909 protein-coding genes, 32 tRNA genes, 9 rRNA genes, 1 other RNA gene and 5 pseudogenes (1 of these 956 only partly in view) are annotated in these 922,746 nt (G+C 34.4%); 363 read left to right on the top strand and 593 right to left on the bottom strand.

Translation table 11 applies throughout. From position 1 onward, the window contains the following. On the bottom strand, nucleotides 1-79 hold the 5' portion of the coding sequence (locus tag SUDEN_RS04685; RefSeq protein ID WP_011372522.1) for a class I SAM-dependent methyltransferase. It extends 566 nt beyond the left edge of the window; the window shows 79 of its 645 coding nt (coding positions 1-79); it begins with the start codon at nucleotides 77-79; the stop codon falls past the left edge of the window. 78 nt (nucleotides 80-157) lie between these two features. Here SUDEN_RS04685 and SUDEN_RS04680 point away from each other — a divergent pair, with 78 nt between their 5' ends. Next, nucleotides 158-1,273: a hybrid sensor histidine kinase/response regulator gene (locus SUDEN_RS04680; RefSeq protein ID WP_011372521.1), complete on the top strand. Its 1,116-nt coding sequence runs from the start codon at nucleotides 158-160 to the stop codon at nucleotides 1,271-1,273. Nucleotides 1,274-1,276: 3 nt separating this feature from the next. On the opposite strand, the gene SUDEN_RS04675 is transcribed toward SUDEN_RS04680, so the two are convergent. The 4 genes from SUDEN_RS04675 to SUDEN_RS04660 are packed head-to-tail and all read right to left on the bottom strand — an operon-like array spanning nucleotide 1,277 to nucleotide 3,517. Continuing rightward, nucleotides 1,277-1,960 (bottom strand): class I SAM-dependent DNA methyltransferase, encoded by a 684-nt coding sequence (locus tag SUDEN_RS04675; RefSeq protein WP_011372520.1) that lies wholly within the window; start codon nucleotides 1,958-1,960, stop codon nucleotides 1,277-1,279. Beyond that, on the bottom strand, nucleotides 1,957-2,586 hold the full coding sequence (gene hisG, locus SUDEN_RS04670) for an ATP phosphoribosyltransferase (protein WP_011372519.1): 630 nt from the start codon (nucleotides 2,584-2,586) through the stop codon (nucleotides 1,957-1,959). Before hisG ends, SUDEN_RS04675 begins: the two co-directional genes overlap by 4 nt. Beyond that, complete coding sequence (locus SUDEN_RS04665) at nucleotides 2,580-3,212, bottom strand: type III pantothenate kinase (protein WP_238374826.1); 633 nt, start codon at nucleotides 3,210-3,212, stop codon at nucleotides 2,580-2,582. The genes hisG and SUDEN_RS04665 overlap by 7 nt, the downstream gene beginning before the upstream one ends. Beyond that, a complete protein-coding gene (locus SUDEN_RS04660) occupies nucleotides 3,197-3,517 on the bottom strand; it encodes a hypothetical protein (protein WP_011372517.1) in 321 nt (106 codons plus the stop codon). The genes SUDEN_RS04665 and SUDEN_RS04660 overlap by 16 nt, the downstream gene beginning before the upstream one ends. Nucleotides 3,518-3,605: 88 nt before the next feature. On the opposite strand from SUDEN_RS04660, the gene SUDEN_RS04655 reads away from it, so the two are divergent. Continuing rightward, nucleotides 3,606-4,577 (top strand): HD-GYP domain-containing protein, encoded by a 972-nt coding sequence (locus SUDEN_RS04655; RefSeq protein ID WP_011372516.1) that lies wholly within the window; start codon nucleotides 3,606-3,608, stop codon nucleotides 4,575-4,577. A gap of 35 nt (nucleotides 4,578-4,612) precedes the next feature. Here SUDEN_RS04655 and SUDEN_RS04650 read toward each other — a convergent pair whose 3' ends face one another. From SUDEN_RS04650 to SUDEN_RS04625, 6 genes are all read right to left on the bottom strand, one after another. Next, complete coding sequence (locus SUDEN_RS04650; RefSeq protein WP_011372515.1) at nucleotides 4,613-5,608, bottom strand: sensor histidine kinase; 996 nt, start codon at nucleotides 5,606-5,608, stop codon at nucleotides 4,613-4,615. A gap of 127 nt (nucleotides 5,609-5,735) precedes the next feature. Continuing rightward, a complete protein-coding gene (locus tag SUDEN_RS04645; RefSeq protein WP_011372514.1) occupies nucleotides 5,736-6,392 on the bottom strand; it encodes a response regulator transcription factor in 657 nt (218 codons plus the stop codon). Nucleotides 6,393-6,404: 12 nt separating this feature from the next. After that, a complete protein-coding gene (locus SUDEN_RS04640) occupies nucleotides 6,405-9,452 on the bottom strand; it encodes an efflux RND transporter permease subunit (RefSeq protein WP_011372513.1) in 3,048 nt (1,015 codons plus the stop codon). Nucleotides 9,453-9,456: 4 nt separating this feature from the next. Further along, nucleotides 9,457-10,419 carry an efflux RND transporter periplasmic adaptor subunit gene (locus SUDEN_RS04635; protein ID WP_011372512.1) on the bottom strand — a complete coding sequence of 321 codons (963 nt, stop codon included), beginning with the start codon at nucleotides 10,417-10,419 and terminating at the stop codon, nucleotides 9,457-9,459. Further along, nucleotides 10,416-11,594: a TolC family protein gene (locus SUDEN_RS04630; protein ID WP_011372511.1), complete on the bottom strand. Its 1,179-nt coding sequence runs from the start codon at nucleotides 11,592-11,594 to the stop codon at nucleotides 10,416-10,418. The genes SUDEN_RS04635 and SUDEN_RS04630 overlap by 4 nt, the downstream gene beginning before the upstream one ends. Before the next feature lie 9 nt (nucleotides 11,595-11,603). Further along, on the bottom strand, nucleotides 11,604-12,017 hold the full coding sequence (locus SUDEN_RS04625; protein ID WP_011372510.1) for a FixH family protein: 414 nt from the start codon (nucleotides 12,015-12,017) through the stop codon (nucleotides 11,604-11,606). A gap of 229 nt (nucleotides 12,018-12,246) precedes the next feature. On the opposite strand from SUDEN_RS04625, the gene SUDEN_RS04620 reads away from it, so the two are divergent. Genes SUDEN_RS04620 through SUDEN_RS11545 form a run of 4 tightly spaced genes read left to right on the top strand, consistent with a single transcriptional unit; the run spans nucleotide 12,247 to nucleotide 17,725 of the window. Continuing rightward, nucleotides 12,247-13,656, top strand: a complete 1,410-nt coding sequence (locus SUDEN_RS04620; protein WP_041672215.1) for a TolC family protein — start codon at nucleotides 12,247-12,249, stop codon at nucleotides 13,654-13,656. Beyond that, complete coding sequence (locus SUDEN_RS04615; protein WP_011372508.1) at nucleotides 13,653-14,444, top strand: efflux RND transporter periplasmic adaptor subunit; 792 nt, start codon at nucleotides 13,653-13,655, stop codon at nucleotides 14,442-14,444. The genes SUDEN_RS04620 and SUDEN_RS04615 overlap by 4 nt, the downstream gene beginning before the upstream one ends. A gap of 6 nt (nucleotides 14,445-14,450) precedes the next feature. Further along, complete coding sequence (locus SUDEN_RS11550) at nucleotides 14,451-16,037, top strand: efflux RND transporter permease subunit (protein ID WP_011372507.1); 1,587 nt, start codon at nucleotides 14,451-14,453, stop codon at nucleotides 16,035-16,037. Continuing rightward, nucleotides 16,037-17,725 (top strand): efflux RND transporter permease subunit, encoded by a 1,689-nt coding sequence (locus tag SUDEN_RS11545; protein ID WP_011372506.1) that lies wholly within the window; start codon nucleotides 16,037-16,039, stop codon nucleotides 17,723-17,725. The genes SUDEN_RS11550 and SUDEN_RS11545 overlap by 1 nt, the downstream gene beginning before the upstream one ends. Before the next feature lie 89 nt (nucleotides 17,726-17,814). Here SUDEN_RS11545 and serA read toward each other — a convergent pair whose 3' ends face one another. The 7 genes from serA to pheS all read right to left on the bottom strand — a co-directional run bounded on the left by serA (nucleotide 17,815) and on the right by pheS (nucleotide 27,135). Next, nucleotides 17,815-19,404, bottom strand: a complete 1,590-nt coding sequence (serA, locus tag SUDEN_RS04600; protein ID WP_011372505.1) for a phosphoglycerate dehydrogenase — start codon at nucleotides 19,402-19,404, stop codon at nucleotides 17,815-17,817. Then, the gene (locus tag SUDEN_RS04595; RefSeq protein WP_011372504.1) at nucleotides 19,404-19,883 is read right to left on the bottom strand and encodes a hypothetical protein; all 480 of its coding nucleotides are present in this window, start codon (nucleotides 19,881-19,883) and stop codon (nucleotides 19,404-19,406) included. The genes serA and SUDEN_RS04595 overlap by 1 nt, the downstream gene beginning before the upstream one ends. 5 nt (nucleotides 19,884-19,888) lie before the next feature. Further along, nucleotides 19,889-21,544 carry a 30S ribosomal protein S1 gene (locus SUDEN_RS04590; protein WP_011372503.1) on the bottom strand — a complete coding sequence of 552 codons (1,656 nt, stop codon included), beginning with the start codon at nucleotides 21,542-21,544 and terminating at the stop codon, nucleotides 19,889-19,891. 139 nt (nucleotides 21,545-21,683) lie between these two features. Continuing rightward, nucleotides 21,684-22,511: a 4-hydroxy-3-methylbut-2-enyl diphosphate reductase gene (locus SUDEN_RS04585; RefSeq protein WP_011372502.1), complete on the bottom strand. Its 828-nt coding sequence runs from the start codon at nucleotides 22,509-22,511 to the stop codon at nucleotides 21,684-21,686. Nucleotides 22,512-22,526: 15 nt separating this feature from the next. Next, complete coding sequence (aroA, locus tag SUDEN_RS04580) at nucleotides 22,527-23,813, bottom strand: 3-phosphoshikimate 1-carboxyvinyltransferase (RefSeq protein ID WP_011372501.1); 1,287 nt, start codon at nucleotides 23,811-23,813, stop codon at nucleotides 22,527-22,529. Next, complete coding sequence (gene pheT, locus SUDEN_RS04575; protein WP_011372500.1) at nucleotides 23,810-26,146, bottom strand: phenylalanine--tRNA ligase subunit beta; 2,337 nt, start codon at nucleotides 26,144-26,146, stop codon at nucleotides 23,810-23,812. The genes aroA and pheT overlap by 4 nt, the downstream gene beginning before the upstream one ends. Next, nucleotides 26,143-27,135 carry a phenylalanine--tRNA ligase subunit alpha gene (gene pheS, locus SUDEN_RS04570; protein ID WP_011372499.1) on the bottom strand — a complete coding sequence of 331 codons (993 nt, stop codon included), beginning with the start codon at nucleotides 27,133-27,135 and terminating at the stop codon, nucleotides 26,143-26,145. The genes pheT and pheS overlap by 4 nt, the downstream gene beginning before the upstream one ends. A 122-nt stretch (nucleotides 27,136-27,257) precedes the next feature. On the opposite strand from pheS, the gene SUDEN_RS04565 reads away from it, so the two are divergent. Further along, entirely contained in the window at nucleotides 27,258-27,656 is a 399-nt protein-coding gene (locus SUDEN_RS04565) for a histidine triad nucleotide-binding protein (protein ID WP_011372498.1), read from the top strand. A gap of 7 nt (nucleotides 27,657-27,663) precedes the next feature. On the opposite strand, the gene SUDEN_RS04560 is transcribed toward SUDEN_RS04565, so the two are convergent. From SUDEN_RS04560 to SUDEN_RS04505, 12 genes are all read right to left on the bottom strand, one after another. After that, nucleotides 27,664-28,128: an OsmC family protein gene (locus SUDEN_RS04560; RefSeq protein ID WP_011372497.1), complete on the bottom strand. Its 465-nt coding sequence runs from the start codon at nucleotides 28,126-28,128 to the stop codon at nucleotides 27,664-27,666. Continuing rightward, nucleotides 28,129-29,511, bottom strand: coding sequence for an argininosuccinate lyase (gene argH / locus SUDEN_RS04555; protein ID WP_011372496.1), 1,383 nt, complete (start codon nucleotides 29,509-29,511; stop codon nucleotides 28,129-28,131). A gap of 108 nt (nucleotides 29,512-29,619) precedes the next feature. After that, entirely contained in the window at nucleotides 29,620-29,961 is a 342-nt protein-coding gene (locus tag SUDEN_RS04550) for a hypothetical protein (RefSeq protein WP_011372495.1), read from the bottom strand. A gap of 82 nt (nucleotides 29,962-30,043) precedes the next feature. Next, nucleotides 30,044-31,861, bottom strand: coding sequence for a menaquinone biosynthesis decarboxylase (locus tag SUDEN_RS04545; RefSeq protein ID WP_011372494.1), 1,818 nt, complete (start codon nucleotides 31,859-31,861; stop codon nucleotides 30,044-30,046). A gap of 2 nt (nucleotides 31,862-31,863) precedes the next feature. Beyond that, the gene (gene hemC / locus SUDEN_RS04540) at nucleotides 31,864-32,805 is read right to left on the bottom strand and encodes a hydroxymethylbilane synthase (protein ID WP_011372493.1); all 942 of its coding nucleotides are present in this window, start codon (nucleotides 32,803-32,805) and stop codon (nucleotides 31,864-31,866) included. Next, nucleotides 32,806-33,627: a DsbA family protein gene (locus SUDEN_RS04535; protein ID WP_238374825.1), complete on the bottom strand. Its 822-nt coding sequence runs from the start codon at nucleotides 33,625-33,627 to the stop codon at nucleotides 32,806-32,808. It lies immediately after the preceding gene. Then, on the bottom strand, nucleotides 33,590-34,015 hold the full coding sequence (locus tag SUDEN_RS04530) for an FxsA family protein (protein WP_011372491.1): 426 nt from the start codon (nucleotides 34,013-34,015) through the stop codon (nucleotides 33,590-33,592). The genes SUDEN_RS04535 and SUDEN_RS04530 overlap by 38 nt, the downstream gene beginning before the upstream one ends. Next, a complete protein-coding gene (gene proS, locus SUDEN_RS04525; protein WP_011372490.1) occupies nucleotides 34,015-35,322 on the bottom strand; it encodes a proline--tRNA ligase in 1,308 nt (435 codons plus the stop codon). Before proS ends, SUDEN_RS04530 begins: the two co-directional genes overlap by 1 nt. Next, a complete protein-coding gene (gene hemA / locus SUDEN_RS04520; RefSeq protein ID WP_011372489.1) occupies nucleotides 35,323-36,621 on the bottom strand; it encodes a glutamyl-tRNA reductase in 1,299 nt (432 codons plus the stop codon). Then, a complete protein-coding gene (locus tag SUDEN_RS04515; protein WP_011372488.1) occupies nucleotides 36,621-37,508 on the bottom strand; it encodes a polyprenyl synthetase family protein in 888 nt (295 codons plus the stop codon). The genes hemA and SUDEN_RS04515 overlap by 1 nt, the downstream gene beginning before the upstream one ends. Before the next feature lie 14 nt (nucleotides 37,509-37,522). After that, nucleotides 37,523-37,936 (bottom strand): hypothetical protein, encoded by a 414-nt coding sequence (locus tag SUDEN_RS04510; RefSeq protein WP_011372487.1) that lies wholly within the window; start codon nucleotides 37,934-37,936, stop codon nucleotides 37,523-37,525. Next, complete coding sequence (locus SUDEN_RS04505) at nucleotides 37,937-38,239, bottom strand: DUF2018 family protein (RefSeq protein WP_011372486.1); 303 nt, start codon at nucleotides 38,237-38,239, stop codon at nucleotides 37,937-37,939. A 98-nt stretch (nucleotides 38,240-38,337) separates the two neighbouring features. Between SUDEN_RS04505 and SUDEN_RS04500 the strand changes: the two genes are divergently transcribed. After that, nucleotides 38,338-39,495 (top strand): FAD-dependent oxidoreductase, encoded by a 1,158-nt coding sequence (locus tag SUDEN_RS04500; RefSeq protein ID WP_011372485.1) that lies wholly within the window; start codon nucleotides 38,338-38,340, stop codon nucleotides 39,493-39,495. On the opposite strand, the gene argB is transcribed toward SUDEN_RS04500, so the two are convergent. The 4 genes from argB to SUDEN_RS04480 are packed head-to-tail and all read right to left on the bottom strand — an operon-like array spanning nucleotide 39,480 to nucleotide 43,146. Continuing rightward, nucleotides 39,480-40,331 (bottom strand): acetylglutamate kinase, encoded by an 852-nt coding sequence (gene argB, locus SUDEN_RS04495; protein ID WP_011372484.1) that lies wholly within the window; start codon nucleotides 40,329-40,331, stop codon nucleotides 39,480-39,482. The genes SUDEN_RS04500 and argB overlap by 16 nt on opposite strands. Next, nucleotides 40,332-41,237, bottom strand: a complete 906-nt coding sequence (locus SUDEN_RS04490) for a tetraacyldisaccharide 4'-kinase (protein ID WP_041672210.1) — start codon at nucleotides 41,235-41,237, stop codon at nucleotides 40,332-40,334. A gap of 4 nt (nucleotides 41,238-41,241) precedes the next feature. Next, nucleotides 41,242-42,363, bottom strand: a complete 1,122-nt coding sequence (locus SUDEN_RS04485; protein ID WP_011372482.1) for a DegT/DnrJ/EryC1/StrS family aminotransferase — start codon at nucleotides 42,361-42,363, stop codon at nucleotides 41,242-41,244. 9 nt (nucleotides 42,364-42,372) lie between these two features. Continuing rightward, nucleotides 42,373-43,146 carry an NAD+ synthase gene (locus SUDEN_RS04480; RefSeq protein ID WP_011372481.1) on the bottom strand — a complete coding sequence of 258 codons (774 nt, stop codon included), beginning with the start codon at nucleotides 43,144-43,146 and terminating at the stop codon, nucleotides 42,373-42,375. A gap of 130 nt (nucleotides 43,147-43,276) precedes the next feature. Here SUDEN_RS04480 and SUDEN_RS04475 point away from each other — a divergent pair, with 130 nt between their 5' ends. Next, nucleotides 43,277-43,870 carry an MBL fold metallo-hydrolase gene (locus SUDEN_RS04475; RefSeq protein WP_011372480.1) on the top strand — a complete coding sequence of 198 codons (594 nt, stop codon included), beginning with the start codon at nucleotides 43,277-43,279 and terminating at the stop codon, nucleotides 43,868-43,870. An 8-nt stretch (nucleotides 43,871-43,878) separates the two neighbouring features. Here the strand turns inward: SUDEN_RS04475 and SUDEN_RS04470 are convergent, their stop codons facing one another. Next, entirely contained in the window at nucleotides 43,879-44,373 is a 495-nt protein-coding gene (locus SUDEN_RS04470; RefSeq protein WP_011372479.1) for a hotdog domain-containing protein, read from the bottom strand. After that, nucleotides 44,370-45,260, bottom strand: a complete 891-nt coding sequence (cmoB, locus tag SUDEN_RS04465; protein WP_011372478.1) for a tRNA 5-methoxyuridine(34)/uridine 5-oxyacetic acid(34) synthase CmoB — start codon at nucleotides 45,258-45,260, stop codon at nucleotides 44,370-44,372. The genes SUDEN_RS04470 and cmoB overlap by 4 nt, the downstream gene beginning before the upstream one ends. Nucleotides 45,261-45,320: 60 nt before the next feature. Here cmoB and SUDEN_RS04460 point away from each other — a divergent pair, with 60 nt between their 5' ends. Beyond that, nucleotides 45,321-46,214: a cation diffusion facilitator family transporter gene (locus tag SUDEN_RS04460; RefSeq protein ID WP_011372477.1), complete on the top strand. Its 894-nt coding sequence runs from the start codon at nucleotides 45,321-45,323 to the stop codon at nucleotides 46,212-46,214. 2 nt (nucleotides 46,215-46,216) lie between these two features. On the opposite strand, the gene rny is transcribed toward SUDEN_RS04460, so the two are convergent. Together rny and SUDEN_RS04450 are read right to left on the bottom strand one after the other, a co-directional pair. Then, complete coding sequence (rny, locus tag SUDEN_RS04455; RefSeq protein ID WP_011372476.1) at nucleotides 46,217-47,785, bottom strand: ribonuclease Y; 1,569 nt, start codon at nucleotides 47,783-47,785, stop codon at nucleotides 46,217-46,219. 1 nt (nucleotide 47,786) lies between these two features. Further along, nucleotides 47,787-48,359, bottom strand: a complete 573-nt coding sequence (locus SUDEN_RS04450) for a 5-formyltetrahydrofolate cyclo-ligase (RefSeq protein ID WP_011372475.1) — start codon at nucleotides 48,357-48,359, stop codon at nucleotides 47,787-47,789. 64 nt (nucleotides 48,360-48,423) lie between these two features. On the opposite strand from SUDEN_RS04450, the gene SUDEN_RS04445 reads away from it, so the two are divergent. The 6 genes from SUDEN_RS04445 (at nucleotide 48,424) to acpS (ending at nucleotide 52,645) form a co-directional block, all read left to right on the top strand. Beyond that, the gene (locus SUDEN_RS04445) at nucleotides 48,424-48,981 is read left to right on the top strand and encodes a TlpA family protein disulfide reductase (protein ID WP_011372474.1); all 558 of its coding nucleotides are present in this window, start codon (nucleotides 48,424-48,426) and stop codon (nucleotides 48,979-48,981) included. Between the two features lie 2 nt (nucleotides 48,982-48,983). Continuing rightward, complete coding sequence (gene ftsY, locus SUDEN_RS04440) at nucleotides 48,984-49,862, top strand: signal recognition particle-docking protein FtsY (RefSeq protein WP_011372473.1); 879 nt, start codon at nucleotides 48,984-48,986, stop codon at nucleotides 49,860-49,862. Between the two features lie 104 nt (nucleotides 49,863-49,966). Further along, the gene (radA, locus tag SUDEN_RS04435) at nucleotides 49,967-51,313 is read left to right on the top strand and encodes a DNA repair protein RadA (protein WP_011372472.1); all 1,347 of its coding nucleotides are present in this window, start codon (nucleotides 49,967-49,969) and stop codon (nucleotides 51,311-51,313) included. A 79-nt stretch (nucleotides 51,314-51,392) separates the two neighbouring features. After that, a complete protein-coding gene (locus tag SUDEN_RS04430; RefSeq protein ID WP_011372471.1) occupies nucleotides 51,393-51,650 on the top strand; it encodes a hypothetical protein in 258 nt (85 codons plus the stop codon). Nucleotides 51,651-51,715: 65 nt separating this feature from the next. Further along, the gene (fliL, locus tag SUDEN_RS04425) at nucleotides 51,716-52,279 is read left to right on the top strand and encodes a flagellar basal body-associated protein FliL (protein WP_011372470.1); all 564 of its coding nucleotides are present in this window, start codon (nucleotides 51,716-51,718) and stop codon (nucleotides 52,277-52,279) included. Beyond that, complete coding sequence (acpS, locus tag SUDEN_RS04420) at nucleotides 52,280-52,645, top strand: holo-ACP synthase (RefSeq protein ID WP_011372469.1); 366 nt, start codon at nucleotides 52,280-52,282, stop codon at nucleotides 52,643-52,645. Here acpS and thiS read toward each other — a convergent pair. Then, on the bottom strand, nucleotides 52,622-52,822 hold the full coding sequence (gene thiS / locus SUDEN_RS04415) for a sulfur carrier protein ThiS (protein ID WP_041672207.1): 201 nt from the start codon (nucleotides 52,820-52,822) through the stop codon (nucleotides 52,622-52,624). The genes acpS and thiS overlap by 24 nt on opposite strands. A 99-nt stretch (nucleotides 52,823-52,921) precedes the next feature. Here thiS and SUDEN_RS04410 point away from each other — a divergent pair, with 99 nt between their 5' ends. Both SUDEN_RS04410 and SUDEN_RS11020 read left to right on the top strand, forming a co-directional pair. Further along, nucleotides 52,922-53,668 carry a response regulator transcription factor gene (locus SUDEN_RS04410; RefSeq protein ID WP_041672475.1) on the top strand — a complete coding sequence of 249 codons (747 nt, stop codon included), beginning with the start codon at nucleotides 52,922-52,924 and terminating at the stop codon, nucleotides 53,666-53,668. Between the two features lie 26 nt (nucleotides 53,669-53,694). Further along, on the top strand, nucleotides 53,695-55,158 hold the full coding sequence (locus tag SUDEN_RS11020; protein ID WP_011372466.1) for a sensor domain-containing diguanylate cyclase: 1,464 nt from the start codon (nucleotides 53,695-53,697) through the stop codon (nucleotides 55,156-55,158). Nucleotides 55,159-55,258: 100 nt separating this feature from the next. Here SUDEN_RS11020 and SUDEN_RS11310 read toward each other — a convergent pair whose 3' ends face one another. The 4 genes from SUDEN_RS11310 to SUDEN_RS04395 form a co-directional block, all read right to left on the bottom strand. Further along, the gene (locus SUDEN_RS11310; RefSeq protein WP_158301038.1) at nucleotides 55,259-55,423 is read right to left on the bottom strand and encodes a hypothetical protein; all 165 of its coding nucleotides are present in this window, start codon (nucleotides 55,421-55,423) and stop codon (nucleotides 55,259-55,261) included. Then, the gene (locus SUDEN_RS04400) at nucleotides 55,420-55,725 is read right to left on the bottom strand and encodes a hypothetical protein (RefSeq protein WP_011372465.1); all 306 of its coding nucleotides are present in this window, start codon (nucleotides 55,723-55,725) and stop codon (nucleotides 55,420-55,422) included. The genes SUDEN_RS11310 and SUDEN_RS04400 overlap by 4 nt, the downstream gene beginning before the upstream one ends. Before the next feature lie 55 nt (nucleotides 55,726-55,780). Further along, nucleotides 55,781-55,927, bottom strand: a complete 147-nt coding sequence (locus SUDEN_RS11260; protein WP_148153531.1) for a lmo0937 family membrane protein — start codon at nucleotides 55,925-55,927, stop codon at nucleotides 55,781-55,783. Between the two features lie 99 nt (nucleotides 55,928-56,026). After that, on the bottom strand, nucleotides 56,027-56,242 hold the full coding sequence (locus tag SUDEN_RS04395) for a DUF3185 family protein (protein WP_011372464.1): 216 nt from the start codon (nucleotides 56,240-56,242) through the stop codon (nucleotides 56,027-56,029). Nucleotides 56,243-56,498: 256 nt separating this feature from the next. Between SUDEN_RS04395 and SUDEN_RS11450 the strand changes: the two are divergent. Both SUDEN_RS11450 and SUDEN_RS04390 read left to right on the top strand, forming a co-directional pair. Further along, nucleotides 56,499-56,638 (top strand): annotated as a pseudogene (locus SUDEN_RS11450) (cysteine synthase A); the annotation flags it as partial. Between the two features lie 20 nt (nucleotides 56,639-56,658). Beyond that, nucleotides 56,659-57,126 (top strand): annotated as a pseudogene (locus SUDEN_RS04390) (PLP-dependent transferase); the annotation flags it as partial. Between the two features lie 68 nt (nucleotides 57,127-57,194). On the opposite strand, the gene selB reads toward SUDEN_RS04390, so the two are convergent. Together selB and selA are read right to left on the bottom strand one after the other, a co-directional pair. Beyond that, nucleotides 57,195-59,030, bottom strand: a complete 1,836-nt coding sequence (gene selB / locus SUDEN_RS04385; RefSeq protein WP_011372463.1) for a selenocysteine-specific translation elongation factor — start codon at nucleotides 59,028-59,030, stop codon at nucleotides 57,195-57,197. Continuing rightward, nucleotides 59,023-60,372: an L-seryl-tRNA(Sec) selenium transferase gene (selA, locus tag SUDEN_RS04380; RefSeq protein WP_011372462.1), complete on the bottom strand. Its 1,350-nt coding sequence runs from the start codon at nucleotides 60,370-60,372 to the stop codon at nucleotides 59,023-59,025. Before selA ends, selB begins: the two co-directional genes overlap by 8 nt. A 61-nt stretch (nucleotides 60,373-60,433) precedes the next feature. Between selA and SUDEN_RS11250 the strand changes: the two genes are divergently transcribed. After that, nucleotides 60,434-60,532 (top strand) — tRNA-Sec (locus SUDEN_RS11250). 3 nt (nucleotides 60,533-60,535) lie between these two features. Here SUDEN_RS11250 and selD read toward each other — a convergent pair. Then, nucleotides 60,536-61,570: a selenide, water dikinase SelD gene (gene selD / locus SUDEN_RS04375; RefSeq protein WP_148153529.1), complete on the bottom strand. Its 1,035-nt coding sequence runs from the start codon at nucleotides 61,568-61,570 to the stop codon at nucleotides 60,536-60,538. 288 nt (nucleotides 61,571-61,858) lie between these two features. Here selD and yedE point away from each other — a divergent pair, with 288 nt between their 5' ends. Both yedE and yedF read left to right on the top strand, forming a co-directional pair. Then, nucleotides 61,859-63,079 (top strand): selenium metabolism membrane protein YedE/FdhT, encoded by a 1,221-nt coding sequence (yedE, locus tag SUDEN_RS04370; RefSeq protein ID WP_011372460.1) that lies wholly within the window; start codon nucleotides 61,859-61,861, stop codon nucleotides 63,077-63,079. Further along, nucleotides 63,069-63,314 carry a sulfurtransferase-like selenium metabolism protein YedF gene (gene yedF / locus SUDEN_RS04365; RefSeq protein WP_011372459.1) on the top strand — a complete coding sequence of 82 codons (246 nt, stop codon included), beginning with the start codon at nucleotides 63,069-63,071 and terminating at the stop codon, nucleotides 63,312-63,314. Before yedE ends, yedF begins: the two co-directional genes overlap by 11 nt. A gap of 70 nt (nucleotides 63,315-63,384) precedes the next feature. Here yedF and SUDEN_RS04360 read toward each other — a convergent pair whose 3' ends face one another. From SUDEN_RS04360 to SUDEN_RS04350, 3 genes are read right to left on the bottom strand one after another with little or no spacing between them, the layout of a single operon-like run. Then, nucleotides 63,385-64,050, bottom strand: a complete 666-nt coding sequence (locus SUDEN_RS04360; protein WP_011372458.1) for a response regulator — start codon at nucleotides 64,048-64,050, stop codon at nucleotides 63,385-63,387. Further along, complete coding sequence (locus tag SUDEN_RS04355) at nucleotides 64,040-65,629, bottom strand: sensor histidine kinase (protein WP_011372457.1); 1,590 nt, start codon at nucleotides 65,627-65,629, stop codon at nucleotides 64,040-64,042. Before SUDEN_RS04355 ends, SUDEN_RS04360 begins: the two co-directional genes overlap by 11 nt. After that, a complete protein-coding gene (locus SUDEN_RS04350; RefSeq protein ID WP_011372456.1) occupies nucleotides 65,619-66,761 on the bottom strand; it encodes an ABC transporter substrate-binding protein in 1,143 nt (380 codons plus the stop codon). The genes SUDEN_RS04355 and SUDEN_RS04350 overlap by 11 nt, the downstream gene beginning before the upstream one ends. A 151-nt stretch (nucleotides 66,762-66,912) precedes the next feature. Between SUDEN_RS04350 and SUDEN_RS04345 the strand changes: the two genes are divergently transcribed. From SUDEN_RS04345 to SUDEN_RS04305, 8 genes are all read left to right on the top strand, one after another. Further along, on the top strand, nucleotides 66,913-68,586 hold the full coding sequence (locus SUDEN_RS04345) for a 4Fe-4S binding protein (RefSeq protein ID WP_011372455.1): 1,674 nt from the start codon (nucleotides 66,913-66,915) through the stop codon (nucleotides 68,584-68,586). Then, entirely contained in the window at nucleotides 68,579-69,193 is a 615-nt protein-coding gene (locus SUDEN_RS04340; protein WP_011372454.1) for a TorD/DmsD family molecular chaperone, read from the top strand. Before SUDEN_RS04345 ends, SUDEN_RS04340 begins: the two co-directional genes overlap by 8 nt. Before the next feature lie 75 nt (nucleotides 69,194-69,268). Next, entirely contained in the window at nucleotides 69,269-69,493 is a 225-nt protein-coding gene (locus SUDEN_RS04335; RefSeq protein WP_011372453.1) for a twin-arginine translocation signal domain-containing protein, read from the top strand. A gap of 150 nt (nucleotides 69,494-69,643) precedes the next feature. Next, nucleotides 69,644-72,442 carry a molybdopterin-dependent oxidoreductase gene (locus tag SUDEN_RS04325; RefSeq protein WP_011372452.1) on the top strand — a complete coding sequence of 933 codons (2,799 nt, stop codon included), beginning with the start codon at nucleotides 69,644-69,646 and terminating at the stop codon, nucleotides 72,440-72,442. 9 nt (nucleotides 72,443-72,451) lie between these two features. Further along, nucleotides 72,452-73,042 (top strand): formate dehydrogenase FDH3 subunit beta, encoded by a 591-nt coding sequence (gene fdh3B / locus SUDEN_RS04320; protein WP_011372451.1) that lies wholly within the window; start codon nucleotides 72,452-72,454, stop codon nucleotides 73,040-73,042. 9 nt (nucleotides 73,043-73,051) lie between these two features. Continuing rightward, nucleotides 73,052-73,999 carry a cytochrome b/b6 domain-containing protein gene (locus tag SUDEN_RS04315; RefSeq protein ID WP_011372450.1) on the top strand — a complete coding sequence of 316 codons (948 nt, stop codon included), beginning with the start codon at nucleotides 73,052-73,054 and terminating at the stop codon, nucleotides 73,997-73,999. 6 nt (nucleotides 74,000-74,005) lie between these two features. Continuing rightward, the gene (gene fdhD / locus SUDEN_RS04310; RefSeq protein ID WP_011372449.1) at nucleotides 74,006-74,836 is read left to right on the top strand and encodes a formate dehydrogenase accessory sulfurtransferase FdhD; all 831 of its coding nucleotides are present in this window, start codon (nucleotides 74,006-74,008) and stop codon (nucleotides 74,834-74,836) included. Between the two features lie 19 nt (nucleotides 74,837-74,855). Continuing rightward, nucleotides 74,856-75,836 carry a cysteine desulfurase gene (locus tag SUDEN_RS04305; protein ID WP_011372448.1) on the top strand — a complete coding sequence of 327 codons (981 nt, stop codon included), beginning with the start codon at nucleotides 74,856-74,858 and terminating at the stop codon, nucleotides 75,834-75,836. A gap of 257 nt (nucleotides 75,837-76,093) precedes the next feature. Here the strand turns inward: SUDEN_RS04305 and SUDEN_RS04300 are convergent, their stop codons facing one another. Next, nucleotides 76,094-76,366, bottom strand: a complete 273-nt coding sequence (locus SUDEN_RS04300) for a type II toxin-antitoxin system RelE/ParE family toxin (protein ID WP_011372447.1) — start codon at nucleotides 76,364-76,366, stop codon at nucleotides 76,094-76,096. Continuing rightward, nucleotides 76,366-76,611 carry a hypothetical protein gene (locus SUDEN_RS04295; RefSeq protein WP_011372446.1) on the bottom strand — a complete coding sequence of 82 codons (246 nt, stop codon included), beginning with the start codon at nucleotides 76,609-76,611 and terminating at the stop codon, nucleotides 76,366-76,368. Before SUDEN_RS04295 ends, SUDEN_RS04300 begins: the two co-directional genes overlap by 1 nt. A 521-nt stretch (nucleotides 76,612-77,132) precedes the next feature. Between SUDEN_RS04295 and SUDEN_RS04290 the strand changes: the two genes are divergently transcribed. Together SUDEN_RS04290 and SUDEN_RS04285 are read left to right on the top strand one after the other, a co-directional pair. Then, the gene (locus tag SUDEN_RS04290) at nucleotides 77,133-77,348 is read left to right on the top strand and encodes a ribbon-helix-helix domain-containing protein (protein WP_011372445.1); all 216 of its coding nucleotides are present in this window, start codon (nucleotides 77,133-77,135) and stop codon (nucleotides 77,346-77,348) included. Then, the gene (locus SUDEN_RS04285) at nucleotides 77,338-77,592 is read left to right on the top strand and encodes a type II toxin-antitoxin system RelE family toxin (RefSeq protein WP_011372444.1); all 255 of its coding nucleotides are present in this window, start codon (nucleotides 77,338-77,340) and stop codon (nucleotides 77,590-77,592) included. The genes SUDEN_RS04290 and SUDEN_RS04285 overlap by 11 nt, the downstream gene beginning before the upstream one ends. A 56-nt stretch (nucleotides 77,593-77,648) precedes the next feature. Here SUDEN_RS04285 and SUDEN_RS04280 read toward each other — a convergent pair whose 3' ends face one another. Next, on the bottom strand, nucleotides 77,649-77,900 hold the full coding sequence (locus SUDEN_RS04280) for a type II toxin-antitoxin system HicB family antitoxin (RefSeq protein ID WP_041672203.1): 252 nt from the start codon (nucleotides 77,898-77,900) through the stop codon (nucleotides 77,649-77,651). A gap of 53 nt (nucleotides 77,901-77,953) precedes the next feature. Then, a complete protein-coding gene (locus SUDEN_RS04275; protein ID WP_011372442.1) occupies nucleotides 77,954-78,256 on the bottom strand; it encodes a hypothetical protein in 303 nt (100 codons plus the stop codon). 127 nt (nucleotides 78,257-78,383) lie between these two features. On the opposite strand from SUDEN_RS04275, the gene SUDEN_RS04270 reads away from it, so the two are divergent. From SUDEN_RS04270 to SUDEN_RS04240, 7 genes are all read left to right on the top strand, one after another. Next, a complete protein-coding gene (locus tag SUDEN_RS04270; protein ID WP_011372441.1) occupies nucleotides 78,384-79,013 on the top strand; it encodes a hypothetical protein in 630 nt (209 codons plus the stop codon). A 296-nt stretch (nucleotides 79,014-79,309) separates the two neighbouring features. Then, on the top strand, nucleotides 79,310-79,747 hold the full coding sequence (locus SUDEN_RS04265; RefSeq protein ID WP_011372440.1) for a CopG family transcriptional regulator: 438 nt from the start codon (nucleotides 79,310-79,312) through the stop codon (nucleotides 79,745-79,747). Between the two features lies 1 nt (nucleotide 79,748). Then, on the top strand, nucleotides 79,749-80,234 hold the full coding sequence (locus tag SUDEN_RS04260; RefSeq protein ID WP_011372439.1) for a hypothetical protein: 486 nt from the start codon (nucleotides 79,749-79,751) through the stop codon (nucleotides 80,232-80,234). Between the two features lie 9 nt (nucleotides 80,235-80,243). Then, on the top strand, nucleotides 80,244-83,591 hold the full coding sequence (locus tag SUDEN_RS04255; protein WP_011372438.1) for a hypothetical protein: 3,348 nt from the start codon (nucleotides 80,244-80,246) through the stop codon (nucleotides 83,589-83,591). A gap of 29 nt (nucleotides 83,592-83,620) precedes the next feature. After that, on the top strand, nucleotides 83,621-86,902 hold the full coding sequence (locus SUDEN_RS04250) for a conjugal transfer protein TraG N-terminal domain-containing protein (protein WP_011372437.1): 3,282 nt from the start codon (nucleotides 83,621-83,623) through the stop codon (nucleotides 86,900-86,902). 331 nt (nucleotides 86,903-87,233) lie between these two features. Then, nucleotides 87,234-87,470, top strand: a complete 237-nt coding sequence (locus tag SUDEN_RS04245; protein ID WP_041672201.1) for a hypothetical protein — start codon at nucleotides 87,234-87,236, stop codon at nucleotides 87,468-87,470. Nucleotides 87,471-87,513: 43 nt separating this feature from the next. Further along, a complete protein-coding gene (locus SUDEN_RS04240; protein ID WP_041672199.1) occupies nucleotides 87,514-87,702 on the top strand; it encodes a helix-turn-helix domain-containing protein in 189 nt (62 codons plus the stop codon). A 19-nt stretch (nucleotides 87,703-87,721) separates the two neighbouring features. Here the strand turns inward: SUDEN_RS04240 and SUDEN_RS11015 are convergent, their stop codons facing one another. Beyond that, complete coding sequence (locus SUDEN_RS11015; protein ID WP_011372436.1) at nucleotides 87,722-88,432, bottom strand: helix-turn-helix domain-containing protein; 711 nt, start codon at nucleotides 88,430-88,432, stop codon at nucleotides 87,722-87,724. Between the two features lie 117 nt (nucleotides 88,433-88,549). On the opposite strand from SUDEN_RS11015, the gene SUDEN_RS04230 reads away from it, so the two are divergent. From SUDEN_RS04230 to SUDEN_RS04215, 4 genes are read left to right on the top strand one after another with little or no spacing between them, the layout of a single operon-like run. Continuing rightward, entirely contained in the window at nucleotides 88,550-89,170 is a 621-nt protein-coding gene (locus SUDEN_RS04230) for a hypothetical protein (RefSeq protein ID WP_011372435.1), read from the top strand. Further along, entirely contained in the window at nucleotides 89,167-90,840 is a 1,674-nt protein-coding gene (locus tag SUDEN_RS04225) for a DnaB-like helicase N-terminal domain-containing protein (RefSeq protein ID WP_011372434.1), read from the top strand. The genes SUDEN_RS04230 and SUDEN_RS04225 overlap by 4 nt, the downstream gene beginning before the upstream one ends. Nucleotides 90,841-90,849: 9 nt before the next feature. After that, the gene (locus tag SUDEN_RS04220; protein WP_148153527.1) at nucleotides 90,850-91,077 is read left to right on the top strand and encodes a hypothetical protein; all 228 of its coding nucleotides are present in this window, start codon (nucleotides 90,850-90,852) and stop codon (nucleotides 91,075-91,077) included. A 57-nt stretch (nucleotides 91,078-91,134) separates the two neighbouring features. Then, nucleotides 91,135-92,244 (top strand): tyrosine-type recombinase/integrase, encoded by a 1,110-nt coding sequence (locus SUDEN_RS04215; protein WP_011372432.1) that lies wholly within the window; start codon nucleotides 91,135-91,137, stop codon nucleotides 92,242-92,244. Between the two features lie 25 nt (nucleotides 92,245-92,269). Here the strand turns inward: SUDEN_RS04215 and SUDEN_RS04210 are convergent. The 4 genes from SUDEN_RS04210 to rsmH all read right to left on the bottom strand — a co-directional run bounded on the left by SUDEN_RS04210 (nucleotide 92,270) and on the right by rsmH (nucleotide 96,733). Continuing rightward, nucleotides 92,270-92,346, bottom strand: a tRNA-Ile gene (locus tag SUDEN_RS04210). A gap of 44 nt (nucleotides 92,347-92,390) precedes the next feature. Further along, the gene (locus tag SUDEN_RS04205; protein WP_011372431.1) at nucleotides 92,391-95,525 is read right to left on the bottom strand and encodes an efflux RND transporter permease subunit; all 3,135 of its coding nucleotides are present in this window, start codon (nucleotides 95,523-95,525) and stop codon (nucleotides 92,391-92,393) included. A gap of 9 nt (nucleotides 95,526-95,534) precedes the next feature. After that, nucleotides 95,535-95,813, bottom strand: a complete 279-nt coding sequence (locus SUDEN_RS04200; RefSeq protein ID WP_011372430.1) for a hypothetical protein — start codon at nucleotides 95,811-95,813, stop codon at nucleotides 95,535-95,537. Next, a complete protein-coding gene (rsmH, locus tag SUDEN_RS04195; protein WP_011372429.1) occupies nucleotides 95,810-96,733 on the bottom strand; it encodes a 16S rRNA (cytosine(1402)-N(4))-methyltransferase RsmH in 924 nt (307 codons plus the stop codon). The genes SUDEN_RS04200 and rsmH overlap by 4 nt, the downstream gene beginning before the upstream one ends. Before the next feature lie 103 nt (nucleotides 96,734-96,836). Here rsmH and SUDEN_RS04190 point away from each other — a divergent pair, with 103 nt between their 5' ends. Next, a complete protein-coding gene (locus SUDEN_RS04190) occupies nucleotides 96,837-97,823 on the top strand; it encodes a response regulator (protein ID WP_011372428.1) in 987 nt (328 codons plus the stop codon). Here the strand turns inward: SUDEN_RS04190 and SUDEN_RS04185 are convergent. The 4 genes from SUDEN_RS04185 to SUDEN_RS04170 form a co-directional block, all read right to left on the bottom strand. Then, nucleotides 97,820-98,122: a metal-sulfur cluster assembly factor gene (locus SUDEN_RS04185; RefSeq protein WP_011372427.1), complete on the bottom strand. Its 303-nt coding sequence runs from the start codon at nucleotides 98,120-98,122 to the stop codon at nucleotides 97,820-97,822. The genes SUDEN_RS04190 and SUDEN_RS04185 overlap by 4 nt on opposite strands. A gap of 9 nt (nucleotides 98,123-98,131) precedes the next feature. Further along, nucleotides 98,132-99,367 (bottom strand): hypothetical protein, encoded by a 1,236-nt coding sequence (locus tag SUDEN_RS04180; RefSeq protein ID WP_011372426.1) that lies wholly within the window; start codon nucleotides 99,365-99,367, stop codon nucleotides 98,132-98,134. Between the two features lie 9 nt (nucleotides 99,368-99,376). Beyond that, the gene (locus tag SUDEN_RS04175; RefSeq protein ID WP_011372425.1) at nucleotides 99,377-99,718 is read right to left on the bottom strand and encodes a hypothetical protein; all 342 of its coding nucleotides are present in this window, start codon (nucleotides 99,716-99,718) and stop codon (nucleotides 99,377-99,379) included. A 100-nt stretch (nucleotides 99,719-99,818) separates the two neighbouring features. Beyond that, entirely contained in the window at nucleotides 99,819-101,051 is a 1,233-nt protein-coding gene (locus tag SUDEN_RS04170) for a glutamate-5-semialdehyde dehydrogenase (protein WP_011372424.1), read from the bottom strand. Between the two features lie 76 nt (nucleotides 101,052-101,127). On the opposite strand from SUDEN_RS04170, the gene SUDEN_RS04165 reads away from it, so the two are divergent. Further along, nucleotides 101,128-101,886 carry a pyrroline-5-carboxylate reductase gene (locus SUDEN_RS04165; protein WP_011372423.1) on the top strand — a complete coding sequence of 253 codons (759 nt, stop codon included), beginning with the start codon at nucleotides 101,128-101,130 and terminating at the stop codon, nucleotides 101,884-101,886. A 99-nt stretch (nucleotides 101,887-101,985) separates the two neighbouring features. On the opposite strand, the gene SUDEN_RS04160 is transcribed toward SUDEN_RS04165, so the two are convergent. From SUDEN_RS04160 to SUDEN_RS04125, 8 genes are all read right to left on the bottom strand, one after another. Beyond that, a complete protein-coding gene (locus tag SUDEN_RS04160; RefSeq protein WP_011372422.1) occupies nucleotides 101,986-102,624 on the bottom strand; it encodes a GNAT family N-acetyltransferase in 639 nt (212 codons plus the stop codon). Between the two features lie 34 nt (nucleotides 102,625-102,658). Then, nucleotides 102,659-104,131, bottom strand: coding sequence for a threonine synthase (gene thrC / locus SUDEN_RS04155; RefSeq protein WP_011372421.1), 1,473 nt, complete (start codon nucleotides 104,129-104,131; stop codon nucleotides 102,659-102,661). Nucleotides 104,132-104,198: 67 nt separating this feature from the next. Next, nucleotides 104,199-105,425, bottom strand: coding sequence for a murein hydrolase activator EnvC family protein (locus SUDEN_RS04150; RefSeq protein ID WP_011372420.1), 1,227 nt, complete (start codon nucleotides 105,423-105,425; stop codon nucleotides 104,199-104,201). Then, nucleotides 105,422-106,234: a cell division protein FtsX gene (locus SUDEN_RS04145; protein WP_011372419.1), complete on the bottom strand. Its 813-nt coding sequence runs from the start codon at nucleotides 106,232-106,234 to the stop codon at nucleotides 105,422-105,424. The genes SUDEN_RS04150 and SUDEN_RS04145 overlap by 4 nt, the downstream gene beginning before the upstream one ends. Further along, complete coding sequence (locus tag SUDEN_RS04140) at nucleotides 106,221-106,892, bottom strand: cell division ATP-binding protein FtsE (RefSeq protein WP_011372418.1); 672 nt, start codon at nucleotides 106,890-106,892, stop codon at nucleotides 106,221-106,223. Before SUDEN_RS04140 ends, SUDEN_RS04145 begins: the two co-directional genes overlap by 14 nt. Beyond that, nucleotides 106,885-108,057, bottom strand: coding sequence for a tRNA (guanosine(46)-N7)-methyltransferase TrmB (gene trmB, locus SUDEN_RS04135; RefSeq protein WP_011372417.1), 1,173 nt, complete (start codon nucleotides 108,055-108,057; stop codon nucleotides 106,885-106,887). The genes SUDEN_RS04140 and trmB overlap by 8 nt, the downstream gene beginning before the upstream one ends. Before the next feature lie 11 nt (nucleotides 108,058-108,068). Continuing rightward, a complete protein-coding gene (locus tag SUDEN_RS04130) occupies nucleotides 108,069-109,478 on the bottom strand; it encodes a fibronectin type III domain-containing protein (protein WP_148153525.1) in 1,410 nt (469 codons plus the stop codon). Further along, nucleotides 109,426-110,397 (bottom strand): RluA family pseudouridine synthase, encoded by a 972-nt coding sequence (locus SUDEN_RS04125; RefSeq protein WP_011372415.1) that lies wholly within the window; start codon nucleotides 110,395-110,397, stop codon nucleotides 109,426-109,428. Before SUDEN_RS04125 ends, SUDEN_RS04130 begins: the two co-directional genes overlap by 53 nt. A gap of 49 nt (nucleotides 110,398-110,446) precedes the next feature. On the opposite strand from SUDEN_RS04125, the gene SUDEN_RS04120 reads away from it, so the two are divergent. After that, the gene (locus tag SUDEN_RS04120; RefSeq protein ID WP_041672197.1) at nucleotides 110,447-111,559 is read left to right on the top strand and encodes an FtsW/RodA/SpoVE family cell cycle protein; all 1,113 of its coding nucleotides are present in this window, start codon (nucleotides 110,447-110,449) and stop codon (nucleotides 111,557-111,559) included. Between the two features lie 97 nt (nucleotides 111,560-111,656). Here the strand turns inward: SUDEN_RS04120 and SUDEN_RS04115 are convergent. The 7 genes from SUDEN_RS04115 to SUDEN_RS04085 all read right to left on the bottom strand — a co-directional run bounded on the left by SUDEN_RS04115 (nucleotide 111,657) and on the right by SUDEN_RS04085 (nucleotide 113,484). After that, nucleotides 111,657-111,733, bottom strand: a tRNA-Asp gene (locus SUDEN_RS04115). Between the two features lie 121 nt (nucleotides 111,734-111,854). Further along, a tRNA-Val gene (locus SUDEN_RS04110) sits at nucleotides 111,855-111,930 on the bottom strand. A gap of 31 nt (nucleotides 111,931-111,961) precedes the next feature. Continuing rightward, nucleotides 111,962-112,037, bottom strand: a tRNA-Glu gene (locus SUDEN_RS04105). Nucleotides 112,038-112,063: 26 nt separating this feature from the next. Further along, nucleotides 112,064-112,139: transfer RNA gene (locus SUDEN_RS04100), tRNA-Val, on the bottom strand. Between the two features lie 17 nt (nucleotides 112,140-112,156). Further along, a tRNA-Asp gene (locus tag SUDEN_RS04095) sits at nucleotides 112,157-112,233 on the bottom strand. Between the two features lie 13 nt (nucleotides 112,234-112,246). Next, nucleotides 112,247-112,322 (bottom strand) — tRNA-Lys (locus tag SUDEN_RS04090). Nucleotides 112,323-112,395: 73 nt separating this feature from the next. After that, nucleotides 112,396-113,484 (bottom strand): CinA family protein, encoded by a 1,089-nt coding sequence (locus tag SUDEN_RS04085; protein ID WP_011372413.1) that lies wholly within the window; start codon nucleotides 113,482-113,484, stop codon nucleotides 112,396-112,398. 121 nt (nucleotides 113,485-113,605) lie between these two features. On the opposite strand from SUDEN_RS04085, the gene ileS reads away from it, so the two are divergent. Next, a complete protein-coding gene (ileS, locus tag SUDEN_RS04080; RefSeq protein WP_011372412.1) occupies nucleotides 113,606-116,365 on the top strand; it encodes an isoleucine--tRNA ligase in 2,760 nt (919 codons plus the stop codon). Continuing rightward, nucleotides 116,358-116,489, top strand: coding sequence for a hypothetical protein (locus SUDEN_RS11540; RefSeq protein ID WP_274378251.1), 132 nt, complete (start codon nucleotides 116,358-116,360; stop codon nucleotides 116,487-116,489). Before ileS ends, SUDEN_RS11540 begins: the two co-directional genes overlap by 8 nt. On the opposite strand, the gene SUDEN_RS04075 is transcribed toward SUDEN_RS11540, so the two are convergent. Then, nucleotides 116,467-117,429: an integron integrase gene (locus SUDEN_RS04075; protein ID WP_011372411.1), complete on the bottom strand. Its 963-nt coding sequence runs from the start codon at nucleotides 117,427-117,429 to the stop codon at nucleotides 116,467-116,469. The genes SUDEN_RS11540 and SUDEN_RS04075 overlap by 23 nt on opposite strands. A gap of 290 nt (nucleotides 117,430-117,719) precedes the next feature. Between SUDEN_RS04075 and SUDEN_RS04070 the strand changes: the two genes are divergently transcribed. From SUDEN_RS04070 to SUDEN_RS04035, 8 genes are all read left to right on the top strand, one after another. Then, nucleotides 117,720-117,974, top strand: a complete 255-nt coding sequence (locus SUDEN_RS04070) for a hypothetical protein (RefSeq protein WP_011372410.1) — start codon at nucleotides 117,720-117,722, stop codon at nucleotides 117,972-117,974. 2 nt (nucleotides 117,975-117,976) lie between these two features. After that, nucleotides 117,977-118,753: a hypothetical protein gene (locus SUDEN_RS04065; protein WP_011372409.1), complete on the top strand. Its 777-nt coding sequence runs from the start codon at nucleotides 117,977-117,979 to the stop codon at nucleotides 118,751-118,753. 76 nt (nucleotides 118,754-118,829) lie between these two features. Next, nucleotides 118,830-119,021: a hypothetical protein gene (locus SUDEN_RS04060; RefSeq protein WP_041672196.1), complete on the top strand. Its 192-nt coding sequence runs from the start codon at nucleotides 118,830-118,832 to the stop codon at nucleotides 119,019-119,021. A gap of 123 nt (nucleotides 119,022-119,144) precedes the next feature. Further along, nucleotides 119,145-120,107, top strand: a complete 963-nt coding sequence (locus SUDEN_RS04055) for a hypothetical protein (RefSeq protein ID WP_011372408.1) — start codon at nucleotides 119,145-119,147, stop codon at nucleotides 120,105-120,107. A gap of 17 nt (nucleotides 120,108-120,124) precedes the next feature. Then, entirely contained in the window at nucleotides 120,125-121,807 is a 1,683-nt protein-coding gene (locus SUDEN_RS11010; protein WP_011372407.1) for a hypothetical protein, read from the top strand. Between the two features lies 1 nt (nucleotide 121,808). Then, entirely contained in the window at nucleotides 121,809-122,495 is a 687-nt protein-coding gene (locus SUDEN_RS04045; RefSeq protein WP_011372406.1) for a Fic family protein, read from the top strand. Between the two features lie 149 nt (nucleotides 122,496-122,644). Then, nucleotides 122,645-123,988: an Asp-tRNA(Asn)/Glu-tRNA(Gln) amidotransferase subunit GatA gene (gene gatA / locus SUDEN_RS04040; protein ID WP_011372405.1), complete on the top strand. Its 1,344-nt coding sequence runs from the start codon at nucleotides 122,645-122,647 to the stop codon at nucleotides 123,986-123,988. 24 nt (nucleotides 123,989-124,012) lie between these two features. Further along, nucleotides 124,013-124,297, top strand: coding sequence for a heavy-metal-associated domain-containing protein (locus tag SUDEN_RS04035; protein ID WP_011372404.1), 285 nt, complete (start codon nucleotides 124,013-124,015; stop codon nucleotides 124,295-124,297). Between the two features lie 18 nt (nucleotides 124,298-124,315). Here the strand turns inward: SUDEN_RS04035 and SUDEN_RS04030 are convergent, their stop codons facing one another. Continuing rightward, on the bottom strand, nucleotides 124,316-125,116 hold the full coding sequence (locus SUDEN_RS04030) for an RMD1 family protein (protein ID WP_011372403.1): 801 nt from the start codon (nucleotides 125,114-125,116) through the stop codon (nucleotides 124,316-124,318). A gap of 175 nt (nucleotides 125,117-125,291) precedes the next feature. Between SUDEN_RS04030 and guaB the strand changes: the two genes are divergently transcribed. Together guaB and SUDEN_RS04020 are read left to right on the top strand one after the other, a co-directional pair. After that, the gene (guaB, locus tag SUDEN_RS04025; protein WP_011372402.1) at nucleotides 125,292-126,737 is read left to right on the top strand and encodes an IMP dehydrogenase; all 1,446 of its coding nucleotides are present in this window, start codon (nucleotides 125,292-125,294) and stop codon (nucleotides 126,735-126,737) included. Nucleotides 126,738-126,741: 4 nt separating this feature from the next. Then, on the top strand, nucleotides 126,742-127,233 hold the full coding sequence (locus SUDEN_RS04020) for an RDD family protein (RefSeq protein ID WP_011372401.1): 492 nt from the start codon (nucleotides 126,742-126,744) through the stop codon (nucleotides 127,231-127,233). An 11-nt stretch (nucleotides 127,234-127,244) separates the two neighbouring features. Here the strand turns inward: SUDEN_RS04020 and SUDEN_RS04015 are convergent, their stop codons facing one another. After that, nucleotides 127,245-128,285, bottom strand: a complete 1,041-nt coding sequence (locus SUDEN_RS04015; protein WP_011372400.1) for a hypothetical protein — start codon at nucleotides 128,283-128,285, stop codon at nucleotides 127,245-127,247. A 155-nt stretch (nucleotides 128,286-128,440) separates the two neighbouring features. On the opposite strand from SUDEN_RS04015, the gene SUDEN_RS04010 reads away from it, so the two are divergent. The 14 genes from SUDEN_RS04010 to SUDEN_RS03945 all read left to right on the top strand — a co-directional run bounded on the left by SUDEN_RS04010 (nucleotide 128,441) and on the right by SUDEN_RS03945 (nucleotide 141,303). Further along, nucleotides 128,441-129,403: an SLAC1 anion channel family protein gene (locus SUDEN_RS04010; protein ID WP_011372399.1), complete on the top strand. Its 963-nt coding sequence runs from the start codon at nucleotides 128,441-128,443 to the stop codon at nucleotides 129,401-129,403. A 20-nt stretch (nucleotides 129,404-129,423) separates the two neighbouring features. Further along, nucleotides 129,424-129,810 carry a DUF6858 family protein gene (locus tag SUDEN_RS04005; protein WP_011372398.1) on the top strand — a complete coding sequence of 129 codons (387 nt, stop codon included), beginning with the start codon at nucleotides 129,424-129,426 and terminating at the stop codon, nucleotides 129,808-129,810. Between the two features lie 76 nt (nucleotides 129,811-129,886). Then, nucleotides 129,887-131,152 (top strand): O-acetylhomoserine aminocarboxypropyltransferase/cysteine synthase family protein, encoded by a 1,266-nt coding sequence (locus tag SUDEN_RS04000; protein ID WP_011372397.1) that lies wholly within the window; start codon nucleotides 129,887-129,889, stop codon nucleotides 131,150-131,152. Nucleotides 131,153-131,155: 3 nt separating this feature from the next. Further along, nucleotides 131,156-132,265, top strand: coding sequence for a homoserine O-acetyltransferase MetX (gene metX / locus SUDEN_RS03995; protein WP_011372396.1), 1,110 nt, complete (start codon nucleotides 131,156-131,158; stop codon nucleotides 132,263-132,265). A 25-nt stretch (nucleotides 132,266-132,290) separates the two neighbouring features. Continuing rightward, nucleotides 132,291-132,560: an exodeoxyribonuclease VII small subunit gene (xseB, locus tag SUDEN_RS03990; RefSeq protein WP_011372395.1), complete on the top strand. Its 270-nt coding sequence runs from the start codon at nucleotides 132,291-132,293 to the stop codon at nucleotides 132,558-132,560. Next, nucleotides 132,560-133,357 (top strand): carbon-nitrogen hydrolase family protein, encoded by a 798-nt coding sequence (locus SUDEN_RS03985; RefSeq protein WP_011372394.1) that lies wholly within the window; start codon nucleotides 132,560-132,562, stop codon nucleotides 133,355-133,357. Before xseB ends, SUDEN_RS03985 begins: the two co-directional genes overlap by 1 nt. Continuing rightward, on the top strand, nucleotides 133,354-134,031 hold the full coding sequence (locus SUDEN_RS03980) for a HesA/MoeB/ThiF family protein (protein ID WP_011372393.1): 678 nt from the start codon (nucleotides 133,354-133,356) through the stop codon (nucleotides 134,029-134,031). The genes SUDEN_RS03985 and SUDEN_RS03980 overlap by 4 nt, the downstream gene beginning before the upstream one ends. Further along, nucleotides 134,028-134,552 carry a hypothetical protein gene (locus tag SUDEN_RS03975; RefSeq protein WP_011372392.1) on the top strand — a complete coding sequence of 175 codons (525 nt, stop codon included), beginning with the start codon at nucleotides 134,028-134,030 and terminating at the stop codon, nucleotides 134,550-134,552. Before SUDEN_RS03980 ends, SUDEN_RS03975 begins: the two co-directional genes overlap by 4 nt. Before the next feature lie 61 nt (nucleotides 134,553-134,613). After that, on the top strand, nucleotides 134,614-135,750 hold the full coding sequence (locus tag SUDEN_RS03970; protein ID WP_011372391.1) for a succinyldiaminopimelate transaminase: 1,137 nt from the start codon (nucleotides 134,614-134,616) through the stop codon (nucleotides 135,748-135,750). Further along, nucleotides 135,747-136,253 (top strand): hypothetical protein, encoded by a 507-nt coding sequence (locus SUDEN_RS03965; protein WP_011372390.1) that lies wholly within the window; start codon nucleotides 135,747-135,749, stop codon nucleotides 136,251-136,253. The genes SUDEN_RS03970 and SUDEN_RS03965 overlap by 4 nt, the downstream gene beginning before the upstream one ends. A gap of 4 nt (nucleotides 136,254-136,257) precedes the next feature. Further along, complete coding sequence (gene murC / locus SUDEN_RS03960; RefSeq protein ID WP_011372389.1) at nucleotides 136,258-137,571, top strand: UDP-N-acetylmuramate--L-alanine ligase; 1,314 nt, start codon at nucleotides 136,258-136,260, stop codon at nucleotides 137,569-137,571. Next, on the top strand, nucleotides 137,571-137,900 hold the full coding sequence (locus SUDEN_RS03955) for a hypothetical protein (protein ID WP_011372388.1): 330 nt from the start codon (nucleotides 137,571-137,573) through the stop codon (nucleotides 137,898-137,900). Before murC ends, SUDEN_RS03955 begins: the two co-directional genes overlap by 1 nt. Beyond that, nucleotides 137,891-140,113: an endonuclease MutS2 gene (locus SUDEN_RS03950; protein WP_011372387.1), complete on the top strand. Its 2,223-nt coding sequence runs from the start codon at nucleotides 137,891-137,893 to the stop codon at nucleotides 140,111-140,113. The genes SUDEN_RS03955 and SUDEN_RS03950 overlap by 10 nt, the downstream gene beginning before the upstream one ends. Then, a complete protein-coding gene (locus SUDEN_RS03945) occupies nucleotides 140,113-141,303 on the top strand; it encodes an NAD(P)/FAD-dependent oxidoreductase (RefSeq protein ID WP_011372386.1) in 1,191 nt (396 codons plus the stop codon). Before SUDEN_RS03950 ends, SUDEN_RS03945 begins: the two co-directional genes overlap by 1 nt. Here SUDEN_RS03945 and pgaD read toward each other — a convergent pair. The 5 genes from pgaD to SUDEN_RS03920 form a co-directional block, all read right to left on the bottom strand. Continuing rightward, complete coding sequence (gene pgaD / locus SUDEN_RS11200) at nucleotides 141,300-141,737, bottom strand: poly-beta-1,6-N-acetyl-D-glucosamine biosynthesis protein PgaD (RefSeq protein ID WP_011372385.1); 438 nt, start codon at nucleotides 141,735-141,737, stop codon at nucleotides 141,300-141,302. The two genes, SUDEN_RS03945 and pgaD, sit on opposite strands and share 4 nt — an antisense overlap. 2 nt (nucleotides 141,738-141,739) lie before the next feature. Continuing rightward, nucleotides 141,740-143,041, bottom strand: a complete 1,302-nt coding sequence (gene pgaC, locus SUDEN_RS03935) for a poly-beta-1,6-N-acetyl-D-glucosamine synthase (RefSeq protein ID WP_011372384.1) — start codon at nucleotides 143,039-143,041, stop codon at nucleotides 141,740-141,742. Between the two features lie 9 nt (nucleotides 143,042-143,050). Further along, nucleotides 143,051-145,060 (bottom strand): poly-beta-1,6-N-acetyl-D-glucosamine N-deacetylase PgaB, encoded by a 2,010-nt coding sequence (gene pgaB / locus SUDEN_RS03930; protein ID WP_238374824.1) that lies wholly within the window; start codon nucleotides 145,058-145,060, stop codon nucleotides 143,051-143,053. A gap of 163 nt (nucleotides 145,061-145,223) precedes the next feature. Next, the gene (locus SUDEN_RS03925) at nucleotides 145,224-147,074 is read right to left on the bottom strand and encodes a sensor histidine kinase (RefSeq protein ID WP_011372382.1); all 1,851 of its coding nucleotides are present in this window, start codon (nucleotides 147,072-147,074) and stop codon (nucleotides 145,224-145,226) included. A 1-nt stretch (nucleotide 147,075) separates the two neighbouring features. Next, entirely contained in the window at nucleotides 147,076-147,753 is a 678-nt protein-coding gene (locus SUDEN_RS03920) for a response regulator transcription factor (protein WP_041672464.1), read from the bottom strand. 148 nt (nucleotides 147,754-147,901) lie between these two features. Between SUDEN_RS03920 and SUDEN_RS03915 the strand changes: the two genes are divergently transcribed. The 3 genes from SUDEN_RS03915 to SUDEN_RS03905 all read left to right on the top strand — a co-directional run bounded on the left by SUDEN_RS03915 (nucleotide 147,902) and on the right by SUDEN_RS03905 (nucleotide 152,429). Then, nucleotides 147,902-149,074 (top strand): filamentous hemagglutinin N-terminal domain-containing protein, encoded by a 1,173-nt coding sequence (locus SUDEN_RS03915; RefSeq protein ID WP_011372380.1) that lies wholly within the window; start codon nucleotides 147,902-147,904, stop codon nucleotides 149,072-149,074. 275 nt (nucleotides 149,075-149,349) lie between these two features. Next, nucleotides 149,350-150,714 (top strand): GLUG motif-containing protein, encoded by a 1,365-nt coding sequence (locus SUDEN_RS03910; RefSeq protein WP_011372379.1) that lies wholly within the window; start codon nucleotides 149,350-149,352, stop codon nucleotides 150,712-150,714. A gap of 11 nt (nucleotides 150,715-150,725) precedes the next feature. Then, on the top strand, nucleotides 150,726-152,429 hold the full coding sequence (locus tag SUDEN_RS03905) for a ShlB/FhaC/HecB family hemolysin secretion/activation protein (RefSeq protein ID WP_011371647.1): 1,704 nt from the start codon (nucleotides 150,726-150,728) through the stop codon (nucleotides 152,427-152,429). 187 nt (nucleotides 152,430-152,616) lie between these two features. Here SUDEN_RS03905 and SUDEN_RS03900 read toward each other — a convergent pair whose 3' ends face one another. Further along, nucleotides 152,617-153,954 (bottom strand): deoxyguanosinetriphosphate triphosphohydrolase, encoded by a 1,338-nt coding sequence (locus SUDEN_RS03900; RefSeq protein ID WP_011372378.1) that lies wholly within the window; start codon nucleotides 153,952-153,954, stop codon nucleotides 152,617-152,619. Nucleotides 153,955-154,120: 166 nt separating this feature from the next. Between SUDEN_RS03900 and SUDEN_RS03895 the strand changes: the two genes are divergently transcribed. Then, on the top strand, nucleotides 154,121-154,903 hold the full coding sequence (locus SUDEN_RS03895; RefSeq protein WP_011372377.1) for an EI24 domain-containing protein: 783 nt from the start codon (nucleotides 154,121-154,123) through the stop codon (nucleotides 154,901-154,903). Here the strand turns inward: SUDEN_RS03895 and SUDEN_RS03890 are convergent. Further along, nucleotides 154,897-155,319, bottom strand: a complete 423-nt coding sequence (locus SUDEN_RS03890) for a hypothetical protein (protein WP_011372376.1) — start codon at nucleotides 155,317-155,319, stop codon at nucleotides 154,897-154,899. The two genes, SUDEN_RS03895 and SUDEN_RS03890, sit on opposite strands and share 7 nt — an antisense overlap. Before the next feature lie 108 nt (nucleotides 155,320-155,427). On the opposite strand from SUDEN_RS03890, the gene trpB reads away from it, so the two are divergent. Then, entirely contained in the window at nucleotides 155,428-156,639 is a 1,212-nt protein-coding gene (trpB, locus tag SUDEN_RS03885; RefSeq protein ID WP_011372375.1) for a tryptophan synthase subunit beta, read from the top strand. A gap of 6 nt (nucleotides 156,640-156,645) precedes the next feature. Here the strand turns inward: trpB and SUDEN_RS11245 are convergent, their stop codons facing one another. From SUDEN_RS11245 to SUDEN_RS03870, 3 genes are all read right to left on the bottom strand, one after another. Then, a complete protein-coding gene (locus SUDEN_RS11245) occupies nucleotides 156,646-157,185 on the bottom strand; it encodes a c-type cytochrome (protein WP_011372374.1) in 540 nt (179 codons plus the stop codon). A 40-nt stretch (nucleotides 157,186-157,225) separates the two neighbouring features. Continuing rightward, nucleotides 157,226-159,304, bottom strand: a complete 2,079-nt coding sequence (locus SUDEN_RS03875) for an ATP-dependent helicase (RefSeq protein ID WP_011372373.1) — start codon at nucleotides 159,302-159,304, stop codon at nucleotides 157,226-157,228. A gap of 95 nt (nucleotides 159,305-159,399) precedes the next feature. Further along, complete coding sequence (locus tag SUDEN_RS03870) at nucleotides 159,400-159,897, bottom strand: rubrerythrin family protein (protein WP_011372372.1); 498 nt, start codon at nucleotides 159,895-159,897, stop codon at nucleotides 159,400-159,402. Between the two features lie 126 nt (nucleotides 159,898-160,023). On the opposite strand from SUDEN_RS03870, the gene SUDEN_RS03865 reads away from it, so the two are divergent. The 3 genes from SUDEN_RS03865 (at nucleotide 160,024) to SUDEN_RS03855 (ending at nucleotide 165,268) form a co-directional block, all read left to right on the top strand. Then, nucleotides 160,024-160,848, top strand: coding sequence for a GGDEF domain-containing protein (locus SUDEN_RS03865; protein ID WP_011372371.1), 825 nt, complete (start codon nucleotides 160,024-160,026; stop codon nucleotides 160,846-160,848). A 148-nt stretch (nucleotides 160,849-160,996) separates the two neighbouring features. Continuing rightward, on the top strand, nucleotides 160,997-163,624 hold the full coding sequence (locus SUDEN_RS03860) for a valine--tRNA ligase (RefSeq protein ID WP_011372370.1): 2,628 nt from the start codon (nucleotides 160,997-160,999) through the stop codon (nucleotides 163,622-163,624). A 6-nt stretch (nucleotides 163,625-163,630) separates the two neighbouring features. Continuing rightward, complete coding sequence (locus tag SUDEN_RS03855) at nucleotides 163,631-165,268, top strand: SulP family inorganic anion transporter (RefSeq protein WP_011372369.1); 1,638 nt, start codon at nucleotides 163,631-163,633, stop codon at nucleotides 165,266-165,268. On the opposite strand, the gene SUDEN_RS03850 is transcribed toward SUDEN_RS03855, so the two are convergent. From SUDEN_RS03850 to flgH, 3 genes are read right to left on the bottom strand one after another with little or no spacing between them, the layout of a single operon-like run. Next, the gene (locus SUDEN_RS03850) at nucleotides 165,252-166,463 is read right to left on the bottom strand and encodes an EAL domain-containing protein (RefSeq protein ID WP_011372368.1); all 1,212 of its coding nucleotides are present in this window, start codon (nucleotides 166,461-166,463) and stop codon (nucleotides 165,252-165,254) included. The genes SUDEN_RS03855 and SUDEN_RS03850 overlap by 17 nt on opposite strands. 3 nt (nucleotides 166,464-166,466) lie before the next feature. Next, complete coding sequence (locus SUDEN_RS03845) at nucleotides 166,467-167,951, bottom strand: hypothetical protein (protein ID WP_238374823.1); 1,485 nt, start codon at nucleotides 167,949-167,951, stop codon at nucleotides 166,467-166,469. Beyond that, complete coding sequence (gene flgH, locus SUDEN_RS03840; RefSeq protein WP_011372366.1) at nucleotides 167,887-168,609, bottom strand: flagellar basal body L-ring protein FlgH; 723 nt, start codon at nucleotides 168,607-168,609, stop codon at nucleotides 167,887-167,889. The genes SUDEN_RS03845 and flgH overlap by 65 nt, the downstream gene beginning before the upstream one ends. Nucleotides 168,610-168,686: 77 nt before the next feature. Here flgH and SUDEN_RS03835 point away from each other — a divergent pair, with 77 nt between their 5' ends. After that, complete coding sequence (locus SUDEN_RS03835; RefSeq protein WP_011372365.1) at nucleotides 168,687-169,130, top strand: GatB/YqeY domain-containing protein; 444 nt, start codon at nucleotides 168,687-168,689, stop codon at nucleotides 169,128-169,130. Nucleotides 169,131-169,150: 20 nt separating this feature from the next. On the opposite strand, the gene trpC is transcribed toward SUDEN_RS03835, so the two are convergent. From trpC to SUDEN_RS03815, 4 genes are read right to left on the bottom strand one after another with little or no spacing between them, the layout of a single operon-like run. Next, on the bottom strand, nucleotides 169,151-169,942 hold the full coding sequence (trpC, locus tag SUDEN_RS03830) for an indole-3-glycerol phosphate synthase TrpC (RefSeq protein ID WP_011372364.1): 792 nt from the start codon (nucleotides 169,940-169,942) through the stop codon (nucleotides 169,151-169,153). Beyond that, nucleotides 169,939-171,222, bottom strand: a complete 1,284-nt coding sequence (locus tag SUDEN_RS03825; protein WP_011372363.1) for a tetratricopeptide repeat protein — start codon at nucleotides 171,220-171,222, stop codon at nucleotides 169,939-169,941. The genes trpC and SUDEN_RS03825 overlap by 4 nt, the downstream gene beginning before the upstream one ends. Continuing rightward, on the bottom strand, nucleotides 171,212-171,595 hold the full coding sequence (locus tag SUDEN_RS03820; RefSeq protein WP_011372362.1) for a YkgJ family cysteine cluster protein: 384 nt from the start codon (nucleotides 171,593-171,595) through the stop codon (nucleotides 171,212-171,214). Before SUDEN_RS03820 ends, SUDEN_RS03825 begins: the two co-directional genes overlap by 11 nt. Beyond that, nucleotides 171,583-172,278 carry a tRNA1(Val) (adenine(37)-N6)-methyltransferase gene (locus SUDEN_RS03815; protein ID WP_011372361.1) on the bottom strand — a complete coding sequence of 232 codons (696 nt, stop codon included), beginning with the start codon at nucleotides 172,276-172,278 and terminating at the stop codon, nucleotides 171,583-171,585. The genes SUDEN_RS03820 and SUDEN_RS03815 overlap by 13 nt, the downstream gene beginning before the upstream one ends. Before the next feature lie 64 nt (nucleotides 172,279-172,342). Here SUDEN_RS03815 and kdsB point away from each other — a divergent pair, with 64 nt between their 5' ends. Further along, nucleotides 172,343-173,059, top strand: coding sequence for a 3-deoxy-manno-octulosonate cytidylyltransferase (kdsB, locus tag SUDEN_RS03810; RefSeq protein ID WP_011372360.1), 717 nt, complete (start codon nucleotides 172,343-172,345; stop codon nucleotides 173,057-173,059). A gap of 162 nt (nucleotides 173,060-173,221) precedes the next feature. Here kdsB and rpsO read toward each other — a convergent pair whose 3' ends face one another. Then, nucleotides 173,222-173,497 (bottom strand): 30S ribosomal protein S15, encoded by a 276-nt coding sequence (gene rpsO, locus SUDEN_RS03805; RefSeq protein ID WP_011372359.1) that lies wholly within the window; start codon nucleotides 173,495-173,497, stop codon nucleotides 173,222-173,224. Nucleotides 173,498-173,633: 136 nt separating this feature from the next. On the opposite strand from rpsO, the gene SUDEN_RS03800 reads away from it, so the two are divergent. The 3 genes from SUDEN_RS03800 to SUDEN_RS03790 are packed head-to-tail and all read left to right on the top strand — an operon-like array spanning nucleotide 173,634 to nucleotide 177,305. Then, nucleotides 173,634-174,035, top strand: coding sequence for an RrF2 family transcriptional regulator (locus tag SUDEN_RS03800; RefSeq protein WP_011372358.1), 402 nt, complete (start codon nucleotides 173,634-173,636; stop codon nucleotides 174,033-174,035). A 4-nt stretch (nucleotides 174,036-174,039) separates the two neighbouring features. Then, entirely contained in the window at nucleotides 174,040-176,211 is a 2,172-nt protein-coding gene (flhA, locus tag SUDEN_RS03795; RefSeq protein ID WP_011372357.1) for a flagellar biosynthesis protein FlhA, read from the top strand. Between the two features lie 14 nt (nucleotides 176,212-176,225). Beyond that, nucleotides 176,226-177,305, top strand: coding sequence for a DHH family phosphoesterase (locus SUDEN_RS03790; RefSeq protein ID WP_011372356.1), 1,080 nt, complete (start codon nucleotides 176,226-176,228; stop codon nucleotides 177,303-177,305). 16 nt (nucleotides 177,306-177,321) lie between these two features. Here the strand turns inward: SUDEN_RS03790 and SUDEN_RS03785 are convergent, their stop codons facing one another. The 8 genes from SUDEN_RS03785 to SUDEN_RS11000 form a co-directional block, all read right to left on the bottom strand. Then, nucleotides 177,322-178,731 carry an N-acetylmuramoyl-L-alanine amidase gene (locus SUDEN_RS03785; RefSeq protein ID WP_011372355.1) on the bottom strand — a complete coding sequence of 470 codons (1,410 nt, stop codon included), beginning with the start codon at nucleotides 178,729-178,731 and terminating at the stop codon, nucleotides 177,322-177,324. Between the two features lie 8 nt (nucleotides 178,732-178,739). Then, nucleotides 178,740-179,831 (bottom strand): nitronate monooxygenase, encoded by a 1,092-nt coding sequence (locus SUDEN_RS03780; protein WP_011372354.1) that lies wholly within the window; start codon nucleotides 179,829-179,831, stop codon nucleotides 178,740-178,742. Continuing rightward, a complete protein-coding gene (gene tyrS / locus SUDEN_RS03775; RefSeq protein WP_011372353.1) occupies nucleotides 179,831-181,030 on the bottom strand; it encodes a tyrosine--tRNA ligase in 1,200 nt (399 codons plus the stop codon). The genes SUDEN_RS03780 and tyrS overlap by 1 nt, the downstream gene beginning before the upstream one ends. Before the next feature lie 51 nt (nucleotides 181,031-181,081). Next, complete coding sequence (locus SUDEN_RS03770) at nucleotides 181,082-183,229, bottom strand: RelA/SpoT family protein (protein WP_011372352.1); 2,148 nt, start codon at nucleotides 183,227-183,229, stop codon at nucleotides 181,082-181,084. Between the two features lie 10 nt (nucleotides 183,230-183,239). Next, the gene (locus SUDEN_RS03765; protein ID WP_011372351.1) at nucleotides 183,240-183,458 is read right to left on the bottom strand and encodes a DNA-directed RNA polymerase subunit omega; all 219 of its coding nucleotides are present in this window, start codon (nucleotides 183,456-183,458) and stop codon (nucleotides 183,240-183,242) included. Nucleotides 183,459-183,489: 31 nt separating this feature from the next. Further along, on the bottom strand, nucleotides 183,490-184,203 hold the full coding sequence (pyrH, locus tag SUDEN_RS03760; RefSeq protein WP_011372350.1) for a UMP kinase: 714 nt from the start codon (nucleotides 184,201-184,203) through the stop codon (nucleotides 183,490-183,492). A 174-nt stretch (nucleotides 184,204-184,377) separates the two neighbouring features. Further along, nucleotides 184,378-185,190 (bottom strand): formate/nitrite transporter family protein, encoded by an 813-nt coding sequence (locus SUDEN_RS03755; protein WP_011372349.1) that lies wholly within the window; start codon nucleotides 185,188-185,190, stop codon nucleotides 184,378-184,380. 64 nt (nucleotides 185,191-185,254) lie between these two features. Next, nucleotides 185,255-186,805 carry a GGDEF domain-containing protein gene (locus tag SUDEN_RS11000; protein WP_011372348.1) on the bottom strand — a complete coding sequence of 517 codons (1,551 nt, stop codon included), beginning with the start codon at nucleotides 186,803-186,805 and terminating at the stop codon, nucleotides 185,255-185,257. 178 nt (nucleotides 186,806-186,983) lie between these two features. On the opposite strand from SUDEN_RS11000, the gene SUDEN_RS03745 reads away from it, so the two are divergent. Genes SUDEN_RS03745 through SUDEN_RS03730 form a run of 4 tightly spaced genes read left to right on the top strand, consistent with a single transcriptional unit; the run spans nucleotide 186,984 to nucleotide 192,345 of the window. Then, nucleotides 186,984-188,297, top strand: coding sequence for a hypothetical protein (locus SUDEN_RS03745; RefSeq protein WP_011372347.1), 1,314 nt, complete (start codon nucleotides 186,984-186,986; stop codon nucleotides 188,295-188,297). A 2-nt stretch (nucleotides 188,298-188,299) separates the two neighbouring features. Further along, nucleotides 188,300-189,388: a trypsin-like peptidase domain-containing protein gene (locus SUDEN_RS03740; RefSeq protein ID WP_011372346.1), complete on the top strand. Its 1,089-nt coding sequence runs from the start codon at nucleotides 188,300-188,302 to the stop codon at nucleotides 189,386-189,388. A 3-nt stretch (nucleotides 189,389-189,391) separates the two neighbouring features. Next, nucleotides 189,392-191,341 carry a M3 family metallopeptidase gene (locus tag SUDEN_RS03735; RefSeq protein ID WP_011372345.1) on the top strand — a complete coding sequence of 650 codons (1,950 nt, stop codon included), beginning with the start codon at nucleotides 189,392-189,394 and terminating at the stop codon, nucleotides 191,339-191,341. Next, nucleotides 191,341-192,345 (top strand): endonuclease/exonuclease/phosphatase family protein, encoded by a 1,005-nt coding sequence (locus SUDEN_RS03730; RefSeq protein WP_011372344.1) that lies wholly within the window; start codon nucleotides 191,341-191,343, stop codon nucleotides 192,343-192,345. The genes SUDEN_RS03735 and SUDEN_RS03730 overlap by 1 nt, the downstream gene beginning before the upstream one ends. Before the next feature lie 147 nt (nucleotides 192,346-192,492). Here the strand turns inward: SUDEN_RS03730 and rrf (SUDEN_RS03725) are convergent. The 12 genes from rrf (SUDEN_RS03725) to flhF all read right to left on the bottom strand — a co-directional run bounded on the left by rrf (SUDEN_RS03725) (nucleotide 192,493) and on the right by flhF (nucleotide 204,864). Continuing rightward, nucleotides 192,493-192,608: ribosomal RNA gene (gene rrf / locus SUDEN_RS03725) — 5S ribosomal RNA — on the bottom strand. Nucleotides 192,609-192,788: 180 nt separating this feature from the next. After that, nucleotides 192,789-195,678, bottom strand: a 23S ribosomal RNA gene (locus tag SUDEN_RS03720). 294 nt (nucleotides 195,679-195,972) lie between these two features. Next, nucleotides 195,973-196,048 (bottom strand) — tRNA-Ala (locus tag SUDEN_RS03715). 121 nt (nucleotides 196,049-196,169) lie between these two features. Next, nucleotides 196,170-197,691 (bottom strand): 16S ribosomal RNA (locus SUDEN_RS03710). The 16S, 23S and 5S rRNA genes sit together here with 1 tRNA gene alongside, the layout of an rRNA operon. Nucleotides 197,692-198,084: 393 nt before the next feature. Beyond that, entirely contained in the window at nucleotides 198,085-199,110 is a 1,026-nt protein-coding gene (gene mnmA / locus SUDEN_RS03705) for a tRNA 2-thiouridine(34) synthase MnmA (protein WP_011372343.1), read from the bottom strand. Further along, nucleotides 199,103-199,882 carry a TIGR00730 family Rossman fold protein gene (locus SUDEN_RS03700; RefSeq protein WP_011372342.1) on the bottom strand — a complete coding sequence of 260 codons (780 nt, stop codon included), beginning with the start codon at nucleotides 199,880-199,882 and terminating at the stop codon, nucleotides 199,103-199,105. Before SUDEN_RS03700 ends, mnmA begins: the two co-directional genes overlap by 8 nt. Nucleotides 199,883-199,896: 14 nt before the next feature. Then, a complete protein-coding gene (gene fliY, locus SUDEN_RS03695) occupies nucleotides 199,897-200,748 on the bottom strand; it encodes a flagellar motor switch protein FliY (protein ID WP_011372341.1) in 852 nt (283 codons plus the stop codon). A 3-nt stretch (nucleotides 200,749-200,751) separates the two neighbouring features. Then, a complete protein-coding gene (gene fliM / locus SUDEN_RS03690) occupies nucleotides 200,752-201,870 on the bottom strand; it encodes a flagellar motor switch protein FliM (protein ID WP_011372340.1) in 1,119 nt (372 codons plus the stop codon). A gap of 1 nt (nucleotide 201,871) precedes the next feature. Beyond that, nucleotides 201,872-202,555 (bottom strand): RNA polymerase sigma factor FliA, encoded by a 684-nt coding sequence (locus tag SUDEN_RS03685; RefSeq protein ID WP_011372339.1) that lies wholly within the window; start codon nucleotides 202,553-202,555, stop codon nucleotides 201,872-201,874. Further along, on the bottom strand, nucleotides 202,552-202,884 hold the full coding sequence (locus SUDEN_RS03680; RefSeq protein WP_011372338.1) for a hypothetical protein: 333 nt from the start codon (nucleotides 202,882-202,884) through the stop codon (nucleotides 202,552-202,554). Before SUDEN_RS03680 ends, SUDEN_RS03685 begins: the two co-directional genes overlap by 4 nt. 19 nt (nucleotides 202,885-202,903) lie before the next feature. Continuing rightward, entirely contained in the window at nucleotides 202,904-203,779 is an 876-nt protein-coding gene (locus SUDEN_RS03675) for a P-loop NTPase (protein WP_011372337.1), read from the bottom strand. Beyond that, nucleotides 203,776-204,864 (bottom strand): flagellar biosynthesis protein FlhF, encoded by a 1,089-nt coding sequence (gene flhF / locus SUDEN_RS03670; RefSeq protein WP_011372336.1) that lies wholly within the window; start codon nucleotides 204,862-204,864, stop codon nucleotides 203,776-203,778. Before flhF ends, SUDEN_RS03675 begins: the two co-directional genes overlap by 4 nt. Between flhF and SUDEN_RS03665 the strand changes: the two genes are divergently transcribed. Continuing rightward, nucleotides 204,773-206,449, top strand: a complete 1,677-nt coding sequence (locus tag SUDEN_RS03665) for a hypothetical protein (RefSeq protein WP_011373217.1) — start codon at nucleotides 204,773-204,775, stop codon at nucleotides 206,447-206,449. The genes flhF and SUDEN_RS03665 overlap by 92 nt on opposite strands. Here SUDEN_RS03665 and SUDEN_RS03660 read toward each other — a convergent pair. From SUDEN_RS03660 to SUDEN_RS03645, 5 genes are all read right to left on the bottom strand, one after another. Continuing rightward, a complete protein-coding gene (locus SUDEN_RS03660) occupies nucleotides 206,439-208,649 on the bottom strand; it encodes a hypothetical protein (protein ID WP_011372334.1) in 2,211 nt (736 codons plus the stop codon). The genes SUDEN_RS03665 and SUDEN_RS03660 overlap by 11 nt on opposite strands. Further along, nucleotides 208,633-210,777, bottom strand: coding sequence for an AAA family ATPase (locus tag SUDEN_RS03655; protein ID WP_011372333.1), 2,145 nt, complete (start codon nucleotides 210,775-210,777; stop codon nucleotides 208,633-208,635). Before SUDEN_RS03655 ends, SUDEN_RS03660 begins: the two co-directional genes overlap by 17 nt. Before the next feature lie 2 nt (nucleotides 210,778-210,779). Further along, nucleotides 210,780-211,739 carry a hypothetical protein gene (locus tag SUDEN_RS10995; RefSeq protein WP_049752194.1) on the bottom strand — a complete coding sequence of 320 codons (960 nt, stop codon included), beginning with the start codon at nucleotides 211,737-211,739 and terminating at the stop codon, nucleotides 210,780-210,782. 86 nt (nucleotides 211,740-211,825) lie between these two features. Then, nucleotides 211,826-212,209, bottom strand: coding sequence for a hypothetical protein (locus SUDEN_RS10990; RefSeq protein ID WP_011372331.1), 384 nt, complete (start codon nucleotides 212,207-212,209; stop codon nucleotides 211,826-211,828). Further along, complete coding sequence (locus tag SUDEN_RS03645) at nucleotides 212,210-213,802, bottom strand: HsdM family class I SAM-dependent methyltransferase (RefSeq protein ID WP_011372330.1); 1,593 nt, start codon at nucleotides 213,800-213,802, stop codon at nucleotides 212,210-212,212. Between the two features lie 173 nt (nucleotides 213,803-213,975). Between SUDEN_RS03645 and tnpA the strand changes: the two genes are divergently transcribed. Next, a complete protein-coding gene (gene tnpA / locus SUDEN_RS03640) occupies nucleotides 213,976-214,332 on the top strand; it encodes an IS200/IS605 family transposase (RefSeq protein ID WP_011372329.1) in 357 nt (118 codons plus the stop codon). Between the two features lie 10 nt (nucleotides 214,333-214,342). On the opposite strand, the gene SUDEN_RS03635 is transcribed toward tnpA, so the two are convergent. Genes SUDEN_RS03635 through SUDEN_RS10985 form a run of 4 tightly spaced genes read right to left on the bottom strand, consistent with a single transcriptional unit; the run spans nucleotide 214,343 to nucleotide 218,917 of the window. Continuing rightward, on the bottom strand, nucleotides 214,343-215,479 hold the full coding sequence (locus tag SUDEN_RS03635; protein WP_011372328.1) for a TniQ family protein: 1,137 nt from the start codon (nucleotides 215,477-215,479) through the stop codon (nucleotides 214,343-214,345). Further along, a complete protein-coding gene (locus SUDEN_RS03630; protein WP_011372327.1) occupies nucleotides 215,476-216,417 on the bottom strand; it encodes a TniB family NTP-binding protein in 942 nt (313 codons plus the stop codon). Before SUDEN_RS03630 ends, SUDEN_RS03635 begins: the two co-directional genes overlap by 4 nt. A gap of 3 nt (nucleotides 216,418-216,420) precedes the next feature. Further along, on the bottom strand, nucleotides 216,421-218,277 hold the full coding sequence (locus SUDEN_RS03625) for a Mu transposase C-terminal domain-containing protein (protein ID WP_011372326.1): 1,857 nt from the start codon (nucleotides 218,275-218,277) through the stop codon (nucleotides 216,421-216,423). Further along, complete coding sequence (locus SUDEN_RS10985; RefSeq protein WP_011372325.1) at nucleotides 218,270-218,917, bottom strand: heteromeric transposase endonuclease subunit TnsA; 648 nt, start codon at nucleotides 218,915-218,917, stop codon at nucleotides 218,270-218,272. The genes SUDEN_RS03625 and SUDEN_RS10985 overlap by 8 nt, the downstream gene beginning before the upstream one ends. A 292-nt stretch (nucleotides 218,918-219,209) precedes the next feature. On the opposite strand from SUDEN_RS10985, the gene SUDEN_RS03615 reads away from it, so the two are divergent. Together SUDEN_RS03615 and SUDEN_RS03610 are read left to right on the top strand one after the other, a co-directional pair. Next, entirely contained in the window at nucleotides 219,210-220,607 is a 1,398-nt protein-coding gene (locus SUDEN_RS03615) for a DUF262 domain-containing protein (protein WP_011372324.1), read from the top strand. After that, entirely contained in the window at nucleotides 220,604-222,256 is a 1,653-nt protein-coding gene (locus tag SUDEN_RS03610; RefSeq protein WP_011372323.1) for a hypothetical protein, read from the top strand. Before SUDEN_RS03615 ends, SUDEN_RS03610 begins: the two co-directional genes overlap by 4 nt. A gap of 45 nt (nucleotides 222,257-222,301) precedes the next feature. On the opposite strand, the gene SUDEN_RS03605 is transcribed toward SUDEN_RS03610, so the two are convergent. From SUDEN_RS03605 to aroQ, 3 genes are read right to left on the bottom strand one after another with little or no spacing between them, the layout of a single operon-like run. Continuing rightward, nucleotides 222,302-222,685: a hypothetical protein gene (locus tag SUDEN_RS03605; protein WP_011372322.1), complete on the bottom strand. Its 384-nt coding sequence runs from the start codon at nucleotides 222,683-222,685 to the stop codon at nucleotides 222,302-222,304. Beyond that, nucleotides 222,682-223,167, bottom strand: a complete 486-nt coding sequence (folK, locus tag SUDEN_RS03600; RefSeq protein ID WP_011372321.1) for a 2-amino-4-hydroxy-6-hydroxymethyldihydropteridine diphosphokinase — start codon at nucleotides 223,165-223,167, stop codon at nucleotides 222,682-222,684. The genes SUDEN_RS03605 and folK overlap by 4 nt, the downstream gene beginning before the upstream one ends. Nucleotides 223,168-223,170: 3 nt before the next feature. Further along, nucleotides 223,171-223,653, bottom strand: a complete 483-nt coding sequence (aroQ, locus tag SUDEN_RS03595) for a type II 3-dehydroquinate dehydratase (protein ID WP_011372320.1) — start codon at nucleotides 223,651-223,653, stop codon at nucleotides 223,171-223,173. 92 nt (nucleotides 223,654-223,745) lie between these two features. Here aroQ and mqnF point away from each other — a divergent pair, with 92 nt between their 5' ends. Both mqnF and sppA read left to right on the top strand, forming a co-directional pair. After that, a complete protein-coding gene (mqnF, locus tag SUDEN_RS03590) occupies nucleotides 223,746-224,972 on the top strand; it encodes an aminofutalosine deaminase family hydrolase (protein ID WP_011372319.1) in 1,227 nt (408 codons plus the stop codon). Then, a complete protein-coding gene (gene sppA / locus SUDEN_RS03585) occupies nucleotides 224,972-225,841 on the top strand; it encodes a signal peptide peptidase SppA (protein WP_011372318.1) in 870 nt (289 codons plus the stop codon). The genes mqnF and sppA overlap by 1 nt, the downstream gene beginning before the upstream one ends. Nucleotides 225,842-225,843: 2 nt before the next feature. Here the strand turns inward: sppA and SUDEN_RS03580 are convergent, their stop codons facing one another. Genes SUDEN_RS03580 through nadA form a run of 18 tightly spaced genes read right to left on the bottom strand, consistent with a single transcriptional unit; the run spans nucleotide 225,844 to nucleotide 241,524 of the window. Then, nucleotides 225,844-226,311, bottom strand: a complete 468-nt coding sequence (locus SUDEN_RS03580; RefSeq protein WP_011372317.1) for a methylated-DNA--[protein]-cysteine S-methyltransferase — start codon at nucleotides 226,309-226,311, stop codon at nucleotides 225,844-225,846. A 4-nt stretch (nucleotides 226,312-226,315) separates the two neighbouring features. Next, nucleotides 226,316-226,726: a hypothetical protein gene (locus SUDEN_RS03575; protein ID WP_011372316.1), complete on the bottom strand. Its 411-nt coding sequence runs from the start codon at nucleotides 226,724-226,726 to the stop codon at nucleotides 226,316-226,318. 60 nt (nucleotides 226,727-226,786) lie between these two features. Continuing rightward, on the bottom strand, nucleotides 226,787-227,383 hold the full coding sequence (locus tag SUDEN_RS03570; RefSeq protein WP_011372315.1) for an FmdE family protein: 597 nt from the start codon (nucleotides 227,381-227,383) through the stop codon (nucleotides 226,787-226,789). Nucleotides 227,384-227,391: 8 nt separating this feature from the next. Next, on the bottom strand, nucleotides 227,392-228,642 hold the full coding sequence (gene xseA / locus SUDEN_RS03565; RefSeq protein WP_011372314.1) for an exodeoxyribonuclease VII large subunit: 1,251 nt from the start codon (nucleotides 228,640-228,642) through the stop codon (nucleotides 227,392-227,394). A 9-nt stretch (nucleotides 228,643-228,651) separates the two neighbouring features. After that, nucleotides 228,652-229,371, bottom strand: a complete 720-nt coding sequence (gene ubiE / locus SUDEN_RS03560; RefSeq protein WP_011372313.1) for a bifunctional demethylmenaquinone methyltransferase/2-methoxy-6-polyprenyl-1,4-benzoquinol methylase UbiE — start codon at nucleotides 229,369-229,371, stop codon at nucleotides 228,652-228,654. 3 nt (nucleotides 229,372-229,374) lie between these two features. Next, nucleotides 229,375-230,385: a bifunctional diaminohydroxyphosphoribosylaminopyrimidine deaminase/5-amino-6-(5-phosphoribosylamino)uracil reductase RibD gene (ribD, locus tag SUDEN_RS03555; RefSeq protein WP_011372312.1), complete on the bottom strand. Its 1,011-nt coding sequence runs from the start codon at nucleotides 230,383-230,385 to the stop codon at nucleotides 229,375-229,377. After that, on the bottom strand, nucleotides 230,379-230,828 hold the full coding sequence (locus tag SUDEN_RS03550; protein WP_011372311.1) for a ribosome maturation factor: 450 nt from the start codon (nucleotides 230,826-230,828) through the stop codon (nucleotides 230,379-230,381). The genes ribD and SUDEN_RS03550 overlap by 7 nt, the downstream gene beginning before the upstream one ends. Nucleotides 230,829-230,840: 12 nt before the next feature. Next, nucleotides 230,841-231,191, bottom strand: a complete 351-nt coding sequence (gene rbfA, locus SUDEN_RS03545) for a 30S ribosome-binding factor RbfA (protein WP_011372310.1) — start codon at nucleotides 231,189-231,191, stop codon at nucleotides 230,841-230,843. Further along, entirely contained in the window at nucleotides 231,188-233,812 is a 2,625-nt protein-coding gene (infB, locus tag SUDEN_RS03540) for a translation initiation factor IF-2 (protein WP_011372309.1), read from the bottom strand. The genes rbfA and infB overlap by 4 nt, the downstream gene beginning before the upstream one ends. Continuing rightward, nucleotides 233,796-234,059, bottom strand: coding sequence for a hypothetical protein (locus SUDEN_RS11445; protein ID WP_011372308.1), 264 nt, complete (start codon nucleotides 234,057-234,059; stop codon nucleotides 233,796-233,798). Before SUDEN_RS11445 ends, infB begins: the two co-directional genes overlap by 17 nt. Before the next feature lie 43 nt (nucleotides 234,060-234,102). After that, nucleotides 234,103-234,984 (bottom strand): homoserine kinase, encoded by an 882-nt coding sequence (thrB, locus tag SUDEN_RS03530; RefSeq protein ID WP_011372307.1) that lies wholly within the window; start codon nucleotides 234,982-234,984, stop codon nucleotides 234,103-234,105. Between the two features lie 7 nt (nucleotides 234,985-234,991). Further along, nucleotides 234,992-235,453: a hypothetical protein gene (locus tag SUDEN_RS03525; protein WP_011372306.1), complete on the bottom strand. Its 462-nt coding sequence runs from the start codon at nucleotides 235,451-235,453 to the stop codon at nucleotides 234,992-234,994. Next, on the bottom strand, nucleotides 235,446-236,330 hold the full coding sequence (lpxC, locus tag SUDEN_RS03520) for a UDP-3-O-acyl-N-acetylglucosamine deacetylase (protein WP_011372305.1): 885 nt from the start codon (nucleotides 236,328-236,330) through the stop codon (nucleotides 235,446-235,448). Before lpxC ends, SUDEN_RS03525 begins: the two co-directional genes overlap by 8 nt. 32 nt (nucleotides 236,331-236,362) lie before the next feature. Beyond that, complete coding sequence (locus SUDEN_RS03515) at nucleotides 236,363-237,733, bottom strand: M23 family metallopeptidase (RefSeq protein WP_041672192.1); 1,371 nt, start codon at nucleotides 237,731-237,733, stop codon at nucleotides 236,363-236,365. After that, nucleotides 237,734-238,615 (bottom strand): DHH family phosphoesterase, encoded by an 882-nt coding sequence (locus tag SUDEN_RS03510; RefSeq protein WP_011372303.1) that lies wholly within the window; start codon nucleotides 238,613-238,615, stop codon nucleotides 237,734-237,736. A gap of 37 nt (nucleotides 238,616-238,652) precedes the next feature. After that, entirely contained in the window at nucleotides 238,653-239,705 is a 1,053-nt protein-coding gene (flhB, locus tag SUDEN_RS03505; protein ID WP_011372302.1) for a flagellar biosynthesis protein FlhB, read from the bottom strand. Nucleotides 239,706-239,713: 8 nt separating this feature from the next. Further along, complete coding sequence (nadC, locus tag SUDEN_RS03500) at nucleotides 239,714-240,529, bottom strand: carboxylating nicotinate-nucleotide diphosphorylase (protein ID WP_011372301.1); 816 nt, start codon at nucleotides 240,527-240,529, stop codon at nucleotides 239,714-239,716. Beyond that, nucleotides 240,526-241,524, bottom strand: coding sequence for a quinolinate synthase NadA (nadA, locus tag SUDEN_RS03495; protein WP_011372300.1), 999 nt, complete (start codon nucleotides 241,522-241,524; stop codon nucleotides 240,526-240,528). Before nadA ends, nadC begins: the two co-directional genes overlap by 4 nt. Nucleotides 241,525-241,640: 116 nt before the next feature. Between nadA and plsY the strand changes: the two genes are divergently transcribed. From plsY to SUDEN_RS03465, 6 genes are all read left to right on the top strand, one after another. Further along, entirely contained in the window at nucleotides 241,641-242,255 is a 615-nt protein-coding gene (gene plsY, locus SUDEN_RS03490) for a glycerol-3-phosphate 1-O-acyltransferase PlsY (RefSeq protein ID WP_011372299.1), read from the top strand. Further along, entirely contained in the window at nucleotides 242,252-242,581 is a 330-nt protein-coding gene (locus SUDEN_RS03485; RefSeq protein WP_011372298.1) for a dihydroneopterin aldolase, read from the top strand. The genes plsY and SUDEN_RS03485 overlap by 4 nt, the downstream gene beginning before the upstream one ends. 102 nt (nucleotides 242,582-242,683) lie before the next feature. Next, nucleotides 242,684-243,358, top strand: a complete 675-nt coding sequence (hsrA, locus tag SUDEN_RS03480; protein ID WP_041672191.1) for a homeostatic response regulator transcription factor HsrA — start codon at nucleotides 242,684-242,686, stop codon at nucleotides 243,356-243,358. Between the two features lie 177 nt (nucleotides 243,359-243,535). Then, nucleotides 243,536-244,834: a sensor histidine kinase gene (locus tag SUDEN_RS03475; RefSeq protein WP_011372296.1), complete on the top strand. Its 1,299-nt coding sequence runs from the start codon at nucleotides 243,536-243,538 to the stop codon at nucleotides 244,832-244,834. A gap of 112 nt (nucleotides 244,835-244,946) precedes the next feature. After that, entirely contained in the window at nucleotides 244,947-245,201 is a 255-nt protein-coding gene (locus SUDEN_RS03470; RefSeq protein ID WP_011372295.1) for a YfhL family 4Fe-4S dicluster ferredoxin, read from the top strand. Between the two features lie 8 nt (nucleotides 245,202-245,209). Beyond that, nucleotides 245,210-246,679, top strand: coding sequence for a Ppx/GppA phosphatase family protein (locus tag SUDEN_RS03465; protein WP_011372294.1), 1,470 nt, complete (start codon nucleotides 245,210-245,212; stop codon nucleotides 246,677-246,679). A 98-nt stretch (nucleotides 246,680-246,777) separates the two neighbouring features. On the opposite strand, the gene bamA is transcribed toward SUDEN_RS03465, so the two are convergent. After that, nucleotides 246,778-249,045: an outer membrane protein assembly factor BamA gene (gene bamA, locus SUDEN_RS03460; protein WP_011372293.1), complete on the bottom strand. Its 2,268-nt coding sequence runs from the start codon at nucleotides 249,043-249,045 to the stop codon at nucleotides 246,778-246,780. Between the two features lie 99 nt (nucleotides 249,046-249,144). Between bamA and SUDEN_RS03455 the strand changes: the two genes are divergently transcribed. Then, complete coding sequence (locus SUDEN_RS03455) at nucleotides 249,145-249,975, top strand: prephenate dehydrogenase (protein ID WP_011372292.1); 831 nt, start codon at nucleotides 249,145-249,147, stop codon at nucleotides 249,973-249,975. Here the strand turns inward: SUDEN_RS03455 and SUDEN_RS03450 are convergent. The 12 genes from SUDEN_RS03450 to SUDEN_RS03395 all read right to left on the bottom strand — a co-directional run bounded on the left by SUDEN_RS03450 (nucleotide 249,972) and on the right by SUDEN_RS03395 (nucleotide 262,810). Continuing rightward, a complete protein-coding gene (locus SUDEN_RS03450; protein WP_041672190.1) occupies nucleotides 249,972-251,393 on the bottom strand; it encodes a BatD family protein in 1,422 nt (473 codons plus the stop codon). The two genes, SUDEN_RS03455 and SUDEN_RS03450, sit on opposite strands and share 4 nt — an antisense overlap. Nucleotides 251,394-251,415: 22 nt before the next feature. After that, the gene (locus tag SUDEN_RS03445) at nucleotides 251,416-253,203 is read right to left on the bottom strand and encodes a vWA domain-containing protein (RefSeq protein ID WP_011372290.1); all 1,788 of its coding nucleotides are present in this window, start codon (nucleotides 253,201-253,203) and stop codon (nucleotides 251,416-251,418) included. After that, nucleotides 253,200-254,129, bottom strand: a complete 930-nt coding sequence (locus tag SUDEN_RS03440; protein ID WP_011372289.1) for a VWA domain-containing protein — start codon at nucleotides 254,127-254,129, stop codon at nucleotides 253,200-253,202. Before SUDEN_RS03440 ends, SUDEN_RS03445 begins: the two co-directional genes overlap by 4 nt. Next, nucleotides 254,122-254,529, bottom strand: coding sequence for a hypothetical protein (locus tag SUDEN_RS03435; protein ID WP_011372288.1), 408 nt, complete (start codon nucleotides 254,527-254,529; stop codon nucleotides 254,122-254,124). The genes SUDEN_RS03440 and SUDEN_RS03435 overlap by 8 nt, the downstream gene beginning before the upstream one ends. Next, nucleotides 254,529-255,359, bottom strand: coding sequence for a DUF58 domain-containing protein (locus SUDEN_RS03430; RefSeq protein WP_011372287.1), 831 nt, complete (start codon nucleotides 255,357-255,359; stop codon nucleotides 254,529-254,531). The genes SUDEN_RS03435 and SUDEN_RS03430 overlap by 1 nt, the downstream gene beginning before the upstream one ends. Before the next feature lie 7 nt (nucleotides 255,360-255,366). After that, on the bottom strand, nucleotides 255,367-256,314 hold the full coding sequence (locus SUDEN_RS03425) for an AAA family ATPase (RefSeq protein WP_011372286.1): 948 nt from the start codon (nucleotides 256,312-256,314) through the stop codon (nucleotides 255,367-255,369). Between the two features lie 161 nt (nucleotides 256,315-256,475). Further along, nucleotides 256,476-257,474 (bottom strand): LPP20 family lipoprotein, encoded by a 999-nt coding sequence (locus tag SUDEN_RS03420; RefSeq protein ID WP_011372285.1) that lies wholly within the window; start codon nucleotides 257,472-257,474, stop codon nucleotides 256,476-256,478. Next, a complete protein-coding gene (locus tag SUDEN_RS03415) occupies nucleotides 257,474-258,478 on the bottom strand; it encodes a CsgG/HfaB family protein (protein ID WP_011372284.1) in 1,005 nt (334 codons plus the stop codon). Before SUDEN_RS03415 ends, SUDEN_RS03420 begins: the two co-directional genes overlap by 1 nt. A 46-nt stretch (nucleotides 258,479-258,524) precedes the next feature. Continuing rightward, the gene (locus tag SUDEN_RS03410) at nucleotides 258,525-259,640 is read right to left on the bottom strand and encodes a BatD family protein (RefSeq protein ID WP_011372283.1); all 1,116 of its coding nucleotides are present in this window, start codon (nucleotides 259,638-259,640) and stop codon (nucleotides 258,525-258,527) included. Then, nucleotides 259,621-261,036 (bottom strand): vWA domain-containing protein, encoded by a 1,416-nt coding sequence (locus tag SUDEN_RS03405; protein ID WP_011372282.1) that lies wholly within the window; start codon nucleotides 261,034-261,036, stop codon nucleotides 259,621-259,623. The genes SUDEN_RS03410 and SUDEN_RS03405 overlap by 20 nt, the downstream gene beginning before the upstream one ends. Then, nucleotides 261,033-261,956 carry a VWA domain-containing protein gene (locus SUDEN_RS03400; protein ID WP_011372281.1) on the bottom strand — a complete coding sequence of 308 codons (924 nt, stop codon included), beginning with the start codon at nucleotides 261,954-261,956 and terminating at the stop codon, nucleotides 261,033-261,035. The genes SUDEN_RS03405 and SUDEN_RS03400 overlap by 4 nt, the downstream gene beginning before the upstream one ends. Before the next feature lie 95 nt (nucleotides 261,957-262,051). Beyond that, complete coding sequence (locus SUDEN_RS03395) at nucleotides 262,052-262,810, bottom strand: complement resistance protein TraT (protein ID WP_011372280.1); 759 nt, start codon at nucleotides 262,808-262,810, stop codon at nucleotides 262,052-262,054. A 246-nt stretch (nucleotides 262,811-263,056) separates the two neighbouring features. Between SUDEN_RS03395 and SUDEN_RS03390 the strand changes: the two genes are divergently transcribed. Together SUDEN_RS03390 and SUDEN_RS03385 are read left to right on the top strand one after the other, a co-directional pair. Beyond that, nucleotides 263,057-263,132: transfer RNA gene (locus SUDEN_RS03390), tRNA-Lys, on the top strand. Between the two features lie 22 nt (nucleotides 263,133-263,154). Beyond that, nucleotides 263,155-263,229 (top strand) — tRNA-Glu (locus SUDEN_RS03385). 89 nt (nucleotides 263,230-263,318) lie between these two features. Here the strand turns inward: SUDEN_RS03385 and cysQ are convergent. From cysQ to SUDEN_RS03355, 6 genes are all read right to left on the bottom strand, one after another. Then, a complete protein-coding gene (cysQ, locus tag SUDEN_RS03380) occupies nucleotides 263,319-264,074 on the bottom strand; it encodes a 3'(2'),5'-bisphosphate nucleotidase CysQ (protein ID WP_011372279.1) in 756 nt (251 codons plus the stop codon). A gap of 16 nt (nucleotides 264,075-264,090) precedes the next feature. Then, nucleotides 264,091-266,070 (bottom strand): GGDEF domain-containing protein, encoded by a 1,980-nt coding sequence (locus tag SUDEN_RS03375; protein ID WP_011372278.1) that lies wholly within the window; start codon nucleotides 266,068-266,070, stop codon nucleotides 264,091-264,093. 88 nt (nucleotides 266,071-266,158) lie between these two features. Further along, complete coding sequence (locus SUDEN_RS03370) at nucleotides 266,159-266,860, bottom strand: energy transducer TonB (RefSeq protein WP_011372277.1); 702 nt, start codon at nucleotides 266,858-266,860, stop codon at nucleotides 266,159-266,161. 42 nt (nucleotides 266,861-266,902) lie between these two features. Further along, nucleotides 266,903-268,078, bottom strand: a complete 1,176-nt coding sequence (locus tag SUDEN_RS03365; protein ID WP_011372276.1) for an ammonium transporter — start codon at nucleotides 268,076-268,078, stop codon at nucleotides 266,903-266,905. Nucleotides 268,079-268,163: 85 nt separating this feature from the next. Then, a complete protein-coding gene (locus SUDEN_RS03360) occupies nucleotides 268,164-268,502 on the bottom strand; it encodes a P-II family nitrogen regulator (protein WP_011372275.1) in 339 nt (112 codons plus the stop codon). 128 nt (nucleotides 268,503-268,630) lie between these two features. After that, a complete protein-coding gene (locus SUDEN_RS03355; RefSeq protein WP_011372274.1) occupies nucleotides 268,631-269,881 on the bottom strand; it encodes an ammonium transporter in 1,251 nt (416 codons plus the stop codon). Nucleotides 269,882-270,103: 222 nt separating this feature from the next. Here SUDEN_RS03355 and gyrA point away from each other — a divergent pair, with 222 nt between their 5' ends. From gyrA to SUDEN_RS03310, 9 genes are all read left to right on the top strand, one after another. Next, the gene (gene gyrA, locus SUDEN_RS03350) at nucleotides 270,104-272,587 is read left to right on the top strand and encodes a DNA gyrase subunit A (protein WP_011372273.1); all 2,484 of its coding nucleotides are present in this window, start codon (nucleotides 270,104-270,106) and stop codon (nucleotides 272,585-272,587) included. Nucleotides 272,588-272,632: 45 nt separating this feature from the next. Then, nucleotides 272,633-273,211, top strand: a complete 579-nt coding sequence (locus SUDEN_RS03345; RefSeq protein ID WP_011372272.1) for an LPP20 family lipoprotein — start codon at nucleotides 272,633-272,635, stop codon at nucleotides 273,209-273,211. Beyond that, entirely contained in the window at nucleotides 273,157-273,579 is a 423-nt protein-coding gene (locus tag SUDEN_RS03340; RefSeq protein ID WP_011372271.1) for a hypothetical protein, read from the top strand. The genes SUDEN_RS03345 and SUDEN_RS03340 overlap by 55 nt, the downstream gene beginning before the upstream one ends. After that, nucleotides 273,579-274,733, top strand: coding sequence for a sigma-54-dependent transcriptional regulator (locus tag SUDEN_RS03335; RefSeq protein WP_011372270.1), 1,155 nt, complete (start codon nucleotides 273,579-273,581; stop codon nucleotides 274,731-274,733). The genes SUDEN_RS03340 and SUDEN_RS03335 overlap by 1 nt, the downstream gene beginning before the upstream one ends. A gap of 27 nt (nucleotides 274,734-274,760) precedes the next feature. Then, nucleotides 274,761-275,795, top strand: coding sequence for an aspartate-semialdehyde dehydrogenase (locus SUDEN_RS03330; protein ID WP_011372269.1), 1,035 nt, complete (start codon nucleotides 274,761-274,763; stop codon nucleotides 275,793-275,795). Between the two features lie 3 nt (nucleotides 275,796-275,798). Beyond that, the gene (locus SUDEN_RS03325; protein ID WP_011372268.1) at nucleotides 275,799-276,317 is read left to right on the top strand and encodes a YqhA family protein; all 519 of its coding nucleotides are present in this window, start codon (nucleotides 275,799-275,801) and stop codon (nucleotides 276,315-276,317) included. Nucleotides 276,318-276,337: 20 nt separating this feature from the next. Then, nucleotides 276,338-277,369 carry a uroporphyrinogen decarboxylase gene (gene hemE / locus SUDEN_RS03320; protein WP_011372267.1) on the top strand — a complete coding sequence of 344 codons (1,032 nt, stop codon included), beginning with the start codon at nucleotides 276,338-276,340 and terminating at the stop codon, nucleotides 277,367-277,369. Then, on the top strand, nucleotides 277,370-278,302 hold the full coding sequence (locus SUDEN_RS03315; protein ID WP_011372266.1) for a radical SAM protein: 933 nt from the start codon (nucleotides 277,370-277,372) through the stop codon (nucleotides 278,300-278,302). A gap of 56 nt (nucleotides 278,303-278,358) precedes the next feature. After that, a tRNA-Asn gene (locus SUDEN_RS03310) sits at nucleotides 278,359-278,433 on the top strand. A gap of 249 nt (nucleotides 278,434-278,682) precedes the next feature. Here the strand turns inward: SUDEN_RS03310 and SUDEN_RS03305 are convergent. Next, nucleotides 278,683-278,757 (bottom strand) — tRNA-Asn (locus SUDEN_RS03305). Nucleotides 278,758-278,771: 14 nt separating this feature from the next. After that, a tRNA-Met gene (locus SUDEN_RS03300) sits at nucleotides 278,772-278,848 on the bottom strand. Between the two features lie 234 nt (nucleotides 278,849-279,082). Here SUDEN_RS03300 and groES point away from each other — a divergent pair. Together groES and groL are read left to right on the top strand one after the other, a co-directional pair. Beyond that, nucleotides 279,083-279,343 carry a co-chaperone GroES gene (gene groES / locus SUDEN_RS03295; protein ID WP_011372265.1) on the top strand — a complete coding sequence of 87 codons (261 nt, stop codon included), beginning with the start codon at nucleotides 279,083-279,085 and terminating at the stop codon, nucleotides 279,341-279,343. Nucleotides 279,344-279,376: 33 nt separating this feature from the next. After that, nucleotides 279,377-281,005 carry a chaperonin GroEL gene (groL, locus tag SUDEN_RS03290; protein WP_011372264.1) on the top strand — a complete coding sequence of 543 codons (1,629 nt, stop codon included), beginning with the start codon at nucleotides 279,377-279,379 and terminating at the stop codon, nucleotides 281,003-281,005. Nucleotides 281,006-281,055: 50 nt separating this feature from the next. On the opposite strand, the gene tpx (SUDEN_RS03285) is transcribed toward groL, so the two are convergent. Continuing rightward, the gene (gene tpx, locus SUDEN_RS03285; protein WP_011372263.1) at nucleotides 281,056-281,565 is read right to left on the bottom strand and encodes a thiol peroxidase; all 510 of its coding nucleotides are present in this window, start codon (nucleotides 281,563-281,565) and stop codon (nucleotides 281,056-281,058) included. A 111-nt stretch (nucleotides 281,566-281,676) separates the two neighbouring features. Between tpx (SUDEN_RS03285) and SUDEN_RS03280 the strand changes: the two genes are divergently transcribed. Continuing rightward, entirely contained in the window at nucleotides 281,677-281,916 is a 240-nt protein-coding gene (locus SUDEN_RS03280) for a hypothetical protein (RefSeq protein WP_011372262.1), read from the top strand. Here SUDEN_RS03280 and exbD read toward each other — a convergent pair whose 3' ends face one another. From exbD to SUDEN_RS03245, 7 genes are all read right to left on the bottom strand, one after another. After that, on the bottom strand, nucleotides 281,917-282,309 hold the full coding sequence (gene exbD, locus SUDEN_RS03275) for a TonB system transport protein ExbD (protein WP_011372261.1): 393 nt from the start codon (nucleotides 282,307-282,309) through the stop codon (nucleotides 281,917-281,919). It abuts the gene before it with no gap. 6 nt (nucleotides 282,310-282,315) lie between these two features. Continuing rightward, nucleotides 282,316-282,765 carry a TonB-system energizer ExbB gene (exbB, locus tag SUDEN_RS03270; RefSeq protein WP_011372260.1) on the bottom strand — a complete coding sequence of 150 codons (450 nt, stop codon included), beginning with the start codon at nucleotides 282,763-282,765 and terminating at the stop codon, nucleotides 282,316-282,318. Beyond that, nucleotides 282,765-283,595 carry a sensor histidine kinase gene (locus tag SUDEN_RS03265; protein ID WP_041672189.1) on the bottom strand — a complete coding sequence of 277 codons (831 nt, stop codon included), beginning with the start codon at nucleotides 283,593-283,595 and terminating at the stop codon, nucleotides 282,765-282,767. The genes exbB (SUDEN_RS03270) and SUDEN_RS03265 overlap by 1 nt, the downstream gene beginning before the upstream one ends. Further along, complete coding sequence (locus tag SUDEN_RS03260) at nucleotides 283,585-284,238, bottom strand: response regulator transcription factor (RefSeq protein WP_011372258.1); 654 nt, start codon at nucleotides 284,236-284,238, stop codon at nucleotides 283,585-283,587. The genes SUDEN_RS03265 and SUDEN_RS03260 overlap by 11 nt, the downstream gene beginning before the upstream one ends. After that, the gene (gene pyrC / locus SUDEN_RS03255) at nucleotides 284,231-285,238 is read right to left on the bottom strand and encodes a dihydroorotase (protein ID WP_011372257.1); all 1,008 of its coding nucleotides are present in this window, start codon (nucleotides 285,236-285,238) and stop codon (nucleotides 284,231-284,233) included. The genes SUDEN_RS03260 and pyrC overlap by 8 nt, the downstream gene beginning before the upstream one ends. A 61-nt stretch (nucleotides 285,239-285,299) precedes the next feature. Further along, entirely contained in the window at nucleotides 285,300-286,658 is a 1,359-nt protein-coding gene (locus SUDEN_RS03250) for a phosphomannomutase/phosphoglucomutase (protein WP_011372256.1), read from the bottom strand. A gap of 79 nt (nucleotides 286,659-286,737) precedes the next feature. After that, entirely contained in the window at nucleotides 286,738-288,189 is a 1,452-nt protein-coding gene (locus SUDEN_RS03245) for an acetyl-CoA carboxylase biotin carboxylase subunit (protein WP_041672188.1), read from the bottom strand. A 151-nt stretch (nucleotides 288,190-288,340) separates the two neighbouring features. On the opposite strand from SUDEN_RS03245, the gene SUDEN_RS03240 reads away from it, so the two are divergent. From SUDEN_RS03240 to SUDEN_RS03220, 6 genes are all read left to right on the top strand, one after another. Beyond that, on the top strand, nucleotides 288,341-289,216 hold the full coding sequence (locus tag SUDEN_RS03240; RefSeq protein ID WP_011372254.1) for an AraC family transcriptional regulator: 876 nt from the start codon (nucleotides 288,341-288,343) through the stop codon (nucleotides 289,214-289,216). Between the two features lie 48 nt (nucleotides 289,217-289,264). Next, complete coding sequence (gene pepN / locus SUDEN_RS03235) at nucleotides 289,265-291,823, top strand: aminopeptidase N (RefSeq protein WP_011372253.1); 2,559 nt, start codon at nucleotides 289,265-289,267, stop codon at nucleotides 291,821-291,823. Nucleotides 291,824-291,939: 116 nt separating this feature from the next. Further along, nucleotides 291,940-293,409, top strand: coding sequence for an NAD(P)/FAD-dependent oxidoreductase (locus SUDEN_RS03230; RefSeq protein WP_011372252.1), 1,470 nt, complete (start codon nucleotides 291,940-291,942; stop codon nucleotides 293,407-293,409). A gap of 27 nt (nucleotides 293,410-293,436) precedes the next feature. Beyond that, a complete protein-coding gene (locus SUDEN_RS11365) occupies nucleotides 293,437-293,601 on the top strand; it encodes a hypothetical protein (protein ID WP_169302052.1) in 165 nt (54 codons plus the stop codon). A gap of 6 nt (nucleotides 293,602-293,607) precedes the next feature. Beyond that, nucleotides 293,608-294,459 carry a peptide deformylase gene (locus SUDEN_RS03225; RefSeq protein ID WP_011372251.1) on the top strand — a complete coding sequence of 284 codons (852 nt, stop codon included), beginning with the start codon at nucleotides 293,608-293,610 and terminating at the stop codon, nucleotides 294,457-294,459. Nucleotides 294,460-294,474: 15 nt separating this feature from the next. Next, nucleotides 294,475-297,129 carry a hybrid sensor histidine kinase/response regulator gene (locus SUDEN_RS03220; protein ID WP_011372250.1) on the top strand — a complete coding sequence of 885 codons (2,655 nt, stop codon included), beginning with the start codon at nucleotides 294,475-294,477 and terminating at the stop codon, nucleotides 297,127-297,129. A gap of 11 nt (nucleotides 297,130-297,140) precedes the next feature. Here the strand turns inward: SUDEN_RS03220 and SUDEN_RS03215 are convergent, their stop codons facing one another. Further along, a complete protein-coding gene (locus SUDEN_RS03215) occupies nucleotides 297,141-297,890 on the bottom strand; it encodes a response regulator transcription factor (protein ID WP_011372249.1) in 750 nt (249 codons plus the stop codon). A 225-nt stretch (nucleotides 297,891-298,115) separates the two neighbouring features. On the opposite strand from SUDEN_RS03215, the gene SUDEN_RS03210 reads away from it, so the two are divergent. After that, complete coding sequence (locus SUDEN_RS03210; protein WP_041672187.1) at nucleotides 298,116-299,663, top strand: carbon-nitrogen hydrolase family protein; 1,548 nt, start codon at nucleotides 298,116-298,118, stop codon at nucleotides 299,661-299,663. Nucleotides 299,664-299,731: 68 nt separating this feature from the next. Further along, a complete protein-coding gene (locus SUDEN_RS03205) occupies nucleotides 299,732-300,187 on the top strand; it encodes a hypothetical protein (protein ID WP_011372247.1) in 456 nt (151 codons plus the stop codon). Nucleotides 300,188-300,520: 333 nt separating this feature from the next. On the opposite strand, the gene SUDEN_RS03200 is transcribed toward SUDEN_RS03205, so the two are convergent. Genes SUDEN_RS03200 through SUDEN_RS03185 form a run of 4 tightly spaced genes read right to left on the bottom strand, consistent with a single transcriptional unit; the run spans nucleotide 300,521 to nucleotide 304,910 of the window. Further along, nucleotides 300,521-302,356 carry a sensor domain-containing diguanylate cyclase gene (locus SUDEN_RS03200; RefSeq protein ID WP_011372246.1) on the bottom strand — a complete coding sequence of 612 codons (1,836 nt, stop codon included), beginning with the start codon at nucleotides 302,354-302,356 and terminating at the stop codon, nucleotides 300,521-300,523. Between the two features lie 29 nt (nucleotides 302,357-302,385). Next, the gene (locus SUDEN_RS03195) at nucleotides 302,386-302,829 is read right to left on the bottom strand and encodes a membrane protein (protein WP_011372245.1); all 444 of its coding nucleotides are present in this window, start codon (nucleotides 302,827-302,829) and stop codon (nucleotides 302,386-302,388) included. Nucleotides 302,830-302,879: 50 nt separating this feature from the next. After that, on the bottom strand, nucleotides 302,880-303,605 hold the full coding sequence (truC, locus tag SUDEN_RS03190; RefSeq protein WP_011372244.1) for a tRNA pseudouridine(65) synthase TruC: 726 nt from the start codon (nucleotides 303,603-303,605) through the stop codon (nucleotides 302,880-302,882). A 6-nt stretch (nucleotides 303,606-303,611) separates the two neighbouring features. After that, nucleotides 303,612-304,910, bottom strand: a complete 1,299-nt coding sequence (locus SUDEN_RS03185) for a DEAD/DEAH box helicase (protein ID WP_011372243.1) — start codon at nucleotides 304,908-304,910, stop codon at nucleotides 303,612-303,614. A 95-nt stretch (nucleotides 304,911-305,005) separates the two neighbouring features. Between SUDEN_RS03185 and SUDEN_RS03180 the strand changes: the two genes are divergently transcribed. Continuing rightward, nucleotides 305,006-305,497 (top strand): DUF2062 domain-containing protein, encoded by a 492-nt coding sequence (locus tag SUDEN_RS03180; RefSeq protein WP_011372242.1) that lies wholly within the window; start codon nucleotides 305,006-305,008, stop codon nucleotides 305,495-305,497. Here the strand turns inward: SUDEN_RS03180 and lgt are convergent. The 18 genes from lgt to SUDEN_RS03090 form a co-directional block, all read right to left on the bottom strand. Beyond that, nucleotides 305,494-306,318 carry a prolipoprotein diacylglyceryl transferase gene (lgt, locus tag SUDEN_RS03175; protein WP_011372241.1) on the bottom strand — a complete coding sequence of 275 codons (825 nt, stop codon included), beginning with the start codon at nucleotides 306,316-306,318 and terminating at the stop codon, nucleotides 305,494-305,496. The two genes, SUDEN_RS03180 and lgt, sit on opposite strands and share 4 nt — an antisense overlap. 6 nt (nucleotides 306,319-306,324) lie before the next feature. Continuing rightward, entirely contained in the window at nucleotides 306,325-307,608 is a 1,284-nt protein-coding gene (locus SUDEN_RS03170; RefSeq protein ID WP_011372240.1) for a (Fe-S)-binding protein, read from the bottom strand. Between the two features lie 2 nt (nucleotides 307,609-307,610). Further along, nucleotides 307,611-308,978 (bottom strand): oxygen-independent coproporphyrinogen III oxidase, encoded by a 1,368-nt coding sequence (gene hemN, locus SUDEN_RS03165; RefSeq protein WP_011372239.1) that lies wholly within the window; start codon nucleotides 308,976-308,978, stop codon nucleotides 307,611-307,613. Between the two features lie 77 nt (nucleotides 308,979-309,055). Continuing rightward, nucleotides 309,056-310,060, bottom strand: a complete 1,005-nt coding sequence (locus SUDEN_RS03160) for a hypothetical protein (RefSeq protein WP_011372238.1) — start codon at nucleotides 310,058-310,060, stop codon at nucleotides 309,056-309,058. Nucleotides 310,061-310,082: 22 nt separating this feature from the next. Then, nucleotides 310,083-311,054 (bottom strand): hypothetical protein, encoded by a 972-nt coding sequence (locus tag SUDEN_RS03155; RefSeq protein WP_011372237.1) that lies wholly within the window; start codon nucleotides 311,052-311,054, stop codon nucleotides 310,083-310,085. 59 nt (nucleotides 311,055-311,113) lie between these two features. Beyond that, nucleotides 311,114-311,884 carry an oxidoreductase gene (locus SUDEN_RS03150; RefSeq protein ID WP_011372236.1) on the bottom strand — a complete coding sequence of 257 codons (771 nt, stop codon included), beginning with the start codon at nucleotides 311,882-311,884 and terminating at the stop codon, nucleotides 311,114-311,116. After that, nucleotides 311,884-312,666, bottom strand: coding sequence for a carbon-nitrogen family hydrolase (locus tag SUDEN_RS03145; RefSeq protein WP_011372235.1), 783 nt, complete (start codon nucleotides 312,664-312,666; stop codon nucleotides 311,884-311,886). The genes SUDEN_RS03150 and SUDEN_RS03145 overlap by 1 nt, the downstream gene beginning before the upstream one ends. Beyond that, nucleotides 312,666-313,958: a glutamate-1-semialdehyde 2,1-aminomutase gene (locus tag SUDEN_RS03140; RefSeq protein ID WP_011372234.1), complete on the bottom strand. Its 1,293-nt coding sequence runs from the start codon at nucleotides 313,956-313,958 to the stop codon at nucleotides 312,666-312,668. Before SUDEN_RS03140 ends, SUDEN_RS03145 begins: the two co-directional genes overlap by 1 nt. After that, a complete protein-coding gene (locus SUDEN_RS03135; RefSeq protein WP_011372233.1) occupies nucleotides 313,942-314,964 on the bottom strand; it encodes a Gfo/Idh/MocA family protein in 1,023 nt (340 codons plus the stop codon). Before SUDEN_RS03135 ends, SUDEN_RS03140 begins: the two co-directional genes overlap by 17 nt. Then, complete coding sequence (locus SUDEN_RS03130; RefSeq protein ID WP_011372232.1) at nucleotides 314,964-315,680, bottom strand: acylneuraminate cytidylyltransferase family protein; 717 nt, start codon at nucleotides 315,678-315,680, stop codon at nucleotides 314,964-314,966. The genes SUDEN_RS03135 and SUDEN_RS03130 overlap by 1 nt, the downstream gene beginning before the upstream one ends. After that, a complete protein-coding gene (locus SUDEN_RS03125; protein ID WP_011372231.1) occupies nucleotides 315,680-316,726 on the bottom strand; it encodes a nucleotidyltransferase family protein in 1,047 nt (348 codons plus the stop codon). Before SUDEN_RS03125 ends, SUDEN_RS03130 begins: the two co-directional genes overlap by 1 nt. Nucleotides 316,727-316,728: 2 nt before the next feature. Further along, nucleotides 316,729-317,892, bottom strand: a complete 1,164-nt coding sequence (neuC, locus tag SUDEN_RS03120) for a UDP-N-acetylglucosamine 2-epimerase (RefSeq protein ID WP_011372230.1) — start codon at nucleotides 317,890-317,892, stop codon at nucleotides 316,729-316,731. Continuing rightward, nucleotides 317,889-318,770, bottom strand: coding sequence for an ORF6N domain-containing protein (locus tag SUDEN_RS03115; RefSeq protein WP_011372229.1), 882 nt, complete (start codon nucleotides 318,768-318,770; stop codon nucleotides 317,889-317,891). The genes neuC and SUDEN_RS03115 overlap by 4 nt, the downstream gene beginning before the upstream one ends. Next, nucleotides 318,767-319,768, bottom strand: a complete 1,002-nt coding sequence (gene neuB / locus SUDEN_RS03110; protein ID WP_011372228.1) for an N-acetylneuraminate synthase — start codon at nucleotides 319,766-319,768, stop codon at nucleotides 318,767-318,769. The genes SUDEN_RS03115 and neuB overlap by 4 nt, the downstream gene beginning before the upstream one ends. Further along, a complete protein-coding gene (locus SUDEN_RS03105) occupies nucleotides 319,765-320,340 on the bottom strand; it encodes a NeuD/PglB/VioB family sugar acetyltransferase (RefSeq protein WP_011372227.1) in 576 nt (191 codons plus the stop codon). The genes neuB and SUDEN_RS03105 overlap by 4 nt, the downstream gene beginning before the upstream one ends. After that, nucleotides 320,340-321,476 carry a LegC family aminotransferase gene (locus tag SUDEN_RS03100; RefSeq protein WP_041672186.1) on the bottom strand — a complete coding sequence of 379 codons (1,137 nt, stop codon included), beginning with the start codon at nucleotides 321,474-321,476 and terminating at the stop codon, nucleotides 320,340-320,342. The genes SUDEN_RS03105 and SUDEN_RS03100 overlap by 1 nt, the downstream gene beginning before the upstream one ends. A 1-nt stretch (nucleotide 321,477) precedes the next feature. Further along, the gene (locus SUDEN_RS03095) at nucleotides 321,478-322,683 is read right to left on the bottom strand and encodes a UDP-N-acetylglucosamine 4,6-dehydratase (RefSeq protein WP_011372225.1); all 1,206 of its coding nucleotides are present in this window, start codon (nucleotides 322,681-322,683) and stop codon (nucleotides 321,478-321,480) included. 19 nt (nucleotides 322,684-322,702) lie between these two features. After that, a complete protein-coding gene (locus tag SUDEN_RS03090; RefSeq protein WP_011372224.1) occupies nucleotides 322,703-324,403 on the bottom strand; it encodes an ABC transporter ATP-binding protein in 1,701 nt (566 codons plus the stop codon). A gap of 152 nt (nucleotides 324,404-324,555) precedes the next feature. Here SUDEN_RS03090 and SUDEN_RS03085 point away from each other — a divergent pair, with 152 nt between their 5' ends. Genes SUDEN_RS03085 through SUDEN_RS03065 form a run of 5 tightly spaced genes read left to right on the top strand, consistent with a single transcriptional unit; the run spans nucleotide 324,556 to nucleotide 328,779 of the window. Further along, on the top strand, nucleotides 324,556-325,236 hold the full coding sequence (locus SUDEN_RS03085; RefSeq protein WP_041672184.1) for an acyltransferase: 681 nt from the start codon (nucleotides 324,556-324,558) through the stop codon (nucleotides 325,234-325,236). Beyond that, entirely contained in the window at nucleotides 325,236-326,216 is a 981-nt protein-coding gene (gene waaC / locus SUDEN_RS03080) for a lipopolysaccharide heptosyltransferase I (protein ID WP_011372222.1), read from the top strand. The genes SUDEN_RS03085 and waaC overlap by 1 nt, the downstream gene beginning before the upstream one ends. After that, nucleotides 326,213-327,316, top strand: coding sequence for a glycosyltransferase family 4 protein (locus SUDEN_RS03075; RefSeq protein WP_011372221.1), 1,104 nt, complete (start codon nucleotides 326,213-326,215; stop codon nucleotides 327,314-327,316). Before waaC ends, SUDEN_RS03075 begins: the two co-directional genes overlap by 4 nt. Next, nucleotides 327,306-328,040, top strand: a complete 735-nt coding sequence (locus tag SUDEN_RS03070; protein ID WP_011372220.1) for a hypothetical protein — start codon at nucleotides 327,306-327,308, stop codon at nucleotides 328,038-328,040. Before SUDEN_RS03075 ends, SUDEN_RS03070 begins: the two co-directional genes overlap by 11 nt. Further along, nucleotides 328,030-328,779, top strand: coding sequence for a glycosyltransferase family 2 protein (locus tag SUDEN_RS03065; RefSeq protein WP_011372219.1), 750 nt, complete (start codon nucleotides 328,030-328,032; stop codon nucleotides 328,777-328,779). Before SUDEN_RS03070 ends, SUDEN_RS03065 begins: the two co-directional genes overlap by 11 nt. On the opposite strand, the gene SUDEN_RS03060 is transcribed toward SUDEN_RS03065, so the two are convergent. Together SUDEN_RS03060 and SUDEN_RS03055 are read right to left on the bottom strand one after the other, a co-directional pair. Beyond that, on the bottom strand, nucleotides 328,780-329,748 hold the full coding sequence (locus SUDEN_RS03060; RefSeq protein WP_011372218.1) for a glycosyltransferase family 9 protein: 969 nt from the start codon (nucleotides 329,746-329,748) through the stop codon (nucleotides 328,780-328,782). It lies immediately after the preceding gene. After that, nucleotides 329,748-330,566 (bottom strand): DNA ligase, encoded by an 819-nt coding sequence (locus SUDEN_RS03055; protein WP_011372217.1) that lies wholly within the window; start codon nucleotides 330,564-330,566, stop codon nucleotides 329,748-329,750. Before SUDEN_RS03055 ends, SUDEN_RS03060 begins: the two co-directional genes overlap by 1 nt. A gap of 112 nt (nucleotides 330,567-330,678) precedes the next feature. On the opposite strand from SUDEN_RS03055, the gene SUDEN_RS03050 reads away from it, so the two are divergent. Beyond that, nucleotides 330,679-331,869, top strand: coding sequence for a glycosyl hydrolase (locus tag SUDEN_RS03050; RefSeq protein ID WP_238374821.1), 1,191 nt, complete (start codon nucleotides 330,679-330,681; stop codon nucleotides 331,867-331,869). After that, nucleotides 331,866-332,843, top strand: coding sequence for a lipopolysaccharide heptosyltransferase II (waaF, locus tag SUDEN_RS03045; protein ID WP_011372215.1), 978 nt, complete (start codon nucleotides 331,866-331,868; stop codon nucleotides 332,841-332,843). The genes SUDEN_RS03050 and waaF overlap by 4 nt, the downstream gene beginning before the upstream one ends. Nucleotides 332,844-332,853: 10 nt before the next feature. Here the strand turns inward: waaF and SUDEN_RS03040 are convergent, their stop codons facing one another. The 3 genes from SUDEN_RS03040 to rfaD are packed head-to-tail and all read right to left on the bottom strand — an operon-like array spanning nucleotide 332,854 to nucleotide 335,859. Continuing rightward, on the bottom strand, nucleotides 332,854-333,426 hold the full coding sequence (locus SUDEN_RS03040) for a YfaZ family outer membrane protein (protein WP_011372214.1): 573 nt from the start codon (nucleotides 333,424-333,426) through the stop codon (nucleotides 332,854-332,856). Then, nucleotides 333,419-334,852, bottom strand: coding sequence for a D-glycero-beta-D-manno-heptose-7-phosphate kinase (gene rfaE1, locus SUDEN_RS03035; RefSeq protein ID WP_011372213.1), 1,434 nt, complete (start codon nucleotides 334,850-334,852; stop codon nucleotides 333,419-333,421). Before rfaE1 ends, SUDEN_RS03040 begins: the two co-directional genes overlap by 8 nt. Continuing rightward, nucleotides 334,849-335,859, bottom strand: coding sequence for an ADP-glyceromanno-heptose 6-epimerase (rfaD, locus tag SUDEN_RS03030; protein ID WP_011372212.1), 1,011 nt, complete (start codon nucleotides 335,857-335,859; stop codon nucleotides 334,849-334,851). Before rfaD ends, rfaE1 begins: the two co-directional genes overlap by 4 nt. Nucleotides 335,860-335,972: 113 nt before the next feature. Here rfaD and SUDEN_RS03025 point away from each other — a divergent pair, with 113 nt between their 5' ends. Continuing rightward, nucleotides 335,973-336,257: a c-type cytochrome gene (locus SUDEN_RS03025; protein ID WP_011372211.1), complete on the top strand. Its 285-nt coding sequence runs from the start codon at nucleotides 335,973-335,975 to the stop codon at nucleotides 336,255-336,257. Between the two features lie 35 nt (nucleotides 336,258-336,292). Here the strand turns inward: SUDEN_RS03025 and ccoS are convergent, their stop codons facing one another. The 25 genes from ccoS to SUDEN_RS02900 form a co-directional block, all read right to left on the bottom strand. Further along, a complete protein-coding gene (gene ccoS / locus SUDEN_RS03020; protein ID WP_011372210.1) occupies nucleotides 336,293-336,508 on the bottom strand; it encodes a cbb3-type cytochrome oxidase assembly protein CcoS in 216 nt (71 codons plus the stop codon). 2 nt (nucleotides 336,509-336,510) lie between these two features. After that, nucleotides 336,511-338,964 (bottom strand): heavy metal translocating P-type ATPase, encoded by a 2,454-nt coding sequence (locus SUDEN_RS03015; RefSeq protein ID WP_011372209.1) that lies wholly within the window; start codon nucleotides 338,962-338,964, stop codon nucleotides 336,511-336,513. Then, nucleotides 338,939-339,424, bottom strand: a complete 486-nt coding sequence (locus SUDEN_RS03010; protein ID WP_011372208.1) for an asparaginase domain-containing protein — start codon at nucleotides 339,422-339,424, stop codon at nucleotides 338,939-338,941. Before SUDEN_RS03010 ends, SUDEN_RS03015 begins: the two co-directional genes overlap by 26 nt. Nucleotides 339,425-339,426: 2 nt before the next feature. Then, nucleotides 339,427-339,933 carry a D-glycero-beta-D-manno-heptose 1,7-bisphosphate 7-phosphatase gene (gene gmhB, locus SUDEN_RS03005; RefSeq protein WP_011372207.1) on the bottom strand — a complete coding sequence of 169 codons (507 nt, stop codon included), beginning with the start codon at nucleotides 339,931-339,933 and terminating at the stop codon, nucleotides 339,427-339,429. Between the two features lie 6 nt (nucleotides 339,934-339,939). After that, entirely contained in the window at nucleotides 339,940-340,527 is a 588-nt protein-coding gene (locus SUDEN_RS03000) for a D-sedoheptulose-7-phosphate isomerase (protein WP_011372206.1), read from the bottom strand. 449 nt (nucleotides 340,528-340,976) lie between these two features. Next, a 5S ribosomal RNA gene (rrf, locus tag SUDEN_RS02995) occupies nucleotides 340,977-341,092 on the bottom strand. 144 nt (nucleotides 341,093-341,236) lie between these two features. Then, nucleotides 341,237-344,126, bottom strand: a 23S ribosomal RNA gene (locus tag SUDEN_RS02990). Between the two features lie 294 nt (nucleotides 344,127-344,420). After that, nucleotides 344,421-344,496 (bottom strand) — tRNA-Ala (locus SUDEN_RS02985). A gap of 121 nt (nucleotides 344,497-344,617) precedes the next feature. Beyond that, nucleotides 344,618-346,139: ribosomal RNA gene (locus tag SUDEN_RS02980) — 16S ribosomal RNA — on the bottom strand. A 394-nt stretch (nucleotides 346,140-346,533) separates the two neighbouring features. Next, nucleotides 346,534-347,184, bottom strand: coding sequence for a hypothetical protein (locus SUDEN_RS02975; RefSeq protein WP_011372205.1), 651 nt, complete (start codon nucleotides 347,182-347,184; stop codon nucleotides 346,534-346,536). A gap of 142 nt (nucleotides 347,185-347,326) precedes the next feature. Continuing rightward, the gene (locus tag SUDEN_RS02970) at nucleotides 347,327-349,141 is read right to left on the bottom strand and encodes a citrate/2-methylcitrate synthase (RefSeq protein ID WP_011372204.1); all 1,815 of its coding nucleotides are present in this window, start codon (nucleotides 349,139-349,141) and stop codon (nucleotides 347,327-347,329) included. A gap of 9 nt (nucleotides 349,142-349,150) precedes the next feature. Further along, on the bottom strand, nucleotides 349,151-350,485 hold the full coding sequence (locus tag SUDEN_RS02965; RefSeq protein ID WP_011372203.1) for an ATP citrate lyase citrate-binding domain-containing protein: 1,335 nt from the start codon (nucleotides 350,483-350,485) through the stop codon (nucleotides 349,151-349,153). Nucleotides 350,486-350,572: 87 nt separating this feature from the next. Beyond that, nucleotides 350,573-351,766: a membrane protein gene (locus SUDEN_RS02960; protein WP_011372202.1), complete on the bottom strand. Its 1,194-nt coding sequence runs from the start codon at nucleotides 351,764-351,766 to the stop codon at nucleotides 350,573-350,575. Further along, nucleotides 351,763-352,332 carry an anthranilate synthase component II gene (locus SUDEN_RS02955; protein ID WP_011372201.1) on the bottom strand — a complete coding sequence of 190 codons (570 nt, stop codon included), beginning with the start codon at nucleotides 352,330-352,332 and terminating at the stop codon, nucleotides 351,763-351,765. Before SUDEN_RS02955 ends, SUDEN_RS02960 begins: the two co-directional genes overlap by 4 nt. A gap of 83 nt (nucleotides 352,333-352,415) precedes the next feature. Then, entirely contained in the window at nucleotides 352,416-353,210 is a 795-nt protein-coding gene (locus SUDEN_RS02950) for an ABC transporter permease (RefSeq protein ID WP_011372200.1), read from the bottom strand. A 7-nt stretch (nucleotides 353,211-353,217) separates the two neighbouring features. Continuing rightward, entirely contained in the window at nucleotides 353,218-355,104 is a 1,887-nt protein-coding gene (flgK, locus tag SUDEN_RS02945) for a flagellar hook-associated protein FlgK (RefSeq protein WP_011372199.1), read from the bottom strand. Nucleotide 355,105: 1 nt separating this feature from the next. After that, a complete protein-coding gene (locus SUDEN_RS02940; RefSeq protein ID WP_011372198.1) occupies nucleotides 355,106-355,534 on the bottom strand; it encodes a hypothetical protein in 429 nt (142 codons plus the stop codon). Between the two features lie 30 nt (nucleotides 355,535-355,564). Beyond that, a complete protein-coding gene (locus SUDEN_RS02935) occupies nucleotides 355,565-355,774 on the bottom strand; it encodes a flagellar biosynthesis anti-sigma factor FlgM (RefSeq protein ID WP_011372197.1) in 210 nt (69 codons plus the stop codon). 93 nt (nucleotides 355,775-355,867) lie between these two features. After that, nucleotides 355,868-356,170, bottom strand: coding sequence for a rod-binding protein (locus SUDEN_RS02930; protein WP_011372196.1), 303 nt, complete (start codon nucleotides 356,168-356,170; stop codon nucleotides 355,868-355,870). Further along, nucleotides 356,170-357,225 carry a flagellar basal body P-ring protein FlgI gene (locus tag SUDEN_RS02925; RefSeq protein WP_011372195.1) on the bottom strand — a complete coding sequence of 352 codons (1,056 nt, stop codon included), beginning with the start codon at nucleotides 357,223-357,225 and terminating at the stop codon, nucleotides 356,170-356,172. The genes SUDEN_RS02930 and SUDEN_RS02925 overlap by 1 nt, the downstream gene beginning before the upstream one ends. A 45-nt stretch (nucleotides 357,226-357,270) precedes the next feature. Then, nucleotides 357,271-357,861 carry a 16S rRNA (guanine(966)-N(2))-methyltransferase RsmD gene (gene rsmD, locus SUDEN_RS02920; RefSeq protein WP_011372194.1) on the bottom strand — a complete coding sequence of 197 codons (591 nt, stop codon included), beginning with the start codon at nucleotides 357,859-357,861 and terminating at the stop codon, nucleotides 357,271-357,273. Beyond that, complete coding sequence (locus tag SUDEN_RS02915) at nucleotides 357,851-358,240, bottom strand: hypothetical protein (protein WP_011372193.1); 390 nt, start codon at nucleotides 358,238-358,240, stop codon at nucleotides 357,851-357,853. Before SUDEN_RS02915 ends, rsmD begins: the two co-directional genes overlap by 11 nt. A gap of 55 nt (nucleotides 358,241-358,295) precedes the next feature. Beyond that, nucleotides 358,296-359,000: a 3'-5' exonuclease gene (locus SUDEN_RS02910; protein ID WP_011372192.1), complete on the bottom strand. Its 705-nt coding sequence runs from the start codon at nucleotides 358,998-359,000 to the stop codon at nucleotides 358,296-358,298. Next, entirely contained in the window at nucleotides 358,994-359,488 is a 495-nt protein-coding gene (locus SUDEN_RS02905) for a hypothetical protein (protein WP_238374820.1), read from the bottom strand. Before SUDEN_RS02905 ends, SUDEN_RS02910 begins: the two co-directional genes overlap by 7 nt. Nucleotides 359,489-359,525: 37 nt before the next feature. Further along, nucleotides 359,526-359,954, bottom strand: a complete 429-nt coding sequence (locus SUDEN_RS02900) for a hypothetical protein (RefSeq protein ID WP_011372190.1) — start codon at nucleotides 359,952-359,954, stop codon at nucleotides 359,526-359,528. A gap of 87 nt (nucleotides 359,955-360,041) precedes the next feature. Here SUDEN_RS02900 and murA point away from each other — a divergent pair, with 87 nt between their 5' ends. Beyond that, nucleotides 360,042-361,310, top strand: coding sequence for a UDP-N-acetylglucosamine 1-carboxyvinyltransferase (gene murA / locus SUDEN_RS02895; protein ID WP_011372189.1), 1,269 nt, complete (start codon nucleotides 360,042-360,044; stop codon nucleotides 361,308-361,310). A gap of 150 nt (nucleotides 361,311-361,460) precedes the next feature. Here murA and SUDEN_RS02890 read toward each other — a convergent pair whose 3' ends face one another. Both SUDEN_RS02890 and SUDEN_RS02885 read right to left on the bottom strand, forming a co-directional pair. Continuing rightward, nucleotides 361,461-361,838, bottom strand: a complete 378-nt coding sequence (locus SUDEN_RS02890; protein ID WP_011372188.1) for a heat shock protein transcriptional repressor HspR — start codon at nucleotides 361,836-361,838, stop codon at nucleotides 361,461-361,463. A gap of 3 nt (nucleotides 361,839-361,841) precedes the next feature. Further along, a complete protein-coding gene (locus SUDEN_RS02885) occupies nucleotides 361,842-362,714 on the bottom strand; it encodes a DnaJ family protein (protein ID WP_011372187.1) in 873 nt (290 codons plus the stop codon). A 116-nt stretch (nucleotides 362,715-362,830) separates the two neighbouring features. Between SUDEN_RS02885 and SUDEN_RS02880 the strand changes: the two genes are divergently transcribed. Further along, nucleotides 362,831-363,952, top strand: coding sequence for a metallophosphoesterase (locus SUDEN_RS02880; protein ID WP_011372186.1), 1,122 nt, complete (start codon nucleotides 362,831-362,833; stop codon nucleotides 363,950-363,952). A gap of 54 nt (nucleotides 363,953-364,006) precedes the next feature. On the opposite strand, the gene SUDEN_RS02875 is transcribed toward SUDEN_RS02880, so the two are convergent. Further along, nucleotides 364,007-364,861, bottom strand: coding sequence for a hypothetical protein (locus SUDEN_RS02875; RefSeq protein ID WP_011372185.1), 855 nt, complete (start codon nucleotides 364,859-364,861; stop codon nucleotides 364,007-364,009). 169 nt (nucleotides 364,862-365,030) lie between these two features. Here SUDEN_RS02875 and SUDEN_RS02870 point away from each other — a divergent pair, with 169 nt between their 5' ends. After that, on the top strand, nucleotides 365,031-367,058 hold the full coding sequence (locus tag SUDEN_RS02870) for a hypothetical protein (protein ID WP_011372184.1): 2,028 nt from the start codon (nucleotides 365,031-365,033) through the stop codon (nucleotides 367,056-367,058). Between the two features lie 355 nt (nucleotides 367,059-367,413). On the opposite strand, the gene purH is transcribed toward SUDEN_RS02870, so the two are convergent. Then, entirely contained in the window at nucleotides 367,414-368,949 is a 1,536-nt protein-coding gene (gene purH / locus SUDEN_RS02865) for a bifunctional phosphoribosylaminoimidazolecarboxamide formyltransferase/IMP cyclohydrolase (protein ID WP_011372183.1), read from the bottom strand. Between the two features lie 87 nt (nucleotides 368,950-369,036). Here purH and SUDEN_RS02860 point away from each other — a divergent pair, with 87 nt between their 5' ends. Continuing rightward, nucleotides 369,037-369,996 (top strand): 6-phosphofructokinase, encoded by a 960-nt coding sequence (locus tag SUDEN_RS02860; RefSeq protein ID WP_011372182.1) that lies wholly within the window; start codon nucleotides 369,037-369,039, stop codon nucleotides 369,994-369,996. Nucleotides 369,997-370,078: 82 nt separating this feature from the next. Then, nucleotides 370,079-370,771, top strand: a complete 693-nt coding sequence (locus tag SUDEN_RS02855) for an MOSC domain-containing protein (protein WP_011372181.1) — start codon at nucleotides 370,079-370,081, stop codon at nucleotides 370,769-370,771. Here SUDEN_RS02855 and purL read toward each other — a convergent pair. The 3 genes from purL to SUDEN_RS02840 all read right to left on the bottom strand — a co-directional run bounded on the left by purL (nucleotide 370,768) and on the right by SUDEN_RS02840 (nucleotide 373,914). Continuing rightward, the gene (purL, locus tag SUDEN_RS02850) at nucleotides 370,768-372,981 is read right to left on the bottom strand and encodes a phosphoribosylformylglycinamidine synthase subunit PurL (protein WP_011372180.1); all 2,214 of its coding nucleotides are present in this window, start codon (nucleotides 372,979-372,981) and stop codon (nucleotides 370,768-370,770) included. The genes SUDEN_RS02855 and purL overlap by 4 nt on opposite strands. Nucleotides 372,982-373,052: 71 nt before the next feature. Then, nucleotides 373,053-373,577 carry a GreA/GreB family elongation factor gene (locus SUDEN_RS02845; RefSeq protein ID WP_011372179.1) on the bottom strand — a complete coding sequence of 175 codons (525 nt, stop codon included), beginning with the start codon at nucleotides 373,575-373,577 and terminating at the stop codon, nucleotides 373,053-373,055. Between the two features lie 10 nt (nucleotides 373,578-373,587). Next, nucleotides 373,588-373,914 (bottom strand): hypothetical protein, encoded by a 327-nt coding sequence (locus tag SUDEN_RS02840; protein ID WP_011372178.1) that lies wholly within the window; start codon nucleotides 373,912-373,914, stop codon nucleotides 373,588-373,590. Nucleotides 373,915-374,040: 126 nt separating this feature from the next. On the opposite strand from SUDEN_RS02840, the gene SUDEN_RS02835 reads away from it, so the two are divergent. Genes SUDEN_RS02835 through holA form a run of 3 tightly spaced genes read left to right on the top strand, consistent with a single transcriptional unit; the run spans nucleotide 374,041 to nucleotide 377,757 of the window. Beyond that, nucleotides 374,041-374,838: an HDOD domain-containing protein gene (locus SUDEN_RS02835; RefSeq protein WP_011372177.1), complete on the top strand. Its 798-nt coding sequence runs from the start codon at nucleotides 374,041-374,043 to the stop codon at nucleotides 374,836-374,838. Between the two features lie 4 nt (nucleotides 374,839-374,842). Further along, nucleotides 374,843-376,792: an RNB domain-containing ribonuclease gene (locus tag SUDEN_RS02830; RefSeq protein ID WP_011372176.1), complete on the top strand. Its 1,950-nt coding sequence runs from the start codon at nucleotides 374,843-374,845 to the stop codon at nucleotides 376,790-376,792. A 2-nt stretch (nucleotides 376,793-376,794) separates the two neighbouring features. Then, nucleotides 376,795-377,757, top strand: a complete 963-nt coding sequence (holA, locus tag SUDEN_RS02825) for a DNA polymerase III subunit delta (protein ID WP_011372175.1) — start codon at nucleotides 376,795-376,797, stop codon at nucleotides 377,755-377,757. 143 nt (nucleotides 377,758-377,900) lie between these two features. Here holA and ilvC read toward each other — a convergent pair whose 3' ends face one another. Beyond that, nucleotides 377,901-378,923, bottom strand: coding sequence for a ketol-acid reductoisomerase (ilvC, locus tag SUDEN_RS02820; RefSeq protein ID WP_011372174.1), 1,023 nt, complete (start codon nucleotides 378,921-378,923; stop codon nucleotides 377,901-377,903). Nucleotides 378,924-379,030: 107 nt separating this feature from the next. Here ilvC and SUDEN_RS02815 point away from each other — a divergent pair, with 107 nt between their 5' ends. Further along, nucleotides 379,031-379,651: a hypothetical protein gene (locus SUDEN_RS02815; RefSeq protein ID WP_011372173.1), complete on the top strand. Its 621-nt coding sequence runs from the start codon at nucleotides 379,031-379,033 to the stop codon at nucleotides 379,649-379,651. On the opposite strand, the gene SUDEN_RS11535 is transcribed toward SUDEN_RS02815, so the two are convergent. The 7 genes from SUDEN_RS11535 to SUDEN_RS02785 all read right to left on the bottom strand — a co-directional run bounded on the left by SUDEN_RS11535 (nucleotide 379,619) and on the right by SUDEN_RS02785 (nucleotide 389,621). Further along, nucleotides 379,619-379,753: a hypothetical protein gene (locus SUDEN_RS11535; protein ID WP_274378250.1), complete on the bottom strand. Its 135-nt coding sequence runs from the start codon at nucleotides 379,751-379,753 to the stop codon at nucleotides 379,619-379,621. The genes SUDEN_RS02815 and SUDEN_RS11535 overlap by 33 nt on opposite strands. Further along, the gene (locus tag SUDEN_RS02810; protein ID WP_011372172.1) at nucleotides 379,746-380,825 is read right to left on the bottom strand and encodes a PDDEXK nuclease domain-containing protein; all 1,080 of its coding nucleotides are present in this window, start codon (nucleotides 380,823-380,825) and stop codon (nucleotides 379,746-379,748) included. The genes SUDEN_RS11535 and SUDEN_RS02810 overlap by 8 nt, the downstream gene beginning before the upstream one ends. Nucleotides 380,826-380,837: 12 nt before the next feature. After that, nucleotides 380,838-381,914 (bottom strand): restriction endonuclease subunit S, encoded by a 1,077-nt coding sequence (locus SUDEN_RS02805; protein ID WP_202964928.1) that lies wholly within the window; start codon nucleotides 381,912-381,914, stop codon nucleotides 380,838-380,840. A gap of 53 nt (nucleotides 381,915-381,967) precedes the next feature. Continuing rightward, on the bottom strand, nucleotides 381,968-383,977 hold the full coding sequence (locus SUDEN_RS02800) for an HsdM family class I SAM-dependent methyltransferase (protein ID WP_011372170.1): 2,010 nt from the start codon (nucleotides 383,975-383,977) through the stop codon (nucleotides 381,968-381,970). A 204-nt stretch (nucleotides 383,978-384,181) separates the two neighbouring features. Further along, the gene (locus SUDEN_RS02795; RefSeq protein WP_011372169.1) at nucleotides 384,182-387,286 is read right to left on the bottom strand and encodes an efflux RND transporter permease subunit; all 3,105 of its coding nucleotides are present in this window, start codon (nucleotides 387,284-387,286) and stop codon (nucleotides 384,182-384,184) included. 1 nt (nucleotide 387,287) lies between these two features. Further along, nucleotides 387,288-388,388: an efflux RND transporter periplasmic adaptor subunit gene (locus SUDEN_RS02790; protein WP_011372168.1), complete on the bottom strand. Its 1,101-nt coding sequence runs from the start codon at nucleotides 388,386-388,388 to the stop codon at nucleotides 387,288-387,290. Beyond that, complete coding sequence (locus SUDEN_RS02785; protein ID WP_011372167.1) at nucleotides 388,389-389,621, bottom strand: TolC family protein; 1,233 nt, start codon at nucleotides 389,619-389,621, stop codon at nucleotides 388,389-388,391. A gap of 94 nt (nucleotides 389,622-389,715) precedes the next feature. Between SUDEN_RS02785 and SUDEN_RS02780 the strand changes: the two genes are divergently transcribed. From SUDEN_RS02780 to SUDEN_RS02755, 7 genes are all read left to right on the top strand, one after another. Further along, complete coding sequence (locus tag SUDEN_RS02780; RefSeq protein WP_011372166.1) at nucleotides 389,716-390,213, top strand: MarR family winged helix-turn-helix transcriptional regulator; 498 nt, start codon at nucleotides 389,716-389,718, stop codon at nucleotides 390,211-390,213. A gap of 271 nt (nucleotides 390,214-390,484) precedes the next feature. Next, the gene (locus SUDEN_RS02775; RefSeq protein WP_011372165.1) at nucleotides 390,485-391,198 is read left to right on the top strand and encodes a sensor histidine kinase; all 714 of its coding nucleotides are present in this window, start codon (nucleotides 390,485-390,487) and stop codon (nucleotides 391,196-391,198) included. Continuing rightward, the gene (locus tag SUDEN_RS02770) at nucleotides 391,195-391,884 is read left to right on the top strand and encodes a response regulator (protein WP_011372164.1); all 690 of its coding nucleotides are present in this window, start codon (nucleotides 391,195-391,197) and stop codon (nucleotides 391,882-391,884) included. The genes SUDEN_RS02775 and SUDEN_RS02770 overlap by 4 nt, the downstream gene beginning before the upstream one ends. A gap of 11 nt (nucleotides 391,885-391,895) precedes the next feature. Beyond that, nucleotides 391,896-392,081: a hypothetical protein gene (locus SUDEN_RS02765; RefSeq protein WP_041672183.1), complete on the top strand. Its 186-nt coding sequence runs from the start codon at nucleotides 391,896-391,898 to the stop codon at nucleotides 392,079-392,081. Further along, complete coding sequence (locus SUDEN_RS11195) at nucleotides 392,053-392,325, top strand: potassium transporter TrkG (RefSeq protein WP_083756753.1); 273 nt, start codon at nucleotides 392,053-392,055, stop codon at nucleotides 392,323-392,325. Before SUDEN_RS02765 ends, SUDEN_RS11195 begins: the two co-directional genes overlap by 29 nt. After that, the gene (locus SUDEN_RS02760) at nucleotides 392,322-392,975 is read left to right on the top strand and encodes a potassium channel family protein (protein ID WP_011372163.1); all 654 of its coding nucleotides are present in this window, start codon (nucleotides 392,322-392,324) and stop codon (nucleotides 392,973-392,975) included. The genes SUDEN_RS11195 and SUDEN_RS02760 overlap by 4 nt, the downstream gene beginning before the upstream one ends. An 88-nt stretch (nucleotides 392,976-393,063) precedes the next feature. Continuing rightward, nucleotides 393,064-395,187 carry a bifunctional diguanylate cyclase/phosphodiesterase gene (locus tag SUDEN_RS02755; protein WP_011372162.1) on the top strand — a complete coding sequence of 708 codons (2,124 nt, stop codon included), beginning with the start codon at nucleotides 393,064-393,066 and terminating at the stop codon, nucleotides 395,185-395,187. Here SUDEN_RS02755 and ruvX read toward each other — a convergent pair. The 8 genes from ruvX to SUDEN_RS02715 all read right to left on the bottom strand — a co-directional run bounded on the left by ruvX (nucleotide 395,170) and on the right by SUDEN_RS02715 (nucleotide 403,004). Then, nucleotides 395,170-395,562: a Holliday junction resolvase RuvX gene (gene ruvX, locus SUDEN_RS02750; RefSeq protein ID WP_011372161.1), complete on the bottom strand. Its 393-nt coding sequence runs from the start codon at nucleotides 395,560-395,562 to the stop codon at nucleotides 395,170-395,172. The genes SUDEN_RS02755 and ruvX overlap by 18 nt on opposite strands. Continuing rightward, nucleotides 395,562-396,902, bottom strand: coding sequence for a tRNA uridine-5-carboxymethylaminomethyl(34) synthesis GTPase MnmE (mnmE, locus tag SUDEN_RS02745; protein ID WP_011372160.1), 1,341 nt, complete (start codon nucleotides 396,900-396,902; stop codon nucleotides 395,562-395,564). Before mnmE ends, ruvX begins: the two co-directional genes overlap by 1 nt. A 3-nt stretch (nucleotides 396,903-396,905) precedes the next feature. Then, nucleotides 396,906-397,910: a Jag N-terminal domain-containing protein gene (locus SUDEN_RS02740; RefSeq protein WP_011372159.1), complete on the bottom strand. Its 1,005-nt coding sequence runs from the start codon at nucleotides 397,908-397,910 to the stop codon at nucleotides 396,906-396,908. Further along, nucleotides 397,903-399,501 (bottom strand): membrane protein insertase YidC, encoded by a 1,599-nt coding sequence (yidC, locus tag SUDEN_RS02735; protein ID WP_041672182.1) that lies wholly within the window; start codon nucleotides 399,499-399,501, stop codon nucleotides 397,903-397,905. The genes SUDEN_RS02740 and yidC overlap by 8 nt, the downstream gene beginning before the upstream one ends. Then, entirely contained in the window at nucleotides 399,498-399,842 is a 345-nt protein-coding gene (gene yidD / locus SUDEN_RS02730) for a membrane protein insertion efficiency factor YidD (RefSeq protein WP_011372157.1), read from the bottom strand. Before yidD ends, yidC begins: the two co-directional genes overlap by 4 nt. Then, nucleotides 399,820-400,188, bottom strand: coding sequence for a ribonuclease P protein component (gene rnpA / locus SUDEN_RS02725; RefSeq protein WP_049752187.1), 369 nt, complete (start codon nucleotides 400,186-400,188; stop codon nucleotides 399,820-399,822). The genes yidD and rnpA overlap by 23 nt, the downstream gene beginning before the upstream one ends. Beyond that, nucleotides 400,176-400,310 (bottom strand): 50S ribosomal protein L34, encoded by a 135-nt coding sequence (rpmH, locus tag SUDEN_RS02720; protein ID WP_011372155.1) that lies wholly within the window; start codon nucleotides 400,308-400,310, stop codon nucleotides 400,176-400,178. Before rpmH ends, rnpA begins: the two co-directional genes overlap by 13 nt. A 117-nt stretch (nucleotides 400,311-400,427) precedes the next feature. After that, a complete protein-coding gene (locus tag SUDEN_RS02715) occupies nucleotides 400,428-403,004 on the bottom strand; it encodes an ATP-dependent Clp protease ATP-binding subunit (RefSeq protein WP_011372154.1) in 2,577 nt (858 codons plus the stop codon). A 144-nt stretch (nucleotides 403,005-403,148) separates the two neighbouring features. Here SUDEN_RS02715 and SUDEN_RS02710 point away from each other — a divergent pair, with 144 nt between their 5' ends. Beyond that, on the top strand, nucleotides 403,149-403,826 hold the full coding sequence (locus tag SUDEN_RS02710; RefSeq protein WP_011372153.1) for a nitroreductase: 678 nt from the start codon (nucleotides 403,149-403,151) through the stop codon (nucleotides 403,824-403,826). Here SUDEN_RS02710 and SUDEN_RS02705 read toward each other — a convergent pair. Together SUDEN_RS02705 and SUDEN_RS02700 are read right to left on the bottom strand one after the other, a co-directional pair. After that, on the bottom strand, nucleotides 403,819-404,670 hold the full coding sequence (locus tag SUDEN_RS02705; RefSeq protein WP_011372152.1) for a pyridoxal-phosphate dependent enzyme: 852 nt from the start codon (nucleotides 404,668-404,670) through the stop codon (nucleotides 403,819-403,821). The genes SUDEN_RS02710 and SUDEN_RS02705 overlap by 8 nt on opposite strands. Before the next feature lie 3 nt (nucleotides 404,671-404,673). Next, nucleotides 404,674-405,507, bottom strand: coding sequence for a peptidylprolyl isomerase (locus SUDEN_RS02700; protein ID WP_011372151.1), 834 nt, complete (start codon nucleotides 405,505-405,507; stop codon nucleotides 404,674-404,676). A gap of 84 nt (nucleotides 405,508-405,591) precedes the next feature. Between SUDEN_RS02700 and nth the strand changes: the two genes are divergently transcribed. Together nth and SUDEN_RS02690 are read left to right on the top strand one after the other, a co-directional pair. After that, on the top strand, nucleotides 405,592-406,233 hold the full coding sequence (gene nth / locus SUDEN_RS02695) for an endonuclease III (protein ID WP_041672431.1): 642 nt from the start codon (nucleotides 405,592-405,594) through the stop codon (nucleotides 406,231-406,233). 37 nt (nucleotides 406,234-406,270) lie between these two features. Further along, nucleotides 406,271-406,513, top strand: a complete 243-nt coding sequence (locus tag SUDEN_RS02690; protein WP_238374819.1) for a hypothetical protein — start codon at nucleotides 406,271-406,273, stop codon at nucleotides 406,511-406,513. Between the two features lie 45 nt (nucleotides 406,514-406,558). Here SUDEN_RS02690 and SUDEN_RS02685 read toward each other — a convergent pair whose 3' ends face one another. The 4 genes from SUDEN_RS02685 to cmoA form a co-directional block, all read right to left on the bottom strand. Then, nucleotides 406,559-406,984 carry an Hsp20/alpha crystallin family protein gene (locus SUDEN_RS02685; RefSeq protein WP_011372148.1) on the bottom strand — a complete coding sequence of 142 codons (426 nt, stop codon included), beginning with the start codon at nucleotides 406,982-406,984 and terminating at the stop codon, nucleotides 406,559-406,561. A 10-nt stretch (nucleotides 406,985-406,994) separates the two neighbouring features. Next, the gene (locus SUDEN_RS02680; protein ID WP_011372147.1) at nucleotides 406,995-407,438 is read right to left on the bottom strand and encodes an Hsp20/alpha crystallin family protein; all 444 of its coding nucleotides are present in this window, start codon (nucleotides 407,436-407,438) and stop codon (nucleotides 406,995-406,997) included. 85 nt (nucleotides 407,439-407,523) lie between these two features. Then, nucleotides 407,524-408,207 (bottom strand): Crp/Fnr family transcriptional regulator, encoded by a 684-nt coding sequence (locus tag SUDEN_RS02675; protein ID WP_011372146.1) that lies wholly within the window; start codon nucleotides 408,205-408,207, stop codon nucleotides 407,524-407,526. Nucleotides 408,208-408,284: 77 nt separating this feature from the next. Then, nucleotides 408,285-408,992: a carboxy-S-adenosyl-L-methionine synthase CmoA gene (cmoA, locus tag SUDEN_RS02670; protein ID WP_011372145.1), complete on the bottom strand. Its 708-nt coding sequence runs from the start codon at nucleotides 408,990-408,992 to the stop codon at nucleotides 408,285-408,287. Nucleotides 408,993-409,076: 84 nt separating this feature from the next. Between cmoA and SUDEN_RS02665 the strand changes: the two genes are divergently transcribed. Beyond that, entirely contained in the window at nucleotides 409,077-409,379 is a 303-nt protein-coding gene (locus SUDEN_RS02665) for a hypothetical protein (protein WP_011372144.1), read from the top strand. A gap of 5 nt (nucleotides 409,380-409,384) precedes the next feature. Here the strand turns inward: SUDEN_RS02665 and fbaA are convergent, their stop codons facing one another. Further along, nucleotides 409,385-410,458 carry a class II fructose-bisphosphate aldolase gene (gene fbaA / locus SUDEN_RS02660; protein ID WP_011372143.1) on the bottom strand — a complete coding sequence of 358 codons (1,074 nt, stop codon included), beginning with the start codon at nucleotides 410,456-410,458 and terminating at the stop codon, nucleotides 409,385-409,387. Between the two features lie 115 nt (nucleotides 410,459-410,573). On the opposite strand from fbaA, the gene SUDEN_RS02655 reads away from it, so the two are divergent. From SUDEN_RS02655 to SUDEN_RS02625, 7 genes are all read left to right on the top strand, one after another. After that, nucleotides 410,574-411,260 (top strand): hypothetical protein, encoded by a 687-nt coding sequence (locus SUDEN_RS02655; RefSeq protein ID WP_011372142.1) that lies wholly within the window; start codon nucleotides 410,574-410,576, stop codon nucleotides 411,258-411,260. Next, complete coding sequence (locus tag SUDEN_RS02650) at nucleotides 411,241-412,911, top strand: flagellar assembly protein A (RefSeq protein ID WP_041672429.1); 1,671 nt, start codon at nucleotides 411,241-411,243, stop codon at nucleotides 412,909-412,911. The genes SUDEN_RS02655 and SUDEN_RS02650 overlap by 20 nt, the downstream gene beginning before the upstream one ends. A 226-nt stretch (nucleotides 412,912-413,137) precedes the next feature. Next, on the top strand, nucleotides 413,138-413,377 hold the full coding sequence (locus SUDEN_RS02645) for a hypothetical protein (RefSeq protein ID WP_011372140.1): 240 nt from the start codon (nucleotides 413,138-413,140) through the stop codon (nucleotides 413,375-413,377). Between the two features lie 4 nt (nucleotides 413,378-413,381). Further along, nucleotides 413,382-413,615 carry a hypothetical protein gene (locus SUDEN_RS02640; protein WP_041672180.1) on the top strand — a complete coding sequence of 78 codons (234 nt, stop codon included), beginning with the start codon at nucleotides 413,382-413,384 and terminating at the stop codon, nucleotides 413,613-413,615. A 96-nt stretch (nucleotides 413,616-413,711) separates the two neighbouring features. Further along, complete coding sequence (locus SUDEN_RS02635) at nucleotides 413,712-413,996, top strand: HU family DNA-binding protein (RefSeq protein ID WP_011372139.1); 285 nt, start codon at nucleotides 413,712-413,714, stop codon at nucleotides 413,994-413,996. A 138-nt stretch (nucleotides 413,997-414,134) separates the two neighbouring features. Beyond that, nucleotides 414,135-414,680, top strand: a complete 546-nt coding sequence (locus tag SUDEN_RS02630; RefSeq protein WP_011372138.1) for a peptidylprolyl isomerase — start codon at nucleotides 414,135-414,137, stop codon at nucleotides 414,678-414,680. 72 nt (nucleotides 414,681-414,752) lie between these two features. Continuing rightward, nucleotides 414,753-416,402: an inorganic phosphate transporter gene (locus SUDEN_RS02625; protein WP_011372137.1), complete on the top strand. Its 1,650-nt coding sequence runs from the start codon at nucleotides 414,753-414,755 to the stop codon at nucleotides 416,400-416,402. A 20-nt stretch (nucleotides 416,403-416,422) separates the two neighbouring features. Here SUDEN_RS02625 and SUDEN_RS02620 read toward each other — a convergent pair whose 3' ends face one another. Further along, nucleotides 416,423-416,923 (bottom strand): nitrous oxide reductase accessory protein NosL, encoded by a 501-nt coding sequence (locus SUDEN_RS02620; protein ID WP_041672179.1) that lies wholly within the window; start codon nucleotides 416,921-416,923, stop codon nucleotides 416,423-416,425. 76 nt (nucleotides 416,924-416,999) lie between these two features. On the opposite strand from SUDEN_RS02620, the gene SUDEN_RS02615 reads away from it, so the two are divergent. Then, entirely contained in the window at nucleotides 417,000-417,494 is a 495-nt protein-coding gene (locus SUDEN_RS02615) for a protein disulfide oxidoreductase (RefSeq protein ID WP_011372135.1), read from the top strand. Nucleotides 417,495-417,541: 47 nt separating this feature from the next. On the opposite strand, the gene SUDEN_RS02610 is transcribed toward SUDEN_RS02615, so the two are convergent. The 8 genes from SUDEN_RS02610 to SUDEN_RS02575 form a co-directional block, all read right to left on the bottom strand. Further along, nucleotides 417,542-420,925, bottom strand: coding sequence for a molybdopterin-dependent oxidoreductase (locus SUDEN_RS02610; RefSeq protein WP_011372134.1), 3,384 nt, complete (start codon nucleotides 420,923-420,925; stop codon nucleotides 417,542-417,544). Nucleotides 420,926-420,937: 12 nt separating this feature from the next. Next, nucleotides 420,938-421,837 (bottom strand): NrfD/PsrC family molybdoenzyme membrane anchor subunit, encoded by a 900-nt coding sequence (gene nrfD / locus SUDEN_RS02605; RefSeq protein ID WP_011372133.1) that lies wholly within the window; start codon nucleotides 421,835-421,837, stop codon nucleotides 420,938-420,940. Continuing rightward, nucleotides 421,837-422,475 carry a 4Fe-4S dicluster domain-containing protein gene (locus SUDEN_RS02600; RefSeq protein WP_011372132.1) on the bottom strand — a complete coding sequence of 213 codons (639 nt, stop codon included), beginning with the start codon at nucleotides 422,473-422,475 and terminating at the stop codon, nucleotides 421,837-421,839. Before SUDEN_RS02600 ends, nrfD begins: the two co-directional genes overlap by 1 nt. A 191-nt stretch (nucleotides 422,476-422,666) precedes the next feature. After that, entirely contained in the window at nucleotides 422,667-423,959 is a 1,293-nt protein-coding gene (hisD, locus tag SUDEN_RS02595; protein WP_011372131.1) for a histidinol dehydrogenase, read from the bottom strand. A gap of 3 nt (nucleotides 423,960-423,962) precedes the next feature. After that, entirely contained in the window at nucleotides 423,963-424,379 is a 417-nt protein-coding gene (locus tag SUDEN_RS02590; protein WP_011372130.1) for a thioredoxin family protein, read from the bottom strand. Next, complete coding sequence (locus SUDEN_RS02585; RefSeq protein WP_011372129.1) at nucleotides 424,372-424,887, bottom strand: shikimate kinase; 516 nt, start codon at nucleotides 424,885-424,887, stop codon at nucleotides 424,372-424,374. The genes SUDEN_RS02590 and SUDEN_RS02585 overlap by 8 nt, the downstream gene beginning before the upstream one ends. Nucleotides 424,888-424,889: 2 nt before the next feature. Continuing rightward, nucleotides 424,890-426,188: a hypothetical protein gene (locus tag SUDEN_RS02580; protein ID WP_011372128.1), complete on the bottom strand. Its 1,299-nt coding sequence runs from the start codon at nucleotides 426,186-426,188 to the stop codon at nucleotides 424,890-424,892. Between the two features lie 12 nt (nucleotides 426,189-426,200). Then, nucleotides 426,201-426,641: a hemerythrin domain-containing protein gene (locus SUDEN_RS02575; protein ID WP_011372127.1), complete on the bottom strand. Its 441-nt coding sequence runs from the start codon at nucleotides 426,639-426,641 to the stop codon at nucleotides 426,201-426,203. Between the two features lie 141 nt (nucleotides 426,642-426,782). Between SUDEN_RS02575 and SUDEN_RS02570 the strand changes: the two genes are divergently transcribed. The 7 genes from SUDEN_RS02570 to crcB are packed head-to-tail and all read left to right on the top strand — an operon-like array spanning nucleotide 426,783 to nucleotide 431,938. Then, on the top strand, nucleotides 426,783-428,102 hold the full coding sequence (locus tag SUDEN_RS02570) for a S41 family peptidase (protein ID WP_011372126.1): 1,320 nt from the start codon (nucleotides 426,783-426,785) through the stop codon (nucleotides 428,100-428,102). A gap of 1 nt (nucleotide 428,103) precedes the next feature. Further along, on the top strand, nucleotides 428,104-428,817 hold the full coding sequence (purC, locus tag SUDEN_RS02565) for a phosphoribosylaminoimidazolesuccinocarboxamide synthase (protein ID WP_011372125.1): 714 nt from the start codon (nucleotides 428,104-428,106) through the stop codon (nucleotides 428,815-428,817). Between the two features lie 31 nt (nucleotides 428,818-428,848). Beyond that, on the top strand, nucleotides 428,849-429,091 hold the full coding sequence (gene purS / locus SUDEN_RS02560) for a phosphoribosylformylglycinamidine synthase subunit PurS (RefSeq protein WP_011372124.1): 243 nt from the start codon (nucleotides 428,849-428,851) through the stop codon (nucleotides 429,089-429,091). Next, nucleotides 429,088-429,762 (top strand): phosphoribosylformylglycinamidine synthase subunit PurQ, encoded by a 675-nt coding sequence (purQ, locus tag SUDEN_RS02555; protein WP_011372123.1) that lies wholly within the window; start codon nucleotides 429,088-429,090, stop codon nucleotides 429,760-429,762. The genes purS and purQ overlap by 4 nt, the downstream gene beginning before the upstream one ends. Further along, complete coding sequence (locus SUDEN_RS02550; protein ID WP_011372122.1) at nucleotides 429,759-430,904, top strand: hypothetical protein; 1,146 nt, start codon at nucleotides 429,759-429,761, stop codon at nucleotides 430,902-430,904. Before purQ ends, SUDEN_RS02550 begins: the two co-directional genes overlap by 4 nt. Next, nucleotides 430,882-431,580 carry a lysophospholipid acyltransferase family protein gene (locus SUDEN_RS02545; RefSeq protein ID WP_011372121.1) on the top strand — a complete coding sequence of 233 codons (699 nt, stop codon included), beginning with the start codon at nucleotides 430,882-430,884 and terminating at the stop codon, nucleotides 431,578-431,580. Before SUDEN_RS02550 ends, SUDEN_RS02545 begins: the two co-directional genes overlap by 23 nt. Next, nucleotides 431,549-431,938, top strand: a complete 390-nt coding sequence (crcB, locus tag SUDEN_RS02540) for a fluoride efflux transporter CrcB (RefSeq protein WP_041672425.1) — start codon at nucleotides 431,549-431,551, stop codon at nucleotides 431,936-431,938. The genes SUDEN_RS02545 and crcB overlap by 32 nt, the downstream gene beginning before the upstream one ends. Here the strand turns inward: crcB and SUDEN_RS02535 are convergent. Together SUDEN_RS02535 and SUDEN_RS02530 are read right to left on the bottom strand one after the other, a co-directional pair. Then, a complete protein-coding gene (locus SUDEN_RS02535; RefSeq protein WP_011372119.1) occupies nucleotides 431,928-432,497 on the bottom strand; it encodes an ABC transporter ATP-binding protein in 570 nt (189 codons plus the stop codon). The genes crcB and SUDEN_RS02535 overlap by 11 nt on opposite strands. 1 nt (nucleotide 432,498) lies before the next feature. Beyond that, nucleotides 432,499-433,191: a dUTP diphosphatase gene (locus tag SUDEN_RS02530; RefSeq protein ID WP_011372118.1), complete on the bottom strand. Its 693-nt coding sequence runs from the start codon at nucleotides 433,189-433,191 to the stop codon at nucleotides 432,499-432,501. Between the two features lie 94 nt (nucleotides 433,192-433,285). Here SUDEN_RS02530 and SUDEN_RS11190 point away from each other — a divergent pair, with 94 nt between their 5' ends. Continuing rightward, nucleotides 433,286-433,474, top strand: a complete 189-nt coding sequence (locus SUDEN_RS11190) for a uracil-DNA glycosylase (protein WP_083756752.1) — start codon at nucleotides 433,286-433,288, stop codon at nucleotides 433,472-433,474. On the opposite strand, the gene SUDEN_RS02525 is transcribed toward SUDEN_RS11190, so the two are convergent. The 7 genes from SUDEN_RS02525 to ovoA all read right to left on the bottom strand — a co-directional run bounded on the left by SUDEN_RS02525 (nucleotide 433,446) and on the right by ovoA (nucleotide 441,801). After that, nucleotides 433,446-433,874, bottom strand: a complete 429-nt coding sequence (locus SUDEN_RS02525) for a pyridoxamine 5'-phosphate oxidase family protein (protein WP_011372117.1) — start codon at nucleotides 433,872-433,874, stop codon at nucleotides 433,446-433,448. The two genes, SUDEN_RS11190 and SUDEN_RS02525, sit on opposite strands and share 29 nt — an antisense overlap. Then, entirely contained in the window at nucleotides 433,864-434,100 is a 237-nt protein-coding gene (locus SUDEN_RS02520; protein WP_011372116.1) for a hypothetical protein, read from the bottom strand. Before SUDEN_RS02520 ends, SUDEN_RS02525 begins: the two co-directional genes overlap by 11 nt. Nucleotides 434,101-434,142: 42 nt before the next feature. Then, entirely contained in the window at nucleotides 434,143-435,327 is a 1,185-nt protein-coding gene (locus SUDEN_RS02515) for a PatB family C-S lyase (RefSeq protein WP_011372115.1), read from the bottom strand. Nucleotides 435,328-435,418: 91 nt separating this feature from the next. After that, nucleotides 435,419-436,234 (bottom strand): KilA-N domain-containing protein, encoded by an 816-nt coding sequence (locus SUDEN_RS02510; RefSeq protein ID WP_011372114.1) that lies wholly within the window; start codon nucleotides 436,232-436,234, stop codon nucleotides 435,419-435,421. A gap of 429 nt (nucleotides 436,235-436,663) precedes the next feature. Beyond that, nucleotides 436,664-436,816, bottom strand: coding sequence for a hypothetical protein (locus SUDEN_RS11305; RefSeq protein WP_158301037.1), 153 nt, complete (start codon nucleotides 436,814-436,816; stop codon nucleotides 436,664-436,666). 65 nt (nucleotides 436,817-436,881) lie between these two features. Further along, nucleotides 436,882-439,608: a class I SAM-dependent DNA methyltransferase gene (locus SUDEN_RS02505; protein ID WP_011372113.1), complete on the bottom strand. Its 2,727-nt coding sequence runs from the start codon at nucleotides 439,606-439,608 to the stop codon at nucleotides 436,882-436,884. An 87-nt stretch (nucleotides 439,609-439,695) separates the two neighbouring features. Further along, nucleotides 439,696-441,801 carry a 5-histidylcysteine sulfoxide synthase gene (ovoA, locus tag SUDEN_RS02500; protein ID WP_011372112.1) on the bottom strand — a complete coding sequence of 702 codons (2,106 nt, stop codon included), beginning with the start codon at nucleotides 441,799-441,801 and terminating at the stop codon, nucleotides 439,696-439,698. 28 nt (nucleotides 441,802-441,829) lie between these two features. Here ovoA and pgeF point away from each other — a divergent pair, with 28 nt between their 5' ends. Further along, nucleotides 441,830-442,552, top strand: coding sequence for a peptidoglycan editing factor PgeF (pgeF, locus tag SUDEN_RS02495; RefSeq protein ID WP_011372111.1), 723 nt, complete (start codon nucleotides 441,830-441,832; stop codon nucleotides 442,550-442,552). Here pgeF and dxs read toward each other — a convergent pair. From dxs to bioD, 16 genes are all read right to left on the bottom strand, one after another. After that, nucleotides 442,544-444,364, bottom strand: coding sequence for a 1-deoxy-D-xylulose-5-phosphate synthase (gene dxs, locus SUDEN_RS02490; protein ID WP_011372110.1), 1,821 nt, complete (start codon nucleotides 444,362-444,364; stop codon nucleotides 442,544-442,546). The two genes, pgeF and dxs, sit on opposite strands and share 9 nt — an antisense overlap. Nucleotides 444,365-444,373: 9 nt before the next feature. Continuing rightward, the gene (gene fliH / locus SUDEN_RS02485) at nucleotides 444,374-445,168 is read right to left on the bottom strand and encodes a flagellar assembly protein FliH (protein ID WP_011372109.1); all 795 of its coding nucleotides are present in this window, start codon (nucleotides 445,166-445,168) and stop codon (nucleotides 444,374-444,376) included. A gap of 1 nt (nucleotide 445,169) precedes the next feature. Beyond that, complete coding sequence (gene fliG, locus SUDEN_RS02480) at nucleotides 445,170-446,198, bottom strand: flagellar motor switch protein FliG (RefSeq protein ID WP_011372108.1); 1,029 nt, start codon at nucleotides 446,196-446,198, stop codon at nucleotides 445,170-445,172. Nucleotides 446,199-446,216: 18 nt separating this feature from the next. Further along, nucleotides 446,217-447,917: a flagellar basal-body MS-ring/collar protein FliF gene (gene fliF / locus SUDEN_RS02475; protein WP_011372107.1), complete on the bottom strand. Its 1,701-nt coding sequence runs from the start codon at nucleotides 447,915-447,917 to the stop codon at nucleotides 446,217-446,219. 18 nt (nucleotides 447,918-447,935) lie between these two features. Further along, complete coding sequence (gene hisC / locus SUDEN_RS02470) at nucleotides 447,936-449,030, bottom strand: histidinol-phosphate transaminase (RefSeq protein ID WP_011372106.1); 1,095 nt, start codon at nucleotides 449,028-449,030, stop codon at nucleotides 447,936-447,938. Continuing rightward, complete coding sequence (pheA, locus tag SUDEN_RS02465; protein WP_011372105.1) at nucleotides 449,020-450,111, bottom strand: prephenate dehydratase; 1,092 nt, start codon at nucleotides 450,109-450,111, stop codon at nucleotides 449,020-449,022. Before pheA ends, hisC begins: the two co-directional genes overlap by 11 nt. Then, nucleotides 450,108-450,884 carry an HAD-IIA family hydrolase gene (locus tag SUDEN_RS02460; RefSeq protein ID WP_011372104.1) on the bottom strand — a complete coding sequence of 259 codons (777 nt, stop codon included), beginning with the start codon at nucleotides 450,882-450,884 and terminating at the stop codon, nucleotides 450,108-450,110. The genes pheA and SUDEN_RS02460 overlap by 4 nt, the downstream gene beginning before the upstream one ends. Before the next feature lies 1 nt (nucleotide 450,885). Continuing rightward, nucleotides 450,886-452,097, bottom strand: coding sequence for a diaminopimelate decarboxylase (lysA, locus tag SUDEN_RS02455; protein WP_011372103.1), 1,212 nt, complete (start codon nucleotides 452,095-452,097; stop codon nucleotides 450,886-450,888). Nucleotides 452,098-452,188: 91 nt separating this feature from the next. Beyond that, nucleotides 452,189-453,268, bottom strand: coding sequence for an LptF/LptG family permease (locus SUDEN_RS02450; protein WP_011372102.1), 1,080 nt, complete (start codon nucleotides 453,266-453,268; stop codon nucleotides 452,189-452,191). Nucleotides 453,269-453,298: 30 nt separating this feature from the next. Continuing rightward, the gene (pth, locus tag SUDEN_RS02445) at nucleotides 453,299-453,853 is read right to left on the bottom strand and encodes an aminoacyl-tRNA hydrolase (protein WP_011372101.1); all 555 of its coding nucleotides are present in this window, start codon (nucleotides 453,851-453,853) and stop codon (nucleotides 453,299-453,301) included. Nucleotides 453,854-453,856: 3 nt separating this feature from the next. Then, nucleotides 453,857-454,393: a 50S ribosomal protein L25/general stress protein Ctc gene (locus SUDEN_RS02440; RefSeq protein WP_011372100.1), complete on the bottom strand. Its 537-nt coding sequence runs from the start codon at nucleotides 454,391-454,393 to the stop codon at nucleotides 453,857-453,859. 132 nt (nucleotides 454,394-454,525) lie between these two features. After that, entirely contained in the window at nucleotides 454,526-455,506 is a 981-nt protein-coding gene (locus SUDEN_RS02435; protein WP_011372099.1) for a transaldolase, read from the bottom strand. Between the two features lie 52 nt (nucleotides 455,507-455,558). Then, on the bottom strand, nucleotides 455,559-456,956 hold the full coding sequence (locus tag SUDEN_RS02430; RefSeq protein ID WP_011372098.1) for a sensor histidine kinase: 1,398 nt from the start codon (nucleotides 456,954-456,956) through the stop codon (nucleotides 455,559-455,561). Between the two features lie 15 nt (nucleotides 456,957-456,971). After that, a complete protein-coding gene (locus tag SUDEN_RS02425) occupies nucleotides 456,972-457,910 on the bottom strand; it encodes an aminodeoxychorismate synthase component I (protein WP_011372097.1) in 939 nt (312 codons plus the stop codon). Beyond that, a complete protein-coding gene (locus SUDEN_RS02420; protein WP_011372096.1) occupies nucleotides 457,900-458,775 on the bottom strand; it encodes an aspartate carbamoyltransferase catalytic subunit in 876 nt (291 codons plus the stop codon). Before SUDEN_RS02420 ends, SUDEN_RS02425 begins: the two co-directional genes overlap by 11 nt. A gap of 107 nt (nucleotides 458,776-458,882) precedes the next feature. After that, nucleotides 458,883-459,545, bottom strand: a complete 663-nt coding sequence (bioD, locus tag SUDEN_RS02415; protein WP_011372095.1) for a dethiobiotin synthase — start codon at nucleotides 459,543-459,545, stop codon at nucleotides 458,883-458,885. A 95-nt stretch (nucleotides 459,546-459,640) separates the two neighbouring features. On the opposite strand from bioD, the gene SUDEN_RS02410 reads away from it, so the two are divergent. The 4 genes from SUDEN_RS02410 (at nucleotide 459,641) to aat (ending at nucleotide 464,264) form a co-directional block, all read left to right on the top strand. Continuing rightward, complete coding sequence (locus tag SUDEN_RS02410) at nucleotides 459,641-460,876, top strand: aminotransferase class I/II-fold pyridoxal phosphate-dependent enzyme (RefSeq protein ID WP_011372094.1); 1,236 nt, start codon at nucleotides 459,641-459,643, stop codon at nucleotides 460,874-460,876. Nucleotides 460,877-461,104: 228 nt separating this feature from the next. Further along, nucleotides 461,105-461,404, top strand: a complete 300-nt coding sequence (clpS, locus tag SUDEN_RS02405; protein ID WP_011372093.1) for an ATP-dependent Clp protease adapter ClpS — start codon at nucleotides 461,105-461,107, stop codon at nucleotides 461,402-461,404. Continuing rightward, nucleotides 461,404-463,581, top strand: a complete 2,178-nt coding sequence (clpA, locus tag SUDEN_RS02400) for an ATP-dependent Clp protease ATP-binding subunit ClpA (protein ID WP_011372092.1) — start codon at nucleotides 461,404-461,406, stop codon at nucleotides 463,579-463,581. Before clpS ends, clpA begins: the two co-directional genes overlap by 1 nt. Next, entirely contained in the window at nucleotides 463,578-464,264 is a 687-nt protein-coding gene (gene aat / locus SUDEN_RS02395; protein ID WP_011372091.1) for a leucyl/phenylalanyl-tRNA--protein transferase, read from the top strand. The genes clpA and aat overlap by 4 nt, the downstream gene beginning before the upstream one ends. Before the next feature lie 187 nt (nucleotides 464,265-464,451). Here aat and rrf (SUDEN_RS02390) read toward each other — a convergent pair. The 23 genes from rrf (SUDEN_RS02390) to SUDEN_RS02280 form a co-directional block, all read right to left on the bottom strand. Then, nucleotides 464,452-464,567, bottom strand: a 5S ribosomal RNA gene (gene rrf / locus SUDEN_RS02390). A gap of 180 nt (nucleotides 464,568-464,747) precedes the next feature. After that, nucleotides 464,748-467,637, bottom strand: a 23S ribosomal RNA gene (locus SUDEN_RS02385). A gap of 294 nt (nucleotides 467,638-467,931) precedes the next feature. Beyond that, nucleotides 467,932-468,007, bottom strand: a tRNA-Ala gene (locus SUDEN_RS02380). 121 nt (nucleotides 468,008-468,128) lie between these two features. Then, a 16S ribosomal RNA gene (locus tag SUDEN_RS02375) occupies nucleotides 468,129-469,650 on the bottom strand. A 716-nt stretch (nucleotides 469,651-470,366) separates the two neighbouring features. Next, nucleotides 470,367-470,726 (bottom strand): 50S ribosomal protein L19, encoded by a 360-nt coding sequence (gene rplS / locus SUDEN_RS02370; RefSeq protein ID WP_011372090.1) that lies wholly within the window; start codon nucleotides 470,724-470,726, stop codon nucleotides 470,367-470,369. Between the two features lie 122 nt (nucleotides 470,727-470,848). Continuing rightward, the gene (trmD, locus tag SUDEN_RS02365; RefSeq protein ID WP_011372089.1) at nucleotides 470,849-471,544 is read right to left on the bottom strand and encodes a tRNA (guanosine(37)-N1)-methyltransferase TrmD; all 696 of its coding nucleotides are present in this window, start codon (nucleotides 471,542-471,544) and stop codon (nucleotides 470,849-470,851) included. After that, nucleotides 471,544-472,083, bottom strand: coding sequence for a ribosome maturation factor RimM (gene rimM / locus SUDEN_RS02360; protein WP_011372088.1), 540 nt, complete (start codon nucleotides 472,081-472,083; stop codon nucleotides 471,544-471,546). Before rimM ends, trmD begins: the two co-directional genes overlap by 1 nt. Beyond that, nucleotides 472,064-472,303, bottom strand: a complete 240-nt coding sequence (locus SUDEN_RS02355; protein WP_011372087.1) for a KH domain-containing protein — start codon at nucleotides 472,301-472,303, stop codon at nucleotides 472,064-472,066. Before SUDEN_RS02355 ends, rimM begins: the two co-directional genes overlap by 20 nt. Nucleotides 472,304-472,305: 2 nt before the next feature. Then, nucleotides 472,306-472,536, bottom strand: a complete 231-nt coding sequence (gene rpsP / locus SUDEN_RS02350) for a 30S ribosomal protein S16 (protein WP_011372086.1) — start codon at nucleotides 472,534-472,536, stop codon at nucleotides 472,306-472,308. 121 nt (nucleotides 472,537-472,657) lie between these two features. Then, nucleotides 472,658-474,001, bottom strand: a complete 1,344-nt coding sequence (gene ffh / locus SUDEN_RS02345; protein ID WP_011372085.1) for a signal recognition particle protein — start codon at nucleotides 473,999-474,001, stop codon at nucleotides 472,658-472,660. 80 nt (nucleotides 474,002-474,081) lie between these two features. Beyond that, on the bottom strand, nucleotides 474,082-474,537 hold the full coding sequence (locus SUDEN_RS02340) for a YaiI/YqxD family protein (protein WP_011372084.1): 456 nt from the start codon (nucleotides 474,535-474,537) through the stop codon (nucleotides 474,082-474,084). Beyond that, on the bottom strand, nucleotides 474,522-474,761 hold the full coding sequence (locus tag SUDEN_RS02335) for a GIY-YIG nuclease family protein (RefSeq protein WP_011372083.1): 240 nt from the start codon (nucleotides 474,759-474,761) through the stop codon (nucleotides 474,522-474,524). Before SUDEN_RS02335 ends, SUDEN_RS02340 begins: the two co-directional genes overlap by 16 nt. Nucleotides 474,762-474,786: 25 nt before the next feature. Next, a complete protein-coding gene (locus SUDEN_RS02330; RefSeq protein ID WP_011372082.1) occupies nucleotides 474,787-475,521 on the bottom strand; it encodes a pseudouridine synthase family protein in 735 nt (244 codons plus the stop codon). 11 nt (nucleotides 475,522-475,532) lie between these two features. Further along, nucleotides 475,533-476,699 (bottom strand): lipid IV(A) 3-deoxy-D-manno-octulosonic acid transferase, encoded by a 1,167-nt coding sequence (waaA, locus tag SUDEN_RS02325; RefSeq protein WP_041672178.1) that lies wholly within the window; start codon nucleotides 476,697-476,699, stop codon nucleotides 475,533-475,535. A gap of 2 nt (nucleotides 476,700-476,701) precedes the next feature. Continuing rightward, nucleotides 476,702-477,415: a zinc ribbon domain-containing protein gene (locus SUDEN_RS02320; RefSeq protein ID WP_011372080.1), complete on the bottom strand. Its 714-nt coding sequence runs from the start codon at nucleotides 477,413-477,415 to the stop codon at nucleotides 476,702-476,704. A gap of 37 nt (nucleotides 477,416-477,452) precedes the next feature. Continuing rightward, nucleotides 477,453-478,175: a Nif3-like dinuclear metal center hexameric protein gene (locus SUDEN_RS02315; RefSeq protein WP_011372079.1), complete on the bottom strand. Its 723-nt coding sequence runs from the start codon at nucleotides 478,173-478,175 to the stop codon at nucleotides 477,453-477,455. Continuing rightward, a complete protein-coding gene (locus SUDEN_RS02310) occupies nucleotides 478,172-478,753 on the bottom strand; it encodes a tetratricopeptide repeat protein (protein ID WP_011372078.1) in 582 nt (193 codons plus the stop codon). The genes SUDEN_RS02315 and SUDEN_RS02310 overlap by 4 nt, the downstream gene beginning before the upstream one ends. A gap of 12 nt (nucleotides 478,754-478,765) precedes the next feature. Beyond that, nucleotides 478,766-479,623, bottom strand: coding sequence for a M23 family metallopeptidase (locus tag SUDEN_RS02305; RefSeq protein WP_011372077.1), 858 nt, complete (start codon nucleotides 479,621-479,623; stop codon nucleotides 478,766-478,768). Then, entirely contained in the window at nucleotides 479,623-480,075 is a 453-nt protein-coding gene (gene smpB / locus SUDEN_RS02300; RefSeq protein WP_011372076.1) for an SsrA-binding protein SmpB, read from the bottom strand. The genes SUDEN_RS02305 and smpB overlap by 1 nt, the downstream gene beginning before the upstream one ends. Beyond that, nucleotides 480,075-480,875 (bottom strand): 4-(cytidine 5'-diphospho)-2-C-methyl-D-erythritol kinase, encoded by an 801-nt coding sequence (locus SUDEN_RS02295; RefSeq protein ID WP_011372075.1) that lies wholly within the window; start codon nucleotides 480,873-480,875, stop codon nucleotides 480,075-480,077. The genes smpB and SUDEN_RS02295 overlap by 1 nt, the downstream gene beginning before the upstream one ends. A 6-nt stretch (nucleotides 480,876-480,881) precedes the next feature. Then, nucleotides 480,882-481,112, bottom strand: coding sequence for a carbon storage regulator CsrA (gene csrA / locus SUDEN_RS02290; protein ID WP_011372074.1), 231 nt, complete (start codon nucleotides 481,110-481,112; stop codon nucleotides 480,882-480,884). Then, entirely contained in the window at nucleotides 481,106-481,927 is an 822-nt protein-coding gene (truB, locus tag SUDEN_RS02285) for a tRNA pseudouridine(55) synthase TruB (RefSeq protein ID WP_011372073.1), read from the bottom strand. The genes csrA and truB overlap by 7 nt, the downstream gene beginning before the upstream one ends. Further along, complete coding sequence (locus tag SUDEN_RS02280) at nucleotides 481,924-483,972, bottom strand: ATP-dependent helicase (RefSeq protein WP_011372072.1); 2,049 nt, start codon at nucleotides 483,970-483,972, stop codon at nucleotides 481,924-481,926. Before SUDEN_RS02280 ends, truB begins: the two co-directional genes overlap by 4 nt. Before the next feature lie 128 nt (nucleotides 483,973-484,100). Here SUDEN_RS02280 and SUDEN_RS02275 point away from each other — a divergent pair, with 128 nt between their 5' ends. Further along, nucleotides 484,101-485,003, top strand: coding sequence for a LysR family transcriptional regulator (locus SUDEN_RS02275; protein WP_011372071.1), 903 nt, complete (start codon nucleotides 484,101-484,103; stop codon nucleotides 485,001-485,003). A 3-nt stretch (nucleotides 485,004-485,006) separates the two neighbouring features. Here SUDEN_RS02275 and SUDEN_RS02270 read toward each other — a convergent pair whose 3' ends face one another. From SUDEN_RS02270 to cysK (SUDEN_RS02260), 3 genes are read right to left on the bottom strand one after another with little or no spacing between them, the layout of a single operon-like run. Further along, the gene (locus SUDEN_RS02270) at nucleotides 485,007-485,465 is read right to left on the bottom strand and encodes a hypothetical protein (protein ID WP_011372070.1); all 459 of its coding nucleotides are present in this window, start codon (nucleotides 485,463-485,465) and stop codon (nucleotides 485,007-485,009) included. Next, nucleotides 485,459-486,058: an aminotransferase class IV family protein gene (locus SUDEN_RS02265; RefSeq protein WP_011372069.1), complete on the bottom strand. Its 600-nt coding sequence runs from the start codon at nucleotides 486,056-486,058 to the stop codon at nucleotides 485,459-485,461. The genes SUDEN_RS02270 and SUDEN_RS02265 overlap by 7 nt, the downstream gene beginning before the upstream one ends. Next, entirely contained in the window at nucleotides 486,051-486,974 is a 924-nt protein-coding gene (cysK, locus tag SUDEN_RS02260; RefSeq protein ID WP_011372068.1) for a cysteine synthase A, read from the bottom strand. The genes SUDEN_RS02265 and cysK (SUDEN_RS02260) overlap by 8 nt, the downstream gene beginning before the upstream one ends. 59 nt (nucleotides 486,975-487,033) lie before the next feature. Here cysK (SUDEN_RS02260) and SUDEN_RS02255 point away from each other — a divergent pair, with 59 nt between their 5' ends. After that, on the top strand, nucleotides 487,034-487,387 hold the full coding sequence (locus tag SUDEN_RS02255) for a cupin domain-containing protein (protein ID WP_011372067.1): 354 nt from the start codon (nucleotides 487,034-487,036) through the stop codon (nucleotides 487,385-487,387). A gap of 10 nt (nucleotides 487,388-487,397) precedes the next feature. Then, nucleotides 487,398-488,882, top strand: a complete 1,485-nt coding sequence (locus SUDEN_RS02250; RefSeq protein WP_011372066.1) for a SulP family inorganic anion transporter — start codon at nucleotides 487,398-487,400, stop codon at nucleotides 488,880-488,882. Nucleotides 488,883-488,994: 112 nt separating this feature from the next. On the opposite strand, the gene SUDEN_RS02245 is transcribed toward SUDEN_RS02250, so the two are convergent. The 13 genes from SUDEN_RS02245 to SUDEN_RS11355 form a co-directional block, all read right to left on the bottom strand. Beyond that, entirely contained in the window at nucleotides 488,995-490,095 is a 1,101-nt protein-coding gene (locus tag SUDEN_RS02245; protein WP_011372065.1) for a DUF808 family protein, read from the bottom strand. A gap of 204 nt (nucleotides 490,096-490,299) precedes the next feature. Beyond that, a tRNA-Leu gene (locus SUDEN_RS02240) sits at nucleotides 490,300-490,383 on the bottom strand. Nucleotides 490,384-490,433: 50 nt separating this feature from the next. Continuing rightward, complete coding sequence (locus tag SUDEN_RS02235) at nucleotides 490,434-490,748, bottom strand: F0F1 ATP synthase subunit C (protein ID WP_011372064.1); 315 nt, start codon at nucleotides 490,746-490,748, stop codon at nucleotides 490,434-490,436. 173 nt (nucleotides 490,749-490,921) lie between these two features. Next, on the bottom strand, nucleotides 490,922-493,087 hold the full coding sequence (locus SUDEN_RS02230; protein ID WP_011372063.1) for a polyribonucleotide nucleotidyltransferase: 2,166 nt from the start codon (nucleotides 493,085-493,087) through the stop codon (nucleotides 490,922-490,924). Next, entirely contained in the window at nucleotides 493,077-493,739 is a 663-nt protein-coding gene (locus SUDEN_RS02225) for a phosphoribosyltransferase (RefSeq protein ID WP_011372062.1), read from the bottom strand. Before SUDEN_RS02225 ends, SUDEN_RS02230 begins: the two co-directional genes overlap by 11 nt. 3 nt (nucleotides 493,740-493,742) lie before the next feature. Then, nucleotides 493,743-495,959 carry an LPS-assembly protein LptD gene (locus tag SUDEN_RS02220; protein WP_011372061.1) on the bottom strand — a complete coding sequence of 739 codons (2,217 nt, stop codon included), beginning with the start codon at nucleotides 495,957-495,959 and terminating at the stop codon, nucleotides 493,743-493,745. Further along, nucleotides 495,952-496,401, bottom strand: a complete 450-nt coding sequence (locus SUDEN_RS02215) for an RDD family protein (RefSeq protein ID WP_011372060.1) — start codon at nucleotides 496,399-496,401, stop codon at nucleotides 495,952-495,954. The genes SUDEN_RS02220 and SUDEN_RS02215 overlap by 8 nt, the downstream gene beginning before the upstream one ends. Beyond that, nucleotides 496,398-497,678 carry a phosphoribosylamine--glycine ligase gene (gene purD / locus SUDEN_RS02210; protein ID WP_011372059.1) on the bottom strand — a complete coding sequence of 427 codons (1,281 nt, stop codon included), beginning with the start codon at nucleotides 497,676-497,678 and terminating at the stop codon, nucleotides 496,398-496,400. Before purD ends, SUDEN_RS02215 begins: the two co-directional genes overlap by 4 nt. 315 nt (nucleotides 497,679-497,993) lie before the next feature. Beyond that, nucleotides 497,994-498,632 (bottom strand): uroporphyrinogen-III synthase, encoded by a 639-nt coding sequence (locus SUDEN_RS02205; RefSeq protein ID WP_011372058.1) that lies wholly within the window; start codon nucleotides 498,630-498,632, stop codon nucleotides 497,994-497,996. Nucleotides 498,633-498,642: 10 nt separating this feature from the next. Beyond that, on the bottom strand, nucleotides 498,643-500,193 hold the full coding sequence (guaA, locus tag SUDEN_RS02200; RefSeq protein WP_011372057.1) for a glutamine-hydrolyzing GMP synthase: 1,551 nt from the start codon (nucleotides 500,191-500,193) through the stop codon (nucleotides 498,643-498,645). Between the two features lie 98 nt (nucleotides 500,194-500,291). Next, entirely contained in the window at nucleotides 500,292-501,671 is a 1,380-nt protein-coding gene (gene nhaD / locus SUDEN_RS02195) for a sodium:proton antiporter NhaD (protein ID WP_083756751.1), read from the bottom strand. Next, nucleotides 501,658-503,109, bottom strand: coding sequence for an L-aspartate oxidase (gene nadB, locus SUDEN_RS02190; RefSeq protein ID WP_011372055.1), 1,452 nt, complete (start codon nucleotides 503,107-503,109; stop codon nucleotides 501,658-501,660). The genes nhaD and nadB overlap by 14 nt, the downstream gene beginning before the upstream one ends. Continuing rightward, nucleotides 503,106-503,300 carry a hypothetical protein gene (locus SUDEN_RS11355; RefSeq protein WP_162465561.1) on the bottom strand — a complete coding sequence of 65 codons (195 nt, stop codon included), beginning with the start codon at nucleotides 503,298-503,300 and terminating at the stop codon, nucleotides 503,106-503,108. Before SUDEN_RS11355 ends, nadB begins: the two co-directional genes overlap by 4 nt. Nucleotides 503,301-503,498: 198 nt before the next feature. Between SUDEN_RS11355 and SUDEN_RS11440 the strand changes: the two genes are divergently transcribed. The 5 genes from SUDEN_RS11440 to SUDEN_RS02165 all read left to right on the top strand — a co-directional run bounded on the left by SUDEN_RS11440 (nucleotide 503,499) and on the right by SUDEN_RS02165 (nucleotide 509,211). Further along, on the top strand, nucleotides 503,499-503,723 hold the full coding sequence (locus SUDEN_RS11440; RefSeq protein ID WP_238374817.1) for a hypothetical protein: 225 nt from the start codon (nucleotides 503,499-503,501) through the stop codon (nucleotides 503,721-503,723). After that, nucleotides 503,713-505,515, top strand: coding sequence for an excinuclease ABC subunit UvrC (gene uvrC, locus SUDEN_RS02180; protein ID WP_011372053.1), 1,803 nt, complete (start codon nucleotides 503,713-503,715; stop codon nucleotides 505,513-505,515). Before SUDEN_RS11440 ends, uvrC begins: the two co-directional genes overlap by 11 nt. A gap of 67 nt (nucleotides 505,516-505,582) precedes the next feature. Continuing rightward, nucleotides 505,583-505,966, top strand: coding sequence for a PAS domain-containing protein (locus tag SUDEN_RS02175; protein WP_011372052.1), 384 nt, complete (start codon nucleotides 505,583-505,585; stop codon nucleotides 505,964-505,966). Nucleotides 505,967-505,971: 5 nt separating this feature from the next. Beyond that, nucleotides 505,972-508,728: an ATP-binding protein gene (locus SUDEN_RS02170; RefSeq protein ID WP_083756750.1), complete on the top strand. Its 2,757-nt coding sequence runs from the start codon at nucleotides 505,972-505,974 to the stop codon at nucleotides 508,726-508,728. Between the two features lie 108 nt (nucleotides 508,729-508,836). After that, complete coding sequence (locus tag SUDEN_RS02165; protein ID WP_011372050.1) at nucleotides 508,837-509,211, top strand: response regulator; 375 nt, start codon at nucleotides 508,837-508,839, stop codon at nucleotides 509,209-509,211. Here SUDEN_RS02165 and lon read toward each other — a convergent pair. Together lon and bamD are read right to left on the bottom strand one after the other, a co-directional pair. Next, a complete protein-coding gene (lon, locus tag SUDEN_RS02160) occupies nucleotides 509,208-511,619 on the bottom strand; it encodes an endopeptidase La (protein ID WP_011372049.1) in 2,412 nt (803 codons plus the stop codon). The two genes, SUDEN_RS02165 and lon, sit on opposite strands and share 4 nt — an antisense overlap. Then, on the bottom strand, nucleotides 511,609-512,469 hold the full coding sequence (bamD, locus tag SUDEN_RS02155; protein WP_011372048.1) for an outer membrane protein assembly factor BamD: 861 nt from the start codon (nucleotides 512,467-512,469) through the stop codon (nucleotides 511,609-511,611). The genes lon and bamD overlap by 11 nt, the downstream gene beginning before the upstream one ends. 120 nt (nucleotides 512,470-512,589) lie before the next feature. On the opposite strand from bamD, the gene fliW reads away from it, so the two are divergent. From fliW to hpf (SUDEN_RS02125), 6 genes are all read left to right on the top strand, one after another. Beyond that, nucleotides 512,590-512,970, top strand: coding sequence for a flagellar assembly protein FliW (gene fliW, locus SUDEN_RS02150; protein ID WP_011372047.1), 381 nt, complete (start codon nucleotides 512,590-512,592; stop codon nucleotides 512,968-512,970). 99 nt (nucleotides 512,971-513,069) lie between these two features. Then, nucleotides 513,070-515,043, top strand: coding sequence for a hypothetical protein (locus tag SUDEN_RS02145; RefSeq protein WP_011372046.1), 1,974 nt, complete (start codon nucleotides 513,070-513,072; stop codon nucleotides 515,041-515,043). After that, nucleotides 515,037-515,663 carry a hypothetical protein gene (locus SUDEN_RS02140; RefSeq protein WP_011372045.1) on the top strand — a complete coding sequence of 209 codons (627 nt, stop codon included), beginning with the start codon at nucleotides 515,037-515,039 and terminating at the stop codon, nucleotides 515,661-515,663. The genes SUDEN_RS02145 and SUDEN_RS02140 overlap by 7 nt, the downstream gene beginning before the upstream one ends. Further along, entirely contained in the window at nucleotides 515,663-516,565 is a 903-nt protein-coding gene (locus SUDEN_RS02135; protein WP_011372044.1) for a type II secretion system protein, read from the top strand. Before SUDEN_RS02140 ends, SUDEN_RS02135 begins: the two co-directional genes overlap by 1 nt. Continuing rightward, entirely contained in the window at nucleotides 516,541-517,011 is a 471-nt protein-coding gene (locus tag SUDEN_RS02130; protein WP_041672175.1) for a hypothetical protein, read from the top strand. Before SUDEN_RS02135 ends, SUDEN_RS02130 begins: the two co-directional genes overlap by 25 nt. Before the next feature lie 65 nt (nucleotides 517,012-517,076). Next, nucleotides 517,077-517,619, top strand: coding sequence for a ribosome hibernation-promoting factor, HPF/YfiA family (hpf, locus tag SUDEN_RS02125; protein ID WP_011372042.1), 543 nt, complete (start codon nucleotides 517,077-517,079; stop codon nucleotides 517,617-517,619). A 54-nt stretch (nucleotides 517,620-517,673) separates the two neighbouring features. Here hpf (SUDEN_RS02125) and recG read toward each other — a convergent pair whose 3' ends face one another. From recG to SUDEN_RS02090, 7 genes are all read right to left on the bottom strand, one after another. Then, the gene (gene recG / locus SUDEN_RS02120) at nucleotides 517,674-519,488 is read right to left on the bottom strand and encodes an ATP-dependent DNA helicase RecG (RefSeq protein WP_011372041.1); all 1,815 of its coding nucleotides are present in this window, start codon (nucleotides 519,486-519,488) and stop codon (nucleotides 517,674-517,676) included. A 91-nt stretch (nucleotides 519,489-519,579) separates the two neighbouring features. Further along, nucleotides 519,580-520,818: a M16 family metallopeptidase gene (locus SUDEN_RS02115; RefSeq protein ID WP_041672174.1), complete on the bottom strand. Its 1,239-nt coding sequence runs from the start codon at nucleotides 520,816-520,818 to the stop codon at nucleotides 519,580-519,582. A 45-nt stretch (nucleotides 520,819-520,863) separates the two neighbouring features. Next, nucleotides 520,864-521,913, bottom strand: coding sequence for a dehypoxanthine futalosine cyclase (locus SUDEN_RS02110; protein WP_011372039.1), 1,050 nt, complete (start codon nucleotides 521,911-521,913; stop codon nucleotides 520,864-520,866). 2 nt (nucleotides 521,914-521,915) lie between these two features. After that, complete coding sequence (gene nusB / locus SUDEN_RS02105; RefSeq protein WP_011372038.1) at nucleotides 521,916-522,314, bottom strand: transcription antitermination factor NusB; 399 nt, start codon at nucleotides 522,312-522,314, stop codon at nucleotides 521,916-521,918. A 2-nt stretch (nucleotides 522,315-522,316) separates the two neighbouring features. Continuing rightward, complete coding sequence (gene ribH, locus SUDEN_RS02100; protein ID WP_011372037.1) at nucleotides 522,317-522,781, bottom strand: 6,7-dimethyl-8-ribityllumazine synthase; 465 nt, start codon at nucleotides 522,779-522,781, stop codon at nucleotides 522,317-522,319. 3 nt (nucleotides 522,782-522,784) lie between these two features. Next, the gene (kdsA, locus tag SUDEN_RS02095) at nucleotides 522,785-523,606 is read right to left on the bottom strand and encodes a 3-deoxy-8-phosphooctulonate synthase (protein ID WP_277059308.1); all 822 of its coding nucleotides are present in this window, start codon (nucleotides 523,604-523,606) and stop codon (nucleotides 522,785-522,787) included. 26 nt (nucleotides 523,607-523,632) lie between these two features. Further along, complete coding sequence (locus SUDEN_RS02090; protein WP_011372035.1) at nucleotides 523,633-524,520, bottom strand: DMT family transporter; 888 nt, start codon at nucleotides 524,518-524,520, stop codon at nucleotides 523,633-523,635. Nucleotides 524,521-524,583: 63 nt separating this feature from the next. On the opposite strand from SUDEN_RS02090, the gene SUDEN_RS02085 reads away from it, so the two are divergent. From SUDEN_RS02085 to SUDEN_RS02070, 4 genes are all read left to right on the top strand, one after another. Then, complete coding sequence (locus SUDEN_RS02085) at nucleotides 524,584-525,570, top strand: hypothetical protein (RefSeq protein WP_011372034.1); 987 nt, start codon at nucleotides 524,584-524,586, stop codon at nucleotides 525,568-525,570. Nucleotides 525,571-525,586: 16 nt separating this feature from the next. Next, a complete protein-coding gene (locus tag SUDEN_RS02080) occupies nucleotides 525,587-526,378 on the top strand; it encodes a DUF3108 domain-containing protein (RefSeq protein ID WP_011372033.1) in 792 nt (263 codons plus the stop codon). A 75-nt stretch (nucleotides 526,379-526,453) separates the two neighbouring features. Next, nucleotides 526,454-527,206 carry a TerB family tellurite resistance protein gene (locus SUDEN_RS02075; protein WP_011372032.1) on the top strand — a complete coding sequence of 251 codons (753 nt, stop codon included), beginning with the start codon at nucleotides 526,454-526,456 and terminating at the stop codon, nucleotides 527,204-527,206. Nucleotides 527,207-527,209: 3 nt separating this feature from the next. Further along, nucleotides 527,210-527,572, top strand: a complete 363-nt coding sequence (locus tag SUDEN_RS02070; RefSeq protein WP_238374816.1) for a cytochrome C — start codon at nucleotides 527,210-527,212, stop codon at nucleotides 527,570-527,572. On the opposite strand, the gene SUDEN_RS02065 is transcribed toward SUDEN_RS02070, so the two are convergent. Beyond that, the gene (locus tag SUDEN_RS02065; RefSeq protein ID WP_011372030.1) at nucleotides 527,562-528,020 is read right to left on the bottom strand and encodes a phosphoribosyltransferase; all 459 of its coding nucleotides are present in this window, start codon (nucleotides 528,018-528,020) and stop codon (nucleotides 527,562-527,564) included. The two genes, SUDEN_RS02070 and SUDEN_RS02065, sit on opposite strands and share 11 nt — an antisense overlap. A 139-nt stretch (nucleotides 528,021-528,159) precedes the next feature. On the opposite strand from SUDEN_RS02065, the gene SUDEN_RS02060 reads away from it, so the two are divergent. The 3 genes from SUDEN_RS02060 to der are packed head-to-tail and all read left to right on the top strand — an operon-like array spanning nucleotide 528,160 to nucleotide 530,969. Further along, nucleotides 528,160-528,738, top strand: coding sequence for an LPP20 family lipoprotein (locus SUDEN_RS02060; RefSeq protein ID WP_011372029.1), 579 nt, complete (start codon nucleotides 528,160-528,162; stop codon nucleotides 528,736-528,738). Next, nucleotides 528,735-529,424, top strand: a complete 690-nt coding sequence (locus SUDEN_RS10980; RefSeq protein WP_011372028.1) for a CHAP domain-containing protein — start codon at nucleotides 528,735-528,737, stop codon at nucleotides 529,422-529,424. The genes SUDEN_RS02060 and SUDEN_RS10980 overlap by 4 nt, the downstream gene beginning before the upstream one ends. A 60-nt stretch (nucleotides 529,425-529,484) precedes the next feature. Further along, the gene (gene der, locus SUDEN_RS02050; RefSeq protein WP_011372027.1) at nucleotides 529,485-530,969 is read left to right on the top strand and encodes a ribosome biogenesis GTPase Der; all 1,485 of its coding nucleotides are present in this window, start codon (nucleotides 529,485-529,487) and stop codon (nucleotides 530,967-530,969) included. Between the two features lie 74 nt (nucleotides 530,970-531,043). Here the strand turns inward: der and hemJ are convergent, their stop codons facing one another. Together hemJ and hpf (SUDEN_RS02040) are read right to left on the bottom strand one after the other, a co-directional pair. Next, the gene (hemJ, locus tag SUDEN_RS02045) at nucleotides 531,044-531,466 is read right to left on the bottom strand and encodes a protoporphyrinogen oxidase HemJ (protein ID WP_011372026.1); all 423 of its coding nucleotides are present in this window, start codon (nucleotides 531,464-531,466) and stop codon (nucleotides 531,044-531,046) included. A gap of 1 nt (nucleotide 531,467) precedes the next feature. Further along, the gene (gene hpf / locus SUDEN_RS02040) at nucleotides 531,468-531,797 is read right to left on the bottom strand and encodes a ribosome hibernation-promoting factor, HPF/YfiA family (RefSeq protein ID WP_011372025.1); all 330 of its coding nucleotides are present in this window, start codon (nucleotides 531,795-531,797) and stop codon (nucleotides 531,468-531,470) included. Nucleotides 531,798-531,939: 142 nt separating this feature from the next. On the opposite strand from hpf (SUDEN_RS02040), the gene trpS reads away from it, so the two are divergent. The 4 genes from trpS (at nucleotide 531,940) to SUDEN_RS02020 (ending at nucleotide 534,437) form a co-directional block, all read left to right on the top strand. After that, complete coding sequence (gene trpS / locus SUDEN_RS02035; protein ID WP_011372024.1) at nucleotides 531,940-532,899, top strand: tryptophan--tRNA ligase; 960 nt, start codon at nucleotides 531,940-531,942, stop codon at nucleotides 532,897-532,899. Nucleotides 532,900-532,954: 55 nt separating this feature from the next. Next, nucleotides 532,955-533,584, top strand: coding sequence for a hypothetical protein (locus SUDEN_RS02030; protein WP_011372023.1), 630 nt, complete (start codon nucleotides 532,955-532,957; stop codon nucleotides 533,582-533,584). 378 nt (nucleotides 533,585-533,962) lie between these two features. Further along, nucleotides 533,963-534,193, top strand: coding sequence for a ribbon-helix-helix protein, CopG family (locus SUDEN_RS02025; RefSeq protein ID WP_041672173.1), 231 nt, complete (start codon nucleotides 533,963-533,965; stop codon nucleotides 534,191-534,193). Continuing rightward, entirely contained in the window at nucleotides 534,186-534,437 is a 252-nt protein-coding gene (locus SUDEN_RS02020) for a type II toxin-antitoxin system RelE family toxin (protein ID WP_188085135.1), read from the top strand. Before SUDEN_RS02025 ends, SUDEN_RS02020 begins: the two co-directional genes overlap by 8 nt. Before the next feature lie 29 nt (nucleotides 534,438-534,466). Here the strand turns inward: SUDEN_RS02020 and argF are convergent, their stop codons facing one another. Together argF and hemB are read right to left on the bottom strand one after the other, a co-directional pair. Next, complete coding sequence (gene argF / locus SUDEN_RS02015; RefSeq protein ID WP_041672415.1) at nucleotides 534,467-535,393, bottom strand: ornithine carbamoyltransferase; 927 nt, start codon at nucleotides 535,391-535,393, stop codon at nucleotides 534,467-534,469. Between the two features lie 100 nt (nucleotides 535,394-535,493). Then, nucleotides 535,494-536,465, bottom strand: coding sequence for a porphobilinogen synthase (gene hemB, locus SUDEN_RS02010; RefSeq protein WP_011372020.1), 972 nt, complete (start codon nucleotides 536,463-536,465; stop codon nucleotides 535,494-535,496). A 73-nt stretch (nucleotides 536,466-536,538) separates the two neighbouring features. Here hemB and ribA point away from each other — a divergent pair, with 73 nt between their 5' ends. From ribA to SUDEN_RS01985, 5 genes are all read left to right on the top strand, one after another. Next, nucleotides 536,539-537,102, top strand: coding sequence for a GTP cyclohydrolase II (gene ribA / locus SUDEN_RS02005; RefSeq protein WP_011372019.1), 564 nt, complete (start codon nucleotides 536,539-536,541; stop codon nucleotides 537,100-537,102). Nucleotides 537,103-537,135: 33 nt separating this feature from the next. Next, nucleotides 537,136-537,717, top strand: coding sequence for a 16S rRNA (guanine(527)-N(7))-methyltransferase RsmG (rsmG, locus tag SUDEN_RS02000; protein ID WP_011372018.1), 582 nt, complete (start codon nucleotides 537,136-537,138; stop codon nucleotides 537,715-537,717). Next, nucleotides 537,714-537,938 carry a PP0621 family protein gene (locus SUDEN_RS01995; RefSeq protein WP_011372017.1) on the top strand — a complete coding sequence of 75 codons (225 nt, stop codon included), beginning with the start codon at nucleotides 537,714-537,716 and terminating at the stop codon, nucleotides 537,936-537,938. Before rsmG ends, SUDEN_RS01995 begins: the two co-directional genes overlap by 4 nt. Continuing rightward, nucleotides 537,935-538,327, top strand: a complete 393-nt coding sequence (locus tag SUDEN_RS01990; RefSeq protein ID WP_011372016.1) for a hypothetical protein — start codon at nucleotides 537,935-537,937, stop codon at nucleotides 538,325-538,327. Before SUDEN_RS01995 ends, SUDEN_RS01990 begins: the two co-directional genes overlap by 4 nt. Before the next feature lie 79 nt (nucleotides 538,328-538,406). Next, nucleotides 538,407-540,377, top strand: a complete 1,971-nt coding sequence (locus SUDEN_RS01985) for an EAL domain-containing protein (RefSeq protein ID WP_011372015.1) — start codon at nucleotides 538,407-538,409, stop codon at nucleotides 540,375-540,377. Here SUDEN_RS01985 and SUDEN_RS01980 read toward each other — a convergent pair. Then, the gene (locus SUDEN_RS01980; RefSeq protein ID WP_011372014.1) at nucleotides 540,374-541,390 is read right to left on the bottom strand and encodes an alanine racemase; all 1,017 of its coding nucleotides are present in this window, start codon (nucleotides 541,388-541,390) and stop codon (nucleotides 540,374-540,376) included. The two genes, SUDEN_RS01985 and SUDEN_RS01980, sit on opposite strands and share 4 nt — an antisense overlap. Nucleotides 541,391-541,406: 16 nt before the next feature. Between SUDEN_RS01980 and SUDEN_RS01975 the strand changes: the two genes are divergently transcribed. Further along, nucleotides 541,407-542,402 carry an agmatine deiminase family protein gene (locus SUDEN_RS01975; RefSeq protein WP_011372013.1) on the top strand — a complete coding sequence of 332 codons (996 nt, stop codon included), beginning with the start codon at nucleotides 541,407-541,409 and terminating at the stop codon, nucleotides 542,400-542,402. Here SUDEN_RS01975 and SUDEN_RS11530 read toward each other — a convergent pair. Then, nucleotides 542,395-542,517 carry a hypothetical protein gene (locus SUDEN_RS11530; protein WP_274378249.1) on the bottom strand — a complete coding sequence of 41 codons (123 nt, stop codon included), beginning with the start codon at nucleotides 542,515-542,517 and terminating at the stop codon, nucleotides 542,395-542,397. The genes SUDEN_RS01975 and SUDEN_RS11530 overlap by 8 nt on opposite strands. A gap of 105 nt (nucleotides 542,518-542,622) precedes the next feature. On the opposite strand from SUDEN_RS11530, the gene SUDEN_RS01970 reads away from it, so the two are divergent. The 4 genes from SUDEN_RS01970 to SUDEN_RS01955 all read left to right on the top strand — a co-directional run bounded on the left by SUDEN_RS01970 (nucleotide 542,623) and on the right by SUDEN_RS01955 (nucleotide 548,544). Beyond that, nucleotides 542,623-544,608 (top strand): TonB-dependent receptor, encoded by a 1,986-nt coding sequence (locus SUDEN_RS01970; protein WP_011372012.1) that lies wholly within the window; start codon nucleotides 542,623-542,625, stop codon nucleotides 544,606-544,608. Nucleotides 544,609-544,769: 161 nt separating this feature from the next. Further along, the gene (gene ispG, locus SUDEN_RS01965; protein ID WP_011372011.1) at nucleotides 544,770-545,828 is read left to right on the top strand and encodes a flavodoxin-dependent (E)-4-hydroxy-3-methylbut-2-enyl-diphosphate synthase; all 1,059 of its coding nucleotides are present in this window, start codon (nucleotides 544,770-544,772) and stop codon (nucleotides 545,826-545,828) included. Next, on the top strand, nucleotides 545,828-547,279 hold the full coding sequence (locus SUDEN_RS01960) for a replicative DNA helicase (RefSeq protein WP_011372010.1): 1,452 nt from the start codon (nucleotides 545,828-545,830) through the stop codon (nucleotides 547,277-547,279). The genes ispG and SUDEN_RS01960 overlap by 1 nt, the downstream gene beginning before the upstream one ends. 2 nt (nucleotides 547,280-547,281) lie before the next feature. Further along, nucleotides 547,282-548,544 carry a ComEC/Rec2 family competence protein gene (locus SUDEN_RS01955; RefSeq protein ID WP_011372009.1) on the top strand — a complete coding sequence of 421 codons (1,263 nt, stop codon included), beginning with the start codon at nucleotides 547,282-547,284 and terminating at the stop codon, nucleotides 548,542-548,544. On the opposite strand, the gene SUDEN_RS01950 is transcribed toward SUDEN_RS01955, so the two are convergent. Genes SUDEN_RS01950 through SUDEN_RS01940 form a run of 3 tightly spaced genes read right to left on the bottom strand, consistent with a single transcriptional unit; the run spans nucleotide 548,491 to nucleotide 551,526 of the window. Beyond that, nucleotides 548,491-549,324: a YihY family inner membrane protein gene (locus tag SUDEN_RS01950; protein ID WP_011372008.1), complete on the bottom strand. Its 834-nt coding sequence runs from the start codon at nucleotides 549,322-549,324 to the stop codon at nucleotides 548,491-548,493. The genes SUDEN_RS01955 and SUDEN_RS01950 overlap by 54 nt on opposite strands. Before the next feature lie 6 nt (nucleotides 549,325-549,330). Further along, nucleotides 549,331-550,716 carry an FAD-linked oxidase C-terminal domain-containing protein gene (locus SUDEN_RS01945; protein ID WP_011372007.1) on the bottom strand — a complete coding sequence of 462 codons (1,386 nt, stop codon included), beginning with the start codon at nucleotides 550,714-550,716 and terminating at the stop codon, nucleotides 549,331-549,333. A 3-nt stretch (nucleotides 550,717-550,719) separates the two neighbouring features. Further along, entirely contained in the window at nucleotides 550,720-551,526 is an 807-nt protein-coding gene (locus SUDEN_RS01940; protein ID WP_011372006.1) for a plasminogen-binding N-terminal domain-containing protein, read from the bottom strand. Between the two features lie 113 nt (nucleotides 551,527-551,639). On the opposite strand from SUDEN_RS01940, the gene SUDEN_RS01935 reads away from it, so the two are divergent. Then, complete coding sequence (locus SUDEN_RS01935; RefSeq protein WP_011372005.1) at nucleotides 551,640-552,848, top strand: peptidoglycan DD-metalloendopeptidase family protein; 1,209 nt, start codon at nucleotides 551,640-551,642, stop codon at nucleotides 552,846-552,848. After that, the gene (locus SUDEN_RS01930; RefSeq protein ID WP_011372004.1) at nucleotides 552,817-553,386 is read left to right on the top strand and encodes an NUDIX domain-containing protein; all 570 of its coding nucleotides are present in this window, start codon (nucleotides 552,817-552,819) and stop codon (nucleotides 553,384-553,386) included. Before SUDEN_RS01935 ends, SUDEN_RS01930 begins: the two co-directional genes overlap by 32 nt. Here the strand turns inward: SUDEN_RS01930 and SUDEN_RS01925 are convergent. The 3 genes from SUDEN_RS01925 to SUDEN_RS11430 all read right to left on the bottom strand — a co-directional run bounded on the left by SUDEN_RS01925 (nucleotide 553,370) and on the right by SUDEN_RS11430 (nucleotide 556,189). Next, on the bottom strand, nucleotides 553,370-555,214 hold the full coding sequence (locus SUDEN_RS01925) for a primosomal protein N' (protein WP_011372003.1): 1,845 nt from the start codon (nucleotides 555,212-555,214) through the stop codon (nucleotides 553,370-553,372). The two genes, SUDEN_RS01930 and SUDEN_RS01925, sit on opposite strands and share 17 nt — an antisense overlap. Nucleotides 555,215-555,245: 31 nt before the next feature. After that, complete coding sequence (locus SUDEN_RS11525) at nucleotides 555,246-555,683, bottom strand: type II secretion system protein (RefSeq protein WP_011372002.1); 438 nt, start codon at nucleotides 555,681-555,683, stop codon at nucleotides 555,246-555,248. A 107-nt stretch (nucleotides 555,684-555,790) separates the two neighbouring features. Further along, nucleotides 555,791-556,189 (bottom strand): type II secretion system protein, encoded by a 399-nt coding sequence (locus SUDEN_RS11430; RefSeq protein WP_011372001.1) that lies wholly within the window; start codon nucleotides 556,187-556,189, stop codon nucleotides 555,791-555,793. 152 nt (nucleotides 556,190-556,341) lie between these two features. Here SUDEN_RS11430 and flgB point away from each other — a divergent pair, with 152 nt between their 5' ends. The 4 genes from flgB to SUDEN_RS01895 are packed head-to-tail and all read left to right on the top strand — an operon-like array spanning nucleotide 556,342 to nucleotide 559,412. Continuing rightward, nucleotides 556,342-556,773: a flagellar basal body rod protein FlgB gene (flgB, locus tag SUDEN_RS01910; RefSeq protein ID WP_011372000.1), complete on the top strand. Its 432-nt coding sequence runs from the start codon at nucleotides 556,342-556,344 to the stop codon at nucleotides 556,771-556,773. A gap of 10 nt (nucleotides 556,774-556,783) precedes the next feature. Next, nucleotides 556,784-557,278: a flagellar basal body rod protein FlgC gene (gene flgC, locus SUDEN_RS01905; protein WP_011371999.1), complete on the top strand. Its 495-nt coding sequence runs from the start codon at nucleotides 556,784-556,786 to the stop codon at nucleotides 557,276-557,278. Nucleotides 557,279-557,293: 15 nt separating this feature from the next. Then, nucleotides 557,294-557,593, top strand: coding sequence for a flagellar hook-basal body complex protein FliE (fliE, locus tag SUDEN_RS01900; RefSeq protein WP_011371998.1), 300 nt, complete (start codon nucleotides 557,294-557,296; stop codon nucleotides 557,591-557,593). Between the two features lie 31 nt (nucleotides 557,594-557,624). Then, nucleotides 557,625-559,412, top strand: a complete 1,788-nt coding sequence (locus SUDEN_RS01895) for a peptidoglycan D,D-transpeptidase FtsI family protein (protein WP_011371997.1) — start codon at nucleotides 557,625-557,627, stop codon at nucleotides 559,410-559,412. Here SUDEN_RS01895 and panC read toward each other — a convergent pair. Then, nucleotides 559,359-560,180, bottom strand: coding sequence for a pantoate--beta-alanine ligase (gene panC / locus SUDEN_RS01890; RefSeq protein ID WP_011371996.1), 822 nt, complete (start codon nucleotides 560,178-560,180; stop codon nucleotides 559,359-559,361). The two genes, SUDEN_RS01895 and panC, sit on opposite strands and share 54 nt — an antisense overlap. A gap of 53 nt (nucleotides 560,181-560,233) precedes the next feature. Here panC and prfB point away from each other — a divergent pair, with 53 nt between their 5' ends. Next, on the top strand, nucleotides 560,234-561,331 hold the full coding sequence (prfB, locus tag SUDEN_RS01885) for a peptide chain release factor 2 (RefSeq protein WP_011371995.1): 1,098 nt from the start codon (nucleotides 560,234-560,236) through the stop codon (nucleotides 561,329-561,331). Here the strand turns inward: prfB and SUDEN_RS01880 are convergent. Further along, nucleotides 561,309-561,653 carry a hypothetical protein gene (locus SUDEN_RS01880; RefSeq protein WP_011371994.1) on the bottom strand — a complete coding sequence of 115 codons (345 nt, stop codon included), beginning with the start codon at nucleotides 561,651-561,653 and terminating at the stop codon, nucleotides 561,309-561,311. The two genes, prfB and SUDEN_RS01880, sit on opposite strands and share 23 nt — an antisense overlap. A gap of 41 nt (nucleotides 561,654-561,694) precedes the next feature. Here SUDEN_RS01880 and SUDEN_RS01875 point away from each other — a divergent pair, with 41 nt between their 5' ends. Then, complete coding sequence (locus SUDEN_RS01875) at nucleotides 561,695-562,408, top strand: arginyltransferase (RefSeq protein WP_011371993.1); 714 nt, start codon at nucleotides 561,695-561,697, stop codon at nucleotides 562,406-562,408. A 348-nt stretch (nucleotides 562,409-562,756) separates the two neighbouring features. Here SUDEN_RS01875 and fusA read toward each other — a convergent pair whose 3' ends face one another. The 18 genes from fusA to SUDEN_RS01785 form a co-directional block, all read right to left on the bottom strand. Beyond that, on the bottom strand, nucleotides 562,757-564,847 hold the full coding sequence (gene fusA, locus SUDEN_RS01870; RefSeq protein ID WP_011371992.1) for an elongation factor G: 2,091 nt from the start codon (nucleotides 564,845-564,847) through the stop codon (nucleotides 562,757-562,759). Nucleotides 564,848-564,859: 12 nt separating this feature from the next. Beyond that, entirely contained in the window at nucleotides 564,860-565,327 is a 468-nt protein-coding gene (rpsG, locus tag SUDEN_RS01865; RefSeq protein ID WP_011371991.1) for a 30S ribosomal protein S7, read from the bottom strand. A 101-nt stretch (nucleotides 565,328-565,428) separates the two neighbouring features. After that, a complete protein-coding gene (rpsL, locus tag SUDEN_RS01860; RefSeq protein WP_011371990.1) occupies nucleotides 565,429-565,809 on the bottom strand; it encodes a 30S ribosomal protein S12 in 381 nt (126 codons plus the stop codon). A 198-nt stretch (nucleotides 565,810-566,007) separates the two neighbouring features. Beyond that, nucleotides 566,008-570,519 (bottom strand): DNA-directed RNA polymerase subunit beta', encoded by a 4,512-nt coding sequence (rpoC, locus tag SUDEN_RS01855; RefSeq protein ID WP_011371989.1) that lies wholly within the window; start codon nucleotides 570,517-570,519, stop codon nucleotides 566,008-566,010. Further along, the gene (gene rpoB / locus SUDEN_RS01850) at nucleotides 570,512-574,657 is read right to left on the bottom strand and encodes a DNA-directed RNA polymerase subunit beta (protein ID WP_011371988.1); all 4,146 of its coding nucleotides are present in this window, start codon (nucleotides 574,655-574,657) and stop codon (nucleotides 570,512-570,514) included. The genes rpoC and rpoB overlap by 8 nt, the downstream gene beginning before the upstream one ends. 227 nt (nucleotides 574,658-574,884) lie before the next feature. Beyond that, the gene (gene rplL / locus SUDEN_RS01845; protein ID WP_011371987.1) at nucleotides 574,885-575,253 is read right to left on the bottom strand and encodes a 50S ribosomal protein L7/L12; all 369 of its coding nucleotides are present in this window, start codon (nucleotides 575,251-575,253) and stop codon (nucleotides 574,885-574,887) included. 59 nt (nucleotides 575,254-575,312) lie between these two features. After that, nucleotides 575,313-575,792, bottom strand: coding sequence for a 50S ribosomal protein L10 (gene rplJ, locus SUDEN_RS01840; protein WP_011371986.1), 480 nt, complete (start codon nucleotides 575,790-575,792; stop codon nucleotides 575,313-575,315). 152 nt (nucleotides 575,793-575,944) lie between these two features. Continuing rightward, nucleotides 575,945-576,637, bottom strand: a complete 693-nt coding sequence (gene rplA / locus SUDEN_RS01835; RefSeq protein ID WP_011371985.1) for a 50S ribosomal protein L1 — start codon at nucleotides 576,635-576,637, stop codon at nucleotides 575,945-575,947. A 70-nt stretch (nucleotides 576,638-576,707) separates the two neighbouring features. After that, the gene (gene rplK / locus SUDEN_RS01830) at nucleotides 576,708-577,133 is read right to left on the bottom strand and encodes a 50S ribosomal protein L11 (RefSeq protein WP_011371984.1); all 426 of its coding nucleotides are present in this window, start codon (nucleotides 577,131-577,133) and stop codon (nucleotides 576,708-576,710) included. A 164-nt stretch (nucleotides 577,134-577,297) separates the two neighbouring features. Next, complete coding sequence (gene nusG, locus SUDEN_RS01825; RefSeq protein ID WP_011371983.1) at nucleotides 577,298-577,837, bottom strand: transcription termination/antitermination protein NusG; 540 nt, start codon at nucleotides 577,835-577,837, stop codon at nucleotides 577,298-577,300. A 9-nt stretch (nucleotides 577,838-577,846) separates the two neighbouring features. Further along, nucleotides 577,847-578,026: a preprotein translocase subunit SecE gene (secE, locus tag SUDEN_RS01820; protein WP_011371982.1), complete on the bottom strand. Its 180-nt coding sequence runs from the start codon at nucleotides 578,024-578,026 to the stop codon at nucleotides 577,847-577,849. A 63-nt stretch (nucleotides 578,027-578,089) separates the two neighbouring features. Beyond that, nucleotides 578,090-578,166 (bottom strand) — tRNA-Trp (locus SUDEN_RS01815). 55 nt (nucleotides 578,167-578,221) lie between these two features. Then, on the bottom strand, nucleotides 578,222-578,374 hold the full coding sequence (gene rpmG / locus SUDEN_RS01810; RefSeq protein ID WP_011371981.1) for a 50S ribosomal protein L33: 153 nt from the start codon (nucleotides 578,372-578,374) through the stop codon (nucleotides 578,222-578,224). Between the two features lie 43 nt (nucleotides 578,375-578,417). Then, nucleotides 578,418-579,617 carry an elongation factor Tu gene (gene tuf / locus SUDEN_RS01805; RefSeq protein WP_011371980.1) on the bottom strand — a complete coding sequence of 400 codons (1,200 nt, stop codon included), beginning with the start codon at nucleotides 579,615-579,617 and terminating at the stop codon, nucleotides 578,418-578,420. A gap of 90 nt (nucleotides 579,618-579,707) precedes the next feature. Further along, nucleotides 579,708-579,782, bottom strand: a tRNA-Thr gene (locus SUDEN_RS01800). 155 nt (nucleotides 579,783-579,937) lie between these two features. Beyond that, a tRNA-Gly gene (locus SUDEN_RS01795) sits at nucleotides 579,938-580,014 on the bottom strand. A gap of 13 nt (nucleotides 580,015-580,027) precedes the next feature. Continuing rightward, a tRNA-Tyr gene (locus SUDEN_RS01790) sits at nucleotides 580,028-580,112 on the bottom strand. 54 nt (nucleotides 580,113-580,166) lie between these two features. After that, nucleotides 580,167-580,243, bottom strand: a tRNA-Thr gene (locus tag SUDEN_RS01785). 137 nt (nucleotides 580,244-580,380) lie between these two features. Here SUDEN_RS01785 and SUDEN_RS01780 point away from each other — a divergent pair. Together SUDEN_RS01780 and rlmB are read left to right on the top strand one after the other, a co-directional pair. Beyond that, nucleotides 580,381-581,106 (top strand): YaaA family protein, encoded by a 726-nt coding sequence (locus SUDEN_RS01780; protein WP_011371979.1) that lies wholly within the window; start codon nucleotides 580,381-580,383, stop codon nucleotides 581,104-581,106. Between the two features lie 49 nt (nucleotides 581,107-581,155). Continuing rightward, on the top strand, nucleotides 581,156-581,905 hold the full coding sequence (gene rlmB / locus SUDEN_RS01775) for a 23S rRNA (guanosine(2251)-2'-O)-methyltransferase RlmB (protein ID WP_011371978.1): 750 nt from the start codon (nucleotides 581,156-581,158) through the stop codon (nucleotides 581,903-581,905). 3 nt (nucleotides 581,906-581,908) lie between these two features. Here rlmB and SUDEN_RS01770 read toward each other — a convergent pair whose 3' ends face one another. After that, complete coding sequence (locus SUDEN_RS01770) at nucleotides 581,909-582,229, bottom strand: thioredoxin family protein (protein WP_011371977.1); 321 nt, start codon at nucleotides 582,227-582,229, stop codon at nucleotides 581,909-581,911. A gap of 52 nt (nucleotides 582,230-582,281) precedes the next feature. Between SUDEN_RS01770 and SUDEN_RS01765 the strand changes: the two genes are divergently transcribed. Both SUDEN_RS01765 and SUDEN_RS01760 read left to right on the top strand, forming a co-directional pair. Continuing rightward, nucleotides 582,282-583,190, top strand: coding sequence for an AEC family transporter (locus SUDEN_RS01765; protein ID WP_011371976.1), 909 nt, complete (start codon nucleotides 582,282-582,284; stop codon nucleotides 583,188-583,190). Continuing rightward, nucleotides 583,187-583,861, top strand: a complete 675-nt coding sequence (locus SUDEN_RS01760; RefSeq protein ID WP_011371975.1) for an endonuclease III domain-containing protein — start codon at nucleotides 583,187-583,189, stop codon at nucleotides 583,859-583,861. The genes SUDEN_RS01765 and SUDEN_RS01760 overlap by 4 nt, the downstream gene beginning before the upstream one ends. A gap of 52 nt (nucleotides 583,862-583,913) precedes the next feature. Here SUDEN_RS01760 and SUDEN_RS01755 read toward each other — a convergent pair whose 3' ends face one another. The 20 genes from SUDEN_RS01755 to SUDEN_RS01660 form a co-directional block, all read right to left on the bottom strand. Next, the gene (locus SUDEN_RS01755; protein WP_011371974.1) at nucleotides 583,914-584,165 is read right to left on the bottom strand and encodes a ComEA family DNA-binding protein; all 252 of its coding nucleotides are present in this window, start codon (nucleotides 584,163-584,165) and stop codon (nucleotides 583,914-583,916) included. Between the two features lie 190 nt (nucleotides 584,166-584,355). Further along, on the bottom strand, nucleotides 584,356-586,275 hold the full coding sequence (gene tkt / locus SUDEN_RS01750; RefSeq protein ID WP_011371973.1) for a transketolase: 1,920 nt from the start codon (nucleotides 586,273-586,275) through the stop codon (nucleotides 584,356-584,358). A 17-nt stretch (nucleotides 586,276-586,292) separates the two neighbouring features. Continuing rightward, a complete protein-coding gene (locus tag SUDEN_RS01745) occupies nucleotides 586,293-587,141 on the bottom strand; it encodes a polyprenyl synthetase family protein (protein WP_011371972.1) in 849 nt (282 codons plus the stop codon). A 12-nt stretch (nucleotides 587,142-587,153) separates the two neighbouring features. Continuing rightward, a complete protein-coding gene (locus SUDEN_RS01740) occupies nucleotides 587,154-588,134 on the bottom strand; it encodes a DUF7488 domain-containing protein (protein ID WP_011371971.1) in 981 nt (326 codons plus the stop codon). Between the two features lies 1 nt (nucleotide 588,135). Next, nucleotides 588,136-588,444: a YbaB/EbfC family nucleoid-associated protein gene (locus SUDEN_RS01735; protein ID WP_011371970.1), complete on the bottom strand. Its 309-nt coding sequence runs from the start codon at nucleotides 588,442-588,444 to the stop codon at nucleotides 588,136-588,138. A gap of 4 nt (nucleotides 588,445-588,448) precedes the next feature. After that, nucleotides 588,449-588,814, bottom strand: coding sequence for an aspartate 1-decarboxylase (gene panD, locus SUDEN_RS01730; RefSeq protein WP_011371969.1), 366 nt, complete (start codon nucleotides 588,812-588,814; stop codon nucleotides 588,449-588,451). 1 nt (nucleotide 588,815) lies between these two features. After that, nucleotides 588,816-589,190, bottom strand: a complete 375-nt coding sequence (locus SUDEN_RS01725; protein ID WP_011371968.1) for a (2Fe-2S) ferredoxin domain-containing protein — start codon at nucleotides 589,188-589,190, stop codon at nucleotides 588,816-588,818. Nucleotides 589,191-589,281: 91 nt separating this feature from the next. Beyond that, nucleotides 589,282-590,583: a UDP-N-acetylmuramoyl-L-alanyl-D-glutamate--2,6-diaminopimelate ligase gene (locus SUDEN_RS01720; RefSeq protein WP_011371967.1), complete on the bottom strand. Its 1,302-nt coding sequence runs from the start codon at nucleotides 590,581-590,583 to the stop codon at nucleotides 589,282-589,284. Next, complete coding sequence (locus SUDEN_RS01715) at nucleotides 590,573-591,163, bottom strand: hypothetical protein (protein WP_011371966.1); 591 nt, start codon at nucleotides 591,161-591,163, stop codon at nucleotides 590,573-590,575. Before SUDEN_RS01715 ends, SUDEN_RS01720 begins: the two co-directional genes overlap by 11 nt. A 16-nt stretch (nucleotides 591,164-591,179) precedes the next feature. Then, nucleotides 591,180-591,455: a NifU family protein gene (locus SUDEN_RS01710; protein WP_011371965.1), complete on the bottom strand. Its 276-nt coding sequence runs from the start codon at nucleotides 591,453-591,455 to the stop codon at nucleotides 591,180-591,182. An 83-nt stretch (nucleotides 591,456-591,538) separates the two neighbouring features. Continuing rightward, nucleotides 591,539-592,771, bottom strand: coding sequence for an aldo/keto reductase (locus tag SUDEN_RS01705; protein ID WP_011371964.1), 1,233 nt, complete (start codon nucleotides 592,769-592,771; stop codon nucleotides 591,539-591,541). A 131-nt stretch (nucleotides 592,772-592,902) separates the two neighbouring features. Beyond that, nucleotides 592,903-593,253: a 50S ribosomal protein L17 gene (gene rplQ, locus SUDEN_RS01700; RefSeq protein ID WP_011371963.1), complete on the bottom strand. Its 351-nt coding sequence runs from the start codon at nucleotides 593,251-593,253 to the stop codon at nucleotides 592,903-592,905. A 20-nt stretch (nucleotides 593,254-593,273) separates the two neighbouring features. Next, on the bottom strand, nucleotides 593,274-594,266 hold the full coding sequence (locus tag SUDEN_RS01695) for a DNA-directed RNA polymerase subunit alpha (protein WP_011371962.1): 993 nt from the start codon (nucleotides 594,264-594,266) through the stop codon (nucleotides 593,274-593,276). 28 nt (nucleotides 594,267-594,294) lie between these two features. Then, entirely contained in the window at nucleotides 594,295-594,921 is a 627-nt protein-coding gene (gene rpsD, locus SUDEN_RS01690; protein WP_011371961.1) for a 30S ribosomal protein S4, read from the bottom strand. Between the two features lie 11 nt (nucleotides 594,922-594,932). Beyond that, nucleotides 594,933-595,325, bottom strand: a complete 393-nt coding sequence (rpsK, locus tag SUDEN_RS01685) for a 30S ribosomal protein S11 (RefSeq protein ID WP_011371960.1) — start codon at nucleotides 595,323-595,325, stop codon at nucleotides 594,933-594,935. A 10-nt stretch (nucleotides 595,326-595,335) separates the two neighbouring features. Continuing rightward, nucleotides 595,336-595,698: a 30S ribosomal protein S13 gene (rpsM, locus tag SUDEN_RS01680; RefSeq protein ID WP_011371959.1), complete on the bottom strand. Its 363-nt coding sequence runs from the start codon at nucleotides 595,696-595,698 to the stop codon at nucleotides 595,336-595,338. A gap of 2 nt (nucleotides 595,699-595,700) precedes the next feature. After that, nucleotides 595,701-595,814 (bottom strand): 50S ribosomal protein L36, encoded by a 114-nt coding sequence (rpmJ, locus tag SUDEN_RS01675; RefSeq protein ID WP_011371958.1) that lies wholly within the window; start codon nucleotides 595,812-595,814, stop codon nucleotides 595,701-595,703. Nucleotides 595,815-596,089: 275 nt separating this feature from the next. Beyond that, a complete protein-coding gene (locus SUDEN_RS01670; RefSeq protein ID WP_011371957.1) occupies nucleotides 596,090-596,434 on the bottom strand; it encodes a hypothetical protein in 345 nt (114 codons plus the stop codon). Between the two features lie 55 nt (nucleotides 596,435-596,489). Then, entirely contained in the window at nucleotides 596,490-597,170 is a 681-nt protein-coding gene (locus SUDEN_RS01665) for a phosphatase PAP2 family protein (RefSeq protein ID WP_011371956.1), read from the bottom strand. After that, nucleotides 597,160-599,082 (bottom strand): LTA synthase family protein, encoded by a 1,923-nt coding sequence (locus SUDEN_RS01660; protein WP_011371955.1) that lies wholly within the window; start codon nucleotides 599,080-599,082, stop codon nucleotides 597,160-597,162. Before SUDEN_RS01660 ends, SUDEN_RS01665 begins: the two co-directional genes overlap by 11 nt. A gap of 169 nt (nucleotides 599,083-599,251) precedes the next feature. On the opposite strand from SUDEN_RS01660, the gene SUDEN_RS01655 reads away from it, so the two are divergent. From SUDEN_RS01655 to SUDEN_RS01600, 12 genes are all read left to right on the top strand, one after another. Beyond that, nucleotides 599,252-601,192 (top strand): LTA synthase family protein, encoded by a 1,941-nt coding sequence (locus SUDEN_RS01655; protein ID WP_011371954.1) that lies wholly within the window; start codon nucleotides 599,252-599,254, stop codon nucleotides 601,190-601,192. After that, nucleotides 601,189-601,548 carry a diacylglycerol kinase gene (locus tag SUDEN_RS01650; protein WP_011371953.1) on the top strand — a complete coding sequence of 120 codons (360 nt, stop codon included), beginning with the start codon at nucleotides 601,189-601,191 and terminating at the stop codon, nucleotides 601,546-601,548. The genes SUDEN_RS01655 and SUDEN_RS01650 overlap by 4 nt, the downstream gene beginning before the upstream one ends. A 3-nt stretch (nucleotides 601,549-601,551) precedes the next feature. Continuing rightward, nucleotides 601,552-602,226 carry a response regulator gene (locus tag SUDEN_RS01645; protein WP_011371952.1) on the top strand — a complete coding sequence of 225 codons (675 nt, stop codon included), beginning with the start codon at nucleotides 601,552-601,554 and terminating at the stop codon, nucleotides 602,224-602,226. After that, a complete protein-coding gene (locus SUDEN_RS01640; protein ID WP_011371951.1) occupies nucleotides 602,219-603,628 on the top strand; it encodes an ATP-binding protein in 1,410 nt (469 codons plus the stop codon). The genes SUDEN_RS01645 and SUDEN_RS01640 overlap by 8 nt, the downstream gene beginning before the upstream one ends. A 139-nt stretch (nucleotides 603,629-603,767) precedes the next feature. Further along, on the top strand, nucleotides 603,768-604,079 hold the full coding sequence (locus tag SUDEN_RS01635; RefSeq protein ID WP_011371950.1) for an ArsR/SmtB family transcription factor: 312 nt from the start codon (nucleotides 603,768-603,770) through the stop codon (nucleotides 604,077-604,079). Continuing rightward, nucleotides 604,072-604,470, top strand: coding sequence for an arsenate reductase ArsC (locus SUDEN_RS01630; RefSeq protein ID WP_011371949.1), 399 nt, complete (start codon nucleotides 604,072-604,074; stop codon nucleotides 604,468-604,470). Before SUDEN_RS01635 ends, SUDEN_RS01630 begins: the two co-directional genes overlap by 8 nt. Continuing rightward, nucleotides 604,470-605,723 carry an arsenic transporter gene (locus tag SUDEN_RS01625; RefSeq protein ID WP_011371948.1) on the top strand — a complete coding sequence of 418 codons (1,254 nt, stop codon included), beginning with the start codon at nucleotides 604,470-604,472 and terminating at the stop codon, nucleotides 605,721-605,723. Before SUDEN_RS01630 ends, SUDEN_RS01625 begins: the two co-directional genes overlap by 1 nt. A 67-nt stretch (nucleotides 605,724-605,790) precedes the next feature. Further along, nucleotides 605,791-606,639 (top strand): CvfB family protein, encoded by an 849-nt coding sequence (locus SUDEN_RS01620; protein ID WP_011371947.1) that lies wholly within the window; start codon nucleotides 605,791-605,793, stop codon nucleotides 606,637-606,639. 1 nt (nucleotide 606,640) lies between these two features. Further along, nucleotides 606,641-606,847 carry a hypothetical protein gene (locus SUDEN_RS01615; protein ID WP_011371946.1) on the top strand — a complete coding sequence of 69 codons (207 nt, stop codon included), beginning with the start codon at nucleotides 606,641-606,643 and terminating at the stop codon, nucleotides 606,845-606,847. Nucleotides 606,848-606,856: 9 nt separating this feature from the next. Further along, the gene (locus tag SUDEN_RS01610; RefSeq protein ID WP_011371945.1) at nucleotides 606,857-607,543 is read left to right on the top strand and encodes a lysophospholipid acyltransferase family protein; all 687 of its coding nucleotides are present in this window, start codon (nucleotides 606,857-606,859) and stop codon (nucleotides 607,541-607,543) included. Between the two features lie 53 nt (nucleotides 607,544-607,596). After that, complete coding sequence (locus SUDEN_RS01605) at nucleotides 607,597-607,899, top strand: chorismate mutase (RefSeq protein WP_011371944.1); 303 nt, start codon at nucleotides 607,597-607,599, stop codon at nucleotides 607,897-607,899. A gap of 7 nt (nucleotides 607,900-607,906) precedes the next feature. Next, on the top strand, nucleotides 607,907-608,644 hold the full coding sequence (locus SUDEN_RS01600) for a sulfurtransferase (protein WP_011371943.1): 738 nt from the start codon (nucleotides 607,907-607,909) through the stop codon (nucleotides 608,642-608,644). Between the two features lie 33 nt (nucleotides 608,645-608,677). On the opposite strand, the gene infA is transcribed toward SUDEN_RS01600, so the two are convergent. The 23 genes from infA to rpsJ all read right to left on the bottom strand — a co-directional run bounded on the left by infA (nucleotide 608,678) and on the right by rpsJ (nucleotide 619,357). Then, nucleotides 608,678-608,896, bottom strand: coding sequence for a translation initiation factor IF-1 (gene infA / locus SUDEN_RS01595; protein ID WP_008338996.1), 219 nt, complete (start codon nucleotides 608,894-608,896; stop codon nucleotides 608,678-608,680). A 16-nt stretch (nucleotides 608,897-608,912) separates the two neighbouring features. Further along, nucleotides 608,913-609,671 carry a type I methionyl aminopeptidase gene (gene map, locus SUDEN_RS01590; RefSeq protein ID WP_011371942.1) on the bottom strand — a complete coding sequence of 253 codons (759 nt, stop codon included), beginning with the start codon at nucleotides 609,669-609,671 and terminating at the stop codon, nucleotides 608,913-608,915. 3 nt (nucleotides 609,672-609,674) lie between these two features. After that, the gene (gene secY / locus SUDEN_RS01585; protein WP_011371941.1) at nucleotides 609,675-610,937 is read right to left on the bottom strand and encodes a preprotein translocase subunit SecY; all 1,263 of its coding nucleotides are present in this window, start codon (nucleotides 610,935-610,937) and stop codon (nucleotides 609,675-609,677) included. 2 nt (nucleotides 610,938-610,939) lie between these two features. After that, nucleotides 610,940-611,338 (bottom strand): 50S ribosomal protein L15, encoded by a 399-nt coding sequence (gene rplO / locus SUDEN_RS01580; RefSeq protein WP_011371940.1) that lies wholly within the window; start codon nucleotides 611,336-611,338, stop codon nucleotides 610,940-610,942. Nucleotides 611,339-611,341: 3 nt separating this feature from the next. Next, nucleotides 611,342-611,782: a 30S ribosomal protein S5 gene (gene rpsE, locus SUDEN_RS01575; RefSeq protein ID WP_011371939.1), complete on the bottom strand. Its 441-nt coding sequence runs from the start codon at nucleotides 611,780-611,782 to the stop codon at nucleotides 611,342-611,344. An 8-nt stretch (nucleotides 611,783-611,790) separates the two neighbouring features. Beyond that, nucleotides 611,791-612,147, bottom strand: a complete 357-nt coding sequence (gene rplR, locus SUDEN_RS01570; protein WP_011371938.1) for a 50S ribosomal protein L18 — start codon at nucleotides 612,145-612,147, stop codon at nucleotides 611,791-611,793. Nucleotides 612,148-612,160: 13 nt separating this feature from the next. Continuing rightward, complete coding sequence (rplF, locus tag SUDEN_RS01565; RefSeq protein ID WP_011371937.1) at nucleotides 612,161-612,697, bottom strand: 50S ribosomal protein L6; 537 nt, start codon at nucleotides 612,695-612,697, stop codon at nucleotides 612,161-612,163. Nucleotides 612,698-612,706: 9 nt separating this feature from the next. Then, nucleotides 612,707-613,102 (bottom strand): 30S ribosomal protein S8, encoded by a 396-nt coding sequence (gene rpsH, locus SUDEN_RS01560; RefSeq protein WP_011371936.1) that lies wholly within the window; start codon nucleotides 613,100-613,102, stop codon nucleotides 612,707-612,709. A gap of 105 nt (nucleotides 613,103-613,207) precedes the next feature. Next, nucleotides 613,208-613,393, bottom strand: coding sequence for a type Z 30S ribosomal protein S14 (locus SUDEN_RS01555; RefSeq protein ID WP_011371935.1), 186 nt, complete (start codon nucleotides 613,391-613,393; stop codon nucleotides 613,208-613,210). Continuing rightward, the gene (gene rplE / locus SUDEN_RS01550; protein WP_011371934.1) at nucleotides 613,393-613,938 is read right to left on the bottom strand and encodes a 50S ribosomal protein L5; all 546 of its coding nucleotides are present in this window, start codon (nucleotides 613,936-613,938) and stop codon (nucleotides 613,393-613,395) included. Before rplE ends, SUDEN_RS01555 begins: the two co-directional genes overlap by 1 nt. 2 nt (nucleotides 613,939-613,940) lie before the next feature. Beyond that, on the bottom strand, nucleotides 613,941-614,171 hold the full coding sequence (rplX, locus tag SUDEN_RS01545) for a 50S ribosomal protein L24 (protein ID WP_011371933.1): 231 nt from the start codon (nucleotides 614,169-614,171) through the stop codon (nucleotides 613,941-613,943). Then, a complete protein-coding gene (gene rplN / locus SUDEN_RS01540; RefSeq protein ID WP_011371932.1) occupies nucleotides 614,171-614,539 on the bottom strand; it encodes a 50S ribosomal protein L14 in 369 nt (122 codons plus the stop codon). The genes rplX and rplN overlap by 1 nt, the downstream gene beginning before the upstream one ends. Beyond that, on the bottom strand, nucleotides 614,539-614,787 hold the full coding sequence (gene rpsQ, locus SUDEN_RS01535) for a 30S ribosomal protein S17 (RefSeq protein WP_011371931.1): 249 nt from the start codon (nucleotides 614,785-614,787) through the stop codon (nucleotides 614,539-614,541). Before rpsQ ends, rplN begins: the two co-directional genes overlap by 1 nt. Before the next feature lie 9 nt (nucleotides 614,788-614,796). After that, nucleotides 614,797-614,982, bottom strand: a complete 186-nt coding sequence (rpmC, locus tag SUDEN_RS01530; RefSeq protein WP_011371930.1) for a 50S ribosomal protein L29 — start codon at nucleotides 614,980-614,982, stop codon at nucleotides 614,797-614,799. Further along, a complete protein-coding gene (gene rplP, locus SUDEN_RS01525; protein WP_011371929.1) occupies nucleotides 614,969-615,394 on the bottom strand; it encodes a 50S ribosomal protein L16 in 426 nt (141 codons plus the stop codon). Before rplP ends, rpmC begins: the two co-directional genes overlap by 14 nt. Before the next feature lie 2 nt (nucleotides 615,395-615,396). Further along, nucleotides 615,397-616,122, bottom strand: a complete 726-nt coding sequence (gene rpsC / locus SUDEN_RS01520; protein WP_011371928.1) for a 30S ribosomal protein S3 — start codon at nucleotides 616,120-616,122, stop codon at nucleotides 615,397-615,399. Between the two features lies 1 nt (nucleotide 616,123). After that, nucleotides 616,124-616,441: a 50S ribosomal protein L22 gene (rplV, locus tag SUDEN_RS01515; protein WP_011371927.1), complete on the bottom strand. Its 318-nt coding sequence runs from the start codon at nucleotides 616,439-616,441 to the stop codon at nucleotides 616,124-616,126. A gap of 2 nt (nucleotides 616,442-616,443) precedes the next feature. Next, nucleotides 616,444-616,719: a 30S ribosomal protein S19 gene (rpsS, locus tag SUDEN_RS01510; RefSeq protein WP_011371926.1), complete on the bottom strand. Its 276-nt coding sequence runs from the start codon at nucleotides 616,717-616,719 to the stop codon at nucleotides 616,444-616,446. A 4-nt stretch (nucleotides 616,720-616,723) separates the two neighbouring features. Then, a complete protein-coding gene (rplB, locus tag SUDEN_RS01505) occupies nucleotides 616,724-617,563 on the bottom strand; it encodes a 50S ribosomal protein L2 (protein WP_011371925.1) in 840 nt (279 codons plus the stop codon). A 1-nt stretch (nucleotide 617,564) separates the two neighbouring features. After that, the gene (locus SUDEN_RS01500; protein ID WP_011371924.1) at nucleotides 617,565-617,846 is read right to left on the bottom strand and encodes a 50S ribosomal protein L23; all 282 of its coding nucleotides are present in this window, start codon (nucleotides 617,844-617,846) and stop codon (nucleotides 617,565-617,567) included. Next, nucleotides 617,847-618,461: a 50S ribosomal protein L4 gene (rplD, locus tag SUDEN_RS01495; protein WP_011371923.1), complete on the bottom strand. Its 615-nt coding sequence runs from the start codon at nucleotides 618,459-618,461 to the stop codon at nucleotides 617,847-617,849. After that, nucleotides 618,461-619,036: a 50S ribosomal protein L3 gene (gene rplC, locus SUDEN_RS01490; protein WP_011371922.1), complete on the bottom strand. Its 576-nt coding sequence runs from the start codon at nucleotides 619,034-619,036 to the stop codon at nucleotides 618,461-618,463. The genes rplD and rplC overlap by 1 nt, the downstream gene beginning before the upstream one ends. Before the next feature lie 9 nt (nucleotides 619,037-619,045). Then, a complete protein-coding gene (gene rpsJ, locus SUDEN_RS01485) occupies nucleotides 619,046-619,357 on the bottom strand; it encodes a 30S ribosomal protein S10 (RefSeq protein WP_011371921.1) in 312 nt (103 codons plus the stop codon). A gap of 155 nt (nucleotides 619,358-619,512) precedes the next feature. On the opposite strand from rpsJ, the gene SUDEN_RS01480 reads away from it, so the two are divergent. The 15 genes from SUDEN_RS01480 to SUDEN_RS01405 all read left to right on the top strand — a co-directional run bounded on the left by SUDEN_RS01480 (nucleotide 619,513) and on the right by SUDEN_RS01405 (nucleotide 638,066). Continuing rightward, the gene (locus SUDEN_RS01480; RefSeq protein WP_011371920.1) at nucleotides 619,513-620,577 is read left to right on the top strand and encodes an ATP-binding protein; all 1,065 of its coding nucleotides are present in this window, start codon (nucleotides 619,513-619,515) and stop codon (nucleotides 620,575-620,577) included. A gap of 83 nt (nucleotides 620,578-620,660) precedes the next feature. After that, nucleotides 620,661-621,989 carry a methyl-accepting chemotaxis protein gene (locus tag SUDEN_RS01475; RefSeq protein WP_011371919.1) on the top strand — a complete coding sequence of 443 codons (1,329 nt, stop codon included), beginning with the start codon at nucleotides 620,661-620,663 and terminating at the stop codon, nucleotides 621,987-621,989. Continuing rightward, a complete protein-coding gene (locus SUDEN_RS01470) occupies nucleotides 621,986-622,351 on the top strand; it encodes a response regulator (protein ID WP_011371918.1) in 366 nt (121 codons plus the stop codon). Before SUDEN_RS01475 ends, SUDEN_RS01470 begins: the two co-directional genes overlap by 4 nt. Beyond that, complete coding sequence (locus SUDEN_RS10975) at nucleotides 622,351-623,931, top strand: ATP-binding response regulator (RefSeq protein WP_011371917.1); 1,581 nt, start codon at nucleotides 622,351-622,353, stop codon at nucleotides 623,929-623,931. Before SUDEN_RS01470 ends, SUDEN_RS10975 begins: the two co-directional genes overlap by 1 nt. Continuing rightward, nucleotides 623,921-624,487, top strand: a complete 567-nt coding sequence (locus tag SUDEN_RS01460; RefSeq protein WP_011371916.1) for a ribonuclease HII — start codon at nucleotides 623,921-623,923, stop codon at nucleotides 624,485-624,487. Before SUDEN_RS10975 ends, SUDEN_RS01460 begins: the two co-directional genes overlap by 11 nt. A gap of 152 nt (nucleotides 624,488-624,639) precedes the next feature. Beyond that, entirely contained in the window at nucleotides 624,640-626,832 is a 2,193-nt protein-coding gene (locus SUDEN_RS01455; RefSeq protein ID WP_011371915.1) for a TonB-dependent receptor, read from the top strand. A 20-nt stretch (nucleotides 626,833-626,852) separates the two neighbouring features. Continuing rightward, nucleotides 626,853-627,305 (top strand): TonB-system energizer ExbB, encoded by a 453-nt coding sequence (gene exbB, locus SUDEN_RS01450; RefSeq protein WP_011371914.1) that lies wholly within the window; start codon nucleotides 626,853-626,855, stop codon nucleotides 627,303-627,305. Next, nucleotides 627,286-627,669: an ExbD/TolR family protein gene (locus SUDEN_RS01445; protein WP_011371913.1), complete on the top strand. Its 384-nt coding sequence runs from the start codon at nucleotides 627,286-627,288 to the stop codon at nucleotides 627,667-627,669. Before exbB (SUDEN_RS01450) ends, SUDEN_RS01445 begins: the two co-directional genes overlap by 20 nt. Nucleotides 627,670-627,683: 14 nt before the next feature. After that, nucleotides 627,684-628,343, top strand: a complete 660-nt coding sequence (locus SUDEN_RS01440) for a sulfite exporter TauE/SafE family protein (protein ID WP_041672171.1) — start codon at nucleotides 627,684-627,686, stop codon at nucleotides 628,341-628,343. A 12-nt stretch (nucleotides 628,344-628,355) separates the two neighbouring features. After that, a complete protein-coding gene (locus SUDEN_RS11185) occupies nucleotides 628,356-631,112 on the top strand; it encodes a nitrous oxide reductase accessory protein NosL (RefSeq protein ID WP_011371911.1) in 2,757 nt (918 codons plus the stop codon). Beyond that, the gene (locus SUDEN_RS01425) at nucleotides 631,099-632,079 is read left to right on the top strand and encodes a 4Fe-4S binding protein (protein WP_011371910.1); all 981 of its coding nucleotides are present in this window, start codon (nucleotides 631,099-631,101) and stop codon (nucleotides 632,077-632,079) included. Before SUDEN_RS11185 ends, SUDEN_RS01425 begins: the two co-directional genes overlap by 14 nt. After that, nucleotides 632,072-633,340: a 2-hydroxyacyl-CoA dehydratase family protein gene (locus tag SUDEN_RS01420; RefSeq protein WP_011371909.1), complete on the top strand. Its 1,269-nt coding sequence runs from the start codon at nucleotides 632,072-632,074 to the stop codon at nucleotides 633,338-633,340. Before SUDEN_RS01425 ends, SUDEN_RS01420 begins: the two co-directional genes overlap by 8 nt. Beyond that, nucleotides 633,337-634,143 carry an acyl-CoA dehydratase activase gene (locus tag SUDEN_RS01415; RefSeq protein WP_011371908.1) on the top strand — a complete coding sequence of 269 codons (807 nt, stop codon included), beginning with the start codon at nucleotides 633,337-633,339 and terminating at the stop codon, nucleotides 634,141-634,143. The genes SUDEN_RS01420 and SUDEN_RS01415 overlap by 4 nt, the downstream gene beginning before the upstream one ends. A gap of 1 nt (nucleotide 634,144) precedes the next feature. Next, entirely contained in the window at nucleotides 634,145-634,846 is a 702-nt protein-coding gene (locus SUDEN_RS01410; protein WP_011371907.1) for an energy transducer TonB, read from the top strand. 100 nt (nucleotides 634,847-634,946) lie between these two features. Next, a complete protein-coding gene (locus tag SUDEN_RS01405; protein WP_011371906.1) occupies nucleotides 634,947-638,066 on the top strand; it encodes an efflux RND transporter permease subunit in 3,120 nt (1,039 codons plus the stop codon). A 70-nt stretch (nucleotides 638,067-638,136) separates the two neighbouring features. Here the strand turns inward: SUDEN_RS01405 and SUDEN_RS10970 are convergent, their stop codons facing one another. The 17 genes from SUDEN_RS10970 to SUDEN_RS01320 form a co-directional block, all read right to left on the bottom strand. Continuing rightward, nucleotides 638,137-640,128 carry a methyl-accepting chemotaxis protein gene (locus SUDEN_RS10970; RefSeq protein ID WP_011371905.1) on the bottom strand — a complete coding sequence of 664 codons (1,992 nt, stop codon included), beginning with the start codon at nucleotides 640,126-640,128 and terminating at the stop codon, nucleotides 638,137-638,139. A gap of 62 nt (nucleotides 640,129-640,190) precedes the next feature. Beyond that, nucleotides 640,191-641,096, bottom strand: coding sequence for a hypothetical protein (locus SUDEN_RS01395; RefSeq protein WP_011371904.1), 906 nt, complete (start codon nucleotides 641,094-641,096; stop codon nucleotides 640,191-640,193). Nucleotides 641,097-641,117: 21 nt separating this feature from the next. After that, nucleotides 641,118-641,552 (bottom strand): DsrE family protein, encoded by a 435-nt coding sequence (locus SUDEN_RS01390; protein ID WP_011371903.1) that lies wholly within the window; start codon nucleotides 641,550-641,552, stop codon nucleotides 641,118-641,120. Nucleotide 641,553: 1 nt separating this feature from the next. Next, entirely contained in the window at nucleotides 641,554-641,931 is a 378-nt protein-coding gene (locus tag SUDEN_RS01385) for a thioredoxin family protein (RefSeq protein ID WP_011371902.1), read from the bottom strand. A gap of 85 nt (nucleotides 641,932-642,016) precedes the next feature. Next, nucleotides 642,017-643,498: an OprD family outer membrane porin gene (locus SUDEN_RS01380; RefSeq protein ID WP_011371901.1), complete on the bottom strand. Its 1,482-nt coding sequence runs from the start codon at nucleotides 643,496-643,498 to the stop codon at nucleotides 642,017-642,019. Nucleotides 643,499-643,528: 30 nt separating this feature from the next. After that, complete coding sequence (soxB, locus tag SUDEN_RS01375) at nucleotides 643,529-645,292, bottom strand: thiosulfohydrolase SoxB (protein WP_011371900.1); 1,764 nt, start codon at nucleotides 645,290-645,292, stop codon at nucleotides 643,529-643,531. Nucleotides 645,293-645,302: 10 nt separating this feature from the next. Then, nucleotides 645,303-646,073: a sulfur oxidation c-type cytochrome SoxA gene (soxA, locus tag SUDEN_RS01370; RefSeq protein ID WP_011371899.1), complete on the bottom strand. Its 771-nt coding sequence runs from the start codon at nucleotides 646,071-646,073 to the stop codon at nucleotides 645,303-645,305. A 3-nt stretch (nucleotides 646,074-646,076) separates the two neighbouring features. Then, nucleotides 646,077-646,412, bottom strand: coding sequence for a thiosulfate oxidation carrier complex protein SoxZ (soxZ, locus tag SUDEN_RS01365; RefSeq protein WP_011371898.1), 336 nt, complete (start codon nucleotides 646,410-646,412; stop codon nucleotides 646,077-646,079). A 52-nt stretch (nucleotides 646,413-646,464) separates the two neighbouring features. Beyond that, nucleotides 646,465-646,932, bottom strand: coding sequence for a thiosulfate oxidation carrier protein SoxY (gene soxY / locus SUDEN_RS01360; protein WP_011371897.1), 468 nt, complete (start codon nucleotides 646,930-646,932; stop codon nucleotides 646,465-646,467). Nucleotides 646,933-646,948: 16 nt separating this feature from the next. After that, on the bottom strand, nucleotides 646,949-647,473 hold the full coding sequence (gene soxX, locus SUDEN_RS01355; RefSeq protein ID WP_011371896.1) for a sulfur oxidation c-type cytochrome SoxX: 525 nt from the start codon (nucleotides 647,471-647,473) through the stop codon (nucleotides 646,949-646,951). Between the two features lie 90 nt (nucleotides 647,474-647,563). Beyond that, a complete protein-coding gene (locus SUDEN_RS01350) occupies nucleotides 647,564-648,733 on the bottom strand; it encodes a sensor histidine kinase (protein ID WP_011371895.1) in 1,170 nt (389 codons plus the stop codon). Next, complete coding sequence (locus SUDEN_RS01345) at nucleotides 648,723-649,376, bottom strand: response regulator transcription factor (protein WP_011371894.1); 654 nt, start codon at nucleotides 649,374-649,376, stop codon at nucleotides 648,723-648,725. The genes SUDEN_RS01350 and SUDEN_RS01345 overlap by 11 nt, the downstream gene beginning before the upstream one ends. Continuing rightward, nucleotides 649,373-650,467, bottom strand: coding sequence for a cache domain-containing protein (locus SUDEN_RS01340; protein ID WP_011371893.1), 1,095 nt, complete (start codon nucleotides 650,465-650,467; stop codon nucleotides 649,373-649,375). The genes SUDEN_RS01345 and SUDEN_RS01340 overlap by 4 nt, the downstream gene beginning before the upstream one ends. An 18-nt stretch (nucleotides 650,468-650,485) precedes the next feature. Further along, entirely contained in the window at nucleotides 650,486-650,950 is a 465-nt protein-coding gene (locus tag SUDEN_RS01335) for a DsrE family protein (RefSeq protein WP_011371892.1), read from the bottom strand. A 66-nt stretch (nucleotides 650,951-651,016) separates the two neighbouring features. Beyond that, the gene (locus SUDEN_RS01330) at nucleotides 651,017-652,228 is read right to left on the bottom strand and encodes a molybdopterin molybdotransferase MoeA (RefSeq protein ID WP_011371891.1); all 1,212 of its coding nucleotides are present in this window, start codon (nucleotides 652,226-652,228) and stop codon (nucleotides 651,017-651,019) included. After that, on the bottom strand, nucleotides 652,225-652,662 hold the full coding sequence (locus SUDEN_RS01325) for a molybdopterin synthase catalytic subunit (RefSeq protein WP_011371890.1): 438 nt from the start codon (nucleotides 652,660-652,662) through the stop codon (nucleotides 652,225-652,227). Before SUDEN_RS01325 ends, SUDEN_RS01330 begins: the two co-directional genes overlap by 4 nt. A gap of 3 nt (nucleotides 652,663-652,665) precedes the next feature. Then, nucleotides 652,666-652,887: a MoaD/ThiS family protein gene (locus SUDEN_RS01320; RefSeq protein WP_011371889.1), complete on the bottom strand. Its 222-nt coding sequence runs from the start codon at nucleotides 652,885-652,887 to the stop codon at nucleotides 652,666-652,668. A gap of 105 nt (nucleotides 652,888-652,992) precedes the next feature. On the opposite strand from SUDEN_RS01320, the gene SUDEN_RS01315 reads away from it, so the two are divergent. From SUDEN_RS01315 to SUDEN_RS10965, 5 genes are all read left to right on the top strand, one after another. After that, nucleotides 652,993-653,643 carry an MqnA/MqnD/SBP family protein gene (locus SUDEN_RS01315; protein WP_011371888.1) on the top strand — a complete coding sequence of 217 codons (651 nt, stop codon included), beginning with the start codon at nucleotides 652,993-652,995 and terminating at the stop codon, nucleotides 653,641-653,643. After that, the gene (locus SUDEN_RS01310; protein ID WP_011371887.1) at nucleotides 653,637-654,101 is read left to right on the top strand and encodes a YhcH/YjgK/YiaL family protein; all 465 of its coding nucleotides are present in this window, start codon (nucleotides 653,637-653,639) and stop codon (nucleotides 654,099-654,101) included. Before SUDEN_RS01315 ends, SUDEN_RS01310 begins: the two co-directional genes overlap by 7 nt. Nucleotides 654,102-654,278: 177 nt before the next feature. Next, nucleotides 654,279-655,079, top strand: coding sequence for a hypothetical protein (locus SUDEN_RS01305; RefSeq protein WP_011371886.1), 801 nt, complete (start codon nucleotides 654,279-654,281; stop codon nucleotides 655,077-655,079). Continuing rightward, on the top strand, nucleotides 655,076-656,092 hold the full coding sequence (locus tag SUDEN_RS01300) for a hypothetical protein (protein WP_041672169.1): 1,017 nt from the start codon (nucleotides 655,076-655,078) through the stop codon (nucleotides 656,090-656,092). The genes SUDEN_RS01305 and SUDEN_RS01300 overlap by 4 nt, the downstream gene beginning before the upstream one ends. A 251-nt stretch (nucleotides 656,093-656,343) precedes the next feature. After that, nucleotides 656,344-659,541, top strand: a complete 3,198-nt coding sequence (locus SUDEN_RS10965; RefSeq protein WP_011371884.1) for an ABC transporter substrate-binding protein — start codon at nucleotides 656,344-656,346, stop codon at nucleotides 659,539-659,541. On the opposite strand, the gene SUDEN_RS01290 is transcribed toward SUDEN_RS10965, so the two are convergent. Continuing rightward, the gene (locus SUDEN_RS01290; protein WP_011371883.1) at nucleotides 659,515-660,195 is read right to left on the bottom strand and encodes a response regulator transcription factor; all 681 of its coding nucleotides are present in this window, start codon (nucleotides 660,193-660,195) and stop codon (nucleotides 659,515-659,517) included. The two genes, SUDEN_RS10965 and SUDEN_RS01290, sit on opposite strands and share 27 nt — an antisense overlap. A gap of 148 nt (nucleotides 660,196-660,343) precedes the next feature. On the opposite strand from SUDEN_RS01290, the gene SUDEN_RS01285 reads away from it, so the two are divergent. From SUDEN_RS01285 to SUDEN_RS01260, 6 genes are all read left to right on the top strand, one after another. Beyond that, nucleotides 660,344-661,624, top strand: coding sequence for a DUF4347 domain-containing protein (locus SUDEN_RS01285; protein ID WP_011371882.1), 1,281 nt, complete (start codon nucleotides 660,344-660,346; stop codon nucleotides 661,622-661,624). A gap of 6 nt (nucleotides 661,625-661,630) precedes the next feature. Further along, nucleotides 661,631-662,593 carry a putative Ig domain-containing protein gene (locus SUDEN_RS01280; protein ID WP_011371881.1) on the top strand — a complete coding sequence of 321 codons (963 nt, stop codon included), beginning with the start codon at nucleotides 661,631-661,633 and terminating at the stop codon, nucleotides 662,591-662,593. Further along, nucleotides 662,514-663,209, top strand: coding sequence for an Ig-like domain-containing protein (locus tag SUDEN_RS01275; protein WP_083756747.1), 696 nt, complete (start codon nucleotides 662,514-662,516; stop codon nucleotides 663,207-663,209). The genes SUDEN_RS01280 and SUDEN_RS01275 overlap by 80 nt, the downstream gene beginning before the upstream one ends. A gap of 51 nt (nucleotides 663,210-663,260) precedes the next feature. After that, nucleotides 663,261-665,534: a DUF4214 domain-containing protein gene (locus SUDEN_RS01270; protein WP_158301036.1), complete on the top strand. Its 2,274-nt coding sequence runs from the start codon at nucleotides 663,261-663,263 to the stop codon at nucleotides 665,532-665,534. 869 nt (nucleotides 665,535-666,403) lie between these two features. Further along, nucleotides 666,404-667,984 carry a HipA domain-containing protein gene (locus SUDEN_RS01265; protein ID WP_011371878.1) on the top strand — a complete coding sequence of 527 codons (1,581 nt, stop codon included), beginning with the start codon at nucleotides 666,404-666,406 and terminating at the stop codon, nucleotides 667,982-667,984. Between the two features lie 70 nt (nucleotides 667,985-668,054). Continuing rightward, nucleotides 668,055-669,188, top strand: coding sequence for a tyrosine-type recombinase/integrase (locus SUDEN_RS01260; protein ID WP_011371877.1), 1,134 nt, complete (start codon nucleotides 668,055-668,057; stop codon nucleotides 669,186-669,188). 143 nt (nucleotides 669,189-669,331) lie between these two features. On the opposite strand, the gene SUDEN_RS11300 is transcribed toward SUDEN_RS01260, so the two are convergent. The 7 genes from SUDEN_RS11300 to SUDEN_RS01230 form a co-directional block, all read right to left on the bottom strand. After that, nucleotides 669,332-669,475: a hypothetical protein gene (locus tag SUDEN_RS11300; RefSeq protein ID WP_158301035.1), complete on the bottom strand. Its 144-nt coding sequence runs from the start codon at nucleotides 669,473-669,475 to the stop codon at nucleotides 669,332-669,334. 100 nt (nucleotides 669,476-669,575) lie between these two features. Next, on the bottom strand, nucleotides 669,576-674,840 hold the full coding sequence (locus SUDEN_RS01255; protein WP_011371876.1) for a DUF4011 domain-containing protein: 5,265 nt from the start codon (nucleotides 674,838-674,840) through the stop codon (nucleotides 669,576-669,578). A 51-nt stretch (nucleotides 674,841-674,891) separates the two neighbouring features. After that, on the bottom strand, nucleotides 674,892-676,631 hold the full coding sequence (locus tag SUDEN_RS01250) for an ATP-binding protein (protein WP_011371875.1): 1,740 nt from the start codon (nucleotides 676,629-676,631) through the stop codon (nucleotides 674,892-674,894). Between the two features lie 12 nt (nucleotides 676,632-676,643). Next, complete coding sequence (locus tag SUDEN_RS01245) at nucleotides 676,644-677,651, bottom strand: SIR2 family protein (RefSeq protein ID WP_011371874.1); 1,008 nt, start codon at nucleotides 677,649-677,651, stop codon at nucleotides 676,644-676,646. A 111-nt stretch (nucleotides 677,652-677,762) separates the two neighbouring features. Continuing rightward, nucleotides 677,763-679,643: a DNA recombination protein RmuC gene (gene rmuC / locus SUDEN_RS11180; RefSeq protein ID WP_011371873.1), complete on the bottom strand. Its 1,881-nt coding sequence runs from the start codon at nucleotides 679,641-679,643 to the stop codon at nucleotides 677,763-677,765. 422 nt (nucleotides 679,644-680,065) lie between these two features. Next, a complete protein-coding gene (locus SUDEN_RS01235; RefSeq protein ID WP_011371872.1) occupies nucleotides 680,066-681,223 on the bottom strand; it encodes a hypothetical protein in 1,158 nt (385 codons plus the stop codon). A 73-nt stretch (nucleotides 681,224-681,296) separates the two neighbouring features. Further along, nucleotides 681,297-681,656 carry a hypothetical protein gene (locus SUDEN_RS01230; protein ID WP_011371871.1) on the bottom strand — a complete coding sequence of 120 codons (360 nt, stop codon included), beginning with the start codon at nucleotides 681,654-681,656 and terminating at the stop codon, nucleotides 681,297-681,299. 122 nt (nucleotides 681,657-681,778) lie between these two features. Here SUDEN_RS01230 and SUDEN_RS01225 point away from each other — a divergent pair, with 122 nt between their 5' ends. Then, a complete protein-coding gene (locus SUDEN_RS01225) occupies nucleotides 681,779-682,030 on the top strand; it encodes a helix-turn-helix domain-containing protein (RefSeq protein ID WP_011371870.1) in 252 nt (83 codons plus the stop codon). A 61-nt stretch (nucleotides 682,031-682,091) separates the two neighbouring features. Here the strand turns inward: SUDEN_RS01225 and SUDEN_RS01220 are convergent, their stop codons facing one another. The 7 genes from SUDEN_RS01220 to SUDEN_RS01190 form a co-directional block, all read right to left on the bottom strand. Beyond that, entirely contained in the window at nucleotides 682,092-682,337 is a 246-nt protein-coding gene (locus SUDEN_RS01220) for a hypothetical protein (protein ID WP_011371869.1), read from the bottom strand. Between the two features lie 34 nt (nucleotides 682,338-682,371). Then, nucleotides 682,372-682,551: a hypothetical protein gene (locus tag SUDEN_RS01215; RefSeq protein ID WP_011371868.1), complete on the bottom strand. Its 180-nt coding sequence runs from the start codon at nucleotides 682,549-682,551 to the stop codon at nucleotides 682,372-682,374. A gap of 5 nt (nucleotides 682,552-682,556) precedes the next feature. Beyond that, a complete protein-coding gene (locus SUDEN_RS01210; protein ID WP_011371867.1) occupies nucleotides 682,557-682,841 on the bottom strand; it encodes a hypothetical protein in 285 nt (94 codons plus the stop codon). Between the two features lie 16 nt (nucleotides 682,842-682,857). After that, the gene (locus SUDEN_RS11295) at nucleotides 682,858-683,028 is read right to left on the bottom strand and encodes a hypothetical protein (protein WP_158301034.1); all 171 of its coding nucleotides are present in this window, start codon (nucleotides 683,026-683,028) and stop codon (nucleotides 682,858-682,860) included. A 72-nt stretch (nucleotides 683,029-683,100) separates the two neighbouring features. Continuing rightward, nucleotides 683,101-683,523 (bottom strand): hypothetical protein, encoded by a 423-nt coding sequence (locus SUDEN_RS01200; RefSeq protein ID WP_011371866.1) that lies wholly within the window; start codon nucleotides 683,521-683,523, stop codon nucleotides 683,101-683,103. Nucleotides 683,524-683,598: 75 nt separating this feature from the next. After that, on the bottom strand, nucleotides 683,599-684,096 hold the full coding sequence (locus tag SUDEN_RS01195) for an NYN domain-containing protein (RefSeq protein WP_011371865.1): 498 nt from the start codon (nucleotides 684,094-684,096) through the stop codon (nucleotides 683,599-683,601). Nucleotides 684,097-684,103: 7 nt separating this feature from the next. Continuing rightward, nucleotides 684,104-684,463, bottom strand: a complete 360-nt coding sequence (locus SUDEN_RS01190) for a hypothetical protein (protein WP_148153509.1) — start codon at nucleotides 684,461-684,463, stop codon at nucleotides 684,104-684,106. A gap of 174 nt (nucleotides 684,464-684,637) precedes the next feature. Between SUDEN_RS01190 and SUDEN_RS01185 the strand changes: the two genes are divergently transcribed. Continuing rightward, the gene (locus SUDEN_RS01185) at nucleotides 684,638-685,768 is read left to right on the top strand and encodes a Fic family protein (protein WP_011371863.1); all 1,131 of its coding nucleotides are present in this window, start codon (nucleotides 684,638-684,640) and stop codon (nucleotides 685,766-685,768) included. On the opposite strand, the gene SUDEN_RS01180 is transcribed toward SUDEN_RS01185, so the two are convergent. After that, on the bottom strand, nucleotides 685,765-686,001 hold the full coding sequence (locus tag SUDEN_RS01180; RefSeq protein WP_041672167.1) for a hypothetical protein: 237 nt from the start codon (nucleotides 685,999-686,001) through the stop codon (nucleotides 685,765-685,767). The two genes, SUDEN_RS01185 and SUDEN_RS01180, sit on opposite strands and share 4 nt — an antisense overlap. A 266-nt stretch (nucleotides 686,002-686,267) precedes the next feature. Here SUDEN_RS01180 and SUDEN_RS01175 point away from each other — a divergent pair, with 266 nt between their 5' ends. Further along, nucleotides 686,268-686,531 carry an HTH domain-containing protein gene (locus tag SUDEN_RS01175; protein WP_011371861.1) on the top strand — a complete coding sequence of 88 codons (264 nt, stop codon included), beginning with the start codon at nucleotides 686,268-686,270 and terminating at the stop codon, nucleotides 686,529-686,531. Here SUDEN_RS01175 and SUDEN_RS11625 read toward each other — a convergent pair. The 4 genes and pseudogenes from SUDEN_RS11625 to SUDEN_RS01160 form a co-directional block, all read right to left on the bottom strand. After that, nucleotides 686,528-686,704: pseudogene (locus tag SUDEN_RS11625) on the bottom strand (M48 metallopeptidase family protein); the annotation flags it as partial. The gene SUDEN_RS01175 and the pseudogene SUDEN_RS11625 sit on opposite strands and share 4 nt — an antisense overlap. A gap of 17 nt (nucleotides 686,705-686,721) precedes the next feature. Then, nucleotides 686,722-687,591 carry a hypothetical protein gene (locus SUDEN_RS01170; protein ID WP_011371860.1) on the bottom strand — a complete coding sequence of 290 codons (870 nt, stop codon included), beginning with the start codon at nucleotides 687,589-687,591 and terminating at the stop codon, nucleotides 686,722-686,724. Nucleotides 687,592-687,812: 221 nt separating this feature from the next. Then, nucleotides 687,813-688,025, bottom strand: coding sequence for a hypothetical protein (locus SUDEN_RS01165; RefSeq protein WP_041672166.1), 213 nt, complete (start codon nucleotides 688,023-688,025; stop codon nucleotides 687,813-687,815). Beyond that, nucleotides 688,018-688,263, bottom strand: coding sequence for a hypothetical protein (locus tag SUDEN_RS01160; protein WP_148153507.1), 246 nt, complete (start codon nucleotides 688,261-688,263; stop codon nucleotides 688,018-688,020). Before SUDEN_RS01160 ends, SUDEN_RS01165 begins: the two co-directional genes overlap by 8 nt. Nucleotides 688,264-688,475: 212 nt before the next feature. On the opposite strand from SUDEN_RS01160, the gene SUDEN_RS01155 reads away from it, so the two are divergent. Then, on the top strand, nucleotides 688,476-689,630 hold the full coding sequence (locus SUDEN_RS01155; RefSeq protein WP_011371859.1) for a hypothetical protein: 1,155 nt from the start codon (nucleotides 688,476-688,478) through the stop codon (nucleotides 689,628-689,630). 334 nt (nucleotides 689,631-689,964) lie between these two features. Here SUDEN_RS01155 and SUDEN_RS11620 read toward each other — a convergent pair whose 3' ends face one another. The 6 genes from SUDEN_RS11620 to SUDEN_RS01125 all read right to left on the bottom strand — a co-directional run bounded on the left by SUDEN_RS11620 (nucleotide 689,965) and on the right by SUDEN_RS01125 (nucleotide 691,607). Beyond that, nucleotides 689,965-690,081, bottom strand: coding sequence for a hypothetical protein (locus SUDEN_RS11620; protein ID WP_430742001.1), 117 nt, complete (start codon nucleotides 690,079-690,081; stop codon nucleotides 689,965-689,967). Nucleotides 690,082-691,113: 1,032 nt separating this feature from the next. Beyond that, nucleotides 691,114-691,197, bottom strand: a tRNA-Leu gene (locus SUDEN_RS01145). Between the two features lie 21 nt (nucleotides 691,198-691,218). Next, nucleotides 691,219-691,295: transfer RNA gene (locus SUDEN_RS01140), tRNA-Arg, on the bottom strand. Between the two features lie 15 nt (nucleotides 691,296-691,310). Then, a tRNA-Arg gene (locus SUDEN_RS01135) sits at nucleotides 691,311-691,387 on the bottom strand. Between the two features lie 42 nt (nucleotides 691,388-691,429). Next, nucleotides 691,430-691,506 (bottom strand) — tRNA-His (locus tag SUDEN_RS01130). Nucleotides 691,507-691,529: 23 nt separating this feature from the next. Then, nucleotides 691,530-691,607 (bottom strand) — tRNA-Pro (locus SUDEN_RS01125). Between the two features lie 171 nt (nucleotides 691,608-691,778). On the opposite strand from SUDEN_RS01125, the gene SUDEN_RS01120 reads away from it, so the two are divergent. From SUDEN_RS01120 to SUDEN_RS01100, 5 genes are all read left to right on the top strand, one after another. After that, complete coding sequence (locus SUDEN_RS01120; protein WP_011371858.1) at nucleotides 691,779-693,224, top strand: alanine/glycine:cation symporter family protein; 1,446 nt, start codon at nucleotides 691,779-691,781, stop codon at nucleotides 693,222-693,224. Next, nucleotides 693,221-693,496: a hypothetical protein gene (locus tag SUDEN_RS01115; protein ID WP_011371857.1), complete on the top strand. Its 276-nt coding sequence runs from the start codon at nucleotides 693,221-693,223 to the stop codon at nucleotides 693,494-693,496. The genes SUDEN_RS01120 and SUDEN_RS01115 overlap by 4 nt, the downstream gene beginning before the upstream one ends. A gap of 35 nt (nucleotides 693,497-693,531) precedes the next feature. Continuing rightward, on the top strand, nucleotides 693,532-695,151 hold the full coding sequence (locus SUDEN_RS01110) for a diguanylate cyclase (RefSeq protein ID WP_011371856.1): 1,620 nt from the start codon (nucleotides 693,532-693,534) through the stop codon (nucleotides 695,149-695,151). Between the two features lie 176 nt (nucleotides 695,152-695,327). Then, on the top strand, nucleotides 695,328-699,686 hold the full coding sequence (locus SUDEN_RS10960) for a PAS domain S-box protein (protein ID WP_011371855.1): 4,359 nt from the start codon (nucleotides 695,328-695,330) through the stop codon (nucleotides 699,684-699,686). Next, the gene (locus tag SUDEN_RS01100; RefSeq protein ID WP_011371854.1) at nucleotides 699,683-700,597 is read left to right on the top strand and encodes a GGDEF domain-containing response regulator; all 915 of its coding nucleotides are present in this window, start codon (nucleotides 699,683-699,685) and stop codon (nucleotides 700,595-700,597) included. Before SUDEN_RS10960 ends, SUDEN_RS01100 begins: the two co-directional genes overlap by 4 nt. Here the strand turns inward: SUDEN_RS01100 and SUDEN_RS01095 are convergent. The 3 genes from SUDEN_RS01095 to SUDEN_RS01085 are packed head-to-tail and all read right to left on the bottom strand — an operon-like array spanning nucleotide 700,594 to nucleotide 703,520. Further along, nucleotides 700,594-701,373: a thiazole synthase gene (locus SUDEN_RS01095; RefSeq protein WP_011371853.1), complete on the bottom strand. Its 780-nt coding sequence runs from the start codon at nucleotides 701,371-701,373 to the stop codon at nucleotides 700,594-700,596. The genes SUDEN_RS01100 and SUDEN_RS01095 overlap by 4 nt on opposite strands. Before the next feature lie 45 nt (nucleotides 701,374-701,418). Beyond that, nucleotides 701,419-702,783: a bifunctional ADP-dependent NAD(P)H-hydrate dehydratase/NAD(P)H-hydrate epimerase gene (locus tag SUDEN_RS01090; protein ID WP_011371852.1), complete on the bottom strand. Its 1,365-nt coding sequence runs from the start codon at nucleotides 702,781-702,783 to the stop codon at nucleotides 701,419-701,421. 2 nt (nucleotides 702,784-702,785) lie between these two features. Continuing rightward, a complete protein-coding gene (locus SUDEN_RS01085; protein ID WP_011371851.1) occupies nucleotides 702,786-703,520 on the bottom strand; it encodes a hypothetical protein in 735 nt (244 codons plus the stop codon). Between the two features lie 183 nt (nucleotides 703,521-703,703). Here SUDEN_RS01085 and SUDEN_RS01080 point away from each other — a divergent pair, with 183 nt between their 5' ends. The 7 genes from SUDEN_RS01080 to SUDEN_RS01050 all read left to right on the top strand — a co-directional run bounded on the left by SUDEN_RS01080 (nucleotide 703,704) and on the right by SUDEN_RS01050 (nucleotide 711,891). Beyond that, entirely contained in the window at nucleotides 703,704-704,720 is a 1,017-nt protein-coding gene (locus SUDEN_RS01080) for a cytochrome-c peroxidase (RefSeq protein ID WP_011371850.1), read from the top strand. Between the two features lie 46 nt (nucleotides 704,721-704,766). Beyond that, nucleotides 704,767-705,729, top strand: a complete 963-nt coding sequence (locus tag SUDEN_RS01075; RefSeq protein ID WP_011371849.1) for a KpsF/GutQ family sugar-phosphate isomerase — start codon at nucleotides 704,767-704,769, stop codon at nucleotides 705,727-705,729. Continuing rightward, complete coding sequence (locus SUDEN_RS01070) at nucleotides 705,726-706,664, top strand: pseudouridine synthase (protein WP_011371848.1); 939 nt, start codon at nucleotides 705,726-705,728, stop codon at nucleotides 706,662-706,664. The genes SUDEN_RS01075 and SUDEN_RS01070 overlap by 4 nt, the downstream gene beginning before the upstream one ends. Nucleotides 706,665-706,667: 3 nt before the next feature. Further along, on the top strand, nucleotides 706,668-707,849 hold the full coding sequence (locus SUDEN_RS01065; RefSeq protein ID WP_011371847.1) for a replication-associated recombination protein A: 1,182 nt from the start codon (nucleotides 706,668-706,670) through the stop codon (nucleotides 707,847-707,849). Nucleotides 707,850-707,930: 81 nt separating this feature from the next. Continuing rightward, a complete protein-coding gene (locus SUDEN_RS01060) occupies nucleotides 707,931-708,221 on the top strand; it encodes a hypothetical protein (protein WP_011371846.1) in 291 nt (96 codons plus the stop codon). Further along, complete coding sequence (locus tag SUDEN_RS01055; RefSeq protein WP_011371845.1) at nucleotides 708,221-710,197, top strand: methyl-accepting chemotaxis protein; 1,977 nt, start codon at nucleotides 708,221-708,223, stop codon at nucleotides 710,195-710,197. The genes SUDEN_RS01060 and SUDEN_RS01055 overlap by 1 nt, the downstream gene beginning before the upstream one ends. Beyond that, nucleotides 710,197-711,891, top strand: coding sequence for a response regulator (locus tag SUDEN_RS01050; RefSeq protein WP_011371844.1), 1,695 nt, complete (start codon nucleotides 710,197-710,199; stop codon nucleotides 711,889-711,891). Before SUDEN_RS01055 ends, SUDEN_RS01050 begins: the two co-directional genes overlap by 1 nt. 51 nt (nucleotides 711,892-711,942) lie before the next feature. Here the strand turns inward: SUDEN_RS01050 and rplT are convergent, their stop codons facing one another. Beyond that, nucleotides 711,943-712,299: a 50S ribosomal protein L20 gene (gene rplT / locus SUDEN_RS01045; RefSeq protein ID WP_011371843.1), complete on the bottom strand. Its 357-nt coding sequence runs from the start codon at nucleotides 712,297-712,299 to the stop codon at nucleotides 711,943-711,945. A 107-nt stretch (nucleotides 712,300-712,406) separates the two neighbouring features. Then, on the bottom strand, nucleotides 712,407-712,598 hold the full coding sequence (gene rpmI, locus SUDEN_RS01040) for a 50S ribosomal protein L35 (protein ID WP_011371842.1): 192 nt from the start codon (nucleotides 712,596-712,598) through the stop codon (nucleotides 712,407-712,409). A gap of 66 nt (nucleotides 712,599-712,664) precedes the next feature. Here rpmI and SUDEN_RS01035 point away from each other — a divergent pair, with 66 nt between their 5' ends. Then, the gene (locus SUDEN_RS01035; RefSeq protein ID WP_011371841.1) at nucleotides 712,665-712,895 is read left to right on the top strand and encodes a hypothetical protein; all 231 of its coding nucleotides are present in this window, start codon (nucleotides 712,665-712,667) and stop codon (nucleotides 712,893-712,895) included. A gap of 102 nt (nucleotides 712,896-712,997) precedes the next feature. On the opposite strand, the gene ffs is transcribed toward SUDEN_RS01035, so the two are convergent. The 3 genes from ffs to fliS all read right to left on the bottom strand — a co-directional run bounded on the left by ffs (nucleotide 712,998) and on the right by fliS (nucleotide 713,786). Then, an RNA gene (gene ffs / locus SUDEN_RS11170) (signal recognition particle sRNA small type) lies at nucleotides 712,998-713,095 on the bottom strand. A gap of 73 nt (nucleotides 713,096-713,168) precedes the next feature. Then, on the bottom strand, nucleotides 713,169-713,423 hold the full coding sequence (locus tag SUDEN_RS01030) for a hypothetical protein (protein ID WP_011371840.1): 255 nt from the start codon (nucleotides 713,421-713,423) through the stop codon (nucleotides 713,169-713,171). After that, nucleotides 713,424-713,786: a flagellar export chaperone FliS gene (gene fliS, locus SUDEN_RS01025; RefSeq protein ID WP_041672386.1), complete on the bottom strand. Its 363-nt coding sequence runs from the start codon at nucleotides 713,784-713,786 to the stop codon at nucleotides 713,424-713,426. A 173-nt stretch (nucleotides 713,787-713,959) separates the two neighbouring features. Here fliS and fliD point away from each other — a divergent pair, with 173 nt between their 5' ends. From fliD to SUDEN_RS00965, 12 genes are read left to right on the top strand one after another with little or no spacing between them, the layout of a single operon-like run. Beyond that, on the top strand, nucleotides 713,960-715,348 hold the full coding sequence (gene fliD, locus SUDEN_RS01020) for a flagellar filament capping protein FliD (RefSeq protein ID WP_011371838.1): 1,389 nt from the start codon (nucleotides 713,960-713,962) through the stop codon (nucleotides 715,346-715,348). 8 nt (nucleotides 715,349-715,356) lie between these two features. After that, nucleotides 715,357-717,471 (top strand): hypothetical protein, encoded by a 2,115-nt coding sequence (locus SUDEN_RS01015; protein ID WP_011371837.1) that lies wholly within the window; start codon nucleotides 715,357-715,359, stop codon nucleotides 717,469-717,471. Nucleotide 717,472: 1 nt separating this feature from the next. Further along, the gene (gene asnB, locus SUDEN_RS01010) at nucleotides 717,473-719,440 is read left to right on the top strand and encodes an asparagine synthase (glutamine-hydrolyzing) (protein ID WP_011371836.1); all 1,968 of its coding nucleotides are present in this window, start codon (nucleotides 717,473-717,475) and stop codon (nucleotides 719,438-719,440) included. Next, nucleotides 719,433-720,455: a hypothetical protein gene (locus tag SUDEN_RS01005; protein ID WP_011371835.1), complete on the top strand. Its 1,023-nt coding sequence runs from the start codon at nucleotides 719,433-719,435 to the stop codon at nucleotides 720,453-720,455. The genes asnB (SUDEN_RS01010) and SUDEN_RS01005 overlap by 8 nt, the downstream gene beginning before the upstream one ends. A gap of 3 nt (nucleotides 720,456-720,458) precedes the next feature. Then, on the top strand, nucleotides 720,459-721,214 hold the full coding sequence (locus SUDEN_RS01000) for a class I SAM-dependent methyltransferase (protein WP_011371834.1): 756 nt from the start codon (nucleotides 720,459-720,461) through the stop codon (nucleotides 721,212-721,214). After that, complete coding sequence (locus tag SUDEN_RS00995; protein WP_011371833.1) at nucleotides 721,214-722,317, top strand: radical SAM protein; 1,104 nt, start codon at nucleotides 721,214-721,216, stop codon at nucleotides 722,315-722,317. Before SUDEN_RS01000 ends, SUDEN_RS00995 begins: the two co-directional genes overlap by 1 nt. Beyond that, a complete protein-coding gene (locus SUDEN_RS00990) occupies nucleotides 722,318-723,847 on the top strand; it encodes a hypothetical protein (protein ID WP_011371832.1) in 1,530 nt (509 codons plus the stop codon). It begins immediately after the preceding gene. Further along, the gene (locus SUDEN_RS00985) at nucleotides 723,837-724,865 is read left to right on the top strand and encodes a radical SAM protein (RefSeq protein ID WP_011371831.1); all 1,029 of its coding nucleotides are present in this window, start codon (nucleotides 723,837-723,839) and stop codon (nucleotides 724,863-724,865) included. The genes SUDEN_RS00990 and SUDEN_RS00985 overlap by 11 nt, the downstream gene beginning before the upstream one ends. A 2-nt stretch (nucleotides 724,866-724,867) precedes the next feature. Further along, complete coding sequence (locus SUDEN_RS00980; protein WP_011371830.1) at nucleotides 724,868-725,782, top strand: class I SAM-dependent methyltransferase; 915 nt, start codon at nucleotides 724,868-724,870, stop codon at nucleotides 725,780-725,782. Then, the gene (locus SUDEN_RS00975; protein WP_011371829.1) at nucleotides 725,779-726,873 is read left to right on the top strand and encodes a glycosyltransferase; all 1,095 of its coding nucleotides are present in this window, start codon (nucleotides 725,779-725,781) and stop codon (nucleotides 726,871-726,873) included. The genes SUDEN_RS00980 and SUDEN_RS00975 overlap by 4 nt, the downstream gene beginning before the upstream one ends. Next, on the top strand, nucleotides 726,857-727,582 hold the full coding sequence (locus tag SUDEN_RS00970) for a methyltransferase domain-containing protein (protein ID WP_011371828.1): 726 nt from the start codon (nucleotides 726,857-726,859) through the stop codon (nucleotides 727,580-727,582). Before SUDEN_RS00975 ends, SUDEN_RS00970 begins: the two co-directional genes overlap by 17 nt. Continuing rightward, a complete protein-coding gene (locus SUDEN_RS00965) occupies nucleotides 727,583-728,677 on the top strand; it encodes a glycosyltransferase (RefSeq protein WP_011371827.1) in 1,095 nt (364 codons plus the stop codon). On the opposite strand, the gene SUDEN_RS00960 is transcribed toward SUDEN_RS00965, so the two are convergent. From SUDEN_RS00960 to SUDEN_RS00950, 3 genes are read right to left on the bottom strand one after another with little or no spacing between them, the layout of a single operon-like run. After that, entirely contained in the window at nucleotides 728,647-729,828 is a 1,182-nt protein-coding gene (locus SUDEN_RS00960) for a DegT/DnrJ/EryC1/StrS family aminotransferase (protein WP_011371826.1), read from the bottom strand. The genes SUDEN_RS00965 and SUDEN_RS00960 overlap by 31 nt on opposite strands. Further along, nucleotides 729,825-730,652, bottom strand: a complete 828-nt coding sequence (locus tag SUDEN_RS00955; RefSeq protein WP_011371825.1) for a class I SAM-dependent methyltransferase — start codon at nucleotides 730,650-730,652, stop codon at nucleotides 729,825-729,827. The genes SUDEN_RS00960 and SUDEN_RS00955 overlap by 4 nt, the downstream gene beginning before the upstream one ends. 5 nt (nucleotides 730,653-730,657) lie before the next feature. Beyond that, the gene (locus tag SUDEN_RS00950) at nucleotides 730,658-731,497 is read right to left on the bottom strand and encodes a radical SAM protein (protein WP_011371824.1); all 840 of its coding nucleotides are present in this window, start codon (nucleotides 731,495-731,497) and stop codon (nucleotides 730,658-730,660) included. A gap of 178 nt (nucleotides 731,498-731,675) precedes the next feature. On the opposite strand from SUDEN_RS00950, the gene SUDEN_RS00945 reads away from it, so the two are divergent. From SUDEN_RS00945 to SUDEN_RS00935, 3 genes are read left to right on the top strand one after another with little or no spacing between them, the layout of a single operon-like run. Beyond that, nucleotides 731,676-732,806: a glycosyltransferase gene (locus SUDEN_RS00945; protein WP_011371823.1), complete on the top strand. Its 1,131-nt coding sequence runs from the start codon at nucleotides 731,676-731,678 to the stop codon at nucleotides 732,804-732,806. Beyond that, nucleotides 732,794-734,545, top strand: a complete 1,752-nt coding sequence (gene asnB, locus SUDEN_RS00940; RefSeq protein ID WP_011371822.1) for an asparagine synthase (glutamine-hydrolyzing) — start codon at nucleotides 732,794-732,796, stop codon at nucleotides 734,543-734,545. The genes SUDEN_RS00945 and asnB (SUDEN_RS00940) overlap by 13 nt, the downstream gene beginning before the upstream one ends. Continuing rightward, nucleotides 734,546-735,598 carry a DUF354 domain-containing protein gene (locus tag SUDEN_RS00935; protein ID WP_011371821.1) on the top strand — a complete coding sequence of 351 codons (1,053 nt, stop codon included), beginning with the start codon at nucleotides 734,546-734,548 and terminating at the stop codon, nucleotides 735,596-735,598. Here the strand turns inward: SUDEN_RS00935 and SUDEN_RS00930 are convergent. Continuing rightward, a complete protein-coding gene (locus SUDEN_RS00930) occupies nucleotides 735,595-736,149 on the bottom strand; it encodes an SIS domain-containing protein (protein ID WP_011371820.1) in 555 nt (184 codons plus the stop codon). The two genes, SUDEN_RS00935 and SUDEN_RS00930, sit on opposite strands and share 4 nt — an antisense overlap. 64 nt (nucleotides 736,150-736,213) lie before the next feature. Between SUDEN_RS00930 and SUDEN_RS00925 the strand changes: the two genes are divergently transcribed. From SUDEN_RS00925 to SUDEN_RS00880, 10 genes are read left to right on the top strand one after another with little or no spacing between them, the layout of a single operon-like run. After that, nucleotides 736,214-737,629 (top strand): glycosyltransferase family protein, encoded by a 1,416-nt coding sequence (locus SUDEN_RS00925; RefSeq protein WP_011371819.1) that lies wholly within the window; start codon nucleotides 736,214-736,216, stop codon nucleotides 737,627-737,629. Further along, nucleotides 737,622-738,716 carry a radical SAM/SPASM domain-containing protein gene (locus SUDEN_RS00920; RefSeq protein WP_041672163.1) on the top strand — a complete coding sequence of 365 codons (1,095 nt, stop codon included), beginning with the start codon at nucleotides 737,622-737,624 and terminating at the stop codon, nucleotides 738,714-738,716. The genes SUDEN_RS00925 and SUDEN_RS00920 overlap by 8 nt, the downstream gene beginning before the upstream one ends. 11 nt (nucleotides 738,717-738,727) lie before the next feature. Continuing rightward, on the top strand, nucleotides 738,728-739,525 hold the full coding sequence (locus SUDEN_RS00915; RefSeq protein WP_011371817.1) for a transketolase: 798 nt from the start codon (nucleotides 738,728-738,730) through the stop codon (nucleotides 739,523-739,525). Continuing rightward, complete coding sequence (locus SUDEN_RS00910) at nucleotides 739,518-740,006, top strand: transketolase (protein ID WP_011371816.1); 489 nt, start codon at nucleotides 739,518-739,520, stop codon at nucleotides 740,004-740,006. Before SUDEN_RS00915 ends, SUDEN_RS00910 begins: the two co-directional genes overlap by 8 nt. Then, complete coding sequence (locus tag SUDEN_RS00905; RefSeq protein WP_011371815.1) at nucleotides 740,006-740,995, top strand: GDP-mannose 4,6-dehydratase; 990 nt, start codon at nucleotides 740,006-740,008, stop codon at nucleotides 740,993-740,995. The genes SUDEN_RS00910 and SUDEN_RS00905 overlap by 1 nt, the downstream gene beginning before the upstream one ends. Nucleotides 740,996-741,009: 14 nt before the next feature. After that, nucleotides 741,010-741,300: a hypothetical protein gene (locus SUDEN_RS00900; RefSeq protein ID WP_041672161.1), complete on the top strand. Its 291-nt coding sequence runs from the start codon at nucleotides 741,010-741,012 to the stop codon at nucleotides 741,298-741,300. Continuing rightward, nucleotides 741,278-742,396: a radical SAM protein gene (locus tag SUDEN_RS00895; protein ID WP_011371813.1), complete on the top strand. Its 1,119-nt coding sequence runs from the start codon at nucleotides 741,278-741,280 to the stop codon at nucleotides 742,394-742,396. Before SUDEN_RS00900 ends, SUDEN_RS00895 begins: the two co-directional genes overlap by 23 nt. A gap of 8 nt (nucleotides 742,397-742,404) precedes the next feature. Beyond that, nucleotides 742,405-743,814 (top strand): PfkB family carbohydrate kinase, encoded by a 1,410-nt coding sequence (locus tag SUDEN_RS00890; RefSeq protein WP_011371812.1) that lies wholly within the window; start codon nucleotides 742,405-742,407, stop codon nucleotides 743,812-743,814. Then, nucleotides 743,811-744,515, top strand: coding sequence for a nucleotidyltransferase family protein (locus SUDEN_RS00885; RefSeq protein WP_011371811.1), 705 nt, complete (start codon nucleotides 743,811-743,813; stop codon nucleotides 744,513-744,515). Before SUDEN_RS00890 ends, SUDEN_RS00885 begins: the two co-directional genes overlap by 4 nt. 45 nt (nucleotides 744,516-744,560) lie before the next feature. Continuing rightward, nucleotides 744,561-746,549: a 6-hydroxymethylpterin diphosphokinase MptE-like protein gene (locus SUDEN_RS00880; protein WP_011371810.1), complete on the top strand. Its 1,989-nt coding sequence runs from the start codon at nucleotides 744,561-744,563 to the stop codon at nucleotides 746,547-746,549. A 43-nt stretch (nucleotides 746,550-746,592) separates the two neighbouring features. Here the strand turns inward: SUDEN_RS00880 and SUDEN_RS00875 are convergent, their stop codons facing one another. From SUDEN_RS00875 to SUDEN_RS11610, 3 genes and pseudogenes are all read right to left on the bottom strand, one after another. Then, nucleotides 746,593-747,771, bottom strand: a complete 1,179-nt coding sequence (locus tag SUDEN_RS00875) for a flagellin (RefSeq protein ID WP_011371809.1) — start codon at nucleotides 747,769-747,771, stop codon at nucleotides 746,593-746,595. 212 nt (nucleotides 747,772-747,983) lie between these two features. Further along, nucleotides 747,984-748,223, bottom strand: a pseudogene (locus SUDEN_RS11615) (flagellin); the annotation flags it as partial. A gap of 576 nt (nucleotides 748,224-748,799) precedes the next feature. Continuing rightward, nucleotides 748,800-749,129: pseudogene (locus tag SUDEN_RS11610) on the bottom strand (flagellin); the annotation flags it as partial. A 241-nt stretch (nucleotides 749,130-749,370) separates the two neighbouring features. Here SUDEN_RS11610 and topA point away from each other — a divergent pair. Genes topA through SUDEN_RS00840 form a run of 6 tightly spaced genes read left to right on the top strand, consistent with a single transcriptional unit; the run spans nucleotide 749,371 to nucleotide 754,981 of the window. Then, nucleotides 749,371-751,602 (top strand): type I DNA topoisomerase, encoded by a 2,232-nt coding sequence (gene topA, locus SUDEN_RS00865; RefSeq protein ID WP_011371807.1) that lies wholly within the window; start codon nucleotides 749,371-749,373, stop codon nucleotides 751,600-751,602. A gap of 2 nt (nucleotides 751,603-751,604) precedes the next feature. Beyond that, complete coding sequence (locus tag SUDEN_RS00860; RefSeq protein WP_011371806.1) at nucleotides 751,605-752,126, top strand: YfcE family phosphodiesterase; 522 nt, start codon at nucleotides 751,605-751,607, stop codon at nucleotides 752,124-752,126. Further along, nucleotides 752,123-752,968 carry a biotin synthase gene (locus SUDEN_RS00855; RefSeq protein WP_011371805.1) on the top strand — a complete coding sequence of 282 codons (846 nt, stop codon included), beginning with the start codon at nucleotides 752,123-752,125 and terminating at the stop codon, nucleotides 752,966-752,968. Before SUDEN_RS00860 ends, SUDEN_RS00855 begins: the two co-directional genes overlap by 4 nt. Before the next feature lie 3 nt (nucleotides 752,969-752,971). Continuing rightward, a complete protein-coding gene (locus tag SUDEN_RS00850; protein WP_011371804.1) occupies nucleotides 752,972-754,135 on the top strand; it encodes a cation:proton antiporter in 1,164 nt (387 codons plus the stop codon). Next, complete coding sequence (locus tag SUDEN_RS00845) at nucleotides 754,128-754,580, top strand: hypothetical protein (protein WP_011371803.1); 453 nt, start codon at nucleotides 754,128-754,130, stop codon at nucleotides 754,578-754,580. The genes SUDEN_RS00850 and SUDEN_RS00845 overlap by 8 nt, the downstream gene beginning before the upstream one ends. Continuing rightward, nucleotides 754,577-754,981 carry a thioredoxin family protein gene (locus SUDEN_RS00840; protein ID WP_011371802.1) on the top strand — a complete coding sequence of 135 codons (405 nt, stop codon included), beginning with the start codon at nucleotides 754,577-754,579 and terminating at the stop codon, nucleotides 754,979-754,981. The genes SUDEN_RS00845 and SUDEN_RS00840 overlap by 4 nt, the downstream gene beginning before the upstream one ends. Nucleotides 754,982-754,985: 4 nt before the next feature. On the opposite strand, the gene SUDEN_RS00835 is transcribed toward SUDEN_RS00840, so the two are convergent. Then, nucleotides 754,986-755,939 carry an NAD(P)-binding domain-containing protein gene (locus SUDEN_RS00835; protein ID WP_011371801.1) on the bottom strand — a complete coding sequence of 318 codons (954 nt, stop codon included), beginning with the start codon at nucleotides 755,937-755,939 and terminating at the stop codon, nucleotides 754,986-754,988. Nucleotides 755,940-756,065: 126 nt separating this feature from the next. Here SUDEN_RS00835 and SUDEN_RS00830 point away from each other — a divergent pair, with 126 nt between their 5' ends. Then, nucleotides 756,066-756,653, top strand: coding sequence for a class I SAM-dependent methyltransferase (locus tag SUDEN_RS00830; RefSeq protein WP_011371800.1), 588 nt, complete (start codon nucleotides 756,066-756,068; stop codon nucleotides 756,651-756,653). Further along, nucleotides 756,653-758,458: an asparagine synthase (glutamine-hydrolyzing) gene (gene asnB, locus SUDEN_RS00825; RefSeq protein ID WP_011371799.1), complete on the top strand. Its 1,806-nt coding sequence runs from the start codon at nucleotides 756,653-756,655 to the stop codon at nucleotides 758,456-758,458. The genes SUDEN_RS00830 and asnB (SUDEN_RS00825) overlap by 1 nt, the downstream gene beginning before the upstream one ends. Here the strand turns inward: asnB (SUDEN_RS00825) and SUDEN_RS00820 are convergent. The 10 genes from SUDEN_RS00820 to SUDEN_RS00775 form a co-directional block, all read right to left on the bottom strand. Further along, entirely contained in the window at nucleotides 758,453-759,130 is a 678-nt protein-coding gene (locus SUDEN_RS00820; protein WP_011371798.1) for a carbonic anhydrase, read from the bottom strand. The genes asnB (SUDEN_RS00825) and SUDEN_RS00820 overlap by 6 nt on opposite strands. 35 nt (nucleotides 759,131-759,165) lie before the next feature. Then, on the bottom strand, nucleotides 759,166-760,047 hold the full coding sequence (locus SUDEN_RS00815; RefSeq protein WP_011371797.1) for a class I SAM-dependent methyltransferase: 882 nt from the start codon (nucleotides 760,045-760,047) through the stop codon (nucleotides 759,166-759,168). A 98-nt stretch (nucleotides 760,048-760,145) separates the two neighbouring features. Then, on the bottom strand, nucleotides 760,146-761,474 hold the full coding sequence (locus tag SUDEN_RS00810; protein ID WP_011371796.1) for an aminotransferase class V-fold PLP-dependent enzyme: 1,329 nt from the start codon (nucleotides 761,472-761,474) through the stop codon (nucleotides 760,146-760,148). Further along, on the bottom strand, nucleotides 761,467-763,026 hold the full coding sequence (locus tag SUDEN_RS00805; RefSeq protein WP_011371795.1) for a nitrite/sulfite reductase: 1,560 nt from the start codon (nucleotides 763,024-763,026) through the stop codon (nucleotides 761,467-761,469). Before SUDEN_RS00805 ends, SUDEN_RS00810 begins: the two co-directional genes overlap by 8 nt. 9 nt (nucleotides 763,027-763,035) lie before the next feature. Further along, nucleotides 763,036-764,448 carry a sulfate adenylyltransferase subunit CysN gene (gene cysN, locus SUDEN_RS00800; protein WP_011371794.1) on the bottom strand — a complete coding sequence of 471 codons (1,413 nt, stop codon included), beginning with the start codon at nucleotides 764,446-764,448 and terminating at the stop codon, nucleotides 763,036-763,038. A 1-nt stretch (nucleotide 764,449) separates the two neighbouring features. Next, complete coding sequence (cysD, locus tag SUDEN_RS00795; RefSeq protein WP_011371793.1) at nucleotides 764,450-765,361, bottom strand: sulfate adenylyltransferase subunit CysD; 912 nt, start codon at nucleotides 765,359-765,361, stop codon at nucleotides 764,450-764,452. Beyond that, nucleotides 765,355-766,071: a phosphoadenylyl-sulfate reductase gene (locus SUDEN_RS00790; RefSeq protein ID WP_011371792.1), complete on the bottom strand. Its 717-nt coding sequence runs from the start codon at nucleotides 766,069-766,071 to the stop codon at nucleotides 765,355-765,357. Before SUDEN_RS00790 ends, cysD begins: the two co-directional genes overlap by 7 nt. Before the next feature lie 12 nt (nucleotides 766,072-766,083). Next, nucleotides 766,084-766,314, bottom strand: coding sequence for a DUF2061 domain-containing protein (locus SUDEN_RS00785; RefSeq protein ID WP_011371791.1), 231 nt, complete (start codon nucleotides 766,312-766,314; stop codon nucleotides 766,084-766,086). A gap of 5 nt (nucleotides 766,315-766,319) precedes the next feature. Then, entirely contained in the window at nucleotides 766,320-767,243 is a 924-nt protein-coding gene (gene cysK / locus SUDEN_RS00780; RefSeq protein WP_011371790.1) for a cysteine synthase A, read from the bottom strand. Then, nucleotides 767,240-767,686: a DUF4395 domain-containing protein gene (locus tag SUDEN_RS00775; RefSeq protein WP_041672159.1), complete on the bottom strand. Its 447-nt coding sequence runs from the start codon at nucleotides 767,684-767,686 to the stop codon at nucleotides 767,240-767,242. Before SUDEN_RS00775 ends, cysK (SUDEN_RS00780) begins: the two co-directional genes overlap by 4 nt. A gap of 230 nt (nucleotides 767,687-767,916) precedes the next feature. On the opposite strand from SUDEN_RS00775, the gene SUDEN_RS00770 reads away from it, so the two are divergent. Together SUDEN_RS00770 and SUDEN_RS10955 are read left to right on the top strand one after the other, a co-directional pair. Beyond that, nucleotides 767,917-768,321 (top strand): RrF2 family transcriptional regulator, encoded by a 405-nt coding sequence (locus SUDEN_RS00770; protein WP_011371788.1) that lies wholly within the window; start codon nucleotides 767,917-767,919, stop codon nucleotides 768,319-768,321. A 7-nt stretch (nucleotides 768,322-768,328) separates the two neighbouring features. Next, complete coding sequence (locus SUDEN_RS10955; protein WP_011371787.1) at nucleotides 768,329-768,757, top strand: DUF4395 domain-containing protein; 429 nt, start codon at nucleotides 768,329-768,331, stop codon at nucleotides 768,755-768,757. On the opposite strand, the gene SUDEN_RS00760 is transcribed toward SUDEN_RS10955, so the two are convergent. Next, the gene (locus tag SUDEN_RS00760; protein ID WP_011371786.1) at nucleotides 768,754-769,209 is read right to left on the bottom strand and encodes a hypothetical protein; all 456 of its coding nucleotides are present in this window, start codon (nucleotides 769,207-769,209) and stop codon (nucleotides 768,754-768,756) included. The genes SUDEN_RS10955 and SUDEN_RS00760 overlap by 4 nt on opposite strands. Nucleotides 769,210-769,274: 65 nt before the next feature. Between SUDEN_RS00760 and arsC the strand changes: the two genes are divergently transcribed. Next, on the top strand, nucleotides 769,275-769,628 hold the full coding sequence (arsC, locus tag SUDEN_RS00755) for an arsenate reductase (glutaredoxin) (RefSeq protein WP_011371785.1): 354 nt from the start codon (nucleotides 769,275-769,277) through the stop codon (nucleotides 769,626-769,628). Here arsC and SUDEN_RS00750 read toward each other — a convergent pair. From SUDEN_RS00750 to SUDEN_RS00740, 3 genes are read right to left on the bottom strand one after another with little or no spacing between them, the layout of a single operon-like run. Then, a complete protein-coding gene (locus SUDEN_RS00750; RefSeq protein WP_011371784.1) occupies nucleotides 769,625-770,170 on the bottom strand; it encodes an iron-sulfur cluster assembly scaffold protein in 546 nt (181 codons plus the stop codon). The genes arsC and SUDEN_RS00750 overlap by 4 nt on opposite strands. Nucleotides 770,171-770,173: 3 nt before the next feature. Beyond that, on the bottom strand, nucleotides 770,174-770,611 hold the full coding sequence (locus SUDEN_RS00745; RefSeq protein ID WP_011371783.1) for a deoxycytidylate deaminase: 438 nt from the start codon (nucleotides 770,609-770,611) through the stop codon (nucleotides 770,174-770,176). Next, entirely contained in the window at nucleotides 770,612-771,448 is an 837-nt protein-coding gene (locus SUDEN_RS00740; RefSeq protein ID WP_011371782.1) for a peptidylprolyl isomerase, read from the bottom strand. Nucleotides 771,449-771,539: 91 nt separating this feature from the next. Between SUDEN_RS00740 and gltX the strand changes: the two genes are divergently transcribed. Genes gltX through SUDEN_RS00725 form a run of 3 tightly spaced genes read left to right on the top strand, consistent with a single transcriptional unit; the run spans nucleotide 771,540 to nucleotide 775,307 of the window. Next, nucleotides 771,540-772,928 carry a glutamate--tRNA ligase gene (gene gltX / locus SUDEN_RS00735; protein WP_011371781.1) on the top strand — a complete coding sequence of 463 codons (1,389 nt, stop codon included), beginning with the start codon at nucleotides 771,540-771,542 and terminating at the stop codon, nucleotides 772,926-772,928. Then, a complete protein-coding gene (locus SUDEN_RS00730) occupies nucleotides 772,925-773,455 on the top strand; it encodes an RBBP9/YdeN family alpha/beta hydrolase (protein WP_011371780.1) in 531 nt (176 codons plus the stop codon). The genes gltX and SUDEN_RS00730 overlap by 4 nt, the downstream gene beginning before the upstream one ends. Before the next feature lie 16 nt (nucleotides 773,456-773,471). Next, nucleotides 773,472-775,307 carry an ATP-binding cassette domain-containing protein gene (locus tag SUDEN_RS00725; RefSeq protein WP_011371779.1) on the top strand — a complete coding sequence of 612 codons (1,836 nt, stop codon included), beginning with the start codon at nucleotides 773,472-773,474 and terminating at the stop codon, nucleotides 775,305-775,307. A gap of 3 nt (nucleotides 775,308-775,310) precedes the next feature. On the opposite strand, the gene SUDEN_RS00720 is transcribed toward SUDEN_RS00725, so the two are convergent. Both SUDEN_RS00720 and dbpA read right to left on the bottom strand, forming a co-directional pair. Beyond that, a complete protein-coding gene (locus SUDEN_RS00720; protein WP_041672156.1) occupies nucleotides 775,311-775,823 on the bottom strand; it encodes a YgjP-like metallopeptidase domain-containing protein in 513 nt (170 codons plus the stop codon). Then, nucleotides 775,811-777,184, bottom strand: coding sequence for an ATP-dependent RNA helicase DbpA (dbpA, locus tag SUDEN_RS00715; protein WP_011371777.1), 1,374 nt, complete (start codon nucleotides 777,182-777,184; stop codon nucleotides 775,811-775,813). The genes SUDEN_RS00720 and dbpA overlap by 13 nt, the downstream gene beginning before the upstream one ends. A 95-nt stretch (nucleotides 777,185-777,279) precedes the next feature. Here dbpA and SUDEN_RS00710 point away from each other — a divergent pair, with 95 nt between their 5' ends. Together SUDEN_RS00710 and SUDEN_RS00705 are read left to right on the top strand one after the other, a co-directional pair. Then, nucleotides 777,280-778,503, top strand: coding sequence for a DNA recombination protein RmuC (locus tag SUDEN_RS00710; RefSeq protein ID WP_011371776.1), 1,224 nt, complete (start codon nucleotides 777,280-777,282; stop codon nucleotides 778,501-778,503). Between the two features lie 21 nt (nucleotides 778,504-778,524). Continuing rightward, nucleotides 778,525-778,749: a hypothetical protein gene (locus tag SUDEN_RS00705; RefSeq protein WP_011371775.1), complete on the top strand. Its 225-nt coding sequence runs from the start codon at nucleotides 778,525-778,527 to the stop codon at nucleotides 778,747-778,749. A 5-nt stretch (nucleotides 778,750-778,754) separates the two neighbouring features. Here the strand turns inward: SUDEN_RS00705 and SUDEN_RS00700 are convergent, their stop codons facing one another. Continuing rightward, the gene (locus SUDEN_RS00700; protein WP_011371774.1) at nucleotides 778,755-779,006 is read right to left on the bottom strand and encodes an EscU/YscU/HrcU family type III secretion system export apparatus switch protein; all 252 of its coding nucleotides are present in this window, start codon (nucleotides 779,004-779,006) and stop codon (nucleotides 778,755-778,757) included. Next, the gene (locus SUDEN_RS00695) at nucleotides 779,003-780,352 is read right to left on the bottom strand and encodes a flagellar hook-length control protein FliK (protein WP_011371773.1); all 1,350 of its coding nucleotides are present in this window, start codon (nucleotides 780,350-780,352) and stop codon (nucleotides 779,003-779,005) included. Before SUDEN_RS00695 ends, SUDEN_RS00700 begins: the two co-directional genes overlap by 4 nt. A 77-nt stretch (nucleotides 780,353-780,429) precedes the next feature. On the opposite strand from SUDEN_RS00695, the gene SUDEN_RS00690 reads away from it, so the two are divergent. Genes SUDEN_RS00690 through SUDEN_RS00680 form a run of 3 tightly spaced genes read left to right on the top strand, consistent with a single transcriptional unit; the run spans nucleotide 780,430 to nucleotide 783,994 of the window. After that, nucleotides 780,430-781,344: a DUF234 domain-containing protein gene (locus tag SUDEN_RS00690; protein WP_011371772.1), complete on the top strand. Its 915-nt coding sequence runs from the start codon at nucleotides 780,430-780,432 to the stop codon at nucleotides 781,342-781,344. Then, nucleotides 781,340-783,436: a helix-hairpin-helix domain-containing protein gene (locus tag SUDEN_RS00685; RefSeq protein ID WP_041672154.1), complete on the top strand. Its 2,097-nt coding sequence runs from the start codon at nucleotides 781,340-781,342 to the stop codon at nucleotides 783,434-783,436. Before SUDEN_RS00690 ends, SUDEN_RS00685 begins: the two co-directional genes overlap by 5 nt. A gap of 6 nt (nucleotides 783,437-783,442) precedes the next feature. Beyond that, entirely contained in the window at nucleotides 783,443-783,994 is a 552-nt protein-coding gene (locus SUDEN_RS00680; RefSeq protein WP_011371770.1) for a GNAT family N-acetyltransferase, read from the top strand. 6 nt (nucleotides 783,995-784,000) lie between these two features. Here the strand turns inward: SUDEN_RS00680 and SUDEN_RS00675 are convergent, their stop codons facing one another. The 14 genes from SUDEN_RS00675 to SUDEN_RS00610 form a co-directional block, all read right to left on the bottom strand. Continuing rightward, complete coding sequence (locus SUDEN_RS00675) at nucleotides 784,001-784,753, bottom strand: TIGR04219 family outer membrane beta-barrel protein (RefSeq protein ID WP_011371769.1); 753 nt, start codon at nucleotides 784,751-784,753, stop codon at nucleotides 784,001-784,003. A 175-nt stretch (nucleotides 784,754-784,928) separates the two neighbouring features. Next, nucleotides 784,929-785,432, bottom strand: a complete 504-nt coding sequence (gene tpx, locus SUDEN_RS00670) for a thiol peroxidase (protein ID WP_011371768.1) — start codon at nucleotides 785,430-785,432, stop codon at nucleotides 784,929-784,931. 118 nt (nucleotides 785,433-785,550) lie between these two features. Then, on the bottom strand, nucleotides 785,551-786,528 hold the full coding sequence (gene tsaD, locus SUDEN_RS00665; RefSeq protein ID WP_011371767.1) for a tRNA (adenosine(37)-N6)-threonylcarbamoyltransferase complex transferase subunit TsaD: 978 nt from the start codon (nucleotides 786,526-786,528) through the stop codon (nucleotides 785,551-785,553). Then, entirely contained in the window at nucleotides 786,525-787,535 is a 1,011-nt protein-coding gene (locus SUDEN_RS00660; RefSeq protein WP_011371766.1) for a DNA adenine methylase, read from the bottom strand. Before SUDEN_RS00660 ends, tsaD begins: the two co-directional genes overlap by 4 nt. A 1-nt stretch (nucleotide 787,536) precedes the next feature. Continuing rightward, on the bottom strand, nucleotides 787,537-789,138 hold the full coding sequence (locus tag SUDEN_RS00655) for an Eco57I restriction-modification methylase domain-containing protein (RefSeq protein WP_011371765.1): 1,602 nt from the start codon (nucleotides 789,136-789,138) through the stop codon (nucleotides 787,537-787,539). Further along, nucleotides 789,138-790,238 carry an AccI family restriction endonuclease gene (locus SUDEN_RS00650; RefSeq protein WP_011371764.1) on the bottom strand — a complete coding sequence of 367 codons (1,101 nt, stop codon included), beginning with the start codon at nucleotides 790,236-790,238 and terminating at the stop codon, nucleotides 789,138-789,140. The genes SUDEN_RS00655 and SUDEN_RS00650 overlap by 1 nt, the downstream gene beginning before the upstream one ends. 151 nt (nucleotides 790,239-790,389) lie before the next feature. Then, the gene (locus tag SUDEN_RS00645) at nucleotides 790,390-790,584 is read right to left on the bottom strand and encodes a DNA adenine methylase (RefSeq protein ID WP_011371763.1); all 195 of its coding nucleotides are present in this window, start codon (nucleotides 790,582-790,584) and stop codon (nucleotides 790,390-790,392) included. Next, complete coding sequence (gene dxr / locus SUDEN_RS00640; RefSeq protein WP_011371762.1) at nucleotides 790,581-791,642, bottom strand: 1-deoxy-D-xylulose-5-phosphate reductoisomerase; 1,062 nt, start codon at nucleotides 791,640-791,642, stop codon at nucleotides 790,581-790,583. Before dxr ends, SUDEN_RS00645 begins: the two co-directional genes overlap by 4 nt. A gap of 3 nt (nucleotides 791,643-791,645) precedes the next feature. Beyond that, nucleotides 791,646-792,401, bottom strand: a complete 756-nt coding sequence (locus SUDEN_RS00635) for a phosphatidate cytidylyltransferase (RefSeq protein WP_011371761.1) — start codon at nucleotides 792,399-792,401, stop codon at nucleotides 791,646-791,648. Between the two features lie 37 nt (nucleotides 792,402-792,438). Continuing rightward, nucleotides 792,439-792,747 (bottom strand): hypothetical protein, encoded by a 309-nt coding sequence (locus SUDEN_RS00630; RefSeq protein WP_011371760.1) that lies wholly within the window; start codon nucleotides 792,745-792,747, stop codon nucleotides 792,439-792,441. 60 nt (nucleotides 792,748-792,807) lie between these two features. Then, nucleotides 792,808-794,133, bottom strand: a complete 1,326-nt coding sequence (locus SUDEN_RS00625) for an NFACT family protein (protein ID WP_011371759.1) — start codon at nucleotides 794,131-794,133, stop codon at nucleotides 792,808-792,810. Between the two features lie 207 nt (nucleotides 794,134-794,340). Further along, a complete protein-coding gene (locus SUDEN_RS00620) occupies nucleotides 794,341-795,378 on the bottom strand; it encodes a hypothetical protein (RefSeq protein ID WP_011371758.1) in 1,038 nt (345 codons plus the stop codon). Next, nucleotides 795,378-796,565, bottom strand: coding sequence for a DNA cytosine methyltransferase (locus tag SUDEN_RS00615; protein WP_011371757.1), 1,188 nt, complete (start codon nucleotides 796,563-796,565; stop codon nucleotides 795,378-795,380). Before SUDEN_RS00615 ends, SUDEN_RS00620 begins: the two co-directional genes overlap by 1 nt. A 2-nt stretch (nucleotides 796,566-796,567) precedes the next feature. Beyond that, nucleotides 796,568-796,777, bottom strand: coding sequence for a hypothetical protein (locus SUDEN_RS00610; protein ID WP_011371756.1), 210 nt, complete (start codon nucleotides 796,775-796,777; stop codon nucleotides 796,568-796,570). A 346-nt stretch (nucleotides 796,778-797,123) separates the two neighbouring features. Between SUDEN_RS00610 and SUDEN_RS00605 the strand changes: the two genes are divergently transcribed. The 14 genes from SUDEN_RS00605 to SUDEN_RS10950 all read left to right on the top strand — a co-directional run bounded on the left by SUDEN_RS00605 (nucleotide 797,124) and on the right by SUDEN_RS10950 (nucleotide 812,011). Beyond that, nucleotides 797,124-797,465: a hypothetical protein gene (locus tag SUDEN_RS00605; protein WP_011371755.1), complete on the top strand. Its 342-nt coding sequence runs from the start codon at nucleotides 797,124-797,126 to the stop codon at nucleotides 797,463-797,465. Nucleotides 797,466-797,489: 24 nt separating this feature from the next. Further along, nucleotides 797,490-799,391 (top strand): TonB-dependent receptor, encoded by a 1,902-nt coding sequence (locus tag SUDEN_RS00600; protein ID WP_011371754.1) that lies wholly within the window; start codon nucleotides 797,490-797,492, stop codon nucleotides 799,389-799,391. Between the two features lie 9 nt (nucleotides 799,392-799,400). Then, nucleotides 799,401-800,213: an ABC transporter substrate-binding protein gene (locus tag SUDEN_RS00595; RefSeq protein WP_011371753.1), complete on the top strand. Its 813-nt coding sequence runs from the start codon at nucleotides 799,401-799,403 to the stop codon at nucleotides 800,211-800,213. Further along, entirely contained in the window at nucleotides 800,210-800,935 is a 726-nt protein-coding gene (locus SUDEN_RS00590) for an ABC transporter ATP-binding protein (protein ID WP_011371752.1), read from the top strand. Before SUDEN_RS00595 ends, SUDEN_RS00590 begins: the two co-directional genes overlap by 4 nt. Beyond that, a complete protein-coding gene (locus SUDEN_RS00585) occupies nucleotides 800,928-801,890 on the top strand; it encodes a FecCD family ABC transporter permease (RefSeq protein WP_011371751.1) in 963 nt (320 codons plus the stop codon). The genes SUDEN_RS00590 and SUDEN_RS00585 overlap by 8 nt, the downstream gene beginning before the upstream one ends. Then, nucleotides 801,887-803,497 carry a YcaO-like family protein gene (locus SUDEN_RS00580; RefSeq protein WP_011371750.1) on the top strand — a complete coding sequence of 537 codons (1,611 nt, stop codon included), beginning with the start codon at nucleotides 801,887-801,889 and terminating at the stop codon, nucleotides 803,495-803,497. The genes SUDEN_RS00585 and SUDEN_RS00580 overlap by 4 nt, the downstream gene beginning before the upstream one ends. Continuing rightward, the gene (locus SUDEN_RS00575) at nucleotides 803,494-803,922 is read left to right on the top strand and encodes a hypothetical protein (protein ID WP_011371749.1); all 429 of its coding nucleotides are present in this window, start codon (nucleotides 803,494-803,496) and stop codon (nucleotides 803,920-803,922) included. The genes SUDEN_RS00580 and SUDEN_RS00575 overlap by 4 nt, the downstream gene beginning before the upstream one ends. Nucleotides 803,923-803,993: 71 nt before the next feature. Beyond that, complete coding sequence (locus SUDEN_RS00570; RefSeq protein ID WP_011371748.1) at nucleotides 803,994-804,491, top strand: bifunctional adenosylcobinamide kinase/adenosylcobinamide-phosphate guanylyltransferase; 498 nt, start codon at nucleotides 803,994-803,996, stop codon at nucleotides 804,489-804,491. Further along, entirely contained in the window at nucleotides 804,488-805,210 is a 723-nt protein-coding gene (locus SUDEN_RS00565; protein WP_011371747.1) for an adenosylcobinamide-GDP ribazoletransferase, read from the top strand. Before SUDEN_RS00570 ends, SUDEN_RS00565 begins: the two co-directional genes overlap by 4 nt. Continuing rightward, entirely contained in the window at nucleotides 805,207-805,743 is a 537-nt protein-coding gene (gene cobC / locus SUDEN_RS00560) for an alpha-ribazole phosphatase family protein (RefSeq protein WP_011371746.1), read from the top strand. Before SUDEN_RS00565 ends, cobC begins: the two co-directional genes overlap by 4 nt. Nucleotides 805,744-805,779: 36 nt before the next feature. Then, entirely contained in the window at nucleotides 805,780-807,009 is a 1,230-nt protein-coding gene (locus SUDEN_RS00555; protein WP_011371745.1) for a hypothetical protein, read from the top strand. A 14-nt stretch (nucleotides 807,010-807,023) separates the two neighbouring features. Further along, on the top strand, nucleotides 807,024-807,899 hold the full coding sequence (locus SUDEN_RS00550; RefSeq protein ID WP_011371744.1) for a mechanosensitive ion channel family protein: 876 nt from the start codon (nucleotides 807,024-807,026) through the stop codon (nucleotides 807,897-807,899). Nucleotides 807,900-807,930: 31 nt separating this feature from the next. Next, on the top strand, nucleotides 807,931-808,941 hold the full coding sequence (locus SUDEN_RS00545) for a nicotinate-nucleotide--dimethylbenzimidazole phosphoribosyltransferase (RefSeq protein WP_011371743.1): 1,011 nt from the start codon (nucleotides 807,931-807,933) through the stop codon (nucleotides 808,939-808,941). Nucleotides 808,942-809,002: 61 nt separating this feature from the next. Beyond that, complete coding sequence (locus tag SUDEN_RS10950; RefSeq protein WP_011371742.1) at nucleotides 809,003-812,011, top strand: EAL domain-containing protein; 3,009 nt, start codon at nucleotides 809,003-809,005, stop codon at nucleotides 812,009-812,011. Between the two features lie 155 nt (nucleotides 812,012-812,166). Here the strand turns inward: SUDEN_RS10950 and SUDEN_RS00535 are convergent, their stop codons facing one another. The 3 genes from SUDEN_RS00535 to SUDEN_RS00525 are packed head-to-tail and all read right to left on the bottom strand — an operon-like array spanning nucleotide 812,167 to nucleotide 815,006. After that, a complete protein-coding gene (locus SUDEN_RS00535) occupies nucleotides 812,167-812,763 on the bottom strand; it encodes a hypothetical protein (RefSeq protein WP_011371741.1) in 597 nt (198 codons plus the stop codon). Nucleotides 812,764-812,778: 15 nt separating this feature from the next. After that, the gene (locus SUDEN_RS00530) at nucleotides 812,779-814,416 is read right to left on the bottom strand and encodes a cbb3-type cytochrome c oxidase subunit I (RefSeq protein ID WP_011371740.1); all 1,638 of its coding nucleotides are present in this window, start codon (nucleotides 814,414-814,416) and stop codon (nucleotides 812,779-812,781) included. Then, nucleotides 814,413-815,006 (bottom strand): cytochrome c oxidase subunit II, encoded by a 594-nt coding sequence (locus SUDEN_RS00525; protein ID WP_011371739.1) that lies wholly within the window; start codon nucleotides 815,004-815,006, stop codon nucleotides 814,413-814,415. Before SUDEN_RS00525 ends, SUDEN_RS00530 begins: the two co-directional genes overlap by 4 nt. Nucleotides 815,007-815,167: 161 nt before the next feature. Here SUDEN_RS00525 and SUDEN_RS11165 point away from each other — a divergent pair, with 161 nt between their 5' ends. Beyond that, nucleotides 815,168-815,344: a molybdopterin oxidoreductase Fe4S4 region gene (locus tag SUDEN_RS11165; protein ID WP_011371738.1), complete on the top strand. Its 177-nt coding sequence runs from the start codon at nucleotides 815,168-815,170 to the stop codon at nucleotides 815,342-815,344. On the opposite strand, the gene SUDEN_RS11605 is transcribed toward SUDEN_RS11165, so the two are convergent. From SUDEN_RS11605 to SUDEN_RS00385, 29 genes are all read right to left on the bottom strand, one after another. Continuing rightward, the gene (locus SUDEN_RS11605) at nucleotides 815,339-815,671 is read right to left on the bottom strand and encodes a hypothetical protein (RefSeq protein WP_011371737.1); all 333 of its coding nucleotides are present in this window, start codon (nucleotides 815,669-815,671) and stop codon (nucleotides 815,339-815,341) included. The two genes, SUDEN_RS11165 and SUDEN_RS11605, sit on opposite strands and share 6 nt — an antisense overlap. Nucleotides 815,672-815,764: 93 nt before the next feature. Beyond that, complete coding sequence (locus tag SUDEN_RS11600) at nucleotides 815,765-816,088, bottom strand: nitrate transporter (protein WP_011371736.1); 324 nt, start codon at nucleotides 816,086-816,088, stop codon at nucleotides 815,765-815,767. 972 nt (nucleotides 816,089-817,060) lie between these two features. Then, nucleotides 817,061-818,017 carry a thiamine pyrophosphate-dependent enzyme gene (locus SUDEN_RS00515; protein WP_011371735.1) on the bottom strand — a complete coding sequence of 319 codons (957 nt, stop codon included), beginning with the start codon at nucleotides 818,015-818,017 and terminating at the stop codon, nucleotides 817,061-817,063. Between the two features lie 10 nt (nucleotides 818,018-818,027). Beyond that, complete coding sequence (locus SUDEN_RS00510) at nucleotides 818,028-819,251, bottom strand: 2-oxoacid:ferredoxin oxidoreductase subunit alpha (protein WP_011371734.1); 1,224 nt, start codon at nucleotides 819,249-819,251, stop codon at nucleotides 818,028-818,030. After that, nucleotides 819,251-819,646, bottom strand: coding sequence for a 4Fe-4S dicluster-binding protein (locus SUDEN_RS00505; protein WP_011371733.1), 396 nt, complete (start codon nucleotides 819,644-819,646; stop codon nucleotides 819,251-819,253). The genes SUDEN_RS00510 and SUDEN_RS00505 overlap by 1 nt, the downstream gene beginning before the upstream one ends. 10 nt (nucleotides 819,647-819,656) lie before the next feature. Next, nucleotides 819,657-820,214 carry a pyruvate flavodoxin oxidoreductase subunit gamma gene (locus SUDEN_RS00500; RefSeq protein ID WP_011371732.1) on the bottom strand — a complete coding sequence of 186 codons (558 nt, stop codon included), beginning with the start codon at nucleotides 820,212-820,214 and terminating at the stop codon, nucleotides 819,657-819,659. A gap of 127 nt (nucleotides 820,215-820,341) precedes the next feature. After that, nucleotides 820,342-820,980: an HAD family hydrolase gene (locus SUDEN_RS00495; RefSeq protein ID WP_011371731.1), complete on the bottom strand. Its 639-nt coding sequence runs from the start codon at nucleotides 820,978-820,980 to the stop codon at nucleotides 820,342-820,344. A 1-nt stretch (nucleotide 820,981) separates the two neighbouring features. Further along, nucleotides 820,982-822,478: a peptide-binding protein gene (locus tag SUDEN_RS00490; RefSeq protein WP_011371730.1), complete on the bottom strand. Its 1,497-nt coding sequence runs from the start codon at nucleotides 822,476-822,478 to the stop codon at nucleotides 820,982-820,984. Between the two features lie 114 nt (nucleotides 822,479-822,592). Beyond that, nucleotides 822,593-822,982 (bottom strand): 30S ribosomal protein S9, encoded by a 390-nt coding sequence (gene rpsI / locus SUDEN_RS00485; protein WP_011371729.1) that lies wholly within the window; start codon nucleotides 822,980-822,982, stop codon nucleotides 822,593-822,595. A gap of 10 nt (nucleotides 822,983-822,992) precedes the next feature. Further along, complete coding sequence (gene rplM / locus SUDEN_RS00480) at nucleotides 822,993-823,415, bottom strand: 50S ribosomal protein L13 (protein WP_011371728.1); 423 nt, start codon at nucleotides 823,413-823,415, stop codon at nucleotides 822,993-822,995. Nucleotides 823,416-823,534: 119 nt separating this feature from the next. Continuing rightward, nucleotides 823,535-824,047 carry a C40 family peptidase gene (locus tag SUDEN_RS00475; RefSeq protein ID WP_011371727.1) on the bottom strand — a complete coding sequence of 171 codons (513 nt, stop codon included), beginning with the start codon at nucleotides 824,045-824,047 and terminating at the stop codon, nucleotides 823,535-823,537. 51 nt (nucleotides 824,048-824,098) lie between these two features. Further along, complete coding sequence (locus SUDEN_RS00470; RefSeq protein WP_011371726.1) at nucleotides 824,099-826,810, bottom strand: RecB-like helicase; 2,712 nt, start codon at nucleotides 826,808-826,810, stop codon at nucleotides 824,099-824,101. A gap of 1 nt (nucleotide 826,811) precedes the next feature. After that, nucleotides 826,812-827,045 (bottom strand): VF530 family DNA-binding protein, encoded by a 234-nt coding sequence (locus SUDEN_RS00465; RefSeq protein ID WP_011371725.1) that lies wholly within the window; start codon nucleotides 827,043-827,045, stop codon nucleotides 826,812-826,814. Further along, nucleotides 827,046-829,391, bottom strand: a complete 2,346-nt coding sequence (locus SUDEN_RS00460; protein WP_011371724.1) for a PD-(D/E)XK nuclease family protein — start codon at nucleotides 829,389-829,391, stop codon at nucleotides 827,046-827,048. 14 nt (nucleotides 829,392-829,405) lie between these two features. Further along, entirely contained in the window at nucleotides 829,406-829,912 is a 507-nt protein-coding gene (locus SUDEN_RS00455; RefSeq protein ID WP_011371723.1) for a FixH family protein, read from the bottom strand. After that, nucleotides 829,899-830,603, bottom strand: a complete 705-nt coding sequence (locus SUDEN_RS00450) for a hypothetical protein (RefSeq protein WP_011371722.1) — start codon at nucleotides 830,601-830,603, stop codon at nucleotides 829,899-829,901. Before SUDEN_RS00450 ends, SUDEN_RS00455 begins: the two co-directional genes overlap by 14 nt. Before the next feature lie 107 nt (nucleotides 830,604-830,710). Beyond that, nucleotides 830,711-830,920 (bottom strand): DUF4006 family protein, encoded by a 210-nt coding sequence (locus tag SUDEN_RS00445; RefSeq protein ID WP_011371721.1) that lies wholly within the window; start codon nucleotides 830,918-830,920, stop codon nucleotides 830,711-830,713. Between the two features lie 10 nt (nucleotides 830,921-830,930). Further along, entirely contained in the window at nucleotides 830,931-831,854 is a 924-nt protein-coding gene (locus SUDEN_RS00440) for a cbb3-type cytochrome c oxidase N-terminal domain-containing protein (RefSeq protein WP_011371720.1), read from the bottom strand. A gap of 9 nt (nucleotides 831,855-831,863) precedes the next feature. Beyond that, nucleotides 831,864-832,067, bottom strand: coding sequence for a cytochrome c oxidase, cbb3-type, CcoQ subunit (locus SUDEN_RS00435; protein WP_011371719.1), 204 nt, complete (start codon nucleotides 832,065-832,067; stop codon nucleotides 831,864-831,866). A gap of 9 nt (nucleotides 832,068-832,076) precedes the next feature. After that, nucleotides 832,077-832,769: a cytochrome-c oxidase, cbb3-type subunit II gene (gene ccoO / locus SUDEN_RS00430; RefSeq protein WP_011371718.1), complete on the bottom strand. Its 693-nt coding sequence runs from the start codon at nucleotides 832,767-832,769 to the stop codon at nucleotides 832,077-832,079. Nucleotides 832,770-832,784: 15 nt separating this feature from the next. Then, on the bottom strand, nucleotides 832,785-834,278 hold the full coding sequence (ccoN, locus tag SUDEN_RS00425) for a cytochrome-c oxidase, cbb3-type subunit I (RefSeq protein WP_011371717.1): 1,494 nt from the start codon (nucleotides 834,276-834,278) through the stop codon (nucleotides 832,785-832,787). Between the two features lie 224 nt (nucleotides 834,279-834,502). Next, nucleotides 834,503-835,648: a glutamine-hydrolyzing carbamoyl-phosphate synthase small subunit gene (gene carA, locus SUDEN_RS00420; RefSeq protein WP_011371716.1), complete on the bottom strand. Its 1,146-nt coding sequence runs from the start codon at nucleotides 835,646-835,648 to the stop codon at nucleotides 834,503-834,505. Between the two features lies 1 nt (nucleotide 835,649). Beyond that, nucleotides 835,650-836,201, bottom strand: a complete 552-nt coding sequence (locus SUDEN_RS00415; protein WP_011371715.1) for a DUF507 family protein — start codon at nucleotides 836,199-836,201, stop codon at nucleotides 835,650-835,652. A gap of 64 nt (nucleotides 836,202-836,265) precedes the next feature. Further along, nucleotides 836,266-838,137, bottom strand: coding sequence for a putative bifunctional diguanylate cyclase/phosphodiesterase (locus SUDEN_RS00410; protein ID WP_011371714.1), 1,872 nt, complete (start codon nucleotides 838,135-838,137; stop codon nucleotides 836,266-836,268). A gap of 60 nt (nucleotides 838,138-838,197) precedes the next feature. Next, the gene (locus SUDEN_RS00405) at nucleotides 838,198-838,710 is read right to left on the bottom strand and encodes a magnesium transporter MgtE N-terminal domain-containing protein (protein ID WP_011371713.1); all 513 of its coding nucleotides are present in this window, start codon (nucleotides 838,708-838,710) and stop codon (nucleotides 838,198-838,200) included. Beyond that, on the bottom strand, nucleotides 838,707-839,126 hold the full coding sequence (locus SUDEN_RS00400) for a flagellar export protein FliJ (protein ID WP_238374815.1): 420 nt from the start codon (nucleotides 839,124-839,126) through the stop codon (nucleotides 838,707-838,709). Before SUDEN_RS00400 ends, SUDEN_RS00405 begins: the two co-directional genes overlap by 4 nt. Nucleotides 839,127-839,162: 36 nt before the next feature. After that, a complete protein-coding gene (locus SUDEN_RS00395; protein ID WP_011371711.1) occupies nucleotides 839,163-840,422 on the bottom strand; it encodes an adenylosuccinate synthase in 1,260 nt (419 codons plus the stop codon). 46 nt (nucleotides 840,423-840,468) lie between these two features. After that, nucleotides 840,469-841,317: an ATP phosphoribosyltransferase regulatory subunit gene (locus SUDEN_RS00390; RefSeq protein WP_011371710.1), complete on the bottom strand. Its 849-nt coding sequence runs from the start codon at nucleotides 841,315-841,317 to the stop codon at nucleotides 840,469-840,471. Next, complete coding sequence (locus SUDEN_RS00385; RefSeq protein ID WP_011371709.1) at nucleotides 841,318-842,430, bottom strand: pyridoxal-phosphate-dependent aminotransferase family protein; 1,113 nt, start codon at nucleotides 842,428-842,430, stop codon at nucleotides 841,318-841,320. 126 nt (nucleotides 842,431-842,556) lie between these two features. Here SUDEN_RS00385 and SUDEN_RS00380 point away from each other — a divergent pair, with 126 nt between their 5' ends. After that, nucleotides 842,557-843,327, top strand: coding sequence for an undecaprenyl-diphosphate phosphatase (locus SUDEN_RS00380; RefSeq protein WP_011371708.1), 771 nt, complete (start codon nucleotides 842,557-842,559; stop codon nucleotides 843,325-843,327). 131 nt (nucleotides 843,328-843,458) lie between these two features. Here SUDEN_RS00380 and rdgB read toward each other — a convergent pair whose 3' ends face one another. Next, nucleotides 843,459-844,058 carry an RdgB/HAM1 family non-canonical purine NTP pyrophosphatase gene (gene rdgB, locus SUDEN_RS00375; RefSeq protein ID WP_011371707.1) on the bottom strand — a complete coding sequence of 200 codons (600 nt, stop codon included), beginning with the start codon at nucleotides 844,056-844,058 and terminating at the stop codon, nucleotides 843,459-843,461. Between the two features lie 109 nt (nucleotides 844,059-844,167). Between rdgB and SUDEN_RS00370 the strand changes: the two genes are divergently transcribed. Next, nucleotides 844,168-845,484, top strand: a complete 1,317-nt coding sequence (locus tag SUDEN_RS00370; protein ID WP_011371706.1) for an MFS transporter — start codon at nucleotides 844,168-844,170, stop codon at nucleotides 845,482-845,484. Between the two features lie 5 nt (nucleotides 845,485-845,489). Continuing rightward, on the top strand, nucleotides 845,490-847,259 hold the full coding sequence (locus SUDEN_RS00365; protein ID WP_011371705.1) for an ABC transporter ATP-binding protein: 1,770 nt from the start codon (nucleotides 845,490-845,492) through the stop codon (nucleotides 847,257-847,259). Here SUDEN_RS00365 and SUDEN_RS00360 read toward each other — a convergent pair. From SUDEN_RS00360 to ilvD, 4 genes are all read right to left on the bottom strand, one after another. After that, nucleotides 847,240-849,156: a glycosyl hydrolase gene (locus SUDEN_RS00360; RefSeq protein WP_011371704.1), complete on the bottom strand. Its 1,917-nt coding sequence runs from the start codon at nucleotides 849,154-849,156 to the stop codon at nucleotides 847,240-847,242. The two genes, SUDEN_RS00365 and SUDEN_RS00360, sit on opposite strands and share 20 nt — an antisense overlap. A 181-nt stretch (nucleotides 849,157-849,337) precedes the next feature. After that, nucleotides 849,338-849,829, bottom strand: coding sequence for a translation initiation factor IF-3 (gene infC / locus SUDEN_RS00355; RefSeq protein ID WP_041672365.1), 492 nt, complete (start codon nucleotides 849,827-849,829; stop codon nucleotides 849,338-849,340). Between the two features lie 23 nt (nucleotides 849,830-849,852). Further along, on the bottom strand, nucleotides 849,853-851,619 hold the full coding sequence (thrS, locus tag SUDEN_RS00350) for a threonine--tRNA ligase (protein ID WP_238374841.1): 1,767 nt from the start codon (nucleotides 851,617-851,619) through the stop codon (nucleotides 849,853-849,855). A gap of 62 nt (nucleotides 851,620-851,681) precedes the next feature. Further along, entirely contained in the window at nucleotides 851,682-853,367 is a 1,686-nt protein-coding gene (gene ilvD, locus SUDEN_RS00345; protein WP_011371701.1) for a dihydroxy-acid dehydratase, read from the bottom strand. 143 nt (nucleotides 853,368-853,510) lie between these two features. On the opposite strand from ilvD, the gene SUDEN_RS00340 reads away from it, so the two are divergent. From SUDEN_RS00340 to SUDEN_RS00325, 4 genes are all read left to right on the top strand, one after another. Then, nucleotides 853,511-853,585 (top strand) — tRNA-Gly (locus SUDEN_RS00340). Between the two features lie 48 nt (nucleotides 853,586-853,633). After that, nucleotides 853,634-853,720, top strand: a tRNA-Leu gene (locus SUDEN_RS00335). A gap of 25 nt (nucleotides 853,721-853,745) precedes the next feature. Then, nucleotides 853,746-853,819, top strand: a tRNA-Cys gene (locus SUDEN_RS00330). A 29-nt stretch (nucleotides 853,820-853,848) separates the two neighbouring features. Beyond that, nucleotides 853,849-853,937, top strand: a tRNA-Ser gene (locus SUDEN_RS00325). 126 nt (nucleotides 853,938-854,063) lie between these two features. On the opposite strand, the gene SUDEN_RS00320 is transcribed toward SUDEN_RS00325, so the two are convergent. From SUDEN_RS00320 to SUDEN_RS00295, 6 genes are read right to left on the bottom strand one after another with little or no spacing between them, the layout of a single operon-like run. Continuing rightward, nucleotides 854,064-854,846 (bottom strand): energy-coupling factor ABC transporter ATP-binding protein, encoded by a 783-nt coding sequence (locus tag SUDEN_RS00320; protein ID WP_011371700.1) that lies wholly within the window; start codon nucleotides 854,844-854,846, stop codon nucleotides 854,064-854,066. Continuing rightward, complete coding sequence (locus SUDEN_RS00315; protein WP_011371699.1) at nucleotides 854,839-855,384, bottom strand: hypothetical protein; 546 nt, start codon at nucleotides 855,382-855,384, stop codon at nucleotides 854,839-854,841. Before SUDEN_RS00315 ends, SUDEN_RS00320 begins: the two co-directional genes overlap by 8 nt. Further along, nucleotides 855,377-856,018 (bottom strand): energy-coupling factor ABC transporter permease, encoded by a 642-nt coding sequence (locus tag SUDEN_RS00310; protein WP_011371698.1) that lies wholly within the window; start codon nucleotides 856,016-856,018, stop codon nucleotides 855,377-855,379. The genes SUDEN_RS00315 and SUDEN_RS00310 overlap by 8 nt, the downstream gene beginning before the upstream one ends. Nucleotides 856,019-856,027: 9 nt before the next feature. Further along, nucleotides 856,028-856,999 (bottom strand): transporter, encoded by a 972-nt coding sequence (locus SUDEN_RS00305; protein ID WP_011371697.1) that lies wholly within the window; start codon nucleotides 856,997-856,999, stop codon nucleotides 856,028-856,030. Then, entirely contained in the window at nucleotides 856,986-857,411 is a 426-nt protein-coding gene (locus SUDEN_RS00300) for a hypothetical protein (RefSeq protein WP_011371696.1), read from the bottom strand. The genes SUDEN_RS00305 and SUDEN_RS00300 overlap by 14 nt, the downstream gene beginning before the upstream one ends. Then, on the bottom strand, nucleotides 857,408-858,064 hold the full coding sequence (locus tag SUDEN_RS00295) for a DUF4198 domain-containing protein (protein ID WP_011371695.1): 657 nt from the start codon (nucleotides 858,062-858,064) through the stop codon (nucleotides 857,408-857,410). Before SUDEN_RS00295 ends, SUDEN_RS00300 begins: the two co-directional genes overlap by 4 nt. 157 nt (nucleotides 858,065-858,221) lie before the next feature. Between SUDEN_RS00295 and SUDEN_RS00290 the strand changes: the two genes are divergently transcribed. Continuing rightward, complete coding sequence (locus tag SUDEN_RS00290) at nucleotides 858,222-858,809, top strand: transposase (RefSeq protein ID WP_148153499.1); 588 nt, start codon at nucleotides 858,222-858,224, stop codon at nucleotides 858,807-858,809. 169 nt (nucleotides 858,810-858,978) lie between these two features. Then, the gene (locus SUDEN_RS00285; RefSeq protein ID WP_011371693.1) at nucleotides 858,979-859,302 is read left to right on the top strand and encodes a hypothetical protein; all 324 of its coding nucleotides are present in this window, start codon (nucleotides 858,979-858,981) and stop codon (nucleotides 859,300-859,302) included. Here the strand turns inward: SUDEN_RS00285 and SUDEN_RS00280 are convergent. Genes SUDEN_RS00280 through SUDEN_RS00270 form a run of 3 tightly spaced genes read right to left on the bottom strand, consistent with a single transcriptional unit; the run spans nucleotide 859,299 to nucleotide 862,848 of the window. Next, nucleotides 859,299-860,468 carry an acetate/propionate family kinase gene (locus SUDEN_RS00280; RefSeq protein WP_011371692.1) on the bottom strand — a complete coding sequence of 390 codons (1,170 nt, stop codon included), beginning with the start codon at nucleotides 860,466-860,468 and terminating at the stop codon, nucleotides 859,299-859,301. The two genes, SUDEN_RS00285 and SUDEN_RS00280, sit on opposite strands and share 4 nt — an antisense overlap. After that, a complete protein-coding gene (pta, locus tag SUDEN_RS00275) occupies nucleotides 860,465-862,543 on the bottom strand; it encodes a phosphate acetyltransferase (protein ID WP_011371691.1) in 2,079 nt (692 codons plus the stop codon). The genes SUDEN_RS00280 and pta overlap by 4 nt, the downstream gene beginning before the upstream one ends. Before the next feature lie 8 nt (nucleotides 862,544-862,551). Next, entirely contained in the window at nucleotides 862,552-862,848 is a 297-nt protein-coding gene (locus SUDEN_RS00270) for a hypothetical protein (protein ID WP_011371690.1), read from the bottom strand. Between the two features lie 210 nt (nucleotides 862,849-863,058). Between SUDEN_RS00270 and SUDEN_RS00265 the strand changes: the two genes are divergently transcribed. The 8 genes from SUDEN_RS00265 to SUDEN_RS00230 all read left to right on the top strand — a co-directional run bounded on the left by SUDEN_RS00265 (nucleotide 863,059) and on the right by SUDEN_RS00230 (nucleotide 868,716). After that, complete coding sequence (locus SUDEN_RS00265) at nucleotides 863,059-863,325, top strand: hypothetical protein (RefSeq protein WP_011371689.1); 267 nt, start codon at nucleotides 863,059-863,061, stop codon at nucleotides 863,323-863,325. Between the two features lie 60 nt (nucleotides 863,326-863,385). Further along, the gene (locus tag SUDEN_RS00260; protein ID WP_011371688.1) at nucleotides 863,386-864,669 is read left to right on the top strand and encodes a hypothetical protein; all 1,284 of its coding nucleotides are present in this window, start codon (nucleotides 863,386-863,388) and stop codon (nucleotides 864,667-864,669) included. A gap of 120 nt (nucleotides 864,670-864,789) precedes the next feature. Next, a complete protein-coding gene (locus SUDEN_RS00255) occupies nucleotides 864,790-865,668 on the top strand; it encodes a metal ABC transporter substrate-binding protein (RefSeq protein WP_011371687.1) in 879 nt (292 codons plus the stop codon). Beyond that, nucleotides 865,665-866,414 carry a metal ABC transporter permease gene (locus SUDEN_RS00250; RefSeq protein WP_011371686.1) on the top strand — a complete coding sequence of 250 codons (750 nt, stop codon included), beginning with the start codon at nucleotides 865,665-865,667 and terminating at the stop codon, nucleotides 866,412-866,414. The genes SUDEN_RS00255 and SUDEN_RS00250 overlap by 4 nt, the downstream gene beginning before the upstream one ends. Before the next feature lies 1 nt (nucleotide 866,415). After that, on the top strand, nucleotides 866,416-866,727 hold the full coding sequence (locus SUDEN_RS00245) for a hypothetical protein (RefSeq protein WP_011371685.1): 312 nt from the start codon (nucleotides 866,416-866,418) through the stop codon (nucleotides 866,725-866,727). Then, nucleotides 866,720-867,049, top strand: coding sequence for a DUF309 domain-containing protein (locus tag SUDEN_RS00240; RefSeq protein ID WP_011371684.1), 330 nt, complete (start codon nucleotides 866,720-866,722; stop codon nucleotides 867,047-867,049). The genes SUDEN_RS00245 and SUDEN_RS00240 overlap by 8 nt, the downstream gene beginning before the upstream one ends. A gap of 43 nt (nucleotides 867,050-867,092) precedes the next feature. After that, nucleotides 867,093-867,905 (top strand): mechanosensitive ion channel family protein, encoded by an 813-nt coding sequence (locus SUDEN_RS00235; RefSeq protein ID WP_011371683.1) that lies wholly within the window; start codon nucleotides 867,093-867,095, stop codon nucleotides 867,903-867,905. 4 nt (nucleotides 867,906-867,909) lie between these two features. Beyond that, the gene (locus tag SUDEN_RS00230; protein WP_011371682.1) at nucleotides 867,910-868,716 is read left to right on the top strand and encodes a DUF481 domain-containing protein; all 807 of its coding nucleotides are present in this window, start codon (nucleotides 867,910-867,912) and stop codon (nucleotides 868,714-868,716) included. Here SUDEN_RS00230 and SUDEN_RS00225 read toward each other — a convergent pair. After that, the gene (locus SUDEN_RS00225) at nucleotides 868,694-869,815 is read right to left on the bottom strand and encodes an MFS transporter (RefSeq protein ID WP_041672147.1); all 1,122 of its coding nucleotides are present in this window, start codon (nucleotides 869,813-869,815) and stop codon (nucleotides 868,694-868,696) included. The two genes, SUDEN_RS00230 and SUDEN_RS00225, sit on opposite strands and share 23 nt — an antisense overlap. 116 nt (nucleotides 869,816-869,931) lie before the next feature. Here SUDEN_RS00225 and SUDEN_RS00220 point away from each other — a divergent pair, with 116 nt between their 5' ends. From SUDEN_RS00220 to SUDEN_RS00210, 3 genes are all read left to right on the top strand, one after another. Further along, the gene (locus SUDEN_RS00220; protein WP_011371680.1) at nucleotides 869,932-870,420 is read left to right on the top strand and encodes a PAS domain-containing protein; all 489 of its coding nucleotides are present in this window, start codon (nucleotides 869,932-869,934) and stop codon (nucleotides 870,418-870,420) included. Next, nucleotides 870,389-871,714: a methyl-accepting chemotaxis protein gene (locus SUDEN_RS11520; RefSeq protein ID WP_041672146.1), complete on the top strand. Its 1,326-nt coding sequence runs from the start codon at nucleotides 870,389-870,391 to the stop codon at nucleotides 871,712-871,714. The genes SUDEN_RS00220 and SUDEN_RS11520 overlap by 32 nt, the downstream gene beginning before the upstream one ends. 165 nt (nucleotides 871,715-871,879) lie before the next feature. Then, nucleotides 871,880-873,388 carry a B12-binding domain-containing radical SAM protein gene (locus tag SUDEN_RS00210; RefSeq protein WP_011371678.1) on the top strand — a complete coding sequence of 503 codons (1,509 nt, stop codon included), beginning with the start codon at nucleotides 871,880-871,882 and terminating at the stop codon, nucleotides 873,386-873,388. Between the two features lie 2 nt (nucleotides 873,389-873,390). Here SUDEN_RS00210 and SUDEN_RS00205 read toward each other — a convergent pair whose 3' ends face one another. The 14 genes from SUDEN_RS00205 to SUDEN_RS00140 form a co-directional block, all read right to left on the bottom strand. Continuing rightward, the gene (locus SUDEN_RS00205; RefSeq protein WP_011371677.1) at nucleotides 873,391-873,843 is read right to left on the bottom strand and encodes a hypothetical protein; all 453 of its coding nucleotides are present in this window, start codon (nucleotides 873,841-873,843) and stop codon (nucleotides 873,391-873,393) included. A gap of 107 nt (nucleotides 873,844-873,950) precedes the next feature. Next, a tRNA-Ser gene (locus SUDEN_RS00200) sits at nucleotides 873,951-874,039 on the bottom strand. Between the two features lie 53 nt (nucleotides 874,040-874,092). Then, nucleotides 874,093-874,761 (bottom strand): helix-turn-helix domain-containing protein, encoded by a 669-nt coding sequence (locus SUDEN_RS00195; protein ID WP_011371676.1) that lies wholly within the window; start codon nucleotides 874,759-874,761, stop codon nucleotides 874,093-874,095. 11 nt (nucleotides 874,762-874,772) lie between these two features. Next, nucleotides 874,773-875,270, bottom strand: a complete 498-nt coding sequence (locus tag SUDEN_RS00190) for a YajQ family cyclic di-GMP-binding protein (protein WP_011371675.1) — start codon at nucleotides 875,268-875,270, stop codon at nucleotides 874,773-874,775. A gap of 172 nt (nucleotides 875,271-875,442) precedes the next feature. Beyond that, on the bottom strand, nucleotides 875,443-876,147 hold the full coding sequence (locus SUDEN_RS00185; protein WP_011371674.1) for a succinate dehydrogenase/fumarate reductase iron-sulfur subunit: 705 nt from the start codon (nucleotides 876,145-876,147) through the stop codon (nucleotides 875,443-875,445). After that, nucleotides 876,137-877,738 (bottom strand): FAD-dependent oxidoreductase, encoded by a 1,602-nt coding sequence (locus tag SUDEN_RS00180; RefSeq protein ID WP_011371673.1) that lies wholly within the window; start codon nucleotides 877,736-877,738, stop codon nucleotides 876,137-876,139. The genes SUDEN_RS00185 and SUDEN_RS00180 overlap by 11 nt, the downstream gene beginning before the upstream one ends. Further along, a complete protein-coding gene (locus SUDEN_RS00175) occupies nucleotides 877,728-880,298 on the bottom strand; it encodes an ABC transporter substrate-binding protein (RefSeq protein ID WP_011371672.1) in 2,571 nt (856 codons plus the stop codon). The genes SUDEN_RS00180 and SUDEN_RS00175 overlap by 11 nt, the downstream gene beginning before the upstream one ends. 29 nt (nucleotides 880,299-880,327) lie before the next feature. Beyond that, the gene (locus SUDEN_RS00170; protein ID WP_011371671.1) at nucleotides 880,328-880,699 is read right to left on the bottom strand and encodes a YqaA family protein; all 372 of its coding nucleotides are present in this window, start codon (nucleotides 880,697-880,699) and stop codon (nucleotides 880,328-880,330) included. A gap of 29 nt (nucleotides 880,700-880,728) precedes the next feature. After that, nucleotides 880,729-881,664: a D-2-hydroxyacid dehydrogenase gene (locus SUDEN_RS00165; protein ID WP_011371670.1), complete on the bottom strand. Its 936-nt coding sequence runs from the start codon at nucleotides 881,662-881,664 to the stop codon at nucleotides 880,729-880,731. After that, nucleotides 881,665-882,828 carry a formate-dependent phosphoribosylglycinamide formyltransferase gene (gene purT / locus SUDEN_RS00160; protein WP_011371669.1) on the bottom strand — a complete coding sequence of 388 codons (1,164 nt, stop codon included), beginning with the start codon at nucleotides 882,826-882,828 and terminating at the stop codon, nucleotides 881,665-881,667. It abuts the gene before it with no gap. Between the two features lie 129 nt (nucleotides 882,829-882,957). Then, nucleotides 882,958-885,114 (bottom strand): flagellar hook protein FlgE, encoded by a 2,157-nt coding sequence (gene flgE / locus SUDEN_RS00155; protein WP_011371668.1) that lies wholly within the window; start codon nucleotides 885,112-885,114, stop codon nucleotides 882,958-882,960. A gap of 163 nt (nucleotides 885,115-885,277) precedes the next feature. Continuing rightward, nucleotides 885,278-886,570, bottom strand: a complete 1,293-nt coding sequence (locus SUDEN_RS00150; protein WP_011371667.1) for a flagellar hook protein FlgE — start codon at nucleotides 886,568-886,570, stop codon at nucleotides 885,278-885,280. 11 nt (nucleotides 886,571-886,581) lie between these two features. Further along, nucleotides 886,582-887,247, bottom strand: a complete 666-nt coding sequence (locus SUDEN_RS00145) for a FlgD immunoglobulin-like domain containing protein (RefSeq protein ID WP_011371666.1) — start codon at nucleotides 887,245-887,247, stop codon at nucleotides 886,582-886,584. Nucleotides 887,248-887,351: 104 nt separating this feature from the next. After that, on the bottom strand, nucleotides 887,352-888,986 hold the full coding sequence (locus tag SUDEN_RS00140) for a flagellar hook-length control protein FliK (protein WP_011371665.1): 1,635 nt from the start codon (nucleotides 888,984-888,986) through the stop codon (nucleotides 887,352-887,354). A gap of 160 nt (nucleotides 888,987-889,146) precedes the next feature. Between SUDEN_RS00140 and SUDEN_RS00135 the strand changes: the two genes are divergently transcribed. Continuing rightward, nucleotides 889,147-889,305 carry a hypothetical protein gene (locus SUDEN_RS00135; protein WP_238374814.1) on the top strand — a complete coding sequence of 53 codons (159 nt, stop codon included), beginning with the start codon at nucleotides 889,147-889,149 and terminating at the stop codon, nucleotides 889,303-889,305. Here the strand turns inward: SUDEN_RS00135 and SUDEN_RS00130 are convergent. The 3 genes from SUDEN_RS00130 to SUDEN_RS00120 are packed head-to-tail and all read right to left on the bottom strand — an operon-like array spanning nucleotide 889,292 to nucleotide 891,981. After that, on the bottom strand, nucleotides 889,292-889,708 hold the full coding sequence (locus SUDEN_RS00130) for a hypothetical protein (RefSeq protein WP_011371663.1): 417 nt from the start codon (nucleotides 889,706-889,708) through the stop codon (nucleotides 889,292-889,294). The two genes, SUDEN_RS00135 and SUDEN_RS00130, sit on opposite strands and share 14 nt — an antisense overlap. Before the next feature lie 47 nt (nucleotides 889,709-889,755). Then, a complete protein-coding gene (locus tag SUDEN_RS00125) occupies nucleotides 889,756-890,736 on the bottom strand; it encodes an argininosuccinate synthase domain-containing protein (RefSeq protein WP_011371662.1) in 981 nt (326 codons plus the stop codon). A 48-nt stretch (nucleotides 890,737-890,784) separates the two neighbouring features. Continuing rightward, nucleotides 890,785-891,981, bottom strand: coding sequence for a DEAD/DEAH box helicase (locus SUDEN_RS00120; RefSeq protein WP_011371661.1), 1,197 nt, complete (start codon nucleotides 891,979-891,981; stop codon nucleotides 890,785-890,787). A 138-nt stretch (nucleotides 891,982-892,119) separates the two neighbouring features. Between SUDEN_RS00120 and SUDEN_RS00115 the strand changes: the two genes are divergently transcribed. After that, on the top strand, nucleotides 892,120-893,142 hold the full coding sequence (locus tag SUDEN_RS00115; RefSeq protein ID WP_011371660.1) for a hypothetical protein: 1,023 nt from the start codon (nucleotides 892,120-892,122) through the stop codon (nucleotides 893,140-893,142). On the opposite strand, the gene dnaG is transcribed toward SUDEN_RS00115, so the two are convergent. Both dnaG and SUDEN_RS11515 read right to left on the bottom strand, forming a co-directional pair. Further along, nucleotides 893,132-894,784, bottom strand: coding sequence for a DNA primase (gene dnaG / locus SUDEN_RS00110; RefSeq protein ID WP_011371659.1), 1,653 nt, complete (start codon nucleotides 894,782-894,784; stop codon nucleotides 893,132-893,134). The two genes, SUDEN_RS00115 and dnaG, sit on opposite strands and share 11 nt — an antisense overlap. 112 nt (nucleotides 894,785-894,896) lie before the next feature. Beyond that, on the bottom strand, nucleotides 894,897-895,028 hold the full coding sequence (locus SUDEN_RS11515; protein ID WP_274378248.1) for a hypothetical protein: 132 nt from the start codon (nucleotides 895,026-895,028) through the stop codon (nucleotides 894,897-894,899). Nucleotides 895,029-895,221: 193 nt separating this feature from the next. Between SUDEN_RS11515 and rpsU the strand changes: the two genes are divergently transcribed. After that, nucleotides 895,222-895,434, top strand: a complete 213-nt coding sequence (gene rpsU / locus SUDEN_RS11155) for a 30S ribosomal protein S21 (RefSeq protein ID WP_011371658.1) — start codon at nucleotides 895,222-895,224, stop codon at nucleotides 895,432-895,434. Nucleotides 895,435-895,479: 45 nt separating this feature from the next. On the opposite strand, the gene SUDEN_RS00105 is transcribed toward rpsU, so the two are convergent. Genes SUDEN_RS00105 through SUDEN_RS00065 form a run of 9 tightly spaced genes read right to left on the bottom strand, consistent with a single transcriptional unit; the run spans nucleotide 895,480 to nucleotide 902,908 of the window. Further along, on the bottom strand, nucleotides 895,480-896,577 hold the full coding sequence (locus SUDEN_RS00105; RefSeq protein ID WP_011371657.1) for a deoxyguanosinetriphosphate triphosphohydrolase family protein: 1,098 nt from the start codon (nucleotides 896,575-896,577) through the stop codon (nucleotides 895,480-895,482). Between the two features lie 10 nt (nucleotides 896,578-896,587). Continuing rightward, the gene (locus tag SUDEN_RS00100) at nucleotides 896,588-897,751 is read right to left on the bottom strand and encodes a GGDEF domain-containing protein (RefSeq protein WP_011371656.1); all 1,164 of its coding nucleotides are present in this window, start codon (nucleotides 897,749-897,751) and stop codon (nucleotides 896,588-896,590) included. Nucleotides 897,752-897,769: 18 nt separating this feature from the next. Next, on the bottom strand, nucleotides 897,770-898,324 hold the full coding sequence (locus SUDEN_RS00095; RefSeq protein WP_011371655.1) for a PhnA domain-containing protein: 555 nt from the start codon (nucleotides 898,322-898,324) through the stop codon (nucleotides 897,770-897,772). A gap of 11 nt (nucleotides 898,325-898,335) precedes the next feature. Continuing rightward, entirely contained in the window at nucleotides 898,336-898,551 is a 216-nt protein-coding gene (locus tag SUDEN_RS00090) for a hypothetical protein (RefSeq protein WP_011371654.1), read from the bottom strand. Between the two features lie 4 nt (nucleotides 898,552-898,555). Continuing rightward, the gene (locus SUDEN_RS00085; RefSeq protein WP_011371653.1) at nucleotides 898,556-899,389 is read right to left on the bottom strand and encodes an FAD-dependent thymidylate synthase; all 834 of its coding nucleotides are present in this window, start codon (nucleotides 899,387-899,389) and stop codon (nucleotides 898,556-898,558) included. Nucleotides 899,390-899,448: 59 nt separating this feature from the next. Then, nucleotides 899,449-900,528, bottom strand: a complete 1,080-nt coding sequence (locus SUDEN_RS00080) for a phospholipase A (RefSeq protein WP_011371652.1) — start codon at nucleotides 900,526-900,528, stop codon at nucleotides 899,449-899,451. Further along, on the bottom strand, nucleotides 900,525-901,172 hold the full coding sequence (locus SUDEN_RS00075; protein ID WP_011371651.1) for a protein-L-isoaspartate(D-aspartate) O-methyltransferase: 648 nt from the start codon (nucleotides 901,170-901,172) through the stop codon (nucleotides 900,525-900,527). Before SUDEN_RS00075 ends, SUDEN_RS00080 begins: the two co-directional genes overlap by 4 nt. Then, nucleotides 901,156-901,899: a carbon-nitrogen hydrolase family protein gene (locus tag SUDEN_RS00070; protein ID WP_011371650.1), complete on the bottom strand. Its 744-nt coding sequence runs from the start codon at nucleotides 901,897-901,899 to the stop codon at nucleotides 901,156-901,158. Before SUDEN_RS00070 ends, SUDEN_RS00075 begins: the two co-directional genes overlap by 17 nt. Beyond that, nucleotides 901,886-902,908: a ribonucleotide-diphosphate reductase subunit beta gene (locus SUDEN_RS00065; protein WP_011371649.1), complete on the bottom strand. Its 1,023-nt coding sequence runs from the start codon at nucleotides 902,906-902,908 to the stop codon at nucleotides 901,886-901,888. The genes SUDEN_RS00070 and SUDEN_RS00065 overlap by 14 nt, the downstream gene beginning before the upstream one ends. 235 nt (nucleotides 902,909-903,143) lie before the next feature. On the opposite strand from SUDEN_RS00065, the gene SUDEN_RS00060 reads away from it, so the two are divergent. After that, the gene (locus SUDEN_RS00060; RefSeq protein ID WP_041672353.1) at nucleotides 903,144-903,995 is read left to right on the top strand and encodes a bifunctional methionine sulfoxide reductase B/A protein; all 852 of its coding nucleotides are present in this window, start codon (nucleotides 903,144-903,146) and stop codon (nucleotides 903,993-903,995) included. A gap of 59 nt (nucleotides 903,996-904,054) precedes the next feature. On the opposite strand, the gene SUDEN_RS00055 is transcribed toward SUDEN_RS00060, so the two are convergent. Both SUDEN_RS00055 and SUDEN_RS11360 read right to left on the bottom strand, forming a co-directional pair. Then, complete coding sequence (locus SUDEN_RS00055) at nucleotides 904,055-905,758, bottom strand: ShlB/FhaC/HecB family hemolysin secretion/activation protein (protein WP_011371647.1); 1,704 nt, start codon at nucleotides 905,756-905,758, stop codon at nucleotides 904,055-904,057. A gap of 11 nt (nucleotides 905,759-905,769) precedes the next feature. Continuing rightward, the gene (locus tag SUDEN_RS11360) at nucleotides 905,770-909,279 is read right to left on the bottom strand and encodes a filamentous hemagglutinin N-terminal domain-containing protein (protein ID WP_011371646.1); all 3,510 of its coding nucleotides are present in this window, start codon (nucleotides 909,277-909,279) and stop codon (nucleotides 905,770-905,772) included. A gap of 192 nt (nucleotides 909,280-909,471) precedes the next feature. On the opposite strand from SUDEN_RS11360, the gene SUDEN_RS00045 reads away from it, so the two are divergent. Beyond that, the gene (locus SUDEN_RS00045) at nucleotides 909,472-910,146 is read left to right on the top strand and encodes a response regulator (protein ID WP_011371645.1); all 675 of its coding nucleotides are present in this window, start codon (nucleotides 909,472-909,474) and stop codon (nucleotides 910,144-910,146) included. Next, entirely contained in the window at nucleotides 910,143-912,035 is a 1,893-nt protein-coding gene (locus SUDEN_RS00040; protein ID WP_011371644.1) for a 7TM diverse intracellular signaling domain-containing protein, read from the top strand. The genes SUDEN_RS00045 and SUDEN_RS00040 overlap by 4 nt, the downstream gene beginning before the upstream one ends. Nucleotides 912,036-912,073: 38 nt before the next feature. Here the strand turns inward: SUDEN_RS00040 and SUDEN_RS00035 are convergent, their stop codons facing one another. After that, the gene (locus SUDEN_RS00035) at nucleotides 912,074-913,999 is read right to left on the bottom strand and encodes a TonB-dependent receptor (protein ID WP_011371643.1); all 1,926 of its coding nucleotides are present in this window, start codon (nucleotides 913,997-913,999) and stop codon (nucleotides 912,074-912,076) included. A gap of 147 nt (nucleotides 914,000-914,146) precedes the next feature. After that, the gene (gene typA, locus SUDEN_RS00030; RefSeq protein ID WP_011371642.1) at nucleotides 914,147-915,949 is read right to left on the bottom strand and encodes a translational GTPase TypA; all 1,803 of its coding nucleotides are present in this window, start codon (nucleotides 915,947-915,949) and stop codon (nucleotides 914,147-914,149) included. 155 nt (nucleotides 915,950-916,104) lie between these two features. Between typA and SUDEN_RS00025 the strand changes: the two genes are divergently transcribed. Beyond that, entirely contained in the window at nucleotides 916,105-917,340 is a 1,236-nt protein-coding gene (locus tag SUDEN_RS00025) for a CCA tRNA nucleotidyltransferase (protein WP_011371641.1), read from the top strand. Here the strand turns inward: SUDEN_RS00025 and queF are convergent. The 4 genes from queF to dnaA all read right to left on the bottom strand — a co-directional run bounded on the left by queF (nucleotide 917,329) and on the right by dnaA (nucleotide 922,732). Then, complete coding sequence (gene queF / locus SUDEN_RS00020) at nucleotides 917,329-917,706, bottom strand: preQ(1) synthase (RefSeq protein WP_011371640.1); 378 nt, start codon at nucleotides 917,704-917,706, stop codon at nucleotides 917,329-917,331. The genes SUDEN_RS00025 and queF overlap by 12 nt on opposite strands. A gap of 24 nt (nucleotides 917,707-917,730) precedes the next feature. Continuing rightward, on the bottom strand, nucleotides 917,731-920,040 hold the full coding sequence (gene gyrB / locus SUDEN_RS00015) for a DNA topoisomerase (ATP-hydrolyzing) subunit B (protein WP_011371639.1): 2,310 nt from the start codon (nucleotides 920,038-920,040) through the stop codon (nucleotides 917,731-917,733). Between the two features lie 149 nt (nucleotides 920,041-920,189). Beyond that, nucleotides 920,190-921,257: a DNA polymerase III subunit beta gene (gene dnaN, locus SUDEN_RS00010; RefSeq protein ID WP_011371638.1), complete on the bottom strand. Its 1,068-nt coding sequence runs from the start codon at nucleotides 921,255-921,257 to the stop codon at nucleotides 920,190-920,192. Between the two features lie 167 nt (nucleotides 921,258-921,424). Further along, nucleotides 921,425-922,732 carry a chromosomal replication initiator protein DnaA gene (gene dnaA, locus SUDEN_RS00005; RefSeq protein ID WP_011371637.1) on the bottom strand — a complete coding sequence of 436 codons (1,308 nt, stop codon included), beginning with the start codon at nucleotides 922,730-922,732 and terminating at the stop codon, nucleotides 921,425-921,427. Between the last annotated feature and the right edge of the window lie 14 nt (nucleotides 922,733-922,746).

The raw sequence follows: 922,746 nt of genomic DNA, 5'->3' as shown, positions 1-922,746 counted from the left end.
CGCATTTATAATACTCTTTAGAACTTTTTGTATCTACAATTTTAGTAGTTTTGTTACTACAAATTTTACATATTTTCATAGTGCAAATAATACCATCTATTTTTTATGTTTCACAAGATATAATTTAATATTTCAATTAGAGTGTAGGGGTTTTTTTATGGATGAAAAACAGACAATATTAATAGTAGATGACAAAGAAGAAAATATTGGCACTTTGAATAAATTGCTTCAAAAATACAACTTGCTAAGCGCTTCTGATGATAAAGATGCAATTGAGATACTATTTGGTGAAAATGAGATAGATTTAATTCTCTTAAATATCACAATGCTAAAGAGTGATGGTTGTGAAGTTTGCAAAACTTTAAAAAATTCTCCAAAAACATACCATATTCCAATTATTTTTTTAAGTTCTAAACATACACAAGAGGATATTCAAAAAGGGTTTGATGCGGGAGGCGTTGACTATATCAGTAAACCATTTCATCCAGATGAACTTCTCTCAAGAGTTTCTACACATCTTGCATTGAGGGCTTATGAGAAAAATTTAGAGTGCAGAGTTCAAGAAGAGATACAAAAGAACAAATTTAAAGAGCAGATGATGTATCAACAATCTAAACAAGCTGCTCTTGGTGAACTTTTGATGCATATCTCATATCAATGGAAGCAACCTCTTGCATCTCTTTTATCTATAACTAAAAAAAACAGACAAAAAATACTCTCTTTGGACTCTTTTGACAAAGATGACTTTTTAGAGTCGTTAAAAAAGTCAAAAGATATACTAGAGTTTATGTCTGAAACAATAGATACCTTTCAAAATTTCTATAAACCCTCATACGACACAAAAGAGTTCTCTCTCTCCGATACCATATTAGAGATTCTCACAATTGTTGAGGGAACTTTCTACTTTGATGACATAAAAATTTATATTATCTCACATGAGAGAGATACTGTTTTTGGAAATCAAAATGAGTTCTCTCAAGTAGTATTTACTATTTTAAATAATGCAAGAGAGATTTTTAAACTCAGAGATACAATAAACCCAGAGATACATATCTCTGTTAATAATAAGAAAGTATCCATCAGTGATAACGGTGGTGGAATCAGGGGAGAATCTTTTGATAATATATTTTCATACGACAACGATATGAACAATGAGTTGCATTTAGGTCTTTATCTATCAAAAATCTTAGTTGAGAAAAACGGCGGAGTTATAACTGCGGCAAATTCTAAAAATGGTGCTACTTTTACCATAGAGTTTTTAACTTGGATGTAGTAGCTAAGCCTTTTTAAAGATAAGAAGTGTTTTATCTTTTGTATCATATAAAGAGAAAGTCTGCTTATCTATGAGCTTTAAAGATTTCTGCTTTTCAAAGATTTTTAGTTTGTGAAAATATTGTACTATGGTGTCTTGATACCTTTTATATCTCTCATCTTCACACATCTCAAACATGGTAAATTTTGTAAAGAGCTTATCATCTTCAAAAATTGCATCAACTACTAAAAACTCTCTCTCGTTTTCACTGCTCATGCTCCCCTCTGCGACATCCTTAAAGCCATAAAGCGTGTTAATATCTGCGATGAAAACTCCATCATCACTTAGCCTAAGAGAGATTTCATCTAAAAACTTTAACAGTTCCTCTTCGTTTAAAAAATTCAATACATCAAAGATAGCCACGATTGCATCATATTTTGCATCAACTTTTGATATATCAATACACTGAGCATCTAAACCGTTTGCCTTGCACTCTTCAACCATAACTGAGCTAAGATCAACTCCTCTACATGTAACGCCATCGCTTATCATACGCTTCATAAAACCGCCACGACCACATCCAACATCTAAAAGTGTTTTAACGCTGTAACTATCTAGCTCTGAACGGTACAAATCATATAGTGCTTCAGTCGCTTCTTCTATACCTAAGAGATGTTCAGCTTTTGCATAAAGGTCAAGGTTTGTCATTTTATTTTTTGCTCCGCATCAATTACGCTCTTAATCTTCTCATAGATATCAAGAACTTCATCTTTTTTAGCGATGTAGCTGTTTTTATTTGCAATAAGATAAGTTGATGAAGTCATGATATCCTCTACAACTTCAAGTCCATTTTGCTTCATAGTTGAGCCAGTCTCTACAACATCGACAATCATATCAGCAAGACCTATAAGAGGAGCTAGTTCTATTGAGCCATATAGTTTGATGATATCAACTGAGACAGCGCGCTCTTCAAAGTAGCGTTTTGTAATATTTACCATCTTTGAAGCGACTTTTATCTCTGGTTTGTTAAGGTCAAATTTCTCGCCCTTTTTCATTCCAATAGCAACTTTGCAGATACCACGTTTTAAATCAAGCAGACGAATTACATCAAGTCCCTGCTCTTCTAAGGTGTCAAGCCCCACAACTCCGATATCAGCTGCTTGATGAAAAACATAGGTAGCAACATCTTGATTTCTAACAAGCAAAAAGCGAAATTTTGGAGTCTCTAGGATTAATTTTCTATCATCAAACGCAAACCCATCACCAAATAGAGTCTCAAAAATCTCTAAAGTCTCTTGCGCAATGCGCCCTTTTGGAAGTGCAACTGTTAGCATAAATTCGCCTTTTTCATAATATTTTTCATCCCCTTAAAAAGCAGTAACTCATCTACATCTGAGTTTAAAAAAAGTTTACTAAACTGCCCTGCATCTCCGCCTGTAAGATATATTTTCATACCATAAGAGGCAACCTCTTTATAAAGAAGCCCAAGGTATCCATAACTTATGGCATCACGAGAATTTTTCGGCATTTTATCCAAATCAAGCTCAAAGTTAAATGAGTACTCAAGTTGAGCGGAGATATTTTTATAACACTCATTCATGGCTTTAACTCCAGCATATATAAAACCGCCCTCAAAGTTTCCATTTTTTATGATATCTACAGTAATAGCACTGCCCGCATCTACAACCACGCCACTCTCTATCGCTTCACAAGCCATAATTCTATCTATTCCCATTGTTTTATAGTATCTGCTCATATCTACATGTAGCGATAAATCAATCCAATTATCTAGCAAAGATAGGCGCTCTTTTACACTGGAATTTACACATATATAAAAAACTTCTCTCTTTATGGATGATGGATTAAAGAGTTTTGCATCCTCTTTGTATGATGAGTTTTCATCAAAAAAATGATAAGTTGTATTTCCAATATCACAAAGAAGCATTACTGAATTTTCCAACCCAGCTCTTGGAGTGCACTCTTTGCTTTTGAGCAAAGCGGTGCGTCTATAAAAATAGTTTTATGTTTAAAATTATGTGCACAAAAAAGAGTAAGTTTTGTATAAATCTCTTCAAATTTCTCAACATCTTTTATTAGCAGTTTACTCTTTTGAGAGATAACAAAAATCGCCCAGAAATATCCAGTGATATCAGTTGCTTTATATATTTTAATTCTGTTTCTTATTCCTAACTCTTTAGGAAAAATCTCTTGCATTTTTTTATAAATTTTGCCTTTTTTTCTAAGAGAATCTACTATTATCTGCATAATTTTTACCTTTGTTTCAAAAAAATATTTTAGCCAATAATTGTTTAGTACAACTTTTATTTTCAAACATCTCGCTATAATCGCGCTTATGAAAATTATTAAAACTAAACTAGACTACTCACATAGTTATATACAATTTGACATTAATACTATCTCCGTTGATCAGATTGTACCTTTTGATATTTATATTAAAAAAGATAATGATTATGTAATAATTATTGAAGCTGGCACATACATAAGTGAGACTCTTTGGAGTAAACTTAAAAACCATGAGGCATTATATATTTCTACCTCAGATGAAGATAAACAGATACTCTCATGTAAAAGTCTAAGGTACTACATACGTCACAACAGAGAGAATCACCAAAAAAGAGTTGCTCTTCTTTATGATGTAACTTCTAAGCTCTTTAATGTTTTTATCAAGAGCCAAGATAATAAAATAGACCCTGATTGCACTGAATTAATTATAAAATCAATTATTTTTCTAATTAAATATGATGAATATTTTATAAAAAACACTATGACATATTTACGAGATGAAGATCTCTTAGAGTATCACTCATTACATGTTGCCATCTACTCTCTTGCCTTAGGACATGCGCTTAAATATTCAGAGATTCAGCTCATTAAATTGGGTGTTGCAGCACTTCTTCATGATATTGGTCTTAAAAAAATTGATACTAATATTATTACAAAAGAGGCAAAACTTAGCGCTCAAGAGAGTCAAGCAGTGCAAAAACATTGTAACTACAGTGTTGAAATCATAAAGCAGAATAAAATCTTAGATCCATACATAATAGATGCCATTATGCATCATCATGAACGCTATGATGGAACTGGTTATCCAAACCAATTAACAAAAGAAAACATTAGTGATTTTGCTGCCATTATAGGGATTTGTGATGTTTTTGACGCACTTACAAGCCACAGACCACACAGAAAAAGTCTCTCATCTTTTGAGGCTCTTAAGTTAATGATGAAAGATTCTGAGATGATTAATCAGTTCAATCAAAAATATCTTCTCATAAGCCTTAAAATGTTATCAAAAGGGCATACATAAGAGCAAAAATGGATGGGTAAACCCATCCAAATCTCTTAAAACTTTAGTTTTATGGTTGTTTTCGAACTCTCTTTTGAAGAGATCTTTATATCAATACTATATCTACTACAAACTCTTTTGACAATATCGAGCCCTATTCCAAAGCCACCCTCGTAATCATTGGCTCTGTAAAATCTATCAAAAATTTTATCTTGCAGCTCTTTTTTTATCCCTATGCCGCTGTTACTGATAATTAACTCCCCATTTTTAAGCTTTATCTCAATTACTCCGCCGTGCTTATTGTATTTTATTGCATTTGAGAGCAGATTGCTAAACAACCTTTGCGCACTTACCTCATCAATACTAAAAAACAAATCTTCTAACTCTTTTTCTATTGTGAGTGATTTTTTACTCGCCAAATCTTCATAGAGTGTCAGTTCGCTCTCTATCATACTCTTTATATTTAGCTTTTTTGTCTCTTGACTTTTGTTATCCATAAGAAGGTATGTCAAATCTGAGTATATTTTTTGCACTCTTTTTGCACTTATTTGAACACGACTTAAAATTTTCTCATCAATATTTTCTTTCTTTAACCTATCAATGCTCATTAAAATAGCAGTAATTGGAGTGTTTAGCTCATGAGTAGAATCTTTTATAAACTTATCAAATTTTATTCTCTCATTTTGTATAGGTTTTAAAAACATCTTTGTTAAAAAGTAACCAACAACTACAACCAAAATAACAGAAAATATGGCAATAAAGAGAGTGTTTTTTATCAGTTTTAAAATCTGCTCATTTGCATTTTTACTCTTTAGTACTAGATACTTTACGCCATGATGAAGTTGTGGAGTAAGATCTACAAAGTAATCAAACTCTCCATCTTCATAAAAACCCTGTACAAATTTAACACCAGAAAATTCTCCAGCTATTGGCTCCTTATCTATGCTATAAAGAGCTATCTCATATCCATCTACAGCCTCTACATGTAACTCTTCTGAGTGCATGTAAGATGAGATTATTTTAGAAGAGATACTTAGTGCTATATTTTGCATTTTCTCTTTTTTGGCACTTCTTATATTTGAAGCCTCATAGCTATAAAAGCTAAATGCAATGATGATAATTAAAAAGATAGATGAACTTAGGTAAAGTCCTAAAAAGCCATAAAGAGACTTTTTCTCGCTAGATGTTAACTCTATAACCGACTCCTTTTATAGTAGTTATAAAATCTTTTCCAAGATATATTCTGATGTTTTTTATGTAAGTTCTAAGTGTTGAATCTGATGGTGTTTCAGAATCAAGCCAAATATTTGCTGCGAGCTCATCATGTGAGATTATCCTCTCTCTGTGCGATAAAAAATACTCTATGATTTCAAAATCTTTTTTTGATAGTTTTACTCTTTGCTCACCCTTTACAAGTTCATAAGTAAGTTTGTCAAGATAACTTTTAGCGTCTATTACTACATGTAAAGAGTTTAAGTTGTGCACTCTTAAGAGATGATTTATCCTCGCATCAAGTTCTACTAAATCAAAAGGTTTTTTAAGATAATCATCACAACCCAAATCAAACCCTCTTTTTAAATCATGTGCAGAATCTAATGATGTGATAAAAATAGTCGGTATGTTTACATGTTGCTCTCCCAAGAGTCTTAGCAACTCAAATCCATTTAAAAGTGGAACATTTACATCAAAGAGCATAAAGTCAAAACGGCTATTTATAATCTTCTCATAAGCATCCTCGCCATCATAAGCTGATGAGACATCATAACCTTTTTCACTTAAGTGCTCATAGAGTATTTCAGATAAAATAACATCATCTTCTAATAGTAAAATCTTCATATCGCCATTTTACTATCTTTTTCTTATAGAGTATAACAAAGGAATAATAAGAAGCGTCAAAATTGCAGAAGTAACAATTCCTCCAATCATAGGTGCGGCAATACGCTGCATAACTTCACTTCCTACTCCATGAATATACATGATAGGAATAAGTCCACCAAGAATTGCAAAAACTGTCATAAGCTTTGGTCTTAACCGTCCTGCAGAGCCTCTAATTATAGCTTCTTGATGTGTAGATATTTTCTCATTTATAGCCTCTTCAAGATAAATAATCATAACTATAGCTGTCTCAGCAGCAATGCCAAGAAGTGCTAAAAAGCCAACAACTACTGCTATAGAGAGATTGAATCCAAGGTAATCTATATATAAAAGTCCACCAAGAATTGCAAATGGCAGAGTTGAGAAAACAATAAGAGAATTGAGAACATCTTTAAGAGCAAAATATATAAGAACAAATATACTAAGAAGAACTATTGGGATGATAAAAGCCAGTCTCTTTTTAGCCGCTTCTAAATACTCGCTTTGCCCTGCAAACTCATAATAGTACCCTTTTGGAAGTTCTATACTTTGCAGTGCATCTTTAGCTGCACTTTTATACTCATCAGCACTTACATCACTCTTTGGCGTAATATACACAAATGAGACCTTCATCCCTTTTTCGCTCTTTATAACGCTAGGGCTCTCTATGTACTTAATCTCTGCAAACATCTCAATTGGTAAAAAACCAAATTTTGTTTTAACCTTTAACTCTTTTATCTTCTCAATACTCTCTCTTTGATTTGAGTTCACTCTTATAGATATAGGGTGTCTCTTAAGACCATCTATAAAAGTACTTACTCCCAAACCTCCAACACCAAAAGAGATAGTATCTAGTATGTTTTGCTTTGTAAGTCCATATCGTGATAAACTATCTTGTTTGATATCCACATCTAAGAAATATCCGCTATTTGATTTATCGGCAGATATATTTAATGTTGATGGCATAGTTTTTAATTTCTGCTCTATTTGTGAAGATATCTCTTCTAAGATTTTATTATCATCTCCATAAAGCTTAATCCCAAGCGGTGTGCGGATTCCTGTTAAGAGCATATCTATTCTGCCTCTAATTGGATATGTCCATGAGTTAATCAACCCTTTTATTTTTAGCTTCTCCTCCATCTCTTGCATGAGCCTCTCATAAGTCATGCCCTCTCTCCAAACAGATTTATCTTTAAAAGTTATGATTGTCTCTATCATGCCAAGCGGAGCTGGATCAGTTGCACTATTTGCTCTACCTGCTTTACCAAAAACAGTATCAACTTCTGGAAAACTTTTAATAATCCTATCCGTCTCTTGAGTAATCTCTTTTGCCAAATCAATGCTTATGCCATAAGGAGTCACTGGCATATACATAAAATCTTGCTCATTGAGTTGTGGCATAAACTCCCATTTTTGAGCATTGTAAAGAGGGTATATGTAAGCTATACCTATGACGAGAAAAACAAAAACAAGGTATTTTAATTTTAAAAATAGTTTTAACAAAGGAGTATATAAAAAGATAAAAAATCTATTTATATAGTTACTCTCCTCTTTTTTGATATCTCCTTTTATAAAAAGTATCATTAAAACTGGCACTAAAGTGATAGATAAAAGTGCACCTATTAGCATGGCGAATGTTTTTGTATATGCTAAGGGCGAGAAGAGCCTAGCTTCTTGACCCTCAAGTGCAAATATTGGTAAAAATGAGACAACGATAAGGATAAGAGCAAAAAATATTGGGCGACCAACCTGCTTTGAAGAGTCTATGATTATTTCAACTCTGCTCTTAGTACCATCACTTTTACTTAAGTGTTTATGGGCATTCTCTATCATAACAATAGAAGCATCTACCATGGCACCAATGGCTATAGCGATGCCACCCAAACTCATAATATTTGAGCCTATCTCAAATAGACTCATAAGCCAAAAAGTAAGAAGTATGGTCATGGGTAGCACAATGATAACAACCAAAGCACTTCTAAAATGAAATAAGAAAAGAGTTGTAATAATGATTACAATAATAGACTCTTCAAGTAGTGTGTTTTTGAGTGTATCGATAGCTTTATCTATGAGTTTACTTCTATCATAAGTTGTAATTATCTCTACATCCTCACTCTTTAGCGTCTCTATTTTGGCTTTTATTTTTTTTATCACTTCATAAGTATTCTCTTTATATCGCACCAAAACTATACCGCCGACTACTTCTCCCTCACCATTAAAATCAGCAACACCTCGTCTTGATTGTGGAGTTTCTACAACTTCACCTATATCTAAGAGCCTTAGCGGTGTTACACCGTTTACCTTTAGTGTGATGTTTTTCATATCTTCTAAACTCGTTAAATATCCACGAGCTTGAATAATATTTTCATAACCATTCTCTAAAAGTACACCACCACCTTTATCTTGGTTGTTTTTCTTTAGTGCATTGATTATCTCATCAATTCCTATATCATATTTAACCATCTTATCTTGATCAATTAAAAGCTGATAATTCTTTACAAAACCCCCAACAGCAGCCACTTCACTAACACCATCAACACCTAAGAGCCCATACTTTAAGTAGTAATCTTGATAATCTCTTAATTCTGAGAGATTTAGTTTATTTGACTTCAATATATACTGATACGCCCACCCTACTCCCGTAGCGTCTGGTCCCATGCTAACTTTTGCACCCTCAGGAAGTGTTGGAAGTATTGAAGAGAGTTGCTCTAGTATCCTACTTCTAGCTGCATAAATATCAGTGTCATCTTTAAATATTATATATATAAGAGCATTTTGAAAACTACTCATAGCTCTAATCGTCTTAATATTTGGAAGTGACATCAAAGAGCTTATAAGCGGATATGAAACCTGCTCTTCTATGATTTTAGGAGACTGCCCCTCATACGAGACTTGTAGTATAACCTGAGGAGGAGAGAGGTCTGGGAGCGCATCAAGAGAGATGTTTTTAAGACTAAATATACTCACAAAAGTTAAAATAGCTGAGAGTATAAGAACTAAAAATATATTTTTTGAGCTAAAATCTATTACTTTTTCAACCATCTCACTACCACTTTTCGCTCATGTATGAGCCGTTAGTAACTGCATCACTATCAAGCAAGAAGAGAGCATTTTGGGCTACCTCGCTACTCTCATCTACTCCACCTAATATCTGATAAAACCCACCCGCATACCGAACTTCCACCTCTTGTGGCTCATACTCAGTTAGGGATACCTTTTTAAAGACATAAAATTTATCTCCTCTTTTTATAACCGCATCTTTTGGCAGGGAGAGCAAAGAAGTTGTTACATTAGAAAAACTTACCTTTGCAAACATATCAGGTGTTATTTTAGCTTGAGCATTATCCAAATCTACTCTTACATTAAATGTCAAATCATCTTTGTTGATTTTTGGATAAATTTTAGAAACCTTAGCAACTCTTGGCTCGCTAAAACCCTCTATCTCAACACTAGCACTCATACCCTGTTTTATAAATTCAAAGTCTCTCTGATACACTTTTGCAATAATCCACATGTTAGAACTATCAGCGATTTTTAAGAGTGTTGTGCCAGCTTTTGCATAAGAGCCCTCAAGTATGTTTTTTTCTATTATATCTCCATTGAACTTACTATATAGCGGTATAGTTTGGGCTGTAGAGGAGATTGCTTTTTCATCCAATTCATAGAGTTTTAACTTCTCTAAAATAGTTGAGTTAAGAGTCGGAAAATTTTTTGTAGAGGCAAGCTCTTTTTTTAGTGTGTATATCTCTTTTGAATAGATATCAAAAAGTTTGTCTCCTTTTTTAACCTTTTTATAGAGCTCATTTGCTCCTAAATTTTCTATAAAACCATCAAATCTTATACTTACTTCATAAATTTTACTCTCATTGTAAGAGGTTGTAGCGTAGTATGTTTTAGATATTTTTTGAGTCTGTATTTTTGGTTTTATACTCTTTATGTTAAAAGTTTGCTCAATTGTTTTTGACTCACCAAGAGCAAATATCAGCATGATTAAAAATATGATTTTCATTTTACACTCCCACTAGTAATATAAAAAAGCTCCAAAAGGGCACTACTCTTCTCTAGGTTATATTTTAATTTCTCTATTTCTAAATCAAGAAGCAGATTCTCATTTTCTATATTTTTCTCTAAAGTCACACTGTTTGTAATGTTTGATTTATCATATCTGTTTAGCTCTTTGTACTTATATAAAATGTCATCAAGATTTTTTATTCGTTTTTTTAAGTACTCTACTCTTTTGGCATTAGTTTGAAAAACAGTTACTGCAAAGAGCATATAGTTTTGCTCTTTTTGCAAATTCTCAGCACTTAGATGCCTTGTTTTTTGCACTTTAGCTTCTTCTATCCCATAAATAGGAAGTGCAAATGAAGCTGACACAGAGAGATAATCATCATAATTTTGACGATGGTTATAAGTTACACCTACACTTACATTTGAGTATTTTTTTCGCTCTTCAAGCCTGCTGTTAAGGTCTAACTGTTTTGCTTTTATCTCATATATCTTATATTTTGGAGATTTTTTTATATTTTCTTCTAAAAAATAATCTTCTATTTGAGCCTGATTTATAGACGAGAAATCTTGATTACTTAGATATTTGAACTCGTTCTTATATGCCTCTAGTTTCTCTTTAGTTTCTAAAATTTTATCCTCTACTGCAAATATCTTCTTTTGAAGTTCAACACTAACTTTAAAAGCATCTACAATATTTATACTCGCTTCACTATATTTAAGAAGTAATGAAAGATTTGATTTTTTCTCCTCTAAGAACTCTAGTAAGGAAGTAGAAGTTGAAATCTCTTCTACTTTTAGTGCCATTTTTTTATATAAGTCCAATCTCAAATCTTCTAACTCATACTCTAAAATAAGAGTATCAGCTCTAAGTATTGCCTCTTTTAAATCAAGTTTTCCAAAAGTTTCAAACTCTTGAGTTATCCCAATAAATTGTGTTTGCATGGCTTCAGCATCTCTTCTAAAGAAGTTATTATTTAATAACATGTCGTTTAGTCCAATGCTTAAAATAGGGTTTTTATATGTAGCTTCACTCAGAGTATTTTGGCGTGATGCTAAAATGCTCTGCTCTTTTGCCTTTAGTGTTGCAGAGAGCTCAAGTGCTCTATCAAAGGCATCATTAAACTCTAAGCTAAAAGACAATAAAGGTACAAAAAGAAGAGAGAACATTTTCATAGCTAAACCTTAGTGGTGAGAATGCATTGATGAAGATTGACCAAGATTAACACTCCCTTTATATACATAATCTTTGTTATTGTCATCTTTTATAAAAAGCTGATACTGCCAAGTACCGTTCATTGCAAAATTCACGTTGCACTCAAATAAGTTATCAATTTTTTTACAAATCTCTTTTGACTCCATGTATGGCATTCCTGGCATCTCAGGCATAAAAAACTTTATTCGTACATCTTTTGCATCCACAACTGCTCCTCCATGCCCACCTCTATTTAACTCAACTATAATTTTATTACTACCTTGGCTTAAGACTTTTTCACTAGATAACATTGCATGTAAATCATCGCTGTCTTTCATGTCCATAAAACCACCCGCTAAAACAAAACTCGAAACTAAAATCGATCCAATAGCTATTTTTATCATCTCAATACTCCATTTTTAAATTATTTATTTGCGCAGTATAATATTTTCAATGTGTAGTAATCGTGTAGAGTAAATGTTTATCACATCAGTATTTGACATTAGTTTCACGTTTGCTTATTAAAATTTGAAATTTAGTATGATATTATTTTAGGACTAAACCTTGATTTTTTTTATAATAAAATAAAATATGTGTTATAATCAGAACTTAATTTCATCAAGAGAGATGCCTATGAAATATATGTTTAGAGTAGTTATTTTATCCCTTCTTTTTAGCACTTCATATCTCAACGCTTCGGATTCTATGGATTTACATGAAGCATTAGAGTTACTAAAATCACAAAATTTAGAGATAAAAAATGCACAGTACGATATAGAGAGTGCTATACAAGAGAGAAAAGCAGCTTCGGGAAACCATTGGGGCAAACTTGATTTAATTCAAGATTTTGCACGCTCAAATGACGCTGGAAATGTCTTTGGTTTCAAACTAAGTTCAAGAGAAGCAAACTTTGGAGATTTTGGTTTTTCAGAATTTTTAAATCCTCTTGGTCAAGCTATAGGAGGTGCCGCTGGCGGTACTCCACCCTCAGATATGAGTGGTTTGCTATCTGTTGAGCCTCGTGATCTAAACTATCCAGAAACTAGAAACTACTTTCAGAGCAAACTAAAGTATGAGCTTCCTATATTTACTGGCTTTAAGATTTCTAGTTATGAAGATATCATGCAGAGTGTTACAAAGATTAGAACACTGGAAAAAACTCAAATGCTAAATGAAAAAGTGTATGAAACTAGAAAAAGCTTTTATGATATGGCTCTTCTTGAGGACTCTATCTCTAACTTAAATGTTATATTGAAAAATATAGATACATTAGAGGCAATGACAAAAGAGATGATAGATGTTGGTTATGCAAAAAAGGTTGATTTACTTGAAGTTGTGGCTAAAAAGGGAAATGTTGAGCGTCTAATCTCACAAATGGAGTCAAACAAAGAGCTTTTATATCACTACTTAAGTTTTCTTCTAAACCAAAAAGTGACATCTATAAAAACTCCCTCACTTGAGATTATGATGCCAACTGTTACAAATGATGAGATACTGCAAAACAACCTAGATATTCAAAAAGCCAACAGTGGGCTTGCTCTTAAAAAAAGTATGGTTGATGTAGCAGAGTCTTCATATTATCCAATGGTTGGTGCTTTTGCAGAGGTCGCAACTGCTGATGATAAGTTTTTAAATGATGCAAGTGATCATAAATCTTACACGATAGGTGCTAGAGCTACTCTAAATATATTTAATGGCGGTATAGATGGCGCAAATGTTGAAAAATCAAGAGTTGAATATCTAAAAACACAAACGCAAGTTGCTCTTGCAAAAAGTGGCATTGAGCTTCAAACACAAAAAATAAGAACAGAGATACAGAGCCTAAACAAGGATATAGAATCACTTAAAAAAGAGCTTCTTTTAGCTGATGAGATTTATAACAACTATGAGGCAAGATATAGAGAAAAACTCTCTTCCATGAGTGATGTTATCATCAAACAATCTGAGCAGATTCAAAAAATATTGCAACTACAACAGACTCTAAACAAACGAAATGAGAGAATTTTCGCACTTGAAAAATTAGCAAACGGAGAAGAAAAATGAGAAAAATAGTAACACTTTTAGTGATGCTAAGTGCCATATTAGCAGCAGAGGGAATTACTCTCTCTGGCACAGTTATAAGTGACAACAGGAAGATGATAACAAGCCGTTTTATGGGCTTTGTAACAGATGTTAAAGTATCTGAGGGTGACAGCGTAAAAAAAGGAGACCTTCTATATACGATTGACTCAAAAGAGATAGATTCTGCTCTTATTCAAGTAGAACTTGGTATCTCTCAAGCACAACTTAGCCTTCAAATGTATCAAAACCAATATACAAACGTAAAATTGAATTTAGATAGACATAGAAGACTCCTTGAAAAAGATATGGTTTCAAAGTTTGAAGTTGAAAACTTAGCTCTTGCTGAACAAAATCTTGCAAATATGATAATTATTGCTAAAAAACAGGTTATTCAAGCAGAAGCACAATTAGCAGAAGTTAAAAATCAGTATCGCTACTTAAACATAACAGCGCCAAACAATGGTGTAATAGTTAGCAAAAACATAAAAGTTGGAGAGATGGCGATGCCAGGAATGCCAGCTTTAGAGCTATCTGATTTGAGTGATTTAAAAATATCAGCTGAAATATCAGAGGACAACTTAAAACTTATACAAGAGGGGAAAAAAGTAGTCGTAAATATAGCGTCTCAAAACATTCAAACAGTTGGAGTAGTAAGCGCAATAATCCCTAGCTCAAACCCAATGACGCACTCATTTAAGATAAAAATTTCATTTAAAAATGTGTACAACTCTATCTATCCAGGTATGTATGCAACTGTTGTAATTGAGTAGGGTTTAATGATGATTCACTATAAACCAACTGATATAGCAGGTAAATTAGCATCTGGATTTTTACGTAATCCTCTTACTATAGTCCTTGGTGTTTTTTTACTCTTAATTGGGTACTTAGCTCTAAATATAATGCCAAGAGAAGAGAATCCACAAATGGTTGTGAGCGGCTCTACCGTTATAGTTGCTCTTCCTGGAGCTAGTGCTGCTGAAATTGAAAAAGCGATTGTAAAACCTCTTGAGAGAAAGCTAAAAGAGGTAAAAGGTGTAGAGAATATCTCCTCAATGGCTATGGATAATGTAGGAATTGTTAATGCTGCATTTTACATTGGTGAAGAGAAAGAGAACTCAAACCTAAAAATTTATGACAAAATTATGCAAAATTATGACATGTTTCCAAAAGGTGCTATGAATCCAATCATTAAACCACTTGATATTGACGTGGATATCCCAGTTCTCTCTGTCGCTTTTTACTCAAAAGATGCAAATATGAGCAAAACTGAACTTTATGAGAGAGTCAAAGATATACAACACCATATCAATGGACTAAGCAACGTTGCAGTTACAGAGCTAAAGGGTGGAAACAAACATCAGTTTAACGTTGAAGTAGATTTAAATAAACTCTCAGGCTATAACATATCTATGGGACAGATTGTACAAGGTGTTCAATCCTTATCGTACAGTGTTCCAGCTGTAAAAAATAGAACTAAAGATAATGAAATAGTAATGCTTGGTGTAAAAAATGCAATTGAGAGCGCTGATGACATTGGAAATATAATTATTGCACAATATATGGGTTCTCCAATTTATCTAAGACAGATAGCAAAAGTTAGTGCCTCTTATGATATTCAAAACTTCAAATCAGCAACTATTAGTAAAAAAAGTGAAAATGAAGAGTTCTCAGAGCTTCAAAACCAAGTAACTCTAACAGTCTCTAAACTTCAAGGTACGAATGCTGTAGTAATTGCTGATGCAGTCAAGAGTGATTTAGAGAGCTATAAAGAATTTTTAAATAACAACAATATAGGCTATGTAATTACAAGAAATGATGGTGAGAGAGCAAATGAAGCGGTAAATGAGCTTGTATTTCACCTTCTTTTATCAATAGTAATTATTGCGATCTTACTTATTGTTGTACTTGGTTGGAGAGAGTCTTTAATCGTTACATTTACTGTTCCTGCAATCTTAGCAATTACACTTTTTGTAGCGTACCTAACAGGACAAACCATCAATCGTATAACACTCTTTGCCTTCTTGCTCTCTCTTGGGCTTTTAGTTGATGCTGCAATTATCGTAATTGAGAATATTCACCGTCACTATCACTCAAGGGAGTCTGCAAATAAAAGTGTTGATGATATTATGATTGAAGCAACAGATGAGATTGGACCACCGACAAATATTGCAACTTTAGCAATTATCATGACGATGGTTCCTATGGCGTTTGTTGGGCAGATGATGGGTCAGTTTATGAAGCCGATTCCTGCAAACGTTCCAGTTGCTCTTGTTGCATCACTTTTTGTTGCATATATCTTTACTCCTTATTTAGCAGCTAGAATGTTAAAAAAACCAGAGTTTCATAGCGAGGAGAAACATTAATGTTTAAAAAATTTCAAGATACAGTATTTGAGGGTATTCAAAATCCTAAAAAGAGGAACTTTATTCTCATAGCTACATTTATAGCATTTGTCTTATCTGTACTTATGATAGCTCCTAGTAAAATGGTTTTGGCAAAAATGCTCCCTGGAAAGAACAATGATACTTTTACAATCTATGCAACTCTCTCAGAGGGAAGCTCAATTGAGCAGACAAGTAGAGTTAGCGAGTGTGTCGCAAAATACCTAAAAAATGAAAAAGAGATAACTGACTTTGAGATATTTTTAGGAATGGGCGCACCTCTTGATTTTGCAGGACTTATCAAAGGCTCACATTTTAAAAATAGTGAAAATGTCTCAGAAATAGTTGTAAACCTTACAAAAAAACATCATAGAGATGAGCCTTCATACTTTATGGTTCAACGCATTAGACCAGAGATTCAAAATAACTGTACAAAACTATATGAAAAAACAACCATCACTTTTGTAGAACCACCTGCTGGACCTCCTGTGTTAGCAGCAATTGTTGCGGAAGTTTATGGGCAAGATTCAGATGGTGTGCGTCTGCTCTCAAATAGAGTTAAAGAGGTATTTGAAAAAACTAGCGGTTTGGTTGATATAGAAGTTATGCAAGATGAGATTTATGATACGTTTGAAGTAGAAGTTGATAGCACCAAAGTATCTTTATCTGGCGTAAATATCAAACAGTTAAACGATGTGCTTTATCTTGCGTTTGAGGGTATGCAGATAGCTGTTAAAAACTCATCTACGATTAACGATCAGATTCCAATCTACCTCTCACTAAGCAAAGAGTCAAAAAAATTCTCATCAAAAGATATAAATGATATAAAAGCGAAACTCTCATCTTTAAAACTGATGAACCAGATGGGAATGATGACACCTCTTACTGAGTTAGTAACAATTGTACCAAAAAAATCAAACCCGATGATAATGAGTAAAAACCTCCATAAAATGACAAATGTTATGGCTGAGACTGATATGGTTTCACAAGTTTATCCTCTTATGGAAGCAAGAAACACTATCCTAGATACCTTTAATGATAAATACGAGATAGAAAAAATTGGACTTTTCAATTTAAGACTTGTAGATAAAGCATCTAAAGATGTATATGAGTTAATCTGGGATGGAGAGATGGAAGTAACACTAGATACTTTTGTTGAACTCGGAGCTGCATTTATTGCAGCTCTTGTGCTTATCTTTTTATTAATGGTAATTTACTATAAAAGTTACGCTCTTAGCGGTATCATTCTATTAGGTTCATTTTTATCAATCATAGGTGTAATAGTTGGTCACTATATTATGGATATATTTACAGCAGATACATTCTTTTTAACTGCTACCTCCCTTATTGGCTTTATCGCACTCATTGGAATAAGTTCAAGAAACTCTTTGCTACTCATAGACTTTACAGCTTCACTTATGAGAGATAGCAAGATGAAAAAAGCAGAAGCTATTGCATATGCAACAGCAACACGTGCTAAACCTATTTTCTTAACTGCAGCAGCAATCATACTAGCTTCAACACTTCTTGCAGGAGACGCAGTATTTGGCGGACTAGGAGTTGCTCTAATCTTTGGAACAATTGCAGCAGTTATTGCCTCTTTAATTATAGTACCAATACTTCTTTATAAATCTGATTTAAATAGACATTTTAATTTGGATGAAATATAGAGATTTCTTACATGTAGTTCCTACTCACACATCAAGAAAATGTGTGAGTTTCAGGAGATTGAAGTGGGAAAAAAGTAGTAAATAGTAGCCTATAATCTTGCGTATTGAACACTCGAACAAGCGTCAATTCTTAACAACTCTTCTAACGTATCATCACTTATCACATTATCTACTAAAATAACAGCGAGTGCCTGTTTTTTATCATTTCTTGCAAGAGAGAAGTCTGCGATATTTACATTATGCTTTGCTAAGGTTGAACCAATGTTTCCAATAACTCCTGGAACATCTTGGTTTTTAAGAATAATCATATCGCCCTTTAGAGCAACTTCTATATCAAACCCGTCAATTGAGACAATTCTAAATACATTATCATCAAAGATTGTGGCACTAATTGTAGTAGTTCCACCCTCAGCAGTAGTTAGTTTGATAGTGATTAGATTTTTATATACAGTTGAGTCAAGTAGAGCTTCAGTCTCTATTTTGATTCCTTTTTCTTTTGCTACAAAGTCAGCATTTACATAGTTAATAGTATTATCACTGATTTGACTCATTGCGCCAACAGCAACAAAAGTAGCAAGAGAATCAACATACTTTGCAATCTCACCCTGTCCACTAACTTTAATAGTTACAATCTGAGATTGATTTAACTGTGTCTCCAAAAAGCCAATCGTCTGTCCCATCTCTAAGAATGGTTTTACAAATGGTGGTATTTTACTCTCATCTATTGGAAGATTCATAGCATGAGCGTATGAGATTCCTTTTGCAGCAGCTATAGCGTTCTCAGCTGCTTGTACACCTATGTTATATTGAGATTCATAAGTATTAGCACCCAAGTGAGGAGAAACAGTCACATTATCAAGGTCAAGAAGAGGATGATTAGTTGCTGGCTCTTTCATAAACACATCGATACCTGCAAAACGAATTTTACCGCTTGTTAAACCTGCATAAAGCGCCTCTTCATTATAGAGACCACCTCTAGCACAGTTGATTAAAACTACTCCATCTTTCATCTTTGCAATCTCTGCTACATCTATCATGTTCACAGTCTCTTTATTCTTAGGAGTATGGATAGTGATAATATCACATGATAAAATATCTTCAAAATTTTTAGTATAAACCATATCAAGATCAGTTACTTTTGATGGGTTAATATATGGGTCATACGCAATTATATCCATCTCAAAAGCTTGAGCTCTTTTTGCAACACGTGAGCCAATGTTTCCAAAACCAATAACACCTAGTTTTTTACCTTTCAGCTCATAACCGTACCACTTCTCTCTTTTCCAAACTCTATCAAGTTTTAAGTGGTTATGTGAATATGGAAACATTCTCATACATGAGAGCATATGAGCCATAGTAAGTTCTACTGCAGCGATTGTGTTTGCAGTTGGAACATTCATAACTATAATTCCCTCTTTAGAACATCCAGCTATATCAACATTATCAACACCAACACCTGCACGAACAATTGCTTTCATATTTTTAGCATGTGCTATAAACTTAGCATCAACGTCTGTTGAACTTCTTGTAATTGCTACATCAGCACTCTCTATAATCGTTAGAAGTTTCTCTTTGTCCTCATCGGCTGCCATGATAAAATTAATGTTTTTATCATTTTGCAGCATCTCTAATCCTGCTTCATGTATATGGTCACAAACTACTATTGTATATTTTTGCATTATGTATCCTCTTTGTATAGCCCGATATTGGCTGATATTTGATAATTTTTTAACACTTGAACTAGAGAGTTTAACTTATCTCTATCTTTTGAGTAAATGAGCAGCTCTGCGCCATTCTTATCTTTTTTAAGATAATACTCCAATTTATGATGCTTTAGCTCCTCTTTTAAACAAAAGAGTTGATATGGATCTAATTGTAGAGCTAAGAGTCTATATATTGGTTTTTCTGCTATTTTCTCATTTAAATCAACTTTTATTAAAACTTCATTTACTGGATAAAAATATCCTAACTTTTCTGTTTTAGAGAAATGATTTAACCAAGTCTGTTGTGGTTCTTCTACAGCTAAATTGCTTTTATGTTTTAGAGGAGCCAGAGAAACAGAAGTTTTACTTAAGTTGATTGAAATAAGAAAAAAAACAATAAAAACAGCTACCCCAACTGCTATGAGAGGGGTAAACCATCTTAAGATTTTTCGCACTGTTTTTACTTGAATTTATCTTTAATCAAATCACCCAAAGAGTGTGACTCATCATCATTAATCTCATCTAACATTGCTTGGTTTTTTATGTAATCTAATTTTTTTACAGATAGTCGAATACGATCACGGCGTGTATCTATAACAGCGATAGCAGCTTCTATTTGTTGTCCAACTTCTAAATCACTTTTTTGTAAAGGAGATAAATCTTCATCACGTATTAACGCATCAACACCATCTTCTAGTGAAACAAAAACACCAAAGTCTTTAATATCACGAATAGTACCACTTACCACGCTATTCACCTTATGGCTTTTTGAAAATGAATCAATTGGACTCTCTAATAGAGCTTTTCTATTTAGAGATATTTTTTGATCTTCAGGATTTATCTTTGCAATTTTTACTTCAACTTCATCACCAGTTTTTAAAACATCTTTACATCTTACATTTTTATCCCAAGAGATATCTTGATTATGAAGAAGTCCTTCAATGCCATCTATACGAACAAATGCACCAAAATCTGTAAGAGATGTAACAGTTCCAGTAATTACATCACCCTCATTATGTTTTTTCATAAATTCATCAAAAGGTTTAGCAAGAAGTCTTTTTAATGAAACACGTAGTTTATGTGTTTTTGGATTAATCTCAATCACTTCAACATCAATCTCTTGCCCAACAGTTAAATAATCATTTGGGTTTTTAACGTTTTTGTCCCATGAAATTTCTGAGATATGCAAGAAACCTTCAATATCATTTCCTAAGTCAACAAAAACACCGTATGCTTCAATATTTGAAACTGTTACAGTAATTGTATCGCCCTCATCCAACTCACTCTCTACTTCAGCCCATGGGTCAGATTGAACTGCTTTGATTGATAGTGAAAGATGTCTTTTATCTTTATCATAAGAGATGGCTTTTACCGTTACAGCGTCGCCCTCTTTGTAAAGTTTTGAAGGATTAACTGGACCTTTGTAGCTTATCTCATTGTAATGAACTAAACCATCAACACCGCCAACATCAACAAACATACCATAACTAGTGATTTTTTTGATAGTTCCTTCGATAGTTGTATCATCTTCCATCAACTTGTCGATAATCTCTTTTTTCTTTTTGCGTTCATCGTTAAACAGCTTGCGACGGGAGACAACAATTGAATTTTGCTCTGCGTCAATTTTTACAACTTGAGCTTTAATTTTACGACCAAGCACTTCATCGGTGTCTTTAAAAGCCGCAAGTGAGCGAGGCATAAAGAATGTAACATCATCAGCTTCAACAACATATCCGCCGCGATTTTTCTTAGTGATTACACCATCAATAATTATATCTTCAAAGTTCTCTTTGTGTTTATCGATGAAATCGATAGTTTTTTGTTGCTCTAAAACTTTTTTATATGATATTTTTGGACGCTCATTGTAGTATCCAGTAACCATTACTTTTATTTTATCACCAACATTAAACTTTAGTACACCATTTTCGCTGATTTCATCTAAACTAAGAATACCCTCTAGTTTATCGCCAACACCTACTAATGCTCTATTTTCATCCGCTTGAATTTCAACGACTTCGCCTTCTACAATACGACTTGTCTCTTGCTGCTTCTCGCTTGCAGCAAACATCTCCGCAAAATTTTCTTCTTCTTCAAATGATTCGTTATCGAACGCCATTACCTATCCTCTGTTACATAAAAATTTCGTGAGTATATCTAATAATTAATAATACTTTTATTAATAATTTAAAAAGATAGGCTCTAAAATGTGCAAAATATATGAGTTTAAAAGGTGGAAGAGGTATTCAAAACAGTACTTAAATACTATTTTGAATTGCGTTTACTACATTTTGAATAATCCAATCAGGAGTTGAAGCTCCAGCACTAATGCCACAAAATTTCTTCTCTTTAAACCATGAAAAATCTAAATCATTTTCATCTTCTATATGGTAACTATCTGTGCAATTATCCTCTGAAATACTAAAGAGTTGTTTAGTGTTTGATGAGTTTTTCCCACCAATAATTATCATAATATCAGCTTTTTTTGAAATTTTTCTAACAGCTTCTTGGTTCTCAAAAGTTGCATTACAAATAGTGTTAAAAACTCTAACTTCTTTGTATCTTGGGATTAAATAATTTGCAATCTCTAAATAATCTTCGACTTTTCTAGTTGTTTGAGCGACTAGAGCAATTCTATCTTTTAACTTTAAATCTTCCAATTCACTAGGCATCGTAACGACTCTTGCTCCATAAGTTGCATAGCTTTTTACACCTTTTATCTCTGGATGTGCATCATCTCCAAAAATAATAATTTCATACCCTTGTTCACTCATTTCTTGACAAATCTGTTGTGGTTTGGTGACATAAGGACAAGTTGCATCTACTACATCAACATTGTTGGCTTTAAGCTCTGCTAGCTCATTTTTTGGTATTCCATGAGTTCGTATAACTGCTTTATCACCAGAAGCAAAACTTTTATGATCATCTGTCAAACCAACTTTAAAATCTTTCTCAAGCCTCTCTATCTCTTTTGAGTTGTGAATTAGGGGACCATATGTTGAAGAATTTTTATTATCCTCTGCTATTTTTATAGCCCTCTTTACACCAAAACAAAATCCATAACTCTCAGCTAGTTCTATTTTCATTATATCTCTTGCCTCCTATAAAGAAGTGAATTCTACTTTTGTTATTTTCTTAAGTAGTTCAAAGAAGTTTGGAAATGATGTGTTTATACAAGCGATATCATCAACCCTCATTCCACATGTAACTCCTGCTATGATGAAACTCATAGCAATTCTATGATCCCCGTGACTATCTATTTTAGCCTCTTTGAGAACTCCGCCTTTAACGCTATATCCATCATGAACTTCATCTACCTCAATGCCACAAGCTTTAAGCCCATTTACAACTGTTGAGATTCTATCACTCTCTTTTACTCTAAGCTCCTGTGCATTTTTTACAATGCTAACTCCATCTGCACATGCAAAAGCGATAGATAAAGCTGGTAGTTCATCTATCAGCCATGATATATTATCTTCAACTGTTATAGCCTTTAACGGAGCATATTTAACATGTATATTCCCTATTGGCTCATATATGTTCTCTGTCGCCTCATATCTTATATCTGCACCCATTCTCTCTAGCGCTTTAAAAGCCTCTATTCTGGTTGGGTTTAAAGTAACTCCCTCTAAAACAACATTAGAATTAGGAGTGATAGCAGCAGCAACTGCAAAGAAAAATGCACTTGATGGATCTGCAGGAACTCTAATCTTAAGTGGTGAGAGAAGTTTTTTCATAGGCTTTATTTTAGTAATCAAACCTTCTACTTCTATCTCTGCACCCATCCCCTTTAACATTCTCTCTGTGTGATCACGGCTAAGTTCTGGTTCAGAGAAACTACACTCCCCATCAGCTCTTAGAGCCGCTAGTATCATAGCGCTCTTAACTTGTGCAGAAGCTATTTTACTCTCATAATTAAACGCTTTAAGTGATGCACCTCTGATGCTTAGCGGTGCTAAGTCTCCATTCTCTCTTCCATCGAGTTTTGCGCCTATATCTCTAAGTGGGGCGGTAATTCTTTTCATAGGACGGCGGCGAAGATACTCATCTCCACTCAACACAAAATGTCCATCGGCAGAACTTAAAAGCCCGCAAAAAAGTCTCATACCTGTTCCAGAATTTCCACAATCCAAGACTTCACTACTCTCTTTTATGCCATCAGAACTTATTTTAATTGTCTCTCCATCATCATCAATGGTTGCGCCTAGATTTTTTACAATTTTTAAAGAGTTCATCGTATCTTCAGCTCTTAAAAAATTTGTAATCTGGCTTGTTCCATCTGCTAACATAGCAAACATGGCACAACGATGAGATATAGATTTATCTGAAGCTATCTCAGAAGTTCTTAAAGAAAATGCTAATGCTTTATAAACTTTTACACTACTCATCTTATCCCGACTCCAAGTTGATTTTTGAGTGCTTCTAAGATAGTGTTCATTGCATTTGTAATCTCCTCTTCTTCGAGTGTTTTATCAAATGATTGAAGTACAAAACGAATAGATAAACTCATATTTTCACCAAGAGACTTATCACTATATTTATCAACTACATAAAAACGTACAAGCTCTTTTGTTGAAGATGCATCGATTACATTTTTAATTTTTTCATAAGCCATCTCTTGAGGCATAACTATACTTAAATCTCTAAAAGATGCTTGATATTTAGAAGATTGCTTTGCTGTTTTTAAATCATTAGGGAGTTTATTAAAATTTAACTCACACATGTAAGTAACATCTAAGTCATACTTCTGCTCCACATTTGGATGAAGACGAAATATCTCTCCTACACTAACCTCTTTAATAAATATCTCAGCACACTGATACGGATGAGATAGTGTATGTTTAGTTTTATATTCACGAAGCTCAAACTCTCCGATAACATTAGAAACTTTTTGCACAAATAGAGCAAAATCAACTTTTGCAGGTTTTCCAGTATTTGCCAAACTCTCCGCTTCTCTATCTCCACTAAAAATAAGAGCCATTTTTAAAGACTCTTCCCTTTGGGAATTAAAAACAGAACCAACTTCAAAAAGTTTAACAGAAGAGTACCCATTGTTAATGTTATTAGATGTAGCTCTAAGAAGTCCACAAAGAAGTGTTGATCTAAGCGTATCTAATGTGTTTACAATAGGATTTAACAGCTCTTTACTCTCATCTAAAATCTCAAACCCATACTCTTGTAGGACTTTTTTCTCATCAAAAACAAAATGAACAGATTCAAAAAAACCGCTAAATGCCGCTTTATGTCTATATGTCACTCTTTTTTTATAATCATAATAGTCACTGCTAAAGCTATTTGTTTCAGTAAAGGTAAATGGTTTTGATGGGATATTATCTATTCCGACAAGGCGAACAATCTCTTCAACAATATCTTGTTTATTTACAATATCATGTCTAAATTTTGGAACTATAATAACAAAGTTATCCGCTAAAGATTTTGTTGTATCAAAACCTAAATTTTTCAATATTTTAGTAATTTTTGCCTTATCGATATTTGCGCCAACTATCTCATCAATCTCTTTTTTGTTAAGACTAATAATTTTATCCTCATGTGGCTCATCAATCTCAATAGTTCCGCCATATACAGACGATTCAGAGTTATCTTCAATAACGCTAATACAATAATCTAAACCTTGATTTAAATCTGGTTCGCTTCCACGAGATGCCCTATAGTAACTTATTCCAGCAGGAATTTTATTCTCTTGCATTTTTTTAGAGATAACATCTGGTGGAATATATGTAGCTTCAATTAAAACTACTCCGTTGCTGTGAGCAACTTTGAAGAGTTCCTCTTGCATAACCCCAACAATTGAAACTTTTTTATCTTTTGTCATGACTGAGGCAAAGCCATTTTTATCCCTACATAAAGATATTTTTGCCATTGTCTCATCTTTGGCACAAAAAAGAGCATAATCATACGCTCTTAATATAACTCCACTACTATGTGTTGCATAAAGCATTAAAGACTCTACGTCAGACTCTTTTTTATCGTCTAATTGCGATAATCTAAGTCTGACTATAAAAGGGAGTGTAAGATTTTTAAAATCAACAGCTTTGTATCTGATGTTTACACCCAAATTATTTTCATGAGAGAGTGATAAGATGCGCCCAATTCCAACTCTCTTATCCTCATCTTCTTGAATTTTTCTCTCTCTTAGTGGTTTGTCAAAAGCTGCACTTAAGTCTCTTGCCACTCCTCTGATACTTAGACAATCACCTCGATTTGCAGTTAGTTCAACCTCTATAATATCATCACTAAATAGATGATTTTGTGAAACCTCTTCACCTATTTTATATTTTCCAATACTGCTATCTATCTCAATAATTCCACTATTAATATCAGCAAGACCTATCTCTTTAGCAGAACATATCATCCCCTCAGATTCAATACCGCGAAGTGTAACTGGCTTTATAATGGTGCCATCTGGCATAACTGCACCAATTGTTGCAACTACAACATCAAGACCAGCTCTTACATTAGAAGCTCCACAAACTATCTGGCGTGTACTAACTCCAATATCTACCTGACAAATATTCAATTTATCTGCATCTGGATGCTTTTTACACTCTAAAACTCTTCCAAAAACTATTTTCTGAGGCACTTCGTATGAAGATATGCTATCTACTTCTAAGCCAATAGAATTTAAAGTTTTTACTAATTTATCGGTAGATATCGTACTTATATCTATCCACTCATTTAACCAACTTCTTGTAACTATCATCTAAACTGCTCCAGCAACTTTATATCTCCCTCAAAAAGTGAACGAAGATCTCCTATCTGATGGATAAGCATTGCAAACCGCTCAACTCCAAGCCCAAAAGCATATCCACTTACATTTTGATACTTTACAGCTTCAAAAACATTTGGATCTACTATACCGCAGCCTAAAACCTCAAGCCAACCTGTTTTTGAGCATACTCTACAACCGCTTCCTTTACAAAAAACACATGAGATATCAACTTCAGCTGATGGCTCTGTGAAAGGGAAAAAGCTAGGACGAAAACGAACTTCTACATCTCCAAACATGTACTTTAAAAAATCTTCTAAAATAAACTTTAGATTTGCAAAAGATACAGCACCCTCTTTATCTACCAAGAGACCCTCAACCTGATGAAACATAGGTGTGTGAGTAATATCATAATCTCTTCTAAAAACAGCCCCTGGAGCTATCATGCGAATCGGCGGCTTTGAGCTCATCATAGTTCTGATCTGAACAGGGGAAGTATGTGTACGCAGAAGCATCTCATCTTTAAAATAGAATGTATCTTGCATATCACGAGCTGGATGGTACTTAGGTAAGTTCAATGCTTCAAAATTATTAAAGTCATCCTCAACCATTGTGCCAGTTTTAACTGTAAAATTCATAGATGAGAAGTACTCTACAATTCTGTCCATTGTCTGCATCACAGGGTGAAGTGCACCTGATTCAGAAGATGAGCTAAACATAGTTACATCTATCGCCTCACTTTTCATGTGCTCTTGAAGCTCTTGTGTTTGAAGAGTGATTTTTCTCTGCACAAGTTCATTCATAAGAGTAGTTTTATGTATGTTTAACTCTTGTGCAATTTTTGATTTCTCTTCATCCGATGCCTCTTTCATTCTAGCAAACTCTGCTGCTAAAACCCCTTTTTTACCAAATAGAGATATTCGAATTTCTTCAATTTTTTCGACACTTTGTGCCTCTGTTATTAAATCATACCAATGTTTCAATCGACTCACCCATACTAGAGGAAAAACCCTCTTAAATTTTAAAAGGATTATAGTCAAAAATAATTTACATACAGCTTCATTTGCCAATTCGTATGCTACAATAAAGAAAAAAAAGGGTTAAAATGTGCATATTTTGCAAAATAATAAACAATGAAATTCCATCAAATATAGTCTTGGAGAATAAAAAATTTTTAGCGTTTAACGATATTAATCCAAAAGCTCCTACTCATATCTTAGTTATACCAAAACTACATGTAGAGAGCTTTAATGAAGTAACTCCAAAGAGTATGAAGAAGATGACTAAGTTTATGCAAGATGTTGCAAAAGAGGCTGGTGTTGAGCAGAGCGGTTATAGGATAATAACAAATATCGGTGAAGATGGAGGACAAGAGGTCAAGCATCTTCACTTTCATCTCTTAGGTGGAGCAAAACTCGCTTGGCCAGACCTAATTGATAACAATCCAAAAAACGATACAGATAAAAAGAGTACTCCAAACCCAAAAAACAGGGCTAAAAAGTAGGATTAAATTATGAAGGGCAACTCTCTATATTGCCCATATCTATCTTACTTCCACCACCAGAAATCATCTTCTCGTTATCTCTTATCTTCGTGCCATTATGTGTAATTGAGTAGGAGATACTGACACTTTCTCTAATTGTGTTAATAGTTGAGCAGTAAGTTTCAAGTGAAGCCATAACCCATCTAGCAGCCACTATATCATCCGCATCAGAATCAAAACTATAATCAAGATGAAGAGTATTGAATTTTTTAGGAAAATCCTCATTCCTCACTACTTCACCATCTATAACTAAATTTGAGACTGTTTTACCTTGATTTTTTGGCAGCAGTACCATATCTGTTGCGCTACATGAGATAATTCCTGATAAAAAATACTCTATTGGGCTTATCTCTGGACAGTTAATTATAAAACTGCTCTTCTGAGTTTTTGCCTCAAATTTCATCTCATTTAAGTGTGATACGCTAATTTTCATCTACTCTGCCTTTAAGAAATTTTCAAAATATTTTAGTTGTTCTTCAGTTCTTTTTGTAGATGTTCCTCCAGCTGAAGTTCTAGCATTCATCGAATTTTCTATCGATAAAAACGCTAACACATCCTCATTTATTCTATCATCGATCTCTTTTAAATATTTGAGCTCAATATCACTTAAATCAATTTTTAACTCTTCACTCTTAGCAACTGCTTTTCCTGTTATAAAATGAGCTTCTCTAAAAGGAATGTCACATTTTTGAACTAGATAATCGGCTAAATCTGTAGCACTTAAATGCCCTATTTTACAAGCATTTTTCATATAATGTGGCTTTACCTGCATGGTTTTAAGAGCCTCTTTTAAAATCTCTAAGGAGATTTCAGCCGTCTCAACAGCATCAAAAACACCCTCTTTATCCTCTTGTGTATCTTTGTTGTACGCTAAAGGAAGAGCCTTCATAACTGTTAAGAGTCCCATTAAAGAGCCATAAACTCTACCTGTTTTACCACGTAAAAGCTCAGGAACATCTGGATTTTTCTTTTGTGGCATGATTGATGAACCAGTTGAGTACTCATCACTAAGCTCAACAAATCTAAACTCATAACTAGACCACATAACAAGCTCTTCACTAAGGCGAGATATATGCATCATCATAGTAGAGATATTGAATAAAATTTCCAGTGCAAAATCTCTATCACTTACCGTATCTAAACAGTTTATACTAGCACTCTCAAAACCTAAAAGCTCTGCTGTCATATCTCTATCAATTTTATGTGGAGTCCCAGCAAGAGCCGCACAGCCCAATGGAGAGATATTATTTCGTTTATAAGAGCTCTCAAATCTTTCTATATCACGCTTAAACATTGAGAGGTATGCACTTAAATGAAAGGCAAAATTTATTGGTTGTGCATGTTGGAGGTGTGTCATTCCTGGTAAAAGCGTTTGAGTATGCTTTGATGCAATCACTAATATCTCATTCATAAGAAGTTTAAGAGCATCTACTATCTCTAAATTTTTACGAAGAACATAACGGCGAAAATCTACTGCAACTTGATCATTTCTACTTCTTGCAGTATGAAGTTTTTTACCAGCATCACCAATAATAGCGGTGAGACGTTTTTCAATTCCCATATGAAGATCTTCATCAGATATCTTCCACTCAAATACTCCAGACTCTATCTCCTCTTTTACTTGGGAGAGACCTTTTGTTATTTGAGAGAGTTCATCAGTAGTTAATATGCCCTGTTTTGCAAGCATTGTAGCATGCGCAATAGAGCCTTCAATATCTTCACGATAAAGTTTTCTATCAAACATAATAGATGCGTTAAACTGATCTAAAAGGCTTGAAGCGGTTGCAGAAAAACGACCTGACCACATTTTGTCCATAATTTCTCCAATATAAAAAAGTTTGGTATTTTAGCTAAATTAAGTGATTTTACAAAACGATAAGAGGGTTAAGATAGAAATTTTCTATCTTAAAAAATACTATAGCAGCTAATTACAAGCAGGAACATTTCCACTATCACCAGCGTACTCAAATAAAAAATCTCTTAAGTGTTTTAAATTTTTAACAAAAATTTTATTTTGAAAATATTCATGCGAAGGCCCAGCACTTTTCTCTTTGCTTTGCAAATGAATTTCTACTAATTTTTCGCCACTATTTTTCATAATAGCATTCCACTCTTTTTTATTTTTAGTTGCCACAAAAACTTGACCTGTCTTATGACACTCAACACACTCTCTTACAAACTCTCTTTGTCCTTTGTAAACAGCGGCATCAAGAGCAATTGATGTGAAGAGAGAGATAGATAAAATAGAAATAAAAAATTTACTCATACATCAAACCTCTATGATAATTACTTACACTGCGCCATAGTTTATTATATCGACTTTGACTAAAATAAAGAGAGAGAATAAATCATGATAATTGGAACTTTTCATATAATTTTTCACTTAAATCCCATACACCTTTGAGTTTAAGAGATTCTACAACACTCTGCGTACAATCAACATCATCAGGCCATCTTCTCTCAAAACTATCTAATGAGTTTTTGTTTGTTCCATCAATTGCAACCATTAATCCAGATATATATATGTCTCTTAGAGCATCCATATTATTTGTAACTCTCCACACTAACATGTAGGCGTTAAATATATCATTTTTATGAGCATCTATAAAAACTACAACTCTTAAGTGCATACTCAAAGGTATAAGTGCCTCAAAATAATGTTTTGCATTTTTTGTTTTATCAACAGATATAACAGTAATTGGATTTTTTGTTCTTCTCATAAACTGATGCAAATTTACCACATCTGGAATAAGCTCTTTAACTCTTATTAAAAGTTCTTCATCACCTAAAAGATTTGGTGCCTCTACTCTGTTTGCTGCTGTAACATCAATACCTAGCTTTCCACCTATTAGCGCCTCATCAGATGAGTGATCTAGTGCATCTAAAATACCCTCTGTTATAAAGAGAGATTTTGGAGTAAACCTATCTAGTATATAGCTAGTTACCGCATCATAACTATCTAATTTTGGAGCTTTTTCATCTAAGAAAATTGCATGTTTAACAAAACTCATCTGCCCTGCACCCCAAAAAGCATGCATAAACTGTTTTGCATGTCCCTTATAATGAGGCTGCATTTTTGCTAGTATTAGATTATGAAAACCACCATTTTCTGGCATATGATAATCAAGCAAATCAGGAGCTGTTGTCTTTAGCAGAGGAAAAAATATCTTCCCAGTAGCCCATCCCATGTACTTATCCTCAAGAGGCGGTTTTCCTACAACTGTAGCTAAGTATGTTGGTTTTTTCTTTGTAGTAATAGCACTTACTTCCATCACTGGATATGACTCTTCTAAAGTATAATATCCTGTGTGATCTCCAAAAGGACCCTCAATTTTCATCTCATTTGTGTCAACCCAACCCTCTATAACATAATCTACATCATGTGGAATATAGAGTGGATTTGTCAAAGATTTTACTAATTTTGCACTCTCTTTTTTTATAAGTCCATACATTAAAAGTTCATTAACACCATAAGGAAGAGGAGCCGTTGCACACCATGTGTAGAGTGGATCTCCCCCAATTGCTATGGTTACAGGCATTTTTTTACCAGCTTTTTGGTACTGGTCAAAAAAGTGTGAAGAGTCTTTATGAATCTGCCAGTGCATTCCTAAATGATTTTTATCATACACTTGAAGTCTGTACATCCCAACATTTACCATCTCTCCGTCAAAACTTTGAGTGTAAACTTGAGCCATTGTGATAAAAGGACCACCATCTTGTTCCCATGTAGTTAAAACTGGGATTTTATAAAGATCTATCTCATTTTCAAGATATTTTATCTTTTGACACTCACCCTCTCTTGAGAGTTTTTTTGGAAATATATTTTTAAGTGAGAAAAGTTCACTTGCCATTGAAATTTTATTTAAAAAACCACTCGGAGGCTTCATGTGGAGCAGTTTTGTTATCTCATCTGCGACAGATTCTATTGTTCTGCCAAAAAGAAGCTCGCAACGGCTATATGAACCAAAAACGTTCATTAAAATCTCTTCATCAAACTTTTTACCACTCTTCTTATCAATCACATTTGTAAAAAGTAGTGCTAAGCCGCCATCTTTTTTCTTAACCTCTGCATAAGCTAAATGAGGGATTTCAAGATAAATATCAAGTTCTGTATCAACTATTCTTAACTCGCCGTTTTTCTTTAATAACTCAATGGTTTTTTTCATTTTTACTTATTTTCCATCATTGCTTCAGCACGGCTAAGAAGCTCTTTAGCCCCTTTTTCTATAAACTCTGCTGCTATTTCTCTGCCAATGTTTTCATAATCTTTCTTAGATGTTATCTTTGAATCACTTAGCATCTCTTCTCCATTAGGAAGACCAAGCACGGCTCTAATACTAATAGTTCCATCATCTAAAACAGATGCATTAACACCTATTGGAACTTGGCAACCACCCTCCAACTCATCAACAAAAGATCTCTCTATAGTTGTCTCAATTCTACTATACTCATCTTCAAGTCCTGCAACTATTCTTAAAACTTCAGCATCATTTACCGCTTCTATTCCAAGTGCCCCTTGTCCCATAGATGGAACCATCTCTTCAAGTGAAATAGGATATACATGTTTTACAGCATCAAGCAAAGAGAGTCTATTTATTCCAGCAGCAGCTAAAATAATTGCATCAAATTCACCCTCTTTTAGCTTTCTAATTCTTGTATCAACATTGCCTCTTAAATCTTTTATGATTAAATCTGGACGAAGTTTTTGTATCTGCATACGACGGCGAAGAGAAGATGTACCTACCACTGCATTTTTAGGCAGTGCGTCAATATTTGCATATTTTTCTGATAAAAGTGCATCTCTTGAATCTTCTCTCTCTGTGATTGCTGCTAAGATAAGACCATCAGGCATAACTGTTGGAACATCTTTTAGGGAGTGAACTGCAATTTGAGCTTCTCCTTGGAGCATAGCTTCTTCAAGCTCTTTTAAAAACAGCCCTTTTCCGCCTATTTTAGAGAGCGCTTTATCTTGAATACGGTCTCCTGTTGTAACGATAACATTTAACTCAACTTCAAGACCTGGATTTTGCTCTTGTAAAATAGCTTTTATATGATTTGACTGCCAAAGTGCTAGTTGAGATCCTCTTGTTGCTATTACTAATTTTTTCATCTATTTTACCTCTTTATATTTCATTTTTGTTCTATCTAAAACTCCATCAAAGAAAATTGTAGGAGTTCCATTTACCATCATTGAGTCGGCTACTGCTAAATCACTCTTTAGATGTTCACCTACCTCTTTTGAGATAAGATCAAACATTTTTATATTTGAGCCCATTACTCTATTAAACTCAGCTAATATCTTATCATTTGATTTCTCTTTTGGATCTACTTTTACTTTATATAGATTAAGTACTACATCTTTTTTTCCTTGAAGTTCAAGGGCAGTAGCAGCTTTTACTAACTCTACAGCAGCTGGGTGAAGCGATTCAAGTGGAAAATGGTAATAATACACTGCAAAATCATTTGGTCTTTTTTTCATATACTCAAGAGCTTCTGGAACAAAAGTTTTACAAAATGGACAAAGAGGATCTGAGAAGATTGCTACTTTATGTTTTGCATTTTCATTTCCATATATAAGGTTCTCTTTTTTATAGTTTTTATCTTCAAAAGGCAAAGAGACCAACTCATTCATATCTTTGATTTTTTCTATATCAAAAATCTCTTTTGTTATCACTTTTCCATCTGAGAACCAAACCATTTTTTGAACAACTTGACGTTTGTCTTTTACTAAAAGAGCATCTAGTTCAACATAATATGCGTACCAATCATCATGCCCTTGGACTTCTGTTATATTTGTTACTTTTACGTTAAGTGATTTTATACCTTGATTCGATGCAAACATTTTTTTTAAAAAATTCTCTACATCTTCGCCTGTAGCTTCTGCTCGTAAGAGACTACTTAGTACGAGAGTTATCGCTAATAATTTCAACATCAATGACATTTATATCCTTCTCTTTATTGTATTTTTCATAATCTGTTTTGCACTTTGATTTTACATTATAACGATTAACAAGCATAGTTGTAAATACGCTAAATTGCAATAAAATGCCTATAATGTCTGTTAAAAAACCTGGGATAATAAGTAAAATTGCCCCAAATATACTAAAGAGATTAAGGCGCTGAAACTCCTCTAAGTCTATACATTTATATGAGACCGAAATAACATTTTCTCTAAATGTCGAGCGAAAATTCATAAGTATAGTTATGCCAAAAAATGCACTAAAGAGTATCTCAAAAAAAGTCCATAACCCTCCTATAGCAGAGGAAATATTAACAGAGATTAGCACCTCTAAAAAAAGATAGATTAAAAAATATATCATTACTTAATCAATTCCATAATTTTGTCATAGGCACTACTTGACTCAACAGAGATACTCTCTTTTGTTTTTCTATCAAAAATCTGAACTAATCCACCCTCAAGTTCTTTTCCGATTATAAGCGTATATGGAAAACCAATAAGCTCGGCATCTTTCATTTTAAAGCCAAATCTCTCTTTTGTATCATCAAAAATGACATCTACTTTTGCCGCTCTTAGTTTTGCATAAAGATCTTCTCCAAGACTCATTTGAGCCTCATCTTTGACATTTGAAACCATAATATTTACAATATAAGGTGCACTCTCTTTAGTCCAAATACAGCCACTCTCATCATGGTTTTGCTCTATAATCGCAGCAACCAATCTGCTCACTCCTATGCCAAATGTTGCCATCTCAAAGGGTTTGCTTCTGCCGTTTTCATCACTAAAATTCGCTTCTAATGCTGCTGAGTATTTAGTTCCAAGTTGAAAAATATGTCCAACTTCTATACCTTTTTTAAAGTGAAGGTTTGCTCCACAAGAGCATTTTTGATCTATCTTCAACTCTTTTAACTCTTCATAACTCTTCTCGTTTAGTTCATCTATCTTATCTTTAAACTCATCAATAGTCTCAATATTTGCACCATAATTACAAGATTGACACACTATAAGAGTATCTTCTCCGCTATCTGCTAAGACATGGAACTCTTTACTTCCATCTCCGCCAATTGCTCCGCTATCAGCCGCTACAACTCTAAAGTCAAGTCCAAGTCTTGTAAAGATTTTCTTATAAGTCTCTTCCATTAAATCAAACTCACGAATCATATCTTGTGTGCTTGAGTGAAATGAGTAACCATCTTTCATCAAAAATTCTCTACCACGCAAAAGCCCATATCTAGGTCTAGCTTCATCACGAAATTTAGTATTTATCTGATATAAATTTAATGGTAAATCTTTATAGCTTGTTACTCTGTTTTTTACAAGTTCAACCATAGCTTCTTCATTTGTTGGGCTTAGAACAAACTCATTTTGGTGTCTGTCGTTGATTCTAAGCATCTCTTTGCCCATAGCTTCAGAGCGACCACTTCTCTCCCACAAGCCAATTGGAGTCACAAAACTAAGTTGTACTTCATTGCAGCCTGCAAGGTCTAGCTCCTCTTTTACAACAGCTCTAATTTTCTCTAATACTATCTTTCCAAGAGGTAAAAAATTATAAAGTCCAGCACCTTGTTGATTTATAAAACCGCCTCTTACTAAGAACTTATGGCTTGGCAATGTTGCATCGGATGGTGCTTCTTTTGCAGTTGGAATAAACGCTCTGCTTCTTCTCACTTATCTTCCTTCTATGATATTTAATGCGTGTTCGCACTTATATTTATCTGGTATATCTCTTTGGTCTTTTTCTATCAAAAACTGCACTGCACTCGTTAGCATATCTGCTTTTGACTCTTCAGAGACACTTCTCATTTTTGAGCTCATCTGATGTAAAAATCTCTTTAAAACTTGTTGAGACATTTTATGAATCTGATCCTCATACTCTTTTGGAATAAACCCTTTTTTTATAACTCTCTGGCTCTCTATACGTGCTGCTTCAAATGCTTTTTCGTATATCTCTTTTATCATAGGCTCAATGTTTAATGTATTTAACCACTCAAAAAATTCAACTGTGCTTCTTCCTATAATGCCATGTGCTTTTCTAGCGCCATCTTCACGAAAGCTCATATTTTGATCAACAATATTTTTTAAATCATCAACCACATAAAGGTTTATTCTATCGCCTTTGTGATAGTTTATATCACGAGGCACTGCCATATCAAACCAATATCTATCAAAATCACATGGTTTTATTATCTCATCTGTAATAATAGGTTCAGACGAAGATGTAGCAGTAAAGAGAATCTCAAACTCATTTACAGCTTTATGTAAATCTTGCATATCCAAAACTTTTGCACCGCACTCTGAGGCTAGTTTTTCAGCTTTATGTTTTGTTCTGTTTGTTATATAAACATCTGCTCCACTTGAGAGAAGGTGCTTTGCTGTTATCTCAGACATCTCTCCAACGCCGATAACTAAGGCTTTTTTACCCTCAACATTATCAAGAACTGATTTTAGTTTTGAGACTGCAACACTAGCAATTGATACTGGTTTTGATGAGATATCCGTAGCATTTCGCACTTTTGCAGCGCACTTAAAAGCGTGATGCATGGCACGAGCCAATTTTTGAGAACAAAATCCGTTATCATAAGAGAATCTAAAAGCATCCTTTAACTGTCCAGCTATCTGCGTTTCGCCAATAACCATAGAATCAAGTGATGATGCAACACTAAAGAGATGATGAATCGCACTACTGTCATCAAAAATATCTGCTCTGCCCTCAAGTTCATCTATAGAAACCCCAGATCTTGCGGCTAACATCTCAAATATATGTTTTGTCGCACTAGCTATATCACTGCAGCTGCAAAACACTTCCATTCTATTACATGTAGAGATTAAAATAGATTCGTTAATAGACTCGCCAGAGTTTAGCTTACTTAAGCACCCTTTTGTAGCGTAATCATCTTTATAAGAGAGTTTTTCTCTAACATCAAGAGTTGAATTTTTATGTGAGAAACTTATATTTAAGTAGTGCATTAGTAACTTCTTTTTATCATGGTTTGTAAAATTTCTACTAACTCTGTATCATCTTTTATGACACTCATAGCCTCGTTAGATAGTTTTTGTGCAAGAGCAAATGATTTTTCGATGGTTTTATGTTGTTGCATCATCTCTCTTATCCAAATAGACTCATCTCTGCTCAACGCTTTTGCATGTAAAGAGCTTAGTTTTTCTCTATCTTCTTCACCTAAGTGTTGATAAAGATAGATATAAGGCAGGGTACATTTTCCTTCGACAAAATCGTTCATTGCAGGTTTTCCAAGTGTAGCTTCATCTGAAGTTATATCTAAAATATCATCTATTATCTGAAAAGATAATCCTAGATTTTTTCCATAAATAGAGTGAGAGAGTGCATCTTTTTGAGCAAGGAGTGCAGCAGCGTGGGCACAGGCTTCTATTAGAGTCGCCGTTTTAAGATATAACATCTCAAGATATCTCTCTTCATCGCTGTTAAAAGCAGAGGCCATCTTTACATCCATCATCTCGCCTTTGCTGAGTGCTGTAACAGAAGATGAGATAACTTTTGCAATCTCTTTATCAAATGCTACTAATTCGCTAAAAGCTTTTGAGTAGAGTATATCTCCAAGCATTACAGCGGTTTTGCTTCCATCTGTTGCATTAATAGAAGCAACTCCACGCCTAAGAGTTGCCTCATCAATAACATCATCATGTAAAAGACTAGCTGCATGAATTAGCTCAACTATTGCGCCAAGAAGAGGGGCAGTTGTACAAGTTGGAGCTATCTTTAAAATCAATCCTGCTCTAAGTCTCTTTCCGCCTTGAAGCTTATTAAAAAGATTAGTTACTTCATCATAATCAATCTCTTTAATAAGTCTGGTTATTTCACTATCAACTCTTTGCATAAGACTCTCTTTAGCTATTTTTTTAACTCTTCTAACTCTATATATCTTTTATCATCAAATAAAAATATCTCAAAGAGAGCTTCATTTGACGCTTCTTTGAACTCTTTAAATTTTATTAGCATATACGCCATATTGCCATATTTAGCGCCTTTTGGCATTAACTCTACCCTAAAACTCTGACTTTTATCTCTTAAATGGAGTATATTTTGTCCAACAATTCTGTCATAACTTTTAAATATAACAAGTGCGCCATCAGTATAAAGAGTCCATCTAAAGGAGAGAAGCTTTTTTTTATTATCGTATTTTACAAAAATATTCTTTTGCTCATCTTTTTTAAGCAAAATTTCTCTTTTTTCTCTATATCCAGCAGCAGATACAAACGTGTAACTAAATGCTAAAAGAGTAAAGAGAAGAAGTAAATTTTTCAACTATTCACTTTGTGATAAAATTGCGCCCATCATTTCAATATATAAATTTTTTGAAAAACTATCAATTTCATCTCTATTTGTTAAAATATAAGACTTAATCTCTTTTTCTATTTCATCGCCGTTATCGCTAAATTTATCACTACATCGCTCTCTCATCATCATCTCCATTGCAGCTGCTCTGTCAATAAATTTTTCTAACTCATATCTCACTACATCATTGTTTGCATTAAAAATTACATCCATAAGTTTGCTCTTAGGTGAGCCCATAAATATATCATCTTCGTCTTCAAATAGTCCGTACATTTTATATCCTGTTTAATAATATTGAAGCGATTATATCATCACAAAAATAATAGTGCCTTAACACCTGACATTAAGTCATATTTTTCTATAATTCAAGGATGAAAATATATGACTTTTTAATTATTGGTGCAGGCAGTGCTGGGTGCAATAGCGCTGCTTATCTTCAAAAAAGGGGATTAAAAGTTGCCATTGCTGACAAAGAGGGAGTAGCAAGCGGCGGAAGCGGCGCTGCTGGAGCCTTTTTATCGCCTCTTGCTGGGGTTGAGAATAGTTATAACCTCTTTATAAATAGAGCACTAGAATACTCTTTAGATTTTTATGAAACAATGTTTCAAGATGAGATAGTAAAGAGTGGTGTTTTAAGAGTTGCAAATGAGAATTTTGACACTGCAAAGTTACAAACAAATAGCATAAAAAATCGTTATATAAGTACAAAAGAGTTAAAAGAAATTTCACAAAATTTCGCTCAAATAGATGGATATTTTTATGAAAATGCCGCAATTTTAAATCCACATGAAGTTTGTAGAGAACTCATAAAAGAGTGTGATTTTTATAAATTACATGTAGAAGAGTTAAGATATGAAGATGGATTTTATCTATTTGATGATTTTATGGCTAAAGATGTAATTCTAGCTCAGGGTGTAATAAAGCCTATTGTTTCAACTCCATACATAAAAATAGCACCTATTTTTGGAGTTAAAATCGATGTAAAAACAACAACAAAAGTACCATTTAACATACATAAATCTATCTCTGTATCAACAAATAAAAATGATTCTACTATCTCTATAGGTGCGACAAAAGAGAGACATGACACATCACAAATAGAGTGTTTGACCTCATGTGATAAATGCGCCTTTTATACAAATAGCGAACAAGGACAAGTTGAAGAGTTGCTTATGGAAGCGAGTGAATTAATTAAACTTGAAGATTTAGAAGTAACAAAAATTTACAGAGGTGCAAGAGCGACAATTAAGAGCTATTTTCCAGTAATTGGCAAAGTTATAGATTACGAGGAGAGCCTCAAAAAATATCCATCTATAAAAAATGGAACAAAAATTATGCCAGAGCTACTTACATACTTTCCAAATTTATATATCATAAATGCTCTTGGCTCAAGGGGTTTTGTAGTAGCTCCATTACTTGCAAAACTGCTATGTGAAGAGATTTTAGACTCAAAAAAAATACCGCAAGAGCTCTCAAGCGAGAAACTATTTTATAAGATGGCAAGAGCCAAAAATCAGATAGTTATCTGAGTTCCAACTCCAGCTGATGTGAAGAGTTCTAAGAGCATTGAGTGCTCTATTCTTCCATCAATAATATGCGCCTTAGCAACTCCACCTTCTATTGCTTCAAGACAAGCATCCACTTTTGGTACCATTCCGCCATGAATTGTTCCATCTGCTTTTAGAGCCTCAACTTCCGCTTTTGTAAGCGTACTAAATAGCTCTTTGCTGTTGTTTAAAACACCTGCTGTATCTGTTAGGAAGATAATTTTATGTGCTCCTATTGCTTTTGCAACATACGAGGCGCACAAATCTGCATTTATATTAAATCCAGGGTGACCCATCTCACCTCCAGCAGCGATTGGAGCGATAACTGGAATAAATTTTTCAGCTATAAGATTTGAGATAACATCAGCTTTTACGTCTGTAATATTCCCAGTTAAACCCCATCTTGAAAAATCTTTTGCTTTTGCAGATATAAAATGGGCATCTTTTCCGCTGATTCCTATAGCTTTTGCACCATGAGAGTTTAAGAGTGAGACTATCTCCTTGTTTATCTCTCCGCTTAAAACCATCTCAACGATTCTCATAACCTCTTTTGATGTGACCCTTTGCCCTTCAATAAACTTGCTCTCAATCTTTAGTGCATCAAGCATCTCATTTATCTGTCGTCCACCGCCATGAACTATAACTGGCTTGATTCCAACTAGATACATAAGCAAAATGTCCTCTGCAAACTTCTCTTTTAACTGAGGTGTCTCTTGAGCTGAACCACCATATTTTATAACTACTGTTTTACCTCTAAACTCTTTTATAAATGGCAGAGCTTCAAGAAGCGTTTGTACTGTTTCAATCTTTTTTTGCACTTATTTTCCCCTATAATTATCTATAATTTTAAAAATATACTCATCAACTTCTACATGTAAATCAAGCAGAGATAGCGGTAAATCAAACTGCTCTAACTTTACAAAATCTTTATATGTAACTAAAACGCTATCTGAGCCATCTCGTCTTAAAATCTCTAAAACCTCACTCTTACTAAAAGAGTGATGATCCTCAAAGTAGTTTTTACTAACAACTTTTGGCAGGTACTTATCTAGTCTCTGCGGTCTTGCTATTGCACTTAAGAGCGACATTTTATCACTTTTATTTTTAAGTTCAACTACTCTTTTAAAATGAGTGCCCTCTTTTAAAACTATTGCTTCTTTTTCGCTCCAAAGCCTCTCTCTAAATGGTCCAGATGGCAAACAAGATAAATTTTTACTCTCTACATGTATAAGAATGTCTAGCTTTTTTATATCATGTTTAGAGTAAGCATCATCTAAAAAAACTATTTTTGCACCCATCTCTTTAGCTTTTAAAATCCCTTTTTTTCTATCTTCACTAACTATAACTATTGCTTTAGAAACTTTATGTGCATAAATCATAGCCTCATCACCGCTAACTTCTACGTCACATAATATTTCTACTCCATTATTTACAACATAGAGTCCACTGCTTTTTCGTCCATATCCTCTAAGTACAATAGCTGCTCCCTCATATCTTGATGCAAGTGCCGTTACAAGTGGTGTTTTACCACTTCCGCCAACATTTAGATTTCCTACACTTATGATACCAATACCAAAATTTTCTGTGCGTTTACTCTTAAATCTTACATACATGTAAAAACAGTAAACCCAGCTAAGCGGAAGCATAAAAATGGAGAGGATTTTTTGACTGAGGCTTGGGTTGTAGAAGTACTCCTCAACCCAAAAAACTAATTTTTTATGCAAAAATTTATACTCTTGTTAGAGCTACAGCTTTTACTTTATCGATAACGTACTTAACCTCTTTATCGTTCATACTTGCATATATAGGAAGTGACATAACTTGCTGATACGTTGTAAGTGCCACTGGAAAATTATTTACTTTTAAAGAGTACTTATGTTTGTAGTAAGTTAAAAAATGAAGAGGAATATAGTGAAGACCAACCTCAACACCATGTTTCTTTAACTCTAGTGCAAAAGAGTCTCTATTTTTATCTACTTTTATAATGTAAAGAGAGTAAGGGTGCTCTTTGTTAATAGCTTTAGGAATAGCTATATGAGCTACTCCATCAAGAGCTTTATTATACATTTGAGCTATCTCGTTCACTCTTTGGAGATTTTTATCATGTTCTTGAACTTTTGCTCTAATATAAGCAGCATCTAGCTGGCTCATAGAGTAATCAAATCCTATGTCTGTAACATCATAAATATACTCTAGTGACTCTTCATCTCTCCCCATAGCATGTGCGCTAAGAAGTTTTGCACGCTCAACTATCTCTTTTGAGTTTGAAACAAGCATACCGCCATTGCAGACATCTTTTTTAAGATGAGAAGAGAAGTTAAAACATGTAATATCAGCACCCGTTGCTCCGACTCTTTTGCCATTGTATGTGGCTCCGAGTGCTTCACTTGCATCTTCTACGATTTTTACATCATAGATAGTTCCCATTGAGTATAATCTATCCAAATCACTACACTGTCCAGCCACATGTGTAGCAATTACAGCTTTTAGTTTTTTAGCTCTGTTGTCCTCTAAATATGCCTCTAATTTATCAAGATTGATATTAAATGTATCTGGATCAATATCTATAAAAACAGGTTCAGCATCAAAGTGACGAACAACCTCTGGAACTTTTGGATGCGCATTTACAGAGCAAACTACCTTATCTCCACGCTTTAAATCAAGTGCTAACATAGCTAAATGAAGTGCGGAAGTACCGTGTGAAGTAGCTAATGCGTAATCTGCACCGATATATGATTTAAACTCATCTTCAAGCTCTTGTACTTGGTCTATATCTTCACCATCTAAAACATCACTTACATTTGAGTGTGCTTCTCTGCTGCTCTCATATTTACAAAACAAAACTTTCATTATTAATCCTTATAGTCTAATATTTTGACGTAATTTAGCGATAAGTGGCATCTTGCCCTTAAATTGATTGCGAAGATTTCTCTCTATTATCATATCGAGCATCTTAGCATCATATCCCATCTCTAAAATTTTCTCTCTACTTAGCTGCTCTTCAATATAGAGTTTAAGCACCTTATCAAGCTGAGAGTATGTGTAGCCCAAATCAGCTTCATCACTCTGTCCAGCCCACAAATCTGCTGAGGGAGCTTTTTTCATAATGCTATTTGTCACATTCAAATACTCTGCCAACTCATACACTTCACTCTTATAAAGATCTCCAATAGGATTTAATGCACATGCTAAATCACCATAAAGTGTTCCATACCCTAACATTAACTCACTTTTATTGCTTGTTCCTAAAACTAAAGCGTTATGTTTTGCAGATAAATCAAACAAAGTGCTCATTCTAAGACGTGCAGATAGATTGCCTCTTCTTAGATTATCCATATCTGGATTTACCTCTTCATAAGCTTTTAACATCGGCTCAATCGAGCTAGTGATAGAGCGAAGATTAAAAGCTAAAGAGAACTCATCTGCATCATCAAGAGAACTTTGTGATGAGTAGTGAGATGGCATTTTTACACAAAGTAGATTATCTCCAAAAACTCTTGAAGCAAGTAGTGCCACAACAGCTGAATCAATACCGCCACTAAGACCTAAAACAACGTTTTTAATCCCAGTTTTATGAACTTCTTCATATAAAAAATGTTGCAATTGCTCTGCAATAGGTGCATATTTTTCCATTGCTAACCTTTAAAAAACTTTAACAAATAAGATTATATCAAAGTTTTTGTAATGATATGTAAATTATGATAAATGAGACTATCTTTATGCTTTTAAGGTTACAATTTTACAAAAATATAAAGAGTAGTATATGAAAATAAAAGTTCAACCAATGGGTGATTACCAAACTAACTGTTACATAGTACATGTTAATAATATGGATTTTATTATAGACCCTGGAATGGGTGCGACTGAGTGGGTAATACAAAACGTAACAAACCCTGTTGCTATACTCAACACTCATGGGCACTTTGACCACGTATGGAGCAATGCAGAGTTGCAAAAGAGGCTAAAAATTCCTCTATATACTCCTAAAGAAGATCTTATGCTATTAAAAGATAGTTCATGGATGCCCTCTCTTCCACCATCATATGCTGATATTGAAGTAGAAGCAAATCAAGAGTTTGATTTTAACGGTGTTAAAGTTAAGTTTCGTCATTTTCCAGGACACACCCCAGGGTGCTCAACCATAGAGATAGGTGATGCTATGTTTAGCGGGGACTTTATATTTGAACGCTCTATTGGAAGAACAGATTTTCCATACTCTTCACCTACGCAGATGAAAGACTCTTTAGAGAAGTTTAAAAAAATAGCTTACGATAAGACTATATATCCAGGGCATGGCGGAACTACAACTATAAAGCAAGAGCAGTTGTATAGCGATTACTGGATAGCAAATCTTTAAAAGATTTGCTACTCTTCATCACTCTCTTCACCGCTTAATTTAAGTTTTAAAACATGTCTCTCTGTTACGACTGTTTTAAATTCACCATCAAAAACTTTGATATCTAAAACATGCCCAGTTACATGAATATTTCTTTTTCTACCCTCTTTATGACGTACTTTTGCTGTAAAATTTACAATATCGCCAAACTTTACAGGAGATAAAAATTGACAATCACTTGCAACTAAAACGACATTTCTCTCATTTACAGCAGCCATAGCAGCATAATCAGCCGCACTAAAGATAAATCCACCATGTATCAAGCCCATAGAATCAGCAATCATATCATGAGTAGTGACTAGTTTTAATTTTACAAATCCAAGTTCAAGATTTTCTATCTCTCCACACAAATCTTGATTTATTTTTTCATGTGTTTTTAACAAAATATCATCTATCACATACTCGTTTATCTCTAACTCTTCATCATCTTGGAGAGTCTCTTTTTTATCTTTTGATATTTTCACTTTATTCCCTTTTTTAATCTAACATATACACGAGAGGGAGCAGGATACCCCTCAACTGTTTTAGTATTATCATTTTTATCTAAAAAGTCTTCAAGAGACTCCCCTTCAATCCAAGAAGTTTTTCTCTGTTCATCACTAGATGTCAAAGAGGTCTCTAAAACTTCAAAACTACTAAATCCAGCTCTTAGACACCAATTTTTTAGAGCACTAATCGTAGGTACAAAATAGATATTTGGTATCTTTGAGTAGGATGATGCAGGAGAGAGGCATATCTCTTCATCACCCTCGATATAAAAAGTATCAAGAATAACCTCGCCTTCCTTATCTAGCCCTTTATAAAGGGATTTTAACATTGAGACAGGATCACTTCTGTGATACAAAACACCCAAACAAAAGATAGTGTCAAACTTATCTTCATAAAATTCCAGATGCTCAACACCCAAAAGTTCATAAACAATATCACTCTTTACAAAGCGGTTTATAAAATCAAACTGTGTTTTAAATAGTGGCGATGGATCAAAACCGACAAGCAGTTTTGGAGCATCTTCTTGCATTCTAAATAGATAATATCCATTGTTACACCCTATATCGGCAACTCTTCTATCTTTTAAATTAAAATGTTTTCGTAAAAGATTGTATTTGATATTGCTTCTCCATTCAGAGTCAATATATGTGCCAAATACCTCAAATGGACCTTTTCGCCAAGGCATCATAAGCCTTGCAGTATCTTCTATATTTTTTAAAGGCTTGCCTTTAATAGTTACAACATCTCCTAACTCAACACTACATGTAACGTCACCTAGGTGTTCTATAACTTCTCTAAGAGGAGCAATATTTTTCCATTGCATCCATTTTTGTCGCTCTTTTCTTATTTCATTTATATTCATTTTAATCACTATGATATGTTTAATTTACTATAATTGTACCCTAAAAAAAGTGGAGTAAATATGACAATAGAAAAAAAGGCAACCGTCGTATCAACATCAGTAGCTATGATTCTTGTAGTTATAAAGATGAGCATTGGAATACTCAGCGGTTCTATTGCTGTTTTAGCTTCTGCAATTGATTCAATACTTGATTTGACCGTCTCCTTGTTTAACTATTTTGCTCTTAACAACGCAGAAAAAGACCCTGACACTCTCTTTAATTATGGTCGTAACAAAATGGAGCCTCTTGCTGCAGTTATAGAGGGAACAATCATATCATTTTCGGCACTTTTTATACTATATGAAGCTCTTAATAAAATTGCTCGTCCGCAAGAGCTAGAGTTTGTTGGTGTTAGTATTTTAGTGATGTTTATCTCTTTAATAATTACAACTTTTCTTGTTATTTTTCTAAACAGGGTTGCAAAAAAAACAGGAAATATGGTTATAAAAGCCGACGCTCTTCACTATAAGACAGATATATTTTCAAATGGTGCAGTTTTACTTGCTCTTGGTCTTGTCTCTGTTACAGCCGAGCAAATTATAGACCCGCTTCTTGGAATAGCAATTAGCATCTATATGATTTACTCTGCAATACCGATTATAAAAGAGGGAATGCTAATGTTGCTTGATGCAGCTCTTAGTGAAGAGGATATAGGTAAAGTAAAGACTATTATAGAAGAAAATAAAACCGTAACAAATTATCATCATCTAAGAACAAGAGTCTCTGGCTCACATATTTTTGTATCAGTTCATCTTGTCTTTAATGTCAGCATATCACTATATGATGCGCACCTTGTTTCAGATAAATTAGAAGACAAGATAAAAAAACTTTTTTCTGATAAAAAGGTCCATGTATTAATGCACATGGACCCGTATGATGACTCAGAGATTAATGATGTAGAAGATTTATATTAGAGTTATTTTGCAAACTCTACTGCCCTGCTCTCACGAATAACATTTACCTTTATTTCGCCAGGGTATTGAACTCCATGCTCTATTTCACTGGCTATCTCTTTAGCTAAGAGTATAGATTCATCATCATTTATAAGAGAAGCATTTACTATAACTCTTACCTCTCTGCCAGCATTTATGGCATAAGCTTGCTTAACGCCGCTATGTTGAGATGCTATCTCTTCTATAGCAGTAACTCTTTTTAAGAAACTCTCAAGCACCTCACGTCTAGCACCTGGACGAGCAGCAGAGAGAGCATCCGCAGCACAAACAGCGCCACACTCTATGGAGTTAATCTCTTCATGTCCATGATGAGCATATATTGCATTTATTACTACACTGTGTTCATTGTAACGATTACAAACTTGCACACCCAAATCAACATGGCTGCCTTCATGTTCGTGTGTAAGTGCTTTACCTATATCATGTAAAAGTCCCGCTCTTTTTGCAAGTCTTGCATCTCCACCCATTTCAGAAGCCATTATTCCAGCTAAATGTGCAACTTCCAAAGTGTGAGAGAGAGCGTTTTGTCCATAACTAGCACGATAGCGAAGTTTCCCGATTAGTTTTACAAGTTCTGGATGCATAACACCGATATCAAGGTCAATCACTATCTCTTCACCTTCACTTAGTGTATCGGCTTCAAAATCTTCACAAACTTTGTTGTATATCTCTTCTATGCGTGCGGGCTGAATACGTCCATCTTGTATTAAAAGCTCTAATGTTTTTGTAGCAATTGCTCTTCTATAAAGGTTAAAACTACTCACTAAAATCGCATTTGGAGTGTCATCGATGATTATATCAACACCAAGAAGTGTCTCAAGAGTTTTGATATTTCTACCCTCTTTGCCAATAATTCTGCCCTTTAGCTCATCATCATTAAGATGCACTAAATTTGTAAGACGCTCAGCTGCAAACTCTCCTGCAAAGCGGCTTGTAGCTTGTGCTAAAATATAATTTGCTCTTTTTTTAGCTTCTACTTTTGCTTCATTTTCATAGCGCCTAACTACATGTGCAATTTCAGAGCGTGACTTCTCTTCTACTTTTTCCAGAAGTACTCTTGTTGCTTCCTCTTTTGTCATACCAGCACAATGCTCAATCGCATTTAAAGCTTCATCAATCTTATCTTCATATCTTTTTTTTAGTGAGCTTAGAGATTTTTCATTTCTTTTTAAATCAACTTGTCTTGCTTTTAAAGTAGAGACTTCATCTTGCAGACGTCTCTCTTCATTTTGCTTATAACGTTTAAAGGTTTGCTCTTTTCTATTAACATCTTCTTCTCTTAAAGAGAGATCGGCCTTAGCTCTATCTTTTGCATTTTCATACAATTTTGTAGCTTCCTGCTCTATCTCTTGAGACTTAATGTTTGCTTTATATAGAAGCAGTTGCGCTTCATTTTCTATAGCACCTGCTTGAGCTTTTGCTTTTTCGACATATATATCAAAATTAGCATTAGTAATTTTTTTAGAGATGTAAAATCCAACAAGTCCACTAATAACAGCTGCTGAGCTGCCACTTAGTATCTCGTTTAACATTCTATTTCCTCATTTTATCAATATTTCTGTTTTGTACTCTAATATTTGGCGTAATTATCAAATCGCTCGTAATGTCATAATCATCACAAATTAACTCTTTTGTAAAGCAGAATTCTGACTGTATAAAAATTGTGTACGGTCTCTTTTTTAACTTTTCAAAGAAACGATCATACATTCCTTTTCCAAAACCAACTCTTTGTAAATTTCCATCTACACCAACAACTGGTACTATAGCTACATCTATATTTTTAATATCTCTTAAACTATTTCCCGCTTCATAAATACCAAATTTTTTCTTCTTCAGCGGTAGCCTAAATGGTACCATCTTAAAACTTTCGCCTTGCATAAATGGAACAAATATTTTATATTTTTTCCTAATTTGTTTTATTATTTTTGCTGTATCAGCTTCAAATGGCAGAGATATAAAAAATAGTATTTTTTTATTTTTAAATTTTTTAAGCTCTTTAATTAGTTGATTGCTGATTTTTTTATTTTTATATAAACAGTTGTGTTTTGAACTATTTTTAATCTTATTTAGACAATTTTGTCTAAAAATTACTTTTGTAAGAGCCATCTAAAATCTTTATGGATATAATTTCACTCAATTTTACTTAAAAAAAAGAAACCAAGGTAAGCAAATGTTTAAAAAATCGATTCTAACTCTATCTATAATAGCGACTCTTCTTTTTCAAGGCTGTTCTGAAGACAAAACTAAAAAAGAGGTAAATACTATGATCTCCACTAGCGAGTATGTTCTTACAGACCTAAACAACAAACAACATGTAGTTAAAAAAGTTGATAAGGGTTTTATACTTGCTGGAGCTGAAGACAAAATAGTTATTTTTGATATTTTTGCAACTTGGTGTCCACCATGTCGCGGCGCAGCACAACATCTCAGCTCACTTCAAGAAAAATATAAAAATGATTTAATTATTATTGGTATCACGATTGAAGATAATATTCAAAATGAGAAATTAGCAGAGTTTGCAAAGACTTACAATGCTAACTATATTTTAGTAAACTCAGATCAAAATCGCCGTCTTAATAGTGCTATAGTAAAAGAGTTAGAGCTAGGTGATAGATACCCTATTCCAACATTAGCGATGTACAAAAATGCCAAACTGATAAACCATTATATAGGTGCAACAGAAGAGGAATTTATAGATAGTGATATAAGAATTACTTTAGGTAAATAGGGATGTTTGGATTTATAAAAAAATCTCTTCACAAAACTGCTGAGGCATTAAAATTAGTAGTTCCTAAAAAGAAACTATCATTTTCCAAAAATGAGATAGAGGAGATTCTACTTGAGGCTGATGTTGAATATGCTCTTGTTGAGATAATAATCAACGAACTATATCAAAGCAAAATCACGCGTGAGATTCTTCGTCCAAAACTTCTAGCTACTCTAGCATACACTTCATATAAAGAGCCAGAGTTTAACGCTCCTTTTGTTGAACTTATCGTTGGAGTAAACGGAGCAGGAAAAACAACAACTATATCAAAACTAGCCCTAAAATACAAAAATGATGGCAAAAAAATTATGCTTGGAGCAGGAGACACTTTCCGTGCTGCTGCGATAGAGCAACTCTCTCTTTGGGCAAAAAAGTTGAATATTCCAATCGTTGCATCAAAACAGGGACATGATAGCTCTGCTGTCGCATACGATACAATTGAATCTGCCAAATCAAAAGGCTATGACCATGTCATAATAGATACAGCAGGAAGACTACACACGCAAACAAATTTAGCAAATGAGTTAAAGAAAATTCACAGAATCTGCGATAAAGCTCATAGTGGTGCACCTCACAGAACAACTCTCATAATCGATGGAACACAAGGAAACTCTGCAATAGCTCAAGCAAAAGCTTTTAATGAGATGATAGGGGTCGATGGAATCATTATAACAAAGCTTGATGGAACCGCAAAAGGTGGGAGCATTTTTAGTATTGCTTATGCACTAAACCTTCCTATTCTATATGTTGGAACTGGAGAGCAGCCAGAAAATCTAACACCATTTGACAAGTATGAATTTGTCGATGGACTCTTAGATGCTATTTTTGAAGAGGAGAGCTGAAACTCTCTTACTTCCAATATAGAAATATGACAATTTGACATATTTTTATCCCTTTGTCCCACATTTTTATATAATATCTACATAACTATTTAAAGGCTTAAAATATGTCCAAAAAAAAGACTCTTTTTGAGTGTCAACACTGCGGATTAACAACTCCTAGATGGATGGGTAAATGCACAAACTGTGGTGCATGGGACTCATTTGTAGAACTAAACGAACATCAGCAAGATGTTGTAAAACAGACAAAATCAACTACCTCCCCATCATCAAAAGCTCTAAGTATAAATGAGATAAAAGAGGAAGAAATCTTTAGATTTAGCTCAAAAAGTAGGGAATTAGATGGAGTATTAGGCGGAGGAATTGTTCCAGGCTCACTCACTCTAATAGGCGGAAGCCCTGGTGTTGGAAAATCTACACTTCTTCTAAAAGTCGGCGGAGATATAGCTTCTAGTGGGCAAAATGTACTTTATGTTACAGGGGAGGAATCAACTTCACAGATAAAACTACGTGCAAATCGTCTTAATTCAAATCAAGATACACTTTTTTTACTAAGCGAAATAAGACTTGAGCAGGTTTTAGTAGAAGTTGAACATCGAAATTATAGTTTTATAATCATAGACTCTATTCAAACTCTCTACTCTGAGAATATCTCCTCTGCACCAGGATCGGTAACTCAAGTAAGGCAGATTACTTTTGAGTTAATGAGAATAGCAAAAGATAGAAATATAGCTATTTTTATTATTGGACATATTACAAAAGAGGGATCTATTGCTGGACCTAGAGTATTAGAACACATGGTAGATACTGTTTTATATTTTGAGGGTGATTCTTCTCAAGAACTTCGTATTTTAAGAGGTTTTAAAAATCGTTTTGGTCCAACAAGCGAGATAGGCGTTTTTGAGATGAGAAGTGATGGTTTAGTATCTGCAACCGACATAGCTTCACGATTTTTCAATCGTAACTCAGAACAAGCAGGCTCTGCATTAACCGTAATTATGGAGGGATCTCGCCCTATAATATTAGAAGTTCAAGCGCTTGTTTCAGAGTCTCATACAGCTAACTCAAAAAGGCAGGCTACAGGATTTGATACTAACAGATTAAATATGCTCCTAGCCCTACTTGAGCGAAAATTAGAGATTCCGCTCTCTGGTTATGATGTATTTATAAATATTACAGGTGGCATAAAAATAAGTGAAACTTCTGCAGATCTTGCAATACTAGCAGCTATTATTAGTAGTTTTCGTAACCGCGCCATATCAAAACAGACTATATTTATAGGTGAAGTCTCTCTTGTTGGAGATGTTAGAGAAGTTTTTGGAATGGATGCAAGGCTAAAAGAGGCGAGTATGCAAAACATAACAAAAGCTCTTGTTTGCAAAAAACCTCTTGAAAAAAGTAATATAAAAACTTTTATAGTAGATGAAGTAACAAAACTACTTGAATGGTATTGATTTTTGGCATATTAAAATCTACTTTACCCTATTAGTAGTATAATTCCCAAATTTTTATATTTTAAAAGGAAATTATAGTATGGATGCAAAAGTAAGAAGTGAAGAAAAATTTGTTAAATTATCAATAGCATACGAAGGCAAAGAAGAGGGAAAAGCTGTCTGTTCGACAGTTGATAGGATAATTTCAAAATATGATATACAGCCCGAAATGTACACATGTAACTTATCAAATAAAAAAGATGTAGTTGTTATAGAGTATCATGATGATGTTGAGAGAGTAGCTGGTGATATATTTGAAGAGATAGTTAAAGCCTTAAATATTAAAATAGAAGATTAAAATATATAAATTTATTAAAAATGCAAATTTTGATATACTAATAAAATTAAACCAAAGGAACAATCATGCCAAATAAAGAGACAACAGAAGAGACAGTTACAGAGGGCAAAAAATCAAAAAATTTATTGATGATAATTATTATTGTTGTCTTGCTTCTTATTATAATTGGTGGTGCTGCGATTGCATTTCTTTTAATGGGTGGTGATGAAAAAGAACAAGTAGCCCAACAAAATATAGAACAATCTGCAGAAAAAACTCAACAAAAGAGCGCTTCAACAAGATCTAGAGAAGATTCTGATGATACAGACAATAGAAAGTTTAGTCAGATTGGAATACTATATCCACTTGACACCTTCACAGTAAACTTAAAAAGTGATGCAGGTCGTCGTTATCTTAAAACAACTATATCTTTAGAACTAAATGGTAAAGAGTTGAGTATGGAGCTAGACAGTAAAGCACCAGTTATTAGAGATAGAATTATTAGAATTTTAACCTCTAAAACATTAGAAGAAATTTCTTCAAAAAAAGGGAAACAAAAAATATCAGAGCAAATTATGGATACACTAAACTCTATGATTAGTGATGGAAGTATAAAAGGTATCTATTTTACAGAATTTGTTATTCAATAGATGATTGGTATTGATATTATTAAAATATCTCGTATGGGCGCTTTACTTGAGCGTTTTGGAAGCAAAGCCATGGGTAGGTTTTTATCTAAAGATGAGATAGAACTTGTTAAAAACCATAAAACGGCTTCTGGGTTTTGGGCAGCGAAAGAAGCTTGTTCAAAAGCACTTGGTGTTGGTATAGGTGCGGAGTGTGGATTTCATGATATCACTATCTTCAAATCGTCCAATGGTGCGCCAAATATAAGATTATCACAAAAAATAGTTAAAGAATTCAATGTAAAAAGCATAAGTCTCTCCATTACACATGATGGAGAGTATGCGATAGCTGTTGTAACAATTGAATCAACCGCCGCCAACAAAATCTAACAATTCTATCTTGTCCATATCATATAGTTGATGAGAATCCCAGCTATTTTGTTTTACTATCTCCATATTTACAGCAGCTGCCATAACCTGTTCTTTTATATCTAATTTATCTAAAAGCTTCTCTAAAGTTATTTTATCCTCAAACTCTTCTGTTTTACCATTTATTATAAGTTTCATCATGTAACCCTTTTTTTGCAATAGTACCTTATTATATTGAATATAGAATCAATAACAGCTATAATAAAATTTAAAATTGATATAAAAAGTGAGTCATACTTGAGCTCAAAAAAGTTATTAGCTAATACAAAACAACTTTCTATTCTGCTTGTTGAGGACCATGACGATTTACGAGAAAACACAAAAGAGATTTTAAAAAAATTTTTTGATACAGTTGATGGCTCAAAAAATGGTGAAGACGCATTAAAGAAGTACAAAGAGTTTCATAAAAATGAACTTAAATATTACGATATAGTCCTCTCAGACATCCAAATGCCGCGTTTAAATGGTGTTGATCTAGTTGAAAATATTTATGCTATAAATTCAGACCAGATTATAATAATTTTATCTGCTTTTGATAATTCAAAATATTTACTTCCACTTATAAATTTAGGTATCGAGCAATTTATAAAAAAACCTATTGACTATCAAGATTTAATGAAAGTATTATTAAAAACAACAAAAAAGATAATTTTAAAAAATGAACAAAAAAACAGTTTTCAAACTCCTTCTCTTATAAAATTGGCTGGTCTTTGTACGTTTGACAAAGAGACAAATATTTTACTGGTTGATAATGATATGGTTACGCTAACAAAGTATGAGATTATATTTTTACAAATACTTACAGACAATATAGGAAAAATATACTCAAATGACGATATCACAAAACAGTATGATCTACTCAATGAAACGTTAGACATTATAAACATAAGAAAACTTGTCTCAAAACTTAGAAAAAAAATATCTTTTAACTGCATAGAGAGCGTTTATGGAATAGGCTATAGAATAGTTCCACATTTTAACTAAAATTATTTGAGGAATTTAAAACGACTATGCACTATTATTTAAATTTAAAAAATATTTTTCTCCTCTTAGCGCTATCACTTACTTACATAATCCTTGGTGTAATGAGTATTCAATTTGTTACAATGCCCTCAGGTATAGCTATTGCATGGTTTCCAAACTCTCTATTACTAGCACTTTTTTTGATGAAAAATATAAAAGAGTGGAAATATTACATACCATTTTTTATTGTTGCTGAAATTGTTGCTGACTATCAGGTATTTACCCTTATTCAAGCCTTGCAGTTTTCATTTATCAATCTTTTTGAAACAATGTTTGGCGCATATATTATTAAAAAACTATCTTCAAACGATGGTGCAGGATTTACAAATACTAAATATGTATTACTATTTTTTTTAATAGGATTAACTCTGATGCCAGCTATGAGTGCTTTATTTGGCGCTATCGTATATCACACGCAAATAGACACACAAACAACGTTCTTTGAATTTTGGCGCATTTGGTTTTTTGGAGATTCTATAGGTATTTTACTCTTAACTCCAATTATGGTTTTATTAAAGGAAAACTATAAATCATTGAAGAATTATGATTTTAATATACAAAATATATCCATAGCACTCTTGAGTATCTATCTAGCAATAGTACTTTTTTCTTTTACAGATATAAACTTTATGCTACCTACAACACCTCTGCTTTTTGTTTTACTTCTTTTATGGATAGTTTATAAACAAGGAGTGCTCCCAGGTATGATAATGGCTCTACTAATTACATCTATTGCCATCTATTACACGTCAAGTGGCTTAGGACCTTTTTCAATCTTTGGACTAAAGGGAACTACTATATACCTGCAGGAGTTTATAGCAATTCTTGTAATTACAACCCTATTTTTTGGTGTTCTCCATCAAGAGATAAATGAATCTAAGGCAAAGCTAGAGGAGTTAAATAAAAACCTTGAGAATATGGTTAAAGAAAAAACAAAATCATTAATGGAAGCTAATCAAAAATTAAATAATTTAGCCTCTAAAGACTCTTTAACTAACATTTTCAATAGGCGCATAATCGATGAATTTATATCAAAAGAGACTATTAAATCAAAAAGATATAACAATAGTTTAGCCTTAATCATGATTGATATAGACCATTTTAAAGAGGTTAATGATAAATATGGACATCAAGTGGGAGATGAAGTCATATTAAGTCTAGTTGATATTATTTCTAAGAATATTAGAGAATCAGATATCTTTGGAAGATGGGGAGGAGAAGAGTTCATAATTCTGCTTCCTGAGACAAACTTAAATCAAGCTACTATAGTCGCACAGAATATTAGAAAAAAAGTGCAAGAGTATAGATTTGACAAAGTTGGTCAAAAGACAATAAGTTTAGGTGTTTCAGAGTTTAATAGTAACGACGATTCGACTGTTTTTATAAAAAGAGTTGATGACGCTCTATACAAGGCTAAAGCTACTGGAAGAAATAGGGTTGTGTCTCTTTAATTTAGAAAATCAAAGTTTGTCTGTTCATAGGGTGTTTTAATATATATAAGTTGAGTATATTTTACTCAACTTATATATCTAAAACTCACACAACTTAAAATCAATCGGTTTTTTTCTCTATGTACTTAGCACCGTCATTGACCTTGTCTTTGCTCCACTGGGCATTGTCTTTTGTATCTTTTTTTGCACCTTGCCATGTTGAACTACAACCACTTGCCATTAGTACCACGAACAGAAGCACTATGAATATTAGACTCTTTTTCATTTGAGACCTTTTTTTATTTCGTTTATATTATCAGGAATTTTTTTTGTATATGCGCGAAGTGAATTCCAACTGTTTTCAATATCATTTTTGAGATGTTCCCATGCATCTTCACCGACATCAGCTAACTCGCCAAGCTTTGATTTCACTATGGCGTAGTTGCTTTCTATGGTCTCAATCTCTTGGGAATAATTGATTCGCATATCAGCAGTAGCACCTTTGGCTTTTGCTTTTAATGCCGCCAGATTAGCCTTGACTAACTCCAACTCAGCCTCTATTTTTTGTTTATATGCATCTTTATTCATATTTCTTTCCTTTACTTTTCTAGCTTAACTGTTATATAAAACCCATTAGAACCCTTTATAAGCGTCTGCCTTGGATAACACGAACCAAAATAACCACAAGCGCTATGACAAGAAGAATATGGATAAATCCTCCCAAAGTGTACGAACTAACAAGCCCTAAAAGCCACAGAATGATTAGAATTATTGCTATAGTTTCTAGCATATTGTTTCTCCATGTTGTAAATTAGATTTTTAAGAGCAAGGCTCCAAAAAAAATCTAATTTGGTAAAGCTTTAGTATATTTTAAAACTAACTATATGTTTTAGTTTTTGCGTAAGAGATACACACCAACAACAAAACTCACAGCACCAAAAATATAATAAGTCATTACTTTATCTGTATCTGCACCCGTAACAGCTTGTGTCACTTGTGAACCAACAGAGCTGGATAACTGATATCCCCATACTGCAAAACCAATTCCCACGACTGTTAAGATAAGACCGATGATTTTCATTGAGCTTCCTAAACCTTTTTCCATATTAAACTCCTTAATTTAAAAGAGCTGAAATGTTTTAGCATTGCAGATAACAATACTATACAGCAATATTTATTTTTTAAAGCGCCAATTCAAATAGTAAGTGCAGCAAATTAGAAATTCAAGAGGCGGGTAAAAAATGGGATAAGCTGTTACTCGACCACTCCGTTATGAGCCATTAAGAATACCTTTCCTTAAAGTTCTTTTCATCCTCCACAAGCCACCTAAACAGCGGATTTATTTTCTTCTTAATTATTTTAAAGGAATTGGAGCAGGATTTATTCCAGGAGTTTTAAATACAAAAATATTTGATGAAATGATAAAGGTAAAGGAAAAACAATAATAACCATCCTTTGTGATACAGGTGAGAGATATTTAAACACAACTCTTTATTTGTAAGAGTTATAACAAGAGGAAAATATGGGGCAAAGCCATCACCATTTAACTCATGGTCTTTAATACAAAGCTTGGAAACGTTGAGCTTACGAATTGAAAAACATAGTTCAAATGCCCTAAAAATAGCAAAGTTTTTGGAATCACATCCAAAAATCTCAAACCTAAATTATCCTGCTCTAGAGAGTAACAAGTACAATGGCTTATCAAAAAAATATTTTAAAGATGGGTTGTGTAGTGGGCTTTTAAGTTTTGAAGTAGGAGATAAAGAGAGCGCTTGGAAAATACTTGATACTACAAAAATATTTTCAATCGTGGTAAATATCGGTGATTCAAAATCTATTATCACCCATCTATCTTCAACAACACACCAGCAAATACCACTTGATTAACAGGTAAAAATTGGTATCTCGCAAGGTCTTATAAGATTAAGTATCGGGCTTGAAAACGTAGATGATTTGATTGAAGATCTAAAACAAGCACTAAACGCATAGAAAAAAGATAGTATAAGAGGCTAAGGTTATCCTCTTATACTATCAAATTACATGTAGAAGATAACTAGCTATTTGTGTAAAAACACTCTTTTATCACCAATTTTTTTAATCTCTGAGAAATTGTCCAAATAGTCTAAATAAGCTACAAGATACTTTCTACTGAGTGGATAAAGTTCTTTGAAATTTGATATATCAACATATCCATCTTTTTTTATAATACTCTTCATGTCAAAAACAAGCTTACTCAAACTCTTTGAATCTATGAAAAGATTGTGCTGTATTCTTATAATTTGCCCCTTAGAGCAGAGTGATTTTAGTGTGTTATCACCTATAATTCTATCTAAATCCAAATCATCATAGATATTATATGGAGCCGTTGGGGAGATGCCCTCTTCTTCTAAACGCTTTAATACTATCTGCTCTATTGAATTTTTAAAATCATCTTTTATATCTGCATTTTGATATAAATTTCCATCTTTAACTAAAAATCTCTCATCAAGAAGTTCTCTTAAAACTATCTCTATAAAACCCTCACTAGCCCATTTTAGCCTAAGTTTTATAGATGCATTTGAGAGAAGTGCAAATTGATTTTTGGTGTATATATTTTTGATATTGTTATAAATAATCTCTTTTGTTGATATTGGGTAGATAACAAGTTCCCTCTCATCTACAAAGCAACCAACTAACTCTTTTGCATTCGCTAATGCTTCTTGATGAGAAAGTGCGAAGCGTTGTGCGGATGAGATTAGACCTAAACCTTTTTTATGAGCATCTAGTAAAACTCTGTAAGCTTTTGGGATATTTTTTACATGTAACGCTTCAAGCAGTTGTAATTTTTGAGATTTTTTCATAGGATCACTTACTGGATTTAGAACAACTCCTCCTGCAACTGTAGAGTTTGCATCTCTGATGATTATTTTATCACCATAGACGCTAAAGATATTTTCATCAGCTGAGATAGAAGCAAAGCCTTTTGTTAAAGACTCCTCCGAGTTGTAAAGCAAAATTTTTGCATCTATCTTTCTTGAGCCAAGATATATTGAGTAGTCTCTGTTGTGATATAAAAATTTATCTTTGAGCGCACAAAAAGAGATATCAATGGTTTTAAAACCTCTTAGATACCCTTTTTTACTTATGAGAAATCCACGCTTTATATCTTTGGCATCAATACCGCTTAGGTTTATAGCAGTGCGATTTGAGATATTTGCAACTTGTACATCCTCATCGTGGACTTGAAGATTTTTTATCTTTATCTCTTTTTGTATATCACAAATAAAGATTTTTTCATTCTCAGCTATGGATTTGCCAAGAATTGTTCCCGTTACAATCGTTCCAGCACCTTTAATGCTAAAGACTCTATCAACGTAGTATCTAAAAAAATTTTCTTCTTTTTTGCTATTTGCTTCAAGGCTAAAGAGTTTTGCTTTTAAAGCCTCTATTGAAGATTCATCAAAGATGGAGACTCCCATACTAAACTTCAAATCAAAATTATATTTACATGTAAACTCTTCTATTTCCAAGAGTTTACATGCAAGCTCTCTCTCATCTACCAAATCTTTTTTTGTAACAACTAAAACCGCATTTTTAACACCAAGCAGATTCAAAATCTCTAAGTGTTCTATAGTTTGTGGTTTTATCCCATCAATCACACTCACAACAATAAGCACACAGTCAAAAGAGAAAGCTCCAGCTATCATGTTTTTTACAAGTTTCTCATGCCCTGGAACATCTATAAAAGCTATGTTTTTACCATCTTTTGTGATGTTTGAAAAACTCAAATCTATAGTAATTCCTCGCTCTTGCTCCTCTTTTGTAGTGTCACCTTCAAAACCATTCAGTGCTTTAATAAGTGCTGTTTTACCATGATCAATATGTCCACATGTTCCTATAATTAAGTTAGACATTTGCTATCTCTTTTACTACATGTGCAATCTCTTGTATCTCACTTTTTCGTATAGTTCTAAAGTCTAATAAAAATCTATCGTTTTCTATCCGCCCTATAATATTTTTGGCTCTAAAGAGTTTTTCCATCTTGTTTTGTTTATAGTTATCTATTTTTATAGCTAGTGCGATACTTGGAATCATTTTATTTGGAGTAGTTCCACCGCCTATGACTGTTTTTGTCTCTAAAACTTCACAATCACATATATCTTTAATGGCATCTTGCAAAACTAAAGCATTTTCTTTTAGCTCACATGTAGAAGCAAAGAGCATCTTAAGTGTAGGAATTTCATCTAATTTATTAAGTAAAACAGAAATCACACTATCTTCAAGGAGTGCAAGAGTTAGTTTATCTACTCTTAGCATACGAAGAAGCTGATTTTTTTTGAGTTTTGCAATGTACTCTTTTTTTCCTACTATTATTCCTGCTTGTACACTTCCTAAGAGTTTATCGCCTGAGAAGCTAAGAAGCGATGGATTTTCTTGCATATACTTTAAAACTGATGGCTCATGTTGGTCTAACCCATAAGGCAAATTAACAAGATGCCCACTTCCCATGTCATAGTAATCTATAAGATTTTTCTCACGTGCTAGTTTTACTAACTCTTTAAACTCAACCTCGCTAGAAAATCCCTCTATGGAGTAGTTTGACTTATGGACTTTCATAAGCATAGAAGTTTTTTTACTTATAGCATTTTCATAATCATAGAGATGAGTTTTATTTGTAGCTCCAACTTCTACAAGTTTTGCACCGCTTTGTTTCATAACATCTGGAACTCTGAAACTCCCACCGATTTCTACAAGTTCGCCGCGACTAACAACCACCTCTTTTTGCTTTGCAAAAGTATTTAAGATAAGAAAAACTGCACTTGCGTTGTTGTTGACTATAAGCACATCTTCACACCCTAAAAGTCTGCATATAGCGTCTGAAATATGAGAATATCTCTCTCCTCTTTTGCCTTTTTCTAAGTCATATTCAAGATTGTTATAGCTTGTAACTATGCCTTTTACTCTCTCAAATGCATTAGCATCTATGAGACTTCGCCCTAAGTTTGTATGAACTATCACACCCGTTGCATTTATAATTTTTTGTAAAGATGGTTTTGTAATGTCTTTATATTTTTGTAAAACTTTTTTTACTAACTCATCTTCACTAAAAGATTCAATCTCATTTTTTAAAATACGCTCTCTTAAATCTTGAAGCACCTCTGCGGTGATTTGTACAAGAAGTGTTAAAGGCAAAGAAGCAAATTTTTCATTTTTGATGAATTTATCTACTTGAGGAATGGATTTTAGTAAAAACATTTTTACCCTTTTTTATATAGTTTTTATATTTTATAGTGTAAACTTCCACCGTACAAGATTTGGGGGGCATGTGATTCTGGTGAACACCGCAGACTTCAAACCTGATTGGAGGTTTTGCTGACAAAACCTCGGGAGGTTCGATTCCTTCGCTCTCTCACCAAACTTAGTACACTATTATCGCTCTATCTCCTCTTGGAATGATAGAACCAATCACACATGCGTAACCATAAGTCAAATCTTGCACTTTTTTTACATACTCTAACGCATCTTTTTCACTCATAGATATTAAAAGTCCACCCGATGTTTGCGCATCGCTAAACATAAGTGCATACTTAGAAGCGTCTCCTGCAAAGATAACTTTATCTTCTAAATATTTCATATTTCTCTTCGTTCCACCTGGAACTATATTTTTGTCTGCTAAGTCAAATGCATCTGCCATAACAGGGACATTTTTTGCATCTATGCTGATACTCACTCTCTCATTTGTAGATTCAAGCGCATGACCTAAAAGACCAAAACCAGTTATGTCAGTACATGCACTCACCTCATACTCTCTTAGAAGTTTTGATGGCAGGTAATTTAGAGATTGCATAACATTGATGGCTTCAAGAGTAGTCTCTTTGCTTAGCAAATCTCTTTTTATAGCAGTTGTTAAAATCCCCATACCAATAGGCTTAGTTAGAACTATAACATGTCCTATTTTAGGAGTGTTGTTTCTTAGTACTTTTTTGGGATGAATCATCCCAGTAACACTTAGTCCATAGTACATCTCAGGCGATTCAATAGTATGTCCGCCAACCAAAACACCACCGCACTCTTTTATCTTCTCATTGCCACCTCTTAGGATTTCACTAAGAACTTCATAGGTATGGTTTGTTTTATCAAAGCCTACAATGTTTAGAGCAGTTTTTACATCTGCACCCATGGCAAATATATCTGAGAGCGAGTTTGCTGCTGCGATTTTTCCATATATATAGGGATCATCCACAACAGGTGTGATAAAATCCACAGTTTGCACAAGTGCTTCATTTTCATTTATCTGATAAACAGCTGCATCATCACTATTTTCAAATCCTACAAGTACATTTTTATCATCTGAAATAAGTGAGCAAATTGTATGTTTTAGATCTCCCGGACCCATTTTTGCTGCTCAACCAGCTGCTTGAACGAACTTTGTTAATTTTGATTCGTTATTCATTTTTTACCTTAAAATTTATGGGAAGTGTTTACATGTAGTTAAGAAGAAATTACATTTATGTACACCTATCCCATAGGTTAATGTTTGTGTTATTTTACTTCTTATATTGTTAAACCAATATTAAAATGGTAAAATATTTTTTACCATTTTTTATAAAAAATAAAGATTACTTTCTATACAATTCATTTTAGATTTGTGGTACAAATAGACATTTGATTTTTCTTATCTTTTATAAAATTCATTCTTGTCACTTTATATTTTTTAAAAAAAACTTATTATTGGAGAAAAATGAACTTTCTTGAAGATGTAAAGAAATATCTTGTTTCTTTTTGGCAACCAGTTCCCGCAGTTATTGCACTTGGAGTTTTGTCTGTTTACTATTTTGGTATTACAGGTACATATTGGGCAGTTACTGGCGAGTTCACAAGATGGGGTGGACATGCTTTACAACTCTTCGGAGTTGATATAAGCGAGTGGGGTTATTTTAAAATTATGCATATGGATGGTAATATATTTACCCGTGTGGATGGTGTTATGATTATCGGTATGTTTGCAGGAGTCATGGCAGCTGCTCTTTGGGGTAACAATGTAAAATGGAGAATACCTGCAAGTAAGATAAGAATATATCAAGCTCTTATCGGTGGAATCATAGCAGGTTTTGGAGCAAGACTTGGAATGGGATGCAACTTAGCGAGCCTCTTTACGGGCATACCGCAATTTTCAGCTCACGCTTGGTTCTTTACTTTTGCTATGATAGTTGGTGTTTATCTTGGAGTAAAGGTAACACAACTTCCATTTTTTCAATCAAAAGTTAAATTACAAAAACTATCTTGTGGTATTGATGTTCAATCAGATAAGAGTAGAGATGAAGGCAAAGTAAAGAGATTTTTTACTTTTGGAACATTTATATTTTTAGCAATGGTTCTCTGGGCTATGTATCTTATCTTTATTGCTAACTCTCAAAAACTTGGGGCTGCTATGCTTTTTGGTGGCGCTTTTGGACTTATAATTGCCAAAGCTCAAATCTGCTTTACTTCAGCATTTAGGGATCTCTTTACAACAGGAAGAAGCCAAATGGCTAGAGCTATCGTTATAGGAATGGTAGTCTCTTCTATCGGTGTCTTTAGTTACATCTTGCTAGGAACTCCTCCAAAAATCATGTGGGCAGGACCAAATGCTATCATTGGCGGAGTACTATTTGGTTTTGGTATCGTAGTAGCTGGTGCTTGTGAGTGTGGATGGATGTATAGAGCAGCTGAGGGTCAAACTCACTTTTGGATAGTTGGTATCGGAAATGTTATAGGTGCAACTCTTCTTGCTTTTGTGTGGGATGATATTTCAGTGCCTCTTGCAACAAGCTGGCCTAAAATAAATCTCTTAGAATCATTTGGTAATTACGGTGGATTATTCTTTAACTATCTCCTGCTGTTTTTACTATTTTTACTAGTTCTAAAGTTAGAAAAAAATTATCTTAAAAAATTAAAAGGAAATACAAACTATGGAAAATAACACTCAAATTCCAACACCTACACACCGCCTAGATATGCATGGAGAACCATGCCCATATCCTGCTATAAAAACATTAGAAGCATTAAGAAGCATAGGAGACGATGATATACTTGAAATCATCAGTGATTGCCCTCAAAGTATAAACAATATTCCCATAGATGTTAGAAATCACGGTTTTAAAGTTTTACATATAGATACAAGCACACCCTCTGTTAGATATTTTGTAAAAAGATAGAGTTTGGTTATATTTATCAACACTCAAAAGATAAAATTTTTTACCTTTTGAGTTGTTATTGCTAAAAGAATCAGATAACATCCAATGCACTCTCATTAAACTTATAAGTTTTGTGCGCACTCTTCACTAAAATCTTTTTCTCAGAGAGCTCTTTAAAGAGCTTTATTAGGGTTGGTTTAGATATAGAAATCTTTTGCATAATGTCACTATATGAAGCGATAAATTCATTTTGTTCATTTAAATCATCCAATATACACTTAATAACCTCAACTTGTTTAGAGTCTGTTATAGCAGAGATTGTTCTTATGACATTTGAGTTTTTTTGTATCTCTTTTTCTTGGGTGAGTGGTAGAACTATATCATGCAGAGTATTTAACAACTCTTTTAGGTTTATGGGTTTTACTATGTAGTTTTCTACTTTTAGCTTTATAGCATCAAGCAGGTATTTTGTATCTGTATGAGCAGTTGTTAAAATTGTTGGTATATGAATATCTTGATTCTCTTTTAACTCTCTTAAGAAATCAATTCCATTTTCATTTTCTAGTAAAATATCTGAGATAATGACATCTACTCTCTCTTTTTTAATAACCTCAAGAGCCTCTTTTGATGTTTTTACAGCAAAAACATTTTTTACAAAATCACTAAGCATATCTTTTGTTTGATGCAAAAGTGAGTCATCATCTTCTAGGTAGAGTACGTTGTATCCACTCAGTATGTTTAAGTTTCTAGTTATCATTTTCATCCTTAAGCGGTATTGTTATACTAAAGATTGTACATTTTTGAAAGTTTTCATCTTGTATTTTATAGTAAATATTCTTACACTCAATTTTTCCATTCATTTGTTTTTCAACAATTTGCTGTGACATGTAAAGTCCGATACCTGTTCCACTGCTTTTATATTTTGTAGTATAGTAAGGCTCAAAGATGTGTGGTAAAATATCTTCATCTATGCCTCCGCCATTATCTACTATGTTCACTCGTATCTTGTTTTTTGACTTTTTAACCACTACTTCTATTAGTCTTTTATACTCTTTATCACTTAACGCATCTTTAGAATTTGAGATGATATTTAAAAATACATGTGAGAGTTCATTATAAAAGCCATATATCTGTTCATCATCTTTTATATTTAGAAAAAATTCTATTTTCTCTTTTTCTAAAAGATACTTAGAGAGCTCAAATGAGTGCTCTATACACCTCTTTAGGGAAAACATCTCTTTATCTCTACTGGGTTTAAAAAAGTTTTGAAAATCTTCTATAGTTTTTGACATATTTTCTCCCAAAAGAGTGGCATCATCAACCTTTTGTTTTAAAATTTCAGGTGTTAATTTTCCTAACTCCATCTTAGTTTCAAAACCTTGTATTATCATCATAAGTGATGCTAGTGGTTGTCTCCACTGATGAGCAATATTTGCTATCATCTCACCCAAACTTGCAAGTCTAGCTTGTTGAAACATTATAAGATCTTTTTTTCTTGAGTTTGCCACTTCGTTAGCTATGCGCCTCTCAAGCGATTGGTTTAGCTTTAAGAGCTCTTTTGTTTTTTCATTTACCGCATCTTTAAGTCTAAAATGAAGCTTTCTAAAATGTATAATAATCATAACTGACAAAACTATAGAGAAGACAAATACAAAAATTATAGAGATATTTAAAATCATAGAGAGCGTATTAAAGATATTTTGCGTATCTCTCTTCTCACTGATTGCCATATTTAAGTCATAGTTAGTTAGATTTGTAAGGTAGATGGATATAGCATTTACTTCAAAATTTACTTTTTGTATTAGAGTTTTTATATTTTGGCTTTGTGGATTTTTTAACTCAACTAAAATCTCGCTGACTAAAATATCCATCCTTTTTATTTTTTCACTTATATTTGAAATAATGCTTCTTTGTAAAATTTTATTTTGATTTTGATTGCCAATTGTGAAAAGTTTTTTAATAGTTTTTGTTATAAAAGAGACTTCATACTCATCTGAAAAATTTATCTTTAAGTACTTCGCCCAATTATCTTTAATGATTTGCTCACCTAAGATGATAACATCATACGAGTCTTCTAAATCTATATTTTGATTATGAACGTCTAAAATAGACTCTTGTATATTTATGAGATAAGCATCTTTTATGGCTTCAAGTTTTAAGATGGGTTTTGTTCTTTTTTCAAACAAAACATCAAAATCATTTTTTATAGTGTAGATAGAAATTTGTGAGAGAACTATGATGCTTATCATACCACCTATGATTATAAACATCAAAATGGAGGTTTTGTATGAAAAAGATATTTTCTCTATTGCTAGGAGTATTTTTCTAATCTTCATTTTTTACTTCTATAAAGTTTGAATTTTCATATCTATAAAGATAGATTTTGTTGTGCAATTGTCTGTTTTTAAAATCAATCTCTAAACCACCTAAAGAATCACTTTGTAAGTTTTTTATCTCACTTAAAAACTTATCTCTTGTGATACTTCCATCTATATTTTGTAAAGCCGCAACAACTGTTTTTGCAGCAAGAAATGACTCAAAAGATATAAATCCAAGGGCTTGGTTTGGATAGTATTTTTTCATCAACTCTTTATACTCTAAGACAACGCTCAATTCACTGTTTTTGTAGTTTGGTGCAACTTCGCTAAAGAGTAAATTTGTTGTATTTTTGTCTAACTCTTTTATCATCTCATCAGCGTCTCCAAAAGAGATATTGCAAAAGTAAGTATCTTTAAATGTCTCATCCAACTTGGCTGTTTTTATAAAAATAGCATTTGCTTTATGTGCTCCAACCATTAAAACTGCCTCAGGTTTGGCACTTTTTATCTCATAGAGTGCATGTTTTATAGAGAGCGTATTTCTTTTGTAAGTTCCCTCTCCTGAGAGTTCTAAGTCTCTTTTATCTAAAGATTCAAGCAAAGATACAAAACCTTCCTCTCCATAATCATCATTTTGATAAAAAACAGCAAATCTCTTTACTCCTTTTTTCTCATAAAGGTATTTAACAATAGCATCTATCTCTTCTTTATATGAACTTCTAAAGTTTATAAAGTGCTCATATTTTTCATCTCTTAAAAACTCTGCACCGCTAAAAGGAGCAATAAGAGGGATTTTCTCTTCTTGAAGTATAGGTAATATTTTTTTGACTGTAGGAGTTCCAACAAAACCAAAAAAGACAAATATCTTTTCATCTATAAGCTTTTTTATATTTTCAATGGTGAGTTCTGGTTCGTATTTATCATCACAAACTACAAGAAAGATTTTTTTACCACTTAGTAAATTATTTTCATTTACATGTAAGAAATATGAATCAGCTCCACTATAAACCGCACTACCCCATGCCTTCATGATTCCACTACTAGGCACAGATATGCCGAGCTTTAAACTCTCTTGATCAAACTTATCATCTCTTGGAATAAAATAGAAAAAAATCAAAATACCGCTTAATGCTACTATGTACCTTATCACCCATAAGCCTTTTTTTATGATTATTATATCCTAAGATGGATTGTTTTTCTTATCTCTGATATAAGTAAAATATATTTTACTTTTTAAGTATTATGAAAGTTTTATGAGGCTAAACTTTGGTAATATTTTTTTTACCAAAAAGGGGCAATAGATGCAAGAATTTATCTACTACAGCGATAAAGGGCTTGATTTCCCACTTCCTGAACATATATATGTGGCTTCAACTCACAATAAAGATGAAAAAACAAATTTTATAGTCTCAAACTCTGATGAAGTTCATGGAGAAGTCATCGCTGATGAGATTGACTTCTATATATCAAACTCAAAAGACCCAATAGCAAAGAAGATTAAAAATGTTGAAAAACTCTACGAGATAAATGCTATTCGCTTTGATATGGCTCAAGATATAAGCTTTTCTCAAGATGTATCTAGAGAGGTTTTGCTTATCGCTTCAGCGAAGCAAAAAGAGAGTTTTTTAAAAGCTATGGTTCCTGATGAGTTTAACCTTTTTCATGTTTTACCAGACGCTATTAAGTCAATTTCTGGGCACATCGGAGCATTAAAGGCTGTTGTAAACGATACTTTTAAAGATGCAACGCTCAATATCTCTCAAATAGTTTGGTTTAAGCGTGATAAAAGTCAAAAAGAGAGAAGTGGCGTGTTTGATCCGCTAGAGAGTTCTATAGATTCTACTCTTGCAACATTAAGAAAAAATCTTACAAACTATGACTACAAAAAATTTACTCTTTATGATCAAAATATCTGTCAATATCATGAAAGAAGAGTAGAAATTTGCTCTAAATGTGAAGAGGTTTGCCCAAGTGTTGCTATCGTAAAAGATAACACTACAAAACATCTTACATTTTCACAAATAGATTGTCATGGTTGTGGTGGCTGTATCTCTGTTTGTCCTTCTGGTGCACTTGATTATGCACCAACTTCAAGAGAGAGCATCTTCACGATGGCTAAACTTTTTCGCTCTAATATTGTTTTAGTTATCCCAAGAATAATCTCTTTAAAAGGTTTGGAAGTATCTTTAAGAGAGAATATTTTACCTCTAAAGATAGAGGGCGAGAAGTTCTTACATGAGTCAACTTTTTTGACACTTCTTCAAGAATCAGGCTCTCAAGTGATTTTTTATTCTGATTTTTTATCAAAGGGAGTAAAAGATTCTATCTCTATTTTAAATCAAATCTATCAAAAAAAATATAATAAAGATGCAATTTTAGTAGCAGCAAACAAAGAAGAGCTTCAAAAGGCAATAGATAAAGTGGAGCTAATTCCTGAGTCAAAATACTCTTACAACGAGATAGGCTCAAGAAAAAGAGAGGTTTTTTCACTTCGCCTCTCTCACATGATAGGTGAAGAGGATTTGGGAGTAGTTACAACAGGAGAGCATGTTCACTACGCAAAAGTCAAAGTTGACCAAGACAAATGTACGCTTTGTTTAGCTTGTGTTGGAGCTTGTAATGTTGATGCTCTTGTGGCTGATCCTAAAACTTATGAGTTAAGACTAAACGCATCACTATGTACTTCATGTGGATATTGTGAGCCGTCTTGTCCTGAGAAAGATTGTTTAACGCTGAAACGTGACATCATAGAACTAAAACCTTCATGGTTTAAAGAGGTTACTCTTGCAAAAGACACTCTCTTTGCCTGTGTTGAGTGCGGAGTTGAGTTTGCAACTACAAAATCAGTTGAGAAAATAGCTGCCATGATGGGACCAATATTTGCCTCATTTAGCCCAATTAAGCAAAGAACACTCTACTGCTGTGAGAATTGTAAACCAAAAGTAATGATAAAAGGAGGATTGCTAAATGCGTAATAAAGAAATAGATAGAGCAAGACTATTTATATACAACTTACTCTCTTTGCTCTTTGTTGAGTCACATGTAAAGAGCGAAATGTCAAAAATCAAAGAGTCTCTTGAATTACTCTCTATCAACTCTTTTGATGATGATGTAAGTGAAGCGGCAAAGACCATACTACAAAATATAGAGAGTAGTTCGAATGAAGAGCTTTACAATGAGTATCAAGAACTTTTTTTAGTTCCTTTTGGTAAGTTTATCTCTCTTAGTGCGTCATATTATTATGAGCAAAGAGAAGGCGGTGCGATGCTGCTAAGGGTGAGAAATCTCTTAGCTAAGACAAAAATCAGAAAAGATGAAGCTGTATTTAGCGCACCTGAAGATCACTTTGGTTTTATCTTTACCTTTACCTCTTACCTAATAGAACAAGAGCTTCAAGGTGAACTTGATGAAGACTTGCAAAAAGAGCTTTTTGAAGCAGTTATAAATCCGTTTTGCGATGAGATTGTTCACAGGATGATTTCTAGTGGTACAAAACTATATTCACATGTAGGAGCAATACTAGGTAACTTTTGTAACTTTGAGAGAGTTTACTTAGATATAGCAAAAATCAAAGCCGCATAGAGAGTTAAAAGCCACCTTAAGAGTTTGGCTGAACTTTTAGGGTGGCTTTTAACCACAATTATGAGAGGAGTTAGTATGTCTGATGAGATATTAAAAAGAAGAGATTTTCTTAAACGTGCTGGAATTGCCGCTTCAGTTCTTGCCACGTCGGTTGTTGCAGTTGCTGCTACAACGGAGGATAAGCACAGAGGTCATAGTGATAACATGGGCAGTGGTGTTGTAGTTGGAACTTCAAAGAAAAAAGAGATTTTGTACACAAAAACTCAAGCTTGGGAAGAGTTTTACAAAGCAGCAAAATAGGTGCTACAACCCAATAATTCTCGAAAAATAAGTTTTTTCTAAAGAAACTTTGTTTTGTAGCTTTAGGGGGTTGGAAGGGACGGCGAGTCCCTCCTACTAAAACGGATGAGTTCGTTTTAGTATAAAAAAATAAAAATGAAGGAAGATAAAATGCAAACGCTTAAAAGCTTTGGAAGAAGAAGTTTTTTAAAAATGGCTTCTCTTGCAACAGCTACAACAGCAACTTCTGCCTTTGCAAGCAATAACGTCTTAAGAGGTGCAACCAAGGATGAGATTAAAAATCCTTATCCTGGTTCAAAACTCATTAAGACTATTTGTACGCACTGCTCAGTTGGTTGTGGTGTTATAGCTGAAGTTCAAAACAATGTATGGGTTCGTCAAGAAGTCGCTCATGATCACCCAATTAGTCATGGAGGTCACTGCTGTAAAGGTGCTGATATGATTGATAAAGTTAGAGGTACAAACAGACTTAGATATCCAACTGTAAAAGTAGATGGAAAATGGGCAAGACTAGAATGGGATAAGGCTATGAGTCAAGTTTCAAATCAGCTAATTAGCATCAGAGAAAAATACGGTGCAGACGCTGTTCAGTTTTTAGGTTCTGCAAAAGTTAGTAATGAGCAAGCTTACTATATTAGAAAGTTCGCTGCTATGTTTGGAACAAACAACATAGATCACCAAGCTAGAATTTGACATAGTCCAACAGTTGCCGGTGTGGCAAATACATGGGGTTATGGAGCTATGACAAATCATCTAGGTGACATGCAAAACTCAAAAGCTATTATAATTTTTGGAGCTAATCCAGCGTCAAATCATCCGATTGCGATGCAACATATTTTAAAGTCAAAAGAACAAAACGGTGCAAAAATCATCGTAATTGATCCAAGATACTCTAAAACTGCCGCAAAGAGTGATATCTATTGTCGTATTAGAACAGGTACTGATATTGCGTTTATGTACGGAATGATTAGACTTATTCGTGAGAACAAGTGGTATGACAAATCTTTTATTGACAATAGAGTCTATGGAATGGAAGAGATTTTCAAAGAGTGTGAAGAATATACTCCTGAACATGTTGAAGATGTAACTGGATGTTCAAAAGAGCTTCTTATCCAAGCGACAACTGCATTTGCAACAGCAGAGCCAGGATGTCTTATTTGGAATCAAGGATGGACTCAACACACAGTTGGCTCATCAAATACAAGACTAGGCTCAATCCTACAGTTAGTTTTAGGAAACATGGGTAAACCAGGTGGCGGAACAAATATTTTAAGAGGTCATGACAATGTTCAAGGCTCAACAGATATGGGTTGTCTCTCTGATACTCTTCCAGGATATTATGGACTTGCTGAGGGTTCATGGAAGTACTTTGCATCTCAATGGAAAGTAGATTATGATTGGTTAAAAGGTCGTTTTAAATCTAAGGAAATGATGGAGTCAAAGGGCTTTAGTTTAAGTTTATGGATGGAAGGTGTTTTAGATGAAACAACTGCTAAAAATAATGCTGGAACTCCTCTTAAAGCACTTGTATGTATAGGAAATGGTATTTCAACTATTACTCAAACACAAAAAGTAAAAGAAGCACTAGATAAGCTAGACCTTGTTGTATTTATCGACCCTTATGTAAATGATGCGGCAGTAATTACTACAAGAGAGAATAATTTATATTTATTACCAGCGGCATCTCAAGTTGAGACTTCAGGAACAGTTGTAAATACTGGAAGAAGTGCACAGTGGAGAAGTAAAGTTGTAGAGCCTCTATATGAAGCAAGAGCTGACCATGAAATCTTGTTTGACTTTGCAAAGAGAATGGGCTTTTATAATCAATATATTGCTGGAATGGACAAAGGTCCAAACTTTACATGGCCTGAAGATGCAACTGATGAGATAGCAAAAGCGCTAAAGACTATCGGTATGCAAGGTAGAACGGCGGAGCGACTTAAGCGTCATACTGAGAATTGGCATCTATTTGATACTACTTCACTAAAGGGAAGCGGCGCAGTTTCAAAAGAGTACTATGGTCTGCCATGGCCTTGTTGGTCAAAAGATCATCCAGGAAGTCCAGTTCTTTATAACGTAAACTTGCCAGTTGCTCAAGGTGGTTTAGGATTTAGAACTAGATTTGGTACCGAGAGAAATGGAGTATCTTTACTTGCAGCTGATGGTATAGCACCAGTTGGCTCACATGTAAAAGGTGGATACGATGAGATTACTTTTAAAAATATAGAAGCGCTCAGTGGTATCACACTAAGTGAAGAGCAAAAGAAAACTGTTGAGGGTAAAAACTGGAAAAATGATGATAGCGGTATCTTGGTTGCAACCGCTCTTAAAGCAGGTCTTGCTCCTTATGGAAATGCAAGAGCTAGAACGATTGTTTGGGAGTTTACAGATCCGATTCCAAAACATAGAGAGCCGTTGCACTCATTTAGACCAGATTTAATTAAAAAGTATCCAGCTGTTGCTGATAAACCTAATCACTACAGAGCAAATGTTCGTTATGCGTCTGAACAAAATGCTAAAAACTGGGTGGCTGATCATCCTATTAATATAGTCTCTGGACGTGTAGTTGAGCATATGGGAACAGGAACTGAAACTAGAGCGTCTAAATACTTAGCTGAACTCTCAGGTGAGATGTATGGTGAAGTTCATCCAGAGCTTGGTGCAAAACTAGGCATCAGAGATGGAGAGATGATGTGGGTTTATGGTACTGGCGAGGGTAAAATAAAAATTAAATGTAAATACTCTCTAAGAGTAGATACAAACTCAGTATTTTTACCTCAAAACTTCTCAGGAGTTTGGAGTGGTAAGAGTTTAGAGAGTAGATACCCAGCGGGAACTGCTCCATATGCTCTTGGAGAGAACTCTAACCAAGTAACAAGTTATGGTTACGATCAACAAACATCTTGTCCAGAGACTAAGTGCTCTTTGGTAAGACTTGAGAGAGCATAGGAGATTAAAATGAGCAAGCCAGAATATGCAAGAATGAAATTTTATTGTGATGAGGATCTTTGTATCGACTGCAATGGTTGTGTTGTAGCTTGTAAAGAAGCACACGAAGTTCCTGTTGGAATAAATAGAAGAAAAGTTGTAACTATCAATGAGGGTATTGTAGGTAAAGAGATGTCTATGTCTATGGCGTGTATGCATTGTACTGATGCACCATGCCAACAAGTCTGCCCAGTTGACTGTTTTTATATAAGAGCCGATGGTATAGTTCTTCATGACAAAGATAAGTGTATCGGTTGTGGATACTGTCTATTTGCTTGTCCTTTTGGAGCGCCACAGTTCCCTCAAGATGGAGCATTTGGTACAAAAGGAAAAATGGATAAGTGTACTATGTGTGCTGGTGGTCCAGAAGAGACTAACTCACATGAAGAGTTTGAAAAATATGGACAAAATAGAATCTCAGAGGGCAAAGTTCCAATGTGTGCTTCTATGTGTTCAACAAAGGCTCTCTTAGTAGGTGATGCAAACGAAGTAGCAGCTATTAAAACACATAGAGCAGTAGCTCATGGAAAAGGCATATCAACTCAGTCTTATGGTTGGTAGGAGTATATTATGCAAAGTAATACATTTTTTACTAGAAACAGAGCATATATACTAACTCTTCTAGGCTTAGGTGTTGTAGGTTTTATATTTGTAGCATTTATGATGATTATGGATTGGGAATACTTTGTAAAGTTTCCCTTACATGTAATACTGAGCGGAGATACTAGAGGAGTTCTTGTAGAGCCAACCTCAAACTATCAAGCGATGGTAAATGCGGCTTTTGGTCCTAGCTATAACGCTATAGCACCTGAAATTATTCGTGCTAGTAATGAGAGACAAGAGTTTATCTGGTGGGTCTTTGTAGCAGAGATTGCAATATTTTGTTTCATGTATGTAAAATATGGAAGAAAAGTCGCAGTTGTTACAAATCCCAGTGATGAAGTTGAAGTCTTTAATATCTTTCATAGAGCTGTAATTTGGCTAAATATTGTTGTGATAGTTTCTTTAATAATTACAGGTTTTAACATAACTTGGGGTATGCGCTCAGGTGGTGGAGAAGTGGCATTTTTTCTAAGAGGCTCACATGAGATGTTGGGTCTTGTCTGGCTTCCTTTATGGTTTGCCATGAGCGTTATTGCATTTAAAGATGCAAAGATTCTCTTTAACAACTCTATGACAAAGAAGCTCATACTAAAAGGCAGTTACACGCCAATGAAAAGAGTTATCTTTATAGTTTTTATTCTAATGGGAGCAAGTTTACTCTTTAGCGGCATAACAATTTGGTATCTTCATCCTGATGCATATACTCATAGTGAGTTTATCCAGCTTAAGAGATATCTAATCTATGTTCACTTTGGAGCTAGTGTACTTATCATGTTTTTCTTGATGGATTTTGTTTACTCGGTTATGATAGCGGTAAAGGGAAATCTAAAAGGCTTAATAAGTGGAAAATATCCAAGAGAGCATCTTGCGCAGTTAGCACCAGATGTTTTAGCAGATATCCAATCAAAAAGGTAGTCACACATGACTAAGATTATGAGAAGTGAAAACTTCTCTCTTCTTTATTCAAAATTTGATAATCATACTAAAAAAGTAATTATCGAAAAGTTTGATAAAGATGGGATTAGCAATATAGAAGATTATGTTATAAAAGAAGAGAAAGTAAACTTTTATCTAAATAGTCAAAAATTTCTCTCAGTTATGAGCATTGCAAAACATCAAGATGCACATATAGTGGGCTTTTTACTATCAGAAGCGGTTATTAAAAGCTTTGATGATATTAGCTCTCTTGAAGTTAGTGAAGATGGGTTAGATGTACATGTAGAAGCTATTGTCTCAAAAGAGGGTTATGAGAACTTATTTAAAGAGAAGACTTTAACCTCAGGATGTTGCGTAGGCGTTACTGGAAATGCAGAGAAAATATTTAATTGTGCGTTTGTAAGTAGTGATTACTCAAAAGATGCAAACACTATACTCTCTTCTATGAAAGAGTTTTCTCAGCCCTCAGAACTCTTTGACAATACAGGTTGTGTTCATAAAGCTAAACTTGTTTTAGAAGATGGCAGTTTTTTTGTAGCAGAAGATATTGGAAGACATAATGCAATAGACAAAGTTATAGGTCTTGCATCTATGAATAAAAAAGATGTTACAAGATCAATACTCTACGCAAGTGGAAGACTCTCTATGGAGATGGTTGTAAAATGCGTTATGCATAAAATTCCTATAGTTGTATCTAAAGCTGCTGTGACATTTCAAGGTATCAAAGCTGCAAATGAGCATGGCATTACACTTGTAGGATTTGCACGAGATACAAAGATGAATATATATACTCATTCTGGTAGAATAAGTACATAAATTCTCAAAAAGGCATAAGGTGATAAATCTAAATACTTTGCAATACAATAAAATTGAAAAAGTAGATATATCAAACTCTTATTCACTAGGCGCCTTAAGTCAAAGTAGTGATTTTGAGACTTTATGCCAAACATATAAAAAAAAATTTGGATACAAAAAACTAAAAACATTCTCTTTTTCAAAAGAGGGTTTTTTAGGATTACTGCTTGAGTTAAGCGGAAATATATGCATTTGTGAGGGCGAGAGTGAAGCACTTATAGAGTGTGCAAATATATATGAGAAACTTGGCTTTAAAATCAAATGGCTAAACCTAAACAAAGATGGAAAAGTAAATCTATCCAATTTAAAAGATAGCAGTATAGATTTTCTTTTCTTATCTTCTTATGTCATGGATACCTTTGTAAAAAATGATATTCAAAAAATAAAAGAACTCACAAATGCTAAAATAATCTCAAATGGATCTGCACATGTAGATTTAAACAGCGACGCTCTCTATTTTGACAACTACAAACTTACTGGTTTCAATCTCTCAAGCGTACTTCTTTTTAACGATGATATGTTCACACTTCTTCCAATTGGAACTATTGACACAATAGCTGTAAAACTATGCAAAGAAGCCTTAGATGAACAAAGATTTAACCATAAAATAAAAAATATTTTTTTAGAGAAACTAATGGAAATTTTTGAAGATAATATCTACTTTTTTGTCCAGCCCCAGACAACACTGGATTACTCACTACATTTTGGTTTAAAAAATATAAAAGCCAGAGAACTCATAAGAACATTAGCATTAAATAAAGTATTTATAACAAATGGAGAAGGATGTTCACTAGGCCTCTCAAAACCCTCAAGAATAGTTCAAGCTATGGGTTACGATGAAGAGATAAGTAGAAATAGCATACAACTATCTTTTAGAGATGATGTAACCATAGATAAGGTAGATTATGTTGTAAATTTACTACATGTAAAGTATAAACAGCTTATTTCTTTTAATTTGTAAAATTATTTTTTAAGTGATTTTTATTTTGAAAGTCCGTTGTGGAGGGAGTTATACAGTGGTGGGTTCTGAGTGACTCGAACACTCGACCACTCCGTTATGAGGAGAGCTTATTGCACCCATAAATACGCATTTATAAGGATTTTGCCATATGTAATTAACGCTAATTATTTCTAATTTTTTAATTTTTAGCGACACTTTTAGCGACACTTTTGCTATTGTCTTTCATAATTTTATATGTGAAAAATCTAAAATCTAACTTACTTATTTTCCCATTTAAATATGTCAAGAATTACTATCATATCATTATCAATCAAATAGGGTATTGTGTAGCCTTTAAAAATTAAATCCCTGACATTAATATCATCATAATGTATTGATTGTCTATACTTAAAAGGCATATTTACTAGATTTATTATTTTTTGATCTAATTCTTTTTTGAATTTTTTAGCGTTTGCAGGATTATTGATAGCAATATATTTTAAAATTGAGAAAAGTCTATCATTAAAAAATGGATTTTTTTCTATTCTCATTAGAGGTTATTCACCCACTTATCGATTTCATCCATACCTTGAGAGTAAGGTACTGTTTTCATATTACCGCTTCTGTACTCTTCTACTGCTGAAGATACTCTTTGTTTAGCTTCATCAGTGCTAATAGCAGGAAACCCATCATCTTCTATATCTTCAAGTATATTTACTTGCCGCTTATTCTGATTTAAAAAAGACAACAACTGAGTGTAAAACCCATCATCTACTTTTAATACTAAAGAATGCATTTTAAATCCTTTATCTTATAACTTTTAAAATTATAACATACTATTAAATACTTATCGGAGTTATCGGAGTTATCGGAAACTACTTTTAAACCCTCATAAACCCCTATTTTAAAGGTTCTCGGAGTTATCGGAGCAATATATTCACTATTTTGCGTTTTGCTTGACTTATCGGAGTTATCGGTTTTATTTGTATCAAGTGCTAAACCCTCAGAAGTGCCTAAAAATAGACTTCTCGGAGTTATCGGAGTTATCGGTTTTTTAGCCTATAAAAGCAAAAAATACTCTGCAATTATTTTATACTATCAATAGTTGTCATAGGTGGAGTTACAAATATAAGGTAAGTGATAAACTAAGTTCTTTTTGGTAACTGAATCAATAGCTGGAAAACAGCATTTACCCCTACATCAAAAGTAGTTTCTTTCATCATGTTCTCCTATACAGATACTTGCATTCTTACACCAAAAGAGCTGGCTTATAAAAAGTATGGTAAAATACGGTAAATATATATAAAGGTGTTTACTATGACTAAAAAAGTAACTATAACTTTAGAAGAAAATCTAATAGAAGAACTTGGCTTAGTTGCCTATGAAACTGGTAAGAAAAAAGCACAAGTGATTAGAGAAGCTCTACAAGAGTACTTTGATGTGCTATCTGTTACAAAAACAGTTCAAGATTATAAGATGGGTACATTAAAAACTATCTCTCACAAAGATGTAAGAGCAGAACTTGGTCTATAATATCCAGTATGACCCAAAAGCCCTCAAACAACTAAAAAAACTAGATAAATCAATAGCTCTACTCATCCTTGATGGCATAGAAGAGTTCGCATCTAATCCTGTTCTAACTAAGATAAAGAAACTAAAAACACCCTTTGATGGTGCATATAGATTAAGAATATGTGACTATAGAGTTGTCTTTTATCAAGAAGATAACTTAATGCTAATATCAAAAATAGCTCACAGGAAAGATGTTTATATTTAACTTTTTGTAAAAGGGTGGCATCTTCCATTTTAAACATTAATACCGCATCAAAAAATTTATGATATTTTTACATCTATAAGCTGAGGAATTGCGTTTGGTTCCAGGTCTAAATCATCTCTTTGTAGAAGCTCTTCCAAAGTTGAAGCTTTCGGAAGTGTTTTTAAGTCTTCACAGTAAAGCTCTGCTGCTTCTTTTATCATTTCAACTGCTTTAGCAAATGTTTCTCCGTAGCTAGAAGTAAAACCTAAATCTGGTACTACTGCTACATAGTCATCGTCTTCTTTATGCATAAAAGCTATATATTGCATATTTTTTAATTCCTTAATTTTATAAAATTTAGTAATCTGTTTTTTCATCATTTTCAAAACTCCGAATGAGTATCTGTATTTTCAAATATATCATCGTTCCCATATGAATTTCCAAGTGTATCTAATCCACATGTTCCCTCGTCAATCATAGGAGCACCAGAAGCAGGATTTATAAAATGAGCGGAGGAAGAATCATCATCAGATGAAGAGAAAGAGCTTGCTTCATCGTCTCTATGAAAATTTTCATCATCACTATCACTTTTTTTAGAAGCAACTTCATTTTTAGAACTATCTTCACCGCTAGTAAAAATCATTAAACCTATGATACCAATAATTGCAATAAGAACTATCTCCATTTTTTTACTCCTTATTTTATTTTATCTAATTCAAATTTCTATTCTACTTTATCGAATAATTACAAAAAAACCAAATTATAAAATTTTAGAAATTTGAATAAGGCATCACATAAAAAAAGGAGACTATATGTCAAAATTTCAGAAAATTAAATTTGATTGGAAAAAAGATTTAATTGATAAACTTGAAACAAAAGAGGCAATTATAAATGATTGTTTAAAAGAAATTAGTGAAAGTTTTTTTTACGAATTTGCTAAAGACGATGTAGCAAAAATTTTACGAAGGACTACAAATTACAAATTTATAGTTGAATACTCTTTATTTGATGAACTATATCCATTGGCTACAGAAGATACTAGAGAACACATAAGAAAAGCAGTTGGAATAAAATCTACATTTATTCACTTAGATATGGATTGCTTAGAAATCATTAATAAAGTAATTTCAAGAATTGTCAATAATTTTAAAAATTTATTTGACAAACGATACAGTGGTTCTGTAGTTGTCTATCAAACTAATCTCCTTGATAACCTTGTACATTTCGACGATGCATTCTCAATTTTAATAGCTGAAGAAGAGTCTAAATTAGAGAAAAAAGACGAAGACGAAGACGAATTTCTAACTGCAGCATTTTTAAAATTAAAAGCAAAAGCAATTAAAAAAGCATCAAAGAAACTCGTTAAAGAGTTAATAAAAAGAGCGGACGAACTACAAGGCTATAGGGTCTGTGACACAAAAAGTTTTGTTTCGATGATATAACTATGTAAGACAATCGCCATACATAAAGAGGCACCAATGCCATACATAAAAGCTACCAAAATTAAGAGCTTTTTAAAATTATGTAATACAAGCGTAAGACAAATATTTTAAAAAAGTAAGTTGTACTACAAAGTGTGCCACTAGATGTACCACTAGTTAAACACCTAAACAACGAGAGTATCAAAAAAATGTAAGACAAAAAAGACGACAATAAGGCATACCGTTTTAACTTGCCCTGCTCTTATTAAGAGCAAGGGGTCGCTTTAGCGGCAAAAATAAAAAAAAAGGAGATACAAATGGAAAAAAAACTAACAATGAGAGTACCTAAAGAGCTAGAAGATACTCTAAACAAAATATGCGCAACCAACAATACTTCTAAGAGCGAATATGTAAGAAATATTATAGTTGAACACCTGAATGAATCAAAAAAAGAAGAAGGAAAAATTATCAAGCGGCTTGAAAAAATGGAACAAAATATGAATGAAAATTTTGACAAAAGTAATGAACGTATAATTAAAATTCTCACACGAATTTTGTTATATGCTTTAGCAAATTTCCATCTCTTAAAATTAAAAATCAGAAATGATTTAAGCGAAAATATGACACAAGAAACAAAAGATAAAACAATCTCTGTATATGTCAGTGAAGCTAAAAAATTAACAAATAATCATGAGGTAGATTCTCTACAACCAAAAAATAATAAAACATTTTTTGACAATGTAATAGAGAAATAAAATGAAAAAAATATTTGTTAAATTTGAAAATATTTTAAATTTTAAATTTATTGCAACTGTATTTTTTATACTTTTGCTTCATATTATTTACATGTTAACACCGCTTAGTTTTGGAATTTTTAGTGAAGATTTTGCAATGGCGCTTTACCAGATTCCAATTATAGGAAAAGGACTTTTCTATATATATTATTGGCTTTTCAATGACATGATGATTAACTATTTTGTAGAGGGATTAATTTTTGGAAACGTTATAGCTTTTTTGATTTTTGAACGAATTAAATTACAAGTTGCACTAAAAAATCATCAGCAACTTATAACTATTTATAAAAGTACTATTTCACAAAAAGAGAAACAAAATCTTTTACTAAAAGCAGAGGTGGAAGATACAAAAGAAGAGTTAGAAAATTATTATGATGAAGCCGATGAGAATGAAAAAACGAAAATTCAAGATGATTTACCAGAAATCGAAACTTGCAGTACTAACTAAGGTGTTATCATGAATCAAGAAGAACTATTACTTTGGAATATAAGAGAAAAGCAAAGAAAAAAAAGAAGCACGGACGATGAACTTGATGAAGATCTTGTTTTTGAAAATGTTCCGAAATTTAAACAAGCACCAGCTCGTGCTGCTAACACAAGTACAAATTTTAATGTTGACACGCAAACAAATTTTGACGATAACTATAAGTTAAGCAGTAGTTTAACAGGGAATGCTTCTTTAAGTGTAAATGACGCTTCTCAGCAATCATCTACTCAAAATATATCTTTTAAAAATATTTCAACTGCTGATATAACTAGTCCAGCTCTCGTATCTGCAAAAGTACAAACTTCATCAGATAGCACAACAGCATCAAGTTCTGCGTCTAGTCTAAGTTCTTCATCGTTTGCTACATCACCTGTAATTGCAAATTTTGCAATAGTAAAAATGACTGGAGCAGATAACTTCTTTAAGTCGGCATATACAGTCGGTAAAGGAGCATCGATAAGAGCAACTAAAGCTATAGACTACATTATGCGTGATGGTGCTTTTAAAGATGAATCTAACGAAGCTACAGAATTAAGAGCACAGAAGCATATCGACTACATGTCAAGAGATGAAGTAAAAGGTTCAGGCGGTGTCTTATATGACAAAAACGGAAATGAAATTTCAGATTCTCAGGCAAAATCGATGATGCAAGATATCACTGGTGAACGCAGACTTGTATTTTCTCCGAACTCTAATGTCAAGATGACAAATGCCGAATTTTCAAAAGTGATAACTAAAACCATCAACACATTTTCTCAAGATTTTCATAAAAACTTTGATTACACGTTTGCCATACATAGAAATACAGACAATCCTCATGCACATTTAATTCTCACGACTAAAGATGTTGGCGGTGATGGTGTTAAAATGTTTAAAGATGAGCTTTTTGAAATTAAACAGAGATTTTATGAAAATACAAAACAACTTGCGATGGATAAATCAGATAGATACGAAATATTTTACAAAGACAAATCTTATTTTTCTGAGGCAAAACAGATAGCAGGTTTTACAGGCGATATGCCTACAAGTAAATTTGCAAATCAAAATACATATTTAATCAAAAAAATTGCAACTGCTTACAAAATACCTATCAATGAAAAAGCTTTGAATTCAGCAGATAAAATTAAAGGCTTTTTTGAAGAGCATTCTGATAAATATAATGAGTTTATAACTAATGCAAAAAATAGATATGCAGATACTTTTACAAAATATTACAAAGATTCTCTAGAGCTATCAGAAAAATATAGTCTAGGCGAAGTTCCAAAAGACGTAGAACAATTTAAAGCATTTTTAGATGAGAATCAAAAACTCTTTCTTGCCGATAAAATAGCAACTGATAAAGGGCTTGAACTATCTTCAAAACATCTCAAGGATGATATCACAATAAATAAATGGTTTACTGCAAATAAAGAAAAAATAAAAGAGTGGAATACTGAAAATGAACCACGAATTTCAAAAGAGCTTTATAATAGATTTGAACACCTAAATAACAGAGTCGATAAGCCATTTGAAATACCGCAAAAAAGGATAGATGGTATCACACTAAACAATCACTATAAGCTTGATAAAATGATTTTTGCAAACGATACAAGAAAAGCTCTTGTTGATGTTGTTGAAGCTCGTATTAAGTACTTTCAACAAGCTTCAAAATCAAATGAAGTATCTAAAGAGGAGAAAAAAACAAATATAGAGCGACTTGACGGACTTAGAGGCAAAATAAAAGCTTATGATGATATTACAGAATCTTCTTTAAAAAAATATGGGATTGATACAAACTGTTTTTCAAAAGATGAAAAAATAGTAGAGATGGACGGTATCAGGCTAGAGCATGGAGATAATGGAGTGAAGTTTGATTCTCTTTTAACAAAAGCAATCCAAAATCCTGAATTCACTCCAGAACAAAAAGATAAGATAGAAAAAATCAGTCATGTTGCTGACAAACAGCAGCAAGTATCTGTAAGTGCTTTAGAAAATGCAGGGTTTAAAAGGGAAGAACTGTTAAAAGAGTTTAGTGTTGAGAAGATAGAAACAAAACAGCAGATTATAAATTTTAAAAAAAGTGATGAAGCTAGAGGATTTGGCAATATAAATCTTAAAGAATGGAAGCAAGACAATTTAGATAATTTCAAACTGGCTAAACCACAAGTAAGCGATAAACAGATTAATTTTGCTCAAAAAATAGCAAACAAATTATATGAAGATGTTGATTTTAGCAAAATGAATACACTTGAAGTCGGAAAATATATAAATGATAATGGTACTGCTTTCAACTCTGCAAATCTGAATCCAAATGAGCATTTGCTCAGCGTAGATGCCTCAAAACTTTCAAGCGAGCAGCAAGAAAATTATTTTAGAGACTTAACGAGAGCAGAGATGTTCTCTGCTTTTAAGAAAGATATAGACACTCTTGAGCTGCTGGACCTAAAACATGAAAAAGAGTTTCCACAGGATAGTTTAGTTGAAAAACAGATAAAGATAGATTTGTATGCCACTGCATTAGATATAAAAAGCAAAGATTACCTTGAGGTAATGGTAAAAGAGCATACGCATCTACAGTTCGAGGAAAATATTAAAAAATATGGGCTAGACACTCCCATTGGCATGGCAAATGAATTAAAAAGTCAAGGATTAAGCTATCAAGATGAAAAATATAGAGCTATGGCAGATTTAATAGTTGAAAAGCAGTTTGATAAGCTCATGGAGAAACACGACGGTACTAATGATAGAGAATTAGAAAATAGAAATTCAAAGATGATAGGTTTTGTAGATGGTTTCAAAGAGCAGCTGGAGCAAACAAGAGAGTACGAAGCTAAAATTGATGAAATTGAAAATGCAGTTGCTCAAAATGATGTATTTAGAGCTATGAATCTAGTAGAACAAGTTGAAGAGCATGATATGCGCGGCGTAGAATTAAAAATAAATGCTGCAATTGAAGCACGATTTGAGAGCGTAGAACTAGAACTGCAAAAAGAGTTTAAATTAGAGAGCAAATTTTTAAATGAAGAGCTAGAGGCTGCCCGTGAAGTAAAAATAGAAAATTTAATAGAAAATGGAAATTTTAGAACTGCAGAGATAGAGCTAAAAAATGGCAATTTAGATAGTGATATTCAACAAAGGCTAGAAATGAAGCTTGAGCTTTTTAAATCAATGCAGCACACCGATGAACCACTTTTTGACGACTTTAAAATGCAAACTCAAAAAGATGAACAACAAAACGAAGATAATCAAAAAGTTAAAGATGCAGCTCTGCAAGAAAAAGCATTGGAAGATATAAATGTTGAAAAAGAGCAGATAAGAAGCTCAGGTATGGGAATGTAGAAATTTGAATTAGACAAAGAGGAGTAAACATGCAAAAATTGTTTTTATTTTTTATCTTATTTTCCGTAAGTCTATTTGCTGCAGAATCATCAATTTACACATGGGGATACGGCGAACTATTTTACCGTGTCTTACAAGCTGTAACAATTCTATCGCAAGACAACTATATTTTTAAATCAGCTGTTGCCATCGGTGGGTTTTTATTGATGATAAAAAATACCGTAAGCGGTGCTAGCAGTTCTGATATGGCTGTTACGATGGGTAAATATTTATTTACCATAACTTTAATAATTGGACTTTTTTCTACAAGCACAAAACGTTATATTATCGAAGATGAAGTAACTAATCAAACATTTATTGTTAACAATGTCCCTATAGGAATCGGTGAAACTTTCTCTTTATTTACAAACTTAGAAAGAAACCTAGCACGTGGGTTTCAGTCTGCGATGGCAACTCCAAACTCTTTAAATTACACAGATGTGGGTCTTGGTTTCACCATGGCAGCGCCACTGAATGTAAAATCATTAATTGCTGCAGATGGTCATACGAGAAGAACCTTTAATGAGTATATGGGAAATTGTATATTTAGCGCAATCGCAATGAACGAAATTTCTGCAGATATTATAAATTTCAGTACTATATTAAAAGCAGATCTTAAAGTAACTGGATATCTCACTCCTTATTATAGTACAGCAAATCCTAATGGAATAGATAAGCAATGTGAAGATGTATGGGAATTATTAGTTAACACTGATATAAGACAACAGCTTGACGTCTTAGAACCTCTTCTTGCTCAAGAGATGGGAATTACACAAGACAAATACCAGGGCGCAATGGCAGCAACATCACAATTACTTTTTAGTACATCTAAAAACTCAAAAGACTATCTCATGCAACAAACATTAATAAATATGACAAAAGATGGCATAAAAGCTACTGCACTTGCAGCAGGTGGAGATGTTCAAGCTCTAGCATATGCAAGTGCGGCAGCAGAGGCAAATCAACAACAAACATTAATGACTATGGGAAAGATGGCTCAAAAAAACCTGCCACTTTACAAGGCAATTTTAACTGTTCTTGTGCTTGGTATTTTTATACTTCTTGTACTGCTCTCCGTTATTTACGGCGATTTAGGGCATATTAAAATGGGATTTACACTATTGTTTGCAATGATACTTTGGACGCCGCTTGCTATAATATTAAATGCTATGACATTTATTACAATCGAGTCTCAATTGATTTGGCCACAAGTTGATGGCGGTCTCACTTTTTTTAGAACTCATAAAATGCATGAAGACTTAGCACTTCTAATAGCTCTCATTGGCTATGTTGGCACGATGATTCCAGTTCTTGCGTACTCAATAGCTAAAAAATCAGAACAAGGATTTGTTAGCTTCTTTAGCGGAGCAGGCGCAGTTGCAAATAGTTCAGCATCATCTGCCGCTGCACAAACTGCAAGCGGAAATATAAGTGTTGGAAACAGCTCTTTAGGCAAGTTTAGCGCTACAGATATGCATGGAACGCATGATTATCTCGGACAAGATTCATGGAGAGCCTCACATGTTGCTAATGATGGTTCTCTCAGAACTAAAACAACAAATGCTCAAGGCATTGGAACACAAACATCTGATTCTGCTGGACTTGGTCAAATCACTGCTGATGCACATGGTACAAAAATCACATCAGTTAAAGATACAACCATCAGCGCAGGTTTAGTTAATGACATATCTGCTAGCACAGGCAAAACTCTTCAGGAACTTGCTTCAAATAGCGCTGCATTTAACTCAAGCTTTGCTCACAGCTTGGCGAACGGCTCAACTGCAGGAGGCACGAATATTGATACAAATACATTCTCAGATACAAACACATGGGGTCATGCAACTGGGGAGGCTCTCACTAAAGTTACGCAAGAAGGTATCACAAACACATTAAAACAGATGACGAGTAACGGGCATAAATTTAATTTTTCAAGTGATCATAACGCAAACGCTGGAGCAAATGCAAATCTTACTATTGGCTCCCCTGATGGTGTTTCTCTGTTTACTGGTATGTCCGTGAAGGGTAACGCAACCATAGGCTATACAGTAACTGGTAAAAGTTCTGATTCGAAAGATTTTAGCACAACCATAACTGGAGATGACGCTAAAACATTTGGTGACACTTTCTCAAAAAATCTTACAAGCTCTATCAATGAAAACGAGAGTTTATCTCTTGGACTTGCAAAACAAGCTCAAAAAACAGGCGGATTTAATGATTCTGATATTCTTACAAAAGCTGATAATTATGTTAAATCTTGGAGCGATTCAGAATCAATTACAAAGCTTCATAATATTACATCACGTCAAGGTTTATCGATGACACATGATCTACTTCCTGATGCTCTAAATAACTATATCAATAATAGCCCTGAACTTTCAAAAATAGATTTATTAGACGCAGGTAAAATTGCAATAGAACAAATGCGAGGCGGAATGCATATTGACGAAACGAGAAAAGCTTTTGAGGCAGCTAGCGGTACTAATCTCAACTTAGATATGAGTGGAGTTCAAAAGGCTAAAGATGTTATCGGCGAAGCTGAAGACAAATTTAAACAACAAAGAGAGCATTACAAAGCTCAATCAACCAATGTTGAAGAGAGAGTTGAAGCCATAGTTCCAGATATTATCAAAAACACAAGCAATGTGCCAAAAAACAACTCTGACATGGCAAATATCAACGACAGTATAACGAAGAGATATCAGCAAGCTCATGAAGAAAAACGAGCAGAAGCAAGCGGCGATATGCAGGACTTCACGAAACAAAACAAAGTAAATACCAAAGATGAAATTGATGGCGGTAAAGATAAGATACAAGAAAACTTCTATCATGCTAAAGATGAGCTGGGAATCTGGGGCACTTTGAAGCAAAATCCGATGATAGATAGCACAGCAAAAGCTATAGGACTTGAGGGCGAATTTGACAAAATGATTAACACGATTGAAAATAAAGACTATGCAAGGATTGAAACAGCACATGATAAAGCACTACAGGATGGGCTTATCGGCACAAAGAATCCAGCAAGCTCTGCGGCGAACACTAGAATAAATACCGAAAAAGTTGAGAATTTTTCTACACAAGAATTAAAAGACATGCTGACTTGGGAGAAAATGCATCCAGAGAGAGATGAGATAAATAACGCTGCAGAGAGACAGTTAGAACAAGCTGTACAAAATAGAGAAAATAAAGTTATGCAGGATAAAGTGCAAAAAGCAGAGAAAAGTGTCAAAACTATTACTGAAGCAGTTGCAGAGATGAAGCAAAATGAACAATAAAATTTCCCACGGGAAATTTTGAAGATAGAAGTTTTCGGGGGCAAGGGGCGTAAACCCCTTGGCGTTACCTAAGTAACGGTGCAAAAATGCACATAAGCAGCAATGCTAATACAAGCTTATCCATAAAGAACCCCTTCAAAATGTGAACTTGGAGGACAAAAAAAAAGGTCAAGGGGTAATTAATCCCTTGACCTAGTCTTGTCACTCCATAGTTCACATGAAGAAATTGTATTAGCAAAAGAAGTATATCACAGAAATATCAACAATCGAAAAAACTAAAAACTAAAATAGAAATTTGAATTAGGTAAATAAAACAAAAGGACACTACAACATGAAAAATTTAAAAATTCCTACATGGGTTTTTACATCAGTCGGCATTTTCTTGCTCATTATAGAGATATTTATCATCATACCGCAAAATAATCCACTTCTAGTTTCGACAATCGGAACGCTGGCAATTGGATTTATGATTACAGGCTGGATATTTAATATTTTAAGATGCAATCAAGCAATTAAGCAACTTAAAGAAAGAAAAACAGGAGTTGCTAAAAAAGGACACATGATTTAAAAGAAATTTGAATTAGGTAAGTAAAACAATTTAAAGGATTTAAATGGAGAAAGAATTTATCAGTGAAAGGCAAGCGGCTTTGCTACTTAGAGTTCATCCACAGACTGTGAAAAATTGGAGAGACAAAGGTTTGCTATCCTCGTTCTCAAAAGTTAAAGAATACCCTACAATGGTAAGAGTAGAATATAATAAAAAGGCTCTTTTAAAATGGGCAGAAAATTTTAAAAACTAAATCTTTTAAAAAAATTCTACTATACTTCTTCGCCTTTGATTTTTAAGATTGGCAAATTAATACTTAGCCATTCTTTAGCTTCATCAAAGGCTTTTATAGCCAGCTCCATATCCATTAAGATAGCATAAGCTTCTAAATCATCAAAAGTATCTTCCAGCCATTTCAAGGTATTTTTCTTATCTTTATTTCGTATAGTGTATACAGTACGATCGCCAATTGTAAGTTGGTAATTTTTTATTAAATCAATTAAAACAGCTTTAGAATCTTCTATTTTTAAATTATGTACATCACCTTTTTTAAATTTTTTTAAAGCCCTCATCATTAATCTAAAGTTTGCCAAGGTGTCGTACCTATCCCAAAATAAGTACTTCAAAAACGGAACTGATTTATCATAACTTCTAAGTTTTTGTTTTATTGAACTTTCAAAAATAAATTTTAAAAGATTTTCAGTTAAACCAATTCGATTTAATTCGTATGATTTATTAACCAAAATGATAAGATAATCTGGCAAGCTGATTTTTTGAGTTCCTTTATCTGATAATAGCAACCAATTCAAATCAACATTATATAAATTTGCAAAAACACATAACTCTGAATATGGTATTTTATTTCGTTTTTTCCACTGCGACAACGTATCTGGTTTAACACCTAGTTTTTCTGCAACATCTTTATCTGAACTAGTATTAGTAAATAATTTAATTTTTTCTAAAACAATTAAGAAATCTGACATAATTACCTTTTTAAACTTGACAATATGTAAGTTTAATACTAAAATATCGATACATCTAATCTAAAAACCTGTAGATTTTAGCCTTGGTCGGTCAAATCTACAGAAAAAGGAGCCCAAATGTCCCTTAATACCGTGAATTATAGCATATCTTTCGAGCAAAATAAAATTGTCTTAAACTTAATTAAAGATAAATTTATTCAAGAGGCAAGTCTTCTCTTATCAATAGTAGAGAGTTTTTCTAAAAACGAATCTCCCTCAAGAACCTCGCTCTGCGAGGCATTCCGCCTCTTCGGAAACGCCAAATACACATGGTTTAGTGGCGGGGAGGAGGATATAAAAGCCTTATGTCAAGGGGTTTTAACAGGATATCAGGACGCCAATTCAAGAAAGTTCAAGAATTCTATTTTAAGTAAAGTTAAAATCTTTATTGAAAAAAACGACAAAGAATCGTTTTTTAATTTAAGCCAAAGTATTTACCGCAGTGCGCAACAAAACGCCCCTATTATCTATAATACAGATAATGAATTTCAATTTGAAAATAGAGAAGATTTTTATGAACTTGAAGAAGAAAATGAAATCTTAAAAAACCCTACTTTAGGCGATTTACACAACTTTTACATGGAAGTGTTGCCTTGGCAAGAAGAGTCAAAAATAAAAGCGGGAAATATCTATAAAAAAAAGACTAAAAAAACTTTAAAAAAAATCCAATCATCATTATTTGAAGGAGATGGCATATGAACCATGAACATAATTTTAATACAAGCATAGAAAAAAGCATTTTAAGCTCAATACTCTTTGAGCCTCAAAAATTACAGGACATCTCAAATATATTAAATGTAGAGGATTTTTATCTTCAGGCTCATCAACTCATCTATGATTCAATGCTCAAGCTAAACAAACAAGATCTGCCGATAGATGAAGAGTTTTTAAAAAAGAAGTTCCCAAAAATCGACGATGGTGTGATGCTTGATATTTTGGCAGCTAATCCTATCTCAAATATTTTAGCATACGCTAAAGAGCTAAAAACAGATGCTATTAATAGACAAATTACATTAGTCGGCAGTAAAGTAGCCCACGGGGATTTAGCAGCTATAAATGAGCTTATTGGCTTACAAGAGAGATTAAACACTGTTGATGGCATTAAGCAGCTAAAAAGAGATGATAAAACCTTCAATAGCATTTTTGATAAGTTTGACATCGATTTTGAAGAAATTGAAAATGTCAAATTCGAATACCTGATGGATAATTTTTTAGTTAAAAATGAAATAACAATGATAAGTGCTCGTCCTGGAACTGGTAAAAGCTTACTGAGTGTTGCAGCTGCTAATATGATGCTAGGGCAAAAAAATATAGAACAGGTCTTTTACATTGATGGCGATAATTCTAAATCTACTCTTAGAGATAGAAACATCCATCATCTTAAAAAGCAGCATGGTAATAAATTTAGATATTTTGTAGGATTAAGTAAAAACGAACTTTGGCAAATTATAAACACTTTGAAAAAGATGGATCTAACAAACTACTTAGTTGTATTTGACTCTATAAAAAACTTCATCGCTGGAGATCGAGACAAAAACAAAGACGTATCACCTGTAATGGAGATACTTAGAACTTTAAGAAATAACGGTGCTACAGTTCTTTTTCTACATCATCAAAACAAAAAACAAAAAGATTTTGAGAGTGATTATGCAGGTTCATCAGCATTTGAAGAAGATACATCAAATGCATTTACTCTCAAGCGAAACGATGATAAAAATTCTTTGATTTTAAAACCTTTCAAAGCAAGAGCTGGAGACTTGCAAGAAATAGCATTCACATACAATGCTCACAACCACACTCTTACTAAACTAGACATAGCTTACGCAAAACAGACTAAAGAGATGGATGAGATGATAAATGAAACGATAGAGTACTTAAAATCATCTCGAAATAAACCAATGTGGTCGGAACTTCAAAAAAACCTTACAGACTTAGGGTTTGACAAAGAGAAAGCGGCCAAAGTGATTAAAAATAACGAGGGCAAACTTTGGAACTTTGAGAGAGGAGATAGAAATAACCAAAAACTTTACTTTTTAATAGGTGCAGCTGATAAAAAAGCTGCTGCTGTTGAAACAGTATATGAAGATATTGTAAATACTGCTCCGATAACTCCGATAACTCCGAGAAGTCTATTTTTAGGCACTTCTGAGGGTTTAGCACTTGATACAAATAAAACCGATAACTCCGATAAGTCAAGCAAAACGCAAAATAGTGAATATATTGCTCCGATAACTCCGAGAACCTTTAAAATAGGGGTTTATGAGGGTTTAAATGTAGTTTCCGATAACTCCGATAACTCCGATAACCGAAATGTAGTATCTGCTTCTCAAAATTTCCCGCGGGAAAAAATAGAAATGCCAATTTTATAGAGAATGTTTATGAAAAAATATATTCAAACTAAAAATTTACCTACTATATTTGATATTAGTACTGATTATTTCTCTCAGAGAATGAATAAAGAATTTATCGAAGGAATTCATTATTTTATTCCGCCGACTAAATCAAAAACTAAAAAAGTGGTTTTATGGAGCATAGAAGCACTAGAGAACTGGATTAAAAACTATCAAGCTGATGATGAAGTAAAAGCTTTATTAGATAGAAGATAGGCTAAAATTTTGCTGTTAATTACAAATGGCACAAAATCCTTTAAAAAAGGAGAAAAAGTGCAGAATATAAAAGTCTCTATAATAAATAGAGAAAATAGAAAATATTGGTATGTAATGTACTATGTGTATTTTGAAAACAGCGTTGTTAAAAAATTTGAAGAGAGCACAAAAGTTTTAAAGACTGAAAAAACTTTAAAATATATGCAAACTCAATATCTGTCTCCATGGATAGCACGTAAGCAAGAAGAGCTCAATATTAAAACTAATGTTTCTAAAAAATTTTCATACTTTTATGAAAAATATTTAAAGTTACATGAAGAAGACAAAAGTTTTCATAACAGAATATATGTCTATAGAAAGGTAAATGACTTTTTTAAAGATTTTGATATCAATAAGATTACAAGACTAATGGTAAAAGAGTATCTATCATCATTTGATAATATTAAAGATAGAACAAAAAAAGATTACTTGTCTTGTATAAAAAGTGTAATAGACATTGCTATGGACGCTGAAATTGTTAATAAAAATGTTGCAACGGATATTACGTTCAAAGCCTCTGAAAAAGAGCTTATTCATCCTTTCTCAACAGATGAAGTATCGTTATTGTTAGAGAAATCACATGGAATGTTCCGCAACTATCTAGGTATTGCTTTGCATACAGGCATGAGGAGTGGTGAAATACTCGGTTTAATGCATCAAGACATCTTAAACGATAGAATAACTATCAAAAGATCTATCTCTAAAGGTCGTATAACTACACCTAAAACAATCGGGAGCATTAGAGATATACCGATGTTTGAAGCTGTTAAACCATTTATTGAGAGTCAAGGAAAGTTAAGTAAATCTCTTTATCTGTTTGAACATGATGGAGTCTTTATAAAAGATGCAAGTTTCTTTAAAAGAAGATGGCATCAACTTGTAGAGGATTGTGGTATTGAATATAGAAAACTATATAGCACAAGACATACTTTTATTACTGCAATGTTAAATAGCGGTAAATTTAAGATTATGGAGATTGCTGCTATAGTTGGACATACTTCGCCAGAGATGATTATTAAAAACTATGCAGGTTTTATTAAAGATAGCCATTTGAAAGTAGATACAAGTATTGATTTATTTAAGAATGTTAGCGACACTTTTAGCGACACTTTAAAAATAAAGATTTAAAAAAGGCTTGAAATTGCGTTGACAGTGGTGGGTTCTGAGTGACTCGAACACTCGACCACTCCGTTATGAGCGGAGGGCTCTAACCAACTGAGCTAAGAACCCACTGTTTCTATAGAAGCTATTGCTTTGTAGGTCGGAATTATACTTTAGCCTAGCTTATATTTTTCTGATGGCTGTGTATCTTTAATTTTAAAAATGACGGCATACAGAAGTGGTACATATATAAGATTTAGCACTGTCGCCCATGCTATACCAAATCCTAAGGAAATTGCCATTGGTTGAAGTATCATAGCTTGGCCTGAAGCAAAAAATATAAGTGTTGAAAGACCTAGAACAGTTGTAAGAGATGTTAAAAAAATTGGTCTTAATCTTGTTTGAGCTTGTTTCATCAACTCTTGGGTATTTGTTGCATTTTTTATAAAACTAACAACAAGCAGTCCATCATTTACAACAACTCCAGCAAGACCAACTATGCCTATCAAGCCAGGCATAGTAATGTTTATACCCATAACCATATGTCCAAATAACACGCCAAGCAACACTAAGGGTATTGTGCTAATAATAATAAGCGACTTTTTAATAGAGTCAAATAACCAAACGAGGGTAATAAAAATTAGAAAAATCGCAATAAGTGCAGATTGTAGTATCTCTCTTTTATTTTTAGCATTCTCCCTCTCTTCACCCTTTATATCTACTACAAAACCTTTCTCTTTTAAGTTTTTAAGTGTAGGCTCTAATTTTTTCATAGCTTCGGCTGATGTAACTATTTTTTTATCAAGTGAAGCCATTACTGTTCTTATTCTTGTACCATTCTCTTTTTGAAGAGCTACAAATCCTTGAGTCATTATAAAGTCAGATATATCTTTAAGCAGCACAAACTTATCTGAAGATGGGATTTGAACTTCTATGCTGTTGATTGAATCTATTTTTTGATTAACCAAACTCTCAATTTTAATTCTAACTAGCCCATTTTCATTAAACATCTTTCCATATTCGCCCTTTAGATAGTAAGAGCGAAGCTCTCTTGAAATGAGTTCTTCATTGAAACCTAGTTGTTGTCCATACTCATTTATACGTAGTTTTAACTCTCTCTCGCCTAGCGTTGCATCATTAGAGATATTATTTACACCATCTATTACATGTAGAGCATTTTCTAACTCTTCTACACCTTGGAGTATTTTTTGTTCATCATTTGCAGTAATGCTAATTTCAATATCAGAGGCAACAACTCCAGCTCCTGGGACTTTAACAACTAGCTCCTCAAAAACTTTTTTATCACTGCTCTTTAAATCAAGAAAAGGCTCTACAACTTTTTGTACATCTTTTGCAATATCAACTGCATCTTTTTGTCTCTTTAGAGCCTCTTTATCATACTCTATGGAGAGATATGGGCTTATATATTTATCAAATACGTTATCTGGGGCGCGTTCACTTAAATCTATAAAGATATGGAAAAGATGCTCTCCTGTCTCAACCATATTTTTAGCATCAAGCTTAAAACCAATAATTGATGTTATTGAGGCAATATCATCACCTTTAATGTTTTTTAGAAGCTCTTTTTCTAGCTCTGTTACAATAGCCTCTGTATCCTCAAGCTCATTATTTACATTTACTTTGCCATAAACATAAACCTGCGTTGTATCAAAATCTGGAAATAATTGAAACTTTGCATTTTTTGCCATTATTGCGCTCAAAGAGAGAATTGTTACTACAATTAATATTAACGATATATGTTTTCGCCTAAATAAAAAGTGCAAAACAGCGTTATGCCAAGATGACAACTTAGCCCAAATCTTTTTTGTAAAACTATCTTCTTGTGAAACTTTTAAAAAATCATATGCATGTAGAGGTAAAAAATAAAATGCCTCAAAAAGAGATGACAACAGTAGCACCGTTATCATAATAGGTATGATTTTTATAAACATACCCATCTCTCCGCTAAGCAAAAGCATAGGCAAAAATGCAAAAATAGTTGTCAAAGTCGCTGTTAAAACTGCTGGAAACATCTCCTGTGCGCCTACAATTGCCGCTTCTCTCCTATCCATACCCTCTTCTAAGTGTCTATATATATTCTCAGCCACAACAATAGCTTCATCAACCAACATTCCAAGAGCTATGAGCGCACCAAGAAGAGAGAGCATATTTAAACTCTCACCCATTAACTCAGATGCGATAAGCCCAATCATAAAACTAACAGGTATCCCAATCGCAACAACAAATGCAATCCCACGATTTACAAAAAGCAGCATTGCTAAAAAAACAAACATAAGACCAAAGACTATATTTGCAAAAACAGTATTTAGACGATTTTTTATCCAGATGGAAGTATCAGCATATATCTTATACTCCAAATCTGCATGCAACTTCTCTTGCTCCTTTAAGAGAGTACGTACTCGCTTTACAAGTTCTATTGCATTTCCATCTTCGGATTTTGCAATATTTATAGATATATTTCTCACTCCATTATAGTGAGATAGCTCGCTCTGATCACTAAGTTTAAATTCAACCTCTGCTATATCTGCTATGCGGACTTTTATGCCGCCAACGCTGATTATAGTCTCTTCAATGGCATCTTTGTTCTTCTCACCGTTATATGTGGATATATAGAGATGTGAGCCTCTCTCTTTAATTGTTCCAATAGGAAAAACAGAACTTATGTTTTTAATCGCCTCAACCGCTAAAGCTGGCTTTAGACCATACGCTAGGAGTTTTTGCTCATCAATATTAATGACAAGTTCCTCATCCGCATCTCCTCTAATAGTGATTTCACTGAGTTCTTTAAACTTACTAAGCTCACTCTTTAGCTCCTCTGCTCTTTGCAGTAGCTCTCCTTTTGGTTTATCTCCAACAAGAGCAACGAGTGCTAGGGGAAAAGAGTGTAGTTTAATCTTAGCAATTGGTTCAGCCATATCAGCTGGGAGATCTTTTTTTACACTTCCGACAATATCTTTAACATCATTTAATACATTTGCATTATCAGAATTTGGTTTTATATCTGCAATAATTACAAATGAACCATTTTTTATAGTTGTTTTTATGGTATCTAACTCTGCTATATTTTGCAGATCGTCTTCTATTGTTTTAACAACCATCTTATCTAGTACATCAGCAGATGTGCCAACATAACCACCAGAGATAGTAACTTTATCCATGTTCATAGGAGGAAATATCTCTTTTGGAATATTTATATAGGAAAAAACAGAGAGTACAAATATAAAAGTTAAAAGAATGTGATTTAAGAGTGGTTTATCTATTGCAAACTCTAAAAAGCGTCTAATCATAGAGCCTCTTTAAAAAAGTGTATCAAGAATTTGGTTTTTAAATCTAATAGATTCAGCAGAAGCTCGAATGAGCCTATTTTCCTCTTTAAGGGTGTCATATTCACCCTTTAATTTTGCTATATCTCTGCTTGCAAAGTAGATTTGCTGCTGGATATATATTTTAGGAAAAAGCAGCGCAACTATGAAAAAAACACCAAGTAAAACATATAAAAAATAGTTTAAATCCAACTCTTTTTTTGGATTTATAACCGTGTCTAACTCTTCTAAAAGATCCGTTTTTTCACTCATTTTTTCATCTCAAAAACTCTCAGTTTTGCACTTCTGCTCCGAGGATTAGCTTGAATCTCATCCATCTGCGCAATGATAGGCTTTTTTGTTAAAATATTGCCCAAAGAGTTATCATTAGTACATGTACATCTCATAGCCTCTTGTGGGCATATACAACTAGCCCTCCACTCGTTAAATCTATTTTTTACTATCCTATCTTCAAGTGAGTGAAATGAGATAATTGCTACTTTTGTATCTAAAAATTTTCTCTCTTGTATTGTATCTAGGAGAGACTCTAGCTCGCCGAGCTCATTATTTACCTCTATGCGAATTGCCTGCATTAAAAGCGTTGCAGGATGTATTTTTTTCCCACTTGGCATAAGATGTCTTAATGCGTCTGAGAGCTCTTTTGCTGAATAAAATGGGCGGTTAGAAACTATAAAAGATGCTATTTGTTTGTAGTTTCTAAGCTCTCCATACTCTAATAGAACTCTTTGTAGCTCATGTGAAGAGTACTCATTTATAACTATGTTTGCATTAAGAGGCGCATCTTCATCCATTCTCATATCAAGATTTTCGCTAAAAAAAGAGAAACCTCTCTCTTTTTTATCCAATTGAAGCGATGAAACGCCAATATCAGCCAAAATTCCTCTGATATCGCTTATATCATACTCTTTTAAAATCTCTTTTATTATCGTAGAGAAGCGCCCTTTTTTTATAACAACTCTATCTCCATACGGCTCAAGACGTTTTGTTGAAAAATCTATTGCACTCTGGTCTTGGTCTATGGCAATTAATTTTATATTTGGGTTTGCATCAAGTATCAAAGATGTGTGCCCGCCATAACCCATAGTGCAATCAATTACTATTCCATTTTTTATATTTTTAAATTGCTCTAAAACTTCTCTATAAAGAACTGGTACATGTGGAATTGTTTGCATCTATTGCCTATATCTTTTTATAAATTATCTATTTTGTGATTATACATTAACTTTGTAAAGTTTAATTTTCATTACAATACCATAAAAGAAAAAGGCTTTGTTGATGCAAAATTTTTTAAGTGAAAATTACATTGAAATAGTTGTATTTATCCTATTTTTGGGTCTGTCTATTATATATTTAATCCTTAGAGTTAAAAAAAACAAGCAAAATAAAGAAACAACAAATATTATTCGTGAAGAGATAGAAAAAAAGGTAGATGTTAAACCAATGTTGAGTAGAAAAAAGAGAGAACTGATAAAACATCAAAAAATAACTAGAGATGACTTTTCGATTTTTACTGGTGTAAAAATTTTAATAGCTGAAGATAATATAATAAATCAAAAAGTAATTATAGGACTTTTATCAACATCAGGAATTGATATAAAAGTGGCAAACGATGGGCAAGAAACGTTAGATATGCTAGAAATAAACAGTGATTTTTCTATTATATTTATGGATGTTCATATGCCTATATTAGATGGTTTTCAAGCGACAAAACTAATTAGAAAAAATCCAAAATATGAGCACATCCCAATTATAGCTCTCAGCGGTGATACAGATGCTGCTGATATAAAGAATATGTTAGATGTTGGGATGGATGCACATGTAGAAAAACCACTGAATATAGATGCTCTTTATGATATTTTATATATCTACACAACTGCACAAGAGTCAAAAAATACTATATTATATAAAAACAACGAAGCATTAAAAGAGTTTGACATAGCTTTAGGTCTGGAGATATGCAGTGGCGATAAAGAGTTTTACATTGAAATTTTGCATGATTTTATCTCAACGTATTCAAACTCAGCGATGCTCATTCAAGAACTTATAAGCAATTCAAATGGCTCAAATGCTAAGAAAATATTGCTTGATATTTCTGGAGTTGCTGCAAACATTGGAGCTAGTAAGCTTCATGAAATTGCAATTGAGTTAAAAGACAGTATTTCAAACCCTGCAAATTTGGAGTATATAACTAAATTAAAAAAATATAAAAGATCGCTTCAACATACATGTAAAGCGATTAACGAGTACATAAAGCAGAATTAACCTCTGCTTAATGCCTGTTTTACATGTTCATCAGCCATTGTGATATTCCACTCTGGCTCCCAAACTAAATCTATCTCTACACTCTTTATATTTGCCATCTTTAAAACAGCCTCTTTTACCCATTGCTGAATTAACTGATGCATAGGACAAGCTTTTGTAGAGAGCGTCATTTTTACATAAGCATTTCCATCCACATCACATGAAGCATCATATATAAGCCCCATCTCTACAAGATTAAAGCCAACTTCTGGGTCAATTACAGTTGAAATTGCTAAAAATAGCTCCTCTTTTGAATACATTTTAAATCCTTATTTATAATTTATCATAAAAAAAACACTCTTTACAAAAGCCAAAGTACTTATTAGTAAAAAAGAAGCACCTGCTTTTATCAGTTTTTCATCTTGAAGTAAAATAGCTACTGCTATTATCACAACACCTATAGCGCCAAAGAGAAGCTGTGCTGATGAGCTTTTTTTTGGAACCATATCAGCTAACATCGGAACTCTCTGTTTTCCGACAAGTGGAGAAAATCTCTCAAACCAAACTAAAAACGGAATTATTTTATATACATGTCCCGTTACAACAAAAGCAAAAAAGCCAAAAAACATCATCCAGCCAGAAGACAGGAGAAGCTCTTGCGCCCCAAATAAAAAATATAGCAGAGCAAGAATTAAAGAGGCTATAAGCGAAAAATATGAAAACATCAGAGATTTAGCATATATATCTATCTCTTTTCTAGCTCTTGTTTTATAGATGGTATTTATAAAATAGAAGTATATACATAGTCCTAAAATAGCCAATACATATCCGCTATACTCTAAAATTGGCAATGGATAAAATGATGAAGCAACAACTAAAATAACAGCTGTACCAACCATTAACACTGCTCTCTCTAACGGTTTATGCGAAAATCCGTGAGAGAGTCCGAACATAGGAAGAAGAACCAGTGATAATCCCATAATAGTGATTACGATATAGCCAATGATGACTAAAAACAGGTGCCCCCTAAGCAACATGTTAATATCAACAGTTATAAGCCCGCTATAGCCAAGAGCCATAACAAGCCCTAAAATGACACCAAAAAAAAGAAATGTATTTGATATAAGTATGCTTTTCATGACAAGATTAAATTTTTTAATCTTTTTGATAGTTAAAAATATCTCCATAACAAATATCATCATCGCAATAAGCACAACGACTCCTCCAAATGGGAGCAGCATTGGATAGCCAACAAAGCCAAATACCATCATGATAGTACCAATGCCAAGCAGTGGCCATATCGCATAAAACAGTTCAACCCCAAAGTGACCAACCTCTAAAACAACTGGTACGAGTTGTGCCATTGCTCCAAAGATAGTCATCATAATAAACCCAAGTAAAAAAAGATGTACAAAACCTACTATTTTCGTGTCTAGGACAAAAAGATTCTCAGCAGAGATAAAAAATATATAGATAGCACTCAAGAGATAAAACAGGCTCCCCAAAATAAAAAATGGAGAGATAAGTTTAAATGGAGGTGCGAAATCTTGCGAGATAGGAAACATAAAATCTATTTAGTGAGTAATATTTTGCAGATTAGTATCTGTTGATGAAGATTCATTGCTACTAAAGGTTACTTTGACTAAACCATTATCAGTCTCTTCAAGTTTATGAGATATATCATCTCCAAGTTTTGCAAATAAGCCACCAGGTGTTTTATGATTAATCATCACTAACTTATCTTTTGTTCCCTTGATGAGCTTGAGCCCACTTACAGCATTTACCATAGGGTCTGGAGGTCCACACTTCGATGTATCAAAATAGTAAGTACTTTGACCATCCTCTTCTAACTTAAAAAAATCAACTGTAGCTCCAAGAACTTCAATCTTTGTAGCATTTTCTGGAATTAGTGGCATATATAACGCTCCTCTATTTTTAATATTCACTATTGTAATTTATCTTTTGGCTTTATGTGTTGATTTGTATCAACAAAATATCTTTAACTCTAAAAAAATCCTATCTTGTTTGCCCACTTCCATAAATTTTATATTTATATGTTGTGAGTCCCTCTATCCCCATTGGACCCCTTGCATGAAGCTTATTTGTACTAATTCCGACCTCTGCTCCAAAACCAAATGATCCACCATCTGTAAAGCGTGTTGATGCATTAAGATACACAGCAGCCGCATCTATAGAGTTTAGAAATTTTTCAGCTGTTGTTACATTTTGAGTCACAATAGCCTCTGAATGACCTGAGCCAAATCTTACAATATGCTCTATCGCCTCTTCAACTCCATCTACAACTCTCATATTTAAGATATTATCCAAATACTCCGTATCATAATCTTCCTCCGTTACGCTCTCTACATCTATAATCTCTTGAGTTTTTAAACAACCTTTTAATTTTGTGTTTGCTTTATCAAACTCTGCCTTAATAAGTGGAAGCGCGCTTTTTGCTATGGCACTATCAACCAAAAGTGTCTCCATTGCATTACAAACTCCAGGTCTTTGCGTTTTTGCATTTATTGCAATCTTTATCGCATCCTCAAGGATTGCTTCTTTATCTATGTATGTATGACATTGCCCTTTATCGTGCTTTACTACGCTTACAGTTGCATTATCACATACATATTTTATAAGCCCTTCTCCGCCACGAGGGATTATTAAATCTACATATTTATCCATCTTAATTAGCTTAGCAACGCCCTCTCTTGATGAATCAGGAACAAGAGAGATTAGAGATTTTGGCAGAGAATTTTTCTCTAGTGTAGCTTGAAGAACTTTTGCTATGGCTTCATTTGAGTTTTGAGCCTCTTTTCCACCTTTTAACACACATACATTTGAACTCTTAAAGCAAAGTGCAGCCGTATCACTTGTAACATTTGGGCGAGATTCATAAATAATCCCAATAACTCCAATAGGGATAGAGACCTTTTCAATCTTTAGTCCAGCCTCAGTTACCCAGCCATCAAGCACCCGCCCGACTGGCTCTTTTAATGCAGCTATCTCTTCAATCGCTACAGCCATAGCTTCAATACGAACTTCATCCAAAAGAAGTCTATCCATCAATGCCAAGGAGAGGCTATTTTTCTTACCATCTGCCATATCAAGAGCATTTGCGTCTATAAGGTCTGCCTTATTTACTCTTAGAGCATTAGCCATCTCTTTTAAGACTCTGTTTTTTTTAGCACCGCTTAAGAGTGATAAAACCCTACTTGCAGATTTTGCTTCTTGTAAAAATTTTTCCATCTCTTTGCCTTTTTAATCATCCTTGGATAATTTTTGTGATGATGTTATACTACCATAAAAAAATTAAGGCATTTTTATGAAAACTATAACTTTTATTGGTAATGGCAATATGGCTCTTAGCATTGCAAAAGGTTTAAAAAATAGTTATAAGATTGAAGTAGTTGGAAGAAATTTAGAAAAATTGGAAAAGTTTGAAAAAGAGCTTGGAGTTGATATAGAAAAAGCTCTTATGGATGATTTTAGTGTTGAAGATAAAACTGTAATATTTTGTGTAAAACCTGCAAATGTTGAAGAAGTTGCTACTAGAATTAATGGTAAAGCTAGAGTAATATACTCTGTTTTAGCAGGAACTTCACTCCAAAAATTAAGACAAAATTTACATCCACATGCACTAATTCGTGCTATGCCAAACTTAGCCGCTAGTGTTGGGATGTCTATGACAACGCTTACTGGGGATGAAGAGTTTAAGACTGAAGCACAGGAGCTTCTTGGAGCTATAGGCACAACTCTTTGGCTAGGAAGTGAAAAAGAGCTAGATATTGCAACAGGACTTGCTGGAAGCGGACCTGCATACTTAGCGCTTATCGCTGAATCGCTTGCAGACGGGGCAGTTAAACAAGGGATGAAAAGAGCCGATGCAATGGTAGTTATGCGTGGTTTATTTGCAGGTTTTGGAGAACTAATTCAAGATATTCATCCTGCACTTCTAAAAGATGGTGTTATGAGCCCTGGAGGTACGACCGCAGCAGGTTATGGAGCATTAGAAGATGGAAATGTAAGAGCAGCATGTATAAGCGCTGTTGAGAGAGCTTATAAAAGGGCAACTGAACTTTAATTACACTTTTACGCTATTTGAAAATTTACTTTATCAATAAAATTTAAAATGTTCAAGATATAGCATACTCTTCATTAAAAAAAAGTTCCATTTATTCTCCTAAATAAGATTTAAAATTTGTGGTGCATGAGAGAGCATTTTATCGATTCGTTTGTCATCTTTAGCGCATCCATAAACCAGCGTATATATCTCTTCAAGCCACTCTTGAAGTTGTGATTTTAAAATATTTTGCATATCCTCATGATATACTAAAAGCTCCATAGAAGGTGTGATTTGATTATTGTTTATTGCCAAAATATAATCAAAGGAGTCAATTTTTCTGCATCCTAACTTTTTATAAAACTGCTCTCGCTTCTCTCTTTGTTCTTGCTCATCACTTCTCTCTTTGGGTGAATCTATCTCTATGAGTATAGGTTTGATACCATATTTGCTAAAGATTTGCATAGTAACGTGAGAAAAAAGCTTTGAGCCTATCCCCAAGCCCCTTTTAGTTCCATCAATAGCCATATATTCTAAAAGATAAAATGAACTTTTCTCAGAATGAAAAATTATACAAAAACCTACTACTTGAGTTTCTATTTTAGATATAAAAATCGTGTAGTTAGTCGAGTGAAGCATCATCAAAAGCTCTTCTTTTGATTTTTGTTCACTATGCGGGAAAGAGAGAGAGTAGATGGCATAAAAATCATCAAAACTATCTCTATTTTTTTGACAAATAGTCTCTGTTACAAGTTGCAAAAGAAGCCCTGCTTTCTAATAAAGAAAAGTTTAATTATATAAACTTCAATATCTCTTTTTCTATATCTTCTTTTTCAATAACCACTTTTTGAACAATCGGCTTTGTAAAAAGAGCTTTTACCATAGCAGGAATTTCAAGCTTTGCCTCTTTAGAGATTGATTCAAGTGCTATAATATCCTGTGCATCAACTTCCCCAGTTAGCGCATTAGCTATTACTGGAGAAAACTTAGTCCACTCTGCTGTTGAGTAAGCAATTGTTTTTATTTTAGGATTTGAACAAGTCTCGTAAGATTTTAAACATGTGGCAGTATGGGGATCCATAAGATAACCATTATTATAAAATGTATCTTTTATATATTTTTTACCCTCATCGCCGTTACAAAAATCAGCATCAAAGCTCTCTTGAAGTTTGCTAAGCTCATCTGCATTTAACTCATAAAAATTCTTTGACTCCAAGTCTTGCATCAACTCCTTTGTTCTCTCAAAACCAAACATATCAAATAAAATTCTCTCAACATTTGAAGATTTTAATATATCCATCGCTGGAGAAGTTGTACTTACTACATGTAAGTCTCTTAAATCATATTTTCCAGTTTTAATAAGTTTCGTAAGAACATTATTTTCATTTGAAGATATTATGATTTTTTCAACCCCAAGTCCCATTTTCCAAGCATAGTAAGCACCAAGTGCATTTCCAAAATTTCCACTTGGAACATTTAAGTAAACCTTCTCACCCATAAGAATAGCACCTTGACGGACAAGCTCTAAATAGCTATGAATATGGTAAATTATTTGAAAAATAATACGCCCAAAGTTTACAGAGTTTGCAGCCGAGAGAAGAATGTTTTTTTTCTTTAGAGCTGATTTAAAATCATCTGAAGCCAAAAGTCTCTTTAGTGCATTTTGCGCATCATCAAAAACGCCATTTATTCCAATTACTTTTAGATTTTTTGCATCTTCTGTAACCATTTGTAGTCTTTGAACATCACTTGTTCCGCCATCAGGATAGAGACATGCAACTTGAACATTTGCTCTGTTTTTAAAAGTCTCTAGTGCAGCTGGACCTGTATCGCCACTAGTTGCCGCCAAAATAAGATAGTGCTCATCTCTTTTTTGCGCAATAGAAGATAATACGACTCCAAAAGGTTGTAGAGCCATATCTTTAAAAGCACGTGTTGGACCATGATAGAGTTCGCTTACATATAGATTCTCTTTCACTCTTACGACAGGGACTGGATTTTTTGGATTATCAAACCTATCATAAAGGTTTAGCGCTTCGTCAATTACATGTTTATCAATATCTATCTCAAAACGGCTTAACATGTCAGATGCCAACTCTTTATATGAAGAGTTTAAATGTTTCTTTAAAAAAGCCTCTCCTAAAGAGGGCAAAGCCTCAGGCACATAAAGACCTCCAAAAGAGGCGATTGGGTTTAAGATAGCTTCTGAGAATGTTACACTTTTTACTTTAGTTGCGTCACATCCACGGGTTTGAATAAAGTTCATATTTTTCTACCTAAAATTTTTTTGAAATTATATCAAAATTAATAGAGAATAAAAAAGTGTTCAAGCATCATTGAAACAAGCTACTTGGATTTATATGAAATGATTTTTGCGTAACTTCAAAAATCAGCTCATCACTTACTCTGCCTATTGTATAGCCCTTTTTGACTTTTTTCCCTTTTTCAATATCTGGTGCAATTTGAGAAAGATTTGCATAAATAGTGTGAATACCATCATCATGCTCAATAATTACAATATTATTTAAAACTGGAGTTTTATCCGCATATATTACCTTTCCATTGAAAACTGTTCTTACTTTTTCATTCTCTTGTGCTGGTTTTAGCGATATAGACTCGTTAAAAACTTTAATACCATAAATAGGGTCGGTATAATTCCCATACTTTTTTGTAATTTTATACGGTTCAAATGGCGGGATAGTTTTTTCTCCAACATAAAGTTTAGTTTTAGCAGCTTGATAACTGCTTCCTACACTTTTAACTTGCGGTAAATCGCCACTGCTAGGAGCTGTTGGTTTCTCACTAAAAGCCTCTTTCCTCTGAGCCTCCTCCTCTGCTTTTTTTAGTTCATCTATTTTTATAATATTAAGTTGTGCTAACGTTTTTTTAAGTGAATCTTGTTTATTTAAAATATCTTTTAACTCATCTTTATATGACTCTCTTGCAATTTTTAGCTCTTTGAGTGAGACAATATTCGCCGCTTGAGTTCTCTCTACCTCTCGTTTTTTTGAATCGATTGAAGCAATTGCAGCTTCTAGCGTGCTTACATGTTTATTTAGTACCTCTATATTTTTAGAGTTTTCATGGAATTTATCATTCAACTCTTTTATTTTCACTTTTGCACTGCGTAACATACTCTCTAGGACTTCATACTCTATCAATGAATCTTGCGAAGCACTAAACTCCTCTTCTAAAACAATGGAGAGCGTAACACTTTGAGCAATTGTAAAAACCAACTCCTCTTCTAGCTCATTTCCATTTTGCTTCAGTCCATCTTGTGATCTCTTTAACTCTTTAATCTCTTTTACATTCTCATTATGAGTGCTCTCTTTTTCTGCTAGCTCTTCTTTTAGCCTCTTAAGAGACTCCTGTTGAGCTTTTATCTCTTTTTCATGCTGCATAATGGCTTGTGCAGTCTCATCCATTTTTTTACTAATCGCCTCTTGTGTTTTTGCATAAGAGCCTATTTCAGAACTTGTTTTTTCTATTTTAGTATCAACATTTGTTTTTGCATCTACTAATGAATGGATAAGGTAAAAAAGTACAAATAATTTTGTCATGCCTCTTCTTTATGTCCCAAAACAATCAGTGATGCTAAAACTATAGAAATCGACATAGCGACTCCTATAATAACTAATGAATCATCTATTGGATTAAAAATAACAACTTCTATACCGATACTTCTGAATTGCTCTATTATCCACGGGTAAGAGGAGAGATAGACAAAAGCTCCTATTGATACAATACTAGCAATCAACGCATCTACAATTGAGAGCCTAAATAGCACAGCTGAGCGCAGCCACAAAGCAGCACCAAAAAGCCCCATTATGCTCATTCTCTCATTATGCTTATACTGCCAAATTCTGAGTTCTTTAAATATAAGAAGAACTGTTACAATCAAAACAACAATAGAAAAAAGAGAGACAACATTTTTAAATAGAAGCAGAAGTTTATAAACCGTATCATGATTATGAGAAAAATCTTCTACTTTAGTTATGGAGCTATTCTCAAGCAAATCATCTCTTAGTTTTTTCACCTCCGCAGGTGAGGGATAATACTCTAGTGAGAGTTTATAAAACTTGGGAAGAGTTAGTTTTAAAAGCTCTACATTAGTGCTCTTCATATCACTGCTTAATCTCTTTATAACAGAATCTGGAGATATCTCTTTAATATTTGAGATAATATTATTTATCTTTTTAAACTCATCAGAACTTAACTCTTTTTTACTTACAGCGATGACTGAGTAGTTTTTTGAAAGAGTGATTTTATAGGCATCAATAGCGCGATCAACAATAAAGAAAACCTGCATAGAAAATAGTATGCTCAAGAGAGCTATTACTAAAGAGAGATGATTTTTAACAGACTTCATGAATACTCCCATATTCAATATGAAAATGTTTATAATTTACATTCAAAGTTTTTGGGATATTATGAGTGACAACAATCACTGTTGTCTTCAACTGTTCATTTGCGCCCTCTAAAAGGTTCCAAATAAGCCCAGAAGAGTACTCATCAAGATTACCAGTTGGCTCATCAGCTAAGATTAGTATAGGATTATGTGCGAGTGCTCTTGCCATTGCAACTCTTTGCTGCTCACCGCCACTAAGTTCTAGCGGATATTTTCCTGTTTGATGATTTAATCTTACATGTTTTAAAAGTTTATCGACCTGATTTTGAGCAACGCCCTTTACATATCCATTTATTAAAAGCGGGAGCATTATATTTTTATCAATACTCCACTCTTTAACAAGTTTATAGTCTTGAAAAACTATCCCTATATGTCTTCTTAAAAAATTTAATTTTGAGCGAGAGACATTGCTTAACTCCACGCCACCAACCACTAAAGAGCCATGTTTTAATTTAAGTGCTCCAAATAGAGACTTTAAAAGTGTAGATTTTCCGCTTCCACTTGCACCTGTAATAAAGACAAAATCAGCAGAGCTTATAGAAAAATTTGCCTTGTTTATAATAGTTTCATTGTTTGAATATGCCAACGAGAGATCTTTAGCTATTATTACTTTATTCACAAAGCACCCCATTTAAAAGTTTATGCGCCATAAGATTGCTCTTTGATCTAAGCGGTGTTTTTGGATAGTAGTAGGCTTTATTTTCCTTTACTATCACATAAAGATGCTCAGGTTTATCAAAATTTCCCATAGATACACGTAACATAGCCCCATCATCTAGGAAGTAACTTCTTTCAAAATTTATAAAGCCACTATCAAATTTTTGAGTTTTTTTATAAAGATTGATAACTTCTTGCGTATTTAATTTTACATGTGAAAAATTAAAATCACCCTCTAAAGATAGTTCTGGAGACTCCTCGCTATTTATCATAGTTACATCATAGAAGTTTTTTTGCATTCTCTTCCATCTATCTTCATATTTGCTAGTTATGGCAATATCTCTATTTTTATTTATATGAAGTGTGGTTTTTTCAAATGCGATAAAAGTCTCATAAGAGTAGGCATAGTAGTTTTCACTGTCTGTTCTAAGTTCTAATGTTCCACCAATATTTAAAATACGTCTCGCTTCTTCTATAAATGCCGTAGATATTACTCTTCTATGAGGTTTTTTATCCCATGGTACTGGAAAATGAACATAAATTTTATCTATCTTATTTGATGGAACTAACTCCATAAAAAGTCTTGCGTCATAATTTAAAACTAAAATATTTTCAATATTTTTTATACTGATTTGTTTTAAGAGTTGCTCAATTGATGGAGTATGTATCTCAATACCTATGTAGAGAATATTAGGATTATTTTGCGCTTGATGAAGCAGATGACGACCTGAACCAAAACCCACTTCTATACAAATCTTCTCCTTTTTTGGAAACGTAGTTGCAAAGTAATTTATATCTTTTAGCGCTTTAACTTCTCTTAAATGAATATTTTTTTGATTTTGAGGCACATTCGATGAAATAATATTCATACATGTAGCACTTGCGTATGAGAGCAGAGCTTTATGGACATTAAAGATGGATGGCGGTCTTGTAAGCTTATCACTCTTTAGGAGTTTTTTACTATTCTCATCTATCGCTAAGAGGAAAAATTCATCTTCATCCACAGTTATAGAGATTAATTTCTCCTCCTGATGTGATGAATTTTTTGCTATAAAATTAAAAGAGACACCATCTTTAGATGAAGGTATCTCCACCTCTTTAAACTCTGCAATATGTAAATGTGGCATTAATTCTCGTTTTAGTTAAAATCTTTCATTGGTATAATTACTTCTTCTATTACTGCTGGTTGGGGTGCAACAGATCTTGGCACTTCAACTCTATTTTGTTCAACTCTATTTTGCTCTACTCTTTGATTAACTCTCAAAGGTTCTACTGCTTTTGGAGTCATACTCTTATCTTCAATTTTTAACTTTACTTCCACACTTGGTTCTGATTTTATGCCATTTGCATCCACCGCATAAATTTTATAAAAATATGTTTTGTCAAACTCAACATTTGAGTCAAAAAACTGATTTCCTTTGATGTTTTGAAAATCCTCAATAGAGCTCTCTAAAAAGCTCTTTGAGAATTTTTTCTGCACTATATAACTTTTTGCTCTTGAATCAGAACTAACCCAAGACAATTTAACTTGCCCGTTTAAAAACATAGCCTCTGCAAGCGAAGGAGTGGAAGGCTTGACTAAAGTTCTTCCTAATGCTGTAAAATTAGAGTTAATGCTCTCTAATTTATCTCTATCTACAACACTCACTCTGTAAAAATACTCTTTGCCATCCTCTTTAATTTCATCTGTATATGAGCTATTTTTTGTCTCAGCAACCATTTCGTAACTTCCATTTATACTCACAGATCGATACACTCTATAAGTTAAAAAATCGCTTACCTGTGTGCTTTTCCAATGAACTTCAATCTTTTTTGGTATATCTGTAGAAGCAACTATCTGCATTACCTCCATAGGCAACTCTTTTGTTATAACGCTTACCTCTTGGCTTGGTTTAGATATTATGTTATCGTATGTAAGCACTCGAATACGATATTTATATGTAAAGTTATCTTGTAAGTTTTCATCTATATACTCTGCATTAAGACGACCATTTACTGTTGCAATATCACTCCATTTAGTCTCTTGAAGAGTTCTTCTTTGAATAATATATGCTTTGACTTTCTCATTTGCATGTGGACGCCAGATTATTTTTGCACTTCTTGGCATCCCTTGTGTACTGTGAATCCAGATAACGGACTCTAGCTGAGGAAGAGAGGTAATAATTGTTTGTTCACTTTTTTGTGACTCTGCATTTGTGCTATATGTTTTAAAATAGTATGCATATCGAGAGTTTGGCTCTATTTTTGTATCTAAATAGTGAGTCGAGAAACGACTATTTACAGTGTCATAATACTCATTCTTATTGCTATTATTTTCATCAAGCGAAACTCTATAAATATAAACACCCTCTACTCTTTGATCATTAATGGCTTTCCATTCAAGAGCAATTGATGCTGAATCAACTATTGTCCCATTTTTTGTAAGTTCTACAATTGGTAATGTTGCATCAATTACCGCCTCTTTTTTAGGCACTGGTACATTGCTACTACAACCACTAATTATTAGTATGGAAGCCGTGCATAATGTTATTAAGGTCCATAATTTCATCTATCTTCTCCATATCAAATTTTTTATCTATATACTCTTGCATCCCTTTATCCAAAGATGCCACAAAAGAGACTCTCTCTTTACTTTTTGGGTGAATAAAATATATTATATACGCATGAAGCAAAATCCGTTCCGATTTCTCTTGCTTTGGGCTTTGAGCATAAATGTGATCTCCAACAATATGCCGATTTAAACTCTCTAAATGTACACGAATTTGATGTGTTCTACCTGTATAGAGTTTACATGCTATGAGTTGATTTGCTTCATCATTAGAGTAAGCCAAAACTTTAAAAGCGCTTTTTGCATATTTGCCATGCTCAAGAGGTGCCATTTTCAATCTGTTGTGCGAACTTCTAGCTATTGGAAAGATTACTTCAGTTAGCTCATCTTTTAGAGGCGGATTAATAACTGCAAGATAGTATCTGCCCATACTTTTATCTTGAAGCTGATCTGATAAAAACTCATGTGTGCTGTTATTTTTGGCAATAACCATAGCCCCACTCGTTCCTTTATCAAGTCTATGAACAATTCCATGTCTCTCTTCTCCGCTTAAGCTTGAGAGTCTCATTCCTTTGTGTTTCAACCAATCAACAAGAGTTGCTTCTTTAACACTTGGAGCTGGATGAACTGTTAAACCAGTTGGTTTATTTATAACCAAAATATCATCATCTTCATAGAGAATCTCTACATCAAAATCAATATCTAATGCAGGTTTTATCTCTGCTGGAGGAAATTTAACTAAAACTACTTGATTCTTTTTTAATTTGACTCCGCTTCTTGAGACAACTTTACCATCTACTTGAACTAATTCTTTTTTAATTAGTTGTGCAATTTGTGAGCGACTCTGTCCTAAAATCGATGTTAAAAATGTATCAAGACGCTCGATAGTCTCGCAAATATAACTTTGTGTTTCATTCATATTATAAACCTTTATGATACAATTTCTAAAATTTTATGGAGTTTTAAATTTGTGGAGAATTGATAAGCGCATTTTAGCACAATTTGATCTCTTTTCTATTATATTAATCATACCTCTTATTATAACTTCAAACTGGCTAATTGGTGAAGCCGTTCCTGCTCTTGCTCAAAAACAAGCAACTTACGTTGGTGTTGCTTTTTTAGCGTTTTTAGCTATTTTTTTACTTCCTATAAGAAGAATGAGCTGGATTATTCCACTAATTTATTGGTTAAGTATCACTCTTTTGCTTGGAGTGGAGTTCTTTGGCCATGCAAGGCTAGGTGCGCAGAGATGGATAGATATTCCATTTATAAATGCCACAATCCAACCCTCCGAATTTGTAAAACCTGCTCTTATTTTAATGCTTGCGTATCTAATAAACAAAAGCCCTCCTCCTGCTGAGGGATATAGATTAAAAGAGTTTTTTAAAATGGCATTTTATATACTTCTTCCGTTTATTTTAATAGCAAAAGAACCTGACTTAGGTACAGCTCTAGTTCTTTTACTTATTGGTTTTGGGATTTTGTTTTATATTGGAGTACATTGGAAAATATGGGCATTTTTATTTGGAGGTATGTTGATTTTTTCTCCGATTGCATATAAATTTTTACTTCATGATTACCAAAGAACAAGAGTTCTTGACTTTGTTAGCGAGAAGCCATCCTACCATGTTCAACAATCCATTATAGCAATTGGCTCAGGCGGATTCAGCGGAAAATCAAAAGATGACGCAACTCAGACTCAAATGAGATTTTTGCCTATTGCTACTAGTGATTTTATCTTTGCATTTCTTGTTGAGAGAAGTGGCTTTTTAGGGGCTCTTGGAATTATTTTAATATATATAATGCTTATTTTACATCTTATGAGTTTAAGTATTTTTAGCAGTGACTATTTTATAAAGGTAGTTACCATATCTATTGCCTTTATGATTTTTATATACATGGGGGTAAATATCTCTATGACAATAGGTTACGCTCCAGTTGTTGGAGTACCACTTCCTATGTTTAGTTATGGGGGGAGTAGTTTTATAAATTTTATGATACTTTTTGCGATTATGCAAAATCTAATTACTTTTAGGTATAAAGATATGTATGATGGACGAGGAACTAAAAGTTTTATTTGAATTGGCGTTTGTAAAATGAGTAACAAGTTAGCTAGTTAATTTTAAGTGGAAATTGCATCTGATATTAGAACTTATAAGTTGAAATTAATAAAGGTAGTGGCGCGGTGGACGGGACTCGAACCCGCGACCCCCTGCGTGACAGGCAGGTATTCTAACCAACTGAACTACCACCGCGCATTAAATAATTGTTTCTAAAAGAGTTTTTAAAAACTTGTTTTTTGCATTAGACAAGGCAAATTTTAATGAAGCATAGTAAACTATGCGAATTGAAATTTAACGCAATATAATCAAAAAATGGTGGGCATTACAAGACTCGAACTTGTGACATCTACCTTGTAAGGGTAGCGCTCTACCAACTGAGCTAAACGCCCATTTTTTATACATACATAACACCAAAAATAATGGCGACCCCTAAAGGATTTGAACCTCTGTCCCTACCATGAAGTGATAGTGTCCTTGGCCACTAGACGAAAGGGTCACTTTCATAAACAAAAGGTTTTTAAATGGTGGGCATTACAAGACTCGAACTTGTGACATCTACCTTGTAAGGGTAGCGCTCTACCAACTGAGCTAAACGCCCATTTAAAATCAAAAACGTGGCGCGGTGGACGGGACTCGAACCCGCGACCCCCTGCGTGACAGGCAGGTATTCTAACCAACTGAACTACCACCGCGCATATAAAAAACTGGTGTCCTGTGATGGATTCGAACCATCGGCCACCTCATTAAAAGTGAGATGCTCTACCAGCTGAGCTAACAAGACATTTTCTCTAATCGTTTAGAGGACGAAATTATAGGCAAATAGGTTTTAATTGTCAAGACAAAAAAGAGCAAATTTAAAAAAATGTCTCTTTGTCCATCAGGAGTAGCATTTTTAGGGCAAAAAGTACGCTTTGATGCTGGATATAGTTTCTATCTCCATTTAAATTTATACGCTCTTCATGGTGTGCTTCTTTGCTTCTTATACCGATATAAACTGTTCCGACTGGTTTATACTCACTTCCTCCGCCCTCTCCTGCTATGCCGCTTATTGATATTGCATAATCCGCATTACTAACATTTAAAGCTCCATCGCTCATCTCTAAGACAACTTCACTACTTACTGCACCATACTCCTGAAGTGTTTTGTTCTCCACTCCAAGCCAATTCTCTTTCATTGCATTTGAGTAGGTTATTAAAGAGCCATCAAAAATTTTGGATGAGTTGTTATTTTTTGTAAAATAGTAAGTTAAAAGTCCACCTGTGCAACTCTCTGCAAAAGCAATTTTTTTCCCACTAGAGGATAATTTCTCTATTATAAAAGCGATGATATTTGAAGATGGTATTAATTTGTTTGGCAATAACTGCTTTGCTGAAGCTATAAATTTTGATATATTTCCATATTTTTTACTTCTAATATCAACCCTAAGCCACCCTTCAATAAGAGTTACTATGTTAATTTTCACATCATACATCTGAGCGATTGGAGAGAGCATTGCAACAGCACTCTCTTTATCCTCTTCAAAAAGATGTATAGTAGCCTTAGAATCTTCTATCCTTAATAGTACTTCAGGAAACATCTGCATCTCATCCATATGAAGTACATTTGTAATAGACTCTTTATACTCCAAAAGGTAACTCCCGTTTTCATATACAGAAGAGTTTGATGGTATGAGCATCTCATCTTTTAAAATCTGATTATCACTTGTAATTGTGCATAAAAGTTTGCCGATAGTTGAGAAGTGCTGTTTTGTTGTGACTATTATTTGTCTATTTTGAGAGTTTATCTCTTTATCTAAATATAAAAAAAGTGAATTATCACTCTCTTTAAAAAATGTAATTGAGTGTATAAAATCAACTTTTTGCTCTATTTTTCTTATGATATATTCTCTAAGCGGAAGATTATATATAAACTTATTACCGATAAAAACAACATGTAGTTTCATGATTTTTCAGACCCTTTAGCGAGATTAATTGAGCCAATTATAGCACCAAACAAGTAGATTAAAGTAGCTTTTAAACCCTATAAAGATACAATCCAAAAATTTTCTACTATTTGGAATAACTATGGACTATAAAGATACACTCCTTTTACCAACTACAAAATTTGAGATGAGAGGCAATCTCATAAACAATGAGCCGATTAGATATGCTTCTTGGGATGAGAAAAAAATCTATGAAAAAATGAAAAAAAACCGCAAGAATGCGCAAAGTTTTACTCTTCATGATGGTCCTCCATATGCGAATGGACATACTCATATAGGACATGCACTAAATAAAATTTTAAAAGATATTATTGTAAAACACAACTATTTTAGCGGTAAGTCTGTTCGTTTTACTCCAGGCTGGGATTGTCATGGTCTGCCAATTGAGCAGCAAGTTGAGAAGAAACTCGGCGGAAAACAGAAAAAAGAGCTTCTTGAAAAAGCAAAAATCAGAGAACTTTGTCGTGCTCATGCAGCTGAGTTTGTAGATATCCAAAGAGAAGAGTTCAAAAAACTAGGCGTTATTGCAGACTGGGAAAACCCTTATGTAACAATGGACTTTAAATTTGAAGCAAACATTTACCGCACTCTTTGTAATGTGGCAAAAAAAGGTCTTTTGATAGAACGCAGTAAACCTGTTTTTTGGTCTTGGGCTGAGAGAACTGCACTTGCAGAAGCTGAAGTTGAGTATGAAGATAAAGAGGATTACTCAATATTTATAGCATTTGAGTTAAGTGATGAAGCAAAGGCAAAATTATCGATAAACTCAAAAGCAGCTTTAGTTATCTGGACTACAACTCCATGGACTATTCCTGCCAACACTGGTATCTCACTAAACCCTGAAGAGGAGTACATTCTAACAACAACAGGTTACATAGTTGCTAAAAAACTTCTCTCTTCACTAAATGAGAGCAAAATTTTAAGTGGCGATATTGCACAAACATTTAAAGCTAAAGAGTTTGAAAATCTATTAGCGCTAAATCCTTTAAATGGTAGAACTTCTCGCATAGTTTTAGGCGAACATGTACTTGTTGAAAATGGTACTGGATGTGTTCACACAGCACCAGGGCATGGTGAAGATGACTACCGCATAGGTCTTGTTTATGACTTAGAAGTAGTTATGCCTGTTGATGAGACTGGATGTTATGATGAGACGATAGTTCGTGATGGTTTAATCCCAAATGCAGAAGATTTTTTAGGTCGTCATATCTTCAAATCAAATGAAGATTTGATAACTCTTATGGGAGAGAGCGTTGTTCATGTTTCAAAGTTTAAACACTCATACCCACACTGCTGGAGAAGCCACACTCCTCTTATTTTTAGAGCTACAAAACAGTGGTTTATAAGCGTTGATGAAAAACCAAGCGGAAGTGATAAAACATTAAGAGATATCGCTCTTAGTGAAGTTGAAAAGACGCTATTTTTCCCTGAAACTGGAAGAAACAGACTAAAATCAATGGTCGCAAACAGACCTGATTGGTGTATTTCAAGACAGAGAGATTGGGGCGTTCCTATCGCATTTTTCAGAGTAAAAGCGACTGGAGAAGTTCTTCTTGATGAGAAAGTTTTAAACTTTACCGCTATGGTTTTTGAGATGCACGGAAGTGATGCTTGGTACTCAATGCCAACAGAACAGCTCCTCTACCCTGGTGCTGGATACAGTGCTGATGAACTTGAAAAAGTTACAGATATCTTAGATGTTTGGTTTGATAGTGGCTCAACTTGGTACTCAGTTCTAAAATCTCGCAACTATGATGCGGGAGAGTTTCAAGCAGATTTATACGTTGAGGGAAGCGATCAGCACCGCGGATGGTTCCAGTCATCTATGTTCTTAAGTGCTGCTGTTGAGCACAAAGCACCATACAAAGGCGTTCTTACTCACGGCTTTACAGTCGATGAAAAAGGCGAGAAAATGTCTAAGAGTAAAGGCAATGTTGTAGCTCCTGAGACTGTTTTAAAAGAGTATGGCAGCGAAATCCTTCGTCTTTGGGTAGCTTCAAGTGACTATCAAGGAGATCTAAAAATCTCTCAAAGTATCCTAAAACAGAGCGCTGAGAACTACCGTAAACTAAGAAATACTTTTAGAATCATGCTTGCAAACATCAATGATTTACACGCATTAACTCCTTATGAGAAAATGGGCGAGTTAGATAAGTGGATCTTAAACGAAGCAAAAAGCGTGTTTGATGGTGTTCATAAATCATTTAGCAACTATAACTTTGTTAACGGTATGAGTCTTTTAAACAACTTCATAGTAAATGAGTTAAGTGGAATCTACATCGACATCACAAAAGACTCACTTTACTGTGACGCTAAAGATGATGCAAGAAGAACATCAAGCCAAAGCGCTATGGCTCTTATTGTCAAATCACTTCTAACGCTTATCGCTCCTATACTAACTTATACAGCTGATGAGATTGTTGAGTATCTGCCTGAAGTTATAAGAGAGAGCAAAGAGGATATTTTTGATTTTGTTCATAAAAATATTGATGTTGCAGAGTCTGGATTTAACACGGACTACATGTACGCTGCAAGAGAGAAGTTCTATGAGATAGTTGATGGACTTAAAAAAGAGAAAATCATCAAAAACACTCTTGAGCTAGTCATAGTAACTGAGTCAAAAAAGATAGCAGAGATGGATAAAACAGCAGCTGAAGATTGGTTTGTAGTATCTGGCATTTCACACAGTGAAGTTATTGCTGAACTTGGAAAATTTGAAGTTGATGGAAGTATATTTGTAATTCAAAAAGCAACTGCTGCCAAATGTCCAAGATGCTGGAAGTACCAAGCAAAAGATGAAACTGCTACATGTACAAGATGTTCAAAGGTTTTAAATGCCTAATCTTGCCGAGCCTGTCTCAGCCACATTTATAGCAGCAACCATTGCTGCTATATTTGTCATCATAGGCATCGGAATAACTTTTGTAAAGCTAGGGAAAAAGTCTAGAAATCCAGAGGGCTTATAAGTTTAGCCTTGTTCATCTCGCTCACAACATGAGTATATATCATAGTTGTCTCAACGCTTTTATGACCTAAAAGTTCTTGAATGCTTCGCAAATCTATGCCAGCTTGAAGTAAATGCGTTGCGTAGCTATGTCTAAATATATGCGAGGTTACTCTTTTATCTATATTTGATTTTGTAACCGCTTGTTTAATATTTCTACTTAAAGTGGCATCTAAAATATGATGCCGTCTTCGCTCACCGCTTCTAGGGTCTGTTGCAATTGTGTTCATAGGAAAAATATATTGCCATTTAGTTTCAAATTTAGCTTTTGGAAATTTTCGCTCAAACGCATAAGGAATATAAACACTGCCATAGCCATCTTTTAAATCTTTTTGATGCAGTTCTCTCACTTTTTCAACTTGAATCTTAAGCTCATCTTTTATTTTCATAGGAAGAGGCAAAGTTCTATCTTTTAAAGATTTGCCATCCCAGACATAAATCTTATCAAATCCAAAATCTATATCTTTTATACGGATATTTTGCACTTCACTCATTCTGAGTCCACACCCATACATCAGCTTTACCATAAGCTGATAAATACCATTCATATTTAGAATGATATTTTGTACTTCGTCTTTAGTAAGAACAACAGGAATATGCTTTCTCTGTTGCGCTCTTAAAGCTTGCACATTCCATGTACTGATCTCAATATCTAAAACTTCTCTGTATAAAAAAAGTAAAGCACTAAAAGCTTGATTCTGCGTAGTTGGTGAGACTTTTTTAGTCACTGCCAAAAAAGTTAAAAAATCTTCTATCTCTTTTTTGCCCAAATTTACGGGATGTTGTTTCTGATGATAAAAGATATAGTGCTTAATCCAAAAAACATAAGTTTTCTCTGTTGAAATGCTGTAATGCTTAAATCTAATCTTATCACGGACAATATCAAGTAATTTTTTCTTCATCATTAGCTCCTAAAAATTAAACGACACAATGTATATTTAACACTTTTTTCAGCTATTTAAAAGACAAAATGTTCAAATAACGCCAAAAATATTTTTAAATGCACATCAATATTTTAATCAATTTAGCCAATAAACAACAAAAACATTGCATTTTGTCATACTTATATCATTTAAACTAACATTTTATGTGTCGGTTATTAAAGAAATAACAAGCTGTTTAGCATATAATGTTCGTTGAATAAATAGTTATGTGATAAAGTGACTATTTAAAACAATATAAAAGGTAACTTATGAAAAAAATTATATTTCTAGTTCTTATTATGTTTAATAGCTTATTTGCAGCTGATTCATATGAGATTGAAGTTGCTCACAATGATGAGCTATTTATTATAAATGGTGAAAAATTTGAAGCAAAAACGTATTGTTTAGGATGGGATAGCGGTGAGTACGTTATATTTTTAGATGGAAGCCCTATGGGTGCTTGTGCAACAGCAGTTTTATATAATATAAATAGAAAACAAAAATGTGAAGTTTGGTGTGAATAACATTGAATTTAAAAGGTACTGAAAAATTTGTAGCTGAAAGCTTACAATCTTATTTTTCAAAATTATTTAATACTGTAGATTTTGAAGAAGGTGATGACCCACCAGATATTTATTTGAAAATTGATGATAAAAAAATTGGTGTAGAAATTACAGATATTGATCAAAATGTTTTAAAAAATAGAAAAACTATAGATTATGGATACTTAAGTTTTATAGATAATATAGACAAAGAGTTTGGACACCTTATTGACGCTGATAAAAAAATATTATTATTTTTCCATCATGATTATGTCAAAGTTAGTACTATTAGTAAAAAATTTAAAAAGTATTTAAAATCCCTAATTGATGCAGATACACTTAAAATAGACAATAGTATAGAAGATAACATTAATGATGTTAGCTTCAAAATATCGATACTTCCAATGCCAAAAAATGGAACAAGAAAAATTGCAGGTTCAGCAATGCCTTTCGGTGGTAAAGTCAAAAAGTCAAGAGATATAAATACCGTACTTGATACTATATCAGATTGTTATTTATCAGGGCAAACATTTAATATTGTAAATGATAGAATTTATGATAAAAATATCAAATGTAAAGATACTGAAAAGCCAATATGGCTAGCACTATTTGATAACTATTACAATAAGTTTACATATTTTGATAATCAAGAACATCTTGAACATTATAAAAACACATTTGAAAGTGTTGAAGATTTTGGGATATTTGACAAAATACTAGTTATATTTGAAAACGGAGATGTTTTGGAGTTCAACACATAACAAAACCTTGGAGAGAAATAGTTTACCCTAGCGGGCAAAACTATTTCTCAAGTCAAACGTTAGACAAAGGATGAACATGCGAACGAAACTTAAACAAAGTGGAATCTTGGTGTGTGGAGCATTATTATTTAGTGCTTGTACAGGACAACCATCAATACCAAAAGTTGATGAACTAGAAGTTGGAAAGTATGAAAAAGCATATATGGATGAATACAATACATTTTTAGTACAGTATAAAGACTACAAAAAACCAATGAAGTGGATATAACCAAAGAATAAAAAAGAAGATTGTAAAATATATGTAGGCATCAATCCAAATGATGATAAAACAGAAAAGTCGTATTATAGTTTATATTGGGATGGAGAATGTAAAGATGGATATGCTTATGGATTGGGTAGAGAAATCGAAAATACAATGCTAAGTAATCTACAACAAATAGGATTTTATGATAAAGGTATAGCAACAGACTATTTTGTTCAATTTGATCCTTTAAATGGTATGGAAATGAATGGTGTTTCAAATAAAGATGGTAGTTTGGGACATTATGTCAGAACTATGCTGAATGATAAAAATGGAGAATTACAAATGTCTTATGAATTTGGTTCTGCAGCTACTTTAACAACTCCATCACTTTTTATGAGAACATATCCATTTTATGATGTTGTTGAATACCTCAAAGTGTATCCAAATTTTTCTTACATAATTGCTGATTTAACAAAAAATAAATTTGATAATAGAAAATATGAATTTAACATAAGAGATCATAAAACGGGTAAAAATAATGGATTTGGCTTTGCTTCACTAAAAAATGGATATACAAATGGTGGTGAAATAGTAAACGAAAATATAATTAGAAGAGTTCAATTACCTCAAAGTTATTTTCAAAATGCTGATTCAATCTTTAATGAAATAAAGAATGCTGCTAATATTGCTCTACAAGTACAAAACAATGCTCTTATCATCAAAGAAAAATACAAAAAGAAAATTTGTAAAGACAGTGTAAAAGTAGATTTTATGGATAACGATGAATACAAATCAATTTGTAAAGAAGATGAAAAAATTGCTCAACTAAAAACTAAAATTGATGCAAAATTAGCACAAATTGAACAACAAAAACAAGCCAAAAGACAACAACAAAATGAACAAAGATTAATTCAAGCAAGAAAAGCGGAAGCAATGGCGGCACAAAGAAGAGCAGCAGCAGCAGCTGAACAAGCCAACAATCAAGCAGCTTGGGATAGTGTAAATCGTTCAATACAAAATATGAATAATAATATGCAAATGCAACAATTAAATAACAATCTAATGATGTATAACTTTATGCCAAAAAGATATGATGTTTATTTACACTAAGCAAGAGGAAAATCAAGTTGAATAAATGCAATATTAACTGCTATGGCGAATATCAAAGAGAAGTCTATGTAGATAATAAATGTATCTTGCATTGTATAAAAAATGATTATCAAAAAGATCGAAATTCTGGGCTACTGTCTAGCTTCTACAATGAGTTTATAAATTATACAATCGAACAAGTATTTGAGCATAGTGAATTGTTTGATGATAAATATTCAAAAAATGAAATTGCTACTTATCTAAAAAGTGGTAAATTTGAAAATGATGAATACAATAAGGCTTTAAAAAAGAGTATTTTTATCCCAAGTTGTATTCACTTTCCTAAAAGAGATGGGCGAGATACATTTGATTATCTGAAAATTTTAAATCTATTTGGTCAAATTCATTTTAACTCTTGTGAATTTTATCTTTCAAGTTTGGATTTAAAAAATATAGAGTGCTTTTTTCAAGACTGTAAGTTTCATGATAGATGGACACTTTATGATTATGGAGTTTTGGAAAATGAAGATAATGTAATTTATCAAACATGTGAATTTACAAAATCAGTTTCAAATTACACACCTGAAAAATCAACTGAATTAGCAATTTATAATCACTCTCAATTTGACTACACATGTAAATTCAATGAAAATTTAAAATTTGACAGAGCTATTTTTAAAAATAGACTTTTTAATACTGAACAAAATAATTTTCTTGATGAGAATTCAACAAAAAGATTAAAGTTCAATAAGTGTGTTTTTGATAAAGAGTTTATACTTAACCAATATACTATAGATAAATTTATTATTGAAGACAGTGAATTTAAAGATAGATTTGAGTTTCAAAGTAATAGTGTAAATGATATAAAAATTCAAAACTCAAAATTTGAAAAAGTTTCAATTTTTACAAATAGCAAATTTATTGAGCTATATATTAGTGATAGTGTATTTAAAGAAAATATAGATTTTAGAGGTTCAATATTTGGAAAAAAACATGAATTAGCTAAAAGCCCTACTACTCTAAAGTCGGTCATAATTGATAAATCAGTAAATTTTAGAAATGTAAAGTTTTATTATGGGCTAGATATACCAGATACAAAAATAAATGACTTGTCTAGTTTTTTAAATGCAGACTTGGCTGTTGAATATACTCCAAGAGATACTTTTAGAAGATTGAAACACGAATTTGATAGCATTGGAAATATTATAGAAGCAAATAAGTTCTATCATAAAGAGATGCAAAAAATGGAAGAAGAATTAACAAAAGAACTTCCAAAGAGTTTTTCAGAATGGATAGTTTTTAAAATTCATGATTTTTCTTCAAAACACTCTCAAGATTGGGTTTTAGCACTCTACTGGATAACAACTATAACTTTTCTATACTCTCATCTAAAAGTATTTTTATGTCAAGAAAACACTGAATATTATATAATACCATTTGTATTAAATATACTTGTATTCATATTTATTGTACTAGAATTTTTAATTTCAAAATATATTAATATAACTTATAAATTTTTGAGCACTATAATAATTTATTTTATATATGGGTTTATAACAAATGATTTTACTTTAAAATGCTTTAGCAATAATATTAATCCTTTTTCAATAATGACAGGACATGATACTTTAACTTTTAGTACACTTATTTATAAAATAATAATAGCATACTTACTTTATCAATTCATAATTTCAATACGTCAAAATACTAGGAGAAAATAATATGCAAAAACTAAGCGAATTAACACTAAAACAAAGAGAAGAACTCTTTAGACAATTAAGAATATCAATCACCCACCATTCAAATGCAATGGAGGGAACAACATTATCATACGGTGAAACAAAAGAATTACTTGAGCTTGGTCATACAGCAGGACATAAGCCACTTGGTGAGCAACTTGTAATATTAGGTTTTGCAAAAGCTTATGATGTAATAGTTCGTGAAGCTACAAATAAAGAAAATCTTGTTGACAGTAGCTTTATAAAAGATATACATGCCATTATGTTTGAGGATGCATTAAAAGTAGCACCTCAATATGTATCTAAACCGATTGGAGCATATAGATTAGATGAGCGATACATCAAAGGTGTAGATATAAAACTATCTTTACCACATATGATCTCAAATGATGTTGAAAATTTACTTTATAGATTTCATAGCAATAAAATGGACTTACTTGATATATCAGAATTTCATATTTTATTTGAAAGAATCCATCCATTTGCAGATGGCAATGGAAGAGTGGGAAGATTAATAATGGCATATCAAGCTATTCAAAATAATATTGTCCCACCACTTATTGAAAATGAACATAGAGATGATTATCTACAAGCGATAAATAATAAAGATGACTTGCGTAAGTTTTTAGACGAAAGTATTGCTAAAAGTTTAGAGTTGATAGATTTATAGGTAGATTGTCTAACAAAGCCTAGCAGTGAACGCACTGCGTCACTGAAGTCAACCGTTAGTAATACATAAACATTCATACATTCGCCTAAAGAAAAAACAGACGCATTTTGCTATAATACAGACCATAATTTATAAAGATAGGAAAAGTAGTGATTACATTAAAAGAAGCACTTAAATTAAGCAAAGACGAACTAGAAAATTTTAAAAATGATTTAAAAGCAAAGATAGAGGCAAATCCAGAGTTAAACGCTTATATAGATATTTACAACATTGGTGATGGCGTACCGATAGCTATAAAAGACAATATTCAGGTTAAAGATTGGTCTGTAACATCAGGCTCAAATATACTTCAAGGTTACATAGCTCCTTACAATGCAACTGTAATTGAGAAGATGTTAAGTGCGGGACTAAGCCCGTTTGGTCGAACAAACATGGATGAGTTTGCTATGGGAAGTACTACTGAGTCAAGCTTTTATGGTAAAACTCTAAATCCTCATAACAAAGATTGCGTTCCTGGTGGAAGCTCAGGTGGAAGTGCTGCAGCTGTTGGCGCAGGTCTAGCTATCGCAGCTCTTGGGAGTGATACAGGTGGAAGTATCCGTCAACCCGCTTCTTTTTGTGGAATAGTTGGGATGAAACCAACTTATGGCAGAGTTAGTCGTTATGGTTTGGGAGCTTATGCTTCATCACTTGATCAGATAGGTCCAATGACTCAAAACGTTGAAGATGCGGCTATTTTATACGACATAATCAGCGGACACGACGAGAAAGACTCAACATCTGCGCACAAAAATGACAAAGTTAGCGACAAGCTAAATCCTAACCGTAAAATTCGTATTGCCGTTTTACCAAAGCATATCCAAAATGCAAGTGAAGATGTAAAAAAAGCTTATGAGTTGGCAATAAATGCTCTTAAAAAAGTGGGGCATGAGATAGTTGAAGCTGAGTTGATGGATGCAAAATTTGACATCTCTGCTTACTATATCACGGCAACTGCAGAAGCTACTACAAACTTAGCTCGTTATGATGGCATTCGCTATGGAAACAGAGTTGTAGGAAAAGACCTTAACGATACATTTGTTCAAACAAGAAGCCAAGGTTTTGGGGATGAAGTAAAACGCCGTATCTTACTAGGTAACTTTGTTCTCTCAAGCGGATACTATGAAGCGTACTATGTAAAAGCGCAAAAAACAAGACACCTCATAAAAGATCAATACTCTAAAATATTTGAAAATGTGGACTTAATACTCTCTCCAGTTGCGCCAACAACCGCAAACAAGTTTGGAGAACTCTCAACCCCTATGGAGATGTACTTAAGCGACCTCTACACTATCAGCGTAAATCTTGCGGGGCTTCCTGCTATCTCTGTTCCTATTTCAAAAAGTTCTGAGGGGATGCCAATAGGTCTTCAGCTCATTGCAAACGCTTATGACGAGCAGACTCTTTTTGATGGAGCACTTAGCCTTGAGAGAGAGATAAATTACAACGCTTAATACTTAAACTAAAGGAGAGATATTATGAAAAAAAGTTTTAAAGTGCTAAATATAAAATGTGGTGGCTGTGCAAACACTATAAAAGAGTCACTAAAGAGTCAATTTGGCAGTGTGGATGTTGATTTATCGCAAGAGCCTAGAGTTGTTACTCTAGATATAAAAGATGAAGAAGCTGAACTAAACTTTCGTAAAAAGATGAAATCCCTTGGCTATCCTATGGAAGACGAAGAGCTTGGAACATTTACAAAAGGTTCTCTTAAAGCTAAAAGTTTTGTCTCATGTGCAATTGGAAAAATTAATCAAAAATAGAGTTAAAATTTAAATTCGCTAAAAATTTGGCTTAATTATATACTCATAGGTTGAAAACAGTATCTCTATTGCGATTAGCCAGATAATTATCCACTCTAAAAATTCGCTTGATTTTTGGTTTACTCTATCTGTTATGAACTCAACAGACTCTTTTAAAAATGATATTTTGTACTCTATGACATCAAATCTTGACTTTAACTCTAGTTGAAGTGCTAGTTGGTTGTAGAGTAATTCAAGTTCAAAATCATCCCAAATAATATCAGGTTTATCTAATAAAAAAAGTTTATTTAAGATTTCAAATCTCTCTTTGGCTATGCTACTTGCAAAATTCATAAGGTTTTTTCTATCTTTTGCTTTTATATTTTCTATTGTATCATATAGCTTTTTGCTCTCTTGCATCTTCGTTTCTAAGGATTTTTCTCTTATCTCAAGCCCAACACTTCGAGAAAGCACAAGAGAGACAATAGATGCAACAGATTTGTTAAATTTATTATATTTGATTGTATGTGTATCTATAAGTGGCTTTTGGTACTCTACGTCTATAACCATTGGATAGTCTTGATTTATGAGTTTGGTTTGATAATGTGCTGCACCTTTAACGTTTAGTCTCCCTAAATAAGATTTTATCTCTTCATGACTAAAGTTACAAAATGTGATAACTCCAAAAGAGGTTGTAAATATAAATTTATCTTTAGAAATCTCACCCACAAAAGATTTCTCTATAGTTGTTAAAATAAGTTCTGGAAACTCTTTTTCAAGGTCATCTTTTGTGATGATTATTGGTATTTCTACAGATACAAACAGGAGTGCTGATTCCATTTTTACACCTTTTTTGTGAAATATTTTTATCTATTATACATCTATTTTACTTCTAAAACATAGATTGTTTATTTTATATTTAAAGCAACTTTTACATTTTTTTAACAACAAAAAAGCTATAATTCACAGAATTTTATTGCAACATAAATAACTTTTATACCCCAAAAGGATTATCATGAAAATTCGAAGCCGCGCCCTGACATTTGAAGATGTTTTACTTGTACCAAAGTACTCAGAAGTACTGCCTAAAGAGGTTTCGCTAGAGAGTAAATTAACAAAAAGTATTTCACTTAAAATCCCTATGGTTTCAGCTGCTATGGATACTGTTACCGAATATCGTGCTGCGATTGCGATGGCTAGGCTTGGCGGAATTGGAATTATTCATAAAAATATGGATATTGAGACACAATGTAAACAGGTTAAAAAAGTTAAAAAAAGCGAGAGTGGTGTAATAATAGATCCTATTTATGTTTATCCTGATGCTACTTTAGCAGATGCTGACGCACTTATGAGTGAATTTAAAATTTCAGGCGTTCCAGTTATTAATGCGCACAATAAACTATTAGGAATTCTTACAAATCGTGATATGAGATTTCAAAAAGATATGACAAAAAGAGCTGATGAAGTTATGACAAAAATGCCCCTTATCACTGCAAAGAAAGGTATCTCTCTTGATGATGCAGCTGATATCATGCATAAAAATAAGATAGAAAAACTCCCTATAATTGATGATGATGGATTTTTAAAAGGTCTTGTAACTATCAAAGATATTAAAAAACGCATAGAGTATCCAAATTCAAACAAAGATGCTTTTGGCAGACTTGTAGTTGGCGCTGCTATTGGTGTTGGTCAATATGATCGTGCTAAAGCGCTCGTTGATGCTGGAGTTGATGTTTTAGTTCTTGACTCTGCACATGGACACTCAAAGGGAATTTTAGACACAGTAAAAGAGATTAAAAAAACTTTAATGGTTGATGTAATAGCAGGGAACATAGCAACTGCGGAAGCTACTCTTGCGCTAATTGAAGCTGGAGCAGATGGTGTAAAAGTTGGAATTGGACCTGGTTCTATCTGTACAACTCGCATAGTAGCAGGTGTAGGAATACCACAGATATCTGCTATTTCTGAGTGCGCTGATGTAGGGCGTCAACATGGAGTTCCAATTATTGCAGATGGTGGTATAAAATACTCAGGAGACATTGCTAAAGCTTTAGCGGTTGGTGCGAGTTGTATTATGGCTGGATCTATTTTAGCAGGAACTGAAGAGTCTCCTGGAGAGACAATAATGTTTCAAGGGCGCCAATATAAATCATACCGTGGAATGGGAAGTATTGGAGCTATGCAAAAAGGTTCAAACGATAGATATTTCCAAGAGGGAACTGCAGCAGACAAACTTGTGCCAGAGGGGATTGAGGGACGTGTTCCATTTCGTGGAAGTATCGCTGGGATTGTTCATCAGATGATGGGTGGTCTTCGCTCTTCTATGGGATATTGTGGAAGTAAAGATATTCCTACTTTTTGGGAAAGAGCAGAATTTGTAGAAATTACAACTGCTGGTCTTAAAGAGAGTCATGTTCATGACGTTATCATAACGCAAGAAGCTCCGAATTACCAAATATAATCATATGAATGAAGTAAGGTATGCTGGCTTTTGGGTACGCTTCTTCGCTTCATTTTTAGATACTCTGTTTTTAGCTATTCCTGTTGCAATTATCATCTATTTTTTAAGTGATGGCAACTGGTTTGATTTTTCACAATTTCAACAAAACATCTCTTATGCAATGAGTGGAAATGCCAAGATGGCTCTTGCAGACCAACCACAAAAATCTCTTAAATGGGAACTTTTATTTGAAGTTCTGGTTTTACTCATAACTGCTCTTTTTTGGAGAAAATTTAAAGGAGCAACTCCTGGGAAAAAAATTTTAAAAATTAAAATAGTTGAAGCTAAAACACTCAAAGAGATAGATACAAGACAAACTATAACTCGCTCTCTTGGGTATTTTGCCTCTATACTCACTTTCTTAATTGGATTTTTTATGATTGCATTTAGAGAAGATAAAAGAGGACTACATGACCTATTAGCTGGAACAGTAGTTATTTATGAAGATATAAAATAAAACTTATAATCTTACACTACTAAATCAAGCTCTTGAAGCACCCCTGCTCTTCCATTTTCACTCAAATAAATCGAACTCTCACGCAATTTTGCGACACTTTTATTCTCTTCATCTTCTAACACGAAGCTTGTTGAAATAGGTTTTAGATAAAGCGCTCCCACTCCCTTCTCTTTTAGAGTGAAAAACTCCTCTTTGCCATCTTCATCTTTTGTCCAGATTAGTAATTTTTTAAATATAGAGTCATTCTCATCAATCCACATGTTATTATCTTCATCATATGCTGAGAGCTCCTCAAAGCCATTGCCTAATGTAGGTCCAAAAAGCTCACTTCCATCGTTAATTTTGCCATCACCATTTTTGTCTTGTGCTAAAAAACCACTACCCTTTGCAACAAAAGAAAATTCATCACTTTTTCCATCAAGATTAAGATCAAAATTGTGTTTTATCTTACTCATAGTAACCATATCGCCATTGAAATTAAGTACGAGTGGATCAATTAGAGCATCTCCAGCTTTTATAGAGATATTTTCACTCATAACGCTACTTTTACTCATGCTAAATGCTACTTTAAAATCAATTTTAGCGCCATCTTTAGTTACCACATTTCCACTTGCTAAGAATTGAAGTTCTTCACTGTGAAATTCATTACGAGAGTAGCTATAATCAACTCCCCAACCTTCTAATTGTTGCTCTTGTGGCTCTTTTGAATCTTTATTTGCGCCAACATGTAAACCATCTGTTTTATTTAAAGAGTTAGTATTAGAGTATGAGCTAAGATCTATCCTTTTTCCTGTTAAAACTTCTATTGCTCTTATAATTTTCATTAGTTTAGGATCAAGTGCAATATCAAAAAGTTCATCATCCGAAGCAACTATTCCGCTCTTATTATATTGAGAAAAGTTATTCTCTTTTGAGAGTTCAACACGATCTGTTTTGTTAAATTTTTTAACAAAATCTTCATCACCCCATACCTTTAAACTCTCACTCTCTTCAATCTTATCTTTTTTTTGATATGTTGATGAAAGTGATAAATTTGAGTCCTGTATCTTCATGACATGCTCCTTGATTTACTTCCTTTTAAATCGGTAAATAGTTGTTATTTTTTAGTAATTTTTTGGTTAGAGATTCTTTATAAAAGCATTGACTTTTATTACAAAAAGTAGTAAAATTTATAAAAATTATAACTTTAAATAATGAAAGGCTTTAAATGGAAAATGGACTTGAAATAAATAGACTAAAATTTTTCCCTGTCATGATGTTTGCAATAGTGATGGGGTTGAGTGGTCTTACTATAACGTACCAAAAAGCTGCTCTCTGGCTTAATTTTCCCTCTTCTATAGGTGAAATATTTATGTATCTCACAACTGCTGTCTTTTTAGTTGTTTTATCAATTTATGCAAAAAAATCTCTCCGATACAAAATGGCTGTAGTAAATGAGTTTTCTCATCCAGTAAGAATAAATTTCTTTGCTGCCATCTCAATATCTATGCTGATGCTCTCCATTATATATAAAGAGCAGTTTCCTTTAATTAGTGCTATTTTTTGGTATCCTGGAACATTTTTACACTTCTACTTAACCATGTACACTATCTCTTTTTGGATAAATAAAAACCAACAGATAGATCACTCAAATCCTGCTTGGTTTATTCCAATTGTTGGAAATCTTTTAGTTCCAGTTGGTGGGATAGGATTTGTTGATATTGATATCTTAATATATTTTTTCAGCGTTGGAATCTTTTTTTGGATTATTTTATTTTCTCTAATACTCAATAGAATAATCTTTCATAATCAGTTAGCTGTAAAATTTATGCCAACACTTTTTATCTTGATAGCGCCTCCCGCAGTAGGTTTTATTGCCTACTATAAGATGTTTGAAGTTGTTGACACTTTTGCTCTTATGCTTTTTAACCTTGCTCTGTTTTTTACACTTTTAGTTCTGTTTATGTATAAAAATTTTATAAAGATAAAGTTTTTCATCTCATGGTGGGCTTTTGTATTTCCAATCGCTGCAATGGCGATAAGTGCCATGTTGATGTATCACATAAAAGCATCTCTATTTTTTGAACTTTTATCTTATGTGATGGTTGCAGCTACGACGATTATTGTCCTAATAGTTACATACCAGACGATAGTGCATATTGTTAAAAAAGAGATTTGTATTCAAGAGTAAAATTTTAAAAGGAAAAAAATATGAAAAAAACAGTGTTTATGGATAAATATCCAGTTTGCAGCATAGAGTTTTTAAAGAGCGAGATGCGCCTCTCAAGTACAAAAGAGATAGTAGAGTATTTTAAGGAGATGATAGCAAGCCACCCAGTGGCAGAGTTTATCGCTATTTTTGATCATTATGCCCATACAAAAAAATTGGGTGGTCCTATTATGGATGGTTTATTGGATGCACAAAATGTAGTTTTTTGTTTTGGGCAAGCGATTCCTGCTACAAAAATTTTGGCAGTTCGTCCAAGAAGTATTGGCATTTGTGAGTTTGAAGATAAAATAGTAATCGATTTTATGGAGCCTCCAAAAGAGGAATTAAACAAAGTGATGGAAGATTGGACAAAAGGACTTAAGCTTTAAAAACTAATCCTTTTAAAACTAAGATTAAACCATTTTAGGTAGAATACTTTTAAATATTTAAATCAAGGTAGCTAAGATGGATTTACAAACAAGAGCTCTGCATGAGGGATATACTAAAGATTCGCAAGGAACGATGGCTGTTCCAATTTATCAAACAACTGCTTATGAATTTAACAGTGTTGAGCATGCAGCAGATTTATTCTCTTTAAAACAACTTGGGAATATCTACACACGCCTAAATAACCCAACTACTGATGTTTTTGAAAAAAGATTTGCTTCACTTGAGGGCGGAGAAGCTGCTCTGGCAACTTCTAGCGGAATGAGTGCTACCTTTTTTGCTATTGTAAATGCGACTGCTGCTGGAGAAAATATAGTCTGTGCAAAACAGCTTTATGGCGGTAGCTTAACACTAAATACTCACACTCTTAAGAGATTTGGAATAGAGGCTAGATACTTTGATGTTCACGACATGTCATCTCTTGAATCTTTAATTGATGATAAAACAAGAGTAATATTTTTTGAATCTCTCACAAACCCTAGCATTGATGTAGCAGATATCGAAGCAATTACTAAGATAGCGGACAAATATGGCATTTTAAGTGTAGTTGACAATACAGTCGCAACGCCAGTGCTGTGCCGCCCTTTTGAATTTGGAGCAGACATTGTTGTACATAGTGCTAGTAAATACACAACTGGACAAGGTTTAGCGATTGGCGGGATCTTAGTTGAGAGAAAAAATCTAGTAGAAAAACTTCGCTCAAATCCAAGATATGAGCACTTTAACAATCCAGACCCTTCATACCATGGACTCATTTATGTTAATATAGGTCTTCCTCCATTTACCCTAAGAGCAAGACTCTCACTATCAAGAGATTTAGGTGCTGTTTTATCACCTTTTAACTCATGGCTCTTTATTCAAGGGATTGAGACTCTATCTCTTCGTATGAAAGAACACTCTAAAAATGCTCTGGCTCTTGCAGAGTTTTTAGAGTCTCATCCAAAAGTAAAAAAAGTGAACTATCCAGGGTTAAAAAGTAACGCAAACTATAAAAATGCACAAAAATATTTTGATGGTGGCGAGTGTAGCGGTCTTCTTAGTTTTGAAGTTGCTTCACTTCAAGAGGCTACAAAAATAGTAGATGCGACAAAACTCTACTCTCTTGTTGTAAATATCGGAGATTCAAAATCAATCATAACTCATCCAGCTTCTACAACTCATCAACAGTTAAATGAGCAAGAGTTAATTGCTTGTGGAGTTCCATCAGGTCTTATTCGCATCTCATGTGGATTAGAGAGTATAAAAGATCTAATAGACGACATGAAACAAGCACTAGAGGCTTAAGAGTTGCCACTGAATCTAAAAACATATACAGAACATTTTACAAACCCACTTTACTTAGAGAGTGGGCGTATTTTAGAGCCTTATGATATTACTTATGAGACTTATGGTGAGTTAAATGATGATAGAAGCAATGTTATTGTTATCTGCCATGCATTAACTGGCTCTCATCACTGCGCTGGTATTTATGATGGAGATAAAAAGGCTGGTTGGTGGGACAGCCTAATTGGCTCTGCTAAAGCAGTAGATACCGATAAATATTTTGTAATATGCACAAATGTAATAGGTAGCTGTTTTGGCTCAACTGGTCCAATGAGTCCTGCTCATCCACACCACAATCCGTATCGCTATAAATTTCCAGTTGTAACCATAAAAGATATGGTAAAAGCACAAATAATTCTTTTTGATAAACTTGGCATTCATAAAGCTCATGCTGTTATTGGTGGTTCAATGGGAGGTATGCAAGCACTTCTTTTTGCTATTCACTATCCAAATTTTGCATCTAAAATTATAACTATGGCAACAACTCATGCAACTCAACCTTGGGCAATAGCATTTAACAAGGTTGCTCAAGAATCTATCTTAAAAGATGCGGATTTTAAAGGCGGATACTACGATAGCCAAACCATAAAAGAGAATGGTCTCTCTGGAATGGCTGTTGGACGAATGGCTGGATATATAAGCTTTTTGTCGTATGAATCTATGAAAAACAAATTTGGCAGAGAGTATAAAAACACTGATGGACTTTATGAGCTTTTTGGAAAGTTTCAAGTTGAACTTTTTTTAGAGTACAATGGCTATAATTTTACAAAATGGTTTGATCCGCTCTCTTATTTATACATCACAAAAGCGATAAACATTTACGATATATCAAGAGGATTTGATTCGCTCAAAGAGGCTCTAAAAAAGATTACATGTGAGCTTCATCTTATTAGCTTTAGTAATGACCAACTCTTTAAAAATTTTGAGATGAAAGAGATAAGTGATGCACTCCAAGAGATTGGAAACACAAATCATAGTTATCTCGATATAGATAGTAATTATGGGCATGACGCTTTTTTAGTTGAAGTAGATAAATTTGAAAAAAATATCAAAGATATGTTAGACTCAAAATAACAAAGATAAAGAAGAGGATAAAAAGATGGCAAAAAAGAGCTTAATAGAAGAAGCTAAAGGCTTTACTGAAGAAAGTGGAGCTTTTACTAAAGAAAGCGGAGCTTTTACTAAAGAAAGCGGAGCTTTTGAATCGAAACTAGAGAGTGCAAAAAAAGTTTTAGAGAGACTTATGAATCCAGAGATAACGCTTCAAGATAGCCTAAGGGCATACGAGTTAGGAATGAGTGAACTCTCCTCTGCACAAAAAATATTAGAAGATGCTCAAATCAAAATCAATGAGATAAAGGCAACATAGTGAGAGCAGCAGTTCTTCAACTAAGTGCTCAAGGTATGAGCTCGACAAAACTTTACAACTATATAAGAGTCGCTCACAAGCAAGGTGTCAAAGTTTTACTTCTTGGTGAATACATTTTAAATCCATTTTTTAAAGAGCTTCAAGAGTTATCAACAGCTATGATACAAGAGCAGGCACTGCATCAGATAAAGGTTTTAAAAGAGCTCTCAAAAACTTACAACATGAACATTATTGCACCTATCGTTATAGTAAAAAAAGCTAAAGTTTTTAAAACTATTGCAAAATTTTCTCCCTCTTCTACTACTTATTATGAACAACAAATCCTCATAAATTATCCTCATTGGAATGAAGAGAAATTTTTTGCTAATGAGATAAAAGAGCTTGAATCACCACTTATATTTAAAGTTGATGGTTTTAAGTTTGCAATTATGAGCGGATTTGAGCTTCACTTTGATGCTATGTTTTCTCATCTATCTTCAAGAGGCGTGGATTGTATTTTACTCCCAAGTGTCTCTACATTTGAATCTTACGAGAGATGGAAAGCACTTATTTTATCTCGATCTTTTACTAACAACTGCTACATCTTAAGAGCTAACAGAATTGGCGAATATATAGATAAAAAACATAGCTGGAATTTTTATGGTGACTCACTCTTAGCTTCACCTAATGGAGAACTTCTTGAGCATTTAGGTAACAAAGAGGAACTTATGATAGTAGATATGAGCCACGCAAACGTAATGGCAGCTAAAAAATCTTGGGGCTTTAGAGATGCACTAAATAAAAGGAGTGGTTTATGATGGAGTATTTTCACAGACAAGTACAACTTTGGGGAGAGGAGACACAAAACTCGCTTCAAAGCAAAAAGATAGCCATAGTAGGCGCAGGTGGATTAGGAAGCTCCCTCTGCTTTGCTTTGGGTGCTAGTGGAATTGGCGAGATACATGTAATAGATTTTGATAAAGTCTCCACGCATAACATTCATCGCCAAATAGCTTTTAAACTTGGTGATGAGGGGAAAAATAAAGCAGAAATAAATGCTCAGATTTTAGAGCAGAGATGCGCTTATGTAAAAGCTATTGCGCATGATTGCACGTTTGAAGAGTGGTGCAAAAAAAATATAGCAGTTGATTTACTCATTGATGCAACAGATAACCTTAATACTCGTGCTCAAATAGATGATTGTGCTATAAAGAGAAGCACTCCATGGATTTATGGAAGTGTAGAGGCTTTTCATGGGCAAATCTGCTTTTTTGAAAACTCATCTTTTAGAGATGCTTTTAAAATAAATTCTAAAACACCAGAGGGCATTACTGCTCCTATAGTTATGCATGTAGCTTCGCTTGAGGCAAACTTAGCGCTTAGATACTTAGCTGGATTCAATGTAAAAAAAGATCAACTCTACTATCTTTTTTTTAATAACGATGGAGAGTTAGTAACCCAAAAATTTTCTCTCTCAAAGAGTAGCAGATGAAATTTTTAACTTTAATTTTTCTTCTTTTTATAAATATATTTGGCGCAGAGCTAATAGATATTACACAAAAACCAAAAGCTGATTTGGAAGCTATTGAGCATCATGCAATTAAATTTGGCTCTGGAGAAGCAAGCAAAGTTTATGTTTTTGTAGATCCGCTTTGTGAATTCTCTCGTGCTCTTATGAAAAAAATATACGAAAACAAAATGCTCCAACTCTCAAATAGCTACTATGTGTTTTTTTATAGGCTTCCTATCCTTGATTCAGAGTATATGATGCAATATATTTTAGAGTCCAAAGACCCAAAAGAGACTCTTATTGAAGTGATGATTGATAAAGAGATTGTTGATGTAAGTGGTTATAAGGCAAAGTCTCAGACAATTAAAGCGATAAAAGAGATTGCAGAAGTTGCCGCTACTTTAGATATGAAGCAACGTCCATATATGATATCTTTTGATAAAGATTCAAAATTTTGCAGAGTATCAGAGGGAAGTGTTTCTTGTTTAGAGGAATTTGAGTAGTCATTTACTTCCATCTTTGAGATTTTAGATATAATTTCGCCCATAATAAAGGGCGAAAACAATGAATTTTGAACCATATCCATTTGAAAAATTAAACACTTTACTTCAAGGTATCACTCCAAATAGTGAGTATGAATCTTCAATTTTAACTATTGGTGAACCGCAGTTTGAAACACCTCATTTTATTCAAAAAGCTCTTTGCAATAGTGCAGCACAACTTAGAAAGTACCCTAAAACAGCGGGGGAAGATGAGTTAAGAGAGGCACAAAGGGAGTTTGTTGAAAAAAGATTTAATGTTAAACTCACAGACAAAGAGATAATTCCAACTTTTGGAACAAGAGAAGTTCTCTTTAACTTTCCTCAGTTTTTTCTCTTTGATAAAAAAGAACCTACAATCGCTTTTACAAACCCTTTTTATCAGATATATGAGGGTGCCGCAATTGCTTCAAGAGCAAAGAGTATTTATCTTAACTTGACTCAAGAGAATGGTTTTAAACCTGAGATAGATGAGGAGAAACTCTCATCTTGCCATTTAGTAATTTTAAACTCTCCAAACAACCCAACAACTTCAACCCTAAGTCTTGAAGAACTCTCCATCTGGGTTAAGCTAGCTTTAAAATATGATTTTGTACTCTTAAACGATGAGTGTTATAGTGAAATATATACAAAAAATCCAACTCCATCACTTCTTGAAGCTTCTCTACATGTAGGAAATAGTAGTTTTAAAAATGTGCTAGTCATTAACTCAATTTCAAAACGCTCATCAGCTCCAGGGCTTCGTTCAGGTTTTATCGCTGGAGATGAGAATATCCTAAGAGAGTATATCAACTACAGAACTTACATAGGGTGTGCCTCGCCTCTTCCGCTTCAAAGTGCAGCAGCAGCGGCATGGAGAGAAGAAGAACATGTAGAAGAAGCAAGAGAGATTTATAAGAAAAATTTTGAAGCAGCACGTGAAATTTTGGAAATTGAGATTCCAGAAGCTACCTTTTATTTATGGTTAAGAGTTCCAAATGCATTAGAATTTACAAAAAAACTATATAAAAACTACAATGTAAAAGTCCTCCCAGGCGAGTACTTGGGCAGAGATGATGAAAACGGTTTCAATCCAGGAAAAGATTTTATTAGAATCGCTCTAGTAGAAGATACACAAAAAATCAAAAGTGCGCTAAAGAGAATAAAGGAGTGTTTATCATGAATAGTGTTGAAATATTAAAAGAAGAGATATTAAAAGCTCAAAAAAATGGCGATATTGCATCACTATATGTACTTGAGCGAAGAGCACATGAGGTTTTTGATGAAGATACTCTTGGCTCATATTATGCAAATATATTAGATTTAGCCTTAGAGAGACTCACAGACACATTAGAGTCTCACAGAGCAATGGATATGGAAGAAGTTCAAGACTTTGCAACACTAAGAGCGCTTTATGAGTATGCTATTGAGAACTACAGTGCAGGTAAAATATCTGATGCGAGTGCACTTTTTGAAGTCTTAAGTGGTCTTAGCAACTCCAACGAGTTCTCAGATGCACTAAAAATTCACGCTCTTGCATCTGAAAAAGATATCTCACTTGATAATTTTATCGATAATATTGCTGATTTAGATGCAACAAGTGAAGCTGGAACTTTTTATATAAGCTGTTTTAAAACCAAAGAGGCACAAAAATTGCTAGAAAACTCCCAAATAGATGGGGAGTAACTATATGAAAATTCATTTTATCGGAATTGGTGGCATAGGGATATCTGGTTTAGCACAATATATGCGCTATAAGGGGCATGAAGTTAGCGGCTCTGATATATCTGATGGTCTTATCACTAAAAAACTTCGCTCCCTTGGCATAAAAGTTACAGTTCCACATGACGCTTCTGCTATCAGCAATCAAGATTTAGTTATCCACTCTGCTATAATTCGCCCTGACAATCCAGAAATAGTAGAAGCAAAAACAAGAGGAATTGAAGTTTTAGCCAGACGTGAGGCATTACTGCGCATTTTAGATACTTCAAAAGTTTACTCTGTTGCTGGCGCTCATGGTAAAAGTACAACTACTGCAATACTCAGTGCTATAATGGACGGCTCCGCTATTATTGGTGCTGAATCAAAAGCATTTGGTTCAAATGTAAGGTACGACGCAAGTAGCGATATTATGATTTTTGAAGCGGATGAGAGTGATGGAAGTTTTATAAACTCAAATCCTCACTGCTCAATAGTTGTAAATGCTGAGCCAGAACACATGGAATACTATGACTACAACTTCGAACTATTTTATGACTCATATAAAACTTTTATAAAATCTGCACCATGTCGTATTTTAAACGCTGAAGACCCATTTTTGAGTAAACTTATCGGTGAAATTGAAGCAAACTGGCTCTATCCTAGCAAAGAGATTACAGAACTAAAATTTGTACTTATAGATGATGAACCACACACTAGATTTACTCTAAGAGATTTGGGGAGTTTTGATGTTTGGGGATTTGGAAAACATATAGCACTTGATGCCTCTTTAGCGATTTTGGCAGCAAATGAGTCTATGGATATTGAGTTGATACGAGAGAAAATATTGACTTTTAAAGGCATTAAGAAACGTTTTGATATCGTTGGAGCACAGAGCGATAGAGTGATTATTGATGATTATGGTCACCATCCAACAGAGATAAAAGCAACATTTGAATCTTTAAAAGAGTATGCGCTTCTTAAAGGTTTTGATAAAATCACAGCGATTTGGCAGCCACATAAATACTCTCGCACTATTGATAACTTAGAAGAGTTTATAAAGTGCTTTGAGGGAGCTGCGGAGCTTATCATACTTCCAGTTTGGCCAGCTGGAGAGGCAATGCGAGAGATTGATTTTAAAGAGAAATTTAAGCGATACAACCTAATAATGGCTGATAATATCTCAAGAGCAAACAATACAATTACTATTATAAAAGACAAAGAGGAGCTAAAAACTCTAGATAAAGGTTTAATTATAGGTTTTGGTGCTGGAGATTTGACTTATCAAATCAGAGGAACTGCATAATGACATATATAGTTGGTGTTATAGTTGTAGGGCTATTTTTTTTAGCACTTCACTACCTTACGGATGTAACTTTTAAGCAAAAGATAGCAATAAGCGCTACTACGCTCCTTATAATCTTATCTGCCATCGCTTTTAACAGTTATACGGATAACCAAAGAGATAAGATGATGAACGTGGTTATGAAATTTAACCAAAACAGCACTATTACATGTGATGGAATTGATGTAAATAGTACAAACTTTACGCTTAGTATTGGCACTTATACTTTTATAGGTAAGGAAAAAACTCCATTTTATGGTCAGATGATTAGCGTCTCTAAATGCCAATAATTGCTCCAACAAAGATTGATTTACTTATCAATCAGCTCGATTTAAATGAGCATATAAACTCTTTTAAAAGTTTCTTCTCTCGTGATGACTCTCTCTTTATGGAGGGCGATCAAGAACTTCACTACCGTTACATCAAATCACTTGATGCTATAGAGTTTAAAGCTCCTCCAAAAGTAGCTGACTTTACAAATATAAAACTTCATCTTCAAAAGCGTGGTGTATTGCACTTTGAGCAGATTTTTGAGATTGTAAAAGTTGTTCGCTATTTTCGCTACTTTAAAAACAAAAATCTCCAAAGCATTATCGGTGAGTGGATGGATAAGTTTGTCATTGAGCCAAAATTTTTTGAAGTTGAGAAGTACTTTACACATGATGGCAAATTTGAAGAAAATCTTGATGAGACTCTTTTTGCCCTTGGCTCAAGAATCAAAGAGCAAAAAGCAACTATAAACAGTTCACTAAAGCGACTCACATCAAGTTCAAAAATTACGCCATACCTTATAGACAGCCAACTACATCTCATAAATGATGAAGAAGCTCTTTTGGTTCGTGGTGGATTTAACCATGTCCTAAAAGGCGCAATAGTAGGCAGAAGCAGCAGTGGAGGCTTCTATGTCTCACCAGATAGCATACTAAAGGCAAAAGAGCAAATTCGCTACATCACTCAAGAGCGAGAAGCAATTTTTTATACTTATGCAAAAGAGTTTTCATCAAAACTCTCAGATCTTTTACCCTTTATAAATTTTATAGACAAAGAGTTTACTAAATTTGACAATTATCAAGCTAGAGTTTTGTTTGCAAAGAGTAAAAATCTATCACTCATAAAATCAAAAAAAGATTCAAAAATCACTCTGGAGGGTTTTATCCACCCTGCTCTGCACCATGCAAAACCTATACATGTAGATTTTTCTAAAAATATCTTAATGATAACTGGTGTAAACGCTGGTGGAAAAACTATGCTTTTAAAGTCGATTTTAAGTGCCGCTTTTATGGCGAAGTATATCATCCCAATGAAATTAAACGAGCATAAATCACATATTGGAAATTTTAAAGGCATTCATGCAATCATTGACGACCCTCAAAATGTCAAAAATGATATATCTACATTTGCAGGGCGTATGCAGCAGTTTTCAAAGATTTTTGAACATAGAGATGCACTTATCGGAGTTGATGAGATAGAGCTTGGAACCGATAGTGACGAAGCAGCAGCTCTATTTAAAGTCATCCTTGATGAGTTAATTTTAAGAGGGCAAAAGATAGTAGTCACAACCCATCACAAACGCCTTGCCGCTCTTATGGCTGATCGTGATGATGTAGAACTTATGGCGGCGATTTATGATGAGCAAAATAGAGTTCCAACTTATGAGTTTATGCACGGGATTATCGGTAAAAGTTACGCATTTGAGACTGCAAGCAGATATGGAATCTCAAACAAAATCGTTAATGAGGCAAAAGCCGTTTATGGCGATAACAGTGAGAAGCTAAATATTCTTATAGAGAGAGGCTCACAGCTTGAGCGAGAGTTGAAACAAAAACATAAAATAGTCGATGAAAAGCTACAGAACATAACACTCAAAGAGTTAGAGTTAAAAGAGATAAAAGAGTCTCTCTTTAAAGAGCTAGATAGAGAAAAAAGCGCCCTTAAAGAGAGTTATGAAATCGCCATAAATGAGGCAAAAGCAGCTGCTCGAGCTGGAGATACACAAGCTATTCATAGAGCTATGAACAAGGCAAAAGAGAAACTTCCACAAACCACAAACGAACCAAAAATCGCTCAAATTGCAGAATTTAACATCGGTGATAACGTAAAATACCATAGCAAAAAAGGTGTGATTGTAGCTATGAAAGATAAAAAAGAGGCTATTGTAGAAGTTGATGGGATGAGAGTAAGAGTACAAACATCACAACTAAAACATACTCAAATTATAAAGCAAAAACCAAGAACTGACGTAAATCTACAAGTTCAAAAAAGAGCGGGATTAAAATGCGATTTGCATGGCATGAGAGCCGAAGAAGCCAACGAAGTATTAGACAAATTTATCTCAGACGCACTTATAAACGGTTGGGATGAAGTGATAGTCTATCACGGCATAGGAACGGGAAAACTCTCTTACGCAGTCAAAGAGTTTCTAAAAGCTCACCCAAGAGTCAAAAAATTTGAAGACGCACCACAACACATGGGTGGTTTTGGGGCGAAAATAGTGACTCTGTAATGAAAAAAGTAGCGATTATCGGTGGTGGTGCAAGCGGGCTTTTATGTGCAATATTTTGTGCTAAAGAGAGACTACATGTAGATATTTTTGAGCAAAACTCCAAATGTGCAAAAAAGATTCTGGTTTCAGGAAACGGTCGTTGTAACATTACAAACACAAATCTTACATGTAACGATTACTTCTCGCAAAATCCGCTCTTTATGGATTATGCATTAAAAGAGTTCGGCTTTTTGGAGTTTGAGAAATTTTGTCAAAGTATCGGGCTTTTGCTAGACATAAAAGATGATGGACGAGTTTATCCGTTAAGTAATGAGGCAAAAAGCGTTGCATCTTTATTGATTAATTATGCTAAAAATCTCGGTGTAAGTTTTCATACGGACACAAAAATAACTGATATTAAAAAACTCTTAAGTGAATATGACGCGGTTGTCGTAGCAACAGGCTCAGAGGCGGCTTCACATCTAGGCGGAAACAGTGACGGAGTGGAGTTTGCAAAAGAGTTTGGGCATAATATTGTCCCGACCTACCCATCTCTTGTTCAACTTCATCTTGACTCTAAAATCGTAAAAAAGATGAGCGGAGCTAAAGTTGATGGTGAAGTCACACTTTTTATAAACAGCAAAAAAGAGCTTACATGTAATGGAGATATCCTTTTTAGCGACTACGGTGCTTCAGGTTTTGCGATACTAGACATCTCTCAAGGAGCAAGTGTTGCTTTGATGGAGCATTTACATGTAAGCATCTCGATAAATCTGCTTCCCGCTTTTAATGCACAAAAACTCTCATCTCACATAAGCTCTCTTGCTCAAAATATGCCTCAATTTACTATTTTGGATATTTTAGCGGGGCTTGTTCCCTTAAAAATTGCTCAAGCTCTTTTAGAAGATTTGGGTATTTTGGCTTCTACATGTAATAATGAAATCAACATAAAACTCGCCAAAAAAATAGCAAATCAGCTCTTAAACTGGCGTTTTGACGTAACTGACACGCATGGTTTCAGACATGGGGAAGTTGCAGGCGGCGGAGTAGATACAACAGAGATAAATCCAAAAACTTTTGAATCGCTAAAGCAAAAAAATCTCTACTTCTGCGGAGAGGTGCTAGATGTTGTGGGCAAAAGAGGCGGATACAACTTTGCCTTTGCCTGGGCAAGTGGACACCTTGCTGCAAAGGCTATAAACAGAAACTAAATCTTATTTTCAATATTTGCAATATGACCGTTGTCGTCATGATAGATTGTAATTAGTTGAGAGTCCATTGTTTCTCGCAGTTTTGTGCTATCTACCTTAAAATAGTTAGCATACTCATCAAACTTATAAATAAAATGCTCACTAGGAGCAACGTGGCGATTTAACCACGACAAAATAAACAAAACGGTGGGTGTTGCAACGAGCATAAGCAGAGCATGTTCAACCGTAACTGCTGATATCTCATCAAAAATTACTTTTGATATCTCATCTACATGCGCATCAAGAGTAACAATGTTATAAAAAACTATCAGTAAAGGCTTCCACAAATATATCCAACCAGCCCACAGCAAAATAGTTACTATGTCCCAGCCAATTTTTTTTGAAAAAGGCAACTCATGGCGTTGATTGATAATTAAAGTTTTTTTCTTCTTCATCTCTATCCCTTTTTACTCTTTGTGGATTGTTGATGCACCCCTCTATCAGGGCTAACCCATCTAGCACGACCTTTTTTACCAAAGAGAACCTTTGGAAGGGCTGCAACTGCCGTAAAGAGATTTAAAAACCAAAAAGCAAATGGATACCATATCATCCAAAAATAATTTTTTCCCAGACCTTCATCATAGTGTCCATCAAGCCACTTGCTTACTCCAAACTGCACCAAACATGCACCAATCAAGATAACGCTCCCTTGATCTGGCAAAATTGGAGATTCGCTTGGCGCAAGATACCCAATAGGAAAGAGCAGTCCAAAAATCCAAACTAAAATTACTAAAACCATTGTATATGCCCAAACCATACTAAGAAGCAACTCTATCATAAGCCCCCAAAGATGCGTCTGTTTATACAAAAATAGAACTTTAAAGTTTTTAAACATAACCTGTGCACCACCCATAGCCCATCGCAGACGCTGTTTCCACAACCCTTTAATCGTCTCTGGCATCAAAATCCACACTAAAGATTTAGGCTCAAAACGAACATCCCAACCATTTCTTTGCAACTTCCATGTAATATCAATATCTTCTGTTAGCATATCAGGACTCCAATAACCAACCTCATGAACAGCAGATTTTCTAAAACCAGTAATTACACCAGAAACTGTAAATAGCCTCCCAAAACTACGCTGTGCACGCTTTATCATACCTACTATAGAGGAGAATTCTCCTACTTGTATCTTACCAAGAAGGCTTGTGCGGTTCCTTATTCTTGGATTGCCTGTAACAGCTGCAACTTCTGGATAACGAATAAAGTGTTTAGCCATCCAATAAAGGCAGTATGGATCAATGAGTGCATCTCCATCTATACAAACCAAAAACTCATGTTTTGCTACAAGTGAGCCAGCTTGAAGAGCCAATGCTTTACCTTGATTTTGTGCTAGATTTACAACTTTTAATCTTGGATTGTCTTTTGCCAAAGAGAGCAATATATCCAAAGTATCATCTTTGCTTCCATCATTTATAGCTATTACTTCAAACTCTGGATATATTACATCAAGAGCATAAGTAATTGTCTCAATAGCATTTTCTCCCTCGTTATAGCAAGGAATTAAAATAGAGACTCCTGCCCAACTCTCATTCTCTCTCAACTCTGGGATACTCTGCTCTACATATCGCTTTTCACTCTTATAATAAAAAAATATCGCACCTATCATCCACAGAGTTGACATAAAAAGCGGATAGTAAAACACATATCCAAGCATTGCATGCCAGATATAGTGCCACCAGATAAAAAATGTTTCCATAAACTACTCCTAGTTGTTTGGTGTAGTAAAACTCTGTGTTAAATCATACATTCGCAAATCTTTTTTTGCAAAATCTTCTCTTATAACATCAACATTAGGAACATTTTTATAGAGATTGTCTGGATAATATGCAATATGATGAACTCCTAAATTATAAAGATGCTCTATAGTTTGGCTAAGCTCTTTTGATGAAATGGGCTCACTATTTTTTCTCCAATCCACGCTTTGAAGCTCCATAACGGTACGCTCTAATCCACATTCATCCTCTTTTACATGTTTTACAATATTGTTATAAAACTCTATATGATTCTCAGCTTGTTCCATATATGGCATCGCCATAATCGCTGTGTAGTCATATTTTTTTATCGATTCACTTAGTGATTGAGCGTACCACTCTTTTGCATTCTCATCAAGAGCTACTTGTGCATATAGATTACGTGCTGTTTTTATTCCCGGTTGCTCATCTCTTAATATTTGAGCAAGCTCCATTGCAAAATCATCCAAATACTCGGTTTTTAGTTTAGTCCACTTTGCAAATTGCACTTTATCTGCTCTTATCCCATTAACACTTTGAGATAATCCCCATTTTTTGTACTGCGCTCTTGCTGCTTTGCTATCATCCTCATAATCAGAGAGAGTAACATCATCATGAAATAAAATACCATCTATAAAAGTTGATTTTGCCAAATCCTCATAAATCTCTTTTATCACTTTTTGTGCTCTAGCAGAAAATGGTGAGAGTCGTGGATAGCCCATATTTAAGTGTGTTGGATCTACTTGAAGTGTAACTACCATATCTTTTGAGGCTGGATTTTCTGCTGGAAGTTGCCACGCAATCATAGGCATCCAAGCATAAACTCTACTTACCTGTGTTCTAGTTTTTATCTGCCAAGAGACTCTGTTGAAAAAATCTGCACGCATTGGTACATGTCGATTTGCAAAATATACAAAATCTGCCGCACCATTAGCATCAGGGTCTCCAAAAGCTTGAAGATAGACTGTGTTTACTCCCAAGTTATTTATACGGTCTAATAAAGCATCGAGATTTTTTTCTCTTTGTTGTAGGTCTTCATCATAGATATAATCCAAATCTATATGCGCAGCTTTTGTAGCTCTTGCATCATCTGTAAAGTTTGCATCTCTTATCGCCATTGCCAACTTCAAATCAGCAATATCCATTTTCCCCTCAACCAATATTCGTCTTAAGGCATTTAGTGGCGTATTTTTTGTATTGCTTCCATCATCGAGTGTTAGTCCGATAAACATTCCTAATTTCTCGGCAATTTTAGTAGCTTTTTTATTGTAGTAACCATAAGGCCAGACAATTACACGAGGTCTTTGCTCTGTATAGTTTTTTAAAAATGTAGCACTTTGGAGCAAATCATCATGGACACGTTTCTCATAACTTCTCTCACTTTCATAAGTCTCTTTATCTTCTAGCCACTCTCTAGCTTTTACAGCTGGAAGCTTGTTTCCTTGTGGATTTCCAACTATTCCTTTATGCAAAGCGTATGTATGACTTGCAATCTCTACCAAACCGCTAGAAATCATCTCTTTTATCTCTTCTTTGCTTAAAAACTTGCTTCTATCTATCATATGCCCATCAAAATCAACTCTCTCTTTTGACTTTAACCAACTGCCAACAACTGCTACAACGGTAGGGATTTTGTATTTTTTTATGATTGGAAAAGCATTTTCATAAACAGATTGATATCCATCATCAAATGTGAGTAAAACAGCCTTATCTAAGAGAGGTCTCTTATTTTTTCTATACTCTAAAATATCATCTACACTAACAAAATGATATCCATTATCTATAAGAAAGCGTATCTGCTCTTCAAAATTCTCTGGAGTAACTGTATAAGTTGAGTTTAGCGTTTCGCCTTTTGCGGCTATCTCGTGATAGCTAAGCACTGTAAACTCATTAACATTTCTATCTCTGCTACACAGAGTTGGAAGCTCATTTGCCATAACTGAATTGGCTACAACTAACACGAACACAAAAATTAATTTTAACATTGGTTTTAACATAGGGTATCTACTCCAGCACTCTTTAATATAGCTATAATCAAGTCTGATATTGTATCCCAATTTTTTTATAACTTAAAAATTCTTTCGACTTGCAAAACCAATTAATCAAAATTAAAATTATTACTCTACATTTTCTAAAGGTAAAGTTATACTAAAAACTATGCCTACATGAGTGTTTTTTTGCTTCAATTGTCCCTTTTAGTCTCTCATCTAACAACTTTTTTGCAAGAACTAAGCCAACACCGCTGCCTGCTCCTTTTTTAGAGCTAAAATACGAATCAAACAACTTCTTTAAATCACTCTGTTTTAGTCCGCCTCCGTTATCTTCTATATCTATTTTTATCTTATGCTCTAGTTTTTTTAGAGATATTTTTATCACTCTGTCTTTATCTTTAAAGTGAGTGAGTTGATAGATACTATTTTCTAAAATAATCATCAGGACATTTAAAAAACTGCTTCTATAAGAGTAGTAGTTTAAGTCATCGATATCTTTGATTAGACTTATCTTATTGGATGTGATTTCATCATGGAGTATTCTCAAGAGAGACTCTATCTCATCTTTGAAGCTAAACTTCTCTTTTTGCAAAGGGCTTGAGTAAAAGTTATATATATCATTTATGGTATCTTTGAGATACACAATGCTCTCTTTCATTTTTGGTAGAGTTTGAGCCCAGATTGTAGCAAAGTTTGTTTTATCTATTTCATGCGTAGCTTCTAGTAAAAAGATTTGAGAACCTAGTTGAGAAATGGGAGTTTTCCACTGATGCGTCATATTTGCTATAGTTTGTCCCATGGCTGTAAATCTTGCTTGTGAGATAATGAGCTCTTCATTTTCTTTTTTCTCTTTGTTTATCTCTTGAAGTTTTGCAAAAAGAGCAAGAAGTAAAAACAGTGCATCAAAAGTTATACCTATTGGAAGAAGTAGCCAGATACTCTCAAACATCTTAAAATAGCCTATTGTTATCATAAAAACATAAAGAAGTGCAGAGAGATAAACAACTTGCCCAAAAAGGTAAAAGATAGCTCCGGAGAGCTTCTTTTTTAAAGCCCATATAGAAGTGCCAATTAAACTCGGTATAAGCATAAATGCTGCTATATCGGTGTACTTTGTATAGTATCTTAACTCAGGATATTCAAATGCAAAGGCATAAAGCAACGTTATAGACATATAAACAAAAAGCATAAATACAAGGTACTTAAATATAAAAGTTTTTTTTGATGGTTTAAAAAATTGCAATGGAAAAAGTATAGAAAAAACTAAACTTAAAAAACCTATGAACCAGCTTAGATTATTGAGGTATTGCAAGTTGACATTGCCTAAAAACTGGTAAAGAACACCATTTATGTTTAGCTGGTAAACCAACAGCGACAAAGACATACCAACATAACTTAAAAATGCCAACTCTCTTGTAGCAAAAAATAGCATCAAGTTATAAAGACACAGTGTTATGATGACACCTGAAACTAAACCCCAAACTCCATTTTCTATACTTCTCATCTCTTCAAAATATTGTCGTATTTGGATAGACCAAATAGTTGATATACTTCCATAGCTCTCATGCATAACAAAAAAATCATACTTGCTTTGTGGTTCTAGCTTGAGTATAAAAGCACTTTTTCTAGTTTGAAGCTCTCTATCTTTTTTATCTCTCAAGTCACCTAGTTCAATGATTTTGAGTAAAACATCATCTTTGTACATGTAAACATCAACTACATCAATCCCAGGCTTAGAGTTCTCAAGATAAATCTCTTTTTCACTCTCACTTGTGTTGTGCAGTGAAAAATTAATCCAAATACGATGTTTTTTTGCTTTAAAATTGTTCTGTTTTAACTCTTGAAACTCACATTTTTTTATATCTTCTATGTTTTTACTTGAGTTTTCATCTATGTAAGTTGTAGAGACTTCAAAAAGAGAGGCTTTGTCAATCTTCTCATCACCAATATAAAAAACATTTGCATGTATCAAACTGCCAAAGAGTATGAGAAAAAGAAGGCTCTTCATTTTAGAGACTCTTTAAGATATACCCAATATCTTTGTGGTTTTGCATAAACTCTCTTCCTAGTTTCTTTCTGAGTCTATAGATGATGTTTTTTATGGCACCGACACTATAGTCATGGCTGTCATATACATAAAAACCCAACTCTTCATTAGATACAAGTATGTTTTTTTTGCTAAACATGTACTCAAACGCTCTCATCTCTAAAGCAGTCAGTTTGAGTGTTTTAGCATTTTTTTGAATATGATTTGATTCAATGTTATAAAAAATATCCTCACCTATCATAACTTCAACATCAGCACTGTTTTTTATCTCTTTTACACACTTTTTTAAAGTTTGTAAAAGTTTTTCGTAAATAATCGGTTTTTCAAGATACTCTATCAATTTTAAGGGAATGCAGTTCATAAGCTTCTCTTTTTGAGTATGACTGCTTAAAACTACTATAGGGATTGTTTGTGACATCTCTCTTATTTTTAAGATAAATTTATAACCATCTACTCTAGGCATCTCATAATCTGTAATAATTATATGAATATTGTTTTTTTTAAAAAGCTCAAGTGCCTCTTCTCCATCTGATGCTACATGTACTTTTAAAAAAAGCAAAGATAAAATCTTTGAGATATTTGCTTGAACTTCTAAGTCGTCTTCTGCATATAAAACACAAAAATTTTTAAATTCTACCAAAACAATACCCTCCATATTTATCTAAAGAGAGCGATTATATCCAATAGTTTTTGAATTTTATTTATTTGTGACTTTGTGGCGACTTTGCAAAGACTTTGCAAAGACTTTTGGATGTTATAGTTTTATAAAATTTTTACAAGGAAATATCATGAAGTACAATCCAGATTTTAGCTCACGATTTCGCATCCTAAAAGGCGGAAAGATTAGCTTAGTCGTCTCTGCTTTAATAGGAAGTATCACAATACTTTCAGCTTCGCCGACAGGCGGAGTAGTAACAAGCGGTGTTGCAAACATCTCTCAAAGCGGCTCAGCCACCAACATAACCCAAAGCTCCCAAAAAGCCACCATCAACTGGCAAAACTTCTCTATCGGTGCAAATGAGACAGTTAATTTTGCTCAGCCAAATGTAAATGCTATCGCTCTTAACCGTGTAGTTGGAAATGAGAGAAGTGTAATAGAGGGAGCACTAAACGCAAACGGACAAGTTTGGATACTAAACTCAAACGGTGTGCTTTTTAACAAGAGTGCAAGCATAAACACAGCTGGACTTGTAGCTACAACAAAAAATATCTCAGATGCAGACTTTAACGCAGGTAACTATAACTTTACAGGCGAGAGTACAGCAAGCGTTATCAACATGGGAACTATCAACATTACAGATGGCGGTTACGCTTCACTTCTTGCAAATAGTGTAAGAAATGATGGAACTATCACAGCCATAAGAGGAAAGGTAACTTTAACAGGCGCTAGTGAAGCAACTATCAACCTAAATGGAAACTCACTTGTAAATCTAAGAGTAGATAAAGGGGTATTAGATGCACTTGTAGAGAACAAAGGTGCCATTTACGCTGATGGCGGAGAGATTTACTTAACAACAAATGCAGTAAATGAACTTCTAAAAGGTGTTGTAAATAACACAGGTATCATAGAAGCTAACTCTATTGATGGTATAACAGGCAAGGTAGAGCTTTTTGCTCATGGCGGAACTGCTCAAGTCGCTGGAACTATTGAAGCTAAGGATGGGTTTGTAGAGACGAGTGGAAGAAAGTTAGACATTGCAGATGATATAAACATAAAAGCAAATACTTGGCTTTTAGATCCATATAATCTTGAAATCGTTTCAGATGATACAGAAACTATACTTACTGATGATGGTGGTGGTAATGGTATGTATGAAATTGTTGGTAGTCAAGATAATTCAAAAATAAAAGCTTCAACTATTGAGACACAATTAAATAGCGAATCGATAGCAATTGTTTATGTATCTACTCATAATGATGGAGTTACAGAAGGGACTCAAGAGGGAAATATATATATGTAAATGCACCTATTTCATGGAATTCAGATACTGCACTTGCTCTAGTAGCGTCTAAGGATATCTACATAAACAAATCAATCACTGCAACAAATGAGGATGGAAAATTAGTACTTTATTATGGACAAAGTTCTACTGATGGAAAGACATCAGGTGTAGAAGCAAACTACTATGTAAATGCTCCCATAAACCTAAAAGCTGGAGATAATTTCATTACAAAATTAGGAAATAACGATGGTGTAGATCAAACTGTTTGGACAGTAGTAACAGATGCAACTGCTATGCAAGCTATGGAACTAGACGATGATACAAAAAACTACGCTCTAGGAGCTAATATAGTTCTTTATGATACAAATGATAATAACTGGGGCGCTATTGGAACTAGCTCGAATCCATTTCAGGGAGCCTTCGATGGTCTAGGTCATACGGTTTCAAACTTAAATATAAATAAACCTACTGATCAGCTTGCAGGTCTTTTTGGACACATATATTCAGCAACTATTAAAAATATAGGTGTGGTAGATGCAAGTATTATAGGAAAGAGTTATGTAGGAGGGCTTGTCGGATCTAGTAGGAGTAATTCTTCAATATCAAACTCATACTCAACTGGATCTGTAACAGGAAATAATGGATATATCGGTGGGCTTGTTGGATCTAATGGGTCTTCAACAATATCAAACTCATACTCAACTGCATCTGTATCAGGAGGAGATAGTGCAACTGTTGGAGGGCTTGTTGGATTGAATGATTCTTATTCTGCAATATCAAACTCATACTCTAGTTCAACTAGTGTAAAAGGAGGAACTGGTGCAACTCTTGGAGGGCTTGTTGGAGTTGATGATAAGGGTTATGATAATATAGGAGAGATTACCCATTCATACTACGATAAAGATGTAAATACAGGCATGAGTGATGCTGATATTTACGGAAAAACAACAACACAAATGCAGAATATAGCAACATATACAACAGCTATAGAAGATGAAGATAAAAGATGGAATATAACTGAAGATAGCACTATGGATAGTAAGTATAAATATCCAATTTTAGTAACCCAAAATGAAGTAACTTCTTGGAAAATATATAAAGGAACAGAGAGTAGCAACAACGGCGAAAGTTCAAACAACAACGGCGGCTCATCAAATCCACCTGTTGTAGTAACTCCTCCAGTTGTAACTCCGCCAGTTCAAGCTCAAAAGATAGCAGATGTGGTAACAACTATAGTAAACACAAACTCAGTAAAAGTAGAACTTCCTAAAGAGGTAACCACGCAGGTAAATACAAACTTTACATCATCAGTAGCTGCTACAGTTGTAGCACCTAAGACAACTATAACAAGCAGCCCTATGTTGGCAACTCTTGAGACTAAACTTGGTATTACCGCAGGAGAGGGAGTATCTCTATCTTCTATAACTATAGAGGGAACGCCAACAGAAATTGTTACTCTAAGCCAACTCCAAACTATGTCAGATAGCCAACCACAAGCAAATAGCTCAGATAACGCAGCTAGCACTACAGTTACAGAAACTAGAGTAGCCCTTAGCGAAAACTCTATCATAGACCTTATAAACGGTGGAGTGCATCTACCAGAGGGCGTAGATCAACAGTTCTATGTAACTAAAACTCCTAAGAAAAAAAGTAACTAAGGAATAAAGAGATGAAAATAATGAAAATAACAAATTTAACAGCTAAAGCACTGACTTTATCATTTGTAACAAGCTCACTTCTCGTTGGGGCTTCTATCCCCTCAAGCAGCGATATCCAAAGAGAGGTTCAACCTCCAAAAGACCTACCAAAAAAAGTAACTCCTTTGGTTGAAGTAGGTGGTGTGCAAAAGTATGCACCTGTTATGCAAGATGATAAAAGCGGAAAAACAATCTTTGTAAAAAGCTTTAAAATCACAGGTGCTATTCACATGTCAGAATCAAAGCTTCAATCTCTCATTGGCTCTTACATGGACAAAGAGTTAACATTTGCACAGCTTCAAGAGGTAGCTTCTATCATCACTAAAGAGTATCGTGCCAATGGCTACTTTGTGGCTCGTGCTTATATCCCTATTCAGAGTATGCAAGATGGTGTTGTAGAGATTGCAATCATAGAGGGAAACTACGGTAAGTTTATACTAGAGAATAACTCACATGTAAGAACACCGATAGTCCAAGCGATGCTTGATGATGTAAAGAGTGCAAACATAGTAAGCACAAATACACTAGAGCGTGCTATGCTTATCATAAATGACACCCCCGGTGCAAAAGTAACAGCAGCAGATGTTAAACCTAGGCAAGAAGTAGGAACAAGTGACTTTGCTATAACAACAGAAACTAAACCTTGGTACGACGGCTATATTTTAGGCGATAACTACGGAAGCAGATATACAGGCGAAAATAGACTAATGGTAGGAGTAAACCTTAACTCTCTTGCAGGTTTAGGAGATAAGCTCAGTCTAAGTGGGCTTATGAGTAGTGAGAGAGATTTAAAAAACGGAAGAATTGCTTACAGTGTTCCTCTTATGGCAAATGGTCTTAGAGCAGAGGTAGGTTACTCTAAAACAGATTACTCTTTAGCTCAAGAGTACAAATCTCTTGATGCTTATGGAACATCAAACACACTTGATGCAACTCTATCTTATCCAATCATCAGAACAAGATTAGAGACTCTAAGAGTCTCATCTACTCTAGCAATAAAGAGTTTAAATGATAAACAAGCAGGAGTAACCACAAGCGATAAAGATGCTAAGTCAATCAACCTTGCCCTCTCTTACACTAAAGAGCAAAAACTCTTTGGACTTGACTCACAGATAAACTCAGGAGTCTCATACACTTATGGAGATTTAAAGTTTATTGACGCTGCCTCAAAAATAGCAGATGCAGCAGGAGCAAACACACAGGGAAACTACTCTAAAGTAAATGGTTATGTTGGTATTTCAACGCTACTGCCACAAGAGCTAACACTTCAAACTAACCTACAAGCTCAAAAAGCTCTAGGCGGTAAAAACCTTGATGGAAGTGAAGATATGTCCATAGGTGGAAGTAACGGTGTTAAACTATTTCCAGATTCAGAACACAGCGCAGAAAATGCCTTACTCTGGAGTATTGAGTTAACAAGAGCACTCCCTACAATAAATAACTACTCTCATAAATTTGGACTATTCTATGACGTTGGATATGCTTCAATGCAAGATGACAGTAAAGACCCTACTTTTCAAAACAGAACTCTTCAAGATGTAGGAGTAAGTTACTACGCTTCATACAAATCACTATTTGCTAAAGCTCAAGTTGCAACTGCAATAGGTAGTGAAGAAGTAACAAGTGAACCTAAGTACAGCACTAGGGTTTTAGTTCAGGGTGGGGTTAGTTTTTAGTAACTCATACCTCTCTTTTTAACTTTTACATGCTAAGAGTTTTTAGCATGTAAAAATTATTTATAAAAACACTATAAATTCTTCTTTTACTAAATAGTTTTTTGGAACTCTCAGCCCCTTGTGAGTTTCCCCATTTCGAAATAATAGCAGTCATATTCAACCCTTTTAACGTATATCATAATTGAATTTAAATCCCCATCCCGTTTAACTGATTTGCAACATATTTTGCATGATTGTCCGTCATGCCGACTATGTAGTCAACTACTCTTTGATACATGTTGTATAGACTCTGCTCTTTTTTTGGTCTATCTTCTCCCATAAGTTCTAACGCTCTTTTATATCTAAAAGATAGTTTTGTCTCATCCTCTTTTTTATAAAAATCATAGGTTGCATGTATTAGGTTATCAAGCAGAGTTTCTATGATGTTGTAAGCTCCAAGCTCTAGCTCTATCTTTCTTTTTTCATTAAATATTTTTGCACTTGCTAGTTTTTTTGCCTCTTTTATAGCACTTTTATACTCTTTGTTTATAAAAAGCTCTATCAAATCTCTAGGCTGTTCATCACTCATAATTGCATCAAAATTATCTTCAAATACTCCCATTGTATGAAGAGCTAAATTATGAATTGAGATAGCAACAAGCCTTGAGACTTTTTTAATATCAGAATAATCATTATCTTCATATATCACCTCAACTTCTCTCTCGCCGCAGATAAGTGAAAAGATATTTTTTGTATCTTTGAGTGTTATGATTTTAAGTTCAACCGCATCTTGGAGGTCAAGTAATCCATAGCAGATATCATCAGCTGCTTCCATGAGATATGAGAGCGGATGTCTTTTGTAACTTCCATCTTTTCTAGATAACCCCAACTCGTCAAACATGAGCTTAAAAAACTCCGCTTCGCTTTGAAAGAAATTAAACTTTGATTTACATGTAAATTTGCATCTATTTGACGCATAAGGATACTTTACCAAAGCACCAAGTGTTGCAAAAGTGAGCCTCATTCCACCATTAAAAAGATTGTTCTCTATCTGGCTTACAACTCTAAAACTCTGTGCATTTCCATCAATATGAATAAAATCTTCAAGTTCATCTTCTGAGAGCTCTTTTAAAAAAGTTTCATTTTTCTTTTTATTGAACCACTCTTTTATAACCTCTTCTCCAGCATGTCCAAAAGGCGGATTTCCAATATCATGTGCCAAACATGCAGTTTGAATAATGTATGCCACATCATAAGGGTCAATATCTGTTTGAGGATATTTTTTACTTAAAAACTCCCCTGCTCTAAGCCCGAGGCTTCGTCCGACACTTGCAACTTCTAGGCTATGTGTGAGTCTATTGTGAACATGGTCGTTTTTTGAGAGCGGATGAACTTGCGTCTTTTTTGAGAGTCTTCTAAAAGAGTTTGAAAATATTACTCTGTCATAATCTTTATGAAAACTGCTTCGATAATATTGCTGTTGCTCATCCTCTTTTATCTCATCTTTATTGCAATATCTTTGGTTTGAGAGTAGCTTTTTAAACATACTTATCTCCACATGTAAAAATTTTATATTGTTATATCACAATTTACATAATATCGCTACTTTTACAAAAACGAAATCTTAACTTTTTTTTGATAGACTACTGTCATTTGAGCCATCTTTATTTCGCTCAAGAGCTAAAATTAAACCAAAAATTATGGAGCAGAAGATGAGTGAAAAAGAGATACTTCTAAGAAGTATAAAAGATTTTCTAACACCAAAAATGCTCAAATACTCCATACTCCCTTTTATAATCAGCCTAGTAGTTTTGTATATAGTTTTTTTTGTTATTGCTGGTATAGGTGTTGAACACTTAAGTACACTTAATGTTGAGAGTTCTCAAACTACTATAGTGGATGGAGTGCCTCACACAGAGAATTTTAATGCTACTCTGAGTGACTCTTCAATGCTAAAATTTTTGATGCACTATGCAATATCTTCATGGCTCGCTGCATTTTTTATCTACGCTCTTGGCGCTTTTTTGGCTATCTACTTCTCTATTTTTTTAGCAGTTATCATTATAGGTTTTTTAACTCCCTCTATTTTGAGAGAACTTCAAAAGAGCTCATATAGTGATATTTCGATGATAGGTTATTCAAATCTTCCCAGTGCTCTATTTTTAGCACTAAAATCAGCTCTCATTATGATTCTGCTCTTTATTTTATTGATTCCTTTTTACTTCATCCCATTTTTAAATATTATTGCTCTAAACCTGCCTATGTACTACTTTTTCCATAAAATGCTCCTCTTTGACGTATCTTCTAGCATCTGCACAAAAGAGGAAGCTAAAAATATAGCTTACTTTAAAGCAAATAATTTAAGATTAAAAACAGCCCTGCTCTATCTTATATCTTTAGTGCCATTTGCGATATTTTTTGTAGCAATATTTTTTGTTATCTATCTAGGACACACCTACTTTTTAGCAACAAGAGAGTTAAGAGAGCCTCAGTAACTACTTTTTATCTCCATCTCATTAATCATCTCTTTTATCAAAGGCTCAAACAGCTCTCTACTCTTCTCTCCTTTGTAATCTTTATAAGCGTTATATAGCTTTTTATCTTGAAAGAAAAGCTCTATTGAGACTAAGCCATCAAAGCTATAATCAGATGATGTTTTTGAGAGCGGATTTGTACATGTCTTCTTATAATCTCTATGTTCAACTCTTAATCTATACTCTGAGTTCCCTACCAAAAACCCTCTGCTTTGCATTATTTCGCTTACACTTTTTTTAGAAAACTCATCACTAGCAACAATCTCTACACTTTTAATATCTATTCCAACTCTGCTTTTATCATAGATATTTGTATATATCACTCCATCACATCCTGCAAAAAGCGCTACTAATATAAATAAAATAATATTTTTCATACTTATCTTTCTTATAAATTTTTATTATTCTAACAAAATAATAGCTATTTATAAGAAATTTTATCTCTAAATGGCTACAATCTCTGCAAAAAAAATGGAAAAACAACTATGCAAAAACCCTATTTGGAATCTATGCCTGATGAGAACGGCTTTTTTGGAAAATTTGGAGGTGCGTATCTTCCGCCCCAACTTGAGGCTACTTATGCCGAAATAAGCAGAGCATACGACAAGCTCTCAAAATCTTTTGATTTTATAAATGAGCTTAAAAAGATAAGAAAACACTATCAAGGAAGACCTACTCCTATTACATACTGCAGAAACCTCTCTGATTTTGTTGGCGGAGGGCAGATTTATCTAAAGAGAGAGGATCTAAATCACACTGGCGCACACAAGTTAAACCACTGTATGGCTGAAGCTCTTGTAGCAAAATACCTTGGCAAAACAAAGCTAATCGCAGAAACAGGAGCTGGTCAGCATGGGGTAGCATTAGCTACTGCTGCGGCTTATTTTGGGCTTGAGTGTGAGATACATATGGGCGAAGTTGATATTGCCAAAGAGTATCCGAATGTTGTTAGAATGAAGATTTTAGGTGCTAAAGTAGTTCCAGCAACTCATGGGTTAAAAACACTTAAAGAGGCGGTTGACAGTGCTTTTGATGCTTATTTAAAAGATACAGAGACTCAACTATTTGCAATCGGCTCTGTAGTTGGACCTCACCCTTTTCCAAAAATGGTAAGAGATTTTCAAAGCGTAGTAGGATTTGAAGCAAAAGAGCAGTTTTTAGAGATGACGGGTCGTCTTCCAGATATGGTAACTGCATGTGTAGGCGGAGGAAGCAACGCTATGGGAATTTTCAGTGCTTTTATTGAAGATAGTGTAAAGCTTTATGCTGTAGAGCCAGCTGGAAAAGGTGATAAAATTGGTGAACATAGCGCTAGTCTTACTTATGGTAAAGAGGGCATCATGCATGGCTTTAACTCTATCATGCTTCAAGATGAAGAGGGAAATCCCGCTCCAGTGCACTCTATTGGAAGCGGTATAGATTACCCATCAGTTGGACCTGAACACGCTTATCTAAATAGTATCGGAAGAACAAATATAGGGCTATGCAGTGACACAGAATCAATAGATGCTTTTTATAAACTCTCTCAACATGAGGGAATCATTCCAGCATTAGAATCTGCACATGCCGTAGCCTTTGCTATGAAGTACGCAAAAGAGAATCCTAAAGAGTCTATTTTGGTAAATCTTAGCGGAAGAGGAGACAAAGATATAGACTTTGTAGTTGAAAACTATCCAATTCCTACAAAGTGGGCGTAAATTTGTTTATAACTTTGAGATGTAAGTAGATAGAGCTTCTATCTCTGCATCGCCTAGTTTAGATACTTGTGCACCCATTAAGCCTTTCATAGCTCCACCGTAAGTTCCATTTTTATAACCATGAAGTGCATCTGATAACTTCTTAGCATCCCAGCCTTTGATAATTTGTGATTTGTTAAGTGCAGATTTTGAACCATCTACTCCATGGCATCCTGCACAAACTTTGTATAAACTAGCAGCATCAACTGTTGTAGCAGTTGCGATTGCTTCTTCTACTTGAGCCTTTTTTTCTTCAATTACTTCTGTAGCAGAAGCTTTTGCCTCTTCAACAACTGCCTTTATACCTACAACTCCCTCTTTTACATCTTCTTTAACACTCTCTTTAATCTCTTGAGCAGCCTCTTTTGTCTCCTTAAGAACCTCTTTTGCCTCTTGTTTTACTTCAGCAACTGCTGCTTTAACCTCAGTTTTCGAACTCTTTGTAGCATCATCACTACATCCAACCATAAACAGCGTTAGCGCTGTAAATAAAATCACTCTTATCATCTTATACTCCTTTGTATATGCTGATATTATACTTTAAATTTCACTCCTCTTTGCTCTCTTCTTTTAAAACCATCTCTCTGTAAGCCTCATCTTTGGGCACAAGAGAAGCTTCATATAGAAACTGTGATGGTACAAAGTTTAACTTTTTTATCTTGTCATATTTTGCATAACTAAGATAAAGAATATCTTTTGCACGAGTAACAGCCACATAAAAGAGCCTTCTCTCCTCATCAAGTGAACCGCCACGCTGCATAAGTTTTCTATTTGGAAATCGTCCATCCATCAAATCAACTATGTAAACCTCTTTATACTCTAAACCTTTTGAGGCGTGAACACTCAAAAGATTCACACCCTCGCCTTGCGTCAAGTCTGAAGAGCCTAGTATCATAGCGTTTAAAAATCGCTCATGTTCACTATATGGCTTTGAGAGCTCCTCTAATAAAACCATTTTTCTAGCTATATTTGATAGTGAATCAGCCTTCTGCTTCTCATCAATCGTGCCATCTTTTAGGAGTGCTCTTCTGTTTGAGAGATACTCTGCTATGTATTTGTATATCTCTGACTTAGCAATTTTTGCGACAATAACTCTAGGCTCTCTGACGCCCTTTAAATCTCTATAAAGAAGATAAAAATCATGCAAAAATGTAGCATTTTCTTTTGTTAGTTTAGGATGTTTTAAAATTGGGTTGCGCATAAACTTATCTTCAAATCCGCACTTTGCAAACTTACCCACACTTCCAAGTTCTAAAAAGTCATCAAAAAGCCCCAGCTGTTGGTTTAATTTTCGCTTCTCAAAAGGGTTGCTAATTGACTCATCAGGAGCATAAAGTCCATAAAAAACACTCCCATGACCGAGCATCTTTAGAGCAAGATAAAGCTCTTTTGCCACAGCACTTCCAACACCTCTAGCAAACTCAAAAAGGTGGATAAACGCCATCATATCAGACTCATTTATCAAAAGTGTGTAAAAATCCAAAACTGCTTTTACCTCACGTGAATCAAAAAAACTCGTTCCCCCTTTTCTCTTACATGTAATGCCAAGCTCACGAAGTCCTACTTCTATACCATCGGCAGAGGAGTTATTTCTAAAGATAACTGCTATCTCATCTCGTGGGGTTTGTGTGTTACTTATCTTAAAAGCTATATCGTGATACTGATCAAAAAGTTCGTCATAAGCAAGAAGTCTTGGTGGATGACTATCATGAACACGTGTTACCTCAAGTTTTTTTGGGTAAATCCGCTCATTATGCTCTATAACTTTTGTTGCAAGAGACAAAATAGGCACTGTTGAGCGATAATTTTTTGTAAGAGTATGAACTTTGGCTGAGGGAAATTTTGTAGAAAAAGAGCCTATTATTGAAATATCTGCACCATTAAATGCGTAAATACTCTGATCATAATCCCCAACACAAAAAAGTGATGGCGGATTCATTGCATCTATTAGAGTGCCTTGAAGTGCGTTGGTGTCTTGATACTCATCAACAAGCACCTCTTTATATCCTAGCTCTTTTGTTTTGCACATCTCTCTAAAATTTAAAAGCAAATCATTAAAATTTACAAAACCATACTCTCTCTTTAGCGCTTCAAACTCATCTACAATATCTGCATAAATCATAGCAAAGAGTTCGTGTTCTGGATATTTGAACTTTATCCAATCTTCAAAGTGCGTATTTAATTCTGTATTTTGGTAAAAAGAGTAAACATCATAAAGATAATTTCCTCCATAAGGCGTTATCTCCGCTCCCAAATGCCCAAATGAGCGTTTTTCGTAAACACTTCTAAAGAGAGTTTTTAACTCACGCTGCTGCTTAAGCACAACCTTTTTATCATGTTTTTTAAGCCATCTATAACTAACCGCATGAAAAGTCCCAGCATCTATCTTAGAGGCTATATCTTTTCCAAAAAATTCAGCCACACGAGAGACCATCTCTGCTGCTGATTTATTAGTAAATGTAAGAAGCAGTATCTGTGAAGGCTCAACGCCATTTTCTAAGAGATGAGCGATGCGACCAACTATAGTAGAAGTTTTACCAGTCCCAGCAGAAGCAATGATAAGATTTTGAAGCTCTTTAGAAGTTGCTGCTACATACTGCTCTTCATTTAAACGAGAAAGTGGCAAAGATGAAGCTCCTCTAAAAATTTTAAGAGTGAGATTGTACTAAGATAAGCTTGATTTAGATTTATTTTTAAAATGCTCCAAGAAGAGCATTTTAATTAGATTTGAACAAAGCCTGCTGGTTTTACACCACAAATAGGGCAGTTATTTTCTGGAAAACCTATCTCTATGTAGCCACACAGTGGACATAGGTAAATCCCGACTTCATCAATATCTTTACCCTCTTTTACAGCTTTTAATGCTTTTTTATACAACTCTGCATGAACCTTCTCAGCCTCTATAGCCCAGCCAAACATCTTTTTTGCTTTATGCCCATCAGCAACAGCTTGCTCATACATAGGCGGGTACATATCTTCAAACTCATAAGTCTCCCCACCGATTGCTGCTTCAAGATTTTCAAGCGTTGAGCCAATTTTATCCATAGCTTTTAGATGCCCCTCAGCGTGGATTCTCTCCGCTTCTGCAGTTGTTCTAAAAAGTTTTGCAATATTTTTAAAACCATCTTTTTCTGCCTGTTTTGCAAACGCACTATATTTTTGATACGCTCCGCTCTCTCCACTAAATGCTACTTCTAAATTCTCTTTTGTATTTGCCATATTAAACTCCTAGTAATTTTTATTTTATTGACTAAGTACCATTGTATCTATATTGGACTTAATTGGAAATAGAACATGATAAGCGCTATAATAGCCTTATTAAAAAGATTAAGTAGGGTGTGTTATATGCAACAAGCTAATAAAAAATTATTACAAATAATATCTAACGAAACAAAAAACAGCATTAAAGATATGGATGTTGTGACACCTGCTATTTATACTGAAATATTTTCAAAATTTGCATTATCACATGATACGGATATAACTCAAGAAAGTAAAATTGCCGAGAACCTCTTGAGTCAAAAAATAACTCTTCTTACTAATTTACAAGAGTCAACATCTAATAATGCAAAAAAATTAAGTGAAAATACAGACAAAGCTCTCTTAGCTATAAAAGAGAAGAATGAATCAACCCTTAAAGATATTTTTAAAGAGACACAAGAGCTTCAACGCGAAATTGAAAGATTGAAAAAATCTGTTTATAAAGATGAACTAACCAACGTACATAACAGAAAATGGCTACATGACTATTGTTTAGAAGATGATTCTCAGAACTTCAAAGAGAGTGGTACCCTAGTGATTACAGATTTAAACTATTTTAAAATCATAAATGATACTTATGGACATATAATAGGTGATAAAGTCCTAATCTACATAGCAGGTCAGCTTAAAAAAACCAAAGAGAGCGTTGTTAGGTATGGTGGAGATGAGTTTATTGTAATCTTTAATGATTCGACCTCAACAGAAGATGTGTCTTCAATAATGAATAAGATAAGAGAAGATGTTATTAAAAAATCTTTGTTCGTCAAAGAGTCTTCATTTAAAGTAAGTTTCTCTTTTGGTAGCTGCAGATTTAATAAAGGTGACTTACTCTCAGATGTAATTGAATCTGCCGATAACAACATGTATCAAGATAAACTTGAGATAAAAAAAAGAGTTACAGGTATTTAAATAAAATCTCAAAAGGATAAATTAAGCGTACTTAAGCAGAGTAAATGAGTCACACAAACAGGCAATATAGAACTTATTATAAGTAGAGCCTCACATCTTTTTAGATATAATCTCAAACTTTTAAACTACAAAAATCAAGGTAATAAATATGTCAAACAGCTACGAACCACAACTTACTGAAGATAAGTTTTACAAAATTTGGGAAGAGAGAGGCTACTTTGAAGTAGATTCTAACAAGAGTATTCAAGAAGAGGGAAAAAACTTCTCTATCATGATGCCTCCTCCAAATGTAACTGGACGTCTTCACATAGGTCATGCACTCACATTTACACTTCAAGATATTATTACCCGTTACAAGAGAATGGACGGTTATAAAACTCTATGGCAACCTGGAACCGACCATGCAGGAATCGCAACTCAAAATGTAGTTGAGAAACAACTTCTTGCTGAGGGAACGACTAAAGAGGAGATTGGCAGAGAAGCGTTTTTAAAGAGAGCTTGGGAGTGGAAAGCAGAATCTGCTGGCATTATGACAAGCCAACTTCGCAAAATGGGAGTTAGCCCTGCATGGAAGCGTGAGCGTTTTACTATGGATGACGGGCTTCAAAAATCTGTAAAAGAGGCTTTTGTTCATCTCTACAATCAAGGTCTGATAGTTCGCGGAAACTACATGGTAAACTGGTGTACACATGATGGCGCACTTAGCGATATAGAAGTTGAACATGAAGACCATGACGGAAAGTTTTACCACATAAAGTACCCTTTTGCTGATGGAAGCGGATTTGTTGAAGTTGCAACAACAAGACCTGAGACATACTTTGGCGATACAGCGGTTATGGTTCATCCTGATGATGAGCGTTATAAGCATCTAATCGGTAAAAAAATCAAACTTCCACTACTTCAGAGAGAAGTTTCTATCATCGCCGATTCACATGTAGCTATGGATTTTGGAACGGGGGTTGTAAAAGTTACACCTGCACATGACCAAAATGACTATGAAGTTGGTAAGCGTCATGACTTAGAGTTTATCACTGTTTTTGATGAAAAGGGTATCTTAAATGAGTACGCTGGAGAATTCAAAGGTTTAGAGCGTTTAGAAGCTCGTGACATTATTATGAAAAGACTTTATGAAGAAGGTTTTGTAGTAAAAATTGAAGAGCATAAACATCAAGTAGGGCACTGTTACAGATGTAAAAACATTGTTGAGCCTTATATCTCAAAACAGTGGTTTGTAAGAAGTGAAGTTGCTCGTAAATCTATCGAGAAAACAAACAACGGAGAAGCTAAATTTTTTCCTCCTCACTGGATAAACTCATACAACTCTTGGATGGGTGATTTGCGTGATTGGTGTATCTCTCGTCAGCTTTGGTGGGGACATCAAATTCCTGTATTTTACTGTGGGGATTGCGACAACGAATGGGCTTCACTCAAAGATGAAGAGCATACATGTCCAAAGTGTGCTTCAAAAAATATCTCTCAAGACCCTGATGTTCTAGATACTTGGTTTAGCTCTGCTCTTTGGCCGTTTTCAACTTTAGGCTGGGGGAATGGCGACGCTTCTATGGACAAACTCTTTAGTTCACAGGATATGAAAGATTTTTATCCAAATTCGCTTCTAATAACTGGTTTTGACATCCTCTTTTTCTGGGTAGCTAGAATGATGATGATGGGTGAGAGTTTTGTAGGCGAACTTCCATTTAACCATATCTACCTTCATGCACTTGTTCGTGATGAGCATGGACAAAAGATGTCTAAATCAAAAGGCAATGTAATCGACCCGCTTGACATGGTAGAAAAATACAGTGCCGACATACTTCGTTTTACTCTTGCGATAAGTGCTGCTCAAGGGCGTGATATAAGAATGAGTACGGACAAACTCGAGCAAAACCGTAACTTTACAAATAAACTCTACAATGCCGCAAAATTCTTACAGATGAACGTTGATACTTTCCCTGATTTAAAAGGGTTTTGTGTTGAGAGCCCACTTGGACGTTACATGTTATCTCGCCTAAATGTAGCAACACAAGAGGTTCGCTCATGTATGGATGAGTACAGATTTAACGACGCTGCAACTGTACTTTACCGCTTTTTATGGAATGAGTTTTGTGACTGGGGAATCGAGCTAAGCAAAGCAGACAAAGGCTCAATTGTAGAGCTTGGAGCTATCTTTAAAGAGTCGATGAAACTTCTTCATCCATTTATGCCATTTATCACAGAGTATCTCTACCATGAGCTAAGCGGTACTACACTTGAAGCTTCAGAGTCGATTATGATTATGAAGTACCCTTACAAAACAAAAGTTCGCACAAAAGATGAAGCGAGATTTGAGATAATCATGGATGCTATTATCTCTATTAGACGTGCTAAAGTTTTGGTTGATTTGGCAAACCAAAAGATAGAAAAAGCTTATGTTAAGATAGACAACATAAGTGAAGATGAAAAAGAGATGATGAGACCTTTTATAGCTAGACTTGCTAAGGTTGATGTAGTTGAATTTACAAATGAAAAAATCCCAGACTCAGTTAGTGATATTAGCCAAATGTGTGAAACTTTTATACCGACTCAGAGTATTGATTTAACTCCGATTATCTCAAAGCTTACAAAGCAAGATGAAAAGCTACAAAAAGAGATAGACAAACTCTCTTCAATGTTAAATAATGAGCGTTTCGTTGCTAATGCTCCTGAGGATGTTTTAGTAAAAAACAGAGAGCTTTTGGCGGATGCGTCAGATAAGCAGAGCAAAGTTAAAGAGCAATTAGAATCTTTACAATGCTAAGATAAAATGAACAATATTTTTGAACCTAAGTTTTTTAGTCTTCTTAAGAGTGGGATTAATAAAGAGCGTTTAAGCAGTGATATTTTTGCAGGGATTGTTGTAGGAATTGTCGCACTTCCTCTCTCTATAGCTTTTGCAGTTGCCTCTGGAGTATCTCCTGAGAAAGGTTTAATCACAGCGATAGTAGCTGGTTTTATCATCTCCATTCTTGGCGGAAGCAGAGTTCAAATCGGCGGTCCAACTGGAGCTTTTATAGTTATACTCTACGCTATTGTTGAGGAGTATGGTATAGATGGACTTATGATATCAACTATAATGGCTGGAGTTTTCTTAGTCATATTTGGCTTTTTGCGCCTTGGAAATCTCTTAAAATATTTTCCTCATCCCCTAATTGTTGGCTTTACAAGCGGTATAGCTGTTGTAATATTTTCAACTCAAATCAAAGATGCGCTGGGCTTAAATATAGAGAAATTACCATCAGAATTTTTTCATAAATGGCTGACCTACTTTTCAAACATAGGTGATACAAATCTTTACGCTCTCCTATTAAGCATTGTTACAATTCTCATAACGATATACTCAAAAAAAGTAACAACAAAAGTCCCTGGCTCTTTTATAGCAATTATCGCTGTTACTCTTTTTGTTCAAATCGCCTCTATTCCTGTGACAACAATTGAGACTTTTTTTGGTGAAATTCCAAACAGCTTTGCTCTACAATTTCCTAACATAGAGCTAAGTAACCTCTACATGTACTTAGCTCCTGCTCTTACTATTGCACTTCTTGGAGGAGTAGAGTCACTCCTCTCAGCAGTTGTAGCTGATGGTATGATTGGTGGTAACCACCGCTCAAATACTGAACTCATAGCTCAAGGAGTTGCGAACATAGTTACTCCATTTTTTGGAGGCATCGCTGCAACTGGAGCAATTGCAAGAACTGCTACAAATGTAAAAAATGGCGGACGCACCCCAATAGCTGGGATAGTTCACTCTTTGACACTGCTTTTGATTATGCTTATCTTTGCAAGTTATGCAAAACTTATTCCTATGTCCGCACTTGCAGGAATACTTATAGTAGTTTCATATAACATGAGTGAGTGGCGCTCTTTTGTCTCCATTCTAAGAGGCTCGAATTTTGACATTATCGTACTTCTTAGCACCTTTTTGCTTACTGTTTTTGTTGATTTAACAATTGCTATACAGATAGGCGTTGTGCTCTCCTCTCTTTTATTTATGAAGAGAATGGCTGATATCGGCATTAAAACTCAAGTTGACAGTGACGTGCTAGAGGATTACTCTGAAGTTCCTAAAGGAATATCTATCTATGAAATTAGCGGTCCATTCTTTTTTGCTTCTGCAAAACAATATACAGAGGTTATAAAGAATGTAGGAATAAAAAGCAAAATCCTAATCATAAGAATGCGTCATGTTCCTTTTGTTGACTCAACAGCACTTCATAATTTCCAAGAGACAATAAAAACATTACAACAACTAGATGTAAAAATCGTACTCTCTGGAGTTCAAAACTCTGTACTTGAGGATTTGAAAAAAGATGGCATAACCTCTTTAATAGGTGATGAAAATATACACGACTCCTTTACAAAAGCCCTAAAATATGCAAAAGAACTAATTACAAATCTTCGCTAGGTTCTCCAAAACAGTAGCCTTGCGAGTATTCAATGCCAAGCTCTTTTACTTTTTGTTGCACATCTTCGTTGTGAACAAACTCCGCTATTATTTTAATATTGCTCTTTTTACATAAAAGCACTATCGCTTCTACAATAGTTAAACTTTTTTTATCGCTTAATATATTTTTTATAAAAGAGCCATCAATCTTTAGATAATCTGGAGAAAACTCTATTAATCTTGAAAAGTTTGAACTTCTGCTTCCAAAATCATCTATAGAAATCTTAAAACCATGATATCTAAGAGAGTTTAGCTGTGTTAAAATCTCTTTAGTATCTAGAGTGTCAATATCTTCTAAAATCTCTAACGCCACCCTTGATGGGCTTATATTATATTTTTTTGCATTTTTTAAAAGATACTCTTCTAAAAAATTAAGATATAGATCTGTACTAGTTATATTTATAGAAAATTCATACTCAGTGTTACTAAATTTTTTATAACTCTGCTCAATTACAGTTTTTGTAACTAAAGAGAGCGTGCCTGTTAGTTTTGAAGCTTCCATAAACCTTAGCGGAGGAGTTAAAATTCCATTTTCAACTATTCTAATTAGGCACTCATATTTTTCTATTTTATCAGTTGCATTATTTAATATTGGTTGATAATATGTAATCAACCTCTCCTCTTCAAAAGCCTCTTTTATTTTATGTACCCAATAGATATTTTCCTGCTGTTTTTTTATAAAAACAGAAGTTGAATCATAGATCTTAAATGAGCCACGCTTGTACTCTCTAAGCTCTTTAATCGCAATTCTTGCATGGTTTAAAATCTCTGCTCCCGAACCGATAGATATTCCTATGCTTACTGAGACTTTTAAAATAATTTCATCTGAGATATATATCTCACTTTGATCAAAAAAAGAGATAATAGAACTTGCTATATCTGAGAGCTTTTGTGAGCTCATTATATCTGTAGATACAACAGCAAATTCATCTGAGTTAACTCTAAATAGTTTTGAACTATTTGGTTTTGCTAAATTAAGAAGACGTGTTATCTCAACAAGAGCAAGGTCTCCTACTTCAAAACCATAAGCATTGTTAATATTGTTAAAGTTATCAATATCTATTAAGAAAAGATTTACATTTTTCACACTTTGTAAATATTCTATAAGGGAGAACCTGTTTTCGATATTTGTTAATGTATCATTCTTTTTAGTCATAATTTAATCTTCTTTTACAACAATATAACTCTCTGGTTTTATCGCCTTATATTTTGACATACTCATACCAACTGTTGCATTTATATATGTTGGGTCTGCTATAACAAATCGTTTTGACTTTACAGATACACTATCACCCTCTAACGGTATATAAAGGGCTGTTGCCATATGGTCTTTGTATTTTACACCAACAACGCTGATACCAAAGAACTCTTTTATCAAATATGAAAAAAGTATCGCTCTATCTTCACAATCTGACTTATCGTAGTAGAGAGTCTCTTGTGCAAACATGACTTTTTCTCTTGAAAATTGCTCTTGATCTATCTCATATCTAAAAGCATTTTGCACAAAATGAAGTACAAAATTTATAGCCTCACTAGCTTTTTTACCTTGAATATACTCCTTAAATGCACGGCTTAACTCACTATATGTAACTTCTTCAAGAGGTGCATTAAAAAATGTTTCATAATCAGCTTGAGGATAAGTTGCCATAAAATCTATAAGATTTTTATTGTAGGAAATTGGCAACTCATATTTTTTTGCAGATAGTGAAAAACTAAGTAGTTTTGTTTGAATATTTTTTTCAAAATTTGGTAAAACTTTAAGCGATAAATCAAGCTCTTTTGTAGCATTTGGGTAATCTTGCTCATAAGAAAAAACCCTTTGCACACTACCTTTTTTTGCATAGTTTTGGACTGCATAGAACTCTTTGCCATCAAATTTATAGCTTGGAGTAGAGTATATAATTTTTTTTGAGTAGTGTAAAAGCACTACATGTTTATTTGATATGGCTGCTTTTACGGAGTATCCAAGTTTATTTAGCAAAAACCAACTTAGAAGATTTGAACTATCCTCATCGCTAAATGTCATCTGCGATATTTTGCTAACAAGGAGATAGATTGCCCAGTCATTTAAATTCATCTCTTTAGAAATTTTATCTATATCTGCTAAAAGTGGCTCATATTCACTAGATGCTGCCTTAGAGAAAAAATTTGATATTCCAGTTTGATTTTGTGGATAATATGTCGCTTTTTTTAAATCTTGCGATATATCAAAACCTAATTTTGTTCCAAAAAAATCAAAAGTCATATCTTTGTCTTTTTTAGGAGCTATTTTTATTACTACATGTAAAGAGTCATTACTATCTTTTTTTTCTGCCTCTTCTTTTGACTTAATATAAATTTTTGGACCAACTGGAGTTATCGTTTGTGCTTTTGCTGGAGTGATATCTTGAGGTTTTGGCTCTTCATAAAAAGGGATTGGTTTTATCTGCGTATAATCTCTCCACTCTTTTTTCAAGTATTCATTAAAACTTTTGTCTCTCTCATCTTTATAGTTCTCAAACGACTCTGTTTGAACTTTTTTAAAATCTTTAAAGCTCTCTGCTGAGTTAAGTGTTGCATAAACGAATAGTAATATAAGGCTAAAACGGCCAAACAGACTGAATAATTTTTGTTCCCCAACCTCTATCTGTAGCACGTTCAACATCTCCTTGTGTTTTATAGAGAATTTTAGCTTCACTCATTTGTGAAGAGTTAATTCTATTTCCCTGATCTATATCATAAGGGCGAATAACCCCACCGATTTGAATAATCTGCTTTTGGTTATCAACCAAAATTTCTCTTTTTCCAGAGATAAAATAGTTTCCATTTTGTAAAACTTTTACTATCCTAGCTGAAACAGTTGTTGTAAAAGAGGCATCTTTTGTTGCACTTCCCTGCCCTTTGTATGCACTATCAGAAGTACTTCCAAATCCCAAATTTGCTATGCCATTTAGTTTACTAACAGCTGAATTGACAGCTGAATTTGTGCCAGCAGAGGTGAAAGCTCCTCCACCTAAATTGAGCGAGTCACTCTCACTTATCTGTTTTGAGCCACTATTTGAACTCTGTGTATTCTCTGAGATGATAACAGTAACTATATCATTTACATGCATAGCCTTGTGATCTGAAAAGAGAGGATTCTCCCCTTGTCCAAATACGCTTCCAACAGAAGTGAAGTCTTTATTATCCTCTTTTGAAGGCATCTCCTCAACGTATGCAGGAGGCTCAAAATCAATTTCAGGGTCACTTAAATTTGCAGTACACCCAGATAAAAATAGTATAGCATAAATGGGCATGAAAAACAGTAAAAAATTTCTTATCATTATTTATCTCTTTATTTTTAATCTCTTTATTTCGTTATAATGATAGCAATAATAGTTCCACCACAAAAAGGAAAAAAATGAGTCTAAGAGAGAGAATAAACAGCGATATAAAAGATGCTATGAAAGCAAAAGATGCTAAAAAAAGAGATGCCCTAAGGCTTCTTAGTAGCGCCTTTAAACAGATAGAGGTTGATGAGAGAAAAGAGCTTAATGATGATGATGTTATAAAAATCATACTCTCTCAAGTAAAAAGAAGAGATGATGCAGCTACTCAGTATAAAAATGCAAATCGAGAAGATTTAATGCAGATTGAACTCGATGAGATAGAATACTACAAAGAGTATCTTCCAGCTCAACTAAATGATGAGGAACTTACATTAGCTATAAAAGATATCATAGCAAAAACAGGCGCTTCAACCATAAAAGATTTGGGAAAAGTGATGGGAACAGCGACTAAAGAGTTATCAAGCAAAGCAGATGGGAAACGAGTAAGCGAGTGCGCTAAAGTGCTGCTTTCATAAATAAACTAGAGTTTTTCACTCTAGTTGCTGCCAAATTTTAATTTTTTTAATGCAGCCTCTTCATCATCTTCTCTCATAAGTGATTCACCTACTAAAAAAGCATCCACTCCAGCTTTACTTAAATCTTCAAGCTGTCCATGCTCATATATTCCACTCTCTGCGACTATAATTTTGCCATTTGGAATAAGAGGGATTAGCTCATAAGAGAGATTCATATTCATCTCAAAAGTTTGTAGATTTCTATGGTTAATTCCGATAATATCACTTCCCGCATAGATAGCTTTTACTAAATCACTTTTATCATGTACCTCAACTAACGCTTCCATGCCTAAGTGTCTTGTATATCCTAAAAGCTCTTTTAACTCTGCCTTACTAAGAGCTGCAGCAATTAAAAGTATAAAGTCGGCTCCATGAACCAAAGCCTCTAGTATCTGATATTTTGTTACTATAAAATCTTTTCTAAGCAGTGGAATACTTACATATCTTCTTATTTGAGCTAAATAGTCCAAGTTTCCTTGAAAAAAATGAGGTTCTGTAAGAATTGAGATGGCACTAGCTCCTCCTATTTCATAACTTTGAGCAATTGCAATAGGGTCAAAGTTTTCTCTTATAACGCCTCTTGAGGGGGAGGCTTTTTTAACCTCAGCGATTACTCTGTATGGATCTTCTGGTGTTGCACTTAAGTATGAAAACACATCCCTTGGCGCTCTTGAGTTAAAAGCCAGTGAGCGTCCTAACCAATCAAGAGAGAACTCGCTCTCTCTTTTTATAATATCTTCTCTTGTTTTTTTAATTATCTCATCTAAAATCATTTTGTCCCTTTTGAATTTTTATAACACTCTTCTATCATCTCTATATGTTTTAAAACCTCTTCATTATCACCACCATCTAGTTTTTGAACTTTTTTGATGATTTTTAGAGCCTCTTTGCAATTTTTTAGTTTATAGTATCCCCATGCAAGAGAATCAAGGTAGTAAGCAGAATCAGGCTCTATCTTTAGTGCCTCTTTAATATACTCCATCCCTTTTTTTACATCTATATCATGATCTATTAGCAAATAGCCTAAGTAGTTAAGGTTCATGGATTCCTTACTTATTTTTACTACCTCTTCTAGCTTTGAAACTACACTTTGAAGCATTATTTTGTTGTTTTTGTCTTCGCTGCTTTCGTACTCAAAAATAGCACTTTGTGCCAAAAATGTAACATCACCGCTCTCTTTGTAGAGCTCCTTTGCTATAACTGTTGCCCTTTTATAATCTTTTTCTTGTATATAGAGTTGTAGCAAAAGTTCTTGATCTATTGCGCTTAGCTCTAAAAATTCGCTCATTTTTTTATAATCTTTTTTATATCCATAAATCTGTACTATTTTTTTTGCTATCTCTATATTTTTATCTAGTTTATATACCCTCAAATAAGTTGATAAAAGAGCATCAATATCATTTTCGTTACTATAAAATCCAATAAGTTTGTTACATATAAACTCTGAACAGCCATGAATTCTTGAGTGTGCTTCTAGTTGAGCAATTGCGTCTTTTTTTCTATCTAGTTCAACATACATAATGATAGCAATTCTATCTATTATTTTCTCATCAGGATTTATAGCATATATATTTTCTAAATATGCAACTCCATTTTCATACTCTTTTAACTTTATATAAATATCAGATACCAAGAGATAATCATCAATATTTTTTGAGATTTCACTCATTTTCAAGGCCAACTCTTTTGCTTCAAGGACTCTCTCTTGTTTTATCAAAGCAACTGTCTTTATCTTTAAAAGTTCGTAATCCTCTGATATGTTTTTCTCTAAATCAACTCTTTGAATCACTTTTTCAAACTTTTGCGCAACTAAATCATTTTTAAGTGAGCGATATAGATACTCTTTTTTTGTTGTCTCTTTATAAAGTGTTTCAAATATCTGTGAAGAGCTGTTATAGTCTTGAAGCTCCTCTAAATATATTGCAGTTAATATATAAAAATCTTCATTCTCAAAACTTTTCTCATGCCCTCCTCTAATGGGTGGCTGGCTCATAGCGCTACATCCACTAAAAAAAAGCATTGTTAGCAAAAGCAATTTTATGCTATATGGCATCTACCACTCCTGGGCACTCAAGTTTTAACTCATCGACTCTTGTTTTAAAATAGTCCCAAAAAGGAAATGTTTTACACTGCTGTGGGCGAACATCATAAATCAAACAACCGTTTGAGGCTCTATCGTAAAAGGCACACTCATAACTCTCTTGTACTTTTCTCTCTTTTATTGAGTATTTGTACCCATTTTTAAAGAGATACTTTTTTGTAAAATCTTCAGCACTAAGAGTACAAAAAGCAGCAATAGCTTCTATCTCTGAAGCATTGACATATATGTACCCGCTCTCGCCTGTGCAACATTTTGCCTGACATGTTTGACAGGCTAAAGGATTAAATTTGTAATCGTATCCATCTTTTTTTATCATATCTGACATTTTATGCTCTGTGTACTGGCTTTTTTATATATTTCTTTTGCTTTTTGTGAAAACTCATCGCCCTCAAAACTGATAAATGGAGGCAAAATTTTCATAAGAGATTTTGAACCGTTTCTTGCATGTATCATCACAAGTGAAGCAACTCTATCTATCTTTGAATGGATAAACTGCACATCCACCGCTCTCATTTTCACTTTACTCAACTCTTCACAAATCAGTCCAAACTGTGACGCATCATAACAAAATATAAAGTGCGAATTTGGTTTTAATATTTTTGTAACTTTTTTAAAAAACTGCTCTAATGGCAAGTTGCTATTATATCTTGCATTAAATAACATCTCATTTTCACTTTTTGTCACTCCATCATGATAAAAAGGCGGATTTGAGATTATGTAGTCATATTTTGACTCTTCATCAAGCTCTAAAAAGTCACTTTTATGAATTTTGTAAGGTATTTTGTTCACTCTAGCGTTGATTGTTGCATACTTTACAAAAAGCTCTTGCTTTTCAACCGCTTCTAATTCAACTTTTTCATTATCTTTTGCTACTAAAAGCCCAACTACTCCACACCCTGCCCCAACATCCAAAACTCTTCCTTTTGGCTTAAAGGAGCTGATAAAGTCATATAAAAATATAGAGTCGCTGTTGTAACAATATCCACTAGATGGCTGATAAAGAAGCATATAAAAAAAGTCCTAAAAATTCATTTTTGGATATAATTTTGTAATTATATCTTAAAGGCTTTAAATGATAATTATTCCAGCAAGGCTTGCTTCAACAAGGTTTCCACAAAAAGTATTAGCAGATATTGGCGGCTTACCGATGGTCGTTAGAACTGCAAAAAGAGTAGCTCATTTAGATAGAGTTGTAGTTGCAGCTGATGATGAGATAATCGCTTCTACATGTAGAGCTCATGGTATAGAAGTTATGATGACATCAACTACTCATAAAAGCGGAACAGACCGAATCAATGAGTGTGCAAACATCTTAAATTTAGCAGATGATGAGATTGTTATAAATGTTCAAGCAGATGAGCCTTTTATAGAGACTCAAGTGGTAGAAAAACTCATACAGAGATTAGAGAGTTTAAAAAACGATAATGAAGATTTCATCATGGCAAGTTGTTACAACTCAATAAATAGCCAATCAGCCCAAGATCCAAATATGGTAAAAGTTGTTCTTGATGACAAAAGCAACGCTATCTATTTTTCTCGCTCAGCAATACCTTTTAACAGAAGTGGAGAAGCTCAATATTTTGGGCATATTGGGATTTATGGCTTTAGTAAAAAAAGTTTAAGTGAGTTTTGCAATCTAAGAGATGCACCAATAGAAGATATAGAGAAGCTAGAGCAACTCCGAGCAATTTATCATCAAAAAAAAATTAGTATGGTAAAAGTAGCAAGTACAGGTTTTGGGATAGATACAGAGGAAGATTTAAAAAGAGCGGTAGAGATATTTCTTTAACTTAAAGCACTTTTAGAAAAAGAGTATAAAAAAATTTATAATTCTTAAAAAACATGGTTTTTCGTAGCTTTAGGGGGGGTGGAAAGGACTAGAACTGCCCCTTGGGTATTAGTCCCTCCCGCTCAAACGGACGTTTTCGTCGTTTGAGTGCGTAACAAATAATTAGATATTATCTCTAATACCTAATTCTGCAACAAGTTTAAGGTAAGCATCTTTATCTTTTCTCTTAAAATATCTCATAAGACGACGACGTTGTCCTACTAATTTTAAAAGACCTAGTCTTGATGCATGATCTTTTTTGAACACTTTTAAGTGTTCAGTTAAATCACTGATTCTTTTTGTTAAAAGAGCGATTTGAACTTCACTAGAACCAGTGTCATTCTCACCACGTCCAAATTTTGTAACAATTTCTTGTTTTTTAGCCGAATCTAAAGCCATAATAGCCTCCAAAAGGTATTTTAATCTAACAGTCACACAAATCAGTGTATAAAGTTGAAGTGAAATAATATCTGATTTCCTATTTTATTTCAACTTCTTTTGATATAATTTACAAAAATAAAATAAAGTAATAAATATGTTAATAACTCGTGCTAGTGAATATGCCATTCTCTCTCTTATAGTCCTATCTAAAGCTTCAGCTCCGATGGATAGCGAAACATTATCAACTCAACTCTCAATTCCTAAAAGCTTTCTAGCAAAAATTCTTCAAGCCATGGCAAAACATGGTATTTTGAAGTCGTTTAAGGGCGTAAATGGCGGATTTTCTCTCTTGCTTGAGCCTAAAGATATAAAAATGCTTCAAGTGATAGCGTCAGTTGAGGGAAAGGCTCCAGCAGTTTTTGAGTGTTCACCATCAATGTACTCTTGCCCATCTGGCAAAGCACAACTATGTTCACTCTGGCCATTTCTAAATAAACTACAAGGGAAGATAGACTCTTTTTTAGCAGATTTAACTTTAGCAGATATTTTAGAGTAGTAGATTGGCAAAAAAATTAACTACTAGAGAGCAAATTGGCACAACCCTAAACTTTTTAATAAGACAAAAAGATTTAAGTGTTGTTATTTTTGTAATGGCAATTTTAGCCATTATTATAGTACCTCTTCCTTCTGGTATTTTAGATTTTCTTCTTACTATCTCCATGGCGTTAGCTGTGCTTATTTTACTTATCTCATTATATGTTCCAAAACCAACAGATTTAACAACTTTTCCAACACTTATTTTGATTCTCACACTCTTTAGATTAGCACTAAATATTGCAACAACTAGGATGATTTTAAGCCATGGGCATCAAGGTGTTGATGAAGTAAGCTCCATCATAACTAGTTTTGGAAATTTTGTGGTTGGTGGAAACTATGTGATTGGTATTGTGGTTTTCTCTATCCTTGTGCTTATAAATTTTATGGTTATAACAAAAGGCTCAACTAGAGTTGCAGAGGTTGCAGCTCGTTTTACTCTTGACTCTATGCCTGGTAAACAGATGGCAGTTGATGCGGACTTAAATGCTGGTCTAATTGATGATGCAGAGGCAAAGAAGAGAAGAGCTGATATTCTTCAAGATGCAAATTTTTATGGGGCAATGGATGGATCTAGTAAGTTTGTAAAGGGTGATGCTGTTGCTGGTATTATTATTACACTCATTAACATCATAGGAGGATTTTTAATAGGTGTTTTCCAACACAACATGAGCGTTAGTGATAGCGCATCTGTCTTTACACTTTTAACTATCGGCGATGGTTTGGTTGGGCAGATACCTGCACTAATCATCTCTACTGCGACTGGTATTATGATTACTCGCTCTTCTGGAGAGGGAGACAACTTTGCAGAGGGCGCTATCAATCAGATGGTTGGTAATGCAAAAATCATGATGATTGTTGGTGGTATCATGATTCTTTTTGCTCTTGTTCCAGGACTTCCAACAGCCTCTATGGGATTTGTTGGAATACTCTTTGCACTTCTTGGTTGGTCAATATATAAATATGAAAGAGGGGAGCTTACTATCTTAAATGTGGATAAAATATTATCCACAAAAGAAAAAGAGATACAAGCAAAAGAAAAAAGCGCTCTAAAACCTAAAAAAACCAACGAAGAGATTGCAAAAGAGGAGGAGATTGCATTAGAAGATATCTTAAAGGTAGAGATGCTAGAGTTAACTCTTGGATATCAACTTATTCGTCTTGCAGATAGCGCGCAAGGTGGAGATTTACTAGAGAGAATACGCTCAATGAGAAGAAAAATCGCATCTGACTTTGGCTTTTTAATGCCTCAGGTTCGCATAAGAGACAATCTTCATCTTCTTCCACAACAGTATCAAATTCTTCTAAAGGGAATCTCCATTGGTGAGGGCAAAATTATTCCAGATAAATTTCTCGCAATGGATAGCGGAATGGCAACTGGCGAGATAAAAGGAGAGCCAACAAAAGAGCCTGCTTTTGGGCTTGATGCGATGTGGATTATGCCAAATCAAAAAGAGGATGCCATTATCAATGGTTATACTGTTGTAGATCCTGCTACCGTTATTTCAACGCACATGAGTGAACTTGTTAAGAGAAACGCTGAGGACCTCTTAACTAGACAAGAGGTGCAATCTCTTATCACTAAAATTAAAAATGACTTTCCAGTTATTATTGACGATGTTCAAAAAGTTGCTTCAATCGGGCTTATACAAAGAGTTCTCAAAGCACTTCTTCATGAAAAAATCCCTCTTAAAGATATGTTAACCATCCTAGAAACTATTGCAGATATTGCAGAGTACACAAAAAATGTTGAGATAATTACAGAACAAGTGAGAGCTAAACTCTCTCGTATAATTACTCAAATGTACTCTTCAGATGATGGAGTCATAAGACTCTTAACGTTTGATACAGCTTCTGAACAACTTCTTTTAGAGAAATCTCAAGAGAGAGATGGCATGCGTAATCTTCTCTTAAATGTGAGTGAGATAAATGCGCTAATACAAGCGACAAGTGCTAAAGCAGCAGAAATACTGCAAAAAGGAATTTCTCCTGTTGTTGTCATAGTAGATCCTCAGCTACGCCGAGGTGTAGCTGAGATATTTGAGAGATTTTCTCTTGATGTTGTAACGCTCTCTCATGCGGAAATTGACTCTAGTGCTACTTTTGAAGTTATGGGCTCTATTGCTATAAATAAGTAAATTTAAGGAAAAAAATGAACGATAAAATAATCCACCACCTCTCACACACAGACTTAGATGGCTACAGTTGTCAACTTGTCATGAAATACACGCCCTATAAACTGTTTAACTATAACGCAAACTATGGTGCAGAAGTAAAGCAGACTTTAGAGTTAATTTTACAAAATATTATAAGTAGTGACAAAGATGCAACCATCTTAACAACAGATTTGAATTTGACACCAGATGAGTCAAAATGGCTAAACAGTGAAGTAGAAAAACTAAACACTCAAAAAAAAGAGGTAAAACTCCTGCTTCTTGACCATCATGCAACTGGTGAAGAGAGCGCTCAAAAATATAACTGGTACTTTCTTGACACAAGCAGATCAGCTACAAAAATCACGTATGATTATGCAAAAGAGAACTTTAATCTTGATGCTCCGCTGTGGATGGACAAGTTTGTAAATATTGTTAATGCGGTTGATTTATGGAAAATGCAAGAGGAAAAAAACTTTGAGTATGGAAAAGTTTGTATGCGTCTTCTTGGTGAAATGAGAGAATTAAATAAGATTATGTTCGCTGAGCAAGACAATAACTACAAACTATCACTTTTACATGAAGCTGTAAAATTTATGGATGAGGCTGATGCTCCTATTGTTTTAGATGAAAATATTCACATGTTAAAGAAAAACTTTTTTAAAATAGATAAAAATGACACTCTAGATAATTTAGCAACTACTTATGTTGTAAAACTCTTAGGAGATGCAAAAGATGAAAAAACTATCTATTATAAAGGTTATAGAGGTTTTCTTAGTTATGGAGTTGGAAATACTTCAATCATAGGGAACGGCTTTTTACTCGCCTACCCAGAGTATGATTTTATTGTTGATGTAAGCTTTAGAGGGACACTAAGCTTTAGAGCAAACAACAACGTAAGCGTATCTCAGATTTCAAAAGAGTGGTGTGGCGGAGGCGGACATCCAAATGCTGCTGGAGGTCGCATTATAGGCTTTAAAGAACAGTACAGATATGACTTAGTAAAAAAACAGATAGAAAAAATAATTAATGAAAAAGAGGCGATTGCTGGAGATTTAGAGTATAAAAAAGAGAATTAATCTTTTTTATACCTCTTTAGTTATTTGTAAAATATCTCTCAATCCCATCGGCTAAGCCTCTTGCAATGAGCTTTATATAATCGTTGCTAACTAGACGCTCCGCCTCTTTTGGGTGTGAGATAAAACCAACTTCTACTAAAACAGAAGGCATTTGCGCTCCAACTAAAACCCAAAAAGGACCCTCTCTCACTCCACCATCTTTTACATCACTATATTTTTGATTAAGTAGCCCGAGCATTCCTCGTTGCAAATCAATAGCTAGTTTATTTGAAGCTAAAATATTGTGGTGGTTTAAAAGGTTCAGATAGCTATCTTTACCATACATGTTCATATCACTCATATCAGCAGAGTTCTCCTGTGCAGCTGCTTTTTTTGCTCTCTCTGAGCGTGAAGGCGAGAGAAAATAGCACTCAATACCATGTACATTTTGAGCATTTGCAGCTGGTACTGCATTTGCATGAATACTGACAAAAATATCTGCTTTTTTATCATTTGCAAACTCAGTTCTTTTGCTTAACTTTACAAATGTATCATCTTTTCTTGTCATTAAGACTTTATAACCACGCACTCTTAAGATATTTTCTAGCTCTTTTGAGATATTAAAAACTATGATTTTTTCTCTATAACCTTTATGCCCAATAGCCCCTGGATCTGTTCCGCCATGTCCTGGATCAATAACAATAGTTTTGTTGTTATATTTTGTTGATTGAATGCTTTTGTCATAAATATTTTTTTCTTGTACTTTTTTTTCTGCTATAACAGTAACACCCTCAGTGTTAAGGGCTATCTCAAGTGCACTATTGTTGACGTTATATGTAATTTTAAGGGGAGAGTTGTTTTCTATAACTAAACGCAGAGTTGTAGGATTAAATTGTGCAATTTTTATATTGGCGACACTATTTTTATTTATATTGTGCGAACTCGTAAGCATTGTAGTTTTTATATCAAAAACATATCTATACTTACTCTTTCTATTATCATGTAGAGTAAAATAGTTAATCTGCTCGCCACTTATACTTTTGTCAAAATCAATAAGAAGTGTTTCACCACGCCATGAAGTTGATTTTAGTTTAGCCAGTGTTTCTACATGTATTTCTTCAATATGCTTTGTTTTTTTATTTGCTTTTGGTTCTGGTTTATTGTAGTTAGTTTTAGAGAGGCTCTTTAGCTCCGCTTCATACTTGCTTACATCTATACTTAGCCTATTTCCACTCTTTACTATGCCATCTAAACACTCTGTTTTTAACTCATAATCATCTTCTACCATCGAATGTAGATATAGACTTTTATAGTCATTATATGCACGAAAAATTTCACTTGTAGAACCACTTTGCATCTGCTTTTGGGCACGTTTGAGTATTTCACTGTTAGCAAATAAGCCTGAAGCTATAAAAAAAGAGAGTAGTAATAGAAAAGGTTTAATCATATCTTAAACTATTCACCATTTACTAGCTTATCCATTAGCTCTTTTACTGAGATAATTTTATCAACTCTATATCCATTTGTGCCAGAGAAAAATAGCCCAGTTTCAAGATTTCCATTATACGCATCACTCAATCTATCTGCAATACAGTAACCAACCTCTTTTGCCTCTTCACCACGATTACATGGAGCAACGCAGTTTGATATACATTTTATAGCTGGTCCCTCTCTTTTCTCAACAAGCAAAGTTAAATTTGTTCTAATTCCTTGAGCAGGATAACCTACAGGAGATGAAAAAAGTTGAATATCCTCTTTTTTTGCATCAAGAAGTACTTTTTTGAAGTTATCATGTGCATCACACTCATGAGTAGCAATAAAACGAGTTCCCATCTGTACACCTGAGGCACCAAGAGCCATCATCTCATCAATATCATTTTTATCCCAAATGCCACCAGCTGCAATTACTGGAATATCTCCCCAAAGAGCAGCCTCTTCCACAACCGGTCTAACTAGATTTTCCAACTGGTTTTCCTCCATTGCACACTGCTCATAAGTAAAACCTTGGTGTCCTCCACTCTTTGGACCCTCTAAAACTACTGCATCAGGAAGTCTGTTGTATCTCTTCTGCCATCTTTTGCAAATTATCTTTAGTGCCTTAGCTGATGAGACTATGGGAACAAGAGCAACGTCAGGATAGCCCTCTGTAAACTCTGGCATATTTGTAGGAAGACCAGCTCCTGTTATAATAATATCAATTCCACTCTCACAAGCATCTCTTACAACACGCTCATAATCGTTAATCGCATATAAAATATTTGCAGCAAGTGGTTTATCTCCACAAATTTTTCTTGCATTTTTTATAATTGCATCAAACCCCTCTTTAGAGTAGAAACCAAGAACATCAAGAGGTCTTCCAGCTACAAGTTTTGAAGCATACTTTTTATCTTCATAATAGCCAGTTCCAACAGCACTTATCACTCCCAAACCGCCCTCTTTTGAGACATTCCCAGCAAGAGAGTCCCAACTTACTCCAACACCCATTCCGCCTTGAACTATTGGTTTTTCTATTATATGTTTACCAATCTTTAATGATCTATTACCCATTAGTTCACCTTTAACTTTGCAAATTTTCTTTTTCCAACTTGAAGTATGTACTCTCCACTTTCTAACGATAGAGTTTCATCATCAATTTTTTCTTGGTTTATTCTAACAGCACCTTGCTTAATATCTCTTCTTGCTTGTGATGTTGATGGTGTTAAATTGCAATCTACGAGTGCTTTTGTTATAGATATAGCCTCAGATGAAGAAAATTCATCCATCTCTGTTGGTATCTGGTTATTTGAATGAACTCTATCAAACTCATCTTTTGCATTTTGTGCAGACTCAGAGGAGTGAAATCTAGCAGTTATCTCAATCGCCAACTCCTCTTTAACTTTTTTTGGATGAAGCGTGCCAGCTTCAACTCCGCTCTTTAGTCTCTCTATCTCTGCTAATGTTTTTGTACTAAGAAGCTCGTAATATCTCCACATCAATTCATCGCTTATGCTAAGTACTTTACCAAATATCTCATTTGGATTTTCACTAACGCCTATGTAATTACCCAAAGATTTACTCATCTTTTGAACACCATCTAGTCCCTCTAAAATAGGAACCATTAAAACAGCCTGCTCTTTTCCTACATCATAAGAGCGTTGCAAGTGTCTTCCCATAAGAAGATTAAACTTTTGATCAGTTCCGCCTACCTCTATGTCACTCTTTAAATGTACGCTATCATATCCCTGAAGAAGTGGGTATAAAAACTCACTAATTGCAATTGATGTACCGCTTTTATATCTTTTGTCAAAATCATCACGCTCAAGCATTCTAGCAACATTAAAAGTAGTTGTTAATGTTATCATGCCAGAAGCGCCAAGAGCATTTAACCACTCAGAGTTAAAAACTACATCTGTTTTAGAGGCATCAAGTATTTTAAAAACCTGCTCTTTATAGCTTTTTGCATTCTCTAAAATATCTTCAGTACTTAAAATTTTTCTAGTTGCACTCTTACCTGATGGATCACCAATTTGAGCGGTAAAGTCGCCTATAAGAAACTGTACCCTTGCACCATATTTTTGAAAAATAGCTAATTTTTGAAGAAGAACAGTGTGACCTAAATGTAAATCTGGTGCAGTTGGATCAAAACCAGCTTTAACTGTGTATGTCTCGCCTTTTTCAAAGTAAGCTTTTAGTAATTTCTCAACCCTTGGCTCATCTATAATTTCAGCGCATCCTCTTTGTATTTCACTTATAGCCTCTTTTAACATGGTATATATTCCTATCTAATTTAGTTATTTTTGACTTCAAGAGTCATTTTGCTACCTATACGCATCATCTGTGCGAATAAAATGTATTACTTTTATTTTTTGCTCGATTTTAGCACGTAGTGCATTAATATCGGCTTCTTTTGACTCAAATCCTATTTCACAATAACGCGTAGATTCGCTCTTATTTTTTCCAAGTTCAATCTGATTTATATCAATTTTTAATTTTGCTAAAAAGTTTAAGAACTCTGCTAATGTTCCAACTCCGCTATGAAGTGAAACTATCATATTATAGTTATAGATGTTTAATTTCTCCCATCTTACAAAAACCATAGCCTCTTTCTCATCTAACTTTTTTGTTGCACTTGAGCACATTTTATGATGAACGTGAGCTTTGTTTTTTTCTAAAAAAGCCATTATTTCATCGCCATTTTTTGGATGACAGCAGTAATCAAAAACCACATCATTTATATTTGATGTGCTATATATCTCTAAACCTCTAAAGCTATATGGTTTTAATTTGAATCTGCGTCTCGATAGAAATCCTTTTATACGACTATTCTTTTCTATCTCTGCAATATATCTTTGAACAACATCTCTAAGATGCTCAATATCAGTAGCAATTGTAGCTCTCTTATCACAACTATTTTTTTCAAACCAAGCTTCAATTACCGAGCTATTTAAATTCATAGCTGTTGCAACAATATTGATGCTAGATTTTGAATCAACATCTCTTACTCTTGCGTTACAGTTATATCTCATATTTGTTTTTGCTTTTGATGTCTTTACTGCATCAAGCCAGCTACATCTGGTAATAATATTTTCATCAACATCAATTTTAACTATGTCCCCATTGTGAAGCTCATTAATAAGTGATGTTTTTGCTTTATTTACAAGAGCAGATTTTGCATGATTTCCTACATGTGTATGAATTGCATAAGCAAAATCAAGCACAACTGCACCTCGCGGAAGAGTAAAAACTTCACCTTTTGGAGAGAAAACTGATATATCCTCACTGTAGAGGTCATTTTTTATCAAGTCATAGAACTCTTCAATTGACTCATTTTGATATCCAAGATTATGAAGCCAATCCAACTTAATCGCATCGTTGCCGCCACTTTTGTATTTCCAATGTGCTGCAACTCCAAGCTCCGCTGTTTCATGCATCTCATAAGTTCTGATTTGTACTTCAAAAATAGCAGTTTTGTAAAATACTGTAGTGTGAATTGTTCTATAACCATTATCTTTTGGAACGGCGATATAGTCTTTAAATCTTGAAGATAATGGTTGAAAATGGAGATGAATAAGTCCTAAGATGCTATAACACTTAACAGGATCTTTTGTTAAAATTCTTAGCGCTAAGAGATCTAAAATCTCCTCTATTCCAACACCCTTTCTCTGCATTTTAAGATAAATTGAATATTTATGTTTTACCCTAGAGAGTATCTCAAAATCATCTTCACAAAAGCCATTTTGTACTAAAACTTTCTCAATTGCTTCTTTAAATTCGATAAGCTTCATCTCTATTGCATGGTAGTGCACTTCAAGGTAGCTATCTATCTGCTCTTTTTCTTCTTTAAAAAGAGTTGAAAAACTTAAATCTTCTAGAAGATTTTTTAAAAAGGAGATACCCAAACGATGAGCAATTGGTGCATAAACGACAAGAGTCTCTTCTGCGATTCTCTGCTGTTTTTGCGCGCTTAAAGATTCAAGAGTTAGCATATTGTGAAGTCTATCGCATAGCTTTACAACTAAAACTCTTACATCTTTAATACTTGCTAGGAGCATTTTACGAAAGGAGAGTGCTGATACTACAAGTTTTTCATTTGAATTTGAAGATACTAGTTCTGTATCTCTAATTGAATCAATTTTTGTAAGACCTTCAACAAGATGCGCTACATCTGCACCAAAGACATCTTTTATCTCTTCTATATCAACTTCTGTATCTTCTACAACATCATGTAGAAGTGCAGCAATTGCCATAGACTCATCATTTGTTATGGAGGAGACAATACTAGCCACTAGAATTGGATGAATTATATATGGTTCACCACTTTTTCTAAACTGGTTTACATGTGCTAGAGTGGAGTAGTCCAGAGCTTTTTGCAAAGCTTGGCTTGGCGGAATTTGAGCAAAAAGATACTTTATAGCTAAGTCAACAGTATCTATTTTTTTGATCTGTCCTATATCAACTTGACTCAAAATTAACCAACTATTTTTTTATATCAGCAAAGCCTTTAATTATAATAAGGCCCTCAGCAATTTCCATAAGAGCCAAATCAGCTGTTTTTATCTTTTTAGAGACATTTAATTTGCTATTAGCACCATTTAAAAGTTCATCTGTCCTTTTTGCCACTGCGATTGCTAATTGGTAGCGATCCATGTTTGGGTTATTATCTAATATTTTGGCTGTTAATTCTTCTATTTTCATCTTCTATCCTTTTGGTTTTAGGTGATTTAATCTATTTTACTATAGAGCAGTTTTTCATATTTCCATTTTGTAAAATGTCAAGGAGATTTCCTTTTTTAAACATGTCGCAGACTAAAATAGGGAGCGAATTATCTTTTGCAAGTGCTATTGATGTATCGTCCATTACTTTTATATTGTCATTTAGGGCTTGCTCGTATGAGAGCTCTTGGAGTTTTATGGCATCACTAAATTTATTTGGGTCTTTATCATAAACACCATCAACTTTAGTAGCTTTAATAATCACCTCAGCGCCAATTTCAACTGCTCTAAGAGTTGCTGCGGTATCTGTTGTAAAAAATGGATTTCCAGTTCCAGCTGCAAATATAACAACTCGACCTTTTTCTAAATGACGAACTGCGCGGCGATTTATATAAGGTTCAGCAATCTGTTCCATCTTAATGGCTGTTTGCATACGAACTTGAAGTCCTGCGTGTTCACAAGCTTCTTGCATCGCTATTCCGTTGATTACAGTTGCTAACATTCCCATGTAATCACCAGAAGTTCTTTTAATAATTCCATCTTGTGCTGCCGTTACTCCACGGATGATATTTCCACCGCCAATAACTATGCCAACTTCAATATTAGCTTCTACCAAAGACTTTATCTCTTGAGAGATAAAATTTAAAATTTTAGTGTCAATTCCATAACCAGCTTCACCCGCTAAAGCTTCGCCTGAAAACTTAACCAATACCCGTTTGTTAGCCATGCAATTCCTTTGTTAAAATTGGGCGAATTGTACTTAAGTTTGTCTTTGATATTGCTTTGATTTAATCGTTGAGTTTTCGTATAGTTTTTTAACAAAGTTTACACTTTTTTTTGTTAAAAATATTTTGAATTTAAAACTAAATGAAGAAGTGTTTAAAATATCACTATCTCCTCTTTAGTCTAACTCTCTTTTTGCACCAGTTTTTACATGTGTTGCATAGAGTGTAAGTCCTGTAAAAGCTAATCCTCCAATGAGATTTCCAAATACTGTTGGAATTTCGTTCCAGATAATATAATCAGCTACCGTAAAATCTCCACCCATTATCATAGAAAATGGAAACAAAAACATATTTACAACTGAGTGCTCAAAACCCATAAAGAAAAATAGCATAATTGGCATCCACATAGCTATGGCTTTTCCGCTTACATTGGTTGAAATCATAGCACCAACTACTCCCATTGAAACCATCCAGTTACAAAGCATTCCACGAATAAAAATCGTAAACCAGCCAGAGATTCCATGCTCTTTATAGCCCAGTGTACGCTCCTCGCCTATGCTTCCTATCTTCTCTCCAAGCGCTCCAGCATCTATTGAATAACCATAAGTTAAGATAAAAGAAATCATAAAAGCTACTAGAATCGCCCCTGCAAAATTGCCTAAGAAAACCAATCCCCAATTACGAAGAACCTGTTTTATTGTCACACCTTTTCTCTTATCTAGCAGAGCAAGAGGAACTAGAACAAAAACTCCTGTCAAGAGGTCAAAACCCATAAGATAAAGCATTATAAAGCCAACTGGAAAAAGCATAGCACCAACAAGAGCTGAGCCACTCTGCATGGCTACTGTTATAGCAAAAGCAGCGGAGAGCGCTAAAATGGCTCCAGCCATAAAGGCTCTAATTATGGTATCTTTGGTTGACATGTAAACTTTTGACTCACCAGCATCAATCATTTTTGTAACAAATTCACTAGGAACTAGATAAGACACGATAAAAGCCCTCGTTGTATTTAAATTTAATCTTTTAAAGATTTATAGCGTAAAAAACTTATATTTAATCATCGCAAAACATTTTTGCATCATATAATACCGCTTGATTACGTCCATTTTCTTTTGCTTTGTATAGAGCTTTGTCTGCACATCTATATATCTCTTTGGTGCTATTTATCTTGCCCTCTTCAATTACGATTATCCCGATAGAGATTGTTAAATACTCATTTACTTTGCTGCTTTTATGCTCAATTTTTTCATTTTCTATCCCCTTTCTTATATCATGAGCTAAATGGAGCGCTTCTATTGCGTTTATGCCAGAGCATAAGATGCCAAACTCCTCTCCACCAAGTCTAAATGCCATATCTGTTGCTCTTTTTAAAAAAGTTTTCATCACTTTTGAAACTATTTTTATGGCTACATCACCCGCTTGATGCCCATATGTATCATTGTACTCTTTGAAGTGGTCTATATCCATGATAATAAATACTGGCACCTGTTTAGTTCTTTGGTTGCTACGGAGATAATTATCAAATATTTCATCAAAATATCTTCGATTATATAAAGATGTCATACCATCAGTAATAGTTAACTCCTCAATCTTGTCTATATATTTTCTATTGTTTAGATAAAATATTCTGTTTATGATTATGACAAACATGATAGATAGAAATCCAAAAATAGCTATAAATATCAAACTTTTTTGATTTTCTTTTAGTTTTTTTTCTAAATTTTCTCTTAAAAGATTTAGATTTATCTCGTATAAAGCGATTACAGAATCTATGTTTTTAGTTATCTGCTCATAGATTCCATTAGAATCAACAGCTATTGCATCATCTCTTAACAACTCATTATTAGTAAAATCTATTATCACTCTTTGAGCTTCTTTCATATCTTCATAACTCTCTTTTAACTTATTGGCATAAGCAACCTCTCCTAATAAAAAGAGATTCAAGTCAAGCTTTTTAAGTTTATCATCAATTTTATCAAGTCGCATAATTATCTTATGTCTTTGGTTAAAATCTATATTACCATTTGTTGTATTTACTGCTACTCCCCTAATTTGTCCATTATGCTCTATTAGCTCTACAAACAGAAAAACGACATTGTTTACTAAAACAAATATATCTAAATTTTCATCTAAAATGAGTTTGGAATGGTAAGAAATTCGACTTGAATAAGATGTGAGATTTTCAACTATTTGAGTAAGTTCATCAAAATTCAGAGAGTCTAGCTTACTATCTTTTATAAATTTTATAAAACTCAAAAGCTCTTTTTTCAAAGTAATGCTATCGTCTATCTTTGATAATTTACTCTCTATTAGATTCATACCCTTTAAAATATCTTCTTTTTTTATTTCTAGCTTCTTTAAAGTATCACTATTTGGGTTTTCTATTGAGGTTAGTGCTCTTATTTTTTGAATATCCAAAACGCTTTTTTGTATTTCAGCTATTACTTCTATTCCGCAAAGTTCAAGTTTTGTAAACTCTATTTTATCTTGTCTGTTTTTAGCCATAATAGAAAATATAATTATTACACCAGCTATCGGGATAGCAGCAATAAGTAGAAAAAAATTAAAACTTTTTGTTTTTTTCTCTTCATATAAATCTTGCATATACCACCCTTTTTTTAGAAATAGTTAATAAATGTATAACAATACAAAACAACACTCTTCTTATATTACAATTCTTTATCTTAAAAAAGATAATTTTATTTAGGCTTTAAGTAATACTAATCTTTTGTAAAGAAGCTTTTACTATAATACAGCTCTAAATTTTTCCAAAAGAGCGTCTATGAACTGGTTACATTTTTTTAAGAAAAAAGATGAATTAAAACATACATTTGGAAGAAGCATAAATGCTAATATCTCCAAAGATGAGGAGAAGTTATTTAACAAATCTTATGAGGCATTTGAAGATAAAGAGATACTCTTAGCTTATGAGTACTTCCTAAAATCTCTTATCAACTACTCAAATGGCGTCTCAAATGAGAACGTAATCATAAAAAAAGAAGATGACTCTCTTTATTTTGAGATATACCAAGGAGGTGCGCTAATAAGAGGCAAAGCTACAAAAAAGAGCCTTAATGCAGAAGCAATCCTTTGTAAAAAATCATCTGCACATGTAGCCCTAAAACGTCTTATTTTAGAGCGAAACTACCAATTTACTTACACCTATTATTTTAGCGATGATGAGTACATAAAACTAAAACTCTCTCTTGATAACACAACTATGAGTCCACAAAAACTCTTTTTTCCTCTTAGAGAGATTGCTCTAAATGCAGACTTTGATAAAGAGTATATAAAGAGTGAATTTTTGGATATTTCAATAGAAGATGTATCACATGTAAAAACTTTAAGCGAAGAGGAGTTGTCTCTAAAGTATAACTTTATGCACAAATGGATTGATGAGATAAATGTTAAAATCCTCTCTCTTCCATCAAATGACAACGCTGGGATGGAGTCTTTTATCCTGCTTTATCTTCTTTTTAAAATAGACTACATGTTAGTTCCAAAATTCACTATTTTTAAAAAATCAACTAAAAAAATTCAAGAGTACTTTAGTGATGAAAACTTAACTGTTGAAGCAAAAAATGATGAACTCAGAGAGCATATCCTAGAACTTCAAGAGATGAGTTTTGATGAATTTAGAAAAAATTTCTATAATGCAAAATACACCTTTAACCCAACAGACAAAGCACCTAATGAAGAGATAGAGATATTTATAACAGAGTCTCTCTCAAAGATAAGATGGTATAAAAACAACAGATACAACCAAATCATCCCTACCATGTATAAATATATCGCAATGTATCTGCTTTATAATTATGGGTTAAATCCTCTTACTAAAGAGCTTTTACACACTTTAGTAGAGATTCAAAACCCAAGTTTTTTTAAAGCTCTGGGATACACACCTTTATATGACGAAGAGAGTCAGATATTTGCAAAAAGAGCTATTGTCTCAAAAGTGGACTCTATTGTCTCAACTCATAAAAACCACTTTAAAAAGTTAGAACCTTTTGGAGACAAGCTCAACTTCTCATCACTAAACGAGCTAAACAACAGCTTTTATCTACAACTAAAAAATCTCAATTATGAGGAGATATAACCATGAACACACAACTAATACTTGAGCAGTATATAGAAAACATCATACAAATCATGACTCCTTATGGAAGTGGAACTGGATTTATTATTGATGATTTGATTGTTACAAACTCTCATGTTGTAGCTGGGCTAAAAGAGGTAGTAATTAGCTCAAAAAAGATTAAACGCTCTATTGCAGAGGTCGTTTACGATGATGCTTATTTTGATTTGGCTTTTATTAGTTTTGGATTTGATAGACCAGAAAATCCGCTTACTTTATCTACAAAAGAGATTCAAAATGGAGATAGTGTTATCGCTATAGGGCACCCTTATGGGCTTAATTATAGCGCAACAGAGGGTATTGTCTCAAAAGCTTCAAGAATTTATGGAGAGCTAGAGTATGTACAAATTGACGCCGCAATCAACCCAGGAAACAGTGGCGGACCTCTTATAAATATTGATGGAGAAGTCATCGGAGTAAATACATTTATCATTCAAGATTCAAATAACTTAGGCTTTGCACTTCCGTACTTTTATGTTGATGAAGCGCTAAAGAGCTACAAAAATTTCAATATAAAAAATATTTTAAAGTGTCACTCATGTAAAAACCTTATCGATGAAAAAGATATAAAAGATGACTACTGCCCAAGATGTGGCATAAAACTAGAGGTCGCAAAACTTAGAAGAAAAGGGTATAAACCAACAGGAAGCACAAAATTATTAGAAGAGATTTTAAACTCTCTTGATGTAAATGTTACATTAGCTAGACGCTCACAAGCTTCATGGCGAGTGAACTTTGGCACCGCAAGAATAGAGATAACGTACTATGAAAATGGTATCATCATAGGAGAGTCAAAACTTTGCGTTATACCACAAGAAAATATTGAACGCATTTATGACTACCTACTTGATGAAAATAAAAAATTTTCATATCTGCACTTCTGCATAAATCAAAATATCATCTATCTGTCCTACCTTGTAATCGACTCATCTCTGACATTAGAAGAGGGTCGTGTAGCATTTGAGAGGCTGTTTAAATATTCTGACATGTATGATGATATACTAATTGATAAATTTGGCGCGATAAAATTAAAAAGAGATGAAGAGGATTAATATATGAGTAAATTTTTAGAGTTAAGAGTAGATTTGGGCAGTTTTATAGAAGAACTAAATGTAAGATTAGAAAAAAACAACAAAAGCGTTGAAAAACTTCTAAAAATAAAAGAGAAAAATTTTGCAAATTTTGTAAAACCTCTTGAGATGATGGATGAGAAACTGGAGCAGTTTTTTACACAATTATCACACCTTAACTCTGTAAAAAACAGCGCTAAAACGCAAAAAATATATGCTGCATCTCTACCAATAGTCACAGATTACTCAACAAAACTTTCTCAAAACATAGATATATATAACGCCTACAAAGAGATTTTTAAAAATGAGCAAAAAAGCCTAAATCAAGAACAAAAGAGAGTCTTAGAGCTAAATATTTTGGGCTTTGAGTTAAGCGGTGCTCATCTCGATGAAAAAATAAAAAAAAGACTACAAGAGATAAACCTCAAAAAGAGCACCCTATCAAATGATTTCTCTCAAAACCTCTTAAATGCAACAAATGAGTACAAATATATTGTTACCGACATAAAAGATGTAGAGGGAATTCCTCAGAGCGATTTGGCAAATGCAATGTTTAAAGAAGATGGCGTAACTAAGTACAAATTTACCCTTCAAATGCCCTCATACATAGCCTATATGACATACGGTAAGAACGAAAATATAAGAGAAGAGCTCTACCGCTCTTATGTGACTAGAGCGCCTCAAAATGCGCTGATTATTGATGAACTATTATCACTAAAAAACGAGATGAGCAGACTACTTGGGTTTGATAATTACGCTTCATATTCACTTGCTAGTAAAATGGCAACGGATGAGAGTAGCGTAATTGAATTTTTAGAAGAGCTAATTTCAAAATCAAAACCTCAAGCTAAAAAAGAGCTGAGAGAACTCCAAGAGATAACAAAAAAACCTCTTAATAGTTTTGATACGGCTTTTTACAGTGAGCTTCTTAAAAAAGAGAAGTATAATATAGACGAAGAGGAGTATCGCCCATACTTTGAGCAAAATAGTGTGTTAGATGGTACGTTTGAATTTTTAAACAAACTCTTCAAAATCAGTTTCAAAAAAAATAGTGAGGAGCTATGGGATAAAAAGGCTCTCTCTTATGATTTATATGTAGATGGTATTTTAAAATCGAGGCTCTACCTTGATTTAGAAGCCAGAAAAGGCAAACAAGGCGGAGCATGGATGAATAATTTTAGCTCACATCATATAGATGAAAAAGGCAAAGAGCATCTTGCCTCAGCTGTTATAGTATGTAATTTTCCGCCATCAAAAGGTAAAACTCCATCTCTATTAAGACATGATGATGTAGTAACGCTATTTCATGAGATGGGTCACGCACTACATCACATGTTAAGTGAAGTAAATGAGAGCGGAGTTAGTGGCGTAAATGGCGTAGAGTGGGATGCCGTTGAATTTCCATCACAATTTTTAGAAAACTTTGCTTATGAGCCTAAAGTTTTAAAACTCTTTGCAACTCACTATAAAACCAAAGAGATTATCCCAGCAGAGATGATAGAGAAGTTAGTAAAAAGCAAAAACTTCCAATCAGCCTTAGGAATGCTCAGACAACTAGAGTTCTCTATCTTTGACTTTAAACTACATGCAAAGCTCCATAAAGGCAGTGAAGTTCAAGAGCTCTTAGACTCTATCAGAGAGCAAACCGCACTTATTAAACCACCCTCGTACAACAAGTTTCAAAATGGTTTTTCACATATTTTTGCTGGCGGATATGCTGCTGGATACTACAGCTACAAATGGGCTGAAGTTCTAAGTGCAGATGCTTTTTTTAGTGTTGTTGATGAGGGAATTTTTGACTCTTTGAGTGCAAAAAAATATCTAGAAATTATCCTAAGAAGCGGAGGCTCTAAGAGTATGGATATTTTATATAAAGAGTTTATGGGTACCCAAGCAAATCCTGAGAATTTATTAAGACTAAATGGTATCATCTAATGAAAATTCTGTTTTTTACCCTTTTAATTTATACATCACTGTTTGGAGAGACTATTTTGAAAATTGCAACATATAATGTAGAAAATCTCTTTGATTTAGAAACAAGCGGTTATGAATATAGTGAATATATACCAAACTCTACCTCAGAGTGGAATCAAAAAAATTATAAGATAAAATTAAAAAATATCGCTCAGGTTATAAAAGATATAGATGCAGACATTATAGCCCTAGAAGAGGTTGAATCACTCCAAGCACTCTTAGACCTCAGGTTTGCACTAAAACAAAGCGGTCTATATTATGGTTATTATAGTATTGCGGATAAAAAAAACACAACTGTTAAAGTAGCTCTTCTTAGTAAAGTACCATTTGTTTACTCCAAAGAGATAAGTGTGACTCAAACTTATGAATACAGAAATATTTTAGAGACAAAATTTAACATTAATGGAAAAGAGCTCTATATTTTTGTCAATCATTGGAAATCAAAATCTGGTGCTGAGAGTCAAAGAGTATTATGCGCAAAGAGTTTAATGAAAAGGGTAAAAGAGATAGGATTTGATAAAAATATAATTTTGCTTGGAGATTTTAATTCAGACTATGAGGAGTATCTGAAATTTGCAAAAAAAAGAGAACATAATGACACAGATGGTATAACGGGCATAAACCATATCTTAGGCACTATAAATCAAAGAAATTCAGCCCTACATGTAAATTATCAAAAAGAGAGTTTTTATAACCTCTGGTACGATACAGATGAAGATAAAAGGTACTCTTATCTCTATAGAGGCAAAAAAGAGGTGCTTGATAATATTTTGATATCTCAATCTCTCTTAAATGCTAAAGATGTCTCATACATTCATAACACTATCTCAAATTTTAATAAAGAGTACCTTTTTAAAAAAAACAACATCTACAGATGGCAAATCTCTAAAGCAAGAGTAAAAAAACATAAAGGACAAGGCTATTCAGACCACCTCCCATTAGTTGCTAGATTTAGAGTTGATTAAAATTTATATACTAAAGTATTGCTTACCTGTATTTAGCAAAAAGAATTAAAACAGTAAATGAATAAAGTTTATAAAAGAGTTAGACTAGAATTAAAAAGTGGATTTGATTGAAGTTAAAGAAGTGTTGGTAAGTAGTAGAAATGATCAACTAGGCAGCGACCTACATTTCCAATCCTGCAAGGATCAGTATTATCAGCGATGAGAGGCTTAGCTTCTGGGTTCGGAATGGGACCAGGCGTTTCCCTCTCTCTATAGCCACCTAGACAATCACATTTAAATACACTGTTTTGTGTACTTAAAAGTAATTGTTCTTAAGTTAGAGTGAGTTTTATGCAATTAATGCATAAAATATCATTGTTAAAGTCAACATAACTAAATAACTACATCAGGTACCTATACACTAAGTAAGGTAGTGAACGAATTGTTATTCTATAAATAGAATGGTAAAAAAGACAAACGTACTATTAGTACTGGTCAGCTAAACAGATTACTCTGCGTACACACCCAGCCTATCAAGCTTGTAGTCTTCAAGCGTACTTCAGGGAGAGTTCATCTTGGAGTTGGCTTCCCGCTTAGATGCTTTCAGCGGTTATCTCATCCATGCGTAGCTACCCAGCGATGCTCTTGGCAGAACAACTGGTGCACCAGTGGCATGTCCAACCCGGTCCTCTCGTACTAGGGTCAGCTCTCCTCAACTCTCCTACGCCCACGGAAGATAGGGACCGAACTGTCTCACGACGTTCTGAACCCAGCTCGCGTACCGCTTTAAATGGCGAACAGCCATACCCTTGGGACCTGCTTCAGCCCCAGGATGCGATGAGCCGACATCGAGGTGCCAAACCTCCCCGTCGATGTGAGCTCTTGGGGGAGATCAGCCTGTTATCCCCGGCGTACCTTTTATCCTTTGAGCGATGGCCCTTCCACACAGAACCACCGGATCACTATGACCGTCTTTCGACTCTGTTTGAGTTGTATCTCTTACAGTCAGTCCGGCTTATGCCATTATACTCTACGAAGGATTTCCAACCCTTCTGAGCCGAACTTTGTAAGCCTCCGTTACTTTTTAGGAGGCGACCGCCCCAGTCAAACTACCCACCAGACATTGTCCTCGCACGAGATAATCGTACGGAGTTAGCTATCAGAATATTCAGGGGTGGTATCTCAAGGATGCCTCCGATACAACTAGCGTCATATCATCAATGGCTCCCACCTATCCTGCACATGAATATCCCAATAGCAATGTCAAGCTATAGTAAAGGTGCACGGGGTCTTTCCGTCTTTCCGCGGGTAGGAGGAATTTTCACCTCCACTACAATTTCACTGGATCCCTGGTTGAGACAGCTCCCATCTCGTTACGCCATTCATGCAGGTCGGTATTTAACCGACAAGGAATTTCGCTACCTTAGGACCGTTATAGTTACGGCCGCCGTTTACTTGTGCTTCATTTCAATGCTTCGCAGAGCTAACAAATCCATTTAACATTCAAGCACCGGGCAGGCGTCACACCCTATACATCCTCTTACGAGTTAGCAGAGTGCTGTGTTTTTGGTAAACAGTCGGGAGGGACACTTTGCTGCGACCCGTCGGCGCTTCATGGAGCAAGTCCATTAACGCTTAGGGCACACCTTATACCGAAGATACGGTGCTAGTTTGCAGAGTTCCTTAACCAGGGTTCATCCACGCGCCTTAGAATACTCATCTCACCCACCTGTGTCGGTTTACGGTACGGGCAACTGCTGTTCTCGTTTAGAGGCTTTTCTCGGCACGACAGTATCATTGATTCAAAGCGCTCTCCGAAGAGATTGCTCTGCCTGTAAGATCTCGGTCTAATGTAAGGCGGATTTGCCTACCTTACAACCTACGTCCTTCGACCCACTATTCCATCAGTGAGCTCAATTAACTCTATGCGTCCCCCCATCACTCAAGCGAACAACAGTCGGTATTGGAATATTAACCAATTTGCCATCGTCTACCCCTCTCGGACTCGACTTAGGTCCCGACTAACCCTACGATGACGAGCATCGCGTAGGAAACCTTGGGTTTACGGCGAAGGGAATTCTCATCCCTTTTATCGCTACTCATGCCTGCATGCTCACTTCCAGCCGCTCCACCACTCCTTGCCGGTATGGCTTCTACGCTGACTGGAACGCTCTCCTACCACTCACATAAATGTGAATCTAGAGCTTCGGTGCTTGTCTTAGCCCCGTTATATTTTCGGCGCAGAATCGCTAGACCAGTGAGCTGTTACGCTTTCTTTAAAAGATGGCTGCTTCTAAGCCAACCTCCTGGTTGTCACAGCAACTCCACATCCTTTTCCACTTAGACAAGACTTTGGGACCTTAGCTGCTAGTCTGGGTTGTTCCCCTCTTGACGACGGATTTTATCACCCACCGCCTGACTCCCGAGGTTACACATGAAGTATTCGGAGTTTGATAGGGTTTGGTACCGCGGTAAGCAGCCCTAGCCCTGTCAGTGCTCTACCCCTTCATGCTACTGCTCGAGGCTATACCTAAATATATTTCGGAGAGAACCAGCTATCACTGAGTTTGATTGGCCTTTCACCCCTATCCACAAGTCATCCCGAGACTTTTCAACGTCAATGGGTTCGGTCCTCCACTGGCTCTTACACCAGCTTCAACCTGCTCATGGATAGATCACTCAGTTTCGGGTCTGCAGCATCTGACTAATTCGCCCTATTAAGACTCGCTTTCGCTACGGCTTCTCGTTCGATTAACCTTGCCAGATACCACAACTCGCAGGCTCATTATGCAAAAGGCAGTCCGTCACACTTATAAATAATAGTGCTCCGAATGATTGTAAGCCATAGGTTTCAGGTTCTATTTCACTCTGCTCACCGCAGTTCTTTTCACCTTTCCCTCACGGTACTTGTTCGCTATCGGTCTAGTAGTAGTATTTAGGGTTGGAGGGTGGTCCCCCCATATTCAGTCAAGATAACACGTGTCCCGACCTACTCATTCCTTAGTCTAGTACCATATAAATGTTTTCGCTTACGGGAATATCACCCTCTTTGTTCACTCTTTCCAAAGTGTTTGGCTAACAAATATATTATCACTAAGTGCCCTAATCCCGTTTCGCTCGCCGCTACTATGGGAATCTCGTTTGATTTCTTTTCCTTCAGGTACTGAGATGTTTCACTTCCCTGAGTTCGCCCTCCCGTAGGAGTAACATGATTCGCACCATGCTGGGTTGCCCCATTCAGAAATCCCCGGATCAAAGCTTCTTGGCAGCTCCCCGAGGCTTATCGCAGCCTAGTACGTCTTTCATCGCCTCTACTAGCCAAGGCATCCACCTATGGCCCTTAATATCTTTTTTATTCTAATTTACTAAAGAAACTTTTTAGCTTACGCTAAAATCACTTCATTAGTTTTGCGTTCACTACCTTACTTAATGTAGGGCAGTATCCTGTTTAATTGTAGTTATTTTAGTTGATATAATTTATAAACTAATCTCTAAATATATTTACATATATCTAGCTATCTTTTTATAACTATATGTTGACTTTAACAATAATAATTTAATGAACATAGACTATAAAGTCTAATTCAAACTCTTGAGTTGAAGAACTTGAATTAAACTTTCTAAATTTTTATCTATATAAATAAGAAATGGTGGAGAATAGCGGGATCGAACCGCTGACCTCCTGCGTGCAAGGCAGGCGCTCTCCCAGCTGAGCTAATTCCCCATTTTCAATTTCAAATGAACAATGATCACTGAAAACTAAGCAAGTAAAAGACTAAAATAACTGTTTCTCTTGTGAGATTTTCTTGTATGTCAATTCAAATGAATGATTGACTCTACTCTAGAAAGGAGGTGATCCAACCGCAGGTTCTCCTACGGTTACCTTGTTACGACTTCACCCCAGTCGCTAATTCCACCGTAAGTGGTAGCCCCCCGAAGGTTAGCTTCCCAATTTCGGGTGAAATCAACTCCCATGGTGTGACGGGCGGTGAGTACAAGACCCGGGAACGTATTCACCGTAGCAATGCTGATCTACGATTACTAGTGATTCCAGCTTCATGCTCTCGAGTTGCAGAGAACAATCCGAACTGAGAGACGCTTTAAGTGATTGGCTCCACCTCGCGGTATTGCAACACTCTGTACGCCCCATTGTAGCACGTGTGTAGCCCTGGCCGTAAGGGCCATGATGACTTGACGTCGTCCTCACCTTCCTCCTCCTTGCGAAGGCAGTCTCCTTAGAGTGCCCAGCTTAACCTGCTGGCAACTAAGGACGAGGGTTGCGCTCGTTGCGGGACTTAACCCAACATCTCACGACACGAGCTGACGACAGCCGTGCAGCACCTGTTTTCAAGCTCCCCGAAGGGCACTCCGCTATCTCTAGCAGATTCTATCAATGTCAAGGCCAGGTAAGGTTTTTCGCGTATCTTCGAATTAAACCACATGCTCCACCACTTGTGCGGGTCCCCGTCTATTCCTTTGAGTTTTAATCTTGCGACCGTACTCCCCAGGCGGAACACTTAATCTGTTAAGTGCATCACCGCAATGACAAGCATCACGACGACTAGTGTTCATCGTTTAGGGCGTGGACTACCAGGGTATCTAATCCTGTTTGCTCCCCACGCTTTCACGCCTTAGCGTCAGTTATGTTCCAGAAGATCGCCTTCGCTTTAGGTATTCCTAGTGATATCTACGGATTTTACCCCTACACCACTAATTCCATCTTCCCCTCCCATACTCTAGGTTGCCAGTTTCAAGTGCAGTTCTACAGTTAAGCTGTAGGATTTCACACCTGACTTGACAACCCGCCTACGCGTCCTTTACGCCCAGTGATTCCGAGTAACGCTTGCACCCTCCGTATTACCGCGGCTGCTGGCACGGAGTTAGCCGGTGCTTATTCATGAGCTACCGTCATTTTCTTGACTCATAAAAGGAGTTTACACACCGAAATGCGTCATCCTCCACGCGGCGTTGCTGCATCAGAGTTTCCTCCATTGTGCAATATTCCTCACTGCTGCCTCCCGTAGGAGTCTGGTCCGTGTCTCAGTACCAGTGTGGCGGATCATCCTCTCAAACCCGCTACCCGTCATTGCCTTGGTAGTCTCTTACACTACCAACTAACTGATGGGATATAGTCTGATCTCAAAGCGAAAAAACATTTCCCTTTACAACTTTTGTTATAAAGGTATATCTAGTATTAATCACCGTTTCCAGTGGCTATCCCAGTCTTTGAGGTACATTAACTATATATTACTCACCCGTGCGCCACTCGTCAGCAAAGTAGCAAGCTACTTCCTGTTACCGTTCGACTTGCATGTGTTAAGCACGCCGCCAGCGTTCACTCTGAGCCAGGATCAAACTCTCCATAATTGGTTTGTTTAATCTTTGCCCAAGATTTAAAAATCATTGGCTTTATGTTGCCATCATGTAATTTAATACTTGATGGACTTTATTGTATAGTATCTATACTATTGGGTATCTCTAAATTAATAGAGACCAAATAGAATAGACGGTTGTTGTTATTTAGTTTTTATAAGTAAACTTACTCGACTTAAATAATAACTAGTTTTAGTTATTAAAGTCTATTTACTTGCTTAGTTTTCAATGATCTCAAACTACCGTTATAAGCCTCTACTTGAAGCCTAGATACCTAAACTTTAGGTCTCTGTGTTTGTGGATGGGAATTATAGGGAAGGATTGCTTAGAAGACGCTTAAAATAATGAATGCGGGTTTAATACCGCATATTATAAGAATATTTTTACTTAATTATCTTCTATCCAGCCGCCGCCAAGTAGTTTATTCCCGTCATAAAAAACAGCAGCTTGTCCTACAGCAACGCCAAAAACACTCTCTTTGAGAGTTACATGTGCTTTATCATCTATAATATCTACATGGCAAGGGATTGCCTTTGTTCTATATCTTAACTTCACTGTTGTATCAAAACTTTTCTCATCCGAATAAAGGTTTAAGTTATTTAAGACAACACTATTACATGCTAAATCCTCTTTTTTTCCTACAATTATCTGGTTTTTATCTGGGTTAATACTTACTACATAATGTGGATCGTGAGCTCCATTAACACTAAACCCTCGTCTTTTACCAATTGTATAGTGCATATACCCTTTATGCTCTCCTACTACTTTACCACTAGTATCGAGGACTTCTCCTACTTTGTCCACTTCAACATAATCTTGAAGCAGGTCTGTATATGTAGTCTCAACAAAGCATATCTCGCTTGATTCTCTTTGAGATGCGAATGTTGCTAATCCGTTAATTGAAGCTGCCAACTCTTTAATTTCACTTTTTTTTCTATCTCCTAAAGGAAAAAGAAGCCTTGGTAATATCTCTTTGTTTACATAAAATAAAAAATAACTCTGATCTTTTGTGTCATCGTCAGCTTCATAAAAATATTTTCCATCAGTTTTTATGTAGTGTCCTGTAGCTACAAAATCTGCACCTATTTTATACGCAAACTTTAACATCTCTCCAAACTTCAAACTTCTATTACAAAGCGCACATGGGTTTGGCGTTTTTCCTTTTGCGTAAGTATCAACAAAAGGTTTAAAAACTTTCTCATTAAATATCTCTTGCAAATCTATTACATGTAACTTTATACCTAAAAAATCGGCAGCTTTTCTTGCTCTTGCTTCATGTATTTCATGATAACCAGGATTTGAGTGAAGTTTCATATACAATCCTTCAACCTCATATCCCTCTTCTTTTAAAAACATTGCTGATACTGTAGAGTCAACTCCTCCACTCATTCCAAGAAGTACTTTTTTAGACATTTGAATTCTCTGGTATAGTTATATCTTTATCTACAAAAAACTCTAAAAGAGATTTACAATATTTTGTATCTCCAAGCCCAGACTCTTTTAATATATTTATTTGATTTAAAAGCGATTCTTCTATCTCTTTTAATACTTTATCCAAGTCATCACTCAAAGTTATAATATGCAAATCTTCAAGTGTTATCATCCCATTTTTATATAACTTATTTTCTAAAAATTTCACGAGAGGCTTATAAAAAGACGTTCCTATAAGAAATATTTTTACACCAGTAATCTTTTTCGTTTGAACAAGTGTTAAAGCTTCAAAAAATTCATCTAGAGTTCCGTACCCTCCTGGAAAAATCACATATGCGATTGAGTACTTTACGAGCATAACTTTTCTTGAAAAGAAATACTCAAAACTCAACTCTGTTGTAGTATATTTGTTTGGGGTTTGTTCAAAAGGAAGATCGATATTAAGTCCAACTGATTCTACATTTTTGTATTTAAATGCACCTTTATTGGCAGCTTCCATAATCCCAGGTCCGCCACCAGTCATTATGTTAAATCCTCTTTTTGCAAGCATTGAAGAGAGCTCTTGAGTTGCTTTATAATATTTATTACTCTCTTTTGTCTTAGCACTTCCAAATATTGTAACAGTCGGACCAAGATCTCCAAGTCCATCAAAACCTTTTACAAAGTCACTAAGTATTCTAAAAACACTCCAAACATCTGCAGATTTTATATCTTTTACATATTTTTTTGCTAAATCATCCCTGTTTTTTTTCACTAATATAACTCCTGCTATGATTTAAGCTGATTTAATCTCTCTCTTTTTGTACCGATACTAGTGATTTGAACACCAAAATTTCCATCAACAATTACAACCTCACCCTCTGCAATTACATTATCATCTACTAATATATCAAGGGGATCATTTGCTAATTGATTAAGCTCTATAACAGAACCAATATCCATATTTAAAACATCTTTAAGTAGCATTTTTTTCTTCCCAATTCTAACTTTAACTGGAAGTTTCACATCCATTATAAGAGCAATATTACTCATCTCATCAGAGCTTAGCGAGACAGTAGCACTATTTTTATTTGACTCATTTTTTCTATCATCACCCAATGTTTTATCTTTTTGAAATAGTATATTGCTTAGATTTTCGTCCATTATAAGCATAAGTAACGAGTTTGTCTCGCCTATGACAAAATGATAAACAAACATTTTAGAGTAGTTCTCAAGTGAAACATCTTTATTTTCATCAATATACTCTATGTTATCTATATTAAAAGATAGTTTTGGCAACTCTTTTTGTGCTCCAAGGCTATTGCTTATTGCTCCAAAAATGTTGGATGCTATCTCTTTGGCAGCATCTAAATCATCTTCACTAACATCTTCTCTATTGCTCTGATCCTCTCCCATCATCATATCAGACAAAGAGGCAACCAAACGTGGTGTTAAAGCAAGCATTGCAGAGCTATTAGTGTCTCCGCTTACAGATACATTAAGCAAAACTATAGGAGGAACAATGCTAGAGATTATACTTAACTCTTGTCTCTCTTTTAGTTCCATAGAAGGAGCTTGACCTATAAGAGCTTCAATAGTACCTACAGTTTCACTCTCAAATAACTTTATAAAATCGCTCATTATCTACTCCTCATCCTCATCATCTTCTTCTATATATCTATTTTTTTCATCAAAAACCATCTCTTTTACACCTGATATTTTTTCTCTTCTAATTGATTCAAAATTCTCTAACGCTCTCTTTACTGCATCTCTTTCTGTATCAATTATTTCTGTTACCTGAACTGATTTTCTAAATCTTCTTAGTCCAATTTTACCGCGAAATCTATCTTTTCCATCAACACAAATTGTGACAATATCATCTGCTGGGCTTGTAAGTCTAACTATATCTCCAGCTTGAAGGTCTAAAACATCTCTCAAAGTAAGCTCAGCATTTCCAAGCATCGCTTCTATGCCAACTTTTGCGCCTCCAAGAAGTACATGTAGCTCTGTGTTACGACTCTTTTTAGTACTTGTTTCATTAAGCATCAAGTCTCTACTTGCTAACTTTGGTAAAACTGGCTCTAGTGCGATAACAGGATAACAGATATTCATCATACCTGAACTCTGACCAATAATAATCTCCATAACAACCATGACTACAATCTCATTTTGAGCAACGATTTGTACAACATTAGGGCTAGATTCTTTTGACTCTATATTTGGGAAAATCTCCATAACTGGACCCCAAGCATCTTTTAAAGTACTCATCATAACTCTTAAAATTGTCTCAAAAAGACTAAGCTCTATATCTGAGAATTCTCTACTCGCATCAAAAGGTTCACCTTTTCCACCTAATAGTCTATCAAGCATTGGAAAAGCAATTGATGGATTTATCTCTATAACGCCACTTCCTTCTAATGGTTTCATTGAAAAAACATTAAAACTTGTAGGGTTTGGAAGTGACATCAAAAACTCACCATATGTCATCTGATCTACAGAGTGTAGCTGTATCTCAACGATTGAGCGCATAATTGAAGAAATTTGAGAGGATAGAGACCTTGCCATCTTGTCATGGATACCCTTAAATGCACGGAGCTGCTCTTTTGAGACTCTATTTGGACGTTTAAAATCGTAAAGTGTTACCTGTCTGTTTGATGTATGCGAATCACTTCCCATTTCATCAAAAAGATCACCTCCTCCATCTTCATCATCTACAACATCTAAGAGCGCATCTATCTCTTCTTGTGAAAGTATGTCTGCCATCTTAAGCCCCTACACTCTCTTTTATCTTATGAATTACTGATTTATGAATTTGGGAAATTCTTGATTCTGTTATTCCTAAGACATCACTAATCTCTTTTAGAGAAAGTTCTTCAAAATAGTATAGCTGAATAATCATCTGTTCTCTCTCACTATATAAGCCAAGAACAGTTTTAATAACATCTATCAACTCCTCTTTTTCTATATTTGCAAGCGATGCGCCCTCATCTCCAACTTGAAGTTGATCATGTAGAGGCATAACTGCGTATATGGATGAAGCAATTCTAGCTTCATGAATTTTCTCAATATCTTCGCCTATTATAAGAGCCAACTCTTCGTCACTTGGCTCCTCATCATGTATAGCTCTATGTTCTTCAATAGCATAATCTATCGCTTTTATAAGTTTTCTGCTTGCACGACTTACGATATCTAAACTTCTAAGATAATCAAGCATTGCACCATAAACACGTTTTTTTGCATATCCCCAAAATGAGTCATTGAGACTCTCATCATATCTTCTTGCAAGTTTTATCAACTCTTCTGTGCCAATTGCTGAGAGATCCATATAATCAACTGAGCTTGGAAGTCTCTCTTTCAATCTAAAAGCCATAGCTTTAACAGCGGGCAAATACTGAATTGCCAACTCATCTTCTTTATGTTTTAAATCTTGAGTATATGCGCTAATCATCGATTGACCTCAACATCTACAGCATTAGCTTTAATTGCCGCATCTGTAATTTTGATAGCAGAGTCGATAAGTTTTTCTCTTTTAGTTATCTCTATTACAAATATATCAAGCTTTCTTTCATGATTTTCTTTTGGAAAAAAGTAGTTTTTCGCAACTGTTGTTTTGTAATAAAAGGCAATGACTATATGTGAGAAAAGGTAGAAAAAACCTGTTATTAGAGATGTATATACAAGTAGTCCCTCTGCATCAAATGACTTTAATATACCAAAAACTATCCCAACAAAAAAACCTTGGACAGTAAAAAAATATACGAAGTTCTCACCTAACATCTAATAGCCTCAACTTGATTTAAAAATGTTTTACTAAACGCTTAAAAAGCCCAGATAAACCACTCTCGCTTGGAGAAACTAGCACATTTCGTTCCAAATTTTTTACTATATTCTTAGCAATAGCTATGACATCTTTATGAACGCTTGAACCTTCATGTACAATAGTAAAGAGCGCCCTTTGTTTAATAGATGAAGATACTTTTACATCACTATCAATTTTTCCAATTAATTTTAAATTAAGTTTATCTCCAATATTTGCAAATGCTACCTTTTTTATCTTCTCATATACTGCTGCTGCCTCTTTTTCGTTTTTCACCTGATTCATAATCAAACCGATGTCACTGCGCAAAGCGGCTATTGTTTTTATAGTTGCATAGGCATCTGTAATTGCTGCAGGGTCTGGGACAGTTACCACAATGACATCATCTGCTGCATCTAGGAACATCTGTATATGCTCTCCAATGCCAGCTCCTGTATCGATTATCATAATATCTAACTTATCTAACACCTCAGCTTCGCTCATAAATCTCTCAAATAGAGCTTTATCTGAATACTTCAAAATCTCATCACCGCTCTCACCAGGGATAAGAATAAGATTTCTTGTTATCGGTATCAAAATATCTCCAACTGTTGCCTCGCCTTTTAGTACATGTAATATGTTTTTCTTTATTTTTACATTAAACATTACATCCAGATTTGCAAGACCTATGTCAGCATCAAATATACCTACATTTAATCCACTTTGAGATAAAACATACGCCAAATTTGAGCTTATCGTACTTTTTCCAACACCACCTTTTCCACTAGTTATTGCAATAAAGCGTGTTTTTTTTGATTTTTTTGGCGAGTTAGATGAGACTAATTCTTGAAGCCCTTTAGCTTGATTCCCTATCATGCTTTGCTCCTATTAAAACCATTTAATAAACACTCAACTAAAAAATCGCTTGTTGCACAAACCAAATCCTCAGGAACTTCTTGCCCAACAGAGAAGTAACTTATTGGCTTTTTTATCTCATATGCAAGGGAAAATATATTCCCAAAACCTCTTGTTTCATCAAGCTTTGTAAACATTAGCGTATCCACATTTAGACTAGAGAAATTTTCATAAGTTGCTTTTAAATCTTCATATTTTATAGAGCTTGGCATTACTAAGACAACGTCTATATTGTACTTTGTATCATTTCCATCTAAACACTCATAAATTTTTTCAATCTTATTTCTATCGTATGGACTAGAACCCATTGTGTCTATTAAAATATAGTCACAATATTTAAGTGAATCAAGCGCACTAGCAAAATCTGATGGATCTACTACTGTCTCAATTGCTAATTTCATCATTCTTGCATACTGCATAAGTTGCTCAACTGCACCTATACGGTAAGTATCAAGAACTATAAGCCCTACTTTATACTTTTTTTGCATCAAAAAGGAGTATCTTGCAGCCAATTTTGCAACAGATGTTGTTTTGCCAACCCCTGTTGGACCAACTAACATTATCACCTTTTTATTTCCAATTGAGGGCAGCGCTTCAAGTCTTACAGGCACCATTTTTCTGAGTATTGTTTGAAAATATCTCTTTATTGTAGATGAATTTTCTCTCATTTTAAATGGCATATGTTCTAGTGTCATTCTCATAATAGCATCTAAATGCTCTTTGTTCATGCCACTTTGAGAAGCAAGTCTGTAAATCTCTGCAAATTCAGATGGAATATGACTATCTAAATCTGGGGCTTTTTCTTCCCAGAACATATTTTGAATAATCTTAACCTTATCCCCTAATTTCGCTATTTCTGATTTTATCTCTTTTAACTCTTTTGGCTCAAGCATACTGTCATTTACAAGAACAAAAGTTACTCTACAATAATAAATGTTACTGGAGGATTGAGATTTGTCACAAAACAATTCAGCAATCCTCAATTTCTTCTCAAAATTTCCTAACCAACCGTTTGAATTTGTAACAGTTACAGATATCAATATCAAAGAACACCCCAACTACTACAAAGCAATTTTTCGTAATATAAAAACAGGCAGATTTCGTTCAGAACATATAGCCCCTGAAATGATGAGATATAAGTATAAAGTCGGTCATATATATACTGACGGTGAGCATGTTGGTCAGAATAAAACTTTGCTCAAGGGTGAGTTTACAGTCAATGAAAATATTGATGTAAATCTTGTGCGTTTATCAACGGTCCTTAGTGAAGAAGAAGCTAAAAACATAATAGATTATGAAGATGTAGCTAAGTACCTGTTGAGACAATATGCCCATGTAGAAGTACAAGATGAATGTACACTTATAATACCGTGCTATACGATAGCAAATAGATTCTACTTCTTATCTTCATCTATGAAACATGCGATTATGAGTGAGACGCTTGGAGAGCTTTATTATGAAGGTAGTTTCCATAATGAAAAAAATGCCAAAGGAGAAACTGTCATAAAGCTGCATATTAAAAAGAAAGCAGGAAAAAAAGACCTGCCTTTTTTATGTCGTTTTATAGGTAATTCTTTTGCAAGAGCAAGACTTGAATATATTTCAAATCAAAAATCTTTAAGTGCGAGCTTTGAGTATCAACAAATCAAGGCGCAATTCCCTGTTAAAAATCCTTTCGAGATATACGCTTCATACATATACCTAGGAGACGATGAAAGAGGTAATCCTAAGTACTTGGTCCTAAATATACATTCGGATAACTCAGCGCTAGGATTTGAAGAGCTTTACTATAAACAGTTTAGTGCCAAAGCAGACCCTAGAGATATTGGTCCTGAGCAATATAATATTCCCAAGCCGCCTAAGAAAAAGTTCAAAAGAAAAAAGCCTCAAAGAAGCAATAAGATTTATACGGGCACACCATCTAGTGAGTATCTAACATATATCATACGCACAAACGAAGATGAATACTATAAAAACAAAGTACCTATGCATGAAACAACTATCTATTTAGAGAATGAATCAGAACTGCTTGTTGATAATATTCCAAAAACGGTGGGGAACAGTTTTGAAACTCCGACAGCTGATGGAGATAAAAATCTTGGTGAAGTTGCAATCTCAAACGACTCAGAAGAAAACAATACAGAGAAGAAGATATTTAATTTAGAAAACTTTTATCAGTTTTATGAGGCTTTACTGACTTTTGCATTTGTAGAGGGTTCAGAACTCGTTGGACCGTTAAAAATAAAAAAGATTCAAAACAAAAAACGAAAGTCAACTAAGTCAAGGTCACTACTGCATGGTGATGAGGACAAGCAAAGAAGATTTCTGTTTGGAGAGCTTGCTTATGACCAAAAAGCTGTATACATTGTTGAGATAGAGCAAGACAGCAGTTGGGGACCATCAACCTGGATATTTTTTACAAGTGAAGATACGGAGCCGTATACTGAACATGATATGCAAGAGATAATAGAACACTACATTGAAGAAGATTTGCCGTATAAAGACCTTGCTAGGTATGTTGAAAAGAACTACTCTCTTTCATTTGAGCAAAAAGAGCATAAAAAAGGCGATGTTGACGATGACAGTGTTGAGAGATGGTGTGAGAGTGTTTTGAAAAAAATTATTTTGTAATAAAAGATTTGGTTGATTTTTTAAATTTTAATAGTTTGTAAATGTTTGTTTTTGTTAAATCATTATTGTTAAATAATTTTTTATAAAGTTCATCAAATTTTTCTAATGACATTGCTTTTATATGTGCATGTTCATTTCTTAAGTTAATAATTTCTGAGAGAAATCCAGTTAATTCTGATGTGAAAAATACTCTATTCAAATTTTCTATTTCATCAAACTCCTCAATTGTTTTTGCATCTTTAAGAAGCAAAATAATTCCACCTAGCATTATGCCTTGAAGTTTACTTATATTATTGTGTTCGAATTGATTTAACTTCACTTGCTTTCTATTCTCTAAATCTTGAGTGATACTTCGTCTTGAGTTTGATATATTTATCCAAGGAGAAGTATTATTACAAACATTACTTTTGATTCTTAGAAACCATGAAAAAGACGTATTAAGCTCAAGTTCAACTAGTTTCCATAAACCACTTGCGGGCATAGAATAATCAAAATGTTCAAAGTTTCTAGCTACGTAATAGTTGTATATTGAAGAAGAAGATTTTAAAAACTTTATACTATCTTCCTCTAAAATATCACTATATTGGTCAAGAACTTCTTGAACTTCTGGAGATATTTTTTCTCCTATCTCTTCACTTAATTTTGTTGCTGATTCTAAAAGTGTATTATCAAGTTCAGCAAAAACTTCTTCTTTGTTTTCAAGATCTTCACTGTTTAAGAGTTTAGTAATTAACTCACTTCTGCGAACATCTATTTCACTTGTAAATCTTTCAGAGCTTGATTGAATTATGGCGTCATTCTCTTCTTTTCTAATCTGTTCTTCAATTCTTTCAAAATCATATTTAAAATTAATACTATTTTTATCTTTATCGAAATTCATATCAATTTTCAAAACACCAAAGTTAAAATATTGGTTACTTTCTTTTGTAATTTTAATATGGTCATTCTCATGTGGATAATATGGATAAATCAAATAAGCCAATGTTGAATAGCCGTTATTATTTAATAACTCTGTATCAAGCTTTAACTTTAAAAAATCTTCAGATCCAATTTCATTAAACTTAGGAATGTTTTTCCATTTAGCATCAAGTACAACTTTTATTTTCTTTTCTTCATCAATCAAAATATAGTCAGGTTTTGAATTTCTCTTTGTATCACCATCATATTTTGAGGTTAAATCATATTGTGTCTGGGTTTTTTTACTTGCTTCTTTGTGCTTATCAAAAAGTACAGAATATTGATGACCTACAGTACTTTCAAAAATATCATAAATATACCATTCATAGAATGTTGAAGGATTTATAAAAAATGATGTTGTAGTTAAATCATATCGATTGCTAACATACACTTCATTATCTTGATACATCTGCTCAAAACCAAACAATGATTTTATATCCACTAACAACAACTTGGTATCACTCTTGTTACTATACACTTTTGTTGTTTTAGAATTATTCAATTTTGATAAACTAAATTTGTAATTCTTATCTATAGGATATTTTTTAGCGATAAAGCTTATCAGTTCTCTTGCTTCTTGGATGAGTTGCTTTTTATATTCTTCATCTTTGATAATATCTATTCTTCTTTTAGCAAACAATTTTAAAGCACCATAAGTTATAGTTGCTATTTGAGAATACAGTACATCTAACGATTGTGTTTGATGTATTTTTGTTTTGTCTAACTCTTTTATATTTTTTGAGAGATTAAGTTTATATTTAATATCTTGTGATTTATAATCTATATGAATTTTTCTAAAATTTTTATGCTTTTTAAAAAAGTACTCTATTGATTCAAGTATTGATTTGTACTTATAATATTCAAACTCTTCAATTGGGTTATGAGAGTTGTTTTCATCTTGATTGTTTTCTTCAAATGCAAGACTTAAAAGTGAATTTGGTATCTGTTTTGTTGTGTCAAATCTGTATTTATTATTTACTCTATGATAATGAAGTAAATAATTCACAAAATCTTTTTGTGCAGTTGGACTTTTTTCATCAATCGTTTTAGGTAATATGATAATTTTATAAATTTGTTCATCTTGCTTGAAGATGTAATAACCCACTTCATTGTTATACATTTTATTAAATAAATCAATAAAATGATGTTCAAATTTAGAAGAATTTATCCCTTGATTTTGAAGAGAATAAAAAATATCTTTTTCATTCTCTTTAAGGAATATTAGTTTAACTAAGGAAGTCATAGTGAATTTTTGATTGAATATCTTTTATCATTTTATAATAGCTATTTTCAATCTCAATACTAACATCTTCAGGTAAAGATATACCTTCTATGATAGATTTAAAAACATCAAATTCTATTTCTCTTATATCTTTAAATTCTGTTATCAATTTAGAAAATGCTTTATAAAATAACTCTTTATTTTCAACATCTTTCCATATAGCATGACCTATTAAAAATCTATCAGGATGAATTTCGCCTTGCTTTTCCATAACAGCATTAATAGACTTATTCAATTTATCAAAAAAATCTTTTGCATAATCATTTACGATAGTTTCCTTTGGATAAATTTCAATAACCTCAAACCTTCTTAAGAGATTATCTTCTATCACTTTTTTATCATCTCTATAATTAGATGTACAAAATATATATAAATTATATGGCATTATCATTTTTTTATACTTCGTACTATCATTTACAAGATATGGTATCTCAACATAGTCTAAAGTATCATCTTCATCTACCAATTTATCCACAAGGTCTTCATAGTTATCATATTCTTTATTATCAGCGGTTAATTTTGCTCTTTTATCATCTTCAATTAAGTAGATTAAATCCCCAATAAGCTCATTGAGGCTATTTTCTTGTATCTCTTCAAGAATCAATACAAAAGGTTGATTTGGATGAAATGTAGCTCTTTTTATAATATCTAATATAAGCCCCTGCTTTTCACTATATTTGATATTTCCTTTATCACTTGTTGATATTCCTATTCCTTGCATAAGATCACTATTTGAAGATGCAGAATGTATATTTATACGCAGTGCATTTTTATCATTTTTTGCTAATTCTAAATGATTTTTTATAATCTCATTTATAGCCCTACTTTTCCCAGTACCTGGAACACCTTTAAAAAGAATATTTTTATATGAAAAATCTAAGTTTCCTTTTCCTTCATCTGAAAATTTTATTTTTATAATTTCTGTATCTTTCATATTGTCTTCTTCTTCTTTACTATTATTAAAGGTATTTATATTACTTTCACCTTTTAAAAATTTTATATATTGCTTTAATCCATTACTTGTATCAGAGTTATCATGTCGTTTATTATAATCATATAAATCGCCTGATTCTAATCTATCTAATAGTTCATTTACTTCTTTTAAATCTTGAAGTTTAAATATATCAATATTATCAAATCCAAAAGTAATCAACTCCGTCTTTAATTGTTTTAAAGCACGTAAATATCCTTTCTTAGTACTTTCTGCATAAGGTTTTCCATCAACAGAGTGATAACTACTACTTAACCACCACTCCGTAAATTTTTCTTCATTATCATTTTGTGCATTAGTTACAATTGATGATTCAGATTGAAGAACACCATTGAAACTATTTTCAATCTTATTTTCTTCTAATTCTTGCATAAGTTCTCCAATATCTAAATCTTCTTCATCAGAACTTTTTTCTATTTCACAATTTTCATTTTCTATAAATTGATTATTTGTATATTCGTAGCAATCTTTCTTTTCAGCCTCTATATCGTAACAAACATATAAAGACTGACTCCCCTCTAAATAGATTTTTTTATATTTAAATTTAGAAAATATCAATTCTTGAAAATCTTCTTTCAAACCTCGAAAAATAACAAGTGAATTAGGCTTTAATATTTTAGATAATGTTTTATTTAAAGCATCAAAATCTTTATTTTCTTTATTAACAAAATCTTTTATTGTTGGTTTACCACCATGGGTAGGATTAAATATAAGCAAATCAACACTATTTTCTTCAAAACAATCTGAATTAAAAAAATCACATTGTTTCAATTCACAGTTTTCTAATAAGTTTTCTAATTCTTGATTACATTCATCTAAAAAGTAATCATTTAAAATAATATTTTTATATTGTATTTGATTTTCTAATAATATATGTGAAGCTAAATTCCCACTACCAAAACATAAATCCATCACTGTTTCAATAGAATCTAATTTATTTTTAATAACTATATCTTTTTGTATTTCATTGATAAATTGTGATTTTAGTAATGCTTCATCTGAATTAATATAGTAATATTTATTGTTTTTAGTTTCTTTTGAATTTGCTATATTAATATTGAATTTCTCTATTTGGCTATATATTCCTTCTTTTGTCATCATTATCTCCATTCTATTTTGCTAAAAGTTCTATATAAAAAAGCTTCATCTATTTTATCAGTTAGTATAGTAATATTTTCAAATTTTTCAAATTGATTATCTATACTTTGTAAAATACTATTCCAAAATTCTATTAATATTTTTTGTAAATCTAAAGATGAATAGAGATTATGATTCTCAGGTAAGGTAATTTTTATGAAAGATAAATTATCGTTATTTGCTTTATTACCAAAATCAAAATTATATTTGTATTTTGTGAATTTATAAGACATATAGAAATAATCATCCTGTATATCTGCCTCATTAAATTCTAAAGTTTTACAAATATTAGTAGTGTAAAACCCTTTTGGATAATTTTCTTTGGCTCTTTTTGTAATATTTCCACCTTCTCCATCTGCTGTTAGCGTATAATAATTTTTTCCAATATAATGCTTTACTTCGTTCCATTTTTGTTTAGTGTCATTAAATACATAATGTTTTAAAGGCTCAGATTTATTATTTCCCAATAAACTTTTTATAGTTCCCATTATGTCTTTTTTCACACCAGCACTTATCAATGGAATCTCGCCTGTTCCTCTTTTAACATAACCAGCTGGAAATTCAGAACCATTTGTTACCTTAACTAAATCAAAAAAAGGTACTTCTTTAAACACTATACTTTCTAGAGTAAGATCATAGCCATTGTCATCTGCAAAACTATTAAAACTTTTTGTTAATATTTTGTCATATTTAAATGTAGCAGGAACTAAAGCTTTTTTGATTTTTTCTATAATTGGTTTTTGATGGTCAACAGTTTTTCTAAAGATATCTGTATAATTTATTTTCCAAAATTCTAAAAATTCAACTATTATATTTTGTATATCAATAGATTTATATTCATTATAATCTTTAGGAATAGAAATAGACAAAGGCTTAACATTATCCATACTCAATTCTATTTGACCACCAGAACCTTCTGCCATTGACTCCAATTTTTTAAATCCAAATTTTACGAAAAAATATAACAAGTAAAATTGATTAATTATATTTTTATCATATCTAAGAGTAGTTATATGACTATCAGATACGTAATTTCCATCAAGATCGAAAAGTGTGTTACTCTCCCGCAAGTACCTACACCAGTTGTATTAATTAAGATATCACCTTTTTGTAAATATTTAGGGTTCTTGACTTTTGATAAATCCAAATAAGCTGTTTTCGTAAAGTTAAACTCATTATAATTCCCTCGAGCTTGTCCAGATTTTATAACCATTGTATCCGTGGGATTATGCGAATATTTAGGAGTTGAACCTTTTATAAAGTCATCAACAATATCATCTATTGTTTTTTTATCAAAAAGTACTTTATTAATATCTAAATCAGCATATTTCCCAGTTTTTTCCTGAAACTCTTTAAACTTTTCAATAACTTGACTATCTAAAGTTCCTATCATTTATTTTATCCCAAAGAGTGAGCTGTTCTGAAACTCTTCACACATCTCTTTCATGAGCATATTAAGCTCATTTGTAAGCTCATCGAAGTTTAAATCTTCCACCTCGTCTTTGAAGCCTATCTCATTTGATATATTTATCTCATATCTATCTTTTGAGTCTATAAATTTTGATTTATATTTAAACTCTTTTTTACTGTTGATAAGGGTGGCAAGTCTACGAATATTTTTTTGACTATAAGAATTCTTCATCTTATCTTTGGCTTGTAGATGTGGTGAAAAAAGTTCTTCCTCTTTTGTGTCTGCTTTTACTATTGTGATTTTTTCGCTTGGGTCACTATCCAAAAACCATATATGCGAACTTATATCCGTATTGGTAAACATTGCACTTGGCTGTTCGAGCACAGCACTTACAAAACCTGTATTAAATATCTCTTTTCTTATCTTTGATTCACTACTTGTAGCATTTCCAGTACTTATAAGCGTAGATGAACTAATTATAGCCGCATGAGCGTGTTTATTCCTTCTTTTTTCTGATTTCATCAGATTTATTATGTGTTGCATAAACAAAAATTGACCATCAGATTTTTTAGGAGTTACTACTTTATTTTTTTCATCTTTAACTACAAAAAAGTCACTTTTTTTGCTACTCATATTTTGTACTATTTCATCATAGTTATGCTTCCAATCCACGCCAAATGGTGGATTTGCTATGATAAAGTCGAAGCTTGTATCTCCATTGATTCCATTTGCAAAAGCAGGATTAGTTAAAGTGTTTCCATAAGCTATCGTATTTTTAATACCTTGTGATTTTCCATCAAGAGAACTAATTTCAAGAAATATTTTTGCTAAAAGCCAAGTTTGCCCGTGTAACTCTTGTCCATAAACCTCAATATTTTCTATTTTATTTTTGTTATAAAAGTAGTGTGCAGATTCCATGAGCATACTGGCAGTTCCACAAGTTGGATCATAAATAGCAAGCTTATCATACCCCTCAGCTTCAAATTTAGAAACCTCACACATAAGATGTACAATAGATTTTTGAGTGAAATGTTGCCCTGTTAAATCACCACTAAGTTTTTTCATTCTTGAAATAGTAGCTTCATACAAGTCTTTGTACTGTTCTTTTGGATAGTCTCTAAAATTTGCCTTATATGTGTAAATGTCAAGTACATTTTCAAGATAATTATTAGGTAGCTCTTGAATGTATCTTTCAAGTTCAAATGTTTTAAAATGATTTAAATAGGTCAAAATATTTTTAGAGGTATCTGGATTATATTTGCTCTCTTGTGTGAAATAATTTAGATTTTGCCCAAGCTTTTCTATATTTTTTATAATATTTAGAAAAGTTTTTTTTGTTTCACCCAAGTCATATTTAGCAAATATTGCATGATCCAAGCCAAAATTATTATTATATTCAAAAGTGAACATAAGCTTGTCATTGTCAATTAGAAGTTTTAAAGCCATAAAAGCCATGATTCTTTGGTCATAAGTAGATTCATTAATCCCTATATCTCTAAGGATATCAGAATAAGCCCAGTAGTAATCGCATAGACTTTTTTCAAGAATTTTAGCTCTGTTTGGTATCATCGTCATCTTAACTCCTTTGGTATTCTATCCAAAAATATTTTATATAAAAGAAGAGTATAGAAAATATTTTAAAATTTAAAAATATATTGCAATTTGTCATATTTTTAAAACGCTTGACAAATCACACTAATATATAATATTATACAAAAAAAATAATTAGTTGTCAAGGAAAAATTATATTGTTAAATAGCGGATTTAAAAGGAATAGACACTCATTTTATAACCTAAACTATTATTTAGTTGTAAGTATATTTGAGGGCAAAAAAATTATATATGATACACTAGAAGAAAATCTAAAAAATATCATATTGCAAAATATCGATAAGCATAAATGTAAGCTTGTAGACATCACAATAGAGGAACAGTCAAAAGTAATAATTCATTTTAGTGCCCCGCCTCATATAAAGCTATCTTCATTTGTCAATAATCTAAAAACTGTGTCTAGTAGATTAATAAGGAAAGACTTTAAATCTTTGCTTGAAAGAAAAGATATGGGGAGTCATTTTTGGGCTATGGAATATTATATTTACACTTGAAGTAGTGGCATTATTGTTGAATGAAGTTTTTTAAATTATTATCATTACTACCAAAATTACACCCTAGTAATTTAGTAAGATTGGCTTTGTTTATTTCTTTGCGTATTGACTTTAAATATTGCTCTGCATGTTCTACTTCTTCTTTTGTGACTGTCATGCTATGCGGCAGATATCGCGGTGAAATGTCATTAACAATGCTCTCATACCAAAACGGTATATTATGTACCTTTGTCGTTAAATCGTAATAAGTAAGCCTGTTTGCTTGGATATAGGCTTTTAAATTGTGTGGAAAATCTTCAAATATATACATAATCAACCCAAAAAGTGCTGATTGTGCTTTTGCATCTACTTTTTTAAATATAGGATGATTCACATTTTGGTGTTTCGCATCTTTTATGAGTAAAAATAATGGATGTTTATCTATAAATTTATGCTTGTAATTAAGGAGTATAAGCTTGGATAGTTTTGAAAAAACTTCAAAAAATAAAAATGAGTAGACAGGAGTTTTGCCAAGCTGGATATAGCCGTTTTCTATAGTTTTAAAAATCTTGTTTTGATACTCAAGACTTGAAATATGCTTTTTATGAATCGGTAGTTTTCTTCCTTTTTTCAGTTCAAATCCGCAATGGTGGCAGTGTGTGTAAGGTAGCCTGTTTTCATACATTTGCGAGGTATCGAGTTTTGTTTTGCAAGAAGGACAATGCTCGTATAAGCGGCATTGGTGTTTATGACAAATATTGTAAAAAACAACCCGCCATTTTTTTCTAAAGTAGGGCACTTTGTCTTCTCGTAGACAGATAGGACAATATTTTTGATGGGTAAAAAATGTAGCTGGATTATTCTCATAGATATTTTCTTGAATATATCCTGAGTAGGTTGTTAGTATTAGGGAACGAATATCTATTTTGTGATGACTTTTTTCTTCGATGATTTTAATCATCTCTGGATCTAAAGTAAGATCGCTTTGAGCAAGAAAAAAAGAGTGCTGTCTGTAGTTTAGATATTGATTTGTAAAAGTATGTGGATGCGTCTTGTGGGCATATGCCGTGCGAACTATCCAGGAGGAAAGCAGTTCATCTTCAAGCGGTAGAGGGATGATTACAAAGTTTTCATTTTTTAGTTCCGGAAAGTTTATCTTTTTGATCATATATCTTTGAGATTCATAGTCTTATGAATATTTTGCAGAGTATTAAATCCACACTCTTTTATCTCGTTGATGGTAACTCTCTCGCTTCCTGTTTTTATGGCATATACGGCAGCTGCTTTAATCAAGTTCACAATCTCCCCAATATATCCGTTACATAGTTCAAGAATCTCTTGTGCATCATCCTTGTTGATAATTGTAGATTGTTTTTTTAGTGGCAGTTTGCTTATTGTGGTGGCTAAGAGACTGATGTAATCTTTATCCATCTTCCATTTTGTGAGATATTCCGGTCTGTATCTGCTGCTAATCTGATCTTCTGTGTTTACGGCACGTAAAGCTTCTTTGACTCCTGCTAAAATGACGGGCATTGTCAGTTTGCTGCTTAAATCTCTTATAGCACTCATAATCTGCTTTTGTCTTGCAGGGGAGCCGTTAAGAATGTTATGAATCTCATCGATGATAAGGACTCTGACATTAAGAGCTTTGAGGTAATACTCTACGAGTTTAGCTTTTACATCCAAGGAGTCACGTGTTTTATAGGGTATATTCAATTGCTCCAAGATAATACTGTAGAGTCTGCTCTCGCTTGGTTCTGTTGGTGAGATGACATATAAAACAGGTCTGCCAATACCGGTGTATTTATCAAAGAAGTCATCTGTGATCCAATCAGGCTGTTCGCCATCGATATTGTAATCGTAGGGCGGATGCTTCTCCAAAAACTGTTTGAGCAGAGATGTCTTTCCGTTGTTGCTTCCACCCACAAGCAAGATGCTGATATATCTGGTCTTGCCATAGCCGAAATTGTAAATATCTTCCATCTTTTCTAAGATATTTTGAGCGATAGGATAGTCAATCCAATACTCTTCGTTGATATATTTGATTCTCTCTTCATCAGAGCTGTCAAGTATTTTTTTTGTTTCTTCTGTTAGTTCAATATTCATACGCTACTCTTTAATGTGAAAAGTTTCTATGTTGTCAAAGAGGTCATGAAAAACATCATCAGCTTGTTTGGTCTCTTTCTCTTTTACAACTTGACTCTCTGTTTTGCTTTTTGACTTGATGTCGCTCATTTTAGGTGCTTTGCTTTTTCTTATTTTATGTTTGGCTGTTTTCTCTTTTGCCTGTTTTTCTATGTGTGTAAGCCGTTCGTAAGCATCAAAGAGGTCATCTTCATTTGTATCTTTGATACTATTCTCTTTTAGATATCTCTTTGCTGTATAGAGATCCCATACGGTCATATCTGGAGCATGAAGCTTTCTGTAGCTTAACTCAAAATACTCTTTGAGTTCCGGGTCAAAGAAGTAAAGCTTTTGGATACTCAGAGGGTCTCTTTTGACTTTAAACTTTAGCTTATTGCCTTGTTCATCATCCCTGTTTATCCAAGTTCTCAGAACATCCGAATAGTACGTAATACCATCAAGTGTGATGCCGTCTTTTTGAACGGTTCGGTAAAATGCAGGTAAGAGAGCGATTTTAATCGACTCCCTATCTTCTACAATTGGCGGCAAGCCTGTACCCGGATTCTCATCATCGCCAAAGATGCCTAAACTGTATTTTTGTCTCGGTGTCATGCCTATTCCATGATGTACACGGTTATGATAAACATTGACGATAAACTCCGTGAGCCACTTTGTTATCTCATCAAGGGTAAAAGTTGCGTTTTTGATGGAATCATACTCAGCTTTTTCGGCTATATTGGAAAATGTAGTACCTGGTAAATTATGAATTTCTTTATTTATAGTCAAAAAAATCCTCTCTACGTGGCTTCCGTATTGTGGTCTTCCAACGGGTCTTCGAACCATAGTCATGCCAAATTCATCGCATACTCTTTGCATATCAAGCCCTATTAGATCTTTGCCGTTATCGACTGCATATTTTGAAGGAATCCCGTATATTTCCCATTCGCCTTGAATATCGTATTTTTTTAGAAAATCATCCTTTGGCAAAAAAGCATTGTAGAGACACTGACTCACACTGAAATATCCGGGCGCTTGCAAGGAGAGATAAAATCCTGCAACCATTCTGGAATATACATCAATCGCCAGTGTTAAATAAGGTCTTCCTAGAGGTTTTCTTGAGTGAGAGTCAACAAGTATGATGTCAAGTGGAGTATGGTCTATCTGATACACTTCCAAAGGAAAGTTTCCCTCTGGATATTCTCCTTCAAAATTCCCATATTTTTCATTCGCTTTTTTTGCACTAAAACGTTTTTTCAGAGCGAATTTTGGATCGATTGTTTTTATTCTATTGCGGACAGTGTTCTCATGTGGAGGGATTATGTTGAGCTTCTTGCATTCTGCTTTAATGGTGTTGAAGATTTTCGGAAAACCGATTCTTTGTTTGGTAAGATAGAGTTCTTCTATAACATCTTCAATGACCTTATTTGTTAAAGGCTCTATGCGACTTCCTTTTTTGCCGCGTTTATGTTTGCTTGAGATTAGTGAACTGATTTTTTCTGATTCTTCATAGGTCTTTATCCAACGATAGACGGTCATAGCGGTCACTTTGTACTTAGCAGCTACCTCTTCAACTTCGTCACGTGACTTTTTTCTAAAGACGAGCTCTTTAATAGCATTGTATTTCTTTTTTGCTTCACTCCACTCCTCATCCGTATAGCTGTCTAGTTGCGTTTTTTCTTCTTGAGGCTTTGAAGATAAGTCTTGTATTTTTACATTGATGATTTCATTTTGATTATTTGTTGGAGCTATGGATAGGGTGTGAAAATTGACGGCTTTCAATATGATATGCTCAACGTTATTGTAGAAGACTTTGGAACCTATAGAAAGGTCTAGTTTACTCATGAATTTTTCCTTTAAGTATAAGAGAAGACATAGTAATCTTTGTGTGCATGTTTATCAGAGAAGGTTCCTTAAATATCTTATGCCAAAGATAGGGAAGTGTTTGCAATTGTTCAGTTTGATTGGTTGATAAAAGTTCTAAAAATGATTTGATAGAAATGGGCTCAGAAAGCTTATTGATATTCTCTAGTACTTTATTGGTCATAGTTTGACTTTCAGAGATAAAAGCATTTTTATAGAGAAAAACACAGTTTTTGAAATATATTTGGTCTATTTGTGCGTCTGTGAATGTTTCAAAAGGAAGTGACATTTGTCGGGCTATTTCTTCTTTTAAAACAGATATCTTATGTTGTAGTTTTGTATCGGAATCTATATCACTTTGGTATTTAACTTCAAAGATTTTTTTAGAGCCATCCTTATATATCACTAGTACATCAGGGGTATATCTTGTGTTTTTTGCTTTTAGCTTGTAATTGATTTTCAGTGGTTGTTCTTCAAACGAAACAACATCCTTATTAAATTCTAACAGCATAAAAAAATCTCTTTCCAAAATAGATTCAAAAGCTAATTGCTTGTTGTTCTTATAGCTTTTAAAATATCCGACACAAGAGATGTAGCTCTTCTTTATTTTTCTGACACTCATGAAATAATTATATCAAAATTAAAAATAATTTTAGATGTAAATTTAATAACATTAATTATTGTAAAAATAAATATATTAATTATTATAAATATATTTTGTAACATTAGTTTATATATTTTTTTGGAAATAATTTTTACCTGAAGCATAATATAAGTAGTTGCTAAATACCATTATGGTACAAATCAATACGGCAAATTCAAATAGTTTAAAAATTTTTATACCGTCTTTATATCAGTTTAGGTAAAATTAATTATAAAACATACCTTATTTCACCTATGTTCAAAGGATAAAAATGGCTTTACAACTCAATGCAGAACAAAAATATATATTAAAAATTTTTGGAGATAAAACCAAATATATAATTCCTCCATATCAAAGGGCCTATACTTGGACTGAAAGTGAATGTGAAGAACTTTTTGAGGATTTAAAAACCGCTTTTCAAAAAAATAAATCAGAAGGCTATTTTATTGGCAATCTTGTACTTGCAACATCTGCCAGAGATGAATTTGAGGTTATAGATGGGCAGCAACGTTTAACCACATTGATTATGCTTTTAAAAGTTTTATGGGCATTTGATGCAAAAAATAGAAAGCTCAAAAATACCATTTGGATATTAGATGATAGAACAGATGCAATCATAGAACAAAGAGTCATAACAAATATTTTTATTGAACGGGATTCCCTATCATTCAATGAAGTTTTAGACGAAAATTATCAATATGAAAAACCACAAAATAAAAAAGATAAATTTAAAACAAATATCTATTTTTTCTATGAAAAGATTAAAGATTTTATTGATCAAGATGGAAATGATATAAAAGATTTTATAGATTTTATTCTTTATGATGTTTCGTTACTCCCTATTTTCACAGAAGCTGAAAATACTGCTAAAGCCAGAGAAAAAGCGCTGAAGATTTTTGAGACAATGAATAACAGGGGAATGCCACTTGATGATAGTGATATTTTTAAATCAAACCTCTATTATATGGCTAACAGGCATAATGAGCAGGATACTTTTGTTGAACTCTGGAAATCCTTTGATGAGCGATGTGAAGCAATAGATGATAAACTAAAACTTAGAGCTTTTAAGATTTATTCTTATATGACTAGAGGAGAACAAGGGATAAAGAGCTCTGAGATAGGCCTGAGAGATTTTTTTGAAAAAACGGAATACTCACCATTTAAAAAAAAGACATATAGAGAAATTTTAGATGATTTAAATCGTATTGTAGATTCCGTTGAATATTTTGAAGAAACAAAACAACAATCTGATAATGAACTTGCTAAATGGTTTCAACTTATAGACTTGTACACCAACGCTTATCCAAAAGATACAGTCATAGTTTATTTGGTCAAAAATAATTTAAATGTAGGTAGTGACAATACTACAAAATTTGCCAAATCACTTGTGAGACAATCGTATGCAAAAGGCTCTACAACATATATCAAACATGACATGTATGACCTTGTTATTAAAATAATGCACGAAAAATGGGAAGTTTTTTACGATAAAAACTATACTTGTCCTTATGGTTTTGGTAGGCTATATAGAGGGTTTGAGCTTTTAGAAAAGTATTTAGATTCAAATCAACTTTCAGTATATCCTTATAAATTAAAACGCAGAATGTATGACATGCCAGGAAAAGCCACCCGTGAACTTTATGAACGGTTTTTTAGAGGTGAGCAGTGAGAGTTCAAAAAGCCGAGCTTAAATATTTTAAATTTCATAAAGATTTAACTGTTGATTTTAATGCTAAAAGCTTGCTGATCTATGGTGAAAATGGCACAGGTAAAAGTTCTATTTATGAAGCTTTATACTCAAATTTTTATCATCAAAAAAGGTTAGATAAAGATATTGCTTCAAAAGTTCAAGAAACATATAGGTCGCGTGGATGTGAAGCTGAGACTTTAAAAGTTAATATTATCCTAGATGAGGACAAGGTCTTAAACTGTAATGCAGATGAACTATCAGATTTTAGTGTATTAACTCGTAAAACACAACCCCAAAATATTATCGGAATTGATCCAAGCATCTATTTTGCGAATGAAAAAGTCCTGAATAGACTTACAAAAGAAAATTTTTATATTGCATTAAATGATACATTATTTGAGCATTTTCCCCAAATGAAAAGTCCTGTTACTGATAAGAATGAAAATTATCATTTTAAGCGTTTTGCTCAATTTGGCAATCTTGATACGTTAAAGAACAAGATAATTGATGAAATTGGCAATGACGATGCCACAGCGATTAGAGCAAAATTTGAAGAGATGCTCAAATTAGAAAACGATCTATTACAATTAGTTTTTGAAAATTATTTTCCTCTTAAAGAAATTAATGAAGTTATAGAAAAGTTTGATGAGTCCTTCAAGATTTCATTTTCAATTACTCCAGCACACTCAGGAAACAGCGATATTTTGGAATTTAACCCACCTGTCATAAAAATTAAGATTGATGATATAGAATGCAATGGAAAGCCATCCCAACACTTCAATGAAGCCAAATTAAAACTAATTAGCGTGGCTATCTATTTTGCACTTGCCAAAAAATATGAAGAAAAGCGTGATGGATTTAAACTTTTGGTATTAGATGATTTTTTGACGTCCCTTGATATGGCGAATCGAAAATTGATTATGAAGTATATTTTAGAAGAGTTCCAAGATTATCAAAAGCTTATTTTGACCCATAATTTACAGTTTTTTAATATGGCAAGAAAAATGATCAATTTAGATAGTGAAGAAGCTAATCAATGGAAAGTACAAAAACTTTTTGTACACGATCATCAAGCCTTTTTGTACGATAAAGATATTAGCTATTTAACAGATGCAAAGGGTAGCCTTTCAACGGGTGATGAATACTCTGCTGGGAATTTTATACGAAAAGAGTTTGAGAGAATTATTACAGAATTTGAACAACTTTTAGAGTTGGGGAGAGTGGAGGAGTTACAAAACATTATAGATACTTTAAAATCAGAAGACAAGCATTATATTCGGTCGCACAAAGTAACAAATCGTTTTTATCAGAGTGTGCAAAAAATTTTGGATGATTCCACAAAAAATGAACAAGTTAAAATTAATTGTATTAAATCTTCATTTAACCCATTAAACAAAACAGAAATTGAGTTTACTGAAAAAATTCAAAATGCTGACGGGACAATTTCTAACGAAACAATTAAAGCTCTAATTAAACGAGGTGAGTTTTATAAAAACTTCATCTTAAATCCAACATCACATGATGATGCTAATGCTGAGATATATAAAAAAGAGTGTGAAAATGCCATCAATATTTTACAGTTCTTAAACAAAATTATAACTAATTTAAAAGGTACAAAATATGAATAAATTTTGGCTTCTATGATTCTTTTTTTTTAATTAAGCCGAAAATGCTTAATTGTCTACGAGTAACATTAGTTTTTGTAAATGACACATACTACTGTTATTTTGGCTACTCTGCTCTTTATACCCATATAGTGGGTCTTTTACCTCTGCTATTTTAGATATCTGTTTTGCTGCATAAGAGATGTCGTAAAGAACATCGGCACTTTTTTGAGTAAGAGGTCTGCCATCTTTTATTGTAGAGCTATTTTTTTGATATGTCTGTTCACCCTCACTCTCTATACCCATTATTATCTCATATAGCGCATCTCGCCCTAGTGATTTTTTCTGTATCTCTTTAGTGTCGATATGAAGCATTTGGGCATAGTTAGGACTCATTTTTGCTTTTTTTAGAGCATCTGATGGTGTTTTTCCAACAAAAGTTAATATTTTCATTTTTTTAAACCTTTAAGTGGAATTAGCACACTGACTCTCTTTGAATACTCAGGATGCGGAATGGAAAGTCTCTCTTTTTTAACAACTCTCTCATCGAAAAATATAATATCCAAATCAAGTGTTCGTGGAGCGTTTGCAAAACTTCTTTTACGTCCAAATTTCTTCTCAACTCTCATTAAATAATTTAAAAATAGCATAGGTTGCATACTCGTTTTTAATATAATTATTGAATTAAAAAAATCATCCTGATTCATAAAACCAAAAGGAGGATTTTTTAAAATCAACGATTTTTGCAAAAACTCAACTCTTTTATCTCTCTTAAAATATGTTTCAAGATGTGCAAATCTTCTTTTGACATCGCCAACATTTCCACCTATACCGATAGTAACTCTATAACGATGGAAGCTTTTTTGCTCTTTTTTATAAAAACGTAAATTTTTATAGATAGTCAAACTATCGTTTAATTTACGCTCTATAAACATTTCCTACTCTGCTTGAGGAGCTTGTTGTTTTTGCATCTCTTGAACTGCTTTTATCTCATTTAGAATTTGAATCATACCAACCATTGCAAGGTGATAGCCAAATGGCCCAAACCCAACAATTGATGATGTACAAACTGGCGCTATCATGTTCTGTTTTCTAAACTCTTCACGACGATTGATATTGCTGATATGAACTTCTACTGTTGGAAGATTGACCGCAGATATTGCATCACGTATAGCTATTGATGTATGCGTATATGCTGCTGCATTTATGATTATGCCGTTTACATCGCCATAGCACTCTTGAATCTTATCTACAATTTCACCCTCTAGATTACTTTGAAAAAACTCTATCTCTAGTCCGCTTTGTGCTGCAAAATCTCTCATTTGAGCATGAATCTGCTCTAGTTTCATAGAACCGTAAATTTGTTGCTCTCTAACACCTAACATATTTAAGTTTGGTCCTTGAATTACTGCTATTTTCATATATTGCCTTTTTATTTAATAATTAAAATTTTAAGGAGCCATTTTATCTAAATAAAGCATAATCTATTTTAAATTCTAAAAAAAGATGAAAGATGCAAATAATTACCCCAGAGTACATATTAACACCGCAAAACCTTCTTCGCAATTTTAGCGTTGCATTTGATAAAACCATACATAAAATCGCACCGCTTGAAGAGTTGAAAATTCTATTTCCAGATGCAAAAATTATTAAGCTACAGAAAAATTCTCTTCTTATGCCAGGACTTATAAATGCCCATGTACATGTAGAGTTTAGTGCAAACAAGACAGAGCTTTCATATGGAGATTTTATCCCTTGGCTCTATAGTGTACTTGAAAATAGAGAGACTCTTATAGAGGGGTGTAAAAAAGGGTGTATGAGAGAAGCTATCTCTTGTATGCTTGAGTCTGGAATCACAACTTTTGGGGCAATTAGCTCGCATGGAATGGATTTGGATGTATGCGCTGATGCAAAGCAAAATGTTGTTTTTTTCAATGAGCTAATCGGTTCTCAAGCAACTATGGCGGATGCCCTTTTCGCTGATTTTTTGGCAAGACTTGATGCTTCAAAGAGCGTAAATAGAGAGGGTTTTTACCCAGCCATTGCCATTCACTCACCCTACTCTGTTCATCCTATTTTAATTAAAAAAGCCCTTCAAATCGTAAAAAATGAGAACCTTAAACTAACTGCTCATTTTATGGAAAGCAGTGCTGAGAGAGAGTGGCTAGATAAAAGCGAGGGCGATTTTAAAGAGTTTTTTGAGAAGTTACTAAAACAAAACTCTGCTACATGTGGCGCTAGTGAGTTTTTAGAGCATTTTAATGAGCAACAAACTCTATTTACACATGTAGTAAAAGCAAATGAAGAAGAGCTACTGAGCATAAAAAAGGGCAACCACACTATAATCCACTGCCCTATTTCAAATAGACTTCTTGGCAATGGTGCGCTTGATTTGAACGAAATAAATAAGAAAAATATTAACTGGATATGCGCAACTGATGGACTTAGTTCAAACTACAAACTTGACCTTTTTGAAGAGATGAAGTGCGCTCTTTTTATGCACTCTAATATGCCTCTTCTGCCTTTAGCAAAGCAACTCATAAGCAGTGTAACAAAAGATGCAGCTTTAGCTCTTGGCATAAACTCTGGCGAGATAGAAGAGGGCAAAAATGCTGATATGTTAGTTTTAGATTTAGATAAAGAGCCAAATGATGAGTTGGCTATCCATTTAATACTTCATAGATATAATATCTCCCAAATTTATATCAATGGAAAACTTATTCCCAAAAAAGGTGCTTAATGCAATTTATAAAAAAACTGTTCTCTCCAATACTCTTTACAATGAAGTTTATTCAAGAACATTTCAAGGCTATGATTTTTGTGCTTATACTCTTTTTAATATTTGCTCCTCAAAGCAAAGAGGATTTAAAACCAAACAATCTTGAACAGATAAATCTAGTAGGTCCTATTATGGAAGTCTCAGAAGTTCTAAAACAGATAGATGATGCTGCTGCAAATCATTTTGTAAAAGGAATTTTGTTAAATGTTGACTCTCCCGGTGGAGCAGTTGCACCATCTATTGAGATAGCATACGCAATAAAGCGTGCAAGAGAGAGCAAGCCAGTTATTGTTTATGCAAGTGGGACGATTGCAAGTGGAAGTTACTACGCTAGTATCTGGGCAGATGAGATAATCGCAAATCCTGGTTCTATGGTTGGAAGCATTGGAGTTATAATGCAAGGTGCTGATGTTAGTGAACTTATGAGCAAAATAGGCATAAAATCACAAAGTGTGCAAGCAGGAAAATACAAAAAAGTAGGTGCAAGTGATAGAGAGTGGACAGAGTATGAAAAAAATGAGTTAAACAAAGTTATTCAAGGAACTTATGAGCTTTTTACCAAAGACGTTGCAGATGCTAGAGGTCTTGATATAAATAAGAGAGATTTTTATGCAAATGCACATATATTTACTGCTAGCCAAGCCAAGGAAGTCGGTCTTGTGGACACTCTTGGAGTCTCATTTGATGCGAAAAAAAGGTTGATAGAATTAAGCGGAGTAACTACTCCACAATGGAATGAGGAGAACAGATTTGATAAATTTATGAAAAAGATTTCTACTCAAACTGCGATTACTCTTCATACTTACTTCCCAACTTTATCGCTAAGATAAAACTATTTTTCTACTCCCTCAAGAGAGAGTAGAAACTCTTTTCTCCAGATTCCGCCGCCGCTATATCCACCAATTGAGCCATCTGAAGATATAACACGATGACATGGGATTAAAATAGAGATTGGATTTTTGCCATTTGCATTTGCAACTGCTCTTGTTGCTTTTGGATTGCCAAATAGTTTTGCTTCATCAGCATAAGAGAGAGTTAAACCATATGGAATTTTTAAAAGTGTATCCCAAACAGCTCTTTGAAACGCTGTTCCACTAGGAGAGAGCGGTATGCTAAAGGTTCGCAATTTTTTAACAAAATAGTCTCTTAGTTCTTGCTCTAGCTTAAGTAAAATTGGATTGTTTGAGTTTTGTGTCTCTACTTTTTCATCAATAAAATCAAGATAGAGCAAAGCGCTCTCACTTGCAACTGCTAACATGTAACCAATTGGAGTAGAGACAATACGACTATCTTTTATCAAAGAATTAATCTTTTTTTTCAGGTTTTTTTCTAAACATATGATATTTTTCTCTCTCTAAAAGGTCTTCAACATAAGACTCTTCTGCCTTTTTGACTTTTTTCCAAACACCTGAAGGAAGTCTCACTTGAAGCTTTTTCTTATCTTTTAGCTTTATTATTTTTTTTATGGTTAGTACTTTTGAGATAGGAGAAAAATCAACATCAGTTAAATCTATATCATTTTTAAAATAGAGTGTCTGTTTATTAAAATTTCCCCAGCCAGGAATTCCATCTTCAGTATATGGAACTTCATAGCCATTTTTAAAATTTACCATTATTTTATAGTGGCTATTTTCAAATATTTGAGCTATCTCTCCAGCACCAAAGACTAAACCAAAAACTTTATCACCAACTTTTGCATTATCAAAATATGCCATTTTTTTTGCTCCTTTTTTTGCGAAGAAGTATATAACAAATTTATTACTGCAATATTACAATCAGATTATAACTCTTGTAACTGTTGGTATATTTTCAAAGATTCGCTTAACTCTATCTTGCCAAAGTTCGCCGAACTCTTTTACTTCATCACCACTAGCCAAGCCACCCATCATTTTTTGCATTAATTGTTGCATTTTAGGGCTTCCACCAATTGATGATGGGTCATAATATACATCTACGCTTTTACCATTATCTGCTCTTGTAAACTTTACTGATGAACTTATATTTGCATCAAATTTCATTAGTGAGTGACGAGCAAATTTTCCACTTAAACCTTTAAATCCGCTCTTATCAGTAGCACCTGTGATTTGAGAGATAACATTACTAATAACTCCAGCAACACCATCTTCTAGTGACTCTTTAAACTCAACTTTTATCTCTCCACGAACTGCTCTTGCATTTGGATATAGAGCTTTTAAACCCACTAATGTTGTTATGTAAGCACCTGCAACTGTTGGACAACTGTGCCCTGCTGCTTTTACAACTTCTAAGAAACTTATTTCATATAAACCACCTTCAAATGCTCCTAAGACATTTGAGAGTGGATCTACAACTTTTATACTCTCTACGTTATCAAAAAATTCTGGATACTTCATGTAAACTCCTATATATTTTTTTTATTTATTACTTTTGCACTTATAACTACTCTATCACTCATCAAATCAAAAACTTCATCAACTATGAGTGACTCTATGTCAATAACCTTTGAATCCTTAGAAATTTGTGCAAAACCTTTTTTGGTTTTTAATCTTGGATGGTTGGATTCTAACATTTTTTGCAGAGTCAATACTTGATTTTGAACAATATTTATTCTACTCTGTATTGCATTTGGGAATCTGATTTTTATGGACTCTACCTCTTTATTAAAACTTTGCATCTTAAAATAGATGCTATTAGTAAAAGAGAGTTTTAACTGAGCAATCTCCTCTAGTTTATAACTTATTTTTTTTTCTATAGAGTGGTCTTGGTAGAGTCTGCTTATATGTTCAAGTTCTTGTTTTACGCCATAGAGTTTTTGTGAAATCATCTGCTCATATCTCGCTACTAATGAGTCTATAAATTGATACAACTCTTTCTCATCAGGGAGACACATCTCCATTGCAGCACTTGGTGTTGGCGCTCTTAAATCAGCTACAAAATCACTTATAACCCAATCTATCTCATGTCCAACCGCAGAGATTATCGGAGTTATTGCACTAAATATTGCATCGGCTACAATCTCCTCATTAAATGCCCATAAATCCTCTATACTTCCGCCACCTCGCCCCAAAACAATAATATCATAACCTTTCGTATCTGCTAAAGAGAGCGCTCTTATGATGGATGGAGCTGCATTATCTCCTTGAACTAAAACATCATATATATCTATCTCTATTGCTCTGTATCTGCTCATTGCTACTCTTAACATATCTGCAACTGCTGCCCCTGTTGCAGAGGTTATAAGAGCTATTCGTTTTGGAAATTTTGGAAGTTGTTTTTTTCTTGAGCTCTCAAAGTACCCTTTTGATGCAAGCCTATTTTTGAGCTGCTCATAGGCCAAAGCTAACGCACCATGCCCTGCTGGTGAGATACTAAAACAGTTTATCTGATACTCACCACGTGGTTTATAGAGAGTTATCGCACCATCGAGTATAACTTTAAGCCCTTCTTGAAGTTGAAATTTTAATTTTGCAGCATTCGCTTTAAAGATAACTGCTTTGATAGTTGAGTTTTCATCTTTGAGTGTAAAGTATATGTGTCCGCTACTATGAAATGTAATTCTGGAGAGTTCGCCCTCAACTAAAACACGGCTAAAACTCTCTTCTAGGAGAGCTTTTATCTGCTCATTGAGAGAAGAGACACTTAGTGTGTACACACAAAGCGCCTATTTTTTTCTTGCAATTAAAAGAGTGGAGATATCCATTGAAAAACTCTTTGAATAAATTACCTCAAATCCAGCACTCTCTAACTCTTTTTTCATATTTTCTACTGTTGAGAAGCTCTCTATTGAGTTTGGAAGATACTCATACGCTTCTAAGTTTTTAGAGATAAAACCGCCAATTTTTGGCAAAATTTTATTCATGTAGAAATCTCTAATGCGCCCAAGGAACGATGGATTTTCATTTTTCATAAATTCTAGTATAACCACTAAGCCACCACTTTTTAAAACTCTACTAAACTCTACTAAAGCGGCTTCTCTCTCTACTACATTTCTTATGCCATAAGTTATGCTAAGAATATCCGCACTTGCATCTTCTAGCGGTATTTGGGTTGCTTTTGATATATGATAGTTAAATTTAGGAAATTTCTCTCTTGCTACATTTACCATACCTTTTGATGGATCAACACCAACAATCTCACCAACAGCTATGCCGTTAGTTTCTGCTCTTTTTTTCCAAAAGTCCATCATATCGCCCGTGCCACAAGCAACATCTACTATCTTATCAATACTATCTTTAGCATAAAAACCGTATGATAAATCACAAGCTTTTCTTCTCCAGCTCTTATCAACACCCATACTCATAACACGATTTGCAGTGTCATAAGTTGGTGCAATATCATCAAACATTGAAACTATCTTATTTTGTTTTTCTTGCTCTTGCATTATTTATAATTCCCTTTTCATCCACATGATTATATCTTGCTCATCTTGGTCTAGATTTAAAATCTTAAACTTCTCACTACTACATGTAAAACCATCATCTCCGCCTATGAGAGGAGATATAAAAGTAAGATGATAATTAACCACATCTTTTGAATATTCAAACATTCCCCCTCCTCCCTCAATCATAATATTTTTATAATTTTTTAAAATGTCAAAATTATCTGAAATAACTACATCTCTGTTTTTAACACTAAATAGTGGTATGGTTTTATCAAAATCATCACTTTTTGATACTATCAAAATATCTGGTGCTCTGCCATTTACAAGCCTTGCGTCAAGTGTTGGCCTATCTACTCTTACGCTATTTCCACCAATTACTAACAAGTCACAAACATCTCTCATAGCATGAACTTTTGTTCTTGATTTAGAAGAGCTGATTATTCCGCCATCTACAGTACCATTTAATCTCTGCGCCCATTTAAAAAAAACAAATTTATCTTTTTGCCAAAGCCAAAAGGGCAAAAGTAGTTCATCACACTCTTTTTGCATAACACCATATTTTATCTCAACACCAGCATCATTAACTACTTTATTTCCACCAGATGCAATCTCATTAGAATCAAGTGAGCCAACTATGAGTTTTTTAATATTTAGCTTTGATATAAGTGTTGCACACGATGGAGTTTTACCAATGTGTGAGCATGGTTCTAGTGTTGTGTATATAGTCGCATCTTTAAAGTAATCATTATGATTCTCTAGAAGATAGTTATGTATTTGAGCAGATTCTGTAAGTTCTAAAATCTTCTTATCACCACTTAGAACGATATAAGCAGATTTTAGAGCTTCAACTTCTGCATGGGGAAGTCCAGCCCTCTTATGAGCCTCAAGCGCTAAAATTTCACCGCTCTTTGAGATAATAACACATCCAACTGCTGGATTTGGATATGTTAGTCCTTGATATTTCCAAGCCTCATTTAGGGCAAGGCGCATGTAAAAATTTTCGTCAATTACCATTCAAAATATGTTTTGGCTTTTGAGATTTGAGCAAACTCGACACAAACCTCTTCTGCATCAACATCAAGATAAATATTTGATTCTTCTACTCTTAAGAGCAAGCCTTTAAGTTTCTCTTTTGATTTTAAAGTAAGAGCTACTCTCTCGCCAATTGATAAAACAAATTGCTTAAGCGTACTTACTTTTCTCTCTATCCCTGGAGTTCCAACTTCGAGTCTGTACTCACCAGACATTGGTGGAGTAACATCCAAAAGAGGCGAAATAAGACGGCTTAAATGAACACACTCATCCAAACTAACACCCTTTTTCTTGCCATCTTCTATTTGAGTCGATAGTACATTAACTCTATAAATAGAGTCATCACCATCTCTAGCAACAGAAATTTCATATAGCTCTAAATCAAGTGATTTAACAAATGATTCAATATCTTTTTCTAAACTCATAAATAAATCCGCCTACTCTTTAGCAATTTTTTTAAATAATTCTTCAAGACTTTGAGCTTTCACAAACTGTTCGTCAAACTCAAATGTAAGTGTTGGAGAACGAAACCAGCCCTGATTTTTCATGCAATAAGTTTCAACAATTGGTCTGGCATTTTTTAAAAGCTTAATAAATTCGTTTTTCTCTTGCTCCGTATATGATGAAGGATGAATATAAACCTTCGCATCACTTCTCCCACGTGAACATTTAACATCAATTATATCAAGCTGATGAAGTCTCTCATCATTTAAACTGCCAAGAGCTGCTGGAATAAGCTCTAAAAGCAGAGATTCTGTTCTTTTGAGTTTAATTTGAGCTTCTGTCACAGAGATACTTTTTGTTCAACTTTTTTAAATGTCTCAATCACATCGCCTACGATTACATCATCGTAACCTTTTATCATAACACCACACTCATAACCATTTCCGATTTCATCAACGTCATCTTTGAAACGCTTAAGTGATGTGAGTTCTCCCTCGTGAACAACAACTCCATCGCGAATAACGCGAACCAAGCCTCCACGAATAAGCTTCCCATCAACAACAACACATCCAGCAACCATGCCTTTTGGTGCTTTAAATGTGTTTCTTACTTCTGCTTGACCAGTGTTTATCTCTGAGAATTTAGGAGCCATCATGCCCATTAACATACCTGTCATATCATCTAAGAGTTGATAGATTATAGAGTATGTCTTAATATCAACATTTTTCTGTTTTGCTAAAGCTTTTACACTACCTGTTGGGCGAACATTAAATCCAAGAAGTACACAGTTTTCACTATTTGAAACAAGTTCAACATCATTTTCTGTGATTCCACCCACACCAGAAGAGATAACATTTATCTTAACTTCATCGTTTCTTAACTCATTAAGTGAACTTCTAATCGCCTCTAGTGAACCATGAACATCTGTTTTAAGAACAACTTTAAGAGACTTTAGTCTTCCCTCAGCAATCATACTAGTCATATCTTCTAGAGTAGATTTTGTGCTATGAGAAAGCTCTTTATGTCTGTCATATTCATGACGTTTTAGAGCATACTCTCTTGCCTCTTTATCACTACTCATAGCCATCATAATTTCACCTGAAGATGGAACTTCATTTAGTCCGACAACAACAGCTGTATGGCTTGGTTTTATACTTTTTATCTGTTGCTTATGTTCATTAATAAGTGCTTTTACACGTCCATAAGAGCTACCACAAACCACATAATCACCAACATTTAAAGTTCCATTTTGAACAATTACAGTAGCAACTGGTCCACGTCCTTTTTCTAATGAAGACTCAACAACTGCGGCTTTAGCCATAGCGTTTTCATTAGCTTTAAGCTCTAAAACTTCTGCTGTTAAGAGTATATTTTCAAGTAGTTCATCAATACCCATTCCTGATTTTGCAGAGATTGGAATAAATTCAATATCTCCACCCCAATCAATTGGGTTTAATCCGCGCTCAGCCATTTGAGCTTTTACCATATCTGGGTTTGCTGTTGGCTTATCCATTTTATTTACCGCTACAATAACTGGTACTTTAGACTCTTTTGCCAGTTTTATAACCTCTTCAGTTTGTGGCTTAACACCATCATCAGCAGCAACAACAATAATAATAATATCAGTTACATCCGTTCCTCTTTGACGCATTTGTGAAAATGCAGCGTGACCAGGAGTGTCTAGAAAAGTGATAGCTTTGCCATTTTGCTCAATTGTATAAGCACCAATATGCTGCGTTATTCCACCAGCTTCATCTTGTGTTACTTTTGCTTTTCTTATCGCATCTAATAGAGAAGTTTTACCATGATCTACGTGACCCATTATTGTTATAACAGGAGGTCTCTCTGTAGCATTTTCATCGATTACTTCAGCCAAATCTTCTTCGTAGTTAAAAGCGTCTTTAGGGTCCACTATAGTTACCTCTACGCCAAACTCTTCAGATAATATTTCAATCTCATCACTGCCTAAAAAGTCATTCTTTGTCATCATCAAACCAAGACTAAAGAGCACTTTTATAACATCGCTAATTGGACGGTTTAATTTTTCTGCAAATTCATAAACACGAATATCTTCAGGGATTTCTACATGTGTTACAATTAAATCTTCTGGCTTATCTTTTGCATATTTTTTTCTCTTGTCACGAGAAACATTTCTACCTTTTGGTGCAGATTTTTTATTTGCATTTCTTCCAGCTGGCTTCACTACTTTTGGCTTTCTTGGCTCTTCTGCAATTAGCTCTTGTCTTTGTGTAGAATTTAAGTCAAGGAGAACTATTTGGTCATCCATATCCATAGAGACTTCTGATAAAGAGGCTCCAAAAATATCAATTTTTACACCCTGTTCCTGTTTTTTAGCTCCGCTTGAAGCTTGCTTTGCTTTTTTCTTGTTTGCAAGTTCTTCTAACACTTCAGCGCTAATTTTTCCATATGAGGAGATTGAAGCTTGAGTCTGTTTTACTGAAGAGATAAAATCATCTTGGATTTTTTCCTCTTCTCTTGGTTGCTTTTTCTTAACAATTTTAAGTCCAGATTTTTTAATCTGCATCTTTTTAAGTTCAGATGATTCTATGCTCTCTTCTTCTTTTTTAATCTCTTTAACCTCAGATATAACTTCTTTCTCACTGTTTTTTACATCTATTTCTTTAGCTTTTTCTACTACATGTTGTATTGGAGTTTCACTAGCTTTTTTTGAGAGAGTTGTTTGAGATTTGTTGCTTTCTTGTGTAGGATCTTCTTCTTTAGGGGTATGGCTAGGCGCTTTGGTTTGTACTTTTTGTTCAGCTGTTGGTGATTGTGCCAGCTCACCACTCATTATATAGTTCATTAGGCCTTCTGCCTCTTCCATTGAAACTGAACTATTTGCCGACTTTATTTCAATGCCCATGTCTGAGGCTTTTTTTACTACATCTTTTGAAGTGATTCCTAACTCTTTAGCAATTTCGTGTACTCTAACTTTTTCTGTCATCAGTGATGATCTCCTTTAGTATGTTCGAAAATTTATCTCTATCTGAGCTTTTACACTGTCGCATAAAGGCTTTTAATACTTTTTTTTCATCTTTGAGGCAAATTTTACATATATAAAAACTTCTACCATTTCCTCTAAAAAGACTAAGTTGTGATTCTAAGCACTGAAGTCTGAAAAGATTTATCTGAGTATCTCTTACTCTACAAGATACACACATCCTAAGAGGCTGGTTAAATTTTTTCGCCATTATATCTAAAAGTTCCTTGATTTATTTCAAAGGTGAGCGTAAACTATTTATCAATAATTAGCCCATCATTATCAAAATTAAGAATTTTTACGGCAAATTCTGGAAATTTTAAAGCTAGCTTGCTAGCTATCATTTCAGAATCTTCATCATAAACCATAGAAAAAAATGTTGAACCGCTTCCTGAGAGCGTACTCATTAAAGCTCCACTCTCATAAGCAACTTTTTGGACATTAAAAAGCTCTGGGAGAGTTTTCATTCTTGCTTTTTGATGAAATCTATCTTGAGAAGCAATTTTTAAAATTTCCCAATCTTCATTGAAAAAAGCAGCAACACTCAATGCTGTATGAGATAGGTTATAAACAGCACTCTCTTTTGAGTATGATTTTGGCAAAAGTGTTCTTGCTTTGGCTGTGCTCATCTGTTTGTTTGGTATTACAACAACTGCTTTTATATAATCTGGGAGATGTTTTTTTTGAGAAAAAACCTTATTTTTCTCAACTGTTGCTGCATTAAATCCGCCCATAACAGCTGGTGTAATGTTATCTGGATGCGACTCATATACAAGTGCATGATTTAGTATTCTTCTTTTTGAAACTTTAATTCCTGCTGCTTCATGTGCACTTGCAATTGCACTGACAATTACAGCTGAAGAGCTGCCAAGTCCTCTTGACATTGGTATTTGATTGTAAAAGTTAAATTTAAAATTTTGCTTTTTTTTCGTTAATCTGTTGTAATGCTCATTAAAGATGCTTATAAATAGGTTATTACCTTTTAATTTTGGGTTGTTTTCACCCTCACCTTTTATGCTTACGCTAAAAAATTTCGATGGATGAAATTCAACTACATTTCGCAGATCAACTGCTAAACCTAAAGAATCAAATCCTGGCCCAAGATTTGCACTGGTTGCTGGTACGCTTATTGTCACTTTGTTCCTATCCCACCGCTCCAATTCCATAAAGAGGCGTAGTTGTTGTACTAAACTCACTATAATCAAGTACATCTCTAAGCGTAAATCTTATCTCTGGCACTGTTTCTAGTTTTTGAGTTTTTATTTCTGATGAAATTTTAACGAAATATAGCTTTCCAATCGCTTTGATTGGCTGATTTTCATTAAAATAAAAAGCATCTGTTGCATACAGTGGTATATTCTTTAATATGCTTATAGATTTTAAAAATATATAAGCGATTTTTATAGCCATAAAACTACCTGGTCCATTTGCATAAAAAAGAGATTTAATGCTGTATTTTTTTGATATTTCATCAAAGAGGATAGGCAGTATTTCAGAGCTTTTCTCATCGCTTCTTATTGTTTGGATAAGTTTTGCATCCTCATAAATTCCAATTAAAATTGGAGACGAGAGAGTTATAAAAACAAGCTCAACACTCTTAGGCATACGCTTTTTCTAACTCTTTTGTTTTTTCATCAACAAGTTCAATAACTTCATAATTTTCTGCATCTTTTAAAAGTTCTAGTGTTAATTTATGGTTTAAGTCATGACTTCCAGCCAGCGCTTCATAGTTACCAACAAAATTCATCCCAATCAGTGCCATGTCTCCGATTGCATCTAATATCTTATGTCTTACAAACTCATCATCAAATCTTAGTCCTTCTGGGTTTAGTACTTTCTTATCATCAAGAACTATTGCATTCTCTAGTGAGCCTCCAAGAGCCAACCCTTTTGAACGCAAATACTGCACTTCATGTAAAAAACCAAAGGTTCTAGCACGTGCTATCTCATCTTTATAATTCTGTTTTGTAAAGTTTAAAACGTACTCCTGCTGCTGAATTACTGGATGTGGAAATTTTATTGTAAAACCATATTTTAAATCAGTAGAAGGAGAGAGTTTTACATACTTTTCACCCTCTTGCACAATTATCTCTTTTTTTATTCTCATAATTTTTTTAGGAACATCCAGCTGAACAACTCCTGCTTCATCTAAAAGCATACAAAAACTTGCACTGCTTCCATCCATAACAGGGACTTCATCTGCATTAACTATTATTTTAAGATTATCTATTCCATAAGCATATATCGCAGATAACATATGCTCAATTGTAGAGATAACATATCCATCTTTGCCTATAACTGTCGCCATTTTTGTATCAACAACATTCGCTGGAAGAAGTGGAATTGCTACATCTACATCACTTCTGTAAAAAATTAACCCACTGTTAGACTCTAATGGTTCAAGTCTTAATTTAACCGCAGAGCCTTTGTGTAGTCCTATTCCAACTAACTCAACACTTTTTTTTATAGTTGTTTGATACATTATTTGCTCCTGTAATTAAATCTTTTATGATTTTATATTTTTTTATCAATTATATCTTTTGCGCTCTTAATAATATCAGTAATATTAAGTTTCATCCACTCATCATCCATCCACTCAGCTGGATGAACTTCTATACCTTGAACTAATACTCCAAAGTGAAGATGGTCTCCCATTGCGTATCCGCTTTTGCCTGTATTTGCAATATGAGCGCCATTTCCTACCACATCTCCATTATTTACAACTATACTTGAGCAGTGTCCATAGAGCGTATAAAGCCCAAGTCCATGGCTTATTATTGGCATATTTCCATAAAGTCCGTTATATTCTGAATATACAACTTCTCCGCCATTTTGAGGTCTTATCTCAGCTTGTGCATTGCTTGCTAAATCCAATCCCATGTGATAAGACTCACTTACATCTTTATCATTATATGAGTATATTCTATGATCTCCAAAATGAGCGACAACTGCACCATTTTTAAGAGGATACATGCTATTTATATGGAAGTCTTGAACCATCTTTTGAGGAACTTTTGAGGTTATCTCATGAATTAAACTCTCATTTTTTAATCGCACTGTTTCATTTATGAGTTTAAATTGCTCTATTGAATCAGTTACACCTTGAGTCTCTTCAAACTCCTCTGCTAATTCAGCTATTTTACCTTTTAAGAAACTATCTGAGAGCTTAATATTTGAAACTTTATAGCTTTTTTCTCTTAAATAGAGTGGAATATAAACTTGAGTAGTGTTTTTTGCATAATCTTCAACAACAACAGTTGCTTTAAAATTTGACTCCATTATTGGCCATGCTAGAAGGGCAATATAGTATCCTTCTTTGTAAAATGGTTGTGCTTTAAATTTTTTATCAAAATTCGTCTCTATATAAAAATCTTTTAGATTTTCATCTTCTATTTTAAATATAACGAGTGCGGAGCCGCCTTTGCTGATTTTATATGAGTTTCCAATTATGCTTACAAGCGGTCTTTTTTTATCAATTTTCAGACTATACTCTCTTTGCGTAGAGTTTCCTTGAAAAAAATTCCATTTGCTTGCATCTAGCGCTTCTACAACTATTTTTATCTCTTTGTCTTTCATAGTATAAGCACTTTTTGGTGACTCTATTTTAAGTTCAATAGGACTTTTTGCTTCCATAAACTGTTCATGATATAAGACAGTGTCTTCACTGCTACTCTTTAGTGTAACTTTGTAGGATTTAAGTCCACTAACATCTTGAATGGATAACTTTAATGGATCTTTTAAATTCCAATAACCATCACTATCTAAAGCGATAGCTGGAGCCTCTCTCTCAAAAATTAGAGAGTTGTACATGTAAAATGTACCACCGACTATGATTGATAAAACAAACAACACAACATACAAAGAACTATTTTCTCTTCTTTTCAACTATATTTCCTTTTTTATTAAATTAAGCACAAACTCTTTGGCTACATGTAGCGATACCGTCTTATTAAGTGTAAAATCTAAGCGGTTACTAAGTGATTTAGCATCAAACTTTAGTGCTATTTTTGCACAAATAGGCTCACTCTTACAATGAATTACACATTGGATTTTAAAATCACTCTTCTGCATTATCAAAACAGCAACTTCTACATGTGCTAAAGAGAGTGACTCTTTTAGCACCATCTTAGCATCAAGTTGTGTTGCCCCACTTGCTTGCAAATCTTCATCACTGAGACAAAAAAGAGCAACTGTTGCATCATATTCTAAGAGCATATTTTTAAACATAATAGCCCTTAATCTCACAGCGCCAAGAGTTACACTTTTCATTATATTTTTATTACATAACTTAAAATCTGCGCCACTCTCTATTAACTCTTTAGCAATAGCAAATGTCGTACCAGAGAGCTCCTCATATAAAAAACAATCTGTACTCTCAAGAAGTCCAGCGTATAGCGCTGTCGCCATTTTTTTATTTATCTTTATTCTATTTTCTTTGAAAAAATGGTATAAAATTTCTGTTTTATAGTGAAAGTTTATCAACTCACAATCAATCTCAATATCTAAATTTTCTTTACCTAAAGAGCCAAAACTTATAACAAAATCTGCATTTTTAGGAAATGTGTTTTTTATATCATCCACCCACGGGATAAAAGCAAGCTTGTGACTTATGCTCTGACTTTTAAGTACCCAAGAGACCTTTTTATGCTTTTGAAGCAAAAAAGTGTAAAAAGCACTAGCACTTCCTATCAAATCCGCATCAAAACCCTCATCACAGAGGATAACTATATGAGTTGCACTATCTATTTTTTTTATTATTTCATTCAATTAAAGACTGCTTCGAGTATTTTTATGGGATTATATACTACTTCTTATTCATTTTGTAAATATAAGCTAGAACTTCTGCAACTGCTCCAAAGAGTTCGCTAGGTATTGGCTTATCTAGTTCCACTTCCGCATAAAGGCTTCTTGCTAATGGTGGATTTTGTACTATATGAACACCATTTTCTCTAGCAATTTTTTTAATCTGTTGCGCTATATTATCCATGCCTTTTGCCACAACAATCGGTGCATGTGATTTTTGTTCATCATACTTTATTGCGACTGCATAGTGTGTTGGATTTGTTATAACCACGTCTGCTTCTGGGACTGCTGACATCATTCTTTTTCTTGAAGCTTCCATCTGAATTTGTCTTATTTTTCCTTTTATAAGTGGATCTCCATCCATATTTTTCATCTCATCTTTAATCTCTTGCTTGCTCATCTTAAGCCCATCGAAGTACTGTTTTCTAACAATTACAATATCAATAACCGCAAAAATAAAAATAATTAATAACATAACAAAAGCAATGATTATCGCCTTGTCTCTAAGCCAAATCATCTGATCAGTAAATCCAAAAAGGGCAACTGTGGGAAGTTCCATGATAAATAAAAAGAAAAAAACAAATCCAATGCCCAAAGTTGTAAAAGATTTAAAAGTTATCTTGATTCCATCTATCAATTTTTTCATGGAGAAGAGATTTTTCATCCCCTTGATTGGATCTAGTTTTTTAAGATCAGGAGTGATTGATTTTGTAGTAAATAAAAATCCAAACTGAGAAATAGCCGCTATGACACCTGCAATTGCAACTGCAATAGAGAGAGGCATAATGATAAGAAATATCTCTTTAATAGTTACTATTGCGATATCTAGCATTAGTGCTCTATCAATTGTCATGCCAATGAGAGAAAAGTAGTATTTAAATATTGAGAGTATATGCGAAAGCATATATGGAAAGAGCATCAAAAAAGCCAATATTGCCACAAAGAGCGTCATAACACCAGAAGCATCTTGTGATTTTGGAACATTCCCCTCTTTTCGGGCATCCTCTATCTTTTTGGAGGTGGGTTCTTCCGTTTTTTCTGCATCATCCGCCATAAATTAACTTAATCTACTTTCATGGATAAATCTATCCAGTTTGCTTGATGAATTAATGAGCCGCTGCTTATCGCATCAACTCCAACTTTAGCATAGTTCTCTATAGTTTGAAGTGAGATATTTCCACTTGCTTCAAGAAGTACATGTGAAAAATTTGCATCTCTATATTTTACAATCTCTTGAACTTGAGAGGGTGTCATATTATCGCACATAACTATATCAGCACCCGCTTTAAACGCCTCTTTTGCAATCTCTAGTGTTTCAGCTTCTACCTCTATTTTTGCAGTAAATGGAATCTTTTGTCTAGCTTTTTGTATGTAACTTTTCAAATCTTTTATTGTTTTTAAATGAGTATCTTTTATCATTAAAGAGTCATCTAAGCCCATTCTATGATTTACCGCACCACCACATCTTGTTGCGTATTTTTCAAAAACTCTAAGCATAGGTCTTGTTTTTCTTGTATCTAAGAGTTTTACGCCGTATGGCTCGATAATGTCTGCATATTTTTTAGTAAGTGTTGCTATAGAGCTTGCATGAAGAAGCATATTTAGAAATGTTCTCTCAACTCTAAGAAGTACATGTGATGTTGCACTTAATGTGGCTAAAACATCTCCTTTTACAAAACTCTCTGAATCATTTTTATTCCAAACTACTCTAAAATTCTCTAACTTTGCCAAAACATTACAATATGTAACTCCTGCCATAACACCATCACTTTTTGCAACTATTTTAGCGGAGGCTTCTACACTCGGCTCAACAAGTGCGTACAAATCACCTCGTCCAACATCTTGTGCTAATGTCTCTTTTACAAAATCTTCTATCATAATGCCATCATTCTATCTAATGCAATTTTTGCCCATTTTTGAGTGTTTTCATCGATATGAATCTCATTTAAAGGTGCGCCATCATCAATAGATTTTAAAACATCGTAAACATCTCTTAGTGTTGTCTCATTCATAGTTGGACACTCAGGCTTTGTGGATGAGAGAACGTAAGTATTTTTTGAACGCAAACGGTTCACTAGGTTAAACTCTGTTCCAACTGCTACTTTTTGGTTCTCATCTAAATCTTTTATATATTTTATAAGTTGGGAAGTAGAACCAACGAAATCTGCTGCATTACAAATTGCTGGGTCACACTCTGGGTGAACAGCTATTAAGATTCCTGGATATTTTTTACGATAAAACTTAATATCATCAACCGAAAATAGCTGATGAACTGAGCAAAAACCGTTAAAACAGATTATATCTGCATCTGCTACATTACTTCCATCTCCAATAACACAAGATTTTAATCCCATCTGGTTTGCAATATTTTGCCCCAAACATCTATCTGGAACAAATAGTATCTTTTTGCCCTCCATTAGGGCAGTTGTAATAATTTTTTTTGCATTTGAGCTAGTGCAAACCATACCGCCCATCTCACCTACTTTTGCTTTTACATCAGCATTTGAGTTGATATATGTAATTGGTAAGATGTTTTCATTTTGGATTCCAGCTTCATTGAGCGCCTTTATTGAAGCATCAAACTGCATCCCATCAATCATAGTAGCCATAGCGCAACAAGCTGCTTTTGGCATAACTACTCTCTTGTTTGGAGATAAAACCTTAACACTCTGCCCCATAAATCCGACACCGCAAAAGACTACAAACTCTGAATTATCAGCCATTGTCTTTTGCGCAAGCTCAAGAGAATCCCCTGTAATGTCACCCATCTCAAAAACTTCATCTCTTTGATAAAAGTGAGCAACGACCGTTACGCTTAATTTCTTTTTATATTCGTTAATTTTTTCTTTTAACTGTTGTGTTGTTAATTCCAAAATAATTCCTTATTTTTGTATTGCGCCATTATAGCAAAAAAGAGTATTACAGATATTTTATATCTCTATAATCATATCTAAAGTACAATTACTCAAATTTTTTCTTAAGGTTTTTAATGGATTTTTTATTCAACACAAATGCTCAGTTTTTTATAGCAGCCTATCTCATAGGTGCTATTCCATTTGGTCTTCTTTTAGCTAAAAAGTATGCGGGTGTAGATGTAAAATCAAGCGGCTCTGGAAGCATTGGAGCAACAAATGTTTTAAGAGTTGTAAAACAGAGCAACCCAGCATTGGCAAAAAAATTAGGAGCAGCAACTCTTCTACTTGATGCGCTCAAAGGTGTTTTAGTTTTACTATTTGCATATTTTTATGGAGTAAGTGAAGCAACACTTTGGGGCATCTCTGTTTTAGCAGTCTTGGGTCATTGCTACTCTCCTTATCTAGGTTTTGAAGGCGGAAAAGGCGTTGCAACAGGCATGGGTGTTATGATGTTTATGCTTCCGCTAGAGACAATTATAGCTCTTGTTGTTTGGGCGTTAGGTGCTAAATTTATCCGCATCTCTTCACTATCTTCACTCACAGCTCTTGGCGCACTAATAGTAGCTAGTTTCATACTCCACCCAGACATGGCTCATGCTCCAGTAATTATCATCGGTTTTGTACTTTTATATAAACATATACCAAATATCATTCGCCTATTCAAGGGTGAAGAAAAACGAGTTGTATGACAATACATGTAGAAAATCTAAAGTTTAAATGTATCATTGGAATTTTGGATTTTGAGAGAGTGACTCCTCAAGAGGTTATTATAAATCTTAATATTGATTATGAGCATATTAAACACTTTATAGATTATGCAAAAGTTGTTGATTTTATCAAAGAAATTATGATAAAAAATGAATTTTTTCTTATAGAAGATGCTTTAAAAGAGATAAATTTAAAGTTAAATAAAAAATTCAACGGCATTAAAAGCATAAATTTAAAAATAACAAAACCATCAATTTTACCCGAGTGTATGGTAAGTGTAAGTGATTTTGTTATTTTTGAATCTTAATTCTAAGTTAAAGATTTATTAAAAATAATTGAAATTATCTTTAAGTTAACCTAAAATTATGATATGATTTCGCCAAAATATTCACTCATAGGACATAAATTTATGCGCATTCTTATAATAGAAGATGAAGTTACATTAAATAAAATGCTAGCAGAGGGGCTAAAAGAGTTTGGCTACCAAAGTGACGTTGTAGAGACTCTAAAAGATGGAGAGTACTATCTTGACATTCGTAATTATGATTTAGTTCTAATGGATTGGATGCTTCCAGATGGAAATAGTATTGATATCATAGGAGACATTAAAACAAAAACTCCAAAAACTGTTGTTGTTGTTTTATCGGCTAGAGACGATAATGAGAGCGAAATTGAAGCACTAAAAAGCGGCGCTGATGACTATATCAGAAAACCATTTGATTTTGATGTTTTAGTTGCACGTCTTGAAGCACGTCTTCGTTTTGGTGGTAGCAATATAATTGAAATTCAAGATTTAATAATCAACCCTGAAGAAGAAAAAATCACTTATAAAGAAGTTGAAATAGAGTTAAAAGGAAAACCTTTTGAAGTTTTAACTCACCTAGCTCGTCACCGTGATCAAATAGTTTCAAAAGAACAACTACTTGACGCTATCTGGGAAGAGCCAGAACTTGTTACTCCAAACGTAATTGAAGTTGCAATCAATCAAATCAGACAAAAAATGGACAAACCTTTAGGGATTACAACAATTGAGACTGTTCGTCGTCGTGGTTACCGTTTCTGTTTTCCAAAAGAGATAAACTAAACTTCTACTAAAGAGTAAAAAAGAGCTTCTCCTTTTTACTCTTCATCTTTTAATCACTTTTATTTTCCAATGCTATCTATAAAGAGTAGAGCTATTATATAAGCAGTAAGATTTAAGTTCTTATTTTAAAGTATTGGTTACAATTATGGACTTTTTTCCTTAAATATAGGTGGATACATGTTCTCTCAAAGAAGCATTAGACAAAGTTTTTTAATACAACTTATCATTGCTTCTGCTTCTTTGATTATTATTTTTTCATCTCTATTATACTTTTATATTGAAAAATCAATTATAGATGAAAAACATGAAGAGCTTTCGGTTTATGCTAAAAATGCCTCTAGTAATGAGTCTATTTATGGCTCAGATGTACCTACTGCAGAGGAGTATTTAGGTCTTAATATTGAGATTATGTACCTAAATACTCAACATTTAACTCTTGATTTTTACGAAACTACAAAAAATAAAAAATCTTTTTTGACACTTATCCACCCTTTTAATTTTGATGATCTTAGCTATCTTAAAATAACAAAAGATATAACTCAAACGCGAACTCTTTTAAATAAAATTTTTAACTATCTTTTAGTTATCAATGTTGCTGGATTTTTACTTGTTATTATATATGCAATAGGTTTATCCAAAATGCTGGTTTCTCCTGTAAAAACTCTTAGTAACAAACTCTCCAACATGAATGAGCATCTTATGCGTCCTATTATTGTTGAGGAGTTACCAGAGGAGTTTGAGCCACTTGGAGCCACCATAAACCATCTTATTTTAAGAATTCAAAACTTTGTAAAATACCAAAAAGAGCTCTTCATCGGAACAGCACATGAGCTAAAAACACCTCTTGCTGTAATAAAGCTAAAAAACCAAGTAACTCTTATCAAAAAACGAACTCCTGAAGAGTATATTGAGGCTCTAAAAGTCACAAACAAAACAGTAGATGAGATGAATATAATCGTCTCAAATATCTTAAACATAGGTCGTCAAGAGGGCATGCAACTGGAGAAACCTCAAGAGGTTGATGTAATTGCTATTTTGAAGCAAAAAGCTGATGATTTTAACCTTCTTGCAGCAAATGAGGGCAAAACTCTTGAGATGAATTTCCAACCGAACGGTTTTATGGCGATTTTACAGGTTGGACTTTTAAATCAGATAGTACAAAACTTTCTTCAAAATGCTCTTAAATTTACCCAAAAAAATAAAAAAGTTTTGCTACAAAGTTCTTTAAATAGCTATGGTCTTCTTATTGAAGTTATTGATGAAGGGTGCGGTATAGATGAGAGTTCTGATTTGTATGCCCCTTTTAAAAGAGAGGGAAATAAACCAGGCGTTGGGCTTGGACTATTTTTAGCTAAGAGCGGCGCTGATGCGCTAGGTGCAAAAATAAATATAAAAAATAGAACTGATGGGGTTAGCGGAACAGTTGCCTCATTAAATCTTAACTCCAAACTATCATGTATTCTACCAAGCAAATAGACAAATAACTCTGTTTAAAAAACAATAAAGCTATATTTAGCTATAAATCGTGCAGATTAAAATATATACTAAATAATATATTTAAATTGGATAACAACTATGAGGTATTTTAATGGCTTTAATAATAAATGATGAGTGTATTGCATGCGATGCATGCCGTGAAGAGTGCCCTACTATCGCTATTGAAGAGGGCGACCCGATCTACTTTATAGATCCAGATCGCTGTACTGAATGTGTTGGCGTTTATGATGAACCAGCATGTATATCTGTCTGTCCTGTTGATTGTATTATTCCAGATAAAGACAATGTTGAATCAATTGCTGAACTTCAATTTAAATATAAGCATCTACAAGAAGAGGAGCTTTAAGCTTCTTTATGGCGAAACGTGTAGCAGTCATAGATATAGGTTCTAATTCGCTTAGAATGGTTATCTATGAAAAAACCTCTCGCTTTGCTTTTCATATCCTTTATGAAGCAAAAAGCAGAGTAAGAATATCCCAAAATGCATATCAAAACGGTGGAAATCTTCAAGAAATTCCAATGCAGAGAGCTTTTGATGCACTAAGTAATTTTATCCCAATAATTGCATCTTTTAAAGCAAGAAAAACTCTTTGTGTTGCAACCTCTGCACTTAGAGATGCACCCAATAAAAAAGAGTTTTTAAATAGAGTCAAAAATTGCCTTGGATTAAACATCAAAGTAATTGATGGGCAAAGAGAAGCCTACCTTGGAGCCATTGCCTGTGCAAATCTTCTTCCAGAGCAACAAAGCGCCCTTAGTATAGATATTGGCGGGGGCTCAACAGAGTTCGCTCTAATAAGTAAAAAAAATATTTTAAAAAGCGTATCACTAAACCTTGGAACAGTGCGTCTAAAAGAGCTTTTCTTTGATTTTAATAATATAGATGGTGCAAAAGAGTATATCGATAAAGAGTTAGCACTCTTAGACGAAATGGACGCTTCAACTATAATTGGGATAGGTGGAACATTTAGAGCAATCTCTTCTGCCATACTGACAAATAGCAACTATCCAATGGATAAACTACATGCATACAAACCATCTTATGATGATTTTGAAGAGTTTTTAGAAAAAATATTATCTAGTGATGATGAAAATTTAAAAAAACTAGGCATTAAAAGTTCAAGATTTGATGTTATCAAATCTGGTGCACTTATCCTTCTTAGAGTTTTTAAGAAATTTAATATAAAAGAGCTCTTAACTAGTGGCGTAGGTGTCAGAGAAGGGGTTTTTTTAGCAGACTTGCTTAGAACATCAAATGATAGATTTCCACTTAACTACAACACTTCAGTTCGCTATATTCTTGATGCTTATATTGAAAATATTTCATACGCAAATCAGATAAGCAGAGTTTCAAAAGAGTTATTTGACTTAGTTGCTGATAGATTAAATATGGATAAAAAATATCGCCATGAGTTATCTATCGCTTCAAAATTATGTATGAGCGGAAATTCTATTCACTTCTATTCTTCTAATAAGCATAGTTATGAACTTATACAAGATGCGCTAGAATTTGGATTTACTCATGAGCAGATTGCTCTTATTGCGACACTTGCAAGATTTTCAAAAAGAAAACTACCATCTGCTTCACATGTGGATAAATTTAGTTCCCTTCTTCCTCATAACGAGCAATTAAATGCGTTGAGCTATATTCTTTCTTTGAGTGTTGCACTGCTTTCTCATATGCCAAGAAACATTGATTTTAAACTAACACTTAGAGATGATACGATTGAGGTTGAATCAAAAAATTCTCTCTATCTAGCAAGAGAGTGTGTAGAGAAGTTAGAACCATTAAAAAACAGCCCTCTTATGGTGAAATTTCTATAAGTATTTTCTTTTAGTTGGTATCTGTGAGGTTTGCAGAGAGAAATATCTCTCTTGCTTTATGAGCAGCAAAGCGCAAAAAAAGCGCTCTGTATTATATTTTAAAATCTTTGTCCCATAGTAAATTCAAATACTGAAGTTTTGTCTCCATCTTTGCTTCCTAAAGGTTTTGAGAACATCAACTGAATCGGTCCAACTGGAGAGAACCACTCAAGTCCAGCACCAAAACCGCCTCTTGAGAGGTTTTCAACTAAATATGTATTATTACTCTTCTCACTCGTTCCGATATAGCCCCAGTCAAGATAAGTAACTAAACGCATCTTTGCTTTTGGAACAAGAGGAAAGCTCAACTCAAAGCTGTTTGTAGCACTATACTCTCCTCCGTATCTTCTTATACCATCAGATGCAGTGGCATCCTTTTTTGTTGTTGGAGATAAAGAGTAGGATTCATATCCTCTAACGCTTCCTATTCCACCCAAGTAAAACTTCTCTGCAATTGGTAAAAAGCCCATATCTTTAACATAGCTTATCTTAGCTTTATATCTTGAGATTAAATCAAATCCAACATACTCTTCAAGCCCTTTATAAGCACCAAAAGTTGTTCTTGTTTTCATAAATTTTGCTTCACCACCAATACCTGCATTCTCAACACTTTGTGAGAGCATAACACCTTTTCTTGGAAGATAAAAATCATCAGTATCATCATACTTTACACTTGCCACTACAGAGCTTTTTGTATAGTCTTGAAACATGTAATCATTAATATAAGTTAAGTTTGCATCCTCTTCTATATCATACTTATTTTTAGAGTAGTTATAGCCCAAATGTCCGCTTATATACCTTGTAAATCTATATCCCAAACCAGCACTTAATCCATCAGACATAATAGTATAATCTTGATATTCAAAACTAGATGTATAGATTGAGAAATTTCCGCTAAAATCACTATCATTTAATCTTTGGTTAGAGATAGAAAAAGAGTAATTAGATGAGAGTGACGAGCGTTCCGCTTTTACTCCCACATCAATTCCTGATCCCCAAACATTTCTATCATCAACAGCAACGCTGACTAAAAGTCCGCCATAACTTCCATATCCACCACCTAATTGAATATTTCCAGTAGGAGCTTCTTTTACTTTAACAACCAAATCCATAGTTGAGTTGTCAACTCTCTTCTCTTCTATTGTATTTCCATCAAAGAAACCTAATCGTCCAAGTGCATTTCTGGAATCAGAGAGGTCGGTAAGAGAGTACATATCGCCAGGCCCTAGATACAACTCTCTTCTTATGATTCTATCTAATGTTCTGCTGTTTCCTGAGATAACTACATTTCTTATCTTTACCTTGTCTCCTGGAGAAACTTTAAATACAACTTCTACTTCTCTTTTGTCTTTGTCTTTTTTAAGATCTGGTACAACCTGAACAAATGCGTAGCTAAGGTCAGCTATAAGTGTTTTAATTTTTTGTGAATCGTTGCGGAAAGTCTCTATATTAAATACATCACCAACTTTTAAATTTAACAGCTCTTTTATCTTAGCATTATCTATAACTTCTTTATCTTGTTCAATTGTAATTGCACTGATTGAGTAAACTTCACCCTCTTTTATCTGATAGCTCATATCTGCTTTATAATTATCAAAGTTTACTCTTACAAATGGCTCCTTGATTTCAGCATCCAAATAACCATGTTGCATATAAAAATCACGAATTCGCAGTGGGTCGTAAGCTAAATCAGCAACTTTCATCTTCCCATCATTTCTACCCCAAAACCAACCCATAAACTCTCTCTCTTTGTTAGCAATCATGCTATCAAAATCATCACTATCTACTCCAATTACTCCACTGTAGAGTAACTCTTCTATAATAATCTCTTCACCCTCATTTACTAAAAAGGTGACTTTGTAGCTTCCGTTATCTAAAAGCTCTTTGGAAATCTCCACAACGCTGTCAATTTTCGCCTCTTGATTGATTGCTTCAATAATTCTTTTCTTTGCAGCTTCTATCTTCTTCTCATCATAAAGAGCACCTGTTTTAATCTGAATTACACTATCTATAATCTCAGCATCATTCTCTTTCCACCCTTTTAACTCAATCTTTGAGATAAGAGGTTTCTCTTTAAAGTGAAATGTCAACACTCCATCTTTATCTACATCAACCCAAATATCTTCAAAATATCCCTGTTTATGATATGCCTTTATTGATTCATCAATTTTTTCATCACTTACGTTATCGCCTACTTCAAACTTTAACATCCTAAGTGCCACTGATTCTGATATTTGAACCATACCGTTATATTTGATTGATTTGATTGTTTGTGCGAAAGAGTTTATCGCTAAGAGGGTTAGAACTATTGCTAAGAATATTCTCATTGATTTTCCAAATTGTAAAATAAGAGAAGATTCTACCTTTTATGAGGTTAATGTTAAGTAAATTTTGTATAATTTGGCAAATAAAAAAGAAGAAAACAGATGAATATAGCAATTGTAGGGTTAGGGCTTATGGGTGGATCACTCGCTAAGAGCCTCAAAAATATAGATTTTATAGAAAATATTGTAGGAAGTGATCACAATATAAATCATCAAAAAGAGGCGTTAGAGCTTGGTCTTGTTGATAAGATTGTAGAGTTTGATGAAGTTAAAAATTATGATGTTATCTTCTTAGCAATACCAGTTGATGGCGTAATTTCGGCATTTGAGAATCTCTTAGATGTGAGAGAGAGTACAACAATCATAGATTTGGGAAGTACAAAAGCAAAGATTATAGACTCAATTTCTAGCAAAATCAGAAAGAACTTTGTAGCAGCACATCCGATGACTGGAACAGAAAATTTTGGTCCACGTGCTGCAATTGATAACTTATACAATGGGCAAGTTGTAGTTTTATGTGACATTGAAAATAGTGGAGAACTTCAAGCGAATATTGCAAAAAAAATATTTAAAGCCCTTAACATGAAGTTACATTCAATGTCAGCGCATCAGCATGATCGCCATGCGGCTTTTATTTCTCATATGCCTCATGCTATCTCATACTCTCTTGCAAATACTGTAATGAATCAAGAAAATAAGCGCAATATCTTAGCTCTAGCTGCTGGTGGATTTCGCTCAATGAGCCGCCTTGCTAAAAGTTCTGCAAATATGTGGGAAGATATTTTTAGACAAAACAAAACAAATCTGCTCGAAGCAATCGAGCTTTTTGAAAAGGAGTTAAGCATCTTAAAAGAGCATATAAAAAATGATGAGTGGGATGAAGTTCACAAAAACATAGAGGCTGGCAACAGACTCCATGATATTTTAGACTAATCTATCTTTAGCCTTTTAAGGAGCTCTCTTAGAGCTTTTTTATCTATCTCTATGCTTTTGTTTTTGTAGATATTTTGCTCCAATTTATCTATAATTCTCCTTGCCTCTTCATCATCTTTATGTTGCAGGAGCTTTGCTAAAACCACTCTTGGCTCTTTTATGGAGCTTTTTTTTGCTCTTTTAAAACTTATTAACGGCTTGAGCAACATAAGCATTGCACCTAAGAGTGCTCCTGCTATCAAAGCTATAAAAATAGAAATTTTGTCATAACCATCATTTATAGAAACGTCACTGTTTTTAATGATTTGCTCATCATCAGTTTTTACAATTAACTCCTTTTGTGGCTTCGCATTTTTTACTCTTACATGTACCTCTTTTGTAGATATACTTTTTATCTCTTTTGTGTTTATATCAAAATATTTAATCTCAAATGGCGGGATTGTAAAATCATTCTGTGCTACGAAAGTAATTTTTTGAGAGAGCTTAGACTCTCCTATCTCTGCTTTTTCTTCAAAAACACCAACGGAATCTATATATGGTTTAAAACTTTTAATATCTTCAAAGTTTCCATCTCCACTTATCTCAATGAGCGCATTTAAAGCTTCATTTGCATTTATTTCATCTTTTTCAAGCAAAAGATTTATTGTAAAATCTCCAACTAAAGTAACTCCCATTGGGAGTGGTTTTACACTAACGGATAACTCATTTGAGAAATAGCTCTTCCATCTGATGGTTGGCATAAATCCGCCCCAAGCATCTATTTTATTATCTCTTAAAGCAATCTCCATCTTGGCTCTTGAAATTTTCAAATCCCCAACTCTTTGAGGAAGTAGAGTATAAATCATAGTTGTAGTTATGTAATTTTCATCTTGTGTCTTTTGCGCTTGTGATTCACTTCTTACCCAAAAACCATTAAACTCTGGCGGTGTAAACTTACTATCGAGTGCGTTTGCACCATTTTTTTGCTTAAATGTTAAGGTTAACTCAAATGTCTCTCCAACATAAAGTTCTTCTTTATTTGTGCTCAAAGAGAGCATAAAATTTGCATCTTTACTCTGTCTTGGAGCTTTTACCTCTATATCAATCGCTTGTGAAAACTCTACTTTGCCATCTATCTCTATTTGAAGAGGCTCTATTTGGCAGCTCTTTTGAGGCATAAACTTATAGTTTAGTGTGTAGTTTTTGCTAACAACTCCATTTATAATCTGCATATTTGTTTGTGAAGATGTAGATATTACATCGCTGTTGCAAATGCTTGTAATATCTCTCTTTTGTATCTTATCTCCAGAAATATCGAGCGAAAAGGTAACTACCTCTCCAAGTTCAACGCTTTTTGTATCTACTCTTGAAGAGAGTGAGCCAAAGAGCGGATGTATTGTTATTAAAAATAGCAGTATGATTTTTGTAATAGTTTTCAAATTTTCTTCCTTAAAATAACTTCTACCAAGGCTTTTCATCCTTAGATAATTTTTTCTCATCATCACTTAATTTATAGAGATAACTGCTTGAGTTTTGCTTGAGCTGGTTTATCCATTTCTGCTCTTCTGCCTCACTCATCTGAGACTCTTTTTTATCACTTACATGTGAGTCTTTATCTTTTAAATCATCTTTACTCTCGCCTTTTTGAGACTCTTTTGCTTCTTGCTCTTTGGCTTTTTTATCATTCTCTTCTTGCTCTTTATCGCTCTGCTCTTTAGAATCTTTTTTCTCTTCTTTGCTTTGATCTTTATCTTGATTTTTCTCTTTACTACTCTCTTTTTGTTTATCCTCTTTTTCCTCTTGTTTATCTTTCTCTTCTCTGTTTTTATCTTTATTCTGTTGATTCTCTTGCTCTTTTTTCTGCTCTTGCTCTTTTAAAAACTTCTCAACTTCACTTAGATTTTCTCTTGTCTCTTTGTCATCTTCTATCTTTAGTGACTCTTTGTAGGAGTCTATTGCTTTTTGCAAATCGCCATCTTTTGCATAAGCATTTCCAAGATTTGAGAGTTTTTTTGCTCTTTGTGATTCATCATCAAAAGTAGCTTTGTTATAAGCTTCGATTGCCTCTTTATACTTCTGTTGTTTATAATAAGCATTAGCGCTGTTGTAGTAACTCTGAGGGCTTTTACTCTTTTGTGCATACTCATCATAAAGTTTTGCGGACTCCTCATAGTTAGCACCATTATAAGCTTCTTTTGCCTTTTTTAAATCCATAAAGTCAAAAATACCTGCTTGTGCATCTTGATGCAAAGAGAGAGCCAAAAGAAGAAAAACGCTTACATGTAAGCTATTTTTTCTACCAAAAGAGCTCATTGCTATAAGAAGCAAAAGGAGTGCAAGAGAGAGCGGATAATAAAAGAGAGGTTCGCTCTTTTGTATCTCTTGGCTCTTTAACTCTTTTTTCTCACCTACTCGCTCTATCTCCTTTATCACTCTTTTTATATCTTCTAAAGAGGTTGTTGATTCTATATAAACTCCACCCGTTTTTGTAGCAAGAGAGGCTATGTTTTCGTTTAATTTTGAGATGATTATCTCATCATTGTATTTTATAAAAGTTCCATCTTCTCTCTTTATTGGTGCGCCCTGTTTTGTTGCTATGCCTAAGATAAAAATTGTGATGCCACTCTTTTTTGCTAAAGCTATCTCCTCTGAGAAATCACTCTTATCTCCGCCGTCACTTAGTATTAGCAACACTTTTTTTTTCTCATCTTTTTGTATCTTTTCAACCGCTCCAATTACCGATAAAAAATCACTTCCCTGTTCTGTTATGGAGGTAGTGTCAAGCTGCTCTAGCAAAAAAGAGACAGAGTGTTTATCAAAACTAAGAGGAGAGACTAGGTAGGAATCTTTTGCAAAAGCAACTACTCCAACTCTCTCATCTTTGGCCTCTTTTAAAAATGCCAAAGCTTTTCTTTTTGCAGATTCTAAGCGCTTTGGATATACATCCTCAGCTAACATAGAATCTGAGATATCTAAAGCTATCATAATATCAGCACTTTTTGCTTTTATCAGAGTCTTAGCCTCTTTTATAACTGGTTGTGCTAAAGCTATAATTATCAAAAATCCTATAAGAAAAAAAAGAGCATTTCTAGCCTTTGGCGTCAAAGTGTTTGAATGCACTCTAAGTCTATCCATAACCTCTTGGCTAAAAAACTGCTCAGAAACCTCTTTTTGAGTAAGTAAAAGTGCAAATAGTATAAAGAGCGGAGGTAACATGTAGTACAAAAACTCTGGATGCAAAAAGCTCATGCGTATCCCTTCTTGTTTCTTATATATACATACAACATTAGAGCAATAAGCGCCACAAATAGCGGAAACTGATAATAATAGTTTATGTTTGAATAGCTCTCTCTTTTTATCTTTGACTTCTCAAGGGAATCAATTTTTTTATAGACTTCTTGAAGTTCTGCGGCACTTGAAGCTCCAAATGCAACTCCGCCACTCTCATTTGCAATTTTCAAAAGTGCCTCTGTATTATATTCATGAGGCATTCCAATCCCAATAGGATAGACTTTTATCCCCTCTTTTTTTATCATATCTAGAGCGATATCAAGAGTAATGGTATCGACTTGCGGGGTGCTGTAACCATCTGTGAGTAAAATCGCTATTTTTGTTTTTGATTTACTCTGCTTTAGAAGATTTGCACCTTGAGCTAAAGATGTATTTAGCGCTGTATATTTTCCAGCCATCCCAATTTGTAGCTGTGAGAGGATTTTATTTAAAATATTTACATCATAAGTTAGTGGAGAAGCAATAAAAGAGTATGCTCCAAAAACAACCAAACCCATATTGTCATTTTTTCTTTGTGAGATAAAATCACTAACTATCTCTTTTACGACATCAAATCTGCTTAAGTGTTGATTTTGCACATCAAAACCTTGCGCTTTCATAGACTCCGAAGCATCTAAAATCAGAGCTATCTCATACCCATCTTTTGGCTCTAACTCGTAAGGTTCATCTTTTATAGGCGACATGAGAGCTACAATCATCATAAAAATTCCAAGCCATTTCAAAAAAAGAAGTCTCTTTGAAGATGAAACTGTGCCCTTTAAAAACTGTGCTACATGAGGAAAATAGATAGAAGTAAGCCTTAATTTACAAAAAAAGGCACATACTATAAAGATAAAAAAAATAATAAAAACTTGAGGAAATTCAAAATAAATTCCATCAAACATCAATCATACCTCTGTATAGTTCAATATAGCCTTTAGTCTCATCATCAAATGCGCTAACCTCTTTTTTGTACTTATAAACTTCAAGTCTCTTAGTTAGATTTAGATACATCTCATAATGGCGTGGGCTGTCATCTTTAAAGGTTGCCCCATAAAAAGTTAAAGCGTAAGCAGCTTTTTTAGCATCACTCATATCAAGACTACCAAGCGCTTTGTAGTTCTCTTTGCGTAGATTAAATTTGTCTTTTTTCCCAAACCACATGTAGAAAAAATATGCAACTACAAGAAGCACAAGAAGCGCAAATGCAGAGGCTCCCAAGAGATAATAAAGTGAATACTCTTCTACATCAACAATATTTTTTATATCATGCAGTGGTATATCAAAACTTTGGTGTGCTTCCATTATCTTCCCTCAAAAAGTCTGCGTAACTCTACACTTGGAATTGAGTGAGTATATATTTTTCTAAACCTAATGCCATCTTTTCTTAAAACCTCAAATAGTTTATGGTCATGTTCGCTTACTTTTTTTGCGTAAGCTTCAACACTTTTATGGCTAAAATCACCCTCAAGCATAGTAGCGCTCTGTGGATCTAAGAGAGAAGCAAAACCCATAGGAGGAGGTTTTTCTTCCAAGGTGTCTCTAACTATTACAGATAAAACCTCATGTTTTTTAGCCAATAATCTAAAATCTGGTATCTCAAAATAATCCCCTACTATAATAATAAGAGACCTTTTTTTCAATCTTTTATAGAGCGTATCTGCTATAAATTTGAAATCTACTTTTTCATTTATCGCATTAAAATTTAAAATATCATCAGTACTTTTGTGAATTTGATGTAGTTTTTTACTCGGTTTTGTGTAAGAGTGCATCTTGTCTGTAAAGATATATGAGCTTAGAATATCTCCATTTTTTATAGTTGAAAAGCCCAAAACAGCTGAAATCTCTGCAATACTCTCTTGCTTGAATTTTTTGGAACCAAAATGTACACTTCCATTTAGAACATTCACCACCACTACATGTAACTCTCTCTCTTGCCTAAATATCTTAATATAGGGAGTCTGCATCTTTGCTGTGATATTCCAATCAATGAAGCGAATATCATCTCCAGCCATATACTCTCTAAGCTCTATAAAATCGTAACCCTCGCCTTGAAAAATAGATGGGTTGTTTCCAACCATTTCACTAAAGACTTGACGTTTGGCACGAACTAAGATTTTTTGTAATTTGCTCATGATTAACTTATGGAATTGCTACAGTTTGGAGCACTTTTTGGATAATCTCATCCGTTGTAATGCCCTCTGCTTCTGCCTCATAACTCAAAACTATGCGATGACGCATAAGCTCTTTTGCAATATAAGCCACATCAACAGGAGTTACAAAATCTTTGCCTCTTAAAAATGCCATCGCTTTTACAGCTTTAAACATATCAATACTTACACGAGGAGAGGCCCCAAACTGTATGTAAGAAGCTATCTCATCAAGACCATACTCTTTTGGATTTCTTGTAGCATTTACAAGCTCTATCATATACTCCTCAACCTCAGCATCAATGTGAATGTTTTTAACAACTTCTCTTAGCGCTTCTAAATCCTCATGAGTCACAACACTCTTAATCTCTTCAAATTTTCCGCTAGAGACTCTTCTTGCAATCTCTAGCTCCTCTTCTTTAGTGTTATAACTGACTACTAGTTTTAACATAAATCTATCTAATTGTGCTTCTGGGAGCTGGTAAACGCCCTCTTGCTCAAGTGGATTTTGTGTAGCCATAACAAAAAATGGAGAGTCTAGTTTAAAAGTTGTATCGCCGATGGTTACTTGTCTCTCTTGCATAACTTCTAAAAGAGCAGATTGTACTTTTGCGGGAGAGCGATTAATCTCATCGGCTAGGAGAAGATTTGTAAAAATCGGACCTTTTTTAATCTTAAAGCTGTTGCTTTGTGGATCATAAATCTCAGCACCCAAAATATCTGAAGGAAGCAGGTCTGGAGTAAATTGTGCACGTTTAAAATTGACACCCAAACTCTTTGAGAGTGCATTTACAGTTGTTGTCTTTGCAAGTCCAGGGACACCCTCTATGAGGATATGACCTTCACATAACAGAGCGATAAGAAGAGAATCAATCATCTTCTCCTGCCCAACAACTACCTTAGAAACCTCTTTTTTAATAGACTCAATCTTTGAAATCATAAGTTATTTATCCTATTTAATATTTTCTCTCACGCATCCAGAAATACATGTAGCTTTAGCGAGTTGTAGGGAAATCTATCCCTGCCATTTTATTGGCTTTGTTCACAAAACATTTATAAAGAAGTATAACAAATTGCAGTTAATAATAAATGACAATAAAATCAAAAATCAAGCCCTATAATTTTCTCAATTCCCTCTTTTTTTATCATATCACTAAACTTCAGTGAGAGACTCTGCTTTGCTATCTCATAGCCTTGCGTTGAGTGCCCTATGAGGTTTAATTTGTTTCCAGCGACTATCGAACCTTTGTCATCCTCTACACTAATCTCTATGGCAGAGCGCGCAAGAGTAAAGCCTAAAGATGTTGCCCTTTGAATATCTGATTTTATAAAAATCTTAAAGTGTCTATCTCTGCTCTTTTGTGAAGATTCTAATTTTTTTGCATTTAGCGCAGCTCTAAGCGGTGCTTCTAAGTTTGTTGAAGCACTATCTGTTTTTATCTCAAAGGTTATGGATGAGAGCAGTTCATCATAAGCAGTGTTGATTTTTTGCAATTTTTTTATATATTTCTCAGAAGCAAAACTGTTATTTAAAACGCTCATAACAGCCATTGTATCTGGCATATCTTCTAATTTTGCTTTTATCTTTTTGTATCTGCTTATCTGCTCTAATGCGTTAAATGACAAGAGTGATTTTAACTCTGCATCAGCCATAGAAAACTCCTGCTCCAGCTCCTGTTTTAGGCTTACAAAAAGCTTCTCCTTATCTGCTTGTATTAAAAGTATATGGTTTCTAAAACCAACCTCTTCATACTCTAATAGCTCATAACTGCTGATGCGAATCTTCCTTACGCTGCTTGAGACTATGTTTTGTACATCAAGTTGATTTATGTTTATCATCCCCTCTTGAACAAATTTTTTAGAGTTGTAACTTGACTCTATAGAGACACTTAGAGTTGAGGCCATCATATTTAGAGCATTTTTTAGAGCCACCTCTTTGCTCTCACCCTCACCTACGCTGTAGAGCTTTGTTTGTGAGCTTTGCGGAGGATTTACATACCACAGCGGAAGAGTTTTTTTTAAAGAGAGATTTATCTCATCTTTTGCGCTGCATCCAAAGAGAAAAAATATGGTTATAAAAAAGATGATTATTTGTTTCATTATTGATTCAACTGCTGTGTAGCTCTGTTATGTTTTTTTATTAGCTCTTCAATTCTAAGAGTTGCGCTGCTTATCTCTTCTACTGGTTTTATCATCAAATCATCCGCCATTTTGTAATACTCTTTAGCCTCTTGGTAGTTCCCCTCAGCCTCTTTTACTACTCCTAAATTATAAAAAGCTACATAACTTTTTTTATTTGTTGAGTCTATGAGATCTATCAAAAATTTCTGCGCTTTATCATATCTATCTTGTTTTATATACTCTATCGAAACCTCAAGGAGCTCTTTATCTTTAGATGTATATTTGATATCTGGAGTATCAAGAAGGGTGACTTCAAAGTAGCGATAGTGAGGAGTTAGTTTGGAAGTAAACTCATCTGCGATTATATTTGCTAAGTTTTGTGCGACTATCTCAACTGATGGAAGCGAGCGTGAATCATCAACGCAGTGACTCCACTCGCCAGATTTATTAAAAGTGTTTGCATATATAATATCCCCTTTTGCAATATCTATCATGCGCAAATCAGCCGAGAGTCCTATGTTTCTTTTTATGCATCTTACGCTGTACTCCGATACACTCTTGCATTTCTTATCGTTACATCTAATGCGTCTCTCATAATAAGTAGTATCATTAAATGCAACTCTCCCTACTCCACCAGATATAATAGCCTCCGCACCTAATATATTTCCGACCTCAACTGCTGTTGAGATATCGACTAAACCGCTGTTTTGTATCTTTTGCTCACTAATTATCTTATCAAAATCTTTTCTAGAGATGAGCGTAAAGTAACTTTTATCATCTATTTTTTTAGAGATGATTTTTGTCTCTATCTTATTTGAAAGTCCAACTGAGTCATTTTCAAAGTTTGTAACACTGATTTTTCTGGTAAGTGTTGCACGGTCAATTTCGGCAGGCTCAAGCGCTCTTATAGCTACTCTATGCGAACATCCAGCCAGAAAAACTGTAAGTAAAAACGCTAAGATTAGCCATTTTAAAACTTGCATAATTAACATACCACCATAATGTTTATCTCTTTTATCACTATTTTAATCAAAATCTCTTAAACTCTCTACAGATTGCTTTTGCCTCTTTAAGAGTAGTAACCCTAGCGGCCTCTATATCTTTAATGAGAGAGTCATATTTTTTAGGATTCTCTAGCACTAAGAGAACCATCAACTCATCTAAAGAGTTTACATTATCTATTTTTTTATAAAAAATCTCATCTTTATTATCCATATTTGGCTCTCTTTTTATCTTTACCTTTGAGACTAAAAAGCCAGCTAAAAATGTAAGCAGATAGTAGAGGTAAGATATCTCAAAATGCCACTTCTTCTCATCAACTTTATCTAAAAGCTCCTCTTTTACAAAACCGCTCTCAACTTTTACATCAATAGCCTCAATGACTAGTTTTTGCTCTTTCTCATCTTTGAGGCTAAAGTAAGTTATCTCTAGCTTTGGAATTGTAAAATCTTTATCAGCAACAAAGGCAAATTTTTGACTCAACTCTCCTTTAATTCCATCCTTGCTTAACTCTTTTTTTAGAGCCACTTCTCCCGCAAAAACTCTCACACCAGCTATCTCAAAAACTAAAGGCTCTATTACTTCAAAATCACCCAAACCTTTTATGGTAATGCTTAGATGATATGGCTCATGTGCCTTTACATGTGGCTCTCTCTTTTTTACCTCAAGAGTAAAATCTCCTACAAGTTGTGTCTGCGTCTCTTTTATCTCAACTTTAAAACTTTGCTGTTTTATACGCTCTTTAACGACTTGCTCTTTTTTAAAATTGTCTCTTCCTATTACAGTCTCTTCAATAGATTCTCTTGTTGTTTTTTTCATAAAAGCTTCAAAAGAGATATCTATCTCTGCTGCCTTTTTTGCAAAAAGAACCAACTCATAACTGTTTATCTTTTTTCCATCTATTATGGTTGAGTTTTCTCTTAAAATCTCTACTCTATATCCCTCATAATCCCCTCTGGGATTAAACTCTATACTATAGAGTTCTGCTTTGTCACTAAATACACACTCATATTTCATGTATATTGCCTCATTGACATAAGCGCTTTTTTTACTAATAAAACTGCTCCACTCATAAGTTGAAGCAAAGAGAGAGACTTGTAAAAACAGAGTTGCGATTAAAAATATTTTACCAAGGTTTTTTTTCATCAACACTCCTCTTATTTATAAGCTCATACTGCTTTGAGCTTAGTTTTGCTTTACCACTATTTAAGTTTATACTGTTTTGCATCTCTGTTTTTTTACCCTTGTTTTCTGCTGCGCCACTTGAAGCTGCACTTACTTGCATATTTGAGCCACCGCCCTCTTTTTGTTTCTCTTCACTGCTCTGTTTTTTAGCCAATGATGATTTGTCACTGCTTTTCTCTTTGCCTCTGCTCATCTTTTTCTCCTCATCAGCATCAATAATATGCTCCAAGTTTTCATCAGCCTCTAAAGAGTAGTTTAGTGTCAATGATTTTAAGTACGCCTCTCTTGCTTTTGCAAACTCTTTTAATCTTACGAGCGAGTTGCCTATATTGTAGTAAATTATGGACTTTGTCTCGCTATCGTTGGACTTTGTCATCTCAAAATTTTCCAAAGCACTCTCATACTCTCCTGCTTTATAAAACTCTACAGCTTTATTAAAGTTTTTATCTGCATTTAACTCAACTCCAAAAAGTAGCAAAAACATTATCAAAAACCTCTTTAAAGTGGTAACACTTAGTAGAAATGTGATAATAGCTAATGCTATAAAGTAGTAAAAAAGCTCAATATTTCTCATAATTTTTACTTCACTTTTGTACTCATCTCTATCCATATCATTCAAAGCGTTAAGAAGTTCATCAAAATCTTTTGTATAAACTCCGCCTGTTGCTTGGGCTATAGCTTTTATAGAGCTATTTTGACGGCTTATGACTATATCTCCACTCTCATCTTTTAGAAGTTCTCCGCCATCAACTCTTAGAACTCCGCCTATCTCTGAAGCAATCATAAAAATATTTACAACTAAATTACTCTTTTTTGCAAAAGTGGCCTCTGCGCTATACTCAAGTTTATCAGCTCCATCACTAAAGATAACAACTCTAGCTCTCTTTGAAGATGATATCTCTCTTGCGAGCTTAAGAGCAGACATAACATCACTCCCTTTAGTTATTATAAATTTCTCATCAAGTGAGTCAAAGAGATGTTCCAAAAGCTCTCTATCTTCTGTTAATGGAGAGAGAATAATGGCGTTTGTAGTAAATCCCAAAACCGCAAATCTACTCTTTTGTTTTTCATAAAGCAGTTTTTTTAACATCTGTTTTGAGTATGCTAATCTTGAGGGTTCTATATCTTGAGCATACATTGAAAAAGATAAATCTTGAGCAATAATCACATCACTCAAAAACTGCTCACTCTTTATTGGTTCTTGCTCTATAACTGGTCTGCTAAGAGCTAAAACTATAAAGATAAAAGTTAACATGTAACCATAAAAAGTAACTCTGTACTCTCTAAAATCTCTTTTGACAAAGAAAAGAGCTAAAATGAGCACTAGCCAGAGGTAGCTTGGATAAAGAAGTGTCATCTGCTCATCTCTCTTTTAAGCAAATAGAGCAAAAGAAGAAGTGCAATAAGCAAAAATAGATAGTAGTTGTACTCTTTTAGAAGATAATCTCTGCTCTTTATCTTTGAAGATTCTAGCTCATCAATATGTTCATAAATCTCTTTTAGCTCTTTTGCATTTGTTGCATAAAAAAACTCTCCTCCACTCTCATCGGCTATCTTTTTTAGGAGTGCTTCATCAGCCTCGCCTCTGTTGCCCATGCCGATTGTATAAATCTTTATATTTTCTTCTTTTGCCAAAACAAGAGCATCTTTTGGAGAGATATCTCCGCTGTTATGCTCTCCATCGGTTAGTAAAACAACTATCTTGCTCTTTGCCTTTGAGTGTTTAAATGCTCTTAAACTCATAGCAATCGCTTCCCCAATTGCTGTATTTTGTCCAGCCATTCCTTGGTTTAGATAACTTAGCATCTCAATAATTATATTTTTCTCATAAGTAATTGGAGAGGCTATAAAAGCAAAATCTCCATATAAAACTATCCCAACATTATCACTTAATCTTTTTTGGATAAACTCAGATGCTACTATCTTAGCTATCTCAAACCTACTAAGCTTTTGTGGTAAGGCTGCTTCACCCTCAAAATCAAATCCTGTACTGTTCATGGAGCCACTCGCGTCAATTGCCAAAACTATATCTTTTCCATTTCTATTTAGCGGATCTACTCTATCAACTAAAATTGGCGAAGAAAGAGCGATAGATAAAAGTACAAAAATTGCTATTTTGAGTATCCACTCAGGCTTATAAAAACTCTTCTTTGGGGATAAAAAATGAAGATGTACAAAGTATATAGGTTTTAAATACTCTTTGCATCTGTACAAACAGTATAGTATTGGGAGAAGTAGGAGTATAAGGAAAGGGTACTCAAAACTAAAATAGTTCACTTACACTCCAAGATATTTTTTAAAAGAGCTATTTTAGCTAAATAGTTTTAATTATTCTATTACATATTTGATGGCAAAAATGCCATCAAATTAGATTAAAATATTCCAGACATAGACTTAGCAAGTGCAGATTCTAGAACTGGCTGAGCCTCTTCAAATTTTAAATTCATTTTATTTGCAGTACTAACAATACGAGTGCGGTAAGTTTTCCACTCAACTTTACCGCCTTGGATATCTTGTTTTGTAGTAGTTGAGCTTCCTTGAGCAAGATTTGCTTTTTGAGTTTGAGTTACAACTTCACCCTCTAATGGTCTCTCTCTTATTTGCAAGTCCGTTACCATAACAAACATTGTATCTTCAACTAACGCATCGCCCAAAAATCCTAAAGCAGCTCCAGCTAAGCCAACGCCTGCCATAGTTTTATTTCCACCGCCAAGTGCAGCTGCTGTTGCTACACCAGCTGCTGCACCAGTAACTCCTGCACCAAATCCAGAACCTAAGAATGATTGTGTCTCTCTAAGGTCAGATTTTCCAACTTTTAAAATATTTCCTTGAAGCATATAAGTAGCCTCTTTTGGGTTTTGAGTTATTTTATACCCTCTGTTTAAAAAAGCTGCTTCTACACCTTGTTTTACATTAACTTCTTTATCTGAAGTATTTCTAATATCAAGATAGACAATTCTCTCTTCAGGTGCCACAGGCTCTAAAAATATAGTTTCGGACATTTTTGTCTGCACATCTAAATCTTTCTTCTTAATCGCAGTATTCATAGCACTACATCCGCTAAAACCAAGACCCATCGCTAAAAAGCTTCCTGTTAAAATTAGAGTTGCTACTCTTAATTTATTCTTCATAAATATCCTTTGTTTTTAAATAACAATAAAAAGATACTAAAAAAACATAAAATAAATAGTTAAATATTTTATTTTATTTTTAAATAACTTATTTGTTTCTTCTAGTAACATAATTTTTTTTGATTTTTATCTGAATCTTCATCTTTTAAACGTAAAATAAAAAAATTTGAAATTCTTACTATTTTTTCTTGACTTAAAAAACCTATTTGTCTATAATTCCCATCCACAAACACTATGTTTGTTTATGTCTTGTTAGCTCAGCTGGTAGAGCATCTCACTTTTAATGAGGTGGCCGATGGTTCGAATCCATCACAGGACACCATTTTTACAAAACGCTAAAGAGTGGCCCCGTCGTCTAGCGGTCAGGATCCATGGTTTTCATCCATGTTACAGGAGTTCGATTCTCCTCGGGGTCACCACTCACAAACTCCCTAAAATAACAAATTTTTATATTTTTACTCGCTTTATAAACTTTTAATCTCTTGAGCATTAAACTCAAATTTGCACTTTACTTTACCACAAACCAAGGATTTAATAAATTTTCTTTATTATAAACTAGCGGTATCTCGGTATCAAACTGATAACTCATTTTTCCACTCTCTCTAACTATTGCATCAGCAGCGGCAGTATCCCACTCTGTAGTTGGAGCTAATCGTGGGTAGATGTCAGCACTTCCCTCTGCTACCATACAAAGTTTTAGTGAACTTCCGACCGAGAGTTGTTCTACCTCTTTTGTATCAAGATTATCTATAAATACTTGAGTTTGAGGCGATAGATGAGATTTTGAAACTACTACTAAGAGCTTCTCTTTTTTATTAGAATTTATTTTTAAAGGCAGTTTTTCTCCATTAAAAAATGCGCCTTTACCTTGCAAAGCCCAGTACATGCCATTTAATGCAGGAGCATATACAACTCCAAGGATGGGAGAGTTTTTGTGGATAAGGGCAATATTTACAGTGAACTCACCATTTTTCTTTATGAACTCTTTAGTTCCATCAATCGGGTCAATGCACCAGTAATATTCCCAATTTTTTCTAGTTTTATATTCTGGGATTTTATTCTCTTCTGAGAGAATTGGGATGTTTGGATATAGTTTAAACAGAGAGCTACAGATGATTTCATTTGCTTTTATATCTGCCTCAGTGAGGGGAGAGGAGTCATCTTTATATTCTATATGAAAATCTTTTGTATAAATTTTCATGATGGCATCACCAGCTTCTTGCGCTATCTTTTTTACAGTCTCAATATCAATTATATGAATCATCTTAAATACCCCAGATTTAAAGAGCTACAACTCTGTTTCTACCCTCATCTTTTGCACTGTACAAAGCTGTATCTAAGCGCTTGATAAAACTGCTCTTATCCTCATCTTTTATGTATGAGGTTACTCCAAAACTACATGTAATCTTTCCAAGAGTCTCATAATTAACACTCTCTATGGCGACTCTTAGCTTCTCTGCAAGTATTGAAGCATTTTTAGACTCTGTTTGGGGACATAAAACTATAAACTCTTCTCCGCCCCATCTAACAAAAACATCTAAATGCCTAATATTTTTACTAACAATCTCTACTGTTTTTCTGATTACATTATCCCCTTCATCATGTCCATATGTATCATTTATTCTTTTAAAATGGTCTATATCAATCATAATAAGAGATAGATTGCTATTATATCTAGCTGAACGCTCCATCTCTATTTTAATAATCTCTTCAAATTTACGTCTATTATAGATGCCTGTTAAATTGTCTGTATTTGCCATTTTTTCAAGAGTTTTATTCATAGCTTTGAGTTCGCTAATATCCCTAGCAATGCTGATTATATAACTCTTGTCTTTCTCTTTTATAAGCTTACATGTAATCTCTATAGGCAATATTTTTCCGTCTTTTGTTCTATGGCTAACTTCAAGAACTGCTTTTTCTTTTTTACTAAGCTGCTCTTGCAAGTTTGCTAAATTCTCTTCATAAATTTCAGCACTATTTTTTTCATCACTATAATCAAGTTCTTGGACTTTCATGCCAAGCATCTCACTTTTTGTGTATCCTCTTGTTATGTATGATGCTTCATTTAAATATATAAAATTTCCATCTAAATCATGAACAAAAATTGACTCAGTTACGGAGTTTAAAAGTTTTGATTGGAACTCTAACTCTTTACTTGTTTTGTACCTCTGAGTAATATCTTGTGCGGTTCCTGTAATTCTCTTAACATTTCCAAGCATATCGTACTCAACTCTTCCCTTTTGATAGATTATTTTTTCTATATTATTACCCAATACAACTCTATAACTCAAAGAGTAATCACACTTCTGTTTTATAGCATTTTGGAACATTTCTTGAAATGACTGCCTATCTTCAGGATGAATAAAGTTCATAATAGTTTCATAAGTAGGAGTAAACTCATCTGAATCAACTTCAAATATATTGAACAGCTCATCAGACCATAGAATAGAACCATCCTCTAAATCATAATCCCAACTACCTATACGAGTAAGCTCTTGTGCCTCTTTGAGAAGTCTATTTGTTTTTGAGAGCTGTTCTGTTCGAATGGCTACCTGCTCCTCTAGATTCTTATTTAAATCTGCAATCTCGTTATATTTTTCCATAAAATGGTTATACAAAAAGGAGTGCTCTTTTACAAAAAATCTTAACTTCTTTAATTTATGATTTTTGATGTTGTTGTTTAATTTCATAAGAGGATAGACATTTAAAAAATATAAAATTAAAAAGAGAAGAAGAGCTACAAAAATAAAATATAGCATATATTTAACTATAAGAGATTGAACATTTTTTTCACTATTTAGCAGATATTTGGCATCTAAATCAACAATCAATTTTAGCTCTATATTTTTTTCTTTATCAAAATAGCTAAAATTTGCATAAAAAGAGACATCTTCTTTAACTCTACTTATGTCCGCACTATTTACATAAACAGACTCTTTTACACTACCATTTTGAGATGTCGAGAGAACTATTTTATCATCAACGCTCACATGAATTGCATCATACTCTTTATGCAGTTCTACACTTTTTTTAAGCATTGGCAATAGCGTTTCCATGCCGCCTTTTTCTATTACAGGAACTACAAGGTATCCAAGATTTAAAATATTGACTTTTATACGCTCTATGTCTTGAGTTTTAAAATGCTCTTTCGTTGCGCTATAGCCAAGGAAAACAATCAAAAAGAGAAGAGTTGTTACAAAAAAAATTATTAAAAAATTAATTTTTTTGAGTGATATACTATTGTTATATTTGTTCTTCAAATATCCCTCCAATGATTAAATATTGTTACTGCTACTGTTTGAGTATATCATCTTATTTTAATAGATATTTTGATTTATGTCAGTTTTTTTACTTTAGCTTGTAGTTTATAGGAATGGTTAATGTTATCTCTCTGTTTGGCTTTGGAAATTTTTCAGAAAGTTCTTCTATCGTTGTTATAGCTGCTCTGCTTAATATATCACTCCCAGAATCTACTACATGTATATTGCATACCTTTGCGTTTGTATCTAATGTAAAGCTAACCTTCACCACACCTGTGATATTTCTTTTTCTTGCACTAATTGGGTAGTAGAGATTCTCTCTTAGAAGTTCTAATATTTTTTGACTATTTATCTCACTGTACTCTTCTTGTGGGCTTGGTTGCTTTAGAGGCTCTGATGGAGCTGTTTTTTGGATTTGTTTTGGAGTTTCATCTAATTGTTTTACTGGAACAATATCTCTATTTTGTGTTATTTGCTCTTTTTTTACTTCTACAATATTCTCTACTTTTTTCTCTTGTACTATCTCTTCTTTTGCTTTTTTTTCAACTACTTTTCTCTCTTTTTTAATCTCTTTTATTTTTTTTGGGCTCTCTTTTGGCAGACAAACTTCCTCTTTAGGGGTCTCTATCTCTTGGGTTTTTTCTTGGAACTCTATCATTGAAATATTTAGAGCTATTTTTTGCTCCTCTTCTTTAACTTCAATATAACTCTTTGACATAAAGAAAATAAAAATTATTAAAAGTGCATGTATAAAAAGTGAGATAAAAAATGAGTTGCTATGTCTAATCATATTGAAATGGTAACTAAATTATAATTACCATTTAATTAAAAACTATATAGCTCTTCTAAACTCTGGATATGCCTCAACACCACACTCATTAATATCCATACCCATAAGTTGTGCTTCATTATCTGCTCTAAACTTGAAGAATTTGTTAATGATAAATAAAACAGTATAAGAGATGCTAAATACAAACATACCTATCAAAAAAACACCTTTTAACTGCGCCATAAAAGAGATATTTTGTATAAAAATTCCAACTGCGAGAGTTCCCCATATACCATTTATTAAGTGAACAGATAGCGCTCCAACTGGGTCATCTAATTTTAACTTATCAAAAAGAGGTACAGCAAATACAACTAAAGCACCTCCGATTAGCCCAATAAGAATGGGTGTGTACATGTCATACAAATCAGCTGCCGCCGTAACTGCAACAAGCCCTCCTAGTGCACCGTTTAAAATCATTGTAATATCAAAAAGTTTATATCTAATATACATAATAACTCCAGCGATTATCGCACCGCAGAGTCCCGCCGTATTTGTATTCATAATAGTTTTTGCAACAAGATTAGCACTCTCAACACTTGAGATAGAGCCAACACTTCCGCCATTAAAACCAAACCAGCCTATCCAAAGCAAAAAAGCTCCAAGAACAACTAGCGGAATATTTGAAGCTGGGATAACTTTTACTCTGCCCTCTTGATATCGCCCTCTTCTTGAGCCAACTATAAAAAGTGCCGCTAAAAGCGCCCAGCCGCCTGTTGAGTGTATTACAGTAGATCCAGCCAAATCATACATGCTCAAGTCTAAAAATGTATCCCTTAACATATCAGCACCCCAGCTAATATTAACAACCATTGGATAAATCACAGACCCCATGATAATAGTAAAAATAGCTAAAGGGATGATTCTAACTCTCTCACTCACACCACCACTTACGATGTTAATACTCTTGCCAACAAATGCCATCTGAAACATTACAATAGCCCAAATACTACTTGTTGAACTATCAAAACTTCCAAAAGCCACCTTATAACCAAAGAGCAAAAATGCTAAAGAAGCTACTGCATAAATCATTACATTTGTTGTCAAAACGGCTGAAACATTCTTTGTTCTAACCAAACCAGCCTCAAGCATTGCAAAACCTGGAACCATAAAGATAATGAGTGTCATAGCAAAGAGTGTAAAGAAAGTGTCTATGATGTATTTAAAATCTGTTTCTAGCATATAAAATCCTTCAATGTTCATTGAAGAAAATTATAGCTTATAAGATTGTAGAGGATTTTTTTTATTGATTAATTTTTAATCAATTTTATATTGCTTCGCTGTCAGTCTCACCAGTACGAATACGAATAATCTTTTCAATATCACTTACAAATATCTTTCCATCGCCTATTTTGCCAGTTCTTGCAGCTTCAACTATTGTTGTTGTTACTTGCTCAACATTTTCATCATCAACTACTATTTCTATTTTTATCTTTGGAAGAAAATCGACAACATACTCAGCACCACGATAAAGTTCGCTATGCCCTTTTTGACGGCCGTACCCCTTAACTTCGCTTACAGTCATACCAGTTATCCCTATCTCTGCTAAGGCATCTTTTACATCTTCTAACTTAAAAGGTTTAATAACCGCTTCTACTCTTTTCATAATAATTTCTCCAAATTTAGTTTAAAATTGTAACCATTTTTACCATTTTAGGCAAACCATCTATTTTAATGCAAAATGAGCAATACCTAAAAAAGATGATATACCCACCAATTTTGCTATATCGATGTCTAAAGATTTATAACCTTTTCTCCATGTAGCATCTCATCCAAACCTCTGCTCTCACTCTCATCATCTACTCTTCCACCGCCTGTGAGTACAGATGCTATAAAATAAACTGCTGTTGTTGCAAGGGCACTGTAGAGTATAGTCAAACCAATAGTTTTAAACTGGCTTAAAAGCTGAGAAGCCATATTGTAATCCTCACTTATAGCATAGGGAGCTATAAATATAGCAGTTGCAATAGAACCCCAGATACCAACCAAACCATGAATCCAAAATGCATCAAGAGCATCATCTACTTTAAACATATTTTTAAGTTTTGTCACACCCAAAAAGCCTATAACTCCGCCTACTAAACCTATAATAATAGCACCATCAACTCCTGCACTTCCAGAAGCTGGAGTAATAGCAACAAGTCCTGCAACCGCACCTGAAGCTCCCCCTATTAAAGTTGCTTTTTTATAAACTAACCACTCTGCAATAATCCAGCCAATAACACCAAGAGATGCTGCAACATTTGTAACTAAAAATGCAGAAGCCGCCACACCATCAGAGGAGAGTTGTGAACCTGCATTGAAACCAAACCATCCAAACCATAAGAGCGATGCGCCAAGAACTACAAGTAGTGGAGAAAAGGGCTTAATAGCAACTTTGCCATAATCTCTTCTGCGCCCAAGTATCATAGCAACAACAAAACCAGCGATACCTGCATTTAAGTGAACAACTGTTCCTCCCGCAAAATCCATCTCACCAAAGTTAAGAGTCTCTCCTCCACCCCATGCCCAGTGAGTAACAGGTGCATAAACTAGGGCAACCCAAAGAGCAGCAAAAACTATATATGTAGAAAATTTTACACGCTCTATCATAGAACTGTTAGCTATTGCTACGGCAATTGCTGCAAAAGTTCCCTGAAATGCAACAAAAAGAAGCTCTGGAATCGTTCCGCGCAAAGAGTTAGAACTAATATCATGTAGCATTATTTTACCGCTTCCAATAATATCACCATCTCCAAATGCAATGGAGTATCCTACTACAACCCACACAACTGTTCCTACTGCATAAGCACCTAAGCTCATACTCATTGTGTTTAATACATTTTTTGAACGGGTCAAACCACCATAAAATAATGCCAACCCAGCTGGTGTCATAAGCATTACAAAAGCAGTTGCTACCAACATCCAAGCTGTATCACCACTATTTAATACATCTTGTGCAAACACAAAAGATGGTAAAAATAGACTTAAGAGATACCATTTCATTTTCTAATCCTTTATATAACTTTCTTGCTAAAATTATATACACTTAGATTATTAAATTAATCAAAAATATGATTATTTTTTAATCAATTACTATTTTTCTTCTACTCTCTTTTTTCCTATAAACTTATTACTTTTTTTGCTATCTTTACATAACTCTTAAGCGATATTGGGATACCATTCAAAGAATTAATTTTTCAATATTAAAAAGATTAGGTGTTTTATATGAGCAACTTGTTACACAACGATAATATACAAACCATAAACATTGAAGAAACACTTCAAAGTAGCTATCTTGATTACTCCATGAGCGTAATTGTAGGTCGTGCACTTCCAGATGTTCGTGATGGACTTAAACCTGTTCACAGAAGAATCCTTTATGCAATGGATAAACTGAGCCTCTCACATGGAGCAAAGTTTAAAAAGTCAGCACGTATCGTCGGTGACGTTATTGGTCAGTATCACCCACATGGTGACACAGCAGTTTATGATGCACTTGTTCGTATGGCTCAACACTTCTCTATGAGAATGCAGTTAGTTGATGGTCAAGGAAACTTTGGCTCAGTAGATGGCGACAACGCTGCTGCTATGCGTTACACTGAAGCTAGAATGACAAAGTATGCAGGTGAGTTATTAAAAGATTTAGAAAAAAATACAGTAAATATGATAGATAACTATGATGGCACTACAAAAGAGCCCGATGTTATGCCTACCCGTGTTCCAAACCTATTAATCAATGGCTCATCTGGAATCGCTGTTGGTATGGCAACAAATATTCCTCCACATAATCCACAAGAGATTATGATGGGATTAAAAGCACTTCTTGCAAATCCAAATATTGAACTATATGAGCTAATGGAGCATATAAAAGCACCAGATTTTCCAACAGGCGGAACTATATTTGGTAAAAAAGGGATAATGGACGCTTATGCAACTGGCCGTGGTCGCATAAAAGTTCGTGCTAAAACTCATATCGAGAAAAAGGGTAACAAAGATATTATCATCATTGATGAACTTCCTTATCAAGTTAACAAAGCTCGTCTAATTGAGAACATTGCAAATCTTGTAAAAGATAAGATGATAGATGGTGTCTCAGAGATTAGAGATGAATCTGACCGTGAAGGTATCCGTGTTGTTATAGAGTTAAAAAAAGATGCGATGAGTGAGATAGTCCTAAACAATCTATTTAAACAGACAAGCATGCAAGTAACATTTGGAATCATCATGCTCTCAATATTAAACCAAGAGCCTCGCATATTTGGAATAATTGACATTCTAAAACATTTTATAAATCACCGCAAAACAATTATAATTCGTCGCACAATTTTTGATCTTGAAAAAGCAAAAGCAAGAGCACACATCTTAGAAGGTCTTAAAAAAGCTCTTGATATTATTGATGAGATTATCAGAGTTATAAAATCAAGCAAAAACATAGAAGAGGCAAGAGACAACCTTGTTTCAGAATTTGACTTCAGTGTCATTCAAGCACAAAGCATCGTGGATATGCGCCTTGGAAGATTGACAGGACTAGAGCGTGAAAAAATTGAAAATGAACTTCTTGAGCTTCTTAAACTTATCACTTACCTAGAATCTATCTTAAAAAGCGAAGAGGTTCTACATGGCATTATAGATCAAGAGTTTGATGAACTTTTAACAATTTATACTGACGTAAGAAGAACAGACGTAGAAGATGATTATGATGACATTGACGTTGAAGACCTTATTCCAAATGAGCCTATGGTTGTAACAATCACACACAGAGGCTATATTAAAAGAGTTCCTTTAGCACAATATGAGAAGCAAAAAAGAGGCGGAAAAGGCAAGATTGCCGTTACTACTTATGAGGATGACTTTATAGAGAGGTTCTTTACATGTAACACTCATGACACTCTTCTTTTTGTAACTGACCGCGGGCAGCTTCACTGGCTCAAAGTTTATAAAATCCCAGAAGGAAGCAGAACAGCAAAAGGTAAAGCAGTTGTAAATCTTCTAAATCTTGTTGCCGATGAGCAGATTCAGTCTATAAACCCTACAACAGATTTTAGCGAAGAGAAATCTCTAGTATTTTTCACTAAAAAAGGTGTTGTAAAGAGAACAAACTTAAGTGAGTTCTCAAACATCAGAAGCAATGGTGTAAAAGCTATTTTACTTGATGATGATGACTCTATTATAACTGCAAAAATTGCAGACAAGAGCATTAAATATCTATTTATTATGACTAAAATGTCTCAATGTATTAAATTTGATATGGAAAAAACTCGTGATCAAGGTAGAAATACCAGAGGTGTTAGAGGTATTAAGTTTAAACATGCAGAGGATGAAGTAGTTGATGCAAATATTATTGCCAATGATGAGCAAGAGATTTTAGTTGTAAGTGAAAAAGGTATCGGAAAACGTACAGATGCTGGAGAATATCGTTTAACAAATCGTGGTGGAAGCGGCGTTATAGCTATGAAGATGACTGCAAAAACTGGAAAATATGTTGTTGGCTGTCTGATGGTAGATGAAGAGATGGATATGATGGCTCTTACTAAAGCTGGAAAGATGATTAGAGTTGATATGCAAACAATCTCAAAATCAAGTAGAAACACAAGTGGTGTCTATATTGTAAAAGGTGATGATGTTGCAAGTGTTTCTCGCTGTCCAAAACAACCTATTGAAGATGATGAAGAAGATGACTCTCTTTTTGAGTCAAATGAATTGGAATAGTAGTTGCTTAAGAAAAATTTATAAAACCATGCCAAGGGACAAACAATGAGATATTCTATACTACTTGCGATGCTTTTAAGTGTTTCATCACTTTTTGGAGCTGATAAAGTTCTCGTAGTTGATACTACTGTTGTAGAGCAAACAAATGCTGAGTTAGCAGCAGTTCGTGAAGAGGCTGCAATTGCTAAAATGCAGGCGGCTCAAGCAAAAGAAGAGAGCCAAAAAACAATGGATAAACTCTCTCAAGTTAGAGCTCAAAGAGAAGAAGAGTTAGCTACTATGGCGACTCAAGAAGAAATTCTAAAACAAAATAGATCTATGCATATCTCTGTCGTTGGTCAAGGTGTTGCACCTATGAACACATCTTCTCCTGCTCAAGCTTACGCACTTGCTAAGCGAGCTGCTATTGCTGATGCATATAGAGCAATAGCTGAAAAAGTAAAAGGTGTTCGTGTTGATGGGCAAGACACTATCAAAAATATGATGGTTCAAAAATCAACAATCCGCACATACGTTCAAGCAATAGTAAGAAATGCAGATATAGTTGAGACAACTTTTAAAGAGGGATTATGCGAAGTAGAGATGGAAATATTAATTTCACACTCAGATTTTGCTCAACAATAGTTCTATGTTCACTCTCACTTTGTGCGAGTGAATATCTTATATCATACAAATACATAGTCAAAGATGCCATTTTATACAATGAAACGCTTCTTGTTTCAAAGAGTATGAAAAAGTGTAGTGGCAAGCCATACTCAGAACTCCTCTTGGCTAGCAACAATCAAAATGACTTAAAAAAAATAATCGCCCTAAACTCTTCTGAATTTATAGATTACATTCACAAACTTGGACTACATGTAGAGCATAAAGAGACAAACATTAATCTACAAAATAGCTCAACTACAACTCTCACACTTAGAACAACTTGCTTCAAAGTCGATCTTAATGATAGTTTCGCTAGAATCACTCCTTTAGGAAAAGGTGAAATTTAGTGAAAATTGCAATAGTTGAAGATGATATAAATATGAGAAAATCTCTTGAAATTGCGATGAGCGATTATAAAGAGTTTGAAATAATAACATTTAAAAATGCTAAGGATGCACTAAAGGGCATTAATGAGAGTTTTCATCTTGTAATTACAGATATAAATATGCCGGGAATGGATGGCATAGAGTTTGTAAAGGAACTTGATGGAAAGTTTGAAGTCATAATCATGACTGGAAATGCGACTCTTCAAAGAGCTATAGAATCAATTCATCTTGGAGTTAAGGATTTTTTATTAAAACCTTTTGATGTAGATACTTTAATAGCTGCTATAAAAAGAGAAGATAAAATACAAAAAGTTAAAAAAATAGTACATGCAGAGCAAAAAAATGTTAACAACAGTGGTTTTTATGGAACTTCAAAAGCACTTGAATCAGCTCTACATATTGCCTCAAAAGCTGCTAAAACTGATGCAACTATTTTACTTTTAGGTCAAAGCGGTGTTGGCAAAGAGGTGTTTGCCTCTTTCATTCATGAACACTCCCCTAGATCTAAAAAACCTTTTATAGCCATAAATATGGCAGCAATTCCAGATAATTTAATAGAGAGCGAGCTATTTGGTTTTGAAAAAGGTGCATTTACCGATGCAAGTGAAGCAAAAGCTGGGCAGTTTGAACTAGCAAATGGCGGAACTCTTTTTTTAGATGAGATAGCAGAGATGCCTTATGGCGTTCAAGCAAAACTTCTTCGCGCCCTGCAAGAAAAAGAGGTGAGGCGTCTTGGGTCTTCTAAAAGTATAAAAATAGATATAAGAGTTATTGCAGCAACGAATGCAGATTTAGAGCAAAAAATTCATAATGGCACTTTTAGAGAGGATTTATATTATCGCTTAAATACAATTCCAATAATAATCGCACCTCTTGCAGAGAGAAAAGAGGAGATTTTAGCGATAGCTCAAAAGATTTTAGAGCAAAATTGTGTAAAATATGGTTTTGAATTAAAAAGCTTTTCAGATGAGTCAAAGAAACAGCTCCTTGCTTATAATTGGCCAGGAAACATAAGAGAGTTAATCTCTGTTGTTGAGAGAGCTGTTATACTTAGTGATGCGAATGAAATTGCTCCTGAGGGACTTTTTTTAAGCTCAAGAAGGTTTACAAAATAAAATGTATAAATTTATAAGGAACGAAACATGTTAAAAAAGTATAATGTAGCAGTAGTAGGTGCAAATGGAGCAGTTGGAGAAGAGATATTAACAATTTTACAAGAGGTTAAATTTCCAATAAATAAGCTCATTCCACTTGCAAGTTCAAGAAGTATTGGAAAAACAGTCATGTATGCTGGCAGAGAAGTTGCTATCAAAGAGTTAACAGACACTGTTTTTGAAGAAGAAGATATTGAGATAGCACTATTTTCTGCTGGTGGAAGTGTTAGTGCACAGTTTGCTGCGTCTGCAGTTAGAGCGGGAGCTGTTGTAATTGACAACACATCTCACTTTAGAATGGATGAAAACGTTCCTCTTGTTGTACCTGAAGTAAACCCGCAAGATATTGCAAAGTGGAAAAAAACTGGAATTATTGCCAATCCAAACTGCTCAACAATTCAAATGGTTCAAGCGCTAAAACCTCTTGATGAAGCATACAATATTCAAAGAGTAGATGTAAGCACTTACCAAGCAACTTCAGGTGCTGGAAAAAGCGCTATGGAAGAGCTTGTAACGCAGATGCAATCGTTCTTTGCATTTAAGCTTGATGAGGCAGAAGTAAAAGCTTTTGCTCATAGGATTGCCCTAAATGTTATCCCTCAAATAGATAAATTTTTAGATAACGGCTACACAAAAGAAGAGATGAAAATGGTAAATGAAACAACCAAAATTATGCACAGAGAGATTCCACTGAGTGCTACATGCGTTAGAGTTCCAACTCTTCGTGGACATGCAGAAGCAGTGAGTATAAAATTTGCTTGTGAAGTTAATGCAGATAAAGTAAGAGAACTTTTAGAAAAAGCGCCAAATATTATTGTTCTTGATAATCCAGAAAAGTCAATCTATCCGATGCCTTCAATCGCTCTAGAAAAAAATGAGACTTTTGTTGGTCGTATAAGAGTAGATAATTTTGACAAAACAGTTCTTCACCTCTTTATAGTAGCTGACAACTTGAGAGTTGGTGCTGCAACCAATGCTGTTCGTATAGCTCAAAAATGGATAGAAATAGAAGAGGGAAAATAACTAATGCTAGAGAAAGTTTTTGAAAACGGGTTGTGGCATTCAAGATTTATAATCTTGCTTGCCGTTTTTTTTGGACTTATTGGGGCTATTTTACTTTTTGTAGTTGCGAGTTTTGATATTTATGAAACAGCAAAATATGTCATAAGCACCTACATAACACATTCACATCCAGAACACTTTCACGAAGAAGTTGTTGGTGGAATCATCGGTGCGGTTGATTTATATCTTATTGGTGTTGTAATGATTATCTTCTCTTTTGGTCTTTACGAACTTTTTATCTCAGATATAGATCCAGCAAAAGATAAAGATGGGTGTGAAAATCAACTATTAGCAGTCCATTCACTAGATCAGTTAAAAGATAAAATATCTAAAGTTATCGTTATGGTTTTAGTTGTTGGTTTTTTCCAAAAAGTTGGACATACAACTTATAACGGCGCATTAGATTTACTATATTTGGCACTCTCTATCACTGCTGTTGCAGTTGGGCTCTATTTTTTAAGTAAAGTCGGAAAAAGTCACTAAACATAATATTAAGGATTAAAATGAGTAAAATATTTGTAGATGCATGCTTTGGCAAAGAGACACCATATACGCCTGTTTGGATGATGCGCCAAGCTGGTCGCTACCTCCCAGAGTACATGAGGGTTAGAGCTGAGGCTGGAAATTTTCTAAACCTCTGTCATGACCCTAAAAAAGCTTGTGAAGTAACTCTTCAGCCAGTTGATATTGTAGGAGTTGATGCAGCAATACTCTTTAGTGATATTTTAGTAGTCCCTCTTGAGATGGGAATGGATTTAAAGTTTGTAACAGGAGAAGGTCCAAAGTTTGATGATCCTATAAAGAATGAAGCAGACTTAGATAGACTCTTTGGTGGAGATGAGGCAGCTTCTAAATTAACTTATGTCTATGATACTATCAAACTTATTAAAGAGCAATTAGCAGAAGATAAGGCTTTAATAGGCTTTACAGGAGCTCCATGGACGCTTGCTACATATATGATAGAGGGCGAGGGAACAAAAACTTACAATATTTGCAAAAAAATGATGTACTCAAACCCAAAACTTCTTCATAAAATTCTCTCTAAAGTAACTGAGGTTGTAAAGTTTTACATGGAGAAGCAAATAGAGGCTGGTATTGATGTTGTTCAGATTTTTGACTCATGGGCGGCAGCAATTGAACCTTCAAAATATGATGAGTTTTCATGGAAATATATGGTAGAGATTGCAGATTATCTAAAAGCAAAATATCCGCATATTCCAATTATCATGTTCCCAAAAGGAATACCTGCATTTTTAGATAAAGTGTATGGAAATTTTGAAGTCTTTGGAGTTGATTGGTCAACACCTATGGATTTAGCAAAAGAGAAGCTTGGAGAGCGCTATGTTCTTCAAGGAAATATGGAGCCATGCAGACTCTACTCAAAAGAGGAAACTACTGAGTCTGTAGAGTCTATTCAAAAAATAATGGGTGGAAAAAGACATATCTTTAACCTTGGACATGGAATACTCCCCGACGTCCCAGTAGAGAATGCAAAACACTTCATCAAAGAGTGTCATAGGGTTAGTAAAAAATAAGTGAAAACTATCTTTGGTCCGATAAACTCAAGAAGATTTGGCTCTTCTTTGGGTGTAGATCTCTCCCCTGCTCTAAAACAGTGTAATTTTGACTGCCTTTACTGTGAACTAGCTCCAAGTGCTACAACCGATAAACAGATAGAAGTAGTTGAAGTATCTACCATAATAGATGAGCTAAAAACTCATCTACATGACAAAATAGACGTTATCACACTAACTGCAAATGGCGAACCAACTCTCTACCCGCATCTTGATAAACTAATAGAAGAGATAGATAAGATAAAAAACTCCACGCAAACACTTATACTAACAAACAGCGCAACACTTGTTGATGATAGAATTTTCTCATTACTCCTAAAACTAGATCAAGTAAAATTATCTCTTGACGCTGTAAGTGATAATGTCTTTAAAAGAATAGATAGACCTCATAAAAATATAGATATAGCTAAAATAGTTCAAAAGGTAGAAGAGTTTTCACATGTATATAGAGGAAAGCTATTTATAGAGATACTCTTTGTTCATGGATTAAATGATACAAAAGAAGAAATATATAAACTAAATGAAGTTTTATTAAAAATAAATGCCACTAGAATTGATTTAGGCACGATAGATAGACCACCCGCCTATCCTGTTGAAGGACTTAGCTATAAAGAGCTCTATGAGGTATCGCTTCTTTTTGATAGCTCACTTCCTGTACATGTAGCCTCAAGAATCCATGCAGAACCAAACAACGCTACTTACGATGATGAAGAGATTTTAAACACGCTTGACAAAAGACCACTAACCATGGAAGATATAGATTTACTCTTTGATGAAGAGAGTAAAATTCGCCTTAAAAATCTAATGTCCAAAAAAATAGTAGTCATTAAAAAAATAGGTAATTTAGAGTTTTTTATTCTTCATGAAAATGAAAAAAGAAAACGAATAAAATAATGCCAAAACCTTGACTTTTTATGGCTCTTAAAGTATAATTCCGCCCTATCAAATGTTCCGAATTAGCTCAGCGGTAGAGTAGGTGACTGTTAATCACTTGGCCACTGGTTCGAATCCAGTATTCGGAGCCATATCTTCATTTAAGCCTTATCTTGGGCATCTTAATCAATTTTTAAAAATTCAGTGCTATTTTATTTCAAATAATTACCCTTAACAAAATACTTAATTGTTATTGTACAAACACCTCTGAAATGTTATTTATTAGCTTATAAAACGGTGGTTTAGATAGGGATTTATTTGAAATCCAATGGCACTTAAATTGTCATCGAATGATTTATGAGGAGTAAGAAGTCCCTATATTAAGGGGTTCTATGTTGTTGTGGCTCCGAATACTGGATTCGAACCAGTGGCCAAGTGATTAACAGTCACCTACTCTACCGCTGAGCTAATTCGGAATCTTAAAAAAATATGGTGTCAGAGGGGGGACTCGAACCCCCGACCCCCGGCTTATGAGACCAGTGCTCTAACCAGCTGAGCTACCCTGACATCTTTTAAGAGGCAGAATTATACTTACTTGAAACTTTAAATAACCTAAGATTACGAAATATAGAGTGTTAAATAAAATAAAATTGAAAATATATAGATAAATACAATTAATGTCAAGTATCTTTAGTTAATTTAATAAAAAAACTTTAGTCTATGTGACTAAATATGTATTGACTTTGTTACCTTTTTTCTGTAAAATTGCGCTCATAAACAATATTATTTAAGGAGTTTTATATGAATTTTCAACCATTAGGCAAAAGAGTCCTAGTAAAAAGAGTAGAAGAGGCAAATACTACAGCAAGTGGTATTATTATTCCTGATAATGCGCAAGAGAAGCCTTCGCGTGGTGAGGTTGTAGCAGTTAGTTCGGAAGTTAAAGAGATGTTATGTGGGGACAAAGTTCTTTTTGGAAAGTTTTCAGGTAGTGAAGTTACGCTAGATGGAGAGAAATTTCTTATCATAGATAGTGAAGATATTTTTGGAATCATCAAATAATAAATAAAATAAGCAAAATTAAAGGAGTATGAAATGGCAAAAGAGATAATTTTTTCAGATAACGCAAGAAATGCACTGGCTCGTGGTGTTGCAAAACTTACAGACGCAGTAAAGGTTACAATGGGGCCTCGTGGTCGCAATGTTTTGATTCAAAAAAGTTATGGTAATCCTATAATCACAAAAGATGGTGTATCTGTTGCTAGAGAGATAGAACTACAAGACAAACTGGAAAATATGGGTGCTACTCTTGTAAAAGATGTTGCTTCAAGAACAGCTGATGAAGCAGGTGATGGTACAACGACAGCTACAGTTTTAGCAAATGCAATTTTTTCTGAAGGTTTAAGAAATATCACAGCTGGAGCTAACCCTATCGAAGTAAAAAGAGGGATGGATAAGGCTTGTGAAGAGATTTTAAAACATTTAAAAGCATCAAGCAAAGTAATTAACGGTAAAAAAGATATAGCACAAGTTGCAACTATCTCTGCAAACTCTGATACTGCTATTGGCGATATGATTGCTGAAGCTATGGAAAAAGTTGGCCAAGATGGTGTTATAACTGTTGAAGAAGCTAAGGGAATTGTTGATGAACTCGATGTTGTTGAGGGTATGCAGTTTGATCGTGGCTACTTAAGCCCGTACTTTATTACAAATACAGAGAAGATGACTGCTGAGATTGAAAATCCTTGGATTTTACTAGCCGATAGCAAAATTGCATCACTTAAAGATTTGCTTCCAGTTTTAGAGCAGGTTCAAAAAACTTCTCGTCCACTTCTTATAATAGCTGAAGATGTAGAGGGCGAGGCACTTTCAACTTTAGTTGTAAACAAACTTCGTGGTGTTTTAAATATCTCTGCAGTTAAGGCTCCAGGATTTGGTGATAGAAGAAAAGCGATGTTGCAAGATATTGCGGTGCTTACCGCTGGAACTGTTATCTCTGAGGAGACGGGACATACACTAAGCGGAGCTACAATCCAACATCTAGGACAAGCTTCTCGTATAGTTATAGATAAAGACAATACTGTAATTGTAAATGGTGCAGGAACGTCTGAAGCTGTACAAGCAAGGGTAGATGCTATCAAAGTTCAAATGAATACTACAACTAGCGAATATGACAAAGAGAAGCTTCAAGAGCGTTTAGCAAAACTAAGCGGTGGCGTTGCTGTTATAAAAGTTGGAGCTGCTAGTGAGACTGAGATGAAAGAGAAAAAAGATCGTGTGGATGACGCACTCTCTGCTACAAAAGCTGCTGTTGAAGAGGGAATCGTTATAGGTGGAGGAGCTGCTCTTGTTCGTGCTGGTGCAAAAGTAAAACTTGATCTTAGCGGAGACCAAAAAATTGGTTGTGAAATAATCCTTAGAGCTATAAAAGCACCACTTAAACAAATAGCAACAAACGCTGGATATGACGCTGGTGTAGTTGTAAACGCAGTTGAAGGTGCAACCAATGAAAACATAGGCTTTAATGCGGCAACAGGTGAATATGTAGATATGTTTGAAGCTGGAATTATAGATCCATTTAAAGTTGGTCGTGTGGCACTTACAAATGCTACTTCAATTGCTAGCCTGCTTCTTACAACAGAAGCTGCGATTTATGAGCTTCCTGAAGAGAAATCTTCAATGCCAGATATGAGCGGTATGGGTGGAATGCCAGGGATGATGTAATCATTCCACATGTAGATATTTAAACCACCACTTTTTTGGTGGTTTAAATTTTATCTAGCGAGTTTTATAGCTTCTAGAGCTGCTTCATAGTTTGGCTCAGAAGTTACCTCTTCAACAATCTCTTTATAGACTATTATTCCGCTTCTATCAACTACAAAAACGGCTCTGGCACTTAGTCCTTGAAGTTTGTTGTCATCCATCAAAACTCCATAAGCTAGACTTACGCTTTTATCTAAATAGTCACTTACAACAGTTAGATTCTCAATTCCAGAAGTTGTGCAAAAACGCTCAGATGCAAATGGTAAATCCATAGATACAACTGTTGTCTCACAAATATCAAGATTATTGACATCTTCGTTAAATCTTCTTGTTTCAGCAGCACATGTATCAGTGTCTAGTGAGGGAACTGTAACGATTAACTGTATCTTGTCTCTAGCACCGCCTATTGTTACACTGTTTAAATCTGTGCCGATTGCAGTAGCTATTGGAGCACTATCACCCACTCCTATCTGATCGCCAACAAGTGTGACTTTTGTTCCGCGAAATTTTGTTGATTGCATAAAATCCCCTTAATTTTTTTTTAATTATATTATCATAAAGAAATTGTAATTAATCTTTTATTACCTACTTTTTAACTATAATCTCAGAAAATATATCTATAAGTGAGTTAAATGAAAATCCAAAATCCCTTTGAAGATGGTCATATAAAAAATTATATTTTACTCTATGCTAGTGTTGTCGTAATTATGATACTTTTTTTTATAGCAACTACGCTTTTTCATGATATTTCAAATGTTGATAAAAAAATATTTAGTGAAGATAAAAACACTCTACATGTAGATAAGAGAGAAACAAATATTGAGCAAAACTCTTCAGAGAAAAGATTTAGGCTCTTGGAGAGAAGTTACTAACTACTCTTTTGTGATTATAAAGAGCTGCTCATGGTTTAGGCGTTTTAAGATATCCATAACGCTAACAAAATCTTGAAATTTAGACTCTTTGTCACTTCTTAGAAGGACTGCTTGCTCTTTTTCTACAGATGAGAGTTTGGCTTCGAGTGTTTTTAAATCAACTCTCTCTTTTTCAAAAAAGATGTCACCTTTTGCATCTATATAGATAGTAACCTCTTTTTTATTATCCTCTTTTTTAGCTGCTTTTGCCTCTGGAAGCTCGATTGGGATAATCCCTTGATTTACAAATGTAGCAGTTGTTAAAACCATAACCAAAAGAACAAGCATAATGTCGATAAAAGGTATAACATTTATCTCATCAAAACGCTTTCTTACTTTTTTTAATTTTGCCATATTTAGTTACTTGTTCTTTTTGTCTTGTGCAATATCAAAGAGTGTCAATATCTTTTCTACTTTGCGCAAAAGCAAGGTGTAAAACACAATAGCAGGCATTGCAACGATAAGTCCCATTGCAGTTGCTTTTAGTGCAAGAGCTAAGCCAACCATGATTTTTTTTGCATCAATAGTTCCAACTTCACCCATTGTGTAAAATGTAAGCATTATCCCTATAACTGTTCCTAAAAGCCCAACATAAGGAGCGTTTGAACCTATAACACTGATGATGCTTAAGTTGTCTGTTAAATCAATCTCAAGCTCATCCCGATTCTCATAATCACTTAGACGCAAAGAGCTATAAAACATCATTCTCTCAATAAATAACCAAAGAGTAATAACGCTCATAAGTATAAGAAGTCCAATAACTCCATAATCCAACGCTGCCTCTGCGTATGCTAAGATGTTTTTTTCCACTAATTTTCCTTGAATTTTAATATAACTGTTGTACCCATATTTAGCTTAGATTTAAAATTTAAGGCGATATGATTAGCATCGCAAAAACGCTTTACCATGCTAAGCCCAATCCCAAAACCACGCATATTTTCATTGCTTTGATAATATCTATCAAAAATTTTTAAAAGCTCTACTTCATCTATGCCACAACCATAGTCTTTTATGTAAAGCGTTTGGTTGTGCAATCTTATATCTACTTTGTGAATATTTAGTGAATATTTTACAGCATTGTCCAAAAGATTGTCAATGACCTTGGATAAACCGATGGTGTCATTTGTTATCTGCAGCGGCTCAAGCGATAAAGTAAACTCTACATGTGGATATATCTGTTTTAAAAAATCGACTCTTTTTTTAAGCAGTTCATCTAGCGAGATAGTCTCATGCTTTATATTTGCACTTTGAAGTTTTATCATGTAGTCTAGTTCATTATATCGCTCTTGAAGCATAATACAAGCACTCTCAACTCTTGAAGCTCTTTTTAAATCTTTCTCATTTGAGAGATTTTTTTTTAACATACTTATGTTTGTTCTAATTGTACTTATTGGCAGATTTAGCTCATGAAGTGTTTCTGTTGAGAGATTTTGAAGATTTCTTACATGTTCAAACAGAGGGTCAATCGAGAGTTTTGCAATTATAATTGCAGTGAAAATAGTTAGCAAAAATAGAATGAAAAATAGTAAAAATAGATTTTGTGTCTCAATTATAGAGACGAAGTAATATAAAATTCCCATTAAGGAGAGAACTGTTAAAACGTAGTAGATAAAAATTGTTATGCGTAGGTTACGAAACAAGTTTATATCCAACGCCTCTGATATTTTCTATATTTATTTGCGGAACAAGTTGTTTAATGCGGTTGATATAAACCCTCAGCGCTCCATCACTTCCGCCTTCACTGCTACTCCAAAGTGTGTCTATTATCATCTCTTTTGGCACAGTGTTGTTTGCATGTTTTATAAGCAGACGCAGTAGCTGATACTCTTTTTTTGAGAGTTCTATCTCTTTATTATCATATAAAAAACGTTTATGTGTATCATCATTACAAAGTAATCCTATACATGTAACATCCTCTTTTTTTGCTCTCTTAATTATTGCCAATATACGCAAAATAAGTTCATCAGCGTCAAATGGCTTTGTTATAAAGTCATCTGCACCGCAGAGAAAACCTTTTTTTAACACCTCTTTTTCTTTGTGAGAAGTCAAAAAAATTGCTGGAGTATCATCATCAGACTCTCTTAACTCTCTAAGCAGAGTTACGCCATCAACGAGAGGCACATTAATATCAAGAAGATAGAGATTGAACTTCTCTTTAAAGGTTCTATCTAGTGCGGCTTGACCATTTGGAACGTGAACAACTTCCATGTTGTTCTCTTCAAGTAGATCAATCAGAGTCTCTGCAAAAAGCAGATCATCTTCTAAGAATAAAATCTTACTCAACGCTTCTTATCGCCCAGTTTATTGCTCTAGAGGCATACATTGGAACTACATTGCTGTAAGATGCAGGTACGATGAATGGACGTTTTTCTAAGATAACTTCCTTAAATTCAGGGCAAATTTTATAGATACTTTGAGCATTATCGCTTATGAATGCTTGAAGATTATCTAGTTTGTCATACTGTTCGAATATTTCACACAGAAGCTGAAGCGCAATAGGCGCACTGAAAACGCCAGCTGCACAGCCAGAACACTCTTTTTTCTCTTTTGAGTGAGGTGCTGAGTCTGAGCCAAACATAACTTTTGGATGTGCTTCAAGGGCAACGCTAAGAAGCGCATCTAAATCCTCAGGACGTTTTGCAATTGGCTTGCAGAAATTATGAGGCATCATCATACCACCAACAACATCATCGAGGGTAAAGAGAAGATGATGAACTGTAATAGTTGCGTATAGATTTTTATGCTTATCTAGCATATCAACTGCTGCTTTTGTTGTAATATGCTCCATAACTATCTTTAAATCTGGAAAATTTGTCGCTAATAGCTCATAGATGCTCATAAATTCTTCTTCTCTATCCATCACAAAACCATCACTCTCTCCATGAACACAAAGTGGAATTCCTAAAATACTCATAGCTTCTAGAGTTTCGCGCATCTCTTCAATATTAAAAGAAGATAAGCCACCCTCAGAGTTTGTAGTTATCCCAGCTGGATAGAGTTTTATCGCTGTAACGTGATCAACAATAGTAGCTAGGAATTTTTTATCATAGTTTTTATAAAAAAGTGTCATATATGGTTCAAAAAAATCGTTTGGAACAGTCGCCATTATCCGCTCTTTATATGCTTTCACATCCTCTAATGTTTCAACTGGAGGAACAAGATTTGGCATGATAAGTGCACCGCTAAAGCTGTAAGCACTAAGTGGAGCGATGTTCTCAAGCATAACTCCATCACGAAGATGAAGGTGCATATCTAGTGGCATTAAAAGTGTATGAGTTTTCATAAATATCCTTAAATTGCGTAAAAATTGTCAAGATTATAGCAAAATATATTTTACCTCTCTTTTAAAGAGAGTTTTTTGCCTCTAAGATAAGCTTGTTCATAGAGTCTTCATAGAGTTTTGCTTCTGCTTGTGAAGTTGATTCAAAACGAGTTACCAACACAGGAGTTGTGTTTGAAGCACGTACAAGTCCCCATCCATGTTCAAAGTTTATTCGAACGCCATCAACATCTATAATATTTTTAATTTTTGGAAAATGTGCTGGAGGAGTTTTTAAAAGCTCTTTTACTCTATCTATGATTTTAAATTTTTCACTCTCTGTGGTTTTTACTTTTATCTCTTCAGTTGAGAAAACTTGAGGAAGTTTTGCAAGTTCTGCATCTAAGTCAATTCCATCATGAACAAGCTCTAACATACGAAGAGTTGCATAAATAGCATCATCATAACCAAAGTAGCGATTTTTGAAAAATACATGTCCGCTTACTTCACACGCAAGGTCGGCATTTATCTCTTGCATTTTTACTTTTAAATTTGAGTGTCCAGTTTTGTACATGATAGCTTTTGCACCTCGCTTCTCTAACTCATCATACATAACTTGAGAACATTTTACCTCTCCAACAACTGTAGGTTTATCCATCTTCAAAGAGTACAAAAGAGCCATCATATCGCCCTTAATATTGTTTTTATGAGTTAAAACAGCTATGCGGTCGGCATCCCCATCATAAGCAAAAGCGATATCGCCCTCAGTTGCTAGAAGCTTTTTAATATCCTCTAAGTTATGCTCATCTGAAGGGTCTGGATGGTGGTTTGGAAAAGTTCCATCTGGATTTACATAAAGACCTTTTACATGTAACTCTAACGCAGAGAAGATTCTCTCAGTAACAATTCCAGCAACGCCGTTTCCGCAATCATAAACTATGCGAGTCGGCATACCTTTTAGATGTTGAAACTCGCTAACTAAAAAATCAACATAACGAGATAGTGCATCTATTTTTGTAACTTCTCTTTTTACTTTTGGTATGCTTTTAATAGTTTCGCACTCACGTCCTAGTGCATAAATATCTTCACCAAAAAAAGGAGCTTTGTCTATTGTTATTTTAAAGCCGTTATATTCGCTTGGGTTGTGTGAACCTGTAATCATCACTGAAGCAGAAGCTAAGATGCCATCAAATTCGTTGTAGTTGCAGAAGTAGTTAACTGGAGTTGGAACCATTCCTATATCTAAAACTTTTTTCCCACCAGCATTAAGCCCGTGAACAAGATACTCAAAAAGAATAGGAGAGTGGTCTCTTGCGTCGTAGCCAACAGCAACATACTCACCTTTGATTTTTGAAGCTAAAGCGTACCCAATGCGAGTAACGCTCTGCTCATTTAACTCTTGCTCATAAATTCCTCTAATATCATACTCTCTGTAAATGCTCACTGCGCTGCCTTATAATAGTTTTATAAGTGCAATTTTACTACAACTCCCTTTTTATTTAGCAACGAAAAGGGAAATTTCTTTAATGTCTAATAATCAACTTATGCTCTTTAATTTTGTTTATCAAGTTAGCTATAAATGATGTTTTTTTCTCCTCTTCAGCTATAGATTTTGTAGCTTTTAAGTTGAAGAGTTCCATTTTTTTATCAAGATAGCTTGTATTTAAATTTCCAGCTATAAAATCCGCATCTTTAACTATTTCTCTATGAAGCGAGAGGTTTGTAATTACGCCATCTATATAAAACTCATCTAATGCTCTTGAAGCTTTTTTTACCGCACCCTCCCAATCAAGCGCCCAAACAATAAGCTTTCCTACCATTGAGTCATAGTTTGGTGGAATTGTGTAACCTGTATAAACACTTGAATCAAGTCTAACTCCTGGACCTCCAGGTGTTATATAGTTTGTAATCGTACCTATTGAAGGCATAAAGTTGTTTTGCGGGTTTTCTGCGTTTATTCTAAACTCTATCGCATATCCTCTAAAGTTAATCTCCTCTTGAAGATATTTAAGTTTATCGCCCTCTGCAATCTCTATCATTCGCTGAATAATGTCAATTCCCGAGATAATTTCAGTTACAGGATGTTCAACTTGAACCCTTGTATTCATCTCAATAAAGTAGATGTTGTCGTTCTCATCAAGTAAGTACTCTACTGTTCCCACACTCTCATAGCCCAGTTTTAACATCGCTTTTGTAGAGATTCTGTAAAGCTCTTTTCTTGCCGCAGGGTTAAGTCTAGGTGATGGCGCAATCTCTATCACTTTTTGATGACGTCTTTGAATCGAGCAATCTCTCTCGCCTAAATGTACTACATTGCCGTATTTGTCGGCTACGACTTGAATCTCGATATGTCTTGGATTTTCAACATATTTTTCTATAAATACGTCGCCTTTTCCAAAATATTTTTTAGCTTCATTTGTAGCAGAGTCGAACATCTCATCAAAGAGTTTTGCACTCTTAACTATCCTCATACCTCGTCCACCGCCGCCAAATGCCGCTTTGATAATAATCGGAAAACCGATTTTTGCAGCGATTTTTCCGCCTTCAGCTTTATCTACTATCGGCTCATCTGTTCCTTCTAAAACAGGAACACCAATCTCTCTCATAGCTACTTTTGAAGCCATTTTATCGCCAAATAGTGCGATGTGAGCAGGTTTTGGACCTATGAAAATGATCCCTCTGTCTTCACATGATTGTGCAAACTCTGCGTTCTCAGATAAAAATCCATATCCTGGATGAATAGCGTCACAACCAGCTTTTAGGGCAAGTGTGATGATTCTGTCATAGTCAAGGTAAGCTTGAAGTGCATCTCCTGTTATCGGGTAACATTCATCTGCTTTTTTTACCCAGATACCCTCAACATCTACCTCTGAGAAGATAGCTACACTTTTAATCTCTAGCTCTTTACATGCTCTAATAATTCTTAGAGCTATCTCGCCTCTGTTTGCAACTAATATTTTAGAAATTTTTTTCATCTTCATTGCCTTGTAAATAAATTTTGACGAAATTCTATAACTTTATAAAAATTAATTCTTCACTATTAATGCTTATAAAACTATCTGTTATTGCTAAATATATAGTTAATTTGTGTTTTAAAAATATTTATTTTTTGCTACAATTTTAACCATGAAAAAAGAGACATTACAAAAAAGAGTACAAATCGCCAATGCTATAATGTACTATATATATACGCATATAGATACAAATATAGCGATGGATGAGCTAAGTGAGGACTTAAAAATCAGTAAGTTTTATATGCACAGAATCTTTAAAGATGTATTTGGAAAAAATATATATGAGAGCATAAAATCTATCAGACTTCAAAAAGCCTCAAATCTTCTTTTAACAAACAAATACTCAACAATCAGCGATGTGGCAAATATCTGCGGGTACAGCTCTCAAACATCATTTTTGCGTGTATTTAAAGAGCGTTTTAGTATGACTCCAAAAGAGTGGAAAAGTGGCGGATATAAGAAGTTTTCACAGCGTATAATTGAACAATCTCCAAAAGCAAAAAAATCAACTGCAAAATTTGACCACCTAGAGCCAACGATAGTAAAAATGCCACAAATGGAGAGTTACTACATAAGACACAGCGGTTATAATGCGCTAATTAAGAGTACATGGCAAAAGCTTCAAACATGGGTTTTTAGCAACAATATAACAGAATATAAACAGATAGCTCTTTTTCATGACAACCCAACGATAACGCCGCTTAATGAGTGTCAATATGTTGCATGTATAGTCGTTGATAAAGGCGTTAAAGTAAAGAGTGACAGGTTACCAAAGTTTAATATCGCCGAGGGAATCTACGCAAAGTTTGATTTAATCGCAGAACAAGGTGACATGTTAAAATTTATCCAGTGGCTCTATCACGAGTGGCTACCAAAGAGCGAGTACGAAACCACCACAAAACCACCCTATGTTATATATAAAAAAAACAACTATCTCTCAGAAGACAGCAGATTTGACATAAGTTTTTATCTCTCTATAAAGTTTTAATAGAAATAGCACTTATGCTATTATTATAAAAAAATTAAAGAGATTATTATGAGCAAAGTAGAGACTATTTACCTAAAAGATTATAAAGCGCCTCAGTTTATTATTAAGACGTGTGATTTGGTGTTTGAGTTGTTTGAAGAGCATACGCAAGTTACAAACTTGATGCAGATAACAAAAGAGGACAAAAATGCTAAAGACTTGACTCTTAACGCTGTTGATTTGGAACTTCTTGAGATATATCTTGATGATGAAAAACTCGATGAGAGTAGATATGTTATGGAAAAAGAGAGTTTAAAAATTCTGGATGTTGGAGATATCTTCAAAGTTATAATTATCAATAAAATATATCCACACTTAAACTCTGAGCTTGAAGGGCTTTATAAATCAGGAAACATTTTTTGTACACAAAACGAGCCTGAGGGTTTTAGACGAATTACCCCTTATATAGACCGTCCTGATGTTATGGCTATTTTTAAAGTAACGTTAGTAGCGGACAAAGAGCGTTATCCAGTTTTACTTAGCAATGGAAACAGAGAGTCAAACTTCAAGCTTGATGATGGCAGACATGGAATAACTTGGTTTGACCCACATCCAAAACCATCTTATCTTTTTGCTATTGTTGCTGGAGATTTGGGCGTTATAGAGGATAAGTTCATAACAAAAAGCAACAAATATGTAAGGCTATATATCTACACAGACAGAGGAAATGAGTCTAAGTGCAAACATGCCATGAAGTCACTCAAAGATGCGATGAAATGGGATGAAGATGTTTATGGCAGAGAGTATGATTTAAGCATTTACAGTATTGTGGCAGTTGATAGTTTTAACATGGGTGCGATGGAGAACAAAGGTTTAAACATCTTCAATTCAGCTTATGTTTTAGCGGATGAAGAGAGTGCGACTGATGCCAACTTTATGGCGATTGAGAGTGTTATCGCACATGAGTATTTTCACAACTGGACTGGAAATCGTATTACATGCAGAGATTGGTTTCAGCTTACACTAAAAGAGGGGCTTACGGTTTTTCGTGATCAGTGCTTCTCAGCAGATATGAACTCAAAAGAGGTTGGACGCATAGAAGATGTAAAAGCGCTTCGTGAGAGACAGTTTGTAGAAGATGCTTCTCCAACAGCGCACCCAATTCAACCAGATTCTTACATGGCTATCAATAACTTCTACACAGCTACAGTGTATGAAAAGGGCGCTGAAGTTATACGTATGCTTCATACTCTTTTGGGAGAGAAGAAGTACCGCAAGGCTATGGATCTGTACTTTGATACGTTTGATGGACAAGCGGTGAGAACAGATGACTTTTTATGGGCTATGAGTAAGGCTGGTGGCGTTGACTTGGAGCAGTTTAAGAGATGGTATCATCAATCAAGAACTCCGAAATTGAAGATAGATGAGAGATTTGAGAGTGGCAAATTTATAGTTACTCTAACTCAAATAGTTCCAGATGCAGTTGATGGCAGCGCACAAAAACCTTACTATTATCCTCTTAAAATTGCTCTTTTAGAGAGTAGTGGCAAAGAGATTTTAGAAAAAGTTTTAATAGTCTCAAAAGAGAGCCAAGAGTTTGTTTTTGAAGCCAAATCAAAACCAATACTCTCCATCAACAGAGATTTTTCAGCTCCGATAATCATAGAACATAAAGAGAGTAATTACGCTTTTTTAATGAAACATGATAAAAACAGCTTTGTAAAGTATGAGTCAGCGCAGTCATTTGCCCTAGAGACGATTGAAGCTCTAATGAGAGGTGAGGGAATTGATGAAGAGTATGTTAAAGCTTATGAGCATATTTTAGAAGAGGAACTTGAGATGTCATACAAAGCTCTGCTTCTAGAGCTTCCAAGCGTCTCTGCCATTATGCAAAGAGCTAAAGTAATTGATTTTGAGATAATTTATGAGGCAAAAGAGAAGCTTCAAAAACATCTTGCTTCTACATGTAAAGAGAAACTCTTAGAACTTTATAGACAAAATCATAAACCACAATCGAAAAAGCTTGATGCAAAAAGTATAGCAGAGAGAAGTCTAAAAAACCGCGCCTTAAAACTGCTCTCATCTTTAGAGAGTGATGAGATTGCGACTTTAGCAAATGAGCAATACAATATGTCACTTACCATGACGGATAGAGTAGTCGCTCTTGATATTTTAGAAAATATCTCAGCCGAGCTTTCTGCAACTGGACTTGATGATTTTTATAAGAGATACAAAAATGATACTTTAGTAATGCAAAAGTTCTTTTCAATCTTAGCAGCTTCAAATAGAGAAGGCACGCTAGATAGGGTTATAGCTCTTCAAAATGATGATGCCTACAATGAACTTATACCAAATTTTGTTCGTTCACTTATAGGAGTTTTTGCTAGAAATTACAAATATTTTCATGCAAAGGATGGCTTAGGATATAAGTTTATCGCAGATAAAATTATAGATATTGATAAGATAAATCCGCAAATTGCTTCAGGCTTGGCTGGTGCATTTAAAATATATGAGAAATTAAATGAGCAGAACAAGAGCGTTATGAAGATAGAGCTCCAAAGAGTCCTAAATGAGCACTCTCTCTCTAAGAATGTATATGAAATTATTAGCAAAATATTGAAAATTTAATTTTTTATTTATAAGCATTCATAATAGGTAAAAATTTTTACAAAGTTTTTTTTTAAATTTTTAAGATACTATTGTAGTAAGTTTTTTTTAGACTTAATTAACAATAAGGATGTTAAATGGCAAGATTAGTTGTTCTTGGTGGAGGAGTCTCTGGTCATACAGCTGCAACATTTGCGGCAAAATGGCTTGGTTCGGCTCACGAAGTAGTTGTTGTTACTCCAAACTCAAAATGGAATTGGATTCCATCAAACATTTGGGTTGGTGTTGGTGAGATGAGTAAAGAGGATGTTACCTTTGACTTAGCTCCTGTATATTCAAAAGCTGGTATTAATTTTAAACAAGCAAAAGCGCTCTCAATTAATCCAGAGGGCTCTGAGTCAAGTGGTAAACCTTTTGTAACTATAGAATTTACATCTAAGGGCAATGAAGGCAAAACAGAGAACATAGAGTATGATTACCTAATCAATGCAACAGGACCTAAATTAAACTTTGGTGCGACTCCAGGGCTTGGAGAGGGTTCTGAACTTGGCGAGTTTACTGTTTCTGTTTGTACTGCAGACCATGCTTCTCACGCCAATGAGGAGTTTCAAAAAACAATCCAAAAGATGAAAAAAGGTGAGCGTCAAAAGTTTCTAATAGGAACAGGACATGGTTTATGTACATGTCAAGGCGCTGCATTTGAGTATATCTTTAACATTGAGCATGAGCTTAAAAAAGCTGGTGTTCGTGATATGGCTGATGTAAAGTGGATTTCAAATGAGTCTTTCTTAGGCGACTTTGGAGTTGGCGGATTACATATGAAGAGCATGGGATTTGCTGTTAGTTCAAAAATCTTTGCAGAATCACTCTTTACTGAGAGAAATGTAGATTGGATTATCGGTGCACATGTAAACAAAGTTGAAAAAGGTAAGGTTCATTATGAACTACTTGATGGCTCAATGGGTGAAGAGGAGTTTGACTTCTCTATGCTAATTCCTCCTTTTGCAGGTGTTGGCTTAAAAGCATTTGCAAAAGATGGCTCAGACATTACATCAACTGTTTTTGCTCCAAATGGCTTTATGAAAGTAGATGCAAACTACTCTGCTGGTGCTTATGAAAACTGGAAGGCAAGTGACTGGCCATCAACTTACCAAAACCCTACATACGGTAATCTGTTTGCTTGTGGTATTGCATTTGCACCTCCACATCCAATTTCTAAACCAATGAGTTCTCCAAATGGAACGCCAATCAATCCTACGCCTCCACGTACTGGTATGCCATCAGGAATTATTGGAAAAGCTGTTGCACACAGTATTTGCGATAGAATCTTAAAAGGTGAAAATGCTCCTCTACATGAGGCTTCAATGGCTCACATGGGAGCGGCTTGTGTTGCTAGTGCTGGTAAAGGTGTATTTACTGGGACTGCTGCTGCCATGACAATTTATCCTGTTATTCCAGATTTTGATAAGTATCCAGGAACTGGTCGTGATACGGATTATACTTTTGGTGAAATTGGTCTTGCAGGTCACTGGATTAAACATATCCTTCACCATCTATTCCTATGGAAAGCTAAGCTAAAAGCTGGCTGGACGCTAATTCCAGAATAAAAAAACAATAATAATAAAGGAAAAAAAATGGAAAAAAAACCAGAACACAACATAAAAGCTTACGGAAACAATTTTACTACAATGACACCTGGACCTTTTGCTATCAAGCTAAGAACATGTAAGATTTGGCAGTTTATAAGATTTATTGTAATCAATATAAAAATGCTTGTAGTGGTAAGAAAAAGCCACTAAATTTAAATGGCAAAGATTTCACATGTTGAAATCTTTGCTAAATTCCAAAAAATAGAGAGAGTGATGATTAAAGAGATAGTTACCTACCCAACCCCGCCAAGCGTACAATATGCAACAGATGTCAGAGTTTTTAATGAGGAGATAGAATCTCTTATTGAGGACTTAAAAGATACGATAAAAGCCAATTCACTAGAAGCTTTAGCAGCTTTTCAGATTGGAAGTTATTTCAACATAGTTGTAGTTGCACAAGATGGCGGAGAATTTTTAGAGCTTATAAATCCAAGGATTATAAACCCTCATGGCAGAGTTACAACTATTGAAAAAACTGCTTATTTTCCAAATTTAAGTGCAGAGGTAACGAGATATGAAACTATCTCTTTAGTCTATCAAGATAGAGAATTACAGCAACACTCGCTAAAAGCAGATGGAGCCTTTAGTATTTTGCTCCAAAGAAAGGTTGATTATACTTTTGGTTCAACTTTTTTAAATAAACTAAACAAAGTAGAAAAAAAGCTCTTTCAAAAAAAACTAGAGTTTGGAAGTGATCTTGCCATCTCTGAAGTTTGTCCTACAACATTTAAAAGAGACTATATTATTAAAGTAATAAATATAATAATGATTGTAATGGTTGTATTGCTCTTATCATCACTCTTTGTAGATAAAGAGTTGTGGAGCTATCAAGGTTATTTAGCTCTTAGTGCGTTTGGATTAAATATAGTTTACTTTTTTTATGCGCAGTATGAAGGAAAACGATTTACTTCATGTACAAGTTGCCAGATTGGAAATATTATAGGTACGGCAGTAATTTCATTGATAAAGCTCTCACTCATTACACTGTTATCATATTTTATAATGTAGTAGATTTTATAAATTATGGAAAAAAAGATACCAAATCTAGTAAAAAATTTAGATATTTTAAAAGAGTCAAAAGATATTATTTTAAAACAGTGGATATCTTATGACTCTCCTCAGCGGATACTTACCCTTCATGACATTGATACAAAAAAATTTGTAAATAATTATGCAAATGGTGTTTTTGACTACTTTATGGATGTGGTAGCTGGTACTGTGCATATAGGGGATTGCCCTATTATGAGGGAATTTATCATATATTTAAAAGATAAAGAGATAAAGGCCGAAGAGCTTTTTGACCTTTGCAGCCATTTCCGCCGCTCAATGATTGACTTTACTTATGACGCAAATATTAACTCCAAAAATATTTTTGAAGAGATATCTTTTATGTTCGATCAAAATTTTCAAGGAATTTTGAAATATTATACAGACACTATCTATAAAAAAGAGCAAGAGATAGATAGACATGTAAAGCTTCTTAGCGAGTATCAAAAAGCACTTGATGAGAGTGCAATTATCTCCAAGACAGACAAAAATGGAAAGATAACTTACGTAAATGATAAATATGTAAAGATAAGCGGATATAGCGCAGAGAGTTTAATTGGCAGTTATCATAGTATTGTAAAACATCAAGATATGCCAGATGAGTATTTTAAAGATTTATGGTTTCAGCTTGAAAATATGGGGATTTTTAGAGGCACTATAAAAAATAATAAAAAAAATGGAGATTACTTTTATATTGATGTAACTATTGTTAAAATCACTGATCCATATGATAATACAACAGAATATATCTCTATAGCAAATGATGTTACTACTCTTATAGATGCGAGACTTGAAGCACAAAAAGCTTCGCAAGCAAAAGAGTATTTTTTATCCAATATGTCGCATGAGATAAGAACTCCACTAAATGCGATTTTGGGATTTGTAAATCTTTTAATTGATCAAGATCTCTCAAAACAGCATAGAAAATATCTAGAAATTATTTTAAATAGTGGAGAGAACCTCTTGAGTATCATCAACGATATTTTGGATTTTTCAAAATTAAGAAGTGGTGAGTTTACAATCGAACCTAGAATTTTCTCAATACATAACGAGATTAGTCATACATTAGAACTTTTTGTTGCTTCTGCTAACTTAAAAGAGATAACAATCACATCTTTTATAGACCCAGTAATACCAAAAGAGTTATATGCAGACTCGCTTAGAATAAAACAGATATTATCAAATTTTTTGAGTAATGCAATTAAGTTTACAAGAGTTGGCGGACATATACATGTAGAGGCAACCTGTAAGAATAGAACACTTAGAGTAAGTGTTCAAGATAATGGAATTGGAATAGCCGCAGGCGATATTTCAAATATTTTTACTGCTTTTACTCAAGCAGGAGGCGCTGAAGTTGAGCATATGGTTGGAACAGGTCTTGGACTATCCATCTGCAATCAGTTGTCTAAGCATATGAATGGAAGTGTACATGTAGTGTCTGAACTTGGGCAAGGAAGCACATTTTGGGTTCAGCTTCCAGTTGAGATTCATGACAACTCTTGTCAAATATTTAATGATTTAGAAGAGATAAAAAAATATAAGAAAGTTTTTTATGCAAAAAATATGAAACATGATTACAGATCAGCGTCATTTTTACAATACTCAAATATTTTTGGAATGGATATAGAAGTTGTAGATAATACTCAATGTGAGCATGATTTGGTAATATTTTTGGAAGAGGATGTAGATAAAGAGTTTAAAGACAAAATTGCAAACTCCAACAAGAAGTATATCGCCTTAACAAATAGACCAAGCGATATATATGAGACATACCCGCATGTATCGACAATATGTTTTCCTCTTTATTGTTCAAAAATAAAAACAGCTTTTGATGAGTTAATCTATCCAGATGAAACTCCTCAACATAGAAAAGAGAAAGGGAAAAAGTTTAGAGGGCATGTTTTAATAGCAGAAGACAATGAAGCAAATCAAGAACTTATTAAAATTTTACTTATAAAATATGGACTGACTTACGATTTGGCGGCAAATGGGCTAGAAGCATTTAATCTTTATAAAGCAAATAACTATGATTTGATTTTAATGGATGAGCAGATGCCAATTATGGATGGAAATGAGGCAATAAAAGCGATTTTAGCTTATGAAGATGAGAATAAGTTAAGACATACACCAATTTCAGCACTTACTGCAAATGTAATAAAAGGCGCTAAAGAGAGAGGTTTGTCGAGCGGATATGACTCATTTTTGGGTAAACCTATAGTTATTAAAGAGTTAGAGAGAGTTTTTTCAAACTATCTAAGATCTTCAAAATCAGTTGTTTTAAATAAAAAAACAGCAGTTCAAAATAGTAGTATAAAAGGGCTTGATTTACAGAAACTAACTCAAGAGTTGATGCTTAGTGAGAGTGAGTTACTTATGCTTGCTACACTATTTATCAAGAAAATGTCTAAGCAGATACCTGAAATGCAAGAAGCGATTTTAACAAGAGATTACCAAAAAATGGTACTTATAGCACACAGCATAAAAGGCTCAAGTGGCAATTTTAGGTTAGAAGAAGTACAAGAAGATAGCACTGAATTTGAAAAAATGGCTAAAAAAGAAGATAGCAACTACAACTATGAAGAAGCATTTGAAAAGATAAAAAAGAGACTTCTTGAGATAAAAATTGTATAAAAATTTTGAGGTTACTTCTCTATGTAGTAGCCAATTCCAGAAGCATTTTTTATAATATCTGTTGGGAGTTTGCTTCTTAGTCTCCAAACAAGAGTCCGTATGCTGTTTTCTGTTGCCCCGCTCTCTTTCCACACATAATTAATTGCTTGATCAAAATTGATTACATTTCCTAGCTTAGCAACAAGCAGAAGAAGTATAGCACTCTCTTTTTTTGTAAGTTTTAGTTTTTGATTGTTGTAAAAAATCTCTTTTTTTGCTATATCAATTGAGTATAAACTGCCAAATAAAACAGTTCCGCTATCTAGTTCACTCTTGCTATAAAGAAGTTTTTCGACGCTTTTTTCATCTATTTTAGAAGCGCTCATCTCTTCAAATCTCTTACACTCCATCTCATATTTAAAAACAGCCATTTGGATTGTCGCATGAAGTGAAGATGGGTCAAAGGGTTTTACAATGTAGCCATAAGGCTCTGTTTTGATAGCTTCTGTGATAATATCATCATCACTGTAAGACGTAAGGTATATAAAAGGAATAGAGTAATTTTGTCTAATTTTTCTTCCTAGAGTTATGCCATCGCTTCCTTCTTGAAGTGATATGTCAATAATTATTATATGAGGTTTATGCTCTTTAATTTTTTCTATTGCATCTGCAGCGTTGTCGCAAATTGCTAAAATTTTATAGTCTTGCTTTTGTAAAGAAAGTTTTAGATTTAATGCGGTTATTTCATCGTCTTCAACAATGATAATTGTATGTTTTTCCATAATTTTCTCTGATTATATAACAAAATAATGTCGTAATTCTAGCATAACAATATAAGTTTATTTTATTAAAAAAAACAATTGTGATAATTGTGATAAAATTGTTACAATATTACACGTGTTTTTAAATTTTTTTTTAAATTAATAAAAAACTCTATAAATATTTTTTTGATATTACCTAAATTAGTTAGTTATAATCTTATATTTAAAATTATTAGCTGGAATATTATGAATACACAAGAAGTAGAAAATATAGAGTTGGCATTTTTAACAATGCAAGATTATGATGAACTAAAAGAGATTATGGTTGTAGTTTATGAAACTATGCCTGAATCATACTGGAAGGAGCATCAGATTAGAGCTTTGATTGAGAAGTTTTATGAGGGGCAAGTTGTTATCAAAGTTGATGGTGAAATAGCAGCTTGTGCTTTGTCTATTATCGTAAATTATGAGGAGTTCTCAGATAAACATACTTATAGAGAAGTAACGCATAACTACACCTTTAACTCTCACTCAGATAATGGAGACATGCTATATGGGATAGATGTTTTTGTAAAACCAAAGTTTCGTGGTTTAAGACTTGGGAGACGATTATATGATTATAGAAAAGAGTTGTGTGAGAGATTAAACTTAAAAGGTATCGCCTTTGGGGGAAGAATACCAAACTATCATAAGTACTCTCATGAGCTATCTCCAAAAGAGTATATAGAAAAAGTAAAGAGAAAAGAGATAAATGACCCAGTTTTAAATTTTCAAATCTCAAATGATTTTCATCCATCTAAAATTATAAAAGGTTATCTTCAAGGAGACGCTGCCTCTGGTGAATTTGCTGTTTTGCTGGAGTGGAATAATATTTACTATGAGAAGCCAAACAAAAAGGCAGCAACAAAGAAAAAAATAGTTCGTCTTGGTCTTATTCAGTGGCAGATGCGACCTTACAAAGATTTAGGCGAGTTGCTGCAACAAGCAGAGTATTTTATTGATGCAGTCTCAGGATATAGATCTGATTTTGCTCTTTTTCCAGAATTTTTTAATGCTCCATTGATGGCGGAAAACAACCATCTATCAGAAGCTGCGGCTATTAGAGAGTTGGCTGGACATACGAAGAGTATAGTCGAGAAGTTTTCTGAATTTTCTATCTCATATAACATCAACATTATCACAGGAAGTATGCCAGAGCTTAAAGATGGAAATCTCTACAACGTTGGATACTTATGTAGGAGAGATGGAACAGTTGAGAGATATGAAAAGATACATGTAACTCCAGATGAAGTAAGAGTATGGGGTATGCAGGGTGGAAACAAAATAGAAACCTTTGATACCGACTGCGGTAAAATAGGGGTTCTTATCTGCTATGATTCAGAATTTCCTGAACTTAGCAGATTATTGGCTGATGATGGAATGGATATACTTTTTGTTCCTTTTTTAACAGATACACAAAATGGATACTCAAGAGTTAGACACTGCTCACAAGCTAGAGCAATTGAGAATGAGTGTTATGTGGCAATCGCTGGGAGTGTTGGCAACTTGCCAAATGTTCACAATATGGATATTCAATTTGCACAATCTGTAGTATTTACTCCTTGTGATTTTGCATTTCCTACAAATGGGATAAAAGCAGAAGCCATAGCAAACAGTGAAATGACACTAATAGCTGATGTAGATATAGATTTATTAAGAGAATTAAACCAATTTGGAAGTGTGAAAAACTTAAGAGATAGAAGAAAAGATTTATTTGATTTAAAGAAAAAAGTCTTATTTGAGGAAAGTAGATAAATATATTTAAATTCTATTGAAGTCCCCTTTGTTATAATGAAAGTTGATTTTAATAATAAAGGCTATATATGAATCTTTTTTTTAAATACCTTGTTCTAATAATGCTCTTTACATGTAGTACTTTATCTGCTGATGTAGAAGATGCTCAAGGCGTAAAGCAGTTGTTAGATAAGCCACTTGTTGAGAGATATGTTTTAGATGAGTTAAAGGATTTGCGTGTTGAGAACATGCGACTGAGAAATGAGGTTGAGAGAAGAATCTCAAGAACCGAAGTTGAGCAAACAGACCGTGCAGCAAGATATATGACAGATACGATTGCCAATGTTTTTTATTTAATTGCTGCTGCTACATCTATCCTTATTTTTGCTGGCTGGAACTCTCTTAGAGATATAAGAAGTAAAACTGAGACTATAGTAGAAGAGAGATTAAACACAATAACACAAAAATACAACACACAGATGCAAACTCTTCAAGATGCTATGACTATTCAATCTGCTACGACAGCTGCTACAACAGAGCCATAAATAAGAGCTATTTTTACAATGGATTTAACTTCCATTGTAAAATTTTATTTTCCTCAAATTTTTATAAATAACTCCACTTTAAATTTTAACATACACTTCTTCATACTAAAATAACTTAAATTACTCTTGAGTATTTTTTAAAAGTTTTAAAAAGCAGAAGCAGCCATCAAATCTGTTTTATGATTTATCAAAAAAGTATCTCTTGAAAGCGGCTTTAATAATCTTTGTGAATCTACATATAGTGATAGAATCTCAACTGCGGAGTTATATTCTGTAGTTTTTCGTAAGAGATATTATGAATTTTTTAACCTTAAGGTGAAGAATCACATCTATCTACCCGAGGACTACTCTATTTCTTCCTTCTTTTTTTGCTATGTATAGCGCATCATCAGCTCTTTTTATTATATTTTCAACTTCATCATTAGCAATTAGAGTAGCTACTCCTAGACTTATTGTTTTATGTCCTACTTCTGCAAAATGAAAATTCTCTATTTCTTCTCTTATCTTTTGTGCTAGGATTAAAGCTTGCTGGCTTGATGTGTTAGGGCAGATTACTATAAACTCTTCTCCGCCATATCTTCCAAAAATATCTGATTTTCTTATGGTTGAAGAGATGATTCTTCCAACATCACTCAAAACGGCATCACCCGCTTGGTGCCCATAGGTATCGTTAACTAATTTAAAGTGATCAATATCTGCCATAATCAATGAAAGATTTTTAGAATCTCTTACATGTAAAAAAATCTCTTTTTTCATAAACTCATCTATCATGCGTCTGTTGTAAGCACCCGTAAGTTTATCTATGGAAGCCAATCTCTCTAACTCTACCTTGGCAGTAATATCGACTCCAACAGATACAAATGATTCTATTTTTTTATCCTTATCAAGTGTCGGTACTACATTTTGTTCAAGCCAGTAAATATCACCTTTTTTTGTTCTGTTTTTCATAATTCCAGACCAAACTTCACCCTTTAAAATTGTACTCCATAGCTCAAGGAATATTTTCTTATCCTGCTGAGGATTATTTATGATATTCATTTTTTTACCTATTAACTCGCTTTTTGTGTAACCACTTGAAGACTCAAAAGCAGAGCTTACACTTAAAATCGTACTGTCTGGCTTGGTAGTAGCAGTTATGACATATTTATCAACTATTGAAGCAAATTCATTTAACTTCTCATGCGCCTTAACAAGTGCTGCTTGAAGATTTGTAGGTGTTTTAGATATGTATATTGCTACAATAAAGCTCAATATTATATTTGCTATAAGTATGATAATTATTGTGTTTAACTCTTTTTTAAATAGAGAATTTTCATAACTTTTTTTTGTTTTAAAAACTAAAGTTGCTTTGTCTTCATTTTTTAAAATATTATCTAATGCAAAAGTATAGACTCCTTTTGCTTCAAGCCCATTTTCAAAATCTTCATTTAAACTTCTTTTTATATTTTTATACTTATTAAATGAGAATTTATCATTTGCGTGGAGTATGTAGTTGTTCTCTTTATCTACTATGTAATGTTCAAATGCTGAGGATTTTCCAATTGCTAAAAAAAGATTCTCTACTAGAACATTAACTATTACCATTCCACTAAATTCGCCATTAGTTATAATTGGCATAGCAAGTCTAATGGTTGGTTTATATGGAATCTCTATCTTGCCATGCTCAATATTTAAGTCTATTTTTGAGTGCCAGAGTCTCTCCTCTTTCATTTGAGAGACTTTTTGAAAATAGTAAGTATCACTTTTATCTTGAAGTTTTGATTTCTCAACTATAATATTTGTATCATTATTGTTATCTTTTTCAACTCTTATGAGTTCTTTACCATCTTTGCATATTAATCTAGCTTGCGTAATTATGCTTTGCGAAGAAGAAACAGCTAAAAAAATCTGCTCTAGTTCATTTTTTGCATGTTCATCTCTTGTTTTTAGAAACTCTTTTATGGTGTTGTTTGAAACAAGAGAGATAACTGTGTTGTCCATATTTTCTATAAATGGTTTCAAGATAGAATCTGTTTTTATTTCAAATATTTCATTGGCTTTTTTTGCCATATCAAAGTTAATATCCTTTACTTGCAAGGCATAACTTACAAAAGAGCCAAGAACAGAGATGGCTATACCAAAGAGTATGAAATAGAGTGTAAAAAATTTATAAAAATTATATTTAGACAAAATTCAAACCCTTTGTAAAGTTTATAACTTTATACTTCAAACATCATTTTTGCAAGAAGGACTATAAAAAAACCTAAAACTATTACCACTTTATGAAAATGATTTTGCATAAATGGGTGTTTTGGTTTTTTTGCAAACTTTGTATAGAGATTGTATAAAACACCAAGAACGATGATAAGCGCTAATATTATTTTTATTACAAGAAGTTTTTGCAAATCTGTCTCAAAAAATCCAGCATTTGAGTTTATATATCTTGACATCATCATGCCACCAGTTAAAACTATAACTAAAAGAGAGAGTGGAAATATTTTAAAACTCTTCTCGCCCAATGTTTTATTAATTTTTGCATCTACATCTTTGCTAAATTTGTTCTTTAGTGCTGAAATCATAGCTAAGTCTGTAAATACATACCCTAAAAATATGATTGCTAACATTAAGTGAATTACATGTGCGTATGGATAGATTGTTTCCATTGAAGTTCCTGTTTAAAATTTAATATGATTATACATAAATAGTATAAACCCTAGACAAGGCTTTTATCCCATCCAAAAAAGCTAAACATCTCTATAAATGTAACATCTAATGGGGCTTTGATGTAAAGGAGCTCTTTCGTATATGGATGGGATATTTCAAGAGCTATTGCATGAAGCAACATTCTATGACAGCCGAACTCTTGACGGATAAGTTTATTGTGCTCTCCTCTTCCATATTTTGTATCTCCAAGAATATGATGCGAGATATGTTTCATATGGCGGCGAAGCTGATGTTTTCTGCCTGTTAACGGATTGAGTTTTACGAGTGAATAACGAGTTTTGTCATACTTTCCCACTTCAAAATCAAGTTCAACTGTGGCTAATCGTTTATAGTGAGTTAGCGCTTCTTGAGGCTCTTTATCACTAGAACTATCTTTATCTGCAATCTTATCAAACTTTATGCTAAGAGCGTAATCGATTTCTCCACTTTGCAAAGTATAGCCACGAACAACAGCTATATAACTCTTTTTTGCCTCATGTGCCATAAATTTCTCACCCATGATTTTTGCACTCTCTTTATCCAGTGCAAACAGCAACACTCCTGAAGTTGGTTTGTCTAAACGATGGATAGGATAGACAAATCGCCCTAATTGGTTGCGTAAAGTCTGAATAGCAAACTCTGTTTCATGCCTATCTATGGGAGAGCGATGGACTAAAAGTCCACTTGGTTTATTTATAGCTACTAAATGCTCATCTTGATATAAAATTTCTAGCAATTTATCTTAATCACGTTTTGACGTTTTTCTTTTTTTAGTCGTAACTGGCTTTTTATAATTAGCACTTTTTTTAGAGCCATCCTCTTTTTTACGAGGTTTTCTCTCATGCTTTACTTCTACTTTTTTATGTTCGCTTTTGAGTTTTAGTTCATCTTGATCAAGTCTGCGAATTGTTGGATCTGGCTCAAATCCAGCAATAATTTCTTGTGGAATTTTCATCCCGATTAGTTTTTCTATATCTTTTATATCAAATTTCTCATAAATATCTATCAAACTAATAGCCATTCCATCACGCCCAGCACGCCCTGTTCGCCCTACTCTATGGACATAATCCTCTGGAATTGATGGGAGTTCATAGTTTATGACAAATGGTAATTCCTCTATATCTAAACCTCTTGAAGCGATATCGGTGGCAACTAAAACTTTGATTTTCCCCTCTTTAAACTCATTTAAAGTTTTTAAGCGGTTTGCTTGAGTTTTATCTCCATGAATTATTCCACACTTCAGTCCATCTTTTTTAAGCTCAACTACCAAAAGATCCGCACTTGCTTTTGTTCTTGTGAAAACTAAAACTTGTCTAAAATTTCTTGAGCCAATTATATATGCTAAAAGTGGGGCTTTTTTCTCGGTATCTACAAGATAAGCTACTTGATTGATTGTATCAACAGTAGAGTTCTTTTTTGATGTCTCTATAAATGCTGGCTTTGTTAGTATGAGTTTTGAGAGTTTTCTTACCTTGTCACTAAATGTTGCTGAGAAGAGAAGTGTTTGATGTCTCTTTGGCAAAATCGGATGAATACGTCTAATCTCTTTCATAAACCCCATATCTAGCATTCTATCAGCTTCATCAAGAACAAAAATCTCTACATGTGACAAACTCAAGCCTTTATCAACATGCTCTAGCACTCGCCCTGGTGTTGCTATGACTATATCAACGCCCTCTTTTAAGATTTTTTGTTGACTCTCTAAATCTTTTCCACCTACTAAAACTGCAATATTTATGCCCATATTTTTTGCATAACTTTGTAAATCTTCATAAATTTGGATAGAGAGTTCACGTGTTGGCGCTATTACAAGACCTCTTAAAGCTCTCTGTTTATCATCAGAAGTTTTTCTAAGTCTTTGAAGCATCCCTAGACCAAAAGCGGCGGTTTTACCAGTCCCTGTTTGAGCTGTTGCAAAGACATCACTTTTTGCCAAAATAAGAGGAATTGCTCTTGTTTGTATAGTTGTAGGTTTTTCATAGCCTAAATCTTTTATAGCGCTAAGAAGTGGTTTTATAACTCCTAATTTTTCAAATGACATACAGTACCTACTTTCTACATTAATAGCGCAATTTTAACATATTAATATAAGCTTCGTGTAGCTATAATCACACATATTTCAAAATGGCGTAAACTATGATAAGAAAATTTTTTAAAAATATAAACGCAAGTGAAAAATTAAAGGCTTTTACAGATAAATACAGAATTCCTATAGAGTATTTATCTGCAAATAGAAAAATGGTGTCAAAAGGTGTGTTAATAGGGCTTTTTATAGCCTTTATACCTATGCCTATGCAGATGCTCGCAGTTGTTGGCGTCATCCCTTTTACAAGATTTAACGTACCAATAGCTATCTCTATGTGTTGGCTTAGTAACCCTTTTACAATGCCTGCTATGTACTACATGGAGTATTTAACTGGGAGTTTTATACTTGGTATGGAGACGACACCTGTAGAGATGACGCTGGAGTGGTTTAGCCACAATATTGGAAATATTTTTGTTCCTCTATATACTGGAACGGCTTTTTACTCTATTTTTGGCTCTTTGCTTGGATACTATCTTGTAAATCACTTCTGGAGAAGTTCTGTAAAAAAAGATAATAATTCGCGTAAAAATTCAAGAAATTAAACTTTTATAGCTCTATTTTTAAAGTAAATCCACGCAATAATTCCAACTGCACTCATAGCAAGGCTCATCACCTGCCCTTGAGTGATAGCGTTACAGCAAACATACCCTATTTGGATATCTGGAGCACGCCAAATCTCGGCGATTGCACGGAACAGTCCGTAACTTATTCCATAAACTAAAATCAACTCTCCGCTGAAACTTTTATATTTTCTATACATGTAAACAACTACAAAAACACCAAAGCCCTCTAACACGGCTTCATACAGCTGAGATGGATGTCTAAGAACTCCATCGACTACAATCCCCCAAGGAGCATCTGTCTCTCGACCTATAAGCTCTTTATTTAAAAAGTTACCGATTCGCCCAAAAACGAAAGCAAGAGGCACACTTATGGCTACTAAGTCCATAATCTTGCCAAACTCTGTTTTGTATCTTTTTGAATACATGTAAGTGCTTATTAAAAAACCAAGCACTGCACCATGATAGCTCATACCTCGAATACCAACAAATTCGCCGTTTGCAAAAGGGTTGAAAATCTGCCATGGATGAGAGAGATAGTAGAGAGTTTGAGTATCATAAAAGAGGATATATCCAAGTCTAGCACCCAAGATAACACCAATTTCTACATAGATAAAATAGGCATCTATCTCTTTGCCCCTAAAATCAAGACTATCTCTTTTGATAAAATACTTCCCAATATAAAGAGCGCTAATCAAAGCCAAAACATACATAATACCATACCAGTGAACTGGCAAAGAGAAGATATGAAAAGCTACTGGATCAAATCTATCATATATATTATTCCATTGATTTAAATACATACTGCCCTATTCTCTTAGTGCTTCGGCTATAAGCTCGATAGGGTTTTTAAAGATTTGAGGAGCATCCACATAGTTCATTGAAGCGTTTATCTGCATTCTACATGCACTACACTCTGAGCTTACTATATCTGCGCCAGTTTTTTTAATCATATCGGCCTTTGGAATACCAGCAGCTTTAGCAAAATGATACTTCTCGCTCTGCATAGTCACACCACCAAAACCACAACATGTATTTGGATCGCTCATCTCAACTATGTCGTAATTTTTACTTATAAGAGTTCGTGGTTCTTCGTAAATCCCTTGCATTTTTCTTGCATGACACGGGTCATGATAAGTGACTATTTTTGGATCTTTTTTCTTTGTTTTTAAAATATTTGACAGCTCTGTTTTCTGCTCTAGCCACTCAGTTGCCATAAAAATCTTATCTTTAATAGCAACTGCTCTTGCCTTCCATTCTGGTTGGTCATGAAAATAGTGCTCATAGTCTATTTTTATCATAGCGCTACATGTAGCTTCTGGAATAATAATAGCTTCTACATCTTTACTAAAACTCTCAAAGTACTCTATGTTAAACTTTGCGTTATAATCAACTGTATAAAAATCACCTGTAAAATAAGCAGGAGCGCTGCAGCACTTCTGATCTTTTGCCAAAAATGCGTCAATACCCAGATGCTCTAGTATCTCTAAGAGAGAATTTCCCACATTTACATAGTTATAATTACCCAAACAGCCTATAAAAATAGCTACTTTTCGCTTGCCGCCATTGCTTATATTTTCAGGGTGTGAATTTAAAAATGATGTTTTTTTAAGACTAGGAAGAAGCCTATCCGCCTTTAACATCGGCAGATTAAATCTACCGCTCATAGAGTCAACATCTGCTTTAATTTTAAATCCACATGTTTGAAATACCCAGCCGAGTTTAAAAGCAATATCATTTAGCCATCTATGACGAAGAAGCAAGAAAAACGCTCTTTTATACCAAGCAATACCAAACTTTTTACCAATATCTGCTCTAACTTGTTCTATTACCATATCTGTTGGAAGTGATTTTGGGCATACTTCAACACATGCTGTACATAAAAAACAGCTCTCAAAAATATCTTTAGCGTTTTGATCTAACTCTAAATTCCCTCTTTGGTAAGCACCAAGTAGGTCTAAAAATCCACGAGGAGAAGTAACCTCATCCGCATTTACATTGTGAATTGTACAAACTGGAATACACTTTCCACACTTTATGCACTCATCAGTTGTAGCACCAAAGTTAAAGATTTCTTGTGCAGATTTGCTCATTTTTACACCGTTTTAGAGAAGGTTTTTGCATTTGCTGAGTGGCGCTTCATGTAAGCATCAAAAGGCATAGCAATGTTTCTAATCAGTAGAGTTCCTGTCTGAGAGCACTCTATGAAGTTGTCATTCATAGTCAAGAGCTCATCATCAACAAAAGGTTTTAGCTCATTTATTGCATCTGTAAAATATGTTTTAAAATCGATGTTAAAGAGTTTCTCAAATCTTTTTATATCAAGTTTGAAGTTGCTCATAAGCTCCATAATTACATATTGGCGAATCATATCATCTTCATTTAAAGCAACACCTCTCTCAAAAGGGAGTTTGCCCTCTTCGATGGCTGCTTCGTACTCTTTCATCTCTTTAAAATTTTGTGCATAGTGTGAGACACCCTCGCCTATGGAAGTGAGTCCAACACCTATCAAGTCCGCTCCACCTTTAGTTGTGTAACCTTGGAAATTTCTATGTAACTCACCTTTTTCTATAGCTTTAAAAAGTTCATCTTCTGGTTTTGCAAAGTGATCCATTCCTATCATTCTATAACCGTTTGATGTCAAAAAGTCTATTGTATATTGCATGATTTGGAGTTTTTCATCAGGAAGCGGAAGCGTTGTTTCATCAATTTTTCGCATAGTTTTTTTCATCCACGGCACATGGGCATAGTTAAACACAGCATATCTATCAGCATTGAGCGTCAAAGAGCGTGCTAACGTCTCTTTAAAAGTTTCCAATGTTTGAAATGGAAGTCCATAAATAAGGTCAACATTAACAGAGTGCATGTTGTACTTTCTTGCGAGATCCATAGCATATTTTGTTATCTCATAAGGCTGAACTCTATGAACTGCAATCTGTACTTTTTCATTGAAGTCTTGGATACCAAAGCTTACACGATTAAAACCATTTTGGCTTAAAACTCTCATCTGATCTTCATCAATATGACGAGGATCTATTTCACAACTAATCTCAGCTTCTTTTACAAAGTTTGGAAAAAAATGTCTAATCTCTTTTATAACTTCATCCAACTGCTCTGCGCTAAAAAAGGTAGGTGTTCCACCACCAAAATGCATCTGAATAACAGAACGATTACAATCAACAAAAGAAGATAGTATCTTTAACTCTCTCTTTAGGTACTCCAAATAGCGAAGCATCTTATCCTCTTTAGAGGTAAAAACAACATTACAACCACAAAAATAACATGCATTTTTACAAAATGGAAGATGAAAATAGAGACTCAAAGGACGCGAAGAGTCTTGAGATTTTAATTTTTGTATATATTCGTCATACCCAAAAGAGTCACTAAACTCCAGTGCAGTAGGATAACTAGTATAACGAGGTCCAGGCTTTGAGTACTTAGTAAATTTTGCAAAATCTAACATATATATCCTTGTAAAAGTTGTTTATATTTTATAATGAGGGCGATTATCTCTAAAAAGTGTTGAAAGGTTGATAAACTTTATTTTATAATTCCCAACTCTCTAAATGTAATTACTCTATTTTTATCTGAATTTTCATAGAACTCTCTTAAAAAACTATCAAAATATGCCCTGTTATTATCATTTTCTGGGATTTTTATTATATTTACGATAGCCTCTTCATACATCATGCCTAATGTTGTAAGCGCTGTTGAAGAGCAGGATATTATATGTTTAGGATATATTTTTTGTTCTATAAAATAGGTCTCTATTGGTTTATTTATATTTTTTATCTCAAATAGTTTGTTATCAACTGAAGATACTGTTTTTTTTAACTGTTTAGATTCATATCTATGCGGAATATATATAACTTTTTTTTTGAACATATTTATTAAATTTTCAATCATATCTTTATACGTATCCGTATCGATAACGTTTATTTGATCTAACGGCTCACCTATAAAATAGATAATCTCTTCATTGTGCTTACACTCTTGCCCTTGATTATTTTTTCTCAGATTTTCCAATCTGTTTTTTACAATTTCAACCCCATGAATTGGCTCAAAATCAAAATAGGTAAATAGATTTATTTTATCTTTTATTTTAACTCTTAATCCAAATAATAAAAACCTCATCTCTTTAAATTTATATCTATTGTACTTATTCGTTTTGATAACTTCATTATAAAATTTAATAGTCGCTGTTCCATCGTCTAGTAAGAATACCTTCTCTTTTTTTATATTTGCCAAAAGAACTTTATGAAATTTGCCAATCTCTCCTAAAAAAATATGATTGTAACTATCTTTTTTAAACTCTTTTATAAGCTGAACATATTTTAAAAATTTAGATTTAAACTCTTTTTTAACATGTATAAATTCAATATCAGGCATACTATTACTATCTGCGAGCTCTCTCATCTGATTTTCATTAACTAAAGAGTCTGTGTATATCAAAACAAATATGTTTTTTGATAATTTAAAATGCGCTACTGCTTCAAGGGCGTTTATAACCTGTAGTGGCGATTTAAGTACAAATAAGTTTTTCATACGCAACTTATCCTTGTTTTTATTAAATTTGCAATTGATGCATACCTGATTCTTTAAATATAGAGTAGCAACTCTCTATCCCTTCATATCTCTTTTCATTAATACTGTTTTTAGGAACTATTATATATTCATTTATACACATATCAAAAAGGAACTTTAGTGTTACTAATGCCGTAGAGTAATAAGAAACTATATGCATTGGATATACATCACTTTGTAAAAAATACAACTCTATTGGTACGTCTAGTTTTTTAACTTCAAAAAGGTCACTTTCAATAGAGTTAATAGCCTCTTGTTGTTTGTAAACCTCTAAACGATGAGGAATATAGACTATTTTTTTATTAAATTTTTTTATCAATGCCTCTATGTCTTTTTTATAAACATCAATGTCCATAAATATATCAGCAGGTTGTCCTATAAAATAAACTATATCATTCTCTTTTATAGCATTACTTAAATATTTTCGTTTAAAATATGCTAAATTGTTTTTTATTACTTCATTGCCATGAACTGGCGCTAAATCAAAATAAGTAAATAAATTTATTTTGTCTCTAATTTTTATCTTTAAACCAAACAGTAAAAATCGCAACTCTTTAAAATTATATTTATTGTATCTATCTTGCTTTATAAAAGTATTATAATAAACAATAGTAGCTGTTCCATCATCCATAAGAAAAACTTTCTCTTTTTTTATATTTGCGATTATCATCTTATAAGATACGCCAAGCTCTCCGACAAAAATGTAATTAAATCTCTCTTTTCTAAGTTTTTTTATCAAATTTACATATTTTAATATCTTTGATCCATAACCATCTTCTATATGAATAACCTCTTCCCACTCAAGTAAGCTTAATAAAAATCGCATCTGTTTTGTATTTGCAGTTGATCGATTATAAATAAGCACAAGAGTATTGTTTGTCAATTTAAAGTGCTTAACGGCTTCAATCGCATTTATAACTTGTAATGGTGATCTTGCAACAAATAAATTTTTCATATATTTTTCCTATATAAATTATATTTTTAGTATTATATAAATGAATCTGTACATATAAATCATAAACTAAACCCATCATCAACTATTATATTTTGCCCATTTACATACTTGCTCATATCACTAAGCAGATAGATTAACGTACCTTTTAAATCACTCTTGTCAAGCATTCCTTTGTTGGAACACTCTTGTTTATATTTATCCAAAAACTCTTGTGGCTGATTGTCAAGAATACCTCCAGGGCTTAGGGCATTTACTTTTATATTCATACCTTTAAAATATTTTGACATATATTTTGTAAGATGGATAAGCCCTGCCTTAATTGCTGCATACTCTACAGGCATTGTCATAGAAGTGTTTGAATATACCTCAAATTTAGGAGCCATAACTCCATATATTGAGCTTATATTTATTATATTTCCATAACCTTGCTTCTTGAAGTATTTTGCAAACTGTTGTGAAGTTGTAAAATACCCACCAAGATTTAATCCTAAATTTTCTATAAAATCATCATATTCTACATCAAAAAAATGTCTTCCATAATTTTTATTTCTTGGATAAGCATTATTTACAAGTGCATCAATTTTTCCATATTTTTCGTTTAGGTACTCTATACATTCACTTAAAGACTCTTTTGAAGTAATATCAAGTTTTACAAAATCTATTTTTGTAGTATTTAACTCTTTTGATAAACTCTCTTTTGCTTCAAGACCTATCTCTTTATTTATATCTGCAATAATTGCGATACCATTATTTTCAACGACAGCTTTAACAAATTCTTTTCCTATAAGTCCAGCTCCACCTGTGATAACTACTATATTTTCATTCAGCATTACAATATTTCCTTATAAAATTCTACTTTTCTATCATTTGTTGTATTAAATTTACTTTTAAATTCTTTAGTCCAATCTTTCTCTATTTCATAAAGTTTCATCTCATCAATTTGTTCAAAATATACCTGTTCTCCATTTGCATTAAACATATTACTGCTCTCACAATACTCCAAATTATTTCCATCAACTCCCACTCTATTTATTCCTGCTATAAAGATTTGATTTTCTATTGCTCTTGCTTTAAGCAGCGTATTCCAATGCGCTACTCTTTTAAAAGGCCAATTCGCGATATTGATAACCAAATCACAACTTTTAGCTAATGAGCTATAAAGTTCAGGAAATCTTAAGTCATAACAGATTGTTAACCCTATCTTAAAATTTTCAAAATTTACAATTTCAAGACTGTTTCCAGCATTAAAATATTTATCTTCTCCTGCAAAAGTAAATGGATGAATTTTTGAGTACTTCCCCAAAACGCTACCATTTTTATCAATAAAGACAGCCTTGTTTAATGCTTTATCTCCATCTTTTATTGCAACTCCAAAAACCAATGCAGTATTGTATTTTTTAGCCAAAGATGAAAACTCTTTTATTGTTTTACTATCTTCAATATTTTCTACTATAAAAGGTATATTGTTAGAAAATCCTGTCAATGTCATCTCTGGAAAAATAATCAAATCAGCCTTGCCTTCTACAGCTTTTTGTATATTTTTTTCACATAAAATTAAATTTTTATCTTTATCTTCCCAAATCTGGTTTAAGGAAATCAAAGCTATTTTCATTAATTAAACTTTCTAAATACTGGCTTGATTGCTTCCCCAACTAAATATTTTTCATATCCATCATCAACCGCTTTTCTATACACTTCAAATGTTTTCTCTAATGCATTTTTTGTTATCTCTAGCTCTTTATCGCCATGAGCATAAGAGAGTGCTATCCATGGCATTAAAACACCATTTTTTATCATCTCTTGAGAAAACAGTGTTCTAAGTCCTAAAGAGTTTGCACCATCTTTATCAAATGTCAAATAGTAAGGACTACACTCTATGCCACCTGCTATAAAGTTTTTCTCTATCCCATATTTTTTAGCACTCTCATTCATAAGCGCTATTAGTTTTTCTCCATAATTCCACATGTGCTCAACTACACGCTGTTCTTTCATAAACTTCATTGTTTCTACAAATGCGCCAAGCCCGCTCATCTCAGCTCCATGCGTTGTTGAGAGTAAAAACAGCCTCTCTTGTCCTATAAATTCAATAGAACCTAACTGCATAATCTCTCTTTTTCCAGCAATTGCAGCAACTGAAAAACCATTTGCCATAGCTTTTCCAAAAGTACAAAGGTCTGCTTTAACATCATAGTAGTGTTGAGCCCCTTTTAGATGCCATCTAAACCCAGTAATCATCTCATCAAGTATAAAAACTGCCCCATTTTTATGACAAAGTTCTTTTACTTTATGTAGAAAATTATCTTTTGGATGTTCAGTTGAAGAAGGTTCGAGCATCACACAAGCAATCTCATTTGGAAACTCACTAAACAATTTTTCTAAACTCTCTATATTGTTATAATTAAATAGTTTTGTATTTTCTATATCGTTTTTTGTTATCCCTTTAGTTATTGGAGTTGAGCCAATAAACCAGTCATCGTAACTAAAAAAAGGTTGTTCCACACATCTAGCTATTAAAGTTCTACCAGTATATGCACGACTTAATTTAACTGCTGCCGTTGTTGCGGTTGAGCCATTTTTGGTAAACTTTACCATATCAACGCTATCTATCATATCTACTAAAAGTTCAGCTGCTTCAAGCTCAATCAAACTTGGTTTTGTAAGATTATTACCATACTCAATCTGTTTAATTGCTGCTTGATTTACTTCATCATTTGCATAACCTAGATTTACAGCACGAAGAGCCATTCCATAATCTAAAAATTCATTCTCTGCTTCATCATAAATATAAGCACCTTTTCCTCTTTTTAGAATTTGTGGTGCATTTAGTGGATATTGATCATACCCTCTGCTGTATGTGTGCGCTCCCCCTGGAATTACTTTTAATAATCTATCTTGATAAGTCATCTCTTCCCTCGCTTATTTCTTCTAATTTGTAAAGTGTTTGTAGTATCTTATAATCATCTTCTAGTGTGTTTGGATATGATGATGGCTTAGCATTTTTCACATCAATAATTGCATCTATATATGCTTTTACTTCATTTATATATGGCTCTTCTGGATTGATATACCCGCTCTCAACAGTACCTGTGTCAAAGTTTATTCTATCCCAATCAGACATTTTTGTATTTATATATCGTAACTCATTGCTGTCTGCACTATAAGCAATTTCGCCCTCTGAGCCCAATATTCTAATCTCTCTGGTTGCTTTTGGTCTAGATATTACTTCTACTGTTAGATTTCCAATCACGTTATTTGGATACTCTAAAATAGAGTGATAAATATCATCTATATTAGCTTGCATATCAGTTAATTTTCTTCTGACACAGGCTAAAGGTTTGCCATCGCCAAAAATATCATTTAGCCATGTAAGCTCAAAAGGAACAATCTCTCTGCATCCTCCAGTATCAGGATTTGAGACATAAAAATCTTCTATTTTCTCCCATGGATGCCAATCTGGAAGATACTGCCCTGTGTGGTAGTTATAGTTTAAAACTTTACCAATAACACCGCCTAAAACTAACTCTTTTATCTTCATAGGCATTGGGTAGTAGCGCATCGTACATGATGGAGCCATTACGAGTTTTTTATCTTTTAAAATTTTTGACAACTCTAATATTTTTTGAGCATCAACAACTGAAGCTTCTATAAAAGAGTGAATACCATTCTCTTGTGCGATATAGGCATAGTGCATATGTAAATTTGGTGGTGTTGAGATTAAAAATGCATCTGGCTTAAACTCCTCCATCGCTCTATCAAAACTATCATATAATTCAATCTCATACTTTTTAGCTTCATCTCTTCTATCTTCTCTTAAATCAAATCCTGCGACACTATCTTTATGTCCTAATGCTATAAGATTGCGAACTCTTCGCTTTCCCATTGAGCCTAAACCAATTACTAAAAATCTCATCATATCCCCCATTCAAATTTCATTATATTCTCAATCGCTAAGAAATCATAAACATCATCTATCTCATAACATTGGTAACGCTTTATCTCATAAAAAGTATTTCTTTTTGTGTAAAATGTCTCTTCCTCTAGCAAAGATTTTGTTTTTACGATGTATGCAACACCATAAGGAAAATAGGCAACATCATTATCTTGTCTTCTTGTTTTCATCTCTAACTCTTGGCAATAAGAAGAGAGATGATTATTGTTTATAATTTTTTTCATAATGGATGGGTGTTCATGAACTTCGCCTATTGAGACGATAGAGTCAAACTCATTTTCATTATTAACTATTTTTTCTATCATATTATCAATATCATAATCTTCTCTTAGCGGTGAAGTTGGCTCAAGCAACACAATATAATCAAACTCTTTATGAAGCTCATTTTTATAAAAATCTATTGTATGTTTTATCGCATCAAATGAGGTTGCAGTATCACTAGCTAAAAAATCAGGTCTTAAAAATGGAACATTTGCACCATATTTTTTGGCAATATCTGCTATATCTTGATAATCAGTTGTTACCATTACCTCATCTACATGTTTACTTTTAACACCAGCTTCAATACTCCATGCAATGAGTGGTTTAGAGCAAATCTCTTTTATGTTTTTACCAGGCAACCCTTTGCTTCCACCACGTGCTGGAATGACTACTAAAAAAGTTTTATCCTTATACATTAAAACACCTCATCATACTCATTATTTGCTTTTTCAAACTCTTCCATTCGTCCAATATCAAGCCAATACTCTCTCAAAGGAAAGGAGACTACATTTTTATTTTTGCTTATAAGATCTTCAAAGAGTGTTGGCATATCATAAAACTGATTTTTTGGAATATACTCTAAGATTTCTGGAGAAAGCATATATATTCCAGCGCTTACAAAAAACTTATGTGTTGGTTTCTCTTCTATGGAGAGTATTTTGCTATTTTTTATACTTACAACCCCATAAGGCACTTGAAAATCATACTCTCTTACACACATAGTTGCCATTGCGTTATTTGAGAGATGATAGTTGTCTAAATGAGCAAAGTTAACATTGGTAAGCAAGTCTCCATTCATTACAAAAAATGGCTCTGTTGGTTTGGTTTTAAGAAGACTTAATGCCCCAGCTGTTCCCATACGTTTATCTTCCAAGACATACTCTATGTTTACTCCAAACTCACTCCCATCCCCAAAATAGTTCTCTATTACATGTGATTTATAATTTACACACATAACTATATTTGTGTAACCATACTCAGCAAATTTTTCCACTATAGTCTGAAGTATTGGTTTGTTTCCAACTTTAAGCATGGGCTTTGGAGTATTTTCTGTAAGTGGTCTAAGTCTTGTCCCTAAACCTCCTACCATTAAAATAACTCTGTTTGTTTTATCTTTTGGTTTTATAAGCTCTTCTATATCTTGAATACCTATAATTTTTCCATCTTCATCTACTATAGGAATTTGATGGAGTTTTTTTGTAAGTGCTATTTTTAGAATTTCCTCTTTTGTATCACTTATCTTAGCAACTGTTGGAGTTTTAAATATAACAGACTCTATGGAACTATTTAAATCCAGCCCTTTTAGAAGTCCTCTTCTTATATCTCCATCTGTAAGTGTTCCTAAGAGCCTGTCATTTTCATCAACTATTAAAGCTATCTGCATGGCACCACTATCAATAATTATAAGTGCTTCTTTTATAGTTGAAGTTGGTTTTAGTTTTATATTATTTATTCTTTTCATAATTAAACCCTTAAATCATAAAATAATTTTTTTAAAATATTATCTAAATCTAACTTTTTTAGTTCCTTAACAATCTTTATACTTGCGCACCCATCACCATAAGGGTTTGCTGTATTTTTTAATAACTCTTGAAACTCTTGAGTGTAAAGCTTTTTAAACGCTTGAGAAATTGATGATTTTATAGGCTCACAATCTATCACACTTTTGGCTTGTATGCGTCCTTTTTGCCTATCTCCGATGTTGATAGTTCCTATCTTAAAGCTAGGGGCTTCTGCTAAGCCGCTAGAGCTATTGCCAATCATAGCATCTACATGTTGCAATGCGCTTAAGTAGCGTAACTGCCCTAAGGAAGTAAAGCAAATTGATTTATGATGATTATTAGTAACATACTCATCACACATCTGATTTATAACTCTTCCATCTGTATCACTATTTGCTTTTGTAAAAATTATATTTGTATCCCTTAACTCATCTATTGCATCAAGGAGCTCTTGAAATTGCTCTTTGGCGGTTGAATTTTCAAGAGTTACGGGATGAAAAGTTACTAATATGTTTTTTTTGTTAAGTTTAAAATTAATTGACTCTTCAAACTCTTTTTTTGTTAAAAGTTTTAATCTTTTAATGTTTTCTATTCCCATTCCACCAACATTAAAAACTCTCTTCGGCTGCTCTCCAAGTTGAATAACTCTCTTTTTATACTCCTCTGTAGCAGTAAAGTGAAGATGACTCATCTTTGTTATGCTATGACGAATAGACTCATCAAATGCGCCCTCAGTACTCTCTCCGCCATGTAAATGCGCAATAGGAACACGAGCTATCATAGCAGCACTTACAGCACTAAATATTTCATATCTATCGCCTAAAACTACCAATATGTCAGGCTTTAGCTCTTCATAAGCTTCTGCAAAACTTATCTGAGCCAAGCCCATAGACTTTGAGATGCCAACAGCAGTATCTGAAGAGAGCAACATCTCTATTTTTTTATCAATTTTAAAATCTTTCTCTATCTCTTTATAAGTCAGTCCAAACTCTGGACTTAGGTGCATTCCTGTAACAATGAGTTGAAGTTCTAGTTCGCTATCATTTTGTATCTCTTTCATAAGCCAATAAAGCAATCCATACTCAGCTCTAGTTCCTGTTACTACACATATTTTTCTTTTACTCATTTCAACTTCTCCATAAATTCAAAAGAATCAATATCCATCTTGGAGACTGCAAACCATTTTTTACCTAAGTCTTTTAAGCTAGCTCCAAAGTGATATATCTCTTTTTCATCAATGATTAAAAATCTATCATGTGATAAATCAAACTTTTTTATCTCTATGTTTGGGTATTGAGCATTATATTTTTGTAAATCTAGATTTAACTGTGCAGATATCGTTTTTGTATATATTGTCATACTTACATTTGCATCTCTTTTAGTAAACAATATTAATGTTGTTTCATCTACATAGTTATCAATGAGTTTTATAGATGTTTTAGCATTTTTTATAATATCACTTACGAAAAGATATGCATCAAAAATCTGTCCGTTGTAAAAGATATGTTGTTTTTGTGGTATGCCCTTTTCTTCTATAGCGTTGAAGATTTTATTGAACTTTTCATCTGATTCTAATTTGCTTTGGATTTGTTTAACTTCAAGTGAGTCTAGTCTTTGAAAGATACTCGCATTTGATAATAAAAACTTTCTCATATTTGCAAATGTTTTAATAATCAAAACAGTAGTTTGTGAAGCAACTTTACTCTTTAGTATAGTCGCCAACATATAGACACCTTGTTCTGTAAAAACTTTAGGATTAGTTCTAGTTTTAGCAAATTTTGCGGTCGAAAGTTTCGACCGCAAAATACTAAATTCATCATTTGTCAATTCAAAGAAAAAATCTTCTTGAAATTTATCTTGATTATTTTTAACTGCTTCATTAATTCTTTTTGTTTCAACTCCATACAACTCTGCCAAATCTTTATCCAACATCACTTGTTCGTCTCTTAGCGTATAAATTTTGTCTTGTATCATTTGATTATCTGTAGTGATTATTTCATTCATATCAACTCATCTTCCTCATAGTCCTTAGAAGCAATAGTTCCAACGATTTCATCCCATCTCATAGGGTTTATCCCATTTGCTGGTCTTTTTATAGCTAGGTTTTCTTCGCTTAAAATTTCACCTTTTTTTATGCCACTTTTTGCAACTATAGATTTTCTAGCTATTTGAATATTTGGCATTTCACTTTTAGATGGTTTTTTGATACCGCTTCCCATTGCTAACTCAATATTTCGTATAGCTTTTACCATCGCTTTGAGTTCGTCTGGCTCTAGTGAAGCTTTATGGTCTGGTCCATCCATCGTACAATCTAGTGTAAAGTGTTTTTCTATACATGTAGCGCCCATTGCAACTGCTGCGATAGGAACTTCTATGCCTAAAGTATGGTCACTATATCCAAATGCTACATCAAAAGCTTCTCCTATTGTTATCATCGCTCTTAAATTTACATCTTCCATAGGAGTTGGGTACATTGTGTTAGCATGTAAGACTGTAATATTCTCTTTTTTTGTTCCAGCGTTTACTAAAACATCTAGGGCATCTTCAATCTCGCCCATATCTGCCATTCCAGTTGAGAGTATGATTTTTTTGTTTAGTTTTCCTATGTGTCTTAAATATGGGAGATTTGTAATCTCTCCGCTTGGAATTTTAAAAATTTGCAGCCCTAAATCATTTAAAAGCTCAATACTATCATGGTCAAAAGGGGTAGATAAAAACATTATCTTGTTTGAGTTGCAGTATGCGATTAATTCTTTGTGCGTATCTATGTCTAGCTCTAATTTTTTTAACATGTTAAACTGAGAATCATCGCCATCACTCATGTTCTTTTTTTGATACTCAGCCTTTTGTGCATTTTTACTTACAAGATTAATTGCTTTAAAAGTTTGAAATTTAACAGCATCAACACCTGCAATACAAGCTACATCTATAAGCTTTTTGGCTAGTTTTATATCTCCGTTATGATTAACTCCTGCCTCTGCTATTATAAAGACTTTGCTCATTTTGCTACACTCCCAGCTTTTATAAATCCCTCGACTTTTACACTCTGTTTTGAAGTTGCATTACTTCCAAAAAAAGTATCTGCTTTTACTATCACTCCACCATTGACAACACTTGCAGTTGATATATGGCAATAATCTTCTACAATCGCGTCATGTTCTATCAAAGCTTTTGTGTTTATGATGCAATTTTTACCTATTTTTGCATTTGCATTTATAAGCGCATGATGCATAACCACAGTTCCCTCATCTACGCATGCATGCTTTGACACATAAGCCAAAGGCGAAATTATAGTTGGCAGTTTAAATCCCACTCTTTTTAACTTCTCAAACAACTCAACTCTTATGCTGTTTGATTTTACTTGTCCTACTGTTATAACTGCATTTTTACAAGTTTGAAATATAGTACTCAAATCATCATCACATCCAATAATTTCATAACCTAAAACTTTTTTTCCAATATTCTCTTTGATATCAATAATTCCTACGATTTCATACTTATCTTCAAGCTCAATAACATCTATAACACTATGACAATGCCCACCGCCACCGATTAAAATTATTTTTTCTTTCATTATAAAATCACACTACTTGGTATATTTACAACTCTTTGTTCTAAATATTTAGCATTTTTTAAATTATCTCTTTGACAATCTTTAAACATCTCAAGCTCATTCATAAGCCGCCAAATAGGTCTTGTCATTACGCCGTTTTTATTTGTAAACTCTAAAAATTCATCTCTTTGGTTTTTATCGCTTAAGAGTATCGCTTGGAGCCAGTAGTTTGATTTACTCTCCTTGGGCTCCTCTGCAAAAACTATCTCACTTTTTGAAAAAAACTCTTTATATCTTAAAGCTAGCTCTCTTTTAGAGGCTAAAAATCCATCAAGTTGCTCTAATTGAGCCACAAGCAGGGCTGCATTTATATTTGGCAGTCTGTAGTTGTAGCCTACCTCATCATGTACATACTCATAAGGGTGCGGGATTTTAGCTGTTGTTGTGATGTGTTTTGCTCTTTTTGCTATCGCCTCATCATCTGTAACTATAACTCCGCCCCCACCTGAGGTGATAATTTTATTGCCATTAAAACTAAATGCTCCAACTTTGCCAAAAGTACCTGTATGCCTATTTTTATAGTAACTTCCCAAACTCTCCGCTGCATCTTCTACTAAAGATATATTCCACTTATCACAAATCTCTTTTATCTCATCAATACGACAAGGATGCCCAAAAGTGTGCATTGGGACACAAGCCTTTATCACTTTGCCAGAGATTTTATTTATACATGTACTGTTTTTTATCTCACAATTTTTTTCTAAAAATCTCTTTAGTGAATCTGGACTCAAACCCATAGTATCAATATCAACATCCACAAAAACAGGTTTTGCACCAAGATAAGAGATAGCATTACATGTAGCTATAAAGGTAAGTGGTTGAGTGATAACCTCATCGTCTTTTTTTACATCTACAAGCAATAAACTTACATGTAGCGCCGCAGTTCCATTTACCGTTGCTATTGCGTATTTACTTCCTACACGCAAAGCAAACTCTTTTTCAAAAGTATCTACATATTTACCAACGCTTGAGACAAAAGTAGAGTCTATGCAGTCGTTTAAATATTTTTTTTCATTTCCTATAAATCTAGGTTCATGAAGCGGAACAAACTCTTTAGTTTTAAAAGTATTTTGTATAAAATCTACTATATTTTTCATATTACATCTTTGCATCAAGATACTTACCGCTCTCTTTATGTCCAAAATCTGGAATCATTTTAAAAAACTCTTTTACAATATCTTCTTTTGTCCATGTGAGGTTTTGTTTATATTTTTTTATTGTATTCTCAAAATGATTTAATTTCTCTTCATCATAATTTGCTTCATTTTTTATAACACCTAAATTCTCAAATCTATTCATATCTAAGGTTTCTGCATCTGTAAAAAACTCTTCAAAATCCTTCTCTCCAGTCGTATCACTTGCCGTAAATAGGCATGGCCACTGCTTTGAATGCTCTGTATTTGATTTGAAATTTTCAGTGAAAAAATTTCTTGCTTCATCTTCATCTTTGCAAAGATATGGTTCATATCCTAAATCTTTTAAATACTTTACTGCAATCTCTGCAAAAGTTATTAGATGTAGATTTTCGCTTAGTTTTGGGAAAAATATATCTCTGTTTTGAGCAAAAATACAAGACATAAGACAAAGTTCACCGCTCTCTTGCGTTGTAACAAAGTATCTTTTTATATCATTTGGAGCGACTATGGGTTGGAGTTTTTTTATACGCTGATCAAAACCATGAAGAAGGCTTCCATCACTAAAAGCCACATTTGCAAATCGTGCCATTGAGACATCTATCTGCTGTGATTTTCTCATCACAAACATCTCCATGATTCGCTTGCTAGCACCCATCATATTTACTGGATTTGCGGCTTTATCTGTACTTACACAAAAGTACTTTTTTACCCCATTTTCTATGGATTGTAGAAGTGTTTTATCGGTATTAAAAACATTTGTCTCAATCATGCGCATAAGTGTAAATGGATCTTTTTCACTTCTTACATGTTTGAGTGCTGAGAGATTTAAAACATAATCATATTTCCCATCAGACTTGATAAAAGCGTCATATTCAGAGCTACCAATATCTAAAGCAAAGGTTTGGAAATCTCCATCAATATATCCAAAACTACTTCGTATATCTCTAACCAACTCAACCATATTGTTCTCAGATATATCTACTACATGTAGCTTTTTAGGGTGGCGTTTAAATATCTCTTTGGTGACTGCTTGACCGATACTTCCAGCACCGCCGAGAACCAAAAAAGTTGAAGATGAAACTATATTTTTAAGCTCTTTATTATGAGTATTAATGTCATCTATAAAAAGCTCTTTTGTTCTTCCTATTAGGTTTAATATTTTTTTCATTTTCAAATACCTCTCTTATCTATTTTTTAAGTCCACCAGCCAATCTTTGATACACTTCACAACTCTCTAGCAGTTCAGAGTGGCTTCCGCTTGCTATAATTTTACCCTTTTGTACAACCAAAATCTTATCTGCATTTTGTATTGTTCCTAATCTGTGTGCGATTGTGATGGTTATTTTATCTTTTGTATAGTTATGTAGCGCTTCTTGAATCCTCTTTTCACTCTCATTATCAAGTGCAGAAGTGGCTTCATCAAAGAGTATAAGTGAAGCATGTTTATAGATAGCTCTAGCTATTGCTATGCGCTGTCTTTGTCCGCCTGATAGATTTGAGCCGAACTCTTCCATTTTTGTCTCTATCCCATCTTCAAGCGACTCTACAAAGCTCAAAGCATCGGCTAATATAAGCGCATCTTTTACTCTTTTCTCATCTATATCTTGCCCATAAGCAACGTTTGCGGCTAAAGTATCTTGAAATATGTAAATTCTTTGAGTAACTAGCGAAATATGATGCTTTAGAGAATCTTGCGTAAACTCCTTTATATTTATACCATTTACAAGTACGGAGCCATCTTGTGGGTCATAAAATCTAAGAAGCATGTTTATAAAGGTACTCTTACCACCCCCACTATCGCCAACAAGTGCAATATTTTGTCCTTGTTTTATCTCTATATTGACTCCATCCAAGATATATCTCTCTTCATATTTGAGGCTTACATCTCTAAACTCTATATGCGTTATATCTTCTTTTAAAACTTTTTTTCCATCAACTATCTTGTTCTCTTTATCAAGCAGTTCAAAAACTCTCTCACTCGCGGAGAGGGCATCTTGAATCTTTGAATAAATAGACCCTATTCTGCGAATAGGTTGAAAAACAAGTCCAACTGCGGTTAAAAATGCGCTAAACTCTCCAACACTCATATTGCCACTGTAAACTTCCCTGCCACCAATGTATATGACAGCCGCAAGTCCCGCTGCACCTACTAATTCCATAAGAGGGGAGACTATGTCGCCAACATAAACAGATTTCATATTTATCTTAAAAAATTGCCAGTTTTGTACGCCAAAACGCTCTAGCTCAAACTTCTGCGTTGCATTTGCTTTTATGATTTCACTGTTGTTAAAAACCTCTGTTAGTCTGCTTATAACATCTGCGTTTTTCTCTTGAGAACGGCGAGAATATTTTTTAAGTTTTTTCCCTATTTGAATAATAGGATAGACGGCTAGGGGAAGAAGAACCAAAGAGTAAAAAGAGAGCATAGGATTTAGATATATAACATAAGCAACAAGGGCTATCACGGTTAAACTCTCACGAATAAGCTCTGGCAACATATTTGACACAAAGTATCTGATTCTGTCTATATCATTGGTAACTCTTGAAATTAGCTCGCCACTGCGGTTTTGGTAGAGATACATCATATCAAAGTTTATGATTTTCTCAAGCATCATCTCTCTAAATCTACTAACTATATGCTGCCCGATATATGTCATGTAAACAGACTGTATATATCTTCCAATAGATTTAAAAAAGTAGATTCCAATGAGTCCAAGAGGGATAAGATATAGCATCTCCTCTTTTTTTTCTATAAACATCTCATCCATAAGTGGTTTCATGATATGAGCCGTAGCAGTCGTTGCAGCGACTGTAAAGAGCATACCAATCACAACTAAAAAATACTCTTTTTTGTACTCTTTTATATATGGCAAATATCTTTTAAACACTTTTTTCAATAATAGTTCCAAAGCTCTTTTTTTAATGAATTTTACCTAAAAAAGCATAACAATTTATTTTAATCTTAATTAATCACTATATGCCAATCCATAAGTTTCAATTCAATTATGTTATTATTGCGCACTTTATAGGAATAAAATCAATGATAAACTCAAGAAAAATATCAAATCTCTTTAAGTACTTATTTGCAATTCCAAAGAGCATATATGTAAACTTAAGAGTTTTACCTTTAAATCAGGCAATAAAACTGCCTATCATTGTCTCTAATAAAACTAAGCTTATCTCATTGGGTGGAAAAATAAACCTTGGCAAGGTTAAAACAGGGATTATCCGCATAGGTTTTGGCGGAACAGAGCATATTGACTACGCTTATACAAGAACTCTCTTAAAGATAGATGGCGTTGTAACATTTAAAGGCAGAGCAAAAATTGGTTTAGGCTCAAAGTTTATCATAGATAAAGAGGCTACTTTTAGTGCTGGAGAGAGGTTTGGCATAACAGGCGAGACTACAATTTTATGTGCTAAAAAAATAACTATTGGAGATAATGCCAGAATATCGTGGCAATGTATAATTATGGATAGTGACCACCACCCAGTTTTTGATAAAAATTATAGTATTATAAATACTCCAACAGAAGTTAATATTGGCAATAATGTCTGGATAGGGGCTAGATGCTTTATACTGAAAAATACACTTATTGATGATGGCTGCATCATTGCAGCAAATACAACAATTACAAAAAAATTTAGTGGAGTTAAACATAGTGTCATTGGTGGAGATAGCGCTAGAGTCTTAAAAACAGATATAAGATGGTGCAACTGATGAAAATATGTATAGTAAAACTCTCTGCTATGGGAGATGTTATTCACGCTATGGTTGCATTGCAGTTTATAAAAAAAGAGTTGCCTAATGCTCAAATAGATTGGGTAGTTGAGCGCAGTTTTGCAGATGTATTAAAAAACAACCCCCACATTGATAATATTTTAGAAGTAGATTTAAAATCCATAAAAAAACAAAAAAGTAAAATTTTTACTCAACTAAAGATACTCAAAAAATACTCAAAAAACAGTTATGACATCGTTATAGACGCTCAAGGACTTTTAAAATCAGCGATAGTTTCAAAGATTATAGGCGCAAAAGTCATTGCGGGTTTTGATAAAGATTCCATTCGTGAGGGAGTAGCCTCATTTTTTTACGATAAAAAAGTCTCTATAGCATATAGCGCAAATACGATAGACAGAAATGCAACCGTTATCTGTGAACCGTTGGGCATAGAAGTTACAAACGAAAAAATCATAAATAAAGAGAAGTTTCTGTTTTCATCTTCACATGTAAAAAACTTGCCTGAAATCTTTAATCTCTTTGTAATAGGCTCTACATGGGAGAGCAGAAACTACCCAAAAGAGAAGTTCGTAAAAATTGCAGAAGCTCTACATGTAAAAACTTTTATAGTCTGGGGAAGCGAAGAGGAGCACAAAAAGGCTCTTTGGATGCAAGATAAATCAGAGTTTTTACATCTACTGCCTCGTGGCTCTTTGGATGAGCTAAAGTATGTTATCTCTAAATGCTCTCTTCTCATAGGCAATGACACAGGACCAACTCACATGGCGTGGGGATTAAATGTGCCATCAATCACTCTTTTTGGTCCAACTCCACTAAACCGTATATACGTAACACCTATAAATAGAGCTATAAAATCTTCAAGTATCGTAAATCACTACAAACTTGATAAAAATGACTTCTCTATTTGTGATATCAACTCGGATGAAATTATAAAAATAGCAAAGGAACTCTTATCTTGAATCTTTTAGTCCTTACAGCCACCAATGGCTCATACAACAGTATCAGACCAGAGGCTGAGATATATATCTCGCTTCTTAAATTCGGATATAACATAACTATTATGACTGAGAAAGATAGTCAATACGCAAAGAGATTTGAAGAAAATGGCATAAGAGTTATAGATACACACTACAAAAAAAAGATTTCTCCATCTACAATTAAAAAAATCAAAGGGGCGATAAAAGAGTATGACATAGATATACTCTATGCCACAAACTCAAAATCTATCTCAAATGCGACTATCGCTTCAATCGGCACAGATGTAAAACTTATAACATATAGAGGAACAACTGGAGGACTTTACAGACATGATCCAAGTTCGTACCTAAATGCGCTCAATCCTAGAGTTGATGGCGTAATTTGTGTATCTAAAGCAGTTGCACGACATGTAAAAGAGCAGATATTTGACAAATCAAAGAGAGTTGAGGCTATCTATAAGGGGCATGAGCTCTCATGGTATGAGACCTCAAAAATCTCTCTTGAAGAGTTTGGAACAAATCAAGAGAACTTCAATGTAGCCTTTGTGGCAAACGTAAGACCGCATAAAGGGCTTATTTATCTGCTTAAAGCGGCTCATAAACTAGCCTCATATAAGAATATACACATTATTTTAATCGGTCAAAATATCTCCCAAGAACCTTATATGTCAGAGATAAAAAATTGTGGTATGCAAGAGAGAATACATGTAACTGGATACAGAAACGATGCACCGCAAATCATAGCATCGTGTTCTGTTTTAGTTCAAGCATCAACAAGAAAAGAGGGACTCTCTAGAGTTATTTTAGAATCTCTTGCAGCAAACACACCTGTAATCGCCTCTGCGATAGAGGGAAATAGTGAAATAATAGAAGATGAATTTAATGGCTATATAGTTCCAATCAAAGATGCCGATGCAATCGCACAAAAAATTATAGAGCTAAGTACTTCACCACAAAAACTCCAAGAACTCTCAGCTAACTGCGCCGATACTATCGAGAACAAAATGTCGCATAAAACTACTGTTATAGAGTTTGATAAGTTTTTCAAATCAATTTTAAAAAAGATACAAAATGAAATTTGAAGTAATACAAAATGAATATAGTGCACTTTTAAAAGAGATACAAAGCTACTTTAAAAATTCACAAAACTCAATTCACAAAGCGAGAAATGAGATAAAAATCATAGATTTTAAACAAAAAAGCTTAGTTATAAAATCTTTTAAAGTTCCACATCTAATAAATAGAGTTGTTTATACATTTTTTAGAGACTCTAAAGCCAAAAAATCTTACGAAAACAGCGTAAAAATAGCTCAGTTTGTACCAAAACCAATAGGCTTTGTAGAGCTTAAAAAGTCTGGTTTGCTACATGAGAGTTACTTTGTAAGTGAAAATTTTGAATATGACTTTACGATAAGAGAACCTCTTTTGGAGAGTGTTTTTTTAGATAGAGAGAAGATATTTAAAGCGTTTGCAGAGTTCACATTTAAGTTACATGTAGAGGGTATTTTTCATCTTGATTACTCGCCGGGAAATATATTAATAAAAAAAGAGAGTGATGGATATATTTTTAAAATAGTTGATATCAACAGAATGGAGTTTAAACCTCTAAACTTAGATAAACGCCTTAAAAACTTCTCAAAACTCTGGGCGAAAGATGAAGATTTAAAAATCATCATAAAAGAGTACGCTAGACTTTATAAAAGTGATGAAGAGCGCTCAATTAAGATAGCTTTACAATATTCGCAAGCTCACAAAAATAGAAAAAACAGAAAAAAAAGATTGCGAGGAGAAGCAGTTGTTGATTGAAAATATCTCATGCGTTATCATAGTTAAAAATGCCGCTTCTACGCTAGGCTCTACTCTGGACTCTTTAGCCGATTTTCGTGATGTTGTTTTATACGATAATGGCTCAACTGATGAGACTATAGAGATTGCAAAAAAATACAAAAACGTAACCCTTGTAATAGGAGAGTTTTTAGGCTTTGGTCCTACAAAAAATCTAGCCTGCAGTTATGCAAAAAATGAGTGGGTATTCTCACTTGACGCAGATGAAGTTTTATCCGATGAGTTTATAAAAAACATCTCAAATCTTGAACTAAATGATAGAAATATCTACACGATTTTAAGAGAAAACTACTACAAAAGTACGCAAGTCAAACATTGTTGGGGCAATGATATTATCGTTAGATTATTCAATAGGAGCAAAACCAGCTTTAGTGAGGAAAAAGTACATGAAAAAGTCATCGAGGAGGGATTTAAAACCATCCTTATCAGCGGAGCAGTTAAGCACTATCCCTACAATACCATCACAGACTTCATACTTAAACTTGACCGCTACTCTACTATATTTGCACAAGATAATGTCGGTAAAAAAAAATCTAGCCCAAGTAAAGCTTTTTTTAACGCTGCATTTTCATTCTTTAAAACATACTTTTTAAAAAAAGGTTTTCTAGACGGTTATGCGGGTTTGGTTATAGCATTTTCACATATGGCGACAAATTTTTATAAATATATAAAGCTTTATGAACTTAACAAAAAACTTTAACTAATTTTTATCTATTGTTAACTCTTTTTTTATCTCTTCAAATAACTTTTCTCTTTTTTCTTTATCATGTGGAATCACAAAATGTGTTTGTAGAGATTCATCTCCAACACTTTTCCATCTTGCGGGGCTTGAAAAAAGATTGTCTGCAAAAAAAGTCATTGTCGGCGTTCCGACAAGTGAAGCTACATGATAAGTTCCCGTTGATGTTGAGATAAAAAGTTTAAAATTGCTTACAAGTTTTGCGAAATAGACAAGCCCCTCAAGAGAGAAGTAAAAAACTGCATTTACATCAAAGAGCCTATCTTGCATCTCTTCATATAACTCTTTCTCATCAGGTCCAAAAGTTAAAACTACTTGATACTTATCTCTTGTTATAACTTCACGAATTAGTATCTCATACTCATCAAGCGAGAGGTTTGCATCGCTTGAGCCTCCAAAGCCAACATGAAAAGCGAGTATCTCTTTTTCAATATCATTGTTTATACAAAATGTTTTATAGATAGTTTTTGAATCATCAAACGTTAAGAGCGGTTTTTTATACTCTAAACTAATATCGCTAAAGAGAGATTTCGTAAGCTCTAAGTTGTACTCAAACTCTGCCATTTCGACTCTGCTTCTTCTTTGTACTACTCTTTTGTTATAAAAGATTTGAGCTATTTTTGTCGCTGGCGCTATTCGCTTTGGGATTGCTGCAATGAGCTGTGCAAGTGCCACACGAGTATTTGAAAAAAGGGTGACAGAAGCGTCTATTTTTGCTTTTCTTAGCTTAAAAACCAGCTCCCAAAAACTTTTACCATCATCAACAATAACCTCATCTATAAACTCACAAGACTCAGCCAAAGCCCTATTTAGCGGAGCGACACAAACTATAACTCTATTTTTGAGGTTTTGCTGTTTCAAGACATATACAGCGGGGAGTGCGGTTATAAAATCGCCCAGTTTATCGGTTCGTACAACTAAAATATTCATCAATCCTCTCTTACTCTCATAAATGATGCAAACTTTGGTTTGCCCTCTTTCGTAAAACCATAATATTTAAAAGTGACTATTTCACCTATTTTTGGCGGATTTTTTCTATCTTCATCGCTAAAACCGCTCCCTATAAAAAATTCAACCCCACTCTCTACTCTTACATGTAAGCTTCCCATCAGCCCTTTAAACTTACCCTTTCCTTCTTTAATGCCAATCACCTCTGCTTCCATATCATCAGCTTTTTTAACCTTTAACAGATGCTCACTTCTACCCTCAAAGTACTCTCTTGAAGCATCTTTTAACATGACTCCCTCTCCGCCCCTTGAGAGAATCTCTTTTAAAAATAGATCCAAATCTCTCTTTGAGTTACAGATTTTTTGCTCTATAATCTCTACATGTAGAGCTCTCTTTTTTTCTATATGCTCTCTTGCTTTTTCCAAACGCTTTAAAAAATCACCCTTTGCATGAGGGACTTCAAAAATCATATATTTTATCTCGCTCCACTTTTTTGAAGGAGTTTTGTCCATAACTATTGACTGTATATTTTCAAAATCTCCTCTTGAAGTCCAAAGCTCACCATCAAGCTCAAATGGCGGAAGATTTTGCGTAAAAAACTCAGGAGCGTTTATGACTTTATTTTGTCTTGTGAGAAGATTTTTACCATCCCAATAAGCTCTTATACCGTCAAGTTTTTCAGACATTAGATACCCTTTAATATCTTGATTTGTATAGAGAGTGCCCTTTTGAAGAGTCAGAGCACTTGATGAAGTTACAAACAATAGAGTAAAGATTATTAATTTAAACAGGTTTTTCATTGAGCCATTTTATCTTAAAAACGTTATAATTCGCCTTATGAAACAGCCATTTAACTGGGATAACTATTCCGATCAACCATATCCGCTCAAAGACAAAAGTTACAAAAAAAAGATGCGAAAAAATCAGCTTGCCTCTTTAATTAAAACTTTTTTAATATCTTTTGTAATGCTCCCTTTTGCAATCATCATGACACCTTTTGTCAAAAGAAAAAAAATAGCTTCAAGTGATTTTTTCTCTTTAGGTCTAGACTTTGAGAGAGAGCCGCAAGAGACTCTTAAGCTGCTTCAAGAGCTTGAAATAGAGAGAGTTTTACTTAGGATAAAACTCTGGGAAATGGACAAACTTCCACTACTCAAAGAGTTTATACTCCAGTGCAAAGATAAAAAAATAACACTTAAAATTCTTCAAGATAGAGAGCATGTAGAAGATTTGCAACTTTTGCAAAAAGATTTAGAGACTATTTTTAACTCTCTCTCATCACATGTAGATATGTTTGAGATAGGTTCAACTATAAATCGTGCGAAATGGGGATTTTTTAGCGTTGATGAGTATGCTAATTTTTATCAAGTTGCATATAATTTAAAAAAATCTAAATTCAAAGATATAAAATTGATAGGAAGCGGTGTAATAGACTTTGAGTATCACTTTACTTCTCACACGCTTTTTAACTCTCTTGGGTGCCACTTTGATGCTACATCTGCACTTTTATACGTTGATAGACGAGGTGCGCCTGAAAATATGCAAATGGGTTTTACTCTTCAAGATAAAATCTCACTTCTTAGCACTATGGTTTGGCTTAGTCCAAAAAGTGCTCATGAGCTTCATATTACAGAGACAAATTGGCCTATATCTAACACAGCGCCTTACGCACCTACTAGTGAACATGAGTGTGTGAGCGAAGAGTTATATGCGGATTTTATGCTTCGTTATCATCTCTTAACTCTAGCTTCTCAGCAAGTTGATACTCTCTCATGGCACCAACTTATAGCCTCAGGCTATGGACTCGTAGATGCAAGAGATGGGCTTAGAAAAAGAGAAGCATTTGAAGTTTATAAGTACATGTTAAAGAGTCTAAAAGATGCACAATTCTTAAGGCTTGACATAAAACGTGGATACTATATACTTCAATTTTTAATAAACAATCAACTTCTTCAGATTCACTGGTCACTAAAGAAAACAACACTAAAGAGAGAAGATTTTTTTGAAAAAGTGTGCTCTTATGATGGCAAAGAGATAGAAAACGAGACACTTCATATTGGCTCATCACCGCTGTATATCTATATTAAGGATTCATTATCGTGAGAATACTTGTAGTTCTACCAAACTGGTTAGGCGATACTGTTATGGCTACTTCAGCAATAGAGCTTTTAGCCTCACACTACAGAGATGTTAAATTTACTTTTGTTGGAGCTTTTGCTTCAGTAGAAGTGATGAAATATCATCCGCTTTGCGAAAAAATAGTCATAGATGAGACAAAAAAAGCTCCATCTAGAGTTCTTGCTACATATAAACTAGGTCGTGAGTTAGGGAAATTTGATTTAGCAATTACTTTTAGAAAACAGCTACACTCATCGCTACTTCTAAAATTTACGGGCACAGTTTTAACCATAGCAAGAGAGGCATGGCACTCTAAGTTTTTGCTCTCACACACTCCAAACATCCCTAAATATACAAAACATTTAGCTCAGCAGTATGCACAGCTTGCTATGATAAACGTAGATAATTGGAATGGAATAACTCCTCCAAGCAAACTCTATATAGATGCCCTAAAATTTGACAAACCAACACTTGGCATAAATGGCGGAGCGGCGTTTGGAAGCGCAAAACAGTGGTATCCAGAGCGCTTTGCTCAAGTTGCTGCTAACTATAGTAGTGTCTATGACATAATTATTTTAGGTGCGCCAAATGAGATGGAAATTGCAAATAAAATAGAAAAAGAGCTAGTATCGCTTGGCATTAAAAATTATACAAATTTAGCTGGAAAAACATCCATTAAAGAACTTTGTGCAAATATTGGTGCCTGCTCTCTTATGCTCACAAATGACAGCGGTCCTATGCATATTGCAGCTGCCTATCAGATTCCAACAGTTGCTATCATAGGTCCAACAGAGTATAAACAGACATATCCATGGATGAATGAAAAAGGTAAAATAGTAAGACACGATTTGGAGTGTTCTCCCTGTGTTAAGCGGGAGTGCCCTCTAAAACATCATGACTGTATGAAAGGTATAACTTCTGTTGAAGTTATACAAGCCGTAAAAGAGTTAAATCTATAAAGATTAAGTTTTAAAAAAGGAACTTAAATCCAAAACAGATTGAGTCATTGAACTCAACGTCAAAATTTTTATAGTTTGTATCTATATGTCTATATCCAACTCTTAAAAAGCCGTTTTTTATAGCTTCTGCCTCAAGTGTTGCTCGATACTCTAAAAAATTATCTGCTTTATCATAAGAGAGCACCTCGGGAGCAACATATACAGAGCCGCCTAAATAAAACGGAACACTCGAAGTTATAGGCAACTTGTAAAGAGCTCCTATCCCCAATGGAGTTGAAACAAACTCTTTAGTGTGATTTAATTTCAATCCAAGCCCAACTCTAAACTCATGGCTAACATCCCTCTGCATTAAAAAGTTTATCTCTTGATAATCATATATTTTATTTACATCACTATGTTTCTCATCGGCTTTTAGGTATTTTGCCCCTACAAAAATTGTATTTGGCTCAACATTATAATTAAACTGCCCAACATCTAACTTTGCCGCTAATTCTAAATCTGCGTTATTTACATTTATCTCAGCGCTATGCATCGCAAAGGCAGATGCAGCACAAAGCATACTTAGTGATATTTTCTTAAACATGTAAATCTCCTTTTATCTTTTGAATAGTTTTAGTAGTGCTTTTTCCATCTACAAAATCAACTAATTTCAACTCCTGTGCAAATTCTGTACCTATAACACTCTTGCCTTCATAATCACCGCCTTTTACAAGCGTATCTGGCTTTATCATTTTTATAAGTTCATAAGGTGTGTCATCTTCAAAAGGCACAACAAAATCTACTGCTTCAAGAGCCGCTAAAAGGTAAGCTCTATCTTCTGCAATATTCACAGGTCTGCTTGGTCCCTTTAATCTTGTAACAGAAGTATCAGAGTTTAAGCCGACTATCAAAACATCTCCAAAACTCTTAGCAATCTGTAAGTACTTTACGTGACCTACATGTAAGATATCAAAGCACCCGTTTGTAAAAACAACCTTTTTCCCACTCTCTTTATAGCGTTTTACTATCGCTTCTATCTCTTCAAAACCCTTTATATGAGCATCTGAGGTGCTTTTATGAAGAGAGGCTTCATACTCCTCTATCTCACTTATGCTAACAGTTGCAGAGCCAATCTTGCCAACTACAACACCAGCTGCAAGATTTGCAAATTTGGCGCTCTCTTCTATGCTCTTACCCGCACTTATCGCAAATGCTATTGAAGCAATTACCGTATCTCCCGCTCCTGTTACATCAAAAACTTCTTTTGCAACTGTAGGAAAAATCTTCATCTCATCATCATAAATGGCGACGCCATCCTCTGATAGAGTTATGAGAGAAATGGCTAAATTTGCATCTTTTTTCATCTTCAAGAGTGCTTCTTTTAGGCTCTGCTTATCTTTTATGTCTATTTTTGTAGCTTGTATCGCCTCTTTTTTATTAGGGGTTAAAAGATAAGCACCACTATATTTGCTATAGTCACTCCCTTTTGGATCTACTAAAACTTTTATGCCATTTTTACTACATGTAGAGATGACTCCTTGACAAAGCTCTTTAGTTAAAACGCCCTTGGAATAATCTGACAATACAACAGCATCATATCTTGAAATATCTTTGGCTAGTGAGTTTAAAATTACTTCTATGGAAGATTTACTAATCTCTTCTTTGCTCTCTTTGTCATATCTTAGTATCTGTTGTGAAGCGGCTATTACACGACTTTTTTTAGAAGTTTTTCTCCCCTCTTGAATAACTATATTATCTACATTCACATCAATTTCTCTTAGTAGCTTCAGTAGTTCGACACCATTTTCATCATTGCCAATTACACCACTAACACTTACCTTTGCTCCAAGAGCCACAAGGTTATTTACTACATTGCCTCCGCCGCCAAGTACAGTAGTCTCTTTCGAAATATCCACAATTTGCACAGGAGCCTCAGGCGAGATTCTCTCACAATTCCCCCATAGATAATGGTCTATCATCAAATCACCAATAACTAAAATACGGGGAGTAAAACTTTTTAATATTTTCATTTTTCAACTTCTTGATTATAAATTCTTCTTATTTCATTTGCGTAAGCTCTAATCCCATCTTCTAACTCAAATCTGCTCTCATAACCCAAAACCTCTTTTGTTGAAGAGATGTCCGCTTCTGTGTGAAACTGATAACTTCCAATAAATGGATTTGGAATATACTCACATGTAAGATTAGTTCCAAGTTCACTTTGCAAAATATCTACTATATCTTGAAAGCTCCTTGCTTTGCCCGTTCCTACATTAAAAATACCACTTCTCTTTGGCTGCATCGCTTTAATATTTGCAAAAATAACATCTTCTATATATATAAAATCGCGAAGAATCTTATCACTACTCTCAAAAAGAGTGGGATTTTTGCCAGATAACATCTGATGAGCAAACTGTAAAACCATAGAAGCGGTGGAGTTTTTAAAATATTCTCTTGCGCCATAAACATTAAAATATCTAAGCCCAACTATAGAAATCGTACTTTTTTTCATAAACTCACGGCTTAAATTATCCATGCAAAGTTTAGAAAAACCATAAACATTTTGCGGTGCTTCATACCCCACTCTTTGAGGAGATTCTGCATTGCCATATGTTGCAGCTGAGGATGCATAAATCATATTTGCACCATGTTTTTGGGCAAGAAGAAGCAAGTCCTCATAAGCATTAACGTTTGTTTTTATCATCAAATCTTGCTCTTGTGCCGTAGTATCAGAGATAGCAGCTTCATGAAAAATATAATCAAACTTATACTCTTTCTCTAAACTATTAAGTAACTCTTTATCATTAATATCACCGCTTATCACTTTTCCTAAAAAACCAATCAAATTTTTAAAATGTCCAAAACTTTTAAGATTACCATTTGAGAGAGTCTCTTTGCTTCTAAAACTATCTAAAATAACAACTTTAGCATCTGGATGGTTCTCTTGAAAATAAAATGCTAAATTTGAACCAATAAAACCAGCACCCCCTGTTATAAGGATAGTCTTATCTTTTAAATCATCATCAATGTATCTCATTTGTATCCCATAGCCTCTAAAGTTTAACAAAATAATAACAGATAATCTATTAACAAGTATTTAAGAGTAAAGTTACTATAATTTGCCCGAAATTAAAAATCAAAGGGATTAAAATGAAAAAAATTGTATTATCAATCGTTGCTTTAACTGCAACAACTGCTCTAATGGCTGGTGTTGCTGCTGGCGCATGTCAAGGATGCCATGGTGCTGATTGGACAAAACCTGCTTTAGGAAAATCTAAAAACGTTGCTGAGATGACTCATGCGGATATCGCTACTTCTCTTAAAGGCTATAAAGATGGCAGTTACGGCGGAGCAATGAAAGGTCTTATGAAAGGTCAAGTTGCTAAGTACTCTGATGCTGAATTAGAAGAATTTGCACAAACTATTGGTAAATAATTTATCAGAATTGCCTCTTTAGGCAATTCAACTCTCTACTCTGGCTTATAACTCTTTTTTAAATTTTCTTTTTTCTGTTCTCTTTTTATAGCATCGTTAAGCTCATCTTCACCATCAAATTTAGCAGCATTTAAAAATTTCTCTTCATCATCAAATTGACCATTTTTTATTGCCCATAAAAATGCAAAAAGTGCAATTGCGCCTAAAAACAGAGAGGCTCCAAGCATCATGGCTATTACCCAACTATCCATATCTAACCCCTATTCCATTTATATTTTATTCGCAGAGAATTACCAACAACCAATAGTGAACTAACCGACATAGAGATAGCAGCAACAAGTGGTATAACATAACCTGCCATAGCAAGAGGGATTGTTAGAGCATTATAGATTAATGATAGTGCTAGATTTTGTTTTATCAGCCCAAACGTTGTACGACTAATTTTTAGAGCCTCTTCTAATGATTTTATAGAACTATTTAAAAGAACAACATCTCCTACTTCAACAGCTATATCGCTTCCACTTCCCATTACTATACCAATATCAGCTGACGCTAGAGCTAAGATATCATTTATTCCATCTCCAACCATAACAACATTTTTTTTATTTTTAGATAAAGTGCTTATATACTCTGCTTTACTTTGAGGTGTCTGCTCGTAAAAGATAGTTTTGATACCTACCTTTTGAGCAACTCTCTTTGCAATATTTTCATTATCTCCTGTAAGCATTACAACATCTATATTCATCTTGTGCATACGATTTACAAACTCTTTAACACCATCTTTCACTCTATCTTCTAGTTCATAAATTGCCACTACCTGCTTATCTATTGCAAAATAAAAAAGTGTTCCTTGCGTAAAAAAATCTATCTCAATTTTGTTCTCATCAAGCAACTTTTTATTTCCACCCAGAAGTTCTATTTTACCAAGCTTAGCTTTTATACCGAGTGCTGGAAGTTGAGCAAACTCATCAAATACAATATCGCAAATATACTCACTGTTTTTTAGATAATTTGCTATACCTTTTGCAACTGGATGCTTTGAAGATGAGACAAGAGAGTAGAGTAGTTTTTTATCAAACTCTTCTAAAATATGCTCTTTTACAACCTCTGGCTTTCCTACTGTTATAGTTCCCGTTTTATCCAAAACAAGAGTATCTGTTTTTGCCATTATTTCTAACCCTGCTGCTTCTTTAAAAAGAACTCCTCTTGAAGCACCAAGCCCTAATCCAACAAGAGTAGCAACAGGAGTTGCTAGCGCTAACGCACAAGGACATGCGATAATAATGACAGATATAGCAATCATCAAAGAAGTTTCAAAGTTATTGGTCCAAAACCACCATCCAAATAGTGTTAGTACCGATAGAGCTAAGATAACTGATGAAAAATGTTCAGACAATCTATTTGCCATCTGCTGAATTTTTGGTTTTTTATTTATTGCAGATTCTAAAAGCTTTACAATATTGGAGAGTGTTGAGTGTTTAAAATCTTTACTAGCTCTAAAATTTATATCAGCATCAATACTAAGAGTACCACTAATCACACTCATGCCTACACTTTTATATATAGGCTCACTCTCTCCCGTAAGATTTGATTCATCAAATGAACCGCCTCCTTTGATAATCTCTCCATCAAGTAAAACTCTCTCTCCGCTAGAGACGATTACTATATCTCCAATACCAACATCATCAAGTTTTACATTAACTATTCTGTTTTCTTTTAAAATTTTTACTTCACTTGGGATACTACTTGCAATTTTATCAAGCGTGTCAGCCGCATTTTTTTTACTGAGCACTTCTAAAAATTTACCAATTAAAACAAATGTAATAATCATGCTCACAGAGTCAAAGTAGGCTTCTCCTCTTTGTATAATTGTGATGTATAAAGAGTACATGTAAGTTAGTGTAGCTCCAGTGGCTACCAACATATCCATGTTTACAACTCTATTTTTATAACCATAATAGGCACCTCTAAAAAAGACCCAACCACTATAAAAAAGAACAGGAGTAGCGAGTACTCCCTCTGCAATATTTAGTATTGTTTTTACATCTTGAGTAATTCCGCTAAAATAGCCAGCATATTGTGCAACTGCAATCCACATCGTATTCATAGAAGCAAAAATAGCAACTGCCATTTTTAAGTAGTAAGATTTTCTCTCTTTATTGGCGTGAAGTTCTTGTGCTGATGAGTCATAAGCAAATGCGTTATAACCAATTGAACGGATTGTATCTATTATATTTGATAATTTTACAATATCATCCGCCCATACTATTATGGCTTTGTTATTTGTAAAATTTATATTTACCTCAATAACCCCATCCATATTGTGCAGTACTTTTTCATTTAACCAGACACAAGCCGAACAGTGAATCCCCTCTATTACTAAAGAGACTTCACAAAAGCCATCGCTATTTTTTTTTACAAATTTATCATAAAAAGATTGACTATCAAAACTAGAGGAATCTTTAAGATTTTGATTCTGCAGAGACAACTCAATATCTTTACTTTTTTCATAAAAACTCTCAAGTCCTTTATCTTGTAATAGATAAAAAACACCTTGACAACCGCTGCAGCAAAAGTAACGAATAAGAGTCTGTGAAGCAGAACTCTCTTTAGAAGAGCTCTGTACTTCTTTAATCATTACAGACTCTTCAAATTTTATATTACAATGAGAGCAAGCAACTTTAGAGGACAACTTCAAATTTTCCAAATTTTTTATTTTTATATATTTTTTGCCAAGGTTCTACATGTCCACTCATACATATATATACCCCATTTTCTTTAAGCGCTTTTGCAAATCCAATAGCCATTCCTAAGTTTAAGCTAGCTTCTATATTATCAATTTCAAATGGTCTCATAGACCCAACAAATACAATTTTTCTATCATCAAAAACCTCGGATAAGAACTCTGCACTCAGAAGCATAGTATCAGTCCCATGAACGATTATAAAGGTATCATCACTTGACTCCATAATAATATGAGCTATTCTTTTTCTATCATCCATATTCATATCTAAGCTGTCTTTATAAACTACACCAGCCAAATCATATTTAAATTCAACACTTTTTAGAATCTCTTCAATTACACTGTTGTTATAAGGTATCTCCAACTCTCCGTTTAAAGAGTTATATTTTTTGTTAAATGTTCCACCACTATTTAATATTAGCACTTTTATACCTCTCTTAAATTTGAAATAATTTTTGTTGCTTTAGACTCTTTACAAATACCTTTTTCATCAAAGAAATAGCTCTCTTTTATTCCTGAAGCAAGAGCAGCCTCAATATCTCTCTCTTTATCTCCAACTAAAATAGAGTTTTGTAAATCTATATCGAACTCTTTTTTTGCCTCAAGCAGCATTCCAGCTTTTGGTTTTCTGCAACTACACTCTCCAGATATTTCAGGATGGTGAGGACAGAAGTAAACTTTTTTTATAATTACACCTCGATTTAAAAACTCTTTCATCATCCATGAAGTTAAAACATCAAAATCTTCTTGAGTATAAAAACCTCTGGCAATTCCCGACTGATTTGTAACAACAAATATTAAATATCCTCTATCTTGATACTTTTTACAAAGTTCAAATATACCATCAATAAAGACAAAATCTTCAATTTTAATAAGGTAGTTAATCTCAACATTTATAACGCCATCTCTATCTAAAAAAAGTGCTCTATTCATAAGATACTAGTTAACACCATCTCCAAAAATCTCTTTTTCTATAATGTCACAAATTATATGTCCAATAAGTATATGCGACTCTTGAATTCTAGGAGTTGAATCAGATGGAACAACTAAAGCAACATCTGCCATCTTAGCCATCTCTCCGCCATCTCGCCCAACTAATGCAACAGTTGTTATCCCTTTTTTCTTTGCACTAATAAACGCATTTATTATATTTTTAGAGTTGCCTGAGGTTGATATGCCTATAAATATATCCCCCGCTTGCCCCATCCCTTCTAATTGACGAGAAAACACATTATCATATCCATAATCATTACCAATCGCAGTTAAGCATGAGGTGTCTGTTGTTAATGCTAAAGAAGGAATAGAGGGCCTATCAAAGCCATATCTTCCAACTAACTCTGCTGCAATATGCTGAGCATCGGCAGCACTCCCACCATTCCCAGCTAAAATAGTTTTTTTATCACCCCTATATAAAGCTACGCAAAGTTTTGAAACCTCTTCAATCTTGTTAATTAAATTTTCGTTCTCATAAATAGTTTGTTTTATCTCAAATGATTTTTTGATTTGCTCTTTAATATATTTTTTCACATAACATCCTAAAATAGTATGCAAAATGATACCATATTATCAATTTTTAAAGTGCCATTATTTTGGCTTAATTATAAAAAAATGCCAATTATAAAAACAAATACAATTTTCTAAAGTTCTTAGAATATTGAGTTTAATTACAATAGAATTTACAAAGTCAAACAGATAAAAGAAAAAATTTAAATAACTACATAAAAGAATTAAAACTGCCCTAAAGAGTAAAAATCCACTTAATCAAGTGTTGCACTTAATATTAAAATTGATGAATGGGAATTACTACATGTAAATACCTAATAAAATTAAAATCAACGAAGTGCTTTAGCAAAAAGAATTAAAGAATTAAAGAATTAAAACAGTAAATGAATAAAGTTTATAAAAGAGTTAGACTAGAATTAAAAAGTGGATTTGATTGAAGTTAAAGAAGTGTTGGTAAGTAGTAGAAATGATCAACTAGGCAGCGACCTACATTTCCAATCCTGCAAGGATCAGTATTATCAGCGATGAGAGGCTTAGCTTCTGGGTTCGGAATGGGGCCAGGCGTTTCCCTCTCTCTATAGCCACCTAGACAATCACATTTAAATACATGTTAATATGTACTTAAATATGACTGTATAAGTCAGTTGAGTGAGATTTTCATTGTTAAAGTCAATATTCTAAATAACTACATATTTCAGACACCTGTACACTAAACAAGGTAGTGAACACTTTGTAAAAAAAGACAAACGTACTATTAGTACTGGTCAGCTAAACAGATTACTCTGCGTACACATCCAGCCTATCAAGCTTGTAGTCTTCAAGCGTACTTCAGGGAGAGTTCATCTTGGAGTTGGCTTCCCGCTTAGATGCTTTCAGCGGTTATCTCATCCATGCGTAGCTACCCAGCGATGCTCTTGGCAGAACAACTGGTGCACCAGTGGCATGTCCAACCCGGTCCTCTCGTACTAGGGTCAGCTCTCCTCAACTCTCCTACGCCCACGGAAGATAGGGACCGAACTGTCTCACGACGTTCTGAACCCAGCTCGCGTACCGCTTTAAATGGCGAACAGCCATACCCTTGGGACCTGCTTCAGCCCCAGGATGCGATGAGCCGACATCGAGGTGCCAAACCTCCCCGTCGATGTGAGCTCTTGGGGGAGATCAGCCTGTTATCCCCGGCGTACCTTTTATCCTTTGAGCGATGGCCCTTCCACACAGAACCACCGGATCACTATGACCGTCTTTCGACTCTGTTTGAGTTGTATCTCTTACAGTCAGTCCGGCTTATGCCATTATACTCTACGAAGGATTTCCAACCCTTCTGAGCCGAACTTTGTAAGCCTCCGTTACTTTTTAGGAGGCGACCGCCCCAGTCAAACTACCCACCAGACATTGTCCTCGCACGAGATAATCGTACGGAGTTAGCTATCAGAATATTCAGGGGTGGTATCTCAAGGATGCCTCCGATACAACTAGCGTCATATCATCAATGGCTCCCACCTATCCTGCACATGAATATCCCAATAGCAATGTCAAGCTATAGTAAAGGTGCACGGGGTCTTTCCGTCTTTCCGCGGGTAGGAGGAATTTTCACCTCCACTACAATTTCACTGGATCCCTGGTTGAGACAGCTCCCATCTCGTTACGCCATTCATGCAGGTCGGTATTTAACCGACAAGGAATTTCGCTACCTTAGGACCGTTATAGTTACGGCCGCCGTTTACTTGTGCTTCATTTCAATGCTTCGCAGAGCTAACAAATCCATTTAACATTCAAGCACCGGGCAGGCGTCACACCCTATACATCCTCTTACGAGTTAGCAGAGTGCTGTGTTTTTGGTAAACAGTCGGGAGGGACACTTTGCTGCGACCCGTCGGCGCTTCATGGAGCAAGTCCATTAACGCTTAGGGCACACCTTATACCGAAGATACGGTGCTAGTTTGCAGAGTTCCTTAACCAGGGTTCATCCACGCGCCTTAGAATACTCATCTCACCCACCTGTGTCGGTTTACGGTACGGGCAACTGCTGTTCTCGTTTAGAGGCTTTTCTCGGCACGACAGTATCATTGATTCAAAGCGCTCTCCGAAGAGATTGCTCTGCCTGTAAGATCTCGGTCTAATGTAAGGCGGATTTGCCTACCTTACAACCTACGTCCTTCGACCCACTATTCCATCAGTGAGCTCAATTAACTCTATGCGTCCCCCCATCACTCAAGCGAACAACAGTCGGTATTGGAATATTAACCAATTTGCCATCGTCTACCCCTCTCGGACTCGACTTAGGTCCCGACTAACCCTACGATGACGAGCATCGCGTAGGAAACCTTGGGTTTACGGCGAAGGGAATTCTCATCCCTTTTATCGCTACTCATGCCTGCATGCTCACTTCCAGCCGCTCCACCACTCCTTGCCGGTATGGCTTCTACGCTGACTGGAACGCTCTCCTACCACTCACATAAATGTGAATCTAGAGCTTCGGTGCTTGTCTTAGCCCCGTTATATTTTCGGCGCAGAATCGCTAGACCAGTGAGCTGTTACGCTTTCTTTAAAAGATGGCTGCTTCTAAGCCAACCTCCTGGTTGTCACAGCAACTCCACATCCTTTTCCACTTAGACAAGACTTTGGGACCTTAGCTGCTAGTCTGGGTTGTTCCCCTCTTGACGACGGATTTTATCACCCACCGCCTGACTCCCGAGGTTACACATGAAGTATTCGGAGTTTGATAGGGTTTGGTACCGCGGTAAGCAGCCCTAGCCCTGTCAGTGCTCTACCCCTTCATGCTACTGCTCGAGGCTATACCTAAATATATTTCGGAGAGAACCAGCTATCACTGAGTTTGATTGGCCTTTCACCCCTATCCACAAGTCATCCCGAGACTTTTCAACGTCAATGGGTTCGGTCCTCCACTGGCTCTTACACCAGCTTCAACCTGCTCATGGATAGATCACTCAGTTTCGGGTCTGCAGCATCTGACTAATTCGCCCTATTAAGACTCGCTTTCGCTACGGCTTCTCGTTCGATTAACCTTGCCAGATACCACAACTCGCAGGCTCATTATGCAAAAGGCAGTCCGTCACACTTATAAATAATAGTGCTCCGAATGATTGTAAGCCATAGGTTTCAGGTTCTATTTCACTCTGCTCACCGCAGTTCTTTTCACCTTTCCCTCACGGTACTTGTTCGCTATCGGTCTAGTAGTAGTATTTAGGGTTGGAGGGTGGTCCCCCCATATTCAGTCAAGATAACACGTGTCCCGACCTACTCATTCCTTAGTCTAGTACCATATAAATGTTTTCGCTTACGGGAATATCACCCTCTTTGTTCACTCTTTCCAAAGTGTTTGGCTAACAAATATATTATCACTAAGTGCCCTAATCCCGTTTCGCTCGCCGCTACTATGGGAATCTCGTTTGATTTCTTTTCCTTCAGGTACTGAGATGTTTCACTTCCCTGAGTTCGCCCTCCCGTAGGAGTAACATGATTCGCACCATGCTGGGTTGCCCCATTCAGAAATCCCCGGATCAAAGCTTCTTGGCAGCTCCCCGAGGCTTATCGCAGCCTAGTACGTCTTTCATCGCCTCTACTAGCCAAGGCATCCACCTATGGCCCTTAATATCTTTTTTATTCTAATTTACTAAAGAAACTTTTTAGCTTACGCTAAAATCACTTCATTAGTTTTGCGTTCACTACCTTACTTAATGTAGGGCAGTATCCTGTTTAATTGTAGTTATTTTAGTTGATATAATTTATAAACTAATCTCTAAATATATTTACATATATCTAGCTATCTTTTTATAACTATATGTTGACTTTAACAATAATAATTTAATGAACATAGACTATAAAGTCTAATTCAAACTCTTGAGTTGAAGAACTTGAATTAAACTTTCTAAATTTTTATCTATATAAATAAGAAATGGTGGAGAATAGCGGGATCGAACCGCTGACCTCCTGCGTGCAAGGCAGGCGCTCTCCCAGCTGAGCTAATTCCCCATTTTCAATTTCAAATGAACAATGATCACTGAAAACTAAGCAAGTAAAAGACTAAAATAACTGTTTCTCTTGTGAGATTTTCTTGTATGTCAATTCAAATGAATGATTGACTCTACTCTAGAAAGGAGGTGATCCAACCGCAGGTTCTCCTACGGTTACCTTGTTACGACTTCACCCCAGTCGCTAATTCCACCGTAAGTGGTAGCCCCCCGAAGGTTAGCTTCCCAATTTCGGGTGAAATCAACTCCCATGGTGTGACGGGCGGTGAGTACAAGACCCGGGAACGTATTCACCGTAGCAATGCTGATCTACGATTACTAGTGATTCCAGCTTCATGCTCTCGAGTTGCAGAGAACAATCCGAACTGAGAGACGCTTTAAGTGATTGGCTCCACCTCGCGGTATTGCAACACTCTGTACGCCCCATTGTAGCACGTGTGTAGCCCTGGCCGTAAGGGCCATGATGACTTGACGTCGTCCTCACCTTCCTCCTCCTTGCGAAGGCAGTCTCCTTAGAGTGCCCAGCTTAACCTGCTGGCAACTAAGGACGAGGGTTGCGCTCGTTGCGGGACTTAACCCAACATCTCACGACACGAGCTGACGACAGCCGTGCAGCACCTGTTTTCAAGCTCCCCGAAGGGCACTCCGCTATCTCTAGCAGATTCTATCAATGTCAAGGCCAGGTAAGGTTTTTCGCGTATCTTCGAATTAAACCACATGCTCCACCACTTGTGCGGGTCCCCGTCTATTCCTTTGAGTTTTAATCTTGCGACCGTACTCCCCAGGCGGAACACTTAATCTGTTAAGTGCATCACCGCAATGACAAGCATCACGACGACTAGTGTTCATCGTTTAGGGCGTGGACTACCAGGGTATCTAATCCTGTTTGCTCCCCACGCTTTCACGCCTTAGCGTCAGTTATGTTCCAGAAGATCGCCTTCGCTTTAGGTATTCCTAGTGATATCTACGGATTTTACCCCTACACCACTAATTCCATCTTCCCCTCCCATACTCTAGGTTGCCAGTTTCAAGTGCAGTTCTACAGTTAAGCTGTAGGATTTCACACCTGACTTGACAACCCGCCTACGCGTCCTTTACGCCCAGTGATTCCGAGTAACGCTTGCACCCTCCGTATTACCGCGGCTGCTGGCACGGAGTTAGCCGGTGCTTATTCATGAGCTACCGTCATTTTCTTGACTCATAAAAGGAGTTTACACACCGAAATGCGTCATCCTCCACGCGGCGTTGCTGCATCAGAGTTTCCTCCATTGTGCAATATTCCTCACTGCTGCCTCCCGTAGGAGTCTGGTCCGTGTCTCAGTACCAGTGTGGCGGATCATCCTCTCAAACCCGCTACCCGTCATTGCCTTGGTAGTCTCTTACACTACCAACTAACTGATGGGATATAGTCTGATCTCAAAGCGAAAAAACATTTCCCTTTACAACTTTTGTTATAAAGGTATATCTAGTATTAATCACCGTTTCCAGTGGCTATCCCAGTCTTTGAGGTACATTAACTATATATTACTCACCCGTGCGCCACTCGTCAGCAAAGTAGCAAGCTACTTCCTGTTACCGTTCGACTTGCATGTGTTAAGCACGCCGCCAGCGTTCACTCTGAGCCAGGATCAAACTCTCCATAATTGGTTTGTTTAATCTTTGCCCAAGATTTAAAAATCATTGGCTTTATGTTGCCATCATGTAATTTAATACTTGATGGACTTTATTGTATAGTATCTATACTATTGGGTATCTCTAAATTAATAGAGACCAAATAGAATAGACGGTTGTTGTTATTTAGTTTTTATAAGTAAACTTACTCGACTTAAATAATAACTAGTTTTAGTTATTAAAGTCTATTTACTTGCTTAGTTTTCAATGATCTCAAACTACCGTTATAAGCCTCTACTTGAAGCCTAGATACCTAAACTTTAGGTCTCTGTGTTTGTGGATGGGAATTATAGGGAAGGATTGCTTAGAAGACGCTTAAAATAATGAATGCGGGTTTAATATTTTTTTATAGGTGAATTTTACTACTTTATAATATGTGAGAATAACCTGTTTCAGGCTCAATTGCTATAACTATACTCTTACTATTATTACTGAGAGTAATAGTACACTGTGTAGTTATTAATCTGTTTTTAGCTGGATAAGCAGAATTATAATTGTAAAAAGCACCTCTTAAGGGTCGCCCTAAATAATCAAATGCTATTCTTGTGGACTTTGTAATACTGCAACTATTTGAAAAAACAATATTTTTTACGTCGTACTCTTTTCCTAAGTTTAACTCTTTAGTTACTTTAGGATGCCCAAAAGGGATAATTCCTGCACTATAGCCTCCTGTCAAATATTTAGATCTATCTAAAGGATTTATAGCGAGTTCAGTTTCATCAGGGTTACCAGTGCTTCTTCCAGAAGAGTCAGAGAATATTGAATATGCCCATTCACCACTGCTTCCCTCTGTGCTAGCAAAAAATATTTGCCATCTATTTTTATACCAATTTGCATCATTTGCATCAAACTTGTCATCCACCATAGCTAAGTGTTGCGTGTAACGTATATGTGATACAACTTGCGTTGCAGCTTCTTGGAGTTTATTTGAACCTGTTCTTGGTATAACAACTGTAACTAATATGCCAATTAAAATAATTATAAAAATTAATTCAAGCATAGTAAATGCTTTTTTCATAAATTATCCAATGAAAATACTTTTTTTGGTTTAAGTATATCAAAAAAAATGTAAAAATGTTAAATGATTACATAAAGAGTTTGTTTTGAATAGAATGATATATTCAAGGAGAGATTTCCTTGAATATAAAAGCGGAGATTTACTATAAGTTTTCTGCTAACTTTACATCATATAAGATATCATCCATTGGATGTCTGTACATTGGCATTGCTAGACGTTTCTCATCCAAGATATGCCCGATAAAACCGATACTTCTACCTAAAATAAAGAACGCATTTAGAGCGCCTGCATTTATAAATACATCTATCTCTTCATCTTTATATCCAAGTGATCTCCACATGTCAACCATTAATATACCAATAGTACCATCAACATTTAAAATAAGATTCTCTTTTTTAGATGTTGTAAGTTGTTCAACCGTTAAAGCATAATCAAGAAGCGGAGTTGAAGGGAAGTTTGCTTTTGCAAACTTCTTTAATCCCTCAACACGTAAATCTGGGTTTTTAAGCGACTTGATTCTATGCCCTATCCCTGGAATTGGAATGCCCTCTTTTTTCATATGATTTAAGAAGTCATTTGGACTCATTCCATTATCACTTGCATATTTAAAATACTTAGCAGCATCATCAATAGCTCCACCAAAACGAGGCCCAATTGTAAGTAGTCCAGAAATTAGTGAACTGATAACATCTTTACCTGCACGAGCTGTAACTTTAGCATTGTGAGCGCCTGAAACAGCTGGACCATGATCTGCAACTGTTTTTAGAACTGTTTCTAAAAAGTCAACTGCCCATCTTGGATAGCGTTTTTTAAACCATAAGATACTCATTACATCACCAATAGTAAATCCTGTATCTGGTGTCGCAACTGAGCTAATTGGATAACCACAGTAGTGAGCTTCATCTCCTCTGTCATCAGAAATAGTACAGATAAACTGTTTTGATTTTCTTACACTTGGACATACATTCATAGAAGGTTCTATAATATCTTTTATAGTTCCCTCTGCATGGAGTTCATGGTAAAGCGCACTAATTATTTCTGGTAAATCATTGAATGATGCAGGAACATGAATACCAACTTCTTTCATAGCTCTGTTTTTAGCTTCAGCCGTTTCCATATCGCCATTTGCAGATGCACCAGCATGACCAAACTGAACGCCACTGTCATAATACTTAGCTATCGTACCTATACACCATGCAATAATTGGTTTTTTAATTTTTCCACTTTTTACAGCTTCAATTACCTTATACTCTTCAGTTCCACCAACTTCACCTAAAAGTAACATGTACTTTACTTCAGGGTTAGCTTCCATTCTAAGAAGATTATCTATAAATACCGATCCAACAAATCTATCGCCACCGATTGCAACACCCTCAGCGATACCATCAGCGTTAATTGCGATAATATTTGAGAGCTCATTGAAGAGACCGCCTGAACGAGTTACAAGTCCACAAGATCCTGCACGGTGAAGTTTTGATTGAACAATATTTTCAATCGTTCCACCAATATTTGCAATTTTAAATGCGCCTGGAGCTATTGCACCAACTGTTGCTGGTCCAATAATAGTGACATTTTTTTCTCTTCCTGTTGCATTCATTTTACGAGCTAATCTCTCAGGAATTCCCTCGGCTGTAACCATAATAGATGTAAATCCACCAAGCTCTAATGCTTCCATAGTTACATCGTAAGCTGTTCTAAAAGATGCAAAGTTTAATAGCACATCAGCCTGAGGTTGTGCTGATTTTGCTTCAGTTGTATTTCTATAAAGTGGAATCATAATCTCATCTGGACCATAAAAAAACTTATCAAATTTAGAGTTACTTGTTGGAGCTACAATAGCTGCAACCGAAGGTTTTTGTCTTTTAATTGTATAGTCATAATCTAGCATTCTTTGAATAGCACTTGCGTTGTTATTCCAAAAAATTGCTTGTGTATCTCTAGTATATAATTGTGCCATCTCTTTTCCTTACTTTGCTAGTGCCATACGCACAATGTCAGTAACATGTGTTTCTGGTCCATAAACTTCTATATAAAGACCAAGTCTATCTGCTGCTTCTTTAATATCTTTGAGACCTTTTTCATAATTTGGTCCACCGCGTCTAACATAAATCTTAATACCAACTTGTTTCATTTTATCAGCGTAAAGCTCAAATGCTTGAATAATACCCGTAAATGTTTTAGCAACATCCGTAAAATTTGCAATTGCACCACCAATAATCAACACTTTATCTCTGCCTTTAAGATCTTTGTCTCTTGTCATAAGATCTAAAATAGTCTCAGCATAAAATTTTGTCTCACTTGTAGTTGGCCCACCTGAGTATTCGCCATAGTTAGCAAGGTCTTCAATTCCAGCCAAATCAGCGATAGTGTCAGCATAAACAACTGAAGCACCACCACCTGCAACCATAGTCCAAACTCTTGCTTCTGGTTTTAATATGGTTAGTTTTAGCGAAGCACCTGATTTACTATCAGCATCTTCTATAGCTAAAACTTCAGGAGATTTCTCTTCCATGCCAAAAGAAGTTGGGAAATCTACATCACCCCACTCTTCTCTCATCATAAACCCAGCAGTATCATCAAGTTTTGCAACCATATCTAGTAATTCAACTTTTTTACCTTGAAGAACAAATGGATTTATCTCTAAATATGCAAAATTTAACTCTCTATATGCTCTAAAAAAGCCTATTGCAAAATCTGCAAATGCCTCTTTATCTTTAGCAGCCACATCTTTTGGAATACTTGCTTTGATTTTTTTCTCAATTTCTTCTTCTGTTGCAGTAATTGGGAAAGCCACTTCTGTAACTTTGTCCCAATTCTCTTCAACTTCCATTCCACCCTCAGCTGACATGTATAAAACATCATCATCGCCAACACATGTAGCAGAAATATAGTACTCTTCTTCTTGAGAGTGCGGAGTAAATGGCTCAACGATAAAGTGAGTCAACATATCAACTTTTGCTTCGCCGCTAGGAGTGTCGCCATCAAATGAAAAATAAACAGACTGTTTTTCGCCTGATTTTTCATCAATCCAAGATGATGCTTTAGTTAAAGATACATCTCCAGGCTTAGAGTCTCTAAAAAGAACTAAGCCATTTTTTCCTCTTTTACCAAATAGCATATCTGGTTTAGCAACTAATTTTTTATCTTTTAACCATGTTTTTTCTTTTGCAGCTTTTTTAAGCTCTGATCCATTTTGAACCATAACCGTTTCGTATGCGTAAGTAAAATTTGGAAAATATTTATCCCAATGCTTAGCCAAAATTGACTTTGCGTCAAATTCTCTAATCGCCTTTTGAGCCATTGCAACTCCCTGTTTTTAATATTTCCAAAATAGTATCACATGTTGATTAATCTCAAGGCACTTGAGAGGACTAAGTGCTTTATAGATTTAATTTGTGTTTATTTTTGTAACATTGGCAGAATAAACCACTACATTTTTGTAACTAATTGTTACATTATCTTGTGTTGATTCTCCGAGGTAATTTTCTTGTAGTATATAGCTGTTGCATTTAGTTACACCATAAAATTCTAATCTTTTTGCCATCTTAGTGCTTGTATTTACACAATAAATATCTCTCTTTTTAAGCTCCACAGAGAGCTCTTTTGCTACATGCATATTGTATGAAAAGTGCTTTTTTGGTTCTTCTACTATTAGATATAAATATTTGTTAAAAAAGACTACTGAACTATTAACAAACAGTAATATTAATGATATTAAAAACATTAACTTATAATTTTTTCTAAAGATATTTAAACGTACTCTATACGAGTGCTCAAAAGTCTGTGCAACAAGAAAAAGCGCTAAGATTACAAAAGGTGCGAAATATTCTATCTCTATACGTTGTCTAAAGGAGAGAGTTAGTGAGATAGCTAGTGTAACAGTAGCTATGAACCATAACATGTCAATATCTTTAGTTAAATATCTTCTATATAAAACATAAAAAAGATATATAAAAATTATCGGTGTAAAAATTGCAGCGTAAATTCCAAGGGATTCAAGAAAATAACCTCTTGGAGAACCATGCATATCAATGCCGTAAATATAGAGAGAACCTATAATAAGTAGGATATTTAAAATAAAAAAAGCTCTATTTTTTGAATAAATTGCAAACATAGCGAGTGAGATAAAAAGATAAACAAAACTTCCATCAAGTAACATGTATAAAATCAAAAGTATATACATGTGAGGATAAGAAATTTTCTTATAAAGATAGACAAAAAGAAGTAGCGCAAATAGAATAAATCCTGCTTCGTTTACTATAATTCCTGCACTCATAACTCCTGGTAAAAAAATAAAAACAAGAAGTAGCCAAACTCTATTTCTATTGATTTTTAAATATTTCTCTGAGATTTTATAAACTAAAATTGCACTCAAAATATGAAGAATTATCATAGGTAATCTAAGAGCAAAATCATTTTGTCCAAAAAAATAGAATGAAGTTTTTATCAGAACTTGAAGAAAAGAGAAATCGCCACTTAAAAGAAGCGCCTCATTATAAGATATAGATAACTCGCTTATTTGAAAAATTAATAATAACGCATCTAGCGTTAAAATTATAAATAGGGCAAGCCTTATACTCATAGTTTTAAAAAGTTTCCTATTATTTCATGTCCATATTCGCTCATAATAGATTCTGGATGGAATTGAACTCCGTAAATATCTTTATCTTTTATCTTTAGAGCCATTATTTCATTATCATCCTGACTATACGCAGTTGGTTCAATGATATCTGGGATAAAATTTTTATCTACTATCAAAGAGTGATATCTTGTTGCTATGAACTCTTGTGGAATATCTTTAAATATTGCACAATCCCCACTTCTTTTCATAAGAGAGGTTTTGCCATGCATCATATTTTTAGCACGCACAACTTTTGCTCCAAAAACCTGTGCAATACTTTGATGCCCCAAACAAATCCCTAAAATTGGCACCTTGTCTTTAAAATGCTCTATAACTTCTAAAGTAACTCCAGCATCATTAGGAGTTGCAGGGCCCGGGGAGATTATAATCTTTTGAGGACCCAGCGCTTCTATCTCTTTAACACTCATCTCGTCATTTCTTATTATCTTCAAATCAGCACCTAACTCTCTACAATACTGAACAATGTTGTACGTAAAACTATCATAATTATCAATCATTAAAATCATTTTATTTTCCACTTGCTTTAATTAAGGAATTATATCCTTTATTGAATTGGTTTTAAATAAAGCAAATTTTAATAGTTTTTAAACTACTTTATCTCTTTTTTATTTGTTAGCTGTTGTAGATAATTTGAGATATTTATTAAAGAAAATGTTACTAAAAATATCATAAGACCTGGGAAAAAACTAACCCACCATGCTATCTCAACAACATCTTTTCCACTACTAAGAATTGTTCCCCAGCTCATTTGAGGCGCTACAATACCAAGTCCCAAAAAACTAAGTCCAGACTCTGCTAGTATAGCCCCGCCTACACCAAAAGTAAAACTGACAAAATAGATAGGAGCTAGAAGCGGTGCATAATATTTAAAAAGTATTTTTAATCTTCCAACTTTTGCGATATTTAATATCTTTATATAAGGTTGTGATGTTATCTTAAAACTCTCTGAGCGGATAAGCCTAGCTGTTGTCATCCAACCCGTAATAGAGATAATAACAATCAAAACCCATGAAGATGCGTTTACATAACTTACAAGTGCCAAGAGAAGAAAAAATGTAGGAAAAGTCAAAAATAGATCAACCAAAATTATAAAACCTTTATCAAAACCACCTCTAAAATACCCAGCCATAGAGCCAAGCAAAAGCCCTATCAATGAGGCTATAAAAGCACTTCCAACTCCTATAATCAAAGATGTTTTTCCACCCTCAATTAATCTTGCTAAAATATCTCTACCCAACCTATCCGTGCCTAATATGTGCTCAAAAGACGGAGGGATTAAGATAGCTTGGCTATCAAGTGTATAAGCATCTATTGCATATATAACAGAACCAAAAAATGAGAACACAAAAACAGATAAAAGTATAAAAATACTGAATTTTGGCATCTCTTTGTTACTGCTTAATTCCAAGAAGAGTTTGCATCATCTGATCTATTGTTGTTATTATTTTTGAGGCAGCGCCGTATGAAGTTTGATACTTTATAAGGTTTGTCAACTCCTCATCTATGCTCACTTTCGAAATAGAAGAGTACTCTAACTCAGTTGCATTAAATTGTGCTGTAATCGTTTGGTTATTTAAAATAGCTTCTTTTGTTCTTATGCCAACTTCAGTCGCAACAACATCGAACATTCCGTAAATAGTTGACTCATATTTCAATTTTCCAACCTCAAAAGAGTAGTTCTCAAATTGTTGTTGAATCATATTTAAAGCAAGTGTATTATCCCCAGATGATGATGTTTTACCTGCTTTTATATTTGTTGGGTTATCTCTTAGGGCACTGTTTAAACCTATATCTTTAGCACTATCTCCATCAAAAAATCTACTAAGTCCAAGAGCCCCTGCAAAATTAGAGCCAGAATCAAACTGATTTGTTTTAAGATTATCCTCTATTGAAAAAGTATAACCTTTTGCACCATAGCTAGAATCCATAACAAGTTCTAGTGCGTTTCCTCCACCTTGATACGTTGCCCAATGAAACTGCATAAAATCATCTATATCATTGTTAGCATTTGCGTCTGCATTATCATCTTTTTGATCTATTATCTGCCCTTGTATCGAGTTTGAACCTGCTACTCCATTCATTGTCGTAAGATTGTTAATGTTTATTACTCTTCTTGCACTCTCATTTCCATCAATATCATAAATAACAATATCAAAAGCGCCTGCTCTTATATTTAAGTTAGAGTCCAATATGGGGAGTGTTGGATTTATACTTATATTCTTTGAACTCATACTCTTTGTAGCACTTGATGCATAAAGATTGTTTGTAGATTCAATAAGCGTTGTAGCAAAAGCATTAAGTTCATCTAAAACTTTTTGTAAAGTTCCATTTGATGGAGTTCCAGAGGAATTTCCTTCAATCTTGTCACCTCTGAGATCAAGTATAGCACCTATTCTACCACCTGGAATTTTTTCATCCATAGCAATTAAAACACCATCTTGTCTCTCGTATGAGAGTTCATAAAAACCATTTGAATTTTTATCACTTGATATATGAATTGGATGGTAAGTTCCGCCATCTACTATATTAAATCCATTTACACTTAAAGTGTAACTTCCATTTTTTTCATTAGATGCACTATTTATTATAATATTTGAATTTATCTGTCCACTTATAGAATCTGCTCCTATAAGTTTAGCAAGGCTTAGCTCTATTGAATTTCTTTTATCTCTTAAATCATTCGCCGTAAACGTATCTCCAGCTTCAGCAACTTCTATTGAGATATTTATCTTGGATAACTCTTTTGCTAGAAGATTCACCTCATCTACGTTCACCTTAAGTTGTGTGTTTAGAGTTGATTGAAGATCATAAATTTTATTTTGAGTTGAAATAATACCATTTGAGAGCGCTTCTGTCTGCTTTGCTAAAGATAACTTTATGGCATCATTATCAGGATTATCCGCAAATGTCTGCCACATGTTATAGTAATCTTGCAAGTCTGATTTTATACCAACACCATCAATCTCTGGAAAGTATGTTGAGAGTGTCTCTAGGGTCTGTTTTGTAAAATCTGAGTACTCTTTCTCTGCAGATATTCCTGTATATCTATCATATACAAAATTATCAAATATTCTGGCAATATCCATAATTTGTGTGCCATTTCCCACGTTTCCAGGAGCCATATTTACTGGTGTAGCAGCGGCAGTTACTACTCTTTGTCTTGTATAACCTTCACTCTCTGCATTGGTTATATTATGACTTGTTGTACTAACACCTGCTTGAGCAGCGCTCAATCCGCTATAGCCAATGCTCAGTGAGTTAAATATAGAAGTTCCCATATTACACTCTCACTTTTAAAATTGTTGAATCTTTTGAAGCGACTCTGTTGTAACCTTGCATCTCTGTTGGGACTAATCTCTCTAAAAAAGTGTTGTAAAGGTTGCTAACAGCTAATACCAGCTTTGCATAACGCTTATTAGCATCACGGAGATTTTGAAGTTCTACTTTTAGTTCTGCAAGATATTCATGCTGCTCTTCGTTTAAAAGTTGAGTTAACTCTGTACTTGGGTTTATGCTTATTAAAGAAGCTATCTCATGATCAATCATAGCTTTTTTTGACTCAAAGCTCTTTAGTTTCTCCTCTTTTAATTTTAATCTATCAAACTGTGGATTATGATTTGCAATTTTTATATCTTCTACGTCTGACTCAGTAATTTTTATTAAATCTCTAAGGTCGCTTAGAGCACTTTGTAAATGATAAGAAAGCATAATATAATCCTTTTTTGTATGTTTAAAAACTTACAACAACTCTTGGGCAATCTTTTGTGAGAGAGTTTGTAAATTTATTTTGTATTCACCAGAAGCAATAGCATCTTTTATCTGCTCTACTTTACTAGTGTCTCCTTGTTTTGAAACACTAAGAGTACCTTTTTGTGAAGCCTCTTTAGCTTCACCAAAACTGTTGGCATAAGCAGTGCGAACACCCGCACTATTTAGTTGTGAAATCATTTTCTATCCTTTTTTTCTCTCGTTTATTACGATATTTGTGTTCAACCATATCGGCATAATAAAGAAAAAACTTAATACTTTTCTAAAGAAAGCCTACTGCTTCTGACTTAAAAAATCATACAACATCTGAGAAAATCCAAATCCACCAGCACTCGCTTTGGCCAACTCTTCTCTATACATAGATTTGTATATTTTATCACCTGGGTCATTCTCTTCTGAGAAGATATTTTTTTCATCTTGCATTGCATTATCCATCATCATCTTCAATATTACAGATTCAAAAGCATCTGTTTGTGCTCTTAGCTCTTTGTTCTCAGCTTTTGGATCTATCTTTGGAATCTGATGCTGTTGCGATACAAATGCTGCTTGTAAATCTATTGAGTTTACACCTTTCATTATATCAACTTCAATTCAGCAGAGATACTGCCAGCACTCTTCATCGCTTCTAAAATGGATATGATATCTTTTGGTGTTGCTCCGAGCTTTTGAAGTGAGCGAACAAGATTTGCAACTGTTGTTGTTCCCTCTTTTGTATATAGCTCATTTTCATTAAGTCCTATAACCATATTTTCATCTACAACCATTGAACCAGCTGGTTTGTCTGGATTCTCTTGCTCTGTGATTTTTATAGTTATATCACCATGTGTCATAATAATAGGCTTAATATGGATTCCAACGCCTGAAATAATCGTCCCTGTCCTCTCATTAATAACTATCCTATCTTGAACATTATAATCCATGTTAATCTCTTGAACTTCAGCTAAAAACTCTATCATAGTTTTGTTTGATGGTTTTTTTAACTTAACAGTTCTAGAGTCCATTGCCACCGCAACCTCTGTCGAGTAGTAGCCATTTAATGTTTTTTGAATTGATACACTATTTTGGAAATTTGCATCTTTTAGGGAGAGTGTTACATAATCTTGATTGTAAAGGTCGATAGCTATCTCTCTCTCAACCAATCCGCCATCATATATAAGCCCTGCGGTAGGGTGAGAATCTCCAGCACCCTTGCCGTTTCTTCCGCCTATACTAACCGCCCCTTGAGCAAGTGCGTAGATTTTACCATCTACCCCTTTGAGTGGAGTCATGAGAAGTGTTCCACCCTCAAGTGATTTCGCATCACCAATTGAAGAGACTGTGATATTTATCTTATCGCCTTGTCTTGCAAATGGCGCCAACTCTGCTGTTACAACAACTGCTGCAACGTTTTTTGATTTTATATCAATAGGCTTCATATCAATATTCATAGCTTTTAACATGTTAGCGATTGATTGAAGTGTAAATTTTGAAGTTGTTCCATCTCCAGTTTTTTGAAGACCAACAACTAAAGAGTAACCTATAAGATGATTATCTCTTACACCAACAATACTAGCTACATCGCTAATCTTAGCAGCTTGAAGTGTTACATGTAGAAGTAAAGAAGCTGTAAATAAAAATAGAATTTTTTTCATCGTATATCCTTAAATATAGGGATATAGAGCAAATGTTATTCCACTTTATTGGCTTTGCATGTAAGAGAGAGTTGTATTTCCAAATTTTTTGACTTTTTTTACTCTAAAAGTTCCTATTTCATCTGGAATTATCAGTGTGCTCATGTGCTCTATAATGATTAGTTTTACGCACTCTTTTGGCAATGTTGCTATAAGAGAGAGCGTTTTATTATAAATCTCTTCCATACCATCTCTTGTGCTAAAGGGCGGATCTATATAGAAATATGCTTTATGGTTTTTTTTCTCTAAGTTTTTTATGACTGTTGAGATATTTGAGAATGTATCTCCTCCATAAACTTCGCATAAAGAGGGATCAGTTTGAGCTATGTTTTCTCTTAAAATCTTAAGAGCTTCACTGTTTTTTTCCATAAATATTATTTTGGCTGCTCCACGACTTAGCGCTTCAAGCCCAACCGAGCCACTTCCTGAGAACAGTTCTACAAAAGTTGCATCTATGATTTCAAATTGGATTGTATTAAAAAAAGACTCTAAAACTATCGCTTTTGAGCTTCTAGTTGTTGTTTTTGAGGGAAGTTTTATAGTTTTATTTTTAAATTTGCCAGCCACTATCTTTTTTATTATAAGATTACTTTTCATAAAACGCTCTCACTGCTCTTAAAATATTTTCCTGATACTCTTTTGTTAAAGACTCTATGCGTTTTTGCAAAATATCAAAGCCCATTACAGAATCATCATCAAGCTCATCTTCTTGATATATTTTGTTTAGATAGTGCAGATTTCCTCTGTTCATCTCTTTGTATCGTCTCTCAAGAGCCAAAATTAGTTGAGATTTTGAAAATGGTTTTATTAAATCACTTCCATTTGAACTTGAAATATAAAAAGTCCTCTCATCATCAAGAACTTTTATGTCCCGCACAACAATATCACAATTTTTCAGCGAACTAAGATGCTTTGATAAAAAAATTTCAAGTGACTTTTGTAAAAGTGGCGATTTACACTCAACTGCTACTCTCAAATATCGTCCTTATAGGCTTTATAAAAATTTAGGGCAAAAGTATAGCATAGCAACTTTATAAAACCCCTCTTATGCTATATCTTAAATCTTCATCCAAATCCGCTACATGTAAGAGCATCCACTCTAAATAGCCTCTGTCGCACATGCTTATCTCTTCTATGTAACGACCTTTATACTTTCCAAAATTAAATTTCTCAATTAAGACATTTTTTAAACTCAAAGCTACTAACTCATCATGCTCTTTTATCTCTAAGAGATACTCATATAGAAGTTTTACATGCAATGCGTCACTAAGAGCATTATGCGCTGATATCTCTGCACTGTACTTTGCAGCCTCTTTTTTCTCATCTTTATAAAGTTTTAACTCGTACCTTAAAAATTGTAAGGAGAACTCTTCACACTCTGGGATGAGATGTTTGGTTACTCTGAGAGTATCAACCACTTTACCTTGCCACAAAAATCCACTTTGTAGTAACATTTTAAGGTCAAAGTTTACGTTGTGTGCGATTATAGTTGAGCTTTGATTATTATTCTCATGTAAAATTTCCCATGTCTTGCTATCTTTAAATTTTGGCTTATCTTTTATCATCTCGTTTGTTATATGGTTTATACTTGAGGCTTTTGACGATATTTTTTTGCCCTCATTTACAAGTTCATACTTTGAAAAAATAGCAGTTTCACTAACGCAAATTATTCCGATTGAGCAGATTTTATCACCATTTTCTAGCCCCGTCGTCTCTACATCCAAAAAAATCAACATGGGCGTATCTTCACTTTTTTACATCTTGAGCTCATTAGTATAAAAGAGAGGTAGCCAGATATTAGTATGAAAGCATAAAGCGTGTAGATATCAAACCACTCAAACAATCCCCCATATGAAGAGAATATGTACGTATATACAAGTGCTAAAATCACAAGCGCACTTACTAACCAGATAAGAAGCATAAGCCATTTTCGCCACACTCTTACTAAATCTCCATAACCGATTTTCTCTATATAACTCTTCTCATCACAACTCAAAAGTTTTAACTCAAAGCCATTTATGCAACTGTTAAAGAGATACTTTAAACTTCTAAATAGTGCGATTAATATTGTAAAAGACCAAAATATTACAAACCAAAATTTTAAAATATCAAAAAGAGCCATGTAAACCTCAGAAGTAAGTTCTTGACTACCCTGATATAGATATAAAAAAAATGTTAATAATCCTGAGAGAGAAAATGCCAAAAGTGTACTGCAAAGAGTCACTCTAAACGCCCACTTAAGCCAAAGGAGAAAAAAAAACTTACTCATCACTCTTGAAAGATTCTAACATTATGTGATAGTGCTCCAGTGTCATAAAACTCTTCTCGAATCTAAAGCGGATGATAAACTCTACAACTCTGTTTTTTAGATCTACATCCACATTTTGAGCTTTTCCAAAATAACCCAATGAGATGTTTTTACTCTTTACAACAGCATCTCTATCGTAGCCAATTGCTAGTATTTGAAGGTATTTGCCCTTTTTTACCTCTCCTAAACTATCACTCAAAAGCGATGCACCAGAGAGATTTATGGCTTTGTAGCTAAAGAGTTCACTAAACTCTTCAACTTTTTGATTTATCTCTAGCTCATTGTATAGTTTTTCAAGCAGAATCAAATTATCTTTTCTTGTGCGCTCATAACTAGAGATTTTATTTGTTAAGTTTTTTAATCTATCTAAGGCTGAACTCATACTTTTTTTCCTATCTTTACTTAAGTGATTATACCAAAAACACAAACTATTTTTGATATAATTTCATACCTCAACAAAAAGACAACCATGGATTACTTACAAATTAAAAAATCTCCTAAACTACATGGCGAAATAAAAATTTCTGGTGCAAAAAATGCAGCTCTGCCACTAATTGCCATGAGCATACTTGCTAAGAACATAGTTACTATAAAAAATCTTCCACATGTAGCAGATATTAAAACTCTTTTAAAACTCTTATCAAACTTGGGTGCAGAGTGTTCATCCTCATGGGAAAATTATTCCACAACCATAAATACATCAACTCTAAATCAGACAAAAGCGACTTATGATATTGTAAAAACTATGCGCGCTTCTATCTTAGTCCTTGGTCCAATATTAGCGAGATTTGGTCACTGTGAAGTATCTCTTCCTGGTGGATGTGCCATCGGACAACGCCCAATTGATTTGCATTTAAAAGCTTTAGAGCAGATGGGTGCTGTAATAAATATAGAAGCTGGTTATATCCATGCCATTGCACCAGATGGGCTAAAGGGTTGCAATATTATTTTTGACAAGATTACAGTAACAGGAACTGCAAATATCGTTATGGCAGCAGCTCTAGCCAAGGGAGTAACAACAATAACAAATGCTGCAAGAGAGCCTGAAGTGGTTCAACTTTGTGAAATACTAAATGCTAGTGGAGTAAAGATTGAGGGGATTGAAACTGCGGTTTTAACTATTCATGGAACTGGTGGAGAACTTCTAGAGATTGCACCTTTTAGTGTTATACCAGATCGAATTGAGGCTGGAACTTATCTATGTGCTGGCGCTATTACAAAGTCAGAGCTTACCCTAAAAGGAGCTAATGCAAAACATTTAGGCGCTGTTTTATCAAAGCTTGAAGAGATGGGAAGCAAATTTACTATAACAGATGACTCTATTACTATCCACCCATCGAAAATCATCAAACATGTAAAAATTGTAACGCAAGAGTATCCTGCTTTTCCTACCGATATGCAAGCTCAGTTTTTAGCACTTGCAACACAAGCAGATGGAACTTCTATAATCGAGGAGAGACTCTTTGAGAACAGATTTATGCATGTTAGTGAACTTCAAAGAATGGGTGCAGATATCTCTTTAAATGGAAATGTAGCAACAGTAAACGGCCACTCAAAATTGAGTGGAACTGATGTGATGGCAACAGATTTAAGAGCTTCAAGTGCTTTGGTTTTAGCTGGTTTAGTCGCAGATGGAATTACTGATGTTCACCGCATTTACCACCTAGATAGAGGTTATGACTCTTTAGAGAAAAAGCTGCAAAATGTTGGTGCAGATATTTCAAGACTAAAAGAGTAGCTACTTCCTGATGTTACACACTAAAACAAACGCATCCGTCTTAGTGGCAGGGACAAATATCCCTACAACCCCCTAAAGCTACGAAAGAACAAAGTTTTTCGAGAATTACGAGGTGTTTTACGCATTTTTATGAAAAGTGCATAAGGTCAGTTACTTCTTAAAAATTATCATCTCGTAGATACTTTTTTTAGCAACAAGCGCTTTATCGTGAGAGACTGTTTGAGAGTTTTTTGCTCTCATAACTTCTTGTCTAAGATCTAAAATATCCTGTTCCATTCCATCAACATTCTCTTTTAATCTCAAGATAATATCAACTCCAGCAAGATTTACTCCAAGCTCACGTGTGAGTCTTAGTATAAGTTTTATTCTATCTATATCCCTTTGTGAATAGAGTCTTATCTTTCCATTTGACCTTGATGGAGTTACAAGATTTTCTCTCTCATACTGCCTAAGCGTCTGTGGATGTATTTCTAAAACTTTTGCAACGATACTTATTAAATATACTGGTTCGTCATAATCATGAATCATATTTTACTCCTTTGGTAGTTTTTCTTGCATTAGTTCTGCTAATTTTTCATCAAGGTCTTCAATCTTTGGTAAAACTATATTTGCTTCAAGATATAAATTTCCACGCTCTTTTGTCTTGCGATTCATAGCACCCATCTCTTTTACACGGAATCTTTGGTTATTTTTTGTATTTTGAGGGATTTTTAACTTTATCTCTTTTTCTAACGTTTGTATAGTTATTTTATCTCCAAATAGTGCTGCATAAAGAGGAACATCAAACTTTTTAACCAAATCATCGCCATCTCTTATGTACTCAGGATTAGAGGCTACATTTATCTTTAAAAACAGGTCTCCTGCACGTCCTCCTTGAGCATGTCCTTTGCCCTTAACACGCATCTTCTCTCCACTATTTACACCTGCTGGAATTTTTATGTCAAATCGTTCTCCATTTACTGCAACAGAGTGAGAGCCTCCAAGGATTGAAACACTAAATGGTATTGTGACACTTGTTTCTATATCAAGATTTGGTTGTTGATGTCCGCCAAAACCGCCACCGCCGAATGAAGAGCCACCAAACCCTCCAAAACCGCCTCCCCCTGAGAACATACTTCTTAATATCTCATCCAAATCGCCACTTCCGCCACCATGTGAGCGTGAGAAGTCATGAAAATTTTGTCCACCGAACATATTATCGCCGTGAGCGTCATATTGTGCTTTTTTCTTTTTATCGCTTAGTATCTCATACGCTGAGTTTATCTCTTTAAATTTATCCTCAGCTCCCTTCTCTTTGTTTACATCTGGGTGATACTGTCTTGCTAATTTTCTATACGCTTTTTTTATCTCTGCTTCAGTTGCATTCTCTGAGATTTCAAGTGTGTCATATAAAGATTTTGCCATATTTGTTTCCTAAAATATAAATTGTTTAATTGTTAAGTATGATTATATCACAAGAGTTGAGCGGATGTCAATCAAGGCTGAAGTGTTAGTTTAGTTTTCTTTGCTATAATTCAAACATGAATCCACTACTTTTTTTCATCGTTTTTTTAAGCGTTTTTGCTCTTATCAACTTCTATATATCAAGAAGGTTCATAGCTTATCTTGATGTCAAAGCAACTCATAAATTTTACTTCCATATTTTTTTATTTGTAAACTATCTTGGTATTATTGGCTACATGTTAGGGCGCTACTATCTAGATTTTGCTAACTGGCTATACTTTTTATTTTCACTTCCTATTGGTCTTCTTTTTCTGCTCTTTTGTACAGCTATCATTTATGACATCTCAAGAGTTATACTTAAAATAGCTCCTCTCTCAGCAAAAAGAAGAAACTTTTTTAAACGCTCCCTTGACCTCTCTTCACTGCTCCTAGCATCAACACTAAGTGCAAAGTCCATTTATAACGCAAGAGACATTAAACTCGAAAAAATAGATATAAAGATAAAAAAACTAAAAAAATCATACAAGATAGTTCAACTCAGCGACATCCACATAGGTGGGCTCATAGATAAAGCATTTATAAAAAATTTAGTTCTTAGAGTCAATGACATAAGAGCCGATTTAGTAGTCATTACTGGAGATTTAATAGATATAAAGATGGATAGAGGCAGAGATATTTTAGCAGAGCTTAAGCACTTAGAATCCGCTTACGGAACCTTTTTTGTAACTGGAAATCATGAATATTTTCATGATATAGCCAAAATAATAGAGAGCTTAAAAGAGCTTGACATAAGAGTTTTGGAGAATGAAAATATATATATTGGCGATGAGGGTGAGGGCTTTAATTTAGCTGGGGTTTATGATATCTTTGGATATAGAACTAAGAGTTATGTTCCTGATTTAAGCAAAGCGTTGGAAAATTTAAAAAACTCTCCAACGATTCTTTTAGCACATCAACCAAAATATATAGAAGAAGTGACTCATAGTGTTGACTTGATGTTAAGCGGTCACACGCATGGAGGGCAACTCTTCCCTTTTAGATTTTTAGTAAAACTTCAACAACCATATATTAGCGCCCTGCATCAACACAACAAAGAGTTGCAAATCTACGTAAACAAAGGCACTGGATTTTGGGGTCCACCCATGCGACTTGGTGCATGTAGTGAGATAACAGAGATAACTCTTATCCCTGCTCTTTAAGAAATCTATTTTTATATACGATTTAAACCCTTATTGGTAAATTTTATGATTCTCTTAATCTAATTCATTCCAAGGTATCTCATCAATAGTCCAGTCATATATAGGTTTATTTATGTTTATTTTCCAGTCTTGAGGAGTAAAAGTGAGAAGATTAACTGTTTTACTCCAGCTTTTGCCACTTGAATTTTTAGTTATCTTAAACTCATTATAAACATCTGGATTTCTTACTCCGCCTGTTAAAGAAATAATTCCCATAGCAAGACCAAATCCTCCAAGTGCTTTGGCTCCAGTTGGTGCAGAGCCACCACCTAATGTTCCAAGTGCCCCAGCAGTGTTTCCTATGTATCCCATACCACTTATAACGCCACTTGTGACTACATTTGTATCATTGCTTTTAATTTGTGTTTCTTTGAAGTAACTTTCTAAGATTTTTTTATCTTCTTCTGGTATTCCGTAGTATTTGTTTGGCATAACTACATTGTTGGTTCTTTGCAGATATTCATGCGCAAGTTCAATGTTACGCTTATAAAAATCTTTGCTTTTTGGAGGGTTTGCGTTTCTGAATTCATAATACTCTCTTCCCTGACCACAAGAGAGAAGACTTAAATCAACCGTGTAATCTGCTTTTTTCTTATCATGAATAACACTAAAACCCTCTTTTGTAAATGTGACTATCACTTCAGGCAATATATCACATCTTAAATACTGTTTGTCTTTTACAAATGCTGATGATATGCCATTGGCATCTGCATTTTCTTCTGTTATATCTTTAAATTTATTAGCAGTATGAGACTCTATAAATAGTGTTGGTTTTTCTCCATTTACAGAAGGCTTTGGTGAACCAGCAGAACATGCTGTAAATATTAAAGCACTTAGCGTGATTGAAGATACTAATTTAAGTTTTTTCATGTGTTTCCTTTGATTTTTTTTAACTGATGGTATTATTGCAATATATACCAAAATTATCATATTTTTTATTGATTATTTTTATTTTTTTGCAAAAGCAAAAAAAATTAAAGGCAACTTAAATAAATTTGAATCAGACAGCAAAGATATAGAACAATCTAAATCTGATAGTATGCTTGGACAAGCAAAAGGAGTTCGTGCGAATTATGCTAAAAATAAAGATATCTACTCTCAAAACGCAGAGTATGGGGAGGAGAGTAAGCAGCAAGCTACAAATGCAAAAATAGCGGCACAGGGTGGAATAGCGGCAGCGGTTACAGTAGATGTTAAAGATGCAAGCATGAAAGCGGCGGAACAGGCTGGGAATGTTGGAAGAAAATGGGACAATATTCATGATGCTAAGTTTTTGGAAAATCAAATAGCAGGCTTGGAGAGTGCTGGTGCGGATATGAGCGAATTCAAAGGGAAGGAAGGACTTGATTATTTAAAACAAATTGGTTCGTCTCAGGCTATGAAAGCGATGATGAAAGACAGTATAGTCGATGCTAACGGAAAAAGTGTCTCGTTCGCTACAGGCAAAGACGGACATGTGGGAATGGTGAGTGTTGATGGGCAGACAAAGATGGCAAATGGGGTCAGTGTCGAAACAGGAGGAGCGGTTGCCGCGCTGGCGGAAGGCTTTAATATGACCGAAGCGGCAATAAAAGATGGACATCATGTAGATATACAAAACGGTAAGCTGATTGGAAACAAAGCCTCTAAGGAAGCATTTATGAAACATATCGGTAATAACCAGAAAAACCAAGCTATGGTTACAAGTGCACCTGGAGAATTTCTAACTGTACTTCAAGATTTAGCCGAAGAGTTTACTCCTGAAGTAGTAGCGGATAATTTTGGAAAAGTGGCTTTTGCTGCGGTGATGGGAACGGCTGCAAAGAAGATGGTTGTTGATCCATTAAAGAAATCACTCCCACCTAAGAATACCAGTTCTAGCAAGGACATATCTGACAACTCCATAAGTAGCAACAGCAAGGAAAGCAAGGACTCCGTAAACCATGATAACACCTCCGAACACAGGAATAATATCAAAGATTATACTGAAGATTATCAAAAGAGTCAAGAATCAAGAGACAAGGAAATTCAAAACGCTTCAAATCTCAAAAAGCAAAGAAACAAGCTCTTTGAACAAGGTAAGGATACTTCTGCTCTTGACGATAAGATATCAGACTCTTATGAGAGAGCAAAGGGACATCAGGAGAATATGGATAAAGCAGACAGAAATATAAAAGCTGAAAAATATATAGCTTCTAAAAATATAGATAAAGAAGCAATGGATAGAAAAGATAAAAATGGAGGCAGTTCAAAAGCTGGATGGCTTTCAGCACTCGCAATGCCGTTAGTCAATGAACTAGCAGATGTGATGGGGGTTGATAAATCACAAAATTTAGCATTTAGCACAATAGAGGCGGGAAGTGAAATAATAGACGGAGGATTTACGGCTGCGTTAGATGTTTTAAAAGCTACAGGTATTGGCGGATTTAAGGCATTAAGGGGAGATGGTGATGCTGGACAATACTTCTCTAAAAATATGAGTTCGGCGGCAAGTAGCGTTATGAGCGGTTTCTCAAATGCGAATGAAACAATGGCGACATATGCGATAATGCAAGAGTTTAACAGACAACAAGCTGCCCCACAACATCAAGGCTTCTCTACTCTACCAAGCGGACATCACACTATGCAAGCAGTAAGCGCAGATATGCAACAACAAGCGGCACAAGCTCAAATCACTATGGCTAACAATACCCAAGCGCTTAGTTCAATCGCTCCAAACAGATCTTATGTCGGGTTGAGCATGACTGATGCAGACCAAAACCCTGTAAGTTTTACGACTGATAAGGCATCTCGCAACATGATGATAAATGGCTACAACACAGGTATGCCAGCTCAACAGTTTGGCTCAATGATGCAAAACCCTGAAGCAGTTAGTCAGTTTGCGAATGCTATCTCTCAGACAAGTTTCTCAAATGTTGAAGCATACAACGCTACAAACAACATTCTAATGGATATGAATGCTCAAACACAAAGAGCCAACATGCAACAAAAAATCCATAACAACGCAAGTGATACAAGAAACGCAATGCAACATAAAGAGTCACTTGAAGCAAATTCTCAAAAGAGTAAAGAAGAGTACGAAATATAGAGAGTTTGAGAGAGTTGCGTGATTAACGCAACTTTTCGATAGATGAAAATTTGACTTATTAGATTTAAATCATTATAATTTTGTTCGTGATGACTATATTATGATATGTTCGATGGAGCGGTAAAAGCTTTGAAGGTTAGAGGAGTAATTAACCTCTAACCTTTTTTTTTGCCCTCCAGAGAATATATCATAAGGGGGTCACTATGGATAAGTTAGTCATCACAATACTGCTTATGTGCATCTTTGCACCGTTGCTTAGGTAACGCCGAGGGGTTTATGCCCCTTGCCCCCTATTTCATTCAAAATTAGATTTTAAAAATTAGCAAAATAAAGTGCTTAGCACTTAGAGAAATTTTTAGTGTAAAAAGTGTCTTACTTCTGAGAAGTATAGACTCATACCAAACTCATTTGCGGCTTCTATGATTTCCTCATCTCTTATGCTTCCGCCAGGTTCTATTACGCTCTTTACACCAGCGGCTGCGGCTGCGTCAATGCTATCACGAAATGGAAAAAATGCTTCACTTGCAAGTGCTGCTCCTGTAACATCGAGCCCCATTGCTTTAGCTTTTTTCAAAGCACATTCTGAAGCATCAACACGACTTGTCATACCCATTCCAACCGCTACCATTGCAGAGTTTTTAACATACACTACACAGTTTGATTTTGTAAGAGATGCCACTTTGTAAGCTATCTCCATATCTTTTTTCTCTTGGCTTGTTGCGTCTCTAGTTGTCATTAGTTTTGCATTTTTTACTTCATCATTGTTTACTTTGTCAGCATCTTGATAGACAAAACCACCATCTATGTGTTTGAAGTCTTTAGCGTCATTTGCTAAGAGTAACTTCTCGCTTCCCATCTCAAATAGCTTGATACGCTTCTTAGAAGCAAACACCTCTTGTGCTTCTTGGGTAATACGACCTGCAATGATTACTTCTAAAAATATCTCATTCATTTTTAGAGCCAACTCTTTGTTCACAACGCCATTAACTGCAACAACTCCGCCAAAAGCAGAAACTGGGTCACACTTAAGGGCTTCTTCATAAGCCTCTAATAGAGTATCTTTTATAGCAAAACCACATGGGTTTCCATGTTTTGTTATACAAACAGCATTTTCAGCTCCAAAAGCAGAAGCAATTTTTACCGCACCGCTTAAGTCATTTAGGTTGTTAAAACTAGCTTCGCCTTTTAATGTTTTAAAGTTATCTGAGTAGTGTTTATCAAACTCATACAAAGCACCCTTTTGATGAGGATTTTCCCCGTAACGAGTATCCATTACTTTGTTTCCTACTATAAACTGCTTCTCTCCGAAACCACCGTTAAAACGAGTGTTCATATAGTTTGCTATCATACTATCATACGCTGCTGTATGCTCGTAAGCTTTTATCATTAGATTTCTTCTAAACTCTAGTGTATTTTTTTCATTTTCTATCGCATCGATAACTTTTACGTAATCATCTGCGTCCGTTACAATCATAACGCCATCAAAGTTTTTTGCAGCTGAGCGCACCATTGCAGGTCCGCCTATATCTATATTTTCAATAATCTCTTCAAAATCATCAGTCTTTTCAATCGTTGCTTTAAAAGGGTAAAGATTTACACAAACCAAATCAATAGCCTCAACACCTAACTCTTTTGCTTGGTCTAGGTGTGACTGTTTGTCGCGTCTATGTAGAATTCCGCCGTGAACAAACGGGTTTAGAGTCTTAACACGCCCCTCAAAACACTCAGGAAATTTTGTAACCTCATCTATCTCAATTGCTTTTATACCATTTTCTACTAATATCTTATATGTTCCACCAGTTGAGATAATCTCAAAACCATTTTTTACAAGCGATTTACAAAAATCAACTACACCACTCTTATCGCTTACACTTACCAATGCTCTTTTCATTAAAATTTCCTAAAAATAAATTCTCTAATTTTATCTAACTCGACTTTAGATAATGGTAAACTACAAGAAATTAACTTGAGAGATTTGATGAAAAATATAGCTATTTTATCCTCTGGCGGTGATGTAAGTGGAATGAATCCCGCAATTAAACACTTTGTTGAGTATGCATTACACAATGGACTCACTCCTTACTTTGTTTACAACGGTTTTGAGGGGCTAATTGATAACAAAATAACAAAAGCATCTCATAGCGATGTTGCTGGGATTATAAATCGTGGCGGTACAATTTTGGGCTCTTCAAGAAGTAAAAGATTTATGCTCAAGAACTACAGAGAAGTGGCGAAGAAAAATCTTGACGCTTTAGATATTGACATGTTAATCGTTTTAGGCGGAGATGGCTCTTTTAGGGGAATGGATATATTTTATAAAGAGCATGGTGTAAAGTTTTGTGGTATCCCATCAACCATAGATAACGACATAAACGGCACTATATACTGCCTTGGAGTGGACACAGCTCTAAATGTAATCAAAGACTCAATTGACAACATCAGAGATACAGCCTCCTCTTTTTCAAGAGCATTTGTAATAGAGACTATGGGGCGAGATTGCGGTTATTTAGCTCTTGTATCATCTTTATGTAGCGGAGCGGAACTCTGCCTTATACCAGAAGTAGAATATAATCTAAGTAGTTATGAAGATAGCTTTAAAGAGCAGATAAAAAACGGAAGAAAATATTTTATCGTTATAGTTTCAGAGGGTATTAAAGATAACTCAAAAGAGATTGCAGAGTGGCTTGAGCAAAAAGTTGGCATAGAGTCAAGAGTAACTGTTTTAGGGCATACTCAAAGAGGCGGAACTCCTAGCATATATGACAGACTTATGGCTTACAAGTTTGTAAATCACGCAATTGATGCCCTTCTTGGCGATATAAATTCAAGTGTTGTCTGCTATAGTAAAACTGGGTTTATTCATAAAGATATAGATGAAATAACAAGCCAAAAGTACATGTTAGACCCAGAGCTTCTTAGTTATCTAAAAAAGTTTTAAAATAATTTTTTAATTATCTTGATATGAAATAATTTTTTTCTGCTTTTTCGTTACAATAATCTTTTTTGAGAAGGTTGTATCTATGAAAAGCAGTGTTGTATCTATTCAAATAGGCAAAGTAAATGCTTATGGCAATAAAGAGAGTAGTGAATTTTTACAAAAGTATTGGGAGAGTGCCTCATTTAAAGAGGTAGTTGAGTCAACTGTTTTTGTTAGTAAATATGGCATAGTTGGCGATGAAGTAGCAGATAAAGTTCATCATGGCGGCTTGGAAAAAGCGGTTTTTGCAAATAGCTATGAGAACTACAAAGAGTGGGCAGAGTTCTTACATGTAGATGAGCTTCCCTTTGGTGCACTTGCTGAGAATCTTACCATCTCTGGATTACATGAGAGCAGCGTGTATCTGGGCGATACTCATAAAATCGGCTCAACTCTTTTGCAAGTTTCTCAAGCAAGAAAGCCTTGCTATAAAATCGCTAAAAGATGGAACAACAAAAAATTTACAAATGAGATTTATATAACTGGTCTAACAGGATGGTACTATAGAGTACTTCAAGAGGGAGAGATAATTGCTGGTGATGAAGTAGTTTTACAGAGCAGAGATGAAAATCAAGTATCAATACTTGACGCAAATATGGCATTTGCAAATCCTATACAGCATAGAGATATTTTGGAAAAAATTCTCTCAATTGACTCAATCGCTCCTAATTATAGAAGCAGTATTGAGAAGAGAATTTTAGGAGAATTTGCGCTTGAGTATATGAGAGTAGATTAGATATCTCTCTCAATTACTCTCTTGAATGTGTTAAAGTAGTTATCTTGAAGCTCTTTCATGCTCATTGAAACATTGTTTATTTTTACTATATCTCCGCCGACTGTTCCAAGTTTTTGACACTGCAATACTCCAGCCATTGATTCAAATGAAGCAGAGTTTTCTTGCTTTACTTCTATAATTGCACGGCTCATGCTCTCTGCAAAAATGTCTCTCTCATCATTTACGAGCATTCTAGCACTACATCCAAGCCCGCTCACAGCAGCCATCTTAGCTAACGCAATAGCAACACCGCCGCTGCTTGCATCTTTTGCGCACTCTAAGATGCCTTTTTTGTTTGCCTCAATTACCAAATCCCAAAGAGTAAGCTCTTTTTCATAATCAATCTCGGGAAGCACTCCAGCAACAACTCCACAAATCTCTTTCATATATAAAGAGCCGCCAAATTCAGAATTTGATTCTCCTACTAGATAAAGAGTATTTCCTTCGCCTTGAAAGCTTGACATCAAAACCTTGTTTTGGTCATCATTTACACCAACTGTTGCGATTGATGGAGTTGGAAATACAGATACACCATTTGTCTCATTGTATAACGATACATTTCCGCCAATTACAGGTGTTGTAAGAGCGCTACAAGCCTCTTTTATACCTAAACAACTCTGTCCAAACTGCCACATAACTTCAGGGTTTTCAGGATTTCCAAAATTTAGACAATCCGTTATTGCAAGGGGTCTAGCTCCACTCATAGCAACGTTTCTTCCAGACTCAATTACAGCCGCTGCAGCGCCGCCTTTTGGGTCTATATAGCAGTAACGAACATTACAATCAGCGCTCATTGCAAGAGCTTTTCCGTTCTCTTTTACACGAACAACAGAAGCGTCGAGCATTCCGCCTTTTTTAATAGTGTTAGTTTGTACCATTGAGTCATATTGCGTGTAAATCCAAGATTTATCTACAACTTCCATAGATTTTGTAAGTCTCTCGAATGCCTCTTGATTTGGAACTCTTGCAAAATCATCTATTGTTACAGAAGCAATTTTATCCAAGTAAGCAGGTCTGCTCATTGGACGGTTTAGAACTGGTGCCTCTTCACTTACAGGATTAACTGGAACCTCTGCAACTTTATCTCCATGCCAGAATAGTTCCATATTTCCAGTAGCAGTAACTTCACCAATTACTGCAGCATCAAGATCCCATTTTTCAAATATCTTGATAATTTCTGCTTCAGAACCTTTTTTTGCACAAAGAAGCATGCGCTCTTGAGATTCACTAAGCATGAAGTCATAAGGAGTCATCCCCTCTTCACGAGCAGGAACTCGGTCAAGATGCATAATCATTCCAGAGCCTGAACGTCCAGCCATTTCAAATGAACTTGAAGTAAGTCCAGCGGCACCCATATCTTGAATACCAACGACATGGTCAGTTTTAAAGAGCTCTAAACAAGCTTCTAGTAGAAGTTTTTCAGTAAATGGGTCTCCAACTTGAACAGTTGGACGAAGAGATTTTGACTCCTCAGTAAAGCTGTCACTGCTCATAACAGCTCCACCTAAACCATCACGTCCAGTTTTAGCACCAACATATATAACAGGATTGCCTATTCCATCGGCTCTTCCGTAAAATATCTCATCACTTTTTGCAAGTCCAAGAGTAAAAGCATTTACTAGGATATTTCCATTATAACACTCATCAAAACTTGTCTCTCCACCGATTGTAGGAACTCCCATACAGTTACCATATCCACCGATTCCAGCAACTACTCCACGAACCAGATAACGTTGATGTGCTGAAGTTTTGTTATCTTTTAAAACATCTCCGAATCTAAGCGCATTTAAGTTTGCAATAGGACGTGCACCCATAGTAAAGACATCGCGCATAATTCCACCAACACCAGTTGCAGCACCTTGATATGGCTCTATGAAGCTAGGGTGATTGTGTGATTCCATCTTAAAAACAGCAGCATAACCGCCACCAATATCTATAACACCAGCATTTTCCCCTGGACCTTGAATTACCCATGGCGCTTTTGTAGGGAAGCCGCTTAAGTGGACTTTTGAAGATTTATAACTACAGTGTTCACTCCACATTGCAGAAAAAATTCCGATTTCAACAAGATTTGGCTCACGACCTAAAATCTGTTTAATATGCGCATAATCATCGCCTGAAAGCTTGTGTGAAGATAGTACTTTTTCAATCTCTTGTAGTTGTTGGCTCACTGTGGAATCCTAAAAATTTAATTTTTGGTTTTTAAAGTGGGATTATATCTTAAAATAGTTAGCAAATAGATTTAATGAAAAGCAAAATCGGACTTTTTGCGAACATTTTTCTTGAGAGAAAAGATATTTTTATAGTAAATTTCTAAGATTTCATACTCTTTTTTCATAAGAGGAAGCTGGATTTTAAACTCATCAGAAACTCTCTTTCCAAGCATGACTTGTGCTAATGGAGAGTGTATGCTAATGAGACCATTTTCTGGCTCTGATTCTAAGACTCCACAGATTGTATAGACTTCCTCTTTATCACTCTCTAAATCTAAGATCCGAACACTGCTTCCAAAACTAACTTTTGTATGTAAGAGTGTTGAGGGGTCTATTATATGGGCTTTTTGTATCATTGCATTTAAATAAAACAATCTCTTGTCTATATGTCTTAACTTCTCTTTTGCTGCTTGATAATCTGCATTTTCACTTCTGTCTCCTAGTGCCGCAGCAACAAGCTTTTCTTGCGCTGTCTTCGGCTTTTCAACTTCAAGCAAAAATTTAAACTCTTCTATTAGGACATCATATCCCTCTATGCTCATTGGCTCTTGCATTTTAAAATTATTAATGCTCAAATCCAACTATATAGTAAGTATTTTTATTCTCTAATTTATCTACTTTTACTTTATATTTTTGGCTAAAGTGTTTTACTTTTTCATGTGCTTGTTCTATTGCTTCTGGCGAAGAAGAGTCTATTTTTATCTTAAAGTAATCATTTGAATTTGACATAGCCACGTAAGAGTCATCTACTTTTAAATGGTCGTTTAAGTCCATAATATGTTTTTGAATTTTTTCATACCCTGTTGTGTTAGTCTCAATTCTCTCTAATTGCTTTAACAACGCATCATTTGGTGAATATCCAAGCTGGGTAAGCATCGCTTCTTTTTGCATATTATTTTCCTTCTTTTAAATATTTAGAGAAAATAGTATCAAGTATTTGTAAATATTCAGTGCTTTTTTATGAACATATAAGTATTATCTTTGCAAATTATAATTTGCTATCAAAGAGAGAATTAAATGACTGATGAGATACTAAAAAAAATAAAACAACTCCCGCCACTCCCAGAGTCTGCTATGCAGATAGAAGCTGTTTATCAGGATCCAGATAGTACTTTTAATGATATGGTAAAAATTTTAGAAAAAGATCCCCTCTTAACAGCAGATATATTAAAAGCCGCTAACTCACCTTTATATGGCTTTAGTCGTGAAATAAACACTATAAATCAGGCAGTTGGTCTCTTTGGCATGGGCACCGTTAGAGGTTTTGCACTAGCTAGTATTGTCAAGAAGAGTTTTGTACTTGATTTATCTCCATATAATATTGATGGTGACATGTTCTCTGCTCTATCTAAAAAGCAACATGCACTTGTTACTTCATGGTGCTTAAGAAAAGAGGCTAAACTTTTAGGTATTCTCTCTCCTGCTGCTTTTTTAGTTGAGATAGGAAAAGTTCTAATCGCACAGCAAATCATATCTTCTAATAGTCAAGAAAAATTTAAAGAAGTACTAAATTCTCTTGGTGATGTTGAAGCAGCAGAGAGAGAAGTTACTGGTGTTGACACTCCAGAGGTAAGTGCTACTATCTTTGAGCATTGGAGATTTGAAACAGGATTGGTTGAGACGATACGAAACTGCCTAAATCCAGAAAATGCAAAAGATGATATTAAAAAAGCAGTACAAATTTTACAAGTTGCTCGCAGAGCAGTCCAGATTAATGGTTCTATCACAGAAGAGAGTATTGCTTCAGCTAAAGAGCTTATACTCAAATATAATCTTGATATGGAAAGTTTTGAAAAAGCTTTAGAGAATATCTGACTTTATGATGAAATCTCTTCTTATTAAGCTCACACATGGCTTTGATGAACAGGATATATCTGCTGATGAGCTTAAATTTGTTAATGATTTTTTAGCAAAAGAGTACATAACAAAAGATGGTACTCTCTACAAATTTAACTCAAAGTATCGTGCTGGAACTCTTGGTCTAGTCCAAAACGGCACTGCATATCTACATGTTATTGGTGAGTATGTTCGTGATCTCTTTATTGATGATGTAGAGAGTTCAAAAGCAAAAGAGGGTGACCTTGTAATAGCCCAAAGACTCCTTGGCAAAAGAGGCTCTCCTAGTGCGAAGATAGTTGAAGTCCTCGGTCGTGCGCAGACGTATAGCGTTGCTTATATCATTACAAAAGATGCAAAAAAATCATTAGTTGATTTAAAGACAGATTTTCCAATCGGCGTAGAAATAACTCAAGATGAGTTAGAGAGCTATAAAGATGGCGACGTTTTTAAAATCAATAATCAAGATTTTACTATTATGGAGCTATTAGGAAACATCAAAGACCCATTAGTTGATGAGAAGATTGTTTTAGCACACTACAACAAACATGATGCTTTTGAGCCTGAGGTATTAGAAATTGCATCCTCATTTACAGAGGTTGACGCTTCAAAGCATCCATTGAGAGTTGATTTAAGAAAACTTCCATTTTGCACGATAGACCCAGTTACTGCAAAAGATTTTGACGACGCAATTTATTATGATGAAAAAGAGAGTACTCTTTATGTTGCAATCGCCGACGTAAGCTACTATGTAGAGCCTTTTGGGGCGATTGACAATGAAGCAATTTACAGAAGTTTCTCCATCTATCTTCCTCATCGCTCTATCCCAATGCTTCCTCGTGAGCTGAGTGAAACACTCTGCTCACTACAGCCACATGTAGATAGACTAGCCTATGTTTTTGAGATGAAACTTGACTTAGAAACACTAGAAGTAAGCAGTTCAAAAGTTTATGAAGCCATTATCCATTCACAAAGAAGATTTAATTATGAAGAGGTTGATGAACTTTTTGAAGGCAACTTAGAGCCTCAAAATCCATCAGAAATTGAGATTTTTGAGTATATCCATAAATTGAGAGTTATTACTGATGCTCTCAAGGCTAAGAGACTAAAAATAGGTTATAACTTCCGCTCAAATGAACTTGAGATGTTCCTTGATAAAAATTCAAATATATCAAGTACTTCTTATGCAGAAGAGACTCCATCACATGCGCTAATTGAGGATTGTATGCTTCTTGCTAACAAAGAGGCTGCAAAGAGATTTACAAGAGGTATTTTTCGTATCCATGAGCCACCAAATCAGATGAAACTGCAAAATCTTTATCAAGAGTTAGCTGGAATTGGCATGTTTATAAATATCAAAAAATCTATAAAAGAAACGATAACAGAGATACAAAAACAAGCCGCCGAGATGAATCTTGTCTCCGAGGTAGATACACTGATTATACAGTCACAAATGCAAGCTAGATATGCACCTATAAATGCTGGACACTTTGGGCTTGGATTTGATGAGTACACACACTTTACTTCACCAATTAGAAGATACTCAGACCTAATCGTTCACAGACTTCTAAAAGCTATCAGTAATCATGATACAACTGAAGGCTCTTATGTTTTAAGAAATATAGAGTCACTCTGTATGAGTGTTAGCGAAAAAGAGAGAGAAGCCTCAACTATAGAGGTTGAATTTATGGCTAGAAAATTTGCTCGTTGGGCGGCGGAAAATATTGATGAACTCTTTAGTGCAAGAGTTACTTCAACTGACCCATTCTTTAAAGCTGAGCTTCATGACACAATCTCTGGTGCAAGATTTTACATCACACATAATCTTGACGCTGCTCTTTTTGATGATGTGAAAGTAAGAATAGACAAAGTAGATATCGCTAAAGCAAAAATCTATGCTTCTATTACAGAAATAGTAGAAAAAGAGATTTAAGTGTGTATAAGAACGAACTAGATAAACATATTAAAAACAACTCTCTCTCTACTAGTTTCATACTCTTTGGAGAGAGCACTTTTCTTATAGATAGATACACAGATATTCTCTCCATCAACGAAGGCGCATCTGTTTTAAAGTTTTATCATGATGAGTATAATTTCAACTCTGCAAAGGCTCATCTATCTCAAGCTTCTCTCTTTGGTGATCAAAATATTTTAATCATTAAAAGTGAAAAAAAAATTCCAAAAAAAGAGTTAGATATCTTAATAGAGCAGTGTGAAAAAGGCTCTGATAACATCTTTGTTTATGCATATTATGGAAGCGACTACACCTCTTATGCAAAACCACTCTCAAAAACAAAAACTATGCCTGTTAGATTTTTTCATCCAAGCCATAGCGAAGCTATAGCAAGTGTCGCTCAAATAGCGCATGAAAAAAATGTAAAGATAGACACCCAAGCCATAAACCATCTCTTAAATATACAAAATTCAGATATTGCGCTTGCGTGTAATGAGATAGAAAAGCTTAGGGTTTATGATAGAGCGATAACAACTAAAGATATTGATTCGCTTATTTTTGGACTTGCTCAAATTAATATAGATGATTTTATAAAAAAGATTCTAAACAAGAGAGATTTCAAGAGTGATTTGATGAGCCTTCTTGAGCATGGAGAAGATGAGATACGCCTCTTAACTGCCCTAACTTCTTACCTTACACAACTCTACATGTTTAATATTTACATAAGAGTAAATGGCGCACCAAACCCGATAGAAATCTTAGGATACAAGCCTCCGCCTCATGTAGTTGAAGAAAAAGCAACTCAAGCTATAAAAATCAAACCTAGACAATACTATAAACTTCACGAGCTACTCTTAGAGAGTGAACTAAAGATGAAAAGCTCACATGTAGATAAAAGTGCTATTTTGCTCTCTACTTTTATAAGAGTTCAACAGCTGCTTTAAAACTTGTTAATTATTTTTGATTTTTTTGTACTTAAATTTGGATGCTCAAAAAACAAAAAGAGTGATGTAGTTTCAAAGCGCACAGTAAGGAAGCGTGCTGAAGCACGTGACGAGCGAAGCAACGCAGAAAATGCGTCGCTATTTTAGTTTTTAGAAGTATCTACTATTTTATTTGCTGCAATCCATGGCATCATTGTACGAAGCTTAACACCTGTTTGCTCGATTAAAGAAGCTTTTGCATTTGCACGCTCAGCGTTCATTCTTGGGTAACCTGATTGACCTTCAAGGATGAAATCTTTTGCAAATCTACCATCTTGAATCTCTTTTAAGATCTCTCTCATAGCAGCTTTACTCTCAGCATTGATAACACGTTTACCTGAAACATAATCACCATACTCAGCAGTGTTAGAGATTGAGTATCTCATATCTGCGATTCCACCTTGGAACATCAAGTCAACGATAAGTTTTAGCTCATGAAGACACTCAAAGTATGCAAGTTCTGGAGCATAACCAGCTTCAGTTAAAGTTTCAAATCCAGCTTGAACTAAAGAAACTGCACCACCACAAAGAACAGCTTGCTCTCCAAAAAGGTCAGTCTCTGTCTCATCTTTGAAAGTTGTCTCGATGATTGCAGTTCTACCACCACCGATAGCTGATGCGTATGAAAGCGCTAACTCTCTTGTATTTCCACTTGGATTTTGTCCAACTGCGATTAAATCTGGAATACCACCGCCTCTTACAAACTCTGAACGAACAGTGTGTCCTGGAGCTTTTGGAGCAATCATAGTAACATTGATGTCAGCTCTTGGGTGAATTCTTCCGTAGTGGATGTTAAAACCGTGTCCAAATGCAATAGTTGCGCCATTTTTTAGGTTTGGCTCAATCTCATCTTTGTAAATTTCAGCTTGATTTTCATCTGGAAGTAAAATCATAATTAGATCAGCGTATGCAGATGCATCACCAACAGTCATTACTTTAAAGCCTTTAGCTTCAGCTTTTGCCCAGCTAGAGCCATCTTTTCTTAAACCAACAACAACTTCAACACCGCTATCTCTTAAATTTTCTGCGTGTGCGTGACCTTGAGAGCCAAATCCAATCATTGCAACTTTTTTGCTCTTAATTAGATTGATATTACAATCTTTGTCGTAGTAAACAGTTAATGCCATTATTTTTCCTTAGTTTTTATTAAGCTTAAACGCTTAAAAAATTTTTGGCATTATACTAAAATAAAGCAAAAACTCCTATAATGCCCATTAAAAATAGAGGAATATTTATGAAAAAATTCAATCTTTTTAAAGAAATTATTGTTGTTGATAAAAACATACTTTTAGAAGCTATAAGCTCTCAAGAACACTTTGGCATAAGGATTGATGGAGCTATATGCCATGAGCCTTTTACAACTGATGACATACTTATTTACAGTGGAGTAGCAGATAAAGAAGCTACATTAGAAAATAGTCTTGGAAAAAATTATCAGATAGTAGTCGATGCTAACAGAGTTCTTATAAAAGCTTTTTCAAATTGGCAAGAGATTATAGGTTTTAACAAACTAAGAGCAACTTATGATGACACAACAGCCGATGGTGTAGATGAGTTTGGCTCAAAAGAGATGGAAGATATTGGCTGGCATGCTACTGAGTTTAACATCTCTTACAGAGCTATTGTGGATATGTTAGAGAGTACATGTGATGGAACACTTATCTGTATAGAGCAAGTTGAGCCTTATCAATTTAGCGGTTTAGGTTTTGTAGTAAACTTAGAGAGTGCAAAAGATATGATGTTTGAGTATTGTCAAAAAGAGATAAAAAGATTGTTATCAGAAGATGAAGATTTTGCACTAGAAAATTTAAATGATGATGAGCTAGAAGCTGCGGAGTTTTTCAAGGCTCTTTAGCTTCTGAATATCCTCTTCAAGCTCTCTAAAACTCGCCAATCTTTGCTCATCTTTTGCTTTTATTTTTAGAATTGGCGATAGATAATCATTTGACTCACTCATCATCCCCTAAAATATCTCCAAATCCAGCTTCAAACTCTTCAATAGTAGGAAGAGAGCTTCGTAAATTTTCAGGTAGTATCTCTGTAAGTTTAAGCTCAAATTCACTTACACCCATAGGTTTATTTATATCCCTTAGGGCAAATTCTGCTTCTATATTATTTTTGTCACGGCAAAGAAGAATCCCGATTGTTGGATTGTCATTTTCTTTTTTAAGCATAGTATCAACAGCTGAAATATAATAATTCAATTTTCCAGCATATTCAGGGATAAACTTTTTGTTTTTCAACTCAATCACCACATAGCACTTAAGGTCGATATGATAAAAAAGAAGGTCAATATATCTATCAAACCCTGCGATTTCTAAGTGGTACTGCTTCCCTACAAATGCAAAACCACGACCTAGCTCTAGTAAAAATTTTGTGATATTGTCTATAAGCTTATTTTCTATATCTCTTTCTATAAAAGGCTTATCAAAACTAAAAAAATCAAACACATAAGGGTCTTTTATCGTTTGGACTGCAAGGTCTGATAGTGGTTTTGGTAAGGTATTTGAAAAATTATTGACCCCTTTACTATCTCTTTGAAAAAGTTTTGATTTTAAATTTATTGCTAAAGTATCTTTGCTCCAGTTGTTTTGCAAGGTCTGATCAATATAATACACAGCTTCACCTATAGAATCAACTTTATTGAGTATCTCAATATGGTGTCGCCATGGTATAGAAAAAAGGATATCTTCCAATTGATTTTGAGGATTTTCAATTAGTCCAACTCTGAGTTGGACTAAATCAATGGAGTAAAATTCATAGAATTTTTTCATACTAAAAAGATTGGTTCTTGAAAAGCCTTTCAGTTCAGGAAACTCTTTTTTGATATCTTTTGCCATAGTTTCAATAAACTTAGCTCCCCATTTTGCTTTTTGTTGCTTTTGGCTAATCATACCACCAAGTTCAAAATAAAAATGAAGCAACCCACTATTTACACTAACTGCAAGTTTTACTTGAGTTTGTTTGATTTTTGTAGCGACATCTACTATAAAGTTTTTGTATTCGTTATCGTTTGTTAGATTATCCATTGATAAACTCCTCTATATCTCTTTCTCTACAACACTTTTTGTAGTAGCTATTTTTTTATCCGCATACAATACTACATCTTTAATAACCAGTTTTTGGATGGCGGAGATGAAGGTTTCCATAATTATGTAGTTTGGCTGTTTGTTAATAAATGGTAGTTTCATTTTGAAATTTAAACTTTGTGAACTTCTTAATTTTTTGCCAAAATCAAATTTTCCAAATAACGATTTTCCCATTGATGCTGCAAAAAACAGCATCGTTTCTTTTGAATAATTTTTCTCATCACTCCAATATACACCTGTATCATCACCTGCTCCAAAATTATAACTTCTGTAAAAAGTATTACCAAAAATATCTATAGTTATTGAATTTTTAGGAAAACTTGCAACTGGGTTTGAAATATAATTTACAACTCCTGTATTTGTTGTTCCAGCCATCACAAAAGGAATATCGCCTGAAATTTGGTCATTTTTTGTGAGTCTTCTGCCTTGAACAATTTTATTAAAAATGCTTTCATAAGTAAATTCTTTAAATGTAATCTTTCCATTTTCAAAATCATCTAAAACCTGTTGTTCTTTAACCGTTAAAGTATGATCTTTTAGTCCAGTTGCCACCAAATAAGCTTCTAGCTCCGCTATATGCTCCGCTTCTAGCTCCGCTATATGCTCCGCTTCTAGCTCCGCTATAAATTTTTCCATAAATGAAAAATTTATCTTCCCATTTTTTATGGGAAGTTGGATTTTAGTTTCCTCAAAACTTCCCATTCTATATTGTTTACCATAAGAAAATTTTGTAGAAAGTACTTTATTAATCAAACCAACAATAAAGTTTTTAGCTTTTGATGGAATTTTTTCTTTATCAAATAAAACCAAAATATTATCATCAGCTGAATAACTATAATTTCGATAAAAAGTATTAGCAAACATATCAATTGTTATTGTATCTTCTGGAAATATTTCTTGATTATTATTTCCAATAAATTCAGCAACCCCAGTATTTTCATAACCAGCAGTTATTAATGGACGATTTCCTTTAACTCTATTTTCAACAGTTAATCTTTTTCCCCGTTTTATTGTAAATAAATCCTTCAAGTAAACTTCTTCTCCCCACTCAACACTATTTAGCATTTCGTTAAGCAGGGAAACTACTTTCCCTTATCACCTCTTTGTTTTAAAATATTTGACACTTCCCAAGATAGATAATCACTCACCGTTTTTTTAAAATACTCTAGTGTTGGTTTACTATCGATAGTTTTATGTTGGTCAAAGTTCCAGTCACTTCCGCTTGGGGTGATAAAGTCCTCTATATAGACCTCATTTAGGTTCCAAGGAGCTTCTACTTTGGCATTTTTCCCTGCTTTGTAGATTTTGACAATATCTGCATATCGCTTTGTCGGTTCATCTATTTCTTGTAAAGCACGACTAGTTCTTTTGTAACCATCATTTCTAAAGTCGATAAATTTTACTGTTTGTTCAAAGTCGTGCGGCTTGTGTGCTTCTAAAACATAGATACTAGTTTGCACTCCTGCCATTGGTTGAAATAAATCAGTAGGCATTTTGATACTAGCTTTTAGAGTGTGTTTTTTAAGCATTGCTTGATTTGATTTAGTTGCTTTTCCGCTTCCTGCCGAGTCTTGGATGATAATAGCTCCAAGTCCTCCTTTTTCCATTTTATCCAAACCAAAAGCTATAAAAGGCATACCATTTTCATCATAACTAAATGGTGGATTGAGTAATAGTTTATTTGCTTTAAAACTAGTATAGAGTTGTTCTGGAGTATTGAATGTATTGCCTTTATGGATATTTGAACTTCCATCTCCTCGTAAAATCATATTTGTAGCTGCAAGAGTGAACATTTCAGCATTAAGTTCCACTCCTAATAATTGTTCTTTTTTGATGATATCAATTTTCTTCTTTGCAGCCGTTGTTTCTTTTCCATAATTAGCTTCTGCATCATCAATCATCATCTCCATAGAAGAGATAAGAAATCCTGCCGAACCTGTTGCTAAATCCATAACTTTGCTGTTTTGATTGACACCTAAGATTGTGGTCATCATTTTAGTGATATAAGGGGGAGTTAAAACTATTCCTATCTCTTTACCATCACCTAAAGCATATTTTAAAAACTCACTATACATCTCACCCATGATGTCAAGATGTCCTGCCATTGCATCAATTGAGAGAAAAATATTGTGGTAGATGAATGTAAAAATCTGTTTATTGATACTCGCTTTTCCATCAATGAGTTTTGATACTTCTTTGTCTAATATTTCTAATTCATCCCGTTGTACATCTTTTGAAATTTCATAAAAACTTGACAACATAAGGTTTTGTTTTTCGATTGGAATATTTCGAGCGGTTAGAAATTCTTTAATTTGATTTACAATCTGAATAGCATCACGCTTAGACTCTGTTTGTACCCCTTTTAAATCTTGGGGAACTAATCCATCTTGAATTTTAGTCCCTTTTGTATCTACAACATTTTGCATCGATAATAACATACCAGATACATATAGTACTCGTTGGGGAGCGGTGATATTGTGATTGTGCATAAGTTTATTTAAACTTTTAGAGTATTTTTGTAACTCTGCTTGTGATTTGATGAGAATTTCATGTTTTTCATCTTCTGTTAGGATAGCATCTTTGTAAAATACATCAAAGGTTTTTTGATTTTCTAAAAAGTCCAATGTGGATACATTTTCTAGTAACTTAAATGAATTTTCACCAGAACCATAAACATAGTAAACTTTTAGCTCTATAGCATCATCTCCATCACCCGCTATCCCAATAGCGATAACCTCATGATATTTACCAGATGCAATCATACCTGTAGCATAGTATAAAGCTCCATTAACAGCATAATTACTAATAGATTTTTCATCAAATTTGACACCATCTTTTGTCTCTTCGATGAGTTTTTTTAGCCCGAGTTTATTTTCAATAACAATAGGGGCTTGTTTATACTTTGTAATGCTAAAATCAGGTTTGCCAAAGTTGGTTTTTTTTTCAGTTTTAGCTCGTCCTTGCAGTGCTTCTTTAAGGTAATCAGGAATTGCAGATTCTGTATGATAATCTTTTTGATTTTTTAGATTGAGTGCTTCAAGTTTTGCTTTAACCCAATCGTTGACATGGTCTTCGAGTTTATATAGTGCCATTTGTTTTTATCCCTAATATTCAATGTTATAAATTGTCCAAAGATTTTAGTTAAATATCCCTAAAATAATAATTTTTTTGATTGATTGTGTTGATTTTAATGAGAGTTGCATAATTTAAGTTCTTCCGCGAATGTTGCTAAAATATCACATATCTCAAATCTGAAGCAACATTACACAACGAGGAAAAATCCCCGTTTGTAAAGATTAACTCTCTTTTTTGTTTCTTATTTTTGAAACCAAGATATAAAATAGAGGGATAAATACTATCGCTAAAAAAGTAGCTGCTAACATTCCGCCAACTACTCCTGTTCCTATTGAATGTCTGCTTGCTGCTCCTGCACCGCTACTAATAGCTAGAGGAATAACCCCTAGGGTAAAGGCTAAAGAGGTCATGATGATAGGGCGCAGACGAATCTTGGCAGCTTCAAGCACTGCTTCAACAAGTTCCATTCCCTGTGCTCTTTTTTGCATCGCAAACTCAACTATCAAGATTGCATTTTTAGCACTAAGACCAGCTAAAACTAGTATTCCTATTTGAAAATATATATCATTTTCTAATCCTCTTAGATGGTTTGCAACAACAGCGCCAAATATGCCAAAAGGAACAGCCAAAATAACAGCTATTGGCATAAGCCATCTCTCATATTGAGCCGCAAGTATTAGATATAAAAATATTATTCCAAATATAAATGCCAAGTTTCCAGCACTTGATATCTGTTTTTCTTGATATGCAGTTCCTATCCAGCTAATACTATAGCCCTCAGGTAAAACTTCATTTGAAACCTCTTCTATCGCCTTTAGTGCATCTCCAGAGCTATATCCTAAAGAGGCTTGTCCTGAAACTTTTGCAGCACTAAATAGGTTAAATCTCTCAACTAAATCAGCACCGACACTCTGCTTTAGAGTTACAAATGAGCTAAGAGGAATCATTTCGCCTTGTACGCTTCTGACAAATATCTTCTCTAAATCTTGTGGTGTTTTTCTAAATGACTCTTCTGCTTGCATATTTACCATGTAAGTTCTACCAAGCAAGTTAAAATCGTTTACATAAAAGCTTCCAAAAGTTGCATTGAGTGTTTGATATATCTCATCAATATTTACACCTTTAGATTTAGCTTTTGCAGTATCTACTTTAATACTGTATTTTGGCACAGAGGTATTTAGTGTAGTTCTAACCCCTGCCAACTCCGCTCTTTGATTTGCCTTTTGGATAATCTCATTTACATATTTTTGCAACTCTTTTAAATCTGCGCCAGTTCTATTTTGTACATACATCTCAAATCCACCAGCGATTCCCATACCCATAATCGGCGGAGGAACAACTCCAAAAGAGAATCCATCACTTGTGCGAGAGAGCTTTTTGCTAATATCTGCTGCAATATAACTTGCATGCTGAGTTGGGTCTTTTCTCTCATCCCAAGGTTGAAGTTTTAAAATAGTAGCAGCTGAATTTGTTCTTTGTGAAAATGTAACAAAATCAATTCCAGCAAACTGCACTATATTTTTTATGCTCTCTTTCTCTTTTGAAGCTATCTCATATATCTCTGAAGTAAGTGTCTCTGTTCTGCTGAGTGAAGCCGAAGGAGGATTATAACTAAAGACGAAAACAGTTCCTTTATCTTCCGTTGGAACAAGCCCTGTTTTTAGGTTTATAAACATATCATAAGTTATATATATAAGTCCGCCAAAGAGCAACATACTTAAAAAAGAGTAGCGAACTGTTAGCTTTAGAGCATTTGAGTAGCCTCTTGTTGCGCTATCAAAAAAGTTATTGAACCATTTGAAGAAATATTTTGGCTCTTTATGTATCGGCTTTAGCATTAAAGCACATAATGCAGGTGTTAATGTAAGAGCAACAAGCCCTGAAATAGCAAGTGAGATAACAATAGTAACAGCGAACTGTCTGTACATCTCTCCACTTAATCCTCCCAAAAAGGCAACTGGAAGAAAAACTGCTGAGAGCACTAAAACAATAGCAATCAATGCACCTGAGACCTCTTGCATCGCTTTTATTGAAGCCTCTTTTGGGCTAAGCCCCTCTTTTATGTGTCTCTCAACATTTTCTATAACAATAATTGCATCATCAACAACAATCCCGATGGCTAAAACTAGCCCAAAGAGCGTAAGCAAATTGATACTAAAGCCTAACATGTACATTCCTGCAAACGCACCAACTATAGATACAGGAACTGCTAAAACTGGAATAAGCGTTGCTCTGAAATTTTGTAAAAATAGAAATATAATAAGAATAACTAGGATAATTGCTTCTACAAAAGTTTTAATAACTTCATTGATAGAGATTTGAACAAAATCTGTAATATCGTAAGGTATAACATACTCAACATCTTCAACAAAGTTCTCGCTTATAGAAGCTATTGTTTTACGAACTTCTTTAGCCGTCTCTATCGCATTTGCACCACTTTGCAAAAATATTAAAATTGGTACCGCTGGAACATTATTTAACTTATTTTTCATGTCATAGCTTTGAGAGCCAAGCTCTATTGTCGCTACATCTTTTAATTTTAGAGAGCTTCCATCTTCATTTGCTCTTACTATAATCTCTGAGAATTGTGATGGGTCATCAAATCTTTGTGGTGTTTCAATGGTATATGTAAACATCTCTTTATTTGAAATTGGCTCTGCTGCGAGCTTACCAGCGGCATATTGCTCGTTTTGCTCTTGTATAGAGGTAACTAAATCACTAACTGTAAGAGAGTATTTTTTGAGTTTTGATGGGTCTATCCAAACCCTCATAGAGTAATCTTTTGCACCAAAGATAGTTACATCACCGATTCCCTTGACTCTTTTTAAATCATCTACTATATTCATAAGAGCATAGTTTGATAAAAAGCCAACATCTCGACTCTGTTTTGGCGAATTTAAAATAATAACTTGAAGCATGTCAGGTGATTTTTCATTTACTCTAACACCTTGTCTCTTAACCTGTTCAGGCAGCCTTGAGAGAGCTGCTTGAACACGATTGTTTACATCTATCTTTGCATCATCAGGATTGGTTCCAACTTTAAAAAATATACTTATGCTCAGCGTTCCATTGTCAGCCGCAATTGAACTCATATAGAGCATATCTTTAGCTCCGTTTATCTGCTCTTCAAGAGGTGCAGCAACAGTTTTGGAGATAGTTTGTGCACTTGCTCCTTGGTAAGTTGCCGTTACAACAATTTGTGGCGGAATTACTCTTGGATATTCCCCAATAGGCAAAGAGCGCATAGCAATAACACCAGCTAAGACGATAAGTATCGAGATAACAGATGCAAATACAGGTCTCTTTATAAAAAAGATAGAAAACATTTTAGTTGCCTTCCACAATAGTGACTTTTGTGTTTGGTCTTAATTTTGCAATATTGCTCACTACAATCTTCTCTCCCTCTAAAAGACCCTCTTCAATATAGGCGATGCCATCTTGTACATGTACACTCTTAACTGGTCTCATTGAAGCTATTGAATCTTTTATAACAAAAACTATTGTTGCATCTTGTGTTTTAACAAGAGCCTCTTGAGGAATCTGTGCAACATGCTCATAACTTAGCCCATCTATTTTAATCTCTGCATAAGAGCCGACTATCAACTCTCTATTTTGATTTTCAAATTTTGCTCTTAGTTGTAGCGTGTCTGTTTGTGCATCTATCTTAGGAGCTATAAAATCAATCTCTCCATTATAAATTTTTGCGCCAACATTTAAGTTTACTTTTTTGCTATTTTTGATTTGAGATATATATTTTGTAACATCACTACTCGGTAGAGAGAACTCTACATATATTGGCTCTAGCGCTGTGATAGTCACTAACTTTGCGCTTGGTTCAGTTGCATCTATATAAGAGCCTACATCACTGCTACTCATCCCAATTGTACCGCTGATTGGGGCTTTTATGGTCGTATAATCAAATTTAATTTTAGCATTTTCAACGGCTGCGTTTGCTTTTTTTACCTCAGCTTTTGCATCTTCATAAATATAAAAAAGTTCATCTCGCTGTTGTGCAGAAATTGCGCTGTTTTTAAAGAGGTATTCATTACGCTCCCAATCTTTTTGCGCTTTGTTGAAATTTGCTTCTGCTTTCAAGAGAGATGCTTTCGCCTCATTTAAAGACGTAGCATATTCCTCTTTTTGAATCTCATAAAGAATATCGCCTTTTTTTACATATGCACCCTCTTTAAAATTCTCACTAAGAAGCACTCCACTCACTCTTGCTACTATTTCAACCTCATTAAAAGGCTTAAGAAGAGCAGAATAGCTCTTTACTAAAGGTGCACTCTCAAACTTTACACTATACGCTTTTACTGGTAAAGGCGGCATTTCTGCAGCTTGTGGAGCAACTGAAGTACTCTTTTTCTCATCACCACAACCAACTAAAAACAGAGATAAAACTACTGTTAAAATTGTTAAATTTTTCATCTATAAAAACTCCTTAATATCTTTTCCACTAAAATAAATCAGTTCTGCTTTTTTAATCTCTAAATCATACAGAGCTCTTTGGCTATCTCTTTGGGCATTAAACTTCTCACTAAGAGCCGCAAGGTAAGAAACATTGTCTATAGTTTTGTTTTGGTATTTAAACTTTATAAGTTCATACGCTAAGGATGCGGCATCTGAAGTTGCTTTTGTTGACTCCACTTTTGCTAATGCAATAGCGAGTGATTTTTTTGCAAGACGATATTCAACATCTGCCCTGCTCTTTTCATACTCTATTGTGGACTTTTTACTCAAATACTCTTGAAGTTTAGACTCATAAGCTTTTGTTCTTGAGCCAAAATCAAAAATATTCCACGAAACATTTACCATAGCTATATTTTGATTTTCAACCAAAAAACCACTCTCTAGGGCTTTGTTGTCAAAATAGTAATCGCTGTGACTCCATGTATCATCTAAATAAACGACAGGCATATTTTGACTTTTTTTGACATTTGATTCATGTAACACTGAAGCTGCTTCATACTCAAGCGCTCTTATATCAGCTCTTATAGTTTCACTCTGTTCATTTGGTAGTTTTATAGTTGCATTACCATCAATACTTTCAACTCTCTCAGAGGTATAATACTCAAAGGTATGCATTACCTTTTGGCTCTTTAACTCTATCTCTTGGAGTAAAACTAACGTATTTTTTACTCTTGAGTCTATTTTAGCAACTTCATCTTTTGTGATAGCTCCAGCCTCGTAAAAAAACTCAACTCTCTTTAGCTCTTCTTTTAACTGCTCTATCTCTTGTGTTGTAGCAGTTTTATCAGCCTCAAGTGCAAAATACTCAAAATATAGTCTTGCAATATCTAGTGAGATAGAGTTTTTTGTTGCAGTAATTGTGCTTTTACTAGAATCAATTGAGGATTCAAGCTGATTGTATAAACTATCTTTTTTCCCGCCATCATAGATAGTGTATTTTAAAGATGCTTGAAATTTCAGTGAATTCTGTGCAGTGGCAGCTGTCTCTTTATATGCGTTTTGGTAACTTCCACCTATATCTACGCTAGGCAGATATGAGCTTTTAGCACTCTCATATAAACGCTCTTTAGAGATTAGCGTATGTGTTTGTGACTCTATAACCCTATTTTTATGAGATAGCTCTAACAGCTCATCTAACGTATAAGAGTAGAGAAAAAGAGGTAAGCAAAGTATGGGTAAAAAAAATCTCAACTGCTATCCTTGATTAATAGTTTTGCAAAATGTTACCAAAAAAACTCTTAATTATGTCTTGCCAGAAAGATATAATTTTTGCTATAATTCCGTCATGAAAAAGAATAGAGTAAACAGCGACCTCATCACTAACTTTTATGACAAAGTAGAAGCAAAAGAACTTCCAGAGATTTTTTTGATGACCTTTCCCATAGCACTTATCCACAAAACTATCTTCTCTCACTCAGAGAGTTTTTTAAAAGAGCGTTTTGATTTGCTAAACTCAGAGGTTGATGTTTTAGCATCGCTCTATACTCATGGCAAAGTTCTATCTCCTACCCAGCTATATGATATGACTATCTTCTCATCGGGCGGGATGACAAAAGTTTTAAAGAGACTTCAAGAAAGAGATCTCATATCAAGAAAAGAGGATGAGTCCGACAAGAGATGTATGCTTGTTTGTTTAACAAAAAAAGGGGAAGAGCTTATAGTAAAATCTCTAAATGACATCTCAAAAGAGTGCAGTAAGTATTTTGAAGCCTTTAGCCAAGATGAGACGGAACTATTTTCAAACCTGTTAAAAAAAATACTCTTAAATATAAACAAGGTTTAATTCTATCTTTAGAGGTGCCCTTTATAAAATCTTTATATTTTTAAAACTTTATTGACAACTTATTAATGCCTTATTAATTATAATTTTATAGTCAACTGTTCATAAAAACAGCCCTAAAAATTAAAATGAAGAAGAGATTATGCCAATACAAGATATTGCAATGATTTGTGTGATAGCCCTCTTAAGTATAGCTGTCTTGCTAAAACTGCCAAACGCTTAATGAAAAAATCTCCTCTTAAAAACAACATATACACTTATCTACTCAAAGCATTTGGAATTTTACTTCTCATTACACTTATCAGCCACATGTTTCATCAACCTCTTAAATATCATCTCTCATGATTTACGTACACCTCTCTCAACCATCATAGGTACTACAAACCTTCTCTTATCAAACTCAAACCTAGATGAACAAGGAAGAAAAAATCTTCTTGATGATATAAATTATGCCTCAATCAGGATGAAAAGATTAATCACAAACATATTAGACAGCACAAGGCTCTCAAGCCTAAATATAGATTTAAAATTTGATTGGTGTGATTTTGAAGATATTATAGGCGTTGCTCTAGAAGAGTTTGCAGATAAACTTCAAGATGATCTCTTAGATATAAAAATTGAGGATTTCAGACTTTTTTGGGGTGACAATATTTTACTAAAACAGCTCCTTGTAAACTTACTCGACAATGCTTTTAAATTCTCTGTAAATAACACGAAAGTTTCTTTACATATCATAGACTCTAAAAATAGTCTAAAAATAGAAGTTTTTAACCAAAGCAGTTATATTGATGAGAGAAAATTAAAAAATATTTTTGATAAATTTTATCGTCTTGAAGACTCAAACGACATCTCAGGAAGCGGTATAGGTCTGGCAATATGCAAAAGCATAGTCACTCTTCATGGAGGAGAGATAAAAGCTAGTGCCATAAACAACGGTGTACTTATTGAAGCAAAATTACCTATTTTAAAAAAGGCAAATTTAGTATGAAAAACTACCTTATCCAAATCATAGAAGATGATTCATCTGTAAAAAAACTTTTAGAAATTACATTTAGAGAGCATAATCTAAACTATATCTCTTGTGATAACAAAAAAAATGCCATGATGCTTTTTTTAACACACTCTTCCGACCTGCTTCTGGTAGATTTGGGCTTACCTGATGGTGATGGAAAAGAGTTTATAAGAGAAATAAGAGAGATTTCAAAAGTTACAATAGTTGTTCTTAGTGCAAGAGATGATGAAAAAGAGATTGTTGCGGCTCTTGATGCAGGAGCGGATGACTACATAACAAAACCTTTCTCGGTAAATGAGCTCTTAGCCAGAATCAGAGCAAATCTTAGACGCAGTATTAGTGGAGAAAATATCTCTAGCAAAATCACTTGTGCCGAGCTAGAGATGGATATAGCCTCAAGAGATATATTTTTTAAAAACGAACAACTTAAACTCACACCAATTGAGTTTGAACTTCTTAAGTATTTTTTACTAAATGCAAACAAAACACTTACCCACAAACAGATACTCAAAGAGGTTTGGGGAGTTGGATATCAAAGTGAGATGCAGTATCTTAGAACGTATGTAAACACACTTAGAAAAAAGATAGAACAAAACAGCACAAGACCAACGTATATAAAAACAGAGTCTGGTATCGGTTATAGATTTTGTTGCAATAACTAAAAGAGAAATTTATGCAAACGCAAGATGTTAAAATAATCTTTATGAGCTTTGTTATTCTAATTGGGATAGGTGCTTTTTTACTGATGCTTCCTTTTGCCCATAATGGAGAACTTACTATCATAGATGCGCTATTTACTTCAACATCTGCAATTTGTGTGACCTTTTTATATCTTAGTTTCAACTGTTATTTTAAATGAAAGTGAAAATCTACATTTTATTAGAACTCTTTTTGAAACATGTTCAGCATTTGCAACAGTTGGCATATCAACAGGAGATGGTGGGTCACTTAGCTATAGTGCACTCTTTAGTGATATTGGCAAACTCAACATAATACTGCTTATGTTAATGGGCAGAATCGGAGTTTTTGCATTTACTGTGGTAATAGTAGGAAAAGCGATTAAAACGCGTATCAAATTCGCAGAAGCAAAGGTGATTATATGACATATGTTGTTATTGGACTAGGAAGATTTGGATACCATGTAGCCAAGGGGTTAGCACAACAAGGAGAGGCGGTTATCGCCATAGATAATGATGAAGAGAAAGCTAGAGATATAAGCGAGTTTGTTCAAGATGCGATTGCACTTGACTCATCAGACCCAAAAGCACTTTATGAAGCTGGAATAGCAGATGCAGAGATGGCAATTCTCAGCATAGGAGAAAATATTGAAGCAAGTATTCTCACAGTAATGGCGCTAAAAGAACTAGGCATTAAAACAGTTGTGGCAAAAGCAATTACACAGGTTCATGGTCAAATTTTATCCAAATTAGGTGCTGCTAAAGTTATATATCCAGAGATGGAATCAGCAAAAAAACTAGTTAAGACAATAGTTGAAAATATGAATTATGAAACTATTGATTTATCCATAACCATGAAAATTGCTAAAATGGCTGTTAACTCTTTGTGGGTTGGAACCTCCATCTTATCGCCAATATTTAAAAATGAGTTTGATGTTAAACCTATCGCATATAAACATCAAGGCGAATGGCATACCTCATTTAATAAAAACGATATTCTTGAAGCAGGTGATATTTTAGTAGTTCTTGGAAACAGCAACAACATAGAAGCATTAAGCAAAAGGGTTTTAATGTAGTTGTGATAATTTTAGAAGAACAATTATTAATTTTATTGTTACTGATTATCCTGTAAAATTCTAAAAAATTATACTAAGGTGTTTTACTTTGATAAATAATCACAATGATGATTCGTTTGCGTTTTATGGTATTAACAGCGATTCTATAGTTGATCAGAGTAATATAGACATAGAAACGATTAAAAGCCTCATAAGAAACCTAAATGAAGCTCAAGAAATCGCACAGATAGGTCATTGGAAGCTTAATATAAACACAAATGAACTTTTTTGGTCAGATGAAACTTATAGAATATTTGGACTCAAACCAAAAGAGGTAAAACCATCTTATGAAAACTTTTTTACATTTGTACATGAAGATGACCGCTCCCTTGTAAATGATGCTTACATTAAATCATTGGAAGACAAAAGCCCATACAGTATCATACATCGCATAATTACAAAAGATAAAAAACTAAAATATGTTGAAGAGAGATGCGTTCATAAACTTGATGAGAGTGGTAATGTAGTAAAATCCATTGGAACTGTTCATGATATAACAGAGAGAGTTGAGCATGAAAAGGAGCTAGAGATTGCGTCAAATGTTTTTAAATACTCATCTGATGGCATAGTTATTACAGATAAAAACAATAACATTGTCTCTGTAAACAAATCTTTTGAAAAACTAACAGGATACTCTAAAGAAGAGATTATAGGAAAAAATCCAAAACTTCTAAGCTCTGGCTGGGGAGATGAAGAGTTTTATAAAAACATGTGGTCTAGTCTGCTCAGTAATGATTTATGGCGTGATGAACTTTGGGATAGAAAAAAAGATGGCTCACTCTACGCTATAGAGCAGACTATTATATGCGTAAGAGACAAAAATCAAGATATTGTAAACTACATTGGAATGTCTCGCGACATAACTGAGGCTAAAAACAAAGAAGAGAAGATTCATCAGCTTGCATTTTATGATTTTCTAACAAAACTTCCAAATGCAAAGCTTTTTCAACAGGAGGTAGAAGCTTACATCAAATCTACTCACTACAACAATGAAACTTTTGCTATTTTATTTTTAGATTTAGATAATTTCAAATGGGTAAACGACTCACTTGGTCATCAGATAGGAGACCTTTTGCTTATAGAGATAGCTGCAAAGCTAAAAGAGATTATTTCACAAGATAGTATAATCTCAAGGCTTGGTGGAGATGAATTTGTAATTCTAGCTCCATATGAAAATTTACTTACTATCTCCCAATTGGCAAACACTATCTTATGCAGTGTAAAAGATCCTATAAAAGTTCAAAATAGAGAAGTAAATGTAAGTTGGAGCATTGGGATAAGTCTCTACCCTCAAAATGGCGAAAACTATAATGATTTGCTAAAAAATGCAGATGCAGCAATGTATGAATCAAAAAACAGAGGGAAAAATACATTTAGATATTTTAACGATATGATGAATCAAGATGCCATGTATCGTTTGGAGTTAGATACAAAATTAAGATATGCAATAACAAACAACAGCTTTTTTTTAAATTACCAACCAAAATACTCATTTGAGCATGGTAAAACTATAGGTGTTGAAGCTCTAATTAGATGGATAGACAAAGATTTGGGATTCATTGCACCCGATAAATTTATACCAATAGCAGAAGAGTCTAGCTATATAAATGAGATAGGAAGTTGGGTTATGAAACAAGCCCTTAATGATTTAAAAATCATCAACTCAAAACTCTCATCTCCAATTAGTATCTCTATCAATGTCTCTGGAAAACAGTTAGAGCATGAATCTTTTTATGATGAAGCAAGAACACTTTTAAAAGAGAGTGGTATTGAGCCATCTTTGGTGGAATTTGAGATAACAGAAACCTCTATTATGCAAAATATTGATCATGTCGTGGATATTTTAAAGAAGATAAAAATGTTAGGCGTAAAAATATCTATAGATGACTTTGGAACAGGATACTCTTCAATGTCATACTTAAAAAAACTCCCTATTGACACATTAAAGATAGATAGAGAGTTTATAAAGGAGCTAGAGATTGATGAAGATTCAAAAAGTATCGTTAACGCAATTATCGCACTCGCCAAATCTTTTAAACTAACTACAGTAGCTGAGGGCGTTGAAAATGAGGAGCAAAAGCTTATACTAGATGGACTAAATTGCGATATGACACAGGGCTATCTATATAGCAGACCTCTATCGCTAGATGATTTGTTAGCATTTTTGTCTTAGGTATCTCTGCAAAATTATCATAGCAGAGATAGAGTCTATACGACCATCTCTTATATATTTTATCTCGCCTCGCATCATAGATTCTGCTTCAATAGATGAATTACTCTCATCTTGATAAAATATCTCTCCCTCAAATGCAACAAGATTCATAAAATGAGCGACTCTTCTTCTCATCTCATCTTCACTGCTGCCACCAAGTGGGATACCAACCACAACAGCATCAACTTCCCACTCTATAAGCGTTTTTTTAACATCTCTTGCTGCTTGGTCTCTGTTTTTTCTCTCTACCGCTTTGAGTGGGGTTACCAAATCTTTATGAGCGGAGTATGCAAGCCCTATGCGCTTGAGCCCTAAATCTATTGCAATGTATTTCACTATTTTCCTAGACAAAAAGAACCAAACATCTTATCTAACATCTCATCATTTTCAAATGGTCTTGTGATTGAAGCTATCTCTTTTATTGCTTCATTTAGATTAAAAGAGAATATCTCAAGTTCTTGTTCCTGCAGTGGCTCAAATGCCTCATCTATGTAGTTAAGAGTGTTTTGAACTGCACCTATCTGTCTTTGAGAAATCAGCATCATCTCATCTGAAGTGTTTGCTTGATTCATAATATTCTCTAGCGCTAAAATCAGCTCTTCAACGCCCTCCTTAGAGTTTATCTCTATATCAAACTCTAAAGAAGATCTATAAAATTTCTCTTCTAAATCTATCTTATTTTTAACATGTAGAACATTTTTGCTTCCTGCCTTTGACTCTATTAGCGATAAAATCTGCTCATCTTCATAATCGGCAACTCTAGAAGCATCAAAGAGTGCTATGACTATATCACTCTCATTTATTGCTTCTAATGAGCGCTCTATCCCTATTCTCTCTATCTCATCACTAGCTTCTCTTATACCCGCAGTATCGACTATGCGGATAAGGTGCGTACCGATTTTAACCTGCTCTTCTATAGTATCTCTTGTAGTCCCAGCTATATCACTAACTATTGCACGGTTATAGTTAAGAAGTGCGTTAAGAAGTGAACTTTTCCCAACATTTGGTTTCCCAATAATTGCCACCTTAAAGCCCTGCATTAGCCCTTCTCTAGCCTTGCTTGCCTGAAGTGTTTTGTTGAGAGAAGTTTTCAACTCTTTGAGTTTTGCTTGAATCTGCATAACCAAATCCTCTGGCAAATCCTCTTCTGCATAATCAATACTAACCTCTGAATAAGCAAGTATATGGATAAGATCATCTCTGATTTTTTCCACATACTCTTTGAGTGAACCCTTCATCTGCTGTGCTAAAATTTTTGCAGCATCTTCACTTTTTGCCTCAATTAGCTGTGCAATAGCTTCAGCCTTGCTTAAATCGATTCGACCATTAAAAAAAGCACGTTTTGAAAACTCCCCAGCAGTTGCAAGTCTAGCACCATGCAAAAGTGTCGTCTTTAAAATACTCTGAGCGACGATAAACCCGCCATGACACTGAATCTCAACAACATCCTCCGCAGTAAAAGAAAACGGTGCTTTAAAGTAAATAACTATTGCTTCATCTATTAACTCGCCATGAAAGTCATATATGTTGGACAATGATGCGTATCGTGGGGTAAAATTATCTTTGTGGGTAATTTTTGAAGCTATCTCCAAAGCTCTATCTCCGCTTATGCGGATAATTGCTATGGAGCCTATGCCATTTGCGGTTGCAATGGCACTTATTGTATCTTCACTCATCTCTTAGTTATGGTAATCGTTAATAATAATAAACTTTAGTCCATCTCTTGTAGAGCGAACTGCTACATATTTATTTGGATATTTTTCTCTAAGCTCTTTTAGCGCAATCTGGATTAAAACACCATCAAGAATTTTTGTCTGAGCACGTCCATCTCTATCGATATTTTCACACACTGTTACAAGATATCTAGCAACTGACTCTTCTTGATTTTTTAAAAACTCTGCTATTTCTAGGCGGAGTTGAAGTTGATATTTTGTATTTATCCAATTAAAAATCATATATGATAGCGCTTTATATCTGTAACCCTCTTTGCCTATAAGAAGTGCAGCGTCTTCACCCTTAAACTCAATAAGAAGAGTATTTTCATCATAAGGAGTAACTTCTATTTTTTCAATATTAAAACAGATTGATTCAAATAGTTGATTTATCTCTTTTTCAACATTTTTCGAGACTTCATAAGCACTTATTTTTGCCTTTTTGTTTTCATTATAATCTTCATCTTCATCATAATCTGCTGTATAGTTAATATCTTCTATATTGTAATCATCATCATCATCTTGCATACTTACAAAAGACTGAGGCATAATGGTATCATTTACAATATTATGATGCTGTTTTGGAGACTCTTTCTTAGGTTTATAATCTGGTTTTGGCTCTGATTTATACTCTGGTTTTGGCTCTGATTTATACTCTTTTTTTACCTCTGCCTTAAACTCTTTTTTTGGTTCAGGCTTTGATTCAACTCTATCTTCTACATGTTTATCTTTTTTAATAAAAGGAGCTGGTTTTGTACCCACGGAGATATCTTGAGTTTTTTGAGTCTGCTGTGAAATTTTATCTTTTGTCTTTTTTGCAGCTACTATAATTGCACTCTTTTTAAAAAGCCCCATAAAGCCTTTACTTGGAGATTGAACAATCTCAATTGCTAACTCACTAGCAGAGCACTCTAACGCCAAAGCGGCATCTTTACATGCCTGCTCTAAAGTTGTGGACTCTATCTTAATCATCTTTTTTCTCCACATTCTTGTGTGCAGCAATCTGAGCATCTTTTGCATTTTTAAACTGTTGATTTACTATGAACTGCTGTCCGATTGAGAACATGTTATTTACAAACCAATAAAGTACTAAACCTGAAGGGAACGTTATAAAGAAGAATGTAAATATTATAGGTAAAAACTTAAATATCTTCTCTTGAAGAGGATCTGTAAAATTACTAGGTGTAAGTTTTTGCTGATAGTACATAGAAGCACCCATAAGAATAGGAAGAACAAAAGTTGAGTCCATTCTTGAGAGGTCATTTACCCATAGCATCCAAGGTGCACCTTGAAGTTCAACCGCATTTAAAAGTACACGATAAATTGCAAAAAACACTGGTATTTGAAGTAACATAGGGAGACATCCACCAAGTGGATTTGCTCCATGTTTTTTATACATATCCATAACAGCAGCATTCATTCGCTGAGGATCACCCTTATATTTTGCCTGAAGAGCTTTAACTTGAGGTGCTATATCTTTCATCTTTTGCATAGAAACCATACCTTTGTATGTCAAAGGATAGAGAACTACTCTAATTAAAACTGTAAGCGCAACAATTGACCAACCCCAGTTCCCAATTAGACCATGCAGCCACATCAGAAGCTGAAATAGAGGTTTTGAAGCAAATGTAAACCAACCATACTCTATAGCATTTGTCAAAATAGGTTTTATTGCATGTAATGTTTTATATCTTTTTTGACCAATATAGCCACTAAATTTCATATTTTGCACTGCTTCAAAATATACTATTGGGTTACTGTCTCTGTCTCTATCAATTATGATATTTGTATCTTTTGAAAAACCATACATGATAGATGCTGAGTATTGATCAAACGCAGCAGCTAACTCAATGTGGCTATAGCTTTTTCTCTCATTTGCATCACCATCTTCAATGATTGTAAGTAACTCTTCATCGTTATAGATAAGGGCACCTACCGCCGCCATCATCTGCTCTTTTTCATTCACTTTTGGTCTTTGTCCCAAGTAGATGAAGTATCTCTTATCCTGAGTTAATGAAACATCAACATCATAATGTCCATCAGCATAGAAAGTTATCTCTTTTGTTACTGTCAAGTTAGATAATTTTTGAGTTAAAACAACTTTTTGAGGAGTATCTTGCAGATTTATTTCAGATATATCTGCAGTATAAGGAATTTTTGTAGCCTCTTCATTTAAAGCTGGATCTAAAAATCTGATAAAAAGAGGTTTTGTTCCACTCTGTGGTATTAGTTGTGCATGTACATTATCATTAGTATTGTACATCTCTTGTAGAAGCACTTTTGATGAGATACGACCAAGAGTGTCTATCTTTAGTATAAAATCATTACTCTTGAGTGTTGTAAGAGTACTTAAATCATTTGCAATTGTTGCCTCTTGCGCAGATATTTTATGTCCAACAATATCTTCAACTTTTGGAGCCTCTTTAAGCTCTACTTTTTGTTCTGTGCTGTTTTGTACCTGTGCCGTTTCTGTTGGCTGTTCCGTTGGATAAATTGCTGTATATGCTATGAAAAATACAAACGATAACAATACCGCTATTATAAGTCTCTGATTTGGTGTCATTTTGTCGAACACATTCGCCCTTTGTATGAAAAATTTTTTATGATATAAAAACGGTTTTTTTTATTTGGAACCAACCAATATTTTATAGAATCAATCCCTATTTTTTTGGGTTTTAATGAGAGTTTATCAAGAAGTGGATACTCTATTCCACCCTCAAACAATTGATTACAACGCAGTATTCTAGTAAAAGTGTGGTAAAAAGCACTTGAAATAGAGTTGTTTTCAAAGTGAATTTTAGCATATTCGCTACAAGATGGGTAATATCTGCAACTACCATATCCAATTAGTGTAAAAAACTTCTGATAAAGCCATAAAAGTTTAAGCAGGAATGCTTTGATCATCTGTTTTTTTCTTTAATGTGTCTAAACGACTCAAAACTTTTTCAAAGTCATTTTGTAATTTTTGATGTGATGTTTCTGATATAGTTTGTTTAGCTACAAATATATATGTGCCATCTTGCAGAAGTGATGAATAAGTAAAGAACAGAGCTCTAAGTCTTCTTTTTGCTCTGTTACGCTTTACAGCATTACCAATTTTTTTAGTAGCTGTAAACCCCACTTTTTTAATGTTTTTTGCGGGTAGAAAAAATAGTACAACACTGCTTGAGTGTGAATCTTTTCCTTTTCTATAAATATACTGAAACTCTTTATGGAGTTTTAGCGTATAGAAATTTCCTAAACTGACAATTTTTTACGACCTTTTGCACGACGACGGTTAATTACATTACGACCGTTTTTCGTTGCCATTCTTGCTCTAAAACCGTGAGTTGATTTTCTCGGTCTATTGTGAGGCTGGTATGTTCTTTTCATGACATATCCTTCTTTAAAATTAAGTCCGAAATCATATATGAAAGTTACTTAAAGTGCGGTTAAGATTTGTGCTTTGAAGCAACAAGAGGCACTTTTTGTAACTTCTTCAACTTAATTTTAAGATATTTTTACACTTATCTCATTATCTATAAAATCGAACTCTACATGTGAACCCTCGACCACCTTGCCCTCAAGAATCAGCTCAGCCAATCTATCTTCAACAATTTCATATAATGCACGTTTTAGTGGTCTTGCTCCATAAACTGGATCAAACCCAGCTTCAGCAATATAAGCTTTTGCCTCCTTACTTAGTGTGAGTGTTATATCTCTTGAAGTAACTTTTTTAGCAATTTCACTAAAAAATATATCTACTATCCCAACAATTTGCTCACGCCCTAGAGCATTAAATATCACTATATCATCCAAGCGGTTTAAAAATTCTGGTTTAAATGCGCTCTTTAGCTCACTCATAACCATCTCTTGAAGCTCAGCAGAGTTTGGATTATTGATGATTTTATCACTTGCAATATTTGAAGTTAAAATAATAATGGTATTTGTAAAATCAACTGTCACTCCTTTATTATCTGTCAATCTTCCATCATCTAAAACTTGAAGTAAAATATTAAACACGTCAGGATGAGCCTTTTCGACCTCATCAAATAAAATTACACTATATGGTTTTCTTCTAACAGCTTCAGTTAGCTGTCCACCCTCTTCATATCCTACATATCCAGGAGCAGCGCCAACAAGACGAGATACCGAGTGTTTTTCCATATATTCACTCATATCTATTCGTACCATAGCATCAGGACTGTCAAACAAAAACTTAGCTAAAGTCTTAGCGGTTTGTGTTTTTCCAACACCAGTAGGTCCTAAAAATAAAAAACTTCCAATTGGTGAGTTGCCACTTGAGAGCCCAGCTTTATTCCTTTTAATAGCGCGAGCAACTGCATGCGTAGCTTTACTCTGCCCTACTACCTCTTTGTTTAGCTCCTCTTCAACGTTGAGTATTTTATCTTTGTCAGCTTGGAGCATTTTTTTAACTGGAATTCCTGTCCATCTTGAGACAATAGAAGCGATAGCCTCCTCATCTACACTATTTTTTAGGAGTGTTCCCTCTTTTTGAAGATTTTCCCAATTTTGTGTAATCTCTTTTTCTTGCGTTATTAACGCTGGTATCTCACCATATTCTATCTCTGCTGCTCGATTAAACTCAGATGTGCTCTTAGCAATATGCGCTTCTCTTTTTTTTGCTTCAATCTCATTTTTTATACTAGAAATTTTTCCAAAAACCTCTTTTTCATTGCTAAATTGAGCCTGCAGGGTTCTAACTCGCTCTTGTTCATCAGCCAACTCTTTTTTTATCTCTTCAAGACGTTTTGTATTTGATGGAGAGTCTTCCATTTTAAGAGCCTCTTGCTCTACACTTAACTCAGATATCTTAATCTTTGCACTCTTTAGTACATTTGGTTCTGTTTCTATCTGCATCTTGAGTTCAGCTGCTGCTTCATCAATAAGGTCAATAGCTTTATCTGGCAAAAATCTATCAGCTATATATCTATCTGAGAGTTTTGCAGCCGCTACTAAAGCACTATCCGTAATAGTTACATTATGATGCGTCTCAAGTCTCTCTTTTATACCACGAAGTATTTGAAGAGTTTGATTTACACTCGGCTCATCAAGGTTTATAGGCAAGAAACGTCTTTGAAGCGCCATATCCTTTTCAAAATATTTTCTATACTCTTTTAGTGTCGTTGCCCCAATTGTGTGAAGTTCCCCACGGGCAAGAGCAGGTTTGAGAATGTTTGCAGCATCCATACTTCCCTCACTAGCACCTGCTCCAACAATTGTGTGAATCTCATCTATAAATAGTATTACATTTCCGCTCTTCTTTACCTCATCAATTACAGCTTTTAATCTATCTTCAAATTCGCCTCTATACTTAGCACCTGCGATTAGGGCACTCATATCAAGAGCTACTAACTTTTTGTTTTGAAGTGATGTTGGAACATTTCCATCGCTAATTCTTTGCGCAAGTCCCTCAACTAGCGCAGTTTTTCCAACACCTGGTTCACCCAGAAGCATAGGATTGTTTTTTGTTTTGCGGATGAGTATCTGCATCATCCTAGTAATCTCTTCATCTCGCCCTATTACTGGAGCGAGTTTTCCCTCTTTTGCCTCATGTGTTAAATCTATACCATACTTTTTAAGTGATTCCATCGTCTCATCCGAGCTTTGTGAATCAATCTTTGAGGTACCTCTTGAAGATTCGATATTTTTGATTAATTCTGATATATCTATATATTTCTTTAGTACGCTATAGAATGGCTCATTTTTTATATTAGCCAATATATAGGTGTCAACAGCCAAAAAAGAGTCTCCATTTTTTGTCATTGTCCCAATACCATTTTCTAAAGACTGTACAAAGTTTCTTGAGAGTTTTATGCTCTCTTTTGTCACACTTGAAGATTTTGGCAGCTTTTCACTCATACTCTTTACATCAAGCTCAATTGCAACCTTATCAATACTCATTTTATTAAACATCTGGTTTAACACAGAATTTGAGTTTGTTAATTGCGACCATAAAAAGTGTATAGGCTCAACTTCTTGATTTTTATTGTATAAAGCCAACGATAGTGCCGACTCAATCGATTCTGTCATGTTATTTGTTAATTTCTCAAATATATTATTCATACTTCTCTCCAAAACTTTAAATTTATGAAAACAATTATATCAAGTTGAGTGACTTCTTGTCAAGTTTTTTTAGTCTTTATCTATTAAACATTTTTTTAATTAAATTTATAATATAATTTCAAAAAAGTTTTCTGGGGGAGAAATATGCCTACTATCATCGATGCGATAATCAATCGATCTTCAAAAAGAGCCTTTTTAAAAAAGCCTGTATCAAAAGAGATTCAACAAAAAATTTTAAAAGCTGCTGCAATGACACCAAGCGGAGCAAATATGCAACCATGGATTACGTATGCCATCAGCGATGAAAAGGTTTTAAAAAATATAGGTGATGCTATTATTGAAAAAATGAGCAGTGGCGTTAAGCACGACCAATTCATCCAATACTATCCCATAGAGTGGAAGCCTCTTTATAAAAAAAGAAGATTTGAAACAGGCATAGGTTTATATGAGCACATGGGAGTAGATAGAAAAGATCTCCAAACAAGAGAAAAGATGTGGCACGACAACTTTAGATGGTTCAATGCTCAATGCGTATTTTTTGTCTTTACTGATAAAGCTATGATAGATGGTGCTGTGGGAGCACTAATAGATTGTGGTGCCTACATGCAAAGTATTATGCTCTTGGCTAGAAGTTTTGGGCTTGAGAGCTGCCCTCAAGGCTCAACTACAGAGTTTGGAAGAGTTGTAGCTAAAATATTAGACGCCCCAGAGAATCTAGCCCTTCTCTATAGCGTTGTCATCGGTTATGAAGACAAAGATGCAAAAATAAATGGCTACAGACCACAAAGAGCAGATATTAGTGAAAATGTTATCTTTATATAAGACCTTTTTGTTTATATCTCTCTAGCATACTCTCGTTTCCGCTTACTCCTCCGCTGTGGATATATAAAATATCCTCTTTTGTCTGCTCTAAAAGAGCCATCCACATGGAAGGCGCATAAATCAAATCAAACTCTATTTTAGTTGTTAGCAGTTTTTGCCATACATGCAATAGCTCTACATGTGGTTTTGCAAAGTGATATTTTCTCTTTGGCTCTAGGATAATAAGGTTTGTTGGAAGCTCACATAGCGCCCTCATCTGGCTACGAAGATACTCAACATCTCCAACACAAGGCGTCGTATAGATATTATACTCAGGCAGACAAAGTGCTAAAAAAAGGGCTGTTGTTCCAGTGCCCGATGGAGTTGCCAAAGAATTTACATGTAAGCCACTCTCTCTTATCTCATGTGCTAAAACTTCCAAACCACATCTCGCCTCTTCTACTGCACCACCTTGATCTATAATAAATGTCTCTTCATCTAAGTTTAAACGCAAAGAGGCTATAAAATCTCTATAGTACTCATGTTCTATCTCTACATGTAGCATACCAAGTCTCTTTGAGTGAAAAAAATTACCACTATTTTCGTTTTGTATGGCTTTGCTTATGGGTTTTGTATAGTAGATAAACTCCCAACTTTTTTTTTGACACATTGCAGCGATTGCAAGCATTGCATTTGATTGTGTTCCACCATAAGATATGATAGTTTTTAATCTGTTTGAGGGAGTATTAAGCAGAGTGTAGAGCTTGCGGTATTTATTTCCTGCTAAGTAGGGATCTATTAAGTCATCCCTCTTAACATAAAAATCTCTCCCATCAAGACCTATTTTAGAAATGGGAGAATTCATTGGTTATTTTATTGTAGCTTTTTTTTCTAGCTCTTTCATTTTTGCAAGCATTACAGTTTTAGCTTTTTCCATTTTTAATCTTTGCTCAATAAAAGATTTAACTTCAGTAAAATTCTTTGTTGCTTTTGCTTTTTTATCTTCTATATAAATTACATGATAGCCAAATTGTGTCTTTACTGGCTCTAGCGTCATCTCTTTTGCTTTCATAGAAAATGCTTTATCATTAAACTCAGGTACCATTTGCCCAGCAGTAAAATAACCTAAATCACCACCTTCAGCTGCACTAGCACATGTTGATTTTGATTTTGCAAGTTCCATAAATTTGTTTTTTAGAGCATCGCCTTTTAATGGCTTCAACTCCGCAATAATATTTTTTGCATCTGACTCTTTTTCTACAAGTATATGACGTGCATTAACACTTTCATTCTCAACAAACTCTTCTTTGTTTGCATCATAATATTTTTTCAACTCATCATTTGAGATAGCGATTTTATCAATCTCTCTTTTTTGCCAAACTTGAATAGCTATCTCTTTTTGAATTCTTTGTGTTACCTCTTCATACTTCTCTTTGTACTCAGGAGATGTTAGAACACCTGTTTTTTTTGCATCATCATAAACTAACTCTTTTGCTACTAATTGCTCTAATACCTGTTTTCTAAATTCAGCCTGTTTCTCTGCTGGAACTTGGTTGAATCTTCCTTGTGTTGCTGCCATAAGCTCTTTGTCAACATCTTGCTGAGTGATTTCTGTGCCATTTACACTAACTAACGTTTGCGCTGATAGTGATATTGCAGATAAAAGGGCTAAAGACGATACTAATTTTGTTACTGATTTCATTGCACTTCCTTGATAAATTAGAAAAATTTTAGTTTGTTAATGCTAATGATTATTAAACAAGACTATTTTATATATAATTCTTTTATGAAAAAAGCTACAAAAGAAGAGATTAAAGAGATTCATCAACTCTTTATTGATAACTATAGTGAAGCTGTAACCGAGCTTGATTATAAAAATGCCTATGAGCTAGTTGTTGCCGTATCGCTCTCTGCTCAATGCACAGATAAAAGAGTAAATCTTATAACTCCTGCTCTTTTTAAGAGATATCCAGACACAAAATCATTGGCAATTGCAGATATAGAAGATGTTAAAAATATTATTAACAGTTGTTCATTTTTCAACAATAAAGCAAAAAATATCATAGAAATGGCAAAAAGAGTAGAAGATGTTTACGGCGGCAATATTCCAATGGATGAGAAAGAGTTAATTACACTTAGCGGTGTAGGGCAAAAAACAGCCAATGTTGTTATGATAGAGTACACTGGGGCAAATTTGATGGCTGTTGATACTCATGTCTTTAGAGTCTCTCACAGATTAGGTCTTAGCAGTGATGCAACTGCATCAAAAACTGAAGCAACACTTGTTAAAAAATTTAAAAACAACCTCCGCACACTTCATCAAGGAATGGTGCTCTTTGGACGCTACATCTGCAAAGCAAAAAATCCAAAATGTGACGAATGTTTTTTAGCATCTTACTGCAAAAGCAAAGAGAGTTTTAAAGTTTGAGTAAAATTGGATTGGTATTTGCTTGAAGAATTTTATGATGAAATATTTATTACTTATTACAACACTTTTTCTATTTTCTGGATGTATAAACAAACATGGCATCTCTATGCAATATTACAGTGAGTGCAAAGAGTATTACGATCTTCAAGGATATTATCACAATGAGTGCGGAAAAGATGACATAATTTCACACAAAGAGATACGTCAAAACAGCTCAGATGCTTATGACTATCTCTTTGGAGAAGAGAAACAAGAAAAGCCTAAAGGAAATGTCTGGTAAGAGTAATCTCTAATAATATATTGCTAAAGTTTCAATATATCTGCTCTATTTAAGAGCTATTTTTTTACTCTTTTTAGACTCTTCTTTTTCAAGAGTTATATAGAGCCTTCCATCCTCATATTTTGCATCAACTTTATCTCTATTTATATTATCAGATAGTGCAAAACTTCTTGAGAACATTCCAAAACTTGATTCACAAAGGTAGTAGTCATCTGCTTTTGTCTCATTTTTATATTTTCTTTGAGCATTTACACTCAAATAGTTGCCCTCTATAGTTATCTCTATATCCTCTTTCTTTACACCAGGTAAATCTATCTCTATATCAAAAGTATCATTTGAGCGTTTTGCCAAGTTTGCAAAAGGAAGATGACGAGCTACATTATCAAAGGTCTCTTTTACTGTTTGAAGACCTTTTTCAACTTTCTCTTCAACTTTATCTACAAGTTTTTTAGAACTATTTATAATACTCATAAAATACTCCTTACTTAATCTCTATTTTTTTAGTACTTTTTGGCTCTATTTGAAGTTTTGGTATCACCACCTCTAAGACACCATCTTCGCAAGCTGCTCTAATGTTTTCTACATCCACTTTCTCAGGAAGCGTAAAACTTCTTTGAAACTTTCCAAAGCTACTCTCTATTTTGTAATAATCAGCTTCTTTAACCTCACTCTTTACCTCTCTTTGACCAGATATTGTAAGAATGTTGTTATCAACATCAACCTCTATATTCTCTTTTTTTACGCCAGGGAGATCTACATCAACATGATATGCATCTCTACCTTCTCTTGTATTTACTGCTGGTTTAAAATCTGCTAATGGACTATTCTCACTCTCATCAAAGGAGTTTAAAAAATCATTTAACAGACCTAACCTCTTGTTTTTTCCATATCCATGAATTGGATTTAAATATCTTGAAACTAGCATAAGTAACTCCTCAAATTAAAATATTTAATACTCAAACTTTCTGTTTAAGTTGTGTTATTTTATAGAGTTTGAAAGATACTTTTTGCTACTTATGTAGCATTTTTGTACTTTTTTCTAATAGTTTATGAACATTAATAACAGTTATGTTTTTTCTACCACTCTTTATTATCTTCTCATCTTTGAGCTGTTTAATAGCTCTCTCAACTACATGTCTTACAGTTCCAAGCATATTTGATATTTCACTATTTGATAAGTTGTGAAGCACTTTATATCTAAAACGTGCATTTGGATTTAGATTTTCTAAAAGTAGATTCATCAATCTATCTTTTACTTCATATAAAGAGAGCTCAACAGCGAGATTTTCAGTATATCTTATACTAGAAGCTAGATATGTGTAAAACATATTTTTAAAAGCTAAATCAGATTCTAACCACTCTCTTATTTTTTGTACAGGAAATTGCAATACTCTGCAATCTTCCATAACCTCATATATGACTTCATGCGCCTTACCATCAAGTAACGAGACTACATCAAACATATCACCTCTTTTATATATAAAGAGTATCTGTTCTTTTGCGTTTTCAAAATTTAGTTGATATGTTTTAATTCTACCATCTAATACTATGTAAAAATAACTCAATAGATTATCTACAGAAAAAGGAGAATCTCCTTTTCTATATTTTATAGTTTTTGCACAGCTATAAAACTCTTTTTCAAAATTTTTATCTATTTTGCCAAAGAATTCTATTTCTAAAGGATTGGTTTTCATCTGATTATTATATCTACTTTAATTAAAAGAAGATTTCTCTTCTATGCATTATTCTTATATTAAATTTAATTAGCACTCTATTTTATAGCTATAAAAGTGGCAAAATTTGCCCATCTAAAGACTACTTCACAGTGAGAAAATCCACAATTTTTTGCCATCTTAATATTTTCTTCTTCACTATATGGAATCAAAACATTCTCTAGCGCTTCTCTTTTTTGAACTATCTCATATTCTGAATATCCCTGCTCTTTTTTAAAGTCATAATAGCACTCAATCAGATCTTTATGAAGTTTTGAGTGGTGACTTATGACTTTCTCGCTAAAGATAAATAGACCATCTTTTTTCAGTGAAGACGCTATTTTCTTTACTAGCTCCTCTCTTATTAAAGGGCGAACAAACTGCAATGTGTAGTTACTTATAAAAAGATTCGCTTCCCTATAGTCATACTCTAATATATCAGCATTTTCAAGTTCTATATCCGCTTTAAAAGCTTCACACTTCTTTCTAGCTCTTTGCAACATCGCTTCTGAGTTGTCAAGTCCTATAAGCGTTGCTTTATTTTGCAATTTTCTGCTTATATTTATAAGAAGTGTCGCAGTAGAACAACCCAAATCATACGCTATACCGCCATTTTGAAGAGCTTTTTGTGCAAAAAATTCACTAATTTTTTGCGACTCTTTATAAAAAGGAACACTTCTTTGTAACATGTCATCAAAAACTGCCGCTACCTCTTCATCAAACTCAAACTGCTTTTTAATCGCTTTTGTAAATACTTTATCATTCATCTTTTTTTTCCTATTAATAGAATTTTAACCAAAATCTTATGATTGAGTCTATATAATCAATAAAATTAAGCATAAGGCATATTAATGGAAACTTCAACTTTAATGATGATATTTTTTATTATATTTTTAGCAATAAGTATTTGGAAAATATACGCTTTTTTGCCAAGCAAACAACTCTCAGATGATGATACAACAAAAGAGGCTCAAGAGACTCTTAGAGAGTTAATGATAAAAATAATGGAAAAAAACAGTTCTGAGATAGATAACAAAAAACTTTTTGAATTAATGATAAGTGATGCTGAATTTAATAAAGAAAAATTTTGGAGATTTAATCAAAATAAGTTAAATAATCTCCTCTCAAACTATAAACAAGAGGCAAAGAGATAGAAAAATTAATTTCTATCTATCGCATTTAAATCGCTAAATGCTTCTTCTACTCTTTTGATAAGTGTTTTTTGCCCATCTCTGAGCCATTTTCTTGGGTCATAATAGTTTTTATTTGGCTTATCTTCACCCTCTGGATTTCCGATTTGACCTTGAAGATAATCACGATTTTTCTCATAATACTCTTTTACACCAACCCATGTTGCCCACTGAGTATCTGTATCGATATTCATCTTTACAACTCCATAACTAATCGCTTCACGAATCTCTTGCAGTGATGAGCCAGAGCCGCCATGAAATACAAAGTTTACTGGTTTTTGTTCTGTTTTAAATTTCTCTTGTATATATTTTTGAGAGTTATCTAAAATTTTTGGCGTAAGCACAACATTTCCAGGTTTATAAACACCATGTACATTTCCAAAAGATGCGGCTATTGTAAAATTTGGAGATACTTCACTTAGCTCTTTGTACGCATAAGCAACGTCTTCTGGCTGAGTATATAGAAGTGAATTATCAACACTTGAGTTGTCAACACCATCTTCCTCTCCACCTGTAACACCAAGCTCTATCTCAATGCTAATACCTATTTTGCTCATTCTTTGTAGATATTTTTTTGATATTGATATATTTTCTTGCAAACTCTCTTCAGAGAGATCAAGCATATGTGAGGAGTAAAGAGGTCTTGCGTGAGTTTTATAGTACTTCTCACTCTCCTCAAGAAGAGCATCTACCCATGGAAGAAGTTTTTTAGCGGCATGGTCTGTATGAAGGATTACTGGCACACCATAGCTAAGAGCCATCATATGTACATGTATAGCACCACTTACAGCTCCAGCGATTGCTGCTTTTTCACCATCATTACTCAGCCCTTTTCCTGCATAAAAAGATGCTCCACCGTTACTAAATTGAATAATTACAGGTGATTTAACCTTTGCGGCAGCTTCAAGTATTGCATTTATAGAGTCCGTTCCAACAACATTTATCGCTGGGATAGCAAATCCATTCTCTTTGGCATGCTGATAAACCTTTTTGACATCATCACCAAACAATACACCCGCTTTTACAATATCTAAAATACCCATTATTAAACTCTTTATTATAAATTTTATCCACAATTATAATATAGGCTTCATTTAAAATAACTTTTGAAAAATCATATTTATGCTAGAATAACAAAAAAAATATTATGGATTTCAAATGAGATTAACGATAGATGAGTATTGTAAGCATTTCAAGATGTCAAAAGAGATGCTTAATTCAAAGATTAGAGCAAAAAAGTTAAACTATATAATTGAAGATTCAACAACGTTCATTATAGTAACGAACACTCCTTCTATAACCGAAAAAAATGAAGAAATCATAGAAGAGAGCAAAAGTGTTGCTTCTCAAAATACTCAAATCTCAAAACCAAAAATAACAATAGCAACTGTATTGACACTCTTTCAAAAAGAGAATACTTTTTTAAAAAATAAAATTAATAAACTTGAAGACAAAATAGACAAACTCATAAATGATAAAGAGCAGATGCTCAGGGCAGAGAGAGACAAAATAGAGCAGATATACAGCTCAAAAGATGAGCAACTAAAAAATATTTTAACTCTTGTAAATAAAAAAATCCGCATTGAAAGAGAAAAAGAGCCTCTGGAAAAATCAAATATTTTGGAGGATTTCACCCACCAAGGTGAAGCAGAGTTGGTTCATAATCTAAATTTTATTGAATTAAAAGAGTATCTAAAATCATTAGATATAAAATCATCTCAAAGAAAAATTATAAAAAAACGTTTCTTAGATGCCTACGACAATGATTCAAGAGTTATTCATAGAGATGGAAAACTTTATTTAGATTTGTCAAAATATGATTATAGTGATTTGCTTGCTTACTAAAAGATTTAAAACAAAAAATATCAACGCTACTATAAAAAAATTTGCTCTTGAGAACGACTGTTCACCACTTGAGTTTACTTTTAATATTAATGGCGTAGAAACTTATCTTAAAAATGTCTCGCAGAAAGATTTTCTACTCTATACTGAAGATATCTTTGATTATTTCAATAATCATCAAAAAATGATTAATGAACATGTAGAGATAAAACAGATATTTTTAATAACTATAAAACAGACACCAAAAAATATTATAAAACTTGACTATAGTATAGAATTTTCACCTAATAAAGACAGTGTGCATATTGTTTTATATCCAGAATCTCAAATTCCATATAAAAAATATCAGCCAAAAGAGATATATCTCCTTCTTCTAAAAGAGCTGAACAATATTAAAGCTTTAAATAATATTTTAATAAATATTTTTGACAACGAAATGAAAGAGAAGTTAAAACAGTTTGTAAAGTATATATACGCTGGAAAATTCATTAAAAAAATCAAAATTCCTCTCTATATAGGAATTGAACCAGATATTACCAGAGAGAGCAGACTCTTATTTCGATTTTTAAACAAAAAATCAAACCATCAAGTAATAGAAGTTGCGGAGGATGAAATTTTGGTGGAGTTTATTAAGCCACTCTTTGGAAAAAACGGTTTTAATGCATTTGGAGAAATAATTGATAATTTTTATCTAAAAAATATTGACGACTTAAAGTACAATGTAGATGAAAACAGTATAAAAATTATAGAAAATAGTGATAGAAAAATTTATAAAAGCAAGCTAAAAGGATATGTACATTTAGATGATAAAAACTTTTATGTTGACAATAAAATAGAGATAGAATCTCTCTCACGTGTTCAAAACAGAATCGCTAAAGATGAGAGCAATAACATTGAAGTAATTATTTCTCAACATGACACATCCCTAGATAGCCTTGGAGAAGGTGTTGAACTTACATCTGAAACTATTAATATCAATGGACATGTAGGTGCCAAATCAACTCTAAGAGCTGTAAATTTGACAATCGATGGAGCAACACATCAAGATTCATATCAAGAGGCTAAATTTGCCAATATCAATAGACATAAGGGTAAACTAAGATGTCATGATGCAAAAATAAAACTCTTGGAGGGTGGCGAAGTTCATGCAACAAATGTTGATATTCAGAACTCTCTTAGCGGTACAATTTATGCGGAAAATGTAACAATTCATCAGGTAAAAAACAACCTTAAAATTTATGCATCCAACTCTATAACAATAGACATTGTAAGTGGTGAGGACAATCTTTTTAAGATAAACTATAAAGATATTCCTACTTTAATTAGTAAATATAACTATTTATCGCAGGAGATAGAAGATTTAAAATATAAATTAGAGGGGGCTAAAAAACATAGCCCCTTAAAAGTACCCGCTCTTAAGGAAAAAATAGATGAGTTAAAAGTGGCACAAGATAAAATTACCACCAGTTCAATGAACGCCAAAATTATAATAAAAAACTCTTTTAGAGGTTTAAATACAATTATATTTACATTAAATAATAATGAAGAGCTTATCTTTAAAACTGAAGCGACTACTTATGAACCCTTTTATATCGTGGAGTCTCAAGAATACCTCACACTGCACCCAACAAACAAAAAGATAGCTAAAGGCTAACTACACCAAATTCACACCAAATAAAATCAAAGTTTTAAATAATTTACTATTTTAATAATTTTTTATATATTAAAAACACGTAAAACCGTATGTTTATATATTAATTAATTATATTATAACCCTAATATACACATTTATATAAATGATTAATGGTATAAAACACATTAATAATAATATTTAAACAATAAAAATTTATATTTAAGTATTTATTACGTATAATTTTTTTATGCAAATTAATGATCTCTTCAACATCCTTCATAACTCAATAGAGGCTAAAAATAATGGGAAAAAAATTTCCCTAAAAGATATGGCTGATTCGTTAGGAATACCTATGAGAACCTATCAAGACTGGAAACTAGCGCGTGCAAAACCTCAAGCGGCTATAACCGTCATGCAGATGCTTGGAAGACTTGAAGATGAAGAAATTATTCGAACTGTAAGAAAAATAAATAAGCTGAAGGATTAGTTTTATGAGCACACTTACACAACAAGAAAGAGATGGCTTAGAGGATGTATTTTTATCAATACATAATAATAAAAATAAATATTATAAGATAGGAGGATTCACCTCTATAATAACAGATACTAATATAAGTAGCATAGCGACAAAACTGCTAAAACAAGCAAAAGTTGGACTAAAAAAGAGAAAAAGACTCTATTTTTTCTATTTTTTTAACAAAAAGAAGAAATCTTTAAGCAAATAAACTATAAAGTGTCTGTAGCTGAATTACTTAACTGCTAAATTATCATTTTAAGGTTTTGTAGTTTCGGAAAATCTTTATAAATTCAAGGGTAGATTTATGAATAAAGCTCAATTCGTTGAACTAGTACAAGCAAGTGGCAATTACAAAACTAAAGTTGAAGCAGAAGCAGCTATCAAAGCTTTTACAGAAGCGGTTGCATCTGCTTTAGTAAAAAAAGAAGATGTTTCTCTTGTGGGATTTGGAAGCTTTGGTGCTTCATTACAAAAAGGTAAAAGTGGTAAAGTTCCAGGAACTGACAAAACTTATACTACTAAAGATAAAATGGTTCCAAAATTCAAAGCTGGCAAAGGTCTTAAAGATCGCGTAGCTGCTGGTAAATAACTCCTCCATTTGTCGCAATTTTTTTTGCGACAAATTCTACAACAAATAAATCTAATCTCATTATCTCTTCAAATTAAAGTTTTTATAAAATATAGATACAATATCATAAATAAATTTATCAATCAAAGAGAGAGAATAATGAGAAAAATAGCAGTTGCGATATTGATGATATTATCAATAAATTTATATGCGCAAGAGAAAAATCCACATGTAGTACTAGAGACAACTCAAGGCGTTATAGAGATAGAGTTGTTTGAAGAAGTTGCTCCATTAGCAGTTGAAAACTTTATAACACATGTAAAAAACGGATACTATGATGGGCTTACCTTTCACAGAATAATCAAAAATTTTATGATTCAAGGCGGAGATCCAACAGGAACTGGTAGAGGCGGAGAGAGCATCTGGAATAAACCTTTTAAAGATGAGTTTAAAGGCAAACTCTTTGATAAAAGCGGAATTTTAGCAATGGCAAATGCTGGACCTCATTCAAATGGAAGCCAATTTTTTATAACAACTACGCCAACCCCTTGGTTAAATGGCAGACATACAATATTTGGTCAAGTAACTCCTCAAAGCCTTCTTATTGTAAATAAACTAGAAAATGTGGCAACTCTTGGTCAAATGGGTATGGACAAACCAATTGAGACGCAAAAAATCATAAAAGCTTTTGTAAAAAAAGATTGAGATTGCAAAACCTGTAATCAATATGTAATTATAATTTGATTACAATCACGCCAATAAAACTAAAGGCACTAAATGGAATTTAGGACTATCGACAAGCTTCAAAAAAATGCGTTAAAAAGAAGTGCAACTGATTTTACAAGACTAGGTTTTGCTATCTTTTTTATGATTGTTGTTTTAACATTTACTTTTTTAAATAATGGCGGAATTCCAAACAGTATGTTTTTAGCAGTTGCAGCGCTCATAGGTGCCTATATGGCGATGAACATAGGCGCTAACGATGTTGCTAATAATGTTGGTCCTGCCGTAGGTTCAAAAGCATTAACACTTACTGCAGCAATTATAATCGCTGCAATTTTTGAAGCTTCTGGAGCTTTGATTGCTGGTGGAGAAGTTGTTAAAACTATAAAAAATGGAATTATTGATATCTCTGCTTTTGATAGCCATCCTGAGCAATTTATTTGGGCTATGATGGCAGCTCTTTTGGCCGCGGCTCTTTGGCTTAACTTTGCCACTATGATGAAAGCTCCTGTTTCTACAACACACTCTATTGTCGGCGCTGTCATGGGCGCTGGTATTGCTGCTGCTGGATTTCATGTTGTCAATTGGGAAACAATGGGCAGTATAGTTGCATCTTGGATTATTTCACCAATTCTTGGAGGAGTTATCGCAGCGCTGTTTCTTTTTGCAATAAAAAAATCAATAATTTTTAAAGATGATAAAGTTGAAGCTGCAAAAAAATATGTTCCGTTTTTTGTAGCAATTATGTCCTTAGCTTTCGTGGCATATATTATATTAAAGGGGCTAAAAAGTATATGGCCAAAAATCATAGACATTTTAAATTTTATTCCATTTGTTTCGCTTCAAACAACTAACGACCCAACTTTTATGACTGCCTTTTCTATTGGTTTAATTGTTGCAATATTTGTATATTTTTTCGTTAAAAAAAGATTATATTCTGGCTTAACAGCTCTAGAAAATACAAAAGAGTCTGTAAACACTCTATTTACAATTCCTCTAATATTTGCAGCTGCCTTACTTAGTTTTGCGCATGGAGCAAATGATGTTGCAAATGCAATAGGTCCCTTAGCTGCTATTAATGATGCTGTTATAAATGGTGGGGTATCTGCTAGTGCCTCTATTCCACTTTGGGTTATGGGAGTTGGAGCGTTTGGAATAGCACTAGGTCTTGCACTGTATGGACCAAAACTTATAAAAACTGTTGGGAGTGAAATAACTGACCTTGATCAGATAAGAGCATTCTCAATTGCCATGTCAGCTTCACTTACTGTTATTTTAGCATCTCAGCTAGGACTTCCTGTCAGCTCAACGCATATTGCGATAGGTGGCATTTTTGGTGTTGGATTTTTAAGAGAGTGGTTACATATAAAAGATGAAAATAATCATACGATAGAAGAAGACACTCTTATTATTATGGATGAAGAACTCAACAAAAGTGCATACAAACATGAGTTAAAAATATTACAAGATAAGAGTGATAAAACTCAATCTGACTACACAAGAATTGTTAATCTTTATAAACTTATTGCGGATGAAAAAAAGATTATAAAGTCAACAAAGAAAAATATTAAAAAAGCTAAAAAAGTTCAATATGTTCGCAGAGATGCAATCAAAAAAATAGTTGCAGCTTGGTTAATTACCGTGCCCGCCGCTGCAATCTTGGCAGGAACACTATTTTTTACAATCAAAGGTATTATGATTTAAGCTTTGTATGAGTGAAGATTTTATCTTCGCTCTTTAAAATCCTTTGTTGCTACTTCTAAAGCCTTATAAAAATCCATCACTTCACCACCATGTTTTTTTTGAAATATCTCTGCTTCTTCTTTGCTTGAGAACGCATATTTGCTAATTCTGCTCATAGTGCCCTTTACGTTGCTACCTACTACATAATAAGCTTTGTCAACTCCAATAAATTTCAAACTATTTATATCAACAACTTGAGGATTTTTTAATGATACTCCGTCATATAGGTGATCTTGTAAACAGTGAATTGAACAATATTGGTATATCTTTTCATCAAGAGATGCAGCATGATTTGTTTTATAATACTTTACTAAATCCATTCCACAACGCAGGCAAGAACCATTATCGCTCTCTTTGCTTAGAAGAAGAGCCTCATCATTTGAAACACTTTGAAATATAGCAGACTTTGCAACTACCTCTTTTTGAGAACTACATCCAATCAATAATAGTAGTGACATTATTAAAAAAATTATTTTACCCACCTAAAACTCCTCTGTTTTTAAAATATTATCAAGAAATGGTTACTTTAGTGTTAAAATAAGCAAAAAGTTGGCAAATATGAAAAATAAGCTTTTAAACTACAGCAAGGAGATTTTTCTCTTTTTAATATTTATTACTATTTTTTCAAATCTACTTAGTTTATATAGAAGCAATAATTTAAATCAAGATTCTATAGATGTAAATAGCTTTACTTTAATGGATGGGAGTTCTTACATGTTAAGTGAGAATAAACCAATTCTACTACACTTTTGGGCTACATGGTGTCCAACATGTAAAGCAGAAGCTGGCAATATTGAAACTATTTCTAAAGAGTTTGAGGTAATAACTATTGCTACAAAGTCTGGAGATAATAGCAACATACAGAGCTATTTGAAGAGTCGTAATTTGACATTTAAAGTTGTAAATGATAATAACGGCTCTTTAGCGGAAAAATTTAATATATCGGTTTTCCCAACAACAATTATATATGATAAAAATAGAGAGATATTTTATAGCGATGTAGGCTATACAACAACGTTTGGATTATGGCTTAGGATGTGGCTTGCTAAGTAGAAGAAAGAAGTTATAAGATAAAATCTATTATCTTATAACTATCTATATTATTTAATCTTGTATGCTTTAGAAGATAATGGCACCCAAGGACGTTTAAGATGTTCAGGGCGGCGAAGTGTAGAATTGTCATCCAATCCACGTGTTAGCTTATCTCTCCAACCTTGATATACTTTAAAGTTATTGTCATAGTTAACATGAATATCACCTATTTTGTCGCCCGCTTGAGCCTTCTCTAAAATAACTTTTTGATGCCAACAGTGCATACCAGAGATAGGGTCTGGATGTGCAGCTGCGACAGCATTTTGCCATGAACCACTAAGTCCATCCCACCAGATATTTCCGCTGTCTCTATTATATTCAGCAAATCTCTCAGCTTTAAACGGTTTAATTCCTTCTACATACTTTAATTTCCCTACTTTTCCATCCATTTGGATTTCAGCAGTTGGTACGCCAAAGCTATTTATGCCAGCTTTCCCGCTATAGTCTTCAATCTTAATTTGCGCACCTTCATTACCTACATTCTCAGGAGAGTGTGCTATAAATTTAGGGTCATTCATATTTCTTAGTACTGGTTGAGCATCAACTTTACCATCTGTTACACCATTTGGAACTGCGACTGAATTAACAAGTTTCCAGCGTCCACCATGGTGTGAACAAGCCAACGTTCCTGGAAGAACTCCCTCTGTTGGAACTGCCATAGCAACGAAATAACCAGACTCTAACCCTGTTAAACTATCTACTATGTTAACACGTATAGCATCTCCACGTTTAAATCCTTGACGCGTTGCATCTTTTGTTGAGATCCAAATAGGGTCGTGGTTTTGAGAAATTTCCATAAGATGCTTTGAGTTAGCAGAGCGCGTATGGATGTTATACGGCAGACGGAATACAGTGTTTAGTGCATACGAATTTTCTTCCGTCATAAAAGAGTGATTTACATGTGATACTATATGAACCATCTCTTTTTTCTCTTCTTCACTTCTTGGATAGAAAGGAATAGCATATTCTGGCCATTTCCAATCATCAGCAAGCCATTCACAGAAGAAGTCAAGTTTCTTGTCTAACGTCGCAAAACCTTCCATTTTTTTACCGCCAATTTCAATGCCCATTGGTGTTTTTTTACCATCGTGTTCAGCACTCATTACGCCTGTTCTCTTGTCTATATGAACATGTTTTTTATCATATTTATGACCATGTGAGATGTAATTTTCTCCATCATCCTTTATCTCTCTCTCTTGTGGAGAGTAGATATGGTTCTCTTCCATCCAAGCACCATAATCTCTCATGTACTCATATACTGGGAATTCAGAATTTTTATATCTTTCATCTGTTGTAGCTGCTGCTTTAAGATTTGGCAGGTTATCTCCAAATGCTGCATCATACCACTCTGCGATAGTTACAGGTTTACCAGGATTTTTCTTTGATTCCCACATCTTTTTAATACCAAGTTCACCAGTTGGATCTATATAATTTACACATAATTCAAACCAGAACTCATTCTCTTCCCAAACTTCTCCAAGACCTGCTTTAATATGAGCTTCTAATGTGCCACGAGCTGGATTTTTAGGTTTCCATCCCATTTTCTCTAGTGCAACTCTCATAACAGGTTGACGGAAAGATGTCCAACGAGCTGGCATAGTAGCCTCTGAGTGTTGGTCATGTCTCTCACCTGCGAGCCCAACTGGAAGGACATAATCCATATACCAATTAGTTTCACTCCATACTGGAGAGAGATTCATTGTAAGTTCCATTTTAGATTCATCTTTTAGAACTTCTATCCATCTGAAACCATCTGGATTAATCCAGACAGGATTATACATACGAGGAATATATACAGATAATTTTTGTGGAACACTAAAGCCTCTGTCTATCCATTTTTTCTGCCACTCAGTATCTGTTAAAAGATGCGGTAGCAAGAATGACAACTCATACGAAGAGATTGGCCACTCTGGTGGGTATGTGAGTTCATTATACACATCTACCTTAGGAACATCTGCCCCACGCTTTCCTTGTCCAATAGTTGAGCTTCCGCCTTTACCTGCAACAGAAATAACATGCCAGTGATGGAAGAATGTTCCACCCTCTGGTCCAACAGCACCACGGAGTGCTAATGCAAAATATCCAGTTCTCCCAGCTGTCCAACCACCACGATTTCCAGCAGCTGAAGCTCTCCAGAAGTATGTAGATATAGAAGTTCCAGCCCATAAGAACATATCATAGAGCGCTTCAAGCTTGTAAGCAGGAACATGTGTCTCTTTAACTGCATAATCAAGTGTGTATGGAGAGTATAACTCTTTTAAAACATCAATAAAATCTTCAAACTGATCACCATTAGGAAGCTTAGAGATATACCCTTTGCTAACCATAAACTCTAAATATTTTTTATTATCTAAAAATACTTCCCAGTTTATCCATTTTTTAACAAAATCTTTATCCACTTTGTTTTCATTTAAGATTCTTTGCACTAAGTATAGATAAATAGCTGGTTCTGTTCCTGGCCATACCGCAATCCAAAGATCTGCCATACCAGCAGAGTTTGACATACGAGGGTCCATAACAACAAGCTTAGCACCTTTTTTTCTTGCATCTGCTATAAATGAAGCAGATTGTTGATAGTAGTGACCTGCATCAGCTGCATGAGATGAGTTAAGAAAAACAAGTTTTGCATTAGCCCAATCTGGAGAAGGTCTATCATCGTTTGCAAAATGAAGTATTCCTGTGCGACCATTTGATGAGCAGATATTAGTATGTGAATTATATGCATCAAGCCCCATTGAATGCCAAATAGCAGGCACAAATCCATTTTCATTTGGGCGTCCAACATGATACATTACAGATTTTTTAGATACATCATCACCGATTTTAATAGTATCTCTCATCTTTTTACCGATAGTACTCATGGCTTCATCCCATGTAGTACGAATCCATTTGCCCTCACCACGAGCAGAGCCTGGAGCACGCTTTAATGGAAATGCAATACGATCTGGATCGTACATTTGAGATTGAGTAGCATACCCTTTTGCACAATTTCTACCACGAGAAGCTGGATGAAGCGGATTTCCCATATACTTTTTAACAGTAAATGTCTTTTTATCAATCCATGCAGTCAAACCACAAGAAGCTTCACAGTTTGAACATGCCGTTGGCACTATCATGTAGTCATTTACTTCGATACCCTCTGGGTTTGATTCACTTCTTACACCATGACGATCAATACCGCCTCTTTTCCAGTCATCACCATCTAACTCTTTAAAATCATTCCATTCACTCATCGGTGGATAAAATGATAGAGTATCTGGAGTATTTGTAAACTTACTGTTGCTTACTGATTCAGCAAGAACATCAGTTGTAAATACACCCTTTGCTATTGTTGCGCCCGCTACAGTAAATGCAGCGCCTTTTAAAAATGTTCTTCTACTTTCTAAATACATTCAATATTCTCCCTAACTCATTGGTAATAACTGTGGAATCATTAGCCATACATGTTTAACAATCGCTAAACCAACTAATGCCAGAATTGCTGCTAATTTTAAAATAGCATCGGATTTACTAGCTCTGCTGAGTACAATAAGCAACATTGGCAGGATAAAAGTCATCCATTGACCTAACCAGAACATTACAGCATACTCTCCATTACCTTTTACATAATCAATAGTTGCTGCTATCTCTTCTGCTTTCATTGGTCCAAAAATATACTCTGACATGTAGATTATAAATGCCATTAAAGCACTAAGCCCTAAAACTACACCTAAACTATTTTTTGCTTCGCTTGAGAGCTTATTTCCACCAAGAAGAAGCATAGTCGCAGAACCTGCAAGAAGAGCTGCTAAAATCATCTGAGCAGATTCAGCTGGCATTTGCCATAATTCACGTGCTGTACATTGCGCCATTAAAGATGCAGTATAGAGTGTAACTGGTATTGCAAGGATAGTTGTCCAAAGAAGAACTTTGTCAAATAAAACATCATTTTTCTTAAATGCTAAAAACCCAAGAAGAGTTAAAAGACCTAAATACATTGAAGCCATTACAGAGCCAATTGCTATTGCTGAAGTCCAGTGTGAATATACAAAAATATGCCACATTCTAAACGGTTGATGTAAATCTGCCAGTGTGAAAAGCAAGAATATGTTAATAAACACAAAAGCTACCACAGTAGTTGAAAACCTTAAGTTTTTAGCTGACTCTGGGTGCATTCTAAGAAGCATAAAGAGCATAAAAATAAGACCTGTACCAATGCTCTTTGCCCACATATTTACAGTAACAAGCCATGGCCAAACGATACCAGGTAACGCTACATCTAGAGTAACTACAGCATTTGTTGCTGCTAAAATTTCATGTGCCATTAGTGATGTCCTCCCACTGGAAGTGTTGTAATCTTGTTAAATAGTGAATGTCCATCAACTCTATGTGATGCAAGAGGATTAAGAGAGACATTACCAGCATTAACATAATAGTGATGAGGATTCGTCCCTTTTTCAGGTTTACGCACCTGAACTCCGCCTTGGTGAAGCTGAATATATTTTGAAATATTTGAAGTAGGATCTTCTAAATCTCCGAAAATATTTGCTTGAACAGGACAAGCAACAACACATGCAGGCATCATACTTGAAGCAACACGGTGAGCACAATATGTACATTTATCAGCAGTTTGTGTTTGAGGGTCTATATATATAGCTCCATAAGGACATGCCATAACACAGCCAGAACAGCCGATACAGCGCTCTTTATCAATATTTACAATACCATTTTCTAAATAGTGAAGTGCACTAACAGGACAAATTCTCTCACATGGAGCATTTTCACAATGATTACATCTCAATGGCGTAAATGTTCTTTTTGTTTCAGGAAAAGTTCCAACATCTACATATTTAACACGAAGTCTCCATGTACTTAGTGGAACTTCATTCTCCACTTTACATGCGATTTCACACCCTTTACATCCCATACACAGATGCAAATCAACTAGGAAGCCTAATTGCATATACTCTCCTTACAACCTAATTTATAGGCAAATTTTAAGATTTTGTTATAGCCCATCTTTTAAAAAAAGTTCTTATTTCAAACGTGCCCAAGAACTCTTATTGCAAGAATACTACCTATAAAAAGCTTAAATTAGTTATAAAAATGTGATAATTTTATAATAAATTTTATCTCTGGGAATATTTGAAAAATTTATTTTACTAACCTTACCCTAATTGATTGTTCATGTGCAGTCAATCCTTCAATTTTTGCTATTAATGCACACTCTTCTCCTATCTCATTTATAGCTTTTGCGCTAAAGGAGATGATAGAAGTTTTTTTCATAAAATTCTCAACTCCAAGTGGAGAGAAAAATTTAGCTGTTCCTCCTGTTGGAAGTGTGTGATTTGGCCCAGCCATATAATCACCAACCGCTTCAGGCGTATTGTGCCCTAAAAATATTGCTCCCGCATGTTTAATAAGCGGCAATAATTCAAAAGGAGAGAGAGTTGCAACTTCTAAATGCTCTGGTGCTATCTCGTTCATAAGATCAATGGCTTCTTGCATATCTGATGTAACTATAATAGCGCCTCTCTTCTCAATAGACTCTCTTGCAATTTTTTGACGAGGAAGAATTTTAAGCCAATTTTCAATCTCTGCTTTTATTGCATCTGCTAATTTTTGTGATGGTGTAATTAGTATAGAGCTTGCCATCTCATCATGTTCTGCTTGAGAGAGCATATCTACTGCCATATGAGAGGGATTTGCACTATCATCCGCCAAAATTCCTATTTCGCTAGGTCCTGCTATCATGTCAATATTTACATCACCAAAAACCATCTTTTTAGCTGTTGCTACAAATATATTTCCTGGACCTGTTATAACATCTACTTTTGGGATAGTTTCTGTTCCATACGCCATAGCTGCTATCGCACTAGCACCGCCAACTTTATAAACTTCACTTACACCGCACAGATGGCATGCTGCTAAGAGAAGTTCATTAGGTTCATTTTCTGGCGTTGGTGTACAGACAACTATATTTTGCACTCCAGCTACTTGAGCAGGAATAACATTCATAAGAAGTGAAGATGGGTACGCTGCTTTTCCTCCAGGAATGTACAAACCAGCACTATCAACTGGCGTTACTCTTTGACCAAGAATTGTGCCGTTTGGCTCATCGTCAAACCAAGATCTAGGCTTCTGTTTTTCATGATAAGCTTTTATTCTATCGTACGAGAGGTGAAGTGCTGCTTTTAGAGCTTTATCAAGATTTTCATAAGCTCTGCTCATGGATTCTGTTGAGATTTTAAGGTCTTCATCACTCACAGGAGTCCACTTGTCAAATTTTGTTATATGCTCTTTTAGCGCTTGGTTTTTATTACTTTTTATTTCATCAATAATTGTTCCAACAGTAGCGCTAACATGTGCTATATCCATTTTGCCACGTTCTAGTAACTCTTTGAACTCTGCTTTAAAAGAGCTGTTTTTTGAAGTTGTAAAAATCATTCTCTATTTTTTCCCTTTTGTAAACTCTTCTTTTACTATGGCTAAAGCTTTTAAGAAGTTTTCTGGATCAATTGCTCCCATAAGAGGTTGAAACATAGGCTCACCTTTTGAATACAAAAACCAAATAGCTGGAGTTCCTGGTTGCCATAACTCACGTGGCATATAATCATTCTCATCACTATATGAGATTATAGAGACAAAACTTTTATTTAGCTCTTCTATAACTCTCTTATCTTTAAATGTTGTCTCATCTAAAACAACACAATATTTACATGAGTGTCTAGATGAAACAAAAAGCACTGGTTTTGAAGATGCTTGCGCACTTTTTATACCCTCATTATAATCTTTCGCCCACTTTATCTCAGAGCCCATAAGATTTACCAAAATTCCCATAAGAAGAAAAATAAAAAATTTACGCATACTGTTTTACCTTTAGTAGAAGTTCTTTTGCGCAATCAAGTGCGCTCTTGTCTGTTACATCAATTGTAATATCTGCAACTGCCGTATATTGTGGTAAACGCTCATAATATAGCTCTTTTGCCTTTTTCAAATCTTTTAACAGAGGTCTTTTTTTAAGTTTTTTGACTGCATTTGGATGATTTTTTATTCTTTTTAATATCTTTTCAAAAGGGGAATTTAAAAAAACAACAATGCCTATCTCTTTGAGATTATCTTGTTTATAAAATCCACCGCCAGTAGATATTAGAGTATTTGTTACATTTTGTCCAAGCCAGAGCGAGACTCTCTTTTCTAGATTACGAAAATATGCCTCTCCGCTCTGCTCAAAAATTTTTTTAATAACTCTGTTTTCCATACTCTCTATCAAATCGTCCGTATCTACTGACATGTAGTCTGACAATTTTATAATCTCTCTAGCCACGCTTCCCTTGCCTACGCCCATAAAACCTATAAGTACTATATTTTTCACTTTTAATTCTCTGCTTTCATTGTAAACATACTCATATCAAAATCTGGTTTTCTCTTTAATGTTTTGTAATATATCAAAACTACAGATACGATATTGTACTCTAAAATAGCCATACTTAAAATAAAGCTAACTGCAAAAATAGGCATAAGTGAAGCTATAAAAAATGAGAAAATAAAACCGACTAAAGAGAGTATAAAAAGTATAAATTGAGCCTTAGAAAGCCTTTTATCAATCATCTCATTCATAGTAGGTATGCTCATGTAGCCTTTAGCATTTAAGTGAAACCAGACTAAAAATGGAACAATCTTATATAACATTCCAGACATTATAGAAAATATAAAACCACCGCCTATCAAAACAGAGACGATAACAATATATTTTTCACCAAAAAAGTCATTTATGCTCCATGCAAATGTTCCAAGTGTCATAAAGATAGCCGCACTCTTCCAATACCAGACAGTAACATCACTAACTTTTCTTCTTCTAGCATTTAATTTCAGATAAACAGTCGTCGAAAATGCCCAAAAAAAGAGCGCTATCCATATCTTGGCGATAGTTGAGTAAGAGTCAAAAAATAGGTTTAAAAAGAGCCAAAGCCCAAGTCCTGTTGTAATAAGCAAAACAACACTTTTTTTACAAAATTTCTTAAACCTTGGAGCCACATAAAACATGGGCAAAACGTGAAAAGCAACCCCGATTATTAAAATTCCAGCAAATCCAAATATAGCCCAAACACTGTGAACGTTTGCAAAAACATGGTGCAACTCAGAAAATTTTCCAACTCCATAAGATGCTAATAAGTGCGCACCCAGAAGCGTTATAAAAAGAGCAAAAAAGAGACTAGTAATCATAGCTCGTATGCTAGCTGTAACGTTTATAACATCTCTAAAGGCCAGAAGCATTGAGATAATAAGTATAAGAAAACCACATGTAAGAAAAAGTGATGCTAGGAGTATAATTTTTGACATGCTAAACCACAATCCAAAAATCATAAAAAGGGCTCCAAAGAGCAATAAAATATATGAGATTTTAGAAATAATATCTACTTTTGGTATTTTAACTCCTGCTAGTACTGGTAGCATCTGAACTAGCGCACCAAGCATTACAAAGCCTAAGAACCCAATTGTTATGGCATGTGTAACAGCGATAGTTTCAATTGAATAACGGCTAGAGAGAGTAAGCACATCGCTAAAGAGAATTAACACTCCTGCTAAAATAGCAAAGAGTGGCGCAGTTAGAAAAAATCTAAGTGGTGCTGATATCGGTGGCGCTTGATCTACCGACAATCCATCAAAATCCATATCTCTGCTTCTCTACTCAACAATCATCGAGTTCATCATATCTATGATACGCTCTGCATCAGCACTTAAATGTTGCTGCGCCATCGTATATAGCATCTGCTCCTCTTTCATGTTGTGTTGTTGCATTAAAATCATCAAAGTTTCGCTGTTTCCAAAAAATTTATCTTTATCTTTAGCCTCAATTGCTTTGCGCATCTCTTCAAGCAGATTTCTCATCTGTATATGTTCATGTCTCATTATCGCAGTAGGTCCTTGTGTCATACCTGTTTTTTGCTCAAACTCTAAAAACATTACACGCTCTTCCATTTGAAAGTGTCTCTCTGTATTTTTAGCAAACTCATCATAAGCCTCTTTCGCACTCTCTATTGATTTTGCAGCAGCATCTTCCATTATTGCAAAAAGCTCATCACAACGACCATGGTCTTCACTTAAATACTCTTTTATAGAACTCATCAATATACCCCTAATGATTAATTTTTCGTATTATATTAAAAATAATTTAAATAGAAATTACTGCGTATCAATAATCTATTCTAATTGTTATTTAAACAGCTTTTTACTATAATATCCCTTTTAATTTCTATAGGATAAATAATGAAAAACAAAAAACTAATTACTCTTGGTTTTGCCTCAGTAACAGTAGCTCTTGCCCTTTTATTTTCTACAAATCTTTTTGCTTCAGTTGCTGATAAAAAAGAGAAAAGTAAAGAGGCATCAAGACTTGAAGCTTTGGCTAAATTTACAAAAGTTATCAGTATAGTTGAACAATATAATGTTGACAATGTAACAATTGAAGAGCTTATGAACAAAGCACTTGAGGGCATGATGAACAATCTTGATGCACACTCAAACTATCTCACACAAAAAGATTATAAAAATTTAAAAGTTCAAACAAATGGTGAATTTGGCGGACTTGGAATTACAGTTGGCGTAAAAGATGGTGCACTTACAGTAATTGCTCCCATAGAGGGAACTCCTGCTGATAAGGCTGGTATAAAAGCTGGTGATATTATTCTTAAAATCAATGAAAAATCAACTCTTAACATGACTATTGATGAAGCAGTCTCAATTATGCGCGGAAAAGTTGGAACAAAAATTGAGCTTACAATTGTTAGAGAAGGTGAGACAAAACCACTTGCAATCTCCATAACAAGAGGGATAATTACAATTGAGTCAGTTTATGCAAAATCTGTTGGAACAGATATACAATATATCAGAGTTACAAGTTTTGATAAAAAAGTTGTAACTGATGTCGCAAAAGCGATAAAAGAGAAAAAAGCTACGACTAAGGGAATAGTTCTTGATTTAAGAAATAACCCAGGCGGACTTCTTGACCAAGCTGTTGGACTTGTAGATATTTTTGTTGATAGTGGAGACATTGTTTCACAAAAAGGTAGAAACAAAGCAGATGATGAGAGTTATAGCGCAAAATCAAGTAACACTATTACAAAAGTGCCTCTTGTTGTGCTTGTAAATGGTGGAAGTGCTAGTGCTAGTGAGATTGTCAGTGGAGCTCTTCAAGATCATAAACGTGGAATTGTAGTTGGTCAAAATACTTTTGGAAAAGGCAGCGTTCAGGTTGTACTCCCAATAACTGATGAAGAGGCGATTAAGCTCACTGTTGCAAGATACTATCTTCCTAGTGGACGTACTATCCAAGCAGTCGGAGTAAAGCCAGATATTGAAGTTTTCCCTGGAGAAGTTAAAAGCACTAAAAACGAGTTTGCACTTAAAGAGGCTGATTTAAAGAAACACCTAGTAGAAGAGTTAGAAAAAGTTGATGGCGAACAAGGAGCACAACTACCAGAGCCTGATTCAAAGTTAGTTATTAGTAATGAGATGATTAGCAAAGATCTTCAGCTCAAGACTGCTATAGATATTTTAAAAGCATTAATAATCACAAAAGGAGAATAATATGGAAAAAAGAGAGCTGATTTATGAAGGTAAAGCAAAAAAGTTATTTAGTACTGATGATGAGAATTTGCTTATATCAGAATTTAAAGATGATTTGACAGCATTTAATGGAGAAAAAAAATCAAGTGAGGTTGGAAAAGGCGCACTTAACAATAAAATCTCAACAGAACTTTTTAAACTCTTAGAAAAGAGTGGCATACAAACTCATTTTGTAAAGATGCTAGATGACAATCATCTGCTTCACAAAAAAACAAAAGTTATCCTTATTGAAGTAATTGTTAGAAATATCGCAACTGGAAGCTTATCAAAAAATCTTGGTATAAAAGATGGAACAGTTCTTCCTTTTACTTTAGTAGAGTTTGATTATAAAAATGATGCTCTTGGAGATCCAAAGCTAAATGACCAACATGCGCTTATTTTAGGACTTGTTGAGTATCAAGATGAGCTTGATAAACTTCGCAGAATGGCAAGACAAATAAATGATATATTAAAGCCATATTTTGCTCAAAAAGGGTTAAATCTAGTTGATTTCAAACTAGAGTTTGGTAAAGACAGCAGTGGAAATATTATTCTTATCGATGAAATAAGTCCTGACAATTGCCGTTTTTGGGATATAGAGAGTGGCGAGAAGATGGATAAAGATAGATTCCGTCAAGGCTTAGGCGGTCTTAGGGTAGCTTACGAGCAAGTTTTAAGTCGTATCCTAGCTAAGTAATAATTAAAATAAATAAATTCAAGGAATAGTAATGAAAGTAGTTGTAAATGTTTTTTTAAAAGCTGGTGTACTAGATTCTCAAGGGAAAGCTGTTCATCATGCACTGAAGTCTATACACTTTGAAAATGTTAGTGATGTTAGAGTCGGCAAGCAAATTGTTCTTAAGCTAAATGAGAGTGATGAGAAAAAGGCGATGGAAGATGTTACTAGAATGTGTGAAGACCTTTTGGCAAACACTGTTATTGAGGACTATACAATCGAGATAGTAAAATGAAAGTAACAATACTGCAGTTTCCTGGTACAAATTGTGAGTATGACGCACAACATGCATTTAAATCCTTAGGCGCTGAGACTGAAATACTTTGGCATAAATCTGACACTATTCCTTCCGATACAGATCTGCTAATCGTTGCTGGTGGCTTTAGTTATGGCGATTATTTAAGAAGCGGTGCTATTGCTAAATTTAGCCCTGTTATGAAAGCTGTAATAAAATATGCGGATGATGGTGGCAAAGTCTTAGGAATATGCAACGGTTTTCAAGTTTTAACAGAGTCTGGACTTCTTCCTGGTGCATTAAAGCGAAATGAGAGTCTGCACTTTTTATCAAAACACCACCATTTAAAAGTTATAAACAATGAAAATATTTTTTTAGAAAAACTTGATAAGGGTGATATTGTAAATATTCCTATCGCTCATCATGATGGCAACTACTATATTGATGATAGTGGCTTAAAAGAGTTATATGCAAACAACCAAGTTCTTCTAAAGTATTGTGATGAAAATGGTAACGATAAAAACCCAAATGGCAGTATCGACTCTATTGCTGGAATTTGCAATAAAGAGAGAAATGTTTTTGGTCTGATGCCTCATCCTGAGCGTGCTATGGAAGCTATTTTGGGTAGTGATGATGGTATAAAAATGCTTCAAGGATTTTTAAGAGCGTGATAAAATTTTTATTAGCATGGCTCTTTTTTCATGCTCTTTTATTTGCTAATATTGACGATGCCAACAATATTCAAACTTCAACACAAAAACAAGAGTTTGGTGGCGAGGATGTTCCTTATGAAGAGAATCTAGATACCCTCTCAAAAGTCATCTACTTAAATTATGAAAAGATACCTCAAAGAGTATTAAAGGGGGAGATATTTTCAATAACTATAAAAAACCTTTGTGTTGTTAAAAACTTTGTAGATATTACCTACAAACTCTCAAATGAAACGGGATTAAAAATACTCAATCCTTTACCATCAAGGCAAAAAGATTCAAAATACTATTATGATACATTCTATTTTATAGCGACATCTCAAAATGCAAAGCTTCCTGATTTCGAAGCAACTTTAATTGATACAGGCGAAAAAGCTTACAAAACAACTATATTATCAGGAGAGAAATTAAACGTAATTTCTTTAAATCCTAAGAGTGATTTTTCAAATATTATAGCAAACTCTTTTGATATTATAGAGTATAAAACAACTAGTTATGATGCAACTCACAATATAGTTGTTTTTGTCGCTACTGCCATAAATTCTGATATTTCCGCACTTAAATTAAATGGCGTTTATAAGCAGGGTATAGAATCAGCAACGCACACAGGTAACGACTCTAAGATTACCTATTATGCTATTGTTGGCAAAAGCATGAGCAATCTCTCCTTTTCATACTTTAATGTTTTAAAAAATAGATTTATTTTTGTCAATATTCCGCTTATTGTGAGTGATGATAGTGTAACTACACAAAGTGATTTAAAACCAACTGATCAATCAAATGAGATGATTAAAATGGGAGTTGCTGCAACAGTTGCATTTCTAGCTTTTTTAATTATTTTATGGAGAAAGAGGTATATCTACCTTATTTTTATCTTTATTCCTCTTGGTTACATCTTATCAATTGCTCTTCCCTCCAAAGAGGTATGCGTTAAAGAAGGCTCTTCTATTTACCTGCTTCCAATGAATAATGGGACCATTTTTGAAAAAGCAGCATCCCAATACAACTTGCAAAAAGAAGCAGAAGTAAATGGCTGGATAAAAGTACAATTAAATAACAAAAAAATAGGCTGGGTAAAAAATGAAGATATTTGCTCACATTAGTTGGCTCTTTGCGACAATAATAATTTTAGCTTCGCTCACTATTATGATAGTGACATTTTATATTTTTCCAAAGCCTTATAGCAGAAAACTAGCTGCTTGGCTCATTAGATTAACTATCTTTTTTACAACTTCTATAAAAGGCAAGGAGGATCCAAACACTCAGCTCTTTTTGATAAATCATCAAAGTGATTTGGATATTGCTGTTATTGAGACTGTCTCAAATAGAGATATAGCATGGGTTGCGAAAAAAGAGCTTTTTGACATCCCGTTTTTTGGTTTAGCACTTCGGCTCCCAAAAGATATAGCAGTACAAAGAGATAGCAAAACATCTCTTATAAAACTTCTAAAAGACGCAAAAAATGTACTAAGTACCAATAGAGCTATTGCAATGTTTCCCGAGGGTACACGCTCTTCAAAAGGAGTTATGCTCCCTTTTAAGTCAGGTGCTAAACTTCTAGCTGACTCAAACTCACTCATAGTTCAGCCAGTCGTACTTATTGAGAGCGCAAAGCGTTACAATACAAAAGAGTTTTATTATAAACCAGGCTGCATAAAAGTTATATTCTTAGACTCGTTTGTTGCTGATAAAAAAGATAGTGAGTGGTTAAATAATTTAAGAGTAAAGATGCAAAAGGTTTATGATGATGAGTTGGCAAACAATTCTAGCAATAGGTAGTGGAGGCTTTATAGGAGCAGTTCTTAGAGCATACTTCAACGGCATTATATCGCATAAAATGCCGCATGATATCCCGTTTGGAACTCTTGGTGTAAATCTTGTGGGTAGTTTTATTATGGGTATTTTGATAGCTTATTTTATGTACAGCACCATTTTTTCACTACATGTAAAGTCTTTTTTAAGCACTGGTGTTTTAGGCGCTCTTACAACTTACTCAACTTTTGCAATAGAGAGTTTTTTACTTTTAAATAGCGGTCATATAGCGTTAGCTCTTGCCAATATCTCTTTAAATGCTTTTGGCTCTATCTTAATGGCAGGCGGTGGATTTTATATAATAAAGCTATCTCTTAGAGCATAATAATCTCATCTGCACACCACTTTGCAAGGTCCAAATCGTGTGTTATAAGAAGCATCCCCATATTTTCAAGGTTATCTAAAAACATTTTCATAACTTCTAGCTGTGTAATATTATCAAGCGCGGAAGTCGGTTCATCTAAGAGCAGTAAATCTGGCTTCATAAGCATCGCCCTAAGTATAGAAGCACGCTGAAGTTGTCCGCCTGAGAGTTCATGTGGAAGTTTTAAAAGAAGCTCATAATCAAGATTTAATTTTTTTATATAGGTCTCAAGTTCATCTACTTTTGCCACTTCATTTATCTGATTTAAAAGTGTATAACTTGGATGAAAAGAGCTGTAGGGGTCTTGAAAAACTTCTGAGCAAAAAGAGCTCTGCACAGTGCCACTAAATGGGCGGAGATTTTTTAGTATAAGTTCAAAAAGTGTGCTTTTTCCAGCTCCACTTGCGCCAACTATAGCTTTTATCTCCCCTTTTTTTAAAGTAAAAGAGAGATTATCAAAAAGTAAAAAATCTTTTTTATAACCAAAAGAGAGGTTCTCAACCTCCAATACGCTATACAATTTAACTCTTATTTAACGATAGATAGAGCTTAGTCAACTCATTATATAACTCATTTGGCGAGAAATTGCTACTCTCATCTAAGACTCTCTTCATAACTACATTATCTTCTTCACCTGCCCAAACTTTTATATATGAACCATCTTTATAGCCGTTGTCTTGTCTAAATTGATTTAGAATATTTTTACCAACATAAAGTTTATAAAGAGTCTCTAAATCAAGTCCACTCATAACAACCAAATCAAAAAACTCTTCTATAAGTTTTTCTAATTCAAAGTTATCTCTATTTAACACATTAAATATTATAGACTCTACTTTTTGCATAATCTCATCTTGAGAGGCGAAAAGCTCATTTTTAGTATCAATTTTACAAAAATTTTCTAGTTCTGATATGTCAAGCGCTAACTCCTCAACACCGCCTTTATGGCTGTTTGCATAATTCTCAATTGCCAAGCTCATAATAAAGTGCCAAACATCAACAACTTCTATCTGCAAGTTTGCCCAGTCAGCTTCTTGATCAATATTTTTCCAATGTTTCCAAGAGAAACTGCCAATCATCTCAGCGCACTCCATGTAGATACAGCGCTTCCAGTTTATAACTTTAGAGTTTTTTGTAACTCCGCTAGTCCACCCATCCCCATTAGTTGCCTCATTTAGAGTAGCTTGAAGCTGTAACATAAGTAGTATTTTATCCACTCAATTTCCTTTGATTAATTGCTCATATTAGAGATTTTTTTATCTAAGCATTGTACCAAATATGCTAAAATAGCGAACTTAAAATGAGAGCTAAATGAAGAGAATTAATTGTAGAAGATGTGAGCACTATTTTGTTACTTGGGAAGCACAAAGGCCTCATGGATGCAGAGCGTATGGTTTTAAATCACCTCAAATACCATCACTTGTAGTATTTCAAAGTAGCGGAAGTGATTGCTCAATGTTTAAAGAGAAATCTACTCCAAAGAGTTCCTCTTCCAAATAATTTTTTTTCCAAAACCAAGCCTATTGTCTGTTAGTTTAAAGTAGTTGATTTTTATCTGCCAAAGTTTTGGGTTCATAGCAAGCGCATAAGGAAAATGGCTAAAATAGAGCTTTTTTAGGGCGTTGTCTTCAAGTGCCAAAAAATCACCTCTAAACTGGACTCCCTCTATTTTACCGACTGCCTTTGTCTCAAGAACGACTGTTCCTGCAACTTTTGGATTTTGTAAAATATTTTTTACATGTGTTGTCTCATCACTGCTTGCTACCACAAAAGAGTTACTTAAAACATCAAAAACATAAAATAGATTACAAGCACTTAGCTCAAGAGCATCTGTTGTACAGAGTGATAAGACATGATGCTTTTGCAAAAATGCCTCTATCTTTAAGAGATTATTTTGCATTAAAATCTTTGTAAAGATGGCGTTCTAAATCCTCTAGTGTGTACATCTCTCGCTTTTTTAACATAAGCTGTGCTGTCTCATCATTTAGCATTGTCTCAAACATCTCTTTTGGTGAAGTTATTTTGCAATAATTTTTTAAGAAATCTAATAGGATTTCAAAGTTATCATTTTTTTTATTGCTATATTGTTTAAAAAATTTAAAATCTTCCCAATTTATCTCAACCAACTCTAGCTCCTATGCTTTTATAGCTCTTTTTCTAACTTTCCACTATTGGCGACATTTTAGCAGAAGTGCTTCATCTAATTTCTTAATTACTTCCAACATCTTATCAGACGAGATTGCAAAATTCAACCTCATAAAACCGCTTCCCTCTCTGCCAAAACTTATCCCAGCACTAAGTCCAAGTCCAGCTTTGTGAATAAAAAAATCTCTTAACTCTCTATCGCCAAACCCAAGACCTCTACAATCAAGCCAAGCAAGATAAGTCCCCTCAATCGGAGTTAGTTTTATGTAATGCGGATATTTTTTACATAACTCATCTAACATATAAAAGTTTTTATAAAGATGGATTTTAAGCTCCTCTAGCCACTCTTTGCCATCTCTGTATGCCGCTTCAAACGCTACATGTGAAAGAGTGCTTCCATTGGCAAAGTGTGTGCGATTATAAACTTTTAAAAAATTTTCTCTTAAAATTTTATTTTGTATCGCCACACTACTAATGGCAAAACCAGCCATGTTAAAACTCTTTCCAATTCCAATAGCAGTAACTGTTATATCTCTTGCATCAGCGCTCAAAGAGGCAAACGGGATATGTACATTTGGCGCATATACCAAATCAGAGTGTATCTCATCGCTAAAGACAACTATATTATGCTTCACGCATAGCTCTAAAATCTGCTCAAGTTCCTCTCTCCTCCAAACTCTCCCAACAGGGTTGTGAGGAGAGCAGAGAAGAAGAAGTTTTGTTTTCTCATTAATCTTTGATTTTAAATCCTCTATATCAAAAGTGTAAGTTCCGTCATCTCTTAGCTTTAACGGATTTTTCAAAAGCTCTCTCTCATGCTCTATCACACTATGAAAAAACGGAGGATAAACAGGTGTTTGGACGATAACTTTATCACCCTTTTCGGTAAATGCTTCGATGGCGACATTCATACTGGCAACCACCGAGTGCGAATAGAGCATCTCCTCAAGCGCAAACTCAACTCCATGCTCTTTTTTCATCCACTCAATTTGAGCCAAAAATGCACTTTGCGGCAACTCTTCATACCCCACAATTTGGTGTTCTAAGCGTTTTCTTACAGCGTCAAGAACAAAATCAGGAGTGTCAATGTCCATATCCGCCACCCAAAGAGGCATAACCTCGTTTGTGCCAAATAGCTTCTCTCTTAGGACGTACTTCTCTGCGTTTGTGTTTTCTCTACATGTAGAAGTTTGGAAGGTATATTTCATTTTGTATTGTACTCTTTACTATAATTTTGAGTTTGTTGAGATTTTAGAGAGAGTTGATTTTCTTTTAGTGTTGATAATGGTAGCTCTTTTATCATTTTATTTTTCCTAAACTTTCTAATTCTCTTTGATTATCACTACTCAGTATCTTCATCTGAGTAATAGCCAAATGATTTAGCTTTTGAAGTCTCTCATTTTGTGATAATCCTTCGTGAATAAAGTGTGCATTAAGCGACTCAAGATTTGCCAAACATACAAGTTGATTCACATCTGCTTCATCTCTAATATTACCTTTAGAAGTTTGATTTTTATCTCTCCACTCTTTAGCTGTCATCCCAAAAAGTGCCACATTTAAAATATCTGCTTCACTTGCATAGACGAAGTTTATTTGCAATGGTGTGAGTTCTTTAGGGATTAGATTTTCTTTAATTGCATCCGTATGTATACGATAGTTCATTTTCGTAAGATTTCTTCTAATATCCCATCCACACTGTGTAAACTCTTGTTCTTTTAATCTTTGAAACTCTTTGATAAGGTAGATTTTGAACTCTGCACTAATCCACATACCAAACTCAAAAGCTATATCTTGATGAGCATAAGTTCCACCATATCGCCCTGCTTTAGCAATTAAACCTATCGCATTTGTTTTTTCACTCCACTCTTTTACACTAAGTTTATAACTATTTAATCCTGCTTGAGATTTAATTATGGCGAATTCGCCATAATTAAAATCTGGATTGTAAATCTTCTCCCAAATACCTAGATACTCAATTGTATTTCTATTTCTGAGCCAATCAGAGATAAAAAAATCTCCATCTTTAGCTCTCAACATATCAGTCAGCGAAATGTAATCTTCATTATTTATTTTTAAAATGGTAATTTCTTGTTCTTGAACTATTATTTTTGCCATTTTAGTTTTCCTTTTATTTTGTTATTTCTTCATTCATTGTTAAATTCATAAACTTAACAATGCGCTTACAGCTGAAACAATTGAGCTAATTTCTGCACCTTTTGTTAAAACAGCACCTAAAGATTTTTTTAATGATGTTTCACCGTTTTTATTATTTTTCAATTCTAAAACAATTGACTCTTTATCTTGAATGCTAGAGTTTTTTATAGCTTGTATGAGTTCATCAAGCTTTCTATCAAATTCTGAAATTACGATATTATTGTTGCCTGTGATAATATTTCCATGATTATTTTCACCGACATTTATATTGTTATGATAGGCTATCTCAGTTTTTTCAATTTTGTGATACTCTTTTTTATCATTATTTTCTAAAAAACCTCTACCATTAAAAGTTAGGTTATTGAAGATATAAAAACCACCTAAACCCCACTATCCTTTTTCAAATAGACTATCATTTTCAATTTCATCAACAATAGCTTTAAACTCTTGACTATCAAGTCCAAAAGTTTTTGGATAGATGTTTTTATTTTTTGAATTAGGTATTTCTCTTGCTAGCATATTATATTTATCGTTTGAGTTCATGTTGTACCTTTATATTAAATTTTTATCCATAGTACTAAAATAATGTGTTTTTTTGTAAAAATATGTCATTTTGTTATTATTTTTTTAACTTTTTTAGCTTTTTTCTCATTTTCCACAATCAAGCTAGTAAGTTGTTTATTTAATTCAAACAAATGGGCGACTCTTTCTGTATCTGTTTTGAAGAGTGTTTTTGAGTAGAGTTTATCTACTGCTCTGTCTAGCGTTTCGTGAGCTTTTAGGAGTTTTGGTGGCATAGTTAGAGGATTGTACAAATCGGCTAAAGAGCTTCCTACAAATTCGGCTCTTATGTCTAGAATATTTTGTGCTAATTGTTCGATTTGATCTTTTTGTTTGTCGTTTATTTCTAAAGGAAAAGGGAAGTTGTTATAAACAATTTCATTTGAATATCTATAATCACTTTTTAATCTTCCAGCAACATACCGCACCCAGTCCATGTGCATTTTTGAAGTCAAAATTCCGAAATGAAAAAGTGTGGCATTTGGAACGGCAAGTCCAGTATCTCCACAAATAAAATCTTTTGTAAAAAATTCCATTGGAATATAATCTCTGTTTTCTGACGATACACGAGGAATAAAAATATAATCACTCTCAGGCTGTCTATCTTCTCCAAAAAGTGCTGGGAACTTTGCTAATTTTTGAGTTGCTTCTCTTGAGCTTTCGTTCCTAAGTTTTCTGATATTTTCAACTCTCTCAATCACTTTGGGCATAGATTTTAGTTCATTTGGCGGACAATCTTTTAGCCATAAACACCATCTTGTTTTGCCGTTAAGATACTCTTTTGCAGAGATAAGAGGCTTCATGTACAGCTCTGCTTTTGGTTCAAGGGCTAAAAACTCCTCTTTTTCTTTATCGTCAAAAAGCAGGTTACCACCGTCATTTGGCATACTTCCAAAAACTATTTGAGGTATAAAGCTCTGTATATGCTTTCTTCTTGAGCTGATAAAAAAATCATCTCCGTTTACAAGATAGGGATTTATATTTGCAACTTTTATCTCATGCGGTTCAGATTTTACGCTCTCATACTCAAAAAGTCTTTTTTCTTTGATGTCAAACCCCGCAAAACCGATAATTACACAATAAACTTGTGCAACGCCTTTTGCATCATTATTCCATTTAAAAGTTTTGTGTGCAAAGTGGATTTTGATTTTATATTTGTTAAACATCTCTTGCCACAAAATCCCTACTTGTTCGCCTTGCGTAATGGAGTTCGTTGAAACTAAGGCTACTTTTGTGTTTTTACCTTGTAAATATTTTGCAGATTTTATATACCAAGCCGTTACAAAATCAAGTTCTTTTCCATTTTTAACACCGCTAAAAACCTCTGCCATATCCTCTTTTTGCTCTTTAGATTGCATTTTTGAACCTAAAAACGGCGGATTTCCAATAATAAAATCAATTTTCACACCATCCAAAATCTTTTCCCAATCCACCCTCAAAGCATTGACATTAAAAATATTTGCACTATCTTTTATGGGGATATTAAAATGTGGCTCTCCAAACATTTGAGCAAAAAGCAGGTTCATTTGATGGTCGATGAGAAGCATCGCAGTTTGAGTTATTCGACTTGGCAACTCTTCTATCTCGAAACCATAAAATTGGTCTATATGGACGAGTTGTGTGAGTATTTTAAGAGATTTCAGCACTTCAAACTCTACAAGCTTCAACTCTCTGTAAGCGATTACCAAAAAGTTCCCACTTCCACATGCTGGGTCTAAAAATTTGAGATTTGAGATTTTTGCATGAAAAATTTGAAGCTGTTTTGGGTTGTTTTTTATTTTTGCAAACTCTTCGCTAAGTTCATCCAAAAATAGCGGTTTGATGGCTTTTAATATATTTGTCTCACTTGTAAAGTGCGCACCGAGTTCGCCTCTTTTACTAACGTCCATAGAAGCTTGAAACATTGAACCGAAAATGGAAGGACTTATCAAACTCCAGTCAAAGGCACACGCATCCAAAAGCATTTCACGCATGGAGCGGTCAAAGTGGGCTGTTTTGAGCTGTTCTGTAAAAATTGAGCCGTTGATGTAAGGAAACTGAGTAAAACTCTCATCAAGATTTTTTTGTCGCTCCTCATTTGGAGTGTCAAAAAGCTCAAAGAGGTAGCTTATCTGCGAGCCTAAATCTCTGCCGCTCTCATCTGTTTGATTTTCTATAAATTCACGAAAAGAGTTTTTAGCAAATATGCCCGTATCTTCTGCAAACATACAAAAAAGAAGCCTTGTTAAAAAGAGTTCGAGTTGATGTCCGCTGTAACCGTTTTCAAGTAGCTTGTCATGAAGTTTACCCATAAGTTCGGCGGCTTTGCGGTTGGTCGGTTCCTCTTCTTTGTAGGTTTTTTTTGTGTATCCTGCTATAAATGAAAACAGCTCTATATTTTTTGGTAACTCATGGAGTAGAAATTTATAATCTTGATTTGTGTCCAAATCGTAAAGATAGAAGCTTACAAAATCACAAACCAAAATAAACTTCGGTAAATCTCTCTGTTTTAGATTTGGAAGGTACTCTAACGCTTGTTCTTTTGCCTTTACTAAATCCTTGCCTCTGCTTTTTTGCTCTATAAGAAGCTGCCCTCTCCAAAAAACATCTATGTAACCATAAGAGCCGTCTATTTTTTTGATGGGATACTCAAACTGCATACTTCGTGGACTTACATCAAATATTTTAAAAAAATCTATCCAAAAACTCTGCGCTTCTTGTTTTTCATGAGAAGCACCCTCCCACTCTTTGGCAAACTTTATGCTTCGTTCTCGTATCTCTCTTAAGCTTATCATCTCTCTTCTTTAAATAATTGGTGTTTATAAATTTTTAAAATATTATACACTCTATATTATGATAAAAACTAATATATAAAAACAAGACTAAAGGTCTATTTTCCTCCAAACACTAACCTCTGCAATGCTGTGTTGGAATTTTCTTGCTGTCTCTTTTATGACAAACTCCAAATCTTCTACATGTAGAAGCTCAAAATTTTTACCTAAAATACTTTTTAAAGTATCCATAGTCTTAACTTCTGTGCCATTTTCATCTTTGTATCCACCCAGCCAAAACTCTCTTTTTGTTGAGCTCTCCTGCCATGTGTATGGGGAAGTTAAGACTAAAATGCCTCCACTCTCCAGCCTCTCATGTACGTTACCTAAGAAAAGTTTTGGATTATATAATCTGTCTATTATGTTTTTAGCTAATATTAAATTATATGAGTTGAAATTTGGCTTTAGATTACAAGCATCGCCTTGCCAAAAAGAGACTCTATCTCTTATGTTTTCATATCCCAACTCTTCTATGGAGATTTTTTTATCCACACTCAAGTCACCCTCTGTTTTTACTCTATAAGCGATGTAGTCATCATTTTTAAGTTTTACCCCTACTCCTATAAATCTAGCAGAAAAATCAACTCCCTCTACCTCATCAAAAGTGCGTGCCAACTCAAAAGTTGCTCGTCCTGTTGCGCATCCCAAATCAAGCGCTTTTGTTCTATTTTTAACAAATTTTGTGGCTATTTTGACACTCTCAAGAGCGAAATTTTTTACACCAAAAGAGTCATCTCCATATTGGAACTCACAGTATTGCGAAACAAGTTCATCGCTCTCATAAACATCACTCTGTGTTTTTATTTTTGAGTTTGAGATTACATATCTAAATCCAGCATTTTGGTAGAAATGTCTGCGAAAGGCGTAACGTGAATATTTCATGATAAGGTTTCCGCTACTAGCCCACGATGAACCTAAAATTAGCGCATGTTTATTGTCAAAAGTTGGGGTTGAGAAGTCATCATACGCTTCATGTACCACAAAACCCTCAAAGCCGAAAATGGGAGTTCTGCTCCACTGCCAAACATTTCCGACTACGTCATATATTCCATTGAAGCTAAACTCATCTACTGGGCATGAGCTAGAGTAGTGATAAAAGTTCAAGTTTGCCCTGCTCTCGTGAAAGTCTGGAATATCCTCTAGCTTTGCATAATCATAAATCACTCTATACTCCGCTTCACTTGGCAGAGAGTACTTTACTCCATCTTTTTTACTCTTATAGCGACAAAATGCTTCTGCCTCAAGTGCATTTACATCAACAGGCCAATTATATGGCATCTCTATAATTTTACTCAGAGTTCTGTACATGTAAGTGTCTTCATCTTTTATCCAAAAAGTAGGATATTTTGCACCACTTATCTCTAAAAATTTCTTTCCCTCCTCATCCCAAAACTCGTCATTTGTATAGCCTCCCTCTTGCACAAACTCCATAAATTCGCCGTTACTTACAAGAAACTTTGACGCTTTAAAATCCTCTACGCTCTCTTCATATTTTCCATACTCATTATCCCAACCATAAAGGTTATGAGACTTCTCCTTACCAAGTAGAACACTTTTGCCTCTGAGTTCAATCATGCTATTTTGCGGAGCTTGTGCGCTATGAGAACAGAGATTAAACTCTTTTACATCTTTTACAAACTCTATAGGCATTTGACGATGAAGGACAAGTGAAGTCTCTACATGTATGCGCTCATGCTCTATCCCCATCAAAATTATCCACATAGGCGAGTTGTCAGTTATTGGCAAAGGCATTGGGAGTGTTGATATAAGCTCATCAACTATCTCTCTTACCCTATTTCTGTACTCTCTTACCTCACCAACCTTTGGCCACATGTAGTTTGCACTCTGCGTATCATCCCACGCCATCTCATCAACGCCCACAGCGAAAATCGATTCAAACTCTGGATTTATTCTCTGTTTTATTATCTTCATATTTATAAGTTTATTTATAAAGAAAGTTGCTGTATGACCAAAATAAAATATCATTGGATGTCTTGTAATCTCTGACTTATTGTAAAAAACCTCATCATTAATTAAAACTTCAAAAACCTTCTCAAACAATGAAAATGTGTTGCGAAAATATTCTCGTATCTCTTGACGTTTTTTATGTTCATCTGTGCCATCTAATGTAACTGGATAAAGACTTAATCTACTCAAAATAGTACCTTTAGGATATAATTTTTCTATGAAATTCTATTATAGTAAAAAATTAGCACAATTTCCAAACATCACACATGCTTTTACTACAAAGCATAGCAAAAATTTAGCTTTTCATGTTGATGATAATGAACTAGATGTAGAGAAAAACCATCTGCTTTTGGCAAAGGAGCTCTCATATAGCAAAGATTCGCTTGTTTATATGAAGCAGATTCACTCTGACATAGTTCATGTTGTAACAGATGAGGAGTTTAAGGCGCCTCCTACATGTGATGCGCTAATAACAAACAAACCTAACACACCGCTTATGGTTATGGTAGCAGACTGCTCACCCATGCTCTTTTATGATAGTGAGAAAAAAGTGATAGCCGCCCTTCACGCTGGGCGACAAGGCGCATTTAAAAATATAGTTAAAAAGTGTATTGAGAGTTTTATAGATGATTTTAAGAGTGAAGCTAAAAATATACATGTAAGCGTTGGTGCGAGTATTGGCGTATGTTGTTATGAAGTTGGAGTGGAGATTTACAATGAGGCAAAAGGGTTAGGTTTAGAGTATGCTCTTGATATAAGAGATGAAAAATATTATCTTGATGTAAACAAAATCCTAAAATCTCAACTTTTATCATGTAATGTTAAAGAGGAAAATATAGAGTTTTTAAATGAGTGTACATGTTGTAACACAAAAACATATTTCTCTTACAGAGCGGAGCAAAAAACAGGAAGGTTTAGCGGCGTAATTATATTAAATTAACGCCTTTACTTTTTGTGCAAGTTGCGCAGGCAGAAGCCCTAATGACTCTTCAACATCTTTTGTTTTTCCATGAGTTATAAAACTATCTTCATACTCAAAACTCTCAAGCTCTACATGTAGAATTTTTTCATCTGCAAAAAACTCTAAAATAGCCGAACCTACTCCGCCCATTTTTGCGCTATCGGAAAATATAAACCATTTGTTGTGTTTGGTTGCCATATCACGAAGCATCTCTTTATCAAGAGGTTTGATAAATCTCAAATCCAAAATACTAATTTTTTCTTCTAAGAGTTTTGATGTTTCATAAGCACGACCAACACCATTTCCATACCCTATAAAAAGGACATCACCTTTGTTTGATTGCAAAAGTTGTGATTTTGCCAACTCAAATGGCGACGATTCTGGCAAACTTGTCTGCGTAAATGAACCTCTTGGATAACGTAGTGAGCACGGAAATTGATACTGCGCAGCAAATGCCATTGCTTGATGAAAACTCTTCTCATCTCTTGGCGCAAAAAGAGTCATATTTGGAATAGCTCTTAAAAAACTCACATCGAACACTCCTTGATGAGTCTCTCCATCTTCTCCAACTATTCCAGCACGATCAAGGGCGAACACAACTGGCAAATTCATCAGACATGTGTCATGAATAACTTGGTCATAGCCACGTTGTAAAAATGTAGAATAGATTGTACAAAATGGCTTAAAGCCCTCTTTTGCAAGTGCTGCCATCGATGTAACCGCATGCTGTTCTGCAATTGCAACATCCCAAAATCTATTTGGGTATAACTCTATAAGCTCACTCAAACCTGTTCCACTCGGCATTGCGGCAGTTGCACCTACTATTTTGTCATTATTTTTTGCAAGATGAAGCAGTGCTTCTGCATAAATTTGAGTAGCACTTTTTGCAGAGCTTTTTTTAGATGCGGCTCCGCTATCCAAATCAAAAGGACCAACTCCATGCCACTTCTCATCTTTGCCCTCAGCTATCTCATACCCTTTACCTTTTAGTGTTTGTGCATGAACAATAACTGGTTTTTTCAACTCTTTTGCTTTTTGAAGTATCTCTATCAAAGAGGCTATATTATGTCCATCAACAGGACCGATATAATCAATTCCCATCTCTTCAAACATAATTCCAGGAGTTATAAGTTTTAGAGACTCTTCCATTCTCTTTGCAATATACCTTGCACCATCTCCAAAATTATCTACAAAGTTCTCAGTATGTTTTTTAAAATTTTGATAAAAAGGAGATGCCATAGCTGAACTTAGAATTCTGCTTATTGCGCCTATTGGCTTAGAGATGCTCATCTCATTATCATTTAAAATAATTACCATCGGATATTTTCTCTCGCCAAGCTCATTTAATGCTTCATAAACCATACCAGCAGTCATTGAGCCATCGCCAATCATAATAACAGGAATTCGGCTGTTTTGTTCACCCTTTAGAGCTATAGCTTTTGCAGCGCCAACACCTAAAGATATAGATGTGGAGCTATGCCCTGCAACAAAATAGTCATGTTCACTCTCGCTTGGTTTTGTATATCCACATAAACCATTAAACTCTCTAAGCGTATCAAACTTATCCCATCTTCCAGTTAGAAGTTTATGGGCGTATGATTGGTGTGAAACATCAAAAATAAATGGATCTTTTTTGGAGTCAAAAACTTCATGCATAGCGACAATAATCTCTGTCGCACCGAGCGTTGAACTTAAGTGTCCGCCATTTTTACTAACAACTCTTAGTATCTCTTCTCTTATATTTTTGCAAAGAGTCTCTAGCTCTTTTATTCTGCTTGCTTTTATATTCATAATTATTCTCTACTCACTTAATGCCGCTCTTTTTACACGTTCAAATCTTTTACTAATTTGCGCATCTATATTTCCAGCTTCGCTTATGGCTATCACACCGCCTACGCTTACCGCACTATCTGAAATAATTTCTACATGTGCTAAACTTCCAAGTGCTTGAGACACTTCTCCGTGGTCTTTTGAATTTACCCTCAGAGTAATCTTAGAAGATGTTTGAAGCTCTTTTATCAACTCTTTTGCAAGAAGTATTGCTACTTTATGAGAGTTTTCACTTAATTCAACCTTGAGCACCTCTTTTGAGATATCAAGAGCCGCACCAATTAACTCCTCTTTTATCTTCTCAAGGGCACTCTCAAACTCTGTGGCATTTTTTTCTAATTTTTGAATTGAAGCGTTATATTGTGTCATTACGCTAGCTATGCTATTTTTATCATCTTTTAAAGCTTTTTCAACTCCAGCTTCTATCCCTAGTGCAAAAGAGTCCTCTTTAGTTTTTTGAAGCTCCTCTTTATGCTCTTGCGTCATATTTTCTAACTTCATTTGAAGTTTTATAAAATTTGATGACATCTCATCTGTCTTGTTTAAAAGAGACTCTATTAAAGAGTCTTTAGAACTTTGTGTCATTGAACTTGAGTCAACTTCTCGCTCTTTAATAGATTCGTTATTATCCACAAAAGAGTCATTTGCAAAAACATTACTCTGTGGAATTTCTGTGTTTAGCTCTTCTGTAACCGATAAAACTTTAAAATTATATTTATCAACTTTATGTCGATTAATTTTCTCGCTACTAATTATATTAGTCACGTTATTCCACCATCTCTTCGGATGAAGTTCCTAACTGAATAGTTCCTGCTTCTGCAAGACCATTTACTATCTCAACAATTCTTCTTTGAGCACCCTCAACATCTTTCATTTTGACAGCCCCCATGAACTGCATCTCTTCTTCAAATGCCTCTTTTGCTCGCTCACTCATTGCACTAAAGAATTTCTGTTTTAAGTCTTCAGGAGCACTCTTTAAACCTAGCATTAAATCTGGTTTATCAATAGCTTTTAATATCTCAGTAATTGCATTCTTATCAAGTTTTGCAATATCTTCAAACGTAAACATCATCTCTTTAATTTGATTTGACATCTCTTCATCACGCTCTTCAATTTTAGCTAATGTCTCTTTAGAAGCTTTTGCACCAAGACGGTTAAAGATATCTGCAACAGCGCGAGGTCCACCAACTTCAACTTTATATGAAGCAAGAGATTCAAGTTTAGACTCGAGCACCGCAGAGACTCTTTTAATAACTGAAGGGGAGATGTCTCCGAGTTTTGCCATTCTCATTGAGACTTCACTTCTAAGATCATCAGGGAAGAAATGCAGCGTATCAGCAGCCTCAGTTGCATCCATATGAGCCATAATAAGTGCAATTGTTTGAGGATGTTCGTTTATTATAAAATCTGAGAGTTGTTGTGGTTTAATCTTTGAAAGATATGCAAAATTTTGTGTCTCTTGCATACTTTTTGATAGTTTTTCAAGAATTTTCTTAGCCTCTTCTGGACCTAATGTTCTATATAAAAGTTCTCTTGCATACTCTAATCCACCTGCAGTAATAAACTGCCCCGACTGAAATATTGCATAAAATTCCTCTAAAATAGCAGTAGCGACACTCTTTTCTACACTCTTATTAGTAGCGATATGTTTTGACACTTCTGTAATTGCGTCAATACTCATATTAGAAAATATGGCTGCTGTTGCATCTTCACCCATCTGCATAAGTAAAATTGCTACCTTTTGCCCCATACTCATCTCATCAAATTTTGCTTGTTGTGTAGGATTTAAAGTCATCTGCTTCTCCTTATACTTCTATTTTGTCGTTACGTCAGATTCTTCTGTAAGAAGTGCTTGAAGAACATGTGCTACTGCTTCAGGAGATTCATCGGTCATGCTCTTAATTTTTTCAAGAAGAACATCATATTTTAATTCATCTTCATTAAAATGATTTCCAACACCTAACTGCTCTTCAACTTTTTTACGCATTGATTGAACTTTTTCAACCAAATCTTCATCTTCATCATCTTCTATATCTAAAATAGGTTTACCGATGTCATCCTCTTCTTTTGATATTTCAAGCATTCTTTGCGCAAATGGAGAGATAACTTTTTTATAAAGAATAAGAAGTAACAGAAGTACAAAAATATACTTAAATAGCTCAGAAAATGGTGCTAAATATGTTTGTGAGAATGAAACAACTTGGTTAACTCTCTCTTTACTAGGGTCACTATCTGCTCTTTTAAACTGAAGATTTTGAACGCTTATTTGATCGCCTCTATCTTCACTAATACCTATTGAGCGACTAACAAGCGCTCTAAGAGCCTCTAAATCACTCTCTGAGAGAGCTTCATACTCTAGCTCGCTGGTTGGTTTTCCATCAGCATCACTCTTATAGTTGTATTTTCCATCAACAACGACAGCAGCAGTAACTCTTTTAATACGAGCAAATTCACTTTTTGTAGTTGATACAGTTTTTCCAACTTCATAATTTGTAGTTCCTGTATTTTTTTCATATTTTTCAATTGTTTTATTACTTGCAAGACCTTCTACTGGACCGATGTTACTAACAGTTCCAGGAACCCCACCGACTTCAGCAGGAGCAGAACCATCACGTTTCTCTTCACTAAGCTGCTCACTTCTTACAACGTTTTCTGGATCATATACCTCTGAAGTAGAATTTTGAATAGAAAAATCAAACTCTATTGTCACTTGAGCAACAACTTTTTGCTCTCCGCCAACAAAAGGAGAGACAACTTCTATAATTTTTCTCTGCTTCTTTTTCTCCTCTTTTGTCTTAAAGTTCTGTTGTACCGAAGACAATTCACCCATTTGAGCCATTTCATCATCATCGCCTAATGTTTCGCCGTCATTATCTATTAACATGACATTTGATGCACTAAGATTTGGAACTGCCGCTGAGACTAAATTTTTAATACCTCTAATCTGCTTTGAGGAGAGTTTTCTGCCCTCAATCAGTGTAATCATAACAGAGGCTGTTGGTTCTCCTTGCTTCTCAACAAATAGTGTCTCTTTTGGAAGAGCCAAACTAACACTTGCGCTCTCTATTGGAGCAAGCGAGTTGATTGTTCTTGATAGCTCACCCTCAATAGCACGCAGATATTTCACATTTTGATCAAAACTAGTAGCTCCAAACTCCTGTTTATCAAAAAGCTCAAATCCAACACCACTGTTTTTTGGAATCCCCAAAGAAGCTATTGCGATGCGCTCTTTATAAACTGCATTTTTTGGAACTTTGATAATATTGTTGTCTAATATCTCATAAGGTATATTGTCTTTTTCTAGCTGTTCTATGACTTTTGCAGCATCTTCTGAGCTAAGAGAGTCAAAAAGAGTCTCGTATTTACTTAGGGCATCTCTCTTTTCTGTATATACTACAAGAAAAACTATAAATGCTACAATACCTACAACTGCCCCACTTATAATAAGCTTCTGTTGTTTTGTAAGCTTATCGTAGAGGGTGGCTAGTTGTGAAAAAAGTACCTTAAAATCCATTAACTTCCCGTTTTTATACTATAAAAATTTTATTACTAATTTAAAAAAACGACTGTTTTGCTCTTGTGTACCAATAGTGACTCTAATTGCGTTCATGTTATAACTGCTTAAGTCTCTTACAATCATACCATTTTGCAGTAGCTGACTCGCTATTTTTGTAGAATTTTGATTAGAACCAAGAGATAATGTGACAAAATTTGTATAACTGTTTATTATATCTATTTTTTGCTCTTTTGCAAACTCTTCATAGCGTTTCATCTGCTCTAGATTAAGAGCTGTACTTTTTTGTACAAACTCCTCATCACTAAGCGCTACTGTTGCTGCTTCAAGGGAGAGAGTAGTGATGTTAAAAGGCGGTCTTAGCTTATAAAGCTCTTTGATTATTTTTGCTTCTGATATACCATAACCTACTCTCATTCCACCAAGGCCATAAGCTTTTGAAAATGTTCCAAGATAGATAACATTTGAGTGTTTTTGAATAAGCTCTTTAACATTTATCTCTTTTTTTGCATCTTTGACTATTGCATACTCCATGTAAGCTGCATCTACTACAACTAAAGTATCATTATCTATTTTTTCTAAAAAGTTATATATTTTTTGCGCATCAAGTGCATCACCAGTTGGATTGTTTGGTGTGCAAATAAATATAATCTCTGGCTTTTCTTGCTTGTAAAGCTCATAAAATTCATCTAAATCATGCTCTTGCGAAGATGTTCTTATAACATCGGCACCTACATGTTTAGAGTAAATTTCATACATAGCAAACGTTATGCTGTTCATCAAAATCTTTGAACCACTATGCGCTTTTGCATGAATTAAGAACTCTATTACTTGATCACTTCCTGAGCCAATTATTACATTTTCGCTATCAACATTATATCTCTTGCTAAGTGCATTTTTTAAGCTTATCATTGAGTCATCTGGGTACAACGACATCTTTGTTAAAATTTTGCCAACTGCATCAATTACTTTAGGCGAACATCCAAGTGGATTCTCGTTAGATGCTAGTTTTACTATATCTTGAGGCTCAATTCCATACTCTCTTACAACAAGTTCTATAGGCTTTCCTGCTTCATACGTTTTTATATTTTGCAAATGTTTATTAAACTTCAATCTCTTCTCCTTTTACATAGCTTCCAAGCCATGTTACCTCTTCTTTATGTTTTTGTAGTACTTTTTGAAACTTTTCATCATCAACATGACCATAAAAATCTATAAAAAACCAGTACTCAAAACCACCTTTCTCTTTTGATGGACGAGACTCTATTTTAGAGAGATTTATACTCTCGTGCTCAAAATCTTGTAAGAAATGCACAAGAGAGCCAGCCTTTACAGAGTCTTTTAATCTTACCAATATAGAGGTTTTATCATCATAGCTCTTCTCATTTTTAAAGTCACTTAGTATAAAAAATCTAGTTTGAGAGCCAATGCTATCTTCTACATGATCAAACATCGTTGGAACGTTATACAATTTTGCTGCTATATGGCTACAAATTGCCGCAGCACTATCATCTTTTGAAGCTAGTATTGCTGCTTTTGCGGTAGATTCTACTGGAATAAGCTCAACATTAGATAAGTTGTGTTCTTGCAAAAACTCTCTGCATTGCCCAAAGCCTTTATCTCTTGAGTAAATTTTAGTGATATCTGATATTTTTTTTGCTTTTGTTACAAATGACATGTGAATTGGCATATACAGTTCTGCGACTATTTTTACAGAGCTCTTAGCTAAGAGATCAAGCGTTTCGCCGACAACTCCATCTCTTGAGTTCTCAATTGGAACTACTCCAAACTTTGCTCTCTTAGTCTCTAACTCTTTAAAAACATGAGAGATAGATCTCATTGGCATATAGTCGCTCATAGCCCCAAAACGGCTCTCTGCTGCTTGATGAGTAAAGCTCCCCTCAGGTCCTAAATATGCTATACGCTCTGGCAACTCTAAATTTCTAGAGACTGCAAATATCTCTAAAAATATAGCTTCTATTGCATCTTGATTTAAGAGTCCCTTATCATTTACGCTTTGTAATGTCAGGCGCTCAATTATGGCTTTTTCTCGCTCTGGTCTATATATAGCGCTTTTGGAATCTTTTTTTATCTCTCCAACACGCTTAACAACAACCATTCTCTGATTTAAAAGCTCCAATATTTTATTATCAATTGCATCAATCCCATCTCTACACTCTTCTAAAGTTTTCATATTTTCTCCAAAATCTCTTGCATGTCGGCATAGACATAGTCAGGTTTTAACTCTGGCTTTAAAAAAGGGACTATCTCATCGGCACTCTTATATTTTCCGCTTGTTACAAATATAGTCTTCATCCCAAGTTCTTTAGCCCCTCCTAAATCTCCCTTAACATCATCACTTATAATTGTTACGTCACTAAACTTAACACCACTTTTTTGTTTACACAGCAGCATCAAAGCTTCGCTGTAAAAAGCCTCACTTGGCTTTCCAACAACTGTGTATGAAGTAGAAGTTGCAAATTCAAGAAGTTTTAAAATAGCGCCAACACCTGGATATCTTTTAGAATTTTTTGCATAAATAGATGTTTCGTGCATTCCAACTAACGATGCGCCCGCCAATATAAAGTCTATTATTTGGGCAAACTCTTCAGATGTATAATTTTCTTTAATTGAGATTAACACTGTCTTTGGATTTTTATAATTAAATATATACCCCATCTTCTTTAGCACATCTAAAAACTCATCTGCGCCATAAGGAGCAACTGCACTTTTTTCTACATGTGATTCAAGAAGCATAAGCGGATCAAGATATGAAGAGAACTCTATATTAAACCCTTTAGCTTTTAAGAAGTTAAAAAAATCAATAGGAGCTTTTTTTGTGCTGTTTGTAATAATCATATAAGGAATTTTTCTCTTATTTAGTTCATCAATAAACTCTCTACTTCCACGAACAGGGGACTTGTCACTGTCGCTAATAAGAGTGCCTTGTACATCAATAAAATACATCTTAATTGTCCAAATACTCTTTTTCTAATGCTATCAAATCCTCAAACTCTTCACGTTTGCGAATAAGTTTAACCTCTTTGCCTTTTATCGCCACCTCAGCACTTCTTCCTCTTGTGTTATAGTTACTTCCCATACCAAAGCCATACGCTCCAGCACTGTGAATTACCAAGAGATCGTTATGCTCTAGAGTTGGAAGCAAGTACCCTTTTGCAAAAAAATCACCACTTTCACAAACTGGTCCTACAACATCTGCTTCACTAAGTTTTGTCAAACTCTCAGTAATTGCTTCTATTTTATGGTACGCTTTATATAAACTTGGTCTCAATAAATCGTTCATACCGCCATCAACTACAACAAATCTTTTATCGCCATTTCTTTTTTCATAAAGAACTTTAGTTAAAAAATATCCGCCATTTGCAGTTAAAAATCTTCCTGGTTCACAAATAACTGTTAAATCTAAACCTTTTAGAGTTGATAAAATAGCTTGTGCATAATCATATGGAGTTATCGTTGTCTCATCTTTGTATTTTACTCCGAGACCTCCGCCTATATCGAAAAACTTTAGCTCTATTTTTATATTTTGAAGTGAACGCACTAAATCAGCTACAATCTCTGCCGACTCATATATAGGCTTCAGTTCTGTAAGCTGTGAACCTATATGAAAGTGGATACCTACTGGGTCTAAATACTCAGAGTTATTTGCCTTTATGTACATTCTCTTAGCAGTATCTATCTCTACTCCAAACTTGTTATCGTGAAGCCCTGTTGATATATAAGGGTGAGTTTGTGGGTCTATGTTTGGATTTACTCTGATGCTTATTCTACATTTTGCACCAAGTTCTTTTGCTATAAGCTCTACACGGCCAAGCTCTGCCTCACTCTCTACGTTAATATATAAAATATCTAACTTAATAGCTTGAGTAATCTCATCATCACTCTTTCCGACTCCAGAGAAAATGATTTTGTAGTTAGGTACTCCCGCTAAAACGGCACGATATACCTCACCAATAGAGACACAATCAGCTCCACTTCCTAAAGTAGCAAAATGTTTAATAACACTAAGATTTGAGTTTGATTTTATAGCAAATGCCATAATAGATTTTCTACCCTTAAAAGCGCTTTTTAACTCTTCATATTGTGCACTCATATAGTCTAAATCATAGACATACAAAGGTGTTTTATAAGTGGCTGCTAGTTCTTTAAAATTTATCATAAACATCCCAAATATTTTTTAATGAATTTTATCTAAAAAGTACTTATATTTTTGTTATGAGAGAGTGTGCGGAGCAAAATTATCTACTGCGTTAGTCGCTTATTGGTGATGTGCGATATTTTATCCACTGCCTTAATGCAAATAGAAAAAGCAGTAAATTTGGTAAAACTATACCGAGTTCGCTTGGTATAGTTTTGTGATTTGAGAGTTCTACTAGCGAAAATAGAAATGCCCAAATCATCAAAGAGGAGATAATTGCTGCAAAACTAAATAGAGAAACATTTAAAAATCTCACACTAACTGGAACAAAAAAGAAAATAATAACTACTAAGCTAGGAACAAAAAATGGATATACAAATATTTTATAAAGAGCACTCTTTACTATGTTGGTATTAATATTTTGATCCCTCAAGAGCCAATAAGCGTCTATTGCATCTTTTATAGAAAAATTCACTTTACCTTCATAAACTTGATCAAGCATCTTTGGACGAAATCCTTGAAGAATCTCTAAATTATCTTTCTGAGTTACTTTTATACCTAAAGAATCAAAACTTATATCGTCTGGTTTTGTGATAATATCAGCCATTTTTATCAACCATGCATCATTTCTATAGCTTGCCCTCTTAGCTACTAGGACCTCTTTTAAGGAGTTGTCAACAAAACTAAATACACGTATATTCTCAGCGCTCTCTTGCAGCGGCAACAACTTTGAAAAATAGACAAATTTATCTTTGTATGTAAAAAAGAGGTCTCTTGTTGGGCTTAAATACTGGGCATTTTTACGAATATTTTTTGCAAACTCATCTGCTCTTGCAAAATTTGAGATAGAGTGCAAAGAGATAAAAAGAGTAATCATAGCAGTAGCAACAACAACAAAAGGCTTTAATATATCTATCCTTGAATAACCAAGTGAGTAGAATGAAACTAGCGCATTTGAGCGGATAAGAAAGATTTTTGTACTAATCATGGCAAATATTAAAGAGAGAGGCAGAAGCATATCGATGGCATAAAATGTTTTGTAAACTACATAAATAAGAAATAAATTTGCTGAAATATCAAGCTTTTCAGTATTTCCCATGTAGTCGAATCCAACCAAAAAAAGAACTAACGCTAACAAAATGATAATAAAATATCTAATGTAATGAAAAGTGATATATTTAAAAACAAGCATTAATTCAGATCCAAGTAGAGAAGTTTAATGCTATTTTAGCGGAAAATTTTTAATTGTATATTTAGAACTAACGTCTTCTAGGGTATTTGTCAAAAGAGCCTCAATTGCCTTACATGTAAAGGTAATAAACTCATCTAAATGCGCTTGTTCATCTTTTGTAAAATTACTCAAAACATAAGAGGCAACTTCACCTTTATGCTCAGGTTTGCCTATGCCCATTCGCACTCTTATATACTCTTTGGAGATGTGCTCATCAGTTGATCTAAGACCGTTATGTCCGCCGTGTCCGCCACCTTTTTTAAAACGCAGAGTGCCAAATGGAAGATCTAAATCATCATGTATTACAACGACTTCATCAATTTTATAGAATTGTTTAACATCTCTAATTGCAGAGCCTGATAGATTCATAAAAGTAAGTGGTTTTAATAAAAAATGATTTGAAAATTTAAAAAGTGTTCCATCAAATGATGAGGAGATTTTTTGAGCGTTTTGTTTTTTTACTAACTCATCTATAACCATAAAGCCTATGTTATGTCGAGTGCGCTCATAGTTCGCTCCAGGATTACCCAGACCGACTATTAGCATAACTTACTTAGCTTTGATTACGCTTAGTACAGATACACGATCAGCATCTGTGAACGTTACATTAGCTATTTTCGCTATATCACGTACCATTTTAGCGTCACCAACATCCATTTTAGTAACATCAACAACTATGCTGTTTGGAGTATTTTCAATAGTAGCTTTTACTCTTAAACGAGGCTTTGAAATATGAATAAGACCTTTGTTTTTAAGACCAATTGCATCACCTTCTGTAACAACAGGCACATGATAGTGTGTTACTACATTTGGTTGTGCTACCATTAAATCTACATGTAAAAGTTTACCTGTAACTGGGTGTGCTTCATAAGCTTGAACAACAACATTCATCTCTTTTGAATCTACTTTGATAGGAAAAGACAGAGTCTCTTTATTACGAACAGTACGGATATACTCATTCTCTTTGAATGCAGCATGTAGGTTTTGTAACCCTTTTCCGTAAATGTTTGCAATTAGATATCCATCGCGGCGAAGTGCTTTCGTGCCTTTTTTGCCAATACTCTCTCTAATGATGCCTTCTAACATATTAAATCCTTAATAAAAATGTCCGCAATTATATCTCTTTAAGCTTTAATTGCCGTTAAAAAAATCTATTTTTAATTAAAAACATCATCCTCTGCAAAACTATATTTATCGGTTTTTTCTATTTTGCTTCACTCATAACGATTTTAATATATCTTCAAAGGCATCTTTGAAAGATTGTAATCCATCCTCTATCTGTTTATCCAAAATAGCATCAAAATCTATACCTAAAAATTTTATAGCCTCAAAATGCTCTCTTATCTTCTCGCTAGATATTGGAAGCGAAGCAATTTTAGACCCATTTGCATGAAATGCTTTTATAGTATCTACTGGAGCTGTATTTATGCTGTTATATGCTAAAAGTCCCTCAATGTAGTAGTGAGGCGGGAGTGAATCATCCTTTACGCCAGTGCTTGCAAAAAGTACTCTGCACCCCTCAACATCGAGTCTCTGGACTGCCTCATATATCTCTGCACTGTTATATATTCCGCTAAGCGCTCTTTTTATCTTAGCTTTTGCAAGTATCTCATCTAAGGCTCTATCGATTCGGCTTACAAAAACACTTATAACTGTATCAACTGAAGACCCAAACTCTTTAACTCCCTCGCTAAAAGCTTTTGCACATGAGAGTGCTTGCTCTTTTTTAAAAATAAGCGTTGCATTTACTGGTATTCCTTTTGATGTAAGAGAGCGCATTGCAATGTAACCAGCTTCAGTTGCTGGAATTTTTATCATCACGTTTGCTCTGCCTATGCTTTTGTAGAGTCTCTTTCCCTCTTTTATCGTTGCATCAGCGTCATCACAAAGAAACGGATCTACCTCTATGCTAACATAACCATCATCGCCTGCATCATAAAGAGGTTTTAGTATATCTGCTGCTTTTTGTATATCATAGACAGCTACTGCCTCATATTTCTCTTTTGGACTAAGTGCTTTGAGGCTAAGGAGTTGCTCTTTATAAGCGCTTGAACTAAGTATCGCATTTTTAAATATGGCAGGGTTTGAAGTAGCTCCATTAATTATTTTTTTATCTATTAACTCTTTAAACTCATTATCCAAATAGTCTCTTTCTATAAAATCCGCCCACAGGGAGAACTTTAAATCTTTTAAATACATGTACAAACCTCTCTTAATTTTAATAAATTATATCTCAAACTTCTCATTTTTATCACTTTATATTTTTTGGGATTTTAATAATAAATGTTGAGCCAACACTAGAAGTTTGAACATCTATCTCTCCATTAAACTGTTTTTCTACAATCATTTTACTCATATAAAGCCCCAAACCTGTACCATTTTTTCCCTTAGTGCTATAGTATGGTTCAAAAAGATGCGACATATGTTCATCATCTATACCTCCAGCATTATCAGTTATTAAGAGAGAGATATTTTCATCATCATCTGTCGCGTCCATAATAATAGAAGGATTTTTAGGCTTTACTTCATTATGTGCGTCTATTGCATTATTTAAAATATTAAGAATAACCTGAATTAACTCATTTATATATACAGTAATAGATATTTTAATCTCTTTATTTATTGATATCTTTATATCATTATCTTGAACTCTTGATTGCGAAAAATTCACTGCTCTTTGAAAAAGCTCATGAATTTCAATAGTATCCATTTTTTTATTTGGACAAAAATATGTTTGGAAATCATCAATGGTATCAGAGAGATAAATTATAGTATTGCTAATATTTGTTAGCGCATCATCGACATCTCTACATCTTCTCTCTTTATCGAGCATATGTTTTAGTTGTAAATTTGCAATTTGAAGAGTTATGTTAGAGAGCGGTTGCCTCCACTGATGAGCTATCATGCTTATCATCTCACCCATAACCGCTTGCTTTGACTGTAGTTCTAAAATTTGATCTTTTTTTCTAAGTTCTTCTAGTTTTTGCTCAACTTTAATCCCTAGAGATTCATTTAGCTTTATTAGCTCCGTTGTTTTGTCTTTTACCTGTCTCTCAAGTTCTGAATTAAAGTTTTTAAGCATATTTTGTTGCTCAAGTATTGTGTTCTTTGCTTCATCAATCTTTTTTTTATAAAAATAGATAATTATGCTAACAACAGCCAAAACAAAAGAGAGATATGTAACTTGATACATAGAGTAATTAGTAGATACAAAACCCTGCAGAGGTGCAATAATTAACATAACAAGCATAAATCCTAACCAATAAAGAGCGTGTATAGTTTTTTGAAAGTACAGAAGAATAATTGGGTAGGTAAAAATCCAAAGATGTTTTAAATCACTAGGCTCACCAACATAAATAAGAAATAGAAATAAAAAAGTGTACTGCAAAGTCATAGTAATTGCAAAAAATTCAAAAAAATTACGATACATCCTAAGTGCAAAAAACATCATAATATTAGTACATAAAAGAGCCAACTCAAGAGGAATAAATCCATCTGTCCCTCTTATATAATTCCCAATAATCCCATAAACAAGCCCACTTGCAGAGAGTAAAATACCAATATTTATCATCTGATATCTGTTTTTCAACTCACACTCAGACTCATCAAAAAACCATCCGCTTGTAAAAAACCCATTAATCTTAAACATCTATAACCCCTTGTTTTACGGCAGATAAACTTTATCTAACATCTCATTATACTCACTCTTTACATCGCTATCAAGTGTAATTCCGCCGCCACTTTTATACATGTAACCATCTTTGGTTTTTTGCACAAAACGAATCATAACAGCACTATCAAGCACCTCTCCATCATATACTCCAAAAACACCGCTAAAATAACCTCTCTCATACCCTTCAACTAGATGGATTATCTCAAGAGTACTCTTCTTTGGCGCTCCGCTTATGCTTCCAGCTGGAAGAAGTGATTTTAAAATATCCCCTATTTTGCTATGCCAATCATCTCCAACATCACCGCTTATATGTGAGCTTACATGTAGAAGTTTTTTCTCTCCAGCTTCTATCTTTGTTATATATCTAAACTTTTCAACTTTTACATTTTTGGCAACCATAGAGAGATCGTTTCTAAGCAAATCAACAACCATAACATGTTCCGCCATCTCTTTTTTATCTTCTAAAATTATCTCTTTTGCATTTAAGATTGAAGCGTCAATTGTGCCTTTCATAGGAAATGTCGAGATTTTATAGTCTTTTATAGAGATAAATTTCTCAGGAGAAAAGCAGACAAACTTATCTTTGTATCTTAATTTATAGGGAGCATTTGCCGCACTATATATCTCTTGGAGTGTTAATGGTGTTTTTATATATGTAGGCTGGGTGAGGTTTAAAAGATATGTCTCTCCATCTTTTATCTTCTCTATCACAAAATCAAACTTCTCTTTGTATGTCTCAAAAGATACACCATCTTTTTGTAAAAAATCTTCGTGAACTTTTAGTTTATACTCTTCATTTATCTCAAACTCTACATCGTTTTGTTTAAGTTTATCTAGAGGCAAAAGAGCTATATTTTGAGCTTTAAAATCAACTATAAATAAAAAAGGCTCTCTTTTAGACCCAAGAGAGTTTATATCCTCAAACGTCATAAATTAATTTTTTTAGCACTGCCATTCTTATTGCAACACCATTTGCTACCTGCTCTAAAACCTTACATCTTTTATCCGCTAAGAGCGCGTCACAAATATCTATATTTCTATGAACAGGACCTGGATGAAGAATGATTATATCTCTATCGCCAACAACTTCACTTGTTATACAAAAATCACTCGCATAATCTTTTAGTGAAGCATAAGTTTGAGAAGAGTGTCTCTCTGTTTGTGTTCTAAGGCTCATGATAGCATCTACTTCATCAATAATATCTTCTAAATAGTGCGTTGTTCTCAAATCACTCTGAGGCAAAAACTGAGGCGGGGCAACTAAAATAACCTCCATTTTAAATCTGCTAAGAAGCTCTATGTTTGAGTTTGCAACTCTTGAGTTTTTAATATCACCCACAATTGCTATCTTTTTCCCCTCAAGATTTTTAAAATGTTTTTTTAGTGTAAAGAGATCTAAGAGCGCTTGTGTTGGGTGTGCATGAGCGCCATCTCCTGCATTTATGATTGAGGCTTTTGTATGGTTTGAGAGAATTTTAGCAACACCTGAGTTTTGATGTCTGACAATGATTGCGTGTGGACCCATCGCATCAAGGTTCATAGCGGTATCAACCAGCGTTTCGCCTTTTTTCGTAGAACTGTTTGCAACATCAAGATGGACTATCTCAGCGCCAAGTCTTTTTGCCGCTATCTCAAAAGAGCTTCTTGTTCTTGTTGAGTTTTCAAAAAAGAGTGTTATTATGATTTTGTCTCTTAAAATTCTATCAAATCTGCCATCACTAAAAAGTTCTGCATCTGCTAAAATAGACTCTATCTCTTGGGTTGTAAAATCATCTGTGCGAATTAAATGTTTCATATCACTCTTTTTTTAAAATTTTATATTTCTCGAAAAAACTTGTTTTTTCGTAGCTTTAGGGGATTGTAGGGACTTCAGTCCCTGTCGCTAAAACGGACTTGTTCGTTTTAGCGTTTAACATCAGATAGATTATACAAGACATCACATATTTTTTCAATATCTTTGTCCACTTTAAACACCTTAAAATCTGTTTTCAAAAAATATGGTTCTGAAATTTTGTCAAAATTGTCATCCTTATTTTTACAGTTAAAAGCAACTACATGTAGTATCTCTTTTGCCTCCAACGCCCCTTTGCTAAGTAGTGTATCATTTATACAACCAAGTGAGCAGTGCGTAACCAATAACGCTACGGCATCAAGTTTTTTAAGCAAATCTATCATCATATATTTATCATCTATGGGAACATAAAGCCCACCAGCTCCCTCAATGATTACAATATCACAAGAAGCTTCCATCTCTTCAATCTTGATTTTGATTTTTCTTAAATCAAGAGGTGTGTTATTTGACGCTACAAACGGAGCTGCTGCCAACTCGTATGTAATTGGAACTATATCTTCAACCTCTAAAGACCATAGCTTTGGATTAAGCTCTTTAACATATTGCAGTAACTCCTCACCATCATCTGCATATCCATCCACAACGCCTGTTTCTATGGGCTTAATAACACCAACTAGAAGCCCACGAGATGCGAACTCTTTTAAAAGAAGTTTTGTTGTGTATGTTTTTCCTATATCAGTGTTTGTAGCTGTTATAAAAATTCGTTTTTTCATTATTTACCTGTATATTATTACTTAAGTTTATCTATTTTCTAAAGTTATAATTATTCCTTATTTGATACAATCATTTATTATTTAAAGGTTGATAAATGGATTATTTTGAAGAGTATTGTACCAAATTTGTTCAGAGTGTAGGGAGTAAGGATGGAGCAGTCTCTCCAACTATAGTAAATTCGGCATCTTTTGCCTATGAAACGCCAGAGATTGCGGAGGGCATTTTTAACGGAAGCATTAAAAAACCGCTATATTCAAGAATGGGAAACCCAACAACTTCCAAGCTCGAATCTATTATGGCGGAGATGGATGATGGAGTAGGAGCAATTGCAACAAGCTCAGGAATGGGAGCCATAGCACTTGCTGTAATGTCGCTTTTAACATGTAAAGATGAGATTATAAGTATTGGCGGACTCTTCGGTGGAACTTACTCATTTTTTAGTGAAACCCTAAGTCGTTTTGGAGTTAAAACACATTTTTTTGATGTGGATGAGTTGGAAAATATTAAAAATGCTGTAAATGAAAATACTAAAATAATATTTCTAGAGAGCGTCGGAAATCCTAACATGAGACTTCCAGATATCAAAAAAATAGCTGCTATAGCAAATGAGTGCGGTGTTGCTCTAATGGTTGACAACACAATAACTCCACTAAGCATCTTACCGTTAAAACTTGGCGCCGATATATGCATCTACTCTACAACCAAAATTATCTCAGGAAATTCATCAGCACTTGGCGGATGTGTAGTATTTAGAGCAATAAAAGAGAAAGATGATAAATTTAAAACTCCAAGATATAAAGAGTTGGAAAAATTCATAAAAAATATGGGGAAAATGGCACTTGTTGTAAATGCCAAAAAAAGAGCTATGAGAGATTTCGGAATGAGCGCTAATGCACACTCAAGTTACCTAACCATGCTTGGGCTTGAAACTCTTGCACTACGAATGGATAGAATCGTAAAAAGTGTAGAAACAGTTGCGAAAGAACTTCATAAAAACGGATTGAACATAAATCATCCCTGCTTAGATACACATCCGCACCATCAAAGATATTTAAGTGATTTTCCAAATGGCTGTGGAACACTTTTAACTATAGATATGCTCACAAAAGAGAGAGCATTTGCATTTTTAAACAAAACCAAAATAGCTACAATAACAGCTAATATTGGCGACAGCAGAACTTTAGCTTTACACATGTCATCAACTATATACAGTGATTTTGACGAAAAAACAAAAAACTTCTTAGGCATAACAGATGGTTTAATCAGAGTATCAATAGGACTTGAAAACCCAAAAGATATTATTGAAGACTTCTTAATATCTGCAAAATAGAGTTTTTAACGCTAAACAAAATACAAACTTTATCCACAAGATAAAGTTTGCTAGAGAGTTGATAAAAAACTTTGCATTCAAAATAATCTAAAAGAAAAATATCTTAATAAAAATTCCACTAAAAAAACCTATGAAGATGGGATTAAAGAAATATATGCGGATTTTTCCACAATTGTCTCAATTTAGTTATAATTTTTAACTATTAAAGGTAATTATTATGAGGAAAATATGGCAACAAATATCGATTTAGAAACTAAAGAGAAGGTGAAGATAAAGTACCCAAAAAAGTATAAAGTGCTTCTCTTAAATGATGACTATACCTCTATGGAGTTTGTTATAGATATTTTAATAACTATATTTCATAAAAATTACGAACAGGCGCATCAAATAATGCTTGAGATACATAAAAAAACAAAAGGAATCTGCGGAATATATACTTATGAAATTGCAGAGACAAAAGTTATGCAGGTACACAAAAAAGCTAGAGACAATGGCTTTGCACTAAGAGCAACAATGGAGGAGGAGTAATGATTAGCTACTCACTTAATGAAGTTTTTCAAAAAGCGATTCTTTATGCAAAAGGATTGCGTCATGAATATATAACTATAGAACATCTCTTTTATCAGCTCTTAAACTCTTCTGAGGGAGCAAAGATTATCTTTACATGTGGCGGTGATGTTGAAGAGATGAGAGAGGTTATAAAAAAATACATAGACACAAACAGCCAAACTCTTCCGCCAAACATAAGCGAAGAGCCTTTTGAGAGTGTTGCACTATCAAGACTAATTGACAATATGATAAAACATATACAAAGTTCAAATCAACAAAGTGCTGATATAGCAGATTTATTAGTTGCCATTTATGATGAAGTAAACTCTTTTGCCTATATTCTTTTAACTGAATACAAAATATCAAGACTTGATATCCTAGAAGTTATCTCAACTCTTGATGAGAAAGAGACAACTAAAGAGAGTGAGTCATACCTGCAAAAATATGCGATTAATCTTCTTAAAAAAGCAAAAGATGGCAAAATAGACCCTGTCATTGGCAGAGATGATGAGATACAAAGAGTAACTCAGATTCTTTGCCGCAGAAAAAAGAACAATCCAATTTTAGTTGGAGAAGCTGGTGTTGGCAAAACTGCAATTGCAGAGGGTTTAGCCCTTAATATTGTTGCAAAAAAAGTACCTCTTATCATACAAAACTCTCAACTTTTTGCACTAGACTTAGGGGCAATGCTCGCTGGGACAAAATATAGAGGCGATTTTGAAAAACGTTTAAAAGGCATTATGGATGAGTTAAAAGGCATTCCTAATGCAATTTTATTTATAGATGAAATTCACACACTCATAGGGGCTGGTTCAACGAGCGGCTCTATGGATGCAGCAAATCAGTTAAAACCTGCTCTTGCTTCTGGAGAGTTAAAGTGCATGGGTGCAACAACATTTGCAGAGTATCGAAATGGTTTTGAAAAAGACAAAGCACTTAGTAGAAGATTCTCTAAAATCGATATAAATGAACCCTCACTTGAGACAAGCTACAAAATTTTAAAAGGGTTAAAGAGTAAATATGAGGCTCATCACAATGTTACATATACAGACAATGCCCTAAAATCAGCAGTTGAATTATCAAAAAGATACATAACTGATAAATTTCTACCAGACAAAGCGATAGATCTCATAGACGAGTGTGCAGCATCATTTCATCTGAAAAAAGTAAAAAGAAGAGTAGTCTCATCAACTGACATCCAAAACACTCTCTCTAAGATAGTTGGCATCTCAAACCAAAAAGTTTCTAAAGATGAGACGCTTTCTCTTATAAATCTACAAGAGAGTTTAAAACAAAGAGTCATAGGACAAGATAAGGCTGTTGAAGAGGTAACAAAAGCTATTAAAATCTCAAAAGCAGGGTTAACGCCTGAGGGTAAACCAATAGCATCATTTCTTTTCTCAGGTCCAACAGGAGTTGGTAAAACAGAATTAGCACTAAGTCTAAGTGAAATTCTAGGCGTAAATTTTGAGAGATTTGATATGAGTGAATATATGGAAAAACACGCTCTGAGCCGCCTTATAGGAGCACCTCCAGGATATGTTGGATATGAACAAGGTGGACTCTTAACAGAGGCTATAAAGAAGCATCCATACAGTGTCTTGCTACTAGATGAGATAGAAAAAGCGCATCCAGACTTAGTAAATATACTGCTTCAAATCATGGATAATGCTACTCTAACTGACAATAATGGATACAAAGCAAACTTTCAAAATGTTATATTAATAATGACATCAAACGTTGGTGCAACAGCTAGAAGCGTTATGGGATTTAACAAAGACTCTTCTTTGGCAAAAAATGAGGAGTTAAAACTCTTTTTCACGCCAGAATTTAGAAATAGGTTAAGTGCAATAGTAGAGTTTAATCAGTTAGATATAGAGATAGTAAAAAACATTGTGAAGAAATTTATAGCCGAGTTAAATGCAGAACTCAAAAAAAAGAAAATAGCTATAACATTATCACCAAAAGCTATGGATTTCATCGCTAGTGAGTCTTACTCACCTGAGATGGGTGCTAGACCGATAAAAAGATATATCCAAAACAATATTACAGAGCAGCTAAGCGATGAAATTCTTTTTGGAAAACTTAAAAATGGTGGAACCGTAAATGTCTCATTTAACAAAAAAATTATCTTAAAGTTTAAAGAGTTAGATTGATTCCAAAACTTCTAAAACATGAGTTAACTTTCCCTCATCCAAACGATGCAACTGAAGATGGCATAGTTGCTTGGGGAGGTGATTTAAATCCATCAAGACTTATCCGCGCATATCAAAATGGGATATTTCCATGGTATGGTAAAAATGACCCCATTATTTGGTGGTCGCCAAATCCCAGACTTATTATGGAACTTGATGATTTTAAACTAAGTCGCTCTCTTAGAAAAAGTATGAAAAAATTTGAATATAGATTTGATACTAATTTTATAAACGTTATGAAAAATTGCCAAAATATAAAAAGAGTTAAACAAGATGGAACGTGGATACAAGATGAAATCATAGAAGCTTATAGTGTGCTTCATGATATGGGCATAGCTCATAGCGTTGAGAGCTATCTTGATGGAGAACTTGTTGGTGGACTATATGGAGTTGCAGTTGGTGGTCTCTTTTGCGGAGAATCAATGTTTACCCTCGTAAATGATGCTTCAAAAAGTGCTTATGCAGTTTTAATTAATCATCTAAAAATATGGGGATATGATTTTATAGATGCCCAAGTGCCAACCGAGCACCTAAAAAATCTAGGTGCCAAAGAAGTAAGCAGAGACTATTTTTTAGATAGACTTCACAAAGTAAATATGAATATAATTAATCATAAATGGGAATTACTACATGTAAATACCTAATAAAATTAAAATCAACGAAGTGCTTTAGCAAAAAGAATTAAAGAATTAAAGAATTAAAGAATTAAAGAATTAAAGAATTAAAGAATTAAAACAGTAAATGAATAAAGTTTATAAAAGAGTTAGACTAGAATTAAAAAGTGGATTTGATTGAAGTTAAAGAAGTGTTGGTAAGTAGTAGAAATGATCAACTAGGCAGCGACCTACATTTCCAATCCTGCAAGGATCAGTATTATCAGCGATGAGAGGCTTAGCTTCTGGGTTCGGAATGGGACCAGGCGTTTCCCTCTCTCTATAGCCACCTAGACAATCACATTTAAATACACTGTTTTGTGTACTTAAAAGTAATTGTTCTTAAGTTAGAGTGAGTTTTATGCAATTAATGCATAAAATATCATTGTTAAAGTCAACATAACTAAATAACTACATCAGGTACCTATACACTAAGTAAGGTAGTGAACGAATTGTTATTCTATAAATAGAATGGTAAAAAAGACAAACGTACTATTAGTACTGGTCAGCTAAACAGATTACTCTGCGTACACACCCAGCCTATCAAGCTTGTAGTCTTCAAGCGTACTTCAGGGAGAGTTCATCTTGGAGTTGGCTTCCCGCTTAGATGCTTTCAGCGGTTATCTCATCCATGCGTAGCTACCCAGCGATGCTCTTGGCAGAACAACTGGTGCACCAGTGGCATGTCCAACCCGGTCCTCTCGTACTAGGGTCAGCTCTCCTCAACTCTCCTACGCCCACGGAAGATAGGGACCGAACTGTCTCACGACGTTCTGAACCCAGCTCGCGTACCGCTTTAAATGGCGAACAGCCATACCCTTGGGACCTGCTTCAGCCCCAGGATGCGATGAGCCGACATCGAGGTGCCAAACCTCCCCGTCGATGTGAGCTCTTGGGGGAGATCAGCCTGTTATCCCCGGCGTACCTTTTATCCTTTGAGCGATGGCCCTTCCACACAGAACCACCGGATCACTATGACCGTCTTTCGACTCTGTTTGAGTTGTATCTCTTACAGTCAGTCCGGCTTATGCCATTATACTCTACGAAGGATTTCCAACCCTTCTGAGCCGAACTTTGTAAGCCTCCGTTACTTTTTAGGAGGCGACCGCCCCAGTCAAACTACCCACCAGACATTGTCCTCGCACGAGATAATCGTACGGAGTTAGCTATCAGAATATTCAGGGGTGGTATCTCAAGGATGCCTCCGATACAACTAGCGTCATATCATCAATGGCTCCCACCTATCCTGCACATGAATATCCCAATAGCAATGTCAAGCTATAGTAAAGGTGCACGGGGTCTTTCCGTCTTTCCGCGGGTAGGAGGAATTTTCACCTCCACTACAATTTCACTGGATCCCTGGTTGAGACAGCTCCCATCTCGTTACGCCATTCATGCAGGTCGGTATTTAACCGACAAGGAATTTCGCTACCTTAGGACCGTTATAGTTACGGCCGCCGTTTACTTGTGCTTCATTTCAATGCTTCGCAGAGCTAACAAATCCATTTAACATTCAAGCACCGGGCAGGCGTCACACCCTATACATCCTCTTACGAGTTAGCAGAGTGCTGTGTTTTTGGTAAACAGTCGGGAGGGACACTTTGCTGCGACCCGTCGGCGCTTCATGGAGCAAGTCCATTAACGCTTAGGGCACACCTTATACCGAAGATACGGTGCTAGTTTGCAGAGTTCCTTAACCAGGGTTCATCCACGCGCCTTAGAATACTCATCTCACCCACCTGTGTCGGTTTACGGTACGGGCAACTGCTGTTCTCGTTTAGAGGCTTTTCTCGGCACGACAGTATCATTGATTCAAAGCGCTCTCCGAAGAGATTGCTCTGCCTGTAAGATCTCGGTCTAATGTAAGGCGGATTTGCCTACCTTACAACCTACGTCCTTCGACCCACTATTCCATCAGTGAGCTCAATTAACTCTATGCGTCCCCCCATCACTCAAGCGAACAACAGTCGGTATTGGAATATTAACCAATTTGCCATCGTCTACCCCTCTCGGACTCGACTTAGGTCCCGACTAACCCTACGATGACGAGCATCGCGTAGGAAACCTTGGGTTTACGGCGAAGGGAATTCTCATCCCTTTTATCGCTACTCATGCCTGCATGCTCACTTCCAGCCGCTCCACCACTCCTTGCCGGTATGGCTTCTACGCTGACTGGAACGCTCTCCTACCACTCACATAAATGTGAATCTAGAGCTTCGGTGCTTGTCTTAGCCCCGTTATATTTTCGGCGCAGAATCGCTAGACCAGTGAGCTGTTACGCTTTCTTTAAAAGATGGCTGCTTCTAAGCCAACCTCCTGGTTGTCACAGCAACTCCACATCCTTTTCCACTTAGACAAGACTTTGGGACCTTAGCTGCTAGTCTGGGTTGTTCCCCTCTTGACGACGGATTTTATCACCCACCGCCTGACTCCCGAGGTTACACATGAAGTATTCGGAGTTTGATAGGGTTTGGTACCGCGGTAAGCAGCCCTAGCCCTGTCAGTGCTCTACCCCTTCATGCTACTGCTCGAGGCTATACCTAAATATATTTCGGAGAGAACCAGCTATCACTGAGTTTGATTGGCCTTTCACCCCTATCCACAAGTCATCCCGAGACTTTTCAACGTCAATGGGTTCGGTCCTCCACTGGCTCTTACACCAGCTTCAACCTGCTCATGGATAGATCACTCAGTTTCGGGTCTGCAGCATCTGACTAATTCGCCCTATTAAGACTCGCTTTCGCTACGGCTTCTCGTTCGATTAACCTTGCCAGATACCACAACTCGCAGGCTCATTATGCAAAAGGCAGTCCGTCACACTTATAAATAATAGTGCTCCGAATGATTGTAAGCCATAGGTTTCAGGTTCTATTTCACTCTGCTCACCGCAGTTCTTTTCACCTTTCCCTCACGGTACTTGTTCGCTATCGGTCTAGTAGTAGTATTTAGGGTTGGAGGGTGGTCCCCCCATATTCAGTCAAGATAACACGTGTCCCGACCTACTCATTCCTTAGTCTAGTACCATATAAATGTTTTCGCTTACGGGAATATCACCCTCTTTGTTCACTCTTTCCAAAGTGTTTGGCTAACAAATATATTATCACTAAGTGCCCTAATCCCGTTTCGCTCGCCGCTACTATGGGAATCTCGTTTGATTTCTTTTCCTTCAGGTACTGAGATGTTTCACTTCCCTGAGTTCGCCCTCCCGTAGGAGTAACATGATTCGCACCATGCTGGGTTGCCCCATTCAGAAATCCCCGGATCAAAGCTTCTTGGCAGCTCCCCGAGGCTTATCGCAGCCTAGTACGTCTTTCATCGCCTCTACTAGCCAAGGCATCCACCTATGGCCCTTAATATCTTTTTTATTCTAATTTACTAAAGAAACTTTTTAGCTTACGCTAAAATCACTTCATTAGTTTTGCGTTCACTACCTTACTTAATGTAGGGCAGTATCCTGTTTAATTGTAGTTATTTTAGTTGATATAATTTATAAACTAATCTCTAAATATATTTACATATATCTAGCTATCTTTTTATAACTATATGTTGACTTTAACAATAATAATTTAATGAACATAGACTATAAAGTCTAATTCAAACTCTTGAGTTGAAGAACTTGAATTAAACTTTCTAAATTTTTATCTATATAAATAAGAAATGGTGGAGAATAGCGGGATCGAACCGCTGACCTCCTGCGTGCAAGGCAGGCGCTCTCCCAGCTGAGCTAATTCCCCATTTTCAATTTCAAATGAACAATGATCACTGAAAACTAAGCAAGTAAAAGACTAAAATAACTGTTTCTCTTGTGAGATTTTCTTGTATGTCAATTCAAATGAATGATTGACTCTACTCTAGAAAGGAGGTGATCCAACCGCAGGTTCTCCTACGGTTACCTTGTTACGACTTCACCCCAGTCGCTAATTCCACCGTAAGTGGTAGCCCCCCGAAGGTTAGCTTCCCAATTTCGGGTGAAATCAACTCCCATGGTGTGACGGGCGGTGAGTACAAGACCCGGGAACGTATTCACCGTAGCAATGCTGATCTACGATTACTAGTGATTCCAGCTTCATGCTCTCGAGTTGCAGAGAACAATCCGAACTGAGAGACGCTTTAAGTGATTGGCTCCACCTCGCGGTATTGCAACACTCTGTACGCCCCATTGTAGCACGTGTGTAGCCCTGGCCGTAAGGGCCATGATGACTTGACGTCGTCCTCACCTTCCTCCTCCTTGCGAAGGCAGTCTCCTTAGAGTGCCCAGCTTAACCTGCTGGCAACTAAGGACGAGGGTTGCGCTCGTTGCGGGACTTAACCCAACATCTCACGACACGAGCTGACGACAGCCGTGCAGCACCTGTTTTCAAGCTCCCCGAAGGGCACTCCGCTATCTCTAGCAGATTCTATCAATGTCAAGGCCAGGTAAGGTTTTTCGCGTATCTTCGAATTAAACCACATGCTCCACCACTTGTGCGGGTCCCCGTCTATTCCTTTGAGTTTTAATCTTGCGACCGTACTCCCCAGGCGGAACACTTAATCTGTTAAGTGCATCACCGCAATGACAAGCATCACGACGACTAGTGTTCATCGTTTAGGGCGTGGACTACCAGGGTATCTAATCCTGTTTGCTCCCCACGCTTTCACGCCTTAGCGTCAGTTATGTTCCAGAAGATCGCCTTCGCTTTAGGTATTCCTAGTGATATCTACGGATTTTACCCCTACACCACTAATTCCATCTTCCCCTCCCATACTCTAGGTTGCCAGTTTCAAGTGCAGTTCTACAGTTAAGCTGTAGGATTTCACACCTGACTTGACAACCCGCCTACGCGTCCTTTACGCCCAGTGATTCCGAGTAACGCTTGCACCCTCCGTATTACCGCGGCTGCTGGCACGGAGTTAGCCGGTGCTTATTCATGAGCTACCGTCATTTTCTTGACTCATAAAAGGAGTTTACACACCGAAATGCGTCATCCTCCACGCGGCGTTGCTGCATCAGAGTTTCCTCCATTGTGCAATATTCCTCACTGCTGCCTCCCGTAGGAGTCTGGTCCGTGTCTCAGTACCAGTGTGGCGGATCATCCTCTCAAACCCGCTACCCGTCATTGCCTTGGTAGTCTCTTACACTACCAACTAACTGATGGGATATAGTCTGATCTCAAAGCGAAAAAACATTTCCCTTTACAACTTTTGTTATAAAGGTATATCTAGTATTAATCACCGTTTCCAGTGGCTATCCCAGTCTTTGAGGTACATTAACTATATATTACTCACCCGTGCGCCACTCGTCAGCAAAGTAGCAAGCTACTTCCTGTTACCGTTCGACTTGCATGTGTTAAGCACGCCGCCAGCGTTCACTCTGAGCCAGGATCAAACTCTCCATAATTGGTTTGTTTAATCTTTGCCCAAGATTTAAAAATCATTGGCTTTATGTTGCCATCATGTAATTTAATACTTGATGGACTTTATTGTATAGTATCTATACTATTGGGTATCTCTAAATTAATAGAGACCAAATAGAATAGACGGTTGTTGTTATTTAGTTTTTATAAGTAAACTTACTCGACTTAAATAATAACTAGTTTTAGTTATTAAAGTCTATTTACTTGCTTAGTTTTCAATGATCTCAAACTACCTCTATAAGCCCCTACTCGAAGCTTAGATACCTAAACTTTAGGTCTCTGTGTTTGTGGATGGGAATTATAGGGAAGGATTGCTTAGCGGTTTCTTAAACTATAAAAAGATTTTAAAAAAGATTTTATGTATTACTAAATAACATAAAAAAAATCCGTTAATTATCACTATATAGTTCTCACTATCAAAAGCTATTATAATTTATGTAATATCCCAATAGACTATTCTTATGCACTATATATAGGAGTTAAATTGTTGTTTTACTTATGCTTATTGGATTTATAATAGGAGTCTAAAAATAAGATTATTATGCTTGATTGTTGAATGGGCTATTGAAGTTTCTTAAAACAGTTGCGGAACTTACATTAATCACTGCTTATAGTATGTAGTACATGTTTCGAGTTATATAGAAAAATTTGCTTTTTTTGGGGAGGAAGTGTGTAGTTGTTAAGTTTAGAGCTTAGAAGATTATTTTCTTCTAAGTTCTTTAATACGCGCTGCTTTACCAGCAAGGTCACGAAGATAAAATAGTTTCGCACGACGAACACGACCACGACGAATAACTGTTATCTCGTTTATAGAGTCGCTATATATTGGGAATATTCTCTCAATACCTATGCTGTTGGCACCGATTTTACGTACTGTAATAGTTTGACCAGTACCTTGACCTCTTTTTGCAATACAAACACCCTCATAATTTTGTATACGAGTTTTGTCACCCTCTTTAATTGTTACCGCTAAACGTACAGTATCACCAGCACGAAAATCTGGAATATTTTTTCCAACTACTTGCGCTTTTTCAAAGTTTTCTATGTACTTATTTCTCATAAGATAATTCCTTAATTTTATTTCATAAAATGAAGAAAAACTTCATTTATTTAAAACGATGTCAGAAATAATTCCGCCATCTGCGTTAACACTTGGTTTCCTTCAGCAGGACTCTCATCACACTAATGCAACTGAGTTTTGTGCTTTAAAAGCTGCTCTGGCCTGAAGAATTTAGTCTTACATGTGGACAGAGCTAATTTTAGTGAGCGAATTTTACTGTGATTTCCCTTTAAGTATTCTGATGGAACACTTATGTTTTTATAAATTTCTGGCTTAGAAAAAGATGGTGCTTCTAAAAGTTCTGTTTCAAAACTCTCTACACTTAAAGAGTCACTATTTCCAAGCACTCCATCTACGTTCCTTGAGATAGCATCACAAATAACTAAAGATGGAAGTTCTCCACCAGTTAAAATATAATCACCTATGCTAAAAACTTCATCAGCATATTTCTCAATAACTCTCTCATCAATTCCCTCATATCTTCCACTCACAAAAGCTATATGGGGTTTTTTAGAGAGTCTCTTAGCGTCATTCTGCTTAAAAGATTTTGCCACTGGAGTTAAAAACAGTATATGAACTTCGCTATCCACTCTTTTTAACTCATCTAGCGCATCAAAAAGTGGTTGTGGATTCATAACCATTCCTGCACCACCACCAACTGCGCTATCATCTACTTTATTATGTCTTGAGTCACTAAAATCTCTAGGATTTAAATATTCTACTTCTAAAATCTCTTTTTGAATTGCTCTTTTTAAAATTGAGTCGTTAAAATAACCCTCAACTATATTTTGAAAAAGCGTTACAAAAGTAAATTTCATTATGAAGCTTCTAGTATATCCATAGCACCGATAACAGTTATTATTTTTTCTTTTATATCTGTATTTATTGTAAAAGGTTCCCTAAATGGAATTAAAAAACTTTTTGCAAAGCCACTCTTAACAAGAGTCTCATCAGTTATAACACAGAGATAATTTGTTATGCCCATTCTATCAAGCTCATCTACTATGCCTAAAACTTTCCCATCTTCAACCACACTACAACCCTCGATATCAAACCAGAAATATTCATCCTTTTCTAAGCGGCACTCTTTTCTTGTTCTCTCAATGGTTGTATATAAGTTTTTATTTGTAAGTTTTTTAGCATCTTCTGGGGAGTTGTATCCAACAAATTTAATAAGAGCACGTTCATGATTTATATCACTTAGAGTAAGAGTCTCATTTTCATTGATGAAAAAAGAGACACCTTTTTTAAATTGTTCTGGAAAGTCACTCTTTATATGAAGTTTCATATCGCCGCCTAAACCGACACTCTTGCCGATTGTTGCTATATGAAGTAGTTTATTTGATTGCTTCGACATTTATACGGTAACTCATACCATCTTTAGCTTTACAGCCAGAGATAACAGTCTTGATTGCACCAATCATCTTGCCCTCTTTACCAATCAACTTACCAATGTCAGATTGATTAGCATAGAGAAGAATCTCAGCAGTTTCATCGCCCTCTTTTACTTCAACTCTTACATCATCTGGATAAGATGCTATAAGTTTTGCAAACTGTGCGACAAAATCAGCTATCATAATTAACGACCTGTTATCTTTTTAACACGATCACTCATTTTAGCGCCAACGCTTAACCAGTAATCTAATCTCTCGTTATCAACAACTGTTGTCTTCTCTGCTACCATCGGATTGTGATGTCCTATTAACTCTATCCAGCCACCATCTCTGCGTTTGCGTGAATCTGTTACCGCAATACGGTAAAAAGGTTGTTTTTTTCTTCCCATTCTAGTTAGGCGAATTACTGTTGCCATGTTTTGTCCTTCTCTGCGTAAGTCATATTTCAACTTACTGTATATATTAAATTTTTGCATTTGAATGCAAATTTATAAACTCCTAAAAATTTATAAGTTTGCATTCAATAAAATAGAGCTACTATCTAAAGGCTCCAGCTCCACCCATTTGACCCATCATAGCTTGAAGATCTTTCATTCCATTTTTACCAGAAAATCTCTTTGCCATTTTTCCTGCATTTTTAAACTGTTTTATCATACGATTTATCTCAACTATCTCTAGTCCGCAACCCTTTGCAATTCTTCCCTTTCTGGAATTGTTTAATAAATCTGGGTTTTCTCTCTCTTTCATTGTCATAGAAGAGACCATAGCTTTTATATTTTTCAGCTCACTTGAGTTTTCAAGATCAAAATCTTTAAGGGCTTTGGACATATTTCCCATACCTGGAATCATACCCATTAAAGATTTCATACTACCCATCTTCTTCATACTCTCCATCTGCTCTAAAAAGTCATTGAAGTTAAATTCACCTTTTTTTATTTTTGAAGTAAATTTTTTAGCCTGTTTTTCATCAATTACAGATGAAGTTCTCTCAGCCAATCCCTCTATGTCTCCAAAGCCCATCAAGCGGTTTACAACACGCTCAGGCAAGAACACTTCTAAATCTTCTATCTTCTCGCCACTACCAATAAAACGCAAAGGTACTTGAACTTGAGATGATAATCCAAGAGCTATGCCACCCTTTGAATCGCCATCGTATTTACTAAGAATTACACCATCTATTCCAATTTTTTCTTTAAAAGCAGTTGCTGTTTTTATTGCATCTTGACCAGTCATAGAGTCTGCAACATAGAATATTTCACTAGGATTTGCTGCATATTTAACAGCTTCTAGCTCATCCATAAGTTCATTATCTATTGCTAGGCGGCCAGCTGTATCTATCAAGACTACATCATATATTCCACTATTTGCTTTTTTAAGCGCTGCAGTTACTACTTCAACTGGATTTTTTGTGCTCTCATCTTCATAAAGCTCAACTCCAACCTGCTGTGTTAATTGGCGAAGTTGCTCTACCGCTGCTAAACGCTGTAAGTCAGCTGCTACAACCATCACTTTTTTTTGCTTGTTTTTTAAATAGTTTGCTAATTTTGCTGTTGTTGTAGTTTTTCCAGACCCCTGAAGTCCAGTCATTAGAATAACGGTTGGAGGTTTTGAAGCAAAAACAAAACCTCTGTTTCCGCCAATCTCTAAGAGTTCATAAAGAGCATTTCGCAAAGCTTCTAAAAATTGATCTTTTCCGATACCATTTTTCTTAGTCTCTATTTGAACTTTAAATATTAAATCTTTTACAACTTTATGGTTTACATCAGCCCTTAAGAGAGATTTTTTAAGCTCGTCAAGAGCCTTGGTGAGGGCTTTATCATCATCGTTAAAACGAATTTTTTTAATAGCATTTGTAAATGAATCTGTTAGTATATCAAACATTTGACCCTCTCCTTTTCAATTATTATTTGGATGTAAAAAGTTGCGAATTGTATCTGAGAGTTACTTTAAGTTTGCTTTTATTATATTTTTATTATATTTTTAGCTAGGAATTTATTGAGTTGATTTGCAAATTGATGAGCATCTTTTTGATTAAAAGGCTTTGGTCCTTTTGTCATTTCTCCGCTCTCTCTTATCTTTTCCATTAAATTTCTCATGGCTAAATAGTGTTTTATATTATCAACACTATAAAGCTCACCTCTATGATCAATTGCATGTGCCGCTTTACTTATAACTCTATCTGCGAGGGGAATATCTGCGGTAATAACCAAATCGCCCTCTTCTACAAGTTCAACTATATGATTATCCGCTTCATCTGCACCTTGTTCAACTATAAGATATCTAATCAGTTTTGATTTTCCTATCGTTACAGGCTTGTTTGAGACAACAAAAACTTCAAGATTTAGTCTCTGGATTGAGCGGAAAAGAATCGGTTTTAGTGTATTTGGAAAAGCATCACCATCTATAAAAAGCCGCACTGTTTTATTAACTCCAATTTTTTATCTCTTGAGAGTTTTTTTATCTCAAGCTCTCTCTTTGAAGCACTGCTTTTATCTTTATGCTCTTCAAAATATATCATCTCAAGGGGTCTTCTTGTACGCGTATATTTTGCCGCTTTTTGTGAGCTGTTATGCTCATTAAGCCTTCTGCTTAAATCTATGGTTATTCCAGTATATAAAGTATCATCGCTGCACTTTAACATGTAAACAAACCATACTACATGTGGATTATTCAAATGTTAAAAATGTCTTTGGCTCAGGTGCAGTGAACTCCATGCCAAGAAGTCTTACTTTATGTGCATGAAGCATGACTCTTTTTGCACGTCTTCCGCCGTATTGTTCATCACCAACTATTGGATGTTCTATATATCTTAAATGAACTCTTATCTGATGCGTTCTTCCATGATGAATTATACATTTTACTTTAGTCTTGTTTGCACTCACTAAATCAGGAAAAACCTCTGTTCTTGCTGGTTTTCCTTTAGATGAAACATTTGAAGATGCACGGTTGTTTTTCTTAGTTGTAAGGATTGGTCTATCGATATCAACAGGTTCGCTAAGTATTCCTTCTATCCACGCAATATACTCCTTATAGACTCTATCTTTTTTAAACTCTTGTATCGCTTTTTCTCTAAACTCTTCATTTTTAACAAGCATCAAAACTCCGCTTGTCTCTTTGTCAAGTCTATGTAAAAGCACTGCTGGCTTAAACTGTCTCTCAATCTCATCTGAATTTACATGTGCTGGCTTATCAACTACAACCAAATCATCATTTTCAAAGATTGGTCTTATTTTCTCTACTTTTTCAACTTTGAAGAGAGTTTTTGTATCGATATCTCCACGTGCAATCATCACTTTTTTGTTCGCAGCATATACTAAACCGCGATCTATCATAGACTTTGCTTCTGAGTTTGAGATCCCCTCTTGCGCTGCTAAGAGTTTATACGCTTTTTCTGTAGCCATAATTTTATTCCTTAATTTTTTAATATTCTATCAATTACAGGTTTTAAATCTGTTTTTTCTTCAACCATACTTGGTGGCAAATCTCTTGAAGCCATAAGTGCTTTATGAATCTCTGATGGCTCAACATACTGAACATGATAAACATACTTAAATAGTTCACTTTGATGAAAAAAATGTTTGCCAGTAATTATTTTGCACCCAAAATAGGCAGGTTCTAGTGGATTGTGTCCACCTATATCTTTCCTAAACGCACCGCCTAAAATTGCTATATCGCTTATCGCATATATATTGTTAAGCTCTCCCATAGCATCTACAAGAACCATGTCCGTATCAAACTCTTTATCATTTGAGAATCTACTTAACGTAAGAGAATTTTTATCGCAATATCTTCGCATCAGTTCAAAAACAGCTTGAAATCTCTCAGGATGTCTTGGAACCATAAAGAGTTTCGCATCACTCTGCTTTTTATACTCTACAAATGACTTTAAGATACTCTCTTCTTCACCTTCATGAGTGCTTCCAGCCGTTATAACCTCAACTTTTGGTTTTTTGTACTCTTTTGTTTTAGAGATATTTGCTGAGAGTTTTATATTTCCAATTACTTCTATATTTTTAGCACCAAGTGCTAAGAAGCGGTTTTTATCTACTTGGCTCTGCGCATAAATTATCTCTACATGTGAGAGTAATTTTTTATAAAACCATGCAAATTGGAGATATTTTTTCGCACTTTTTTCGGAAATACGAGCATTTAAGAGTATAACTCTCGCACCCTTTGCTTTCGCAACGCTAAAGAGTAAAAACCAAAATTCAGCTTCTAATACAATTAAAAAATCCTGTCTCTTAATCCAAAATGGCAAAAACATCTCATATGGAAGATATCTAACATCAACACTATATCTTAAGGCTTCTACTTGACCTGTTTGAGTAATGGTTGTTATTTTTATATCACAACCACTTAAGAGGTCTAAAACTGGTTTTAACGCTCTTGCTTCTCCAAGTGAGCATGCATGAAACCAGATACCACCACTGCTTTTAAATTTTGGATTTTTAAAGAGAAAAAAACGAGCAGGAATTGATTCTTTATATTTTTGTTTAAAAGAGAGATATACCAAAAGCGGCAGTGCTATAAGATAGAGCACTACACTTAGGATAAAATAGAGAAGTGTAAACGGCCTCAAGCCTATTCTTTATCAGTTTCCACATAGAGAATACGACCACAATGTGGACATGTAGTAATCTCTTCAGCTTTTATAACATCTGCATAAACTTTGTCACTTATGTGCATATGACAACCCATACAAGCTTGTTCTTCTACTGGTACTACTGTTGAATTTTTAGCCCATCTACGAATTTTTTGATAAAATGCAAGTCCTTTTTGATTCATCTCAGAAATCAACTTCTCTTTTTTTACAAAAACATCTTGACGAGATTTGTTAATCACTTCTAATTTTTCATCAACTTCGGCTTTAATTGATGCTAAATTCGCATCTAACTCTTCCAAAACTTTTTTTGCTGATTCAATTTGAGATGTTTTTAAGTCAATAATTCTCTCAAGTCTCTCAATCTCTTCATTTGCAAAAGTAACTTGCTCTTTTGCTATCTCTTCTTCAAGTTGAAGAGATTTCATTTCACGCTCAGTCTTTACTTCATTGCTTTTTTTAGAGTTATCGGCTAGTTTTTGAGAGAGTTCACCAAGATGAATTTCGTTCTTTTTCTTCTTTATCTCTTCGTCTCTAATCTCATTACCTAAGCTCTCAATATCAGAATCAATACTTTTTTTCTTTGCAAGTGCTGCTTCAAATTTATAGTTAGCTTCCTCAATTTGCGGTTCAAAAGCATCAATAGCTTTGTCTATATGTGATAGGTCAATTAGCTGTCTAAGATGTAAGTTCATTAATCTCCTTTTGGATTAAATAGTTGTGCCGATTTTCTTAAATATAAGTAAAAGGGTTTTTTGATGATGAAATTATAGCTTCTAAACCTAAATTTTTCAAATGTTTAAATAAAATATCTGCAAAAAATCTCTCGCTCTCAAAATGTCCGATATCTATCATAGACAAATTTATGCTCTTTGCTTCCATCGCATCGTGATATTTTATATCTCCTGTTAAAAAACAGTCCGCTTTAATTGACTTTATCAAAGAGCTACCAGAGCCTGTCGTCAGAGCCACTCTTTTTACTCTTTGTGAACTCTTTACGCATTTTGCATGTGGAAGCGAAAAAGCAGATGCTACTTTTAGTGCAAAAAAATCAAAATCCTCATCAATATCAAGATATGCCACAAAGCCATCTTTTTGGGCTATTTTATACCCAAGTATCTCTGTAGCTACATATTCGTTTAGATGTGTTTGATCAAAATTTGTATGCATCGATATATTTGATATATTTTTTTGTATCATTTTTTGGAGCAAATTTGCTGGATATTTGTTAAATTCCAACTGTTTTAGTCCACCAAAAATAATAGGATGGTGAGTTATAAGAAGAGTTCCCTCTTCCATGGAGTCAATAAGTGATTCATCAACATCAATGCTTAGAACTATTTTTTTCACATCTTGATTAAAGTCTCCAACTAAAAGACCTGAATTGTCCCATTTTTCTTGAAGTTCAAAAGGCGAGAGGCTATCTAAAAAATCGTATATTTGAGATATTTTCATCCTGCCTTCTCTAGTTTTTCTAGCTCTTCTTTAGCTTCTGCAAAATCTGCATCTATCTCAAGAGCCTTCTTGTACATCTCTTTTGCCTCATCTATATGTTTCATATCTACTAAAAGATTTCCATAGTTGTAGTATGTTATTGGGTTTTTATTATCTATTGACAAAGATGCGTTTAGATGCATTTTAGCAGAGACAAACTCCTCTTTTAATCTATAAATAGATGCGATTGAGTTATGAATAAACTCATTTTCTCTATCTCCCTCAAGAGCTTTTTTATAACACTCAAGAGCTTCATCTTCTCTTTTTAGTTGCTGTAAAATATATCCCATTTTAAAAAGAGTTTCACTACTTTGTGCAACTTTTGAGTTTGCTTCATTAAATAAATCGTATGCTTTTTGTAAATCTCCCGTTTCAAATGCCTCTTCAGCCTTTTGAACTAGAAACTCAGGATCAAAAGATGATGGAGTACGCGGTTCTTCATTGTGTGGTTGTAAATCTTTTAAACCTTGTATATGTTCATAAACTTTAAATGCAAAAAAAGCAGAAGCCCCTAGCATCAGCAGCTGAAATAGTGTCATTTTTTATTCCTTTTATAGTAGTAAATTTTTATTTATAAGTGTCATAAAATGGAGTGGATCAACTTGTTTTCCACCAACTCTTACACCAAAGTGAAGATGAGGACCACTCACTCTTCCGCTATCTCCTGAGAGCCCTAGTAGTTCGCCTTTTTTAACTCTCTGCCCCTCTTTTACATCAAAGCGGCTCATGTGGAAGTAACATGTATAGATTCCATCTCCATGGTTTATCAAAATAGACATACCTGAATAAAATCTATCTTTAGCTAAAGCAACTTCTCCATCATTTGCAGCAATAATTGGTGTTCCAATAGAGGCTCTAAAATCAGTTCCTCCATGATAGCCTTTAAGCGTGTTGTTGTAAACTCTAGCCTTCCCAAAATCGCTTGTAATTTTACTCTCAAGTGGAACGACAAAGTTTGATGTGAGCATACTCTTTGGTGTTGAAGTGTTGTATATCTTCATCGCCTCTGCATACTCTTTTTCACTTCTTGCTTTATCTTTTTTGCTAAGCGTTACCTTCGAGCTATCAACCTGAAGTGCCTCTTTCTCATACTTTGCCTCTTTTATATCCAAAACAACTACTTTACTCTTCTCTTTACCACTATCTTTATAGAAAATCTCTATATTTTTTTTAGCTATTTTCTCTTCATAATCAATTGGAATGAGGAGATAAAATTTTTCACTCTTTTTTGGATGCGCTAAAATTTTATATTTTTTATCATCAAAAAGTGCCTCTTCATAAAGTATGTTTTTCTCTTTTTTAAACTCCAAAAGAGCAACTTTTCCATTTTCTACAATACCGCTTGCAAACTCAACTTCAAATCCAAAAAGAGATGAAACTGACAAAAACAAAATTAAAAGAAAATTCATCAATAATCCTTCATGGAACGCTCCATATCGCGCTTCATATCTTTCTCTTTTAAATCATTTCTTTTATCATGTAACTGTTTACCTTTTGCAATAGCTATCTGAATTTTTACAATATTTCTATCATTAAAATAGAGTTGAAGCGGTACAACAGTGTAGCCATCCTTTTCAACTGCTTTTATCATCTTTTGTATCTGCTTTTTATGCAAAAGAAGTTTTCTGCTTCCACGCTCTTCATGTGCATAGAAGTGATGAGTCGTCTCAAGCCTGCCTATGTGGGCATTAAAAAGAAATGCCTCACCTTGCACAAAGCGGATAAAACTATCTTTCAAGTTTACACGTCCAGCTCTTATAGCTTTTATCTCACTCCCTTTTAAAACCAAACCAGCCTCAAACTTCTCTTCTAAAAAATAGTCAAAATAGGCTTTTTTATTTTTCGCTATATTCTCGCCCATTATATGTTTTCCTTCTCTTTTACTCTAAAAAAACTGCTTCCGCTTCCACTGAAGTAGTATCCATATTTGTAGTGATTTTTCAACTCTTTATAAAGCTGTATTGCTGGCGCAAAAAGATCATTTGCTTCTGCTGCGCTCATAGCGCTTAGAGCATCTTTTGATGATATTTTTTTAAGTCTCTCAACTTCAAATCCATCTACTGGGTTATAAAAATTTTCTCTGTACAAATTGTAAACTTTTGGAGTACTTATCTCAAGCTGTGGCGTAAAGACCTCTATATCCAAGAGCTCCTCTTTAAACTCCTCAACAACCTCTCCAATTCCACTAACATTTGCACTGTTATATCCATAAATGAAAAATGGAACATCTGCGCCAACATGCAAACCAATTAGAGCTAACTCATTTTGGCTAAGTCCCAAATGCAAAACTTCATTACACATCTTTAAAAATGTTGCAGCGTCACTGCTTCCTCCACCAAGTCCTGCAAATGTTGGGATATTTTTAGTTACTTTAACTGCATACTTTTGCATTAGGTTCTCTACATGTAGTCCACTTGCTTCATCTAAAAATTCAAGCAGTGCTCTATATGCTTTGTATATTGTATTTTGTTCCCTTTTACAAGAGAATGAGCCGATTAATTCAAACTCTTCACTACTCTCTTTAGGGACAAAAGAGAGCTCATCATAAAGAGAAGGGACTCTCATAAATCTTGATACTATTTCATGATAATTGCCTCTAGAGCCTTGTATCTTTAAAAAAATATTTACTTTTGCATAAGCTCTATAAAGCTTCATTTTCATACTCTCTTATTTTTTTAAAATAGCACTAAGAGAAGTAATATCTAAGAGATTTATCTCTTTAGAAGCTGCTATATTTGAATCTTTTACATCTTCTAAAAGCTCGCTTCTAACAATAGAGAGATTTTTTGGCGCATCAATGCCAAGTTTTACAACACCTTTTTCTACAGATATAACTTTTATAGTAATATTCTCCCCAATTACAATCGCTTCATCTATTTTTCTTGATAATACTAACATTCAATCCTGCCTAATTCATAATTTACTTTTGCATCTTTTACATGTATGATAGATATGAAACTCCCACTATCAAGCCAATAGAATCCATCACTCTTAATCTCTAAATCATTTAAAGCAAGAACTCTTCCATATTTTAGATTATCACTATCTCCATGATAGAAATTTTGCATCATATTTAGTGATTTTTTTATATCTAAAGGTTTGTGATTATCATATTTAAATCGTCCCTCGCTAAGTCTCTCTAACGCACTCAAACTTCCGTTTTTAACACCTAATCTATTTGCAATTATAAGCCCTAATGAGCGAATATACGTCCCCTCTGAAACTATTGCTTCAAAAGTTACAAATGGGTGGCAATAGCTTACCAGCTTAGTCTCATATATTGTTGAATTTATCTTATTTAGTGAAAACTCTACTCCTGCACGAGCCAAATCATAAGCTCTTTGTCCATTTATCTGCTTTGCACTAAATATTGGCGGCTCATACTCTAAGGAGCCTTCTAGTGATTTTATGGCTTTTAAAACATCAGCTTCATCAAACTCTTCTAATATCTCAACCTCTTCTATCATCTCAGTATCTAAAGTATCGCTTTTTGCACCCAGCCAAAGAGTTGCACGATAAACTTTTGGTGCTTTGGCTAAAAATCTAAAGAGTTTTGTATAACTCCCCATGCCAATAATTAAAACCCCTTTGGCAAATGGGTCAAGAGTTCCAGAGAATCCAGCTTTTTTTGTTTTATACTCTCTCTTTATGCGAGATAGAAAAAGGTTTGAGCCAATACCCGCTGGTTTATATGCGACAAAGAGTCTATTCATAGTCTCTCTACAAATGAAGCCAAAATATCGCGTTTTGTACCTGCAAAATTGATATTTAATTTAAACTCTCGTCCAGACTTGCTAACACCATTTACTCGTCCCGTACCAAATATTTTATGACGAACCAAATCACCTTTTTTAAAGGCTGTATTTTTCTCAACTATTAAAGAGCCCTCACAGAGTCCAGCTTCATTGAAAAATCTGCTCTTTTGCAAATCGCTTCTTCTTCCTTTGTAAAATCTGCTATCTACATGTGAGAGTGTGAGAGTGTCTTTTGCTCTCGTAAAAGATACATATCCAAGACGTCTCTCCTCTTCTAAATCACTTCCATCACCGACAAGAGGTAAAAAGCCCTCTTCAAGCCCGATAATAAATATATGATCAAACTCCAAGCCTTTTGAAGCGTGAATACTCATCATGTAAATACTATCGCCCTCAACTTGATCTTGCTCACTCTGAAGTGTAAGCTCGTTTAAAAACTCATCAAGAGATGCTGATGGAGAATTTTTTATAAAGTCTCTAAAGAGTCCATAGAACTCATCCATATTTAAAACTCTCTCAACCTCATCTGGAAGCCCTTTATAGATATCTTTTAGATGAAAGGTATCTTCTAAAATATCTATAAAATTGTAGGTGCTCTCTTTTGCTGCATTTGCAACACTTCGTATATCTTTTACAAATTTTTTTAGTGTTTTTGCATTTTTGCTCTTAACAAGTGTTTCTAAATCTGTGATAGCAATTTTTTCAATATATTCAAAGATTGATGTCTCATTTGCATGTGCCGCTAACTCTATCTTATCTACACTTGCTTTGCCCATGCCTCTCTTTGGCTTATTAACTATGCGCTTGAATGAAAAATCATCATGAAAATTTGTGATAACACGAAGATAACTTATGAGATCTTTTATCTCTGCTCTATCGTAAAATCTAAGTCCGCCAACTAATTTATACGCAATGCCCGCACGATTTAATCCATCTTCAATTGATCTACTTAAAACATTCACACGATATAAAACTGCTATATCCTCAGCCTTAACTCCAGAATCCAAGAGCTTATTGACTTTTGTAGCTATCTTTCTTGCTTCTTCATTTTCATCGCTAGAGTTCAAAATAGTAATATCTTCACCGCCACCACGTGTTGGAATAAGCTTCTTGCCTAAGCGTGAGCGATTATGCTCAATCAAAGCATTCGCAACTTTTAATATTGGCTCACGAGAGCGGTAATTCTCTTCTAATTTAAAAACAGATGTGCCTATAAAATCCTGATCAAACTCCATGATATTCCTAATATGCGCACCTCGCCATCCATAAATACTCTGATCATCATCTCCAACTACACAGATGTTGTTATGAGTACTACAGAGTTTTTGCAGAAGTTTTAGCTGAAGCTCATTTGTATCTTGATACTCATCTACCATGATGTATCGATACTTATCTGAAGTTGTTCGCGCTAACTCTGGATTTTCATCTAAAAGTTTAAAAGTTAAAGCGATTAAGTCATCAAAATCAACTAAATTATTCTCTAAAAGATAGTTCTCATACTCTTCATAAATCTTTGCAATTTGTTGATAATTAAAAAATTCTGCCTGCTTATAGGCATCATCTGGAGTAAGAAGAGAGTTTTTATATCTTGATATTTCGCTTGCAATCAATGGGGTTGCCAGCTCACTATTTATCTTTTTAATAATTCGTTTTTTATCATCACTATCTATTACTACAAAGTTGTTTTGCCTCCCTAAGAGATGAATGTTAAACTTTAAAAAAAGCAATCCAAACTTATGAAACGTACACAATAAAGGTGGATAAGCAAGATTGCTCATCATGTTAGAAGCACGTTCTCTCATCTCTTTTGCTGCTTTATTAGTAAAAGTAAGAGTTAATGTGTTTGAAGCTGGTATTCCAATACCCTCTATTAGATATGCTAAACGAGAAACAATGGTAGTAGTTTTTCCACTCCCCGCTCCAGCTAAGATTAGGACTGGACCCTCAGTCTGTTTAACTGCATCAGTTTGCGAATTATTTAGTTTTTCAAATATTTTTTCCATACTTCACCACTGCTCTTAATTGATTTAATTTATTATAGCAAAAAAGATATAAATTATTACGAAACCATTGCTTTAATTATAATTTTGGGTTATACTTTCACTTATTATTTAAACTTATAGGAATTATTATGTTAAAAGATTTTGCCAAGTTACAAACCTTTTTAATGGTGATAAAAGAGAAGAGTTTCTCTAAAGCATCTGCGAAGCTAGGTATCTCTCAACCTGCTGTAACTCAACAAATAAAATTTATAGAAGATTATCTTGATACAAAAATTGTAGATAGAAAAAAGAATGGTATTTTACTCACAAAAGAGGGTGAAGAGCTCTTTAGAATTGCCACAAGACTTGAAAAAGCGATATCTGGTAGCGAAAAAGAGATTTTAAAAATAATTAATAAAGATTTTACGTTTGTTATGGGCTCTTCAAATGCAATCGGAAACTATATTCTTCCAAACTACCTAAGTGAAATCAAAAACAGAATAAACAATAATGTTTATATGAACGTCGGTCTTTCTTGTGAAATAATTGATCAGCTTGAAGACAAAAAGATAGATGTTGCACTCATTGAATCTCCTGTTTTTAGAGATGGAATTGTATATAGAGAGTGGGTTTTGGATGAGCTTGTTGTATTTTCAAATCAACCTTTAAAAAAACATCTAACCGCTGAGGATTTACTTGGATTTGATTGGATTTGTAGAGATGAGCACTCTCATACACGCAAACTAACCAGTGAAGCTTTTGATGAGATGGGTGTTCAGTGCAGTAATTTCCATGTGCTAGGTATTTTGGGAAGCCCCACTGCTATTAAAGAGTCAATTTTACATGCAGATCCAAATTCTGAGAGACCAGTTGTATCAGTTATGTCAAAACATGTTATCGCTGCTGAATTAGCAGAGGGAAAACTATTTGATGCAAGGTTGAAAAACTATAAAATAGAGAGAAATTTCTATATTGCCTATTTAAAAGATAGAAAACATGACGCTTTTGTCGATAATGTTGTAAACTATCTTCTTTCTCTAAACAAAGTTTAAACTCTATTTTTTTAAAAATTTAGAGTTTTCTGGATTTGATAAAAAAGATGCCATTGAGTTTTCAACTCCTAGAGTTTCTGCTACTTTAACTTTTTCTATCTCTTTTTTATAATTTGATAAATTTATAAGAAGAGGTGTTTCATCTACAATGATTTGAACAATTGAGTGAAGTGGAACTGTTACTATGCTTCCAAAGTTATCAGAACCAAATCCTGCCTCAAAAATTAAGTTTTCACCTATTATATTTGCTGTTTCAAACGTATAGCCAGCCAAAAAGAAAAGTGTCATTGCTCTAAATTCTGAAGCTATCTCTCTTGGAAGAGGCGGCTCAAATGTAATATTTTCTATTTTGCAAAGAATTCCAAAATGCTCATCTTTTTCAAAAAGATAGATAATCAAACCCTCAACACTCTTTTGCATTAAAGCGGCGAAATCTCTATCTTCTATTATGTTGTCTAACAAAAAAACTCCTTGTTGTTTTTTGTAATTATATCAAAATCTATCATTGCATTCATAAGTGCTACATGTGAAAAATTTTTTAAATCCTTTACATGTATATCTGCTTCATATATTTTATTCTCACTAAGCAGCCTATCTCTTGTGGTGCCTTTGAGAAGCGGTTTAGCTGGTGTAAGCCAATTTTTTGAATCATAAAATGCTATATTTGCTATGGTTGTATCTGTTATGAGCGAATTTTTAACTACTAAAATATCATCACAACTCTCTCTTAGCTCATATAACTCTTCAAGCCTCTCTCTGTTGGTAGATTTTAAATCATATACAATTCTATCATCATAAACCAGCTTTAGAGAGCTAATCTCTCTTTTTTGATACTCATAATACTCTACCTCTATCTTATGAGGATTTATGGATAAATCATACGTTAGACGACATCTATATAGAGTATTTTTTGGAGGATTTACATGTAATGATAAGTTTTGAATCTCTTTTATACCAAAATGTTTCAAGACGCTCTCGTATCTTTTTTGATGAAACGAGAGATGAAAAATCTCTCCATCAACTGCTTTTATAGTCTCAAAGAAAGTTTTACTCATCAAATAGGTCTGTGCTTAAATATCTCTCACCTGTATCGCAAAGAATTGTTAAAAGTGTTTTGCCTTTAAACTCTTCTCTTGAAGCTATTTGCATAATTGCAAAAACATTTGCCCCTGCTGATATACCAACAAGTAATCCCTCATCTTTTGCCAACATCTTTGCAGTTTTTATAGCATCTTCGTTGCTCACTTTGATAATCTCACCATAAACAGTTACATCAAGCGTATCTGGGATAAATCCAGCTCCAATACCTTGAATAGCATGAGGACCTGCGCTCTCTCCAGATAAAACAGCCGAGTTTAAAGGCTCTACTGCAAAGATGGCAATATTTGGAATCTGCTCTTTGAGTACTTTTGATACTCCGCTGAGTGTTCCACCAGTTCCGACCGCTGCTACAAAGGCATCAATACTCTTATCTGTGTCGCGCAAAATTTCTTGTGCTGTTGTTAACATGTGAATCTCTGGGTTAGCTCTATTTTTAAACTGCTGCAAAACTACAGAGTTTGGTATCATACATGAGAGCTCTTCAGACTTAGCGATAGCACCGCTCATGCCAAGTGCAGCTGGAGTAAGTACCAGTTCTGCACCAAAAGCCTTTAAGAGTTTTCTTCTCTCTATACTCATTGACTCTGGCATAGTAAGGATTAGCTTTAAATCAAGTGCTGCACAATTTGCGGCTAGTGCTATACCTGTATTTCCGCTTGTTGGCTCTATAATCGTTGTATCGTGTTTTATTGTTCCATCTTCCATGGCTCTTCTTATCATATTAAAACCGATTCTATCTTTTACTGAACTAGTTGGGTTCATAAACTCGCACTTTGCGATAATATTTGCGCCACTCGCCTTAGAAGCTTTATTTAGCCTAACAAGCGGAGTATTTCCTATAAGTTCTGTTATATTTTTTGCAATCTTCATAAATAGTCTCCAAACACTTTTATGATATGCTACCAAAAAAATTATAAGAAGGTGGTATTATGTACATACACAAAGAGATTAACTCTATCGAATCAATAGCTCAAAAGGCAGGAGAGGGCGTATCTATGAAGATGCTTCTCTCGCCTGATGAGTCGCCAAACTTTGCAATGCGCAACTTTATCATTCAAGCTGGTGGGTTTATGCCACTTCATACAAACAGTGTTGAACATGAGCAGTATGTTTTATCTGGTCGTGCTAAAGTTCAACTAGGGGATAAAACGATAGAAGCAAAAGCAGGAGATATTTTACTTATCCCAGCTGGAGTTTCACATAGTTATAAAACCATCGGTGATGAACCTTACAGCTTTTTATGTCTTGTTCCAAAAGCGCAAGATACTATAACGCTTATATAAAAATTAGATTTTGTACTTTTTTAAAAAAGATGAGTGGCTAGGAAATGTAAGAGCAGATATCTTGTCTGGTTTGGTTGTTGCTCTTGCCCTTGTTCCTGAAGCTATTGCATTTTCTATTATCGCTGGAGTTGATCCAAAAGTTGGACTTTATGCCTCTTTTTGTATAGCCGTTGTTATCTCATTTGTCGGTGGAAGAACTGGAATGATAAGTGCCGCAACTGGAGCTATGGCTCTAGTTATGGTTACTTTAGTAAAAGAGCATGGTCTTGAGTATCTCTTAGCTGCTACACTTCTAACAGGGGTGTTTCAGATAATACTTGCTTATCTTGGTATTGCTAAGTTAATGAGTTTTGTCGCAAGAGCTGTTGTTGTGGGCTTTGTAAATGCTTTGGCTATTCTTATCTTCATGGCGCAACTTCCTGAACTTACAAATGTAACTTGGCATGTATATGCACTAACTGCCGCTGGGCTTGGCATAATTTATCTATTTCCTTACGTCCCTAAAATTGGAAAACTTCTACCATCACCTTTGGTTACAATTGTTGTTTTAACTGTTTTTGTAATTTTTGCTGGTATAGACGTAAGAACAGTTGGCGATATGGGAGACCTTCCAGACACTCTTCCTATCTTTTTATGGCCTAATGTTCCCCTAACCTTTGAGACGCTCCTAATCATTGCTCCTTACGCTTTTGCTCTTAGTATTGTCGGTCTTCTTGAGTCATTTATGACAGCAACTATAATTGATGATATGACAGACACAAAGAGTGATAAAAGAGCAGAAGCAAGAGGTCAAGGAATTGCAAATATAGCGAGTGGCTGTATAGGCGGAATGGCAGGATGCGCAATGATTGGGCAATCTGTTATAAATATAAGCTCTGGTGGGCGAAAGAGATTATCAACATTTGTAGCTGGATTTTTTCTGCTTATCTTAGTAGTTTTTTTAAGTGACATACTAAAACTTATCCCAATGGCAGCACTTGTTGCAGTTATGATAATGGTCTCTATTGGAACATTTGACTGGGGCTCGTTTAAGAGACTCAAAACCTTGCCATTATCTACAAACATAGTTATGCTCTCAACAGTTGTAGTTACTGTTGGTACACACAACTTGGCATTTGGTGTTTTAACAGGTGTCCTTTTAGCATCTCTGTTTTTTGCAAATAAGATTAGCCATTTTATGTATTGCGAGACTTCTCAAGACGAAGATGCTAAAACTTACAAAATAGTCGGGCAAGTTTTTTTTAACAGTGCCGATAGATTTGTAGATTTTTTCGATTTTAAAGAGAAGATTGGCTCTGTTATAATTGATTTAAGAAGAGCTCATTTTTGGGATATTTCGGCAGTTCATGCGCTTGATAAATCTGTCATAAAGTTTAGAAAAGAGGGAGTACATGTAAGAGTCATAGGACAAAGCGATGCAAGTGCAACCATAATCGATAGATTTGCAATACATGACAACCCTCAAGAGATAGAAAAAATCATGGGAGGGCACTAAGAATAATTATCTGAATAACTCATGAAGTGACTCAAAAGCATATTAATCATTATAAATTCATACTTAGCGTACTTTAGTAATCTAAGTATGAATGAAACAGACTAGCTTATCACTACTTTACTTTTTTAACTATTTTTGTAATAAACTGCACAATAACCAAAGTTATAAAACCAATAATAACTCCTAAAATAATATCAGCAACAAACCCACCAAGAGGAATCACTTTTATCATGCTCTCGTATGAGCTTAAAACACCTGTTTCGTGAGTAACTATTCCACCACCAACAGCAAGCATGGCAACCGTTCCTAAAATCCCAATAGCTCTTATAATATATGGCATAGATTTCACAAAACCATCACCAATTTTTTGAACTATTTTGGCGTTTTTCTCTTGAAGATAAAATCCGATATCATCTAGCTTGATAATAAGAGCAACTATTCCATACACAAAAATTGTTGTTAAAATTCCAATAAAGATTAAAACAAAGAGTTTTGTAACAAAGTCTAAGTTCCCTAAGAGGCTCAAAGATATTACAATAATTTCAAAAGATAGAATAAAATCGGTCTTAATGGCGCTTTTTATCTTATTGTTTTCTAGCTCTTCATTTGAGAATTTTTGTGAATCATCATCTACTTTTTCTTCAACTGCATGTTTTGAGAATTTTTCAAAAAGGCTGTGAACTCCCTCATACGCTAAAAAAATCCCGCCTAAGATAAGTATAGGAGCAATCGCCCAAGGGGCAAGGTAACTTAGAAATAAAACAGTAGGAATAATTATAAATTTGTTTATCAAACTCCCCTTTGCAATTTTATAAACAATGGGAAGTTCTCTTTGTGCTGCTTTTCTTTTTGCTTCTAAAATGGCTAGATTTCTCAAATTTTCAAGCTCTTCTAAAATGGTTTTTTTTGAAGCTTCATCAAGGTTATTTATATTTTGCTCAAACTCTTGAGGAGTTCTTGCTTTTTGTAGCTCTCTTTTTAAAATGTCAGAAGTTGTTTCATTTGTAAAATTTGCGATGGCTGCCAAATCATCTATTAATATTCCCGATGATTTTACTCCCGCTAATTTTGTATATGTGGCAATATCATCAAAAAGCAATCCAATATCATCAAGTGACGTTGCCAATGTTTTAGCATTTATAGACATAGTTCTTCCAGCTAGTGAACCAATATCATCAGCTAAAACTGATAAATATCCCAAAAGTCCTGACATATAATCTCCCAAAAGGTTAAAATTTTTTGAATTTTATCATAAGCACAATAACAATAGTGAGTATATCTCTGCTAAGACTCTAAGAATAAAAAATTTTAATATGATTCTCTTAATAGATAAACATTTAATAGTCTAAAGTAAGCTTGAGTGCAAAAAAAGTAAAGAGAGATGAGTGAATTTACGGAAGAAAAATTAAAAATAAAATGGTGCGACCGGGGAGATTTGAACTCCCACACCCGAGGGCACTACCACCTCAAGGTAGCGTGTCTACCGTTCCACCACGGTCGCACAAAAAAGTCTAACTCAAGAGAGTTAGACTGAGGTTTTTTTTAGGTTTATTAACCTAAATAAGGGTTTGCGTAAAGTGCAATTAGAGCAATTACAAGTGCATAAATAACTTGAGCTTCGATCATTGCAAGAGCGATGAACATAGTTGTCATTAGTTTAGCACCTAAACCTGGGTTTCTAGCAGTTCCAGCAATTGTAGCAGCTGCAGTATGACCCATACCGATAGCTCCACCAAGAGCAGCAAGACCAAGACCAAGACCAGCAGCAATCATTGAGTACGCTTTTAGTGTTTGGTTTGCAACATCACCATCATTAGCTAGTGCTGCAGTAGCAAGTGCTACCATTAAGAAAAGAATTTTTTTCATAGTTTCTCCATTAAAATTATTACAAATTTTTTCGGCTTACGTAACTGCATCCTCATGAATACAGCAACCCAAACATAAATGCAAGGATTTCCCTACTTAAATTTGATTGCGAATTATACAGAATTAGTTTTAAAACTTAGTTTAATTTTCTAAATTTTTTACTAAATAAAATTTTATGCGATTCCTAAAGAGATTTTATTGCCTTTAAATTCCAAGATTTCAACATTTATCTCTTCTCCCTCTTTTAAAATATCACTAACCTTTTCTACTCTTTGATCAGATATTTTAGAGATATGGAGTAATCCATCCACTCCATCTGGAAGCTCTATAAAAGCTCCGAATTCAACTATTTTCTTAACTATACCCTTGTGAATATCACCTACTTTATACTCTATTTTTGGCATTTTTGGAGTGCTTACTATTCCCTCAATATGCTCTCTTGCTGCTTGTACACCGCTCTTACTCTTTCCAGTTACTTTAACTTTTCCATCTTTTTTATCTATATCAATTGCAACTTCAAACTTCTCTATAATCTCACGAATTGTTTTTCCTGCTTGACCGATAATATCGCCTATGAAACTAGGATTTATATGGAAAAAATCTGTACTTGGAAGTACACCATCATTGAAAGAAATATTTTTTTCTGCTTCTTGCATAATATTAATGATGTGTGCTCTACCCTCTTTAGCTTGATAAAGAGCCTCTTTTAAGATATTTAGACTAATTCCGCCAAGTTTTATATCCATCTGCATAGCAGTGATACCATCTTTTGAACCAGTTACTTTAAAGTCTAAATCTCCATCATGATCTTCCAAGCCCATAATATCTGAGAGGATTGCATATTTATCGCCCTCACTTACCATTCCCATAGCAATTCCAGCTATCGTATCGCTTGTCTCAATATCAGCAGCACGAAGTGCCATATATCCACCACAAACAGTTGCCATAGAAGAAGAGCCATTTGACTCAAGTATCTCTGAAACTAAACGTACAGTTTGCCCTTCAAGATTTACAATAGGCTCTAGCGCTCTTTTGGCTAAATTTCCATGCCCCAACTCTCTTCTTTTTGTTCCCATGATAGGAGATGCTTCACCGACGCTAAATCCAGGGAAGTTGTAGTGAACCATGAAATTTTCATTTTGAGTTCCCTCATCAGTCAGGTTTTCAAACATTTGAGCATCTTTTGGTCCGCCCATTGTTAAAACCACAAGAGCTTGAGTCTGCCCACGAGTAAAAAGACAAGATGCGTGAGCGCTTGGAAGAACGTTTGTGCTTATTGATATTGGTCTTATCTCATTTAGCGCTCTACCATCTGCTCGAACTCTATCGTTTAAAATTTGTCCTCTAACCTGCTCTTTTTTTACACTCTCTATAACATCTTTGAGTTCAACTTCATCCCACTCTTCTTTTGTTATGATGATTTTTTTTCTAAGTTGTCTAAGAGCAGTTGAGCGTTCAGATTTTGCCATCTGGTTCATAGCAGATTTTATATCACTGTAATGATTTGAGCGTACATACTTAAGCATCTCTTCATTTAGTGCATGTGCTTTACATTCAAGGGGTGACGTCTCTTTTTTAAACTCTTTAAACATCTCTTCATACATGGCATTTGTCTCAAAAAGAAGCTCTTCTGCCTTTGCTAAAATAGTTATCAGTTCATCTTCAGGTACTGCATTTGAGACGTGCGTCGCAATAATAGCAGAGCTAAGAGTTGGATCCATTAATGGATCTATCATAAGATTTGTATCAACCTTGATTCCGCCTTTGCTTCTCATCTCTATCATCAAAAGATCCTCTTTTGTTCCAGAGAGATAAAGATCTAGCGTTGATTTATCAAGCTCTGAGAGTGTAGGATTTAGTATTAACTCTCCATCAATCTTTGCAACTCTTATAGCTGATACTGATTTGTTAATATCAATATCACTTACATATAGAGCTGCTGAAGCAGCATTTAGAGCCAATACTTGAAGGTCTGACTCTTTATCAACACTAAATACCATAATAGTTATCTGTGTTGGATGTCCAAATCCTTTTGGGAAAAGCGGGCGCAGAGACCTATCCACTATACGAGAAGTTAGTGTCTCAAAATCACTTGCTTTTGTCTCTCTCTTAAAAAACCCACCTGGAATTTTTCCAGCTGCGTATGCTTTTTCTATATACTGAACTGTCAAAGGGAGAAAATCATCTTTTACTATCTCTGTTTCATCTATTACCACTGTTGCAAGAATAACAGTATTTCCACTCTTTAACCATGCTGCTCCATTTGCTTGTTTTGCAACTTCACCAAATGAGTACTCTTCATTTTTGTTCTTTAAATCTATTTTTATATCATATTTCACTTTTTTCTCCTAAGATTTTTTCTATTCTCTCTTCATCTATCTTCTCTAACTCTTCATAATAAAGAGGGGTTTCAACGTAGTCATCTATCTTGTACAGATAAAAAAGGTCATCTGCAAAGGGTTCTAAAAACTCCAAAACATCGCTTGGAATTACAGGAGTTACTATATATATTGCTTTTGGCTTCATTGCCAATATGGCTTTTAGAGCAGTTAAAAATTTAAGCCCTGTCTCACTTCCTTCATCAACCAACATTACTATTTTATTATGCATTGATGTAAATGGGCGTCCTTTTCTATACTGATAGATATAACTTAAAATTTTCTCTTCATGTTTTCTGTGTGCTTCACCATAAATATAGTCATATTTTATTCCAAAAGCAGAGACAAGCTTCTCATTTATAACTATCTCTTCTCCCTCACAAACCCTTGCTATCTCACACTCATGATTATTTGGAGCCATTATCGCTTCTGAGAAGAGAAAATCTATACTATTTTTATACTTACCCCGTATATGAAATGCAAGTTCCAAACCACCCCTAGATACTGCTATTAGCTTCCAGTTTTCATCCTTTAGCCTCTGCATTGGTATCACATCATACAGCCTTTTCGCCGCATCTTCTCTATTTTTTAGTATATTTTTATATCTGCCCATTATCTAATTATTCCTAGATTTATCAGGTAATCTGTATGAGAATCCTGTTCCTTCACTGCCTGGTGCCATAATTGGTTTTAATCTTATAGTCAGGTATATATATCTATCATATATTGAGTCTGAACTACCCTTTAAACTAAGGATAGGGCGATTGTTCTCAACATATCTGAGTCCAAAATCCCAACATCTTTTTTGATATAAAAATCCAATCTCAAAACCTCTTTTCTCACTTCTTTCTAAGTCATAATCATGTTTAAAACTGTATGAGTAATGTTTGTCATAAATATAATTCACACTTGCCGTCATATAGCTAATTACTGGTCTAGCAGAGAAACTATTTTTATACATGTGAGAGAGTCCAAGGTTAAGACTTTTTCCAGTGTATGATATTTTATTGAAATTTTTAGAGAAACTATTTTCATCATAGTTATAAAACAGATTATTGTAAAAATTAAAATCATCAGTTATCTGATAATCAAGCTCATTTTCAAGATCACCTACACCACTGTTTACATTTTCGTATGAGATATTTTGTGCAACTCTATGATAGATAATTTGATTTCCCAAAGAGTCATAAATATATTGAGAAAAATATAGTTGAAGTCGCTTTTCTACATCTGCAATATTGTAAAATTCACATCTTGCAGCATACTCAGAATCAGATCTATTGACAGTTTTAGCGCAGTAATCGCCTCTTTGCTCATTTACAAACAAATCTTTTTGCTCATCATAGTAGCCATTTTCCATTTCAAAACCACCTATTTGGTACTGCGAGCCAAATTCTATTACATGTGTTAAGTCATCATAAGCATGTGTTAATTGCGTTGAAGCAGCTACTTGATGAGAGTTTCTAGCAAAGAGACCATTATCATACTCATTTGTTGGCGCTGCTATCTCATTTTTATTTTTAAAAGCTGTATGCTGAGCATACATGTTAGCTGTATATGATATATTTAAATACTCATCAAAAAGTGATGTATGAAGAGTTACTGGTATATTTAAGTCAGTTTGAACAGCACTTACTCCAGCTTGTCTATAGTAGTTATCACTTTTTATATCTAAACTATAAGATAGATGATCTTCTAAGAGGGTTTGTAAATATGTGTGATAATGAAGTGAGGGAAGACTTTGAAGCGTTTTTTCGTTACTATCAATTTCTAAATCTTTATAGTGCTTAAAATAGGCACCTACATAGTCACTATCCGTGTTGTAAAATAGATTAACTCTTGATAGAAGTTGTCTTGTTGTAGCATTTTGAGTTGTATCGTTTGTAGATAAATTTATATAATCAACATCGTTCATGTTAACTATATCCATATAGATACCTGATTGTCCTCTCAGATTTAGCCCAAACCATTGATTTATAAAATCATTATTGTCATATAGAAAATTAAATCCGTAATGCTTGTTATTTGCCAATATATTCTCTTGAAAATATCTATCCTGCTCTTTAAAAAAACCTGTTGTAAGAGAGCCTTTTGAAGTTTTGCTATCAACAAATCTAAATGTAGAGTAAAGTCCAGAGCCACGATTTGTTCTGATTTGTGGTTTTAATTCTAAATCCCACCAGTTTTGTTCTGCAATAAAGAGTGCTTGTTCGTAGTAAAACCCCTCTTTTTGAGAATATCCAACCATTGGAGGCAAAACACCTGTTCTTCTTGTAGTATCTAAAGAGTAACCAAAATATGGAGTGTAAAAAACAGGTATATCATAAAGATAAAGTCTTGCATTATATAGATTTAGCCACATTGTATCTGTGTTATATTCTGAAGATGTAAACTCCATTTTCCATAAAGGATTATTTGGATTACATCCACTCATAACTCCAGAGGTTACATTTATATCTTTTGCTTTTGAATATCCTTTGTCGCCGCTCAACCAAACATCAGATTTTTTCTCCAACATGTAAAATGGCGCAAATGTTCTCTCTTTATTTGCAATATTTAATTTTGCATACTCCCCAAGAACTTTAATATTCTCCCCTTGAGAAGCTCTAATATTTTCAAATAATTCTAAATCACCACTACTTCTGTCATAGCGGGCTCTCTTTGCACTAAGATGATAATCTTGATAAATTACAACTACATCCCCTTTTGCAGTTACGACATTATCGTTCGTATCCATTGTAGTGGCATATATCTCTACTTTGTCATTGTTTTTAATATTTTCAGCTGTTGCACCAGTAATTAAAAGTGCTACTAAAATAAAAAGTTTAAACATCTACAACCAATGTTTTAGCACTTTTGTCATGCCAAGCTTGTCTTGATGGGTCAAGCACTCCCCATAAAAAACCAAGATAAAAGAGCATCTCACTTATTACTCTAATTATTGCGCGGTTTAGTGCAACAATTACATTTGGTTTTTGCAATGTTTTAATCTCTACTACTCTAATTTTTACAAGAAGTTTACCAAGAGTTGCTCCATATTGCATTACGAAAAAAGCTTGATATATAATTTTTATTACCATGTACTCCAAAAAGAATTTATTTGTTAACAAAATCATCTCCTCAAGAGTTTTAGCTTCAAGGAAAGAGTCTCCAAGACCAATTATTAACAAAAGAGAAAGAAGCATCTCATCTACAAAAAAAGCCATTGACCTCTTTTTGATTGATGCTAATTTCATATCTTCATGATAGAGTCTATCTTGAATATCTTCGTTCACTTTACCTCTTTAAAAAGAGCTTGATAAGCTATATCTGTACGAAGTTTTTTACCAGCAAAATGAACTTGTCCACATCGCATGTAGGCTCTATCTCTTGCTTCTTTTATGGTATCGCCTAATCCAACACAAACTAAAACTCTTCCACCATCAGCATAGAGCTTATCATCAATCATACTAACTCCAGCATAAGAGATGTGCGTGTATTTTTCTATCTCTTCATGGTAAACATTGTCTAATATTATCTCAGCGGGAGTTGAGTTTGAGTATGGATAATTTGCACTTGCCATAACAACACCTACTGCAAACTGTGAAGAAAACTCTACTTTTATCTCGCCGAGTCTGTTTGTTGCAGCTTTATAGAACATATCACTCACACTTGAAGTCATAAGAGGCATAAGAATCTCACACTCAGGGTCTCCAAAACGAACATTAAACTCTAAAGTAATTGGTTCACCATTTACAACCATGATGCCAATAAAAAGGACTCCCTCAAATGGAGCATTTTCCATCTTCATACCGTCGAGTGTTGGGCGGATAATTCTATCTCTTACCTTTTGGTAAAGCTCTTCATCAACCAAAGGAGTAGGAGCATAAGCACCCATTCCACCAGTATTTGGTCCTTGATCGCCATCCATTACTCTTTTGTGATCTTGTGCCGCTGGAAGGAGTATATAATCATCTCCATCACAAACTGCAAACATAGAGAGTTCATACCCATCTAAGAACTCTTCTACTATAACTTTTTTTCCCGCATCTCCAAAACTTTTTCCACTTAACATCTCTGAAATTGCAACTTTTGCTTCATCATGAGTTAATGCGATAATTACGCCCTTACCGCCGCATAAACCATCAGCTTTTACTACAATTGGTGTTTGTAATTTATCTGTAAATTTAAATGCTTCTTCTATTGATGCAGTCTCTATATAGCGAGCTGTTGGAATGTTGTATTTTGCCAAAAAGTTTTTCATATATACTTTTGAACCCTCAAGTTGTGCAGCTTCTTTGCTTGGTCCAAAGATTACAAGGTTATTTGATTTAAATATATCAACCACGCCATCAACTAGAGGTGCTTCAGGACCTACGATAGTTAGCTCTATGCCACTCTCTTTAGCAAATAGTGCCAAATCATTATAATCTTTAATATTTAGATTTTTTCCAAGTGAGCTAGTTGCTCCGTTTCCTGGCATAAAAAAGAGTTCATGAGCCTCATTTTCATTTAAAATTGCACGAGCAATAGAGTACTCTCTACCGCCGCTGCCTAATATTAAAATCTTCATTAAAGCTCCAAAAATAAGTTAAAAAATATCTACTCAAAACATCAAAATATTTTCAGTAAATACGCTTTGATAATAGCCCGAGTAGCCGTCTCGCAGTTGGCTTGGTTCTAAAAGCCGTATTTGGGCGAAGAGAGTGCTCTTTATCGGCGGCATTATCTCGACAGAGTAAACATATCTCAAACGATAGCACCGACACACAAGAGCATTACTAGTTCGCTAATTGAAAATGTAGAACCCTCATTAAGCGATATATCGAACCACCCAGACTATTGATACTATTATACAAAATATTTCTTGATTTTATTTTATAAATCGTTATTTTGCTTCTATTGCAAGCTCAATACAGCTCTCTATAGACGTGTTTTGACTAATTACATACTTTATATCTTTTGGCAAATAAGCAGCTGTCGTTGTACCAATTACTATAACTTTTGCATTTGGATGGATTGTATTGTTTTTTAAAAAACACTCAATTGAGGATGGTGATGTAAAAATAAGGGTTGAATCATCTTCTACTCTTACCTCTAGTATCTCTTTTGAGCACTCGCTTATATAGAGTATCTTCTCATCAATCTCATATCCTTCCTCTTTTGCTATTTGAACGAAACTTGAAGCTATAAGTTCTGCTCTAAGATAGAGCCATTTAGTAACATGGGGTAACTCTCTTATGTTTTTTATAAGATTATCACCATAGCCATCTCCGCTTGCCAAAATCTTGCCTCCGATTGCCCTGTACGAATCTGCTGTTTTATCAGAGACGCAAAGAGCAGCAATGTTTATAAACTCCTCTTTGTTGTACTGTTCAAGCGCTTTTACAGTCTGTTTTGATGTGACAATGAGGTAATCATATTTTGAAAAGTCAATTTCTGGCTTTAAGTATCTAACATCTAAAGATTTTATACTTCTTGCATGTTTACTCTTTGAAGTAGCAAAAAGATAGATATTTTTTGACATATTCTCCTCTTTATTCCCACTCTATTGTAGCAGGCGGCTTTGAGCTTATATCATAAACCACACGGTTAATTCCATCTACTTCATTTATAATTCTTCTACTAATTCTCTCTAGTAAGTCATGAGGCAGATGAGCAAATGTTGCAGTCATTCCATCAACTGCCTCAACAACTCTTACACAAACAGTATTATCATAAGTGCGGTTATCGCCCATAACTCCAACCGATTTTACATTTAATAAAACCACAAACGCTTGCCATGTTTTTGCATAGTACCCACTAGCTTTTAGCTCATCTAGCAAAATAACATCTGCTTCACGAAGAAGTGTTAAATCAGCCTCATTTACATCTCCCATGATACGAATTGCAAGTCCTGGACCAGGGAATGGATGACGGTTTATCATGGATTCGGGAAGTCCTAATTCTAGTCCGATTTTACGAACCTCATCTTTAAAAAGTTCTCTTAGTGGCTCTATTAATTCGAAATCCATCCAATCAGGCAATCCGCCAACATTATGATGAGATTTTATAACCTCAGATGGTCCATTAACGCTTATAGATTCAATAACATCTGGATAGAGAGTTCCTTGAGCTAAAAACTTAATACCATCATGTTTTTTAGCCTCTTTTTCAAACTCCTCTATGAATGTATGCCCAATAATCTTTCTTTTTTTCTCAGGGTCACTAACACCTGCTAGTTTACTTAAGAAATTCTCTCTTGCATCAACTACAACAAGAGGCACCTTAAGATTTATTTTAAAAACCTCTTCAACTTGCTCTCTCTCACCTTTTCTAAGAAGCCCATTATCTACAAAAACAGGTACTAGTTGATCTCCTATTGCCTCATAAAGCATAGCTGCTACAACGGAACTATCAACTCCGCCGCTAAGTCCACACAGTACTTTTCCACTACCGACTTTTGCGCGAATATTCTTAATCTGCTCTTTTAAGAAGTGCTCCATCTTCCACTTCTCAGTAACTCCACAAATATTTCTTGCAAAGTTACGAAGCATCAAATAGCCCTCTTCTGAGTGTTGAACTTCAGGATGATACTGCATTGCGTAGATGCGTTTTTCTTCATTTGCTATTGCAGCGTATGGAGAGTTAGAAGAGACTGCAATTGGTTCAAAGCCCGCAGGAAGGGTATCTACCTTATCACTGTGGCTCATCCATACAATTCTCTCATCATCACAATCTTTAAAAAGTGGTGAAGGGTTTGTTTCTAGATTTAATATTTTTAGTTCCGCTTTGCCATATTCATGATGAGATGCACGGACAACACTTCCACCAAAGTCAGCTGCAATTCTTTGCATACCATAACAGATTCCAAGAACTGGAATATCCATCTTATAAACGCCTTGGTCAACCTCGTAAGCATCTTTATTGTAAACTGAAGATGGACCACCGCTTAAAATAATACCTTGTGGATTTTTTGCTTTAATATCTGCTACTTTTGTGTGATATGGAAGAATTTCACAATAAATTTTATCTTCTCTAAGACGGCGAGCTATAAGCTGTGTATATTGAGAGCCAAAGTCCAATACTATAATGCTAACATTTGTCATTTGATTACCTTTAAAAAAGTGTTTTGAAGTGCCTAATAGGCGTTAAGAGGGTATGTACCCTTTTGATGTCAAAAGGATACAATAATTAAGATTAATGTTTAATATATGCCCAATATTTCAAACTGAACATACCAGATACCTATAGAAACTATATAACCTATAAGAATAGTCCATGAGTATTTCATATGTGAACTAAATGTGTATATTCCTGGTAATTTTCCCATAACACCAACACCAGCGGCAGAACCAAATGATATTAGCGAGCCGCCAATCCCAGCAGTTAGTGTAACCAAGAGCCACTGATCTATTCCCATCTCTGGATTTGCTTTTAAGACGGCAGACATAACAGGAACGTTATCTACTATTGCCGAGAGGAAACCAACACCTATATTTGACCAAGTTGGACCAAGAACTGATGGATCATAAACTACAGCAGCAAGAGCTAACCAACCAACAAAGTAAAGAGCACCAACTGCTGCTAAGATTCCAAAGAAGAATAGAAGCGTATTATTTTCAATTTTTGCAATAGAGTGAAAAATATTAAAATCAGAATTGTAAACCCTCTTAAGTCTGTAAGCATATAGTTTAAGTAATGAAAGACCAAATAACATTCCCCACATAGCTGGGAGATGAAGCACTTGATGAGAGAGAACGGCACATACTATTGTAAATACGCCAAGAGCCATAACAACCTTAGCACCTCTCATCATCTCAGGTTTTTTCTCAGTTGATGCATCAAATGGAGGAACATCTTCTGGCACAAATCTACTAAGAAGATATGCAGTTATAAAATAACCTCCGATTGAAGCTGGGAAAAGAAATAAGAAATCAACAAAAGGTGCCTTTCCAGCCGCCCATGCCATGAGGGTTGTAATATCTCCAAATGGACTCCAAGCACCGCCTGCATTTGCTGCAACAACAATATTTATAGCACCTGGAACTAAAAACGATGCTTTATTTCTCTCTATTGTTATTAAAACAGTTGAGAGAATAAGAGCTGTTGTTAAGTTGTCCGCAACTGGTGAGAGGAAAAACGCTAAAAATCCTGTAGCCCAAAAAAGTTTTCTATAGCTATATCCCTTAGATACAAGCTTATATTTGAGGCTATCAAAAACACCCATGTGAATCATTGACTCTATGTATGTCATAGCAACAAATAAGAAAAAGAAAATCTCTGCAATCTCTAAGATAACATGTTCAACTTCGGTATGAACAAGATTCATATCCATTCCGTTTATTGCATAATATAGTGCAACTAGTATAAACAAAAAAGTTCCAGTAAGAAGCGCTGGTTTAGCTTTGTCTATATGGTATTTCTCTTCTGATGCAACAAAATAGTAGCCAACAATAAAGATAGCAAGAGAAGCAAAACCAACCCATGTAAACGTTAAATCTGGAAGTGCACCTACAGATTCCCCTGAGCTAGCATATGCAAAACTAACACCAAACATAATAATTAACAACTTAATCATTATCATCCTTTTGTATAAAATGTACCCCAATTGACTCATCTCTAGCTAATGCTCCAAGAACAATCTCTCTTGCTGTGAGTAAACGAAATTTTAGAAGTTTACCAATTTTTTCATTTAATAGAGCATTTATTTGATGCAATGCACTATTTAGTCCATTTTTTGTTCTAACTATAGAAACTTTTTCCCACATAATGCGGCGGAGAAGATTTTTTTTCTCTTTGTCCTCTTTTAAACTCATAATCTCGCTGCTGACTTCAAAAAAGAGCTCTTTTTTACTGTTTTTTTTCTTTAGAATGTGCTCTACTGCTCTTTTACCAAAAACCAACCCCTCTAAAAGGGAGTTTGAAGCAAGTCTATTAGCACCATGAACTTTTGTTGAAGCAACTTCACCTATTGCATATAGAGATTTTATGCTTGGAACTGCACCATTAACGTCTGTTTTAATTCCACCTATTGCATAGTGAAATGCTGGTGATATAGGAACTCTCTGTTTAGGAACATCATATCCTAAGAGTTGGAGACTCTTATATAAATTTGGAAATCGTTTTGTAAAATATACATGGTCAAAATTTTTAAATGAGAGATATGTCTGCATCTTTGTTTTTTTATTGTGATCATAGATAGCTTTACTCACAATATCCCTTGAAGCAAGCTCTCCTCTCTCGTCATAATCAAAAAGAAATCTTCGCCCAGCTTCATCTTCAACAGTAGCTCCCTCACCTCTTAGCGCCTCAGTTAAAAGTAGTTTTTGAGCAGAATCACTATCTACAAATACAGTTGGATGGAACTGCATCATCTCCATATCGCTCAGCTCAATCCCCTTCATTACACAAAGTCCTTGCATATCAGCACTAATACAAGGCGCATTTGTATGAAATTCATAGAGCGAGCCGACGCCGCCGCTTGCGAGAATTACATTATCAGCGTATATATTTCTGCTCTCTCTGTGATCTAAAACAGTAACGCCATAACACTCACCATCTTTTATAAGCAAATCCACAACTCTTGCATCAGTCAACATCGGGTGTGGATTTTGTTGTAGTAAAAAGTAGTGCATATGTCGCCCTGTGGCATCTCCTCCAGCATGTAAAATGCGTTCTTTTGAGTGAGCCGCCTCTTTTGTATATAGAAGATTTCCATCTTTATCTCTATCAAATTCAAATCCACGATTTATCAAATCATCAATAATTGCGCGTGAACTCTCACTGAGAACTCTTACAGCCTCTTCGCTGCAAAGTCCTGCTCCTGCATCAAGTGTGTCTTGTACATGTAGAGGAATATCCTCTGCATCAATTGCCAAAGCTATGCCGCCTTGAGCGTAAAAGCTATTACACTTAAATGTTTCTCTTTTGTTAATTAGGAGGACTTTTTTGCTCTTTGGGATGTGAGTTGCAGCATAAAGACCAGCTACTCCAGCACCCACAATTATTACATCATATCTCATTTATTTATGGCATCGCTTTCATTATTGTCGCTCTTTGGCTCTTTGATGATAAATTTTACATTTTCATCGCCCTTTGGCGCACTCTGTAAATAGTATGGATCAGCCTTATAACCACATCCATTCAAACTTAATAAAAACATTGCTATAATTGCCAGATGAAAAACGCTAGTCAAATTATAAATTCTATTCAAAGCAGACCTCAATTCTCTAAACTAATTTACTATAAATGTATAAAAATAGTCCAATCTATGTTTACTCCGCCTATACAAAACATGATTAACTTCGCTTATATCAAAAACAAAACACTATTTTTCGTATTTAATCATCCTATTGGGAAACAAGAATTTGATAATAATATACAAAGCATTAAAAGTGCTTTAAAGTTCTATATGCCCACCGAGTGCAAAGAGTGTGATGAGAATTTATTTGATGATATTAAAGCGTTTGTAACACATGCTCCAAAGAGCCAAAATGTGAAAACAAAAGACATAATTGGAACCTATCAAGAGCGCTCAAATGGCGATTTTAACATCGATATAAAAGATGAAAAATTGAACTCTTTAGCTAAAGAAATTCAAAAAATAATCAAAGAGACAAGAAGTCATGACTCTTAGAGAGTGCATAAAGCAGCTTCCAGATTCTGCTGGAGTTTATCAATATTTTGACAAAGATGGACATCTTCTCTACATTGGAAAAGCAAAAAGTTTGGCAAAGAGAGTAAAAAGCTACTTTAATTTTGCTCCCAAATTCAAACCAAATTCAAACCTCTCAAGTAGAATTTCTAAGATGATTTCTCAAACTCATACACTCCAATATATAGTTGTAAACTCCGAGCATGACGCACTTATCCTAGAAAATTCTCTTATCAAGCAACTTATGCCAAAATACAATATTTTGCTTCGTGATGATAAAACATATCCATACATCTACATAGACAACTCACAAAAATATCCCAGATTTGAGATGACAAGAAAAATCATCAAATCATCAAATATTAAATACTATGGTCCATTTTCAGTAGGTGCTCGTGATATTTTAGACTCTATTTATGAGCTATGTGCACTTGTGCAAAAAAAAGGCTCTCTCACTTCAAAGAAACTCTGCCTTTACCATCAGATAAATCGATGTTTGGGTCCATGTGAACTACATGTAAGTGATGAAGATTACCAAAGAGAGTTAGATTTAGCAAAAGAGCTCATTTTAAATAAAAAAATATTGATTAAAAAGCTTCAAGAGAAGATGTTTTATTATGCTGATAACTTAAGATTTGAAGAGGCGACGGCACTTCGTGACAGATGCGAGAGGATAAGTCGCTCAGAGATTAAGAGCGAGATAGATTTTGCAAGTAGTGAAAATTATGATATTTTTGTCATTGCCTCCTCCCAAAGCAGAGCAGTAGTTGTTAGAATTTTTATGAGAGAGGGCAAGATAATATCCTCTTCTCATGATTACATACAACTTCATGAGGGATATGATGAAGATGAGCTTTATCAAAGGGCTATTATGGGGTTTTATTCTCATGGTAAACCCCCTATTATCGCCCCTATTTTAGTAGCCTCAGAGTTTGAGGGCAAAGATAGCATAGAGGAGTTTTTAAGCACACTCTTTGAGAAAAAGGCAGATATAAAAGTTCCAAAAACTGCAAAAAGAAAGCAACTTATAGATTTGGCACTGCTAAATGCCGCAGAACTCCTTAAAAATGAGACTAAAGAAAACCAGAGTGGAATTTTAGATGAGATAAAAAAGCTTTTTTCTCTTCAAAGAGTCCCCTCTAGAGTAGAAACTTTTGACAACTCTCATATGTCAGGAGTTGCAACTGTTGGTGCTATGTCTGTTTATGAAAATGGGGCGTTTGATAAAAAAAGTTATCGCATCTATCATCTTGAAGCAAGAGATGAATACGCTCAAATGAGAGAGATGCTCCTTAGACGAGTTGAGAGTTTTCTAAAAAATCCTCCTCCTGATTTATGGATTTTAGATGGTGGAAGTACACTGCTAAATCTAGCCTTGTCTATCTTAGAGTCAAGTGGAGTAAATATAGATGTCATTGCAATTGCCAAAGAGAAAGTAGATGCAAAAGCTCATCGCGCAAAGGGTAAAGCAAAAGACATCATCTACTCAAGGGAGGATATCTTTAAACTTTTAGATAGTGACAAGAGACTTCATTTTGTTCAAAAATTAAGAGATGAAGCTCACAGATGCGCTATAAATTTTCATAAAAAAACAAAATTAAAAAGTGATAATGAGAGCAAGTTGCTCACATTAAAGGGTATTTCTCAAGCAAAAATCATCAAACTCTTAAAACACTTTACTACATTTGATGCCATCAAAGAAGCTAGTGTTGAAGAACTTAGCACTGTGTTAAACTTAAAAGATGCAAATATTATAAAGAGTAGTTACATATAAGTTTTTTTAAATTTATACTATATTTACTTAACTATATAATTTCAAACCATACTAAAGAGAGGTTTACATGAACAAAATTGTGCCAAATGATAAAGAGTATATATTTCAAGGCAAAGTGGCAATTTGCCAAACAGATTTAGAAGGAAACATAACTTTTGTAAATAGAAAATTTTGTGAAATCTCTGGCTATAGCGTTGATGAATTAAATAAAAAAAATATAAATATGCTAAAACATCCAGATACAAATCCATCTATTTACGAGAAGATGTGTAGCACCCTAAAGGGTGCCTTAGTCTATAATGACATGTTAAAAATTATCCGAAAAGATGGTAGTTATTATTGGGTTGATATTGAAGTTACCAATATTGTTGACAAACAAGAACGCATAAGTGGCTATATTTCTATTAGCAAACCCTCTGCTAGAAAAAATATTCAATATGAGATGAATTAAACGCTGTGCAATTTGGATTAAAAAACAGACTAAGACTCATTAGTCTTCTACCGATAATTGTTCTCTTTTCCATGACTAGCTATTATGTTTATAGCTCGTTTCTTGGATTTAATGCAGCACAACAGCTCCAAGAGAGACTAGACCAGAATAAACATCTCAATGAAGCTCTTAGCAATATTGCTCGTGAACGTGGTATGAGCGCTATGTACCTTGGAAATAAAACCCGCAATATTCATAAATCTCTTATTGAGCAGAGAAAAATTGTTGATGAGAAGGTAGAGGACTATCTTAAGTATGCACGAAACAACAAAAGACTCCATACACACACAAGCAAGAGCAATAAAGAAGAGTGTCTAGCATGTAGCAATGTCGATAGTGTAATTAGTGCAATAGTAAAAATCAAATCAGTAAGACCTTTAGTTGATGCTCATGCAATAGAATTTAAGGAGATGTTTATTGATGCCTATGGCAAAGCTCAAATAGCATTTATTAAACAACTTGAACAAATTACAGAAAATCAAATAGACAAAGAGGTAAATCAGCTCTATTCACTATATATTGCCATGGTTAATGCTAAAGAAGCCTCTGGGATTGAGAGAGGATATATGGCTTATATTATCTCTCGCTCATCAGAGCTTCAAAGAGATGACCTAAACGAGTGGATATCTCTCATAGGTAAAGCAGATTCAATAAATTACGGAGGTATTCAAAACAAAAATCTCATTAGTAGTTTAGATGCGCTTTTTAAAAATGAGGACAGTTTAGAGCTCTTTGGGGATATTAATAGCGAAAGGGCTGCGATTATTTCCATCTCTCATAGCGGTGAATATGATATTACCTCTGGTGTATGGTTTACGATGCTATCTGAGAAAATAAATATTATCGCTCAAGCAGAGGATTTACTCTTAAATGCCATGAATACAAGGGCACAAAAAGTTCAAGAGGAGTCTCTTCAAGTTCTTATAATAACATTTAGTGTTTGGTTAATAGCAATTATTCTAGCTGTTTTAGGATTTGTTTTATCAAATCAAATTGCAAAAAATATTAGAAACCTTGAGAGTGTATTAGAAAAAGTTGCTGGAGATTATGACTCTAAAGAGAGAAAAATAAATCTACATACTGCTGAGGGCACTGATTTAGCTTATGAACTTTTAGAAGACATTATAGAACAGACAAAAATGGATAAGATATCGGCTCAAGAAGCGAGTGAAGCTAAGTCGATGTTTTTAGCAAATATGTCACATGAGATTAGAACTCCATTAAATGGTATAGTTGGATTTACAGAGCTTCTCAAAGATTCTGGTCTGCAACAAGAGCAGAGTGAATTTGTTGATATTATTGAAAAAAGTTCTGAGAATCTTCTTGAAATTATAAACAACATTCTTGACCTTTCTAAAATAGAGAGTAATAAACTTGAAATTGAAAATATCCTATTTAACCCGATTGTAGAGTTTGAGAGCGCTGTTGAAGTCTATGCAGTTCGTGCTAGTGAAAAGCATATTAATCTTGGATGCTTTATAGATCCCAGCCTTGAGTTTTGGCTAAAAGGAGACCCTACTAAATTAAAAGAGATTATTATAAATCTTCTCTCAAATGCTGTTAAATTTACAAATAATGCTGGTTTTATCAATGTAAATATAAGAAAAATAGACTCAGATAAGAGTACAAAAACAAGAGTTAGATTTGAGATTCAAGATAGCGGTATCGGTGTAACTAGTGAGCAAAAATCTAAAATATTTGAAGCATTTTCTCAAGCAGACACTTCTATTACACGTAAATATGGAGGAACTGGTCTTGGACTTACAATCTCGAGCAACTTCGTTGAACTTATGGGTGGAAAACTAGATTTAGAAAGTAAACTTGCAGAGGGTACAACATTCTTCTTTACTCTTGATTTTGAAAAGGCAGAAACATTACATGAGACATCAAAAAACAGTTTTAATGCTTTGAGCGCTCTTATTTTAAGCGATTCTGAAAAAATTAAAAAACAAGATAAGTATCTAAGAGAGTATCTTGAGTATTATGGAGTTGGCTTTAAAACGTTTAATGCAATAGAGAAGCTAGAACTTCTATTAAAAGATAGTGATTACAATCTCCTTTTTGTGGATTATGACTATACAAGCGAGGAGACTCTGCGAGAATTATCGAAACTTCCTCAAGAGTTAGTAGTTCTCACAAAATCAAACTTAATGAAAAGAGTAGATTCGTTAGGGCTAAACATCTTTAAAATCTTATATGAACCAATTCATGCTTCAAAAATCAGACAAATACTTGAGAACTATACTCTTTTGAATGCTAAAATAGAAGTCGCTAAAAAATCATCATGTAAAAATTTTGATCTTAGTAAATCGAAATTTATTGCTGATGTTTTGGTTGCGGAAGACAATACCATTAACCAAAAACTCATTCAAAGAACACTTGAAGATTTAGGTCTTAATGTAACGATTGCAAATAATGGTTTGGATGCTTTTCAAAAAAGAAAAGATGGGAAGTTTGATCTAATATTTATGGATATTCAGATGCCATTTCTTGATGGTGTTGAAGCTACTGCCGAGATTTTAGAGTGGGAGGCTGATTATAAGCAGCCTCATGTACCTATTGTTGCACTTACAGCAAACGCACTAAAAGGAGACAGAGAGAAGTTCATCTTAGCAGGTTTAGATGAGTACACAACAAAACCTCTTGTAAGAGCAGAGATTATTACTATCTTAAATATGTTTTTAGCAGATTTTATAGTTGAAGTCAATGAGACAAAGAGTTGATTAAGCATTTGATAAAGATAGAGTGTATTTGTAAAACTATTAATAACGTTATAATCAGAGATTTACTAAAATCTATATTTACAAATTATGCCTAAATAGGGAAAACAGATGTCAAAAGAGTTAGTAATATTAACGGTGGATGATGATTTGATAAATCTTAAACTTTTAAAATCAATGTTAATGAAAAATCCAGATATTAAAGAAATTATAGAGGCTCAAAATGGTGCCGATGCAGTTGCCCATATCAAATCAAGAGATGATATTAGTCTAGTCCTTTTAGATATTATTATGCCTATTATGAATGGTTTAGAAGTTTTAAGAGTTGTCCGCTCAGATAAAAATATAGAGCAAATTCCCATAATAGTCCTCACAACTGATGAAACTAAAAAAACAGAAGCGCTAGAGTTAGGGGCGAACAGTTTTTTAGTAAAACCTATTAGAAGTAATGAGTTAAGCGAGAAGATGAGGGCACTCCTAGTTTAAACTAGAATGTGACTAAGAACCTCTTCTATTCTAGTAACTCCAACTATCTTTAGTGACTCTCTAACTTCGCTTGGAATATCTTCTAAATCTCTCTCATAATTTTTCATAGGGATTAGAACTTTGCTCATATCGGCTTTATGCGCTGCAATGAGTTTCTCTCTTAATCCACCAATTGGAAGCACATCTCCGCTGAGTGAAACTTCTCCAGTCATAGCAACTTCTGAGCGAACTTTTCTACCGCTCAATATAGAAGATATAGCACTAACTAAAGCAATACCTGCGCTTGGTCCATCTTTTGGAGTTGCACCATCTGGTACATGTATATGTAAGTCATAACGTTTATAAACTTCACTAGAGTCAACTTCTATCTTCTCTTCTATCTCTTTTGGAGTAAGAGGAATATTTATATCATCAATTTTTAATTTTTTAGTATCAATCAAAGTTTTCACAACGCTGTATGCGATAATAGCTGACTCTTTCATAACCTCGCCTAAACTCCCCGTTAGCTGCATTGTGCCTTTGCCTTTTATGCGAATACTCTCTATCTTTAAGACATCTCCGCCAACAGCCGTCCACGCAAGACCATTTACCACACCAACAACAGGCACTTTTGTTGTTTTTTCTATCTCAAATACTGTTTTATCAAAATAGTCTTTAAGATTTTTCACACTCAAAGATACTTTTGTAATCTCTGGGTGCTCTAGTATCTCTCGAGCAACTTTTCTTGACATGTTAGAAATTCTGCGGCGAAGATTACGAACTCCAGCTTCTCTGGTATAACTATGAATCAACTCTTTAAGAGCTGCCCTTGAGATAGTTACCTCTGATTTTTTAAGTCCATGTTTTTTCAGCTCTTGGGGCAAAAGATAACGTGAAGCAATCTCTAGTTTTTCTTGAGGCGTATATGAGCTAATCGCTATAAATTCCATTCTATCTCGAAGCGGTGCTGGAATATTTCCTATATCATTTGCTGTTGCTATAAAAATAACTTTAGAGAGATCAATGTTGAAATTGAGATAGTAATCCCTAAATTCGTTATTTTGTTCAGGGTCTAGTATTTCTAAAAGAGCCGCTGTTGGATCACCCCTTCCAGTTTTTGCAACTTTATCAATCTCATCTAAAACAACAACTGGATTCATCTTTTTAGCATCAATGAGTCCTTGAACAATTCTGCCAGGCATCGCTCCAACATACGTTCTTCTATGCCCACGAAGTTCATTTACATCTTCAAGTCCACCTAGAGCTATTCTTATCAATGGTCTCTTTAGGGCTTCTGCAATGGAGTTTGCAAGTGACGTTTTACCAACACCTGGAGGTCCATTAAAGCAGATAATTGCTCCTGAAGCGCTTTTTATCCCTCTTAGCTCCATAAGCTCTTTAACTGCAAAAAACTCTGCAATTCTCTCTTTTGGTTTTTCTAGTGAGAAGTGATCTTTGTCCAACTGAGCTTCAACTTCACTAATCTTTAGCTTTTTTTTGCTCTCTTCACCAAAAGGAATCTCTAGCGCCCAATCAAGATAGGTCTGTGTCATAGAAGCATCTGATGAGTCTGGATGCATACGAGAAAATCTCTCTATCTGTTTATGCACCTCTTTATAGGCATCAGCATTCATCTTATCTTTTTTTGCTTCGAGTTTTTTTCTATACTCTTCTAGCTCTTCATCTCTTGAAGTATCGCTTCCAAGCTCTTTTTGAATCTGTTTTAACTGCTCTTTTAAAAAGTACTCTTTATTGACCTTTTCTATATGTGTATGAACTTTTGAGCGAATCTCTTTTTGAAGTTTATTTGCTTCTATTTCATCAATTATATGTTCTATTAAATCTAAAAATCTTTTTTCTGTATTTGTCTCTACAAAAAGAGTGTATGCTTGCTCTTTTTTTAACTTTACAGTACTGCAGATAAGATCAATAATACGATTGTAGTCATGATTTTCTTCTATTGTTCTTAATAGATCTGGTGGGAAGTAGTTACTAACTGCTGCTAATTTTCTAACTTTTTCACGTAAAATTTCAAGTATTGCATCAATTTTTAGAGCATTTACGCTCTGTGCTTTGATAACATCAACATTTGCGATTAAAGGATTTTCACTTACTTTACCAAAAGTTTTTGCACGTGCTAGACCTTGAAAAAGAACTTTTACTCTTCCATCTGGCAGAGCAACTTTACGCATAATAGAGCCAACAACTCCAGCATCATAAAGAGCTTCAAATACTCTCTCTCCCTCATGTGAAGGTTTTGTAGGGCAAACAATTACTAACGAACCCTCTTCAATAGCCTTTGTTGCCGCTTTTATATTACTCTCATCGCTTAAAAAAAGTGGTGCTATCATAAATGGGTATAAGAAAATTTCATCTTCTGCGATAACAGGTATATCTGCAGGGAAATTACTATAATCACTAAGCTTCATAATTATTTGTTTCCTTTTTTAAGTCATAAATAGTAGAAAATGGATTAAACATATCATACCAACTAGAGTTTTTATCCTCTTTTGGTTCTGTTTTTTCCACTTTTGATTCATTTTTTTCTGCTCCATCTTCCTCAGATATAGAGTTTCTAGATACTACACTTTTTGTATCTGGTATCATGAAGTCATACCAACTTGAAGTTCCATCTCCCTCAAACCAAGAGCGATACCAAGGTGAATTTGCTCTATCTATCTCATCTAGAAGTATCCATGGCTGAGGATTTACTCCTCTATAGTATAAAGCAGATTTTGGTTTATCTAGTCTGTCGTATAAATCTGATATCTCTTCATTTAAAACAAATTGTGCTAGATAAAGGCGAGTAAGCATAGTATTTACAACTTCATAATACATTGAGTCTGGATATGCCTGTTTAAAAAGTTCGCCCTGCGCTATGGCTTCTTCTATCAAAACTTGATCGCGTCTTGGATTTGGAAGTGCTTTATACTTTGCTTTTATTTTTAAAAATTCTGCATTTTCTTTCTCGTTTGGAGTTGCATATCTTTTTATATACTCATCTAAAAAGTGTTCACTTAAAAGATACTCCTCTTCTTGCATGTGTGCGATAGAGAGCATCATCGTTGCTTCAGGAAGAAGTGGTGAGCCAATATGCTCTCCTTGAAGTGAACTATAGTAGTTGTCTGCACTTTCCAAATCTCCATTAGAGACATGCTCAACTATCTTAGTGTACCAGTACATAGCTGGTTTGTTGTACTCTTCTATATTTTTAGAGCACCCGCCAAAGAGTAATATAAGCGAAGCTAAAGCGCTAAGTGCGTAGTTTTTTAATTTCATTAATTGTTATCCTAATTATAAATAGGTTGCTATTTTATCCAAAAGATATATAACGTTCATTAAACTAGGTACATTTTATGCTTAAAGTGTTACAATTAAAAAAATACGGTGGAGGTTTTTATGAAATTTGATGTATGTGTACCTATTTTAGGGTTTGAGAACGTAAAAGAAGTAACTTTAGAGAAGATAGACGATGCGTTTATGCGCATGGAATCTAGCAATGATGAGCATATATCTTTTACTCTTATAAATCCTTTCGCTTTAAGAGAGTACGATTTTGAAATTCCAGATGCAACTCAAAAGTTACTAGAGATAGATGAAAAATCAAATATTCTGATTTTAAACATTGCCATCATTCAAACTCCAGTAGAGGACACTGTTGTAAACTTCATCGGTCCGATGATTTTTAACACAGACAACAACAAAGCTGCACAATTAGTTCTATCGGAATCTACAAAATATGGAGTAGCAGAAAAAATTTCTCTATATTTAAAAAAGTGAAATTTTATTTAATATAAACTATAATAGGCAACTATTAACTCTTTTCTTTCTTAGTGTTTGAGCTAGAGTGAGGTAATTTTTACTTATTTGTAGGATTGTATGAAATATGTAGAAAAAATTTCAAAATTTATTGCACTCTTTATTATGGCTGGGTTGTTTACTTTACCTAGTTTAGGTGCCACTTTTAGAGAAATTCAAGCTAGTAGGCATGTAGATTATAACAACAGTTTTGGCATCTATACTCCTGTAATTGGTAATTATAATAGTGTTCGCGCTGGTGCTGTAGATGTAGATTATGGAGATAGTGACCCTCTTGAGCCTGAGCATGCAAAAAATGCGCTCTACACTCAAATAGTCGCTAAAGCTTTTAATGTTGATATTATCTCATTTGACAATGACAACAAAACTCCAATAGCTTGGAGTGGAGATTTAACTCTATCAATAGTAGAGCTCTCATCAAGTGGTGATTGTTCAGAGTCAACGAGCTTATTATCGGATTTAGTTGTATTAAATTTCTCAAATGAAAAATATAAAAGTGTTACAGTAACTCCAACAAAAGCATCTCGAAATGCGCTATTCAAAATGCAGACTGCTACCGCATCTATCTGCTCAAGAGACACCTTTGCAATTCGTCCAGCAACATTTAATATAGATTCAAATGAAGCAGGATTGCTTGTTGGCAATCATCTGTATAATTTTACTTTTACCGCTGCTCATGAGGGGGCACCTAACACACCCTCAAGCAATTACACACAAGAGATTGGCAACTCTATAGATAAATTAGCCTCAATGCAACTGAAAGTTCCTGCTGGATGTACATTGCCCATACATGTAGAAGATATAAATTTATCAGTTCCTTTTGTTGATGGAGAAGTTAGTGTTGAAGTCCTTTACCCAAATGTAGGGAGCGTTGAGTTTAAACTTAGCGACAATGAGTGGACAGTTGTTTCTGCAGATCAAAGCAAAGGTGACTGTATTGATGGAAGTGCCCAAAATAGCTCTGATGACTCTGGCAGAGTAGGATGCCTTATTCAAGGCAGTAAGAGTTTTCATTTTTTTCCAGAAAAATTTACCTCTACCTTATCACTAGAAAATGGTTCAAATGATAAAAGTTTTACCTATTTATCTAATCAAAGAGAGATGTCAGCACCCTTAAAATTAAACATTACTGCTACGCTTTATGGTGGAGGAGTGGCAACAAATTATACAGCAGGGTGCTTCTCACGCAATATTTATACAACTCTTTCTTTGATAGTGGATAAGACTTTGTCTAATGGCACTTCTCAAACAAGGATTAATTTTTTTGATGATTTAGACGTAACATCACATCTCAATAATCAAATTCTAAATAGTGCCACTTTTTTAACAACTGAGAATAAATTTATAAATGGGTCAAGCAATGTAAAAGTTAGCATAAATTTTCAAAGAAACCAAACAGCCGCTGAGAACCCTTTCACCATTGCTAAAAATGACTTTAACATCACGCAAGTGATTGATACAAATGGAGTTCAAGGAAGCGATTTTAATAGAACAAATGATGTGAATGCAACTTTTGTTTATGGACGAACAAATGCTTCAAGGCAGAGATATGGTTGCGCTGGCCTCTCTTGTCATGAAAATAATGCAAACATATACTTTGAATCATTTTGTTTTGGAGCTACATGTAATAGAGCACTGCTCCCAAATGGAGCTTCTTCAAGAAAAATAAATGACGCAAGATGGTATATAAACGATAACCACACCTCTGCAACAGATGGTAATGTTACTATTGTCGTTCAAAAAGACGGAACAAATATTGACGCAAATGATACTGTAGATGCAGATGACAATCCTACTGGAAACCCATCTACTACGAGAATTAGATATGACATGTCAAAAGGTTATCCATATAAAACTACTATACAAAATGAAGCTTCACCATGGTTAATTTATAACGAAAGTGACCCAGCTGCCACTAGAAATGAGTTTCAAGTTGAGTTTAACAATGCTGGTGTATGGAGCGGCAAGTACGATACAGAGACAACTACAAAAAACAGCTCTGCAAAAGATACAAATAGGAGGATAATTTGGTAAAAACTAAAAAAGTTCTCAACAAAGCAGCTTTTACTCTTATGGAGCTTATCTTTGCAATTATAATTATCTCTATAGCCATTGTATCTCTACCGTTGATGATACAAATTAATGCCGATGGAGTTGAAAAAAGTATAGTCCAAGAGGCAATTTTTGCTGCTTCTGCTGAGCTTATGGGTGCCACTTCATACTATTGGGATGCAAGGTCTATCGAAGAGAGTGCTATTAGCCATCTCTCAAGAGTTATTGATGTTGGTGGAGATTGCAATCCTATTACAAGACAAAGAGTAGGGCATGTAGGCAGAAGATGCCTTGATAGCAGTGTCGCTGCTGGAGTAAACTATTACAGTGCTAATGCAACACTTGGATTAAATTCTACTGTTCACACAGCTCAAAATATGTTTGATAATTCAGCTGCTCAAGCAGCTGGATATAAGCAACAGTACCAAAGCATAATGGAGATAAATATAGCTACATTTACCGACATAGCAGCACTCAATAATGATGTAAAAGAGTTGACTCTAAGCGTAATTGATCCCAATGATGCTACTAAAACCCTAACTTCTCTAAGAATTTACTGTGCAAATATAGGCGAAGTTGAATACTATAAGAGAAGATTTTAATGTCTAGAGCTGCCTTTACAATGCTAGAGCTTCTCTTTGTTATTCTTATCATGGGTCTTCTTGCCAACTATGGTGTTGAGCTTTTATCTAAAGCATACAAAAATTTTATCTTCACAAGCATAAACAACTCTCTTCAAGCAAACAGTGCTATGGCAGTTGAGAATATCGCTGCAAGATTGCAGTACCGCATCAAAGATTCTGTGATTGCTAGAGGGACAGATGGAACATTTCAAGGGCTTGAGGCAAACAGTGATTCAACTGCTCCAATTTTAGAGTGGGTTGGATATGATGCAGAAGGATTTCGTGGCAACACTACACCAATGCCTCACTGGAGTGGAATTATTGATATAGGTTTGTCAACTAGCACAGCTCTTGTATCTCCTGCTACAGATACTGCTAAAGTAGAAACTCTCATAAACACTCTCTCAAATGGAACTAGCGGTGTAAGCAGCGCAGCTTTGTATTTTATTGGCTCAGATAGTGACATACAAACTGGGTATGGATGGAATGGAGCAATTTCAACGCAAAACAAAGCTATGCACCCCATAAGAAGAGATGTTGCTGCCCCACAAAATTTCATACCTATAAATGGTGCCACTGGCGCAGATAATAATTTTACTGGGGTTGATGTTTATGAGTACTATCAACTTGCATGGAGTGCTTATGCTGTTGGTATAAGCGATTATAATGTTATAACAAAAACTGGTACGCTTATGCTATATTATAACTATCAACCATGGAGAGGTCAAACATATTTGAGAGATGCAACTGCTGTTATGTTAATGCAAAACGTAAGCACATTTAGATTTATGGCAGCTGGATCTGTTTTAAAAATAGAAGTTTGTGTAAAAGCTGATTTAATGGAGGATTACTCTTTATGCAAAGAAAAAACACTCTTTTAAAATTCAACTCTTATAGAAACGCTCCATTGAAACGCTCAGGCTTTGCTATGATAATGGCTATAGTTATAATCATCATAATAGCTACCACTATGACTCTATCTTTATCGCTAAGCACACAAACTAACAAAAGAACTCTTGATATTTATCTACATGAACAAGTTGAACTTTATGCTAAGAGTGCAACAGAGCTAGCAATGTTATATATCGCAAAAAATGGTTGTACAGATGATAATTTCAATACAACCCTTAATGAAATTTATACTATAAACGTAGTTATGCGATACGTCTATCCTGCTCAAGCGCCAACAGGATGCACTAGCTACTTTAACACAAGTTCGCTAGAGCAAGGTGCCTCAGTATTGATGGATGTAACAGTAAGTGTAAATAACCCAAACATCGTCTCAGAACCTATCCGCTACTTTAGAAGAACTATCCAAAAACTTTAAAATATAAAACATTATAAACTATTTAATGATATAATCTTTTATATTTAGAGACTAAAGGATTAAAAATGAATATATCATTAACTGGACGCCATGTTGAACTAACAGATGCTATAAAAGCACACATGAACGCCTCTATACAAACACTAAGTAAATATAATCTTGACATTATTTCTGTCAATGTGATAGCTTCAACTCAAACAAAAAAAGGTAAAGACCACTCTGTAGTTGAGTTTGTAATAAATTTAGCACATAAAAACTCAATAGTAATTGAGCAAAATGACCAAGATCTCTACGCTGCTATCGATTTAGCAACCACAAGAGCACAAAAGGCTATGCGACGCATACATGATAGAGATAGCGGACACCATAAAGATGGTATAAATGAAGCAAAAATTCAAGCAAACACTACTATTAATTTAAATGAAGCTAGTGAAGCTATGGAAGATGAGATTGTACCTGTGGAGTTAGCTCTTTATAAACCTCGTGAAGTTGAAGATGTACTAAATGATATAAAAGAGAATAAAAAGCTCTTTGAAATTTTTATAGATAATGATGGAAAAACAAGAGTTTTATACAAAAGAAACGACGGTAAATTCGGTCTTTACTAGCATCTACGCAAAAGGTATCTTCTCCTTTTGCCCACCTCTTATAAAACGCAAAAATCACTTTAACAAATCATCCTTTACCAACTTTACTATCTCTTCATCCTCTGCCAAATCAACCCATCTAAACTGATTTCCACTTTGATTATGCCCTCTTAACAAATCTCCGCTTTTTCTAAATTTTAAATCAAGATTAGCAATATCAAATCCACTAGTTGTATCTACAAATTTATCAAGACGCTCAGATTTATTTTGATTTGTATATAAAAAGCAGTAGCCCTTAAGACCTGTTCGGCTAACTCTGCCACGGAGCTGATGAAGAGTCGAGAGTCCTAACCTCTCAGCACCAACAATCACAACAGTGCTAAGGCGACTCAAAGAGATACCAACTTCTACAACAGTTGTAGCAATGAGGATATCTCCTTGTTTATCAAATTCTCTTAAAACTTCTTCTTTATCTTTATCCTTTCCATGCGTTACATGTACATTTGTAAATCTTGCCTCCCAGAAACTTCTAGCTTCATCAATACTTTGATACTCTAAAACTTCACTCTGTTCAACAAGTGGATATACAAGAAGTACTTGATTTCCAAGAGCAATCTCAACTTTTATATGCTCAAGAAGCTCCTTAAAATCGCTCTTATGTATAACTCTGCTCTTTATCTCTTTTTTAAAAGGTGTTGAAGTAATAAGCGAAACATCAATATGAGCCATCTCTATCATCGCTTGAGTTCGTGGGATTGGAGTTGCTGAGAATTGTAAAAAATGTGATTTTGCATCTGAAATTTTGCTGCTACTATTTTGGCTGCTTACCAGTTTTTCAAGCAAGTTTCTCTGAGCAGTTCCAAAACGGTGTTGCTCATCAACCATAACTAAAGTGGCTATTGGAAGTTCCCTATATAAAAGTGCATGTGTGCCAATGATAAAGTCATACTCACTTAAATCCATATTTTTGTTTTTACTGCTAACCAAGGCTATATTCATCATTGGAAGATATTTTTTTGCCTCTTCATAGATTTGGTTTGCAAGGATTGTAGTTGGCGCCATTAAGATTGAGCGATTCGGGGAGTTCATCAGAGCTGATGCCAAAATAACCATAGTTTTCCCACTTCCAACATCTCCAACTATCATTCGTCTTGCAGAGAGCCCTTTTTGAAAATCTGCTCTTATATCTTCTATCGCTTTTATCTGCTCATTTGTTAGCCTAAAAGGAAGAGTCTGCAGCCACTCGTCATAACTCTTACATGTAAGTGAGAGAGAAGGATAATAGCGTCTCTTCTTAGCCAACTCTCTCATATAAACAAAAAGCTCTGTATATTTTAATGCCCTTAATATTTTCTCATCCAGCTCTTTTATATTTGGTATTACGCTTTGAGGAAAATGGAGTTTTAAAAGTTCACATGCAACATCTTCTCTTAAGCCATCCAAGAGCAGATTCTCTTTAGTTAAGAGATTTTGCACAAATCGTAACATCACATCACTTCTTAGGGCTGATTTGTACTTTGGAGTTATAGCACCTATAATTGTGATTTTTTTTGGCATATTTATACTACATGTACCGCCTTTGCACTCCATCATTCCATAATAATAATCTCTCTGCCCAACTTTGAATTGATGCAGCAGATATGGTTTTGGACGAAAAATTACACCTGTAACTGTATGTGAAAAATTATGGACAAAAAAAGTAATTTGAAGTGAATTAGGAGCTCTATATATGGCTTCAACAGTAGCGTCAATGAGTTGCATAGAGTGCGGACTCAGTTTATTGCTAAGCCGTAAATCTTCATAAAGAGATGGGATTATCAAAGAGAGTTCACTACAGCTGCTTATGCCTAGCTTTTTAAACTTCTCTTTTTGCTCTTTTGTTACGTTCATTTTAAATCCTTAGTACCAAATACTATCTTTTATTATGAACTAAATATAAAAATATTGCATTATGCAATATTTATCTTATTTGAGCAGAGTTTTACTTTGTAACTATCGCAAAACTCATATCTAAAATCTCTCTGTGCTCTTTTATAAATTTGTTCAAATCTTTAAGCTCTAGATTTTTGATGCGCTCTAACTCTTCATCTGAATGACCAAGCTTTTGCCCATTATAGTACTCCATAAAAGTACGGTTTAGTCTTTGGCTCATTGTCTCTACTCTAAGTGGCTCGCTTCCTAGTAAAAACTTCTTTGTCTGCTCAAGTTCACTTTTTTTAACGCCATTTTTTACAAAATCTTCAACTATCGCTTTAACGCTCTTCTTTGCCTCTTCAAGTGACTCTAGCTTTGTTTGAAGATGCCCATTCATACTAGAGCTTGATTTACTCACATCAATTCTTGCATAGGCAGAGTAAGCAAGACCACGTTTTACTCTAATCTCCTCCATAAGTCTTGAGCCAAAACCACCTGCTCCAAGTATGAAAGTAGCAACTCTGGCTTTATAATAATCATCTGAATCTATTGAGATATTATATGGCGAGCCAAAATAGACATACGCTTGTTGCGTATCTTTTTTTATTACGCTCTCTCTTGGCTCCGCTACAATTTCGCATTTCTCGACTTTACTATCACTACCAATACTCAAAGAGTTTATGATTTTTAAAGCTTTGCTCTTTACCTCTTCTACGTCAGTATCTCCGCCTACAACGACAATCAATTTAGAAGATACAATGTTCTCTTTTATAAAATTTTGAACATCATCAAGTTCAATACTTTTCACACTCTCAATACTCCCCAAAGATGGTTGTGCAAGTACGCTTCCCTCAAAAAGAAGTTTTTTTAACTCATTTGAAGCTATATAATCAAAATCACTCTCTTTATTTGCCAAAGAGCCAAGCGTTGCTGTTTTGATTTTTTTTATAACTTCAGGCGTTAGATTTGGATCTCTTAAAAGCATCTGTAAATATTTTAGACCCTCATCAAACTCCTCTTTTAAACACCCTAGCTCTATTACAAAAGTCTCTTTGCCACTTGTAGCAGAGATATGAATGGCTCTGCTCTCTAGAGCTTCTGCAAATGCACTTGAGCCTAGCTCTTTAGTTCCCTCATTTATCATTTTTGCACTAAATTTAGACAAACCTGCTTTTGTTTTATCTGATATGCTTCCGCTATTTTTAAAAACAAGTTGCATAGTTATTAGCGGCAATCTTGTGTCTTGTTCAAAAATAAGAGGTACGTTTACATCTTTTGCTTTTATCTCATCTATTGTTGCTGCCATTATTATATTTCCTAAAATTAGTAGTGTTAAAATTATTCTCTTCATTTATGCAAATTTCTCTAAAATTTCATAAGCAGTATTTCGTACCGCTGGTATTTCGCCTATATCTTTTATAAGATGCACCATCTCGCTCTTTGCCATTGTATAAGCCGCTCCAGCACTACTTACAACATTTTCTTCCATCATAGTCGAACCCAAATCATTTGCCCCAAACCTAAGAGCCATCTGCCCGATATATGGACCTTGTGTAACCCAAGAGCTTTGGATATTTGGCACATTATCAAGGTAAAGCCTTGCAACCGCTAAAAGTCTTAAGTAACGGTTTGAGGATGGTTTTTCCATATCTGGAATAAGGCGTAAAAGCTCAGTATTTTGTCCTTGAAAACTCCACATGATAAAAGCACGAAAACCATGTGTCTCATCTTGAAGTCTTCTTATCATATCAAAATGCTCTATTATGTCCTCATCGCTCTCAACAGTCCCATACATCATAGTAGCTGTTGACATGATGCCGAGTTTATGAGCTTTTCTATGAACATCAACCCAAACTTCACTATCTATTTTCTTAGGAGCAATTATGTCACGGACTTTATCACTAAGTATCTCAGCACCAGCTCCTGGAATTGAAGCAAGACCCTTTACATGTAGCCTCTCTAAAACCTCTTCAACACTTATGTGAGATACTTTGGCGATAAAATCTATCTCTATAGAAGAGAAGCCATGTATCGTGATAGTCGGATATTTTGTATGAATATGCTCAACCAAATCCTCATACCACTCTATCTTTAGCTTAGGATGAACTCCTCCTTGAAAAAGTATCTGTGTACCGCCTATTTCTAAGAGTTCGTCAATTTTTTTATCAATCTCATCAAAAGTCAAAACATAAGCATCCGCATCTTTTTCATGTCTATAAAATGCACAAAATTTACAATCAACCCAGCAAATATTTGTATAGTTGATATTTCTATCAACAACAAAAGTCGTAATACCTTCAGGATGAAGCTCTTTTTTGCGAGCTGTTGCCATACGTCCGAGTTCTTTAAAGTCTGCACTTTTTATAAGCTCTAGAGCCTCTTGCTTAGTTAATCTCTTCATTTTTACTTATCTTTAGAAATTGCGTCAAGCACACCATTTATAAACTTTGGTGACTGCTCTGTTCCAAACGCTTTTGTTATTTCAACTGCTTCATTTATGACAACAGCAGAGTCAAGTTCTCCAAAAAGTATCTCATAAGTTGCAAGTCTAAGAGTTGCTCTCTCGATAGCTCCAAGTCTCTCAAAATCCCAATCTTTAAGGTGCTTAACTATCGCCTCATCAACAGGAGTTATGTTTGCCATAACACCCTCATAAAGAGTAAGTGCAAAATCTTTTTGTTTGTTTCTAATCTTCTTCTCTTCTAAAATCTCATCTGTATGCTCTGCAATGTTTCCATTACCCAAATCAAATGCGTAAAGTAGGCTTACAACCGCCATTCTGGCTTGATGTCTAGTTGCCATAATTAAAGGTTCTCATACAAATCTAGCATCTCAATAACAACAGTCATTGCTTCAAAACCTTTGTTACCAGCTTTTGTACCAGCTCTCTCTATTGACTGCTCAATATTGTCAGTTGTCAAAAGACCAAATGAAACAGGTTTTTGGTGCTTCAAGCTCATCATCGCTATCCCTTTTGTTGCCTCAGCAGAGACATAATCAAAATGCGGTGTTGCCCCACGAATAACAGCGCCAAGAGCACAAATAGCATCATATTTTCCACTTGCTAAAAGCTTGTCAATAATCATAGGAAGCTCAAACGCCCCAGGAACCAAAACATGTGTCAAATCAGCCTCGTCTCCGCCATGACGAGCAAATGCGTCCTTCGCACCCTCAACAAGTCTATCAACAATAAAGTGATTCCATCTTGTACTAACTATCGCAACTTTTTTCCCATTTACAACTTTTAGTTGTCCTTCAATTAACTTCATTTTTTATATCTCCTGTATTTTTTTAATTTTATTTATTATTGTTTCTAGTTCATCTAGTTTTATCATATTTGGTCCATCACTTAGTGCTATACTTGGATCAAAATGTGTCTCAAAAAAGAAGCCATCAACTCCAACTGCTGCGGCTGCACTTGAGAGATATGGCACCATTGTTCTATCTCCGCCTGTTTTTCCGCCAAGCGCACCCGGGGCTTGAACGGAGTGAGTTGCATCAAATATAGTCGGTGCAAACTCTCTCATGATAACGAGTGAGCGCATATCTACAATGATATTTCCATATCCAAAAGAGCTTCCTCTCTCACACAAAAAGACTCCATGTTTTTTAGAAGCTTCATAACTTACCTCATCACAACCTCTAGTTTTTAGCACTTTTGCCACAGAGTAGCGCATATCAGGCGGGTTTATAAACTGCCCTTTTTTGATATTTACCTCTCTGTTTGTTTTTGCACACGCAACAAGCAAATCTGTTTGGCGACACAAAAATGCAGGGATTTGGAGCATATCTACAACCTCTGCAACCTGAGCAACTTGACATGATTCATGCACATCAGTAACTACTTTGTAGCCAAAATCATCTTTGACTTTTTGAAGTATTCTAAGCCCCTCATCAATGCCAAGTCCTCTAAAACTATCTAATGATGTACGATTTGCTTTATCAAAACTTGATTTAAAATAAAAATCGATTGTTTTATCATTTTGATAAGTCTCTAATGATTTTGCAATTTTAAAAATGTTTTCTTCACTCTCAATAACGCAAGGTCCAGCGAGTAATTTCATATATTTGCCTTTTAAAAAATAGAAAGTGATTATATCATATTGGGTTTAATGTAGAATTATTTTGATTTTGCAACCATAATTCCAGCACTGACTATAAGAGCAATTCCACATGCGCTTACAACACTTGGATATGCGTCTCCAAGCACTACTCCAATAAAAATAGCAAAAACTATATTTGTATAACTAACCGCCCCAACAATTCCCGCTTTTGTCTCTCCATACGCTTTTGTCATAAAGTATTGAGATAGCGTTCCCAAAGTACCAAGCCCCACAATATAAACCCAAACAACTCCACTAGGAAGAACAAACTCTCCCAACATAAAATCAAGCGCAGAGATATAAAAATATTTTGAGATTATAAAAAGTAAAATCGGAGCAACTGTTCCAACAAAAGTAAAAGATAAAACTATCATTCTCGTATCATAGTACTCTTTTAACTCTCTTATTGAAGTGTATGCAAGAGCAGCACCAACACCGCTAAAAATTCCTAACATGTCATATTTGCTAAAACCAATTCCGCTGGGTTGTGCGATTAAAACAATCCCGCAAAAACCTATAAATACAGCAATCCAAGCATTAAGTGAGAGTTTTTCATTTAAAAAAAACCATGCAAAAATAGCCGTGAAGATAGGTGCAGTTTTTGAGTAGGTAACAGCGTCTCCAAGTGAAATATTTGCTATGTTGTAAAAATAGGCAAGAAGAGATAAAAACCCCATCAATCCTCTAAAAAACAGCAAATATGGTTTCCCACCCCTACTCTTCATCGGGCTTTTATAAAGAGCATATCCAATAAAGATTACACCGAAAATATTTCTAAAAAAAACTACCTCAAGTGAACTCATATGTTCTGATGCTAGTTTTGCAAATGCGCCCATTACGGCAAAAAGCAGTGATGCAATAAGCATATATTTTACACCGCTGTTTAACTCTTTAATATGTTTCATGAATGCAAGTATACTTAAAATAAAAAAGGATACAATAGTAGTAAAAGGTGCCAAGGAGTAATTATGTTATTTCGTATTATCATATTTTTATTCTGCTTTTTTTATGCAAATGCTCAAACACTTCAACAGAAACTCGATGAAAAACAGGAAAAAATTTCTAACTATGTAATTGAGGTATTTGATGATATAGATAAAAAAATTGCTTATTGGGTTCACTCAGAAGATGGAAATATAACCACTCAAAGTCAAACAAAAAACTCTGTTGATGAGTTTTTCAAGGGTGAAAAATATATAAAAGAGACAAACAAAAGCTACCTTCAATTTCGTCTAAAATCACTTTTGCAATCCAAAGGAGACTCATCCATTACCCCCTATATAAAAGCACAGATTCCACTTCAAAGAAGCCAAAAAAACTTTCAAATTTTCTTTAGCGAAATCAAAAAGGATGCGCTATCTCAATCAGTTTCCCAAATTGAAGATGAGAAGTCTGCACAAGTTGGTGTAAGCTATTTTACCCCTATGCAATATGACATAAAATCCAAATACTCAGTTGGGCTAAGATCACTATCTACCTATGCGAGCGCAAGATACTCAAAAGAGTTTGAGTTTAATAAGTGGTTAATAGAGCCAACTCAAGAGTTTAAATACTCTACAAAATATAATTTTAGTGAAGAGACAAATATCTATTTTGATAGAGCCTTAGATGAGAGCTCTCTTTTTAGGACTACTCTTCATCGCAAGACACAAGAAAATACGAGAGGGTATGATTATGCGCTATCTCTCTCTTACTACCTAACGCCATCGTATAAAAAAGGTTTTGGAGTGTCACAAATATTTTGGGGAAACTCTAAATATAGTTGCGACATGTATCCAGAGGAGTACTCAGGTATTAGTAACTATGCTACACAATTTTCATGGCGTCAAAATATTCTTCGCAAATGGATTGCTTATGAAGTTCAACCAATTGTGAGTTTTCATAGAGAACACAATTATGAAGCAAATTATATGTTACGATTTTATCTTGATTTTTATTTTGGAAACATAGATTAACGTTGGGAATAAAATAGTGGAAATTAGATTTTTTTTAATATTTTTTTTAGTTGTAAGTACCCTCTTTGCAAAAGAGATTTCTAGTCGTTATGAGATAGAAGTAACACTTTTTAAAAAAGTTGGCTATGCGGATATAATCTTTAAAGAAGATGGCAAAAATTATGAGACAACTCTTACGGTAACTGCGGTTGGCATGGCTGCTACTCTTTTAAGAAATAGATTTGAAACATTTACCAGCAGAGGCAAAATTGTAGATGGAAGATATGTACCTGATATATTTATAAAAACAAAAGAGGACAATAAAAGATCAAGAACTCAAACTTACTATTTTGATCATCACAAAAATGAGATTAAACTCATAGAAGAGAAGACAAAATTGGTAAATAAAGCCTCTTTTAATAGCTCAAATCTGTGTATTACCTATAGAGATGTAAATGAGAGTTCAAGAGAAGAGAAGATTGAAGAGCAATATTTCAAAAATGACTCTTTAACTATATATTTAAATGCCATAAAAAACTGTAATGCACGCTCAAGAGAGTACCCACTCTATGCGATTGGTGCGCACAACGATGAAAACAGTGTTTTGCTCTCATATTTGGATAAAAAAAAAGATACAAAAATAAACTCTTTGCAAGATAGTGATTATCTCTACAATCTTAACGTTGAACCATTTGATAAAAGCGACACAATTGTTGATGTTTTAATTGCTCTGGATAGCGATGGAACTTTAAAAGAGGCATTTATGGGAGAAGTTTTTTGGATTGGAAAAATTACTGCAAAAAGAATTTATCATAATGTTATTCAATGATGTTTGAAATGGAGAAAAATATATCTATTTATTAACTTCTATTTCTTATAATTATGCGATTTATAAAGGAGTGTTATGGGAAATATAATTATTTTTGCGATTTTAGGCTGGTTTTTTTATTGGATTTTTAAAAGCTACTCAAAATATAGTGCTTATTCAAAAGAGAGTTTTAAAAATTTCTCTATCTCTAAAGAGTCGCTTCAAAGGAGTGAGCTTGGTCTTTTTATAGCCCTTGTTGCTAAAGTTGCAAAAGCTGATGGCAAAGTTGATGCTCTTGAAGCAGAGCTTATCGGCATCATGTTTGATGATATCTCAGCAATATTTCCAGAGCCTCAAAAAACTAAAGATATTTTAAAAGAGATATTTAACGAAGAGAAAGACAAAAAAGAAAATCTGCATAGTATCGCTCAAACTCTAAGCCATGCGATAAAAAGAGACAGAGCAAAACAGCAACAATTTATGGGCTTTTTGATTCAGTTGGCATTTGTTGATGGGGAGCTAAGCAAAAGCGAAGAGGAGATTTTATCTCAAATAGCTGAAGCACTTGAGTTTGATCCAAATATATATCATGCAATGTTTGATAAATTTGAGCAAATGATGAAAAACATCACTCCAAAAGCAAATATATCTGATGCTTATAAACTTCTTGGAGTAAGCGAGGGTGATGACATGGACACAATCAAAAAAGCATATAGAAAACTAGTTCGTGAATTTCATCCAGACATCATAAAATCTCAAGGTAAAAATGAAGCTTACATGCAAGAAGCAACAGCAAAAACTCAAGAGATAAATCAAGCTTATGAGATGATAAAAGAGAGAAGAAAGTAGAAGATGAGAGGGATTTTTCTGACTCTTTTAGTAGCGTCATTTATCTATGGAGCAGAGATGGGTTCGCTTCTTTTTCATGGGAATTGTGTTACATGTCATCATGAAACAAAAACTATCTCTGCACCCTCCGCAACTGAGTTTAGACAGAGATACAGAGATGCATTTTCCTCTAAAGAGGAGTTTGTATCTTACATGTCAAGTTGGGTTAAAAAACCCTCACATGAAGGCTCTCTTATGCATGACGCTATAAAAAAACATGAGCTGATGCCTGAACTTGGGTTTGATGAAGATGCACTAAAAATTATTTGTGCTTATATATATGATACAAATTTTGTAGAGGAGGAAAAAACTCATCCTAAGAGATAGTTTTATCCTCTAAAAAATCTCTCTCCCAGAAAAAATCTATCCAATCATCTACTTCATTTATCCAAAAATCTGGCTCATACATAGAGGTTTTTTTATAAAAAAGTGTTGCGGATTTAAACTCTATCTCTTTAAATTCTTCCTTTAAATAGCCCATAACAGCACTAAGAGTCTCCCCACTATCAGATATATCATCAAGCAGTAAAACTCTCTTAAGATTCCTAAAATCGCATTTTTGAAAAAGTTTAATCTTCTCTCTTTTTTTATCTTTGTCGTAAAGTTCAGTTCTGATGCTTTGAACATCTCTTATATTTAATCCTTGAGAGACTGCGTGAGCTAGCGTAAAACCACCTCTTGCTACTGTTACTATCGCTTCAAAATCATGCTCCCTAAGCAAAAGCAGCAACTTATTTGTGTCATTTTTAAATGTTTCATAATTATAATATTTCATAAAATGAATTGTACAAAAAAACTCTAAAAAAACCACAAAACAAGGAGTTTTTAAATAAGAAATTGTGGTATGAATTAGTAAAATTTTTTTAAGATGAAAACTGCTACAATCATCATAATAAAACTAAGGAGATTTATAAATGATTAAAACTATTTCAAATATTACGCTTACGATTTTACTTAGTGTCATTATTATAGGTTGTTCAAAAGATGTTGAACCAGAGAAGAGAAGCGTAGATTTTTCTTGTAAACAAGAGAACGTTGATGCTCCAAAATGGACTTGTATTCCTGAAGTCCCTGGACACTATTCAGGTGTTGGTATCGCAGAGAAAAGCGCCGCTGGAATGGATCATATGAGAAGAGTAGCCATGGCAAATGGTCGCTCTGATTTAGCGCAACAGATTCAGACATTAGTAAAAGACAAGGTAAGTCTATATACTGGAACAACAGGCATCGCCTCTAGTGAAACAGTGGACAAAACAACAGAGAGCGTAACTAAACAAGTAGCAAAAGTAAACTTAAATGGCTCAAAAGCGATAGATATGTGGAGTGCACCATCAGGAGCTCTTTACATGTTAGTAACAGTCTCTAAAGAGTCCACAAATGAGCAAATTAGAAATAACATCAAAACAAGTTTTAATAATGACAATGCTCTTTGGCAGCAGTTCAAAGCTAAAAATGCCCTAGAAGAGCTTGAAAAAGAGTTCTCTGGAGAATGAGGAGCGTTATATTAGGGCTTGTAGTAGTTCTTCTTCTTTTTTTAACTGGATGTTCACAAAAAGAGGTTGCAATAGTTGAGCCAGAAGCTCAAATAATAACGCTACCAATCATAGAAGTAAAGCCGCAAGAAGATAAAGAGTTGATTATTCGCAGAGTCATTGTAGAAAATGCGCTAAAACACTTAAATAAGAGCAGTGGTCAAGATTGTTCAGGATTTGTAGATTTGGTAAATAGTGATACTAATGAATCTTTCTATAAAGCAGAAATGCTATATAAATATTATGATAATTCAAGACGCTCAAGAGCAATTTTTAACATGATGCAAGATGAAGATAAGCTAGTAAGTGAGCCTCTTCCAAAAGTGGGTGATATTGTCTTCTTCTCAGACACTCTTCAAAAAACAAAACGAAGAGTTGGCTCATTAAATATCACACATATGGGTATAGTTACTGCCGTTGATGAGGATGAAACCGTACATTTTATCCATAATATTCAAGGTAAAAACAAAATTGACCAACTAAATAGAAAATACTCAGACCATCATATGCTCTCAGACAAACATGTAAATAGCTTTTTGAAGAGATGTTCCAAAAACAGACAAAAGAGCAAATGTTTAACCTCTTTTTTCTTTAGTTCTTACGCATCTCCAGTGCCAAAAGAGAAGATAGAATTAAGTAAAAACTAAATTTTTTTTCTACTTCTTTATTTAGCTATAATTCCATTTAATAAAATTAAGGTAACAAATATGAAAAAAATCGCCATTATCGGTCGTCCAAATGTTGGAAAAAGCTCACTCTTTAACAGGCTAATGAAAAAAAGAGATGCTATTACCTCTGATGTTGCTGGAACGACAAGAGATGTAAAGAGACGACATGTTGTTATCATAAACAAAGAAGCACTTTTACTAGATACTGGCGGTCTTGACCAAGGGTGTGAGCTTTTTGACAAGATAAAAGAGAAATCTTTAGAAGCTGCAAAAAAAGCAGACATTATTCTCTATATGGTTGATGGAAAAAGTATCCCAGAAGATGCAGATAAAAAACTTTTTTATGAACTTCAAACTCTTGGCAAAGAGGTTGCACTCGTTGTAAATAAGATAGACAACGATAAACTAAAAGATAATCTTTGGGATTTTTATGAGTTTGGAACAGACGCTATTTTTGGCATATCTGTTTCACACAACAGAAGCGTAAATGCGCTCTTAGAGTGGATATACGACAGACTTCCAGAAGAAGACATCATAAAAGATGAAGATGAAGAAGATGATGTAAATATTGTTGAAGAGGACGATGAAGAGTTTGAATTTGATGATAAAGAGTACAACGAAGAGGAGGAGGATGATAACTTCTTCTACCCTGAAGATGACGAAGATGAAGAGTTTGAAGATGACTCTATCTTTGCCCAAAACGATAGAATCAAAGAGTTTGATGAAACTGATGCAAACCATATAAAAATCTCTATCATCGGACGTACAAATGTTGGAAAAAGCTCTCTCTTAAATGCTCTTCTTGGTGAAGAGCGCTCTGTTGTAAGTAGTGTTGCAGGAACTACAATCGACCCTATTGATGAGAGCATGGAGTATAAAGATAAACAACTTACCTTTGTTGATACGGCAGGTCTTAGACGCAGAGGAAAAATCGTGGGCATTGAGAAGTTTGCTCTTATGCGCACAAAAGAGATGCTAGAGAACTCAAATATGGCACTTGTTGTATTAGATGCTAGTGAGCCTTTTTTAGATTTAGATGAGAAAATTGCAGGTTTGGTTGATAGCAACCGTCTTGCATGTATCATTGTTTTAAACAAATGGGATATTGCAAATAGAGATGAGTATGACAAAATCATACAAGAAGTGCGTGATAGATTTAAATTTTTAGCCTATGCGCCAATTGTAACACTCTCTGCAAAATCGCACAGAAGAGTGGATAAGCTCTTTGATATGATTTTAGAAATAGATAAAAACTACTCTCAACACATCAAAACTTCAGAACTTAATGTTGTTTTAGAAAAGGCTCTAAGACGCCATCAACTACCAAGCATGCGTGGACAAATAATCAGAATCTACTATGCAACACAATATGAAACAAGACCGCCAAAGATAGCCATAGTTATGAATAAACCACGAGGTCTTCACTTTACTTATAGAAGATATTTGACAAATAAGCTAAGAGAAGCATTTAGTTTTAGCGGAACACCTGTTTTATTTAAAGCTAAAAAACGTGGTGAGAAGTAAAAAGGAAGAACTCCTTTTTACGTAATTGCTTGATGTTAAACTCTAAAGCTACAAAAAACACAATTTTTCGAGAGTTAAAATGGTTTTATTATAACCATAGCGACTATTACAAGAAGTAAAATTGTCGGAACTTCATTATAAGCTCTGAAAAACTTTCCGCTTTTTTTACACTCGTCATTCAAAAATTTCTCTCTAAAATATCCTAAAGAGAAAAAATATGCCACTAAAATAACCACAAAAAGTATCTTTGCATGTAGCCAAGCGTTACCACTAAAACCTAGCTCAATAGCTAGATAAGTCCCGCTTAGCAGTGTCGCCCACATAGCAGGAACACCGATATATTTGTAAATCTTCATCTCCATAACTTTTACAACTTTAACAAAACCCTCGTTATCTGCATTTTCTGCGTGATAAACAAAGAGTCGTGGCAGGTAAAACAAAACTGCATACCACGATATAAAAGAGAGAATATGAAACCAGACTATCCAACTGTACATGTTACTCCTCTACTACTTCTATCTCTTTTAAAGAAGTAGCCTTATGAGAAACAACTCTATCGTGAAGACGACGAAGTGCTTTTGAAGCTCTATCTATCGCTAAATCGATTGCAGTATCTAAATCTTCATCTGCTTGATTGATTACAACTGGCTCTGAGTGAGCTATGTGTATGTCAAACTCCACTAAAACACCTTTTTTCTCTTTTTTTAAATTTACATTTACAGTTGTAATATCAAGTGAGTATTTTTTAAAAGCTGCTATTGCAGTTTCAATATGCCCTTTTGCATTTGCACTAAGTGTTATATCTTTTGCATGAACTTGTACATTCATAATAAATCCTTTGATTTTTTTTCTGTTTTGCGGCAATGAAAAGAGGTAATTTTCAAATCGCTATACCCATAAATCATAGCGAAATAAAGTTAAAACAAGTATAATAACAACATAAAAATTTATACTATTTTGGAGTTTTAGGATGAGAGTTTTAACAGGTATTCAGCCATCAGGAGATTTACATATAGGAAACTATTTTGGCTCTATTAAGCAGATGGTGGATGCGCAAGAGAGTAGCCAAACTTTTGCTTTTATAGCAAACTATCATGCCATGACAAGTGGTGGCAAAGATTTAGCAAGGCTCACTATGCAGTGCGCAACAGATTTTTTGGCATTAGGAATTGACCCAAAAAAATCTATTTTTTGGGTTCAATCAGATGTAAAAGAGGTGCTTGAATTGTACTGGATTTTATCATCATTTACTCCAATGGGATTATTAGAGAGAGCGCATAGCTATAAAGATAAAACTGCAAAAGGAATTGGAGCAAATCATTCACTCTTCTCATATCCTGTTTTGATGGCAGCAGATATTTTGATATTTGGCTCAGAGGTTGTTCCAGTTGGAAAAGATCAGATTCAACATGTAGAAATAGCGAGAGATATAGCGATAAGATTCAATAATCAATATGGAGATATTTTAACTATTCCTGAATTTAGAGTTCAAGAAGAGGTTCAAACCGTTCTTGGAACTGATGGGCAAAAAATGTCAAAGAGCTATGGAAATATTATAAATATATTTGGTGAAGAGAAAGCTCAACTAAAAACTATCAAGAAAATAGTAACTGAAAATGTAGCAGTTGAAGAACCAAAAGAGTTTGAGAGCTGTAATGTTTATAACATGGCAAAACTCTTTTTAGAAGGAGATAACCTCATTGCGCTTCAAGATAGATACAAAAAAGGCGGAGAAGGTCATGGCCACTTTAAGATGTATCTTGCAGAGGTTATATGGGAATACTTTAAAGATTTTAGACAAAAAAGAGAGTATTTTGAAGCTCATCAAGATGAAGTAAGAGGTATTTTAAAAGTTGGTGCAGATAAAGCAAGAGAGATTGCACTTCCAACAATCGAAAAAATCAGAAGCGCAACAGGTATAAGCTACTAACTTGGCATATTGTTTGCTTGGCATTTTTAAACTTTTTGTTTAAAAGGAAATAAGCATGACTATTAATAACACTGCCAACGCATACACTACATACAGTACAACAAAACAGCTTTTTAGTCAAGAAAATAGTGCTACAGCTTTGTCTGGATTCAACAATACAACAGACATAGTGACCATTTCAGATGAGGCAAAAGCAATTGCTAAAGAGCAGGAAATTAAAACTCGTCTTGATGCCATTAAAATTAAACCTGCTGTTGAGAGAACAAGAGAAGAAATTGAATTTGTTAATTCCAATGATAAACGCCTATCACAAATAAGCTCAAAAGATTACCAGACTCTCACAGCAGAAGAACTGGACTATCAGCAAAAAGCCGGAGGCTTTGTCAATACGATGGCTACTTTGACATCAAGTGAAAAAGCTCTTTACAATGAGCTTGTTGCCAAAGGGGATTATGAAGCAGCATCTGGGATGAATCTTATTGCTCTATCCCGCACAGGCATGGAGGGGCAAGAAGTCCAACTTCCAAATGGTCAGAGTTTTAATCCAATGAATACAGAAATTACTGCGGGAAATATAAGAAATTTCTTCCAACACATGTTTGTTGATCCTACAGGTGAAATGAACCGCCGATTTGAAGCTTTGGCAACATACTTGGAACAGAGTCCAACAAATAAACAATCATAAATGCATATCAATACGACCTACTATCGTTACAATTTATCCTTTCACCTCTGCGAGGTGAATACACATGACATGCTAAGCTAAAATATCTTTATGAGAGGAAAAGAAAATTTGGCAATTTATTTTTATGATAAACAATCTATCTCTAGATGTGACACCTACACACATTATACATTAAGCTACACTGTGAATTATCTCCATTTTTTTACAACTTAACTTATCAACTTTGATAGATTTAAATACTATGAAAATATGGTATTGATTTTAAAAAATCAAAGGAGCAACTCCTCAGTGCCAAATGTTATGGACTAATACATGCACTTGACAAAACAATCATTTATGCACTACAATTGTATATACGAAATAAAATGAGGTATATGTATGAAACAAGCGATAAATATAAGACTCGAAAAAGACATTGTTAAAACATTAGATGAATATGCGCAAGAACTGGACAAGACGAGAACGAGTTTGATTGAAAAAGCCATTGAATTATACTTTGATAAGTTAGATGAAATGATTGCCGATAAAAGAATAGACGACTTAAAGGCAGGAAAGACCACGGTTGTACCTCTAGCAGAAGTATTTAAAAAAGCCGGTATTGATGTATAGCATCGCCTTCGACAAAGATGCCGAGCGGGAGTTTTTAAAACTTGAGAGGCAAATTCAACTACTCGTTTCATCCAAAATTTTAGATTTGCAAAGCGGAAACTTTACTAATGATAAACAGTTGAAGGGCAAGCATAAAGGTAAGTTTAGAAAACGGGCAGGCAATTACCATATTATCTATTTAAAAGAAAACAACCTTTTAGTTATTTCTATAATTAGAATTGCCCATAGAAAAGAAGCGTACTAAACCATTAGAGGCGATAAACAGAACAAAGACTATATATTCCTCTGTTTATCCAGCCAGACCATCAGCCCTTTTTGGGCATGAAGTCTATTCTCTGCTTCATTAAAAATTATCTCAGAGTGTTTTTCAAAAACCTCTTCACTAACCTCTAGTCCTCTATAAGCGGGGAGGCAGTGAAGAAACTTTGCATTACTCGCTGCTTGTGACATCATTTTCTCATCAACCATAAAGCCGTTAAATATTCTAATACGAGCCTCTTTCTCTTCCTCTTGTCCCATAGAAGTCCAAGTATCAGTTGTAACTACTGTTGCCCCTTTTACAGCCTCTGAGGGGTCATTTGTGACTTTTATAACTGCTCCGCTCTCTTTTGCGATTAGAAGAGCTTCTTGAAGTATTTTTTCATCAACTTCATACCCTTTTGGAGTAGCAACTCTGAGTTCAAAGCCTAACTTTGCAGCTAACATCATCCATGAGTGAGTCATGTTATTCCCATCACCCACGTAAGCAGCGATAATGTTTTTTTCCATACCATACTCAACCAAAGTCATATAATCAGCTAAGAGTTGAACAGGATGATATGAGTCGGTAAGCCCATTAATTACTGGAACTTTTGAATAAGAGGCAAACTCTTCGATGCGTGAGTGCTCAAACGTTCTAATCATAATCATATCGCACATGCCTGAAATAACTCTAGCTGTGTCTTTGACTGGCTCACCTCTGCCCAAATGAATATCTCTGTTTGATAAAAATAGCGCATGTCCGCCGAGCTGAAACATCCCTGTCTCAAAACTAACACGAGTTCTTGTTGAGCTTTTTTCAAATATCATGGCTAATGTCTGATTTTTTAGTTCGTGCTTACAAACAGCACTCTTTAGGCTCTTCTTTATCTCTAAACCTATATTTATAATCTCTAAAATCTCATCTTTGCTAAAGTCTCTCAGCGTTAAAAAGTGTCTCAATAGTTTCCCCAAAAATATAAAATAAGCATTAAGTTTATAATAATTCTCTTTAAGTATGCTTCTATAAGCTACATGTAGAACATAACCAATAGCAAAAAGGTTACTTTTGTAACATCCTTGCAACCTCTTTTGCATGATAAGAGATTATAATATCCGCACCTGCTCTCTTAAAACTAACCATTGTCTCCATCACAACTCTGTCATAATCAATTAATCCCTGCATACCTGCAAATTTTATCATGGCATACTCACCACTTACGTTATAAACAGCCATAGGAAGCGATGTTGCATCTTTTATCTCTCTTACTATATCCAAGTATGCAAGAGCTGGTTTTACCATCAAAATATCTGCCCCTTGAGCCTCATCAGAGATACTCTCAGCAATAGCTTCTCTTCTATTTGCTGGGTCCATCTGATATGAAGCACGGTCTCCAAAACTTGGGGTTGATTCTGCTACCTCACGAAATGGACCATAATATCCTGAAGCAAACTTTGTAGAGTAGCTCATGATAGGGAGATTTTCATACCCTGCTCCATCAAGTGCTTCTCTAAGTGTTATTATTATGCCATCCATCATACCTGATGGTGCTATCATATCTGCTCCAGCTTTTGCATGAACTATCGCTTGTTGAGCAGATATTTCAAGAGTTGCATCATTATTTACTGTTTGTTTTTTTTCATCAATGATTCCGCAGTGTCCATGATCTGTGTATTCACAAAAACATAAGTCCGTTACTACAAACATCTCAGGATGAGCCTTTTTTATGGCACGTATAGCCTTTGCAATAATCCCATGTTCGCATAAAGAATCAGACCCTATGGAGTCTTTTACATCAGGTATTCCAAAGAGAATGATTGAGTAAAGTCCTAGTTTTTTAAGATCTTCGCACTCTTTTAAAACCTCATCTATACTCATTTGAAACACCCCCGGCATTGATGAGACTTCTGTTTTTATGCCCTCCCCAGAGCGCACAAAAAGCGGATAAATAAAATCATCTACACTTACATTTGTCTCACGCACTAGTGAACGAAGATGACTATTTAAGCGAGTTCTGCGAAATCTTTGAAACATTATTAAACCTTTTTTTAGCTATAATTTTTAAAAAAATATTTTACCTTTTTAAAGTTAAAGTTAGGACAATTTATTGAATATTGAGATCTCTGAAGTAGCAAATTTACCCTCAAGGTTTGGCGATTTTAAAGTCAAAGTTTTTAAAGTTGGTTGCAAAGAACATCTAGTTATTTTTAAAGAGCCTATTGATGAGATTCCCATAGTTAGAGTTCACTCTGAGTGCTTGACTGGGGATGCGATGGGGAGTTTGAAGTGTGATTGTAGAGATCAGCTAGAACATGCTCTTATGCTTGCTTCAAAAACAAATGGCATGGTGATTTACCTAAGACAAGAGGGGCGAAATATCGGGCTCTTAAACAAGATAAACGCTTATGCTCTTCAAGACCAAGGGCTAAACACCATAGAAGCAAATCATCAGTTAGGCTTTGATGCGGATGAGAGAACTTATGAGATTGTTCCTTTTATACTTGAGCATTTTGGGATAAAGAGGATAAAGCTTCTCACAAATAACCCAAAAAAAGTTCTCTCACTTAGCGGTATAGATATTGTAGAGCGTGTTCCCATCATAATGAAGTCAAATCCTCACAATGAAGGCTACTTAAATGTAAAAAAAGAGAGCATGGGGCATCTGCTTTAAGCTCTAACATGTAACTCTAAAGAAGGAAAAAATTTGAACTTGAAAACTGCTCTGTTGGAACTTGATACCGAGTTACCAGACACATTTTTTCATCATATACAAAAATTTAAAGAGCACCTCTTTAAATGGAACAAGATTCATAACTTAACAGGTGCAAAAGATGAAAATACGATTGATGAGTTCATTTATGATGCAATTTACCCAATCACTTTTTTACCAAAATGTAAAAATCTCTTAGATATTGGTACGGGAGCTGGTTTTCCAGGATTAATTTTAGCTATGGGACTACCAGAGACTGAAGTTACCCTTGTGGAGCCTTTAGCAAAGAGAGCAAGTTTCTTACAGTTTATAAAAGCTGATCTTGGGCTTAGTAATGTTAAAGTTGTCCAAAAAAGAGTTCAAGATATGCCTAGTGAAATCTTTGAAATAGTAACTTCAAGGGCAGTTATAGATACCAACATGCTTCTTGAATTAAGTAAAGGCTTCCGCAATAAGGACTCGAAACTCCTTTTTTTTAAAGGCGAGAGAGTTTACGATGAAGTTAATAAAGACCTAAAATATAAGATAATAAAAAGAGAAAATAGGCACTATCTTCTCATTGGAGAGACTTTATGATACTTAAAATTTTGCTTGTTGTGGGCGTTATTGCTTTTATATATTTTAAATTTATAAAGAAAAAACCTCAAGTTGAAAAATCAGCAAATAAAAAAGATGAACAAAAAAGTAACGATATGGTTGAGTGCGCAACATGTAAAATATATTGCTCACTTGAAGATTCATTAATCAGCGGTGGCAAATACTACTGCTCAAGAGAGTGTTTAGAGAGCATAAAATGATATTTTTTGGTCATAGATTTATACAAAGCCAGAGTTTTTACCATATTAACAGCATTGAATCCATAGACAATACTCCGCCATCTTCAACTATCTATCTTGAATTTAGTGAAAAAAATTTAGATATTATCTCTTTTGCCTCTAGCACTCTTATCCCTATGGCTTTACATGTAAGAAATATTACCGAGCTTCTCTATGCCTCATCTTTTGGCGTGCTCTATATAGTTGTTGAAAAAGAGTTGGCAAAAACAGCTCAAAATATAGCTGAAAACTATCTCTTTGATGCAAAAATATTGGTATTTGTAACTAGCGAAGCTGAAATAGAAGAGTTGGGGCTTCTTGGAGTAGATGGCGTGATATTTCCAAATGCCATAATAAAAATAACCTCCTAGAGACAATCAAATCACATTTATATAAAGAAGATGTTTTTTTTGTTACAATTGAGAATTAATTTTTATCTTGAGGAAGATTGTGTATAGTTTAAACAGTAAATTTTTAAAAATTATCCCTATACTCTTTCTTATAATTGGAACAGGTAAAATAATATATATATATTTTGAAACAAAAGAGAAAGAAGCTGATTTTGCAAAAAAAGAGGCAGAGGTTTTAAACAGTTATGTTATTGAAAACAGAAACTACTACCAAAATCTTTTTCTAAATGGTACTATAGATATTAACCAAAAAACTCTCTCGGCACTTCCAGCTTATAGTTCTTACCATATATCAAAAGCGTTTTCACAAAATAATCCACTTAAAATCACTCTCTCAACCGTCTCTGATCGCGCTAGAAACAGTAAAAATTCTGCCGATAGAGATGAGCTTGAAGCTATAAACTTTTTCAAGGCAAATTCAAATGAAGATTACTATTTCAACTCTAAAAATCCTAATTTTTATCAATATGCAACTGTTTTAAAAATTACTCCTGTTTGCTTGAAGTGTCATGGTGCAAAAAATGATGCACCCTCTTATATACAACAGAGTTATGAGAACTCTTATGACTATAATCTTGGCGAGGTACGCGGCATTGTAAGTATTAAAATTCCAAAAAAAGAGCTAAGTAACTACTTTTTCAAGGGCTTTTTTAAATCTGCTCTATATGATTTGATACTTTTTTTACTTCTTTTTATTGCTATAATTTACCTCATTAGGTTCTCTAAAAAAGTCAATGAAACACTTGAGAAAAAGATTGAGCAGAAGACTCTCGAGTTTAAGAGCTCTCTTTTTCAAGATAGGCTTACAAAACTACCAAACAGATTAAAACTCATAGAAGATATTGAACTATCAATGGATAAAAAACATAGGCACTTAGCACTTGTAAACATTGACGCTTTTAAAGACATAAATGATTTATATGGTTATGCAATCGGTGATGAAATTTTAATACAAGTCTCTCAAAGAATACGAAATTTTTGCACTGATTTAGGCTCTATTTACAAACTTCCAAATGATGAATTTGCTATTTTTGTAACAGATAAGTTTGATGAAGATAACTTTCATAAGACAATAAAAACTCTTCTTGAAACAATAAACGAGACGAAATTCAGCATTGATGAGCAATCTATATTTATCTCTTTTAGTTGTGGAATCTCATCGAACAAAGACCCTCTTCTTATAAAGGCAAATACAGCTCTCCAAGCAGCTAAGAGTACTGCAAAGAGTGTTGTAATCTACAAAGATTCACTCAATGCAAAAGAGCAGATAACAAAAAATATGGACGCTCTTTTAATCCTAAAAGAGGCTATCGCCAAAAATCAAATAACTCCATACTTTCAGCCTATCTACAATACAAGAAGCAAAAAAATAGAGAAGTATGAAGCATTAGCAAGAATAGTTAGAGAGGATGGAAGCGTTATTGCTCCTTTTGCTTTCTTGGATATCGCTATAAAATCAAAGCTCTATCCTGAGATAACAAAAGCCATGATACTAAAATCATTTGAGTTTTTTAAAGACAAAGAGTATGAATTTTCAATAAATCTATCGATACTAGATATTCAAAACCAAGAGGTACTTAAATTTATACTCTCAAAACTTAGAGAATTTCCAGAGCCTCAAAGAGTTGTTTTTGAAATTTTAGAGAGCCATAAAATAGAGAACTATCAAGAGATGAAAAGTTTTATAAAAGAGGTTAAAAAATATGGATCAAAAATAGCTATTGATGATTTTGGAAGTGGCTATTCAAACTTTTCACAGGTCTTTGAGCTAAATGTTGACTGTCTTAAAATTGATGCTTCCTTGGTAAAGTATATAACAACAGATGAAAGCTCAAGAGTTATCATAAAAACCATAGTTAACTTTGCTTCTAATCTTGGCTTAAAAACAATCGCTGAATTTGTAGAAGATAGAGAGTCTCTTGAGATTTTAGAAAAAATGGGTATAGATTTTATTCAAGGTTACTATATCGGAAAACCCAGCAATAAGCTTTGTGAGAATTTTAGCGTTTAAAAAATCTCTCTTTTTATCTCTGGTTTAAGCGAAGTCAGCACTTCATAACTTATAGTTGAAGCGTAAGTTGCTACATGTAGCGCACTATCGAAGATAAGCAGTTTATCTTTTGAGCTTAGAAATGAGCTATTATCCATAGAGATTCTACCAATGAGTTCTATGCCCTCTGGTGTTTTATAGCCATTTGCGCAGACTCTTAAAAAGCCCTCTCCATAACCAAAATCATAATTACTCACAACACCATCAGATAAAATTTCTCCATCTCCGCCATAACCCACTCTTTGATGACTCTTCAGTTTTCTTGATGAGAGCTTTTTTGCCCAAAGCGATAAAACTGGCTTAAACCCATCTACATGTAGTGGTTTGGGAAGCGTCATACATCCATAAGCTGCAATCCCAACTCTTGCCATATCTTCATCAAATGAAGCATTGCGAAATAGTGCTGCAGAGTTTGAGGAGTGAAATCTAAGAGGAGCAAAGCCATACTTTATGGCTAACTCTTTTGCTATTCTTTTTGCATCTTCAAAGTTCTTTTTTTGCCAAAACCACTCACTTGTAAGCTCGTCGGCACTTCTATGATGGGTAAAGAGCCCCTCTAAGAGTAGCCCTCTTGCTTTTATTTTTATAAACGCCTCTTCTATTTCATCTATTGCTATGCCGTTTCTATGCATGCCACTGTCTATTTTCAGCTCTACTCGTGTCTCTTTTGGAAATTTATCAATACTCTCTAAGTCGTTTATCGTATATCTGATAGTTTTAGAGACCATTGTTGGAATGTCGCCAAGTACTAAGATATAACTAAAAAAACTCTCTGCTATCTCTGCTTCTCTATGAGTTCTAACAACTGCCCTTTTGATGCCATACTCTTTTGCCATAGAGGACATTTCAACAAGCCCATGCCCATAAGCATTGTCTTTTAAAACAAGTGCGATTTTATCTACACTTTTGCTATATTTAGCGATAATGTCGAGATTATTAAAAAAATTGTTTTTATTTAAAATTATTGTAGCCATGAAGGAATTATACCAAATGAAAAGGTTTATAGCAGAGTTTGAAGAGCAGAGTTTTACACAAATAATTTTTCCACATGTAAATAGTGATTGGGTAGAGTATTTGAGCGAAGCTGAAGAGACCTTTGAAAATATCATTAAAGAGATTATCAAGTATCAAAAGTGTCTTGTTGTGTCTGCTGACGTTCAAGATGTGAAAAGAAGATTTGAGCCAAATAAGAACTTGTACTTTGTAGAGTATGAGACAAATGACACTTGGGCAAGGGATTGTTCCGCTTTATGTATTGAAAATGGCTCCAATGTAGAACTTCTTGACTTTACATTTACAGGTTGGGGCGGAAAGTTTGAAGCTTCTAAAGATAACGTTATGAGTAAAGAAATAGCACACAGTTACAGTAAAAAACTCAAAACGATTGATTTGATTTTAGAGGGCGGTGGAGTTGAGAGCAATGGAGTCAATACGATTCTCACAACTTCAGAGTGTATGTTAAATAAAAATAGAAATAGTTCTCTTAAAAAAGAGCAGATGACTCAAATACTAAAAGATGAGTTTGGTATGAGCAAAATTCTTTATCTAAATCATGGCTACCTAGCAGGTGATGACACAGACTCACATGTAGATACTTTGGCTAGATTTGTTGATGAGAAAACTATCATGTATGTTAAGTGTGAAGATAAAAATGATGAACACTACAAAGAGTTAAAACTTATGGAGGATGAGCTTAAAGTATTTGCAAAAGATGAAGGTTTTAAACTTATTGCACTTCCAATGAGTGAAGCATGTTACTTCGATAACGAGAGACTACCTGCAACTTATGCAAATTTTCTTTTTGTAAATGGTGCTGTATTAGTGCCAATTTATGGGGTAAAAGAGGATGAAGAAGCGCTTAAAATATTTAAAGATACATTTCCTACAAAAGATATCGTGCCAATTAACTGCTTTACGCTTATAAAGCAACATGGTTCACTTCACTGTGTTACTATGAACTTTGCTAAAGGTGTTGAGCTTATTTAACTTCAACACTCTCTTTGGGTTTTGCCTCTTCATGATTCAAAATCTCAAAACCACTATAAATCAAATAAGCCGAGAGGCTTAAACCTAAAACTATTAAAATAATTTTTTTTATCATCTGTATATTCATTACGCAATTTTAACATATTTTTTCAATTGATTTAACACTTTTGTAACAAAAAACTTATATAATTAACTTATTTTAAAAATTAAGGTTAATTATATGTTAAGTAAAAAAATCATCCCTTTATCGCTTGTAGCGGTAACTATTTTAGGTGCAAATGAAGTTGCATTACCAAGTGTAAATGTCGAATCAACTACTATAACTGAAGTAAGCCAAAATGCTCAAGTCTCAGCAGACTTAGCTCAAGCACTAAGTTCAAGCGTTCCAAGTATAGATATGAATCGCAGAAGCGGCATTGCAAACGACATTTTTATCCGTGGACAAAAAAGAGATAACATCTCTGTTGAAGTTGATGGAACAAAAGTTTGTGGTGCATGTCCAAATAGAATGGACCCACCTGTTTCTCATATTTTAGCAAATCAGATAGATAAGGTTGAAGTAATTGAGGGACCTTATGATGTAGAGACTTTTGGCACAATGAGTGGTGGATTAAAAATCACTACAAAAAAACCTACAAAAGATATGCATGGTGAAGTAAACTTTGGTTTAGGAAGCTGGGGTTATAAAAAATTAGGTGTAACAGGAAGTGGTGGAACTGATACTATCCGTGCTCTAATTAGTGCATCTTATGAGACAAGTGATCAATATAAAGATGGCAATGGAGACACTCTCTCTGAACAGGTTGACAAAGCCATAACTAATGGTTCCGCTCCTGCTATGACAAGATTTCAAACACAATACAAAGATATAGAAGCATATACAAAAAAAAGCATTATGAGTAAGGTTTTTGTAAAAACCCTTGAAGATCAAGAGCTTCGTCTGAGTTACACAGGCAACAGAAGTGATGATGTGTTATATGCAAATTCAAAAATGGACGCAGCATACGATGACTCAAATATTTATAGTGTTGAGTACAATATTGACAATGTAACAAATAAATATAAAAATATAAATATCCAGTATTACTACTCTGATGTAGATCACCCGATGGATACAAAATATAGAGTTTCTGGTGCTACTTCGTACATGACAAATCATTTAAAAACTTCAATGCAAGGCGTAAAACTTAAAAATAGTTTTGATTTAGATGAGTATAAAATACTCTTTGGTCTTGATGGCAGCAGAAGAACATGGGAAGGTAGAAGCTATGGGACAAACGCTACAACTGGAGTTGTTGGCGCTTCTAGTGTTAGTTTAACACATACTCAAACTGACAACAGAGCTCTATTTGCTAAGGTAGAAAAGAGTTTTGGAGATTTAAAAATTGAGAGTGGTGCGAGATTTGACTCGACTACCATAAAACCAGACGATGTTACAAAGCAAGATAATGATTACTCAGCTCTTAATGCAAATATTATAGCAACTTACTCTCTTGATGCTCAAAACAGCATATTTTTGGGTGTTGGTTCATCAGCTCGTGTTCCTGATGCTAGAGAGTTATATATTGGTGGCTTAGGAACTCAAAATCTAAAACAGACTAAAAATAGAGAGATTGATCTTGGATATGAAGCATCTTATGATAGTTTTATGTTTAAAGCAAAAACATTTTACTCTATGTTAGAGGATTATATCTACCTAAAACATACATCTCCAACTGCTTATGCTTTTGAAAATATTGATGCTAAAGTTTATGGTTTAGAGCTAAGTGGCTCTTACTTTATAACTGACGCTTTAACTATGGATGCAAGTGCTTCATATAAAAAAGGTAGAAAAACTTCAACCCCAACTCAAAAAGATAGAGACCTGTCTGATATTGCGCCTCTTAGAGGAAATGTTGCTCTTAACTATGAGTATATGAATAACTCAAAAGCTACACTTGAGATGCAAGCATCTGATAGATGGGATACGATTGATAGTGATAATGGTGAGCAAGAGCTTGCTGGATGGAGCATCTATAATGCAAAAGTAAAACATGCTATCAACAAATATACAGACTTAAGCGTGGGTGTAAATAATATATTTGACAAAACTTACAAACAAAGCAACTCTTATGTTGACTTAACTCTTCTTACCTTAGCTGATAATACAATGTTATTAAACGAGCCAGGTAGATACTTCTACACAAACCTTACATTTAAGTTTTAAAACCTTGACTACCCAACCTGCAACTCTTAAAAAATGAAGTTTTTCATAGCTTTAGAGAGTTGTAGGGACTTTACTCCCTGCCGCTAAAACCAACACGTTAATTTTAGCGCATAATATAAAATAAAAGCACTTTTTTATCCCAATCTAGCTAAAATCTCTCTATGATAAATAGAGTAAAAACTAAACAGATATTTGTGGGCAATGTAGCAGTTGGTGGTGATTCACCTATAAGTGTTCAGTCAATGACATTTTCTAAAACTTCAGATGTTTTCTCAACTGTAGAGCAGATAAAAAGACTCCATTTTGCCGGGTGTGACATAGTTCGTGTAGCAGTTCCAGAGATGGAAGATGCTCTGGCACTAAGGGCTATTAAAGAGCAAATCTCGCTTCCTCTTGTTGCAGATATTCACTTCAACTATCGCCTAGCTCTAATTGCCGCAGAAGTAGTTGACTGCATACGAATAAATCCAGGAAACATTGGTTCACGTGAGCGTGTTAAAGAGGTAGTAAAAGCTTGCCAAGAACGAAACATCCCAATACGTATCGGTGTAAATGCTGGAAGTTTGGAAAAAGAGTTTTTAAACAAGTATGGACAGACTTCAGAGGGTATGGTAGCCTCTGCTGAGTATAACATTAAGTTTTTAGAAGATTTGGGATTTGATGATATTAAGATTTCTCTAAAAGCTAGTGATGTTCAAAGGACTGTTGATGCATACAGAATGTTGCGTCCAAAAAACAACTACCCTTTTCATCTAGGTGTTACAGAAGCTGGAACACTTTTTCATGCAACAGTAAAAAGCTCCATTGGTTTAGGTGCACTTCTTCTTGATGGAATCGGCGATACTATGAGAGTTAGTATTACAGGTGAGCTTGAAGAGGAGATAAATGTTGCTCGTGCAATACTCAAAGATAGTGGCGCTGCAAAAGATGGATTAAATATTATCTCCTGTCCTACATGTGGTCGCATAGAAGCTGATTTGGTTAGCGCTGTTGGCGAAATAGAGAGACGAACAACACATATAAAAGCACCGCTTAATGTCTCAGTTATGGGATGCGTTGTAAATGCTATCGGAGAAGCAGCTCATGCAGACATTGCTATTGCCTATGGCAAAGGAAAAGGGCTTGTTATGGTTAAAGGCGAAGTTGTAGCAAATCTCGATGAACATGAGCTTGTTGATAGATTTGTACAAGAAGTAGAAAAAATGGCAAAAGAGTTTTAATGCAAGACAACCTATACAATCTAGCTTTTGAGAGAAGCATCTTAAGCTCCATAGTTTTTGAGCCAAGCCAGTTTGATGAGCTAAGTTCACAACTAAAAAAAGATGATTTTTATCTACCAGCGCACCAAGATATCTTTGGAGTCATGACCCTTCTCTTTCAAAAAGATCAGCCAATTGATGAAGAGTTCATAAAAAAAGAGCTTATAAAAATCAAAAAATTTGATGAAAATGTAATGCTTGAAATTCTCTCTGCAAATCCAATCTCAAATACGAAAGCTTATGTAGAAGAGATAAGAGATAAATCCCTAAAGCGCCACCTCTTAACACTTACTACAGAAATCAAAAGAGTGACAGTTGAAGAGGAACTCTCAAGTCAAGAAGTTATAGATATAGTAGAGAAAAAACTCTATGAAATTACTCAAAACAATCAAACAAGTGATTTTAAAGACTCTCCAAAGATGACATTTGACACGATGACATACATCAAAGAGATGAAAGCTCGTGGAAACACTGTTTTAGTGGGTGTCGATACTGGTTTTCATGAGCTAAACAAGATGACAACAGGATTTGGAAAAGGTGATCTCGTTATAGTGGCAGCGCGCCCTGCTATGGGTAAAACTTCTTTTATACTAAACACTGTCAACACTCTTATCATGCAAGGCAAAGGAGTTGCATTCTTCTCTCTTGAGATGCCAGCAGAACAGCTTATGCTTCGTCTTTTGTCGATTCAAACTGCTATACCACTTCAAAAACTCCGTGTCGGAGATATGAGCAATGATCAGTGGGGCTCGCTAAATGGAGCAATAGACAAGATGAACAGTGCGAAACTCTATGTTGATGACCATGGAAGTATTAATATAAATCAACTCCGCTCAAAACTTAGAAAACTCAAAAATCAACACCCAGAAATTGAGATAGCGGTAATTGATTATCTTCAAATTATGAGCGGTGTCGGAAATCAAGATAGACATTTGCAAGTCTCAGAAATTTCTCGTGGACTTAAGATGTTAGCAAGAGAGTTAAATATGCCAATAGTTGCTCTCTCACAGCTAAATCGCGGACTTGAATCAAGAAACGATAAAAGGCCAATGCTTAGTGATATCCGTGAGTCTGGTTCAATTGAACAAGATGCAGATATCATTCTTTTTGTTTATCGTGATGATGTCTATCTCTACAAAGAGGAGAAAGAGCGAGAAAAAGAGGCTAAAGCAAAAGGTCATGAGTTTGTTAGCACTTATGTTGAACGTGAAGAGGAAGATGCTGAGATTATCATAGGTAAACAGAGAAATGGACCAACTGGACATGTTAAGCTAATATTTCAGAAAAAACTTACAAAGTTTATTGATTCACATAACCATATAAAATCGATTGAGACGGTTTATGAAAATGTTGATACTCGCTCCGCACACATAAGTATCTCAAACGATACTATCTCAATGCCGCCTCTTTAGAGATGATAGAGAGAGTCTCGCTTTTTACCAAAAAGCAAGACATTTTTATCTCTCTGGCATTAGCTTTTTTTATCCTCACAATCACTCTTTTATTTGAGTACAAAAACTATTACGAATTTAACCGATTTGATTCAATCACCCAAGAAGCAACTGTTTTAAAACAGTATCTAAAGAGCAAAAACAACAGAGCTTATCAAGTTTTAAAACTGCGCAGTGATGATGGCGTTACTTTTTATACTACTGCAAAAAAATCGCTCGAAGATATAAGAGAGAAGAAGATAAAAATCCTCATCTGGCCAAAAGAGTTAACCTTTTTGAGCTATCTCTCAAGCTTTTATGCAAATAGTAAAATTTTAAATATTTATGAGCAAAAAACAGTAAAACAGCAGTTAAACGACTATATCTCAGATGTACATGTAGATAAATCAATCGCAAATATTTATCATGCACTCTATAGCGCAACTCCGCTAGAAAAAGAGTCTCAAAGTATATTTTCAAATCTAGGAATCTCTCATCTCTTGGCAATTAGCGGTTTTCATCTTGGGGTTTTGAGTGCCCTGCTCTACTTTTTTATTCGCCCAATTTACTCCTTTTTTCAAAATAGATTTTTCCCATATACAAACGCTTGGCGTGATACTTTTTTTATAGTTGCTCTTATTTTGTTTGCATATACTCTCTTCTTAGGCTCTCCGCCATCTCTGGTGCGTGCGCTAGGGATGCTTATTGTTGGCTTTTTTCTCTATGAGAGAGGTATAGAAGTCATCTCAATGCAGACTCTTTTTATAACAATTTTACTTCTCTTAGCATTTTTTCCACGCCTTTTTTTCTCTCTTGGTTTTTGGCTATCTAGCAGTGGTGTTTTTTATATATTTCTATTTTTTATCTACTTTAAAAATTTAAGTAAAGCGTGGCAGTTTTTACTTCTGCCGATTTGGGTTTATCTGCTTATGTTGCCATATTCACTTGCCATCTTTGAAAATTTCTCATCTCTGCATCCGCTCTCAATAATCTGGACAACGCTTTTTACACTTTTCTATCCACTCTCTATATTTGCACATTTAGTTGGATATGGCTCAATTTTTGATAGCTCTTTGCTATGGCTTTTGGATTTAGGACGAACTGGTGAGGTAGTTGGAATTGGTATTTATACTTTTTTACTCTATCTGCTACTCTCATTAGGAGCAATTTTTTACAAAAAAGTTATGTGGAGCTTACTTCTCTTTAGTTGTGCGATTTTCATATACTCTATTTATCAAATAGCATAGTTTAAGCCCATAAATAAAAACAATCCAAGAAGCATAAATCCATAAAAATAGAATCATAACAATAGAAAATGAGCCATACATAGTTGCATAAGATTTGTTATAAAAAATATAGTAAATAAATCCGTTTTTTGCGATACTAAAAATAATAGCAGTTATAAAAGAGCTTATTAATGAAGCTTTTGCATCTATTTTTGTATTTGCAGATATCTGAAATATAAGAAAAAATAGCACCCAGATAATAAGGTAAGGAATATATGGAAGTATATTTATATTTGGGATATATTCATTCTCAGCCATAAGGCTTGCTACATACCCAGTTATATAAAATGAGGCTCCAAGTCCTATTGGAGTGAGCGTTAAGAGTGTCCAAAAAGTTGTTATGCTCTCCCAAATACCTCTTTTTTTAACATGAAAAATCTTATTTGCAATATACTCAAAATTTTGAAAAAAGAGAAGTGATGAGATTATAACTGCTACAAAACTTATCATACTCATCTCAAGAGAATTTTGCAAAAACCCATTTATATGCCCCATAACAGCTTCAGAATTTACAGGCATAATATTTGAGAAGATAAACTCTTGGAGTTTCTCATAACTATCAGCAAAATTTGGCATTGAAGTAAAGAGAGTAAGAGTTATAAGCAGAAGTGGTATAAGTGTAAAAATAGTATAGAAACTTAAACTTGCAGCATAAAAGGTAAGATCTTTATCTATAAATGAAGTTACAAACAACTTTACATATTCATAAATTTTAAGGAATTTACCTTTTATATCTATCATAATATATTAGCTTAAACCCATTTTGGCTGGATTTAAAATATTGTTTGGATCAAATGCCATCTTGATAGCTTTAAAGAGAGCCATCTCCTCTGGAGTAAAAGCCATTGACATATAAGGAGCTTTTGCAAGTCCTATACCATGTTCGCCGCTTAGTGTTCCACCCAAATCAATAGTTGCTTGAAAAACCTCTTCTATGGCTTGATAAGCAATTTTTACCTGCTCTGGATCTTTTCCATCAACCATAACATTTGTATGAACATTACCATCTCCAGTATGCCCAAAACATGGGATTTTCACGTTGTATTTATCAGCTATTGCGTAAAATCTCTCTAAAAGCTCAGGAAGTGCAGAGCGAGGAACTGTTACGTCCTCATTTAATTTTTTGCTTCCATAAACGCTTAAAGATGGAGAAGCGTTACGTCTTGCGAACCAGAGATCACTTGCCTCTTTTTTATCTTTTGCTATTTTAAACTCATAACAGCCATTTTCCATAAATACTCTTTGGATTTCGCCAAGTTGAAAATCTAAATCATCTTCAAGATTTCCATCAACATCAGTTACTAAAAGAGCGCCAGCATCTACAGGAAGTCCTTTTTTGTAAGTTTGCTCAACCGCTCTAATTGTTAAGTTGTCTAAAAATTCCATAGCAACTGGAGTTATGCCACTAGCCATTGTTTTATAAACAGCATTCATTGCTTCATTTACGGTTTTAAAAACTCCCATAGCAGTTTTTGTCATTTTTGGTTTTGGAATAAGTCTTAGAGTAATCTCGCTAAGAACGGCTAAAGTTCCCTCACTAGCTATTAAAATCCCGCTAATATTATAACCCGCTACATCTTTTATAGTTCTCTTTCCAGCTTTAATAATGTCGCCATTTGGTAAAACTGCGCGAGTAGCCATTACATAATCTTTTGTGATTCCATACTTTGCAGCTCTCATTCCTCCCGCATTTTCACTAACGTTTCCACCAATACTTGAGTACTCTTGGCTAGCTGGATCTGGCGGATAGAAAAGTCCTACCTCTTCAACAGCACGCTGCAAATCCATGTTTATAACACCAGGTTGAACAACTGCGACCATATTTTTCATATCAATCTCAAGAATTTTATTCATATGTTTCTCAAATGCTAAAACAATTCCACCGCTGCTTGGAAGCGCTCCACCAGTAAAGCCGCTACCTGCTCCACGAGGAACTATAACTATTTTATGCTCATTGCAGTATTTTAATATTTTACTTATATCATCTTCATCTCTTGGAAAAATAACTGCATCTGGCTCAAAATGCTCTCTTGTAGCATCATACGAATAAGCGATAAGATGGGCTTTGTCGCTGTAAATATTTTCACTTCCTACTATCTCACTAAAATGTGTTAAATGCTTACTATCAATCATCTCTTAACCTTTTATCTCAAATTCTTCAAGCAAATCTTTGAGTTTTTCGCCACCCTTTTTAACTATCTCATAAAGCTCTTTATTATCTCTGTTTGCCTCTATTATCAGCTCATAGTAGTGTGGTTCATACTCATCAAGCTTTTTTGCTCCTTCATCAAACCACTTCCACCATGGTGAATTTATCTCTTCTACTCTCGTGTAAAAAGGTAGTTTAACCTCTTCTTGTTCAAGTGCAGCATCTGTTATAGTTAATATTTTAAAGCTTTTTGCGTCCAATGTATAGACTCTATTTTGTAAAAATATAAATACTAAACCAACAGAATTATCGTTGCTCATTTGCAAAAAATCACTTCTTAATGGTGTTGGATGACCATTATATGAGAGCATCACAGCAAAAAGATCTGGGTGAACCCACCCAAGAACTGAATTTTTAGTTATTCTGTAGTAAATCTCTTCACTTGGAGCTATCAAAACTCCTCTTGTGTATCCAAATGCCAATACAACTTCATCCCCAACTTTAATACTCCATTTACCATTTGGCAGAGCACTGCTACTAAGTGAGGTAAACTCACTCACTTCAATCTTAGCAATCTTAGAAGAGGGATCAAAACTCTTTACAATAGCGTTTGCTAGAATTGTTTTTTTACCTTTTGATATCTCATGAACAACAAAACCGCTAACTCCAACATCAATCTTCTCAACTTTAATGCTAGCTTCACTAAACTCTTTATTAACTCCAACAATTTGCGATTTTACTACACCTCCAAAGAGTTGCAAAACAGCTATGAAAACTAAAAATATATGCTTCATTTTTTTCCACTTTAAAAATAATATGATGCGATTATATCAAACAAACCTCACACTAAGGCAAAATTTGTTAAAGTTTTGGCATTATTTTCAAAATTTATGGTTTGGTTTTATATATGGCAAAATTTTTTATTTTTTTATTTTTAGTAACATCTCTCTTTGGTGCTCGCGTTGAAACGTTTCGTTGGGACAATGGTGAAACATATCTCTCTTTTTTAGAAAAAAACAATCTTCCTTTAAAAACTCTCTATTATAACTTGGATGAAGATGAGAAGCAACTTAGTGAAGAGATATTAACAGGTGTTCATTTTAAAATATCAAGAAATCAAGATGGAACTATATCTCAAGCATTTATTCCATTAAACGATGAGTTGCAAATTCATATCTACAAACAGAGTGATGAATACTTTTTTGAGACAATTCCCATCATTAGTGAAACAAAAATAGAAGCTTTTGTTATCAAAATAGAAAACTCTCCATATTTAGATATTTTAAGAGAGACTGGCTCAAACAAACTCGCAAAGATATTTGTTTCAAGTTTTCAAAACTCACTCAACTTCAAAAGAGATCTCAAAAAAGGTGATACTCTGGCCATGATTTATGAACAAAAATATCGCCTTGGAAAACCATTTTCAATGCCTACTCTTAAAGCCTCTATGATTGAGATGGGTGGCAAAAAAAATTACATCTATTTAAACAGTGATGAGCGTTACTATAATCAAGATGGAAATGAACTTCAAGGATTTTTCCTTGCAACTCCAGTGAAGAGCGCAAGGATATCATCTACTTTTACAAAAAGAAGATTTCACCCTATTTTAAAAAAATATCGTGCACATTTGGGAGTTGACTATGCAGCTGGGCGAGGAACGCCTATTATTGCCGCTGGCGATGGAAGAGTTGTTTTTTTAGGCACAACAAATGGCTATGGAAATCTTACAAAAATACAACATAGTGATGGATATCTTAGTCTCTATGCTCATCAAAACTCTTTTAGAAAAGGTCTTAGCAATGGTTCGAGCGTTAAAAAAGGGCAAGTGATAGGTTACGTAGGAAGCACAGGACTCTCAACAGGACCGCATCTTCACTTTGGATTATATAAAGATGGAGAAGCAATAGATCCGCTTCGTGTTGTACAAATAGCAACTAGAAAAATCTCTGCGAAAGAGAGAACTGCATTTTTAAAGTTAAAATCTAACTATGATGAGAGCATTAATCTACATGTAGCAAATGATACAAAATATATAAGAAATTCTATGCCAGAAAACACATGTTACTTTTTTGATGGAGGGAGTTGTGTACAAAATAAACTCAGTCCAAACTCTTGAGAATCCAAGGTTTATAAAACCAATTCTAATTTGCTACTCTATTTTGAATATAGAGAGAAAGTGGGAAGCAGTAGTAACACATGACAGTGTTGCAATACTGCTTTGGCATAGAACTCGTGATGCTTTTATTCTTGTAAAGCAGTTGCGTGCAACAGTTTTAAATAAAAATCAAAATGATGGCATGATGTACGAGCTTTGCGCTGGTATTGTAGATAAAGCAACCTCGCTTGAGCAGATAGCAAAAGAGGAAGTTTTAGAGGAGTGTGGTTTTAATATCACTGTTGAGAGTTTACAAAAAATAAGCTCTTTTTATACAAGTGTTGGCATCTCTGGAACACATCAAACACTCTACTATGCAGAGTGTGACGACTCTATGAAGATTGATGAAGGCGGTGGCTTAGAAGATGAAAATATCGAGGTTGTCTATATCCCTACAAAAGAGGCAAAAGAGTTTATGTTTAATGAGAGCTATCAAAAAACAACTGGCGTTATGTTAGCTTTCTATTGGTTTTTTGATAACATCAACCAAATTCAATAGGGTCCATATCTATCTCTGCTAAAGAATTTCTACATGCTAAAACTGCTTTGATAATATCTGTACTTTTGTCTGAACGCAAAAGTATCTCAAATCTGTACTTATCCGCTACTCTCTCTATTGCACACTTTTTATATCCAACTATCTCTACATTTGCAAAACTGCGTAGTCTCTCCTGCATCTCATTCATTGCGTCCCCAGCTTTTATGCCGTTTTTATGAGAAAACAAAATGCGACATAATTTTTTATATGGTGGATAAAGTTCTGCTCTAAAACTCTTTTCATCTTCTAAAAAATCTTCATATCTATCAATATAAGCGCTAAAGAACTCTTCATTGAATGTTTGAACTAGCACTTTGGCGCTCTCTTTTCTACCGCTTCTTCCAGCTACTTGGATAAGCGTTGAGAGAGCTTTCTCCCTTGCTCTATAATCACTCTGGTTGAGTATATTGTCAAGCCCTAAAACAACTGCTAAAGTTACTCCATGATAGTCATGCCCTTTGGAGAGCATCTGCGTACCAACTAAGATGTCTATCTCTCTATCATTAAAAGATTTAAGTACATGTGATAACTTTTTTGAAGTTGTAACAACGTCTCTATCTAACTGCCCTACTTTATGCTCACTAAACTTCTCTTGTAGTTGGCTTAGAGCCTCTGAAGTTCCAAGCCTTGAACTTGTTAGATTTGTGCTTTTGCACTCAGAGCAGATGTTTGGAATAGCTTGAGCGAAATTACAGTAGTGGCATCTAAGAGAGCGTGTTTTTTGGTGTACACTCATTCCAACACTACAAAAAGTACACTTATGCGTATATCCACAATCTTGGCAAATCAGGTACTTAAAATTTGCTCTAGTTGGAAGAAAAAGTATCGCCTGCTCTTTTTTCTCTAAACTCTTCTCTAAATTATCTATCACAAGAGGGGATAAACTCTCAGCACTTCTCTCATAAATAAACTTTTTTTGAGAGGTAAAGTAGCCTCCACGAAGCCTGAAGTGAGGAAATTTTACATAGCTTCCAACACTAGGAGTAGCACTTCCTAAAACAACATTTACACCATATAATTTACCCATGTAAATAGCTATGTCTCTTGCACTGTATCTAGGGCGAGAAGATGATTTGTAACTATCATCATGCTCTTCATCAACTACAATTAGACCTAAATCCTTTATCGGCAAAAAAAGAGCTGAACGAGGACCAGCTATGATTTTAGCCTCTCCATTATAGATTGATTCGAGTGCTTTTCTCTTTTGCAGCGGAGTTAGTTTTGAGTGCCACATAACAACGTTATCACCAAAATGTACTTTTAAACGTTTGCCCATTTGAGGAGTGAGTGAAATCTCTGGCATTAAAAATATAGAACGCTTCTCAAGAAGCAGCATCTCTTGAAAATAACGCATATATATCTCTGTTTTTCCACTTCCTGTATCTCCAAAAAGGAGTGAGACTTTATGTGTTTTTGAAAATTCTAGCGCCTCTTGCTGCTTGGATGAGAGCTCTATATTTTTGCTAATACTCTTACATGTAGAGAGATTTATCCACTCTTTATCTGAGTAAGGAAGCATTACTCCTAGTGCTTCTCCAATAGAGCAAAAATAGTAACTTGAGATAAAGTTAGCAAGCTGGAGCTGTTGTTGGCTGTAAAAAGAGTCACATAGCTCTAAAATTTCGCTTGTTTTAAACTCTGGTTTTTCACATGTAGCTATTACTACACCAAAGAGCTCTCTGCTTTTAACTTTTACTTTTACCTTTTTCCCAATCTCAAGCATACGGGATGACTCATAACTAAAAGGCTCAAGAGGAGAGTTTATCAGTGCTATATTATAGTAGTGCAATTTTTAAAAATACCCCTTGAACATTAAGTTCTTAATTTGCCAAAGCTTTGCAATCAGTTCCACTATCACTAGTATTACAATTAAACATTCCATTTGCTGGATTATAAGTAAATAGTGTTGTTTTTGCACCAATTTTAAATCTATATGTCGTATCATTATCTCTGTACCACTCACCTGAAGATGTTCCTGCTCTCATTGGATACTTAAGCAGTGTTCTTGTCCCATCACCATTAAATAGCATCGTGCCAGATGAGAGCTTTAACATGTATGTATAGGTGCCTTTTATAACTTGTTGCGACCTCTCATTTGCAATTGCTGCACGAATCGTTGCTAAATCTGCACGACCTTTTGCCAAGTCTGTCATCTCTTTTATATTTGCAAATTTAGGTAGAGCAATACTAGCTAATATACTAAGCACAATAATAACAAAAATAAGTTCTATAAGAGTAAAAGCAGAAGATAATTTCATAAAAACCCTTAGCTAGTTATTTTAAAACTGTTCTATATAGCTTGGAAATAACTACATTTATATGTGCCTTCCCACGCAAATCACAAAAATGGAAAAAACAAAAAAAATCATGAGCCTGTTGTTGTATTAGACTCAATCCAAGTTGGTGCATTTGTTGCATTTCCATCTTGAAAATTTATGCCAAATGTTCCACCAGCAGCAGAAACAGCATTAAATTTACAAGCGTTCAATGTAACTTCTTCTGGAATTTTATCAAGATACACCTCTAAATTTTTAGTCGTATCACACATTGTAGTAACTGAACCAAAATGTGTTCCATCTGCGATGGATACAGCCCACATTGATGGTCCAACAGTTCTATTTAAAGTACCAATAAACGCTCTAATTTTTTGGTCATGTGCTTGTTGAGACACACCTATAAACTTTGGTAACGCAACTGCAGATAAAATACCTAAAATAACGATAACAAAGATTAGTTCAATCATTGTAAAACCAGCTTTTTTCATAAAAGAGTCCGCCTAATAAATAAAATGCATATAAATAACTTTAAAAAATATTATGCAATATTTAATATTAATAGTTGCTTATTGTTATTAATATTTAAATTGGAACTTTTCTTGCTTATATCTGTAAACTAAGTTTGAATAGGGGAGTTTAGATGAGCATTCAAGTATCAGCAACACATGCGCTAGCTGCAAAAGCACTTGATTATAGAGCTATCAGACAAGATATGATTTCTTCGAATATTGCAAATGCTGACACTCCTTTTTACAGACCAAGAGATGTTCGTTTTGAAGATACTTTAGCAGAGCAAAAAGCTAAAATATTAAATCTCTCAATACCAAAACTCTCTTTAGCACAAACAGACTCTGCCCACATTCCACTCAAAGATGAACCAGACAATTCAAAAGCTAAAACATTTTTTAGAGATGGGCACATGGCTAGAAATGATGGCAACAGCGTTGATTTGGATGTAGAAACAACAGAAATGAGTAAAAACTCTATCATGTTTAACGCTCTTGTTGGTGCAATGAAAAAAGATTCAGGTATATTTAAAGGTGTTATTGACGCCTCTTCAAAATTAAGTTAAGGATTAAAATATGAGCAATTTTTTAAATAGTTTTGATATCAGTGGTTATGGTCTCTCTGCTCAGAGAGTCCGTGTAAATACTATCTCTCAAAATATAGCAAATGCGCAAACAACAAGAACTGATGAGGGTGGACCTTACAGAAGAAAAGAGGTTGTATTTAAAGCCATAGACTTCAATCAAGAGTTTAACAAAGCGCTAAATGGTATGACTGAGAGTGCAAAATATGAAGACCCACTAGATGAGGGAGATTTTGGTAAGAGAGTCAATCCTGCTATAATGAGCGTAGTTGTTGATAAAATTTCAAGAGACGATAAAGAGCCTCAAAAAAAATATGATCCAGCGCACCCTGATGCCGATGCAAATGGGTATGTTGCGTATCCAAATATTAATCCTGTTATAGAAATGGCCGATTTAGTGGAAGCAACTAGAAGTTATCAGGCAAATGTAGCCGCTTTTGAGAGTTCAAAAAGTATAGCAAACAGTGCTATTTCACTGTTACAATAAATATAGAGGAAAATTATGAGTCCAATTGATGGAATTTCTGGCATATCATCTGCCGAACTATTAAAACAAAAAAGTAAAGTTGAGGGCGCTGGTGGCGAAGATTTTGCAAACCATCTAAAATCAGCCATAAACGAAGTAAATGAGCTTCAACAAAATAGTGAACTCGCTCTTGGTGACATGGCTACTGGACAGGTTAAAGACCTTCATCAAGCCGCACTTGCTATTGGTAAAGCTGAGACAAGCATGAAACTTATGCTTGAAATTAGAAATAAAGCGCTAAGTGCTTATAAAGAATTGAGTAGGACTCAGCTATAATACTTTTTAAAAAAATAAGATAATAAAAAGTATGAATAGCCAAAATAAAAGTAAAAAAATATTTATCCTCTACGCTCTTCTTGTTGGAGGTTTTTTACTGTTTTTGGCTGTAATGCTTATAAATACGCTAAAAGCTCGTGATCTGCCCTCTCTTTATACAAAAAATACATCAAAAGCAACTCGTGGCTCCATTATAAGTGCTGATGGTTTTCATATTGCGACAACTGTAAAACTCTATAAAGCGATTGTAAATACACACTATATTGATTCTAAAAAAGCAGATTTATTTGTAAAACTTTTTAGTATATACTCAGAGATACCGCCTCTTGAGATAGAGAAAAAATTGCGTCAAAAAGGTGTTGTCGTTCTTAGTTACAATATTCCCCAAAAGCAAGCGCAATATCTTAAGCAACTCTCATACGAGCTAAGACGACTAAAAGTTTTTATTGAGAGAAAAAATCCAATTACTGGCAAAACCTCACTACATGCTCTTAACATAATAGAAAGCGGAGAGAGTAGAGAGTACTCGTATGGCAACCTTTTAACCCCAATAATTGGCTATCCGCATAAAGCAGAAGATGATGGATATACATATATTAAGGGTGTTAAAGGTCTAGAGAAAAGGTTTGAAAACGAACTTCAGGCAAAACAAGATGAGCTAAGCCAAGGATTGAGAGATGTTAATAGCTATATCATTTTCAATAAAAACAGTTTTACAAAACAGGAGATAAATGGACTTGATGTAAAACTAAACATCCCTGTCTCTCTTCAGATTCGAGTTGAAAAGATGCTAGATGTTATGCAAGAGGATCTTAGAGCAAAAGAGATTATGCTCGCTGTTATGAACTCTACAAACGGAGAGATTCTTGCAATGGCAAGTTCAAATAGATTTCTTCCAAAAGAGATAAAAACAAGTGATTATCCATCCTTAAATAGCTCTATGATTGAGTATAGTTTTGAGCCAGGAAGTGTTATTAAAACTATAACTTTTTCACTTCTTTTAGATAAAGGTCTTGTAAATCCTTATGACATGGTAAATGGTCATAATGGACGTTTTGTAATTGGAAATAAGACTATAACTGATGAACATAGATTTGATTGGTTAAGCGCCGAGAACACTATCGTACACTCATCCAACGTAGGAATTGCTCAACTTGCACAAAAGCTCTCTGGCGGAGAGTTCAATCAAGGTCTTATAGATTTTGGCTTTTCTAAACCTTCTACTCCAGATTTAGTATATGAGAGAGTTGGTTCAATCCCAAGCGCAACGCAGTTAAACAGTGAAATATACAAAGCTACATGTTCATATGGATATGGAATACGTGTAAACTTAATGCAACTTATTCGTGCCTATAGTGCTTATAGCAACAATGGGAAAATGGTAACTCCTAAAATAGTCCACTCATTTATAGATAACTACAAAAGGGAACTTCTTATTCCAAATGAGGAGCAAGTTCAAGTTATTAAAAGTACAACAGCACAAAGAATGAAAGATATATTAATAAAAACTGTAAATGAAGGAACAGGAACAAAAGCCAAAACTGAAGGACTTGAGGTTGGGGGCAAAACTGGAACTGCACATATAGTTGAAGATGGAAAATATGTTAATGAATATAACACTGCTTTTGTCGGTTTTGCAAATGATGAAAAGAGTAAATACACAATTGGTGTTATTGTCATAAAACCAAAAAAAAGCCAGTTTGCCGCACAAACCGCAGTACCTGTCTTTAAAAAAATTATAGATCTTTTGGTTGAAGAGAGTTACTTAAAGCCAAATATTATCGAGCAGCCTAGTACTCCCGAGGCTAGCCTCAACTAAAATCACACTATTTCCTATCTCTACTCTCTTAAGCTCAGTAAATTCACGGTTCACAATAGCAACATAAGAGATATCTAAAGGTGATAAAATCTCTCTCATGTTTGCTATTATAAGTTCTGAATCAAAAATACCTCTCATAACCATAGCCGTCGCACTTCTTAAAGATGTAGCTATTTTTAGAGCCTCTTGCCTTTGAGCTGGCGTTAAATATGCGTTTCTACTACTAAGGGCTAATCCATCCTTTTCCCTAACAGTATCCACTGCGACAATCTCTACACTCATAAAAAGTTGTTTAACCATTAAAGAGATTAGATTTAGCTGTTGAGCATCCTTCTTTCCAAAATAGGCTCTTTTTGGTCTTACGATATTTAAGAGTTTCATAACAACTGTTAGTACGCCATTAAAATGGCTAGGTCTGCTTTGCCCCTCTAAAACAAACCCTCTTATCTTTGGAGCCAGCAGTGAGACTTCATCAGAGCCGTAAATACCATCTACATGTGGAAAAAAAAGTATATCAACTCCGCAAAGCTTACATATTTGTCTGTCAGCTTCATCTTTTTTGGGATATTTGTCTAAATCTTCGCCTTTTAAAAATTGTGTAGGATTTAAAAATATAGATACAACAACAAGCTCATTTTGCTCTTTTGCTTTTTTTATGAGTGCAATATGACCCTCATGTAAAGCGCCCATTGTTGGGATAAAACCAATAGAGCGCTTCTCATCTTTAAGATACTCTTTTAGCTCTAGGGGATTAGAAATAATCTTCATTTTAAGCCTCAATTTAATATAATCGCGCAATTATACACTATTGGACAAATTTTATGGATAACTACGAATATACAGAACTTTTAAAAAATCTCTCAAAAAAAATGAGCAATATAACAGGTGTTGTAGAACCTGATAAACTATATAAAAGAGTTGCCCAAATTGATGAACTTGAAAATTCACAAGATTTTTGGAATGATTCATCTAACGCCGCTTTAGTTCAAAAAGACAAAACACAATGTGAGCGAAAATTAAAGAAATATAATCTTGCAAAAAATGCTATTGATGATGCAAAAGAGCTTTATGAGATGGCAAAAGAGGAAAATGATGAGGATTTAATTGCAGAGTGTTTTAATGGCGCCCAACATATAGAAGACCTTATCCGTACAATGGAGATTGAAGTTTTACTAAGTGAAGAGACCGATGGCAATAATGCTATTCTTTCAATCCATCCTGGAGCTGGTGGAACTGAGAGCCAAGACTGGGCTTCTATACTTCTTAGAATGTATAAAAGATTTGCTGAGAGACGTGGATGGAGTGTTGAAGTTCTCGACTATCAAGCTGGTGATGAAGCAGGCATAAAAGATGTATCTCTGCTTATCTCAGGCGAGAACGCTTATGGCTATCTAAAAGTAGAAAATGGTATTCACAGACTTGTACGTATATCTCCATTTGATTCTAATGCAAAGAGACATACCTCTTTTAGCTCTGTAATGGTTTCACCAGAGGTTGATGATGACATAAATATAGTGATAGAAGACAGAGATATTCGTGTTGATACATATCGCTCAAGCGGTGCTGGCGGACAACATGTAAATAAAACAGAGTCTGCTATTAGAATAACTCATATAGCAACTGGTGTTGTTGTACAGTGTCAAAATGATAGAAGCCAACACAAGAACAGGGCTACTGCTATGAAGATGTTAAAGTCAAGACTCTATGAGTTAGAACTAGAGAATCAAAAAGCAGAAATTGCAGGTATAGCAAAAAGTGAAATAGGCTGGGGGCATCAAATACGCTCTTATGTTATGCAACCATATCAGCAGATAAAAGATACAAGAAGCAATATAGCATACTCAAATGTGAGTGCTATACTAGATGGAGACATAGACAAAATGATTGAGGATGTTCTTATATCTCAGAATCGTTCTTAGGTTTTGAGATAAAACTATATAACAAAAACAACACTCCAAATATCATAGTTGCTATAAGTAGATACTGGACTTGTTGTTGCTGAGCATTTTGAAGCTCTTGCACAAATTTTGATGCATCAGGTTTTTGACTCTGTTTCGAAGTAGTTGCAGAACCGCCTTTTACACTAGCCTCCATTCTGGCTAAATTTGCTAAAGCGACCTCATTTTCACTAAAGCCCTCTTTTGGTGACATCCAAAAAAATAGTATGAATCCAATCAATAACATCATAATGCCAAGAACTCTAAATATAACTATTTTGTATCTGATAAATATCTCTCTCATTTTTTTCCTTTTTATAAAGTAAATTATGTCAAACTTCCCGCATGAATATACTTAAAGAATTTGAAACTAATGATAGTTGTTCTTATCTAAAAAGCAAAAATCAGACCACTCACTATAAAATCGTTGATGAGTGCTCAGTTCTATTTTCTCAAGAGCTAATTGAGAGAGGTTATAGAAGATTTGGGAAGGTCTATTTTAGACCAGTATGCAGCAACTGCGATGAGTGCAAAAGCATAAAAATAGACGTAGATAACTTCATATTCTCCTCTTCTCAAAAAAGAGTGCTAAAAAAAGCATCAAAAATTAAAAGCTATATACAAAAGCCATCTCTTAGCAGAGCTCATCTTGAACTTTTTGATAAATATCACCTCTACATGAGAGAGAAAAAAGGGTGGGATTATACACCATCCTCAGCACAAAGCTACCACAGCTCATTTGTAGATGGACACCATGATTTTGGTTATGAAATACTCTACTATTATGAAGATAAATTAATTGGAGTTGATCTTATTGATGTTTTAAATGATGGAATCTCATCTATATACTTCTACTATGATCCCGCCTATTCACACTACTCTCTTGGACGACTCTCTCTTTATAATCAAATACTCTTTGCAAAAAATAGTAATAAGAGTTGGATATATTTAGGTTATTATGTAAAAGAGTGCCCTTCCCTTGCATATAAAGCGCATTATACTCCATATTTGACACTTCAAGATAGACCCGAACTTTTTGAAGAGGCTCTTTGGTTATAAGTAAATTATTTCACAAAACAATAATATTTTTTATTTTTTTATTATAATTTCACTATGATTAAAAAAACAACAACTGAACTCGTATATTTCTTGGCTATATTGTTGGTGCTATCTCTTTTGCAGCACTCTGATTTACTTACTTCTCCATTTGGAAGAATTGATTTAATGGTAGAAAAAGGGAACTTTTTTCATCCACTGCTCTGGACATCTCTGATTTATATTTTGATTGGCTTTGTGAGGTTGATTATAAAATATATCGTGTTTTTAAAAAATAGAAAGAAAAAATAGAAAGGGTTTTTTATATAAGAAGAGCAATAATACTTCATAAAGAAGTATTATTAGGCTTTATTAGCCATTTCTCTTTTTAATGATTTCTTCAGACACATTTTTTGGAACTTCCTCATAGTGATCAAATTCCATAGAGTATGTAGCACGTCCTTGAGTAGCTGAACGAAGGTCAGTTGAGTAACCAAACATCTCAGCAAGAGGAACAAATGCGTCAACTATTTTGTTTCCGCTTCTATCTCCCATATTTGTAACTTGTCCACGACGACGATTTAAGTCACCGATAACATCACCCATATAGTCCTCAGGAACTTCAACTTCAACTTTCATAAGTGGCTCTAAAATAGCAGGTCTTGCTTTTCTACAACCCTCTTTGAATCCCATTGAAGCAGCAAGTTTAAATGCCATCTCGTTAGAGTCAACTTCATGGTATGAACCATCATATAGAGTAATATCGATATCTTCCATAGGATAACCTGCAAGAACACCATTACTCATAGTTTCAGCACAACCTTTTTCAACTGCAGGAATATACTCTTTTGGAATTACCCCACCTTTGATTTCGTTATGGAATACAAAACCTGTTCCAGCATCACCTGGCTTGATTGTAAGATATACATGTCCAAATGCACCACGTCCACCAGATTGTTTAGCGTACTTGTACTCTTGGTTAACTGTGTCTCTAATAGTTTCACGGTAAGAAACTTGTGGCGCGCCAACTTCAGCTTCTACCTTAAACTCTCTCTTCATACGGTCAACAAGAATTTCAAGGTGTAGTTCACCCATTCCAGAGATAATAGTTTGTCCTGTTTCTTCATCAGTATGTACTTTAAAAGATGGATCTTCAGCAGCAAGTTTAGCTAAAGCTAGACCCATTTTTTCTTGGTCAGCTTTAGTTTTTGGCTCAACTGCTACAGAGATAACTGGCTCAGGGAATGTCATACGCTCTAATATAACTTTATCAGCTTCTGAACACAAAGTGTCTCCAGTAGTTGTATATTTCAAACCAACAACTGCACCGATTTCACCAGCATAAATCTCTTTTATATCTTCACGTTTAACAGCGTGCATCTTTACGATACGCCCAATTCTCTCTTTTTTATCTTTAGTAGAGTTATGAACGAATGAACCAGCTTCAAGTGAACCACGATATACACGAATAAAAGTTAACGTTCCAACGAATGGATCAGTCATAATTTTAAACGCTAGTGATGCAAACTCCCCACTGTCTGTTGATGGGACGATAACTTCTTCATCTTCATCATCCATCATTGTGCCCTTAATTGGAGCACACTCAGTAGGAGCTGGAAGGTAAGCAACAACTGCATCAAGAAGAGTTTGAACACCTTTGTTTTTAAATGATGTACCAGCTGTCATTGGAACAATGTGCATACCGATTGTAGCAGCTTTAATACCTGCAATAATCTCATCTTCGCTTAACTCTTCACCCTCTAAATATTTTTCTGCAAGGTGTTCGTTACCATCTACTTCAGAGATAGATTCAATCATTTTTTCACGATATTCTTGTGCTTTTTGAAGTAAATTTGCTGGAATCTCTTCTACATGGTAATTTGAACCCATAGCAGCATCTACATCCCAAACAATTGCTTTCATCTTAACAAGGTCTATTACACCTAAGAAGTTATCTTCTTCGCCTATTGGTATCTGAATAGGAACTGGATTACCTTTAAGGCGTGTACGAATCTGCTCTTCAACTGCATAAAAGTTTGCACCTGTTCTATCCATTTTGTTAACAAATACAATCGATGGTACGCCATAACGATTTCTTTGTCTCCAAACAGTCTCAGATTGAGGCTGAACACCACCAACTGCACAGAAAACTGAAACAGCACCATCAAGAACACGCATTGAACGCTCAACTTCGATAGTGAAGTCAACGTGACCTGGAGTATCTATAATGTTAATTTGCTTTCCAGCCCATTCACATGTAGTTGCAGCAGAAGTGATAGTAATACCACGCTCTTGCTCTTGCTCCATCCAGTCCATAGTAGCAGCGCCATCATGAACCTCTCCGATTTTGTGCTCACGACCTGTATAGAAAAGGATTCTTTCTGTCGTTGTAGTTTTACCTGCATCAATGTGAGCAGCAATACCAATGTTTCTAACGTCTTCTAATTTATGTGATCTTGCCATATTATATTCCTATTACCAGCGATAGTGAGCAAATGCTTTATTTGCTTCAGCCATACGGTAAGTATCCTCTTTTTTCTTAAATGCATTACCTTTGTCAGATGACGCATCCATTAACTCATTTGCCAATCTCTCAGCCATTGTTCTCTCGTTTCTTTTACGAGAAGCATCAACTAACCATCTAATTGCTAGAGATAATTGACGCACTGGGCGCACTTCTACTGGAACTTGATAAGTAGCACCACCAACACGGCGACTTTTAACTTCTATAATAGGCTTAATGTTTTCGATTGCTTCATTAAAAGTATCTATACCAGTTTTTTCTCCACGAGAACTAATGATATCCATTGCGCTATATATGATTTTCTCAGCTGTTGATTTTTTACCATCAAACATGATTTTATTTATAAATTTCGTTAAAACTTTGCTTCCATAAACTGGATCTGGCATAATTTCACGAACGGGAGCTTTTCTTCTTCTCATCTGTAATTTTCCTTACTTCAATTTTTTTTAAATTTACTCAAAATATACCACTAAAGGTATATCCTGTGTTATTTTCTTTTTTTAGCTTAATTAGCTTGGGACTATTTTTTAACTTTAGGTCTCTTAGTTCCATATTTAGAACGAGAAACAGTACGGTTAGCAACACCAGCAGTATCTAATGCACCACGAACGATATGGTACTTAACACCTGGTAAGTCTTTAATACGGCCACCACGAACTAGAACTATTGAGTGCTCTTGAAGGTTGTGACCCTCTCCCATGATATATGAAATAACTTCAAAACCAGAAGTTAAACGAACTTTTGCAACTTTTCTCAAAGCTGAGTTAGGTTTTTTTGGTGTAGTTGTGTAAACACGAGTACAAACTCCACGACGCTGTGGACATGATACTAGAGCAGGTGATTTTGATTTTTTAACCACTTTTTGACGCTCTTTTCTAATCAATTGATTAATTGTAGGCATACAATTCCTTTACTTAATTTTTCCAGTAGAATTTAACTCGCTAAATTTTAGGGAGTTATAGACGCGTAATGTTATATAAATTGTGATTAAAGTTAGCTTATTTTAAGAATAAATTAATATATAATATTTTATTTGTAGAATTATAGAAGAAGTACATGTAGGTTTAGAGACCTTAAGAAGATCTCTAAGTAAATTTTTTTAATTGTATCCAAACATAATCTCTTGATCTTTATATATACCAGTTCCAACAGGAATAGTACGACCAATAATTACGTTCTCTTTTAAATCATTTAAATCATCAACTTTAGCACTAACTGCAGCTTCTGTTAATACTTTTGTAGTATCTTGGAAAGATGCAGCAGAGATAATACTATCAGCTGATACAGCGGCTCTTGTAATACCAACCAAGAATGGCTCAGCAATAGCTGGACGACCGCCAAGTTTTATAATTTTTTCATTCTCTTGCGCAAACTTAACTTTAGAGATTAAATCACCTTCTATAAACTTAGTATCGCCAGATTTAAGAATTTTAACCTGTCTTAACATCTGTGTAAATATAACTTCAATATGCTTATCTGAAATATTAACACCTTGAGAACGGTAAACTTGCTGTACTTCACTTACTAGGTAGTTATAAAGTGTTTTCACACCCATAATGCGTAATAGCTCATGTGAAGAGATAATACCAGATGTTAATCTCTCACCAGCGTGCACAAAGTCACCGCTATTTACAACTGGAGTGTGTGATTTATCAACAAAATACTCTTTTAATATTCCATTATCAGAAGCAACTATGATTCTAATTTTACCTCTTAGAGATTTTCCAAATGATACAACACCATCTATCTCAGAAATCAGTGCTGTTGCTTTTGGACGACGACCTTCAAAAAGTTCACTTACACGAGGAAGACCCCCTGTAATATCGCTTGATTTTTGAAGTGCTTTTGGTGTCTTTGCAATAATATCAGCAACTTTAACTTTAGCTCCATCTTCTACATAAATAGAAGTTTTTGATTGAACTTGGTATCTTAATAGTTCGCCATCTTCGCTAGCAAGTACTATTGTTGGCTTATATTCAGCAGGAACATGATCACTAATCATTAAACGTGTTTTACCAGTTAACTCATCATACTGTTCAGTTGCTGTTGTTCCAATAATAATATCTTCAAATTTAACTGTACCGCTAGTCTCAGAAATAATAGGATTAGAGTATGGATCCCACTCTGCTATTACTGTTGATTCATCATTTTTAGGTTTAGCGATAAGAGTTTTTGGATCAACTACAGCATCGTCCTCAGCTACAATAATAGAACCACGAGCAATGTAATGACGTACTGCTTCTCTATTATTTGAATCTACAACAGTTGCAAAAAGTCCTTTTTCAATAACTTCATAACCAGCTTTTAATCCTTCAAATCTCTCTAAATAGTCACCTCTAAGAAGGAAGTATTTAACAACTCCATCCTCTTTTGCAAAAATCTTTTGAGTAACAGGTGCGCCATTTGCAACTAACACTTCAGAAGCATAAGGAATACGACTTGGAACATTCCAACCATCTTTTATTGTCTCAACTATTGACTCATATTCTTGAACTTCTGCACCACTTTCATAAGGGAAGTAATATTTACCCTCTATTTGTCCACCAACTCCAGCTAACTCATTTGGTTTAGCAATCTCATTTTTACGCAATACATAACGAATTGTATCTGTCTTTGATGAAACACTAATAATTACTTCATCATGAACAGTTTGAATTTCAACACGACCGCTAAATGGAGCTTTAATCTTTGGCTCTACTAATAAGACAGCTGCATTTCTACGGTTTGCTACTATATTTCTACCCTCTTTTGAAACATAAGTTTTTAGGTTATAGTAACGAATAAAGCCCTCTTTTTCAGCTACAACTTGTCTCTCTTGCGCAGTTGAACTTGCAGTTCCCCCAACGTGGAATGTTCTAAGTGTTAGCTGAGTACCAGGTTCACCAATTGACTGAGCAGCAATAATACCAACAGCTTCTCCTCTGCGAACTATCTGCCCTGTTGCTAGGTTCACACCATAACATAGTGCACAAATACCATTTTCACTCTTACATGTAGTTGGAGTTCTGATATATGCCGTCTTAATTCCAGCTTCTGCTATGACTTTAGCACTAACTTCATCAAGAAGTGTTCCCTCTGCAAAGAGTATCTCATTGCTTATTGGGTCAATTACATCATCTGCTAAAACTCTACCATTTAATCTATCTTCTAAAGATTCAATTAGAGTATTTTGATCACTAATATCAGAAATCTCTATACCCTCGTGAGTATGACAATCATGTTCAACAATCTTAACATTTTGAGCAACGTCAACAAGTTTACGAGTAAGATAACCCGCATTTGCTGTTTTTAGAGCAGTATCGGCAAGACCTTTTCTAGCACCGTGTGTTGAAATAAAGTACTCAACAACATTTAATCCCTCTTTAAAGTTAGAAATAATTGGTGTCTCAATAATCTCACCACTTGGTTTTGCCATAAGTCCACGCATACCAGCAAGCTGACGAATTTGTGCAGCCGAACCACGAGCACCTGAGTCTGCCATCATATGAATCGAGTTAAATCCAGCTTTGTCTGTTTGAACTAAATCCATCATCTGAGTCGCTAGCGTGTTGTTTGTATCAGTCCAAACATCAATAATTTTATTATATCTCTCTTGTTCAGTTAAAAGACCCGCTTCAAACTGTTTTTGAATCTCAAAAACTCTATTTTTTGATTCAGCGATTTTAGCTTCTTTTCCTGCAGGTATTTTTATATCATCAATAGAGATAGATATACCAGCTTCAGTTGCATGTTTAAATCCTAAGTTCTTAAGTCTATCTAAGAAACCTGCTGTTACGCCTATACCGCCATGTTTTTGAACGTAATCAACCACTTCATTAATAGCTTTTTTCTTCATAACTCTATTCCAAAGTTCTGATGGAACAAAATTAGGTAAAATAGCTTTTAAGAGCATTCTTCCTGCTGTTGTGTGAATAATTCTTCCATCATCTCTTGTTCTTACTTTTGCATGAATATCAAGAGCATCATGCTCAATAGCAATTCTTACTTCATCTACGTTTGCAAAAAGTTTATTTGAACCTTTTACACCATTTTTCTCTAATGTAATGTAGTAAATTCCAAGAACCATATCTTGAGATGGTGTAGCAATAGCCTTTCCTGATGCAGGAAGAAGAATATTCATAGAAGCTAGCATTAATACTTTTGCTTCAGCAATTGCAGCAGAACTTAAAGGAATGTGAACAGCCATCTGGTCACCGTCAAAGTCGGCGTTAAAAGCAGCACAAACCAATGGATGAAGCTGTATAGCTTTTCCATCAATTAGCTTAGGGTGAAATGCTTGAATTGAGAGCTTATGAAGCGTTGGTGCACGGTTTAGTAGTACTGGATAGCCATCAACTATCTCAGCCAAACATTCCCAAACTTCATTAGTTTTATCTTCAATCATCTTTTTCGCAGCTTTAACAGTTGTTGCATAACCCTTATCTTCAAGTTTTGCAATCAAATGTGGCTTGAACAGCTCTAGTGCCATTTTTTTAGGTAATCCACACTCATCCATAGATAGAGATGGTCCAACAACGATTACTGTACGACCTGAGAAGTCAACACGTTTACCAAGCAAGTTTTGTCTAAAACGACCCTGTTTACCTTTAATAATTTCGCTCAAAGACTTAAGCGGACGTTTGTTAGCTCCCTTAACAGCATTTGCACGACGACCGTTATCAAACAGTGCATCAACTGATTCTTGAAGCATACGCTTCTCATTTCTAACAATAATTTCTGGTGCTTCAAGCTCAACAAGACGTTTAAGACGTTGATTACGGTTTATTACACGACGATATAAGTCATTTACATCTGAAACAGCAAATTTACCACCATCAAGACTTACAAGTGGTCTCAAATCAGGTGGAAGGACAGGTAAAACAGTTAACATCATCCATGCAGGGTTATTTCCTGAATTTAAAAATGACTCGATTACTTTTAGTCTCTTAGCAATAGTTTTTGTTTTTGCTTCACTTTTTGTAAGTTCAATATCTTCTTTTAGTTGAGTAAATAGATCAACTAAATCGATAGAATCAAGAAGATCGCGAACAACTTCTCCACCCATACGAGCTTTAAAACCAAGTTCACCAAATCTAGATACAAGAGTACGGTACTGCTCTTCATTTAAAACATCATATTTTAAAACTGGCGTTTTTGCTTCTGCATCATAATATGCTTCACCACCGCTCTCAACTATATATGCTTCATAATATAGTACGCGCTCAAGGTCTTTCATCTTAATGCCTAAAAGAGTACCTATACGAGAAGGTAATGAACTCACATACCAAATATGTGCTACTGGAGTTACAAGTTCTATATGCCCCATACGGATACGGCGAACTTTTGTGCTTGTTACTTCAACACCACACTTCTCACACACAACACCTTTATAACGCATTTTTTTGTATTTACCACAAAGACACTCATAGTCTCTAACTGGTCCAAATATTTTTGCACAAAAAAGTCCGTCACGCTCAGGTTTGAGTGTGCGATAGTTAATAGTTTCAGGTTTTTTTACTTCTCCGTGACTCCAAGACATCACTTTTTCAGGAGAAGCCAAACGAAACTGTATCTGCTTTATATCAGTTGGTCTTCTATCTTCTGTTACTTCAATAGGTACTAATTTACTCATTATCTTCTACCTCGTCAAATATTTCTACATCAAGAGCAAGTGATTGCAACTCTTTTGTCAATACGAATAGTGTCTCAGGAATCCCAGATTCTGGAACTAATTCACCTTTTGTAATAGCTTTATATGCACGAACACGACCATCAACATCATCTGATTTGATAGTTAACATCTCTTTTAAAACTGCTGAAGCCCCATAAGCTTCTAGTGCCCAAACTTCCATCTCTCCAAATCTCTGTCCACCAAATAGTGCTTTACCACCAACTGGTTGTTGAGTAACAAGTGAGTATGGTCCAGTTGAACGAGCATGAATCTTCTCATCAACTAAGTGATGTAGCTTAAGGATGTACATGTAACCAACGTTTACACGCTCTTTAATCTTCTCACCAGTCAAACCGTTATAAAGAACTGTTTTACCATCTGTGTCCATTTTTGCAAGGGCAAAAAGTTTTTCAAACTCTACAGCATTTACACCCTCAAATATAGGCGATGCAAACTTAACACCTCTTGACCAGTCACGAGCATGGTGCAGAAGCAACTCATCACTCATATCTCCAAGAGTTTTAGCTGCATTCATCATCTGAGCAACATCAGCTATTTCAATCATTTTAGCTCGAAGATTTTTAATAAAATCTTTTTGCTTTGATTCAAACTCTTTAGTTATTTGATGCCCTAACTCACGTCCAGCCATACCAAGGTGCATCTCTAATATTTGCCCGATATTCATACGAGATGGAACACCAAGAGGATTTAGACAAACATCAACGCCTCTTCCATCTTCCATGTAAGGCATGTCAACTTCAGGTACTATTGTAGAGACAATACCCTTATTTCCATGACGTCCTGCCATTTTATCACCAACTTTTAGTTGACGCTTTGTTGCAATATATATCTTTACATGTTTAACAACGCCATTTGGAAGAATGTCATCTTTTTCTAGGATATTTAACTTCTCTTCATGCTCATCACGGAAGAGTCTTTTCTCTTTTTGGAAATAGTTTTTAGTTTTATTATATTCTGATTGAATCTCTTCACTGAATGATTTAATTATGGCATTCATTGCAAAACGATTCACTTCAACTAAATCTTCGCCATTGATTATATCGCCAGCTTTATAACTTGTGTTGCCAATTTTAATATCGTTTATAAGTGGCTCTTTTGTAAGAAGTTTTGTAACTCTTAACATCTCCTCTTTATCAATCATAAGAAGTCTATCATAGTGCTCACGCTCTAAATAGTCACGCTCCTCTTTTTCAAGTTCAAGAGTACGTGCATCTTTGTCATAACCTTTTTTTGTAAAGATTTTAACATCAACAACAACACCTTCCATAGATGGAGGACAATAAAGAGATTTGTTTATTACATGTCCCGCTTTTTCACCAAAAATTGCACGAAGAAGTCTCTCTTCTGGAGTTGGTTTTACTTCACCTTTTGGGGAAACTTTACCGACTAGTATCATTCCACCAGTTACATTCGTACCAATTTTGATAATACCGCTCTCGTCTAGGTGAGAGAGTTCATCATCTCTAACATTTGGAATATCACGAGTAATCTCTTCTACCCCATGTTTTAGCTCTCTTGCTTCAACCTCTTTTTCATAGATATGAACAGATGTAAAAGCATCTTTACGAATAAGTCTCTCAGAGATTACAATAGCATCCTCAAAGTTGTATCCATTCCAAGGCATAAACGCAACCATTGCATTAACACCAAGAGCAAGTTCACCTTGATCCATATTTGGACCATCGGCGATTACTTGACCAATTTCAACTCTTTGTCCAATATTTACAATTGGTTTTTGACCAAATGCTGTATTTTGGTTAGTACGAAGGTTTTTTTGCAATGGATAGTAATCTATATAGATTTCTCCATCATCATCTCCCATAACATAGATATGTTTTCCATCTACTTTTTCTACAATACCAGAACGTCTTGCCTTTACGCATTCCCAAGAGTCACGAGCAACAAGTTTTTCAACGCCAGTTCCAACAATAGGCGCTTCATGTTTAATAAGAGGAACGGCTTGACGTTGCATGTTTGCACCCATTAGAGCACGGTTTGCATCATCGTGTTCTAAGAATGGAATTAGTGAAGCGGCAACACCGACAACCATGTGAGATGACAAGTCAGCATAGTTACACTCGGTAACAGGACGGTGAAGAATCTCTCCATCAACTCTAGTTACAACCATTTTATCTATAAATTGACCATCTTTATCTAGCTTATTTGAAGCAGCAGCAATTTTCTTGCCCTCTTCTTGAGTAGCTGTTAAATAAACAATCTCATCTGTTACTTTTCCCTCTTTCATTACTTTATATGGAGCTTCAATAAATCCATGCTCATTAACTTTTGAGTAAGTTGCAAGCGTATTGATAAGACCAATATTTTGACCCTCTGGAGTCTCAATCGGACAAATTCTACCATAGTGAGTTGGATGAACGTCACGTACTTCAAATCCAGCACGCTCTTTTACAAGTCCACCCTCTCCAAGAGCTGATAAACGACGCTTATGTGTTACTTCCGAGAGAGGATTTGTTTGATCCATAAATTGTGATAGCTGCCCGCCTGAGAAAAACTCCATGATTGTTGAAGTAATCATTTTTGAGTTTATCAAATCATGAGGCATTAGCTCATTCATAGGTCCACTCATTGTAGAGAGCTTATCACGAATCGCTTTTTGCATCTTAATCAAACCGTTATGTAACTCATTTCCTAAAAGTTCACCTATTGAACGAATACGACGATTACCTAAGTGATCTCTATCATCAATATGTCCTTGTCCATTTTTAACTTTGATAACATATTTTACAGACTCTATAATATCTTCATGAGTTAAAACAGTTATATATTCAGGAATATTTAGCCCCAACTTATGATTCATCTTCATACGACCGACTTTTGTCAAATCATATCTCTCTGGATCAAAGAAAAGTTGATTTACAAAAACTTTTGCAGCCTCTTTTGTTACTGGCTCACCTGGTCTCATTACTTTATATATACGAATCGCTGAGAGATGGTTTTCATCTTCTATATCTTCAGTCTGCTTTAGTAACTTTAGAGAATCTGCATCAGCATTAAACGCATTTATAATTGAACCATCCACACCTTCAGCCAAATCGTTCGCAATACTGAAGTTTTTAACACCAATTTCACTCAGTTTTTTAAGTTTTGTTTCATCAATTCTTGTCATAGCATCAAAGAGAATTTCGCCTGTTTCAGGGTCAACTATTGGCTTTGCCAAGTATCTATCTAAAAGAACTTCTAATGGATACTCAACTTCACTTAAACCCTCATCAATAAAATTTTGTGCTTTTTTAGCGGAGAGTCTTTTTCCTGAAGCTAAAAGAATTTTTCCATTTTTGTCAACTAAGTCATAAGTTAATCTGCTAGAGTAATCATTTGGATTAAATGACATTAAAAATTTGTTATCAACGATGTTAATATGTTGAATTGGGTAAAAAAGTTTTAAGATATCTTGTTTAGAGTACCCAAGAGCACGGAACATGATTGTAACTGGTACTTTACGACGCTTATTTATTCTCATATAAAGAATATCTTTTGGATCATACTCAAAATAGAGCCATGAACCACGATCTGGAATAATCTGTCCAGTATATATTAGTTTATTGCCTGAAGTAGTTGATTCCTCTTCTTTAAAGATAACACCTGGAGAGCGGTGAAGCTGATTTACAACAACTCTCTCAACACCATTGATAATAAATGAAGTTCTCTCTGTCATAAGTGGAATATCACGAACAAATATACTCTGCTCTTTGATATCTTTTACACCTAATTTCTCTTTTGTATTTTCATCTCTATCCCAAAGAATAAGACGCGTTTTCATTCTTAAGCTAACTGCATAAGTGAGTCCACGCTCCATACACTCTCTAACTGTGTATTTTGGTTTTCCAACTTCACTATCAATATACTCAACAGTCAATCTATTTTGAGTATCATGAATTGGAAAAACTGATTGAAAAACTGTTTCAACACCACTTTGTGATCTATCTTTTTCCTCAAGCATTAAAAACTTGTTATATGAGCTTTGTTGTAGTTGTAATAAATTTGGTACTTCTATTTGTTGAGGGGTTTTAGAGAAGTCTACACGAAGACGATTTCCGGAATATAAAGTATTTAACATTGGCTACCTCGATGAGTTGTTATTAAGACTTAATCATTAAAGATTAAGGTTTCGTATCTAGGCGTCCCTAGATGATTTTTAGCTCAAAAGTTAGAGCTTCTATTCAGTGCTTATAAACGACATAAGGGCACTTTTACGAAGAGATAAAAATCCATTCGTAAAAGCGCCCAAAAATTCGCAACTATCAGGAAAAATGTCTTCTCCTGTGTTGCGAGTAGGTAGTAAAATTATTTAACTTCTACTTTTGCGCCAGCTTCTTCAAGCTCTTTTTTAGCATTCATAGCAGTCTCTTTATCTACACCCTCTTTTATTGTTGAAGGTACATTCTCAGTTGCATCTTTAGCCTCTTTTAATCCAAGACCAGTTAATGCACGAACAACTTTAATTACGTTGATTTTTTTATCGCCAGCATCAGTGATGATAACATTAAATTCTGTTTGCTCTTCAACAGCAACTGCAGCAACAGCACCACCAGCAACAGCTACAGGCTGTGCAGATACACCAAATTTCTCTTCAAACTCTTTTACTAATTCAGAAAGTTCTAATACAGAAAGTCCTGAGATAAACTCTAATACATCTTGTTTAGTTATAGCCATAATATAGCTCCTTAATTTTTATTTTGATGATTTAAATCATCTATGTTTGTTGAAAGCTATTAAGCTTCCTCTTTTTTTTGTCTTAATGCGTCAAGTCCAATAGTGAAACATGTAACTGGTGCCATCCAAGTAGCAGCAAGCATAGCAAGAAGCTCCTCACGACCAGGAAGTTTAGCAAATGCTTCAACCTTAGCAGCATCAGCAGCTTCACGATCAACATAAGCAGACTTAATTACAAATTTTTCATTATCTTTAGCAAAGTCAGCACATACTTTAGATGTAGCAACAGAATCTGCTCCCCATACTAAAATATTAGTGTCTTTTAATTCAACACCCGTTAGTGAAGCATTGCTTAGTGCAATAGTAGCTAACGTATTTTTAACAACTTGAACTTTTGTATCTTTAGCACGAGCCATTTTTCTCAAATTCTCAAGCTTAGAAACGCTCAAACCTTTGTAATCACAAAAGATTACACTTTGAGCATCTTTAAATTCATTTGAAAGTACTTCAATAATTTCAGCTTTTTGTGTTTTTGTCATAGAATATCTCCTTTCCAGACAACACTTCAATAGGGATGCTAATTATTATCAGCATATTAAGCTTTCGCTCCTATATCTTCAGTCCATAAAATGCAGTTACCAAAGTAGTAACTTGAGAGTGCTTTACGAATAAAGCACTAAAAATTACTAAATTATTTCATATCCGCTAATTGCATAACATCAAGCTTGATAGCAGGACTCATTGTTAAACTTAAAGCACAATTTTTAATGTAGCGACCTTTTGCAGATGATGGCTTGTGTCTGTTAATCGCTTTAACAAATGTTATAAGATTCTCAGATATTTTATCAGCATTAAAACTTGCCTTACCAATACCTGCATGTATATTTCCTTTTTTATCAACACGGAAATTTACTTGCCCACCCTTAACATTTTTAACTGCTGTTGCAACATCTGGAGTTACAGTCCCAGTTTTAGGGTTAGGCATCATACCTTTTGGCCCTAAAATACGACCAATTTGACCAACAAGTCCCATACAATCAGGTGCAGCAACAACAATATCAAAGTTGAAAATGCCATCTTTAATTTGCTGAACTAAATCATCAGTTCCAACTATATCTGCTCCAGCAGCTTTGGCTTCATCAGCTTTAGCACCTTTAGCAAAAACTGCAACACGTACAGTTTTACCAGTTCCATGAGGAAGCACAATAGCTCCACGAATCATCTGATCCGCATGTCTTGGATCTACATTTAAATTAAATGCCACTTCAACTGTTTCATCAAATTTTGCACTTACTAAATTTTTTACTAATAGTGATGCTTCATCAACGCTATACGCTTTAGTAACATCAATTTTTTCTGTTAATTGTTTATATCTTTTGCTCATTGTCAAATTCTCCTATGAAATTCTGCCACAAAACTTTATATCACTGTGGTCGATGATAAAATGTTTAATATTAATCTACTATTTCAATACCGATTGAACGAGCTGAACCAGCAATTGTTTTAGCTGCAGCTTCTTTATCATCAGTATTTAAATCTTCGATTTTTCTATTTACAATTTCCATTAATTGCGCTTGAGTAAGTTTTGCCACTTTATTTTTAAGTGGATTACTTGAACCGCCTTTAAGACCTGCAGCATGCATAAGTAGAGCAGATGCTGGTGGTTGTTTTACAACAAACGTAAAACTTTTATCAGTAAAAACAGTAATAACTACAGGAACTTTAAATCCCATCTTATCTTTTGTTTTTTCATTAAACGCTTTTGTAAACTCCATAATATTAACACCACGTTGACCAAGTGCTGGTCCAACTGGAGGAGCAGGAGTTGCTTTGCCAGCTTCAATTTGAAGCTTAATGTAGCCCATTATTTTTTTTGCCATCTTTTTTCCTTTTTATTATTTTACTTAACGCAACCTGAACAGAGTCCAGTTTGCTACGCTAACGCTAAGTTTTCTTCAGCAGATGCTCGCGCGACAAGTCGCTTTAAACTACGCTAACTTTAAACTTTTATAAAAAATCTAAAGTTAGCGTAGCTTATTGCTAATTAAATTATTTTTTCAACTTGAGTATAAGAGATATCAACTGGTGTTGCTCTTCCAAAAATTGAAACATTTAGTTTTAAAGTTCCATGCTCTAAATCATACTCATCTACAGTTGCCGTAAAGTTTGCAAATGGACCATCTGTAATTCGGACAGTCTCCCCATTATCAAAAAATACCTTTGGCTTAGGCGCAGCACGATTTTGAACACGATCTAGTATTACATTTATGTCATGCTCACTAAGTGGTGTAGGAATATTTGCTTCACCAATAAATCCAGATACTTTTGGTATTGATTGAATTATATGTTGAATCTCAGTATTGAGTTCGATTCTAGCAAAAACATAACCTGAATAAAGTGAGCGTTCAGATATTTTTTTCTTGCCATCTTTTACTTCTATAACATCTTCTGTAGGAACTATAACATCTGTTATGAAGTCTTGTAGTCTCATCTCTTCTATAAGATTTAAAATTGCTAAACGAACAGTTCTCTCATTGCCATATGTTTGTATAGAGTACCATTGATGACTGTTTTTTTTCTCCATTGTTACCCCTTAACCTAAAATTGCCGACATTATTGATGACATAAGCAAATCAACCAATGCTAAAAAAGCAGTGATTACTGTTACAACAATTAAAACAGAAATATAGGCTTGTTTCACTTGACCTTTAGTAGGAAAAATAACTTTGCTTAATTCTATTCTAGCATTTTTAATATGTACACCTAAATTCATTCAACTTTCCTAATCGTCATTAATTACAAATAAAGCCCCAAAGCACTACAAATAATTAATGTGTGGCAGGCGTAGAGAGATTCGAACTCCCAACACCCGGATTTGGAATCCGGTGCTCTAACCGTTGGAGCTATACGCCTTTATTTTAACAATAAAGCAGAAGTATTCAACCTTAGCTTTATTGCAACTTTAATATTATAACTTCATCTCTTTGTGAAGAGTATGCTCACGACAAAATTTACAATATTTTTTAACTGAAAATTTTTCAGTATGAGTTTTTTTGTTTTTAGTAGTATGATAGTTACGACGAGTACACTTTTCACACCCTAAATGTATTGCTTCTCTCATGTTATTAACCTTTTAAAGGATTTTGCATATTCGCTTAAGCGAATTATGCAAGAATCTCAGCTACAACACCAGCACCAACAGTACGTCCACCCTCACGGATAGCGAACTTAGTACCTTTTTCCATAGCGATTGGGTGAATTAGCTCAACAGTAATACTTACGTTGTCACCTGGCATAACCATCTCTGTACCTTCTGGTAAATAGATAGCACCTGTAACGTCTGTAGTACGAACATAGAACTGTGGACGATAGTTAGTAAAGAATGGAGTATGACGACCACCCTCTTCTTTACTTAATACGTAAATCTCAGCTGTAAATTTAGTGTGAGGATTGATTGTGCCTGGCTTACAAAGCACTTGACCACGCTCAACATCATCTTTACCTATACCACGAACTAGAACACCACAGTTGTCACCAGCTAAACCTTGATCCATTTCTTTACGGAACATCTCTATACCAGTTACAGTAGTTTTTTGAGTATCACGGATACCTACGATTTCAATAGCATCCCCAATTTTAACTGTTCCACGCTCGATACGACCAGTTACAACTGTTCCACGACCAGAGATTGAGAAAACATCTTCAACAGGCATTAAGAAATCTCTATCAACTTCACGAGTTGGCTCAGGAATATACTCATCTACAGCAGCCATAAGCTTTTGTATTTTTGCAGACCATGGTCCAAGTGTACCAGTTTTTGCTTCATCTAATGCTTCTTTTGCTGAACCAGCTACGATTGGAGTATCGTCACCTGGGAAATCATACATATCAAGAAGTTCACGGATTTCCATTTCAACTAACTCTAATAGCTCTTCGTCATCAACCATATCTTCTTTGTTCATGAAAACAACGATATATGGAACACCAACTTGCTTAGAAAGAAGAATATGCTCACGAGTTTGAGGCATCGGACCATCAGCTGCAGAAACAACTAAAATAGCACCATCCATTTGTGCAGCACCTGTAATCATGTTTTTAACATAATCCGCGTGACCTGGACAATCAACGTGTGCATAGTGACGATTGTTAGTTTCGTATTCTACGTGTGATGTTGCAATTGTAATACCGCGCTCACGCTCTTCAGGAGCATTGTCGATAGCATCATAATCCATCATTTTTGCACCATTTGTTACTGCTAATACCGCAGTAATTGCAGCTGTCAATGTTGTTTTACCATGATCTACGTGACCAATTGTACCTATGTTTACATGCGGTTTATTACGCGCAAACTTTTCTTTTGCCATAGTGTCCTCCGACTTAATTTGTGAATAGAAATGGAATTGTACCCAAAAATTATTCAATTATTGCTTAAACTTTGTCTATACTTTACCTTATGGAGCTCACGAGCGGATTTGAACCGCCGACCTCTTCCTTACCAAGGAAGTGCTCTACCCCTGAGCCACGAGAGCAAAGTTAAAAAAGTAAAATAGACACCAAGCAATAATTGCATAATTTTTTAAATATTAGATTGTTTTTTGTGTAGATTGCCATATACTATAATCTTAGTTTAAATATATGTTTATGAAGTAGGTTGAAATTGTACTTCAGCTTCCAGAATTTTCAATGGAGCGGGTGAAGGGACTCGAACCCTCGACCCTCAGCTTGGAAGGCTGACGCTCTAGCCAACTGAGCTACGCCCGCATGTGCCATTGAATGGTGGTGAGAAGAGGAGTCGAACCTCTGAACCCGGAGGGAGCGGATTTACAGTCCGCCGTCGTTGGCCACTTGACTATCTCACCATAACATAATTGTTTAATCTGGTCTAACACTGTTTCTAATATTCTCGAATTCAATGGTGCCGACACGAGGATTTGAACCCCGGGCCTGCTGATTACAAATCAGCTGCTCTAGCCAACTGAGCTATGTCGGCATCGAATTTGAGCCAGAATTATAGTGCAATATATTTTCAATGTCAAGGGGTTTTTACTTAAAATTTAAAAGATTTATCTCTTTATGTAAAAAAGGCTATTATCTGTTTCTATTTTATATATATTAAAGGTTTTATTGATGTTAAAAATATTATTTTCTCCATCTGAGAACAAAAAAACTGGTGGCACTGAAGAGCAAAAAGAACTTTTTGGTTCAAATAGCGCAAGAGAAACCATACTAAATGAATACAATAGCGTCGTAAATAGTCATAATGAAGAGGTAATTAAAGAACTTTTTGGATTTAAAAAATTTTCAGACTGCCAACCATATATAAATGATATTTTCAAGTCACCACTTATGCACTCTATTGAACGTTATGATGGTATAGCATATCAATATCTCAACTTTGAGACGCTTAATAATAGTGCAAAAGAGTATCTAATGAAAAATAGTATTATATTTTCAAACCTTTATGGCCCAATTTTCGGAGGCGATACAATTGCTAACTATAAGGTAAAACAAGGAAATAATATAGGTAATCTTATACCTGATAAATTTTATAAAGATAGATTTTCATATCAGCTTGATCTTTTTCTATCAAACGCTGATATTTTAGATTTACGCGCTGGATATTATGATAAATTTTATGAGATAAATAAACCTTATTTAACTTTGAAATTTTTAAAAGATGGCAAAGTAGTAAGTCACTGGGCTAAAGCTTATAGAGGTTTGGTTTTGAGAGCCGTTGCAGAAAATTCTATAAACTCAATCGAAGAGTTTATGAAAATACAAATTGATACTCTTAGCGTTAAAGAGATTATAAAGAAGAAAAATAGAACAGAAATAGTCTATGAAATCAGATAACAAACTTAAATAGTGTAAAATTCTACTCAATTAAATAAAAGGCTCTATTTTGCAAGATTCACAAGAGTACAAAGATAAAAAAGCGTATTTTGAAAAAATCATAACTCTTTATGGAAGAAATGTGATTATAGAAGTTTTACTAGACAACACAATAGAGATACATAAACTTCATCTCTCTAACTCTAATAAAAGCGATGGTGCTATAGAAACTATCTTATCTTTAGCAAAAAAAAGAGATATTCAAGTCACTTATCATGATAAAAATGCACTTAGTCGCATAAGTAAAAATTCAAAACAAGATCAAGGTGTTGCAATTGATATAATCGCTAATTCTTATAAAAATGCGAATGAGATAAAAAATCTCAAAAAATTTAAACTTTTAGCACTTGATGGCATCCAAAATCCTCAAAATCTAGGAATGATTATACGCTCTTGTGCTGCTGGATATATTGATGGTGTGATTCTTCCTAAAAAAAATAGTGCTAAAATCTCTCCTCTTGTCATAAAAGCCAGTGCAGGAACACTGTTTAAACTTCCTATTTACTACTGCAACACTTTAGATGAAGTTTTAAAAGAACTAAAAGATACAAAAATATATCTTCTCTCTTCACATGCAAAAAAGAGCATCTACGATTTGCGTCAAGAGGATAAATCTATATTTGTTCTTGGAAATGAGAGTGATGGAGTCTCACGTGAGATTGAAGCACTTTGTAACGACTCGATAAATATCCCTATGAATAGAGATGTAGAATCTTTAAATGTAGCAGTCACTGCCTCTTTAATCGCTTTTATGCGCTAAGGGTTATGAAGTCATAACTTCGTAAGGTCTTTTTATCTCTCTTATAACCTCATCAACACTCATGTGGCGAGATTTTCTTAAAAACTCTCTGCCATCTAAAAAAACTAAAACAGTAGGAATGGCAAAAACACTAAAGTTGGCTGCAATCTCTTGCTCTATAGATGTATCGATACTTACTACTTCAAACTCTTGAAAATTGTTCTCTATCGCTTCTAATAACTTTGGTTTTAATGCGTGACATACGTTACATGTAGGTGCTGAGAAGTAGAGCATAACTGCTAGATTCTCTTTTATAACTCTATTTATATCTTCTATATTTTGCATCTCTTTGCCCCTTTGTAGTGCGAAATTATACACTATTTGCTATAATCGCTCCATGAGTTCAATACTATTTTCAATCTTGGCTATTTATATCTTTATTGTTATAGGCTTTATAGCAAAGATGAGTTTTAAAGAGCGCATTGATGATAAAACCATAACTCTTATAAATGTATATTTTTTACAAGTTTTTCTGACATTTTGGGGACTACTTATCCGCCCCGTTGACTCCACACTTCTCTTTGCACCTTCAATTTATCTTTTCATTGTTATCTTAGTGCTTTTTATATCAGCTCTGATGGCAAAGAGACTATTTGAGGATAAAAAAGAGTACTCCATCGCAACAGTCGCAGCTGTTATAGGAAATACTGGAAATCTTGGTATTCCATTAAATATCGCTATTTTTGGAGAAGAGTCTATCCCATACACTACTGTTATAAATCTTATGAATGTATTTATTGTCTATACAGTTGGTGTTTACTACTACTCAAGAGGGAGCTTTGATGTTAAGAGTTCGTTTAAAAATATAGCAAAACTCCCTATTCTCTGGGCAGCAGCATTAGCAATTACTCTTAGTGCTTATGGTTATCAGCCGAGTGTTGAGATTATGAAAACGCTTATGATGGGGGCTTATGCTTCTATAGTTATGCAACTCTTTTTGTTTGGGATTTATCTATATGGAACAAAAATCAGTGAAATAAGTAAAAGGTTAACTCTTTGGGTTATTAGTGTAAAATTTATCATCTTACCCGCTCTTACGTTTTTAGTTCTCTTTTTAATTGAGCTTGATTTGATGATAAAGGGAATAATTTTTATAGAGTTATTAGTTCCTCTTGCCATTGCAAATGTAAATTTTGCCTCTCTTTATGATTGCAAACCAAAAGTTGTAACTGCACTTGTCTTTATCTCATCTGTTATATTTTTAGGAGCAATTTTTATTGGAATCAGATTGCTTAATTATCTATGAATAGAGTTTATCATATCTATAAAACTCTCTATGAGATGTATGGTCCTCAAGGCTGGTGGCCAATACTAGGTCATGGTTATCATAAACTAGATTACACTTTTCCACACAATGAAGATGAGATATTTGAGGTCTGTTTAGGCTCAATTTTAACTCAAAACACAACTTTTACCTCAGTTGTAAAATCATTAAACAATCTACATGTAAAGAGCGCACTAAATGTATATGGCATAGAGAACATGAATATCTTGGAATTAAAAGAGGCTATCAAGCCTTGTGGATATTTTAATCAAAAAACAAGATACATTTTGGAATTTATAAAATTCTATAAGAGTCTAGATGGCAAAGTACCAACAAGGGATGCGCTCTTGAGTGTTATTGGTATCGGCGAGGAGAGTGCTGATTCTATACTTCTATATGGTTACAATCAGCTAGAATTTAAAGTTGATGCTTACACAAAAAGATTATTAAGTGAGCTTGGCATGATAGAGCCAAAAACAAAATACAGAGATATAAAAAACCTTGTGGAAACATCTTTAAAAGAGTGCATAAAAAATGAGGTGGAGCTTCTAAAAACATATCAGGAGTTTCATGCTTTGCTAGTAGCACATGGCAAGAGTTACTACTCAAAAAAGCCTTATGGAAGTGGGTGCGTCTTAAAAGAGGTAATTTAAATTTTTATATATTTTAAAAATCTACATGTAAGGGTACATGTAGATATAAGAGCTACTTTTTACAGCTACTAGCCTCTAAATTTGACTTGTTTTTTTCTAAAAATTTAACACCAAACCCTTTGACATTTTTTATCTCCTCAACCGTTTTAAAACATTTATGCTCTTTTCTATACTCTAAAATAGCATTTGCTTTTGCTTCTCCTACACCCTTTATCTCCATTAGCTGAGCTTTGTCAGCTTTGTTAATATCAACTGCACCAAAACATAATGTTGCACCTACAAGTAAAACAGAAAGTAACTTCATTTATAACTCCTTTTAACAAAATATGTTTTATTATATATTACTAAAATAAAACAAATATTAATTTTAAGTAAAAAATAACAAAAAAATCTATATTATCTTTTTTAGTAACACTTTATAATATTTTTTAAGATTGTGACCAAATGGAGATTGTTTAGTGTTTTAACTGTTGGCACTATGCCAACTGTTAAAATTATATTATTTTAGAGAGAACGCCCTCTACTGAGAAACCAAATTTTGCAAAGAGTTTATCAGCAGGAGCAGAAGCACCGAATGTATCCATACCAATTACTTCATCCGCAAATCTATACCACTCTAAACCACGAGCTGCTTCTATTGCTATTTTTTTAGTGTTAGGCTTAATAATTGAGTCTATATAAGTTTTATCTTGCTCTATAAAAAGGTCATAGCATGGGACTGAAACTACATTTACATGTACTTTTTTCTCATTTAGTGCCTCTTTAACTTTAAGTGCAAGTTCAACTTCACTTCCACTTGCCATCAAAGTAATAGTAGCATTCTCATCACTTGCAAGAAGATAACCACCGTTACTTATAATTCCTTTTACAGGAAGTGGAAGAACTGAGAGATTTTGGCGTGAGCAGACAAAAGCTGATGGAGATTTTTTCATCTCTAGTGCTGTTTTCCAAGCTTCAACATTTTCAGCACCATCAGCTGGACGCCACACATAAAAGTTTGGAAGTGCGCGAAACTGGCTTAAATGCTCTATTGGCTGATGAGTAGGTCCATCTTCTCCTACGCCGATACTGTCATGAGTCCAGATAAAAAATTGCTGTATTCCTGTTAATGCCGCTATACGTGCCGCTGGTTTTAAGTAGTCTGAAAAAACAAAAAATGTAGCCGAAAATGGCATAAGAGGTCCATAAAGTGCGATAGCATTTGTAATTGAAGCCATTGCATGTTCACGAATACCAAAGTAGATATTTCGCCCTTTTGGATAAACTCCCATGTCAACAAGTTCAGTCTTGTTAGATGGGCTAAGATCAGCTGAACCACCTAAAAAGTTAGGAAGAGCTTTAGCAATAGCATTTAAAATTTTCCCGTTTGTGTTTCTTGTTGCATCTGCTTTATCAAAGCTTGGCCACTGGATTTTTGAAAAATCAGGATTCTGAAGCGCAGATAGAGCCTCATTTTGCTCCATTAATGGAAGAGTTTTAAGGCTATGTATCCACTCTCGCTCTAACAAATCGCCCTTTTCTACCGCACATCTAAATCTTGCCATTACATCTTCATCAACGTAAAAAGTCTTATTTGTAGGAAAGCCTGCATCCTCTTTAGCTTGAGCAATCACATCTTTGCCAAGAGGCGCACCGTGTGCATGATGTGAGCCTTCCATAATGCCTGCGCCTTTTGCGATAAGAGTATTAGCAATAATAATAGTCGGTTTTGAATTTACTTTTGCAGCTGTAATTACGTTGTCAATCTCATCAAAATTGTGACCATCACACTCTAAAACATTCCAACCTTGTGACTCAAAACGCATACGGATGTTTTCGCTGATACTTAAATCAGTTGAGCCCTCTATAGTGATACGATTAGAGTCATAAATAAGTATAAGATTATCTAGTTTGTTATGCCCTGCAATTGAGCAAGCCTCATAACTTATACCCTCTTCTAAATCTCCATCACCACATAAACAGTAAACTTTATGGTCTATTACTTTTGCAGTTTCAGAGTTTACTTGCGCACCTACAAATTTTGAAGCCATTGAAAAACCAACAGCATTTGCTATACCTTGCCCTAGTGGGCCTGTTGTTATCTCAACACCAGCGGTATGTCCAAACTCTGGATGTCCTGGAGTTTTTGAATCAAGTTGACGGAAGTTTTTTAAATCTTCTATCTCTAATCCATATCCCCAAAGATAATAAAGAGAGTAGATAAGCCCTGTAGCATGACCGCCTGAGAATACAACTCTATCACGATTTAACCAAGATGGGTTTTTTGGATTGTGGTTTAAATGTTCACTTAAAACAACTGCTATGTCTGAGAGCCCCATAGGTGCGCCTGGGTGACCTGAATTTGCACTTTGTACCATGTCTGCTGCTAAAAATCTTATGCTATCTGCCATCTTTTGACGCATTTTATTACTCATTTTATCTTTACCTTTTTTTAGTTTTTATGTCTGTTTATGTAGTGAACTAAAAGTTTTGAGAGCTCACTTTTGAGTTTTTCATCAAAACCATCTATCTCTTTTAAAAGAGTGTTTGCTAGAGACTCCGCTTCCAAGAAGGCCTCATCTAATCCTAAAATTGTTACAAAACTATTTTTGTTTTCATCATTGTTTGTAAGTTTTCCAGCCTCTTGTGAACTTTGCGTAACGTCTAAAATGTCATCTTGAATCTGAAAAAGAAGTCCAAGCTTTATACCAAAATCATAAAGCGTCTCAGCTAACTTCTCTTCTCCAACAATAATTGCACCCATTTTAAGTGAAGCAGCGATTAGTTTTGCTGTTTTATTTGTATGTAATATTTTTACATCATCAATACTAAGTACTCTATTTTCAAAGTAACAATCAATCGCTTGGCCCAGAACCATACCATTTAGTCCACCATTTGTTGCTAGTTCTCTGATTAGTTCTACTCTTGTAAAGTCTGAAAAAGGGGCGTTACTTAAAACCTCAAAAGCGTATGTGTTTAGCGCATCACCTGCCAAAATTGCAGTGACTTCATCAAAGAGTACATGTAGTGTAGGTTCGCCTCTGCGGAGTGGTGAGTTATCCATAGCTGGTAAATCATCATGTATAAGTGAGTATGTATGCAGAAGCTCAATAGCGTACGCTGCATGGTAAGCTCCACCAATCATAAGTGGATTGTAAGCGTTTACAACTCCAAGAAGGAGTGCTGGACGAAATCTCTTCCCTCCAGCAATGAGCATTTTTTGAACTGCCTCTTCGTATGTCGGATGAATACTTTTTGAAGCTGGCAGATGATTTAGTAGGAAGTTTTCAAAGTTTTGCATGCGAAATTGTATCTAATTTACTTTCACAAAAAACTGAAAATGCTCTCTTTCAAATAGAAGATTTAGAGAGTTTTTTACTTTATCAGCTTTATCAAAAATATCATCCGCACCTTTTATATCTTTTGTGTTTGCTTGAAGAAGCCTATCTCCTACTTTAAGCCCAAAACGCTCCGCTTCTTTTGCAACTTTAACGATAAAGAGTTTTTTGTCAAATTGCATTCCCAAAAACTCCAAATAGACATCTCTTTGAAACCCCCCACCCAATCTTTTTTGTGTAATTGCTCTTAGAGTAACTATTTTGTTGTCTCTTTTTATCTTAACATTATGGGTAGAACCGATTGAGGAAAAAAGTATATTTCTCATAAAAGAGGCACTATCTTTAACCTTTCTTGTATCAAATTCTAAGATAACATCTCCAACTTTTAGCTGATTTGACTCTACAAATGGATTACTCTCTTTTACTATAACTACAGAATTTTCATCTTTTACCCTAATACCAATATCACCATAAGATACATTTTTTATCTTTATAAATCTATCTATATACTCTTTTTCTATGATACCACGCTCTGTTACTATTGCCTCTAAATCACAACAGCTATTAAGCAGCAAACTTGGAGTAGAGAGTGTATGAGAAAATGTTGCAAAACTATCCAACCCCACCTGTTTTTTTGCTATCTTAGCATTTATAATTCTACTATTATCAACGCCTATAATCCCTAAAGATGGATGGCTGTTTATTTTAAAAGGGTATTTAAATTTTTTTGTATCTTCAATAATATATAGAGATAAAAATGGATCGTGTTTGAGTATTTTTTCTTTTGGAGGGGTTTGAGAAAAGATTAGTAGGTAATTTTTTTGTATGGGAATTTGCAAACTTTGAGTTAATATAGCACCTGAATCAAGTATTTTTTGTCTGCAAGATTCGCTACTGCTTTTACATGCATGTAAATTTAAAAAAAGTAAGCCAAGTGCTAAGAGTAGCCTTAACAACTTACCTTCCCCCAAAAGGGTTTACGTTGCCAAACATTCCTAGAGCGCTATTTTGCCTATTTTGTTCGACCATCTTATTTGCGTCATTTATTGCGCCAATGAGCAAAATTTCCAAAGACTCTTTATCTCCAAGAAGTGAATTATCTATAGTTATATCAGTTACTTCGCCACTTCCGTTTATGGTAATTTCTACCAATCCGCCACCGCTTTTTACATTGAAAACTTTAGACTCTAGTTCACTTTGAAGCTTTTTTGCACTCTCTTGCATACTTTCTAGCATCTTGCCCATATCGCTTAAGTTTCCAAACATAGCGCTAGATACTCTCTAAAATTTCTTCTATATCGTTGTTATCATTTACTAAAACAACTCTTGGCTTATAATTTTGTAGCTCTTTTTCATCATAAGTAGCGTAAGCAACTATAATTATTTTATCGCCTTTATGAACTTTTCTAGCAGCTGCGCCATTTAAGCATATATCCCTCTTGCCACGTTCACCTAAAATAATATATGTTGAAAATCTCTCACCGTTATTTATATTTAAAATCTCAACTTTTTGTCCAACTCTCAACATAGAAGCTTCTAAAAGCTCCTCATCTACAGTTATAGAACCAACATAGTTTAAGTTAGCATCAGTAACAGTAGCTCTGTGAATTTTGCTGTACAACATCTCTATTGTCATCTTACATTCCCATCTGTTTTTTCATCTCACATGGAGATATTGGTTCATCCCACACATCAGCACTTATTAAATACTCTTCAACAACTTTTCCACCAATTAGGTGCTCTTCAACTATTCTGTCAATCTTCTCTTTTGTAAGAGCTGCATACATAAAATGTCCTGGCTCAACAAGCATAACTGGACCTGAACTACAGCGACTTAGACATGATGTACGAATCGGCTGGATTGTGCCCATTACACCCTCTTTCATCAGTTTTTGCGCTAAATGTTGGAACAAATCTTGAGTCTGCGGTGTAACACACGAAGGCTTTGGCATACCTGGAGGAGCCGATTGTTCACATTTAAATATATAAAATGCTGGTTGAGGAATTCCCATAAAAACCACCCTTATAAAAAATTTTCGCAATTATATCAAAAAAGAATAAGATAAAAAACAGCACATGTAAAGAACTCTTTAGGCTTAAGATTTAAATTATTTTATTTTTGAGTATCTCTCTTACCACTTCTCTATCATCGAAAGGAAACTTTTGGTCATATATAATCTGATAAGTTTCATCGCCTTTGCCAAGGATAACAACAACTTCATTCTCTTTTTGTTCACTCAAAGCGTTCTCTATCGCTTTTCTTCTATTTAGCTCAACTTGAACAATACTTTTATCTTGGATTCCCTCTAAAATATCATTTACAATATCTTGAGGATCTTCAGTTCTTGGATTATCGCTTGTGATGTACAACTTCTTTGCCAAACTTGCCGCAACTCTGCCCATCAAAGGTCTTTTTGTTCTATCTCGATCTCCGCCAGCTCCAAAAACTACTAAAAGTTCTTTCTCTTTTAATGCATTTAAGACTTGTTGTATCCCATCTGGAGTATGTGCAAAATCAACTATAACATTTGGGCTCTCACTAACTTGTTCCATTCTTCCACTAACACCAGCGAAATTATCTACTACTGCAGTTACTTCTTCTAATTTTTTACCACTTAGTAGATGTGTTGCTGCAATTGCTGCCATAAGATTGTATAGATTGAAGAAGCCATGCAATGAAGATGTAAAAGGAACTACTTCGCTAAAATGTTGAATAATTCCACTCGATGCATTATTTAGCGAATATGCTATTAGTCTATAAGTTGCTGAATTTTCTATACCGTAAGTAAAGGTATTTTTAAAATTAAATGATGATTTTGTCTCATCTTTGTTTATGAGTTTTCTACCATCATCTTGAAAAAAGCTGTTTTTTACTGCGATATATTCGCCTAATGTTTTATGGAAATCAAGATGATCTTGTGTAATGTTTGTAAGAATTTTAAGTTCAAAGTTAAGACCTTCTACTCTCTTTTGTACGATAGCATGAGAACTTACTTCCATAATAAAAAAATCACACTTTTCACTCACAGCTTGGTAAATATGTTTATATGTATTTAAGAGTGATGGTGTTGTTAAAGTTTTTTCTTCTATCACTCTGTCGTTCATAAAAAAACCACGAGTTCCTTGCATAGCAACTCTGTAACCTAAATCGAGCAAAAACGAGTATATCGCACTAGCCGTCGTGGTTTTGCCGTTTGTTCCTGTAATACCTACAATTTTTATCTTCTCAATACCAAATAACTTTGCTACATCTTTGATATTTATGATTGAGTGTGCGCCATTATCTTTTGCATTTTGAAGATATTTTTCATTTTGTGGAGTTAAAACAAAAGCTGTATCTGCATCACACTCTTGTGAGTTTTCAGTTATATATCTAAAAGCTTCATCTGGTATCTCAATTTTCAACTATTTTGCCTTTTGCTAATTTTTTAAGAAGCTTTCTAAGTGAAGTGTCTCTTGGATAAACACTTAGAGCATTTTCGAGATATGTAAGCGCCATATCTGTAAAATCATGCTCTATTAACTTGTCCAAAAAATCAACAAAATCCTCTTTTTGGGTGATAATAACACGAGTTGAGAACATTATGTTTTCAAATATCTCTTTAAAATCTCCACCCTCTTCGACTAACGTTCTAAAATCTTTGTATAAAATTCCATCTTCAAGTTCAACTCTATCTCGCAGGGGCTCTGAAAAAACTTCTTTTAATTTCTCCAACGAGCCATCCATATTTTTTAATATTTCGCTCATTATGATGTCAGCTTGCTCTTTATCTTCCTCTCTCAAAACCTCATAGTAATCAAAAAGGGCTTCAGCACCGCCTTCGCCACTTAGCGCCATCTCTGCTAAGATTACGCCATTATAGGCTTCTTGTGAATTAGGAAAATTTTGCAAAACTGAAGCAAACTTCTCTAGTGCATTTTTATAATCAGATTTTGAAAAGCTATCTTTTGCCTGTGATAATATTTTAAATTTACTTATTGCCATTTTTTTCTACACTTTTTTATAAATTATCTATATCGTTTTCCATACCAACTGGTACATTTATAACTGTTATTTCTGGATGAATATCCATCTTTAATTGTCTCTCTACACCATATTTAAGTGTTGTCCCACTACTAGCACACCCAACGCATGCACCCTTTAACTGGATATATACTTTTGAATTTTTAACTGTAATAAAACTTATATCTCCACTATCAAGGGCTAAGGATGGACGAACTTTATCTATTACGTTTCTAACTGGATTCATCAACTCTTCGTCTGTAAATGGAATCATACCCATCCTTTAAAATTTATATCTTCATTTATTGTATTCATAAGATATGGAAATATCGCTTAACAAGTGATAAAAAATATCACTTATACTCTTAAAGAAAGGATTTCATACACATAAAGAGGCTTTCTCATACCAACAATAACATAATCGACATTTTCACATTTCATTAAAAACTTTATTGCAATCTCTTGCATTAAAAGATGAGACTCTTTAAAAAATTGTTTTAATTCATCTCTTGTACGCACTGAACACTCATACTCAACCATTTTACGATACTCTACTAAATATAATCTAATTGTGTTTATGATATCCTCAACTTCCTCTGACTCAAATCTTTCTAAACTCTTTTTTATATGAGGAATTATCTGCGTAAATAGAAAAATATCATAACTACCAATCCAGTCAAATTTATGTTTTGTAGCTTCCATCTCTTCTAAAAGGTTATATAGTGCTCTTAACTCATCCCTATCACAAAACTCTATAAGTTCATTAAAGTAGTGATAATATTCTCTGCTCTCTTTATAATCTGCTAAACGATACATTCTGTTTTTATACTTTGCATTAAGAGGTCTATTAGCTAAAACTCTAAGCCCGTTTTGTTTTGCCCAAGCAGCGCATTTTAGCCCCTCTGTTTCTAATATGTTTATAGGGAGCTGGATTGTTGTAAAACTATGCTTTTGATTTCCAACTATTGTTGCTGCATTTTGAGCCAAAGTTAAAAGGTCTTCATAGGGTAAAAACTCATCATCTGAGCCTAAGAGTGAAAAACTATTTGAGCTAATACCATAAGATAAGATTCTAGAGTCTCGTATCTCCTCTTCTAGCCCAATAAAAGCATTTTCAATTCTTCTATACATCTCATCCAATCTATCATCTTTTGAGATGTTTTTATTTATTGCATCTAGAATGTAATATTCAGGGTTATGAATAAGGTAGCACCCAATGCTACTAACTTCTAACCTCTTTAGCGATTCAGTTAGCTCTACATGTAAAAACTCTTTTGATATACAGTGATAGCAATCCTCAGAGTATTTCACTACATCTTTTGAATATTTTTTATCTGCAAAATTTTCTCTATACTCAAGCAGGGAGCTACCTTGTATATATCCAAATTTGCTTACTATCTCAACTTCATTTTTTTTATCGCTCTCAACTGCTCTCATGGCAGCCGCTATCGCTCTTTGCGCTCCACCATCCATATAGTTAGAAGAAGTATCGATTAAGTCCACGCCTGACTCTATCGCCTCTCTTAAGGCTTCTACATGTTGAGGATTTAAATCGCTTATTCTATAAGTTCCAAATGCAAAATTACTCATAATCTCTCTCTCTTTTTATTTTAAGTATTTTAGGATTGGGAAGTTTTGTTAAGTAATAAGAGTGTTTTTTAATCTCTGATTGTTAGTGCAGCAAAAGAGATTGAATCTCTTCTGCTTATTAAATTTAGTAGTTATACTAATTCAATAAATGCCATAGTTGTAGCGTCACCACGACGAATACGTGTTCTAATAATTCTTGTGTAGCCACCTGCACGCTCAACGTACTTTGGAGCTATTTCATTTACTAGTTTTTTTGTTGCTTCTTTACTTTGAAGCGCCGCGAATACTGCTTTATGAGCATTTGAATCATTCTTACCAGCAACTGTGATAAGTTTTTCAACATAAGAGCGTAACTCTTTTGCTTTTTCTACAGTAGTTTCAATTTTACCATGTTCAATTAACGAAATACTAAGGTTCTTAAGTAAAGCTGCACGGTGTGAACTTGTACGACCTAGCTTACGGTATCCATGACGATGTCTCATCTATAATTCCTCTATTTAGCTTATAAAGCTTCTATTTTCTTTTTTAATGCACTTACTACATCATCTGCAAGATCGCCACCAACTTCATAACCAAACTCTTGAAGTTTTTCTACAATCTCATCATACGATTTTTTGCCTAGATTTTTAACATTTTTAAGATCATTTGTACTCATCAATGCTATTTCACCTATTAGTTTAATATTTGAGCGATCAAGACAATTAAAACTTCTTGCACTTAAACCTAAACTATCAATATGCGCTGTTAATTTTTTAAGATCTGGACTCTCTTCAGCTCTCTCTATAGTAGCTGGAGCTTTCACGCTGATCTCACTGTTAAATACTGCTAGTTGTGCATACATGACTTCTAGTGAATTTCTAAATGCATCCAATGGAGTTATTTGTCCATCAGTTTTAATATTTAAGATAACTCTCTCAAAGTTAGGATTATCTTCTACCAATACATTTTCAATTTTATATGTTGCACTTCTAACAGGAGTAAAATAAGCATCTAATGCTATGTATCCATCTTGTAGTTCATCATATGTGTCTTCACTAGCAACGTAACCAATACCTTGCGCAATTCTAATGCTAAAATTCAGTGTAGAGTCTTCATTTAATGTAGCAAGATGAGTATTTGGAGTTACTATTTCTACTTCACTATTTGAAAGATTACTACCTTTTATATCACAAGGACCAGTAAAGTTGTAATTAATCTCTGCTTCAGTAGCACCACCAAGTAGCTTAAAACGAGTCTCTTTAAGATTTAAAATAAAATCTGAAATATCTTCAAGCATGCCGCGTACTGAATCAAACTCATGCTTTGCGCCCTCAATTTTTATAGCTATTGGTGCATAACCAACTGAACTACTTAACAAAAAACGGCGAAGTGGATGAGCTAAAGATATAGCAAACCCAGTTTCAAAAGGATATGCCATTATATTAGCTTCATTCTCACTAATCTGCTCTACCTCAAACTCTTGTGGAGCAAGTGGAGTAGTTTTAATCTTTTTCATGTCTCTTACGCCTTTTATATTTTAACTATTATTTCGAGTAAAGTTCGACGATTAAACGCTCTTCTACAGGTATAACAACTTCCTCACGCTCTGGTAAACGAGTAAAGATACCGAATTTTTTATCAGCATCAATATCAACCCATGGAGCTAAACCAGTTTGATTTGTAAGCTCAAGAGCACGAACAATTTGAGAATTGTTTTTGCTGCTCTCACGAATCTCTATTTTTTGTCCTGGTCTTACACGGTAAGAAGGGATATCTAGTTTTGCACCATCTACTAAAAGGTGACCATGAGTAACTAATTGGCGTGCGAAACGACGAGTAGTTGCAAATCCCATACGATAAACCACGTTATCTAATCTCTGCTCAATTAAAGTAACAAGGTTTGTACCTGTGTTTCCTTCTCTTCTTTTAGCTTCAACGAATAGTGCACGGAATTGCTTCTCTGATACACCATACATGAATTTTGCTTTTTGCTTTTCGTTTAATTGTAATCCGTACTCAGATACTTTTTTACGACGCTGACCATGTTGACCTGGAGCATACGGACGTTTTTCTAATGCAGATTTACCTGCTAAACGACGCTCTCCTTTTAGGTTAAGGCTAACTCCAAATCTTCTTTCGATTTTTTCTACTGGACCTCTATATCTTGCCATCAGTAATCTCCTTAAACTCTACGGCGCTTAGGCGCGCGACATCCGTTGTGTGGTAGTGGAGTAACATCTTTCATAAATGTTACACGAATACCTTCAATTCCGCCTACTGCTTTAGTTGCAGTTTCTCTTCCTGAACCAGGACCTTGAACTTTAATACCAAGTTCTTTTACACCATGTACTTGAGCTTTTGCTACTGCATCTTCTACGGCTGCTTGAGCTGCAAAAGGAGTAGATTTTTTACTACCCTTAAAACCAAGGCTACCAGCAGAACTCCAAGCAATCATGTTACCCATTTCATCTGTAATTGTTACAAGTGTATTGTTAAATGATGCAGAGATGTGACAGATACCACGTGCAATATTTTTCTTTACTACTTTTTTTCTAACAGCTTTTCTTTTTGCCATCTGTTATCCCTTACGCTGCGCCGACAGTTTTGCGTTTACCCTTACGAGTACGCGCATTTGTCTTAGTTTTTTGACCACGACATGGAAGACCACGACGGTGACGAAGACCTCTGTATGAACCTAAATCCATAAGTGCTTTAATGTCCATTGCAACTTGTTTACGAAGATCACCCTCTACAACATGACTAGCACGAATCTCTTTTGTAATCGCAGCAATATCATCTTCATTTAGTTCGTAAACTCTTTTGTTATAGTCTATGCCAGTCGCATCTAAAATCTTGCGAGAAGCATGAAGACCAATTCCATAGACGTATGTTAAACCATACTCTATTCTTTTTTTCTTTGGTAAATCAACACCTGATATACGAGCCATGGTTATCCTTGTCTCTGTTTATGTTTTTTAACTTTGCAGATTACTCTTACAATGCCTTTTCTTTTGACAACTTTACAGTCATCACACATCTTCTTAACTGAAGCTCTTACTTTCATCGAAAGTCCTTACAATAAATTCTCATAAAATCTGAATAAAATTCAGCTCTTATTTGTTAATGAAACCTCTTATTTAGCCAGACCATTTGCTGTTTGTAGGTTAAGTGTAAATTAACCAATACTTTTGTCTATACATATTTATATAAACAAAAACATTCTACTCTTTTGTTAAAACAGCAAAGCGGATGTGGATTATACACAAACAAATGTAAAAGATTTATTAAGTTGTTTAGTTTTGTAACTTTTATTCTCTTTGGATTCTTTTTTTTAACAACTTATTCCCACAATACACTAACACCATACTCTTCATTTGTGATTATATATTTTTTATAATAGATTTTTTTACCATATTTCTTACTTAAGAGCTCTACTTCTACACTCTCATTTTCCAAAAGTTCTCTTATCTCTTTATATGTAAGCCACTTCCCATACTTAGCAAGTGCATTTTGCCAGATTCTAAAGCTACATGTGGACTCTTTTGTCGGTTCAAACATCTCACCATCTTCTGTGCTCCAGTGAGCATTTGAGCATGCATAAAGTTTTACTTTTTTGCCGCTAACCTCTTTATCTCTTACTTCAATGTTGCCATCTTTGCAATATGGGCATTTTCCTAAAATCATAACTTTTCCATTTTTTTATAATAATAGAAAAAAAATATTAGATTTTAAAAAAATATTACAATTTGCAATATTTATTTACAACTTTTTTTATTATAAGTATTAAAAGCCATGACAAAACCATTGTTATAATCGTATGGCTTAAATAGTGATCTCCAATTAGCATCTTATATATGCCCATGCTCCAACCAATAATAAGCGTAACTACTAAAGCTAAGATTTGATTTATTTTTGATTTAAAAAGGAAAAAAAGCGACATCAGCGCAAAACCGCCACTGGCATGACCTGCTGGATAGCACTTAAATTTTTTCATAATCTCTTGTGGCATTGAATCAAGAACTCTTATGTATGGATAATCTCCACCAAAAACGAAAGCATCACATGGACAAGGCACATTTGTTGTAGCTTTTAAAAAGCCAATTAAAGCTGGAACAATAGCCACACTTAGCCAAACAATTAGAAGTCCTTCTCTATACTCTCTTAGTTTTTTCGCTGATTTTCTAAATGAGTAAAGATACAAGAACAAAATTATGACAGCAAATGCAATAATGCTTTTTTTTATTCCTGTATAAAAAACTATGTCTAACCAGCTCCCCTTTTCATGGCTTAACAACCATTTATGAGAGATATCGTCATAAAAAAACTTCTGTACAAACATATCAATATTTGTAATCTCGAAGAGTAAAAATAGAGCTATTAGAGTAGTTAGTATAATTACGATTTCTCTGTTAATCTTCATATCTATCTAATTTTCTCTCTTGTATATAACTTGCACTTTGATAGTAACTTAGAATCTCATCTTTAATTTTTGTATCTAAAGAGACCTCTTTATACTTTGTAGAGAAAATATCTTGCTCTAACACTTCATAACTGTTTAATTTTTTACCAACAGACAAAACACTTAAAACATCATCTTTATATAGTCCAAGCTTTTGGTATGTTCCAACTAACGCTCTTGGCTCAAATGACTCTTCTAGTATATCTTTTCCGTAAAATTTACTCTTGTATGACCAATTTAACATATTAAAGAGTGTCGGCATTATGTCTATTTGACTTGAGATTTTATTAATAACTTGTGGCTGAATAAGCTCTGGAGCATAAATAATCATAGGAATATGGTATTTATCAAGAGGAAGTTCACTCTTTCCTGCACTTGTTGCACAATGATCAGCAACTATTACAAAAATTGTATTTTTAAACCACGGTTTATCTTTTGCCTTTTTCAAAAAATCGCCAATTGCATAATCTGTATATTTTACAGCACCATCTCTTCCTGTATGAGATGGTATATCAACACGCCCATTTGGATAGTCATAAGGTCTGTGGTTTGATGTAGTCATAACAAAACTCATAAATGGCTTATGCGCATGATATGACATGTCCGCCTCTTTTAGAGTTTTGTTTAACAAATCCTCATCACAAACTCCCCAAACTGTATGAAAGGTATCCTCCTCATCACTAAAATTTACTCTATCAACAACAGAGAATCCATTATTTGAGAAAAACTCATTCATGTTGTCAAAGTAGCCATATCCACCATAGATAAACTTTGTCTCATACCCTTTATTACGAAAGATAAATCCACTTGAGTACATATTATGATTGTCTGGCTTCTTTACAATAGAGCGCCCTGGCATCGGCGGAACTGAGAGTGTAATGGACTCCATTCCTCTTATGGTTCTTGTTCCTGTTGCATAAAAGTTATCAAAAAACATACTCTCTTTTACAAGTGAATCAAGGTTTGGAGTCAATCCTTTATCTCCTCCAAGAGACTCAAGAAACCTTCCACTTAAGCTCTCTACTACTATCATTACTACATTATAATCCTTCTCTTGAGACTTATTTATAATGTTTCTTGTAACTCCTCCATCGTTTAAAAATGTAGAGTTATCAGATGATAACGATTTTTTAAGATTTGACAGAGCACTCTGCTCATCTTCGCTAAGATAAAATGTATTGTAATCAAGTGTATTATTTCTAAATGCACCAAAGAGTGAGTAGAGCCCTGATTTACTTAGTTCATTGTTGTACTGATTTGCAGAAAATTTTGATAAGCCGTCCGTCACTTGAGCAAAAGAGATTATTGGTATGAGAAGATAGATTAGAGTTGGTTTGATTCTTTGTTTAATTGTACTGCTATCTCTAAGCAGCGTATCGACTCTTTTTGTTTTATATAAAAAATAGAAGAGCAGTGCTGCAATCGTTGCTATAACAGTTAAAAGCAGTCCCATCGGATAGGACTCTTTTATATTTCCAATTACCTCTTTTGTATATACAAGATAATCAACTGCTATAAAATTAAATCTAACACTAAATTCATCCCAAAAAAACCACTCGCTAAATGATAAAAAAACTGCTCCAAAGAGAAGTGTATAAGAAAAAGCGTAGGTGAGATAACGATGAAGTTTATGGTTAAATAGTTTTTGCGGAATAAAAAATAGATAGATTACAAAAGGAATAACTAAATATCCAGCGCTAACAGAATCATAAAAAGCTCCAATGAGATAAATTTTTAATATCTCTAATATAGATAGGCTTACTACATCTATTGATTTAACCAGAAGCACTGTTCTTGTTATTGCAGAAATTGCTAAAAAAATCCAAAAGACTATCCCTATAAAATGAAATCTGTTTCGCATACTCTCTTGCATAAAAAATCCTTAAAATAAATTGCGAAATATTAGGTTATAGTGATGAAATTAAAGTGAAAAAAAGATGAATTTTATTTCATATAACTATATGAACAATTTGTCATTTTATATTCATATTGTTTTAACAAAATAGTGATATTTTTCTAAAAACAAAAAAGCAAAGGTTTACATGTTTAAATATCTCATCAAATATTATCTTTATATGATTACTCTATTTTTCATCGGCAGAGCAGTACTCTTTGTACTCTATTTTGATAACTTCAAAGATAGCGGTGTTGATTATTGGCTCACTTTTATTTATGGTCTTAGAATGGATACAATTGTCGCATCTACACTTTTACTTATTCCACTTATTTTACTCTCATTAACTCCAGCAAAACTCAAAGAGTCTGTTGAAAAATTTTTAAAATACTATTTTTTAGTGGTTTTCTCAATTATAATCTATATAGAAAATGCGACTCTGCCTTTTATAGCGCAGTATGATGTACGTCCAAACTATCTTTTTGTTGAGTATCTTGTATATCCGCAAGAAGTTTTTGCTATGATATTTGCGGATTATAAACTAGAGCTTCTCGTAGCCTTTGGGATGATTGGTGCATTTATCTATCTTTATCTAAAATATGCAAAAAACAGCACTTCAAAAATATTTGAAACTAGCTACCTAAAGCGCATTGCTCTATTTTTACCTATATTTTTACTACTTTTTATTGGCGCACGTTCATCATTTGGACACAGACCAGCAAATGCTTCTGATGCGATGTACACGACAAACAGAATGGTAAATGAGATAACAAAAAACTCCATCTACTCTATTTTGTATGCTGTATATAGCAATTCAGCACATGGTAGTGAGAAGATGATGGCTAAATATGGCAAAATGGATACAAAAGAGGCGATAAAAAGAGTTAAAAAAAGATTAAATATAAAAACCACTGACGATGACTCTCTTTTCTTGAGAGTTCAAGAGAGCCACTTTAAAACAACTAAACCAAAAAATCTTGTAATTTTTATACAAGAGAGTTTTGGTTATCAATTTGTAGAGGCAGTTGGCGGAGAAAAAGGGATAACACCAAACTTTAACAACCTCAGCAAAGAGGGAATTTTATTTACAGATTTGTACTCAAATGGGACAAGAAGCATTCGCGGGTTAGCTGGCATGAGTGCTGGAAATCTTGCAATTCCTGGGGATGGTGTTTTAAAGAGAAGCAAGTCTCAGAGTGGTTTTTTTACAATTGCCTCACTACTTAAGCCATTTGATTATCACACGACCTTTATGTATGGTGGGGAGAGTAGATTTGACAACATGAGGAGCTGGTACCTTGGTAACGGTTTTGATGAAATTATTGATCAGCCATGTTTTGTAAATCCAACATTTACAGCTCCATGGGGCGTTTGCGATGAAGATTTGGCTGTGAGAGCAAACGAAGAGTTTAAGAAGATGCATGAAAAAAATCAAAAATTTGCAACTGTTATGTTTTCTCAATCAAACCACTCCCCCTTTGAATATCCTTATGAAAAAATAGAACTACTAGATGGAGTAGCTCCAAATAGTGTTAAAAATGCCATCAAATATGCTGACTTTGCAATTGGGAGATTAATTGAGATGGCAAAGAAAGAGCCATATTATAAAGATACCATTTTTGTTATTGTTGCAGATCATAACGTTAGAGTTTATGGCAATGACTTAATTCCTGTTGATATGTTTCACATACCTGCTTTGATTCTTGGCGCAGATGTCAAGCCTCAAATTTATGATAAAATTTCAACTCAACCAGATGTTCTTGCTACTGCTCTTGATTTGATAGGTTTGGATTTTACATATCCTATTATGGGACACTCAATTTTTAGCGACGAGAAGCAAAATATCTCACTTATGCAGTTTCATACATCTTATGCGCTAAGAGTAGATGACAAAGTTGCCATAATTGGTACGGATCAAAAAGCATCTACATTTATATATGAAGATCCAGCAAATTATATGGATACAAATAACCATCTAACTCCTACTCAAAGTGATGAGGAGCTAGAAAAAGATGCTCTGGCTTTTGTTGTGGCGCTTAGTTACATGTATGAGAAGAAACTATATAAACCTAAGGATAAAAACAATTGAGAAATCAGCCTAAATATAATTTTTTTAAAAACACATCCTATGCGATAAAAGGGCTAAGAGATTTAGTTGCAACTGAGACCTCATTTAAAATTGAACTCTTTGTAGCTATAACTTTACTACCCGTTATTATCTTTATAGATGTCTCTCTTACAAACAAACTTCTTATGTTTATAACGCTCTTTAGCATGCTAATAGCAGAGGCTATAAACAGCGCTATTGAGAGAGTTGTTGATTTGGTTACACTTGAACATCACCCACTTGCAGGACGAGCAAAAGATATTGGAAGCAGTGTTGTTTTTTTATCTATAGCTATTTTTGTAGTAACTTGGATTTTTATAATTTGGGAGACGCTATAACTTATGCGAATATTAGTTGTTGAAGATGATGAAAAAATTGCATCTTTCATAAAAAAAGGTCTGCAAGAGGAGTCATACAGCGTTGATGTCACATCTAATGGATATGAAGCTATCTATCTTGTAGAGACTAACTCTTATGATATTGTTTTGCTTGATTTGATGATTCATGGACTTGGTGGGATAGATGTCTGTAAAAACATAAGAGGCAAAAACATTGCAACTCCAATCATTATGCTAACAGCTAGAGATGCGATTAAAGATAAAGTTGAGGGTCTTGATTGTGGCGCAAATGACTACTTAACAAAACCTTTTTCATTTGAGGAACTTTTAGCTCGTATCCGTTCCAAACTAAGAACTACCTCAACTCTCTCAAGCACGATAGCTATAGCTGATTTAACTATAAATACAGCTCGTCGTGAAGTAAAGCGTGGAGATAAAAAGATTAACCTAACCGCAAAAGAGTATGCCCTGCTTGAATACCTAGCAAGAAATTCCAAGAAGCTCTTAAGTGAGACAATTATAAAAGAGAATCTAAGTGATATGGCAGAGGTCAGTATGAGTAATATCGTAAATGTTTATATCTACCGTTTGCGCAATAAAATAGATAAAGATTATGAGCCAAAACTTATACATACAGTAAGAGGATTAGGCTACATGTTAAGCGAGAAAGATGTTTAAGAGCTTAAGATTAAAACTGCTTTTTTACTTTTTTATCATAAATTTTATAGTTCTTTTTATCTATGGTGGCTTTATTTATAGCACGGCAAAAAAAGGTCTTTTAAACACAACTGATGCACAACTTAAGATGATATCTTTGGATGTTATACCTGACTTTAAAGAGAGCAGTTACTCTAACGCTAAAGGGTTTGCAGATGAACTCTTAGGAGAGTTTTCAATCACCCCTCTCTTTTTAAAAATCATCCACTATAACAAACAGAGCAAAACTATAGAGCATGAGAGCATCTCCTCTGATGATATGAGTTATCTATTTGAGATACCTCTTAATGAGATTGGGCACCTTAATAGTATCTACTACTTCAACAAAGGTATATATCGTGTCAGTTCTATGCTTATTTTTGAAAAAGAGGATAGTAAATTTTTTATCCAACTTGCTACTAAAAAAGATATTGATTCTGCATATATAAAACAACTTCTATATAATTTGATTATAGCAACTCCAATTATCTTAATAATTTTTCTATTCATTGCAAACATCCTTATAAATAAAACTCTCTCTCCCGTCAAAGAGGTTATAGAGTCTGTAAAATTAATCTCTGTAAAAAGTCTCTCAAACCGCATAGACACGAAAAAAATTCCTAGTGAGATAGAAGAGCTTGTAAGTACTTTTAACCATCTACTAAGCAACTTAGAGGACTCTTTTAATAAAATAACCTCATTTAGCCAAGACGCTTCACATGAGCTAAAAACTCCCTTAACTGTTATTCGTGGAGAGATAGAAGTAGCTCTCAAACAAGAGAGATCAACAGAGGAGTACAAAGATATTTTAAAAGATATTTTAGAAGAGAGTATTAACATCCAAGAGATAATAAATCAACTTCTTTTCCTTGCTAAAAAAGATACATCAGAGATAAAGAGTGGCTTTTTAGAGATATATTTAGATGAAATAGTCACAGATACAGCCTTGTGGATAGAAAAATTTGCCAAAAATAAAAACATAGATATAGTCATAAAAAAAATTATCCCCTCAACCATTTACGCAAATGAGACCCTTTTAAAAATTGCTATAAACAACATTCTTAAAAATGCAATTGTATATAGCAAGAGCGATACAACAATAGAGATTTCAATGGATGAGACTAGCCAAGAGTATCTGCTTATTATTAAAGACAACGGATATGGCATAAGCGATGAAGATTTACCTTTTATCTTTGATAGATTTTACAGAGCAGATAAAGCCCGCTCAAGAAAAGATGCAGGTTTTGGTTTAGGACTCTCTATTGTAAAGATGATTTTAGATATTCACAACTACAAAATTAAGTTACAAAGTAGAAAAGATATTGGAACAACTGTAACTATACTGATTCCAAAAAATGAACTTCTCTTAACTAGGAATATTTAAGAAAAATATCCTTATTATGATTTATCTCTGAGACATTTATAAGGTGCTTATTTTAAAACTTAGAAATCTTACATCAATATATCTTGATATATTGTTTATAAACTGTTATAATTTTGAAAATTCTAACAAGGAGTAATATATGGATGTTTTTTTAAAAACTATTGGCGCAGTAAATGATTACACTAGAGTTGAGATTCTTCATTATATAAATCAAAGTGGTGAAGTATGTGTCTGTGATATAGAAAATTCATTTTCAATGATTCAATCTCGTATATCAAGACATCTAAAAATTTTAAAAGATGCAGGATTTTTAAAGGTTGACAGACGTGGCAGATGGGCTTTTTACAGTATTGTAGAACCTATGGATGAGTTTAGAGCATCAATTTTAAAAGAGATTAACTCTCTAGGCATAAATATATCATTACAAAAAAAAGGATGCAATCTTGAATAAAAAAATATTAGTCTTATGTACAGGAAATAGTTGTCGCTCTATCATTGCCGAAGCTCTCATAAATGCACATGTAAAAGGTGTTAGAGCTTATAGTGCAGGAGTTCGTGCTAGTGGTGTCGTAAATCCAAACGCAAAAGCAGTTTTGCAAAAAGCTCAAATATGGAGAGACGAGTACCACTCTAAAACTATAGAAGAGATTGAAGATATAGATTTTGACTTAGTTATAACTGTATGTGATAACGCAAAAGAGTCATGTCCAATATTTAAAAAAAAGAGTAAAGTAATACATGTAGGTTTTGTTGACCCTGATGGCAAAGAGATTGCAGAATTTTTTAAAATATTTGATGAGATAAAGAGCAAACTCCTTCCAATTATAGAAAAAGAGCTCTAATGTTGCTTCCTTTTTTAATATTTCTTGTAACTCTTATTTTAATTATATGGCAGCCACGTGGATTACAAATAGGAACTATTGCTATATCTGGCGCAATAGTTGCTCTTATTTTTGGTGTTGTAAACTTTAATGATGTTTTGAGTGTTTTTGATATTATCTGGGACGCAACGCTCGCTTTTATAGGCATAATAATCTTCTCTATGATTTTAGATGAGATAGGCTTTTTTGAGTACTGCGCTCTTGTGATGGCAAAACTATCCAATGGAAGTGGAAGAGCAATGTTCTTTTACTCTATAATTTTAGGTGCTCTTGTTTCAGCACTTTTTGCAAATGATGGAGCAGCACTTATCTTAACTCCTATCTTACTTGCAAAAATGAAAATTCTTAGATTAAACACAAAAACTATTCTTGCATTTTTACTTGCTGGTGGTTTTATAAGTGATAGTGCATCTTTGCCTTTTGTATTTTCAAATTTAACAAATATAGTTACCGCCAACTACTTCAACATAGGCTTTGGAACTTTTTTTGCAAATATGATTTTCCCATTTTTCATAAGCACACTGATAAGTATGCTCATACTTTGGATAGTTTTGCGCAAAGACATTCCTTTACATGTAGATATAACTTTACTTAAAAACCCAAAAGATGCCATAAAGCACAAAGGACTATTTAACTTCTCTTGGCTCTTTATAGCACTTCTGCTTTGTAGCTATTTTATAGGAGATACTTATCATCTGCCTATCTCTTTGTTTGCTCTAGGCGGTGCACTTATATTTCTACTCATTGCTACATTTGCCAAAGCAGTTAAACCAAAAGAGATAATTAAAGATGCACCTTGGCAAGTTGTATGGTTTTCACTTGGTCTTTATATAGTTGTTTATGGGCTTAAAAATGCAGGCTTGACTAATTACTTGAGTGAGATTTTGCTCTACTTAAATACTCAAAGCCAGCTTATAGCAGTTGTTGGAACTGGCTTTTTAGCTGCAATTTTATCTGCTGTGATGAACAATATGCCTACTATCATGATTATGGATATAGCACTCAAAGATATTGCAAACGAAGCGATGATATATGCAAATATCATAGGTTGTAATCTAGGTCCAAAGATGACGCCATTTGGCTCACTTGCTACACTTTTATGGCTTCATACGCTAGAGAAAAAAGGGATAAAAATTAATTACTACTCATATACAAAATTTGGTCTTTTAGTAACCCCCATAGTTTTGTTAGCTGTCCTACTCTCACTGCTTTAAAAAAAGATATAATAGCGCCATTATTTCTCAGATACTCTGAGATAGACGGAATAACAAGGAAAAATAGATGGAACAAAACCACCACTTAGAACTAGGTATTATCAACTCTCTTAGAGTTGATAGATACACTCCTCATGGAATCTTTTTAGAAGCACTCGATGGTAAAGATGTTCTTCTGCCACAAGCTTATGTAACTCAGAGTATGCAAGAGGATACACTCTTGGAGGTCTTTTTATATACAGACTCTGAAGATAGGCTTGTTGCAACAACTCTTAAGCCAAAAGCAATGCTGGATGAGTTTGCTCTCTTTGAAGTAGTAGATGTTGCTCCATTTGGGGCATTTGTAAATTGGGGTCTGCCAAAAGATCTCTTTGTTCCAAAAATGTTTCAAAAAGAACCATTTAAAGTTGGCGATAAAAGATTTTTAAAAATCATTTATGATGATAGAACTCACAGACTCGTTGGCACTGAAAAATTGGGAGATTTTTTTGAGCGTAGAGTAAAAGGTTTATCACAACACAAAGAGGCAGATATACTCATCATTGCAAAGACCCCACTTGGATATAAATGCATAGTAGAAAAGCTATATGAAGGATTAATTTATCATAACGAAATCTTTGAAAAGATAGAGATAGGCGATAAAAAAAGAGCTTTTGTAAAAAATATTAGAAAAGATGGATGTATAGATTTATCGCTCCAGCCAGATTCATCTAAGAGAAAAGACGCTTCAGTAGAGAAAGTTAAACTACTTTTAAATAAAAATGGCGGAAGTATGCCCTACAACTACAAAAGTGATGCGGAGCTTATAAAAGATGTTTTTGAACTGAGCAAAAAAGAGTTTAAACGCTCCCTGACTGCCTTAGTAGATAGCAACACTATAGAAGTTAGAGAAAATGGCATATATTTAAAGAGTTAAAATGGCAAAAAACAGAAAAAGTATAGAACTACATGACAAAAAAATATCATTTGAACTTGAAAATGTCTCTTATGACGTTATAAGATTTTATCCTACAAAAATGACACTTGATGTTATGGTTTTTGAAAATGGTGCAAAAGAGGGGATAAAAACTCTCCCTTTTGCACATCTGCCAAAAGAGATAAAGAAAATCATAAAGCCAAACTAAGGAAATCTCTTGACACTAAATCAGATAAAAATGGCAATTTATTCAATATTTTTAACTAATTATTATGGATTTAAACTTAAAGGTTCAAATTCAAAAGATAAAAAAAGATTAAGAGTAGAATATTCAACTAAATTGCTTAATAGCTTAAATATAAAAATAAACATTATAAATAAATCCAAACTTCCACAAGATGGCCAATATCTTCTAGTGTCAAACCATAGAACAATCATTGACCCTCTAATAATTGAATTTGCCACAAAAGATAGCTCTATCTTTGGTTACTGGATAGCGAAGAAAGAGCTTTATAGCTCGCTCTTTTTTGGAAGTTTTACAAGAAATGCTGGGACTATTTTATTAGATAGAGAAGCATCTCAGATGGGTGGTTTTTTTAAAGATATAAAAGAGTGTACAAAAGAGAAAAACTCCATTTTTATATTTCCAGAGGGAACAAGAAATAAATCAGAAGTTCAACTAAGTGAGTTCAAGGATGGCTCTGAAATTATTGCAATTAAAAATAGACTTCCAATTTTACCAGTTTATATACGCTCTCAAGCAGAAAAAACTCTTCTTCTAGCCATAAAAGACTCTACGTTGGAGCGCACTATTGATATAGAAATAGGAGATATAATTGATTACAAAAATAGAGAGTTGCCACTTAGAGAGGCTTATAAAAGAGTATTTAATATAACAGAGTAATTAAATTATTGTCTCTTTTTAGATAACATACTTTACCACAAACGGAGAATAAAATGTCAGAAGTAAAAAAATGCAATTCACTACTTGAGATAAGAAACGAGATAGACAAAATTGATGATTTAATAGTTGAGTTAATCTCCAAAAGAAGCCACTTAGTCCGTCAGGCTGCATCATTTAAAAATAGTATTGAAGAAGTTAAAGCTGATGATAGAGTCGATTATATACTGCAAAAAGTACGTCACTCTGCTATTAAAGCTGATGTTTCTCCAAATATGATTTCTGATCTTTTTAAAATTATGATAAATGAAATGGTTGAGACCGAAATATCAGAATTTAGAAATACTCAGACATTTTAAGCAACTTATGAAATTTGTACTAATACTACTTTTTGCTCTACATGTAAATGCTTATGATGCTTTTATAAAGCCAGCTCAACTCAATGAGATTTTACAAGAGAATAATTTAATTCTCTTGGATGTAAGTAAATACTCTGATTATAAAAAAAGCCATATCTCTGGCGCAATTCATACCAATATTTCTAAATTTATCAATAATAAATACACAGGAGTCTCTATAAACTTTAACCAAAAAATAGAAGATGAGATGTGCAATCTTGGTATAAATGAAAACTCGCATGTAGTTATATACTCAAGGACAAATAGTATTGATTATCTAAACGCTACCTATTTAGCATCTACTTTTTTGCAACATGGGTTTGAAAATATCTCTATTTTGGATGGGGGTTATATGGCGTGGGTTTTTAAATATAACAATAAAGTCACCTCAATAGAGTCAAAACCTTTAAAAAATGGGACTTTTAAAGCAACATATAATCCTCAAATTTTAGTTGATGAAGAGTATTTAAAAGATACTACAGAGACAACCGTAGCAAAAAGCCTCAAAGAGATTTTTTTTGATGATCTAACACTAAGAAGTGAGTTTGAGTTGAAAAAGCTTTTTTCTAATGAGTTGACTTTAGAAAAAGAGAGACAAAATACAATATATAGCGATACTTATTTAACCGCTTTGGCAAATTGGTATGTACTATACAAGATGTTTGATTTAAAAAATATGAAGATTTATAAAAGCGATATAGAGTAGCTAGTTTTAAAAAGAGGCAAAAATGCCTCTCTTTTATTTGTATCTGTAAGTGATACGACCTTTATCTAAAGAGTATGGTGTTAGCTCTAATTTTACTTTATCGCCTGGCAATATCTTTATATAGTGCATACGCATTTTTCCTGCAATATGACATAAAATAATATGTCCGTTTTCTAACTCAACACGGAATGTTGCATTTGGCAAAGCCTCTATAATCTTGCCATCAACTTCGATAACATCTGATTTAGCCATTTTAATCCTTTTTTTCTCAAGCCAGAGATAAAATTTCAGCTTTACCATTGACAACTGCAACAGTATGCTCGTAGTGTGAGCCGCGTAAACCATCGGCACTAACAACATCCCACTTATTCTCTAAAATAAGCGGCTTTGAATCTTTTTGACAAATCATCGGTTCTAAACAAAAAACCATTCCGTTTTTTATTTTTGGACCACCTTTTGGGTCTTTTCCCTCTAAATAGTTTGGTATTTCTGGTTCTTCATGAGGCTTTTTACCTATTCCATGCCCACAAAAACTATGAAGAGGAACAAAGCCTCTTGAACGAATAGCATTTTCTAAAATAACAGAAAGTTCTTTAAATCTCATTCCAACTTTTATAGCATCAATAGCTTCATAGAGTGAATCTTTGGCACATGCTATTAATTCTTTATCTTTGTCACTTACTTCTCCAACTGCTACTGTAATAGCAGCGTCACCAAACCACCCATTAAGTTCAGTCCCAATATCATAACCTATAATATCACCCTCTTGAAGCTTATATTCTGTTGGGATACCGTGAATGATTACATGATTAAGTGATGTGCATACTGCATTTGGAAAGCCATAAAGTCCCTTAAAAGAGGGTCTAGCTTCATGAGAGCGGATATAATCCTCTGCCATAGCGTCAAGCTCTTTTAAAGATATACCGATTTTTGTATTTTGTCTTAGTAGCTCTAATGCACCACCAACAATCTTATTGGCAGCACGTAGTTTTTCAATATCTGCGGGTTGTCTAAGCGCTATGGCCATTATTTACAGACCAACTGCACTTAGTGTCTCATACTTACTCATGTAAATTTGAGCCTCAATTTTTCTCATAGTATCAAGTGCAACTTGAACAACAATTAAAACTGCAGTCCCTCCAAAGAAGAATGGAACTCCCATCCCTTTGATAATCATAAATGGTAGAGTTGCTACTAAACCAAGATATAGAGCACCTGTAAATGTCAAATTACTCGCCGTTGTATTTAAAAATTCAGCAGTTGCATTTCCAGTACGAATACCTGGGATAAAGCCACCCTGTTTTTTTAAATTTTCAGAAATATCTTTTGAGTTAAATGTTATCGATGCATAAAAAAATGCAAAGAAAACAACAAAAACAAATGTCAAAAAGTTAAAGAAATAACTATTTGGGTTAAGATAATCAGCTATAGCCATAATCGTTGGATTAGTGCTACTTGACATTACAGTCATTGGAAACATTAATATTGCACTAGCAAAAATAACTGGAATAACACCAGCGAGGTTTACCTTGATAGGAATATAGTTCATAACTCTTTTGTTTTGATTTTGTAACATAACTTTTTTAGCGTACGTCACTGGTATGCGACGTTCACCTAGCTCAACATAAATAATAACTGCAACAGTTCCAAAAATAAGAGCTAATATAGCAAGTACTGTTATGAAACTCATAGCTCCAGTATTTACCATTGTAAACGTTTGACCAATCGCACTTGGAATTGCTGAGACGATTCCTGCGAAGATAATTAAAGATATACCATTTCCGATACCGCTTTGAGTTATCTGCTCGCCAATCCACATAAGTAACATAGTTCCAGCTAGCATCGATACAGCAGAGAGCATGATAAATGTGTTGTGATCTGCTAAGATTGCGCTGTTACCATTAGGTCCTGTTAAACTTTGTAGTCCAACACTTATACCTATTGCTTGAATTATTGTTATAACAATAGTCGCATAACGAATAATTTGCATATATTTTACCATTCCATCACGCTCTTTTTTCATCTGCCCAAGAGTAGGGAAAGTTGCGGCAAGAAGTTCCATGATAATTGAAGCAGTAATATAAGGCATAATACCAAGAGCTATAATTGACATTCTCTCAACAGCATTTCCACTAAACATATTGAATAAACCTAATGCGTCTGATTGATGTGAATCGAAGAATGAAGCTATAACAGCAGCGTCAACGCCTGGAACTGGCACGTATGCCAGTAGGCGATAAATAAATAAAAACCCGATAGTAATAAATATCTTATTTACTAGATTTTTATTCACGACTATTTACCTGTTGCAGTAACGTTGTCGTCTTTAATTTTTGATGCTAAATCTTTAGCAGATGCACCAACTAACTTAACTTTAGTAATACCAGCAGCTATTTTATGAACGCCACGGATACTCTCCATAGTTATTTCAGCTAACTCTGCTACTGCTTTGATTTTTTCTACATTGATTACATAAGGTTTTACAACACGAGATGTAAATCCAATTTTTGGTAATCTTCTTGCAAGTGGAGTTTGTCCACCCTCAAAGTTTCTTTTTCTTGAACTACCTGAACGAGCAGTCTGACCTTTTCCACCACGTGTAGAAGTCTTACCCATTCCAGAACCACATCCACGACCAACTCTTTTACGATTAGCCGTAGAACCCTCAGCAGGTGTTAAATTTTCAATACCCATCGTCTATCCTTTTAAGCGACCTAGTGCTTCTACTGTAGCGCGCACTAGTGTACCTGGATTGTTTGAACCAATTGATTTTGTAAGTACATCTTTTATACCTGCAAGTTCAAGAACAGGACGAACTGCTCCACCTGCAATAACACCAGTACCCTCAGAGGCTGGCTTTAATAAAATACGACTTGCATTATATTTATGTTCAATATCATGTGCAATTGTAGTACCTTTGATACTAACTTTGCTTAAGTTTTTAAACGCATTATCAACAGCTTTTTTAATAGCATCTGGAACTTCTTTCGCTTTTCCAGCACCAAAACCGATAGTACCTTTTTTATTACCAACAACTACAAGTGCTGTAAAACGGAAACGACGTCCACCTTTTACAACTTTTGTAACACGGCCTATATTTACAATTGATTCTTCAAAATCTTCTCTATTGATTTCCATTTTAACCCCTAGAACTTAATTTCGTTTTCACGAAGTGCGTCACCAAATGCAGCTATAACACCGTGATATTGGTAACCGTTACGATCAAATACAATTTGAGAGATTCCAACTTCTTTAAGTTTTGCAGCAAATGCAGCACCTAGAGCAGCTCCTCCCTCTTTATTTGCTTTATGACCTGTAGCTTTTGAACTTAATGATGTTAAAGTAGTTGCCGTTGCATCATTAATAGCTTGAACACTCAAATAACGATTTGAACGAAATACAGAAACACGAGGAAGTGAAGCACAACCAGATATTTTTGCGCGAATACGACGCTTACGTTTTAAACGATTAGCGATTTTGCTTTTTAATACTTTTGCTTTCATCTATACCCCTTTCCTATTTTTTAGAAGTCTTACCGGCTTTACGCACGATAGTCTCATCTGAATATTTAATACCTTTACCTTTGTAAGGCTCTGGTGGGCGGAATCCTCTTACTTCAGCAGCAACTTGACCAAGAGCTTGCTTGTCATGACTTTTTAAAGTAATAACGTTTTTCTCAACAACCGCTTCAACACCTTCTGGCAAATTGTAGTTGATGTCATGAGAATAACCAAGCTGAAGGTTAAGTACATTTGCGTTTGCAGAAGCACGGTAACCAACACCATTAATCTCTAACTGTTTAGTGTATCCAGTTGTTAAACCAGTAACAATATTTGCAGCCAGTGCACGATATGTGCCCCAAAATGCTCTATGTGTGCGAGAATCTGAAAGAGTAGCAAAAGTTATAACATTTCCATCTATATTGAAAGCAACGTTACCTTTTGTATCTAAATCAACACTATTTTTGCCTTTAACAAAAGTTATAACATTTCCATTTGCGCTTACTTTAACGTCTGCTGCAAACTCTACAGGTAATTTACCAATTCTTGACATGTTATTCTCCTACCAAACTGTACACATAACTTCACCACCAACACCAAGTGCATAAGCCTTGTCATTTGGTAGAACGCCATGTGATGTACTAACAATAATAGTTCCGTATCCATTTTTGAAACGTTTAATCTCATCTTTACCTTTATAAACACGTCTTCCAGGTTTAGAGATTCTCTTCATTTCGTTAATAACACTTTTACCATTGTCACTATATTTTAATACAACATTGATAGTTTTTTTAACGCCATCTTCAACTACGTTGCAGCTTTCAATATAACCTTTTTCAACTAAAATATTAGCTAACGCTTCAACACTCTTAGAGTGCACAAGAGTAGTAACATCTAATCTTCTCATACCAGCATTACGAATACGAGTTAGCGCATCCGATACTAAATCATTTATCATTTATCTTTTCCTTAGTTGTGATTATTTTAAATATATTATCAAAGTGAGAAATCACTTTAATAAAGTATAAAAATAATTACTAATTACTAGAAGTTTCCTCTTGGCTTACCAAGAAGACTTTCTAACACCTGGGATTAATCCCTCATTTGCCATTTTTCTAAAACATACACGGCAAATTCCAAAGTCACGAATTACAGAGTGTGGACGACCACAAATCTGACATCTTGTATAACCACGAACTTTAAACTTAGGCTCTCTAGCAGCCTTAACAATCATTGACTTCTTAGCCATTAGTTGCTCCCTTTACTAAAAGGCATACCCATTTTCTCTAAAAGAGCGAATCCTGCCTTATCTGATTCAGCTGATGTTACAACTGTAATATTCATACCATGAATTTGCATAACTGAATCATAGCTAACCTCAGGGAAAATCAACTGCTCTTGTAGTCCGAAGTTATAGTTTCCACGACCATCAAAACCGTTTCTTGGAACACCACGGAAATCTTTTACACGTGGAAGAGCCATAGAAACAAGACGATCAAAGAAGTTGTACATTTTCTCGCCACGAAGCGTTACACGAACACCAACAGGCATACCCTCACGAACTTTAAAACCAGCAACTGATTTTTTTGCTATTACAGTGCTTGCTTTTTGACCAGCGATTGTAGTGATAGTATCTTCAATATTTTGGATAAGTTTATTATCCTTCATTGCAAAACCAGCACCAACAGAGATAACGATTTTTTCTAATGCAGGAGTTTGCATTGGATTTTTAATCCCTAAATCTGCTTGTAATTCAGCTTTTAAAGCTAAATACTTATCTTTCATACGAGCCATTTTTATGCCTCCACTTTACGAACATTTGAAACATCTATTGGCATCTCTTTATTTAAATGTCCGCCTTTAGTATTCTCTTCTGTTGGCTTGATAGCTTTCTTTACTATTTTACAACCCTCAACTATTACCTTATTTTTCTTTGGTAATACTGCAAGTACAGTAGCTTTAGTTCCGCGATCATCACCAGCGATAATTTCTACAGTATCGCCTTTTTTGAATTTAAATTTTGCCATTAAACAACCTCCGGCGCAAGAGATACGATTTTCATAAAACCACTGTAACGTACTTCACGTGCAATTGGTCCAAAAATACGAGTGCCGATTGGCTCTCTCTTGTCATCAAGTATAACAGCTGCATTATCATCAAAACGGATAAGAGAACCATTTTCACGGTGAATCTCTTTTGCAGTTCTTACAATTACAGCTTTTACAACTTTACCTTTTTTAACTTTAGCAGTTGGAGTCGCTTTTTTTACAGAAGCGATGATAACATCACCAACTTGAGCATAACGACGCTTTGAACCACCAAGTACCTTAATACACATAACTTCTTTTGCACCTGTATTATCAGCTACATTTAGACGAGTAAAAGCTTGAATCATTATTTAACTCCTACTACTACTGACTTTAGTCTATATGATTTAGTTTTAGAAAGTGGGCGACACTCAATTGCAACAATCTCATCACCTACTTTTAACTCATTACGCTCATCATGTACTAAGTACTTTTTGAAGCGCTTTACAACTTTATGGTAACGAGGATGCATTACGCGACGCTCAACAACAATACTTGCTGTTTTATCGCCTGAAATCTTCACTACATTACCTTGAATTTCACGTTTATGTGTCATTGCCAGCCCCTATTTCGCTGCACTAAGTGCAGTGTTGATTCTAGCAACATCTTTTTTAGCGATACGTAGTTCGCTAGTGTCTTGTAGTTGCATCATCTGTCTTTTTATTTTAAGAGTAAAAAGTTGTGTTTTTTTCTCTTTTAGCATTGCTTGAAGCTCTACTACATTTTTATCTGCTAAATCAGAATATTTCATTGCTCATCTCCGCAGTAATTATTTTTGTTTTGAAAGGAAGCTTATGAAGTGCAAGAGTTAGTGCTTCACGAGCAAGCTCTTCTGGAACCCCAGCCATTTCAAAAATTATACGACCTGGTTTGATATTCATTACCCATTGATCAACTGAACCTTTACCTTTACCCATACGAGTCTCTAAAGGTTTAGCTGTTAATGGTTTAGCTGGAAACACTCTGATCCAAATCTTACCATTTCTTTTAATGTGACGAGTAGCTGAAATACGAGCTGACTCAATCTGACGAGAGTTTATACGACCTGCTTCTACTGCTTTTAGAGCAATATCACCAAATGCTAATGTATAACCAGAACGAGCGTAACCACGGTTACGACCTTTCATCATCTTACGATATTTAGTTCTCTTAGGCATCAACATGATTATTCCGCCTTTCCGCTATTTTCACGTTTAGGAGCACGTTTAGGACGACGCGCACCCTCTTTTTGTTGCTCTTCTTTTACTTCAGCAGGAATACCTTTAGTGAGAACTTCACCTTTAAATATCCAAACTTTTACACCTATACAACCGTATGTAGTGTGTGCTTCAGCAAAACCATAATCAATTTTTGCACGAAGTGTATGAAGTGGAACACGTCCCTCTAAATACCACTCTGTACGAGCCATTTCAGCTCCACCAAGACGACCACTCACAGATACCTTAATACCTTTAGCTCCGCCTCTTTGTGCATTTTGCATAACTTTTTTCATAGCACGTCTAAATGCAACACGGCGCTCTAACTGTGTAGCTACATTTTCTGCAACAAGTTGAGAAGAAATTTGAGCTTTTTTCTCTTCTTTAATATTTACTGATAAAGGCTTACCTACAAGAGCTTGAAGAGTATCTTTAAGCTTTTCGATATCTGAACCTTTTTTACCGATAATAATACCAGGACGAGCAGCAATAATAGTTACACGTAATCTTTTTGCTGTTCTTTCAATAACTATGTTAGAAACACCAGCATAGTAAAGTTCTTTTTTCAAATATGTACGAATCTTGTGATCTTCACCTAAGTATGCTGCTGCAGTCTTAAAGTTAGGAAACCATCTGCTTTCCCAATTACGATTGATACCAAGACGTAAACCAATAGGATTAACTTTTTGTCCCATACTATTTACCCTCTACTTCTACTAAAATATGCGCTGTTGGTTTTCTAATACCTGAAGCCATACCACGAGCACGTGGACGGAATCTCTTAAGTACAGGACCATTATCAACACGGCATGATGTTACTATACAATCAGCTGCTTCATTACCACTATTAGCAACTGCTGATGCAACTACTTTAGCAATAATTTTTGCTGCTTTGTTTGGTGTAAACTCTAAAGATGCTAATGCAAGTTCAGCATTCATACCTTGAATCTCTCTTGCAATAAGACGAGATTTAATTGGTGAAACACGGATAAATTTTAATAATGCTCTAGCCATGATTAACCTTTCTTCTGTACAGAGCCCTTGTGGCCCTTAAAAGTACGAGTTGGTGCGAATTCACCTAATTTATAACCAATATGGTTTTCTGTTACATATACTGGAACAAATTGACGACCGTTATGAACGTTAAAAGTTATACCAACCATATCAGGCAGAACCATACTTCTGCGTGACCATGTTTTGATAGGTTTTTTACTACCTTCAGCCTTAGCTGAGAGTACTTTTTTCATTAAATGATCATCAACAAATGGACCTTTTTTTACACTTCTTGCCATTTAACTACCTTTTCGGATTAGATTTACGGCGAGTAATAATAAGTTTATCACTTGCTTTTTTACGACGAGTTTTAGAACCCTTCGTTGGTTTACCCCATGGAGTAACCGGATGACGACCTGAATTCGTTTTACCTTCACCACCACCATGCGGGTGATCGATTGGGTTCATCGCAGAACCACGAGTTTGAGGACGAATACCCATATGACGAGTACGACCAGCTTTACCAAGAACGATATTGATATACTCTTCATTACCTACAGCGCCAACAGTAGCCATACACTCACCAAGAACTAAACGCATCTCAGATGAAGGCATACGAAGTGAAACATACTTACCATCACGACCCATAATTTGAGCAGAAGTTCCAGCTGAACGAACCATTTGTCCGCCTTTGCCTACTTTTAACTCAATATTATGAACAGATGTACCAACTGGTATATTCATAAGTTTCATTGCATTACCAGGTTTAATATCTACACCTGTTGCATCTGCAATAATCGCATCTCCAACATTTAAACCTTTTGGTAATAAGATGTATCTTTTCTCACCATCAACATATGTGATAAGTGCAATACGACAGTTACGGTATGGATCATACTCAACTGTACTAACAGTGCCAGCAATTCCAAACTTATCTCTTTTAAAATCGATAATACGGTAAAGCTTTTTAGCACCAGCTTCTCTATGACGAGATGTAATACGTCCATTATTGTTTCTTCCTGCTGATGCTGGAAGTTTTACAAGAAGTGAACGAACACTCGGCTTAGAGGTGATGTCATTGTTTTCAACATTTGTATAAAAACGACGAGACGGAGTTGTTGGTTTATAAGATTTTATTGCCATATTACACCGCCAAACTTTCTATTTGTGCACCCTCTGGTAACTTCACATAAAACTTTTTAAAGTCATTCTGTTTACCAGTCATGCCACGGAACTTTTTAATTTTTCCGCTTTGATTAAGTGAGTTGATTCTTGTTGGAATAATTCCAAAGTACTCACGAAAAACCTCTTTGAGACCAGTTTTACTCATACGAGGAGAAGTTTGCACAACGATGATTCCATCTTCTTGCATACCTAATGTCTTCTCTGTATATAGTATAGATTTAATATCTGTAATATCTGCCATTTACTTAGCCTCTCCTACAAGATTTTCCCATACCGCTTTTTCGATCACAAGTGAACGATAATTCGCAGCTAAATAAGCATTTAATTCATTCTCTTCAATCACATAAGTGCTTGCGATATTTTCAAATGCTAAATAAGTTTTTTCATCTAAAACAGTTTTTACAAAAAGAGTATCTCTTTGATTTAACGCTTTAAACAAAGTAGCCGCATCTTTTGTTTTACCAGATGCTATCTCTATGCTATCTACGATGAATAAACTACCCTTTTGAGCGTGCTCATTAAGAGCAAAGTTAAGAGCAAGTTTTTTTTGCTTTTTGTTAACTTTAAGGTCATAATTACGATTGTTTTTAGGACCGAACGCTTTACCACCGCCAACAAAGACTGGAGAACGACGTGAACCAGCACGAGCACGACCGCCGCCTTTTTGAGCCCATGGCTTTTTACCACCGCCTCTAACTTCTGCACGAGTCAAAGCTGATGCACTATTAGCTCTCATTGCTGCTTGTGCAGACTTAACATATAGATATAAGTTATGAGGGTTAATACCAGAGAAACTCTCTGGTAGTGCTAACTCAGAAGCTTTTTCCATTTTTTCATTTAGAACTATTGCGCTCATTATTTAGCTACCTTTACACGACCTAAAGAACCATTAGCTCCAGAAACTGAACCAACAACCGCAATGATTTTGTTCTCAGCATCAAAAGAGATGATTTCATTCTTTACACTATTTTGTGTATTTCCGTATTGTCCAGGCATTTTCTTGCCCTTCATAACACGACCTGGCCACTCTGCATTACCGATTGAACCTGTTCTACGGCCAAATCTATGACCATGCTCTGCAGGACCACCAGAGAAATTCCAACGTTTCATTGCTCCAGTAAAACCACGACCTTTTGTAGTAAAAGTAGCTTTGATTACTTTAGCTTCTGCTAAAGGTGTCAAATCTATATCACCAGCTTCGCTGTTTGCTACTTCTAAAGTAACAAAACGGTTAAACTCAGAAGAAATGCTGTATTTCTTTTGCTGACCTTCTATTGCCTTATTCATTTTTTTGCCGCTTTTATAAGCAACTATTGCACTGTTTTCATTAACTTCACATACCTTAGCATCTAATACTCTTAATAGAGTAACAGGCTTTGAAGGAACAGTGATAGTACGGCTCATACCGATTTTTTCAACGATGTATTCCATACCAGCTCCTTACTTATCCATAGAGCGGACTTCAACATCCACTTCAGGTGCAAGATCAAGTTTCATTAGAGAATCTACTGTTTCAGGCGTTGCTGAAACAATATCAATTACTCTAGCGTGCATACGAATTTCAAACTGCTCACGTGAACTTTTGTTTACGTGTGGAGATTTGATAACTGTATATTTACGAATCTTTGTTGGTAAAGGTATCGGACCACGAATTACCGCGCCTGTACGCTTAACAGCCTCTACGATTGATGCTACAGATCTATCAAGTACACGATGATCATAAGCTTTCAATTTTAAACGAATTTTTTCCATGTTTTTCCTTCTAAAGAACTCGTCAGGTCTAGCCTAACTATTTAAGGGAGCGGAATTGTATCCAAAGTATCTCTTTAATTCAAGAATATATGGACTAAATTTTAAAATATATATAAATTTATTTCCTTTTAAAAAGGAAATGGTAAAATTGCAACATGGAAATATTATTAGAAGAGCTATATAAAATTGATATAAATTTAGAAAAGTTTCATACAAGAAAGCTTTTTTTAGATAAAGATAGTTATCAAATAAATGGAATCACTCAAAGCGGAAAAACTAAACTTGTAAAAAATTATCTTTTAGGTCTTAAAAAAAGTAGTTATTTATATATTGATTGCAAAGATTTGCGTATAGATAAAGATAGATTAAACAAAACTCTCGGTAATTTTTGTACAAACAACAAAATAAGTACGCTTGTTCTTGATAACTACACACCTTCTGTAAATATAGTAAATGTTGCTCAGCTTATAATCTGTTGTGAAGTACATTATGAATTAGATTTTTTAACAACTCTAAAATTATATCCTCTTGACTATGAAGAGTTTTTGACCTACGAGTACAAGTATGATTCAACAGCCCTAAACCATTTTTTTAAACTTGGAGGCTTTCCCTCTATGCATAAAGTAAGCTCTGATGAGAGAGCGCTGTATCTTCAAAAAATTTTAAAAAACAATCTAACTTCGACAGAACTAGAGATACTGATTTTCTGCACAAAAATGATGGCACAAAAAATATCACCTTACTCTATATATGAACGATTAAAACAGACACAAAAAATTTCTAAAAATAGTCTCTATATGGCGTTTGAACTTCTTAGCTCAAAAGGATATATTCATCAACTTCAAAAAGTTGCCCATCCAAAGGCAATAAGGAAGATATATTTATGTGACATATCTTTAAAATCTGCTCTCACAATAGAGAAGCAATTTAGCAAGCTCTTTGAAAATATGATATATCTAGAACTTCTAAAGTCTAATCGAGATGCGTTTTATGATGAAAATATAGATTTTTATCTTCCCTCATGTGATGAAGTAATTCTGGGGATGCCATTTGCTGATGAGAGAATACTTTTTAAAAAAATGGAAGCAATAGAGGCTTTTTTATTTACCTATCAAATTAAGAAAGTTACTGCAATCACTATGAGTACTGAGGGAAGAATGAGCCATCCACTCTCACGTGTTGAGATGATTCCCTTTGATATTTGGGCAATAAGTGACTAAAAGTTGAGTTATTTTCTATTATTCTTAGCAGATAGATATAAAACTGTGATAAAATTAACGACCAAAAAAAGGGGTTGTGATTTATGTTTTTTTCAAAAAATAGTGATAAGAATAGAACTAAAGAGTTGGAAGATGAGATATCTTCTTTAAAAGAGTCACTAGCGTTCTATAAAGAGATAGCCAAATTTTCTCAAGAGGAGATGCTTATAGTATTTGCTGCTGATGGCTCTACTCTTTTTCAAAATGAGAAGGCTCTCTCACAGATTAAAGACAGTAGTGCACTATATAAAGAACTTCAAAAAAGTAGTAGCACTATTTCACTCAATGATTGCAGTGGAAAAGTTGTTTCTAAAAAAACAGATGACAATAGTGCTTACATGTATAGAATAACTAAAACCGATATGCGTGATACTCGTGAGAGTGACATCTTAACTCTTCATCAAAAAGCTATAACAGCAGCGCTCACAGATACTCAAAAAACATTCTCTCAAATGCTTGAAGAATTAAAAGTTATGAAGAGTGAATCTGTAGAGGTAGCAAATGATTCCAAAGATGGACTTTTCCTAATACAGCAATCTGCACAAGCAATGGATAAACTAAGCCAAAATACACAACTCAACATAACTGGCATGGACTCACTCAACCAAAGAAGTGGTGAAATTTCAACAGTTATTACACTTATCCAAGACATAGCAGATCAGACAAACTTGCTAGCGCTTAATGCTGCTATTGAAGCAGCCCGCGCAGGCGAGCATGGAAGAGGATTTGCAGTTGTTGCTGATGAAGTGAGAAAGTTAGCTGAAAAAACGCAATCTGCTACTAAAGATATCTCACTTGTTGTTAAAGCTATGCAACAAGAGACGAATGAAGCGCAAACAAATACCAATGAAGTGAATAACATAGTAATAGATACCAAAGTGAAGATAGAGGATGTAAGTCTAAAAATCAAATCTTTTGAAGAGAACGCTTCAAGAAGTCAATATGAAGTTGAACATATAAGCGATAAAATTTTTGCATCTTTGGCAAAAATTGATCATGTTATCTACAAACATAACGTTTATGCTCTTATTTTTGGTGAAGAGAATAACTTTAAGAGTACCTCTCACACAGAGTGCAGATTGGGCAAGTGGTATAGCAGCGGCATAGGTAAAGATAACTTCTCGAAAATGCCATCTTATGCGAAACTAGAGACTCCTCACGCCATAGTGCATGAGCAAGCAAACCTACTTGCATCTGAGTGTGGTGAGGATAAAGTTGTATGCTCAAAAGAGATTATTGAAAAACGTATTCATGCAATAGAGCGAGCGAGTGATGATGTATTTAAATATCTTGATGCCTTGGTCGAAGAAAAAGCTAAAGAGATGATGCATTTGGCGGCAAAAACACTATTTAAAACAGGAGAAAAAAAGTGAAAAATATAGTTATTATAGATGATGAGAGTGATATATTAAATATGCTAGAGAGACATTTGTCTCGTGATAGTGAGTACAAAGTAAAAACGTTTAGTAATCCAATTAATGCTATCGCTTCACTTCCAAAAGATACAGATTTAATACTTCTTGATATTATGATGCCTCAAATGAACGGTTTAGATGCACTTCCAAAACTACTTGAAGTAAATCCAAAAACAAAAGTTCTTATGATGATTGCATACTCAACTCTCGATAAAGTGCTCAATGCACACAGATATGGAGCAACTGATTATGTTATGAAACCATTTGCGTCACTTGATGTACTTAGCAAAAAAATCAAAGAAGTTTTGAGAAAAAATTAATGGTATCAAATGATATATCTATCCTTTTTGTTGAAGATGATAAAGAGGTTAGAGCTCAAATTTCTGATTTTTTAACATCTAATATGTTTAAGGATGTTTATGTAGCAAATAATGGCAAAGATGGACTTTTAAAATATAACATACATAAACCTGACATTGTCCTGAGTGATTTAAATATGCCAATTATGGATGGACTTGAGATGTCAAGAGCTATTAAAGCTTTAGATGAAAATACTCCTATACTTCTTATAACTTCTAATTTCGAAAAAAATGTAACAGAAGCCGCTGTTGATATCGGTATAGAGGGTTGTCTCTTTAAGCCTCTTTCACTTAATAGAGTTGAAAAAATATTAACTAAATATATAGAAAAAATTATGTTTCAAAGAGAGTTTAAAAATAAGCAAAAACTCTTAGAGCAGTACAAAAGCATTATAGATATTAGCTCTTCTGTAACCAAAACAGATATAAATGGAATCATAACTTATGTAAATAATCCTTTTTGTGACATGTCTGGATATTCAAAAGATGAACTTTTAGGAAAAAATCATACTATTATCAGCCATCCAGATAACTCAAAAGAGTTTTATGAAGAGATTTACTCAACATTAAGAGATAAAAAAATATGGCGAGGTCATATAAAAAATAGAAGAAAAAATGGCGACTCTTACTACGAAAGTAGTGTAATCGCCCCTATTTTAGATGAAAATGACGAGATAGTTGAATGTATATCATTAAAACAAGACATAACAGAACTTTATGCAAAAAAAGAGCTCCTTAAAAAAAGAGTAAAAGAGGAAATTGAAAAAAATATTCAGCTCAAGCAAGAGCGGGAAAAAGAGAGGCTTTTAGAGGAGAGATTTTCTATTATTGGCAAGATGGCAGCGGGAATTACTCATGAAATAAATACTCCACTTACTTACATAAAAGGTAATCTTGAACTTATGATGCATGATATTAAAGATTTAGATGATGAGATAAAACAAAAAAACTATCTTCAAGAAGATAGCAAAGTGATACTTGAGGGTGTTAATAGAATCTCTTCCATAGTAGAATCCATGAGAGAGATGGCATCACAGGCAAAAGGGATGGCACAAGAGAGTAATGTCTATTCATCTCTTATTACAGCGCTTATACTATCCTATACAAAAGCATCTTATATCAGCGTGCAAAACAGCCCTTTTAAAATTAGCATGGATAAAAATAGATATAGCTTTATAGCCCCTATTCAAAAACAGAGAATAGAGCAGGTTTTTATTATCATCATAAATAATGCGCTTGATGCACTTAAATTAAATCAACCTTTTGATGCAAGAGAGCTAAACATCTCGCTAAGAGATGACGATGAGTATGTTGTAGTTAGCTTTAAAGATAATGGAGGCGGTATAGATGAGGGGATAATGCCTCATATCTTTAATCCTTTTCAAAGCACTAAAGTAGAGGGTGGTATTGGGATAGGACTCAATGTTGCAAAAAGAATCATGCAAGATCATGGTGGAGAAATTTTAGCACGTAACTATGAAAAGGGTGCTATTTTTGAAGTATATATTCCAAAGAGGTCAAAGCTGCAAGATGACTCTTAACTTATGTGGAATTGACGAAGCTGGGCGTGGACCAATTGCTGGAGATTTAGTGGTTGCTGGATGTATTTTAAACTCACATGTAGATGGTTTAAACGACTCTAAAAAGCTAAACGAAAAAAAAAGAGAAGCTCTTTATGAGATAATTATCAAAAATTCTTCTTACCATATAGTTAAGTTTAGCGCTAAAGAGATAGATGATAACGGCATCTCTATATGTATGAAAAAAGCTCTTCTTGAGATTATGAAAAATCTTACATGTAAGGAGTACCTATTTGATGGAAATACAAACTTTGGTATAAACAACCTTCCTACTATGATAAAAGCTGATGGTAAAATTCCAGAGGTTAGTGCTGCTTCAATTTTAGCCAAAGTAACACATGATAGAAATATTATCAATGACGCTAAAAAATATCCACAGTATCAATTTCAAAAGCATAAGGGTTATGGAACTGCTCTACATGTAGAGATGATTAAAAAGTATGGATACTGCGAAATTCATAGAAAAAGTTATAAGCTTAAAGCACTAAACACTCTTGTAACACCTACTCTGTTTTAAACTATCACTGAAGAAAACAACCATTCTAACTTAATAGAGCAGTCCTCTTTTTATTAAAGTTATCTTATAATTAAAAATTAACATAAAATTAACAATTAATTATTATACTTCATCTTAGAATTTAGGTCAATATCTTAAGTGAAGGTTAAATAATGAATAAAAAAATCTATTTCTCAATAGTTTGTGCGTTAGCTATTAATGTCGCTGCATCAGATTTAGGAACCATCAAAGTTGAGTCATCAACTATTGATAGTAAATTTGATACAAAAAAAACAGAGGTTTCAAATACTGCTACGATAAGCGGTGAAAGTGTTGATATGGCACACACTGAAAATATACAGCAGATTTTACAATCAATTCCTGGTGTTACAACAGAGGTAAAATCAGGAGATACAGTAAAAATTCACTTACGTGGTGTTGAAAATCAGATGTATATGGGTGAAAAGCCAGGTGTTGCGATAGTGATTGATGGTGTGCCTGTTTTTGAGAGAACAGGAAGCGTCAACATCGATCTTGACAATATCGAGAGTATAAAAGTCATAAAAGGTGGAGCTTCTTATCTTTTTGGAGATGATGCTCTCTCAGGTGCTGTAATTATTACTACAAAAAGAGGCGCTAAGTATAATAACAATTTTGGTGCTGTTGAATTTGGAAGTTTTGGATATCAAAAGCTACTAGCTAGAAGTGGCTATGCAAGCGATAATTTAAGTTTCCATCTACAAGCTAGCCAAAAAGAGAGTGATGGTTATTGGCAAGATTCGGCGAGTGTGGCAAAATATTTAAATGGCAAGCTACAGTACTACATAGATGACACATCTGATGTTACATTTGGGTTTGAGTATTCAGATAGAGAAAAAGATACCCACGGAACCGTAGGTGGAGAGAGTGCAGCTAGAACAAATCCTAAATCAATTTATGATGGCGACCAAGATAGCAGAGACTATACGAGAAATTACGATGTAACTCTTTTAAAACTCTTTCTTACCTACTCAAAAGATTTTGATTCAAACTCGAACTTACTTCTAAATGGATATGTTTATACAGATGACACCCTATATTTGTCATCACCTCAAACACAAGATAGTAGCGGAATCTCAAACCCTTCTTTAGATGATAAAGATTATACTTACAATAATGATTATGCACAAATACAAAGAGGTATAAAGAGTGAATATCGCACCTCTTCAAACCAGTTTGCAGCGCTTTTAGGCTTAGATTTAAGAGCTAACACGTATGAAAACAAATCTACATATAGAGTAAATCAGGCACTTGTCTCATATCCGCGCGGTATTAGAACAGTAATCCCTAATTATTATCTAGCAGGTGATAAAAAGAGTGATGATACAACAGATGAAAATGTTTATGCTATTTATGGTGAGTATAAACATCAGCTTTCTCAAAACTTAAGTGCTACTGCAAACTTGAGATACGATTTGATTAAACTCGATTATGAAGATTACCGCAGCAACAGTTATAAAGAAGATTTCAAAATTTACTCATACAGAATAGGTTCCAACTATAGAGTAAGTGATAATTTTGATATCTTTGCAAACTTCTCTACAGGCTTTAGAGCGCCAACTGTCGCTCAGTTATATGCTGGAAGTACAAGCAGTTGGGGATATACTCAAAACAATCCTGATTTAAAGCCTGAAAAATCTTATAACTATGAGATAGGAGTTAGAACTAGCTTTAATAAAATCAATTACGAAGCCGCAATTTTCCAAATCGATAGAGAAGATTTTATCATGAAAACATCTGGAAATTATGGTTCAACAAACAACACCAACAATGACATGTGGGATAATGTCGGAGGTGCTAAACATAGAGGCTTAGAACTATCTGCCGAAGGTAAAGCAACGGAGAAATTATTATTTAATCTTGCGTATACATATCTTGATGCATATTATACAAAATATGATAACTTTGGAATTGATTTAGATGGTAGTGCTTACCTCTCAAACCTTACATTTTTCAATGTAACAGGCAATCAAATTCCTAGAACTTCAAAACATCAGGTAAATCTTATTTTAGACTATTTACCAATGAAAAATTTAAAACTATCAACTGAAATCAATGCAAAATCAGCATATTATGCGGATGACTTAAATCAGATAAAAATACCTGGTCAGGCAACTCTAAATCTACTTGCAAACTATAATAATAAAATAGGCGATTATGAGTACAGCCTATTTGCAAGAATAGACAATGTTCTTGACAAAAGTTATTACAATACTGCAAGATCAAGCGGCGACAGAAACGAAGACGGCGTTTTTAATGCCGAAGATTTATCAATTACAGTAAATCAAGGCAGAGTATATACGGCAGGGTTGTCGGTTAAATTTTAATATAAATACAAGGCAGATATATGAACATAGAACTACTTAAAAATATTGTTGATTATGGAATTATAGGTCTTCTTGGAGTTATGAGTTTTATTGCTTTTTGGTTTTGGATTGAGAGAATTCTATTTTACAAAGGGATAGATGTTCGTAATTTTAAGACTAAAGAGGAGCTGGAAATTGCTCTTACCAATAACATTAACATTATCTCAACATTTGGTTCTAATGCACCATATATCGGTCTTCTTGGAACAGTATTTGGCATAATTATCACCTTTTATGCAATGGGGCAAAGTGATAATTTGGATGCAAAAATCATTATGACATCTTTGGCTCTTGCGCTAAAAGCTACTGCAATGGGTCTCTTAGTAGCTATCCCCGCTACAGTGTTTTATAACCATTTAGCTAGAAGAATAGAGGTTGTTTTAGCTCTTTGGGATATAAATGAAAAGGAAAAATATGCAAATCAAAAAGTTTGACTCAATTAACGTAGTTCCTTTTATTGATATTATGCTTGTGCTTTTAGTTATCGTTTTAACAACCGCAACTTTTGTAGCAAAGGGTCTTATTCCTGTTGATTTGCCTAATTCAAAGAGCACCATAAAAGAGGATAATAAAAAAAACTTAACTATCACAATCAAGCAAAACGGGGATATTTTATTTGATAAAACAGCTGTTCTTGTGCAAAATGTAGAAGCTGAGCTCTCTAAGTATGAAACCACTATGCCAATTTATATAAATTGTGACAAAGATGTGAAGTTTGACTTTTTTGTAGTTATTCTTGATGCCCTAAAAGAGAAGAATTTTACTAATCTTGGAATAATCACAAAAAAAGAACAATAAAGAAGAGAGTAGTTATGGAACCAACTGCTTTTTTTTCGATTTTTATCATAGGTCTCTCTTATGGAGCAACAGCATGTATGTTCTCGTGTATGCCGTTTCTTAGCCCTTTGCTTGTGAGTAATTCAAACTCTACAAAAGAGGCTCTTGGAATCATCTTGCCTTTTAGTTTGGGCAGGATATTTAGCTATACATTTATAGCCATAATCGCATATTTGAGCTCTGCTTGGATAAAAGAGATACTTAATGATAATAGTCTATTTGGTTTAATACTTGGAATAAGCACCATGGGAATGGGAGCTTATTTGCTATATAAAAGTTTTAAACCGTCATATTTATGTGGACACACAACATCGCTAATAAAGAAACCTAAACTAAATAAATTTGGTTTTTTTACTATCGGTGCGACAATGTCTATAAACCCATGTGCCCCGATAATGGCACTCTTAGCAGTAGCTGCAAACAGCAGCAATATTTACAACACAATAGGGTTGGGACTCTTTTTCGGGCTAGGTGCCGTTATGTTCTCAATACTATTTTATGGTTTCATAGTATCAAAAGTTATTAAGGGATTTATGGCTCAGTTCTCCTTTTATAAACTTTTTATAGAACGTGCAGCGGCGCTTTTACTCATAATAGTGGGTATTTTGGTGCTCAATGGTATTTTAATACTTTAACGAAGGACGAAAATGGTAAATTTTATAAAGCGGGATAAAAATGATATTTATGCTAAACCTATACTAGGGTTTTTATTTAAAAATCAGAAGTTTTTACTCTCGTTAAAAATAGCAGTCTCACTGCTCTTTGTCTATGCTCTTTATTTTGGTTTTGCACATACACTCAAAGATAATACATTTACAACCGCTGTTTTTTGGGGTATTTTTTGGTCTTTGTTTATGGTTGTGTCGCTTCCGACTTTTGGGCGAATATTTTGTGGCATCTGCCCTCATGGCTTTATGGGAAAATATATCACAAAATACGGGCTTAAAAAAACTATGCCAAAATGGATGCAAAATAGATATATAGGTGTATTGCTGCTTGTTTTTGGATGGTGGGGAGTATATTACATGTTCCCTAATCTTTTTAGAACCGCGCAAGGTACGGCAATTTTATTTACTGTAATGACAATTATTGCGTTTGTAATCTATTTTATATACAAAGATATGAGCTACTGTAAATATATCTGCCCTGTCGGAACGCTAACTCGTGCCTACTCAAAACTCTCATTTACATGGCTTGGTACATACAAAAGTGCTTGTAACGATTGTAGAACTTTTGAGTGTGCGACGGCATGTCCATATAACCTAAAACCTTTTACGTTTGATAGCAGAAACTCTATGACGGATTGTACTCTTTGTATGGATTGCAGCAGTGCATGTGAAGCTGTTAGTTTTAAAGTTAAAAAACCATCTTTTTCTCTGTTTTCAAAGTTTCAAGTTTTAAATGCGGAAGTTTGGGCATTTATTCTTATCCTAGCTTCCATATCTATTACCATGTCATTTCATCATGGCATCGGAAGAAGCAATGCGGCAGGAGACATGATATGGGCAAAAACTGCAGAGTATCTTAAAAATTACATAGATTTCGGCTCAATAGACACCATCGGCTTGTTTGCATTTGTTTATGCTCTTATCTTTACTATTTTAGCCGCAGTTATTGGGATGTTTATTGCATCAAAAATACTCAAAAAAGATTTTAATACTGTTTTTTACGATTTAGGTTACTCTTATGCTCCTCTGTTTATTTTAGGTTCGATTGCCCATTCACTTGAAACATTCTTTTTAAAAGGTTATGAGCATATAGTAGAGGGGTTTGCTTATGGTTTTGGATTCTCGCTTGATGTTGCACCTTTAGCAAACAGAGGCGATGGTTGGTTGCATATGTTTGGCTTACTAAAATGGGTTGCTATAGTCTGGGCTTTAATCATTCTTTACAAAAGAGTAAAGCTTCTTGATGCAAGCAGAGTAAGAAAAATAGTTGCTTTTCCTTTTGCAGCTTCTTTAATTATCTTCTTTTTGGGCATTAACATGTACACGGGTTATATCTTTAAAACCTACGGCAAAGCAACTTCTACTCATGAAAGTCATGGCGGAGGTGGAAAACTTTTTCAAAGCGTTAGCACAGATAAAGCAATACTGCTGCAAACTGCAAAAGAGAAAAATAGCTGCGCTACATGTAACATGAGTTTGACAAACTCCTATAAAGTAAATCACGCGGCTAAGGCTAATAATGAGATAAAACAGTTTTGCTCCATGCACTGTTTAGCGCAAGAGTGCTCAATTAATAAAAGAGAATTAAAAGATTTTCAAGCAGTTGATGCTAAGAGCTTAAAATTCATAAATGCAAAAGAGGCGTATTATGTTTTAGGAAGCAAGATAAAGGGCATCATGTCAAAGAGCAGTAAGTTCGCTTTTAGTGATAAAACAGATGCTATAAATTTTGTAAAAGCAAACGGCGGAGAGATAGTTTCATTTGAAGATGCCTATAAAAATGCGTTAGAAGATTTTGAAGAAAAGAGTAGCACTAATTCAAACATAGCAACACCAAAAGATACCATATATATCTCAGATACAAACCCTTTTGCAGGTAAAAAACATGGCAATGAACATAATCATGGCGGAGGAAGAAGCAGAATCCCAACAAAAGAGATATGGCCAGTTTTTGAAGATACTAGTGGCAACAAGAGCTGTTTGGGCGTTATAGATGCTGAGCTTTATCTCCTTGATGCAGACCTAAACAAAACAAAAATAAGTGCTTCAAAGAAAGAGGGATGCAGCTCTGTTAGTTTTGCAATGCCAAACAATGGCTACTACAACCTTTTTTATATAGATAAAAAAATTCATGAGGGCACATTACATGTAAAGACCGCAAAGTATGAGATTATGAGGTTTAACCACAGTAACGATGCCATTTACGACAAAGAAAAAATGTCGGCTCACTCTATAAAAGAGACCCCTTTTGATATTTTAAGGTTACGAGAAGATGATGAGACTTTTTATCACAATCTCTACTCAGGCGAGAACATAAGAGTTCAAGTTCTGCTTGATGGAGAGGCTATTGAGGGAGCAGATGTAACGCTAAGTACGAAAACTCTCTGGTCAAAAACTCTCAAAACTGACAAAGATGGAGTTGCAACTTTTACGCTAATAGAGGACTATTTTCCTACGTGGAATGAATTTAACAAGAGATATAAAAACGAGTTTTTGTTAACTGCATCTTACATGAGAGATACACAGGGAGACATTAACGGCACAAAGTACGAAAAAGTAAGATACAGCGCAACTTATCCCTCTTTTTACTATCCAAATAGTTCACAATATAGCTCTTACGCTTATGGTTTATCAGCGACCATGCTAACTATAATACTTTCTGGCTTTGCAATTTACTTATACAGAGCAAGACGAGAAAAACCCTTTAAAGAGGTGCGTTTTGATGAAGAAAATTAAAGATTTTATAAATAAGGCAGATATCAGAAGATTTCGCTTTTGGTTGCAGCTCTTCTTTTTTGTGCTCTTTATTTACGGCGGATACTTTGCTATCAACTTAGGAAATAGCATTCCTGTATTTTCTTGCGGATATGACAAAGAGGTGGGCGGAATGTGTTACTTTCTGCCGCTTCAACATCAACTTGCACGTCCTCTGGATGTGCTCTTTAGTGTGGCAAGTATCTCTGTTTTGATTGGTTTTGTAACTTTTTTACTCTGGTTTATCGTCTTTAATAAAGCGTGGTGCGGCTATGCATGCCCGCTTGGAACTATGCAGGATTGGCTGACTGGTTTGAGAAAAAAGATGGGCATTAGATTTAGCACCTATACACAGCCTCAGTTTGATAAGCTCAAAAAAATAAAATATCTAATGCTTGCTTTGGTGATTTTTGCACCTATTGGCGTGGGCATGGGGATTTTAGGTGGGGAGTGGAGAACCGCATTTTGTGAAATCTGCCCAGGTAGAATGATAACACCTCTTTTTGTTGGCGATGTCTCTCAGTGGAGTCTTGATTTTTCTACAAAAACAGCAATGATACTAACCTCTTTAGGTCTTATTTTTACAGGATTGTTTGTTGTTGGCTCATTTATAAAAAAGAGATTTTTCTGCTTTTTCTGCCCTATGAGTGCCATGCACTATATTTTTAGCGATGCGGCACTTTTAAAACTGAAAAAAGACGGCGACAAATGCACAAAATGCGGTGACTGCTACAATGTCTGCGATATGCAGATAAAAGATATCGCCGATGATGTCAAAAGTACAAACATCCTAAGAGACGACTGCATCTTTTGCATGAAGTGTGTAGCCGCATGTCCTGAGGATGACGCTCTGCATGTAGATATTTTAAATATGAAACTCTTCACATCGACAAAAGGCGGCTTTGCAAAAAGAATGGAGATGGATAGGTTGGAGAAAAAAAATGACTGAACATAAAATTGAGACACCAAAAGAGAGACTAAATCGCCATAAAGCGATGGAAGCATCCGCAGTGCTGGAAAAAATAAAACATGATTATAAAGAGCCTCCTCGTGCAATGGAGTATTTTTACGACCTCTATGAGAGAGTACACTGCAAACATGAGTCTCTTCATAGCGACAAAGCAAAAGTCGGGACAATGTGTATTCAAGTTCCTTCCGAGATAATTTATGCACTTGACGCAGTTCCGCTTAGACTCTGCAACGGTTTTTATACGGATGATGAGATAGGAAGCGATTTTTTACCCTCGAAATCATGCCCTTTAGTAAAAGCTACTGTTGGGCAGTTTGTATCAAATAACTTCTCTGATAAGCCCGATGTTATAATATCTCCCACTACATGTGATCAAAAAGCAAAATCGGGTGCAATTATAGAGAGTATGGGATTTAGTGTTTATGATATGGAGTTTCCGCGAACTAAAGAGAGTCATGAGAGCAGAGAGTATTGGAGACGAAGTGTAAGAAAATTTACAAAAGATCTCTCAGAAAATCTCAATACAAAACTCTCAAAGAAAAAACTCAAAGAGTCGATACAAAAAATAGGTTATGCTCAACATCTATACCACAAACTAAATATTTTACGAAAAAATACCGCCTCCCCTATTTTAGGTAAAGATATGTTTTTAGTTACTAACGCATTCTTTTTTGACAAGATAGACAGCTGGATAGATGCCATGAAAAAGCTTTTAGAGGAGTGTGAAGAGATGGTAGAAGCCAAAGTAAATGCGGCATCAAAAATGAGTCCTAGAATTGTCTATACAGGTTCGCCGCCTATATTTCCAAATCTAAAAATTCCTCTCTTAATAGAACTCTGTGATGCCATAATTGTAGCCGATGAAACATGCTCTTCAAATAGAATGTTTAACGACATGGTAAGTGTTGATGAGTGGTTTATAAACGATATGATTGACTCTATCGCAGACAGATACCTAAAAGGTTGCACCTGCCCTATTTTTACCAAAAATGATGACAGAAAAAGAAGAATCTTAGATCTAGTTAAAGATTACAAAGCAGATGGTGTAGTTTATCAAGCCTTTGCAGGATGCCAAGTTTACGAGATGGAACAGCGCTCTGTCTTAGAAGCGATGCAAAAGGCTGGAGTGCCGATACTCTACATTGAGAGCGACTACTCTCCAAGCCAGTCTGGACAACTTACAACTAGAATTGAAGCGTTTGTAGAGTCGCTAAAAAATAGAAAAAGGAGACAACAATGAACTACTTTGCGGGGATTGATATAGGCTCAACAGCAATTAAAATTGCTATAGTTGATGAAAATAGAAAATTAGTAGGTCATAAAATTAGTGCGAGCGGAAGTATGTTTTACAAGTACGCCAAACAAGCACTAAAAGAGATGTTAGATGAACTAAATATTGATGAAAAAAATTTAGTATATAGAGTTGCCACAGGTTATGGAAGAAAACTCTTTAAAGAGGCAGATGAGAATATAAGCGAAATTACCGCAAATGCGATGGGCGCAATGGCTGCTGCTGATGGAAAATGCAATATCAAAACTATAATAAATATAGGCGGGCAAGACTCAAAAGCCATCTCTTTGGATGATGAGGGGAATGTGGTAAATTTTGCCATGAATGATAGATGTGCCGCAGGAACAGGAAAATTCCTAGATGTTGTCGCTATGAATTTAGAGATTGAAGTTGATGAATTAGGTGAATATCACTTCAAATCACAAGGTACGCCACTGGCAATAAATAGTACATGTGCTGTATTTGCAGAGTCTGAAATAATAGGTCTATTGGGAAATGACCATAGCGTAGAGGATATCGTAGCAGGTGTTCACTACTCCATAGCAAAAAGAATCATAAAGCTTCTAAAGCGAGTCGGCATAAACGAGGGCATATACTTTGATGGAGGACCTGCGTTAAATAGCGGCTTGGTTAATGCTATTGAGAATGAGCTTGGCAAAAAAATATTTATCCCAGAATTTCCGCAGATAACAACATCCTATGGAGCGGCAATCTTAGCGTTAGAGTCTTATGAATTTGAGAATAAAATTTAAAATGAACAGATACGTATCCTCATTTATTATCAGTGCTATATCTTACACACTTGTAGGAGCATCACTTATTTATCTTTTTATAATTAAAGAAGATACTCATGAAAAATGCAAGATTGAAAATATTCAAAAAGTAAATATTTGTGTAATTGCTCAACCTAAAGAGATTCAAGAGGAGACACCACAAAAGCAGAAGATAGAAAAACCACAAGAGCCAAAACCACTCCCTAAACCTATTGAGAAAAAGCCTTTGCAAAAACCTATTAAGAGAGAAGCTGTTGTTCAAAAAGAGCCTATTACTGAGCCTCTAAAAACAGAATCAATTCCAGAAGTTACAAATGAACAACCTCAACCCCAAGTAGAAAAAGAGAATAAAAAAGCAACTTCAAACATAGAAAAAGTAGTTGAAAATGATACAAAAGAGAGAGATAGAGAAATCTTTATCAATAATCTAATAAAACGAATAAATGATAATAAATCATACCCTATAGCTGCTAGAAGAAGAGCCATTCAAGATAGTGTTGAAGTAGAATTTATGATACTTATAGATGGAAATGTAGATTACATAAAGGTAATCTCAGGTCATAATATTTTTGAAAAATCAGCTACACAGGCGATAGAAAACAGCTTTCCTATGGAAATAGACAAAACTCTCTTTGATTTTCCTAAAAAGTTTAAAATTAAGATTGCGTACATACTAAAGTAAGAATTGGATTTATTGGCTGAATGAGCATTTTTAAGAGAGGGTATAACGGCTAGCACAATGAGTATAAACCCCATAAACATGAAGATAGGTAAATTAATATATGTTTGAGAGAGTCCTAAAATTTTTTATTGAGAATTATAAGATCAACTATACTCTCTTTTTTTTACTATTTGCAGCTGGAATCTATGCTTATTCTCAAATACCAAAAGAGATATCACCTTCTATTGAACCTAACTCTGTGACAATACATGGTTCTTATGCAGGTGCTTCTGTAGATATTTTAAACAAAATGGCAGTGCAAGAGATAGAGGATGAAGTTAAAAATATTGTCGGTGTAGATAGCGTAACATCCGTTGTATCGCCAGGTAGATTTACTATAGTATTAGAGTTTGATAAAAGAGTGGACAAAGCCACAATAATAAGAGATGCAGAGGATGCAATAGCACTAATAAAACCAAATCTTCCAAGTGACATGGATGACCCTGTTATCCGAGGAGTAGCACACTCAAGAAGCATAATGCATGTATCAATTATCTCTTCTAAAATCTCTAGAGACAAACTAAAACTCTTATCTAAAAAACTAAAAAGTAATCTGCTCTCTGTTAAAGACATATCAGATGTGACTATATTTGGAGATTCTGATCTTTTTTATGAAGTTTTGATAGATGAAAAAAAAGTAAATGCGTATAATCTCTCTTTGGATGAGATACTCAGAGTATTTTCTGAGCTCTCCTATATATTTCCTCTTGGAAAGATAGATAACGTCAAAGAGCAGTACTATATCTCTACACAAAATGACAAAAAACTCTCTTGTGAGCTGGAAAATACCATCATAAATATAAATGATCAGCAAATAGTCTTAAAAGATATAGCAAAAATAGAGAAAAAATATGAAGACTCCTCAACGCTTGCGAGCATGAATGGAGAAGACTCAATCACTCTAGCTATCTCTCAAAACCCTAAAGGCGATGCAATAAGAATAGCCGATGATGTCAAAAAACTCATCTCAGAGATGAGTGTTGATGATGTTGATTTTAATATAAGAATGGATAATTCAATAGTTATAAGAGATAGACTAAATATTGTTATTTCTAATATACTTTTTGGTTTGATACTTATAACACTCTTAACTGCTGTTCTAATCAATATACGCATAGCGCTCATCATTGCACTTGGTATTCCTACATCTTTTGTAATGGGCGCAATTTACTTCTACTTTACAGCATACAGTATAAATGTAAATTCATTGATAGGAGTGCTTATTGCCATTGGTATTCTTGTTGATGACGCCATTGTTGTAAGTGAAAATATTCAACAATATATAGAAAAAGGTTACTCCGCAAAAGAGGCGGCATTGCTTGGAACACAAGAGGTTGCAAAGGCTGTAACTATAGCTTCTTTAACTACTCTTTTCTCTTTTATACCTCTTTTGATGCTAAGCGGAAAACTCGGTGAGATTATACAGCTTATACCTATTGCCTTTTCTGCACTTGTAATTGCTTCACTCATTGAATCTTTTATTTTTTTACCTATACATGCGGCTCATACTCTCTCTTCAAATTCAAAAACTATGTCTTGGGAAAAGATTAATTTGCTCTATTTAAGAGCCCTAAAAAAGCTAGTTGGATACCAAAAAAGTTTTTTACTTATATTTTTAATAATAGTACCCGCCCTCATTTATTATGGAGTAAAGCATTCAAAATTTCAAATGTTTCAGCCTTTTGATACTTCCTCTATAAATATTACCTTTAAAGCAAAACCCACTACAACCCTTGAGCAGTCACTAGAGATTGTGCAAACTTTAGAAAAGAATATTTTAAAAGAAAAAGATAGGTTTTTTGTAAAACATGTAAGCTCTACAGCAGGATACAGAAGGAGCGCAACAGGCACTACAGAGATTTACCCGTATGTAGGATACATCTCTATAGAACTCCATAATATGAAGCCTGAAAACTTTGTAGATAAGTATATAACGCCATATTTAAGCTTTTATTACGACTCCAAAGATAGAATACGAGACAAATCTTCACAAGATATTTCAAAAGATATCAGAGAGTGGTTAAAAGAACAAGATTATCAAGAGAGATTTAATCTAAACAATTTAATGGTTGTGGAAAACAGCATGGGGCAAACAAAAGCTGATATTCGCATAGGTGTTATTAGTGATGATTATAAAAAGGCTCTAAGTGCCATAAGAGAGATAGAAGATGGTTTTTCTAAAATTGATGGCATAAAATACTTTGGTGATGATGTTAAAGTTGGAACACAGGAGATAAAACTAAAACTAAACAGTTATGCAGAAGAACTTGGCATCACAGAAAAATATCTTGGCACCTATATCTCAGGACTTTTTCTCTCAAGAAAGGTTGGGACGATATTTGATGGAAAAGAGCTTTTGGATATAAAAGTAAAATCTTTCTATATTAAAGATGACTTAGAGAGTTTTGCAGAACTTGAAATACCGATAAAAAATAGAGGACATGTAAAACTAAAAGATATTTGTGAATTTGAAAAAGTTGAATCTCTAGAAAATTTAGTTAAAGATGACGGCGAAACCAACTTTTATGTTTTTGCAAATGTGGACCCCTCAATTATAACAGCAACTGAGGTATTGCAAATGATGAACCCACTCATAGATAAACTCAAAAATACGCAAGATATCAGATTAAAATTCAAGGGAGAAAAAGAGCAAAAAGAGACCATGCAAACTGAAATGATATTGGCTTCTATTCTTGCTATTATTCTTATATTCATCTCAATCTTGTACCTTTTCAACTCTCTTAGAGAGACGTTGATAGTTATGTCGGTTATCCCTTTTTCTATTCTTGGTGTATATATAGGTCACTTTATCATGGGTTTAAATATCTCACTACCCTCTCTTATTGGGGCATTGGGACTCGCTGGTGTTATTGTTAATGATGGAATTCTTATGATGGCAACAATAAAACGTGCAAAAACAAAAGAGGAGATATTTATTCTCGCTCCAAAGAGATTTAGACCTATTATACTTACATCTGTAACTACAATTGTAGGTCTTTGTTCATTAATCTTTTTCGCAACAGCAGAAGCTGTGACATTTCAACCCTTAGCAGTAGCCATGGGTTTTGGGCTATTATGGGGAACGATACTAAACCTATTTTATCTTCCTGTAACATATAATTTTTTACATGGATATAAAAACTATAATAAAAGAAGCAAAATATTTAAAACTTTTGAATAATAAAATCTCATAATAAATTATTAGACAAATGCTGAGCGAAAACGTTAAAAAAACGTTCTCGCACTCTTAGTTAGAACTTTTTAGTACTTATACTTTGAAGTGTTTTTTTAGACATCTCATCTAGTTTAATTGCAATATTTTCAATCTCTTTTGTATGTATAGCGTGCTCTTGAGTTGTTTTATCTATAACTTTAATAGAGTCTGTGGCCATATTTATATCTTTAACCTGCTCCTCTATTGTAGTTCCTATATCAACAACTGCCTGAGTAAGAGATTCTATGTTTATATTTATATCATCAAGGCTTCGTTGTGTATTTTCTGCAAGTTTTCTAACCTCATCAGCAACAACAGCAAATCCACGCCCATGTTCACCTGCACGTGCAGCTTCAATAGCAGCGTTTAGTGCTAGGAGATTTGTCTGGTCTGCAATTTCAGATATTACATTTACCACTGATTTTATATCGGTTGATTTTATTACAACAGCTTTTGTCATCTGTGAAACTTCAACAACAGAACTATTTGCTAACTCCATTGTTTTAGAGATATCTTTGAGCATTGATGCTTGTTTATATGAGCCTTCTGCTAATGTCTGCATTCTCTCAATAAGACTCACTGAAGTTCGTGTAAGCTCATCCGCATTTGTATTTGAATCTCTTAGCATATCTCTTATGGTTTGCCCAATACTGTTTATTGCTTGAGACACTTTTGCCTCATCATTCTCAAGAGTAGCTCTAAAATCAGAATTTTTAAAACTATCCAAAACAGCCACAAGTGAATTTATATCTTTTGCAACACTGTTTTTTAAAGAGTAGAGCATTTTATTTAAACTATCTTTTAATTCAAAAAGAGCTTGATTTTGAGTTGATTTAGTTACTTCTTGATTAAGATTTCCTCTCTCTACTTCCATAACTACTCTTTTTACATCATTGATAAGATCTTGGTCTAGCTCAATATTCTCTTTTGTTTTTAGAATATTTTCATTTACAATCTTAGCCATCTTACCGATTTCATCATTTGTATCTATCGCTATGAGTTCCGCTTTATTGCTCTGTTTGTTTAGGTATTTAAAAAATTCCAACAGCCCTTCTTGAAAAACATTTAAAGGATTAAGTACTATTTTTTTGATAGTAACTAATATAGCAATTGTTATGATAAAGATAAGAGAAGCAACTAGCAAAAGTGCGCTGTTTATAATACTGCTTGCGCCATCTATCGCTTTTTCTATACTAGGTCTATCTTTTGCAAGAAGATAAATTCCGATAGGTTTATTTTCAAAATCTTTTATATATGTGTAGGTATAAAAATAGTTCTTATCAACAAAATATCCATCTCTGAGAACAGCTTCCATATCAATAGTTTTAGCTTCTAATAGAAACTTATCATCAATTGTTTTTTGGCTAAGAGTGTAGTTAGAGATTCTGTTTTTTGTATTTGAGAGGTCTGCAACATTTAGCAGTTTGTTATCCATAAGCACTAAGAGGTACTCTTTCTCTTTTAAAAACTGCTTTACTACAGATTCAAAACCCTGCATAAACTCTAATGAGCCTAAATAGCTATTATCAGCTATAACAGGAACCAATCCTCTAATAGTAAGCCCGTTTCTACCAACTTCAATCGCTGCCATCGACTTTTTACTCTCTTTGACCTTATTGATTGTGTGTCTAAAGCTAGATAAATCATCGCCGAACTTATCAACTTGCCAATTTCTTAAAAAAGACTTTACATCTTTGTCATGAATATGGATTTTAATATTTTTAAAATCTGTCTGTTCTTTATATGTGTCTCCAATGGATTCGAGTGTTTTTGCAGCCAAAGCTCTGTCATTATTCTTAAGTGAAGCGATTATGTCAGAGTTATTCGCCATGGCAACTGCATTAGTCACGCCTATATCAAACTTAGCATTCATTCTATCTTCTATCTTAGCCGTAAGTGTACTTCTCATATCACTATAAACATTTTGTACAATCGCAGCCTTAAAATAATTAAGCACAAAGAAGCTACTAACCAAGAGTGCAAATGATATACCTATAACAAGTATAGTAACTCTTTTTCCTATTGTCATACACACCCTCTTATTATCAATAATTTAACGGAAATTATCACATATTTTCACTTATTAGTTGCTTATTCTACTATCTCTAAGAGGATAGCTTGAAACTGCTCTTGAGCTTTTAATAAGACATCTACTCCATCTTTATCTTTTATAAGAGCGCTGCTTATCCAGTTATAAACTGATGGGTACTCCAGAACAATCTTGTTCTCATCTTTTTTCTTATAGATAGCCAAAGTACATGGGGCAAAAGCCGCTGCTTCAGGTTTTGTCAACGCAACTGTATAGATTACAGGGAGTTTGCAGATTGAGTAGCCATCATAAAAATCATAAGGCGAATCTTTCATGTGCTTGTTTAAATCTAACTTGCCAGCAACTATAAAACCATAAAGGCTAAGCCCATTATCAAGACCTAAGAGAACATTCTCTTTAGCAGTTTTTACATCATCACCATCTACTTCTAACTCATATCTTGTAAGAAGCTCTCTGCTCTCAGAGAGCGGCTCTTGGCTAAGCTTATACTTTGCAGTTGGAAGAACTTTTTTAAGGGTTGCAAGAACTTGACTCTCAAGTTTTTTGATGAGTTCATCTTCAATACCCATTATTTTACTAAGAGAAGCTGATGTTAAAATACTTACATGTAGTGTATTTTCTGCTTTATCTTGATATATTCCAACACCAAGTGGAGTAAATACTCCAGCAACTGGATATTTTTTTACAAGATCAAAAGATGTCTGCTCATGATATATTGTCATAAGAGTAAAAATTTTGAACTTTGTCTCTTTAAACTGAATCATAAAGGGCTTTATCATATCGCTATTTACTGCTATGCCAAACCCATCTTTTACAAACGCTTCTTCGATTTTTTGCGGTGTTATTGCACCATTTTTATTTTCAACTTCAAAAAGGTGTAAATCACCACTTGCACTCACTATTGACGCCATTAAAATCGCCACTATAAAAACATATATTTTTTTCATTTCTAAGCCTTTATTTATCTATTATGGAACGATATATATCCATCCCTCTTTTACTCGCTCTGTAATCTCTACGATTCCAGCAGTAACTATTAGTGTATCTTCAAGAAGTTCTTCTTTTTTGATATTTTTGGTTCTCATTGTATTGCCACATGCATAAAACTCAACATCAAGAAGCATAAGAGCTTTTACTCTAAGAGCAATATCTTTATTGGTTTTTAAAAGAGCTTTTATCCCGTGGTAATAGGCAACTATTCTCATCTGAACATTTTCAGGTCCATAAAATTTTAGTACATTGTTTGCACTACTTAAAACATGATTTATCTCTTCATCGTTTGCGCTTTTTATAGAAAAGATAATTTGTCTAGGTTCAGTGATGCTAGGCTCTGGTTGTGCAAAAACAGTATCTGCATGCAAAAGGAGGCTAAACATCAAAAATACAAGAGCATAAAGTTTCATGTTACTCCCCTTTGATATTTTTAGTTAGATCTTTAAAATCTTCTTTACTCCAAGAGCCTGGTATCATCTTTAAAATTTTTTGGTTTTTGTCCAAAAAATAAAAAGTAGGAGTCATTTTTACATCTAATTTAAGATCTATTTTGTCATGTTCGATGTTAATTTTTACAGGAATAAAACGCTCAGCAATCCAACTGCTAAACTCTCTATCTTCTAAAAGTTTGTCCATTAAAATGCAGTATCTGCAATTATCTCTAACAACATCAATCATTATGATTTTGGAGCTTGTTTTTTGTATCTCTAACGCTTCTTCATAAGTATAAAACTCTGCAGAAAAAAGTAAACTAACACAAAAAACAAGAGATACAATAACTTTTTTCATTTAAATAACCATCCTTACATGTAAGCTATCTTTGCCACCTAAAAAACAGGAGAGAAAATTAGGTGGCAAGGAGTTTTAGCCTATCTTAAAAAAGGTAGTTTATCTCAAAACGATATTCGTTATATGAGTCTTTGTTTACACCTGAAGTACGTTCATCAGCATCTATAAATGCAAGACGTATTTTTGCATCTAAAGTAGGTGTAAGCTTTTGCACTAAATCTATATGAATAATGCTTAAGTCAGCTTGTCCGCCTGATGCTTGTTTTTTCTCATCAGAATTTTGAATAGCATAACGACCCATTGCGCTAAAACCATCTAAGATTTTTGCTTTGCCAAAGTCATATTTTCCTTCAACCATTATAGTCTCAGCATCTGCTTTCCAGTTCACCTGTGCCATTGCACGAGTGTATCCACCTGTTGGGAATCCACGCCAAGGTGCTACGATGTCCGCTTTATCTTCTACTTTTGAGTATCCAATATGCCCTTTAAAAGCTCCAGCAGATGCCACTAAACGAGCCATCCAAAGAGATGTATCAAGAGAATTTCCGCTCTTATATCCTCTTGAAGCAGCATTAGCATCGGTAACATTTCCAGCTAAACTTGCTCCACCAATTGCACCTGCTCCATTATCAAACTGTTCCATATAACGAACACCTGGAGTAATTGTAACACCACCAAGTGGGATATCATAGTTTAACTCTCCTATAACACTAGAGAGCATATCTGGAACTGCTGTATATGTTGCATCCACTTTTAAGTTTTCTATAGACTTATTACTAATAGCTGCTACTATTAGCTCATTGCTTGTATCTTTATTTGCTGCTTGTAGTCTTGCATAAGTTAAACCTTGGTGAATACCTGAGTCGTCATTATTGTTCCATGAATCACCAGAAGAGTCTTTAAATGTCAAAACATCATGAAAAGTAGTATGGTCACGAAGTTTTTGAGCTGTAAAGTATGCCGCTTTTAGAGTTGTTTTTGGCAAATCTTTAGACTCTACACTTATACCTTCAAAAGTATTTGGAATCATCTTTGTATCATTAGATGCAGTTAGTGCTGATTCAAAAATTTGACGACCTAGTTTAAAGTCTGTTTTTGAGATATTGTATTGCAAGTAAGCTTGAGCTAAAACTACCATCTCCCAATCGCCATCAGCTCTAACATCATATCTGCTAAATGTATCTTTACCAGATTTAACTTCACCTACATCACTATCATTTTGTCTCCAGTTAGAGATTGGGCTGTTTGAGTAGTAAAGTCCCGCCGTTGCACTTAAGCCTGCAAGCGGTGCTGTTTTATAGATTAAGCTGCCGCCTAAACCGAATGCTTTGTTATCTCCATTGTCATCATTTCTAAAATCCCATCTAAAAGCGTTTGTTCTTAAGCGACCATAAAACATACCCTCTGTAAAAGCCTCACTAAGGTTATTTGCGCTTTTTGGAAGTGTGTTATACACCTCGTTCATATTACCCTGTAGTGTTCTCTTTGGTTTTACTTCCTCTGCACTTAATGCTGTTGTCATTAAACATACCAGCGCAGTTACTGCACTTATCTTAAGTAATTTCATTTTTGCTCCTTATTTTTTAAATGTAGTTGCTTAATCGCAACTTCTTGACCCTTTAGTAGGGCACCCACAATCAAAATCAACCAATTTTACATTGCCTTTATTGCTAACATCCACGACTTTTTTGCGTTTTATGTAGTCTCTAACAACATCATAAACTGCTCTAGTCTTTGCTTTTTGAAGGTTGCTACCAGCATTTTGCAGGTTTCCACCCCATGAAGATACGATATATATTTTCTTAAGATCAATATTTTTGCCACCAATCTTAAGGTTTGTAATACGCTTACCATTTGGATTACCAACAGTAATGTCATAAGTAGCTCCACCCAAACGGCTCATATCTCCACCTTGTTGATAGAGTGGATTTTCATTAAAGACATTATCTGCGATATCCTCTAGCAACTTAGCAATTTTATTGCCTTCTAACTCAAAAGTATAGACATTTGGATATGTTATTCCACACATCTCATAAACGTTATCCATTAAAATATTTTCACCTGCTAAAACAGTTGTTCCCCATCTATAACCAGGTGTAAAAGAGATATCACACTTCATCTCATCTAAGATAGCATCATTTATGAGCTGATCAAAGGTTGAGAAAAAAGTATCTCTTTTATAGAGAATATTTTTAGTTTTACCTAAAACTTCACTCATCTCTGCTGCGTATGGAGCATAAAGTTCATCTACAAGTTTTACTCCCGCTGGATCAGCTGGAATAATATTTGAAGCTATAGGGATAAGTTTATACTCATAGTTATTAACCTTACCATTTTTTGCATCAATATCTAAACGACCTATATATTTTCCATGACTTCCCGCTATAACAATAACAGTCCCATCAATAACAATAGGCATTGGAGAAGGGTCATGAGTATGTCCGCTAAGAATAAAATCAATTCCTTGAACTTTTCTCGCTACCTCTTGATCAACACTAAAACCATCATGAGATAAAAGAACTACACAATCAACTTTGTGCTCATCTTTTAGCTCATTAACATACTCTTGAAGAGACTCTAAGCGCAGACCAAAACTCCATCCTTGTGTAAACTCTTTAGGGTTTGCAGTTGAAGTAAAAGGGAATGACTGTCCAATGATACCTATCTTAGCACCACCTCTCTCTTCTATGGTGTATGGTTCAAAAATTAGCTCTTCAAATTCATCAGAAAAAGAGTCATCTCCAATAATATTTTGAGAGATGAATTTTGCATCAAGCATCCCTATTAACTCTTTTACACGTTTCTTGCCATAAGTAAATTCCCAATGTCCAACCATTACATCAACACCAAGATAATTTTGTGCTTTAACTATCGCTTCGCCATTACTCTTTAGTGCAACTCCTGTTCCTTGCCATGTATCGCCAGAGTCAAGGAAGAGAACATTATCTGCTCCTCTTGTTTTTCTAACATGATCTAAAACTGTTTTAATATGAGCAACTCCGCCCATTTTTCCAAACTTCTTAGCCAAAGATTCAAAATCTATATGAGTGTCAAAGTAAGCATCTAAGCTACTTGGCTCAAGCCCATAATGTTTTGCAAAAGCATCACCACATAAAAAGCCAGGTGTTCCAACTAAATTTGGAGCAGAAATCAGAGTTGATGGCTCTCTCCAAAACAGTGGTTTTAAATGTGCATGTAAATCACACATGTGAAGTAGTGTAAAGTTACCAGTATCTTTAAAACTAAATATATCTTTTAATGAAATCTGAGCCGCACCTCTTGGTGCAGCACTAGATATTGTTGCCATACCTATGCCAAAAATAGCACAGATATGCATAAAATCTCTTCTTGAAACTTCCATCTAATCTCCCTTATCTCTTTAAACCTGGAATAGCTATTGGAGCACCTTTTGCTTCGTGAGTGAAGTAAACTTCAAGTGCCGTCATCTCTTTTGAACCAAGTGGAATCACAGCTAATAGTGCATTTTCCATACAACCTTGGAATCTCTTTTGAAGAGTTGCAAGCTTTGATTTTGTCATTCTATATGCTGGCCACGTTGCAGCTGAAGCATTTCCTTTTGCAGAGATATCAGGAAGTGGCTGTGTTCTTAAAACTGCACCAATAACATTACTGTTATGACAGTTATAACATGACAAACCTCTACCGCCTCTGCGAGTGTTAAAAACCTCTTTACCAAGTGCATAAGCCTCTTGCATATACTTGTTTGCATTTATATCAATGTTGATAGCTTGCTCATTGCCGAGTGATTTTACATAAGATGACATGTTAAACATCTCTTCACTCTTTAGCGTATATGCTTTAGCACCGCTATCGTGCATAAATGCTTGAAGCATCTGGTCTATGCTTACAACTGATTTGTACTTATCTATATATCTTGGAAACCCTGCCAAATAAGATGCAAGAGAATCTTCACTTTGCTCTAAATACTTAGCTAAACTCGCCGCTCCTCCAAGTGCATCTAAGTGTTCTGAACCAGAAGCCAACATCATATCTGCTGGGTTATTGTCTAATAACTCCTCATATAAAGCTCTATCAGCGTCACTCATAGAAAATTGTTCGCTACCATAAGCTAATGATGAAGCAACAAGAACACTCAACGCTATTTGTAGTACTTTTCTCATCACTTATCCTTTTGGTTTAATCTCTTCACTGCTCTCTTCAACAGTACCTTTGCTATCTGTAAATGTAACTTTTAAACTCCCTGCCCCATCTATTGTCATATATGTAGTTATTACAGGATTTACAGATAGAGTCTCCCAGATATTCATAGTTGTAAACACTTTGCCGTTATACTCAAACTTCGCACTTTTAATATAATCAGCAGGTATTACCTCACCAGTTTTTTTATCTTTTCTAAGTCCAGTCTCCATCGGGTGCATAACCATGAAACTAACTTTTACCACGTCGCCATTTTTATAAGTATTTGGCTTGATTTTAATTAATGTTTTACTTTTTGACATTTTATTTTCCTTTTTATTTTATATTTTTTTACTATTTCATTAAACGGTTATATCAACCGCATCCGCCGATTGTTACTTTAACACTTTGTGAAGCGATAAGGAAATTTCCATTACTTAACTCTGCTAATGCTATTACTTCTTGAGTTTCGCCTAGTTTTACACGAGTTGATAACATAGCTTTACCATTTGCAGGTGATAAATGTGCATCAATACAACGAGAGTTTCCATTTTTAGCAGCAAATATATGAATAGCTTTTACATAATCACTATCAGTCATAGGATAATCTATCTCAACTGTTACTGGAACAACAGCCCCATTTTCCGCAATTTCAGGCACTTTAAGTGAAACTTTCTCAGATGGTTCTGGAGTCTTTCCACCTGTAATAGCCGCTAATGCATCTTTGTAAGCAAGCGCATTTGAGGCTTTTGGCTTGTCATCTGCTGCAAAGCTCATTGTTGGAATAACTGCTACAGTTGCAGCACTTAAGCTTAAGTTCTTTAAAAAATCTCTTCTTTTCATCTTTTTATCCTTTTATTTATTTTTTTGATAAGACATATGAAGCTAATTCACATATCTCTTTTTCATTGAATAGTTTTGTAGTTAAATTTACCGTCATATCTGTATGAGGATTATCAACTCTTGGGTCTGCAATTTTTGCATATACATATTGTGCATCTCTAACACCTGTTTTTACAAACATCTCTGTGTAGTTGGTTAAATCTGGTCCAATATTTCCACCGCCTACAGCGCCTTCTATATTATGACATGCAACACAATTTCCATACTGTTTTGGCTTGCCATTTTCAACTGTTTTACTTAAACCCTCAGGAGCATTCCCTTTTGCATTTTCACCGTTTAAATTGTGAAATATATACGCTCCTCTAGCAATGGCTTTTGAGTCTGTAGTTATACATTCTGTTGGCATCTTATTTACACCAAGAGGTGGCAGTAAATCTTTTTGAATTATCTTTTGCGCATCAGGAACTTCAATTACACTACTATAATCAGCAGCAAAAACACTCATCCCTAAAAGCAGTGACAAAGTCAAACTTCTCTTCATTGTAAACTCCTTTTTTCTTAATTTCGAGGACAAGTTTAACAGTGAAGTATAAAATTTATGTAAAATCTATTTTAAATATTAAAGATGTGGCTAATTCTTTATGGAAATGAGGTTTTTTGGGAATTTATATGTAAATGTCGTCCCTTTTTTAAGTTCTGATTCTACACTAACATCGATATTCTCTTTTTTTATAATGGCTCCAACTATATTTAAGCCTATTCCAAAACCACCGACTTGTCTGCTCTCTCTGTAGTAGCGTTCAAATATTCTCTCTACATTGTCTATCCCAATGCCATAATCCCTAAATGAGAGGAGATACTCCCCCTCCTCATTTATATCTGTATTTACCTCTATGATATTTTGCTCATAAGAGTACTTTATAGCATTTGATATATTATTATCAACTATTCTTTGAAGCTGCTTTACATCCATATTTATAAATACCTCATTTTTCATATCACTTAAAATAGAGATATTTTTCATAAGCGCTATCTCGCTAAAGTACTCAATGCGCTCATCCAAAAACTTCTTTATATCAATTTTTTCTCTTTTTATCTCTAACTTATTGTTTTTTGTAAGATACTCCATGTCGTTATAAATATTTGAGAGAACTTTTGTAGAAGCTTTAATCCTCTGCATGTACTTATTTTTGCCATATTTTCTACCATATAAATCCACGTTTACATTTATGATAGCAAGAGGAGTGTTAATCTCATGAATGGAATCTTTTATAAACTCATCTAGTTTTTTATTTACCTCTTTAAAGGGTTTTGCAAACCTATCTAAAAATAGTATGCTTAGTAAAAATATACATGTAACGATGGATAGAAGTATAAGCAGAGCCTTTTCGTAAACCTCATAGTACGAGAGCTGATTCTCTACAACAATATATTTTGCTCCAAAATATCTCTCCTCAGGAAGCACCATAACATAGTACGCTCTACTGCCATCTATATGATAACCCTCTCTAAAGTGTTTTATCGGCTCTTGAATTAGTGAAAATATCTCTTGAAGTCTGCTATCATAAAGTCCAGATTTAAACGTTTTAAATCTAGGATATTCAAAATAATCTTTTTCTGAATTATGTTCTTGCATAAGCTTTACTATGAGATGAGCTCTATTTTTCAACTCATACTCATTTTTTATATCTTGTATTTTTTTTATATATGATGTGTAGATAAACAGAGGGGTAAGAAGTATTATTGCAACTAAAATAGTATAGATATATGCGTATGTTAGGGCATAACTTTTATCTCTCAATTATATATCCTAAGCCTCTTCTGTTATGTATGATTGTCTCTGAGAGCTTCTGTTTTAAGTTATTTATCTGAACACGGATAGCTGAGGGCTCTACATAATCTCCCCAAACTTCATCTTGAAACATCTGCATAGAGACAACACTGTTTTTATTTTTTATAAGCATCTCTAAGAGATCTTTTTCTATCTTTCTTAAAACTATCTCTTTATCATCTTTAGTTAGTTTTCCCTTTAACATGTCATACACAAAACCCTCGCCAAGCTCTACCATATCGCTATTATCAAGATAGTAACTTCTTATGGCTTGTTTTATTCTAAGCTCTAACTCTAAGAGGTCAAATGGTTTGCGTATGTAATCACAACACCCTTTTCTATAACCCTCTTTTAAACCTTGAAGCTCTGTCATAGAAGTTAAAAATATGGCTGGAATTTTAATTCCATCTTTTCGGATACTTTGTAAAAGTTCAAAACCACTCATGGATGGTACATTTATATCTAGAAGTAGCAAATCGTAAGATTTTGCATATATAGCATCATGAGCCTCAAGCCCATCAGCAAAATCATCAACGCTGTAATCTATATCTTCTAAAAACTCTTTTATACTTATTCTTAGCGAGAACTCATCTTCTAATAGTAAAACTCTCATTTTATCTTTCCATCCACTTTTTTTATGATTTTTTGTCCAAGTATAAGCTGTATAAGCTCATCTTTTGTATAGTGATTTAGTTTTTCATATCCAAGTTCTATATAGTCACTTTGCATATCCAAAGGCACTCCGTCTTTCATGTAAAGCAGTGATTTTATATCTGTAAACTCTTTGATTGTTGCATCTGCTTGCTCATGTTTTACAACATCATATAGAGCTTTTTTGGTAATATTTATAAAAAATGAGGTTTCATCATTTTGCTCTTTAAAATATTCAAGATATTTCTTATTTAATACAAACACAAACATTCCAATTGATTCAGAATCTCCATTTTTCATATTTTCATAAAAGAGATAGCTATCATCGAGAGTGATGCTTCTGTTAATTTTAAGCTCTTTAAAATCAACTCTTCTAAGAAGAGCTAAATTGTTGTGGTTATAGTTTCTGTTTGCTACTATGTATCTATCAACCGTCTCATTATTTTGCATAAAGACAGCTATATCATAGTACTTATCATCCATAAGCACATAAAAATCAACACCTATTTTTTTGAAAAAATCTGTTATAGAATCAAAAAAACTAATAATCTCTACAAAGCCTAAAAGAGTCTCGCCTCTATAAATGGGAACTGTTGTTTTTATGCTGAGCAAGCGCCCAGTCTCAATGGAAGAGCGAGGAGTTTTATGTGTGCTGAAATATTGAAGATCGCTTCTGTAATCCTCAAGTGGCATACCCGTATATATATCATCCCAACTTCTTGCAAAGATATGATAATCGGGAGTGAGTATCTGAACTTTTATATCTATCTGTGTAAAGTTTTTTATCTCTTTTGTGATTCCAGAGAGTATCTTATATCCAAGATGTTCATCTTCATTCTCTAGAGCATCTACTAGAGCGCTATTTCTAGAGAGCATTATTGCCATCTTTAGCTCATCCATCTTCTTATTTTTTATCTCAGACTCCAAGGCTAAGACAAACTTATCTAGAATGTAACTGACATTTTGTTTATCTATGGCATACCTAAGAGATAGCAGTATGTAGATTATTAGAGCTACTACAAACAAAAATATCGGGAGTGTTTTTTTTAACATGTAAAATTAAACAACTTCCTAATTGATGGGAATATATGCATAACCATCATTTTGTGCATCTATAAGCCCAACTATAGCACTTGGCGTTACTTCGACAAACTCTAAAACATTCTCCTTAGAGATATTTCTTGCTTTCATTCCAGCGCCACACATTAAAAATTTTACATTGTATGTTTTTACAAGAGAAGAGAGTCTTTGGTGTATATCTTTAGCTTTTGGCTCAAGCTCTTTATCTTTTTTACACTCTGTTTTTGAGAGATCTTTTACAAAAAACTTATAAGCATCTCCATGTATAATGACTACAATATCTAGCTCTTTAAAATTAGTTTGATAGTGTGCATTGTTAAATGCCACTCCTTTTATCAACCTTGTTTCAAACCTTGCAATATCTGGTGTTGTAAGATCAAAAACTGCTTTTTTCACATCGCTATCCGCTCTAGCTAGTCCTAACAAAACAACTAAAATCAGAAACAACTTTTTCATCTTAACCTCTTTATAAAAATTTTCTAAAACTAAAGCATAGCCCTTAAGTGTAAAATATGTGTAAAATCAGAAATTTTGGATAAGAATAACATTTACAAAAGTGCCCTCTTGCAAATCTCCATCATCTTCGCCACTAATCATAAGAGCGCACTCATTTAACATATTTGTCAAAATTGCTGAACTTCCTACTTTTTTATCTTTAAAGTTTATAAAATATTCACCATCTTCTACTACAACGTTACATGCAGTAAACTCAGTTAAACGACTTCTTTTTTTAAACTCTTCGCTGAGTTTTGCCGCTACCATTCGATATGCACTCTCTTTACCTAACATTTTTGCAATTAATGGAAGTACATAAAGAATTGCAGTAACAGTTGAAGAGTATGCAAACCCTGGAAGAGAGAGTATAAATTTATCCTCTTTTTGCGCAACTAATATATGCTTTCCAGGCTTAATAGCCACACCCTTAAAAAGAACTTCAGCTCCAATACGAGGCACTATATCTTTTACAAAATCATAATCTCCAACGCTAACGCCACCAGTGCTGACGACAATGTCAGCGCTTAATAGTGCATCTTGGAATGTCTGCATAATGAGACTTTTATCATCCCCGACTGTTCCTAGCTGAATCACCTCTGCTCCAGCTTGTTCAAAGAGAGCGGCTAATGTGTAGTTGTTTGAGCTTCTTATCTGTGAAGGGTTATCGCTATGTTCGCCCAAATCTAAAATTTCACTTCCAGTTGAAATAACTGCAACTCGTGGCTTAAGAGCTACTTTTACCATAACATGATTTAGTGCCGCCATAACGCCAATCTCTGCAAAACCTATCTTTGTACCTTTTTGAATCAGTACATCACCAGCTCTGTAACCTTCGCCAATTGGGCGAACAGATGAGCCTTTAGGAACACTTTCATTGATGATGATTGCTCCATCTTCAAGTGTAACATTCTCTATCTGAATAAGCGTATCTGCGCCATGAGGCATCATAGAGCCTGTAAAAGTTTTAATACACTCTGTGCTCTTAATAGTACGTTGTTCATCGCTTCCAGCGGGGTTATAACCAACAACGGCAATTTTGCCAAGCTCCAAATCGGAGTGCATAACTGCATAGCCATCCATAGAAGCTGTTGGGAACTCTGGGTCATTATGTTTTGCTATTATATCTTCGCTTAGAACTCTACCAAGAGATGCGCTAAGTGGAACATTCTGACTTCTTGATGAGTTTACATGTAAGAGAGAGAGCATTGTTTGACTTGTTTCGTATGATAATAGACTCATTTTAAAATTCCACTCCCTTTTATTGCCGTTGAGCGATTAAGCGCATATATTCTCTTAGCATCTTTTAAATCGTACTTCCAGATAGGAGCAGTTGCTTTAAAGTCCTCTACAAACTCATCTATAAACTCTAGTGCTACGCGTCTCTTTGGAGAAAAAACTGCTGCGATATACGATGACTCATGAAGCATCACATCTCCACGTGAGTGTGCCATTTTTATAATAGCGCCCCTCTCTTTTGCCTTTTTTTGCCAAGCATCAAACCAAGAGTTTAGTATCGGTTCATATATATCAAAACTAAGCCCATCAATCCCATCTTCGCTTCGTACAGTTCCAACAAATGGGATATAAGCGCCATAATTGCTAGAAGCTTCTTGTTCATACCACTCTTTTAAAATGCGAGGCACATCAAGCGCTCCATCATAAAGATAAAGCATACCTCAACCCCCGCAAACTGGTGGTAAAAGAGCAACTCTATCGCCATCTTTTAGTGCGAAATCTCTGCTTGACACTAGAGTATCATTTACAGCAACAGCAGAGTTTTCTAGCCACTCGTGCATTGTTTCATCTTTTTTAAGTATCTCTGATAACTCATTTAAGTTTGTAATGTTAAGCTCCAAAGACTCTTTTTGTATTGGACCTAAAAATTCTACTCTTACCAAAAGGTTGCTCCCAAACTATATTTTTATGGCTATGATTATAGCCAACTCATCTTTTTTATAAGTTAAGAGATGTATAATTTTGCCAATTAAGTGGCGGAGGAATTTGTGGTTTTTGGAAAAATTGAGTATCTAAATCTTCTCCCTTTTCATATTTTTATGAAAAGATTTACAAGAAGTTCTCAAGCGAGCATGAGTATGAATTACTACAAAGATGTTCCAGCAAAAACAAACAAAAAGTTTCTCTCACGCAAAGTTGATGCCGCATTTATCTCCAGCATCCGTGCAAAAAATCAAAAACATATAAACCTCGGAATCATCGCAAAAAAAGAGGTACTTAGCGTTTTAGTTGCTCCAAATAAGAAAAACACTCAAGATAGCGAGTCTGAGACTTCAAATCTTCTTGCAAAAATACTACATGTAGAGGGCAAAGTGCTCATAGGCGACAAGGCGCTAAGGTATTATCTTCAAAATAAGCCACATGTAGATTTGGCTAAGATGTGGCATGAAAAATATAAACTCCCATTTGTATTTGCACTTTTATGCTACCACAACGACAAAGCACTCTATAAAAAGATAGAGAAAAACTTCCTAAAAACAAAGATAAAAATTCCAAGATATATCCTCAGAGAAGCTTCAACTAGAACAAATATATCGGAAGAAAATATATTAAACTATCTAAAATATATCTCTTATAACTTTGATAAAAAAGCAAAAAAAGGGCTGGAGAAATTTTATAAAGAGGCAAAAAAATGGTAATTGATAAAATAGAAAATTGGCAAAAATATCCATTTGGAGAAGCGTGGCAGAGAGCTTTTACCTTTTTAAACTCTCTTACATCAGAGACAAAAGATGCAAAATATGAGATACAAGGCGATGAGATTTATGCAATCGTTATGAGCTATGAGACTCTCTTAAGAGAAGATGCTATGCTTGAATCCCATAAAAAATATATAGACATTCAAGCAACACTAAGAGGAGTCGAGGCTTATGAGTGCCACTCAAGAGACTCTCTTGTTGTAAAAAAACCTTATGAGGCTCAAAAAGATATAGAGTTTTATCAAACAGAAGCAAAACCCCACTCTATCTTAAATATCTCTGTTGGAGATTTTGTTATGTTTTACCCCTATGACGCCCATATGCCTTGCTTAAGCGTGGATGATAAAAAAGAGCTGATAAAAAAAGTGGTAATAAAGATAAAAACAGAGTTATTATAGTTTTTTACTATTTTCTAAAATATTCTCAATCTTGTTTTTGAAAAATAAAAGGTGCTGCAATAACGTATTTTTTAAGTTCAAGTGATTCTGCCGTTTTGAGCATCATCCCTCTATAGCGCATTTTAGTTACTCATATATCTTCATCAAGAGTATATATTAAAATTGAAGATTTTTTACATGCGATATAATATAGCTATGAAATACAACATTAAACTTTTTGTAGCGGCCCTTTTAACTATCTTCTTAATTTTATTTATTTGGCGTGCTAGTTACCACTACGGATGTTATACTCTTTTGTTACCCATAATAGTGCTCTTTATAATAAGCCATAGTTTTGTTGAGCTTAAAATGCAAGAGAGGTTTTGTTTTAGAGATTGTTATTTTGTTGAAAAATCATTTTTCGCCAATCTACTCTCATCACGCTCTTTTGTAGTAATATTTTATATTATCTTATCTCTTTTAATGACTATCTCCCTAATCTATGCTGTTATAGATTTTAAGATGTTTTTTTGGATATATCTGATTTTTCAACTTCTCTTTGCCACATTCATATTTAAATGGTTTAAAAAAATCCTCTCCTTAAGTATCAAGCAGAGTTTTTTAAGCTTGTTTTCTAGAGAGCTCTCTATTAACATCTCCTCAATACTTTTGTTATTGGTTTACGTTTACATCTCACTAGAAGGCTATGCACCTGAGTATTTAAGAGAAACTTTAAAAGAGACACAGGTAGTAGCTTCAAATACAATATCATCTAGTTGCTATATAACAAACTATATATTAAAGGTCAAAATTGAGATAGATAGTATTTTTTGGTGGTCATTTAGCAGCTTTGCAGAGCATATTGATAATACACTTCTAAAATCTATTGCTTGGTTTGGCTTTATTTTTATGAATGGCTTGGCTATCTTGGGTCTTAATAGATTTATCCTTCAAATTGTATATTACCTAGATAAACTCTTTAGCAGAGATGCCACTTGAATAAAAACAAAAAGAGAGCAAACATACTCTCTAAAATGTCTAAATTTGAAAAAATATTTTGGCTAACTATAATCATACTAACTGTTATTTTTATAATATTACAAACACTAGCCACACTAAACAAATCTCAATCAGACGCACCAAAAGAAGCACTTGATTCTGTTATAATTGGTATCAATTTAGACAAAGCAGATAATAATATATCTCTCAATATCAAGCAAGAGATAGCCAGTATAAATAGTGCAATAGATATAAATATTGATAATATTTTTGCTTCTGTTCAAAAAAATATAGACCCATTTTTAGATTTTCATTACTCGGTTGTTGGAGAGTACATAGAACTTGGCGCAATGGCTACTGATAGGATAAATGAGACTATTCAAAAAAAATTATTTGGCGCTGATTTTCAAAACAGTGTAAAAGAAGCTTTTAAAAAAATTGATATAAAGTACGATGAGAGCATAAATAGCCATATTCAAATGATACATGAAAGCGCTACTCTTAACATAGATTATAAATTAAATAACGAGATTTTAAGTAGATTAGAAAATGATATAAGCAGTTTTACATCAATGCAAGAGGGTAAATTAAGCCTAATTCTAGGTGCTAAACTCATACCAAAAATTGCGCAAGCAATTAGTACAAAAATAGCACTAAAGGCTTCAAGTAAGTTTTTGCTTAAGAGCAGTACAAAAGCTGGCGCAAAATATGCAACTACAGGAACTGCTGCTTTAGCTGGAACTACATGTGGTCCATTTGTATGGATTTGCTCTCCATTATTAGCTATAACAGCTTGGTTTAGCACTGACGCTATTGTCATAAATATAGATGAATACTACAATAGAGATGAGTTCAAAAGAGAAATATTAGAAGTTATAAATGAGCAAAAATCAATTTTAAAAGATAACGCTAAACTCGAATACAAGCACTCATTTGAAGAACTATCAAAAAATATTCGCTTAAAGTATAAAAATACCGCAATAAAAAAATTAAAGATTAAAGAGCAGTTTTAACATAATCTGTTTTGATAATTTTTTGCGATATGTTTGCGATATTAAAAAAGTATAATTACTCAACTTCTACTCAAAGGCAAAGCATAATGAAAATTTTAGTAGTGTTGTTTTTTATAAGCCTGTTTGTAAGTTGAGTGAAATTCTCAAAAAAGCAGATATGTCAATGTATAATGCTAAAAAATCAGGAAAAAATCAGCATCAAATCTATAATAATATTTTTAAAAAAATCATCTCCTAAGTAAACAGGCAATATGCAATTTATTTTCAGATTACTCTTTATTACTCTAGCAACTCTCTCCTCTCTTTATTCTGAGCAACTTCAAAAAGTCTCACTTCAGCTTCAATGGTTTGATCAGTTTCAGTTTGCTGGGTATTATGTTGCAAAAGAAAAAGGCTTCTATGAAGATGCTGGACTAGATGTTAGTTTACTAAAATTTGAGAACTCGATACTCCCAATAAAGAGCATCCTCTCAGGCAGTGCTACTTACGGAGTTGGAAGATCAAATCTTATTATTGAGAAGAGCAACGGTAAAAGTGTTGTGCTCTTAGCATCCATCCTCCAATCCTCCGCATCCGTCTTTGTAACAACAAAAGATTCAAATATCAGCACTGTAAAAGACTTTGTTGGCAAACGAATTATGCTTAGCGATGATGTTGTCTCAGACCTTGGACTAAGAGCCATGATAAATAAAAAAAATGTTCCAACTGGCAATATAGTTGTGCAAAAAAACTCATTTGACATCAATGATTTGATAAACCATAAAACAGATTTGATGGCTGCTTATCTCTCAAATGAGCCTTTTTTACTGGAACAAAAAGGGGTTAAATATACTATTTTTGATCCCAAAGATTATGGTCTAGATGTTTATAGCGACATACTCTTTACAAGCCAAGAGGAGATGAACAACAACCCACAGCGTGTAGAAGCTTTTACACAGGCATCATTAAAAGGGTGGCGATATGCTTTTGAGAATATTGAAGAAACAGTTGCACTCATTTTAGAAAAATACAATTCTCAAAACAAATCCAAAGAAGCCCTTCTTTATGAAGCTGCTGTTCTAAAAAAACTCGCCTACGCCAACGGTGCAGAGTTGGGTCAGCTAGATATGACAAAAATAGAGAAGATTTATGACTACTACAGCAGCATGGGCTTAATCGAAAAAAAGATAGATTTTAAAAGTTTTGTGTATCAAGTAAAAAAACCACAGATTTCATTTTCAGAGCAAGAGCGAGAGTTTATTTTAAAACACCCAGAAATACTCTTGAGTGATGTGCAGTGGGAACCATTTTCTAGCATAAGTGGTGGAAACAATAGTGGTGTTTTTAAAGAGTATTATGATGAGATACAAAAAGTATCTGGATTGAAATTCTCTTTTGTGCAAATAGGCAACGCAGAGAACTTTCAACTCGTTCTCGATGCGCTAAAAGAGAAAAAGATTGATATGATTGATGGAACAGGAAAAACAGATGCAAGGGGCGAATATGCACTCTTTGCGGGACCTTTTATGCAAGTTTCACTAGGTATTGCTTCTTTGCGTGATAATCCATACACCACACTCAACTCTCTTGAATCAAAAAAAATCGCCATGGCATCAGGGGGAACGGCTATGGAGTTTATATACCAACACTTTAAAAACGCCAAAATTTATGAAACAGAGTCAGTCGATAAAGCACTCAGCCTTTTATCTCATCGTAAAATTGATGCTGTCATAGATAATTTGGCAGTGGTTGATTATGGTATCTTGAGATACAATAACTCAAATCTGCTCACAACACAAATTGATGACTATGATTTTAAAATTTATGCTCTTATTCGCTCAGACTACCCTCTTTTGCAAAGCATCATGCAAAAATCCATAGAATATATCCGCTCTCAAGAAGAGATAAAAATTAATAATACAATCATCAATGATGCACTCTATCGTGTGCCAAAACAGGTTTCACTCTCTATTGCTCAAAAGCAGTATCTAAGTGAGAAAAAAGAGATTACCATGTGTGTTGATCCTGAGTGGGAACCGTTTGAGAGCATAGATGAAAAAGGGGTTCATCAGGGAATTGCAGCTGATTTGATTCGTCTTGTTTCTGAGCGAACAGGAGTTGCTATAAAACTGATTAAGACTGCGACATGGGAAGAGTCTTTAGAATTATCTAAAACAAATAAGTGTGATATTTTGAGCTTTCTCAATCAAACACCACAAAGAGAACAGTGGCTTATTTTTAGTGACACGCTTTTATCCGACCCCAATGTTATTATTACGCGAGAGGATCACCCTTATGTTGTAAATTTAAGTGAAGTTCATAACGAAACAGTTGCTTTGCCTCAGGGAACTATGTTAGAGGAGCGTCTTAGAAAAGATTTTCCATCCCTAAAGATAATTTCAGCAAAAACTGAAGAAGAGTCTATGTCGATGGTTTCACAAAAAAAAGCAGATATGACTATCCGTTCTTTGATTGTCTCTGCAAATGCCATTAGAAAAGAGGGTCTTTTTAATCTCAAAATAGCAGGTCAACCAAACAACTACGAAAATATATTTTCTATAGGTGTGCTTAAGAGCGAACCTATATTAATCTCTATTCTCAACAAGGGAATACACAGTATAACAGACGAAGAAAAAGAACAAATCGTTAACAAACACACAGCTATAGTACTCCAAAAAGAATCTGATGAAAAAGTACTCAAGGCAGCATTTTATGGAACAATCTTTCTCCTTATGGTTTTAGCTCTTATCTCTCTATGGAACACTCTTTTGAGAAAAAAAGTAAAACAAGAGGTTACGAAAAATATTGAGATTAAGGAGCAGTTATTTCAAAAGAGTAAACAAGCTGAGATTGGCAACCTAATAGCTGGAATCTCGCATCAGTGGCGAGAACCGCTCTCAAAACTAAGTTCTATAAATCTCATAACTATTGCAAAGCTGAAAAATGGCATCCCGATAGATAATGAAACTATGCTAAAGCAGAGTGATGAGATAGAAAAAACGATTGATTTTATGTCTGTAACTATGCAAAACTTTTTGATGTTTTACAAAAAAAGCACAACAAAAATCAACTTCTCTGCTCTAAAATCTATAGAAGCTTCACTCTCCATAATCGAGACAAAACTTATAGACAACAGTGTAACTATGGAGATAAATGGAGATGAAGGCATCCTACTTTACGGCATAGAAAACGAGTGGATGCAGGTATGGCTAAATCTCATCAACAACTCAATCGCAATCTTTATAGAGAGAAAAATTGCTACTTCAAAAATAACCATCAACGTAACAAATGAAAAAATTACTTTTTGTGATAATGGAGGAGGTATGAACATGGAGCAAAAACATCATGGACTAGGAATCAACATGTGCCATGACATAGTTTCAAAGTATGAGAAAACTTTTCATCTGCAAAACTTTGAAAATGGAATCTGTGCAACGATTTTGCTAATGAATATTAAAACGAAATCCTAAGTCTGGAATTGTGTAGATAAAATTTTTGCCAAAGCGTCTTCTTATGCGAAGCATAAAGTTTGTCACTGCAGAATCGCTCATATCTTCAAACTCCCAAACGCTCTCATGTAGCATCTCTTTTGTGATGAGCCGCTCACTATTGTAAGCTATGAGTTTCATAAATTGAGCCTCTTTTTTATTTAGAGCATACTCCTCTTCATCTTTTTTCAAAATACAGAGCTTTGTGTCAAAACACCAGCCATCTTTGAGATTGATTTTTTCTTTGGAATTTATTATGATTTTTTCACTACATATCTGCAACGCTTCGATTAGTTCCTCGTATTTTATGGGTTTTAAAAGATAGGCTGAGAGATACAGCGGAATCGCACGAAACAAAAACGACTCATCTTTATGCCCGCTAATAATCATGATAGGAGTTAACAAATCGGATGAACGAATCTCTTTTATAAAATCAAGACCATTCTCATTTTTAAGCTTAATATCGCAGATGATAATATCTACATGTCGTGATTTTAAAATAGCTTTGGCTTGGCTTATTGTAACTACATGATAAATAGTTTTTATAAAAATATTGAGCAGAACAATTGTATTTTGTGCAAATTCAAGATTGTCTTCTAAAAACAAGATACTTTTATCTTTGAGGGTTTCTAACATCTATTCATCCATTACTCTTAATTTTAAATAGAAGTATAACTATCAAACATCGCAAACACATCGCAAAAAGAAATTTTTCGTTGCGATATCGATGCGATATTAGAATGTTAAAGTTTTGCAATAGTAATTTTATCCAGAAGGAAATCTCATGCAACACACACTTTTAAACGCTACATCTCTTATATTTATAGATGCTCACTTGGAAGAGATAGACACTCTTTGTGCAAATCTTCCACATGATGCAGAAATACAACTTCTCAATAGTGAAGAAAATCTTCTGATTCAAATCGCAGCACAACTCAAAAATCGTAATGATATCGCAGCTTTACATCTTATCACACATGGTCGCTCCGGCGAGCTACTACTGGGTGATAACGGTGTTTTTTTAGAGACTCTACCGCTTTATGGCAAAGAGCTTTTGGCTATCACTCAAGCTATGAGCAGTGAAGGTGAAATCCTCATCTATGGCTGTGAAGTCGCATTTGGCGAGAGAGGTTCTGCATTTGTAGAAATGTTACGAGACATAACAGGACTAAAAATCGCCGCTTCTACCCACAAAGTGGGTTCAAGCGAACTTGGCGGGAGTTGGGAGTTGGATAATGCACATGTTAATTCAATAGTATCGCCTTTGGTGGTTAGTGAGTTCAAAGGAGTGTTAGACCCGTCGCCCGATACTACAGCCCCAGTTATTACAAGTACACCCATAACTACGGTAGATGAAGGGTCACGCTACAACTATGCTTTAGCAGCTACTGATGATAATACCGTAACATGGAGCGTCAAAGGCGGCACTGCCCTACCAAGCTGGCTGAGTTTAGGAAAAGGAGAATCCTTAACAACTCTTGTTCCTGATTTTTCTGATCCGAGAGGTATGGCATATAATGAAGTGACAGGCGATATTTACGCAACTGCAAATTCATTTTTGTCGTTTATGATGGAAGTTGCAACAGAGTCCTTTATCTGGAAAATATCGCCTAATGGTGATAAGGCACTATTTACTACATCAGTTTCTGGACAAATTGGCAGTATGGTGATTGTAGGAGATTATTTGTATGCCGGGAATTTATCGCTTGGGAGTGGGATAGCCGGAGAAATTGTTCGCTATGACTTGAGTGACACCGATGGTGCGGTAACGCCAGAAGTGCTTCTTTCTCTGGATTCTCCAGGAATATACAGTGCTGGAGCACTTGGCTTAGCAGCACATGGTAGCTTTTTGTATGCCGTGGATTATGCCAACAGCAAAATCCTGAAAATTGATTTGGCAAATCTAACAGCCGAACCGATGGTTTATCTCGATTTGGGCCTCCAGAACAAATCTCAACCTTACGGAATTGCCTTCGACGCCGCAGGAAATCTTTATGGCACTTTGCTCGGAGCGCAAGAAGGCGGAGTTGGCGAGGTTTACAAATTCGACGGGACGAATTTTTAAATCGTCATGTCAGATACCGGTGAAGGTGCTGCGCTCCATGGTAAACCGACCGATATCAAGATCGATGCTGATGGCAACTTTTATGTTTCACATTTTTTAATGCTTGAAAGTTCTGGGATTTACAAATATGCTAGCGATTTTACTGAAGTAGCAGAGATTAGTGCAACAGCCAATACATGGTCGATGATTATCAATAATGATGGTCTTATTGTCGCAGGTGATTTACTCATTAGTGAAGATTTCTCTATTGGTGGTGAAATTTTTAAAATCGATACACTAAACTATGCCTTATCAGGAACACCGGATTCAAGTGCCTCAGGCGAATACCTTATAACTCTTATAGCAACAGATGCAGACAGTAATGCAACTGAGCATACTTTTACGATTACGGTAAATGATGTACCAGAATCACAAGCCGCACCAGTCATTGACCTTTTCACGGGTAATGGTGGAGAAGGCACAAATAATTTCACGGGCGAATCCTATGACTACAACCTTGTGCCATTCACCAATGGTGCTTCACCTATTTCTGATGCCGATTCAACCGAGTTGCAAAGTTTGAAAATAAGCATTCCGACAGCGCAACTGACTCGCGAAAGTTATACCGAATACCTGACAGATGGTGGTGGGGATTGGGATATTCAGATTGATCTGAATCTTAATTACGTCGGTAGTTATACTACTCCTGATGGTAACATCACATTTGATTTGCAAAGCAGTGTTATTGACAATAATTGCGTAATAACATTCACTGGACAAAACGGTAATGCCGAGTCGGTGGCGGCTTTCAATGAACTACTCTCCTTGTTACACTATAGATATAACAATGGGAAGGTAATACAAGGTGGCTTAGAGAGTCATCAGCGCACTTTCAGCATCACTGCAGTAGATGCTGAGGGCAACGAAACCACAACTCCGGCTACCTTTACCGTCGCTCCGGGGGGCGGATACTGTTGCACCAGAATTTGATGGTGAGGAAGGTAATCCTTCGGACGGTGCTACTGATGTTTCCGTAAATGGCGACAATGGCTATCTTTCCTTTGGGTTTACAGAAGATGTCACGTTGGTTAACGACAAAACAATCACACTCTATAAAACAGATGGAAATGTATTAGTTAAAACATTTGCGACAGGTGATGGCGAGTTATTTGAAGTAGATGGTTCGAATGTCTATATAGATTTGGGTAACTTTATGCTTGATTACGCTACAGATTATTATGTAAAGATTGATGCTGGTGCTTTTATTGATGAAGCTGGAAACGAATTTGCAGGCATCACTGATGCCACTACTTGGAACTTCAGCACCATGGCAAAACCTGATGGCATCTGGACACCGGTCGGTGAGACATTTGGTACAAGTTGGGGTAGCAGCGATTTAGAATTTTCGGGTACCACACCGTTTGTATTGTTTGATACACAGGATGCTGATTGGAATAATGTGTTAACAGTTAAGACTCTCGATAATACAGGAAATTGGGTTACCGTTGGCAATGAGGGATTCATTACGGCTAATCAAAGCACATCCGACCTTGAAATAGGACCAGATGGTAAACCGTATGTTGTTTCCTATGAAAGTGGCTTCTAAAAAAACTTTATAACCCTTATGCGACTAGATACAGATAATACAGGTTGGGAGATGATTGGTGAACAAATAGTTAATAATTCTTCAGTATCTCCACAAATAGAAATTTTCGGAAATCAAGTTTATGTGGCGTACCGAAATACAAATACAAGTCTTACAGTAAAAACACTCAATTTAGGGGATGTAACACCTACTTGGGCAGACTTGGGGGTAATCTCTTTAAGTAATGGCGGGTCTCCATATAGCAGTTTTAAAATGGCACTCTCAGCCAACGGAACACCTTCTATAGCATGGGCTGACTCCAATAATTACACATTAAATATTGTGAAATACGACAGTGATGCAAATGATGGAGTCGGTGCTTGGGATTTACCTACTGAGGTCTTTAATTTTGGGGGTTGGAATGGTCAGGCAAAACAAATTGATCTAAAGTTTAATGGTGAAACTCCTTATGTTGTTTTTCTAAAAAATAGCTGGGAGGGCGCTTTTGTATATACAACGACAGAAGAAGGTAGCTGGGAAATACTAGGCAGCACAATTGAATTAGGCAATGCTGCATCTTTGGACTTAGAATTTGACAACACCGGAACACCTTATATGATTTCATCCGACTGGCAAGGCGTTGTGGTTGTGAAATACAACAGCGACACATCCGCTTGGAATGAACTCGATCCGACAAACTCGTCGTCAGCCTTAGCGAACACTAAGGTTGACCTTCAGTTTGATTCAAACAATAAACCTTTCTTAGTAGGGCATGATTCGAATGGAGAGATGGTTTACATGGAATTTGGACCTGTACCCGAATCATCAGATAATGGCGGTGGCAGTAATGGTGATGAAGATAACGGTGATAACGATAACAATGAAGATAACGGCGGCGGTGCAACTCCTCCACCACCATCAAACGGCGGCGGAAGCTCAACACCAGTTGCTCCGACTTCACCAGTGACTCCAGCACCAACAGCTCCTATCGTTTCAACAGTAGATGGAACAACAGTACAAACAACAACTACGACGCAGACAAGAACAACAACTGATGCAAGTGGAAATAAGACTACAGCGACAGTCTCTGCTGAAAAATTCACAATTCTACCGGTAAGTACAACACGAACAGACTCAACAGGAGGGGCAACTACTGCAGATGTTCCACTTTTTTGGGGAGAGAGTAGTCGTACAGAGTGGGCAACTACGGCTAGTATTCCTGTTGGAATTGGTTTAAGCACGGAAGGTTCACGTGCACCTGCCGAAGTTCAAACTAAACAAACTGCATTGGCGGATTTAATATTTTATATTGATAATACGACACCTAATACAGATAACGGAAAAAGTAAGATGCTCTCAGGTGGAACAACATTCTTAGGTGCATTAAGCAATATTGAAACATTGGTAGTAAATAAAGTTACGTTAACATCAACAGATATAGCAGCATCTGTTACGCCTATTACTATTACAGGAACTGCAAATACAATTGTAACAACAGCAGGGGATATTGCACCAGTAGAAGCGTTGGTTATAGATGCACATACTTTACCATTTAACTCAACCCTTCAGCTTCAAAATGTAGAGTTTGCCGTTATTATTGGAGAAGATTTGACCATTAGAGGCGGTGAAGGTAAAAACATCCTCTTTACAGGAGCAGGTCACCAAAACATTATGCTTGGAGAAGATGATGATGAGCTTTATGCAGGCGATGGAGATGATACAGTTGGTTCTGCTGGAGGAGACGACCGCATATTTGGTGAAGCAGGAAATGACACTATTTTTGGTGGAGAAGGTAATGATATGCTTCATGGAGGAAGCGGCACGGATGTCGCGACATATAGCGGCAATATAGCTGAGTATATTATCACAAGAGATGAAGGTAAAACTTATGTAGCTCTTGCATCAAATCCAAATGAAATAGACACTATCATTAACACAGAAACAATTAAGTTTGCAGATGGTAATTATACTATCGAAAATAGCATAATGTTAAATAAAATTGCTACTCTATATACGCAAATATTAGGTCGCCAAGCAGAGATAGATGGTTTCCAATACTGGGCAAAAGATACAATTAGCTTAGGAAATATAGCATTAGGGTTTATTGAATCTGCGGAGTACAAATCAAGCAGTGGAGTTAACTGGGAAACATTGGATGCTTCGGCAAAAGTAGAACAGTTTTATGAGGCACTTTTAGGTCGTTCTTCAGATGAAGGCGGAAAAGCCTATTGGGTTAATGCAATAAATACAGGTATGACGTTTGAGCAAGCAGCAGAAGGTTTTATAGAATCTATTGAAATGCAGGGTATTTATCAGGCTAAAGAGGATTGGAACTTCTTTGTATAAGAGTTACTTTTTTTATATTTACATGTAGGGTCGAAACGCCTTACATGTGAATATAAAAAGTGCTTTGTTTTGATTATTAAATATTTCCCATAGAGTAAACAAAAATCAAAAGATTTTCCTTTGATTATACTTCACTCGCTTGACTCCACGATTTTTATTCTAAAATAGAAACTTAAATAGTATGTTTTTGTATAAAATTTCTACCACAAACAACTTCTCTCATAGGCTTGGAATATTCTATGATATAAAATATTCTTCAATACAAGATGATAGTAAAGAGGTTTAAAAACGAAATTATTTCATTTCTGAATGAATGAGAGAGAGGAGGGAATTACAATGTTTTGCTTTTTAGAGGTATATGTAGGGTATATTTTTTATAAATATAGTTTTCTTAAAGTCTTTGAAAGTTCGTTAACAAGGGAGTTTTGAGAGATTTATTTATTTGATGGTGCGGATGAGAGGACTTGAAAAATAGTGTTTTTTCAAGTTTCTTAAAGTAATCTCAACTGTACTCAAATATCGCCATATACACGGTCTTTTAAAGGTTTTTATTATATCAAGTTAAGTCATGTAAAATCAAGTTTTTTCAATAATGGTGACTAATTAGTCACCCTTTTAGTCACCTAAACTATGTTATAATTTTTCTATTAAAATTTATAAATATTATCTCCAATGAGTCTAATGCAAAAAACTAAAAATGTATCTAGAAGTTTTTCTGCAGATACATTTTATATGAGTTGATTTTTTTATAAATAAATACTTAAAATATAAAATTTTGTCGTAAAATGTCGTAAATTTGATATAATATTAAAAAAGTATTAATTGTGATGTTTTTGTCATAATATGTCGTAAAAGGAAAGTTTGTAAAAATGAAACTTAATCAAACTGAAGAGATTATTCTAAATATTGTTACGAAAGAGCAAGAAATAGTTGCTTCTGTGCTTATTGCAATAACTCAGATGAATCCTAGAACTGTTCAAAGAGCTCTAAAAAAATTAGCAGAGTATGGACTTATTGAAGCATTAGGCACGACAAAGGACAGACGCTATAAACGAATCTACAATAAGGATGAAGCACCACACCAATATATAGTCTTTAACAGTGGCGAAAAATCCGGAAAACTCTCTTTTGGAAATGGAGAATATACTTTTGTATATGAGAACAACTATAAAGGTGAAGAGTTTGAAGGTTTAAAAAAAAGTTCTACCAACAAAAGTTCAGAGTTGTTTGCATTTTTTGAAAACCTTATTCCAGAGTACGAACGAAGGGAAAAGCTTTTACAAGGCAAAGAGGATTTAGGACTAGTTTTAGAAGAGTTAAGCAACTCTCATGGTGCTTTGGATTTTATACCAATGAGTGAAGTACATAAGTATGTATCTAACTACGGAAAAAGAGCAAGTTGGGTAAGTGTAAAAAATGAAATACTACAAGATAATAATTTTCCAAATTTACTAGACTTTGAACTGCTAATTGATGATGATATCCTTGATGCCGAGTCAAATACGGAACATTCCGATTTAAGTGGCTTTCAAACAAAAATAGATGTAGAAATTGATTTTAAAAACAAACAGATAAAAGAGTCTGATAGTGCAGAATATCTGTTAAAGCCACGCAATAAAAAGAAACACAACTATTTTCATGTAGATGATGATGGGAAAAAGAGACATTTTCCATATATTGCGTTTAATGAGCATTTATTTATGAGCTTTGCAAAGAACGAGCTTGGTTTCAATGTACCATACACAGCTATTATAAAAGCAAAGGATATTGACTACCACTATATAACAAAAAGATATGACCGCTATAAGGGGTTGAAGTATCCCCAAAAAGATTTTGCGCAGGTGTTAAATATACTGAGTAAAAATAAATATAAAAGTGATAGTCAAACTCTATTTGAAGCAATTAATAAAACATTGATGAACAAAGAGCAAAAGCTAGAAGCACTCCGTTTTTATTATTACAGCTACCTAATTAAACATGCGGATTTACACCTCAAAAATATAGCTGCACTTAATATCGGAAATAACAAGTATATTCTTTCACCTCTATATGATCTCATCTCTATAGGAATTTATAACGGTGATGCTTACGATATAGGCTTAGGTATGAAAAGCCCCTATAAAAAACCAAAAAACTGGAATATAAATGATTTTTACACTCTTGGCTCTGCTATAGGTATTGCACCTATAGCTTTTAAAAAAGAGGCACGCAAAATAACTAAGATATTTCTTCAAAAAATGCCCCAATACATCAAAAAAGTGCAAGAATTTGAAAAAATACACCCTTTACCAATGCAACAGACTAGAGATTCTAAAAGTAGTGCTACATTCTCAAAACGTTTAACAAGCATGTTTGAAAATAAAATCATACAACTTAAGAAAAGTGGAATTATTCAAGAACTAGAGTTAGTTCAAGAAGCAGGTGGGTTACTCAATGCAGAAAAAAATTGATATAAAGGTTATATCATATAACACAAAAATTATATCAATTTTTAAAGAGTGCAATATATGAGGTTTGATAATGGCAAAATTTATAAATTCTAAAAAATATGAAGGCGTCCAATATTACATAAAAGCAGATGGCACCAAATCATATTATGTCAGATATAAAGATGAAGAAAACAGACTCAAACGAGTAAAGATTGGCGACGAAACAGATGGAACTACTGAAGTTTATTGTAAAAATAAGCGCATAGAAATACTCAATGCTCAAAACAAGGGTGAACAGCCGCCAAAAATAGTCAAAAATCATAGAAAAAAAGTCCTAACTCTTAATGAAGTAGCAGATAAATATTTTACGACCAAAGACAGCTCAAGAAGCACATTTGACAGAATAAGCAAATACAAGAAGCACATTGCTCCTGTTTTAGGGCACAGAGGTGTGACCGGTATTACAAAAAATGATTTAATAAGTATTCAAGACTCCATAATTAAAGAACAAAATCTAAGTCCTCAAACAGCCAATATGGTTATAGAACTCTTTGGGACCATATTCATATATGGCTTTAAAGAAGAAATGTACGAGGCAGTAAACCCAACCCTTAAAGTGCAAAAATTCAAAGTAAGAAATACAAGAGAAAGATTTTTAAATAAGCTAGAAATTGAAGAGCTGTTTGATGCAGCAAAACAATATGATGAGAAAAATGCCAACGGAGGTGTTTTAGAACTTTTCACAAAACTTGCATTGACAACGGGTGCAAGAATGGAAAGTGTTTTAAATATCAAAAAGTGTGACATAGATTTACAAAATGACATCATTAGATTAGTAGATTTAAAAAATGGTGGTGAAGTGTATAGCGGATATATAACTGATACAACTCGAGAACTACTTTATCAAAAATCAAAAGCAATCAAATTTACTGATTATCTGATTTCATTTAATAACAATGGCAAAAAAATTGGAGCGAGGCAGCTACAAACAAGATTAAAGCCGCTTTTGGATGATTTATTCAATCAAGGACTTGATGTAAAAGACAGAAAAAACAGAATTGTTATACATTCATTAAGACATACGTGTGCCTCTCAGCTAGCAATGGCAAATGTCCCCATACTACAAATTCAAGAGCTATTAAATCACGCAGACATATCTCAAACAGTAAGATATGCAAAACTACAAGGCGATGCAAATAAAAAAGCTATTCAAGGAGTTTTTTAATAAGCTACTCAAAAAATAGGCTTTTAAGTAATCAGAGTGATATATCAGTAAAGCAGCTATTAATAAAAATTTACACCGTTAGAATAGAGACTATGACAAACTCCAGACCAAAAGTCCATTTTTGAGCGTTTTTAGCAAAACTATCAATCTACTTTTTCAGGAATAAGCTCTGGAATTATCTGCGAAGCAAAGAACGAATTTACTTTGAGACGAAGAGGTGCTTTACTATGTTCACTTTCTATATAGCCCATTTTCGTTAGAGTGCTTACAAGTTTTGTTGCTGTCAAGCGAACTCAAAATATTGACAGTAACTTTAATAAAACTATCCTGTTTTATGTGCTTCAATTGAGGATAAATACAAACTTAAACTCTTCGTCTCTCAGGCCATTATATTATAACTTCTTCACGTTTCTGATTTAGTATTGATTCTAATTGCATATGGAGTTTTTCTAGCGATCCTGATCTATCTTGCCACCAATCCGTTGACCAAATACGGAATATATTCCAACCAAGCCCTTTGAGTATATTTTCACGCAATTTATCACGATCTCGTGCAGTCGTTGCACGATTATAAGTAGCTCCATCGCATTCAATTCCAGCTATATAGTGCCCTGGTGAATCAGGATCGACTATCCCAAGATCAATTCTGAAGGAAGATACTCCTATCTTAGGATGTACTTCCCAGCCTTTCTCTTTCAGAGCATTAGCGATAGCCTCTTCAAATTTACTATCATGGTTATTGATGGAATCTGAGTTATTTCCCATGATAGCTCTTGATCCGCGTTCAGCGAATTCTAGAAAATGTTTGAGATCACGTACTCCGCCAGATTGTGTTCTTGAGAGATCGATTTGTTCTGCTTTTAAACTAGAGAAAACCCTTAACTCATATCTGGCCCGTGTAATAGCTACATTGAGACGACGTTCACCGCCGCTTTTATTCATCGGTCCGAAATTCATTGAAATTTTTCCAGTTAAATCAGGACCATAGCCGATAGAAAAATACATAATATCGCGTTCGTCACCCTGTACACTTTCCAAATTCTTAACAAACACCGGTTCCAATGCATCTTCTGCAAAATAAGTTTCTATATCTGGGTTATTGCGGCGAGCTTCATCCAGCAAATCTTCAATCAAACGTTGTTGTTCCGAATTGAAAGTTACAACACCGATAGTCAGTTTTGAATCTTGAAATTTTCTCTCTTTTAGTTTTGAGACCAATTCATCAACCAGTGCAAGCGCTTCAGGTCTGTTCGTACGGGTTCCACCTTTTTCATAAACGCCATCTTTTATATGCTGAAAGCTTACGGCTCTGTCATCGGTAACTGGAGATGGGAAAGTGACAAGTCCACCCGCATAATAGCGATGATTTGAAAATGCGATTAAACTTTCGTGGCGACTTCGGTAATGCCAAGAGAGATTTAGTGTAGGAAGATTAGCGCCCAAACATTCATCTAAAATGCTTTCCAAGTCAACTTCGATATCTTCGTCTATATCATCTTCACCAGCAGTTGATGCACGGTTGAAAAACGAAGTTGGCGGCAGTTGCTTTGGATCACCGACCATGATTACTTGTTTTCCTCTAGCTATTGCTCCGATGGCATCCCATACAGGGATTTGTGAAGCTTCATCGAAAACTACTACATCAAACAGTGCAATATCAGTTGATAGGTATTGTGCAATGGAAAGCGGGCTCATGAGTAAACAAGGTGTCAATTTTGTAATTGTTGTCGGCATCAAACTAATGAGTTCTCTGAGAGGTTTATGTGCCCGTTTCTTTTGCATTTCGCGTTTGAGAATACCCCATTCAGAAGATTTTTTTACCCCTTCTTGCTCTGGTAAATCAGCACATAATATTGCATAAATATACTCACTTGTCAGCTTAGTAAATCGCTCATCTAAGATTTTGAAGTCAGCAATCCGTTTCTCATGCTCGGCCACTATAAATGTACGTAAAATATCATCATTGTCTACGATGGAATTCAGCCACCAGCGACAATAATCGGTTTCAAACGTATTGCGCACTTCTCCCAAATTAACTTTGCCTTGTTCGATCCCTAAAACGAGTGGGTTTAAACCTGCATTAACTGCTTCTTTATGCGCTTTACGCCATCCGCACCATGTATGTAATTTAGGCTTCATTGCTGGAATTTCAGAGCACATTTCAGAGAGCTTTGAAAGATTGTCTTCTACTTTTTCCAGTAATTCGGTTGAACTAATTCCTGCTGTGGATATGAAATATTCAAAAGTATCGTTAAATTCATTTAATGCCTTATGGTAGTTATTGCCCGCTGTTGCAACGGAACCGTTTGTTTCAAGAAGGGTATTGCCATCACCAAAAAGTTTTTCTAGGGCTCCTTTGATGATTACTAGGTTTTCGGCATCATTTGCTAATGATACAATAGCCTCTGAAAGCGTTTTATGGAATGCTTGTACACTTTCAGCTTCATTCAATCGAGTATTGAGCCCTGTCCACAATGCGGATGTTTTATGAGTCAAATCACTCAAGTTATTGATATTTGATTCTAGAACTTGCAGTTCTTTTATTTTTAGTAAATCAGTCGGTACGTTCGGCTTATTCTTACCTTGGATGTATACTCCAAGTTTGTTATGAACGCTTCGCTTTTTAAACCAGCTTATAGGCCAAAATGTCTGTTCAGCGTTATTCCACTGCTCGTTTAATTCTTCTACAACAATCTTGGTAATATCCCCGTGATAAGGAACGGACAATTGCTTAAAAATATTCTGATGTTGTTTGACGTATTGTATACCTCTATCCAAATCATCCATCAAACGACCGATATCCGGACGTAGAACAAATCGTCTATCGTATCCGGCAGCTTGAGGCAATGCTTGTGCAAATAACGATAAACCGTTGCGGACTCGTAGCTCGAAACTTGAACTAGAAAATCCAAGCGCTTTAAAATAGGTATCTGAAGCTAATTCCAATTGATTGATCTTTGTGATCATAAGAGCACTGGTTTCAATTATTTTCTCTTGCCAACTAGGAGACCATTCATCATGCGCAATGATATTTAAATTGTTATCTTTGATATTGCCTACTTCACGAGCGTTAACATCTAGTCTTTCTGCTAAGGCTCGTAACCGTTCTATTGTTTCTATGTCATGGGTATCAGGAGATGACCATTGTAATCCAAGTTTTGGAAAATGTTCTCCGATTAGAATTTGTCCGATGGCTTGATGAGGAGTCAAATTATTGGGGTATGTTTTATGGAGATGTTTCACAAATTGATTGAGTTCATCTCGCAAAATTTTTAACTTTTGAGCCTCTCTTTTCCATTCTTCAGTATCACTATTCCCTTTTGCGTCCCATGCACGATTAAGTTGTTGTAATACATCTAGTTTTCGGGCTTTGTTGGAATGAAGTTCCAGACAAAAATCACCAAGACCCACGTCACGCAAACGACGATAAACGACATCAAGCGCGGTAATTTTTTCCGATACAAATAAGACTGTTTTTTTCTCTGCTAAGCATTGAGCAATGATATTAGCAATAGTCTGACTTTTTCCGGTACCCGGAGGACCGATCAAAACAAAGTCTTTACCTTTGGCTGAAGCCATTACAGCAGAGAGTTGGGAAGAATCCACCGGTAATGGGCAAAACGTTTTGTCTGGAGCATAATCATCATCGAGTTTTTTTGGATCAGTAAAAGTAACGTTACTAGGGTACGGGTCTCTAGGTGTTTCAATCAAATGGCGAACAACCGGATTTTGTTTTAATTGTTCTGTATGATCAATCAAATCTTTCCACATAAGGTACTTGGCAAATGAGAAGGTAGAGAGAACAACTTCTTCTGAAACCTCCCATCCTTTTATATCCTTAATGGCATTAGATACCTGCCGCCAAATACCGGAGATATCTAATCCATGGTCATCTTTAGGTAATTCTCGCTGATCAATGGGAAGTTCAAGCTCAAAATCTTGTCGCAACATCTGCACTAGAGTAGGATTGAAACGAGCTTCGTCATCATGTAGAACTAGACTAAACCCTTCACGCATACTTTTACGATTTAGGATTACCGGAATCAGTATGAGCGGAGCCCGATAACGTTTGTCATCTTTGTCACTTCGTGTCCATGAGAGAAATCCGACTGCTAAAAATAACGTGTTTGAACCACCCTCAGAAAGTGTTGCCCGAGCAGTTCGGTAGAGTTCCGTGAGGCGTGATTCCAACTCTTCTGTATTAACTGAAACAAAGACTTCATTTCTTTGTAGTGCATCTAAAGCGTGCACTTTATGGATATCTTCCAATTCTCTTGATTCGTGAATTGTTTTATCACGAAGGTCGGAACCATTCATTAAATCCGGTCGCGGTTTTATCCGTATAGTGTTTCCATCCGCCAAACGGTCTTCCAGTTGTCCTGGATTTGGGGCATCGAGTTTAATCATTCGCTTATTCGTGCGAAAATTTAAAAGATTATTGCGCAGAGAAAGATCCAAAAGCTTACGTTGCCACATATCAAGTCGATCGGTAGGTTTAGATGAAATTTCTTCGTTATGCAGTATTTCATCATCAGGTAAGTCCGGGGCTTCATCAAAAATCGGGTCTAAACTTTCTGCTTCCTGGACTAAAGGTGTGGCATTGGCTTTGCTGTCTAAACTAGAGAGTGGTTTGATACGTTGCATTCTCGCCCGTTTGATGTCAATGATCATCTCAAACATATCATCTTCACCTTCTGCAAGTTGTTTTTCTCCTTGCTCGATAGCTTTAGTAAATGAGGGACAAGGTCGTTTAGTTAAAAAGGTTGTTTCAAATACTACAAGCTCTTTTAGTTTTATGCGCTTTCTAATGGCAGTTATGTCATCGATAATGACAGTAGAGGACTCTTCATCTTTTAACCAAACCCCCGCAAATGAATGCCCTTTCGTGAATATGATGATAGGATTTAGTCCGCATTGTTCTAATGCCGCACAAATGAACAATGTACTGTCCAAACATGTAACAAGACCTGTTTCCCAGATTTGACCGGGAGTACGAATCTTTTGACCTGTTTGCTCAAAGCTCGCTGGTGGCAAGGCGTAATCAAGTCCTAAAGAACCGATTGCAGTCCAAATTGCAGAAGATATTTCCCACGCTTTGGTAGAACCTCCGATATATCCATTTAAAGATGCTTCCTTGTTATGTTCACGTAAAATTGAAGCTGCTTTTTTCAGTAAATGTTCAACCTTTGTATCATTAGGCTGTACATAGGCAACGATCATTTCAGGCATATGACTGATACCACTCCATTGGTTGCGTGGTAATAACTCAAGCGTCTGTTCAAAAGTTGCGATAACATTTTCATTCGATGTGAGTGATAGAGAAATATGTACGCTTTCAGACTCATTTAAATCCAGCAACATAGCATTGTCTAGTTGTATGTTGCGATCGTGAATGTCAAATCTCTGTTGTGCTACGATGGTTTCAATATTCCATACTTTTGCTTTAATGAATGTAGGTGTTGATGTTAAGGTCAAGGTTAAATTACTCAAAGGTTGATCACTATTATTGACCACATTTAATTCAAGTAATACGAGTACTGAGTTTTGCAAAAAAGCGAGATTAAACTTTGGTGAAAACTTAGCTTCAATTATAATTGGTTCATTGCTCACTTTGTTATCCAGATTAGAAATTTTACTTATATCAATTTCCATGCTAACCTCAAAAATTTTATCCGTGATTTATTTCTCATACTTATTCCCTTGTCATACTGATATAACTTGTATGCTTTGTTTTCGCCAATTTTCTATTGCAGAATCCAATCTAGTTGGATCTGTAGCAATTTGCCATTCATCCCAAAATTCAATAGTTCCACTATCAGGCGTTATTGTCGGTTTATCAACTCTGATTCTACTTGGCAATAAACTTGCATCACCTACGACAAGAGCTTCACCTGTATCAAGAATAGGAAGTATGTCTCCAAATCCACCTAAATTGTCTGGTAGTAATTTTTTAATGACCATTTGATCATCAGTATTCGTTAATCGCATTGCAATAAAATTACTGCATTGACTCAATACCGTTCTATTAACTTCTGATGGTCGCTGACTAATTACAACTAAACTAACTCCATATTTTCGTCCCTCTTTTGCAATGCGTTCAAAAATTTTGAGTGATATTTCATCACTAGAATTACTATTATTTTTATCGGGTATATATAAGTGCGCTTCATCACAAAGTAACGCAATAGGGTGTCGTTTAGATGATTCGGTCCATTGTTGTACTGAAAAAGATAAACGAGCTATAAGACTTACGATTAATGGCAATATATCAGACGGAACTTCGGAAAAGTCAATAATTTTAATACCTGCTTTTTCATTTTCCAATTTTACGCCTATGGTTGTTTTTACCAATTTATTCAACCATTCAAATTCCATAACATCAGCACCACCTTGGAATAAGAAACCTAATCTTCTGTCTGAAATTTTATTTTCTAGTCTAGATATCATTCGGCTGAGCTTGCCGTTAAAGTCACCCATTTTCTCTTTCCTAGGAGCTGCACCAGGAACCATTTCTGAGTTAATTACATTTAACGTTGTCAGTAATCCACCCAAATCAAAAGGGATTGGACTATCAATGGTAAAATTTTTTAAAATTTCAGTTTCGCTTTTACTTGTTAAATATGCTTCCTTGGCATTTCTAATCTCACGGGCAATAATCATAGATTGGTTAGGGGCATTTTGGTCACTTCGATCAACAAACATTGATACTAGAGCTTCATATGATAATAGCCAGTAAGGAATATATAGTACATTGTCTTCAATCCCTTTTTCTTGTTCAATATCTGAAGGTCCGGCAATTTTAAAATATTCAATATTATCAATACTTTGTAGAGGCTTATACTCACCGTGCAAGTCAAAAATAATGGAATTAACATTCTCAAGTTGAGCCATTTGTTCGATTATTTTTGCAGTAGTCCACGATTTTCCTGACCCTGTACTGCCACCTATAAAGGCATGACGTTGAAATAGTTTATTGCCATTGATATATGCTCTAGCATTTTCATCTAAAGTATAGTTTCCTATAGATAATGCATTTCCTTCCCCACTGGATTGGGAAATTACACGCATAAAGCTTGTTAATTTATCGTCCTCCAGAGCAAAGCAGTTTGCATCAATTTCTGGTACCGTTTCCAACGTTCTTCTAAAAACATTTTCTTGAGTGCCTTCTCTGTTTTTAAATGTACCAATTAAAGTTATTTTACAGAGATTTTCTTCTTTGAATTCTTCCTCTTCTAGTTCTTCATCAAATATTTTTTTTCTCATCAGTTTTTGAATTAAACCAATCAAATACTGTTCTGCTTTGGAACTTTGCAGTACAACGAGTCTATTAACTTGTAAACGTTTTAATTTTTCTAAATCGGACACTTCAATAATGACAACTCCAGTGTCAACAGAAATTACTTTACCTAACGTTTCATGGTCTTGATAGTTGAAAATTGGCATGGATTTCCTTTATTAAATTAATTGTAAAAAGCCACTAAGTGACCAAAAGTTCATATTTGGGATAACAATGGGTTCTGCAAGAAGTGAAGAATATATTTTAGTGTCTACTTCATTATCAATTTCAAAAGCTAAATAATTTTTACAACCTTTTGTAGTGATGAACTCCTGTGTTGCTTCTGTAAGATTGCGAGTAAGAATTAATAATTTAGCATTGCCATGAACACATTTATTGACCAATTTTTCTTGGATATGCTTATCATTAAATCCATAGCCAATACATAGATAGCTATTGCTTGTTTCTAAAGCGTTATCAGCTTCATGAATAATCGTACGATAAGGCTCTAAATGTGTTTTACTGTACTTTTCAATTCCAGGAGTAACAATTTCTGGAAGCAATGATGCTGGATAACTTTCAAGATTTGATAATCCAATCAAATCATTATTTTCTTTTCTAAACCAATCAAGTGATCCATGAACTTTCCAAATATTTACTTTTCGTTTTGTTTTCAAATAATCTTTATTTGCTTTAGTTCTTAGTAATCCACTGGTAAAGCCACTATAATGGTAGTAACCTTCAATATCACATGCATATTCTGCCAACCTATCATAATTTGTTGTGATGATATTAAGATCGCTAGCAGTACTGTTAAATAATTTTTTTATGATGGTAGAAAGTGGTAACATAGCATTTGAAGCTACAATTGAATTAAATACTTCTATATCTTTGGGATTTATAAGCTCCCATGTTTTTATGATGATATCTTTAGTGATATCTGGATGTAGAGTCACTTGATGTAAAGCACTTTCTAAGTCCACACCATTATTTAGTAATTCAATAAATTCATTCCATGATTTTAGATGTTCTGGATTCGGGATAATATTGTTTTTTAAGTATTCAGAAAGTTGCCACATCCCAGGTAATCCATGGGCTGCTGAAGCTCCGCTACCTAAAACGATGACTGGTGAATTACTGAAATAATCTTGTGCCTGTCTATATATTTTTTCTAATATTTCTTCCAAATTGTTTTTCCTCTTCTATATGTTGAGTAGTTTCTAAAACATCAGATGATTTGCTGATAGTGTGCTCTGGATGCCACGTTCCTTATCATTGAGTCCAAATAGCAAAAGAAATTAATCATCATCTGATGAAAGCGTTTCGATCACAGGCTCTGGTAGCAATTCAATCTCCATCTCTGCTTCATCAAAATCTTGAAATTCCATTTTTGAATCTTTCAATGTTTTTGAAGTTCGTGCACCAAGCCGTTTCAGGTTTTCAACACGCCCCATTAAATTACCAGGCCCTTCTGTTAATTGCTTATGAGCATGCTCATATGTACTTGTTGCACTCTGCAACTGTTTTCCAATTTTTCCAAAACTATCAGAGAATCCAACCATCTTGTCATATAGTTTTCCCGCCTCGTCAAAGAGTTTTGATGCCAAAGTATTTGACTGCTCACTTTGCCAATAAAGGTATATAGTTCTTAGTGAAACGGTCAATGTAGAAGGGTTGACTATGGCAATATGTTTTTTGAGTGCATACTCATACAATTTTGGATCTTGTTGTATTGCCATAGCAAAGGCACCTTCAATCGGAACAAACATAAAGACGTATTGCAACGTCCCAACTTTGTAATGAGCATAATCTTTGCTATCAAGTGTGTCTATATGGTTTTTAAATGATGTCACGATACCATTGGTTGCCAATAGACGTTCTTCATCAGTTTCTGCATGTATATAGTTGCTATAATCATTTAGTGAGACTTTCGAGTCGATGATGATCGTCCGCTCTTGCGGTAGTTTTATGATCACGTCAGGGCGTTTAGTATTTCCTTCTTCATCTTTATAACTTTCTTGTGTCTCATAGTGCGCACCCTTACGTAAACCGGAATATTCAAGTACGCTTTCAAGTATCATCTCCCCCCAGCTACCTTGCATCTGTTTTTTGCCTTTGAGTGCTTTTGTGAGGCTTTCGGCTTCCTTACTAATATTCATCCCTGCTTTGGTAACTTGCTCTATCTCTTTGGAAAGCTCGGCAAACTTTTTGGTACTGTTTTCTTGAGAGTCTTCGACCTTTTTCTTGAATGTATCAAGATTCTCTTTAAAAGGTTTTAGCAAGCCATCAAGTGATTTCATCGAAGTCTCATCGAATTTTTTTAGTTTGCTATCAAGGTTTTGTTGCATGATTTCGTTGAGTTTTAGCTCAAGCTTTTTACTCTGTTCTTCAAAATCTTTTTTGAGTTTTTCGTTGTTTTCTTGTTGTGCAGAAAGTTCTGCCTGGAATTTAGATTTTTCTGCCTTAAGTTCGCCATTGCTTTCCTGTAAGGATTCTATTTTTACTTGTGCAGAAGTAAGATCATCTTTCAAGAGTTTGATTGCTTGAAGCAACTCATTTTTACTTTCATTTAGGGCGTTTGAATTAGCTTGTAATACTGATTTTTCACTTTGCAAAGCAGTATTTTCTTCAAGTAAATTATCTATTTTCTTTTGAGCTATTCTTAACTCATCTTTATGTACATTAATCTCATTTTGTAAATCGCTATTTTTGTTGTTCAAGCGTTCAATATCTTTTTGGAAACCAAGATTTAATTGTTGTAATTCATGTTCTTTTTTATCAAGGTCGTTTTTGGCTTGTTGCAGCTGACTTTTTAGCGTTTCGACAGATATATTTAATTCATTTTTTTCATTTTCGAGTTTAACAACTCGATTTTCTGTAGATGTAACTTTTTTTGAAAACTCAATGAGATCTTTTTCATTTTCGGCAATGGTGACATCTTTTTGGGATAAATAAGTTTTATGGGTATCTATTGATAGCAATAGATCTTTGTTTTCAACTCGTAGATTTTCTATGGTTTCAGTTAAAAGAGGGACTCGTGCGGCTAAATCACGCTTTTCATTCAATTCGTTTTGTAGAGTTGCATCAGGTGAGCTTTGAATGCTTTTTCGCATCCAGACAACAGAGCTTATGACGACAACTGATAAAACCAATACGGCAATTGTTATTTCAAACTCCACATGTATCCTTTTTAATTCTCAATATACTAGTCTTATATGTTAAAAGAGAGTTAATATTAAAACTGTAGAAAATATTCAAAATAGACCTTTGCCCAAAAATGGTAAGTGCTTATGTTAATATCTTTTCGCTTAAAATAACATCCTATATTAAGCAATTAATTTAATACTTCCGAGGTTCTATGTCTTAATTCAAATGAGTTAGATGTAAAATCAAGTGATACATAGGTATGATCTGTATATTCTCTTAGATTCACTATGTCAAAGGCGGAGCCAAAATCAGCATAATTTACAATGAAAAAAGCCTAAAACAAAGGCTTGCTTATACACAAAACGGCCAAAATAGATTCCGCCTACGACATTTTAAAAGTTGTTATTTCAATGTTTTATTGGTAGTTTAATATTAGTGATTTAATATTTTTCCATTAATCACTGTAAACACCTTGCCTATTTACTTTAAATATCCAACCACGTTCTCTGCTAGGAAAAAAACCAGATTCGTTCCGTTTGTGTTCAATAGGTGTAATAACGCCAGACATAATATATCCATCTGGAGCTTCTAAAATTGAGTTGGCAGTATCACTTCCATAACTAAGCCCGTAACTATGATTCCATAAGAGTTCGCCATTGTTAGTTAATTCAAATATCATTAAATACTCAGATTTGACACTCGACATATAAATTTTTCCAGCAACTACAAAATTACCGGACTTATTTTCTATAAAATCACGGCCAAAAGTGTTTTCACTAGCTGTATGTATATAATTCCATATAATATTCCCTTTTTGATCTATTTTAGTTATTGTTACTTGCAATGGCATATTTCCCATTAGAATAAGCTCATTTGGTTTTGCTATAATATTTTGAAATTCATTTATGTTTGTATAATCTTTATTCCATAAAATATTGCCTTTGCTGTCGGTTCTCATTATATGTGCACTTTTATCAATTTTTTTCTCATCTATATTTTTTTTGCCAACAAAAAGATATTCATCATTAACTAACTCTATAAAATCATTAAGATCTAAATTTTCATATGTTTGGTGCCAAACTTTAAAACCATTGGCATCCATTTTAATTATATTGGTGCCACTAACTAAGATAAATCCTTTGTCATTTGTTTGTTTAATTTTAGAATTTTCATCCAAAAGAAGAGGAAATAAAGATTCGCCCTTAAGATTGCCATATGTATCAATAAGTAGAACTTGAGTTAAAAAAGAATTTTTATTTTTTTTATCCTCTGTGTTTCTTATTAAAATATAGGTGTTTTCAGAGGCTTTTTCAATATATTGTACCCCACCATAATCATCTCCATATTGTTTTCTCCATAATTCATTACCATGCACATCAACTTTTCGTACAATGGGTTTACCCGATTTTGCACCGGCAATTATTATATTATTACTATCATCATATACCATTGAATTAAATTCAAGTGAACTTGGTTCAAGAATTCCATTTTTATATTTATCAAATATTTTTGAGAAACCTATCTGTTGTGCTTTTTGATCAATTTCATATTGCTGCTTGTTTCCAAAAGCAAAAACTAATGCTGGAATTATTAATACTAATTTACGAATCATTTTTTCAACCTTTTACTTTAAAATAAAGAGCTGTGTATCAAGTTCTCTGGTGCACCCGTTTTCACGAATCATTTCAAAAACCATAAGTGTTACCTCCACTATCAAGGCCGCCAATACCACTTATCATTGGAAATCCTGTTGCTGGATTTATGTATGTTGTACTTGTCAGATCCATTGCAAGATTTATGTCTATTCCATCTGTGAGGTCCACATAATGGGAACTTTCAAAGCCAATCTTAGAAACTCTGACCTTCTTTAGAGCTTCTGCCGCAAACCTAGCTTGTTCACGCATTTCTGCTTTTTTAGCATTAATCTCTTCAAGCTCATCTTCTGTATAAGGAATAATGCCTCTTCTTTTTAACTCTCGCTCTTCTCTTTCGGTATCTTTTCTTATTTTCTCAATCCACAATTTATCTTCTTCTGAAAGTGCCATTTTAGATTCCTATTTATTTTTTTACTACAAGTCTACTAAAAATATCCATTTAATGTTCTATAGAACATTTCAAAACAATTCTAACAACTATAAACTTATACATACTTTACCTATAGGACATTATGCATATTTTGAATGATTTGACTCCAGCAGAACTAGAAAATTTCTATCGAGATATTGGGAAAAATGTCAAAAATGCAAGAAAAGAAAAAAAGATTTCTCAAATGCAGTTGGCTCTAGCCATAGGTCATAATTCTGTTGGACACATTGCAAAAGCCGAGCTCTACAAATATGAGAAACATTTTAGTTTAGAGCAACTTTTTAAAATATCTCGTATTTTAGACATATCTTTGCATGATTTAATACCGGAATAGAAAATAATTTTACTAAATGCGTACATTTTAAACAAATATTTCCTATTTTGATCTTCTTTTTCTAATATTCAGACTGATTCACAAACTCTGTATTCTCATCAAAAACCTCCACTCCATAAGATATTAAATCAGTATCAAAATATTTATACATCGCATCAGCGATTTCGCAGTTTACAACTTTTAAAATCCCCTCCGTATGTTCTATAATCTCATTTCCACTGTTTATAGCATAAGATAGAAATACTCTATTTAGCTCATCTTTTTTAATAAGCATCCTATAGTTTTCTAAAATCAGATAATTTTTCATTTAAAGCTCTCTAAAAATAAAAATATTATAAAGTTTAGCCCAGATTGTCATCTTTGTTTAATTTTTCTTCAAACCTCTTAACGTGCTCTTCAAGCTCTTGTATCTTTTTTTCATCTTCACAATCTCGCATTTTATAACTTGCAAAAGCACTGCTCAAACTCTCTGCAATAAAAAAGAGCCCAATCATAATAACTACATAATCAGGCGTTCTCATTGTTTTTACTCCTCTACCATGCAGATGCGTATTTCTAAAAGCATATCCTCTCTTTTAAAGTACTTCTCTTTATAAATCTCCCAGTTGTTGTTTTTATTGACAAGCAATTTTTGGTTATTAGTAATGCCGGTTGAGCAAAGGAGCGTCTTTTGATTTTCAAACGCCTCTACTTTTTCATCCATATCAAATGAGTTCGTATGGTTAATGCCTAGTTTTAACAGATATAAAATCCCCATAAATATGGTTCCTACAACAATAATAGCTACCAAACTCTCTAAAATACTCTTCATCTCTTTATCTCCTTTGTTAAAAAAGCTTCATAAAAAGCTCTCTGATTTTTTTATATCTCTTGAATCTTACTATTACAACTACTACTCCTAAAAAAAGACCTACCATAAAATAGGTAAGAAACGGCGGCTCTTTTGTACTTGGTAAAAACTCTCTTATAAGTATCAGTGTCTCTTGATCTATTAGCATCTCTATTCTCGCTCCATGCACTCTGATATGGAGACTATCTTGTCTTCTTTGACAAACTTGTCTCCTATTTTTTTACTTTTTTAACTCACTTTTATCTTCTGCAAACTCTGAGGAGATGATTTTCTCTCTTTGTATGATGCAGTACTCTTTGTATCTGCAGATATATTTGCAGTACACTTCTCTTTTATGCACTCCTCTTACCTTATAAAGCCCAAAGAGCCAGAAGAGCGAGCTTTTCTTTATAAGCTCTTTTGGGTGCTTGCAAAGAAGCTTTTCATAGTCGCTTCCCATAGCGCTGTGTTCACTATAGATTGTCTGTCTCCCCTCTATGGTATAGATGCCATTCTCGTTCAAGGAGAGCCTTGCATCGAAAAAAACACTATGCATCTCTTTATGCCCTATATAGTAAAAACGCTCATCTGCCGGATTGACAAGTATCTCTCTGTTGTGCTCATCTATTAAGATATTTACATTGCTGTAGAGTATTTTTGACATTGGCTCTCCTTGTTTTTTTGATATAGTGTAATTGTAAGATATGGGAGTGCGGACGTTGTTTCGCTCTTTTTATTTTTAAAGCTCAAACTTGCTAAGGGTGATGAGTTTTAGATTTTTATCGCACAGGTTCATCTTCATGGCTATGCGTTTTTTATTGGCGTCTTGCATGATCCAAGTGAGTTTTTTACGCTCAGAGAGTATCTTTTTTCCGATATCCACAAAGTCGCTGTCAGAGGAGATAAATATAAACTCATCATACTCTTTGAGGATTCTGTAGACACTCTTTATCTTTTCATCACTATCGCTCTTATGTGCCCTTAAAACTTCGAACCCTTCTCTATGTATCGATTTTAGTTTAGAGGGATTGATAGTTTGAGTGGAGATGATAAAAGATCTCTCGGGAGCGAATTTAAGTGATTGCTTTACTTTTGGAAGATGGCTGTAAGGGATATTCTCCAGGTCCCAAAGTAGCAGTGCTTTTTCTCTGTAGTTGCCGCTTCCCCAAGTTACCTCTTTTATAACATCTTCATCAACGGCTTGAAAATAGTTCTCAAAACAAAAAAATGAAACCATCTACGCATTACCTCTTTTGCTCACAGTTACTGATCTCTAATAGCAGATCCTCTTTTTTAAAGTAATTATCCTCATAAACGCTCCATCCATCTTTTATAGAGACAAGATAATGCTCTTTCTTTTTAAACGCTCCGGTTTCACAGATAAAAGAGTTCTCATCATAAAACGCTCTTCTTTTCTCTTTAATGGAACTGTTGTCATAGAGCGCAAAGAGATATGAGAGTATGGTTACAAATACAAAGGAGCCCATAAAGATAAAGGGTACAGTCCGCAGTGAAGGTTTCTCACTCTTTTTTAAAGCCGAGAAGTGCAGCAGCACCAATGCAAAGCCAAGTATGATTGAGAGTTTAAAGATTTCAAGAGCCACGCCATCACCTTCTTCTGTTTTTATAAAAAGTATAAGAAATGTGAGTGAAAGCATGGTTTCGTTTTAGTGATACTGCATTATCATATATAAAATGTGGTACAAATAACCAACTTATTCACACCATTTATGGTATGATTATACAAAGCAATCGCACTATTTGAAGGAAAGAAGATTATGAAACGTTGGATTTGGCAACAAAGTGAGTATCCAAACTTTGCCTATGACTTAAAAAGATTAGAGAGTTTGATACAAAAAGTCTCTCTTGAACAAGGATACTTAATCGCTCTTGCACAAACCATAGATAAAGACAATATCCTTCAAAGACGCTTTGAATCCTTGATGAATGAGGCTATAAGCACTTCTGCCATCGAGGGAGAGATTCTAAACCGCGATAGCGTAAAAGCCTCAATTCAAAAAAAGCTTGGATTCAAAGAGATACACTATAAAAAAATAGATGAGACGACAGATTATCTTATAGAGATACTTATAGATGCAAATACTAACTATGACAAAGAGTTGACGATGGAGAGGCTATTTGGTTGGCACAATGCTCTCTTTCCAAAAGGATACAGTGGATTACGCAAGGTAAATACAGCATCATTTAGAGGCGAAGAGACCATGGAAGTAGTAGGAATAGAGCGCGGCAGAGAGGTGGTTTTTTACGAAGCGCCGCCTAGAGCTGACCTAGAGCATGAGATGCAGAGATTTTTAGATTGGTTCAATGCCGCTGAACCTAGTTTGATAAAAGCCTGCACTGCACATCTTTGGTTTGTTATAATCCACCCATTTGATGATGGAAACGGAAGAATCGCAAGAGCTATAACAGACCTGGTACTCTCAAAAATAGAAAACTCCAAGATCTCAAGACTATACTCTATGTCAAGTGTCATAAACACAGACAGAAAAGGCTATTACAGCGCACTTGAGCATACTACTGGATATATAAATAAAGAGAACAATCCTCTTGATATAACCAATTGGTGCGAGTGGTTTTTATCTACCCTGCATAATGCACTTATTGATACCAAAAAAAAGCTTGACTATATCGTACAAAAAACAAAGTTTTGGGATAGACACAAAAATGATGAGCTTAATGCAAGAGAGATAAAAGTACTTAATTTTATACTCGATATGGGAGCAGAAAATTTCCAAGGGAACTTGAGCAAAAAGAAATATATGAGCATCGCCGACACTGCATCGACAAATGCTTCAAGAGACATAGCACAGCTCTTAGAACTTGGCTGTATAAGACAAAAAGAGGGGTCTAGCGGAAGAAATACTGCTTATGAGATAATCTTGGACTAACCCTTAACACTCTCTATCTTTTGGCAGATCTCACGCATAACATACTCTAGTTTTTTTGCTTTTTCGTAGTATTCCAAAAATGGTTCTACCCAATTTGGGATTACTAAAGGTTTGCCTTCTCTCATCACTCCCCAATTGTTGATTGTTGAATAGGGAACTCTGCATAATTCTGAGAAATCTTGTTTTGAGATTTCAAGCTCTTTTAACCTTAGAATAAATTGCTCTTTTGTCATAAAACACCTTTTTATACTATATTTGGACAATTCTATCATAAATTATACTGATTTACAATATTTCATCTTGACACTATATGCGTATTAGTATATAATAATCTAATTAAATACTAATATACGATAAAAGGAGCAACAAATGAGAAAGGCAAGACACTTAACTAAAGAGTATAGATATACAATCTTTATACTCATAATAGAGCTTTTGGTGAGTATTACTCAAGCACTGCCGCTTTTAAGTAACGCTGCATAATGAAAGGAGTTTTACTATGGCACAAAAATCATATGACAAAGCACTCTTTAGACTTATCTCCATACTCTCTATGCTCACTAAAGATGAGAGACCGACTATCTCATCTTTGGCAGAGGAGTTTAATGTTTCTAAAAGAACTATTCAGACAGATATTTATCAAAGACTCCGTGGCTGGGATATTACCAAAGATAAATTTGGGAGGCTTGTTTTTAGGGATGGGGTTGATATATTTAATGCTATAGGAAAGTTTGGGAGGAAAGGTAAGCGAGTAGTGTTTTAATATCCTTTCTCCAAAATATCTTTCCGCTTTTCCCAATAAGCCATATAAAGAGCTAAATAATCATAAAATTGCTTAGAATGATTTGGATAAATAACATGAACCAGTTCATGAAAAACAACATATTCTATGCAGACTTTAGGCTTTTTTATAAGTTGAATTTGGTTCAGTTTAATAATAAATTAGATCTGATTTAAAATTCATTCTGAAACTCCTTTCGCAGCTGTTCAAACTTTTCTGGAGTAAGTTCCATATCTTCCATTAGCTCTAACAGTGCCTCTTTGGCTTTTGTATCTTCTTCGCTATCTTTGTTGATGGGGATGAACTCTTTTCCAATTATTCCCAATGATTTTTTGTAGTGTTCAGGAACAAGGCTTGGGTTGTGTTTTAGACATAAGATATAAATAACGCCTCTTAGCAAATGAAAAGTCTCTTTTGTCGGTTTTATATCAAAACATGAAACATATTTGTACAATCTTTCGTAGTCAATCTTATCTCTAAAAACATCAGTATTCATATTTTGTTTGAACTCTTGAGCAGGAATAGCGTTCTTAAAAGTGTGATATTTATAACGAAGTTTTGCCATTGCTTCTTTGACAATTGGTCTATATTTTTTTCTGAAATTGCGTGCGGCAGCATAGCTTGCTTTTTTATCTTTTGTATCAAAGTTAAGCCCCATATATGATCTATCAAGTATGTTTTTGTTGTTATATTTTTCCGATTCTATTATTCCCATATTAACGTTTTTATATTGATTCTTAGTAGCGGTCATAATGCCTTTTTCAAAAGGAGTTTTTCCTTCTTGTTCTGAATCTTGTTTATTTACATAGCATACTTTCCTTTGAACATTATGATATGCTTTTTTAATGAAGTTGTCTTTGTTTTCAGGTGTGTTACCGTGGATGAGATTGATTATTCTTTCAAAAGCATAGTATTCACTTGGATTAAATTCGAGATTTAAGGCCTGCTCACTATAATTGATTATATCATCCTTTATTTCATCAAGAAACATTGCAAGATGCTCCTTTTTTAGTATAAAACTTTCTCTTTTTTCTTTTATCATTTTTTTCTCCTGTTGAGTGTGTTAAGTTTTTACATAAAAAACTGTGTTTGGCTTTTGAATACTCATACGAAGTATTTGTAGAGTGTTTCTAAACGCACTATCGAATTTTTACTATATTTGTGCATTTTTGCGTTTTGGTTTTCGATTTGGTATATCAAAATAATGCCCGTTTTAGGTACATTTAAATTGCTAGAAAATACCAGCGCACTTTTTACTAAATTTCACTCTAACAATATCCATGTTTTAGGTGTGTTTAATAAAAACGCACCTATGTTTTCGAGTGTTAGGTTTTCAAAATATATAAACGCAATAATGATTGATATTTTTACAAGATGATTTTGCCAAGCATACCATTTATCAAGTTGAAAGATTGCTGCTAGAGAGAGCTTTGTTAAAGCAGCAAAATTCTCCTCAATCTTATTTAAATTATTCATGTTTACCTTCCGTATCTTCTAAAAAGTTCAAAATGTCTGCAATTTTGAACAAATAAGAAACCCCTACCTTCCTATATTTAGGAATAATCATAAGCTCTTCTGCACACTTATAGCCTATCTGTGGCAACTGCTTTGAGAGTTTCGAGTATCCGGGTTTTCGCCATATTTTACAAGCTTGTTTTAAAGTAAGATACTCCATACCAAACTCTTTAATATACATTTTTTCTTTCTCTGTCATGTTTTCCTTCTTTTTCAATAAGGCCTTTTGAGTTGCTTTGAATTTCAATTGATAGCCAAATGATATAAAGAATTTTTCCTTTAACTCTTTCTAAAAAATGCAAATTTTCATAAATTTAGACTTTGTTTTTTCAGATAAAAATAACATCTATTTTATAGAACTTAAAAAAGTGATAATATATGTTCCGATTATTTCAATGGATTAGGATTTTTATGAATATTTTTGAAAAAATATACAAAAAAGGATTGGACCGTGATGATGAAACAATAGATGTTCATCAAATCATAAAAATTTATGATACATATCTTACAAAAGATGTTAAAAATTTTCTGAAATTTTTAAGAAGAAAAGATAATTTTTTGTATTTTATGATGGAGATACCCAACAAGATCAACCAGATCCATAACAAGGAATATATAGAATCTAATATTATTGATCCATACTATGATGGAGAATTAAGTGATGAAGATTTATATAAAATTGATATCGAAGTTATGCGTGATATTCTACTTAATTATTATCTATCTGAGGCAAAAGATAGTTTATTGTATTATGAAACTTATGGTGAAATTTTTCCATTCAGTATATATTTTGATGTTTATAGAACTGAATTCCAGGAAGTGGTAAAAAAGAAATATGTAGAACCAATAGTTAGAAATTTATATCCTTTGTCTGAAAACTTAAAAGATGATACTGAATTTAATGAAGATGATATGTTAAAAAGTTTTTATATTAATGTAACAAACAATAGTTTTACTGCAGCTGTTATGAGGTTTGAAGAGATAATCATGCCTAAGTGTTTAGAAATACTAGGGCCACAATATAAACGAAATTTCATTAAATATTCAAATGATGCAATAATAAATGTTAAACATTGGAATATTTTATTTTTCGACTACAGTGAAAATAATAAATTTAATAATCAAAAATATTTATCAGAAACAAATATAAAATGGATTCCAGTCTTAGATAGATCTGATATTAATTTTGATCAGTTTTATGGAAAATTTCTGGCAAAATCGCTAGAGCAATATATATTTGGATATGCCATTAAACATACAATAGGAACTAGCAGTAATTTAAAATTAATATTGGAAAATAATTTCTATTTTATCTCAGAATTTGCGCCAATCATGAACTATATATCTTCAATAGTTAAATTAGGAAGTCAAATTAACTATTTATTTATCAAAATTCTGAGCATGAATTGCAATTTAACTGATATAGAAACAACTTTTATTGTCAATACATTAGAAATATCAACTAAAACAAAAGATAAACAGAAGCTAAAAATAAAAACTTATAAAAATATTGAAAAAGAATTACCATTCATCGATAGCAATTATGCTAAATTTAGATGGACATAAAATTTATATCAACCCATCCTTTTGCATTCGTTCTTGCAATGCTATAAGTATATACGCATTCACAGTGCCGCCGATGACTTTAAAATCTCCTCATATTTTTGCAAACCCATCAAATCAAAGGGTTTGTCCGATACAAAAGTGATTAGCATATCACTTCCGACAATTGCCACTCTGTTAAAAGCACTATAAAATCCACCTGAATCAATAATAGTTAGCTTATCTTTATAGTCTTTTTCAATGTATTGTGCAGTTCACCAGCGTTGCTTATTTGCATTATCTTTAAAGGCTCTAATCCAACAGACTCTCTAATCTGATTTGTCTGTGTCAAAGATTGTTATGTGTCCAAATCTAGAATCGTAATCGGAAGCAATTTTGAAAAATGCGCTCCTATATTCCAAGCAATCGTTGATTTTCCGACACCACCTTTTTGATGCGATATAGTTAGTATCATATATACTCTTTAAATATTTATTTTACATGTAAAGTATATTTCTTATATCTTTTTGTCAATTATCATATCAAATATTTTTTGTAAAACAGAGTAGATTCCAGAGTGAGGAGGGAGAAAGAACTGCATGAAGGGCTGAGAAGTAGCCTAAAATTTGGGCATACCTCTCCGCTTTCGATTTTATATATTTTGCAAACATAATACAAAATGTTATAATTCCATCGTTTCGATCGGTCGGTCGTTCCGCCTCTTCACCTTTTTCACGCTCGGCAAGAGCATACTATCAACTGTCGGTTGTGCTGTACAGTCTGTTCCATGCCAAATATGTCAGAGTTTTGGTTTAGGTCTAGTATGAGAAGGTGATGAGAGCATAGTATCATCCACAGCGCCACTATCTGCGTGTAGTCGATCACCCTTTCAGTTTCCCTATAAAAACCTATTGTTTAATGTGGTAATAACGTACTACTTGCAAAGCTTAATCTACTGCAATAGTACTTCCACTGGGTGTCAGCCGTAACTGTATCAATTTCTACTTTTTTTTCAATATTTGGGTACTGTTTTGCGTGCATTAACTATGATGGCTTACAAACAGAATATTTACTTCACCAGACGCTTGATAATACGCCTTTCAATTTTTTGAACAATAAAATTTATGTGAGTGAGGAACAGGTACCAAGTGCTCCAGTTGAATTACTCAACGGGAAGCCAAATATGACTTCCTTCACTTTGGGAGTGAAAAACACTTGGTACCCCGTTGAATAATTTGAACGGAGCAATCATAGTTGAAAATAGAGAGTTTGTTAATAAAGCAAAAGCGATTATCATAGTGCTTCATTTCTTTGCAAATAAATTCAAATATTTGCAATTTATTAAGCAATGTAAGACAAATGGCTTTTTTTGCTTAAAAATAAAATTAGTAATAAATATTTATAAAATATGAAGAGTATGGCTTGTAGTAAAAATGTAGTAAAAAATGAGTTTTGGAGATTTCTTAAAGTAAAAGTAAAATCGTTTGAAAGTACCTATTTTAGGTAATGGTGCGGATGAGAGGACTTGAACCTCCACACCTTACGGCACTAGATCCTAAGTCTAGCGTGTCTGCCATTTCACCACATCCGCACATGGTAGTTAAAAAATTAGTGGTACGCCCTACACGATTCGAACGTGTGACCGATGCCTTAGAAGGGCATTGCTCTATCCAGCTGAGCTAAGGACGCATACATTTATAAAAATGGTGCGCCCGATAGGATTCGAACCTATAACCGTCGGATCCGAAGTCCGAAACTCTATCCAGTTGAGCCACGAACGCCACAAAATTTATTATTATTAAGTTTTTTTTATTTTATTTCTATGGGGTGGGATGCGGGGCTCGAACCCGTGACCCCCGGCACCACAAACCAGTGCTCTAACCAACTGAGCTAATCCCACCATGTTGTTTTATAAAATAAAAGTGGTCGGGGTGAAAGGACTCGAACCTTCGGCCCCTTGGTCCCAAACCAAGTACTCTAACCATACTGAGCTACACCCCGACCTGCGCATTAAAACAGCCTCGCAGCTGATTAATGAGGCGAAATTATAGTCAATAACTATTAAAATGTCAATAGTATTTTTAGATATTTACAAACTTTTCTCTTACATGTACAAAAAGAGATTAAGATTAGTTTGTTACAATAATGATGATTTGGTTTAAAAGGTGAATTATGGGTGAATTTTTCAGTGGTGTCAACTCTTTTTTGGAGGCCGCTCTATTTTTTGACATTTTATTTGGAATGGTAGAGGGCGTTAAACTCCCATTTTTAGTTGTTTGGTTAATTTCAGGCGGAATTTATCTTACATTATTGACAAAATTTATAAATTTGAGAATGTTTAAACACTCTTTTGACATCCTAAGAGGCAAATACCGCACAGTTGATGATGTTGGAGAAATCTCCTCATTTGGAGCCTTAACAACAGCTCTTAGTGCTACTGTTGGGCTTGGCAATATCGCTGGTGTTGCCTTGGCAGTTGCTCTTGGAGGACCAGGGGCAACTTTTTGGATGATAGTTGCTGGTTTTTTAGGCATGAGCCTTAAGTTTACAGAAGTAACCCTCTCTTTGCAACATAGAGTTTTCTTAAAAGATGGAACTGTAATGGGTGGTGCGATGGAGTATCTCTCAAGAGGTTTGGCAGAAAAAGGGTATGCAAAATTTGGCAAAATTTTATCACTTATTTTTGCTGTTTTTATGATTGGTGGGGCTATTGGAGGCGGAAATGTATTTCAAGTCTCTCAAGCACTTGGGGTAGTATCTCAAGAGGTAGAGTTTTTTGATAAATTTCCAATTATTTTTGGCATCTTAATAGCTGTTTTTGTGGGTTTTGTAATTATTGGTGGAGTTACAAGGATAGCAAAAATTACGGAATTTCTTGTTCCAATTATGGCTATTATTTACGTTAGTGCTTCTTTGTGGATTTTAGCGTACCACTTTGAAAAAATAGATGACGCCATTAGTATCATATTTCATGAAGCTTTCTCAACTAGTGCTCTATATGGAGGGGTTGCTGGATCTATTGTACATGGTTTTCAAAGAGCAGTATTCTCAAGTGAAGCTGGAATTGGCTCCTCCCCCGTTGCACATGCTCCAGTTAAGACAAAATATCCAGTAAGACAGGGTCTTGTTGCACTTTATGAGCCTTTTATAGACACAATAGTAATCTGCACAATGACAGCACTTGTTATTGTTATAACTGGAGTTTATGAACATGATGGCGCATATATGGCTCTTATTGAGGCTAAAGAGGGTGCCGCCCTTACAAGTGCAGCTTATGGTACTGTCATAAGCTGGTTTCCTATTATTTTATCCATAAGCATAACGCTATTTGCTTTTTCAACTATTATTGCATGGGCTTATTACGGTGAGCGTGCATGGGTTTATCTTTTTGGTTCAACATACTCTATAATCTATAAATTAAGCTTCTTGCTTCTTATAATTATAGGAACAGTTGTAAATACGGCTGTTCTTGTTGACTTTAGCTTTATGCTATTTCTTACTATGTCTCTGCCAAATATACTGGGACTTTTTATTTTAAGTAAAGATGTAAAGAGAGCACTTGAAGAGTATTTAGTAAAATTAAAGAGTGGCGAGCTTGATAGGGAGGCTATTAGATGAGTGAAACAAAAGAGAGATGTATAGAGCTTTTAACAAACAACAGTATCAATCTTGACTCTGAAATCGACTTTAATGTAAACTCAGAGATTTATGTTCTCTCTTTCGCATTTATAGTAGAGAGCTTCATGCAGGCTTCAGAAGAGTCACAATTGGCTTTTTTAGCAGCTTTAGAAAAAGCCTTGTTAAGTAAAGAGGATGGGGCAGAAAAATTTTTTGAAAGTATGGGACAACTTTTGCTGATGACACATCTATCTAAAGAGATTATTGTTTAAGAAGAAATAATTAATATATTTGCTAGAATTGAGAGATGATAAAATTTAACAAATATGCGTTAATTGGTACTATTTTTATACTCTCTTTGTTTAGCTCTTTTTATTTTATAGATGTTTTTAGTGAAAAAAATATGGAGCTCCAAAAACAGATTCTTATAAAACAAGCTCAAACGCATTTTAAAGACCAAGTAAACACTAGGGTGTGGAATGCAAGCTATGGTGGAGTTTATGCAATACCTAAAGAGGGTCAAAAACCTAATCCTTACCTAAGAGACAATATTTTAAAAGTTGATGAAAATCTTACGCTTATAAAAATAAATCCTGCGTGGATGTCTAGACAGTTATCTGAAATCTCAAATATAGATGGTTTTCATTTTCGTATTACAAGTCTTAAGCTCATCAACCCAGACAACAAAGCAACTCCTTTTGAAGAGAGAGCACTCAAGTATTTTGATGAGACAAATGAAAAAGAGTATTATGAGATAGATAAAGAGTCTAATTTTAACTACATGGGAGCACTCATTACAACTGAGTATTGTCTTCCTTGCCATAAACATCAAGGTTATTCACTCGGTGATGTTAGAGGTGGAATAAGTGTTAGTTTAGACTCTAAGGAGTATTTTGAGGTAACTTCATCTATAAAAACTAGCATAATTCTCTTAAAAATATTTGTAGTTATTTTCTTATTTACTATATTTTCACTCATATTCAAGCAATTAAGATATAACCAACAACTCCAAACTGAAGTAAAACGTAGAACAAAAGAGATAGAATCTACCAAACATCTCTTGCAAGAAATCATTGACACAGACTCTAGTTTTATAGTGCTTACAGATGACAAAGAGATCATTTACGCTAATGAGACTATACTTAATTTTACTGGTTATCACTCTATAGAAGAGTTTAAAAAAAATAATGAATACATATTTGATGTGTTTGAAAAAATAGAAGATAATAGCAACTTCATGCAAACATGTAACGATGGTATCCACTGGATAGAGTACCTTATAAAAGAGCAAAATAGTAAAAACTTAAAAGTTTGCATAAAAAAAGATGGTAAATACAGATATTTTAAACCCTATGCAAAAGAGATAAAAACAGATGATAAAGTGCTCTATCTAATAACATTTGATGAAATTACAAATGAGTATGTCAAAATAAAAGAGTTAGAGCATATGGCTTCTACAGATGCTCTAACAAAACTCTTTAACAGAACTAAACTAAATGATGTTTTAGAAAAAGAGATGGCACTCTCACGTACTGTTCCATCGCCACTCTCTGTAATATTTTTAGATATAGATTATTTTAAAGCGGTAAATGACACATACGGTCATGATGCTGGTGACAGAGTACTCATAAACATAGCAAATATTATAACCTCGTCCATTCGTGCAGGGGATATAGCTGCTAGATGGGGTGGAGAAGAATTTATGATTATACTACAAGCAACACCTGTCTCTGAAGCTTCTGTGCTTGGTGAAAAACTAAGAGCTAGAGTAGAGGGGCATCTTTTTGAGACGGTTGGCAAGATTACTATATCTCTTGGTGTTACGGAGTATATAAACGCTGAGAGTGAAGAGTCGTTTATAAAAAGAGTCGATGAAGCACTCTATGAGGCTAAAGAGAGAGGCAGAAACAAAATCATTATTAAATAGAAATTAAAGAGCAAATACTAAGTAAAGAGTGTGCTGTAGGGAACTTTTTTTGAAGATATGAAGCGATTAGTACTTAAGAGATATCTCTGAAAAAAAGATTGAGTTGCCATGAATTTATAGCTAATTTAATTGTTTACATTGTATGATAAACATAACATGTAAATAAGGTGACGGCTTTGAAAAAAACATTTATTATCATCTCTTTTCTTTTTACCTCTCTTTATGCTCATGAGAGCGTAAAATTTGGTGTTTTTGCCTACAAGGGCGTGGAACAAACCCGCAAACAGTATGAGCCTCTTGTTAAAGCACTCAATGAAAAGCTCGATAAAAAAATTATCTTAGAGGTTTTAACACAACAAGAGATTAATGAAAAAATTAGCAAAAAAGAGCTTGATATTGTTACAACAAATCCTACGCACTTTTTAAGCATAAGAGACAAATATGCGCTTAGCGGCGCTATTGCTACACTAAATGGCTACGACAAAGGAGTCATAACAAATAAACTTGCAGGCGTTATCATTGTCAGACCAGAGAGTGAAATAAAAAATCTCAAAGATATAAAAAACAAAATAATAGCAGCACCAAGCAAGTCTCACATGGGCGGCTATAGAGCGCAAGCTTATGAGCTCTTTCTTGCAGGCGTTGATATCTCTAAAAAAAGCAAAAAAATCATTGAGATGAAAGGCTCGCATCAAGAGGTTGTTAAAGCTGTTTTGACAGGTGTAATTGATGTCGGTTTTATAAGAGATGGCATTTTAGAAGAGATGATATATAAAAAAGAGATAAGTGAGGGAGATATAAGAGTTGTAAATGAGCAAAAGGGTGTTGATTATCCTTATAAAATCTCAACAAAGCTCTACCCCGAGTGGCCTGTTTTTTCTTTGCCGCATTTAGAAGAGGAGATTGTAAAAGATTTTATAGCAGCTCTTTTTTCACTCAAGCCTAACGATGAGATGAAAAAAAATGGTATCTATAACTACACTCTTCCTGCTGATTATCTTCAAGTTGAGGAGCTATCTCGCACTCTTAGGCTTCCTCCGTTTGACAAAGCTATAGATGTGACTTTTATGGATATTTTAAATAGTCATAAAATAGAGCTAATCATAATTTTTATCTCTTTGCTTTTAGGGCTGTTTTATCATTTAAGAGAGAGAAGGAGAAAAAACTTTATCTCCTCTCTTCTCTCAAACATAGGAGAGGGGGTTTATGGGATAGACAACAATGGCAACTGTACTTGGATAAACAAAAAAGCTCTTAATATGCTAGGCTACAGTGAAAAAGAGATTTTACATAAAAACCAACATGATATTTTTCACTCTCATAAACCATCACGTGAGAAGTACAATGCAGATGAGTGCCCGATAAATCTAACTTCCAAAGATAAAGTAACAAGAACCTTAAATGAGCATTTTATAAAAAAGGATGGTTCTCTTCTTCCCATAATCTTAACAGTAACGTCCATAGACGAGGGTGGTGCCATAGTTGTCTTTAGAGATATAAGCAACTCTATAGCAAAAGAGCAAGCGCTAAAGAGAAGTGAGAGAGAGCTTAGGCTTGAAAAACAGAGGTTAGACGCCATCATTCAGGGGACAAATGTCGGTACTGGAGAGTGGAATATTCAAACAGGCGATACCATTTTTAATGAGAGATGGGCAGAAATTATTGGCTATACGCTAGATGAGATATCTCCTACCTCCATAGATACATGGGAGAAGTTTTCACATCCAGATGATTTTATTGCTACGAAAAAGCTTTTAGAAGAGCATCTTGATGGAAAAACTGAATATTTTGAATCTGAAATGCGAATGAAGCATAAAAATGGACACTGGGTTTGGGTAGTAGATAGAGCAAAAGTTTTTGAGTGGGATAAAGATGGCAAACCAGTTCTTATGTCAGGAACGCATCAAGATATAACAGAGAGAAAGCTAGCACAGGAAAAAATTGAGCATATAAACAATCAACTTGAATCCCTTTTAGAGTCTATTCCAGATCTTATTTGGATGAAAGATGTAAATGGCGTTTATATTACATGTAACAAACGATTTGAAGATTTTTTTGGGGCATCATTAGATGAGATAAAGGGCAAAACTGACTATGACTTTGTATCAAAAGAACTGGCAGATTTTTTTAGAGAACATGACAAAAAAGCGATGCATAGCAATGTTCCACTAACAAATTTTGAGGAGATTACCTTTGCGGTAGATTCGCATAAAGAGTTTCTTCAAACAACTAAAACAGCAGTAAGAGGCAGAAATGGGGAGATACTTGGTATCCTTGGAATTGGTAGAGATTTGAGTGAGCTTAAAAGAAGTGAGCAGAAGTTAAGAGATAGTAAAGAGCTCTTAGACCTCTTTTTTAAACAATCTATGCATGGATTTTTCTTTATGATGCTTGATGAGCCTATAGAGTGGAATGACTCCATAGACAAAGAAAAAACACTTGATTATGTATTTGAGCATCAAAGAGTAACAAAGATAAATGAAGCGATGCTTGAGCAGTACAAAGCAAAAGAGGAGGAGTTTTTAGGTTTTACACCAACAGATTTTTTCAAACACAACATAGAAGAGGGACGCGACATTTGGAGAGAGTTGTTTAGTAGAGGTATTTATCATGTAAATACAAATGAGCAGAAATTTGATGGTACTCCTATGGTTATTGATGGAGACTATATCTGCTTGTACAACAGCGAGGGCAAAATTACTGGTCATTTTGGAGTACAAAGAGAGATAACGCAAGATATTAGAGATAAAGAAGCTCTTCAAGAGGCGAAGGAAGAGGCGGAGAGAGCGAACAATTCAAAGAGTGAATTTTTAGCAAATATGAGCCATGAGATAAGAACACCTATGAATGCAATCATAGGATTTAGCGAGATTTTACTTGAGAGTGATTTGGATGAAAAACAACTACATCAGTTACATAAGATTAACAGCTCTTCAAAAATGCTTCTCTCTATCATTAATGACATTTTGGATTTTTCAAAGATAGAGGCGAACAGACTTGAAATTGAGCATAGAGAGTTTAACCTAGAGAGTATTCTCTCTAAAATAAAGATGTTATTTAAACAAACTGCTCTAGATAAAGGGTTGGAGTTCTACTGTAATGTAGAAGAAGGCGTACCTAGTATGGTGGTAGCTGATGAGCTTAGAATTACTCAAGTCCTAATCAATCTTTTGGGAAATGCTATCAAATTTACAAAAGAGGGTGCAGTAAAGGTAGATTTAAAAATAAGTAAAAAAGATGAAAAGAGTGCAACTCTGCTCTTTAGCGTAATTGACAGCGGTATTGGTATAAGTCAAAACCAGATAGAAAAACTCTTTAAGCCATTCTCTCAAGCGGATGACTCTATAACACGAAGATACGGCGGTAGCGGTCTTGGACTCTCTATCTCCTCAAGATTAGTATCTGCTATGGGAGGAGAGATAGATGTCAAGAGCAAAGAGGGTGTCGGTTCTACTTTTAGTTTTGAGATAATAGTTGGTGTAAACTCTTGGAGCCAAAATAGTCTTAAGCTGGAAAATATGGACATCTCCAAAGATGCATCAAAACTTTTAAAATATCCTGATTTTAGCAATGTTAAACTCCTTTTAGTTGAGGATAATGAGATAAATCAGGAGATAACCACTGAGATACTAAAAAAAGTAAAAATAACTCCAGATCTAGCAAATAATGGCAAAGAAGCGGTGGATATTTTTGTTGCAAAACCAAACTATTATGACATCATACTTATGGATATTCAAATGCCTATTATGAGTGGTTATGAAGCTACCAAAATCATACGTGAACATGATAAAGAGATTCCTATTATCGCACTGACCGCAGCGGCGATGATTGAAGATAGACATAAAACTTTAGATGCTGGAATGAATGACCACCTCTCAAAACCAATTGATAGCAATGAGATGTTCTCAAGCATTGCCAAATGGCTTGATATTGATTTCACAATAAAACAAAAATCTTCTAATACCAAAGTTAAAGATAGTGCTGTTTTAGATTTAGAGTATGCGATAAATGAACTAAATCTAAACAGTGATATTCTTCATAAGATATTATCGAAGTTTTATGAAGAGTTAGAGAGTGATTTTGCCTCTCTTGTAGAGCTATTACATGTAGAAGACAAATCAGCCAAATCCTTGATACATGCGCTAAAAGGGGTTAGTTCAAATATAGGTGCAAAAGAGTTGGCTTCTATTGCAACATATATAGACACCCAACTAAAAAAGGCTCAAGCGATTAAGCCAGAGGATATAGCACTCTTAAAAGAGGCGATTGAGAGAGTCAAAGAGAAGATAGTCTCATATTTAAGAGAAAATCCTCTTCAAGAAGATGAGATGAGGGAAGAGGATTTTAAAAATCTTTATCTTGAGGTTTCGCAAGATATTAAAAATGGAACAATGGTAGAATTTCAAAATCAACAACTTCTGTTTAATTTACTTAAAACAAAAGTAAATAGACATGAACTTGAACTATGGATGAGAGAGATGGATAACTTTGATTACGACAAAGCTTACAATATTATGAAAGAGTGGCAATTATGATGATTGACGGCTACATACCAACAATTTTAATTGTTGATGACAAAGCTACAAATATAGCAATACTCTCTGATTTACTAAAAGATGATTATAAAATAAAAGTAGCAAACAGCGGACAAAGAGCGCTTAGTTTGGTGCGAGAAAAAGAGAAACCAGATCTTATCTTACTAGATATAGAGATGCCTCAAATGAGTGGTTATGATGTTTGTAAAGCGTTAAAATCATCAGCAGAGACGATAGATATTCCTATAATATTTGTAACTGCTAAAAACAGCTCTGAAGATGAAGAGTATGGGTTAAACCTTGGAGCGATTGATTATATTAAAAAGCCTTTCCACTCTGGCATCATAAAAATTAGAATAAAAAATCATCTCACCCTGAAGCTAAAAAGTAAAAAACTCGAAGAGTTATCGATGTGCGATAGCTTAACTGGTATCTCAAATAGAAGATATTTTGATGAGATTTTAGAACAAAAATATAGAGAGATTATAAGAGAGCCAAAAAATCTCTCTATTATCATGATAGATATAGACTACTTCAAACTCTATAACGATAACTATGGTCATTGGATGGGTGATGAGTGCCTTACAAAAGTTGCTATTGCTCTTAAAAAAGCTATTAAACGCCCAACAGATGTTCTTGCACGATATGGCGGAGAGGAGTTTGTTGTTTTGTTAAAAGGTGTAGATAAAGATGGCGCTAAGCAAGTAGCACAGTCATTAATAGATAGTATCTCAAATTTAAACTTAGCACACAACTTCTCTCCTGTATCTAAAATTGTAACTATTAGTGCTGGAGTTGCTATAAAAGAGGTTGATGAAGATATATCCAAAGAAGATTTAATAAAGAAAGCAGATGCTGAACTCTACCGCGCAAAAAATAGCGGTAGAAATAAGTTTTGTGCAGGATTTTAAAACTGTATCATCCCATTTATCGGTGAAGATGCTGTAGCGTACGGACGTTTTTGGATTCTTCCAGAGAGATAACTCATACGTCCAGCAATTACCGCATGTTTCATAGCTTCTGCCATCATCATAGGATTTTGTGCCCCAGCAATAGCTGTATTTGTTAAAACTCCATCAGCTCCAAGCTCCATAGCATAAGCAGCGTCACTCGCACACCCTATTCCAGCATCTACTATAACGGGCAGGTTTACCGCTTCACGTATAAATACTATATTGTAAGGATTTTGGATTCCTAAACCGCTTCCAATTGGTGCTGCAAGAGGCATGATAGCATGAGCACCAGCATCTTCGAGACGTTTAGCCATGATTGGATCATCTGAAGTGTAAGCCATAATTATAAAGCCCTCTTTTGAGAGAATTTGACAAGCTTTGATGGTCTCTATTACATCTGGGTAGAGAGTTTTTTGAGTATCGCCAATAACTTCAAGTTTTATCAAATCGATTCCCGTTGCCTCACGAGTAAGACGAAAAGTTGTAATCGCTTCCTCAGCAGTAACGCATCCTGCTGAATTTGGTAAAAACTTTACATTTGTACCCTTAAACGTATCACGCAGATTTTCTTTGTTAGGATCTGTGATATTTAAGCGGCGAACTGCAACTGTAATAAGTTCACTCCCGCTTGCAAGTGTTGCTTCTTTTGTGGTTTGAAAATCTTTATATTTTCCACTTCCAACGATAAGGCGAGAGCCTAACTCATATTTTCCGATTTTTAATAAATTTTGCATTATCTATTTTCCTAATTTTTTTGAATTCTTATAACATAAGCCATCTTATAGTTTACCAATTGCATCTATCAAATCATCTGGAGTAAGTGAAAAATCAGCACCCTCATAAAGAATGGAGAGTTTTACATGTGCTAAAGAGCCATGAATGGCTGCTTGCAAAGGAGCATATCCTTGAGCTAAGAGAGCACCAATTAAACCACTTAGTACATCGCCGCTTCCGCCTTTTGCCAAAGATTGTTTTCCATGTGGATTTATATAAAAAGTCTCATCCTGAGCGATTATGACATTTGCACCTTTTAGAAGAAGTGTAACTTTTGGATAAGCTTTGCAAAACATCTCAACGTACATAAAGCGGTTTTTTTGCAACTCATCAACAGATATTTCTGCAATATCTGCTATCTTTAAAAGCGAGACAAACTCTTTTACATGTGGAGTTATAACAACACTCTCTCTTTTTAAAATATCTAAAACTATCTGCATACCAAAAATATCTGCATCCGCAACTAAGGGGAGACCGTTAGATAAAAACTTGGCAAGCTCAGCCTTGCTAAACTCAGCTCCAAGACCCATTCCTAAAGCCAAAGCAGTTGTATTTTTAGGTACTGCATGTGAGTACATTATGGAGTGGGGAATCTCTATTTTCTCAAATCCTACAAGTGTTACAAGCCCGCTTCCAAACCTAAGAGCAGACATGGCGCTCATAATACTAGCACCGCTCATCTGCCCAGAGATAACTGCTAAATGCCCATAACTTCCCTTGTGCGAATCTTTTTTAAATCTATGAGGAAGCTTCAAATCTTGTAAATCAAGAAGATTCCAATTGCTGCTTCTCTCATAAATATCTCTGCAAATTCCAAGATCTATTACATGTATCTCGCCGACATACTCTTTTGCCTCATCTAAAAACATTCTCTTCTTTAGAGCACCCATAGTACATGTAACATCAGCGTTAAAAAGGTAAAGAGAGGGAACATCACATGCAAGCTTAAAAGCGTTTATAGCGTTCATCTTCTCTATAAGCTGTGCCATCTCCTTATCTGCTTCTAAACTAAAACCAGTGCCTACTATCGCATCAACTAATACATCACAATCTAAGAGTTCCAAAGACTCTCTTACGCCAATGCTAGCGGCACGCTGTTTTTGCAAAAGAGCCATTTTTGATTTAGGAGGTTTTGCACAAATAAGAGAAACATCAAAATCGCCATGTAAAAGTCTCCCAAGAGCCAAACCATCAGCTCCATTATTTCCACTTCCACAAACAATGCTAATTTTTACATTTTTTTTAAAGTTGCTACGAATATACTCAGCCATGCCATGCGCTGCATGCTCCATTAAAATATCTTCACTTAAGTAAAACTCTCTGTAGCATCTCTCATCAAGAGAGGCTACTTCATCAAAAAGCTTCTGCACTTCTACTCTTTAAAAAGATACTCATCGATTTGAACTATATTGCTCTTGATGTCATTAAAGAGAAGTGTGTGATAGTTTGTTCTGTACTGATAAAAGAATCTGTTTTTTGGCAACTTTTTAAGATTTGCAGTGTTGAAATACTCTAAATTTGAGCATTTTCCAAGGTATAAAAATGTAAAAAGAAGCTTCAGTTGAGGATTTTCAAACGAGCTGTGAGGCTGCGCTAAAAATGTAAGTCCATATTTTTTAAGGTTTAAAAAATTTAACATGTAGAGTAAGAAATCCTCAAATTTTGTATAAAATCCATTTAGATTTTCGATATCGTGAAAAAAGTAGTAGTAGTTAGCTAAAAGCCCTTTGTGCTGTAGTGTAAATGTTAATTTACTAGTAATATCTCTCTTATTTGAGAAATAGTTAGGATCAACTGCCATATATATGTGTTTGTTTTGACTAACTAAAGCGTCAAATTCTGCTTGAAACTCATCACTCTCATCAAATCTTATATAATTAAAATTTTCATCTTTGTATCTTATCTCTATCTCATGCTCTTCTGAGTTAGAAAAATCAAGATACAAAGTAGCTACATTACTATCTATCACATAGTTTCTTATTCTGCATGCAAGGTTTGTCTTACCAGCACCCTCTTCTGCCAAAATCAACGTATTGCAATAAAGTGCTCTCTCTTCAACGTTTAGTGTATTGATACTACTGACATATTTTCCAAGTCTATTTCTCATATTTTTCCCTTTAAAAAAATTTAGCAACTATTATATCTTATTCTCAAATAACAGTTATCTCCAAGAAACTTTACTAAGCTAGCTATATATATTATTTTTATAAAAATAATATATTTTCATTATATGTTATTAAGCATATAAAATGTAAGATTTGTGACATTATTTAAAAAAAGGATTACTACCATGTACACTAAAATATTATTATCTGCTGTTATTGTAACTTCTTCACTTAGTGCTGATTTGTTGATTGATGCAAAAAAAGCTGGATTAAAACCAATCCCAACTGATAAAAAAGAGCTCTCAAAATTAATTGATAATCCAAAAAACCCAATTAGTGAAAAAAAAGTTGAGCTCGGAAAGAAACTATATTTCGACCCTAGACTCTCAAAGAGCGGTTTTATAAGCTGTAACAGCTGTCACAATCTTAGCGAGGGCGGAGATGATGGTATTCCTGCGGCTATTGGGCATATGTGGACTCCAAATCCTCACCACTTAAACTCACCGACTGTTTATAACTCTGTGTTTTTTAACTCACAATTTTGGGATGGACGTGATCCACACTTAGAGGCGCAAGCTCAAGGTCCTATGCAAGCTGCTCCTGAGATGTCTGCAACACCAGAACATGTAGCTGCGGTTGTGACTTCTATGCCTCAATATGTGGCGGATTTTAAAGCTGCTTATGGCAAAGATGTAAAAATAACTTTTGAAAAGATTGCTGATACTATTGCTACATTTGAGAGAACTTTAGTTACTCCATCAGTTTATGATGACTTTTTAAATGGCAAAAAAGATGCCTTAACAAAAGCGCAAAAAGATGGTCTTAAAACTTTCATAGACAAAGGTTGTGCAACTTGTCATAACGGCATTGCTCTTGGCGGAGAGATGAATGCGTTTAACATTACAGGCGTTTACAAGTTTCAAGATGTAGGTGACTTTAAAGGCGATAAAAATGGTATGGTAAAAGTTCCTACACTAAGAAACATTACTCAGACTGCACCATACTTCCATAATGGTCAAATCTGGGAGCTTAGAGATGCTATAAAAGAGATGGGACGTATCCAATTGGGCGCTGATATAAATGACGTTGAAGTTGCTTCAATCGAAGAGTTCTTAAAAGCCCTAGATGGTAGAAAAGAGCCTGTTGTTTTACCTCAGCTCCCAGCATCAACTCAAACAACTCCAAAACCAGATATAAAATAGTTACCCTCCCAGCAATTTATACCCAAAAAATGGGTATAATTGCACCATGAATTACAAAGAAATAGCACAAGAAACCCTTAAAATAGAAGCACAAACACTACTTGATAGTGCCGATAAAATTGATGATGTTTTTGACAAAGCAGTTGAGATAATCCTTACATGTAAAGGTAAGTTGATTGTCACAGGTGTTGGAAAATCAGGACTAATCGGCGCAAAAATGGCAGCGACATTTGCTTCTACTGGAACTCCGAGCTTTTTTCTACATCCAACAGAAGCGCTTCATGGCGACCTTGGAATGATAAGTCATAGCGACGTTGTTATCGCTATAAGCTACAGCGGAGAGAGCGAAGAGCTAAGCTCCATACTTCCTCATATAAAAAGATTTAATACTCCACTTATCGGCATGACAAGAGATAAAAACTCAACACTTGGAAAATATAGCGATCTTGTAATTGATGTAATAGTCAACAAAGAAGCTTGCCCCCTTGGTATCGCACCAACTAGCTCAACTACTCTGACTCTGGCGCTTGGAGACGCACTTGCTGTGTGTCTTATGAGAGCAAAAAACTTTAAAAAGAGTGATTTTGCCTCTTTTCATCCAGGTGGAGCTTTAGGCAAACAGCTATTTGTAAAAGTAAAAGATTTGATGAGAGTAAAAGAGTTACCTATAGTTAAAGCCGATACAAAAGTAAAAGATGCGATATTCAAAATCAGCGAGGGCAGACTTGGAACTGTTTTAGTTACAGATGAGCAAAATAGACTCCTAGCACTTATGAGTGATGGCGATATACGCAGAGCTTTGATGAGTGAGGATTTTTCACTTGAAGAGAGCGTTTTAAAATACGCTACAAAAAACCCAAAGACGATTGAAGATGAGAACATTTTGGCAAGTGAAGCACTTGTTATCATCGAAGAGATGAAGATACAACTCTTAGTTGTAACAGATAAACATAGGAGAGTCCTTGGCGTGCTTCACATCCACACTCTCATAGAAAAAGGCATATCATGAGACTAAATAAATATATCGCACACCACTCAAGCTACTCACGAAGAGAGGCTGACAAAGCCATACAAGATGGCTATGTAAGGGTAAATGGCGAAATTCAAGACAACCCAGCAACAGATATATATGAGGGAGTTGATGTTGTTTATGTAAGCGGAAAACCAGTAACTCCACGTGACAAATATACCGTTATTGTCTATAACAAACCAAAAGGTGAGTTAGTTACCAAGAGTGACCCTAAAGAGAGAAAAACTATTTACGATACTTTGCCAAAAGAGTATAAACACTATGTCCCAGTTGGAAGACTTGATTACGCTTCTGAGGGATTGCTACTCTTAACTGACGCTTCAAAAGTTGCTTCTGCGCTTATGGAGTCTAATTTGGAGAGAATTTACAAGATTAAAATTAAAGGTGAAGTTACATCAGAGATGGAAGCTGCCATGTTAAATGGGATGATGTTAGATGATGCAACTGCTGGCGGGCATAGCCATTCTAAAGTTACTTCTATGGAATTTAAACCTTTTATAGGGTATAAAATCCAAAAAAACGAACCGAACTACTCTATTTTAAAAGTAGCTCTTAGTGAAGGTAAAAATCGTGAACTTAGACGCTTTTTTGCGCACTTTGGAACAGATATAGTTGATCTAAAGAGAGTCAGTTTTGCAGAGATAGAGCTTAATAACCTTCCAACTGGGAAAGTTAGATTTTTATCACGCAGTGAGTACTCTGCACTCTCAAAATTCTTAAAAGAAGAGAAAAAAGCAGAAGAAAAAAGTGAGAAGAAACCTTCTGTAAAAAAATATGATAAAACTGATAATAAAAAAACAGATTACAAAAAAAGTGACAAAGATTCAAAAAAACCAAGATATAAAGACGATAAAAAGAAAGATGACAAAAAAAAGGTTTTTAAAGATAAGAAAGTAACAAAAAAAAGAGGTTAAAAGTTGGCGGATTTTACCCATCTTTTAAGACCCTCAAATTTTGATGAACTTATCGGTCAAGATCATCTTAGCAAAGATAAAGCCCCACTTAGAGTTTTATGCCAAAAAGGCGTTCTTGGGCATAGCTTCTTTTTTGGACCATCAGGAACTGGAAAGACTTCTATCGCTAGAATTATCGCAAAAACGATGGAGTTGCCATTTTATGAATTTAACGCAACAAGCATAAAGATTGAACAGCTCAGAGCGATATTTGAGCAGTACAAAAACACTCTGCAAAAACCACTTATTTTTATAGATGAAGTACATCGCTTGGCAAAAAACCAACAAGAAGTTCTTCTGCCTGTAATGGAGAACAACTCTGCTCTCATCATCGGTGCTTCTACTGAAAACCCATTTTTTTCTCTAACCTCTGCTATTCGTTCCCGCTCAATGCTTTTTGAACTTCATCACATCTCAAATGAAGCTCTAAGTAGGCTGCTAAGAAGAGCATTAGATAGCTCTGACATTACATGTAGTGATGAAGCGCTAGAGTATCTCATCAAGAGTAGCGGTGGCGATGCAAGGTCGATGCTAAAACTTTTAGAGTTTGCTTCAAATATTGGGACACACATTACCTTAGATATATTAAAATCCCTTCGTCCAAATGCACTAAGTGTTGGAAGCAGTGAAGCTGGTGTTCATTATGATTTGAGCAGTGCTATGATTAAGTCCATTAGAGGCTCTGATATGGACGCTGCCATCTACTATCTTGCCCGTCTAATTGATGGCGGAGAGAGTGCAGAGTTTATCGCTAGACGTCTTGTAATACTAGCTAGTGAAGATGTAGGAAATGCAAATCCACAAGCTCTGACTCTAGCTACAAGTGCTATGACAAGTGTCTCAAAAATTGGCTATCCTGAGGCTAGAATAATCCTCTCTCAAGCCGTAATTTATCTCTGTGCTTCGCCAAAATCTAACTCTGCATATCTGGCAATAAAGAGTGCACTGAGTGCGGTAAATGATGGCGTAATGCTTGATATTCCAAAAAATATAACTCAAAACAGTAAGGGCTACTTATATCCTCACGATTTTGGAGGATATGTTAAACAAAACTACTTATCAAAACCACTAAAATTTGTAACTCTAAAACCTATCGGATATGAGAAAAAAATGGTTGACTGGATAGAGTCAATAAAAAAAATTTAGTTTATTTTAATCCTTTAGAGTATAAACTACCGCTTATTATTAAATTTTATATTTAATATAAAAAAATAAGGATAAAAAAAGATGGAGCTACAAATATCTTCTAACATTGTCACAATCGCAGGTAATATAAAAAGCATTAGTGATTTTCAAGCAATAAAAAAAATTGTTGACGATGTAGCAGCTGCGCATAAAGCTATTCATCTAAATATAGTTGATTCTCTCTCAATAACATCCTCAGTTATTGGTTATCTTAACAAACTTGTCTTAAAAGACAACATAGATTTACATGTAAATGTTGGAAATGAGCAGCTTTTAGAACTTCTTGACGACTTAAATCTAACAGCCATGTTTAAAGCAAAAAGAGGTCTTTAATGAGTATAAAGTATAAACTAAATCTCATAACAGCAATAGTTGTCTCTTTTGCACTGATAATTATCGCAATCGCTACACTCAAAGCCATTGATGATAAAGAGAACATTTCAAAATCACAAAGTTTAAATACTCTCTCACAAAAACTAAGCCTCCTTATCCATGAAACACAAAAAGAGAGAGGTGCGAGTGCTGGTTTTATAGGTTCACATGGAAAACAGTTTGGCGATATACTGCCAAACCAAAGAGCCTCTACAACAAAAGAGTATGAGAGCCTAAAAGTTTATATACAGAGTCTTGATTTGGACTTTTTTCCCAAAGAGTTGAAAGATGAGATATCTGCTTTTAATGAAAAAATGTCACAAATAGAGCAGATTCGCTCAAAAGTAACAGAACTCTCTATAGGTTCAAAAGAGGTTGTCACTTACTATACAGAGATGAACTCAAAAATTTTAAATATTACTTCTTTAAGTGCAAAATTAGCTAACTCTGCTGAACTTGTAAAAGCTCTGAGTGCTTATAACAACTTTTTAAAATCAAAAGAGAGAGCAGGAGTTGAGAGAGCAGTGCTAAGTTCTACATTTGCTGCTGATAAGTTTTCTGATGGTGCTTTTGCTAAGTGGATAACACTAGTTGCAGAGCAGGACGCTTTTCTTGATTCATTTTTATCAATGGCAACTCAAAGCTCAAAAGATTTATATAAACAAAAAATCAATTCGCCTGTAATCGCTGAAGTTAACAAGATGAGAGAGATAGCAAAATTAAGAGCAAATGAAGGCTCCCTTGGAGTGGATAGTGTTATTTGGTTTTCCACAATTACAAAAAAAATTGATATATTAAAAGAGATAGATGATGAGTTGGCAAAGCAGAACACTCTTCTTTTAGAGGAGCTAAAAGCAGCTTCTATCCAAAAGGCAACTATCTCTATTGGAAGTTATTTAGCTTTTGCTATTGCTATTTTTATCATAATTTTCATAATTAGCAGAGGCGTTAACAGAAGCGTTAGAAGCTCTTTAGAGAAAATTGATTGCGTCTCTAGCAACTTAGATTTGACATGTGATATTATTGTCGAGGGAAATGATGAGATTTCTCGAATTTCAAAAGCTTTAAATGTGATGATAATTGCATTTAAAGAGAGTGTTTACCAAGCAAAAGATGTATCTGCTACAACTTCAAGTGAGAGTAAAGTGTTAAACAGTATTGTTGAGCAACTTACAAAAAATGGCATAGTAGCAGATAAAAAAATCACCGTTATCAATACTCTTGTAACTGAAGTTGGACAGAGACTAGATGCTATTGAAGAGTCTTCAATCACAGTTACTGAGGACCTTAATATTACCTACAGTGTTCTTGACACTTTTGTAAATCAGCTTCATTTAGTTGTTGAGGCTATTGAGCATGGAAGCAATCGTCAACAAGAGTTAGTTCAAAAAGTGTACTCTTTAACAGAACAAGCAAAAAATATAAAAGATGTTTTAGCAATTATCTCAGATATAGCGGATCAAACAAATCTTCTTGCTCTAAATGCTGCGATTGAAGCAGCACGCGCAGGGGAGCATGGAAGAGGTTTTGCTGTTGTTGCAGATGAAGTGCGCAAACTTGCAGAGAGAACACAAAAAAGTCTAAGCGAGATAAGTGCAAATGTAAATCTTATAACACAAAACGTTATCGAGATATCGGAAGAGACTCAAGTAACATCAGAAAATATGGGCAATATTGCAAACTCTGCACAAGAGTTAATCTCCTCTTCAGAGCAGACAAAAGAGAATCTATCTGTGACAAATGCGAAATCAAGCGATGTAATGTATCAAAGCACTTATATCGCTACAAAAACAAAAGAGCTTATCCACAATATGGATGAAATCATAGAGCTCTCTAAGAAAAACACTGAACATAGAAATCTTGTAGATGAAGCTGCTACCAAGCTGTTGAGCGATGCTAATAGGCTACAAAATGAGTTGAGTAAATTCAAAATATAATGTCTAGTGATGTTGATACTTCCTTATTAGACTGCCTTAGCTCTTTAACACTTCTTTGTGTTGAAGACAACAAAACTACTCAGCTAATATATCACTCCATTTTTAAAAATATTACAAAGCGTGTCATTTTTGCAGATAATGGCAAAGATGGATTTGAAATATTTAAAACGCAAAAGATTGACATAATCATTACAGATTATGAGATGCCAAATTTAAATGGCATAGAGATGACAAAACTCATAAGAGAGCTAGACAAAGATATCCCAATAATTCTTGTATCTGCGGTGCAAGAGATTGATATTATCGTAGAAGCTCTTAAATTAAATGTAAATAATTTTTTAAAAAAACCAATTATTCTTACAGAAGTTATTCAAGCTGTTGAAAAAGTCTCTAAAATACTTATAGCCGATAACTATCTACGTGAGAAAAGAGAAAAAAAATTAAAAGAGCTTGAGACAAAAGGTAAATATAACTCTCTGCAAGAAGAGTTGGCATTTGCCAAAGAACTAAATATTATCAGAAATGATTTTTACTACCAGATGCATGAAAACAGCTCCATTGCGCTTATTGATTTTTTCTATAAACCTCTTGATGTATTAAGCGGAGACTCATACAGCGCAAGAGAGATAGATAAAAATATGCAACTCTATTTTATAATTGATGGAATGGGCAAAGGTCTCTCTGCCTCTTTAAGCTCAATGCTTTTAACTTCTTACTTAAATCATCTCATAGATAAGAGAGTTAATAATTTTGACTTCAAGAGCCTCATAAATAGTGCTGTTGAATATATAAAGCCTGTTCTTCTTGAAGATGAAGCGATGTCAGCTGATTTTATGTTAATAGATTATAAAAACTCAAAGTTGCACTATGCAAAATTTGCAATGCCCTCTTCTCTTCTGCAAACAACTAATGGCAAGATAGTTAAAATCAAATCAAATAATGCCCCACTTAGTAAATATATAAAAAAAATAAAAATATCATCATTTAATATCTCAAATATACTTAAATTTCTTTTTTACAGCGATGGAGTTGTTGAAAATAGTATTAGAGAGAAAGATAAAACTTATGCAAATTATTTGCAAAGCGATTTTCTAGCCTCTTTCACAAAAGATGAGTTAAGAGAAAAAATCCTTTGGAGGATAGATAAGCAAGAAGATGATATGACTTTCATCTTTATAAATAGATTTAATCTGATGAAATATATCTCTAATGTTCAAAATGTTTTTGATACTTCTTTAGATGCAATAGAGAAGGCAAATGAGTGGTATGGAGATTTTTGGAGCTGTACTAGCAGTGATTATAAGCTTATCTATAATGCTGGTGTCGTCTTTAATGAGCTGTTTATGAATGCTTATGAACATGGCAATCTTGGGCTTGATGCTCAGATGAAACATAAGCTTATAAACGATGACAACTATTTTGCGACCTTAGAGAAGCTAGAGAAAACCTGCAATAAAAAAATATCAGTATGTATAAATATTATTGAGTACAACTCAAACAAATATGTTACTACAGCCATAAGAGATGAGGGTGCTGGATTTGATACTCAAATTCTTAGCGACATATTTAGAAATAGAAAAAATTTTAATGGAAGAGGTGTTTATATTTCCAGACAAGCATCGCTTGGAATTTACTACAATACAAAAGGTACTAGTGTGCTGTTTTTACATAAACTTGAGAGTGAAAAAGCATAGATAAATAGTTAGAAGAGGTTACTAAGTGCAGCAATTGTGCACTTAGTTTATTTACTTGAGAGCTGCTTTTGCAGAAGCTGCAACTGCGCTAAATGCTGCTGCATCATTCATTGCCATATCAGCAAGGATTTTACGGTCAAGCTCGATACCAGCTTTGCTTAAACCATTGATGAACGTTGAGTAGTTCATTCCATTTAAACGACAAGCTGCATTGATACGGATAATCCATAGTTTACGGAAATCACGTTTCTTTTGCTTTCTATCGCGGAATGAGTAGTACATTGAGCGCTCTAACTGCTCTTTAGCTTTACGGTAATGTTTACGGCGTCCGCTATAAAAACCTTTTGCTAATTTTAATATTTTTTTGTGTCTTCTTCTACGAACAACACCAGTTTTTACTCTTGGCATATTATTTCCTTTTTTCTTTACCTATGACACGCTCTGTGTTCAAGGTGCCACACTTTAAGTGGTCTTGCCCAACTAATGTAGTTGGAGATTTAACAATCAACTAAAAATTAGTTAATCATAGCCTTAACATTTTTTTCATCAACTTTAGCAATAATTTTTGATTTATGCTGTGTTGTACGAGTTTGTGGATCTTGTTTTGTCAAGATATGGCTTCTAAACGCTGTACCACGTTTAACTGTACCGTTTTTCTTAACTTTAAAACGCTTTACAGCGCCTTTAACAGATTTCATCTTTGGCATCGAAACTCCTTTGTAAATTGAAGCGCAATTATACCCAAAATTTTTAATTTTTGTTATACTCACGCTATGAATTCAATAAAACACATCAATAATGCACTTAGTGATTTAGACAAAGAGGTAGAGGCAATTCTAGCAGACATGAGTCTAGCTATGAATGAAAAAGACAACAGAATGTTACCTCTGTTGCAACAAAAAAGAGTACTTTCTCAAACATTGGAAGATTTAAATTATCTAAAAAACAATCCACCAAAACCAAACCAAGCATGTGGAATATCTAAACACAGAAAAGATAATTAAAAAAATTCAAATTTGAGGTGAAATTTAGTTTTATTGAAGAGTTTACTTGGATTAAATGAGAAAATAAAATTTAGTTTTAATGAAAAAGTTGGATAAAGAGACTCCTCCTCAGATACCTGCGGCACATAGTACATAAAAGCGTGCTGCTGTATTCCTACCCTGACACAGTACCTTAGGGCACCATTGCACAGGTCTAAAGAGAAGCAACGGAATTATAACCAAATATTTTTATACTTAGCTAAATTTTTACTAGAATTTCTTTACATGTAAAACTTAAAATCGTAAATCTAGTTTACTTCTTATTTGTGGTTGAGTGGATTCTAAAAAGTCTATATTTTTTTTCAGTTGCTTCATAGTAAGGGCAGTTTCATTTTTTAGAGTATGCATAACTTCATTAGCCTCTTTTAATAGATATATAGCACTCTCTATCTCTTTTACACTTTCAAACTTAGGTGTAGTTTCTATCAAAATACTTATAGTATCCGCATCTTTTTCTATGATTGCAATTTGTAATTTTTTAATCCACATTTATGTAGTCTCTCTCCACGCCTCAAGAAGAGCTTTAAAAACAGTACTAACTTCATCAAGCTTTGTTGTATCGCCCCTTAAACTTGCAGTTGTTAAAAGCTGAATTTGATAATTATAAAGACCGTTTAAATAATCACTAACCTCGCCTTGTGATTTATCAAGCACTGAGACCAACTCCACTACAATTGCTATAGAGCGATTTGTCCAATAAATCTTTTTTTCAATATTTTTATCATTTATAGCCTTTTTTGCTTGAGCATTAAAGCGAAGTACACCCTCATACAACATCTCTATAAGTTTTGCTGGAGATTCTATACCTACGTTGTTTTGTGCATAAATATTGTGAGCGCTTGAGCCATACATGTTGAGTCCTTTTTGATCGCCGTTTGTTTCTTTCATTGAGAGTATATCGACACAACTTCTATTTTGTTTATAGATAAATCGTAAAATTATCCTTTATAAAATTTATCTAAATATAATTGGAGTATAGTCGATTATAGTGTTATACTTTAAATATTATTTAAAAAGGATTTATTATGGGTTCAAATATTAGCTCACTAGGTATTGGTTCAGGAGTATTGACAGCTGATGTTATTGACCAGCTAAAAGAGGCTGATACATCAAGAATCGTTAAACCTTTAGAAAACAAAATTACTCTTAATAACCAAAAACAAGATGCTTATAAGTTGTTAGATTCTCTTATGAAGACTTTTAAAGCGAGTGCGTCAGCTCTTAGTTATGACACTATTTTTGATAGCAAGAGTGTTAAAAGTAGTGGTAAAGCAGAAGTTAAGGTAGATGCAGGTTCAACTGTAGAGTCTTTTTCACTAGAGACGGTAGCTCTTGCTAAAAAAGATATAACAAAATTTGGCTCAGTTGCTACTCCTGCTTCAACAATAGCATCGGGTGCAGGTGTTTTAAAAATAAATAATTTTGAAATACCTTATGATGGAACAACAACCCTCTCAGCTCTAGCTCAATCTATTACTGAAATTGCGGGTAGCTCTGTTTCAGCTTCTGTTTTACAAACAGGAAATGGCTCTTATAACTTAGTTCTCTCATCAAAATCAACAGGAGCTTCTCAAGCTATAAGCGTCTCAGATACTGATGATGGAACTGCTGGCGCAGGCTCTTTAAATGCTGCTTTATTTGATCCTTACAATGCGATTACAAATCCTAATGGATATGAAAAAGTACAAACAGCATCAGATGCAACTTTTAAATATAACGGTATTGCAATGACAAGAGCAACGAATGAGGTTAGTGATCTTATTCTTGGCGTAAATATCAAACTAAAACAAGAAGGAGACTTCTCTTTAGTTGATATATCACAAGATAGTACTGCTATTAGTGATGAGTTAAAACTCTTTACAGATAGCTATAATGCACTTATAGCTAATCTACATGATATGACATTAAAAGATGAAGCGACTGGGGCTGAGGGGATTTTCAATGGAAACTCATTTGTAAAGTCTATCTCTAGAGACTTAACAAGAACGATAACCTCACTAAATACAAATAATAACTCTCTAATAAACTATGGAATAGACATAGATAGAAGTGGAAAGATGAGCTTTAATAAAGCAACTTTAGAAACAAAACTAAAAGAGGACCCTGATGCAGTAAAACTGTTTTTTACTGGAGGAACTAATAGTGAAGGAAATAAAGTTACAGGTTTTTTTACCACTGTTGATGAGAAGCTAAAGAGTTATACTGGATATGGAAATTTACTCAGCAACTTTGAAACCGACCTTAAAAACGAGGGGAAGAGTCTATCTAAGAATCATGCAGCAGCAAAAGCATCACTTGATACAAGATATGAAATAATGGCAAAAAGATTTACTGCATATGATGGAATGATAAGCAGAATCAACTCACAATTTTCATCTCTTCAAATGATGATAGATGCTGAAGCAAATAATTAAAATACTATATGAAGCAAGTTAGCACCTACTATTTTAATCCTCAAGTTGCTCTTTATGATGCTTTACACAGTGAAAATAGTGTAGATACTCTCTTTTTTTATGATGGTGTTTTTCTACAAGAAGCACCATTAAACTGTATTAATGTTCCAATTGGGACTTTTTTTGATTACTTCTCAAAAACTATACACCCTCAAATTATAAAATTAAATTTTGATGGTGTTGGTTTTTCAGATGATACAAAAGAGCAGATTGCGCAAAGCATTACTCAGGCAATAGACTCCATAAAAAAACAGAAAGAAGATATAGTCAACACTTTTTTAGATACAGATGTGTGCGCCTCAAATCTCAATGTCATGTTGTTGGTTTTTTTACAATATGTTAGAGATAATGAAGAGCCAAACAAAGATATAATCTTAAAATTACTCACAATAACAATTTTTTTTAAAGAGCATATTCTAACCATAGAACCCATAATTATAGAACTCTCAACATCTATACTAAAGCATCTTCAAAGAGATAAAAATATCTTTAACATCCATCTAAACTATGCTTTGGAGCTTATACAAGGTCTTCCTTTGAAAGAGGTTGAAGCTGAGTATTTTAAGCTGCTCTCAGAACATCAAACAATTTTAGACATAATACAAAACTTCGTTCTCATAAAGACAATATTTAATCAAGATAGGTTTAAAGAGTATATTGAAAAGTTTTCTCTTGCTCTTTTTGATGATAACTTTTTTGAATCAAGTACCTTGGAACAAAAAAAGAAAATCTTTAAGCTCTACTATCTAAGTGTTTTAAAATACAATAGGAGCAGAGACTATATAGCTATTTATAAAGTTTTATATCCTATTTTTGAAAAAGCAATTCAAAGAGAACTAGATGAATTAATATTTTACATGTACACTCCTTTGCTTATGTCTTGGGACGAGACTGCACCATCTCAAGATGGGCTAAAAGAGTTTAACGATAAGATAGAAAAACCTATAGAGAATTTAATAAAGAGTAAATTAATCAAGAAATATGATTTAAAACCAAACAAAAAAAAGATAGATAATAGTAAAAAAATAAAAGTTGCTTTTTTGATAGATAGAGTCATACCCTACTCTATATACAACGTTTTTTACTCTCTTTTAGAATCTCTATCCAAAGCGCCTACTGCTGAGTATGAGTTTATCATCTATAATCTAAATTTTATAGAGTCTGGCTCACTAGATGAAACAGTCCAAGAGTTAAAAGAGTTGGGTTTTAAGTATGTAGATTTACATAAAGAGTATGTTGGTGATGAGTATCCATTTTATGAGATAATAGAAAAAACCCTCAAGGTTAGAGATAGACTTATAGAAGAGAAGATAGACATGATAATAGGCTTCAACTCTCGTCCTGAGTACAACTTCCTCTTTACAACTCGCACTGCTCCTAAACAGATTTACTGGAGCCATGGAAATAATGAGTATGATTTAGAAAATATTGATAAAAAAATAGCTCATGGTAGTATTGGGGATAGATTAGATTTTGATAGTTTTAGCATTAACATGGAAGAAGATTATTATAACCCTCATGTAGATATGAATGAAGTTAAAAAAATCAAGGATAGTTACCCAAAAGATAGTTTTATTTTAGGAACTATTGGAAGACTAATCAAAATAGAGGATGATGAGTATCTCCAAACTGTAGCATCTATCATGAAAAAAAACCCGCAAACTATCTATTTGGCTTGTGGAAGCGGAAAACAAGAATCTATCAAAAAGAGAATTGAACAATTAGGCATATCCGATAGATTCTTTTTCCCTGGATATATAGACACACATGTTTATGGTCATGTAATTGATTTGTGGCTAGAACCTTTTAAAATTTCAAACGGTGAAAGCTTAAATGAGTATATGTATAAAAACAGACCATATATAGCACTGTGGAATGAATGGAGTGAAAAAGACAAACTCAAAGAGTCCTATTTGTATGATAAATATGTATGGCCATATTCAATACAAAACTATATAGATGTTGCCGATGAACTTATAAACAACAAAGAGCTCGTTGAATTTGTACTTGAAAAAAGAAAACCTATAAATGAAGAAGCATTAAAACAGATAAACAAAACATTTTTAGATGCAATAAAAGATTAATATGTGTGGAATTATTGGCGTAGTATCATTAAAAAAGCCATCTCTCAATATAGAATACACTAATGCTATGATTAAAACCCTTCATCACAGAGGTCCCGATGGTAGTGGCTCATGTTTTTTTCATACTGGATGTCGCCACACAAAACGAATATCTTTTTTTAAAGCTTACTATAAAAATATAAATACTAATGAACTTCATCCTCATGATTGGGACTTGTTTTTTGGTCATACTAGGCTATCTATTCAAGATTTAAGCATAAATGCACACCAGCCTATGAGCGATTTGTCTCAAAATATTTGGATTACCTATAATGGTGAGATATATAACTTTAAAGAGTTAAAAGCAGAACTTCAAATATGCGGACACAGATTCAAATCAAATAGCGATACAGAAGTAATTATCTACTCATATATAGAGTGGGGAATAGAGTGTATAAAAAAATTCAATGGAATGTTTGCTTTTGCTCTGTATGACAACTTTAAAAAAGAACTGTTTTTAACACGGGACAGATATGGTATAAAACCTCTTTACTACACTCTTAACAACGATGGAACCTTACTTTTTGCAAGTGAGACCAAATCTATTTTGGAGTACAAAGATTACAGCTATGAAGTTGACAAAGCAGCTCTTGTTGAGTACTTTACTTTTCAAAACATTTTTACAGATAAAACACTCCATGAAAATATAAAACTTCTTCCTGCTGGAAACTACATAAAGATAAATCTTAGAGAAAAAGAACACTCTTTAAAAACACAGCAATATTGGGATTTTGATTTTACTAAACCACTAAACTTAAAAGATGAAAGAGAGTATACAGAAGAACTTGATAGGCTATTTACACAGGCCGTAAATAGACAACTAGTAAGTGATGTAGAGGTTGGAAGTTATTTGAGTGGCGGAATAGATAGCGGGGCTATTGCAGCTATAGCTTCTAAAAGCATTAAGAATCTAAAGACTTTCACAGTCGGTTTTGACTTAAACAGTGCAAGCGGTTTGGAACTCGCATATGATGAAAGACAAAAAGCTGAGTATATGTCATACCTTTTTAAAACAGAACACTATGAAATGGTCTTAAAATCAGGGGATATGGAAAGATGCTTAAGTGACTTTACCTACCATCTTGAAGAACCTCGTGTTGGACAGAGTTATCCAAACTACTATGCCAACAAACTTGCAAGCAAATTTGTAAAAGTAGTTCTAGCAGGAACAGGAAGTGATGAACTTTTTGCAGGCTATCCTTGGAGATATTATAGAGCTGTAAATAATGTTGATTTTGATGAATACATAAATAAATATTATGAATTTTGGCAAAGACTAATCCCAAACAGAGAGATTTGTAAAGTATTTAAGCCAATCTGGGGAGATGTCAAAGATGTTTGCACAAGAGATATTTTTGCTGATGTATTTAAAAAACATAGCAATAGACTAACTTCTCCTGAAGATTATGTAAATCATTCACTATATTTTGAAGCAAAAACATTTCTACATGGTTTGCTCGTAGTTGAGGACAAACTCTCTATGGCGCACTCGCTTGAAACTAGGGTTCCCTTTTTGGATAATGATTTAGTCGATTTTTCTCAGCAAATTCCAGTAAATCTAAAACTATCAAACCTTCAAAATATTATAAGCATGAATGAAAATGAAACTGGCAATAAACAGCACAAATATTTTCAAAAAAGTAATGACGGGAAAAATATTTTACGCGAAACGGCAAGCCGTTATATCCCAAATAATATTACAACATTGACAAAACAAGGATTTTCAAGTCCAGATGCCAGTTGGTTTAAGGGGGAAAGCATAGAGTTTGTTAAAGAGAAACTCTTAAACAAAGATGCAAATATATACAAATACATGGACAAAGATGCAGTACAAAGTTCTGTAAATGAACACCTAAATGGGAAACAAAACAGAAGACTCTTTATCTGGAGTTTGCTTAACTTTGAAGAGTGGAGTAATATCTATGGATAATTTTGCAAGTATTAAAAATCAAATTAAAAAATCTATTGCTAATTTTAACTTAGACTTATCAAATAAAATAATTTTAACAGAAGCTGCCACAGGAAACTATGTTGTCACACCAGCTATTGCTGCATTAGCTGGAGCAAAATATGTTTATGCATTTACTAAAGATTCTAAATATGGTTCGGTTGAGGATGTTAAAAAGCAAACAAATAATTTATTAAAATATTTAAATCTCGAAGATAGAGTTGAAATTATTACAGATATAAACAGTCTAAATTTAGATGAAGTTGATATTTTAACAAATACAGGTTTTTTAAGACCCATTGATGATAAAATTATAAATAAACTTAATTCAAAATGTGTTATCCCACTAATGTGGGAAACTTGGGAGTATAGGAAAAGTGACCTTGACATAGAAGAATGTGCCAAAAAAAACATAAAGGTATATGGTACAAATGAGGATGACTCTAGACTAAGAACTAAAGAGTATTTAGGATATATGGTTTTAAAATTTTTATTAACTTTGAATCATACACCCATTTCATCAAATATATTAATTTTAGGTTGTAACCATTTCACACTATATGTGCAAAAGGTTTTAAATCAAAATGACTATAATTATACTATTATAAATGAATACAAGAATATTATTAATATAGATTCCTATGATGCTATTGTTTTACTTGAACACCATAATAATAAGTTACTAATTGGCGATAGTGGCTACATTAAAACAAAAGATATAAGATCAGATGTAGATGTTATTCATATTTGTGGTTCAGTTGACTTCACTAATGCTAATTTTAATTATATTCCAAAAGTTCCAGCTTCATTTGGCAATATGAGTTATACAGTTGATAACATAGGTAGCAATGTAATTATCGAATTACATACGGCTGGACTTAAAGTTGCTACTGGAATGATTGAAGCAAATAGCTTAAACTTAAAAAAGAGTGAGTATAAAGATTTTATGCAAAACAACTACCCCGCAATGTCTTTTAAAGACGAAAAATATTGGTAAATCATGACTAATAATATAATTGAAAAATATAAAAAAATTTTACAAAAACAAGATTTTGAATTTTTAAAACGTATCTACTCTAATGATATAAAAGTTTACGAGAAGCGTATTTTACAATATGAATTTACTAACTTTGAAAATGTTTTAGATGCAGGATGTGGATTTGGTCAATGGAGTATTCCTTTAGCTAAACACAACACCAATGTTTATTCTATTGACATATCTAAAGAGCGTGTTTCTTTTACAGAAGAGTTAGCACAAGAATTAAATATAAAAAACTTAACAACTTCACTACAAAGTATCAATAGCACTAATTTTAAAGATAACTCTTTTGATGCCATTTTTTGCTATGGTGTGTTTTTTTTAACAGATTGGAAAAAGACCTTACAAGAATTTAAAAGATTACTAAAACCAAAAGCAAAATTATATTTAAACGCAAATGGAATGGGATGGTATCTAAATCTTCTCATAAATGAGCATAACAAAACGAGTTCTTATAATCCAAGAAAATATGCTCTTGATTGTATTATAAATACCGAAAGATATATAAACAATAAAAGTTTATATCAAGAAGGTTTAGATGTTATAATAGAAAAAAATGAACTTTTAGATGCTCTAAAGTTATATGATTTTTTTGATATTGTTGTTGCTGATGAAGGAAAGCTCAACTCTCAAGAAGCACATAGTTTTTTTAAAGGTACTTATCATGGACAAACAGGTGTTTATGAGCTTACTGCACTTAAGGACAAAAGCAACTAATGTCGTATGTAAATAATAAAAACTTAATATATAAATTTTATTCTACTCGTTCACTAAAAGGATTTGCAAAAAACTTCCTACTAAAGAGCATGGCTGGACAAAAGATGTTTTTATATAACAAAAATATTCCTAGAGTTATTAATATATCTTTTAACGAACACACATGTATGTTTAAGTGTAAGATTTGTCCATATTCACAAAATGAAGTTGCAGATATGTATAAACAAAAAAAAGAAATGTCTTTTGAAACTTTAAAAAATATAGTTTCAAGTGTACCAAATGATTCTTTTTATAGTTTTGATATATCTTCTATTGGAGAAACTTTAGAGTTTAAGAATTTAGCAAAGTTTATATCCTATATGAAAGAACAAAAACCCCTTGTAAACACTATTATATCTACAAACGGACTTTTATTAAATGAAAAAATAGCAAGAGATTTAATAAAAAGCGGTCTTGATAATATTCAGTTTAGTTTATTCGCAGGGGATGAAGATGGACATAAATTTGTTACACAATCGGATAGCTTTACTAAAGTAAAAAAAAATATAATAAATTTTAAAAAAATCAAAGACTCTTTGGGTTCTAAAACTCCATTTACACAAACTTTTATGATAGAAACAAAAGAGAACAAACATCTCTCAAATTCTTTTGTAGAAAAATGGAGTAGCTTTGTAGATAAAGCTTTTATTCGTCATATGTACAAGATGGGACATCCTATTGATGGAATGACACCAAGTTATGAAGATGAAAATCATAAAAAAGAAAGATACCCTTGTGTCGCTCCTTGGTATTCAACTTCCATCATTTCTAATGGTGATGTTTTGGGATGCTATATGTTTAACTGGCACGCAAAAGAAAAGGAGTCTATGGTTATAGGAAACATTAATAAAAATACACTAAGTGAGATTTATACTTCAAAAAACAATCAAGATTTTAGAGATAATCAACTTGACTTAAATTTTAAATCATGTGAAGCTTGTAAAGATTGCAATCTATGGGATGCTTACACAAATATCTGGGAAAAGGACTCAAAGTCTTACAAATATAGCTCCCTTAAAGTATTTGATTTTTTTAACACTAAACTTGAATATAGAGGTGGTTAAATGACAGTTTGGCTTATATTGCTTATAGCCTTTATATTACGCATAATACCTCGCTTAATCTCTAAAAATAGTTGGAATTATGACACTTACTTTCACATGGCAATCTCTAGAATTATTAAAAAACATAACTATAAAATACCAAAAGACAAAGGTCGTTTTAGTTTAGATGATAACATGGACTATCCTTGGTTATTTCACTGGTTATTCTCTTTTGTTCCTGATAAAAACATTTATTTGGCAGAAAAAATCTCATCGGCAATAATAGATGTTATTCATATTGCTTTAGCGATGTGGATTTCTCATAAACTTTTTATTAACCTAGATATGCAAAATGCAAACGGACATCTTTGGGTTGGATTTTTAATGGCAATTTCACCATCGTTTTTAAGAATCGGTATGGGTCCTAGAGCCTACAATGCAACTCCTAGAGTATTGTCTCAACTTTTATTGTTTATATTTTTTGTTTCATTAGCATTCTTTTATCAAGAAGGCTCAACAACTTGGCTAATCATAGGACTTGTTTGCAGTGTGTTGATAAACATATCTAGTATATTCGGATTTCAATTCATTTGGTTTATAAGCATCATATTAGCCTTATTCGGATTTTATGAAGCACTTGTATTAACTATACTCGGACTTATAATATCTTTTTTAATTTTTGGCAATAAAGTTTATATTGTTATTCGTGGAAATGTATTGAGTATGAAGTATTATTATTCTACACTGGCTAAAAATTATGTCGGTTTAATAGAGCAAAAAGCTTGTATAAGTTGCTACTTTAAGAGATTTAAACAAAACTTTTTAACTACAAAGATGCTTAACTGGTTTATGATGGATCAATATCCTCTTCATATTTTAATCTTTTTTATGCCTCAAGCATTAATTGTTTTATTTTATCAAGACTATTTAAGTCAAGATAGTGATTTTCTATTTATAGTATTTCTATCTTCGTTTATACTGTTTTTGTTAGTTTTAATTCCAAAATTTGTGTTTATAGGTGAAGCTGAAAGGTATTTGGAGCATACTCTATTTATTCAAATTTTTTTATTCGTTGAGATATTTGCCAATCTAAACAACACTGTTTTGATTATTATTTCTATATGGTATATAATATGTTATACACAGTACATCAGGTTATATTTAAAATATTACAAAAATATTAAAGTGCCTTATAAGTTAATAGAACAAATAGATAAAGAAGAAAATATCATCTATCCTTTAGGTCAATATAGTTGGATATTATTATACAATTTAAAAAAAGCAAAAATTTGTTACTATTCAACTTCTTGGACAAATTCTAAAGTTTCACAAGAGGATTTACATCTTATCACAGGAAACTACCCATATCCTGGTACAAATTTAAGAGTACTAAAACAAAAATTTGGAATTACCCATATATTAACGAATGAGTTAGCAATACAAAATTATAAAAACTTTATCAAAAACACACAAAATGACAATTTAGAGTTTATAGATAAAGAAGATAACTGTATTATATATAAAATAGAGGATTTCAAAAATGAATCATAATATAATTAGTTACAACTACCCTAAAAGTGCTACTATTAATATAGAAGGTTTGTGTAATTTTAAATGTAATTACTGTCCATATCATAGTCAAACAAGAACTACATACACAGAAAAAAATAACTATAAAATAAGTTTTGACACTGCAAAAGAACAGATAGATATATTAAAAAGCTATGGAGTAAAGCATATAAATATATGTGCTACTGGTGAGCCTTTTTTAAATTTTGATATATTTAAAATATTTAAATATATCAAAAATGTTGGTTGTACATCATCTGTTTTAACAAATGCCTCTTCTGTGATTTCTAAGTCTTTACAAGAGATTATAGATAGTGATTTGCTATATTTTTCAACTGATTTAGATGCTGACAATAGAGAAACTTTTAAAGAGATACAAGGTAGAGACCAATTTGATGCTTGGTATAAAAATATTGAAAGTTTAAATAAACTAAGAAAGCTTAACGATAATAAAATGAAAATTGTTGTTAACACTATTATAAATAAAGATACTTTTAATGAACTTGATGGGATGCTCGATATCTGTATTGACTTAGGTATTGATGAGTGGAGTTTAAATGTTTTAGTAGCAGAAGACTCAAACGACTACATTAACAATATAAAATCTATGAGATATGAACGAGAACTAGTTTCTAGTAAAATTGAAAAGTTAAAAAAAAGAGCAAATGACAATAATATAAGACTACAAAGTCCTGAATATTTTGATATAAACATTGATATATACAATGATTTAGAATGTAATAAGCCTTGGAGAGAATCCATAATGATTAATGTACCACTCCCAAATGATGAACCTGGGGAGAATATAGGTAGAGTTGTAATAGGATGCACTACAAACAAATCAGTTGAATATAATTTAGGAAATATCCATAAAAATACTTTAGAAGAAATTTGGAATGGCTCAGAGTTTCAAAGATTTAGAAAAAATTTCATCGATGGATGCGATAAAGAGTGTTCGGACGATTGCCTTTATCATAAGTTTACAAAAAAAGACAATTAGAGATGCTACAAAAAAGAGACTCTTGCCCTGTTTGTGACTCAAAAGAGTCTTCTACTGTTTGTGAGTTTAAGTATGAAAAACTTTACGACTTTTTCTCTGTTTATGATGGTTTTAATGATGAGGACTTTAACACTATAAAAGATGATTTTTACACATTGTTAAAATGCAAAAACTGTGAGCATCATTACCAGCAAATGGTTGCAGATGAAGATTTCTCATATACTTTATATGAAAAATGGATAAATCCAGAAAAATCGTATAAATATCAAAAGAGCAAATATAATAGTAGATTTTTCAATATCTTAGGGTATGAGATAAATCTACTTTTTCATCACTTTAACAAAGACGCATCAACCATAAAAATTCTAGACTTTGGTGCAGGTTGGGGTGATTTTGCCATCTTAGCCAAAGCTCATGGTTTTGATGTTTATGCAGTAGAGCTATCAGATGTTCGTCTTAAAAACTTACAAAAAAATAATATAAAAATAGTCTCACTTCAAGAGTGCGATATCAAATTTGACTATATTAGAAGTGACCAAGTTTTTGAGCATCTAAGCAGTCCAAAAACACTGCTCAAACAACTAACAAACCTTTTAAACAAAGATGCAATACTTAGAGTTGCAGTACCAAACACAGATGCTCTTTATGAAAAACTACAAGTTACAGAGATAAACCATGCATCAGATTTTCAAAATGAGTTTAATGCCATCTTTCCACTAGAGCATCTAAACTGCTTTAATCCAAAAAACTTAGAGTTAATGGCAAATAGTGTTGGACTCAAAAAGTACAAATTTCCGCTAAAGGCAGAGTACGCATCTTCTACAAACTGGGCTTTAGAAAACATTTTTAGCAATCTCTACAAGCCCATCATCAACAGATATTTAAAAGATAAAAACAATATGTGTTTTACAAAATGAAGATATTATTTATCATCGACACTATGTCAACAGGCGGAGCTCAAAAAGTTTTACTATCACACTGCGAATACCTTGTAAAATGCTCTCATCAAGTTACATTAGTCAGTTTAAAAAAAATCAACAAACATAAAATTAGTGATAAAATAAACTATGTAGAGCTAATTGATTTAAATGAAAAAATAACCACAAATATTTTTAGTATTTTACAAGAACTAAGCATATATGTAAAACAAGTTGAGATAATAGTAGGTTTTAGTGATTTTATTGTTAATTACATAGCTTATCTATCTGCAAAAGTATATGATAAGCCTTTGCTAATTTGTGTAAGAAATCAGTTGAGTAAACAGATAGAAACTTATCCACAACACACAGAGATAAACAAAGACTTAATGTCATTTATTTTGTCAAACTCAAATGTTTTGGTGCAATCTGAAGTCATAAAAAAAGATATGCTTGATAACTTCAATATAAAAAATGCCAAAGTAACCGTTTTAGCAAATCCAATCTCAATGAAAATCATAAAACCTAAAAATATCTTTGATTCACACAAAAAGAACATAGTTGTTGTAGGTAGGTTGAGTATACAAAAAAACATACTTCTCATCATTAAAGCCTTACCTCTTTTGAAAAAAGAGTATTTGGAGAGACTATGCTTACACATTATTGGCGATGGAGATGAACATACTAAACTTGAAAAAGAAATAAACTCATTAAATCTCAATAAATATATTAAATTTCACGGTTATAAAAAAGAAATCCTACCCTATATAAATGAAGCAGATATAATGATTTTAGCATCTAGATTTGAAGGTCAGCCAAATGTTATTTTAGAAGCGTTTTCTCAAAACACGCTAGTATTGGCTTCGGATATTGAACCGATAAAAGAGCTAGTAAATGACAATGAAAACGGTGTTTTATTTAAAGATAATGATGTAAATAGTTTAGTTAGTAAGTTAGTATATTGTTTAGATAATGATTTAAACAAGCTTGTTAAAAATGCTTACACTTCATTAGAACGGTATGGTGATGTTCATCATAAATTTGAAAATATTTTAAAAAACATAGTGAGTGATTATGAAAAAAAGAATTGAAGTTTTACATAAAATAATTGCACAAAAGCAAAAAGGCACTAAAGACAAAAGAATGTATTCTTATTTAAATACAAAGAAATACGGTTATGAAAAGATTAACAACTATTTTTGCGGTGAAAATGTTTTAGAACTAGGAACTGATGGTAGTTCTACCTCATCTATTTTAGTTAGATGGTCTAAAAAACTTACAATTGTTGATATGCATGATAAGTTTACATCTCAAATACAAAAAGATGAAAAACTCAAAGATGTAAATTTTATACTTTCATCTTGGGAAGAGTATAAACCTGATGAAAAGTTTAGCGATATATTTTTAACTGATTCGCTAGAACATATACAAGAGCCTGTAAAGCTCTTAAAACTGATAAAAAACTGGCTGAGTGAAGATGGAAGATTGCATATCATAGTTCCAAATGCTTTGAGTATTCATAGGTTGGTCGGTGTTGAAATGGGCTTTTTAAGTTCTCCGTATGAGCTAAATGACAATGATATAAGTTCAAACCATATAAAAGTCTATGACCATAATATCTTAAAACAAGAGATAAAAGATGCTGGACTAAATATTGTAGTTTGTGAGGGTGTACAGTTTAAGCCAAATACGGATATTCAACTAGCCGATTTAGATGAAAATTTCTCTAGAGCATTAAACAATCTCTCATATATGTTCAATGAATACTGTGCTGAAATATATGTGTGCTGTAAGTTATAAATGAAAAAAATAGCCTTTTTCACACAAAATCTCTCAACTGGAGGAGTTCAAAAATCTGTTTCTTCTTTAGCAAACTACTTAGCATCTTACTATGATGTTTCAATTATTCTCGCAGAAGACAACAAAGCTCTAAACTACTTCATAGATAAAAAAATAAAAATCCATAAAATCAAAACAAAAAAAGTAGATATTAAAAAAGATGGAGTGGGAAGAGAGCTGTTTGATTACAGAGCATCTGAGCTTGATAAAATCTTACATGACCTAGATGCAGATTTGACTATCAGCTACGAAGACTACAACAACTTCATTTTGCTTCAAACAAAAAACGGATGCAAAAAAGTTCTCTCTTGTCGAGTCAGTCTAAGTGAGAGCTACAAAAAAGATAGTTTTATTCATCTGTTGGAGAGTTCATTTTACTTTGAGATGATTAAAGAAAGCTACCAAAAAGCTGACTTGATTATAGCAGTTGCCAAACATATTGAAAATGAACTTCTACAACTAAACTCGGCAATAAACAGCCGTACTATCTACAACGGTATTAAAGAAATGATATCTGTTGAAGATGAAACAGAGCATAATAATTTCATACTAAATGTAGGACGCTTACATCCGCAAAAAGGTCAAAAAGACCTCATCTACGCTTTTAATGATATAAAAGATGAAATAAATGAGAAGTTGATTATTCTTGGTGATGGCGGACTTAGGCAAGAGTTGGAGAGTTTGATTTTAGAGTTGAACTTGCAAAACAGAGTTCTTTTAAAAGGTTTTGCAAATCCATACCCATATATAAAAAAATGTTCTCTTTTTGTTTTTCCATCATACTATGAAGGTTTTTCAAACTCTATCTTAGAGCTTATGAGTGTGAAAAAAGCTATTGTGTCATACAACTACAAAGGTGCTGATGAGATACTTCCAAAAGGGTCTTTAGTAGAACTAAGCGATACTGAAAATCTCTCAAAAAAGATTCTTCATTACCTAAAGAACAAAAGCAATAAACAAAACTTAGGGAACAAACTTTATGAAATTTGCAAAAAGTTTACTTTGCAAAAAAGCTTTGATAGCTTTCACTCTGAGTTTGAACAACTCTTAAGCTGAGATACTACATAATCAAACTCTTCATCACTCATCTGTGGATACAATGGAAGAGCAATAGTGAGTCTATCTGCTGCATAACTCATTAAAAAATCTTCACTCTTTAAGTCATACTTCTCTTTATAAAAACCAAGAGTATGAACTGCGTGAGTACCTTGTCTTGTAGCAATTCCGCAAGACTCTAACTTTTTCATAAAAATATTTCGTTTTATATTTATAATATCTATCTTTTCTTTAGTAAGATTTCTCACATCTTGAGAGTCTGTAAATAAACAGACATAAGATTGATAGCCGTGAACATACTCAACACTAAATGTTGGGACTTGTAAAAAATTCAACTCTTTTAGAGCCTCATCATATCTCTTAGCTAAAATTCTTTTTTTACACATTATCTCAGATGCTTTTTTCATTTGACAAACACCAAGTGCTCCTTGCATATCAGTCATTCTATAATTAAAACCCGCAAAGTTAAACTCGGGAAGCAGACTTCCGCCTTCTTTATGTCTTAACATATCGCTTTTACTTGCGCCGTGGTCTTTTAGCTGTGCTATTTTTGAGTTAAGTTCATCATCATTCGTAATTAGCATTCCGCCCTCTCCAGTGCAAAGAGACTTTCTTGGATGGAAAGAAAAACAGCCGATATCCCCGAAAGTTCCAGAGTGCTTCTGACCAAGCCAAGCATCAAATCCACAAGCAGAATCTTCTATAACTTTTAAATTATATTTTTTTGCAAGTTTTATTATCTCTTCTAAATTAGCACATAGTCCAAAAAGATTCACAGCGATTATTACCTTTGTTTTTTTCGTTATCAGAGTTTCTATTTTACTGACATCCATGTTAAAACTATCAAGTTCTATATCGCAGAAGAGTGGTTTTGCACCTACATGTTCTACAACATTTGCTGTTGCTATATATGTAAAAGATGGAATTATTACTTCATCATCAGCTCCAATATCCAAAGCGACTAAAGCCAAATGAAGAGCTGTTGTACAACTCGTTGTGGCATGTGCATATTTTACCTCTACATGTGAGGCAAAAAGAGTTTGGAATTCTTGAACAAACTTCCCCTGAACAACCCAACCGCTATGCAACGGTTTTAGTATATTTTCATCTTCGCATTCATCAAAATAAGGTTTGGAGATAGGTATATTCATTTATCTTCCTTTGTAAAAACTATCATTCTGTTTGTTAGAATAGAGTAAAAAAATGCATGTATTTTTAAGTATATTTTCACTCCGTAACCAAAACTATTTAAATTACTCTTATTATCATATCTTCTTTGTTTATATAAAAGAAGTTCTCTTAATGTAAAAACTTTGTCTTTTTGCACTCTAAGAGAACGTCTTTCGTACGAGTAGTCTTTTTTGGCAAAACCGCCATCTTTAAACAGCTTGTCAAACTCATTATGAAACCTGTAAAAGCATGATGTTTTTAAATAATCATTTTGTATCTTGGCATACTTTCTTGGCTCATCTATTTTTTTTAGCTTTGCAAAAAAAAAGATGTAATTTTCTCTAAATTTACTATATTTTAAATAATGTACGAATGGTATTTCAAGATGCGGCTCAACTATCGTATAGCTAGATGGAAACTCTAAGTAAACTTTACCATCAACTTTTACAACTCGATAAAGCTCTTTAATAACTTCTTCTATATTGCTAATATGTTCAAAGACTTGAAAAGATACTACACAATCAAAAAACTCATCTTCAAAAGGTAATCTGAAGCCATGATTTTTAATGGTATAACCATCTCTTATTATTGGGATAGCTCTTAGTAAATCAGGGTTTAGAAATGATTCTTGAAATCTTCTTTTTGCTAAATTTATGATATCTAATTGAATATCTACTCCGTAGCATGTATATTCATTCTCATTGATAAATTTTACTAGGTTTGCATCACCACAACCAAAATCTAGAACTCTATCACCTCTTTTAACATCTAAGGAGTTCAAAATTTCCATGATAATATTTTGCATATTTACTAAATATTTCCTATGTTTATTTCACTAAGTAAATTATCTTCTTTTTTCCATATTTTTCCATTTGTATTTCCGCTCCATTGGTCACATGACAAACACATACTATCGGGATAATTGTTTTTTATATCACCCATAACTTCACTTGCCCAAGCTTCTTTTATACTTTTAGTGTTTAGATTGTAATTTTCTGTTTTCCAGATATGGTTGCATCTTGATATATAGCCATCAGATGATATAACTAAAGTGTTTGTCAATTTTGGGCAAAAGATTCTTGACTCAAATATCTCTTTTCCTGAATATCCAAACTTGCCCTCCTTTGTATGCTCCTCATAAAGCCTAATAGCATCAAAGCCGCAAAAGTTCTCTGATTGAATTAGCTCATCTAAAAAAGGCATCATTTCACTTTCACACTCTACAAATGAAGCTTGAATAGTATTTGTATTAGTTTTATATTTTTTTACAAAATCAAGAGCACTTTCAAAACCCTCTTTTGTATGAAGAGAAAACGTTATAAACTCATACTTTGATAAGATTTTAGCTTTTTCATCTTTAACATGGTGTCCATTTGTAGAGATGTGTAATCTGATGTTTTTTTCTAGGGCATACTTGGAGAATTTGACAAACTCTTTATGAAGAAGACTCTCTCCTCTCCAAAAAGGCAAAACAATAGTATCTGGGGAAAACTCTTTGATTTCATCTAATAACCTTTTCCATAATTCAAAATCAAGAAAACCGCTATTTTTATCAATGATATGTCTAGGGCACATATTGCAAGCTAGATTGCATATTGGTGTCAATTCTATAGCAATTCTGGTAGGAAATTTTTCAATTATAGATAACATTTACTATGCTCTTTATATAGTTTTTGTTATTATATATCCTTAATATTAAACTGGGATTTGCAGTGAAAAAATTTGTATTTATAGTCAGCGTCATTGGCTGGCTTAGAAGCTCAAGACTCTTAAGTTTGATGTTAATAAAGCAGAAGAGAGATGATATTTTATATATCACACATTACAAATGAAAAAGATTCTATTTCTTACTCAAAACCTTGATATTGGTGGGGTACAAAAGAGTGTTTCTATGTTGGCTAATTCGCTATCAGATATTTATGACTGCTCGCTCTTGCTTTTTGAAGAGAGTAAACCAATTTGCTACTTGCTTCGTGAGAATATAACAGTAGAAACAGTACAGATGCAAAAAATGGACCTCAGCGATGAAGATTCTGGAATAAACATCTTTAACTATAGAAAAAAAGAACTCTCTAAATTTGTACAAAAGTTGAGACCAGATTTGATTTTTAGCTATGAAGATTATCACAATATTTTATCCCTATCCATAGATTCAGATGCAAAGAGGATAATATCTTGCAGAATTAGTTTAAAAAATGTTTACACAAAATCATCAAGAGTGCATCTGCTAACTCCAGATTTTTATTTTGAAAATATCACAAAACTCTACAAAAATGCTCAAGCTGTTGTTTGTGTTAGTGACTTTATAAAAAAAGAGCTTTTAGATATTTCTGAGAAAATAAATGCTCTAAATATCTACAATGGCATAGACAAATCTATGATTTTAGAACAAAGCAGCAAAGAGGTAAATCTAGACTTTAGCTACATACTTCATGTTGGCAGACTGCATCCGCAAAAAGGGCAAAAGGACTTGATACGAGCTTACCATAAGATTCACGCCAACATATCTCAAAACTTACTTCTAATCGGTGAAGGTTTACTTAGAGACGAACTCCAAGAGATGATAAACTCCTATAACCTCTCTCACAGAGTTTTTCTTATGGGAAATATCTCTGAGCCTTACCACTACATGCACAAAGCAGATTTTTGTATTATGCCATCGTATCAAGAGGGATTTTCAAATACGGTCTTAGAGATGCTCTCTACCTCAGCGTTAATTGCATCTAAATACAGTGGTTATGATGAGATATTAAACGACTATGGAAATCTCTTTGATGTAGGAGACATAGATGCGTTATCTGCTCTGATATTGAAGTATTCAAATGATAAAAGTATTACAAAAGAGCTAAAAAAACTACAAAAAAATGATGTTGAGCCTTTTACAACTGAAAAAAGTATGCAAAATTACAAACAACTAATATCACATGTACTCTTAGGAGTAGTTAAATGTGCGGAATAATTGGCTCTACTGAGATAAACTTTAACCATAATGAAGTTCTTAATTCTCTAAAACATAGAGGGGAGGATTATCAAAATTATATTATTCAAAATGAGATGTTTTTCGCTCATACAAGGCTTAGTATAATTGACTTAGATGAAGAAGCAAATCAACCAATGATTTTTGATGAAATAACTTTGGTTTTTAATGGAGAGATTTATAACTACAAAGAGCTTATCAAAGAGTTCTCTTTAGAGTGTGTAACAAAGAGTGATAGTGAAGTTTTAATCCGTTTATATCAAAAATTTGGTTTTGATTTTTTAAACAGCTTAGAGGGGATGTTCGCTTTTTGTATTTATGACAAAGAGAAAAATCTTTTCTTTTGTGCAAGAGACCGCTTTGGTAAAAAACCTCTTTATTACTACTGTGAAAAAGGGAAGTTTTATTTTGCTTCTGAGATAAAAGCTATACTTAAGATGCTCAAAACAACGCCTAAACTAAATGAAGAAGCACTCTGGCAATACCTCGCACTTCAATCTCCTCAAGGAGAGAATACTTTCTACAGTGGAGTTAAAAAACTCCCAGCCTCTTCTTATCTACTCCATCAAAACAGCGATATAAAAGTTAGCACTTACTACTCTTTAGCAGATATAAAAATAACTCATTATGATGAAAAACAGATTTTAAAAGATGTTGAGAAGCTTTTAAATGATGCTGTACAAAAGCGCCTTGTTGGAGATGTAGAAGTAGCAACTCTGCTCTCTGGAGGTTTAGACTCCTCTTTCATAACAGCTCTTTATGCAAAAAAATCAAAACACAAAGTACACACTTTTTCTATCGGTTATGATGAGCATAAGCACTACTGTGAACTTGGCTTTGCAAAAGCTGCATCTGAGTATATTGGCACCATTCACCATGAGTATAAAATATCAAAAGATGAGTATTTGGAGGCGATTGAGAAAGTTTTAGAGCATCTTGATGAACCAATGGCTGATTCTGCGTGTATTCCAACATATATCTTATCAAAAGAGATTCATAATCAAGGGTTTAAGGTTTGTTTGAGTGGCGAGGGGAGCGATGAGAGTTTTTTAGGTTATGACAACTATTTTAAGATGTTAAATTATTATCACCTTAAAAACCCTCAAAAAACTCCTTTTGATTTAACAAAAGAGTGGGAATACAACAATCGCCGCTTAAACAATCAACAAGTTTACCAATCTAGCGGTGAAACATTTACTTATGCCCAACTTCAAAGGTTATTCTCTAAAAAAATAGCTCCTATTTTACACCCTTATGTCTCAACTTATCCTCCTGAGCAGTGGTTAACATACATAGATTTCAGCATTTGGATTGCAGAGGTTTTGATGACTAAAGTAGATCGCATGTCAATGGCGCACTCTTTAGAGCTAAGAGCACCTTTTTTAGACCATCATTTAGTTGAGTATCTGCTAGGAGTTGAATCAAGCATTAAAATTGGAGATACAAACAAAGCTATCTTAAAAAAAATCGCAAGAAATTATCTTCCTAATTCAATCATAGACAGAAGAAAAAAAGGGTTTAGTTCTCCTTTTATAGAGTGGCTATATGATGCCCACAGTGAAGAAATTTTAAATCTATTGCTTGATGTTAATAAACAATTAGGTATATTTAACGATGATTTTCTCACATTTTTATATGAAGAGGGTAAGCGTGGTCACTTCAAACAGCATGTTTACTCTTTATATATATTTTGTAGATGGTATAAAAAGGTGTACATGTAGATGATATGGTTTGATTTAGTTACCCCAAAATCAGTGCTTTTTTTTGAGCCAATCATAAAAGAGATACAAAAACAAAAAGAGGTCTTCATAACTACAAGAGGTGGGGAAGGATATAAAGAGACTATAGAGTTACTTGACTTATGTAATCTTCCTTATACAAACATAGGTAATTTTGGTGGGGGCAGCTTGGAGTCTAAATTTAGAGCATCTATAGATAGACAGATAAAGTTTATGGAGTTTTTAAATGAGCATCATATAGATAGACTTGTCTGCCTCTCTTCTGTTGATGCTTGCAGGGCTGCTTTTGGTTTGGGAATCAAAATCATAAATTTTTACGATATTCCTCTCTCAGACTACAAAACAAATTTTACAAGAGCCTTGCCTCAAGCTAGACTAACTATCCCTCTAGCACATAAGATGTTTAAACCTTTTGTAGTTCCAGATGAAGTTATAGAGAGATTTGGGCTAGATAGCTCTCAAATTTATGAATACAACTTCATAGACCCGCTAATCTGGCTAAAAAACTTTAAATATGATTTTGAATATGTAAAAAAGATTCTTAAAAACTACAATATAGACTATAAAAAACCTACTATTGTAATCAGAGAAGAGGAGTATAAAGCTAGTTATGTAGATAAAAAGTATCCCATGCTATATGAAGCAATTGATGAGATACAAAAACTAACTAACTCAAATATCATTATCATACCTAGATATGAGAGCAATTACCTAAAAAAAGCGTTTCCTTTGGCTTCTGTTTTAGAAGAAAAAGTAGAGATACAACATCTGCTTTTCTTTTGTGATTTGTTCATAGGCGGAGGTGGAACTATAAACTCTGAAGCTTGCTTTTTAGGAACTCCTACAATCTCTACAAGAAGCTTTATAAGCCACTATGACAAGTATCAAATAGACAACAATCTCATGGTCTGGGTAGAGACTAAAGAGGAGCTAATCAAAAAAGCCAAGCTTCTTATAGGAACAAAAGTTGATACTCGTGCAATAAAACAGATGAGCATCGATATAGACGATATGATAAAAAATATCTTAAGCTAAGCCTTAGATATATAATAGCTGTAAATTATATGGTTTAAGACCATGTGCATATCTTCCACAATACCATACTCTCCTGCATCTGTCTCAACATGAAAGTTTATATCTGAGCGTTTTTTTAATTTTCCACCATCAAAACCTGTAATTCCTATGATTTTTGAACCTATTTTTTTAGCGTATTTTACAGCTTTTGTAATGTTTTTAGAGTTTCCGCTACAAGAGATTGCTATAAGAATATCTTCTGGTTTTAATCTATCTTTTAGTTGCATGTAAAAAATATTTTTATAACCTATATCGTTTGCTAATGCACTGCAAACTGGTGTATTATCGCTAAGACTCTCAACATCAAAGCTTTTTATACCTCTGCGCCTAAGCCCTGCACCTAAGTCATTTACCATATGCGATGCAGTTGCTGCACTTCCACCATTACCGATAATATAGATTTTGCCTTTGGCATTATCCAAGGCATCAACTATTTTAGAAATAGATTTTAAATCGCTCTTCTTTAGAGTATCAACCAGTTTAGAGATGTACTGTTTTGTAAAAGTTTCCATTCAAACACACTTTAAGTAAATTTATAGTATTTTACTCTTTAAAACTAAACATAAAGATTAAATTATGATTGAGCCTGATACTTACTTTCTCTCTAGTAAAGAAGCGCTTAGAGTTGCAAAACAACAAAATAGAAGCGATGATCAAGACCATGAATTTTTACAGGTTTGCTACTATAACGGCGAAAAGATAGATTCAAATTTAGCTAATCTAGTACATCTTCCTATCAACTCTCTTGTAGATGATTTAGCGCAGGGAGAGTTTAGACTTCCTACAAAGATTGACTTTAACGGGCTAGATATTTTACAAGAAGAAGTAGATGTAATATCAGAAAATCTAACCAAAGCCATAAATGAAGCTCAATTATTCAGGCAAAAATTAAATAACATATATGTAGATAGATTAAAAAATGCAAAGCTAGACTTTAATGAACCACTAAGGTTTTATCTATTTGCGCACAGCTGCACAACCGTAATGCAACATATATCAAAAAATATTGCTGATACCTTAATAGAGATGGGATATGAAGTATTTTTTCATCTCTATGAAGGACATGAAGAGTATAACAATTATAAAAAAATCTTTGAATTTAACCCACATGTAACTATCAACATTAACTTCATTAGAAATAGTTTTTTAAGTGATGATGTTTTTAACTTTGTATGGGTTCAAGACCCTATGCCATATCTAAGTGATGACTCTAAAATAACACTTAGAAAGAGAGACTATATATTTTCCTTAGTAAATTTGATTGATGATTTATTAGAGAAAAAAGGTGTAGAGTTTCAAAGACAAAGCTTTTGTGTCAATGAAAAAATTTATAAGCTTAACCCATCAATAAAAAGAGAAAAAAAGATTGTTTTTATAGGAAGTTCTTACTTAGATTTTATTCCAGAGGACAATGATCAAGTCAATGAAGCAGTAAAATTCATGATATCTTTTTTTCATGCTGGAGGAGAGTTTACAGACGAAAAGATAGATAAGATTTCAAATACTTTTCGTCTAGATAAGCACTATCTGAGTGCAAGAATTATTCCATTTATTATCAGAGATATTTCTTTAATTGACCTTTGTCAAATTAAATCAAAGTACAAAATAGAGATTTATGGCTCAGGCTGGGATAAGTACGAAGTACTAAGACCATACTACAAAGGTGTACTCAATTATGGAGAAGAGATAGCAGAGGTCTATAATAGTGCTACCTTCGCTTTTGCACCACATCAAAACTACATACTACAACAAAGAACACTTGAAGCGGCCGCTTGTGGGGCAATACCTATAGTTTATGATTGCAGAAAATTATCAAAAGAAAAATCATATAGCGAAGCAGTAGTTTTTTTTAAAACATTTGAAGATATAGAAAAAGTTTTATTGAAAAAATCACCAAAAAAAGATTTTAAACGATTATTACAAGAGAACAGCTACAAAGGTTTTATTCAAAAACTATTAAACATTATCAATGATGGACAACCAAATGGCTGATACATACTCAATAGATTCTCATAAACTACTCTATCATCCTCTAGAAGTTTCAAAATGGTATGAGACTAAAGATGATTGGGAAAAACAAAAAGAGATTTATCCTATATACTTGGAGATTACACCTATAGGCTCATGTAACCACAGGTGCACATTTTGTTCAGTTGATTATATTGGTTACAAAAGCATCAAACAAGATGAGAAGATTTTAGGTGATAGAATCAGGGAAATGGCCTCCTTGGGAGTAAAGAGCATTATGTTTGCAGGTGAAGGCGAACCAACTCTTTACAAACCACTTCCAAATATCTTAGATATTTGTAGTGAAGTAGGAATTGATACCTCCTTAACTACAAATGCCGTAGCCATAAATGAGACAACTGTCAAAAATTATGTAAAAAATTGTAAATGGATTAAAGTTAGCATCAATGCAGGAGATAGAGATACTTATGCTTCTGTTCACCAAACAAAACCTGAAGATTTTGACAAGGTAGTGGATAACTTATCTACTGCTGTAAAGATTAAAAAAGAGAACAATTACAGTTGTACTATCGGTGCTCAAATGCTTTTGCTTCCAGAAAACATGCAAAGTGCCATTTTGCTAGCTAAAAAAATGTCTCAAATCGGTGTAGATTACTTGGTTATAAAACCTTATACACAGAGTCTATATGGGACTTCTAGAAAATATGAAGGTTTAACTTATAAAAGCATGATGGGTCTCGAGGAAGAGCTAAAAAAATATGAGACTGATGAGTTTAAAGTAATCTTTAGAGCAAATACTATGAAAAAATTAGAAGAGTTAAAACAGCCTTATGAAAAATGTTATGCTACTCCATTTTTTTGGGGATATATTATGGCAGATGGTTCTGTTTATAGTTGTAGTGCGTTTTTAGGAAATGAAAATTTCAACTTGGGAAATATCAATACTCAAACTTTTAAAGAGATTTGGCAAGGTGACAAAAGAAAACAAAATATTAACTATGTAAAAAATGAACTAGATATATCTTCTTGTAGAAAAAACTGTAGAATGGATGAAGTTAATCGATATTTATGGGCATTAAAACATCCAAATGCTCATGTAAATTTTATATAGGAAATCTTTAAATGATAAACTCTAAAGAGATTAGACACAAGACTATAAAACTCTCTTGTGATACAGGAGCTGGACACTTAGCCCCATCACTCTCAACAGTAGAAATTTTAAGTGTCCTTTTTAATAAATATTTAAAATATACAAAAAACAATCCACAAGATGACTCTAGAGATAGGTTTATACTGAGCAAAGGACATGGTGCGTATGCTTACTACATCATCTTAAATGAACTTGGTTTCTTGCCAGACTTTGAACTCGAAAAATTCAACACTGATGAAGCTTCAATAAAAGGTTGTCTTACGCAAAATAGCAACTACATGATAGAAGCTTCAACTGGTTCACTCGGTCACGGTCTTCCAATAGCTGTGGGAATGGCTCAATCTTTTAAAATCCAAAATAAACCAAACAGAGTTATCTGCATGGTTGGCGATGGCGAGATGCAAGAGGGAAGCAATATGGAAGCTTTGATGCTTGCCTATAGATTTAAACTAGACAACCTGATGGTCATCGTAGATGCAAATAATCTCCAAGCAATGGGAAGGGTTGATGATATAGCGCTTGATAATAATAGACTCTCAAAAGTCTTAAGCTCTTTTATAGATGATGGTTTTTATGATATTGATGGTCATAATGAGGAGCTTATATCTGAGTGTTTTGATAAATTTTATAATACTAAAAATAAAAATTTCTCTATCATGTTTGCCCGTACTATTAAAGGTAAAGGAGTAACAATATTAGAAGATTCTCAAAAACATCACTTCAGATGCCCTACACTAGATGGATATGTACTGGAGTTGGACAATGAGTAACTTAGTATCAAAACAAGATATTATGAAAGAACTTTACTCTTATTTTAAAGAAGATGAATCTATGGTGCTCTTAGCAGGAGATATGGGTTTTGCGGTCTTAGACGAGTTTTTTGATAACCATTCAAACAGAGCTTTTAATACAGGCATAAATGAACAAGCAACCGTAAGTATGGCTGCGGGTATGTCAATGACTGGTTTAAAGCCAATTATCTACTCTCAAATACCTTTTATTACTATGAGAGCTTACGAGCAGCTTAGATATGATGTAAATGAGCATAAACTAAATATAAAAATCATTGGAGTCGGTGCAGATAACTACTTTTCTATGCTTGGCAGAAGCCACTGTATGGATGATGATGACATCAAACTAATATCTATCTTAAAAAATATACTGATTTTATCACCCACTAAAGAGAGTGTAAGAGATGAAGTTAAAAAGATGATAGAACATAACGGTCCAGTATATATGAGATCTCTGTAGTGAAGTATTTAGTTCTAGGGAGCAACAGCTTCTCAGGCGGCTCATTTATTAACTATCTCCTTGATAATGAAGAAGATGCAAAGATTTTTGCCATTAGCAGAAGTGCTGAGTATCATGACTCTCTTTTAGCTTACAAAAACAACCCTAAACAAAACAGAGTAAAGTTTTTTCAACTAGACATCAACAATGATTCTCAAAATATTTCAGACCTTATTTTTGATAATAAGATTGACTACATCATAAACTTTGCAGCTCAAGGAATGGTTGCCCAAAGCTGGGATGCACCGCTTGAGTGGTTCAACACAAACACTCTCTCATTAGTTGCACTTTTAGACAAGATATATAAATTTAGCTTTATTAAAAAGTTTGTGCAGGTATCCACACCTGAAGTATATGGGAGTTGCAACAACATAAAAGAGTCCATGGCTCTGCTGCCATCTTCACCTTATGCAGCCTCAAAGGCAAGTGCAGACCTTATTTTGTATAGCTATTTTAAAACGCATGGGTTTCCTATTAACTACACTAGAGCTTCAAATGTCTATGGAGCATATCAACAGCTCTACAGAATAATCCCAAAAACAATTTTGATGATAAAGAAAAATCAAAAACTTCAACTCCATGGTGGAGGTAAAGCAGTAAGGAGCTTTATTCACATAGATGATGTTTGCAAGGCTACACTAAAAATTGCCAAAGAGGCAAAAAGCGGTGAAATTTACCATCTAAGCGACACAAAAACCATCTCCATATATGATTTGGTTAATTTAATTTGTAACAAGCTCGGCAAAAACATCTTAGAGCAGATAGAACTTGTCCAAGAGAGAACATCTGAGGATAATCTCTATCTAATGAACAATGAAAAGCTCTTAAGAGAGTTTAATCTAACTCCACATGTAAAGCTAAGTGATGGTATTGACGATGTAGTAAGATGGATGGAATTAAATTATGAAGATTTGAAAAATTTTCCAGATCACTATATACATAAAGCTTAAAAAGGATGCAAAAGGTGAGTGAAAGAGAATATTACAGATATGAATCGCCTGAACTAAAACTCTGGAAAAAATTGACTGCTGATAAACAGTTTGAAAGAGTCAGTGGATTAAGTCAAATTTTTAAAGAAAAACTTAAGGTAATAGATGTACATAATCAATCTATAAAAGTAGAGTTATATGTACAAAAAGATGACGTATATGATGTTTTAGTGACGTATGAGGCTTATTTACGAGAAAAATTAAACAATATTCCAATTATTGTGCTCTTAGAAGGAAAAACAGATGCAAATAAAAAAAGACAATAAAATCATACTCGATGCTACAAAAATATATTGGCATCAAGAACGGATAAAGCAGTGGGACAAAGGAGAGAGAATAGTCCCTATAACCATAGATATGGCTCTAACTAGAGCTTGTAATTATGGTTGTCATTTTTGTTATGCAAGATTACAAGAGAATGATAGATTTGATATTACAAAAGATGTTATTGATAATTTTTTAGAAGATTGTGCTGAGATAGGAGTTAAGGCAATTAGCCTTGTTAGTGATGGGGAGAGCACCCTCTCGCCTGTTTATGAGCATACAATTATAAGAGGTTCACAGCTTGGTTTATCAATGGCAGTAGCAACCCATGGCTATAACACAAGATATGAGGCACTAGAGAGAATCCTTCCTCATCTAACATACCTTAGAGTAAATATTTCAGCAGGTGAAGCAAAGAGATATGGTGAGATTATGGGAGTTAAAGAAGATTACTTTTATCAGGTTATTCAAAATATAAAAGATATGGTAGAGATAAAGAAAAAGAACAACTTAAGTGTAACAATCGGCATGCAGATGGTACTTATGCCAGAAGATGCAGATCAAGTAATACCACTTGCAAAACTTGGTAAAGAGATTAGACCAGACTACTTAGTGGTAAAGCACACAAGTGATAGCGAAGATGGAGCGCTTGGCGTTGATTATTCCAAATACGCAGAACTAACACATATTTTAGAAGAGGCGGAATCTTATAGCGATGATGAGTACCAAGTATCTGTTAAGTGGTCTAAGATAAATAGTGAAGGAAAACGAAGCTACCAAAAATGCTATGGGGCACCGTTTCAACTACAAATATCAGGCTCAGGGTTAGTGGCTCCATGTGGAATGTTCTTTAATGAAAAATATAGCCGTTTTCATATAGGCAATATTACCCAAACAAGATTTAGAGATATTGTAAAAAGCGAAAAATACTGGGAGATTATGAATCATATCTCATCTGAGAATTTTGATGCTCAAACAATGTGTGGCTCACTCTGCCTGCAACATAAAGTAAATGAGTTCTTGGATGACTATAAAAAAGGTTTACACCCACTAGAAGCTCCAACAGGAGAGAAGCCTCAACATATAAATTTTATATAAGGTAATTTATGAAAAAAGTATTTGTAAGCGGTGATTTTAATATTTTGCATCCTGGACACCTTAGACTTTTAAAGTTTGCAAAAGAGAGTGGTGAATACCTTACAGTAGGGGTAAATAGTGATGCTATGAGCTATAAAGGAATAAATCAAGAGATAAGACTTGAATCCATAAAAGCGACTAGCTATGTAGATGAAGCTTTTATCTTGGAAGTCTCAGCCCTAGAGTATATAAAAGAGCACATGCCAGATATAGTAGTTAAAGGTAAAGAGCATGAAAACAGAGAAAATAGTGAATTAGACACTATTAATGCCTATGGCGGAAAGCTTCTCTTTAGTTCTGGGGAGATTGGTTTTTCATCTATGGATCTCTTAAGAAAAGAGTTTTTATCTACAAACTATAAAGTAAACCATAGCAACAAATATACAAACAGACACTCTTTTAAGCCTCATGAGCTAAAGAGCATCGTTGAGAGCTTTGCTAATTTAAATGTTTTAGTTATAGGTGACACGATTGTTGATGAGTATATTACATGTGAGCCATTAGGAATGAGTCAAGAAGATCCAACAATAGTAGTTACTCCTCTACTTAGCAACAAATTTCTAGGCGGAGCAGCAATTGTAGCAAGCCATGCCAAAACATTAGGCGCAAATGTCAAGTTTATATCTGTTATAGGAAGTGATAATAATAACTTTGTAAAAGATACTTTAGAGAAGCTAGATATAGATGTTTCACTTCACACCGACACTTCAAGACCTACTACCTTAAAGCAGCGCTTTCGAGCAAAAGAGAAAACTCTTCTAAGAGTAAATCATCTTAAACAGCATGGAGTAAGTAGAGATATAGAAAAAAAGATACTAAAGAGTATTAATGAGTGTATTGATAAAGTTGATTTAATAATATTTTCAGACTTTAGTTATGGTGTTTTAACAAAAAATATTATCAACTCCATAACAGCTATGGGTATTGAAAAAAAGATTTTAATGGCAGCAGATTCTCAAAGTTCTTCTCAAATCGGAGATATCTCTAAGTTTAAACATATGACGCTTGTAACTCCTACGGAGAGAGAGATTAGACTATCACTTAATGATTTTGAATCTGGTTTGGTTGTTTTATCTGAAAAATTAGCTTCTAAAACAGATGCTAAGTATATCTTTACAACTCTTGGTGCTGAGGGCGTTATGATTTATAATAATGTCTCTAGTGGCTTATTAACAGATAATATTGAAGCCTTGGGTGCCCTCGTAAAAGATGTGAGTGGTGCAGGTGATTCTCTTCTTACATGCAGTTCAATGGCTTTGGCTGTTGGCGCTGATATATGGAAAAGTGCATATCTTGGCTCTTTAGCATCGGCTATACAAGTGAGTCGTATAGGAAATGTACCTATAAAAAAAGATGAAATCCTAAAAGAGCTTGAGTGAGAGCTTTACTTTTAGCCGCTGGAATCGGTAGTAGGTTAAGACCAATAACCAACACCATCCCAAAATGCTTAGTCCCAATAAATGGCAAACCTCTTTTAGAGTATTGGCTAAAGAACCTATCTGAGGCTGGAATAGATGAATTTCTGATAAATACTCACCATCTACATGTACAAGTAGAAGAGTTCATTGAGAGTTCAAAATATAGAGACAAAATAACATTAGTATATGAAAAAAAGCTTTTAAATACAGGTTCAACGCTCTTAACAAACAGAGCATTTTTTGATAATGAGCCCTTTATGTTAGTTCATGCTGATAATTTAAGTTTTTGTGATTTTGGCAAATTCATAAATGCTCATAAAAATAGACCTAATAATTGTGATATAACTATGATGCTATTTAAAAGTGACAACCCCTCTAGCTGCGGTATAGTGGAACTAGATAACAGAGGCATTGTGCAAGAGTTTTATGAAAAGGTAAAAAATCCACCATCAAATCTCGCAAATGGTGCAGTATATATTTGTGAAGCTTCACTATTTGATTTTTTAGAGTGTTTGGATAAAAAAGAGATAGATTTTAGCAATGATGTATTACCAAAGTATCTCGGAAAAATAAACACATACTTTAACAATACATATCATAGAGATATTGGCACTATTGAGAGTTATGCACTCTCGCAAATAGAAGTTTTAAAACAAAATTGAGAGGTATATTATTTGCTATACTTTTACAAATACAAAGGATATTAAGTGCAAAAAATAGAAGATAAAGCAGTACTCAATTATAAACAAAATATGGAGTTCTTCGAAAAAGAGCATAAAAGACTCTATGAGATGTTAATAGCTTTAGAAACTCTATTAAGTGATGGTAAATACCCTCAAAAATATGAACTTGAATATAAAAACAGCTATTTTGATATCAAAGAGCTATCTTCAGGTAATTATCTTTACGGTCAAAATTCCATAAAATACTCAAAAGAGCTCCTCGATACAATATCATTTAAAAAAGATGACCAAGTTCTTGAGAGCTCTTATAACTTTATTTATGATAAAAACTCTATAGACTTACTCAAAGAAGCTGATGCCTTTTTCCCTCATGCAACAACCGCACCCATAATCTACTATCATAGTTCAAACACTAACGCTTCGATGAGTATGAATAAAATATATAAGTTTATTTTTTTAGGAGTAGGGCTTGGTCTGCACATAAAAGATATAATCCAAAAAACTAAAACAGAAATTATTTTAGTAACTGATAACGATATAGAACTATTTAGACTATCTATGTTTACATGTAATTATAAAGATGCACTTTGTGGCAAGAAAACTTTTTTTTCTATAGCACAAAGTAGTATTGAGCTTGCGCATACTTTCAATAGTTTTTATGAAAATGGTATCATAAGAAACCATTATCTAAAATTTTGTCTCTTCTCTTCAAAAGATGAATCAACTATAAAACAGGTACAACAAGCCATACTTATTCGCCCTGAAAAGTGTTATTCACACTCAAGACTTTTACAAAAAAGCCAAAAAATCTTAAATAGAATTGCGAAAGATTATAAGTTTGTAAACTTACAAAAAAAAGAGTCAGAAAACTTTTTTAATGATAAACCTTTTTTAGTCTTAGCTGCTGGTCCTTCTCTAAATGCTCACAAAGAGTGGCTAAAAAAACACCATAAAAAGTTCATTATTATAGCTCCTTTAGCTGCACTTAAAACACTTTATAAACTAGATATACCTGCCGATATTGTTGTACATATCGATGAAAATGAACCTCTTGCAAAAAGAGAGCTAGACTTTTTTGAAAACAGAGACTATTTTAAAGAGACTATTTTTATATTTACAGCTTCTGTAGCAGATATATTTTTTGAAACTTTCGAAAAAGAGAAGATTTATCTTCTTGAAGATAGAACAAGCTATAAATTAAACAACTGTTTTATTGATGTTGCTAGTGTTGGTGAAGCTTCGTATGCTATAGCGCTCTCTTTTAGTAAAGGCGATATATATCTACTAGGGCTTGATTTAGCCATAGGAGACGATGGTTCAACTCATGCAAAAGATCACTCAGATCACAGAAACCTTGATACATCCTCTGCAAACTCTATCACACAAAGTGCTTCACTTGATACAGCGGTGACACAAGTACGAGGAAATTTTAGAAAACAAGTAAACACAATACCTCTTCTTGCTATGTCCATACCTGTAGTTGACATACATACAAGCAAACTAAAATTACCAAATCAAAATATATATAATCTTAGTGATGGAGCTTACTTTCAAGAGACTATAGCACTTGAACCATCAGATGTTAAAGTAACAAAAATTATAAAAAAAATAGATTTAAAGAGTCATCTTTTAGCTCTTTTTGACAAATACTCTTCAAGTTCTTTATCGAATGAAGAGTTACAAATGTTAAAAGATAGACAAAAAAGAGTTCAAAAATATTATGACTTTGTAAACACTTTTAGAGAAGATAGTTCATCAAGTAGTGAAATATTTATGCAAAGTTATACAAAATTACTTAACTCTATGGTTGCATTCGAGCAAGATGAACTGCATCAAATCATGATGAATTATCTTCTTATCTCATCAACTTATATCTCAGATCTCTTCAATACAAAAGAGCTAGATAATCATAAAAAACATATTAAAAAAATTAAAAAGATAATTATTACACTTTTAGAAAAAATAATAAAAGCATATGAGCAAGAGATAGAAAAAGTTTTAGAAGATTTGTAGTAGTAAAAACATCTTACACTCACATGTGTAAGATGTTTTTATATTACTGAAGTAGTTTTAATACATTTTGTTGAACAGCGTTAGCTTGACTCATAGCGTATGAACCAGACTGAGCTAAGATATTAAATTTCGCAAAGTTCGCACTCTCTGCCGCAAAGTCAACGTCACGAATCTGTGATTCTGCCGCTTGAACATTTACCTGAGTTACAGAGATATTTCTAATAGTTGATTCAAGTTGATTTTGAACCGAACCTATATCTGATCTTCTAGAGTCTAAATCTTTAAGAGTATAATCCGAGATGATAATAGCTTTCTCTGCTTTTTCTCTAGTTGTAACATCAATAGTACTAAAGTTGTTTGTTAGAGCAGCCGTAGCATCTCCAATAGTAAATCCTGCTTCAGTTGTAGTAAAGTTATCACTAGAATCTACTCTAATACCAAATGCCGCAGTTCCTGCAGTCGAAGATGTAAGTTCATATACACTAGCTCTTGCATTTGTTCCATCTGTTTGAGCATCTGAGTTAAATGCATCAACTACCATCTGTGCAATCTCATAACTAGAGTGTGCACCTGAAGTAAGTACAGCTTCACCTGTTGATGTTGATGTTGTACCATCTGCACTTGTAACAGTAACGCTAAGAGATACTGTACTAACACCAGCCTGACCTGTAGTAGCTGTTAATCCTGTAGTTGATTCTGCTAGCGAGAATTTACCTACTTTTTCAGTTCTACTATCCTCTATAGAGATTTTTACAGTCTCTCCAGAGTATGCACCAATATGGAATGATTTATTTTGATAACCACCATTTAGAAGTGTTTGACCATTAAACGAAGTAGTTGAAGCAATATTTTGAGCCTCTTGCATAAGTCTGTCAATATCAGCCTGAATAGCTTTACGTGTATCAGAAGTTTGACCATCAGACGCAGCTTGAATAGCTTTAGTTCTAATAGTATTAGCAATATTTATATACTCATCCAAAGCACCATCCGCTGTTTGGGTAACACCTATACCATCATTTGAATTCATAACAGCTTGCCCCAAACCTTGAGCTTGTTGACGAAGAGAATCGGCAATAGCCATACCAGAAGCGTCATCTGCCGCTTTCGTAATTCTTAAACCAGAACTAAGTGAACCAAGACTTTTATCAAGTCCTAAGTTAGTCATGCTTGCATTTCTATGCGCGTTCATAGCACTAATATTTGTGTTTATTCTAAATCCCATTACAAATCCTTTTTAAGGTTATTTGTAGAGTTTAAGCAATGAGTGTTCCAAAAAAATTAAAATGAGAGCTTAAAAGAGGTTTAAACCCATCCTCAAGTTTTACTTGAAGATGGGTTTGTAAAATAACAGTTATAGATGAGTTACCACTGTAACAATCTCATAATGTTTTCTAAAGGGACGTGAGCGTAGCTAAAGCTACTTACTCAAGACGACTACTGAAGTAGTCTCATAACATTTTGTTGAACAGCGTTAGCTTGACTCATAGCGTATGAACCAGACTGAGCTAAGATATTAAATTTCGCAAAGTTCGCACTCTCTGCCGCAAAGTCAACGTCACGAATCTGTGATTCTGCCGCTTGAACATTTACCTGAGTTACAGAGATATTTCTAATAGTTGATTCAAGTTGATTTTGAACCGAACCTATATCTGATCTTCTAGAGTCTAAATCTTTAAGAGTATAATCCGAGATGATAATAGCTTTCTCTGCTTTTTCTCTAGTTGTAACATCAATAGTACTAAAGTTATTTGTTAGAGCAGCCGTAGCATCTCCAATAGTAAATCCTGCTTCAGTTGTAGTAAATTTATCACTAGAATCTACTCTAACACCAAATGCCGCAGTTCCTGCAGTCGAAGATGTAAGTTCATATACACTAGCTCTTGCATTTGTTCCATCTGTTTGAGCATCTGAGTTAAATGCATCAACTACCATCTGTGCAATCTCATAACTAGAGTGTGCACCTGAAGTAAGTACAGCTTCACCTGTTGATGTTGATGTTGTACCATCTGCACTTGTAACAGTAACGCTAAGAGATACTGTACTAACACCAGCCTGACCTGTAGTAGCTGTTAATCCTGTAGTTGATTCTGCTAGAGCAAATTTACCTATTTTTTCAGTTCTACTATCTTCTATAGAGATTTTTACAGCCTCTCCAGAGTATGCACCAATATGGAATGATTTATTTTGATAACCACCATTTAGAAGTGTTTGACCATTAAACGAAGTAGTTGAAGCAATATTTTGAGCCTCTGCCATAAGTTTGTCAATATCAGCCTGAATAGCTTTACGTGTATCTAAAGTTTGACCATCAGACGCAGCTTGAATAGCTTTAGTTCTAATAGTATTAGCAATATTTATATACTCATCCAAAGCACCATCCGCTGTTTGAGTAATACCAATACCATCGTTTGCATTTGATACAGCTTGACCCAAACCTTGAGCTTGTTGACGAAGAGAATCGGCAATAGCCATACCAGAAGCGTCATCTGCCGCTTTCGTAATTCTTAAACCAGAACTAAGTGAACCAAGACTTTTATCAAGTCCTATATTAGTTTGCTGAGCATTTCTATGTGCGTTCATCGCACTAATATTTGTGTTTATTCTAAATCCCATGATAAATCCTTTTAGGGTAGAGCCTTACGCTCTAGTTAATTTTTTATCTTGGCTTCCATGCCTTGATGTTAACTAAATCGACACTCTCAAAAATAACTTTAATCAATTTACAAATATTTTTCAAAAATATTTGATTTCATCTATTTATTTATTTTTTGCTACACTTCCAGACTTAAAAAGAACTATACTATATATATAGGAATGCTATTTGAACCTAATTATCGTTGAATCACCTGCAAAAGCAAAGACAATAAAAAACTTCCTTGGCAAGGAATATGAGGTTATTGCATCAAAGGGACACATAAGAGATTTGCCAAAATCTCGTTTTGGAATAACAGTAGATGAAAACTCTCATCTAATTCCAGCTTATAGTGTTGCAAAAGAGAATGCTGCAACTGTAAAAGAGATAACCACTTTAGCAAAAAAGAGCGATATCATCTATATCGCGACCGATGAGGATCGTGAGGGTGAAGCAATCGGATGGCATATAGCTCATGCTATCAAAAAAGACCCTGCAGAACTTCCTCGTATAGTTTTTCATGAGATAACTAAAACAGCCATAGAAAACGCACTCTTAAACGCTAGAAAGATAGATATGGATATGGTAAACGCTCAACAAGCACGTCGTATCCTTGACCGTGTAGTTGGCTATAAACTCTCTCCGCTTCTTAGCTCAAAAATCCAAAAGGGGCTCTCCGCTGGACGTGTGCAATCATCAACACTAAAACTTGTAGTTGACCGTGAGAGAGAGATAAGAGCGTTTGTAGCAGAAGAGTACTGGACTATAGATACACTCTTTGCAAAAGATATAGAAGCTTCTCTTATATCTCACATGGGAGAGAAGCTCTCAAAACTCTCAATCACAAACAAAGCTGATGCATCTTCAATAGTAAAAAGTGTAAAAGAAGATAGTTTTATTATCTCTAAGATAGAGACTAAAGAGAGAAGAAGTGCAACTCCACCGCCATTTATGACATCAACTCTTCAACAAGTCGCTTCAAGCAAACTAGGGTTTACTCCTAAGAAAACTATGATGGTCGCACAAACTCTTTATGAAGGTGTTAAAACTCCAAGCGGAACAAGCGGTGTTATCACCTACATGAGAACAGATTCACTAAACTTAGCACATGAAGCGCTAACTGCTGTTCGTGGTCTTATTGAGAGCAGATTTGGCAAAAAATATCTCCCAGCAGAGCCTAAAATTTACACTAAAAAGGCAAAAGGCGCACAAGAAGCTCACGAAGCTATTCGCCCTACTATGCTTGCGTTTACTCCAGAGGTGGCAGCTTCATTTTTAAAACCAGATGAGATAAAACTATATCGCCTTATATATGAGCGCTTTGTCTCTTGTCAAATGAATGATGCTGTATTTGAGCAACAAAGCATTATCTTTAGCGGAGCAAATAACGAATACAAAGCAATCGGTAGAAAATTAACATTTGATGGTTTTTACGCTCTCACTGGAGCAGAAGATAAAGACAAACTTCTTCCATCTCTAAGTGAAGGGCAAAGTGCTCAAATCCAAAAGATAGAGTCAACTCAGCACTTTACAGAGCCACCAGCTCGTTACTCTGAAGCTGCACTTATCAAAAAACTTGAGAGTGAGGGGATTGGACGACCTTCTACTTATGCTCCAACTATAGCAACTCTTAGTAACCGCACTTACGTGACTATTGAGAAAAAGCAGATTATTCCGACAGAGATGGCATTTACAGTTACCGAGATTTTAGAGAAAAACTTCTCAAACATCGTTGATCTCTCCTTTACGGCAAACATGGAAGAAAAGCTTGATGAGATAGCAGAGGGGCAAAATGATTGGCAAAAACTACTTAGTGACTTTTATGGCGATTTCTTAGCACAAGTTGAAGAGGGAAAAACAAATATAGTGTCTCTAAAGATGGCAACACCTCTAGGCAGAGCTTGCCCTAAATGTGGAGAAGAGCTACTTTTACGTTCAGGGAGATTTGGCGAGTTTATAGCATGTAGTGCCTTTCCAAAATGTAAATATACAGAACAGGTTGAGGGCGAGAAAAAAGAAGGTGAAGAAAATGCACAATCATCTTCAAGTGATGAAATATGCGATAAATGTGGAAAAGAGATGGTTACTAAAAACGGGAGAAATGGTCCATTTTTAGCATGTAGCGGTTACCCTGATTGTAAAAACACAAAAAGCATAAATGTTGAGGAGAAGACAAGTGAGACTCCATGTCCTGATTGTGGTGGTAAAATAAGCCTCAAAAATTCAAGACGAGGACCATTTTGGGGATGTGAAAACTACCCTACATGTAAGTTTATCTCAAAGTTTGAACCATCAAAATATAAGTGTAGAGAATCTGGATGTGATGGTGCACTAGCTTTTAGGGTATTTAGAGGCAAAGAGATTTATGAGTGCATAAAGTGTAAAGCAAAAACTCCAGCACAAGAGATAGTAGCAGAGTAAAAATGAAGATAGGCATCATCTCAGACACTCATAGAAAAGTTAAAAAAGCTAGGCGTGCTATAAACACTCTAATCGAAGATGGAGCGGAGTTTATTATCCATGCAGGTGATATTGTAGATGTTGAAATTCTTAATCTTTTGAGAGATAGTGGTGTTGAATATGTAGCGGTTTATGGAAATAATGATGCTCATTTAGCTGAATTTCACACTCAGTTTAACTTAGTTCAAGAGCCTTACTACTTTGAGGTGGCAGATATAAAGTTTAAACTTATGCACATTCCATTTTACATGTCACCTGACGCAGATGTTGTAGTTTTTGGACATACCCATGAGTTCTCTTTGGAATTTATAAACAACACTCTTTTTGTTAATTCAGGAGAAATTTGTGCTAGAAACAAACCTCTCTCAGAGTGGGCTATGCTTGATGTAGAAAATAAAAGCTACAAGCTCACAAGATATACAAGAGAGAACAAAAGTGATATCATAGAGAAGAAAAACTTTAAGTACCTACGAGAAAAAAAGTGAATCAGAAAATATTTTTATGCTCCATTTGCAACATAAATAGCGGTACATGTAATGAAGATTGCAAGTTTTGTTCTCAAAGTGTACGTTACAAAGCTGATATAGACAGATATAAGCAAAAAGAGATTTCACTAATCCTTAAAGAGGCTCAGGATGCTTACTCTAATGGTGCGCTTGGCTTTTGCCTTGTAACTTCAGACAAAGGGTTAAATGATAAAACACTAAATTTTGTCTGCTCTATTGCAGAGGTTCTAAGCAAAGAGCTACCAGAGTTAAGACTTATCGCATGCAATGGAACGGCTACAATAGAGCAACTTCTAACACTTAGGGCTTCTGGCATAAAAGCATACAACCATAACCTTGAGACTTCAAGAGAGTTTTACCCAAAAATCTGCACAACTCACTCTTGGGATGAGCGATATGAGACCTGTCAAAATATTAACAACGCTGGTTTAGTCCTTATAAGCGGTGGGATTTTTGGACTTGGAGAGAGAGAAGAAGACAGAGTTTCGATGTTAAAATCACTAGATAGTCTAAAACCAACCTCTGTTCCTATAAACTTCTATCATCATAACGAAGCTCTTGAGCTTAGCCCAAATCCTCTAAGTGTTGATGAAGCATTATCACTTATAAAGCTTACTCGCGCAATGATTCCAGATGCACAAAGAATCATGGTCGCAGGTGGAAGAGAGCTTATGTTTGGAGATAGAGAGAGTGAAATATTTGCAAATGGCGCTAACTCTATCGTTATTGGAAACTATCTCACAACAAGCGGAAAGGCCATGCAGAGGGATTTGGAGATGCTAAAATCTCTCAATCTTGATGTAGCCTCCTCGGTAAAATAGTAGATGTATGAAAATATAATATTAATAGTAACTATCTCTCTTATTATTATATTTTCTCCTTTTTTTGCGAAGCTCATAAAACTTCCAACTACCCCAATAGAGATTATATTTGGCGCTGTTTTTGCATATATTGGTCTTATACATGAGGAACATCTCTTTAAAATAGTTGCGGAACTTGGATTTTTGTATCTTATGTTTATCGCTGGGACGGAGATAAATCTCAAAAGTACTCTAAAAACCCCAAAAGAGTTAATGCAAAAAATCATCATATATCTGGCTATTTTATACTCTTTTTCTATCGCTATCTCTCTTTACTTTGAGCTTGGAAAAATCTTTATGGTGCTTATGCCGCTTATCTCCGTTGGGCTAATTGCAACGCTCTCAAAAGAGTATGGAAAAACTCCATGGCTTGCTCTCTCCATGACCGCAGGAGCAATTGGAGAGATAGTAAGTATCGGCTTTTTAACACTAACATCAGCGACACTTGAAACTGGTGTGGGCTTTGCTCTTGCTCAGACTATTTTTGCACTTGCGCTGTTTTTACTATTTATGTTTTTACTATTTCGTGCAATCGAGCTTCTTTTTTGGTGGTTTCCTACAGTTGCAACATCACTTATGCCTCATGATGACAACAAAGAGCAAGATATAAGACTATCTATGGGGATATTTTTCATTTTAGTCGGTGCGATGCTCTATCTAAAACTTGAACTCGCTTTTGGTGCGTTTTTGGCTGGGATTTTTATACCAACATTTTTTGAACATAAAAAAGAGCTTCCAGAAAAACTTGCCTCTTTTGGTTTTGGCTTTTTAATCCCTATATTTTTTATCCATATAGGAAGTTCATTTAATCTTGAAGCGCTATTTATGGATGGACTTATCACAAAAGCTCTTTTAATTACTCTAGCTATGACTATGATGCGTCTTATAGCTTCACTTGTTTTTATAAAAGAGTTAAAACTTGTGGACTCTCTTTTGATGGGCTTGTCACACTCTATGCCGCTTACACTTCTTATTGCAATGGCGACACTCGCTTACAATGGCAAGAGCATAACTGAACTCTATTACTATGCACTTATCTTAGCTTCACTCTTCCAAGCAATCGCAATTATGGTTATAATTAAGTTGATAAATAATTATAAAATAAAAAGCAGGATTGTAGATGAGTAAATTTAAAACCATATTTGTTACCCTTTTTTTTCTCTTCTTTGCTTCACATGTAGGAGCGCAAACTCCTTTTACCTTAAGTGGTGTTAAGAGTTATTACCCAGTAGTTGAGTTGAACACAGACAAAATAGATATAAAATATAAAGAGAAAATATTAGAGATGCTCATAAAAAAATCTCAAAAACTGGGGATTGAGACAAAAAACTTCTCATCTCGCTCACTTGCATTTCTTATAGGTTTCATCGGTATAGGCGATACATTAGCACTTAAAATGGAGTTAATGGTTGGAGAGAATGCTATGCGCCTTGATACAAAGGAGAGTGTCTTTGTAATCTCTTACATGAACTCTCGCATCTTTGTTCCTCAAGAACTAGAAGAGGAGCTCATCGACAATGCAGAGGAGCTTTTAGATATGTTTGAAGCACAATATAAAGAGGATAATTTATGAAAAATATAATTTTAATACTTTTATTTAGCGTTTTTGTTTTTGCAGATGGTTATAGAGATTTTGCAGAGAGTATGAGTTACGAGACTAGCTATGAAGTCGCACTAAAGAGAGCAAAAGAGCAGAAGAAAAACCTTATGGTTTTAATGGTTACTAACTACTGCCCATGGTGCTCAAAATTTGAGAAAAAAACTCTTATGGATGCTGATATAGACAGAGCTATAAAAGCAAAATATATCCCTCTTATCATAAACAAAGAGGAGAAAGAGTTTCCATCTTTTTTAAATGTTCCAGTCGTACCAACAACATTTTTTATAGAAGCATCTACTGAGAAACCTTTTCATCAGAGTGTTGGCTTCTCAAATAAAATAGATTTTAAGAACCTATTAGACGCTCTAAAATAGGGCTTTAGAGTTTTTTTTCTTGAATATGTTTAGCTATAGCATAACCATGATTTAACCCAAGAGCTATACTTCCGCCTGACTCTTGCGTTATATCTCCAGCTACAAATAGCCCCTCTATATTTGTCTCATAATTTTCATCATGGCTAGGTTTGCCATCCTCCTCTTTTATGCCCGAACTTGCCAAAAATGCACTAGGTGTCGTTCCACCAATTGCATAAATTACTCTATCATAAATATCAGCTTCTCTCTCGCTAAAGATAACTTTTACTCTGCCGTTTTCATCTTCAAGAGAATTTATATCTACTCCCAAAATCGGTTCTACCTCTTTGTGCATAATTGCGTTTGCTATATCTCTTTGGTTTGTTGGATTTGCTCGTCTAAACGTCTCTCTTCTGTAACAAATTGCAACCTCATTTTTAGCGCTTAAATCAATCGCATACTCTATGGCGCTATCGCCTCCGCCAACGACTAAAATTTTCTCACCAATCCCACAATTATCAAGTGTAAAGGCAACCTTATCCTTAACTCCCTGTGGTATCTTGTAGTCTGGTTTATTTGGCTTACCCATTCTTCCAATGGTTACCACCACATATTTTGCATTTATGCTCTCTCCTGCGATAAATATCTCAAAATATCCATCTCTTTTTTTGATGTTTTGAACCTCTGTATGTGTTCTCAACTCCACTGAGTGGTTATTTAAAATCTCATCAAAAAAATCTAAAGTACTCTCTTTTGTTCCATCGACGAAATAGATTTTGCCCTCAAGCTCTACCTTTTGACCCTTCCAATCTTTATCAACTCTTTTGTTATCTTTATAATATTTTCGTATAGTTGAGTTGTGGTTTTGATCTTTTTCTAAAATTATAATATCTCTAACCCCAAGCAGATAGCTCTCAACCGCAGTTGCAATTCCCGATGGTCCTGCACCAATAATTGCAAGATTATACATGTGACTCATTACAAATCCTTATCTTTGAATGTCTGCATAATATCACAATGAAAAAGTGTTCTATATATATTTTGTACTATAATTTGAAAATTAAATCTCTTTTTTTGGAAAAATCCTACACTATGAACTCTTCAAATGCCTAAAATTGACAATAAAACATTCTACTCAAGCGCGATTGAGATGTATGGCATAACTGCAAAAGGGGTAAACTGGCACTCAAAAGAGTCACAAAATCTACGATTTGAGATTATCTTAGAGATGCTTCCAGAAGTTATGAGTGACTTTAGCGTTGCTGATGCTGGATGTGGATTTGGCGATTTATATCTCTACATGCAAAAAAAAAGAAGAGTTCCAAAAGAGTATATTGGTATAGATACTTTAGTTGACATGTACTCAATTGCAAGTGAGAGGACGGGGTGCGAGATAGTAGTCGCTGACATCTGCAAAGATTCTCTTCCCTCAGCTGATTTTTATATCTGTAGTGGCGCTATGAATGTTTTAAATGATTTTGAAACACATCTATTTATGCAAAACTGCTTTCGTACATGTAGAGTTGGTTTTTTATTTAATGTACTTTATGGAGATAAGCGCAGTGAGACTTACAACTACCTCACAAAAACAAAGATAGATAAAATCGCTGCTGATTTGGGCGTAGCAGAGGTTATATTTAGAGATGATTATTTGCAAGATGACGTAACTGTTATGTTTAAAAAGAGTCTTTGATGTGTGCTATTTTTGGGATATTAGGAGAGCATGATGAGAAAAAAGCAAAAGATGCTCTTGCTTTACTCTCTCACAGAGGAGGAGATTTTTGCGGGATTACTCAAGGGCAAAATCTCTTTTTTGCGCACCATAAACTTAGCATAACAGGCACTAACTCAGACTCAAATCAGCCATTTTCTTATGAGAAGATACTTCTCTCATTTAATGGAGAGATATACAACTACAAAGAGTTAAGAGCCGATTTGTCTTGTGAGTTTAATTTTAAAACACAAAGCGAGGCGGAAGTTATCGCTGCTTCTTACTTAAAATGGGGCGTTAATTTTGTATTGCATTTAAGAGGAATGTTTGCAATAGCTCTTTTAGATGATGAAATACTCTACCTTTTTCGTGATAGACTTGGTAAAAAACCGCTCTTTTATCTACATGTAAATGCTTTTATCTTTGCTTCTGAGATAAAAGCACTTGTACCATTTTTGCATAGTATTGAGATGGATGAGGATGCACTTCTTAGTTACCTCTCATTTTTAGCACCAACCCCGCCATTTACCTTTTTTAAAAATATCAAAAAATTAGCCGCTGGTGAGTATCTTATTTTTAAAGATTCAAAAGTTGAAATTAAGCGATATTTTGATTTGCTTGACACAACGCCATCTCTTATAACCAACAGGGATGAAGCAGTTTTTTTAGTCCAAAATGCACTAGAAGAAGCGATAAATATAAGATTAGCTACTGATGTTCCAATGGCATCACTGCTCTCTGGTGGAATTGACAGTGCAGCAATCAATGCTTATGCAAAAAAAGCTTCAATGGATATTCAAACCTACACCTTAGGATACAAAGAGTTTGCAAAATATGACGAGAGACAAAATGCCTCTTTGAGTGCTTCTCTTCTTGGGGTTAAAAATAGAGCTGTTGAAATTTCTCAAAGAGAGTTTGATGAGTCATGCGACATAGTCTTAGATGCCCTTGATGAGCCACTCAATGACCCTGCTGCGGTGCCGTTGTATCTGCTTTTTGGACATATAAAAAAAGATGGCTACAAAGTTGTCTTAAGCGGCGAGGGAAGCGATGAACTGTTTTTGGGATATAGACAATATTTTGAGTTTTTAGATATTGAGAAACTTACAAATCTAAAAAACAAAAACTGGTTAAGCGGCTATTTTCACTCAAATTTCTCAATGAACAGAGAGTGGGAGAGATACAAAAGAGTTTTTGATGGCTCACTTTTGTTTCGCACAACTGGAGAGAATTTTACAGATTTGCAAAAAAACGTATCAATGAAGAGAAACGTAAGAGATAACGAATCACTTAAATACATACAAAATTATAGAGAGACATTTCTCGCCTCATCACACTCTGATGAGAGTATATGGTACAGTTATATAGATTTACATCTTTTCCAAGCAGAACACTATCTCACTAAACTAGACCGCTTAAGTATGGCTCACTCAATAGAGTCACGCACCCCATTTTTAGATCATAAGCTAGCCTCTCTCGTCTTTAGCATAGACCCAAAAATCCGCTATATGGATGGCGTAACCAAATCTCTTTTAAAATCCGCTCTAAAACCCATGCTAGATGAAAAAATACTCTCACGCAGAAAAAAAGGCTTCTCAAATCCATTTATGGAGTATCTAATAGAGAGTAAAAAAATATCTCTTATTAAAGAAGTAAATGAGAAAACTGGGATTTTTAAAAAAGAGATTTTAGATGAACATATCAAAAAAGCCGCTAATGGCGGCTTTAAACAGCATATATGGGGACTTTATGTGCTAAGTGTTTGGTTAAAGAAGTATCTGCTATAAACTACTCTCCTCCTCCTCTTCTTCAATTTTTAGAGAACTTAGGTGTACAAATTGTGAGATTTCTGGGTCGTAGTACTCTATCTCACCACTCTCTATATCATATATCCAGCCATGAATTGCAATCTCTGCATTATCTACTCTCTTTTTAACAGATGGGTATGTAAGAAGATTCTCTAACTGTGATACAACTGAGAGTTTCTCTGTCAAGCGGTAGAGCGTCTCTTTGTCTGCTCTTAATCCAAGTGCTAAAATAGCCTGAGCTTTTGCGCTCTCTCCAAGTGTGAGCCATGTTTTTGTATGAACTAACTCAGGATTATTTGCACAACTTTTTTTATGAATTGCCTCTATCGCTCCACATTTTGTATGTCCACAAACAATAATACTCTTTACCTCTAAAACAGTTACCGCATACTCTATAGCTGAAGCTGTGGAGTGAAAATCCTCATCTGGTTTATATGGCGCAACAAAATTACCTACATTTCTTACAACAAAAAGATCCCCTGGAGCGCTTTGTGTTATAAGATTTGGTAAAACTCTTGAATCGGAACAGCCTATATACAAGGCTTTTGGTGTTTGACCTTTTTGAGACAACTGTAAAAACTCTTTTTCATAAGCTTTGAAAAAACTCTTTTGAAAAAGTTCATTACCTAAAATCATATTGTTGTGAACCATATAAACCTCCATAAAATTCGTGAAAAAAATTATATCTAAATAACTTTCCTAGCTGTTAAACAGAGATAATCTTTGCCCCTAATAGTTACTCTATACTTTTTTTGTTGAAGATATTTTTTACAAAAATGTATATCTTTTAAAACCAAACTCATTTCACTAAAGGCATAGTTTGGAGTTTTTGCACCATAAATCATCTCACCATCAATCCATCTGCAATTTGGAAAGCCCAAAATTATAGCTCCGTCTTTGTGGAGATAATTTTGGTAGATACTCATAAATGTAGCGTTAAACTCTATGTTTGAACTCTGCAGAGTTCCAATAGATATGATAAGGTCAAACTCTCCCAAATCAAGTTCACAGAGCCTATTTATATCATGGCAGATAAATTTTACATTTTTATCATCTAAAAAATCATCCTTTGCATACTCTATTGCAGAAGTGGAGTAGTCAACCCCGACAAACTCCGTTAATTCAAACTCCTCACAGCTCAACATCTCTTTTATAACCCTAAACTCATCACCACGATTTACACCAAGATTTAGAACTCTCTTTTTACTCTTGATATCTATAAATTCCAGCGCTTTTTGATAATGATATAAAAAGCTAAACTGTGCAGTTTTATCTATCTTAAAAAACTCGCTATCTGCTCCATATTTTTCGCTACTTTTGTCTGCTTTATGAAAAGAGGATTCAAGATGAAGTTTTTGAAATCTCAACACAGTAGTTGTCTCATTTTTTATCGGTGTAAGCATCTTCATAAAAAAGAGCTGTGCTAAATCAACAAAAGCTTTATAGCCAAAAGTATCTATATCAGCGTCCAAAAACTCTGCCTCTACAACCGCTCCCTCTTTTACATGTAACCCCTCAAAATAGTCCAATATCTCTTTTGAGGTTCTGTTTTTTAAATCAATCCTCATTGTTTAACCGCATATTAAGGGAATTAAAAAATTTGTAAATCACTGTTTGCCTTTATTAAAGTAGCTAATTTTTGAGCAAATTGTACTCTTGTAACTATTCAATCGCTCTTAATTTTTTTTATCTCTATAATACTTTTTTTAAGTGCTCCCAAGAGATAATCAATATCATTAATCTCCTGTGCATAGTGGATGCTCAGGCGAAGCCATCCTGGTTTTTTTGCAAAATTTGAGTTATCCTTTAGTCCTAAGAGATCGTGTCCATACGGTCCTGCACATGAACAACCTGCACGACTTTGGATGCCATCAAGATTTGACATGTAAGAACAGAGCAGATAAGGGTCAACTCCATCGATATTAAACGAGATTATACCTATGTTCTCTTCTTCTAAATTACCGTAAATTGTACACCCTTTTATATCCATAAGAGCATCAATTAAATGTTTCATCAGTATATTTTTTTGTTTTTTTATTCTTATAAAACCTACTTCATTACGAAGTTGATATGCCAAAGTAGCTCTAATTAGTTGTAATATTCCAGGCGTTCCTGCATCCTCACGAGCCTCTTTTTCGTCAATAAACTGATGCGTGTTGCGATTAACGTATTTAAATGTACCTCCTCCTGCAAATGTTGGAGCGATGTCCTCATCAATCAGCCCTTTTCGTATGGCTAAAATTCCACAAGAACCTGGACCGCCTATGAGTTTGTGCGGGGAGAGAAACATAGCGTCATATAGAGAAGACGGTATATTCATATATGGAGATGAAGCAGCCGCATCAAAACAGACAATCGCATTATATTTGCGAAGAAGCAGAGAAATTTTTTCATACGGAGTTATGATTCCCGTGACATTAGAAGCTATACAAAATGCCCCAATTATCTGAGAGTGCGTACTTGTTTGTAAAATTTGCTCAAGCTGTTCTAAATCAATCACTCCTCTATTATTAAGTCCAATACGCACTGTATCGCAGAGTGCTTCACGATAGCTTACCTCATTTGAGTGGTGCTCGTAAGGTCCTGTAATTACTAAAGGAGTGGACTCTTTATCATTATTAATATTAAATCGTTTACGAGTAGCAGGAGGGATATATATGCCTACAATCTCCTGAAAACGCTTTATTGCAGATGTCGCACCACAGCCACACGGCAAAATTGCAAAATCAGATTCAAGCTTCAGTAACCTTTTTAAATGTCTGCGTGCCTGTGTATAGTAGAAGTCTGTCTTTGCCGCCATTGAAGCCTCTTTTGAGTGTGTATTGGCATATGTTTTTAATACCTCTTGAACACGCAATTCAATTGTTTTATATGCCAATCCAGAAGCTGTATAATCGAAATAATATTTTTTATGTACACCTATGATGCCTTTTTTTATCTCATCTCTAATGTTTTTTTTATCCCTCAAAATTGGAGAAAATATATCTTTATCCATATATTTTTCCTGTTGCATAGTCATGAAAATTTTTATAATGACTATTTAGGTAACTCTCTATTATATTTTCTACAATTTGGCAAGCATCTTCTGGTATAAACTTTATACCAGTACTCTTAGCGAAATTACTTTTGTCTCCCTCTAAATGACCGCCTAAGATAAGTTCAAAACCTGAAACATATTTACGGTTATTCTCTACCTTACATCCAAGCAGACCAATATCTACTACATGTGGATGTGCACATGAGTGAGAACATCCATTGACACTAAAAGAGAGAGGCTCTTTAAAATCAGGAAATCTGTTTTGCAAATGAGCAACCAGTCTCGATGCCAAATCTTTTGTCTCGGAGACAGCGTATTTACAAAAGTTTTTTCCCGTACATGAGAGTGTTCTTGCTTTAAACGGAGATGGATTTACATCTATATCTATCTCTTTGAGTGCTTTTGAGAGTGCATTAACACTACTACTAGGCACATCAGTAATCACAAGGTTTTGCGTTGTTGTCGCCTTGATAGTTGTAGCGCCGTTGTTTTGTAGTATCTCTAAAAGTTTATACAAACCATCCGCACCGATTCTTCCGCCATCAATTGCGCATCCTACATAACTTTTACCATCTTCTACGCTCTCATGAACTCCAAAATGCTCTCTTTTTTCATACGGCACATACTCTTGAAGCTCTCTGTTTTGTAAAATAAAATCTATATTTTCATGCAAAATTTCTATAAATTTTTCAACTCCCCATAAATCAAGAAGGTGTCCAAGCCTCGCTTTTCTTCTGTTTTCTCTGTTTCCATACTCTTTATATATCTGAGTTACTGCTTTTACAATTGGCAGAACCTGCGATGCTGTGACATATCCTATATGTGAAGCTATACGTTTGTTTGAAGCCAAACCACCTCCTACATTAACACAAAAGAGAATCTCACCAGTTTCTGTTTTTATAGCATTAAAGCTTAGGTCTTGTATCTCATGAGAGATACAGTGCTTAGAACAGCCGCTGACTCCAACCTTATATTTTCTAGGCAAATTTGAGAGCTCTGCATTTTTATCAAAATATCTATTAATATCCTGTGCAAGGGCATTAACATCACAAATTTGCTCCTTATCAATTCCATTTACAGGACAAGTAACAACATTTCTAGGAACATCCCCAGACGCAAAAACCGTACTTAAGTTTACCTCTTTTAAACGAGCAAAAATTGCAGGCAAATCTTTTATTGTTATAAAATGAAATTGAATATCCTGTCTTGTTGTAAAATCAGCCGTTGCTCTTGCATACTTTCTTGAAATATCTGCAACTGCTTCAAGCCCTTTAAGATTAAGTTTAGCCTCTGGGAGCTTGACTCTTAACATAAAATATAGAGTAGAGTCATCTTCATCTTGTAAGTTTCTGTTTTGCGTATATAAGCCATACCACTTAAACCTGTCTATATCTTCGGGATCAATTTCTTCTTCTGTTTTTGCATAGCGATATATGTCTTGAAGTACATCTAAGCCATCTTTATCTTTTTTTATACGCTCTACTCTCTGTGCTTTTGTCTCTTTTGACATTATATTTTCCTAAAAAATTTCTTTACATTCAAAATGAGGAAAATATTTCCTCACCAATGCGTTTAGCTCTAACTCGAATGCTCCATATTGTGATACCTTGGCTTTTGATTCTTGTAATGATTTTTCAACAATCATGCCAGCTCCAAGTGTATTGTTTGTTATCCTGTCAATTATTATAAAGCTTCCCATAGCTTTGTTATTCTCATAAGAATCATAAGCAAGAGAGTGCTCCAAATCTAATTTAACATGCCCAATCTCATTTAGGTTTAGCATATTGGCACTCTGTTTCTCTAAGGTATTTACATCTGTTTTATAATAAAATTCATCAACGCTAGCCACACTTACACAAGACGCTCTTTTGATAAGATAGCGTTTGCCTTTGACTAAAGCATCTTCACTCATCCATACAATATTCACATCAAAAGCATCTGCACTCTGTGGCTCTTCATCACTCTTTACAATTAAATCTCCACGACTTATATCTATCTCATCTTCCAATGTCAAAGTCACTGCCTCTTGGGCATACGCATATTCAAGATTTCCATCATAAGTCACTATCTCTTTAACTCTCGAACTTTTCTTAGATGGCAAAACAGTGATTAAATCGCCAACTCTTATAACTCCAGAAGATATAGTTCCGCAAAAGCCTCTGAAATCTAAATTTGGTCTATTCACATACTGAATAGGCAGTCTAAAATGCGACAAATCTCTCTTACTTGAGATTTCAATGTTCTCTAAGAGATGCATCAGTGTCTCGCCCTTATACCATGGAGATTTTTGGCTTCGCTCTACAATATTGTCGCCATTTAAAGCAGATAACGGAATCAAGCTAATATCATCACTCAAGCCTATATCTTTTGCAAAAAGCAAATACTCTTTTGCAATGTTCTCATACACTTCTTGAGAAAAATCTACTAAATCCATTTTATTTACAGCAACTACAATGTGCTTAATGCCGAGCAGTTTCGCTATAAAAGAGTGCCTTCTTGTTTGCGTTTGAATCCCGTATCTTGCATCAATTAAAATGATTGCCAAATCAGCCGTACTAGCACCTGTCGCCATGTTTCTTGTATATTGCTCATGCCCAGGGGTGTCGGCGATAATAAATTTTCGCTTATCTGTCGTAAAATATCTGTATGCGACATCAATAGTAATCCCCTGCTCCCTCTCACTCTGCAAACCATCAACAAGAAGTGCCAAATCAAACTCACCATCTGTCGTACCGCTCTTTTTGCTATCTTTTTTTATAGCCGCCAATTGGTCTTCAAAAATCATTTTTGAATCATGTAAAAGTCTGCCGATAAGTGTACTTTTACCATCATCTACACTTCCACATGTAATAAATCTAAGCAGCTCTTTATTCTCATGCTCTTTGAGATAACTCTCTATATCTGTTGCTATTTTTGTCTCTAATAGTGACATGTTAAAAATACCCCTCTATTTTTTTCTTCTCCATCGACCCACTGGAGTCATTGTCTATCATTCGCCCTTGTCTCTCACTTGTTTTTGTTAAAAGCATCTCTTGGATAATCTCAGGCAATGTTGTGGCGCTAGATTCGACTGCTCCTGTGAGAGGGTAACATCCCAAGGTTCTAAACCTTACCATCTCCTCTTTTACTACTTCATGCTCTTCAATTGGCATTCTCTCATCATCAACCATTATTTTTACTCCATCTTTTTCAATAACGGGTCGCCTTTTGGCAAAATATAGCGGCACAATAGGAATCCCTTCAAGGTAAATATATTGCCAAATATCAAGCTCCGTCCAGTTTGAGAGCGGAAAAACTCTAATTGACTCACCCTTGTGAACTTTTGAGTTATACAAGTTCCATAACTCAGGTCTCTGATTTTTCGGGTCCCATCTATGGTTTTTATCTCTAAAAGAGTAGATTCTCTCTTTTGCTCTGGATTTCTCTTCATCTCGTCTTGCCCCGCCAAAAACGGCATCAAACTTATATTTGTTGAGTGCTTGCTTCAAGCCCTCTGTCTTCATGATGTCGGTATGAACAGCCGAACCATGCACAAAAGGGTTTATATTTTTTTCTATTCCCTCAGGGTTTGTGTGAACCAGAAGCTCAAAACCCTCCTCTTTTGCTCTTTTATCACGAAATTCAATCATCTCTTTAAATTTCCATTTAGTATCTACATGTAGAAGCGGAAATGGCAATTTTGCAGGGAAAAAAGCCTTGAGCGCAAGATGAAGCATTACCGCAGAATCTTTTCCTACGGAGTACATCATAACGGGATTGTCAAACTCCGCTACTACCTCTCTTAATATATGAATAGATTCAGCTTCAAGCTGTTTTAGATGTGTCAATTTTTTTGTATCTAACACTGTTTTATCTCCTTTATATGCAATCCGCACTCTTTATGTTCTGGGCTCTCCCACCACCATCTGCCACTTCTTATATCTGTGCCTTCTTCAACTGCTCTTGTGCACGGTGCACATCCGATACTTGGATACCCGCTATCATGCAGAGCGTTATATGGAACACTGTTTTCATTGATATATCTCCACACATCTTCCTCGCTCCACAAAATCAAAGGGTTTAATTTTATAACTCTGTTTTCTTCGTCCCACTCAAAGAGCTGCGTGCTCTTTCTCGTAAGGCTCTGCTGTGCTCTAAGACCTGTAATCCAAATATCTATACCCATTAAAGCTCTCTTTAGAGGTGCAATTTTTCTCGCATAACAGCACTCTTTTCTATTCTCAACAGAGTCATAAAAACCGTTAATTCCTTGCTGTTGATACAATTTTTCAATATCTTCACTATTAGGAAAATAGACCTTTATTTTTGTGTTATATTTTAAATTTGTCCTCTGCATCACATCGTACGTCTCATAGGGAAGCCTCCCTGTATCGAGTGTAAATATATTTGTCTCGCTCTCAATTTTTAAAACCATATCACTCAAAACCTGATCCTCTGCTCCAAAACTAGAAGATAGAGCTATTGAATCTTTAGACTCTTTTAAAAAAAATTCAAGAAGCTCCTTTGTTGGTACATTTTTAAACTCTTTATTTAAAAAATTTATTTTCTCTTTCATAATATTTTCCTATTAAATATGATAATCATTAGCTGTAATCTTATGTCTGCCAAGGCTTATTTTATTCCACGCTCTTTCATGAAAATAGTACAAAAACATTTTTGTAAAAAGTTCAATTGATCCAATGGAAGCCGCCATGGTTAAGTTGCCTGTTATCAGATAAGATATAACCATTGTGTCTAATGTCCCGATTGTTCTCCATGAGAGAGTTTTAACAATCGATCTGTACGCTTTTTCCTGCATAAATTTTATTCATCCTCATCGTAAAGCCCGCAGCTTAAATATCGTTCTGCGGTATCACACAAAATAGTCACGATAGTTTTACCTCTATTCTCTTGCCTCTTGGCAGCTTGAGTTGAAGCAAACACATTGGCTCCTGAGGATATACCTACTAAGAGCCCCTCTTTTTTTGCCATCTCTCTTGAGCAGTTAATTGCATCTTCACCGCTTACTCTTATAATCTCATCGTAAATTTCAGTATTCAATATTTCGGGTATAAACCCTGCTCCTATTCCCTGTATCTCATGCGGACCTGCTTCTCCGCCAGATAGTACAGGTGAATTTTCAGGCTCAACGGCGATAATCTTTATGTTTGGATTATGCTTCTTTAGCACTTCTCCGACTCCTGTAATTGAGCCGCCTGTTCCAACACCCAAAACTAAAATATCAACCTTGCCCTGTGTATCTCTTATTATTTCTAAAGCTGTTGTTTTTCTGTGTATCTCAGGATTTGCTCTGTTTGAGAACTGCTGAAGCATCAGAGCCTCACTGTGCTGAGAGCAAAGCTCTTTAGCCTCTCGCACAGCGCCCATCATCCCCTGTTTTGCATCAGTTAAAACTACTCTTGCGCCTAATGCTCTTAAGAGCTGTATTCTCTCCTTGCTCATCGAACTTGGCATGGTTAAGATAAGTTTTATGCCCAAACTCGCACATACACTTGCAAGTGCAATTCCCGTATTTCCGCTTGTCGGCTCTATTACTGTTGTATTTTTAGTTATAAGACCCTGCGTTAATGCTTCTTGAATCATATATTTTCCTATCCTGTCTTTTATGGAGTGTGTCGGATTCATAAACTCGCATTTTCCTAAAACAAGAGCGTTCTGGCTGGCTATATTAATCCTAACCAAAGGCGTATTTCCAATAAGTTCTGTTACATTTTTTGCATATTTCATAATGACTCCACTCTAATATTTTTGCGCACTAAGAGTTCATAGAGCTTACATGCAAAACAGATATCTTTTGTTGCTTCAAATGTTTTCCATACACCAAAAAATGTAATCAACATGTAAGAAAAAGAGGTCCAATTTAAAAGTTCTGCATACAGAGCCACAAAAATTATCATCAATCCGATGTGTGAAGCAAACTCTTTTGCTGATTCTTCTGAAAACCTCTGCTTCAATCCAATCAAATTTACTAAGCCTTTAGATAAAAGATAAAGAGGGCTTATCAGTGATGTCACATAAATACGTGCAAAAAAATCATAAATCAACATGTATATAAATGATAAATTTCCACTCGCCATATATGCAATCAGAATTAAAACTACTAATCCTGCATGCATACGTGTTTGATTTTCATCTATGATATTTAACGTTTTTAATTTAATTTGTGTCATACAAACTCCCATCTCCTAAAATTTAATCGGCAGTATAATTAATTTCTATATTAATGTCAAGTGATTTTGTTGTATTTATATATAGTGATTTACTCAAGTTTAATTAGAAACCCTATATTATGGTGTTTAAATTGGATAAAAATTTATATTTTATTATGACTAAATTACTTTACATTATCTATGAAATAGTGTATACTTGCTTAACTAAATACTTATAAAGGGAGTTATAGATGCCACTCATATCTACAAAAGGGTCTTATGGCTTAGCAGCGATATGTGAGCTTAGCAAACGCAAAGAGAACTCTCCGATGCAAATTAAAGAGATAGCTTTAAATGCTAATGTTCCACAAAACTATCTTGAACAGTTACTTGGCAAACTAAGACGTGCAGGGTTAGTAGAGAGCATAAGAGGAGCCAAAGGCGGTTATATTTTAGCACGTCCACCACAAGATATAAAAATATTGGATATCTTAATGGCACTAGAGGATGATTTAAAAATAGTTGATACTTTGGTAGAGCATCCAATATTAAAGCTTTTTTTTGAAGATGCAAGCGAGAGTGTAAAGAGTATTTTTAATATAAATATGATGGAACTCTCTGCTTACCAAAATAAATTTTTGAATTATAATATATAGGTAAAACATGAAATCTTGCCCAATAAATTATAAAAAAGCTGATCAAAATATAATGCGTATTCTTGCAGGCTTAGTCACGCTAATTGGTCTTTTATTTATTTTATCTTCTCAGATTCTCTTGCTGATTATCTTGCTATATGATTTTTTGGTACGTATTTTTGATTATAAAAAAATTAGTCCACTTTTTCACATAAGTAGTTTTTTTGCAAAACTTGCAAAACTCAAAAAGAGTGAGGTTGATTCAGGACCTAAAGAGTTTGCATCAAAATTAGGCTTTTTGTTTGTTGCTAGTGCTGCAATCATATTTTTTCTCGGGTATCCACTTGTTGCAATTGTGATTATGTTTTTACTTGTTTGTTGTGCATTTTTAGAAGCTGCTTTTGGCTACTGTGTCGGATGCCAGATATATATACTCTTAAAGAAATTCGTCCCTTAAGAGAGGATATGTCTTAACTGCATGGCATACCATAGAACTATAAGATTTAAGAGGAAAATCATCATAGAGCTTGCACGTGAAACTATCTTCTGAACTATTGTTCGCTCATTTTTATGTGTTTTTAATGCAATTCGCATGTGAATAATAGTAAGCATTGTAATAGTTACTACAAAAAAGAGTTTATGACTCATCATGTAACCAAGTTTTGACTCATTTATGTCAAGTGTTAGAACTGAGAAAAGGTTAAAATTAAAAAATAAAAATGTGCCAGTGCTTATAAGAATAATCAGCCAAAACGTCTCAAAATAGCCATATAATGGTCCTAAATACTCATAAGTTTGTGCTTGAGCCTCCTTGCCCTTTAGCAATATCCCAAGTGCAAAGAGCAACAACGATCCGCCAATCCAAGCGGTTGCTCCCAATATATGTATATAAAGTACTACATCTACCATAAACTCTTCCTATCTGTTTTTTATTTTTGATTATAGTGTAAAATACAAAGAAAAAAGAGGTCAAAATGCAAGATATAACCATTTGGCATAATCCAAAATGTTCAAAATCTCGTGAAGCTATGGCTATTTTAGAACAAAACGGTTGTGAGGTAGAAGTTGTTAAATATCTAGATTCTGCTCCAAGCAAAGATGAAATCATAACTGCACTTACCATGCTTGGAATGAACCCAAAAGAGCTAATGAGAACAAAAGAGGATATTTATAAAGAATTAAATCTAAAAGATGAGTATGATTATGACAAGCTTGTAGATGCAATGGTACAAAACCCAAAGCTTATCGAGAGACCTATTATTTTTAAAGGTAATCGTGCAATCATAGGTCGCCCGAGTGAAATAATTGAAAAGTTTTTAAAGAGTTAAACCTCTTTGCTTTTTTCTTTTGTTACAAAGTGACACTCAGTAGTTGAGTATGGACAAGTTTTTACTATACTCATCTCATACTGCTCCTCTTCTATGCCGCCCTCTTTTCTCTCAAAATGACGCATTGCTGCATTAAATGCTGTAAGAACCATATTTGCGCTATCTTGATGCTCTGTAGAGACTCTCTCAACTTGCTCACCCTCAGGCTTGCTCAAATCAACCTTTGGAGCAGGAATAGATGCGTAACTCTCTTGTAGCTCTTTATTTAAGGTATCTGCTATCTCTTGCGCACTCTCAATACTCTCACCCTTAATCATATCAGTAAAAATTGAGCCAAGCGTAGTTGTATCTTGCGTACCATTGGTTCCAAACATAACGTCTAAGATAGTAGTCTCATCTCTTTTTATATACATAATTACATAGCTTTTTCTTGAGTGGTCTATCCCAACTCCTATGCACGATGCATCTTCTAATTTGCCATAATTCTCAGGCTGCATAAGGTGTTTTCCTATCTCTGCTTGTAACTCTTTATCTTCAACCATTTTCTACTCCTGAAGTTTTTGTATAACTACATTGTTATCTTTAATAAATTTTGAGATTACCTCTGAGTGTGTATGTTCATAAGGCTTTAGATATACAATCCTCTGTATCCCACTTGCTATAATATTTTTACTGCACTCACTACATGGCTCAAGAGTTACATAGATAGTAGCATTCTCTATGCTTATGCCTTTTCTTGCTGCCCAGATTATCGCATTCATCTCTGCATGTATTTCGTATGTTTTTGACCACTCGTGGTGTTCATGAGTATATTTATCTTCCCAATGCTCACGACAGTTTATATATCCAGCAGGTGTTCCGTTGTAACCAGTACTTAAAATTCTTCCATCTTTTACAATAACAGCACCTACTTGTTTAGAGACGCATTTTGAAGCTTTTGCTATCTCTATGGCTATATTTATAAAATTTTCATCACTTAGCATCTACTTTACTTCTCGTACAATTTGAATATCTGCGTTTCCTCTTAATCTGGCAAAATAATCACTTAAAACTTGCTCTCTTTTTTGCCCCATAATAGCGTTGCTTAGTTGGTTTTGAACATCTTCATAACTGCTGCTTTGCGGCATTTTGCTCTCCACAAGGTAGAAGCTCATATGTGAGCCTTTTTGATCCATAATAACAGGCGTAAAACTCTTCTGCTGTGTTGATTCAAGCATTTTTGCTAACTCAGGAGATATTTTGTCATATCCAAGCACTCTCTCCTCTGCCTTTATTTCATCCGAGACAAACATAGGAGTTGTTATCTTCTTTCTTAGAGCCTCTTCATTTTGTGAAGAGTAGATAATAACACTAAAAGCTTTTGGGCGAGAAAACTCATCTTTGTGAAGTTCATAATACTCTCTCATCTCATCTTCATCTGGCATATTAATTGAAGAGTATGCGATTGCAGAGTATAGCTTTTGAGATAGAATCTTCTCTCTTGTCTTCTCTTTAAACTCTGCGGAAGTTAGCCCATTTGAGTCACGAACTGCATCATAAAATTCATCAATACTCATCTTGTTTGAAGCTGCAACTTTTTTAATATCATCATAAACTTCACTGCTATCTACTGTGATTTTTCTCTCTTGTATTTCAGCCGCTTCTAGCTTTTTTCTTATCAAAATATCTGTTGCAGTTGTTGCATTTACCTTTGAGAGGCGCATCTCATCTTTGATATCATAAATCGTAATAGCCTCTCCTTTTACAACAACACTAATCCCATTTATCATCTCAGCACTTAGCATCGTGCCTAAAAAAAGCACTAATATTATTTTATACATTTAAAATCCTCTAAAATTTAAGATAAGTATTTTACCCGCTTTTAACAAATGATAGCCTAAAATTCGACAACTATTTTACAAAGGCTTTTTTATGATTGTCACTCGTTTTGCTCCAAGTCCCACAGGCTATTTACATATCGGTGGTTTAAGAACGGCACTTTTTTCATATCTTTGGGCTAGAAAAAACGGTGGTAAATTTCTTCTTCGCATTGAAGATACCGATAAAGCAAGAAACTCTCAAGAAGCAGCAGAGGCTATTGTAAAAGCTTTTAATTGGTTAGGTTTAGAGCATGATGGCGAAATCACGTATCAGTCACAAAGAGATGATATTTATGCTATTTATGTCAAACAACTCCTTGATGAGGGCAAAGCGTACAGATGCTACATGTCAAGAGAGGAGTTAGACGCTCTTAGAGAGACTCAGATGGCGAACAAAGAGCGAACAAAATATGATGGCAAATATCGTGATTTTGATGGCACGCCTCCAGATGGAGTTGATAGTGTTATCCGCATAAAAGCTCCTCTTAGCGGTGAAATTATCGTAAGAGATGGAGTAAAGGGTGATGTTGTCTTTAAGGCTGAAGATATTCTGGATGATTTTGTAATTGCTCGAGCTGATGGCTCACCTACATATAACTTTGTTGTTGCAATTGATGACCACCTTATGGGAGTAACTGAGGTTATCCGTGGTGATGACCACCTCTCAAATACACCAAAACAGATAGTAATCTATGAAGCACTCGGATTTGATGTACCAAAATTTTACCATGTACCTATGATTCATAACTCAGAGGGCAAAAAACTCTCAAAAAGAGATGGAGCAACTGATGTTATGGCATATAAGGAGATGGGCTACACTCCTGCGGCGCTCTTAAACTTTTTAGTTCGTTTGGGCTGGAGCAACGGAGATCAAGAGATATTTTCAATGGATGAGATGAGAGAGCTTTTTGATCCAAAAAACATAAATCGCTCTGCTTCCATATACAACACTGAAAAACTTGACTGGCTAAACTCGCACTACATCAAAAACACTCCAAATCAAGAGTTGGCAAAGATGTTAGAAGAGTACAATTTAACAATAGCTTCACATGATAAAAAAGAGATTTTACTTGATGCCCTAAAAGAGCGTGCAAAAACTCTTAAAGAGTTGGCGCTTCTTGTAACTGAGGTCATTAATCCTCCAGCTTCTTATGATGAAAAAGCACTTGAGAAGTCACTCAAAGGTGAGGCTGTTGAAGTTTTAAATAACTTTATTGCAAAACTCTCTGCATGTAAAGAGCTTCATCTTCCAAGTGAGTATCATCATGTGATGCAAGAAGTTGTAGATGAGATGGGCATAGGTTTTGGAAAAATCGGGCAGCCTCTAAGAGTTGCTCTACTTGGAAAAATGAGCGGTCCAGGGCTTGATAGCGTTATGGCGGTTATTGGGATTGATGAGACAATTCTAAGAGTAAAGAGCGCTTTAGCACTTGTAAAATGAGAAGAGTTTTAATTTTGCATGGCTGGGGCGGGAGTGATTTTCCCCACTGGCAGAGTTGGCTAAGTTCTGAGATAGCAAAAGATTATGGGTGCGTTAGTTTCTTAAAGTTTAGCGATATGGATTTTCCAAAAAAAGATGTTTGGCTAGAAGAGTTGGAACTTGAGATGCAAAGATTTCACCCAGATACAGTTCTTTGTCACTCTCTTGCAAATATACTTTGGTTTCATCTTTGCAACAAACAAAAGATGCAAGAGGTGGAGAAACTTTTTTTAGTAGCACCGCCGAGTCTCTCGTGTAAAATAGAGGAACTTGAGAGTTTTTTTCCATGCGAAGTACCCAAAAAACTTTATGCTAAAAAAACGCTACTCATTACCTCAACAGATGACCCTTACTTGAGGCAAGATGAGGCACAAGAGCTGCAAATAGCTCTACATGTAGATATGAAAGTGTTGCAAAACGCAGGACATATAAACACTAATAGTGGTTATGGCGAATGGCCATGGCTTCTTGAAGAGATAAAAAAATAAAACAAAAAAGAAGAAAATGATACAGTTAATAAATATAACAAAAAACTTTGGAAAGCAAGACCTATTTAACGGTCTTAGCTTTAAACTAAACGCTGGAAACAAAATGGGTTTAGTTGGAAGAAATGGAAGTGGAAAATCGACACTCTTTAAGATGATTTTGGGTGAAGAGACCCCAGATAGTGGCGAGGTAATAATCCCAAAAGGGTACAAAATAGGAACACTCAAACAGTATCTAGTCTTCACAGAGTCCACACTTAGAGAAGAGGCGGCACTTGCCCTTGAAGAGGATATGAAGTATGATGTTTATAGAGTTGAGAGGATTCTTTTTGGTTTAGGTTTTACGCAAGATGATTTAGAAAAAAATCCTCTCTCATTTTCAGGCGGTTATCAAATCCGTATAAACCTAGCAAAACTACTTGTCACAGAGCCAAACCTGCTACTGCTTGATGAGCCTACAAACTACCTTGATATTCTCTCACTTAGATGGTTAAAGAGTTTTTTAAAAGCATTTCAAGGCGAAGTTATCCTAATCACTCACGATAGAGATTTTATGGATGCCATCACAACTCACACAATGGGAATTGTGCGTAGAAACTTAAGGGTTATCGCTGGAGATACGCATAAGTATTATGAGCAGTTAAAATCAAGTGATGAGCTTCATGAGAAGCAAAAAATATCACAAGATAAAAAGGTAAAAGAGCTAGAGGATTTTATAGCAAAAAATAAAGCACGTGCATCAACTGCCGCTCTTGCACAATCAAAAGTAAAGCAGCTTGAGAAGATGGATTTGCTTGAAGATTTGGGTTATGATTCAACTCTTAGTTTTGCTTTTAACTACAAAGACACTCCAGCAAAAGTCCTCCTTGATGTTAAAAATCTAAGCTTTGGCTATACAGAGGATAATATTCTATTTAAAAATATCTCCTTTGTGCTTGAAAAAGGTCAAAGATTAGGCATCATCGGTAAAAATGGAAAAGGTAAATCAACTCTTTTAAATACGATTGCAGGTGAGTTAAAAGCCCTAAGCGGTGAAGTCCACATGCACCCAAGCACAGCTTACGCCCACTTTGGTCAAACAAATATAGCTAGGCTTCATCCAAATAGCAATGTTATGGATGAGATTCACTCAGCAAACACAAAACTCTCCGCACAAACTATCAGAGCTATTTGTGGCTCCATGATGTTTAGTGGAGATAGCGCTGAGAAAAAAGTATCTCTACTCTCAGGTGGAGAGAAAAGCCGTGTAATGCTTGGACAAATTTTGGCTCGTGATGTAAACCTGCTATTTTTGGATGAGCCTACAAACCACTTAGATATGGACTCTATTGAAGCTTTAACAGTTGCAATTGAAAACTTTGAAGGTTCACTCATCATAGTAACGCACTCTGAAGAGTTGCTTCGCCGTACATGTGATAGACTTATCGTCTTTACAAGAAACGGGGCAGAATTATTTGATGGCGGATATGACCTCTTTTTAGAGAAAATGGGCTGGGAAGAGGAAGAGGATGAAGGGGGCGCAAAACAAAAACCAAAAAACAGCTTTAAAGATAACAAAAAAACAAAAGCTGACTTGATAAAAACAAAAAGCAAATTGACAACGCCTATACATAAAAAGATTCAAAAGCTAGAAGAGAACATAATTAAAGCAGAAGATACTCTCGCTTCTCATCAGAAAAAGCTCCTAGAAGCTTCAAGCAGTGGCGATAGTTTTAAAATCATAGAGTACTCAAAACTCTCAAGCATGGAACAAAAAGAGGTTGAGAAGATGTTTGAACTTCTAGAAATTTTACAAAATGAGTTTGATGAAATAACAAAAGATTTTGATGAAAAAATAGCAGAGCTTGGGGATTAATCCTTAGCTCCACTCCTCTATTTTGCCAAAAATTTCCATCTGTGTCATATATAGCCTTACATCAAACTCAACTTGATGATAAGATGGTTGCATATAAAGACACAAACTATAAAATGCTTTGTTGTGCTCTTTTTGTTTAAAGTGCGCCAACTCATGGACAACTATCATCTCTAAAAACTCCTCAGGCACACTCTTAAACATTGACGCTATGCGAATCTCATTTTTACTCTTAAGTTTTGCGCCTTGTACTCTTGAGATGATATGATGTGTACCCAATGCGTTATGAATAACGCTTATTTTGCCATCATAGAGCGCTTTACTCAGCGTGGGAGCATTTTTCATATGAGTCTGTTTTAACTCATTTACATAAGAAAAAAGTGCTTTATCTGTTTTTATGGTGTGTGATAAGGAGTATTTTCTCTTAAGATGAAGTGCCAGTTTATCCTCTTTGATAAGTTCTAACACTTGATTTTTTATGTTTTGGGGATAGTTATGTATATATTTTAGAGAATCCAAACTGAGAACTTTTTACCTTTTATTTTTCCACTCTTTAGCTTATCATGTGCTTCATCTATTTTAGAGGCTTCTATGGCTACATAGCTCTGTCTGTCATAAATATCTATCTTACCAATTGAGCTACCACTAAGTCCCGCTTCTCCTGTTAATGCGCCTAAAATATCTCCAGCACGAACTTTATCTTTTTTGCCACCCTCAATTACAAGAGTGATGTTTTGAGGCTTCATAACAAAACCACTAACAGTTTTTAGTGTTTTGCTTGATTCAAAGATACGATTGTCATTTTTATACTCATCAACTTTTTCTTCCTCATAAGCACTATAAAGCGTAAATGCCAATCCTTCAGCTCCAGCTCTTGCCGTCCTGCCTATGCGGTGAGTATATGTTTCAAGAGAGTGAGGCAGGTCATAGTTTATAACCATAGAGAGTTCTTTTATATCAAGCCCACGTGCGGCAACATCAGTTGCTACTAACACAGGGCAACTTTTGTTAGCAAACTGAACTAACACATCGTTTCTGTCGTACTGCTCTAAATCACCATGAATTGCCAGTGCATCGACTTTACTCTCTTGAAGTCTTTTTGCTATCTCATCCACTTCTACTTTTGTGTTAGCAAAGATAATCACATTTTGAGGTCTGAAATTGCTCAAAATATCTATAACTGTTTTGATTTTATCTGCGTTATTTACCTCATAAAATCGTTCCTCTATCTTGTTGGCGATTTCAGTTGAAGTTGTCTTTACGTGTATGGCACCATTTTGTATAGACTTGCTTATGTCTAAAATCTCATCCGTATAGGTCGCTGAGAAAAGCAGTGTTTGTCTGTTTTTTGGAACAAACTCTAAAACCTCATTTATCTCTTCACTAAATCCCATATCAAGCATTCTGTCTGCTTCATCAAGCACAAGCGTATCAACATCTTCAAGAGATAGAGTATCTTTTTTTAAGTGTTTTAAAATACGTCCTGGAGTACCGACTATGATATGTGCGCCATGACGAAGTGAGCCAAGTTGTGGACCAAATGCCACGCCTCCACAGAGAGTTAAAATTTTTATATTGTGTGAAAATCTAGCGAGAACTCTTAGCTCACGGGCTACTTGATCTGAGAGTTCACGAGTTGGGCATAAGATAAGAGCTTGGACTCTGAACTTTTTTACTTGAAGTTTATGAAGTAGCCCTATACCAAACGCAGCTGTTTTGCCACTTCCTGTTTTGGCCTGAGCTATTACATCTTTACCATCCAATATAAAAGGCAAACTCTGCTCTTGAATATCGCTCATCTTTGTATAACCTATCTCATTTAAGTTATGAAGCATCTCTTTAGTTAGATTCAGATTTGAGAACTCTTTTGCGTTATTCAATATATCTCCAATATTTTATCATTTCATCGTTTTTAAAAAAGTAGATTATAGTATCTTTTTGCTACAATAAGCCAATAATTTGGAGAGTATTAGAGATGTTTGAAGCCCTTTATGTTGGAGTTGGTCTATTTTTTGGAGTAATTGGAATTTGGCTTGCTGTTATAAAAAATCTAAAAAATGAGTTAAGTTTTGAGAAAGAAAAATCAGCCTCTCTCTTAAACCAAAACGCTGTTTTAACAGAGCGTATTAATGGCATAAATGAGAAAAACCAAGAGAAATTTATACTGCTTGAGCAGAACAAAGAGCAGATGAGACTTGAGTTTAAAGAGCTAGCGCAAAGCATTTTAGAAAATAACTCACAAAAATTTTCACTCCAAAATCAAGAAAATCTCTCAAAGATGATAACACCCATGAGAGAGCAGTTTAATGAGTTTAAAAAGCAAATTGATGATGTTTACATAAAAGAGGCAAAAGACCGCTCAATGCTTCAAGCTGAAATAAAAAGCATAAAAGAGATAAACCATCAGATGAGCAAAGATGCACAAAACCTCACAAAAGCCCTAAAAGGCGAAAGCAAAAAGCAAGGTGTGTGGGGAGAGATGGTACTTGAGAGCGTTCTTGAACACTCTGGGCTTCGAGTTGGTGTTGAGTATGAGCGTGAAGTAACGCTTGAGCATGAGCATAACCAAAGTCGTTACCGCCCCGATGTTATCGTTCATCTTCCTGATGGCAGAGATATTATCGTTGATGCTAAAACATCACTTGTTGCGTATGAGCAGTACTCCTCGGTTGAGGATGATGAGCATAAAGAGAGATTTCTAAATGAGCATATAATCTCTATCAAAAAACATATAAAAGAGCTTAGTGAGAAGGATTATGCGAACTTAAAAGGTATAAAAACACTTGATTTTGTCTTTATGTTTGTACCAATTGAGAGCGCTTTGCTTATGGCTATGGAGCATGACAAAACGCTCTTTGACCACGCTTTTAAAAAGAGCGTTATCTTAGTTGGACCAACCACGCTTATGGTTTCACTACGAGCCGTCGAGAATAGCTGGAGATACGAAAAACAGCAAAAAAATGCCCAAGAGATAGCAAAAAGAGCAGGTATGCTCTTTGATAAGTTTTCAGGTTTTGTAGAGAGTATTGAGAAGCTTGGAAAACAGATAACAACTGTTCAAAAGACATATGATGAGACTTTCTCAAAGCTTCACACAGGTTCAGGAAGCATAACGAGCCAGTTTCAAAAACTAGAATCCCTTGGTGCTCAAAGCTCTAAAGTTTTACCAAAATCCCTCACCGATGCAAGTGAAGATTAATATTAAAAAAAGGATGCAACTATGCAAGAAGAAGAAATTTTAGGCGATACGGTTGAGTATTTGGATGAGGAGTTGCAAAAAGCAATCGCAGCAGTTGAAAATATAGCAGCAAGAGTTTATGAGGGTACTTTAGACGCTTATGAAGGGTTTGTGCAGACAGAGGAGTATAACAAAAAAATAGTTGATATAGGAAATAAGCTCAAAGAAAAAGGCATCGATATAACCAAAATCGCAGAGTATCAATAAAAAATTTACTCTTTTTTACTAATTTTATATATAAAGCTAAAAACCTCTGCAACTGCCTTGTATAGGGCTGAGGGAACCTCTTTGTCTAACTCTACTTTTGAGAGAAGTTCTATTAGGTCTTCATCTTTTCTTATTGGAAGATTATGAAGCTGGGCTATCTTGATGATATTCTCAGCACTTCTGCCCTGCCCTTTTGCAACTACGCGAGGTGCACCCTCTTTTTCTACATCATATCTAAGTGCTGCTGCTTTTTTCATGCTTTTATCTCAAATCCCATATTTATCTCTCTTTGTTCTTGTCCATAAGGAGATGGATTTTTTTTAGTTGCATCAAATATTCGTATCTCTTTAGGTATGATTTGTGCCTCTATAAGCGCACTTCTAAGAGAGGAGATATTTTCTTTTACAATCTCTTTAAAATCTTTGTTATCTGAGTAGATGTGAACATTTATCTGATTTTCCTCATAGAGTGCGAGTTTTAGTTTCAACTCTCCATACTCTTTTAGCTTCAAATCTATGTCACAGTAAAATACAGAATTTTTATCTTTTTTAATATCTATACTTCCTTCTTGCAAGGCATCCCAAGAAAAAGGAACGTAGAGAATTGATGATGAAGATAGATGGCTAAGCAGTTGGAAGTAGTCAATTTGAAGAAGAAGTTTATCTACATGTTTTGTTATTTCACTCTGATTTGGGTGTGATGATTTTGCCGCTTCATCTGAAGTTTTTAGCAAAATTGCTTTTAAATCTTTAGATAATATATCTCTTACATCTTCATGCGGAAGTAGCTTCTGAGCATCTGAGAAGAGTGTGAGTTTTGAGGTAAGAGAGAGAGTCTCTTTGGAGTAGATAGGCTCCGCTATATGAACTTTACTTTTTTCAACATTTGGAGATTTTTGCGCTTCATTTAGTTTTGAGATAACTTCACTTATCTCCTTTGCAATATCTGGAGCTTTTTGCGCCCCATTTAGTTTTGAGACTATTTCAGCAACCTCTTTTGCAATATTTTTTAAGGCACTCTTCTCATCTTTTGGAGACTCTAAGAGAGCCAAATTTGTGGCATCTCTTAGAGTTGGTGTCGCTAAGAGTTCTCTTATATTTTGTACTACAAGTTTAGCTACTGGTAGGTTACTCTTCTCTATACTTTTTTCAAGCGTGAGCAGAGTATTTTTTAACTCAACTTGCGGGTTTTGTACATTTTTTAGTTTAGACTCTAAAAAAACACCTGAATTTTGTAGTTTTTGCTTTAAAACAGGAGGACTTAACTCTTCTTTTGTATCGAGGATAAATTTTTTAAGAACAGTCTCAATTTTAAGAGGCTCTTTGTCATTTTTTATTAAACTGAGCAAATCTTTGATACTAGAGGAGACATTACCCAAATCTTTGAGTGTCGGATTGTTTTTTACAAGAGTTAAAAGAGTTTTGTTAGAATCTGCGTTTTGGCTACTCTCTTTAAGCAGTGAGGTTATAACTGACTTTAAATCTTTATCTTTACTAAGCATCTCCATCTCTTTTGGGGATGCTTCCCTTAAAACAGCAGCTAACGCTTTGTTAGTAACTGGTGTCATAATGCCAAGATGCTTATCAAGAGATAAATTAATCATGTTTAAAGTATATCATTTCTCAAGCTCTTTTGTATCTTAATGAAGTATAATTTTAAAAACATTCCAAAGGCTCCTTTATGGCAAAACGTCCCTCACTTCTAGAACAATTTCGCTCTTTTTACTTTCAAAACTCTCCAGCAGATTTAGAGAGTGCGATAGAGTATTTTGCAGTATTTGGCGGTATGAGCTGGAGTGTAGATATGTCAAAGAGCCTTGAAGAGCTTATACAGAGCAAGGTTTTAAAAAACTATACCTACATCCACTCAGATATAACTAAAATAACAAAAAGCGATAAAACAGCTCATGCAATACTCAGCGCTATCGCTGTTGGTGATGGAAGAGTTCACTCTGCACTTAAGAGAGCTAGAGTCTCAAGAATGGATGGCGAAGCATCTATAAAAGAGCTCTGTGCAAAAAATCTTCTTATAGCTGAATTTTCTCTGGAATCTCCAATAGATTCTGATGAAAAAATAGATGAGAGATTAAATTTCAACACCCCTTTTATGCGCTTTTGGTTTGCCTTTGTATCGCCATATTTTAAGAGCATAAAAGAGGGAGATTTTAAAGAGGCAAAAGAGAGTTTTGCCAATCGTAAAATTGAGCTATATGAACAAACTTTTAAAAAGCTCTCTATCGAGATTATAAAAAATAGTTTTAAAGATGACCCGATTCTTGAGATAGGCAGTTATTGGGATAGAGAGAGTGAGATAGAGATTTTGGCAAAAACAAAGTCTGGAAAAATCATAGCAGGAACTAGTCGCTACTCAAACCAAAAAACCAAAAAAACAGCTCTTACAAAGCTCCATGAACAGTGTGATATAGCAGAGTTATCCCCTGATACGTTAGTTATCGTCTCAAAGAGTGGCTTTTCAAACGAACTAAAAGCACTAAAGAGCGAAAATCTAAAACTTATAACTCTTAAAAATTTCAAGAGTTTAGTTGAAGATTTAGGCCCTAAAGATTTTATAGAGTGCGAGGGAAAGAGATATTAATAATCTAATCAACCTACTAACCAAAAAAACAGCGTTAAAAAAAGAGCATATAGAGAATATTTTAAAACTTCTTGATGAGGGTGCTACTATCCCTTTTATAGCAAGATACCGCAAAGAGATGACTGGCGGTGCTGATGATGAAGTGCTAAGAGAGTTTGAGACTATCTACATAGCGGCTAAAAAACTCTTGGAGAGAAAAGAGGAGATAAAAAGACTCATTTCAGAGAGAGCAACTCTTACGCAAGAGCTTAGCAAAAGCATAGAAGATGCCGATACTATGAGGGTTTTAGAGGATATTTATCGTCCATATAAAGAGAAAAAAAACTCTCGCGCTGCAACTGCTATAAAAAATGGACTAACACCTCTTGCAAATATTTTAGAGTCTGCAAAACTTAGTGCTGATGAGTTTAAAACAAAAGCAAAAGAGTTTGTAAAAGGTGAGCTCTCATCAGTAGAGGCTGCCATAGATGGCGCAAAAGATATACTAGCAGAGCGTTATGCAGATATGCCTCGTGAACGTGAAGCGATAAGAAATATGATGCTCCGCAGTGGTGTTTTAGAGATAAAAAGAACAAAAACATTTGACGAAAATGGACTCTTTAAAAACTTTGATGGCAAGAGTGAGAGAGTAGCTTACATGCCATCTCACCGCTATCTTGCAGTTATGCGAGGGGTAAATGAAAAAGAGTTAAGTGCAAAGATAACCATAGATGTCCAAAAGATAGAAGCAAATATCAAAGAGTACAAAATCCCTCGTAATGCTTCCTCCTCAAAAGAATTTCTTTTTGAAGCCTACAAAGATGGGCTAAAACGCCTTCTTCTGCCTTCACTTGAGAGAGAAGTGAACTCTGAGCTAAAAGAGAGAGCCGACATCTCTGCTATATCTGTTTTTGGCAAAAATCTAAATCAACTCCTCATGACTCCTCCAGTTACAAAAAGAGTCATTTTAGGCGTGGATCCAGCCTTTAGAACTGGGTGTAAACTAGCGGTAGTTGATGAGAATGGAAACTACTTAGAGTCATCTGTTATCTATCCAACAGAGCCTCAAAATGATTATGAAAACTCAAAAAAGAAGGTCTTAGCCTTTAAAGATAAGTACAACATCACAGGTGTAGCTATCGGAAACGGCACAGGCTCACGTGAGACACAAGAGTTTTTTGCACGTCTTAACAAAGACGAGGGTGCAAACTTAAACTACACAGTTGTATCTGAAGCAGGTGCTTCTGTTTACTCAGCCTCAAAAGTAGCCTCTCTTGAATATCCAAACCTTGATGTAACTATCAGAGGCGCCATCTCAATAGCTCACAGACTTCAAGACCCAATGGCCTCCCTTGTCAAAATTGACCCAAAATCTTTAGGCATCGGGCAGTACCAGCACGATGTGGATCAGAAGCTTTTAGAGAAAAAACTAACTGATGTAACGCAAGATTTGGTTAATCGCATAGGCGTTGATATAAACTCTGCATCTCTCTCACTTTTATCTTATGTCGCTGGAGTTGGCACAAAAGTGGCGCAAAATATCATCACTTATAGAGAAGAAAATGGCGCCTTTAAGACAAAAGAGCAACTACTAAGTGTAAAAGGTTTAGGAAAGAAAGCTTATGAACAAGCTGTTGGATTTATCCGTATAAAAAACTCTAAAAATATTTTTGATAATAGCGGTATTCATCCAGAGAGCTATGAGGTTGCAAAAAAACTTACTGGGCTTGATTTGACAAATATTGATGTCCAAGCAAAAGCTAAAGAGCTTTGTGTTGGAGAAGAGACTCTAAGAGACATCATAAAAGAGCTTTGCAAACCTGGATATGACCCAAGAGAAGAGCTTCCGCCCATACCTTTTAAAGATGGCATAACAGATATAAAGATGTTACATGTAGGAAGTTTTGTCTCTGGTGTTGTTAGAAATATTACAGATTTTGGAGCATTTGTGGACATCGGGCTTAAAAATGATGGGATGATTCATATCTCAAAAATGGCTCCAACAAAAGTATCGCATCCGCTGGAAGTTCTATCACTAAACCAGTATCTCCCGCAGATAGAAGTAATTTCAATAGATGAAGAAAAAGGAAAAGTCGGACTCTCTCTGGCGTAAATAAACATGAACACTACACTATATTTTTTAAGATCATCCGAACAAAAGATAGCAACTGATATGCTTAGATACGCTTATAGATTAGATGAGATAAACAAGGGTGTTGAAGATTTCTCGGAGCTTGAAGTCTTTAGCAAATTTTATGGATTGAGCTCAAAAGATTTAGGACTATACGCTCTAAGTGGGCACAATATAGCAGGTGCTGCTTGGATAAGATTACTCAAAGAGAGCGATAATGCTATAGGTTTTATAAACGATAAAACAGCAGTTCTCTCTATCGCAGTAAAGCCAGAGTTTAGAAACAAAGGTATAGGCAAGGCTATGCTTGAGCAACTTTTATTAGAAGCAGGAGCGCTGTTTGAGGAGATAAGTGTAAGTGTGCTAAACAATGAAAAAGCACTCTCTTATTTTAAAAATTTTGGATTTGTTGAAGTTGAAAACTCTCTAAAGAAAAGCGGAGTCGATAGAAGTGAAGTTATAACAATGCTTAAGAAGATACCAAATGAGAGAGTCGTAAGACCATGTGATGGTTACGACCCCAGAAAATGGATGGATTAAAAGGTTTTAAAAACGAAACATCAAGCCTGCATAGATACCTGAGAAATCAATATCAACTCTTGCATCAACGCTGCTCTCATCAATATCTAACTTTTGAACTCTATAACCTACCTCTAAAGCTGGCTGAATTACTGGGGAAAAATCCAGGGTGTAGTCAGCTTTTATTCTTGCATCATAAACAGTGGAATTTCCTGTCGTTATATACTTTATATCAGCTTCAATTCCAAGCTCAGATGATGGTATCTCAACTCTAACTCTTGCATATAAAAGTGGAACTGCAAATGTTACACTATCGCTATATCCAGTAAATGGAGCTGAAGGTGCAGCTACATATGAAGCATCAACAATCTTGATATCAAGACCTAAATCAAACGTTGTCCAAGCGGTATTATCTAAAATGTTGTAGTACCCAATTATATCGTACTGTTTCATATCGTATGAGAGTGTAGTCGTTGCTGCACCAATATCAAAATCTTTAAATTTTCCAGTAGCAAGACCATCATCTTTTATACTGGCATACTCTAATCTTAAATTTGGAAGCATAGGAACGGGGTGCTTAACCAGCGCCCATACGTAAAGCTCACTGTTATCTTTTTCTCTTGAGACATAAGTTCCATTAGCTCCACCATCAGAATAGTTAACGTTTCCTTTTGAACTCTGCATCCATACTCCTGCTCCCATCTCAGCTCTAGCAATATCAGCCATAGCACAAGAGGTTAAAAGAGAGATACATGTAAGTGAATATATGATTTTTTTCATAAATAAAAACCTTTTAAATAGATGCAGCAATTATATCAGAAGTGAGTTTTATTTATAAAGGGCGCAAAGCCCTTAAAAAGAGAGTAAGAGGAGAAATAAAAATAAGAGGTAACACTAAAGTACCTCTCAAAAAAAGTCACTTAGGAGAATAAATGACTTATCTAACGTATAAAAATTATTTAACAGCCGCTAGTGCAGCGTCGTAATTTGGCTCTTCCGTGATTTCAGGAACAATCTCTTTGTAAGTTACAATACCTTCTTCATTTACAGCAAAAATTGCTCTACATGTAACACCAGCAAGAACTGAACCGCCAAGTAAAACGCCATAAGCGTTAGCAAACTCTTTGTTTCTAAAGTCAGATGTGACAGTTAGGTTTGTGATACCTTCAGTTGAACAGAAACGTCCCGCAGCAAATGGTAAGTCTAATGAAACAATAACTGGTTTAACACCATTTAAAGAAGAAGCTTTTGCATTAAAGTTACGAGTTTCAGTAGCACACACACCAGTGTCTAGTGAAGGAACAACAATGATTAGTTGCTTATGCCCTTGAGCACCACCTACTACTACATCACCTAAACCATCTGAGTTTACAACTGTAATTTGAGGTGCTTTATCACCAACGTTTACTTGATTTCCTAATAATTGTACATCTGTACCTTTGAATTTTGTAGTTGCCATTTTGACTCCTGTTTTTTTATTTTTAATTATCTTTTTTATTGATGAGGAAGTATATTTTATATCGGATAATATCACTCTTAATTAGAATAAAAGAGTATTATTCCAAGGATTTATTAAGCTAAATGACACTTTTTGGACAAACTTCCAAACTGCTCAAATCACTAAACAAACTCTCTTTATACATCTCAACTGCCACTCGACCAATCATTGCTGCATTGTCTGAACAATATTTTAGCTCACTTAGTAGTAAATCTGCACCATGAGGCTTTAAAAGTTCCTCTATGGAGGAGCGAAGATATAGATTTGCACTCGCTCCACCGACAATAGCAAAGGTTTTAGGAGGAACTTCTTTAAAATATTTCTTTAGCTTTTGAATGATATGAGCAGTTGCTATATGCTCGAATGAAGCGGCTATATCTTTAAAATCCTCTTCATTTGCCGCTTCTACAGCAAGACGCACAGAGTTTTTCAGCCCTGAGTATGAAAAAGCTATAAGCGGAGATTGAAAAAGTGGAACTGTAAAATTATATCTTTTTCTATCTCCGCCTTTTGCCAACGCTTCTATAACAGGGCCTCCAGGATAACCAAGATTCATCATCTTTGCAACCTTATCAAAACTCTCTCCAAAACTATCATCCATACTCTTTGCAACCGTTTTTATCTCTGTAAAGCTTTTTACTTCCATAACCTGAGTATGCCCACCAGAAACTAGCAAAACTGTTAAAGGAAAGTATGACTCCTTTTCTATAAACAGAGAGTATATATGCCCAACCAAATGGTTAACACCGATTATAGGAATATTTAGCGCAATAGAGATGGCTTTAGCCATAGTTACACCCTCAACAAGAGTTACACTAAGCCCTGGAGTGGTTGTTACAGCGACCGCTTTTAAATCTTTAAAGTATGGATTGCACTCCTCTAGTATCCGAGGAAGTGCTTCTGCATGTAGTCTTGCAGCGAGTTCAGGAACAACTCCTCCATAAACGCTATGCTCTAACTCTTGTGAAATCTTTTTATGAAAAAGAAGTCTGTTTGTTGCAATCTCGGTAATAGCTATCGCGCTATCATCGCAAGAACTCTCAATGCTTAGTATCAAAATCCATCCTTTTGTAAAATATGCAGATATTCATCAGTAGAATCAGTTTTATGTTTTTTACTTAACGCATTACTTGCCTTAAATCTTTTATGTTCTTTTATTTTCAAATCGTATTTTCCATATTTTGACATGATAGATTTTACCTCATCTCTGCTCATAATCCCCTCATTGTTGTAACTCAAAAAAATATATTTAAAATTTGCATCTCTTATCAGCTCTTCAAAGCTTTTTATTGCTCTATTTTTTTTGCAATACATAGAACGATTATAGACTCTAATACCAGTTTTTCCCTTTGGTACGAACTCATCATAAAGAGCAATTGTATTTAAGATATGATAGTTGGCTCCATACTGTCTGTGGTTGTAAGGCGGATCAAGGTAAAGAATATCTCCTTTTATCTTCTTTATAAGAGAGTTGCTATCTTCTTGATAGACTACATGTCCGTTATGGCTCTGCTCAAAATATGCAGGCTCTAAGACAAGCTTTCTTTGTGCAGGTTTTTTTAGAGTTTTTAAAAATGCGGCGTACATTGAGGCTGTATTTGCCACCTTGTCCGCACTCTCGATAAGAGAAGCAAGTAAAAAGTAGTACATGTTATCGTCTATCTTCTTGCTACGTTTTAACTCCTCTATCTTTAGCCTGATAGTATCTATCTTTTTCCCGTTTTCATCGCTGAAATACTGCCTGCCGCTTCCGCTTCCTAAGCAGTAGTGGTTATAAATAAACCCGTCTTCTCGCAAAAGAAGCTCATTTAGCTCTTTTATGTAACTCTCATTATCTTGCAGTTGTGCGTAGTTTTGTATATAGTTTTTGTTTAAAACATAACTGTAATCTTCTATATCGTTGCTGATAACGCTTTTTACATGTTGCTTAAAGATTCGCCCTACAACTCCCGTTCCCGCAAACATATCGCAAAAGACTTTATCGCTCAAAGAACCGCCAACCGCAGCCCTTATTTCATCTTCTAAAAAGGCGGAGAGTTTGTACTTTGAGCCGATGTAGTTCATATCAAAGTATCTCTTCTAAGCTAAAATTTTCTATTAAAATTTTATCAATTTCACTAATACAATCTAGCCCTTGTCTGTACAAATCATAAAAATATAAAATTTTATTTACAGTATCATTATCCAATAGACTCAAATTTAGCATCATTGCTTTATTTAAGTCATTAGGTTCAAATTTTTGCAATCCATTTCCATACTCTCTGCTGTTATCTGTAAAAATTTGTTTTGCAGTATTTGTTAGTAAATAAGCAAATAGCAGATTAATATCTAATTCTGAAAACAAATTATTTTGTTTTGGATAAACACAATGAAAAGAAGTTAGATTTGAGACATTTGCCTCATTTCTTATAAATCGTAAGCCATTTCTATTAAAAACTGAAACCCAAATTGGTGCCGGTTGTCTATTTTCAATCGAATACCATGGTGTTCTACTCGATGTTAAAAATTTCTTATCAACTCCCTCTGTCTCTCCTTTTTTGATATATTCTTGAACTTTTTTATTATTTAAATCTTTTGCGTTAAAGAGAAAAATTGATTTATCATTATTTTTTAGTATTTCAAAATCTTTTGTGGTAAAAAATGATGTTTTTGCATCTTTTGCACTGCAAATACATGGTAATAGATACTGTTCTGAAATACCAAATTCTTTGGCTTTTGACAAATTAAATACAAAATAATTATTTGAACCTGTCGCAATTCCACGAACAACTTTTGCATAAGTTGAAAATGGTATAAGATTTTTAAATTTAGCACCGTTTTGCTTTTGATAATATGCTTTCCATTTTATTTCCGGATTCAAATCCAAATAATGATAAGTTTGCTCTGTTTTAGAGAAGTTTGGATATTTAGAAATTATTTCTTCGATTTTACTTAAATCTTCTAAGGATTTAATATTTGTAAACTGAACTTTTTCTGTCAAGTTGTCATTTGAGCAAAATATTATTGAAGCTGTTGTCAAGGCATCGTCAAAAAGATTTTCTTCAAAATTAATTACAATTACATGTCTTAATGTTTTACTTTTTATCAAATAAGTTTTAACCAATTTTCCATAATCAGAATTCAAAAATTCTGAAGGAATAACATAAGCACAACGACCATTTACACTTAATTGGTGAATTGATTTTAATAAAAACAATGTATATAAATTAGTAAATCCGTTTAGTTTGCATTTTAAATTAGTTTCAATTTCTTTTAATATGTTCTTATTATCATAATCATGAAATTTAAAATAAGGCGGATTGCAGATAATTCCATCGTACTTATTTTTCCAATCATTATACATGTAGTCCTGCAGTATAATATTGCAATTTTTGGTTTCACTAAAATATTGTTTTGCCTTTTGAAAAATAATTTTATCGACTTCAAAACCTTTAATCTCAATATCTTCTTTGCAAGATAATAATACTCTTGAAAATATACCGAGTCCAAATGCCGGTTCTAACACAGTCTTTAAATTTTGATTTCCTAAAATCCACTTTGACATTAAATTTGCGATAGAAAAAGGTGTAAAAAATTGGGCAAACTGTTTACGGTGCTTACTTGAAATAGCTTTTACATATTCATTTTCAAGTAAATTATCAACAAGAAGTTTATTTATTTTCATCATTAAAAAATAGACTCTTCTAAGTTTAAAATAGCTCTTAAGTTTTCAATATCAAGGTAAGCTGTTCCACCTTTAAATGTTACATAAAACAGCAATCGTCCTCTATCCATCTCTTTTCTAACACTTTCATGAAGTGGTTCATCAACTTTTAAAGCAATTGGAACACCAAATTTTGAATTTATTTTTATTGTTGTCTTGTTTTGATTTTTTGTGTCTGTCTCAACTGAAAATATTACACCGTCATTGTCAGAATCTGAAATAATTTTTAGGATTTGCTCAAATGAAATCCCATAAACTTTATCGAAAAATACTTGAAAATAAAAATGAGGAACATTGAAAGTTTCAATCCATTTGTAAACAACTTTAAGATCTTCAACTTTCGGCGTAATTGAAAGGTAATCTCTTTTTTGAATCTCTTTTATTGCATTTTTTAGTTGTTTAAAAAGATTTTTTACTTGGATTAATCTATCTGAAGAACTCCAGCTAGGAACTCTAAAGTCTGCTACATTGAGAGTGCTTGCAGTAATACTATTTAATAACTCAATATAGCTTTGCCTTGCAGGATGTTCTAAAACATCTGAAAAATCAGTAAGTATCTTATCTTTTGTTTCTAATGCAATCTGCACAAATTTTTCGGTTCTGGCTTGCATTGCTTCTTCGTATCTGTCAATCAAAAAGGCACTTGAACGCACTTCAATACCAGCTATCGCTTTTTTTACATAGTCTGTAATTTCCTCATGAGGTTCTTGGCTAATATCAAAACCTAAACTGTTGTCAAAATCGACTTTGTTAAATATTAATAAATCAGGTCTTTTTCCAATAGTGTCAAGTTCATTCTGAAAATCTTGGTAAAAAGCATCAAATCCATCTTCTCCTGCCACTAAATTGTCAGATTTGCCATATTTCACGGCAACAAAATTATTTGATGTTTCATTTATTGCTCTTGCAATGAGATTTTCAGCCCAATCTCCCTGTTCTTTGTTTGTAATAAAATTTGAGGATGCCTGTGTTGGCGTCCTAGCTTTATCTCTTGGTTCTTCAAAATTTACCAATTGAACAGGAACTATTTTTGTCATTTCTCTAATATTTTCATAATATGTCATAACCTTTTCCTTTTTAATTCTTATTTTAGCTATTCTTAAAGCTTTTGTAAATTTATTTTTATCTATTTTCTATAATCCCTCGTCTTTCTAAACTTGATTTTGAATCTAATTTTTAGGTTATACAGAAGTCTATTGTCAAATCGCTCTATATCTAAACATCTATTTCCAAAAAAACCTTATATCCGTCCACAGCTATTTTTACATATTGTTTAAATTCGCACCCCACTACCGCAATTCCAGCGAACATATCGCAAAAGAGTTTATTACTCAAAGAGCCCTCAACCGCGGCTCTTATCTCATCTTCTAAAAAGACAGAGAGTTTGTACTTTGAGCCGATGTAGTTCATTTTATAAAGTTTCTTACCTCTTCATCAAGAGCAAAAACATCATCTACATTTTTTGGCGAAATATCAAACTTCTCATAAGCTTTTATGATAGTTTTTGCTATGTCCATGAAGCCTATTTTGCGAGCTATGAACTTCTTTATTGCAGCTTCATTCGCCGCATTTACAACTACACCTCTTGCAGGATTTTTTAAAAGCTCGTCTTTTATCTCCCAGACTGGATATCTCTCACATGTAATCTCTCGAAACTCCAAAGAGCCTACTTTTAGCAAATCTACATGTGGGAGGATATTTTCATCCATCTTAGTGTTTAGTGCAAAAGCTATGGGGAGTTGCATACTGGCATTTGCGAAGTGAGCGGTAGTCGAGCCGTCTTTAAAGTCTATAAGTGCATGTATGAGTGATTTCGTCTCGATGAGGGCGTCATATTTGCCCTCACCAAAGAGCCATCTAGCCTCTAAGAGTTCAAACATCTTATTTACCATTGTCGCACTGTCAATAGTTATCTTTTGCCCCATCGACCAGTTTGGATGTTTTTGTGTGTCTGCTAAAGTAGCATTTTGGAGTTTTGCTATGTTCCAGTCACGAAATGCACCACCGCTGGCAGTGATAATCATCTTTTCTACAGGTCTGTTTTGCATCAGATACCAAAGTCCGAAATGTTCGCTATCTATTGGCTGAATCTTTGAAGTCTCTATAAATGCCCCACATGCGACAAGTGACTCTTTATTTGCAAGAGCTACTCTTTTATTACATGTAAGAGCTTTGAGTGTTGGACGAAGCCCTAAAAAACCAACAAGAGCATTTACAACCAACTCACTTGAAGAGTCTTCTATGACTTTTAAAACAGCCTCTTGTCCGTAAAGAACGTTACTATGATTTACTTTTGAAATATCTGCTTTATCGGCGATAACAACTACTTTTGGATTGTGCTCTTTTATCTGCTTATTTAAGAGAGCTATGTTGTTTCCAGCTACTAATGCCTCTACATGTATAGAGAATTTTTTAGCAATCTCAAGTGTATTTACCCCTATAGAGCCTGTCGAACCTAAAAGTATCAAAAGTTAAACCAAGCCTCTGAGTAAGATCAGCATAACGACTGCGCCAAAGAGATAACCATCTATTCTGTCTAAAATTCCGCCATGCCCTGGTAAAATATCTCCACTATCTTTTACTCCAGCAGCTCTCTTTAGCGAGCTCTCATATAAATCACCAAAGATTGAACTAACAGAGACCATAAACGAGATGATAAATGAGATACCCAAATCAACGATACCAAGACCTACAAACATACCGCCGATTGTTGCAACTATTATGCCTCCAACAACACCCTCCATCGTCTTTTTTGGAGAAGTAGCGCTAAATGGAGTCTTTCCTATGCTTTTACCAACAGCGTATGCTCCCACATCAGTAAGTGCAACAACAACCAAGAGCCAAAGAAGCGCTAAAACACCATACTCTTGATACATTGAGAGAACAAAGAGCATTCCAGCAGTAGGGTACATAAATGGAAAGAAGTTCTTCCAAGAAAGGTTTTTGTTAAAAGCAACTGCACTCGCATAAGCAACACCAGCTAAAACAAAAAGGTCATCACTGTATGGGTAGATTGCTGCAACTAACCAGAGTCCAGCGGCATAATAGAGCAAATCACTCTTTTTTATATCAAAAAGAGCGAGAGCCTCTTTAAATGCCAACATATATACAACACCCAAAAAAGCCCACATAAGGAAAAAATTATCTATTACACCTATGAGAAGCACGCCAGCAACAAGAACCAATCCCGTCTTGACTCTCTCATTGGAAGCTGAAAATATACTCATATAAAACCCCTTTTTAAAATGAGATAATTATAACCTATCACACTTTAATATCGAGTATATGAAGAGGTTCTGTGGGTTCTTCTTCCTCTTGAGGCTTTTTTTTGCCTTTTTTATTTCTAGCACTCTCTTGGTCTGCTTCATTTTTTTGATGCTCACGTTCTGCATCAATTGAATGCGTCTCCTCTGTTGGACGAATCTGAGCCACCTCTTCTTCTTTCTCTTGAAGTGCGGCTAGTGCTGCCATATTTTGAAATTCAACACGATTGTTATGTGCATTTTGCAACGATGTTGCACTAGCTGTCTGCTGATTTACATAAATTGTGTTTGCGACCAAACCTACTGCCATAACATACTCCTTAATTTTACTTTATAAAATGAAAGAAACCCTTCATCCATTTTGCACCTTTTATCTAGTGTCTATCTCTATAGTTTTGTACTTATTATAAAGTACATTGGCACCACTTTGGATTGTTACTTCTCTTCTTGGGGTATAATCGACCAAATAACGGTCTTTTTCAAACATAGTAAAATCGACACACAATCTTGCAGCCCCTTCTATAACAGACATAGGAACATTTTGTTTATCTGTTGTGATGATTACATGTGCTGATGGACGCTCTTTTAAGTGAATCCAGATATCTTTTGCACGTGCGTTTTGAAGAAGCGTTATGTTTCCTTTTTCATTTTTTCCAAGAGTTACTTTATATCCCTCTATCCAAAAAGTCTCTATCGAATCATCTGTTTTTATCTTTTTACTCTGTAATATTTTTGGAAAAAGCAGCTGAATCTTTGCCATATCTTTAGCTTCTGTTACAGTGTGAATAAATAACTTTATATGCTCAATCTTTGAGATAAGTGAAGCTCTCTCTATGTGTAGATGTGAAGCTCTCTGCTTTGCTTTTTTACTTCTTGCAAAAAGTGAATTTGCCATCATAGCAGGAGTTGAAAACTCTTTGTGAAGCTCAACCCTCTGTTTTACTCCATTATAATCATCAAGCTCAACTACTCTTTGGTATGGGCGAATAGTATGCATATTGGACAAAAGAAGATTGCCAAAGTGGTTATATTTTTGCGCCTCTGCTTCTAACTCATCTTCATCATCTAGCGTAGTGTATAGTTTTTCTAACTTTTTTAGTTTTTTACTTAAAAGAGAGATTTTCTGTTTTTTTAAAGAGGCAAGTTTTTCTCTCTGCTCTTGCTCATACTCATCATATAAGAACGACTCAACATCATCAAGAATATACTCTTTTGCCTCAAATGGGGCAGCTGGAATATCAAGTAGCTTTTGCCCGACTCGCACCTCTCTAAATGATGAAAAAAGGTCAACATGCCGCAGGGCTTCTAAAACTATTTCACTCTCATCTAAGATAATAACATTTGTATATTTTCCAGTAAATTCAAACTGTAAATAGGTAATCTCCTCTTTGTATGCGGAGGCAACTGAGGTTTTAAGGCGAACAATTTTATCGCCACCAAAAAGCTCTACATGTAGTATATTTGCACGATTAAATCGCTTTGCTAAGAGCACGTCAAATGGTGCATTATAGACTTTTGAGCGAGCATAAGAGAGACACTTAAATATCTTGGAGTTTGAGCGCGCCATCTCAAAGTAGAGCTCATCATCTCTATCAAAAGAAACCTTTATGATAGTGTCACTAACTCTGTAAATTGAGGAAATTTTTGTAAATTTTTGCAGATACTCAAGAATCTGCTTTAAATGTGATAGTTTCATAGATGAATTTTATCACATATATAGATATTAGCGGTCTTATATAGGGCAATCCATATCATCAAAGAGCTTCTCTACAGCGACTTCTAAGATTTCCTGAGTGCAATATCTTTTTCCAGCGGAAAAAGCCCTCATCATAAGCTTCGAGCGTGATAATATCTGTTTCGTGGTCGTATGAGATTTTTAGTTCTGAGGGTTCTTTGTTCGAATTTATAAATTCTCGCTCCAAGGAAGCTCCATGTATGACCACTGTTTATATACTTTAGCTTCAGGATTTCCACAAAACTTACCATGTGACCATCGTATTTCTATTTTTAATGGAATTTCAAATTGTTCATTTGTTTTTTTGTCTTTGAATATAAAACGCAACAGAACCTCAGGCTGACCTGCTTCCTTTGGACTTGCGATAATGTCTAAAAATGAGTATTGTTTCGTCCAGCTTGTGCTGTTTTCTAAGAGACTGGCAAATGGTTTGTTCTTTTCAGTTCCAGCAATAATATATTTGATTCCATTTATTTTGAAAAAATAATGAAAGATTGGTTGCAATGAAACAGAAGAGGTGTACGCAGTTTTAAATTTCAAAAGATTTTGGTTAAATATTTCAGAAGATATTTGACTTACTTTATTACACATAATTTGATAAGATTCTAATATCTCGTTATTTTTTTCACTATGCAATAACGCTACTTTTTTGCTAAATTCTTTTTTATATGCTTTGTCTCTATTCCCATAAAACTTATCAATCGCTGAAAAATCATCATGAACTGATAAATGCTTTCTGCATAAAGCATAATATCTTTCAATCTCATCTTTTGCTGTTTTAATAAACCAATCTTCTCCTCGTTTCTTTTGTCCAAATAATCCTTTTGGTAAATCCTCAAAAACTGTTAAAGGTGAACCATTTATAAAAACATCCGCATTTTCTTTTACTGAAATTCTAAAATTTAAAATCTCAAGGTCTTTAGCAACTGATACAACACCAGCGATATTATCTTTTCCTGTCCAAATAATTTTTTTTGGAGTAAAACCACAACCAACAAGATAGTTCCTTATGATTAATCCCGATTGTTTTAATGCCTCAATAGATAGTGCACCGTTCTTTAATAGGCTTCTTTTTTCTAACTCTTTTAAATAAATTTCTTCGTCCTTTTTAGTCACATTTTCAATAAATGAGAAATCTGTATCTCTTGCATCAATGATTGATAGTGCAATACAAATCTCTGAAAATATTGTTTGGTCTCTAGCCATTATGCTACCTTTTTTTCTGTTTTACTCTTATTTAAAAATAATATATCCCAAATGGATTGTATGTGTTGTGCGATATGATAACCGAGTAGCGGCGGGACTGCGTTTCCTATTAATTTATACGCTTCTGAGGCACTTATTTTGTCTGAAACGAAATTATAATTATCTGGGAATGTTTGTAATCTCGCACACTCTCTTACGCTTAATCTTCTCTCTAGTAAATCAAATTCATTGATAATTTTTCCGCCATGTTCTTTGGATAGTCTTCTGTATTCAATATTTCCGTGGTGTTCAGCTCTTATTGTTGGCGATAATCCTGCAGGATTTATTTCTGTTTGCCCTTGACAGTGTTTGCCGTACCATTTAGCCTTTGAATATTTTTGGTGTGAAATATCTGAGCTATCTTCTGGTTCTGGCAAATCGGACAAAATGTCTGATGTGCTAACAAAATCATTTTTGTAATCATGCGTTTGTGGCGGATATAGACTTAACTCATTATTGATTAACATGTTTATTGTTAAATCATTAATTAAATCTCTCCTTATTCCAATAAAAAAAACTCTTTCTCTACTTTGTGGAACTCCATAATCAGCAGCATTTAATACTCTAGGTTCCAAAACTATGTACCCGCCGTTAATATTTCTAAAATCATCAGCGATAATATTTTTTATATCACCCATTGTAACTAAGCCTTTTACATTCTCAGCTATAAATATCTTTGGCTTTATAATTGAGATCGCTTCTCTCAACCAATAGTAAAGCATACCTCTTGATTCAATGGAAGGTTCATCCGTAACATAAGTGTTAGAGTGTGTTTTATGGGAGTTAAATCCATTTCTTTTTCCAGCGATGCTAAAGTCTTGACATGGAAATCCGCCTGTAACGATGTCAGCATGCGGAAAAATAAACTCATTGTTATGTGCTTTTTTTATTAAATCAACGATACTTTCAAGATGAAAAACATTCTCTTTTTTAAAATAAGATTCCCATGCAATTTTTGCTGACTTCTTTATATCACATGCAAAGACTGTTTCAAATGTTGTTTTTTTAACTTTACATTTTTTCTCATTAGTGTTTTGTATCCAAGATTTATTTCTTATTGATGTAGAATTGGTTTCAAAATCACCCTCAAAACCTATATCTAGTCCCCCACAACCAGAAAAAAAAGAAGCAACTTTTATATTTCTCATAACTAATTCCTTAATGCTTTGATAATAATATCTTTCTCTCTATTATTTATATATAAATCTAGCCAACTCTTTACCCAAGGTTGCGTTTTTTTACCTTGTCTCTCTGTGGCCCATCCAATTAAAGTGTTGCCAGATAAGCCTGTAAGCTCTGTAAAATCATCTTTAGACAATCCAGCTTCTTTTAAGCGCTCTAAAAACTTTTCAAATTCCATATTTTTTTCCTTCTAAAATATCTATTTTATATTATAAAAAATATAAAGCCAAGTAAAAATATATAATTTGATGTAAAACTTATGTATTTTAAGCAATAACTATGTACGATGCATATAGAAAAAGATAATTACACAAGGAACTCAAAATAGCTAAACACTTTCTTCTATCAGCAATATCTAGTACAATTACATCCGAAAGGCTCTTATTATAAGATTTTGGTGGGTTGCCACACTACATAAGGGCGGACATTAAGCCCTTTAAATAAATTTTTGCTACTTTTTGCATCTTTACATGTAGCATAAATTTATAGTGCTATAATTTCAAAAAAAAACAGATGAGGCGTTTGTGAGACTTCCTAAGGGCTTTGGCAAAAACTATTTTACTCTAAGAGCAATTACTGCAACGACAAATCAAGTGACTCTTCATGCTAGAGCATCTTGTGTAGAGAGTTTTCACATGTCAAACTTTAATGGTGATGAGCAAGAAGTAGAGATAGAAGATGATGATCTCGCCGCCGCACTGCCCTTAGAACTATCTTCAAAACCTTGCCATTGTAACTGTTACTACTTTTGTCGCACAAGAAAAACTCTTCTTCTGTGCAAATTTCAAAAACTAATCTCAAACTACTTTGAAAATTTAAATAACAATCTCTCTCCTCCGCCCCTAACTACTAACAAAACAGACTAACAAACTAATTTAGGGAAAATCATTATGAAAAAAAAGATACTTTTATCGATATTTATCTCAAGCATCTTAGTTGCTCAAAGTATTGAGCTAAAACCTTTAAGCATCACCTCAACTGCCATAACAACAGATGAGTTGAAATCAACTGATGCAGTAGAGATATATACAGCAGAGGATATACAAAAGGCTCATGTTCAAAATATTTATGAGTTTTTAAACCAACAGTCTTCAGCTACAGCCACCCCTTCCTTTGGAAACTCCTTTATGCAAAAGCTAGATTTTAGAGGTTATGGGATAGGAGATGGATACCAAAATATCCTTATTACAATTAACGGCAAAAAAATCAACAATATTGACATGACTCCTCAGCTTCTATCGGCTATTTCTCCCGCTTCAATCCAAAGATTAGAAATTATCAAATCAAGCGGAATTGTAAAAGGTGGCGATGGTGCGAATGCTGGAGCTATAAATATCATCACAAAAAAAGATAGCGCAAAAGAGATAACAGTATATAGCGGAACTCAAGGCACGGCAGATGGCTCATTTTATCTAGGACATAGTGAAGAGAGATTCTCAATATCCTCAAGTGGCGAAGCACAAAGAGGTGATGGAAGCCGTTATATAAATAGCGCTCAAGACAAGGACGAGAGCTCTTTAAAAACAGCCTCACTAAACATATCTTATAACCCAATAGATACGTTAGAACTGCGTGCTGGTGCATCTTTTGCGAGAACAGATATAACTTATGGAAGTTTTTTAACGCTTGATGAGTACAATGATGATACTAAGCAAGCTGGAGGTACAAACTGGGGTGCAGCAAATCAAAAGTACGACACAGACGCCCTAAACTTAGGCTTTAGCTACAACTTAAGTGATAAAATCTCTTTAAATATTGATGGGGCAAAAGAGAAGAAGAAATCAGTTTATAACTCAATTTCTCAAACAGATTATGAGTATGATTCACTTAACTCATCACTAAATTATATTGATACTCTCTTTAGTTTTACTCTTGGTTATGATATCTTTGATGGCAATCTTGTAAATACCAAGAGTGACCTAAGAAAAATTTCTAACGCTCTTTACTTTATAAATGAGATTTATCTAGGAAGCAGTACTATAAAGATGGGAGCTAGATATGAGGATATCTCTTTTAAGAGCAAAAGTGGCGAAGATCAAGACGACACACTATATGGCGTAGAACTCGGTTACAACTACACCTTTGATAGAGAAAAATCTCTCTTTGCAAACTATTCGCATGCATATCAATCCTCTAGCTTAGATAGACTATTTGACTGGAGTAGCGGTGCATTTACAGGCTATGTAAAGCCATCTGAGTCTGATAACTTTACAGTTGGGTTTAACTATCTCACACCGATGAACAGACTCAAAATCTCTCTTTATTACATCTCTTTAGAAGATGAGATTTACTACTATGCAGACCCAACATATCAAAGCTCAAGAAACACAAATATTGATAAATCGTATAAATATGGTTTAGATATTTATGATAAATGGCTTATAGATGAGGCGCTAAGCGTTGTTCTAAACTACAACTATGTTCAAGCAGTTATCGATAAAGAGAGTGAGAATGGGGATGATTATTCAGGCAACAAATTACCAGGAGTGTCAAATCACAACATAAAAGCAACTCTTGCTTACTCTTTGAACAAAAACACTTCTCTTGCTCTAACGCAAACTTACCGCTCAAAGACGTATGCGATAAATGATTTTAATAATAATTTTGCGCAAAAACAAGATGCTTACAAAAGTAGTGATATCTCGATCAGTTACACAAAAGAGCGTTTGGAACTTTTCGCTAAAATAAGCAATCTGTTTAATCAAAAAAATGGTTTATGGGTTGAGGATAATGCCATCTATCCAATGAACTTTACCACAACTGCAATCGCAGGGTTTAAACTAAAAATTTAAGGATAGCAAGTGAACATAAAACTCCTTTTTTTAGCACTCTTTTTTGTGTTCACGCTAGAAGCAAATGAGAGGATTATCTCTCTTTCGCCATCAGTCACAGAGATAATCTATGCGCTGAAAAAAGGAGACTCACTTGTTGCAACAAGTGAGTTCTCACTCTATCCACCAGAAGCAAAAGAGCTAAAGCTTATCGGCGGATACTCAAACCCAAACTTAGAAAAAATCATATCTCTATGCCCTACTTTGGTAATCGGGCAAGATTTTAACCAAGCAACATTAGAAAAATTAGAGAGATTTGGTATCAAAACCCTTATGGTAAAGCTACAACAAATTAATGATATAAAAAACTCCATTCTAAAGATAGCTTACGAGTTACATGTAGATTCTAAACCCATAGTTGATGAGATACAAAGTGCAATAAATAGCGTTGCAAAAGGCAAAGAGAGTCATAAGGTGATGATTGTTTTTGGACTTTATGAAGATTTAAGCAGAGGTATTTATATAGCTGGAGGAGGTATCTTTTATGATGACATAATTAAGTTGTGTGGCAAAACTAACGCTTACGCATCAAGTGATACTAACCAACCCTCTTTAAGTTATGAAAACGTTATAGCATTAAACCCAGATCAGATAATCATACTCCACTCAAATGCTTCAAACAGCGGAGTTAACAGACAAAGAGCATTGAGTGCCTGGCACTCACTTCCTACTAACGCAAGTAAAAACAGACGTATAACAGTGATAGATGAGAGTTATATACACATCCCATCAAACAGAGTTGCTCTTATCATCAAGAGAATTTGCGAAGAGATAAACAGATGATAGAGCTAAAAAACCTTACATGTAGTTATGGCAAAACTACAATTTTAAAAGATGTAAATCTAAAAATAACCTCTCATCTAAGCATACTTGGAGCAAACGGTTCTGGCAAAAGTACACTAGCTCGCGCGTTGTGCGCTTTGATTGATTATGATGGAGAAATAATTATAGATAGTGTTGATTTAAAGAGCTTATCTAACAAAACAAGAGCAAAAACCATCTCTTATGTTCCGCCAAAATTGGAGCTTTATGACTCTTTTATAACGCTTAGAGAGTTTGTTTTACTTGGCAGATTTCCTTACAAAAAGAGCTTTTTTGACTACTCAGCCAAGGATAAAAAGATAGCAGAGAAATATATCTCGCTTCTTGGCTTAGAGCATCTAAGTGAGTGCTCTATTTTGTCCCTAAGCTCTGGTCAACAGCAACTCTCACTTATGGCATCGGCTCTTTGCATGGAGAGTAAGATTATGATTTATGATGAGCCAACCGCAAATCTTGATCCATATAACTCTAAAATAGTAGCAAATTATATAAAAAATTTAAAAAATACACATCAAATTATTCTTATTACTCACGACTTGCATCTTGCCTCTTTTATAGGCTCTGATATAGCTTTCATAAAAGAGCAACATGTAGCATTTTATGGAGATACTTTTTTTAACGATAAGATTTTAGAAGAGCTTTATGGAGTATCTTTTAACTCTTTGGTGCTTGAGTATGAGTAGATTTTTTGTATGGTTTACTTTAACTGTTTTTCTTTTTCTCTCCCCATTTATCGGCGCAGTTACACTACATGTAGCAGATATATTTAACTTTTCTAGCTTACATTCACAGATATTTTTCGAGTTGCGTCTGCCTAGAGTTATGTTTGCACTCTTTGCTGGAGCGATTCTCTCCATAAGTGGGCTTCTGTTTCAAACACTCTTTAGAAATGCACTTATGACTCCTTACACATTAGGTATTTCAAGCGGCGCAGTTTTAGGAGCTGGAATAGCTATAAAATTGGGGCTTGGAACTCTTATCTTTGGAATAAGCGCCATAAATATCTTTGGTTTTTTAGGTGCTATCCTAACGCTGTTTTTGCTTCTTTATCTAAATCTATTTATCAAAAATGCAAAAAGTGAATCTTTTTTACTCTTAGGAATTGCCCTCTCACTCTTTTACACCTCTGCTTTGATGATAATTTTTTATTTAGGAAGTGCCATCCAAAATGATATGCTTATACGCTTTACGATGGGTTCTCTCTCTATCATAGGGTGGCAAAACCCTTTGTTTATCGGTTTAATCACGTCTGTGCTGGTGATAGTTGTCTATCTTTATAGATTTGAGTTACAGCTTTTGGCTACCTCCGATGAGAGTGCAAAATTAAAAGGTCTTCATAGCAAAAAAGTTACATATCTACTTTTGCTTATCTCTTCATTCGCTGTAGGAGGAGTTGTTAGCATTAGCGGACCAATAGGCTTTGTAGGGCTTATAACTCCTCACATAATCTCAATGCTCTATCCATCCTCCATAAGTTCAAGAGTTCTCAAAACTGCTCTCTTTGGGGCTCTATTTTTAGTTTTTTGTGACACAATAGCGAGACTGTTATCATCTCAAAACGATTTGCCCATAGGAATTGTTACCGCTCTAATAGGTGGACCATTTTTTATATATCTCATTATTAGGAAAAAAGAGTGAATATCTTATCAAAAGAGGCTCCACTTGAAGTCTCTATCAAAAAAATGAAAAATGTCTTAAAGAGTGTTGGATGCGAAACTATTGTCTCAAAAGAGCACCATCCGCTACAAAACTGTTATTCGCTAAACCTTAGCTCTACTGAAGCTCCATCTCACATCTACTCAAATGGCAAAGGCTCACTTGAGGATTCTGCATTGGCAAGTGCGCTTGGAGAGTACATTGAGAGGCTTCAGACTAACATGTTCTTTAGTGATTTTTATCTTCCTCGTAGAAAACACTATCCAGATGAAGTAGAGTTTGAACTCGATGGAGATTTTTTAAGTGAAGAGTTGTTTGACATATATGACCCAGATGGCGAACTTCTTGGAGATGCTTTTGTTGATTTCAATAGTGATAGCAAAAAAATTATCTCACTTCCATTTAAAAAACTCTCTACAAATGAGACAATCCACTTTCCAGTAAACATTCTACACAATCTCTATGTTAGTAACGGTCTATCCGCTGGAAACACCCCTAAAGAGGCTCAAGTTCAGGCTCTAAGTGAAATTTATGAGAGATACGCAAAGTTTGAAATCATAAAAAATGGTTACGCTCTGCCAAAATTTCCGCAAAGTGTTATAGAGTCATTTTCAAAACTAAACGAAGATATTTCAGCTCTGCGTAACCTCGGATATATTGTAGAAGTTCTCGATGCCTCTCTTGGAGGAGCATTTCCAGTAACTGCCATCTCACTGATAAACCCAAAAAACTCAACTCTATTTGTCTCTTTTGGTGCGCATCCGATTCTTGAAGTAAGTTTGGAGAGAACTATGACAGAGCTTATGCAAGGGCGCTCACTCGATACTCTTAATGATTTTGAGACACCAACATTTGACATGAGTATAGTCTCAGATAGCTTCAATCTTGAGTCTCATTTTGTGGACTCAAACGCAAAGCTTGGATTTGCATTTTTAAGCTCCAAAAAGAGTTTTGAGTTCTCTGCTTGGAAGTATGATACGAAAATGGATGAACTGGAGTTTTTAACAAACATTGCCTCGGACATGGGCAAAGAGATATACACAAGAGAGTATGACTATCTAGGTTTTTACTCATGTCAGATGCTAATCCCAAGCATCTCAGAGGTCTATCCGATAGATGATTTGGCATATAACAACAAAAACAGCGCAAAAGCCATCCGTGATATGGTTTTAAACTTTAGTGACTATGATGCAGAGGATATTTTAGACACGATTGTCTCGCTTGATGACTCGCTTGGCATGGAGAAATACATAGGCGTTATCTTCAAAAACAACTTCACAATGGCAGAGTTCAAAGTACATCTACATCTTCAAGTAGGCGCTAAAGAGGACGCTTTAGAGTTTTTAGAGTACAGCTCAAAGAGTGAAGCAAAAGTTATCTCAGAGCTTATCCACATGGAACTCCAAGAGCAAGATTACCAAGAGTATGAAGAGGCTCTTTTTAATATATTTTCAAAGCCAAACGTAGAAAAAGCGCTAAAAATCCTCAATAAAGAAGAGTATTTTATTGATATAACGCTGCATAACGACTACCATAACATGTTAGCAATGTATGAGAGACTAACACAAAGTAAAGCGGCGATGATATGATGAGTTATGAGGAGTGGTTTTGGCAACACAAAGAGAAGCATAAAAAAATCGTAGATAAACTTGTAACAAAAGGCTATAACGAGGATAAAATAATAGAGTATTTTGACTTTGAAAATATGCTTCAAGAGGAAAAAGAGTTTTGCCCGCTCTATAAAGATAATAAAAAATGTCATGACATAAAAAAGCTAAACTGCTTCCTTTGCGCATGCCCTCACTTTAGATTTAGCGATAAAGGCATAGAGAAAAAAGAGTCAAAAACACTCTACAGTTTCTGCGCAATAGACGCAAAAAATTCAAAAGAGATTACCTATGAAAATAGCATTCACCAAGACTGTTCAGATTGCAAAATACCTCATAGCAAAACTTTTGTAAAAAAGTGTTTTGATTTAGAGTGGAAAAATATAATGAGAGAGTGCAGAGTATGAAAGAGTTTATTTTTTTTTAAAAAATTTCCAACTATGTTAAAATAAGATATTACTAAAAGGAGCAAAAAAATTTGAAAAAGACACTCTTTATCGGCGGTATTAAGAGTGGAAAATCTCTTAATGCCCAAAACTATATCCTAGCCTCCTCTTTGCAAAAACCCATCTATCTGGCAACTACTGAATTTATAGACAAAGAGTTGCAAGAGCGCATAAACGCTCACAAACAGAGCAGGATGGATAGTTTTGAAACTATCGAAGAGCCGCTAAAACTTTATAACAAAATTTTAGAGTGCAAGAGTGCCATTTTAGTTGAGTGTGTTAGCATGTGGATAAATAACATGTTATATCATGGCTTTACATTTGCTGATATGAAAGAGGAGTTGGAGAAGATTTTAGAGCTTGATAAAACAGTAGTTTTTGTTTTAAATGATATTGGAAGTGGAGTTATCCCAGACAATGCTCTGGCAAGGGAATTTGTAGATATAAGCGGTAAACTATCCCAACTCATAGCTTCAAAATGCGATGAGGTTTATCATACCATTGCTGGTATTTCAACGAGGATAAAATGAGAGATATTTTTAAAGGGTTTGCACTAGCCGTATCTATGTTAACAACTGTTCCTTTTTTCAAAGTTCATGATTTTTTTAAGGGCATAAACGGCTATGCGGTGATGTTTTACCCACTTGTTGGGTTTTTGCTCGGTTCTGCTCTTTGGGGTGTTCAATCACTTTTATCTCCTTTTGCGCCATCTTTTCATCTTGGTATTATCATATTTGTTTTGTGGGTTTTGCTAACTGGCGCACTTCATCTTGATGGGTTAAGTGACACTGTTGATGGACTTTATGTCGCAAAAGAAAAAGCTCTAAAAGTGATGAAAGATTCACATGTCGGTGGGATGGGGATGATTATAAGTGCTACTTTTTTGATAGCAAAAGCGTCATCTTTAGCCCACTTTGAAGCCTTTTATCTACTACCAATTATCCTTATGCTCTCAAGACTAAATATAGTTTTAGCAATCTACCTCTACCCTTATGTAACTCCAAATGGAATGAACACTTTGGCAAAAGAGGAACTTACAAAAAAACAGATGTTTATCGCTCTTTTTTACTCTCTTATTCTTGTCGCTTTTTTTAACATGTGGCTAGCTTTAGCTACTGCCTTGTTAGTTTTGTTTGTTATAAAGAGCTTTTTTATAAAGTGTTATGGCGGTTTCACTGGCGATATTTACGGCTTTAGCATAGAAGTAACAGAACTGATTTTACTAAACGTACTTCTCTTTAGCTTATGAAACTAACACTTGTCCGCCACTGTGAAGTTGATAAGAGATACAAAAACTGCTATAACGGGCACAATGATATAGGACTCTCAAAAAATGGAGAATTTCAAGCAAAAGAGTTAGCCCAAAAGATTGATTCACTAGAGTTTGACGCTGTTTTTTGCTCTGATTTGAGACGTGCAAAAGAGAGCCTTAAACACTCACTACATGTAAAGAGTGCCATATATAGTGATAAACTAAGAGAGAAGTCATGGGGAGAGCATGAGGGTATGAGCTATGATGAGATAGTTTTAAGGGAGAAAATTGCGTATATAAGCTTTTTACAGTGGATAAAGATACTCGATGGAGAGCCTTATTTGGACTATATCAAAAGAGTAAAAGAGTTTTTTTTAGACTATCTGCCATCGCTTAAAAAAGAGAACATCTTAGTTATAACGCATGCTGGAGTTATTCGAGTTTTGTTATCAATCATTCACAACATAAGCTTAGAAGAGGCATTTAGCATTAAAGTTGAGTATAACTCAATCACACTCTTAGAAATATGATAAAATGCACCAATAGTTGAAAATAAGGTTACATGTATGAGTAGCGATAAATCTCAAATAACACAAAGTGTAAATTTTTTATCTTACATAAAAAGTAGAATTGACGAGTTAAAAAAACTAGTTGGAATTGTGGATCAAAAAGAGCCTATCTCTTTTAAAATCTCAGAATTTATGCAAGAGGTCAACTCCTCACTTATGAAACTACCAAAAGAGTATAAAAATCTTTATGAACTAAAGGTAGCAGAGGGTGATTTTTTTATAAACAGAGAAGCAGAGATACAAAAACTTCACCTCTCTTATGAGAACTGGTTTAAAGACCGCTTTGTGACATGCGCCATTATTGGTGAAAAAGGGTGCGGAGTAACCTCAGCACTAAACTCTTTTTTAAAAAAAATACCTCAAATAGAGACAATAAAAGCAGATTTAAGTCAAAAGATATATACAGACGAGGAGTACTTTGCCTTTTTTAACTCACTGCTAAAAACAGAGGATATTAAAAATAACAAAGGTCTGATTGACTTTTTAAACAATACACAAGAGCACAAAATCATCATAATTGAAAATCTTCATCATATGTTTTTAAAAAAAGTAGGTGGATTTGAGAGTATGGAGATGCTCTTTGAACTTCTCTCATACACAACTAAAAAAGTGCTTTGGATAGGAGTTTTTACACCTCAAACATGGAACTATCTGGATAAAACTATCGCCATATCAAACTACTTCACAAGCGAGATAGTTATGGAGCAGTTGGGTTATGAGACCATAAAAGAGATTATACTCAAGCGGATTGATTGCGAATCTACAAGATTAGAATTTATTCCAAATGAGCAAACCATAGAGAGTAAAACTTTTCAGAATTTAAGCCAGAGTGAGAAACAGTCATATTTGCAAGAGAAGTTTTTTAAACTTCTGCATAAACTCTCAAATGGAAATATCTCTCTTGCCCAACTCTACTGGATTCGCTCTATTAGCGCAACTAACGATAACGGCTTGGGTGTTGAAGAGATTGATGATTTTGACTACTCTTTTATCAAAAACTTATCCTCAGAGGCTCTCTTCACTCTTCAAGCATTGATTTTACATGATGGGCTGAGCATAAAAGATTTTAGCACTGTTATGCACGAATCGCTATCCCAAAGCAGAAAGATACTTATGCCTATGCTTGAGAGAGGCTTGCTTATACAGCCAAACAAAAAATACAATATAAATCCAGCCATATACAAACCTGTATATGATTACCTCTCATCTAAAAATTTTATTCATTAAATAGGAATGCTAATATGAAACCGATGATATTTTTACTTCTACTTTTTTTTACCAGCTTCTCTTATGGTACAGAGGAAGAGAGTGTCAATTTTATCGAGATTATCTCTATTTCTAAAATTCTTTGGACAATATTTTTCTTTATAATCAGCTATGTTTTTATAACACTATTTGCAAAAACAGTAGAGTTCTTTGCCGAAAAAAGTTCTAAACTCAGGATAACAATAAAAGGATTTATACCAATAGTTAGGATAATTTTTTGGAGTGTTTTTGTAGCAATAACCATAAAAGTAATCTATAACCCGCCTGTAGAGATGCTTATGACTGCTCTTGCCTCTGTGGCTATTGCTATTGGTTTTGCTACACAAGACCTGCTCAAAAATATATTTGGCGGAATTATGCTTCTCTTTGATAGACCTTTTAAAGTAGGAGATAAGATACAAGTAGGAGAGAATTACGGTGAAGTTTTAACAATCGGACTTAGAGCAACACGCATCGTAACCCCTGATGACTCAACTGTAATCATCCCAAATATGACGCTTATGAATGCATATATCTCAAATAGCAACTCAGGAGAGTTGTATTGTCAAGTAATAGCAAAGATTATGCTGCCTCTTGATATCAATACGCAAATAGTTCGTAAAATTGCCATCGAAGCAGCTCAAGTATCAAAATATATCTACCTAAACAAACCAATAGTTGTACTTTTTTCAAACAAGATGAATGAACAAAAAGCGTATATTGAGATGAGTTTAAAAGCTTATGTGATGGATATTCGCTATGAGTTTGCCTTTAAGAGTGATATGAGTGAGATAGTTTTAAAAGAGCTTTTGGCTAAAGAGATTTTTAAAAAAGATGAAACAACAAGAAGGATAGAAGATAAAAACTTATAACATATTTACAAATGAGCCAGATTCGCTTCCCTTGGGAAGAGCTGATTTTTTACTAGCCGCTTGTGTTACTCTGACATGTGAAATAGAGGGAATTACTCAAGCTGGGATTGCTGGGCTAATTCCACTAACTCCTACACTTGATGCGGAGTTTATAACAAACTCAAAAGTTTTTTCACTAGACGAGATTGCAGAGACACCCTCGGGTGTGCCAACTCCAGCCATCATTACAAGAGCTGTTCATAACCTAACTCCCTTTAGCTCTATTGAGATACTTGATTTGGGACTTACAAAGTTACCTCAAAATAGCACTTATCACACTTTTGGCATAGCTCCATCTGACTCAATTGCAACAGGAGCAAATATAGACGCAAAGACTATTTTTGAAAAAGGTATGAGAGCTGGGAGAAGTTATGAGCTAAAAGGGAGTTATCTTATCTTAGCAGAGAGCACGCCAAGTGGCACAACAACTGCCGCTGCTACTGCTTTGGCACTCGGTTATGATTGCAAGGATGATTTCTCTTCAAGCTTCTTACATGTACCAAAAAACATAAAACAAGAGACTATTAAGAGCGCACTCTCTTTGATAAACGACGATATGACAAATTTTGAAAAACTCTCATATGTTAGTGATAACATGCTTCTGTTTTGCGCTGGTTTTTTACTTGAAGCCTCAAGAAGATTTCATGTAGTTTTAGCTGGCGGCACACAGATGGCATCTGTTTTACTCATAGCTGATAAATTAAGAGAAGATGTGCTTATGCGTATCAAGAGTGATAATGTCACTCTTGCAACCACCTCATGGATAGCAAATGATAAAAATTCAGATATCGCTCATATTCTCTCACTTCTTAGCTATAAACCTCATGCTCTCTACACAACATTCTCATTCAAAGAGACATCAATACCACTTCTTAAAAAATATGATGATGGTGAAGCAAAAGAGGGCGTTGGTGCTGGGGCAGCTCTTGGATACGCTCATGCCAATGGTATTGAAAATGAAAAACTTTTAAGAGAGATAGAGAGTATCTTATATAACTCTTAACAAAAAACTAACTATTTTTTGTTACAATCATTTACTAGAAGTTTTAGTAAAAATTACAATAATGGGTTTTTATATAAAGTTAGATTTAAAATTAAAACTCTTAATTATTCTAGTTATTCCTCTTTTGTTTGTTATAGGGTTATCAATTACCATACTCTATGGGATGCTTGTTGATAAAAATAATTTAGAATTTACAAAACATCATATCTTGGAAGCAGAAGCCATCTCAAAAGCTGTTCACTCTTTGCAAATAGAGAGAGGTGTAACAACTGAGCTCTTGGCAAATGATGGTATAGATGAAAACACTCAACAGCTTCTTATTGCAAAAGAGAATTCAAATATTGCAATAAATGAAGCAAAAAGAGTAATGCTCTCATGCCAAACGTGCATAGATAGCACCTCCTTAAAGCTCTTGGATATTCTTGCATTAAGAGAAAATGCAAATTTACTAAATATACCTCTCTCAGAAGCCAGATGCTTCTACACAAAAAATATAGCCTCTTTGTTAAATCTAATAAAAACAATCCCATCTTTGATTGAAGATAAAGATAACAGAAACTGCATACAATCTTACAGCTATCTATCTTCGGCTAAAGAGGAGTTGGGACAGATTCGCTCAATCTTAGTTCAAGCTCTCCTTAGCAGAGATGTTTCAGATGACATTTTTATACTTTTTAAAGAGCATCTAAAAGTATATAATCTTGAGACACAAAACTTTAAAACAGCCTCAAACAAAGATATTATCAACTTCTATAATGATGTATTTACAGGAGAAGATGTTGATGAGATGTTTAAAATTATTAATGATATTGTCAAAAATAAAAACAAATTCAGCCTTACAACAGACTATTCACAATGGTTTCAAAGAGCAACAAAAAGCATGAATCTGCTAAGAAACGTAGAAGAGCGTCTCTTCAATACCATAAATACTCTTGTAAATCAAAAGTTAGACTCTATCCACTATAAACTTGCAATGCTTCTCTCATTTTTAGGTCTCTCTGCAATAATTGTTACTATTCTTTTACTGCTCATAGCGAGAAAAATTCTATTTTCTGCTAGCTCTCTAGAGAGCAAATATGACAACTCACTTCTTCTTTTAGAGCAGTACAAATCAACAATTGATAGAGGTTTTATAGTTTCAAAAAATGATAAAAACGGAATTATCAGTTATGTTAATGATGAGTTTTGCAAAATTAGCGGTTACACAAAAGAGGAGCTAATTGGAAAAACTTATGATCTTGTAATACATCCACATAGTGATAAAAAATTCTTTGATCAGATGTGGTATGAGGTCAGAGAACTTAAAAAGCCATGGATTAATGAAATTAAAAACATTACGAAGAGTGGAGCAACATATTGGATAAAGGCTATTTTAAGCCCCATAATTGATAAAAATGGCAATATTTTAGAGTATATAGCAATGTGTAGTGACATCACTCAAGAAAAAGAGATAGCTCGTTATTTCGAAGATCAATTAAAAATTTCAGCAACCAACTTTGACTACTCTATGCATATCTCAAAAGAGTATGAAAAGGCGATTGACTCAAGCGCTATTTTACTAAGAACAGATGTTAATGGTATTATCACATATGCAAATGACAAATTTTTAGAGATTAGCAAATACTCACTCCAAGAGCTTGTTGGGAAAAACCATAACTTTTTTAACTCTCAAGATGAAGCTCTAGAAAATCATCAAACGTTATGGCAAGGTGTTATAAAAAGCAAAACGAAATATGGAGTAGATTTTTGGACCAAAACAACTATTGTTCCGATAAAAAATCTACATGGAGAGATTATTGAGTATCTTGAGATTCGTTTTGACATTACCGAAATTATACGTCATAAAGAGGAGTTTGAAATAGCCGCTAAAACCGACTCATTAACGGGATGTGGAAATAGGCTCAGACTACATTATGATATGCAAGAGAATGAAAAGTTATCTGTTGCTATCTTCAACCTAGATAATTTTAGACAAATAAATGATTTTTATGGACACAATTTTGGAGATTTAGTTATCCAAACAATTGCTAGTAAAATTAACATGTATATCCAACATGATAAAAATTTCAAATTTTACAGACTTCAAGGTGATGAGTTTGTAACTTTAGCGATTAACGCTCCAAAAGATGAGCTTCTTGAGAAAACAAAAGGTATCTTGAAACTTATTAAAAAGAAGTTTTATATAGGTAATGAAGAGCTTCTAATCTCTTGTAGTGCTGGTATCTCTTTTGAGGAAAAGGAACATCTTCTCTCAACTGCAAACATGGCATTAAAAATTACAAAAAAGAGTAGTACAGACTTTTTGATTTATAGCTCTGAAATCTCATTAGAAGATCAATATAAAAATAATCTCAACTGGGCAAAAAAACTCTCTAGTGCAATAAAAGAGAACAATTTAGTAACTTTTTATCAACCTATTATAAATAACAGCATAGACAACAGAGAGAACCCAACTAAATATGAGTGTTTAATTAGGATAGTTGATAATGGTAAAATAATCTCTCCATTTTTCTTCTTAGAAGTTGCAAAGCAGACAAGACAGTACTCTGAAATCACTAAAACAGTGGTAAAGCAATCCTTTGAACTATTTAAGGATAAACATGCTCATTTCTCTATAAATCTATCTGTATTAGATATTTTAGAGCCCCGAACAACGACTTATATCTTTGAGATGTTGAAGCAGTATGGCATAGGAGAGAGGGTTATTTTTGAGATAGTAGAATCTGAATCTATTGATAATTTTGAGAGCATTGTAGCTTTTATAGATAAGGTTAAAAGTTATGGATGCAAGATTGCGATAGATGATTTTGGAACTGGGTATAGCAACTTTGAGTATCTAATCAAGCTTAGAGCAGACTACCTAAAGATAGACGGTTCTCTTATCAAAAATTTAGATAAGGATAAAAATGCTCTCTTAGTAGTCTCAACTATTGTTGAATTCTCAAAGAAACTTGGAATGAAAACAGTCGCCGAATTTGTTGAAAATAGAGAGATTTTTGATATTGTAAGAGAGCTAGGAGTTGATTACTCTCAAGGGTACTATTTCTCTGAGCCTGTTGCACAGATTTAGCTTATTTTAATACAAAAAATATTTTTTCTTGTGTTGTAATTTATCACAACATTTATAATAGTTTAAAACTTTAAATATTGTGATAATTATATATATTTGTCTCTAATATGTCATAAAATGAAAATGCAGTAAAAATAAAATATTTAGAGAAATTTTTATTTTTCATACACTTCATCATGCGTAAAATTTGAAGCTTTAAGACCGTCTTTTATCATCCTTTGAGTTGTTACGTATATTTTTTTGAAGAGTTGATGCTGGCTGTCATGGTTTTTTTTAATCTTTATATAGCCAAAATACGTAAAAAACAGAATTAGTGCAAATGATCCATAAACAAGCAAGCTATGTGTAGAATAGAGCTCACTAAAGAGTGCTATAACATTGTGAGCCATAAAAATTACCATAACCCCGACACTCCCTATCCAAATAGGATAAGCACTGTTTTTGGAGTCTGTTTCAAAATTTTCAAGATTTTTTAAAATCTGAATATTTTGATTTATCTCTTTTTTTATTTTTATAATTTTATATGTATCGTTTTTATTAATAACAAGCTCTTTTACCTGAATACTTGAGAGTTCGCTTTGTCTGTTTATCTCTTTGTACTCTGTTAGAAGCGAGGGCTCTTCTCGTAAAAGATTCTCAACCATTACAGGAGTAATATCTTGAAGAGACAGCTTCTCTTTTATCTCAAAGAGAAGCGTGTTATATAGAGCGTCATTTAAAATTTGATTTGATACCTTTTGTATATTCACCATAACAAATTCCTTTTTTTACACCTCTGGAACTAAATCTTTAGTTTGAAGTTTTGACTTTGTAAAGATACCGATAAGCCCTTTTATGCCGATGCTCAGCACAACATTTAGTAAAAACACTATCCATGCAGAGAGAAGTAAAAGCCCACAAATACCTGCGAGTATCATATATGTCTGGTATTCGCCCTCAAGATAGAGTGTTCGTCTTAACATTCCATCCATTGCTGCCATTCCCATAAACGCACCCATCCCTATGCCGCCGATTAGATGCGCCCAAAAGTGATACATTGCCATTTTTTGGCTGTAAAGTTTTACACCGTTTGTAAGTGTCGGCCAAAGTATGTAAATGGCACTATAAAGCGTCATCGTGAGTCCGACAAGTATTGCTACATGGAAGTGCGGTCCCGCAACCCATTGAGAGTTGTGTAAAATTCTATTTAGCCCCATATCTGCTTGAATGATTCCAGCAGGAACAGCAAGCATAAAGCCCAAAATACCGCCTAATAAAAACTTCAGCTCATTCGTCATTTTAAGAGGTCTTGCACTCCACAAAGTTACAAGCGTAATGAAAATCGCTATTCCCTGTGTAACAAGCTCAAATGCCGTCACCATCTCGCCGCTTACAAGTTTCATCATGTTGTACTGACCCTGATCTGCCAAAAGGTGATGCGACCAAACTGCCCACGAAACGATAAGCTCAAGCAACAGAGCCGCTCTTGCGATATTTTGCATAAAGAGTTTTTTTCCTGTGATAAGCATCGCTAAAAGATACCAAGAACCAGCTATATAAATAAGCACCAAACCATCTGCGATAAGGTCAAGGCCCCACCAGAAAAAGTTTTTATAAAGAAGCGCATTTACTGCCGTGTAGTCCATAGGAGCACCTGATAGGTCGCCGATAATATAGACTAAGATTAAAACTCCGCATGTCAAAATCACAAGTGCGTCAAGAAATGTGTCAATTGTTCCGCGAAAGATTGCCACAACTGGAAGAGAAACTGCTGGCTCTTTTGAGTATGGCTCACGACCAGTCATCTTGTACCAAATATTTAATATACCATCAATCCCCAAAGCAGAGAGAAGAAGCGGCTTAAACGCTCTCTTTTCATGTCCCTCTTCAGTATAAAATACTGTTGCAAAAATGTTGTAGATAAAACCCAAAGTTCCAATCATAATAAGCGCAATTCCCGAGATAAACACAAGCCCACCAACCGCATCAAACTGTTTAAAATCAACAGGAAGCGGCCAGTAGAGCGTATAAAGCGGAGCATAGTGAAACAAGAAACCGCCAAGCCAAGCGAGCAGAGCACCAAGAGCAATCAGCATCCATGTAGCGTTTGCAAGTTTTATGCTATAGAGCGGTTTTTTCATCAAGTATGGAACAAGAAATGTAAACGCCCCAAAAACTATGAGATAAGTTGAGCCGAAAATACCAACTATCGGGTGAACCGTCATAACGGAAAAGTAGTGTGTGTCATTTAGCATAGGAAGCGGAGTGATAGCATGCACTCTCATCATCATTCCCTCTAAAGCTGATAAACCATAGTAAAGAACGCCTATAATTACAGCTCTAAGGGTAACTTTTTGGGTTGGAGTCAGACCGTCTGTTTTAAGTCCGCCCTCATTACCATATATCAAAGTGTGTAAAAAACTCATAAACTCCCCCTTTTTTGTGAATATTTGTCATCCTCAATGCAACCTGTTACTTCAAAAACATCTTTTATATACATGTGTGCACCTTTTGGACCCGAATATTCCGTTGACCTTAGATGATAGACTCCGTTTTTGCCAAACTTCCACATAAGGTCGTTTTTATTGCCGGGGACTACCTGCATCTGCGTAACCATGGAGTTATTTTGTCTAAAAATCCCAAAACCGTATGTCAGATCTTTGCTTATGACGTCAAACATAACATACTCATTGCATTTAAGTTCTATTATTGGGCTAGGAAGTATAAACTTGTGATCTTCTATAGTTATATTTACGACTTGCGAAGCTTTTAGAGAGTCTCTTTTAAAGTCTATCTCCACCCATGGGATTTTATTAAATGTTACGATATGAATCGCTACACCAACCGTTATAAGGACACCTACATAAACATAAAATGTAGAAGCCTTTACTATTCTAGGTTTGCCTTTTGGATTTACAACCCCAAGCCCAAACCAACATATAAGTGAAATAACCGCTAAAGTGTATAATGTATATACAATCTTTAACATGTTTAACACATCAACCGAATCCGTCATCTTTTCTCCTTAAAATTTTTTTGATAAAAAAACTACAAATAAAACTTTAGCAAAATATGCAACTTTAAAAACCAGCAAATTGATTAATTTTTAAACAATGCTAAAAAGCAAAAATTGTCTAATTTGTATATAATTTTTTGCTTTTTAAAATAGGCTTAGAGATGATAAAATCAGTTTGTGGATATTGCGGTGTTGGTTGTGGTGTTGTTTATGATGACTCAAAACTGCTTGGGGATGTTTCATATCCAATAAATAACGGAAATCTTTGTCTAAAAGGCGCTTCAAGACTGCTTAGCATTAACCCGCAAACAAGCTGGGCAAAGTATAGACGGCTATAAACTGGAAAAATCTTTCAATAATAACTCTAAAAAAAGACAAAGTACGCCAAAATAACCTGCTACAACTTTGACATTTGGCTCATTTAAAATATCAACTCCAAAAGCACTCATGTCAGCTTGATAACTATTTATAAAATAAACTTTCATATACCCTGCAAACCCAACAAATCCTCTAAAGCTTACCGCATAAAAAAGGTTAAACCACCAAGTGTCTTTATATTGAAGCAGCTTGGCATAATCACGCAGTTTTTTTGGTTGTGGAGTATAAACCTCGAGCAGTGCATCCTTTGCAATAAAAATATAAGTTACAAAAATGATACTTGACAAAACCGCACCGACTAAAAATACGCTCTCCCAACCCCAAAGTTCAGCGATTTTTGGAGCAAAAAGAAAATCTATTACAACACCAATATTTCCAGCTCAAGCAATTCCCAAAACCGTACCTTGAAGTTTCAGCGGATACGACTGCCCTGCCTGAGGAAGTGCGACTGCAAATGAAGTACCTGCAAAACCAAGTCCTATAGCTACAAACAATAGCTCATCGTAAGATAAGCTTGCACCTCTAAAATATGCATAAAACAGAACTATAATAACTACAAGTTGAGAAGCAAGTGCAGTTATTTTAACACCAAATTTATCAATACCAAATCCTAAAACCATACGTAAAATTGCTCCTGCTAAAACGGGAATAGAGAGAAGCATCGCTTTTTGCGATTCACTTATAATAAATCCGCAAATAGCCAAATAATCGGCAATCTCACTAGAGGGTGGTCAAAGCATGGTCCAAACCATGAAACTAAAATCAAAGTACAAAAATGTAGCCAATAGTGTCGGCCAATGTCCTTGACCTCTTAATGCGCTAAATCCAGCCATAATAACCTCCTAAAATTGATAGGAAAATTATAGTGCCAAAGCAGAGCTATTTCTACAGTTAGCTAATTAAAAAATAGACAAAAATAACAATTACTCTTGATTAAAAAATAATCTTTTCATATAAACTCTATTTTTGATATACAGCGTTCAAATTCTAGGATATCAAAGTGTACTTCTTATACCCATTTAAAAGTTCATGATACAGCATTTGATGTACTATTGTCCAAATATTTAGCCGTGCACATATTCTACATGTAGAGCTTGTTAAAGGTTATAAACTAATAAGATTTAAAACCTCTGTAACATCCGCTTACAAAGAGGAAGTACCATATCTATAGTTTGAATTCACAGGAAAAAATACAAATACAAATATCCTTAATGAAAATAAGACAGCTCTTGAAGTACTGAGGATTTTTGTATGGTTATTTCTATCAGCTTTCCATCTGCATCTGTAACTAACAACACTTCAAGCAATCAGCGACTATTATACATTTGCTAAGATATTGTCTTTTACACTATGACAATTTATCTATACAAACGCACTTATTGTTAACTAAATTAAAATCAAACAGTTTTATTACTTAAAATTTTAATAATAACTTTCATTGTTATTTTAGAAGTTTAAAAGTCTTGCATTAAGTATATATCATATACAATGCAGAGGAAGAGTTATATTTTTAGTTTAAGCAAAGGAGATGTTATGGCAAAAGGCAAAGATGTTCAAAAAGCAGTCAAGAAAAAACCAGAAAAATCGTTAAAAGAAAAACGTAACGATAAAAAAACGAAAAAATCTTCATAAAAGTAATCTAGGCATAGGGTTTTGACGCTAAAAGCGTCAAAAATTTATACGCGTGACTCTTCACGGCGTTGTAAATATGCCCATTTAGCATCTACGCGCTCTTGCCACTCTTTTATTAAGTATTTGTACTCATCTTTGAAAAGGTGTTTAAAACGCCCTTGAGCAGCTAAATACTCCTCTACAGGAACAACATTTTTAGGTCTATATGTAATATTTAACTCTGTTCCGTCAATAATCTCATAAAGAGGAAACACTAAAGAATCTGTTGCTAAATCTGTAATGTGCATTGTATCTTTTGGATCAAATTTCCACTCTGTTGTACATGGAGAAACTGCATTAATAAATACAGGACCCTCTACTGAGAGACCATGTTGAATCTTCTTAACCATATCTTTCCACTTGTTTGGAGCTACTTGCGCAGCATATGGTATGCCATGAGCTGCCATAATTGACATCATATCTTTTTTGTTTCTTTTCTCCCCATAACTAACACGACCAGCTGGAGATGTAGTAGCACTTGAGCCAATTGGAGTTGAAGATGATCTTTGTCCTCCAGTATTTGCGTAAACTTCATTATCAAGAACGACATGCATCATATTGTGTCCACGCTCCATACATCCAGAAATCCACTGAAAACCGATATCATAAGATGCGCCATCACCTGCAAAAGATACAAACTTAGGATTACGTTCTGGTTGCTTTAGGCGCCCTTTTTTCTTTAGTGCTTTATACATTGTCTCAGCACCAGCAACTGCAGTTGAACTATTCTCAAATCCAATATGAATCCAAGAAGCATCCCAAGAAGTATATGGATAAACTGCTGTACAAACCTCTAGACATCCTGTTGATGCAGATAGAACTAAGTCATCATTTGTAGCATTTAAAACTTCACGAACAATAATAGAGTGTGCACAACCTGGACATAAAAGGTTGGCTCCCTCAAAACGGTCAGCTGATGTTGAAAACTCTTTTAAGTTTTTTATATTTTTCATTTCACTCATAGTTTTCTCCTTATAAATATGCCAGTTTCGGTCCACGAACACCGATAAACTGCTGTAGTTGAGTAGTTACTTTACCAGCATCAACATTTGCTTGTAACTCTTTAAACAGAGACACTAGATGAGCTTTTGTCAAGTCACGTCCACCAAGTCCATAAATATAGCCAGAAAGAAGCGCTCTATTTTGTGTATTGTACAGTGAGCCTGCTATTTCATTAAACAACATTCCAGCAGCACCATTTGGAGATGAGCGGTCAAGTGCAGCTATTGCCTTAACATTTTTTAGTGCTTCTGCTATCTCAAAGAATGGGAACGGACGAATTACGCGTAATCCTATAACTCCAGCTTTAATACCCTGAGTTCTCATCTCTTTCGCAACTTCACGAGCAGTCTCAACTGATGTTCCTAAACATACTACACACACGTCTGCATCATCCATATCGTACTTTTCAACTGGAGAATATTTACGCCCTGTAAGCTTTTCAAAATCTGCAAAAACTTCTTTGATTTTAGGCATAACTTTTGTCATCAAATCATTATGTTGACGAGCTTTATGCTCAAAATGCCAATCTTCTTCGGTCTGAACACCATGAGTTACAGGATGTTCAAAATCTAACATGTCATTCATAGGTTTAAATTCACCTACAAATCCATAAGCAACGTCATCAGTTAAAGTATGTACACCTTGGGCTGTATGAGAAGTCATAAAACCATCTTGATTTACAATAGCTGGTAATCTTACATCATGATCTTCTGCAACTCTAAAAGCAATAAGGTTTAAATCATAAGCTTCTTGTGGACAAAACGCATCAAACTGTATCCATCCGCTATCTCTAACCATATACATGTCAGAGTGATCACCATTAACATTTAACGGAGATGCAAGTGCACGATTCACAAGATTTAAAACGATAGGAAGTCTCATACCAGATGCTTGATAAAGCGTCTCTGACATAAGTGCCAAGCCTTGAGAAGATGTAGCAGTTGCAACACGCCCACCAGCAGCAGCTGCACCGATACAGCCGCTCATTGCGGCATGTTCAGACTCAACCATAACAAATTCACCCTCGATATAGCCATCTGCTAAAAACTGTGCATAACCTTCAACTATAGGAGTTGATGGTGTAATAGGATAAGCTGCAACAACATCAATTTGACTCTGTCTCATTGCTTGAGCAGCAGCAAAATTTCCATCCCATACTTCAATATCTCTTAATTCCATTTTATCAAATGCCATTACGCTTCCTCCTCATCTTTTTTAGGCCACGAAGCTATTTCTGTCTCTTCATCGGCTTGTTCTGGGAACATTAGAAGTGATTTTGGGTTTGTAGGACAAACCTCAACACATATTCCACACCCTTTACAGTGATCCATATCTACACCGATTAGTTTTTTATCTCTTGAGATAATTGAAACATCTGGACAATAAACCCAGCAAAACTGGCAATCAATACAGTAATCTTTATTAAAAATTGGTTTAATTAATCTCCAATCAGCAACACTTGCAGTGTAAGAACTACTTTGTGAGTATGCACGATCTTCTTGTTGTGTTCCAGCGATATCGTCTATTTTTCCATCAAAAGTGCGAAGCATAGCTCCGATTTCAAATTCATCCCATCCTTTTTTTGCCATAACCAGCCCCTTACTTTACTTCATCATATGCGCGCTGAATAGCAAACATATTTGCGTCAATAATTTTTTGTGGTAACTTCCCTAGAATTCTTTGCATACTCTCTTTGAAAAATTCTATATCATACATTTTAGAAACTTTCATAAATGCACCAAGCATCGGTGTATTTGGAATTGGACGACCAATTGTTTCATTGGCAATTGTTATACAATCAACTGTATAAACTTCTTTGCCTTCTAGTTTAGGCTGAGCTTTAATTAGTTCTTCTGTGGTTAAATGAGTTGTAATAATGTACTTTGTACTGTCTTTATGATTTATTGTCACATCACTTGTAAATACAAGTGCTGGGTCAATAACAAAAACATAATCAGGTTTCATATACTTCTCATGATTCATAATCACTTTATCATCTACACGGTTGTAAGCGGTCATTGCTGCCCCTCGCTTTGCAGATCCATAAAATGCAAACGCTTGCACATGCTTACCAGTTGTAGAAATAACATCTGCTAAACCTTTAGCACCAGTAACAGCGCCTTGTCCAGCACGACTATGCCATCTAATCTCCAGCATTAACTCTCCTTCTTTTTAATATAAAACCGAAATTCTAATTTGATTCTACTTTGCCCCTTATTTTAGACAAGTTGCTCTTAAAAAAAGCTTGAGGTTTTACTCTTTTTATATATCTAGAATAAATGTGTTATTTCTTCCTGCTTTGTAGATAAATTGTTGCTTCAAGCACGTCATTAAATATAACGTTTGTAAACTCTTTTAAAGATTTTAAATCTTCATAGCCACTTAATACTCCTATAGAATTAACGTTAGCATTTTTTGCTGCAATTATGTCTAGTTTTGTATCTCCTATCATCCAAATTTCTCTATTTTTTACATCCATTTTTTCTAACGCTTTTAGTATTGGCTCTGCATGAGGTTTTGGATTTTGAACATCTTCTCTGCCTATTAAAACTTCAAAGTGTTTCATCAGGTCAAAATATTCCATAAGTTCTTTTGAATAACGTGCCGTTTTTGTAGTCACAATTCCAAGTGTAGCAAACTCTTTTGCAAGTAACACAGCCTCTCTTGCATTTTTTAAAAGCTCTGTTTTTTGTGTTGAAATCTCTCTGTAATGCTCTTTATAGGTAGCTACCATATCCCAAACTTCTTCTTCATCTATCCCTAGATTTTCAAACATAATATCAAGAGGATAACCTATTAACGCCTTTATCTCTTCATCTTTTCTTTTATCATGCTTATGTTTAGAAAATGAGTGATGAAATGACTCTAAAATCGCATCAGTTGAGTCTATTAAAGTACCATCTAAATCAAATAAAATTATCACTCTACTTCTCCCATTTTATATAATTGTGCCAAATTCCACTCGGGCTTGGCTCTATGTTTTTTATCTTTTTATTTACAGTTGTTATTGAGTTTGGGATGAATAAAAAAAGATATGGATTCTCATCTGTTATCATTTTAAACATCTTTTGCCAGATAAAAGAGAGCTCTTTGGCATCTATCATACTTTGGGACTTCTCTATCATCTCATTCATCTCTTCGTTATGGTACCCGACAAGGTTAAAACCCCCACTCTTATCACTCTCACTATGCCAAAACATGTAAGGGTCTGGTGTAGGAGAGAGTCCCCAGCCAAGGAGTACACTCTCAAACTTATTTGGAAAAACTACCATATTTAGAAATGCTTGCCACTCCATTACTCTAAGAGTTACAACCACTCCAGACTCCTTTAGCTGATGTTGCAAAATTTGCGCTGCATAAGGTCTAATATCGCTTGAATTTGATGTAGTAATCTCAAATGTAAATGGATTACTCTCGTCATATCCAGCCTCACGCAAAAGCTCCTTTGCCCTTTTTATATCTTGTTTTGGTGCCTTTACATCTTCGTTAAAAGCATTTGTTGCTGGAAGGAAAGGACCTCTGCAAACTTTGGCATGGTCAAAAAAAAGTATCTTTACCAACTCTTCTCTGTTAATTGCCAAAGAGAGCGCCTCTCTTACTTTTGGATTTTGAAATTTTTCAACTCTTAAATTAAACCCCAAGTAAGTATATGATTGAGATATATTTTCATAAATATCAAATTTGTCAAAAAAGCTCTTATCTAGCTGTCTCTCATACTGCATAGGCTCTATACTTCCAATATCAAGTGCGCCAGATTTTAGCATTAAAAAGCGAGTCGTTGGGTCGGCAATTACGTGAAATGAGATTGTATCTATCTTTGAGCGCCCCTCAAAGTACTCATCAAATGCACGCAATACTATATTTTTAGAGTATTCCAACTGATGCAGCTTGTATGCACCCGTTCCTATTGGATTTGTGTTAAAGCTAGAACTCATTAGATTTTGCTCATCACGCAATACATGTAGTGGCAAAATACCCATCATCCATGTCTCTAATGCTTTAAAATATGGCTCTTTGTATCTTACCCTTAGAGTTAATTCATCAACAACTTCCACACTCTCAACAAATCTAAAGTTGGAACTATATGGGGAACTTATTTTTGGTGAAATAAGCGTGTTGTATGTAAAGAGCACATCATTTGCACTAAATTTTTCTCCATCATGCCACTTTACATTAGAGCGAAGTTTAAACAGGAGTGTCTTTTCATCTTCAAAGTAAAAGCTCTCTGCCAAATCCCCAACTATAGTTGATAAATCTTTATCATACTTTACAAGTCCGTTAAATATGAAACCACTTATCTCTGATGAGCTAGAATCTGTTGCTAAAATAGGATTTAGTCTTGCTGGATTGGTAGATGTAGCCAAGTGAAGTGTTGATGCAAAAAGATGAAATGATAAAATCAGAGGTAGTAAGTAGCGCAAAATTACTCTTTTTTTGAGTGATTATACCAAAGTAAAATGGAGGAAAATGTTAATAAAAAATAGCGAAGTATATTTCCAGTGCAAATAGCACTGAAAAAGAGGTCTCTATAACGATTAACGCTTAGAGAACTGACGAGAACGACGTGCTTTACGCTTGCCTGGCTTTTTACGTTCAACAACACGTGAATCACGAGTCATCATACCCTCAGGTTTTAGTATAGCTTTTAACTCTGGATTGAAACGTACTAATGCACGAGAGATTCCGTGACGAAGAGCATCAGCTTGACCGCCAAAACCTCCGCCTAAAACTGTAGCTACAATGTTTACCGATGTATCTTGTTTTGTTAGTGCAAGAGGTTGTTTAACACGAAGTTTTTTAGCCTCTAATCCGCCTAACCATGCATCTAATGATAAACCATTGATTGTCATAGTCCCAGCGCCTGGAGTTAACCATACTTTTGCGATTGACGCTTTACGGCGTCCTGTTGCATATACTTTTTTCATATAGTTGTCCTTACTTAGCTAATTGTGCAGAGTGAGGGTGTTCAGCACTTGCATAAATTTTTAATTTTTTAATCATCTTAGCACCAAGCTTAGTTTTAGGAAGCATACCACGAGTAGCTAATTTGTAAAGCTTCTCAGGATTTTTCTCTAAAAGTTCAGTCATTTTAGTACTCTTAACACTGCCGAAGTAGCCAGAGTAAGAGAAATACTCTTTATTAGCGATTTTGCCAAGACCATTAAATTTTGCTTTAGAAGCGTTAACTACTACAACATAGTCACCACAATCAATATTTGGAGTAAAACATGGCTTGTTTTTACCACGAAGTAGAGTTGCTACTTCAGTAATAATACGACCAAAAGTTTTACCTTCAGCATCAATCAAAACCCATTTTTGATCAATTTGTTCAGGAGTTGCAATTTTCGTAAATTTCATTCTTGAACCTTTCAAGTAATTTTCTTAACATCAACATATTTAATGCCTGTTTAATTGGCGAAAGTATATCTTTTTTTACTTACATAAACCTTAATTTATGGTTTTTTTAAGGTTTTAAATTAATCATCTTTTGAGACTATACGTTTAGCATATAAGAAACGTTTTTTATAATATCCCTTGTCTATAGCGTCGTATTGAACTTTTTTATTTCTATAAGAGGCATGAATGATTTTTCCATCTCCTGCATATATGCCTACATGTGATGGGGCTTTTTTATAAGTTCGATAAAAGAGTAAATCTCCTACTTTTAAATCTTTAAGCTCTATTTTTTTGCCATATTTTGACTGTTCTGTAGCCGAACGTGGAAGCAAGATTCCAAACTCTCCAAAAACTTGCTGTGTAAATCCTGAGCAGTCAGTCTTCTTTTCGCCCTTATTTCCAAATCTATATGGAGTACCTAAAAACTCTTCTGCTTTCGATAGGAGCCTAGTTGTAAGTGGCTCAATTACTCTCTCTTGCTCGCTTATATCTTCACTTATATGTGGAAATCCATAATCTTCATCACTTTGAGTATTGGCTAAGAGCGCTGTACAAAGAAAAAAAAACGTTATGATAAAAAAGTTCTTAAACATTAATCCTCTTTGTATATATTTGCAAAATTTTACTATAAGTTTTATTTAACTTTAGACTTTTACTATCTTTATCTCATCTTCTAGCAGATAAATTATATACCCCAGCGCACTCTTTTTGGTAATCTCTTCTACCGCTTTTACGTAAGAGCGCACCTGCTTTACATGCTCATACATGTACAAATTTGAGCTCTTGTAATCGAGTATATTATACCCCTCTTTACTACGTACTAAAAGATCTATATATCTAAGAGAGTTTTTATAACGGAGTGCTTTTTCTCTATAACATACACCATCAACGATAGAGATAAACTCACTATTCTCAAGTAGCATCTCTACTCTTTTTTGGATATCTTTTATCTCGCTCTCTTGAAGAAGTGCGCCATATTTATTAATCATGCTATCTTTAGCATTAGCTATATTTTTTGTTTTAAACTCGCCTAGCATCTCTAACATGTAGTGCATCGCTATTCCAAAATTTATAGATACAAAATCGCCCTCTTGCTCTTTTTCGAGTTCTAAGATATCACTTTGTGTCCCATAAAAGAGTTCTTGATACTCCAAGGGTATAAACTCTTTTTTGATATTTTTCTCTTTAGATGTACACTTTAGAACTCCATTTTTTTGCACTCTTAAATCTAAAATATCAAAAATAGACTCTTTTGATTTTAAAACTACTATAAGATTTTCTCTTGCTCTTGTAAAGGCTACATAATGGGCATTTAAACTATCCTCTACCTGCAAAGCTTTCTCTTTTAAAAGAGCTAAGGCATACTTCTCATCAACACTCTCTCTGCCTTTGATACGCAAATAGATATTTTCTAACGTAAGTCCATCATATTCATAAATCACAGCTTCACGTGATGGTGGAGTTTTTGTAAGCCTATCCATCACTATTACATGTTCATATTCTAACCCTTTTGATTTATGCACAGTTAGCACTCTTACACCTCTAAGCTCCGAAGCAGCAGCGCTTACATCCATCCTCTCATACTCAAAAAGTAGTGCCTCTATATCGTTGTATCTTGAGATTGCGTCTAAAAATCTAAGTAGATTAAAGCTATCGCTAAATAAGCTAAACTCTCTTATCGCCCCTTTTACTACCTGCAAAAGTTCAACTCTATTAAAGTCAATTCTACACATAGGACGAAACTCTTGTGATATAAGAGCAAAGAAATTATGTGCATAGATAGCTTCACCAAAGTAGTGAAATTTTAGATATTCCAAAAGAGCTTTGACGCTGTTTTGATTTATCAGTTTTGTTGTTGTCTCTGTTACAACTTCAATATTTTCTGCTTCCAATGCCTCTTTTACTGAGCTGCCATCTCTATTTGTAGCACAAAGAAGGGCTATCTCATCTATATCTGCTCCAAGCGCTAAAAGGCTCTTTACCTGTGCAACAACCTCTTCTAAAACCTCATCATTTTGCACAACTTCAACATACCCATAGTTAGCGGCTTCTCTGTAGAGCTGTGGCGTATAATTTTTTATCTTATCTATAAAAACACTATTTACAAACGAAACTATCTCTCTTTGTGAGCGATAGTTTGTGAGCAATTTTTCTACATGTGTAGAGTTCTCTCTCGCTACACTCTCAAAGAGTGCGCTCACACCGCCACGGAATCTATATATGGATTGCTTAACATCGCCCACAAAAAAGAAACTTCCATTTTTAAAGATTCCTTCTCCAGAGGTTATCTCATCAATAAGCGGTTTTAGTATCTCATACTGCAAAATACTAGTATCTTGAAACTCATCCAAGAGAATATGCTCTATCTGCGCATCAAGCCTAAAGTACAAAAACTCACTATCATCACCAAGAAGTTTTAAAATCTGATATACAAGATATGTCACATCACTAAAACTAAGCTCATTATCATCCATATATAGCGCTTTTTTACTCTTAATATAGGTGTCAACCAGCCCTTTTAACGAAAAAAAGAAGTTCTGCTCACGTCCTCTATTTTGGTTTTTTATGGCATCTTTTATCTTGTGCAACAGTTCATCCATAGCAGGAGTGTAGCACTTTGCAAAGGTTCTGTAATCTAGGCTTTCCCTCTCTAGCCAACTCTTTGAGCAAAGCTCTTCAAAATCTTTTGCTTCAACAGATTTTATTGCTGTACTTGAAGCGCTAGGGCAAGAAGTCACAATCGTTTTAAGCTCTGACATATAAGAGAGTGCTTCCTCTTCAAATACCTCTATATTTTGTTTTTTAAACTCAATATGTTTTAGCTCTGCAAACTTGACATAAAACTCATCTAATAGTTCAAAGATATCACTAAGACGCTTATTTGAAGAGAGCCAGAGCGATATTAGCCTCTCCTTTTGATTTGTTATACTTACCTCTTTTAAAAAACGCGAAAGAAGCTTTAGCTCATGCTGAGAAGAAAATGTAGAAAAATCTGGCATAAGTGAAGCATAAAGGGAGAATTTTCTAAGTATTTTTGTGAAAAAACTATCTATCGTCATTATCTTTGTATGTGAGTTTAAAAACTCATCCAAAACTCTTTGACGATTCTCTAAAAGATACTCAATAGAGAGCCCTGTAACTCTTAGAATCTCATCTAACTCGCCTCTATGTTCTAGCTCTTCGAGTGTTGCGATAATCCTCTCTTGCATCTCACTTGCGGCTTTGTTTGTAAACGTAAGCGCCAATATCCTTGAAGCCTTTGCTCCCATAAAGAGCAGACTAAGATAGCGAACAACAAGCATAAAAGTTTTTCCGCTTCCAGCACTCGCCTCGTAAGCTAGGTTATTTATAACCATTTTAGCTCTGCTTGCCCATACTTTTTATGTAAAGTTCTTCAACTTTTGCCCTAGCCCACGGTGTTTTTCTCAAAAACTTCAAACATGAGCTAATTGTTGGATTTATCAAAAAACATCTAATATCCACTTTTGCACCCAACTCTTTAAAGCCGTAACGCTCAATCAAGACCTCTAAAATATGTTGTAGTGTAACACCATGAAGTGGGTTGTTTTTGTTTTTTTCTTCTTCTTTCATCTATTCCCTTTGACAAATAATTTTAAATTCACAAAATTGACAATTTTTTATATCTTCACACTTGCTAAAATTTAGATGTTCTATATTTAGCAAATCTTTTACATGTGAGCCTAAGATGGAGAGTTTTTCGCTCAAGAGTGGCTCTGTTACTATCTTTGATTCTTTTAAATCATAGTATCCGCACTCTTTTACCTGACCCAATGTTGAGGCTAGAAGATAGTAAAATTCAAGCTGGAAGTCTGTTGCTTCTGTGAAGTTTTTTTGAGTATATATTGGATAGGAGCCAGTTTTATAATCAAGCACATAGAGTTCATTCTCTTTTATATCTATCCTATCTATCTGCCCATTTAACACCATCCCGCCAAACTCCACACTAAGACTCTTTTCACACTCTAAAACTACATATCCCTCAGCAAACCTTTTAATCTCATTTTGAACAAAAACGCTCATTCTTCTCTCTTGAACAGCCATGAGATAGCCCTCTAGCTCACTCTCTCCAGATGCACAACTCATCTCTTTATGCAAATCTTTTCTTAACTCCTCAAGGCTCTCATAGGAGCTTTTTTTTGTGTATAGCTCCTTTAGTGCTTTATGAACGTCACTGCCTATCTCATGTTCTTTTGGCATATCTTTTGGAATCTCATGATTTTTTAGTTGCATAATATAACGATAGTAATATTTTCTCTTACATGTAAGAAATGTTTTTAACTTTGTAGCAGAGAGCGTCTTGCCCCTAAAGCTATAATCAAAAGAAATCTCTCTCTCTTGTTGTTTGTTCACACCTGCTCTACTAAAGAGCAAAGAGGCGTACTCTTGCTCGTTATGTTGATTGTTTTCTTTTATATTTAACTGTTTTAAAAATCTTGAACCAGCACTCTCTTTTGACTTTACAAAACTTATCGCTACCTCTTTTGAGCCATTTATAAGCATCTCATAATAGTGCTTTTGTAAATTTTCTCTATCACTCATAGTTGGAAGGTTTGCCATCTCTCTTACTTGAGTGTTTAAAAACATATCTTTATCACTTTTTTTTGGAACGTTTGAGTCATCGAAATCAACTATTATTATTGCCTCAAAAGTTACAGAACGAGTCTCTAAAACTCCCATAACGGTTATTTTTCCACCTCTAACATCATCTAATGTTCTTTTTGATAATCTCTGCATAAATAGATTTATGACTGATTTTACACTCATCTCTCTCATAAAAGGCAAAATATTTTTAAATTTATAAAGCTCTTCATCAAATATTTTTATCTCTTTTTTACTGCTTGAGCTCTCTTTATACTCTTTTAGAAACTCTAAAACATCAACATCTTTGCTTTTGCCCATGTATATTGCGCTAAGTTTTATAAGAAACTCATCACCCTCTCTTCTTAGCCTAGCATAATTCTCTTTTGAATCTTGCTCTATATACTTACATGTAGCGTTTAGTTTTTTATATATCTGTGTGTTAGTAAATGGCTCACCCATGGCAAAGTTGAAGTTTGATTTTTCATCAAATACCCCCAAAACAGTAGCAAACTTCTCATCTGGCAAGATAAGTGCTATATTCTCTGCTTTGTAACCTTTTTTTATAAAGTCATAAATTTTCTTTTTTACAAATGCGGCTTGTAGAATTGGCTCACTAAAAGAGTCAGCAACTATATTTTTATTATGTATAATCTTCTTTGTTTCTACTATTTTCTTCTCATTTAGAGAGATTTTATATCTATAGCCAACCTCTAGTTCTATACCCAACTCTGCAAACTTTACTCTCATTTTTGAGTTAAATCTGCTTGTGCTAAATATAAGTTCAACGCTGCAAAACTCACAACACTTATGCAGCAGTTCAAACTCAAAGTTTGTCAGATGACCATCAACATGTAGCTCTAGAGCCTCATGACTTTTTGCATACTCTTCGTTAAAAGTGTAGAGCTTTGGGAGAAATATTTTATCAAGGAATTTACGTTCAGAGCATAACTTCTCATACCTTTTATGCAGCTCTTGTAGAATTGCTATATGCTCTGCAAATTCAGCATAAATATCAGAGTTCTCTAACTCTTTTATATCGTATAACTCAGCACTAAGTTCTTGAAAAAATTTAAATATATATGATGAATTTTTTGTAAATGTAAAGAAATTTCGCTCAATCTGTAGGTTTTTAAAATCACTAAAATCACTTGCTTCTAAGAGCAGAAGCACTCTGCTATCTTCATCAAGTATCTTAAAATCTTTAACTATACAAAGTCTTGATATAAAATCACTCATAGTGATAAAATGTGCCAAGAAGAGGTTTTCGCCCTCTAGCTTCAACTGTTCATTGCGAATAGAGCGAGCTGATGGGAGTACTATAGTTTGGTTATTCATGGCTTAATTATAGCCTAATACTCTACTATATTCATCCCTCTTGTGTCTGTTTTTATGTTGTAAAATCTGCTTGTTTCGCCAACACTCACTTGAGCCATAATATCCCATCTTCCATCTGCGCTAAGTGTTGTCGGCTCAAAAGTATATACGCCGTTTTCCACGCTTGGATTATTTAACTCTTGGTCATTTTTAAGAGTTGATGGTCTTGTAAGTACCACTTTTATAGTTGCATTATTTACAGGATTTGACTCTTTATCGCTAATTTTATAAGCTATGACACTTTTATCTTTTGTAAATGTCTGAGTTACGTACTCTATATTGTACTTCTTATCAAAATCTATTTTAGCCTTTATAAGCTCGTTTGCTTTAGCATCAGCGTCATGATAACTCATCATGTATGTGTCACTCTCTTGGACTGGAAGCGAACTTGTTACTACTATGGTTGCTATACATGCTCCAAATATAAAAATAATTGATGCACTAATCGCATATGGCCAAATTCTGCCGTTATTTAGTTTCATTTTTCTGCTTTCTTAAATATAGTTTTCTTTTAATATACATATATATACCATAAAGAACAAAACCGTAAAATAATACTTTTACAACAAATATACTCTGCTGATTTGCACTCCCCACGCTATTTTCAAGCACCACACCTTTACTTGATGCAATCTGGTCTGCTATATCTGCATAACCGTTAAACATTGAGCCTGAATATTTGCCAAGTAGCTCATTATCTTTTGATTTTTGAGCTAAAAGAGGGATAATTGTTCCGCCATAATCGCTTATAATCTCTTTAAACATCGCAAAACTATCACTATAAAATAGTGCTATTGTAAAAGCTTGTACTACTGAAGCAACTGGACTTAGTATCTGTTTTTTATCAAAATAGTTATATAAAGATGTCTCATTCGCCAAAATATCCACTTTTGTATCCATCTGCGAAAAAGTGAGCAAAATAGTAGGTTTATCAAACTCTGCTAGGAGTTGCTCTTCATACTCTACTATATTTTTAGAATCTGGCAATTTTTTTAACATAACAAGTCTAAGAGAGATGCCTGTTTTTTCGTAAAGCTCAGATCCTAGTTTTTCTATCTCAACATTAAATGCTGGATTAAATATAAGTTCATCTTTATATAAGTATTGTGCAACCAATGAAGAGTTAAAAAAAAGGGTGAGAAGGAGGGCATAAAGCCCCCTTGAAAACTTCAACTTTTTCCTAACCAATATAGAGATGATTAGGTGTTAAAACTGCATAGAGTGTATATAGAGCCATTAAAACTAAGCCCCATGAAATAATTTTTTCCATCTTCCACTCCTTACTTTACATCAACAACATGATCAGCCACATTAGAGCCAAACATTTTTATAGATGCTTCATCTTTTATGTCGTAATAATTTGCTGCACTAGCATGTTGAACATTAATAGCCCAAAGTGTTAATCCAACTAAAATACTAAGCAGTAGCACTGTTGCTACCAACATGCCTGTTATCCCATCAATAGAGAATACGCTTCTATTTTCATTCATAAACGACCCCTTATTTGCTTATGTTAGTGATATATGCACCAACAGCTTCTTTTTGTTTATCGTTAAGTCTATCAAACTTAGGCATAACACCTATCATACCTTTTTTACCATGAGTTAAAACATTTGTTACTAAAACAGGTGAGAAAGCTACAAGATTTGGAGCAACTGCCTCCATGCCTTTTCCATCTTCGCCATGACATGCAGAACAAGCACCAACAAAAATATCAGCACCATCTCCACTCATACCATTTGCTACATACTTAGAAACTACTTCTATTTCAGCATCTGTAATAAGTGCACCTGTGTTATTGTTAAATAGTCCATTACGATCAGGCATTGGCATCTCAGAGCCAAGAAGCTGGTAGTTTGAACCATTCTCAATAACATGTTTAACAGAAGCAGCATCTATTCTTTTATTTAAGTTTGCTGCTTTGCCATCAATACCATCAGCATTAATTCCGTGACAAACTTTACACTCAGCTAAAAATACAGACTCACCCATCTCTACTAATCTATCACCAGTAATATCTTTATACTTAGCTTCAAATTTAGCATTATGAACTGCTGTATCTTCATTATACTCACCAATTTGAGAGTACGAATTTACAGGATAACCTATTGTAAAATACCACATACCCCAAATCATTGTAAGTAAAAACATAACAGCCCAGCCAGTTGGCAAACTGTTCTTATACTCGCCTATTCCATCCCAATTTTCATCGGCAAGTTCACCAGTTGCACTGTCTACTTGCATCTGACGAACATATTTAATTACAACAAAAACTGTAATTATAACTAGAGCAATTGCTCCTGCAATTGCAAGCATATTAACGATGTCGCCATTAAAACCGCCCTTTGATGTCCCAACAGACAGATATGTCAGTATTAACATCAAAACGGTAAAAATAGCTCCTCCAAGATAAAGCTTATTCATATATCCCTCCTATTTCTCTTTCTCTTCAGATACAGCTGACACTGGAGCATCGTCTATATCATCTTTTAGTGCCATATTGCTATAACTCTCATAGTCGACCCCATCAGCATCTCTCTTTTTTGTGTAGAGGTGGTATATATAACCATACAACACTAAAACAAGAGCAAATGTTAATATAAAGTATCCGTAAGCCTGAATCTCTGCAATATTCACTTCAAACCCCTATTTAAGACTATTCAAATATGCTATTAATGCAACGATTTCAGGGATTTCACCACGCGCAACTGCATCTTTTACATCTTGATCTTTCATATCCACTGCAACTATTTTCGCCTCTTCTAAAGCTATATCATGAGCACCTTTAAGACTTTGAGCCATCTTTACATTTTTCACAGAACCATCTCTCATAGGTACATCTTGATTGTAAGGAACCGAAAAATGCTCTGCAACTGTTAACTGTTCCGCATATGCTGTATCTATATCAGCTTTATTTGTAAACATCCAATTGTATGCTGGCATAATTGAACCTGGAACAACACTTTGAGGATCTTTCATATGATTTTCATGCCAGTCAGTAGTTCTATAGTTACCAACACGCATTAAATCTGGACCTGTTCTTTTTGAGCCCCAAAGAAACGGTCTATCGTAAGCATATTCTCCACTTAGTGAATAGTGACCATAACGGTCAGTCTCTGACTTAAATGGACGAACAAGCTGAGAGTGACAAGCATTACAACTGTTTTTAATATAAACGTGACGACCAGCCAACTCTAAAGTAGAGTAAGGAGCCGTACCGATTACAGGACGAGAAGCTTGAGCAAAATTTGGAAGAATCTCTATCAAACCTGCAAAAGCAATTGCTATAAATACACCTACCGCAAAAAAGAACGGATGTTTTTCTAACCAATGAAACATATTTTATCCTTTCAATTAAGCGCCCATAGGCGATGCATTTTGTAATTCACGCTCTTCAACAGGGCGAGAAGACATAGTCTTATAGATGTTATAAGCAAACATCAAGAAACCAACTAGGTATAAAAGACCGCCTATTCCACGAATAGTATAGTAAGGGTGAAGAACTGTTACAGTATCTATGAATGAGTAAGCTAAGTTACCAAACTCATCATGAGCACGCCACATCATCCCTTGTGTAATCCCTGCAATCCACATAGAAGTAAAGTACAGAACAACACCTAACGTTTGAATCCAAAATTGTGCCGTCATAATCGCTTTAGAGTAAATTTCACGTTTAAATACACGAGGAGCCATATGGTATAGAGCTGCCATTATCATAAAGCCAACCCAACCAAGAACACCATCATGTACGTGACCAACAATCCAGTCAGTAAAGTGAGCAATAGCGTTAACTGATTTAATCGCTTGAATTGGTCCCTCTAATGTTGAGAACATGTAGAAAGTTGAAGCTAAAATCATAAACTTAATAAGTGGAGACGCTGCAACTTGTTGCCACTCACCCTTCATTGTAAGGAGCATATTTATAGCTGAACCCCATGATGGAAGAATCAAAATTACAGAGAAAATCGAACCCATTGTCTGCATCCAGTCTGGAACAGTTGAGTATAGCAAGTGGTGTCCACCAGCCCATAAATAAACAAACATTAGTCCCCAAAAAGACAATAATGAGAGTTTATACGAGTAGATTGCCTGACCTGACTCTTTTGGTAAAAAGTAGTAAATCATAGCAACGATAGGAACTGTAAAACCAAATGCAACTGCATTATGACCATACCACCACTGAACTAGAGCGTCATTTGTTCCTGCATACATTGATACAGAGTGATACCATGCACCTATCCCGCTCTCACCTGCTGGTGAAGTAGCGAACATTGTAGGAATTTCCATATTGTTAAATAGATAAAGCATAGCTATTCCTAAGAACGTTGCTATATAGTACCATACAGATATGTAGAGTGATTTTTCACGGCGGATACCGATAAGACCAAAAATACTCATACCAAATAAAACCCAAACAACAACTACGCCAATATCTATAGGCCACTCAAATTCAGCATACTCTTTTGAAGTAGTAACTCCCGCAAAAAGAGAAACAACAACAGCAGCTACAACTGCTAAATAGAGCCAAAAATGAAGTTTTCCCAAAGCCATAAGTAGCTTTGATTCTGCCATCGATACTTTTAAAACACGCTGACCTACATAATACCAAGTAGCAAAAACACCACTTAGTGTAAAGCCAAATATTACTGCATCTGTATGCAGCGGACGAAGACGACTGAAGTTAGTATATTCAGCTAGATTATCCCCAAGTATTAAATTTAACCCTGGATATGCAAGTTGAAATGCTAATATTACACCGATGAGCATTCCGACAATTCCTAAGACGATGGTTGTAAGCATAAACATCTTAGCAATTGTGTAGTCGTACTCTAATGGACGATTTTCCATATATAGCCTCCTTAAAGATTCAAAGTAATTAAGTTTAATTAACTTAAGCTAAATTTATTAAACTAATCAACTTCAGTATAGTAACAGTATAAATGTTTAAGAATTCTTAATTATTGCCAAAATTTTGACATTTTTTGTATTTTTGCCTGCACTTAACATTATATTAATAAAAAAATGTTATGGTTCAGGCTATTTTTAAGAGGAAAATGTGAGGATAGAGGCTCTTATCTTTTAATTAAAGATAAGAACTCGTTGAAGATATATCTGCTCTCTTTTGGTCCAGGACTAGATTCTGGGTGATGCTGAACAGAGAATATTGGGGAGTCGTTGTACTTTAGACCCTCAATTGTGTTATCAAATAAATTCGTATGTGTCACTTCTGCAACTTCTACAATATTATCTGGAACATTATAGTTATGATTTTGAGCAGTAATCTCTACCAATCCTGTTCTCATATTTTTTACAGGCTGATTTCCACCATGGTGACCAAATTTTAGTTTAAAAGTATCATATCCATGAGCAATAGAGAGAAGTTGATGACCAAGACAAATCCCAAACATAGGAACTTTTGCGTCTATTAATTTTTTAATCTCTCTTTGTTCATGCTTTAGCACAAGTGGGTCTCCAGGGCCGTTTGACAAGAAGACTCCATCAATCTCTTTGTTGTTGTATCTTTTTATAAGCTCATCGCCACTAAAGTTATTTGGGATTACCTCTACGCCAATTTTTGCACTTACCAGCTCATTTAAGATATTTGTTTTTACGCCAAAATCCAAAACTACTATATTTGCCTCAGATGCTGGAGCTTCATCAAATTTAAACTCTCTATCATTATATGTTGATTGAGTATGTTTATATGCTACTTTTGTGCTAACTTGTTCTATATAATTTACATGTTCTATTCTAGAGCTATTTTGTAAAATTTTCTTCAACTCATCTTTGTTGCTAATTTCAGTTGAAGCTATCATCATCATAGACCCCTCTTCTCTTAGCATTTTAGTTAAGTATCTTGTATCAATATCGCAAATACCCATAACATTTTGTTTTTTTAAGAAATTAGAGAGAGAGTCTTCTGCTCTAAAGCTAGAGTATCTATCTTGATACTTTCTAACTATCATCCCTTTAGCATGTGCTGATTTACTCTCCATATCTTGAGCATTAACACCAACATTTCCAATCTCTGGCATAGTAAATGTTACAAATTGACCTGCATAAGATGGATCAGACATAATCTCTTGATAACCACTCATTGATACGTTAAAAACTATTTCACCAACGACGGTACTCTCTGCCCCAAAGCTATTTGCCTCTAAAAAAATTCCATTTTCAAGATAAATCCAAGCTCTTTTTTTTAATAATTCCATACTCATTTTACTCCATGCCCCTTCTAGTTAGCTCTTCTCTATAAATTTTCTCATATAAAATATCAAACTCATCAGTTCCTGGTATATATCTTTTTTTGTATGTTTTTATCTTATCCATAATAATATTGTCAAGTTCAGAAGCTTCAGTAATAAATGAAGTTATAGAATTGTAGATAATGTTTTTTATACGATTTTCTGTTACATCAAAGTGGATTAAATCTTCTTCGTATAGTTCATCAAGTATTTTATGAGATATATCAGAGTAGCGCTCTTCATAATTTAGAATTACACCAAATTCTGGGGCTAGTTTTTTCTTTATCATAAAGAAGAGCTGTCTCTCATCTACTAAGTTGAACTCTATCTCTTCTTCATTTGCTTCACATATCTGGTGTGTCTTCTCTTCAAGTGCCATCTCTTGCTTGGCATCGTGAGACAATATTTTTTCTGCCTCTTTTGCTATAGGCTCAAGTCCTTTTGTCATCTTGACGACATCACTTTTATTTAGGTCAATTGCAATCTTGTTGGCTATATGAGGGATAGTTTTAAGTGATATTTTCATCCAGAAACCTTATATGTATTAAAATAAATTTTGTAATTTTACAATAACTTAGGTTAGTTTAGCATTAGAGAGAGCTTATTTTACCTTTTAAATAAAACTCTTCAAACTTATCTTTACTGAGGGGTTTTGAAAAGTAGTATCCTTGTAAAATATCACACTTTTCATCTATTAAAAATTTCTCTTGCATTTGCGTCTCTACGCCTTCAGCAACAACACTTAATCCTAAATTTTTAGCAATATTTAGGATTGTTTTTACCATATTTGCATCTTTTTTTGGATTACCTAACTCATTTATAAAAGCTTTATCTATTTTCAACTCATATATTGGAATTTGGCGAAGATAACTAAGCGATGAATAACCAGTACCAAAATCATCCATAGAGAAACGGATACCACATGCCTTTGCTCTGTTCATTGTGTTTATCAACTTTGGTATATCTTCAGCAGCACTTGACTCTGTAATCTCAAAAATCAGTTTTGAACTAAGAGAATCATTAAGATATTTTGCACACAATAACAACATGTCATCTATAAATGTGTTACAAAACATCTGTCTCATGCTAATATTTATAGAAAACTGCTCTAGCTTTAGACCTTTTTTATCCCATTCGCTAAGTGTTTTAAAACTCTCTTCTAAAATATAGTGTCCAAGCTCAATTATAAACCCTGTCTGCTCAGAAATCGGTATAAACTCGTCTGGGCCAACACTCCCTAACTGTTCATTATGCCATCTCACTAGCACTTCACAGCCAACGACTTTGCCTTTTTTATCTACTTGTGGCTGATAGTTTAGTGTTATTTCTTCTTTTTTTATAGCAAAACGTAAAAATCTCTCTACTTCTAATTTTCTCTCTACTCTAACTGAGAGTTCATTGTTAAAGAGTATTACTCCATCTCTGCCTTTTAGTTTTGCTTCATACATAGCGATATCTGCCTCTTTTATAAGAGTATTTGCAGTTATGTTTGGATTGTCTATAATACTTACACCTATACTTGAGCTAATGTATAAATTGTGCTCATCTACTATATATGTATGTTTAATTGTTTCTAAAAGCTCTTGCGCAAAACTTTGCGCACGTTTTAGGCAAGTGACTTTATCTTCGTATGTATCACTAAGTAAACAAAATTCATCCCCACCGATTCTTGATATAGTGCTACGATTTAATTTTGCAAGCAAGCCCATTCTTTTAGCAACTTCACTTAGTAATTTATCTCCTATATCATGTCCTAATGTGTCATTTATTGTTTTGAAATGGTCTAAATCTATTAAAAAAAGAAACATGTACTTATTATTGCTCTTTTGCTTCTTTATTGCATCTTTAAGAAGCTCAACAAAATAGCGTCTATTTCCAAGATTTGTCAGATAATCATGATTAGCTTGATACTGATTTTTTTGAAGGTACCCATAAGTATTTCTTAAACCGTAGTAAAGAACCCATGCAAGCACAATAGTTAATATTGCTATTATATATGAGTAAAATTCTCCAATTAACAAAAGATATATTGTTATTGGAAGCATTGAAGAAGCTAGTATAAAAGTTGCTAACTTTTTTTCTGAAACGAGAAGGGTAGTAGCAACAACAGAGACACCAAGTTGAGTAAAAATAGCCAAATAGTGAAGTTCTATATTATCACGCATAGCATAAACAACAAACATAATTGTCCATGATGAGAAGTAAGAAAATATAAAATAACGCAGTTTTTTAAGCCATATCTCTTTCTCTTGAATCGTTAAATTAGAGTCTGAGTACTCTACATAGAGCTTATATCCAAAATATGACAGAGTAAGAACAAACATATACCATAATGGCTCTATAATATAAGAGGAGTAAGCAATTCCAATAAAAACATATGAGGTTGCAGTAGAGACAAACAGGGCGATTAATACTAAAATTTGTTTATGCATAAAATTATAAAAACTAATATTATTTAGCATGTAAATTCTCTACCTTAAATCATTTAAGTATAATTTTATCTTATTTTTCTTAAATGAAACTCACTTTGCTAGAAGTAGTGTAAGCTCTGAAGCTTTTTGCGCATCCATTTTGCTTAAAATTGTTCCTATAGTTTTTGGTTTAAGTGATGATAAAATAGCAGCGGCTTCTAAAGCGTCCATTTCAGATAAAACATTTGCTGCATTTGCTGCTTTCATCTTTGCAAAAGTCTCTGACATCTTAAGCATTTTAACCTCTTTTATCTCTTTTAATACCTCTTCATTTTCTTGAAGCATTTTTTTAATTGACTCTTCTTTGGAGGTTATCTCACTGAGAGATTTTGAAACACTCTCTTCTTCTTGCGATACTTTTGCTTCTCTCTTTTTTAAAAGCTCTTCTGTTGCTACTTTAAGAGCACTTAGTGCTTGTTTTTGCTCATCAATTCTCTCAAGTTCTATAAGAAGTTCACTTTTCCTTGCTTTAAAAATTTCGGTACACTCAAAAAGCTTATCGCTTGTCTCAAGTGCAATAAGCGGAAGCATAAACAGAAGTATTATAAAAAATATTTTCATCATCTTGCTTTTCCTATATATGTCATTAATGCAATCTCGTCCAAATCTTTTGCCTCTTTGGCATTCATCTTTTTCAGCTCTGCTTTTATCTCTTGAAGTTCTAAGTATTTAAATTTTTCATACTCAATCATATCAATTTTAAGCTGCTCTTTGGCTTGAGTAACTTGGTTTTTGGCAAAGGCAATCCACTCTTTGTTATGATTTATGATTTCTCTCTGTGAGTCAAGAAGCGCCCTTGTTGCGAGCATTTCTCTCATAGCTCCCTTTTGTGGAGAGCCAAGATCTTTGAGAGAGTTGTAGGAGAGTTCAAGCGCACTAATCGCACTATTTAGATTGTTATTTGCTCTTTGGAGAAATCGCTCGCTGCTCTGCATGCTATTTTTTTTAATTTTGACAAGTGGAGTAAATCTGCTTTTCACGATTAAATGCTCCTTTTTTAGCCTCAACAAAGAGGCTTATAAAATTATCGTATCTTCTCTCTCAGGCGATGTAGAGATTATACCTACTTTTGTTTTTGTTATCTCTTCTATAATTTTTATATAATCTTGCGCCTCTTTTGGCAAATCTTCAAATCTTCTTGCGCCCTCTGTTTTATCCCAACCCTTAAACGATTTGTATATAGGCTTAACATCATCCAAATTTGCTGGAAGATAATCTATCTGGGCACCATTTAACTCATAAGCAACACATACCTTAACTTCATCAAAACCATCAAGGACATCCAGTTTCATAAGAGCCAATTCGTCACACCCATTTAAGCGACTTGCATATCTACATGCAACAGCATCAAACCAACCGCATCTTCTAGCACGCCCTGTTGTTGTGCCAAATTCATGACCTCTCTCACCTAAAAGTTTTCCGTCTTTACCTAAATCTTCACTCGGGAATGGTCCATTTCCAACACGTGTACAGTAAGCTTTTACAATTCCAATAACTTTTCCTATATCTTTAGCATTTATACCAAGACCTGTACATGCGCCAGCACTAATAGTAGAGCTTGAAGTTACATAAGGATAAGTTCCATGGTCAATATCCAACATAGTTCCCTGCGCACCCTCAAGAAGAACTCTTTTGTTCTCTTTATCAAGCGCTCTCCAAATAAGTTGAGTCGTATCTGTTATAAAAGGAGAGAGTTTTTCACTGTACCCCTTTAACTCCTCTAGCAACTCGTTTTTATTAGGCATATTAATATTTAAAATAGCAAAAATATCTCTATTTTGCTCAAAATGCTCAACTATCCTCTCGCAAAGTTTCTCTGGATTTAAAAGTTCTCCAACTCGCATACCTACTCGGTTTATTTTATCTGAATATGCAGGTCCAATTCCTTTGCCCGTTGTTCCAATTGCTTTATCGCCTTTTAGTTTTTCACGAGCTTGGTCAATTAAAGAGTGATAAGAGAGATTTAAGTGCGCCTTATCAGAGATAAATAATCTTCCCTCAAGGTTCTCAAACTGCAGCATCTCTTTTATTATAGATTCGGGAGAGAGCACAACACCATTTCCTATAACATTTACAGCTTTTGGGTTTAATATGCCTGATGGAATAAGATGAAGTGCATATCTAACACCATCTACCCAAATCGTATGTCCAGCATTGTGTCCGCCTTGGCTTCTACAAACCATATCGTACTCTTTTGCTAATCTATCAACAATTTTTCCTTTTCCCTCATCGCCCCACTGTATGCCAACTATTAAATCTGCTTTACGACTCGGCATTTAGCTCCTCCATGTATTGAACTATAATTTTTATCATATCATCCCTCTATTTTGCTTTTGTCTCTATAAGTACGTCTGTGTAAATTGCAAAACCTACAGAACTAAGCTCTAGATTTTTATATCTTCCGCCTCTAGCGTAAACCTCATTTTTATCAATAATTCTAAAAAACAGCTCATCATAATAGAGCATTTTTGCATAGTACATTGGTGCTAAAACGCTGTTAGGACAACCTATAGCTTCGCATAAACTCTTCATTTTTTCTAACTCAATTTTTATCTTTTGAGGAACAATTTCTAAAAGTTTATCAACCTGCTCTGGATGTTGAAGATATACAAGTTTCTCTAACCAATCAACTCTCTGAGCCAAAAACTTTTCTATATTTACATGTCTAAAATCATCTAACGTTAAATCATCAAACATCTCTACTAAAAGCTTAGGTATCATCATATTTGAGATTTGGATAAGAGGATAAACCTCTAAAGTATTGAAAATCTCTATTGCTATATTTAGTACGGATGAGAGTTTGCTCTCGCCCATAAACTCCACACCAATTTGAAACTGTTCATCCGTTGGATAGCGAAAAACAGGTTGAATATAAAACCATTTTTTATGTTCTGTATTTCTTCCAAGTCTTTTTTCTATAATTCTTACAACATCTATTGTAGAGTCAGCTCTAAGCGAAATAGAGTTGTTTTTTTCATCATTTACTTTTATAAGCTCTTTTTCATTGGCGATGCTTTTATGTTGATGATATGAGAATATAGGTGTAACTATCTCTTCAAATCCTCTAGAGTATAAAATATCACTAGCAACCTTTTCAATCTCTCTTTTTATCTTAGCACTATTGCCAAAATAGAGTTTTGAACCGCTAGGAATTTCATGTTCAAGTATCATCTACTTGCCAACTTTGAAATAGTTTTCATTAAAGACTCTATTTGCTTCTCCGTTGTAAGCTCTACGCCCAAGCTTGTCAAGAGCTAGTTCTATCGAGTTTACAACCCAAGAAATTTCATACGGAGCGATTATTCCCATCTGATTTATACGGAAAATTTTTCCATCTAAATGATCTTGTCCCCCAGCAACATTTACGTCAAAATCAGTTTTTAAAATTTTTCTGATTTTTGACGCATCTTCATCATCTATCGTTGTCATTGAGAGAGCTGGAGTTTTTGGATATACATGTAGCCCGATTGCCACAAGAGAAGCCATTACCGCCTTAGCTCTAGAAGCAGTATCTGCATAAAGCTTATCAAGTCCGCCATTTCTCTCTATGGTTTCTAGTATCTCTAAAAGCCCTATAGTTAGAGTTGTAGCAGCCGTCCAAGCAGTAGTGTTTTTTCTTTGAGATTTTATCTCTGTTGCGAGGTTAAAGTAGTATCCTCTACCTTTGCCTATCTTCTCTATCGCAGCGTTACTAAGCCCCAATATAGCAAGTCCTGGAGGAAGCATTAGTGCTTTTTGACTTCCTGCAATTAGACAATCTATGTATGCTATATCAATCTTCTCAACGCCAAGAGCAGTTATACCATCAGCTATAATCATGATATTTGGGTTTAACTCTTTTACAGCCTTTGCTATTGCTTCAACTGGATGGCGAAGACCGCCAGCAGATTCACTTATTTGAACTGCAATTGCGTCAATATTAGAGTTTTCTTTTATTGCTTTTATAACCTCTTCTACAGATACGGGCGTATCCCACTCATTTTTTATCTCAACATTTCCAAGTCCGTGAGCGAGTGCGATTTTTCCAAATCTCTCACCGAATTTACCTGAGTTTACATTCAAAAGAGTGTTGTGACAAAGGTTCACAACAGCTGCTTCCATAGCACCCGTTCCGCTTGATGAGAGCATTACAACCTCATCACTGCCAAAAAGTTTAAATAGATACTCTCTTGTTTTAAAGAAGATAGCTTCAAATTCGGGTGTACGGTGGTGCATCGTTTCATCACTCATTGCATTGCGAACATTTTGAGGTACAGGGGTCGGTCCAGGCGTGAAAAGTAACATGTAAAAGTTCCTAATATATTATTAATTTAAAACCTCGCATTATATCCAAATAACTTAAAGTGACTCTTTACTTTTATGTTAGAATTACGATAAAAAACAGAAACCATAAGTTTATCAAAGGCATTCATGACTATATTAGATTCGATAATTTTAGGTGCTATTGAAGGATTTACAGAGTTTTTGCCAATCTCCTCAACTGGACACCTCATAGTCGCAAGTGAGTTTTTAGGTTTAGAGCAAAATGCTATCAATAAAGCCTATGAAGTAATCATCCAATTCTCAGCGATATTAGCTGTAATTTTTAACTATAAAGATAAATTTAGCATCAAAAAAATTGATTTATGGATGAAGGTTTTTATTGCGTTCTTACCATTGGCCATTATTGGTTTTATATTTTCTACTCAAATAAAAGAGCTATTTAGTTTACATGTAGTTGCTGTTATGTTTATAGTAGGCGGGGTTGTATTTTTAATAGTAGAGAAATTTTTTATAAATGAAGATGAAAAAACCATTTATGAAGTAGAGGCAATTTCTCTTAAACAATCATTAATAATCGGTTTTGCTCAAATCTTTGCACTTATCCCAGGAACAAGCAGGGCTGGTTCAACGATTATAGGAGCGCTCCTTGTTGGTCTTAGCAGAAAGGCGAGTGCTGAGTTTAGTTTTTTACTTGCTTTTCCTGTTATGGGCGCCGTAACTGCATATGATTTACTTAAACATTATAAAGATTTTAGCGAAGCAAATTTAATCATCTTAGGCGTTGGTTTTGTTACATCATTTGTCGTTGCATATCTTAGTATAAAGCTCTTTTTGAAATTTTTAGAGAAGTTTACTTTTTTCTTCTTTGGAGTTTATCGCATTGTTTTTGGGGTAATATTACTTCTGTTTTTCAACTAAAAATTTTGGAATAGTGTTTGCTTATGTTTCCAAAAAGAGACAATATGAAGACATTAACTATTTATAAATCAAAAATTACTATTATTTTAGAAAAATTTGAGGCTTCAATTTATACTTTAAGCGAAAAATTTCTATAAAGTTTGAAGAATTATTTTTGCTAGACTGAGCGCTTTAGCACGGTGAGATATATTTTTTTTAGTATCATCATCTAACTCACCTAATGTTTTGTCGTATCCTAAAGGAATAAACATTGGGTCATAGCCAAAACCGCCATCGCCTCTAACTTCTGCAATTACATCTCCATACATCCAGCCATGAACACTATACTCATAATTTTTAGTAACGATTGCGATTGCAGCGGTGTAGTGAGCAGGTGAGCCCTTAGCGCCACTCTTCTTAACATCCTCTATTAGCTTATAAAGATTTTCTTTATCTGATGCGCCCTTTGAGGCATATCTAGCACTGTAAATTCCAGGTGCACCACCCAATACATCAACACTTATACCACTGTCATCTGCTAAAACAACCATATCTTTATACTCATCTTTTTGGCTGAGCACTTTAAATACTGCTCTTGCTTTTATGAGGGCATTCCCTTTAAAAGTAGAGGCATCCTCTATAATTTCAAACTCTTCTATTAACTCGCTGTAAGGAATAACTTTAAAATCTTTGCAAAGTGCTTTTATCTCTTTTACTTTGCCTCTGTTTGATGTTGCCAATATAAGTCTCATAGTTCATTCCTTAGTATTTACTTTAAAGTTGCGCTTTTTTGCTCGGCAAAGTTTGCATAAACAATATCTTTATTATAATTGCGAATTATATACTATATTAAGGTACACAATGTTTAAAAAAGTCTTCCCACTCTCTGCAATTCTTTCGCTGAGATTTTTAGGTCTATTTTTAGTTCTGCCTGTTATATCTATCTACGCACTAGAGCTTAAAGGTTCTACTCCTTTTCTTGTTGGTATCGTTGTTGGCGGTTATGCACTTACTCAAGCAATATTTCAAGTTCCTTTTGGAAGTATGAGTGATAAAATAGGAAGAAAACCAACGCTTTTAGTTGGTCTTTTAATCTTTTTAGTAGGTTCAGTACTGTGTGCTTACTCTACCGACATCTATACACTTATGATTGGACGTTTTCTACAGGGTGCTGGGGCAATTGGCTCAGTTATCACTGCTATGATTTCTGATCTTGTACAAGAGGAGATTCGTGGTAAAGCTATGGCAATCATGGGCGCTTCAATCGCTCTTAGTTTTGCACTTGCTATGGGGCTTGGTCCTGTTTTGGGCGCTAAATATGGTGTTGAGTTTCTATTTATACTAACAGCGCTCTTTGCTGTTCTTGCGATTATTTTACTCTTTACAAAAGTACCAACTCCGCCAAAGATTAAGCATACTTACCATGCAACTGCAAAAACATCAGATATTTTAAAAGATTCAAATCTTTTAAATATGATTGTTATAAATGCGATGCAAAAGGGACTTATGACTATAGCGTTTGTTCTCATTCCTATTATTTTAACAAGTGCTGATTTTGCTTGGCAAAAATCTGATTTATACATGGCATATCTTCCTGCTATGCTCTTTGGTCTGGCTGCTATGGGTCCTGCTGCTGTTTTTGGAGAAAAACATAACAAACCAAAAGAGATATTTCTTCTCTCTATCGCTCTTTTTATTGTCTCATTTTTGATAATGGGGCTTACAACTTCAAGCTCTGTTTTTGTTGTTGGAGTAGTTCTGTTTTTTATTGCCTTTAATATGATGGAGCCACTTGTTCAATCGATGATAACAAAGTTTGCAAAAGTGCACCAAAAAGGTGCAGCACTTGGGATTTCAAACTCTATTGCGTACTTTGCTACATTTATAGGCGGAACATCCGCTGGTCTTCTTCTTGGCATAAGCGATCGTGAGACTATTGGTATCTCTGTTGGCGTTGTTGCACTCTTATGGTTTTTATGGACATTAAAACTCCAAAATCCTACAAAATACTCTCATCTCTATCTCCCTCAAGATGATGTAGATACTACAAAACTACAAAATTTAGAGAGTGCTCATATCGCTGAGTGGTACATAAATGACAGTGAAAAACTTATTATCGTCAAGTATGCAACTGGTGCTATACAAAAAGATGATTTAATCTCTAAAATCTCTAAATAACCGATATGAAAACAGAGCAAATCACCTTAAAGAGGCTTTTTGCTCTGATACTAAAGAAGAGACCTGCCCTTGTTTATGGTCAGCTTCTTACTCTGCTTGGCATACTCGTAAGCATTCCTATCCCTCTTATGCTTCCTGTAATGGTCGATGAGATTCTTTTAAATAAACCAGCTTTTTTTGTAAATAACATAGACTCTATCTTTGGTGGAACAACACCATTTTACTATATTGCTATAGTAACTTTTGGAGTTGTTTTCTTACGATTTATCTACTACATTCTTGGTGTAATTACCACAAAAATATTTACAAAAATTTCAAAACATGTAACTTTTATGATAAGAGCAGAGTTGTTAAATCATCTAAAAACAACATCTATGAATGAGTACGAAACAATAGGAAGTGGTGCGATTACTGCAAACTTGGTTACAGATGTAAATACGCTTGATACCTTTATTATGAGCAGTGTTAGCCGTTTTGTAGCTTCTGTTTTAACACTCGTTGCAGTTGGTGTGGTAATGATTGCAATTGACCCTATTTTAGGATTTTTGATTTTAATTATTCAGCCTCTTATTATGCTCCTTAGCAAAAACATGTCAAAAAAAGTTGGAGCACTAAAAAAAGAGGAAAATCAAAAGATTGAGACATTTCAAAACAATACAGCAGAGACATTAGAACTCTTTGGGCAGATAAAAGCAAGCAATAAAGAGTCTTACTTCTTCTCAAATGCAATCAAAGATGCAAAAGAGATTCAAAATGCTTCAAATGAATATGGTTACAAAAGTGTTGCCTATGAGAGACTCTCCTACACTCTATTTTTGGTTATATTTGAGCTTTTACGTGCATCTGGGCTTCTCTTAGTTGCCTACAGTGATTTGAGTATTGGTATGATGTTTGCCATGTTTGGGTATATCTGGTTTATCATGACTCCTGTTCAAGATATCATCTCCATGCAGTATAGCTACGCCTCTGCATCTGGAGCAATTAAGCGTTTGAACAAGATTCTCTCTTTGGAGCAAGAGTTGAGTGGAGAAAAAAAAATAGACTCAAGCGAGGTAGATATCTCACTCAAAAACCTCTCTTTTTCATATATTAAAGGTAAAGATATACTCAAAGATATATCACTTGACATTAAAGCTGGTTCAAAAATCGCACTAATAGGGGCAAGCGGAAGCGGAAAGACAACTCTTGCTCAAATTATTTCTGGTTTCTATGAAAAAAGCGGTGGCTCTCTTAAATATAATGGCGAGGATAGTGAAACATTAGAGAAAAGCTCTGTTCGAGAGAAAATATTTTTAGTACTTCAAATGCCTATACTCTTCAACTCTACCTTAAGATTTAATATCTCAATGGGTGATGAGAGCATAACGGACGAACAGCTACTCAAAGCCTTAGAGATTGCAGAACTAAAAGAGATGATGGATGGTATGCCAAATGCCCTTGATACCATAGTAGGGCATCACGGCATCAGACTCTCAGGCGGGCAGCGCCAACGCTTAAGCATAGCTAGAATGATTATAGCAAACCCTAGCGTTGTGGTTTTTGATGAATCAACTTCAGCCCTTGACGTTCACACAGAAGCAAAGCTACATGTATCTCTGCAGCCACTTTTAAAAAGCAAAACCGTCATCACAATTGCACATAGACTAAGCACTGTAAAAAATGCAGATACTATCTATGTTTTGGATGCTGGTACAATTGTTCAAAGAGGAACGCACGCAGAGCTAGAAGATGAAGAGGGGCACTACTTAGAGTTTATCAAGAATCAACTTCTATAAGCATATAAAGAGCTGCTAAAGATGCGATTGCTCCAAGTGGTGTATTTCCTAAAACAATAGCTCCGATTGAAACCATCAAAGCTATAAATAGTACCATTTTGTCATTTGTAAAATACCCGACTAGCGTAAAAATTAAGGCAGTAAATCCAAAATAACCTAGATAAATATATAGCCCTAAAGCGTCTCTTATATGACAAAGACTGGATGATGAACTGTTTGCACACTCTAAAATAAGAGTACTATTTCTTAAAAATTCATATTTTAATGCCCAAAATAGTCCAAGAAATAGTACGGTATAAAATGCAACTTTTTTTAGTTCACTATATGAGATTTTTTTGCTTCCTATATATAACATGTAAGCATATCCAAGTGAAATCAAAACCCATACATTTGAAAATATATTTAAGTATGTCTCGTTTATAAAAATTGTAATAGAGCTTAGTAAAATTATTGCAAAAACTGCTTTTTCAAATTTGCCAAAGAGAAGTTTTGTGTATGCTTTTCTATATAAAAATAGAAATGAGATAATAGAGATTGCAAAAATATAAACTTCAAAATTTCTATATCTTCCATCAAATGCGAGAGAGAGATTTACAATAGCAACTAAAATGAATGAGGTATAAAAAAGAAGCATCAAAGAGGCATCAACTCCTCTTGTCTTTTGAGATAAAATATCTCTTACCCCAACAACATATGCTGCTCTGTCCTCAGAGATATACGCAAGTGTTAAGTAATAGATAAAAATGTGAACACAAAGCACCAAAGCCGCCCAAGAAAACTCCCAAATATCCCTTACGCTAACGCTGTACTGCTCAAGTGAGAGAGTAAATAAAATAGCAAAGAGAGTATTAAAGATGTAAAAAAGCATTAGATTTTTTCTGCTTATCTCTCTATTTTTTAAAAGTAATGAGAAGAGTAAAACAAGAGCGATTGAGCCAAACATCAACACTTTATAATTTGAAAAATTTGACACCTCTGCGCTTAATACTCCTTTGTCGCCTCTATCTTTATCAAAAAGCCCCCAAAAGCCTCCAACAGCACCCTCACTCACTCTTTTCCATGGTTGGTCAAATGCTTCGATAATGTTGTAGCTCCAACCATTGGCATCAGCTAACTTGACAAACTCTCTTATAAAAATAGCCTGATTTATCTTGCTTGGAAGGGCATCCTCTCTCATTCTGCCCTCTGATGGCCAACCTGTTTCTCCAATGAGAATATTTTTATCTCCCAAAATAGCCTCTACTTCGCCTCTAACATCAGCTAGATGTCCTATAGATTTTTCAATATTCATCGGGTCATCTTCCCAATAAGGCAAGATATGAATTGTCACAAAATCTGTAACTTCTTTAATTTTTGGATGTTTTACCCAAAATTCCCACACATCAGCGTATGTAACTTTAGTATTTGGCAGAGCTTCTTTTACTTGTTTTATGTAACTAACTAACTGATTTTCGCTTGTATCGCCACGCAGAAGAACTTCATTCCCTACAATTACAGCTTTTACTACATCTTCATTCTCTTTTGCAAGTGATATAAGTTTGTTTATCTCTTTTTTAGTGATTATCTTATCGCTACTTACCCACGCACCCATATACATTTTTAACCCATTTTCTCTAGCTATCTTTGGAACTATCTCAAGCCCTAAAGTTGAGTATGTTCTAATACATGTAGTATATTTTGCGAGTAGAGCCAAATCACTTCTTACCAACTCTTCTGAGATAACTACCCCATCTGAGAACGTAAGAGGAGATTCATCTTTTGAAAAAGGGGCATAAGAGACACATTGAAGTTTTGAAGATGAATCATTGCTCTCTTTTAGAGTAAAAAAGCTTCCGATTAAAAGCCAAAAAAATAGTATTGTTAAAATGCTTAAGATTAATGTTGATATTTTTTTCATAAGTAGTATTCTCTTGTGCTTTAAATTATTAGCGCAATAGTACTCAATTTTTTGATGATTTGTTTTTGAAGATTAGAGCCTATTTAAAAAAGACTCTAATTTTGTGCGAAATATGTCACCTCTATAAAAAAAGCGTTTGACTTTTTTAAAGAAAATATACTGTTTTTCTAAAGAAAGTATTCTACTTTTGAGGAAGTACATACATGTTGTAGTAACGACCTTCAAATTTAGGCTCTTTGTCCATTACTCCAACATCTTCTATCATTGCCCAAACACGCAAAAGAACATCTTTTGCTGATTCTGGGTTAGCCATCTCACGACCTTTTAAAAAGACACGAAACTTTACATGTTTACCCTCTGCTAAAAACTCTCTAGCATGTTTAACTTTATAGTTAATATCATTTTCAGCAATTTTTACAGAGAGCTTAATCTCTTTAACATCAATTTTTACTTGATTTTTCTTTTGCTCTTTGAGTTTTCTCTCTTCTTGGTATCTATACTTACCGTAATCCATAATCTTAGCAACAGGGGGCTTTGCGTCTGGAGCAATTAGAACTAAATCTAAACCTAACTCATTTGCTCTCTCCATAGCCTCATCGGTAGATACAATCCCTAACGACTCTGCTCCATCTACATTACAACGTACCTCTGGCACACGGATATCGTCATTCATTATGACACGGTCTGTTTTTTTACTCAAAAATTTACCTCATTTATTTTAGTTTGTATAAGAGAGAGAAATTCACTCTCACTTAGATTGTATTGTTCTCTCGTTCTTCTGTCACGAATCGCAACAGTTCGAGAAGCAACCTCTTCATCACCTATGACTACAAGCATAGGCACCCTTGTTTTTTCCGCTGTTCTGACCCTTTTATTTAAAGAATCGTTCTTTGAGTAGATCTCACTGTCAGCCCCTAAATCCATCAGTTTATCTGATAACTCTTTTGCATAATCGTTGTGCGTAGGGGCAATTGGAACGATTGCAACTTGAGTCGGAGCGATAAACATCGGAAACTCTCCAGCGTAATGCTCTGTTAATATACCAATAAAACGCTCAAAAGAACCTAAAATTGCTCTATGAATCATAACTGGCTGAATTTTATCATTGTTTTCACCATTATACTCTAGCTCAAATCTTGAAGGTAGGTTAAAGTCCAGCTGAATAGTACCACACTGCCACTCACGCCCGATTGCGTCAGTAATCTTGATATCAATTTTAGGACCATAAAAAGCTCCGCCACCCTCATCTATCTCATAAACAAGCCCATTTTTATCCATTGCATTTTTTAGTGCTTGTGTAGAAACTTCCCACACTGAATCATCTCCAACTGCTTTTGCTGGTTTTGTCGAGAGCATCATTTTATAATTAAATTCAAAAGTTGACATGATTTTATCAACAAAATCAACAACCTCTATAATTTGCTCTTCAATCTGATCTGCTCTGCAAAAAATATGTGCATCATCTTGGGTAAACTCTCTAACACGAAAGAGTCCATGAAGCGCACCTGTCATCTCATGACGATGAACAACACCATATTCAAAGTATTTTAAAGGTAAATCTCTATACGAGTGCAAATCCTCTTCATATATCTTAATATGCCCAACACAGTTCATAGGTTTTACGCCGAACTCTATCTCGTCAATATTTGTAAAGTACATATTCTCGCCATAGTTTTGGTAATGCCCCGATGTTTTCCAAAGATCACTTCTAAGCATCTCTGGTCCTCTTACAGGCTCATATCCACGTTTACGATGCGCTTTAAAAAGAAGTGATTCAAGTCTTGCACGAAGCCTTCCACCCGCAGGAAGCCAGATAGGGAATCCCGCACCCACCTCTTCACGGAAAGTAAACATCTTCATCTCAGCACCAAGTTTACGGTGATCTCTCTTCTCAGCCTCGGCCATCATGTCAAGGTATGACTTTAAAGCCTCTTTATCTGCGAATGCTATACCATATATGCGAGTTAACATCTCATTTTTAGAGTCTCCTCCAAGATATGCCCCTGCAATTTTAGTAAGTTTAAAATATCTTATAAGCCCTATATTTGGTAAATGTGGACCACGACACAAATCTTCAAATTCACCTTGCTTATATATAGAAACTCTATCGCCAGGGATTCTTTGCATAACAAAAAGTTTTAGATGATCATCTTTAAACTTCTCTTTTGCCTCATCCATAGAAATCTCATATTTTTCTATCTCGTACTTCTTCTTCGCAAGAGATAACATCTCTTTTTCGATATTTTTTAAATCTCCCTCGCCTATCTCACTAGATGTCTTAAAATCATAGTAAAATCCCTCTTTTACGTTTGGTCCAACAAAAAACTTTGCATCTGGATATAGAGATTTTATAGCTTGAGCCATAAGGTGAGCTGTTGAGTGTCTTAAAACATTTAAAGACTCTTCAGAGTTATCAAGAAGAATCTGTTCACCCTCAAACCCGCACTCTTTGGCAGTTTGCATGTCGATAATTTCACCATTATGTTTTATTGCTATTGCATTCAAAATATATATTCCTATCTTTTTTAAAGTTCAGTTTTTAAAACTGCGCCGTTTGAAGCGTTTGAGACTAAAAGCTGATAACGCTTTAGCCATTTTGATTTAACCTCGTTTTTATAAGGTTTATAATTTGCTTTTCTTGCTGCTATTACATCATCGCTAACATTCAAACGCAACAGATGCTTATCAGTATCTAACTCTATCTCATCACCATCTTCAATAAATGCTATCAAACCACCCTCAGCAGCTTCTGGAGAAACATGTCCTATACTAGCACCTTTTGTAGCGCCAGAAAAACGTCCATCAGTTATAAGAGCTACGCTATCGCCTAGACCCATTCCTTGAATAAGTGCAGTAGGTGCAAGCATCTCTTGCATACCTGGTCCACCTTTTGGTCCCTCATAGCGTATGACTACAACATTTCCAGGCTTTACTTTATGCTTCATTATCCCAGTAATCGCTTCTGGTTGAGAGTTAAAACAGATAGCTGTACCTTTAAATTGTCTCATATTTAGCTCAATTCCAGCGGTTTTTACAACAGCTCCCTCAGTAGCCAAGTTTCCAAAAAGGATAGAGAGCCCACCAACTTGAGAGTAAGCATTTTCATTTCTATGGATAATCTCTTCATTCAGAATCTTAGCATCCGCTATTCTTTCGCCTAATGTTTCGCCAGTTACAGTAGGGTTTTCAAGGTAAAGAAGACCGCCTCTTCTGCTTATCTCTTTCATAACTGCATTAACACCGCCAGCTTTATCGATGTCATCCATATGAACAGTTGTTAATGATGGAGATATTTTAGCAATATGTGCAACATTATCAGCTATTTCATTGATCTTCTCAATAGGAAAATCAACTCCAGCTTCTCTTGCTATTGCCAACATGTGAAGAACAGTATTTGAACTTCCACCCATTGCCATATCCACAACAAATGCGTTATGTACAGCTTTTTCATTTAGTACATTTTTTAAATTATATTTGCTATCATCAGCTTTTGCCATCTCAACAATTCTCTTAGCTGCCGCCTTAACCATCTCGATGCGCCTTGGGGTCATAGCCAATACAGTACCGTTTCCAGGAAGTGCAATTCCCATTGCTTCACAAAGAGTATTCATGGAGTTTGCAGTAAACATACCCGAACAGCTTCCACCACTTGGGCATGCATTACACTCTATATCATAAAGCTCTTCATCTGTTATTTTCCCCTCTGCATGTTCGCCTACAGCCTCAAATGCTGTTGCCAAATCTATTGGCGTACCATCTTTTTTATGACCAGCTGCCATTGGGCCGCCTGAGACAAAAACCGTAGGAACGTTCACACGAAGTGCGCCCATAATCATGCCTGGGACAATCTTGTCACAATTTGGAATACAAATCAGAGCATCAAGCTTGTGTGCATTCATAACAGTTTCGATAGAATCAGCAATAATTTCACGTGAAGGAAGAGAATAGAGCATACCATCATGCCCCATAGCGATACCATCATCAACACCAATAGTGTTAAATACAAATGGAACTCCGCCAGCCTCACGAATTGCCGCTTTAACTATTTCACCATATTCGTGTAAAAAGAAATGTCCTGGGATAATGTCTATATAACTGTTCGCTATTCCGATAAACGGTTTATCAAAATCTTCATCTCTTAGCCCTGTTGCACGGAGTAGTGAGCGGTGAGGTGCTTTGTCAAACCCTTTTTTTATAGTATCACTTCTCATTAAAATCCTTTGTTTTATAGTTGTTGTTTTTTATTATTGATGAGATTATAGCATTATTTCTATTTTTTTTTATAAAAACTCTTTACAAACGAAAATAAAATGGCTATAATTCCGCTCACTTAAAAAAAATAAGTGATAAAAATGCGGGAATAGCTCAGTGGTAGAGCACAACCTTGCCAAGGTTGGGGTCGCGAGTTCGAACCTCGTTTCCCGCTCCATAAAATATAAAAAACAAGAAGATATCCGATATCTTAAAAATAACCCATGCCCGGGTGGTGAAATCGGTAGACACAAGGGATTTAAAATCCCTCGCTCGTAAGGGTGTGCCGGTTCAAGTCCGGCTTCGGGCACCATTAGTTATAAATATTTGTTGAAACTGGTGCCATCGCCAAGTGGTAAGGCCGCAGCCTGCAAAGCTGCTATCCCCAGTTCAAATCTGGGTGGCACCTCCAACTATTTATAATAACTTCTTTACAAACGTGGATCTTTGGCTGAGTTGGTCGATAGCACCGGTCTTGAAAACCGGCGAGGGTAATACCTCCCAGAGTTCGAATCTCTGAGGGTCCACCACTATAAAATCCTTTAAAACCTCCTAAAACAGACTCCAAAATAACACTTTAAGCTTACGAAAAAAACCTCATTGCTATCATATTACTATCCATATTTTACAAATTTACTGATTTTCAAACTAAACCCTTACGTCCAACTATGAAGATGGTAGTGTTTATGTTCTACTCCTTCGTGTGCATGTTTGTGTTTATGAACTAATTGGGCTTTGATGAGTGTTGGCATATCCTCAAGGAGTGCTTGAACTTCTCCATCATAAACTATCTCATGGTTTATCCCTATGACTATGGCTCTGCCTGCTAACTCTTTTCCTAAGCTTATATTGTGAGTTGATATAAGGGCTGTTACATCTAATGAATCCAAAAACTCAACTAACCAGCCTGTAGTTGGCGGGTCAAGATGCGCTGTTGGCTCATCGAGTAGCAATACTTCAGGCTCAACGCAAAGCAGAGATGCCAAAAGCACTTTTTGTTTCTGTCCGCCGCTTAGTGATAGGGGACTCGATTTTAAGATATTCTCTATCTCAAACACTTTTGCATAGTGATACACTCTCTCATCTACACTCTCAAAGCCAAAATGTTTAAGCCCAAAAGCTATCTCATCATAAACAGTTGGGTTAAAAAGCATAGAAGATGGGTCTTGCATCTGCAGTGAGACGCTTTTTCTAAAATCTTTTGAGTTTGCTTTTAGGTATTTTTTATTTACCAACTCATTTTTAAAATAGTACTCTCCGCTTTTTGCATAAAGAAGTCCGTTTAAAAGTTTAAGAAGTGTTGACTTTCCTGAGCCGTTTATGCCAAGCAGAAGTACTTTTTCACCCTTGTCTATCTTAAAGCTAATATCTTTTAAAACTTCTATCGTATTTAGTTGAAAGTCTTGATAGTTGTAAGAGAGATTTTTACACTCAATCATCTATTAATCCTCTTGAGCACAATCCCATGCTTTGCTCGCTTGATTTGTGAAGCATTGTACCAAAAAGAGTTGTTAAAAGTGGTTGCAACTGTTTTTTTGTTATACTTGTTTTTAGTGTAGTTCCACGGCTTTTAAGTCCATCGTAGTAATTATAAAGCATGTTTTTTAGAAGCATAATTTGAGCATAGGTAAAACCATAAAGAATGGCTAAGATTTTGTTAAACTCTAGCGCTTTATGCAAGTTAATTCGTCTAACCAAAGTAAATGTAAGCAGAGTAATAGCAAAAGCTCTAAGATTTATAAGAACAAGAGCAAAAATATCTACATCTACGAAAAAACTATAGATTATGTAAGATAGTGAGATACTAATGTTAAAAAGAGCGATAACAAATAGTGCTTTTGTAAAGATTTTAAACCTAGCTCCGCCTCCAAGTGCCACTGTTATGATGATACATGTAAACATTATCCACTCATTGTGAACAAAGCCTAAAATCACTACAGCACCCAAATAAACGAATAACCAAGCTCTATCACTCACCAAAAACACTCCGAAACTGAGTTCTCAAAAATTTAACACTGCTTAGTGTAACTAAACCCTCAATTATGGCTATAAAAATATGAGGAATAACTACTGAGGGAATCGTAACACTAAGCCCAAAAGGAAAGTAGAGCGGAGTTTCATCAACTGAAGCTACGAGGGGTTGGATGCCAAGAACAACCGCAATGATGATTGCTGGAAAAAAAATACTACTCCATCCAGCCATAAATATCGCTATGTTTTTTGAGCGAGATGAGAAAAATCTATAGAACCAGAAAGAGCTAAAACTTCCAACAAATGCCATGGCTATAATATTTATGGGATACGATGTGATTCCGCCCTCTCCAAATAAAAGCGCTTGAATGAGCAAAACCAAAGAGATAGAACCAAAAGCTATCCATGGTCCAAAAAGCAAGGATATTATGGCTACTCCGCTTAGATGCATGGTAGTTCCACCCGGAAAAGGGATGGCTATGAGCATCATCACAAAAGAGATGGCACTAACTCCTGCGACAAGAGGGATTTTTTCAGCGTCGAGCTCTATTTTTTTATATGCAAGAGCTAAAAGAGATGCACTGATGGCTATAGCTGGTATATATGTTTGAGGTGATATAAAGCCATCAGGTATATGCATTTTGAGCTCTTAAAAGAGTGTGCTAAATGTAAAGAGAAGTCTATAATCCTCTTTACCCTCAGCACCTTGTTGCAAATCTTCTTCATTTAGATTTGTCCATGTTGGCAGTTTAACGCCAACTGCTACAGAGGTGGTTTTGTAAGAGAGTCTTGCCCCTGGAGTTAAGTATATCATCTCGCCGCCTGTTGCTTCAACTTTGATGCCATTCTCCTCATCTCGTCCAAGATGCAGATAATTTGCTTCCATGTTAAAATCCAAACGCAACTTGCTCGCTGGTTTTGAGTAGAGCATATAAGCCAAAGCAGCATTAACTCGTACCTCATCTCCAAAACGCATCTTACTTCCATCACTGTAGCTATTTTCTAAAAATGTATTATACGACACGTCTCCTACTAGAGTCCAATCATTTCCAAACCATTTTGTAGCACTGACTCCTAACATAAAAGATGGTTCTCCAAAACCAGTTTGCATACCTGCATCTATGAGCGAGCCATCAGGCATGGTAGCGTTTGATTTTCCTGTTGGTAGAGTAAAGCTAAATGAAGTCGTAAAGTGCCAATCTTGCATATCATCTAAACTCTCACTGTTTGGCGTAAGCATCAAACCATCATCGTACTTCATGCCTAAAATAAACTGAAATGAGACATCGTGAAAGCCAGATGTACGAAAAGCATTATCTTGAGATTTTACATAGTAGGGAACAAACACATAAGCACTAAAATAGGAGTTAAATCCATAACCCAAACCGTACATAAAGTACTCACTTGACTCCGCTTCAGCGTCTTTGGCTGAAGTATATGTTTTGTACTTTGCATGATCTACTTTCATATACCCAAGCAAAGACCCCTCTGGTAAAGTTGCAGAAGAGGTTGTCTCTATAGGCGCTCCTGGTCCCTCAACTCCTGCTAAACTAATAGATGGAACTCCATGGTGTGCAAATAGACATGTACAGAGTGCTAAAAGCATGCTATATTTTTTCATTTTTCTTATCCTTTTTTTTAATGTATATTAATCCAAAAAACCCAAGAAGTATCATGATACCTATGAGTGTTTTCTCAAATGTATTACTACTCTTTGCACTCATATCTGGAAGCATTTCTTCATCAACTTCTATCTCAATAATCTTTCCATGACCATCTTCAGAAAACGCTTTTACCTTCCACTTACCACTAGTGTTTGGCAAAAAAGATACTCTTGAGTGAGCATCTGTTCTACCAACTGCAAATGGAATCTCACTATGAGGTGCATAAACTTCATAGCTTTGAAATGAGAAGTCATCCTTTTGTGAAAAAGAGAAGGAGACAACAACGCTTAGCTCCTTTGAGACCACATGACTTAGGTTGTGAGAAAAAAGAAGAGTTGCAAACATAACCAACAAAAAGAGCTTCTTCATTTTAAGACTTTTATATTTAGTGTGCTTGAGTGTATAATCTCATCACTCTTAATGCCATCACCTTTAAATGTCAGAGATGCTTTTATGTTTTGAAGTCCAGCTTCTTGAATGCGAATATTTATCGCTCCATCTTTATCACTAACACCTTTAAAACTGTTTGCATAAGCCACACTTACTCCGTCTTTAGGCACGCCATCATAAGTAACTAACAACCTCGCTTTATCGCCTACTTTTATGTTAGAGAGTTTGTTCGTTAAGCTTAGCTCTAATCCTTTGTTAAAAATTTGTGCTGAACTATCATTGTTGATTCTTTTAACAGACTCTATACTTTTAAAACTGCTTATTGCCATCTTAGTTTTATCTTTTGACTGCTCTTTGGTTCCGTATGGTGTTTTTGTGTAATAGACCTCATTTAGAACCATAAAGAGTGTGTCGCAGTTAGCCCTTAACTCTTTATTCTCTACCTCAAAAACATCAGAATTAGTAGAACAATAAACTTTGTCGATACTCTCTTTTTTTATCTCTTTCTCTTCGCCATGTGAATCTATCATCTGCATGTGTCCATAGTGCAGTATTAAAGTGTCATCAATCCACATATCGTGTGCAAAGAGAGAGCATATAAGCGCTTGTGTTATTATAATTTCTTTTATCATGGCGAGATTATGAGATATATATGTTAAAATCGTTCTAAAAAAAAGGCTCTCTTATCTAAAAATGGAACAAAAGATATGTTTTTACTGTAATGGCAGGCTATATCAACTTAAAAACAGAATGGTTAAATGCTCCTTATGTGCAAAAAAATACAGTCTTTTGAAACTACAGCGTGATTTTGATGTGATAGATGCTTTTGTCGAGTCAACAACAGCAAGAGCATGTGCCATAAAACTAAACCTAAGCTACCAAGTAGTTTTTAATAGATATGAGCAGATACGAAAACTACTTATTCGCCATTCGCATGATTATTATGAGTACAAAAGAGATAAACTCGATGAGTTTGAAGAGTACATGTATATATGTCAGAGCAAAAAGAAAGATTACACTAACATTATCGAGTCACAAAATTTTATAACATTTGCGTACGAGGAGAAAGTATATAATTTTTTACTTCCATCCCTAAAGCGGTTTCAAACTAAGCCTAGTGGTAATAACTCGGAAGTAGCACATCAAAATGAGTTCAAAAAATTTATGCTAACTAACCGTATATCTAAACTTAAAACTCTTGAGAATACAATTATAAAATTTTGGAGATTTTTTGAAGTTTTTATAACACCTTACAAAGGTGTTAAAAGTGAATACTTTTTGAGTTATTTAAAAGAAGCGGAGTTTAAATTTAACTACAATAAAAAAGAGCAAAAAGAGATTTTAACCTATTTATGGTCTCTAGAGCATAGTTCTTGAGAAGCTGATGCTCATCAAAAAATCAAGAGAACTTTGAGATTCTTAAACTCAATTTTCTAATTGGCATACCATACATCTTTGAGAAAGATTAAAATTTACCACAATCCATAAATCCCAGAAATATTTGGTAAAATGTGCACGATATAAAATTTATTATAAAGTCAAAAAAATGAAACCATCACAAAAAAAGCAAATCAAGACAAATCAAAGTAACACAACTAAAAAATTTCCTAAAGATAAGCCTTTAGAGAGCGCTCCAAAAAATGAGGTCAAAGAGATGTTTTTGCAGTGGTTTAAAAAACGCAATAGCGTCGGTCAGATTATGAGCAAACAAGATGTTGTTAGTAATGTCATAGCAAAATTAGATGCTAAACAAAATGATGCTCTTAAAAAAGCGATGGATGAGCTTATCAACAACGGTTTTATGGAAGTTCAAAGCGATGGACTAACACTTGTGCTAACACAAAGAGGTTCTGATTTTATCAGAGATTAAGCTCTTAGCAGAGCCTCTGCTTCTAGGGCTATCTCTAACTCTTCATCTGTATTTATAACAAAAACCTCTATTTTACTTGTTTGTTTTGAGATTTTTGTTAGATTTTTCTCATTTGCTTTAGTGTCTAACTCTATTCCAAATAGTTCAAGATTTTTAAGTATCTTCTCTCTTACCTCTGAAGAGTTCTCGCCTATGCCTGCACAAAAAGCGATAGCATCAACTCTTCCCAAGAGTGCCATGTAGGCTCCTATATACTTTTTGACTCTTCTTGTCATCATATCAAGAGCTACATGTGAGAGTTCATCATCCCTTTTGATAATCTCTCTTAAATCAATCTCTCCACAAACGCCTATGAGTCCTGAGTGTCTGTTTAGGAGTTCTTCTACCTCATCCAAACCATAACCTAACTCTTTTTGAAGGTAGATAACTATTTGAGGGTCTATATCTCCGCTTCTGCTTCCCATAACAAGCCCTTCAAGCGGAGTAAATCCCATAGAAGTATCAACGCTTTTTCCATTTCTTATAGCACATGCACTTGAGCCATTTCCCAAATGAAGCGTTATCATATTTAGCCCATGCAAGTTTTTTTGCATCTCTTGCGCTACCTTTTTCAAAACATACGCATGTGATATTCCATGAAAACCAAATCTTCTGATTTTATGCTCTTTATAAAGCTCATAAGGCAGAGCATATAAGTATGCTTCTTTTGGCAAACTTGCGTGAAATGATGTGTCAAAAACAGCAATTTGAGGAACGCTTGGAGCTTTTTTAAGACTTACTAAAATACCCTCTAAATTTGCTCTGTTATGAAGTGGGGAGAGTGGAATTAACTCTCTTATTTTATAAATCACATCCTCATTAATGAGTGTTGCACTTTTAAAGAAGTCGCCACCATGAACTACTCTATGAGCTATTGCATCAAGTGAAGAGAAGTGCTCTATTATCTGATATTCTTTTAAAATATCATTTATAACCCTTAGCCCTTCATGATGAGTGTCTATTTTATTGCTAAACACCTCTTTTTTATCTGTATGCCTAAAAGTTATTTTTGATGATGTCTCGCCAATTTTTTCTACATGTACATGTGCTAAAACTATGCTCTGTGGCATCAAATAGAGTTTAAATTTTATAGAAGAACTTCCTGAGTTTATTACTGCTATTTTCACATATTTGCCTGAATTGCGGTTATTAAAATGGTATTTAGCACATCAGCTTCACTGCATCCACGACTCAAATCATTTACAGGTTTTTTAAGTCCTTGCAAAATCGGTCCAATTGCTAATGCACCGCTTGAGCGTTCTACAGCTTTGTAGGTGTTATTGCCTGTATTTAAATCTGGAAATATAAAGACATTTGCCTCTCCAGCTACCTTTGAGTTTGGAAGTTTCATGGAGGCTACACTTTTATCAACAGCTGCGTCATACTGCAATGGACCATCAATTTCAAGGTCGCTCCTTAATGCTTTTACAATCATAGTAGCCTCTCTTACCTTATCCACATCTGCGCCACTTCCACTCTCTCCAGTTGAGTATGAGAGCATCGCCACCTTTGGCGTGATATCAAAAAGCTCCGCTGTTTTTGCGCTTGATATTGCTATTTGAGCCAGTTCTTTTGCATTTGGATTTTGATTTAGAGCACAATCACCATATATCAAAATTTTGGTTTTTAGACACATAAAAAAGATACTTGATACTATCTCAACATCTGATGTTGTTTTTATTATCTGGAGTGCTGGTCTTAGAGTGTCAGCTGTTGAGTGAATTGCTCCGCTTACCATACCATCCGCCAATCCTACATGTACCATCATTGTTGCAAAATAGTTTCTGTGCATCATGGCATCTCTTGCAGCTTTAAGTGTTATCCCTTTGGCTTTTCTCATCTCATAAAAAAGATTGCTGAACTCTTCTAGGCGCTTGGATTTTTTATGGTCTATTATTGTTGCTTTACTTATGTCTAGCCCAAGTTTCTGACAATGTTCGCGTATCTCTTCTTCTTTACCCAAAAGAGTGATATCAGCTACATCACGACGAAGAACTATCTCAGCTGCTCTTAAAATTCTCTCATCACTACTCTCTGGCAGAACTATATTTTTCTTCTTTTTGCGTGCCATTTCAAATAGTTTATATTGAAACATTATTGGCGTCATAACATCGCTATTTTGTACTTTTATCTTCTGCTCAAACGCAGTTATATCAACACTTGCACTAAAGAGTCCAAGTGCTAGAGCTATCTTTCGCTCACTCTTTACTCTAAGGCGCGGATATACATGTAGCAGTTTTTTTACACTCTCAAATGTATTGCTCTTTATACTTAAAAATGGAATTTTATACTCATGGAGTCCTAAAATAAGCTTTTTGAGACTTTGAGTAAGTTCTGAATCGCCCACAAAAAGAGCTGCACTGATTTTTGGATACTCTTTTGAGTAAAATGAGGCTATAAGAGCTAAAATGATATCTGACCTCTTTGCATCTACTATAACCAAATCATCATCTTTTATCTCATCTAAAAACTCGTCAACTCCCAAAGAAGCGACGAAAAAACCACGAACTGCCCTTGCATTATCATTTTGAGAAAAAACTATTTTTTTAACATCAAGAGTCTCAACGACATCCTCTAAAGTAAGTACATCAAGCTCTGGCAACTCTTTTAAAAAAGAGATATTTGAAGAGTAATCTTTTAGCACACGCTTTAAGTCCAGATAACTTTGCTCATCAACTCTACTAACAAACATATTAAAACAAGGAATATCTAAAGAGAGAAGGTTCTGTTTCTCTATGGCGATGCTCTCATATACTTCTAGAGGTGAGTGCTCTTTTGCACTAAAAATGGTTATGATAGATGAGCCAAAATTTTGGGCAAGTAGTGCGTTTAAGTTATGATTTGAATTTGATGTAAACAAAGAACGAGCAATACCCTCACAAAGTATAAACTCATAACGTTCTTGAAGTTTTTTAAATTTCTCAACAACTCTCATAATAAGCTCATCAACTCCACTTGAAGCGATAATTGCATCAACCTCACTCAAATCAAATCCGTAACACTCCTCATAACTCATCTCTAAATTGTATCTTTGTGAGATAAACTCTATATCTTTATCTACTACATTTTTATCGGTGATAATTGGACGAAAAAAAGCAACTTTATTTATATTTCTCTTTAATATCTCCATAATTCCCATGGTTATAAAAAGAGAGCCTACATTTTTTTCTAGTGCCAAGATATAAAGCGATTGTACATTCATCATCTACCCTAACGAAGCTCTATCTCTTTTACTCTGTCTGCTTCAAAAACGAAGTTATACTTAAGTATCATCTGATTTTTTCTAAATATCTCAATCACATGCGCTCCCTCATCAATGGAGTAGAGGCTCTTTTTTGAAGCAACTATATCAAATTTAGTACCTTCATCTATGCGAATTTCTACATTATCAGCCTTGCCGCTAAAGTAAAAATATGACTTTTTTTTAGGTTTTAACTCATCTTTGCTAGAACATCCAGATAAAAACAGTGATAACACTAACACAGATAAAAGTACTACTCGTCTCATTCAATAACTCCAAATTAGGTATGTGACTCTGAAAAAATTGGTGTAGTCTAACACATTAGCAATTAAAGTTCATAGTTCAATTTATACTAACATGTTGAAATATTTTAGAGTACTTAAGAAGATAAAATCTTGAAAAAACAGAGTAGTAATTGAGAATTTTTTTAGACGCTTTTTATTTTTTAGTTAAGAATTTATGATAATATTAGGGCGATGAAATTAAATATACTACTCTCCATACTCTTTGCAATTGTTACTAGCTTTGCTGCTATTCACGAAGTGGAGCATATTGTACACAACGATAGCGCATCATGTCTTGTTTGTACAATAAATCACAATTTAGTCTCAGATGATGCGGTTATATCTCTTAGCGATGTTGAGCTTTTTCATTTTGAAGCTATTGCCCACAATGCTCCAATCTCTTACTTTTATATTCAAACCAATTCAAACCAAAACCGCGCTCCGCCAAAACTATCCTAAACTCCAACAAAAAAACAATTATTACAAATACGAAAATATAATCTATTAGGATAGAAAATTATGAAAAAAATATTATTATCAAGTGCTCTATGCACGGCTTTGGTTTATGGTGCAGAAATACTGCCAGTTGAGAAAAGAACTTTTGATCAGTCAAAATTTATTCCAGACATCTCTTTAATTATGGATGCTTCTTATGTTGATAGAAATGTAAAAGACACTCATGTAGGGCACTTAGAAGTTCCTGGTATTGCACATGGTCTTATAGGTTCTCACTCTCACGGAGATGATAATCATGCAACTTACAATGCAAACAACGGCTTTAATCTAAACTATGCAGAGCTTGTACTCTCAAGCTCGGTTGATCCATTTTTTACGATGGATGGCGTATTTCACTTCTCTGAAAATGGTGTTGAGATTGAAGAGCTTTTCTTTACCTCAAATGCTCTGGGTTATGGCACAAAAGTAAAGGGCGGAAAGTTTAACTCAAACTTTGGCTACCTCAACGAGCAACATCACCACGCTTGGGATTTTGCAGATATGCCGCTTGTTTATGAGGCATTTTTGGGAATGCATGGTATCAATGAAGTTGGTGCGCAAATCCAGTGGACAGCTCCAACACCTTTTTATCTAATGGCAGGTTTTGAGATTCTTCAAGGCGAAAATGAGCAGATGTTTGGAAAAGAGACTGTTGATTTAACAGTGATAAATCCAGCGGCAAACCCTGATACAGTAGAAGGAAATGATGGGGCATCTCTTTATGTAGGATACATCAAAGCGTCACATGACATAGGGAGCACAACGCTTCTTGGCGGCATCTCTTATGCGCAAGGCGAATCAAGAATAGACCATAGCCAAGATGAAGAGGGTCCACATGTATTTAGTGGTGATGCAAAACTCTATGGCGCTGATTTTGTACTTCTGCACGCACTAGACTCATACAGCTCTATAAAATGGCAGAGTGAATATCTACAAAGAGAGCTTGATGGTACACAATATGCTAACAATACTCTTGGTAATTTTGTCTCTCCTTTAATAGTTAAAAAACAGGGCGGTCTCTACTCTCAACTTATCTACACACATGACAAAAACTGGAAAATTGGCGTAAGATACGATACCATCCTTAAAAATGATGTAACAAAAGCAGGTTTAGATGTAGAGCAGCCTGATAACCTTGACAAATACACAGCGATGATAGAGTACCACACAAGCGAATTTGCAAGATTTAGACTCCAGTACAGCCAAGATTATGCAATGTTCAACGAAGATGGAGAGAGAGAAAAAATCAACACAATTATTCTTCAAGCAAATATCTCAATCGGTGCACACGCAGCACACTCGTTTTAATTATTTCCATTAAAATGAATACGTCCGTTTTAATGGGAGGGACTAAAGTCCCTTCCAACCCATAAAGTTACGAAAAACTATGTTTTTCGAGAATTACAAAGATTATAGATTGGAGTACATTTGAACAAACTACTAACATTACTAACACTTCTACCGCTAACACTCTTAGCTCATCTAAATATTGCAGTTAGTTACCCATACATTGGGGCACTTACCAAAACAATAGGCAAAGAGCATATAACAACAACTGTTTTAGCACAAGGAAATTGGGACCCGCACTTTATCATCCCACGCCCTTCACTTATAGCAAAGATGAGAAATGCTGATGCGCTTATCATGAATGGTGCTCAGCTTGAGATAGGTTGGCTACCTCCTCTAATAAATCGTGCAGGAAATCCAAAAACTTCGCCAAATACTCCAACTTTTTTAAATCTATCTCATCACGTAGAGCTTATAGATAAGCCTAGCAATGTGGATAGAAAAGATGGCGACATCCATCCAGATGGCAACCCACACTTTCATCTTGATCCAAAAAACATTCTTTCTCTAGCAAACACAATTAAAGAGTTTTTAATTTCAATCGATACAGAGCATAAAAATGTTTATGAGAAAAATTATGCTGATTTTTCAAAAACGTGGAACGAAAAGCTAAGCGAGTGGAGCCAAAAGATGAGCGATAAAAAAGGGCTAAAAGTTATACAGTTTCATGATAATCTAGCCTATTTCAACAAAGCTTATGGGATTATAAACATAGGAACTATTGAACCTTTAGCAGGGATTCCTCCCTCTTCAAAACATACCATAGATACGATAGAGCTTATAAAAAATGCCTCGCCTTGCTGCATACTACATGATGTTTATCACTCTACAAAAACAGCAGATTTTATAAGTGAGAAAACTGGTATAAAAGTTATTTTAATGCCTCATGATATAGAAGCATTAGAGAGTATTGATAACTTAAGCGCTCTTTTTGATTATCTTACAAGTGCAATAAGATGATAGATATTTTACTAGTTCCAATAGTTTTAGTAATCATTCTCGTTATGCTTCACTCCTATTTTGGTATGGAAATTTTAAAACGTGGCATTATCTTTACAGATTTGGCAATAGCTCAGTTTGCAGCTCTTGGTTCATCAATTAGCCTTGGGTATTTTCATGAAGAGCATTTTTACCTTTTAACACTTAGTTTCGCTCTCTTTAGCGCCTTTCTTATAGCCTTTGCCTCTACAAGAAAACTTCATCTTGAAGCATTTATTGGGATTTTATATGTTTTAGGAGCTAGTGGGATTATGATGGTTTTATCTCACTCTGCTGAGGGAATGGAGCATTTTAAATCACTTCTTGCAAGTGACATACTCTTTACTCCACCAATGGAAGTTGCAAAAAGTGCAGTTATCTACGCTTTTATTGCTATTGCTCTTTACTTTATATATCCTAAACTTAGTGGGTTTTTAAAAGAGCTTCTATTTTTCTCACTCTTAGCAATAACAGTCACCTCATCTGTCTCACTTGCAGGAGTTTTTGTAGTCTTTGTTCTTCTTATCGCTCCTCCTTTTGTAGCACTCTCTTTAAACTTTAAAAAGCCTTTGCTTGGGAGTTTTATTTTTGGATGGTTTTTTAGTATAAGCGCAATTACAATATCATACTTCTATGACTTACCAACTGGTTACAGTGTTGTCTTTTTGGGAGCATTTTTAACCGCACTGGTAGTTTTGGCAGCATCAAAAAAGGCTTTAGAGAATTGACATGAATTTCCCAGATGAGTGGACACAAAAAGAGTTTTTACAAAACAAAAAAGAGCTTGAATCCCAAGGAATAAGAGTTCTTTTGATAGATACTATTCTCTCTGGGATAGAAAAAGCCGATACAACACTTTACAACCCTCATGAATTAAAAAATGAACCGCAGGGGAGTGTTTTTGTCTTTTACTGCGATAGCGGAAAAGCTACACTAAATAGACTCAAAGAGTACAAAGAGAAGTTCCCAAAGCACCACTGCATCTCACTAAAAGGCGGCAGAGGCTACTGGCGAGTAAATATGATGATTTTTGATGAGTGAACATAAAAAACAGCTCGATTCCTTTATTGAGAATCTCAAAAATAAAAATTTTTATGATGCGCATGAAGATATAGAACTGCTTTGGTTTAAGAGAAGATTTGAAGACTCAGACGAGATAAAACTTCTAAAAGGTTTTATTAATGCCTCTGTTAGTTTCGAGCTTTATAAAAAAGGCAAAGTAGAAGCTTCCAAAAAAGTGTGGCAAACATATCTAAAATATAGAGAACTAATCCATAAGATAGACTCCCCACATCTCTACATGTATAACCTAATCATAGAGGAGATACAAAGCATCAAAGAGGCTCAAGATAAAATAGGCTAACCCTATTTTTGATATAATTCCAAAAATTTTTTAAAGGGTAGATATGGATATATCAAAATATAGTGATTTAACTATTTTATACATAAGTGAATATGGCTTAAAAGCTCTAGCGGCTATCGTTATTTTTTTCATAGGAAAGTTTATTATAAAAAAAATAACATCGGTTATTAAAAAAATTATGATTAGTGCAAAAGTAGATTTAACCCTGGTTGAGTTTTTGTCAAAAGTTATCTATTTTGCCCTTTTTATAGTTGTTATTCTAACATCACTTAATACTCTTGGCATAAATACAACATCATTTTTGGCAATTTTTGGAGCTGCGTCTTTAGCGATTGGTTTAGCTCTTAAAGATTCTCTCTCAAACATTGGCGCTGCTGTTCTTATTATTATATTTAGACCATTTAGAGTTGGAGATGTCATAGATGCAGCTGATACTTCTGGTAAAGTTGAGGAGATAAATCTTTTCTCAACTATTTTAGCAACACCAGATAACAAAACTGTTATGGTTCCAAACTCATCTATTATAAACTCTACTATAACAAACTACTCTAACAAACCTACACGTCGTGTCACTCTCTCTATTGGTGTAGGGTATAACGATGATTTAAAATTTGTAAAAGAGACTCTACAACAAATCATCAAAGAGGATGAGAGAGTTTTAAAAGAGCCAGAGCCACTTGTAGCAGTTAGTGAACTTGCACAAAGCAGCGTAAATTTTACATTTAGAGTATGGGTAAGCAATGAAGATTTCTGGAGTGTAAACTTTGACATGTTAGAAAAAATAAAAACTACATTTGATGAAAAAGGGATATCTATCCCATTTCCACAGATGGATATTCATACAAAAAAGGATTGAAAAAATGTACAAAAAAATAGTTGCCCTTTCTCTGATAACTTCTTGCCTAATAGCAGCAAATACAGAAGATGTAAAAGATGAGATAAAAGAGACAAAAGCAAAAATTGCTAAACTAAAAGCAAATCTAAAAGAACTTCAATCAACACTTCCAAAAGAGGATTATATCTTTAAGGCTCGTGCTGAAATCGGTTATGTCTCAAACTCTGGAAATACAAATACAGAAGCTTTTAATGCAGATACAAAATTAACAAACAGATGGGACTTACACTCTCTTGAGGCTTCAATGCTTATGCAATATGGAACAGAAAACAATAAAGAGAGTAAAAATAGGTTCTTAGGCGAACTTCTTTATGATTATAAACTATCAAAAGTACTCTCTCTTAACTACTTAGTTGGGTACAAAGATGATAAATTTTCTGGTTATGATTATCAGTTTTACACTGGACCTGGTGCTAAATATGTACTGATAGAAACAGATTATCATGATTTGAATTTGGATGGAAACTTTCTATATGTAAAAGATAAGATTTATGGCGAGCCGATTAACTCTTACCTCGGTTACAGAATAAAAGGTGTTTATAATATGCAGATGTTAGAAAATTTAAAGTTTCATCAAACATTAAGTTTTAGATCAGAATTCTCAGATGTCCAAAACTATTTTCTTTACTCAAAAACAGCCTTTACAACAAAACTATCTGACATATTCTCAGCTGGCATCGCTTATCACATCGACTATACAAACCATCCACCGTTTTCTGGAAAAACTTCGACAGATAAAATGTTTACTTTTAATCTAATTGCTGATTATTAACACCTTTTTGACTGCTTCCCCAAAGATATAAAAACCACGCTGCCATAAGTGCGATAAGTGTCGCACTTAAGAAGAGGTAGCTCGGATAAAATTCATACACATACCCTGCAATAAGCGCACCTAAAAATGCTCCAAACCCGTAAGTAATTCCTGAAAAAAACTGTTGTGCTAAAGATTTATGCTTATATAAGTAAAAAAGATAGCTAATTGCTGCTGAGTGAAAGAGCGCAAAACTAAGCGCATGTAGAGATTGTGAAAAGAACAAAAATCCTATACTGCTAGGAAATAAAAATAGTAAAAACCAACGTAGAGCTGTTGCTAAAGTGCTTAACTGAAGAATAAGGAGTAAATTTTTACGCAGAAGTGAACCTTGAGAATAGAGCATAAAAATCTCTACTATAACCCCAAAAGTCCAAAGATAGATTGTTACATCAAGAGTTACACCATGATCAGTTGTATAGATTGTAAAAAAGTTGTAAAAAGAGCCAAAACTTACCTGCATAAGAGTTAGTCCAAGCCATAATTTCCAATCTTTTAATATATTTATATCATTTAGATGCTCTACCTGTTTTTCTAAAATAGTAGCTGCTTTTTTTGCAATTATATGCCCAATAAATGCTGTTATAAAAGTTAAAATTAAAAGGTATAGAAGTGCAACTCTAGGGTCATCTAAAAACTTTACCAAAACAAGAGCTACTAAGATAAATCCAACTGAACCAAAGAGTCTTACTTTGCCATATCTCTCTTTTTTTAAGTATTGCAGCGATATTACCTCTATATATGGAAGCACTATGCTAAGACCAATACCTAAGGTTATATTTGAGAAAAGAAGTTTATAAAAGCTATCGAGTGAAAAATAAAAGGAGATGGAACTAAGAGACATAATCAAAAGTGCAATATTAAAACTCGCTATGTTTATCTTCAAGCCTTTTATGAAAGCAAAAGGAACTACAAAGCGCACCAGAGGAGCCGCTGCAAAGATGATGCCTATATCACTTGCTCCATATCCAGCCATAGAGAGGACTTTTGGCAAAAAAATAACATAAACACCAATAATTGAAAAATAAAAAAAATAAAAAATTGCTAATATAATTGACATTTGCAATTGTACTATTAATATACTAATTTTTTTGATATAATCATTCCAACTTAAAACCATATTAAAGTTTTATATTAGAACTGTATTATGGTATATGCTAAAAAAGGAGGGTATTTATGATAAGAGAGATGAAAGAAGATGATTTTATTGTTTCAAAAACTGATCTAAAGGGTCGTATTACTTACTGCAATCAAATTTTTATGGAGATGGCAGAGTACAGTGAAGAGGAGCTGCTTGGAAAACCCCACAGCATCATAAGACATCCAGATATGCCAAAAGCTGTTTTTAGATACTTATGGGAAACTATTCCTAAAAAAGAGGAGGTTTTTGCTTATGTTATCAACAAAACAAAGAACAATAACGCATACTGGGTATATGCAAATATTACTGCTACTCTAGATGAGAGTGGTAATATCGTTGACTACTACTCAGTTAGACGCAAACCTAATCCAAAAGCTCTTGAAATCATCATTCCTCTTTATAAAAAGATGGTTGAAGTAGAAAAGAGCGGTGGTGTTGACGCTTCATTTAAGATTTTAACAGACATTTTAGCAGATAAAGGAATGGTGTACGATGAGCTTATTATCTCTCTTCAAAATCAATAAAAACGGAAATAAAAAAAGACATGCGCAGATGCATGATGAGATTATCAAAGCACTCAAAGATGCTGCTGCTGGGAAACTAAGTGCAAGAATTACACGCATCCCAAATGACAACTCAAAAGAGTCTGCATTTGCTTGGAGCATCAATGATGCACTTGATCAGTTTGAAGCCTTTATGCGAGATGTTCAAACATCTATAGAGAGTGCTGCAAATGGGAAAACTCACAGAAGCACAGACCCACACGGTCTTCATGGCATCTTTCGCACAACTTCGCAAAAACTCCAACTTGCAATCTCTTCTATCTCTTTAGGGCATGAAACAAAAATAAAGAGTAAACTATCCAATGACTTTAGTGTTCTTGGTGGAGGAGTAAGCGGTGGACTTGAAATTATTCAGCACGATATTGCCATTGCTCAAAATGGTTCAGATGAGATTTCAAAAGTTTCTGAAAAAACAGCCTTATTATCAGAGAGAAGTTTAGAAAATGTTAAAGATATTAGCCAAAAACTAGCCACTTTGGTCGATTCAATTTCATCTTCACATGATGTCATCATAAATCTTGGGCAAAGGACTAGAGATATCTCAAACGTTGTTGGCCTTATCAAAGATATTGCAGATCAAACAAATTTACTAGCTCTAAATGCCGCTATTGAAGCAGCGCGTGCGGGTGAGCATGGACGTGGTTTCGCTGTTGTTGCAGATGAAGTTCGCAAACTTGCAGAACGTACACAAAAAGCGACACAAGAGATAGAGATCAATATCTCCACTCTTCAACAAGAGTCAAATGAGATGATAAGCAGCTCTGAGAATATTTCAGAGATTGCAACAGAGTCAAACAACGTTATTTCAGAATTTGAAAAAACTTTTGAAGAGTTAAATTCCTACGCTAACAAATCCTCAGAAATTTCAACTGCTATCAATAACCAACTATTTACATCTCTTGTAAAAGTAGATCATATAATCTTTAAATCAAATGCCTACTCAACTCTATTGAGTTCAAATACAGTAAACACTTTCATAGGGCACAAAGATTGCCGCATGGGTAAATGGTACACTGGTTTAGGAGCTGATAAGTTTGGTCATACAAAAACTTTCAAAGAGATAGATTCTGTTCATGCAAATGTTCATGATTACGCTATCAAAAACTATGAATTTGTAAAAGCCAAAACTGTTTTAAAGGGCGAAAATCCAAATATAATTATTAAAAACTTTACTGAAATGGAGAAATCATCTGACCTTTTATTCAAAAAACTGGATGAAATGGTTCAAGAATATACAAAAAGTGGCGCAAAATAGTCAAAATTGCCAACTATTTACTTGACGTTAACTAATAATTAATATCATTATGCATCTCGATTATGTTCAACCCCTTTCATAAAAGAGAAATATAACCTATAAATTATTTTAATTATCCAGCCATTCCCCCTTTTTGGCTCGGATAAATTGTGCTAAACTTATCCCATGAAAAAAATTATTTTAACAACTCTAAATTCTAGATTTACTCACACTTCAATTGCTCTTAGATACCTTTTTGCAAATTTGGCCCAACTGCAGAGTGATGCTCTAATTCAAGAGTTTACAATCAACGACGCAGTTCAAAGTATCGCTCAAAAACTCCTCTTTCATAATCCTCAAATCATAGGAATTGGCGTATATATATGGAATGTTAAAGAGGTTTATGAACTAATTCATATTATCAAGAAGGTCTCTCCTGCTACAAAAATCATCTTAGGTGGTCCAGAGGTATCACATGAGCCATTTCGTGTAAATCTTGACCTTGCTGATTTTATTATTCAAGGAGAGGGCGATATAGCTTTTTATGAACTATGTAAAAATATCCTCTCATCAAATGAGCCAAGAGAAAAAGTCATAAAAATGAGTATGCCATCACTGAAAAATATAACTCTTCCATATAGATATTACAGTGATGATGATATAAAAAACCGTTATATTTATGTAGAAGCCTCTCGTGGTTGCCCATTTGAGTGTGAGTTTTGCCTCTCTTCAATGGATGAGAAGGTAAGGGCATTTGATATAGACAAACTGCTTGAAGAGTTTGAGCTTTTATGGCAAAGAGGAGCTAGAAATTTCAAGTTTATAGATAGAACTTTTAACTTAAATATAAAAACAGCAACTATCCTGCTTGATTTCTTTTTAAATAAAGACCTCAATGAGCCATATTTTGCCCATTTTGAAGTGGTGCCTGACCATTTTCCACAATCACTAAAGAGCAAAATTGCATCTTTCAAAGATGGTGCACTACAACTTGAGATAGGGATACAAACTCTAAATCCTCAGATTGCAAAAAATATCTCAAGAGTTTTAAATTTAGAAAAGATTAAAGAGAATATACTATTTTTAGAAAATGAGACTCACGCACACATTCATCTTGATTTGATTGTTGGTTTGCCAGGAGAATCACTAGAGAGCTTTGGAAAAAACTTAGATGAGTTGGTATCGCTTAGTGGCTGTGAGATACAGATAGGAATCCTAAAGAAGCTCTCAGGAACCTATATAAATCGCCATGATATAGAGCATAAAATGATATATAGCGATATCCCTCCTTATGATGTTTTGCAGACATCAGAACTCTCATTTACCCAAATTGGTATAATGAAGCGATTTTCAAGATTTTGGGATTTAACTTATAACAGCGGAAACTTCAAGCAGAGCGTAAAGCTAATCTGGCAAGATGGAAAAATATTTGAGAGTTTTTATGATTTTAGTCTTTGGATATATGAGCAGACTGATTCAACTTGGCAAATCTCACTTCAACGATTAGGCGAGTTACTTTTTAAATATCTGTGTGAGGTAAAAAAGTTGTCTCCAGAATTTGTAGCAAATATTATGATAGATGACATGATGAGGCTTCAAGGAAGAGTTGTTCCGCCATATTTGAAGCAGTACACCTCAAATATATCACCAAGTGCCAAAAAGGGGACATCTGGCTTTAATAAAAGGCAACACTAAAGTTAGATACCCCTTGAATTTAGACCTTTTGAGATAGCATTATTTATCTCTTGCTTGTAATCTGGATTTAAACGAGCTAACTCTTTGTCAAAATTTATTATCAAATCTTTATTCGTATTTGGATGTCTGCAAAGAGTAAAAAGCACATCCATATAAATATCAAAATCTTTATGCGCTCTTACACCCATCTTCTTATGGAATGTTCCATGATGTTTTAAAATCATATCAAGAGCAAAGGAGAGTTTTTTACTGTCTGATTTTTTATTTTTTATTATAGCAACTAGAGCATCTAAATTTGTCTCTTCACTCTCTACTTCATCTCTATCTACAACAACCTTGCTGTTACTGTTTGGCTTCTTTTTATCTTTGTTTGGTTCTAAAAAAAGAAAGAACACTAAAAGCGATAAAAGTGCGATAAGTCCCATGATAGATTTTACAATTAACTCAGTTTCCATTAAATACCGCTTTTCTTATATTATATCTTATGTACTCCATATAGAGGCTTTTATTGGTTGAAATTATCGATTGTTGCTCTACTGCAGTGATTTTTTTTATTAATTTGTGGTGGACAGTGAGGGATTCGAACCCTCGGTAAGTTTCCCTACGGCCGCGTTCCAGGCGACTGGATTAAACCAACTCTCCCAACTGTCCTTCTTTGGAATGCGAATTTTATCTCTAAGTGGCTTAAATAAAGCAACTTTTATCTAAATAGAGAAATCGCTATAATCATATTTTTTAAAATCTATATAGTATTTTTTACCAATTATTACTACCCTTGAGTCATCTTTTGCTCTCTCTTTAAATTTTTCTTTTATTTTGGAGATTTTTTTCTTTGAAAAATCTTGACTTTTTAAATATTTGTTTAAAGAAGTTAGCCTGCTTTTTCCTATCTCTACATCCTCATCATGTTCATCTTCTATATCTTGAGCTTCATCTATCTCACCCTCTATCGTATCTTGAATCTTCTGCGGAGTAGAGAGAAGAAGTTTTGAAGATATTGCATTTATGATGTTTTTTAACTGCTCATCTTTTTCTTTGTAAATGTTTTCAATCTTAATTCTCTCATCTATAAGCATCTGCTCTTTTTGGTCTCTTAAGCTTCTTGTCTCACCCTCAAGCGTGTCAACTCTATGTTGGAGCTTTGTATTTTGCTCCTCTAAAAACCTATAATATTTCTCATCGCTCTTAGCTACTGATTTTTGATTTAGTGGTTTTTTTGGCATATTGTTAGTGTTATCCTCTTGGTTGATAAGCACAAGTTTGACATCATTTTCAACAATACACTCTAGAGTTCCTCTTCTTATGCGATTATGAATCGCCTCTTTAGACACACCCAAAAACTCTGCTGCATCAGAAATAGTTAGCTTTGACATTCTCCTCTCTCCTATCGCATATTTTCAAAAACTAAAGGCGCTTCCCACTCCATAGAGCGGATAGTTGCTATAACTTTTTGTAAATCATCAAGTTTGGCACCTTTTACTCTGATAGAATCTCCCTCTATTTGAGCTGTGACTTTTAATTTTAGATTTTTTATCTCTGCTGCTATCTTTTTAGCCTCTTTTGACTCAATATAATCAACAATTTTAAAAGTTACCTTTCTATTGTTTCCGCTTGAGTTTTCAGTTTTTTGCTCCTCTAATACTTTTGATGAGAGGTTTTGTTTTAGAAGCTTTGTTATAACTATATCTTTTAGAGCGTCAAGTTTGTTATCGCTTGATGCCACCATAACCAATAATTTATCTTTTTCTTTATAGTCAACCTCATAGGTTGTACCTTTAAAATCGTAGCGGTTTGCTACCTCTTTATCAACAAGATTTATAGCATTTTTAAAGCTTTGCATATCTATCTTTGCACTTATATCAAATGAGTACTCTTTTGCCATTACTGCGCTCCATATTTATTTAAAACTAAATAGTTTTGATTATATAACAAACAAAATCTAAGCTAACTTAAAAAATGAGTTATCTCCGATACATCTTCTATATACATGTAGTACAAAGAGAGTTGTAGTTAGCTCTCTTTGTGCAATTTGTATAGAAAAGATATGGAATCAATTAGAAACTAGGAGTCCCATCAAAGCTAAATCCGCCACCAAAATTAGCAAATGATGAATCGCTATAACCAAACATAACACTTCTTGCTCTTAGTTTTTCTATATCGGCCTTACTTGAAATCCCTTGAGGACAAACAAGGGTACACGCATTGCACAAAGTGCAATCCCAAACTCCATTAATTTGGATGTTATCAATTTTACCTTTTGGATTTTCTTCTCTTTTATCACTTACATAACGCCACACTCTTGTTAGTGAAAAAGGTCCTAAAAACTCCTTATTTACTTCATAAACTGGGCATGCACTATAACATGAACCACACAAAATACAGTCACTTTGAAGCGCATTTCTCATCTCATCTTCATCTGTTAGTTTTACATGTTGTGCAAAACTACTCTGCCACGCTTTTGCTTTTGCATTAAAACTATAAGCTTTGTCCATATTTACTACCAAATCACGCTCTATTGGGCTATTTAAAAGAGGCTCTACTACATCGCCATCCTCTGCTTTATATGAACATGCCAAAACTTCTCTGCCATTTACTCTAAGAGCGCAACTTCCGCAGACACTGCTTCTGCATCCGCTGTTAAAGGTTAAAGTTGCATCGAGTTTGTATTTTATCTCATTTAAAACTTCTAAGAGAGTTACCCCTTGTAAAGAGACATCATACTCTACATGTAAGCTCTCTCTTTTTATATTAATTTTCATAACTGATTACTCCATCTTTGTCTATTATGGTGTGTACGTCAAATGCTTTTTTACTCATCTGCGAATCTACTCTAAAGTGTGCGCCTCTGCTCTCATCTCTTTGTATTGCACTAAGTAAAATAAGTTCACTAAGAAAGAGCATATTTTTAAATTCTAAAAACTCTATAAGATTTGTATTATATTTTTTTGATTTATCACTTACACCCATCTTGTGAATACTCTGCTTAATCTCTTTTACGCTCTTGAGTACTTTATGTAAAGATTCTTTATCTCTTTTTATTCCTACATGCAGATAAAACAGTTTCGCTAACTCTGAATATTTTTCATAAAAATTTATCTCATTTGTATAAGATTTTACCAGTTCCAAACTCTCTACATGTGGCTCTTTATACTCTTTTATATCTGTATCAAAATCACTCTCTTTTGCAAACTTTGCTGCACTCTCTCCAGCAACTTTACCAAAAACAACAATCTCTAAGAGTGAATTTCCGCCAAGTCTGTTTGCTCCATGAACTCTATGATTTGCGCACTCTCCAGCAGCAAAAAGCCCCTCAATATTGGTTAATGAACGATTGTTAACATCTATGCCGCCCATCGTATAATGCGCTGCTGGCTTTATAGGAATAAGCTCTAATGCAGGGTCAATATTCTCATAAAGTTTTGAGAGTTTTGCCTCTTGTGGCAGCTCTTTTTCAATAAACTCAGAGCCTAAATGACGGATATCTAAAAAGATACTCTCACCCTTTGACATCTCATCATATATAGCACGTGAGACCTCATCACGAGGCGCTAACTCATTTATAAACCTCTCGCCCTTTGAGTTAAGAAGATAACCACCAGCACCTCTTGCACTCTCTGACATTAAGATAGAAGAGCCTTTGAGTGCTGTTGGATGAAACTGTATAAACTCCAAATCACTTGCCCTAGCTCCAGCCCTAAGTGCTGCTGCAATTCCATCTCCACATGAAGCCACTGAGTTTGTTGAGTAGTTATGAAAAACTCTGCTATATCCACCAGTTGCAACTATAACGCTACAGCTTTGGATGAGCTCAACCTCTCCGCTTCTTTTATTTAAAACACTAACACCACAAACGCTTTTTTTGTTATGGTTATCGTATGTTATAAAATCCAGCAGATATCTCTCATTTAAAAACTCGATTCCACCTGCTACACATCTATCATAAAGTGTATGGAGTATTTTCAGCCCAGTATAGTCCTGCGCATAACAAGCTCTAGAAGCTGATGCCCCGCCTAACTTTCTTTGGGCAATTTTTCCATCTTTTGTTCTACTAAAAGGTACGCCTATACTGTCTAACCACGCAATAGCCTCTGGCGCACTCTTACACAAAAAATTAACCGCTTCATAATCTGCCAAAAAATGCGCCGACTTTAGTGTGTTTTGTACATGTAACTCTGCACTATCTTCATCTACGTTAGAGAGAGCCGCATTTATACCACCTTGAGCCATACATGTTTGACTTCTTGTTGGATACTCTTTTGTTATTATAGTAACTTTTGCGCCACTCTCATGCGCACTAAGCGCTGCAACAAGTCCAGCTCCACCAGCTCCTATTATTACTCTATTTTTCATCTTTATCCTCACTTGCTTGTAACTCTATAATAAATTTTGCACCATTTTCTATATTTTGCAGATATATTTTTCCTCCATGATGTTGTTCTATGATACTCTTTGACATGTGAAGACCAAGCCCTGTACCGTTTTTATCAAATTTTGTTGAGAAATATGGGTCAAAAATTTTATCTTTTATACTCTCATCAACACCGCCTCCGTTATCGCTTATCTCTAAGATGCAGATATCATCTCTATCATAACTCTTTATAAGTATTTGCGCATCTGCTCTGTTTCTTTGGCTTAACTGCTCTCTTGCATTATTTATAACATTTAAAAGAACTTGAATAAACTCATTTTTATATGCTAAAACGCTATTTTTTGAGCCAAGTTCTAAGCATAAATCTATCTCTTCTGCTTGCAAATTATCTTCTAAGAGCTTATATGCCTTTAGCACTAAATTATTTAGTGCAATTAGTTCTTGCTGCTTGTTTGGTTTATAAAAATCACTAAAATCAGAAATAATCATACTGAGTGCTTGCGTCTGCTTCCCTATTTTTTTTAATCTCTCCTGAAAATAGAGTAAAAAATCCTCTCGTTGCTTTTCATCTGAGAGATCATACTCTTCTAACTCTATTGTCATTAAAAGAGATATTTGAAGCGCTGAAATAGAGCTAAGAGGCTGCTTCCACTGATGTGCTACCATACTTATCATCTCTCCCATCTGTGCTAATCTTGATTTATGCAGCATATAGATATCTTTTTTTTGTATATCTGCTATCGCCTCTTTAACCTTGAGCTGCAGTTCATTTTTCAGAGCTTCTAACTCCTTATTTTTCTTATTTGAGAGATGCTGTCTATAAAAAAAGAGCAGAGTTATTAAAAAAAGAGCAGAGAGTATCTCTTGTAGATACTCAAATTTTATACTTTTGATATAGTTAACTGAAATCCATTTATTTATAATATTATCTACATCTGAAGATTTTATCTCTTTTGATACTTTTTGAAAAATAGTATGTAGCTCTTTATCATCTTCTCTAAATCCAAATCCAACACCTATTTTTTCATCAAACGACCCAGAGATTTTCAAATTGCCATTAGAGATATTTTTAAAAGCATAAGCAGCCGAAATCAATGTATCTATATATCCATAATAATCACCCTGCTCAACACTCTCAAACCCTTCTTGGAGAGATTTTACATAAGATATATTTAACATTGGATATTTTATTTTTAGCTCTTCGATAAAAGGGTTTCCCTTTATTGCTACAAACTTTTTATCAAATATATGTTTAATATCCACTATATAGTTTTGAGATTTTTTAGTAACTACTGCTAGTTGCTCGTTATAGTATGGCGAAACAACCAACAGAGACTCTTTTTTAAGCCTTTGTGTTCCCATTGGTAAAATATCACATCTATTGTTTTTTAGATTTTTTAGATTTTCTTCCCAACTAGAGGCATATATTATCTTATATGGGATTTTTACATGCTCTTTTGTTAGATTTAAAACATCTGAGCAAATTCCTATAAATTTATCCTCTTTAATGTCACTAAATGGAAGAAGTCTTGAGATAGCACAAACTCTAAGCTCTTTTTTCTCTTTTAAAAACTCCCTCTCTTTTTGCGTATAAAATATCTCATCTTGATTAAATATAAACTCATCAATATCTATATTTGAGCCAACAAGACCCATGATTCTATAAACATCTAAAATTCTTCTTATCTTATCTTTTTCAATTGTGCCCAGAGGAATTTCATTTATGTAGGCTAGTTTTTTAAGTTCAAGTGCTTCAAATTTTAGAGCATCTTTTGATTTTTTTAAAGGGTTGTATTTTTCATAAATGATAGAGACTGTCTCATCTATATTTTTAAATGCGTATTCCCATCCACGAATGGAGGCATCTTTAAAATTTTTTGTTCGCTCTGGATTTTTCTCTGCTTCTTCTTGCGAAGTAAAGAGAATATCACTATAAAAATCAAAACCACTCTCTAATGGAGAGAAAACTTCAAAATCTATTTCTCTCTCTTTTAACATAAAAGGCTCATTCGAGCTATATCCAGCATATAAATCCACTTTTTTTTGAATTAAATCCTCAAAATTTAAAGAGTGATTTACAAAATTAACCCTCTTATCATCGACTTGCGCAGATCTTATCATGGCGTATATTGGAGCACTCTCAAGAGCATCTATCGTCATCATTATTTTCTTATCTGTAAAATCTTTTATACTTTTTATATTTGAAGATTTAAGAGCTAACAAAACCATTGGAGATGACTGAAACGTTGCACTTAAAAGAGTTATTTTTTTACCTTTTGAGTTATACCAAACAAGGCTTGAGCGACCTATACCGTAAGTTGTTTTTCTACTGAGTACCTCTTCAACAATATCAATATCAACACCATATTTTTTTATCTCTACATCAAGACCAGCTTCCTTGTAAAAACCCTTCTCTTGTGCCATATAGTAACCTGCAAACTGAAACTGATCTAGCCATTGAAGTTGAATAGAGACTTTATCTAGCGGTTTTTGTGAAGCATAAAGTGAAATACAAAAAAGCAGAGCAGCCACATATCTCATCACAAAACCCCTATATTTAATCTACTAGATTATAGCATAAGAGTTAAAAAGTAGTATCTAAGCACCCTAAGTGAGGCACTTATGAGGATAAAATATATAAAATTCAATCTTAAAACACCAGCAACTAACGTGAGCGGGTCACCTATGATTGGAAGCCATGAAAAAAGCAGTGCCACATAACCATAGCTATGCCCATACTTGTATGAAACTCTGCCGATTTTTGAGCTAAGAAGTTTTGTTTTTGTTTTTTCATAAAGTAGATAGCCTAAAGAGTAGTTTAGGATAATGGCTAAAATATTTCCGCTTGAAGCAAAAAACATAGCATTTTTTACGCTCATACCACTCTCTAGCGCTGCAACAAAGCTTATCTCAGAGCTAAATGGAAGGATTGTAGCTGCCAAGAAGGCAGATAAAAAGAGTGCTATTTCTGTTATTTGTTTTTCTCATAAAAAGATTTTATATTGCTTGTAACGCCATCAATAAGGGTTTTCCTTGCCTCTATGCTAGTCCAAGCGATATGTGGTGTTATGTAGAGGTTGTCTCTATTTTTAACATGTAGGAGTGGGTTGTTTGACTCTATTGGCTCACGGCTTAAAACATCCAAACCAAAGAGAATGTCTCTCTCATCAACTATGCGTGAAACCGCCTCTTCGTTGATAATGCCACCACGACCAAGATTTAAGATAACCGCACCATCTTTGCACATCTGCAACTCTTTATAATCTAAAAGATTGAGTGTGTTTTCATTAAGCGGTGCATGTATGGAGATGATATCACAGCTTTTTAGTAACTCATCAAGCGAGACAGATGTGTATTGGTTATTTTGGTTTTTCTTGCTTGTTGAGTAGTAGAGAATCTCTGCACCAAAAGTTTTTGCTATATTTGCAACACCTCTACCTATCTCACCCAAGCCTATAATACCCCATTTCTTGCCTTTTATCTCAAAAAATGGACGTGATACATCTGTAAAAATCTCACTCTTTGCATAAGAGCCATTTTTTACATAGTTGTCATAATATTTTGAGTGCCCTATAAGATAAAAAAGCATAGAAAATGTATGCTGAATCACAGAATCACTTGAGTAGCCAGAGACATTTTTTACCTCTATGGCTCTTTTTTTTGCACCCTCTAAATCTACATTATTCATGCCAGTAGCAGCAACACAGATTAGTTTTAGAGATGGTGTATTTTGCATATGCTCATCTGTTATAACTACCTTGTTAGTAACTATAACATCAGCATCTTTTATGCGCTCTTGCAGTTGGGAAGATAAAGTTGTTTGAAATATTTGAGTATCCCCAAGCGAGTAGAATGTGCTTAAGTCACTATCTCCAAAGGTAAGAGCATCTAAAATTACAATCTTCAACTAACTATCCTTAACCTTTGTTATAAGCTCTCTTGCTCTTTGGAGCGCTTGTTCTGCTTTGTCAAAAACTAATGCAACTGCGAGTCTTCGCCCTTTGTGAGCTTCTGGTTTGCCAAAAATTCTAACAAAACTATTTTTGCTAAAGAGGCTCTCATCTACATGTATAACTGGCGAGAAGTTATGAACCTCTGATTTGAATGCCGCACTTGCACCCTCTCCATAAAATGTAAATTCAAGAGGAAGCCCAAGAACAGCTCTTAAATGGAGTGCAAACTCACTTTGCGATTGCGTTATAAGCGTTACCATTCCTGTATCGTGCGGACGAGGAGATACTTCTGAAAAATAGACCTCATCCCCTTTTATAAACAGTTCAACACCAAAAAGACCACGACCGCCAAGTCCGTCAGTTATCTTCTTAGCCATATCCTCGGCTCTTTGCTTTGCGATTTCACTCATCTGCATCGGTTGCCATGAGAAAACATAGTCTCCATCACGTTGTTCATGCCCGATAGGCTCACAAAAAACTGTCTCTTTGCCATTTCTTGCGGTTAGCATAGTTATCTCATAATCAAAATCTACAAAAGCTTCAACAATTAGCTCACTTGCATCGCCTCTAGCCTCTTTTGCTATCTCCCAAGAAGCATCTATATCAGAAGCACTTCTTGCAACACTCTGCCCATGGCCAGAACTGCTCATAACAGGCTTTATAACACACGGAAAGCCCAAGCGTCCTGCAGCAGATACTAACATCTCTTTTGTTGTTACAAACTCATAAGCACCCGTTTTAAGCTCTAAAACTTCAGCAGCAAAGGTGCGGATATTTTTTCTGTTCATAGTTTTGCTAACAGCATTTGCATTTGGGATAACGTTATAGCCCTTATCTTCAGCCTCAAATAGTGCATCAATACTTATAGCTTCAATCTCTGGCAAAATATAGTCTGGTTTTTCACGATATATTATCTCTAAAAGCGCATCTTTATCTTGCATATTTACAACATAACTTCTATGTGCAACGCTATGCGCTGGAGCATTTTGGTATCTATCAACTGCTATAACTTCAAGACCGAGTCTTTGGGCTTCAATAGCAACTTCACGACCTAGTTCACCAGAGCCTAAGAGCATAATTTTTTTTGAGTTTGATTTTAGAGGAGCAGAAAAGAGCATAATAATTCCTTCATTTTTATTAAATTAAAAACGCTAAACGAACAAGTTCGTTTAGCTACGCTCACGCCGCTATAGCAGCTAAAGCTTGCTTTTAAAAAGAAAAAGAATTATATCAAAAAGGAGTTAAACTTACTGTTTTAGTCCGATTAGAGTTTGAAGAAGCTGATCTGAAGTTGTAATCGTTTTACCATTTGCCTGATAACCTCTTTGTATAATAATGAGCTGTGTAAGTGCCAAAGACAAATCCACATTTGAAGCTTCAAGTGCGGCTGCTTGCATAAATCCACGTCCAGCTGTTGCAGCTGTTCCGATGATTGGATCTCCTGAGTTTGCAGTCTGTACATAAACATTGCCGCCCTCAGTAGATAGTCCTTCGTTGTTGGTAAACTTTGCCATACCAATTTGTGCAAGACCAAAACTTCTACCATTGCTAAATGACCCAATTAGCGTTCCACTTTGATCAATTCTGATACCAACTAAATCTCCACCAGTAAATCCATCTTGAGAAATTCCTGATGTTGCTGATTTGGAGTCAAAGCTCGTCATCCCATCAAAACTGTTAGAAGTACCAAGTTTAATTGCTACTTGCTGATTTGCAGCTGAACCGTTATTTGCTGTAAAAGAGACGTTTGGCGGATTAAAAGTTGCAAGTGAACCATCACTGTTAAAGCGAACAAAGCCTGTTTTTTCATTATAAGGCGCAACTGAATCAATAGTTGCAGGCTCGGGAACACTTATCTTCATATTCCATGAACTCCCTGTTGAAGCATCAACTGCAACTTTTCTAAACTCTGTTCTTAGTGTATGTTTTGAACCAAGAGAGTCAAAAATATCAATGCTTGCAGAGTGAGTTGCAGCATTAAAACTTTGTGAAAATGCCTTTCCAGTACTCCCTGCAGGAAGTGTTGCGTTTAATGCTTCCATATTTCTAGTAAATTTAGTATTTTCAGTTATTCCACCGCCTGTAATACTGTTGGCATTCATCCCTGTAATTGATAGATTAATATCATAATCACCATCTTGTGAACCACCTGGATTTGATAGTTCAAATTTACCTTGAGCATTTATTTTTATCTCAATATTATTTTCATCAGGTGTAGCATCAGCATCGAGATTACCTACAGCACGAGCTTGATTCTCCAAAGCTTCACGCAAATCTGCGATAGTTGTAAATTTCTTATCACCGCCTGCTACTGTCACTGCACCTGTTGGATCATACTGATATCTATAAGCAGTGGTTGCAGAGTCTCCAACAACTAAACCACTGTTTGCGTTTCCTACAGCATTTATTCTGATGTTATGAGAAGCATTTATATCTGAGTTAGAGTTTGCAAGGTTGATAAAACCACCACTATATGTAGCAATTATCCCAGTTACTGATGTTTGAGCATTGATTGCCGAGACATAACGTGCCGCATTATCAGCAGCTGTGTTTCCTGCGAGTCCACCATTTGTAGTTATCTGCTTTAGAGTTCCATCATCAAGTTCTAATGTTATATCTAACTCTACTGCTCCTGCTGCTACACCAGCTGTGGCAGCTGTTTTTGTAGGAGTAAACGATGCCCAGATACCTTGACCTGTTTGCAAATTAAATGCTTCTCCAGAGTCATTAAAAAGCACTCCCATATTACCAGAATCAATTGGGTTACCATTTTCATCTATTGCTTCTGGGTTAGGAAGAGGTGTCCCAGTTGGATAACTCTTTACCTCATAAGCAGGTGAGTAAGTTTTTACAAGTGGACCTGAATTTAAGTTTGCTTTAATAACTACATGTTGTGTAGGAGACGCTGGAGTTGTAAGCCCTGGAGGGATATTTATATTTGTAATAGGCGCTGTTGCATCAACAAAACCTGTTGCTCTATCTCTTAACCATCCTTGAACAATAAACCCATTATTGTCAACAAAGTTTCCGCCAGCATCAAACTTAAAATCCCCTGCACGTGTATATTTGTATGTATTTCCACCATCTGGAGAGATAATAAAAAAGCCATCGCCTTGAATAGCAACGTCAGTATTTTTATCGGAATTTTGTACTGAACCTTGAGAAAAGATACGAGTCATTGAACTAACAGTAGCACCAAGACCAACTTGAACTGGATTTTTACCGCCAAGTTCCCCCTGAGGTGCTGTTGCGATTGCTCTTGTTTGTGCTAAAAGATCTGAGAAGTTTGCACGAGAATATTTGTATCCAACCGTATTAACGTTTGCGATATTATTTGATTCTACGTCCATCGCAACTTGGTGCGATTGTAGTCCTGAGACTCCAGCAAAAAGTGATTTTAACATGGTGAACTCCCTATATATTAAGTTTTTTAAACACTAAGAGCATCTTAGCTCCTATATAACAGCCTTTTTTGGCACTAAAACTTCTCTGCAGAGAGAGAAGCAAAGATGTTTTTTACTTGTATAATTATTTAGCATTTAGTGTTCCAACTCTATTATAGTTGGACTACCTATGCATACTAAGAGCTTTTTGTAACATCTGATCTGCTGTTGTTATACATTTTGAATTTGCATCGTAAGATCTTTGCATAACAATTATCTCGGTCAGCGCTACTTCCATGCGTACGTTTGAGCCCTCTAATTTAAAATTGCTTAAATCTGTACCTACTATATTTTTTCCATTCGCATCTTTAAAAAATATAGGCTTACCGCTATTTGTTGATTCGCTAAATCTTGAGCCACCAGCTCTCTCTAGAGCTTTGTCATTTTGAAAATGGTACACCGCAACAGATCCTATCGCACTCTGCATACCATTAGAGAAAGTAGCTACAATCTGAGCGTTTTTATTTATATCGTAGCCTTGAAGTTCGCCTGATTGTGTTCCATTAGAAGTGCTTGAGCCGCTAAAAGGGTTATCCATGGATATAAGACCATTAAAACCACTTCCTAAATCTATTTTCACTGGAGTACCATTGTTATTTACAGTTGATAATGTATTTGATATGATAATTCCACTATTATCAAATGAAACCACTCCTTTTTGTGTATCATAAATTTCATCTGGAAGATAAGTTGTCTCACTTGTTTGTTCATTATATTCTGTTTTAACACCAGAACTTTGTGCTGTCGCTGTAACATCCCACTGAACTCCAGGGGAGGTCTGTGGATTGCTCTTCTTAAACTCTAGTCTTATACTATTTGTGTTGCTTTGTGAATCTATAGCTTTAGCGCTTATAACTCTTATATTATCAGTAACACCTAAATTTCCAAAAAACTTAGCTTCGCTTGTCGGCTCAACTGGATAAGTGAGTTTATCTGGAAAGCGCAGTTTTTGTTGCTCAGATACATTTGCTAGAGGTATTTCGGCTAACTGTTCACTTAAGACACCGTTATTGATATTTTTACCCATTGTTCCTAGAACATAATACCCATCAGCAGTTACCAAATCTCTCTCTCTATCAAATGTAAAACTTCCATCACGTGTGTATAAAGGAGAGCCTTCCCCCTGAATACCAAACCAGCCGTCTCCCATAATAGCCATATCCGTGCTTCTTTCACTAAGCTGAAGAGTACCAACACTATCATTCATAGTTATAGCATTTACTCTGCTACCTAAGCCAATTCCAGCATTAATGTCAGCTGTGGTTGAGAGTGACTTCTCAAAAAGAGATGAAAATTCTGCTGTGTATCCACGAAAACCCAAAGTACTTGTGTTGGCTAAATTATCGGCAATCACATCAATGGATGTCTGATGTGATTTAATACCATTAATCCCGGTATAAAAAGCTTGAATCATCATAAGAAAATCCTTTAGTACACTTCTTTAACATTTGCTAGTGGAACATAATTAGAACCAAGTTTTAGAAATGTTTCGCCTTTATCAAATCTAACAGACTCTATGGGATAAGCGCCCACTCTAGTCTTAAGTGCCGCTCCATCTGGATTTGTATAAGAAGCTGTTGCATAATATATTCCACTATCAACTGCTCCACCGTTTGCATTTGTTCCATCCCATGTAAACCCATAGACACCTTTTGGATTTGTTCCAACATCTAATGTTTTTATAGTATTTCCATTAACATCAAGGATTTGAACTGTTCCATTACTTATAGCATCTGGAAAATACATCTCAAATTTCGTATTTGTTCCCTTATCTAGTGTTATAGCATTACTCCCCAAATCTGCTGTTTTTCCAATTGCAGAGACAGTACTAAATTGTTGTGAAGCGCTCATAGAAGCTGCTAACTCAGAGAGAGCTTTATTGGTATTTTCAGATGCCTCAAGCGTAGCTAGCTGTGAAGTTTGACTTAAGATTTTTTCACTATCCATTGGCTCTGTTGGATCTTGATGTTGAAGCTCTACCAATAGTAATTTCATAAAGTCATCTTTGCCTAAAGCTGTTTTATCCTTTGCTGCATTTGCTGCTGCTGATTCTGCATGTGTTGCAGCATTTAAGCCTGTTGATGTGATTGCCATAATTTATCCTTTTTTATTCATTTGTTTACAAAAGGAACAACTCCCTTTTGCTATGCTTGGCGTCAATGCACTTGAGTTTGACGCATTCATATCAGATATTTAATTTATATGTATCGTGGAACGATAATCTCTAAAGAGCTTAATATCTCTTCATGTGCCTCTTCACTCTCAAAATGGCTATACTCTGCGTGGGCTTTTTGTTCGTTTTGTCTCTGTTGTTGAAATGCCCCAGATGAGTTATCACCATTTTGTGAACTACTATTAAAGTTAAAGGTAGCACTATTTATTCCACTATTAACTAACTGTGTCTTTAGCTCATTTACATTCATAGAGAGCGCATTTATAGCTGTGTTGTTTGAGCTTATGCTTACATGTAAGTTTTTTCCTCTTTGAACAACTGTTAAATCAACTTCTCCTAAATGTTGTGGATTTAATTGCACTTTAACTCTTGTAAATGGAGATTTGTAATCATTAATAGCATTTCTTATATCATCTGATAGATATCTAATCATCTGTTTTGCTTCATTAATTTTTACTTCAAAACTATCTGCTTTACTTGCACCAAGAGAGTCTGTCTTTTGTGCTTGAGAAGGCTGCTCTGATACAAAAGATTCTCCTTGAAGAAGTTTCTCTAGAGATTTTGTACTCTCTACACTTAAGCTTGGAGCAATTACAGTAGCACTCTTTACAGAGAAATCAGCTGTTAGTGATGGTGCATCTTTTGATGATTTTTCCCCATTAAGCAAGAGTTTTAATGTCTCATCAGCTCTATCTTTTGGGCTTTTTTGCTCTGATTTTAGTGAAGTTGAATTTACTTTTGCTTGAACAATCTGCTCTGTTGTTGCATGCTCTAAAGTATTTTGAGCTTTAAAAAGAGGCGTTGATTTTATCTCTTTTAAAATTTCACTCTGCTTTTCATCTGCTCTTAATTCATTAGAAATAATTTTTGAAACTGCCTCACTATTTTGTAGTGTTTGAGGGTGCTTTTGCGTCTCTTGTAGTTGAGCTTTTTTATCTGCAAAACTCTCTTTTGGCGTTTGAACTATCTCTTTTGGAACCTCTGTCTTTGGCTCTTTTTTATCCTGAAGTAACTCTTTTGAGCTCTCTGGTGTCTTTGAATCTTTTTTCTCACTGAGTGCACCTTCTGGTGCCTCTGCCTTTACCTCTCTTTTATCTTTTAAAATATCTACATGTAGCTCTTTGGTATCTTGTTTTATAGTTTTTGAGCTATCTAAACCATGCTCTTTGACCTCTTCAAGCGTTATTTTACTTATATCTACACCAAATTTTTTAGCAACCTCAACTAACCCTTTTAAAGTTGTTGGAAGCTCCTTAATTTCAGATTTTTTAAAGCCTTCACTCTCTAGAATTTTTGATTTTAGATAGTTTTTTGCATCACTCATAAGAGTTTTCATCTCAGCACTGCTTAGTGTAGCTACGAGTTTTGGATTTAACTCCAATGGCTCTTTCTCTTTTTTTTCAACTACTTTATCTTGAGTCTGCAAAAGAGATGTAAGCGTTGATGTCTTTGATGATGTCTTTGGCATCTTAATGCTTTTTTCTTCATTAACAAGCGCTAAAACAAGTGAGCCATTTTGAACTATTTTTTTATCTTTTGTTTCACTTGCTCCTCGTAGAAGCTCTGAAAACGAGATTGTAGGCTTCTCTTTTAAAGTAGCTAAACTAAGAGGCGAGGATGAAGATGAACCATTAGCGTTTTTCATATCTAATAAAACCACTGACTCTCCTTTGTCTTTAATTTAAAGATTTTAGAATCAATAGCACATAGTATTCCACTATTAAGTTATAATTTTAACCATGAAATATTTATTACTGTTTTTACCACTGTTATTGATTGCTGGGAGCCCTTTTGAGACTCTCAATGTGAAGGATATGGATTTGTCCGTATATGAGACAAAAAAGAGTGAGCAGAACCTACAAGCCTCTAAAAATATAAAGGTTACATGTAGATTAGTGTGCGATAAAAAAGTTTATCAAGAACAAAAGATATCAGATGCGATAGAATTTTACAAAAAAATCAACTCTAATAGCGATTAAAACTATCCAAACAATTTAAATCATTTTTATGATAAAGAGTTGCATAATCCCTTATTCTAAAAACTAAATCTTCTGAATTTTCGCCATCTATAGGGTAACTTACCATATACGTTTTTAAATCTGCCGCAAAAAACTCTATAAACATTTTTTTTACAATCTCAGCACCATATTTATCTGTATATGGGAGTACAAAAAAATAGTCTGCTTTATCATTTACAATTGCATCAGAATTTCTTAAAATATGCTCCAACGAGCTCTTTACAATAGAGTGATCAAGAGCAGAAAAATCACAATAAAGAATAGTAAAACTCTCGGCACGATTCTCATCTATCCTCTGCACTAAACCAATAGTTAAATCCAAAAGTTGTTTGAAATTGTTAAACCCAAAATGTACTCCCGCCATGCGTTCTCCTATATATTAAAATTTATAATAAAGTATAGCCTAAAACACTACATAATGGTATATGGTTTCAACTCATCTCTTGAATCAAATGGAGTCGCATACATCTCCTCTGTCTCATCATATAAAAGAGTGTACATGTTATCCTCTTTTGTTTTGCAATATGTAAGAATTATCCTTGATGCCAACTCTTTGTCTTCTTTAGTTGCGCTTTTACTAAGCAGTGAATGGGGTCCAGGAAGTGCTACCGTTTTAACATGATGATATTTTTCACTCTCTATGTTTTGCAAATGAAGATTTTCATCTTTGTTTCTTCCAACAACTAGCTTTGCACCATCTGGGAGTCTTAAATGGCGTCCAAATTTCATAACTGGAATATCTTTTACTTCAAACTTATCATATTTTATGAAATCAAACATCTTTTTTGCAAAGTTTTCATCAGTTAAAAGACATCCGCCACCTGGGCTTTCAAAATCCTCTAAACCTATCTCTGCTACAAGCTCTAACTGTCTATCACGGCTTCTGCCTACGATACCCTCTAGCTTTTCTCTATCTACCCAACCATTTATCTCTGCAATAGTTGGAGAGAGGGCCTTTGCTGAGAGTGGGCGCAAAAGCAGTCCATCACAATTGCTCTCATTTAAAACTGTCTGCATCGCCTCTCTGTTTTGGCTCATTGGCCGTTGTCCTAAAACCTCACCGCTTATAAGAAAAGATGCTCCCTCGCTCTCCATAACCCTTTTTGCAACCGCAAACATCTTTGCATGACAATCGATACATGGGTTGAAATTTTTGCCATAACCATGTTTTGGATCAAAGAGCACATCTTGTAAAAATTCGCTCTCTATATCTATTATTTTTAGCTCTGCTCCGACTTGAGCGCACATATTTTGCATATGCTCTAGCCTATCTTTAGTACTTCCAAAACCTGTGTTAATATTTACAGCTAAAACCTCAATACCTTGATCTATTATTAGTTTTAGTGCCAAAGTTGAGTCTAATCCGCCGCTAAATAGTGCAATTGCCTTCATCCCTCTCCTTGTAAAATTGATAATTTAAATTATAAAATTATACACAACTTATCTTCTTTTCTTATGCGAACCTCTTTGACCGCCCTGATTTATAGGCTCAGCTTTAATGCTTGGATCTGGTTTAAAATCTTTTAACCAAACTTTTTGAATATCAGTTTTTATAAGTTTTTCTATGCTTGATAGATATTCATGCTCATCTATACAAACAAGAGATATCGCATCTCCACTGCTTCCAGCACGCCCTGTTCTGCCTATTCTGTGAACATAATCCTCTGGCACATTCGGAAGTTCATAGTTTATTACATGTGGAAGTTGATCTATATCTATCCCTCTTGCTGCTATATCTGTTGCAACAAGAACTCTTATATCGCCATCTTTAAACTCTTGCAGAGCCTTCATTCTCGCATTTTGGCTCTTGTTTCCATGTATAGCGCTTGAGCTTATACCATCTTTTTCAAGTTGCGCACTTAATTTATTTGCTCCATGTTTCGTTCTTGTAAAGACAAGGACTTGTTGCCATTTTCCCTCTTTTATAAGATGAACCAAAAGTTCACGCTTACGCTCTTTATCAACTGGATAAACTATCTGCTTTATGCTTTGTGCTGTTTTGTTTGGACGTTCAACTTCTATAAGAACTGGTGAATTTAAGAGACGATCTGAGAGCTTTTTAATCTCATCTGAATATGTAGCTGAAAAAAGAAGTGTCTGTTTATTTTTTGGAAGAACAGCCAAAACTTTTTTTATATCATTTATAAAGCCCATATCAAGCATTCTATCTGCTTCATCAAGCACCAAAAACTCAACATCCTTTAAATCTATGCTTTTTTGAGAGAGATGGTCAAGTAATCTTCCAGGAGTTGCGATAACTATATCAACACCTTTTCGTAGAGCGCTTAACTGAGGGTTTATACTTACTCCACCGTAAATAATAGTTGAAGTAAAAGAGAGATATTTTCCATAAATAGAAACACTCTCTCCAACTTGCGCCGCCAACTCTCGTGTTGGGGTTAAAATAAGAGCTCGGATTCTCTTTTTAGTAGATGATTTATCTCTGCTTAAAAGCTCAAGAAGTGGAAGCGTAAAGCCAGCTGTTTTACCTGTTCCCGTCTGTGCTCCTGCTAAAATATCTTTTTTACTAAGGATAATTGGAATAGCTTGTTTTTGGATTGGAGTTGGCTTAGTGTAGCCCTGATCTTTGATAGCTTTTAGTATAGGAGCTGATAAACCTAGTGTTGTAAATGACATTATTTTCCTGATTTTTAATTGTTTTTGTAGAAGATTTGTTAAACACCAAAGCTTAATATAACCATAGAATAGCATAATTTCCTCCAATGTTCAGATATAATGCCAAATTAATATTCAAAAACCCTCTTAGGACAAACAATGTCAAACTATGAAATCACCATAAAACACAATAAACATCGTATCCATCCTTGTCCTAATGATAAAAAACTATCTCTTCTTGCACTTCTTCTAGAACAAAACAGCACTTTAAATATTTTAGTTGCTTCTTCGCAAGATAGGGAGCTTATAAAAGAGGTAGCGGGGGCAAAAAACGTTACCGTTGCCCTTGATGATGAGTTAACAAAAGCAGCAGATTTGATGTGTGATCTTCTTATAAGTTATGATTTACCCTCAGCTGAGATTTACATGTCAAGACTCCGAAGAGCAAAAGAGGGTGCAATAATACTTCTTGATATAAGTGAACAGAAAAATCTCTACCCAATTGAGACAATTCTTAAGAGAGTCATTAGACAAGACACCGTTTTAGGCTATGAGTATGCGCCTCAAGAAAAGATGAAAATAGCTCAAAAATCCCTGCAAAAAGAAAAAGGTGTTTACGCATTTGACCCAGATGCTCCACAGAAGCCTCTTTATAGTAAAAAACAAACAGAATATAAAAAAACATTTGACAAGCCAAAGTATGATAAGTCCAACTGGGATAAGCCAAAAAGAGATAATGAGGGTTCAGAGCGAAAACCATTTGAAAAACCAAAGTATGATAAACCTAAAACAGATGGCCAAAGAGCTGAGCGTAAACCATTTGATAAACCTAAATGGGATAAACCTAAGTTTGATAAAACAAAAAATGATACTCAAGGCCCTGAGCACAAACCTTTTGATAAACCCAAATGGGATAAGCCAACAAGAGATGGCGAAAAGTCTGAGCGTAAGCCATTTGACAAGCCTAAATATGATGGTGAAAAGAAATATGATAAATCAGGCAAAAAGTCAAATAAATTTTTAGGTAAAGACGATAGTGGCAAATCAAAATTCTCTGGCAAAAGTGGTGAGAGAAATCATAAATATGATGGAAAGCCCAAGGAAAGCATTGAAGCACCAAAAAATGTAGGAAGAAAGATATCTATAAAAGAGCGAAAGCCAAAAGATGCACCTAGCTCTTAAAAGCTACAAGTTCGCCTCTTTTTAAGAGTTCGATTTTCCCTTTAAACTTACGAATATAAAAAGCTTTTTCTTCAAACGTAATGTCTGAGAGAACATTTACTTTCTTATACTCTCTCTCATAATGCTTCATCAAAAATGAGACTAACTCCGCTCTAAGAGCATCCTCACTATTTAACGCTTTTATCTGCTCATCTACAGCTATCGCCATAAGTTGGGGATGAGAAAACTCCCCCCTTAGCGCCAAAGAGAGCTCTGATGAGTGAAACTTTAAAAGCGATGGATCTAATACATCTAAAATCTGATCAATAAATTCAGGATGCTCCAATACTGTTTTTATAAGAGTTAACTCCCACATATCTCTATGACGGTTTTTATCGATAAAAGGGAGGTTTTGATTTATGTTACTCTTGTTCGTTATCTTAATATAAGATGGGCTTAACCCCAGTCTTGAGGCTAAATAGGATTTATACTCCTCTTGAAGCATTGCGGAGAGAGTTTTAAGATATCCAATTGCATCTTGCATGCAGAGCTCTCTGGCTTTTGGGTCTCTAAGATTATAGAGTGATAGAATTTCATCAAGCACAAACTCTATAAAAGGTTGTGGCGCTCTAAACATATTTGAGAGCTCTTCAACTGCTCCGTTTTTGACCATATCTGCTGGATCTAATCCATCAGAAAATATAACAACTCCACCATTAAATCCGCCTGCACTAAGAATTTTCGAGGCTTTAAGAGCCGCTGCTCGCCCTGCTTTATCTCCATCATAAGCCATAATTACTTTAGGCTCACCTTTTCGCAAAATGGGTAGATGTTCTGATGTAAGTGCCGTTCCAAGCGTTGCTACAGCATTTGTAAACCCCGCTTGATGGAGCATTATAACATCGAGATACCCTTCTGTAATAACTATCTCTTTTGTTTTATGAATAGTCTGTTTTGCATGATGATAAGCATATAAAAGACGAGATTTATTAAAATATGGTGTCTCTGGAGAGTTGACATACTTTGCTTGATGTCCAGTTATCGTTCTACCTCCAAACCCAACAATAGTTCCATTTGCAGAGTGGATTGGAAATGTGATACGCTCTATAAATCTAGCATACGCTCTTGAGCCATCATTTCCTACAATACCCATCTCTATGGCTTCATTCATGCTGAGGAGTTGCGATTTTATGAATGAGATAGTAGCATTTGAATCTGGTGCATAACCTATGCCAAATTTTTCTATGCTACTCTCATAGATACCGCGCTCTTTTATATAAGAGATGGCTTGAGGGTTTTTTGTAAAAAGATAGTGATACCATGAATCTATCTTTTGCATGATTCCTGAGCTAGATTTAGTGCTTTTATTATCGCTGTAAGATAGAGAAAAATTATATGTTGAAGCCAGTTTTTCAAGTGCTTCTGGGTAGTTTAGTTTTTCAAACTCCATAACAAATTTTATGCTATCGCCACCAGCTCCGCAACCAAAACAGTGATATATCTGCTTTGAGGGACTTACAACAAAAGAGGCACTTTTTTCATCATGAAAAGGGCATGGAGCTTTATAATTTGCGCCAGTTTTTTTTAACTCTACATGTGAGCCGACAACATCAACAATATCAAGGCGTGCCTTTAGGGCTTCTATGGAGTCTTGGGTAATCATGTCTGAATTATACAAAAATGTTAGTTAAAGGGAGGTTGTCAAACTATAGGGAGTGTCACTAAAATAGGTCACGGTAAGACCTATTTTAGAAGGAGAAATAAAATTTTAGATATTAATAAATATCTGTATTTGGGTGATTAGGTTTGCTAATCGGTGTGTTTGTTTCTTGAACATCGTATTTAACTACGCTATCAGCTTGGAGGGCACCTAACATTATCGTGATTGCTAAAATGACTTTTTTCATTTTTGTTTCCTTTGGTAAGAGCGCATTACGCTCTAAATTTTTAAATCAGAGAAATTTTATCCGATTTAAAAAAAATAGTTATTGATATATATCAATTTAGGTAATATTCTTATAAATCCTTCTAAATAAAACCATCTGGAGTTATTTATGATATAATTCCAGTTCAAATTTTAAAGAAAGTGGGTGATGTGATATGCCAGGTATTGTACTACGTAGTGATGACAATTTTGATGCATCTTATCGTCGTTTCAAAAAGCAGACTGATCGTAACTTAATCGTTACTGAAGCTCGTGCTCGCCGTTTCCATGAAACGAAAACTGAAAAACGTAAGAAGTTCTTAATAGCATCTCGTAAGAAAATGCTTAAGCGTCTTTATATGATGAGACGTTACGAATCACGCCTATAAGACATAAGCCTTCGGGCTGTGTTTTACTCTAGCACAACAACAAAACTACAATCTCCCATACATCTCATTATAAAATGACAAAGCGTGTCTATCACTCATAGAAGCTATATAATCAGCTATTACTCTATGTTTACTTCTGCTTTGTAACTGTTCTAAATAAAACTTTGGCATCATTTTAGGCTCTTCATGTAATCCAATATAAAGGCCTTTTATAGCCTGTTTACCTGCATACATTTTTATCATAATATCTTTATGTTGATATAGCTTTTTAAAGAGAAGTTTTTTTAGTTTTTTTATCTCTGATTCTAATGTTGGCTCGAAACCTATTGGTAATTCACTTTTACTTGAAAGCGAAGCACTATAAATTTTACTATTATCAATCTTATCTTTTGAGAAATATATAAGAGAGTAAACCAAATGATTGATTAGATGTGAAACAAAACGGTATCTAAACATCTCATCTTCATCTTCTCCAATCCCCTCATCTTTAACTTTTTGTAGAATATCCTCTATTAAAGGGCTCTCTTTTAAATCCTCAAAACGTATCAAACCAGAGTTTAATCCATCATCAATATCATGAGTTATATATGCTATCTCATCAGCTCTATCAACTACCATGGCTTCAATACTCGGATGTGTCTCAAGATTGAAATTCTCATCAATAAAGGGTGGCAAAAAGCTCTTTTTGTATGGATAAGAGTGTTTAAGTATCCCCTCCAATGTAGCAAAGGTAAGGTTTAATCCATCAAAATTTTTATAACGTCTCTCTAAAGAAGAGACAACTCTAAAACTTTGAAAATTATGATCAAAACCATTTTTAAAACCATCGTCCTTTAAACACTCATCAAGCGTATCTCCGCCAATATGCCCAAAAGGTGTATGTCCTAAATCATGTGCAAGCGCAATTGCTTCAGCTAAAGATTCATTAAGCCCTAAATGAGAAGTAATTGAGCGTGCTATTTGAGAAACTTCTATAGAGTGTGTGAGACGTGTACGGAAAAAATCACCCTCTTGATTTAAAAATACCTGAGTTTTATACTCAAGTTTTCTAAAACTACTAGAGTGAATAATTCTATCTCTATCTCTTGCATAGGGATTTCTAAAATCTTTGTCTATTTTGTAAAATCTATCATGTGCTTGCATTAAAATTCCTTTATGCTTTTACTACTTGGTTTCTTCCAGCTTTTTTAGCCTTATATAGAGCATTGTCAGCTCTTTTCATAACCGCAAAAGGGTCTTTGTCTTGAGAAGTTTTTTGCACCACACCAGATGAGATATTTATATATATAGTTTTTGAGCTTTGCTTATTTCTAACAACAAAAGGGCTCTTTGAAATTATCTCTCTTAATATATCTGTACTTTTGTATGACTCATCTAACTCTCGTGAAGGGAAGAGCACAACAAACTCCTCTCCTCCATATCTGTAAGCTTTTCCGCCACCGCCAACTTCTGCTAATTTAGAGGCAACCATTTTCAAAACCTCATCACCAGTATCATGCCCATAAGTATCATTAAACTTTTTAAAATGGTCTATATCTATCATGGCAAAGGAGTATTTCATCCCAAGTTTTGCCATATCCTCTATAAGTGCTCTTCTTCCTGGAAGTGCTGTAAGTTCATCATAAAAGGCTAAACGGTAAGACTCTCTAATTAGTAATATAAATATGATTATGCCTATTGATAAAAGCAACAACTCTTTTACATGTGGAGTTCTTATAAAATAAAAGCCTATGTAAAATGTTAAGAGTATAATTAAAAAAGAGCTATTGTAAAGAACTGATCTGTTAAATATCAATAACATAGCCATCACCGTTATAACAAAAGCAGCTATAACAACCGTTATATCTTCGATTGGATAAAAAGAAGTTGTAAATATTTTTGTCTTTAAAAGAGCGATTATATCGTTGTTTGGATAAAAGACAAAATACAAAACAACTGCTATTTCAACCACAAAAAAAGCTATTTTTAACACTCCCCAAATTGAAAAAAGTCCTCTCTCTTTTAGTGATAAAAAGAGTAAAAGATGTAGTGGATAAAGCATTGAAACGTAAAGAAAAAGATCCGTTGCTCTTTTGCCCCCCAAATAGATAAAACCTACATATATCAAAAGGAGCGGAAGGATTATAAATATAAATCTATTTCGGTTAAAGTGCCATGAAACCCACAAAATAGCTACGGTTATAGCATAAAACAGATATGGAACTATGCTAAATAGAACTTTTGGTATCTTCTGTTCATAAAAAACAAGAGAGCCAAGAGCAAGGGAGATAAAAAGAGGTATAGATATATTTATTGATATTGATTTTAAAGAGTTCATATACCTTCTTTTTGTGAGCTACGCTTTTTTTAGGAACTCTGTTTTTAGATAAATCTTAGTTCCATTTACTCTACCCTCAATATGCCCTTCAACATCTTGAGGAATTGAGATATTTTTAACCATTGTGCCTCTTTTTGCAGTAAACCCCGCACCCTTTACCTCTAAATCTTTAATGATAACAACGCTGTCACCAGCATTTAAAGTTACGCCGTTAGAGTCCTTTACAACTACGTTGCTTGAACTATTTACCCCTGCATCTGCCCAAGCTTTTACATCATCTTCCATATATATCATATCAACTAAATCTTCTCTACCAAGAAGCTTTAATAGTCTGTATGAGATAACCACAACAGCTGGTACTTCACTCCACATGCTCTCATTTAAGCAGTTAAAGTGCGTCTCATCCATCATGCTAGGATTCTCTATCTGCTCTTTACATGTAGCGCAAATATAGATTGACTGCTCTGAGCTTTCATCTGATGGTGCAACTTCAAAAACGCTAAGATTTTGGCTGCTTTGACAAAGCTCACATTTAGATCCACTTCTAGTTTTTAACTCTTCTTCAATACTCATAACTTCTCCTACTATTTTTTAAATTCTATCGCATCTTCTGGGAGGGTTGTAGATTTATGTTTTGTCCCATCAAAGGCTTTTTGAGCCTCTTCTTCGTTATAGTTTCTACACTTCTCAATCATACTTGGATCACTGTTTGGACCTACATTCTCACACATAGAGAAGTTAACCTCAAAATATGAACATCCGCTAAATAACAGAGAGCTTATTGCAATATATTTCCACATGTAATTACCTTTTTTTAATGATTAAATCTAAATATTTTGATGGTGTTTTTCTCATCATCTCTTGTGCGAGCCATCTTATTTGAAAATAAGCAGCGCCACTATCTCTAAGTGTGAAATAGTTTTTTAAACTTCTAAGGTTAAATGTTACAACCATATCAACTTTTACATTGTCGCTTATTATATGCTTAAAAGCATCACCTACATTACGCTTCTTTTTTCCACTCTCTAGTGCATCAAAAAGTGCTTCTGGAGTACCTTTAAACTTTTCTAATAAATCTAATGAGCTTGTAGCTACCGCAATTTCATTGAAATCTTCTACTTTTTTTGACTGATAAAAAAGCTTATCATACATCGCACCAATTTCGATTTTGTTATACTCTTTATCACATGTAACAAACATATCAAAGCTCAAAACTTTATCTATAAAAAAATCTCTATCATTACTGCTCATTGAAGCAACAAAAGCGTTTATTACAGAGCTCATAGTATAACGTGTACTTCTTACACTAATAGCCTGCATACGGTGACGGGCATGCTCTTGAAGTACGCCTCTGCTTGTTCCTCTTACCAAAAAACTCAAATTTGCATGTTCTAAAATAGAGTGATGAAAATAGGTCCAAGCCAAATCATTTAAGAGATTTGACTCTTCAATACCATTTATCTCTCTACATGTAGAACTATCTGGCATATTTTTTTCAATATATTGAATAGCCCTATTTTCACTATTTTCAAATGAGTCATAACAAGTCCTAGCTGCCGCTTCAGCGACACCTATGCCTGTCTCTTGTATTAAAACTACTTCTGGTTTTGTATATTTTATGCCATAAATACTTTGCACAGATTTATCCTCACTTATGCTAACTACTATTTTACTATAAAAAGCTTACTAATAAGCCCCTATCTTGAGATACTAAAGCCAATTCCTACTTTTTTAATATGATTATCGTAGTCAATTAAACTCTCACCATAACCATTAAAAAATTTCATATAAAAAAAGAGATCGTCCCTGCTTGATACAGGGTGTGTATAGTTAAATTCTATAGAACCCTTGGAGTTAAAATTATTCATTATTTTCATATCAAATAGATGTTTCTTATATGGAACCGCTATCCTGAAATATCCATGCCCTATGGTATCAATCAACTCTGGATTATAATCTGTTGCATCAGGTAACCTCGCCCAAAGTTTTAACTCGCAGAGTAGTATGTCATATTGAAAAAAGAGACTCGCATTTACATAGTTCCAAGAACGCTCATACTCAGCGCCTCTTCCGTTAGATTGGTGTGCCACTCCAACTCTTATCCCTTTTAAGAATCCTCCATCATCTTGGCTTGATGTAGGAAAAGTTACAAAAAATTCAGGACTATAATTTGACTCTCTAATAAAAGCGGACTCTTTATAAGATTGCCAAAAAGATTTTTGTGTATAAGCCACAGAATATATCTCACGAAGTTTGAAAAAATTTGCAGCAAAGTCATATTTTAAACTTACTTGAAATTCCGTCTCAACTTTACCTGCTTCATGTCCGTTTACCTCATCATAATTATCATCATAACGATAACTAAAAGGTAAAAAATAGTTTGCATTGTGAGCTTTAAAATTATAAAGAGATTGTACAAACTGTCTAAGCGTCTCTTGCGTTTGGTTATTATCAACCCTGTCTAATGTTTTAAATATCTCTTTTTGATGCTTTTGTACATTTCTTAAGGGGCTATGTTTTGCTTGTTCGTAGTAGATATGAGCTGATGCCTTATACCACTCTTGAGCTTTCTCTTCACTCTTTTCGCACCCCTCTCCTTGCTCATACATCTTTGCCAACATGTAAGCTGCATCTGCATCATCTTTAGCCAAGAGGCTAAAAGCTTCAAATGCTTTTTTATATTCATCTCTTGCATAGAGTAAATTTGCTTCATCAAATGTAACTGAAGCTTTCAAAGAGAGTGCTAAGAGAGTTATTACAAGGAGGCGTAAAATCATTTTTGAATTCCATTTAAAATAGGCACAAAATCACAAGCTTCAAGCTCCTCTTTTTGCAAAGAGTTTCCCACTTTTTTAAAACGTGTTATAACTTGTTTTAAACCTACCTGCATAGGAGCTACCAAAATACCTCCATCACATAACTGTTCAAATATTTTTGAGGGAATCTCTTTTGCTGTTGCTGAGAATAGGATTCTGTCATATGGTGCATATTGCGCCCAGCCATTTTGTCCATCATCTAGTTTTGTGTGAATATTGCTAATTCCTAACTTTCTAAACCTCTGTTTTGCCTCAAGTATAAGCGGCTCTATTCTCTCTATAGTAAAAACACCACGAAAGATATGTGATAAAACTGCCGCTTGATAACCGCTTCCACACCCTATTTCTAAAACTCTATCATCTTTTTTCGCTTCAAGATAGTGTGTCATTTTTGCAACTGTCAATGGAGAGCTTATCCACTGCGAGGAGCCCATAGGAAGGGCATCTAATTTGTAAGCATTGTGTTTAAAGCCTGCTGGAACGAACTCTTCTCTGGAAGTATTTGCTATTGCATCTCTAACATTTTGACTTAGAGAGAAAATTTTATGACAATCCTGCGCTAGTTTAGCAGTTTTTGTTGCAGTTATTCTATCCAATGCCAACATCCATGTACCTTCTCATCATCTGAATCTCTTTTTTGTCATACGGCAGTTCAAAATAGGCTCTATGTTCATTTCTCTCATCTCCGCCATGCGGCGTTATAATTCCACTCATTTTTGTACACTCTACATTTAATGAATCACTAGCAACCACATAACACTGATTTATGATGGCAAGTGCTCTAGTTAAAACTTTAAAATGCTCTGTTCTTAAAACACCCCACCATGAAGGAACAACTATAACATCACACCCCTCAAGTTTTTTCCAAAGCTCTTTAAATCTAAGTTCAAAACAGATTAAAATCCCGATTTTTATGCCATCAACTTCAACCATCTCAACCTCATCCACACAACCCTCTGACATGTACTTATGCTCATCACCAAAACGAAAGAGTTTTGCCTTTGCTCTCTTATAAACTATTTTGCCATTAAAAAATATCTTAGCAAAATTAAATACTTCACCATCTTCTCTTTGAAGCATTGTAAGGATAATGATTTTATCATGTGAGGCTTGTTTTAGTGCCTCATCTGCAATATCGCTAAACGCTATCGCCTCTTCATAGTTTTTATAATCAAAACCGCTCAAGCAGACTTCTGGTGCAACTATAAGAGATTTTGGTTTTGCTTGATTTATAAGAGTTAAAAGCGTTTGTAAATTAGAATGATAATCACCCTCTATTGTATCAAAGAGCAGTGAAGAGAGTTTATACTCGCTATTATTAGAAGTCATCATCAAAAGTTAAACTTCCCTTTGAGTAGTTTGCTACAGTTCCCTCAAAGAAATTTGTTTTTTGGTCATTAAATTTTGAAAAATCATCTACCCATTTTATAGGGTTTGTTACGTTATAAAGTTTTGCAAATCCTACTGAAGTGAGTCTATCATCTGCAAGATATTGGATATATTGTTCTATGATGGCGTCTGTTAGACCTAAAATCTGTCCGCCTGTTATATATTTTCCCCATGCAACTTCAAGTGCAACTGCCTCTTTAAACATCTCAATAACTTCTTCTTTTAACTTTTCATTAAATAAATCTGGTCTCTCTTTTCTAAGAGAGTTTATAAGATTTTGAAAAAGAACCAAGTGAGTTACTTCATCTCTTTGAATAAATCTTATCATCTGAGCAGAACCTAACATTTTTCCACTTCTAGCGAGTGTGTAGATGTAAGCAAATCCACTATAAAAATATATACCCTCAAGGATTTGATTTGCAAAACAAGCTTTTACAAAGTTATGCTCAGTAGGGTTTTTTGACAGCTCCTCATAAACTCTAGCTATCGCATCATTTTTGCCCTTTAGCATCATATCACGGCGCCATAATTCATAAATCTCTTTAGAGTTTGTAGAGATAGTATCAACCATTACCGCATAACTTTGAGAATGTAGTGCCTCTTCGTAAGCTTGACGCACTAAAATAAGGTTAATTTCTGGGGATGTAACGTATGGATTTATATTATCCATAATATTATTAGTTTGGAGAGAATCCATAAATATCAGCTGTGCAAGAGCTTTATCGTAAGAGGCTTTTTCTACATCTGTAATCTGTTTGTAATCACTCACATCACGAGTCATATCAACCTCTTTTGGAAACCATGTATTGTTTAACATCATCTCCCAAAGATTATATGCCCACTGATATTTTATATCATTAAGTTCAAATATTCCCGTTGGATTACCGCCAAAAATTCTTCTATCATTTACATTTTCATTTGATTCTGGATTATATATTTTTTTTCTGTTCATATTATCTTCCTAAAAATTTTAGTATAGGATTATATCTTTATGAAGATTTTTATTTGATAAAGAGTTCATCTTTAATTTTACTTTATAATTTATCTTAATAAAAATATCCTATATCTTGCACAAGAGCGCTCTCTTATAATTATCAAAAATATAAAAAGGAGATAGTGTGAAATATATTTTTATTTTCATACTTATATTAACAACCATGAATGCATTAGAACCATTAACAAAAAAAATTGAACAACTTAGTGAAGAAGAGAAGAGAGTTATACTTCACAAGGGAACAGAGAGACCTTTTGTTGGAAAATATACAGATGAAAAATCTCATGGCATCTATACATGTAAACTATGTGAGGCACCATTATTTGATTCAAGCGCAAAATTTGATTCACGCTCAGGATGGCCGAGTTTTGATGATGAGATAAAAGGAGCCATAAAAAGAGTACCAGATGCTGATGGCAGACGTGTAGAGATAGTTTGTGCGAACTGTGGAGCGCATTTGGGACATGTTTTTGAAAGTGAGGGATATACACCAAAAAACACTAGGCACTGCGTAAACTCTATCTCTTTAAATCTTGTAAAAAAGCCCCAAATCAAAGATGAAAATCTCTCTTATGCTTACTTTGCTGGCGGATGTTTTTGGGGTGTTGAGTACTATTTGCAAAAACTTGGCGGAGTAAAAGAGGTAACCTCAGGTTTTATGGGCGGATTTGTAAAAAATCCAAGTTATTATGAAGTTGTGCGCTCAAACACGGGACATCTTGAAGCAGTTGAAGTTATTTATGATGAAAATAAAATATCTTACGAAGAGATAGCTCGGACATTTTTTGAGATTCATGATCCAACCCAAGCAAACGGTCAAGGTCCAGATATAGGAGAGCAGTATCTCTCTGTGGTTTTTGTACAAAACGATAAAGAGAGGGAGATTATAGAAAATCTAATTAGCAAACTTGAATCAAATGGCTACAAAGTTACAACAAAGATAATGAAAAAATCAGATTTTTATCCAGCTGATGAGAGTCATCAAAACTACTATGACAAAAAAGGGAGCAAGCCTTATTGCCATGGATATATTAAGAGATTTTAATCTATTTTTTTACCTCCCCACATGCCAATTACTCAACATGTGGAGTTAGGTATGAGTTACTAAAAACTAACCCCACCCTGAACTAAAACCCTAGTGCTGTACTTAGGTTCACTTGTTACTTCTTCACTACCTATTGCAGTTGCAACTTGAGCTTTAGCAAATAGTGATTTGTATGAAGCGTAGTAACTTACTCCTACATCTTGAAGAGTTCTGTTTTGAAAAGTAGGGTCTTTACTGTCATCTTGCATTGAAGCATATCCAACGTCATAGAATAGTCCAAATTTATGAGAGTAGTTATTTATTGTAGGGAGTGCTCTTGTTAACTCAATACTCCAGAGTAAGGCATTTTCTGCGCTGTGTTCTGAATCTGGAAATAGTTTAACACCGTTACTTCCACCTATGGACATATCTTCACTTCCATCAAGGTTTTTACCGCCTAGAGCTTTTTGAGCTTGTAGGTTAGTTTGAAGTGTTAGCTCTTGTGGCAGTAGCGTTGAAATACCAACATAACCATTTACTTTAGAGTAGTTTCCCTGTGTGTTTGCTCCTGCTGCATCTGCTATTTTTGAGGCAGCGTCAATAAACTTTAAATCTCCATAAGTGTATGAGACTCCTGAGTTTATCTGTGAGTCAAGTCCAAAGAGTTTTTGCTCTTTAGTGTAAGAGAGGGCAAGGTTGATTGACTTAGCATCTTTATCGCTTGTGGTTACTCCTGCTTGTTTATCATTTAAACTCTTTATTGCTAGAGTAGATGAGACTCTTAGAGTCTCTAATCTTGTTCTGATGATTGGATAAGATAGAGTTGCATCAAGTGTGTTTGATGTTCCATAAGCATCAAGAGATTTGTACTCTTGAGCTAAAGAGTAATCTGTTTTAGAGTAACCTACCTCTGCTCTAAGACCATTTGCCATAAGAGGAACACTGTAAGCAATTCTTCCGTTTTTTAAATCTCTCTCACTACTCATAAGCCCACTTAGACTGAGCTTATCTCCTAAACCTGCAAGAGAGTTAAGGTTTACTCCTACCATTAGTCTATTTTCGCCTGTATATCTGCTTCCGTAGTTATCGCCTAAAATATAGCCGTCGTACCAAGGTTTAGTTTCTGTTGTTATAGCAAAGTCACTTGTTCCTACTTCTTGCCTAGGTTTAACATCTGCTGCTGTTACTTTTGCACCGGGGGTGTCATTTATGATAAGCATAGCACGCTCTAGTGTATTTGTGCTTACTATGTTTGCACTCTTTACATCATCAAGCATCGCTTGGACTATCGGTGTTCTTACATGTGAGTTATTCTCTAGTATAAACTTACCGTAGTTTCCCTCTATGATTGCAATCTCTACAACACCATCTTGCATACTCTGAATAGGGATATAAGCACGAGCCACAAAGTAGCCATTGGCACGATACTCTTTAGTGATGATAGAAGCTACCTCTTGAAGCTGTGCAAATGTTAACTCTTTGTCCATGTAAGAGCCAATGAGAGATTGAAGCTTTGATTCTGACATGTGAATAGCACCTGTGATTTTAAAGCTTTTTACAAAGATTGTTTTTCCGCTTTTATCATCTTGCATAACAGGTGCATACTTTTGCACACCACCTACTTCAACCAAAGGAGTTACTTTTTTTGGTAGGTCTTTTGGAGGTTGAACCTCTCTTTGGATATCGCTGCTTGAGGGGATAGAAGCCCCAACGAGAAGTGAGCTTGTTACAAATGATAAAGTCAGTGCTTTAGCTGTTAAATTTGTTATTTTCATTATTTTCATCTCTTTATTCCTTAGTTACTTTTTTTCTTAGGAGTTTTAGTTACATAGAACTGTTGATCTACGCCCTCTGGTAGATGCACTCCACCGTTTATAAGGTCTATGATAGAGTTTTCGCTAAGGGCTACTCTAGTTTCTGTAACTGTAGTGCTAGCTGCGTTATCTGAGCTATTTGCTTGTGGTTGGCTATCTGACATAGTTTGGAGTTGGCTTAGAGTAACAATTTCTGTTGGCGTTCCCTCTATAGTTATAGAAGATAGAGATACTCCCTCTCCTGCGGTAATACCAAGTTTAGTCTCAAGAGTTGCCAACATAGGGCTGCTTGTTATAGTTGTCTTAGGTGCTACAACTGTAGCAGCTACTGATGATGTAAAGTTTGTATTTACCTGCGTGGTTACCTCTTTAGGAAGTTCTACTTTTACTGAGTTTGTGTTTACTATAGTTGTTACCACATCTGCTATCTTTTGAGCTTGAACTGGCGGAGTTACAACTGGAGGAACTACCACAACTGGTGGTGGTGGTGTTGGAGCTGGTGGCGTATAACTTCCACCGCCTCCAGAACCTCCAGAACCTCCAGAACCTCCAGAACCTCCTGAACCTCCTGAACCTCCTGAACCGCCTGACTCTTCTTCACCTGAACCTCCTGAGCCTCCATTCAATAGTTCTCCGCAAGTTCCATCTGAACAAAGTACATAGCTACCGACAGGTGGGTTACTTCCACTCTCATTATTTGTAAACTCATTGGTATCATAATCGTAATGATAATTTCCGTCTATTAATGACAATGCCGTTTGTGTTACAGCATTGCTATTCTTAACATACACATAATAATTACCCTCACCAGTAAATGTAGCCCCTTCATCATTAAAAGTATTAGCTTCGTCGGATGCCCAAGTCACAAAAGCCATGTTCTCTGGACTTCTGGTAATAGTGGCAGTATCTTTAAGAGTAATGGTTTCACCATGAAAAAATGTGCTTGCAACTGGACTTGCAAGATTATAGTTTTGCACAATCACACTACTTTGCGAATTTCCATCATTAATAATCACTTTGTCGAATGCGGACGCTTTTACCCATTTATTTAAATCTGTATCACTAAACCAAATTCCTTGAGCACTTCCCATAGTAGTTTCACCAACAATTGTCGGATACGGAGAATCTCCATTACTTGGATCATAAGAATTATTGGTTAATGTAATAGTTCCACTGCCATTAGATTGAAGTGTTAAAGGGGCATCTCCTACATACTGAAACGGTGTGGCAACTCCTAAAGCAGATTTGTTATACCACATGTTGAGTGGTCCAGTGGTTGAGCCGATTGTTGCACCTCCGTTGGAGCTATCTCCTAAACTTACCCCATAAAAGCTGTAATCATAAATTGAAAAAGAGATGCCCTCTCCTGATGAGAGTTCATCAAATACAGCTCCCCCCTCCAAGCTTATACCTACCGCCTTATTGTTTTGAGTATAATCACTATCAACACCAGTTAGGGTAGGAAATCTTTCATCATTGCTGTTATAGCCATCTTCTGCTTGTAGTTCCACTGCAGTGGATGTTATAGTTGTGTTTTTAATGCGGATGCCCACACTGCCTGAGGATGTCGTACCATTGGCAAATACAGCACCTTCCATCTCAATACGATTCGCTTTTAAAACAGAGCCTCCAGAAATACTTATCGCATCACCATTGGTTGCTACTCCACTAATATCAATATATCCTGCAGATGTATCAATCGTAGAATTATCTATTTTAACCCCAATTCCTCCTAGTGCGCTATTGCCTCCAGTTAGAGAGACAGAGCCTGAATCCTCAACACCTTCTCCTCCAGTATTGATAGTGCTATCTTGTAATAACACCCCTGGATTGGTCGCATCGCCTCTTGTGTAGTATAAATAGTTGGCTCCTTTAAATCCCACTCCGCCACCAAAGGTATTGAAAGTAGAGTTGGTTACTTTGATGTACCCTGTAAATTGGTCACTTGTTATCGAATCTTGCGCAGTCTTACTTTCTTCGATGTGTTGAGGAGAAGTATAATAATAAGCTTCTTCTTCCCCTCCATCCACCTTAAAATTTATTTTTGAAATTTCTGCTTGGTTGGCACGAAAATAAACATTAAGCGGATGATCCGCACTATCTCCGCCAATCGTTACATTATCGGCAATAATATTGCGATTAGCATAAAGATAGAGTCCAACAGAGTAATCTTGCCAATCTCTTCCTGTACTTGAGTTGATGATGGAAACGCCCGATTGGAGTGTGATGTCACCGTTTCCAGATTTCCCATCATTAAAGGTTGTGATATAGACACTTGTTCCTGCGTTGATTGCAAGTTCAATCGTGCTATCGGCAATATATGAAGTAGCATCCGAAAAAGTTAACAAGTTACTTGGGTCAGTTGGGTTCGACACTTCATCTAATGGTGTTGTTGGGTTTTCGTAGGAATCATTCCAAAAATTAATATCATCTTCTCCAACATAGCCCTCATCATCATCCCCTTTGATATCAATAAAAGTAGAATCGTGTTTTTCACCGCCATCATCATGATAAATCACGATATCCACTGGGTCTAACAGCCATTTGTCTGCTTTGACGATAACACTTGGTTTGATATCTAAAACTTTTCCAGATGTTTCGACAAACCCACCCTCAGCTTTGATGGTTCCATCAACCTGTGCCGTTCCACCATGTGCAAAAAGTTCCACATACCCCGTTACACCCTCTAGTGAATTTGCTTCAATTATTCCTGTATTGTTAACAACACCTTTGAGTAGTTCATCTACTGCATTTGTTGTTAAGTAGATTGCTCCGCCATCGGCGATGATTGCACCTTTGTTGATAACCATTGCATCAAGCACACCTTTATCTACTGTGAGGCTTACAAGTGAGTTTCCATTTAGGTTGATGGTTGCTTCATTTGCACCAGTTAGGGTAATTTTCCCTTTATACGCTGTGATAGTTCCAGCATTTCCAACTTTCTCAGCAAGTAATGATGCGTAACCACTATCCGAGATGTTGATAGTTCCCATGTTGATAGCGCTTGCTGTACTCTCGCCTGTAAAGTTATAGTTACCTGCGTTAAAGTCTGCATCTGAGATATTTTTTGTTGTAGCTACAAGTCCTGCTGTGTTTATACTTGCACTTTTGTTAAAAAGCACACCGTTTGAGTTTAGTATCCAAACTTGTCCGTTTGCGTTTAGTGCTCCCTCTATTACACTTCTCTCATTTCCAACTATACGGTTAAGAGCGATAGCATTTACATTTGGCTGAGCAAAATTAACTGTCTCATTTGCACCGATAGAGAAGTTTTGCCAGTTGATGGTGGCTTTTTGGGAGCTTTGGGTTATGTTGGTGGCTGAGCCGCTTTGAGAGATGTTTGCAACACCGCTTGTTACTACTCCGCCTGTCGGCGAAGCTGAAAGTATTGTGATACTTCCTATTAAAGCAGAGACGACTAAGCTAATCTTTCCGCCTTTTAATATCCTAAATCTTGAACTATATTCAAGATTATTCATAAAGCTTTTCATATATTTTCCCCTGTATTAATTTTTCTCAAATAATTCTATCAAATCGAAATCTCACAGCTGTCTCATGCTCAAAAGTTATATAAAAAAATTTAAAATTCTTTTTACAAATAGCTAAGCAAGGAGATATGAGACTGCTATGAGACAATGAAAATGGTATTATGTTAAAAAGAGAAAGATTACAATAGGTTATAAATGGAAATATTAAAAAGTTATAATGCAATCATTGTTGATGACGACAAAAATATTTCTAGTAATATGTTTAAACTTCTAAAACTCTACTTCAAAGAAGTCCACTCTTTTGAAGATGCGGAGTCTGCTTTTGAGTTTATACAAGAAAACAGTGTATCTATCATTATCAGCGATATTGAACTGCCTGGCATGAACGAATTAAAATTTGCAAAAAAGGTAAAAGAGTTTGATGAAAGTATTGAAATACTTATTTTGACCTCGTTTGCAACACTAGAGTATCTCAAAGAAGCAGCCAGTTTGCATCTTATTGACTATCTTGAAAAGCCTATTTCTCTTGATAAATTAGAATCAATTTTACAAATATGCGCTCAAAAATTAAAGAAAAATTTACACTACAATATTTTAATATCTAAGAACATCATAATTAACTTTTATAAAAAAGAGCTCTCCGTCAAAGAGGAAGTTCATAAATTATCACATAGAGAGAGTTCATTACTAGAGATTTTACTACACGACAAAGGTAAAGTAGTGTCAAAAGAATTTTTAATGCAAGAGTTATGGCAAGACACGGAAGGAACAAATGCAGCTCTTAGAAATCTACTCTTGAGACTTAGAAAAAAACTTGGCGATAAAAAGATTATACAAAATCATCAAAACTACGGATACTATATAGAATGAAATTATTATTTATTTTACTGTTTTTACTTACAAATATCTTTGCTGCTACAACGATTAATATAAGTCAAATAAACGATGGTATCAAAACTGCTCCTTTTCAAGAGCTTAGCTTGATTGATACTAAACTACCAAGCATTGATTTAGCATTTAGTAATGAACTGCATTGGATTCAAAGTAAAAAGAGTTTCTTTGGTTGGATAAATAAAATAGCAGTTGTGAAATTTACTCTCTTTAATGACTCCAATGAGACAAGAACTCTCTTCTTGCGACATGCAAGACTGGGCACTGATAATATAGATTTTTGGGTGCTAAAAGAGAAAAAGGTAATAAATCATTGGTTTATGGGAGATAGGCTTCCACTTGCACAAAGACCCATACAAAGTATCAATAGTGCAGTAAAAATCACTATACAGCCAAAAGAAGAACTTCAAATAGTAAGCCAAATCACTACCTCTGGTGTACTAGATACAAATTATGAAATATTTTTTGAAAAAACTTTTTTAACTCAATCTAAATGGCAAGTAGTTTGGTGGAGTATTTTTAGTGGCGTAATGCTGATGCTTGTCCTATACAATATTGTTAACTTTTTTGGATTAAAAGAAAAATCTTTTTTAATACATAGTTTATATGTAATATTTGTTACGATAAATAATCTTGGAATATATGGTTTTTTATACTATCTAAATCTAACAGACGACTATAAATTAGTAGATACTATGCTTTATACGACTATGCCATTGGCACTAATATTTCATATTTTATATCCAATTTTTCTATTTTCATTAAAAGAAAAAACACCAAAACTAACGTATATACTCATCACTATTTCAATCATCTATGGGCTTATAGGATCTTATTTTATATTTGGTTATTGGAACCAAGATATTCTTAAAAATGCAAAATATATATTAGTTTCTGCTACTGCAATATGGATTGTAATCTTTCTTGTTTCAATATACATAATATCTAAAAATTATACAGGTTCATTGTTTTACTTTTTATCTCAGATATTTGTGATTTTTAGGGTTATATACTTAGTCTTAATACTTAACTCAGATTCGATTAGTATGGGACTTCAAGCTGCAATGCTTTCCTCCTTTTTTGTAATTATGGAGGCTTTGTTTATTACAATTGGTATGAGTTATCGAATCAATAAAGAGCTAAAAGAAAAAGAGTTTCACCAAAATATTGCCAAACTCTACGAACGATATATCTACATGGGAAGTTACACTTCAAATATTATCCATCAATGGAAAAGTCCACTTAACCATTTAGGCACTCTAGTAACTCTTCTAAAAGCATATAATGATAAAAATATAGAGATAAATAAAGAGGAGTATCAAAGCCAATTAAAAGAGCTCGAAACTATAACTGAGAATCTAACAAAAATATCCGCTGAAGTTTATGGATATTTAAGCAACACAAGTAGTACAGAACCTCTCAATATCAAAGAATTAATCACAAATGTGTTTCGTTATTTTGAAAAAGATATTCAGCATGTTGAGATACAAAACATTGATCGTGATGTTTATATCACAGCAAACAGAGCAACACTTAGTCAAATTTTACTTGTCTTAATCTCAAATAGCCTAAATATTTTTAAACAAAGAGATATTAAAAATCCAAAAATAGAATTTTTCATTACAAAAGAAGTTGATGGCAGTTACAAATTTTATGTAAAAGATAATGGCGGTGGCGTAGATAAAAAGATTTCTCATAAAATATTTTGTCCATATATTACTACCACTAACGGACTAGGAAGTGGTTTGTTTGTAGCTAAAAAGCTCGTAACAGATAAATTAAGCGGTAATCTTATACTTCAAAATGATAAAAATGAACTTGGAGGGGCCACTTTTGTAATATGTGCTAAAGACTCTTACTCACTTTAAAACCTAAAACTCTTGGATTGCCAAAGTGATAATAATTATTAGATGGTGTGAAAAATCATAAAATCTACATACCTTTTGTCAAATATATTATCTACATAAACTAGCGCGCTCCAGCCATCTTTTTTGTAACCAATTCCAATATTAGCCGTAGCGTATCCGCTCTCTTTTGCAGAATTTGAGGCATTGTAATAACGCTCCCCCATATATTTTACATCGGATTGTATATGGTAGTTTTGAGTAAACATATATTTTGCACCGATGCTTGTTGTTATATTTGGGACATCAATTATATTGTTTCTCTCGTATTGAGGCGAATCTTTGGATTCTGATATTTCTGTTTTTATAACTCCACATGTCATAAATATATTTAAGTTATCTGCTTTGTAGTTTACTTCTATTTCTGCACCATAGCTGTACGCTTTTTCTGCGCTTAATGTTATGGTTGCTAAATTATTATCGAATGTATTGATTCTAAGATTATCAATGAGATTATAAAAAAGTGCACTGCTAAATGTTGTGGAACTGTTTAGCACTCTTTTATGTCCAAGTTCTAAAGAGTTTGTAGTCTCAGGTTTAAACGGAGTGAGGGCATCTGAAGTTCTGTAGTTGTACCCTCCGGGACGATACCCTTTTGCGTAAGTAAGATAGGTATGCGAATCATCCTCTGCGTAATAGGAGAATGATAGTGTTGGCAAAACATGAGTCCATGTTGTTTCTCCTTCTACGCTTGTAGAAGCCGCTGCAAAGTTGTTCATAGTGCGAGAAAAAGAGCGTTTTGTTGTTTGATAACGAAGACCAGCCATTACAGAATATTTTTCATCTATATAATATCTATACTGAGAAAAAAGAGCTATATTTTCATCTGGATTTTCTAAAGAATTTTTACTTAAAACAGGTACTGGATAAAGAGTTAAAAATGTTTGGTTCTCTTTATAATCAAACTTTAGCTTGTCGCTATAAAACAAGCCAATGAGAAAGTCACTGTTTTCAAAATTTTGTTTCAATCTAAACTCTTGCGTAATCTCTTCTATCTCTATGTCAAAATCCATATCTAATCCACCACGAATGGCAACATAATTATATTTAGTACTTGAGTTTTTTGCATAAGTTGTAGCTGATGTAAAAGTATAATCACTCTCTTTATATTTGAGTATAAGTGAGAGCATGTCTGTGTCCATCTTTACGTAATCATTTGTAGGTTCATTATCTATGGAAAACGGGTTACTTTTTGTATTTATTTTAAATGCTGAACCGCCATCATCGCTTTGACTTTTTGTGTAATTTAAAGAGACATCAAGAGGAGTGCTTGGGTTGTAGCGAAGTTTGGCGGAGAGTGATTTAAAATCTTTATCATCAAAGTTGCTATGAGTTAGTTCGTTTGTAGAAAAACCATCACTGCTCTCTTTTGTAAGTGAGAGTGAATATGTTATATCTTCATTTGACATAGGGGCTGACACAAACCCGTAAAACTTTTGCGTATCATAAGATCCATAATCGATTGAGGCTCTGCTTTGAAATGTTTTGGTGGGAGCTTTTGTGTAGATATTTATAACACCAGACTCAGCTCCTTTACCAAAGAGTGTTCCTTGAGCACCTTTTAAAACTTCAATATTTTCGACATTATTCATATCAACCATACCAAAACCATAACTAAATGGCACAGGGGTACCATCAATGTACATAGCAACATTACTCTCGTAAGTTACATAGTTGCTAATACCACGCATGGTAATTGTTTTATCAGTTCTGTTACCAACGCCAGATATATTTGTATTTGATATGAGTGATGAGAGCTCTTTAATCTCTTTTATATTTGACATCTCAAGTTTGTTTTTATCCAAGGTGTTGATACTATTTGAGCTATCCTTGAGAGTATCACCTAATTTTGAAGACTCTATTGCTATCGAAGGTAATTCTATTGCGTTGAGTATAGATAATGAGAGCAGTAAGATATAAATTTTCATATTTGCAACTTTTATAACATAATATTATAATTATTTATAAAGTAATCTTATTTTAGGAGATGATTCTGAATTTGAATTGGAGTATAACTTTAACGACATTAAAATTAAAGGAGCTTTTACATGTAACTACATGTAAAAGTCTAAAATCTATTTGCGGCTATATCTTTTTCTCTCGTTTTCACTTAAGTATTTTTTACGAATACGGATGCTCTTTGGAGTAATCTCTAAAAGTTCATCATCTTCAATCCACTCTAGTGCACGTTCTAGTGACATGTCACGGAATGGAATTAGTTTAATCGCTTCATCAGCCCCGCTTGAACGTACGTTTGATTGCGCCTTACCTTTAATCGGATTAACAACTAAATCGTTTGAACGTGAATGTTCACCAACAATCATACCTTCGTAAACTTTAGTTTGTGGTCCAATGAAAAGAACACCACGGTCTTGGATATTAAATAGTGAATATGCTAAAGTCTCACCATTCTCCATAGAGATAAGTGCTCCATAAGTTCTTGACTCAACACTGCCACTGTATGGACGGAACTCTAAGAAAGAGTGGTTCATAATACCTTCGCCTTTAGTATCTGTTAGGAATTGTCCGCGAAAACCAATGAGTGCACGAGCAGGAATCTCAAACTCAATTCTTTGGAAACCTTGTCCCATAGGAATCATAGATTTCATCTCAGCTTTTCTCTTTCCAAGTTTCTCAATTACTGCACCACTGAATTCTTCAGGAACATCTATTACAAGGTGCTCAAATGGTTCGCATTTAATGCCTTCAATCTCTTTTACGATAACCTCTGGACGACTTACACCAAACTCGAAGTTTTCACGGCGCATATTCTCTGCAAGAATTGTGATTTGAAGTTCACCACGTCCTGAAACTTTAAATTTACCCTCACCAACAACTTCAAGTTTCATAGCAACGTTTGTTGTCATCTCAGCTTCAAGTCTATCTTTGAGTTTATTTGAAGTAACGTGTTTTCCTTCTTGACCTGCAAGAGGAGAGTCATTTACAGAAAATACAACGGTAAGTGTAGGCTCTTCGATATGCATAGGATCAAGAGGCATAGGATTTTTAGAATCACAAATAGTATCTCCAACATCTACAGTCTCTAAACCTGCAAATGCAACGATATCACCAGCTTCAGCCTCTTGAATTTCCATACGGTTGAGTCCATGAAAACCAATAAGTTTAGAAATTTTTCCTTTTACCATCTCACCATCCGCTTTTGCAAGCATGATGTTGTCACCTTTTCTAATAACACCATTGAATATACGAGAAATTCCGATTTTACCAACATAGTTATCATAATCAAGCGTAAATACCTGTGCTTGAGTAGAATTTTCTTTGTCACCCACTGGCTCAGGAATCTGGCTAAGAATTGTCTCAAAAATACACTCAAAGTTTCCATCAGGATGAGACATATCAAGCTTTGCAATACCATCACGTGCAGCAGCATAAATAATCGGGAAATCTAATTGGTCTTCAGTTGCATCCATAGCAGCAAAAAGGTCAAACATCTCATCTACAACTCTCTCTGGATCTGCTGATGGTTTATCTATTTTATTGATTACAACAATTGGTTTTTTTCCAAGTGCAAGCATTTTTTTAACAACAAACTTAGTTTGAGGCATAACACCCTCATAAGCGTCAACAAGTACTAAAACACCATCAACCATTTTTAAAACACGTTCAACTTCTCCACCAAAGTCTGCGTGGCCTGGAGTATCGATTATATTTATTTTGTAATCTTTATAACGAATTGCTGTATTTTTTGAGAGAATTGTGATACCACGCTCTTTTTCTAGTGCATTAGAATCCATTGCTCTTTCATCATGTTGTTCATGTGCACCGTATGTTCCTGATTGCTCTAGTAATCCATCTACAAGTGTAGTTTTACCATGGTCAACGTGAGCGATAACTGCTATATTTCTGATTTTTTGCACGAGGCGTCCTTCTTTGGCATAGTTAAAATAACATAAAACCAAGATTAAAAATTTTTGCGATTGTATCCAAAAAAAAATTATATCTTCGTAAAATTAGTGATATACTTGTTAATAAATTTATAAATTTTATTAAAATACTCATATTTGGAAACTTTATGCTTATCTATCCAATTGCTTTAGATGCGATATTTAATAAGCTAATAATGCATAATATTACGCCTATAATTGTTGGTGGATTTATTAGAGATTCATTGCTTTTTCTTGAATCAAAAGATATAGATATAGAAGTTTATGGGGTAAGTTCATTTGAAATTTTAGAAGAGATTTTAGAAGAATTTGGCAAAATCAACATTGTTGGAAAAAGTTTTGGTGTTTGCAAGCTTATGTTTGTTGGTTATGATTTAGATTTTTCACTTCCAAGAATGGATAATAAAATATCCTCAGGGCATCGTGGATTTAATGTAAAAACTTACTATAAATTAGATTTTAAAACAGCTACCTCTAGAAGAGATTTTACAATTAACTCTATAGGATATGATGTAGTTTCAAAAAAACTTTTAGATCCTTTTTATGGTATTGATGACTTAAAAAACAAAATACTCAGAGCGGTTAATTTAGAGAGTTTTGCGCAAGACCCATTAAGAGTCTTAAGAGCTGCTCAGTTTTGCGCAAGATTTAATTTAAGTATAGAGTATAACTTAGCTATAACATGTAAAGAGATGGTCTCACACGCTTTGTTAGCTCAGTTGCCAAAGGAGAGAGTTTTTGAAGAGTTTAAAAAACTTCTTTTAAAGTCACAAAAACCATCTATTGGTTTTACACTTCTACGTGAATTTGGACTTGAAATATATAGCAATAACCTATATGTAATAGATGAAATAGCAAAACAGCTAACAACTTCTTCTAAAAGAAATTTAGTTTTGATGTTAGCAGGACTATATTATAAAGCCGCTAAAGATGGGCTTGAACTCATTTTAAATCGTTTAACAGATGAAAAAGAGTTATGCAGAGATGTTATAAAATTAGTAGAAGTATATAATTATATCTCTTTAGTTAGTTTAGATATGATTGATGAATATTTTATATACAAACTTGCAACTATGATAAATATAGAAGAACTCTTAATCTTAAGTAGCTCTATTTATTATGCAAATAATCCTCAAACTATCTATAAAAGTGGTGAATTAATTTTAAAAAAAGCTAAAAAATTGGGTGTATTTACTAACAAACTCACTCCTATTTTACAAGGGCGAGATTTAATAAAAAATGGAGTAAAACCATCTATAGAGTTTAGTAAAATTTTAAATGATGCTTACGAAGAACAGCTTCATGGCAAATTTAAAACTTATGATGAAGCTATAGTTTGGTTAAAGAGATATTTAAAGCTTTGAGCTATCTATCTCAATAACAGTATGAACATTTCCTCTTGGGTTATAATCAGCTACTATTTTCATATATTTTGGTTTTAATTTTCTCTCCAAAACAGTATAAATCTCATTTGCACTATTTTCATGTGAAATATGTCTATCTCTAAATGAATTTATATAAAGTTTTATTGCTTTAAGTTCAACAACCCGCTCATTTGGCGTATATTCCAAATATATTGTTGCATAATCAGGATACCCGCTTCTAGGGCAAAGGCACGAAAACTCAGGAAGAGTCATCTTTATAAGATAATCTCTTTTATGCTCATTAGGCCAAATTTCTAAATCTTTTTCTACGTCAAATTCACTAACTATTTTCTCACCGTATTTCATAATTAACTCCTAAATCTTTTGACGTTATACATCTAAATGCTTAACATCTTTAGCATGTGTCTCTATATAGTTACGACGAGGTTCAACTTCATCACCCATAAATAGTGTAAACGTATCACTTGCAAGTTCCGCATCATCAATCGTAACTTGCAGCAAAACACGATTCTCAGGAGTCATTGTTGTCTCCCAAAGCTGATCTGGATTCATCTCTCCTAAACCTTTATAACGTTGAATATATGAGCCTTTTTTTGCATATTCAATAATATTGTCTAAAACTACTAAAATATCTTCATTAAAGTCTAAATTCCACTCTTTAATTTTTCTATATACAAAGCTAGCCTCTGCAAAATGAGGCGCTCCAAATAGGTCATCATTTATTAGTAACTCCTCCATTCCGCCTTTTGTTTGAACAAAAATATGAATAGAATCTTGTGAAACAGTTTTAGTTAAAATATTGTTTCCACCAAGTGCTAAAAATTCCTCTATTTTTTTGTACATGTTATCAATATCAAGACCAATTAAATCAGGGTTTTCTATAAAATGACGAATAAGTTCTACTAAAGCATATCTCTTTTTTAATGCTTCAAGAGAACCTCTGTAGTGATCAACCATCTTAAAGTATGAGAGTAAATCATTATGTCCAACGCTTTGACCCTCTAATGACTCTATTCCATTTTCTATCAAAAAGTCATTCATTGCACGATCATCTTTAAAATAAATCTCTTTTTTACCTTTTTTATAACGGTAAAGTGGTGGTTGAGCAAGATATAGATACCCATTTTCTATAACACTTCTAAAATGACGAAAGAAAAATGTAAGTAGTAGAGTCTGAATATGACTACCATCAACATCAGCATCGGTCATAATTATAAGTTTATGATAACGAAGTTTATCTTCGTTATACTCCTCACCGATTCCACAGCCCATTGCTGTGATCATATTAGTAATCTCTTCAGATTTTAAAATTTTGTCAAGTCTAGCTTTTTCAACATTTAAAATCTTACCTTTAAGTGGTAAAATCGCTTGAAAAACTCTATCTCTTCCCATTTTTGCAGAACCGCCTGCTGAATCCCCTTCCACCAGATATAACTCACATATAGAAGCATCTTTGCTTTGACAATCTGCTAGTTTTCCAGGAAGCGTTCCAACACTCATAGAGTCTTTTCTACGAGTTAGCTCTCTTGCTTTTTTCGCAGCTTCACGACCGCGCGCTGCCATTAAAGATTTTGCAACTATTGCTTTTGCTTCAATAGGATTTTCTTCAAAATATTTACTCAAAAGTTCATAAGTAGCTTTTTGTACTAGCGGTCTAACATAAGTATTTCCAAGTTTTCCTTTTGTCTGTCCTTCAAACTGAGGTTCAGGAACACGAACTGATACAACAGCAATCAAACCTTCACTTGTGTCTTCTCCGCTAATTTTTACATCTTTCTCTTTTGCTGCACCATTTTGAGTATTATAATTTGAAATAACACGAGTAAGACCTGCTCTAAAACCTGCCTCATGTGTTCCTCCATTTGGTGTGCGAATGTTATTTACAAAAGAGTAAACTTTTTCATCATAAGTATCGTTATACATAAGTGAAATATCAAACTCTATATCTTCTATTTTCGAACTAAAAACAAAAACTTTTGCAACCTCTTGCTTTTTATTTAAATCAGTTACATATTGAGCAATACCACCTTCAAAGTGGTACTCTTCTTTTACATTTGTTCTCTCATCTTTAAAAATAATTGTTATAAATGGATTTAGATAAGCTAACTCTTTAAATCTTCTTGCTAAGTACTCATATTCAAAAATTACAGTCTCTGTAAATATGCTAGGATCTGGTGAAAACTCTATAGTTGTTCCAGTTTTTTTAGTTGTTCCAATTACATTTAAAGCTTCTTGAGGAATACCTTTTTTGAAATTTTGTTCATGTATTTCACCATTTCTTTGAATAGTCATTTTCAAATCAGAGGATAAGGCATTTACAACAGATACACCAACACCATGAAGACCACCAGAGACTTTATAGGTATCTTTATCAAATTTTCCACCAGCATGTAGTACTGTTAAAACAACAGTAGCAGCGCTCATACCTTCGCCCTCATGCATATCTGTAGGAATACCACGACCATTATCTGAGACTCTACATGTACCCTCTTTTGTCAAAGTAACGTTTATGGTATTACAATATCCTGCCATTGCTTCATCAATTGAGTTGTCGATAACTTCATAAACTAGATGATGTAAACCTCTATGACCTGTATCACCGATATACATGCCAGGTCTTTTACGAACTGCTTCTAATCCCTTTAGGACTTTAATATTACTAGCGCCGTAATTTTCCATTCAATACTCCATTATAACTTTATTACATAATTGGAGATATTTTATCTAATATATTCTAAAAAGAAGTTTTATATCTGAGAGATGTTCTATTTTAAGGGGTTTTTATCACTTCCTAATAAATTTATTTAAGAAGGACAAAATATAAAAAATTAGATAACTATTGGCATAACAACCGTTTTAAAATTACCATCATTCAATACAAAAGGAAGATTACTATCATTTAATCCAATATTAAACTCAGAACTGTTGATTGTATTTAAAAAGTCTAAGAGATATCTGCTATTTACAGCAATAGTAAATGGTGTCGTAAATCCTGTAATAGAATTTATCTCTGTTTTTGCTTCTATATTGTCATCACTAAGAGATTCAAATATTACTGTATCATTTAAAAAAGTTATTTTTACATCTGTAGATATTGTAGTAATTTGCTTTATTGCTTCTATCATTTTAGCTTTTTGTAAAATTAGAGTATTTTTTATCTCTTTTGGAATTATTCTTGAGTATTCAGGAAATTTGCCATTTATTAGTTTTGTAAAAAATGTGTACTCTTTAGAGTGAATTATTAAATAATTTTCATCATAATATAATTCTATATTATCAAAAAATAGTTTTTGAATTTCAACAATTGCTTTTTTTGGTACTATGATTGATAACTCTGAGCTACTTTGATTCTCTATATTTACAACTGCTAATCTTCTTGTGTCAGTTGAAGCAAAATTAATATTATTTTGTTTTATATCAATAAGAGCACCGTTTAATTCAAATTTTGGATTATTAATATCTATAGAGGGTGTTATTTTTTTAAGTGAATCTATTAATGAATGAGAGTCAATTAAAATTCGTGATTTACCTTCGCTCATTGGAAATACAGGAAATTCATTATATGAAAAAGTTGGAAGTTTAAATTTTGAGTGTGATTGAGAAATATATAAAATATCACTTTTAACTTCTAAATTTATCTCACCATCTTTTAAAATTCTAACAATGTCAAGCAATTTTTTACCATTAGCAGTAACATTTCCATCTTGAGAGATATTTAATTTGTCTGTAGAAACAATCAGTCCAATTTCATAATCAGTAGCTTTTAGTGTTAGCTTATTGTTTGAAGCATCTATAAATACATGTGATGTAATTTGAGATGTATCTTTTTTTTCTAAGAATGGTTGTGAATGAATTAAAATATTTTCAATGATAGATTTTTGTATCGTTATCTTCATCTAATTTCCTATTTATTATATAAATTTTATAGTATTAGTAGTAGGAGGGAGTGATTATGTGAATATCATCACTCTACCCCCATTTTCAGAGTCTTTTAGATGTGATGAGACAACACAATTTCATTCACACCTACTCACTTAAGTAATTATATCTTTTTTTTTATTTTTTAAGAAGATGATGTAATTTTATTGGTGAGTTCTTCTATTTTTACCTTAAAATCTTCATCATTTTGCATTAATTCACCTATTTTTTTGAGTGTATGACTTATTGCTGTGTGATCTTGCATACCAAAGTATTGTGCAAGTTGTGGCATAGTGTTTTGAGTTAATTCACGACATAGATATATAGCAATTCTTCTTGCGTAAACTAAATTTTTGCTTCTACCTTTTGAGCGTATTTCACTTGGTTTGATGTTTAAATCTTTTGCAACATTTTGAGTAATAATGTCAAGAGTCAGATTTGCACGATTCTCTTGAAGTTGATCTTTTAGTACATTTTTCGTAAATTGTAAATCTATATCTACATGCATAAGTTGTGAATATGCATGTAATTTTGATAAAATACCCTCTATTTCACGTACATTACTCTCTATAACTGTTGCTATGTAGTGGATTATATCTTTAGTTAAAATAACTTTATTTATCTTACACTTATTTTCTATAATAGCTATTTTTGTCTCTAATTCTGGTGGTTGTATATCTGCAACAAGTCCATGTTCAAACCTGCTTTGGAGCCTTTTTTCAAGTCCTGCTATCTTTTTTGGATGCTTGTCTGCTGTTAAAATAATCTGTTTTCCAACACCCTTTAATGCTTCGAACGTATGAAAAAATTCCTCTTGAATCCCCTCTTTGTTGCTTAAAAATTGAATATCATCTATAAGAAGAACGTCACATTTGCGATATTTTTCTTGGAATCTCTCCATTGTTTTATTTCTTACATGGCGTATAAAATCATTTAAAAATTGCTCTACTGTTGTATATATAACAACTTTACCCTGATTTTGAAAAACATTTCCAGCTGCTTGCATAAGGTGAGTTTTTCCAAGTCCGACTCCACCATGTATAAAAAGAGGATTGTAAAGAACACCTGCTTTTTCACTAACACTCTTTACTGCAGCATAAGCAAATTGATTAGAGCCTCCAACCATAAAATTTTCAAAAGTGTGTGATGGATTTAGTAGTGAATGTTGCTGTTTTTGTACACTTTTTTGTTCAGCTTTTTTAGATTCTACTTGATTTTTTAGTAAAATACTTACATCTACTTTTATAGAATTTTGTATCTCAAAGAGATGTTTTATCTTTGAACTGTATCTGTTTTTAATCCAGCTTAAAACTAGAGAGTTTGGAACATAAAAAATAGCGTTATCAGCCGTTGATTTTTTTGTATCATAAGTTAGATGTTTTATATATCTATTATATTCTATCTCAGGAATTTCCTCTTTTAATAGAAGTAAAATTTTCTCTCCGATATTCACATAGTGCCTTTTAT

The organism is Sulfurimonas denitrificans DSM 1251 (assembly GCF_000012965.1).
Lineage (GTDB): Bacteria > Campylobacterota > Campylobacteria > Campylobacterales > Sulfurimonadaceae > Sulfurimonas > Sulfurimonas denitrificans.
The sequence above is the reverse complement of the archived record's forward strand: the minus strand, read 5'-3'. Positions and strand labels throughout refer to the sequence as shown.

Bases quoted from the DNA above. Each gene is read 5' to 3' on its own strand.
- flgB (WP_011372000.1), top strand. From the start codon at position 556,342: ATGAGCATTCAAGTATCAGCAACACATGCGCTAGCTGCAAAAGCACTT.
- SUDEN_RS00190 (WP_011371675.1), bottom strand. From the start codon at position 875,270: ATGGCAAAAGAGTACTCATTTGATATAAGTGCAAAGATAGATATGCAA.
- SUDEN_RS00810 (WP_011371796.1), bottom strand. From the start codon at position 761,474: ATGGATAAAGATATATTTTCTCCAATTTTGAGGGATAAAAAAAACATT.
- SUDEN_RS00025 (WP_011371641.1), top strand. From the start codon at position 916,105: ATGCTTATCTATCCAATTGCTTTAGATGCGATATTTAATAAGCTAATA.
- rplV (WP_011371927.1), bottom strand. From the start codon at position 616,441: ATGGCTAGAGCATTATTAAAATTTATCCGTGTTTCACCAATTAAATCT.
- SUDEN_RS04515 (WP_011372488.1), bottom strand. From the start codon at position 37,508: ATGCAAAGAGTTGATAGTGAAATAACCAGACTTATTAAAGAGATTGAT.
- SUDEN_RS02685 (WP_011372148.1), bottom strand. From the start codon at position 406,984: ATGAGTATTATAAATAGTTCTAAAAAACTTGTAGATAAAGTTGAAGAG.
- nhaD (WP_083756751.1), bottom strand. From the start codon at position 501,671: ATGATAATGATTAAGTTGTTAATTATTATGTTTGGTGTTAGTTTTGCA.
- recG (WP_011372041.1), bottom strand. From the start codon at position 519,488: ATGAACGTAACAAAAGAGCAAAAAGAGAAGTTTAAAAAGCTAGGCATA.
- SUDEN_RS02870 (WP_011372184.1), top strand. From the start codon at position 365,031: ATGCTTGGACAAGCAAAAGGAGTTCGTGCGAATTATGCTAAAAATAAA.
- SUDEN_RS02885 (WP_011372187.1), bottom strand. From the start codon at position 362,714: ATGGCAAAATCTTTATATGACACACTTGAAATCTCAGAGAATGCAACT.
- SUDEN_RS00065 (WP_011371649.1), bottom strand. From the start codon at position 902,908: ATGAACAGAAAAAAAATATATAATCCAGAATCAAATGAAAATGTAAAT.
- fdhD (WP_011372449.1), top strand. From the start codon at position 74,006: ATGACTAAGATTATGAGAAGTGAAAACTTCTCTCTTCTTTATTCAAAA.
- thrS (WP_238374841.1), bottom strand. From the start codon at position 851,619: ATGCAAACTGCCAAAGAGTGCGGGTTTGAGGGTGAACAGATTCTTCTT.
- SUDEN_RS01175 (WP_011371861.1), top strand. From the start codon at position 686,268: ATGGCACAAAAATCATATGACAAAGCACTCTTTAGACTTATCTCCATA.
- SUDEN_RS11620 (WP_430742001.1), bottom strand. From the start codon at position 690,081: ATGATACTAACTATATCGCATCAAAAAGGTGGTGTCGGAAAATCAACG.
- SUDEN_RS04275 (WP_011372442.1), bottom strand. From the start codon at position 78,256: ATGGAGATAGTTCTTATTGCAATTATTGGTATCATAGGTTTAATGATT.
- SUDEN_RS00860 (WP_011371806.1), top strand. From the start codon at position 751,605: ATGAAGATAGGCATCATCTCAGACACTCATAGAAAAGTTAAAAAAGCT.
- hemB (WP_011372020.1), bottom strand. From the start codon at position 536,465: ATGTTTCAAAGATTTCGCAGAACTCGCTTAAATAGTCATCTTCGTTCA.
- SUDEN_RS00785 (WP_011371791.1), bottom strand. From the start codon at position 766,314: ATGCAGGAAAAAGCGTACAGATCGATTGTTAAAACTCTCTCATGGAGA.
- serA (WP_011372505.1), bottom strand. From the start codon at position 19,404: ATGCAAAAATATACAATAGTAGTTTGTGACCATATACATGAAGCAGGA.
- SUDEN_RS01655 (WP_011371954.1), top strand. From the start codon at position 599,252: ATGTTTAAATATCTCATCAAATATTATCTTTATATGATTACTCTATTT.
- SUDEN_RS01670 (WP_011371957.1), bottom strand. From the start codon at position 596,434: ATGATTTTAGGAAAATGCCCATATTGCAAAGATGGCAACATTGAAGTA.
- SUDEN_RS00530 (WP_011371740.1), bottom strand. From the start codon at position 814,416: ATGAGTTTTTTACACACTTTGATATATGGTAATGAGGGCGGACTTAAA.
- soxA (WP_011371899.1), bottom strand. From the start codon at position 646,073: ATGAGAAAAGTACTACAAATAGCGTTGAGTGTTCTTGTTGCTTCATCA.
- SUDEN_RS00360 (WP_011371704.1), bottom strand. From the start codon at position 849,156: ATGAAAAAAATATCAACATTAATCTTAAGCATTTTAACAATACTATTT.
- SUDEN_RS03845 (WP_238374823.1), bottom strand. From the start codon at position 167,951: ATGTTGAACGTGCTACAGATAGAGGTTGGGGAACAAAAATTATTCAGT.
- hpf (WP_011372042.1), top strand. From the start codon at position 517,077: ATGAATATATCATTAACTGGACGCCATGTTGAACTAACAGATGCTATA.
- SUDEN_RS04030 (WP_011372403.1), bottom strand. From the start codon at position 125,116: ATGGAATCAGCACTCCTGTTTGTATCTGTAGAAATACCAATAATCATC.
- SUDEN_RS00105 (WP_011371657.1), bottom strand. From the start codon at position 896,577: ATGCAAGCACATGATAGATTTTACAAAATAGACAAAGATTTTAGAAAT.
- SUDEN_RS03360 (WP_011372275.1), bottom strand. From the start codon at position 268,502: ATGAAAAGAGTAGAAGCGGTTATTAAACCTTTTAAGTTAGAAGATGTA.
- rsmD (WP_011372194.1), bottom strand. From the start codon at position 357,861: ATGAAAAGTAATCTTATAATAAAAAAGATAGTGGCTGGCAAATTTAAA.
- SUDEN_RS02625 (WP_011372137.1), top strand. From the start codon at position 414,753: ATGGAATTTAGGACTATCGACAAGCTTCAAAAAAATGCGTTAAAAAGA.
- SUDEN_RS04265 (WP_011372440.1), top strand. From the start codon at position 79,310: ATGGAAAAAAAACTAACAATGAGAGTACCTAAAGAGCTAGAAGATACT.
- SUDEN_RS01645 (WP_011371952.1), top strand. From the start codon at position 601,552: ATGCGAATATTAGTTGTTGAAGATGATGAAAAAATTGCATCTTTCATA.
- SUDEN_RS03865 (WP_011372371.1), top strand. From the start codon at position 160,024: ATGCAACAAGCTAATAAAAAATTATTACAAATAATATCTAACGAAACA.
- SUDEN_RS01760 (WP_011371975.1), top strand. From the start codon at position 583,187: ATGAATAGAGTTTATCATATCTATAAAACTCTCTATGAGATGTATGGT.
- SUDEN_RS00550 (WP_011371744.1), top strand. From the start codon at position 807,024: ATGAAACCGATGATATTTTTACTTCTACTTTTTTTTACCAGCTTCTCT.
- SUDEN_RS04485 (WP_011372482.1), bottom strand. From the start codon at position 42,363: ATGAAAGTTTTGTTTTGTAAATATGAGAGCAGCAGAGAAGCACACTCA.
- SUDEN_RS11545 (WP_011372506.1), top strand. From the start codon at position 16,037: ATGTTTAAAAAATTTCAAGATACAGTATTTGAGGGTATTCAAAATCCT.
- SUDEN_RS00915 (WP_011371817.1), top strand. From the start codon at position 738,728: ATGATAAACTCTAAAGAGATTAGACACAAGACTATAAAACTCTCTTGT.
- rpoC (WP_011371989.1), bottom strand. From the start codon at position 570,519: ATGAGTAAATTAGTACCTATTGAAGTAACAGAAGATAGAAGACCAACT.
- SUDEN_RS00950 (WP_011371824.1), bottom strand. From the start codon at position 731,497: ATGTTATCTATAATTGAAAAATTTCCTACCAGAATTGCTATAGAATTG.
- SUDEN_RS01695 (WP_011371962.1), bottom strand. From the start codon at position 594,266: ATGAAAAAGATTAAAACTACTCCACTTGCTCCACAAGAGTTTGAGGTA.
- SUDEN_RS02435 (WP_011372099.1), bottom strand. From the start codon at position 455,506: ATGTATTTAAAAGATTTAAAGTTCTCCCTGTGGGCGGATTTTATAGAA.
- SUDEN_RS02790 (WP_011372168.1), bottom strand. From the start codon at position 388,388: ATGAAAAATTTAACAATTTTAACAGTAGTTTTATCTCTGTTTTTAGTT.
- rplK (WP_011371984.1), bottom strand. From the start codon at position 577,133: ATGGCAAAAAAAATAATGGGCTACATTAAGCTTCAAATTGAAGCTGGC.
- SUDEN_RS04550 (WP_011372495.1), bottom strand. From the start codon at position 29,961: ATGAGTAAATTTTTTATTTCTATTTTATCTATCTCTCTCTTCACATCA.
- purQ (WP_011372123.1), top strand. From the start codon at position 429,088: ATGAAAGTAACAATACTGCAGTTTCCTGGTACAAATTGTGAGTATGAC.
- SUDEN_RS04170 (WP_011372424.1), bottom strand. From the start codon at position 101,051: ATGGAAAAATTTTTACAAGAAGCAAAATCTGCAAGTAGGGTTTTATCA.
- SUDEN_RS04635 (WP_011372512.1), bottom strand. From the start codon at position 10,419: ATGAAAATCATATTTTTAATCATGCTGATATTTGCTCTTGGTGAGTCA.
- purC (WP_011372125.1), top strand. From the start codon at position 428,104: ATGGAAAAAAGAGAGCTGATTTATGAAGGTAAAGCAAAAAAGTTATTT.
- fliY (WP_011372341.1), bottom strand. From the start codon at position 200,748: ATGAGCGATTTTATAAAGTTATTTGAGAGTGAAACTGTAGGTACTATT.
- SUDEN_RS00440 (WP_011371720.1), bottom strand. From the start codon at position 831,854: ATGAATAAGCTTTATCTTGGAGGAGCTATTTTTACCGTTTTGATGTTA.
- SUDEN_RS00405 (WP_011371713.1), bottom strand. From the start codon at position 838,710: ATGATGAAAATATTTTTTATAATACTTCTGTTTATGCTTCCGCTTATT.
- SUDEN_RS00635 (WP_011371761.1), bottom strand. From the start codon at position 792,401: ATGAGTATATTTTCAGCTTCCAATGAGAGAGTCAAGACGGGATTGGTT.
- rpsQ (WP_011371931.1), bottom strand. From the start codon at position 614,787: ATGACACATAAACGTGAAATTCAAGGTAATGTAGTGAAGATTTCAGGC.
- panC (WP_011371996.1), bottom strand. From the start codon at position 560,180: ATGAAGATTATTTCTAATCCCCTAGAGCTAAAAGAGTATCTTAAAGAT.
- SUDEN_RS01235 (WP_011371872.1), bottom strand. From the start codon at position 681,223: ATGATTCGTAAATTAGTATTAATAATTCCAGCATTAGTTTTTGCTTTT.
- SUDEN_RS00740 (WP_011371782.1), bottom strand. From the start codon at position 771,448: ATGTATAAAATAATATTAGTGCTTTTTTTAGGCACGATGCTAAGTGCT.
- SUDEN_RS00120 (WP_011371661.1), bottom strand. From the start codon at position 891,981: ATGTCATTTACAACACTAGGTTTATCAGCTCCTATACTAAAAGCTATC.
- SUDEN_RS11445 (WP_011372308.1), bottom strand. From the start codon at position 234,059: ATGGCGAAAAAATTTAACCAGCCTCTTAGGATGTGTGTATCTTGTAGA.
- rplE (WP_011371934.1), bottom strand. From the start codon at position 613,938: ATGGCTCGTATGAAAGATAAGTATTTAGCTTTAAAAGCTGAATTACAA.
- SUDEN_RS04460 (WP_011372477.1), top strand. From the start codon at position 45,321: ATGACAATAGAAAAAAAGGCAACCGTCGTATCAACATCAGTAGCTATG.
- tyrS (WP_011372353.1), bottom strand. From the start codon at position 181,030: ATGTTAAAAGAGGCTATAAGTGAAATACAAAGAGGATGCGCTGAAATT.
- SUDEN_RS02955 (WP_011372201.1), bottom strand. From the start codon at position 352,332: ATGATTTTAATGATTGATAATTATGATAGTTTTACGTACAACATTGTT.
- SUDEN_RS01005 (WP_011371835.1), top strand. From the start codon at position 719,433: ATGGATAATTTTGCAAGTATTAAAAATCAAATTAAAAAATCTATTGCT.
- SUDEN_RS00240 (WP_011371684.1), top strand. From the start codon at position 866,720: ATGAGTGAACATAAAAAACAGCTCGATTCCTTTATTGAGAATCTCAAA.
- SUDEN_RS01615 (WP_011371946.1), top strand. From the start codon at position 606,641: ATGGCAAAAAACAGAAAAAGTATAGAACTACATGACAAAAAAATATCA.
- SUDEN_RS03430 (WP_011372287.1), bottom strand. From the start codon at position 255,359: ATGAGCAAATTACAAAAAATCTTAGTTCGTGCCAAACGTCAAGTCTTT.
- SUDEN_RS03820 (WP_011372362.1), bottom strand. From the start codon at position 171,595: ATGTCAGATATGATAAAAAAAGATGGATACGATTACAAATTTAATCCT.
- SUDEN_RS03435 (WP_011372288.1), bottom strand. From the start codon at position 254,529: ATGGAAGCACACCAAAGTTTTGATATACCACTGCATGATATAAAAAAT.
- pyrH (WP_011372350.1), bottom strand. From the start codon at position 184,203: ATGGCTAACAAACGGGTATTGGTTAAGTTTTCAGGCGAAGCTTTAGCG.
- SUDEN_RS04280 (WP_041672203.1), bottom strand. From the start codon at position 77,900: ATGCAATATATAGCTTTTATGCATAAAGAAGACGATGACTATGTAGCA.
- SUDEN_RS01275 (WP_083756747.1), top strand. From the start codon at position 662,514: ATGCTGAGGGCAACGAAACCACAACTCCGGCTACCTTTACCGTCGCTC.
- SUDEN_RS01290 (WP_011371883.1), bottom strand. From the start codon at position 660,195: ATGTTAGAAACCCTCAAAGATAAAAGTATCTTGTTTTTAGAAGACAAT.
- SUDEN_RS02615 (WP_011372135.1), top strand. From the start codon at position 417,000: ATGAAAAATAAGCTTTTAAACTACAGCAAGGAGATTTTTCTCTTTTTA.
- SUDEN_RS01055 (WP_011371845.1), top strand. From the start codon at position 708,221: ATGAGTATAAAGTATAAACTAAATCTCATAACAGCAATAGTTGTCTCT.
- aroQ (WP_011372320.1), bottom strand. From the start codon at position 223,653: ATGAAAATAGCAGTAATTCAAGGACCAAACTTAAATATGTTAGGTGTT.
- SUDEN_RS11295 (WP_158301034.1), bottom strand. From the start codon at position 683,028: ATGCTAATAGATCAAGAGACACTGATACTTATAAGAGAGTTTTTACCA.
- pgaC (WP_011372384.1), bottom strand. From the start codon at position 143,041: ATGGAAACATTTTTTATCTGGTGGCACTATATCTGGCATGCAATGCTT.
- SUDEN_RS00305 (WP_011371697.1), bottom strand. From the start codon at position 856,999: ATGAAAAAATATAGCATGCTTTTAGCACTCTGTACATGTCTATTTGCA.
- SUDEN_RS02255 (WP_011372067.1), top strand. From the start codon at position 487,034: ATGTACATACACAAAGAGATTAACTCTATCGAATCAATAGCTCAAAAG.
- SUDEN_RS03215 (WP_011372249.1), bottom strand. From the start codon at position 297,890: ATGGAAAAACATACAATTATCATTGTTGAAGACGATGAAATAACCGCA.
- SUDEN_RS03410 (WP_011372283.1), bottom strand. From the start codon at position 259,640: ATGAAAAAAAACCTTGGTAAAATATTTTTAATCGCAACTCTGTTTTTA.
- SUDEN_RS03900 (WP_011372378.1), bottom strand. From the start codon at position 153,954: ATGTTTAAAAAGCTACTCTCAAACCAAAGATATTGCAATAAAGATGAG.
- SUDEN_RS00150 (WP_011371667.1), bottom strand. From the start codon at position 886,570: ATGATGATTCAAGCTTTTTATACCGGGATTAATGGTATTAAATCACAT.
- SUDEN_RS11245 (WP_011372374.1), bottom strand. From the start codon at position 157,185: ATGATAAGAGTGATTTTATTTACAGCGCTAACGCTGTTTATGGTTGGA.
- SUDEN_RS01215 (WP_011371868.1), bottom strand. From the start codon at position 682,551: ATGAGAACGCCTGATTATGTAGTTATTATGATTGGGCTCTTTTTTATT.
- SUDEN_RS00205 (WP_011371677.1), bottom strand. From the start codon at position 873,843: ATGGAAACTGAGTTAATTGTAAAATCTATCATGGGACTTATCGCACTT.
- SUDEN_RS03925 (WP_011372382.1), bottom strand. From the start codon at position 147,074: ATGAAGAGCCTTCTTTTTCTCATACTCTTTGGCAGTTTGATACATGCA.
- plsY (WP_011372299.1), top strand. From the start codon at position 241,641: ATGGATTTTTTATTCAACACAAATGCTCAGTTTTTTATAGCAGCCTAT.
- SUDEN_RS04650 (WP_011372515.1), bottom strand. From the start codon at position 5,608: ATGCAAAATATAGCACTAAGTATCTCTTCTAAAATAATCTCATCTTAC.
- SUDEN_RS01995 (WP_011372017.1), top strand. From the start codon at position 537,714: ATGATACTTAAAATTTTGCTTGTTGTGGGCGTTATTGCTTTTATATAT.
- SUDEN_RS02710 (WP_011372153.1), top strand. From the start codon at position 403,149: ATGCCTACTATCATCGATGCGATAATCAATCGATCTTCAAAAAGAGCC.
- ispG (WP_011372011.1), top strand. From the start codon at position 544,770: ATGATAAATAGAGTAAAAACTAAACAGATATTTGTGGGCAATGTAGCA.
- SUDEN_RS04225 (WP_011372434.1), top strand. From the start codon at position 89,167: ATGAACCATGAACATAATTTTAATACAAGCATAGAAAAAAGCATTTTA.
- SUDEN_RS11365 (WP_169302052.1), top strand. From the start codon at position 293,437: ATGGAAAAAAAACCAGAACACAACATAAAAGCTTACGGAAACAATTTT.
- hisD (WP_011372131.1), bottom strand. From the start codon at position 423,959: ATGATTTTTACAACTTCAAAAAACAGCTCTTTTAAAGCAGAGTTCAAA.
- yedF (WP_011372459.1), top strand. From the start codon at position 63,069: ATGGAAAATAACACTCAAATTCCAACACCTACACACCGCCTAGATATG.
- hemC (WP_011372493.1), bottom strand. From the start codon at position 32,805: ATGAAAAAATTAGTAATAGCAACAAGAGGATCTCAACTAGCACTTTGG.
- SUDEN_RS00925 (WP_011371819.1), top strand. From the start codon at position 736,214: ATGATTGAGCCTGATACTTACTTTCTCTCTAGTAAAGAAGCGCTTAGA.
- SUDEN_RS02060 (WP_011372029.1), top strand. From the start codon at position 528,160: ATGATTAAAACTATTTCAAATATTACGCTTACGATTTTACTTAGTGTC.
- SUDEN_RS02305 (WP_011372077.1), bottom strand. From the start codon at position 479,623: ATGAATTTTCTTTTAATTTTGTTTTTGTCAGTTTCATCTCTTTTTGGA.
- truB (WP_011372073.1), bottom strand. From the start codon at position 481,927: ATGAATAGACTCTTTGTCGCATATAAACCAGCGGGTATTGGCTCAAAC.
- SUDEN_RS00840 (WP_011371802.1), top strand. From the start codon at position 754,577: ATGAAAAATATAATTTTAATACTTTTATTTAGCGTTTTTGTTTTTGCA.
- SUDEN_RS03155 (WP_011372237.1), bottom strand. From the start codon at position 311,054: ATGAAAAATTTATTTGTTGCAAGATCACCATTACAAGTTATAAATGCG.
- soxY (WP_011371897.1), bottom strand. From the start codon at position 646,932: ATGAAAAGAAGAGATTTTTTAAAGAACTTAAGCTTAAGTGCTGCAACT.
- SUDEN_RS01950 (WP_011372008.1), bottom strand. From the start codon at position 549,324: ATGATAGATATAAAAGGTAAATTCCTTAAAATTTATGAATATGTAAAG.
- SUDEN_RS01755 (WP_011371974.1), bottom strand. From the start codon at position 584,165: ATGAAGTTACTTTCTGTTTTACTTGTAGGTGCAACATTATGTTTTGGT.
- infA (WP_008338996.1), bottom strand. From the start codon at position 608,896: ATGGCTAAATCAGATGTTATCGAAGTTGATGGCAAGATTATAGAGGCT.
- rny (WP_011372476.1), bottom strand. From the start codon at position 47,785: ATGTTAAACGAGATACTAAGTGGCAGCTCAGCAGCTGTTATTAGTGGA.
- SUDEN_RS03660 (WP_011372334.1), bottom strand. From the start codon at position 208,649: ATGACTTCCTTAGTTAAACTAATATTCCTTAAAGAGAATGAAAAAGAT.
- SUDEN_RS00145 (WP_011371666.1), bottom strand. From the start codon at position 887,247: ATGGCAATCACATCAACAGGCTTAAATGCTGCAACACATGCAGAATCA.
- SUDEN_RS03205 (WP_011372247.1), top strand. From the start codon at position 299,732: ATGAATCTTTTTTTTAAATACCTTGTTCTAATAATGCTCTTTACATGT.
- SUDEN_RS00690 (WP_011371772.1), top strand. From the start codon at position 780,430: ATGGCAAAACGTCCCTCACTTCTAGAACAATTTCGCTCTTTTTACTTT.
- ubiE (WP_011372313.1), bottom strand. From the start codon at position 229,371: ATGCAAGAGCAAGAAAAACAAAATAAGATAGTTTCAATGTTTGATGAT.
- SUDEN_RS01340 (WP_011371893.1), bottom strand. From the start codon at position 650,467: ATGTTAAAAAAAACACTCCCGATATTTTTGTTTGTAGTAGCTCTAATA.
- SUDEN_RS01710 (WP_011371965.1), bottom strand. From the start codon at position 591,455: ATGATTCCATTTACAGACGAAGAGTTGATGAATCCAGTTAGAAACGTA.
- SUDEN_RS02245 (WP_011372065.1), bottom strand. From the start codon at position 490,095: ATGTCAGGACTTTTGGGATATTTATCAGTTTTAGCTGATGATATTGGT.
- SUDEN_RS03055 (WP_011372217.1), bottom strand. From the start codon at position 330,566: ATGAAAAACCTGTTTAAATTAATAATCTTTACTCTATTGTTTGTAACT.
- rplN (WP_011371932.1), bottom strand. From the start codon at position 614,539: ATGATTCAAGCTTTTACTCGTCTAAATGTAGCTGATAATACAGGTGCA.
- SUDEN_RS01050 (WP_011371844.1), top strand. From the start codon at position 710,197: ATGTCTAGTGATGTTGATACTTCCTTATTAGACTGCCTTAGCTCTTTA.
- SUDEN_RS02315 (WP_011372079.1), bottom strand. From the start codon at position 478,175: ATGAAAATATCTCAAATATACGATTTTTTAGATAGCCTCTCGCCTTTT.
- SUDEN_RS04445 (WP_011372474.1), top strand. From the start codon at position 48,424: ATGTTTAAAAAATCGATTCTAACTCTATCTATAATAGCGACTCTTCTT.
- SUDEN_RS01765 (WP_011371976.1), top strand. From the start codon at position 582,282: ATGAGTTCAATACTATTTTCAATCTTGGCTATTTATATCTTTATTGTT.
- SUDEN_RS04125 (WP_011372415.1), bottom strand. From the start codon at position 110,397: ATGAATGAAACACAAAGTTATATTTGCGAGACTATCGAGCGTCTTGAT.
- SUDEN_RS03040 (WP_011372214.1), bottom strand. From the start codon at position 333,426: ATGTTTAAGAAAATATCACTAAGTATGCTTTGTGCTGCATCTGCCTTT.
- SUDEN_RS01115 (WP_011371857.1), top strand. From the start codon at position 693,221: ATGAGTGAAACAAAAGAGAGATGTATAGAGCTTTTAACAAACAACAGT.
- rpsE (WP_011371939.1), bottom strand. From the start codon at position 611,782: ATGGAAATCAATAGAGAAGATTTTGAAGAATCAATTGTAAATATAGGC.
- rdgB (WP_011371707.1), bottom strand. From the start codon at position 844,058: ATGAGACTTATATTGGCAACATCAAACAGAGGCAAAGTAAAAGAGATA.
- SUDEN_RS00705 (WP_011371775.1), top strand. From the start codon at position 778,525: ATGCAAGAAGAAGAAATTTTAGGCGATACGGTTGAGTATTTGGATGAG.
- SUDEN_RS00710 (WP_011371776.1), top strand. From the start codon at position 777,280: ATGTTTGAAGCCCTTTATGTTGGAGTTGGTCTATTTTTTGGAGTAATT.
- SUDEN_RS01085 (WP_011371851.1), bottom strand. From the start codon at position 703,520: ATGAGAAATAGACTTGGAAAATATGTCAGTAGTATCAATACACTAAAC.
- SUDEN_RS03655 (WP_011372333.1), bottom strand. From the start codon at position 210,777: ATGACAAAAGAAGGAATATATAGCCAAATAGAGAAATTCAATATTAAT.
- SUDEN_RS02460 (WP_011372104.1), bottom strand. From the start codon at position 450,884: ATGTATTTTATTGATGTACAAGGCACTCTTATTAGCGACAGTGACAAG.
- mnmA (WP_011372343.1), bottom strand. From the start codon at position 199,110: ATGTCTAAAAAAGTACTTCTTGGAATGAGTGGAGGAGTTGACTCTACA.
- map (WP_011371942.1), bottom strand. From the start codon at position 609,671: ATGGCCATAGCGCTTAGACAACCCGCAGATATTGAAAAACTACGTGCT.
- SUDEN_RS01410 (WP_011371907.1), top strand. From the start codon at position 634,145: ATGAACAGATACGTATCCTCATTTATTATCAGTGCTATATCTTACACA.
- SUDEN_RS00805 (WP_011371795.1), bottom strand. From the start codon at position 763,026: ATGTCAAAAGAGACAAAAGCACAGAGAGTAGAGCGTATAAAAAAAGAT.
- SUDEN_RS10980 (WP_011372028.1), top strand. From the start codon at position 528,735: ATGAGGAGCGTTATATTAGGGCTTGTAGTAGTTCTTCTTCTTTTTTTA.
- SUDEN_RS03860 (WP_011372370.1), top strand. From the start codon at position 160,997: ATGTCAAACAGCTACGAACCACAACTTACTGAAGATAAGTTTTACAAA.
- SUDEN_RS01265 (WP_011371878.1), top strand. From the start codon at position 666,404: ATGAAACTTAATCAAACTGAAGAGATTATTCTAAATATTGTTACGAAA.
- SUDEN_RS00845 (WP_011371803.1), top strand. From the start codon at position 754,128: ATGAGTAAATTTAAAACCATATTTGTTACCCTTTTTTTTCTCTTCTTT.
- SUDEN_RS02410 (WP_011372094.1), top strand. From the start codon at position 459,641: ATGGATTATTTTGAAGAGTATTGTACCAAATTTGTTCAGAGTGTAGGG.
- SUDEN_RS00270 (WP_011371690.1), bottom strand. From the start codon at position 862,848: ATGAGACGAGTAGTACTTTTATCTGTGTTAGTGTTATCACTGTTTTTA.
- SUDEN_RS01880 (WP_011371994.1), bottom strand. From the start codon at position 561,653: ATGAGAGAGATATTTATCAGATACAAAATAGTTATATTTAGAGTTCTT.
- SUDEN_RS04260 (WP_011372439.1), top strand. From the start codon at position 79,749: ATGAAAAAAATATTTGTTAAATTTGAAAATATTTTAAATTTTAAATTT.
- SUDEN_RS02065 (WP_011372030.1), bottom strand. From the start codon at position 528,020: ATGAAATATTATAATTATGAAACATTTAAAAATGACACAAATAAGTTG.
- SUDEN_RS00515 (WP_011371735.1), bottom strand. From the start codon at position 818,017: ATGAGTGAAATGAAAAATATAAAAAACTTAAAAGAGTTTTCAACATCA.
- rplR (WP_011371938.1), bottom strand. From the start codon at position 612,147: ATGAAAGCAAAAGTATTAAAAAGCAAAATCGCTAATCGTTTAAAACGT.
- SUDEN_RS04245 (WP_041672201.1), top strand. From the start codon at position 87,234: ATGAAAAATTTAAAAATTCCTACATGGGTTTTTACATCAGTCGGCATT.
- SUDEN_RS01015 (WP_011371837.1), top strand. From the start codon at position 715,357: ATGAAGCAAGTTAGCACCTACTATTTTAATCCTCAAGTTGCTCTTTAT.
- SUDEN_RS01665 (WP_011371956.1), bottom strand. From the start codon at position 597,170: ATGAAGATTAACAGAGAAATCGTAATTATACTAACTACTCTAATAGCT.
- SUDEN_RS00655 (WP_011371765.1), bottom strand. From the start codon at position 789,138: ATGATGAAAATAAATAAACTTCTTGTTGATAATTTACTTGAAAATGAA.
- fliW (WP_011372047.1), top strand. From the start codon at position 512,590: ATGAAATTTGATGTATGTGTACCTATTTTAGGGTTTGAGAACGTAAAA.
- SUDEN_RS02515 (WP_011372115.1), bottom strand. From the start codon at position 435,327: ATGAAATATACCTTCCAAACTTCTACATGTAGAGAAAACACAAACGCA.
- SUDEN_RS00590 (WP_011371752.1), top strand. From the start codon at position 800,210: ATGATAGAGCTAAAAAACCTTACATGTAGTTATGGCAAAACTACAATT.
- SUDEN_RS01220 (WP_011371869.1), bottom strand. From the start codon at position 682,337: ATGAAAAATTATCTGATTTTAGAAAACTATAGGATGCTTATTAAAAAA.
- SUDEN_RS03890 (WP_011372376.1), bottom strand. From the start codon at position 155,319: ATGAAAAATATTATTTTATTTATATTAGTAGCGCTTTTTGCAGGATGT.
- SUDEN_RS00725 (WP_011371779.1), top strand. From the start codon at position 773,472: ATGATACAGTTAATAAATATAACAAAAAACTTTGGAAAGCAAGACCTA.
- SUDEN_RS03405 (WP_011372282.1), bottom strand. From the start codon at position 261,036: ATGACACTTCTTTATCCAAGCTACCTCTGGCTAGTGCTCATTTTAGCT.
- SUDEN_RS03180 (WP_011372242.1), top strand. From the start codon at position 305,006: ATGATAAGAAAATTTTTTAAAAATATAAACGCAAGTGAAAAATTAAAG.
- SUDEN_RS04180 (WP_011372426.1), bottom strand. From the start codon at position 99,367: ATGTTTCCTATCTCGCAAGATTTCGCACCTCCATTTAAACTTATCTCT.
- SUDEN_RS04590 (WP_011372503.1), bottom strand. From the start codon at position 21,544: ATGGCGTTCGATAACGAATCATTTGAAGAAGAAGAAAATTTTGCGGAG.
- SUDEN_RS02600 (WP_011372132.1), bottom strand. From the start codon at position 422,475: ATGCAATTAGGCTTCCTAGTTGATTTGCATCTGTGTATGGGATGTAAA.
- cysK (WP_011371790.1), bottom strand. From the start codon at position 767,243: ATGAAATATGCAAAAAATGTAACAGAACTTATTGGAAATACGCCTTTG.
- rplX (WP_011371933.1), bottom strand. From the start codon at position 614,171: ATGGCAAAATTTAAATTCAAAAAAGGCGATACTGTAGAAATTATCGCT.
- SUDEN_RS01500 (WP_011371924.1), bottom strand. From the start codon at position 617,846: ATGGCAGATATTACAGATATTAAATCTATACTATATACAGAGAAGACA.
- SUDEN_RS00695 (WP_011371773.1), bottom strand. From the start codon at position 780,352: ATGATTAATTTATCTCTTGATAAGCATCTTGGCATTATGACACCAGTT.
- SUDEN_RS01770 (WP_011371977.1), bottom strand. From the start codon at position 582,229: ATGCAAAATATAGAAGATATAAATAGAGTTATAAAAGAGAATCTAGCA.
- SUDEN_RS01635 (WP_011371950.1), top strand. From the start codon at position 603,768: ATGGATGTTTTTTTAAAAACTATTGGCGCAGTAAATGATTACACTAGA.
- SUDEN_RS00565 (WP_011371747.1), top strand. From the start codon at position 804,488: ATGAGAGATATTTTTAAAGGGTTTGCACTAGCCGTATCTATGTTAACA.
- SUDEN_RS03170 (WP_011372240.1), bottom strand. From the start codon at position 307,608: ATGAGCAAATCTGCACAAGAAATCTTTAACTTTGGTGCTACAACTGAT.
- SUDEN_RS00990 (WP_011371832.1), top strand. From the start codon at position 722,318: ATGACAGTTTGGCTTATATTGCTTATAGCCTTTATATTACGCATAATA.
- SUDEN_RS00555 (WP_011371745.1), top strand. From the start codon at position 805,780: ATGAGTAGCGATAAATCTCAAATAACACAAAGTGTAAATTTTTTATCT.
- SUDEN_RS10985 (WP_011372325.1), bottom strand. From the start codon at position 218,917: ATGAGTGTCAGAAAAATAAAGAAGAGCTACATCTCTTGTGTCGGATAT.
- SUDEN_RS02070 (WP_238374816.1), top strand. From the start codon at position 527,210: ATGAGAGGGATTTTTCTGACTCTTTTAGTAGCGTCATTTATCTATGGA.
- SUDEN_RS02655 (WP_011372142.1), top strand. From the start codon at position 410,574: ATGAGATTAACGATAGATGAGTATTGTAAGCATTTCAAGATGTCAAAA.
- SUDEN_RS03340 (WP_011372271.1), top strand. From the start codon at position 273,157: ATGCGAAGTAGAGATGGAAATATTAATTTCACACTCAGATTTTGCTCA.
- SUDEN_RS02450 (WP_011372102.1), bottom strand. From the start codon at position 453,268: ATGCTTGTTTTTAAATATATCACTTTTCATTACATTAGATATTTTATT.
- SUDEN_RS02310 (WP_011372078.1), bottom strand. From the start codon at position 478,753: ATGACACTATTTCAGCTGCTGATGCTAGGGGCTTCTGCTTTTTTTGCA.
- SUDEN_RS02510 (WP_011372114.1), bottom strand. From the start codon at position 436,234: ATGGCAAAAATAATAGTTCAAGAACAAGAAATTACCATTTTAAAAATA.
- flgH (WP_011372366.1), bottom strand. From the start codon at position 168,609: ATGATAAGAAATTTTTTACTGTTTTTCATGCCCATTTATGCTATACTA.
- SUDEN_RS02355 (WP_011372087.1), bottom strand. From the start codon at position 472,303: ATGATAGCTGATTTTGTCGCACAGTTTGCAAAACTTATAGCATCTTAT.
- dnaG (WP_011371659.1), bottom strand. From the start codon at position 894,784: ATGATTACCCAAGACTCCATAGAAGCCCTAAAGGCACGCCTTGATATT.
- yidD (WP_011372157.1), bottom strand. From the start codon at position 399,842: ATGATCAAAGCATTCCTGCTTAAACTTTTATGGCTTTATCAGAAGTTT.
- SUDEN_RS03440 (WP_011372289.1), bottom strand. From the start codon at position 254,129: ATGTTTGATGGAATTTATTTTGAATTTCCTCAAGTTTTTATTATTTTT.
- SUDEN_RS04200 (WP_011372430.1), bottom strand. From the start codon at position 95,813: ATGAGTGAAAAAACGGATCTTTTAGAAGAGTTAGACACGGTTATAAAT.
- gltX (WP_011371781.1), top strand. From the start codon at position 771,540: ATGATTGTCACTCGTTTTGCTCCAAGTCCCACAGGCTATTTACATATC.
- SUDEN_RS04450 (WP_011372475.1), bottom strand. From the start codon at position 48,359: ATGGCTCTTACAAAAGTAATTTTTAGACAAAATTGTCTAAATAAGATT.
- SUDEN_RS00625 (WP_011371759.1), bottom strand. From the start codon at position 794,133: ATGAAACTATCACATTTAAAGCAGATTCTTGAGTATCTGCAAAAATTT.
- pta (WP_011371691.1), bottom strand. From the start codon at position 862,543: ATGAATGTACAATCGCTTTATATCTTGGCACTAGAAAAAAATGTAGGC.
- SUDEN_RS04005 (WP_011372398.1), top strand. From the start codon at position 129,424: ATGAAAAAAACAGTGTTTATGGATAAATATCCAGTTTGCAGCATAGAG.
- SUDEN_RS11360 (WP_011371646.1), bottom strand. From the start codon at position 909,279: ATGAAAAGCTTTATGAATAATCTTGAATATAGTTCAAGATTTAGGATA.
- sppA (WP_011372318.1), top strand. From the start codon at position 224,972: ATGCAATTTATAAAAAAACTGTTCTCTCCAATACTCTTTACAATGAAG.
- csrA (WP_011372074.1), bottom strand. From the start codon at position 481,112: ATGTTAGTATTATCAAGAAAAATAGATGAAGCGATTGTAATTGGGGAG.
- SUDEN_RS04335 (WP_011372453.1), top strand. From the start codon at position 69,269: ATGTCTGATGAGATATTAAAAAGAAGAGATTTTCTTAAACGTGCTGGA.
- SUDEN_RS02880 (WP_011372186.1), top strand. From the start codon at position 362,831: ATGAATCCACTACTTTTTTTCATCGTTTTTTTAAGCGTTTTTGCTCTT.
- rpmG (WP_011371981.1), bottom strand. From the start codon at position 578,374: ATGAGAGAAGCAATACATTTAGGGTGTGAAAAGTGTACTCGTCGTAAC.
- waaC (WP_011372222.1), top strand. From the start codon at position 325,236: ATGAAAATATGTATAGTAAAACTCTCTGCTATGGGAGATGTTATTCAC.
- SUDEN_RS00415 (WP_011371715.1), bottom strand. From the start codon at position 836,201: ATGAAAATATCACTTAAAACTATCCCTCATATAGCCAACAAGATTGCA.
- rplC (WP_011371922.1), bottom strand. From the start codon at position 619,036: ATGGAATACATCGTTGAAAAAATCGGTATGAGCCGTACTATCACTGTT.
- SUDEN_RS04675 (WP_011372520.1), bottom strand. From the start codon at position 1,960: ATGACAAACCTTGACCTTTATGCAAAAGCTGAACATCTCTTAGGTATA.
- SUDEN_RS02770 (WP_011372164.1), top strand. From the start codon at position 391,195: ATGAAAAACTACCTTATCCAAATCATAGAAGATGATTCATCTGTAAAA.
- SUDEN_RS00930 (WP_011371820.1), bottom strand. From the start codon at position 736,149: ATGGAAACTTTTACAAAACAGTACATCTCTAAACTGGTTGATACTCTA.
- SUDEN_RS01225 (WP_011371870.1), top strand. From the start codon at position 681,779: ATGCATATTTTGAATGATTTGACTCCAGCAGAACTAGAAAATTTCTAT.
- SUDEN_RS10950 (WP_011371742.1), top strand. From the start codon at position 809,003: ATGGGTTTTTATATAAAGTTAGATTTAAAATTAAAACTCTTAATTATT.
- SUDEN_RS01160 (WP_148153507.1), bottom strand. From the start codon at position 688,263: ATGACAGAGAAAGAAAAAATGTATATTAAAGAGTTTGGTATGGAGTAT.
- SUDEN_RS03185 (WP_011372243.1), bottom strand. From the start codon at position 304,910: ATGTCATTTGAAAAATTAGGAGTTATAAAACCACTTCTTAGCGCTATA.
- fusA (WP_011371992.1), bottom strand. From the start codon at position 564,847: ATGGCAAGATCACATAAATTAGAAGACGTTAGAAACATTGGTATTGCT.
- SUDEN_RS03625 (WP_011372326.1), bottom strand. From the start codon at position 218,277: ATGAGTAAACTAGACCTTTCTATAGGTTCCAAAGTCTTCTACAATAAC.
- SUDEN_RS02275 (WP_011372071.1), top strand. From the start codon at position 484,101: ATGTTAAAAGATTTTGCCAAGTTACAAACCTTTTTAATGGTGATAAAA.
- SUDEN_RS02875 (WP_011372185.1), bottom strand. From the start codon at position 364,861: ATGAAAAAACTTAAATTAGTATCTTCAATCACGCTAAGTGCTTTAATA.
- pgaD (WP_011372385.1), bottom strand. From the start codon at position 141,737: ATGAAGAAGAAAAAAACTTTAATTATCAATCAACGCCATGAGTTGCCT.
- SUDEN_RS01945 (WP_011372007.1), bottom strand. From the start codon at position 550,716: ATGATTGATAGTAAGCATTTAACACATTTTAGTGAGATAGTAGGAAGT.
- SUDEN_RS01180 (WP_041672167.1), bottom strand. From the start codon at position 686,001: ATGACAAAAGAGCAATTTATTCTAAGGTTAAAAGAGCTTGAAATCTCA.
- SUDEN_RS02165 (WP_011372050.1), top strand. From the start codon at position 508,837: ATGTCAAAAGAGTTAGTAATATTAACGGTGGATGATGATTTGATAAAT.
- SUDEN_RS03415 (WP_011372284.1), bottom strand. From the start codon at position 258,478: ATGCAAGTTTTAAAATGGCTAATCTTAGCGTTTTTACTTACAGTTTTT.
- flgC (WP_011371999.1), top strand. From the start codon at position 556,784: ATGAGCAATTTTTTAAATAGTTTTGATATCAGTGGTTATGGTCTCTCT.
- SUDEN_RS10955 (WP_011371787.1), top strand. From the start codon at position 768,329: ATGAAATCTTGCCCAATAAATTATAAAAAAGCTGATCAAAATATAATG.
- SUDEN_RS01170 (WP_011371860.1), bottom strand. From the start codon at position 687,591: ATGATAAAAGAAAAAAGAGAAAGTTTTATACTAAAAAAGGAGCATCTT.
- SUDEN_RS01195 (WP_011371865.1), bottom strand. From the start codon at position 684,096: ATGGTTTCATTTTTTTGTTTTGAGAACTATTTTCAAGCCGTTGATGAA.
- SUDEN_RS03815 (WP_011372361.1), bottom strand. From the start codon at position 172,278: ATGCTTCTTTATCAGCCATCTAGTGGATATTGTTACAACAGCGACTCT.
- pepN (WP_011372253.1), top strand. From the start codon at position 289,265: ATGAGCAAAGTAGAGACTATTTACCTAAAAGATTATAAAGCGCCTCAG.
- SUDEN_RS01095 (WP_011371853.1), bottom strand. From the start codon at position 701,373: ATGCAAAATTTATTAAAAATCGGAAAATATGAGTTAGGCTCTCGCCTT.
- SUDEN_RS04655 (WP_011372516.1), top strand. From the start codon at position 3,606: ATGAAAATTATTAAAACTAAACTAGACTACTCACATAGTTATATACAA.
- rpsG (WP_011371991.1), bottom strand. From the start codon at position 565,327: ATGAGAAGAAGAAAAGCTCCCGTTCGTGAAATTATGCCAGATCCAGTT.
- nusB (WP_011372038.1), bottom strand. From the start codon at position 522,314: ATGGCAACTAGACATCAAGCCAGAATGGCGGTTGTAAGCCTACTTTAC.
- cysK (WP_011372068.1), bottom strand. From the start codon at position 486,974: ATGAAGATTGCAAAAAATATAACAGAACTTATAGGAAATACTCCGCTT.
- fliF (WP_011372107.1), bottom strand. From the start codon at position 447,917: ATGGATTTTAAGGTACTTTTTTCACAACTAGCCACCCTCTACGATAAG.
- SUDEN_RS04355 (WP_011372457.1), bottom strand. From the start codon at position 65,629: ATGAAGATTAGAAAAATACTCCTAGCAATAGAGAAAATATCTTTTTCA.
- radA (WP_011372472.1), top strand. From the start codon at position 49,967: ATGTCCAAAAAAAAGACTCTTTTTGAGTGTCAACACTGCGGATTAACA.
- SUDEN_RS00585 (WP_011371751.1), top strand. From the start codon at position 800,928: ATGAGTAGATTTTTTGTATGGTTTACTTTAACTGTTTTTCTTTTTCTC.
- prfB (WP_011371995.1), top strand. From the start codon at position 560,234: ATGGATAACTACGAATATACAGAACTTTTAAAAAATCTCTCAAAAAAA.
- rpsJ (WP_011371921.1), bottom strand. From the start codon at position 619,357: ATGGAAAAAATTCGTTTAAAATTGAAAGCTTATGATCATCGTGTACTT.
- SUDEN_RS11515 (WP_274378248.1), bottom strand. From the start codon at position 895,028: ATGAAAAAAGTCATTTTAGCAATCACGATAATGTTAGGTGCCCTCCAA.
- SUDEN_RS00370 (WP_011371706.1), top strand. From the start codon at position 844,168: ATGTTTAAAAAAGTCTTCCCACTCTCTGCAATTCTTTCGCTGAGATTT.
- SUDEN_RS02085 (WP_011372034.1), top strand. From the start codon at position 524,584: ATGTTATTTCGTATTATCATATTTTTATTCTGCTTTTTTTATGCAAAT.
- rpsD (WP_011371961.1), bottom strand. From the start codon at position 594,921: ATGGCAAGATATAGAGGTCCAGTAGAAAAAATCGAAAGAAGATTTGGA.
- SUDEN_RS03455 (WP_011372292.1), top strand. From the start codon at position 249,145: ATGAATATAGCAATTGTAGGGTTAGGGCTTATGGGTGGATCACTCGCT.
- aroA (WP_011372501.1), bottom strand. From the start codon at position 23,813: ATGAGTAGTGTAAAAGTTTATAAAGCATTAGCATTTTCTTTAAGAACT.
- flgK (WP_011372199.1), bottom strand. From the start codon at position 355,104: ATGGGAACTTCTATATTTAACTCACTGAGCATTGGCTATAGCGGATTG.
- fbaA (WP_011372143.1), bottom strand. From the start codon at position 410,458: ATGGGTATTTTAGATATTGTAAAAGCGGGTGTATTGTTTGGTGATGAT.
- SUDEN_RS00760 (WP_011371786.1), bottom strand. From the start codon at position 769,209: ATGGTAGATGTAGTACTTTATATACATATATTGGGAGCAACCGCTTGG.
- SUDEN_RS04630 (WP_011372511.1), bottom strand. From the start codon at position 11,594: ATGAAAATGTTCTCTCTTCTTTTTGTACCTTTATTGTCTTTTAGCTTA.
- SUDEN_RS03025 (WP_011372211.1), top strand. From the start codon at position 335,973: ATGAAAAAAATTGTATTATCAATCGTTGCTTTAACTGCAACAACTGCT.
- SUDEN_RS04660 (WP_011372517.1), bottom strand. From the start codon at position 3,517: ATGCAGATAATAGTAGATTCTCTTAGAAAAAAAGGCAAAATTTATAAA.
- SUDEN_RS00265 (WP_011371689.1), top strand. From the start codon at position 863,059: ATGAAATTAAATATACTACTCTCCATACTCTTTGCAATTGTTACTAGC.
- SUDEN_RS10995 (WP_049752194.1), bottom strand. From the start codon at position 211,739: ATGGCAGAAGGTTCTGGTGGTCAAATAGAATTGAGTATGGATAATGTT.
- SUDEN_RS00700 (WP_011371774.1), bottom strand. From the start codon at position 779,006: ATGAAAAAAGCAGCAGCACTTAGATATGATGTAGAAAAAGAGGGTGCA.
- lgt (WP_011372241.1), bottom strand. From the start codon at position 306,318: ATGTATTTAAATCAATGGAATAATATATATGATAGATTTGATCCAGTA.
- SUDEN_RS02295 (WP_011372075.1), bottom strand. From the start codon at position 480,875: ATGAAAATGAAGCTTTATAGAGCTTATGCAAAAGTAAATATTTTTTTA.
- SUDEN_RS02940 (WP_011372198.1), bottom strand. From the start codon at position 355,534: ATGCTTTCTTATCATTTACAAAGTGCTCTAAGCGACCTTAGAGATTTA.
- thrC (WP_011372421.1), bottom strand. From the start codon at position 104,131: ATGAACTTTATTCAAACCCGTGGATGTGACGCAACTAAAGTAAAAAGT.
- SUDEN_RS02910 (WP_011372192.1), bottom strand. From the start codon at position 359,000: ATGTTGATTTTTTTGGATGTAGAGACGACGGGGCTAGAAAATGGTGAT.
- SUDEN_RS11015 (WP_011372436.1), bottom strand. From the start codon at position 88,432: ATGTCAGATTTCTTAATTGTTTTAGAAAAAATTAAATTATTTACTAAT.
- fliS (WP_041672386.1), bottom strand. From the start codon at position 713,786: ATGTATGGCTCAAGCGCTCACAATATTTATGCACAAAACAACGTAGGT.
- SUDEN_RS00660 (WP_011371766.1), bottom strand. From the start codon at position 787,535: ATGAACTACATCGGCTCAAAGTACAAACTCTCCGCCTTTTTAGAAGAT.
- SUDEN_RS00790 (WP_011371792.1), bottom strand. From the start codon at position 766,071: ATGAAAGAGAAAATAAATTTTTTAAATAAAGAGTTTAAAAATGTACCA.
- SUDEN_RS04290 (WP_011372445.1), top strand. From the start codon at position 77,133: ATGACTAAAAAAGTAACTATAACTTTAGAAGAAAATCTAATAGAAGAA.
- SUDEN_RS00770 (WP_011371788.1), top strand. From the start codon at position 767,917: ATGCCACTCATATCTACAAAAGGGTCTTATGGCTTAGCAGCGATATGT.
- SUDEN_RS01980 (WP_011372014.1), bottom strand. From the start codon at position 541,390: ATGGCTACAATAATTTTAAATAAAAACAATTTTTTTAATAATCTCGAC.
- rpsO (WP_011372359.1), bottom strand. From the start codon at position 173,497: ATGGCTTTAGATTCGGCTAAAAAACAAGAAATTGTTACAAAATTTGGA.
- SUDEN_RS04400 (WP_011372465.1), bottom strand. From the start codon at position 55,725: ATGAATAAAGATGCATATAAACAAAAAATAGAGGCTGAGTTGGAGTTA.
- SUDEN_RS03745 (WP_011372347.1), top strand. From the start codon at position 186,984: ATGAACTGGTTACATTTTTTTAAGAAAAAAGATGAATTAAAACATACA.
- SUDEN_RS02025 (WP_041672173.1), top strand. From the start codon at position 533,963: ATGAAACAAGCGATAAATATAAGACTCGAAAAAGACATTGTTAAAACA.
- rpsU (WP_011371658.1), top strand. From the start codon at position 895,222: ATGCCAGGTATTGTACTACGTAGTGATGACAATTTTGATGCATCTTAT.
- rpsI (WP_011371729.1), bottom strand. From the start codon at position 822,982: ATGAAAAAAGTATATGCAACAGGACGCCGTAAAGCGTCAATCGCAAAA.
- SUDEN_RS02965 (WP_011372203.1), bottom strand. From the start codon at position 350,485: ATGGCTCAAAAGGCGATTAGAGAATTTGACGCAAAGTCAATTTTGGCT.
- SUDEN_RS04500 (WP_011372485.1), top strand. From the start codon at position 38,338: ATGAAAATATATGACTTTTTAATTATTGGTGCAGGCAGTGCTGGGTGC.
- SUDEN_RS04535 (WP_238374825.1), bottom strand. From the start codon at position 33,627: ATGTTGAAATTATTAGCGATAACTCTCGTACTAAGTAGTCTCTTACGA.
- SUDEN_RS00070 (WP_011371650.1), bottom strand. From the start codon at position 901,899: ATGATGACTTCTAATAATAGCGAGTATAAACTCTCTTCACTGCTCTTT.
- SUDEN_RS04345 (WP_011372455.1), top strand. From the start codon at position 66,913: ATGCAAGAATTTATCTACTACAGCGATAAAGGGCTTGATTTCCCACTT.
- SUDEN_RS02690 (WP_238374819.1), top strand. From the start codon at position 406,271: ATGAAATATTTATTACTTATTACAACACTTTTTCTATTTTCTGGATGT.
- SUDEN_RS02020 (WP_188085135.1), top strand. From the start codon at position 534,186: ATGTATAGCATCGCCTTCGACAAAGATGCCGAGCGGGAGTTTTTAAAA.
- hsrA (WP_041672191.1), top strand. From the start codon at position 242,684: ATGCGCATTCTTATAATAGAAGATGAAGTTACATTAAATAAAATGCTA.
- lon (WP_011372049.1), bottom strand. From the start codon at position 511,619: ATGAAGCTTAGTGATTATAGTAATTTCCCTGCAGATATACCTGTTATC.
- SUDEN_RS02580 (WP_011372128.1), bottom strand. From the start codon at position 426,188: ATGGATTTTGATGGATTGTCGGTAGATCAAGCGCCACCGATATCAGCA.
- hemE (WP_011372267.1), top strand. From the start codon at position 276,338: ATGAGTAAAATATTTGTAGATGCATGCTTTGGCAAAGAGACACCATAT.
- hemJ (WP_011372026.1), bottom strand. From the start codon at position 531,466: ATGTACAGTTGGATAGTCTGGTTTCATATTCTCTCTTTTATATCGTGG.
- SUDEN_RS03105 (WP_011372227.1), bottom strand. From the start codon at position 320,340: ATGAAAGAAAAAATAATTTTAATCGGTGGCGGTGGGCATTGTCATAGT.
- SUDEN_RS04395 (WP_011372464.1), bottom strand. From the start codon at position 56,242: ATGGAAAAAGGTTTAGGAAGCTCAATGAAAATCATCGGTCTTATCTTA.
- SUDEN_RS00230 (WP_011371682.1), top strand. From the start codon at position 867,910: ATGTACAAAAAAATAGTTGCCCTTTCTCTGATAACTTCTTGCCTAATA.
- SUDEN_RS03100 (WP_041672186.1), bottom strand. From the start codon at position 321,476: ATGAAAAATATAGTAGATTTTATACAAAATACTTTTAAAACTAAAGAG.
- SUDEN_RS02845 (WP_011372179.1), bottom strand. From the start codon at position 373,577: ATGCAAGAGCCAATGAGCATAGAGGGATATGATGTCCTAATAGAAGAG.
- SUDEN_RS01960 (WP_011372010.1), top strand. From the start codon at position 545,828: ATGCAAGACAACCTATACAATCTAGCTTTTGAGAGAAGCATCTTAAGC.
- SUDEN_RS04340 (WP_011372454.1), top strand. From the start codon at position 68,579: ATGCGTAATAAAGAAATAGATAGAGCAAGACTATTTATATACAACTTA.
- SUDEN_RS11310 (WP_158301038.1), bottom strand. From the start codon at position 55,423: ATGAAAAAGAGTCTAATATTCATAGTGCTTCTGTTCGTGGTACTAATG.
- rpsH (WP_011371936.1), bottom strand. From the start codon at position 613,102: ATGATAAATGATTTAGTATCGGATGCGCTAACTCGTATTCGTAATGCT.
- pth (WP_011372101.1), bottom strand. From the start codon at position 453,853: ATGCTAATAGTCGGTCTGGGTAATCCTGGAGCGAACTATGAGCGCACT.
- SUDEN_RS04360 (WP_011372458.1), bottom strand. From the start codon at position 64,050: ATGATAACTAGAAACTTAAACATACTGAGTGGATACAACGTACTCTAC.
- SUDEN_RS04270 (WP_011372441.1), top strand. From the start codon at position 78,384: ATGTCAAAATTTCAGAAAATTAAATTTGATTGGAAAAAAGATTTAATT.
- SUDEN_RS00835 (WP_011371801.1), bottom strand. From the start codon at position 755,939: ATGAGTCACATGTATAATCTTGCAATTATTGGTGCAGGACCATCGGGA.
- SUDEN_RS00890 (WP_011371812.1), top strand. From the start codon at position 742,405: ATGAAAAAAGTATTTGTAAGCGGTGATTTTAATATTTTGCATCCTGGA.
- SUDEN_RS01460 (WP_011371916.1), top strand. From the start codon at position 623,921: ATGACTCTTAACTTATGTGGAATTGACGAAGCTGGGCGTGGACCAATT.
- SUDEN_RS04300 (WP_011372447.1), bottom strand. From the start codon at position 76,366: ATGAGAATAGAAAAAAATCCATTTTTTAATGATAGACTTTTCTCAATT.
- crcB (WP_041672425.1), top strand. From the start codon at position 431,549: ATGAGTTGGCAAACAATTCTAGCAATAGGTAGTGGAGGCTTTATAGGA.
- pheT (WP_011372500.1), bottom strand. From the start codon at position 26,146: ATGATAGTTACAAGAAGTTGGTTAAATGAGTGGATAGATATAAGTACG.
- rpmI (WP_011371842.1), bottom strand. From the start codon at position 712,598: ATGCCAAAGATGAAATCTGTTAAAGGCGCTGTAAAGCGTTTTAAAGTT.
- SUDEN_RS01420 (WP_011371909.1), top strand. From the start codon at position 632,072: ATGACTGAACATAAAATTGAGACACCAAAAGAGAGACTAAATCGCCAT.
- asnB (WP_011371836.1), top strand. From the start codon at position 717,473: ATGTGTGGAATTATTGGCGTAGTATCATTAAAAAAGCCATCTCTCAAT.
- SUDEN_RS01875 (WP_011371993.1), top strand. From the start codon at position 561,695: ATGAATATACTTAAAGAATTTGAAACTAATGATAGTTGTTCTTATCTA.
- SUDEN_RS03050 (WP_238374821.1), top strand. From the start codon at position 330,679: ATGCGAAAAAATCAGCTTGCCTCTTTAATTAAAACTTTTTTAATATCT.
- SUDEN_RS01475 (WP_011371919.1), top strand. From the start codon at position 620,661: ATGTTTTTTTCAAAAAATAGTGATAAGAATAGAACTAAAGAGTTGGAA.
- SUDEN_RS01310 (WP_011371887.1), top strand. From the start codon at position 653,637: ATGGTAATTGATAAAATAGAAAATTGGCAAAAATATCCATTTGGAGAA.
- SUDEN_RS03095 (WP_011372225.1), bottom strand. From the start codon at position 322,683: ATGAAAAAAATATTAAACCTAATAGGAAGAACAAAAGAGCTTTTTATA.
- SUDEN_RS03425 (WP_011372286.1), bottom strand. From the start codon at position 256,314: ATGATTTCAAAGATTGAGTCTATTAAAAAAGAGGTTTCTAAGGTAGTT.
- hemA (WP_011372489.1), bottom strand. From the start codon at position 36,621: ATGCACTACTTAAATATAAGTTTCTCACATAAAAATTCAACTCTTGAT.
- SUDEN_RS03980 (WP_011372393.1), top strand. From the start codon at position 133,354: ATGATGGAGTATTTTCACAGACAAGTACAACTTTGGGGAGAGGAGACA.
- SUDEN_RS00995 (WP_011371833.1), top strand. From the start codon at position 721,214: ATGTCGTATGTAAATAATAAAAACTTAATATATAAATTTTATTCTACT.
- murA (WP_011372189.1), top strand. From the start codon at position 360,042: ATGGATTACTTACAAATTAAAAAATCTCCTAAACTACATGGCGAAATA.
- rplL (WP_011371987.1), bottom strand. From the start codon at position 575,253: ATGGCTATAACTAAACAAGATGTATTAGAGTTTATCTCAGGACTTTCT.
- SUDEN_RS03950 (WP_011372387.1), top strand. From the start codon at position 137,891: ATGCCAATAATTGCTCCAACAAAGATTGATTTACTTATCAATCAGCTC.
- SUDEN_RS04175 (WP_011372425.1), bottom strand. From the start codon at position 99,718: ATGCCACTAATTCCAGAAAATGCTACAAAGATTGAAGTTCTTGGAGCT.
- SUDEN_RS04545 (WP_011372494.1), bottom strand. From the start codon at position 31,861: ATGAAAAAAACCATTGAGTTATTAAAGAAAAACGGCGAGTTAAGAATA.
- SUDEN_RS02975 (WP_011372205.1), bottom strand. From the start codon at position 347,184: ATGAAAAAAGCATTTACTATGCTTGAATTAATTTTTATAATTATTTTA.
- SUDEN_RS00310 (WP_011371698.1), bottom strand. From the start codon at position 856,018: ATGCATATACCTGATGGCTTTATATCACCTCAAACATATATACCAGCT.
- pheA (WP_011372105.1), bottom strand. From the start codon at position 450,111: ATGAAAACTTTAGAAGAGTGTAGAGATGGGATTGATGCAATTGATAAT.
- SUDEN_RS04530 (WP_011372491.1), bottom strand. From the start codon at position 34,015: ATGATATATTTTTTAATCTATCTTTTTTTAGAGGTGCTAATCTCTGTT.
- guaB (WP_011372402.1), top strand. From the start codon at position 125,292: ATGAAAATTCGAAGCCGCGCCCTGACATTTGAAGATGTTTTACTTGTA.
- SUDEN_RS01285 (WP_011371882.1), top strand. From the start codon at position 660,344: ATGCAACACACACTTTTAAACGCTACATCTCTTATATTTATAGATGCT.
- SUDEN_RS03970 (WP_011372391.1), top strand. From the start codon at position 134,614: ATGAATTTTGAACCATATCCATTTGAAAAATTAAACACTTTACTTCAA.
- groES (WP_011372265.1), top strand. From the start codon at position 279,083: ATGAATTTTCAACCATTAGGCAAAAGAGTCCTAGTAAAAAGAGTAGAA.
- SUDEN_RS00100 (WP_011371656.1), bottom strand. From the start codon at position 897,751: ATGAACTCTTTAAAATCAATATCAATAAATATATCTATACCTCTTTTT.
- SUDEN_RS00455 (WP_011371723.1), bottom strand. From the start codon at position 829,912: ATGAAACTAAATAACGGCAGAATTTGGCCATATGCGATTAGTGCATCA.
- SUDEN_RS03735 (WP_011372345.1), top strand. From the start codon at position 189,392: ATGAGTAAATTTTTAGAGTTAAGAGTAGATTTGGGCAGTTTTATAGAA.
- arsC (WP_011371785.1), top strand. From the start codon at position 769,275: ATGCAAGATATAACCATTTGGCATAATCCAAAATGTTCAAAATCTCGT.
- SUDEN_RS03130 (WP_011372232.1), bottom strand. From the start codon at position 315,680: ATGTATAAGGATAAAACTTTTTTAGTAGTCATTCCAGCACGTGGTGGA.
- SUDEN_RS03370 (WP_011372277.1), bottom strand. From the start codon at position 266,860: ATGATTAGACATAGCAACTCATTTTTTATCTCACTTTTTATACATGCA.
- SUDEN_RS00630 (WP_011371760.1), bottom strand. From the start codon at position 792,747: ATGGCAGTAGGTTTGGTCGCAAACACAATTTATGTAAATCAGCAGACA.
- SUDEN_RS00820 (WP_011371798.1), bottom strand. From the start codon at position 759,130: ATGGTTCACAACAATATGATTTTAGGTAATGAACTTTTTCAAAAGAGT.
- SUDEN_RS01270 (WP_158301036.1), top strand. From the start codon at position 663,261: ATGATTGGTGAACAAATAGTTAATAATTCTTCAGTATCTCCACAAATA.
- SUDEN_RS03150 (WP_011372236.1), bottom strand. From the start codon at position 311,884: ATGCTGAATGAAAATATAGTAGTTATCACAGGTGGAGCTGGACTTATA.
- SUDEN_RS03800 (WP_011372358.1), top strand. From the start codon at position 173,634: ATGTTAATAACTCGTGCTAGTGAATATGCCATTCTCTCTCTTATAGTC.
- purT (WP_011371669.1), bottom strand. From the start codon at position 882,828: ATGCTCTTTTCTGCTCCTCTAAAATCAAACTCAAAAAAAATTATGCTC.
- SUDEN_RS11000 (WP_011372348.1), bottom strand. From the start codon at position 186,805: ATGCAAGATTTATATGAAGAGAAAAAAACAAAAAGTTTTAATTTTTTT.
- SUDEN_RS03730 (WP_011372344.1), top strand. From the start codon at position 191,341: ATGAAAATTCTGTTTTTTACCCTTTTAATTTATACATCACTGTTTGGA.
- SUDEN_RS03975 (WP_011372392.1), top strand. From the start codon at position 134,028: ATGAAATTTTTAACTTTAATTTTTCTTCTTTTTATAAATATATTTGGC.
- SUDEN_RS00285 (WP_011371693.1), top strand. From the start codon at position 858,979: ATGAAACCATCACAAAAAAAGCAAATCAAGACAAATCAAAGTAACACA.
- SUDEN_RS01200 (WP_011371866.1), bottom strand. From the start codon at position 683,523: ATGTCAAAAATACTCTACAGCAATGTAAATATCTTAATAGATGAGCAC.
- SUDEN_RS03145 (WP_011372235.1), bottom strand. From the start codon at position 312,666: ATGAAAATAGCTTTGATTTCCTTAAACCAGATTTGGGAAGATAAAGAT.
- SUDEN_RS02835 (WP_011372177.1), top strand. From the start codon at position 374,041: ATGACTGATGAGATACTAAAAAAAATAAAACAACTCCCGCCACTCCCA.
- SUDEN_RS01405 (WP_011371906.1), top strand. From the start codon at position 634,947: ATGTTTGAGAGAGTCCTAAAATTTTTTATTGAGAATTATAAGATCAAC.
- murC (WP_011372389.1), top strand. From the start codon at position 136,258: ATGAAAATTCATTTTATCGGAATTGGTGGCATAGGGATATCTGGTTTA.
- SUDEN_RS00075 (WP_011371651.1), bottom strand. From the start codon at position 901,172: ATGTTGGCATTGGATAGAATAACTGCAACAAAAACTGCTAAACTAGCG.
- SUDEN_RS00295 (WP_011371695.1), bottom strand. From the start codon at position 858,064: ATGATAAAAGAAATTATAATAACACAAGCGCTTATATGCTCTCTCTTT.
- SUDEN_RS00320 (WP_011371700.1), bottom strand. From the start codon at position 854,846: ATGATTGAGTGTAAAAATCTCTCTTACAACTATCAAGACTTTCAACTA.
- SUDEN_RS02135 (WP_011372044.1), top strand. From the start codon at position 515,663: ATGTCTAGAGCTGCCTTTACAATGCTAGAGCTTCTCTTTGTTATTCTT.
- SUDEN_RS00955 (WP_011371825.1), bottom strand. From the start codon at position 730,652: ATGCAAAATATTATCATGGAAATTTTGAACTCCTTAGATGTTAAAAGA.
- SUDEN_RS01780 (WP_011371979.1), top strand. From the start codon at position 580,381: ATGTTAAAAATATTATTTTCTCCATCTGAGAACAAAAAAACTGGTGGC.
- der (WP_011372027.1), top strand. From the start codon at position 529,485: ATGAAAAAAATCGCCATTATCGGTCGTCCAAATGTTGGAAAAAGCTCA.
- SUDEN_RS03855 (WP_011372369.1), top strand. From the start codon at position 163,631: ATGAACAATATTTTTGAACCTAAGTTTTTTAGTCTTCTTAAGAGTGGG.
- SUDEN_RS01260 (WP_011371877.1), top strand. From the start codon at position 668,055: ATGGCAAAATTTATAAATTCTAAAAAATATGAAGGCGTCCAATATTAC.
- groL (WP_011372264.1), top strand. From the start codon at position 279,377: ATGGCAAAAGAGATAATTTTTTCAGATAACGCAAGAAATGCACTGGCT.
- SUDEN_RS04020 (WP_011372401.1), top strand. From the start codon at position 126,742: ATGAATGAAGTAAGGTATGCTGGCTTTTGGGTACGCTTCTTCGCTTCA.
- tpx (WP_011372263.1), bottom strand. From the start codon at position 281,565: ATGCAATCAACAAAATTTCGCGGAACAAAAGTCACACTTGTTGGCGAT.
- SUDEN_RS00960 (WP_011371826.1), bottom strand. From the start codon at position 729,828: ATGAATATACCTATCTCCAAACCTTATTTTGATGAATGCGAAGATGAA.
- SUDEN_RS01415 (WP_011371908.1), top strand. From the start codon at position 633,337: ATGAACTACTTTGCGGGGATTGATATAGGCTCAACAGCAATTAAAATT.
- SUDEN_RS02030 (WP_011372023.1), top strand. From the start codon at position 532,955: ATGACTATTAATAACACTGCCAACGCATACACTACATACAGTACAACA.
- ribH (WP_011372037.1), bottom strand. From the start codon at position 522,781: ATGAAGTTAATTGAAGGACAACTAAAAGTTGTAAATGGGAAAAAAGTT.
- SUDEN_RS02960 (WP_011372202.1), bottom strand. From the start codon at position 351,766: ATGAGTATAAGGCTTGCCCTATTTATAATTTTAACGCTAGATGCGTTA.
- SUDEN_RS11440 (WP_238374817.1), top strand. From the start codon at position 503,499: ATGCCCACCGAGTGCAAAGAGTGTGATGAGAATTTATTTGATGATATT.
- fliD (WP_011371838.1), top strand. From the start codon at position 713,960: ATGGGTTCAAATATTAGCTCACTAGGTATTGGTTCAGGAGTATTGACA.
- fliL (WP_011372470.1), top strand. From the start codon at position 51,716: ATGCCAAATAAAGAGACAACAGAAGAGACAGTTACAGAGGGCAAAAAA.
- SUDEN_RS03210 (WP_041672187.1), top strand. From the start codon at position 298,116: ATGAATACACAAGAAGTAGAAAATATAGAGTTGGCATTTTTAACAATG.
- SUDEN_RS01230 (WP_011371871.1), bottom strand. From the start codon at position 681,656: ATGGCACTTTCAGAAGAAGATAAATTGTGGATTGAGAAAATAAGAAAA.
- SUDEN_RS03645 (WP_011372330.1), bottom strand. From the start codon at position 213,802: ATGACGATGATACCAAACAGAGCTAAAATTCTTGAAAAAAGTCTATGC.
- SUDEN_RS02810 (WP_011372172.1), bottom strand. From the start codon at position 380,825: ATGGATAATCTAACAAACGATAACGAATACAAAAACTTTATAGTAGAT.
- SUDEN_RS03365 (WP_011372276.1), bottom strand. From the start codon at position 268,078: ATGCTAGAAACAGATTTTAAATACATCATAGACACTTTCTTTACACTC.
- acpS (WP_011372469.1), top strand. From the start codon at position 52,280: ATGATTGGTATTGATATTATTAAAATATCTCGTATGGGCGCTTTACTT.
- ccoN (WP_011371717.1), bottom strand. From the start codon at position 834,278: ATGGAAAATCGTCCATTAGAGTACGACTACACAATTGCTAAGATGTTT.
- fliE (WP_011371998.1), top strand. From the start codon at position 557,294: ATGAGTCCAATTGATGGAATTTCTGGCATATCATCTGCCGAACTATTA.
- SUDEN_RS01255 (WP_011371876.1), bottom strand. From the start codon at position 674,840: ATGGAAATTGATATAAGTAAAATTTCTAATCTGGATAACAAAGTGAGC.
- cysN (WP_011371794.1), bottom strand. From the start codon at position 764,448: ATGTCACTATTAGAGACAAAAATAGCAACAGATATAGAGAGTTATCTC.
- SUDEN_RS01715 (WP_011371966.1), bottom strand. From the start codon at position 591,163: ATGGCAATAAGTAAATTTAAAATATTATCACAGGCAAAAGATAGCTTT.
- kdsB (WP_011372360.1), top strand. From the start codon at position 172,343: ATGATAATTATTCCAGCAAGGCTTGCTTCAACAAGGTTTCCACAAAAA.
- SUDEN_RS01745 (WP_011371972.1), bottom strand. From the start codon at position 587,141: ATGCAAAACTTTGAAAACTTCCTACTAAATCATCTGCCAGCTTCAAAA.
- SUDEN_RS00650 (WP_011371764.1), bottom strand. From the start codon at position 790,238: ATGACATATTATGAAAATATTAGAGAAATGACAAAAATAGTTCCTGTT.
- SUDEN_RS03605 (WP_011372322.1), bottom strand. From the start codon at position 222,685: ATGAAAATATTAACTTTTGTTGGAAAAACACCATCAGATGCTCTAAAA.
- rpmC (WP_011371930.1), bottom strand. From the start codon at position 614,982: ATGAAATATTCTGATTTAGCAGATAAAAATGTAGTAGAGCTTCAAGCA.
- SUDEN_RS00390 (WP_011371710.1), bottom strand. From the start codon at position 841,317: ATGATACTTGAACATGAAATTCCTAGCGGTTCAAAACTCTATTTTGGC.
- SUDEN_RS03910 (WP_011372379.1), top strand. From the start codon at position 149,350: ATGCAAGCTATGGAACTAGACGATGATACAAAAAACTACGCTCTAGGA.
- gyrB (WP_011371639.1), bottom strand. From the start codon at position 920,040: ATGGAAAATTACGGCGCTAGTAATATTAAAGTCCTAAAGGGATTAGAA.
- SUDEN_RS00525 (WP_011371739.1), bottom strand. From the start codon at position 815,006: ATGACGGATTCGGTTGATGTGTTAAACATGTTAAAGATTGTATATACA.
- SUDEN_RS01210 (WP_011371867.1), bottom strand. From the start codon at position 682,841: ATGAAGAGTATTTTAGAGAGTTTGGTAGCTATTATTGTTGTAGGAACC.
- SUDEN_RS02935 (WP_011372197.1), bottom strand. From the start codon at position 355,774: ATGATTTCACAACTAAATAGTGCGGGTGTTCGCACTGCTTATGCCAAC.
- SUDEN_RS00180 (WP_011371673.1), bottom strand. From the start codon at position 877,738: ATGAAAAATAGAGTAATAATAGGAGCTGGTGGAGCTGGACTTGTTGCA.
- secE (WP_011371982.1), bottom strand. From the start codon at position 578,026: ATGAATTTAGGTGTACATATTAAAAATGCTAGAATAGAATTAAGCAAA.
- SUDEN_RS02115 (WP_041672174.1), bottom strand. From the start codon at position 520,818: ATGGCAGCAACAATAGATGAGATAAAAGCAAAAGATGTAAACGTACCT.
- nusG (WP_011371983.1), bottom strand. From the start codon at position 577,837: ATGGAGAAAAAAAACAGTCATCAATGGTACTCTATACAAACATATGGC.
- SUDEN_RS00470 (WP_011371726.1), bottom strand. From the start codon at position 826,810: ATGGTTATAAATAACCTAGCTTACGAGGCGAGTGCTGGAAGCGGAAAA.
- SUDEN_RS04085 (WP_011372413.1), bottom strand. From the start codon at position 113,484: ATGAAACTACATGTTGTTTTTATCGGTAATAAGTTTATATATAATCTT.
- SUDEN_RS10970 (WP_011371905.1), bottom strand. From the start codon at position 640,128: ATGACAATAGGAAAAAGAGTTACTATACTTGTTATAGGTATATCATTT.
- SUDEN_RS02570 (WP_011372126.1), top strand. From the start codon at position 426,783: ATGAAAAACAAAAAACTAATTACTCTTGGTTTTGCCTCAGTAACAGTA.
- cobC (WP_011371746.1), top strand. From the start codon at position 805,207: ATGAAACTAACACTTGTCCGCCACTGTGAAGTTGATAAGAGATACAAA.
- SUDEN_RS00210 (WP_011371678.1), top strand. From the start codon at position 871,880: ATGAAAAAAATTATTTTAACAACTCTAAATTCTAGATTTACTCACACT.
- clpS (WP_011372093.1), top strand. From the start codon at position 461,105: ATGGCAACAAATATCGATTTAGAAACTAAAGAGAAGGTGAAGATAAAG.
- rplO (WP_011371940.1), bottom strand. From the start codon at position 611,338: ATGGGTATTGAAAATTTAACACCTGCTGAGGGTTCTACGGCTAATCGT.
- SUDEN_RS04560 (WP_011372497.1), bottom strand. From the start codon at position 28,128: ATGAAAATTAGCGTATCACACTTAAATGAGATGAAATTTGAGGCAAAA.
- SUDEN_RS02590 (WP_011372130.1), bottom strand. From the start codon at position 424,379: ATGCGTAAATTTTTTATTTTTCTTCTTATGGGAATTTTGGTAAATCTT.
- SUDEN_RS01330 (WP_011371891.1), bottom strand. From the start codon at position 652,228: ATGAGTCTATTATCATACGAAACAAGTCAAACAATGCTCTCTCTCTTA.
- purD (WP_011372059.1), bottom strand. From the start codon at position 497,678: ATGAAGATTTTAATATTAGGCAGCGGCGGTAGAGAGTACTCTATTGCT.
- rpsL (WP_011371990.1), bottom strand. From the start codon at position 565,809: ATGCCTACAATTAATCAATTGATTAGAAAAGAGCGTCAAAAAGTGGTT.
- ccoS (WP_011372210.1), bottom strand. From the start codon at position 336,508: ATGGATAGTTGGGTAATAGCCATGATGCTTGGAGCCTCTCTGTTTTTA.
- trmD (WP_011372089.1), bottom strand. From the start codon at position 471,544: ATGAAATTTACTTTTGTAACGCTTTTTCAAAATATAGTTGAGGGTTAT.
- SUDEN_RS01385 (WP_011371902.1), bottom strand. From the start codon at position 641,931: ATGAAAAAAGTTATTGTATCTCTTGTTTTTTGTGTTAGTTTACTTTTT.
- SUDEN_RS04130 (WP_148153525.1), bottom strand. From the start codon at position 109,478: ATGAAATTATGGACCTTAATAACATTATGCACGGCTTCCATACTAATA.
- neuB (WP_011372228.1), bottom strand. From the start codon at position 319,768: ATGAGCAAAGTCTTTATAATAGCAGAGGCAGGAGTTAATCATAACGGA.
- SUDEN_RS03060 (WP_011372218.1), bottom strand. From the start codon at position 329,748: ATGAATATTTTAGTTGTACGAACCGATAAACTGGGCGATTTTATAACC.
- selA (WP_011372462.1), bottom strand. From the start codon at position 60,372: ATGTTTTTACTAAAATCCATTCCTCAAGTAGATAAATTCATCAAAAAT.
- SUDEN_RS00745 (WP_011371783.1), bottom strand. From the start codon at position 770,611: ATGCTAAGTGATGAAAATTTTATAAATATAGCCATAGAGATAGCAAAA.
- SUDEN_RS01100 (WP_011371854.1), top strand. From the start codon at position 699,683: ATGATGATTGACGGCTACATACCAACAATTTTAATTGTTGATGACAAA.
- SUDEN_RS01110 (WP_011371856.1), top strand. From the start codon at position 693,532: ATGATAAAATTTAACAAATATGCGTTAATTGGTACTATTTTTATACTC.
- SUDEN_RS01345 (WP_011371894.1), bottom strand. From the start codon at position 649,376: ATGAGAGTTTTACTATTAGAAGATGAGTTCTCGCTAAGAATAAGTATA.
- SUDEN_RS01395 (WP_011371904.1), bottom strand. From the start codon at position 641,096: ATGAAAAAAATATATGTTTTTATAGTGGCGATTTTAATGGCGTCAATA.
- SUDEN_RS00055 (WP_011371647.1), bottom strand. From the start codon at position 905,758: ATGAAAATAATGAAAATAACAAATTTAACAGCTAAAGCACTGACTTTA.
- SUDEN_RS00815 (WP_011371797.1), bottom strand. From the start codon at position 760,047: ATGAGGATTGATTTAAAAAACAGAACCTCAAAAGAGATATTGGACTAT.
- SUDEN_RS03780 (WP_011372354.1), bottom strand. From the start codon at position 179,831: ATGGGTAATAGATCATTAAAGATTGGTAAACATATAATAGAAAAACCA.
- SUDEN_RS00830 (WP_011371800.1), top strand. From the start codon at position 756,066: ATGCCTAAAATTGACAATAAAACATTCTACTCAAGCGCGATTGAGATG.
- SUDEN_RS02925 (WP_011372195.1), bottom strand. From the start codon at position 357,225: ATGAAAAAAATTCTATTTTTATTTACAGCTTCTTTACTTCTACATGTA.
- purH (WP_011372183.1), bottom strand. From the start codon at position 368,949: ATGAAAAGAGCATTGGTAAGTGTAAGCGATAAGAGTGGTGTAGTTGAT.
- SUDEN_RS03955 (WP_011372388.1), top strand. From the start codon at position 137,571: ATGACATATATAGTTGGTGTTATAGTTGTAGGGCTATTTTTTTTAGCA.
- SUDEN_RS04075 (WP_011372411.1), bottom strand. From the start codon at position 117,429: ATGAAGAAAAAATTACTTGATATTGTCCGTGATAAGATTAGATTTAAG.
- SUDEN_RS02225 (WP_011372062.1), bottom strand. From the start codon at position 493,739: ATGGGCAGATATAAAAATATACTAAAAAATAGAGAAGATGCGGCGAAA.
- dnaN (WP_011371638.1), bottom strand. From the start codon at position 921,257: ATGAAGATAACGATACAAAAATCTATCATTGAAAATATTTTAATTCAT.
- SUDEN_RS02860 (WP_011372182.1), top strand. From the start codon at position 369,037: ATGAAAAATATAGCTATTTTATCCTCTGGCGGTGATGTAAGTGGAATG.
- SUDEN_RS02220 (WP_011372061.1), bottom strand. From the start codon at position 495,959: ATGTTTAAACTTTTTATTTTAGTAGCACTTTTAATTACTGGTGCAACA.
- SUDEN_RS00220 (WP_011371680.1), top strand. From the start codon at position 869,932: ATGATAAGAGAGATGAAAGAAGATGATTTTATTGTTTCAAAAACTGAT.
- SUDEN_RS02900 (WP_011372190.1), bottom strand. From the start codon at position 359,954: ATGAGTTCAGCCTTAGATAGATTAAAAAACTTAACAAATAAAATCTCT.
- SUDEN_RS04585 (WP_011372502.1), bottom strand. From the start codon at position 22,511: ATGAAAATAGAACTAGCTGAGAGTTATGGATTTTGTTTTGGTGTAAAG.
- infB (WP_011372309.1), bottom strand. From the start codon at position 233,812: ATGACAGAAAAAGTTAGAGTACACGAAATTGCTAAAGAGTTAGGAATC.
- SUDEN_RS01165 (WP_041672166.1), bottom strand. From the start codon at position 688,025: ATGAATAATTTAAATAAGATTGAGGAGAATTTTGCTGCTTTAACAAAG.
- ribD (WP_011372312.1), bottom strand. From the start codon at position 230,385: ATGGTAATTGACGAAAATTTTTACATGCGCCTTGCCCTAAATGAGGCT.
- SUDEN_RS04295 (WP_011372446.1), bottom strand. From the start codon at position 76,611: ATGCATTCTTTAGTATTAAAAGTAGATGATGGGTTTTACACTCAGTTG.
- SUDEN_RS03550 (WP_011372311.1), bottom strand. From the start codon at position 230,828: ATGAGTTTAGAAAAAGATATTGAATCATTTGTTAAATCACTTGATTTA.
- SUDEN_RS03070 (WP_011372220.1), top strand. From the start codon at position 327,306: ATGAAATTTGAAGTAATACAAAATGAATATAGTGCACTTTTAAAAGAG.
- SUDEN_RS00615 (WP_011371757.1), bottom strand. From the start codon at position 796,565: ATGAGAAATATAAAAGTTGCTTCTTTTTTTTCTGGTTGTGGGGGACTA.
- SUDEN_RS03575 (WP_011372316.1), bottom strand. From the start codon at position 226,726: ATGGCATATTTTGATAATGCAAAAGTTGGTGATAAAGTTTTTGGTTTA.
- SUDEN_RS00600 (WP_011371754.1), top strand. From the start codon at position 797,490: ATGAAAAAAAAGATACTTTTATCGATATTTATCTCAAGCATCTTAGTT.
- SUDEN_RS00445 (WP_011371721.1), bottom strand. From the start codon at position 830,920: ATGAATGAAAATAGAAGCGTATTCTCTATTGATGGGATAACAGGCATG.
- SUDEN_RS00385 (WP_011371709.1), bottom strand. From the start codon at position 842,430: ATGTTACTTTTCACGCCTGGACCGACCCCTGTACCTCAAAATGTTCGC.
- SUDEN_RS01445 (WP_011371913.1), top strand. From the start codon at position 627,286: ATGCAAATCAAAAAGTTTGACTCAATTAACGTAGTTCCTTTTATTGAT.
- SUDEN_RS02840 (WP_011372178.1), bottom strand. From the start codon at position 373,914: ATGCAAAAAGAAGCGATGCTTACCCAGCTTGGATATTCACCAAATGAT.
- smpB (WP_011372076.1), bottom strand. From the start codon at position 480,075: ATGGGCGAGAATATAGCGAAAAATAAAAAAGCCTATTTTGACTATTTT.
- ilvD (WP_011371701.1), bottom strand. From the start codon at position 853,367: ATGAGAAGTGATACTATAAAAAAAGGGTTTGACAAAGCACCTCACCGC.
- SUDEN_RS02705 (WP_011372152.1), bottom strand. From the start codon at position 404,670: ATGAATTCTCCCATTTCTAAAATAGGTCTTGATGGGAGAGATTTTTAT.
- SUDEN_RS03790 (WP_011372356.1), top strand. From the start codon at position 176,226: ATGAACGATAAAATAATCCACCACCTCTCACACACAGACTTAGATGGC.
- rplB (WP_011371925.1), bottom strand. From the start codon at position 617,563: ATGGCAATAAAATCTTATAAACCAACAACTCCGTCTCGTCGTTTTTAT.
- fliG (WP_011372108.1), bottom strand. From the start codon at position 446,198: ATGACTTTAAATCCTACACAACAAGCAAAATTTGATGAGATGAGTATG.
- SUDEN_RS04625 (WP_011372510.1), bottom strand. From the start codon at position 12,017: ATGATAAAAATAGCTATTGGATCGATTTTAGTTTCGAGTTTTGTTTTA.
- SUDEN_RS00680 (WP_011371770.1), top strand. From the start codon at position 783,443: ATGAACACTACACTATATTTTTTAAGATCATCCGAACAAAAGATAGCA.
- SUDEN_RS11305 (WP_158301037.1), bottom strand. From the start codon at position 436,816: ATGAACTCAAACGATAAATATAATATGCTAGCAAGAGAAATACCTAAT.
- SUDEN_RS01030 (WP_011371840.1), bottom strand. From the start codon at position 713,423: ATGTGGATTAAAAAATTACAAATTGCAATCATAGAAAAAGATGCGGAT.
- SUDEN_RS03465 (WP_011372294.1), top strand. From the start codon at position 245,210: ATGGCGAAACGTGTAGCAGTCATAGATATAGGTTCTAATTCGCTTAGA.
- trmB (WP_011372417.1), bottom strand. From the start codon at position 108,057: ATGCCACATTTACATATTGCAGAGTTTAAAGAGGTGGAGATACCTTCA.
- SUDEN_RS02235 (WP_011372064.1), bottom strand. From the start codon at position 490,748: ATGAAAAAAATTCTTTTCTTAATGGTAGCACTTGCTACTGCAGCACTA.
- tuf (WP_011371980.1), bottom strand. From the start codon at position 579,617: ATGGCAAAAGAAAAGTTTGCGCGTAATAAACCGCATGTAAACATAGGT.
- SUDEN_RS04240 (WP_041672199.1), top strand. From the start codon at position 87,514: ATGGAGAAAGAATTTATCAGTGAAAGGCAAGCGGCTTTGCTACTTAGA.
- SUDEN_RS04165 (WP_011372423.1), top strand. From the start codon at position 101,128: ATGAAAACTATAACTTTTATTGGTAATGGCAATATGGCTCTTAGCATT.
- SUDEN_RS02265 (WP_011372069.1), bottom strand. From the start codon at position 486,058: ATGAGTAAAACTTTCTTTGAGACTATAAAAGCAGTTGATGGAGAGATT.
- SUDEN_RS02130 (WP_041672175.1), top strand. From the start codon at position 516,541: ATGCAAAGAAAAAACACTCTTTTAAAATTCAACTCTTATAGAAACGCT.
- xseB (WP_011372395.1), top strand. From the start codon at position 132,291: ATGGCAAAAAAGAGCTTAATAGAAGAAGCTAAAGGCTTTACTGAAGAA.
- SUDEN_RS03475 (WP_011372296.1), top strand. From the start codon at position 243,536: ATGTTCTCTCAAAGAAGCATTAGACAAAGTTTTTTAATACAACTTATC.
- SUDEN_RS02760 (WP_011372163.1), top strand. From the start codon at position 392,322: ATGACATATGTTGTTATTGGACTAGGAAGATTTGGATACCATGTAGCC.
- SUDEN_RS01735 (WP_011371970.1), bottom strand. From the start codon at position 588,444: ATGTTTGGAAACTTAAGCGATATGGGCAAGATGCTAGAAAGTATGCAA.
- SUDEN_RS00410 (WP_011371714.1), bottom strand. From the start codon at position 838,137: ATGCTAAATAATATTAGTTTTTATAATTTTATGCATAAACAAATTTTA.
- SUDEN_RS00750 (WP_011371784.1), bottom strand. From the start codon at position 770,170: ATGGTTGAAGATAAAGAGTTACAAGCAGAGATAGGAAAACACCTTATG.
- carA (WP_011371716.1), bottom strand. From the start codon at position 835,648: ATGAGTATGGAATTATTAAAAAAAAGAGCTTGGATTTATCTTGAAAAT.
- SUDEN_RS02950 (WP_011372200.1), bottom strand. From the start codon at position 353,210: ATGCCAAAATTCAGTATTTTTATACTTTTATCTGTTTTTGTGTTCTCA.
- SUDEN_RS10990 (WP_011372331.1), bottom strand. From the start codon at position 212,209: ATGATAGGAACTTTAGATAGTCAAGTTATTGAAAAGTTTAAAGAGTTT.
- SUDEN_RS01335 (WP_011371892.1), bottom strand. From the start codon at position 650,950: ATGAAAAAGTTGTTTCTGATTTTAGTTGTTTTGTTAGGACTAGCTAGA.
- SUDEN_RS04070 (WP_011372410.1), top strand. From the start codon at position 117,720: ATGAAAAAAATTATATTTCTAGTTCTTATTATGTTTAATAGCTTATTT.
- rplA (WP_011371985.1), bottom strand. From the start codon at position 576,637: ATGAGCAAAAGATATAAACAATTAACAGAAAAAATTGATGTTACTAAA.
- selB (WP_011372463.1), bottom strand. From the start codon at position 59,030: ATGTCTAACTTAATTATAGGAACATGTGGACATATTGATCATGGTAAA.
- thiS (WP_041672207.1), bottom strand. From the start codon at position 52,822: ATGAAACTTATAATAAATGGTAAAACAGAAGAGTTTGAGGATAAAATA.
- SUDEN_RS04505 (WP_011372486.1), bottom strand. From the start codon at position 38,239: ATGTACGGACTATTTGAAGACGAAGATGATATATTTATGGGCTCACCT.
- SUDEN_RS04640 (WP_011372513.1), bottom strand. From the start codon at position 9,452: ATGGTTGAAAAAGTAATAGATTTTAGCTCAAAAAATATATTTTTAGTT.
- bamA (WP_011372293.1), bottom strand. From the start codon at position 249,045: ATGAGAATATTCTTAGCAATAGTTCTAACCCTCTTAGCGATAAACTCT.
- SUDEN_RS04475 (WP_011372480.1), top strand. From the start codon at position 43,277: ATGAAAATAAAAGTTCAACCAATGGGTGATTACCAAACTAACTGTTAC.
- SUDEN_RS02675 (WP_011372146.1), bottom strand. From the start codon at position 408,207: ATGAAAACCAATCCTTTAGAAATAGAATTCTTTGGCAAAATAGATAAA.
- SUDEN_RS11525 (WP_011372002.1), bottom strand. From the start codon at position 555,683: ATGAAATTATCTTCTGCTTTTACTCTTATAGAACTTATTTTTGTTATT.
- SUDEN_RS00975 (WP_011371829.1), top strand. From the start codon at position 725,779: ATGAAGATATTATTTATCATCGACACTATGTCAACAGGCGGAGCTCAA.
- SUDEN_RS02700 (WP_011372151.1), bottom strand. From the start codon at position 405,507: ATGAAATCAGTAACAAAATTAGTATCGTCTTTAGCCCTTTTATCTGCA.
- SUDEN_RS00465 (WP_011371725.1), bottom strand. From the start codon at position 827,045: ATGAAAGAAGAAGAAAAAAACAAAAACAACCCACTTCATGGTGTTACA.
- rplT (WP_011371843.1), bottom strand. From the start codon at position 712,299: ATGCCAAGAGTAAAAACTGGTGTTGTTCGTAGAAGAAGACACAAAAAA.
- SUDEN_RS04230 (WP_011372435.1), top strand. From the start codon at position 88,550: ATGTCCCTTAATACCGTGAATTATAGCATATCTTTCGAGCAAAATAAA.
- SUDEN_RS04565 (WP_011372498.1), top strand. From the start codon at position 27,258: ATGTGCATATTTTGCAAAATAATAAACAATGAAATTCCATCAAATATA.
- SUDEN_RS03245 (WP_041672188.1), bottom strand. From the start codon at position 288,189: ATGAAAAAAATTTCTAAAATATTAGTTGCAAACAGAGGCGAGATAGCT.
- fliM (WP_011372340.1), bottom strand. From the start codon at position 201,870: ATGGCAGACATACTTTCACAAGAAGAGATAGATGCGCTCTTAGATGTT.
- SUDEN_RS00980 (WP_011371830.1), top strand. From the start codon at position 724,868: ATGCTACAAAAAAGAGACTCTTGCCCTGTTTGTGACTCAAAAGAGTCT.
- SUDEN_RS03325 (WP_011372268.1), top strand. From the start codon at position 275,799: ATGCTAGAGAAAGTTTTTGAAAACGGGTTGTGGCATTCAAGATTTATA.
- rfaE1 (WP_011372213.1), bottom strand. From the start codon at position 334,852: ATGAAAATATTAAAAAGTTTTACTCCCCGTATTTTAGTTATTGGTGAT.
- rplM (WP_011371728.1), bottom strand. From the start codon at position 823,415: ATGAAATTTACGAAAATTGCAACTCCTGAACAAATTGATCAAAAATGG.
- SUDEN_RS02665 (WP_011372144.1), top strand. From the start codon at position 409,077: ATGGAAACTTCAACTTTAATGATGATATTTTTTATTATATTTTTAGCA.
- SUDEN_RS00235 (WP_011371683.1), top strand. From the start codon at position 867,093: ATGGATATATCAAAATATAGTGATTTAACTATTTTATACATAAGTGAA.
- SUDEN_RS10975 (WP_011371917.1), top strand. From the start codon at position 622,351: ATGGTATCAAATGATATATCTATCCTTTTTGTTGAAGATGATAAAGAG.
- SUDEN_RS03230 (WP_011372252.1), top strand. From the start codon at position 291,940: ATGGCAAGATTAGTTGTTCTTGGTGGAGGAGTCTCTGGTCATACAGCT.
- rplJ (WP_011371986.1), bottom strand. From the start codon at position 575,792: ATGACAAAAACACAAAAAGCTGAAATTATTGAAGTACTTTCAAATGAA.
- SUDEN_RS00125 (WP_011371662.1), bottom strand. From the start codon at position 890,736: ATGAAGGCAATTGCACTATTTAGCGGCGGATTAGACTCAACTTTGGCA.
- guaA (WP_011372057.1), bottom strand. From the start codon at position 500,193: ATGACAAATGTTAGCATTATAGTATTGGACTTTGGCTCTCAATATACA.
- SUDEN_RS00380 (WP_011371708.1), top strand. From the start codon at position 842,557: ATGACTATATTAGATTCGATAATTTTAGGTGCTATTGAAGGATTTACA.
- SUDEN_RS02640 (WP_041672180.1), top strand. From the start codon at position 413,382: ATGAGCACACTTACACAACAAGAAAGAGATGGCTTAGAGGATGTATTT.
- SUDEN_RS03330 (WP_011372269.1), top strand. From the start codon at position 274,761: ATGTTAAAAAAGTATAATGTAGCAGTAGTAGGTGCAAATGGAGCAGTT.
- SUDEN_RS04145 (WP_011372419.1), bottom strand. From the start codon at position 106,234: ATGAAGTCTGTTAAAAATCATCTCTCTTTAGTAATAGCTCTCTTGAGC.
- SUDEN_RS01895 (WP_011371997.1), top strand. From the start codon at position 557,625: ATGAATAGCCAAAATAAAAGTAAAAAAATATTTATCCTCTACGCTCTT.
- SUDEN_RS00040 (WP_011371644.1), top strand. From the start codon at position 910,143: ATGAAATTATTATTTATTTTACTGTTTTTACTTACAAATATCTTTGCT.
- SUDEN_RS02815 (WP_011372173.1), top strand. From the start codon at position 379,031: ATGAAAAAATTCAATCTTTTTAAAGAAATTATTGTTGTTGATAAAAAC.
- SUDEN_RS00365 (WP_011371705.1), top strand. From the start codon at position 845,490: ATGAAAACAGAGCAAATCACCTTAAAGAGGCTTTTTGCTCTGATACTA.
- rimM (WP_011372088.1), bottom strand. From the start codon at position 472,083: ATGTCGAAGCAATCAAATAAACTACTTCATATAGCAACAATCGGCAAG.
- SUDEN_RS03630 (WP_011372327.1), bottom strand. From the start codon at position 216,417: ATGAATATTGAACTAACAGAAGAAACAAAAAAAATACTTGACAGCTCT.
- flhB (WP_011372302.1), bottom strand. From the start codon at position 239,705: ATGGCGGATGATGCAGAAAAAACGGAAGAACCCACCTCCAAAAAGATA.
- SUDEN_RS03635 (WP_011372328.1), bottom strand. From the start codon at position 215,479: ATGATCAAAAAGATAAACTTTCCGGAACTAAAAAATGAAAACTTTGTA.
- rsmH (WP_011372429.1), bottom strand. From the start codon at position 96,733: ATGCAAACAATTCCACATGTACCAGTTCTTTATAGAGAAGTTTTAGAG.
- SUDEN_RS00260 (WP_011371688.1), top strand. From the start codon at position 863,386: ATGAAAAAAATATTATTATCAAGTGCTCTATGCACGGCTTTGGTTTAT.
- SUDEN_RS01280 (WP_011371881.1), top strand. From the start codon at position 661,631: ATGTCAGATACCGGTGAAGGTGCTGCGCTCCATGGTAAACCGACCGAT.
- SUDEN_RS02440 (WP_011372100.1), bottom strand. From the start codon at position 454,393: ATGTTAGAAGGCATCATTAGAGAGAGTATTGGCAAAAAAGGCACGAAA.
- SUDEN_RS04000 (WP_011372397.1), top strand. From the start codon at position 129,887: ATGGATTTACAAACAAGAGCTCTGCATGAGGGATATACTAAAGATTCG.
- SUDEN_RS01440 (WP_041672171.1), top strand. From the start codon at position 627,684: ATGGAACCAACTGCTTTTTTTTCGATTTTTATCATAGGTCTCTCTTAT.
- SUDEN_RS01425 (WP_011371910.1), top strand. From the start codon at position 631,099: ATGAAGAAAATTAAAGATTTTATAAATAAGGCAGATATCAGAAGATTT.
- SUDEN_RS03615 (WP_011372324.1), top strand. From the start codon at position 219,210: ATGGCTTTACAACTCAATGCAGAACAAAAATATATATTAAAAATTTTT.
- flgE (WP_011371668.1), bottom strand. From the start codon at position 885,114: ATGTTAAAATCACTTTTTGCTGGAGTCTCAGGACTACAATCGCACCAA.
- SUDEN_RS03850 (WP_011372368.1), bottom strand. From the start codon at position 166,463: ATGACTAAAAAGAATGATACATTAACAAATATCGAAAACAGGTTCTCC.
- bamD (WP_011372048.1), bottom strand. From the start codon at position 512,469: ATGAAATTAAAAAACTACGCACTTAGCGCTTTAGCTTCGCTTATATTA.
- SUDEN_RS00185 (WP_011371674.1), bottom strand. From the start codon at position 876,147: ATGAAAATTAATATAAAAAGAGAGAGCTTACATGTAGAGTATGATGTC.
- rplF (WP_011371937.1), bottom strand. From the start codon at position 612,697: ATGTCAAGAATTGGTAAATTACCTGTAGAGTTTGCAGCAGACGTTAAA.
- SUDEN_RS01070 (WP_011371848.1), top strand. From the start codon at position 705,726: ATGAGACTAAATAAATATATCGCACACCACTCAAGCTACTCACGAAGA.
- rpsP (WP_011372086.1), bottom strand. From the start codon at position 472,536: ATGGCAACAGTAATTCGCCTAACTAGAATGGGAAGAAAAAAACAACCT.
- SUDEN_RS02110 (WP_011372039.1), bottom strand. From the start codon at position 521,913: ATGAAGAGATTAACTAAGCAAGAGGCTCTAGAGCTTATAAAAAGTGCA.
- SUDEN_RS02425 (WP_011372097.1), bottom strand. From the start codon at position 457,910: ATGACGTTTGAGGATATAAACTCTCTTGGGTCTAAAAGAGAGCCTTTT.
- SUDEN_RS02330 (WP_011372082.1), bottom strand. From the start codon at position 475,521: ATGGCTACAGAAAAAGCGTATAAACTCTTAGCAGCGCAAGAGGGGATC.
- SUDEN_RS01155 (WP_011371859.1), top strand. From the start codon at position 688,476: ATGAATATTTTTGAAAAAATATACAAAAAAGGATTGGACCGTGATGAT.
- SUDEN_RS04185 (WP_011372427.1), bottom strand. From the start codon at position 98,122: ATGTATTCAAAAGAGGAGCTATTTTTAGCAATTTCAACTGTAATTGAC.
- SUDEN_RS04255 (WP_011372438.1), top strand. From the start codon at position 80,244: ATGAATCAAGAAGAACTATTACTTTGGAATATAAGAGAAAAGCAAAGA.
- SUDEN_RS03085 (WP_041672184.1), top strand. From the start codon at position 324,556: ATGATAAACTCAAGAAAAATATCAAATCTCTTTAAGTACTTATTTGCA.
- SUDEN_RS01080 (WP_011371850.1), top strand. From the start codon at position 703,704: ATGTACACTAAAATATTATTATCTGCTGTTATTGTAACTTCTTCACTT.
- pgaB (WP_238374824.1), bottom strand. From the start codon at position 145,060: ATGTTAAAATTAATTTTTGTGTTCGTGTTAGTTGTAGCCAATTCAGTT.
- SUDEN_RS02680 (WP_011372147.1), bottom strand. From the start codon at position 407,438: ATGCTAGTTTCAAGATATTTAAATCCAATTCATGGATATGGAAAAAAC.
- SUDEN_RS10965 (WP_011371884.1), top strand. From the start codon at position 656,344: ATGCAATTTATTTTCAGATTACTCTTTATTACTCTAGCAACTCTCTCC.
- SUDEN_RS01035 (WP_011371841.1), top strand. From the start codon at position 712,665: ATGAATTCAATAAAACACATCAATAATGCACTTAGTGATTTAGACAAA.
- SUDEN_RS03870 (WP_011372372.1), bottom strand. From the start codon at position 159,897: ATGGCAAATACAAAAGAGAATTTAGAAGTAGCATTTAGTGGAGAGAGC.
- yidC (WP_041672182.1), bottom strand. From the start codon at position 399,501: ATGACACCAAATCAGAGACTTATAATAGCGGTATTGTTATCGTTTGTA.
- SUDEN_RS01970 (WP_011372012.1), top strand. From the start codon at position 542,623: ATGTTAAGTAAAAAAATCATCCCTTTATCGCTTGTAGCGGTAACTATT.
- SUDEN_RS01990 (WP_011372016.1), top strand. From the start codon at position 537,935: ATGATATTTTTTGGTCATAGATTTATACAAAGCCAGAGTTTTTACCAT.
- SUDEN_RS00575 (WP_011371749.1), top strand. From the start codon at position 803,494: ATGATGAGTTATGAGGAGTGGTTTTGGCAACACAAAGAGAAGCATAAA.
- SUDEN_RS01975 (WP_011372013.1), top strand. From the start codon at position 541,407: ATGAAAAGGTTTATAGCAGAGTTTGAAGAGCAGAGTTTTACACAAATA.
- hpf (WP_011372025.1), bottom strand. From the start codon at position 531,797: ATGAATGTACAAGTTCATGCAAAAGATATAACACTTAGTGCAAATGCA.
- nth (WP_041672431.1), top strand. From the start codon at position 405,592: ATGAAAAAAGCTACAAAAGAAGAGATTAAAGAGATTCATCAACTCTTT.
- SUDEN_RS00875 (WP_011371809.1), bottom strand. From the start codon at position 747,771: ATGGGATTTAGAATAAACACAAATATTAGTGCTATGAACGCGCATAGA.
- SUDEN_RS04045 (WP_011372406.1), top strand. From the start codon at position 121,809: ATGCAAAAACTAAGCGAATTAACACTAAAACAAAGAGAAGAACTCTTT.
- rpsM (WP_011371959.1), bottom strand. From the start codon at position 595,698: ATGGCTCGTATATCAGGTGTTGATTTACCAAAGAAAAAAAGAATAGAG.
- SUDEN_RS03445 (WP_011372290.1), bottom strand. From the start codon at position 253,203: ATGAGCTTTTTGCATCCAGAGTTTTTGTACTACATGTTACCTCCGCTC.
- SUDEN_RS04035 (WP_011372404.1), top strand. From the start codon at position 124,013: ATGAAAAAAAGTTTTAAAGTGCTAAATATAAAATGTGGTGGCTGTGCA.
- SUDEN_RS00610 (WP_011371756.1), bottom strand. From the start codon at position 796,777: ATGGAATTTGAAAAGTTTTTAGAGCGCTTAAAAGAAGCTGGATTGTCT.
- SUDEN_RS01705 (WP_011371964.1), bottom strand. From the start codon at position 592,771: ATGAGTAATTTTGCATTTGGAACTTATAGAATAAGCGATTTAAATCCT.
- SUDEN_RS00130 (WP_011371663.1), bottom strand. From the start codon at position 889,708: ATGGCGGGAGTACATTTTGGGTTTAACAATTTCAAACAACTTTTGGAT.
- cysQ (WP_011372279.1), bottom strand. From the start codon at position 264,074: ATGATTCATATAATTGATATTGAGACTGTAAAAAAGATAGCGCAAGAA.
- soxB (WP_011371900.1), bottom strand. From the start codon at position 645,292: ATGGAAGTTTCAAGAAGAGATTTTATGCATATCTGTGCTATTTTTGGC.
- SUDEN_RS00535 (WP_011371741.1), bottom strand. From the start codon at position 812,763: ATGGTGAATATACAAAAGGTATCAAATCAAATTTTAAATGACGCTCTA.
- SUDEN_RS03825 (WP_011372363.1), bottom strand. From the start codon at position 171,222: ATGCCATATAGCATAAAATTGCTTTTGCTAACAATGCTTTTTTTTAGT.
- SUDEN_RS03280 (WP_011372262.1), top strand. From the start codon at position 281,677: ATGAAAATCCAAAATCCCTTTGAAGATGGTCATATAAAAAATTATATT.
- gyrA (WP_011372273.1), top strand. From the start codon at position 270,104: ATGAGCAACTTGTTACACAACGATAATATACAAACCATAAACATTGAA.
- queF (WP_011371640.1), bottom strand. From the start codon at position 917,706: ATGAAATACGGTGAGAAAATAGTTAGTGAATTTGACGTAGAAAAAGAT.
- SUDEN_RS00970 (WP_011371828.1), top strand. From the start codon at position 726,857: ATGAAAAAAAGAATTGAAGTTTTACATAAAATAATTGCACAAAAGCAA.
- rpsK (WP_011371960.1), bottom strand. From the start codon at position 595,325: ATGGCAAAAAGAAAAGCTGTTAGAAAAAAAGTAGTAAAGAAAAATATT.
- SUDEN_RS02855 (WP_011372181.1), top strand. From the start codon at position 370,079: ATGAAAAGCAGTGTTGTATCTATTCAAATAGGCAAAGTAAATGCTTAT.
- asnB (WP_011371822.1), top strand. From the start codon at position 732,794: ATGTGCGGAATAATTGGCTCTACTGAGATAAACTTTAACCATAATGAA.
- pyrC (WP_011372257.1), bottom strand. From the start codon at position 285,238: ATGAAAACTCATACACTTTTAATGCCACTAGATATGCACCTTCATCTT.
- SUDEN_RS11550 (WP_011372507.1), top strand. From the start codon at position 14,451: ATGATGATTCACTATAAACCAACTGATATAGCAGGTAAATTAGCATCT.
- SUDEN_RS00965 (WP_011371827.1), top strand. From the start codon at position 727,583: ATGAAAAAAATAGCCTTTTTCACACAAAATCTCTCAACTGGAGGAGTT.
- SUDEN_RS03420 (WP_011372285.1), bottom strand. From the start codon at position 257,474: ATGAAACAAATAATCATCTTTTTTATAACCATATTTTTTCTCTTTGGA.
- ccoO (WP_011371718.1), bottom strand. From the start codon at position 832,769: ATGTTTCATTGGTTAGAAAAACATCCGTTCTTTTTTGCGGTAGGTGTA.
- SUDEN_RS01480 (WP_011371920.1), top strand. From the start codon at position 619,513: ATGGAAATATTATTAGAAGAGCTATATAAAATTGATATAAATTTAGAA.
- SUDEN_RS03895 (WP_011372377.1), top strand. From the start codon at position 154,121: ATGAGTGAAAAAGAGATACTTCTAAGAAGTATAAAAGATTTTCTAACA.
- SUDEN_RS03835 (WP_011372365.1), top strand. From the start codon at position 168,687: ATGAGTCTAAGAGAGAGAATAAACAGCGATATAAAAGATGCTATGAAA.
- ftsY (WP_011372473.1), top strand. From the start codon at position 48,984: ATGTTTGGATTTATAAAAAAATCTCTTCACAAAACTGCTGAGGCATTA.
- SUDEN_RS02795 (WP_011372169.1), bottom strand. From the start codon at position 387,286: ATGTTTTCTATCTTTTTTATAAAGAGACCTGTATTTGCATCTGTTATC.
- lysA (WP_011372103.1), bottom strand. From the start codon at position 452,097: ATGATAAATTTTAAAGAACTAGCAGCCACTTATAAAACACCTTTGTAT.
- nrfD (WP_011372133.1), bottom strand. From the start codon at position 421,837: ATGGCACATGAAATTTTAGCAGCAACAAATGCTGTAGTTACTCTAGAT.
- SUDEN_RS02610 (WP_011372134.1), bottom strand. From the start codon at position 420,925: ATGTATTTAGAAAGTAGAAGAACATTTTTAAAAGGCGCTGCATTTACT.
- SUDEN_RS02800 (WP_011372170.1), bottom strand. From the start codon at position 383,977: ATGGCACTATATAAACTCGAAGACCATGTCAACGATTGGGTTAAAGCA.
- SUDEN_RS00460 (WP_011371724.1), bottom strand. From the start codon at position 829,391: ATGAATAACCAAACTATAGTACTCCCATCAGCTCGCTCTATTCGCAAT.
- folK (WP_011372321.1), bottom strand. From the start codon at position 223,167: ATGTTTATAGAGCGTAAATTAAACGATAGTTTGACTATCTATAAAAAT.
- rpsC (WP_011371928.1), bottom strand. From the start codon at position 616,122: ATGGGACAAAAAGTTAATCCTATTGGTTTACGTCTTGGTATCAATCGT.
- ileS (WP_011372412.1), top strand. From the start codon at position 113,606: ATGGACTATAAAGATACACTCCTTTTACCAACTACAAAATTTGAGATG.
- SUDEN_RS11535 (WP_274378250.1), bottom strand. From the start codon at position 379,753: ATGAGTGAGTCAAATGATTATCTATCGCCAATTCTAAAAATAAAAGCA.
- SUDEN_RS02075 (WP_011372032.1), top strand. From the start codon at position 526,454: ATGGGAAATATAATTATTTTTGCGATTTTAGGCTGGTTTTTTTATTGG.
- SUDEN_RS00395 (WP_011371711.1), bottom strand. From the start codon at position 840,422: ATGCCGAGTCGTAAAGCAGATTTAATAGTTGGCATACAGTGGGGCGAT.
- rfaD (WP_011372212.1), bottom strand. From the start codon at position 335,859: ATGAGATACATTGATGATGATTTAAAAGATAAGACTATCCTTATAACA.
- SUDEN_RS00920 (WP_041672163.1), top strand. From the start codon at position 737,622: ATGGCTGATACATACTCAATAGATTCTCATAAACTACTCTATCATCCT.
- bioD (WP_011372095.1), bottom strand. From the start codon at position 459,545: ATGAAAAAACGAATTTTTATAACAGCTACAAACACTGATATAGGAAAA.
- SUDEN_RS04250 (WP_011372437.1), top strand. From the start codon at position 83,621: ATGCAAAAATTGTTTTTATTTTTTATCTTATTTTCCGTAAGTCTATTT.
- SUDEN_RS00175 (WP_011371672.1), bottom strand. From the start codon at position 880,298: ATGAGATATGTGGCTGCTCTGCTTTTTTGTATTTCACTTTATGCTTCA.
- SUDEN_RS04015 (WP_011372400.1), bottom strand. From the start codon at position 128,285: ATGAAGATACAGGACTCAAATTTATCACTTTCATCAACATATCAAAAA.
- neuC (WP_011372230.1), bottom strand. From the start codon at position 317,892: ATGAGTAAAAGAAAAATATGTGTAGTAACAGGAACTAGAGCTGAGTAT.
- SUDEN_RS02420 (WP_011372096.1), bottom strand. From the start codon at position 458,775: ATGAAACATTTAATTCGCACAGATGATTTTACAACCCAAGAGATAGAG.
- SUDEN_RS02205 (WP_011372058.1), bottom strand. From the start codon at position 498,632: ATGTCAAAAAATATCTATCTTTTTGCTACTTCAAAGAGTAAACATGCA.
- mqnF (WP_011372319.1), top strand. From the start codon at position 223,746: ATGCAAATAATTACCCCAGAGTACATATTAACACCGCAAAACCTTCTT.
- rpoB (WP_011371988.1), bottom strand. From the start codon at position 574,657: ATGTTAAATACTTTATATTCCGGAAATCGTCTTCGTGTAGACTTCTCT.
- SUDEN_RS04060 (WP_041672196.1), top strand. From the start codon at position 118,830: ATGCGAACGAAACTTAAACAAAGTGGAATCTTGGTGTGTGGAGCATTA.
- SUDEN_RS03195 (WP_011372245.1), bottom strand. From the start codon at position 302,829: ATGGAAACAATCTATCCATACGCACATGTAATTCACTTAATGTTAGCA.
- SUDEN_RS00115 (WP_011371660.1), top strand. From the start codon at position 892,120: ATGTCAAACTATGAAATCACCATAAAACACAATAAACATCGTATCCAT.
- SUDEN_RS00850 (WP_011371804.1), top strand. From the start codon at position 752,972: ATGTATGAAAATATAATATTAATAGTAACTATCTCTCTTATTATTATA.
- SUDEN_RS03115 (WP_011372229.1), bottom strand. From the start codon at position 318,770: ATGAATGAAATAATCACTACAGATAATCAAATGATACAAGACAAAATT.
- SUDEN_RS00895 (WP_011371813.1), top strand. From the start codon at position 741,278: ATGCAAATAAAAAAAGACAATAAAATCATACTCGATGCTACAAAAATA.
- cmoB (WP_011372478.1), bottom strand. From the start codon at position 45,260: ATGAATATAAATGAAATAAGAAAAGAGCGACAAAAATGGATGCAATGG.
- SUDEN_RS04430 (WP_011372471.1), top strand. From the start codon at position 51,393: ATGGATGCAAAAGTAAGAAGTGAAGAAAAATTTGTTAAATTATCAATA.
- SUDEN_RS00985 (WP_011371831.1), top strand. From the start codon at position 723,837: ATGAATCATAATATAATTAGTTACAACTACCCTAAAAGTGCTACTATT.
- SUDEN_RS00475 (WP_011371727.1), bottom strand. From the start codon at position 824,047: ATGTTTAAGAACTTTTTTATCATAACGTTTTTTTTTCTTTGTACAGCG.
- tpx (WP_011371768.1), bottom strand. From the start codon at position 785,432: ATGGCAACTACAAAATTCAAAGGTACAGATGTACAATTATTAGGAAAT.
- SUDEN_RS03740 (WP_011372346.1), top strand. From the start codon at position 188,300: ATGAACACACAACTAATACTTGAGCAGTATATAGAAAACATCATACAA.
- SUDEN_RS00645 (WP_011371763.1), bottom strand. From the start codon at position 790,584: ATGAACTACATCGGCTCAAAGTACAAACTCTCTGTCTTTTTAGAAGAT.
- rplP (WP_011371929.1), bottom strand. From the start codon at position 615,394: ATGTTGATGCCTAAGAGAACTAAATATCGTAAGATGATGAAAGGTCGT.
- SUDEN_RS02320 (WP_011372080.1), bottom strand. From the start codon at position 477,415: ATGAACTTACATCTTAGACAGCTAATTGACCTATCACATATAGACAAA.
- pgeF (WP_011372111.1), top strand. From the start codon at position 441,830: ATGAAATTCTATTATAGTAAAAAATTAGCACAATTTCCAAACATCACA.
- SUDEN_RS01640 (WP_011371951.1), top strand. From the start codon at position 602,219: ATGTTTAAGAGCTTAAGATTAAAACTGCTTTTTTACTTTTTTATCATA.
- soxX (WP_011371896.1), bottom strand. From the start codon at position 647,473: ATGAAGAGAAGTTTGACTTTGTCACTGCTTTTAGGGATGAGTGTTTTT.
- SUDEN_RS00935 (WP_011371821.1), top strand. From the start codon at position 734,546: ATGATATGGTTTGATTTAGTTACCCCAAAATCAGTGCTTTTTTTTGAG.
- SUDEN_RS02890 (WP_011372188.1), bottom strand. From the start codon at position 361,838: ATGATTCATGATTATGACGAACCAGTATATTTAATAAGTATCGTTGCA.
- SUDEN_RS01000 (WP_011371834.1), top strand. From the start codon at position 720,459: ATGACTAATAATATAATTGAAAAATATAAAAAAATTTTACAAAAACAA.
- SUDEN_RS01625 (WP_011371948.1), top strand. From the start codon at position 604,470: ATGTTGCTTCCTTTTTTAATATTTCTTGTAACTCTTATTTTAATTATA.
- SUDEN_RS02145 (WP_011372046.1), top strand. From the start codon at position 513,070: ATGAAATATGTAGAAAAAATTTCAAAATTTATTGCACTCTTTATTATG.
- SUDEN_RS04150 (WP_011372420.1), bottom strand. From the start codon at position 105,425: ATGACAAAATTATTTGTACTTTTTTACCTTATCCATTCATTAGTAGAT.
- SUDEN_RS04680 (WP_011372521.1), top strand. From the start codon at position 158: ATGGATGAAAAACAGACAATATTAATAGTAGATGACAAAGAAGAAAAT.
- fdh3B (WP_011372451.1), top strand. From the start codon at position 72,452: ATGAGCAAGCCAGAATATGCAAGAATGAAATTTTATTGTGATGAGGAT.
- SUDEN_RS03140 (WP_011372234.1), bottom strand. From the start codon at position 313,958: ATGACTTATCAAGATAGATTATTAAAAGTAATTCCAGGGGGAGCGCAC.
- SUDEN_RS01455 (WP_011371915.1), top strand. From the start codon at position 624,640: ATGAATAAAAAAATCTATTTCTCAATAGTTTGTGCGTTAGCTATTAAT.
- SUDEN_RS02645 (WP_011372140.1), top strand. From the start codon at position 413,138: ATGCAAATTAATGATCTCTTCAACATCCTTCATAACTCAATAGAGGCT.
- SUDEN_RS02740 (WP_011372159.1), bottom strand. From the start codon at position 397,910: ATGATTAAGATAGAGTCCACAACTTTAGAGCAGGCATGTAAAGATGCC.
- SUDEN_RS01305 (WP_011371886.1), top strand. From the start codon at position 654,279: ATGCGATATAATATAGCTATGAAATACAACATTAAACTTTTTGTAGCG.
- rpsS (WP_011371926.1), bottom strand. From the start codon at position 616,719: ATGGCAAGAAGTGTAAAAAAAGGTCCATTTGTTGATGATCATTTAATG.
- SUDEN_RS03570 (WP_011372315.1), bottom strand. From the start codon at position 227,383: ATGAAGTATCCAGAATTTTTTGATAACGTAGAGAGTATAAAAGTTGTA.
- SUDEN_RS00195 (WP_011371676.1), bottom strand. From the start codon at position 874,761: ATGTCAAAGCTAACTATTTCTGATGCAGCAGAGTTTTTGGGTGTGTCT.
- SUDEN_RS00675 (WP_011371769.1), bottom strand. From the start codon at position 784,753: ATGAAAAAAATCATATATTCACTTACATGTATCTCTCTTTTAACCTCT.
- SUDEN_RS00095 (WP_011371655.1), bottom strand. From the start codon at position 898,324: ATGAGTATTGAAGAAGAGTTAAAAACTAGAAGTGGATCTAAATGTGAG.
- SUDEN_RS11190 (WP_083756752.1), top strand. From the start codon at position 433,286: ATGAAGAGAATTAATTGTAGAAGATGTGAGCACTATTTTGTTACTTGG.
- SUDEN_RS00510 (WP_011371734.1), bottom strand. From the start codon at position 819,251: ATGGCATTTGATAAAATGGAATTAAGAGATATTGAAGTATGGGATGGA.
- gmhB (WP_011372207.1), bottom strand. From the start codon at position 339,933: ATGAATAGAGCACTTTTTTTAGATAGAGATGGCGTTATAAATGTTGAG.
- SUDEN_RS01380 (WP_011371901.1), bottom strand. From the start codon at position 643,498: ATGAAATTACTTAAGATAAGTGCAGTAACTGCGCTGGTATGTTTAATG.
- yedE (WP_011372460.1), top strand. From the start codon at position 61,859: ATGAACTTTCTTGAAGATGTAAAGAAATATCTTGTTTCTTTTTGGCAA.
- SUDEN_RS02335 (WP_011372083.1), bottom strand. From the start codon at position 474,761: ATGTTAAAGTGCAGCGATGATACTTTATATACTGGAATAACCATAGAT.
- SUDEN_RS02780 (WP_011372166.1), top strand. From the start codon at position 389,716: ATGAAAAAGAATAGAGTAAACAGCGACCTCATCACTAACTTTTATGAC.
- SUDEN_RS01555 (WP_011371935.1), bottom strand. From the start codon at position 613,393: ATGGCTAAGAAGTCAATGATTGTTAAGGCTGCTAGAGAGCCTAAGTTT.
- hisG (WP_011372519.1), bottom strand. From the start codon at position 2,586: ATGCTAACAGTTGCACTTCCAAAAGGGCGCATTGCGCAAGAGACTTTA.
- SUDEN_RS04645 (WP_011372514.1), bottom strand. From the start codon at position 6,392: ATGAAGATTTTACTATTAGAAGATGATGTTATTTTATCTGAAATACTC.
- SUDEN_RS02525 (WP_011372117.1), bottom strand. From the start codon at position 433,874: ATGCAAAATAATCTCTTAAAGATAGAGGCATTTTTGCAAAAGCATCAT.
- SUDEN_RS01390 (WP_011371903.1), bottom strand. From the start codon at position 641,552: ATGAAACTTTATGCTCTTGTATTTTTGATGTTTAGCCTCCTTTTGCAT.
- SUDEN_RS02630 (WP_011372138.1), top strand. From the start codon at position 414,135: ATGAGAAAAATAGCAGTTGCGATATTGATGATATTATCAATAAATTTA.
- SUDEN_RS04010 (WP_011372399.1), top strand. From the start codon at position 128,441: ATGGAAAATGGACTTGAAATAAATAGACTAAAATTTTTCCCTGTCATG.
- cmoA (WP_011372145.1), bottom strand. From the start codon at position 408,992: ATGAATGATAAAGTATTTACAAAAGCGATTAAAAAGCAGTTTGAGTTT.
- SUDEN_RS01060 (WP_011371846.1), top strand. From the start codon at position 707,931: ATGGAGCTACAAATATCTTCTAACATTGTCACAATCGCAGGTAATATA.
- clpA (WP_011372092.1), top strand. From the start codon at position 461,404: ATGATTAGCTACTCACTTAATGAAGTTTTTCAAAAAGCGATTCTTTAT.
- SUDEN_RS00910 (WP_011371816.1), top strand. From the start codon at position 739,518: ATGAGTAACTTAGTATCAAAACAAGATATTATGAAAGAACTTTACTCT.
- SUDEN_RS03160 (WP_011372238.1), bottom strand. From the start codon at position 310,060: ATGAAAAACTTATTTGTACTTAAATCGCCACTACAGGTTATAAACGCC.
- SUDEN_RS03355 (WP_011372274.1), bottom strand. From the start codon at position 269,881: ATGAAATGGTATCTCTTAAGTCTATTTTTACCATCTTTTGTGTTTGCA.
- SUDEN_RS03125 (WP_011372231.1), bottom strand. From the start codon at position 316,726: ATGAAAAGAATAAATAATATAAAACTAAAACCAACTTCAACTATAAAA.
- SUDEN_RS11260 (WP_148153531.1), bottom strand. From the start codon at position 55,927: ATGCTAGAAACTATAGCAATAATTCTAATCATTCTGTGGCTTTTAGGG.
- trpS (WP_011372024.1), top strand. From the start codon at position 531,940: ATGAGAGTTTTAACAGGTATTCAGCCATCAGGAGATTTACATATAGGA.
- soxZ (WP_011371898.1), bottom strand. From the start codon at position 646,412: ATGTCAAAAAGTAAAACATTAATTAAAATCAAGCCAAATACTTATAAA.
- rpmH (WP_011372155.1), bottom strand. From the start codon at position 400,310: ATGAAAAGAACATACCAGCCTCACAATAGACCGAGAAAATCAACTCAC.
- SUDEN_RS03680 (WP_011372338.1), bottom strand. From the start codon at position 202,884: ATGTTAGGTGAGAACTTCGTATATTTTTTTACTGTCCAAGGTTTTTTT.
- SUDEN_RS03220 (WP_011372250.1), top strand. From the start codon at position 294,475: ATGGAAAAAAAGATACCAAATCTAGTAAAAAATTTAGATATTTTAAAA.
- nadC (WP_011372301.1), bottom strand. From the start codon at position 240,529: ATGATAGAAGATTTTGTAAAAGAGACATTAGCACAAGATGTTGGACGA.
- rpmJ (WP_011371958.1), bottom strand. From the start codon at position 595,814: ATGAAAGTAAGAGCTTCAGTTAAGAAGATGTGTGATGACTGTAAAGTT.
- SUDEN_RS00250 (WP_011371686.1), top strand. From the start codon at position 865,665: ATGATAGATATTTTACTAGTTCCAATAGTTTTAGTAATCATTCTCGTT.
- SUDEN_RS03225 (WP_011372251.1), top strand. From the start codon at position 293,608: ATGGCAAAGATTTCACATGTTGAAATCTTTGCTAAATTCCAAAAAATA.
- SUDEN_RS00080 (WP_011371652.1), bottom strand. From the start codon at position 900,528: ATGATTTTACGCCTCCTTGTAATAACTCTCTTAGCACTCTCTTTGAAA.
- SUDEN_RS11520 (WP_041672146.1), top strand. From the start codon at position 870,389: ATGAGCTTATTATCTCTCTTCAAAATCAATAAAAACGGAAATAAAAAA.
- SUDEN_RS11185 (WP_011371911.1), top strand. From the start codon at position 628,356: ATGGTAAATTTTATAAAGCGGGATAAAAATGATATTTATGCTAAACCT.
- SUDEN_RS03915 (WP_011372380.1), top strand. From the start codon at position 147,902: ATGAAGTACAATCCAGATTTTAGCTCACGATTTCGCATCCTAAAAGGC.
- SUDEN_RS04615 (WP_011372508.1), top strand. From the start codon at position 13,653: ATGAGAAAAATAGTAACACTTTTAGTGATGCTAAGTGCCATATTAGCA.
- SUDEN_RS11020 (WP_011372466.1), top strand. From the start codon at position 53,695: ATGCACTATTATTTAAATTTAAAAAATATTTTTCTCCTCTTAGCGCTA.
- rplD (WP_011371923.1), bottom strand. From the start codon at position 618,461: ATGAGCGCAATAGTTCTAAATGAAAAAATGGAAAAAGCTTCTGAGTTA.
- SUDEN_RS02090 (WP_011372035.1), bottom strand. From the start codon at position 524,520: ATGAAACATATTAAAGAGTTAAACAGCGGTGTAAAATATATGCTTATT.
- asnB (WP_011371799.1), top strand. From the start codon at position 756,653: ATGTGTGCTATTTTTGGGATATTAGGAGAGCATGATGAGAAAAAAGCA.
- SUDEN_RS00945 (WP_011371823.1), top strand. From the start codon at position 731,676: ATGAAAAAGATTCTATTTCTTACTCAAAACCTTGATATTGGTGGGGTA.
- SUDEN_RS02430 (WP_011372098.1), bottom strand. From the start codon at position 456,956: ATGTTTAAGATTAATGGGTTTTTTACAAGCGGATGGTTTTTTGATGAG.
- SUDEN_RS00775 (WP_041672159.1), bottom strand. From the start codon at position 767,686: ATGACACAAATTAAATTAAAAACGTTAAATATCATAGATGAAAATCAA.
- SUDEN_RS02280 (WP_011372072.1), bottom strand. From the start codon at position 483,972: ATGGAAAAAATATTTGAAAAACTAAATAATTCGCAAACTGATGCAGTT.
- hemN (WP_011372239.1), bottom strand. From the start codon at position 308,978: ATGTTAGATTTTGCAAAATTTACTAAGTACTCAAAGCCTGGACCTCGT.
- dxs (WP_011372110.1), bottom strand. From the start codon at position 444,364: ATGAATATAAAAGCAAGCAGAATAAAAGAGCTAGAGACTCTTTGCAAA.
- SUDEN_RS02715 (WP_011372154.1), bottom strand. From the start codon at position 403,004: ATGAATAATATATTTGAGAAATTAACAAATAACATGACAGAATCGATT.
- ilvC (WP_011372174.1), bottom strand. From the start codon at position 378,923: ATGGCATTAACTGTTTACTACGACAAAGATTGTAATATCAATCTAATT.
- SUDEN_RS04205 (WP_011372431.1), bottom strand. From the start codon at position 95,525: ATGATTAGACGCTTTTTAGAGTTTGCAATAGATAAACCACTCTTAAAT.
- SUDEN_RS03525 (WP_011372306.1), bottom strand. From the start codon at position 235,453: ATGCCTAAGAGTGTTGAGCTTGTTTTTATAACTCTCTCGTCTCCAATT.
- SUDEN_RS02930 (WP_011372196.1), bottom strand. From the start codon at position 356,170: ATGAAAGGTGTAAACTCAATAGATTTACAAGCAGCATTTGTATCGCAA.
- SUDEN_RS03965 (WP_011372390.1), top strand. From the start codon at position 135,747: ATGAATAGTGTTGAAATATTAAAAGAAGAGATATTAAAAGCTCAAAAA.
- SUDEN_RS03135 (WP_011372233.1), bottom strand. From the start codon at position 314,964: ATGAGATTTTTAGTAATTGGTTTAGGCTCAATGGGAAAGCGAAGAGTT.
- SUDEN_RS02765 (WP_041672183.1), top strand. From the start codon at position 391,896: ATGCAAACGCAAGATGTTAAAATAATCTTTATGAGCTTTGTTATTCTA.
- SUDEN_RS01935 (WP_011372005.1), top strand. From the start codon at position 551,640: ATGGCAAAATTTTTTATTTTTTTATTTTTAGTAACATCTCTCTTTGGT.
- SUDEN_RS00045 (WP_011371645.1), top strand. From the start codon at position 909,472: ATGGAAATATTAAAAAGTTATAATGCAATCATTGTTGATGACGACAAA.
- SUDEN_RS03905 (WP_011371647.1), top strand. From the start codon at position 150,726: ATGAAAATAATGAAAATAACAAATTTAACAGCTAAAGCACTGACTTTA.
- SUDEN_RS01620 (WP_011371947.1), top strand. From the start codon at position 605,791: ATGGAACAAAACCACCACTTAGAACTAGGTATTATCAACTCTCTTAGA.
- SUDEN_RS02970 (WP_011372204.1), bottom strand. From the start codon at position 349,141: ATGGCACAATTATATACTAGAGATACACAAGCAATTTTTTGGAATAAC.
- SUDEN_RS01185 (WP_011371863.1), top strand. From the start codon at position 684,638: ATGAAACGTTGGATTTGGCAACAAAGTGAGTATCCAAACTTTGCCTAT.
- exbB (WP_011371914.1), top strand. From the start codon at position 626,853: ATGAACATAGAACTACTTAAAAATATTGTTGATTATGGAATTATAGGT.
- SUDEN_RS11165 (WP_011371738.1), top strand. From the start codon at position 815,168: ATGATAAAATCAGTTTGTGGATATTGCGGTGTTGGTTGTGGTGTTGTT.
- SUDEN_RS00500 (WP_011371732.1), bottom strand. From the start codon at position 820,214: ATGCTGGAGATTAGATGGCATAGTCGTGCTGGACAAGGCGCTGTTACT.
- SUDEN_RS01725 (WP_011371968.1), bottom strand. From the start codon at position 589,190: ATGGGAATTCCTCAACCAGCATTTTATATATTTAAATGTGAACAATCG.
- SUDEN_RS03675 (WP_011372337.1), bottom strand. From the start codon at position 203,779: ATGATAGGGAATCAAGCTAAAGGGCTTCAAGAATTAGTCTCATCTAAC.
- SUDEN_RS04190 (WP_011372428.1), top strand. From the start codon at position 96,837: ATGCAAAATTTTTTAAGTGAAAATTACATTGAAATAGTTGTATTTATC.
- SUDEN_RS04315 (WP_011372450.1), top strand. From the start codon at position 73,052: ATGCAAAGTAATACATTTTTTACTAGAAACAGAGCATATATACTAACT.
- mnmE (WP_011372160.1), bottom strand. From the start codon at position 396,902: ATGAGTGAAGATACAATAAGTGCCATTGCAACCGCAAATGGCATAGGC.
- SUDEN_RS02545 (WP_011372121.1), top strand. From the start codon at position 430,882: ATGAAGATATTTGCTCACATTAGTTGGCTCTTTGCGACAATAATAATT.
- SUDEN_RS01325 (WP_011371890.1), bottom strand. From the start codon at position 652,662: ATGCTTTATCTTTATGATGGAGCGCTTGATGTGCCTCGCATTTTAAAA.
- SUDEN_RS11430 (WP_011372001.1), bottom strand. From the start codon at position 556,189: ATGAAAAAAGCTGGTTTTACAATGATTGAACTAATCTTTGTTATCGTT.
- SUDEN_RS01075 (WP_011371849.1), top strand. From the start codon at position 704,767: ATGAATTACAAAGAAATAGCACAAGAAACCCTTAAAATAGAAGCACAA.
- SUDEN_RS00620 (WP_011371758.1), bottom strand. From the start codon at position 795,378: ATGGCTAGAGACCAAACAATATTTTCAGAGATTTGTATTGCACTATCA.
- SUDEN_RS11540 (WP_274378251.1), top strand. From the start codon at position 116,358: ATGCCTAATCTTGCCGAGCCTGTCTCAGCCACATTTATAGCAGCAACC.
- SUDEN_RS03765 (WP_011372351.1), bottom strand. From the start codon at position 183,458: ATGAAAATAGAAGAATTAACAGCCAAAATATTAGATAATAACCCAAAC.
- SUDEN_RS04620 (WP_041672215.1), top strand. From the start codon at position 12,247: ATGAAATATATGTTTAGAGTAGTTATTTTATCCCTTCTTTTTAGCACT.
- SUDEN_RS00245 (WP_011371685.1), top strand. From the start codon at position 866,416: ATGAATTTCCCAGATGAGTGGACACAAAAAGAGTTTTTACAAAACAAA.
- tkt (WP_011371973.1), bottom strand. From the start codon at position 586,275: ATGAGTAATAAAATGCGTCAAAAGATGGCAGATAGCATAAGATTTTTA.
- argH (WP_011372496.1), bottom strand. From the start codon at position 29,511: ATGGACAAAATGTGGTCAGGTCGTTTTTCTGCAACCGCTTCAAGCCTT.
- SUDEN_RS02575 (WP_011372127.1), bottom strand. From the start codon at position 426,641: ATGAGTTCTATAAAAGAGTATTTAAGTGAAGACCATGGTCGTTGTGAT.
- SUDEN_RS03470 (WP_011372295.1), top strand. From the start codon at position 244,947: ATGGCTTTAATAATAAATGATGAGTGTATTGCATGCGATGCATGCCGT.
- rplS (WP_011372090.1), bottom strand. From the start codon at position 470,726: ATGAGAAATAAGTACATAGAAAACTTTGAAAAAGCGCAAGTAGTTGGA.
- trpB (WP_011372375.1), top strand. From the start codon at position 155,428: ATGCAAAAACCCTATTTGGAATCTATGCCTGATGAGAACGGCTTTTTT.
- SUDEN_RS01120 (WP_011371858.1), top strand. From the start codon at position 691,779: ATGGGTGAATTTTTCAGTGGTGTCAACTCTTTTTTGGAGGCCGCTCTA.
- SUDEN_RS02635 (WP_011372139.1), top strand. From the start codon at position 413,712: ATGAATAAAGCTCAATTCGTTGAACTAGTACAAGCAAGTGGCAATTAC.
- SUDEN_RS00730 (WP_011371780.1), top strand. From the start codon at position 772,925: ATGAGAAGAGTTTTAATTTTGCATGGCTGGGGCGGGAGTGATTTTCCC.
- ffh (WP_011372085.1), bottom strand. From the start codon at position 474,001: ATGTTTGATATACTAACAGATTCATTTACAAATGCTATTAAAAAAATT.
- SUDEN_RS02175 (WP_011372052.1), top strand. From the start codon at position 505,583: ATGAACAAAATTGTGCCAAATGATAAAGAGTATATATTTCAAGGCAAA.
- SUDEN_RS03945 (WP_011372386.1), top strand. From the start codon at position 140,113: ATGAAAAAAGTAGCGATTATCGGTGGTGGTGCAAGCGGGCTTTTATGT.
- purS (WP_011372124.1), top strand. From the start codon at position 428,849: ATGAAAGTAGTTGTAAATGTTTTTTTAAAAGCTGGTGTACTAGATTCT.
- SUDEN_RS11530 (WP_274378249.1), bottom strand. From the start codon at position 542,517: ATGATAAAAAAAATTATTTTAATAGTTTTAGGTTTAAGCCTCTCGGCT.
- SUDEN_RS04480 (WP_011372481.1), bottom strand. From the start codon at position 43,146: ATGGAAAAATATGCACCTATTGCAGAGCAATTGCAACATTTTTTATAT.
- SUDEN_RS00225 (WP_041672147.1), bottom strand. From the start codon at position 869,815: ATGTCAATTATATTAGCAATTTTTTATTTTTTTTATTTTTCAATTATT.
- SUDEN_RS01250 (WP_011371875.1), bottom strand. From the start codon at position 676,631: ATGCCAATTTTCAACTATCAAGACCATGAAACGTTAGGTAAAGTAATT.
- SUDEN_RS03240 (WP_011372254.1), top strand. From the start codon at position 288,341: ATGAAAAAAGAGACATTACAAAAAAGAGTACAAATCGCCAATGCTATA.
- SUDEN_RS01600 (WP_011371943.1), top strand. From the start codon at position 607,907: ATGAAATTTGTACTAATACTACTTTTTGCTCTACATGTAAATGCTTAT.
- SUDEN_RS00090 (WP_011371654.1), bottom strand. From the start codon at position 898,551: ATGTGGAAATATATTGCAATAAGCTCTCTGTTATTTAGCGGATGTTCA.
- SUDEN_RS00300 (WP_011371696.1), bottom strand. From the start codon at position 857,411: ATGAAGAAGCTCTTTTTGTTGGTTATGTTTGCAACTCTTCTTTTTTCT.
- panD (WP_011371969.1), bottom strand. From the start codon at position 588,814: ATGACAATAGAGATGTTGTACAGCAAAATTCACAGAGCTACTGTTACT.
- lpxC (WP_011372305.1), bottom strand. From the start codon at position 236,330: ATGTATCAAACAACTATAAAAAAAAGTGTTGAGTTAGTTGGAATAGGA.
- SUDEN_RS03785 (WP_011372355.1), bottom strand. From the start codon at position 178,731: ATGATTAAACCTTTTCTATTACTACTCTCTTTTTTTATAGCTTCAGGC.
- SUDEN_RS01660 (WP_011371955.1), bottom strand. From the start codon at position 599,082: ATGCAAGAGAGTATGCGAAACAGATTTCATTTTATAGGGATAGTCTTT.
- uvrC (WP_011372053.1), top strand. From the start codon at position 503,713: ATGACTCTTAGAGAGTGCATAAAGCAGCTTCCAGATTCTGCTGGAGTT.
- SUDEN_RS03345 (WP_011372272.1), top strand. From the start codon at position 272,633: ATGAGATATTCTATACTACTTGCGATGCTTTTAAGTGTTTCATCACTT.
- SUDEN_RS03485 (WP_011372298.1), top strand. From the start codon at position 242,252: ATGACAATACATGTAGAAAATCTAAAGTTTAAATGTATCATTGGAATT.
- SUDEN_RS00505 (WP_011371733.1), bottom strand. From the start codon at position 819,646: ATGGCAAAAAAAGGATGGGATGAATTTGAAATCGGAGCTATGCTTCGC.
- SUDEN_RS02505 (WP_011372113.1), bottom strand. From the start codon at position 439,608: ATGATAAGCTTAAGAGAGATACGAGAACGAAGCATAAAGTTTGCCAAA.
- SUDEN_RS03395 (WP_011372280.1), bottom strand. From the start codon at position 262,810: ATGAAGAATAAATTAAGAGTAGCAACTCTAATTTTAACAGGAAGCTTT.
- SUDEN_RS00035 (WP_011371643.1), bottom strand. From the start codon at position 913,999: ATGAAAATTTATATCTTACTGCTCTCATTATCTATACTCAACGCAATA.
- SUDEN_RS01940 (WP_011372006.1), bottom strand. From the start codon at position 551,526: ATGAAGCATATATTTTTAGTTTTCATAGCTGTTTTGCAACTCTTTGGA.
- SUDEN_RS04220 (WP_148153527.1), top strand. From the start codon at position 90,850: ATGAAAAAATATATTCAAACTAAAAATTTACCTACTATATTTGATATT.
- SUDEN_RS03685 (WP_011372339.1), bottom strand. From the start codon at position 202,555: ATGATTAGCGCATATACTCAAGATTTAAAACATAAAGAAGATGAGTTG.
- infC (WP_041672365.1), bottom strand. From the start codon at position 849,829: ATGAATGACGATATCCGTGTGCCAGAGGTACGTTGTAATGTAGATGGA.
- SUDEN_RS01605 (WP_011371944.1), top strand. From the start codon at position 607,597: ATGTCAGAAGTAAAAAAATGCAATTCACTACTTGAGATAAGAAACGAG.
- SUDEN_RS01955 (WP_011372009.1), top strand. From the start codon at position 547,282: ATGATAGAGAGAGTCTCGCTTTTTACCAAAAAGCAAGACATTTTTATC.
- rplQ (WP_011371963.1), bottom strand. From the start codon at position 593,253: ATGAGACATCGTCATGGATACCGTAAGCTAGGTCGTACAAGTTCACAC.
- exbD (WP_011372261.1), bottom strand. From the start codon at position 282,309: ATGGCAAAATTAAAAAAAGTAAGAAAGCGTTTTGATGAGATAAATGTT.
- trpC (WP_011372364.1), bottom strand. From the start codon at position 169,942: ATGATTTTAGATGAGATAATTAAAAAAACAAGAGAAGATATTATAAAA.
- nadB (WP_011372055.1), bottom strand. From the start codon at position 503,109: ATGAGATATGATGTAATAATTGTGGGTGCTGGAGTAGCTGGTCTTTAT.
- SUDEN_RS02830 (WP_011372176.1), top strand. From the start codon at position 374,843: ATGATGAAATCTCTTCTTATTAAGCTCACACATGGCTTTGATGAACAG.